The following is a 922,746-nucleotide window of genomic DNA, read 5'->3' on the forward strand; positions in this document are numbered from 1 at the left end:
TAGTTCGTGACAAAGCATTTCCCAGAATTTCTGGGTTAAGCAGGCCACGTAAAACCAACCATCTGCTGTCTTTACTAATTGGCAAGGTGCTTGGGATGCGTGGGCTGAGCGAGGTTGCTTCCCTGGGACTATCCCCTCGTTGAGAAACCATAACCCTTGGTAGCAGAGGCAATTTAGCGCAATATCGAATAAGTTAGTGTCAAAATCACCGCCTTTTCCTGTGACTTCGGTCCTCAGTAACCCTGAAACGGTACAGAGGGCTGAATAGACACTCCCCAGGAGATCCACTACTGACACGCCAACTTTGGTTGGGATCGATCCTGGTTCTCCAGTCACTGACATCCAACCAGTTTCTGCCTGCATAAGGAAATCATATCCTGGCCAGTGCTTTCTATTGTTGTCTCTGCCATACCCTGAGAGATGGGTACAAACTATTTTGGGGTTCGCCACTTTGAGGTCAGCATAGGTAACGCCTAACTCTTCGGGCAAAGAACCTCGAAAGTTGTCGATAACAGCATGTGAGTTATTCACAAGCTTCAAGAATACCTCCCTGCCAGTGGGATCCCTGATATCCAGGGCCAAGCTCTTCTTGTTGTGGAGCGTCGATTCACTTGTCTCATTGTCTTCGCGAGCTTCATCAAGATAGATAGATCCCATTTTTCTAAGTGGATTCCCACCTTGTTTGGGGTCTTCAATATTGACTACTTCTGCGCCCAGAAAAGCTAGTAAAGTGCCATGAAAGGACCCTGCGCCCCAGGTTTCGAATGAAAGAATACGCTTTCCGTGGAGAGGGAGCATCATGATATACCTGATTTGCGCAAACAAAATTAATGGCCAGCCAAGTTTTGCCACTTAGTTACAAGTGGGTATTAGTTTATAGTGTAGTGGTCTAATCCTTCCGGACACTTCGCTAAGATGGTAAAACTACCAAGCGAGGTGAAGTATGACAACAAAAGGTACACGCCGGTATTTCAAGCCGGAATTTAAGAAAGACGCCGTAGCGCTAGTCTCTGAGCAAGGGTATTCAATTTCTAAAGCAGCAGAGGCTGTAGGAACAACAGCCAATAACCTGCGACGCTGGATAAAGGAACTGAAGCAGGAAGAAGACGGTGTAAGGTTGGATGTAGGTGAGCGCGCAGAATTAGAGCGATTACGACGTGAAAATAAGCAGTTGCGGATGGAGAAAGAAATCCTAAAAAAGGCCAGCGCCTTCTTTGCGAAAGAAATGAAATAAAGTACAGCTTTATTGAAAAACAGCAAGGCAGCTTTCCTGTTAGGGTGCTCTGCCGGGTAATGCAGGTAAGTAAGACTGGCTATTACGATTGGTGTTGCCGTGGTAATAGCTCAATAGATGCTCAAACATGGCAACTATGCCATCGTTTGAAGGCCCTATTTGCAGAATCTAGACAGAGCCTCGGAAGTCGTCGGTTAATGAAGCTGTTACGTAAAGAAGGTTTTGAAGTCGGGCGCTATCGAGTCCGCAAGCTCATGAAAAAGCTAGGCTTGGCAGTAAAGCGTAAGAAGCGATTTACAATAACGACAGACAGTAAACATCACCTACCGGTCGCAGAGAACCTTCTGAATAGGGAGTTCTCACCGAGTGCTAAAAATCAAGTTTGGACGACTGATATTACATATATTTGGACTTCGCAGGGCTGGTTGTACTTGGCGGTAGTGATTGATCTCTATTCGCGCCGGATTATTGGTTGGCATCTAGATCGGAAGATGGAAACGGCCCTGGTAACTCGTGCGTTGATGATGGCTGTCAATTTGCGTTCGCCCCCAAAAGGTCTCCTGCATCACTCTGATCGTGGCAGTCAGTATGCCAGCCATACCTACCAAACGTTATTGAGTCAGCATGGGATGGTGTGTTCAATGAGCCGTAAGGGAAATTGTTGGGACAACGCACCGACTGAACGTTTCTTCAGCAGCCTGAAGCGGGAGTGGGTAACAGGAAACCTTTATCCGACAAGGGAGGATGCGGTAGCGGATGTAAGAGCCTATATTGCTTATTACAACTCACGCAGAATACACACAACACTGGGAGACCTAGCCCCTATCGAATTTGAGAAATGTGCTTGAAGAAGTGTCCGGTTGGAGTTGACCACAACATAGATCACTGTGTAATTCTGATGTGGGAAAAGAGAGTACGAAGTTTGCATTGGTTATTAGGATCTATTGAAGTTACGGCGGACATTGAGTGTTTAATTATTCCTCTTAGGTTTGACTGACAAATAGTATCCCGATCCGAGAAATAGTTTTTACATAGTAGTAAGTCTAAGTATGCGCCACCAACGCACAACCGGGTATTGCAAACTAGACTCTTTGAGATCCAGTTAATGGCTTTTAAGGATGTGAATATGGATCGTTTTCATATCAGTAGGGTGGAGTTATATGCGATAGCCGATAAATGTGCGCCGCCAAAATGATATTGTTTTGCGTGACAACCCTGGACGCAATTTCGTATTCATTGACCGGGGTTGCCACAAAGAATCTTGATGCTGAGGTAAATGTTATGCCAGCATAAAATAGTTGGTCAAATGACATAAAACGGCAAGGGATCGCGGAGTGTCCTGATTTTCAGCCCTCCTCCTTGTGTTGCTCGGCATCAAAGTATGAATAATATAAGAGTATCGTTTTTGATTGTTGTTTATATCTGAAATTCAGAGTATTTAAACGGCGTGTATAAATCTAACGGCTTCGTTCTTACATTGTTGGTTTATGCCCGTTCATCACTTTGCTAACACCTTTCGCTACCCTGGCAGTAAATTGAGCCCTGGAAGTTAGGAGTAACTGCTATTTTTAAATTTATAGGAGTACAAATTTACTTTGAATCCATAGCTTTTCATTGCATAAGAACACCATTTGTCGATATCAAGATGGGAGCTTTGACAAATTGTTTTTTGTTCCGCTGTAAAGGACTTTTAGTCATATCGACAAATCAATGTATTGGATTCTGTGAGGGTCTTGAGTTGTGTAAAGCGACAAGGAGGTTACTATGCGCCTGCACTCAGCTGTCATTATTGGATCACTTATTTTTTCCATGGAGGCCATAGCTGCTGACTATGGTAGTCTAGAAAACCCGTGGGGGTTTCGTCCATATATTTCACTGAATGGTGGAGTTAATAGGCTGGAGGTTAAGCAGGATTATCGTACTGTGGGTGTATTTTATGACCCATATTTCTACTACGACTATTTTTACGAATATAGTTACTACAAAACCTCAAGTTCAGGAAGTGAGCCTTGGGGCAGCGTCGATATCGGGATCGACTTCAATGGCTACCCGTTTGAACTTCGCTTTAGCTATGGCAGAACAAATTTAGGGCGATCGATATCGGTAGAAAATATCGATTATATCGATGACGAAGTTACAGTTGTTGAGCGATACCAGGTCAATCAGAAACATCGCTTGGATGTATTTTCAATTACAGGAACTCTGGATTTATCTTGGTATTGCGACAGGTCCTGCATGTATTTGTTGTTGGGCTATAGTTTTGCGCAGCTGGACTGGTCATATACTATGGATGAATTTTACGCTGGTGGTAACTATTATGGGTCAAATGAATTCAGTAAAAGCTATTTCCATGTAGGTCTAGGTGCGCGATACAACTTTAATAATTCTTTCCGTATAAGTGCCGAATACATGCTGCATAATGTTGGTAAGGTGGGGGAGTATTATATAAATGACTTTGACCATATAGAATTTGATTTAAGGAACCTTAATGTGTTGCAAGTTGGTATATCCTTTATATTCTGATTTATACTTCTTGTTCATTTAAAATGAAAGTATGGGTTAAAGCCATACTTTCATGAATATGGGTGCTCAATCTCTCAAATAGTACTAATCGATAAGATCTAAGAGCTTCCTCTTATCAACTTTCCCGACTGCGGTAACCGGCAGACGAGATAACACTTTAAGCTGCTCAGGTAGCTTAAAGCTGGCCAGGCCCCTTTCGGTTAAGAAGTCGCGCAACGTTTGCAAGCTTGGCGCTTTATCCGTACATACGATAGTCGCTCCAACTTGCTCTCCCATCTCTTGGTCTGGCAAAGCAATGATAGCTGCTTGTTGGATGCTGGGGTGGGCGAGTAGATGCTCTTCAATTTCGTCACATGCAAATGTTTCCCCGCCCCGATTTACAACATCTTTGAGTCGTCCAGTAACTACAATATTGCCATTGTCCAGAATGCGTACACGATCCCCGCTGCAATAGAATCCATCTGGGGTAAAAGCGCGTCGGTTATGTTCTTCTGCACGGTAATAGCCTCTCAGTGTATAGGGGCCGCGAGTAAGCAGTTCTCCTTCTTCTCCGGCTTTCACTTCCTGCCCGTACTCATCAACCACTTTTAGAGTATCGAGGGAACTCATAGGTCTTCCTTGAGTATTGGTGATGGTTTCATTGTTATCTTCGCGATGGGTGTAACAAATCAACCCTTCGGCCATTCCGAATACCTGCTGTAGTGCACCGGGAAAAGCATCTATCGCAGCATAGGCGTCAGTTGGACTCAGTTTTGAGCCACCAACTTGAAGTAAGCGGAGAGAGCTTAAATCAGCATCTTCCCATTCTGTCGCTGCAGTCCAGACTTGAGCCAGTGCTGGGACCAGGGCTGTGGCGGTTACGCCGTAACGCTCTATCAGCTCAAAGCAGTAGTCCGGGCTTGCATCTTTGGTGAATATTACCTGCCCACCCATGGATAGCGTGCCCAGAATGCCGGGGCAACCCAATGGAAAATTATGGGCGGCGGGGAGTACTGCCAGATAGATTTCATCTTTTCCTAAATTACAAGCAGCCGTAGCGCAGGTAATGTTGTAGCGATAGTCATTGTGGGAGCGTGGAATAAGTTTCGGAAGTCCTGTAGTGCCACCGGAAACGAGGAATAGAGCTGGGGCGTTGGGGTCTACGGGAACAGGGGTGAAGCCTTGGCATTCTCTTCTGGGCAGGGAGGGGAATGTGTCATTTTCATCAGAACTGTATATGCCTCGAAAAGTCGGAGATTGCGAAGCAATTTGTTCTATCATGCTGTGACGGCTTGCATCACTTTCCGCTCCTGAAGTGATATAGATACTGGCACCCGAGACCTGTGCAAAATGGCATATTTCATTTTGGCGATGCGCAGGCAAAGCTAGTACAGGAACCAGTCCCGCTCGAAATAAGCCGAGCAGGGTTGTAATAAAACTGACCTGATTGCTCCACTGGAGTATTGCCCGCTCCCCAACTTTGTAGCCTTGTTCCACCAGGCCTGCAGCAATGCTATCGGCCTCATTAACCAATTCAGCATAAGTTAATTGATCCGATAGGTCCCGAACTGCGCATTGATTGGGAAAGTTTTTCGCATTACGTGTGATCAGCTCCCAAATAGGTTGGTTATCCCAAATTCCTTGTTGCTGATAGAAATCCTCTAGTTCCTTTGGGTGAGGCGTGTAACCATTAAGTAAATTATTTTCCATGCTGGTCTCCTGAAATGTTTGGGTGGAGCAGGGGAGTGTTTTTTTGAATCTTCTTCAGATTTCTAAATTAAGAATTAACAGTTAGTATTCACGGCTTCAAATTTCTTATTGAGATAAATCTATGTCCGGCGCTTGGCTACAAATCCCTCGCCCTCAACCTAAAGCGGCTATCCGACTTTTGTGTTTGCCTCATGCTGGTGGTACAGCATCACTTTATCGACCTTGGGCGAAATTATTGCCAGATTCCATAGAATTGGTGCTCGTATGTTTACCGGGTAGGGAGCAACGCTGTAATGAAACTATGCCCACAAATATGCAAACTTTAATTGCTTTGTTAAGTAGGGCTATCAAACCTGTCATCGATAAACCCTGGGCAGTATTTGGGCACAGTATGGGAGCTACAGTTGCTCATGAATTGGCTCTCTCCTTGTATCGCGAAAAATTGTGCGGTCCTGAACACATATTTGTCTCTGCGCGCGAAGCTCCACAATTTCAAAAGATTGGAAACGTACACCAGTTGAGTGATGAATCTCTGTGCCAACAACTCATTGAGCTTGGCGGCACCTCTCCTGAATTATTGGAAATTCCTGAGTTAAGGGCTCTACTACTTCCTGCTATACGCCAGGATTATCGATTGATCGAAACCAGCAAGATGTCCTCGGACCAACTTTTAGATTGTCCCATCACCGCGATGCTAGGACGGGATGATCCTGAGTTGAGCACCGATGAAGCTCGGGGTTGGCAGCAGTGGACCAATGGTGAGTTCCAATTGAAAGAATACGCAGGTAACCATTTTTATCTGTCAGATTGTCCTGATCTGGTGGTTGGCCATATTGTTCAGAAGCTACGCTTGGCCTAACTGCATGTAAAGTTAAGTTGGCCGTATAAAATCTTTCTGTTTCTTGTAACGCTATCGAAATTAATTGTCGGGAGAATAGGGCTGTTGAGCGGCCCTATATTCTCCATCGTTCAATAGATAGCGGATCTCTGCCTCGATTAATCCGGGATCATTATTTTTGATGATGTTCGAATTATTTCTCTTTAGTAACAAGTAGCACACACTCTCTCCACCCTGACGCCCAAATCCAAAACAAACATCCCGTTGATTTCGAAAATGATATGTTATAACGTTTCGTTATCGATGGGAAGATGAACAGCTTAGGTGATGGAGTTTCTATGCAAGCAACGAAGCTACCAATGGAGTGTGAAAATCTGAATGAGATCCGCCAAGGTATCGATTCCATTGATCGTGAGATCATCAGGCTGTTGCAGCGGCGTATGGGGTATGTTTTGTCAGCAGCCCAGTTCAAGCCGGATGAAACGAGTATTCCTGCTCCAGACCGGGTTGCGGAGATGTTGATTGACCGCCGTCGTTGGGCTGAGAAAGAACAACTTTCCGCAGATTATATAGAGCAGCTTTTTACCGGGATTATTCGCTGGTTTATCACTCAGCAAAAGCTGCATTGGCGCGCTGAGCGCGGCTTGCCAGTTGAGGAAGGTGTATGAAGGGCCGCTCTAAATATGCTGGCCTGGAAGCCTGTTTGCAGGAAGCCAAGTCCAGGGTAAGCCAGGGACAGCCAGAGGTTCTGGCATCGTTTTCATCTCCATGTCATAGACGCAACCCAATAGGGTTGTTTGCCTCCGGCTATCAGCATGAAAGGTTCGCGTCTCTGTGGGGTGTGCCCTCTAGAGATGAATATGCTGTGACCTTTGGCTCTGCCTGTGAATTTAGTTGTGCCCCAGGGGAATCTTGGTCTGAAATCCAAGCCAATTGGCAAAAATTGATGTCCTCCGCTGTGGTAAGCGGGGGGCATCGGCCGGTTTTGTGTGGTGGGTTTGCTTTTGATAGCCAAAAAGATTCCTCATCCTTGTGGCAAGACTTTCCCGCAGGGGCGCTTACGTTGCCCGAGTTGACCCTTTACTGTGAAGGGGATCGCAGTTATCTGGTAATGAATTTTATCGTTACCGATCAAACAGAATGCAATCAGACTGCGGAGCGGCTGAAGGCGCGGTGGCAGCATATTTTGTCTCGTAGCTCTGACCTTTCTGCGAATGACAATTTGTTTTCGATGGAGTCTGATTTTAGCCAAAATTATGCAGGCCAAATGGCTTGGCAGCAGCGTGTAGTAGGCGCGGTCGAATCAATCAAGCGCAACGAATTTCAAAAAGTAGTTCTCGCTCGTTCTGAATCACTGAGCGCGGATTGCTGCCCGGGAAGTATTCTCGGATATTTACAAGAATCTTACCCCGATGCCTATTTATTTGCCTTTTCCCGCGGAAAAAGTTGCTTTCTTGGGGCTTCGCCTGAGCGCTTAGCGGCTGGTAAAGACGGGCGTATTAGCACAGTGGCTTTGGCCGGTAGCGCACCTCGGGGAAAAGATCCGGCAATTGATTATAAATTGGGGATATCTCTGCTTGACAGCGATAAGGACCGATTTGAACACGACCTGGTTGTCCAACATCTCCTTTCTATTTTGCGCAAATACTGCCACAGCGTAGCGGAACCAGAACCGCCCCAACTCTGTAAATTAAAGCAAATTCAGCATTTGCTGACGCCTCTAGAGGGCTTGGTGAAAGATGGCGTAAATCTGTTGGATATCTTATCGGATTTACACCCCAGTGCTGCGGTGGGAGGCCTGCCGAGGAAAAAAGCACTGAAGTATATCCGTGAAAATGAAGGCCTGGATCGCGGTTGGTATGCCGGACCTGTTGGTTGGCTCAATGCCGAGGGGGAAGGGGAGTTTGCTGTTGCACTGCGTTCTGCACTTATTACTCCGGGCACGGTAACACTATTTGCCGGTTGCGGCCTGGTTGAGGCTTCCCTTCCTACCCACGAGTATCGTGAAAGTTGCATCAAAATGCGTGTTATCCGAGACGCAATAAGGAGCGTATCTCTTGTCGCCGAAGCCGCAGAATAAATTAGAGCCAATCAGCCCGGCCAGCTTGTTAAAGGATTTAGTTTGTCAGGCTATTGATGCCGATATTAATGGTATTCATCCGCAGGCTGACTTAATTGCACTGGGGCTCAACTCAGTACAAATCATGAAGATAGCTGGTCAATTAAGGCAGAAAAAGATCAAAGTAAAATTTGCTGATCTTATTGCAGTGCCTCAATTGGAAGCCTGGCTTTCTCTACCTCAGTTGGCTACTGGAACTGAAGAAAGTACCAGTGAACATTTATCTGTGCCGGGAGCCTTTGATGAAGGCACTCCCTTTGATTTGGCACCGATGCAACATGCCTATTGGATTGGACGAGACCCGAATCAATATTTAGGGGGCGTTGCCGCACATTTTTATCATGAGTTTGATGGTCAGGATGTAGTACCTGATCGATTGGAACAGGCTGTGCGCTCCCTATTCGAGCGGCATGGGATGCTGCGTGTTCAAATCCTCGATGATGGTCGACAGCAGATTCCCGCAGAAGTGAGCTGGCCCGGTTTAAAGGTTCATGATTTCAGGCATCAGGCTGCCGCAGAAGCGGAGCAGAGTCTTATCGCTGTTAGGGAGCAACTCTCCCATCGGCAGCTGGATATATCGCAGGGCGAGGTTTTTGATGTACAGCTCTCAATGTTACCTGCTGAATTAAAAGCTGGCGGCACACGCCTACATATTAATCTGGATATGGTAGCTGCAGATGCCTTTAGTCTGCGCGTGTTACTGAATGACTTGGCCAAGCTCTACCTGGAACCAGAACAGTCTCTGGTTCCGCTTAATTACAGTTATCCGCGCTACCAGGCTGACCGCAGCGCTCTTCACTCAAAGGAAGAGCGCCGAGCTGAGAAGCAGCAGGCCAAAGAACACTGGCAGGATCGCCTGGCAGATTTGACTGGTGCTCCTCAATTACCCACTGCAATAGGTATTGAGTCTAAAGACACTCGTCGCGTTGTTCGTCGCCACTATAGTCTGTCTGCTGATCGGAAAAACCAGCTAGCGGAATTTGCGAGTCGTCACGGTATTACTTTATCCATGACCTTGGCAGCGGCGCTTGCGGAAGTGCTTACGGCCTATAGCGAAGAGTCAGATTTCCTGCTGAATCTCCCCCTGTTCGACCGGGAATCCCTGCACCGGGATGTCAACTCTCTGGTAGGAGACTTTACTTCTTCGATCTTGCTTGCCTGGCAGGGCAGCCAGAGTGGAACCTTCGTTGAGCGTGCACAGCGTTTACAACACAACTTCCGTCAGGATGTAGCGCACGGGAGTTATTCCGGCGTAGAGGTGCTGCGTGACCTCAGCAGGCAACAGGGACAAACGGTGTTTGCGCCGGTTGTTTTTACCAGTGCGCTTGGGTTGGGAGAATTATTTGGCGAGTCAGTTCGGAGTGCCTTTGGAGATGTCAATTGGATTATCTCCCAAGGGCCACAAGTGTGGCTGGACGTACAGGTTATGGAACTCAAAGGTGGCCTGTCCGTAAACTGGGATGCGCGGGAAGCTGCTTTTGCTCCCGGCGTCCTGGATGGCATGTTTGCCGCCTTTACGCAGTTACTGGAATGCCTGATCGGCAGCCCGGAATTCTGGGCCCAGCCGATACCATCGCTGCTGCCAGCGGAACAAAAGCAGCAGCGCCAGCAGGTAAATTCCACAGCCAAGCCATACCAGCCTCACCAATTACACGAACATTTTTTTAGCAATGCCAAAAACTGCCCAGAAGCAGTGGCTCTCTATTGGAGCGGTGATCAAATCCGTTACGGGGAGTTGGCCCACAGTGCTTTGGCGATGGCCGCGTATTTACAGCTTCAAGGCGTTGAGCCCGGTGATTTGGTCGGTATTTTATTACCCAAGGGACCGGAGCAGATTATTGCAGCCTTGGGCGTATTAGCGGCAGGAGCGGCTTATCTGCCGCTGGGTATAGACCAGCCACCGCTACGTAGAGAGCGCGTGATAAAGCTTGCTGGAGCCAAGCTGGTTATAGATAACTTGTCTGTGCTCTCCGGTGTCGCGCCTTTATCCAAGCCTGTCGTGGGAGAGGCCAAAGGTCTCGCCTATACCATTTTCACCTCCGGCTCTACCGGTGAACCCAAGGGCGTAGAAATTAGTCACGGGAGTGCCTGGAACACAATAGCGGACATTAACACGAGCTTTTCGGTTAACGAAAATGATCGAGTGCTCGCCGTATCAGCATTGGATTTCGACCTTTCCGTTTACGATATTTTTGGGCTCTTGTCCGCCGGCGGTGCATTGGTATTGGTTGAAGAGGAATCCCGGCGGGATGCTGAGCGCTGGCATCAGCTGGTGTGCCAGCATGGCGTTACTGTGTGGAATACGGTGCCGGCGCTTTTGGATATGCTGCTGACCACGGGTGGTAATACCCCAGCTGGGGAGCTGCGCCTGGTATTAAATTCTGGCGACTGGATCAGCCTTGACCTGCCGGAACGATTAAAGCGCGTAAACCCAGGTTGCCGCTTTATCGCTTTGGGCGGGGCCACCGAAGCTTCTATTTGGTCGAACAATTTTGAAGTCAAAGAAGTTGATTCCTCTTGGCGATCTATTCCCTATGGTTACCCTTTGGCCAACCAGCAATTCAGAGTGGTGGATGCCCAGGGGCGTGATTGCCCTGACTGGGTGACAGGGGAGTTATGGATCGGTGGTGCTGGCGTTGCTTTGGGGTATCGCGGTGCTCCCGATATCACCGCAGCCCGTTTTGTGACAGACGAAGGCGAGCGCTGGTACCGCACCGGAGACTTGGGCCGCTATTGGCCGAACGGGTGCCTGGAGTTTTTGGGCCGCGCCGATAATCAGGTCAAGGTGCGCGGACACCGCATTGAACTCGGCGAGATTGAAGCGGCACTGACTGCGCACAAAGGGATTGCGCAAGCGGTCGCACTGCTGACTCAGCGAGGTGTGGTTGCGGTTGTCGTTCTGGAATCCAAATTATCGCAAGGGAATATAAATCCAGAAAAGTGCTTTGTTGATTTGCAGCAGTTGCAGGAACCTTTGAACGATTTGCGGGAGTTCCTGAGTCAACGATTGACCAGCGCCATGTTGCCCAGTGAGCTTTGGTGTCTCACTGAAATACCGCTTACCGCCAATGGCAAAGTTGATCGCGGCGGTTTACAGCAGTTTGCCGATGAATCCCTGTCGCAGTACCAGACAAAGCAGAACCCACCGCAAGGTAAATTAGAGCAGCAGGTGGCTGCCGCCTGGTGCAAATTCCTCGATGTTAATGATATAGCCCGGGACGATAACTTCTTCGCACTTGGAGGTGACTCCCTGTTAGCAACCCGTGTTGTGCGAGATCTGCGCGAGTCTGGCTTTGAAGGTGTCACACTGTCGGAATTATTTAGCCAGCCCAGCTTGGCCGACTTTGCTGCGACATTAGTTCAAGATCCAACTGAGAACCCACAGCGAAATAAAGACACTACCGAAATTACTGTTACACCCTGGCAATCGGATAAGGCCAATCGGTACGCCGCTTTTGAACCTACCGATGTCCAGCGGGCCTATTGGCTGGGAAGGGACCCGGAATTTGTTTTGGGTGGTATCGGTTGTCATTTTTATCGCGAATACGACGTTGTTGATCTCGATCTGGAGCGTTTGGAGTCTGCACTAAATGCGATGATTGCCCGCCATGAAATGCTGCGGGCTGTATTCGACAGTGAAGGTCGTCAGCGCATCCTTGCCGATGTGCCGAGATTTTCCATTGATGTTACAGAGGTAGACCGCGATCCAGCTTCTGCTTTTGCTCAACTGCGACAGGAGTGCGCTGAGCAGGTGTTTGAGCCCAGCCGGTGGCCACTGTTTGATGTCCGTGCTGTGCGCTGTGGGCGCAATACCCGATTGGCTATCGGTTTGGATAATTTGATTCTCGATGCCTTCAGTATTCTGCTGTTTTATCGTGAGTTAAATATTCTTTATCAAAGCCCTGAAACCCATCTACCTTCTATCGAACTCTCTTTCCGCGACTATGTGCGCAATGTATTGCCGCAAACTACCGCAGTATTTGATAGTGATCTTGCCGAAGGTCCCCTGGCTGCCGCAAAAACATTTTGGCAACACAAATTATCGGAGCTGCCTCCCGCGCCTCAGCTGCCCATAGTGCGGGAGCCGGCATCCATTGAGCGCCCGCACTTTGTGCGCCATCAACAGCATATTGATAAGCGGACCTGGCAAAACCTGGTTGCGCGCGCGGCTGAGCAGGGAATCACTCCATCAAGTCTGCTTCTAACAGCTTTTGCCGAGGTGCTTAGTCGTTGGAGCAGTCGCCCTGACCTGAGTTTGAACCTTACCCTGTTTGATCGCCGTGAAGTTCATCCAGATATCTATCGGGTAATGGGGGATTTCACCTCCCTGACCCTGGTGGGTTACCGACCTGAGGCCGGTGACAGCTGGTTGGTGCGAGCGAAAAAAATACAAGGGGAAGTTGGCGCGGCCCTGGAACATCGCGATATTTCCAGTGTTAGCTTGATGCGGGAATTAGCCCGCCGACAGAGCGACGCGGAAGCCACAATGCCCGTGGTCTTCACCAGTGCACTGGGTATTCCCGGTGGCACAGCGGCACCGGAGGATGGGCCTCTGCGGGAACCCATCTGGGCCCTGACACAAACGCCGCAAGTCTGGTTGGATCACCAGGTGGTCGAAGTCGAGGGAGGCGTTTTCTTAAATTGGGATGTGGTCGAAGCGCTTTTCCCTGAGGGGATGTGCGCGGAAATGTTCCAGGCCTATATCGGCTTGCTCCAATGGACGGGTGACGCTGAATGGGATTCCACACCGCCTGATTTATTACCCAAGTCTCAACGGGAATTGAGAACCCAGCTTGAAAAGCGTACCGCAATTGACCCAACAGATAATTTGTCGCAGCGATTTTTCCAGCAAGCAAAAGCGAATCCCGACAATATCGCCTTATATTGGGGTGACGATAATTCCCTGAGTTATGGCGTCCTGGCAGAGCGTGCTTTGCGTATCGCTGCCTGGTTATTGGAAAGTCAGGTTTCATCTGCCGAGGTGGTGGCCGTTAACCTGCCGAAAGGACCCGACCAGATTGCCGCTGTTTTGGGGGTACTCGCAGCGGGAGCTGCTTATTTGCCTGTTGGTATCGATCAACCGAAGGCCAGGCGCGAGTCAATGTTGCGCCGTGCCGATGTAAAAGTGGTACTCGACCAAAGTGCAATTCATCAGGCCGAACAGTTCACTCCTATTGGTGAACCGATTTCTGAGCCTATTGCAACAGAACCTGAGCAACTGGCTTATATCATTTTCACTTCCGGCTCCACGGGCGAACCCAAGGGCGTCGAAGTCAGTCACAGTGCCGCCTGGAATACCATTGCGGATATCAACGAACGTTTCTCTGTTGATGAAAATGATCGTGTACTGGCCATTTCAGCCCTGGATTTTGACCTCTCTGTTTTCGATATTATCGGACTGCTATCTGTCGGTGGTGCGCTGGTATTGATTGATGAAGAGGACCGGCGGGATGCCGAGTGCTGGCATCAACGGGTATGTCACTACGGCATCACCATCTGGAATACGGTACCGGCGCTACTGGATATGTTACTCACTGTCGGTGCAGGTACACCGCCTGGCAAATTGCGTTTGGTATTAAATTCCGGCGATTGGATTGGCCTGGATTTACCCCAGCGCTTAAAACAAGTACAGCCCGAATGCCGTTTTATCGCACTGGGTGGCGCCACGGAAGCTTCTATTTGGTCCAACAGTTTTGAAGTTATAGACGTTGCCCCAAGCTGGCACTCGATCCCGTACGGATACCCCCTGGCTAACCAGAAATTCAGGGTGGTGGATGCCCAGGGGCGCGACTGCCCTGACTGGACAACGGGTGAGCTGTGGATCGGTGGTGATGGTGTCGCCATGGGCTATCGCGCGGCTCCCGAGTTGACCGAAGCGCGCTTTGTTACGGTCGATGGTGAGCGCTGGTATCGCACAGGGGATCTTGGACGCTACTGGCCGAATGGATGCTTGGAATTTTTGGGGCGCGCCGATAGCCAGGTGAAGGTCCGTGGCCATCGCATAGAGCTGGGTGAAATCGAAACCGTATTTAATCGTCAGATGTTTGTGCAGCGCGCGCTGGTGCTAACCACAGAAGAACAACAGCTGGTCGCTGCCGTTGTGCTCGCACCCGAATGCCCACCAACTTTTAGTACTGATGACTTGCGCGAGTACCTTCGCCACCATCTTCCGTCTTATATGGTCCCGGATTTCATTGTGACCTTGCCGGAAATGCCCTTGAGTGCAAACGGCAAATTGGATCGGGCTTCAGTATTAAAGCTCGTGCATGCGGTGGAAAAACCGCAACAGGAAAAAGCGGCTGAGCTGGCAACAGATAACGAGCGCCTGGTCGCACTGATCTGGCAGGAACTTCTTAACCTGCCAGCGATAAACCGCGATCAAAATTTCTTTGAATTGGGTGGCGATAGTTTATTGGCCACCCGGTTTATCGACCGCTTAAAACAGCAACACCGCTTGCTGCTTCCCCTCAGACGTTTATTCGCCTCTCCGAGACTGGCAGATGTTGCCGGTGCCCTAAGTGCAATGAAACCGCTAGTGGATGTTGATCCCGATACGGTGGAAGAGGGTGTGATATGAGCTTGTTGGCAATTTTATTTTTCAGCGATTGGACGGAGTTTTAACCCCATGACGGCTATGGAACTGATCGACGAATTACAAGGGCTTGGGGTGGAACTCTGGACCGAGTCTGAACAACTGCGCTTTCGCGCGGCCAAAGGCCTGCTGTCGGAGCAGCACAAGCAGAGGCTGCGGGAACACAAGTTACAAATTATCGAAATACTGAGCGCTGCTCAAACAGCCGCTGGCAACGACCAGGATCTGGGAGTGGTGGTTGAGGCCGATAGGGAAAATCGGCATGAACCATTCCCTTTAAGCGATGTGCAGACCGCCTACCTGTTGGGTCGACAAAATGCATTTGGCTACGGCGGCGTTGCTTGTCACGGTTACCTGGAGCTGGAGTACCCGGGATTAAATCCAAAAGGTTTACAGGAAGCCTGGAACCAACTCATTGAACGTCACCCGATGTTGCGGGCGGTTATCGAGCAGGAGGGATACCAGCGGGTTCTCCCCCAAGTGCCGCACTACGAAATGAAAAGCCAAGACCTTACCGGTTTGGACGAGGACGCCCTGGAGCTTGCCTTGGAATCGGTGAGAGATGAACTGGGCCACCGCAACTACCCCATTGGTGAGTGGCCCATGTTCGAGCTGCGCCATAGCCGCACAGATAAGGGCCATATAGTGCATTTCTCTATGGATGCACTGATCGCAGACTGGGCCAGTGCAGGAATTTTATTTAATGAGCTCGATCTCCTGCTGTCTCACCCCGGTACAGCCCTGCCGCCAATGGAAATTGATTTTCGTGATTACCTACTGGCCGAACGAAGTTTATTGGACAGCCAGGGCTACCAAAATGATCGTCGCTATTGGTTGGATCGCCTTGAGCAATTGCCGCCCGCACCTGAGTTACCGGTTTTGCCGCCTGCTGCAGAAGCGGAATCTGTACGTTTTAATCGCCACCACTACCGCCTGGACACCGCGCACTGGCAGACACTGAAGCAGCGAGCCAGTACTGCCGGCTTGACCGCGTCGGTTGCCGTGCTGGCTGCCTACGGAGCGGTATTGCAGCGGTGGAGCCGCCAGCCATGCTTTAGCCTGAATCTTACCTTATTGAATCGGCTGCCCTTACACCCTCAGGTTAACCAGCTGATTGGTGATTTTACTTCGGTCAGTGTGTTGGCGATTGGTGATTCCAATGGAAAAACCTTTCGCGATTGGGCGGCAGGCATTGGCGAACAGTTGTTCAGTGATATTGATCACCGCTTGTTCTCCGGTGTGGAAGTACTGCGGGAAATGTCCCGTGCGCGAGGACCCGAGGCCGCATTGATGCCGGTGGTATTTACCAGTGCTATTGGCCTGGGAGATACAGAAAAACCCGCTAGCGGTAGAAAGTCCGGCAGAGGAATTACCCAGACACCGCAAGTCACCCTGGATTGCCAGGTAAGGGATGATGCCGATGGCCTGGAAATTAACTGGGACGTGCGCCAGGGCGTTTTTCCATCGGGCCTGGTAGAGGATATGTTCGCGGCCTTTACCGGCTTGTTGAATGAGCTCGCCGCTGGCGGCGACGGGCAATGGCTTGGCAAATCTCCGGTTTCTTTACCCGAGTGGCAGCAACAGGAGAGGCATCAGGTTAATCAAACCGATGGGCCTGTTCCTTCAGAGCTATTGCATCAGGGCGTATTTGCCCAGGCTGCGGCAACGCCAGAAGCTACCGCCATCATTGATAGCAATGGCAGTGTAAGTTATGGCGACCTGGCAAAAAAAGCGGCGGGTATCGCCAAATCGCTGAGCAAAGAAGGTTTCCAGCTGGGCGGCCGCGTGGCCATTGCAATGCCGAAAGGGCGGGAGCAAATAGCGGCGACCCTCGGTGTGCTCCTGGCTGGTGGTATCTATTTGCCACTGGACGCGGCACAACCGGAAATACGGCTCAATAAACTGTTGCTCAGTGCAGAGGCGGAATACGTCCTGACACTCAGCGACCTCGCCAGCCAAAATAAGTGGCCATCAGAAGTGCAGGTGATCAGTGTAGATACCCTGGCACCTGAAACTGAGATTCCGGTAGCCAGTAATGGTGACCCCGAGCAGCTGGCTTATGTCATCTACACCTCCGGCTCTACCGGCGAACCCAAGGGTGTGATGATTAATCATCGGGCCGCTTTAAATACGGTGCTGGATATTAATCGCCGCTTCGAAGTGGGCCCGGGCGATCACATTTTGGGTTTGGCCCAACTCAGTTTTGATTTGTCGGTCTACGATATTTTTGGCCCCTTGGCAGTCGGTGCGATTTTGGTATTGCCCGATCCGGCCCGCGGTGCAGACCCTTCACATTGGGCGGAGGTCATGGATGAGCACCGGGTGACATTGTGGAACTCCGTCCCCGCGCAGTTGCAAATGCTGGCCACCTATCTGGATACAGAACCTCGGCCGCTGTCTGAATGGCGATTGGCAATGCTATCGGGGGATTGGATTCCGGTTACTTTACCGGAACATATCAGGCGCCATGTGCCCGCACTCAATCTGATCGGCATGGGTGGGGCTACAGAAGCTGCAATCTGGTCCAACTACCACCGTATTGAGCGAGTCGATCCCGCCTGGAGCAGTATTCCCTATGGCGTGCCGCTGACGAACCAGGGCTTCCGGGTGCTGGATAGCCAGTTGCGCGATGCCCCTGTGTGGGTAGCGGGTGAGCTGATGATTACTGGCCTGGGGTTAGCCGATGGTTACCTCGGTGATGCGGCCCTCTCTGAACAGAAATTCTTCTCTCATCCGGTGGACGGTCAGCGCCTTTACCGCACCGGCGATTTGGGCCGTTATTTGCCCGGTGGTGAACTCGAATTCCTGGGTCGTGAAGACGGACAGGTAAAAATTCGTGGACACCGTATCGAACTGGGAGAAGTGGAGTCTGCATTATTGGCCCACCCCGCAGTATCAACAGCAGCGGCGGTGATTGAGAGGAAAGAGGGCGATTCGGGAGCGGACTTAAATCTGTTGGGCTTTGTGGAAAGTCGCCGGATGGATGATGCCGAGCCGGCGGTTATCGATCCCGAGCTGGTAAATTCAGTGCGTCAGTTTGCGCACTACCAGGCGGGCGAGCCGGAAGCTGTCAGTGTCGGCGACTATGTGCAGGCGCTTGAACAAGCGGCCCTGTTGTCGATGCTTCACGGCTTGATGGGCCTGGGGGCATTTACAGATTGCGAGCAGGGATACAGTGCAGAAGAAATTCTTTCACTAGCGGAAGTCCACGAAAAGCATCACTGGCTGGTGCGTCGTTGGTTGGACCTTCTCGTTAATGCGAAGCTGCTCAGCTTATCCACTATCAGCGCCGCTGCTGAGGGAAAATATACGCGTACCCAAGCAGTAGACATCTCTGCTGTTGACGAAGCGTGGAAGCGCGTTGAACAGGGAATTGAAAGCGGTTTTTGTGATCGGGAATTCCTGCAATATCACCGGGATCATGTCGAGTTATTACCCCAGTTACTAGCGAATCAACAAAACCCGTTTGAATTGTTGTTCCCCCAGGGCGACCAGCAGGTGGCTTTGTCCCTCTATCGGGACGATCTCATTGCCCGCTATAACAATGCCGCCGTTGCCGCATTAATTAACCGCATTGCCGCCCAGAGCGATAGAGGGTTAACGGTTCTTGAGTTGGGTGCTGGCACAGGGGCTACCAGTGCGTCGGTTATTCCCATGTTGGATGGATATGAGGTTGACTATCTATTTACCGACATGACCGCATTTTTCCTGACTGAGGCTCGCCGCCAATTTAAAGAATGGCCTTGGGTGCGCTTCGGAATAATGGATCTCAATACAGACTATCGCGCCCAGGGTTTGGCGCCCAATAGTGCAGATGTCATTTTATGTGCTGGGATGCTCAACAGTACTCGAGATCCAGACGTGGCTATTGCCAGTGCAGTCGAATTGCTGGCGCCCAGAGGCTGGTTAATCCTGACTGAGCCAACGGTGGATCACGCCCATATCTTACTCACCCAGGGTTTTATGATGGACCCGGCTGGCGATGATCGCGCTTGTGGTGCGACCAAGTTCCTGTCTATCGAAAAATGGCAATCGCTGTTAAAAGCCCATGGTGCCGGCCAAGTACTCTGCCTGCCGGAAGATGAGCATCCTTTGTCGGCTTTTGGTATGAACTTATTGGCCGCGCAGATGAAAATTGATCGGCAATATTTGAGTGCCGGGAAGCTGCGGGACTTTTTAGCGAATAGATTGCCCGCGCATATGGTGCCCGCTCATTTACAAGTTCTCGACCAGCTGCCGCTCACCGCCAATGGCAAAGTCGATCGCAAAATGCTCGCCGGTTGGCGCCCTGCGACTGGCGATGCACAAGAGGCCGCGCACTCAGAACAGATGGACCCTCTGGAAACGGCTCTGTGCAAACTCTGGGCTAATGCACTGGGCCTCGATAATGTGGGCCGACAGGACAGCTTTTTCGATCTCGGTGGTGACTCGCTGATTATGGCGCGGGTTGCAGGGCGCTTGTTGGAAGAGATTCCCGAGGCAAAATCGTTTACTTACGACGCCTTGTTGCGCCACATGCTCAATGGACCGACGGTTGGTGCATTGGCCAGAGCACTGAGAGCCGAGCCGGATGCCGCTGCCGAGGAACACGCAGACACTGATAGCGACAACCTGGTTGCAACTACCCGCGAGGGCAGCAACTCCTTGATGGTGCCTTTCAGCCGTAAGGGCGAGGGTAAAGGGGCATCCAAAGAAGAGGCGCCGGTGCGGATTATGTTCCATGCGGCCCTGGGTACCCTGGATTACTTCCAGCACCTGGGCAAAGCGCTTGCGGCCCAGGATCTGGGCCCGGTCATTGGAATTGCCGTCGCCGATACAGAAGCGTATCTGTCCATTGATGCCAAAGAGTTAATCGAGCGCACCGCCGATGATTACGCCCAGAGAATTATCGACGAGGGCTATCAGCGTTGCCAGTTAATTGGCTATTGCTTGGGCGGTCTGCTGGCGACGGAAGTTTCGCGCAGACTGCTGGAGCGCGGTGTCGATGTGATTGACCTGAGCCTGATCGACAGTATCCCAATGTTTGTGGATACCGATGAAGAGTTGGCTTTTGAAGCGATTTTTGCCCCCAACCTGAATCTCGACCCGGTAAAAGCGGTATTTGGTGAGCATATCGAGAGCGAAGATATTTCCCGCGCGATCGAGACCTTAATGCAGAAACACAACGGTCGTGTTCCCGCCGGTGCAATGGCAGAACTCGATGGTGATGCCGGGCTTAAAGCGGTAGCGGAAGCCGTGCGGCAGCGCTCTCAACTCACCCAGGAACAGCGCCTTGCCGATTATACCGAGATGGCCTCTGCCCAGGCGGGTGTGCCGGTTGAAGCCGCGATGATACCGGGGCTTTTCCGGGTGTGCCGACACAGTATGCGCGCTGCCTGTTTTGACCTGCCTCCCTATATTGGCGATATGACCTACTTGCGCTGCCAGGAGGAGCAATCCTTCGGTGTCACTGCCGGCGTAGGCCATATGGCTGCGCCTTATTGGCAGGATGTTTGTCTGGGTGATTTTGAATTAATCGATGTGCCGGGCAATCACTTCAGCGTGATGGAGCCGCCGCAGGTTGCCACTGTCGTTGAGCACTTGGCAAAACCGTTACAGCGCGGTAAAGCGGGCGAATAGATGGCTGAGCACATTTTGCCAAATTCCAACTTGCGAAAGTCCAACCTGCGGGAACTGATGCGTCCATTTCGTGGCCTCGTGTGGCTGGGGGTGGCGCTCGGTGCCTGTGGTGCACTCACTTCGCTGATCCCTTTTATTGGTATCGTTGAGTTGGCTCGCCTGTTCCTTGCGCCCGATATCAGTGATATTGCCGAGGCGATTATTCCCGTTGTATTCGCGATAGTTGCCGGGCTGGCGATGGGCTGGATTTGCACCGTAATTGGTTTGTGGTTAACCCATATTGCCGACCAGCGTATGCAGGCGGAACTGCGACGTGCCCTGGTGCGGAAATTGGGGCAGGTGCCTCTGGGTTGGTACAGCGAGCACACTTCCGGTGCGGTCCGCAAGGCCGTGCAAGATGATCTCGATGATCTCCACCATATGGTTGCGCACCATCAGGTGGAGTTGGCCGCTGCGTTTGCACTGCCGCTGGCGGGCTTGGGCTATTTATTCTGGCTCGACTGGCGCTTGGCCCTGTTAGCGGTAGTTACCCTGCCAATTTACCTAGTGTCCTACGCCTGGATGATGCGTGGTTTCGGGGAAAAAATGCAGCAGCTGGATAAGGACTTTGGCCGGGTCAGTGCTGCGATTGTTGAATTTGTCCACGGTATTGCGGTGGTCAAGGTTTTCTCTCAAACCGGTCGCGCCCACAGGAATTACCAACAGGCCGTGGAAGATTTTAGTCGCCGTTATACAAGCTGGGTTACACCGCTTGTGCGTCTGGAGGCAGTCACCTCTCTGGCCCTATCGGTGCCGGTCATCATGTTGGTGAGTCTGGGAGGGGGCGCCTGGTTGGTAGTGAATACAGGCATTCAGCCAATCGATGTTCTTGCAACCACACTGATCGCGGTAATGATTCCTCAGACCATCCTGACTTTGAGCCAGGGATTAACCGCCCAACAAAAAGCCAAAGCAGCCGCAGCCAGGATTGACCAACTATTGGAGGTTGCGCCCTTGGCTGTGACTTCTGAACCCAAAGAGCCCAAAGATGCAGGGCTGCTCTTTAAGCAGGTCAGCTTTGCCTATACCCAGGATCGGCCGGTATTAAGCGATATTACTTTGCGCTGTCGCCCCGGTTCGATCACAGCTTTGGTTGGGAGTTCCGGTGCCGGGAAATCCACCCTGGCCAAACTAGTTCCCCGTTTTTATGACGTGACCCAAGGTGCTGTGCTTCTGGGGGACGTCGATGTCCGTGATATTGCTCCAGACAATTTATATCGACATGTGGGTTTTGTACTTCAGGAGACCCAGCTGTTGGCTGGCACTGTGGCAGACAACCTGCGCCTTGGGCGCCCGGATGCCAGTGACCAGGAGCTGGAGGATGCAGCGCGCAGTGCCTGCATTCATGAACATATTTTAAGTTTCCCCCAAGGTTACCAGGCGGTTATTGGCAAGGATGCCTTTTTTTCTGGTGGAGAAGCGCAGCGCCTAAGTATCGCGCGCACGCTTTTAGCAGATGCCCCTGTGTTGATTTTGGATGAAGCCACAGCCCACGCAGATCCGGAATCCGAAGCGCAAATTCAGCAGGCATTATCCTGCCTGGTGCGCAATCGCACGGTACTGGTGATCGTCCATAAGCTGCACACCATCACCGGTGTCGACCAGATTGCGGTCCTGGACGGCGGCCGCTTGGTTGAATGCGGAACTCACCGGCAATTGTTGGCTGAGGGCAAGCACTACGCGGAATTATGGTGTTTGTACAACAGTGCCGAACAGAGTGAAAAAGCAATGAGTGGTGAGGCTCAGGTTATTAGCGGGGTCTCATCATGATTCGCAGTTTGCTCGCCATTCTCGGACCTGCGCATCGCCTTGAAGTTGGCATTTATGCGGTATGGCTTCTCGCCTATGGGGTTTTGCAGGGAATCGCGGTGACACTTCTGGTGCCTCTGCTCAGCTCACTGTTGGCCTCTGAGATGCAGGCGGTTGGCTTTTGGTTGATCGCTCTGTTCTCGGTTGTTGCGATCGCCTGCGTTGCCCGTTACCAGCAAACCATTAAAGGGGCTGCGCTGGCCATTCTGGTATTGAAAACCCTGCACAATCGATTGGGTGAACACCTCTCTCAACTTCCTCTGGGTTGGTTTAACTCCGAAAAAGTGGGTCGTGTATCTCGCAGTGCAACCGGGGGCACCTTGATGGTGACCAATGTCTTTGCACATTTGCTACCCCCTGTTGTCAGCGGCGTTGTCACTCCGCTTACCGTGGGGGTGGCGATGTTGTGGTTTGACTGGCGCTTGGGGCTGACCGCTTTGTTGTTTGTGCCCCTGATTTATATCGGCCATCGCTGGTCCGCCCAGTGGATAGGCGCCATGGAAACAGAAGTGGATGCTGCCGGTGCTCGCGCCAGTAGCCGGGTGGTGGAGTATGCCCGCAACCAAGCGGTACTCAGGTCTTTTGGCAAAAATGTCAGCGGTTATCCCCCGCTGGAAGAGGCGATTGCCGGGCAAAGCAGAGCCGCTGGGTCCATGTTACGGCAGACCTTCCCCCGTTTGTTTGCCGGTGGATTTATGGTGCAACTCGCCTTTGCCGCAGTGATTGCCGTGGGTATTTGGCTCACGCTCAATCAACAACTTCCCCCTATTGAATTGGTGGCTTTGCTAGCTTTGGCGGCCCGATTTACCGGTCCTCTGGCGGAACTCGCCGGGCGCAGTGGTCTGCTGCGCATGGCCGGTAATGATTTGCACAGACTGGCCGCTATCTTTTTTGAGCAGTCGCTACCTGAGCCATCCAGATCTCAGCCTTTTACCGAGCAGGGTGGGTTGGTTGAATTTTCAAATGTGAATTTTAGCTACGAGTCGGGGCAACCGGTATTAAAGGATCTTTCCTTTAGGGTTTCTCCGGGTACCACTACAGCGATAGTCGGTGCATCAGGCTCGGGTAAAACCACCATCACCCGTTTGTTATTGCGTTTTTTTGATACCGACCAGGGCCAGGTAAAAGTGGGCGGGGTGGATGTGCGGCAACTGCGCACAGAAGACCTGATGCGGCAGATCTCTATCGTTATGCAGGATGTGTATCTGTTCAGCGACACCCTGGAAGCGAATATTCGCTTGAGCTGTCCCGAAGCCAGTCAGGAAGAACTGGAACGTGTGGCGAAACTGGCTGGCGTGGATGAGATTATCGAGCGTTTGCCCCAGGGATGGCAGACGCAGGTAGGTGAGGGGGGCGCTGCACTTTCTGGTGGCGAACGCCAGCGGGTTTCTATCGCCCGTGCCCTATTAAAAGCTGCACCTATTGTTGTGCTGGATGAAGCAACAGCAGCACTCGATCCGCGCAATGAAAAGTACCTGAACAGTTCCCTGCAGCAATTAAAACAAGGGTCCACTGTCATTGTGATCGCCCATCAATTATCCACCATTATGAACGCGGATCAAATAATCGTACTTGAAGAAGGTGCGGTGGCTGAAGTTGGCAATCACCGCAAGTTGTTATCCCAGCAGGGTCTGTATGCACATTTTTGGCAACAGCGCAGTCAAGCTACTGGCTGGCGTTTGGTTGAGTCCGATATGGAGGTAAGCCTATGACAATTGCGATTTTAGGTGGTTATGGCGATGTGGGTGCAGCGGTTACCGGTTATTTACAGTCCCTCGAGTTGGGTGCTATGCGTATCGGTGGTCGCAACGCACATAAACAGCCGCTATCCAGTGATTCGGTAATTTCTTATCAGACGGTGGACTACCTGGATGCAGCCTCACTGGATCAGTTTGTATCTGGCTGCGAGGTTCTGATCAATTGTGCAGGACCTTCACATTTAATTGGCGACAGGGTTGCCAAAGTTGCGGCACAAGTGGGAGCAGCCTATATCGATGTTGCTGGCGATGAAGCCCTCTATGAGCAACTCGATGGATCCTATTACCAGAGCCATGGACTGACCGCAGTTTTATCAGCCGGCTTACAGCCGGGGCTCAGTAGTCTGCTACCACGCTGGCTGGCAGAGCAGGAGTTTTCACAGGTAGAGAGCCTGATCAGCTATTTCGGCTTGCGCGATCGATTTACCGATGTCGCCGCCGATGATTATTTGCAAGGTGCCAATGAACAGCACAGTAAACCCTTGGCAGCCTGGCGCAATGGACGCCGGGTGAGTGGAATATTGAAACGCCGTTCCGATGTCGAGCTGCCCTTTTTTCCTGAATCTACCACTGTGCTTCCGTATTTAAATAGCGAGGGCGAGCGCCTAGCTCAGGATTTATCCCTCTCTGATGGTGATTGGTATAACGCGGTTAGCGGCTCTTATATTTTATCCGCCTTTAATACTGCCCATGGTTTTAGCCGCGATGAAGCGCGTGCAGCCCTGTGTCGGGCCAGTGAACTGGATCTGGCGGGGCGCGATCCCTATGCGCTGATGCTTTTGCAACTTACCGGTAAATACAACGAGCAAGAGCGCACTCGCACAACTGCGTTGCGGGGCACTGGCAATGCAGATCTAACAGCAGCGGTAGCCGCAGTCACCACTATGGCTGTACTTCGCGATGAAATCCCACCGGGTTGTCATTACTGCGCCCAAGTATTGCCGCCGGCATTGGCGATGGAACGCATGTCGAAGATTGGGGCATTGAGTTTTTTAACCACCCTGGAAACAAGTATTGAAGATATGGTGTGCCTTGAGGAGGGAGCCATTTGAAAAACCTAACACCTCCACCCGCCGATACCGCCCATGAGGCTGGGCTGGCAGCTTTACCCGCTGAGCTTGCTACAGACAGTGGTTTGGCAAAACTGCCGGCTGCAATGCAGAGGCTTGAGTTCATCAGCCTGCGGGCGATTATGGAGTTATTTTCCTCCAGCGGAGCGCTGACTCCAGAGAGTGTTGGGCGCGGCAGTGAGGAAATTATTAATACGCTAGGTGCGGCCTGCCGACACCACTGGCTGGTTCGCCGCTGGCTGGTGGCCTTGGTTGAACGAGAGTTTTTGAGGCTCAGTAATGGCAACTACTCCTGGGAGCAAATTCCTGAGAGTGCAGTCGGAGCAGATAAATTACCGGAGGCCTACGGTGCGCTGGGATTCCCCCCTGAAATGGCCGAGTCACATCAAAAGCTCCTGACGCATTTGTCTGAACTGGTGCGGGATCAAGTCTCCATTAATCAACTGCTGTTCGAGAATGGAGAAATACTAACCGCATTGGCCGCCTACCAGAACAACTGGTTTACGACTTATCTCAATTATGCGGCGGCAAGCATTGTAAAACAGGCTGTTAAACCCGGCCCTATGTTAAGAGTGCTCGAATTAGGCGGTGGAGCGGGTCTAACCACTGCTGCAATTTTAGATACTCTGGCTGGCAGGCCGATTAATTATCGTTTTACGGATATATCGCCTCTTTTCACCACTGCTGCCCAGAAGAAATTCCGCAATCACATCGGTTTGCGTTGCAGCCTGCTCGATATCAATGCGGATTTCACTGCGCAGTCAATCCCTGCAGCCAGCACCGACATTGTTGTGGCTGGCAATGTTTTGCACAACGCCGCTCATATTGGCCAGACCTTACAGCGTATTCGTCGTTCTCTGGTCACCGGTGGCTGGCTGTTGTTTAGCGAATCCACTCGGGAAAACCATGCCATGTTAACGGCAATGCAGTTTCTTCTTTCTCCCGCAAAATCGGAGCCTCTTCTGGGGAGCGAAGACCGGAGAGGGGGAACCGACCAGGTGTTTATCGACAGCACAGCATGGCAGGAAGAACTGGTTAAGGCCGGCTTTGAGGTTAAGTGTTTCTTACCTGCATCGACATCGCCATTATCGGTCGCGGGTCAAACTCTATTTTTTGCGATAGCTGTTTAAGGAGCTGTAATGAAAAATGAAGTAATAACAGCGGAAATCTTAAGTGGATTAGAGCAGTTGGGAGAAGCGCCTGCATTATCCCTTGATGGTCATGAGTGGAGTGGTAACCAGGTACTGGCCTGGACAAAATTCGTGGCAGAAAACCTGAGTGAGCAGCTGGATATTTTGCAAGGTAAAGCACTGCTATTACCTGCCAATAGTTGCAAAGAAGAAGTTCGACTGCTTTTGCACTTGGTGGCGCTAAAGTTGGGGATCGGGTTTGAAAATGAAGCCCCGACTAATGCAGAGGGTGAGCCCCTGGCAATTAAAGTACAAACCCCAGATTTATTGAAAATTGATCTAGAAGAACTTTCCCTATTGTTAACAGACAAGGGGCTGATAGAGGCTGACACCGCTGAAGCATATTTCACACTGTATAAATCCCAACAAGAGTCGCTAAGGGTTCTTCAGGGCAGTGTAGGGGTATTTTCCGATCTCAATAAATTTTCTCGATTTGCCATTTTTGCAGCATGGAGTTGTGGGCTTGCGGTCTATTTGCAGTCGCCTGAAATCAATCCCGCAAAAGCACTGGTCGTTTTGGAGCGCTTGGGGTTTAGCGGGGTAACACTGCCGGCAACTTTATTAAAGGGGTTGGTCGCACATCCCGCAATTGCCCTGACAAACCTGAAAAATCTGCAATGTCTGCTCTATGAAACTGAAGTATTACTGGCACAACCCCTGTTACAGAATGCTCGGCGCGTATTAGCCAGTGAGATAGCTGGTTGGGTCTGTAGCGAGACAGATATAGAACCTGTTGCAAAGGCGGAGCAGGCGTTGACCCATAAACTTGCGGCCATCACCGAGAGTGTTGCGAAACATCCCGCTGTCGCCAACTCTGCCACTGTGCCCCTAACCGGGGGCGACCGCTGGGCTGTGTTTGCACAAGCTAAGGTACAGGAGAAGATACAGGACAAGCCTGGCATGCCCGATATGGCTGGGTTATTTGAAGGGATCAACACCGAGCTGGATACAGAATTTGCCCATATTGACTTGGAACATGCGGTAAAGGTTACCGAACAGCTTAACGCTACCGCTTTGCTATCTATGCTGAATGCCTTTAGTCACCTGGGACTGTTTTGTGATCAGCACTCAGTACACAGTTTGGCAGAGATACTCGAAATCCCACCGGTTGCTCAACAGCACCGAGCCTTGATTAAACGTTGGATCAGGGTTTTACAGGAGCAACAGTTACTTAGTGCTGACGGTGACAGCTGGCGTGTCGAGGTTGATCCTGATAACTACAGTGATACCGCTCTTGCTCAGGCCTGGGGTCAATTGGAACAGGATTGGCGAGCACTCTCTGGAGCAAGCAAAACGATCGATTACGCCCGCGCTAATGCGGAGCAATTGCCAGATTTGATTCGAGGCAAAGTCCAGGCTGTGCACCTGCTGTTCCCCCGTGGTAGCACTGAGTTGGCGAGTGCGCTCTACCGGGAGGGTATCGCTGCCAGGTACCAACAGCGTGCAGTCAGTGCTCTATTGAAGTCCATTTTAAATAACCGGGAAGGGCAGCCACAGCCCCTGAAAATTTTAGAGGTTGGTGCAGGCACCGGCGCGACAACCCAGGCCCTCTTGCCCGTGTTGGACGGTGCCAGTGGTCATATTCAGTTTGATTACCAGTTCACGGATATCTCTGCGGCTTTTCTCGACAGCTTTTTCGCACAACATGGTGATCAGGAGCAACGCCCCTGGTTGCGCCGTGGTTTGTTTGATATTGATCGTCCGTTGCGCAGCCAGGGATTTTCTCCCAATAGCTTCGACGTAGTTATTGCCGGTGGTGTTTTTAATGCCGCTCATAACACAGATGCCTCACTGCGAAGAGTGGCTGAGTTATTGCGCCCGGGAGGTTGGTTCATTATGACCGAGCCAACCAGTGAGGAGTTCTGGGTGATGGCTTCACAGGCATTTATGTTGGTCGATGCCGTCGACGAGCGCACGGATTCCGGTGCAACATTTCTGTCACTTTCCCAGTGGCACAATGCCCTGGAGGCTGCCGGATTAGAGTTGGCTATGGATTTGCCTGTATCTGAACACCCCCTATCCAGGCAGGGACATCGCTTCTTTGCCTGTAGAGCCAAGCAACATCAAATGCGACTGTCAGCAGATTGCCTGGCCGAATATCTCGATCACTTTAAGTCAGAAATTTATATCGAAGTTTTGGACCAATTGCCTTTGACTCTTGAGGGGCAGATAGATAAGGACCAATTAGAGAAATGGGCCGTGTCCATGGCTGAAAACCGGGGAGAGTCAAATGGGAATTGATAACCGCAAGCGGGTTGTCGTTGCAGGGACAGGTTTTGGTCGTATTTATCTCGAAGCCCTGACATCGTCCAGATTACCCGGCCGAGAACATTTTGAACTCTCTGGATTATTGGCTCGTGGCAGCGATTATTCCAGGAGCTGTGCCGAGCAATATGGAGTACCGCTCTATACCGAGGCAGAGCAGGTCCCCGATGATATCGATATTGTGTGTGTTGTTGTGCGTTCTGGTGCAACCGGGGGCGAGGGTTCTGAAATAGCACAATCGTTTCTTAAACGAGGCATTCATGTATTGCAGGAGCATCCGGTCCACACCAAGGAAATTACCGCCAACCTGCTAGCTGCAAAGCAGGGGAATTCGGCCTATGCCGTTAACACCCTCTACCCCAATTTGCGCCCCACCAGGCAGTTCCTGGCTGCGGCAGAATACTTGCGTCGGCACCAGCGCCTGGAAATGATCGATGCTATTTGCAACAGCCAGATGGCCTATCCGCTATTGGATGTTATTGGTCGTGCAGTGGGCGGGCTTCGCCCCTGGTCTTTTAGCGAGCCGGTGCAACCAGAGGGCCATCCTTTTCAAAGTCTGTCGGCTACCTTTGGTGGTGTGCCCATGACTTTGCGTATTCAGAATCAGGTTCATCCACAGGACCCTGATAATCATTCCCTGCTATTACATCGGCTTGCTATAGGTGGCGAGGCTGGGGTTTTGACTTTGACTGATACTCACGGCCCAGTGCTCTGGAATCCCAGGTTGCATTCGCCAAGGGACCAAACCGGCCGGCTTATTTTAAAGGGCGAGGGTACAGAGCGGCTGGCCGTTCCCAGCATGGTTACCCTGGGCGATACGGAAATGCGTAGTTACCACGATATTTTTGCCCTCACTTGGCCGGAGGCGGTTATTGAGGCTCTGCATTCCCTTTGTACTGATATCGCACAACCCGAGAAGCGCAAGCAAAGTGGTCAATGGGCATTGAGTGTCTCAATGGCGTGGAGTGATTTAACGGCCCGAATCGGTATGCCGACTTTGATCCAGCCAGGGGAACCGGAGCCGGTATCAGTTCAGGCACTCGCGGATATTGTCGGCCAGGCTTGCGACTAGAGTTTTAAGAAAACACGAACAGCACAAAAAAAGTGATTACGGAATTTTTACTTATAAAACGGGGTTAGGAGGAGAGATGCAAAATCAATCAGGGTTGATCATCGAAGGGCTCTTTAAGACATATAAAAATGGGGTGAAGGCGTTAAACGGCGTTAACTTGGAAGTTGGCCCCGGCATGTACGGATTACTTGGGCCTAATGGTGCCGGGAAAAGTAGTTTGATGCGTACCTTGGCTACCCTGCAAACCCCGGACAGTGGTCGGATCATGCTGGATGGTGTGGATGTGCTTGCAAACCCGGACTTTATGCGCAGTAAACTGGGCTATTTGCCGCAACATATCGGCGCCTATCCTGGAATTGCGGCGCGGTCATTGCTGGAGCGTTTTGCCTGGCTCAAAGGCTTCACCGAAACAAGCGCAAGGCGCCGTGAAGTGGATAGGCTATTGGAGCAGGTCAATTTGGCCGATGTAGCCGATCGAGCCGTATCAACCTATTCCGGCGGTATGCTGCGTCGTTTTGGTATTGCCATTGCACTGATCGGCGAGCCGCGCCTGATCATCGTTGACGAGCCAACCGCTGGCCTGGACCCGGCTGAACGCAATCGCTTTCACTGTGTTTTGGCGGATGTCGCAGCGGATGCCATTGTATTGCTCTCTACTCATATTGTTGAAGATATCGAAAACCTGTGCCAGCGCCTGGCCATATTGGCTTCTGGGCGTATTGTTGTTGAGGGCACAGCCCCAGAGGTAACAGACCCTCATATAGGCAAGATGTGGCAAGCACTGATTCCTCGCGGCGAATCACTTCCCGCATCCCTGCACAATATTGCCAGACCCGATGGTACCCAGGTAATTGTACACGGCGAGAAACCCGCAGACTCTCGTTTTACTGCCCACACGCCTCGCCTGGAAGATATTTATCATCTGGCTATTGAGCAGGTAAAAGACCAGCGGGAGGCTGCATGAACAAGCTGGCGCTTATTGCCCATGAGGCAAAGCTGGAGATAAGAGCCGGATTTAGCAGCGGCATCGTGGCTTTGGCCTTCTGGGGGCTGGTAATCTACCTGCTTCTGAATTTGGTCAATGCCGACTATATGCAGAAAATGGGGGCCACAGATATTCCCCGGAACTCACCGTCACTCATTTACCTGATGGGTGCGGGATGTATGTTCTTTCAGTTTTTTGCCTGGGCCTGGGTTTTCTCGCAGCCTATTTTGCGGGACCGCAAAGCCAGTCTGCATGAAGTGATCTATACAACACCGAATTCCCTGAGCGTAATGCTTTGGGGGCGGTTTCTTGGCGCTGCGGTAATAGGAGCCATATTAAGTGCATCTGCGCTGGTAGGGTTTTTGGTCTCGCCGGTATTGGTGTGGATGGGCTTGCTTCCCGAAACAGCGATTGGCCCAGCGCCCTGGAAAGCCCTTGGATTTGCATGGATCTGGTTACAGATTCCCGCGAGCATCGGTATTGGCGCTCTGTATTTTGTCGCTACGCTGCGAACCCGCAGCCTGGCCGGTCCTTTTGGACTCGCAGCGGCTTTAATGATGTTGTGGATGTTTGCTGTGATCGTTCTTCGGGGTGGCAATATTAATCCGCAGCTGGCTGCGGTAATGGACCCCTCGCTATTTACTTTCGTTTATACGGAGGTTACTTCCTGGACACCTCTGCAAAAATCAACTTCGCTATTGCCGTTTACTTTGGGTTCGGTACTGAATCGAATTCTATGGTGTCTTGTTCCTTTGCTTGCCTTGGCGGCTTGCCTGAAATACTTGCGAAGGGAAACACTGGTACTGGAAGGGGCTGCCAAACCTGCCCGGGCGAAGGCCGCTAAAAAGGCAGCCACTCGCAAGGTTAAAGATTTCTCTCCATCTAAGCCCGATACCGCATCGGTTGGCCGCTCTCTGCGTCAACTCATGCTGGAAGCCCGCTGGAGATTATTTCACGTATGGAGTAGTCGCGCTTGGTGGGTCGGTGTTGCGGTCCTGGTAATAATGGGGGTGGCTAGCTCGTTTACCCAGATCATCTGGCACGCTGAAGGGCCTATGGCACCGCGCTTGGAAATGCTATTGCCGCTTCTCAAGGATGTTATTTTCCTGGTTATTGCTTTTGTAATCGCCGCATTGACTGGCTTGGTGTGCCGCAGGGATCAGGTGCCTGGGTTTGACGACATGCTGTCTGCAACCCCCGCGCCCGACTACACACGATTATTTGGCGTTGCCCTTACCGTATTCGCCATGACGGTGCTGTTGGCCCTGTTGCCGGGTCTATCGGGCATTATTGCTGTGCTTCTCACCTCTCCGGCATCTGTCGATATCGTACAGGCGTTCACTTATCAATTGCTGATAGTGACAGCTCCTTTATTGGAGTTGTCGATGATGGTGCTTTTGGTGCATGCACTGTTCCGCCATGCGGGCTTTGCCTATTCCATGTCAATGTTTGTGACCTTTATTCTGGTCCTCAATCATGAGCTGGAGCTGGTGCATTACCCGCCCTATGAAGTGGGTATCACCGCTCATATTCAACTGTCAGCACTCAGTGGTTGGGAACCCTGGATCGGTTATTTATTGGCCTTGGATGGATTTAAAGTTGCGCTTGCCATATTGATGATCGGCCTGTCTGCTCTTTTGATTCCCCGTGGACTGGATAGCCGCATGTCTCAGGGTTTTGCCCTGATACGTTCACGTCTTATGGCCCCTCAGGGCGCTCTGGTGGCTTGTTCCGCTTTATTTCTTCTCGGTCTCGGTTCTGTATTGGGAGATAGGCTGGTAGTGCAGGGCGGGTATCAATCACCAGAGCAACTCAAACAAGAAGATGCCCTCTGGGAATCTTATTGGCTGCCGAAAGCGAGTGGGTTTGAGGTGTCCGGTGGTGAATTGAATATCAATATCAACCCGGATAACCAAACAGTAGAAGGTGAGTGGTTATTGCATAAAGTTCATGTCGAAGGGCAGGGCTTGCAGTTTGAATTACCCCACGGATTTGTATTGGTTAAGGCCTCAGTGGGCGGGCGTGAAGTCACACCGGATCAACGTTACGACCATATGTCGCTGCCAGTATCAGGCTGCTCTGATCAGGGTTGTAATATCAAACTGTTGTGGCAAATGAAGGCGCCGGGGTGGTCCGCAGAGGGAGAACCCTCAGGGCTGACTGCCAGTGGAGTCTGGTTACAAGCGAGCGATATTGTTCCGCGTATCGGTGTTGACCCCGAGCGTATCTTACGTGTGTCAGCGGAACGTGAAGCACTGGGCTTGAACCCTGAGTTCAGTCTGCCGACTTCGCAACTGGCCACAACCCTTGAGGGCGCGGCCCCATCGGGGGACTGGCGCTGGCAGATCCAAATCCAAAGAGATAATAAAAGTGTCTTTAGTGAGCAGGGCAGTACCCATGGCCCCTTGGATTTCTCCATTCAATGGGCACCCAATACGAAACTAGCGGTATTCGATGGGTTTGATATTTCCCATGATTCCGATCGCTCAAATATGGTTTCTGCCATTGCTAAAGACGTTGGGCAGATGCAGGCCTGCGTGAGCCAGCGGCTGGGTACTGATATCGAAATTAAACGGATTGCCCAATGGCCAAGAGGACTTGGAGAGACACGGGCCAGCGGTAATTTGCTGCAATTGTCCGAGGGGCCTCATTGGGATATTGCCGATGAAGGTACAGGGCGTTGGCTGCGGCGGGTCGATATCGCCCGTGCCTTGGCCCGTCAGCATCTAGTTGCCAAGTCGGATTTACGACGTATTGCTGGTTCTGCATGGTTAAGCGATGGCGTATCGGGAGCGATAGGCCTGTTGTGTGTTGCAGAAATAGACGGTATCGAAGTGCTCGATGACGTTCTGGTTCGCTACTCCGACAAAACGACTAGAGATTTGGCTGGCAGCGAGATCCCTGTTGAACGTTTAAGCACAGCGCCGATTTCTGGTTGGGCTCGCTACTACGCACCGGTCGCCGCACTGGATTGGACACTTCATCAAACCCCGGAATCCCTGTCTGCATTACTTGATGATATTCAGCAGCAGAAAAATATCGAGAGTGTGTTAAACGCCTATGTGGGCGTGACACGCACACAAAATATGCTCGGGGCTCCTCTCTCGTCAGCTTTGACGGTCGAATATTTGGAAACAGGCCAGATACGCCTGGATGGGCAGCGTTGGCGCTGGGAGAAAGGCGGGTGGCAGCCGGTTACCGAAACTGCCACTTACCGTTTGTTAGCCGATATCAACGAGATGGATGCAAAGGTCATCAATGGAAATGCACTGATCGATCGCTTGCCTTCCGAAAAAGTATTGGCGCTGGATATCTGGCCATCTTATCAGCGGGACCCTGCACAGAATTTACTGGCTGAGAGTTCTGAAGTTTTGAATAAAGATTAATCATGGAGCCTCTGAATAACTCCGTGATGCCTCTGGCTTACAGAGCGATTCACAATCAAGGCGCGGCTTCGCAGGAATGTCTAGACCTTTCAAGAAGTCGTAACGCAGAGTGTGATTCGCTCTGCAAGCCCCGAAGGGCGGGCCTTGAAGGCCACATCTGCTGCGTTGCAGCTCTTGCAAAGGGCTACGGCCATTCGTGGCGAGCTCCGCCTAACATCTGCAGCCTTCAAGACCCGCAGAGGCATTACGGAGTTATTTAGAGGCTCCCTCTAGGTAGAAAGGAAATTAATTCATGCTCAGCTTAATCCGAGATAAAAAAGAACTCAGTAAACAGATTTCATTGCTGTCCGCAACTTTAATGTACGCCTCTGGAGCCTATTCTGCTGCGGAAAACGCAGATAAAGAGAGTGCTTCTGAGAACGCGATGGAAGTTGTTGAAGTCACTGCACGGCATACAAAAGAGAAAGCCAAGGATATTCCCTTCAGTTTAAGTGTTATTGGTGAAGAGGAGATAAAAAACCGGCTGCATCTCAACGTTGAAGATGCTTTACGCAGTGCACCTGGAGTTGATGTCTACTCATCTAGTGGTGCGGTGGATGCAAATATCCGCATCCGTGGTGTTGGTTCACTCAACCAGGTAAACAAAGACGATGGCTCCGTCGTGGTTAATATTGATGGGGTATCTATGCCAGCAGGGAATGTATCCCTCGGGACCCTGGATATTGAACGCCTGGAAATATTGAAAGGTCCGCAAGGTACTTTGTTTGGTCGTAACAGTGAAGCTGGAGCGGTCAATATTACCACCCAGAAACCAACTGAGGAGTTTGAAGCTTATGGGCGCATTGAGCTGGGTGAAGATAACCAGAGCCTTTATGAAACTGTAATCAGCGGCCCGTTTTCTGAATCACTCCGAGGTCGCTTGGCAGTGCGTCATACCAGTGAGGATCATTGGGTTGAAAATACCACTAACGGTGAGCCAATGACCGAGCCTGAAGACCTGGCTTTTCGGGGGAGCTTGTTATGGGATTTGGGCCCGGAGACCTCTGCTTTATTTATCGCAGAGAGGCAGCACCAGGACGGCTTCCTGAACTTGCAGTTGTTGCAACCTTTTGGCGATGATCCGAGCAGTGAACATACCTTGGGGGCATTTGACGATAACGAGAAAACAGTTGAGCGTTTTTCCACGGAAATCAATCATCAACTGGGTAATAGTCAATTGACTTCAACCACCGCATTGGTCAATACAGATTTTAGTTACTTAACCGGATTTGATCAGGAGACAGCCGCCGCTGTTTTTAATTTCCCTGTGGAGTATCTTCGTGGCGACAGCCAGGATGAACAAACTATCAGCCAGGATCTGCGCCTCTCCTCACTGCCTGATGCATCTACTTTCTGGGTAGTTGGGCTTAACTTGCAAGATGGCGAAAGAAGCTTTGATTCGATTGATTTGGTGTCCTACGCCAACCAATACCGGGATTATGAAACTGATAGCCAGGCTATTTATGGTGAGACTACGGTTCCTTTAACTGAAACCATAAAATTTACTGCTGGACTGCGCTACACCCAAGAGAGTAAGGACTACGCCGGTGAGTACGCCAGCTATGGCACGGATGGGAATTTTTATGTCACCCAAGATCAAAGAACTTTGGATGATGATTATACAACTGGGCGATTGGCTCTCAGCTACTCGCTGACTGAGTACACTAACCTATACACAATGGCCGCACGAGGCCATAAATCCGGTGGCTTCAATGACTTTGCGTTACAGTCCGCTGACAGCGTGGCGTACAAGCCGGCAACCGTTGATAGTATCGAAGTTGGTTTCAAGAGAGAGTCAGACAGCTTGAATATCAGCGGTGCGATATTCTTTAACTCTGTGGAAGATGATCATTTGCTTGGCTTTGATTTCGCTTCCTACTCATCGGCTGCGGTGAATGCGGATACGGAAACCTTTGGAGCGGAGTTTGAAGCCGATTGGTTTATTACTGAGAGATTCAGTATTGCCGGAGGCTTGAGCCTCCTCGATACGGAAATTACCAAAGATGTGTACGGTGTTTCCGGTGGTGATGTTATGGCGGGTAATGAAGTACCTGATGTACCCAGCTGGAGTGCAAGTTTGGCATTAAACTACTATCAGCCGTTACCAGACTTTATGGGTTTAAGTGCACCAGCTCTCAATACCAATTTGACTGTTCGCCACGTGGATGAGCGCCCGGCAGATGCACAAAACCACTTCAACCTGGATGCTTATAGTAAAGTGGATTTACGTGTAGCCTTGCAAACTGACTCGATGGAACTCTACTTGTTTGCCGATAATCTGCTGGATGAGCAGTATCAGCTATATGGCTACACCAATGCGATATTTGCTCCTGATGCAAGAATTGGGGCACCGTCAAAAGGGCGTCGTGCGGGAGTTGGAGCACTCTATCGTCTGTAATGAGGTTACGACAGCTTAGTTAATAGCTGTTTTGTATTGCTTGATGGTTAATGGATCAATCTCTTTACAAGATTGATCCATTAATTTGTTTAATTTGCGGGGTTGATTTTACTTCCATGTAATAGAGTAGGGTCTAAATTTTCTTTCAGCCCGCTAACTTCTATGCCTGTGACTTTGGTTGTGGGACCGGGTTTGATATTAAATACTGAATCTTGATCAGTTAAACGTCGCACAGATTTCCAGTCCCGCTCACTGACTTCCATATGCACTTTACTCAGACCAGTAGCACCATTTTTATGATTTGTTTTTTGGGGGTATTGAGGTGGGTTGTACGGACTCACTAAGAATGGCAGTCGCTCAGAGCGAGGATAAACAAAGCGGAAACTGGTTTTTTCTCCGTTTGGCTTGGTGCGTTGCCAGGGAATTACTCGTCCGGTTTGAACCCCTTCACGGTTCATTGCCGAAAGATCATTATCGAAATCGTCACTGACTAAGGCAACATCACAAAAACCTTCTCCTTCTTGTGACCAACGTATCATCCTGCGTCCCGCGCCTCGGCCGGCAAAGATATCAATAAGCCATTTGAAATAGTGGGCATTGGATGGAGATGTTAATAATTCAATAATAGCCCCTTCACTAAACCAAATATGGGCGTGCTGGGCGTTCTTTTCTTTTGTGGCGTAATCCACGGAAAAACCGAGCTGACGGAAATCTTGTGCAGCTTGATGAATATCCTTCACCCAGAGTAAAACGTGGCTACAGCGTGTTTTCATAAGAGTGCCTTTTGTCTAAAAATAGTGTTGTTTGTTTGGTTTTTATTTTTGAGGCGGCAGTTGTTGGTTAAACTTTTTTTGTGGTTGATTTAACCATACCAGAAATTACGATAAGGTTAATTTAACTTTTGCCGCAATTTTAATAGTTATGAAAATAATAAAATCTACTTGGTGATTCTTTCAGGGGCTGAATAGGCCAATAAACAGTGTAGGGGGCAACGGTTTGTACTGCGAATCGGGTATCTATTTCTAAAAAATACAAAAGCTTGATGCGACTTGAATCGAACAGAAATCACTCTGAAACCTCAGGATTCATCCCCACGCAATATTTGGCGGGAACCTCATCTAAGCTAAATGCCTTCATAAGTTGTCTGCTTGCTCCCACATAGGACTCTGCCGTTGCACCAGACCAGTAACCCGTATCACAACTCAGGGAAACACAATCGCCTCCAAAAGTTACAAAAGACTTATCCCGTACAATCTTGCATGTGCATATGGCTTTGAGTGGATTCATCGGGTCGACAATGCAGGGTTGATCCAGGCAATCAGTCCACGGTTTACCTTCGGGGCAGGAAAGTACCGGCTTGGTGGGAGCCTGTGCGAAAGAAAATGTCGATAAGGCTTTTTTGACGTCGTTTGAGTCAGTCACAGGAGTCCGGTTTTTACATTCAGAAAACCCGAAGTTCAACCCCTTATTAACGTCACATCGGCAAATTGCATTTGAATCTGGATTACTGGGATCTGGAATGCATGGGGCAGATGTGCATAGAACATACTCATTATTACAAATGATGCCCTCACTATTCTTGATTGAGTTATGACCATCCTCTTCTGTTGCCGTTTTAGCTCCCATAAAAGCAAGGGCAATCAAAATTATTGTGAATAGAAGTGACTGTTTCATCATGAGCAGCTCTTTTATACGTTAATCGCCAAAATAGAATGAAAGCTGATATTTCCCAGATGAAGACGATTGAAGTGTCGTTTTTTTAGATTGGACCTGACTTCACTCTACTCGATATCTCATAGGCTATCAGCTGTTGTACGGTGCCTCCGTTCTATTCGACAAGGAATCTTTGCAGTTAAAAGATACACTGGGGCCGCTGTGGGAGTATGGTTGGAAGGCTGAAGGTTTTAGCAGTAAAATTTAGGATCGAACCCTGGCCCCATCCTTGGGGCCCCAAAAGAAGTGGGTAGCGGCTAGGTCAATGACATATAGATATAATTCAAGTTAGCTTGCGGTGGTTTTGACCAATTTCAATAGTCCAGCTTTCAGAGACACCGGAGGCTTCAGCGAACTGCTCCCAATTTGCTACCGCACTTGCGACCTGATCAATTATCTCCATTGGGCGCTTAATACTGATGGATTCCCCTATAGTTATTAAGTCATCTAAATTGAAGTGATCACGCTTTCCGTTAATACTCATCTGGTGTTGACTTGTCCAAGCTCCGCCAGGATTGTGGGCATAAGTCAGGTCAAAGGCTGGTGAAAGAGACCATTCTCCGGCTGGGTCCATAAGAAATGCAATATTCTTTGTATGATCATCTTGATTCCTGGCCAATACGTTGAAGACCATACGGCGATATTGCTGAACGGCTTCATTTTTAGGCAGATATAGTTCACGCATTATACTGAATACTTGCTCATAGGAGTGGGCGCCTGCCATGTTGAAATCCAAGTGCGCAATACCACATAGAGACTGCATATGAAGCTTTTGCCCGTTTACCCGATCAAAGCGCCGCGTCATAAAATGCGCTCGGCCATTTTCCTCCAGTAGCCTGCATTCCGCCATGTTGATACCCGCTTCGCGAGCCATATGATAATAGGCGTATTCAACCCGCCCATAGCCATCACTTGCCCTGAATTCAAGATCTCCCGCGCCGTCAAATTTTAGAAGCCAGTAGTCATAGCCTTTAGGGGCGGGGACCTGACCAGAGCGAATATCCCCCTTATCATTCATGGCAATAACTGCTTTTGCTCGAGCGCCTCCCGCACTGGTGCCTACGCGCAATATGTCCAGCAAGGAGCCTGATTTTTCAGTATCACTATTTCCAAATTGCGTGTTGAGATCCGTCTGCCTATTGGTAATTGCGGCAGCTAGTTTGACTAATTCTTCAACGTTCAGGTCGACAGAATCTTTGAAAGTGCCGTCCACCGCCGGTTGAAATTCAAGCGCTCCCATGCCACGAGTACCGGTGTAACAGAGTCGCTCAATAGGGTTGAAGCTCTCTGGAGTTCGCCCTTGGCGTGCGAGCCAGGCATCAATCACCGCATTGCCGAATTTATCAGGCAGGCAATCGGCGAGGAGTCCCGGTAATCCTTTAAATGTTTCCCGACTGAGGCCGCGAAATGTATATGGCTCATGTGAAGCTTCAATGGGCATGGTTATCGGAGCTATATCCAGCCCCCGACGCAAGAACTCTGGCGCATACTCGAATGAACCATAGCCACTGTCATCCCAGTGGACAGCGCCTACCAATTCGCCCCACAAGTGAACTGTTGCGGCATTTGTCTGGTTTACCATTCCGGCTTGCTCCTTTTTTTATTGTTGTTCAAGGGCAGGGTATCGCGCTGATTTTGTGAGCTTCGGCTGGCTCTCTGCCGCTGTTTGCCTTGAGTAGCAATTTGCATCGGACTTACTGCTAGTTCAGGTAAGAAGTTATCCAATGAATCAAGTTGGCGAAGTACTCTCAGCGCAGCAACAAGGCTATCAAGCCTGCCACGACCAGCCTCCAGCCCTTTAATGGTGGAGGTGGATAGGCCTGCACGCTCAGCCATGTCATCCTGGGTAAGGTTCATTCGTAAGCGGTACTTTTTTAGACGGTTGCCCAGCGTCTCAAGTATTTGCTTATCTGACTGACCGTGAAATCCCATAATAGTTGCCTTTCCACCCTTTGAGTAAGTTTTAGCATATTAGCGGGTGCTTTTTAAACTATTATAGTATGTATAGGTTAAAAGTGTTAATGGTTGGAAATGCAGCTATCAAGGCTTAATTTTATCGTTAACAGGTGTTATTCAGGCTGTAATCTGTATTAATTCTATTATCGATGGAGGCTCGCCTATACCGGAAACCCAACTTCTGCTGGCGATAAGAGAAACACCTGTTCTACATAAGATTTGATGCCATAAGCGGGCAGCGGGCGACTACTTTCCCCGGGGATGAATAGGCTCCACTGCTGTTATTAGGTTTCTTGCCATTGCCAAATGGAAACAACTTAGGGGTTTCTATGGAGATTTACATTAGATACTGCCATGAACATTGGCTCGCAAATTAACTAGAAACAATTTGTTTCCTTGTATTGCTCTATGGGTAAATCAACAGTAGTTGACCGTTACAAAATTTATCCCTGTTAACTTTAAGTTAGGAGGAAGGTTTTTGTATACGCTCACCTATAGTTTGTCGAGTAATTGAAAGTTGATCTATAGGTATGGTTGGGAGTTCTTTAGATTCGGGAGGCGATGAAGCTTACATATTGATAATTAGCTAGCAGAGCGACGGCAAGAGAAAGTACATAGATTAACGACGGGGCAATGCCTTAAATCAACTGCTGTTGACGCTCTCTAGGCCTTAAAACCTCTTGTACTTTTTATTTCTTCAGGTTTCATACCTAGAGACTCAAGAAACCTTTGGTGTTGTTCAGGTTCCATTTCCTCAAACTTATGGTGCCAAGCGAGCATAGAGGCTTCATCAAACCCTGCCGCTCTCATTATTTCTACCCATCGGTTCTTAGTGACCATTTGATCTTTAAGCAAACTTGGCTCCTTTAATAGGGCGACGATCGCTCTCTGTTGTTCTTTAAGCTTGTGGATTTCGCTCTCCAATTGATAGAAATGATTTTCCAGAATCCGAGACTGAGATGAAGTGTTTTGGCCATCAAGTAATCGTTTTATATCGTTCAGAGATAGGCCGTAGGAACGATAGGCAACAATAGCTTCCAGCCTTCTAGTCTCATTTTTTCCATACCAGCGATAGCCGTTATCTGAGCGCCGTGTGGGCGCAAGTATTCCTTCCCGTTCATAGTAGAGAATCGTTGCCCTGGTTATACCACAGTGCCTGGCCAGTTCCGTAACAGTTAGCATAAATGCTCCAGAAAGGTAGAGCAGGTGATGATGAACCCTAAACCTGTAGACAGGTCAAGTCGGAAGGCGACACCTTGAATTGCTCTTATGGAAGTGTAAAGGAGATTTGAACGGCTCCGTAGTATCCCTTCTTTTGTGTTAATGAAAATAACACTTACCGTAGGTTTGTGTATATGGCGAATATATGGTCATTTATTTGCTGTTGACTCGTCTATAGATGCAGGGTTCAAAGTTCTGGGCTTTAGCAATCAGCGAGAGATGTTTTTGGTTATGGGTCACTCAATTAGCAATATTAAGAAGTCACTATTCTGGCTTTTGGACTATCATCCGGAGGTCGAAAAATATCCCAGTTTGTTGATGAAGCACTGCATAGAACATACGGTGCTGTCTGAAAGAGCTGGCTTCAATAGTGTTTGGTGTGCAGAGCATCACTTCCAGCACCTGGGACATATTCCTAACCCTGCTGTTTTCCTTTCAGCGCTTTCCCAACTGACTGAAAAGATACGCCTAGGTTCGGGAGTTTCTATCTTACCCTTAAGGAATCCGATTCAGGTGGCAGAGGACTATGCCATGTTAGATATTTTGTCTGCAGGGCGCCTCAACATGGGAGTGGGTACAGGTGGGCAACTTCTGGAGTCGGACGGAATGGGGTATGACTTTTCAAGCAGAGGGGAGAGATTTAAGGGTAACCTAGCTGAGATTCAAAAGCGTTGGAAGCTGGCTTTGGAGGGCCATAGAGGAGTTGAGTCCTTAAATATATCTCCTGTGCAAAAGCCTTCTCCCCCAATTTACATCGCGAGCAATAACCCCGAAAGTGCATATGAAATTGGAAGGTCGGGATATGGCCTGATAACAATTGTTGCGCCTTCAACCGAGAATATTGATGTAATCGCTGTGCGAATTGAGCGGCATCGTCAGGGATTGGCTGATGGCGGCTTTGGTAAGGACCATGCGGAAACTGTGGTTACCATCTTCTCCCAGGTGGGGGAATCGGAAAAGGACGTGAGGTATTCAGTAGAGCCTGCATTGGCCCGAGTGATTTCTTATCTTTCCGGTAACAAGGTCTCAGATGCTTCGGGGATATACAACTGTATGCGTGATAAGGGAACAGGGCTTTTTGGTACTCCAGCGGAAGTTCAACAAATGATTGCTCGTTATCAAGGTATTGGTGTTGAACATATGGCATTTATCAATCGATTTGGTGGTTTGGATTGGTCTGTTGCTTTACGTAGTCTCGAATATTTAGGAGACATTTAAGAGGCGATCTATAAGCGCTGGGATCAAGATCTCAATAAACCGGCCCCTGATTAAGGGGCTCATCCCCTCTACTTAAGCGCTATTCAATAGAGAGTTGTACGCTTTCCTTCCTACAAACCCAGCTTGTTGCTAGTCAAAATTACTGATAAATTCAAAATGTGATCACATTTTGATTGGGCAAAAATGTAAATAAGTTAAAGGGAAGGGATAGTTTATGGTGGGTCCGATTGTAAAGGCCGGGGCGAAGCAGAGTAGTGAGGTAGCAGGACTGGTAACAAAATTGCTACAAGCTCTTGTCGGTCATAAGCGCAACATCGATCCAGAGGTCATGGCAGTAACGGCTAAGAAGCTACTTTCACAAGAAAATGGATTTTATGCTTTCCTATATTATGCCGATGGAGCTCCAGTGGGCGTTATTACCCTATCAAGGTCTGCCGCTATTTATGCCGGTGGCAACTACGGGGTAATCGAGGAGCTTTATGTTGAACCAGAGTTCCGTTCACAGTTTATTGGCAAGGCTCTTTTGGATGAGGTGATCAGTTTTGCAAAGGAAGAGGGCTGGCCACGGCTGGAAGTTAGTACTCCGGAAAGAGAAAACTGGCAACGAACAATTGATTTTTACCTCCGAGAAGGTTTCCTTGAGAATTCGGTCGGGGAGAGGTTGAAGCTGGAGCTGTAGCTCTTAACCTGAAAAGGAAGAGGTCGCTTTGGAAAATGAAAGTCGTATTGGTTGAGTTTGATCTGACAGGGTAATTCTAAAAGTAGCGCTGTCTGCCAGATCAAGCTTGAGCCAAAGGGCTCAGTGGTGTGTCAAACCAGAGCTGCGACTAGCCTCAAACAAAAACCATGACCGCTTTTCTGCCTGATCAATATACTCTTCCAGCAAGCTTGCGGTAGCAATATCTCTATGCTCATCACAAAGTTCGTGGACTTTACGCATACTTGCAATCATTTCCCGATTGTCTTCGCCTAGCTCTAACAACATATCTTGCGGATCTACATACTCGGCATCATTATCTGAAGATCGTTGTAGCTTGGCGATATGGCCAATGGAGCGAAGTGTAGTGCCTCCTAGTTTGCGCACGCGCTCCGCCAGTGCATCGGTCATCTCAAATACTTCATCGGCTTGATCATCGAAAAGCAAATGATAGTCCCTGAAGTGGGGGCCGCTAACATGCCAGTGAAAGTTCTTGGTCTTCATATATAGGCTGAAAGTATCTGCCAGCAGGGTATTAACGGCGATAGAAATACTGGCCCTCGCACTCTCACTTAAATCAGACGGGGCGGCTAGCCTGGATTGTGTGCCTACCGCTTCTCCAGTTGCTTTTCTCATATCAAACCTCATAAGTTATGACAAAGGGACAGGTGTGGCAGTCGGTGTCTCCATGGCACTAGATTAGACACCTATATGGCGACTAGCCATTCATAAAGGGTTGGAAGCCAGAGAGAACCAGCACAATATTTTTTTCATCAGTCTTATACTGGTTGATATATCTCAAGCGTATATGGAGGAGTCTGTTTGAGATATAAAGCGGATTAATCTGATTTTTTCAAAGGCTCATACGATAGGTAATGCAACTACGGAGAATTTCTAAATGGTCAGCAGCTTCAGTAAGGAGGAGTTATCCAGAGGATTGTGCAATCTTTTGACGGAAGCATATCTAAAGGTAAAAGACCTTGGTTATGATGAGATAGTTACTGAGTTTGACAAGGTTGAACGCACACATACCCCGCATATTCAAGAATATCAAGATTTAGTATTAGAAACAAAGCGGCGTATCGCTGAAATGAAATTCTTATTGCTCTCAGATAAAGGCTTACCTTTTGAAGTTATTCAAGGTCTTCACAAGGATGTGCGCGACTTGGGGTATTTAAGCATTGATAGCGAAGATACGCTTGAAACAATTTTTTGTCGGCACTGCTTAAACCACCAAAAGTATGCTCTTGCGATTGAAGTTGCTACTGCTCTTAAAAAGAGTGTTCTCTCTGAGCTTGATAGCTCTCGTGACAGCAAAGAGGCCTATGCCTATAAAGCTATAGCCAGGTGTGATCGTTTAATTTCACTAGCGAAAGAACACCTATAAAGACCAAGATATAGCAGCTATACAATTCGGAGGGATTAGATTTTCTGCTGATTTGTCAGGCGGTGAATGGTTAGCTCAAGTAAGTGGCTGATAACTAGTGTCGATTAAAGTAGTAGATTTTTTCTTTTCTTTCATGCTCGCAAGAGCGCCCATCCCTCATTGAATTAACTTACCAATCATTAAAAGTCATACTTAAATAAAATATTTTTGATGTGATATAACATCGCCTTATACTTAAGAGATAAGGCCGTATTTTTTGTCATAAGTGATCTGTTAATCCTCTTTGGCTGTGTCTCTCGTGAACCATTCCACACTTTTTTGCGGAAAAATATTTATTACCAAAGTTTTTTGTAGAGATTTAAAACTTGTCATCGCAGTCCACATGAGTTTCGAGATCTCCATTGAGGACAACAATTTCCGAGTCGTTATACATTTGTACCAAGTTGAAACAATGGTACCAATTTCGCTCAAGCTAACTAAATGATCCTAAATTCAGCAGTTTTTGGGCTTTCCCTTTATAGAATTTATTTAGCCAAAGCGGGGCGGTTTAGGAGTAACCGATATCGAATAATTTCTTGGTATTGGAATAAATATAACTTCGGAGAAACCACAATAATGAAATTATCTTTAAAATTTCTTTTACAAAAGACGGCTTTAGCAAGTGCATTCTCATTGCTATGCACTGCGCCTTTTGGTGCCTATGCGGAAGAAGCGGATAACAAGCTGCTAACTGATCGCATCATCGTTAAGTACAAAGAAAGCGCTAAAGTTGGACGGGCCGCTACTATGGCTCAGGAAACTGTGGAAAAAGCTTCCCGTCGCGCTGGCCATAAAATGCACCATCTGCGCCGCATAGCTACTGGCGCTCAGGTAATGCGCCTGGAAGGTCGAAAAAATAGAGCTGAAGTAAACGCAATTATCGATCGCCTGAGGCAAGACCCGGATGTGGAGTATGCAGAACCAGATCTGATCTTGAAAGCAGTGGCTGTACCTAATGACCCAAGTTACCTCAATCAGTGGCACTACTATGAATCTACAGGTGGCTTGAACCTTCCATCAGCCTGGGATACCACTGCGGGTAACGGGGCTGTGGTCGCGGTACTCGATACTGGTTATCGACCCCATGCAGACCTGGCAGCCAACATTTTGCCGGGCTACGACATGATCGACGATACCTTCGTTTCCGTAGATGGCGATGGTCGCGATAGCGATGCCACCGATCCGGGTGATTGGTATAGCTCTGGTACTTGTGGAGATAGCTCCTCAAGCAACAGTAGCTGGCACGGTACCCATGTTGCCGGCACTATCGCTGGCGTTACCAACAATAATCTTGGTATCGCAGGTGTTGCCTATGAGGCCAAGATTGTTCCTGTCCGTGTGCTCGGCCGTTGTGGTGGCTATACGTCAGATATTGCTGACGGCATCATTTGGGGTGCTGGTGGTTCTGTCAGTGGACTGCCAGCCAATGCGAATCCCGCCGACGTACTCAATCTCAGCCTTGGCGGCAGCGGAAGCTGTGGTACTACTACACAAAATGCCATCGATACTGCTCGCAGTCTCGGTGCGACGGTTGTTGTAGCTGCTGGCAATAGCAATGCTAATGCAAGCCAATTTACTCCTGCCAGTTGTGATGGGGTGATCTCAGTGGCTGCGACTAATCGCAGTGGCGGTCGTGCTTACTACTCTAACTACGGCAATGTAGTAGATGTTGCAGCGCCGGGCGGAGCACAGAGCTTCGCCAATGACTCCGACGGCGTCCTCTCTACCTATAACAATGGTGCTACTGACCCAGGCAGTGATAGTTACTATTACATCCAGGGCACCAGTATGGCGGCGCCTCATGTGGCCGGTGCCGCAGCATTGCTCTACTCTGTAGACCCTACCTTGACCCCAGATGAAGTTGAATCAATCCTCACCAGTACCGCACGGAGCTTCCCGGCTTCTTGCAGCAGCTGTGGCTCAGGTATTGTCGATGCAGCAGCGGCCGTAGCCTCGGCCAATGGTGGCGGCGGTGGTGGCGGTAACGACGGCGGTGAACTTGAAAATGGTGTTGCTGAGACTGGTATCGAGGGTAACAGTGGTGATGAAATTAACTTCACCCTAGAAGTGCCTAACAACGCTACAGACTTGTCTTTTGTAATGTCCGGTGGAAGCGGCGATGCTGACCTCTACGTTCGCCATGGCAGCGCCCCCACAACCAGTACCTATGACTGCCGCCCCTATACTTCAGGCAATAATGAAACTTGTGATATCGATAACGTACAGGGAGGAACCTATCACGTCATGGTACGTGGATATAGCTCCTTCTCTAACGTAAGTCTCGTGGGCAGCTATACCGCAGGTGGTGGCGGCGGTGGCGGTAGTGACAGCTGGGAAGAGACAAATCTTAGTGGTTCCCGCAACGGCTGGCAGCATTTCACTATTGAGGTTGATAGCGGAGCTTCAACGCTGAGCGCCGTAATGTCTGGTGGCAGTGGGGATGCAGATCTCTATGTTCGTTTCGGCCAAGAGCCCACCCGCACAGCCTACGATTGTCGCCCTTACGAGTGGGGTAATGATGAAAGCTGCAGCATCAGCAATCCAGGCGCAGGTACCTGGTATATCAGTATCCGCGGTTACTCTGACTACTCTGGCGTTTCTCTGAGTGCTAGTACTGAGTAAATGGGCTAACTCCCACTCGACAGGTTCCTGTGGGGTGGGTAGATAGCTGTTCTACTCAAATAATGCCAGTCAGTTAAGCTGACTGGCACTTTCATTTAACACGTTGATCTCTGCAGAATCCTTTCCTAGTGATATCGCCGGCAATATCACCAATTCTGTGATGATCATTTCCACTGTTCGATTAAAGTTCGTTTTATCAGAGTGAATTACCTTCAAGCTCCAGCCTTTTCTTTAAAGTTGATAAATTTTCGAACGGTATTTTGCAGCCTTTCTGTGCACAGTGATTGGAAAGCCCTTAGTTATCTCTATATCGGTGCAAAGACAGATAAATAAGTTTGTTTAGGTGGAGGCTGTCACAAGAATAGAAAGAGGCCGACAATCACCTAAGAAGGATACATCGGTTGCCACTACTATCCCTGTGGGCAAAATTGAAACACTGGTACTAATTTTGTCTCGATATCCAGCCATGACTTGCTCAGGCATATATCTTGCGTAAAGCCTAACGTGCCCTGTCACCACAGGGACAGTGGTACTAATGGTTAGGATGTTACACCCCGTCGGCTAAATCATCATGGAGAGATAACAATAATGAAGTCACTGTTGAAAAAATCCACTCTAGCAGGTGTGTTTTCACTTCTATGTACAGGCTCCTTCGCCACCCAAATGGATAACCTAAGTAGTTCCCCAACAACTGACCGGATCATTGTGAAATACAAGCAGGATTCCACGATCGGACGGTCAGCGAGCATGACTCAGGAAACTGTGGAGAAAGCCTCTCGCCGTGCGGGCCACAACTTGCGCCACTTGCGGCGCATGGCGACGGGTGCACAAGTCATGCACCTGGGGAGCCGAAAAAGCCAAGCCGAGATCAACCTGATAATCAACCGCCTAAAACAAGACCCCAATATTGAGTACGCTGAGCCCGACTTGATGATGCACCCTATGGCGGTCCCTAATGACCCCAGCTATTACGACCAGTGGCACTACTTTGAAGCTGATGGTGGACTGAATTTGCCCGCAGCCTGGGATATAACTCAGGGGGAGGGCGTGGTAGTAGCAGTTATTGATACCGGTTATCTCGCTCACACAGACCTCATGGACAACTTGCTGCCTGGTTACGACATGATTTCGGATTCCGATATCGCTGTAGATGGGGATGGCCGTGATAGTGATGCCAGTGATCCCGGGGATTGGTATACCGATAGTTACTGCGGAAACCCACTGTATCCCGAATTTGATAGCAGCTGGCATGGCACTCATGTGGCCGGCACCATTGCTGCCGTCACCAACAACAATATGGGTATCGCTGGGATAGCCCATAAAGCAAAAGTGCTCCCCGTTCGAGTACTCGGCCGCTGCGGCGGTTACACATCTGATATTGCTGATGGCATTGTCTGGAGCGCTGGCGGCTCGGTTAGTGGTGCACCAGCCAATGAAACTCCGGCTCAAGTGTTGAACTTGAGCCTGGGGGGCTTTGGCCTCTGTGGAAGCACAACTCAAAGTGCCATCAATACAGCCCGTAGCCTGGGCGCCACAGTTGTTGTTGCCGCAGGTAACTCTGGGCGGAATGCCTTCTGGTTTTCGCCGGCTAACTGTTCAGGAGTCATTACAGTATCCGCGACCAACCGCTCCGGAGGACTTGCTTACTACTCCAACTACGGCAATGTGGTCGATGTCGCTGCCCCCGGAGGTGAAACTAACTCGGTGGAATCCGATGGCGTTCTCTCTACATTAAACAGCGGCGCGCGAACTCCCGGTAGTGATAGCTTCGCTTACTACGCCGGCACCAGCATGGCCGCTCCACATGTTGCCGGTACAGCCGCACTTATATATTCAGTCAAGCCCGATGTTACACCAGATGAGGTTGAATCCATTCTCACCAGTACAGCCCGAAGTTTTACAGGCTCATGTCGGCGCTGTGGGTCAGGCATTGTTGATGCGGCGGCAGCCGTTGAGGCCGCTATAGAGAATTGAACTGTCGAAAGGCGCTAGCTTAATAAAAGACCGACATTTCGTCGGTCTTTTACACTTTCCCACTAAAGGATCTAGCCAAGTACAGGGGTGAGGTTAATATTCATCCTTGTTCCCATGCGGGAAATGGATCATTCAATGTCGCCCAGTATTCTTTGCCTCGTAGCACTTCGTCCTCGCTTAGCAGGCAGTCATCAAGCGCTTTTGTCATGCTGGTTTGATTCAAACTCTGGCCAATAAATACTAGTTCTTGCCGCATATCACCAAAGGGTTCTACCCATTGTTTTTCAATGGAGCTGCGATAATTTTCGTCTGTGGGCCAGTTTTCTTTGGGTATAGCTTTCCAGAACATCCCAGCGAAACCATAGTGGGCAATGCCTCCCGCTTGACTCCATTCGCCTGCAAACTCAGGGCGGGACGCCAGCCAAAAATACCCTTTGGAACGAATTAACTTGCCGTGCCTCTCAGTATTGTGCAGAAATTGATGAAATTTTTCTGGATGGAAGGGTCTACGTGCTTCGTAGCTGAAACTGCTAATGCCATACTCTTCCGTTTCAGGAATATGTTCACCTCGCATCTCTTTAAGCCAACCAGGTGCTTGCTGCGCGCGCTCGAAGTTAAATAAGCCGGTACTTAGAACCTCGTCAATATCGACTTGCCCTTGAGAGACCGGAACTATTTTTGCCTGCGTATTTAGAGTTCGCAGAATGGCCTCTAGGCGCTCAACATCAGAAGGGCCAGCTAAATCTGTTTTACTGATCAGAATGACATCTGCGAACTCGACCTGGTCGATCAGCAAATCAGTTACACTGCGTTCGTCGTCTTCACCTAATGATTCACCAGCATCCTGTAAAAATACGGCCTCGTCATAGTCCTTTAAAAAATTGACTGCATCGACCACCGTCACCATTGTGTCCAAACTGGCAACATCAGAGAGAGAAACACCATTTTCGTCGGCAAAAGTGAAGGTTTCTGCAACGGGTAAGGGTTCAGAAATCCCTGTTGATTCAATAACGAGATAATCAAACCGTCCTTCCTGCGCAAGCTTAGTGACTTCCTCCAGAAGGTCTTCCCGCAGAGTGCAGCAAATACAGCCATTACTCATTTCAACAAGCTTCTCCTCACTACGGTTAAGAGAAACTTCGCTCTGTACTTTCGTCGAATCAATATTGATTTCACTCATGTCATTGACGATTACAGCAACTTTTTTGCCTTCGCGATTGTTCAGTATGTGGCTAAGTACGGTAGTTTTACCGGCACCTAGAAAACCTGAAAGGACGGTGACTGGGAGTTTGTTTGTATGTGCCATTAGTCTCTCCACACTCTGAGTATTCATCCATGTGTACTAGGTTAATCAGATTGTGCGCAATGATATATCGTATCTTTTATGGGTCAAGCTATTTCATTTACATGAGGGTAGGGCGGTAGTATTACCGCTCCTCCTTTACCCGCTTACTCCGCCCACTTTCATGCCGCTCCCGCATATCGGAATCAATGTAGCGATCGGTCGTAGCCATACTTGCATGGCCCGCATCATCGCGCACATGCTCGCGGGGGCGGTACTTCACATCTTCAGAAATACCCGTATGGCGGAGCCAGTGCACAGTGGCAGCCTTAAGATCTTCAGCATCTTCCCCTAAGCCTTCTTCAACCATCCGTTGGTGGGCAGAATCAAAGCAGTTTTGAACAATCAGGCGAACCTGTCGGGTACTGGTAACCGGTCCCTTGCCACGGGACTTGTGCACCAGAGGTGTCTGCTCATTAATGCTGGGCAGAGCAGGGAGCTGCAAATAATTTCTGTAGCGCTTCAAGGCCTTCAACATTTGGTCGCAAACAGTGATCGCCCGGCCTTTGTTACCTTTGCCCGTAACGTGAAACCACCAGTTTCCGTCGCGATCTTTCTTGAAATCACCCATAACTGGTGCCGATCTTTCATCCGCAACCAACTCAGAGATTCGCAAATACATAGCGAATAGGGCGTTCATAATGAATAAAGTTCGCTCGTGATCAGTTGGTGATGTCTCGGCCATGATCTCAGCAGTCTCCAGGACATAATCCCACTGCAAGTTGCTGATTCGACGTACAACCTGGCTTTGTTGCTCACGTCGAACAAACTTACTTTTCTGGCGAATCAGTGCCACAGGATTGGCTGGAACCAGGCCTTCTTGATAGAGAAAATCGAAGAAAGACGACAATGCAGTAAAGATGCATTTGATCGCTGCCTGGGATGGCCGGAACTCCTTGGGGGAAGCCGTCTTGCCAGCACGAAACTCAACTTTGGATACACTGACTACGAATGGCCGCCAATCGGCATTCACAACGCGCTCGCCATTTTGTGTTTTGAATCTGGCAACATTCTTAGTTCCGATCCAGGCAATTGGCGGCTCAATGCAAAACTGCACAAACTCCTCAATGTGTTCGCGCTTCAGAGTCATTATTGAAGCTTCTTCAATGCGCCACGCCCATTGCAGCAAGCGCTCAAGTTCACGGCGGTAGCTGTTAAACGTTGCCTGGCTACCGTTGTAGCTGTAAAGAAACTTAAGCGTGAACTCCAGATCGGTATTAGCACCAGGAATCTGCTTGCTGAGATAACGGCTAGCTGAAAAGCTGGTGCAGCGGAATGGATTCTCAAGATTGCTCAGGTTGTCGATGATTGGTGCTGGTGGCCGGTTGGAAGCAGACATAGAAATATGGAGTTGTTGTTGGAATGCGGCAAATTATACGGAAAAACGGGCATTTATAAAATATCCGATATTCATTTGATATCGGATATTTCTTCGCAATTTTCCGTATAAAATCAACAACTTACGCCATTTGGGTGAGGGACTCTGTGAGGCTCGAAACCGTAGGGTTGGTTAATAATTCACCGCTGGCCAAAATGGCTAGCGCAAAAACGCTCGCGAGCGCGCCAAAATTCGTTGTGTGCTTGGCGGCGAGGCGTGCGAGGTTTTCGAAAGAGGGGGTGTTGCGCGACCTTTCAGCGGCAAGGCTTAAGATAATGGATTCATCAGAAACCCCTAAAAATTTAGCCGCAATCAATCCCTGTTCAAAAGTAAGTTTGCCTCCGTGGTGGCGCATTTGATTAACGCGATTCGGATGTACACCTAGCTCCTGGGCCACTTTGTAATAGCTGCCTAAGCGCTCTTTCATCCTGGCCAAAATGTCGATGGTACTCAGCATGATTGTCGCTCTCTCCTTAGATCGTTTTGTCATTATAGGTTTTATACAAGTCCGCAATTAGCCTCAGGCGACTTGTATAGGGTTTCTTCGCTTGTATACAGTGTTATTGCTCGCTGTTGAGTAGCCCCGCCAAGGAGTACCGGCGGGGCGTGTCGAACAGCGGGCCGACACAATACAGCAAGCAAGGAACTGCTTATGCAACCCAATAAAACATTATCGCTGGGGTTAGTTGAATCAAATCTGAATCGAGTAGGGCAACGCCCAGTCGCCGCTTACTTAAACGCCTTGAGTCAAGGTATAGACGAGCGAATCGAAAGTACCCAGCATAGTGAATCTTCAAAAAAGCACCCGTGCCCAACCTGTAAAGGGGCGGGGTGGCTTCTTCTCTCCGGCGATCTGTTCGCCTTCTCTCCGGACGATAAATTACTAAAACCGTTAAAGCGTGGCAGCGGTGGAAATATCGGCGCGAGCCTGCCTATCGAGTGCCCGCGCTGCTTGGGTACCCAAGTCGATGTTATGGCGATGACTAAGGGGGTGGCCGCATGAGCGCTGCCCGTAAGAGCGTCGATCCAAGCCGAGTTGCACGCAAAACTGTTCGCGATATAGAAAAGGTTTTGGCCTCGGTTCGTCACGGTAACCGCAGTCATTTAAACGATCGGCAGAAAATGCAATTTTTGCTGAATTCACTAGACGCGCTTGATGTGAATCTGCGCGATATGGGCAAAAAGGCTGAGGCGTTGCAAAAGCATTTTGCCCGTACTCGCCGAGATGTTGCCGCTGTAGATCATGGTGTTCGCTCTCACATGGATGATCACTACCGCACGCAATATGTGGCGGCTTCAATCAACCTTCTGCAAAACCAAATTAGAAATGCCCTAAAGGAGCTGGGGGAGATTCGCAGTAATGCCGGGGGTTCCCATGAGTGAGCAAAAAGACGGGCTTCTGTGCGTTCAGCTAATTTTCGATCGCTCCGAATATGAGCGCCTTCTTGCGGTGACAAAGGCTGTGCGTGACCGTCGCCCGGTAAGCCTTAGCTCTGCGGAGGAAGCCCTGCAAGCACTGCATTACGGCTTACGGGCTGCAAAGCCATTGGGAAAATAAGTTTATGGAGGAACACAGTGCGGGGACGAAGTAACAGGGGGTTGGGTTTTATTTTGGTCCTGCTTGTGTGCCTGCCGGGGATTGAGGCGGTAGTCCGTGGAAAAGATCACAGCATTAGAACAGTTCAACAACCGCATGCCGCCGGAAATTTGGCGGTGGCGGGATTCAGTTATCAGTCAGCACAAGCCAGTAGTATCAGACCTCGTTGCAATGTATGCGCGGGATTGCCGAGAACGTGGCTATGTGCAAGCCAACAAAAATTTGCGGATCGCTGGCGAGGCACTGGCCGCGCCGGTTTATTCGCCGCTGGCGATCAACTTAGACGCCACCGCATCCGCCACTATGGAGGACGAAGATATCCGGGCCTTAGCTGAAACAGCGGCAGAGTATTGCAGTCAGTTGCAGGGGGAGAGCGGCGGTGATTTGGATTCTCTGGGGGATGAAATTGAGGAGCATGTGCGCGCCCACGGTATTGAGTGGCCGGTACCTGACGAAATCCCTCATAGCTGGACGCGGGAAAAGCTGGACGACGTAATTAACCGGGCAATTCTCCGCGCTTGTGATGCCCGCTGGTGGCGTCGCCAATTGCGCAAGAAATTGGGCCGCCAGGTTGAGTCTGTACTGCGCAATGCCGGTAGGGTGCAAAAGCGATTGCAGCCCTATGTCAGCGATTGGGCTTATCAGCGCTGGCAGAAGTCACAGCACCGCAACCGCGCTCTTTTAGAGAGTATGGAAGCGGTAAACGAGCTGGGTGAGTCCGTCAGTCTTGCGGAGGCTCAAGAGGGAAGTGTGTCTAATCCGGTGAACCGTCGCCATGAGCTGATGGTTCGCCTGCGTGGCTATGAGGATATTGCCAAGGAGCTAGGTTTGACCGGGCTTTTCCTGACTCTGACCGCGCCTAGTTCCTATCACGCACGCTTACATCACGGGCCTATTAATCCGAAATATAACGGTGCTTCGCCGGATCAGGTGCAGCGCTATTTGTCTGGGGTATGGCAAAAAATCCGGGCTCGCTGGAATAAGTTAGAAATCCGCGCGTTTGGTTTCCGTGTAGCGGAGCCGCACCACGATGGTACGCCTCATTGGCATATGTTGCTGTTCTTCTCTCCGGAGGATGCGGAAACCGCGTGGACAATATTTCGCGCTGAAGCATTGCGCGAGGATGGCGACGAGAAAGGGGCGGAACAGCGCCGAGCTGACCGCGAGGTGATCGATCCGGAGCGCTCCGCGACTGGATACATCGCTAAGTACATTTCAAAAAACATTGACGCCGAAGGAGTGGACGTTGACGAAGAGGCAGAGCGGCCCGGCAGTGATGGTGCCGGTAGGGCTCGAGCTTGGGCGTCTCTCTGGGGTATCAGGCAGTTCCAGCAGATCGGCGCAGTCAGTGTGACTGTCTGGCGCGAACTGCGCCGCCGTCGCAAGCCCCTGGAAGACTGGGAACCGGAGGAAGTCGAAGCAATTCGCGCGGCCTGTGATGCTGGCGACTGGCGAACCTTTGTAGAACTCATGGGCGGCCCAACGATGACCCGCGAAGGTATGGCCTTACGCGCTTTCCATTTTGAGCAGGAGCCGCCGTCAATCAAAGACAAAAAAGAAATACCGCTTAATCAATACGATCACGGTGTTTGCTCTCGTTACGGCGATGAAGTTAAGCGCCTGCTGGGCGTGGTGATGCGCAATACAGGCCGGGTAATTTCCACGCGTCAGCATGTTTGGAATATTCGCCGCTGTGGTGGCCAAGTTCGCGAGCTGCCCGAAGGGGGCAGCACACATAGAGCCCGACTAATGCCGGGGCTAACTATGGATCAAAAGTCGCTAGATGAGCGTATCGAGATTCAAATTTCCGCCGCAATGCGGTGGGCGGAAGCAGAGAAGAAAGCAACGGACCGGCGCAGCCGTGTCCGCTCGGACTTGTGTCAATAACTGTAACCAAGGGGTGACAATGAGACGAAGGAACGTGAAGCAGCAGCAATCTGTAAAAAAGGCAAGAGAGGGCACCGTCAACCCTCGCCCAGTACCGGAGCGGCCGGCTGCACCTGCACGCCCGGCGCAAGCAGAAATACCCCCAGCCCCTAAGCCGGAGCCTGATTTCGTCTTGCGTATGCAGCAGGAGCTGGAAGAACTGCAGGGGCGAATACTAAGACTGGAGGAGTTTAAGGACTCCGAAAAGTTCGAAACCCTGGACGTAGCTGAAAAAGAGCTACTTCAAATGCAGCTTGGAGCAATGAACCAATACCGCTATTTACTTAGCCAACGTAGGAACCTGAACAAACTGAAAGAAGGGGGAGCAATTGAGCATCGAACAACAACCGGGCGATAAGCTGCGCGAGCTTGCGCAGTCGATCGAATCCGTAGAGATTCCAGCCGCAGTAAAAATGCTACTGCCAGGCGGGACTGATTTGAAGGGCGCGCGCTCTGTGCTGGAACAGGCCGCGTCTCAATTAGATCGGCTGGATGCACTGGAGGAGCGAATCGGCCAGCTAGAAAACCAGTTTAACTAATTCATAGTTTCGGCTCGTCGGGAGACGCCCAGTTATGGCTAAATCAGCAATGATTGGCATGATCAACTGCGCTCTGTGCGGAAATGATCAGGCCACAGTTCACGAACAAAGAACCGGCTCAAAAAAAGGCCGGCTGTATTATCGCTGCTACGAGAGTGCAGGTAGTAACACAATGCGCTGTGGCACTATTCAGTGTCTCGGGCCTAACGGTCAGCAGTACATCCAATCGAATATTCGGCCTATAGGTCAAACCGGGCAAGAACCGGCACCTATAGGCCAAACGCCGGCTTCAAATGAGCCGGCGCCCCCGTCAGAGTCTCCACAAACACCTATAGGTGAACAGCAGCCAGAACCGAAAAAACGCGGTTGGCTGGCTGGCCTATTGGCGGAGGATGATGATGACTGAGCAAGCCCCACAAATGCCTCCGGAGCAAGCCCGCCAGTTTGCGCAAATACCTATAGGCTCAGAGCCCCCTGGTAGCACCACCTACAACGAAAGCGGCGAACCTATAGCGACGCCTGCAATTTCCGGCGAGCAGCTAACAGGGGCCTTACTGGCCCTGGTCTTTGGGATGCTGGCCGATAGGCGCGGCGAGCACTGGCGGCTGACTGAGACGGAGACCGAGCAGCTGGCAAAAACTGGCGGCGCTCTTATGGATCACTACATGCCGCAGGGCGGCGGCCCTGGTACCGCATTCGCGTTGTGTATGGGTGTTGCCCTGGTTCCGCGCTTGATGACTGAGCGCGCAAAGATGGCAGAGGAAAAGAAAAAGCAGGAGGCCGCGCAGCTGGCCCAAAGTGAGGGCCAAGCCAGTGGCGATTAATCCCAATACGGCGCTACCCGCGCGCCATATGTTTCTATGCGGGGGCACTGGTTCCGGCAAAAGTTCATTTCTTCGAAGGCTCGGGCACTTCAGTGAATTCCAAAGGGTTCTACTTTGGGATCCGGACCGCGACCACCAAGCGCAGCATTTCAGCAGCCCCGGGCAATTTAAAAACGCGGTAATGCAATCTATAGCCAAACGCAGCCGCGACCGTATCGCATTTGTACCGGATCAAATCAATGAAGAGTCCTTTGAATTCTTCTGTGCTGTATTCTGGGCTGCGCTTGATGGTAACTACTTAACAGGCGGCATCGTTGAGGAGTTGGCGGACGTGACCGGAAGCGGCAAGGCGCGGGGCACCTGGGGGCAGCTTTCTCGGAAGTCTCGCAAGTACGGCGGAGTGATTCACAGTGTGAGCCAGCGTCCAGCAGAAATTGATAAGTCAATTCTGTCCATGTCGCCCTACAAATTCTGCGGGACACTAGAAACGGACGCCGAGCGAAAATACTTATCGGGTCTGCTTTCTGTGTCACCTGACCAACTAGCACAAACGCCGGCTAACGAGCCCGGGAAAGCGTGTAATTACTGGCTGAAAAAGCCCGGACCTGAGCCCGCACAACTCGGAAAATTTAACCCAGTATCGGGAACGGTTTCATTGTAGTCCCTCTGTGGCCGGTTATTTTCGGCCTATAGGCCGGTGGTGTTTTCTCATTGCTGCTGCGCCTTGTTTTTTTGCTAGTGGAGTGATTTGTTTCGCAACCTATGAACAGCGTAATCAAGCAAATCGTCATTGCCGTTGTTGCCGCTCTTATCGTGGCATGGCTACGCGATCAATTCATATCTAGCAAAACTGAGGAAACTGAAAATGTTCAGTAAAAATCGAATGATGACCGTGTTAATTACTTTGGTTGTAATTGCCGCGATCAACAAATTCGTTCCGGCTACAAAAAACCCGCTGAAATAAATCAGCTGCATTAACTGGACTACTCGGGAGAGTCTCCGAATGAGCAATATTCTTGCCAAGAATCGTTTTTCACTGCCTATGCCTGGGGCTGAGGGTGGGGCGCCTGGAACTCAGGCGCTATTCAAGCTTCCGACGGGTGCGCGCTATCATGATCTGTATTTAGAGTTTAGCGGTGTAACCTTAGCGCAAATGACCGAATTTCGCGTAAAGCTCAACGGTTTGGTTGTTCAGCGTTTCAGCGGCACAGAGCGCGACTTGCTAAATCAATATATGGGGCTGCCTGCATCGGCAGGGATTCTTCGAATTCCGTTTGATCGCGCTGGCCTGAAAAATCGCGACCAAGAGGAGCTGACCGCGATCAATACAGGCGTGTCGGATTCAGGGGGCAATAGAATTGCGGCGTTTACCTTGGAGATTGATATTTCAAGCGATGCCACTGCGCCGAAATTTGATTTGACCGCGGAGCAGTCGGATTCAATTGAGGGGGGTCCCGGAATTATCCCCTACATGATTAAATCCACGCGTTCGCCAGCAGGTAGTGGGGAGTTTGAAATTTCAGATTTTAACTATGGCCGCTCTGATTCGCTATTGCTAAATCGGATTACATTTTTACCAACCGCCAATCAAATTAACGAGGTAGAAATCCTGGCGGACAATGTGCGCATCTTCAAGAGAACGACCGCACTCAATGAGCGCATACAGTTCGAAGGTGATGCGGGCAGGGTGCCGCAGTCTGGGGCCTGGATCATTGATACCTCAGAAAAGGGCTACGGTGCCGCGAATATACCTCTAGCGGGCCGTTTTGATTTCCGCTATCGCCTGGATGTTACTGGCGCAATGACAATTACTGCGCTGCAGGAGTATCACGGCGTATTGCAACGCTAGGGGGCGCTTATGTCTTGGGGAGATATTTTTGGGGATGTCGTGTCTACAGGGCTCGACATCTACGAAAAAAAAGAGATGGCCAAGTTAGGGGTTTCGCCAGTGCCGGAAACTCCGAATGACGGTGTGTCAGGTACAGCGGCGGCGTTGCCGGATCAAGCGGCAGTTGCTCAGCCGCAGACAGTGGGGCCAGTGCCTCCCGCAGAGAGTGGCACTATCACTTTTGCGGGAATCACTATGAGTAAAACGGTTTTACAGGGAACTATTCTGTTGCTGTTAATCGTTTGGATTGTGGGGCGTATTACATGAATCCTGCGGCCTTGCTATCAACGGGGGGAGGTGGTTTCTCTGGTTCCTCCGGGGTTACTGACCAATCATCAACAGCAGCGACCAGTAGTACAGGAATTAAAAATATTGGGGCCGGGTCTAACCCTCATATAGCTGGCCGCGCAGCCGAAAAAATTTTTACATCACCTATATTTCTTCTCTCTGTTGTACTGGTGGTTTTCTTGCTTTTAAAGATGAAAAAGTGAGGGCGCCATGGGTTTCTTTGACAGTAAAAAGAAAACAACAAATAACAATGTTACCAATGATTACACAACGACAACCGTTGATAATCGCTATAGCGAGCTGGACTTGTCAGAGGGCTCGGTGGGTATCACTGGTGATGTTTCCGGTAGTGTTACTGTAAATAGCACTGACTACGGTGCAATGGCTAGTGCTCAGCAGCTCGCAATGGGTGCTTTCGATTTTGGGGCCGATGCTCTTGAGCAAGGGGCAGGTTTAGGTGTTGAGGCGCTAGCTGTTGGTAGAGATGGTTTGCAAATTGGCGCTGACCTAGGGGTTGAAGGGCTGGGAGTTGCTTCCGATGTCTTTAGTATGGCAACAGGGCTGTCATCCGAGGCGCTAGGGGTGGGGCGCGATAGTTTGCAAATGGGATTTGATTCATTGGATACAGTCCATGGATTGGCCTCTGAAACTATTGGGTTTTCGCAGAATGCTCTTTCTCAAACAATCGAACAGATTAATGCAAACGCTTCAGAAACAATCGACCAGATTGTCGACAGTGCTGAAACTTTTGCGCAGTTAACACAACGCTCGCTTGAAACAACACAAACGGCTTACAACCAAGCAAATACCAGTGAAGCGGGCCAGCTTTCGCAAAAAACTATTTTGTATTTAGCAATTGTGGTAGGGCTCTGGGTTCTGTCACCTGTATTAAAGAAACTATTTTAGGGGGAGGATGCCGTGTCTGGTTCTCATGGTGATAAGCCAATTTTTCTAAAGGCAAATAGCACGGTTAACGTACAGTCTCCAGGGGACTTTATTTTTTTGCGATCCGCAGATTACCCGGTGAGAGTGGTCTTAAATGGGGATTCTGTGACAATGGACCCGGGTGAGAAGCGTCGCTTAGATAGGGAGCTAGATAATCCTGAACTGCCGGCCTTTTCTGAGTTTGAAGTTCAAAACACGACAAACATTGATCAGCTTGTGACTTTTGTCGTTGGAGTTGGTGACTATGAGAAAGTGATTGTCTCGGGAGAGATGAATATATCCCCCTATGTCAATACAGTATTTGGAACTAGCGCTACTTTGCCAGCGGAATTCACCAAAACCATTATGCTGGAAAACGACGAGTACTGGTTTGCTGATCCCGATAACCCCTATTATCAGGATAATACTACTGTCACCAATGAGTGCCCCGACATTCGTGGGGCTTATTTTCACGGCATAAATTGCTATGTGTTAACCCATGCCGGACTTGCTAGATATGAGTTGGGCGAAGGACTGCAAAAAACACCGGACGCAGCTTTAACGGTCCCTACGGAAATAATTCCTTGGCGCAATGCTGACGGTACTATTTTAGAGCTAGAACATAACGACGACGAGACGTGGCATAACCACAGCTATAGAGTTTTGCATGGATTGCACATTGCCGCCAACGGTACTTTGTGGTTTTCGTATAATGGTAAAATTTGTAAATCTCATTTGGCGAGCATGGTCGTCGAGGTTTATAGCACCTTTATTTTTAACCCTGAAGATGGGAATAAAACCCCCTTTAGTAGCGCTAGTGAATTACTCTTTGATATTGCACTAGGTTATTCTAACGGGGAATATCACGGAATAATGCCGAATAATGAACAGTGGTACTCTACCGGCCCTGGCGATTCCGGCCCAGATCAGGGCGCAGATCATGATAAGTATTTAGTTTCTTTTAATCCACACACTAGAAAAGTGAGGCATAGGAATATAGGCAAGCTAGCCACCCATACGAACGGGGAGGGTTATACAAAATACGGATTTATTGACGATGTTGGCCATGCTGTAATCCGCGTGCAAAATGGGGATAGTGATTATAACTATTTCGTTATTGATACCAATTTAGGTATAGAAATTAACGATGAACATTATTCCTGGCAGTACAGTCCTCATGGAACAGTTAATGCGTCTTTTTTTGTTCCGTCGAATAATGGGTATTACAGGTGCGTTTTTTACGGTAGCGAAGTTAGAATAACCACTAATTTTATGGGTGGTATTTACGGGCTAATTTCGATAAAAGATCCCGGTGCTGATGATTCGACAAAGCTCTATTACTACCCCAAAGAGCGTATCCTCGCCATACCTTATAAGTCTGGTAATTTAATATATGGGAATATTATTAAAATGTTCCTGGGTGCCATGCTCCAGAAAACACCTCCTGGCAATTATCTGGATTATGTTACTAAGTTGATTAACGATACGGGACGTATAAAAGTTACTTACGATACCGGGACTAATTCTTTTTATAAAAAGGGTATAGGTGACGATAAAGTATCTTTTTTAAATGGAGATTATACCCTTGCAATTTTACCGGAGCTATTCGGGTGATGCGCTTAGTCGTGATTGCGATGACAGCACTTGCAGGCGCAGCATTGGTAACCATTGGAGGGCGCACGGTGACGCGACCAGAATTAAAATATTTCAAGCCTTCAGAGTTCGGGGTTTGGTATCCCTTTATGTCGGCAGAGTTATTGCTGCGAATAGATTCATTTCGTGAGAAATGGGGCGCTCCGGTTGTTATCTCTGATGCGGATGGTGCGCTAGGTCGGCATGATGGCGAAGACGGTACAAGCCAACACAATATAGACAAATGGGGAGAGGTTAGGGCGGTTGACTTCTTTCCTATGACTGCATCAGGCCGATATATCAATACGCCTAAGCAGCTTGCTCGCGCATATCAAGTAGCCGTGGCCGTAGGGTTTACAGGTGTTGGAGTTTATACAGACACGCAGCCCGGTTTTATGTTGCATGGTGATGTGCGCCCAATAGATAACGGTCATGCGTCTTGGTCTCGTATTAATGGCAACTACTACGGAGTAACAGCAGCATGGGTGTAAAAATTCGTGTTGATGGAATCATGCTGCTAGTTGTTCTAGTTTTGGTCTTGCTTGCCTGGATATGGTTTAAACGGAAGCAAATAGTTGACGCTGTTAACCCTGTGAACCCGGATAACGTAATTAACCAAGCTGCGCAAAACCTAGTTGGCGAGGGGCGCTTACAGTCTGGTTTTGATAAATATTTTGCGTTTTGGGATTTAATCAACCCATTTAACGAGTCAGATCATTACGCGCGGCAAGTCTGGGGCCTGGATGGCGGAACACCTGACGGAATCGACACATCAGAACAGGGCGCGAGTATTGCTGGTTATACCGGTGCCACATATGAAGCATGGAGAGGCTGAATAAAATGTGGGGGCTAATTGCTTCTTTGGTGGGTGGTGGTTTCAAGGATTGGTTACAGGGTCGCCAGAAGCTGGAGCAAATACGCGAGGAGGCAAAAGTTGCCCGTGTTGCTAATGGTATACCAGGGTGGTCGGATGAGTTCTTAGTCCTCGTTTGGTCTTATCCGTTTATTGCACAGTTTATGCCTGGAATACGAGAAAGTGCGCTTCAGGGACTCACAGCAGCTGCTGAATTGCCTGGTTGGTACATAGGCGGATTTATGTCGATATCGTTCGCGGTATTTGGGATTAATAAGTTGTTTCAGTGGAAGAAAAAATAATGGAATTTGATTTGGGGAGTTTCGTTTCTGCGGCGTTTGGAGCTGGTGCAGCCTGGGCAGGAATTAAAGCGGACTTAGCTGCTATGCGCCGCGATATTGACAGGCTAATGAGTAAAGTTTTCGACTGACCATCTCGGATCGGTGCACAGATATTTTTCATTTTGAGCCAAAAATTAGGTTTTTTCGCATTTTGTGAGAAAAAACACCATATATTTTTTTGTTCTTAAAACTGGCTAATATTTAAACCATTTGTGGGAAATATGGCTCAATTGGCGCGTATATGTAGGTTATTAGGCTCAGTTTGAAATTAGGCTCTTGACAGGTCTGAAATTGGTACTAGGACAGATGTTCTATTTATTCCGATATTCACAAATATCGGAAATAATGGGGCTCCTGGTGGAGCCTAGGTTTGAATTTTTTGGACGTCCAACTAATGAGCCTGTAGCCACAGGATTATTAACGTTCAGGTATTAGAATTAAAATTATAGGCTGTCGTACTATCTACGCTGACTGTATTACCAACGGCCCTACTCCAACGGTAATTGGGTCACCATTTTCATCAAAATAGGTTCCTGGCACTGGAGAAAAATTACCGTTCGGCCCCTTTTGTGCAAGAGAATTACCTATTGATCACCTTAGCTGAGCCAACATATACAACTGAGCAAAAAAACAACGCTAGAGTAAACCCTACCAAAAAGATTGTAATTCCATAAAGTAAACCGCTGCTACCGCCATATTCTGACATCGAGTTAGTAACCAAGCCCGACCATAAAAGGAGCACCCCAAAAATTAAAGAGGTAATAATTGATATAGCTATACCTTTTCCTCGTGATCGAACAATTACAACCGAGGCAGTGAAAGACAATAAAATGACCGCCAGTGATCTAATTAATATGTAGATAACATCTAAATGCCCACTTTCATCAATATAACCAGTGCCGGCTTGAGAAAAGCCAAACCATGAGACCATTGCCAAATTTAGGGTAATTAGAGTCCAACGGAAACCTAATTTGTAATTCATTGTTATTATCCTAGCCGATCGGTTAAAATTTGTGCGGCGAAGAGCTTTAGTTGATCAAGGTTGTGATAACTTATTGATTAATAACGGACTTTTATGAATACTGATTAAGTGCTTTACTTGGCAGTCCACTTTTTCTTGGCGGTTTTTTTTCCGATATTCACGTGTCCCCTTGCTGTGGGAATGCCTGGTTGCTGCCATGACACTCTCCGTTTGTTTTGGGTCCTGGTTAACCAGGTCGGTGTTTATGCTCGCGAGGTACTGCCGGTGCGGCTGAACTTCGTTAGCAAATATCGTTAGCTGCAAATCAGACATGGCTGGATTATCTACCAAAATTCCAGCTCCTGCACATCCGTCGCAAACTCTCCATTGTTGATCAATGCCTGTCCCTGCGCACGTACTACAAAGCCTCACAGAACCTGGACCATCATCAACTTTGGTCTTGATTTGAATCATTTCGGTCTTGCCGACTTTAGAGGAAGCTTCTTTGGAGGAGGCAAAATATAATAACAGAGTATATCTGGCGTGTGAGGCTTACAAGAAAATGTCAAACTAAAGGGGCCACTCTTTCAGCATATCACTAGTAATATACTGGTCAGGCTCATACTTACTTAGAAATCTTTTGAAATCCATCCCAAGCTTTCCCGGCGAGGATTTGGACATCGAATCTAAGTCTTTCAGTACAAAGCCTACCTTCACAGCCCCCTCGATATTAGCTTGGTACTTAGTCAACACTGCATTCCAGAGGAAGGAAATAGGACGAGCCCATTCTCTCAAATTGCCGCTATGAGATAAAGGTACAAACTTCCCGCTAGAGTCAAGTATCCAACCATCTTTTGCTTTTGATCGCCGATTCTCCAGAGTGACAAATGTCTGCTCGTCCAAAAAACGAGCCCCTAATGCTTTGAAGCTACTCTTTGTGTGCACTGTAATTTTTCCATTTAAAAAGCACACTACAGGAAATGTAATAACCGAATCCATTTATTATCCTCGATTACTCGCCCTTTCCAGCTTTAAGGCTTGCCCCAAATGGTAACGCATACACCATCAAATTTTCGCTCCTCTCGGTAGATAAGTGGCCCTCTGCAATGCACACTTAAATTCAAATGAGCCACTTTGCACTTGAGTCACATGTGTTTGGGTGGGTTGTGCCCACCCTATTTCGTTATGAATTATCTGACACGGGGTTACAGTCGATTGTCCTCTAGGTACTTTAGCGCTACATTTAATGCTTCATCAGGATTTGTATTGATATCGGGCTGCACCTTATATACCAGCTCGCCGCGTATCGAGGTTGACTGCCCCATTGGAATCGCAACTTTTGTTCCGTTTGTAAATTCAAATAACTTATTGGTAGACATTAAACCGGCTGTCTCTGATCCTATTAGAATAGTGTTTTCCCGATCTGAAAAAGCTTGGGCGAGCATCTCTGCTGCACTACCAATATAATCACTTACCAATAAAATTACTTTTGCTTCTGAGAGGGGACGGTGGTAGGTGTTGGTATCATCCCCTGGCTTGAGAGAATCTTGCATCATCTTTCTGGTTCCGAATTCAACGCTACCATTTTTTAGCCAGAAAAATCTTTCCGATCCGTCAACCAATTGGTATGAGAAGAGCTGCTGATTTGAGAAGAACTGTCTTGTAAGATTAAATAGCCTGATCAAATCGCCCCCTGGTTGTTCACGCAAATCAATAATCCAATTCTGTACTCCGTTTTCACTATATTTCTCGATTAGTGCGCTTGTGCGGGCAAATTCCTCCTGTTGAGCTGTTTCAGAACCAAACTTCTTGGGGAGAGAAATTAAGGCAGTTTTATTGCCAACTAAACTTAATTCACTCTTCAGTTGTCTTGTTTCTCCATACGCGGAGGTATCTGCCCGATTATAGATTGTAAGATGTTTATGATTGAGTTTTGAAAATAATGCAGTGAGAGCCGCATCTGCTTGATCATCGTTTTGAATTCCCATAAAAACGTCGTCTGCAAATTGTTCGAACTCTGTAATATCGATCGTGTCGCGCAAAATGTAGTGATCTTTGATTAGTGAAAGCGCATATTCTTTGAGTTTGTCGTAAGACTTGTTCGATTCAGCCTCAGTTTTATCTTGCAATAATTGCACATCTCCCAGCCACACTTCTCCAGATGAAAACATAAGATAACCGACTATTGCATTTGTCGCTTTACTAAGGCGTGGGATGCTCACGGAAACTGTGCGCCAATCGTGAGTTCCACTAACTGGATCATTTCTCATTTCGTATAGATAAAGGGGTGATCCATTGCCTTCAACCTTAACGATAAAGTGGCCAGTTTTAGTGACTTCATTCGCCTTGATTTTGAATTTTAATTCTGTTGGCCCCTTATGGAAAATTGATGGATCAATATCAAGAGTCATAAATAGTTGGCTGTCAGCTTGAGCTACTATATGCGCCAAAGCCCCTTCTGATGTTGAAACAATATTGCGAGCAGCGTTGTTAGTCTGAAATTTCCATTCCTCAGAAATTTGTAAGGTCTTCGAGTCTGATACAGATGTTGAAAGAGCATTTTGTGATAGAGCCAAAAAAGTCAAAACTGCAGTATTAATTATTGTTTTAAAGTGCATGGTCGCCGCCTTTCCTGTCGCATCCTAGAGCAAGGTTAAATTGATGCTATAGTTTTAAGAAATGGATATTAGAATAGGTGTGTAATCATCTAATCATTGCAGGATGAAAAGTACAAGATTTTATTGTGGTAGCAAATAAAGTTTTATTATCTGAAAAAGGTTCATTCGTACTAACTTATTGCGGTATATATTGATCCATTCTTAATCGGCACCTGGATTAAATTCTCATTTGATGTATCAAGGGTAGGTTTTAAATATTACTTCGACGCCACATAATAAAGGTCTTATGATATGGAATATCATCATATTAAATACGAGCAAATTGGCCCTGTAGCCATCGTTACTTTTAACCGTCCAGAGGTTAAGAACTGTATTGGTACTCGCGCTCACCGTGAGCTGGTGGATGCTTTCGATCGCTTTCGTACCGATGACGGAGCAAAAGTTGCGGTAATCACCGGTGCTGGCGATTCTGCATTTTGTGCAGGGGGTGATTTGAAAAGCAATCTTGCTGCAACCGAACCCACCAATCACCCCGATCCTGATGTGGCTGTTTTATGTCCTGTAGAGCCGGCTGATATTGCCCGGCATAATCGAGGTGAAGCTCCAGGGATTATAGGTCCATCCCGCTGGACCGATATCTATAAGCCTATCATTGCGGCAGTTAATGGAATTGCTTATGCGGGTGGCTTTGAGTGGGCATGTTTTGCCGATATGCGGATTGTAGAAGAACACGCATCCTTTGGAATGACCTGTCGTCGTTGGAATATCGGCTTAGCTGATGGTGGTACTCAGCGTTTGCCGCGTATTGTTGGTATGGGACGAGCGCTGGAGTTAATCATCACGGGAAAAGTTATTAATGCTGAAGAAGCTTATCGCATTGGATTGGCCAACGAAGTGGTGCCAAAGGGAGCCGCATTAGACCGTGCCATTGAGTTAGCACAGTATATCTCTACCCTTCCCCAGCCAGCGATTCACTCTGATAAAGAAGCTGCCATCCGTGGTTATGGAAAGGATCTTGATGAAGGTCTACGAATTGAGGCTGAGTGCTTTAACCGATTATTCAGCGACTCTGAATCCAGAGCAGAGCTATCCGAAGGCTTGAGGCGCTTTAACGAGCGCGATCATCCTGACCGAGTGCGAGGACAAGCCAAAACACCCGGCATTGTTCGTAGCGAAATGGAGTAATTGCGACAAGCCAAAAGAAGGCTGTCTTCAAGAGGATATATTGTTTAGGGGCTTAGATACCACGAGTATATCTCGGACAATGTAGTAGAGGCCCATAGTGGCTATATGGGCCTCATTACTTTGGTGAATCAGTGGGGTTCTTATCGTCACTTTTATGATCTGGACAGGCGCCCTCTTCCCAAGGCTCAGTCTTGATTAGACGCTTGAATCGGATACATGTTTTTTATTTGCCTTTACGCTCAATCATTCGAATCCATATCCTTACTCCAAGCCATTGGCAAAAACGCATCATCGAGACTGACATTCAGGTTGTGGGTAGAGTAATTCGAGAGTACTTTTAGACTAGTTCCAACTATCACCTCTAGAACCGTCTCTTTCGTATAACCTGCTGCAAGAAACGCCTCAACCTCCTCTTCTGTGGCCCATCCACGTTTCTCATTGATAATGACACTGAATGCTCGGAGCGCTTCGAGTTTAGGATCATCGAGTGTTTTGCCGCTACGCAGCGCCTTGATGACATTTTCATCTACACCGGCCATTTTGCAAACGGCGGTATGCGCAGCCATGCAGTAGGTGCAACCGTTTAGGCGGCTGTTTGTCATCAGGATTATCTCTCGCTCCGTTTCACTCAAGCGAGATTTATCAAATAATCCCATAAGTGTTAGGTAGCTCTCTACCATTACAGGTGATTCGGCCATGGTTGCCATTAGATTGGGTACAAATCCCATTTTCTTTTTAGCGGCTTCTAGAGTGGGCTTAGAGGCTTCTGGTGCTGTTTCAATTGTGTAACGTGTAAAATTGACCATGAGTCTTACCATATAAGTTGGGTTTTACGGTGCTCGATATCTATTTACATTGAGTGCTTGCACCTCTTTGGCGCCAGTCAGCGCAAAAGAGGTGGAGGTGTTTACATACTATGCAGTTGTAAACTGACTCAGCTTTTCAAGTACGGGAAATAAGTCGCTGGGTTCTGGGCGACGCGTATAGTCAGGATTCACCTCCGCATATGCGATTGTTCCATCGGTATCTATGACATATCTTGCAGGCATAGGTAAGTTCCACGCGCCGTCACGATGGATGGTCGGGAGTTCGACTTTGAACACCTTGTGGAACTCAATTACATAAGGTTGTAATGTCCAGCGGATACCAAACTTTTCAGCAAGCTTTCCACTTTGATCAGTCAGAATTGGGAAGCTTAGCTTGTTATCTCTCTGAGATTTGCGGCTTTCAGCGGGCCCTTGCATGGAAATAGCAACCAGGGTTGCACCACGCGCTTTGATCTCTGCAGTAACTTCTTCTAACGCTTGCAGCTCAATATTGCAGTAAGGGCACCACACGCCTCGATAGAACGTTAGAATAACGGGCCCTTTGGCTAGGAGTTCTTCCAGGACAAGGTCGTTACCTTCTGAATCTGGCAATGTAAAGTATGGGACTTTCTCCCCTACTTTAATCGAACGTTCAACTTGGCCACTAGCAGCCAATTCCCTGGATGATCTGGCAAAGGCTTCAAATGCTCCTTCCGGGGCCTGTTGTTTAAATACTTCTTTGAAAGCATCTAGTTTGTCTTGAAGAGACATAACCTATTCCTCTAATGGTTTAAAGTTTGGAAGCGCGAGCTTTGGGTAAGCCTTCGATGTGACCTGGCTAATTCTCCAATTAGTCTCTATGCAGGTACTTACGCCAAACCACTATTGGGAAGATTAGTTACTTTGATTTGCGCTATAAACATGCTATTTTGATGCTCATTGTATCCATTAGGGACACAATCTGTGTTTCAACAAGCCCATTTGAACGAAATAGTCGTATTTATTGCCGTAGCCGAACACGGAAGCTTTACAAAGGCGGCGGCATCATTGAACTCAACCAAATCAGGCGCTGGTAAGGCAGTGAAGAAGCTTGAGGAGGAATTGGGTCTTAAGCTATTCAACAGAACCACACGAAGTATCAGGCTGACAGAAGAAGGCAAAATATTTCTAGATGCTGCAAAACATGCGTTAGAAACAATCAATGAGGCCAGGCTTTTGCTGCATGCCAGGAAGGATGAGCCTGCTGGACGATTGCGTATCAATTTGCCAATAGGCATAGGCCGAACTATTGTCAGTGCTTTGAAGGGGTTCACGCAGTTGCATCCCAAGGTTACGGTCGAGGTCTCTCTTTCAGACAGTCTAGAGGACGCTATTAGAGGTGAATGGGATGTCGTCGTGAGGATTGGTGAACTGGAAGATAGTTCTTTTATCGCAAAAAAAATATGTGAAACCAGACGTATCCTGTGCGCTTCACCTGAATATCTTTCACAAAAGGGTATGCCAAAGACTTTGGAAGATTTAAAGGAGCATGATTCTCTTGTTTTCCGTGCACCTACAGGAAAATTGAGAGGCTGGTTGTTCCAAGAAGATGGAGGCCCAATTACTGAATTTTCCCCCTCACCGCTAGCAATATTCAGAGATGGACGAACTCTGATTGACGCAGTGGTAGCCGGTATGGGAATAGCTCAGGTATATGATAAAGCGCTTAGCTTTTCTGTTCAAAATAGTGAAGTTGTTGAGTTATTCCCAGAGAAAGCAGTTCCAGGACCGCCTGTTAGCGCACTGATTCCCAGTGGCCGAGCGATGCCGGCAAAGACCAGAGTCTTTATCGAGTTTCTAAAAAAGGAACTGAGTTAAGCCCCGGATTACTAGGTGGACTAGGAGCAACCTAAATTCCATCTAGTGCTGTTTCTATTGTTCTTTACAGCCCAGCTCTCGATAGTTGACGGTTCTTTACTGTTGTAAGACTTTAAAGTTCGATATTACTCTCTGTAACATCCGATATTAATTAATGTATCTTTGAACCCAGGCTCCAATAACATTACCGACATATTCAGCATCTGATTTTTTCATAAGCAAATGATCGGCTTTGTCTAAAGAAATAAAACTTTTAGGATGGTTCGCAGCAGCGAATATTTTCGCCGCATGCTCAATTGAAACAGTGCTGTCTAGTGGTGAATGCATTACTAGCAGCGCTTTCCTTAATTCCTTAAGGTTAACCAAGACGTCTGATCCTACCCACCAAAGACGGACACTCTCTTAAGCGATAAACTACGCAGCAGAGGTGCCCTATGACACGATCAAGTAAATCAACCAAAACCACTCGTAAAAAATACTCAGAGGAATATAGAAAAGATGCCCTAGCACTGGCGGTCAAGGTAGGGGTAAGCGTTGCCGCTAAACAGCTTGGGTTACATCCTTCCCAGATTTACGGATGGCGAAGCAAGGCTAAGTTACATCAGAGCCGAGGGGATGCCGAGAGAGAGCTGGCCACAGAGAATGCTCGCCTTAAGCGGCAGCTGGCTGAGCAGGCAGAGGAGCTGGCGATCTTAAAAAAGGCCGCAGCGTACTTTGCAAAGAGCCTGAAATGAGGTACGCCTTCATGCTAAAGCACAGGCATAAGTTCAGCATCAAAGCGATGGCTAAGGTATTGAGCGTATCTCGCAGTGGGTTTTACGATTGGGTGTCAAGATCGGCCGATCAATCCAAGCGCCAGCAGTACCAAATGGAGCTTGATGGTTTGGTACAGCAGCGCTTTATAGCCAGTAAAGAACGTAGTGGCGCCCCTCGCCTGACGAGGGAATTGGCCAGTGAGGGGAGTAAATATAATCAAAAAACAGTTGCTGCCAGCATGCGTCGACAGGGCCTACGGGCTAAAGCCGCCAAGAGATATAAAGCCACAACCTACTCAAAACATGGTCTGCCAGTGGCCCCAAATCTGCTCGAGCAGAACTTCAATACTGAAGCGCCGAATCAGAAATGGGTCGGGGATATTACCTACCTACGAACAGAAGAGGGTTGGTTATATCTGGCTGTAGTGATAGACCTATATAGTCGGCTGGTTATTGGTTGGGCGATGTCAGAAACGATGACAGCTACATTGGTCTGTGACGCCCTTCAAATGGCTTTATGGCGACGTAAGAAACCTACAAATGTTATCGTGCATACTGACAGGGGAAGCCAATATTGCTCTAAAGATTATCAATCTTTAATTACAGCTTATGATCTGCGGTGCAGCATGAGCGCCAAAGGTAACTGCTATGATAACGCCTGCGCAGAAACGTTCTTCCACTCACTTAAGGTAGAAGTAATCCATGGTAACCGCTTTCCTACAAGGTGCCTCATGCGGGAAACCGTATTTGAGTATATAGAAATAGACTACAATCGAAATCGCTTACACAGCGCCAATGGCTATCTCAGCCCTGAGGCGTTTGAGGAACAACTAGTCGCTTAGTGGTGTGTCCGTTGTTGGTGGGTAGGATCAGTCTGCTTCATTTATATCATCAATGAACTGCTTCTTTAGCGTAAACTCTCGCCCAGCCAGAACCACTCTTGCCTGACCTGTTTTATTGATGCTATCGAGTTCCTCTTTAAACATATGCTGGATGTGTTTAACATCACTTGGAGCAGCTATAGTAACAACAGCTTTAGCTGTCTTTATCATACCAGCGGCTTTCAAAACGGCAGCACCTCCAAAACTATGCCCAATTAACAATTTTGGTGCCTCGAAGCGGTTTTCGATTTCATTGTAAGCACTAAGTAAATCCTCAACATTGGATGAAAAATTAGTATTGGAAAAATCTCCATCACTATTACCCAATCCAGTGAAGTCAAACCTTAATACTGATATCCCTTTACTGGTTAATGACTTACAAATATTGCTTGCTGCAATAATATCTTTTGAGCAGGTAAAACAATGTGCAAAAATTGCATAAGCCTTTGGGGTTCCAACAGATTCCTCTAACTTGCCCTTTAATTCTACGCCATCACGATTTGGGAAGTTAAACTCCATGACGTTCTCCAATTTCAATTACTTATAGAATACTCTAATCTCAACAAGGAAAAACCCCTGTCTATCATAGAAAGGGGTATGTGAATATGTGATAGTTTTTTATATGTCAACTGATATAAGGTAGACCTGTATTTGCTTAGGCATCGATAGAATCTTCAGGCTTTATATAATCCATATTGGTTGTTCTAAGGCATTTACTTAATCCAGGTTCAGACCTGCGACAATATTGCTAGCTAGACAGTTAGCTTTCACTCTTCATGGGCCTATCGATAAGCTCTATGAGAGATTGATATTTTACCTCGCTAGGCGGTACCTTTGAGAGTTGGGTTAGCATCTAAAGTCTGCGACTTTGAGCCTTCAAAAACATGCAGAAACGTTGTCGGGTCTGGGCGTCTCCGATAATTGTCGGTCTCATCACCGAATATAACCGCACCATCTTCATCCAGTGCTATCACTGTGGCCATAACGGTATCCTTAGGGTACCCAGGCATTCCTGCAGGGGAACCGCCAATATCTTCAATGCCTAGAGCTTTAGCACCCATTAAGTTGTCATCTTGAAGAATTTCAAAATGACCAGGTAGGTCAAGCTTGTCGGCTAACTTCCTTGAGTTGTCGTAGCCTTGGTTAGAGATAAACTTTACCTTCACATCATATTGCTTAAGTGTCTCAGCATACTTCTTCACTTCTTTTAACTGGTTCATACAAAATGGGCACCAGTTGGCTCTAAAGAACACTAATAGTGTTTTAGATTCGTCAAAAGAAGTGGAAGACACAGCCAATTTATCTAATCGATTAAAATTCATTTCAGGCAGTTTTTGGCCTTTTGATATGGCCTTGCTCTTTCTGCGGTTGTAAACGGAGAATGACCAGACATACCAATGAAGGGATACGAAGCCCAGGGCAGCAGCTGCAATAGGAACGTACTGAGACAAGGACATTGGAGCCTGGTTCGAATAAGTTGAATAAGCAACCAGTGCAACTCCTAAAAAGTTAACGGCTTGAATAACTGGCAGCCTTTCTGATGTTCTTGAAATGCTGAACACATTTGTCAGAACCATCAAGAAAAATGGTAAAGGCAAGGTCGCTAAAAGTGCGCCGACCCAAACCGGATCGCCGCCAGACATATAGATCATGATGCCGGACCCTACTCCGCCAAGCATGTTTAATAGAATCATTGGTAAAATAAGTTTTGCTTTCATTTCAAGCTCCTGAAGCGTTGGGTTAATGTCCAAAACTTGCGATCTATCCTAGTACATCACATTGACTCAATAATTAGTTCAAATAGAGAAACAATGTTGCGAAAACGGATACAATTGGATTTATTTTATCGATCTATTAGTAGTGGCTGGCATGAGTAACTTACACTCAGTTCTAGCAGGAATTTAGTATTTCTTAACAAATAAAGGAGCGAGTAAGCTGGAAGAAGGTGTAAAGATATAGACAAGATCAGACCACGATCTGACAGATCGTCTTGAATAAGAAGGGTTTACCGGTTTTGATGGAAGTGCCTAAACCTAAAAGCAAAACCAAGGATAAACCCCATGATCCATACTAATGATCGCATCATCAAACATTAACTGCTAGGTGATTTCGATTGCAATACCACTCCAAACGTAACTATGCCTTCCAGCGTTTTGATGACGCAACGTTCGCCATCCAATATCAGCCCTCCAAACCGGTTGATCTTCATTCGGGTTATAATATTTGACTGTGGTCCCATCCTTGGCAACCAGGATATTATGGAAACCCATTTCATGAGCAGACCCAGGGGAAGGGCCTCGAAACATCATAAAAGCGCAATTGTAATAGGTGTCGGTAAGCAAGTTCCTCGGCATTCCCCCATTACTAGCTGGCTGTATGAGATTTGTAAACAACGCATTATAATCAACTCTATTGCCCGGCTGCGCGAATTGAAGGCACATGTCTTTCTGGGTCGCGTCATATAAAATCCGACCGGTACGCCCAGGGCACTGGGTATTCACATAGTTTCGCACACGCATCGGTGAACTATTGTTGGCCGCCACTAAGGGATGGTCGGCACCGTTTGGCATCGGAGGTAGGTCCCCATTCTGCCATTTGATAGCGCGCCACAGAGTGTCTTCCACAAAACTCTGTGGCCTTGGCGCACGGAGATCAAATCCTGACACTGCGATCTCGGTGCAGTGAGCGGCGCAAGAATTACCGTTCTGACTCGGTAAAGTTTTAAGATTCAACATCAAAATTTCCTTTTTCGTTGTGCTTGACAGTGAGAGTAGTGAGTCCAATGTACCAATTTGATAGGCAGTAATATATAAAATGGAGTGAAAAATAAGATTACGAGTTATTACGTAACCAGCAGTAAAACCGCGTACTTCCCTTTCCTGATTTAAGGGCCATTTTTTCAATGCCACTTTCAAAGGACTTCGAGACTGAAGCAGCTCTGTCTGAGTAGCAACACAGAGATATAAATTCTTAAATCAATCGCTATAGCAGTTCTACGGTCGTTAGTAACCATAGAAATTTTATTAATAAAAAAGGATAATGTTTTTAGTCAGCGTTTTATCCTCCACATCCTTGGCATAATCGTATAAATTTAATAATGTCGTTAGGAAGGGCTATAGATGTTTGATGTGGCCCCATACACTCCAAGCTATTTTTTTATTTATAGATAACGCAGAAGACGGGCCCTTAACTTTTCGAGCCATCCTAATCTTCCATCTATGACAGTTACCAGCTGGAGAATAGCCTCATAAGGACGAGATTTTCAGGAGTGTCAACTCGCTTTCCGTCAGTGCCTTCACTCTACCAATAACCTAATATTTTCTATCAAATTCATTTCAGAGTTTTTATAAACGTGCTTTACTGGTGTAAAAAGCTCGGTTATCCCCTGAGCCTCTTTATTCAGCATCACAGGTTATTGGCAGTAGTTCTTTTTGAGAATCTAACTGTTCTAACTTTACTGGTTGCACCACCTGCTCTCTAATCATGTCAGCAACTTCGAACATAGAGGCAGCTTCATAGCCAAGGGGTTAGGTTTGGCTGCTGAAATTTTCAGGGTGTTTTAGTGCCTCCGAAGCAATTGTTGCTACGTCACGTGCATCAACCAGCTCCATAGTTCTAGTTATCCTTCATTAGGCTCCGTTTGCCCTAAATGCGTTTATCTCATTTAGTGATCAGCGTATCTATCACAGGAACTTATATGCCTTTCTGATAGTCAAATTTTGCCAACTGAATTCTGGAAAGTTTTTGAATAGGTGTTGATTGCCATGGAACGACGTGATTTCGCAAAATTATTTCTTGGGGCTACCTCTGTATTTGCTGTTCCCCAACCACTCATCGCTTTAGATGCTTTATCAAGTCATCCAGTGAATGATGATGACGAGTTTCAACGTCTCATTCGCCATCGTATTCTTAAGCAACACGCGGCACATGCAGCAGTTGCAGGTACCCTAAATTTTTCTGATCGTCGAATTTTTACTGTCCGAGTGCCTGAAGCCAAGGATACTTATCAACTTGGGGACGATACGATTTTTGAAATTGCGTCGTTGACTAAGATATTTACGGCCTTGCTATTGGCTGTTGAAGTTGTACATAAGAGAGTGAAACTCGATGACCCTCTCCAGGATTACGTACCAGCCGGTGTAAAAGCTCCAACTTTTGAAGGGCAACAAATCACTCTCGCCGACCTGGCTACCCATGCTGCTTCTCTTCCTCTAAGACCAAATAATCTTGCTGCATCGGCGCCCGATGCACCCAATAAGTACGCTGGTTACTCCTTTGAGCAGCTCTATGGTGGCTTGCCAAGCTATCATCTGAAAGCTAGCCCGGGTACTCAATTCAGCTATTCAAACCTGGCTTTTGGGCTCTTAGGTCAAGGACTTGCTTTGAAGGAAGGCCGCTCTTTTGCAACGATACTGCAAGATCGTGTGACGGGACCTTTAGGGCTAAGTGATACCACTTTAGAGGATGATCCCAAGAAGTCTGCTCGGCGAGCTCAAGGCCATGACTTTTATCTCAGCCCGATCGGCCCAACAAGCGATGGGGTGCTCTCGCCGGCTGGCGGTTTACGATCTACAGCCAGCGACCTCCTCACACTTCTCGACTTGTTTGTCAACGGTCGAGGCCCTAAGGATTTGGTTGCAGCATCGCGGCTAATGCTGTCAATTGATAGGCCGGGGGGCAGTGATATCACTCGTATGGCCCTGGGTTGGCGCAGGACAACCACCAATGGAGAGACTTACTATTGGTCCAATGGCAGCAGTGACGGATCGCGTACATTTATGGGTTTTAACCCAGCGCGGAGAGCGGGTGTTGTTGCCTTGGCAGATACTGCCAGCGGTGAAGGTCTGGATGATATTGGCCATCACTTCTTGAACCCCGAGCAGACGGTATCTACTAAGGTTGTCCCTGTCCCAGATTTCATCACTTTACCAGAGGAGGTGCTTTTGAGAGGTGTCGGGCGCTATGGGCACGGAACAGATGATATTGTCGAAATCAGCCGTGGCTATACAGGTCTTATAGTTTCAGCGGAATATGGGGAGTTCGTAATTCGACCGCAATCGTCCACAATCTATGCATCGAAGATGGTCCCAGGGTTGACTATTGAGTTTGAGGAGGGCGATATGAGCCCTGCCCGCTCATTTACTCTTCGTCAAGGTGGAAAAGCTTATTCCTATAAGCGACTGCCCTAGTTCGAATGGTCGGTTAGTTACTACTGGGGGGGAAGGAAAGAACACATCGCACTCGAGGCCCGCTGTGAATACATCCCTGTAAGCTCCTAATCGGCATCCATGCCTCATAGGATCCCAAGCGCGGTGTATTTTTCCCTTCTCCCTTTTTAGTAAGTGCAGCCTAGGGGAATATTGGACGAAACAGTTTTAACTTATTGATAAATTGAGATTTTTTATGTCAGTCAGGTCATTGCTGCAAGTTGATTTATCAATACCACATCTTAATTGGGCTGGATTAGGCAGGGTTTCGTAGTGGCCGACGTTCAGTAATTACTAGCCCAGTTCAAAATCAGCAAAAATCAGCAAAAATCAGTTAAAGAGACTCAAAATACTGCGAACTACCTCAATCCCTCCACAATATTAATCTATGAGTAATTTCCAGAAGAATTACTACAAGACACTTTAATCCGAGGTGGATTGTTAAGAAGTGCTATTCCTGAATGATTTTAAGAATATTAATGTACAGACGTGCCAGGTAATATTATATATTCTATTTTGCTCTGGTTTGGCATCAGAGCAAAAACAGTGAATTCCATCGCTGAAAGTAGCAGGAAAAGGCAGGAGAATAATTATGACAAAAATAGTGAGCCGCAGTATCAACCGGGAAGTGAGTTTTACCGTGTTGGTAGAGGATAATTCGCCGATACTTTTTCAAACGAAGGTCAAAAAATCACTCGAAAACTGGCTGGATGAAGCACAAACTATCTTAAAACGAGCGATAGATATGTGCACTGTAGCGATTACATACCCTGATAAGGTTCCTGATAAGTTTAAAAATTTAGTCTCCTACTACTTCGGCCTTCCTATGGATTGCCCGCCACAAAGATATTCAAATTGCGTAAATGCGATACTCCAAAAACTCAGTAAAACCCAGATAGGCTTGAGTGGTGATGTGGAGTGTGCGGATGTAAAAATGATGCCCACCTTATGTAAGGTTCAATGCTCTACCATATCGACGATAGGATATCCATTTGGTATTGAGGACCCTTCGAAAAATGCGGCCGGGTTTGTGTTTGTGCCCTTTACGGAAAGTTGGGGCAGATCAATTTCAAACTTCTGTAAGTTGTCATGGGCCGGTGGAGGGCAACTTAATGGGGGGGGCTTTATGAAGCCCAATCAAAATCCTATCTGTTTGAGTTTTAGTAAAATTTGGGAAAAAGGTGAGGTTTTCTGCATTGTTACTCTGATCCATGAAGGAACACATAAATATGCGCAAACCGTGGATCATAAATATTTTAATGATGAAGGCATTGCGGATAAATTGGATAAAGCTATCAGTGAAGGTGGCGCTATATGGATGAAGTTCCATCAGGACAATGGTAAAACCCATGATCAAGCGTTCAAGCTTGTTGTACAGCAGGCATTCAATCAGTTACGCGGACAAGATGCAGCGGCAACACTTATGGCAGAGCTCACTGAAGTCAAAGCGGTGGAAAATGCAGACTCAGTGGCATGGTTCGCGTATGACGTAGCACAGCTTCCCTCTGAGCAGGAAGTTGGGAGAATTGTTACCGGGATGGTAGGTAAACGAAAAGTGCACCCAAGCCTACTTAATCACTAAAGGAAAACCCAGGGGGCAGTCTAATTAATTGAGACGATTACGTTTCCTGCAATTTGGGGTCCTATCCCGAAATCAGAGAACTGTCCCTGTAAACCCAAGGGTTTCTATATTTGGGGTGTAGATGCTCGGGCAAATGCGTGAGTGGTGAAGGATTGGTTGATATTGGTCACCACTTCCCGTACGCCGAGTACACGGTAACAATTTACACTGTTACTACCTCAGATTTTATCGCTGGAATTGGAGAGGTACTTTAGGGAGTTGGCTAACGCGTGCGAAGCAGGTAATACCATCGAAATCAGTCGTGTCCATGCAAACCCTATTGTTTCAACGGGATCTGGAGAGTTCGTAATTCGGCGGCAATCGTCCACAATTTATGCATCGAAGGTCGTATCAGCGCTAACTATTGACTCCAAGTGAGGTGACATGAAGCCTCGCTGTTCGCTTACTCTTATAAGTGTGTATCTTTATTTGGGTAAATGCGGCCCGCATATCGCTTCAGGCCAATACCTTGAAAGGAAAGATCAATGCCCTATCCAGAAGTTACGATGTCTAGTGACACAATCCACAACCCGAAAGAACCCCGACACCTTATGCGCGCCAAGATTGTGCCTAGGACAGTGCGTGTGCGTCGTGGTGGCAAGGCGATTGCCGAGAGTAGAAATGCTTTGAGAGTTACAGAACTCGCAAAAGATATGTTCGACCCCGTATTCTACTTCCCAAAAGAAGATGTTCTTGCTCCCCTCTCCCTTATAGAGGGAAAGACAAGCTATTGCCCACTGAAAGGCGATGCCAGCTACTTCTCAATCGATGATAGCGGAGAAGCTATTGCATGGGCCTATGAAGCTGCTTTTGACTTTGCCGGGGTGATCAACGGGCGTATTGCCTTCTATCCAGATCAAGTGGCAATCGAAGAAGTTGGAACTTCATCATGACCCTCTTCCTATAGACTCTTTTAGGTTAATGATACAAACCATGCCTAGAACCTGGTTGCACTAACACTCCGCCCTTTTATAGGCACTTGTAGCGAAGGACTAGTCCGCCCGTTTCAAGGGTATCTGCCCGCATCAGCTCAAAATTTTTCTGGATACCGTCAGGTTTGAAGAGAGGTGAGCCAGCTCCTAGTACGATAGGTGCTAGGCATATCCGGTACTCGTCTACTAGACCTTCTCTGAGCAGAGTAGCTACAAGATTCGAACTACCAAATACGAAGATATCCCTCTTCCCGGTCTCTTTTTTCAGCGCGCGAACATGTTCGGCCGCCTCGCCTTTCAGTAGACGAGTATTTGACCAATTGGCGTTTTCTAGCGTGCGAGAGATGACGGCTTTTTCAAGCGAGTTCATCATGTCCGCAATCGCCCCAGTTTCGTTTTGCCAATAATCGGCCATCCCTTTATAGGTGCGACATCCGAATAGCAAGGTGCCGATTTCATCACCCTGTCGAAGAGAGAAGGCTTCTAATTCGTCGCCCCACACTGTTGCGTGATGGTCCAATGACCATGGGGCGGTGCCTTCAAAGCAGCCGTCCAACGACATCACATTCCAAACCACTAACCGTCTCACAATCTGATCCTCATATATTTGTCTCTTGCATTGTCTGTTGGGACTGAGCTTGACGAGGGCAGTGTCACTTAGCTTGTTGAGGTGTTGTGCCAGTAGCTCAGGGTTGACGAGGGGATTTGCTCATGCCCGGTATAAATACTCTTTCGCGATATCTCTCTGTTACTTCAAACCGAATTTGTAGCAGCTTGAATTGTCGCAATATCGATCTTTCTCATGGTCATCATCGTGGTGAAGGCGCGCTTTGCCTTGTTACGGTCGGGATTCGTTGTAAGATCGAGTAGCAGTTTTGGCGTAATTTGCCACGAGTGACCCCAGCGATCCTTACACCAACCGCAGGCGCTCTCTTGCCCACCGTTATCCACAATCGCATTCCAGTAACGGTCAGTTTCCTCCTGGTTTTCGGTGATAACCATGAAACTAACCGATTCATTCGGAGTTAGATTTGGACCGCCATTCAGACCTATAAACTTGCGCCCAAGGACAGTCAATTCAACGGTTAGCTCACTGCCCTCATGGCCACCGGGGTAGTCGATGGCGGCCGCATTAACGCGGTCGACATGGCTGTTAGGAAAAGTTGCTGCATAGAATTCCGCCGCTTTCTTTGCTTCGCCGTAGTCGAACCAAAGACAGGTAACGAGTTCTGTCATTTTGATATCTCCTCGGGATTTAAACGGGTCGAATACTTACTCTGCTGAAAGGCTCTGGCATTGATAGTTATGTCGGGACATCTGGTGGGCGTTCCAGATCTGATCTTACTGCCGAGCGTATCGGCACAATGTGCGCAGCTTCCCTTGAATACCAAGTCAGTGATGGGCTCCATAACTTTCGAGTTCCTATCTCTGCTTATCTATCCCAAATTGCGCTTATACTGCCGGCCCTACTCTCGTTGCAGGGAGAAATTTCCAGTCGTGATACTTCCGCCTCGAACATAGGTCACACAAATTACACCGCTATCTGTCGTCATGGCTTGCTGTACATGGAACGCTGTAGGGATCACACCTGAACCGAAAAGGCGTTTTCCGTTACCCAGGACCAAAGGAAAAATCAGTAATTTGAACTGATCAATTAGGTCCGCTTTGAGTAGAGTTTGAATAAAGTCAGCACTGCCTGGAACCAACAAATCAGGGCCATTGCTAGCCTTGATTGCACGAAGCCTTGAGATTGGGTCATCCCCCAGCCACTCGCTGCCTTCCCAGGTAAACTCAGGTCTCGTGCGAGAAGCCACGTATCGTGTTGTACCGTCGATTTTTTGATCAGCTGGATTTCACTTTCATCAACACCCTCAGGCGGAGGGTCAGCAGCAACTTTTGGCCAATGTGCAGCGAAAATATTGTGAGTCCGATGGCCAAGTAGTAACTCAAATGGCGCTGCGAACACATTGCCCATGAATTCACCAACACCTTCATCAAAATAGGAAGCTACCCATCCACCAAGCTCAAAGCCCCCTGAAGAGTCCTCTTCCGGGCCGCCAGGGGCCTGCATCACACCATCCAGGCTAATAAATGTGTTTACAATTATTTTTCGCACAAGTTCTTCCCTGTTGGTTCTATTGGCCCAAATGATGCTGCGGGTTGTACTTGGACTGTTACTCAATGGCTATTGAAGCCCGAAGAGAAGCAATATTGCCCTTTTCTATTCGGCTTCTACTTTTCTTGCTTCCATGTATGCAGTCAGATTAGAAAGAGCGCGCTGCCACCCATTGCTAGTTCCCTCGATTATTCCCGAGCCGACCAGGGAGGCGATTTGTATCGTTACCTTGAGTTCTGTCACGCTTTCACTATTGCCGATCTCCACGCTAATCAAAGAGATACTCAGTGGAGAGCCATCCGTAGTTACACGTTCGGTGAACAGAAGCCGATGTGGCCTTCTGATTTCGTAATAGTGTGTTTCAACCCTGAATCGCAGATCGTTACTTTGACCGCATCGATGTATGTCAATGCCTCCTTCGCGAAAGTCATTTTCGAGAAATTCAATTGTTTCATCTTCAGAAGGAGGCCCCCATATCGAGCGGGCTTGCGGGTCTTCCCATGCGGAAAATACCCGCTCTCTCGGTGCTTTGATCGTTCTACTGATCGATATGGTGTCGTGGGATAAACCTTGGCTCATGCGAATCCCTCTGCGATGTTTGCAAAGCGTGAACAGCCGAGTGCAAAAAATAACGATAGTTAGCTTTTTGGGTAACTATAGTTAACAGTAATTGTTAGGTCAATGGATAACCCGCGAAAGGCTCCGCGCGGTTAAAGCTTCAGTGCTAGGTGGGGTGGAGGGAGAGAAATTGGTTTACGCCTGGGGGATCCGTACTGTTCGGGCATTTACCCCTTTTGTACTAAGTCATCCTGCTCTTCTGCATCAAGCGTTTCGACATAGCTCGCCATCCGAGCCATCCGGCCTTCCCATATAGCCGTTTGTGTATTGATCCATTTTTGTGCGGCAGTCAGTTGCTTGGGTTTTATCTCACAGGTTCGCACGCGACCGGTTTTCTTGGAGCGAATCAAGCCCGCATCCTCCAGCACACCAATATGCTTCATGAACGAAGGGAGTGCCATCTCAAATGGTTCTGCGAGCTCGGTGACCGACGCTGGTCCGCTTATCAAATGCTGAATGACAGCGCGTCGTGTTGGATCAGCCAGAGCTTGGAAAACAGTATTCAGGTTGTCGTGATTTTCTTCCATCTGAATAAGTATATCGGTGAAAAATTGTTAGGCAATGGCTACTGGGTGTAGCTGCGTATTAAAAGCAGCTTAAGGTTACTTGGAAACTGCTTATTCAGTCATTCGATTAGCCTCGCCACCTCAACGATAATGGATATGCTATAGAGCGTCTGCAAGCGCTGGTTTGGCTCCCTACTATGATCATAGAATCAGGTGGAGTCGATTAAATGGTGTTATAGGACAAAGATAAAATGTTTCAGTGTTAACAGGCTGCTGGAACCCCCCTACTTAAAAGAATAAGGTGCAACAGTGATCGATTTTACATATCAAAAGGATGTTCGAACCGAACTGATTGATCCTACCCACCAAAGACGGACACTCTCTTAAGCGATAAACTACGCAGCAGAGGTGCCCTATGACACGATCAAGTAAATCAACCAAAACCACTCGTAAAAAATACTCAGAGGAATATAGAAAAGATGCCCTAGCACTGGCGGTCAAGGTAGGGGTAAGCGTTGCCGCTAAACAGCTTGGGTTACATCCTTCCCAGATTTACGGATGGCGAAGCAAGGCTAAGTTACATCAGAGCCGAGGGGATGCCGAGAGAGAGCTGGCCACAGAGAATGCTCGCCTTAAGCGGCAGCTGGCTGAGCAGGCAGAGGAGCTGGCGATCTTAAAAAAGGCCGCAGCGTACTTTGCAAAGAGCCTGAAATGAGGTACGCCTTCATGCTAAAGCACAGGCATAAGTTCAGCATCAAAGCGATGGCTAAGGTATTGAGCGTATCTCGCAGTGGGTTTTACGATTGGGTGTCAAGATCGGCCGATCAATCCAAGCGCCAGCAGTACCAAATGGAGCTTGATGGTTTGGTACAGCAGCGCTTTATAGCCAGTAAAGAACGTAGTGGCGCCCCTCGCCTGACGAGGGAATTGGCCAGTGAGGGGAGTAAATATAATCAAAAAACAGTTGCTGCCAGCATGCGTCGACAGGGCCTACGGGCTAAAGCCGCCAAGAGATATAAAGCCACAACCTACTCAAAACATGGTCTGCCAGTGGCCCCAAATCTGCTCGAGCAGAACTTCAATACTGAAGCGCCGAATCAGAAATGGGTCGGGGATATTACCTACCTACGAACAGAAGAGGGTTGGTTATATCTGGCTGTAGTGATAGACCTATATAGTCGGCTGGTTATTGGTTGGGCGATGTCAGAAACGATGACAGCTACATTGGTCTGTGACGCCCTTCAAATGGCTTTATGGCGACGTAAGAAACCTACAAATGTTATCGTGCATACTGACAGGGGAAGCCAATATTGCTCTAAAGATTATCAATCTTTAATTACAGCTTATGATCTGCGGTGCAGCATGAGCGCCAAAGGTAACTGCTATGATAACGCCTGCGCAGAAACGTTCTTCCACTCACTTAAGGTAGAAGTAATCCATGGTAACCGCTTTCCTACAAGGTGCCTCATGCGGGAAACCGTATTTGAGTATATAGAAATAGACTACAATCGAAATCGCTTACACAGCGCCAATGGCTATCTCAGCCCTGAGGCGTTTGAGGAACAACTAGTCGCTTAGTGGTGTGTCCGTTGTTGGTGGGTAGGATCAGATCTCTTATACAGTCCGGGCAGTGCCAGAGAAGGTCTTTGATGCCTGGATCATACCCAACATGGTTGAAAAATGGTGGGGGCCTGACGATTTCACGACACGTGTACTCAACCTCACCGCCAAGGTTGGTGGGTGCTTTGCTTTTGAGATGACTGCTCCAAACGGCAGTTCCTGCATTATGTCTGGTGTGTATCGCAGCGTTGACAGGCCAAAGCGATTGGTTTTTGAAGTCCACGAGCATTGCAATCTTAATCTGCCAAACAGCACCGAGCCGCAAGAGAATGCATCTTTGGTCGAAGTTGTTTTCAGGGGCAGTGAGCTTGGTACCATCGTTACTCTGACACATACGCTTCTCAACACTGACTATGCAAAACTGGCAAAAGTCAGTTGGACTCAATCAATTCGTCAAATGGAAGCTGTACTTACCGAATCTTTCACGAGTTAGTGTTTTCTCTAATGGACTGGATTAATGAGTTAATGTAAGTTTTCTTTGGATCAACAATATAATCCAGCTAGCGATAACAAATGGTGCGGTTAATACAATAATATCAGCGCTCATAAAAGCCATTGCGATTGGAACGGTTAATATGCTCCCTGCAATTGGGGCTAGCCATCGCTTACGACCATTTGATAATGCAATAGCGCTCAAAGATGCATTGTAACCGAAGAGCCCGGCAAGAATTAATGTGGGTGATAAGGCCAGGAACATGGCCAGTGATGTGGCCAGCATTCCACCAATAATACTCCAACACGCATGAGATTTATTCGAGATAAAAATCCCAATTAAAAAACAAATACCTGTAATGGCATTGTTCTGAAAGATAATTTGACCAATACCTTCGAATATCCCCCAGGTTGAGGTGTTTTCGTTAACAAATACTGTAGTTGGCGCTAGATCTAGTGCTGGAGCCAATATCCATATAGCCCATATCACCAGAATGTAGGGTGCAGTATAAGGCGGAAGGACAAAATGAAGCAGCATAAAGCGCATAATTAAGACTGCTAAAGCACTTCCACCGACAATCAATAAAAAAGTCATTAGGGATGGAGCATATAATAAGAATATGACTACACCGATCAAAGCTCCATTGTACCCAAATAGTCCATCCTCAATTTGTTTTACGGGATAATTAAGGATATTTGCACAGGCAGTTGAGGTGATAACCCCAATTGCGACCCCTATAGCCATGGCAATAGAGTTAACTGTTACTCCGAGTATGAATAGAAAGCCACTCAAGGCGTTTCTTTGCAGGATGACCTGGCTAATTCCTCTGAAGAGACTGACAAGACAATTTCTGAGTTTTGTAGTTATTGGCTTTGTCATAGTATCTCTATTACAGCCTTAATTCGAATTAGTTAGTGTGGCTGCCAGATTTTGAGCCAAGTGAAATTAGAATATATTGTGTATGAAATTAGCAAAGGGGTTATCCATTATCTTTCTTAACCTGAATAAGTTGTAATTGACCCTACCCGCTCACTTGTTCACGGTCATAAATATACTATTAACTTTAGGTTATCCAGAATAAGCCATGGGCAATACACATTTACCAGGTAAGCTCGATATATTGTAGTGCTACTTAGTTGACTGTCACGTTCTGATCAGAAGCCTGTAGTCTGCTTTAACTTATTAAATTTTCTTCATACCTGTGATTAAATGTGCTTCCCCAAAAACCATCTACAATTCAACACACCACTTAAGCGCCGTGGGTAGTACTTTAAGCTATTCCGGTGTATATGGTTAAACGATACTTTCGGTAGTGAGGTAGCAAGCATGTTTAACAACGTAGGTTGGATTATCGAGGGAAAGATAAGAAAGGGACATGAAGCGGAGTTCAAAGCTGTTGTGAATGAGATGGTCGCAGCAACTAAGAAAGAAGGTGGAACCCTGAACTACCAGTATTACGTAACCGATGATGGAAACGTGCTTATCTATGAGCATTTCAAGGATTCCAAATCCGCTCATAAGCATATTGACTCGTGGGACAACTTTGCCGATCGTTGGATAGCGGCTGCTGAACCGACTCGCTTAGTCCACCTGGGAGATATGCCACAAGATCTTCGGGAGCGTCACTCAGGCCTGCAATCAACTCTATACCACCCTTACGCTGGATTTGAACGTTCAGGCGGTAAGGCTCACTAACCGTTTAGGGAAAAAAGTAAAGTTGTAAGACTTTCACCAGTTGAGTTGATAACTACATGTTTCAAGACAACTGGTGAAGGTTGGGTACCCTTTCATTTATAAAAAGTTACTCCAGCAGCTTCATGGAATCCCATATTTCTCAGCCAATCGATCGATTTCTGCTTGTGATCTGGAATTATCTGGACACTTCGCACCAAACCATGGGTTTAGATCACTGTCTGTATTTGTAGCAGGTAGCTCTTTAACATCAAAACAGCGGTCTCCAACTTGAACAAAGGTTCCTGTCGAGGTCTGGTATCTGTTTTCTGTAGGCTGATATCGACGGACTTTGTTGCGTTCCCTGGCTATTTTTCTCTCAAGAGCGGGATTGAATACAGACGGTTGTCGCCCTGACCTTGGCGCAGTTGGGAGATCCTCGGAATGGGGCCTTGCCTCTAATGCTCCTTCCAATTTGGGTGGTGGCTCTTCTATTTTGGCTGGCTTCACCTTATTCAAACTATCAGATATTGGTGGGCTAGTAACGGTTACTGCATCTGTCGGAGCGGTATCCTGCTCTGATACTACGCTCGGTTCTTCAGCAGTTGGCGGAGACGTAGAAGGCAGAGAAGTAAATGGGGCCAGTAAATTGACTTCTAGCGACGTGTTGGTTCTAGGAGTTGGACTTGGAGCTATTGATACTGGAACAACTATCAGTGCTATATGGGTTCCAATAGCAATAAGTACTGAGACTGCAAAGCGCCAATTTTTGGTGGTTTTGATGTTGGAGAGTGCAGGTGTCGTCGTATTAAAATCCATCTACTTCGTAGACCATATCTCAATAGACCTGGCCAAAATCCTTTTCCGAAAAACTCTGTGATTAGTGCGATAACAGGTAGGACTCCCACAGACCTTATAAGTTCTTTGGAGGCTCCAACTTCACCTGGTTGTTACTTTTTGACAATGAGGCCATCACCCTCCTCCAGTTAGCCTTCTTCGTTCCTGAATACACAGAGAATCGCCCCAGGGTTCCTAGTCAAACAAATCCTCTTAGCCTTACTGTAAGAAATTGCACTCCAATACGACCAAGATGGGTATCTAAACAGACTGTCTTCAAATTGGGGCTTATACCCTGCCACTAAGGATATGGATTGTATGAAATTTATCCGCTTAGCTCTTCGCACCTTGATCGCCGCTACATTAGTTTTTTCTATGCCATTCGCTCTAGCATCAGAGCCATTTTCCGAAGAACGATTCAAGGAGTTACAAGCCGCCAAACGACCCATTTTGATCGATGTGAGAGCAGATTGGTGCCCAACCTGTAAAAAGCAGGGCGAGATTCTGACGCAGTTTCAGAGGGACAATGCCCAATGTGGCCTTACGATCCTGAATGTGGATTTCGACTCCCAGAAAAAGTGGGTTAAGCACTTCCGCGCTCCTCGGCAATCAACGCTACTACTGTTTAATGGGGAGCAACAAGTGTGGTTCAGTGTTGCCGAAACTCGTGCCGATGTAATTCAGCAGAATATCTTCGATTCAGTTAAGGCTTGCACTGACAATGCTTGAGCTTAGCGCCATCCCCCTGGCTTTGATCGCGGGTACTCTCAGTATTCTCTCTCCCTGTGTTTGGCCATTGGTGCCAATGGTTGTCGGGGCTTCTAGTAGTGCCGGGCGCTGGGGGCCGTACGCGTTGGCGATTGGGCTGAGCTTGTCATTTGCATTGGCAGGTACGGTGCTGAGCTTTCTATTGGTCTCCTTAGGATTAGACCCAGAACTCTTCCGCTATATTGCCGCGATAATGTTAGTGGCGGTTGCATTAGTCTTGTTGATCAAACCACTTTCCGATTGGCTGACCTTGCGTTTATCAAAAATCACCGCAGGGGCGAGCATTACCGGTGATGGAGCTTGGGCTGGGCAGTTTGGTATTGGCTTCCTTACCGGAATCATCTGGCTGCCATGTGTTGGCCCTACCCTGGGTGCCGCTATAGCACTGGCTTCCATGGGCCAACAATTGGGGCAGTCATTTATGGTGATGTTTGCTTTCGGACTAGGTACCGGTACAGCGCTTTTAGTGGCTGGGGGGCTATCGAGGCAGATTTATACTCGACTGTCACCATCAGTTGGGGCTTTCGCGATTGGAGGCAAAACAGTACTAGGTCTTATACTATTACTACTCGGGATACTGGTCTTGAGTGGGCTTGATAAAGTAATGGAAGCCTGGGCTTTGAATTGGATTCCTGGGTGGACTTTCAGTTTTTGATGGTCTTTTAGTGGTAAGCCAAGCCATATTGGTTTTTACGGGCCGGGTATTCTTATTCGGCCTTCTTAACTTGGAATCACAAAATTAGCCTTACGACTCATTAGGTACTCGCTCCCTTCATCGGTGTGAATGCGCACTTTTCATATTGGAGGATTTACGGTGGTAGAAATCGAGTGTCTATGGGAGTGCAATGATGGATTGGGCGAGACACCGATTTGGTCAGCGGAAGACAAGTCTATCTATTGGGCTGATCACGTTAACCCCGAACCTGACCCCACTGACGCCCGGCCTCCATCCATAAGAAGTTTCAATATCGAAACAGGCGAACGCAAGACCTGGGAGATGCCTGAACAAATAGGCTCCTTTGGCTTCCGCCGTGGAGGCGGAATGATCGGAGGTGGATGCTCCGGTTTCTTTGCGATCGACTTGGAAAACAGGCGTGTCGATACAATCGTTAATCCTGAACCCGGTAGGCCCCACAGTCGTTTGAATGATGGCAAAGTGGACCGCTATGGACGTTTCTGGTGCGGTAGTATGGATGTGCGTTTTAAAGACAAATCTTCCTATCTCTATTGTTTGGAGCCCGATTTAACTTACCGAAAGGCCGATAAGGATTTTCGCTTTGTTGTAGCCAACGGCATTGCTTTTGACCCTGAAGATACGCGAATGTATTTCGGGGATACCTTTGGACATATGGTTTACGTATTCGATCTGGATATCAGTGACGGCCGGATTAGTAACCGGCGCCCTTTCTTCTCCATTGAAGACCGACAACCAGGAATTGTCGACGGTGCAACGGTAGATACGGAGGGGTTTTACTGGTTTGCGTTGAATCTTGGGAGCAAAATATTGCGAGTGGATCCCAAAGGAAGGCTTGATAGAGAGATCGACCTGCCGATTCGCAGCCCTACCTGTATCGCTTTTGGCGGTAATAATTATGAGACACTGTTTGTCACATCTCAGCAGTCATTCCTCACTAAAGGGGAACTGGCTCGACATCCTCAACCGGGCTGTATCTTAGCCGTTCACGGGCTTGGAGTTCAGGGGCTTCCTGAGCCAAAGTTCGGCAGTTAACTAGCTCTTAATTGCAACTCTTCAAATAGGCATCCCTATTCTTGCGTTCTGTCGGGCTAGAATCTTTGTGTGTGATAAATCTGAATCGCCAATTGGACAAGAGAGGTGTCAGTTGCGTATCCCTGCCATCCCACCAGAAGAGCTCAGCGAAGAACAGAAACCTCTTTACGAAGATATGAGTAATGAGATGAAGGGGTATTTCACAGGTTTCATCAAGAAGCGCAAGGATGGCGCTTTACTGGGGCCCTGGGCACCAGCACTGCAATATCCCAGGTTTGGAAAGCCCTGGTGGGACAATATCAAGGCTATTGCGGACAAACCCACGCTTCCTAAGGCTGCTCGGGAGGTTGCGATTCTAATCACCGCAGCTCATTTTAAAGCGGGTTATGAGTTGTACTCCCATACGGTTATTGGTGAGAAAAGTGAGTTGGCAAGGAGCAAAATTGCCACTATCGCAGCGGGCCAGCGTCCGATAGACCTAACTTTTGAGGAAGCCGCTGCTTATGATGTCGCCGCATCACTTGCAGCTGGAGGCCGCCTGCCAAAGGCTACTTGGGAGATGGCCGTGAGTGCTTTCGGTAACGAGGGCGCCGCCGAACTGGTCTTTCTCGTGGCTGGCTATCATCAGGTCTCTGCCATTTTAAATGGTTTTGATATTTCCATACCTGGTAACGGGAGTTAGGGAAAATCTCGGTTCGGGAGGGGGCAAGAATGTTCTGGGTTTATCCATCCCAACGACACACTCATCCCATATGTAAGTTGTGAAAAAAGTAGCGTCCTCTGAATGCTTGAAAGCAAATACCACTCTCTTCGAGAGTAATTGAGTGGAAGGTAAAGTGTGTAGTTGGGATAGGTTGCAGCGCCCTATTCCAGTGCTGTACAGATTCTATTGAGGTTACGAGATGGCATTCGCCATCTCGCAGGAAATAGCCCGTTATTGGGCGGCAACAGCTTGGGGTATATCTGCAGACTGCTTTGACTGGGATACCTGCCTATAGATATATCTGCTCGAATAGAGGCAAATGACACCCATTACCAGGGCGCCCAGGTCAGTGAAGACTACTGGCAAAGTGATGGACTTCCAGGGGACCAGCAGACCATTCCCAGTTACCAGCGCATTCAGCAGCGGGATGCCGCACAGTAGCAAGCCTGCACAAAGTGAGAGATCTGCTAATGCAGGTTTTATCTGGCGGCGCAACATCGCCCAGGCTATGGCCACTCCCCATACAGAGAGATACACCATTTCAATCCAGTGAAAGCGCTGATCGCCACCACCACCGGGAGGTAACAGCTTATTGGCATAGAAAGTAGCCGCGGTGGCGACAACCAAACCGGCACAAACCCCTACCGTGAGCAAACTGAGGAACCAGCCGGAACCTCGGGTATTAATATCACCAGAGGGAAGCTTCTGTCTCTGTGCCTTGCGAACCTGCCAGATAACGGTGCCCGTTACCATCATCAAACACAATGCCAATCCCAACACAAAGTACAGGGCTTTTATCAGGAAGCCACCGTAGAGTGCGTAGTGAAGCGGAGTCAGTGAAAAATACACCCGCATAAACGGACCTGAGTCCTGCACTGGGTTATTGATGTTAACTACTTCGCCATCTTCACTGCGGTATTTGACATCAACAAAGCGCACCAGCGCCTCGTTTGTTTGGCCCGAGACTTGGACAACCTGATTGCGATCCCCGTAGGCCTCCACATAAATGGCTTTGGGTTTCGCATTAGGCACTTGGTCCTGGTAGCGCAGCAGTATTTGGTTATAGCTACTGGATTCCAAAGGCTCGCCAGTTATCTCAGGATGTTCCCCCACTACCGAGGCGACTGCTGCTTCCACATTACCTTCAAAAGCAGAAAATGCAGCAACCTGAATCATAATGCCATTGAGGCCAAGTATTGCGCCGGTAAAAGCAATCACTATATGGAACGGTAGCGGCCAGACCCCTAATACTTTGTGCAGGTCTGTCCATTTGAGCCGCCTGCTGCGATCCACACGGAATTTAAACATCTCTTTAAAGATTTTCTTGTGAATGATGATGCCACTTAATATGGAGAGCAGCATCACCAAGCCCATCAGTCCAACCAGGTAGCGTCCAAAAGGCCTGGGAAACAGTAGATCAGTGTGCATATACGTCAATAGCTCAGCGAAATCAGAGCCGCTGGGCGGCAGCACTTCACCGGTATTGGGGTTTATATGGCGTACCTCGGTTTCCTCGCTTTCAGCATCAGTCCAGAGCACTTCCAGCATAGGATGGTAGTAGTCTGGCATTGAGATCATAAAAAAGCTGTCCTCACCGATATTTGCCTCAGCGAGCACCGGAGCGACCAGTTGATCTACATCCAAAGGCGCTTCAGCATCGAAGGCAATACGATGCTCGGGGCGTTCCCATTGGGTCAGCTCGTGGCCAAATAGTGCGACCACGCCGGAAAAGGAAATTACGAATAGCAGAATAGAAAATAACACCCCAATCCAGGAGTGAATTTCGTAAAAAAGGATATTGCTACGCTGTTGCATTTAAGTTGGCTAGACCGAAAATTATAAAAAAGAAAGAGCGCTTAGTCCGAGCATGACCAGCAACAGGGATAATAGGTATGCCGCTGCGCGCCAAGTGGAGGCGGCGAGTAACCCCATACTCATATACCCGACCCATAAAAGTGTCGATAACATAGATCCAGCTGCCATCCGTTCTGTTGGCTCGGCGGACGGCCAGTAAATCGACAACATCACCGTGCTGGAAAACATCAAGATAATGCTCAGCACAATGGTCAGGGCGACCTGTTGCCAACTGATTTTTATAGAAGCAGCCATAGAGTTATCCGATAGTCAGAAGAGCCTGCTCTAATACCAACAAGCCCACTACTGACAGTGGAAAATGGCGAAGCAGCCAATTAGGTTTGATTGGGGCGAGCAGTGCTTGTAATAAAGCGCAGAACATCGCGACACAAAGCCAAATGGGTATCCCTACCTCCCAACCATATAGGAATCCATAAGGAATTGAACTCACCGGAAGCACCCACCAGGCAATTCTTTGTAAGCGCTTAAAACTACTGAGCTGTAGATCTTTATGTCTGGTTACAAAAATAAGTAGTACAGCCAAATAAGTAAGTAGGAAAGCCACCAGGTTAGACATTGAAGTTTTCCAGCCTTCTTTGCTTAGAGGTCGCGGATTTTTTGAACATTGCGCTTATTCTTTACAGAAATGGAGTTTCGTAGTTGCAAATATTGCCTTCAATACTGGGAAGCTTTGTATTTAGCGATCTACCGGGTTTAAATTTAAGTCACAAATAATAATCATTATCAGTTGTAGTCTATCTTAAGATACATGTTTGTTCAATTGGCTTGAAAATGCAGACAGACTGGAAGCTAGTAAGGAAGAGGTGCTAAGTTCTTTTACCTTTCTTCCATATCTTATCGTTCATATCATGTGGATTATTGACTTCGAAGCCAGTGGCTTATCCAAGCAGAGTTACCCTATAGAAGTTGGCCTCTGCTCTGAAACAGTGGAATACCAGGCGCTAATAAAACCAATGCCACACTGGTCTTATTGGTCCGATGATGCTGAATCGATACATAACATTTCCCAATCAAAGCTGGAATCCAAGGGTATTTATCCAACTACAGTGGCTTATAGCCTAAACAGGATTCTTTCAGGCCAAGTTGTCTATTGTGATGCCCTGCACTGGGACAGTTTTTGGTGCAATGCCCTTTTTTCTGATACTGGCATTCATCAGGAGTTTGAACTCAGGGATATTCAGGAGCTAATTGGTGGCTCTGAAAATCACCTAAGAGCATTCATTAATGAGCGCGAAAAGCTGGAGGACTCTGACAAATTCACAGTTCATCGAGCACTGGATGATGCAAAAATAATCAGGAAGGCACTAGAAGTAGCATTAGCAGGCCGACATGAGTGAGTAGCTTTAGAGCTAAGTAAAACGGTCGTCCTCCTTAGACTAACTAACAGAGAGCAGTAATTAGGGAGCCTCTGAGTAACTCCGTGATACCTCTGGCATGCAGAGCGGTTCACAATCAAGGCGCGGCTTCGCAGGAATGTCTAGACCTTTCAAGAAATCGCAACGCGGAGTGTGAATCGCTCTGCAAGCCCCGAAGGGCGGGCCTTGAAGGCCACAGCTGCTGCGTTGCAGCTCTTGCAAAGGGCTACGGCCATTCGCGGCGAGCTGCGCCTAACATCTGCAGCCTTCAAGACCCGCAGAGGCATTACGGAGTTACTCAGAGGCTCCTTAGGTCTATTACTTCTGCACCTTGTGGAGGCACTAACTTTTTGCCGCAATAAAAACACCACTTCCTATAAGTAAAGTCCCAGAGCCGTATTTTAGAGCCGGGGTCTTTCCTGATTGACTGATTGTTGACCGTGCCTTGCAGGCAAGGTACGCATAACCGGCCATCACACTGCCTACGGCTAGCGTTGCAATTGCAAATATAATTGCAATGTCCAAAGAAACGACGCGAGTTAGATCGAGGAAGGCTGGAAAGAAGCTTACGTAGAAAAGAATAGCTTTCGGGTTACCCAGCGTGGTGACTAAGCCCAGTAGAAAACTTGAAAAGCTGCTATGGGAGTAGCTTGTAGCTATTTGGTTTTGGTCGACTTGTCTTTTCTTTGCTGAGAGAAAGATATTCACTCCCAGCCAGATAAGATAGGCTGCTCCAGCATATTTAATAACTATGAATAAGCTCCCCAAGGTTTCGGATAGCGTTGCTAAGCCAAGCAGAGCTAACAAAATAAAGAAATAATCACCTACAACAATTCCCACTACTGTAATTAACCCCTGGCGCAAGCCGAGTGTCACTGACCGGGAAACAACAGCTAATACTCCTGGCCCAGGTATCAGTGCTAGAACTAGCATTGAAATGAACAGAGCTAAGGATGTAGAGATTGTCATGAAGTACTCAGTGATAGTTAGAGCTTTTATGCATTGATTCTATATGCTCAAAAACTGTACGTAAATTGTGCTTTTGAGGCTTCTGGCTAGCAAATCCTTGGCAACTGCTCCCCAGGTAAACGCTGCAATAACCGATCACATCCCAAATTGTTTTTTAAAATAACCTGGGAGCTACCTCCTCCCCCAACAGTACCAATAACCGCAAAGCTGCTATCTGCGGTTGCTTTTCGAAGAATGGAAAGTGCCAACTTAACACCTGCTTCGGGGACAAAAGACACAAAACGCCCCTCATTCGCTACATAGAGTGGGTCTAGCCCCAGTAGCTCACAAGCGCCCTGCACGGCATCACAAACAGGTATCTTGCTCTCCTCCAAGACAAAGGTCCGTCCGCAGTTTTCCGCTAGCTCCACCAATGCGGTGGCTAGCCCACCTCGTGTGAGATCTCGCAGACAATGAACTTCAATTCCGGCATTGATCATTTGTGCAACTACACCATTCAGTGGCGCACAATCGCTGAGGAGATCACTTTCAAACTCGAGTCCCTCTCGGCTGGCCATCACCGCTATGCCATGGCGGCCGAGATCGCCGGACAGGATAATAGAGTCACCTTGGCAAATACGGTTGGGATCAATGGGTTGTTCTCTTATCAGGGTACCGATGCCACTGGTATTGATATAGAGCCCATCCCCCTTCCCTTTCTCTACCACTTTGGTATCGCCGGTGACTAAGGTAATTCCTGAGTTCCGGGCAGCCTCAGCCATCGAGATCAGAACCCGTTGGAGAGTTTCCAGGGGCAACCCCTCTTCGAGAATCAAGCCGCAGCTTAGAAACTTGGGTTCCGCGCCGGCCATAGCCAAATCGTTGACGGTGCCATAAACGGCGAGCTCACCGATGTTTCCTCCGGGAAAGAAAAGCGGTGAGATGACAAAGGAGTCGGTGGTAAATACGAGCTGATCCGGTTTCCATGGAAGTGTTGCACTGTCATGGGCCTGGGATAGCCAGGGATTAGAGAAGACAGGTTGAATATATTGATCGATCAAGCGTTGGGTCATCTCCCCACCGCTGCCATGGCCAAGGCGTACGACCTCGTCAGCGGTTGGTGGAATTGGACACTGCAGATTCATTCGATTCCACCTGATTCTGGTAGCGATAGTAGGCCGCGCAAGCGCCTTCAGTGGAAACCATTGGCGCCCCCAGCGGTTGCTGGGGTTGGCAGGTCTTAGCGAAGTGAGGGCAATCCCCGGGCTTCTTTAGCCCCAGCATAATATCCCCACTGATACATCCCCTGTTTTCAGAAATGCTCAATGCTGGAAGATTGAATGTTTGTTCTGCATTGAATCCTGAGTAATCGTCGCTCAATACCAGACCGCTAGCGGGAATTTCACCTATACCGCGCCACTGTTGTGTTGCTACTTTAAAAACCTCTTTAATCAAGTCCTGGGCAACGGTATTACCTGTTTTAGTAACCGCGCGCTGATATTGGTTTTCTACTTCACAGCGACCATTTTCTAATTGACGGACACACCGGAGTACGCCTTCAAGAATATCCAGGGGTTCAAAGCCTGTAATCACTATTGGAATCTGGTGTTTTTTCACCAAGCTGCGGTACTGACGATATCCGGTTATTGCACAGACGTGACCTGCAGCTAGGAAACCTTGAATCCGACAGTCTTCACGGGCACATATCGATTGAATCGCCGGTGTAACCAAAAACTGGGATATCAATGCGTAAAAGTTGTCGATTTGCTTTTGCTTGGCGAGGGACAGCGCTAGGGCATTGGCGGTAGCGGTCGTTTCAAAACCCACCGCAAAGAATACGACCTGCTTGGTGGGGTTCTGCTCTGCCATATTGAGCGCTTGCAGCGGCGAGTAGACAATACGGACATCGCCTCCGGCAGCTTTGACTTCTAGTAAATCTCGATCTGAACCGGGGACTCGCAACATATCGCCAAAGGAGCAGAAGATAACATTGGGCATTGCAGCAATCGCAATAGCTCTATCGATGATTTCCTGCGGTGTAACACAAACCGGGCAACCGGGTCCGTGTACTAATTGAATCTCCTCGGGCAGTAATTGCTGCAAGTTATATTTTGCGATGGCATGGGTTTGCCCTCCACAGATCTCCATTAGAGTCCATGGGCGAGTGGTGACTTTCTGAATCTCTGCCGCAATTAGCTTGATGTTCTCGCCGTTGCGGTATTCCTTGAGGTATTTCATTACAGGCTGACTCAACCCAATGTTTTGAGGTACTCGAAAACCCTATTTGCTTCTTCTTCTCTCAACTTGCTGATCGCGACTCCAGCATGAACGATCACGTAGTCTCCTACTTCAGCCTCCGGTACCAGTGATAAATTTACAGCTTTACTGATACCGCCGAAGGAGATTTTTCCAGTGCGCTCCATGGCTGATTGTTGCTCTATTAATTCGATTCTTCCGGGAACTCCCAGGCACACTAGGAACTCTCCTCTCCCAATGATTGCCCAGCAGCATCCATACACTGTGCGTAGTGGATCTGGCCCAGCGATATTCCGCCATCATTTGGGGGGACCTCACTGTGGCTGTGAACTGAAAAGCCCTGGCTTTCCAGGAGCGCAGTGACGGTTTCGGTAAGCCGCTTATTCTGGAAAACACCGCCGGACAGAAAGATATTCTTTTCACCTTGTTGCGTTGCAACTGCCAGTGCCATCTGCGCGAGTGTGTTGTGAAATGCAGCGGCCCTTTGTGGCAGTGATCGGTTTTCATCGTAGATCAAAGCACTAATGCAGGGTGTCCAATCCACTTCCAACAGGTCCCCTTTTTGAACAAGGCTAAAGGGGTAGCTGTCTTTAGAGCTGACGCCACGGGCACACTGTTCTAGAGCCATGGCTGCCTGCCCTTCAAAGCTGGTATGCGTAGTCAGTCCCAGGAGTGCGGATACCGCATCGAAAAGGCGGCCGACAGAGCTACACGGTGGACTGTTAATCTCACCTTTTAACATGGTGACCAGGTTTTGACGCTCGCCGCGGGTGAAGCAGCGCTTTAATTGTCGATTCTCCAGGGCGACAAACCCAGAGATTTCATACAGAAGTCCAGCCGCAGAGCGTCTGGGCTCCCGTACGGCCTTTTCACCGCCTGGCAGCGGGAATGTGCGAAAACTTGCGATGTGTTTGACAGGAGATTGTCCATTCCAGTGAAAGAATTCTCCACCGCGAACAATGCCACTGCGGTCGTAACCAGTTCCATCCCAGCAGATTCCCAGTGCAGGCCCTGAGTGAGCGTGTTCTGCCATGCAGGAGAATAGATGGGCAATATGGTGCTGAACGCCAATACGCACAGCTCTTTGCTTCATAGCCCAGCGGTGAGAGGTATAGCCTGGATGGAGGTCGTGGATTAATTTTTTCGGGCGGCACTGCTGTAGTTTGGTGAGGTCGCCAATAGTTTGGTTGAAGTGCTTCAGGGTATTGGCACTTCCTAAGTCGCCAATATGTTGGCTGGGATATGCCCACCCGGCGTGAGACAGTGCAACTGTGTTTTTCAGGTCCGCGCCCAGGGCCAGGAAGCTTTCTCGTTCACTTTCGCCCTTTTGGCCTGGTCTAGGCAAGGTAATGGGAAGTGGCGCGTAGCCCCGGGCTCGACGCAACATCAGCGGACGGTTATTGACCACCCTGAGTACAGAGTCATCCAGTGGGCGCAAAATTCGGCGATTGTGAACCAGGAAATAGTCAGCGATTTTACCCAAGCGCTCAAACGCCTCATCATTTTCTGTACAAATAGGCTCTTCTGCGAGATTACCGCTAGTAGCGACAAGAGGGGCTCGATACTTTTGCGCGAGCAAGTAATGCAAGGGTGATGCAGGTAACATCACCCCCAAGTCGGCAAGATTTGGAGCGACCAGCGGATGTATCCTGGAGTGATTGTCATCCTTCGCTTCCAATAGAACAATCGGTCTTTCTCGGGTTGATAGTAGCTGCGCCTCTTGCTCCGAGACGCAGCAATCCTGGCAGACACTTTTCAGCTCGTCATATAGAAGCGCGAACGGTTTATGCGGACGTTGTTTGCGCTGGCGCAAGTTGGCGAGCGCCTTACCATTGGAGGCGTCGGCTAACAGTTGAAAGCCGCCTACCCCTTTAAGGGCAATAATTTTCCCCTGGGCAAGGGCATCAAGGGCTTTGGATAGTGCCCGACTCTTCTTCGCAATTGTAACGCCGGCAGTATTACAGAAAAGTAACTGAGGGCCGCACTGGGGGCAGGCATTGGGTTCCGCATGAAAGCGTCGATTGAGGGGGTCCCGGTACTCCCCCGAGCATTTTCCGCACAGGGGGAAGTGGTGCATGGAGGTGTTGACACGATCGTAGGGCAGTTTGTAAATGATGCTGTAGCGGGGGCCGCAAAGAGTACAGCTGATAAACGGGTAGTCATAGCGGCGATTGTTAGGGTCTGACAATTCCCTGAGGCAATCATCACAGGGAGCCAGGTCTGGTAAAACGATGGTTGAACTACTGGCATCACGGACACTGGGTAAGATTCGAAAACCGTATTCTGCTTGAAGAGCCACCGGGTAGGATTCAATGTGAGTGATGCGACTGTAGGGTGGCTTCTCTGAAGATAACTTATCGATAAACTTTTCGATTTCCCGGCTTTTGCCCTGGACTTCAATTCTCAGGCCGCCGCTATAGTTGGCCACCCAGCCTTTCAATTGAAAGCTATCGGCCAGGCGATAGATAAAGGGCCGGAATCCTACTCCCTGCACCAATCCGGCGATTTCAATCCGGCGGCGTTCAGTGGCCATCAGTCTCCTCAAACTTTAAGCTCTCCAGGATTACATCCTGGGCTTCCTTGTGATTAATATCCTTAAGCTCATCAATTTCCAGCTTAATCCCCTCGAGAGAAGTCCCGAGTATCTCCCTGTCAAAATGCTCCCTCAGATGCGCTGCAGACATATGCGCCAGGGCACCCAAGCGTAAGCGAACGCCGATCGGCCTGCCGGGTTCATCAGAGGCCAGTTCCTGGATTTTATCGATCAGGTTTTTGATGAGATTCTGTTCGTGCATAGTGGTCTCCGCTGTATAGCGTTAGGTGCGCGATAATCATTTGCTCTGCTCGATGAGCTGCACTGGCCACTTTGGGTGATAAGCCCTGTCCTTTTGCCAGACTTTCTGAGTTGATCGCAAAAACATCCAGACGTGCCGGCAGCGAATCAATATGCTTTCCCATGGTCAGCGCTTCGGTCAGCCCAAATCCATGGCTTGATGTATTGCACATCGATGGAGCAAGAGTACCCTCAAGCCCATCAATGGCAACGACCTCCCCGATAGGGTGCTGATCGCTTACCATGGCGTCTACAAGGCAAACCCATCGACCTTTCCATTGAGTGAGCAAATGTAAAATATCGCCGCCGCTTTCGAGGTATTCCACCGCCCCTCCAAGTTTTTGGCGAAGCCGAGCGATGATATGTGGCCCTACTCCATCATCACCGCGCAGGGGGTTGCCCAGGCTTACCAGTAACCATGGATTGCTTACTTTGCACTTGCCCATAATTCAAATGTAGCTGTAGGAAGTGAGTGGAGCAGGAAATGCAAGGGTCGTAATTCCTTATCGCCCGTTCACATAGCCCCTGTAATTTATCCTCAGGAAAGTGCATAAAGCTCGGCAACATCAAGCGGAGGTCATCTTCGATGGTCTTCAGGTTTTGTGAGGTGGGAGCGACAATTTTTGCCGTCGTAATCTTGCCTTTCTCATCAATGTCATAGCGATGATACAGAAGCCCACGGGGTGCTTCGGTGGCTGCACAGCCGCTTGCGGTTCTCGGCTCTGTCTTTAAGTGAGGCTCGGCTGGGGGTTGGTATCTATCAATAATATGCAGAGCTTCCTCAAAGGCATGTAGTACCTCCAGGCTCCTAACGAGGATGCTTTGGAAGGGATTTAAACAGGGGGCGGTAAAGTTGATCTCCTCCGCTAATTGCAATGCTCGAGGCGACAGCTTGTCGCGATTAAGGTTGTAGCGTGCGATGGGGCCCACCAGATAGGCACCCCGCTCCCGTAAAGTACAGTGCAGCGCGGTGCTATGAGCGACGTGCTCTTCTTCAAAGTGGTTCTCATAGTCTTGGGCGCTAATATTGAGTCCCGCACTGGAGGTGATCCTGCCCTCGTTCATTGGGTATTCTGACGGGTGGGTTAGAGCGACAAATTCGTAGTGATTATCCCTTCGCCATTCGTAGCTGGGGAAAGGCAAAGCTGCGGACCAGCGCACCAGTCGCTCGGTGAGATCCCGGGCCATTTCCAGCTGCGCTACCAAGGCTGTGAGTTCACGAGCTTCCGGAACCTTGTAGAAACCCCCTACCCTCACATTAATCGGGTGTACTTCCCTGCCACCAATAAGGCGAACGAGGGCATTGCCCGCCTTTTTAATCTCCAGCGCGTTCTTAACAATCTCTGGATGATCCTTAGCCATTGCGACTGCATTGGGGTAGCCGAGGAAATCTGGTGCATGGAGCATGCTGATATGCAGCATATGGCTCTCGATCCATTCACCGCAGTAAAGCAATCGACGAAGCATACGCAAAGCGCCGTCGGGCTTTAGGTTCAGGGCATTCTCCATGGCATGCACAGCACTCATCTGGTAGGCCACCGGGCAGATCCCACATATGCGTGCGGTGATATCTGGGGCTTCCAAGTAATCGCGCCCTCTGAGAAGGGCTTCGAAGAACCTGGGGGGCTCAAAAATCTTGAGCTGTACATTTTGTACGCCGCTATCGTCGTAGTCGATATGGAGGGCTCCCTCCCCTTCGACCCGAGCGAGATAATCTACCTTAATCGTTTTGCTGCGATCCGCCATAAAGCTCACCTGGGGGCAGATTTATCACCAATGTTTGGGGGGATTAACGCTCCCCATCTTCTTGCCTATCTTCACTTTGTACTTTAAAAGAAGACGCTAGTGGATTGAAATTCCTAAGGTTTTCAACAATTAAAGTATTTTCTACATTTAGTTTTTCATCCCACCAGTGGCAAAGTGATTCGGTGTTGGGATTTTCCTTGGGACCGTAGCAAGCGTAGCAACCGCGGTTGTAACTGGGGCAAATAGCGCCACATCCCGCGTGTGTAACAGGCCCCATACAGGGGGTGCCATGGGCAACCCAGATGCAAACATTGCCGCGCAATTTACAGTCAATACACACCGAGTGATTGGCAACCTGGGGTGCTCGCCGGTGCAGGAATGCACTGATTACTTCGAGCAGTTGATGCTTGTTGATCGGACACCCCTGCAACTCAAAGTCCACTGCTACCCTCCCTGATATTGGTGTGGATTCCTTGAGAGTGGCGATATATTCCGGGTGGGCATAGACCACATCGGTGAACTCCTGCACATCGGCAAAGTTGCGAAGTGCCTGAATCCCTCCAGCTGTTGCACAGGCGCCAATACTGATTAGAAAGCGGGACTGACGTCTGACCTCTAGGATTCTCTCTTCATCTGCTGGCGTGGTAATGGAGCCTTCAACGAGAGAGATATCAAAAGGACCCTCTTTCACCTCACTGGAAGCCTCCAGGAAATAGGCGATATCTACCTGGGCTGCCAAAGAGAGAAGCTCATCCTCGCAATCCAATAGGCTCAATTGGCAACCATCACAGGAGGTGAACTTCCAGACGGCAAGCTTGGGGGTAGGATTACTACTAGCTATAGGCTGTTGATTTGAAACCATGAGCGAATATCCCGGTAGCAAAAGACAGGGCCATCTTTACAAACAAAGTTAGGTCCCCACTGGCAGTGGCCGCAGATTCCAATGGCACACTTCATGTTGCGCTCCATGGATAGATAGATATTGGATTCAGTCACACCTTTATGGAGAAGAACCTGTATGCAAAAGCGCATCATGATCTCGGGTCCACACACAAACACTAAAGCATCATTGCACTCCAAATGAGTGACACGCAGAGGGTCGGTAATCACACCAATATGCCCGTTCCAGTCTGTGCTGGCGTGGTCCACAGATGTCACCAGTTCAAATGAGCTGCGCCAGTGACCAAGCTCTGGCTGGTAAAGCATTTCTTCGGGGCGACGAGCCCCATAGAAAACTTGTAGGCTCCTGGCCGGCAAGTGCCCCTTAAGAAAGCTGTAGATCAGGGGGCGTAAAGGCGCTAGCCCAAGTCCGCCGGCGATAATCACTAAGGGACGATTTGCCGCCAGGTGAGTTGGCCACCCCTGCCCGAATGGTCCCCGGATGCCCAGTTGCGTTCCAACTTCCAGTTTGCAAAGCGCTTGGGTAGCAAGCCCCTGGCCTTTAATCGTATGGGTAAGTGGGTCAGCCGATGACGTGCTGGGGCCACTTAAGGAGATAGCAGCCTCCCCGGCACCAAAGGCATAAAGCATATTGAATTGCCCGGGCTGAATGGGTGATGGGCCCCTAGCCTCTCGTGTCAGGGATAGAGTGACAGTGCCAGGAAATTCTTCGCGTCGATGGGCAACACGCCATAATTCAGGGATCACAGCGAGGGATTCCCTGTGACGGATGTGGCCCGTAAAGGTCCAACAACTGTATTCGTGCTGCCTGCAATCGTTCTGTAGCAACTTTGGTAAACCGTTTCATCAATTCGAAACCGAGTCTCGGTTCTTTTTCGCACTTATCTCGGAGGCACTGCCCGCCGAGTTTAAGGCTGCGAACTGAGGTCAGGGCCCGGGCATCGAAGGCACTCAAGTAGGGAGGATACAGCCAGGACCAGCCGAATATATCTCCACCATGCAGTGTCATCAGGCAAAGGGGCCCATAGTTGGGGACAAAGGTTTCTACGGCGACACGTCCAGATCGAATTAAGAAGAAATGGCTAGCCGGAGTGTTTTCCCTGGCAAGGTATTCGCCTTCTTTATAGTGACTATTGCTTGTACACCCGGAGAGGAATGCCAGGTCCTTGTCTGCCAGCCCGGTAAAGAAAGGGTGCTCCTTGAGTAAGGTGGTGACAACTTTCATTTTTGTTCCTGGGCGCGAATATTCTGTATCTCTTCCGTGATATCGATGCCTACTGGACACCAGGTAATACAACGTCCACAGCCGACACAGCCAGAGCTGTCAAATTGGTCATACCAAGTGGCCAGTTTGTGAGTCATCCACTGCCGATAGCGGCTGCGGGTATCCGCTCTTACCGGGCCGCCAGACAAATAGCTCAACTCAGCCGTAAAGCAGGAATCCCAACGCTCCCAGCGCTGTGCTTCATTTCCGGTTAAATCTGTTGTGTCCTCAACGGTTGAGCAGAAGCACGTGGGGCAAGCCATAGTGCAATTGGCGCAGGAGAGGCAGCGCTCCGCGACTTTATCCCAGTTTGGGTTGTCATAATTGCGATAAAGCAGTGTCTTCAGGTCAGAGCTGTCAAAGCTGCGGCGACCGTTACTCACTTGATTTTCGGCTTGCTGAACGGCAGCTTGCCCCTCTTGTTTCTCCGCTTCTGATGCGTCAACAGTGGGTAATTGCTTTAACACTCTGTCGCCTTGAGGGCTTCCGCTGCGTATGAGGAAAAAGTGGGCATCGGAGGTCAGAACTTCGGTGATTACCAGATCACTGGGCAGTTGCACCTGCGGGCCTGTGTTCATTGAGGTACAGAAGCAGGTATTTGCTGCTGTTGTGCACTCCACAGCGATAGTGAACAGCTGTGCTCGACGTGCCTTATAGCTGCTGTTGGCGTAATCTCCCTGTGCGAGGACACGGTCCTGGATAGCAATGGCGTGTAGCTCGCAACTGCGAACACCCAGAAACGCTAACTTGACCGGAGGCTCTTCAATTTCCAGAATCTGAACATCTTCTCCAGAGCGGCTAGCGCTCCAGAGCTGGCGCTGGGGCAGCTGAAGAAACTGCTTCCAGGAGTGGGGGCCAACGGCGTAGCCAAAATAAGCCTTGTCATTGCGGTGCTCCACCCGGTATTGCCCCGCCTCTTGCTGATCCGTCCATCCTTGGGGCAGATCTGTGGAAGTTTCAATCTCACCATAGGTAATAGCCCCGTTATGCAATATCGGGCCAAAGAGCTGGTAACCTTCACTGTGAATTGCCTGAATCAAACAATCCAGGTCATTCGCTGCCAGTTTAAGTATTTCCACGTATAGCCGAGAGCCGGCTCCGAAAGAGCAGTAGTTGGTGACCTACTGATTTTTAGGTCTGTACTGGCTAATTGCACTAAGACAAAAGTGCCAAAATGCTAAGAAGAAAGTTTAGAGGAAAGCTATAGCCCTGACTACTTATTGAGGTGGGGTACATCCTTTAGGCAAAGTATTTCATAACCTTCTGATACTTATATACGACATACCATCTAAGCAAGATGATCGGCACACTGATTGCCATCATAAGCAATACACTGGCCCCAAGTTTGGTTAAATTAATGGCAATTAAAGTAAATTCAAAAATATCGATAAGGACTAGCACGGGAATAAAGAATATCCAGAGTTGCTCAAATCCTATTCTTTTAGCAAAAGCTAAACCGAAAAGTACCAGGTAGAAAAGAGAGGACACGATTAAACTGATAACCAGCCACCAATAAGGGATACCTTCGGCAGTATCAGTAAAAACTGTGTACTGCGAATATAACTCCAATGGACACAGGATAAAAAATACAATTTTCCAACCTAAACTAGCGGCATATTTAGGAGGACCATTATCGAGTTCACTCTCAGGTGCTTGATAGGGATTTTGCACACTCTGCCCTTTTGTTGCTTTCAAAATTTATGAGCTACTGACCAGTTCCATCCTATGAGCTTGTCAACTACCAAGCAATTCTTTACAACTACGCAGGACCTGAACCGAATAATCGATTGGCGAAATAATGAACGTTTGCCATTGAGCTTTTGCTATTTAGACGTATTGAATTGACATTGAGCTTGCCAGTTGATAACACTGTAAAGTGGCAGGTTGAATTGTCACATTTATGCGATGAGCTGCCTCACACTATCGGCAAACAGTTGTACCAAGTGTTGACTTTAAAATCGCAGGCAATATCCTCGCCTTTCAAATTTTGATAGTCATAGAGTATAACTAATAAGCAATGTCCACCTCAAATTAGCTCAGGGAATGGCGAGAAGTAACTTTCGGATTGGCAATTAGTGCCTGTTCGAATTAGTGGTAAATAATAGGGAAGTTTTAAGATGCAGAATATGTATCAGGCACCAGATAGCCTCCAGACAGACGCCATTCCACATTACAAGCCCAGTGTTGGCTGGAAGATACTTTTTTTTATTCTTGTGCCACTAGAACTTCACGCCCAATATAGTGGATTTTTCATTGACGAGTGGATACACCCTATTTGGTGGATGATTTTTAGCCTTTTGGTATATTTTGTTTTCTTTATTGCCTTATTTGGGCTGGCCTTTTCAAAAAGAATTGCTTTTCCAAGCGTGTGGCGTTTCTATTTACCCATTCTGATTTTCACAGATGCATATGAATTATTCTCCGCCATAGGGGATTTTAATATGTCAGTATTAAAAAATCAGATCATCATCATGATTGTGCTTTCAATGATATTTTTTACATGGTATATCGTTTACAAATATCAAAAAGTGCTACGATATTTCAATTAATCATTGGGATATTCCTATTCATTTTATGATTTCTATTGAAAGGTATTGCCAACATTACCTGTGCCAGTTTGCGTGGTTAATGCGATTTCACCACTGCCAACCTGAGAGGTTGTTTGAATATTGGAAACGCCATTTTGCGTCACCAGAATGCTGCTACTAATGCCGCTATGTTGATTAATCTGGGAAGAATTAGAATCACCAAACTGATTGAGCACCAGTGAACTAGTGAGCAAAGACCCGTCCTGCCCCTGATCTATTTGTGCTGTATTGGCTGAGCCATCTTGGATTACTAGAGTGGTACAGGAAATAAGTTCAATAGCGGCAATATTTTCGTTCCCTTGATCAAGATTTACCGTATTAGAAGAGCCGGTTTGCATTACTTCACCGCTGCTTGAGGTAATATTCTCCTGATCCACATTTGCAATGTTATTGTCACCAATCTGGGTGACTATCCCAGTAGCAGCTGAAACATCAGTTTCCTGTTCTATTCTTCCGGTATTCGAATCACCTATCTGCGTTATTATTGCAGTGCTCGTCGTCGTGACTTCATCCTGCTCGATATCTAAAAAGTTGGAAGAGCCAGTCTGGCTGGCCATAGCAAAGGTAAAGGTTACATCTCTATCCTGATCTATATTGGCGAAGTTGGAGTCACCAACTTGGGTGAACATGGCACTAGTGCTATCCACCCTTATACGCTGATCTAAAACCAATGTGTTAGACATTCCTTGTTGAGATGCAACAAGTGTGGTGGAAGTAACATCTTCCTGTTGCAGGACTTGGATGTCGTTTAAGTCTCCAGACTGAGAGCCAGTGAAGGAGCTGAGTTGAGCATCGTCTTGCAGCAAGGTCGCTGTATTATCACTGCCATTCTGGGTCAGGGAAGACGTAGTAAGTTGGGTTGCATTCTGTTGCACTGCTGAGGCCTGATTCAAATTTCCCGTCTGCACTAGTTCAATAGTGCTTTCAGAAGTGCCCGTAGTTTGGGATGCATCCGAGTCATTGAAATCGCCGATTTGGGTCTGAACAATCAAGTTGTTATGCACAGTACCATCGGACTGATCAGAAGTTGCACTATTGCCAGTACCTTCCTGGAATACCAGGGTGACATTATTATCAGCTAGAGCAGATACGCTGGCGGCAAATAGCGCGACTGCAGTCACAGAATTTGTCACTTTCATAGAGGTAATCCCTTATTGGTTAATTCTTATGGGGCGACTGCTTATAAGCCTCGACTGCAAGCCTGGATGAGCATCAAGTGAGTTGCCATAGGAAAAAATGGCTGAATAACTAAGAAGAAAGCTTGGGATTGTTGTTTGTTCACCGGGCCAACTTGCTGTATAACCATACAGCCCCAGAGTAACCTCTGCCTCATTGTTTGCATATCACGTCATAAGGAACTGGTGTGCGGTATCGACGATAGATAGATCGAAAAACTAGCGCTTGTGCCATGACCCAACCGATAGAATTGCCAACTGGCTATTACCTGGACAACTTCAAAGCGTTGATTGAATTTGTTAGCCAACATTATTCCCGGCTTATCACCACATCTGAGCAAAATTTTTTTAAAACCTTCCAAGAGTTGGATATTTATAGCCAGCGGCTCTATGTGCGTTTGCTGTCCCGTAAAGGAGTACCCTCCTCTAGAGGATCGCTTTTCCGCCAGGAGAAGCTTAGCTATGGTGAGATAGAGAGCATTGAAAGTGCTGCAGCTGTTTTGGATCGCGTTGGACTACTTTGTTTTAATCCGGTGCTAACGGCACAAGAATATCTACCACTATTTACCAAAGCTGAATTGCTTGCGGCAGGACCCTCGGGTATATCCAAGTCTCTCAGCCGGCCTTCCCTCGAGCAACTATTGCTTGAAGAATCCAGTTCGAGTGACTGGTTTGTGAAGTTGCTTTCTCAGCACAGGGTACTAGCCGTCCAGGGTGCTGAGCATTTCCAGACTTTCAAACTGTGTTACTTTGGCAACTTGAATCAGGATCTTACCGACTATGTATTGCGGGATCTTGGGCTTTATCGGTATGAATCCTATCCGCTGGATAAGCAAAATCTCCCCTTTCAAAGCCGAGCACAAATTGATCAGTATCTGCTTTACTATCAATGCTTGGAGCTGTTAGAAGAGCCATTACTGGAAGATGCAGAAGCCATAATAGCCTTATCTGCTCAACTGCCAGAAGGTATTGATGGTGACTCAACCCTGGCTCGTCGGCTGGACAGAATACGTCTTAAGTTGGCACGGCAGCTTGAGCGGCTCAATGCTCTTGAGCAGGCCGATGCACTATATCAACTTTGTAAAACCCCTCCCGCCCGTGAGCGCCGCGCACGCATTGCCGTAAAGCAAGGGTACGACACTCTAGCATTGGAAATATGCGAGGAAATAATAGCTTCCCCTATGGACCAGGCAGAAAGAGAGTTTGCTCTTGGCTTTGGTTACCGCACAGCCAAACGAAGTGGAGGCCTCAACAATTGGCAGGCACCTCATAAAATCCAAGCCCCCACTGAATTGATAAGTTTGGCGCAGGGGGAAATCTGTGTTGAGCTGCTGGTGGCAGAGCACCTTGAAGGTTCTAGCGGTGGTGAGTGCTTTTATGTAGAGAACACCCTATTCACCGGTGTGTTGGGCCTCTATATTTGGGACATACTATTTGCACCTGTGCCTGGTGCTTTTTTCAATCCCTTCCAGGTAGCCCCAGCTGATTTTCGCACCGCGGATTTTTACTATTCCCGACAAGCGCTATTCACCCAGCGATTGGCCGAAGTAGAGCATGAGTCCTTGAAGTCCCGCGTCCTCTCTACCTGTGCAGAGAAACAAGGTATTGCCAACCCTTTAGTTGCTTGGGAGGCTTTGTCTACAGAACTACTTGAGAAGGCGCTGGATAGAATCCCCCCAAGTCATTGGCGTTCAATTTTTACTCGCATGCTCAGTGATATCACACAGAATAGAAATGGGCTGCCAGACCTTATTTGCTTTACTCCCTCCGGTCACTATGAACTCGTGGAGGTTAAAGGTCCTGGGGATCGCTTACAAAAAAACCAAGAACGCTGGCTGGCGTTTTTTGCTGAAGAGGCGATCCCTCATCGGGTAATTCATGTGGAATGGCACTAGCTTTGGATAGCTTAGAGTCGGCTGAGACTTTGAATCTTTCTGTGGGAGAGCTAGTCGCTTTTTCCTGCCGCAGCGGGGATTTGATTCGGGAGCCAACTTCTGGGCCCTCTGCCCAGGAAGGGATTCGGGCTCATCAGAAACTACAAAATCAGCGGCCCAAAGGCGCTGAGGCAGAGTACAAGCTCAAGACCCAAATAGATTGGATGGAACAGCAGGTTACTTTGAGCGGCCGGGTTGACATTTTTCACCCGAAAAGTGATTTGCATAAACCGGCTCAGCTGGATGAAATTAAGACCACTTATTTACCCCCATCGAAGTTGCCCGAAGCCACCAAGGAATTGCATTGGGCCCAGCTAAAAATTTACGGCTATTGCTACTTGGTAAATGAAGACGCTATAGGTGATACAGATACAGTTGCCCTGCAAGTTGTCTGGTATAACCTCAAGGAGCGCAAGGCCTATCCAGAATGCATAGAGTACCGTTTTAGTGAGCTGGAGACCTTCACTCTTGAGGCTCTCACAAAATATTTGTGTTGGCACAGGGCTTGGCAGGAACATCGGAAAAAGCTTATTGATACGGCGAGACAGCTCGCTTTCCCTTTCCCGCTATACCGCCCCGGCCAGCGCCAACTGGCAGTGGAAGCCTACCGGTGTTTCCGGGACGGTGGTGAGCTGGTGGCTGAAGCTCCAACGGGAACCGGTAAGACAATCAGCACCCTATTCCCAGCCATAAAGGCAATTGGCGAGGAAAAACTGGATCAGCTGGTTTACCTGACCGCAAAGAATTCCGGTCGGCAAATGGTGCGGGAAACCATTGAGGCACTTCAGGCGAGTGGTTTGCAGTTATCTTTACTTGAAATTCAAGCAAGGGAAAAAACCTGTGCCTGTAACCTGGGGCTTTGTACCCGTGATGATGACGGCATCTGTCCGAGAACAAGAGGGTTTTATGATCGACTTCCAGTTGCAATGGATGCCCTGCTCGGCCGACCCCAGTTAACTCCCAAAGAGATTGCTGATGTGGCGGATCAGCAGCAAATCTGCCCCTTTGAACTCTCCCTTCAGATATTGCCTTGGGTAGACTTGGTGGTATGTGATTTCAATTATGTATTTGACCCTTTGGTACGCCTAACCAGTTTTCAGGACCAGCGCAATCGCCGCGCACTGTTAATCGATGAAGCTCACAATTTGATCGACCGCGCCCAGGAAATGTACAGTGCAAAGTTATCCCACCGTGATAGTCGCCGCGCAGCTAATGCTTGCAAAGGGCACTCTCCGACACTGCGGAAAAGTATCCAGTCTCTGGTTCGGGCAATTGAAAATTGGATCAAGCGATTGCGAGAAGTTGGTGTAGCTCAAAGCCGCAGTACTTTTGAAGGGGGTGAAGTTTGGGTCACTGCAGCAACAGGTGAAGCAGAGCATCCAGAATCGGTTTCCCGAGCAGTGCAAAAAGTGCTCTCCACAGTCAGCCAACTTATAGAAAGCTCTCAGTCGCCCCCGGAAGAAATAGCGGAGTGGTTAAGGTCTGTCTATCGTTATGCAGTTATTGAGCAGGAGCTTTGCGGTCAGCATAAAGTCGTCACACGGGTGATTGACCGGGATGCTCCCTGGCAGGAGCAGGAAATCAAGCTACTTTGTTTAAATGCTGCACAGTTTTTACAGCGATCCTACCAGCAAAACCAAGCCGCTATACTCTTCTCTGCGACTTTGCGCCCAGCCAGCTATATATATAGTCAACTGGGTGTAGAGCATGAGTCGCCCTACCTAAGACTGCCCTCGCCTTTTCAGCCGCAACAACAGGGCGTTTTCCTGTGTCCATATATAGATACGCGCTACCAAGCCCGCGACCGCTCAATAGAGAACCTCGTCGACATAATTTCCCGTACATTTTACAGCCGAGCAGGAAATTACCTGGTATTTTTTCCCTCTTATCGTTACCTGGAGCAAGTTGCTGAGAGTTTTAAGGCGAGATTCCCGGAAGTGTGCTTGTTACAACAGCTGCCGGGACAGGGAGAGACAGAGCGCGCTGAGTTTTTGTCTGGATTCAACGAAGGTAACAAGAGCCTTGGGTTTGCCATTATGGGGGGCATCTTTGGTGAAGGCATTGACTATGTTGGGGAGAAGCTGGTTGGCACTATTATCGTCGGTACTGGGCTCCCGCAAGTTAATGTTGAGCGGGAGCTACAGCGCGATGCTGCGGAAACCACTGGCATCCATGGATTTGATATCGCCTACCGCTATCCAGGGATAACTCGCGTACTGCAAACCGCTGGTCGGGTTATACGTTCCGAATCTGATAAAGGTGTGATCATTCTGGTAGATAGCCGCTTTTCGGAACCTTTTTATTGGCAGCTTTTTCCCGAGCACTGGCAACCGGCGGTTTGTCGCAACACCGATCAATTAACCGGTAACTTAGAGCAGTTCTGGAGCTTGAGCTAATCCAGGTTTTTAGGATTTGTACTCCTTCAGCCCGAATTTCCCCAACACCCAAGCGATAAGCGTGCCGCTCAATATCCCTGCCGTATTGGCCGCGAAATCCAACCACTCACCCGTTCGATTCACGTAAGGTTGAAGTAACTCTATGCCACCGCTCCACAGTACAAAAAATAACCCTATTAGCCACCAGTAACTAGGCCTGCGTAGGGCGACGGGGAACATCAGTGCACTATAGGCAATTAAGTGATTGGTTTTGTCGGTGCCGGGTATATTGGGTACTTCGGGAAGCGGAAACAGGGATAGGCTCGTAATAATGCACAAAAACACCACTGTTAGCAGAATCCAGTAGTTGTAGACGAGCCTTAAGGGAAGTTGAATTATCATTTAAACCACGCAAGAGTACGTCAAAAGGCCTGTAAACTTCTTTTAATATTACTTCGAGCTTGAGCATCAAAGTGACTGTGAAAGTAATCGGTGTGATAAAGCCTTTTATGAGACAAAAATTCCTTTAATAGTTCCCTGCGTTTCTTTTTGTAAATCATAATCGGTACCAGCCGATACTCTTTACGGACTTGTTTTTCATAAGCCTCGAAAACGCTTGTGCTGGCACCCAGGATCGTTAGGTCAATGTCGATAATTAGCTTTTCATCAATACTAACTGGCGTGTAATTGTGGCAGGTTGCCATAATCAATTGGTACACCCTATCCACTCCTGCGGGACAATACCCGGAATCGATCAGGAACTTTTTTGCCCATAGAGCACTGTTTTCTTCATTCTTAGAGGAAAAAGGCTTGTAAATCGCATCGTGAAACCAGATAGCCAGCTCGACCTCATGGGGGTGCTCGGCAAGCTCTGCAACTTTATCAAAGTGCTTCAGCATCGCATCAATGTGATGCCCTGTATGATAATGCCTGTGATTCTCTGCATACGAAGAAACTAACTTTTCGAAGCACTGAAGGGATTCAGAAAGATTGAGTGCCCCCATTAGGTTGAGCCATCTATTTTGGTTCATTGGCTAATCCTCGGAGCGTCAGCTTTCCGAAAACCCGTAGCTTGTAAAATGTTTTTCCCTGCCAATACCAAATAAAGCCATGCCTTTCTCCATCGATTCCCCAATAATACGATATGAATATGCCAGCCTTTTTCCCGTCGAGCACTATAACCACTGTAAAGTAGAGTATAGGCTTCTGGGTCACCGACTAGTGATTCGGCAATGCTTCTTGCATGCTCAATGCCAAGTGAAACCATCTCACTAACCTCCTCCTTACTTGGTTCTCCCTGGGATTTTGGAAAAACCAAGAGGTGGTAATTCGGTATTAAGTCTCTACGAACCCTGATCAACCGGCAATTATTCCCAGAGGCTAAGGTAATATTCGCTTTGTCTTCTGATGAATTGCCAAATACCTGCTGCTTCATAAATCCTCAGATACTTATTTACTTTTGTACCAGAGTGCAAATTGAGAACTGGCAAAGACGCTATTTGCGCCCATTCCGCATAGTAAGTATCGGGAGACCACTCTGACAAGCCGCTGGCCACTTCATTGGGGGTCAAGCTAGCTTTGGTAGGCAAACTTTAAAGGCAGTTAGCCAACTTTGCGGTTAACTCCTGAGTTTTGAGGAAAGCTCGTTTAATCGAATCCCGGTGCCTTTCATCAGCAAATTCTTGGTACTCCGCATTGATTTCATGGAACTCCTCAACCCCCAAATAGTGGCTTAAGGTTCGGATATGTGGCCCCAGATGATTCATTTGTTCACGGATTCCTCCTTGTCCAAAGCCAAACTCCCCGGCAGAGGTGATTAGCACCAGCTTTTTGCCAGACATAATAGGCTCTAAGGGGAAGTCACCACGGTCTAAATCAAAGGTGAACGTCTTGTTGATACGAACAACTTGATCGAACCAGGCCTTAAGTGCGGCAGGCATGCCGTAGTTATACATCGAAGTGGACATAACAATGATATCCGCCTGGGATAGCTCATCAATCAAGGTGTCAGAAAGCGCGACCAAGGACTGCTGCTCCTTGGTGCGATCCGCTTCAGGCGTAAAAACCGAGGCAATCCAATCTTGATTAATAAAGCCTGGTGGGTTTAAACCGACATCTCTATGGATAACTTTATCTTTAGGCCTCTTTTCTAGCCAGCTGCTTATAAAACTCGCGGCAACTGCTTTGGAGATTGAGGTATGCCTGGGGATATTCGCACTGTCTTGTGGTGCTGCTAAGCCGCTCCACTTCTGGGCACTAGCGTCAATATGTAATAGTGTTTTCATAGTCTGGAACCTTTACTAAACCGCCTGAAGGTTCATCTATGGTGATGCTGGGGAGTATCCTTGACAAACGAGTTATTTCTTCTTATAGATGAGGAAAGCTCATCTATAAGAGATTCTGATCGGTGTACCCAATCCTGCCCTCCCTCAACGCCCTTAAAGTATTCGATGCCGCCGCCAGACTGGGCAGTTTCAAGAGAGCTGCGGAAGAACTCTTTATAACGCCGACAGCCGTATCACATCAGATAAAGGGTTTGGAGGAATCCCTGAGCACAACATTATTCGAGCGCAAAACCCGTGCCGTACAGTTGACCAGTGAGGGGCGGATGCTCGCTCAAACTACCTCTCAAATTTTTCAGCAGCTCACTGAAACGGTGAGTGAAATAACGTGTTCAAAGAAAACGCTGACCGTTAGTACGACTTCAAGCTTTGCTGCTATGTGGCTTGTGCCCCATCTGGAGAATTTTTATCAGAAATTTCCAGATATCATTGTTTCAGTGGTGACCGGGGAAGAAGTGAGTGATATCGAGCGAGATAGACGTATCGACATCGCTATTCGGTACGGGAATTATGATGAAAGTACAAAAAATGCCCTCCACTTGGCCACCGAAACAATTGGTGTCTACGCTGCACCAAGCTACCTGACTCAGATTAGGGATATTTCTGAAGCTCAACTTCTGGAAACGAAATGGGTCAACTCATCACTTCCACCGCTGAACTGGCAAACTCTCCTCAAAAGAAAACTTGATGGCATTCGCGTGCGGCAGTTTGACCAGGAGCATCATGTAATCCAGGCCGCCTTGGCTGGCCAGGGTATTGCGCTAGTAAGTTCGCTTCTTGTTCAAAATCCTTTGCGCAATCAATGGCTGGTCCCCTACAGAGGAGACTCCAAGCTTTCAGGGATTGAGGGATTTACCTATTCCGCATTAATACCTAGCCGCCATTCAAGAAATGGAAATGTGTTGGCTTTCGTAACCTGGCTGAAGGAAGCACTTCGCAATGCTCCCTATAGTTAGGTACATCCGACTGGCACTGAACTCACCTTCGGACTTGCCGAGAGGAGGTATGTATCTAATCTAAGCCCACACCAAGAGCACAATATATTGTGTTCATCTATTAATCAGCGCGCCATATATAGTGATCTGGATCAATTGGTGTTCCTGTCTCTTCGATATGCTCTCCCCACAAATTGTGAGGAAGTCCAATGACCAGTACCGCTATACCCGACAGCGAAGCCGCACCAGCTTCAGAACAGATTTCGCAGGTAAGTTCAGATCAACTGTTGGTGCGTAAGCGAGATGGCAGGACACTGGCTTTTGATGCTCGCAGGATCACTTTGGCTCTTCTCAGTGCTGGCCAGGCAACGGAATCTTTTGATCAACAGGAAGCGGAACAACTTACCGAATCTGTCCTTAAGGTGATCAAGCACCGCTTTGATAGTGGTGAGCCCATTGATATTGAAGAGATTCAGAATATTGCTGAACAGGTATTGATCAATAGCGATTACATTGATACTGCCCGCGCCTATATCGCTTATCGGGGGCGGCATGCGCAAATGCGCACTGATCGGCAAACACTGGTGGATGTCGGTGCTTCTATTGAAGAGTATTTAGAGCAAGCGGATTGGCGAGTTGCAGCCAATGCGAACCAGGGATATTCCCTTGGGGGATTGATCCTGAACAGCGCAGGTAAAATGATTGCCAACTATTGGTTAAATCATGTTTATTCCCCTGAGATCGGCGCAGTACATCGGGATGGCGATTTACACATCCACGACCTGGATATGTTGGCTGGATATTGTGCAGGTTGGTCGCTGCGCACCCTATTACATGAAGGGTTGAATGGTGTTCCGGGAAAAGTCGAATCGGCGCCGCCGGCCCACTTGACCAGCGCGGTCGGACAGATTGTTAACTTTCTTGGAACACTTCAAAACGAATGGGCGGGCGCGCAGGCATTTAGCTCTTTCGATACCTATCTCGCGCCTTTTGTGCGCAAGGACCAGCTGGACTACGCGACCGTACGCCAGTGCATTCAGGAGCTGATCTTTAACCTGAATGTGCCATCCCGCTGGGGTACCCAGACCCCTTTTACTAATCTCACTTTCGACTGGGTTTGCCCCCAGGATTTGCGCGAGCAGGTGCCAGTGATTGCCGGTCAGGAAATGCCCTTCACCTATGGCGACCTGCAAGAGGAAATGGATCTAATCAACCGCGCCTATATCGAAGTCATGAGCGAGGGGGATGCGCGCGGAAGGGTTTTTACCTTCCCTATTCCCACATACAACATCAGCGAGGATTTTCCTTGGGAGAGCGAAAATGCTGAGCGGCTGTTTGCCATGACCGCTCGCTACGGTCTGCCCTATTTCCAAAACTTTATAAATTCAGACCTGAGCCCAAACATGGTTCGTTCCATGTGTTGCCGCTTACAGCTTGATCTACGCGAATTGTTAAAGCGTGGCAACGGCCTCTTTGGCTCCGCTGAACAGACAGGTTCGCTCGGCGTAGTAACTATCAACTGTGCCCGCCTTGGATATCTCTATAAAGGAAACTGGCAGCTTCTGCTCACCCAACTGGACAAACTGCTGATACTTGCCCGTGATTCCCTTGAAGTGAAACGGAAAGTCATCCAACGGCATATGGATGCAGGTCTATTTCCCTACACTCGCCGCTACCTGGGGACTCTGCGCAACCACTTCTCCACGATCGGGGTGAACGGCATCAATGAAATGCTGAGAAACTTTAGTGGCGACAACGAAAGTGTGGTTACGGAAGATGGGAAAGAACTGGCCGAGCAATTACTCGACCATATCCGTATGCGCATGACTGAATTCCAGGAACAAACCGGGCATCTCTACAATCTGGAGGCAACTCCGGCAGAGGGCACTACTTATCGGTTTGCCCGCGAAGATCGCAAACGTTACCCGGATATTATGCAGGCAGGTAGTAGTGAAGCGCCCTACTACACCAATTCATCCCAGCTACCAGTGGGCTTTACCGATGATCCCTTCGAGGCCCTGGCCCGACAGGAATCCCTCCAATCCCGTTACACCGGTGGCACTGTGCTTCATCTTTATTTGGGCGAACAGTTGCCTGATGCCGATAGTTGCCGCCGCTTATTGCGGCGTGCTCTGGAAAACTACCGCCTGCCCTATATCACCGTGACCCCGAGCTTTTCTATTTGCCCGGTCCATGGATATCTGAGTGGCGAACACGAATTCTGCCCACGCTGCGACGAAGCTCTCCTGGCCCGAGAGCAATCCTGTTGTAGCGACTAAACCATACTTTCAAGGAGAAAGACCATGAGCCAACAAGACACTTTATTGAGAGAAGAAGATCGCACCCGCTGCGAGGTATGGAGCAGGGTTATGGGCTACCACCGCCCAGTTTCATTTTGGAATCCGGGAAAACAATCCGAGCACCGGGAGCGCCAATTCTTTGTGGCGGACAACAGCAGGAATGCACTAAAAACTTATGAGTAATAAGTTACGTGTCGGTGGATTCACGTCGTTTACGGCAATCGACTTCCCCGGCGAGTTGGCAGCGGTGGTTTTTTGCCAGGGATGCCCCTGGCGCTGCCGCTACTGCCATAACGGTGATCTACTGCCTGCGCGAGCACCCAGTGCCTATGACTGGGATCAGATCCGCACATTTTTAGACAGTCGCCGGGGCTTGCTGGATGCCGTTGTATTTTCCGGTGGGGAACCCACCGCCCAGAGTGCCCTGGAACCGGCGATTGCCCAAGTCAGGGATCTGGGATTCAAGGTCGGGCTTCATACTGCGGGAATCTACCCCCGCAGGCTGGAACGCCTGATCCAAAGTCTTGATTGGGTGGGGTTGGATATCAAAGCAATGCCGGAAAACTACCCTTCCATTACGGGTGTTGATGGCAGTGGCGTGGCCCCATGGCAGTGTGCGGAGCTTCTCGCTCAATCCAATGTACCACTGCAAGTGCGCCTTACCAGGCATCCAAGCCTCACAACGAATACTGAGTTAAATCAGATCCGGAATAAACTCCACAACTTAGGAGTTGAACGCTTGGAGGTGCAGCGGTGTAATAGCGAGCAAGCTGTTGATCAGACACTAAAGTTGTTACCCTGCTAAGATTGAGTATCTCCTGGAGAGATGCTCGATATCTAATCTTTTAATTTTACGTGAGCTTCTCAAGTGGAGACTTCACCTAAAATAGGTGAGATACCGCTGATTACTGTATTTACAGCGGTTTTTATGAGCCACGGAGGCCATGAGAACTACTCAGCCTGATGCCCCAAAATAGCGGCGAAACGCTCAATCGCCCGGTAATTATTGATCTTTTGAATAAAATAAAAATAACCCTATAACCTACTTAGTACAACCGTACCTCCGCAGACCTATCCGCGCAGTATTAGGCAAAGGATTTTGCCTTAAAAATTAGAACTTAGTACAAGGAACGTTACTATGAATACTGATGTAAAGGAGATTGTCGGCCTCTGGGATAAAGGCTACTCTCTTGACAAACATACTGAGAAAAGCACTTTTACAGGTAAAGACCAATTTGGAAGGCCTACTTTTGATACTACCAGGACTTATGTTGGGGAACTATTATATCAACTAAAATATAAACAGGATTTTAAAAAAGTACACCCAATCGCACAATTGATGCATGAACAGATCGTTAAAAAATTCACTGACATTGATTTTATCATAGGAATGCCGCCCTCCAAGAAGAGGGACAGGCAGCCAGTGACAGCAATTGCAGAGAGAGTTAGCGCACTTTCAAACAAAGCATTGAGCAAAAACCTTCTACTTAAACCTCTAGCTACCACACAAGTAAAGAATATTGCTGTTAGGGAAGAAAGACTCAAGACATTAATGCACGCTTTTGCTTTACATAATGACGTAATTCAAAAATATCTAACGGCACACAGCTATAATGTTCTGATAATTGATGACTTATACGATACGGGAACGTCATTGGAAGCTGCAACGACAATTTTGAAGGAGTGTAGTAAAATAGACAAAGTCTATGTTGCTACCGTAACGAGAAAAAAATAGCATGACTAGAGTTTTTATATCGGGATCAATAACAATAAAGAGAGTTGATCTCGCCGTACAGGAGAGGATCAGTAGAATTATACAGTCGGGATTTATTATAATTCTTGGTGATGCAGCTGGTGCTGATAGTTCAGTTCAAAAATATGTCGATAGTGTTAACTATAGAAATGTAATTGTGTATTGCAGCGGTACAAAGGCAAGGAATAATTTTGGAGACTGGGATACTCAATGTATCAGCACGAGCCATAGAGCAGGTAGTCGAGAATTTTACCAGGCCAAAGATATGGAAATGGCAAACGATTGTGACTATGGATTTATGATTTGGGATAGGTCGAGCACTGGAACCTTGTCCAACGTAATTGAACTAACAAAACGTGAGAAATACTCTCTCATCTACATCAAAAATACCAGCGAATTTATTAAGATTAAATGCGTTGACGATATCGATAAACTAAGATTGTTAATGTCCCAGTCGGCTATAGATAAAGCTAACAAGAAAATAAAATTTGAGGATAGTCTAATTCAGTTAAAGAACTCACAATCTTCTTTATTTGGATAGAAATATACTGGGTAGTTCAATTTAATCTAATTTTCAAATACTATTTGCTGCGTATAATTTGTGATTTTCATATGTTGAGAGATATCAAACCCAACCTAAAATGAACCATCAGCGTTATCTTATTTGGGCCAATGCTTTGGTAAAAGCCGAATAACCGTCAATGAACTCAAATACAGCGCAGGCACTGCTTAGCTGCACCATACATGCAGCTATCACCTCCACAACATCGGCTCGGCTGACCTCAATGTTGAGTCCTTCAAATAAATTTCCTATGTGATCACCCCAATTCCAAAGAATCAGTAAAAGTGCTAGGTCTCAATATCTTGTATTCGAGACAATTTGCTCTACATATTCTTCCGCGATATTTTTGGCTTCCAGATCGAGGGATGGCGCACATGTATCTCTCGTAATCCCCTACGGATCATTGCGGTTACCTCGTGCCCTTTGTCGACAAGTTTACCCACAAGGATTTGATCGATTGCACCGTTAGCGCCCGCCACAAGTACTTTCATTGCTCTGCCCACGTCTATATTGCGCTACTTAGAAATACCGTATCATCTTTTGATTGACAAACTCTTTAATACCTAGTTCTCCCAGCTCCCGGCCATAGCCGGATTTCTTCACTCCTCCCATAGGCATACTGGCGTAGCTTGAAGCGGCATGGTTCACGAAGGCAGTACCACATTCCAGCTGTTCCGCGACACGGCGGCCCCTTTCATGGTCTTGGGTATAGACAGAACCACCCAGGCCAAAGGGGCTATCATTGGCCAGCTTAACCGCTGCCTCCTCATCGGGAACTACCCAAACACAAGCGATGGGGCCGAACAACTCCTCTACGGCTGCCGGGGAACCAGCGGGTATTTCAGTTAATATACCCGGCTCGATAAATGCGCCATTGCGCTTACCCCCCACTAGCAGTTGGGCGCCAGCCTTAACGGACTTGCTGACTTGATCCTCCAGTTGCTCAGCAGCCTTTTCGGTACAAAGCGGACCGTAATCTGTGCTTTCTACAAGAGGATCACCGGGTTTCAGCGCTTGGAACAGCTTGGTAGCTCGGTCTAGGAATTCTTCAGCAATGGGCTCAGTTAGAATGATTCTCTTCGCAGCCAAACATATCTGCCCGCAATTGCCCAGCTTTCCCTCCGCAAATCGCTGTATCGTTAAATCCATATCCGCATCTTCGAGCACGATAAATGGATCAACACCACCCAGCTCCATAACAGTTTTCTTTACATTGCGGCCAGCTTGCTCTGCAACCATTGCACCGGCGGCATTGCTGCCAGTAAATGAGATTCCTTTGACCCTATCGTCATCAATAATGGAGGCAGCCCCACCGGATGTGATCGGTAGATTGGTATAGACTCCTTCCGGTACCCCTGCATCAAACAACAGCTGTGCGAAGGCTTCGGCACACTGGGGAACATTAGAGGCATGTTTAGTAAGTACAACATTGCCGGCGATCAAGTTGGCGGCGGTAAAGCGAGCCGGTTGGTAGAAGGGAAAGTTCCATGGTTGGATGCCGTAGACCACTCCTAAGGGCTGGAAGACTAAAGTGCCCTCCCCTTCGCGGGTGGAAAGCTGCTGTGGAGCTAGGATTTTTTCGCCCTCTTCAGCGTAGTAGTCAAAAATTTCAGCACAAAGTGCCAATTCACCTTGACCATCACTGAGCTTCTTACCCATTTCTAACGCCATCAGGCGGGCAAGTTCTTCGGATCGCTCCTCAAATAGGTTGCTTGCACGCTTTAGTATCACTGCTCGATCACTAAAACTTCGGTTTCTCCAGCTTACAAAGGCTTTGTCTGCGCGACCGATCGCCTTGTCGAGATCCTCTTGTGACATTTCGTGATAAGTCTTCAGAGTTTTACCGTTTAAGGGGTTGACGGAAATCAGTGGACGTTTTGACTTTGTCATGAATAGACTTCCAACGGTTGCTTTAGGAACCGCTAAAGAACTATTTGGAATAGTACCAGTGCGGCATCTACGAGTGTTTGCAAAAGTGTAGTTGCTGAGGTTTGGCATACCACTGCTTGATGGATCAGCTAAAGTCACATCATTCTTTCTTATAGACAACTGATAGGCAGTAATCTTTGGTGAATAGCACTTAAAGCTAATGGAACACCATTAAGAGATTTAGGTGCTTTTACGAATACCACCGTGGCATAAAGTTCAACTGCGGAGCTTTTAGAGCATACCGACTGCATAAAATCGAATCTGCTCAAACAAGCTGCATGATATTCATCGTTAAGTCACAAGCCCTTTTGAAACAAGTTTTGATTCGCAAACTATAATCGCAGGGCTTAGTAGCTCTTACTTCCTTATCAGTGCTTAATTGCAGGTCTATGAAGTTTTTTGCTTATTAACGCCTTTGTAACAGGACCGTAAGAGCGACAGCAGCCGCTTCAAGGATCACAGTGTGGCCAAATAATCGGTTAATCTACTATGGATAACAACGCCCTGTATAAAAAGAAACAGCTAACACCTGAAGAAGCAGTTAATTTAATCCCAGACGATAGCGTTATTTCTATCGGCATGCGCACCGCTAGCCCACCAGCCCTACTTTCAGCACTAGAGAAGCATATTCGAAATGGATTTATCACACATTTAAAAGTCTATTATATGCGCTGTGGGAAGGTTGCGACGGAAACAATTTTTCAAGAAGATCTAATGGACCGGGTTAGGCCTTACTCTTCAATGCTAACTAAAGACGAAGTTAAATTAGCAAATGCTGGATTTTCAAAAGGGGAAAAATATATTAACTATGTCCCTATATCTTTTAGTCGATATCCTCAAATAATCAGAGAGCAAGTTAAAATAGATGCTTTTCTGGTAACTGTTGCGCCGATGGATAAGCATGGTTATTTCAACTTTGGCACTAATGGTGATTATGCTATTGAGTTGTCGCGCCACGCAAATCGATTAATTGTGGAAGTGAATGAAAATATGCCACGTACAGCGGGGGCCACCTTGTTGCACATTAGTGAAGTGGATGCCATTGTTGAAAACACTATGGAATTAGCGGAGGAATCTCCAAAAGAGATTACCGATTTAGATAGAAAAATTGGTGACTACATTGTTCCGTTAATACCTGATGGCGCAACTATCCAAATGGGTATTGGTGCTATTCCGAATGCAGTTTGTGAACAACTAACTAAAAAGAAAGATCTGGGCATTCATACCGAGGTGATAACACCAGGTATGATTAAGCTTATTAAGTCTGGAGCAGTAACTAATGCCCGAAAAACAATTAACCCTCATGTGAGCGTATTCACTTTTGCAGCTGGGAACAAAGAACTATTTGACTTTATAGATGGCAATCCATCTATGTTCTGCCTGCCAGTGTCATATGTGAATGAACCCCAAATAATAGCCCAGATCGATAATATGATTTCAGTTAACTCATTTATTGAGATTGATTTCAGTGGACAGGTTAATGCGGAATTCATTGGACATCAATTCTCGGGTGTTGGCGGGCAACTGGATTTCGTGAGGGGAGTTTACTACTCAAAAAATGGGAAGACTATTCTGGCCAGTAGCTCAACGGCACAGCGTGGTAAAACCTCCAGGATAGTTCCACGTTTGAAATCTATAACCACAGACTCTCGGTTAGACATCGATTACGTGGTAACCGAGTACGGATCTTGCAGACTGATGGGGAAATCAACCACAGAGCGGACCCTTGCCTTGATTGAAATCGCACACCCTAAATTCCGTAAGAGCTTATTGGAGCAGGCCAAAGAGCAAAACTTTATTTGAGCGATAAAATGATCAATTTAAAGCTTTTCCCCGCATTGTTATTCACCCCAGGAAACCAACCGGAACGCTTTGCTAAGGCGTCTGAAGTTGGGGCAAATGGAATAATTGTTGATCTTGAAGATAGCGTACCAGTGGAGAACAAAGGTAGAGCCAGGGATATCGCGATCGATTTTTATTCAAGGCCAAGCTCGAATGGTGTTATAAGTGCAATTCGGATAAATAGTTTGTCAACGATCAATGGAATAAAAGATTTGGCCGAAATTATTGATAAAAAGCCACTTATAGATGTGGTGCTTTATCCGAAAACAGAATCTCAACATGATATCAACCTTATCAGTGAGCTCTTGAGCGAAGCCTATAAGGATATTTCGATTATAGCTTTAATTGAAACCGCTCAAGGAACATCCAATTTATATGATATCGTTAACTGTAGTTCTGAAAAGTTGCAAGGTTTGATGTTTGGGGCCGCTGATTATGCAGCCGATCTGAACTGTGAATGTACCCCACAAGCACTCATATGGGCGCGTATGAAAATGGTCGAAGCTGCCGCACTCAAACAGATAGCTTGCTATGACTCCCCCTGTTTTAACTTTAAGGATGAAGGTGGACTAATTAATGAACTCAATGAGGCTCAATCGCTTGGCTTTAGTGGCAAGGCAGCTATTCACCCTAAACAAGTAAAAACTATCAAGTTATCTTTTAGGCCCACACTAGACCAGTATAAGGAAGCAAAGGAAATCGTTCGTATCTACAATGAATCCTCAGGTAAAGCCTGCCAATATGAAGGCCGAATGATAGATATCCCGATCTATTCTAAGGCTCAGCAAATAATCTCAAACTTTAATAGTCTTAGCTAAAGGCTACTCCAGCGCAAATCTGCCAGTGCTCCGGGTATATCCAAGCGAACTTACAATCACTCAATCAAGGAGGCAATCTTAAATGGAATTTAACCCCTATAAACAGATTGACAACAATCGATATCGCGAAGATTTTGGCTTCTACTTCGAGGACTTTGTAGAAGGTATCATTATCGAGCACCGCCCAGGTAGGACATTGACGCGAACAGACAATACCTGGATGACCCTGTTAACTATGAATACGGCGCAACTCCACTTTGATGCCCATTACGCAGAGAGCACTGAATGGAACCTTCCATTAGTAGATAGTACTCTGACATTGGCTATTGTCACGGGTATGACTGTAAATACTATTAGCAAGAAAGTTGTTGCCAATCTTGAGTGGGACAAAGTTAAACTGCTTAAACCTGTTTTTGAAGGTGACACGATTTATGCAGAAAGTGAGGTCATTTCTAAGCGTGAATCCAAGTCTAGGCCAACACAGGGTATTGTTAGCGTAGAAACCCGTGGTATTAATCAGCGAGGAGATACTTTTATGAGCTTTCAGCGAACAGTTCTGGTTTATAAGAAAGATCACTCTCCTAATTACGAGATCAGAAAGTAGCTTAGCAGAAGAGAATTCTCTACTTAAGCTGCAGCTAGCTGAGTAGCTAATGAGAGAACCCATCAGGGCAAGAAGTGTGGCGGTCGAACACCGTTAGCGACTCTTGAAGATGGAAAAAAATCAGGAAGGAAAAGCTCGTAAACTGAATTCGACCTGACAGAGCACCTCCTGAAAAACCGATAACTGTAAGATCAAGTCTGAACTACTACACATAAGCACTCACACCCTCCGCAAGACATATTTTTTCGTAACTTCCACTCCCGCCAGTTTGCATTCATAAGATGCTTGCTAGTCTAAAATAAAAATTAACACCTAACATGAAAAAAGCCCACTCAAACTGAATGGGCCTTTTGAAGGAAAAAAGAGATCGATACTTAAGTAAACAAGTACCAATCTCTCACAAGCTTAAGCGCTCACTTGCCAGGCAGAGGCTATAGCAGTATTCACTTGCTCCTGCTCTTCTGAGGTTAAAGTGATCTCACCACCTGAAGGTGCACCAAATGCCGCCATTGCATTTACCAATTGCTCAATTTCGCTGCTGGTAATCACTGCGTCATCAGTGCGAATAGTGTCTAGCTGGTTTGCCGCATCCGTAAACCAATCCTGAACTATCACTTGATCTTCACTGCCAAGCAGATTTACAACCAAGTCATCACCTTCCTGACCAAACCACAAATTAGCCTCTTCGATACCATCAGCAAATTGCAGTTCATCACTACCGGCAGAATTGGAGAAGTTATTTATAGTGTCAGCGCCATCACCAGTAGCAAAATGATAGATATCATCACCTTCTCCGCCAATTAGGTAATCATCACCTGTGCTACCGAATAGATGATCATTTCCAGCACCAGCATCAATGAAGTCTGCATCGGAGGAGGCAATGAACACTTCATCTATCGAGCTGCCAGAAGTTGTCGTTCCAAAGGAACGCTCATCCGGAAGCCCGCTATAGTCAGTTGACCCCTGGGTATCAGGATTGCTCATACCATACAATCCGAAGATTTGATCAGAAGATATTGTTTGCCCAGAAGTAAACTCGATCTGGTCAATAGCATGATCGCCACCCTTAAAGAAGTCCTTCACGGTGACCTGATCACTTGAACCGCTCACTTGTAAGATCAAATCATCTACAGACTTAAAGAAACCACTGGAAATATCACTAAAGCCTATACCTTCAAAGCGAAGAATATCTACTCCTCCTCCAGCATTATCAATTATGTCTTGACCATCCCCTGCGCTAAAGATAAAGACATCATCTCCACGGCCACCTATTAGCAGATCATTACCTGTGCCACCAATCAGCTCATCTGAACCGTTACCACCTTCCAGCTGATCATTCCCAGCCTCGCCAATAAGCTGGTCATCACCATTAAAACCACGGATCAAATCCGCGTTATCAGCCCCATTCAAAGAGCTATCGCTACCAGCGCTTCCATCTATAGTCTGGTCAAAAGTCTCTTGTGAATCTGGAATCGACATTTCAAATATGCTGAAGATGTCGGCCGCTGTCATTTGCCCCCCAGTTTCAAACTCGATGGTTTCAACCAGCGCAGCTCCACCTAAGAAGAAATTCTTTAGTGTAATCTGGTCTGGCCCACCGTTGACTTTCAATATCAGGTCATCACCGGAACCAACTAAGCCAGAGGCAACTTCATTCCATGTGATGCCTCCTGAGAAGCGCAAGGTGTCGATACCATTTTGCTCCTCCAGAACATCCTGCCCCCCAGTAAAGATATAGACATCATTTCCTTCTCCACCGTAGAGGGCATCATTCCCCTCTCCCCCAGCAAGAATGTCATCACCGGAACCACCTATAAGTACTTCGTTTCCTGCTGTACCTGAGAGTACATCATTACCGCCTAATCCAGGTTCAGGTACAGGATCGGTATTTTCATTACCGGAGCCACTATCTGTATCACCTGGATCAGTATTACCCTCATCACTACCGGTGTCGGTATCTGTTGGGATATCGGTTAACATTGAATCGATATCCGCAGCATTTATCAAATACCCACCATCTGTTGGCTGAACATAACTGATAGCATAATCCCCACCCAGGAAGTGATTGCTCACTCGAACTTGCTGCTGCAAGTCTTCGTCAATCAATATCACCAAGTCATCGCCGTCGCGGTGGTAGCTAAGACGCGATCTATCAAGTCCATCGAGGAAGAAGATACCATCTGCACCACCACCACTATTGTCGATAGTATTTACCCCAGGAACAGCCTTAAAGTAATAGTGATCATCACCTGCTCCACCAGCCAGCTGATTATTTCCATCCTCGCCTATGAGAACGTCATTACCAGCTCCACCAATAATTACATCATCACCACTACCAGAGAAACTGCCATTACCTCCGTATAATTGGTCAGCACCATCACCACCTTCAATCTGGTCGTTACCTCCCGCACCGAAGATAGAATCTCCACCATCAAGGCCTTGAATAAGATCCTGGTCATTAGTGCCGCCTAGTTGCTCGCCAGCATCAGTACCAGTGATTACATTATCGAAATCGCCATTTTGCTCCCCGGCTACCAGCTGATTAATTTTAGTAGTATTAAATACTGAGCTACCGACTGGTTGCACCCAGTCTATTGCTGCTTCGCCACCAAGGAAATGATCCTTAACACGAACACTATCGCTACTACCGTCATCAATCAGTATTAACAGATCGTCACCGTCACGGGTAAATGTCAGGCGGTCTTCACTAAGGCCACTGGTAAAGTACACACCATCGGAACCACCATCACTATTGTGGATGACATCATGACCATCACCTGCGCCAAATACATACACATCATCACCAGTGCCGCCGGTAAGCTCATCATTACCCTCATCACCGCTTAGCTGATCATCACCACTACCGCCAAGCAAGGTATCCGAACCCTCTCCGGCCTCAAAGTAGTCATTATCAGCACCGCCATCCAATAGATCGTCGCCTTCACCTCCAAATAAACTATCATCACCATCTTGACCAAATAACTGGTCGGCTCCTTCATCACCTTGCAGGGTATCTCCCTCAAGACCGCCTTCCAGATAGTCATTTCCGGCACGGCCAACCAGATTATCTACACCTTCCCCACCGAAGAGGCGATCATCGCCCTCTTCACCATCGAGGTAATCATTTCCGGCTTCACCATGGAGCTCGTCGTTACCAGTGCGCCCCCAAACCTTGTCATCACCGCCACCGGCAAAAACTCTTTCATTAAGATCGCGGTAACCAGCCCAAGATTCAGCACTATCAGTGCCCAAGGTCACCATCTGGGCTTCAAGATCAGCATCGGTAAGTACCGTACCGTCAGAAAACTCAAATCGATTTACCTTAAAGTGATCATTTGGTTCGCGGAACCAATTATTGATAGTGATTTCATCAGTGCCATTGATATGGCGTATGTGCAAGTCATCTCCTTGGCGAATAAACTCCAGGTCAGCAGATTTAATATCTGCACCAAACTGCAAGGTATCCATTGAAGGGTCAACATTGCTATAGTTTTCACCTTCGCGACGTTCAATCAAGGTGTCTCTACCATCGCCAAGGTTAAATTGGTAGATATCATCACCAAAGGAACCGTACAGAGTATCGTTACCGGTTCCACCGGCTAAGGTACTTGCCGTGCCGGACCAGGTATCAGTATCCGCAACCAGGGTATCGTCTCCAGAGCCCCCGATTAATGTTGCGTCTCCCAACCCGTACAACTCGTCATTATCGGCACCGCCATCCAGTAGCCCCGTACCTTCAAGCTTATCTGAACCAGCATCGCCATAGAGTTCTCCAGAGCCGAACAGCTCATCATTTCCCTCTCCTCCATGAAGCTCATCAGTGCCACTATCGCCATACAGGGTGTCATTACCTGCATCGCCATACAGGGTGTCATTATCCTGGCCACCGCGAAGAATATCGTCGCCCTCTCCGCCATTCAGTGTATCTTCACCACTGCCACCGGAAAGATCGTCACTCTCTATTCCACCGTAAAGCGTATCTGAGCCGCTATCACCGACAAGGACGTCCTCTCCAGCATCGCCGTGAAGTTCATCATTTCCACTGCCACCATAAAGAGTATCGTTATCGTCACCTCCCCTCAGAGTGTCATTGCCAAGCTCACCATAAAGCTCATCATTACCCAGACCACCTTCAACTTGGTCATCTCCGTCTCCAGCATTAACCAAATCATCACCGCCTAAGGTTTGAATCACTTCTCCAGAACTAAACCCTAGAATAGTATCAGCGCTCTCAGACCCTGCTATTGCCTGGGCCATCAATGCCTCAAAGTCCCAAGTTATACCATCACTAAAAGTTACGGTTTCAAAGCTGGAACTTGCAGCAGTTAATTGCTCCCCAAGGAACTGGTTACTTATGGTAATGGCATCGGAGGAACCAGGAATACTTATGACCAGATTGGCCTCCTGACGACGCACCAAAACCTCACTAGAGGCAATATCGGTGAACTCCACACGATCTGCACCAGAAGTCTCACTAAAAGTATCGACTCCATCGCCGCGCTTAAAGCGATAAATATCATCCCCTGCACCACCGGAAATACGATCGTTGCCGGAATCACCCGAGAGAATATCGTTGCCCTCGCCACCATTTAGTTGGTCATCACCAGCTCCGCCTAATAACGTGTCGTTACCACCATTCGCATCCAGGACATCAGCACCGCCGTTACCTTCCAGAACGTCATCAGTGCTATATCCTATTAGATAGTCATTACCCTCGGCACCAATGAGAGCCATATCCAGTAGGGACTCGCGATTCCAAACGGTACCGTCGCTAAAGTGAATTTCATCTATTGCGTAACTACTACTACCTTCTTCCAGGAAGAAATTATGTACCAGAACCTGATCACCAGAGCCGTAACCCAATAACAGATTATTTCCATCGCGAGTAACAGCAACAGATTCTGGTGATACATCTGCCGTAAACACGACAATGTCTGCTCCACTCGTATCATTATTATCAATCTGGTCTTGGCCATCGCCGGCACTAAATTGATAGCGATCATTTCCCTCACCACCAATTAATATATCCTCACCGACACCACCTATCAGAAGATCATCACCTTCACCACCGATTAGGCGATCATTACCAATGTTTCCGCTGAGTTCATCATCACCGTCATAGCCATCAATGATGTCATCACCGGCCAGACCATCTACAATATTCGAGTTGACGTTACCGAAAATGTAATCCGCATTCTCAGTGCCTTCCAGCATTTTGCTATTTATTTCTTCTGCAGAAACATTCCAAGATGTTCCATATAGTGCTTGGTGAAACCCAATTTTCCTCCCAGCAATACCACTATAATCGGGGAAGTAATCACGGATCGTGATTTTGTCAGTCTCGCTCTGTTTGAAGAACACATTAAGGTTAAGGCCGTCACGGCGGAAGACCACGTCCTCGAGCTCAATATCACTGACATAAATATAAATGGTGCCGCTATCAATAATCGTGTCCTGACCATCACCGGCAGCAAAATAATATTTATCCTCACCAGCGCCACCTTCCAGATAATCGTTACCTTTGCCGCCGATTATTTCATCATCCCCGTCATTTCCATAAAGGCGGTCATCACCCTCTTCACCAAATAAACGATCTACCTCATCACCACCATAAAGCGTGTCTTGACCAAGACCACCTTGCAGTTCGTCCTCACCGCTATCACCATACAGGTGGTCATTACCTTCACCGCCAAGTAAAACATCATCGCCCTCCTGACCATGAAGCTCATCATTTCCGGCAAGACCACTCAATACATCATTACTGGAAAACCCATAAATGGTGTCATCGCCATTTGTTGCTTGGGTAGCACGTTGCTTAAGTTCAGATAAGTCCAGAATAGAACCATCGTTAAATCGGATTTCGGTCAGCGCATAATCGCCCAAGCCATCCTCTTCAAAATAATTATCAACCGTTATTTGGTCCTGCATATTCTGATGGTAAAGCACCAGATCATCACCTGAGCGGCGTATCCACAGGTCATCAGAAAAAATGTCTGGGCCAAACTGTAGGATATTGATGTCAGAACTATTGGCTTTACGATCTGATATATAGTCCCTGCCATCACCTAGGTTAAAGTAATAGGTATCACTGCCATAACCACCATAAAGAGTATCATTACCTATGCCACCGGTTATTGAATCATCGCCATTACCGGCTGAAACATAATCATCTCCCTCGCCAGCATCAATGGCATCGTTACCATCCTGGCCGCGTATGGTATCGTGTCCGGCGAGGCCTTTTAGATCGTCATCGCTGGCATCATACCCCCAAATTTCATCCTCTCCAGTTGTCGGAATTAATACCTTGTCTTTAACGGTATCTATATCCCAAATAGTCCCATCAGAAAACTCAATGGTATCTAATGCGTACCCGGCCATCGCATCATCACGAAAATAATTCGAGACAGTAATTACTTCTCCTGACGAATTGACTGTTAAAACCAAGTTATAACTAGACCTGGTTAACTTTACTTCAGACGGGTTAATACCATTTAACAATTTGAGGGTATCTAAACGCCCTTCGCTTGTATCGTAATTATCTATCGTAGTATTTCCATCACCTATTCGATATAAGTATTTATCGTTACCGCCACCACCTGATAGATAGTCCCCATAGCCGCCACCTCCACTTAGGACGTCATCACCCTCTCCCCCATATAGATAATCTTGTCCGGCCCCTCCAGACAAATTATCATCATTATTACCGCCATATATGCGATCATTTCCATCCCCGCCCACTAGAGCGTCGTCACCATCGTGCCCTTGAAGCTCATCATTACCCTCACCTCCAAGTATTAAGTCGGAGCCTTCCCCCCCAAAGAGGCGATCATTACCTTCACCGCCATATAATGTATCGTTACCAGATAGCCCCTCAATGAAGTCATCACTACCGTATCCTCGCAAATAATCACCTGTGCTATCTCCTACAATATGATCCTCACCTGCCCTAACTATACTTAGCATCGAATCTCGTATTGAGGGGTCTAGAGCTACAGTTTGCTTCTCCATTGAGGACGCAAATTGTTGAAATACTTCATCCGAATATGGGCTAATACCTTGGACAACATCGATAAACATAACTAGCTCTAAGCTAGCTGAAGCTTCATCAATCGCGAAATACTCGGAAAAGTACTCGCTAACTTTCGCAAAGTCACCTATTATTGAATCACCTTCACCTTCAAAAGATAACAAGTCAAACAGCTTATCAGCATGAGTATCAGCCATTAATTGTGTATAAACAGACCGCTCTAACCCTCGGTATACATCATTTAATAGTTGGGCATACTGTCCATTAGGCGTTTCTTGTAACGCAGGCTGCCCCCAAAAAGTTTCTAAAACACCGACGCTCCTCCCATCAATGTAATTGCCACGACTATTGGGATCCGTATTTTCTTCATTAGCCCATAAAACCAAAATTTCAGTTACTAGTGACTTTCGTTTATCAGAGTCCAACTCTAAACCAAATGCCTCCACGAGAGACTTAAGTTCTCCACTCTCATCTAGTGACATCGCTTGATGGAGACTGTAGGAGTTACCAAAGCCCACAGCATCTGGGAGTTGTGAAATATCTTCAGGAATATCAATCCCTTCTCCATTATGAACTTCAACAGGAATCGCATGACGCTGATCAGCGTCAAACCATAAGGTATTTGTTAAACCCACAGTTCCATTTTCTAACGTGAAATCACTCCGTTCTCGATGTTCAACATTATTCTCATCAACAAATGGATCAGATTCATAACTGATATTAATCGAAGTAATACTTAAATCTACCAATGTTTTCAATTCACCATCAGTAACGACTCCATTACTATCAAGGTCCTGCCATATCTGTAAACTTTCAAAAATTACATCCTGCTTATCAATAATACCGTCTTTATTTTCATCAAACTCCGCTAAAGCTTGATAACCATTTTCTGCATACTCCCCATTTGACAGTAAAGTTTCCGTACCAAATAACTCTGCCCCTCCATCAATTTGGCCATTTTGATTACGATCAAGTACTAAGAGTCCATCTGACGGAGCCACCCAGCTTGTTTTTTCAGCGAAACCACTGTTATCCAAATCAAAGAAAACGCCGTTATCTTTTGATATAGTTTCGATAACACCATTACCGTCTAGATCTAAGGTTAATGGATCGCGTCGTGGGACCGGAGGTGTAGGAGGGGCAGGAGGGGTTGGGATTGGTGTCGATGAAGATTCATCTCCGGGGAAAAGCCCCCCAAATAAATCCTCTACAAAAGATTTCCCATCTTCATAAAGGTCTCTTGCAGTATCAACTGCTTCATCAATGCCATCCAGAAGCGAGTCAAGTACATCTTCTCCAGCCTCCATAGCATCTTCAACTAGATCCTTGACATCTTCAATGACATCATCCAAAGTGTCCACAAATTCATCGGTATAGTCTCTAACTTCCTTATCTATAGTATCTAGAACATCCTGCTCCAAAATATCCCAAGCTTCCCCTTTATCCAAATCATCAAATACATCCGATTCCACCTGGCGCTCGGGATCCACCTGAAGAAAATCAGGCCAATCCACACCCGGGATAACATCTCCAACACTGTTAGTAAAAACACCATCAAAAGCGGTTTCTGGTGGTAAACCGTTACTAGTTACTGCATCCCGATAGCTCTGCTCAATCTGGCGAGTATCAGGATACTGACCTGTATCCCTCATTGTATCTAAATAATTATTCAGGTGATCTTTGGCAACATCATCAAACACATTTTCATAGGCACCCTCACCTGCAGTATTACCCCAATGCTGCTCAACAAGCTCTCGCATTGCTTCACCAAAAGCAGTGTCAGGATCCCCAGTTACATCTGCTGCATTATCAGCGTAGGTATCACCATACTCAGCAAGTTGCTGCCAAGCCTCTGAGTAACTACCTTGATCAACCAAATTTTGAATCGCTTCGACTTGCTCTTGACTTAAACCATGATCTAGAGACATTAATTTAACTTCCCTTTACTATAAAACTTTCTAACAAGTTATTAATTGCTTGATTTACCTGAATAACTTTGAACTTAAGACTCACTGAAAAATGAGATGAAACCTCCATTCCTAAAAAGTTAGAAACCAACTTACAAGATGGATATTTTGGAGAAGTAGACCTGTTCTCCTTGTCACATGACATATAAAATTGGTAGTCTCCATAAATATAGATATCCTTATCCCCACTTGACTCCTTCCCCCTAACAGCATTCTGTTCAAACTTACGAATTGGCTCCCCCCCAAAAAAACCCTCAGGAGTCACAGGAATTATATAGTTTTTCTTAACTCTACTTTTAAAATCAAATGGATGATTTTTCGAAACATATACCGAGACTCGATCCCCCCACCCATCAGAATTAGTATTATCAATGTCAAAAGGCTTCATACTAGGAAACTGAAAATCAAAGGAAAAGTAGTCTACATGAGAAATTTCTTTAAAGTGCCTTCCTCTAGATTTAGCCTTTGTAGAAAGCAGGTACTCTTTGTTAACTTTAAACTTATGCTCATTAATCACCAAGACTACAGAGTTGCCTTCTGTTAACGCACCCTGCCTATCATCCATAACCAATCCTCCAAACAAAATCAACAAAGTTAAAGTTCCAGCAATAGAGAGATATTGTTTATTATTCATATCATAATCCGTACTTATCTCTACCTTTATGTTAAATCCCTTGAAAAGTCAGTCAAATCAAAGTCAGCGTTCCCCAAGACCATCATTCTTATATCGCAATAAAGGGGATAGAAAAAACTCAATAATTCTTCTTTTTCCAGTTTTAATTTCAGCCATTACCGACATCCCAGGTGAAAGCCTTACAAACCTACCATCTACAGCAAGCCCCTTTTGCTGCAGCCTTAAGCGCGCCTTATAAACCAATCCCAGCTGCTCATCTTGAATAGCGTCACCAGAGAGATCCACAAGCTCTGCATCAATTACCCCATACTTGGTAAAGTTAAACGTATCAATCTTAATTTCCGCCGACTGTCCTTCATGTACAAACCCTATATCCTTATTAAGAATATAAGCCTCAACTTCCATATCACTTTGCTCAGGAACGACCAACATTAATTCTTGCGCGGGAGTTACCACACCACCAATAGTGTGTATGGCTAGCTGCTGTATTGCGCCATCAATCGGGGCAGTTAGGTGGTATTGCTTGCTTCGCTGCTCCGCTTTAAGCTTTTCCTCATAGAGAGAAGCCTCTCGAGTACGAATATCGTGCAATTGTTGTAGAGCTAACTTATATTGCTGATGCAAAAGTGCATCTTGCTGAGATTTATTTGCAGCCATGCTTGCTTGCAACTGAAGCAGGCTCGCCTGCTGGATACTGATATCCTGTTCTACTTCAATCTGGCTCTGCTTTACCTCTAAATACTCCATGCGAGCCCCAAGCTTTTTCTTCTGCATAATTTCGTAAGCGCTGACTCTCTCATTCAAAACTTCTAGCAGTCGCTTATTTTTCGTAACTTCTGCCTCAGTCATTTTGTACTCAGCAGCCATGCGTGCCGCCTCCCTCTGAAGAGACGTCAGGTTTGCAGTAAATTCTGCCGCCTCCTGCTGGAGGAGAGCTTCATATTTTCCCATATAGGGAGTGAGCTCTCGGAGCTGCACAGAAAGTCTGGGCAATGACTGTCGCTCAGAGGAAAACCAGTTAGTTAAAGCTTCTAATCGGTTGCGGTGCAAAGCCGCATCCCGCCACTCTTGGTTAAGCCTGCGAACATCTGCAGCAGTAATGGAGGTATCCAGAGTTATTAACGGATCACCGGCTTTTACCTTCTGCCCTTCTTTTACGTGAATGGCTGCTACCGCAGCGGTTTCCAGTGGTTGGATGGTTTTTACCCTTTCACTGGGAATCACCTTACCCTGAGCGGTAGCAACAATATCGATGCGACCAAAACAAGCCCAAAGAATCGCGATAATAAAGAGTGAAACAATGGCCCACATAATTGCACGCCCTAAAGGTGAAGGAGGTGTCTGCTCCACTTCAATCGCAGCCGGGCGAAAGCTATGGATTTCCTTATCACTTAAAATCTCTTTTTTATCTGAGGATGCCGGCAACCATTTCATAGCTGACCCTCGTCCAGTTTTGCCGCTTGTGGCACCGCCTTGAGTTTGGGAGTATGACTTTGATAACTATGTAGGCGAGCGTAATAGCCCTCCCTCTCTATTAGTTCCTCATGAGGGCCACTCTCTACAATATCTCCTTTTTCAACAACGATGATCCGATCGGCATGGCGAACAGTAGAAAGGCGATGAGCAATAATAAAGACTGTGCGGTTCTTACAAATATGACGCATATTCTCTTGAATAATACGCTCAGACTCATAGTCCAGGGCACTGGTGGCCTCATCAAAAATTAAAATTCGAGGATTTGTAATAAGAGCGCGGGCAATCGCAATACGCTGTCTTTGCCCCCCAGACAGGGAGGCTCCCTGTTCACCCACCTGAGTGTCATAGCCTTCTGGCAGTTCTACAATAAAATCGTGTGCACCTGCTAACTTTGCTGCCTGCACGACCCTTTCCATTGGCAAGCTTGGATCTACCAGGGCGATATTCTCTTTCACTGATCGGTTAAACAGCCTGTTTTCCTGCAGAACCACACCCACCTGTCGACGCAGCCAGGATGGCTCCATCTGAGCCAGGTCGATTCCATCAACCAATACGCGACCACTCTCTGGAACATACAGACGCTGCACTAGCTTGGTAAGCGTACTTTTACCTGACCCTGAGCGTCCAACGACACCAATAACCTCACCAGCCTTTACTTCAAGATTAAGCTGATGCAGGATTTGAGGCTGTCCCGGAGCATAGCGAAAAGAGACATTATCAAAAGCTACTTTACCAGTGACTCTTGGCAAGGTGGTTCGGTTTGGATTATGACCAGGCTCTGCAGGCGTATTGAGGATATCCCCTAAGCGCTCGATAGATATTCCCGCCTGCTGGAAATCCTGCCAAAGCTGGACCAGCTTAAGAATAGGGCCACTTACTCGCCCGGCAATCATATTAAAGGCGATCAACTGCCCAATACTGAGCTCATTGCTCATCACCAGGGTGGCTCCCACCCATAGAATCAATACAGTTACAATCTTATTGATTAGCTGAGCAACCTGACCGGATATATTCCCTAAGTTACTCGCCTTGAAAGATGCAGCAACATAAGCTGCAAGATTCTCTTCCCAACGCTTTTGCATTTGCGGTTCTACCGCCATGGCCTTAACGGTTTCAATACCAGCTATAGACTCCGTTAAGAATGCCTGATTCTCCGCACCACGCTTAAACTTCTCATCCAGGCGGTTTCGTAAAATCGGAGTGATATAGACCGAAAGTGCCACATAAAATGGTATAGAGCCTAACACTATCCAGGTGAGTGTTGGACTATAAAAGTACATTACCGCAAAAAAAACGATTGTGAAAAATAAATCAATGACGAGGGTTAAAGCCGAACTAGTGATAAAGTTGCGTATAGTATCCAGCTCACGTACCCGGGCGACGGTATTACCCACCTGCCGAGCAAGGAAATAGGCTACAGGCAGCCGCGTAAGATGATGGTATAGCTTTGCGCCAAGGGTGACATCCACCCGGTTGGTCGTATGTGTAAAAACGTAGTTGCGCAAGCCATTCAGCAATACATCAAATACTGATATGACTATCAAACCAAATGCCAATACATCCAGGGTGGTCACCCCTTTATGTACCAGCACCTTATCAATCATTACTTGAAAGAACAACGGAGTGATTAATGCAAAAATCTGGATAAAAAAAGATGCAACTATTACATCTCTCAACAAGTGCTTGTATTTTAGAATTGCCGGTATAAACCAGCTGATATCAAATTTCCCTTGCCCCCCAGGTAATAGTGATCGCTTGGCGACCAAAATGGTACGCCCACCCCACAAGGAAAGGAAAACCTCCTTATCTAACTCTTTAGGCTGCCCACCACGGGCAAAATGGATAAGTACCTTTTCATCTTGAACTCCTGCGAGCACAGCAAAAGTACCATCTTTCATTGATAAAATAGCAGGCAGGGCAAGCCTGGAAAGCTTTCCCCAAGAGGTATTAAAAGCACGGGCTTTGAGCTTTAAATATTTAGCGGCACGAATAATTTCTGCTTCGGCGAATTTTTCACCATGAGAACAAAACTCATGTCGCAACTGACCTGCATCGGCAGGGATATGGTGAAATCGAACCACCATAAGGAATGCAGACAAACCGGTGTCCACACTCCCTTCGGACCGTACATAATCCATTAATTACAACTTTCCATTACATCAATAACAGACAAAATTAACACAGCAAAAATTAAATTTTCAATCATCACCTTCTGGCGAATTATTTTTCTTTACATTTTATGACATGGTTCACAAAAGAAAGGACTAATTTGCAAGCTGACCATTAAAGAGTATCCTGCCTCTCCAGATTGAATCAAGACACGACCTGAAGGGAAATATATTATTTTCTGCACCTCCACGGCGTCACCTTTAATTAATATACATGTACCGTTTTGCACCTCTTAACTTAAATTCGACACCGCCCACCTCGTAGTAGAGCGAAGTCAATTAACAACCACACCCCATGCAAAAGTACATTTCCCCCAAATAGAAATCTCACTGATTTGAAGTATTTAGCAGTGGAGAGCAAAAGCTCCACCGTTAATTACTTAAATAACAACCACAAGGTGAGCTTTATTCTCATCGCTGCGTAGCGCCAATTACACAGGATATAATCAATGCCTAGTGTCGCCACCGACTGTATCGTTTAACCCTCCTATAAGAGAGATCCCAATTCCCTTAAAATACTTAGCAAGAGCCGATATAGCATTGAAACAACTCCATCAGCACATCGCATCAAAGCACGGATCTTCGCAGCCATAAACTTTAAAAGGGTAGGTCAACCTAACATTCTTTTGAACTGTATCTTACTGCAAACGATACTATGTCCGTTAAAGCTCAAAAATAGACTGGTATTTACATGCAATGTTTTATAATTTGGCAAGGGTGGTAATTAACTAAAGGTGACACGGTTTATGCAGAAAGTTAGGCCATTTCTAAGCGTGAATCCAAGTCCAGACCAACACAGGGTATTATTAGTGTAGAAACCCGAGGTATTAATCAGCGAGGAGATACTTTTTTGAGCTTTCAGCGAACAGTTCTGGTTTATAAGAAGGGGCACCCTCCTAATTATGAGATCAATAAATTGCCTAGAGGGAAGGTTATCCCATAAGTGCATACGCGTTTCTTTAACCCCATGTCCAATTAGACTGACTTCATTGAAAAAGAAGATATTGATATTATAAAAGTGAGAATACAAAAAAGTTGCGTTATAAAAATAACGGTTGTGCTAGATAGTTTTTACCTCCGTATATTTTTCGATTCTTGCCTCCGTAGCAAGAAGTGGAGTTAACTTTGCAATGAAGGTTTTTAAGTGGTCTCTATTCCAACCTGCGAAGCCGCGCCTTGATTGTGAACCGCTCTGCATGCCAGAGGTATCACGAAGTTATTCAGAGACTCCTTAATACGTGCGCTTTACTACCAACAGTACGCCAACAACCATCATGGCGAGACCGATAAGGCGCTTGGTATCCAAGCTGGTTTGCTGCGCACCCAGTAATCCAAAATGGTCGATAACGCTAATAGCGAGCAGTTGCCCTAGAAGAACGAAAGATACCGCATTACCCACACCATACCTTGGCGACACCCAAGTCACACTCAATATATAGAAAGCTACTAGAATCCCACCCAAGTAAAAGTACCAGGCAATTTCTTTGCTAAAAACAGCACTGGGTAACCCCTCCGTTTTCAAGAGATAGGCCGCGGAGATTACAAGTCCAACGAGAAATAGCAGTGTAGTAGCCAGGGCTGAACTACCAAGCTTAATACCGAGACCACTATTCAGCGTGGCCATTATCGGTATACCAATGCCTGCAATAAGCATTAGAGACGGGTAGATAACTGCATTTTGCACTACGGGACACCTCTACTTAGAATCACGAGCCGACCCCAGAGGGGCCGGCCAGGCCATGTATTAGCTGGCAAGCTGTTTGGCGATGGCAACACCAACACCGTGTGCACTTGCTGGGTTCTGGCCGCTAATCACTCGCCCATCTTCAATAACAAACTCCTGCCAAGGTTGTACTTTGTTGTAGCGGGCAGCGCCCCTCGCCAAAGATTCTTCCAGCAAAAATGGGATGTCATTAATGGTGCCGAAGTCAATCTCCTCCTCACGAGTGAAGCCGGTGACAGACTTGCTAGCCAAAAGCTTTTCGCCATTGCTCAGGGTGATAGGCAGGAAACCAGCGGGACCGTGGCACACTGCGGCCAATGTGCCACCCTTTTCGTAGATCTCGGCACTTAGCTTTGCGAAGTCTTCGTTAGTTGCCAAGTCAGAAAGCAGACCAAATCCGCCGGGGTAGAATACTGCATCATAGTCTGCAGTATTCAGCTGGCTCATAGGGATGGTGTTATTGATACGGTTTTGGAAATCTGAATCATTAAGCACCTTTTGGTTGATGTCGTCACCTTCGATGTCAGTGCCATAGAGTGGTGCTTTCCCCCCTTTAATAGAGGCGATGTCATAGTCGAGTCCACTCTCCATAAATACGTGAATCGCGTGAGTCAACTCAGGTGAGTAGGTGCCATTTGCCTGGTCAGTTTCACCAAGGGTGGCGTGGTTGGTCACTGGTATAAGTACTTTCTTCATGTTTCTTTCCTCTGTTGGTCAGCATTCAGTGGGGAGGGATTGTAGATTGTCCCTCTTGTGCTGATAATGCGTAAAATCTGTTAAATACCTTTGCAGAATGGCAACAATCGAGATTGAGAAACATGGAAAATTTTGACGGCATAGTCGAGTTTGTAGCGGTGGCAGAAAGCCAAGGTTTCTCAGCGGCTGCCAAGCAACTTGGCTGCAGTACTAGCCATGTGAGTAGGCAGGTCTCCCGTCTGGAAGAGCGCTTGGGCTCATCCCTTTTGGCCCGCTCAACACGTCAGGTAAGTCTGACCCAGGCCGGGACCGCCTATTACCAGCGGTGTAAAGAGTTAGTGATTGGCCTGCAACAGGCGAATGAGCAGGTTAGCCAGCAACAGTTTCAGCTCAATGGAACACTAAGAGTTAGCGGAGCTGGTATCTTTGCTGAGCAATATGTTGCCCCTGCCCTGATGGACTTTGGCTTGAAACACCCGGGATTGAAAATCGATATGGACTTCAATAGCAGGATGGTCAATTTCGTCGAGGATGGGATTGATTTTGCCATACGCTATGGTCGCCTTGAGGATTCCGGCTTAGTTGCTCGTAAACTGGCCGACCGCCAAATGATGGCTGTCGCAAGCCCGAGTTACCTGAAAGAAAATGGTATACCCAATCACCCCGATCAACTAAAAACGCAGAGTTGCTTGGTGGCTAACAATGATGAATGGGTTTTTGACCTGAATGGAGAGCCTGTAAGCGTAAAGGTTAGTGGGCGCTGGAGAACAAATAATGCCCATGCGATCGTTAAAGCTTGTGAGCAAGGCCTGGGTATAGCTTATATGCCCAAAAGCAGTTTCAGTGGTTCAATTCAACAGGGCTTACTGGAGCCTATCTTGGAATCTTTTTGTGGGCGCGGAGCCAGTAGCTGGATCGTGTATCAGAATCGTCGCTTTTTACCCATGCGAGCGCGAATGGCGATTGACTATTTGGTTGATTACTTTTCTGACTGGGTTGAATAGAAATCAATTGGGTTCGTTGAAAGGAATAGAAGCACTTCCCATTTCTTGCAAACCTTCAATCCAGAGGATTAATATCCAGCCTCCTCCAATCGACTGGCATTGATTATGGTCCTGACCAGGGCATTTTATCGCAGTGGTCACACTGCAACCCAGCAACGACAACCCGTTTCGTTTGTGGATGTCAGGAAGCGATTCGGCTTTCGCTCAATTGCTGTTGGCCGATGGCTCACTCGCGAGGAGCACGATCGGGCCGCAGGGCTTTTTTATGATGCACTTGTTGATCTAATGACCATTCTTCAAGGACCGGAAGCGTTGGTATCTCTACGAGGTACATTGTCTTTCCAATATGGAATCGGCGGGCGCCCGGGGATGGCTGCCTTTTATGACCCTACTGCCCGGAGCTTTTCTCTTGCCAAGAATGCGGGGCCTGGCTCTATTGCCCATGAATGGTTTCATGCATTTGATCATTACTTGGCCCAAAAAGCGTTCAGTGATACGCCCAGTACCATGTATGCCTCAGAGGCCTGGTTGCGGAATGCAACTCCAGTGCCCCACCCGCTCAATGACTTACTTTTTACGTGCTTTAAAACTGTGATGCTGGATGAGAGTGGTAATAACCCCAGTGACTTGGTGACTGCTTCCATCAGTGCCGATAAAGCAAATGGTTCTGTCTACTACAGTGAGCCTGTAGAGCTGAGTGCTCGGGCTTTCGAAGCATTTATTCAGGATGCCAGTATCAACAATAATTTTTTGGTTGCTGGCTCAAAGGCTAGTCAAGAGGCAAAGTTGGGACTATATCCACAGGGGCAGCAACGCAAAAGAATTAACCAGGCTTTCACAGCCTATTTTTCCTATTTAGGACGAAGCCTTAGGGCTTCCACAGGTAGAGACAATGACGTCAACTCTTAGAAATACCTTTCTTCTGGGCACGGCCCTTCTCGCTGGTGTAGTCGCTTGGGTATGGGCTGAGCTTTCAAAAAGCTATGAATTGATTGCAATAGCCAGCGATCCCGTGTTGTCAGCGGAGCGTGGATTCTTTGATGCGGAAGATGATTTCACTCATAAACGGGCTAAGTTCGTGGATGTTTATTCTCCAGGGGTTGGCCATGTAACGCCCGGGATACTAGAAGAAGACTTGCAAGGTAAGTATGCTGAATTCAGACCTCAGGAAACATTTTTCTTATGTGGAACCGGCTTCCATATTGAAGATTACGCTCTGGATAGCGAGCAGCACAAACACAATAAATTTTACGCTCAAGCATACAATGCCAAGTTACTACAGCTGATTACCCATTCAGCTTCAGAGTGATCATTGACCGGCTCCTGATCAATTCAACTAACCATATTTAGCCATTGCCCATTGTGGTAATTTGCTCTGCATCATTTTGCAAACAGCCAGTGTCTTCATGAGCCAAAAATTGCCCTCACAATTTAATATCCTAATCGTCGAAGATGATCGAGGCCTAAACGACCAACTTAGTGAGATGATCCAAGATGCAGGGTATCAGGTGAATACCTGCTTTGATGGGCATACCGCGCTTTTGAAAGCTACAAAGCACCAACCACAGTTAATTCTGCTCGACTTAATGCTGCCAGAAATGGACGGGATTTCCCTACTCAAGATTTTACGCAAAACCAGTCAGGTTCCAGTGATTATCCTCACCGCGAAGGGGGCAGAAGAAGAAAGAATCACTGGCCTGCGCCACGGGGCAGATGATTATGTGGCTAAACCGTTTAATCAGACTGAACTCTTGTTGCGCATTGAGGCGTTATTGCGCCGCAGTCAGCCGGCGCAGACGGAGAACGTCGACCATGCCGAGATCGACAATCTACTGCTCGATTTGAATACCCAGCAAGTTTTTGCAGGCGACTCTCCAATTGAATTCACAGCGATTCAATTCAAATTGCTGTGGGAGCTAGCGATACACCGCGGTGAAGTATTGAGCAAGGCATATCTTTCCCAGCAGGTCCTCAACCGCACTTTGGGTGCCTACGATCGCAGTTTGGATATGCACTTGAGCCGGGTCAGACGCAAACTAACGTGTGTAGGCTGGCGTGGAGACCGCTTACAAACGGTGCATGGCAAGGGATACTGTTTGAAATGAACCGGAAACTTTTTTGGAAACTCTGCTTACTGACTACTGCCGGTATCGTTGCCCTCTTCTATCTGATCAACTCCCTAACTATCCGCACCGAGGAACAGATGAGCCTGCTAGAAACTTCTCACCGGGAGGAGTTAAAGCAGTGGGGCAAAGATGCGGAGATGTACTTTCTCACTGGCAACAAAGCTGAATTGGAGCAATGGTTGTATATGCTCCAGAAACGAGAGAATACCTGGGCCACTGTTACTCAGTATGAGGTAACCCACATTGCAGGAGAGAGAGGGAATGAGCATCGCTACATCGGATATAACTTAGGCCGCGATGTAGATTGGAAAGTCCACCTCTATTTTGCGGACAATCCGGTAATGGAGATCCCATTTGAAACAGAGAGAACCAGCTTGCTGGTACTGCTTCCCGATAGGATGCGCCCTGGTAGCTACTGGCAAACTACCCGACTGGCACTGCAAATACTGTTACCCATGGGCATTCTAGCTTTCATTTCCCTGATGCTATACCGCCACATTATGAACCCCCTACGGAAGTTGGAGCAGGCAACAAGGGAATTCAGTCGAGGAAATTTTGATGTTCGTGTCCATCGCCAGTTAGGCAATCGCAACGATGAGATCTCTGAACTTGCCAAAACTTTCGATCAGATGGCCACCCGAATTGGCGAGCAAATCGTCAACCAGCGCCAGTTGATTGCTGACCTTTCCCACGAACTACGAACGCCCCTAACCCGCTTGGACATTGCCATCGAAGGTGCAGGTAACCGTTATTCAAGTGATCGAAATATCCAAAGGATTCAGCGGGAATCCTCTCATATCCGACATTTGGTTGAGGACACCCTCACTCTCGCCTGGCTAGATAATGAGCAACCCACTATGGGCAACGAAGACCTGGACTTGGTAGACCTTATCGACGTTATTGTTGAGGATGCTCGTTTTGAATTCCCCAACCGCACTATCTGCACCCACTTGCCGGACTCGGCGGAAATAAGACAATCCAACCATCAAGCTGTTGGTCAGGCCCTGGAGAATATTCTACGCAATGCGATGCGTTATACCCCGAAGGGGCAAGCTGTTCATGTTCTTCTGGAGCAGACCGCAGAAAATAAAGTCATTATTGATATCGAAGACTCGGGACCCGGAGTTCCAGAGGATCTGTTGGGTAGTATCTTTAAGCCCTTTTTCAGGGCGGATCAATCACGCACCTCAAAATCAAAAAATTTTGGGCTTGGTTTAGCTTTAGCACGACGCCAACTGAAGAGTGTTGGTGCAACTGTGGAAGCCTCCAATCGTCCCGCAGGGGGCTTGTGCATGAGAGTGACTCTTCCCTCTCAATTTTCTGGATGCTTAGAGCCAGCTTAGGCTAAAGCGGACATCAAATGTAACAAATGCAACACCGCTGTACTTTGCGAGTCGCAATAGGAATAATTCGCATTTGCAAATAAGTAACTCTGCGAAGGACAGCCAAATGGCCCGCAACATTTCTCATAGCAAACACGCGTTACTCCCCTTGATGGTATCCAGCGTCCTGGCTTCTGGCATTAGTCAGGCACAGGAAGTAAAAGAGCGAGAGACTACCACTGAACCCCCTTTGGAAACCGTGGTCGTTGTCGGCGTCGCTACAGATACCGAGATTACACCTGAAGAACTCGACATCCAGCAGGCAAATGATCTCAGCGATATATTTCGCCAGATACCATCCGTATCTGTTGGCGGGTCACTGGGTATTGCGCAAAAAGTCTATGTCCGCGGTATGGAAGACACACTTCTTAATGTGACTGTTGATGGTGCTCCACAAACAAGCACCCTCTTCCATCATATTGGTCGGGTATCAATAGAACCGGAGCTATTGCAGAAAGTTGAAGTGCAAGCTGGTGCTGGTGAAGCTACCAGTGGGGCCGGTGCCATTGGCGGTGCTATCCGCTTTAAGACCAAAGATGCGGATGATCTACTAGATGACGGTGAGCAGTTTGGCGCAATAGCGAAAGGCGCTTTCTTTAGTAATGATGGTGAGAAAGCCAGTGCTTCGGTATATGGGAAGATTACTGACAATTGGGGGCTGCTCGGGTCATTTGTGACCGTTGATCGCGATAATATGGAAGATGGCGACGGTGACATTATCCACGGCTCAGCTTCCGATCAAGATCTCGCCTTTATAAAGTTGAGTGGCGATTTGTCTGAAAATCAAAAACTGAGTATCAGCTTTGAACAGCGGGAAGAATCAGGCGAGTTCAGTAGACATCCCAACTGGCCCGCCCTGCAAGGCGAAACTCTTTACCCGATGGAAGCCGAACGCCAGACCTTTGTCATAAACCACCAATTTGCCCCCAGTGCACTGGTCAATTTAGAAACAACGGTTTACCACACCACATCAGAAGTTTGGCGGGAGCTATGGGACTACGTTGCTTCCGTGGAATCCATCGGTTTTGATTTACGTAATACCAGCAGTGTTGGTCAACATACCATCACCTATGGCATTGAGGCCCGTGAGGATGAAGTGGAGGGAGTGGAGGGAGGCCTCAACTCCTGGCTTGAAGAGGGACATGTTCGCGGAGCCTATATCCAGGATCATTGGCAGGCTACAGACGCGCTATTGCTGAGTTTTGGACTGCGTTACGATGAATACAAGCTGGAGCAAGTGACTCATGATGATGAGACAGATAGTAAGGGGTTCAGCCCCAATATTGGAATGAGTTATTCGCTTACCGATGCACTCACCTTTACTGCGGGTCATGCAACAGCGATGCGCGGCAAGGAAGTTGGAGATGGGTTTACTTTGTGGTCGGCAACTCTTGATCCTGACCTGGATGCTGAGACGGTCGACAATACCGAGCTGGGACTAGAATACAGCCTGGACGGCCTTCAACTAAGAGCCGCTGTCTACCGCAGCACTATCGATGACGTTATTTTTGATCAGGTCGGGCGTCCCGTTTATTATGAAAATATTGGTGAGTTGGAAACTGAAGGGTTTGAACTCAGCGCCTCATATGTTTGGGATCAGTTAACCATCAGCGCCGCATTCAGCCATAATGATTCGGAATTGAATGGAGAGACTGTAGAGGGGTATGAGCACAACGGTTTAGCAAATGCTCGCGGCGATACATGGAACCTGACCACCAGCTATGCTATTACACCGAAATTAGAGTTGGGCTGGAATTTTACTCTTGTACAAGACTTAAATGATATTGAGGTTTTACACCGCTCAGTAGAGGTCGACGACGATGTCGACAGCATCCAAGAGGTTGACAAGCCCGGTTACCAAGTACACGATCTTTACTTGCATTGGGAACCACTGGCAGATGACAGTCTGAATGTGAATTTAGCGGTTCAAAACCTGTTTAATGAGCTCTATCGGGATCACTCCAGCGTAGCAGATTATACAGATATTACCGGGTTTGGTAGCGTAGCCGGAATTTATGAGGCAGGCCGGGACATCCGACTGTCAGTAGACTACCGTTTCTAATTTCTTTTATTTGTTTTATTTACTATCAGGGCGCAATGCATTTGCATTGCGCCCTTTGTTGCCTATGAAATCCAGATACCGTTTACTGTGGATCAAGCTCCACACCTACTTTTCCTGCTTTTTTTTACCCATTGCCATTTTGTATATCGCCACGGGTGTGCTCTATCTATTTGATATAGAGGGGGGCGTCGATGAACAATTTGAGTACACAGTCTCTCTACCCAAGGGCCTACCCAACAATGAGCAAGAAACTTTGGATACCATATCTCCGTTTGTTCAGCCCACAGAAGTATCATTGCCGGCAGATTTCTATTTGGAAGATGAGTGGATTGGTTGGTATGGCTACAAACGTCAAGTCTATTTGGAGCCAAGCCAGGATAAGGAATCAGCGATACTTCATGTAAAAGAACATGATCTATGGCATCAATTCCTGCTGATACATAAAGGCCATGCCGGCCCCCTCTTCTGGTTCTCATCCATTATGCTTGGTGCGAGCCTGCTATTTAGCTTGATTAGTGGATTAGTGGTTGCCTTTGCGGTACCAAAATTCAGGAAGACTTCTATACAATTTACTTCTCTCGGGCTTATTGCCCTGGTAGTTGCCTTTTTTATTGGGGGCTGAATGAGGAGCTTTTAGCCAAGGGGCCTTGGAATAGTTCTGAATAATCCCTACGGGTCTGAAAGGTCCGCGATTCAGATGTTTCAGAGTAACTCACAGGCCCCAAATCCAGTCAGGTGACTTCAAGCCAGTTGACAAATCTTACCCTCTAACCGCTGCTTAAATTGATAAAGATGAATACCATCTAGGAAACAGTGGTTCACTTCAATATACATCGAGGTGATAAGGCGCCCTTCCTGGCGATGGTATTTCCCCCAGGCAATAAAAGGTATTCCTGGGTCACAGTTTTCTTTCTGTACCGGTTTTACCTGTAGGCTGGAAAAGTCTCCCCACGGGTAGCTGCTAATATTAAGAATATCATGGCGGTTTATGAACTTCTCGACAGGGAGGTGCTCAGTTTGTGACAATGAAAGCTCTTTTGTTTTGTGTACGAACTCCGCCAGACTCTTCTCCATTCCAGCCATAACGAGCTTAAACAACTCATCCTTGCCCCCTAAATCAGCAAATAATGGGTGCACCATATCGTGCTCCATGGGTTGGCTATCGACAATACGGTGTCTAAAACCCGCTATTTCATTTGCGACCTGAGTGACCAAAAAGATAAGGCTATAATAAAAAGGGAGTGTATTTTTTTTACAGAAAGATACCAGATTTGTCACATCGATCGGCTGGGTTAAGCCTATCCGAGTTGACCCTGCACTGCTCATAAAAAATTCAAAGTGGGCCTTTCTATTCCAGCGTTCGATATCAATAGGAGTCATGGACATATGAATATCGAGCCTTCAATGGATATTCATAGTTTAGGGTAGATTATAAGCAGCATCGGTGTTGCTAGTAGCTTTTATCTAGTTAGGACACCTGGAATATATTTAGAGGCATTAGCTACCATGCTGTAATCGCCATATCAAAACGCTCTTCCCTTCAGGCTAATACCATTTTAGCAACGCTACCATATACCTCTTTCGCCCCTGCTAGGACACTAAAATAAGTCCCAACAACAGACTGTGCCACCTCATAAACAGCGATCATCTGTGCATAATTTGCAAAAGTGATGTTCCTGCTTATAAGTTTTAAGAAGGATACGACTCTCTATAATAACTTCCAGTTTCTACAGCGAAATATCATTTAGATAACCAGGACTATTAACTATGACTGCCAAGTACGAAAATGCCGTTTTGGATGATCAAGCATTGATCGAGGGACTTAAGTCTATTAACCCGGTATGGGGAGATCTAGCTGTACGAGTCGCAGGCGAGGTATGGGGAAAGCCGCTTCTGGATCAGAAAACCAAAGCACTAATCACTATCGCTATTGACCAAATGGCGCTCAATGTAAATGGTGAAGGTAACCCGTTTGGAGCCCATGTTGATATGGCACTCAAACAAGGGGCAACGTATGAAGAGATTGAGGAATTGATTGTTTTTGCCTCAATGTATACGGGCTTCAATAAAGGGGCTACCACCATGGGCGCACTGAATAAGCTTCGCCATGATCGAGGAGATATCTAATGGCGATCCCCGGACTTAAAAAAGCAGATCATATAGGATTCACCGTTCCGGATGTTGATTTGGCCGTTGAGTTCTTTAGTACACACTTTGGCTTTGAGTTGGCTTATACGTTTGGGCCATTTGCCTCAGACGATACCTGGATGACGGATCACCTTAATGTAAATCCTCGTGCAGAGATCAAGAAAATTGCTGTTATGAATGCGAACAGCATCAATCTGGAAATATTCGAGTATGCCGACAACATAGATCGAAATAAGGTGGCACCAAACAATGCTGATGTTGGGGGGCATCATTTAGCATTCTATGTTGAAGATATTGATGCTGCGGTTGAATACCTCAAGAAGCAGAATATAGAGGTACTCGGCGCTCCTACGGTAATGACTGAAGGGCCAACTGAAGGAGAGACCTGGGTGTATTTCATGGCTCCATGGGGTATGCAACTTGAACTCGTTTCATACCCTAATGGAAAGGCCTATGAGCATTTGACTAACGTACGTTTATTTGACCCTCGATGAATATTCTCGCCACTATTTTGGTTGTTATCGCAGGTATGGGGCTCTCCGTCGAGGCGGGACTGTTAGGGCCCCTAGGTATGCAGGTTGGTCACTTGTGGGCCACCCTAAGCATATTTGGTGTTGGGACAGCCCTACTTTGGCTCATCAGTCTATTTGTCCCCAGTGCAAAATATATAAGCTGGCGAGAGGTTCCAAAGTGGCAGCTTTCAGGTGGCTTGTTAGGACCTGTTTACGTTGTTGTTCTAACTTTAGCCACTCCTATACTTGGAGTAGCTATGACCATGATCGGGATTCTTGTGGGGCAAACAGCCAAAAGCTTCCTAATTGACTCCCTGGGGTGGTTTGGGGTGCGTAAACAGCCCATCAATCTCCTGAGAATATGTGGGGCAACATTTTTATGCCTTGCATTATATTTTACCTACTTGGGAGCCAAATTATGATTGGGTTGATGTTGCTCGCAGTACTATCCGGCGTAGCGTTGAGCACCCAGGCGGCAATTAACGGAAAATTTGGAGAAAGTGTAGGAGTTGTCCAAAGCGCCCTATTTACCTTTGGTATCGGAGCTGTAGTGATGGGCTTACTGGTGTTTTTCTTTGGAAAACACAGCGGCCCATCAATTCTTTCCGTGCCTAAGTGGCAACTAACAGGTGCACTTTTTGGTATCTTCTACATGATAGTTGTAGTTGCTGTTGTTCCCAGAATTGGTGTGGCATCAACAACAATTGCAACGATTTTTGGGCAGATGAGTATGAGTTTGATTATTGATACCCAGGGATGGTTTACGAATCCGTCTATCCCGTTAAGTTCCTGGCGAATTGCCGCAATGGTTTGCGTAGTTCTAGCGTTGATCTGTAATTACCTTGCTAATCGGAGAGCGCCAGTTCGTAGTAATGAGGCACTGCAGCCCGCTATCCAAAGTTAGCTGAATATACAGGAGTAAAGCACTACTCAGAGGGGCCATAACATCAGTCAACAGTTACCCACTATCGACCGCTAGCTAATGAATTACGATATATCAATATTAGAGTTAAAACTGTTCTTAATGACGGCCCAATTGGGTAACTATTCTGAGGTTTCCAGGCAGCAGGGAATGACACCGTCCTCTGTATCGCGAAAAATGGCTCAGCTAGAGGGGAAAGTGGGAACCAAACTACTGCACCGTCATACCAGGGCAATATCACTGACGGATGAAGGTACGGCCTTTGCAAAGTATTGTAGCGATATTGTTCGTCAGTATGAGCTAGTGTGCGGGCAAATTGAGCAAAGAGCCAACACACCACGGGGGGTTGTTAAAATCAGCGCCCCCGTTGCTTTTGGGCGGCTTCATATTGCTCCTTATATTCCAGATTTGTTAGAGCTTTATCCGCTGCTTAGGATCGAAATGCAGCAGACAGATAGCTTTATTGACCCTGCTAAGGAGGGTATTGACTTACTTATCAGAATTGGAGCGCTCCAAGATTCAGGCTTGAAAATGAATCGCTTTGGCAATCATAACTTTGTATTGGCAGCCAGCCCGGAATATCTGAGGGTAAATGGGGTTCCGGAAACGCCAGAGCAGTTAATTGCTCACAACTGTTTGGTATTTAAGGGAACCAATGGGCTACAGCGCTGGTTTATTGGTAAAGATGGTTTGACACCCTATGAAGTTAAGGGATCACTTTACAGCAATAATGCAGAAACACTGGTTTCCAGTGCTATAGGGGGAGCTGGGGTTGTTATGTTCCCAACTTGGTTAATCAACGAGGAGATTCGCTTGGGCAAGCTGGTGCCTGTTTTGACTGACTACCGCGCATCTTCATCGGCAGAAAACCAGACTATCAATGCACTCTACTTACCTACGGATAACCTGGCTCCCAAAGTACGTGTTGTTATTGATTTCCTTAAGGAGAAATACGGTAGTCCCTGTTATTGGGATGCAAAATAGAGAAGACTTCTTGCTATGACTCAGTGGGTATCTTGTACATTGTACTGCAAACAGGTTTTGGTTACAGGCAGGGGCTTCTGCCTCAGCCTGTAACTTCTGCTTGGTATTGACTAGCCGGCTAGTCTAAATAATCTACACTCATCAAATATCGTAAGAAGAGTTAAAATTTATAACTCACCATCAATGACGTACGTCTAGAACTATCAGTGTCCACGATTGGGCTATTACTAATCTCATCGCCATACCAGGTTTGATATACGCCCCCCATAAGAATAAGGTTTGGGCTAATGTTGTAACCCACTTGTACGCCTAACCGGGTAATGATATCTGCATCTGCTTCATACGCTGCCCTATCTTGAGTTACTTCATCTAGGTCCACGCCATAGTAGTAATCCAACGCACTATCACTTTGCCAGCTAATAGTGAAGTCGGGTTTGATGATCCACTTTTGGTGCTTGTAAGGCAGACTATATCCAGCCGATAGACTGTATCCGTCGTGGGTATCACTGATATCTTGTGAGATGCCAACATTCCAAAGGCCTACAGGGCTTTTATAGTTTATAGATAAGTTGGCAAGAATCGCCAGATCAAGCTCTTCCATATCGCTGAGCTTATCACTGTCCCCTCTATCTCTATCGCCCGCCAGGTCACCGCCAATGCCAAACTTCACTCGAAGTTTATCGTCGTGGTACAGATCAGCACCCAACTCAAAACCCTGAAAGTAAAAACGCTTGTAGCGGGCTGAGATCAATGGAAATATGTTGTTTTGGTCCTCACCATCAACGTAGATTGACTCAACGCTAAAGGTTCCAATACCTACAGAAAGTGCTGTCTCATCCTGCTTTGGCGGCTTCTGGGTAACTTCATCTGCAAAAGCCAGGCTGGATAATGCCGAACCCACCAGCGCGGTGCACATACTCAAAGTTAATGGCAGAGAACTCTTATGGTTTTGATCTCGCAAACTAGACATATTGAATCCCAATTTGAACTGGTTGAAGTTCCGTTATTTCTGGGGGGGATTCTATGCCGGTAAAGGTAAACGCCAGGTAAATAAACTCATGCCCAGGCCAGGTTAACGGTTAGGTATTGTTCATTTTTCGTGTAAGAAAATATCCATTGCTGCTGATCGGCCACTTGCTTCAGGATATGAAGGCCTAAACCAAACCCCTGCCCTTCCCCCCTGTCAAAATGCACCTGCTGCTCCGGCAGTATGGGATTCTGAACCCGAATTCCATTTGCATCAAAATTAATATCGATACTTCCCTCAAGAGTATGCTCAAAAGCATTTCTGAGCAGATTGGTTATGGCGATATCCAGTAGCACTTGTACTTGCTTCAAGTTGATCGAACTATCCGAATTGAGATGAACTTGTACATCTCGCTGACCCAAGAGGTATTTGAGCTGCTCAACTCGAGCTTGAATCATATTACTAAAGTCAAATTCTGTTGATTCCAGATTTACCTTGCTTTGAGATAGCAGCAGAAGCGCTTGTGTTAGCTGGGTCATCTGCTCATAGGAGCGCTCAATTTGCTCCAGTTGAGTGTCGATTGGCTTACCTTTTTTTTGCCTTACCTTAACTACATGCAAGGCGCTACCAATGGTTGCCAATGGAGTTCTCAGTTCATGGCTCGCATTCTGTAGAAATTGTTTTTCCTGCTCTTGTTGATTCCATACCTGCTGTAGCGACTCTTGCAGTACTCGTCCTACACGACCAAATTCATCCTTCCTTTGCTTTAAAGATTCCGGGATCGGAGTCAACTTATGCCGGCTATTTTGCGCAAATTTCTCCAGGTCTTTTAATGGCGATATCACTTGTCTTGCAAGAATAAGAGGCACACTTAATGCTAAAGTAAGGGCTAGTAAGATACCGATAAGAACTTCAATTTCTACCTTTTTGTACTTGCTGGGTATTGCAGCTTCTTCTATTTCTAGCACGTAGTAAGTTGTCTTAAGTGCGCTTTCAGCATAAGGCATAATTGCTAAATAGTAGCGATCATCAATTAAGTCTTTGCTAAAGTGCACCCTTTTTTCTTCGCCGTCAGCTTCCTCTAACACGCGCTTTGCCGTATTTGGCAGTGAACTGTACTCATCATATGTTTGTAACTGGGCAAAAAAAGGGTCATCAATAACCCCTCCGGCCTCAATGATACGTTTTTCAGCTACAGATATCAGTGTCGCACCTAAAGCGTGCTTCACCATTTTCACTTTGGATCTCTCGACGACAACTGCACTGCACGCCACAATTGCGGCAAGAATCCAAATATAGTGAAAGAAAAACTTTCTGCGAATGGAGCGATCAAAGGCTTTCATCACGCTTCCCCAGGATAACGCCCTTCCCTCTGATCGTGTGCAGTAGTGGAAAACTGAACCCCTTATCAATTCCCTGCCGCAACCGATACAGATGTACTTTGATTACGTCGGATTCGGGGGAAAGAAACTGCCATAAATGCTGTTCAATTTTTTCTTTAGTAACCAGCTTTGGACTCTGTTGCATCAAAAACACGAGCAATTCCCAACAGATTGGGGGCAGATTTATAGATTTTCCCTGCCTGGTGACTTCATGGGTCTCTAAATTAACTTCCAGGTCCTCAACTTTATACCGGGTTTGGGTAACGCGTCGTTTTATTGATAGAGACCGAATCCGTGCGACCAGCTCAAGCATTTCGAAGGGTTTAACCAGGTAGTCATCCCCTCCAGATTGGAAACCGGCAAGTTTATCGTCCAATTGGTCCAGCGCGGTCAGCATCAATATTGGTGTCGAGCTTCCTGCATTGCGCAACTTAGAGCTCACTTCGAAACCACTTCTACCCGGCATCATGACATCAAGTACGATTACATCGAAGTCATACTTTAAGGCCAGCTCAGTGGCCATTATTCCATTGTCAGCGAAGTCACATCGAATATTGTACTCTTCGAGGCTCTCAATAATATTGGACGCCAGTGCGTGATTGTCTTCAGCTAAGAGTACCAATAATGGCGTTTTGCAGTCAGGCCCCATTGATCTAGTCACTCAAAAGTTCTCGATAGACCTGGAATAATAAAAGCCATTGGGTAAACGGAAAGTAAATAAGTGTAAGATTGTCCACTTACTGATCACCTATGGGAAGCTTGCCTGTGACAGCTACTGCCATATCTAAAAATGTTGGGGCCATCGCGCTTGACAAGAAATGACCCTATCAAATCTTCAGAGGCTCTTGCAAAAAGTTGCCCTCTGGCGCCCCTTATTGGTACTACACCCTTCATTTGGATTGAGTTGATCCAGGTAGATCTGTCGTCGAGTTAAGAAAGCTGGGAGGAATTCGAAAATGCGTGATAGACCTAAAAAGCTCGGCTGTCACTACAAAAAGAGAGAGGTTGTAGCAAGGGGGATACCTCCCCAGCACTTACTGGCTGGGGAAGTGGACGGTCTCGCCCCTTATTGGGGGCGAAGCCTAAAGTTTACAGGCAGACAATGTTTTCTGCTTGTGGGCCTTTAGCGCCCTGAGTCACGGTAAACTCTACCTTCTGGCCTTCGGCCAAGGTTTTAAAACCGCCACCGGAAATTGCGCTGAAGTGAGCAAAAACGTCGGGACCGGATTCCTGGGCGATGAAGCCAAAACCTTTCCCTTCGTCAAACCACTTAACGGTACCAGTAACTGTATTAGACATAATAGATATCCTTGATTGAACAATTGCGCTCCAATTGAATGGAGTTGTGCGGGCAAAAAGTATTATTTTAAACGAGACCGAACGAAGGATTATGACTAAAACTACGAGGTAAACTGCAATAAAAAATGGCTTTTAAACCGGCGGACGAATAGTAGCACTAGCCTGTCACCTATGTCCACTTTTGCCTCAACTCACCCTCGAAATTGATACTCAGACCGCCGTCCACTGCCGCATAAAGGCGCGATGAACCGGAGGCACTGAGGCGATGCAGTGGGCCGATAGCCACAATGCCGATTTTGCCAAAGGATTGCTCGAGGAGATCAGCTTTCTCGCCAGCTCTGTTTTCTTAACCACAGACTCCCCTGCCTCATGCCGGGAGGTAGAGTAGCTATCGACCGCACCGTTAGCGATAGCAGATGCTGCGGCTATGGCATCAGCCATGCCCAGATTCATCCCCTTCCCTCCCACTGGAGAGTGGCAATGGGCTGCGTCTCCAGCCAACAACACCCGGTGCTTTCGGTAAGTTTCTGCCTGTCGGATGGAGATTTTGAAGGCTGCGGTCCTTCGGATGTTGGCGATTTCTATCGGCAGCCTGAGGGTTGCCAGGGCATCTTCGGTTGATGATGCGATGCGAGCGCGTCGCCGTTCGATAGGGAGTACCAAGGTGAACTCACCTTCCCCGCCGTACAGGTCCAAGGCAATCTCTTCCGGATCGAAGCTTCCTCTCAAATCCACATCCGCAATTGACCACTTATTGGGCAGATCAATGCCAGGGTACTGTATTTTCAGCTGCTGTCGTACGGCGGACTGTATACCGTCTGCGGCAATCACCCAATCAAAAGAGGCGCTGGTATTGTCTGAGAAATTGACGGCCGCCTTGTCTGGGGTGGTTGTGATGTTAGTGACTGAGACCCCGTACTCAACTTCGACGCCCCTCTCGGCAAGAATGTCCCTGAGGATTCCCTCGGTCCGATTTTGCGGCAACCCGAGAGGCACCCTATCGCGAAACTCATTCCCGCTGTTGTCGATATAAACCAGGGTTCTCTCATCGCGCAATATGTGCATTTTCCTCAGGGGCATTGCCTCTGCAAGAAAGGGGGCTGCGGCGCCCAGCTCCCGAAGGGCATCAATGGTGGCTGGCATAATGCCAACAGCGCGAGAGAGTTCAGAGGGGCTGTTTTTGCGCTCAACAATACGGCACTTCAGCCCCACGGAAGTGAGGGCGACTGCAGCAGTCAATCCGGTCGGACCGGCACCAATCACAAGGATGTCCATCGATACAATTTGTAGCCTGAAAGCTCAACCGGTCGACACAGAATGCCTCGATCGCTACAGGGAGCTTGCTGCTGCAAGCTTAGACAAATTTCTACCGCTGTAGAGGGGGGTTATACACGCTAAATGTGTGCATAGCCCCTCTTCTCCGGTGTCGCTACTTAAGTACTTTTATCTCTGTCGGAGGAGTCGGGGATGTCACTGTAGCCCAGTGCCGTTGCGGGCTTATCCATTGAGGCACCCTGGCGATCCAGAACACCGATATCCAGTACTGGGGAGGCATCGATATGCTGAGCGTCCATCATTTGGGCAACGCGCTGTAGTGAAGCAATAATCATGCTTTGCTCCCAGTCTTTTAGATCGCCAAACTGGCGAGCAAACTGGTCCTGAAGCGGGATGGGAGCGTCGCGCAGCGTTTCAGTAGCCTCTTCCGTGAGGTAGGCGTGCACCTTGCGCTTATCGGTTTGGGAGCGCTGGCGGTAAACAAACCCCCTCTTCTCTAGGCGATCCAAAATATTGGTTACTGTTGCCTGGCTCAGGCTAACCTCATTTGCAAGTTCGCCAATAGTCACTTCACCCTTATTGCGAATAGCCTGTAGCAACAACACCTGCGGGGCGGTTAAGCCGGTGGTTTTAGCCAGGTGTTTGGAGTGCAGGTCCGTGGCCCTTATTACCCGCCGCAGGGCCACTAGCACTTGTTCGATACTGTTCAAAGTTACCTCTCAATCATGGAGTCAGGGTGATTGCCGGAATTATATCGCCGTACCCCTCAATCACTAAACGCTTATAACCCGACTGCGAAACATCACCCCCACAAAAGCCTCAGGCTCCATCACAAAACTGTCCATTTTATGGTCAGGCGATCTCTCAGCCGGTATGTCCAATAGAAAATTTTATCGACCTCAAAATATTATTTTTACCTACCTATAGGCTGTATATCCCACATATCCAGGCATTTCTAGGTCAAATATTGTGACTTGATTCGCCTCAAGCATCCTGGACTTTGAATTTAATTTGTGTACGATATTTAGCGTTCAAAGCATTTTTACTAGTAACCCGGCATAAAAATGCCTCTAGAAAGCTATATTTACGCCATTTGCTCAACACTTGTGCAGGTAAATATTTAGAGGTGAAAAAATATTTAGTCGGTTGGGAAGGTTTTTTGTCTAGCTCAGAAAATATTTTGTTGCGCAGTCCAGTGATTGAAGATGGGATGGCCACTTACCGATTGATCAAACGTTGCCCTCCCCTGGATACAAACTCCAGCTACTGCAACCTCCTCCACTGCAGCCATTTCGCCAACACCTCAGTCGCCGCAGAGGTTGATGGAGAGCTGCTGGGCTTTATTTCCGGGTATATCATCCCCGACCGTACAGATACCCTCTTTGTCTGGCAGGTGGCCGTCGACGAGAAAGCTAGGGGGCTTGGACTGGCCTCCCGGATGATAAGTCACATCCTTGAGCGCCCTCACTGTGGTTCGGTCAGATATATCGAGACCACGATTACAGAACACAACCTGCCGTCTTGGGCGCTCTTCCACAGTGTCGCCGATAAATTATCGGTCGATCTTCACTCCTCACCCTGGATGGACTCTCAAGCCCACTTTGATGGGCTGCACGACTCCGAAACCCTTGTCCGCATCGGGCCTTTCGCCCTCGAAGAAACACCATAAAAGAGAAAATCATGAAGATCTTTGATGAGATTGAATCAGAAGTGCAAAGCTATGCCCGCTCCTTTCCGCGAGTCTTCAATCGCGCAAAAGGCGAGCTGATGTGGGATGAGGAGGGAAATCAGTATCTGGATTTCCTGGCGGGTGCCGGCACGCTCAACTACGGGCACAACAACCCGCTGTTCAAGCAGGCACTGCAAGATTACATCGAGGCCGATGGAATTACTCACGGCCTCGACATGCACACCAGGGCCAAGGGTGAATTCCTACAGGCACTGAATGAGAAAATTCTCAAGCCGCGGAATATGGAGTACGTGGTGCAGTTTACCGGTCCGACTGGGACGAATGCGGTAGAGGCGGCGATGAAAATTGCCCGCAATGTAACCGGGCAGCAGAATATCGTCACCTTTACCAACGGTTTCCATGGCGTAAGCCTTGGCTCGCTGGCCGCCACCGGCAACTCGCATCACAGGGATGCTGCCGGTGTCAGCCTCAATGGTACGCACCGCATGCCCTTTGACGACTACCTGGGCAAAAATATCGATACCACAGAATACCTCGATAAAGTCCTCTCAGATTCCAGCAGCGGTATTAATTCTCCCGCAGCAGTGATTGTTGAGACAGTTCAAGGGGAAGGCGGTATCAATGCGGCCAGTATCGAGTGGCTAAGAAACCTTCAATCCGTCTGCAAAAAACACGGCTTACTTTTTATTGTCGATGATATCCAGGCTGGCTGCGGCCGCACGGGCAACTTTTTCAGCTTTGAAGAGGCCGGTATCGAACCCGATATCATTACGCTATCCAAATCCCTCAGTGGCTATGGGCTGCCATTTGCGCTGGTGCTAATGAAACCAGAACTGGACCAGTGGAAGCCCGGTGAGCACAACGGCACTTTCCGTGGCAACAATCTGGCTTTTGTAACTGCGAAAGCCGCTATCGATCATTACTGGTCTGACGAAAACTTCTCACGGGAGATTAAACGCAAGGGCAAATACATTTCCGAGCGTTTGAATGAAATTGTCAGCCGATATGGTGAGGGTAACTTCACCACCAAAGGCCGGGGGATGTTTCAGGGTATCGACTGCATCAGCGGCGAACTTGCTGGAAAGATCACCAAACTGGCATTCAAGCAGGGGCTGATTATTGAAACCAGCGGAGCCGATGACCAGATCGTTAAGCTCCTTTGCCCACTGATTATCACCGATCAAAACCTTAAAAAAGGGATCGACATTATTGAATCCGCTATCCGGGAAGTCTGTGCCGGAGAGCGGGATATGCCTGAGGAAAGAGTCTTTTTTGAAGCCTGCTAGACTTTAAGGGCCTCTGAAAAGGTTCACGTAAAAGACCCAACTGTGCAGGCTGCAAACTAAGAATATTGCTGACCAGCCAGACTCGAATACACACGAAACAGCGAAATACCAATGATTGTCAGAAGTTTACAGGAAGCTAAAAAATCCGGCCGCCGGGTTGTTTCACCGGATAGCAACTGGGAGAGCACCCGACTCCTGCTTAAAGATGATGAAATGGGCTTTTCTTTCCATATCACCACTATTTATGCAGATGCTGATTTCCAAATGCACTATCAAAACCATTTGGAAGCGGTTTACTGCATTTCCGGCAGAGGTGAGGTAGAAACTCTTGAGGATGGCAAGAGGCACCCTATCGAACCTGGAACTATCTATATTCTCGATAAGCATGACCGGCACATTTTAAGAGCCTTTGAAGAAATGACTATGGCCTGTGTATTTAACCCCCCTTTGAATGGCAAGGAAGTACACAATGCTGAGGGAGCCTACGAACTTGAGGCTGACAAGATTGATGAATAATTAGTCAGTCATAGGGCAGTATCCATGAAGTACCTTCCAGATAGCTCAAGTGTTACCAGGGAAGATTGCTACCCCTCCCGAAAACCGGGCCTTCTGGGTGGTACCAGGGTGCGCAAAGATCCAATTGTGTATGGGGACTGCCAGTCCCTCTCCCCACTGGCACCATCGCAACTCAAGCGCTATGCAGAACAGGGCTTTGTTGTACTGGAGAATTTGTTTTCCCAGGCGGAGATTAACCTTTTTACGCAAGAGCTGGCGGAGATTAAACAGCGCAGACACACTGACAAGTCGGAAGAAATTATCACCGAGCCTGAAAGTAACGAAGTGCGCTCAGTCTTTCGTATCCACAAAAGCAGCCAAATTTTTAACCGGCTTTCCAGGGATCAGCGACTATCAAGTATTGCGAAATGTATTTTGGGTGATGAGGTTTATATTCATCAGTCTCGCGCGAACTACAAACCTGGTTTTCGCGGGAAAGATTTTTATTGGCACTCCGATTTTGAAACCTGGCATGTCGAGGACGGCATGCCCCGTATGCGGGCACTCAGCATCTCCATTACCTTAACAGAGAATCATCATTTTAACGGCCCGTTGATGCTGATTCCCAAGTCCCACCGCCATTACATTGCTTGCGATGGGGAAACACCAAAAAAGAACTATCTCAGCTCACTGAAAAAGCAGGAGCTTGGTATTCCCTCAGATAGCCATTTGAGATCCCTGGTATCCAATGGTGGGATCTCAGCTATTACAGGCAAGCCCGGCAGTATTGTTGTGTTTGACTGCAACTTAATGCATGGCTCCAGCAGCAATATCAGCCCCGACCCGAGGTCTAATTTGTTTTTTGTTTTTAATGCCTTGAGCAACAAGGTGGAGGCTCCGTTTTGCAATCTGCCTCCCAGGCCGGAATACATCTGTGCGAGGAAATCAATTTCTATTATCTGAAGCAAATCTCAATTCAAAGCGCTCACCCAGTTTTTAAGAGAAAGAAGGACCAGTAAGAGACGATGCATACGATAGAAAAGATTGGCGGCACCTCTATGACGGACTACGAAGCGGTCCGGGATAATATTATCAAAGGTGACTCCAAGGGGATCTACAATCGTGTTTTTGTAGTCTCTGCCTACGGCGGTATTACTGACCTGCTTCTAGAGCACAAGAAAAGTGGTCTACCGGGTATCTATGCCCTCTTCTCCAGCAGTATTGAGGACGATAGCTGGCTGGTTAAGTTTGATGAACTTCGGGCAGCACTGCGGCAAATCAACGAACGCCTTTTCGGGCATGGCGATCTTCTTGCGGAAGCGAACTTGTTTTTGGATGAAAGGCTGGAGAGCGCGAAAAAATGCCTGAGAGACCTGCAAAGCCTCTGTCAGCACGGCCACTTCTCCCTCGACGCCCACTTGGGCACGGTAAGGGAGATGTTAGCCAGCCTCGGCGAGGCCCACAGCGCATGGAACACTTCGAAACTGTTGCAACGTGATGGTGTAAATGCCTGCTTTGTCGACCTGACTGGCTGGCGCACCAACAAGCACATTCCCCTGGATGAGCGTATCCGGGATGCCTTTGCCACTATCGACTTAAGCAAACAGCTACCCATTGTTACCGGCTATGCCCATAGCGATAAGGGCCTGCTGATCTCGTTTGATCGGGGCTATAGCGAGATGACTTTTAGCCGTCTCGCCGTCCTCACCGGGGCAAAGGAGGCGGTGATTCACAAAGAGTTCCACCTGAGCAGTGCAGACCCCCGCCTGGTGGGAGAGGGAAATGCAGTGCCCATCGGCCGCACCAACTACGATGTGGCCGACCAGTTGGCCAATCTGGGGATGGAAGCGATTCACCCCAAAGCCGCCAAGGGGCTGCGCCAGCAAAATATCCCTCTCAGGGTAAAAAACACCTTCGAGCCTGAGCACGCCGGCACCCTGATTACCGGTGACTACATCAGCGATTCTCCACGAGTGGAAATTATTGCCGGCTGTAAAGGGGTTTACGCCCTGGAGTTGTTTGACCAGGATATGGCGGGCAGCATCCACGATTACGATCGCGAAGTGCTATTGGTTATCAAGCGCTTCAAAGCCCATATTATTTCCAAAAACACTAATGCCAATACCCTTACCCATTTCCTCTCCACCAACTTGAAAACAATCAAGCGGATTCAGGCTGCATTGGAAGAGCATTTTCCCGAAGCCGAACTGAACCAGCGCAAAGTCGCCATAGTTTCAGCCATCGGTAGCGATATGCAAATCCCCGGCGTGCTGGCCAAAGCGGTGCAGTCGATGTCCAAAAGCAATATCCGCGTGCTCGCCATGCACCAGTCCCTGCGTCATGTGGATATGCAGTTCATCGTTAACGAGCCAGACTATGACGCAGCCGTTCGGACACTACACGAGGCACTGGTAGAAATTTACAATCACGGGACGGCGATATGCCTCGCATCCTGAGCCTTTGTGCCCTGCTCTTTTTATTTACTTCCGCCACCTCTATTTCCCAGGAAGCGGAAGAAAAGAAGAAAGACAGTGCGCAAAGCGAGGTCGACACCCTTGAGAAGCCCTTATACACACCCTTCGTCGAGCGCTATATGCTCGACGAAATTAAGCAGCTGCGAATCGATCAGGCTAATGCCAAGCAGGAATTGATTCAGCAAATTGTCGATCGTGAACACAACTCTGTCGATCGAGCCGTAGCCTACGCAACCGATACGGTTACCTACTTTTTCTACTTGATAGCCGCCGCCACTTCAATTTTGGTTTTAGTTGGCTGGCGGTCATTCCAGGACATTAAAGAGCGGGTACACTCTCTGGCCGATGAGGAGATCTCAAAGCTGGTCCAGGAATACGAAAAGCGCTTGGAAGTTATAGAGAAGCAGCTTCAACAGAAAACACAACATATTGAAGAAAACCGCGAGGAAATCGAGCTAACCCAGGAAGTACAGTCCCTGTGGCTGCGCGCTCAACAGGAATCCTCAGTGGCCAATAAAATTGCCATTTACGACGAGATTTTGCGCCTCCGCCACGAGGATGTAGAAGCCCTTACCTATAAAGCTGATGCAGTGCTGGAGCTCAATGAACCCCAGTGGGCCGCCAATCTTTGTCACCAGGCCCTGGGTATTGACCCGGATAACAGCCATGCCTTCTACCAACTAGCATGCGCCCATACTGCCATGGGTCAATTTGATGAAGCGCTGCGTTATCTGGCGGAAGCCATTAAAAGGCGGGAAAGCTACCGCGATGAAATCCTGGTTGATAGTGCCTTACAGCCTCTAGCGGAAAGTGAAGTATTTGAGGAACTCGACCAGGTTATTGCCAATACTCCCTCGCCGCAAAGCGGTGGCAAGGGGAGCTAGAAATATTCGGATAACCTCTGAAGACCAACCCATAAAATAATACGGGATAAAAATAATAGGATTGCCGATGATCTATTCATTTCTTGGTTTTTTACTTTTGTTCACTCTGGTCGGCCTCTCTTCTGCGATGTTCAGCCGTCAAACCAAAGCCGACTATTACCTTGCCAGCAGTGGTGTCTCCCCCTGGCTGGTGGGGTTGTCTGCCGTGGCAACGAACAATAGCGGCTATATGTTTATCGGGGTTATCGGCTATACCTACACCACTGGGTTGGCCTCCATCTGGTTGATGGTGGGGTGGATTGCCGGTGATTTTCTGGCTTCCCTCTATGTACACAAGCGATTGAGGACCGCTACCAGTTCAAGTGGTGAAGTCAGCTACGCAGGTGTTCTCAGTAACTGGCACGGACAGAAGTACTCAGCCCTGCAGCGCCTGATCGGCATCATTTCCCTGTTGTTTTTACTAACTTATGCCTCTGCCCAAATGGTTGCCGGCAGCAAAGCCCTGCACGTACTGCTGGATTGGCCCCTGTGGTCCGGTGCTGTAGTAGGAGCTGTGCTTGTATGCCTCTACTGTTTAGCTGGCGGCATCCGCGCGTCCATTTGGACTGATGCGGCCCAATCCATCGTTATGATGGGGGCTATGGCAGCACTCCTAGTTGTCGCCCTTGCCAACTTGGGTGGTATCGCCAGTGCGGCGATACAAATGCAGGCTATCGAAGGTTTTACCCATTGGTTTCCCGAGGGGCTCGCCTTTGCGGGCTGGGGCGGGGTGATACTCTTTGTGATCAGTTGGGGTTTTGCCGGATTGTCTGTGATTGGACAGCCCCACGTAATGGTCCGATTTATGACCCTGAGGGATTCCAGCAAGATGAACCGGGCAAGGGCCTGGTACTATCTGTGGTTTATCCTTTTCTATTGCATGGCCACCGGGGTCGGCCTGCTATCCAGAGTGTTTATTGCCGATACAGGGAGCTTTGATGCGGAGCTTGCTCTTCCCACCATGGCTATGGATTTGTTGCCCCCTGTTTTTGTTGGGCTGATCCTGGCCGGTATCTTTGCCGCAACCATGTCCACCGCAGACTCCCTGCTGCTCAGCTGCTCCGCAGCCATTACCCACGATATTCTTCCGCACAAGATTGAAAAAACCTGGTTTCTCAAGCTTGTCACAGTTGCGATAACCGGCGGCGCATTGCTGTTGGCGCTCGCCAACAGCCAAAGTGTGTTCAGCCTGGTTATTTTCGCTTGGTCGGGACTTGCCAGCGCATTTGGCCCCCTACTCCTGGTATTGTGTTTTGGGGGTAAGCCATCCCAGGCAACCGCTATCGCAGCAGTGATTATCGGCTTTACAGCAGCGATTACCTGGCGGCTACTGGGGTATCACGGCGTGATCTATGAGGGATTGCCGGGTATTGCAGCTGGGTTAGCAGTGCTATATCTGGCCAGCCTGAACCGCCAAACCTCCACTTTACGCGAGGCAAACAGTTAAATTCACTCAACGTAATTCTGGGGAGGTAGAGCCTCCCCACCTGCCAGACCTTCACCAGCTAGAGCCTCCTCCCCCAAAAGCGACAAATTCTATCTCCTGCCGCCCGAAGCCCCCGCCTTTCGGGCACCTGACTTGACCCCGAGATAGCCAGATTGAGCAAAATTTATACAGTGCTTTTTATAGAGTTCAAATGAGATTTTTGGCCCAACCCAGCCCACTTTTAACCCTTGAAAATACGGATTAACTCTGTAGTCGCTGAAAAATAAATCCTCCTACGAATCCACCAGCTTTGTTGCATTGAGTGCTAACAATTAGAGTTCAAATTAAAAATATGTTACATTTTGTGTCATATCGCTCGATAAACGACTATCGAGCCCGGGCTGGAATCTGACGATTAGGGACAAATGTCTTCGTCAGACCGGCCCTTTTTTATGATGACTGGACCTTCACGATCGGCCCATTGCGCCCTTCAAGTCCATCGCCAACGAACAACCGACTGACCCTCTGTTAAAGCAGTATGGAGAGACAGATGTCACTGGACAAACAACGGAATTTTGTAGACGGCCGCTACCTGTCGAATGAGAGCGGCGAGTGCTTTGATGTATATAACCCGGCGACCAACGAAGTCAGCTATCAGGTTGAGGTTGCCGACGAGAAAGTATTGGCAGAAACCATCGAGAGCGCCAAGCGCGGTTTTGCCCAGTGGTCAGCGATGATGCCGGTAGAACGCAGTCGCATCCTGCTGAAAGCAGTAGCACTTTTGCGCGAGCGCAACGACGAACTGGCAGCTATCGAAGTGGCTGATACCGGCAAGCCCTGGCAGGAAGCCAGTGTTGTCGACGTGGTGACTGGGGCCGACTCCATCGAATTCTTTGCCGGCCTGGCTGCAGGCATTGAAGGCAATCAGCAGCAAGTCGGTGAGGACTTCTACTACACCCGCCGCGAGCCCCTGGGCATCTGCGCCGGAATCGGTGCCTGGAACTACCCCTTACAAATTGCTTGCTGGAAAGCCGCCCCGGCCCTGGCCTGCGGTAACGCCATGATCTTCAAGCCTTCCGAAGAAACCCCCAAAGGTGCTTTGAAGCTGGCCGAAATTTTTATTGAAGCAGGCATGCCTCCTGGTGTGTTCAACGTAATCCAGGGTGACGGCAAGGTCGGCGCTTGGCTGACCAACCACCCGGATATAGCGAAGGTATCTTTTACTGGCGAAGTAGGTACCGGTAAGAAAGTGATGGCTGCGGCCGCTGCGAACCTGAAAGAAGTCACCATGGAGCTGGGAGGCAAGTCCCCGCTGGTGATCTTTGATGATGCCGACCTGGAGCAAGCCGTTTCTGCTGCCATGCTGGGCAACTTCTACACCCAGGGTGAAATCTGCACCAACGGTACCCGGGTATTTGTACACCGCAGCATCCACGATCAGTTCCTTGCTCGCCTGAAGGAGCGTGTTGAGCAAAATATTATTGCCGGTGATCCGATGAATCCGGACACCAACTTCGGCGCCCTGATTTCTGCCAAGCACCAGCAACTGGTGATGGACTACATCAGCAAGGGTAAAGAGGAAGGCGCGACCCTGTTCTGCGGCGGCCACACCCTCTCACCTGAGAATTCACCTAACGGTTACTTCGTTGCTCCCACTGTATTCACCGACTGTCATGACGATATGACCATTTGCCGCGAAGAGATCTTCGGCCCGGTAATGTCGGTACTGGTCTTTGATGACGAGGACGAGGTGATCCGCCGCGCTAACGATACCCGTTTGGGCCTCGCCGCCGGCGTATTTACCCGTGATATCACTCGCGCCCACCGTGTTATCCACCAAATGCAAGCGGGTATCTGCTGGATTAATGCCTACGGCGCTTCCCCGGCAGAAATGCCGGTAGGCGGATACAAGTTATCCGGAATCGGACGCGAAAATGGACTTGCGACCCTGAACCACTACACCCAGCTAAAAGCGGTGTATGTGGGCCTGGCACCACTGGAAAGTCCATTTTAAGCGGTACCCTGTATGAGTGAGTTTGACTACATCATTGTCGGCGCCGGCTCTGCCGGTTGCGTTCTGGCCAACCGCCTGTCTGCCCAGGAAGATAAAAAAGTCCTCCTGGTAGAGACAGGAGGTAGTGATCGCAGCATCTTTATCCAGATGCCCACCGCACTATCTATTCCCATGAATACCGACAAGTACGCCTGGCAGTTTATGACTGAACCAGAGCCGTACTTGGACAACCGCAGCATGCATTGCCCCAGAGGCAAGGTGCTCGGGGGTTCATCCTCGATTAACGGGATGGTTTACGTGCGCGGGCACGCCAAAGACTTTGATGAGTGGGCACAGCACGGCGCCGAAGGCTGGGACTATGCGCACTGTCTGCCCTACTTCAAACGCTCTGAGACCTGGGCTTTCGGCGGTGACGATTACCGTGGCGACGAAGGTCCTCTGGGGGTCAATAACGGCAATGAGATGGCCAACCCCCTTTATGGAGCCTTTATCGAAGCCGGTAAAGAAGCTGGCTACGACTACACCGCAGATTACAACGGTGAGCAGCAAGAGGGCTTTGGCCCCATGCATATGACGGTAAAAGATGGAAAGCGTTGGTCTACCGCCAACGCCTACCTGAAACCGGCAATGCAGCGCCCCAATTTGACGGTATTGACCCACGCCACTGTACATAAGGTGATTCTGGAAGGTAAACGGGCAGTCGGAATCAAACTTGAACGCAAGGGAAAGATCTTGGAGTTCAAGGCGCGGCAGGAAGTCATCCTCAGCGCAGGTCCCATCGGCTCCCCTCACCTTCTTCAGCTCTCCGGAATCGGAGATCCCGACACACTGGCAGAAGCCGGTATCGAACTCCAACACGAACTCCCCGGCGTCGGCCAAAACTTGCAGGATCATCTGGAGTTCTATTTCCAGTTCCGCTGCAACCAGCCGATTTCCCTGAATGGCAAGCTCGACCCCTGGAATAAATTCCTGATCGGCGCCCGCTGGATACTGAAGAAGGATGGCCTCGGAGCCACCAACCATTTCGAGTCCTGCGGTTTTATTCGCTCCAAAGAAAATGTGGAGTGGCCGGACCTGCAATATCACTTCCTGCCGGCAGCCATGCGCTATGACGGCCGCGAAGCTTTCGACGGCCACGGCTTCCAGGTGCATATCGGGCACAACAAGCCCAAGAGTCGCGGCAGGGTCAAAGTGGTGAGCAGTGATCCCAAGCAATCCCCTTCCATCCTGTTTAATTATTTACAGGAGAAAGAGGATGTTGAGGGTTTCCGCGCTTGTGTACGACTGACTCGAGAGATTATCAATCAGCCGGCTTTCGACGAGTACCGGGGCGATGAAATCCAGCCTGGCACCGATATCCAGACTGATGAACAAATTGACGCTTTCGTACGGGAATCCGTCGAGAGTGCTTACCACCCGTCCTGCTCCTGCAAGATGGGCACTGATGTAATGGCAGTGGTAGACCCGGAAACCCGCGTACACGGTTTGCAGGGTTTAAGAGTTGTAGATTCCTCCATCTTCCCAACCATTCCCAACGGCAACCTGAATGCGCCCACCATTATGGTGGCGGAGCGGGCTGCTGACCTGATTTTAGGGCGCCCTGTATTGGCGCCCTCCGAGGCATCGGTAGCGACCAAAGCTACCAGCACTCAGCGACCTGGCCGCCCTGCGCGCTCAGTGAGCTGAATTTACGTCGGCGCTCTGGCAGAGATTTGACTGCCCCCTTCAAATGCGACGGGGATACTCAAATCTCGCACAGCAACGCCCTTGAGGGGCGCCGGCATACCAATAACTAGCTGGAGACTCAGCATGACAGCTTGGCTTTCTGCGGGATTATTATTTACCTTCACGGCAATAATTTTCTCGCTGATTAAATGGGGAAATGTGAAGATGGTCGGGGTGACCCCGGTTAAAACCTTCACTTTTATAGCGATCCTTTTCACCTCCGGCCTCGATGTAGGCCTTATCATGTTCCCCCTCACCGAGTTCGGTGGCTATGCAGACCTAGCCGCAAACCCAGAATATGGCTTCACCAACGCACTCGCGATTGAGTTTGGTTTTTGGGCCTTCCTGATCTGGGGTTTCTACTTCCTCACCTGTTTTTACTTCTGCATTATCGAGCCCAAAGTTAAATTCTTTGAGATCGGCCTGGTAAAGCTGATCAACAACGTGGTGATTATCGGTACCTGCGCGTTTACCGCCTACCTGCTGCTTAGCAACCTGCCCTGGTATCTGCCACAGGTTGGCGATGGTGAAACCATTGTTGGTACCTTCTACCTGATCGTATTTGCCGTGATCGCCGCTGCGGTCTACTCATCCACCAGCCTGCGCTATGTGCGCTTCCTCAGCCTGGCGACTACCTGGATGTTTATTGGCCTGATCGCGGTAATGTGGGTCGGTGCCTTTACCGGTGAAAACGGTAGCGTTGGCGACTTCGCTTCCACCTTTGCGCTGCTCGGCGGTTACTTCGGTAATATCCACCAGTTCGTGCTGCCGCTGAATGACTACCACGAGTTCTACCTGTTCTGGTGGTTTGCGTGGAGCATTATGATTGGCCAGTTTACCTCCCGCTTTGTGGGCGGTCTGCGCACTTACCAAGTGCTGGCGGCGATGCTGATCTTCCCATCCATCCCCATCGCACTGTGGTTCACCGTGCTTTACTACTATTCCAGCCAGGGCCTGGATACTACTGGCTTCTATAACCTGGCCATGATCATTGTGGGTGTTACTTTCGTGATCAACTCACTGGACTCCCTGATTCGCCTGTACACCGACAACCTAGGTATGACCGTTGCGCGTCTGGGTAAGTGGAAATACTTCGTACTGAACCTGGCAGCGATGAGCCTGCTCACCCTGTTGTTCAAGCTCGACTTCCTGCAAATCCAGTGGATCGGCGCTCTGGTAATTGGCATTTTCTTCTGCTGCCTGGGTTACATCCTGGTGAAGCGCTTCAGGGCGGTAGCAGCTATCGACTCCTCGCCTAAAGAAAACAAGATCGACTTTAGCAAGATCGAACTGGCGAGCTAACTGTTGAAATCCCCCGCCTGGTTTGGCGGGGGCTACAAAATATAAATAAGTGGTATTTGAACAATGAAATCAACCTTGAAACTTTCTGCACTGACCTGTGCTTCCCTGCTGGTGCTTGCCCAACAATCCCAAGCGGAGCTGTCTTCTACTGTTAATCTGACTACTGACTACACCTTTAACGGCGTCAGTCAGACTCAAAACGACCCAGCACTGCAAGCCAGTCTGGACTACGGGTTCGATAACGGCTGGTATATCGGCACCTGGGCTTCCAACGTAGACTTCGGTGAAGATGACGATACCAACTTGGAGTGGGATTTCTATGCAGGTAAGTTCATGCAGCTTACCGATAAAGTAAGCCTGGACACTGGACTCGCTTATTACACCTATCACGGTGATAGTGACCTTTCTGAAGAGTACGCTTACCCGGAAGCTTATGCCAAGCTTGGCTATAGCTCTGCTCTAGGCGAATCAGAAGTCAATGGCTGGTACAGCTGGGATTACTTTGGCCAGGGTGGCGGCCACTACATTATGATGCTGGCCCATACCTTTGAGTTTGCAGAAGGACACAACGTTCGCTTCAGTGCTGACCGCTCTACAACCGTCAATAAAGACAACTGGACCTGGGAAGGTAAAAAATCTTACAACCACTACCGAGTGGAGTATATGACTTCCCTGGAGGGTTTTGATTTCAATATTGCCGCCGAGAATACCACTCTCGACTCAGGCACTGCTGACGAGCGTATCGTCTTCTCTGTTGCCCGCACTTTTAGTCTTTAAACTATAAATGCAGCCGGGGCTTTAGACAGCCCCGGCATATCTTACTAGTCTGCTCTTAAGGCGCTTCTTCTTTTCCGCCCCCGCTAATCTCCTCTGCAGATCTCATCACAACTTGCCCTGATTCAGCATTTCCACTCCAGGCACTTTCCTCAGCTACCCCTACCAAAACAATTTCCTTTTCAAGGATAACTGGGTGTAAATTCAAGTCATGCCGTGCAACTTTAACCATTGAGATACAAAGCAAGAGGACAATTAGCAGCAAAGGGACACCAGCGATAATGCTTGCCGCCTGCAATGCTTCCAGCCCGCCAATAAGCAACAAAGCAATAGGCATTACTGCCAGCGCGAAGGCCCAGAAAATTCGATTCCACCGAAGCGGCTCGCCATGAACCTCTTTCTGCACAACTGCGGCAAGAATATGAGATATGGAGTCAAAAGTAATGACCGTGAAAACCAGTGCGATCAGCGTATACAGCAACACAACTAACTGGCTCGCGGGCAACATATCCAAAACGGCAAAGATCACGGTATTGGCCCCCTGCTGATTCAGTATTTGCACCAAGTCCAGCTCGCCCGAAAAATGCAAGTAAACGCCGTAGTTGCCTAGCACCATAAAAAACAAGAAGCAGCCAAAAGTTCCAAAAAATAGTGACCCAAGAATCATCGCCTTGATAGTCCGCCCTCCGGAGATACGCGCAATAAATAAGCCAATACTCGGAGCAAAAACCAACCACCAAGCCCAATAGAAGACAGTCCAGTCCTGGGGGAAGCGAGTACTGGGGAACTGTTTAAAATGAGAGAAGGACTCAGTCCAAGTGGCCATTTGCAAGAAGTTCTGCAACGCTCTACCCAGGGAATCCAACCCACTATTGAGCATAAATAGTGTCGGCCCTGCGATAAACACGAAGAGCAGCAAGGCAAGCGAGAGAAAAATTGTAAAGTTTGATAGAACGCTAAGGCCCTGCTTTACCCTGACAAGAGCACAATAACCAAACAATAGCGCACAAAATATCAGCACCCCGACCTGAAATCCCACCCCAGTAGGAATTCCAAATAGCTTGTGCAATCCCAAAGTAATCAGCGGCGCTGCGATACCAAGCCGTGTAGCCGCACCTCCTAGCATGCCAAATACCAGAGAAGTATCGATAAGCTTGCCAATCGGCCCGCTCACTCTACGATCACCCAATACTGGCGCGAGCGCTTGGCTCAACTTGAGAACCTTGCGTTTACGCACATAGTAGTAATAGGCAATTGGTAGTGCGGGGATTAGATAGATAGACCAAGCCAGTGGCCCCCAGTGAAAGATGCCGTAGGAAACTGCCCAGCGCGCAGCTTCAGCTGAGCTTGCTTGAACCTGGAACGGCGGCTGTTGGTAATAGTAGATCCATTCAACCATCGACCAATACAAAATAGAGGCGCCAATACCGGAAGAAAACAACATGGCAGCCCAGGATAGAGTTGAGAATTCGGGGCCCTCTTTCCCCCCTCCCAACTTTATCCTGCCGATATCACTGAAGGCGATATACAGCACAAATAACATCGCACCTAGGCCTAGCAGGAGATAAAAGACCCCCAACTTCTCTGTTACCAGATCTTTAACTGCCAATAACCATAAAAAACCCGCCTCGGGAAAGAGGATCAAGGGCACTGTCGCCACTAGTAGCAATGCAAAAGAGCCCCAAAAGGTGGGCTTGTCTATGAGATCCTTTGTTCCCTTATTCAACAAGGGTTCCTTCTGAAAAGATGTTCTTACAAAACGGGAAGGAGTTGGGAGCTAAATCAATTACAGTCTGGCTATTTTTTGACCAGCCGGAACAAAGTTGCTGAAACTAAAGACGCCAATCTTTAAGGCGAGCACTGCACTGCCATTTACCAACCGCTGGCATGACGTGATTAGCATCCTTTTGAGTGCTGATTTAACAGGCCAAATGCAATTCAAGTGTGAACAGGATGTGCATACTCAAATACTATTTGAAACGGGGCTTTCCCAAAGGAATACCGAGAAGCGATATGTATAAGAAGGCTATCGCCGCCATTGTGGGCCTGGCGCTATTTGCATGCACCAAGGACAAGGATAGGAATATCAATGTTAATGATTTTGAACCTGAAGCAAAGATAGGGGTTTACGACATTTCCCAAGAAGACTGTGAGCTGATGAAGCTCCGGCAGGTTCTTCGGAACAACTCCCCTATTGGCTGTGAAAGGCTGAAAAGAGTCGTCTTCAACTATACGCCTCTCTTAGATCCCCCTGCTCAGGATAATGTTGGCATCGAAGCTGATCTATACTGCAGAGGCGCTGTTGTTGTACTTGATATCGTTGCCGAGAACGTCCTGTCTCTATTTGGCGAGATCTACCGATCTCGCTTTCCAATACAGTCAGCCATTCCTGTCGAATATTTTACTCTGCAAGAGCGAATGGCAGATGATCGAAACAACACGCTGGCTTTTGATTCCCGGCCTATTACTGGCGGAAGCAGATGGTCTGAGCACGCTTATGGTGTTGCTATTGATATTAACCCCCTACAAAATCCCTACCTGTATATTGATAAACACACCCGAGCCAAAGTAATCCCTAAGGATGCAACAGAAGGATATTTAAACCGGGCAAAGTTTCGCCCGGGAAAGCCAACCCGCATGGGGATGTCTGAAGATGTAACCACAATCTTTGCCAGGCATGGCTTCGCTGTCTGGGGTGGAGACTGGAATGTCCCGATTGACTATATGCACTTCCAGGTTGGTTCCCGTCAATTCATTAACCGCCTTGTAACTTTGCCAAAGGAGAGTGCAAAACAACTATTTAACCGATATACACAGCAATTGAATCTCTGTTTTGAGGAGAGCAACTCGATAAAAAGCGCTACTCACCTCAGAAAACATTGTGTCGATAAAGTGGTATCAGAATTTGATGGAGAGCAGGAGTGAAAACGGCCTCCTCCTGCTGCCCAACTGTTAAAGTCGAGACGGATGGCTTCCCGGATCGCCCTCTATATGGGGTTTGTCATCGTGGGATACGCCGTGCTCCGCCTGGGCCGGAACCTCCCAATTCCCCTCTTCTGTCCACGGATCATCCTCTGGAAACTCTTCAATATAGATTTCCTTCTCTTCATAGCTCGGCTGGTAGCGCAGGTCATAGTGAGCGGCTTTCACAATCGATATGCACAGCAGCAAAGCAACAACTAAAAGCGGCACGCCACCGATCACGCTGGCAGTTTGCAGCGTATCCAGGCCGCCCAAAAACAGCAGCGTTATCGGCATCAGTGAAAGCGCAAATGCCCAGAACAGGCGGTTCCATCTAGCCGGCTCTTCATCGACCTCTTTCTGCACAACAGCAGCAAGAATGTATGAGATGGAATCGAATGTAGTTGCAGTAAAGATGAGGGCGAGTACCGTATATACCAGAATCACCAGTTTACTGCCGGGAAGTGTCTTGAGTGTGGCAAAAATTGCGGCAGTTGCGCCCTGCTCATTTAGCATCCCAACCACATCCAGCTCACCGGAAAACTGTAAGTAGACGCCGTAATTCCCCAACACCATAAAGAACAGGAAACAGCCTAAGGTGCCATAAAAAATGGAGCCGACCACCATGGTCTTAATGGTTCTCCCCCGCGAGATACGCGCAATAAACAAGCCGACACTGGGAGCGAAAACCAACCACCACGCCCAATAGAAGATGGTCCAGTCTTGGGGGAAATGGGTGTCGGGGAACTGTTCAAACTCTGCAAATGGCTCAGTCCAGGCGGCCATATGGAAGATGTTATCCAGGACACGACCCAGGGCATCCAAGCCAGTGTTCAACATAAATAAGGTGGGGCCAACCAGGAAAACAAACAGAAGCAGCACAATAGACAACCACATATTCAGGTTGGAAAGTGCGCGGATACCTTTCTTAAGCCCAACAAAAGCGCTATAGCCGAAGATTGCCGTGCATATCATCAGCACTACAACCTGGGTTCCCAGCCCGGTGGGCACGCCCAAGAGTTCATGAGCCCCCTGAGTAATCAGCGGCGCGGCTATCCCCAGGGTCGTAGCGCCACCGCCCAACATGCCAAAGATAAAAAGCACGTCGATCAACTTACCAATCCCACCTTGGGCACGCTGCTCCCCCAAAACGGGCATCAGTGCCTCGCTAATTTTCAGCACGCTGTGATTTCTAACGTAGTAGAAGTAGGCAATTGGCAGAGCGGGAATCAGGTAGATGGACCACGCCAGCGGGCCCCAGTGAAAAATGCCGTAGGCAACAGCCCAGCGCGCAGCTTCGGGTGTACCTCCTTCAACTTGGAAAGGTGGGGTTTGGTAATAGTAGATCCACTCGACCATAGACCAATAGAGAATCGATGCGCCGATGCCGGCACAAAACAGCATTGACGCCCAGGATATGGTGGAGAACTCAGGGTTTTCTTCAGGTGTTCCCAGCTTGATCTGGCCGATATCACTAAACACGATATAGACCATAAAGAGAATTGCCCCGACACCCAGTGCCAGATAGAAAACCCCCAGCTTGTCAGTGACGAAACCTTTAGCGGCTAAAACCCAGGCGGCACCAACTTCGGGGAACAGCACCAGTGGAATTGTCACTGCCAACAGCAGCGCCAGTGAACCAAAAAAAGTGGGTTTATCGATGATTTCTCTGAAATGACTAGACAACACTTGCCTCCCAAATGCCTTGCAAACCGCGGCAAATAAAAGCAAGGGGGACTTTATATAAGGAACTTTATTATGCGGTGTTAGTGAATAGAGCTTATATAAGGATAGGTAGGTCAACTACAGCTAAATTTGCTTTTACTTATCTTTAATAGTACCAGCTAGTCAAAGTATTTCAATTTGACAGATGTCACATCTGTTTAGGTGTGACAACCAATTGAACTGGGGCTATCAACTGACGACCGCCCCAGCCTGCAGGTTCTGAGCTACTGCTTACCCAAAGATTTTTCCAGTTGAGCAAACTGTCCTTGTAGCATTGCCTTCTCCTGTAGAAGGATACGATTCTCGTCTGACAAGGCCTCTATCCGGTCTTTCGTAGCACCCAGTTCCGCATCCAGTCTTTCCAGAGATACTTGCTGAAGCTGAATCTCTTTCGCTTGTCCTACACCGCTGCTCTGGAGGCGGGCAACCTCATCCTGTAGTCGTGTAATTTCAGAAGATTGGGATTCAGCGCTTGCTGCCTGCTCTTCAGCCTGCCGCTTGTAGTTTGCCGCTTCGGCTTGAGCCGCGCCTATATTTTCACGCAACTCCTGCTTTTCCCGATTGAGTTCAGTAATTAATGCCTGTCCCTGTTTGTACAGGAGATCCTGCTCAGAAATTCTCTGTTCCGCCAACCCAAGTTGCTCCGTCAGTGAGGCCGCCTGCCCCTTAAGTTGCTCACTGGAAGATCGAAACTGATCTCGCTCGTGCTGCCGGTCTGTAGCTGTTCGTTGCTGGAAGTGCTCAAAGTGCTCGCGCACATCGCGATTCTCCTGCTTCATCTCTTCAATTGAGGCCTTCTGCTCCTCAGCTCGAACCGAGGCCTGCTCCAATTGAAACTCACTTTTTTCCAGTTCTGACTGAGTTTCACCCAGGGTAACTTTGAGGCGGCGCTTCTCACCTTCAGAAGCTGAAAGCTTCTGCTCCAGCTCGCGAATCAATGCGGTTTGCTTGCTACTGGTCTCTTGAGCTTCATTTAGTCTCTCTGTTATCTCCAGCTCTTTCGCTTCAAATTCCTGCTGAAGCTGCTCCACTCTTTGGTCCGCATCGCCCTGGATACGCTGATGAAGTCCTTTCAGTGCCTCCACCAAATCTTTAGGCAAGCCGCTGACATCAGTGCTGCTGGAACTCTCGCTTTTCCACCGCTTCAGAAGCGGCGCAATTGTACTTTTACTCCCAGTCCCCAGATGAGCGCGCACTCTATCAACTGTCGGCTCCTCGCCCCGGGCCTTAATCGCTTTTGCTGCTTCAAAAATGTCCAGATAGGTGACCCCTGTGCGCGCCATTAATCATTCCTCAGATTATTTTGTACCAAATTACGTATTACGTAATAATACATAATATTAAAAAATAAACCAATTCTTGAATTAACCTAACTAACCTTCGATAATGATTCTTATCGAAGGTTATAGAAGTAAGAAAGCCCCCATTTAACGTACTCTCAGTACAAATGGTGCTTTTCAGGTGACACAAAATTCATGAAAAAACAGCCTCTAACCTCAACCAAAATCCAACCTCAATCCCCGCTCAGCAGTACATCTAACGGGGCTGGAGTACTTCTGACTGAGGATGACATTCAGAAGTACCTGCGAGCAGCGACTTCAGACAGCACTCGCAAAGCCTATCGGTCTGCCATTCGCCAGTTCGAGAAATGGGGAGGCCGACTCCCCGCCGATAGCCATTCACTGGTTAGCTATCTATTAAGTCGGGCCGAGCAATTGAACCCACGCACTCTGGATTTGCACCTAACCGCCATAGGCCAGTGGCACCTTTATCAAGGCATTGCCAACCCAGTCGCTGAACCGCTGGTGCAGAAAACCATGCGCGGTATTCGCCGCACCCACGGAAAGCCCAAGCAAAAAGCCAAGGCGCTGAGCCTCGAACACATTGCGGCCCTCACCCGACAGTTGCGCTCTCAACCAGATTCCAAGAAGAAGGCCCGTGACTTGGCGTTGGTGCTGGTAGGTTTCTTCGGTGCCTTCCGGCGTAGTGAGTTGGTGGCGATCCAGGTAGAAGACCTGATATGGGAGGAGGAAGGCTTGATCATTCGCCTGCCCAAATCAAAAACGGATCAAAGTGGTCAAGGAATGATGCGCGCCCTTCCCTACGGGCCCCCTGAAATCTGCCCCGCACGAGCACTTAAGTCCTGGCTAGACGTTAGTGGCATTAGAACTGGGCCAGTATTTCGGTCGGTCAATCGCTGGGATACGGTGCAAAGTCGACAGTTAAACCCCACAGCTATCAACGATCTACTGAAAAATCTCGGGGAGGTCTGCGGCTTTGACTTTGTTGCCGAACTCAGCAGCCACAGCTTTCGCCGAGGCCTGTCCACTTCCGCAGCGCGAGAAAAAGTTGGCTTTGAGGTGATCAAGAAGCAAGGTGGCTGGAAGAGTGATGCCACTGTCTGGGAGTATATTGAGGAGGGGCAACAGTTTACCGACAACGCCTCAGCTATCTTGATGAAGAAGATGTCGGAACTACTATCTTAAGAAGCTGTTATTGACCTGCTGGCAAGTCCCGCCTTTCAGGCGGGCAGTATATGTGCGGAAGTAATCAGTCTGGCTGCTGGGCGCTTGTTACGACACAAACTTAACAAGTGTGTGATTTTCACCTTCAAGTTCATTTTCTATGATGTTGGAAATTACCTCCCAATCTCCACCGGCAAGCCCCGCACCTATTAGAGGATACCCAATCTTCTTTCCCGGAAAATTTTTCTTAACTTTGGTGAATACACTGCGTATAGCCTCATAATCAGCCATTACCCCCTTACCTTTCCAGTGAAACTGAGTGTAAGCATTGACGACCGTAAAACTGGCCTCTAACTGTGATATGTAAGCACTTGAATACGTACCCAGCTTAAGTCGTGAGCCTTTTTCTGTACCCAAGTCTGCTGCGTAGGCTTCAGGGAAAAGCTTCTTGATAGTTAAGGCTATCCCCTTTCCCATTTGGCACTGGCAATTGCACCCATGAACAATGACATCAAAATGGCCCTCAAGTGCCATTTTGATTAAATCACCTTCTACTACATTCATTCACCATCTCCCAGAACCCGTTAACTCCTCGGCATTCTTCCACTCACACGGAGTGAAGCAACATGCAAGCTACCTATCAACAACGCGAATCTTCTTATCTACATGATTCACTTATTGCTTGGCGCTTCTACCCGCTGAACATATAAATAACAAGCTTTTCACTTGGGCTCACAACAATCAAACCAACTCGCCCATAAGCATAGTAATTTCCCGGACTGTTTATTATAGCGTTTGACTGTTTTACGATTTCTTCATCGACATCAATACAGAAGCCGTATCTGCATAGATAGTTATAAATACCAAGGCTCCCTCCCTCTCTTTGCCTCCAGTACTTTTCCTCTTTTATTGGTGTTTCATTCCAAGATCCATAGACTTCACGTTCCCGCCTAACTCCCTTATTTCTATTTGCTGGGAGACTATTGAAGTATTCAATACCACCTTCTGTAATTTGATTTGCGATTTCTTCAGATAGTGGATAGACCCTAATGCCGACCTCATTTCCGCCTGGGCCAAAACCCCAAGCTTCCCCTTCATTATAAGAAATTGAGCTGACCTGGAGGGCATTCGGAACAAAACTGAGGTTAAACCTTTGCTCATATACCTTGATAACTACAACTGATCCCATAAAAAGTATTGAGAGCATTAGAAGAAAGTGAACGCGAACCAATTTTTTGAACGCGAATATCACCCCAGTAATGATTGCGAATATTGTTAGCAGAAAGAGAGTTAACATATAGCTTGTACCACCTGCCACCTACTTTCTCAATATACTTTTGGGTAGAGAGATGCCATCTCAGAGCATATATATGAGAATTTTTCAGACTCCTATGAGCCTACCCAACCAATATTAATAAGTCACACTTAACCCAATCATAAACATTAATACCCCTGTTGCATATCCCGAGCCTGGAGAATAGAAAGAGCAATGCCTCAGCCTGCAAATAGCCAACATGACCTAAGACATCTTACAGCAAGAGTGCGTACACAGCTTCATTTTGAAATCGTATTTAGAAGCATTGATTAACCATATAAAGTATCTTGAGATTTGATAACAAACACACCTGCTCAAGTGTTGATACCAGCGCATCTATTGCTTGATATGGGTCTCATTGAAGATTGATTCCCAGTCCTGATCAAAGGTCTCGGGTATTGACGAGGAAGTCCTCCGAAAAAACAACACACCAACATGAGCTTCATGACCCTTCTTAGCGGTACTATCAGCAGTAACCTCCTCGATAAAACCTCGCATAGTGCCACTGCCATCGAGAGTCAAATTTGTAACGCTCTCATCGGACACATCAACAGCTACCACTTGAATTCTATTGCCACTCTTCATATAGGCAAAGATACCGATATCCTTAGCTATAGTGGTCTCATTCACCTTCTCTTCAACTGCAGTTAGTTGGTGTTTAACATCCGGCTTCTTCGTTACCTCAAGATAGCGACCACCACCTCCCACCCCTGTTTGCTTGAGAACTTTAAAAGTTCGGCAAATCTGCCCCTTTTCTAAGGTAAAGGCGTCTGGGCTGTGCTCGTAAAAAATAAACGACTCACCTTCAATCGCACACCAGACCCCTTCCAGGGAATCTTTGGCTTCCGATTGGGCGTTGGCGTGAGTAGCAACAAGAGTCAGAAGCACTGAGGGCAACAGAAGTGATAGCTGATTGATTATTTTCATGGTGACTTCCAAGGTGGTAGTCAGTCAAATATAGGCGCATCTTTACGGTTAGATAATCCCAGGGCAAGCCGAATCACGCCAATAGTAATCCCTGGATGGATAAGTCGAAGCCTGATACCCGTAAGTTATATGGACTAACACCGTGTCGCAGATCTATTTGGGTAAAGTACAACGGATCCTCTTTGAAATCACCGGATTAGAACTCAGGCTATTATCTAAGTGGTGGCAAGGAGGCCCAAAATGACGACGTTAAATCAAAAGCAAATTGAAGACTGCAAGTCTAGTGCGTCGGACTTCTCCGACCTCAAGGCGCTATTCCTCAACTGCACCCTAAAACCTACGCCTGAACTCTCCCATACAGACGGTCTAATTCGCATATCCAGAGAAATCATGGAACGCAACAAAGTCTCAGTTGAGGTTTTACGCCCTGTTGATCACGACATCGCTTTTGGTGTTTACCCGGATATGACGGAGCATGGCTGGGACACTGATGAGTGGCCACTGCTCTATCGCCGGGTTGAAGACGCAGACATCCTGGTTATAACCACGCCGATCTGGTTGGGAGAGAAATCCTCTATCTGCACCCAAACTATAGAAAGGCTCTATGCGAACTCAGCTGACCTGAACTCCAAAGGCCAGTACGCATACTACGGCCGGGTGGGAGGTTGCCTTATCACCGGCAATGAAGATGGCGCAAAGCACTGCGCCATGAATATTCTCTACTCTCTACAACACCTTGGCTATGTTATCCCTCCCCAGGCAGATGCGGCATGGGTGGGAGAAGCTGGTCCCGGCCCCTCGTATCTTGACCCTGGCTCCGGTGGTCCACAAAACGACTTTACCAATCGCAACACCACCTTTATGACCTGGAATCTGATGCATATGGCGCGAATGATAAAAGATGCTGGGGGCATTCCCGCCCACGGCAACCAGCGCTCCGCCTGGGATGCCGGCTGTAAGCCCGACTTTCCTAACCCGGATTATCGATAGAAACATCCTGCATTTTTAACTTTACAGAGCTAAGCAGCCTAAAGTTGTTGCTGTTTGGCCATGTCCATCCGTATTTACAAAATCCTATTTACAAGATGTAGCACCAGGGATAAATTCCCGCCTTCTTTGCTCCCATTAACACCCACCTACACGGCATAGCACTGTTATCTCCATAAAGGGATGCTAGGCGTTGCCATATGAATTGGTGGTCAAGTAATTTCTGTGAGGTCCCTTTCCCGAATGAAACCAGAGTTCTTAGCGCATATCCTGGATAGCAAATTATTTATCACCATATGCCTGATCTCAGTAGTGATGTTATTACGTGGCCTGCTCACGCTAGTAATAGCACGAAGTAGTTGGCAAAAAGCGGATAAGCGCCGCCGTATCAATACCGTACATAACCTTGGCAACTTGTTGTTGGTAGTTGGCCTGATGGCAATTTGGGTAAGCGAACTCCGGGACTTTGCCCTATCCATTGCCGCTTTCTCTGTGGCAATTGTATTGGCACTTAGAGAGGGGGTGCAGTGCCTCGTTGGTGGCTTGTATCAGGCAAACATGCGCTCATTTACTGTGGGAGACTGGATTAAAGTCGGCAATCAATTTGGTGAAGTCACCGATAGTGACTGGCTAAGCACCACCCTTTTAGAAATCGATCCGCACGGTTTGGGCAATGGCTATACAGGAACAACTCTGTACATCCCTAACAATGCCTTCTTTACCCAACCGGTAAAGAACCTGAACTTTATGCGCCGGTATATCGAGCATACCTTCTCGATTACCCGGGAAAGCAAAGGAATGAATCCATTTGAAGCCAAGAAGTTTATCTCTGAGCGACTTAAAGAACACTGCGAGTCCTTCCGTGAAGTTGCCGAACGCTACTGCAACCTGATTGAGAATCGCATGGGCGTTGAACTCTCGGGGCCGGATGCCAAAGTCTGTATTACGACTAATGAACTTGGCCACGATGTAACCACGGTAACCGTTTTTTGCCCCAGAGAGGAAGCCACCAATATCGAACAGTTGGTGACTGAAGACTTCTATAACTTTTGGTTCGAGAAAACCAAGGAAGTAAAGGCAAGTTAGCGGTTTTGGCAATTCAATGAAGGTGTTGGTATATATGCTCGCTAGTGCCCAATTCACACTGTTGGAGTTAAACAATTTGTTAGCGAACCAATAAGGTACCTTTTGGGGTTTTGACAGCCAACAATTATACTATTTAGTCCCTACGTCAAGATGCGGTCCCTACTTCCAGCCACCTGCTAACAGGAAGTAGGGACCGCAACTAGTATTGAGCTATCAATAGATTTGGCTAACTCAACTTTTATCACCGAGTAATCACAGTGATAAAAGTTGGCCATGTAGCGCCATTAATCACACTCGCTCTGTTTTGATAGCTCTTGATCGCTTCAATTTGCTGTGAAACGCTCTCCTGGAAGTAAAATCGATCATTTTTACTATCTACCTTCCTCCAGTATCCCACCCCTTGGTCCAACAAGATCTTAGTGCTCTTGCCAGATTCCCATTCTAGAATAAGGACTCGACCATGGGACATGTCCCTTGGGTTTTCTTCCATAGACACATTCACATTTGCTCCAAGGTTATTGCCAAGCCACTCGGCAATAACACCGCGCTGATCATCCGGGTCGCTCCAGTTTGCATCAATAAAGGGGGATGAGGGTTGCCTTCGGACACTGAGCGTCTGAATCTCTACTTCCCCCTCCGCTAAAGGGAAGCTCGATAACATTTTTTCCAGTAGCAGTATTGTCCAAGGGGACTTCAGGTAGCGATCGCTATAGTTTATTTTCTTAACCCGATCATTGTTAAATTGTTGTTGAAGTGTGGGCACCTTTTCTTGTAGAAACTGAGCGAAGCGCGTATGAAAGTTGATCATCCGCCCATTCAACTCGCTGCTTAACTCGATAACTTGCGCCCCAGGAATATTGACACTTAACATATCACCGGGAATAGGCGTAAATTCGAATCCAGAAAACTCTTCTGTGGAGATCAATACATCCTTTGAGCTCCCTCGCAACCACCCTTCTCCCGGAGCCAATGTGCTGGGATGATGGCTCACCAAGGTAGCTACATCGCTGCCGTTTCCAACCTGAAGCCCCATATATACACTTTGCTCTTTGACAGGCGAATGCATCATGGCAATTTCAATGCCTAAGCGATGTAGCAGCTTTAAGTTATGTTTAAGCTCATCAGACAAAACAACTTTGTCCTCAAGCAACAATCTAACAGTAACTTTATCAATGACTTTCCATCCCAATATCAGGTCACGGAAATCCTTATGGCTAATATCAACCTCTTCACTAGGCACACGTACAGTCACTAGATTAGCGCCGCTTTGAAGTTTTGTCCGCATCCATTCCATCGGACTTATGGCGCAGTGCCGAGCTCCCGGAATCGGGTTAAACTCCGAAGGGATCTCAAGGTGTTCGATTAGTTTTATGGAGTTGAGCCAATCCAGCGTGCTATGGCGATCCAAACTCTCCAACTCTACGCGGCTATCTTGTCCGGTCAGGCAAGCAGAACAGACATTTTCACAATTTGCCGAGCACAACAGGCGCTTGTACGCGCCGGTCAGCAACTGCGCAATACTGCCAACCTCAGAGGTGCAGAACCCCCCACCTCCACTGACACGATCGTAAACTTGGATGACAAAACGTTCGGCGCCCTGGTCTGGGTCTCGGTCTTTTCGAAATCCAAACCCCATTTCGGTACTGTCAATCCCAAGCCTTGAAGCAATTTCATCTCGAAGGGCGACTGCAATAGTTGCGGCTATGGACTGCCCTTCATTAGTGTTAGGTAGCCACTCACCATTTGCAGGGTTCTTAAGGTAGACCTCAAGTACATCTGTCGCAGTTTGATAACCAAGATAAATATTAGGTTTTACTTTTTCGTTACTACAGGTTTTAGATTTATCCGCACCTTTTTTTCCGCCCAATGGCCGATGATAGGAGCCAGGCTGCAGCGCCTTTGGTATTTTTCCATTGGCCAACATGGATTCCGCACGCCCGCAAGCCATACAAATCGCATAACCATTCTGGTTTTCGCCAGATGAATGGTGGAACACTGTTCCCTCATGGCCATACTGGATATAACCTAATCGGCTATCCGGTAAAGTGATACGAGTACCTGTTACACTGATGCGGGGAGGTTCTACCCTAATGTATTTTTGGGAGGTAATGTCATTGGTCGTATTCTCATAAAAGTCAGTAAGGAAGCCAGCCGGCCTCAACACCAACATTTTCTCTGAATTAGCTACCGGATGGTTACAACTCCGGCAATGGATTTCATTACTATTACTAAAGGCGTTTTCCTGCACTCCTGAGTCACCGCAACGCTTACACCGCCAGGAAATATCAAACTTCTGGGCTTCGTTTAGCGCACCCCCTGAGTGCCAGTGTAAACTGACGCCTGCGCTGCGATAGACCCGCCCATCGATAACAATTTCTCCACCCGGTGCATACTCTCGAATCGCAACATCCAATCCACGACTCGGCTTTTCTTTATAGCAAAAGATATTATCTTCTCGCGAAGCATTGGTCTTCTTAGCTTTACGATTCCTGAATTCTTCATAATTATAAGTATTAATATTGACAACATCTGTCGGAAATCCATAGCCGGGCAGATAAGCTCGAGCTGCCAAGTCGCGCAGCAGGTATTCCTCTTCGTGCCGCTTTAATTCTAATGTTAGAGCTTTTCTATAAGCCTCATCACTTGCCGCAGTTTGCTTTGATATCAAACTTTCGAATTCACTACTCCAGCGTTGCTGAAGTTTTTCCAACCTGGCCGTAGATTCAGAAACAAGTAACTGGGGTTCAACACCTGCAAGCACTGTACCCCACAGCAAACGCTGTATAGGTTGCTCAAGCTCTACGGGCAAAGATTTTGTCCAGGCAATATATTTTTGACACGGTGATTCTTCTTGCCCATAAAAGAACCACTTAACATTGAGTTTAGTATTATCAGTAAATGTCAGTTGGAACTTTCTTAAGAATATTCCTAACATCAAAGAGTGTACATGCCGTTGAACAATACGTTCAGAGCTGAGGGTGATTGTGGGTGCAGGAATCGCCGATACAAAAGGCCACTTGGGGTTTGCGAAGGCCCGCTGATTATGCGGGTCATTCTTACAAATCGTGTAGGCAATTGCTCTCGATTCACTACGGCGACCAGCTCGGCCGGCACGCTGTAAATAGTTTGCCGGATGTGGTGGTACGTTGTTCATCACCACTGCCGATATACCTCCAATGTCTACCCCCATCTCCATGGTGGTCGAGCAATTCAGTACGTTTACCTGTCCACACTTAAACAGATCCTCATAACTCTTAAGAGCGTCAGATGACTGTTGCGCAGAGTGTTCCGCCGTACGGTAATAGTACCCCCCCTCTGCAACACGATCAGATAAGTTGGACCACACGCCCTGCGCACGTAAGTCTTGCACCGTAGGGTCAGCGTTCAATAGCTGGCGAACATTGTTAACCTTGTCCTTGCCACTCTCTGCAGATTCCAGCTTGGTCCACTCTGGCAATGTCAGCGGAGTGCAATGAAAACTTCCTTCTCTGTATTTTCGCGGTAAATAGGGCGTCAGGCCAACAAAGGCCGTATCCAAAAGCTTGCCAGTAACTGGACACTTCCAAGCCTGATTCGGCAGTGAGAAGTTCAATTTACGCAGTTTCAGCACATAGCCAGCACCGCTCTGCTCCAATATTCGCGCTTTTATCAGGTCTTGCCAGGCCTGTCTCAACCATAGGTTGATTACATCTAGGTCAGCTTGTTGTGAAATATCCTTATCGGTTGCTAACTCCAATAACTTAATCAGGCGAGAACGATGCGGCCCCGATTTTGCAGTGGGCCACTTTCTTACTCGAGTATTTTCTTCTATCTCTGCATCGGGCGACACCAAAGCTTTAGGGGTAAAGCGGGCCCCCATCCAGTTTCGAAGGTTTTCCTCAAGTGCCAAATAGGTATTTTCACGAACTACGAAATCCAGGGCTACCTTGAGAAAGTCACGCCAATCACTGAGGTCTAATCGACGCCTACTCACTCCAGGCGCTTGAGTTTCTGCATCTTGCCAATATTCTGGGCAACACTGAATGCTATCCAACCCCTTATAGCCAACTTTAATCATCCCCAAGGTTTCAGTACTGTTCTGATTTTTGGGGCGACGGGCGAACTCTCTGGCCAGCAATAGCCTCCCCATAGTGTTCGCCTCGTCGCCACTACTAAATAATTCGGGGTTGGCATAGCGGTTGTAGCGAACGATACCCTTGCTAACTGTTGGATTTTCCGCAAGCTCCTGAGCCAATAGATCAAAGTTCATAGCCGTTTCCGGCGTAGTCGATTGCTCTTTTTGTAATTCTGCTTGCTGTAGAAGAATCTGCTTTATAGCGGGGTCAGGTATAGCTTCAGCTTTGGCTAGAAGCTCCTCGTAGCTAATGACCGGAGACGTTTCCTTGGCCAGCACTTCGGCCTCCGCCTGTTGATTTCGAAGCGCTTCGAATACAAGCCCACGCAGACTGGAGCGCTCAGCCTCTTGCTGCATTTTCACGGCGAGCCGCGCAGTTCCCTGGCGACTATCAGTAAAGGTAATCAACCTGCGGCCACGGCCAGGCAATTCCTCTGGTGAATAGCCCTTCAAATCATTCTTATCCGGGTCAGGACAGTACTCCAGGATTGTAGGGACAGCATTGCTAATATAAAAAGGGGCACCGAAATAAGATAAGCGATAGAATTTTCGATCAGCAAAACCCTTGTTTGAACAGGCCCCGCAACCGGCCTCTTGTTCACTAGAGTATAAAAAATTAATATTTCGCTCCGCTGAGAGCATATTAACTTCTAAACTGGTGGCATCAACTCTAGCTTCGGTATAGATTTTAAGGGCTTGATTATTTTTCCCAGCCAAACTACCAGCGGTCAAAGGCGAAGCGATCACCCATTGTGAATCCGGGGCCTGAGATTCATTCAAAAGGCTGTTCGCTTCCTCATCCTCAAATGTCTGCTCGACTGATAATGCAAACTCATCTTGCACAAGTACACTGCGCTGCTGAAGAAATCCTTTATTGTCCTCAGCCAGCAGATGGGGGGTTGAGCAATCGTTACAGAGAGCAACTTCATATACTGGCGCATCACATTTACAACGGGCCCTTTCAGTAACGTACAAGTTACCAAACGGCCATCCCTTAAGATGGATGGATTTTTCTGGACAGCTGGCATCAATACAGGACCACAACCCGTGTAGCATGCGCTGAAAGAAATGGGCCCTCAGTTTCAAAAATGGCTCGCCACCATTTTCCTTTTTAGTACCGCTCATCAAGTCGATCCAAGCCAGGACTTCCCTTTGTAGGGCCTGCTGTCCCAATTCCGGTAACAACCCCTTAACCGCTGCAACTAACTCGTTGAGTGTCTGTGGTTTCTCCTCTTTATTTGACACTATTGAGTTTCGCAGACGAGAGGCGATAAGAGAGTGCGAAAGAGCCTCATAGCGGGCGGGAGACACTTCACAGTTGTGCTCGATACTACTGATGCTATCGCGCGTCGCCAACGTAGCTTCACCAGTAATCTCTAATTTCGGAATACTGCGGTGGCCACCAATCACCACCACCTGAGACTCACTCACTCCGGCCAGGCTAGCCAAATAGGACTTCAATTTGGTTTCCGCATCCTGATCGGCAATTGTGGCGGAGGTCGCTACAAATCGTACGTCTTTGGCTTCGCGGCCGAAAGCGTGAAGTACCCTGCGCAAAAGCAGGGACAATTCCGCAGCCTGGGAGCCGATATAGGTATGCGCCTCATCCAAAACAATCCAACGCAAAGACTGCGCATCGCGAGAGATTTCCAAGATGGGCGCATCTTCTTGTCGCACCAGCATGTATTCCAGCATGGTGGAGTTGGTCAGCATGATTGGCGCCGGTTTTTTTCGCATGCGCTCGCGTGAAAGAACCTGATTGAGTCGCTCACTCTGCTCTTTACGCACCTTGGACTCAAAATGTTCCGTATTACCGTTATACAAACAAAAACGAATGCGCTCCTGGTAGTCTCGTGTCCAGGCATCCAGGCGCTCTTGCTGAGAATTAATCAAGGCATTGAGCGGATAGAGAAATAGAGCCCTAACGCCAACTAACGGCCCCTCCTGCTTAGTCTCGCGGATTAAATCGTTAAGAATTGGAATCATAAAGCACTCGGTCTTCCCAGAGCCGGTGCCACTTGTAACTACAGCCGATTTTGGTTGATCGTCCAGGAGCGTATTCCACGCAGTCAGCTGATGCGTATAAGGATAGATATGGCCGGGCAGCCCATAACCATTGCCTGCGTTAGCAAGTGTTCCCACCAATTCCGGTTCCAGCAAACCACCAGAGAGGCTATCGAGGCTGACATCCGCAGGCGCCCAGCCGAATGTGTGCTCAAAAACAGGGGGTGCTAAAAAGCAACCTTCAGCACCCAACTCTTCTGTCATCTGACTCTCAATATGAGCTCGCCAATTTGAATCACTGATCCCCAAAATGCCAAGGGTAGACTGCTTAGCGCGACTGAGTGACTGCTCGACTAAACTCTCAAAAAATTTCATCGTACGCTCTCCCTGCTATCATTCTGTCATCAAATATGTGGTTACCGAGGCATGAGCGGGTATAAACCACCCTTGCCGATCGAAGTCCGCAATTGCCCGAATAGCGAACTTCATAAAATCCGGGCTTACCTCCAAGTCCTCAGGCTTAGCTAGCCCTGCTGTTACGTACCCAAGAAAAACGGGCAAATAAGCCAGCGCATTGGTTTCATGTGTATTCGAGTAATCGTACAGCTGAGAGTCAACTTGTTTTGCTAAAACCCACCGTCTCAAGCTTGAACCCAGATAATTGGGCCAACTATCCACTTCAGTATGGTTTCTGCGTAACTCCTGGAAGAAATGCCTTAACAGTTCACCAGTTGCTACCCTCTTCAGATCACCACAACCGCCTCCCTGGATATAAGGTAACACTTCTCTGTAGCCAGAAATAAGACTCTCAAGAATCTGGCTACGCTGTGTCAAAATAGTGTCGACGACGGTTTGTGGGACACCGCTACGCTTTATCCAATTGGAGTATCCCTGGTAGCACGTTCGCCAAGTGGACAGGGGAATATATTCCCAAATGATCGAAAGCTCCTCTTGGAATCGCAGCGCTTTCGCCTCATCCAAATTTAGCCGTAGGGTTGCGAGTGCCAGGGTGCGGAGATTCCGAGCCAACGCTTTCCAGGCCTCAAATGTGGAAAGTGGCAAGTGATCAAAGTTCTCTAACAACTCCTCCAAATAGCTCCAGCCACTGTGGGATAGATCTTCAGCCATACGCTGGATCTGACTATCAATAACAGCGGGATTATCCCTGGGGTGGAACGCTTTGGCCGCAGCGTGTAGGGAATGGATGTCCCTCTCTTGCGTATCGACTTGATTACGAGGTACAAGGACCGGGCGAAACTGGTCAGCAGCGCCGGGTTTTGGATAAATCAGCCATGGGCCATCGCTCTTTATTTTGGCAGGCAGTTCAAATGCCCCCATACCCACGCCACAGGTAGTTGTCTCTTCCAGCTCTATTGGCTTCATTGCCGGATCGGACAGCAGCATTATTTCGGCTTTGCGCGGCTCCCCTACTCGCGTAGCTCGCGCTCCTTGGAGGCGAAAACTATCGTGGCCTTCCCGTTCGAGACGACCATTAAATCGGCGTATATCAAATCGCATTAGAGGCTGTTGCGAATCAATACTAAAACGGATATAGCTGTCTTGGTCTCCTGTAGCTCCCAGGATTTGGCGAATATCATTGGTAAAGGCAAATAGTGATAAGGCCACGGGGCGATCACATGCGACTACCGAGTAGTAGCGATGGATCTGCGCACCACTCCCCGCGAGTTGCAACTGAATATTGAATACTTGCTGTCCCATTGCCCCATTGGTCAATACCAACTGGCTGCCTAATAATTCCTCAAGCAACAGCTCTGTGGGAGTGTCTTCTTCTCCACTAGCGGAAATGAAACGAACACCCTCAAATGGAAAATCCAATTCAAGTTCAACTGGAGCCTCGCCATCACTGCAAAGTGACAAGCGAAACTTGGCTGGTGGATTAGCGCCGCGATACTCTAAGGGTGCGGTTATGGCCCCGTTGTTAAACTCACCTTTACAGGGATCGATGCCCTCACCGCTTACCCGGACCTGTAAATTTGCAGATGTTTTGACTCGAACCTGGGCCGGAGTTCTGGCATAGGCCGGGAATGAGCTGAGTGTTATATCTTCAGGCAAAACACCAAAGCGGCGCAGGAGAATCGTCTCGCCCTCACTATTGGCGACCTTATAACGGAAAGCGCCATAGCGATCCGGCGCGCTCTCACTAACCACTCGCTTACCATTGATGTAGCGTGAATATGCTGTGCTCTTGCTAGTGATCGTATCCAAAGTCAGCTGTGGCCAGCCACGGTACACACTTCCTGGCAGGGACTTGTCCAGCATTACCCGGCCCTTGAGCTGCACCGCACCAGTCTTTGAACCTGGCATCCCCGGAGAGAAGCGATAAAGCTCCTCTCCCAATCGAACTTGAATACTATTCGTTACCGTGAGCCAACGCCCGTGGCTATCCTGATGTTGATAAATAGCACCCTCACCTTCGAGCTCAGCAGTTAAAGGTACCCACAAAAGGGCTTCCTCGGCGGCGAATCGGCATGAGCCGTCACCGCTCAAAACCCAACCCTGATCATCTCTCTCGAATAACAGCGGTACCTCAGAAAAAGCAACCGCACTTTCCGCGATGGTTTCAGCATAAATCTCTTGGCCATTAGCCAAAAATGCTAACTTCAGAGGCAGAGAATACTGCCGCCGAGAGAGTCGATAGTATTGACGGGGAAAATTAACTGAAAGCTTAAGGCCCTCCTCCCCCTCGCCAATTAGTTGGCCGTATAGTGCCCCCGCCTTGTGAAGCAGTGTCTCCCCTTCATAGAAGCCCAGCTCAAGGCGGGTACTCCGCAGAGACGACGGATTCACTGTAAAGCACAATGTCTTAGATAAAGTAATTTCTGTGATCAAAGCCTGGCTATAAAAATGATCCGGGTCCAGCCAATGCCTGCACGCTATCGAGGGCTGCGCTTTTGCCTTTTGCTGGCGCTCGCCCCGGCTTCGATCAGCCCTGCGCAACCAGTCATTCACCAGCCGCTTGCCATTTTCTTCCCCCAAGGGAATGGGAAAACCGTGCCGCCAAGCCTCTTCATGTTTATCAAGGTAGCTTGCCGGGTCTTCTTCATCCGTGATGGGATGGTTTTCTACCAGAGCGACTAACTGCTCAACAATCCCCGCAAGCAACTGCCGTGTTTCCGTATTGCGAAAGCTTTGGGGTAAAGATGCGAGGTAATCACCAAGGAACTCTGCGGTACTGCGGCCTGCATCGCGATTTTCATAAAAATTCTTTAGGCCCGCACGTACCGCCCGACCGAATCCATGGTGATCATGCTGTACCAATTTCCAGGGCAGCCCTCCCTCGGAAAATAGCGAACCAAGAATATCCCGGCCCGCAGTGCGCCTGCGGATGGGACGCCCCCAATACTTGACCAGCCCCTCTTCCACGGCTTCGCTGCGCTGTGACGGCGTCAGGCTAATACCCAGCGCCCGCTCAAAACCATTCCACGACCAGCCCCCTTCACTCGCGTCGTAATTGCGGCGAAAGGACTCGGCCACATACAAACAAAAACAGGCGTACCAATAAGACCTTTGGATAGGACTGTGGCGATCAGCAAACCCTTCCGTTAATACTTGGGCAAGCTCGCTATACTCATCACCGGTAACATGGTATCCAAACAAAGGGCGGCCGTCGGGAATCTTTGCCCCACCGACTCTGCGTAAAATACGAAATGTTACCAGCCACTCTTTCGCTGGTACTGCGGCGACTACGCTCATTAAAACCTCCATTTAATCCCAGTACATCACTGAGAAATCCAAGAAATAGAATTTAACTGGATAGCAACTAGGCAACAAACACAAACTTGTCTTTTTGCAGTATCTGCTCACCATCAAAGCGGTAGGCGACCAGCCTGCCATTTCCCGCTACCGAGTAATCTAGACATGCAACATTATCCGTTAGGGGAGCGGGTACACCTTTCAGCCAATAGTGGCCGATAAAACAAGGCTTTTCCGTTTTGAGATAGTGAGGAGTATCGAAAGGCACTGGCAAGCTAGCGGCGGAACCGATATCAACACCACGCGGCAACGCTATCTCCCCCAGCGCTTTTCCAGAAGCGTTCCACCATTGAACGCGGACAGCAGAGCGGCGATTACCATCCTTATCCAGAAAACTCACTCCTTGAGGCAGTTCAATTTCACACCCTTTGAGCAAAGTTTCCACCGCATTGAAGGCATCACTGCCCGGGGAGCTAGCTTGCACTAAAAGCTCAGACGTTAACTTGCCCCTACCTGTATTTGATGCTAAAAAATTGATTTTCTTCTCATCCCAGCAAGCATGCACCGCGCGCAAAGGGCCCAGATCAAGCCACAGAGGCAATGACCTGAAGAAATCCAATACTTGAGATTTTTCTGGATCGTTATCAGGGTACTCATTCAAAAAAGCCTGGTGCTGTTTAGTATTTTTATCGGTATGTGGGCGCAGGGGCTTGCCATTGACTTCGGTGTGATAAGCCAGGGCGTTAAACTCGTGATTGCCCATAATCGCTTTGGCATGACCATTTTCTACCATGCTCATGACTATCTTTAGGAGCTTGCGATGCTCCACCAGATGCTCTCCTCGGTCGATAAAATCTCCAAGAAAGATAACTTTGCGTTCTGGGTGCGCATAACCACTGCTTGTTTCCCGATAACCCAGAGTATCGAGTAACTCAATCAATGCACTACCGTGACCATGAATATCGCCAATAATGTCGTACTTGCTGTGCTCCATGCGGGTCCTATCTCCTAAAACACAAGGACGTTTCTGTATTCCACCCCCCCCTATATGTACCATATTGAGATTAATCTGCGCACTTTTCCGGCGCATAAGAAAGCGCACCGGATTGGAAGCGCTTCCTCAATGACCGCCAGATACTTAGAGGTGGCACAAACAGGGGAACGTCCACACTATCGATAGATATAAAGTGGTTTAGCTGGAAGCCGTTACCTCATCTGAAGCTATTGCAGCTTTGGCCATACTAATCGCCACTGCCGTTGTCACTAACCTGCGCCCAGCATTTCCGGCGGCCAGGGCAAAACCCAGAGCGGCCAGCGGGAACACCGTGCCGGAAGTCAACTCAAACGCAGACATCGATTCAGTCAGTAGCAGCTTTGCCAATACAAAAATTGCGGCGCACAGCAGTGAAACCGTTGCGGCGTCCCGGTAGAGCAAATAGGACTTGTGCGTAGAAGCCACCTCATGCTGGTCAGCTACAGGTCGATAAAACTCTCGATACCAGTAACTGTTTTGCCCCTTGTGGTCCGACGAGAGGGATTCACAGTCCGGCACTTTCTCTTTGAGCAACTGGGCATCTATACGCGGGTCGGCCTCCACCAGCTGAATAAAGCGGTGGCCGGGGAGCACATTCCGCAGGCGTAGGAATACCAGGGTGTTCTTTAGGCCAGTGGGCAGTAAATAGCTTAGCCAGCTGGCCAAGACGCCAATAGCCAGCATCACCCCGCCGGCCTCCTTGATTGAGGTGAGTAGATTGATATCGAATGAGGCGGTATTTAAGCAGTACACCACTAACAACTGAAGTAATACCAGTAGAGCCAGCGGAGCAGTATTTTGCGTTTTCGGAGAAAGGCCAGCCATGCTTAAGCCTCCTCATCTTCATAAATGTAGTGATAGGGCTCTGGCTCAAGGCCACCCCACCCCTCTCTATCTGGTGCATGGTGGTGATGCCGTATGCCCTGGCCCCGAGTGGCCAATACATTGACTCCGCGATGGGTAAACGCATTCATCACCGCCTTTCTCGGGTGTTTTGGCTCGCCCTCTTTTGCCGTTGAGGCAATAGCGGTAATGCCGCGAGACTCTCCTTGTATTACCGGCTCGCCAATCAAGCGGTTCAAAACCGTGGTGCCGATATTCCGCTTGCTGCCGTGATGGGGGATCTGCATCAACTTGAGTTCGGCACCGCTTGTGCAACCGTCCACTTGGTCCGCCGCCATTTCAAGCGCCTGAATCCCTGCATCCCCGGTAAACAGTAACCTGCGCCCATCGATAACCAGCTGGGTGATCACGCTGGAGTTATTTTTCGCGGAAGTTACGCCCTCGTCATTGATCTGGTCATCACCCCAGGTCGCGAAGAAGCGTTTGATAGCGGCCACAGCCTTATCAAAAATACTCTGTGCTGCTTCGGTTACGGGGGCCCGCTCCGGCATACCTTCAAAATCGGGGATTAGAGATTCGTAATATTCGAGGGACGGGCCCAAGACTTTCAGTATGCCGCTGGTATCCTGCTCACCGGTAAAGGGCTCGCGAATAACCACCCCCTTTGACTCGGCGAGCTGAACCAGTGACCAAGCCTTTTCCAGGTTTTGTTTTAAGCGTTCGCTAAGGCTGTTGTCGCTCACCCGGCCATCTTTGAAGTGTTGGGCCAGCCCCTGGTTGTGCTCCCAGGGCTGGTGAATCCACAACTCTTTCACATCCAGCTCATCTAACACCGTCTCCAAGCCATTAATATGGTCCTGGTCTGGGTGAGTATTGATCACAATATCCACCTGATTCGTGCCGAAATGCTCCTTGATATGCGCCACCAGCGTCGCCCCCGTATCTTTAAAGCCCCCGTCGATCACTACCACCGTCTGCTCGTCCCGGCCGCCATGGAGATTGCCGAAGCGGATCGCAATCGCATCCCCACTTTTGGATTCATCACCCACACCGAGAAAATCAACTTCGTATCCCATAACTTTTGTCCTTTTTTGATTAAGTTATGAGATAACGGTCAACTTCTATGCCAAGTTGGTTTTTGTATATAAATCAGCAAGTTAGATGTAAATCCAAAAAGATCGACGGCAAAATAAAATAACTTAATTTATACATAGATAAGTTTTTTTATATTCGTTACTAAGAAGCGCACTGGAGACTACCTTTGCGGAATTTGAATGGCTGAACTATTGCGGGGCTGCCCAACTAACAGAGAATCATTGGCGGAGGGTTTAAGATGTGCAACTGAATGCGTGAAGTTGGGGCGAGCAACAAAGTATCCGCTTCCGACCGGATAAGCTTGGCAGCGAGGAAGCTAGGTATTCAGGCAGCGGCTAAGACAATGCCGCTATGGAGGGATGGTTCTGCGGCTGGGAATGCGGGAGAATGTCGCCTCTTGGGTATGGCTTGCAAGGAAGGCCCGTACCAAAAAATGATAGGGCACTTCCCACCGAGGGCCAAAACATCACTTGATTTACTATCTTAGTGTAGTTAGCTAGCAGCGTGTTAGACCGCTACAACCGCCTCCAGATACTAATGGTGTGTTGATTGCACTGTTTCCAAAAATGTAACCGGCGCTAAACCAATGCTCTGAGTTACGCCAAAGGAGCGGAAGCTGGCCGAGAATAGCGTTATTACTTTCATGTTTTTTATAGCTTTCCTGAGAAAGCTTTTTGGCTTAGTGAAGAAAATAGATCACCACTAACTGCGTTTAGCTCACTGCTTTTAATAGTGTGAACATCCAATTTCCTACATATCTTCCCAAACTTATCCTGAAGGGCTTTGGGGGGCAGTATAACTTTTACTTTCGATAAGCCATCTTGATCTATCGTTGTCATAGTCACAGTTTTTGACTGTTGAAAAACACGCTTTCTTACATTAGGCATTCGAAGCTGATAATTTAGAAATATAGGATTAACTTTTGATAAATCTGGAGGCATGCGAATTAAATGGCACTCAAAAAGCGCCTTATCATCCTCTCCAAGATACACATTATTAAATCCAATTCCTTCAAGCTTTAGGGATGACCTGCAAAATAATATGTCGCCATATTTCATTCCATACGAATTCAATTCCTTTTCGGTAGGATTTATGAAGTTTCCATCACTTCGAAATGAAATATGATTTCCTCTAAATAGTTCACTCACCCATGCAACAGGTATTTCACCACCATATTGATCATTTTTTCTAAAAACCCCATTATTCATCTTTCTAGATGACAGGTTTTCCAATGTTACCTCATCATAATCATAAGGGTTGGCCCCCGGATCACCAAACATATCCAGGAAAACGGAGCGGAGGAATTCGTCGGCGAGCTGGATGGCTTGCTGGCGTTTGCGGCGCAGGTTGTCAGCTTTATCCAGAATGGCGGCGATGCGTTTTTGTTCTTTTAGGGGTGGGAGGGGGATTTCTAGTTCTCGCATATTTCCCAACGAAACAAATTTCTGTGTTCCTCCTCTCGACTTACTTCTAAATTGCTGCTTTGCTAAAGCGCTATTGAGAAAGTGGAAAATATATCGATTAAAAACCGAATCATCTTTAAACTTAAATAACGCTACGTTTTTTATAGAAAATTCGTGTATTTTATCAACAATTACAGGGTTTCCTATTGTTCCAATCATTGCATATAAAATATCACCATTATCTACAGCGGATCTTCTAGATATTGCCTCATGGTCTTCCTGGCTGATATATGTACATGTTGAAAAGTCAATCGCCCCATTAACTAAATTTTTTGATGTAACAAGTGGAACCCCGTCATCTACTGGCGCTGGAGAGTCATGAGTTCCATCGCGGACATCTATAACATCTTGCGCTTCCACCCATCGCCATCCACTAGGTAGCGATTCATCACAACCCAGCTTAATCACAACATCGCCTCCAGCTCTTTCAGCTCCTTCTGAATCTCCACTTCCAACGCCTTTAAGCGCTTTAAAATTTTCTTGGGCGGATCGTATGTTTCCTCCTCATACACCACTTCCTTGTAGCGATTAATAGAGAGGTCGTACTTATTGCTGGCAATCTCGGCCTTATCCACCAGAAATGCCTTGGCGGTTTTATCGGTCCATTTCTTGACGGATTTGCCGGCCATGGCCTTGGCGCTGTACTTATGCCACTGGCTAATCAAGTCCGGCAGATCATTGCTGCCTTTGCCGGTAAGCGGGGTGCGTTTATCGTCCAGTGAAAAGCCGTCCGCTTGCAGATCGTAGAACCAGACTTTGTCGGTCTCGCCCCCTTTGGTGAAGATCATGACCGCTGTGCTGACACCGGCATAGGGCTTAAACACCCCGCTGGGCAGGCTGATAATGCCCTCCAGCTGGTTGTCTTCGATCAGGGTTTTGCGCAACTGCTGGTGAGCCTTGGAGGAGCCGAACAGTACGCCGTCGGGTACGATCACGGCGGCGCGGCCACCGACTTTAAGCATGCGCAGGATCAGGGCGACAAACAGCAGCTCGGTCTTTTTGGTTTTCACCGTGCGCAGGATTTCCGGATCGACATCCTCCTCATCCAGGCTGCCCTTAAACGGCGGGTTTGCCAGTACCAGATCGAAGCCCTCTTTGGCCTCTTTAGGGAAACTGTCGATAAAGCCCTGGCTCAGGGTGTCCTGGTAGTGGATATCCGGTTGGGCCACGCCGTGCATCACCAGGTTCATGGCGGCGATACGCAACATGGTGGCATCGAAGTCGAAGCCGTGGAACATATCCCGGTCCACATGCCGGCGGTGCTTGGACAAAAGATCACCGGTATAGAGGGTCTGCGCTTCTTGCTCACCTTTTTCATTGGTGACCCTCTCGGTAATGGTGCCCTCTGGCGAGCTGTACTTTTGCAGGATAAATTCGTAAGTGGTGCTTAAAAAACCCGCCGTGCCGCAGGCTGGGTCGCAGATGCGGTCGGTTGCGTCGGGGTCCATCAATTCGATAATGGCGCGAATAATATGGCGCGGGGTGCGGAACTGGCCATTAATACCGGCGGTGGTCAGCTTGCTGAGCAGGTACTCGTAGAGATCACCCTTGGTATCCCCTTTCTCCAGCGGCAGGTCATTGACCATATCCCGCGCGCGCACCAGCAGCGAGGGCTTCTGGATCATCAGCTGGGCGTCTTTCATAAACTCCGCAAACAGCGTGCCCTCGTTGCTTTCGGCACTGCTCTCCTTAAAGTAAGGGAACAGCTCATCACGCACGGTCTCCAACAATTTGTCGGCGGACTCGATATGCATCAGCTTTTGCCAGCGCAGGTGTTGTTGCTTTCTGTTAAAGCGGCGCTTAAAAGTCTTGCCGGTACGCCGGGACCTTTTCTCGTCGGTGGTCTCGTTCATATCCAGCAGGCGTGCGTACATCAGGAAGGTGATCTGCTCGATCACGGTGAGGGGGTTGGTGATCCCGCCGGTCCAAAACTCTTCCCAGAGTTTGTCGATATTGCTTTTTAGTGCGCCTGTAATCATGTTACTTCTCTTACTACTGGTTCGGAAGGACAGATCACACTGCTCTCGAGACACGCTGTGAATACATGCCTGTGCGCTCGTCATCGGCGTCCATGCCGCATACGGTCCCCAGGGCAGCGTGACCTTTCCTTCCGCTTTTTTAGTACAACTCTAAATTACTCAACGGGCTGCGCTTGCTCTGAAGCTTTCTCTGCAGTTTGGCTTGGCACGTTGAGCTGTGATTTCTGTGTTTCTGTATCGACAGTGAAGCCTGCCACAAAATTGGCAATCAGCTCCGCTTGGTGTTCCTCGAACAGCCCGTCGATTCCGTCCTGGTGCAGGCCTTTGAACGGTTGCTCGTAGAGATCTGCAACAGTCATCTGCCCTTTGCGGCAAATCTCGCTTTTAAGCAGCCCTAAAAAGCGTTGCTGGAGGGCGCTGAGATTGATGTGATGCGCTTGCACAAACGCGGTAAATTGCCTCTCAATCGCCCCCACGTCCAGGCCGATAATAGTGCGCAGCAGCTGATCGACGCCGGTACTGGACTCCGGGTAAAACTCAGCCAATAGCCCAAGGTCGACGCTGGGGTTTTGTGTGTGCACCAATGCATTGAGGGTATCCAACTCTGCGGCTGTGACCGGCTCTCCGGCACGGATTTTTTGCAGCACCGGGTCTTTGTCGAAAAGCGGCGTCAGTGTTTTTTCCACTTCTTGCCGGTAGATTTCGTAGTCGACAGTGCGAATATTGGTTTTGCGCTCCTCCACCTGGTAACCCGCGCTGTCCTCTTTGATATCGTAGATAGGGATCGGCGCCGTTGGTGGCACCGCGCCCTTGTCCCGCAGATGGATAACTGTGCGGAGCTGCTGGCGGCTATGTTCCAGCTTATCGAAGTCCGGAGCCGCCCAGTATTCATCTTGTTGCAGCGCGTTGACATCCGAGGCTTTGCTGCGCACCTGGTTTAAGTGCATGGATAGGCTGCGCACTTTGCTGAGCACCTGCTCTCTGACGGGCTCCAATAATTTGGGCTGGCAGAGCTGGGCATGCTGGGCCGCAGCGATATCGAGATCCCACCTTAAGGCCTCGCTCTCGCCCTGGATATTACGCCATTGCATCAGTGGGGCCATTTTTTCATACAGCAGCGCTTTAGTGGCTGGGGCAAACTGCTGCAATACTTCGATCTGACTTAGCTGTTGCTTGAGCTTCCAGTTATCTTTGATCGCTATGGTGTTGTCATCCAGCGCATCGATGTCCTGCTTGATCAATAGGACCATTTTGCCAAAGCTATGCATCTCGCCGCGCTTGAGGGCCTCCTCTGCATATGCCAGCCGAGCTTCGAAGAGTTTTTGACTGAGCGATTTACTTTGGCGGGGCTCTTCCTCCTCTGGCTCCATTTCGAAGTATTCGAAATTGCCCCAGTGGTCAAAGATCAGGAATTTCTTTTTGTCATCGCTGCCATCGGTGGCGGGGCCAAAGAGATTCGGGCACAGGCGGGTGCCCCGCCCCACCATCTGCCAGAATTTCACTTTAGATTTTACCGGCTTGGCGAAAACAAGGTTGAGCACCTCGGGCACATCGATACCGGTATCGAGCATATCTACGGAGATGGCCACAGTAATTTCGGAGTCTTTACCATCGGTAGCCTTGAAATCATCGATCAGCTCTTCAGCTCGCTCGTACTTGGAGTGGATCACTCGACAGAAGTTACCCCCGTACTCTGGATACATCTCGGCAAAGAGCGTGTTGAGTAATTCCGCATGCTGAATATTGCGGGCAAACACCATGGACTTGCCCAGTGTTTGGTTGTCGGCCAGGCGCTGACCGTTCTCCATTAGGTTGCACAGGATGGCGCGGTTGGTATCTTTGTTAAAAACGGCTTTATCGATTGCAGCCGCTTTAAAATCCAGCTCATTGGGATCAAAACCTTGATCTTCCAGCTCGGCAATTTGCTCGTCACTGAGCTTGTCGCCCTGAATCCCCTCGCGCAAAAATTGGGTGGTATGGGTGACGACTTTAAAGGGGACCAGGTGCTTGTCTTCAATCGCCTGTTCCAGCGGGTAGTTGGCGGTTGGCATTTTGTAATCACAACCAAACAACTGACTGGTGGAACGGCTGATCATTTCAACCGGTGTGGCGGTGAGGCCCAGTTGAAACGCATCAAAGTACTTAAACAGATCGCCGAATACGTTGTAGATAGAGCGATGTGACTCGTCGGCGATAATCAGGTCGAAGTAGCCGGGATCAAACTCCTCCATGATTTTCATCATGCCGGGGTAAGTGGCCACGTAAATCTGCGATTTTTTACGGTGCTCTTTTTTGCTCTTGCCGACAATATAGAGCGGTTCGTTGGTAAACTCGTTGTAAGCCTTGCCGGCCTGCTTGCGCAGTTCTTTGCGGTCGCAGAGAAACAGTACACGCTTGGCCCAGCGGGCATCAATCATACGCTTGGTGAGTGCGATAGCAACGCGGGTTTTGCCGGTCCCCGTAGCCTGCACAATCAGGGCTTTGCGGTGACCTTGGCTAAATCGCTCGCACACTCTTGAAATGGATTCGAGCTGATACATCCGGCCAGCGATATCCGTTGCCACCGGTGTGGCGTTGAGGTCTTGCCGGGTGCTGCGCTGGCCCACAAGGTATTGCAGACTGCTCTTGGAATAGAAACCGTAGAGCTTGCGGGGGGAAACATCTTGCGCATCATCCCAGATAAAGATGTCGTAGCCGTTGGTATAAAAGATGACTGGGCGCTGGCTGTACTTTTTCTCTAGGGAGTCGGCGTAGAGCTTGGCTTGCTGGCGACCCTTTTCAGCTCTCTCTCGTGTGCGCTTGGCTTCGATAACTGCGAGCGGTTTTCCGTTATCGTCCCAGAGTACATAGTCACAGTAGCCGGTGCCGGTAGCGGTGGGCTGGCCGTCAACCTCTTCCTCAAAGCTCACTTCATCAGTGTTCTTGCCTTTAACAAGGTCGATATCCCAACCCCGGCTGTGCAATTCCGTATCAATCAGGCGGCGGCGAGTTTGCGCTTCGTTGAGTTCCAGCTGATTTTTAGCATCATCACTGGCTTGTTTGTACGCACTGATTGCTGCTTTATCGAGTTGGGCTTTAAGCTTGGCCGCTTCGCGCTGCGCTTTAATTTCGGCCTGCTGTGCGGCTTCAAGTTCGGTGATGGCCTGCTCAAGACGAGCTTTATGTTCAGCTTCACGTTGTTTACTGGCCTTCAACTCTTTCACGGCGGCCTTGCTTAAGGCTTCAGGCGAAACGGTTTTGGCAGGCTCTTTGAAAGGCGTTAAGTCACCTTTGCTCCCCTTTTTAAGAGACAGCAGTAACCAGCAACTCAGAATATGTGTTTCCTTGAGCAACCAGGGGCCACTACCTTTGCCAAACTTGCCCTCGTGCGCTGCCTTATTGCCCTCTTTGCGAATCGCATGCAATTTATCGATGATGGCCTGGTCGACTACCGAGGCAAAGGCGTGGTTTTCCAGGCGATCAATAAACTTCTCATTGGGCAAACTGGGCAGGCGCCATTCCCGGTAGACAATACCTACCAGCTTCTCGGCAAAACAACGAAGCTTAATCAGTGCGCTTTGCGGGTCGCTATAAATGTATTGCTCGGCGTGGCCCGCTAAACTGGCAAGATCTGGCCAGTAAGGTCTTAAATGCTCAAAATTCTGTGACTGCATAAATTCTTTTATTTCCATATCCCTGCTAGTGCAGGTGTCGTGCCAACAACTTAGCGACCATTGATTTACACTGAATTTTCCATCCAGGTGATCAATACCTGAGGTCTCTTCAGCCTCAATAGTTGCGCCGCTTCCTTCTTTACACCACCACTTTCGTCCTGCGAACACTCGCTATAGTGAATGTGAAATCTCGAAATAAACTCTTTAATATCAACAAGTTGAAATAAAACCCTATCTGCGCCCCACCTCAGGTTAAATACTGTACGCCATCACCCAGCAGCTTAGACCGCACCCTACAGTCCCCAATGGAGACCTGAAAAATGATGGGGCAATCCCACAAACACCAAAAGATAACGTTTTTTACCTCAAAGTAAACTTATTTACTCTTGCTCTACTTTCTTACCCCAGCCTCTAGCCAAGTTTCCCAGTAGTTAATACGCCTACACCTATGCTCCAACTCTAAGCTGGCAGCAGCTAGCTAATGCTCAATTTCTTCACTTTATTCTCAAGGGTTTGGTAGCTATTGAAACCCAACAACTCCGCTGCCTTGGTTTTCTTGCCTTGGGCTACGTCGAATGCGAGGGGAATATAATGCCGCATTACATCATCACATAAGCCCTGTAAATCAATGCCTTTCGATACATCTTTATCCAGCAGTCCCGAGTTTTTCTCGGGCATCTGAAACAGTGCCTGACGTACATCCTGTGCACTAATCGTATCCCCCTGACACCACAGCGCTGCTCGCAGCAAGCTGGACTGCAACTCCCGTACATTGCCCCGCCATGGGTGCTTGATGATAAGGTTCATCGCACCGGGAGATAGTTTTTTACCCCGTAAACCCACATCTTGCTCACACAGGGCTTCCAAGATTACGCCGGCTAGCAGTGAAAGATCCCCTTCTCGCTCGCGCAATGGTGGCAAGTGCAGTACGCCAACGGCAATGCGGTAGAACAGGTCTTCCCGGAAAGAGGCATTGGCAACGGCCTCCATCAGGTTGCGATGGGTTGCGCTAATCAGACGGACATCCACCCGCTTTTCCCTAGTGCCACCAACAGGAACAAAAGTACCCTCCTGGAGTACTCGCAATAGCCGTACCTGTACGCTGGGCTCCAGCTCACCGAACTCATCTAAAAACAAGGTGCCACCATGGGCCTGCTCGAACACCCCAGCCTTATCGGAGGCTGCACCGGTAAAGGCGCCCTTGGTATGGCCAAACAAAACCGAGTCCACCAGTTCCGAGGGAATCGCACCGCAGTTTAAGGGAATAAAGGGCCGACTTGCCCTATCACTGGCATTGTGGATGGCACGGGCAAACAGCTCCTTGCCAGTGCCGGTCTCACCGTAGATCAATACCGGGACATTGCGCTGGGCCAAAACCTGGGCCTGTGCTTTCAGCCTCTGCATGTCCGGGTTGCGGGTAATGATGCTGTCAAAAGCGGCATCTACCGGCGCGACGGCTTCTGCTAGCTGGCTGATTTTTGAGCTGCTCAATTCTTTAGCTGCGGGAATATACTCCGCCGATAATTCAAAAGGCAGGGTTACCTCTTCAACGCCCTCCTCGATCGAGGCTCGATAGAAACGACTGGAATAGCGCGTTTTACCCAACAGTATCCAGATAGATTGCATAGCCGGAGTGCCGGGGCTCAGCAATATAGAGAGCTCGCAGCCTTCGTCTACAAGCCTGGCCAGGTGTTTATCGGCCGCCTCATAGATCGCCGAGAAATCCACCGGTGAGACTAGCGACTCAGGATAGGCCTTAGTCGGTATTTCGACCTGCTGGGAAAGCCAGTGCAAATAGGGATTAACCTCAGCTTCCGGATAGCTGTACAGCAGTTCAACCGCATCAAATGAATGAGACTTTAGGGTGGAGGCTATAGGCCCGAGGGGCCGCCCATCTACTGCACCGTTAGAGGTATTCTTCAAATCGTTGGCGCCTATCCAACTGATCATGACCTGGCGTTTACTACGGCTCATCTGCGAGCTCCAACATATCGCTAATATCACACTGGAATAGGCTGCAATGCGTATCCAGGGCTTCGATGTCGATTTTTTGTACGGTTTCTTTGTATATCAACTAACGGCATTACGGTTGAAACAGATATCATGCAAGGTATCGGCAATCTTCATTTTCCACTTCTCTATCACGCGAGCGAAGTGGCAACACAGTTAACCAAACCTATAGTGAATACAGTAAGAGCGATCATATCTAAAAAATTGAAGAAATTTCAGATGAAATGAAATATTTAAGTGGGAAGGCGGAGTAACTGATGAATTTTTGTACGAGTCTATTCAAGTTGATGGCAGAGTGACGAAGGCTTCTGCAGGCTTAAATTTTAAATAGAAGGCTAAGGCCTAACATTGTAACTGGAAGCAACTTCGTTCATTAAAACCGCTAGCAGTTCTGCATTGCTAGCGGCTATTGTATGAATTTGCCGTTAACTTTCCCCATCGACCCGGAAGTTGGCAACCTCCCAGGCGCGCTCACGGATAACCCGCGCATTATCCTCTAGGTTGGAGGTGCCTGTAGGGTCTCCATCTATTGTGATATCCGGGTTGGACCACTGCTGAATTCTGGGGCCGCCTCGATCCGATGGGCAATTGTAGGCCATCACACTCCTCCAAGTTGAAGGGGTGGTATTGCAGTAGCCGTGGCCATATTCAAACGGCTCCATATTCGAATCACTGTAGATAATATGTCGGGCTCCCAGCAGGTGGCCAATTTCATGGGCAAAGCTGAAGTACCCCGTTGCACACCCTTCCCTTGCGAAAGCAAAGGCTGTTGATTCCGTTGCGTAGATCGTCTTAGCCAGTCCACATGATCCGCTGTACAAATCATTGCCGGTTAAAACAATCATTACATCTGCACTATACAAGTCTCTAAGTTCGTATAGTTCTTTAGTTTCTGGGTATGCGTCATTCGAAAAGTACTCGCGATCAACATAGAAGCTGCCGCTCTCTGCATAGCTCGTTCTATAAGCGTGAACAATTTCTACCGAGGTATTGACTTCACTATTGGCAAATGAAACATTGGTTTCCTCTTCCAATAAGTCCATGTAGGCGGGTACATCACCGGCGTCTGCCTCAAAGGCATCGGTATAAGCAACTATAACGGTTATTTTTCCACCAGAGTCAGTAGTCGCAATTCCTGAGGTTGTGTTTAGCGCACCAACCTTGGAAGTAAAATCCATTTCTTCAAAGTAGTTACTATCATGGTCGACAAGTGAATTGTCTGGAACCTCAGCGATTGTAACCGCACCGTTTCCGGCAGGTCTCACTTTGTAGAGCCTACCTTCAGATTGTATTGAGCCAACAATTCTACCGTTGTTCTCGGCTAAGGTGATAAACCCTTTTCCATCCTCAGAAAATGCAGATAGTGAAGCCCTATTTTTTGTTGAGCGAATATTTTGCAAGGTAAACCGTTGCTTGCCGAGCTCACTGGGAACCTCAAGGGTACTACCGGGCTTCAAGCTAAAAATCTTGTTATTTAAACTTTTTTTAGTTCTATTTGATATTAGATTTGATCTACTTTCACTCATGGGAGATTCAAAAACAACATGCACATTTTCTTCTGAATGAGCGCCAAATGTAGAAAATAGCAACACGAAAGGCGCAAAAATTTTAAAGCTTTTCACAGACATACTCCCTGTATCTGCTTCTCGGAAAATCAATTTAGAAAGATCCGCACTAAAGATAAAAATAAATCTATTAATGCAGCCTTTAAAAGACTGAATAGAAATATTTATTGAAATCCACAGTGCGCGGCTACTCTATATGATTCTTAACTAAAAAAATATTCTTACGCCTACTAATAATTTAACTTCGCAAATTTTTGACAAGTTACTATCTGAAGAGCAGATAACTTTTTGGAAAATTAAATTCAAATGAAAGCTTAATCACAATCCTTTAAATGGAAACTGAAAATATTTTACTTAACCACTCAATAAATGCTCTAACCCTGGGAGATAAAAAGCGATTCTGGGTGAACACAACCGATACCGGCTCGCTGGGCGGGCGAAAATTGGGCAATATTTCAACTAAATTTCCTGCATCCAACTCTTTTTCTACATGAAACTTTGGAAACTGAGCCAAGCCGAGCCCCCGCTTAACGCCATCCAAGTAACTCTCTGTCCCAGTTACCGTCAATTGCGCCGGAACTTGCAACGTCTCTATCCTATCGCCAAGACAAAAAGAGAGCGGCGTAGACTTGCCAGTCGTTATAGAGCGAAGCGCTACAACACGGTGACCATTCAGTTGTTCCAAAGAGCTTGGGTGGCCGTAGTGTTCCAGGTATTGCGGCGATGCGCATGTAAGCCGTTCCAGCATGGTTAAACGCCTGGCAATCAGCTCACTATCCGCCAAGTGTCCATAGCGAATAGCACAGTCGACCCCTTCTTGGACTAAGTCCACCCATCGATCCCCCTCACTCATTACCAAAGAAATGTCAGGATACTGGGCAAAAAATTGGGGGAGTTGTGGCATAACAAAATGACGGGCAATAGTCCCTTGTACGTCTACCCGCACCTCACCGCCTGGCAATAAACCTGTAAATGCCCCTTCTGCTTCCTCTACGTCCGCAAGTATTGAAATACAGCGCTGATAATACAGTTCTCCATCCAGTGTTGCCCTGACCTTGCGAGTCGATCGCTGCAACAACCTGACTCCCAGCCGTTTCTCTAGCCGGTTGATCACCTGAGTCGATGTCGACCTCGGAATCCCAAGATCAGTAGAAGCGGCTGTAAAACTGCCCCGCTCCACAATCCGCACGTACAAGCGCATCGCATCCAGCTTATCCATATCGCCCTATTGTTTGTTTATTTGGAACAATAGATTCCATTTTAGCCGGATTATCTACATGAATAACACGAATAGTATGGAAATACAGCCAAATCAGGGAGCAGCAAGGGCAGCTCCAGTAATCACTACGGAGATCATTATGGAGAAAGTGGCACTGGTAACAGGAGCTTCCCGTGGCATAGGCGCGGCGATCGCCTCTCGCCTGGCAAAGGATGGCTTTACCATTCTGGTGAACTTTAAAAGTAATATTTCAGCTGCCGAAAAGTTGGTAAACCGCATTGAAACCGAGGGTGGCAAGGCGGTTACTGCCCAAGCCGATATCAGTGATCAACAGGCGGTTTCACGCCTATTCAACTCTGCAGAAGTCACCTTTGGCGGAATCAATACTGTCATTAATAATGCGGGCATTATGAAACTAGCCCCTCTGGCAGAATGTGAAGAAGATGATTTCGATCGTCAGGTAGCTGTAAATCTTAAGGGCACCTTCAATGTCATGCGTGAAGCCACCGCAAGGCTTCAAGAAGGCGGCCGGATTGTCAACTTATCCTCGAGTGTCGTCGACTTGTGTATGCCGAATTACAGCGTATATGCGGCGACCAAGGCAGCTGTTGAAGCTCTGACCCAGGTAGTCGCCAAGGAAATGCGCGGGAGAGATATCACCGTGAATGCCGTCGCCCCAGGGCCCACCGCTACCGAGCTATTCCTGTCGGGAAAGACCGATGAAATGGTGAGTACTCTTGCCAAAATGTCACCACTTGAACGGTTGGGCCGGCCCGAAGATATTGCAAATACCGTTGCCTTTTTAGTCAGTGAGCAAGGTGGCTGGATCAATGGACAGGCCATACGAGCTAATGGTGGACTTGTCTAACCTCACAACCAATCGCCCTTCTAATTAAAATTCCCCAGCTAAGCGTTATACGAGGTGGGATGATTTAGGACTAAAAGCCAATGACCGCTCAATCACCGGTACTATGGGGTAAATACATCAGGGACACCCTTATCGCTGCAACCGTTGCTAGTGCAGCAGCATTTACTTGCTATATGCTAGAACTTCCTCCCTGGGCCATGTTTGTTGGATGGGTTGCTTTCTTTACCCAGCCAAATTCTGCCTCAAGTGCAATCTCCAGCGGGATTTGTATTGCTCTGGGAATATTGATGGGAATGACAGCAGCTATAGTCAATACCCTTTTGCAGCCAGTGGTAGGCAGCATTGCCTTTGCAGTTACAGTTTTCTCTGTTGCATTTGTGGTGGTATCGCTAAGAGGACTGCCACTTGTAGGTAATATCATTGCCTGGTTTTTAGGGTTAATCACTTTCTTTGCAGCCCATTCAGGAAATGCTCTTTCTGGAGTGATTGGGCTGACAATAGTGACCGCTCTAGGCATCCTCGCTGGCTATTGCTGCTCCTACCTACAATCTCTTACTGGAGAAAATAAAGCTAATTGATAGTCAGGGAGTCTCGGCATAATTCAACATTATCCCTGAGGGCCTTAAGAGGCTCCCTGATTAGAACTAACCCCAACATATGTTCAAAACTAGATAAATTGAGCGCTAAGTCATATCCTCTCTCAATTCACACCGCAGATATCCAATATCTTATTCATTAGATCATTATTTCTACTGCTTAACATACGCGATATAGTATAGTGGTTTTTATTTTTCAAAAGTAAATATTCGCACGAGCTTTTCGTTTGCTGTAGCTTCCCACAGTATCTTTTTGACTGATCAATAAATTCCGCAGTCTCATCATCACCTACTGCAACAATCGCTTTGGTGAAACATCTAATATCGCCAAAAATGGGACTCAAATTAGTAACGTCATCTTCTGATAAACGTAGAGATTCATTGAGATAAGATTGCCTCATCTTTGTTAAGTCATAGAGCCCGCTTAACATAATAGCGCCGCTAATTGAGCTACGGACTTCAGGTGTCCACTCAAATTCTAAAATTTTAGCCACAAGGAATGCCCCAACAGAGTGACCGCAGATCACAATATTATTGGGATTGCCATTCCAGCGATCAATATTTTTATATATCCATAAGAATGCCTTTATATTTTGCTCAATAATTTCTTTAACACTGACGGCGGGCGCCAAATCATAGTTGACCAAAGCAACTGTACACCCGGCCTCTACAAAGGGCTTGGCAATATACCGGTATTGCTTTTTATCTAGCGCCCGGAAGTACCCTCCGTGGATGAATACAAATACCGGTGCATTGGGAGATCTAGCAGGAAATATATCTAATTTCTCACCGGAATTATCTCCATAGCTGATATCCAGTGAGCTTCTTAGGGATTGCGTGGCAAGATAGCTTTGTAGCTCATTAATTAACAGATGGAGTCTACCAAATGGGTGCCGCTTACGTAGATTAAACTGATCGTCATATTCACTCATTTCCTGTGTCGGCTCCGCAATTACTGGCTTAAACTGCCTATTTTACACCAATGGGGCTCCCTAGCGTCTGAGGAACCGCTAAACAAATTCGTGACTCCCCTGGCTTATGGAGCAATTCATGCTGAGGCGGGACTTATCTCTCAGGAAGTCGCAAGTTTATGGCGCACTCCTAAATACACTAAGAATGAGCATTGAAAGCACTTTCTAACTGATACCCCCACATGAGCTAGGCCAGCTTAATGAATGCGTATATCTACTATTTGCAGCTCAAAGAATAAGTATATTTCGTACAAAAGCTATTCAACAAAGAAGGACTCCCTGTAACAATCAAGATCTGAAGAGTATTTAACAAGTAAATACCTGCCAACTATATTAACAAATCAGATATAGCGTACAAAATTTAGAAGGCCATCTCGCTTTTGTTAACCCAAAGAAAGAAAATATAATTTAGTCAGGTTTTCTGATCTATATATAACGCCTATAGTTAAACTTTTAGTTTTATCCTACAAATTTTGAACTACAGATCCGCAGAGGACCAAAAGAATGTTAAAGCGTTTAACCGTGTCTATTCTAACCCTCATTATACTGTGCGGCGTACCCTTCGTATCATCTCAAGAAAACCCAAAACCTTTTGTTTTCACTGCCATTCCAGACCAGGACCCGGAGCTCTTACAAAAACGCTTTGGCAAAGTTGCACAGTATTTGTCCGACGCGCTTGGGGTTGAAGTTAAATACTTACCGGTCAAATCCTATAGCGATACGGTTGAGGCCTTTAAAAATAACAAAGTTCAATTGGCGTGGTTCGGCGGATTTACTGGGGTACAGGCCCGTATTGCGGAGCCTGGCGCCAAGGCCATTGCCCAGGGAGAAGGAGATCAAAATTTCACCTCCTATTTTATTGCGAATAGAAGTACTGGGCTCACTCCTTCAAAAGAGTTCCCCCGTGGTATTGAGGGCATGAGCTTTGCTTTTGGTTCAGAGCACTCCACTTCTGGACGGCTAATGCCGGAGTATTTTATTCGAAAAGCACTGGGCAAGCCCCCTGCCGAGGTGTTCAGCCGTGTGGGCTTTGGAGGTGACCACTCCAATACCCTGGATCTTGTGCAATCTGGGAAGTATCAGGTTGGCGCCCTAAATCACAAGGTGTGGGAAAATGAAAAGAAAACCGGCAAAGTGGATGAAAGCAAAGTGCAAGTGATCTGGAAAACCCCAGGATATCCAGATTACAACTGGACAATTCGTGGGGATGTCGATGAAACCTGGGGCAATGGCTTCTTAGACAAGGTCCAGCAAGCGATTTTGAATATGCGGGACCCTAAACTACTTGCCGCATTTCCCCGCAAAGGGTTTATCAAAGCAGACAACTCAATGTACCAGCCAATCGTCGAGACCGCTCACGAAATTGGCTTGTTAAATAATGAGTAAGCGAATCAGGTTCAAATTGTCCCTACTAACCAGTTCATGGCCTAGCTAAGAAGCCTCCGGGGGTGTCAGATCCTGCAAACGGTCCCTAATAATAGCCGCCAATCTCCGTGCGCCGGGACCAATATCGTCCCTGTTAGGAAAGATCAGGTACATAGGAACCTCCCTTTTGCTTCCCCCCTGAAGGGGCAAGGGCTTTAAGCTTCCTTCAGCGAGCTCATTCAGAATTTTGTCTTCTGGTAGCCATGAAAAACCGTAGCCTTTGCAAGCGGCGCCAATCAAAGAAGACATGCTACTTAGAGTCCACCGCTTAGCCACTTCAACCGTGAGCGTTTTACTACCACTCTGGGGGTTCGTATCCCGAACCACCAGGTGACGATGATTGCGGAGATCATTCATAGTTAGCGGGCGGCCCAGCTCATGCAGGGGGTGCTTGGGATGGGCCACCGGGATTAGACGTGCAGGAGATGGTAGTAATTCACCGTTGTAGCCCAGGGGAATTCTGGGGCTGATTGCAAAATCAACCCTCCCCTCATTCAAGGCTTCTAAAGTTCCACTAATCACCATCTCATGCACTTCAATACGAGTTTGAGGGCTCTCTTCGCCAAAAAGCGCTAGGCAATCCAACAACAACCAAATTGGGAATAGCACCTCCACGGAAATCGCAATCTGGGACTCCCATCCAGCCGAGGCCCGGCTGGCGGCCTGCTCCAATGCAGAAGCATCCTCCAGTAATTGCTTTGCGTGACGGTAGAGCATCTCACCTGCGGGAGTCAGAATCGCCTTGCGTCCACTAATGGTGAAAACCGCTACAGCCAGTAGTGATTCCAACTTCTGCACCGAATAGCTTACCGACGACTGACTCTTGTGCAGTAGCTCGGCGGCCTTTGCATACCCTCCCCCTTCAACTACCGCTATCAAGCAACGCCACTGCTCAAGAGTGATCTTTGGGTTTGATAATTGCGTTAACTGTTGTTTCATGATCGAATTTTTCGATATAAATAAGCAGATAATTCTAATTTTTAATCAATTTAATGAATGTTTCAATAGCGTCATACAAAGTTAGTTACGAGGAAGCAGTCATGGCAAAGGTACTCAACATCAAGTCCAGCCTCTTTCAAGAGAACGGCCAGTCATCTCAACTTGCGGACAATTTCATAGCGCGCTGGAAGGTTAAGAACCCGGAAGATGAAATCATCCATCGTGACTTGGTATCCGAGCCTGTACCTCATCTGAGCCTGGAGCACTTTCAAGCCCACAATACGCCAGCTGATAGCCGTTCAAACAAGCAAAGTGAAATTGCAGAACTTTCGGACAAGCTGATAGAGGAGATATCATCGGCAGATCTGCTGGTGCTAGGTATTCCGATGTATAACTTCAACGTCCCGTCTAATTTGCACACCTACTTCGACTTTATTGCACGTGCCGGGGTAACGTTCCGATATACCGAAAACGGCCCTGAGGGCTTATTAAGGAACAAAAAGGCCATCATCTTCATTTCACGGGGTGGTGTTTATGGTGATGATCATCCCCAGAGTAATTACCTTCGACAGTTCTTGGGGTTTATTGGTATTACTGATGTGGAGTTTGTCTATGCTGAAGGCTTGGCAATGGGAGATGAAGCAAAAGAGAAGGCGTTGGCTACGGCAAGAGAGCGTATTGCTGAGCTAGTGTGAAACGTGACTTGGGGGGCAGATTCCCCCCCCTCTGCCTCAATCAGAAAAAATAGCCCGCTACGTTGTTAAAGCTGAACATAGCAAGTCAGTATCAACTTTCACCAGCTTGACTCATCAACGAAAGGCAGATCTCTTTCTTTTTTTATAGTGCCAATTCTCTCCTTCATTTCGGTATAGCTAGATATCTCTTCTAGGGCATTCTCCTCGGCGTGACCGGCTTTTTGCTCCACCGTGCCGGTTATAACCTGGCTCCCTTCCTCAATTTTAGAAAGCTTCAAATTTTCCATAAAGCTCCAAAGGGGGGATTTGGCGAGCTTCCCAGATTTCCTGGTATGAGAGTGATACCACCCATCTAAACCGAACTGATCATCGTTGTAGGCGACGTGAAGGAAATGTTTGGTTGACAAGCAGGTATAAAGATCAATTTTTCCATAATCGTCATATCCAACTTTGTACCAAGTCCTCTCATTAATCTTGAACCCTTGAGTATTATCACCTTTCGAGTGGGGAATGAGCATACCAAGAATAAACTGCTTGAATTGGTCCCCATCAGGAAGATAGTGGATTCGAAGCATAGCTGGATCACATAACTGAATCACTCGTACATCAAAGAAAACGGTCCCAATAGTTAAAGCGCAATCCTCCCCAAACTTGACGCTGCATTGAGCCATAATCTGATGAAAATTAAACCATACGTATGAACTTTCATCCTCCCACCGAGCCTCATCACCATTAAACCTCGGGTAACTTTCATCATCTTGTATAGGCGTAGTATAAGGGGCACCACCAGTGCCCGCTTGATCTTGTAGATTCCTTTTTCCAGAAAATGAGAGATGCCAATCACCTAGGTCGTAGTGGTGCACCGGCGCTCTATCAAATGGCAGCCAATGGATATCATCAACTTGCAATATAATTGGGAGATCTAAATCTAGTAAGTCCGCACTATCCACCCCTCTTGGCCACTCTTCTTCAATCCTGGCGGTATCGTTCTGTAGAGTGCTGGCTTCTACTTGTAAACTTTCATCGGCACTAGAGAGTTCCAAACATTGCATAAAACTCCACAAGGGAAGTTTACTTACTTGCAAAGCTTTTTTACTAGGCATATGGTACGGTGGCCAGAATTGGTTAACTATATATGCAACATGAAGAAGATGCTTATCTGACAGGGGGGTGTACAGGTTAAAACAGCAATTTAAGTTTCGATTCCCATCAATAATTTCATACCAATTCCGCCCATTGATTTCGTGCTCTTGGATTTCATCCATGTTACCCGCACTAAAGCAACCTAGATGCCCCATACTCAGTAGCAGGTCTTGCTTGTCACTATGCTGCTTGATAATATACGATTTCAACTGGCTACGATCAGAAATATCGATCGTTCCAGGCTTGGCCGGTTTTCGTATCTGGATTACTCGGATATCCAGGGCAATAGTTCCTATCGTCCAAGCTTCATTCCATTCAGGTCCTAAACTAGCAATCGCCGCAATAGGATGAAGCCTAAACCAAATATAAGGACTCTCATCATCCCATTGAGGCTCCGTATCATTGAACTTTGAATAACTTTCTTCACTGTGAATAGGAGTATAACGTGAGGTATATCTAGAGTTCTCACCAGGTTGCGCTCTCGATTCTCCATAAAATGATAAATGCCAGCCACCTAAATCATACTGATATTTCTCTGAGGAACTAAATGGACAGCAATATATGTCATCTATCTGCTCAATGATCGGGAATCTTAAGTCCAGAGAATTTACATCAAACATATTCAGTTCCAGCAAGTTCTAAATTCGCTTAACCCTGCTTACACAAGTAGAGTCACTATCACTATCTCAAATAGATTTTTTATTATAACTTTTTATTCAGCAGAACCTATCTATCGAGAAAGCATCAATAGGCATCCAACCTCTACCTCTAAGGTATAGACTTTATCACAGGGAAGTCCTTCTTCACTTTGGACAGTTTCAGGTTATCCATAAAATCCCACAAAGGGGATTTGCTGATTCGTAAAGCTTTTTTACTTGGGGTATGGTACGGTGGCCAGAAGTGGCTCGGTTCATAGGTAATTTGTAAGAGGTGCCTGTCTGACAACTGGGTATATAAATTAAAGCGCCAATTTAGATTTCGGCTTCCATCAACAACTTCATACCAGCTTCTCCCCTTAATCTTGTGCTCTTGTATCTCATCCAAACCCCATGCAGTAAAGGAATCGTGATAACCCTTTTCCAGCAATTTATCACAGCTTTCATTATGCATTTTGAAAATAAACTGCTTTAGTTGATTATGGTCAGAAACATTAAAAAGCCTAGATTGAGTTGACTCCCCTACCTGAATTACCCGAAAATCAAAGGAAGCAGCTCCAACAATCATAAAATCAGCCAACCCCACTTTCACACTACAGATCGTTGAGAGCGGGTATAGGCAAAACGAGATATAAGAAAACTCCCTCCCCCACTGAGACTTCATTTTATCGCGCCTGGAATAACTATGGCTCTCATCGATAAGGGTAGCAACTGGCGCATACTTGCTGTTGTCAAAGACTTTTTGCCGTCTCTGCCCGAAAAATGAAAGGCTCCAGTCTCCCAAAAAATATTGAAATGATGATGCCCTACGAAATGGAAGCCAATATATGCCTTTAACTTGTTCGATAAGGGGATAACATAAGTCTAAAGGATTCATGTCGGCCACAATTATCTCCCACCACTGTTAGTTTTATTTCTATATTCTCGACTACATGACAGTACTTGCTCGTAGAACTAAGATTTTTAATAATCCAGATCTTTCAACCCTTTACCTCTGAAATGGTCTGTTCTTCTCTCTAAGGCACCAGTAGCAATGCTTGCATTTACACCTTTTTGAAATAGAGTGAAACCCCAAGCGCACCACCATGATCCGTGAAATCCAGATAGCAATTTGACATAGCCTCCCTTTGAATCAGAGAAAGTAACCTATTTAAATCATAGTTATTCATCTGCATTCTTGGAGCCATAAAAGGATCGCCTTTAAGAAGGTTAAGGATATTCCCTGAAAAAGGCACAGTACTGCTCAAAAATGAAGTCAACCTTTTCAGTTTTGAAGTTTTGGTGTATGAAAAATGGGCAACGCAAACCCCACCCGATTCTAACTTATCAAGCAGAAGACGAAACAGTCTTTGCCCTTTTTTAACAGGAATATGTTGAAACACTATAAAGGAGTGTATGAAGTTGAATTTCCCTTGAGCAAGAGAAAGCTTCTCATCAGCTTTCACAAATTCAATATTCTTTAAGCCTTGCTCATGACTATTTTTTCTAGCCTCCATAAGCATCGAATCAGATATATCAACACCTGTAACATCTTCAGCAATATACGCTAAAGGGATCGCTACTCTTCCAACTCCACAGCCAAAATCAAGCGCCCTTTTGACGACAAAGCCATCATCTACATGCCGTTTCACTTTTGTCAGTATATTGTGAACATGGCTTTGTCCCGTTTTAAAGAAATCTTGCTTTGCGCTATCTGTTAAGTTTTCCTTCCTAAATTTTTCTTCGGTTAGAACACCGTAATAAGCATCTTCTTTGCCAAACTTTTCCCACTCTTTGTCAGAGTCAGCAATAAACATCGACATTCTCCCGCTACTACCTCACTCACTCCAAATCTAAGGCCATTTGAAATAAGCAATTCCATTTCACCACGAATACGAGACGATTGTATCAAGAAATGTCTTTCCAAAACGAATATTTATAGGGTACCGGTGTACCACTTCCATCCTCAAGGAACTCAAAGCATATTGACGTCTTTGGTAAGTCAGCTTCATTCAGGTTAAGTATTTCTTACAGAGACCCCAATCCTGTTTAGCTGCAACTTGATTCCACAATATATGGTTGATAGATAAGTATAAGCAACCCACCAAGGCACTGCATTTTGCCAACTGAACTATCAGAAATAATGAGCTTTTACTAAACGAATAGAGTTGCCTTCTCGATATAATTCAATGCGTTGAGCCCCTGCAACTTTAATTAGGGGCTATAAGTTTGAGACGGTTATCACATAAAAGGATATTTGTTTTTGAAATGTAGTAAAAAGACTATTATTTAGCTGTTCACCGCATCATCCATATACTTCACTGCCTCTCCTATAGAAATAGTGAACACTCCGGCATTGCCATTAATATATTCACGCTTCCATGAATTATAGCCATCCTCATAATCGGGTATCTCACACTCCCCCATTAGTTCAGATATGCTTGCCCCTAATGCCTCAATTGAAAACGGCATATGAGTAATTTCCTCAATGATCTCTCCACTATTAGGGTTATAAATTTTAATGCCTGAAATCTGAGCATGTACCACCATTGAATCGTCCTTAGACTCTTCAATTTTTAATATGATAACCCGCGAATCCTCCTCGCCCTCTCGATTATCATATTTCCACACTTGACCTTCTTTAACTTTTAAATCCATCCCGACTCTTCACTTTAAATTATCTGCTAATAACATTTATGCAATATCGGTGGCCCCATAGAAGTAATAATCTATGAACGTCCATATCAGGCTTCTATACTGCACTCTATCTAGCTTGGAAGTGAGGCTCAATCATGTATGGATAGCTACTCACCTTGCCTGGGATTAGCATTTTGACTCCAAACACTATTCGGCTTCTTGATTTAAATCATTGCTAGTGCTTCATTACTTCAGCGAATAATTTAAGGAGCCTCTGAATAACTTCGTGATACCTCTGGCATGCAGAGCGGTTCACAATCAAGGCGCGGCTTCGCAGGAATGTCTAGACCTTTCAAGAAGTCGCAACGCGGAGTGTGAGTCGCTCTGCAAGCCCCGAAGGGCGGGCCTTGAAGGCCACAGCTGCTGCGTTGCAGCCCTTGCAAAGGGCTAGAGCCATTCGCGGCAAGCTGCGCCTAACATCTGCAGCCTTCAAGACCCGCAGAGGCATTACGGAGTTGTTCAGAGGCTCCTTAAAACGATGACATGTTGGCGGAGCTGGAACTAAAGAGGTTCACTTTGTATCTTGAGACTCGCAGTAGCACCCTATTCAGGGATCTTGTGGCTTATGGTGGACCAGAAAGTAAAAAGCCAGGCCCATTAACCTGGCCTGGCTTTATTTACTTTATAGTTAAAGCGCTTCGGCCGCTTCTGCTCTCTCATTTTTTTCTGACGAAATGTCTTGTTTAGCCAGCTCCACTTCCTGCTTATGCACTCTCTTGCCAAACAACCGCTGCACCACAACAAAGAACAGTGGGATAAAGAAGATTCCCAGTAGAGTTCCAACAATCATGCCGCCGAACACACCGGTACCGATTGCCCTTTGGGCACCTGAGCCAGCTCCGGTTGCTATGGCTAAGGGCAACACCCCCAAACCAAAAGCGAGAGATGTCATTAAGATCGGACGCAACCTGTCCCGTACAGCTCGCATCGTAGCATCCACCAACTCCATACCGTCTTCCAAATTCTGTTTGGCAAACTCCACAATCAGGATGGCGTTTTTACTGGTTAGCCCCACTGTAGTCAGCATCGCCACTTGGAAGTAAATGTCGCGCTCCATGCCCCTTAGGCTATTGGCCAGTACTGCACCCAGGATTCCCAAAGGAGCCATCAATAGTACTGCTGTCGGTACTGTCCAGCTTTCATAGAGAGCAGCCAAACACAAGAACACGATCAAAAGGGACAAGGTATACAGCAATGGGGTTTGTGCTCCAGCAGAGCGCTCTTGATATGAGAGACCGCTCCACTCTATGCCAATACCAGCGGGCAGCTGTGCTACTAGGCGCTCAACCTCTTCCATTGCCTCACCAGAACTGACTCCGGGGGCAGCCTGCCCATTAACCTGCATTGATGGAACGCCGTTATAGCGCTCCAAGCGGGGGGAGCCGTACTCCCAACCAAAGCTTGCAAAGGAAGATAGCGGTACCATATCGCCTAGATCGTTACGCACTGACCACAATTGGAAGTCTTCCGGGACCATTCTAAAAGGAGCATCAGCCTGCATATACACGCGCTTTACTCGTCCGCGATCGATAAAGTCATCAATATAAGAGCCACCCCAAGCCGTACTCAAAGCGCTATTGATATCATCAATAGAAAGACCGAGCGCTGCTGCTTTCGCATTATCAATTTTCACACGAAATTGCGGAGTATCCTCCTGGCCATTGGGGCGAACATTCGCCAGAAGTTCACTTTGTCCGGCCATTCCCAGAAACTGGTTCCTGGCTGCAGTTAATGCCTCATGGCCCAAACTGCCATTATCCTGAAGGTAGAAGTTGAAACCACCAGAAGAACCCAACTCAGGGAGTGGCGGAGGTGCAAAAGCGAAAGCCATCGCATCTTTAATTTGCATCAGGGCGCCCATCGCGCGCATAGCGACCGAAACGGTGCTTTGCGTTTCCTCTTCCCGCTGGGACCAATCTTCCATATTGACGAAAACAATACCGGTATTCTGTCCGCTACCGGCAAAACTAAAGCCTTGCACGGAATATACAGACTTAACGGTGCCCTGTTCGTTATCCAGAAATTGGTCTTCCACTTTCTTTATGGAGCCCATAGTACGCTCCTGGGTTGCGCCCACCGGCGCCTGCACCATAGAAAAGAGCACGCCTTGGTCCTCATCCGGCAGGAAAGAGCTCGGTAGACGCAGAAACAGAAAGGCCATTGCGGCGGAGAGCACTGCAAACAACAACATAAATCGGCCGCTGCGTTTAAGAATACCTTGCACCCCGGTCTGGTAATGCTGACTACCCTTTTCAAAGTTTCGGTTGAACCAACCAAAAAATCCTTTTTCTCCGTGACTCTCACCCTTAGAAATCGGTTTGAGCAAGGTTGCACACAGCGCTGGTGTCAAGATAATCGCCACCAACACTGACAGCGTCATAGCTGCAACAATGGTGGCGGAGAACTGACGATAGATCACACCGGTAGCACCATCCATAAATGCCATAGGTACAAACACTGCCGATAGCACCACGCCAATTCCGATCAGAGCCGCAGTAATCTGCCGCATCGACTTCTTGGTAGCCTCTTTCGGTGATAGCCCTTCCTCCTGCATCACGCGCTCGACATTCTCCACTACTACGATGGCGTCATCTACGAGGAGGCCGATCGCAAGCACCATGGCAAACATGGTGAGCATATTCACCGAAAAGCCCAGCGCAGCCAGTACGGCAAAAGTGCCCATCAACACTACTGGCACTGCAATCGTTGGGATTAAAGTGGCGCGGAAATTCTGGAGGAATAAGTACATCACCAGGAATACCAACACGATCGCCTCAATCAAGGTACTGATAACCCCCTTAATCGAGACCTCGACAAATGGCGTCGTATCAAATGGAACTACCGAAGTGAGGCCACGCGGGAAGTAAACTTCCAGCTCCTTCAGCTTGGACTTTACTGCATCCGCAGTTTCTAAAGCATTAGCCCCAGTCGCCAAGCTAATAGCGATACCTGAAGCGGGCTGACGGTTATAGCGGGAAATGAACTCATAGCTCTCAGCTCCCAGCTCAACACGGGCAATATCTCCAAGCCGAAGCAGAGAACCGTCCCCATTGGCTCGGACGATAATATCTCTGAACTGCTCAGGGGATTGCAAGCGTCCCTGGGAAGTAATCGCTGCATTCAACTGCTGCCCCGGGATTGCTGGCGCAGCGCCAAGGCTCCCCACTGTAACCTGAGCATTTTGCGCTCGTACTGCGTCAGCGACATCACTAGGCGCGAGGCCATAAGTGTTGAGCTTATTGGGATCAAGCCAAATCCGCATGGCGTACTTGGAGCCAAACACTCGAACATTACCGACTCCCGGTACTCGACTTATCGGGTCAACGATGGCCGAGTTGATATAGTCTGCAATGTCATTGCGATTCATGCTGCCGTCTTCAGAAACAAAACCGGCAACCATCATGAAGCCGCCCCGAGACTTACTAACATTCACACCTTGCAGCTGAACTTCCTGGGGTAACAGCGGCATTGCCAGTTGTACTTTGTTTTGTACCTGGACCTGGGCCGTGTCTGGATCAGTTCCATTCTCGAAGGTCAGTGAAATGGAAACGCCGCCATTAGACTGACTGGTGGCAGACATATAAAGGAGGCCATCCAGCCCCTTCATATTACGCTCAAGAATTTGGGTCACCGAGTCCTCAACCACCTTGGCTGAAGCCCCTGGATAATTTGCTTCAATACTCACCGATGGAGGGGCAATATCCGGGTAGCGCTCTACTGCTAACTTGCCGATGGATAGTACACCTGCCAGCATCGTGATAATTGCCAGCACCCAGGCAAAGATGGGCCGATTGATAAAAAAACTTGCCATAACCCCTACCCTTAAGACCCCTGCTGTGCAGGCTCTTCGCCGGCCTGTTGATCACCTTCAGCCGCCGGCAGCTGCTCATTTTCGCGCTCGCTGGCCTGTACCGGGGCTCCCGGGCGAATTTTCTGCAGCCCGGCAACTACGACCCGGTCCCCGGCCTCGAGCCCATCTTCCACTAGCCAGCGATTGCCAATCGTACGACTAACCCGCACAGATCGCTGTGCAACCACATTTTCCTCATTAACAACCATGGCTGAGGTATTGCCCTTAGGGTCCCGCGCAATTCCCTGCTGAGGTACCAGAATTGCATCTTCACGGACACCACTACCGATAATTGCGCGCACATACATACCCGGCAACAGCATGGTATCCGGGTTTGGGACAACTACTCGCAATAACACGCTGCCCGTTGAGGGGTCGACACTGGCTTCGGCAAATTCCAGCTTGCCCTGGTGTTCAAATTCGCTGCCATCTTCTAATAGGATTGTCACAGGGAGATGAGTGGCGTCGGCCAGTGTGCCGGCTTGAAGCGCTCGACGGAGGCTAACAAGCTCAGCTGCCGACTGGGTAACCTCAACGTAGATCGGATCTAACTGCTGCACAGTAGCCAAAGTCCCGGCCTGATTGGCCGTTACCAGAGCGCCTTGAGTAACAGTAGATTTGCCAATTCGGCCCGTAATCGGAGAGGTGACACGCGCATATTCCAACTGGATTTCCGCCCTCTGCAGCTCTGCCTGAGCTGCGGCTACGTCGGCTCGGGCCTCCTGAAGGTCGGCCTCTGCAGCATCATTTTCCTGTGTGCTAACAGCACCATTACCCACCAGGTTCGCGGTACGCTCGGCTTTGAGGCGAGCGATGTTCATAGCCGCCTTTGCGCCTTGAAAATTTGCTCTGGCACTATCGACGTCAGCACGATAAAGAGCGTCATCTAGCTGGTAAAGCGGCTGATTTGCACTGACTTGGCCACCTTCACGGAACAATTGGCGTTTTATGATGCCATTAACCTGCGGGCGAACCTCGGCCACTTTAAAGGGTGAAGTCCGCCCCGGCAGCTCCCTGGTAAGAGTGACGGATTCCGGCTGAAGTGTGACTACGGTCACTTGGGGGGCCATTCCCGGTGGAGCCGAAGCTTCTTCGTTACATCCCGCCAACAATACGGAAGCGACCAAAAGGCTGGTGAGAGCTCGGGCTTTTAACATGGTTACCTCTAAAAATGACTGCGCAGACAAAATATTGGCAGTTAGCGGAATTTTTAAGTGACAAGGAAATCTGAGCAAAGTAGCGTGGCATTTTATGAGTACGTAGGAAACAGGATCAACTGTTCATAATCGTGCAATTTTCATCTAACATGCACTTTCATCCAGTATATTCAGGGGTTTGCACATAAAACCCCTTTGCACACTTGCGGTTAAACGCTGCAAAAATGAGCCAGAGTGAAACTAATAATTGATTAAAGAAGCCGCTGTTCCCTATGACCAAACGCAGAAATGAGCAAATTTTGACCACCCGTGAGCGTATATTAAACGCCGCGCTCAATGTGTTTCATGAATATGGAGTGTGTCGCCCTTCCCTTTCCGAGGTTGCAAAGCTGGCTGGAGTTAGTTGCGGTGCTGTTACCGACCACTTTCACAGCAAAACCGGTTTGCTACTCGCTCTGACAGAACGCATGGTACTACCCGGCGAACAACTTTGTCATAACGCCGGCGAGCAACTCAACGCCAATCCCCTCGGTACACTGCGAACCCGCTGGGTGTGGCTGTTTCAGGAAATTGCTTGTAACCCAGAGTGGCAGCAGGTACTTGAGATTATCTTCCATCCCTGTGAAGAAAAGGTTACCGAGAACAATGAAGCCCACTTGCGTATGAAGCAAGGGCGCACCCGCGGGCTTGAGCGAATGGCACAACTGATTGCCCTCGCAGTATCCGAGCGCCAACTGCCCGAAGATCTTGATACAGACCTCGCGATGCAGATGTTACACGGTGGCCTGTTCGGTGTGATTGAAACTTGGCTCTTATCCTCAAGAATTGAAGATATCGGCGAACTCGGTGAACGCTATATCGACTCTCTAATCGATATGATCCGCTTCTCCCCCACCATGCGCTTAAGTTCACGGTTGGTCCACACCCTGCACTAACGCACCCTATCCTTATCTACTTCGGTGGGGCATACTGCTTTGCAGTTTTCACCTCACCATAAGTACCTTTTCTCTTTTATGCTCATTGGAAGTCCCAAACTGGTTATTTTGGCCCTGAAATCATCGATTACCGCAATGTCAAACTTCTTTTTTCAGGCAAAACATTTAACTATTACTCATTAATCCAATTTTGTTGAATCAGAAGGCAAGTACTCTACCGGGAAACAGGCATGCTCTCCTTCCCCAATAGCCATAAAAAAGACCATGGCGCTATCCTTATCCAGCTTCAATAGGCTCTCAAACTCTTCATCATAAAAAGCGCCGGCTATAAACACGTCTTGTTTTAGGGAATGAGCGTAGAGAAATATATTCTCAGATAAATGACCCGCTTCAAGGTAAGCCATCCGATAGATACGAGAATGACGATACTTAGACCAGAAACGATTAAATTTGCATACAAAGCAAATATTAACTGCGGCACCCTCGGCATAGGGTTGACCTACCAACAAACGACGTATCTTATCATGGCTAACAGCATCGCCGACTTTGGTTAATCCATGATCAATCGGATTATAGAGGTAAATGCCAGGATCAATTCCCTGTACCGAGTGCACTATAAGATATATATCTGTAGCTTGTAAGGCGCCGCCAGCAGGGCTACTGCGAAAATATCCAAAATAGTTTATTTTGTTTGAGTGGGCCTTATAAAATTTTTCAACAAACGGAGAGGTACGAAATTTTACACAATGAAAGAGTATTTTTTCCAAAAGCTCACGTTTTAAAGTGGTACCCGGTACAAATTTTCGTGAAGAAAACCGGGTCCCAAACACAGATTCCAGCTGATTGGTGATAGGAAAGCTATTCAGTGGAATATCCACTTCTGGATAATTGTACTTGCCTTTAGCCTTTTCCGGCACTTGTTTACAGTAGTCAACATACTGCCCTACCCAAGATACCCTGGGATCTTCACTGTCCCCTTCTTTGTCCTCAGTTGAGGGCGGTAACGAAAGCTTGGTGCCATAATGGTAAAACCAAGATAGTACATCCCAACCCCATTGTTTCCGGGCTAGATCACCACTGATGAAGGCCCCATTACTTTGAAGAAAATCTGCTGCCTTAGTTTCTCCTGTCTGCACATCGGAATAAAATTTATCCAGAATATTTATGAGGGTTTCTTTATCCAAAGCCCACTGATCGTGATGAACAACATCCCACAAGATGACTTCATTTTCACTGAAATAGAGAAAGAAACTATCTAATAAAGCGGAACCTTTCTTCATCGCTTAACCATCATATTTAGTAATATTGGTAAGAAAACTAGAACGGCAGAATCTCTGAAATCTAAATTAATTTTTACTACCCTCAAGTGAGACGTCCCTATATTTAAGAGCCATCTCACTTTTCAAAATAACTACCTTCTATTAACAGGTAGTGTAGACTGCGACAGCAACTCCCAGAGCATAGGGTGCTGTGTCTTCTATATATACTTTAAACATGACAAATCCCTCCATTCAAACTACTTTAAATTACTCCTCCACTTGAGTGATCCTACCCACCAAAGACGGACACTCTCTTAAGCGATAAACTACGCAGCAGAGGTGCCCTATGACACGATCAAGTAAATCAACCAAAACCACTCGTAAAAAATACTCAGAGGAATATAGAAAAGATGCCCTAGCACTGGCGGTCAAGGTAGGGGTAAGCGTTGCCGCTAAACAGCTTGGGTTACATCCTTCCCAGATTTACGGATGGCGAAGCAAGGCTAAGTTACATCAGAGCCGAGGGGATGCCGAGAGAGAGCTGGCCACAGAGAATGCTCGCCTTAAGCGGCAGCTGGCTGAGCAGGCAGAGGAGCTGGCGATCTTAAAAAAGGCCGCAGCGTACTTTGCAAAGAGCCTGAAATGAGGTACGCCTTCATGCTAAAGCACAGGCATAAGTTCAGCATCAAAGCGATGGCTAAGGTATTGAGCGTATCTCGCAGTGGGTTTTACGATTGGGTGTCAAGATCGGCCGATCAATCCAAGCGCCAGCAGTACCAAATGGAGCTTGATGGTTTGGTACAGCAGCGCTTTATAGCCAGTAAAGAACGTAGTGGCGCCCCTCGCCTGACGAGGGAATTGGCCAGTGAGGGGAGTAAATATAATCAAAAAACAGTTGCTGCCAGCATGCGTCGACAGGGCCTACGGGCTAAAGCCGCCAAGAGATATAAAGCCACAACCTACTCAAAACATGGTCTGCCAGTGGCCCCAAATCTGCTCGAGCAGAACTTCAATACTGAAGCGCCGAATCAGAAATGGGTCGGGGATATTACCTACCTACGAACAGAAGAGGGTTGGTTATATCTGGCTGTAGTGATAGACCTATATAGTCGGCTGGTTATTGGTTGGGCGATGTCAGAAACGATGACAGCTACATTGGTCTGTGACGCCCTTCAAATGGCTTTATGGCGACGTAAGAAACCTACAAATGTTATCGTGCATACTGACAGGGGAAGCCAATATTGCTCTAAAGATTATCAATCTTTAATTACAGCTTATGATCTGCGGTGCAGCATGAGCGCCAAAGGTAACTGCTATGATAACGCCTGCGCAGAAACGTTCTTCCACTCACTTAAGGTAGAAGTAATCCATGGTAACCGCTTTCCTACAAGGTGCCTCATGCGGGAAACCGTATTTGAGTATATAGAAATAGACTACAATCGAAATCGCTTACACAGCGCCAATGGCTATCTCAGCCCTGAGGCGTTTGAGGAACAACTAGTCGCTTAGTGGTGTGTCCGTTGTTGGTGGGTAGGATCAGAGTACTAGTATAAAATGCACACATTTCCTAGATTGAATTGATATATGAGAGCTAATAAAATACTCAATTGCGCCTAAACTGAGTACGCTGATATGAAATTAAAAATTTTCAGAAAGGTGCGGACACATCCCTGTGTCCGCGTGACTGGGTGGCAATCAGGTTAGAAGCTATAAGTCAGCCCCATATAGGCTCGTCGCCCTGAATATGAGGAGCCCCAAACCCTATTTTCCTCGCCCCAATATCTATCCACCTTCTCTTCGGTAAGATTGATTATGGAGGCGGTCAATGTCAGGTTATCCATCAAACGATAAGACGCATTAATGTCCAACTGATCGTATTCATCAGTGAAAGTGTTCATGCCATTGTGGAATCCGTCTGCGTAGTCACTGCGATAATTGTAAGAAGCGCGAATGCTAAAGTCGGTATTTTCATAGTAGAGGGACAAGTTATATTGGTCCTTCGAAGTGCCGGCAATTTCTGTTTTGGTTTTGATACCTTCAGAGTCAATCTCAGCTAGCTCTGTATCTGTGAAGGTATAGTTTGCATAGACTCCCAAGCCACTATCAAAGGCATACTGAACAAACAGCTCTACACCTTGCGCGATAGCATCAGTGCCATTGACCGGCATAGACATAGACACTGTCCGGGTGACACCATCGATATCCCTTGTCACCATGGAACTGCCGTTGATTACAAACGAAGCAATATCTTTTCTGAACAAGGTCAGTCCTGCAGCAGAGGCATCATCGAAATACCACTCCAGACCCAAATCAAACTGATCAGCTTTATAAGGCTCCAATTCAGAATTGCCCGCATACCCCTGACTGACTGTTGAGCCGGGCAAAGGAGCGTGGATCACTTCTGAACCACCGAGATTATCGTATTCCACTCTCGCTACGACTCTGGCGAGAGCTGCGCGCATAACCAGTTCATCGGAGATATCCCAAGCGATATTAGCACTAGGTAAAATATCAGTATTGCTGCTGTCACGAATATTGGGTTCGTCCTGTAAGACCCCATCAATATTGTCGTAGGTGCTCGCATACTGCTTGGTCTGGACTGCTCGAATGCCAAAGTTTCCGCGCAGGACTGCCGAGGCAAAATTCTGCTGTACATAAGCAGCCGTAATTTCCTCACCAACACGGTAAACCTGATTTTTCTCGATGATTACCTTAGGGTCACCATAGGTTGCGTATAGAAACTCTTTTAACTTATCAAACTCCAGATAAGCGAAATTTGGCACATTCACACCGCCGATAATATTATCGAGAGGGCCGTTTGAAAGGATATCGATTGTGTCGGGCACACCATCGGGGTCAGTGTGGAATGAATCACTTGGCCACCAGGGGTAACAAGCTCCATCAACATCACCCCAGTTAATCGTTGGACAGGGAGGATTATCATCATCCCAGGATTGTTTGGTGATGCGGCGGTTTATCTCATGGTCCCGGTACTTAACCCCAACATCCAGGGAGGTAAGCCAGGCATAATCCATATCGATGGAAACGTCCAGCTGGTAGTAACTCTCCTCGTCCTCGCTGCTGGTCCAATGGGATGAGAACCAGTCATATAAAGGATAAGTGTTGGGATCTCCCAGATCTGCACTGGTATCAATTTCAGCAGTACCACTGCTGAGATCCCAGCTCCAATCGGTTGCAGTGCCATAACGGGAATTGACTGATGCAAACAATTTCTCAGAGGGGCCGCCCTCTGCACTGGTATTACCGACTACCAACCGAGCACTATATCCATCTCCCTCGTAACTGATATTGAAATCCAGCGTATCCGAAACATATTCCGCTCGAGTGTAGTCACCAGCTACCTGTGGAGACTGTAACTCTGCCTGGCCCCGATCGAGCATACCAATGCCGAGAAGAGTATCACCATCTTCATCAAACTTGAGACTGCCCGGCGCTATTGCATCCCCGTAGTTCCACTCAGGAAATACGATACGATAATTCTCTGAGTTGCCGCCCAGCTCAAAGCGGAAATAATTGACACCAAATTCCAGCTGTTCTACCGGACGCCATTGGGCACTTAGCTGCATGCCATCCCGGGTCCGATCCTCTTCCAAGACACTACCGACAACGGCTCGCGGCGCATAGAAATCCCGGTATTCATTACCACCGATATCCACCATCGCCCCCCTGGCCTCTACGCCAGCCTGGGGGGACTCATCTCCCTGCCAACCCCAGTTTTCTACCGAGGTGCTAATTACCCGGTTCTGACGATCCTGCTTTGAGTACCCAAACAATACACCAAAGGTTTCCTGATCATTTTTCCATGAGTAAAAACCGGTGTACTGAGGTTCGTACTCCCCAGTAACATCAGCATAAGTACTCTCAATGGATAACATGCCCTCCCCGGAATCCAGGTCCAGTGGCTTGCGGGTGTGTAAAATTACAGTACCACCTATCCCGCCTTCATCCAGTTTTGCTTCTGGACTTTTATACACATCCGCTCGGGATATCATCGCTGAGGGTAGCAACGCGTAGGAAAATGATCGGGATGGATCATCACCGGGAGTGGCTATATAGTTTCCATTTAGCTGGGTAAAAGTGAGCTCAGGTGCAGTTCCTCGGATACTTACCTCCGCACCTTCTCCGCCGCTTCGAACGATGGATACTCCCGGGACCCTCTGCAAAGAGTCCGCAACATTCTTATCGGGGAATTTACCCATATCTTCAGCGGTGATTGAGTCTACCACCGCATTGGAAAAACGCTTTACATCGAGATTTTTCTCCATGCTCCGGCGAATACCCAATACCTCTACTTCCTCTAGCACCAGACCCTCTGTATCAGATTCACTGGTGCTCTGGGCATTTGCCATACCAACAACACTGCACAGCACTAGAACACTTACAGATGTCCGCAATAGATCTAGCTGGCGATTTGTATTTAAGGGTATCTCTCTCATTGCTCAAATTTCTCTTTTATTATTTTTTTCTAGCTTTCCGTTCACCCTAAAAGCCCGACATATCATTTGCCGGGCCACCGGAATATGCCCTACTCTTATCGATCCAATTCTGTCTCGATATTTTTATATGTGCGTATAGCGCTAAAGCAAAAAGCGTTTTAGCTATCCAAGCCAAGTCGCTTGAGAACTTCAGGGGGCGCTCCAGGAAAACTCGCCATTGGTCGGTTACCCACATAACCAATATCCGCCATACCTTCCTCGGTGGTATAGAAAGCGGTGGACACGAGAACTCGAACTTTGGCAAAGAAACGAGCACCAGCCTGGAACTCTGGCTTCGCCGTGCGAGTCCACTTGATATCCTCACAGATGGCTACTTTTTGAGGTTCATTCAGATCGACAAAGGAACCTCCAAATCTGCGCTTGGACTCACCCTCCAGCCAAACAACCCCTCCCCGAATCGTGACAAGATCTGCTTTGTTATTGGAATATGGGGCGCTGACATATTCATTGATGTAGTGATGGGCCCCTACTGAAGAGGCACTCGGAGAAGTTTTATCCGCGGGAATAATGACGTCGCAAAGTGCTGCCAATACCGCTAACTCACCCATTTCAAGCTGCATCTCCCAAGGCACAACGGGATTAAGGAGATCCGGATCTGTCGGCGTACCCCTGGCCAGAGTCTGCTTCGGGGCATCCAGGTTCTTTACTACCGGTTCAGCCGCGGGCACCTCCTCTTTCACTACAACTTTTTGCGCTACTTTCTCAGAACAGCCAATGACTGGAACTGCAGCAGCGGTGGTAGCAATCAAACGCAGGGCGTTGCGCCGACCCAGATTGGTTTTTTCCTCGCTCATATCAGATATTCCTCTTCTTGAACTGGTCCACGATGTAGTCGCAGGTGCGCCAGGCCAGCGCCATAATGGTCAGGGTTGGATTCTTATCAGCATTGGAGACAAAGGGTGCGCCGTCAGTAAGGAAGAGATTCGGTACTTCCCAGGACTGGCAGTAAGGATTGAGCACGGAATCATTCGGATTTGAGCCCATGCGCGCGGTGCCGACTTCGTGAATAATCGCACCGCCGTTGATAATTGCCTTGGCACCGTCGGTTTGCACGGTAGAGGTGACCTTACCGCCCATACCTTCAATGATTTCAGCAAAGGTTTTGTGCATGTGAGCGGCCTGGTTCAATTCCTGGTCACTCCATTTCCAATGGAACTTCAACACCGGGATGCCCCACTGGTCTACCTGATCCTTATCAATTTCACAGTAGCTGTCCTCGTTGGGAATCATTTCCCCGCGACCGTCAAACCACACAAAGGAGCCGTAGTAACGCCGGCAGGCTTCTTTCAAGTCTTTGCCATAAGCGCCACTGGTAAAATCACCCATACCGCCGAAAGCACCTGCGCCCGGCATACTGCGACCACCGCCGAATTCAATGTGGTAACCACGGGCAAAATCCAAGTCACCACGTAATTGTTCCTTGTACAACCACCAGGGCATATACATGTGCATCGCCGATGCGCCGTCCTCGTTGTGGGCAGGCATACTTTCCAAAGCGGGAATCTGCCCGCCGATACCAGCTCCCACTGTATCCATCAGGTATTTCCCTACGGCACCGCTGCCATTGGCGATACCATCGGGGAATAAAGTGCTTTTGGAATTAAGGAGAATGCGCGAAGTTTCAGCCGCACTGGCTGCAACAACTACAGCGCGGGCACTGGCAAATCTTTCCTGACGGGTATCTTTATCAATATAAATAACCCCGTTTGCCTTACCTTTTTTATCAACGGTAACTTCACGCACCATGGCATCAGTAATGATATCCAGGTTGCCCGTCGCTAATGCCGGTGGCAGTAGTACCGTCGTGGACTGGAAATTCGCCTTAATTGAGCAACCGCGCCCACAGGGCGTGGCCCAAAAACAGGCTGCGCGAGATTTCATTGATTCCCGGGTGACGTCCTGGGCCAATTTATTGTCCGGGAATAATTTCTGCGGAATCTTTTCGTGATCTAGACGCTCGCTAAGAATAGCCAGGTGAGAGGGAATTACAGGGATCCCCAGCCTATCGCACGCTTTTTTGGCTAGAAGTTCATAGGCACGGGGCTTCGGGGGTGGCAGCAGCACTCCTTCGGAGGAGTCAGGAGTGTTTTCTAACCCCTCGTTAGTGCCATAGACACCAATGAGCATCTCGGTTTTATCGTAGTAGGGAGCGAGATCGTTGTAACTGATCGGCCAATCAAAACCGAGTCCATCCCTTGAGTAGGGTTTAAAATCATACTCACCCATTCGCAGGGAAATCCGTCCCCAATGGTTCGTGCGGCCACCCAGCATACGGGCACGCCACCAGTCAAAACGACGGCCTCTTTCTCTGGAGCCCTGAGTGTAGGGTTCGCCGGGTACCTGCCAACCCCCGTCAACCGTTGCATCATAGAAACCGAACGGCTTTTCCGGTGTGCTCCCCCCACGCAAAGGTGCATCTTTTGGGAGGTTAAACATTGGGGTTTCCTTGACTGGGTCATAGGATCTCCCCGCCTCCAGCAATAGAACCTTTAGCCCTGCAGTGGCTAGTACATAGGCAGCCATACCGCCGCCAGCACCAGATCCAACAATCAGTGCGTCATACTCTTTCTTCTCGAAGTCATCATTCGGCATCGCCTCTCTCCTACTTCATCAATTATTTTTGTTTTACTCGTTTAATTTTAATTAACTTATAAGATAAATCTGTAACCGGTTACATTTTTTGTCAAAATTTTTTATTTATCCGTTACATCTAATGTCTAACTTATGTTTTTTAACCAAAGAGATTAATTTTTATAAACATTTTTAACGAACCCAGAAATCCCTAAATATTCTGATCAAAAAATGAGAGTAACCGGTTACATTTTTAACCAAATAATTATTGCTTACTCACTATATAGATCACCCTGTCGCGCCAAGCGCAGCAAAAGCTCTTTCGTTGCTTTGATCCCCCAGTCTTCATCGCCGGCGCCTTCATACTCAATCCCGATATACCCCTTGTAGCCCGCCTTTTGAATTATCCGCAGCATCCGGGCAAAATCCGTATTGGTCTCATTTCCCCGCTTATCAAATGAAAAACTCTTTGCGCTGATTCCGCGGGCAAAGGGCATCAACTGCTCTACTCCCAAGTAGCGGTCGTAGTCACCAAAGTTTCCAAAGTCTGGCAAACTTCCACAGTTCGGCATATCCACTAACTGTAATAACTGGGATAACCAAAGTCCGTTTGCGGAATAGCCACCGTGGTTCTCCACCACAATATTGATGTCGAAATCCAAGGCAAACTCTGAGAGAGCCCGCAGCCCATCTCTACAAGCGGAACTAACCTCTCTGCTACTACCCTGTCCGCCAGCATTCACCCTGATAGAGTGGCAACCCAAATATTTGGCCGCTTCAACCCACTGGAAATGATTTTCTACCGCTAGTTGTCTTTCGCTAGCATTTGGATTGCCAAGATCACCTTCTGCATCAACCATAATCAAAAGGCTTTTAACCCCGTGATCTATTGCACGCGCTCTCAACGCTGAAAGAAAATTCTGATCCCTGGCCTTATCGGCAAAAAACTGATTGACATACTCTACCGCGTCAATTGCAAATGCCTTTCTTGCCTTAATAGGGAAATCCAATACCTTGAGAGCGCCACTTCGCAATTGCCGATGCAGGGACCATTGGGCCAGGGAAATTTTCACGGGGCCACCCGGGGCATTGGTAATGATTCGCCCACTATTGCCAAACAAGGGTGCGGTAAAAGCAGCTGCAGCCAAGCCGGCACCAACCTGTAGCAAAGTTCTACGCTTCATTCCCGCTCCCCTGCTTGGAGTAGATTGCCAGACAAGTTACCTGGGGAATCTTCTCTAGTGCCATCCTTATCGCTTTGATGCAATGAGCGGCGGAAACCACTAATCGCTCCTCCAAGGTCTTCTCCCAGACGGCGGATCTTGCCACTACCAAATAGTAGAACCGCTAACACAAGAACAATAAGTACCTGCCAAATACCCACGCCTGAAATACCCATGATTTACAGCTCCCGAATTCTGATATTGCGGTACCACACTTTGTCGCCGTGGTCTTGTAAAGCAATAAAGCCGCTCTCACTACGGGCAAAATCGGGGTAAGAGGAAAACTTACTGCTGGCAAGACGTGTATCCCAATCTTCAGACCAGAGTTCATAGCTGACAATCATGCTTCCATTCAGCCAATGTTCAACCCGACCATTCTCCACTCGAATACGCGTTTTATTGAATTCTCCTGCCGGCTTTACCTCCTCTTCGCTGGGTGCATACAAGTCGAAGACTGATCCTGCGCTGTGGCTCAGTTTTTCCAGTTCGGGAAAAGCACTGTTATCAAGCACCTGGTATTCCATACCTGACATCCAGACTGGTGCATTGCCACCAGCTACCCGATAAATAATGCCGCTGTTGCCGCCTTCGGATATCTTCCATTCCAGTTCCAGCTCAAAATCAGAAAACTTCTCTGCAGTGACGATATCCCCTGCTCCACCCGCAGTGAGCACCAGGTTGCCATCAACGACCTGCCAGGCCTCTCCTACATGGGAGCCATTGGCACCGGTCCAACCCTGCAACGTTTTACCGTCGAATAAATGCCTCCAGTCCTTATCCGCTTGTATACCGGACTTTTCCGGCATCCGTTCGCAACCCCCTAGTGTGACTAGTAGTGCTGCAGAGGCCAGTAAAGACGTGCAAAATTTTGTCTCAGTGAATTTTTTCATCGTTGTTATCTCCACATGAATTGGTGTTTATCTAATCAGTTCGCCGTGATGGTTTTACATCCGTACTTTATTAATCCTGATAGCGGGCAGTACTTCCCCTTGCCACTAAATCAAAGGGCAAAATAGTTCGACTCGCTTTTAACTGTTTTCCGTCAATAATGCGGCGTAAGGTTTCCATCGCATATCTGCCCAGCTTCTCTGCAGGCTGGTCAATTGTTGTCAGGGGCGGGTCCGTAAATTGCGAAAACTCAATATTATCGAAGCCCGCCACCGACACATCCGCAGGCACCTGCAAACCCATTTCCTTCGCTTGATGAACAGCGCCAATAGCCATTTCATCATTCATACAAAAAATGGCGGTAGGCGCAGAGGCTAAAGAGAGCAGTTTTTTTGCACCCTCCGCACCAGACGGCATAGTGAATTCTCCGTTTACAACCAGGTCAGAATTCAATTCAAGACCGTGCCGTTGCATCTCCTCCTCAAAACCGGCCAGGCGATCACGTACAATCGGACTGTTAAGCGGGCCGGTCACTATGCCGATCCGGCGGTGACCCAGCTCAATCAAATGGCGAGCCATGGCTTGCGCCGCGCCGGAGTTATCCAGTTCAACAACCGGATAGCGGTCGTCTTCAGCAATGCGCTCACACGCATTTACCATTGGAATCGACGCTGCTAAAGCTGCATCTTTCTCTGCAAATGGATAGCGGCTATCCAGTTGAATAAGCCCATCTGCCTGATTCGTCAGCGCCATTCCCGCATAGAACTGCTCATGAGCTGGTTCGCCCTTGGTATCTCCCAGCAATACGGAGTAACCCTGGTCTTGAGCTGCCTTTTCTATCCCTCGGATAACTTTGGAAAAAAATGGATTGGCGATATTTGGGACCAGAACCATCACCGCAAATGACTTACCGGAACTAAAGTTTCTCGCCAGCATATTGGGCCGATAGCCGGCCTCTTCCACCGCTTTCAGCACCCGCTCCCTGGTCCGCGGAGAAACCATTTGCGGGTCTTTCAGGGCTCTGGACACGGTCGCGACGGAAACACCGGAGCGACGTGCAACTTCGCGAATGTTTGACATACTTTTCCGTTACTTTGTTGTTAGTAGTCGACTATTTTCGCACAAATGGAAAACGCCTACTGGTTGCCTACTGCAGTAACACCTTGCACTTTGCTCGCTGCCTGCCTGCGGTCCCAAAACCAGATAAGCGCAAAAATCGGCAGCAAGATAAGGGGAACCACGGCCAGTGACTGGAATGATTCGATAGAGGCGGTTGCCAACACAGCATCCAGTTCATCGCCCGTTAACTTTTCAAAGGCTTCCAAACCACCGGCAGCCTCAATCTTGGCGTTGTCGAAAATTTCTCCAAGTTTCGGCAGTACGAATTGAATAGACATTCCCCCAGCAAACCCCAGCAGCCCCAAAAACAGTGCGCCGCCGCGTACAAAACGCTCGGATACCGTAGCGAGCATGGTAGGCCACATATAGCAGACACCGATGCCCCAAACTGTTGCCGCTAAGAATGCAGTTACCGGAGTTCTCGCCATTCCTAAGCAATAGAGGCCAACAGCTGCAAGTAAACTACTGAGCCACAAGAGTCCAATGGGAGAGAGTTTTTTGGCCAGCCGTCCGGCAAAGTGGCGCATTACAAACATCAACATGCTGACATAAACCAGAATGAGAATGCCCTTCATACCGACTACTCGAGAGAGCGTCAGGTCAACCCACTGCCCTGGAGCCAGCTCTGTTGCAGCGGTTAGCCACATACAGATCCATAGCACGATAAACATCGGCTGCCTGAAAACTTCTTTAAACATCTCGCCATAACTGATGCCAGAGGAAACCCGTTCAGTTACCGGGAATTCTGTTCTGGACACAAGCCACGCCATGACCACAGCCGGTAGGGCCAAAACAATCAGGTTCAACTGCCAGGGAAGTTCAAGCGCAGAAATGGCTAACCCAAGTAATCCGCCCACCACAATCCCGGCAGGCCACCAGGCATGTAGTACATTTAGCCGCTGAGTTTTATTTTCAGGATCAACCGCTGCAACCATTGGGTTGCTGGCGGCCTCCACTGCCCCCCAGCCCAAACCGGTAAGTAACAGCCCCGCAAGAACCAAGTTCTCAACGCCCTCCCCGGGGGTTACCAAGGATGCTGCAATAATAAGCAGGCTGCCCAACACGTAGCCTATTGATGAGAGCATTAACATCCGTTTGATACCGACCAAGTCTACCAATGCGCTGCCAAATAGCAGGGTTAGGGCAAACCCTGTAAAGGTAAATCCAAGCGCTTCTCCAAGCATTGCGGTGGAGTTGGCAAGATCAATATGATCATAAATATCCGACTGTAAGTTGCCGGCGATCGAAGCCCTCACAGCAAACCCAAGGCCAATCATAAAGATTGACAGATTTCCCACCAGGAAGACGTTCCTGTGCAAAGCCTTTGTCTGTGTACTCATCTATCCAGTCTCCGCATGATTTATTGTTATTCGTTGTTCACTGGGATTGGCAAAAACTAGTCCAGCCCTAAAATCCTACGATTTCGAGCGCGATCTGTTTCAGCACCGGCAAAATCATCAAAAGCTTTGTCAGCCACGGTTATCAGGTGCTCTCGAATAAATGGCGCACCCTCGCTGGCCCCCTGCTGTTGATCCTTAATGCAACACTCCCATTCCAATACCGCCCAGCGATCGTAACCGTACTGGGTCAGTCGGCTAAAAATCCCACGAAAATCTACCTGACCATCCCCCAGGGAGCGAAAGCGACCAGGGCGGTCAATCCAGGGGGCGTAACCGCCGTATACTCCAGCCCTTCCACTCGGATGAAACTCCGCATCTTTCACATGGAAAGCCTTGATTCGCTCGTGATAGATATCGATAAAGGCCAGGTAATCCATTTGCTGTAAAAGCAAATGGCTCGGGTCATACAAGATGTTGGCTCTAGGATGATCTTCCACCTCGTAAAGAAACCGCTCGAAGGTCAAGCCATCATGCAGGTCTTCACCAGGGTGCAGCTCATAGCAGACATCGACCCCCGCGCTGTCAAACGCATCCAATATCGGACGCCACAAACGGGCCAGTTCGCGAAAACCTTCTTCAACCAACATCGCTGGGCGCTGGGGCCATGGATAAAAAGTGTGCCAGAGTAAAGCGCCGGAGAAAGTTGCATGGGATTTGAGCTTCAGGTTGGCACTGGCCCGAGCTGCAAGAACTAACTGATTGCTCGCCCACTCTGCACGGGCTTGCAAGTTTCCGCGTACTGCCTCTGGAGAAAAAATATCCAGCATTTCCTTATAGGCTGGGTGAGCTGCGACCAACTGCCCTTGCAAATGCGTAGACAATTCAGACATCTGTACCCCAGCCTCCTCACAGATTCCCAGTACATCATCACAGTAAGCTTGGCTTTTACTGGCCAGCTCAAGGTCGAAAATCCGCTTGTCCCAAGTGGGAACCTGGATGCCTTTGTACCCCAGGTCTGATGCCCAACGAGCCATAGATTCAAGCGAAGCTGGCTGTTCGCTCGATGGGAGAAACTGGGCGAGAAAAATTCCGGGCCCCTGAATTCTGGGTGCCTTCATTTATTGTTATCCTTTTTACTGCTGTACTTATTAATTCTGCAACCAACCCTTTCCAAGCGATTGGTTTGCACCTTTTGAGAAAACTCTTCAAAAGGTAACTGGCCGCAGGCCGACACCGGCACCTCCCTGTGCCGTACTAGCTGCCGGACGCCCACCCTGCCAGAGATACCTAAATTCTGTGAGGTTGGACCTAGCCACTCACTTCCAATAAGGTGCCAGGGAAACCCATGAGGATTTTGCGCGACTGCTCTCCAGCACACCGCGCACAAATGCCATTGCGCGAACACCTGCATCAATGTTGCCAACGGCAGGACTGTTCTTCGAAACTACCCCCTCGCGGCGACCTCGGACTTGACCAGCAAAATCGCGATAGATATTGGCGAAGGCCTCTATATAGCCCTCCGGGTGTCCTTGAGGTGTCCGGCAGAAAGACCTGACGTCTCCATCCAGATACTCACAATCCGCACCGGCTTTCCAAATCGCCACAGGCTGCCCCCTGCGCTTTACTTGCAATTGGTTTGGGACTTCCTGCTCCCAAAACAGCGAACCGTCTTCACAGTAAACGCTGATATTCAGGTTGTTCCCCTCTCCTCCACAGACTTGACTGGCTGTAAGTGTTCCTCGGGCGCCCTGATCTAATTTAAATAGCGCTGCACCGTCATCATCCAACGCTCTTTCATCAACTACCGCTTGCACGTCTGCGCAGACTTCAGAGATATGCTGGCCAGTAAAAAACTCCACCAGATGATGAGCATGGGTGCCTATATCCGCAAAGCAGCCACTTTCTCCCGAACGTGCAGGATCTGTTCGCCAACTCGCCTGCTTACTTCCCGTGGAATCACCGGCTAGTGCCAGCCACCCCTGCGGATAGGCAACGGTAACTCGTCGAATAGACCCCAACTCTCTCCTGCCCAGGATTGCTCTCGCTTGCATAACCAGAGGGTAAGCAGCATAAGTGTGGGTCAAACCATAAAGATGCCCGCTTTGCTCCACTTCCTTTTTAAGCTCAAGTGTTTCTTCCAAAGTGGAGGCGGCTGGCTTGTCGGAGAGGACATGGAATCCCGCCCGCAACGCAGCAATAGAAACGGGTAAATGGAGATGGTTGGGAGTTACTACAGATACAAATTCAACTCGATCATCAGCGCTGCGACGGGATTCCTCTTGGAACATCTGTTGATAGCTTTGGTAAATCCGGTCCGGGTTTAGCCCCAGCTTTTCACCAGTTTTACGACTGCGTTCGGAATCGCCACTAAAGCAGCCGGCGACTAGCTCTATCTCACCGTCGAGAGCTGCTGCCATCCGATGGATTGCACCAATAAAAGCACCCTCTCCACCACCAACCATGCCCATTCTTATTTTTTTAACCAAACCCCATCCCCTCGGGCCACTCAAAGAACCAGCTGAATAAACAGCCTATTTATTTTTATTTCCGTGTTTTGTAAGCGGACACGCTGTTTCCAGATCGCGGTTTTCGAAGCACTCCACCGTTTGAAACAGAATGTAACCGGTTACATTTCAATTTAAGATACAGAAAAAAAATGTCTTTGCAAGCGAAATACGTTGTTAATATCGCCTTATTGGACTCATAGACTGATGGCTCTACGCTGAAATACTAAGCAAATCACCTGATTGGCAGGCCCATTTTCTGGACAAACTCAGCCCAAGAGTGCCACTTCAGTTCGTCGCTTTGCCATTTATTACAAATAGCTTGATGACCAACTGACTGCGACAGCAAGCTACCTATCGCTTCAGGTTGAGGATGCCGAGGCTTAGCTTTTGAGCGAACCCATTTCCCGGCCTCCTTTGCAGCTTCCACGGCGAGACCCCAGTGATTCGGCCAAACCGCCAAGAAATTGGCTATATCAAAGCTGTGGATGTGGTATGGACGCGGATAGTTTAACTGCACAAGAGCATCCCCATCCGGCCCTGGAGCGTCAGTTTTCCAACCTGCGTAAACACCCCAATGGCAGCCGGCTGCCCAATCCTCAAACCCGGTCATACAATTTGCCAATCTATCCAGGGTATCCCGGATTAACGCCCTCTCTATGGGGGGGGCCACCCTCATGTCAACCACACCAGAGCGAAATCTGGGGTGCTCTGGATTGAGGGTGAGTATCCAAAGTCCCTCTCCACTTTCCAGCGGGTGATATGCCACTACCATGTTCATCAGGAAGGCTGAGATTGGAGGGGTATTAGCCCCCTTAGCCAGCAACATATGTAGGGGCCGAACAACTTGGCTATCCCGCACACCTTGAGCTGGCACTCCAAGACTTTCGAGTATTGCTGCATTGCCCGCCCCGCATGCTGAGAGAACCAACTGGGGGTTTATTTGGTGAGAACTACCACCGATATCGGCAGAGACCTCAGTCACGCCACCACTATCTTTGTCGAATTTTCGGATACTCCCTTTCACCAACTTCTCGCTAACAGGAGCACTAAAACGACGATAGGCTTCAGCGCCGTCAAACATAAGGTCATCAGCAAATCGAAAGCACTGATGCGATGGCAAGCTAGTTGTTACCAGTGGAGCTGGTATCGGCACCTCTTCCACTGGAATACCCGCCGCAATCCAGTTGGGCTCGACAGTATCTAAAAATTCTCGGGGAAGCGCAGCATAGAAATCTGTTATGTGGCTATCAACACCATCGCTCTCCAGTTGTGTGCGCCAAAACTGTGCGGCCTTTAAGTAAGCCTTTGCCGCACTTGGGTGTGCCGCATTCCAACCTGAGGAGAAATAGCCATGAAAGTGTAACGACTCGGCATCGTCTAACCCCTGGTCTATTGCCAGCACAGAAAAATCTGTTGATAGCTCTCGCAACAATGAAATCGCTTGAATTCCGCCCCCTAATACCAGGACGTCTACGTCTACCGTTTTAGCCATGGTCAGCCTCAAACAAATCCTATCTATCACCACTTAGCAAAGGCTGGCCTTCTGTCAACTTCTAGGACCTCAGCTCATTCACCTAGGTGACACTTTTTTGAAATTCAGATTAAACACAGAACTTGGTTAATCCGTTCCAGTTATATCCCCGTAAAGAGATTGTCGCTTAGCTATGAAGCTGGCGGCCTAAAAAACTGCGAACACAAGGAGCGAGGAAATGAAGAGTTTATTGAGAGGTATAGGGATTGTACTGTTTGCACTCAGTACCCAGGCCGTTCTGGCAGATGATGAACTGGAAACGGTTCCCTATGTCGATGTGAATCAGTATCTCGGCAAGTGGTATGAGATTGCCCGGCTACCGCAAATTTTCCAGCCGGCTTGTACTGCGGTAACAGCGGACTACGGCCTCAATGATGATGGATCTATCAGCGTTTTCAATTTTTGTCGAATCTTACACCCAAAATATGGGTTCCCGATCAGTGTTCAGGGTACTGGAGTCCCCATTGATGAGACGAACAGTAAACTCGCTATCACCTTCTTTGAGGGTAAAGCTGCCGGCGACTACTGGATACTAGAGCTAGATCCTGGCTATCAGTGGTCACTCGTTGGTGATCCGGACCGCTCCAGCCTCTACCTGTTAAGCCGCACTCCCCAGCTGGATGAAGCTATTACAGATTATCTACTAGACCTGGCAGTTACAAAGCATGGTTACAACATTGACCACATCATCATGACCCGCCAGCTTACTGAGTAAACAAGAAAGCGGGTGTCACACTTCTGGCACCCGCCACTTAACAAGCTACATTAACTTTTTATTAATTCTTTATAATCAATAGGTTAACTCATTATATTAATGTATTTTCTTATGTTTTTGTGTGCTTTATGTTCGCCAGAGCATTCCCGTCAGCTAACAACCCATATCAGTTATAGTTACCACTCCATTTAATAGAGCACCCCATACTTGGCAGCTGCTTTTCCGGCCCTGCCCCAGTCTCTGCGATCAACTTCATTGTATTGACCAGCTCCCTGGTTCGGCCTGCCGGGTTTCCCATTCCCGCATCATCGATTCTGCCTCGATATTGGAGCTCTCCATCCTTATTCAGCCCGAAGAAGTCCGGTGTACATACCGCTTGGTAAGCTTTCCCTACGGATTGATCTTCATCAACCAAATAGGGGAAAGTAAACCCATGGTCTCGGGCAAACTTCGCCATATAAGGAGGACTGTCAATCTGGTAATCGCGATAATCGTTTGACATAACGGCCAGAACATTAATGCCCAGCCCTTGTAGTTCTCGCACATCCTCAGCTAAACGATTTGCAATCGCCTGAACATAGGGGCAGTGATTGCAGATAAATGCAATCAACAGCCCCTTGCTTCCCAGATGGTCCGACATTCGAAAGCTCTTGCCCTCAGGGTCTTTCAAGGTAAAGTCTGGGGCTTTCCATCCGAAATCACATACTGGTGTATCTAGTAACATTGCCCGATCCTCTCTTGGGTTCTAAGTTAGCTTTCGATCTCAAGTACGCTCTTGGCAAAGGGAGCGTAAATTTTTGCGACCTCTCGAGCCATCTCATCTGGATAAACAAAAAAATCACCCGTTGTTAGTGCCTTCATAATGCCATCGAATACGATGCTCGCTGGAGGGGCTCCCTCTCCCATGCCTGCGGAGTCAGCCATATCCGTCTTGATTGGACCAGCAATAACACTGATAACTTGAGTCCCCTGCTCGACCCAGGCCTCCCTCAAACCCTGAGTTACTGCATAGGCAGCCGCCTTTGAGCCGGAGTAACCAGTAAATGGGAGAAAATTTTTGATGGATGCCAGTGAGTTCATTTGGACAAAGACACCCCCACCATTAGATTTCAAAACAGGGCCAAACGCTTTGGCCAGGTTTATCAGTGGGTAAACATTGCCCTCCATTTGATACTTGAAGCTCTCCACAGCATCATCGTCCAAGGGTGTCGATAGCTTCACTACGCCCGCATTAGAGACAACCAGATTGACATCACCGGCAACCTTTACAGCGTTTTGAATGGTTTCTTCACGTGAAAGATCAAATTCAATGGGGACGACCCTTTCACCATACTTTTGAACGAGCTGCCTCACCGAGGCTAGGTCGCGAACAGCGGTATACACTTTAACCGCGCCCGCATCCAACAGCCCCTCTGTAATGGCCTTGCCGATACCTCGATTTGCCCCTGTGATTAATGCAGTGATATTGCTAGCTTGAAGAGTCATTTCGTATACCTCAGTTACTTAAGCCGAATAAATTCAAATTTCGATTCGCAACACAGTTGCGGGCTCCGCTACGAATTGTTGATGGCCACCCCATGTCTCCTCAGTGAGGGCTGGATGGCCAATCAAGCCCAGGCCAGAAATCAGGCCACTGCCTCTCCTTCGGGAGTCCACTCATTAACTGCAAAGGCACTATCTAGGGCAGTCTCGGCAATGTGATTTGTATAATTCGACATAACCTTTAAAGCGGTACCTAGAACCACTTCCAGTACGCTCTGCTGCGTGTAGCCAGCAGCAAGGAAAGCGCTAACTTGTTCCTCCGACGGCCAGCCACGGCTTTCATTCACTACCGCAGCAAATGTACGTAATGCCTCAAGCTTTTCATCTGCAATCGGTGTGTTACTACGCAATGCTTCAATAATTTCCGCTTCAACACCGGCCATTTGGGAAATGGATGTGTGAGCAGCCATACAGTAACGACACCCGTTCAGGCGGTTGTTTGTCATTAAGATGATTTGGCGCTCTGTCTCGGAAAGAATGGTTTTATCGAAAATTCCCGCCAAGGTCGTATAACCCTCAAGTAATGCGGGGGCCTCTGACATAGTTGCGAATAGATTGGGCACAAAGCCCATCGATTTCTTAGCGCCTGCAAGAAGAGGCTGAGCAGCAACAGGAGCGGATTCAATCGTGTGAGTCTTGAAAGTAGCCATCATATTTCCTAACTAGATAGTTTCACTTGTTTGTAGCGATCGGTCCAAACCTGGTTAAAAAATAAGGGGAGACACCCCTGTAAACTGTATGTACCGATTGCTACAAACAATGCTAATGAGTTTGTACCGATCGGTAAAGATTATTTATATAACTATTTGCTATGCATTAATGCCTACTGAGAATGAACAGAAAAAATATGAAGCCCTATCCAGTGCAAAAATTGACAGGAAGGATTAATGGAGGTCAGGAGAGGGAAATCACAGTGCAGCCCTGGCAACCGAGAGGACGGCGCCAAGACCCTACGAAGAGCTTTCAACGCCAGAAGAAAGATCAGGTCAACGCAGCAAGTCTAATGCCTGTACCTTAATTCTGGAGAGGCTTTCCTTATTAAAAACTCCACGTGCCAACACTCGCAAGCCGACTAAAAGAGTCAGTAAACTATTGGCGCAGACTTCCGGGTCTACTCGATCAGATATCACACCTTTCTCTATCCCCAGGCGAACCTGCCTTGCAAAAAATGACTCAGTATCCCGCAAGCCCTTTTTTACAGCATCCCCAATATCGCTATCCAGGTTAGGCATATCAAGTGCGGTATTAACCAAAAAGCAGCCCTTCTTTTCCGGATCTGCAAGGCTTTGTTCAATTAGGGAGTCGAAAAGCTGACTGATAGCGCCGATAGGATCTTCCAACGACTCAAGCCGGGCCATTACGTCGCGCCGCTGCTCTCTCTCATACTTGAGTAAACTCAGGGTAAAAAGCTGCTTCTTACTGCCAAAGGCATTATAAAAGCTCCCTTTAGTCAGCCCAGTAGCTTTGAGCAGGTCGGCCAGAGAAGTCGCTTCAAAGCCTTTTTTCCAAAAGGCTTCCGTCGCTTTATCGACTGCGCTATCGACATCGAAACTTTTCTCCCAAGGCATAAGCACCTCACCTCAAACAAATCTACTGGCCATGTTACCACTGTTTGGACCAAGTGGTAAAAACACGATTCGCAGATACAGATACTGGCACTCGCCCGATATTCGCCTATTGCTCCGAAATCAAAACACCATTTTTGCGGTCACATCGATTATTGGAGCAACACTTCCAGCCGAGGAGCGCTCATTCGAATTAATAAAGTGGCAACTGGTGCAACTTCATGACCCTAAAAGCCTTCAAAGTCACCAAAGTGGTTCTGACCTATTAGTCAAAGTGCTTATTTTTAACGCTTTTTTACAGTTGCAGTTACACAATAGTTATGATGACCATACATACTCAAGCCTTCAAAACGAGAAAAAATGCCTCAATTTCACACTCAATAGGAAAGCTATTTTGCTAAATACAGTGTTAAAGAAAAAGATCCATCTCTGATTAGAGGTATTTCATGCCCTTTGGAGCTTTCAGCCTTTATACTTGTCCTAAGCTATAGGTCGCCGAGCCATAAGGGCCGGACGCCTATGAAGTAGGACGTATAAAGAGACTCCCTATGCTTACCAATCGGATCGCCGCTTACTTTTCCGGCTTCTTGGTCATTGGCCTTCTTTCCACAAGTGTTCTGGCAGAGCCAGAGCGAATAGCCCCCGAAGAGGGTCAAGGTGGTACTGCACAAGAGATAGTCAGCAAACTTGAAATGCTGCACTACAACAAAATCAAAATCGGCGACGAAATGTCCGAGAACTTGTGGAACGAGTATATCGATGCACTCGACCCCACTAAAAGTTACTTCCTCGCCTCTGATATCGACGAATTCCGCGCGTGGGAAGCGGAGATGGATGACCAGCTTCGCGCTGGTGATGTCACCGCTGGGTTCAGTATCTACAACCGTTTCCGCCTGCGTATGGGGGATCGGCTAGATAATATCCTGTCCCAACTAGAGAAAGGCCTGCCCGCCTATGACTTTTCTCGGGAAGAGACCCTTGAGCTGGATCGGGAGGAAAGCCAGTGGCCCAACTCGATCAGCGCTGCGGATGAGCTTTGGCGTAAGCGCTTAAAGAGCAGCATCCTGAATCTGCGCCTTACCGGTAAAACCGATGAGGAAATCCAAGACCTTCTCGTACGCCGTTACAAAGGCCAAAAGAAGCGCCTCGAACAACAGAAGAGCGACGACGTATTTGAGCTCTATATGAACTCACTGACTCGTCTCTACGATCCACACAGCAACTACCTGTCACCGCGCTCATTGGAAAACTTTAATATGAGCATGTCCCTCTCCTTGGAGGGTATCGGTGCTGTGCTGCAGGCAGACGAGGAATACACCAAAGTTGCTCGCCTGGTACACGGTGGTCCAGCCGATCGCACTGGCAAGATCAAGCCCAACGATAAAATCGTGGGTGTTGGCCAGGATAAAGAAGGCGAAATGGTCGATGTAGTGGGCTGGCGCCTGGATGATGTTGTTGACTTGATTCGCGGCAAGGCCGGTACCTATGTTCGCCTGGAGACCATCCCCACTGGTGGCGACGGTACTCACAAGACTATCTTGATCAAGCGCAGCAAAGTTAAGCTTGAAGATCAGGCGGCCAAGAAGGCAGTGTTTGAATTCTCTGACGGCAGCAAGAGTTATAAAATCGGTGTAATTAACCTGCCGACCTTCTATATCGACTTCGATGCCTATCGCCGCCGCGACCCCAACTATAAGAGCACCACGCGAGACGTTGCCCGTCTTCTGAGTGAACTTAAAGAGGAGAAGGTTGACGGTATTATCCTGGATCTTCGCAACAATGGCGGTGGTTCACTGCAAGAAGCCACCATGCTCACAGACTTGTTTATTGATCAGGGCCCTGTTGTTCAGATCCGTCATGCCAATGAGCAGATTTCCCGCCATAACCGCTCGCGCTCCCGCGCCATGTACCGCGGGCCGCTGATGGTATTGATTAATCGCTTGTCGGCCTCTGCATCCGAGATTTTTGCCGGTGCAATCCAGGATTACAACCGCGGCCTGGTAGTAGGCAACCAATCATTTGGTAAGGGTACTGTGCAAACTATGGCTCCCCTGAAGGAAGGCCAGTTGAAAATTACCCAGTCCAAGTTCTACCGGGTTTCCGGAGACAGCACACAGCACGCGGGTGTGAAGCCGGACATCGATATGCCACAGTTGATTGATGCCGAAAATGTCGGTGAAAGTGCTTACGATACTGCCCTGCCCTGGGACCGTATCCACGCTGTGCCTCATGCGAAGTATTTCAACTTGAAGATGCTGATCCCGAACTTGATTACCAAGCACAACAAGCGCACGGAAACAGATCCAGATTTTGTTTTCCTGCGCGATCAGTTCAAGTTCGACGCCGAGCGGGCTGACAAGAAGTATGTCTCTCTCAACGAATCAACTAGAGAGAATGAGCGCAAGTCCGTTAATCAGCGATTGCTGGATATGGAAAACCGTCGCCGCAAAGCTAAAGGCCTTGAACCCTACGAGAACTTTGAGGCATACGAAGAAAGCGAATCTGAAGAGGTGGCCAACATTGGTGGTCCTGTAGAGATCAAGTTGGAAAAAGATCCAATTTTGAATGAAGCGGGCTATATAATGGCGGACTTTATCGGCCTGGCCGATAAGGCCAGCAAGGCCCCGCCCCAAGTTGCTAACTTCTAAATACTGATAGGCACTGGGCGCGGCGTGCGCCCGGTCCGCGAACTAACTCTTAGGTCGGGCTAGCCCGACCTTTTTTATTTTGGGGGAAGAGATGAAGGTTGTTTCCTTTAACGTCAATAGTATTCGCACTCGCCTGCACCAGATGCAGGCCCTGGTAGACAACCATCAGCCCGATATCATCGGCCTACAGGAAACCAAAGTCACCGACGAAGATTTTCCAGTAGATGCGATAAAAGACCTGGGCTATGAGCTGATTTATTTTGGCCAAAAAACACACTACGGCGTTGCCCTGCTCTCACGCCTGCCCTTTATTGATCGCGAATACGGTTTCCCAACCGATGCCAGCGACGCCCAGCGCCGTATGGTTGCCGGAAAATTTGATATCGGTGGTCCTGAGCTTCTCACGGTAATCAATGGCTATTTCCCGCAAGGTGAAAATCGCGAGCACCCGGTTAAATTCCCGGCAAAGCAAAAGTACTACGCCGACCTGGACACCTACCTGCAAACCACGTGTAAGCCCGAAGCGCCTGTATTGGTTATCGGCGATATGAATATTTCACCCAGCGACCAGGATATTGGTATTGGTGAACCCAATCGCAAGCGCTGGCTGCGCGATGGCAAATGCAGCTTCCTTCCAGAAGAACGCGAGTGGCTTCAAAAAATTGAAGGCTGGGGGCTCACCGACACCTTCCGCGCACAAAACCCAGAAACAGACGATGTATTCAGCTGGTTCGACTACCGCAGTCGTGGGTTCGATCGCGAGCCCAGACGCGGCCTGCGTATCGACTTGATTCTAGCCACCAACCCTCTTCTGGAAAAATGTGTCGGGACTGGCGTGGACTACGATATTCGGGCTATGGAACGCCCATCAGACCACGCTCCTGTATGGGCCGAGTTTAAGCTATAAGCACAGGTTACAGCCCGCTGGTTCGGTGGGCTATTTTTAAGACTGTGAATATATGGTTTTCCATATATAATTGGTAAAAAGCCAAATGGAGCCCTCCAATGAAAAGGCGTGTTCTGTTTGTTTGCGCCGGGGACTCTGCCCGCTCACTGATGGCTGAGGCACTGTTGCGGCATTTTGGAGGCAATTCATACGAAGCCGTTGGCGCCGGAACCAATGTCCACACAGTGGACCCACGCGCTCTGCAAGCGCTGGAGCGACTGGGGGTTTCAACAGAGGGACTCATTCCCAAAGTTGTAGAAGATATAGCTGACCAACCTTTTGACCTGGTCATCACACTTTGCGACAAAAGCCGGGAAGAATACGTACCCTCCCCAAAAGTTGACAAGATGATTGCCTGGAATTTTAAGGAACCGACAAAGCGGCGCTGCTTCTGCCCTTTTTACACTACGGCACGTGAGTTGAGCACTCGCATCAAACTACTGGTCTTGGCCCAAGCCGAGGCGGATTTACGAAAAAGAGCAGCATGAACCCAGTACAGTTTTACAAATGCCTGGCCGATGATACGCGGCTACGCACATTGCTCCTTATTGCTCACGAGGAAGAGCTTTGCGTATGCGAGCTAACGGCAGCCCTCGAATTGAGCCAGCCGAAAATTTCCAGGCACCTCGCCTTGCTGAGAAGTTCAGACCTGCTCCAAGACCGCCGCCAGGGGCAGTGGGTGTTTTACCGAATCAACCCGGACTTAAATGCCTGGGCAAAGTCTGTACTGTTCGATACCTTGCAGGCGAACCAGCACTTTATTACCGAAGACCTCAACAACCTGATTCAAATGGGAGACCGGCCAGAGCGCACAAGTCTGTGCTGCTGATACCACCTTCTGACCTAAGATTTAAACTATCTAGATATATATGATTTTTCATATGTGTCTGGCAAAAATGGAGCGAAATTAACAATGACTATCAAAATTGGGATCAATGGATTTGGCCGAATTGGCCGACTGGTACTGCGCGCAGCTTGGGATTGGCCTGAAGTTGAGCTTGTCCAGATTAATGACCCTGCCGGTGACACAGCCACACTCGCCCACCTGCTCAACTTTGACTCTGTACACGGGCGCTGGCACAGAGAGGCGAAAGCCGTTAATGACACAATTCAGATTGATGGCAAAACAATAACCTGTAGCCGCAATACCGCTATTGCAGAGACCAATTGGAAAGACTGTGATCTGGTAGTAGAGGCCTCCGGTAAAATGAAAACTACCGAACTTCTTCAGCCCTACCTGGATCAAGGGGTAAAGAAGGTGTTGGTCTCTGCACCAGTTAAAGAGGCTGGAGTACCGAACATTGTCCTTGGAGTGAATCAACATATATACCAGCCGGACAAACACCGGATTATTACCGCCGCTTCCTGTACGACTAATTGTCTTGCTCCAGTAGTAAAAGTTATTCACGAAAACCTGGGTATCCGCCACGGCTCAATCACCACAATCCACGATATCACCAATACCCAGACCATCCTCGACGCACCCCATGGAGACCTGCGCAGAGCCCGCGCTTGCGGTGCCAGCCTGATTCCCACAACAACAGGATCAGCTACGGCTATTGCCACCATCTTTCCAGAGTTGTCCGGCCGCCTAAACGGCCACGCAGTTCGCGTTCCCCTCGCCAACGCATCCATTACCGATTGTGTTTTCGAAGTGGAAACCGGCACTACCCCGGAGGCAGTAAACCAGTTATTTAAGGACGCTGCAGAGGGTGAACTAAAAGATATCCTCGGCTATGAGGAAAGGCCCCTCGTCTCCGTGGATTACAAAACCGACCCCAGATCGAGCATTATTGATGCTCTATCGACCATGGTCGTTAACGGCACCCAGGTAAAAGTTTACGCCTGGTATGACAATGAATGGGGTTACGCCAACCGCACAGCGGAATTGGCTCGAATGATTGGCACCATGGGCTAAGCAGCCAAAGTACAACGGGGCCAGAAGGAAAGAACACTCTGCACCTGAGGGGGACTCCTCTCCATGAGCTCGTATTTTTTCCTCCCGCTTTTAGTAAGTAGCAGTACACAGAACAAGATCATGCAGTTTCTTCACAATTTATCGTCGCCAGTGCGCCAATACCTGCTGGTAACAGGCAATTACTGGGCGTTTACTTTGACTGACGGCGCTCTGCGCATGCTGGTGCTGCTGCACTTTCACGGACTCGGCTACAGCCCTTTGCAAATAGCCTTGCTTTTCCTTTTCTACGAATTCTTTGGCGTAGTCACTAATCTTGTCGGCGGCTGGCTCGGTGCCCGGATTGGACTCAACCGGACCATGAATTTGGGGCTGGCCTTACAGGTAATTGCTCTTTCCATGCTGCTGGCACCCAGTCAGTATCTCTCGGTCCCCTTGGTTATGGCTGCACAAGCCCTTTCCGGTATCGCCAAAGACCTGAATAAAATGAGTGCAAAGAGCTCAATCAAGTTACTGTTGCCCGATCAGGCCAGTGGCACCTTATATCGATGGGTCGCCCTTCTTACCGGTTCGAAAAACGCGCTAAAAGGCTTGGGCTTCTTTCTCGGCGGTGCCCTACTCGCCGCACTTGGCTTTCAAGGCGCGATTGCATCAATGGCCCTAGCTCTTGGAATAGTTTGGATATTGAGTCTCAAGTTTCTTAAGCGGGACTTAGGGAAAGCCAAAGCAAAAAGCCGATTCAGAGATATCTTTTCCAAGAGTCCCGCAGTCAACATATTGTCAGCCGCGCGCTTACTCTTGTTTGCTTCCCGGGATGTTTGGTTTGTTATTGCCCTACCGATTTTCCTTGCCAGCCAGTTCGGTTGGAGCCATTGGCAGGTAGGTGCCTTCCTGGCATCCTGGGTGATAGGATACGGCATAGTGCAAACCCAGGCCCCAAAGGTCACGACGGCACGTTCAGCCCAGGCTCCGGATGGTCGAACCGCACTATTCTGGGCAATAGCGCTCACTGCAGTGCCCGCATTAATCGCAATCGCATTACACAAAGGGGTGGACCCACAGCTCGCCGTACTGGGTGGACTTTTGATGTTTGCTGTACTCTTCGCCGTAAACTCATCTTTACACAGCTACTTGATAGTTGCCTATGCTCGGGAAGATGGCGTCTCTATGGATGTGGGCTTCTACTATATGGCAAATGCCGCTGGGCGATTGCTCGGGACACTGCTCTCGGGGTGGGTATTCCAAACTCAGGGGTTGGTGGCTTGCCTGCTTATTTCCAGTGCTTTTCTTCTGTTAACCGCACTGGTTTCACTGGGTTTGCCCAGACACAAAACCGGGGCTCAGGAGGTTGGCAGCTTAAGTAGGAGCTGATCCGATAGCAGTATGAGTGCTACTTGCCAGCAAAGACTGGCAAGTAGGCTGAGGGACCATTTCGACCTGCACGATTCGATACAGTTTGGACTCAGGTATGCACCCCATTTGAAATAGAATCAAAGCAAGGACCAAATACCTCATACAACACCCACCTCAAGTCCAAGTGCACAGCTCCACAGGAGCTGCAAAAACTCGAGATTAAAATGTCTGGATTTGGCACTCAATGCCTAATTGCCACTACTTTCTGCCAAAACCATCGCAAGAATTATGACTTTTTAGTCACAGTCATTCTTAGCAAAGTCCGATCCTTTTTGATGTAGTGGTGATATAGAGCGGCCATTACATGCCCCAGGATTAAGATCCAGACCACCCACTCTCCCAGGATCTCTTTATGGATAAAATCGACCGGCTTCTCAAACTGTTCGAATGTCATCCCCATCCGATCCTGAACTATCGCCACAAAGGCTTGGGTACTCTCAAACTTAGGAATTTCAAACAGGAAAAAGTAATCCGTATCCACACCTGTTCCGATATACCCTGTTAGCGGAGCGACGATCATAATCAAGTAGAGAAGAACATGACCGGTATGAGCGGCAAAATGTTCCAGGGAGCTACCTGGTTCTAATGGCGGTGGCGGATTAGTGAGACGCCATACGATTCTTAGGATGACGATCACCCCAATGGTGACACCAATAGATAGATGTAACTGCAAGGCAGTCCAATTCGCCGGTGTTTCCTCTTGGGTAAACCACTGGCGGTAGTAGACTGAAATATAGGAACCCAAAAACAATAAGGCCGTTAACCAATGTAGCCACTTGGCTACTACTCCATAACCATCAGGTTGATTCCTTAAGCTCATCTTCAACACATTTCCTTAACCAGAGTTTTCTTTATGATTATTACTTCGCAATCTATTTCTTCAAATAGAACTTGTGCAAGCCCAAAATAAAAAATATGACACCAAGTGCCTGAATAAAATGATAAATTATATTGTGATTAAGTTCCCAAATGATATTAATTGACAAACTCCCATCTAGCTGGACAGCCATTGCAAAAATGCTAACCACAGAACCAAGAGCCATCAACCAACCGCCACACAGTGAATTTTGGCGCTTCGCAGCCAAAACAATATACCCTACGAAAGCCACTGCGGTGATCGAAAACTGATATATGGCAAAGGCAAAAATTTTATCCTTTAGGGAGATGGAAAATACAAACACCATCAGAAAAATTAATAGTACCGGCCAAATAGCTCGCTTGGAAAAATTTTCACCTATCAAATCCACACTAACAGCCAAAACAAAAACAGAAATTAGTAAACCGAGTAAAGCAAGCACTACATACCATAAACAAGCTCTAAAGTAGGATGGGAATGCAATCCCATGATATACAGCCGCCACTACTGATGCAGCAAACATAACACTGAAAAAGATAATCCACACTTTTTTCTTCCAATGCTTATCATTTACAAACGCCAGGAGATAAAAAGTTCCAATCAATGCAACCAGAGCTAATCCGAGATTAGTAATTGCAGTTAATAGGTCTATTTCGCCATCTTCTAACTTCATACTACCTCGGGTATGGTCGTTACTGTATCGCGGGCAACCTTCATCGCTGCACTATTACGGTAAATGTCAACTGAACTCAGACAAATAAATTTCCGTTAGATCATTTATCGCTAATTCTCCCCAACCTCCTTGATGATGAGATAGGCGTACGGTTTGAAAAAAGTTACAGAAGTTAAGTGGCAGGGCATCTTTATACTTCAAAGCAACACTGATACATATTTGACGACTGAACTTTTCGGTTAATGACTTCCAAGCACGCTATCCAGCGATACAACTACTTTACCTTTTGCACGCCCTGATGAGAGATATGAGAATGCCTCCTTACTCTGCTCTAAAGAATAGACCTTGTCTATCACAGGATAAAGAATTTTCTGCCGGTAAAGATTTCCTAGTTCAGCCAGCTGCTTTCCATTAGCCTCCATAATAACCATCCGATAAAGCGCGGACTTTTCCTTTGCTGCCTTCATTAGCTTTCGCGACTTAAGCGCCAATAGCTTGCGGAGCAACCAACCTAGCCCAAGCTCTTCAGCTGTCTGCGGATCTAAAGCCCCTTTAACTGAGACAACACGCCCACCGATTTTCAGGACCTGAAATGCATCCAAAGTATACTGACCACCCAAAGTATCGAACACGACATCCATATCAGATAGTAATTGCCGGTAGTCATCTTTTTTATAATCAATAACAAGGTCGGCACCGAGTGCTTTCACCCACCCCACATTCGCGCTACTTGTTGTAGTCACCACATAGGCGCCTACAGACTTCGCCAATTGGATCGCCATAGAGCCAACACCACCTGAGCCGGCATGTATCAGCACTTTCTCGCCGGACCTCAAGCCCGCAACTTTGATCAAAGACTGATAGGAGGTCAGCCCAACGAGCGGAATACCCGCCGCTTCACTGTGTGACAAGTTTTCGGGCTTTGCAGCCAAGTGGGAAACACTAACGGTGAGATATTCTGCAATAGTGCCCACATGATCCTCCCCCACCCTGGAAAACACCAGGTCCCCTACACTGTATCCAGTAACATCATTCCCCACTGCTACAACTTCACCGCTGACATCCCGGCCAATACCAACCGGAAATACTTCCCTTCGTACCGATTTAAGCTCCCCCCTCAACATCATGTTATCAACTGGATTTACGCTAGCCGCATGCACCCGAAGCAAAACTTCACCAGCCCTGGGGGTGGGAACCTCAGCTGACTGAAACTCCAGGCTGCTATCAATATCCCCATAGCGAGTCATTTTCAAAGCTTTCATTGGTCATCCTAACAATCGGTTCAACAAACATTGAAAGCGATAGTGCCCATACTGCGAGCATAAAAACAGGTGGTAATAGGTATAAGTCTTTTGTCATTTTGGCAATAATGGGGAATATTTTGAGCCGATGACAGACAGTTAGAAGTTGATTATGGACAAAATCAGAGCATTGCGTTACTTCAAGCGGGTGGTAGAACTGAATAGCTTTACTGCAGTTGCTGAGGAATTCGAGGTTCCCGCTTCATCAATCTCTCGCCGCGTAAAAGATCTGGAGCAGTCCTTAGGAGTGGAGTTACTGCAACGCAGTACCCGCCAAGTCAAGGTTACTGAGCTCGGAAAACTCTACTATTCGATGATAAGTAAAGCAATTCGCCAGCTTGAACAGGCTGATGAACTGGTTAGCCAGACTTTTGAAGCGCCCAACGGTCTGATACGCATCAGCTGTCTCCCAACTTATGGAGAGCAGCATTTAACCCCCCTTCTTGAGAAGTTTGCCCAACGTTACCCCAATATCGTATTCGACTTAACCTATAACGATGACCTCTCCCAGTTAGGGAAAGATCCCGTTGATATTGCGATTCGCGGAGGGTTTGCCCCGGATGAGCATGTTATTGCCAAACGCCTATCGGATAATGAGTTCACCCTCGTGGCCACACCGCAGTTTATCGACAAGTTGGAGTATAGCTTCCCCTTAAACAAGTCGGCGATTGAGTCAATTGCCACCTTGCAATACCGGGGGCCGCGTGGCGTCATTGAGTGGTACATACTCAATGACGAGCACTGGGAGCCCCTGAAGTTGACTCCAAAAGTTATCAGCAATAACGGTAAAGCATTAACAGCAGCCGCCCTCAATCACCGCGGTATGTTCTGCGTACCTTCCTGGAGTATTTGTAACTATCTAGATACAGGGGAGCTTGTACAGGTACCTTGCGAGGGTAAAGTCTCAGTCAGCCCCAGTGGCGATCTGGGAGTATTTCTTCTTTATGAGCGCACTAAATACCAAATTCCCAAAATAAAGCTTTGCGTAGATTTTATCTATGAAAATTTGAATGAACGATAGAAGAATACCAAAATTTTTCGCATTGCTACTTAAATTATATGGGCCAACAATACTAGCTTGAACAAATCTGCCTTTAAAAAAAAAACTCCACCCTCTTTATTGTTCGAAAAAATTTATATTCGACTACAGGCTTATATCCCGCACCCTGTGGACATATAAAAACCTCATAAAACTAAAAATTGACCTACTTCAAGCTGCCCTTAGATTTATTTGGAGGCATATTGATAGGTATGCTAGTTTGAAAAGTAGAAATCATGCCAAAAGTACCTTTAACTATGAATAACTAAATGGAGGAGTTAGCACTGATAAAACCAGGTCAAACCGCTTATATCAGAACAGCCGGCGACATAAGGATTGAGCCATGCCAAGTTATGAAGACTTCATCAGCCTATTAGAAAAAGACATTGAATCAGCCTTCAAAACCTATGAACTTGATTTTAATACGGAGGCCTTCGACAACAAAGCAGGAGCCTACGAAACTGAGTTTGATTTTGAATTTGTAAAACCCAATAAAATCATGATGGTAAAAAGCGGAGATTCTGGCAAGAAAGCAACATACCTCACCTGGGCTCGACAAAAAGCTGTGCCTGTAACTCTAGATAGTAAAAGCCCCCCTTACTTCTTCACCTCTCATCTCAGTAATTGTCGAATGACCTTCAAGTACCATGACGACCAAAGCAAAAGTGTAACGGTTATCCATGTTGCAGGTGATGTTTCCCAGGGGGGGACCATCAAGGGGAGCGAACAAAGAGATGAGTTGGAGAAGATGGTGAAAACTCCCGATGCAACCAAGGAGAGGAGACTCTCAATAGGTGGCCCCAAAGGGGGTAGAAAAGGAGCAAGCTTCAAGAAAAAGCAAGCAAAACTTGGTACCTCATACTACGATACTTGTGCACGGGTATTCGGGGTGAGAGATGGAAACGACCAGTGGGCATTTTATACGCAAAATATCGGTCGTAAGGATGAGCTGCTGGGCTTTTTCGAAATCACATAATTCTTGCAACAAACAATCTAAGCTCAGCCCCAAAATCTACTCGAATAGAGCCGCACGAAAAAAATCGTCGCGGCTGCCCCAATCCCCCGCATAATGGAAACTGCATTACCAGCATTAGAATGAGTTAGCGAAACTCCCTCTTGGCAGTAGATCCCCTATCAATTTCTATACTATTGAATAAATTCCCCTAAATGCCATCAACACTGAGATGGGTGACCTAGATATCAAATAATGCCTACCCCCCCTTTAGACTTGTGAGCACCCTCATCAGTATAATGAGGGTGTCGATCAATACATTGAAAGAGAATGCAGAATAAACATAACTCTTATATCAGGTATCTAACTCTGATAAAAAATGCACTATAAATATCTAGTTAGCTAAATAACTGTTTTCGAGCAACGACCACTCTCTAAGAACTGCAGTAAGGTTTCACCAAGTTCTTCATCGGCATCAAAAAATGGAAGATGATGGCTATCTTTAAGTATAGTGAGGCACTTTGGCCCACGATATCGCGCAAAATCATCTTTAACTTGAGAAGGAGTGGTTATTGTATCCTTTTCACCTACCATGAATAATGCTGGAATCTCCAAGCTATCGACTTCAGCATTAACATTTAACGTCTGAAGCTCCCTCTCCATTTTATCCGCCAAGTTTCCCCGCTGCTGTTGCCACCCAGGAAACTGCTCATTTATCTTTTGATTTGCTATAAAGCCATGAATATCTACCCCGTTTGCGATACCATCATTCGCCCTACTTGCCCACTTTGCGAGTAAAAGATGGTTCTCTTCTGGGTTCTCTTGATATTGCTTCAATTCGTGCATTGCATGTTCATTATTTTCCTGCATTGCCCATTTTAGGGTTGCATCAAGGCTCGTTTTAGACTGAACCTTTCCATTTTGGAATGAGGAGATAAATACTATGCCATCTAATTCTTCTGGATATTTCCCTGCATAGAGAGCAGCTAAAGCGCCACCCCATGAATGGCCAATCAGAGTAAACTTGTCTTTTTTATAATGGGTCCGGAGAAAATTAACTACATTGCGCACATCCTCAATATTATTATCAATCGTTAAGGTATCTTCCTTAACTTCAGGGGATTTCCCTGCCCCCCTTTGATGCATATAAGCAACTAAATAATCATCTTCCAGAGTTTTGCCAATTTTTACCTGAAATGGAACCAACCCCAACTCCACATCCCCAGGCCCCCCATGTAAAAATAGCAATAAAGGCTTGCCTTCATCTTGCCCTGCAACTTCCACATACAAATTTGTATCATTACTTTTAATACTCAGGATATCATTTACTTGCTCTCCAACCGCCATATTGGAAAGCAAGGCAACAAATAGAGGAACTAACCGAGCATGCTTAAACATCGATGTAATCACCATATCAACTATATCCTTAAGCAAATGACCTGAAGTGCCATTCGATGGCACACTACCTTTTGTGAAGAGTCTCACAGTTATATGTCAAAGATATAGGAAAAAGAGTCGAGTTGAACTACTCCAAAGATAAATAGTAACTTCAAGCCTCATAACATCAAAGGGCAACCTTACTAGAACACCTCTGAAGCCCTACTCATAAAATAGATTAGCATCCAACGATAATTGATTAAATGCACATAACTAACCCACTAAGTTTTATACACAAGTTTTTCCGGTTTTATTATGTAAATCAATAAGTTACAGTTTGACCTGGCATGAATTACAGGTTTGATTGGATTATTATGCAGGACTGGGTCATGGACGAAGTAAAAAATCAGGTTATGGGTGATACACGCTTGAATAAGCGCTTGTCCAATATTCTTAGTAGTTTAAGTTCAGATCCAAAGAATAGCATTCCCTGTGCAAACAAAACTTGGGCAGAAACGTTTGCAGCTTATCGCTTTATCGAAAATGATAAAGTCAATTTTGACTCTATTATGAGCGGCCATAAATCGGCAACTCTTGAGAGAATCAAGGCGCAGCCCGTTGTTCTTATCCCTCAAGATACCACCTTTCTAAATTTTGCCACTGACTTAGAAAGTAAAGAGATGGGAACACTTAGGCGGAAAGAGACCAATCAGCAACTCTTGCACACCTCCATCGCTATAACGCCATCAAGAGTTAACTTGGGTGTTGTTGAGGGTAGTATGTGGCAGAGAGACAAGGAATCAAGCTCTAATTCCCGTTATACCAAGTCGATAAAGGATAAGGAGAGCCGACGCTGGCTAGACCATTACGAAACGGCTTGTCAGATACAGGAGCGCTGCCCTGAAAGTACAATTGTGAGTATTGCTGATAGAGAGGGTGATATTCATGAGTGGTTTCAACTGGCTGAAGATCAAAGTGAACAGCGGCGGGCGAGCTATATCGTTCGAGCTAAGGCCAATCGCACTTTAGAGCTCGATGGAGAAGAAACGGTTTTGCTTTGGGATCATATGAATGAGCAGAAATCTGTCGGTCTATACACGGTAGATATTCCCAAACGGAATGGAGAGCCTGGAAGAAAAGCCAAGGTCAACGTATCCACTACTGAGATACGGCTACTTGGGAAAGGAAAATCTAAACGACCACTTTCTCTCTATGCTGTATTGACTAAAGAATTAAACCCACCAGAGAGTGAAAAAGGCATTGAGTGGATGCTGTTAACTGATCTTCCAGTTGAAGACTTTAAGCAGGCAAGGGTCATCATTGAGTGGTATCGAAGCCGGTGGGAAATTGAAACCTATTTTCGGGTGGTGAAAGGCGGATGCCAGATAGAAAGTAACCGTTTTAGAACAGAGCAGCGCATGTTGAACTGCATTGCGATCTATATGATTATTGGATGGCGGCTACATTCGATAACTACGCATGCACGAAGAGTTCCTGACGCACCGTGTACAAGTGCCTACTCTGAAAAAGAATGGCGTATGATATGGATGATTCGAGATAAAACTACTCCACCAAATGAACCCCCAAGCATGAGGGAGATAACCCGTATGTTGGCAGGTTTAGGAGGTTTTTTGGGGCGTAAAGGGGATGGCGAGCCAGGGGTTAAAACCGTTTGGCAGGGATACACCAAGCTACTTCATTATATAGAGGCAGCAGAAGCTCTAAATGGACTTAAATAATGTGTATAAAACACAGCTAACCCATTACTGGAATAAGTAAAAGCGAAAAAAGACATTCCTAGTGGATATATAGATCAACCATTCTATCCATTGCTAATCAAACTAGCGTAAAGCAGAATACCAAAGCAAGCATGTCAATCACTAGATAGATGGCTTCTACCTGCACAGTACCATGTAATCAAGCTATAGGCCTGAATAAGTTAAAGAATAAAGCTGACCCGTCATCAATTGATAACTTGAAGGCCCGGCACAGCTATGCCATCCGGGTCATGTTTTTCCTACTGCCTAAGAAGCTATTATTCGGTGCTATTGAAACAACAATACAGCCCAACTCTCCAGTATAAGGCTTGATAATACTATCCAATCAAGCTTTTAAGTAACTTGATTTGAAAGAGGTACGCAAGTCCATGTGGCAGGTATTGCCAGCCATCGTCAACTACAAATAAAGGACGCTTGATAGCTGGCATGTATTGGAATTACTCAAAGTTATGGTTCAAAGCATCCTCAAATGATACAGACTTAATCACGCTTCTAGCCGTAAAACGATTCATCCTTGCGGTATACGTTGACTTACATCTCTGTGAAGTCCCCAGGTCCCTAGCCTTAATCTCATTGGCTATAGCCCAGTGCCATTGAGAATGATATTTAAAAGTTTTATCGGCCAGCTTTGTGCAAAGTTCCCAATCACCAAATCGCTTAACTCTAGTGTCCGGCTCTCCAAGAAAAACTGTACAACCAGTGGACAGAATCGAGCCCGATATGACCAAAACCTTTAGAATTCTCATACTCAATAAACCCAAATGATACTTCAAGGATGAGCTTTTCGATATCCTGAACCAGATCATAGGATCGTACGACATCGCCAGCCCTTATCCATCTCAATTACTACCAGATGCTCGTAGGCTACCTATAAGCATTCTAGGATTTCATGAAAATATTAACATATTGTTGCTATTTGGTCATTTGATTATGCCTAATATGCCTGAGGTATTTACATACCCAATTTAAGTGTTACTTCGGTGGTTAATTTTAGATAGCTACTAAGTCTAGTAAGCGGCCCTTATTAGCTGTCCCATCACGCCACTGAATCGCATGTTGCTCAACACTTAAGTCAAAGTAGGTGACTCTAAGAGTGACCATTAAAATATCGGCATTTAGCTCGCTATTTATCGGTTACTTGGATAAGCGCAGAGAAGCAATATATAAACCCCTTTTATACTAATTCATTAATCTAGCTAATCTCTTGAGAATCGAGCCGCCTTAATTCGCCAAGTTACCATAATTAGTCACAAACTATATAATCAGATTATTGTTTTCAACATAATTATCAGCAAGAAGTCAAAGGTCTATCAGATTCCAGCGAGCATTATTTTGGCAATCAATAATCTGTTGATCAATGGCGGCTATTCGACCCCGAATACGCTCCCAATTACTTTTCTTCATTTTCAGCTCATCAGTAATACTTGCACTGTAATCAATAGCTTGATTATCAGCTAAACTTGCCGTCCGAGAGTCATGGTGTTCTTGCCGTATAGTAATCCAAATATTAGGGTCCAGCTCCGATGTATATGTGATGGCCTGACGGAGCTTCGTGGGTACAAATTCTGCTCTGACGTTTCCATTTCGATCCGTAAAGTTAAGTACTTTTTGTTTGTCCACATTGACAATATAGAAAAATTTACGATTTTGGTTTAAGACCCAGTTCGCAATACCCTCAAAGGGGATCATCGCAGTATTGAGACCATGACTGCCAATGATCGTATTGTAATTAGAGTAACGGCGTTCATGTAAAATACCCGCGCTTACTCCAATTAGGTGAAGTCTCTCCCAGCTGCGCCCCAATCCAGAATCTCGATCCCCAATTATTGCTCCCAAATCACCGCTAATTAGCCCCATTGCGGAGCGAGCCATATCTCCTGGCAATGGACCTATAACTCCTGCTTGGTTATGCAGTGATCTATGCACAATCCCTTGTGGAGGATTGAAAGGCTTAGAGCTCGCAAACCAATCAATATCGCCTGAAATATCATACCCCGCAGAACTAACTCTAAAGTACATTATGTCGTCCCTATAATTGAGGAAATTCCGTTAGCAACTAGTTGTCAACTTATAAACTTGGAAAGCGAGGGAAACTATCTGCCTGAAATCAGATAAGCAAATAGTTAAACTGGGGGAAAACTAACAATCCCTCCCATGCCCTGAATATAATATCAGCAATCCTGAGGACACAACCACCTGTGTACTGCGCCGTAAGAAATGACTCAAATTTTGTCCGGCGAAAACCAATATAAACACCGCCGACACATTATTGGGTACCTATTTAGTTTGACCCAATAACTGCAATAGAGACATTATACGCCGACGCTTTTTGTAGAAATTAAAGTTCGCCCACCGACTTTAGCAATGACATTCTCACTACTGATTTGGCATGCTGATCATTATCGGCCACAACAAGTATCGTGGCCGAATTTCATAGGGTTTAAAATTTAGAGGAGTATCCAAAGTGCGGCTATTAGATTCAGTGACATCATTATAAAGTCAGTGATAAAGATAAAACGCATCACACCTTTAACTTGCCACGGCCCTTCACCTTTTCGGTTTTGTAGGGCTACCGGAACATTGTAAATAAACTGTGTTCCGTGAGTGACAGCAAACACCAGCAGCAACGTAGCGCGTTGCACCTCCGTAGCAAATACTGAGGGGCTGATTAGCAGTAGTATATTGAGTAGCGCCAACGACAGGTTAAAACCACCCAGAAATTTTCCCGATTCTGCCAAGATATTAAATACGGGGGTATCCCTTTGTTCCCTGGGTACCAGTAACTTCGCAAATATATGGTTCCTCAAAGAGAAAACGTTAAATCCCATCAGAAACCAAATCGTGTTTAACACCAAAACAACTTCATAGATCATCAATATCTCCAAGACTTGTTGTATACCCGTCACTAAGGTCAGTACGTTTATTAAACAAGTTTGTACTTACTCCATTGCAGGAGCTGAATCCTCAGGAATTACTCATTACCGGCCAGAGATCCACTATCTCGCCTTTGCTATAGACCGCAATATCACCAAACTGCAGGAACACGGACTCACTCTGTGTGGGCCGGAGAAAGACCCAATCGTCTTCATTCAGCAGTACCTTTTTTGAGCCATTCAGCATTTCTTGGTTGCTGGAGCGGCCATAGATGGGGTTGATAGACAGACCTTTAGGTGATTCTGGCTCCGCCTTCCAATAGCCGCCAGATATAAAGAAGCTTTGCTCCCGATTTGGGTTCAACCAACTAAAGGGTCCGGTGAGCCCTTCTATGCCGGGTATCTGTGTCTGTGACAATTTCTTCAATACCGGACTTGCGATATACGCCGCTGGTAAATGATCAGACAGAGTGGGAATATCAAAGCCCACCGGTTTAACCAGGCACGAGCCAGCGGCAATCTCGTTACAGGGAGCCCGGTCTGCTCGGGATTTGTACAGTTGGTAGGTTGGGCTACCGGCAGCGTTCAAAGTGGCCACCTTCGGGAATGCACTTCCCAGCTGGATCTTAGCTTGCTCCACCCTGCTTTGGTAAATATCCAACCCCCGAGTGATTGCCTTTTCAGGTCCACCGAGAACACCTGGCATTTTTGCGGCGTGGGCGTCGTAACCCATAAAACCGGAAAATTCCAAATAGGGTTCCCGCTGAATGATACCGAGCATCGCGGAGAGATCTTCCGCACTGGCAATGCCACCCCGGTGTAGGCCTACATCAATCTCGATATTAATTCGCAAGGATTGTTTGAGCGATCGCGCCAGATCGGCGTATTGATTAAGTCTGCGGGGGCTGTCAACCAGCCACTGTAACTGCCGCGTAGGATCAAAATGATCCGCCCTAGTGCTAAAATAAAAGGCCTTTGCCGCAGTAATCGGGAGAGGTTTACCCAGTAAAATATCACTCGCTGGATAAGATTTAACTAGTTGCTGTAAAAATGGCAGCTGGAATACCATGATGCGATTGGTATTTGTTCGCTGAGTAATAGCGTCCAGCAGGTTTAGCGAGGGCAAAGATTTAGCCACTACCCGGTAGTCATAGTAACCCCTGAGGTGGCCGGCTAATATATCGGCGTTCTTTTGCAGATTCTCCAGGTCTACGACTAAGGTGGGACCAGAAAAACCGGCATTATCCAGAGCTTTAGAAACACTGGAGAAGTATTCGCTGTGCCCTCCCTGCCCTTGCGCTTTAGGGCGAAGAACGGCGACACCTGCCACCGCTCCTAACGCGACCCCACCTAGTATTAGCTTTCGTCGCTTGATATCCATTGTGCTTTCCTCTTTGAGGGTTCACTGCTGAGCAGCGTTGCTCAGGTAAAAAGCGTTTTCAGATAGGGGTTTAAGAACTTACCACTGGGGTCTAGCTCTCGGCGAACCTCAAGAAAATCCTGCCACTGAGGGTAGAGCTCGGCAAAGTCCGAGCCTTGTAGCTTGTTTAACTTGCCCCAGTGCGGGCGGCCCCCATATTTGCGCATAATGGGCTCAATGGCCTGGAACAGCGGTAGGTGGTCCTCTTCAAAGTAGCGGTGTATGGCGATGGATACGGAATCTTGCTTATAAAACGGGCTCAGCCAGATATCGTCAGCTTTAACGAAACGCACCTCGATAGGGAAGAAAACATCCAGGTTATTTTCCTCAATCGTTCGACGTATTTCCGCGAAGGCTTTCAAACCGTCCTCGCGGGGCAAGTGATACTCCATTTCATTGAAACGTACGTTTCGCTCACTGGCGTAATTCCGCCAGGAGGACTCGACAACAACTTCCCTCTCGATATCTTCCATCGCATTTTGCAACGCAAACTGACGCAACTTCGGTGACCAACCCAGCCAGTCCCGCACAGATTTCAGGGTCATTACTGCTTCATTAGTATCTTCCCGCTCCGTAGAGAAGATTTCCTCTGTGGTCGGCTGGTGGGAATCAGCCATGCACATCCCAGAAAACGGGATATAGTAAAATTCAAAGTTCCGATTGGCTTCTGCCAGTGCTGGAGCCTGATCCAACACCTCTTCCAGGGGCGCTACCCAAGATTCACGACGCAAACGGTAGCTGGGCTGGTTCTGCATACGCACCTTGGTCACCATACCCAGGCTGCCAAGAGATACTTGCGCTGCCGCGAACACCTCGGGGTTTTGCTCACCATCACACCAGAGCGTATCCCCTCCTGCGGTCACCAGTTCCATACCCGTTGCATAGCTGGACATACAACCCAAGCCTGCACCTGTTCCATGGGTCGCGGTTGCCAGGCAACCACCTAAAGTCTGCTCATCGATATCCGGTTGGTTAATCAGCGCTTGACCGATATCCTCTAAGGGTTGGCCAATGTCTGCTACACGGGTGCCAGCGTAGATTGTCGCCTGGACCTTGTCGGAATCGTGGTCGGCGACGCCAGTAATACGGCCCAATGAAATAATTGTATCGTCAGTGGGTACCAGTGCAGTGAAGGAGTGACCCGCACCTACCGCCCTGACCGTACCTTGCGCTTCCGCAATTATCGTTTGCAGTGCAGAAATATCTTTCGGTGCCAGACGATGGGCCGGCAGACACTCTTGTGAACCAGACCAGTTCCGCCATCGAACACCCGCTTTTTTTGTCGGTGGGGCTGCAGCTTGCAATAAGGTGCGTGCAACTGATGAGATGGGCGCGGCCGCTAATGATGCGGAGCCGATCGCAATAGAATTAATAAACTGGCGACGATTGAACCCCATATCCTTTACTCCGCTGTAGCCATAAAGACAATCAACTGTTCAAACTGCTCGGGGGAGCACTCAAAACAAAGGCCTAGTGGCGGCATACCCTGGAACCCATTGATCGCATTTTCCACCAACACATCCATCCCCTTCTCCATACGGGGCTTCCAGTTGGCCAAATCTCCGGTAAGGGGTGCGGCGCTGGCGCCAGTGCTGTGACAGCTGCGGCAAGTGCGAGTATATATTTCAGCGATTTCCGGATCAGTGGGCGCAAGAGACAGCGCTCTTTGGGTCAAAATTGCCCGGCTTTTTTCACGATCCTGTGGAGGCTCAGAACATCCTTGAATGACATTTAGTACCAAAAAAAGAGACAAGAGCTTAAAGCTCCGGCGCAAGACTTCCAGTTCCATATGCGTACACCTACTACATTATTGTTGTTTATTTCTTTTTGGCTATTGCCAAAGCTATCGTGTACATATCGCTGGCACTATTGTTAATCATGATGACTGCTAAAACAACTACTTGAGTTGCCTGTTCTCAATTATTTCTATCGTAATTTATTTGCGTACCACTTAGAGAACCAAAGCCTATGCACATCTCGAAGTTAAAATCAGCATTTATTACAGAGATAAAATGACTCTTGTTAACAGTAGACAGGCTTTGCAAACATCAAAAAGAGCTATTTATATTTACGAATATATAGCCATAAATAGAAACCCCCGACCAAAGTGCCCAGCGGAACATTTAGTACACTCACTGTTGAAAATATTAAAGCTAATTCTGGGGCATACCTTTTATCCAAAAGGACAGCAATGCCAGCAAAGACCCCCAAAATATTCAAAGACGCAAACAGTATTATCATCAACCCCATAAGACTGAATATATTGAATGGCATACTTAAAATTGAATTCCCAAAAACTGCGTATAGGAATAACAATATTGCGCTGGATATCAATAACATCAAAATTGAGTAAGTAATTATCAACCAGCCGGAAACTTTTTCCTCGGTACTAACCATGCGGTGCTCCTGTGAAGGTAAAAGCCCAAGCCTCTTTAGTGATCCTCAGAACATCAGGGCATTGAGAAATGACTCTAAAGTTGCTCCGGTTTCAGTTGTCAGCTAGCTCAACGATCAACATGACTCAATGACATTTATGACACCGATGGCGACTTTGGGCTGCCTACCCTTCTACTTTAGGCGTTGAGTATCAACAGGAACAGGAATACCCTAATGCTTTTCGATCAGGTAGGTATTCAGTGGTTAATAGAGTGCTAGCTTCTCCAAAAGGACCAGAACTGTCAGAGTTGGTCCAAGGCTACTGGCGTGTGAGTGATTGGAATTTAAGCCCTCAGGAGCGCCTGACATTCCTAAAGCAACATATAGATAAAGGGGTTACCACCGTAGATCATGCTGATATTTACGGAGATTACTCCTGCGAACAGTTATTCGGCGAGGCCCTTAAGCTGGATAGATCTGTTCGCAACCACATCGAGATTGTCACCAAATGCAATATCAAATTGCTTTCTGAAAAATATCCAAACAGAAAAATTAAGTACTATGACTCCAGCGCTGAACATATTCAGCACTCGGTTAATAACTCCTTAGCCCACCTCGGTGTAGAGCACATCGACATCCTGCTTCTTCACCGACCTGATGTTTTGATGGATGCAGATGAAATTGCCAGCACATTCGCCGAACTGCAGAAGTCCGGTAAGGTATTACATTTCGGCGTTTCCAACTTTACCTCCCAGCAATTTGATTTGTTGCAGTCCCGCCTGAGTTCACCACTGGTGACAAATCAGGTCGAGATTAATCCTATCAATTTTAGCGCTGCGGAGGATGGAACTCTGGATCAACTGCAGCAATATAGAATTCATCCTATGGCTTGGTCCTGCTTAGCTGGAGGGGAAATTTTTCGTGGATCAAGCACCCAGGCAACACGGTTACGAATCACCCTGGAAGATATCAAGGAGGAAATCGGGGCAGCCAGTATTGACCAGGTAATCTATGCGTGGGTACGACGCTTTCCCTCCAAGCCCCTAGCAATTATGGGGTCGGGAAAAATTGAGCGCGTTCAGTCGGCGATAGAAAGCCTGAAACTCAATTTGAGTAGAGAACAGTGGTATAGAATATGGACCGCCTCTAAGGGGATTGAAGTTCCCTAGATCCAGCTTTCAGCCTAACAAATTATTGATTACTTGGCTTACGCAAAAAATAATTTATTAAGACTAATCTCTTGCTTAACAATTGGGTGGTGTAACTTTAATTCGGTTACACCACCCATCAACCAGACAAGTATATTTATTCTACGGCCCCATCTGGCTTGACCACTGCATCAAGCGCCCCTGGGACATATTTTTATTTTTCTCATCCCCATTATTCATAAAAGATGCCAGTTCGGTTACCAGATTTGCCTTTCGCCACTCATAAAGAAAGCTTGCAAGCACATGGAAGGCAGCATCTGAACAGTTGGAAATGACTTGCAGCTGACCATTATTATTCCCTTCCAGGGAACTCAAACGCTCCATCCACTTCCCTGGGGCAAATGCATAATGGTATGAGACTCCGATATTATTGAGGTGGGGCCCGAAACCCTGGGTACCCAAAAGATCTTGCTGCAAAAAATCTCTGAAATTATCATGCTGTGTCTGGCTAACTTGCAGGCCATAATACTGAGCTGTTGGGTCTGCATTCATCCCTGTGTCATCACGCCAACGACCAGCAATAGGCCTCATACTATTGTGACGCCCGCCCACTGAGCCTTTAAATGCATCCCAAGAACTGTTGGGGTCCCAACCTACAATAGTATCGATAACACCATTGTGACCTGATATTAATGCCGTGTGACCATTCCATGTTCTACCCAGAGAACTTTCCACCCCACCATTATTCCACCACTGCGCGTAAAACCTGGAAAAAAGAGAACCGTATGACCTCAAACTGGATACAAAACAAATACCTGCAAAGTATCCTCCACACGCCCTAGGATTAAAACCTCTTCCGCTCATCGCCCACATCCTCCATAACGACTATGAAATTTTTTGCCAAAATTGTTATTTAATATTTTGACAATTCAAGAACTCTTTCAATTCATCGCTAAAGCCACTGAATTTTTATTTTTATTACTCAGGACCTAATGAAAATTGACAGACTTTCTATATAACTCGATATTATTTGATACCAAATCTGGCACTACCGTGTCAACACGGGAAATATTTCAAGCTGAAGAGAAGAGATAACTGAGAGGCAAAGTAAAATAGGAGTTATGCATCCTCTAAAATTTATCAGAGAATCGCAAACAACCCAATGGGTCCACAATAAAACTCAAGATATGAAAGGATATAAAGTAGTTATTAGATATTATTTGCTTATCACCAAGTATAGTTGAATCATGAAAATTATTAGGAAATTACAAAACAACAACCATAAGAGAACTCACATACTAAAAACTCCCGTATAAAGGACTCCTTTTATAGGCATACCTGTATAAGGAAGACTCAAAAGGCTGAGGGGAAGCTACTCTAAAGATCCTCTCTCTCATCCACAATCGCCTTTAACTTTCCCTCTCCAACCTGCTCAATCGCATTACTCACGAGCTACTTGAGCTAAAGATTTCACTCCCCCCCTACTTACTTGAGCAAACATTTAAATGGGGATAGTGATTGCAAATTTCAGCCATCTTTCGAAATGGATAACTTTACATATCTACAGTTCTAGGCAATTACCAACTGCTTATCGGACAAATTGATGACATTCCAATTAATTAACCAATAGACATCAAGAGAACAAAGATAAAAGAGGAAAATTCGACTGGTTTTGAAACTTCACTTTTGGCTCACCACAGCAATTGCGTAGACTGAGGCGAGCCCCAAGAAAGAATTTACTTATTAGCCACATCGATCGCAGGGTTACCAAGTGCACTGTTTAGAACAGAGGCCAGGCGAACTCCCCCCTGCTGCAAACGCTTTTCAAGGGAACCCTGACAGCGCAGAAAGTACTTTTCCCCAAGTTGTGTTTCGCTGGTATAGGCGAGACCATGGGCTAAGTGATGAGACTCCCGGGCCCAAACTTCGGCCGAGGTAGACTGCCAGATCTGCCTCTCAGCCGCACTAATTTTATCCGTTTGCTCCTGAGCATAATCTTGCCAGTCTAAAAACAAACGGGCGACCATATGGATGTCCCAGAGCGCGTGTAAATTCGTTTCGACCCCATAGAATTGGACTTCCACATCATTACCCCCTTTATCTGAAAATAATCCGGTATGTAATGGCTGATGAAGGTCGCCAACAAAGTGGGCGATAAACATCAGTGCTTCTGCACGCTCCGTCTTGGTGCGCGAGCGATCGGCCAATACTTCCTGATATCTTTGAATCGCCTTCAATATGCATCCTGCAGCTGGGCAATCCCGCTCCTCAACATAAGCAGACCAGTCTCGAGACAAGTTTATATAGTGAAGCGGCGCAGCCCAGTTATAAGTCTCATCAGACCTAATTCGATCAGCCCAAGTTGTGGATTCAGCTAGGTGCGGCTCACCGACTTCATCAAGGAGCAACTCTATTTCGGCGGCTACCTCCGGGTCCAGGTAATGCCATGCAATTTCTCCAACGACCCTGTGACCATCATCTCCCCAAGCGTGTGCTTGTGTCATAGCTGTGAGTCCAAATAATGCAACTGCTATACGGGCAATTATCAATCGTATGCTCATTGGGCATGTCCGCCAGAGTGAATTTGCTGCGTACTTTAACGCCAGTATGTGACAAGTTCACGGCTGTAATAATTTATTTATATGTGCACTACATAATCGCTTCAGCTCTTAGACAGTACCCAATAAAAATCACATAACAGTCTCCACTGGAACTTGGAACCTAAGTTGCAAGAGCAAAACTCGATAATTACTTGGGCCACTTGAGTTGGCAATTCTTTAGACCAGGAAAACCCTATGAAACCTTCTCTGTTCCCGCGCGTATTACTATCTGCGGCGATTATTTCTGTTGCCAGTATGGCGCAGGTATCTCAGGCACAGGAAACTGCAGCCGGCATTCGCGGCTCTATTTCCGGAAGCAACGGTCAAGCAATTACCAATGCGACTGTAACAGTGGTTCACACCCCCTCCAATAGCCGCCGTGAAGTAGAAGTCAGCGACGCGGGGCAATTTAACCTGAGTGGCCTGCGAGTGGGTGGCCCCTACACCGTCACCATCGATTCCGAGGAAGGCCAGAGAGTTATTGAAGATATCTACCTCTCCGTTGGTGATATCCTCCCTCTGAGCCTAACCCTCGGCACTAGCAATCTGGAAGAAGTAACCGTATTAGGACAAGCGCTCAGCACCTCCCGCTTAGCTGTAGGTCCATCTTCGCACTTTAACAGTGACGACCTTGCCAGCGCCCCTTCCATTAATCGCGATATCAAGGATGTGCTACGTCTCGATCCGCGAGTTTATGTGGATGAAGCCAATGTTGATGCTATCCAGTGTGCCGGCGCCAACCCTCGCTTCAATAGCCTTACGGTTGATGGCGTACGCATGAATGACAACTTCGGCCTGAATAGCAATGGCTACCCCACTGAACGTATGCCGTTCTCGTATGATGCTATCGATCATGTCGCCGTCGAACTGGCGCCGTTCGATGTTCAGTACGGCGGTTTCAGCGCTTGTAATATCAACGCAGTGACCAAGTCCGGCACCAATGAGTGGCATGGTTCATTTTTCTACGACTACACCGATGATGGTTTCCGTGGTGACTCCCTGGAAGGTGACGATATCGATGTGGCCAGCTTTGATGAGAAGCGCTACAACGCAACTCTCGGTGGAGCCATTATCGAAGATAAACTCTTTTTCTTTGCAGCCTATGAGAAGCTGGAAGGCGTTGCCACTTTTGACCGGGGGCCGGCAGGGAGTAGTTCTGCCACCGAAGTCCAGGGGGTTTCCCAGGAGCAGCTCGATGAGATTGTTCGTATTTCAAACGAGGTCTATGGCTACAATCCAGGAAGCCTACCCACCAGTATTCCAGAAGAAGACGAAAAGCTATTGGTGAAACTTGATTGGAATATCTCTGACGACCACCGCGCTGCGTTTACTTACAACTACAACGACGGTTTCTCTATAGCCGAGGCCGACAGTGACCCCGATGAGCTGGAATTGTCCAACCACTACTACAAGCGCGGAGCCGAATTAAACTCCTATGTTGCACAGCTTTTCTCTGATTGGAGTGACATATTTTCTACAGAGATGAAAATTGGCTACTCCGATTTGGACAACCGCCAAAACTCCCTGGGCGGAACTGATTTTGGTGAAGTTCAAATCACCACTTACAACGATCATGACAACGACGGCAATGACTCCCGTGCGACAGTCTATCTAGGTGCTGATGATTCTCGCCATGCCAACAAGCTGAGCTATGAAAACCTGACATTTAAGCTCGCCGGTAAACTGCTGCTGGGTGAACACAACATAACCGCCGGCTATGAACATGAAAACTTCGAGGTCTACAACCTGTTTATACAGGAGGCTGCAGGAGAATACCGTTTCGATAGCATCGAAGATTTTGAAGCCGGGATTGCCAACCGGGTAACCTATGAGAATGCAGCTGGCACCAACAATATTTTAGACGCCGCCGCTGAGTTCAGCTACAGCATCGATACACTATACGCCCAGGACGAATATACCTTCGCAAATCTGGACCTGACAGTGGTTGCGGGACTGCGCTACGACCACTATAGCAGTGATGACAAGCCAGTAGCTAACGCAGACATAACCTCTACTTATGGCTTTTCCAACCAGCACAATATGGATGGTCTGGACCTGCTACAGCCTCGCCTGGGCCTGAGCTGGAACCTTGACGATAACCTGGAGTTACACGGTGGTATCGGCCTTTACTCCGGTGGGAATCCCAATGTATGGATTTCCAATAACTACTCAAATAATGGTGTTCTGCAAATCGAAGCCCAAGATAGAAGCGGCACCCCCCTATTTGATATGGACTGGACCAATAACGGCGATCCGATCTATGAAATCCCACAAGACCTCTATGATATGGTCGCAAATAGTGATGGTTCTGTAGGTGGGGTCAACCTGATGGATCCGGATTTTGAACTGCCATCCATCTGGAAGTATGCAATCGGCGGTAGCTACGAATTTGAATCCGGTTATTTAGCATCTGTAGACTATTTGTACAGCGATTATCAAGATGCCGCAATTATTCAAGATATCTCTCTTGAGCAAGTTGACTCGACTGCTGATGGGCGCCCGATTTACGACAGTGCCAATGGTCGCAGCGAAGACTTCATGCTGACCAATGTGGATGGCGACTCCGGTTATTCCAGCGTACTTTCTCTCGGCCTCAGCAAGTCTTTTGATTTTGGCCTGAGTATTGCCCTTGGCTATGCCTTCACCGAAGCTGAAGATGTTAACCCCATGACCAGCTCGGTGGCTTACTCCAATTACACCAAAATCGCTACCGCTGATGCACAGAATCCAGGCACTGCAACATCAAACTATGTAGTTCCCCATCGCTTCACTTTGAAGTTGGATTACACCCAAGAGTTTTTCTCAGGCTACGAAACACGATTCACCTTGTTTGGTTCTGCCAATGAAGGCATTCCTTACAGCTACACGTTTGGTGATCAGATCTTTGGTGATGCGGGCTGGGGTCGAGGCCTACTCTACGTACCCACGGGCGCCGATGATGCCAATGTTGTATTTGCAGATGACTTCGATACTGAGGCCTTCTTCTCCTGGGTTGACTCTGAAGACCTGGATAGCGGGACTATGGAACGCAATTCACTTAACAGTGATTGGTGGACCAAGTTCGATTTGCGTATCGACCAACAACTACCGGGGTGGCGCGCGGAAGACCGGGTTAACGCGTACTTTGTTATTGAAAACCTGGGCAACCTGCTAAATGACGAATGGGGCGTTATGTATGAGGGCGGATTCCCTCGTTACCAGTCAGCGGTTACGGCCAGCATCGATGACCAAGGGCGCTACGTATTTGAGGAATTCCTGGATCCAGCGGGGCAAACCCGGGTGACCGATGCCTCTCTATGGAGTGCTCGTATGGGAATTCGCTACGAGTTCTAACCCACACTTTATCGAATGGCCGCAGCATTTGCTGCGGCCATTCCTATTTCCCCTAACCAAAACCGTTTCTCGGTGCCGATCATTTGAATAGCGACTGATAATGAGTCTTTGGAATAGCACTTTTCCCAACTTCCAAAGCCACAAGACGCCCACCTTGAGTAAATGGGAAATAAAAAAACCGCACTGAAGTGCGGTTTTTATACTGAATATCAAAGCAAGCTCTGTAAGCTAAGCACTACCCAGCCAACGCGCCAAGGTTTCCCGAAGAAGATCCTTGCTCAGAGGCTTAGTCAGAAAATCATCCATACCTGCTGCCAGGCAACGGCCCTCAAATTGCTCTTCAGTAGTACTGGTTACAGCAACAATAGGCAGGCGATCATCCGGGCGGTGCTCAGACTCCCAGCGACGCAGTATCTCGATAATCTGCGCACTATGATCCGTATTTTGCTGGCAGTCCACTAACACCAAATCATAATGACCTTCAGACAAGCGAACTAAAGCATCATCCGCATCTACCGCTATATCTACCTGGTAACCCAGGGCCTGAAGCATTTCCTCAGTCACCCATTGATGAGGCCTAGACTCCTCCACCAACAACAAAGAGTAGTGACGCGGCTGATCCGCCCCACCGGTAACCACTCTTCGACAACTTCTTTTCGCACCGCCAAACAGTAATCCCACTAACGCATCGTGCAGTTCTTTACGGGTCACCGGTCGACTCAGATACTGTGACGATGGTAAGAGTTGCTGCAGGTGAGCAAACTCACTTTTCTGGCCAAAGCCGCCCAGGCATACCAGGCGACTCTCCTTTTCACCAGCTTCTTGGGACTCTTCAAAGAAAGGCGTAATGGAGTCGAAAAGAGTCGAATCCCCCATTGCCGGTGCCATCATTACCAATTGGTTGCGTTCTACCGCTTGGCGAAGCAGCTGCTGGACTTCGCACTCACAACCTTCACACCAGCGGATCGACTTTACATCCATCCCAAAAGAACGCAGCACTTGCACCAGACCTGAAATAAACAGGCCCTTCTGGTGAATTAACAGGACTTCAATATCCTGTAATTTCCTATCCGGTGTGAGATAGGTTCGCTGATTTGGCTCTGTAGAATACTTGATCACCACCTGATAGCGGTTGCCATCCGGCGTTGAATGCAGCTGTAGATAACCGCCCATCGCTTCAGCTAAACCTTTAGCTATCGACAGCCCAAGGCCAGTTGTAACCTGGGTGGTATCCATACGGGAGAAGGCACCGAAAAGCTCGCTCTCATCCGGTAAAATTTCTCCACGCCCATCATCCATTAAGGTGATCGAGAGTTGCCCCTCTACTGTGGTAATCGGGTTATAAGATACCTCACCCCACAGTTCGCCTCTCTGGGCAATGCCTGTAGCGGAGTCCACCAGATTGCGAATCAGCTGGGCCGTTTTGCGATTATCCCCTGTCACCATCACAGGGAGGTTGTCATCAATCTGGAAGTTGAACTCCAATTCCTGACTATGGGCCGCCCTCGCTGCAAACTTGAATGACTTTTCTACTGTCTTGACCAGGTTAAAGGGCCCCTGGCGCAATCGGATATCCTTCCTAGCCACACGGGTAAACAACCCTACATTATCAACCAGTTTTAGCTGCTGACTACTGGCGGCCTTGGCCAACTCCACCCATTCGCGCTGTCGCTCGTTTAATGGCTCAGCTTCCAGTAGTGCCAGAGCACCGAGGGAGTCAGACAGCTGACTGCGGAATTCCTGGCCGATATTGGCAATAAACTCATTGGTCAGTTCAACTGCAGCTTCAGAGTGTTTGCGGGCTGCAGCCAGGCTACTCGCTCTCTGTTGCAGCTCCTGCATCGCAGACAAACGCTCCCAATAGTTCTCCGATTCACGACGGCCCTGGTGGGCAGTCAGCCAAATAAAAGCGAGGGTGAGAGTTCCGTAGATGGTCCCCAGGATCATGCCCGAGAACAGTGCCATTAGCGCTGCTGGCAGTAATGAGGTTGCGGTGAACCAAGTCAGGAAACGATGGTAGGGGGAAAATACGGTAGTGACACTGGAGCAAAAGATTACCGAATAGATCCACAGGAAGTGGGTCTCAGGGGCAAACCCCATTAAATAGACAAAGTAAAATAAGGTGATGCCCCACCAGGCTGAGCCGATAATCGAGAACAGAAAGTAACGATTGCGCCAACGATTTGGCCCCGAGCCATACAGGTGGTCGAAGCGAAAAACGTAGTAGCCCCTGATCAGGGTTAGTACTACCAGGCCGATCCCCATTGTTAATAACAGGCGCGGAGCTTCTAGGCGCATGTCGCCAATAGAGGCTGCGATTAGAAAAGCAAAAAGGGAGAGCACCATGCCGCGCCGGGTATATTTAGCGATACGCATATCAGTTGCGCGGCAAATACGTCTGTCTTTTTGAACCTTAAGTTCAGGGCGATCAAATATAGACATTGCGACCTTCCCTGAGAGACTGGGTATCCGGTGCCATTGAAGCTCCCTAGCCTATCCCGAGTACTTCAACCAAAACGGTCTTTATTAGAAACCCCAGCAATCCAAGCCCCAGAGCGAGGAACAGAATAAATGTCCCAAATCTACCAGCCTTGGAGTCTTTTGCCAGGTTCCAAACAATAAACACCATAAATAGAATTAGTGCACCGATTCCCAACCACAGGGAATACTCTTCAAACTGCTCAAATGTCATGCGTGCATTCGCTTAAAAAATTGGCGCGCATTGTACAGTGCTTGAGGGCAACTGGTAAGTCATTGGCAAAATCTAGTCGACCACCGTACCATTTGGTAAAACTATAAATTCAAGCACCCTGATAGTAGTCGCCATCCTCTGAAGCGTGAGTGCCGCAACGAAGCCTGCGAACCTCTTTATCCCGGTAGCGGCTATCATGCCAGCATCTAGGAAGTGGCTCACCAGAGAGGAAGCATAAGTCAGTTTTATCGAAGACTTCTGGGTCTTGAATCTCTTCACCCCACAAATAACGGCCCACCACAGTCAGCTCGTAGGGATTCGAAAGTGTGACAATATCAGCCACTTCTACCAAATGCTTGGTGGATATGTCTTTAAAAAGCATAGTGGCACCTTTTTCCTCATTACTAAACCAGTATAGGGCTAAAGATGACATTTCCGCCTAAAACCGCCCTCCTTCTGTGAGGGTACACACGATTGGGAGCGTCGATGACGGAGTGCGGTTAAGAGGTGAAAGGGAGAGGCAGGCCCGAATTCTATATTCGAGCCTATCAGTAGGAAGGTTACTAGCCTTCGATCGTCAATCGAGCGGAGACCATACCTTCATCGGCGAGGGCATCCAGATTAATCGTGCGAACAGCCATTTTCTCCTGCATTAGGCGATTCAACCAGGGCTGCAAATCCTGATAACGGACTTCTTCAATCCACAATCGGATACGATTTTCACCCTCAGGCTCAAAGCGCTTAATCACAATCTGGTTTTGTTTGGCCGCACCAGTAACGCGCTGCAAAAGAGTACCTGAAGCACTACCAGCACCACCGCCTGCGGGCTTTATTCGCTCCAGCGTCGGGCGCTGGCCCTCCATCCAGTTAACCAGCTCACGATTTTCTTCCGCTCGCAAACGGGACTCATCAAAGAAGCCCTTTGCCGGGGAGTACAGGCCATAAACAATAAAAATTACGGCTCCGAATATACTCAGCAAACCCAAGGCTCTCTGGTCATTGGGCGGAAGTGCCTGCCATTTCTGGCGCCACTGTTCGATCTGTTCTTTCATTATATTGCTACCACCAATCTCTTCTTACGCTTGGCTGCTTTATATAAAGCGCTGGCTCTAACGTAAGCGAATACGGCCTGAAACGCCTTTTTTCAACTCGTTCGCACCTAACAGGTCCGCCTTGATCCCGCCGCCAGATAGCTTGCTGACAAATGCATCGAGATCAGACAGGTTTTCTGCCTGAAGCTGCAACACCATTTCTCCACGCTGGCCATCAAAACGAAGGGATTGCAATTTTAATGCGCCCCCTTTGTGAGCAATCCAGACTTTACTCAACTGCTGCATCTGGGTAGAGAAAGCACCACCCTGATTACCCGCGCCTTTCAGGAAACCTTCAAGCTGTCGGCGCATCTGGGCAGACGGTCGAGTATTCGGGAATAATTCCGTAAACATCGCCCGGGCCTGCTCTTCAGACTGGTTGCCCTTCCACTGATAAAAAGCACCGGCACCAACGAAAAACAGTAGCTGGATAACAAAACAAGCGGCAGCAACTTTAGCCGGGCGTATCCACCAAGCCGCAGCGCTCTTATTACTCGATAACTGATAATCTCCAGTTAGCAAGTTTGTTAGCAGCCCCAGTTTGAACCGTTCAATAAAGACTTCTTCCGCTGAGCGCTGGTTCAGCTGTAAGCCATCGCCAAACTGGGATTCCAACTCAGCAATCAGCAGCCCATCCTGCTCGCCAGCCCCCAGCAGTACTACCTGTTTGTTATCGATCGGCTCGCCGCTTTCAGAATCATCTTCGCCTTCGGATTCATCACCTTCATCAACTAATAGCGAACCGAGAAGAGGCTGTAAAAAATCGCGATTAACAGTTAGACCCTGCCCGGCATCTTTCCAGATATGCGCTTGGCCGCCATCCAGCCACAGGCGAATGTCACCTTCGATCAAGCTAAGTAATTCATACTCCGGCACAACAGCAGCCAGCGGCCACTGGAGCCGCTCCAACTGGGAGTGAAGCGCTTCTATTTTTTCAACATCAATGGCGTATACGCTGCAGACATCACCGGTGCGGGGTCTGCAGGCAAAGTGTAAGTCCTCGACATCCTGGGCCAAATGCTCCTCAACCATGTAACCAATGGCACTTGCCTGGCGACGAGCTGCCTTAGGTATAGTTTCGAGACCGCTCCATACCCAGTTACCAGGCACCATCAGTAGCGCTTTGGCTCCCTCAGGGAGGTTGAGCTGAGGGAATTCAGGCTGCTCTTCGACGGCTTCAAATTCGGGATTAAATGCCTGAGCAAATTCTGAATCCAAGGCTACTTGTTGCCAATTACCCTCTTGCCACTGATGCAGGCGCAGAGTCAGGTCAGCAGTTTCGCTCAGCCGCAGCAGAACCAGGGACGACTGAGGAGGCGCTGTAGGGGCTTCAATCTCGTTAATGCTTTTCTTTTTAAACATACAATTTCTAACTATTCGCTCTCTTCAGTGCTTTCGTACTCGAGCAACTCCTGCATCATTTGACCAGAAAAGGCCCGGCGCTGGCGCTGGCGCACCCGAACCTTGCCATCTGTACTATTCCGAACCAGGGCGGACTCCCAATACTGCCTGTATTCGCCATCGCTTCCGAGTTGGACAGCAATTCGCGCCAGAAAGTGCTGGCTTTGAAAAGTAAAAGGCCCCGAGTTAGCGATTTCATAATCTGCATATTCACTCGAGTCACTGATATAACCGCCCGACTCGCGAAGTTGCACCAACTTGGAAACACTTGCGGAAGGCTCAATCGCCTCGATTAACTCCTCGGAAGCCGTGTTGATATTCACCAGGGTTCCTGTCTCCGGGAGGGCACAAAGGAAAGGCACAAGTTTCTCCCAGTCCTCTAATTCCATATCTACTACCGATGACAACTCAGTAATATCAGTGATCATCATGTCCGGTGTTCTGTGGGCAAGTTCCCTTCCCAGGTAGCCGTCATCCTCTGTCCCCGAGGTTCGCGGGGTATCGCCATCGTCCACCCAATCTGCAATTGACTTGGCCAGGTCAGACTTGCCGGTAACATTATTCACCAGGCGCTGGAAGATCTCGAATTGATCACTATCGCTGCTATCAGACAAATTATTCACGTTAAAACATGAGTGTAAGTCTTTGATATTCATGCGAATTTTGCCATTATCAGGATTGAACTGCAGAACGGGGAATGCCCAGGCCTCCAAGGCATGGTCTGCGGTTTCCTCCTCTTCCTGGTCTTCTTCGAAATCCTCCAACAGCGCTACCCGTGTCCAGGCCTCAGCCGCTTCAACAAACTCTGCCAACTGTGTGTTGGCCAACAGTGCACCGCTGCGGGAAATCGCAATCTGATCGCGCAAGATAGCGTGGGATACCGCCGCGATGGCAATCACCATCACCAGCAGTACAACAATCAGAGCCACCCCTTTTTGACGAGCCAGCGACCTCGGCATTTTTCTACCTTTCATCGCCTAACGCTCGTCATCATCATCGTCGTCAGCAGAGGAACTGTCTTCCGCTGCCAGTATCTGGAAGACGCGACGGACCTCCCCGTACTGTCGGGTAACGATGACAAACTCAATAGCTTGCGGAAGCCGTATATCCGCTTCTGTTTGGGAACCGTCCGAGCTGATCGGTGGCCACTGGGCAACCCAGGCATCAGTGTCTGGGTCCAGGTATTGAAGGCTTAAACTTTCGACTCCCATTAGCAGAGGCTCGGCGATGGGCACAGAATCGGGAGACCGATCCAAGACCTGCCAGCGACTGCGCAGTAATAATCCACCTATATCGTCCTCGCCCTCCCGGCCAGTGCCGGTGGTCAGGGAGTCGATCTCAAGATCCTCGGCGTATCCGATGCTATAACTCAAACGCAATAGCTCGCCCCGAGGTTCCCCGGTGAGATTTGCCGCACCAAGGCGCGTAAATTCCAACTCATCTTCATCACCACGTAACGCATGCTCATAACCGCTGTAGGCATTCTTAACAGCGCGGGCAGTTACCTGGCGAAAATCATTGTCTATACGGTACATCGCCATAGAAAAGCGACGTAGCTGCTCGGCCCTCTGGTCCACCATCTCTTCCGTGTCAAAAAAGAGTCCCAACAGCGAAAAGGAACCGACACTGATAATGGCGACAAGAACTAAAACTATGAGGACTTCAATGAGGGTAAAGCCCGACTGGCTGGAAAGGCGCAAAGACATATCAGTTACTCCTCAGCAGCCCAAGCATCCAGGGTCAGAGTTGGGTACTCAGCATCCAGGTGGCCTACTTCAATAATGATATGGCGCAAGCGCTCATTACTGGTGGCCTCCACTCGGGCACTAACCTCCCACTCCCTTTGCCCCAAGACCACCTGATCTGTTTGTTCCCCTAAAGGAGGCCAAGGAGTTTGCACGCGGACTTGGGAGAGCACTTGTTGGGCAACCCAGTTTGCCGAGAGACGATCCTCCATCACCCGCTGCTGGCCAACACTGCGCTGCATTGCCTTCAGAACACTGGCGGCAATAACCCCAAAAATAACCAGGGCTATCAAGACTTCTACCAATGTAAAACCGCGCTGGGCTCTCTTAAAATTCATCGGCCTGCCACTCTAGCTGCAATCCGTTCAGGCTGGTGTAAGAAATAGTCGCACCTCGAACGTCGTCGCCATTCTCAACAAGGTACATGGCAACTTCTACGGGAAGTACCTCTCCACTGGAGAGAGCAACAAATTGCGGAACGACTCGATCTTCATTGGTCTCTTCTGCAAATTCCGTGGATTCTGTCGACGGCAGCTCCGCCTCAGTTATCACTTCAAGGCGAACAATTTCCGGTAATTCATGGGTGGCAAAACGCGCAGCACGCCGCCCCGACGCAACCGAATCTATCGGCAACCAGGTCATTGTTTCTTGCTCAAAATGCACCACGCTATAAGTGCCCTGCTCAAAAACAACGCCGTAATGCATTTTGTCAATCAGGGCTCGATCCGCAACCAACTGCAATAGGGCCGACAAGCGCTGGGCTTCTTTTTGCCACATGCGCGCGCCGGAATTCCCCATCGATAGAGTCGCCATGCCCGCCAGAGAGGCGATGATGACAATCACTACCAATAGTTCGATCAGCGTAAAACCACGGCTTCGACCGATGCTATACATCAAGTGCAAATTTCAGGTGTTACAGGTCAGTAACGTAGATATCAGCAGCTTCGCCCTCACCGCCCGCTTTGCCATCGGCACCGAGCGTGAACAGGTCGTAGGCACCGGCACTGCCTGGGCTGATGTACTGATATTCATAGCCCCAGGGATCTTTCGGCGCTTTCTTCAGGTAGGGCTCAGTCCAGTTCTTCGCTTCGGGGAAGCCGGACGGACGGGATACCAGTGCCATCAAACCCTGATCAGAGCTGGGGTAGACAAAGTTATCCATACGGTAAAGGTCTAGTGCAGTCTCGATAGCTTTCAGGTCAACCCTGGCCGCTTTCATTCGAGCTTCGCCGGTCTTGCCAAGAACATTAGGTACAACCAGTGCACCAAGCACCCCGAGAATTACGATCACCACCATAATTTCAATCAGGGTAAAGCCACCACTTTTACGTAGGGTTTTCATTTTTCTCTCCTAGTTCACTCTAACTCTGGGAACCCCAAGGGTCACGATACCCTTCGTGACCCCAATTATTTAAAAGTCACCAAATCAGTAAATTACACGATTCCCCAGCCTAAAGCAGCAACATGCCCAGCAAAACTGCCGCTCCCAGCCCAACAAGAATCTTCGACGCCTCTAGCAGTGTAAAGCCGGCGCTGTTGCGCAAGGATTTCATACCAACCTCCTGAAGCAGCTACGCAATTTCTCTTTGACCTACATCTAATTTGAGCATTAAACAACCAATTCGTTCATGCTCAGAATCGGCATCATAATAGCCATAACGATGAACAACACGATGGCAGCCATTATCAGCAGCATCAGAGGTTCAAAGATGCTCACAAAGGCAGTTACCGCACCCTGCAAATCCTGTTCTTGCGAATCCGCCGCACGCTGAAGCATTTCATCGAGAGTGCCCGAAGATTCACCACTTGCGATCATATAGATCATCATCGGTGGGAAATAGCCTACATCTTCCAGGGCTTTACGAAGGCTCCCGCCCTCGCGCACGCTCTTTTGAGCCGCATCGAGTCGGTCTTTAAGGAAGGTATTGGTCATTACTCCACCGGCGATACCCATGGCTTGAACCAGCGGCACACTGCTGCCCGTAAGAATCGCCAGGGTCCCTACATAGCGAGCACTCTGTGTCCCTCGCATCATCCAGCCAATAATTGGCAGCTCCAGCAAACGGTGGTGGAAACGATACCGAATTGCCGGGCGCCGCAGCATCATCACAGCGCCAAAAATGAGCGCCCCAAGTGCCGGCGGCACCAACCAGCCCCAGGCAGAAATAAAATCGCTCATGGAGACCAGGATGCGGGTAGCCAGCGGCAAAACCTGCCCGGTGCCGGTAAATACCTCGATAACATCAGGTACCACGTACACCATCAAACCGGTTACAACCAATACACAGATAAATACCAAAACAACTGGGTAGATCAGAGCCAGCTGCACCTTCTGCCGAAATTGCTGCTGCCCTTCCGTATAGTCACCAAGGCGATCCAGCACCGCATCCAAATGACCAGAGTGCTCCCCTGCTTCAACCGTAGCGCGATAGAGTTTGGGGAATGCCCGTGGAAAACTGCTCAGGGCCAAGGCGAAACTGTGCCCTTCAAGAATTTTGCCCCGAACAGCCAATACCACGCGTTTGATTTTTTGGTTGCGTGTCTGGTTGGCAATGGCCCCTAGGGTTTCTTCCAGGGGAATTCCCGCTCGAAGCAAGGTGGACATCTGCCGAGTTAGCAGGGCCAGGTTTTTAACACTCAGCCCAGGGCTACCAGATAGAAAGCTGGCGCCGCCCTTCTCTTCTTTCTCGGTAGCTGCACTGACTTCCAGGGGCACCATGCCTTTCGCGCGCAGTTGCTGCCGCGCAGCGCGCGCGCTATCCGCCTCGAGCGTACCGCGACTCTTGCGGCCGGATGCTGCCAGCGCTGTATACTCAAAAGCTGCCACAATCAGGACTCCTGCGTAACTCGTAGTACTTCCTCAAGGGAGGTCCTACCCGCCAGTACTTTCTCTACTCCATCGTCGCGGATGCTGGGGCCAAGCTTGCGGGCTTCAGCAACCAACTTGCTTTCTGAAGCACGATCGTGGATCAATTGGCGCATCACTTCGTTGAGCGGCACCAATTCATAGATACCGATACGACCGACATAGCCACTGTGATTACACTCTTCACAGCCATTAGGTCGATAGATGATGGCTTCCTCATCAGGCCCGACGCCTAAAACCTCACGCTCGCTGCTGTCAGCCACATGAGGTTGCTTGCATTCAGGACACAGAACTCGCACCAGGCGCTGGGCAAGAACACCAATCACGCTGGACGACAGAAGGAAAGGTTCAATTCCCATATCCACCAGACGGGTTACCGAACCCAAAGCCGTGTTGGTGTGCAGGGTTGAGAGCACCAAGTGTCCGGTTAAACTCGCCTGGATTGCAATCTGCATAGTCTCCAGGTCTCGAATCTCACCGACCATCACTACATCCGGATCCTGACGCAGGATCGCGCGAAGTCCCCGGGCGAAAGTCATATCGGCTTTGGTATTTACCTGAGTCTGTCCAACCCCTTCCAGGTTGTATTCCACCGGGTCCTCGACCGTCAGAATGTTCTTCTCACGGTTATTGATACTACCGAGGCCAGCATACAAGGTGGTGGTTTTACCGGAGCCCGTTGGCCCGGTCACCAGGATAATGCCGTGGGGATGTCCCAACAGGTCTGTCATCACGCGCAAGTCGCGATCTGCCATCCCCAGCTTACTCAGGTCCATTTTGCCCGCTTGCTTATCCAGCAAACGCATTACCACCCGCTCACCCGCCGATGACGGCATGGTAGAGACACGTACATCTACCTCTCGGCCAGCCATCAAAAGGGAGATCCGGCCATCTTGAGGCACGCGTTTTTCGGCGATATCCAGTTTTGCCATTACTTTAATACGGGATACCAGCAAGGGAGCCAGAGCTCGCCGGGGTTGCAGTACTTCACGAAGTACGCCATCGACCCGGAAGCGCACGACAAGGCGCTTCTCAAAAGTTTCAATATGAATATCCGAGGCGCCCTGCTTCAGCGACTCGGCAAAAATTGCGTTGATCAATTTGACGATAGGTGCATCGTCTTCCTGTTCCAACAAGTCCTCAGTCTCAGGCAGCGAATCGGCGACCGCTGCAAGATCCAGGTCTTCACCCAGGCCTTCGACTTCGGAGAGGTTGCCACCCTCCCTGTTTTCATACAGGCGCTGCAAAGCACCCTGGAAAACATCTTCCTCTACAGCCTCCAAAGATACAGCCGCACCACTGATGCGCTGTACTTCGGCAACCGCTGATGGACTCAGCGGCGCCACATATTGGCAGAGGGGTTTGCCTTCCTGCTCGGTTAACAGAACCTTGTGACGCTTTGCGAAAGCGTAAGGAAGGCGGCGAATTGTTGGAGTCCCTGTTCCTGTTTCAGCCGTCATTTAGCTTCTTCTACCTCCAACACCTCAACCTCAACATCCACATCTTCTTCGACTGATTCAATGGCAGCACCATCTATAGAACCATCTACTGGCGCAGGGCTCTCGTTGTAGGTGCCTGTTGGCGGCATCAGGTCAGGTAGTACATCACCGCGGTGCCAATCCCAGATCAGGCTGGTGCGGTCTTTCAGGAATATTTGCTTCTGCTGCATATCCATGTAGCGCTTGCGCGTCTCCTCATAGCCAGCAACTTGACTACTGAGGATTCTGGGACGCAGGAACACCATCAGATTAGTTTTGCTAACACTCTTCTCAGTGTTTCTGAACAAGCGACCAATGCCGGGAATATCACCGAGGAGAGGCACTTTGGACACGGTTTCATTCACCTGATCTTCCATCAAACCACCCAGTACCAGGATCGCGCCATCATCGATCAATACTTTTGTGCGGATCTCACGCTTGCTGGTAACGATGTCGGATGCACCTTCCGCTGCAGCCGTAGCAGAAGACAAAACGTTTTCAACCTTTTGCTCGATCTCGAGAGTTACCGAGTTGTTGTTATTCACACGGGGAATCACTTTAAGAGTGGTACCCACATCCTCACGCTGGATTGTGGTAAACGGATCATCGTTACTACCAGACAGCAACTGTTCACCGGTAATAAAAGGTACGTTCTGGCCCACCAAAATCTCGGCTTCTTCATTATCCAAAGCCATAATTGTTGGTGTAGAAAGGATATTGGTATTGCTCTCTGACGCTACGGCATTAATCGCAGCACGGATATCACCGCCACTGAGGTAGCCCAGGTGCAATGCCCCAGCTCCCACCAAATCAGTCACAGGAAGTGAAAATGGGTTGGGTTCCCCATCGGAATCCGTACCTAACTGGTTATTCCAGCCGGCAACAGCATTACTGCCGGAACCAGCAATCCAACTAATACCCAGTTCGCTACCTGTACCTTCAACTACCTCTACAATAATTGCCTCAATCAAAACCTGCGCTCTGCGCACGTCCAACCTGGCAATAACACCTTTCATGGTTTCAAGGAGAGCGGGAGGAGCAGTTAACACCAGTGCGTTGAGCGATTCGTTAACTTGAATGCTGACTTCAATATTCGCCGCTTGCTGGTCTTTCTCTGTGTTCTGGATGCTACCGCTCATACCCTCGAGGATAGGCTTCAGATCTGCTGCATTGGCATACTGGATATAAACAACTGCGGTGTTGCCTTCGCCATCCAGCGGTGCATCGAGACGGCCTATTACCGTCTTAATCTGCTGGCGGGTAACAGGGTCTCCGGTCAGGAGAATACTATTGGAGCGTTCATCAACAGAAATACGCAGCGGTTGCACTTCCTTACCCGCTTTGCCTCCACTCGATTGAAGTAGATCGGTAAGAACTTGCTTTACTTCCTTCGCAGAAGCAAACATCAACGGCACCACTTCAATATCAATAGCGCCGGCGCGGTCAAGTTGCTTCACCAGGCGAATAATCTGGTCAATATTCGCAGCGCGGTCAGCAATTATCAGAGTGTTGGTATCAGCATAAGCAGCCAAGTGCCCAGTTTGCGGAATCAGCGGGCGCAACATAGCAATCAGCTGTGAAGCGGAAATATTCTCAACCCTTATAGTGCGAACAACCAGGGATTCCGCGGGAGCTCGAGTGGCCTCATCTGCGACAGGTATCGCCTGCTGCTTGGCCAGCGCATCGGGAACTACTTTCCAGGTTCCGCCCTGTTCCACCAAACTAAAGCCATTGACTTGAAGCACCGACATAAATACATCAAAGGCTTCATTGTGAGTCATTGGATCACCGGCAACTACGGTGACCTTACCCTTAACATTCGGGTGGACAATAATATTTTTGCCAGTGAAATCAGCAGCCCAATTGATCAGATCACGAATGTCTGCATTGTCGAGAGAAAGGGTAACCCGCTCCGGGCCCTGAGCCAGCGTTGCAGTACAAACAAAAAAACTCAATCCGACCGCAAGCAGCCGTCGATAAAACATCTTCATCATTATTTATCTGGCTCTAGTAAATGTTCAAAAAATCAAAACAATCTAGGTAGATAGTTTTTATTTAGGCTCACGCTGAGCACGACGCTCGCGGGCCAATTCACGCAGCTGCTCCATTCTCTCCCGAATGTTCTGCTGGTTCTCATCTCTTTGAGCAGTTCTTCTGGAGGAGCTGGAACTTGACGTTCTCTGTCTGGAACTGCTGACGCCTCTCAATGGTACGTTTGGCCTTCCGTCCACTTCTGGGTATGTCAGTTTTTCCATCCTGCCATTACGACGAAGAACCACATGGTCAACCTCAACAGAATAAAGTTCGGCGCCACCCGGAAGCCGATCACCGACATACAAACGCTTGGAGGGTTTACCTTTCTCCGACACCAGGGCACTGGCTTTGGTTTTATTGGAGCTGTCAAAAACACCGGATAAAACAATATTCAGCTGGGTCAGAGGAATATTTTCGAGGTCGACTTCAGGGACTTCTGTAGCCTTTTTAGGTTCAGCACGTCCAAAGAACGGCGTGCTGGGAAGACTGGCAGCGCTGGGGGGAGGAGCACCTCTCGGGCTTTTACGCTCCGCGAGCAGGGATTCCTGAGGATCGCTTGGGACCAATAGGGAGCCATAGGCAAACAAATTGCCAGACAACCACAACAGGCCAATAGCTGACGCCGCCATAGTGCCACGGGAGAGACCTTTGCTCGACTCGCCCTGGGCAAACTTATTGCCAATTGAGCCAACGGCTCGCGCTAGAGGGGACATGAACATACCCACATACAAGTTCAACTTTCTGAGGTTATTGGTTTTTGACGCCTATTTTCTTGCCTCAGCCCGGGAAAGGCAACGCTCTTTCAAGTTAAACGCCGCAAACCCTCATTTCGTCCCTTAAATTGCACACTAGTTCCGCAGGTTGTCACCAAAAAACGAAAAAAGGCGGCATGACGCCGCCTTTTTCAATGCCCGCTAGTATAGCAATCGGACATTACAGCTTTGTTTCAAGCTCTGGTACAGCTTCAAACAGGTCAGCTACCAGACCGTAGTCAGCAACGGAGAAGATCGGTGCTTCTTCGTCTTTATTGATGGCTACGATAACTTTGGAGTCTTTCATACCTGCCAAATGCTGGATCGCGCCGGAGATACCAACGGCAATATACAGGTCAGGGGCAACGATCTTACCGGTTTGACCAACCTGCATATCGTTAGGTACGAAACCTGCATCCACAGCAGCACGGGAGGCACCAACTGCAGCCCCCAGTTTGTCGGCCAGCTTGTACAGCATTTCGAAGTTTTCGCCATTCTGCATGCCGCGGCCACCAGAAATGACTACGCTCGCAGCGGTCAGCTCAGGACGATCGGATACAGCCAGCTCTTCGCCGACAAAAGAGGAAACACCAGCGTCATCCGCGATATCTACAGATTCAACCGCTGCACTTCCACCTTCAGCCGCCACGGCGTCAAAGGCAGTGGTACGTACAGAGATTACCTTGATGGCATCGGAGCTCTGTACAGTGGCAATGACGTTACCCGCATAAATCGGGCGCTTGAAAGTATCTGCACTTTCAACAGCGACGATGTCGGAAATCGGCTGAACATCCAGCAGCGCAGCAGCGCGTGGCAGCATGTTCTTACCGGTAGTAGTGGCTGGAGCCAGGATATGACCGTAGTCTTTACCCAAGTCCGCTACCAGCTTGGCAACGTTCTCAGCCAACTGGTGCTCGTAAGCGGCATTATCTGCCAGCAGTACCTTGGAAACGCCTTCAGCTTTAGCAGCAGCCTCCGCTACAGGGCCGCAGCCAGATCCAGCAACCAATACAGCAACATCACCACCAATAGCCTTGGCAGCAGCGATGGTGTTGAGCGTAGCGCCCTTCAGTTCGGCGTTGTCGTGTTCAGCAATAACCAGAATGCTCATCAGATTACCTTCGCCTCGTTTTTCAGTTTCTCTACCAGTTCAGCAACGTCAGCAACCTTAATGCCTGCTTGACGCTCAGCCGGCGGCTCAACTTTCAGGGTTTTGGTGCGGGGAGTAATATCAACGCCCAGCTCATCCGGGGTCGTGGTATCGAGAGGCTTACGCTTTGCCTTCATGATGTTAGGCAGGGAGGCGTAACGCGGCTCATTCAGGCGCAGGTCAGTAGTAACAATGGCAGGCAGTTTCAGTTCAACAGTCTGCAGGCCGCCGTCAATTTCACGAGTTACCTTAACAGCGTCGCCTTCTACGGCAACTTCAGAGGCGAAGGTACCCTGCCCCATGCCAGTCAAAGCACCCAGCATCTGGCCGGTCTGGTTGTTATCGCCATCGATGGACTGCTTGCCCAGAATTACCATTTGAGGCTCTTCTTTCTCAACAATCGCTTTCAGGCATTTGGCTACTGCCAGAGGCTGCAGCTCAGCATCGGTCTCAACCAGGATACCGCGGTCGGCACCCAGGGCCAGTGCAGTGCGGATTTGCTCTTGGCATTGCTTGGAGCCCATGGAAACGGCGACTATCTCGCTGACAACGCCTTTTTCCTTCAAGCGCACCGCCTCTTCTACTGCGATTTCGCAGAAGGGGTTGATAGACATTTTGACGTTGGCTGTATCAACGTCAGAGCCGTCCGCCTTGGGGCGAACCTTGACGTTGTAGTCAACAACGCGTTTCACAGCTACAAGAACTTTCATGGAAATCCCGTCTCAAATATGCTTTTTAACAGCCGCGACTGATAATTCACGTCGCGAACGGATACGGTGTTCTGGTCAAACAAGTGTTTGAACGGCGTGTATGGTGGCGGTTCTATAGCGCAAAATCAATAGTCAAATGGAAGTCCCTCCTGCCATTCACAAAATCTATTTCCGGGAATAAGAACCACCTATCCACCCCCAGTAAGCCGTTGAAATACAGCGCATTTGCCATAGCAAATGAATAGTCATGCAATTGGTAGGGTTGATTAAACGCCTATATAATCCGCCAGCAATATAAATGATAAGGCCGGATTGGCCGCAAAAAAGTTGAATACAACTGCTGAGGAGAGTGCCGTGGAACGCGAATCAATGGAATACGATGTAGTGATCGTGGGTGCCGGCCCCGCTGGATTGGCCGCGGCCTGTCGTATTCGTCAGCTCAATGAAGACGTCTCTGTATGTGTCGTGGAGAAAGGCTCAGAAGTAGGAGCTCACATCCTATCCGGTGCTGTATTTGAGCCCACCGCCCTTAATGAACTCTTCCCCGACTGGAAAGAACGTGGAGCCCCCCTCAATACTGAGGTAAAAGGCGACGACATCTACGTCCTGCGCAGCGAAGAGAACTCTATAAAAGTCCCCAACATGTTTGTGCCCAGCACCATGCACAACGAGGGCAACTACATTATCAGTCTCGGCAACCTGTGCCGTTGGCTGGCAGAACAAGCCGAAAGCCTGGGAGTGGAAATCTTCCCTGGGTTCGCCGCTGCTGAAATTTTGTACAACGAAGATGGCTCTGTAAAAGGTATCGCTACTGGCGATATGGGCATCGGCATGAACGGAGAGCAAAAAGACTCTTACATGCCGGGCATGGAGCTGCATGCCAAATACACTCTCTTCGCTGAAGGTTGTCGCGGTCACCTGGGCAAGCAGCTGATCGAACGCTTTAAGCTAGACGAAGATGCCGACCCACAACACTACGGCATCGGTATTAAAGAGATTTGGAAAGTCCCTGCGGACAAACACCAGCAAGGCCTGGTTGTTCACACTGCTGGCTGGCCGCTGGAACAAAGCTCCACCCACGGTGGCGGCTTCCTTTACCACCTCGAAGACAACCAGGTTGTTGTCGGCTTGATTACTGACCTCGCCTATAGCAATCCCCATGTGAGTCCATTTGACGAGTTCCAGCGCTATAAACACCATCCGGTAATCAAGCAGTACCTGGAAGGTGGCGAGCGCGTCGCCTACGGTGCCCGCGCCATAGTAAAAGGTGGCCTTCAATCTCAACCGAAAATGACCTTCCCTGGCGGCCTGTTGATCGGTGATAACGCCGGCACCCTGAACTTTGCCAAGATCAAGGGCAATCACACCGCGATGAAATCCGGCATGATCGCGGCTGAGTCTGTAGTTGAAGCCCTCGCCGCTGAGCGCAATAGCGAAGAGCTGACCGACTACACCACCAAGTATCGCGATAGCTGGGCCTGGAAAGAGCTGCACATGCAGCGCAACTTCGGCCCGGCCCAGCACAAATGGGGCAACATTCTGGGATCTGCCTATGCATTTGTGGATATCAATATCTTTAAAGGCAAGCTTCCCTGGACCCTGCGCGACACCAAGGCTGATCACGCCCAACTCAAGCCTGCTGCTGACTGCGCTAAGATTGACTATCCGAAGCCCGACGGCGTACTCAGTTTTGACAAGCTATCTTCCGTGTTTATTTCCAATACTAACCACGAAGAAGACCAGCCTTGCCACCTGACCCTGAAGGACCCAGAAGTTCCGCTGAGTCACAACCTGCCGATTTACGATGAACCCGCGCAGCGCTACTGCCCTGCCGGTGTTTATGAGGTTATTGAAGACACCAACGGTAAGCGCTTCCAGATCAACGCTCAAAACTGCGTACACTGTAAGACCTGTGACATTAAGGACCCAACCCAAAATATTGTTTGGGTAACCCCTGAAGGTGCCGGCGGCCCCAATTATCCAAATATGTAATTGGGTCTACACATAAAAAATGGCGCCGATGGCGCCATTTTTTATTGCTAGCTAGGGAGTTTCAGCAGCAAATTGCCGCTATCGAAGAATCCAAAGCGAATCGACAACCGGTATTGTATAGCCCCACGGGCTATTTGAGCATCCATCTAACCAGACACCCACCTTCTTTTCTGCAACCAGTGCTGTCAAAGCAACACTTAGCTTTTGATCTGCACCTTCAGTTTCTCTTCTAAGTAGCACCCTATCAGAACGGTCACAACCATCGGGATTTGAGAAATCATTATCAAGAGCCTCAAAGACAATGAAATCATCACCGGGTAAACGCACCGCATTCAGATTTCTTTCCCCCCCACTCCCTTTAGCGTACGCGTAAGACGAAAGACCTAAACATAGCGTTACCCCTACCACTACCCCTCTAGTTTTATTTTTCAATATAGATGCCATTTATAGATATTCCTTTCTAAATATTGCTAACACCCCAAGTTTACTCGAAAAAGGGAAGGCGAGAAAAGGGGATACCTCCAGTGCACCAACTCCTAAGGAATCACAAATAAGACAAGATCAATTTGGCTGAGCAAAAATTTGTTATAACCGATCCGTGCATAGCAATTTGACTAATTAAAAGCCATGAATCTCCAGGCCAATAACAAAAGCTGTGTACCGATATAGATTCCTACATATAATTTACCGCTAGATGCCAAGCACGCAAAAGCGCGCTTGGCATCTAGCGTGACCGATATTCCGCTTTAAAATTTATACTGAGCACTCAGCGCAAAAGTCTGCCCAACCTCCTCTTCAAAAACGGTGACACTCTGCCTCTCAATTTCAATGACTTCACCCAATAGGTTCTGCACTTTCGCCTTCACCGTCACCTCATCAGTTGGATACCAGAAGTAAGTTAAATCCAGAGAGTGGAATGGCTGCTCAAATGAATCGGGATGAGGATCTCGCCCCGCTTTGTAAAGGCGCTCACCAAATACGTTGTAAACCAAGCTGGCAGAATGGTTCCCGTCCGGGCTATCAAAGCCGAGTAGCATATTAACCACATAATCAGATGCCCCTGTCATTTCGCGGACTGCATTAGTCGGTGCATCAGCCTCATCACCGGCAACAATTTCCGAGTCTTGAAGCGTAATATTGCCCTGCAGGAAGAAGCTATCCATTGGGTCAGAGATAAAGCCAAGGCTTTTCATACCCTCTATTTCTATACCGGTAATCTCACCAGACTCAGCATTTATAATCTCTCGCGCAATATTGTCATCACTTGAGGCAGCTTCAAAAAACTCAATAGGATTAACAATATCCTTATAGAAAGCCGAAATAGTCAGGCTATCGCCGCTATCAAAAAACCACTCTGCGCGAATATCGTAGTTGTCGATCTCCGACGGCCGAACACTCGAATTCCCCCTGATCTGATCATCAGTGTGCGGATCTATATAAATAGCGTCGGTAATTTCACGCAAGTCGGGCCGAACAGCGGTCTTGGATGCACCGAACCTCAACTGGAATGTCTCCGCCCAAAATGACCCCATATAGGTCAAGGATAATGAAGGATAAATATCATCATCCGTATATACCGCTTCAGCCAACTCCCCGGGGTCATTCGTAATCTGTGGTTCACTTTGCGAGAAACTATAGGGGTTCCACTCTAAAGCAGCTTGACTATAGTCCTCCCATCGGGCCCCGGCTGATATACGCCAGGTTTCCTCAAGAGTCCAATCGAACTTACCGTAGATCGCATCTGTCGAAGTAGCGGCCAAATAACTTTGCTTGTTACTGCCAGACTTGGCAAAAACAAAGTTATTTTCATCGTTAGTGATATTGGTATCGCTAAACACATCACTCAAAGGGTCATCAAGAATTGAGGGGTCAGCCACACTGAAGATATCCAATCCAAATTCAGTTTGCTTATAGGAGCGCCCCTTCTCAATTCGAGCAAACCCACCACTCAACTCCAACGAAGACGAGGAAAACTCAACGGGCAATGTTGCGGACCAACCGTAGTTTCGGACCTCATCCTCCAGCTCGGTAAATCGAAAACTCGCACTCCGCGAAGCAATATCCACCGTTGAGTTAATAACCTCTCCGGTTTCAGGGTCAGTTTCGGTGTTAGCAATCACCTCAACCTGATTGGGGATATCTGTCATCGCCGTTGAATCGGAGTAGAACCAGTCAACCACCAAATCCTCAGGCACCCAACTTAGGGAGCTGACGGACAGCAGGCCTTTTGTTTCTGGACCAAGAGAGTGACTTCCCTTTATTTGATGAAGCACCAGCTCCCGCTCTTCATACTTCAGGTCATAATTTCTCGATCCAGCGCCATCAGACAATAGACGATTTGAGTCAAAGTAATCCCTGATTGAAGTCTCATCGTCCGTATTCCTCAAATACAAACTGATACTCTCAACCGAATGCTCGTCCGCAAAACGTATACCTAGGTTTAAATTTCCACTGATATCTACGGAGTAAGTAGACTCGGTTCGACGGTCAACCTGCTCCTGTGGGTTACCGTAGTCACGAATAGTGCGCTCACTCTCCCTCCACTTACTCTTGTAGGAGGCTCCAGCCAGGAAACCGAACTCCCAATCGTCCCCGTAGTAGAAGCGATTCCCTACACTAGCCTTGTAGTCTTGGTCAGGATCGCTAGATTCCTCTTTAATAGAAATATCACGATTCAAGCTTAGGGCGAGTTCCCTATTTAGCGCTTGAGCCGCCTTTTCCGCCTCCTGGTTACTTGAATACTCATTCCCCTCAGCAATCAAGGTATCACGGATATCCGCAACTGTAATATTACCCTTGAAGCGTTGCAGTGCCGCAGATATCTCACCCGGCATCGCCCTGGTACCATCATCAGCACCCCAAATATCATCATCTCCACCGCTGTAGCTGAGCACATCACCATTGACTTCACTATTGGTGCCCGTACCAACTTCAATAGCGTAAGTCAGATCATCAGGTATCCCTTTGGTGCGGATATCGACATTACCACCTCCAAACGAGGCAGACTTATCAACTGAGTAGCTCTTCTGTACCGCTAGCGATTCCACGATAGAGGTCGGGAATAGATCTAGTGGGATGACATTTCTGGTCAGATCCGGGGATGGCACCGTCGAACCATTGAGAGTTGTACTTGAATATCGCTCACCCAAGCCCCTTACGTAAACGAACTTGTCACTTACCAGGGATAATCCGGATACTCGTCGCAGCGCTGCGGCTACGGTAGAGTCCCCCACCCTGCTGATCATCTCAGCCCCGAGGATATCCGTAACTACCTCCTCCTCCAGGCGCTCGCTGATTAGGACTTCAGCAGAGTCCTTCAGCCGCCCCTGGACTACAACCTCTTCAATCCCAGGAGTGGCACTATCAACCAGTTCAGCATCCTGTGCATACACTCCAGCTGCAAATGTGGAGCCCGCAGCTACCGCCAAAACAAGCGGCGCCCTTTGAAATCTTTCGCACTTAACCATCTCTCAGGCCTCTTTTCATTCCTAAGAATCACGGTCTTAAATCAAATAAGGCGCCGACTCCATCAGCGAAGGCGGCGCCTTAATTGATTGGGATTAGCATCCCCAACCGCTACCTCGATCTATTACTCAAACCAGAGAGGTTGAGCGCGATCACCCTGGTGAAGACCGTAAGTCCAACCCTGAGTCCAATCGGTACCATCCTGCTCAAGCGCACCCAAATAGGCACGACCCAGTTCGGCAGAAACCGTAGGTGCAACGCCATCGATCACTTGAGCAGATGCATCAACTGTGAACATTGCAGGGGAACCGCCGAGCAAAACAAAGTCAGTATCGGCATTAGAGGTTGGATTAACTTCACCGGAGATAGTGGCAAATTGGTTCCCGCTATCCACAGCCCAAGTCTCAACATTGAAGCTGTCTTCATCGGTTTTAGTGCGATCTTCACAGGCGAAAATGTTGGAAGTCAGAGCCACCTCAGTCCCAGCAGATGCTTCGCCGCGAGTTTGAGAGCTCTCAATACGCAGGCAGTAGTTATCGCCGGCCACGCCAGTCTCATCAGCAAAGAAGGAGGCCACAACTATAGAATTAGTGATCATTGGATAAATACCCTCACGCAGGCGCCAGCCTGCACCGGGGTCATGAGTACCCTCTTCTTGAGCGGAAACAATACAGGTCAGCCCGTCAATTACTGGTCGACTGTTGAGACCCTGGCTGATCAAGGTGGAATAATCAGCTCCATCACTATATGAACCGATGCCATCGGCCTCTATACAGTGATTGCCGTCAGTCTCACTTTGAATCACCAAAGCATTGGTAATACTTCCACGATAACCTTCATCAATATCAATGGAGTCATCGCGAACGTAGAGTGCAACATAATTTTCGACATCTACAGCGCCACCGAAGAACTCGATACCGTCATCGTAAGTTGAGTATGTTTGAAGGTTACGGATCGTTGTGCCATTACCTACAGCATCAAAAGCAATTCCGTTCAACTCATCACCACTAGCAACTTCTGCGCCAGTGTGTTTGACAACAACGTACAAAAGCTCTCCCGAGTTATCGGCATTGTTGTCACCGCCGTAGTAGGAAGTATTGTCATCAGTGGATCCTTCAGCAGCTACGTGACACTCGCCATCAAGAGTCAGATCACCACCACCAATAGAACCTGTATATTGGCATTTGTTCGTTACACCAAAGCCATTAATAACCATTCCACCCCACTGTGAAACATCCTCCGGACCTACAGTGCCAAGAACATCAGTTTCTGACGTAAAAGTGATGGGAGATGTTTCTGTACCGCGAGCAAAGACTTGCGATCCACGGTTTACAACCATAAATGCTGAATTATCTTTAAAAGCGATAGTGGCGCCCGCCTCAATTTCCAGTTTTACGCCGTCACCACCCTCAGAAATACCGGCTGCTGCTAGGTCAGAATCGCTGGAGTAACTTTCTCCAACAAACAAACTGCCGCTAAAGACATGAGCTCCATTGCTATCCAGCGCAGTGAGATATAAATCTTCAGTTAATGGGTTTGCAGCAGAAACAAAATCAGTTGTGTAATAGCAGCTACCACCGCTAAATTCACCTTGTACACTTGAACTTTCTATAGTGGCACATGGATTTTCATCAGTGGAACCTCCGCCAGGATTTGTCACTGAATTATCTACCGAGTTGTCCACCGAGTTATCTACTGTTTCCGGCTCGATACTCACACCGCCACCGTCACAACCCGCTAATAGCGCAGCAATCGCAGCTGCCAGTAAGAGCTTATTCTGTACTCGCTTCATGTTTCCCCCTATAGGAATTTCAATCCAAAACTTTAATTGCTTCAACTCCGCCATTTTTAAAAAAAATAAATGACAACAACCAAGCAAATAAAAACTATATTTTTTGTTTCGCCGTAGCGATTTGGACGGAGGGAAGTTTAGAAATGCACTGTTGCGGATTTGTTACTTATTTAGATATTTCCGTAAATTATCGAATTAATATTCTATTCCTTTCAGAACAAATACACTTATATTTCCATAAGATTTCAAACACTATTTTTTTAATAGAAATGAAATACAGCAACACCACAAATGAATAGTACGGACATGTATATTCCCGGGCTATTTTCCGGATTCAAGCAAGCACCGGCACAATCAAGTATAAATTCCACAGCGGTAATCAAAATACAGGAGCGATAGTGGCATCCACTAAACAGTTTGACACCAAAGATATAAATAAGGAAAGTTCGTCGAGAGAGTAAAGTCAGGAGCTATAGGGTCAAGCAAGTACTTTCTAAACTCGAACAGTGAGGAGCAAGGCTATGAATTAAAGCCCCAGCTACAAATCAGCGCTGAGGCGCGAGGAATCCGCCAGCAGGAACCGGGAGCTATCTAATTGCAAGAACCCAGCAGGAAATCTTTTCCGTCACTTTGCACATAAAGCTTATCGGTATCGCGATCCCCTTCAAGCGCCCAGTCTACCAACTGGTAAAAAACATCACGGGAAACGCGAGCCTGTAACCCCCCTCGAATCTCCAGGTAAGGGATTGGCTGCGGCGGAGCACCAAAGTCTCTAAGTTGCCACTGCCCCTCTTCCGACAGCTCAACAACGTCGCCCACATTTGTGGTGAAAAGTAGCTGCTGATGAGTACTTCCGGGGTTGCGGGCCACCTGAGTGATTACAAATGGAACATCCTCCACTGTGATTCGCAGCTTTTCGACAGGGGTGACAAGGAAGTATTCATCCCCCTCACGCTTCAAAATGCTGGCAAACAGTTTCACAAGAGGATGACGACGAATCTCTGTTCCCTCGTGGATCCAACGGCCATCAGATTTGATGACCATATCCATGTCCCCACAAAGCTCTGGGTTCCACCTTTCTACAGGTGGATGCCCATGAAATTCAGCCTGTAATTTTTGCAGCTGCTGGAACAGGGGCTCAGCCAAGGGCGGACCCCGCAGAATCGCTGTGATGGCTTGTCTGGCTTCCCTCTGGCGTTTTGCGAGAGGACATATCACCGATATGCACACCCACATCCATAATAAACTCCATCAAACCTTCCCTGTCCTCTATTACATTGGCAAAAGACTTGGAGTGATAAAGCTCTACCGCCCCTTGCACAAGCGCCCAGTATGTTGAGTAATAGAAGTATGCAGGAACGTTCTTCAGCATGCCCTGCTCCATACGGCGCTCAAAGACCCGATTGAGAGAGGTAGCATTGGAATTACGAATATTGTGGAGCTCCGCAATCATTTCTGGAGCCAGGTTCAACGCGATAATCTTCTCCTCCAGGCGCTGGAAGAGTCTATCTTTGCCAGGATCGGCCATACGAGATTCAAAATAGGCGCGGGCTGGAGCGGTGATATCACCTTGCTCGGCCAAGGCTACAGCGGTCTTGAGACGCTCAGCGAGGGATTTTTCATAATCCATCAGCAAGCGCATGTAGATTTCTGTCTTGGAAATGAAGTGCTTGTAAATCGTGCCCTTACCGATATCCACACGCTCGGCAATCTGTTCGACCGTGACTTTCTCTTCACCGTGCTCCAACAGAAGCTCCAGAGCCGCATCCAGGATACGCTGCTCCCGCGCGCGGAACCGCTGAACCTTCTCTTTTGCCTTATCCATACTTCCGACCTTCTTTGCCCGTAAAAATGGGGACTGAAATTGACTATTCATTCATGAATGATAGGCAATTCAAGTCGGTTGGAAAAGTAAATCGGGGAATTAGACTGCCTAATATTAAAAATATTAGGCCATTTTGCTCAAAATTTACTCAAAATGAGCCAATTTTAAGCTGAGAACAGACCTTTTATTTTAGCATGTGGTGACGTTTGGCGAGCCCAAGCATTGCACATAACACATAAAATTCGACGATTGAGTGATTGCGGGGTAGTCCATTACCCCAATACTTCCGAATGAAATCAAGAACTACACCAGAACACAAGAAGCCACTATTAAACGGACTTCAGCTTTAGCTCCAACAGAGGCGCGACTACATCGTTGTCCTGCGTGCGTATCCAGAGCATTTCCTCCTCTGAGTAAAGCTCTGCAACAATCGCATTAGCTAATTCACAATCATGAGAAATCAAATGCTGCGCCAACCACTCTGCAGCAAAGGTACGTTTTTTACCGAGCGTACCCTGTGAACGCTTGTACAGGTTTTTTACTGCCTTGCGCGCATATTCTACTGAGGCGATTCCCGGAGTCGCTTCAACCATCTTGCGATGCAACTTTTTGCTTTTCTGTTCGATGATATAAGGAAGCACTTGGCCTGAAACATAGTCGTGGGCGACCGATCCTTTACAAGGACAGCTATACGACTTCCTGTTTTCATAGATTTTTTTTAGAGCATTGAGGTGATTATTGGTCTTGTATGCGGATCGGGCCGCCAAACCAGCGTAACCAATGGACAATGCTGTTCCAGCAACAACCAAACCAATACCCGTCGCAGAAGTCGCAGCCGCTGCACCGGTAGCCAGGCCGGTTAGTGTGGCACCTGTAGCCGTCTGTGCACCCCACACCCCATAATAAGCAGCAGAGCCAACTCCTCCAGCCACAGCCTTTGCGGTACGGTGCCGACTGACAACCTTGCCGAAATTCAGTGGTGGACGTATATCAATATTGTCGTGTGGCACCTGTGGTATCTCCTACTTCTTTTATTCAATCTTTGTTGGATAGCTGCAAACGAATTAGTCCAACTGTCCCAACAACTATTGGCGCTTTATACCACAGAAATAAGTAAGAATTCGACATGTCGCAATAGTCAATAGCACAGAGTTTCAACTTGACTGAGAAAATCAGTAGCCAGTGTATGGAAAAGAGCTGGATAGCTATACGAGGTGGCACCTGTGACCAAAATGGGCCTAACGTTCAAAATATGAATGGGGTTAAAGGGATTTGCTGTTATTATCCTTTTGATTAAGAGCGCAAAGCTCCCCATCTGCAAACTCTGTTAAGTGGAATAGGTAACGGGCAAAATCCCTTATGTTGGAAAAATTAGGTAAGTTATTGGATGTTGAAGAGCTGGATCGAAATCTCTTCCGCAGTCGTCATCACGTTGAAAATTATCGCAAAGTGCTTTTTGGCGGGCAAGTTCTGGGCCAAGCACTGATGGCAGCAACTCGTACCGTTGAGCATCGCCTACCCCACTCCCTTCACGCCTACTTCCTCCGCCCTGGCTCTAGTGAGCTGCCGGTGATCTACGAAGTAGACCCAATCCGCGATGGCGGTAGCTTTACCACTCGTCGCGTAGTCGCCAAGCAGCGCGGGCGCGCGATCTTCAATATGTCCGCCTCCTTCCAAATTCGGGAACCCGGATTTGACCACCAGGCCGACCTGCCTTGTGTCGAGATTCCCTCTCCTGAGAGCCTGAAAAACACCCAGGAGCTGGCCCTGGAAGCTGGATTGGTTAGCCCGCAGTACGATCAGCGGCGCTATATGATCGATTTTCGTCCGGTAGACCCGCAAAGCTACTTTGGCGCTGAAACCCGCGAAGCCAAATGCATGTTCTGGCTGCGGGCAGAGGGCGAGATGTCGGACGACCCGATGGAGCACCGGGCAGCACTTTGCTATGCATCCGATATGGGACTCCTGGGTACCTCTCTACAGCCGCACGACATATCCTTATTCGATCCCCAATTGATGCCCGCGAGCGTTGACCACGCGATGTGGTTCCACCGCGATTTCCGCCTGGATCAATGGCTTCTCTATGTAACGGATAGCCCTTCGGCAACCGGTGCCAGAGGCTTTACCCGCGGCCAGATTTTCACCCGCGACGGAACGCTGGTAGCGTCTACCTGCCAAGAGGGACTGATTCGACAAATAAAAAATTAAATCAGTGGTTTACAGCCGAAAAATTGCTGCTATAGTGCCGCCCCTTCGCAAATGATGCGAAACAAAAAACGGTGAGTAGCGCAGCCTGGTAGCGCACTTCGTTCGGGACGAAGGGGTCGGAGGTTCGAATCCTCTCTCACCGACCAGATTTTCAAAGCCCGCTTTTAGCGGGCTTTTTTGTGCCTGAACTCTTTAGCTTGAGCTGACGATAAGCCGTTCAGATTACCCCTCACTTTCCCCCAGTGCATCGCACCAGGAACAGTACAAGCAACTCCTGCATGTTTACCTTGCCGGGCTTAATGCGGAAGCGCATTAAAAAGTTAAAAGCGATGGGGACAAATAAAGAATTAGCTTCAGAAGTACCGAAGAGGCACGAGGCTTTGAGCATGGCTGGCTTAGCTATTTACACCGATAAGCAAGTAAGAGATAACACCCTCAAGGCAGCTGTGTAATTGCCCATGTAAGCCTTTAAAGTAAAAGCGCTACCAGGAATGAAATCATAAACACGAAAAAGCCCGCATAAGCGGGCTTTTTCTTTTTATATGGTCGGTGAGAGAGGATTCGAACCTCCGACCCCTTCGTCCCGAACGAAGTGCGCTACCAGGCTGCGCTACTCACCGAGGCCGCGAATACTACTCATCCATTTTTCAAAGATCAAGTAATTTTTGGCGCGAATGTCATCATTGATCATTTTGCCGACACAACCGATCTTTGAGTTGTCCTCAAAGGCAGTCTAATCCGCATTATAGCTGGACCTCCCCGGCTCCAAGCGCCTCTTTCTACACTGGAGATTCAAGCTTTACGGTTGCTAGTAATTGCCCCAATCTCCGACATATCCATTTAGTCTGCCAACTAACAACCAATCCCTTACTCGTCCTGGGGTCGAACACTTTCCACCGATTTAGCCACTCTCTGAAACCCTCTTCACGTATACGGCAAACTGTGGTCGCCAAAGAAATACCGATATTATTTCTATCCACTTTCTTGTATTTACGTATCTTCAACGACTATCAAGTACTTTTAGTTTTGAGTGCACACGTATAAAAAATGCAAAGCTCTCCACAGAGGATGCAAGAGTTTGGAGCAGAAAAAACCAAGAAGGGCATACAGTGCGAGGCAATAGCAAATTACATTGAAAAGCTGCTAGATATCGTTTTTTGATATTTTGAGTAAGTAGATCTTTACATAAAAGCGAACTGACAAGCTCGTTAAGCTGCTTTTCCAAGACATCGATATAAACAGTTACCTTTAAATTCCAGTTCGCTATTTACGGATATTTCTACAAGTGCCGCTATTTTTCACCGGGCACCCGAGGGGATTTTCCCCGAGCCCTAACACCAATACAAGGGAGCAGCACCCTGCACGCCACAAGAATATTAACCACTCATTTAAGTAGAAAATCCCGAGTAAGACTTTATTTTTTAAAAAATATTCCTTTTGGGAAAATTACAGAATTTTAAGAAAAATGGTGACTACAATTGCGCCCCCATTACCTTTTTGTTTCCCGCTCCATTTTTTTTCAAACTTTCCCTGTGCTTCTGAAAAGCTTCTCTATACTCAGATCAGCCGGCTGAGTGTCCGTCGCAAGATGCAACAACTCGAAAGCTCATTACCGATTTATTATCAGCAGGCTGATCCTAAAAACGGGGCTCTATCAAGCTCCAAAATTCTCACCCGTAAACCATGAAATAACCTGGGCGATAGCCCCCTATCGTCATTGGTCTACTCGAGGAGTACGTTCATGTACCAACCATATGCATATGCTCAAGGGATCTTTGGACAACCACAAAACTATGCCGTACCTCCGATTAATCCGGTCGTCGGACTCACTCCCCCCCAGCCATACCTACCGCTTCAACAGTTAGCACCACAAGGATTGCTGGGAGAGTTTATTAGCCGTGCAGCCCCGGTAGTTGGTGGCATTGTCGGTGGACCACAAGGTCAATTGATCAATGCACTCGGCGGATTGGGCCAAGTACTGCCCATCCAGGCCGCACCGCAGCTTCCACAACAGTTAGCGCCCCACATTCCTCAGCAGCTTGCTCCACAAATTCCACCTCAGTTCGCTCATCAGTTTGCCCCCCAAAACTATCTCAGCGAATTGATAAACCGCGCGGCCCCAGTTTTGGCCAATTACATCAATAACCCTCAGGCACAGCTAATCAATGCAGCCGCCCAACTAGGGCAGCTCTTACCCTATCAAGCCGCTCCGCAACTGCCACCGCAAGGTCTCCTCGGTGAGTTGATTAGTCGTGCCGCACCTGCTCTTGGCAACTACATTGGCGTACCTCAACAAGGTCAACTCCTTAACAACTTGGCGCGCCTCAACCACCTGCTGCCCTACCAGGCCGCACCGCAATTCACGCCACACCTCGTTCCTCAGACCTACATCGGCCAACCGGTAAATCAACTGGCACCTGTGGCTCCGGAGCAGTATGGATCGGTTCCCCCGCAGGCTTTTGCACCACTGAGCCAACCGGTGCCATTCCAGGCTTTCCCGCAACCACCTCAGCAACCCCTCCAGAATTTGAGTGGCATCGGGCAGCCACTGCCCTATCAGGCAATGCCGCAATCCAACTCAGCCTTTCAGCAACAGGCTTATCTGCACTAAAAATGCAAAAAAAGGGGCTTCACGCCCCTTTTCCTGGGGGTGGGTTCGACCCTGCCCTATTTTGGATGGCGCAGTCACAATGAGAAGAAAATGAAGAAGTTTGAGCAATATGTAGCCGTACCAAATCGTAAGGTATCAGCTAGCACTCTGGAGCTAGAGGAGCTGGTGAAGGAAGCTTCAAATTGCCCCGATGTTAAGGACGTTACTTTGCGCAAAAGCAACGTCACCCTTGTGGCTACACCCGATGCCGTCGACGACCTAAGAAAGAAATTGAGAGGCAAAGTAATTATTGATCCGGATCAACCTGTCCACCCTCTCAATTGAGACTGAAACCCACTCGATTCACCACTTTCAGACGTTTCACACGCGTACTAAATCAGTACCGCACTGAAAGCGAAGGAACATGAACATGACTGAATCCCGACAAGAAAAGGCCGCAGGAGAACCTTCGGTCGAGGTTGCAGAGAAAGTCGAGCTACTTATTTCACCCCGCCGCAGCCTGATGGCTAAATCCATGGGCGTGCAGCCATTGAGCTCGGGCTCAATGCACCATGTGATTTCCACTATTGCCAGGCAGGCAGGTTGTGAGGTGCTTCGTGAAATACGCCCCGGCAGAAAACTAAAAACGCTGTCTTCCGCCGATGAGGCCACCAATATTTACAAAGTCCGTATGGATGTGGATGCTGCTGCGGCACTTTACCAGACCACTCCACCAAACGTCGCCGTTGAACTGGACTCACTTCTCTCTTACGGGCAAGCGAGTTATTCGCCGACCTTTTCCGCAGTTTTTGCACAGCAACCCGGACTATTGCGTGAATACCATGTCCAGGCACAGCAGGTGCACTTCCGCGTTATCGGCGCAAAAGGTGAGCCCATACGCGACGCTCAAATAATTGTTGAAAGCGCGGGCTTTCCCCAGGAGGGGGTCACTAACAATAAAGGGGAGGTTGCGCTCAGTATTTTTGCGCAAAGCGGCGGCGCTCAAGTGAAATCACTTCTGATCCGTCCCGCCAAAGATTTCTGGAACAAATATATTCGCAGCCCCTCCCTATCGCTCACCGGTGTGAACCTGGTGAAACTCCAACCTCTGAGCGAGGCCATACCCAACTTCCCCAATGATGCCTCCTATGGCTGGGGGCAAAAGTACATGGGCCTGGACCAGCTACCCGATGAATACACAGGCAAAGGTATCAAAATCGCAATCATCGATTCCGGTGCGGACAATAAGCACCCAATACTGAGCCATTTAAAGAATGGTATCGATGTCACCAATAATTACGATACCGATAGCTGGGTAGAAGATATCGTCGGCCATGGAACCCACTGTGCGGGAATTATTACAGGCCAACCCTCTGGCTCCGAAGCAATACGCGGATTTGCTCCTGAAGCCGAAGTCTATGTATTCAAAGTTTTCCCCGGCGGGCAATTTAGTAGCTTGATTGATGCGCTCTCACATTGCATAGAGCTCGGCGTTGATGTGGTGAATATGAGCCTGGGCAGCTCTGATTCATCAGAGGCTGTTGAGCAGCAAATCGAGGAAGCGGTCCAACATGGTATCGCCTGTATAGTTGCCGCAGGCAACAATGGCGGGGCAGTCCAGTATCCAGCCAGATCCCCAAATGCTATGGCTGTAGGCGCTCTTGGAATGCTCAATGAGTTCCCCAAAGATTCCTGGGAAGCGCAAACAGTAATACCCTCAACAGCATCAGCCGACGGTCTATTTGTTCCTAGGTTTAGCGCTTTCGGCCAGGAAATTTCTGTTGCCGCACCTGGTGTGGGTATCGTTTCGTCTGTGCCTGACAAAGGCTTCGATGTTCAGTCAGGTACATCAATGGCCGCGCCGCATATTACCGGTTTGGCAGCTCTACTACTTGCCCACCATCCATTATTTAAAGGTGCGCTCCGGCAGAAAGATGTATCCAGAGTGACCGCCTTATTCCAACTGATCCAATCCTTGGCCGCACCAATGCCCCTCGGGGCAGAGAGAGTTGGCGCAGGTGTTCCCAAGCTTTTCGGTATCAACTCCGCTTTTGAGTCCGCTAAAGAGCAAGCAAGGGCCGCGGGTACTCATGCCGCAACCGCGCAAGGCCCCTCCCCAGCCACTCCATACTCTGGATTTACCATGAGTCCGTTACAGGGCTACCCCCCTCAAGCTACACCCAGTTGGCAGGGGCAGTTTGTGCCGGGAGGTTATTACCCTTCCGAAATAGCCGCGGTTAACCCCCAGCAACCAATGGTAAGCAGTTTTCCAGATGGATTTGCCCTGAGCGCCTACGCTATGCAGTTCGTTGATCCCCGTGCAATCAGATATTGGTAGCTCTGTCGCCATCGTTAGTTAGACTGCAAAAGACCTTTCAAGACCGCAGCTATGCTGCGGTCTTATCCTTCGTAGCGCTCAATTCCCACTTAGTCAGCATGCCTGCCCACTAGCCCAGCCCTCTCAAAAGATGTTTGTGACGGCCCACCCATATCTATCTTCTTGGTTACTTATACGGGAGATGCTTACTAGTATGTGTGGTTGTATGATAACGACTTTGTAAGTGTATTCTTTTTAAGTGGTACATATCTGAAAACCAATCCAATGAAACCTGACGGCACAAAACTGTCACCTCATAACTGGCTAGCTTGTGACCAGTTTGCTTGAAGATGACACAAGGGCACCTGTAGGCTTAGATACTGTCGAAACGACTAATTGTTGGATTTCCCGCTGAAGAAATGATGCTTAAACGATTACTAACACTGCCGCTATTACTCGCCACTCTATCCCCTGCTGTTCAGGCTTATGAGATTCTTTACAGTGCAGAGATCTCACCCAACTCCAAGCTGGCTGAGGTGGAAATGGCGCTCAGCGGTGATGATATGCCAAGTAAGCTCGTTCTAAACTTGCGCTCTGGCCGCTATCAGGACCTGGAAAGTGACACCCCCCTAAAGATCGAGGGCGACAAAGCAACCTGGCACCCCGAAGGAAAGAACCCCGCCCTCAAGTACCGCTTTGTCATAGACAACCAGCGTAGCAACGGTGGCTACGACTCACGGATCACCAAAGACTGGGCAATTCTCCGCAGCGATAAATTGATTGCACCGGTATCGGCAACCAGCCGTGGCCGCTCTACCGCCCGCCTTAAGCTGGAACTTCCTGACCAATGGTATGCGGCCCTACCCTACCCTGAGATCGAAGATAACCTATACGAGTTATCTGACCCCAAGCGTAAGTTTGTAAGACCCAAGGGCTGGATGATTGTAGGGAAAATTGGCAGTCGGCAGGATATGATTGCCGGCACTGAAACCCGTGTTGCAGGCCCTAAAAATGAGAACATTCGGCGGCAAGACATCCTGGCCTTCCTAAATTGGAACCTGCCAGAGCTCAAGAAAATCTTCCCCCTCTTCCCTGACCATCTATTGATCGTAACCGCTGACGACCCCATGTGGCGCGGTGGACTGTCGGGGACACGTTCTCTGTATATGCATGCTGATCGACCATTAATTAGCGGCAACCGCACCAGCAGCATGATCCACGAGTTAGTTCATGTTGGCACGGGAATTCACGGCGACGATGAGAGCGATTGGATTGTAGAGGGACTGGCTGAGTTTTACTCCCTGGAGATTTTAAGGCGAACTGGTGGCATCAGTGAAACCCGCTATCAGGAGGCAATGGATAAACTGATTAAATGGGGTAAGAAGGCTCCTTCACTATTAGTCGAACGCTCGTCCGGCCCCATTACCGCCCGTGCGGCCGGGGTAATGCAGCAACTGGATAAAGAGATTCGCGAGGCCAGCAATGGCAAGGCAAGTATTGATGACGTGGCACGAGAACTGGCTCGAACACGCGGTGAAGTGACTCTGGAAAGGTTTAGATCCCTGTCTGAGAAAGCAGCCGGTAGACCCGTGGATGCATTAGCCACAGAAAACCTGACAGACCGGGCGAAAGGCTCCAGTAAATAGCAGACAAAAAAAAGCCCTGACGACGGGGGGGGAGAGCGTCAGGGCCAAGACCATTAGGAGTGAAACTTGGAGGATTTCATCCTTGCTTCCGGGTGGTAGCCATGTGAGCCACCCTACCAGCATTACTAAACACGTTGGGGGAGATGTGTTAGCCAGATAAAGACAGTATCGAACACAGGTCACAGATTGCCAGCACACCTGAAGATTAATTTAGAACAAATGGAAATAGGTTCTTGAGCACCAGTGCTAAAAGTTATTACAGCCCTCCCCCACCATCAGAAGGTAACTTTTCCTACTTTTTTTCACTTGATTGCAACATTGATGAAAACAATGCTTGACTAATCCTCTAGAGTCCCTAAAATGGCGCCCACTTACACAGCGAAACGCACGTAAGTATAAGAAAACGCTAGGATTTTTCAGATTTATCAGATAGAATTCGCAGCGTTCTTTTCCGCCAAAGGCGGATAAAAAAGGCTAGGTGGCAGAGTGGTCATGCAGCGGACTGCAACTCCGTGTACGCCGGTTCGATTCCGACCCTAGCCTCCATTTTCCTCTTCATTGCAGTATCCTGTTGAATGCAATGAAAGTGAGAATGAAGGGCAACTATTAAACATCGCCCTCTCTCGCAAAGGATCTGCCCGGGTGGTGGAATTGGTAGACACAGGAGACTTAAAATCTCCCGGCTTCACGGCCGTGCCGGTTCAAGTCCGGCCCCGGGCACCAATCAGATCTTTGAAATCAATAATTTACATATCTTTTAGTGCAAACTTTGTGCGCTAACCTTCTCTCTCCTCGAGCGATACAAATCTAGTTAGAGTTTTTGCTGAGCGAAGAAAATAGAGCCCCTACTTCCCATTACTGATAGTTTTTAGGTCTAGCGATAAATACAGCTTGAGCATTAGTTGTGAGATTCTCATCAAGACGGCTGACTACTCTTTATGGTCATCAGTAGGCAGGGGAAGCACCCGATTCCGAAGGAGGTTGCAGATTTAATAAATGCCCACAAGCACCGCGTTTCGAGCAAGCCTAAAAAAATATATGCTGACGATCTCTAGGCTGACAGCTTCAGATTAATGAAGGCAGAATTGAGTTGGAGTAGCACTTCACATCAATAGAGTACGAAGGAAGCTTCATTCATAAAGCAACTGAGTTTGGAGTTAAGCATTACAGCAACCCAAACCCTACAGCGCTTGGAGTCAGCATCCCCCCCCCTAGTGGACACTTATCAACCTCCCACCAGCTGGCATGCAGCGGTCTACTAAACCCAGACACCAATATAGGTGGTGAAGTTGTCAATAAAATAGATACTCGATGAGCCGGCAACGTCGAGCCTCTATCAATTTCAATACGTTAAGACGAGGGAATGGCGCTAACCCCAAAGTGAAATACTATAATGAAAAATCGTATTTAATTACTTGGAAACGCGGGCGAGTTCCCTGTTTTTGATAATACCGGAGCCAAGATCAATTCAATTCTAGATTTTTCTTAATTGTTTCGCCCTTTATGGCAAGTAACCCAAAGTACAGAGGCAATCCAATTTATGTTCAGGCCCTTGGCTCTACTAGTGTTCGCATCAGTCCCGATACTATTATGGATATCTTTTCCAGCTATCCGACTCCTCCTCCCTCAACTTAACGGCGTTAATTGTAATGGCCCTGTTTGCGTTGAAGATAAGAAAAGACTCGCAGAAGCAACCGTTCTATATCGTTCAGCGAATGATTCACTGAACAGAAACAGTATTCTAGTAAATAGCCAACCTACTTTTGTTTATTGTTCAACTGTCGAGTGTTACCGTTCATTTGGCGGTGGGCAAGAAAGGGCCATATCTTTTCCTTACTCAGGCACTGTAATTGCGCCGAGTTCCTGGCAGGTCTATATTACTCAACATGAAATGGTGCACTGGTTTCAATTTAAAGAGATAGGCCCACTGAATACAATGCTTAAGCCTGAATGGTTTAGAGAGGGAATGGCGTACCTATATAGCGGCGCTCCCGATTCAGATATCCCTGACCACTATTACCCAATGATTCAGCAGTATAAAGAATGGCACTCAGATATGGAGTGGAATGAAGTTATCTGCGCAGCGAGAGAGCTTTAAGGAGCCTCCAAATAATTCTGTAATATCTCTGCGAGCCTTCAGAGACAGAATTCTGGACACCCGCAAAAGTCGTTGCTTTAAGTGCCAGAATTATTGACACGGTAGGGACTACAGGATACAAATACTGTATAAATATACACATCACCAAAGATCAATGCCCTTACCTCGTAGCGCACAAGTCTCGTTAGACACTACTCCCTATTACCATTGCGTCTCCCGCTGCGTACGAAGAGCGTTTCTGTGTGGTAGAGATATGAAGTCTGGTAATGACTATGAGCATCGCCGCGAATGGATTGAATCCAGAATGCATAATCTAGCTTCAATCTTTGCCCTTGATATCGCTGCCTATGCCGTTATGAGTAACCACTACCATATCGTACTTTATATCGACAAAGAGAAAGCGCTGAATTGGCCGGATACCGAAGTCATTCTCCGTTGGCAGAAGCTATTCAAAGCTTCCAATTTGGCCCGTCGCTACCTTCAAGGAGACATTCTCGATCACTGTGAGATGAGAAAACTAAAGGAAGTCGTCGCTCTATGGCGAGACCGCTTGATGGATCTTAGCTGGTTTATGCGCTGTTTAAACGAGTCTATCGCCCGTCAGGCCAATGCTGAAGATAATTGTACAGGCCGCTTTTGGGAAGGTCGTTTCAAGTCCCAGGCTTTATTAGATGAAAGAGCTCTTGCTGCCTGTATGGCCTATGTCGACCTCAACCCTATCCGTGCCAATATGCAAAAACGCCAGAAGACTCTAACCATACCTCGATCCAACAACGCATTCGTGCAGCAATCTTAGGTGAGCAGCCCAAAGACTTACTACCGTTTGTTGGCAATGAGCGCCTGAATATACCTAAAGGGCTTCCCTTTCAGTTGGATCACTATTTAGAACTAGTGGACTGGAGTGGTCGACATCTAGCCCCCAGAAAACGAGGCTTTATTGCTGAAAGCACGCCACCTATCCTCAAGCGACTAGGTATCTCACCAAAACACTGGCTATACCTCAACAGAAACTTTGAAAGTCGCTTTAAAGGTTTGGTGGGATCAGTGGAGACAGTACAGCAAGCCTGTATCCAGCTCAATAAACGCTGGATGCACGGTATAGACGACTGTCGGCGCTTCCTTTCTAGAGCATCCTGCTAATTACCATCCAACCTATCGATACCTCTCCTCCCGGCTTGTATCCAAACCATGATTTTCCAACCCCAAGTATATTTCCTCAGTCTTCCACTGCACCTTAACACTAAATCAGAAAGAAAAAGTCGCTAGAGCTGGTACTAAAAACACGGCTCGCACTTCTTTCCAATCTTTGGGTGTCCAGAATTAGCTTTCCATGCTCATATATTCTGCGATAGTAATTATATCTAGCTGACTTAACTGAATAGGCGTATCGGATCCTTCCTGGACACCTTTAAAAACTTTAAATCTAAGTAACTCGTAGCGCTGTTTCCACTTCTCTTGTGCAATTACTCCCTACACTCAATAAGAACTTCCGTATATCTTAATTTATCATTTACTTTTTCTTGATCTGCACCAACTGAGAGGGGGGCTAGTTTAAATTCCAAATAGTATCTATAACCATAACCAACTTTTATGCTCTCAACCTGTGAGACTTCAAAATGACCATAATCGATATTTCTTCCATAAAATTCTAGTGAAGCAACATTAACGGGAATATCAAATAATTCCCAATCAATATCAAAGTTATTGTACGCATCCTCAGCGTACATCAATCCAACTCTTGAGTGCTCTACTCGATAATTTGAGAAATTACTAAGTACATTTTCCACACCACTCCACAACTGCTCCAATAACACTTCGTCTTTAGATAAAGACTGCAAATTAGAACAAGGGGCTCTAGTAGCCGAATTAAACTGAATCACAAAATACAATGCAATTAGGAATAGCCCGAGAAAAAAAATAACAGTAAATTTAATAAGCTTATTAATCATTTACATCATCACTTAATATTGTAATAGTCTCGACCAAATCTTGACCAAAGCCCCCCGGTTTGTGCCTGATATAAATTGTAGCTTCCTTTACCAGCAAGAACATCATTTACATTCCAAGCGCCTACGAGTGTATTAAGAGTAGCTTCAGAAAATCCATAACGCCCAGCAAATACACCAACACCAATATAGTTTATTTCGCCCCCTTTGAAGACCCCAATATTATCAACATAAAATTCTTGATTAGCATATCCATATAGAAATGTATCCGCCTTGCTAATGAAATTTTCTGAAAATTCAGAAATATTTAGAGGGTTAACTCCATCAGCCTTAATGCTCATATATTCTGCGATAGTAATTATATCTAGCTGACTTAACTGAATAGGCGTATCGGATCCTTCCTGGACACCTTTAAAAACTTTAAATCTAAGTAACTCGTAGCGCTGTTTCCACTTCTCTTGTGCACTAGCCTGTCCACTAGCCACCTGATTCGCAGCAAAAGCAAAAGCCGCCGTTATGGCCCCATTGGCAAACTTACCACCAGTAATCGCACTAGCTGTACCACCGGTAATCACCGCAGCCAGGAACTGTCCTTCTCTACCCAGTCCAGCCTCTAGAGCCCCAAGGCTGGCGCCTTTAGCCAGACCTGCAGACACAAAACCATGGCCAAACTTACCGCCTTGCAGTTCAGATAAAATACCGCCTGTAACAGCATGCGCAGCCACCTGCACTGCATAATGACTGCCGGAAAATACCTGACCCACCCCATAAAATGCCGCTGAAGAGATGCCGGCGTAAGCACCGGATTTAAGGGCCGCACCAAAATCACCTGTTGTAGCATAAGTAGACTGTGCACTGGTGTACGCGGAAACACCAATAGAGCAAGGCCCGCAATATGCAGCTGCAACTGCGGTAGCTACCGCATTGATAAAAACATGTACCTGCTCAGGCAATATCCTGTAAATGGCCTGATCCATTAAGACGCCAAAGATAAAGCCACTGGGGTCAGTGCCATTTAAAGGGTTGTTCTGCCCATAGCTATACCGGTTGTAGCTCTGGACATTGCTTGGTGCCTGCACAATAGGGTCCGCCTGCAGGAACCTAGCCAGGCGGGGATCATAAATTCGCCCATTCATATGAATGAGTCCTACCTGATCCAGCATTTCGTGGCCAGTATAACCGCGGGTGGTAATGCGGTTATCAAAGTCAGTTAGAGCTGTACTTGCCAATAGGCTCCAGTCCACGGCGTTGCGGCGTTGTCCCCAGGCATCGAAGCTGTAAACAGCCTCGCCATCATTGGCAATCTCACCTTTGCTGTCAGTAATCACATCCAGTGAGCCTAGATGATCCTTGTGCAGGTACTGGGTGCTGCGATTACGGTATTGGCCCTCATTATCCCCATCGTTGACTGTCAGACTGATCAGGGCTCCGCCGGGGAGGTAACGCTTGATCTCGGTAGTACCGTCTTTGGTTATCTTCTCGACATTGCCGATGCTGCGGGTCTCGGTAACCTTGCCGCTCTTGTCGGTGTCGATGCGCAGATAGCGCATGCGGTCCGGGCCGTATTTAAACTCGGTTTTATGACCCCCCTTTTGGATTTCGTAGGGCTTGTCGAAGGTGGTGTATTTCAGCCTTCTACCACTGGAGTCCTCGGTCATATTGCCATTGGCATCGTATTGATAGCGCACACCATCGGAGGTTTCACAGACGGCGTGGGGGCCGAAGCCTTGATCACACTGACTTCCGTAACGGTATTCACCCACATCGGATTTGAAGGTGATATTGCCCAGGTCATCGTAGCGCAGAGTCTGCGCTTCACGGCCTGCCACCTGGGCACTGGTGAGACGGTTTAGTTCGTCATAGAGGAAGTCTTCGCGCAGGTTTTTCCCCCCACTTTGTTCCACGCGGTTTTCGAGATTGCCGACGTCATCCCAGTCGTAACTGAGATACTGGAGGTCGCCAACACCCAGCACACTGGCTGTCTGACCCCGCAGAAGGCCAGTTGCGGGATGGTAGTCTTTGATGGTGGTAATGCCATTGCCACTCAGGTGCTCGGTCACATTGCCACGGGCATCCATTTTGACGACCGTATAAAACTGCTCGGCGGTAGCGAGGTTGCGCAGCTCGGCGTCTACAACCTGGGCGAGATAGCCGTATTGGTTGTAATGGTGGCGGATGGCACTGCTTTCCCAGCTACCGTCGCCACCGGCATCAAAGATCTGGAACGGCCGCGAGAACTGGTCGTAGTTGGTTTTTTCATAGTGGTCGTCGCCCCCTTCCAGAGAGAAGCTGGTAATGGTTTCACTGGGACGGCCATAGTGATCATAGCTATAGAGTTTGGCGTAGCTGTCTGAGCTATTGCTGGGATCGAATGCCTCCACTCGGATCAGTGCTGCCGGAGGTACGCCATTTTCTCCAGTGCTCTGGTCGTTGTTGTAAAACCACTTCGTGGTTTTTACGGCTTTACTGGTGTCAAAATCTCGACGCTCGGTCAGGCGGCCGAGAATGTCATAGGTATTCTCGACACGCTGACCCTTAGCATCGGTTTGCTGTTTCAGTTCTCCGTAGCCGTTATAGACATACTCCCAGTCCCCTTTGTCTGGGTCGGACATGGTGTCTTTGCGGCCGAGCAGGTCGTAGGTCATGCGGGTGATCAGGTTGCGGCTGCCGTTGCCTTTATTGATCACTTGCAGCAGCTGGCCCTCGGCGTCGTGGGTAAATTCGAGGGTGTTATTGGCGTTGTCCTGAGCCCGTACTTTTTCCCCAACCACATTGCTGGTTTCAACCTTGCGCTGCCCCTTGGGGTTGATGGCGGTGGTGGTGGTGCCTTGGTATTCCAGAGTGAGATCCCAGCGAGTACCTCTGCTGTTACTGATCCCCGGCAGGTCGGTTCCTATCACGCGACCAAGACGATCATAGTCGTGGGTTGTCCAGTAAGCAGTAGCGCCTGCTTTGTAGGGTTCTGACTGGTGTTTTACCCGCCCCACATTGTCGTATTCAATATCGACATAATTCCAACCGCCATCGAAAGCGCGGGTGGCTTTGCGCACTTCCCGGGCGATGAGGTCGTAACAGGTTAGGGTTTCACCGCCACCACCGCTGTAATCGCGTTGCTGGGTGCTGGCACCACTGGGGCACTGGGCACCGGCTGGGGCCAGAAGGCTGCTGCTCTGTGCACCTGTACTGCTGTAGCTGTGCACCTGGCGATTAAAGACATCGTAGGTGATCTGACTGACCACGCCGACGATATCCTCAACCTCAGTGGGGTGACCGGCACTATTGCGTTGCAGCACCCGACTGAGTGTCTGGTTATAGCCGTTTACCTCTTCATCTACAAAACGCCCATTAGAGTTATATACCCAGCGCTGAGTGCGTGGTTCTTCGTTAGCGGTGGATTGCTCGGCAAGGGTTTTATTACCAAAGTCATCGTATTCGTAACGGGTGGTCAGTTGCAGAGAGTCGCCGGGCTCCAGGATTTCCTGCTTGAGAAGCCCTGCCTCATTACCGCTGTCGTAGTAGGTGAAGGCACTTTTACGCACGGCCTCTTGGTGCTGACCCCCTTCGCTACGGCTGTGGGTGACAGTGGTATTGAGCAAACGTCCCAGTTGGAGATAGCTATTAAAGTTGTGTTCTGGATTCTGGAAACTGACCGCTCCACTGCCATAGACATTGACGGTCTCGGTGCTAAAGCGATCCCCCTCAGGCGTTTCGGTGACCGCGTGAACACGAATGACGTTGCCATCATTATCTTTCTCGGTGGAAGTGGTAACGGTTTTCAGCTGCACGCCTTGAGCTTGGCCATCGTTAACAAAGTCGTAGGACTTTTCAACACTGGTGGCGAGAACCGGCATGAGTGGCCCCAGTTTGATTGTGCCGTTGAGGGCTGTTGACGGGAAGCTGGATTGCCAACCTTGTAGTATCCAGGTGTTGTCGGATTCACCCAACAAGTAACCCTGGGGTGTGCGGGTTTCTGTGCGCAGAGGGTAACCGCGGAAGGGGAAATCCTGGCGGTAGTGGGTGGTGGTTTTGATACCGCTCTGCGCGTCGATGGTGCGCAGACTTTCAAAACCCAGGAGTCCGCGACCACCGGCCTGCAGGCGCGCGCCACCGTACATATAGCTGATGGTGCTGGTGGCCGCCGAATCTACCTGCCCTGCAGTGTCGGCATTAGTTGCGGGGGCACTGCTATCGACTTGAGTGACCAAAAACTGGGTGCCGAGCATTTCCAGTACCGGACTGGTTTTGCCGAGGGTGTGCTGACCCTGCCAGTCGCTATTGAGCGCGCGGTAAAAATCGCTAGTGGTGCTGACCCCGTACTGGGTACACCAGTCCTCAATGGCATCGGTATTTCCACTTCCACAGTGGGACTCGAGCACAGCTCCAATATCCAGGCGCGCATAGTGGCCAGAGGTAACGCTTGAGCCGAAGGTGATATGGGTTTGCGCTCCCAGGCCATTGGTGATTTTCTCAATCACGTTAGGGGCCACTTTGCGGTCTGGTGAGTGATAAATACGCAGATAATCGTCAGCGAACTCCATCCAGTCGGTAGAACCATCGCCGTTCATATCCAGGAACATATCCAGGCCACCTTTGCGCGCAATGCGGAAGTTCTCTTCTGCGCTATAAATCTGCTGGTCGCTCTGCCAGCGGCGCAGGCGCAGCTCTTCCCGATCTCCCTGCTCTCTTCGCCAAACCAGGTCGAGATCCCCATCTCCCTCATAGTCCAACCAGCTCGGTTGGGCATCTTTGGGGAAGCTGCCCAAGCTGACTGGAGTGGCGAAGCCGGCCCCGGTGTTGAGCCGGTAGGAATAAGGGCTGTTGCCCGTGGTATCTTCTTGAACCAGATCCACTAACCCATCGCTATTGATATCGACGGCCCGCAGCTTACGGTGCAGGTAAGGATGACGCTGTAGAGACGTTGCACCCGTTTCATCACTACCACCCTTAAAGCCCCAGGTTTGCTCTGTGCCATCCGGAGAATCCATTACCTGTTGGCCGAGAACCAACTGGTTGCCTTGCACTTTGACAACATGGGCGCGAGTCCACTGGGACTCCATATCACCCTTATCCCACCGCATCAGAGTCTGCATCAAAATCAAATCGACCTGACCATCCCCATCAAAATCCCCGATCACATCCGGGTTCAGATAAGTTTCTAGCGTCTTGTCGTCCCAGGACGGTGGGTTAAAGGGGGGTGGCGCGGGCATTTGCCAGGATTGCAAGGCACCAAAGTGATAGAAGTTGGCGGAGTCTGTGGATGCTCCAGAGGGCTCTAACAGCTTGTAGCCAGACGAGGTCACAGCATCTGCCAAACCGTCACCATTGATGTCCACAAAACGGGTGTTTTTGTCCAGGGAAAGCTCTATGGGTGATGTCGAAAGACTCCAGGCTCCGTTGCTATAAACCGACTGGTGCAGCTTCCAGATACCTCCATCTGCCCCTGATCGACGGAAAAGTGCTACATCGGCACGACCATCGGCATTGTAGTCAAATACCTCCCAGCGATAAGGGCTGAGCGAACTGCCACCGTAATGGCCCGCCTGCTGTTCGGGACCATAACCCTGTTCTGTGGCCAACACATATTTGAGGTATTGATCGCGGATTTTAAGTTTGCCATTCACCTGGTCCCAGTCCACTTCAAGCCAGACAATATCCATACGTCCATCGCCGTTGATGTCCGCAGGTCTTGGTGAAACAGTGCGATCTTCCTGATCGTTCAGCTTTACTGTGCTGGCAGAATCGGTAGTGAAGAAGATGGCTGGCAGGCGCCATTCAAACACGGTGTCGGGATGGCACACACTGCCCACACACTCGCGTATGCGCTCAATTCGGCTCAGCACATCCTCTTCGTAATCGGTTCTGAGGTAGTCCAGCTCATAGCGTCGCAGTAGCGCGCTTTGCACCCCATGCGTAGTTATGGCTTGCAAGCGCTGGTTATTGGTTATTTTTGCACCGGCAACATGGCTACTGATGACATCTTCGCGCGCTTCATAGTCGAATGTTACTGAGGCGGCGGGGCTGCTGCTGTCACCATAGGCGTAGCGGATTTCGCGGATACGGTGACCTCCGCTTTGATCGTAGAAATACTCTACGGGATTGCCGGCACTGTCTTCCGTGCGGCTCACCACCCAGCTCAGAGTACCAAAACCTGCGAGGGACTGCTGGGCATTATTTCCGTTGGTGTTTTGCCCGTAATAGTTGATAGAACCGTCTTTACGTTCAAGAGTAAAGTAGCTCGGTTTACCGGCGCTGCCACCGTGGGCAGTAACCAGAGTAAAGCTATCGATCTCGGTGCGATACTGACTACCTGGGGCGCCATAGCTGCCCCCATTGACCAGTAACAGACGCTGGCCATCCAGGCAGAAACGATCCTCGCTTCCCCAGGTAATCGGCCGGTTTTGGCCATCCTGCCCCAGAGTCTGGCGACAGCGGGTGACGCTGGAGAGACCACTTAAATTCCAACCCTGCCCGAGCAGGCCATTGCCCCCCTGGCTCGAGTAGTTGAGAGCCAGTTGTGGCGCGACACCGGCGGTGCCCACAGGCAGGCTCAAAGGTATTGAATAAGTAGCAGCCCCAGCTTCATTGACCCGGAACTGCCCTGGCAATGTACCCGTCTCTGCCGAGATAGCCATCGCCGTAGAATCCGGTAGTATCGATGCGGCAGGCTCTGGAGGCGTTTCCACAACGCCGTTGTAACAACCATTTGCGCACGGGCTGGTACGGCTGTTGAATGCCACTATATTCGTGACACCATCGTTATCAGGGTCATCGTCAGCGCCGTAGGAAGTGTCGCCGAGAAAGAGAATTTCCCACCAGTCTGGAAGGCCATCGCCATCGCAATCGCGGGTGTATGCATCGCCGTCGTCACAGCTTGTAACCGCCCAGCTGTAGTCTTGTTCATACAAATATTTGAAGCTGCGGCGGAGCAAGGCATTAGTGGCGTAAACGTATTCCTCAGACTGCGCAAACAAGGTGGCAGCATGGGCGAGCGACAGACCCTCTGCGGTATCAATCAACTCGTCTCGGCTGTAGCTGCGTCCACCCCAGGTCAGATTCGGCTGCCCTTGCTCAGGGAACAACCTCTGATACAGGGTATCGACAAAAGCCTCTGCCCGCGTCCGGGAATCGGAGTGCTTAAAGACCTCGGAGAAATTAGCCTGACCACTGGTGGATACTAAAAAGGCTTCAGCAATATCCTTGTGGGTAGTATTGCCGCCGACCAACTGGTAAGTCCAGAAGGTCAGAATCTTTCCGCTAAAGGGCAATTCGGGTTGTAGCAGGCTGCGATAGAGGCGCGCCACACTGAGATATTCCGGTTCTCTAGATGGATCTGGAGCCCAATTACCGATCTCTTCCCAGAGAGCTGGATCGCCAACACTTTCCCAGATCAATTTACCGGGACCTTCATTATCTCGGGTCAGGGCATATATCTGATTATTCTCGGCTGTAGAAAAATACAGGGTGTTTTCCCCTGCCAAAACCGGTTCTTTAATGATGCCGCCACTGGTGGGGTAGGTCCACTTAACCCGCTCCCAGGGTTTGGTTGCAGATGCATTGACGGCATAGAGTATGCCTTTCTCTTCGTCTCCAGTCCCACTGCCCTCTTCATTGGCCTCGGCTTCACTGATGATGGTGCCAAAATAGAGTACGCGGTTTTCGTCCTGCACCGCTCGAGAGACCACTTTTCCTCGGGTAGGTAGGCGCCACTTTTCCAGAGCATAAGGCGTGATAGCATAGAAGTTTTCGTCCAATGCGCCCACGTAGATAGTGCCATCGGTGCTATCTATGCTCGGGGTGGCACGGATAAAACCATCGGCTGTAAAGGGCCAGCCCAGCTCTTTGACACTGGTGCCATCCTGTTGTTTTAGGGCGTGCAACTGCTTGCCGACAGCAACATAAACAACGCCGTTGGGACCGATGGCTGGTGAGGAGCTGGATTCACCAATAAGTTCGGTGTCACGGTTCCCATAGGCTGTCATGCCAGCAATGGCCCCATTAGGGTTGGTGACCCTTGCTCGCACTCCGAGTTTAAACAGCTGGTCATAAAGTGCACCGCCCGGCGCAATACTGACACGCAGGCTGGTAGTGGAAACATGCTCAAGCGCCTCAGCGCCCGCGGCAAAGGTTTGCTGTACCTTTGGATCGGCTACTCCAGTTAATGTCAGGGACAGGTCAGGATCCAGCCCCAAGCCGGATAGTGCAAGACAGCCCTCACCACAGGATAGGCTTGCCGCCGTCAGTACAGGGGTCAATACAGAAACCAGAACCTGATTACTCGGTTCGCTGCAGACTTGAGGATTTTCTTTGTCACATGCCAGTACCTGGTAGGCATATTCATTAGAGCTTTTATTTTCTATAAGAGCGCTGGTCTCAGACCCTTGCTGGATAAGGTTCCAGGCGGTCTGAGATTCTGCACCACCGGGCTTTTCCTGAAGATGGTATATAACTTCTTGGTTGCTTGTGGGATTCCAGGCAAGGGTATAACTGCCAGTGAACTGCGGATTAGAACTTCCAGACTCTGGGTGTGGACGTGCGGATAATGCCCGGGGAGCCTCCAGGGTATCTACAGTAATGGCAATCTCGTCACTGGGTGCACCGCACCCAAGGGGATTGCAGGCTCTAACCTGATAGCGATAGTGTCCCGATGATTGGTTCGAGAAGAAAAAGCCATCATCTTTAATGTTTTCTTTAAATAAGCTAAAAGGTGAACCGTCTTTGCTTTGCCAGATCTGATACTCAGTAGTGCTCGCCACTGGGACCCAGCGCAAGGTGTAGTTACCGGTGCGGTTAATTCCGGGTTGCGTCTCTCCGCCAATGGTTAAGCCATTCGGCGCAGGAGGTATTGTGGCTGCGGTCACGCTAAGAGGCTGGGGAAGAGAAATTCTCGAGCGCCCTTCGTTATCGGTTACCTTAACAGATAAAGTAAAGTCACCGGAAACCCCCTCTCCCGGTGTCCAGACCAACTGATACTGCTTTTTTTCGCCTTTTTCGTTTGTATCAAGAGGCAAGATCACCACTGGGCCTAAAGAGGAAATCACCAACCACTTGGAATTGACAGGTTTCGTGACTGTACCTATCCCGGCACCACTCAGCAAAAACTCCACCGAGGCCACGCTGCCATCAGGATCTTCTGCTTCTGCCTTTAAGGTAACTGTATTGTATTGCGCAATAGTTTTCGGTGGATTGACCAAGCTACCTATTGGAGACTTGTTCGAATCTACATCAATAGTGACCCTCTGATTATAAAGAGAATTACTTGCACCAAGGTTATCCGTTGCAACAGCCCAAACCTCAAATTCACCTTCACTCGGAGTCCAATTCAGGCGAAAACAATTCTGGCACTGGCTGGTATCTTTTGTAGCATTTCCAATGGATTGCTCCGTAGTACTACCGATAGGCTGATAAAAAAATTCGACCTCTCCAATAGAACCATCATTATCGTCCGCAGTAACATAAAAAGTTTTCACCTGGCCATACTCGACATGGCCACCGTTGTCGCCACTTTGCCAGTTAATACTGGGGGGTTGGTTGGAAGTTACCTTGGCAACCCTCTCCGGGGATAGAGGGCTGCACTCCAGGCTGTTACAGGCCTGGAGCTGATAGGAATAGCTACCTACAGGTTTATTGGAGAACGTATAGGATTCTGGTAGTAGTGTGCCCGTCCACTGCTTTAGTGGGGAGGTGCTGGAATTTTCAAAAAGGCTAATCTTGTTAGCATTATCAGGGTTTTCCCAGCGCAAAGTGTAGCTTCCACCTTCAATCACCTGACTGGGTGTAATAGCAAAAGAACTGGGGGCGCTTATAGGATTGGATACTGTAGCACTTGCACTGTCCAGGCTTTCTGACTCGGTGCGCGAAAGACCAAAGCACCTACCATTGTGTTTTATAGGACCACTTGCCTGTGTAATATTCCCAATTGTTTTGGACTTGGTTTCGGCATTGCCGGAAGAAGGAGCGGCTAACATTATCTCGGCATCACCACTACATGGGTATTCCTCACTGAGAATTGTTTTGTAGCCGATAAGAGAAAACGTCCATCTGCCTTTTTCTGTAACTTGTAGCGAATAGACGCCTCCGCCCAGATGGGTTCCCAGCTGGCTAAGAGTACCTTTGGACCTATAAACTCCATCAGCCAATAATGAAACCCGCACCTCTGACCAAGAGCGAGGGCAGTTTGCATGATTTCGCCCACAACTCGTTGTGTACGTGCCTGCTCTAATACTCAGGGAGCCATCTTTACTGTTTGTTGGCGACACCGTTATTGTATTTGCGTGTGAGTAGGCTCCCATACATAACAGCAACAAGATACTGAAGGTTTTGAGTATGCCAATCAGAGGACTAGAAAAGCTGGTCATTATGTTCATTTTTTGTATTTGTTGCACTGATGCCAAAATACCTTCTATCGGACACTCGCCATTAGAAGGTATTTTTATGGAATAATATTTAAAAAAACTGGTTAGAGTTTCCTTGCTCGCGGCACATTTTATGGCTGTAGATCCCGTTGCCACAGTAAAACGGGTTGTTGCAGCTGCTCTGGTAGCGCTTCGGAATCAGGTGCAGGAAAGGCTATCGTCGGCCCATCAGGGATTGGGTACAAAGTTTCGGGAGAGGTATTTGGTACAAACCCATTCTTGAGCGCAAAAACTTTGTGGTTTGTACTGTGGATATAAAGCACTGAACCATCCTCGCTCAGGGTCGGTGCGGTACTCACCGTTTCGCCCCCGGGCAGTTGGTAACGCCATTGTTCACTGCCATCTGCGATATTCAAGGCGTAAATTGTGCCACTATAGCTCACGGCATAGATCATGCTGTGATCGGGACTCAGTATGGGGCTGGCAATCACACCACTCTCTGTGTGTACCTGCCAAAGAATGGATTTATCCGCTTTTACGGCAAAAACTCGCCCGCCTTCAGCCTTATTGACACCTACATAGGCAATGCCATTTGAAACCGCAGCCTGGCTCATCACCACGCCAATATCGTCCAGTGTCCAGGTCAATTCACCATCGGCAGAAAAGTGATAGTAGTTTCCGTCAAAGTTGCCCTGATAAACACTGTTATCTTCCAGTGCGGTGAGTGAAGCTCCGATAGATTCGGGTTGTAGCTGAACCTGCTGAAGGGATATATGGCTGATCATGCTCTTTGCTGGTGGGCCGCTTTCCCAGAGATTGCTTGGTTGTCCCGAAGCTAGAGTAACTTGTATTTGTGCAGTTTTGCTTCCAGAGGGGCCATTGGCGAACAAGGTGTAGGTGGTAGTAGTTGTGGGGGCTACTCGCACGACTCCCTTGGCCTGCAGCCCTTCAATCCGGGTTCCATTGCTATTATTGATAAGGGTTACAGTTGTCGCTCCAAGCACTGACCAGCTAAGCCCGGAACTATCTCCCGGTTGGAACAACTTTTCGGGGAGTGCTGAGAAAGCGCGGATCTCAAGCTCTGCCCCTCCCTCCGGTGCAGACAATGGCGACTCCGAAACGAGTGCCATTTCTGCGGCATCAAGCTCTTCAGAAGATAATCCCAAACATACAGCTAGAGCGAGAAACCAGACAGGTAATATTCGTAACGAAGGGCATTGTGAAGAGAGCTTCTTACACTCTGACCAAAAAGCTATGAGCAATGGGTCCATGCGAAGTATTTTGTCCATAAATAAAAAGAGGATCCGTTCACAAACTTTTAGTTATCAATAATTTGTTTTTCGACACTGCCAAAGTGGCGCTTTACTCATCTTAACTTAATGAGTGGAAATTTCAAAATACTTCACATAGATTCTTGCCGAGCTTAAAGCTTTTAAAATTTCAAAACACTTCACAGCCTGGAAAAAATTATGCAGGAGGGTGGAGTAACTGTTGATCACAACAGTTGATGTCGACTTAAGATTTAACACCCTTCGCCAGCGCTGCGACATGGACATTGAGTTGTTGCTTGAAGTCTTTATTGCTCATTGATTTTCTCATGAGCGCTCCGATATAGCGCATGGGGCATGAGCAGTTGCACAATATAGACTACACCCTCGGCTTGACTGAACATATATTGATAACTCACAACTCTCAGTCAAGCCTGATACTACATCTATTATTATTTATTTTTCTAAGGCCAATGCCTGCCGCATGACAAGCATCATCACTCAAGGGGCATCTGAATAATTCTGGGCCAATTTGGTAATGTTCATCTCCCCATAAAGACTTTAAAAAATCATGCACCAAGTCACTTTTTCCGAAGCAGAATGTAAGCTAAGGAACCTCTGATCAACGAAGCATTTTTCTAGAATGAAGCCAAACTGTTTGAAAAATTCACTTTATTACGCACAAACGATTAATAGCCCCCTAATTTTTCACCCGAAACCCTTAATAGGCGAATTTTAGGCACGCCACCCCGAGGTAGTCTGGTATTTTCTCCCTATAAATAAGTTGGTAAAGCCTGCCAGCAAGCACAGTCTCTCAGTATTTTTTACCAGTTCCCGATAGCGGACCTTGTCATAACCAAATACCCGTTTGACGTAGCAAAAGGGGCGCTCGACCTTTGCACTTATCTGCTTCCGCCTTACGGAATACATCACGCCCTAGAAGAGTTTTTAGCTTGCTCGGCCTCATTAATATGTTCCAATCCGCCTCCCGCTCTTCCAACTCTTCACGCTTCTCCGCACCAATGCACCCAGAGCCTCCCCAGATTCTTTTCTCCTCCCTGTGGAGGACTCGCTCTGTGGTTGTGACATCATGCAAATTCGCTGCTGTTGTATCTATTCTATGTGTTACCCCGGGCACATCATCAACCTCGATATGCATCTTGTTGTGCTCAACTCTAAAATCCCACTGACTGCCTTTCTTTATTTGATGCACTCCTGAATTACGTTCTTTCTTTTCATTCTTAGTTGAAGTTGGTTGCAGAGATAATAGTGGCATCTACAATGGTGCCTTCACTCAGTACCATGCCATTCTCAGCAAGATGTTTGTTGATTTCATCAAAAAGAGCTGTACCTAGCTGATTGAACTCCAGTAAGTGGCGAAAGTTAAGAATCGTTGTTTCATCGGGAATTGGGTCGCTCAAAGTCAATCCAGCAAAACTACGCATGGATTCAATTTCATACAGTGCATCCTCCATAGCGGGATCACTGAGATTGTAAAATAGCTGCATGCAATGAATACAGAGCATGACACTCAATGGATATGGCTGTCGGCCACGCTTGCCTCGTGGATAGCAAGGGGTGATCTGAGCTTCTAGTCGCTGCCATGGGATGAGGGCTTCCATTTGAGAAAGTAACTTCTCTCGGCGAGCTATGCGGCGCTTTAGCTTATATTCTGCTTCGGCAAAGGTGACTTGGTGCATGATTCATCGTAGTCTTTATGGGTAGATGAATATTACCAAATTGGCTCAGAATTAATCAGAGGCTCCCTAGAAAGGGCCATATCTTTCCCTTGCTTAGGCACTGTAATTGCACCAAAACCCTGGCAAGTCTATATTACTCAGCATAAAGTAGTTCACTGGTTTCAATTTAAAGAGATCGGCCCACTGAATACAATGCTTAAGCCTGAATGGTTTAGAGAGGGAATGGCGTACCTATATAGCGGCGCTCCCGATTCAGATATCCCTGACCACTATTACCCAATGATTCAGCAGTATAAAGAATGGCACTCAGATATGGAGTGGAATGAAGTTATCAGCGCAGCGAGAGAGCTTTAGGGAGCCTCTAAATAAATCCGTAATATCTCTGCGAGCCTTCAAGGCTCATCCATGGGGCTTTCAGAGCGATTCACACCCTGCGTTGTGACTTTTTGAAAGCTCTGGACACTCTTGCCAAGCCGCACCTTGATTGTGAACCAGAGGCATCACGGAATTATTTAGAGCCCCCTAGACCTAGCCCAGATTGTTTGACACCAAATTTATAAGAATATATTCCTATGAAGATAAAGACATCACCTATAAATGCATTAATTTCTGCACTTTTCGCTATTACGCTTTCCAGTTTCAGCTATGCAAAGGACGATGAGCAGGTTGAATTTCTGAACCCAACAGGATCAGCCTCAAACCTGCCGTTTTCAGAGGCTGTAAAAGTTGGCAACCAGCTATTTCTTTCTGGCCAAATAGGGCTTTCACCGGAAACTAAGCGGTTAGCCCAAGGGGGATTCTCTGCGGAGACCAAACAGACTCTAGACAACATAAAGCAAACTCTGGAGCGCTACGACTACGAAATGAAAGATGTTGTTAAATGCACGGTCATTTTAACAGATATCAAGAATTTCCCTGAATTCAACAACATCTACCAGAAAGCTTTTGCCTCCCCCTACCCTGCAAGGACTACTTTTGCAGTGGAGTCCCTAGCGCTGGACGCCCAAATTGAAATTGAGTGCATCGCTGCCAAGTAGCTGTTAGTTGAGATCTGAGGTGGTAAAATCATCCACCTCGGATAGTTCGCGTTTAATTCCGAAGGTGTTTGAGACAAGCCATATAGCGCCTTCATCAAGGCTGATTAGCCACGCGTAAGCTCAATTGTTTCCAAAATTCTTTTAAAGCTCTCTGTTATCCTGGCCATATCTTCATTCGTGGAATTAACAATAAGCCAATAAGCATCTTTCCTTCCAACAACAAGGCTCAACATTTGAACGGATTTATCCCCTTCACTAAACCATTCTACAGTCTTGTAGCTCACCTTTAATCCTGACTTTGTTGTCAGCTCCCCTTCATTTGAAGTTCTTACTTTTTTTTGGCCCGAAGATTTCTGGAATTCCTTTAATATCATTCGCCAATATAGTTCATGCTTCTGCCCTCCTCGCTCACGATCAGTAACAACCAGGTAGTCCAGCTCATCGCCATTCCAGCTCAGAAGAATTTCTTCATCAGGACTATAATCAGGCACAACCTGAAAAGTTAGATCCATCTCTGAAGGTGGATTAACTTTAATATACTCTGCAATTTTCAGCTCTTCCGCTTGAGACGCGTAGGAACTAATACAAAACAATACAGCAATGAATATCCGCTTCACCAAATTTACCCTAAAAAAATGTAAAACCACACCGTATATCTATGACAATACAGTTACCTACTATGAGCTTAATTATTAAAAATAAAGGAATCAACTTCTTTGCGCACGGAGCCACTCATTTGTGATTACATAATACATCCGTAACTCTGACACTCCCTCGCAAATGGTACGATATAAATAACACAGGGTCGCCTAAGCGACCCTGTGATACCTAGACAATAAAACAACCCCACTAACTTATCTAAAAGTTGAAATCATCCAGCTTCCACCAGCAGTGCCCATCGCCAGGTATATCAAAGCCAGCTGGTGTAATTCGGCCTTAAAGCGGTTGTATCCGTTAAATACAAAGGAGCCAAAATTGGGGTCAAAAAGTCTCCAGGTATTACCATTCTGTACTTGAATTGCAATTGCATGGCCGCTGTTGGGGCCCAGGAACCCTATCAATGCAAAACCTTGATTAAGGCGGGCCATCCCCTGCCGTATCCATCGCAAAAATGTGGAAAAAGGCTCAAATGGGTTCAACTGATGCCCACGGGCGATACAGTGCTCGGTATACCCATCTGCCCGACAAATCGTCCTTAACCCTGACGATATACCCATCACATTTCCCTGGATCTGCTGCTGCGCGGAAATTGCCCTTTGCATTGTATAGATAGGCTGCCCAAAGGTGGTGGTCGACCCGCCAACAGCCCTTAAAAACATACCTGGAGTTGCTCTGTTGAGGGCGTTTCCAATTCCCGTATTATGGTAACGCTGTTGCAGTCCTGCCTGGAGATGCATATTTATATGACCGCCGGGTTGCAAGCCGAGTCTCACCCACATGTAGGATAATGCGTAACAAACTCCGCGCCTGACATCATTGTGGACACCGGGTTGGATGTAATTTGCCTGATCCAATAGAAATTCTGTTTCTGTTAGTTTCGGATTGAACATGGAGGTCTCCCTATTCTTTAGAGATAGTGGACTTTTGCCTATCCGCGGTATCGCGGCCCATGTTCTATTTTTCTCACCTACAGTTTTATCTCTATCAATTTTCTTGTGGATTTTTTAGCTTTAAGTCATTTTAAAAAGTAAACCGGAAATTGATTACACTTAATTTCAATTGGTTTTTCAGGACGTTAAGGTCAAAATATGATATAAATTTCCAGTTTAAATTGCGTTTGGATAAGTGCAGAAAGTAAATTTATTTTAATCATATGCGAGCAAGTATTGCGCTGGTAATAACAAACTCATTAGAACAGTGAGCTATCAAATACCAGCGCTAATATATCTGTTGAGAAGGCTGCGGAATCTAAATTCAACCTTCCTATATGATATTAACTGGGAAGTTGAGTAAGGAAGAAATCTCTCAGGTTCTCACCCATTACTTTACGGATCTCTTCTTCAGTAAACCCTTGCCGAAGCATTTCTGCGGTAAGCACGCCCAGTTCACTTACGTCAAATGCAACCTTTACACTACCGTCATAGTCCGACCCCAATGCGACATGATCCACACCCAGTGTATCAATGGCATAACGAATGGATTTAACAATGCTCTTGGGGCTTGTATCGCAGACAGCACCAGGCCAGAAACCGATTCCAACCAAGCCTCCTTTGCCCGCTATCTCCTTCATTAGCTCGTCACTGATATTCCGGCGTGAGTTACACGCCCCTTGAAGCCCGGTATGGGAAACAATCACTGGGCGCTCGGCAATATCCAAAATTTCGCGGACGACCTGCTCGGAGGAGTGGGCGACGTCAATCACAATAGAGCGCCTTTCCATCTCCTGCACTGCTTCCCGGCCAAATGCGCTCAAACCCTGCCCGCTTTCTCCATGCAGGGAGCCACCCAGCTCATTGTCAAAAAAGTGTTGCAACCCCATCACCCGGAAACCAGCATCGTATAGGTGGCCGATGTTTTCGATCTTCCCTTCCAAAGGATGGGCACCTTCAGTGCCAAGGAGTGCAGCCAAAACCTCTCCGCCCTGCTTCCTTGCTGCAAGCACCTGTTGTAAATCTGCCGCACTTTTGACGATACGTATTTGGTCAGGCGCAGATTGCTGTATCGCATTAACACGCTCTGCATGATAGAGCGCCCGCTGATACAAGCTGCCCCACGCCTTTACTGGCCACGCCTGAGCAATTGCCAACAAGGTTATATTATCGCCAGCTTTGCTGGAGTTCTTTTGATAGTTCTGCCCCCGGGGAGACTTGGTAACTGATGTGAAGACCTGGATACCCAGATTACCTTCTCTCGCCCGGGGAAGGTCCAGATGACCATAATCGGCTCGCTTCCTCAAATCCCTGGCCCACAGGAAACTATCTGCGTGGAGATCACCTACCAATAGACTTTGGTGTAGCGCTTTAGCCTCAGGTGACAGCGCTGCAATTTTGCCCGGCTCTACTTTGTTCATCGACTTTTCAATAGCTGGAAGCAAAAGCCATTTCCAGCTGGCGAACAATATCACCACCATTGTTGTCAGAAGAATGAGCCACTTGTTCATCTATTGTCTCCATTAGTAGAAATCCATGGGGAAGTTTGCGCAGAGGCAACAACCTTCTTCGATCCATCAGGATCGCAGAATGAAGCAATTGGAGCGGTTGCTCAATAAGCAAGCAAAAGAATTAAAATTGTGGTGGTCGTGGAATAAGCGCGGGGGCACCAACCTCGCACTTATCAGAAGAGAGAAAAATGAAGGACAAACAGTGATTAAGCTTTTACAACTGAAGTTACTCGTATTATTCGCTCTATTCATGGGTGGTTGCGCCGCTTTATCGCCCAATTTTCAGCAGCCCGAGGTTGAGATTATTGGGCTGGAGCCGCTTCCTCCTGCCGTCGGCAGCGATCTGCGCTTCAGAATCCATTTGCGCATTTTCAACCCCAACAACCAAGAGCTACCCCTCTCCGGGATCTACTACAAGCTCAGTCTTGCCGGCCATAAAGTGATGACTGGAACCTCAAACAACCTATTGCCCATTGCCCCCTATGGCCAGGATGACATCTCGGTAGACGCAACTGCAAGCTGGGTGGGGTCTCTATTCGCCGCCGCTGAATTAGCGAATAGAGGGCAGCAATCGGTACCCTATGAACTTCAGGCAAAGATTGGCCTGAGCAGGTCCCTTGTGCCTTCCATTACAGTGCAGCGAAGTGGCGAAGTTCGACTGAACCAGAATCTGGGACTCTACCACTAGTCCAAGCCTACTCACCTTGGAGCTAGCATTTTAATCTCCCCAGTCGCCGACCTTGTCGGCACCGGGGATTTGATACTCGAGATAGTCTTCAACAGTGAATGGCATCTCACTGATGACTGAGCGCACGCGCTCACCAATAGCCTGTGTCTCAGGGCGCGCATTAGCTAGCCCGGTATAGGGTATGCCTTTGCCGCTGGCTACGTCTGGATATTTACGTTTGAATAAACGGTGGCGGGCCACCATATGATTGAACTGGCCCTGGGTGTAAATTAACGGCACCAACTGCGGGGACTCCTCCCGTGGATCCATATATAAATCGTAATAAGCCTCCGGCATCCCCGACCCTGCCACCTCCCCCGCTCCCAGCCAATGCCTCTTATATCGCCCCTTTACTGTTGCCCCCAATTCCTTACCCGTATAAATAAATACATAATCCCGACGGCCATGAGTATCGCCGTTTAGGAACAGAGCGGTCTGGTCGAGGCCATCAACGACGCGATCCGTGGGAATAGCATCAGTTGCTCCACCCAAGCGAGCGAAAGTCGTATACAGGTCAGTGATATGAATAATATCTCCTGCCGTTTGTCCCGCTTCGATAGTTCCTGGCCACCAGGCAAAAGCAGGTACGCGAACGCCGCCCTCAGTAAAATCCCCTTTGCCACCCCGATACAACATGGGCAGCATTCCCCACCCCGCCGGCGGACTGTGGACCATAGGACCGTTATCCGCCATTGCAACGAACAAGGTATTTTCAGCGAGCCCTAAGCTTTTCAATTCTTGCATCAGCACCCCAACAAAGTTATCCATCGCCGGGAAAGCATCGGCAACCATCAGCCCGGCTACCGAGCGCTTGGGGTTATACATCGCCATGAAATTAAGGAGATTGGGCCAGTAGGCAACGAAAAACGGTTTCTTCTGCTCTGCACTGCGACGAATAAAGGCCAGCGTTCTCTGTTCTGCTTCTGGATCAAACTTAGCGAAGCACTCGTTGGATGTTCCGCACCATTCCCGCCCGGATTGTCCCTTTTTCCCTTCAATATTCATTACCCAGCCAGCGGGAATCAGACCAGGGCTGTCCAACCGATAGGGATCAGGTGGATAGATTTCGGGGAACATGCCCAGCACCGCATTTGCTACATTTGCCTGGGGGTTAAACAGGGAGGTAATCTGGTTCATCGGAGTGAACAACGCCTCATCGAACCCCTGATTGTGTAAATAACTCTCCTCGATATCTCCAAGGTGCCCCTTGCCGAAAAAGCCTGTCGTATAACCCGCTTGCGAAAGTACCTCGGCAATAGTGACTTCTTCTGCGCGTAGACCGGAAAACTCATGGGGCATACCCACTTCACCCATGCCATAGCGCACCGGTAGCCGTCCGGTGAGCGCAGCAGCGCGGGTTGGTGTGCATGAGGGCTCAGAGTACATGCGGGTAAAGTTGATACCCTCTGAAGCCATCTGATTTAGATTTGGCGTTGAGTAGCCAAAGTTCTTTTGTAACGCAGGAAAGCCAACAGCTCCAAATGCAGTGTCATCCCACAGCAGGAATACTATATTCGGTGGCTGTCCATATTTCTGCCGCAACTGCTGTAAGCGTTGCTCAAGCTCCGCATCCTCTTGATCCCAACGTTCGTCGTTTTGCATCTTGAGAATATAAAACTCGGCATCATGTACAACTTGCCCCTCGACATTGAGAGTGATGCAAAGCAGCCAGATCATAATCAGGTGGCTTTTGACGGACATGAGCTTCCTATAGATTGCAGAAAAGTATCTAACAATTTAGAGGAGCGCAGGGGTTTGGAAGAGGAAGAGCGAGTTTAAGCGGGGTAAAGAGCGCCTCGTTTTCCAGCAAATGCCAGAATCGAGGCGCCAATTTCGTGAGAGAAGTAATTCCCCTCTATCTACTTATCCCGGCTGTCGGCCATAAGGGCCGGCCATGCGGCGCGCAAGTACATCACCATTGTCCACAAGGTGAGGCCGGCAGCGATATAGAGCAGCAGATATCCAATAGTTTCCATCACCGGAAACTCTCTAACATCGAAGGCAAGCAGAACAAGAATTGCTGCCATCTGTGCGGTGGTTTTGACTTTGCCTACATAGGAAACGGCAACACTGCTGCGCTGCCCCAGCTCAGCCATCCACTCCCGCAATCCAGAGACCGCGATCTCTCGACAGATAATCACCGCCGCAGCAATCGCAAACAGCGGATTGTCATGCAGTCCCACCAGCAAGACCAATGCAGTAGCCACCATTAGCTTATCGGCAACCGGGTCCAGAAAGGCACCTAGGGCAGTACTCTGATTTAATTTTCTGGCGAGATAGCCATCAAGCCAATCGGTAATTGCGGCAACAGCAAAAATTGCAGCAGAAGCAATGTAACTCCACTTGTACGGCAAATAGAAAACCAAAACAAAAAATGGGATCAAAGCAACACGTAACAGCGTCAGTTGATTGGCGATTGTCATACTTTTCTCTATTCTTGCGGAGGGCGTACGTTATCAAGCCATCGCGCAAAATGAAACGCTTTGGAAAAAACTGGCCATTTAATCGCCAGCTCAATCCTGTTCTACTCGTGGTGTAGTGCCGAGTATATATCCTGAGCCAATTTCCGGCTGATACCATCCACGCTGGCAATCTCCGTTACTGTTGCGCGCTTTAGCTCCTGCAAACCTCCGAAATGTCGCAGCAGCGCCCTGCGGCGAGTGGGCCCTACTCCTGCAATACCTTCCAAAGGAGACTCCCTGCGCTTTTTATCCCGTTTTGCCCGGTGGCCAGCGATAGCAAAGCGGTGCGCTTCGTCTCGCACCTGTTGAATTAAGTGCAGTGCTGATGAGTCGGCGGAGAGTACAAGCTCTTTGTTACTGGAAACCACATGTAATGTTTCAAAGCCCGCTTTTCGTGTAGTTCCTTTGGCAACACCAATAATTTGCACTCCGACGATGCCCAGCTCATTCAGAGCTTCAACCGCTTGTGTAACCTGGCCCTTCCCCCCGTCGATCAACAGGATATTCGGGAATTTGCCCTCACCACCGGAAAGGCGCGTATAGCGCCGCTTTAGCGCTTGCCCCATTGCCGCATAATCATCGCCCGCCTGGATACCCTCAATATTGAATCGGCGATAATCCGACTTCACCGGGCCTCCGGTATCAAATACAACACAGGACGCAACCGTGGCCTCACCGGAAGAATGGCTGATGTCAAAGCACTCAAGCCTCTCCGGGAGCTGCTCCAGTTCTAATACTTCCTGTAGCTTCTCGAAACGGTTGTAGAGTTTTTGCTGGGCTGCAGTTCGACTAGTCAAATTCTGTTGTGCTGCCTGTTGCGCCATCTCAACCCAAGTGGCCCGCTTGCCACGCAACTTATGGGTGATACCAACATCGCGACCACACTGCTCGCTAAGAGCCTGTTGAAGTGGTTCGAGATCCTGTAAGGCCTCTGACACTAAAATCTCACGGGGGATCTCTCGGGGACTGCCCAGGTAAAATTGCGGGACAAATGCGGAAAGTAGCTCTGGCGGTGTGAGTCCCAGGCGCTCACTGGGAAAATAACTGCGACTCCCCAGAATTCGCCCCTGCCTGACAAACAGAACGTGTACGCAACAGCTACCGCCCTCACTGGCTATCCCCAGCACATCCACATCGCCACTTGCACCCTCAGCTACCTGATCCGCTTGTAGACGACGCAGCGCGGAAATTTGGTCTCGCAGTCTCGCGGCTTTTTCAAATTCCAGCGCCCGGGATGCCTCATCCATTTGATCGGCCAACTCCTGGATAATGCTGTCACTTTTACCCGTGAGAAACATCTCTGCGTGGCGAACATCCTGGCGATAGTCCTCGGGAGAAATAAAATCGACACAGGGAGCAGTGCAGCGCTCTATCTGATATTGAAGGCAGGGCCTTGAACGGTTGCGAAAAACACTGTCTTCACAAGAGCGGATTCGAAAAGTTTTTTGCAAAAAGTTCAGGCTGTCGCGAACCGACGATGCATTTGGAAAAGGTCCGAAGTATCGGCCTTTCTTGCGCTTGGAACCACGGTGGAATGCAATACGGGGAAAAGTGTCATTGCTGGAAAGAAAGATATAAGGGTACCCTTTATCATCCTTCAGCATCACATTGTATGGGGGCCGCTGGGACTTGATCAGGCTTTGTTCAAGCACCAGGGCTTCGGTTTCACTGCGCGTAACGGTGACTTCGATGTTTCCAATACGCTGCACCAGCGCCATGGTTTTTGTCGTTAGTCCGGAGCTGCGAAAGTAGCTCGACAACCGATTGCGAAGGTTCTTGGCTTTCCCTACGTAGAGGATTTTATTTTCGGCGTCGAACATCTGGTAGACGCCGGGTTTGCGAGTTACTGTCGCGAGGAAACGCTTGCTATCGAACATCTGGCAACCGGCCTCAATATTTTAAGAAATCAGCCACTTTTCAATTAAAGTGCAGCATCTGGGTCGAGAATTTGGTGTTTAACAGCGAGGATCGTCAACTCTACATCACTATTAATATCCAACTTCTCAAAAATCCTGTAGCGGTAACTATTCACCGTTTTGGGGCTTACCGAGAGAGACTTTGCAATATCCGCAACCTTGGCGCCATTGACGATCATGTCTGCAGTCTGCAATTCCCTTTTAGATAATTTTTCAAACGGAGATTGCTGATCATCCTGGCCACTGACACTGCGCATCGCCATTTTGGTTGCCATGGAATTACTGATAAAAACACCACCTGAAATAACCGTCCGTATCGCTCGAACCATTTCTTCAAGGTCCGCGCCTTTAGTCACGTAACCCATTGCCCCAGCCTGCATCAAGCGGCCCGGGAATAAATCATCATCGAGTGCACTAACGGCAACAACCTTTGCCTCCGGGCACCGCTGCAGCAGCTTTCTAGTCGCTTCAAGGCCGCCCATTCCTGGCATTTTTACATCCATCAGAATGACATCAACATTAGACCGGCGAACGAATTCCAGGGCCTCCTCGCCACAGTTTGCCTCTCCGGCGACTTCTATATCCTCAACATCACCCAGCATGCGCGAAATGCCCATTCGCACAAGATCGTGATCATCCACCACTAAGACTTTGATCAAGCTATCCCCAACTACGGATAAGTGCAGTAGCTACGCCGCGTATACATCCCCAACGCACGAGCTCTATAAACTGCGTTCTTCTTTTTAGCTCACGGTGAAACTACCCCGTGTAGGCCCCCCCGGAACCCAACCGCAACATACCAGACAAAAACGCTACTGCAAAGCAGAAGCACCGTTTCAAATGCTGCCGAACAGACAATTGACCATAGGATCTTGCTGCCTTTATAACATTTAATTATAGCGTAGAAACGTACCAATTAATTTTTCTGCGATCAAGATGAGCACTTCCGCAAAATTTGCGATAGAAGATTCAATTTATCGCAGAAACTATTTATGAAAGAAATCGGAATATGAGAAAATGTAAGAGGCTGAATTCGTTATAACAAAATAATCGTCAACAAATAGAACAATTCTCTACTGAGATTCAGGCTGAAAACTGCCAACCCCACCCAATAATTCGCACTTTTCTATTGGATACTTCCTAACTGTAATTCAGTGAAGAATAAAAGAAGGGGTTGTCCGCACTCCAATGCAAACAATCTTAAATAGATTAAGGGTAATAGCGCGGCTCGGGCTCCAGGGTAACACCGAACTTATCCTGCACATCAGAAGCGATAGCGCGAGCCAATCTTGTTACATCATCACCGCAGCCCCGGCCGGGATTGACCAAAACCAATGCCTGCTGGTGGTGAACACCAACCGCTTCTTGCCGCCTACCCCGCCAACCAGCGCGATCAATTAGCCAGCCTGCGGCCAGCTTCCAACCCTCACCGCTGGCATAGGCTACTAAATCCGGATGTGCAGATTTAAGGTTTTGGTAAATGTCCGCATTCACCACAGGGTTTTTAAAAAAACTGCCCGCGTTGGGAATTTGATCGGGGAGCGGCAATTTACTGTTGCGAATATCGATAACCGCAGCGGCAATTTGTGCGGGTGTTAAAGAGTCACAATCCCAACCCTGCTGGCCAATAAATTGCTGCAGCGCCGGGTAAGCTACCCTGGGCTGCCAATCTTGCTCAAGGCGAAGATTAACCTGGGTAATAATAAACTGGTCACGCAACCGCCCTTTAAACACGCTGTCCCGGTAATCAAACTCACAGTCCGACACGGAAAAGTTATGTAGTGCACCTGTAGAAATTTCCATAGCCTGCAAGCTGCAAAAAAAGTCGCACAACTCGACACCATAGGCGCCGATATTTTGGATTGGGGCTGCGCCCACCTTACCAGGAATCAGCGCGAGGTTTTCCAAGCCTCCCATACCCTGTTCAACAGTAGACATAACCAACTGGTGCCACTCCTCTCCGGCCGCCGCCTCAATCGTGCCGCCGCGACCATTGGGAGTAATAGTTAGCCCTCGCAACCCGACCTGAATAGCAAGCCCGGGAAAGTCCCCCGTCAATACAATATTACTGCCCCCACCTAAGGGCAGGATCGGCAAACGCTTCTGCTGCGCAAAGCTCAAAGCCTCACGCAATTCATCCAGTGTTTCCACACGCGCAAAAAAAGCGGTGTTTGCCGAAATTGCCAGGGTATTGTGGGGCTGTAAATCGATATTGACTTCAATCATTAGCTTCTACATCAGGCCAGGGTTTCTCGCATGCGCTGAAGATCCTGCTCAGTATCTACGCCACCGGGCACTTCTGCGCAGGCATCCGCTACATGAATCTCTTGATCGTGGTAAAGAAAACGCAGCTGCTCCAGAGCCTCAAATTGCTCTAGCGGGGCCATAGGCCAGGAGACAAACTGACGTAATAGCGAAACACGGTAAGCATAGATACCGATATGACGGCGAGGTTCCAAGCCATTTGGTAGTTCACTGCAATCCAACGCGAAGGCATCTCTGGGCCATGGGATTGGCGCTCGGGAAAAATACCTGGCCAACCCGGACTCTGTTGTCACTACCTTGACGATATTCGGGTTGCGAAAATCCTCCACTGAGGTGATGGGTTCCGCCAGGGTTGCAACGCCGGCTCGCTTGCTAGCCGCCAGGTTTTCAGCCACTTGATTTATCACCTCGGCGGGTATCAAGGGTTCATCGCCCTGCACATTGACCAAAATGCGGTCCTCGGCAAGGCCCAGGTTCTGAGCCACCTCCTGAAGCCGGTCAGTTCCCGAAGAATGCTCGGCAGATGTCATACACACCTCGGCGCCGAAGCCGTGGGCCACCTCCGCTACACGCATATCATCGGTGGCGATAACCACCCTCTGGGCATCGCTCTCACGGGCACGCAAATAAACATGCTCTACCATCGGCTTGCCGCCGATATCAGCCAAGGGCTTACCTGGTAGACGACTGGAGCCATAACGTGCAGGAATAATGACATCAAAAGAAGAGTTACTTTTCATTTTCACTAAATTGTTGCAGGTGCTTATGCACTTTTTGGTAGAAATCGTTTGGCAGTTTGGCTCGTACTTCAAGGGCCCACCAGTGACTTTCCCAGAAATCGCGGCACTTCACCGCATCTTTCATAGTCATAATCACTGGAGTTTCCCCGTCAAAGTGCAGCTCCTGGGGACTGAATTGATGGTGGTCATCAAAAGGCTGCTCGGTAACCTCAAATCCCATTGCTTTCAATGAACGGAAAAAGCGCTTCGGATTGCCAATCGCCGCAACACCGTGACAAGGCCCCACCTCCGGCCCCGAAGACAACTGCAATGTGGATGTTTGGTCGAGGTTAAACTGGTGCCAGCAGGATGGTTCCAGTGTCATTCCAAGCTCTAAAAGCCCGTCACATTGATCTTTGACACGCACTTCAGGCTCTCCATTACTCACCAGCATGTCGACACTTTGCAGGCGACTCGCCGGCTCTCTGAGAGGCCCCCTCGGCAGCAGGTGACCATTGCCCAACCCACGATGGCCATCAACCACACAAATCTCAAAGCTGCGCCACAAACTATAGTGCTGTAGCCCATCGTCAGACAAAATAACATCGCACTGATGGTAATCGATCAAAGCCTGGGCCGCCTCAGTGCGATTGGGAGAAACCATCACCGGCACACCGGTGATCAGATGCAGCATCAGTGGCTCATCACCAGATTCCAATGGGTGGGATTGCGCTGTCACCTGATAAGGGTATTTTTCTGCACGACCTCCATAACCGCGACTGATAATTCCCGGATTTCGCCCGCGCTCTTTCAGCCAGCGAGCCAACTCCGCCACTAATGGTGTCTTACCGGCACCCCCGACAGTAATATTACCAATAACAATAACAGGGACAGAGAGAGGTTCCGGTGGAGTGCGCGAGCTCAGTACCCGGCGCCGCTTGCTGACACCCCCATAGAGTAATTCCAGCGGAGTGAGCAGGGAGAGCGAGCGACCTTCACCCTTTTCCGGGTACCAGCGCTTGTTAAACCAGTCTTCCAGTGACATCCAGGTGCCCTACCCCGTTGTTTGCTGCTGTAAAAGAGACGCGTATCGCCCACCCTTGGCGAGCAGTTCTGCGTGATTCCCACTCTCTATAATTCGACCTTTCTCCATCACCAGGATGCGATCGGCATTCTCAATCGTGCTTAGACGATGGGCGATAACAAACGTAGTGCGGTTTTTCATGACTTCAGTCAGAGCCGCCTGAATATGGCGCTCCGATTCATTATCCAGTGCTGAGGTGGCCTCATCCAAGATCAGTATGGGCGCATCCTTAAGCAGGGCGCGGGCAATAGATAAACGCTGGCGCTGGCCGCCGGAAAGCATCTGCGCATTATCCCCCAGAACCGTACTCGACCCCTCAGGTAGCTCTTCAATAAATTGAGCCGCATGTGCCTGCTCCATAGCACGCAGAACATTTTCCTTGGGTGCATGTTCCAACTCACCGTAGGCAATATTGCGATATACAGTGTCGTTAAACAGTACGATATTTTGGGAAACCATACTGATATGACGGCGCAACTCTTTAAGTGGCACCGTGGAAATATCAGTCCCATCAATCAGGATACGTCCACCTGTCGGCTCGTAAAATCTAGCCAGCAAACTTACCAGCGTGCTCTTGCCGGAGCCAGATGCACCCACCAGGGCCACCGTTTCTCCCGGACTTACCGCGAAACTGATGTCGGAAAGTACTTTGGGTGCTGCCGGGTCATAGCTAAACTCAAGCCCTTCAAAAGCTACGGTGCCATTCACAGGCTTAGGTAGCTGAGCTTCACCACCCTGAGGCTCTCTGGGAGCATCCATTACCTCAAAGATACTCTCCGCTGCCGCAATGCCCTTCTGGATATCGGCAAAAATCTCGGAAAGACTGCGCACCGGCTTGGCCAGTGATGCAGCCGCACCAATGTAGGCGGCAAAAACCCCAGCAGTCATGGACTCAACCATACCCGGTGCAAGAGCCAGCCAGACAATAGTTGCTGTAGACAAACCAACCAGTATCTGAATCACAGAAACACTGGCATTGTTTGCTACTACGAGCTTCATAAACTGCCGGCGGTTATTGTCGCTGGCAGAGAGGAAACGGGATTTCTCGTAATCCTGCCCCCCATACATCCGCACCACTTGGTAGCCATTGATCGCTTCCTGGGTGACATGGGTAACGTCGCCCATGGAATTCTGAATGCGATGGCTTAATTTGCGGAAACGCTTACCCACGATGCGCACAATAAAGGCGATCAAAGGGGCAAAAAGGAAGAAGGTTAAAGTCAGCTTCCAGTTCACCAGTAACAGGTAGGTCAAGAGACCGATTACCGTAAACGACTCGCGGAAGAGCACCTTCACCGCCTTGGTGATGGAGTTGGTTACCTGCTCAACATTGTATGAGACCTTTGAGATCAGGTAAGCGCCGGTATAGCGGTCAAAATAGGAGCTGGGAAGCTGGCCAATTCTCTCGAATAGCTGTGTTCGCAACTCGTGGATCACCGCCCGCCCCACATAGGCCAGACCATAACTTCCGACAAAATTGCCAATAGCCCTGAGGACAATAATCAGCAACATTGCAAGCGGTACAAGCCAACGAGCAGTCTCCTGGGGCATTACTCCATCGGGGTAATAGGATGCTACAAACTTTGAGAGAAAGCCGCGGCTCTCCTGGATACCAGCTCCCACTGCATCGAGCAACAGCTCAGTCACAGCAATCAGGCTGACGCCCATGATCGAAAACAGGAAGAAGCCCAGTACCGCAACCCCGAAAATCGCCATGTGCGGGCGGGCATAAGTGAGCAATCGACGGTAAGTTTCCGCCCCATTTTGCGGTTTGCTGGGGGGCGCTTTTACTTTCTTCATACAGACCAATGAATGGACTCGCCCCTACTGGGGCGAGTGGGCACAGAAACCGAAGGTAAGTCAGCTCCCTACAGGGTTCCGCGCTAGTTTTCTTCCGGCTGCCGTGTAGTAATGCTTAGGTTGACAAAGCCTAGCTGTCCAGCGGCATCCATTGCCCGAACCACGGCTTGATGATGAGCGGTGGCGTCGGCGGTTATAACAAGCGGGCGATTGTACTCGCCTGCGGAAACTTCCGACAGCGCAGATTTGAGGGTGTTGATCTTCTTATTGATCAAAGCTTGTCCATCTACTAAATAAGAACCATCAGCACTGATCAAAATCTCTACAGATTTTGGTTGGTCAACAGACTGGGGGCCTGCTGCTTCAGGCAGGTTCAGCTTAAGATGGCTTTCCTTGGTGAAGGTTGTAGACACCATAAAGAAAATCAACAGCAGGAATACCACATCGATAAGTGGTGTCAGGTTAACCCCTTCCTGCTCTGTGGATTGGCGGCGGAATTGCATCGCTTGCTACCCCGCTCAAGCCGCATCTTCGATTTTACGATCGCTGTGCAGAGCATCCACAAGCTTGACGGCTTCCTGCTCCATTGCCACAACAATCGTGTCAACGCGACGCTGGAAGTATCTGTGCGCCATTAACGCCGGAATAGCGACAGTCAGACCAGCGGCAGTGGTGATCAATGCCTGGCTGATACCGCCGGCCAGTACGCCTGCATTACCGGTACCCTCCACCATAATCGCGGTGAATACCTGGATCATACCGATCACAGTACCCAGCAAGCCAATCAGCGGTGCTACGGCAGCAATCGTGCCCAGAGCACCCAGGAATCTCTCCAGTTCATGCACGACCTGGCTGGCGGTTTCCTCGATGCTGTCTTTCATTACTTCGCGACCGTGGCGGGAGTTGGACAGGCCCGCAGCAAAAATTTTTCCCAGTGGGCTGGAATCGCGCAGCTCCTTCAACTTTTCCGCATTGACCTGGTTGTTTTTAAGCCAGCCCCACACCTCACCTAATAAAGTACGTGGTGCAATATGCTGCGAGTGCAAAGTCCAGAAACGCTCGACACAAATAGCAATAACCGCTACAGAGCAAAACAGGATTGGCCACATCAGCAGGCCGCCGGATTTTATTATCTCAAACACTTTCTTAGCCCCAGAAAACCAGAGGGAATTTTTGGAAAATTATTACTGCGTCCTCGACGCAGAGCAGCACTTTATCACAGCTGGTGCCGGCGGCTAAGTCCTCCCACGCATCCTTATTCCCTGTTGTGACTCGCATACCAAAACCGTGGTGCCAAACGAGCCTGTAAAATTTGCGGCTCTTGATCTCCAGCTCGCCAGAAAAATTCTACCGCTCCGCTCTCCGCAGTACTGAAAATACTGGCACCGAAGTTTTGGTAGCGCTCCACAACATCGGTGTGAGGGTGACCAAAGTGGTGGCGGAAACCGGCACTAAATACAACCCGTTTAGGTCTTGCCCACTCGAGCAAAGCGGCCGATGAGGAAGAGCGGGAACCGTGATGAGGCGCAATCAGTACGTCAACAGCGGGAAATTGTGGATACATTTTAGACAGTTGATATTCAACCTTACGACTGATATCCCCAGTAAGCAGTAAACGCACCCCCTGCCATTCAGCCAAAATTACACAGCTGTGATCGTTCTCCTCACCATCCAGTAATTCCTCTCCCTGTGCCGTTAAGGAAGGCCATAACCATCGAAATGATATATCTCCCAGTTGCTCTTCCGTTCCTGCCCGACACTGCTCAGTAATCGTGGTTGCCGATAGTGGTAAATTGCTAGCTAAAATCCCTGGGGCATAGAGCTTTTTTGCTTCAATGTTTCTAAGTAAACCCGCCACGCCGCCGGCATGATCCCTATCTCCATGACTGACGATTAGTACATCGAGTTCACTACCCCCGCTACTCATCAAGTAGGGAGCCACTATCGAACCTCCCGCGCTCCAGCCCGAGGGGATTGAAGGCCCTGCGTCGTAAACAATACGACTTTTTCCAGTGCTGATAACTACTGACAACCCCTGACCAACATCCAGCACTGATAACTTCAAACGCTCATCTGCCGGCGCCAATGTAGAAAGCCAGGGCTGAGCAACTGGAAGAAAAAATAACCAGCCTAACTTGCGTCCTGGCAACCCTTTAGGCAGCAAAAGTAGCACCGCGCCAAGCCCAGCGATGACTATCACCAATGCAGTGGAGGCAATCGCAAAACCACGGAACCCCGGTATCGAATGATCGACAATATCGAGCGCAGTCATCAGCAGATCCAATTGCCAACCTGCAAACTGCAGCAGCCAAACACCCAGCTGAGTATCAATAAATACAGCACCTAACATAAGTGATGGCAAAATAGACAGGCCCATCCAGGGAATCGCTACAAGATTGACCAATACACCTGAAAGGCTAAAGCCAGAAAAATATATTATCGATGGGATAAACAGGCCAATTGCAATCAGCCACTGGCTTCGCAACAGCTGCCATAACGATAACTGGGAAAATCGGTGCTGCCATGAGGTTACAGCACCAGGGGCCTCAGCCTTCGGCCTCCATTGCGGCTCTCGACTTAAGCTAATTCGCCCACTGAACCCCAAAAGCAGACTGCCGACGGCCACAAAGGACAACCAAAAACCAGCACTGTAAAAAGCCAGTGGCTGCAGGGTAAGCACTATTGCCAGAGCCAATGAAAAAGCAAAACCCGCTCCCAGTCTGCGCCGCCAGTGCCAACCCAGTAATAGCACCCAGGTCATTACAAGCGCCCGTTGTGCGGATAGAGGAACGCCGGCGATCAAGGTATAAACAAGGCTCGCCACCAAGGCGAGTCCTATCGCAATACCAAAACGGCTGGTGCCCGTAAAAAGCCCAATCCCTTTTGCCAGTACGGTGCCCATCAACAAAATACAACCGGCCACCATGCCCACATGTAAGCCGGATATGGCAATAAGGTGGCCCGTACCTGTCCTTTTAAGCAGGTCGGTATCACCTTCGCTCAACTGACTGCGATCTCCTAGTAATAACGCCGCTATCAGGTCCGGTCGCTGGATCGGTAACTGACTAATTTGGGAGCGCAATTCATCCCTTAGCTCGATAATGCCATTCCCCTGCCCCAGCCACTGAGGAGGATAATCGCGGGGGCGAACATACCCTGTTGCCGTAATCCCCTCTCGCAAAAGCCAGCCTTCATAGTCGAATGTATGTGGATTCACACTTCCCCTAGGGCTTCTCAATCGCACAGGCAATATCCATTGAGAGCCACCCCGCAGACGAGCTAGAGCCTCACCGTCAACTCGGTACCAGGTTAGGTTGAGAAGGCTACCGATAGATAGCTCTGGCGGTGCTAACTGGCCACCCTCTTCACCTAAAGAACTGAAAACAATATCCACAACTCGAGCGCGAAAACGCACCGTTTGTAATTCTGAACTAGCGCCAAACCCTCCCCCCTCAGTTAATTCAGGCAGCGAGACCAGGTTCAACTGAAGTACAAAGTCCGCACCATGTGCACCGAGGGGGAGCCGGCGATCCAGCGATGATTCATGAGAGTGGAGTGCCCAGGTCGCACCAATAAAGGAGAGAAAGATCAGAGCAAGGGGGCGCCAGCGGCGTATTACCACCCAGGCAAACAAAGCTACAGAGAGATACAGTGCCCACAGAGTGCTTTCAGCGGGTAATCGGGCAGAACAACCCACCGCGATAATAGAAAGCGAGTAGACCCAAAGGTATGTGCTGGGCCCCGTGTAGCCGAGAATGCCTCTCGCCTTAGCCAGCAGGCGAAAAAGCCCGTGAATTCGCCCCCCCAAATTCGATAACTCCATCCGCAGCGCCATCCCTTACACCGCCCTTTTTGTTCAACTATTGACCACCTCTACTCAAATCAACGATGATTGCGGCCCGCCGCTTGAAGCGCCTAAAACCTCACTACAACTAGCTTACCTGCCATTCGTAGCACCGACCAGTCACATATTTTTAAGAAAAATGCCATTTTTAACATGTTTGTAATATTCAAAACGCAGAATCCGCACCAAATCGAAAGGCAGCCAACTAGGACGACACGGAAGGCACCTTTCACCCAAAACCATAAACTGTGCGAGACGATTATGAATAAGACCGCTCTCTCTCTGGCCATCGTTGCCATGGTACCTGCTCTGGCCAACGCCCAAGATGAAGGCGATGTACTCGACTTTTACGGCAAAGCCAATGTCACTTTCCAGGCAGCCGACGAAGGTGACGATTCCGTCACTGACGTTCAGAGCAACGCTTCCCGCCTGGGCGTTAAGGGCGAAATCGCCCTGACTGAAGGCGTTAAAGGTATCTACCGTATGGAATACGAAGTAGATATGGACGGTGACGCTGACGATACTTTCTCCCAGCGCAACATCTACGCTGGCCTGGAAGGCGGCTTCGGCCAGGTAATCGCTGGTAAATTCGATACTCCCTTGAAGGTTGCCCAGAAGAAAGTTGACCTGTTCAACGATCTGGAAGGCGACATCAAGAGCCTGATCACCAACAGCGATAACCGCGAAGAAGACGCGCTTCAATACACTACCCCTTCTTTCGGTGGCTTCAAAGCTTCCGCTGCTTTCATCAGCAACAAAGAAGAAGTTATTGACGACGTAACGGGTGAAGAGCGCAACAACGGCGTATCCATGTCTGTCGCCTACGATAACAACGGGGTTTACCTGGCCTACGCTATGGACCAGGACGTTGAGGGTCAGGACGTTGACGTTCATCGTTTCGTGGCCCAGTACAACATCGGCCCCGTACAGGTAGGCGCCCTGTTCGAAGAGCAAGACGCTGACGCCGGCGACTCTGTTGATGGCTGGATGAGTTCTGTTGCTTACAAGCTGGACCAATGGACCCTGAAAGCCCAGTATGGCCAGTCTGACATCAAGGAAGAAGGCGGTGAGACTTTCAGCCTGGGCGCAGACTACAAATTCAACAGTGCAGCCAAAATTTTCGGCTTCTACACCGATGAAACTGCTGACGACGACTACGATCGCAGCTACGCCGGTGTTGGTGTTGAATACAAGTTCTAATCATTCCTGAGGTGCGGCGATCCAATTTGGGAAGTGCGATTCTGTCGCATTGGGAAGATTGAGCAGTGAAAAAGGCGGCCTATGGCCGCCTTTTTCACTCTGGAGTTTCCTGAGGAGCCTCTAAATAACCAATAGATCCATAAAGCGATTAACTGACAACTGCTTTAATCCATGAAGATCATTAATAGCTGCAAAAATTTTGTTAGCCCGCCCTTGTGGGAATCGCGTAGCTAAATTATTACGGAACTTATCTTCCAATAACGGAATCCCCTCCCGTCGGCGACGACGGTGTCCCATCGGATATTCAACTTCAATCTTTTCTGATGCGTCACCACTTTTAAAGAATACTTGTACCGCACTGGCTATAGAACGCTTATCTGGGTCTAAATAATCTTTTGAGTAACCTTTATCTTCTATCACTTCAATCTTGTCCCGCAAGATATCGATCTCTTTGTGCTCACGATGAAAATCATCTTCATAAAAACCTGGCTGTAAATCACCAAAAATGAGCGCCACTGCAACAATATATTGCAAACAGTGATCACGATCTGCCGGGTTATTTAATGGACCTGATTTAGTGATGATGCGAAGGGCTGATTCATGTGTGGTCACTACGACCTTAGTAATGTTATCGATACGGTCTACAACCTGTGGGTGTAAAATAATTGCCGCCTCACAAGCTGTTTGACCGTGAAACTCAGCCGGATAAGAAATTTTGAATAGGATATTCTCCATGACATAGGAGCCAAAACTTCTAGGGAACTGAAAACTGCGCTCTGAAGGTGGTTTCAATTGCTGCTCAGCATTCGTCTTGCTAAAAAGGACATCATAAAAACCCCATTGCTGTGCCGTAAGTACTCCGGGCACCCCCATTTCTCCACTTATCGCCAAATCAGCCAAGCGAACCCCACGGGAACTGGCATCACCTGCAGCCCAGGACTTGCGTGATCCAGTATTCGGGGAATGCCTATAGGTCCGCAAAGCTCCACCATCCGCCCACGCCTGAGACACCGCGGCCATTATTTCCTCCCGCCCAGCACCTTTAAGCCAGGCAGCCACAGCGGCAGAAGCAACCCGCACCAGTAGTACATGATCGAGCCCAACCCGGTTGAAACTGTTAGACAATGCCAAGACACCTTGAATCTCGTAGGCCTTGACCATTGCTTCGAGTACCGTGCCCATTTTTATTGGGCTTTCCCCCTTAGCTAATTGATCTTGCGATAAGTAGTCACAAACAGCCAATATTGCCCCAAGATTGTCAGAGGGGTGCCCCCATTCAGCCGCCAACCAAGTGTCGTTATAATCGAGCCATCGAATTGTACAGCCGATATCCCATGCGGCTTTTATCGGGTCCAAGCGAAACCGGGTGCCAGGTACTCGGACCCCATTCGGCACCCAGGTCCCCTCCACCCAGGGCCCTAACAACTTTGTACATTCAGGAAAGCTCAGCGCCAAAAAGGCACACCCCAAGGAATCCATCAGGCTAAATCGAGCTGTTTCCCAGGCATCACTGGAACCCACTTTGAAATGAAGCACATAATCTGCAATATCCTGTATCACCTGATCGTAATCGGGGCGGATATTCGGAGCGGAGTCAGCAATCATGATTGAATAGCCCGTGAAAGTGTCGGAGGGCAAAACAGATGGAGTAAGGTTAGCTGCTCCCTAAACTTCAAATAGATAAACAAACGACCGAAGAATTCTATATTGTTAGGAATCTCTGAAAGCAGGAATCAACCCACTTGCACCGAACTAGCGACCCAATGAAAAAACTTCGATTCCTCAAAGAAACGGTATTATTCCGACAAGGGGATTCTGGTCCCCAGATTTATTTTATTCATGCCGGCTACGTCCTTATCCAAAAAGTGGACTACTGTGGCAACCTAGCCATTGTCGATCTCTATGGGCCCGGATCATGGTTTGGACCAGGTCTAACTGGGAAAAACCTGGACCTTCAAGCAACCGCCAAATCCGACAGTGAACTGGAAGTTACTTCCGCTCAACATCTAAGCGTCATGATGGAGCGCCATTCACAGACCCACGATGGGCTGTTGCAACAACTAGCCACAAGGGAGTCTCAGCTTCAGCAGCGTCTTTTCCTCCACATCACCGCCCCCTTACCGGTCCGGTTGGCCAACTTGTTATCTCAGCTATTTAATTACCGGGGGCAAGCCTGTGGCCATGGACATCAACTCGACATCAAGTTGACCCAATCCGAATTGGCCGCCATGGCCGGTGGAAGCAGGCAAACGGTCAGCCAGCTCCTTAAACAGTGGAAGTCTGATGGAGTTATCGACTATACGCGCCAATATATCTGCCTTCTCGATCAAACCGCGTTAAAAGGCCTGGCAGAGAACCAAATATATGCGCCAGTGTCAGCCAGCTGACAGTTTTACCCTTCCCGCCTTCATATACTTTCCAGCAGCTGAAACCCGGGTATAGCTCTCCCACATCAACAGCAATGGAAAAGGATTATGCGCAGCGCCTACTTATTTACCTCTTTAGCTCTGACACTCGTATTGGGTATTTCTGCAAAGGCCGATGAAAACCTCAATTCAACCTATAAAAGCATGGTTGATAGCCAGGGGAATATTACTTTGCCGGATAATTACCGCCGGGAATGGGTCTTCCTGGGCTCCTATCAGGTAAAGTCCTCGAGTGGCGATGGATGGGATACTCATAATGTTTATACCCAACCTCAGGCAGTAGAAGGGTATCGCAAAAAGGGGAAGTTTCCCGATGGGACAGTTTTGGTAAAGGATGTTAATAGCACCCAATCGGAGCCCTTAACCACAGGGTTGGCTTATTACTCCTCAGACCTTCAATTCACTTTTATGATGGTAAAAGACGATAACAACCGCTTCCCAGAAAACCCGGCTTGGGCCGAAGGCTGGGGATGGGCTTTATTTAAGCCAGAAATAGCCAAAAGTGAAACTGAAACCTGGAAAGGCACCGGGCTTAACAACTGTTTTGGATGTCATTTGCCTGCCAAGAATAATGACTGGGTATACACACAGGGTTATCAGCAGGTCCTGCAGAACTAAAAAGTAAACAGCAAAAATCAGAGGTTAGAGGTCTATTATTCGGCTAGAGTAACAGCATAGATTCCCTCCATAACAGCTTATCACCCCCACCCCAGCGCCAATTGATTTATATCAATTAGCGCGATCTTGAATACCGTTAACATGCGGCCGCGTCCGACTATTCCACTATGAGTTTTTCCGTGTTTAAACCTGAGTTACTGTCCCCCGCAGGGACTTTAAAAAATATGCGATATGCGTTTGCCTATGGAGCCGATGCCGTTTATGCCGGCCAACCCCGCTACAGCTTGCGTGTGCGCAATAATGAATTTAAAAATATTGAAACCCTGCGCCTAGGCATAGAAGAAGCACACCAGCAGGGAAAACAGTTCTATATCGCCTCTAATATCGCCGCTCACAACGACAAAGTTCGCAGTTACCTGCGGGACCTGGAAGAAATTGTCGAAATGGGGCCTGACGCCCTGATTATGTCCGACCCAGGTCTGATAATGATGGTAAGGGAGCGCTGGCCTGATCTGCCAGTCCACCTATCCGTACAGGCCAATGCGGTAAACTACGCGACCGTAAAGTTCTGGCATCGCCAGGGATTATCTCGGGTGATACTTTCCCGGGAATTGTCCCTGGATGAGATTGAAGAAATTCGCCAGAAAGTGCCTGAGATGGAGTTGGAAGTCTTTGTCCACGGTGCACTCTGTATCGCCTACTCCGGGCGCTGCTTGCTGTCCGGTTATATGACCCATAGAGATGCCAATCAGGGCGCCTGCACCAACTCCTGCCGCTGGCAATACCAAGCTCATGAAGCCAAAGAGAATGAAGTTGGCGAATTGATTCATGTGCAAACCCAGGAACCTATCCAGGAGTCCAACCAGCAACCCACCTCCACCAGTGACAGTACTTCACAGGCCTTTTTATTACAGGAAGAAGGTCGCCCTGGCGAATATATGCCGGCCTATGAAGATGAGCACGGTACCTACATCATGAATTCCAAAGATCTGCGGGCCGTACAGCACGTCAAGCGCCTCACGGAAATGGGGGTTCACTCTTTAAAAATCGAAGGTCGCACCAAATCCCACTACTATGTAGCTCGTACAGCTCAGATCTATCGTCGCGCGATAGACGATGCAGCAGCAGGAAAAGACTTTGACATGAAGATGATGGACGAATTGGAAACCCTCTCGAACAGAGGCTACACGGAAGGTTTCTACCGTCGCCATCCACCAGCAGAATACCAGCAATATGAAAAGGGATTGATATCAACTCCGGGCCAACAGTTCGTAGGCGAGCTTATTGATGGCAGTCCTGAGTATTTGACGATTGATGTTAAAAATCGCTTTGAACGCGGTGATCAATTGGAGTTAATGACTCCCAGCGGTAGCTTGTTCTTCCCCTTGGAGCAAATGGAGAATACGGAAGGCAAAGCGATCGATATAGCTCCAGGATCCGGGCATATCGTGCAAATACCCCGACCAGAGGGGGTTGATGACGATCAACTTCAACAGGCGCTATTGGTCAAAGCTCTGGGATAACCCTCGGCCTGTAATTTGCACTAAGACTTATCAAGCCCTTCGTTTTACAAATATATTTTGTTAAAGGTGTAGCGGTTTAGACAATCTACCGGATTCACTAAGCCACGACACCTTTATTCCCACTACATCTCCACAATTTTACTTGTGAACCTATCCTCAAAATGCATTGGGTAATCGTTAAACCTCTCAAGTTACTGCCCACCTCACAATATTCAAACCATCCTGTATTTCCCCACCATTCACCGCAAGCAACTGGTTCTTGTACCAATTTTCCTGCATTTTCAGCCTCTCCTAAAACCCTTTTAAAGCCCTGAGTTTTGATCACAAAAATATGCTCGACAGTACTAATTACAAGATAAAAACCCACCCTCCCTCGGAGTTCCAACAGGAATACACCCGTTTTAAATAGTTATGATTTTCCACCTCTAACTCGCCCCCGCATCAAGGTTTCACAGTAGAAAAGCGTGCAACGATTGCTTAACCAAGGAAATGCCGCAATATGGATATTATTAAACCTAAGAAACGCCCCCTGATTAAGCACCCTTTAATGCTAGGTGGTGCTGCTCTTGCTTTTGTGGCATTTACCAGCACCCTCTTGTTACTTCCTGACAGCGCCTACAAGGTTGAGCGGGAACAGCTAATGCTAGGCACCGTCCAACGGGGAGACCTACAAGTTGTGGTAGATGGTTATGGTAGGCTGCGTTCAGACAAGCAGACGTTAATTACCGCTCTAACCGCAGCGAATGTTGAAAAAATCATGTTGCGTCCCGGTGCAGAAGTACAAAGTGATAGCATCATTATGCAGCTGAGCAACCCAGAATTAATGCGCGACCTGGATGCAGCCGAAACCTCCCTGGAACAAGAGGAAGCTAATCTGCGGCGGCTTGTTCTGAACAATCAGCGCGATGTTCTCGCGGAGGAAGCCATACTCGCGGAACTGAACTCCAATTACCAAGTAATCAAGTTGCGTCGCGAAGCTGAGGACGAGCTGGTAAAAAGTGGAGTGGTTTCCCAGCTCACCTACCAAACCACCGTCTTACGCCAGGAACAGATGAAAAAACGTGTGGACCTGCAAAAACAGCGTATCAATCACTTGCGCAAAGTCGCCGTCGAATCAGAGTTAATCCAGCGCGAGCAAATCAACCAAGCCCAGACCCAACTGCAAAGTATCCAGCAACGAACAGACCGACTGACAGTACGTGCCGGTCTGGACGGCATACTGCAACGACTACCGGTAGAGCTGGGGCAAGGTGTCAATCCCGGCCAGGAGCTGGCGCTGATCGGCAGCGAGACAGATCTACTCGCCTTGGTTCAAGTACCACAATCCAAAGCAGAGCAACTGGAGGTTGGTCAGCCCGCTGAAATTGATACCCGCAGAGAAAAAGTCGAAGGTATGGTAACCCGTATTACTCCTGAAGTTCGGGACGGCAATATTGAAGTGGAAATTGCTTTTAGCGCGGGCGCGCCAGAATCTGCCAGGCCACAGCTCAACGTCGATGCCCGGATCTTCACTGCCACGATGGAAGATACGCTGTTCGTCGAGAGGCCTATCAATGTGCAGAGGCACAGTGAGGCCAATCTCTTCCTGATTAATGAAAACGGGGAGGAAGCGGCACTCCAGCCCATCAGCTTCGGCGAGGAGTCGGGTCGATATATCCAGATCACCCAAGGCCTCAATGAAGCGGACCGTATCATCCTCTCGGATATGGCCAATTTTAATGCAGCTGAGCATATCCAGATTATTGACTAAAGCCTGAAACCTAAAGCGAGAAAGGGAGTTCGCTATGTCCAAGCCAATCCTCCATATGGCCGGGATCACCAAGGTGTTCAGCACCGCAGATATGGAAACTCACGCCCTGCGAGGCGTTGACCTGAGTATTTACCAGGGGGAATTTGTATCTATCTGCGGCCCCTCGGGTTGCGGTAAATCCACACTTCTCTCGATTCTCGGCCTGCTGGACCTCCCCACCAGTGGTAGGTATCAGATTGAAGGCATAGAAGTCGCTCAATTGTCGCTGAGTGAGGCGGCGACTATTCGCAACGAGAAAGTAGGCTTTATCTTCCAGTCCTTTAATCTGATTGACGAACTCTCTGTCTACGACAATATCGCCCTGCCCCTGCGATACCGCCGCAATCCCATTCCCAAGTCTGAAGCCGACAAAAAAGTGAAACACTGTCTGGAGAAGGTGGGGATGAGTCACCGGGCCGCTCACAAACCTAACCAGTTATCCGGTGGCCAACAGCAGCGAATCGCCATAGCCCGGGCGCTAGTTGGCAATCCGTCCCTACTACTGGTGGACGAGCCCACCGGCAACCTGGATTCCCACAATGGCGATGCAGTAATGGAAATGCTGCGGCAGCTCAACAATGAAGGGACCACCCTGTGCATGGTGACCCATGACCCTCGTTATGCAGACATGGCCAGCCGCCAACTGCATCTGCTGGATGGAAAAATCTCAACGCCGCAGCCCATACTAGAGCCCCATGAGATGGCCCTATGATCACCACAAAGGACCTGTCCATTGCCCTCCAGTCCCTCAATCGGGCGCGGAGCTACGCCACCACTATTATTCTGACCCTGGGTATCACTCTCGGCGCCCTGGTAACACTATTTAATCTCAACTACCAACTGTTAGCCGCACCCCTACCCTACCCGGACGAAGATCGGCTGTATGTCGTGAATGGTAATCTCTACCAGAACAAGCAGCTGCGGCTGGAAAACAACAGCCAATACCCTGCCCTGGTTGAAATCTATAAGAACGATAGTTTCTTCGAGTCCAGCGCCCTGGTGTACTTCTGGGAAGATGTGGCTCGCAATTTATCCGGATCACCACGGGTTAATGTTTCCTATGTCTCTCCGGAATATCTCCAGCTGGCTGGAGCACCCCTGGCCTTAGGCAGACAATTCAATGCCGATGAAGGGCTCGACAGCCGAGTCCCTGTGGCGGTTATCAGCTATCAAACCTGGGAGCAGATGTTCCGGCGCAACCCAAATGTCTTGGAGCAAAGCCTGCAATTTGGGGAGGTGGACTTTCGCATTGTCGGCGTCACCGCCAAAGACTTCATTGAACCCCAAATCTATAAGCAGGGCCGGCAAACGGCGGTCTGGCTGCCCTGGGACTTTAACGATACACAAGTAGAGCGCAGAAATAATTGGAGAGGCTTCCTGCCTTTCCGCATGCTCACAGGAAAGCTGAAGCCGGGCATTGACCCCGCCAGTGCGGGGCATGAATTGAGCACATTAATGGATGCCCAGTATCAAACGGCCCTAGCGAGAAGGTCCTCTTCGGTAGAAAGGTCCGTTGAATACCGACTCACCCCCTTCGCCAATAAAATACTTGGCGACAGCGCCACGCGAACCTTAATGGTAATGGGCGGTACACTGGTGCTTCTGTTAATTGCCTGCGCCAATGTTACCAACCTGATTCTTTCTCGCGCAGCCAAACAACAACGCAATATGGCGATACAGGTCGCGTTGGGCGCACATAAAAAACATATCTTTTTGGCCCTGCTATGTGAAATCGGCCTACTTATGTTAGGGGCTGCATTACTTTCTCTACTTTTAGCCCTGGGATCGACGGAAGTATTAAAGGTGATGGCTACGGAACAAATTCCTCGCATTCAAGAGCTCACCTTAAACTGGCAGACACTGGTTTTTGCACTGTTGTGTGCCTTACTGCTCGCCCTGTTCTTCTCAGCCATAGTCAGTCGCCAGGTTAATTACCGCGCACTGAATCAAATGCTGCAGAGCAGCGGCAAAGGTTCTGGCGTACAGATCTCGCCTCTAATCCGCAAAATCCTCATCAGCAGCCAAGTGGCGATGACCAGTTTGCTTATCGTCGCCAGCTTGCAGATTTTCCTTCAAGCTAACCGACTGATTAACCAGCCCTTTGGCTTCCCCTTGGACAACGTTCAAGTGATGACTCTGAATATCGGCAATCTTAGGAGTGCCCCCACTGCCGAACGAGAGAGTTATCTGAAGGCCATCAGGCAAAGATTGCTGGAGCACCCTAAAGTACAAAATGCCAGCCTGAGCCTAAACACTCCTATCTCCATCAGCCGGCCACTCTGGACCACATCCCTGAGTCATTATGCCAGCCGACAAAACCCGGTGATGGCCAAGACCACAGTGGTCGACGAAAACTACCTTTCCATTTTGCGTATGCCTTTGATAGCTGGCCGCCATATCAATGCGGCTGAATTTTCCGATAACAATCGCATGATGCTCGTCAACGAAACCCTGGCCCAGCAACTGGAGCCGGATGGAGAAGTATTAGGCAATCGCTACTACTGGCGAGGTGACTTGCCCTACCAAGTGGTCGGTGTAGTACGCAACGCAAGCCTGCCCGGCAAAAAGGAACCCGCCCGCTTATTTGTGCGCGGTATCAACGTGAGCTATCCCCTACTCGTACTTAGACATAAGCCTCACCAACCGCTCAGCACCACAGAGATTAATCGGGAGTTTGCCGAAGTAAACAGGCAGTACAAAGTTTCTGAGCTATTCACCCTGGAGCAGGCGCGAGACCTACTCCTAAGCAATGACCGGGTCTCAGTTTGGGTAACCACCGCCCTGACATTACTGGCACTTAGCCTCGCTGCCATCGGTATCTTTGGAGTGCTCAGTTACAGTGTACAACTGCGGCGTACTGAGCTTGGCGTGCGCATGGCAATCGGCGCCCGCCCAGCGACGATTTTCTATCACACCCTGATCGATAGCCTGATTCCCGTCGTTATCGGTATCGCTGTAGCGACTTTGGTCCTCGTCCCTCTGGCGCTTTGGCTTGAGCAAAGCGAGTTCAGTATTGAAACCAGCCTATGGGGCTGGCTGCTACCACCATTGCTTATTATCGGCCTAACCGCCTCGGTGACCCTGCTTTCAGTATGGAAGATAATCAACAAGCCCGCGATTTACGCATTGCAAGGAACAGGATAATTACTTTCCACCTGTAGCCGCTGCTTGAGGTTGCGCGCTCATCGTGCAATCTTTACAGCAAATACAACAATAAGAAATGGAACAGCCAATGCAGCCTCAGCAGTGGTTATCAAACGGAAAGATTTTTGATTATCAAAACCACCAACTCTTCTATGTCGATAGCAACCCAAGCTGCCGACATAAACCAGTGCTGCTTTTGATTCACGGTTTTCCAACCAGTAGTTATGACTGGCAAAAGGTATGGGCCCAACTGACAGCGCACTATCGCTGTATTGCTATGGATATGCTGGGATTCGGTTACTCAGACAAACCCAAGCAGCATAACTACAGTATCCACGGGCAAGCTGATTTACATGAAGCTCTTCTGCAACATTTAAACATCAACAAGGTCCACCTGCTGGCCCATGACTATGGGGATACCGTTGCCCAGGAGTTACTCGCCAGAGCCAATAGCGGTGGTACCACGAGGTATGCCTCAGCATGCCTGCTAAACGGAGGTCTATTTCCAGAAACTCATCAAGCGCGTTTCGTACAAAAACTGCTGCTCTCTCCCGCAGGCTTCCTGATCAATAAACTGATGAATTACCGGCAGTTTTGCCGCAGCTTCAGTGCCATTTTCGGACCAGAGACACAACCCTCTGACAGAGAGTTGCGAGACTTGTGGCAAATTCTCCAATATAAGAATGGCAACCGGCTCCTTTATAAACTAATCAGCTATATGCGCGACAGGCGCCAACATCGTCAGCGCTGGGTCGACGCCCTAAAGCAATACCCCGGCCCCCTATTACTAATCAATGGCTCATTAGACCCAGTTTCAGGGAAGCATATGGTGGATCGATTTCGGCAACTGATAGATCGGCCAACGGATATTGTTGAGCTGGGAACGATTGGGCATTATCCGCAGTGGGAGGCTCCTGAAAATGTTGGGAATGAATATCTAAAATTCCTAAAAATACACCAGAACAACCCTTTCTTACTTTCTACACTATCGGAGTAAAGTAAACTACTAGGGTAATGAGAGCTAATCATAGTAGCAATGCCGACACACTAGCCACTAGTAGTAATAACTAAGACTGGAATCTTCCTGTTTTAATTTAGTAAATCACCCAATTACAGAGCACAAAAGTAGATAGAATGATCGAAAGGATAAACTACCAAGACCTTCCCCAAGCTGCAGGCCCTTATGTACACGCAACAAAGCACAACAACACCCTATACATATCTGGCCTTACAGCGTATGAAACCGAAGTACAATCTTCTAGCTTGATTGCTCAGACTACTGAAATACTTTCCCAGCTTTCAATAATCCTTGATTGCGAGGGACTGGTAAAAAATAATTTAGTCAAACTAACAATCTTTGTTCGCGATATTGGCAGTCTAACATCCATTCGAGAGCTACTTTTTCAATTTTACGAAGAAAGTTTACCCGCTTGTTCATTGGTGGAAGTTTCAAAACTAATACACCCAGATTTACTAGTAGAAATAGAAGCTATAGCAGCCCTTTAGCGATGAAACTTACAAAATTTCACAACATTTATCTTACACTTCACGCACGAAAAGCGAGACCCAACATTTGAGTATGAGACACTTAACGACAAAAGCCATTACTATTCTATATTGCATTTCGGCCCAATATTCTATTGCCAGTAATGAAGTAACAATACATAAAATACCAAAGGAGAAGGTTGCACAGGAAAATAAACTGCTCACTGATTTATTCACCCAAGACCAAAGCGCGCGCATTGCCCCCCACCGTGACATTGACTGGGAATCACTAAATCATGAAGACAAAACCCGGCGGATAAAAGTCTTAAAAATGCTTGAGAATGGGCATATTAGAACGTCAAAGGACTACTATCATGCAGCACTTATCTTCCAGCATGGTAATAAATCAGAAGATATAAGACTGGCCCATGCTCTTGCCACTATTGCAGCAACCCTGGCAGAGGATAAGAATAAAGCTAATTGGCTAAAAGCGGCCACTTGGGATCGCTTAATGATGAATCTTGGTCGGCCACAGTGGTACGGCACTCAGTTTGTTAAAGATGACTCTGGAAACTGGAGCCTTTATAACATTGATTCTGATATAGTCTCTGATCAGCAGCGAATAGATTGGTCCGTTCGTACACTAGAAGAATCAAAGGCCATGGAAAAGTCGCTAAATAGTAAAAAGAAAAGTTAGCATTGATAAAGCTTTACAGAGCCAGCCAGCGGGTATCTGGCTAGTCAGTTCACCACCAATCTCTGGCCAATGCTATCAAACATAGGGAGAGACAACAGTATGATACGAGCAGTTAAAGCTTCTGACTCTGCTGGGATTGCTAAAATCTACAATTACTATGTGGAGAATACCTGTATCACTTTTGAGGTAGAGCCAGTTTCTGCAGAAATTATCGCCGACCGAGTCGAAGAATGCTCAAAAAACAATCTTCCCTGGTTAGTTGCTGAGAATGAGGGCCGTTTAATTGGCTATTGTTATGCCAGTAAATGGAAAGGACGCTGTGCTTACCAGTATTCGGTGGAGGCTACCGTGTACTTGGACACGAACTATTCCTCTAAAGGCTGGGGCTCGAAGCTCTATAATGAACTGTTTAAACAGTTAAGTGAACTCAATGTCCACGCGGTAATCTGCGGTATAGCTCTACCAAATGCAGGCAGCGTAGCACTTCATAAGAAGTTTGGAATGGAAAAAGTTGCTCATTTCAAAGAGGTCGGCCGAAAATTTAACCAGTGGATAGATGTTGGTTATTGGCAGTGCTTACTCCCCTTAAGAAAGGAGAAAGCATGAAATAAGTACTTCATGAAGGAGTACATTTTAAGCAACTTTTATGTACCCACATTAACCCCACTAGGGAATTTTAACCTAAATTTTACCAAATCCTCTCTAATCTAGGGTCATAACTGCGCGCTTTTGCGCAGCAAGGGCTATTACATTGAGTAGCCGAGACTTTATTGAGGGCACTGATTCCCCCCCCCATTATACCAAAATAAAAGTGGACAACTTACTATAGAGAAAGTTGCAGCAATTACTGGATTGCTTTTAATTTAGCTCATATTCCATCAAAAGTTACTGGCCTATATGATCATTACACTTTTCACCCCGGAACCCTACCTCATTTAATGTAAGATAAAAGCTAAAACCCAGAAAAGGTACGGTAGCTAAAAACAAACATTCGACCACCATAAAACAATTAAATATATTCGCATAACGGATCCAGGTTAGGGTAAGATCACCAAAAGAGCCAAAAATATAGGTAATTATAATTAAGGGAGTGATATGATTTTTTCAACTACAGAAACAGTACCAGGAAGAGAAATATCGGAGGTACTGGATATCGTTACGGGCAACGTTGTTCAATCAAAACATATCGGCCGTGACTTAATGGCAGGTATAAAGAGTATTGTCGGTGGAGAGATACGAGGCTATACGGAAATGCTGACCGAAGCGAGAAACAAAGCTTTTCAAAGATTAAGTGACAGTGCCCGGCAAAAAGGCGCTGATGCCGTGGTAGGAATTCGTTTTACTACAAGTGCAATTATGGATGGCTCCTCAGAAATTCTTGTTTTTGGTACAGCTGTAAAACTAAAAAAATAGGTTGGAATGCCCCTAAAGTTCTACCGCAAACTGCCCCAGTTTTCTCCGCACCGCAGGAATAGAACTGGCGGCAGCGATTAACGCTCGAAATTCAAATCTTGCTTTCAGGGATTGTCCAGTGATCATTTTCCGGCCACGCTCAGTAACCTCAATAACCTTTTTATCTTCTTGGTGGCGCAAATCAGAGTAGCCTAGGAGCTGCCCCTCAGTGATCCGTTTTGCCAATTCGGCTGCATCAGCTATCCCAAGGTTCATACCACGACCTCCAACCGGAGAGTGGCAATGGGCAGCATCCCCAGCTAGATGTATCCTGCCCTTTGAGTAAGTTTCCGCTTGCCGAATTGAGATTTTAAAGGTTCCCTCCCGCCGAACCCTCTTAACATCCACCGCCATCGGAAATGCTTTAATTGCATTATCACAGCTAGCTACCAGACGGTGTCGGCCTTCTCCCAATGGCACGGCAACAGCGACCACGCCAGATTCCATTTTGACCAAGGTAAACTTTCTTTTAGGAGGCCAATCCCCTGTATCAACATCCGCGATTGACCACACTTCTTCCAAGTCAAATCCAGGATAACTGATACCTGCAGCTTCACGAACAGTACTGCGAATACCATCCGCTCCTACGACCAGGTCAAATTGCTCCTCTTCACCATTATCAAAAAAAGCCACTACCCCACTCTTTTCCTCGGTAAGGGTTTTGAGTTCTTTCCTATATTCAACTTCGACTCCCATACCAAATAAAACCTGAGCCATGAGAGCTTCAGTTCTGTCTTGAGGAAGTCCAAGAATGGCGGGGAAATAAGTCCGATCGGAATGAAGGGGGAACTCTAGTGCTAAATGCGTATTTAGGTAAATGCATGCGCTCTGAACAGCGATCCCCTCAGCAATCAACTTTTCAGAAACGCCAGAGTGAGAAAGCAACTCAAGGCTGCGAGAAGTAACTCCCACTGCTCGACTAAGGGTTGACGCGCTATCCCGGCGGTCCACAATTCTTGGCAGTAGCCCTCGCCGAGCAAGCTCGACCGCTGTTGTAAGGCCCGTGGGCCCAGCCCCAACAATCAGTACTTTCACAGGCTACCTCAAATAACCCCACCTAACAGTAAGATAGTACATATGAAAGAGTAAGGGTGACTAGCTGGTCTGAGGCTCTTCATAAAAAACCTCGGCCGCTATCTGTGATCTCTTCACAGCAATACCAGTCACCGCTTGGTGAGTACGTGCTTAAACTTGCGAAGTCGAAACCTCTAATATCTGGCAACGATCTACAGAAGACTCGTCTTGCCAATAAGTACCCACTGTTATATCGATATTTTTTATGTTTCAGCTCTTGGGTATAATTTCTAAATGATTACACCACTTTACGATGATGTACATGGACTCGCACTTGAGATAGTCAATAAATCCGCCTCTGGGGATAAAGCTGGGTGCCAAGACTCCCTCAACTCGCTAGAGAGACTATGCGCAAAATATGCCGGAGGCGAGCTAGACCATCCCCTACAGTGGGAGGCTCTGGGTGATTTTTCAGAAAGCTGTGAGGATGCAATACAGGCATACACCCAGGGACTTAACTGCTCCATAAAATTAGATCTCCCTTTGTATTCAGCTTCAATTGCCCTGGAAATGGCTGAATGTTTTTTGAGACTAAACAATCAAGATAAAGCCTTGAAATTTGCCCATAAAGCACGTATCTATTCTGTCAGTACAGAGGATTATGAACTACAAGAATCCATTAACAATTTCCTTAGAAATCTTATACAGGTTTAGTTTACCCTTAAAGACCATCCAAGCTGAGTTATCATAGTTAACTAAAACAATGATTCTAAGATCACTGATTACTTCTATATTAGTCAGCCTAAGTTACACTCTGGCTGCACATTACATTTACGATAACTCTTTTGGTGAAGGTGAAATTCTGAAGATCCAGGCCTCCATATTGATGTTTCAAGCTTTAGTCGTTTTCATACCTACATTCACTGCCTGCTTACTAATCACACTCTGGCTAAGCAAGATCAATAGAAAGACAAAATAAGACATTCTGTATGCCCCCAACTTCAAGCATCATGGCTACCGCTTCAAAAATCAGCCTTTGCCTTATAGCAAGTTCAATAGCAACTCTTATTTCCATTATGGAGTACTGGCGAGGGCTTAATGGTAACGAACTTCTTTTAGCCAGAAGTGTCTCCGCTGTAACAACTGCCGGGAAAAACGGCCCCAAGTATATAGAACCGACGCTAGCTGCCGGAAATGATGGCATTACTGAAGTTCAAGTCATCTTAATGGCTCTAGGCTTATCGGCACTTTTGGCCTTAAGTTCGCTGATAGTGGTGACGATTTACAGGGTCAGGCACGGCCATCACAAACTCTATCTGCCTTTAGCTTTCTGTTCTACAGTTCTATGCTTGGGCATTATTTATGTTGGGTTTAAGTCCGGTATTCAGTATAGTCTTTGAAGTAGGACAAGCTTAGGCTAGTACTGAGGCATAACAAAGGAATATCAAAGTGAAAAGAATTGCCACCGCACTGCTATTTTTATTTGCGGCGATTGCCTGCTACGCTTTCGGAGTCCCTGTGGGAGGAGTAATCTTCCTTGCTCTTGGCATTATCTTTGAAGGAATCTTCTGGATTAAGCTATTTAAACGTAAAAAGAAGCCAACATAGGTGTAGTAATACAACGTTACTTCGGCTAGATTCAATTGAACTAGTGATTATCGAATAAACTACACGCCTCAACCTGGCACCATAGAACAGGAAGGTCGCTTACTCCCTAAGCCACCTAATTGCCATCCCATCATTCTATAAATTTATTTTCCAGCCATCAGTAACCCCCAACTCACTATTGATACACACTGGCATCAGAAGTAGATACCGAGCACGGAAACCATGGAGGAAACTTGAGACATATTTAAAGACGGACTAAATTGTGCGCCGTTAAATGGATTCTATAAGGAAATACCCATGTCCCTTCACCGCTCACCACGCTGGATTGCGGTCATTCTTCTTTGTCTTATTACTATGGCTTGCTCACAAGAAAAGCCAGAGAAGAAACTCGCTGACACCCCCAAGCTTGCGGAAGGCGGGAGCGTTGATGAGGGTAACAACCAGGCACAAGCTCTCAACCCCACCGAGAAAGTGCATAAAAAAGAAGCGGCCTCTTCTAGTGAAATAAGCTCGAAATCTGATGAAGTTCGGCGCACTTCTGAAAGAAATTCTACTGATCTGACAGAGAATGATGCTACCCCTTCACAAGTCACAGCCAATGCCAGCACTCAAATCTCCGGGGATCACTTCCTAAAGGTCCTCCACATTGGGGAGCGGACATTTAAAGATGCAAGGGCCATCGCAGTTATCTTTTCTGAACCTTTACTGGGCAATGCCCATTTTGGCTCCTACTTGAATCTATCCCGTGACGATGGCGAGCGTGTAGATGGTGGTTGGGTTCTATCCGATAACCAGAAAATTCTCTATTTTCCTCATATTGAACCAGATACTCGCTATAAACTCACCGTGCTCCCGGGTCTGCCCGGCGAAAACGGCTTGGAGTTACAGGAAGAGAAACAGGAGAGGATTCGCACCCGACGGATTGAACCCAGTATCAGCTTTGCCAGCAATGGAAGTATTTTTCCCGCGACGGTAACTCCCGGCCTACCTGTTACTGCAGTCAGTGTTGAGGCTGCACAGATTCACTTCCATAGAGTGAAACCTGAGCATTATTCCGAGTTCTTCAGGCTGATCAAAAGCCAGTCACTAAAATACTACTATCGCTTAAAGTCCCTCAATCAAGTGGCCGATTTTGTCTATAGTGCCCAGTTCGATCTCACCAAGGAGAAATACGTCCAGCGAGATTTCGACCTCTCTATCGGGCATATAAAGCCCCTGCAACAACCAGGAATTTATGTCGCGGTTATGCAGCCGGCAGGCATGTATGACACCAATCTCTATGATGTCACCCACTTCTCTATCTCCAACTTAGGCCTTCATGCGCGGTACTATCCAAACAGTGTTGACCTCTATGTTTCATCTCTGGATGAAGGGCAGGCTCTTAAGGGCATTGAGGTTGAGCTGCTCAACAACAAAGGGGAGCTAATCCAGCAATACACAACCGACCAAGACGGCCAGGTGCGCTTTGCTCTGACGCAGGAACAGGAAGACTCACAGCGCTTCTTCATCGCAAGAGATCCTGATACCGGTCACTTCTCCATACTCGACCTACGTGAACCTGCATTGGACCTTTCGGATTTTCAGTTGGGCCAGCGCCCTTCGAGACCGATGGAGTTTTTCATGTATGGCCCGCGAGATCTGTATCGCCCCAATGAATCGATCCAGGTGAGCGGGCTGCTGCGCAATTATGACGGTCGCTATATCAAAGACCTGCCGATCAAGGCAGAACTCATAAAGCCGGACAATACCAGCGCGCGCGCATTCACATGGCACGCCAGCGCGCCCGGATACTACGAAAAGCTTATCCCACTTCCACAAAATGCACCTACCGGTGACTGGCGCTTGGATGTTGAGCTAGCCGATGGGCGCAAAGTGAATTATCCATTTAAGGTAGAAGAATTCCTGCCAGAGCGAATGAAGTTGGTTTTGCAAGATGGTGAAGAGCGCAGTCTGGTAGAGGGCCATAAAAAATCTTTCGAACTTCAAGTAGAAGGTAGTTATCTCTATGGTGCGCCAGCGGCAAAGAACCGTCTGGAAACTCTGGTGCAAATTAGCCACTATCGCGAGCCCTTCCCCCAGTGGAAAGGGTTCTTATTTGGGAACACTAATGAATCTTTGCCCACGCGACAGTTTCATGCCCCAACGATTGAGCTCAATGAGGAAGGGTTGAGCAATCTGACCTTGCCCTCCCGTTGGAAACGAGCAAAGAGCCCGCTGAAAATCAACTTGGTTTCCAGCCTGTTCGAATCCGGCGGCCGCCCGGTAACTCGCCAACATCCAGTCCTGGTATGGCCCACACACCCGGTGGTAGGTATTCGCCCAAATTTTGGAGAGGAAAACCCATCGGCCAGCAGCAGGCCTGAATTTGAAATAGTGGTTGCCGACGCACAGGGCGAGCCTGTTATCGGGCGGGATCTCAAAGCGGTGTTAATTTCCGAAGACCGCCAGTACTTTTGGGAGTACTCTGCAAATCGGGGCTGGCACTATGAATACTCAAGTGCTGAATTTGAAACTTTCAGTCGCCAGCTCCAATTCACCGAAGAGCAGCCTCTGAAGCTCACAGTACCAGTGGAACATGGCCACTACCGCTTAGAAGTCACTGATACCAATACGGGGGCAACCAGCAGCTTACGCTTCCACGCCGGCCGGGACTGGTATTACTGGTGGCGTAAGGACCAAGTAGCCAAAGGCCAGGCTGCGCGTCCAGATACCGTGGCCCTGTCACTGGATAAACCAAGGTACTCTTCTGGAGATCTGGCGCAACTCACCATAGTACCGCCCGCTGACGGAGAGGCGTTGGTGTTGGTGGAGAGCGACCAACTATTGTGGTCCAAACGACTACCTGTAGAAAAGTCGGGCACCAATATCGAAATCCCAATCTCTCCCGAGTGGGATCGCCACGACACCTATATTTCTGTTACTGCTCTGCGCCCTGCGGACAAGAATGAGCGTATCGCCCCCAATCGCGCTTTTGGTCTCGCCCACCTGCCCCTGGAACGTGATCCTCGGCGTCTGCCCATTTCACTGGAAGCGCCCACGAATGCCCTGCCCGGCTCGGAAATTGAAGTTACCATTTCTGCCGACGAAAATTCTATCGAACAAAACGGGAGCAAAGCCTGGGCCACCCTGGCCGCCGTCGATGTCGGTGTACTCAATATCACCCGCTTCAAAACCCCGGATCCCTTCGAGGCCTTTTTTGGCCAGCGCCGTTACGGTGTGGATGTAAGGGATATCTATCATCGCATTATTGAATCCAACAGTGGCAAACTGGTGGAGCAACGTTTTGGCGGCGATGCGGAACTAGCCCGAGGCGGCGACGAGCCCAACTCCGACGTTCAAATAGTATCTTTATTCTCAGGACCCGTTGAATTTGATACTCAGGGCCAAGCAAAGGTCGCGCTACAACTACCGGTGTTTAACGGACGGCTGCGCCTGATGGCGGTTTCTTTCAGCAAAGACCGATTCGGTAGCGCCGACGGAGAAGTAACAGTCGCCTCACCGGTTGTCACCCAAGCCGCCTTGCCTCGCTTTATGGCCCCTGGTGATAGCAGCACACTGGCCCTTGATCTCAATAACTTAAGTAGCCACCCCCAAAAACTCACTGTAAATATGCAATCAGTGGGCGCGGTAGATTTGGAAATGGGTGAGCGGATGCTGGAACTGGCGGATGGTGAACGCAAAACTTTGCGCTTCCCAATCACCGCCAAAGATGCCACCGGAGATGCGGAGTTCAAACTGGTCGTGCAGGGTGCCGTCGATAAAGATGGAAATAATATCGATATCGAACAGCAGTGGCGCCTGGGCGTGCGCCCCGCTTGGCCGGCAACCACACGCAACCAGCGCAGACTCCTGTCCCAGGGCGAGAGCTTCAGTGCCGATAGCAGCTTCCTGGATTCTCTAATGCCTGGAACTGTTCAAACCCTGGTATCCCTGGACAGCCGACCGCAACTGCAGTTACAGGATCACCTATCCAACCTGCTGCAATACCCCTACGGCTGCCTGGAACAAACTTCCAGCCGGACCTTCCCGCTAGTCATGGCAACGCCGCAGCGACAGCAAAAACTGGGCCTTGAACCTCTGGATGAGAATGAGCGGGCCGAACGTATCGACACAGGTATTGAACGCATTTTCAGCATGCAAAAAGGGAACGGCAGCTTTGGCCTATGGAGTTCCGAGTCTTCCGAAAGCCAGTGGCTAACCGCCTATGTAGTCGACCTTCTATTGCGGGCCCGGGACCAGGGAATCGTATTTGACGATAACCGCCTGGAATCCGCACTCAAGCGCCTTCAGGATTACGCCCGTGAGAGCGGTGCTTTCTATCAGCAACGCTATAGCTATAGTCCCGATTTCTATGCTTATGCCTCAAGAGCTTACGCAGCCTATGTGCTCTCACGAGTACAGAAAGTGTCTCTCGGGCAACTGCGTACCCTTTATGAAAGCGGCTCTAGCCTGACCCAATCTCCCTTACCAAACCTGCATATGGCAATCGCTTTGCACACCATGGGCGATGCCACCCTGGCCCAGCAGGCCCTGCAAAAAGCGCTTGAAATCGAGCGCAAACGCCGCAGCTACTATGGCGATTATGGATCAGACCTACGGGATACGGCCCAAATGATCTCCCTGCTCCTAGAGCACAATTTCGCTGGTGATAAAACGGAATCCCTGGTGTTCGAACTGGCAGATCTTCTCCACGGTCGCCAATATCTCAGCACCCAGGAGCGCAATAGTGTGTTTATGGCTGGAGCACAGTTGCAACTCAATAGCAGTGCAAACTGGTCTGCGACTTTGGCCAGTATTGATGGCTTGCGCGAGCTCAATAGCGATAACCCGCACAGCGCATTATTCCGCGGGCGCGAAGCCGCCAGCGCACTTGAGGTAACTGCACAGAAAGAAAAACTCTATGCAGCAATTACCATCAATGGTTACAGCAAGAAGTCACCTGAGGCGGAGATGGATAAAGGTGTCAGAATTAAACGCAGCTACCACAATTTGGATGGCACGGAAGTCATTCCCGATCAAGTTCGTGAGGGCGAGCTTTACCTGGTGCGTTTGCAAATTGATGCGGACCAACGCCTGCCCGACCTACTTGCAGTGGACCTATTGCCCGCAGGTTTTGAGCTGGAGAATCAAAACCTGGCCGACAGTGTCAAAGTGGATGAACTCGAGTTCGATGGCAAAAGTATTGCCCAGTGGCAGGACACCCAGGACAATATCCAACACACTGAATATCGCGATGACCGCTTTGTGGCGGCACTGGATCAGCTGAGATACAAAACCACCAATCTCTTCTATATCGCCCGCGCAGTAACCCCCGGCAACTATCAGGTGCCCCCACCCTACGTAGAGGATATGTACAAACCGGAACGCTTCGCTATCGGTGAAAATCCCCTAACGCAAATGCGGGTAATCGGTAAACAGTGAAGCTGTTGGCCACTATCCAGAGAGCCTGGCAAAGCAGCAGTCGCAGAGTTCGCGCACTGCTGCTTGCGCCCGCCGCCCTCACAGCGGTACTGCTACTGCTCGACTTTGCTTTCCCTCCACCTCTTCCCGAAACTCAAGATTTTGCACGGGTCGTTGCAGATCGTTACGGTAAACCACTACGTTTCTTTGCCGACAGTCGCGGAGTTTGGAGATACCCAATATCTCGGGAAAATGTATCGCCGCGCTTTATCGAAGCTCTTCTCACCTACGAAGACCGACACTTCTACCGTCACCCAGGCGTAAACCCGCTCGCCCTATTGCGAGCTTCAGTCCAATACCTTCGCAATGGACGAGTCGTTTCCGGCGGTTCCACTCTCACCATGCAGGTAGCGCGACTACTGGACCCACACCGCAAAACTCTGCCGGGCAAAACCAAGCAGATATTGCGTGCATTGCAGTTGGAATGGCATTTCAGCAAGGATGAAATTCTCGATCTGTACCTGAACCTCACACCTTACGGCGGCAATATTGAAGGCGTGGAAGCAGCCAGCCGTCTATACCTGCGTAAATCAGCCTCCGACCTTACCCATGCGGAAGCTGCACTGCTAGCTGTACTCCCTCAGGCGCCGAGCCGCCTGCGGCCAGATCGGCATCCTCTAAAGGCACAAAAAGCCCGGGACAAAGTTCTGGATAGGCTGCAGTCATTTACCGTCTGGAGCGCAGAGGATGTTGAGCGCGCTCAACTTGAGCAGGTCTATGCGGAGCGCTTGGAATTCCCGCAAAACGCCCCGCACCTAGCCCGCAGGCTGGTGAATACCATCAGCGATCAAGAAGTTATCCGCACCACAATCGACGGCAACATCCAGCGCGGATTGGAAGATTTTCTGCGCGATCATATGGATAGCTATCCAGCCAAAACATCTGCAGCTGTTGTAGTTTTGGAGAATTCCGATTTATCCGTGCGAGCCTACGTGGGAGCTTCTCATTTTGGTAACGGGCGCCGCTATGGCTATGTGGATATGGCCAGGGCTGTACGCTCACCGGGCTCTACGCTCAAACCCTTTTTGTACGGACTTGCCATTGATGAGGACCTGATCCACAGCGCCTCCCTGCTCAGCGATGCGCCCCGCATCTACGGCGATTACCGCCCTGAAAATTTCCATCGAGGCTTCGCCGGCCCTGTCACCGCCACCGCCGCCCTTCAGAAATCTCTCAATGTTCCTGCAGTTCAGCTACTGGAACATTACGGCCCCGGTCGATTGGCCGCAGCCCTGGAAAATGCCGGACTAGCACTAGAGTTTCCCAGTGGCGGTAGACCCAGTTTGGCCATGATTTTGGGGGGAGTAGGTGCTCGTCTTGACCAGCTGGCAGGCATTTATGCCGCACTGGCACGGGGAGGCCAGACTGCAGCTCCCCGCTATTTACCCGAGGAGCCCGTACGTGAAAGGCATCTGATGTCTCCTGAGGCAGCTTGGATTACATTTGAAATGCTCGCTTCCAATCGCGGAGGTTCCCGCCGTTGGCGCAATCTGGTGCGGCAAAACAAGGCAGATATCGCCTGGAAGACAGGCACCAGCTACGGCTACCGGGATGCCTGGGTGATTGGCGTAACTCCCGGCTACACCGTCGGCATTTGGGTAGGCCGACCGGATGGCACTCCCCTACCCGGTTACTATGGCTCCATTAGCGCCACACCTCTGTTGAACGCAGTTATCGCCGCATTACCAGACAACAAACAACAGCACCTGAAAAAGCCCGACTTAGTAACTCAAGAGACTATTTGTTGGCCGCTTGGGGGCCAGAAGACGCTCACACAAACCAGCCACTGCCATCTGCAACACAACGCCTGGTTAATCCAAGGGCGCACACCCAGAACACTATCGCCGCAAGGTGAGCCTCTGCGGGCAGCACAAACCTTTAGTTTCTTTGCAAACCGGCAAGGTATGCGGGTAAAGCCCAGTTGTATGGATTCTTCTACTCAAAGGCATAGCTTAGCCCTTTGGCCAAAAGAACTGGAATCCTGGCTACCTGAAAACCAGACCCGGGCCCAACAAATTCCTCCGACGGCTCCCGAGTGTTACACCCCGACTGCAACAACAGGGACTCCACTAAAGATTATCGGAGCTGGAGATGGTAACCAGTATCGACCTACCGGCAAAAATGCCCCACTTCCGCGTTTAACTCTGAGCGCGATTGGCGGACAGGGAAAGCGCTATTGGTTCCTAAACGGTGAGCCCAAGGGCGAAACCCTCGGAAACGAAAACCTGGCACTATTTCCGGGAAGTGGTAAGCACCAAATTGCTGTACTGGATGCTAGCGGGAATGTCGATCGGATTGAGATTTTTGTAGGAAACGACAACTGATTTTCATAAAGCAGAAGACTGCCATGTCGTTTCTCTCACAGAACATAGCCCTTAGTGTCACCCTATCGGCAATCGAGTGTCAGCATTGGCGTGGAACATCGTAGTTCGGGCTCAATTTTAGTAACTCCACCAACTTACCCAAAATAGGGAAGACGCGAATACACAGCACACCTTAAATGCAGTATATCTTTCCGGCTTCTCCAGCAGTAACACTCACTCGCTTACTACTTTCCTCAGATTAAAAACCCCTCCGATCTTAATCCAAACAGGCAGGTTCAGCTGTTACATGAGTATTGGCAATCCAAGTATTACTTCCACTGCAAGTTGGATCGGTAGGATCACGTAAATCAAATGCAGAATTATCAAGCGATGTATTCCCTACCACCACATTATTCTCATTATTGAATCCAGCGATATTGATACCGGCTGTATCAGGCGAGCCATTTGTCCCATTTTCCATGACTATATTTTGTATTATAGAAGTACTTGATACATCCACATTGAGTTCAATCCCATTACTCGCACTGCCGGTAACAAAGTTCTGAATAACTGTTGTGTTACTTTCATTAATATCAATTCCGTTATCACCATCAGTACTACCGACAACAGTATTTAGCTGAACCAGTGTAAACACACCATTTACCGTAATTCCCTGATCGCCGGCTGATTCAATATAATTATTGATAATTTGGTTTCGATCGCCTCTAACATCTATACCATCATCATTGCCAGTATCAATAATTTGATTCCCAACAATATTATTGGAGTCACTATCAATAACAATTCCCTCTCGTGGAGAATTTAAGATCATAATTCCATCTATGGTATGAAATCCATCTCCCTCCAGGTTTAAACCATCTGGGCAGTCGGTTATCGTCCCACCATAAACGGCACCAGATAATCCATTAACCAAAATTCCAGCAATACCTTCTAGATTTGGGTTATCACAAATAATTTCCCCGCCCTCTGCCATCGTAAGGCTTCCACCGGGTCCAGTTACTGTTACCGCATAGGGATTCGCCAGGCTCAGTTCACAATTCAGCGTTTCCGACAGGGTTTCAGCTGTTGTTATTACATCGCCACAATCAACAGCCATAACTAGTGGTGATGAGAATAAAGTAGCACTTGTGACGAAAGCTGTGACTAACTTGTGGTAACAGGTGTTCATGGCAGGTCCCTCTCATTGATATAAGAAAATTGTAGGCATAAGCCACACTTCACGTTTCCAATATCAATGAAAAGAACTCATTCTGAGCCTAAGGGAGCTTTCATTATATTGCTCTATCTCATATCTATTATTTGAAGTAGGCAAACATAACGAAACTTTGATAACGTCAGCAAATAGACACTGTAATTGCCTTTACAATTTACACAATTAATCCTTGAGACTTACTAAAAGAGCCTCAATAGCGATTCACCCCTATTTCTCATCACCTTAAAAGCTATTCTCGAACAGGACGTCATTTATCGACAGCTGTCCACCACGTCCATTCGCAACTTTTGCCGCTTTTCCAATCACTATCATCATCCCGATCAAATAACCTTCGGGCAAATTGATCAGATCAGCGACTCTCTCTGGGTCAAATCCAACCATTGCGCCTGTGTCATATCCCATAGACTTTGCAGCTAACATCATGGTTTGTGCTGCCAATCCACAGCTTCGAATAGCCTCGTCCCGCTGTAGTTGCTGCTTACCCTTGTAGAATTCAGTTAGCATTGGCACTAACACATCCCGAGCCTCTTTCGGCGCATCGGCCCAGTACCGCTCCGGCCGATCGCTCCAGGCATTAATATCTGCACAAAGTATGACCAACTCAGAAGCATCTTCTACTTGCTGCTGTCCCCAGGCTGCATCTTTAAGCTGGCTACGGAGGGAAATGTCAGTGATGCGCAGGAAACGCCAGTGCTGAATATTGTAAGAAGTCGGCGACAACATGGTCGCCTGGACCAGACGGGTGAAGTCCTCGGCAGGCATCTCTGCAGTGACATCGAAATGCTTAACCGAGCGGCGGGATTCAACAGCTTTAAACAATTCCATAAGTTTCTCTCTGACTATCGTTCGTTGATTGAATGTCGATGAGAAGAAGCTTATTGGGTTTCCCTATCGCTGATAATGGGGTTCGGCGGAGACTTACTGTTGACGAAAGGTTAACATTTTACTGATCCCAGTAAGGTGTATCGCCGCCAAAGTACTCTATTGCAAAGTCTATAAAGGCGCGGACTTTGGCTGGCATAAACTGCCGCTCAGGGAAAACCGCGTAGATAGACTTTGCAGGCATCTGGTACTCCTCAAATAGAGGAATTAGCTTTCCAGCCTCAATGTCTGGTCCTGCCACGAAGGTGGGCAAGCGGCCTATCCCTACACCCTGAAGAAGAGCTTCCCTCAGTGCCTCACTATTATTTACCTGGTAGTTACCCTTCACCTCGATGGTATGTAAGTGATTGTCTTTGATAAAACCCCACTCTTTCACATCCCTGGAATAAGTAAAAATCAGGCAATTATGGGCGCTCAACTGTTCCAGTTCTGTGGGCTCCCCGAATTCCTTCAAGTAGGAAGGTGACGCACAGAGTACACTTTTCAGAGGTGCAAGTTTGCGGGCAATCAGGCTGGTATCGGGAAGGTCACCTCCGCGAATAGCGATATCAAAGCCCTCCCCCACTAAATCGACAACTTTATCGTCCAGTATCATGTCGATACTAATCTCAGGGTAACGCTTCATAAACACGGGAATTAAGGGAGCCAGGTGCAATCTACCAAAGGACATAGGAGCATTGATCCGCAAGCGCCCCCGAGGCTCCCCCTGTAGCTGCAGAACTGCGTCTTGTGCATCTTTGGCCGATTTATAAGCAATGCGTGCGTGCTCATAAAAATGCTCCCCAGCCTCCGTCAGGCTCAACTTTCGCGTAGTTCTGTGCAAAAGCTTCACCCCAAGCTGCAGCTCCAACTGGGTAACCCGCTTGCTTACCGCTGATTTTGAGATGCCAAGTAACTTTGCCGCCGGGGAAAAGCCACCGGTTTCTGCCACAGTCACAAATATTGGAATCGCTGCAATTGTCTCCATAAGCGACTGTTTCCTTCTCCTCAACAGTGAGTGTCTATAATGCTGGATTATCAGTTTACCAGAAACGACATACACTTATCTCTCGCTAATAGAGGGAAGAAGCATGAGTGAGCTTACCAGGGGCATAACCCCATCAACTACAAGCCCCAACGCCTCGCTCTGGTGGGTTCACTGCCTGATGATACTTTGTACACTACTGGTCGCTGGATCATTTCCAGTTGGGGAGTTAATCGCCGATTCACTCCCGGCGGATTCCATGATGTTGATTCGATTCTTAATTGCGGCGGGACTATTTGCACCCTTCATATTTTTAAAGCACGGGATTCAGCTTCCAGAGCCCAAAAAACTACTGGGGTATGCTCTACTCAGCATTCCACTGGTTATCTTTTTCTGGTGTATGTTTGAAGCACTCAAATACACCACCGCAGTGAATACCGGCGCTCTTTTTACAACCGTCCCGGCGATGACTGCCATCTTTACTTTGATCATCAATGGCGAGCGAAGCAGCACCCGCAAAGTTGTCGGCCTAACCCTTGGGACTCTGGGTGCAGCCTGGATTGTATTCAAGGGGAGTATCACAACAGCGATAACGCTAGACCTAAATAAAGGGGATTGGATATTCACCTTTGGTGCTATATCGCTCAGTTTATATAACCCACTTATCAAGAAGGTTCACTCAGGGGAGCCTACAGAGGTTATGACGTTCTGGGTTATTCTATTTGGCGCGCTCTGGTTACTATTGCTCTCTTTTCCAAACTTGAACCAGATAGAATGGCGAAATATACCCACCGAGACTTACGGCGGACTATTCTATTTAGCCTTATTCTCAACTTTAATTAGTTTTTTTCTGCTGCAATTCAGTACATTAAGGATCGGGGCAACTAAGGTTGCAGCATATAGTTTCTTGAATCCGATATTTGTACTAATAGTGGCCATAGTATTGGAAATGGCAAGCTTTAATATCAGCTTTATACCTGGAATAGTGTTGGTCTTTGCAGCCATGCTATTTATCCAGGCGGAAAAACCTAAGGAATGATATCTCTGAACAGCTTATAAGAGATAGAATGGTGCTGCTATCAATAAGTGCAATATTTCTAGTCTACAGGCTTTTCTATCTCATAAATTGCATCAGAAATATCCTCCAACTTAGAGGACACTATTACCTGAGCATCATGTAAACCCTGATTATAAAATCCAGCCCCCATCTCCTTTGCAAGAAAATCAATAAAGAACTCCGCTTCAAAACCGCCAATTTCCAGCTCAAATTCTTTAGACAAATAACCCCTAACCTTTTCGATTAGTTCTAATTTCCGTCTTTCTTCCAGCTCTATTGTAGACATTACTTATTTTCCACCAATACACAGATTGAGAACAAACACCCAGGCTCGTAGGAGAATAACACAAATCTTGAGTCTCCTTAATGAAACCCAAATGAGCAGATTGCTTACGAACATTACTTAACAGCTCAACTACCTACTGAAGAGATTAAAGTTGTATTCCGCAAACTCCAGTTACTTTGCCTGCAAGAGATAGAGAAAGAATGCACTATATTACATTCTAGTCTCAGTAATATTGAAAATCCCTACGGAAGGATTCACTTTAGAATCCACCTCACCCGGGTTGATAAAATCATTAAACTGGCATCGAAACAAGGAGGAGTGATACAGCAAGAAACCAAAGCAGAAGATTTACACGATGTCATTATCGACAACCAAAAGCGCCTTGAAATGTTACTCCAGTATCAGTCGAGGCTTGTAGAGCTGAAACAAAAATCTGCCAGCGATATCGATACTCTAATCAAGGTTGCTGAAAAGCTAGCATCGGTACAATCTGATATTGAGTATTCACAGGGGAAAAAGCTAAACTGTTCAAGCAAACTCAGATGGATGCGGTTCAAATTGAGTTACACTCAAAATCCTACACTTCTTTCTGGGCCCCCATATCAGACTCCCAATCTCATTTTGGTGAAAACTTGTCTGACGGGCTATCTGAAGCAATCACTGCAATCGCATACCTTTTACCCTGGACACTTATCGCCCTATTTTTATTTATATGATTCATATAATTTGGCATAAAACCAGAGCCTAGCTACTTACATAACCCCAAGATACTTGTATGTCTTAACAGGGCTAAAGAACTCGTAAGAGGCTTTGACACCACACGCGAGATATAAAAAAGCCAGACCATTTAAAATGGTCCGGCTTTTTTATTATGGAGTAACAATAACTACCTAGAAGTTGTAGTTGAAACGTACACCATAGTTAGCTGGGGTAGAGAATGGTCCAGACACCAGAGCATCACTACCTTCCGCGTAGTACGGAATAACTTCATCGGTCAGATTGTAACCATAAGCTTCAACATTCCACTGATCGTCGGGGCTTACGTACTTAATGGAAGCATTAATCATCCAGAACGGATCACGGCTATCATCAAATGCAGAGGTATCACCAACCGGGAAGTCATGCTTGTCAACATTCCAGAAGGTCAGGTATGACTTATCTTCCCAGTGAACACTGATGAACGGAATAATTGCGCCACCGTGAGCCAGCTCAAAGGTATGGTCGTAGTTAATAGTGAAGCTGTACTGAGGCGATACCGGCAGTTCGTTACCCTTCAGGTTACGGTAGAGCTCAGGGTTGCTATCATCATGAGCCGTAGCCCAATCAGCAATCTCAAACAGCGACGGGTTGTTATAGTTCCAGCGGTTTACGAAATCGGACGTGATCTCTGTTCGCATCCAAGTTGCAAAACCACTGATATGGCCATTTGGATATGGAGCCCAGTCAAATTCAAACTCAAATCCTTTAATTTCTGAATGCGCAGCATTCTTGGTTCGATAAATTACCGCGGGCTCTGAAGTGATTTCCCCTGTAAGTTCGCCTGCATCATCAACCTCTCTCACCAAAAACGTATAGGCAACATCTGGAGCGGCCAGCTGCATATCTTTATATTTTGAGAAAAAGAATGTACCGGCAAGATTCAAACGACCATCGAGGAAACTACCTTTGGCCCCAAACTCCCAGGTGTCAACCGTTTCTTCATCATAATTCGTTTTAAAAGTCTGCTCTACAACACGATTGCCATCTGCATCGAGAATATCTTCGGCAGTCTCAGGGTCCTGCGCGTATTTATAAACAACATCACCCAAGCCACCAGACTTAAACCCGGTTGCGAAATAAGCATAGAGCATTATATCGTCAGTCAGATCGTAATCGACCCCAAGACGATAATCGACATTTTCCCAATTATCATCGACATCATTGTAAGTATCGATGGAATAAATGGAGTCATCCGCAAAGTAGTCGGAGGGTAGCTCACTGAAGGTCGAATGGTTATAAGCAGGAAAACACCCGTATTCGCCAGTTACTTCAGTATCCAGTGACCAATCACGGCGGCAACTTAGGTTATTACCCCCCTCATCACTTTTTTCATCATAAGTATAGCGAGTGCCAAATGTGAGGTGCAGAGTGTCTGTGAGGCTATAAGTCGCCTGAGCAAATGCCCCAAGTGCATCAACATTTCTCTCCGGTTGACGCCAGAAAACGGAATTATCCAGTGATGCCAAGAAATAGCCATTTAGGTCGTTAGACTCATGAAAATAGAATAGACCTGTGATCCACTCAAGGGGGCCATCATCAGTAGATTGGAGCTGTAGTTCATGAGAGTATGAGACATTTTCTGCATCAGTGATGCTCATGCTCATATCCCAACTATTACGACCAGCATCAGCATCAATCAAATTACTGCGATTCTGTACCGCATAACCTGCGTTATATACAAACGCCATGCTGTCACTAAAATCCCAACGGAAGTTGGAACGGAATGCATCCATGGTTAGGTCGAGCTTGCCGGGAACGTTTACTGCTACTGTGTACTCATCAGCACCAGGACCATAATAAGTTTCACAGGTTGTTCCATCTGTCCGCTTCGCGGCCTTTTCACAGTCAATGGTATTAATACCACCGGCACTTTGATCCTGATAATGTTCGACAACGGTGTACCAGGAAATATCCTCCGTTGGCTCCCACAAGGCGCCAATACGAATCGCCTGTTGATCAACATTACCGTAGAAGTCTTCAGGGTCGGCTTTTACCAGAGAAACATCCTCAGATGTCCACCAGTTATTGCTTTGAATAAATGTACGCTCAGCATCATCAGCGAGAGGGGTTGCGCCTAGACTATCCGCGCTGAAATAACGATTGTCATATTGGTTAGCATCGTAGTAACCAGTAAGGTAGGAGTCCCGTGTTTCGCTCATGGCAGATACACGAAGAGCGAAGGTGTCGGAGACGGGTATGTTGATCACCCCTCTTACCATTTCTCGATCCCAGCTACCGTATTCAACGCCGACGTTGCCTTCAAATTCGTCGATTACTGGCTTCTTGGAGAGAACGTTTATGGCACCAACGGTAGAGTTGCGTCCATATAGGGTACCCTGAGGTCCGCGCATGGCTTCAACCCGCTCGGAGTCAAACATCATTGCCATTGCAGACTGGGGACGCGCTGAGTAAATGCCGTCAAAGTGTAACCCTACCGCCGGATCACCCAATTCACTGGTGTTTGTAGAGCGTACACCACGCATGGAAATTACTGGGGAGGACTGGGAGGCATCGTAGCCGATATCCACATTGGGGATAGTGTTGCCCAGGTCCTTAATATTTTTGATACCCTGACGGTCCAGCTCTTCCTGCGTAAATGCACTGATTGCTACGGGGGTTTCCATCAGGTTGGTTTCGCGCTTGGTTGCGGTAACCGTTACTTCTTCCAGCGCCCAATCGTCATCCTGTTGGCTATCTTCCTGAGCCCAAGCCGACACTACCGCGACATTTGCCATTGCAATTGCAAAGGTAAGTGGTTTTTTAATTCTCATTGATGTCTCTCCAATCTGCTGCAAAAGGAAAGCCACATTTATTTTTTAATGAATGGCCATCCCATAGGGCCGTCGGCAGTACGGCGGCTAGGCTAAAATCTCAAAAAGAAGGGACGTAAGAAACTCAGATACGATAGAGCGGATCGCGACTAGGACAAAGAGGACTAGTTCACAATTTGTTGTCACTAGCTGCGACTAGCAAGTCAAGTAAGTACTGAAACCGTAGGATTCATACACCAGCTTTCTACGAATGTTGGGAGTTTTTTGGAGTCTATCTGCTTGCCCACCCAACGCCTCGCATCCCAACAGCAGGCCTTAAATATACGTACGCTGAGCAATAAAGGCTATATCTAAACAGACCTAGATGTGACTATTAAGGCAAGCCCTGTCTCACAATGATAAAAACACAGCATTTTTTTCAGATAAAAAACCTACCGGAAAACACAGGAAAACCGGAAGAAAAGTTAATATCAGGATGACTGAGATTAATATTCGCCTATAAATTTAAATATATAAAGAATATAAAACTCTATTGGAGTAAAAATTTAAAACAGATTCCTAATCATTTTTAAGAGAAGGAAAATAAAAAGGGGCCCAAAGGCCCCCTATAAAGAAATCACTAAAGCCCTAAAAGCTATCGCCAGGTATTCGCACCCAACCTTCCATTAGGATTCGAGCGCTGCGACTCATAATAGCCTTGGTAGCAGTCCATTGCCCTTCAGCCTCTTTGGCTTCAGCACCCACACGCAAGGTACCCGATGGGTGGCCGAAGCAAACAGAGCTGCGCTCACCCCCACCAGCTGCAAGGTTAACCAATGTGCCCGGGATCGCTGCAGCGGTGCCAATGGCTACTGCTGCCGTGCCCATCATGGCGTGGTGCAACTTGCCCATAGATAAGGCGCGCACGAGGAGGTCGACCTCGGAAGATGCCACTACCTTACCACTGGATGCAGCGTAATCCTGCGGTTTAGCAACAAAAGCAACCTTAGGGGTGTGATGACGATTTGCAGCTTCTTCTACGGTAGAAACCAATCCCATCTTTACCGCACCGTGAACGCGAATGCTCTCAAACATCGCCAGCGCTTTGCTGTCACCATTAATGGCATCCTGCAATTCAGTGCCGGTGTAGCCAATATCTTCTGCATTGACGAAAATCGTCGGAATTCCAGCATTGATCATGGTGGCCTTGAGCACACCTACATCGGGCACTTCCAGATCATCGACCAGGTTACCAGTAGGAAACATGGCACCCTCACCGTCGGCAGGGTCCATAAATTCCACTTCCACTTCAGCCGCCGGAAAAGTCACTCCGTCCAGCTCAAAGTCTCCGGTTTCCTGAACTTCACCATTGGTCATAGGTACATGGGCAACAATGGTCTTGCCAATATTGGCCTGCCAGATGCGCACGGTGCAGATGCCATTTTCTGGCACTCTCGCGAGCTCTACAAAACCGCTATTGATCGCAAAGGCACCCACGGCGGCGGTTAGATTTCCGCAGTTACCACTCCAATCAACAAACGGCTTATCGATAGAAACCTGGCCAAACAGGTAGTTCACATCATGATCGGCTTTATCGCTGGGCGACAAGATTACCGTTTTGCTGGTGCTTGAAGTAGCGCCACCCATACCGTCGGTTTGCTTACCGTATGGATCCGGGCTGCCAATCACGCGCAGCAGCAAGTTGTCACGGGCCTGCCCCGGCACTCGTGCAACTTCGGGCAGATCTTGTAAGCGGAAGAAAACACCCTTGCTGGTTCCCCCGCGCATATAAGTCGCGGGGATTTTTACTTGAGGAGCAAACTTCATAACTCAGGCCGTCGCTTCTGCTTCGAGGAAGTCTTTGGCAAAGCGCTGCAAAACACCCCCAGCCTCATAAATGGAAACCTCTTCTGCAGTATCCAGACGACATGTAACAGGAGCCTCAATCGTCTCACCGTTAGCGCGGTGGATAAGCAAGGTCAGCGTGGCATGGGGAGTGCGCTCACCGATTACATCGAAACTCTCGGTACCGTCGATACCCAGGGTTTCACGAGTAGTGCCCGACTTAAACTCCAACGGCAATACACCCATACCGATCAGGTTGGTGCGGTGAATTCGCTCGAAGCCTTCGGCCACAATCGCTTCCACACCGGCAAGGCGCACACCTTTCGCAGCCCAGTCACGGGAAGAACCCTGCCCGTAATCAGCACCTGCAATGATAATCAGCGGCTGCTTCCGATCCATATAGGTCTCGATGGCTTCCCACATACGGGTAACCTGCCCTTCCGGCTCGACACGAGCCAGGGAGCCCTGGCGGACCTCGCCGTTATCATCGCGCACCATTTCGTTGAGTAGCTTCGGGTTGGCGAAAGTTGCACGCTGGGCAGTGAGGTGGTCGCCACGGTGGGTCGCGTAGGAGTTAAAGTCCTCCTCCGGCAAGCCCATCTTCGCCAGGTATTCACCGGCAGCGCTGCTGGCCAGAATGGCATTGGACGGAGACAAGTGATCGGTAGTGATATTATCACCCAGCACCGCCAGCGGGCGCATGCCCTTCAGGCTGCGCTCGCCTGCCAGGGCACCTTCCCAATAAGGTGGACGGCGGATATAGGTACTCATCGGGCGCCAGTCGTACAGTGCGTGGCCCTGCTCTTCTGCGGCATCCCGCTCTTCGAACATGGGAATATACACATCGCGGAACTGCTGTGGCTTCACGCTCTGACGTACGATCGCATCGATCTCTTCATCGCTGGGCCAGATATCTTTCAGGGTAATCGGGTTGCCATCGGCATCGTATCCCAGCGCATCTTTTTCAATATCGAACCGGATGGTGCCGGCAATAGCGTAGGCAACGACCAGCGGCGGTGACGCCAGGAAAGCCTGCTTGGCATAGGGGTGGATACGACCGTCGAAATTGCGGTTTCCGGACAGGACCGCAGTAGCATACAGATCGCGATCGATCACTTCCTGCTGAATTTTCGGGTCCAGGGCACCGCTCATGCCGTTACAGGTGGTGCAGGCGAAAGCCACTACGCCGAAGCCCATCTGCTCCAGATCCGGTAGCAGGTCGGCCTCTTCCAAATACATTTTTACCGTTTTGGAGCCTGGAGCCAGGGATGACTTGACCCAGGGCTTACGGGTCAGGCCGAGCTTGTTCGCATTGCGGGCAATCAGGCCTGCGGCAATCATATTGCGCGGGTTGCTGGTATTGGTGCAGCTGGTAATCGCGGCAATAATCACAGCACCATCGGGCATCTCACCGGCTTTCTCTTCCCAGGCTTTAGCGATTCCACGATTAGCCAGTTCTGAGGCCGGCAGCAGCGCGTGGGGGTTGGAGGGGCCAGCAAGGTTGCGACCCACTGTATCCAGATCGAACTTCAGTACGCGCTCGTATTCGGCATCCTTCAAGGTGTCGGACCAGAGGCCCGTCTCTTTGGCAAACTTCTCTACCAAAGCTACCTGCTCATCATCGCGGCCGGTGAGTTTGAGGTAGTCGATGGTTTGCTCATCGATAGAGAACATGGCCGCAGTAGCGCCATACTCTGGAGTCATATTGGAAATAGTGGCGCGATCGCCCAGGGTCAGGTTGGAAGCCCCCTCACCGTAAAACTCCAGGTAGGCGCCGACCACGCGCTCGCGGCGCAGGAATTCAGTGAGAGCCAATACCAAGTCGGTACCAGTAATACCCGGCTGCAACTTTCCAGTGAGCTCCACTCCAACAATATGCGGCAGACGCATATAAGAGGCGCGGCCAAGCATCACGCTCTCAGCTTCCAGGCCGCCAACACCCACAGAAATCACACCCAGAGCATCTACCATCGGCGTGTGGCTGTCGGTACCGACACAGGTATCCGGGAAGGCCACGCCCTCGCGCACCTGCACCACCGGAGACATTTTCTCCAGATTGATCTGGTGCATGATGCCGTTACCGGGGGGAATCACATCGACGTTTTCAAATGCGGTTTTTGTCCAGTTGATAAAGTGGAAGCGGTCTTCGTTACGACGCTCCTCTACCGCACGATTTTTTTCAAAAGCATCCTTCTCAAATCCGGGGTGCTCTACCGCGAGGGAGTGATCCACAATCAACTGGGTGGGAACAACTGGATTTACCTTGGCGGGATCACCGCCTTTATCGGCAATGGCATCGCGCAGACCGGCCAGGTCTACCAGCGCGGTTTGGCCGAGGATGTCGTGGCACACCACTCGGGCTGGAAACCAAGGGAAGTCCAGCTCGCGCTTGCGCTCAATAATCTGTTTCAGGGAGTCGGTCAGTTTTGCCGGCTCGCAGCGACGCACCAGGTTTTCCGCCAGAATACGTGAGGTATACGGCAGTTTGGCATAGGCTCCGGGCTGGATCGCGTCAACAGCGGCTCGGGTATCGAAATAATCGAGGTCTGTACCGGGCAGTGATTTGCGGTAATCAGTATTCATAGCAGGTAAATCAGTCGAATCTTTTTTTAAAATCGTGTCTCTTCTGAGGGTGGCTCCAGGCCACTCACCAAAGGCAACCTGGAGCCGGCACACCGGGTGTGCCTCATTTCAAAAGTGAAATGAAAATTAACCGCGCTCAGCGATTGGAGTTACTGTACGGGGTTCAACACCTACGTACTCCGCACTCGGGCGAATAATGCGGTTATCAGCGCGCTGCTCGAATACATGTGCAGCCCAGCCGGTAACGCGGGACATTACAAAAATCGGGGTAAACAATTTTGTGGGAATACCCATAAAGTGATACGCGGAAGCGTGGAAGAAGTCTGCATTACAGAACAATTTTTTCTCACGCCACATCACTTCTTCACAGCGAACAGATACCGGGTACAACACGGTATCACCAACATCTTCAGCCAACTTTTCAGACCAGCCTTTGATAATCTCATTGCGCGGGTCGGACTCGCGGTAAATGGCGTGGCCGAAGCCCATAATCTTTTCTTTGCGCTCCAGCATGCCCAGCAGTTCTTTCTCTGCTTCGTCTGGATTGGCGAAACGCTCGATCAGTTCCATTGCCGCTTCGTTGGCACCACCATGCAGAGGACCACGCAGGGTGCCGATAGCACCGGTAATGCAGCTGAACAGATCGGACAAAGTGGAAGCACAAACGCGAGCGGTAAAAGTAGACGCGTTAAATTCGTGCTCTGCATACAGAATCAGGGAAACGTTCATGACCTGCTCGTGCAGTTCATTAGGCTTCTCATCGCGCAGCATATGCAGGAAGTGGCCGCCAATGCTGTCGTCATCGGTTTCAGTTTCGATACGCACATTGTCGTGGGTGAAACGGTACCAATAGCAGATTATGGAGGGGAATGCGGCCAGCAGGCGATTAGCTTTATCCAACTGCTGGGCGAAGGATTCTTCACCTTCCAAGTTACCCAACATGGAACAACCTGTGCGCATTACATCCATTGGATGGGCATCAGCCGGAATGCGCTCAAGCACTTCTTTTAATGCCTGCGGCAGGCCACGCTTGGCTTTCAGCAGCGCCTTGTACTCCGCCAGCTCTCCCTCAGTGGGTAATTCCCCATAGAAAATCAGGTAGGCAACTTCTTCAAACTCACAGTGCTGGGCCAGATCTTTAATATCGTAACCGCGGTAAGTCAGGCCGGAACCGGATTTGCCCACTGTAGAAAGTGCAGTTTTACCTGCTACCTGGCCGCGCAGACCAGCACCGCCCAATGCTTTCTCTACCATCTTCTTATTTCCCCTGTTGTATACACATTTGCTGTGTTCATCCAATTGAAAGCGCAGCGCCCGGCTTTCGCACCGGGCTGCTTGGGAGCCTCTGAATAACTCCGTAATGCCTACTTATTGAAAAGTTCGTCCAGCTTCTGTTCAAACTCGTGATAATTCAGGTAATCGTACAGCTCCTCACGAGTCTGCATGGTGTCGACAACCGCTTGCTGATCGCCATTTTGCAGGATACTGGTATAAACATTTTCCGCCGCACGGTTCATCGCACGGAACGCCGACAGTGGATACAGTACGATATCTGCGCCCGCTTCGCCCAAATCTTTGGCGTTATACAGCTTGGTTTTACCAAACTCGGTAATATTCGCCAAAATCGGCACATTTAGCGCGTCCTTAAAGGCACGATAGTGCTCAAGTTCAGTTACCGCTTCCGCGAAAATGCCGTCGGCGCCAGCCTCAATACAAGCCTGGGCGCGTTCAATAGCCGCATCGAGCCCTTCCTGTGCAAAGGCATCAGTGCGAGCCATTACAAAGAAATCGTCATCAGTACGAGCATCTACCGCCGCTTTGATACGGTCGACCATCTCCTGCTTGGAAACAATCTCTTTATTCGGACGATGGCCACAGCGCTTCTGCGCTACCTGATCTTCGATGTGTACCGCAGCGGCACCAGCGCGGATCATCTCTTTAATGGTGCGGGAAATGTTGAAAGCGCCGCCCCAACCAGTATCGATATCCACTAAAAGCGGCAACTCACTGGCAGCAGTTATACGCCGCACATCCTCCAGTACATTATCGAGACTGGTCATACCCAAGTCCGGCAGACCGTAGGAGGCGTTGGCAACACCGGCGCCAGACAGGTAAATCGCCTTGTGACCAATACGTTCGGCCATAATGGCGGAATAGGCGTTGATGGTACCAACCACTTGCAGCGGTTGATTCTCGGCGAGTGCAGCGCGGAAACGTGCGCCAGCAGAAGGCTTTTGGCTCATGCTCTACCTCAGTTTCTTTTCAATGTTTATTCTCGAGGCGCGGATATGCCGGCGCATTAATAGCTCCGCCAGCTCACCATCCCCGGCCTCAATGGCCTCAATAATATGGTTGTGCTCGCGGAAAGCCCGCTGGGCCCGGGGACTGGCCATCCCCAATTGGTAGCGATACATACGAACACGGTAATAAAGTCGATTGCACAGGGTATCGATCAGAAGATCATTCTTTGATGCCTGCACGATGCGGAAATGAAAATCAAAATCCCCTTCCGGCTGGAAGTACGCCTTACCGGCCTGCAGCTCTTCCTGCTGCTCATGGTGGTAGAGCATTTGGCGCAGCTCAACCAGGTCTTCCTCGGTGCGCTGTTCCGCTGCCAGACGGCAAGCCATACCCTCGAGGGCTTCGCGAACTTCATAGAGTTCCAGTAAGCCGCGCTCACTTAACTCTACAACCCGGGCTCCGACATTGACCTTACGTTCCAGCAGTCCCAAAGACTCCAGGCGCATCACTGCTTCGCGCAAACTCCCGCGACTGGCATTAAAGCGGCGCGCCAGTTCCGGCTCGCTAATTTTGCTGCCAGAGGCGATTTGCCCCTCCACAATTTCAGCGCGCAAAGTCAGAAATAAGCGTTCAGCAAGGCTTTGACGCTCCTCTGAAGCTGAACCGGCAGTACCAACTACAGTCATGCAAGACCTGGATTGTCGACAATCTTAATGAGGCATGACATTAAATCACCAGCATTCTCTCGTCAACTGCAGGCATCCCCGATTAAACATTAAGGATTGTTGACAATAGGGCAAAATAGGTGACTTTCAACAGAGCAGTAGTCTTGCCATGTTTAAGTGGGCATAATAGCGCCCGCGCCAGATGAGCCTGTTCGACTAACGCGAGCGCTCTATGCTTTATTTGGGGCTTAGGGAAAATCCCACAGAAAGAATATCCAGGCCTCGGAACAGCGCTTGTTTTAGGCTGCCACCACCCAGGTTACAGACAGAGTTATGCCGAAGAGTATTATCAGGCGATGGCTGCCAAGCCCCGAAGAAGTTAGAGCCAACAACGGCCTCAAATTTCTGGGGACTCTTCTCCACGACCCCAACCTTTTTCATTTGAACCGACACTCAGTCTCGGTCGCATTTGCGGTTGGCGTATTTACCAGCTTCCTCCCTTTGCCAGGGCAAATGGTTATTGCCGCTCTGCTCGCACTTTGGCTGCGCTGCAATCTACCTTTATCGATGATTCTTGTATGGATCAGTAACCCGATCACCATGCCGGCTATTTTCTTTAGCACTTACAAGCTCGGCGCCTGGGTTCTAGGGGCGCCACCGGTGGATTTCAGCATCGAACTGTCGTGGGAATGGTTGACCAGTGAAGTCGGGAAGATCTGGCTGCCACTATTTACCGGCTCTCTGATTGCCGGGGCATTCTTTGCGACAGTGGCCTATTTTGCCATGCGTGCCCTCTGGCGCTGGCACGTTGTGAAAAGATGGAAATTGCGAATCCAAAGGCGATCAGCGGTCAGTTAATTTTTCCCGCTGTAAACCCTCTGCAGACTCCAATAGGCAAAAGCCCCTGAGGTAATTGCCAACAATGCCTGCAGGTAATACTCGGTAAGAGCACCTAGCACCAGAGCTGCAATAACACCAACAAATAAAGCCTTGCGGGCCACCTTGACTTCGGCGGTAGCCGCAGCCAACGCTGCCGCCCACACCACCATAAACGCTGAAAGCACCGCTCCCAGTGAAACAATCCAAATGGGCCAGATCTCCCACCCCTCTGCGTAGCAAACTGAACCACTACGCATGCCTGGCGGACAAAAAACCCTTAGGTACCACCCATCCAGCATCAAGGTAAAACAGGCAGCCAGCACCCAAGCCAAAATTGCGGCGGGCACCGGCAGATATCTTCTGAAAATTGAGACCCTACCCAAAAGCCCAGCCCGACTTACTCATTGCGCAAGGCTGCTGCCGGCTGAACCCGACTGGCCTTAAAGGCCGGATACAAAGTTGCCAGCAAGCTAAGCAGAAAGCCCGCCGCCACAACCAGTGCCACGTCTGCCCATACCAACTGGGACGGCAAATAATCCACGGGATAGACATCAGACTTTAGGAACTGAATGCCGAGCATTGATTCCAGCCCCGCTACCAATTTGGTCACCGTCAGCGAGCCCAACACCCCCAACGCACCACCAACTACAGCCCCCACAAGCCCGACCAGCGCCCCCTGACTCACAAAAGTCAGCAAAATCTGCCGGGTACTGGCACCCATAGTACGGAGGATGGCGATATCAGCATGCTTATCGATAACCACCATTACCAAAGTGGAAACCACATTAAAAGCGGCAATCGCAATAATCAGGAAAACCAGTAACCCCACCAGGTTGCGGGACATCTGAATAGCCTGGTAGAGGTTGCCGTGGGTTCGGCTCCAATCAGTGCCGTAGAAATTGCCCCGAGGCAAGTCTTGCAGAAGACGCCGCATAATCCAGTTGGCCTCGAGCATTTCATTGACCCGCAACTGGACCCCTGCCCCACCGCTACCTCCAGCCAGAGTCCTGGCCTGCTGCCAGGCAACCAGGGCGAGAGATTGATCCAATACAGTGCCAGAGTGAAAAACCTGCGCCACTTTAAATCCAGCAACCCTGGCTGCCTTGCGTGCACCGGTGGCACTATCGTTATTTGGTACAATCAGGGAAAGGTAATCACCCGCCTCAACCCCCAACTTTTCCGCGAGCCCTTTACCCAGAACCACACCCGGTTCAGACGGGTCCAGCAAGGCATCGAAGGATGAGGATTCAAGGAAGTCCCCGATATTGGAGACTTCGGTAATTGTCTCCGGGTTGACCCCCTGCACCAACAGCGGCATCACTTCAGCCCCACGCCTGGCAAGCGCATTGACCTGCCACACTTCTGCCGCGGAGAGAACCGCAGGGTCGGAAACCAATTGTTGGCGCAACTGGGCCCAATCCACATCAGGGCTCCCATTGTAAATAGTGACATGGGGCATGATTCCCAGGATTCGCTCGCGCAATTCCCGGTCAAAACCATTCATCACCGACATCACCACAATCATCAAGGCGACACCGAGGATCAAACCAATCATCGATAAACCGGAAATGAATGAGACCAAACCGGCCGAATCGTCATTTCTGCGCTGGGCACCGGCATAGCGAAGCCCAATATAGGCGGGAAGAGGCTTAAACATGATCACCCTGGTGCCAGTCAGCAGTCAGCCGCCCATCGATCAGATGCAGACAGCGATCCAGGGCTGCCGCCAGATCCGGGTCATGGGTAACAATCACAAAGCTAATTCCCATCTCCTGATTCAAGCGATCCATCAATTTATGGATCTCTGCCGCCGTAGCCCGATCCAGATTGCCGGTGGGTTCATCCATCAAAACACAGGCAGGCCTTGTCACCAGTGCCCGGGCAATGGCCACCCGTTGCCGTTCACCGCCAGAAAGCTGTGATGGCTTGTGCCCCATGCGCTCACCCAGGCCTACCGCCGTGAGCATCGCCTCGGCCTCTTTGCGGGCTTCGGCAACTGAACGCTTGCCGATCAGTAATGGCATGGCGACATTTTCCAGGGCGGAAAACTCGTTAAGCAAATGGTGAAACTGGTATACAAAACCGAGACTGCTATTTCTCAACCAGCCCCGCTCATTGGCGTTGAGTTCAGCGAGATTCTTACCCGCAACCCAGACCTCACCGGAGCTTGGGGTATCGAGGCCACCAAGCAAGTTGAGCAGTGTCGATTTACCAGAGCCAGAAGCGCCGACGATGGCCAATTTCTCGCCCCGCTTTACCTCAAGCTCAACACCACTCAGAACCTCCAGGTCCCGGCCTCCCTGGCGGTAATGTTTGCACAATTGCCGACAAGCCAAAACAGCACCATCCGGGGCCGGAGCTGGCTGCGCTTTTTCCGTATCTATTTCCACTCGACTGTTCATCAAATTATTCGCTGTCTCTCAACATCTATAAATCACACCAAAACAGGCCGACTTATATAAATTATTCGTAACGCAAAGCTTCCGCCGGCTCAATCTGTGCCGCTCGCCAGGCAGGAAATATCGTTGCCAGCAGGCTCATACAAATTGCCGCCGTTAACACCACCACTGCATCGCCGGCACGGAATTCAGAAGGCAGGTAACTAACAAAGAAAACACGGGGATCAAATATCTTGGCGCCTACTACCGACTCAATCCAGCTCACCATTTCAGTCAGGTTCATCGCTATCACGATGCCTAAAACAGCACCGGCAAAAGCGCCGATAATGCCAATGGCACTGCCCTGAATCACAAATACCGCCATAATCTGACGGGAGGTCAGCCCCAATGTTCGCAACACTGCAATATCGGAGCGCTTATCCGCAACCATCAGTACTAATGCGGAGACAATATTGAATGCGGCCACGGCGACAATGATCATCAGCATCAACGTGACAACGGTCTTTTCCATTTTAACTGCCTGGAAAAGACTTCCCTGGGAATCCCCCCAATCTTCACCCTGAAAACCCTCGCCCAGCTCATTTGCATAAACAGAAACAAGCCCCAGCGCATTGTCCATATCGTCAAAGCGCAACTGCAGCCCCTGGACCTTACCCGTCATCCGGGTCAGGCGCGCAGCATCTTCAATATTGATCAGCGCGACATTCTGATCCACCTGCGCACCCACAGAGAAAACACCGGCGACCGTGAAACGCTTTGTTCTGGGGAATATACCGGCGGGGGTCACGCTGACTTCTGGCAGGGTCAGTATTACCGAATCTCCGGGAATCACATTGAGCTGATGGGCAAGGATTCGTCCCAGAACCACCCCGTAGCTGCGGGGCTCGAGCAAATCCAGGTTACCCATCACCATATGCTCACCGACGGTAGACACCTTGCGCAGCGCTTGCGGTTCCACACCTTGGAACTGGGCACCGTGACTGCTGCCATGAGCACTCAAGAGGGCGTAGCCATTCACAAAAGGGCTGGTCGCTTCGACATGTGGCTGAGCTTCCAACTGCCGTGCAGGTGTCTCCCAGTCCACAAGGCCGCCTTCCCGCTCGACAAAGCCGTGAGGTACAACACTTAGTATTCGGGTTTTAAGCTCACGATCGAAGCCGTTCATAACAGAAGCGACAACAATCAACGCAAAAACACCAAGGGCCATTCCCAGTAGAGAAAAGCCATTGATAAAGGAAATAAACTGCTGCCTGCGGCGGGCAGCCACGTAGCGCAGACCAATAAATAGGGGAACAGGTTTTAACATAGGGTCGATTTAAACGGAAAAACGTCAGGAAATCCAAAGATTTAGGCAAGTTTACCGAACGTTGTAAGTCTTGAGCTGGGCCTTCAGGCGCTTCAACGCCTCATCATCCCACTCCTCTGGCTCTGTAAGGGCGAGCCACGCTAAGGTGTATCCCCACGGGGTATACCGATGGCCAAAAGATAACGGAGCGAGCCCTACATTTAAGTCTGCCAGCAGCTGCAAGCCGGTAACTAGAGGGTACCACTGGAGATCCGGCGATACATCAGGTCCTCTGGGATGGTTCAACCAGTCGGGCCTTTCCAGCGCCCAGCGCACACTAAAGAATACTATCGGGTCACTGGCGTGCTGCAAAAATGCAATCCTGAACTCACCCCATGGCTCACGGCCAATATAGCCTCCGTACTGATTACCAAAGCGCACCACCTCTCCCCCTTTGAACTCTGGCAACCAGGCGGGAGTGCCCGGATCTCGATTTCTGACAATCCGGCTCCACATGCCTACACCGAGGGGCGGCCCAGCCCAAAGGGCTCCATCAATCGGGTCATCGATAATGTCATAGAAGTCGAAGGAGTCTTCGGAAAGTTGAGCGCCAAGACTGAGGCCAAACAAGTAAACTCGGGGCCGCTCATCTTCTGGCAACTCAGCCCAATAATCATAAATGACCTTAAATAGTGCTCGCGCCGACTCGAGCCCCTCAGAATCATCCGCCATCAGCGCTATCGGGCTGGATAAATAGGAATACTGCGCCGCAACAGTGGCGGTATTACCTCGATATAAAAACTCTAAAGAATTTACAGCACCGGGATCAACCCAGCCGGCGCCGGTTGGAGTTGCCACTAATAAGATCTCACGCCGGAATGCACCAACCCGCTTTAACTCCTCCAGCGCCAACTGAGCGCTCTTCATGGGCGTCACAGCACTATCAAGCCCAACGAAAACCCTGATGGGCTGTACTGCAGAACCTGCCACCTCTTTTATTTCTTCCTCTGTCGGCCCCAGCGTTAAGAACCGGCGCCCTTGATTGCCAATGTCATCCCACTTAATCAGCGAATTGGCGCCACCAGGAAGATTGGGGTCTGCCGGAGGGGGAATACTCTTCGCATAAGAATTATCTAGCCGCTGATAGGTCGATGAAATCACATGCAAACCTGCTTTCAACAGCACCCCATTAAAAACAGCCCAGTAAAGGAGCACAGCCGCCAACACACCCACAAGCATCGCCACTCGCTCGGGCACATGCTGCTCCACATAGCAAGCCACCAGGAGGACTATTCGCTGAAACCCTTTCCCCAGGCACCACAACACCAGGAACATAAGGAGAGATATTACAGCAATCGTAATAGGCTCAACGGATCCAACCTGCTCCATACCCATAAGGGCGCGGATAGAATTCTGCCACTTCACTCCCTGCCAGAGAGAAACAAGAAAAAGAAGGAGACATACGGCTAATACACTTCGATCAAATAGACGTCTTTGCCATGTGGAAATCGGCAGATTGGGGATACCCAGGTATTTCCAAAGCCAACTCAGAAAGACGCCGAAAACATAGCCGACAAAGAATGCGACGCCGCCCAGTATTCCCTGCATTACATCACTGCGAGGAATAAGGGATGGCGTAAGGGAGAGCGCAAAGCAGATAGAACCAATAAGAAGGCCGAGAATTGAAAAGGTATTAACCAGCCTCATTCTTGTCCGCTCGACAAGCCAAGCATAATTAACAGCCTAGCATAGGCGCTGATACAGCCAGCCAAGCCGTCTTCTGTTAAATCGCATCAAAATTCGAAGTAGTAGCGCTGCAAGAATTTAGCCATCAACTCATGGCACCTAACATTCCAAAGAGGCGCATTTATTTCTATTCTTGGCGAGAAAACGTGAAGAATAACAGGAGCATTGGCGGAAATTCTGTTTTAATGGGACGGCTAATGGAACATCTACATCGGAGAACAAAAAATGTTCAGCAGACTCCGCAGCGGATTGAATTGTCTCGCTGGCTCAATGGCTCTACTTCTTACTTTTGGCGCCCAGGCGACAACCATTGAAGTACCCGTAGGCACCCAGGGTGGGGAGCTCACCATTGAAGAAGTCCGTGGGCTTAAAAAACATGATGTGACCTCACGCCTGGGAGAACCCCTTGGTATTGAGGGGCCAATTGGCGAGCCCGCTATCACGCGCTGGGAATACGGCGAGTTCTACGTTTTCTTTGAACAGGACACCGTCCTACACACAGTAAAAAAACCCAGCGGCTGATCTAGCACATCCCGGCAGGCGCTCAACTGAAGCTGCCTGCCTCACCCAAAGTGAAGCACCCCACTCTAGCTGCAGCTGCAAGATAATTCAGCCCCGCCCTTTTGCTGATTCGGAAAATTTATATCACAGCAACCTGAATCAACCACCTCCAACCGGAGTTACAAGCCGTGCGCTATATCGCCATTCTGCTTTTTACATTAACCACTATTGCCCAGGCTGAAGTCACTCTGGTGGAAGTGATTAAGTCCGAAAACAAAATGCACTTGCTCGATGGCGACAAGGTTATAAAGAGCTACCATGTAGCCTTCGGCGGGCAACCCCAAGGACACAAGCAGCAGGAAGGCGATGAAAAAACCCCTGAGGGACACTACACGCTGGATTACAAAAAAGAAGACTCCTCTTATTATCGGGCAATGCATATCTCCTACCCCAATGCCGAAGACCGCGCTCAAGCTGAGGCTCGGGGAGTCTCGCCAGGTGGCTTCATTATGGTCCATGGCCAGCGCAATCGACTCGGCTGGCTCGCTCCAATCACCCAACGTTTTAACTGGACTGATGGTTGCATTGCCCTTACCAATGACGAGATGGATGAGTTTATGGCTCTCGTAAAAATCGGCACCCCCATTGCAATCCGCTGGTGAGACATCACCAATATAGAGGCCATAACAGCTCTTCAAAGTCCTTAGGGAGATTTTGAAGAGCTGCCCGATAGCCAAGGGACTGGATTTCCCCTCTACAACCAGTCAATATGCCCGCCGTAACTTCACCTTGGTGGGGTGGTCAACTTTTAGGCAAGCTGACAGAACACCACCTTCCGGACTAATGAGAAACCGATAGAAAATGACAGTAAAAGTCGAATCCGTAGATAGCCTATTGAAATCCAGCGGTCGCGAGGGCGAAGAAGTCCGCGTTCAAGGCTGGATCAGAACCCGCCGCGACTCCAAAGCCGGCCTCTCTTTCCTGGCCGTACATGACGGCAGCTGCTTTGATCCGATCCAGGTCGTTGCTGAGAATCACCTGCACAATTACCAATCAGAAGTGCAGCGCCTGACTACCGGCTGCGCGGTAGATATCCTCGGTACCATCAAACCATCCGAAGGCAAGGGTCAGTCTATCGAACTGCTCGCCACCGAAGTCCAGGTTGTCGGCTGGGTGGAAGACCCGGATACCTATCCCATGTCCCCCAAGCGCCACACTATGGAGCACTTGCGCGAACACGCTCACCTGCGCCCGCGCACCAATGTCAGTGGTGCCGTAGCCCGCGTGCGTAACTGTATCGCCCAAGCAATTCACCGTTTTTATCACGAGAACGGCTTCCTCTACGTGCACACCCCAATTCTCACCGCTTCTGACTGTGAAGGTGCTGGCGAGATGTTCCGGGTCAGTACCCTGGATATGGAGAACTTGCCGCGCACAGATAAAGGTGCGGTGGACTACAGCAAGGACTTCTTCGGCGAAGAGAGCTTCCTCACTGTATCCGGCCAGCTGAATGTTGAGAGCTACTGCCTGGCCATGTCCAAGGTGTACACCTTCGGCCCCACCTTCCGTGCAGAAAACTCCAATACCACTCGCCACCTGGCAGAGTTCTGGATGGTTGAGCCGGAAGTTGCCTTTGCAGACCTGGCAGATATAGCCGACCTCTCCGAGCAAATGCTGAAGTATGTATCCAAGGCGGTACTGGAAGAGCGCGCCGATGATATGGCCTTCTTTGCCCAGCGCATCGACAAGGAGGCTATCAGCCGCCTGGAGAATATCGTCGACAACGATTTCGCCCGCATCAACTACTCCGAAGCGATTGAAATCCTGGAAAGCTGCAAAGAGAAGTTCGAGTTCCCTGTATCCTGGGGTATTGATCTGGCCTCTGAGCATGAGCGTTACCTGGCAGAGAAGCACTTCAAAAAGCCAGTTATCGTGATGAACTATCCGAAGGATATTAAAGCCTTCTACATGCGCATGAACGACGATGGTAAAACTGTTGCCGCAATGGACGTTCTGGCACCGGGAATCGGCGAAATTATCGGCGGCGCCCAACGTGAAGAGCGTTTGGAGAAGCTCGATGAGCGTATGGATGAAATGAATGTACCCAAGGAACACCTGGACTGGTACCGCGACCTCCGCCGCTACGGCACCGTGCCTCATGCGGGCTTTGGCCTGGGCTTTGATCGCATCGTGTCCTACGTGACCGGCATGGGCAACATCCGCGATGTAATCCCCTTCCCGCGCACACCGAAGAACATCTCGTTCTAAATAAAAAGCCCCGCGTTGCGGGGCTTTTTATTTCACATACAAATCTTCAAGCGCTCAGCCCAGTTGCTGTAGCAATGATGTCATCGCTCGCCTTTTCACTGATCATATAGACCGGCACCACAATAAAGAAACCGGGGATTCGGGGGAACACCGAAGCATCCACCACCCTTAAATTATTGGTGCCGTGAACCCGGAATTTACTGTCGACAACTGCCATAGGATCACTGGCAGGCCCCATTTTATTTGAACAGGAAGCGTGATGTCCCCAAGCTTGGTTCTTAACAAAATCGCCAATTTGCTGATCTGACTGAACCTCTTTACCGGGCAATAATTCCCTGGAGACCTGCTTGCTCACAATAGGGCCCGACATAATATCCCTGGAAATTTTTACCCCCTCAACAACTGCCTGAAGGTCTTCTCCCAGAGCATCATTACCCTCACCAAAATAGTGGAAGTTGATCTCCGGCGTGTCCCTGGGATCAGCAGATTGCAGGGTCACACGCCCGGCGGTATTGTTCGTATGGCCTTTCAGTACAATCCAGGAGAAACGGTCTTTGTAGTCCCGCAACACCTGGGAGTACCCGGGAAAGTATCCATGGAAATCTGAGGGCACTCCGAAAATAAACAAGTCGGGATCTTCCAGCTCCGGCTTGGAACGTTTGACCAGAGACAATACTGGACCATTTCCACTGTAGGGCCCCTGATTGAACCAGCCATAGCGATAGCGATTTAAGCAGGGATCATTCCCCTCTCCCCAAGTGCAATCTTTAAGAAGGGCAAGATCCTCACTCATCTCACTAACGATTCCGACCTCATAGCGATCCTGGAGGTTCTCTCCTACCCCAGGCAGATCTACCAGGGGCTCTATGCCGTGATCGCGGAGCTCATGGGCGGGACCAATTCCCGATAACTTGAGAAGTTGCGGGCTATTGAAGGCCCCTCCAGACAAGATAACCTCGCGATTTGCCCGCACTTGCCTCAAGACTCCGGCAGTACCACTTTCGTCATGGTAAGGGTCTGCCTTATACAGGCTCGCCCCTTCTAAAAACTCCACTCCAACAGCAGTATTCCCCTCAAACAACACACGAGTTGCCAGTGAATTTGTACGAATATGAAGCAAGTTTGGGTAAACTGACTGGGTATCTAAGAGGTATTCGCGCACACTGGTACGGCGGTTTCGACTATCTGCTGCCATAGGGGCGATAAAAGGCCCTTCCTGGCCACCGGCCACGTCCCAATGATTGATATCCAAGCGAAGATTGCCGCTGATAATTTTTTCCAGGGCCCCTTCGAGCCCATACTTGGCCAGCGCAGCCTGCGCAACTTTCAAGATCGCCGGGTCTTCCAGCAACAACGCGGGGTTGCCGCGATTCGTGGGCAGCCAACCATCAAAACCGTGGCGAGATGGATTGGAGAAAATTGGGCGGGGCACATATTCACAACGCTCTAAACGCTCAAAATATCGCCGCATATTTGCGCTATCCCAGGAAATATCCCCTGTATCCCGTGCTATGCGGTCAAAATCATTGTTATGTGGATAGACCGTAATCAGTGCGTGGTGCGTGGTACAACCACCGATAGTACTCGCCCGTGGGTAGAGGATTCCCTTCCCGGAAACGTATTTTTCGTCCAGTTTCTGCTGATTGATATCTGCATAATGCTTAACAAAAAAGTCCCAGCTCAATTTGGGGTCTTCAGACGCGAAGGGGTGCCATGCTGGAATATTATGGGTGTCATCACTGGGATCGTCAGCACCAGCTTCCAACACCAAAACAGAAAATCCCGCCTTTGCTAAATTTACCGCTAATGGCCCCCCACCCGCACCCGACCCAACAATCACGTAGTCATATTGATCATAGAAATTCCGATCCAACATTGAGAGAGCGGAAACCAATCCTGTCGAAGCCGCGCTGGCAGCAATACCCAGTTGCACCGCTCCTTTAGTAAAATTTCTACGGCTAATTTTTTTGCTCGACACTTTCTTGTCAATCGAATCCTTCTCTTCCATAGTGCTTATCCATTTTTATACGTTGTATCCGAGATAAGCATTATGCACGCCAGCTTTTGCAATTCTGTCTTACAGGGATTGCTTTAATCTAAAACTCGACCTACTTACCAGCGCGAGGATGTATCACATGCCTAAAAGATATATCGACGCAAGACTTCTTAAATGAAATTAAATAAACCTCTCCCATTCCACCTGGAGACCCCAGAAGAGAAGCACCTGTGAGGCATCAAATAAAAGGAAAACGAGTTTTTAAGCTAGCCAAAATCAAAGGTCACGCTTCAAAATTCAATCAGCCAGATAAACCTTCAAACACCACCTCAAAAAGGAAACATAAATAAATTTGAATAACTGCAAGGCAGTTTATTATTTTAAGCATTACGCCAACGCTTAAAATAATAAACCCCCCAGTCCGGCAAGTAACAAACTCAGATCACAACGGCGGTTTTCGTGAATTTTCTACACAATCAGTCGCTGGAATATTCTTAGCCCCCCTATTGAGAGCTTAAAACATTGCCCAAAGTATCAATCTGTCTATATGATGCAATCATCGAATTTGATTGCGATTCTTGGAATAACAACTAGATTAATAAACACTAAAAAATAAAAGCGATCCGATTCAACCCAAAATCCTCAGGAGCATCGGACACAAGTTTTAGTTGATGACCGTGAGAAGGAGATCAGAATGTCTGGAAAAGAGCTCTATATCACCTACGAAGAACTTTTAAAACTCGAGAGTTTTAGAAAACCTAACTCAACACCAAGAAAACCCCAAAACATTGATACCACCCACCTTGATGATATCGAAGTAATCATTGCTAACGGCAAAGGAATTCAAGCTCTCGATAGAGAAGCTATCAACAAACTACCACTAACAGGATGGGTTTGTAGATTTCCCGCCCACATTCACCCCCCCAAAGGCTTGAAACTCGTTCAAGTCAGCGAGCACCTATTGAATATTGCTCCGGCTAGAAATATGCCGTTGCAAAAATTTGAGGCTTTAGTCAAGGAACTCACTATCAGCGCCATCACAATATTCAAGAAGCAAGGTCGAGCCGTCTGATATATGACCATGATCACAGCCGACTGCAAAACGGTATGCTATTGAGCTGCCGTTTTGCTATCTCTCCACTAAGTACTTACCCCCTAGCCTATTAATTTCTGAAATGCGATTAACTTCCTGATGTAAGCTCGCATTTCCGGAGTATCAAATTTCCCCTGATAACGATCAGGATCGTTGACTGAGCGCCCCTTAATACCGGGACAGCCGCCAAATCGTATTAGTGTGGAAAAAGCAGGCATTAACTGCAACTCTTCTACCGAAGCCTTGATTTCTAAATCCAAATGATCTGAGTACTCTTCAATATATCTGGAAACCGTCCCCATACCTGAAAGTGTTTGTGCACAAACCATATTCCCAACTGTCCCAAACTTGGGGAATCGATGAACTTCTTTAAAGTCCACCTTATCAAAGCTGGCCAATAGATTTTCCTTCAATACCAACTCGGCAAACTCCAGGTGCTCCCCCTTTTTGGGTTTCAAGCCTGTCACCTGGTAGTGGAGCGCCTCAAAGGGAACAAAAAGATTGCTCCACCCCTTTTCAATTTTTGAAATTGCATATTCCTTATAAGCAGCTTTTTCCTGATACTTATCGATAGTCTGAAAGATTGAAAGCGCCAGACCAACAACTGCCACCCCGGCTGCAACACCGCCTATCCTGGTTACCCTTTTCAGGCCAATTTGGGTTTCATCCCATGTCTTCCCATGAATTGCCAAAAGAGCCGCGATAGCTGTAAGTGCATGCCCTAAAATAGAAATAGTCAGATCCATAAGCTCCCCCAGAAAAAAATCAAATTTCAATATGCACTAAAAATCAAATCTTGGTATCACTATCTACCGATACCAGAAAATTTCAACACAGTAGATACACGCCACATTGCGAAAATCACCGCCAGGCTATCTATTTTCATTAATGGGCAGGAATAAATAGAAATATACACTTACTCAGAAAAGCTAATCAATAAGTTAAAATTACTATTTTTAGACTGGAACTTTATAAAAAAACCAAAACAAAACAATCGTACCCATTTGGATTTACCTCATCGCAAAGAATTAAATAGCAATATACGGAGCTTGTACTTTTCCCGTAGATTTAATTAGCAAGTAGGCAAAGCAATAAGGGGCAAAGGTTGACTCACAAGATAGCGGTTTACTAACCACACTATTTAAGTCAAATCTCCTGACTCCATACAATCAGCAACCACCCGCATAGCGGGTGGTATGGTGAAAGCCCCCAGAGGGGGCTTGTTACAATCCCGCCAATTGCATCTGCTCTTGCCGGCGTTCTTCAACCTCTTGATTCTTGATGTACTCTCGAATCATCTGCTCATCAAGCCCTACTGTACTCACGCAGTAGCCCCGAGCCCAAAAATGTCTTCCTGTGAAATTTCTCTGTACATGCTTGTACTTCCGAAATATCCGGATCGCAGATTTCCCTTTCAGAAACCCAACCGTATTGGAAACACTTAACCTGGGAGGAATCATTAACAACATATGAATGTGATCCCTCATTGCGTACCCCTCGACCAACTCAATGCCTTTTTGACGACACAAGTCTCGGAATATTGCTCCAATCTCACGTCTCAATGCCCCAAATAACGCTTTCTTTCGATACTTGGGCACAAATACCACATGGTACCTGCAATAATGTTTCACGTGAGCTTGGCACTGCCAATCTCGCATATGGTGCCGGTTCATGGAGGCCATATTTTTACTCTGCACGCCGGAACGGCAGAGCCTTGTCAAGTCTCACCGCCAGAGGCGGTGGTTTACCCATGTATTAATTAATAAATTTAAAGGCCTATTATAACAACCAACCCCCAACTACCTGCCAAACATCTCCGTTGCGACCCAAAGGCTACTATTGGGAACCTTTTTAAAACTTGACCCTGAATAGCTAACGACTATAACTATTCACAAGGTTGTATAACTCGCAGCATCTACTGACCAACTGGTATCCATATGATACATCTATTTGTACACGCAAATGTTAAGGACTTCAACGAATGGCACAGAGCGCTAAAGGAGTTTATGCCTATAGTTGAGCAAATGGGTGCTACTGCCACATCCGTATACCGGGAAATTGATAATCACCATAATGTGACCGTGATCCATGAATTTCCTTCGAAGGAGCATGCCATTAAATTTGTCAATAGTAGTGAACTTGAAGAAGCCAAGAAGAAGGCTGGCGTGCTTGTGACTCCAAAAATTTGGTATACAGAAAAATTATAATTATTCCTTATTTTGGCATAGAAATTTATAAAGCTATCTTCACCCCCAATAGGCCTATCCATTCAAGGGGTGTATCTTGATCAATGGCTCTTCCTTTATAAATAAGCTGACTCTAGAGTATCCCTCCACTAACAGTACCCATATAACAATACTGATAACCCCTGCCTTTAAAGTAACTTCATATACTTGACTGGCACATGATCAACCAGCCACACATTATTAGCCGAGCGATAAAAATCAAAACCATCTCGATGCATGGATTTAGCCTCCACCCTTAACAGTACGGGCTTGCCATACCTGGCACCAACAGATCGAGCAACAGCCTCAGATTCTGACAAGTGAACATGATGCCTTTGCATTTTCTTCAGTCCTTGCGCGAGGATATCTTCAACAAAACGCTCTGCAGTGCCATGGAGAAGCGCACCTGGTGGTTCAAGGGGGCTTAAATGTAAATTAATATCTACAGAATGTCCCTGATTGGCTCTGATAGAAAGACCATCATCACTTATAGAAAACCGCTGCTTATCATTGGTTTCCACAACGACAGAAACCAAATCCCTGTTTAGCTCAAAGTCTACAGTTTTCTGAATCAACTCATCATCTGCCACCCATCCATTCTCATCCATAAACAAGCCGATGGCTTCAGGCTTATGCCTGAGCAGGTAGCTGAAGTATTTTGATATCCTACTCAGCTCTCTACTGAACTCAGTATCTCTATTCAATTCTAATATTCCACAACTAAGAATTTAACTCGAAATTTTATGATGGGACATTCACCTTGGCGAAAATGTACTCATCAAAATAAATACCCCCTTTTTTTACTGAGCAGCTTAAAGTCCCTTCATGCTTATACCCCGCCTTCTGTAAAACCTTCATTGATCCGACATTTCCAGAAAAGACAGAGGCATAAAGCCTGACAATATTTTGTGAAGAAAAAATCTCACGAGTAAACTGAGTCAAAGCAATAGTAGCAATTCCTCTCCCCCAAAATTCTCGTGCAACCCAATATCCAACCTCACCGGAGTGAGAATGCTCAAACAGCTGCTCGCGCATACTTATAATCCCGCAAAAGGCCCCTCTGTACTCTATTGCCTTTACAACCCCTTCCTTCTTACAACCTTTATCAACCCACCAAGCAGCATCTTCCAATGTATAAGGGTGAGGAATTCTCGATGACAAATACTTAAGCACAGACTCATCATTTAAGTACTCAACCAGTAGTGCTTCATCATTCTTTTCAATGTTTCTTAATTCAATCATTCGAACAAACCATCAATTCCCTAACCTATTACTGACACCCTTTCAATGAAAATCAATGCTTTTGAAAGCTAGGGTTCTCAGCTATCAACTCTTCCTACCTACTCTCCAATCAGCACAATAGCTTTTTATCTTCCTGCGACTGCCTCACAATTATTACTACATCTCAAAAATTTCAGCCATTATCAATTATAATCGACCCTATTTGTACGGAATGCTATCAATATGTACCCTCAACAACTCAACTTGGCAGTATGGGCCTCACTAGCCCCTGCTGCGTTGGTGTCTGCCCAGGAAGTAACTCAAACGGTAGAAGAAGTTGAAGTTATTGGTAGAGCCCAACAATTTTATCTGGACTCTCATACACAAGTTGGAACTAAAACTGACGCAGACTTATTGAATATTGCAATGTCTGCTCAAGTACTAAGTGAACAGCTTATTGAAGACCAGGCTGCCCGGGATATCACTGACTTGTACCGTTCCATCGCAGGAGTTAGTGAATTCAGCTATTCCGGAGTCACATTTCGGGGATTTCGAGACAATAAAAATATATTTTACGATGGAGTCCGCGGCGATCCCTATTCGGGGTTTAGTGTTCCTCAAGTATCAAATGTAGCGCGCATCGAGGTACTAAAAGGGCCATCCTCCGCCCTCTATGGCGGCGGTGAGCCCGGAGGGATGATTAACTACACCTCCAAGAGGCCAACCTTCGATGAGCGCCGTGAATTAACAGTCACCTCCGGAAGCGAATCGCTAAAAGGAGCTTCTGTCGAGCTAACAGGCGGTGTAATTGGAAATATCGCCTATCGTTTAGGAGGCTTCTATGAATCTCAAGATAGCTTTCGCAATAATGCGAACAGCGAGAACATTGAACTTGCCGGGGGACTACTATTTGACCTCTCAGCAGACACTCACCTGACGACCACCTTCGAGCACATAGAACAAAACCTAGGCGGTAACCGCTTGCGCGGCGTACCCGTTAATGATGACGGCAAATTCCTGGTAGATCCCTCCTACAACACCAACGAAAAATCTGATTATCAAAACCTAAAAGCCTTGGTTCTTCGAACTAAAGTCAAGCATAAGGTGACAGATAGCCTGAACTTTAACGCAACATTGCGTTACATGGAAAATGAAAGGGAGCAGGCTTATCACGAATCACGCGGTTGGGTAGACATCAATGGTGATGGAATGGCCAATGCTGAAGATGGAACCATCCGCCGTGAGTACCGCGATCAGTACCGGGCAAATGAAGAGCTGAGCCTTACTTTGGACTTTGTGTATGACACAGACATTTCAGGTATGAATCATCAGATTTTGCTTGGTGGTGACTATCATGATGTTGATACAAAATATGACTATTGGCGAGCGCGCCCTGGAGCAGACGGTGTTACAAACCTCAACATCTACGAACTCAACTACGGCATAACTGACCCGTCAACTTACAACCTTATCAATATGAATAAGGATGGTACGGCCAGCATCCGTACCAGCATTTATATCCAGGATACTGTGGAATTGACCAATCAGTGGTTCTGGATGCTAGGTGCGCGCCTTGATCAGTTCGACGAAACTGAAAAAGAAAGCGGCAATAGCTACAAAGATAATGATGCAAGCTACCGTACAGGCATCACTTATAAGCCCGTAGATACACTATCCCTCTATGCAAATTACTCCCAGAGCTTTAATCCGGTGAGCGCAGACGACTTTGAGGGCGGCGCTGAGGAGCTTGAACCCAGTACTGGCAGTCAAGTGGAGGTTGGTGTAAAGAAGGAATGGCTGGATGGGCGTATCCTGACCACTCTAGCCTTCTATCAGATAAAAAAAGCAAATATGGCCCAAAGTAACCCCGCCTATATCAGTGCCGATGAGACCCCGAATGAAGCCGAAATTATCAACCTCGGGCAGGTTCAAAGTGGTGGAAGCGAGTTCACCTTAGTCGGTGACATAACTGAGAGGCTAAGCATAACAGCTAATTATGCGTACAACGATACGTATATCGCTGAGGGTGACTCACGCAATGTGTCAGACTCAGGTCAGTTCGTAAATGCACCCAAACACCAAGCAGGCTTGTGGGCCCGCTATGACCTCAGCATCTGGGACTCAGCGTTTGCCATTGGTGCCGACTATGTGAGCGATCAAATAAGCTTCGATGATCAAAAAATAAAGGCCTACACTGTACTCGATGCCAGCTGGGCAACTCGCTGGGATGATATTCAGCTGAGTATTAACGTAAACAACCTTTTGAATAAAACGTATGCAGTGAGCGGTTTTAATGAGCGGCAAGGACATTTTCCCGGCCAACCACGAGAGCTGATCGCCCAGCTTTCCTATGACTTTTAGCAACCTAGTAATTTATCGTCAGCGGATTTCCACTGGCGATATCATCTTGTTTTATACAGGAAGGAAGTTCTTTGACGATACACTCACCAATATATCCCCGCAGATTTACCCACCTGTTCAGCCCCTCTTCTAAACTTAGATATTATGAAAACGACACTGATCCCCCAGATTGAATTTCTATTGGCAAATATTCAATCCGAGGTAGCACCTTCAATCAAGACGAGCACAGGCCGTATAAATTTCGATCGAACAATCTTTCCCTGACGCTATACAGGCAAAAACTACGATTAATCAAGTTGGTATTCAAGGTCGTAGTAATGAACTCCACCATCCATCTGAATAGACATTTTCCCAGAGAGTCCCACTAGTTCTCCAGTGCCAGAATCAGGCACAACCTCTAAAATAAGGAAGTCCTCTCCCTTCTTCATGGTCCCAAAGTGCTGTAAAACAAACGTGCCTCGCTTACCACCTAGAGTACCGGCAACTTGCTCTATGGCTACATACCCCGCAGATCCTTTTACAGGAGTCATTGCACTTAGCATTTCTCCTCGACTCTCTCCTGAAAGATCACCGTAAAAGACTTTATTAATTGACATACGCCCCAAGCTGTTTCCTTCACTACCTTTCGCATACGGATCCATCGGCTTTACAGTAACCTCGAACTTTCCTGAAATTTTCATATTTGCTCCTTTGCGAATTTAGATTGAAGTAGTACGTGTCTGGCTTTACCAGTAACAACTTAGGCTCTAAGGGAGTCTAAAGTGCTACTTATCGGTTTTCCATTTTAATATACAAAACTGTATATTTATACACCCAAGATGGCATAGTGAATGACTATGGGTTGAGATGTTTATGAAGGTGCGCAATTAACACTCAAAAGTACTAATGTCCATTAAGCGGTTAAGAGACATAAGCGAGAAATATTGGAACCCACCGAAGCAGTATGGGCTTTTAGCACTTCCAATCTCGTCGAGAAGATAGTTCATTATTATTTGGGACCAGGTGGAAATACGCTTGTCGATTCTACACAGAGAGAAATTAAAGAAATCGCTAAAACGGGATTACAAGAGTTCAGTGAAGCAAAGCCGAAATGACGATGCCCCCAAAACTATTTTGGAGGCTATGAGTTATTATTTTTTCTATACTAGTATTGGCAAAACGATAGATCGTAGATCTGTGGATTGATTAGCCCAAAACACTGACTGCCCAACTTATTAGCACCATTATTAGGTGTAATAAGCTAGGTATATCCCAGGAAACCAGCTTCCCTTCGTATAAAACGATCAACTACTTGGCGCAGTTGCCATAGGCGCCGGTACTAATACGTCTTCGCCATCACTATCTTCTTGAGGTTCAGTAAACCCAAAGTCCTCCAGTATTCCGTATAGTGCCGGTAGCACCAAAAGGATCAGAATAGTAGAACTGCTGATACCAAATACAATACTGGTAACAAGCGGCACCAACACCTGTGCCTGCAGACTGGTTTCAAATAACAGTGGCAACAGGCCTGCAACTGTGGTCAGTGAGGTAAGGAAGATGGCTCGGAAACGATCGCGGCTGGCTTGACTTGCCGCGCTATGCACATCCATTCCTTCACGCACTCGCCGCTTCACAAACTCCACTAACAATATTGAGTCATTGACCACAATTCCGGCGAGAGAGACAAAACCCATCATGCTTGGCATAGACATATTCTGCCCCATGATCAGATGCCCCCAGATAACACCAATCAGCGCCAAAGGAATAGCCACCAATACAATCAACGGCTCCACATAGCTGCGGAATTGCATGGATAGGAGAAGGTAGATACCAATGGCACCTATTAACAGGGCCCGACCAATGGACTTACCGGTAACCTCACTATTTTTCATTTCCCCTTGCATATCAACGCGCAATCCTGGGAACTCACGGGTAAGCTCAGACAGGAACTTCTCCTGGGTGTCACCTAGTACCTGTCCAGCATTCGCTTTCTCAGTGAAGACATCAGCAAACACACTCACTACCCGCTCGCCGTCAATACGTTGAATTCGCGCATACTCCCGATTCATTTCTATATCGGCAACGGCAATCAGCGGAACTCGTTGCTTGGTAGCTGGATGGATAATGACTAATTCATCGAAACGGCTCAGTGCACCGCGGGAATTTGCATCCATACGAACCTGAATCTCGTAGGTTTCCCCCCGATATTGAATTTCATCTATCTCCATCCCCTGGTAAGCAGCTCGTAACTGATTGGCGACATTGCTGGCGTCCAGGCCAGAGGCATAAGCGCCTTCACGCATTTTGACAGTGAGTTGCGGCTTGCCAGGACGCAAGTCATCCACCACATTCACTACGCCGTCGTATCCACGCAACCAATTCTGCAAGCGAATGGACGCTGCCTTTAGCTGATCCAACTCCAAACCGGCAAGTCGCAAGTGGATAGCACGGCCGGCAGGGCCTAAGGCCGGTTCTTTATAAAGAATAGCGATTGCCCCTGGTGTGTCGCCGGCAGCCTCACGCCAAGCATGGCGCAATTCATCCATGCTGGTATTGCGGCCTTCAGCGGCAAGCAGATCGACATTAATTGTGGCCACATGGGGCCCCGATTCAAAGGCATCTCCGTTAACACCAAAAGTGACACTCGTATGGTTTACCAAAGGTGCTCTTTCATTTTCAGAAAACTCTGAGGCAACTTGATCCAACGTCTTCAACTGCTTATCGACTAATTTCTCCATATCGACCAAAGACGTGCCTTGAGGCATTAAGATCCGAGCTTGCAATAAATCGCCCTCCAAGGTGGGAAAACCCTGAAACTTGACGATCCCCGATGTCATCAAACTAATAGTGACCAGGAACAAGCCAAATACACCCCCGACAAAGGCATAGCGATATTTAACAGCCCAATCTGCTGCGCGCCCCATATTTTCTCGCCAACCATCAAAACGTTTGGCAAAAGCCTGCTTCCAGGCAGGGGGGCGACTTTTATGCTCAAGGGCATGCCGCAAGTGTGCCGGCAAAATCAGGAAAGCTTCGATCAGGCTAATGAGCAATACAGAAATCAATACAATGGGGAGCACCTTGAGGACCTGCCCCATATCCCCCTTAATAAAGACCAGTCCTCCAAACACCATTACCGTAGTTGCGAATGAAGACAGTACTCCACGAGCCACTCGCTTGGTGCCATTGATAACCGCTTCCAACGGCGACCTTCCCTCACGGTGTTCACTGGCAATACTCTCCGATAACACAATGGCGTCATCCATCAGGATACCAATGGCAATCAGCAGTCCTACCAGACTGATCATATTAATGGACACGCCCATGGCCGTGATCAGTGCAAACGAACCCAGGAATGAAACCGGCAAGCCCATGACCACCCAAAAGACATAGCGGCCACTGAAAAACAGATAGAGAGCCAGCGCTACCAAAATCAGGCCCTGCCAGGCGTTAGCCATAATCATCTGCAAGCGATCCGCAACGATAGAGGCGCTGTCTTGGGTTAGAGTGAGTTTCATACCCTCAGGCAGATTTTCATTTTCACGGTCGACAAAGTCGCGTACGGCTTCAAGCACACGCAAGCTATCATCCACACTATTCTTCTCGACATTGAGAAGCGCTGCACGATGACCGTCAAAAGTAATTTTGTCTTCAGCCAGCTCAAAGTCATCGTAAATTTTTGCAATATCCCCAAGTCGAACTTCCGCTCCATCACCACCTTTAATCACCACCAGGTTTTCCAATTCTGCAACCGTGCGGCGCTCTTCGGTAAAACGCACCTGGTATTCTCGATCCGGCGTGGATACCTTGCCGGCGGGCATGTCGATCGCTTGCTGGTCAATAATATTAGCCAGGTCCATCACGCTGAGTCCGTACTGGCGCAAGTTATAATCTGAAACTTCAATCTGAAGCTGGTGGTCAGAAAAACCGGAAATGCGCACAATAGGAATAGCGGGATCGCGGAGTAATTCGCGGCGGTAGTGCTCCGCCAGCTGGTTTAATTGGGGCAAAGGAAGGTCAGCACTGATAGCAATACTAACCACCCCCTGAGTGCGGCCCAGTTCTTCGATCACCGGGCGCTCGCTTTCTGCAGGAAGCGAATCGATACTGTCTACTGCGGACTCCACATCAGCAACAAACTGGTCCATATCACCCGCTTCTTGCATCTTGAGGGTCATCAGGCCCAGATTATCTTTTGCCTCACACAATCGCTCATCAATAAAGCTGATTCCATCGGTGGCCTCCTCCAAGGGAAGACAAATACTATCTTCCACTTCGGCTGCCGCAGCGCCGGCATAAGGTACCGAAACCTGAACCTCAAACTTATCGATTTCCGGCATCGTTTCACGCTTCATGCTGGGCAGAACAAAAAGCCCGCTTAGCATCAGCGCAACCATCAATAAATTGGCCGCCGTTGGGTGACCGGCAAAATAACGTATCACTGCTGGGTACCTCTAGCACTCGCCGCAACGGATTGCTCATCACTGACGACGGAAACTGCCATTCCATTAATCGCAGGAATTACATCAGTCACAATAACCTGCTCACCGGGATTCAATCCCTCGCGGATCACAGTGGTGTCGCCTTGGTGGTAGTCAATCTGTACAGGGCGCACTCTTAGTTGACCATTTTGTACCAGATAAACCTTGCCTTCATGGAGGGCGCGGCGGGGTATAGCGAGTGCTGGTGCGGCGGGAGCCAATAACTCTACACGGGCATACATACCGCGAAATAGCGGTGGTTTTTCACCGGTCACCGCTTTGCCATAGGGGTCATCCACAGCTACAACAACGGAGAGTGTTCGACTGGTGCTATCCAGGGTTCCACCCAAGCGCACTACCCTCCCCTGCCACTCACTATTCCCCGGGCCACCCACCAGGGTGATCCGAGCTTCCAGCCCTAACAACATTTTGGGTAGATCATCAGGAGTCGGATTGGAATCGATGCCAGGCCTTAAATTGCGCAAAAGTGGAGCCACATGAACCATAGGAAGCTCTGCTGCAATTTCTACTTGGGCAAGGCCGCTTGCATCAAATAAACGGGCATTGCCAGCAACATATTGGTTTTCTTCAACATGAACTTCGCCAATACGAGCATTAAATGGCAGGATCACCTGGGTGCGCTCCAGGTTGTATTTACTGTCCCGTACCTGAGCTTCTGAGCGAGCTATCTGGGCTTCAATCACTTTACGGCGGGTCGGGAAAAGGGAGAGCTGGCTGCTCTGGTTCTGCACTTCCTGGCGCAAGCGCAGCATATTTTGCTCTTCAGTATCTACGGTCGAGCGGGAGACGGTTCCCTTGGCAACTAACTTTTGCTTGCGAGCGAGTTCTTTCTCACCCAATTTGAGGGTGCGCTCGGCGATGTCCAAAGAGCGTTTACTATTGGCCTCTTCCACGTCCAGCTCTTGCAAGTTAGCGCGATTTGCAGCCAAGTCACTTTCAGCCTGCGCCAGGGCAAGCTGGTAGCTGGTATCATCGATCTTCAACACCAGTGTACCGGCAGAGATAATATTTCCCCGCTCCAATTCCGGAGCTGTATACACCACCCTACCACTGACTTCTGCATTGGCTTCCAGGAAAGTACTGGGTTTCACCTCACCATATGCAATAGCTTGAGCTCGCAGCGGTAACTCCTGCACTTTAATTGCGTCTACCACCGTTATAGGAGCCTCAATAGCATCGTGTTTAGGCTCACCTTTAGTGACGACCAATGCCATAGATATAAACACCCCCGCCGCTATCAAAGCTGGTAATGCCAGCCGGCGATTCATCAGTGCTTTCATATGAGTCTTAATTTCCATTGCCGACTTCCTCGCCTTTGGTCACAGATTTATTGGAAACGCCACGGAGTAAGAGTTGAACGGTATGGTTAATCCATCTCTCCCGGTTTTCCTCCCCCAGAGCAAAGCCAAACCCCTCCTTCAAGGGGTCGCCAGCGATGAAGGGAAAGGCAATCAGACTGATAAAAGAGACTGGCATCAGGTCAATATCCAGGTCCTCTCGCAACTGGCCGCTGGATTGGAGAATTCCCAGCAACCCGCGCAGCTTTGGCACCAGTTGTGAGGCTAACCTGTCAACAAAGAGTTCGCGCATTCGACCAGATTTGGAAGCCACTTCATCAGCAATCAGGCGCGGAATCCAGGGCTCCTTGATGTATAGGCGTATCATTCGACTCATTGCTTCTTTCAGCAACTCTAAAGAGGGCTCCCCTCCATCCAGCCCTGCACTAACAAACGCGGGGCCATACTGCATGATTTGGCTCCGAACCACCTCGATAATTAGCCCCTCCTTACCGCCAAAGTGGTAACTGATCATCGCAGAATTCACCCCTGCTCCCTGAGCAATCTCCCGAATCGAAATATCACGGAAGGCCTTATTCCGAAGTAGAGAGTAGGCTGAGTGCATAAGTGCCTCACGCACCTGGGATTCACGCTCAGGATCTTTTGGGCGCCCGCGGCCTCGAGTGGATGGATTGTCAGTCACAGGCATTTATCCTTAATTAATCAGTTGATTAATTAAATAGGAATTACACCCATGCAACAACCCCAAAATCCGACCAGTCAGTCAGGTTGTGCCGGGTTAATTTCTGATTCACAAGCTAAGCATCTCGGGACGCAATACGTGCCAATGATCAAGGGTTTGACGGGGCTAGCAAAATAGGTTGTAAAATTGACCTCCTGCAAGTGGCCACCTTTACTAAATTCAGCAGTACTTACCGGGAAAATTCCAACCACTTAGATTGGTACATTTTCAGGCCAAATATCCAAATTTCTACTTAAAGCGGCCTGAATGCGAAACCAGGAAAGCCATTCAGCTAGAGCAGAAGAAAAACGTCGCAATCTCATCCTCTTCCATATCCGAACGCCAATCCCAACAAGACTTTCTGTATAAATGATGAGTGATGAATAATTTTAAGCTTTAAATAAAGCATTACTACAACCAACACCCTCCTCAATGTTAGTATTAGGCCGTTTCAATATGAATATTCTACAGACCCTATCTATTTCAAGAATAATTTAACCTTCAAAGGGCATATAACTTATGGTCAAGTATTTGGCTCTCATCTCATTTTTTCTTATGGCTACTTTCGCAAAGGCTACAGACCTTAAGAGTTCTCCCCTGGTAATTGGCGACTCAATTAGTTTTCAGTCAAAGATATTAAAGGAAAAGCGCACCTTAAATGTCTACTTACCCGAGAGCTACCATCGTGAACCTGAAAGAAACTACCCCGTAATCTATCTTTTAGATGGCTCCTTATCCGAAGACTTTATCCATATAGCGGGAGTGCTCCAATTCGGCTCATTCTCATGGATTAATATGCTTCCAGAATCCATTCTTGTAGGCATAGAAAATATTGATAGAAAACGCGACTATACATTTCCATCCAAAATAGCTTTAGATCAAAAAGAATTTCCATCATCAGGCGGATCAAAGGAATTTATTGATTTTTTGGACAAAGAGGTTCAACCCATTATTGCGAGCAATTTCCGTACAAAAGAAAATTCCACACTGATAGGTCAGTCTCTGGGAGGACTTGTAGCTACAGAAATCCTGATAAAGCATACGGACCTTTTCGACAACTATATTATTATCAGCCCAAGCTTATGGTGGAGTGGAGAATCTCTTCTGACAAGCATCCCTGAAGACTGCTGTGAGGACAAACAGATCTATATTGGAGCTGGAAAAGAGGGGGAAGTGATGGAGCGCCTAGCGCGAACACTATACAACAAGCTAGATAATAAGAAGAGCAACACAAAAATACACTTCGGCTACTTTGAACAACTAGACCATGGTGACACTCTGCATCTTGCTGTTTACGATGCGTTTGGAAAGCTGTTTTCAGACAAAGCCCCTAAAAACTAGAAACATTTTTCAATTTAAAACTGGTTGCTTTCGTTTCAGGAAATAGAATACAAAACCTGCGGGAGCAACACACCACTTACCTCACCATCAATCAAGTACACAATTACCATAGCGTCAACCTCATTTCAGCGACGTTCTGAAAGAGAGGCGGTGTGACATTTACAGTAAACACCGCCAACACCCTACATTTTCTAAACCTACGTCAAAGCTGCACGACGGAAGTTGTACACAGCCACCTGAGACAGAATAAATAGTGTAAATGTCACTACCAAGCCAGTCAGCATTACTGGCTCGTAGCCCTCAACCAATACAGAAATAAGCCGCGAAGAACCATTAAATAGAAAGTACATCGAGGCAGGAAGTATTAATAACCACTCTTTGCGAAAGGCACCAATTGCCGTAATGATCGCTAAGCTAAGCGTGGGGGCACTGAGAGTACGTAGGTTAGTGAAACCGTAGTTAGTTGTGGCATCAAACCCTGCTGGACCATTAATAACTTCAGGGAAAAGCATGGTCACTAAGCCAGCCGAACCCAATATAAGTACAAATATACCGGAAAGAAATTGTGCGAAACGAATCATATTAAATATTCCATTTGGTTGATTAAATGAACAGAATGAGAACTCAAAGATCTCTAAGAAATTCCTTATCATCTCTGCGAGACCTCAACAGGCCCTTAGCTCGGATAACAGACCAAGGCAGTGCTACTAATTGACTGTATCAAGTTTCACTATTTTTGATTGCACAGGGGGCAGAGTGATTAGCCTTCAGGCTTCCAGCAAACATCAGCAAGTAATGAAAAGTGACTGGTTTATAGTCTTCAGCGGTATCAGCTATAGTTCGCCCTAGGAGGGTTCTAATCAAACCACCAGGACGATAACTAATGCTCGTCGGGCTAAACGCAAAACCAACATCACCATTAGCACCAGCAATGAGCATGTATTCATTCTTTAGCCCCTCAGTAACAAGAGGGTTTAAATATAACGACATATCGTTAGAAAAGTACGCCGTTAAGACAAGGACTAGATTAACCAGCAAGCCAACACTTTACTTGGAACATCCAGTCAAGGATTTGTACAAATCCGTCAAATCGCCTTTTTACGCATTTGGGAAGGGGCTACTTGATAGTGCTGTTTGAACACCCGGGAGAAGTAACTAAGCTCATCAAAACCACACTCCAAAGCAACTTCAGTCAGGCTAAGATCGCTATTGAGAATCAGCTGCTGTGCTTTCTCCATCCGTTTCGAGGTAATATATTTCGTGGCACTACTGCCATAGACTTGCTTAAATTTACGAGTAAATGTTGACTCGCTCATATGGCATAGAAAAGCTAAATCCGCCAGCTTCAGAGAGGAGTATAAGTGAGCTTGCACCACTTCCTGAAGTTTAGGCTGTTGCCTGATGAACAACTGCCCCAACATCTTCACAACTGTTCCACTGCTATCGCAGCCTGGGGATGAGCTCTACTAATTCTCGAACCTTTAATACCACCAGTGGCTCACTGAATACTTCTGGCTGCTGGATATAGTCAATTATGCTACGCATATAATTAGATAGCAGTACAGATTCCTGCAGGCGCTCAGCCGAGGGGGGCTGATTATTGGACTTATTATCCTCCTTAACAGCAGCCCTTCTTTCGCCATTATTACCAAAGACATCAGGCATACCACTTGGGTAGAGTCTCTGTAATAGCTCTGACGTTAGCCGAAAACCGATGAAATTAATTTCATTGTTTATTCCATCTTCATGCCACTGATTAATAAAATTATCTGTCTTCATTAGCACAGTGGCACCTGGACTCAAGGTGAGGGTTTCATCACCACAAACCAGGGTTGAACAGCCACTGATAACGTAAACCAACCTTGCCTCATCAACCAAACGGTCTTGATAACTTAACGGTGCCCTGAATTTACGCTGACCAATTACCATTTTCCCTTGTATTTTAAATACAACTGATTCTTCACTATCTGGCATAAATTATTATCTTTATCAGGGACCTAGTCATTTGCAATAAAACATGAAGCATATCAACTTTTCAATCAGAGAAAACGTCCAATCGGAAGTGATTGCCATAGCCTCTCTGGCAGGGAACCAAGTTGAATCCAGGGGCGATAAAGAACATGCTCTACAAAGAATCTTCTAAACCTAAGGGACTCAAAAGCCTCTGAAAAGAATAAAACAACTTAAGGAACCACTGAACAACTCCGTGATACCTCTGGCATGCAGAGCGATACAGTCAAGGCCGCTGCTTCGCAGGAATGTCTAGACCTCTCAAGAAGTTGCTACACCACCGCGTTAACTTCTACCTTATTCCCAACTGGATCAAAAAATACTAATTGCCGTACATTGCGTCCGGGCACATCCATTAGGTGATTGGCGACTCCCAACGCATCCAGACGCTGCTTAACCGGCTCAAGCGCATCTGTACGGAAAGCTATGTGATCCAGGTAGGGTTTCTCAGGCTGGTCACCACTCACCTCACCATCTATTAAATGCAAAATAGCCCTACCATTGCCATAGAGCCAAAATCCATTACGCTTGAAATTTGGCCTCTCACCCTCGGTCAGACCGAGAACCTGGGCATAGAAGTCCCGTACCTGCTTTAGGGTTTCCATAGGAGCAGTAATATTGACGTGGTCGAGTTCCATCTGTTTTCCCTAATTTCCAAGGCACATCCTTGTTCCTGATTATCAGCAAGTTATCTGTCTATAACTTACACAATACTCTTGTTCCGCAACTCTTCTACTTGCTCGTCACTTTTACCAAGCAAATCTCGCAATACTTCCTCAGTGTGCTCACCCAATACTGGCGGCGCCTGAGTGTAGTCGAGTGCGGACTCGGAGAAGATTACAGGGTTGCGCACGGTCTTCACCTTTCCAGCTTCCGGATGATCCTGCTCAACCACCATACCTCGGGCCTGTACTTGAGGATCAGCAAAAACCTCCTCCAATGTATTGATAGGCCCACAGGGAACATGAGCATCACTAAGATGCTGGAGCCACCAAGCGGATTCGTGCTTACGAGTCGCAGCTTCAATCTGAGGCACCAATTCTTCACGGGCCATAACCCGCGCTGAATTAGTCCCATAGGCGGGGTTTTCTGCCAGATCCTGTACACCAGCGATTCCACAGAAGCGTTTAAACTGGTCATCATTACCCACTGCCAACATAAAATAGCCGTCTTTTGAAGGGACTGCCTGGTAGGGGACTATATTGGGATGGCCGGTACCCTGTCGCTCAGGGCTTTTACCAGAAGTAAGGTAATTTTGGGCTTGGTTAGCCAACCAGGATACCTGGGTATCCAATAAGGCGAGGTCAATATGCTGGCCAACACCCGTATGCTGCCGGTGAACAACAGCTGCCAATACAGAAGATACCGCGTACATCCCTGTCATCAGGTCGGCTACTGCCACCCCCACCTTTTGCGGGCCCGCACCCGGTTGCCCTTCCGGCACACCGGTAATACTCATCAGACCACCCATTCCCTGGATCATCGCATCATAGCCTGCTCGATTTTTGTACGGGCCAGTTTGCCCAAAACCTGTAATCGAGCAGTAGATAACACCAGGATTGATCGCCTTGATGGATTCATAATCCAGGCCGTACTTTTTCAGCCCATCTACTTTGTAGTTTTCAAGAAGAATATCGCAGCGGGCTGCCATCTCCTTGATCAAGGCCTGGCCATCTTCAGTAGTGATATCTACGGTAACTGATTTTTTTCCGCGATTGGCACTTAGGTAGTAAGCGGCATCGGCAGTGTCATTTCCCTTCTCATCCTTTAGGTAGGGAGGGCCCCAGTGGCGAGTGTCATCCCCTCGCTCCGGGCGCTCTACTTTAATAACCTCAGCCCCAAAATCAGCAAATACCTGCCCAGCCCAGGGTCCGGCGAGAATACGACTTAAATCGAGTACCTTTAAGTGTGCGAGTGGACCTGCCATAACTTCCTCATATCGCTTACTTGCGGGTTAACCGCATATTTTTGCGGCAGCCTAACAGATAATTTGTGCCCGCGCCCTGATTGGCGTCTGTAGATATTCGTCTTAAACTTAGGAGTCTCTGAATAAACCCGCGATACGGCTAGCTTACGGAGCGATTCATAGTTAAGGCGCGACCTCGCAGCAATGCCTGGACCTTGCAAGAACTCGCAACGCAGAGATATTACGGTTTTGTTCAGCGGCTCCCCTGATTGTGCAATAAAAATAAGGAGGCACAGCATGGCCGCAATAGAAGCGCAAAAATTTGAATCTTTTCGCGAGTTTTATCCATTCTACTTACAGGAACATAGCAACCTCACCTGTCGTCGGCTGCACTTCTTCGGCACCAGTCTGGTGTTCGCGACAATAATTGTGGCTGTAGTAACTTCCAATATGTTGTGGCTAGCAGTTACTCCTGTCGCAGGCTACGGGTTTGCATGGATCGGGCACTTTTTCTTTGAAAACAACCGCCCGGCAACCTTTAAGTATCCGTTCTACAGTTTTATCGGGGACTTTGTTATGTTTAAAGATATGCTGATCGGACGAATCGACCGCTAAACAAACTATTTTTTATTGGCCGACAAACCGTATTTCCGCAATTTGTTGGCCACAGCGGTATGAGAAATACCCAGCTCCTTAGCCAGCTCCCTGGTTGAGGAGTGACCTTTGATAATGTCCGCCAGCAACGCCCTCTCCAGCTGCTCCATCATTTCCTTATAGGTAAGTCCACGGCTCCAGTCCCGCCAGGGAAGTTCCGCCTTAACCATTAAATCCGGCACATCCGCACAACTGATCGACGCCGCCCCTCTAATCAAGCATTGACTGGATGCGGCCATTAAATAGTCCCTGAGGCCGTTGAAGTTATCCGGCCAGTCATGGAGTTTGATCAACTCCATCACCTCGCTATCAAAATTGAGCTCACTAGCCTCTGGAGACTCCTGGCGCATTAAAGTACTGGCATAGCGCGGCAGAACCGGTCGCATATTTCGCAACGGGGGCAAGGACATCGCTAACGACGAAAAGAGCTGCGCAAGTGGCGGCGCAATAGATTCCCTATCAATAGCGGTGGCCACCAATCTCAGCGATACCGGCAAATTGCGGAGTTTTCTCAATAAATCAACTTGAGCTTCTGTTTTGAGAGTATGTATATCCTCAAGAATCAAAGTACCCGTTCGACGAAGATGTGAAGGCAGCTGCATAGTCCCGTCACGGGGGATAATTCGATAGCAATCAGCCCTTGAGGCCGATGGGGAGAGGTAATGCACCGCACAGGCAAACGTTGTCTTTCCTGTGCCCCGCTCACCCAGTATCAACAGAGGTGCACTGAGTTCAGATAAGTCCTGTAACTGGAGGCAACTCCTTCGACGCAAATCAAAATCCCACAACACCATCGGTCTTGGCAGCTCAGTGACAAACTCGCTGCTATCCCAAGGCTGTAAACGCAGTACCGCCCCAGCCAGTGAGTCAACCGCTCCGGGATTTCCCTCCAGAGTGATTGGGGACCAGTCCACACGAAAACTCTGCCCCCTTACCACCAGAGGCAGTCCGTAGCGAGGCACTGCAAAATCCCGCAGCAATTCTGCGACCTGCATAAGCGGCAGGAATCTCTGCAGCTGTAGACCAGGCACCTTGTCCAAGCTCACACCGAAGGCCCTTGCCGCTGCCAGATTGGCAGCGACCACCCTGCCCTCGCGATCCACACTAAGAACCGGATCAGTCACATGACTCAGCAAAGTGTCCAACTCGAAATGACGTCGCTCCAGGGGCAGTAGAGAGATCCTCCGCACCCGCTTAACTCCAGGAACCTGGTGCAGGGACTTCTCGATTGTCTGGTATTGAGTGGCAAGCATCCCGGGCGCTATCAGATAGACCTTATCTCCACTGTCACCCCCGAGCTCACCAGAGGTCACATTTATCCGATATTTTCCGAAAATTTGCATTATTTCGTGCAAAATACCGACACGATTTGCACAAGTAATCTCTACCCGCACAGCTTCACCTGTAAAGAAATGTTTACAGAAAGTGTAATTTGAACTCCCCGGAAGGCGCAATAGCTCGCCGCTGCCTCTCCCCACCGAGGGTACGCCTGGCTAAAAATAGAGGTCGAAACATAACAACAACAGGTTCAGCGGCAGGTGCTGGGCACTGGGAATCAGCGAGAGCTACCGAGCCGCAGGAGAGACATCCATGAAGAAAGAAGCAAAGAAGGCAAGCAAGTACGTTGCCCGGGAGCCCAATGAAGACGGCTTTATCGAGTATACCGACCTTGAACACCAAACTTGGCAGCGTCTGATTGAACGCCAACTGGATGTCTTACCTGGCCGCGCCTGCGATGAATATATGCACGGCCTGGAGCTGTTGGACCTACCGAAAGACCGTATCCCCCAGCTCGAGGAAATCTCCAGCGTGCTGCGCAAGGAAACTGGCTGGGAAGTCGCCCGGGTTCCCGCCCTTATCGGCTTCGAAACCTTTTTCGGTCTTCTAGCGGATCGCAAATTCCCAGTTGCTACCTTTATACGCACTCCCGAAGAGTTTGATTATCTGCAAGAACCGGACATCTTCCACGAGATTTTTGGCCACTGCGCCATGCTCACCAACCCAGCATTTGCAAACTTCACGCAAAAATACGGACAACTGGGCCTTAAAGCCTCGCCCAAAGAGCGCGCCTATTTAGCCCGCCTCTATTGGTTTACAGTGGAGTTCGGTCTGCTGAACACCGACGATGGTTTGCGCATTTACGGTGGCGGCATTCTGTCTTCCCCGAAAGAGACACTCTACGCACTGAGTCACCAACCAGAGCGCTACGATTTAGACGCGGTTACCGCACTGCGCACCCCATATCGCATCGATATTGTTCAACCCATTTACTATGTCCTCAACAGCTTGCAACAGCTGCAGGAACTGACAGAAATTGACCTGATGGCCAAGGTCCGCGAGGCCATTGAGCTGGGACTATTCGAACCCCGCTTCCCACCCAAAGACGCAGCCTGATCTGCATTCGAGATTGGGCGGCCAACTTCCGCCCAATCTCACCTCTACTAAAAAGCTCCCCCAGAAGCGTTGCACATCTAGGGAAATTCCACTACCAGCACTCCCCCCCTGAGCCTATCGTATCTGCAGTAGGTGTGATGGTAGTTCGATGACATTCATCCAATAGCCCCCACACCCACTCGCCCAAATACCGTTAGGGGTAGCCAGGGAGGCAATGCAATCAGCGCAAGGACACAAAACCCCTACCTTATAGGGAGCGCATAGCACTATGTCCTCACTTGACGCGATTGATAGAAAACTTCTTGCGATTCTGCAATCTGACGTCAGCCTTTCGATCGAGGAGCTGGCGGAGCGTGTGGGCCTGACAAAAACCCCATGCTGGCGCAGGGTGCAGAAACTGGAAAAGAGCGGCATCATTCGACGCAAAGTCGCCTTGCTTAATGCCGAGATTTTAGGACTTCCGGTCTCAGTGTTTGCCCAGGTTAAAACTGACCAGCACACTCCGGAGTGGGCCGACAACTTTGCCGAACATATGGCACAGTTGCCAGAGGTTGTGGCTTGCTACCGCATGGCAGGCGACTACGATTACCTGTTGCGAGTGGTAGTTAGCGATATCACGGCCTACGACCGTTTTTACAAGGAGTTAATCCGGCATGTCGGCATCAGCGATATTGTCTCCAACTTTGCCTTGGAACAGATCAAAAGCACTACCGAGTTACCGATTCCATCCGGTGAGTAAAGTCTCAACGCAACCACTTGGTAGGCACATAGACCTTTCAGCTGTTCGCACATCTATGGATAATGGTTAAATCTCGCTCACACACAAGGATGGCCTGTGGCGGACAGCTCCCTTTTCCAATCATTCTTCTTGATCTTTAGTGGCGCAGCAATTGTTGCCTCACTGGCTCTTTTTGGACGACAACCGCTTCTGGTCGCCTACATCGCTCTCGGTGTTTTACTCGGCCCATCCGGCTTTGCAGTAATCGATAACCTGCAACTTCTATCTGATATGTCCAGCGTTGGGATTATCTTCTTACTCTTCCTGTTGGGGCTGGATATGCAGCCTCAAGCGTTGGTAGCTGTATTGCGCAAAGCTACATTTGTGGGGGTTGTAAGCTGTGCGATCTTCCTCGGCCTTGGCTTTGGCATAGGCTTGCTGTTTGGATTTACTACCGTTGAATCCTGGGTAATTGGCATGGCGCTGATGTTCTCTAGCACCATTATCGGTATCAAACTGCTTCCCACGACCGTACTTCACCACAAGCACTTGGGTGAACTTATGGTGGGACTTCTTCTTTTTCAGGACTTTGTGGCAATAGTCTGCCTAATGGTACTGCTGAGTGATAACACCGGTGATGAACAGATCTGGCAATTGGCTCTCTCCTTTGGATCGCTACCACTGCTGATCCTTTTTGCCTGGTTAATAGTGAAATATATTTTATTGCCACTTTTTACCCGCTTTGACCGCTTCCACGAATACGTATTCTTAATGGCACTTGGATGGTGCATGGGAATGGCAGAGCTGGCAGAAGTTGTTGGCCTTTCAAGAGAGATCGGCGCATTTATTGGTGGTATCACGCTGGCTGCCAGCCGGATTTCACAGTACATCGCCCTCAGCCTTAAACCTCTGCGAGACTTCTTCCTGATCCTGTTCTTTTTCAGCCTCGGAGCGCAATTCAAGCTGGCCATGCTGCCCGAAATTCTACTTCCTGCCCTGGTCACAGCCGCCGCAGTTCTGGTAATAAAACCCGTTGTATTTCACTTCCTACTTGGAAATCGCAGTGAGCACAAAGTGCTCTCGTGGGATATTGGATTTCGACTTGGGCAAATTAGTGAATTTTCCCTATTAATCGCCCTGCTCGCTTATACGCAAAACCTGATTGGCAGCGCAGCATCACATTTAATCCAGGCAACCGCGATCCTTACATTCCTGGTGTCGTCTTACATTGTGGTGATGAACTTTCCCAATCCCATTGCAATCAAGGATGAGTTGCGAAGAGACTAAACCTCTTAGTCTCTTCCTGTAGCAGGATTTAGCAGACCACTGCAATCGACTAACAATGGTGACAGCTTATTAAAGCTGAAACACCCTTTCAGCATTCTTATATAAGAAGAGCTCGGCAACCTCATTCCCCAACTCCAGAAAGTGCATTTCCTTTAAACACATCTCCGGTGTCAGCATGGGATAATTAGTCCCGAACATCACCTTATTCTTACCGTGAGACTTGATAAATGAAACCAACTCGCGGGGGTACCTTTTTGGCTTATAAGCAGAAGTATCTATGTAGACATTGGGAAACTTGGTCGCAAAAGCGATCATTTCATTGTGCCAAGGGTACCCAATATGGCCGCAGACAATCTTTAGATCCGGAAAATCGAGAGCAATCCGCTCAATATGAGCAGGACGGCCAGAATCAGAGCTGCGCAACGGCCCGGTAAGGCCCACTTGCAAACAAACTGGCACATCCAGCTCAACACAAGCCGCATATAGCGGATAATACAAAGGGTGAGTACAAGGCAACTCCCAGAGCCACTGCACAATACGCAGCCCTTTAAAGTCATGTTCCAAAACGTACTTGCGCAAGGTTTGCACAGCCTCTACTGGCTTTCGCAAGTCCACTGATGCCAGACCGCAAAACCTGTCAGGATGAGTTAAAGTAAGATCCAGTACTTCATCATTGCTAATCAAGGCCCCGCTCGGCCCATGCCAAGCAGAAATCAATGCCTTGGACACATCTGCCATATCCATAGCTGACAGGGTCCACTCAAGGGGCACTTCTTTAAAATCCTGCCCCATCCAGCGCTTCAAAGTATCAAAGAAAGGTTCAGCAAGAAAACGTTCTGTAGGATGCTGGGCCCAAACATCAATCACTTTCATGTTAGCAACTCCCTGCTATTGAAATCCTTAACCGGGAAGGAGGAGCACTTATCCCTCCCTCTATTCTCTGGTAGCACAAGTATTGCCAGTGAACAGCTGCACCCATTTAAAGAAATATCATTGACTACCTACTTGAGAGGCATCGCCAAACTACTAAAGAAATCTCTTTCCTTAGAAAAGGAAAACGCTAAAGATGTAACTTTGCCCATAACCCTATCACGGTCAACCAAACCCCAATATCTCGAATCCAAGCTATCGTTGCGATGATCTCCCATGACAAAGTACTTACCTTCTGGGATCTCAATAGTCTTCCCAGTGTATGGCAATGTCTTATTACCACTAAGCTTGAACTGATGTTCCCTGCCATCAATGACTTCCCTACCCAGGATGTCCGAACCCACCCCACTTTCCAGGCGATACTCAAGCTGAGCCCCATTAACAAACACATTCACCCCTTCAATACGTAAGCTATCACCAGGGACGCCTATTACACGCTTCACATATAGTTGATCAGTGTGAGGTGGCAAAAAGGTAATAACATCTCCCCTGGAAGGGTTCCCCCATTGAGCAACCTGCTTATTGAAGAAAAATAAAGTTGGCCCATAGCTCGTCTTATCTACCCACAAAAAGTCACCAGGATGAATAGTAGGCTCCATAGACCCACTTGGTACTGGAGACCAATCGGCATACGCTGACTTGAAAAAGTACATAAGAAATAGAAACAATATTGCACCGCGGTTGTTTCTTACCGCACCCTTAAAACTAAACCTGCTCATTCCCTAAACTCCTTTCCCAGGACAACACACCACTTAAAACTGATCACTCAGAAATAACAGAACCTCTGAAAACTAAAAAATCAGCCTCTAGCTTTCATTAGGTGGGACATTATCCTTATCAGAACGTTCGAAAAGGATTACTCTTTTTGCAGCACATCCGTACTAAAAAAGGGAGCCATAAATATCAAAGGGCACTCGTATTACACGGTGTTTATAAACTCGGATAAAGCTCCAAAATCTTTTCCCTTAGCCAGCGATGAGCTGGATTTGTTGTCTGCGACTTATGCCAGGTGAGCTGAAGTACTACCTTTGGAAATGCCATTGGCAGTTTGAGCATACGTATGGGAAGCTCTTTATAATAGCTTGAAATCATCATTCTTGCTGGTACAACGCCAATTAAATCGGTTGTGCAAACCACATAGGGGAAAGACGAGAGGTGTGGGACTCGTAAACAAATATTACGCTGTAACTTTCTGGGCCTGGCTAGCCTTTCCATTGGAGAGCCCATAGGGTTTCCTCTTAATAGGGATACTTGTGGCAGCGATTGGAATTTTTTTTCACTGATTGTCTCACCCACATTTTTATTATGTTTGCTGACAATAATCACAAGCTCTTCTTCTGCGATAGGCTGGTTAACATAGCTGGGGGAATTGACTGGTAGGTAGTCAATGATTAGGTCTACTTCCCCATTACTCACCATTCTGGCTGTCATTTCTGACTCATCGGGGAGTACAGTAAGCCCGATGCCGGGTGCAAATTCTCGAAGCCATTTGCTGAAGCCAGGGATCATCAGAGTTTCCACCACATCGGGCATAACAATGGAGAATTCCTGCTCTGCTTTCCGGCAATCAAAAGACGTTTGCTGGAAGCCTGAACGGACGGTGTTGAGTGCCTGGTGAATAGAGGGGTGCAGTACCAGTGCGCGTTCAGTGGGGCGCAATCCCCTAGCGGTCCGTATAAAAAGCTCATCTTCATAAGTAGCTCTCAACCGCTTGAGGGCAGCACTGACGGCCGGTTGGCTCATATGCAGTTTTACTGCAGCTCTGGTCAGGTTTCGCTCAATCATAAGTGCTTCAAAAACGGGAAGCAGATTTAAATCCAGCGATCTAAGATGCGTAGACATTATCAACCTGATGAATAATGCATTTAATAATTATTTATTAGACGATACATGATGTCCCTAATTATATTTATCGTCAATAGCATGAAAAACCGCAAATACTATAAAAAGTCAGGTGAAATATGTCGAACATGCATGATACGGCGGCTTTCAGAGAGCAATATAGAGCCTATGCCCATAGCCGCTATAGCGGCTGGTTCCATTTAGGGAGTATTCTACTGATCAGCCTAATCGGTGCTATTTACTGTATTTTTCAGATAAGTGAGCTGAGGGCGCATGAACTGCTAATAATTCCACTGGGAATTCTTGCTTACAACGCTGTAGAGTATGCCGCCCATCGCTGGTCTGGGCATAATAAGTTGAGATTTACCAAACTGTTTTACAAGAGGCATACTGGCGATCACCACAGTTTCTTTTCTGCACCTTTGCTGTCTTTTGAATCAACTCGTGATTGGCGTATAGTGCTGTTTCCAATCTATCTAACAGCTGTTATCACTTTTTTTCTGGCACCACTTTGTGGTTTTTTTCTATCCTGGGTGGCTTCAGGTAATATGGGATATATCACAGCGGCAACCATGATATTAAATCACCTGGCTTATGAGCTAATGCATATCGGTTATCACCAACCCAAGAGTCACTGGTTTCATAAAGTGCCTGTGTTTCGTGAGTTAGCCCATTTACACAGAATTCATCATCACCGTAAACTAATGAAAGTTTATAATTTCAATTTAACATTTCCGCTATTCGACCTTTTATTAGGCACTTTCTATTGGGAGCCGCAGGATTCCTTTGACGAATTTCGCGACTGATAGTTTGTAGATTACTTGTACCTTATTACGCACTAGGTTCTGCCTTTGATCTTGATCTTCTTCCTGTAATCTTGCCAGCGTTAACTCTCTGATAATTGGCACTGGCGCATTACCAAAACTTAGAAACTCCTCATGGAAGGCCATGAAATCAAAATTTTTCTAATTTTTCGTTTGATTTCCTCACACAGAGAGAGAATATCTGAGTAATTGGCAATATAGCTGGCTAGCTGTACCTGGCTCAAGGTGACCCGCTGCCACTTGTCTTCAGCTCACTTAAAGTAGAAGCAATTCATGGTAACCGCTTTCCCACAAGGTGCCCCATGAGAGAAACCGTATTTGAGTATGTGGAGATAAACTACAATCGAAATCGCCTACACAGCGCCAATGGCTATCTCAACCCTAAGGCGCTTGAGAAACAACTAGCCGCTTAGTGGAGTGTCCGTAGTTGAAGGGGAGGATCAAAATGCTTCGATCATGCTACTACGAACACAATAAATAGAGGGGGTTTGGTGGTATACTCATAATTCTGCCCCCAAAATCATTGAAATTTTCGTGTGCAGACATAGTTTTGGAGGAAAGGTATTCAGCCGCAGGCTTGCTTTATGAGTAAGACATATCAATCGGGTGCTTTAACATCCAAAGGCTAACTTGTGCGACCAACCTAGTACGATAACAGCCTGCCCCTCAGAAACATAAAGTAGTCTAGGACCTATATGTAACGAATGAAATTTGCCTCCTCATGATCTCTAAGCGCCAACTCTAAACTTCCCAATCCATTACTAATGGCATAATCAATAGCAAGTATTGCCATTTAGCATATAAAGCCATTTAACTTTATGTAATTTATCTGCTAGCCAATCTTTCAGTACGTATTAGATAAGCCCGCCTATAGACCGCATAACCACCCCAAGCAGCACCTGTTGAAGCAATACAGAAAACCATATAAAAATCAGATAAGATTTGAAATCTTACAAGAAAGCCGACTGCAGCAAGCATACATAGAGCTACTAACGCAGCCCATTTCATTTTCCTAGTAATTACTGCATAACCTCTATAAACAGATGAATGATATAGCCCAAAAATTACAGAAACGGCAATACAAAAAACCAACCCCTCAATATCGAAATTGGGGCTAGCCAAAATCAGGAATGGAAAAAGGCACCCTGAAGCTGATATAATTTTGTCTCCTTGAAAGCCAGCCTCACCCCAAAAAATACTATAAATATGATTCGGATCTCCTTCTGACTCGGTTGACATCTTTACCCACAATGGAATCAAGAAAATGACTCCAAGCAGCCCCAAGATAAGAAGAACAAATAAAACCACCCCAAAAAAAATAGCAGTCATCACTTAATTCACTCACAACACCTCAACCACCCTTTACAGAGAAGTAGCACAATACGGCATAAACTATCAGGCTACAATTGTAAAGTGTATTGATCTTCAAGAGGGTTCTATATGAAGCCTCCACTCAGGTGAAAAAATTGAGTAACTATAACCCTCTGAGTATTCACTAATATAGCTGTAACCTGGGCCACGCCCAGCTAGCTTGACCAGAAACCGCTGAAAGCTAGCAAGGATGCCAGCACTTCCGTACACCCTTAAAATATTCCGGCTATTCCAATCATCCATTGAAAAGTAATCGTTAGCTTTGTTCTGAAGAGCCGTGAAAAGCTCCTCTTTTGTCTCATCACAAATAATCTCGATTGATATTTCTGACTCAGATATCACTAGCACTGACTCATTTTTCCCAATGGCTTTTCCAACAGCATCAGCGAACAGCAAGTAATCTTCTGACTTCGCACTTAAGACAAGATCATCAATCAATCCATTTGACCGAAACATTTGCCTTACTTCTATCTTCACTATTTTTTACCTAACTCGCTAACATACCCAATACTTTCACTTCAATGTCAGTTTTTTCTGTTAAAGCTTAACGAATTACCACTTTAGCTGCCTAACTTTTATGCATCTTCAAAAACTCGTAGGGCCTTCTCACCCAGCCAAACTACGGTACCTACCATTAAGCAGCTCATGCCGCCACCCAGCACTGAGGTAACTAATGCACTAACACCCTGCACCTGCTCACCGTTTGCAGTGACAGTTCCAAAGCCAAAAAAACCAAGAACTCCGAGAACCAACCATAATAACCCGATACTGCAACAGCATGCTAAAAAGCAACGTTTAAACGTAAATTGATTTCGGCTTTCATCAATCGCTCCTTGCCGGGGAATTGATCCTGACAGCCCTGCAATCCTATTATTCAGCTCTTGGACTTCCATCTTTTTCTTAGAAAGTTCAGCTTTCAGATTACCATGCCTTTCTGGATATTTTCCCTGGTCCATTCCATCAATGGCTTCTTGTAACTCTTGAATAGTGTAAGTTTCAATTTTTCTCATACTAAATACGGTAGCAACCATAACACTCTATATAAGGGTGGCCGGGGTTTTGGATATTTTACAATCGACCCGGAAGATACCCTCTAAATCATAAACATTTCACATCGACTCTCCAAATAGCTCTTTACAGCATTTCCAGCCCCCTACTTAACAACACATACATTCCTTGAAAAAAACTGGAAGCATAAATCTAGCTTCAGGAAAAACAGGATGTTCACACGAACTACACATAAAACCGAGCTCAGGCGCTTACAAAAAACCAACCGCCCCGACTATCTCAACGCAGCATCCCAAATTGATTTAAAGATCAGGCACTCAAGATGTAACTTTTCTTAGCGAGTTCGCAACTAGTACATCGATAAATCATACTGCAACAATAAATATCCGTATAAATCTACGAAATAGCTACTCTTAAATAAAACAATTAGAGCAACACCCAAAACTGGCAACAAAGGCACCAAAATGGCACTTAGTCGACTGAACGGCGCCACCTCTAAATATGCAAAACCACTGACTTTTGGGTTAACCCGAACGTCAACAACATCTCCTGGCCGGTATTTTTTGGTAAGGTAAGATTCATATTCCAAACTCGGAAACAGGTCATAACCTCGCAAAACTGGCGTTTCGGATTTATACTCTCTTCCTCTAAATTTATAATTGAAGGCAATTATTGCTTCAGTTACCTTTTTTCCATTGGAATCCAATTGATTCAGCAATCGGGAGTGAGTGATCTCTCCAACTACCACAGGCCAATTGCCGAATGTTTTTCGCATCCTCAGATACACAACCGTCTGGAAAAACCCAAATAAAATCATAACCGCAGGAATAAGTAATTGTATAGCTTTAAAGATCATTAATTTATGCTCCTAATATCGTGAGCAGCGGCGGTCTATTCTGGAAACTTTATGCGTGCCGATTGCAATGAATCTACAATGCAAAATACATATTTGGCATCCTACAACAAGGCTCACAACCGATACATTATCAATCACGGCCCTCCCAAATTGGGAAGCCGAATTACATTTGAGAAATTTTTGACTTTTGCGGAAGATAATCAACCACCAGCGATCAAACTCACGCTGCACCATTAGCCTGAGCACTCAAAATGCTCTACCCTGTTATAATCCGGACTTGTCTCTATCCTTCTTGCGGAGTTCTATTAACTCCTCCAATCTCATCAACTTCCTTTCATTCCTTTCCACGAAGTACTCTATTAACTTTAAATTATCTTTTTGCCACGCATCCATATGCAGCTGTGTTGCTTTCATCGTCACTTCATTTATACGATCTAGCTTTTTAAAAACTGGCCTTTGATTAATCTCCCTTAACTCCAGCAACTCTTCAAAAGTGAGCATTGAAACAATATTATTAACTAGTAATTCCTCAAGCTCCTTGGGGTCGAACTTAAATACATTGGAAGACACCACATCCATGTACAACTGTTCTTCCATGGCAACAATTTCCGGCGACACTTCACTAACCCCATAGAGAGGCTCATATAACTTTATAAAGTCCTCTCTTTGTTCATCGAAGAGTTCTTTGAGGTCTGCAGATTCTTTTTTGGCGACATCATCGATAAATATTTCTCGAGCCAAATCTTCACTTGATTGAGAAAAACCTACCCCCGGTATACACAGGCAGAATAGAAATATACTCTTAATAACTTTATTCATTTGACATTTAACTTAAAACTTCGACCACATACTTTTCAATAACCGCACCCACCGATAAAATTATATGGGCACCCAAATCTCATCACGCCCTACATTTCATATCTGGTTAAGCCTCAGAAAATAGAGGCTTTAATAAATAGAAGATATTGACGATAGAGTCACAGGGCAGATAGATAACATCGGCTCGACACCTACCCACTTCCCCCACCTTAGAAAACCTGCAAACTTCATTGAAAATCAATGAGTTAGCCAATTTCAAAATAGTGCAAACCAATGAAGTTGGTTTTGGCTTTAGGTATCTTGAGCGGATTAGGCTAAAAACCTAGCTTGATGTCAACCTATAAAAATATGGAGATGTAGTCGATGCTGGCGTTTACAGCTGATGGCTGGTGAATTAATTGGAATATATTTTTATGAATTAGATATTTTATAAAAAAGCAATCTGGTTCCGGCAGCAGATTGATTAGGAGGGAATACTTCACCTGATTTCAACGAGCAGATTTCTGCTCGTTGAAACATACATAAATACTCAAGTCTAATGAGTCACTTTTCAGTTTCCAGATTCAAAAAGAACGCCCCAAAATACGCTTGGCAGCATCCATCGCAAAATCCTTATAGTCCGCCTCTACTTGCGCCATCTCCAACTCATACTTGAACTGTTCTTTACGCGGCAGTTCTTTCCAGTCTTTAAGAATTGGGATATGACTGGTTTTCTCTGCGATGGTGTAGAAGGCCACAAACTCTTCACGGACTTTATCTTCCACCTGAAGCGCATCCAATAGAACGCGAATACGAATCGAAGCTTCGGTAAGCCCTACTCCATCATCCAACAGGGTGCGGGCAATAATCTGGATGCTGTCGTTTACTCTTTCGCGCTGATCTTCGGCAGCTTGCTCTAGCTCCGCCAGTTGTTCGGCCTGTTTCTTTTGCGCTACTGATAGTTTGCGCAGATAGTAGCCAGCCACAATAGCGAGAGCAAAAATGATTACTGCTGCAAGAATAAGCAACCAGGTTGGGAAAACGGTCATTAAAAGTACACCTTAAGCAATGCCAGCCCGATACTGGCAGTAACAACAGAAAGCAATGTGCTGAGCCCCACAATATTCGCCGTAAGCTGGCTATTCCCGCCCATCGCATGGGCCATTACAAAGGCCGAGATCGCACAGGGAGCACCCGTCATCAGGATCAAATATCCCAAGTACTCAGGGCTCATGCCCAATGCCAAACCAATCAACAGGCAGACAATCGGGGCAACAACCAGTTTAAGTAATGAGGCCGCCAGCGCCGTAGGGGAACTGCGCATCAGTGTTCGCATTTTCATGCTGGCACCAATACAAATAAGCCCCAATGGCAAGCCCACAGATGCAAGATACTGAATGGTATCATGCAGCACCTCCGGCAACCTTACAGCCAACAAACGGCACACAATGGCTGCGATTACACCGAGGATAAGAGGGTTCTTGACCAGCTCCCACAGCATCACCCGCCAGCCAAATTTTCTGTCCTTATTGTAAAGCACGAAAAGAGCGACGGCGATAACATTAAACTGAATCGTAAGTGCCGCTACCAACCCTGCGGAATTAGAAACACCCTCACTTCCGTAGGCTTTTTCGATCCAGGCAAGGCCGACAATCGCCACATTTCCACGAAAGGCTCCCTGGATAAATGCACTGCGATCCATTGGCGCTACCGGCCTTGCCAGCAACCATGCCAACGGGAGCATTACAAAAGTGCCGAGAACCCCTGCTACCAGTAGGTCTATTTCTTGCGCGGGGCTGGTATCCGAGGAATAGATATTAATAAAAAGCAATGCAGGCAAGGCTACGTGGAAAACAAGCCTTGAAGCATCATCAATAAAGCTGTCCCGAACTATCCCTTTATACTTGAGCAGGTATCCGCCAATAATCATCAGGAAAATCGGCCCTGTGACTGATAGCGCGAATACAAGATTTTCCATAAAAAGTTATTCTTCCGCAGCAGTTTCCTCAGCCTGTGGCAATCCCTTTACCTCAGGCTGATCCGCTCGCTCCCTTAAGTCCGCAGAGATCTGTTTACGGGTTTTAGCACCCAACTTACGCAAGCTGTCGATACGCTTCACCGCATTACCACGCCCTGTCGCCAGTCGCTTGTAGGTCTGCTGGTAGGCGTCATCCGCTTGGCGCAGGCGGTCACCAAGAACATCCAGTGACTCCAGCACCATAGCAAACTGATCGTGCAGCTTGCCGGCTTCGTCAGCGATTTTTTCCGCGTTCTTGTTTTGTTTCTCGTAGCGCCAGATATTCTCGACGGTGCGCAGGGTCGCCATCAGGCTGGTGGGGCTCACCAGGACAATTTGCTTCTCATACGCGAAACGGAACAGGTCCGGGTCCGCTTGCATAGCCAACATATACGCAGCTTCAATGGGCACGAAAATAAAGACGAAATCCAGGGTGCGCACACCCTCCAGCTGCTCGTAGGCTTTCTTGTTAAGGCCGGTGATATGGGCGCGCAGGGAATTCACATGCTGTTTCAGGGCTTGGGTGCGCTCCTCATCGGTTTCCGCCGAGCTGTAGCGCTCGTAATCCACCAGGGAGACCTTCGAATCGATAATCAGGTCTTTGTTTTCCGGCAGGCGCACAATCACATCCGGCTGGCGCCTGCGGCCATCACTCGTCAGCGTTACTTGCGTTTCGTATTCGCGACCCTTCTGCAAGCCGGACTCCTCCAGCAAGCGCTCCAGCACTACTTCACCCCAGTTACCCTGAATCTTGCGGTCACCTTTTAGGGCTGAAGTCAGGTTCAGGGCCTCATCACTGATGCGCTGGGTTTGCTCGCGCAACGCTTTAATCTGCCCCAGCAGGCTGTTGCGCTCGGCATTTTCGCGATCGTAGACATGCTCTACTCGTTTGCGGAAATCCCCCAGCTGACGCTCCAACGGATCGAGACTTTTGCGCAAACTGTCCTCACTGCGGCGCACGAAGCTCTGCTGCTTCTCTTCAAAAATCCGGTTGGCCAGATTCTCGAACTGCTCACCCATGGCAATACGCATTTGCTCCATCAGCTTGCGCTGCTCCGCCAGGGCCGCCTCCCCTTTTTCTACCAACACCTGGCTTCTCGTGAGCTGTTGGAGCTTGTCCGCCAACTCGGTACGCAGGGATTCCACCTCAACCCCAAGTTGGGATTCCCGCTCGCGGCTGCTATCAATACGCGCCTGAGCCACCTGCAATGCGGCTTCGCTCTGTAATAAAGCGCGGCGGCTACTGGCTCGCGCCAACCAAAACACCAAGCCCAACAGAAACAAGATGGCAACAGCCGCCATCACCGCGTGATCGGCATTCAATTGCAGCGGAAACGCTGGCATAGAGTGGTACTCCCAGACCTGGAAAGAGAAGGATAAATCAGGATTTTGCCAGGGGCCTCGCCCGCTGGCCTGCCCGGGATACCACCCAGGCGAAGGCGCCATTCTACCAGCTTGCCCCTGGAAAGTACCCCGCGCCAGCCCGGCCGATAACCTCAGTATCAAGGGATAGGTTTGCGCCCGAGAAGACCCAGCGGGAATTTTTACGGGGTTTTAGGTATTCTTGGAGGATTGGTTTCGATGTTGGTACTCCAGAACGCATGCACAAACACAGCGCCCTCCCAGACAGCCCAGCCCCCAGCGCCCTGATCTTTGATTCCGGCGTGGGCGCCGTCAGCATTGCGCGGGAGATCCGCCGCCTGATGCCGGGCCTGACCTTGCACCTGGGTGTGGACAACGGCTTTTACCCCTACGGCAACAAAAGCGAAGAAGAACTGCGCCCCCGGATCGTCCAGCAGGCCCAAGCCATGATGGAGCACTGCGGTGCCGATATTTTAGTGGTGGGCTGCAACACCGCCAGCACCCTGGCCCTACCCCAGCTGCGCGAATCCCTGAAGAAACCCGTAGTGGGCGTTGTACCCGCTGTGAAACCCGCCGCTGCCGCCAGCCGTTCCCGCACCATTGCCCTGATTGCCACTGAAGGCACCGTCAATCGCCGCTACACACGAGAGCTTATCGAGCAATTTGCCAACGGCAACCGGGTAATTAATGTGCCCGCACCGGAGTTGGTGCATCTGGCGGAAAGCAAACTGCGCGGCGAAGCCATCACCGCAGAGGATTTGGAGCCGGTCTTGCACCGCGTATTCCACACCGCCGGCGGTGACCAAGTGGATATTGCCGTATTGGCCTGCACCCACTTTCCCCTGCTGCGGGAAGAACTGGACCAGTTCGCCCCCCGCTCAATCCAATGGCTGGATTCCGGCGAAGCCATCGCCCGGCGCGTACGCTGGTGGCTGGAAGAACTCGGGCTGATGCTGCCGGATGCCCCAAATACTGGCCGCCTGATCACCAGCACGGTTGACCTAACCGGCAATATAGAGAGGGCCTTTAGCGAGTTCGCCCCAGTTGCCGAACCCCTCGCACCTAACCCCTAACAACAAGCCATTAAATGATGAGAACCGCGCAACAGAGTTGACAGTTCCGTCACAAACCGCGACCGTTCCCCGAATAACACCCTAACCGGTACCCGAATTCATGCTGAAGCCGGCATTTCCCGCTCTCGAAATATTTGCGCAGCTGCCCCCCGGCGGACTGCTGCTCACCCCCAACAACCGTTTGCGCAACCGCTGCCAACAGGTGTTTGCCGCGCAGCAGTCGCCCGGTGCCTGCTGGATGCCGCCTCCGGTGGAATCCCTGCGCAGCTGGCTGGACAAACTCTGGTTCCAGCTGCAACAGCGCAACTGGCAGCCCGCCTTGCAGCAGGTATTGAATCGCGAGCAACGGCAATTGCTCTGGCAGCGCGCCCTGGATGAATCCCTGGACCGGCAACTGCTCAACAGCCAGCAACTGTGCCGGGATGCCGATAGCGCCCTGGCGCAGCTACTCCAATGGCAACTGATCTCCGACCTCTCGCAAATAGATGAAGCGCTAACTCCCCTACTGGAACAGTTCGCACTCTCTATGCGCAGCGACGAACTGCCGCTGTGCGTCATGATCAAGGCCTTTGCTACTGAGCTTCAGGCCCACAGCGCCATCACCCCAGACCAGCGCGATCAATTGATCCTGCGCGCATTCCAGGAAGGCATTCTGGAACCCGTCGAGCAAATTGATACCGCCGGCTTCGCCCAGATTTCGCCCCTCGCCAATGCCCTGATTCACGCAGGTGCAACAGCCGTTAATGAAAGGCCGGGACTCACCCAGCAGAGTGAATTATCCGTAGCCGCCTGCGCCGATTTGGATGAAGAGCTCTACCAAGCAGCTCTTTGGGCCGGACAAAAGCTCGCCGAAAACCCCGGCCACAGCATCGGTATAGTGGTGAACAATCTCGGCCAGTGCCGCGCCCAGGTGGAAGCGGTATTTTCCCGCGTGCTCGAGCCCCAATACCTGGACCCGCAGCAACCGCGCTACACACTGCCGTTTAACTTTTCCGCCGGTACGCCCCTGGCACAGACACCGGTCGGCAGCGCCGCCTTACAATTGCTATCGCTACTGCAAGACGAATGGGATTACCCTCAATTGCAAAATATCCTGTTCAGCCCCTTCTGGGGTGACGACAGTGAAACCTGGCTGCGCAGCGCCCTGTTCCGCCGTTTACAAAAACTGGAACTTCGCCGTATCGACGGCGCCACCCTGCGCTATTGGGCCGAACGCACCGCAGAAGTGCTCCACTTGGAATCGCCGCAACTGCCCCGCCAGCTGGAACAAATGGCCGAACGCGCCCGGCGCTGGCAGCGAGCCCCCGCAGAAATTTGGGCCGCGCGCTTTTCCGAAACACTTAGCGCATTAAATTGGCCCGGCAACCGCAATCCGGACAGCCAGGAATACCAGCAGCTGATGCAATGGGAATCCATCCTGGAAGAGTTCGCCGCACTCAGCGCCTGCGGTGGCAACCTCACCCTCACCCAGGCCCTGCAATTGCTGCGTCAGATTGCCAGCCGCACCCCCTTCCAAGCGGAAACCCGCGATGGCCCCCTGCAAATTCTCGGGGTACTGGAAGCCGGCGGCCTCGCTTTCGATCACCTGCGCCTGGTCGGCTTCGGCCAACAGCAATGGCCACCGGCACCGGCACCCAATCCGCTGTTGCCGATTCAATGGCAAAAACACTGGAAGATGCCCCGCGCCAGCGCCGAGCGGGAATTGGAACTGGCCCGCGAACTCACTGCCGACCTGCTCAATGCCAGCGGCGATATCGTCGTGAGTTACACCTGTGAAGAAGACGGTGTGCAGCAGGGGCTGAGCAGCTTGTTTGAAAGCCCGCAACAAGCCCAGCACTTTGCCGAAGGCGCCCTGCACAATCACTACAGTCAACTGGCGCAAGCCTGCCAGCTGGAAAAAATCGAAGACAAAAAGCTACCGCCACTCACCCCCGCCGAATGCGAACAAGTGCGCGGCGGTGCCTCGGTACTCAAGGCCCAGGCCCTGTCCCCGTTAAATGCACAATTGCGCTTTCGCCTCGGCGCCAGCAGTTTTACCCAACCGGATATCGGCCTCGGCCCCGCCGAGCGCGGTAATGTGGTGCACCAAGTGCTGGCGGAATTCTGGCAACAGTGCGGCACTCTCGCACAACTGCAAGCTATGGACGACGAGCAACGCCAGGCGCAAATCGAGCGCGCGGTGGAACGGTCCCTCGGCAGTGTGCGCAAAAAATATAATCACCTGCCGATCGGATTTTGGGCTATGGAAAAGCAGCGCCTGGAGCGTCTGCTGCAACAATGGCTATCCGTCGAACTGGACAGGCCCAATTTCTCCGTAGAGAAAGTCGAATGGGAACAAGCCGTGGAAATCGGCGGGCTGCACTTTAACCTGCGCCTGGACCGACTGGACCAACTCGCCAGTGGCGAGCAACTGGTGATCGATTACAAAACCGGCATTCCCAGTATTCGCGACTGGCTTACCCAGCGCATCCGCGAACCCCAGCTGCCGCTCTACGCCCTGTTCCAACCGGACGCCCACGCTATCGCCTTCGGCCAGGTGCGCAACGGCGACTGCAAATGGAATGGCTGTGGAGATCTGGAGTACCCCATCACCGGCATTAAAGCCGTGGGCGATACCGAAAAAGAATCCCCCTACGGCACCTGGAGCAATCTGGTGGAGCACTGGCGCTACAGCCTGGAATCCCTCGCCACAGAATATCGCAGTGGTGTAGCCACCCTCGCCTTTGATCGCCCCACCGATAACAACAGTGAACTCTGGCCCCTAAACCGCTGGCCGGAAAGGGAGCAAATAACCGAATGAACGAAGTCGTGACCACTCCCGCCCTGCGCCGCCCCATCGATGCCGACGCCCGCAGCCAAGCCCTGGATATCAGCCGTAGCTTTGCCGTATCTGCCCCGGCGGGCTCCGGTAAAACCGGCCTGCTCACCCAGCGCGTATTAAAGTTGCTCGCCACCTGCCAGCAACCGGAAGAAGTGCTGGCCATTACCTTCACCCGCAAAGCCGCCGGTGAAATGCGCGAGCGCCTGATCGACGCCCTGCACAGTGCCCGCGACCAAGCCCGGCCAGATAACCCTCACGATGCCATCACCTGGGATTTAGCCCGCGCCCTGCTGGAGTGGGATCGCGAACTGGAATGGGAACTGCTGCAAACACCCCAGCGCCTGCGCATTCAAACCATTGACGGCCTCTGCCGCAGCCTCGCCAGCCAACTGCCGATCGAAAGCGGCCTGGGCGCACCGGGTGAACCCCTGGAGCGCACCCAAATCGCCTTTGAGCTAGCGGTGGTGAACCTGCTCAAGCACCTCGATGGCGAAACCCCAGACACAGACCTACAACAGCTACTGCTCCACCTGGACAACGACCTGGGCCAGCTCAATAAGCTACTGCGTATTTTGTTGGACAAGCGCGAGCAATGGCTCGGCCCACTTTTGAGCGTTAACTTCTACGGCGCCCAGGATTATTTCCATTTTGTCATCGACGAACTGGTGGCAGAAAAGCTGCAAGACCTCACCACCGCCCTCGGCAGTGTCGCCGGGGAACTGCTGGAGCTGGCCAGTTATGCCGGCAGCAATTTACAAAAGGAAAACCCCAGCCACGGCCTGTGCCTCTTCGCCGAACTGGACGATTTCCCCAGCACAGACAGCAGCGGCCTGCCCGCCTGGCTCGCCCTCGGCAGCCTGCTCCTCACCACCACCGGTGATCTGCGCAAAGGCGGCGGCATCAATAAAAAACTCGGCTTTGGCCTGCCAGATAAAAAAGATCCCGAGCGCCCCGTCGCCGAAGAATACAAACAGCGCATGCAAGACCTGCTGGCAGAACTGGCCGGCAACGAACCACTGCTCTCTGCACTGCGGGAAGTGGGCAAACTCCCTAACGGACTGCAACAGAGCCAATGGCAACTGCTGCAAGGGCTCGCCCAGGTATTGCCAAAACTGGTCGCCGAATTAAAATTGGTCTTCCAACAGCTGGGCGCCACCGACTATACCGAAGTGGCCCAAGCCGCATTGATCGCCCTGGGCGATAGCGATAACCCCACAGACCTGGCCCTAAAACTGGACCTGCAAACCCAGCATATTCTGGTGGACGAGTTCCAGGACACCTCCCACACCCAGCTACAACTGTTGGAAAAACTCTCTGCCGGCTGGCAGCAGGGAGACGGCCGCACTTTATTTATTGTCGGCGACGGCATGCAGTCCTGTTACGGCTTCCGCAATGCCAACGTGGGTATTTTCCTGGATGCGCGCAAACGCGGTATCGGTGAAGTCCCCCTGGAAGCCCTCGACCTCCAGGTAAATTTCCGCTCCGAAAGTGGGGTGGTGAACTGGGTCAACGAAACTTTCCAAAGGGCCTTTCCGCAAGCGGACAATATCGGGCGCGGCGCCGTGCGCTATCTGCAATCCGAAGCTTTTAAAGGCAGCAAATGGGCCGAGCCCTCGGTCAATTTTTACGGCTGCATCGATGACGAAAACCGCAACCGTGAAGCCACCCAAGCGGTTGAACTGGTGCAGCAATTACAAGCGCAAGACCCGGAAAGCCGTATCGCCATTCTGGTGCGCAAGAAAAAACACCTACAAAAGATTCTGCCTGCCCTAAGTGCTGCCAATATTGCCTTCCAGGCCCCAGAGCTGGCGCCACTCGCCAGTAAAATGGTGGTGTTGGATTTACTCAGCCTCACCCGCGCCCTGCTCGATCCCAGCGACCGAATCAGCTGGCTGGCCGTACTCCGCGCCCCCTGGTGCGGACTGCAACTGCCAGACCTTTACACCCTGGCCAACTGGGGCAATGGGGATATCACCGTAACCGATACCAGCGCGCGCCCATTATTAATGGCCTTGCAAGAAGTGGAAGATATCGCACTACTCAGCGATGAAGGGCGCGCGCGCCTGGCCCAAGTGGCTCCCAAACTGCTGCACGCCTGGCAACAGCGTGGCCGCAAACCCCTGCGTACCTGGATTGAAGGCCTCTGGCTGGCACTGGGTGGCCCCGCCACCGTAGCGCAAAAATCCGACCTGAATAATGTGCAGGATTTTCTGCAATTATTAGAAGCCTTCGATACCGGCGGAGCCATTACCGACTGGCAACAGTTCACCTTGGCCCTGGAACAGCTCTACGCCCGCCCCGCCCAGGATGCCAAAGTGCAGGTGATGACCATTCACAAATCCAAAGGGCTGGAGTTCGAACACGTACTGATCCCAGGCCTGGACCAAGGCGGTAAACCCGGCAGCGATCAACTGCTGCGCTGGAGCGAATGGCTTAGCCGCGAAGGCGAAAGCCGCTTCCTGCTCGCCCCCAAAAATGCGCGCGGCGGCCAGGATCCGGTTTTTGAATACCTGAAGCACGACAACAGCGAGCGCGAACGCCTGGAAGGCACCCGCCTATTGTATGTAGGCTGCACTCGCGCTATCCGCTCACTGCATCTTTTAGCCTGCATCAACCGGGATGAAAAAAAGGGCCACCTAAAAACCCCCGGCAGCGCCGCCCTACTCGCCGGCATCTGGCCCAGTGTTTTGCACCACCAGAAAAGCGACTGGTGTCACTGGCTGGAAGCGGAAGAGCCCCTACTCAACCAGGAAGATACCAGCAGAGATCACGACTACCTGCTGCGCCTGCCCAACCAATGGCAACCCCAAGCCATGCCCCGGCAGGAATGGCTGGCCCAATACCGCATGCCAGACTACCAACCCAAAACAGAGGAAGAAGACAATATTCCCGAGCTGGGCCAGGTAGCCCTGCGCTGGCTTAAACACGCCGGCACCGTAGCCCACGAAACCCTCGCCACCATTGCCGAGACCAATATCAACGACTGGACACCCAGCAAACTGGAAGCCCAACGCCCCCTATGGCAACTGCGCCTGAAACAATTGGGGCTATCCGCCACCAGCCTGGACCGCGCCGCCGAGAAAGTGGAAATCGCCGTACGCAACAGCCTCAACTGCCCAACCGGCCGCTGGCTATTGGATGGCTCACTAAGGGAATCCGCCTGCGAACTAGAACTCCACAGCGGCGGCCGACAGTTACGGCGCTCTATTGTGGACCGCACCTTTATCGATAACGAAGGTATCCGCTGGATTGTCGATTACAAAACGGCGGAACCCAGTGGTGAGGAAAGCCAGGAAGAGTTTGTTGCGGCTCAGCTGGAGCAGTACCGGAATCAGTTGGAGAATTACCGTAAGCTCTATTATGCGCGGGGAGAGCGGAATATTCGGTGTGCGCTGTATTTTCCGTTGATGCAGAGGTTGGTGGAGTTGGATTAGGGGTAGTTTGGCTTGGCAAAAAGCACCTCCTTTAATCCAATATGAAAATGGCAAAGGATATATGGTGGTAACCGAAGGTCCTTCTACAAAACTTCGAAAATGTTTCCGCATAGATAGAGCTGCTGCTCAGGTTGTGTACCACCCTTTCCCTGCCGGGTAACATCCTGGCTCAAACAATGAGGGCAGCAGACCTCCTCGGACCAACGACACTGACGAATTTGTTCACAGCATTTTGCATTATCGAGGAAATCATAAAATCTCATATTGAGTCTGTTTCAAAGACATTTAGCTACTGATACCATTAATGATGTCTCAAACTCTGGACTCCCCGGAATCCATAAAGAGGCTATAAAAAAATGTATCTGTCTCATTTAATCTTATTCGAAAGCCTACGCTACATAGTCAGATGATGGGCAGCTTTAAAATAGTTTCGTATTTTATTAACTATCTTTTTGAAGTTGATTTTCAAAACACAACGCAGAAAAGCTTGAGGATTAGGATCAATAAAGGTTTATGGCACTGCTAGCACCAAAGTATCGAAATCTCCAACCCACCTCAGAGTACTTATCAGATAAAGTGGTTCTGGCACAGGCATGGAAGAAAGCCCATCAATATATACGCTCTACCAACTGGTTCAGCAATCAATTTAAGTGACCACTTGAATTCCTGGCTTAAGGACCTTTCAGGCAAGGACTTTAGCTTTGATCCCTTAAAATTAGTGCCAGCGCCAAAGTCATCTCCCTGGTATTTTGAAAAGTGCCAAGATAATGAGACTGACTCCACATCTAACCAAACCAAATCGACTAAAGTATCCAAGAAAATATCCCATCATTGGCAGCCAGAAAGAGATAAAGATTACCGAGATGGCATTAAACCTCTGAGGCCTCTGGCCCATATTTCCATTCGCGATCAAACCCTGCTTACGGCTCTGATGATCTGCATGGCTAACCAGGTGGAGAGTTTACAGGGTGATACCTCTACTGAATTTGATGAGGTTCACTCCAAAAAAGTTGTTAATTACGGTAATCGGCTCTATTGCCAATTTAGTAATGGAGAAGCCGATTTCGGTTGGGGTAACAGCACAACCTACAGCAAGTATTTTTCTGACTACAGGAAGTTTTTGCGTCGGCCAGCTCATTATGGCTATCAGGCCATTCAGCACAAGATCAGTGATGAGGAAGTTTATGAAGTTCATGTAGACCTTGAGAAGTTTTACGACAAGGTCAACAGAGGCTTGCTTGTCGAAAAGATACGCAATTTAGTAGATGCAGAGGATAAGGTTGTAGAGCGCTTACTTAAGCAGTTTGTGTCTTGGAAATGGGGTGAAAGTTGTCCTGACTTGTATGAAAAAGTTTGTTCAAACGGTGATACCAGCATACCAAAGGGGATTCCTCAAGGGCTGGTTGCAGGCGGTTTTTTCGCCAATATTTATCTTCTCGAGTTCGATGAATGGCTGGCTGGCCATATCGGCACTGAATTATCCGATGGCTTAAGGCTGGTTGATTATTGCCGCTACGTTGACGATATGCGGTTCATTATTGTGGCGGATTCAAATAGTGCGTCTTCGATTCAGACTGCCATTGAGTCAGTCCTAGGAACTCAACTGAAAGAGTTAGGTTTAAAACTCAATTCTCAAAAGACAGTAGTTGAACCCTATAGGACAAAAAGATCTGGAGTTTCAGTCAAACTGCAGGATATTCAGAACAAATTAAGTGGCCCACTCTCTATCAACGAAGTAGATGAGCAGCTTGGTCATCTTGAGGGCTTAATCGGTTTGGCGGAAGGGCTCCGTGCAGATTCAGTCGACAAAGATAATACTAACCCTCTGGCGATCATAGAAAGCCCAAGTAATGATGTCCGAGAGGATACGTTGCTACGTTTTTCTGCGAATAAGATCCAAGCCCTGCTTCGTCAGAAGCGGAGTCTTGTCGCGCAAGAAGTGGATGATAATGGTAAGCCGGTACCCGGAACTTGGGACTTTCTTCAAGAGCGCATAGCTAGAAAGTTTATTGCCTGCTGGAGTCGTGACCCCTCTCTAGTGTTGCTGTTAAAGAAGGCTCTAGAGTTCTTCCCTGATATCCGGTTGCTAAAACCGGTAGTTGACCAGCTGTTATTGGCGCGGGATAGGGAGAGCCCAAAACAACGGCAAATAGCCGAGTACTGTCTTTGCGAGATATTTCGCCATACCGCTACGGTAATATACAACAAAGATCGATGGGCTTTGCCGGCTCATGCAGATGTTGATACCTATCATGAGTGGTTACAGCAGTGTGCTATCAATGTCATCGATCCGGACTTTACCGAGAATGACTATTTAGGCCAGCAAGCCCGCTTCTATCTACTGGTTTGCAACGATTCTCCTCTAGACGAAGACACGGAGGATCAAAACTTCAACATTATCATTAAAATAATCAAGGGATACCGGAATGTGACTGCTGAAATGTCAGCTTCTCAACTGGTAACCAATTGCTTATTGGCCTACCAATTGGGCAAGGATAAGAAAGCTGTATTGCGCTCGGTCAGTGCTCTTATTGAGAAAATTGCCAAAATTGAAGGGGGTAAGAGACCTTCAAAGCGTCTCAATGCCCGTAACCTGAATGATATTGGACTAAAATTTATCAGAGAATCCATGTCCTTTTTCGAAGCTCTCGTCCTTTATGCTAAGGGTAGCGAGTGCTATTGGGTACAGCACCTTTCAAATCTCATAGCGCGGTCATCTACTTTCGTTCCCCCTATCAATGGCAGGCTTGAACGTTTTTCGGCTAAGTCCTCCGAATTAATCTCTTTAATGGGAGTTATCAAACGATTCGATAATCCATTTGCACATGAAAATGCGCTGCTTCAGCTGCTCCATACTATCCTGGATGAGGAACCCTCGGCATTTAGTTCAAGCATTGATCTGTCGAACTTTAAAGTTGGGTGCTCGGACTGGGGGAATATTCAGCGTTTATCTTCAGATTTAAAGATAGTTCTGGTTGGCAGTAATGATGGACTTTTTCCGATTCCTGAGTGGATAGAAAAACGGCACAAACCCCTTTACCGAGCGGGGATCTTTATCCGTAGCTGTTTGTTAGGTTCTATCGATTGGTCTGTTTCCAACTGCTTACAAATAAATGAGGCTAACTATAACGGACTCAAAACCAGTTTTTATAAACGTCAGCTAGGAATGATGCATTCACCTGAATCCATTGGTGGCGAAACTGCACCAATGAGTGGGTGGCTGTCAGGGTTGTTGTCACACTTGCTTCAATGGCCAGGGGTTAAGCTTCATGATGGGGGCTATCCATGGCCAAAAGAGTGGGATCTAGATACGCTGAAAGACGAAGTTGCCAAACGAATCGACGAGCAAAGGGGGCTCTATTTTGCAGCCTCTGGGATGCCTGCTTACACCGAGCGTGTAATGCTAGATTGGCCTACAGATAAGGCTGATCTTAAAGTAGTAATGGTTCAGTCGTTACTACCATTAAAGAAGGACTTTGCCGAGCATGGTTTCCTTCTGGACTCTCCGAAGTATCGAGCAAGGCACAGGAGGCATGTTGCTTCGGTGGCTGAATTGCTGTTACACAAAGTCTACAGCCAGAAAAGCATTGACGATGAGCGCTACAACTCCAAGCCAGATATTGATCTTATTATATGGCCCGAACTGTCTGTTAATGAGGCGGACATCGACATTTTAAAGCGCTTGTCAGATAAGACCGGGGCGATTATTTTTACAGGCCTGGTTTTTAAAGAGCTGGCCGGGGTCGAAGGCCCTAACAATGTCGCTCAATGGATTGTTCCGAAGAAAAATGCCAGTGGCCGTCAATTCTTAACTCGGTTGCAGGGCAAGTTTAACCTTATGAAAGACGAGGTAGGTAAGGCCAAGCAATGGAGGCCTTATCAGCTCATGTTGGAGCTTGTGCATCCAGTTTTCCCCCAGGAGAAGGGTTTTGTTCTCACTGGATCTATTTGCTACGACGCCACTGACATTAAGCTTAGTTCTGATTTAAAAGATAAATCGAATGCCTACATCATCTCTGCTTTGAATATGGATGTCGCTACATTCGACTCTATGGTGGATGCGCTCTATTACCATATGTATCAGCATGTAGCCTTGGTAAATACCGGTGAGTTTGGAGGTTCTGTTGCCAAGGCACCATACAAAGAGCGTCACGAGAAACTAATCACTCATGTTCACGGAGCGAATCAAGTATCTATTAGTTCTTTTAATATAAATATGTTTGATTTCAGAACGATAGGTAAATCTTTACGTTCTGGGAAGAAGCTAAAGACCAAACCTGCTGGCTAGCAGGAAGACTCCATGTATCAATGATGTTTTGTCAGGAGTGGGCCGAGTTTGAATAACTGAGGAAAAATAAGAGTAATTCTGGACGAGAGCAACCCTTGACACCAGCCTTTCAGCACAGAAGCTTAGAGAAATATAGGCGCGTAAATTTACTTATTGGAATATATTAAGTTTTATTCAGTGTCACGGCTGAGTAAACTTAACAGATATCTATCTGCATGACGGGTTGCGATCAAGTAAATTTCTACGATTGCTGCTCTCTAACAAAGATCCCCAAATTTTTGAAGCGTCCACACTATCAATAAGAGAACCACAAAGTGAATTAAGAGTAGAGAGAAGGCGCTGACCCAAGGTGCTGCAACACCAGGGGCCAGCTAACCAAATTGATAACAATCCTATCAAGATGGCTGTATGCATACTACGCTAGAAACCCGCTCGCCTTCAATAAAGTGGAGCACAACCAGCAGCTTGGGGCGACTCCCCAAGCTCTGGGAGCCTAGCGCCCGCCTTTTCCTATTCTGCGCCCACCGCCCCCGCGCCCCACCCCACACTACTTCCAGGCATCACTTACCAAGCTTCCCCACCAAGGAATGCCCACCCACAGCTTGAGTATCGGTAGGAAGAAAACATGTTGATCCTAAAGCGCCGAACAGGCGAAAACCTAAGAATTGGAACCAATGTCTCAGTCACAGTTCTGGAAGTGAAGGGAAATCAAGTAAAGATTGGTATCCGCGCTCCTAAATCCCTTCCCGTTCATCGTGAAGAGATCTATGTACGTATCGAGAGAGAACAAAAAATAAGCAATGGAAGGCGTTGAGAGAAGGTTCTCCAGGGAAGGAGGCTACACCTCAATAAAGACGCTATTAATAGCTAGTTATCTTCGAGGTATAGGGCAGTGAACTTAAACAGCCCTCTTCACAACTACAAAAAGTCACCTCTCCACAGAAAGGTAAAAGTCAACACAAATTGGATCGAACAAGCAGTATAACTAGCTCGCAGAAAACTGAGGTCATTTTTCAACCTATTCTTCTTCATCACTACGATCTATTAGGTTTTCCGGTGAGCCCAAAGTGCTATCTTTTTCAAGCTCTTCCTTAATGTCTTCGGGAAGTGGCTTGAACAACTCTTTTGCCCTCTCTTTGGCTTTCTTTTTTGCCTGTTCGTATCTTTCTTTATCGTTCATAAGTCTCTTACCAGATAATGTGGATTGCCTTTCTTTGAACCAACCAATTTAAACCCACCATGAGACATATAGTACTTTATGAGCTTGTCATTCATAGGCTCCATGATGCGCATTTTCTTTGCACCAATTAGATCCCCATAAATTTCATACGCCAATAGAGAAATACTGAACATTTCACCGGCGTATGGATAATTCTTAGGGGCTCTCTCTATAAAATCTAAACGCATTTCGGTGCCCTTGAATGTAGGGCGACCAAGGGACATTGAACATAAAGTATTTCCTAACCAAACTGACATATCGAGTGACTTCGGATAGAAAATCTTATAGCTCCGGGAAAATTCCCAATCCCATGAAACCTTTCGTTCAGCGGTATCCTTCCAAGCCTGGAAAGCATTTAAGGTTTTGTGATCTATACCTTCAACATTTAGAACGCCCTTCAGGTTTCCGGGCAGGCTTTCTTTTGCTATATCTCTTGCTTGCGCTCGAAATACATCATACCGTTCTAACGTTTCCTTATGTGACGGTTGCATTTCTTCTTCTTGAATCTGCCTGTTGAGATCCGCCTTTAGCCGTCACTGAAGGCAGTATTTTCCCGGTTCATTGCGGTCCGACCAATCATGGACATTAATAAGTGAAAGCCTGATATGGATGGGTAATGATAACGCGAATGACCATTTGAGCCTAGCGCCCGCCTTTTCCTATTCTGCACCCACCGCCCCCGCGCCCCACCCCACTCTTCCACCAAGTATCACTTACCAAGCTTCCCCACCAAGGAATGCTCACCCATTGCTTGAGTATCGGTAGGAGAAAACATGTTGATCCTAAAGCGCCGAACAGGCGAGAACCTAATAATTGGAATGGGTGTTTCGATCACAACACTAAAAGTGAAGGGAAATTAAGTAAAGACAGGTATCCCCCCCCTATCCGCCGTGAAGAGATCTATGTACAACTCAATAACTAACAAAAAACAAGCAATGGAAGACATTAAGGGCAGATTCTCCAAGGAAGGAGGCGCTCGTACTTGCTCAATAGAAGTTTAAACTGATTCTTAAGTGGTATTTTGAACCGATTCCGCTAGCTCATGCCTGTAATTATTGCTCCTGTATTGGCTAGCCATCCCATTTTCAGATTGCTAAACCCAAGGGCCAACTGAAGCAGCACAGCCTCAATTGACAGTTCATGCTCATCTATTAAATTTCTTTTTGCCGGACATAACTATGCCCACTTTGTGGAAAGTAGACAATCTCATTTGTTTTTTTATTAAAAGCGGCACAGTTTCTTGAACCGCAATAAAGGTACAATAGCTCCTTTTTCGCGCCGTTAATTTGCACTATCACTCTACTGTTTTTATCAGTCTTGATATTTTGCAAAATTTTTCTTGCCTCTTGCACACCCTTCTTTTCAAAATGAGCCATCCCCATGATAAAAATAACTACCCCAATGAGGATGGACCATGAATTTTTATATTTTCTTTCATATTTTAAAACAAGAGGCCTATTCTTTTTGGTCGGCAATTTGATCTTTTTTTTAAAATTAACTATATTCCTTGCGCTTGCAGTGTCTTTATTTACATATTCACTAAGGCAAATTTTGTACAATGAATAAAAAGTCACCAAGCCTGCCGCCACTAACGGAACATATAGTATGGTCCATATATTGAGAATCATTCCATGATATAGAATTTGATGAAAGTTTCTGTCCAGGATCTCTCCATCCAAATCTAAAAATTGAAAGAATCCGTGTGTAAACGCCGTGCTAGCCGAGTAAAGAAATGCTGTAATACAAGCTAAAATAACTGCACTATCTAGAAACTTAATAGTTCGCCTCCCTTAAATATATTGATTAACCTAAAACTTATTTACACCACTCCTCACTATAACTTTAAAAGCAACTCAATCAAAGTACCTAGATAGATTAATTAAATGCTTGTGGCTGGTGTATTTGTCCAGTCAAAATCCTGCCCTCTCCAAATTAGGCAAAAAATAGGGGCCGTACCTACCCACGGCTTGAATTCCAAAGGGAAGTAAATAGGTTGGCCATAAAGCACCGAACCGACGAAAGCTCATAAATTGGAACAAATATCCTAGCTGCTGTACTGGAAATGGAAAGCAATCAAGAAAAGATAGGCATCCATGCCCCCAAATCTTGTAAGCGATCAAGCAACCTCATCTAAAAATCAGCCAACTTTTCTCTACTCTCCTGATTTTCAATAATCAGGAGTTCTCAATGAACCCCCAGAGAAAATCCGAATTTTGGAGGAGCATATCAGTGCCAGGAACAACAGCGATTTTCCCAGACAGTATATTGTCAACAACACGATCTGAAACCCAGAACCTATACTTATTGGCACAACAAGCAGAGCAAGCGACGACCCAAGTTGATCCCGGTGACTATAGCGGCTTTTCAGGCTTCTGTTGATTTGACCTTGCCCGATAGCATTCAGATGCAGCTGCCGGTCTCTGAGCTGCCACCTCCTGCGGGAGCAACATTGATGCTACGCCCAAAACAATCCGCTCATAGGTTCCTCAGGTACTGAACTCAGATTTCCGTTACTGAAATGTTCAGATCCAGGTGACTTGAAGTCAGCTGATTTGTTGGATCTCTCGGGTGGTATGCGGTAGGTACAACCGATATTGACCACGTTCTATCCTCTAGCTTACATACCGCAGTACCTAAATAACCCCTCTTTGACAAATCAGAGATTATTTGCTGATCTTCAGCTAAGCCTGAGTTTCGATAAAACTTATGAAGTCTTTCAGTAGCAATACTTGCTGATCGCATAGCAACTTCATCAGAGGCGCCTAAAGACTTGGCGAAAGAGGCCGATGTAACTGCTGCCCTAACTCCATTATCTCGCAAAACTTGGATTTCATTGGAACCAATGGAATAAAACTTTCCACCTTTTACTCTACAATAGCCACCTACATCATCAATTGGTTTTCTAATTGATTTAGTATTAACGAATGTAAAGTAAGCCCGATAATTAATTACACCTGGCGACTCTACTTGAGATTCCCACTCATCAAATAGTTGATATGAGCCAATTTCCTTTTCAACAAACTCCACTAAATTAGAAAATTGCTCTGCACGCTCGATAGTGATTGGAGGGTTGGATGTAATTGAGCAGGCAGCATTGCCCCCTGTAAATAATATTAAAATTATAATTTTCCCTATTTTCATGTTTCTTCCTTGTTTTTACAGTAATGGGGGCATGCCAAATAGAAGTATAAATCGCCTCGACCATTGACTAAAGGGGATAGATAGGAAAAATGCTAGGCACCCAAAAAAATTTATATTCCTCAATGCAAATGTATTAAAGCAAGCAGCATCTAAGATTATCTTTTAGAAAATTTGTTGGGCATCCAACAAATAGTGTAGAGAGCTAGAGCTATAGGCCTCGGCTAGCTTAGTTAAAATCGTATTTAAAAAACGGAGTTAATTTTACAGGTTGTAGCGCCCGCCCTTTTCTATTCCGTGACCACCGCCTCTGTGCCGCACTCCATGCCGCCTCCAAACATTACTTACCAAGCTTCCCCACTAAGGAATACCCAGCCAAGACTTGATATATACATGTTGATCCTAAAGCGCCGAACAAGCGAGCACCTAAGAATTGGAGCGAGTGTCTCGATCACAGTACTGGAAGTGAAAGGAATTCAAGTAAAGATAGGTATCCATGCCCGGACTCCCTTGCCACTACAATGAAAAAATCTACGTGGATCTCAAAATAGAAAAAATTAAAAAATAGAGGGCTTTGAAAATAGATTCCTAATAGAAGGAGAATCTCCCATCCTAGCATCCAACTTTTGCTCATAGTAATCGCGCCCATAAGGACACAACAACTCCAAGATAGATACGTCGCTATTTTAAAGCTATCTTTACATGTGTCCCCCGCTCTTCTATAAATCAAGAATCGACTCTAACTGGGACGGTCAGCTGAGTTTATACATTGCTAGCGTTAATGCAATCTGCTTAGACTAACGTCTATCAGTTACCTCCCCCCTTTAATCGCCATAACCCAATGAACGAAAATAGACCATCAGAGGATTCATAATTTACTCAGGGGTGTACTCACTACTCTCACCCTGCTTCTCATCTTGCCTATTAGACTCTCCGGCAGCGCTCTGGAAAAAGGCCATTCAGACAATATAAAAACAGATTGGCGTCCCTTTCCTTCCATTAGATATTTAATGCCTTTCGTGTACGATCTTTCAGAGATTCCCCGAAATGAATGGCATTAACTGACTTGGCTTGTGGCCAGTAAGTAATTTCTATAGAGCTTTCCTTATCAGCGACCTTTTCGACCCTAAAATCAATTACTGTAATCACACCGTTATGCATACGAGTATCCCTCATGTGGTAATACATAGATGGCATAATATCGTAGTGATACTCAAAATTCTGCATCTTTGTACTTGCCAAGCTACCAAATTCTTGCTGGATTTCACTGGTTGATTGGTATTCAAATTCTCTTTTAATTTTCATGAACACCACGTCCACATTCACAGGCACGGTAAATGCGATTTTATGATTAGTAGGCTTATTGGCAGATGTATTCACCGCAGTTTTGTCGGTAGTGCTTGTCTGCTCCATCTGGGATTCCTGTGCAGCTTGTTGCTGGCGAGTATTTCCATCGTGATTGATGGGGTCGCCAGTAACCGGATTATTCCAGCAGGTAAGACATTTACCGTCTGATGAGTAGATATGCTGATTAGACGCACATCCGCTCACGATAGAAACCAGGGCCAAAGAGAAAATAAGTGTTGGTAGCTTCATGAATGCTCCCCTAATGAGAGTGTTTATTTAAAAGTTACTATGAGATTCCAAGCTAGCAACCGAGTATACCGACTCCCTGTATTAACATCGAGCAAGGAGATACTTTGTACACGGAAGTCTTGGAAGGATCTGTTTAGTATTGGATTATCTCGCTCTCTGTATAGAAACCAAGAAAAAATGGCTGTGGGGTTGGTCCCTTTCTAACGCTAGTACCTAAATTAAACTTTCCTTTAGAAGAGACACTGTTGCGTTTAACATTGATCAGTCGTTTTCGACGAACCCTGTTCCAGTCTAACGTTCTTAGTGACCAAATCCTTTCTGATATCATGTTCAATTTCTACGATCCTCCCTGAATATAGATATTGATGGTTCTTTAGGTCGTTATTATGGAGCATAATACCCGGTGCGTCCGCCAGTAAATCATCATTTAAAAACCAATTTTAGAAAATCTTAAACTAAAGCACCGTGCAATATTGTTGTGGCCTAGTAAGCAAAATAACACAAAACTGTAAAAGCTTTGTGAATTCAACCACTTGTAGTGATTCCTCAAACTATAGGAACTTAGCGCCTATGCCATTCACACTTTACTCCGTTCTACCTGTAACTTCTGAAGCAGGGAATGCCCAGCCACAACCTTAAGTATTGGCACTAAAAAATTCTGATCTTAGAGCTTCCTAAAGGTGAGAGCATTAAAATCGGTACAAATGTCTCGGTTACATTACTGGACGTAACCGGCAACCATGTAAAGCGTGATATCTACAATACCCAAATCTCACCCCATTCATCGGGAGAAGATCTTCGTGTATTTTGATAGGAAAAGATGACTGGGGCCCTGCCACCATAGAGCCTATTAATCTTGAGAATCGCGGGGGCCCTTAATTAATAAAATGAGCCCCCTCAAGAGTTAAGCTAAGCGATGTTCAAACCGCACACCAGTAAGATGATTTTATTGAATAGACTTTTTAAGGATATCTGTACAAAAAGCACAGGTAAAAATATTAAAAGCTGATTTGAAAATAGCCTTTGTACCAACTTCCTCATGAGAAAAAACAATGCGCCAAGGAATACCCACCCACCACTTGAATATCATCAGGAAACAAATATATTGAGCCTAAAGCATCGAAACGGCGAGAGCCCAAGAGATAGAACAAATGTATCAAGTAACATACTGGGAGTGAACAGTAATCTCTATCAGCCCATAGTGGAAAGATCTATGTGCGCATCAAAAGAGAACAAAAAGTAGGCACTGAAAGTGCGGTGGGAGCAGATTCACAATGGAGGGAATCCCACCCAAATCTCCTCCCCTCTTTCATCATCATAGTGGCACCTTTGAGCGCACACTATTTCTATGATGAGAAATGTCACAGCCATACAGTTACTTCCAAATGTATTAGAAAACAGCTGCACACACTCTATAAGTGAAAATCGACACTAACTGGGGAGATCAACTGAGTTCAAGACATAGCTAGCATTGCTGCAATCTGTTCACACTAATTTTTATCAGTTACCTCTTCCCATTCATCTTCATAACCGGCTGAACGAAAATAGGCCATCAGCGTAATGATGATTTTCTCAAGGATATATTCACTACTCTCTCCTTGCTTTTCATCTTGCTTATTAGACTCACTGACAGTTCTCCAGAAAAACTCAGCGAAGTGAATAGCCTCTTCTTTACTAGCCAAAGATCCTGAATTGATAATCTCAAGGCTTTTTTTATCATTGAGTAGCTCTGCATAATGCAAAAGAAACTCTCTCTCCTCGGGCAATTTATAATTAATCATCCTATCACCTTCGTACCATCTCTTATTACACTCATACGATCAGCAACCATCTGGAGCTTTTGGACTAGTTGAGAAACCGTCATTTTCCTCGTTATGGTTAGGAAGTAGTGTCTATTATCTTTCTGATCTTGCACAAATTTCAGATCAGGCGGCAAATCTGACTTCTCCAAAACCCAAAATACGTCGACATTTTTCCCAGGGTTTTTAGATGCTTTAAGCTTATATATTGATTTGAGGTGCTGCCAGTTTGCCGAAAAGCTGAGTCCCATCTGATTATGAGGAATCACCCACTCGTGCTTCCTCTATAGAGATTTAACTTTGGTGTATCAAACTTTGGTTACCGTACTATCGCCATAAAGAGGCGCATAACGTTGATCGCCGACTGTAATACCCTAGTAAACTCATAGTAGTTCGCGTGAAAAATTAACTATATTTTTTCCGTATTTTTCAACTGCCTTTTCTTTAAGAGGCTTTAGTAGGAGCCTTACTTCAATAAGATCATTACCAACATCCGCGATCTCATCTTCATTATCCGATGTTTCGCAAATATTGGACATTTTTTGTTCCATTTCTATCAGCGCTTCCAGGATAATCTTGAGCTCTGATTCTACTAGGCTTAATTGAAAGTCATTCATACCACTCTACCTTCTTTCTTAAAAACTCTTGTGGCGCTAAGGGCCATTTCTTCGAGAAGTCCTTTAAATTTATCAACCGGCATATTCTGGGTGGGAGATATGCAATAGTGATGGGCCTTATCTTGAACCATCTTGAGGCCCATTGGTGGTTTAGTATTTGGTTGAAATCTCCAAACCCAACCCGTCATCGGGGATTCATTAATCCCTTCCCGATCAAAAACACTTATACCCTTGCCGTTAGCGATAATTACTCGAATGCCATTGACCTCCATTGTATCAACATCCTTTGGTCTAACATTTGATAACTTTGGGCTTGTTGAATTACCGAGCCTAAATAGCTCCTCTGGAACAATGAAGAATTCCTTTGGGAACATGATGATCTCCTTTTCAAGATACTGAATTAATCCTGGCCCCACACCGAACAAAAGTATAAACCGCTAAGGCTATTGGCTGAAGAGGATAATTATACAAAAATTTGGTATTTACGATCTCTTATTCGACAATATTAAGCTTTTTACCTCTAAGGGCAATTCTGGAAAGGTCAATTCTGGACACCCACCAAGTAGAATAGCGAGCAGAGCAACAGTAGCCGGATAAGAAAATTGGCATTGATGAAGAGGAGGGTCAAACAAAATAATAGGAGTTAGCTACTTAAAATGCCATAGACACTATGGCGATAAGGTACATTTATCAGCTTGGATCGACTCCCCAAGTTCTGGGCGTCTAGCACCCGACTTTTCCTATTCTGCGCCCCGCGCCCCACCCCACTCTTCCATCAAGTATCACTTATCAAGTTTCCCCACCAAGGAATGCCCACCCACGGCTTGAGTATCACTAGGATACAAATATGTTGATCCTAAAGCGCCGAACAGGCGAGAACCTAAGAATTGGAACAAATGTCTCAATCACAGTACTGGAAGTGAAGGGAAATCAAGTAAAGATAGGCATCCACGCCCCCCAAATCCCCTCAGCCCATCGTAAAGGGATCTATGTGCGAATCGAAAGGTAGGCAATAGAAGGAATTCTCCAAGGAAGGAGACTCTACCCCAATAGGGCTCCAGAGAGGCGCTATTGATAGCTAGCTATCTTTCAGGTAACGGGCGGTATGCTCATAGAATCCTTTTCACACCTACAAGGAATTACCTCTCTACAAAGCAGAAAAGACAGTACAAGTTAGAGTGAACAAGTAACCTAGCTACTCAGCAGAAGACTTTGATCGTTTTTCAACCTACTCCTCCTCATCAATACGATCTATTAGGTTTTCTGGTGAACCCAAGGTACTGTCTTTTTCAAGCTCTTTCTTGATATCTTCAGGAAGTGGCTTGAACAACTCTTTTGCTCTCCCTTCAGCATTCCTTTTTACTTTCTCGTACCTTGGTTGGCGCTTCATGAAATTTCTATCAACAAATTAAGGTTAATATAGTTAACGAATGAACCTGAGGCGGAGCTTATAAATCAAGCAAGCAATGCAACTAACGAGCGTGTGAAATATCGACTACCTGACAGTTTTCACGGTGTAGTTTCACAGTCGGCTGACCACCGCCACGTCTATACTTTGATTCTTCCTTCGGAATCACTAAATAGAAACTGCCATCAACAATCAACTTGTAGTCCCCAACTTTTGCGCTTTTGGCCGGAAACTTTGTAGCAATTTCGGAAACCCCTTTTTCAAGAGCTAGTTCATGTGAACACAAGCAGGCGCTTGCAATGTGGGAACAAACTGTCAATACCATGAAAACTATTATTTTTACATTAAAATTATAGAATACTTTAAACATAGCAAGTTACCTTGTATGTATGGCTACCCATTTAGTAATACAGCCTTCTTGTTGGAGCAAAACTAAAAGCGAGTCTATCAATATACACTCGTTAAGACTCATTGACAGATGCCATTTCCTCTAGTTTTCTTTTCGCAAACTTACCCCTTTCTGATACAGGGTGAGACTCATCTGAAGCAAACTTGTTAGCTAACTCCTTAGCAATAACTGCTTCAATTTTACCCAGCTCTCGTATCAAAATCTCAGCTGAAACTCGTCTAACGATAGACGAGCGATCAGTAGATGATAATTTCAAAAAATCGAGTATAGGGAGCTTGATGTCTAGTTTTCGTTCACCTACGATGGGCCTTACCCTACCTTCACAATAGCGTATATCTGTCCATTCCCATTTCCGGCCCTCCATCCATACAATACGGCCTTCAAATAAACTACGATATGCCTTAGCTCTAACCGAAGGTTGAATAGCTAATCTCGCTATTTCCTCTAAATTCTCATCAAGAATAGGTGTGCGCCCAAGCTGGGAAAAAAGTGATGGCATGGGCCCAGACGCAGACAAAATTAACTTACGCCGAAGCGACTCTGCTATATCTTTTTCACAAATGACTTGAAGAAGAATCTGCTTGTCTTCTTCCTTGATTCTACCCCATGAGTTCCAATTTGATAGTGCAATACATAGTGCTTCAACTACACATTTTGGATCAGTTAATTTTGCTATCTCAGGAAGCTTTTCTCTTGCAACCTCACGCACTTGAGGCACCCAATCATTCAGCCTACGAACGGCAAGCGAGAAAAAGAATGTATTTGGCGCTCCTCCCGAAAGAGCTCGTAGAGCTTTCTCTCTTTTGTAACCATCCCAACTTATTAGGTCAAGCCAAGTTGTCAGCTCCTTAGGTTTTGACCAAAGCTTCCACTTGGAAGGCGTGGATTCTCTTAGTGCTGAAGAGAACTCAGTGCGTATAAACCGTTCCCAGTAGTCAAAACTGGAAAGAGATAACTGACTCGTCACATCAACTAATGCAGACATATCAGCTACAACCTTGCTCCCCGAATTTATCGAGTTCGCAAAGTCCTTAACTGCTAAAATAACTTTCTCTTCCATCATCTTCAACTGTTGCACCTATTTCACTGCTTGATAACGCCCAAATCAGCGGAGTTTCAGTTCCGCTGTATTTTCTTATTACATGCCCTACGCCATCTCTCTTAGCAAGTGAATAGATGTATTTTTTGGCAACCCCATTGAGCTTGCCAAACCATCTATACGATTAGCCACCATGGTAATCTCTGACTCGGCCACCCCTATCGCTTCATACACAGCCTGATAATCAACCTCAATTTTTCTATCTGTGGCGGGGATGAATGGCTCGTCATCAATGCACTCAATTATTACTTTATCGCCCTTTCTAAACGCACGCGAACTTGGATGCCCCTCAATGGCTATGTAGAGATCGGATTCCGACCTCAATCGCACCCAGGACTCAAGATCAGCTATAGTCCCACAACATTGGGGAAATAATTTATTAACTCCATTTATGACTAGAGCAAAGCCGCCAAAGAAGGCGCAACAATCTTTGACTTCAAAATCTGATATATGCAGTTCAATTGCGCGCGCCAAATTGTTGTCATCAAGCTTACTTAATGAATGAAATTGATGATCAGCTGAATACCCGACCAAGTCTCGATATCCACTAACTGTAAGTAGCTCGTCTCTTGCAGTCGAGCTGCATTCTTTCCTAAGATCGTTAGCCTGATCTGATATTGGCAACTCTATTAATGCTTCTAATTTTACTTCCATATTTGTGCAATTCTGGGTACCCACTAAATTGAAAGTATAAACCGCAAGAGCTATCAGACTGAAGAGTAGACTCAAATAAAGCACCGTGGGACAGCTGGCTCTAGAGGCCTAGCTTCGCATATTCTTACTCTGGACCTACCACCTCCTCACCCACCCCATTCCTCTAAGGGCTTCACTTATCAAGCTTCTCTACCAAGGAATGCCTACACACAGCTTGAGAGCCAGCGCGAGGGGGGGAGCATTTTGACCATGAGCCAGTAAGCCGGCGAAAACCTAGAATCTGGTACGAATGTTTCTATTGAGTGTGATAAACCCGCAATAAGTTGCTTGTCCGAATGGCAAATATTATGCTTTTACAATCAATACCATCGAAATGGAATTCAAAAATAGGTAAAAAGAAGATACCTTTCAAACATCAGCTAAAAACTGTACAAGACATTACTGACCGCATATCCAGAATCTATTTAGAAGCACTGGAGTGAAAGGAGAGAGCATTCTTTAGAACTGTCATAGATCCGAATGAAGCTATTATATAAGGAAGGCTCACATGGTAGAGGCGGGATAAGTAAAGGGGTTAGGCATTGTGACGACAAATTCTCAAATTCAGATCCTATGTGGATTGAACCCCGTGACGAGCACGGTTTGTCTTTCTCTTCAACGGTTAAGCATGCTGTCTCAACAATGGGATTTCTAGGCAGATTTTAAGAAAAGAGAACTAAAGTTAACTGGGACTATTGGATTATAGAAGACAGTCAGCATATCCCTTCCGGGATGAAATTTGTATAAGCCCCTGATAACCCTGCTCATTATTTACGGGCAGTGACAGAACGTATGCAAGTTGATGAACTCGTTTTCAAACTTTGACCTATATCCGATAGAATGGCCATCATGTCAGACCTGCAGCTGGAGGCTTATAAAAGTGCTTAAATTTAAAGAATCTGAGTCTGATGCTAAAAGCCTCGCTCTACATTACGCTAAAGAAATGAATGATGAACTTCTTGAAGGGTTTATAAATTCAAAAATACAAATTAATTCGAACGAAATGGCAACCTCATTGACAGAATCATTTTGGGAAATGACAGACTTAGCAATCAAAGATAATGAAGAGCAAAAAGTCATAGAGGGAATTACTGATATAGAGTTCTGGATGCATAAACTCTTTAACAAATTTTCTGGCTACATGCTTATTAATGGTTTTGAAGAAGTTTGGGAAAGTACATCAAGCAAGATACGTGCTAATTAAAACCTGGTATTGCCTTGCTCCAATTTAAGGGAGCATAGGCTTTCCCACACCCCCTTGGTCTGTCAGTATTTAGGAAGTAACTACTCTTGTACTTGGCGATTCCCATGTACTCTACTTTGTTTAGAGGCTAGAGTTTCCAACATGTTGACTACTTCCTTTGCATGAATTGTGCCCGAAAATGCATCCCCATGCCCCCTATCACCAGCATCAAATATCCCTCTAACTAAAACATATTTTCTATCATAACTCTCCAATTCAAGAGCAGAATCTTTGTCCTGGCCTATCGATCCCCCATATACTGTCTTTTCAGACTCATGAACCCAAATTGAATTTTCTGTTAATCGACCTTCTGCTAAACTTTTACTTAGAAATAAAGCTCTACTTTCATTACGAATACGTAAATATCCTCTAACTAGAATTTCCTCGCCGTTAAAGCTAGATGGATTACTAATTACCTGAATCATAGAAACATGCTTAACATGACTCGAACCACAACTAGTCAAAGTAACTAATCCAATACATACAATCATGAGTCTACGAAAATTCACTCTGAAACTTCCTTACTTAACTTAATCTTCAGCTCTAGCTTATTCGTCTGGTAGAGAAATACCAAAAGGTCCAATCTCATTCGGACACTTAAGTGCCCTCTCGTAAGGCCATCATACTTGAAAAAAATCTGGGTACCTAACAAATAGGGCGGCTCCCTAATCACTAAACCGGCGAAAGCCTATCAATTGGTGCGTATATCTCGAGTACAGTGCTAGAAGTGAAAGGAAATCAAGTACAGCTTAGATTCCATGCCCCCTGGTCCCCTCCCGTTCATCGCGAACAATTCGATACTCGCATTTAAAATGGACAAAAAGTAGGCAGTGAGGAGAGTTTTCTATGGAAAGAGGCCCCAATAGAACCCCAATCTCTATAGAAGATCCGCCTTATTAGGCAACGGTATTTTACGCCGCGGTTATCGTACTAACTTATTTAAGTTGAGAATCTGGTTTCGGCATCCTACTGACCTAACTTGTTAGCCGCATATCTTCCTGCCCATAGTGAAGCGTAAAAATATAACCACAATAAGCTGGGTAGAACCATCCAAAAGTAAGCTTCAGCGACGCACAGAGCTACGATGACCGCAGTTATAACCAGCAAGAACAAGTAAAAATAATTAGACCCCTTAATTTTCTTGAATGAAATTATTCCGCCCACTTTGAATTTGCCATTCATGGCTAGTAAGTTAAGTAGTGCCCAGCCAAACAATATAATTGCCAGGAAAGGGATACTCATAAGCGGTATTCCTATCGAGTCAGCCCACCAAGGATATGAACCACGACAAAATTCAAGGAAGATATCACCAACACTCGCTCCTACGGTTAGGGTAGCCGCACAAAAACCAATTAGCGCTATTCTTCCTTTAGAAGATGGTGCATTAATTAGTTCTCCCTTTCTAAAAAGAGTAAAAACAGCTATACCTAGTATAAGAAAAGTAAACCCGTAATCTTGATACCGGTATTTCGGAGAAAGATACTCGTTTCGTAAATTATAAAACTGATTTGACGCATTGCTACCACCTAGTTCCTGCCAATCAAGTGCCATATACTTTCTGTGATACTCTTCCTCATTGGTATATGCAGGAATAGAAAATGAGTAAGCAATACTCAATAACGACAAAATTATAATTCCAATAGATATTTGCTTCATAGTAAGTTACAAATAATGTTTTCTTATCCAGCTACTGTGCACTTAGCAAGTATTAGACACTCTCACACTTAAATTCTCTAAATTCAAACTTATTGGTTTCGAGATAAGTTTTTAAGCTAGAGATCGGTACGCCGTGAGTAGGAAAATAGAATCCTCCCTCAAGTCTTACATATTTTGATTCTTGAATCTTAGGATACGTATCCTCTAGTGGTATAGCTAGCTCTCGATCTTTTTCCTGATACTTTAGTGGCCTTATCTGTTCATAAATAGAGCAAGGAAACCACCACAGGTCTTCCTTTTCGTACACTGGAATTGCAAGGTCGCCGTTAATAAGCTTGGCTAATGGCATACGGTGATATCTAGGTAATATATGTGAATTAGACTGGGAGCCAATAAGTATGATTTCAGGTTTGTGTGACCTGAAATCAAAGCTCTGTAGCCCAAAATGCCCTGTTGTTGCCACCTCAATTCTTTGCGGCAACTCTTCTCCAAAGATTTGATCAATAACCACATAACTAATTACTTGTGGCGGAGGATCGAGGCATATAACATTCTCCTTCGTGCACTCTTCAAACTGCTGCAAGTATCTACCCTTTAAAGGAACAGCAACAATCACTGCTGGTGAAAGCTCTTCTTCTTCCACTTCAGGATATTTCTGCACTTTGGAAGCACAACCCAAAAGTGAGCATTCAATGACAATTAGCAGTATAAGAACTCTTTTCATGGGTTTGCCTAGTGTATTGCTCAGCTGCCATCTAAATGACGCTGCTTTGTGTTAGCTTAGCGTACAACACAAAGTGCGCGAAGTATTGTCGAATAAAGCAGCAGTTTGTTAGGCAGAGCTGTTTTCATCAACCTCTTCCCAAACTGCTTTTGAATCCAAAAATAAATGCTGCTTTACTTTTAGCCTCTCAAAGCCAGTGTCAAGCAAGCTTACAGGAACGTACATAGCCTTATCATCGTTCTTCCCAGGTAAGGATGATCCACATTCTGAACAAAAACTTGTTTGCCAATCATGATTTGGCTTTATCCATGTTTTCATATGGTCTTGACCAGAACCCCACTCAAAACTTTCATTAGCAATCACCGTTACGGCTATTCCGCCTCCACCTGTAGCTTTGCGACAAATAGAGCAATGACATATATATACATCTTCAGGGATTACGCTAATTCTGAAATTTACTGATCCGCAGTTACAGGAACCATTCGCTATTTCAGTCAATTGTATCTCCTATGCGCCTAACAATTAATTCAAAAGCTACATCTATATATCACGCTTCTCTATGATTCCAAAGCGCGTCAACCCGATGATATATAAAGTCATCAGCTGGAAGCTATTCTTTAAGCTTGGTACCCTATTTCCTGTTCTGCGCTCACCACTCCGGCGCCCCACACCACTCTTCCAACAATCATCACTTACAAAGCTTCCCTACCAAGGAATGCTCACCCACGGCTTGAGTATCGGTAGGAAGAAAACATGTTGATCCTAAAGCGCCGAACAGGCGAGAATCTAAGAATTGGAACGAATGTCTCAGTCACAGTGCTGGAAGTGAAGGGAAATAAAGTAAAGATAGGCATTCGCGCCCCCAAATCCCTCCCCCCCTATCGTGAAGGGATCTATGCGCGTATCAAAAGAGAACAAAAAGTAAGCACTGAAAGGTGGTGGGAGCAGATTTACAATGGAGGGGCCCCCACCCAAACCTCCTCCCCTCTTTCATCATCATAGTGGCACCTTTGAGCGCAGACTATTTCTATGATGGGAAATGTCGCAATCCTATATTTATCTACACATGTATCAGAAAGTAACTCCCCACCCTCTATAAGTGAAAAACCAACACTAGCTGGGACGATCAACTGAGTTCAATAAATAGTGAGCGTTACTGCAATCTGTATACTCTAATTTTATCAGTTACCTTTTCCCATTCATCTTCATAACCGGATGAACGAAAATAGGCCATCAGTGTAAAGAGTAATCCTGGACACCAACCAATTAAAAAGTATAACCCCCAACCCTATCGACTAAAAAGTTAACCAGCACCAAATGATGCACTTTGTAATGCCTTGAACAATTGACCAGAAATTTTTGTCGGCTGTTCGGTATGGCGATTAACAAAGACATGCGTCATAGAGCCATGTGCACATGCATTTTCTTGATTTTCTTTAAAAATCGCGACACCATATTCCACCGAAGAATTGCCTATTCTATTAACCCTAAAAGCACCAAGTATTTTTTCAGGGTAAGAAATGCTGGCCAAATAATTACAATCAGATTTGACTATGTAACCAATGTTCTCACTGGTTTTAATATCTAATTCAGCCTTATTAATCAAAAAGCTGTTCACAATGGTGTCAAAATATGAGTAGTAAACTACATTATTTACATGCCCATACACATCATTATCCATCCATCTGGTAGTTAACTCTTCAAAATAAAAATAATCTGTACGTAACACAGCCTGCTTACTCACAAAGCCTCCTCATAAGCAGCCTGATAAATCAGGAGTGCATCATCATGAGATAGAGGTTTCGGATTATTGATTAGTAAGCGAGTTTGTAGCATTGCATCAGTGGCGAGCATCTCTAAATGATGCTCGCCAATATCAAATTGCTTTAAGGTCCGGGGTAATTTTAATCGTTCAATTAGCCGCTCAATAAAGACAATAAGATCAGAACACACTTTTTGATCTGATTGAGACGTATTTATGTGCTCACAAATATATGGCGCCAATTCACTATAGAGCTTGGCTGTATCACTCTGATTAAAGCGCATTACATGTGGCAATACTAACGAGTTACCTAATCCATGAGGTACATGAAAATGCCCCCCTAATGGGTAAGCTAGAGCATGTACAGCGGCAACTGGTGCATTGGCAAAAGCTTGACCTGCAAGGCAGGCACCCAATAACATATTTTGTCTTGCTTCTATGTCTTCGCCATGATGTGTAGCCTGTTCTATATTTCTTGATAGCAATAGCAACGCCTGCTTAGCTAGCATATCTGAATAGACATTTTTTTTATGCTTAGACGTATATGCCTCTATGGCATGCACCATGGCATCAATGCCAGTTGCAGCAGTCACATGAGCTGGTAACCCTAGAGTTAATTGTGCATCTAATAAGGCAACATCTGGTAATAATTGTTTAGAGACGATGCCATCCTTGGTGGTTTCTCCTGTTGTTAAAACCGCGATGGGTGTTACTTCTGAACCGGTGCCAGCAGTGGTAGGTATTAAAACCAAAGGTACGCGACCTCCTTGAACTCGTTCAAGCCCATATAGCTGTTCTAGAGATTGCTGAGAATCCATCATTACGGCAACAACTTTAGCGGTATCCATTGAACTGCCACCACCAAATCCAATTACACCATCAACATTATGCTGCTTTGCTAAGGCTACTGCCGACAATACGATCTGCTCTTTAGGATCAGCACTAACTCCATCATAGATAATGGTCGCAAATTTACTATGCAATTGCTCCTTCAGTTTCTCAACCAAGCCACAATTTACAATACCTTGATCAGTGACTACTAACAACTTAGTTATATTTATTTGGTCACATATCTCACTAATTTTATTTAACCCGCCAGGACTATTTATAATCGATTTTGTGGTATTAAATTCAAAACTTAACATAGGATTGTCACCGCCTTAATTATTATGTGTCACAGTTTCGTTTGGCAATAGTTCCATTTCAAATCCTAGGGAACTTCTGATTAGCTCAGAGTGAATTTGGTGCTAATCAGTTGTCAGTCAAGACTACGATAAATTAACCACCAAGTCACCAGTGTAGATACGTCGATTAAAGGGCTACTCAATAGTATTGCGAAATAAAGATGTAGTTGATACCGGTTGTATTATTGGGCTTACTGAATAGCCGGTTTGGCTGAATAGGCCCCATGCAAAGCCTTATAACGCAAACTCCCGACTGCAAGTCTACAGAGATGTATTCAAAATGTTCCGCAAGATGCCCATATTCTTTACTTTTGCTCCAGTAGCACCCCTTATAGTAACGGTCTTTCGTTAATTCTAGAAATATTACCCCAAGCAGAGATATGAGGTTAATAAGATTCTCTGACGTGTCTAGATTATTTGGCAGCAAAAACTCTCTCCAGCCCCTCATCCAGTGTGAGCGCACGCGTAAATTGCCACGAACCAGGGCAAGCAACGGAAGAGGGCCAGGGGATGAGCCCGTCCCGACCGCGACACAGCCATCTCTCTCGCAAATGGCCAGAAAAAACATTTTGCTACCCCGAGGGCCCCTGTAAGTAAACTCAAGAAAAGGAATAAACCAGAATGATGAAAACAACAAATACCACAACAGTACATTTATGGGGAAAGGATGGAGCCTTGAAGGATGCTCTAGCCGGTTGAACGCAAAGCCAAAGACAACCATCTATCATCGAAACAAAGGCATGAATTACGACAGCAAGAATCCAATCCCATTATGACCACCTTTAAGTGCTGGCTGGATGAGCACTCTCCGCAAGTGCTACCCAAATTCCCGCTGGGTAAGGCACTAGCTCTATACCCATGTTTCGAGCGTAAGTGAGTGTAATTAGGTGTGGTTGAGTGTGATTAGGTGTGGTTGAGTGTGATTTATTGCACTTTTTTAGTTTGTTAATGTGGCTGCCATTAATTCGAGTTAAGTATATTTTACCATGAAACATATGACTGTAAGAGTTGATGCGATCAACTACTTTAACGATCTAAAGGAATTGAGAGAGGAAGTGACACGGCGCAGAAAAGATATCCTAAAGGCTAAAGCAGAGGCTGCAGCAGAGGCTGAAGCACAGGCTAAAGTTGGACATTCTGCTGGAGCACAGGCTAAAGTTGTACTTTCTGACCCCAAAGACTTCCTTGTCGTCCAACTTGAGATGAATTGTGATGGAGCAGGAAAGAGAAAAGTAAATTTCTATTTAGATCCTTACGATCTTTACCTTGGAGGTTTTAGCTGTAAAGACCAAGGAGGAAATGCTTATTATTTAAACTACATAAAGTCTGGGATTTTTGCAGATAAAAGTTATGTATCTTTACGTATGGACGGAACTTACGATGATTGTGGAATTGTTAAGCAACCGCCTAAGGGACTGTACCATCCTGACAATTTAATTGGTCTATCTAGTTTTCATAGCTCCGTAGTTAGTCTTTCTCTGGTTGAGAACAAATTTGATGCTGGTAAAAATGACGAGATTTATCGTGCATTCGGCAAAGCAATAATCCTCATTAGTGAATCCATTAGGTTCCATTCGATTAGTGAGTTTTGCAATGAAATAATTGTGAATAATGCATACGGATCCCAAATAGATTATGAGACATTTCTTGATGTTGTGCAAAATTGGGAAAATAGCACGAAGGTTGGGAGTGCAGATGTAGCAATACCGTGGATGTGGAGGCTGGAAAAAAGCGAGGATTTAAAAATAATACTGCAACACTTAGAAAGTTTCGAGCGTCGTTAAATTAAATAGCCTCATAGGCTGATGTGTTTTTCCAAGCGCTCTGGGAAGTGGATCGTCAGCTGGGACAGCGTTAAATTCCAGTTTTGAATCGGATGCGTCCAGCGCTCAGAGGCTTTGAGTATACCGGCGTACAACAGTTTAAGTAAGCCGTTCTCGTTGCGGATCTGGTGGATGATGCAGTGCTGGATCTCGGTCTTGGGGTAGATACTCTCTATGGCCTCAGGGAAACCCAGCAGGCCATCAACACAAGCAATGAGGATATCTTTGACCCCACGGTTGTGGAGGTCGGTCAGAACACTCAGCCAGTGATGTGCGCCTTCCTGGTCAGACAGGTAGAGTCCCAGCAACTCCTTCTTACCTTCTATATTGAGGCCAAGAATCGTGTAAATGGCCTTGCTGGTATAACGACCATTTTCCTTGATCCTGTAATGGATAGCATCGAGCCAGACAATGGGGTAGACAGTCTCCAGGTGGCGCTCACGTTACAAAGAGCAGGGCATCTTTACCGCTCTCATAAGAACTAGACACTGGAAGGTGTTGAGAACATACTCTTCAAGGAAGGAAACTCCAGCCGAGTCTTATCAATAGAAGATAAAACTGTATTAGACAGTAAGATACAGATATCGCACAAACACCTAAGTCAGTAACTGCATTGTTTACCGGCTGATGCATTGACCGATTATGCCTTTTAACCTAAAGGGATGAAGTCGATTGGGGTTTTAGACAACTCATTGTGTAAATCTTGATCGATTTTACCAATCTGATTTCTGCCATTCTACAATCTATTCGAATGGATATGGTATGAAATATTCTACCTAAAATCTTCATCGTCGATTAAACCATCATTTTGCATTTGGTTTGCAAATAGCTCAATGTGCTCTTTAATCTCGTCGAGTGCCATTTGCATCACTGGTCATTCTGTGGATTCACTTTTGCGTTAACCGCGAAAATTACTCAACCCGAAAAGAAATATATTGCCTTGCATCAGAGACTATACGAGTGAGTGTCTATCTAAGTAAAATTTCATACTGCACTGCGATCTAGTGATTGATAGAAGTGCATAAAGGCTCCTGAAGGACACGTCGCAAATTTTATAAGTTTGTATTTCGACGAAATTTCACCGTTTTCAAACAAGCGTTTTCCTTCGCCAACAACTACTGGAAAGGTCCAAAGTCTAAGTTCATCTACCAAGTTATGCTTAAGAAGTAACTGCACTAATTGCCAACTACCGTGAACCTGTAACAGGGGCCCATCTATTTCTTTAATTTTGGCGACCTCTACAGCTGTATTAGAGCCCTTTAGTTTGAATGAATTATTCCATGTTAGGTCATCAGCACCTGATGTCACCACGTATTTTTTTGCCAGATTTAATTTGTCTGCTACTGGATTATCAGGTTCGGCACTGGCAAAATTTGAGACAAACAAATTATATGTATTACGTCCTAATAGTAGGTCATACGGTTCCTTCATTGCCTCCTTTGAAACCTGTTCCATAACGTCATCCCAACAATCTTTTGCCCAACCTCCATGACGGAAGCCGCCGGAAAAATCTTCCTCGGGTATACTGGGTGCTTGCATTACACCGTCAAGAGTTTGAAATATCAATATGGCTAAATTTCTCATTGACTGATTCTCTCGAGGGGTAAAGCCTTTATGGCATCTTATGCAGGCTTACTCGTAGAAATACAAATCTTCAAACGTTGTATAAAACGCCGCTTAATAACAATCTCAAACAAGCAGGAACGTAATAAGCACCCACTAGACATAGCTCGAACTGTCTTGTAGGCCTCTAGCCAGAGTGACTACAATCACATCTTTGGCACTTTTTCAATCTTTGTAAATCTGGGCCCATATAATCCCAAGGTTCGCCGCTACTTTCATATACGATCATCGTAGGGTTGAATTACTCCAAATCATGAAGACTTCCGGCATGGACAAATTCTAACCACGGCATACCACTGTTTTCTGCATAATTATGCGAACCGGAGCGAGGACAAAAACCCCTCCTTGCTGTATTTCTACTATCCGCCTGCTTCTCATGAAACGCAAGATCACCGTTTATGATTAAATTCCGCGAGGAACAGCAATATCTGAAATGTGCCCTGCGACACTAACTTTCTGGCAATCTGTACATTGGCCATGCCCCGCCATTACAGGCTCTTCGGAGCAATTATAACTAATAAAACGGTACAAACACTCTCCGGATATTTTGGGCATGAATTTCCACCATTGCTTATGAAATTAAAGTCACTAGTCTACCATTTCATTTTTTATGTATAAGTGTGCGTGTATGAGCCCTGACGATCAACTTATCCGTTCCGATTGCCCTATCTTGAATGGACTGGATGTATTTGGCGATAAATGGACGCTAGTTATTCTAAGAGACTTGCTATGTGGTAAAGAAACCTATAGCGAATGGAATACTTGCCATACATTAATAATAAATGGATTAGCAAAATAAACTGAATACCAATACCCGATGACACCCGCCACCCAAATTAGGTGATCATTTAATCAGAAGGCGAAATCACAAATTTCAAATATGATGCAGACGATATTTTAGTATTTAGACTGGAGAGTAGTCAGTCATGGCCCACTTTAAGTTAATTACCCCCTAAAACCTGTCGGTCGCTTAGATACGTTGATGCAGCGAAAACTTTCGTAGTATCTGTTTGATAGATGGTACATAACTGTAAGATTTTTTAGACCTTAGGCAAAGTATGGGCTACTTCATTCATTACTTTAAAGGTTGAATCATGCAGAAAACTATTACGATTATTGGCGCCACAGGTCATTTAGGTCGTCAGGTAGCACGAAAACTGGATCAAAAAGGTGTAAAGGTAACTGCGATCGTGAGGGACGTAATTAGCGCTCGCACTATCCTCCCGGAGGGTATCCAGCTTCTCGAAGCAGATGTCTCGGACAAAGAGAGCTTGGTCTCGGCACTGGTTGGTACCAAAACGCTTTATATTACCCTGAATACTACGTCACTTGACCCTAGCTTACCCTTTCACACTGAACGTGAAGGAGTGATTAATATCGTTGAGGCTGCAAAGATCAATGGTGTGCAACACATCATGCAGATTGCTGGTATTGATTATCTCCACCCAGAGTTTGCGGACAAGGGGCTTGAGTACAAGACCAATGTAATCCGTAAGCCAGGGATAGAGGCCATTAAAAGTTCGGGCATTGATTTCACCTTCTTCTTCTGCTCGTTCTTCCTGGACTCTTTCCCCACATTTATAGAGAACGGTCAATTTTCTATCATCGGCGATCATGTCCACCCTATCTACTACACCAATACAACAGACCTGGCAGAGATGATCGGTAATGCTATCGGTAATGAGATGGCCTACAACCAGAGTTTTTCAGTTCAGGGTACAGAAGGTATGTCTTTACCAGAGGCGGCCAGAACGTTCGTAGAGGCATATTCTCCGGGAACAGAAATTGCCGTTCACCCTATCGCAGCCATTGCAGAAATGGGACTGCCCGAAGAACAGGCAGTATTTATGGAACATATGCTGACTTACGTAGAACAGCTAAAGGAGCAACCAGTGAGTCAAAAAACTTGGCAGGTGTTAGGTAAGCCAGATACAACTATCACAGATTTTGCCCGAGGTCTGTCAAACGCTTCATAGCGACTGATCCTTGTTCAGTATTGCGTCCTCTGTGCTCAGCCGCTTCATCAAGTCAGTGGCTGCAGGACCCAGTGGACGCTTACTGGACCAGATAATATCTACACCGTGTGACAACTCTTTCTCCTGCTCAAATACTAGCGGGAGCTGTATCAGTTTTTTCGCCGCTATCCCTTTCGCAACCACGTGTAGTGGCAATACTGCCCAGCCCAAATTGGCGTTGACAAGGTCAAGTGCATCATCGACACGTGACACACTCCACACGTCGGGAGACACCAGCCAGCGAGTTTGGCTGGATATCTCAAACTCCTGCAATAAGATTTGACGGTATTGTTTCAGGTCTTCCCAGGTTACTTCAGTAAGTTGTGCTATCGGGTGCTCAGCACAGGCGACGCCAGTGAGCTTCAGATGGCCCAGGGCTCTGAAATCACATCCAGTGGGCACATCTTCTTGCTGCGTGATAATCCCGAGTTGGGCCACATCCCGTTCGACCCAGGTCTGTACATCCTGAACACTTCCCGCTCTGAGCGTAATTTGAACATTTGGATATTTGGTCTGAAACTCTTGAAAGAGTCCACCCAGGTTTTTAATTCGCACATGCTGGGCAATAGCTAACGTCAACCGGGCCTCGACATCCAGAGACAACCCCTGTGCGATCGCCATCAAACGCTCGCGTTGCTCGATAAGATTCCGTGCGCGTTCCAGCAGTGACTCACCTGCGTCCGTCAATCGCGGGTATCGCTGACTTCGATCAAATAGATTGACTCCCAAGTCAACTTCCAGATTCGATACCAGTGAGCTGATTACCGACTGCGCCTTTCCACATTTACGTGCAGCCGCTGAGAACGAGCCAGCCTGCTCGGTTGCTACAAATGCTTCCAGTTGCTCAATAGAAACTGCCACGCGCCCAACCTATCTGTTCAAGGTATAGTATCTAACTTATCCCACCTAAAATAACTATATATCATTCAGGCATATTTTCTCAACCAGAGTGAGTATGGCTGATGACTAAATCATTGAAGAATCGTTTATTCCATGCGATTTCCTACGAGTTTTTTCTGCTGCTGACAGGTGGCTTACTGGTGGTGCCAGTGTTTGATCTGAAGGTACACCAATCGCTAGTACTTGCGGCTGGACTATCACTGTTTGCGCTGGTCTGGAATATGGTTTTCAATCACGCTTTTGACTGGTACTTATTGAATATACGTAAAAACCCGGAGAAGACATTTATCGTTAGAGCCATGCATGCGTTATTGTTTGAAGGGGGTATGTTGGTACTGACGTTGCCAGTAATCGCCTGGGGCTTTAATCTGACTATCCTAGAAGCATTTATGCTTGAGATAGTCATGGTGATATATATCGTGATATATACCTATGTATTCAACTATTGGTTCGATAAGCTGCATAGTTCGTTTCAAGTTACTGAACACAAACGTTAAAGGTCTTCTCCACTTTCTATTTTAGATGAAATGCAGGACCAGTTAAGATACACATCGCCGGAATCACCCGATGGGGGCAGAGATACATGCTTTTACTATGTGCTTAGCTCAATACCGATACATCTTAAATTTGTTAGCAGTTCTTTATATTGATCGGACTTGGAAGATAAGTATCGTAACTTACGATGCCTTTTAACTTCCCAATTACCAATGACAGAGTCAATTTTTGTACCGGATGCCGATGGTTCATCATCGAAACCAAACTCAAATCCGCAGCTACATATCTGAAAAGAGCCACTACCATCCTCTAAGTAAGCAGGAGCCCCCAACTCAAGGCTACCACATACAGGATAATGCCAACATCCATTAACTCTTTAACTCTTTAACTCTTTAACTCTTTAACTCTTTAACTCTTTAACAAACTTTCTGATATACAACCGTGGACACCCATCAAGAAAAAGTATAATCCGCCAAACCTGTTGGGAAAAGGCTGAACTCTAGAAAGTACAGATTATACAGCCATAATAGTTAGAAGTTTCACGTGCAGGTTGTGGATATCTTGAATGAATTAGGCGGTTTATACTTTTCATTTAGTGAGTGTCCGCAATTCCCGCCTATTCAGTGATACTCCTTCCTATTTCAGACTTGAGTTAATAATTTCTTTTAACTGCTCACTATATGGGTGGACCCATTCATCTCTCGAAAACGCCCTCCACTCCTCATAACCATCAATAAAATCATTGGTTACCACTCTACTTTCATCCATCCTTGTCAGGCTATTTTCAAGACTAGACTCGGTTACAGCAACGGCAAGCCCCCCTGCATACGGGGCACTTAAAATTTTATGCTCTATAAAAACATAATAAATATTTTCATTGACTTCCACCTCTCCCAAACTCTTTAAAAAATATCCATATAAAATTTGTACCCGAGAATACTCTTCACCTGGGTTTGTCCTATATTCCCAAACCGTTTTTAGTTGAAATTTTGGTTTTTTTAACTTCACTATACTCTCCTCTGTAGTAGCCTAATACTTCCCCAAAAGCAATTCTGGATACCCACTAAGTAGAATAACTAGAAGAGCAGTAGTGGCCATAGAATAGAATTGGCACTGTAACCATGAAAATAGTTCAAATCCAACTAGTAACGTTAGTTCTCCAACTTAGGGAGGCTATCGCCCACACTTCCCTATTCTGCATCAATACGGCTGTTCTCCACCCTCAAAACATCATTTACCAAACCCCATCACTAAGGAATATCTAGCCACAGCTTGAGTGTGAGTATGAAACAAACAAGTGGACCACAAAGCACCAACCAACGAAAATCCATCATCAGTTGGCTCGAATCACCTGTCGTACTAGAAGTCAGAATCAATCACATAAAGTTAGGCATCTGCGCCCCAAATCCCTCCCCGTCCAAAGGGAAGAGACCTATGCCATGTCAAAATCGACCAAGAATTAGTCAATTGAACGTTAAGGGCAAGTTCCCCAAGAAAGGAGGCCCTACCCCCCCCCTCTGGTGAAATTAAACTTTGCTTGGTAACAAGATACGATTATCTGTACAAAAACTGCACAGCCTTGTCAGTCATGCATTAATGCTTACTCAGGCATTACTTTTGTATAAACCTGGAGCATCGATTGAACTAGGTTTGATGTTAATTCCTTTGATTAATAACCATAGCCCAAATGTGATTTCAAAAAACGCGCCTGGAAGCATGAAGTGTTTCAGTATTTGGGGCGGCTCGAGTAACAAAATATTTGAAAACCCATAAACCACCATCGACATATAAGTGAAAGCCCCCCAAAGAACCAACCACTTAGGCACGTAATTTGAAACGTAAAATAAGTACATGAAAATAGTCGCGCCTATGCCCATTATGATTAAAAGAACATCCCACATCGAACCACTCATATTCACAAATATACTCGCTAACGCATGTAGCTGCTCTTCTTGAAATGTATTCGAATATTCCTGGTTTCTTAAAACTACTATAACCGTCAATGTAATAATTGTTGCTACAAAGCCAAGAAGCCCTTCTCCAAACCTGAAAAGCAATGCCAAAAAAGCAATATTTTTATTGATTGTTTTTGTAACCAAGTACTGCGCCCAAGATGCCCAAATAACAGCGATAAACATAATTATATCTATAATCTGAGCGAACCTGAATCTCACCTCTGTCTCAGCAAAAGCCCCAAAATCATATATTCCTTTCTTGACAAGTAATGAATTGAGCATCCCTAAAACGATATAAATTAAGTATGCGGCACCTAAGTGCTTCGCATATAAGCTAAGTGATGATTGTGTATTATCCATCAGTAATTATCCTTTGGCTCTCGCATACGACGAAAGTCCTAATCTTTATTTCAGGTGCGAAGCAGGCGCCACCTGAATATAGTTGTTAGAGTTCTTGCTCCAGTGTGCCAATACTGCTTAAAAATGACGTTAGCTGAGTTGCGGAATCCTTTAATGACTCGGCTACGGCAGCGATCTCTGCCTTCTTTATGGTTTCATTGAAATTAGTATCACCGAGTTCTTTGCGGGCAGAGAACTCGTTACTTGACACAACCGTAAATGGCACTATACCTGACCGAACATCAAGTAAGACTACTTCCACTGAACAGTATGCCTTTGTTTCATTCGGATCAATAAACTTATACTTCTCAAAAGTACGGCAACTTGAACGGTAGGCTAATAGTAAATCAGCTTGGTAGCGTGCAGCAGCTTCTCGAAGATAAGGCACAGTACGTTGCTCTGGAACGAGCATACTTGGTAAGAATGAAGCATCGTAAACCCTTTCAGACTCTCTCAACTGCCCTACAAAGTCCCTAGCAATAGTTTCATTTAGTTGCGTAAAATCATTAGAGTAATGGCGCCAGTAGCTATCATTGGACAACTTGAGTATTGCAATTCTATTTTGTGCAGGAAGCTTTAACTCATAGTTGAGGATGCGGTCTATGTCTATATCCCCTAACGATTCACCAGTGGAGCCAAATAGAGGCTCATTATTCGCTTCATTACCCCCAGCCTTATAGTAATCGCTTGGTCGATGAGATGTAGCTACAGTAGCGCAACCTGTAACAAGTATCGCAATTATAACTATCAAGTACTTTGTCATTTGTAATCCTTAGGTGGCAATTATTAACTCTTAATAGTTAATTCAAGTACAGCATCTATATATCACGCTTCTCTAGAATTCCAAAGCTAGTCCAGTGAGATAAAATCAAGAGGAGCAAAGAATAGCCTTTAACTGGTACAAATGTTCAACACAAAATACAGATTGAGACATCCATAATCCTGAGACCACCCTACTTTATATCTTATGATGACGCTCCACGAGTTATGGAAAGACTCGTCCTATCCAAGAAACAACGGTAGCTGCGCTTATATTCTGATGATAAAACCACCTAAAAGACGTCTTTTAGCACTTCAAATATGAATTCCTTTCCTATTCCGTAACCAAGAATCACCTACTAAACCACCCCATTAAGATTATCTCATATGCCAGATTTGGAGGCTGCTATTCAGTAAACCCGATATCAGAAAAAAATAATAGAACTACAATCTATCGTTTTATAATTTTATTAAACACTTACAGAAAAGCTGCTCTTTTTCTCATCTCGTGACTGCCGTTAGATTTGGTTAAGTCAATTACGGCGAGCATATCTTCTCCATCATCATCCATTCCGACCTCAACAAAACCGAAACTAGAATAAAAAGCTTTTGCAACGGGATTATTAGGGTTATAACAAATTTCAATCTCTTGAAGTCCCGGGACGTCCCGAATTTCTCCTAAAGCAAGATCCAGAGCTATGCGACCAATACCTTTTTGTTGGTAATTTTGATCAATCATAAACCGCCAGATTGAGATTTTTTCTAAGCTTTCTTGTACCCACATTAGAAATCCAACGGCTTCATTGTCCAAGTAAATAGCACGAGTTTCATAGCCTTCGTTAAATATCGATTCAACTAGTGACCACATATTGCAGGCAACGTAATCTTCTTGATCCGGTGCAACATCAAGATCACATACTGCTTCATAATTCTGTTTGGTAATCTGACGAAGTGATACTTCCATGGTCTAACCTTAAAGATCTAATAATCAATCGACAAGTAACACCTATATATCACACTTCTCTATATTTCCTAAGCTTATCAGCCTGATCGGAAAAAAAGAGACAAATGATAAAGAAGCTACCGTTAGGTGGCACTAATAATCAAAGTAAGATGTAGAGCAGCGTCTATTGAATTTTGATATTCATATCGTAGCGTAATCAACGAAACAGCTTTTACCCATATTTTTGAGGCGTTTTAGTCCCCCCTCTAATCCACACCAGTAAACCCAGCTACTCCGTTTCCAAAAGCCGCTTTCCAAGCTTGTCTTTCAAAGATTCTGTACCCATAGATCGCATATCAGTAAAAAAATATGCTGACCTAAGAGACCCGAACTTACGGAATCTAAGATTTGGAATCAATCTGTCAATCAAAGTACTATTGGTGGATGGATGCCAATTAAAGATCGGCATCCACGCTTCACCACCGTCATCAAACGGATAGAATCTTACTGCATATATAAAAGAAGTATTCAGGGAACAGCCTCACCAAAGGAGGCCTAGTACAGCTTTTTCTTAAGAGGTTTAACTTTATGCGATAACAAGTAACAACGAGCTTCGATTATTTCGCTCTCGCACAGATCAGATCCGTCAAAGCCTCATCTGAATTTGCTTGCTGGAGAGTCACTCCCGCATGTATAAAGCTTCAATAGTACTTTCCGCCAAAGAGTTAGCCTTAACTATATAGCCAGTTAGTGCCCCTGATGCATCGCTTGGTAAATCTAGTTTCTTTGATAGCGCAAAAACGGTAAACTGATACCGATGCGCACCATGCCCTTTCGGTGGGCAAGCACCACCAAAACCTCTTACTCCATAATCATTTACTATTTGTACACTACCCTGTGGAGTGCGATTTTTTTCTGAGTTTCCTGCGCCAGCTTCCAGTGAACTTATATTTTTGGGAATATTTACAATTTGCCAATGCCACCAACCACTGCCTGTTGGTGCATCAGGATCATATGCAAAAACAGCAAAAGCTTCTGTCCCCTTTGGGGCATTTGCCCAAGATAATTGGGGTGAAATATTATTACCAGTGCAACCGAACCCCTGGAACTCATGCTCTTTACTCATATACTTTCCAGTATCTATATCATTACTCGAGAGCAAAAATGATTCTGCAGAGGCTACGCCGGATATAAGCACTGTAAAGACGGCACATTTAACTTTACTAATTAGGCTAAACATATTTACTCCAAACATATTAAAAATGATTACTTATCATAGGAGCATTATGTTCAGAGTAATATATCAAAAACAGGCAAACTTTCGCCTCAAACGTTCACTCGTGTTTTTCTCAGCTCTATAGGAGTTATACCAAAAGATTTTTTAAACTTATCTGAAAATCTAGACTGGGATTTATAGCCACATCTTTCTGATATACGGCCTACTGGCTCAAAAGTCGTTTGAAGTAAGTGCAACCCCAAGCCAAGCCTGATGTCATCTATAATGACTTTAATGCTCGTACCTTCGCTATTTAACTTTCTTCTTAATGTTGACTCACTCATTGACAATTTTGAAGCCAACATATCCACTCTTAAGTCCGCAGCTGGATTTTCACTGATAATTTTATATAATTTTCGGCTTACACTTGTCAATTCAAAAAAAGAAGCTACTTCCTGGTATCCCAAATAGAGTAATGTTTGTAATATTTCCTGTCTTCGAATATGCCATAGATCAAAAGGAACGGAAGAACTCCATTCCATAAACTGATGAAGGGCTAACTCTAAAGTAGAATCTATATCTCCCGTAAAATATTTTTCTTCTTTGTTTCTTACAGGCGTTAATCTATCGAAATCGTTGCATTCAAACTCAATAAGTAATGCGAAGTATTCTGAATCACCTGGGATATTTCGCATATCAATTTTAGGGCTATTAGATAAAAATATAAACTCCCCTGTTGAGCAACTCTTTTGCCTGTCACCACCCAGCTCTTTGCATCCATCAAGCACACATATCAAGGTCGGATTAACAATAGGAACACTAAAAATATTTTGCTCTTTATATGAGGAATATACTGAAAAAGGTAAATTCTTACTCTCCTTTAGTATCTGCTTTGCTAATTGCTTAAGTTCATGCATAAGTTGATTGAGCGCCTAATAGTAAATTCAAAACAGAGTTTATATAGCACGATTATCAAAAATTACAAAATATGCCTACCCAATCGCACACAATAAAATCGCCCGGATCACGACCATCAAAAACGCCTTAGTAGCGATTTCGAAATGGGACCTCCCTATTCTCCGCTTACTATCTTCCAGGTACACCTATTGCATACGTACCAAGCTTGCCTGTCAAAGCAAGATCAATTGTATGCTGGAGCAGCATCCGGTATCGAATACTTTGGTACGAAGCAGCGAACTAGTAAAAGCTGAAGAGTCGGTACAAATGTATCTGTCATAGAGCAGAAAGTGAATAGAAATCAAGTAATAGTATACAACCACGCCCCACAATTCCCTGTTGGTCCAAAGAGAAGAGATCCGCGAATGTACCAAATGAGACCAAATATTAGCTAACACGAGGCATCTGTGAACAGATGTCATATATAAGGATGTAGTCGAGACCAGGCTAGAGACTAAGTATTGCTAGACACAACTGTCCAGGTACAGGATCCCCTTTCTATCAGTAGAAAAGATTAAATAGCTCACTCCAGCCTCAAAATCATATTTGCAAGAGCAAATATTTCCAGAAGTAACTAGCTTCTTACCTGCGATATTTCCCTTTATTGACTCTTCAACATCGAACAAAGTGACTACTTCTGAAACATGTCCGCCCTTACCACTACCCTCAGCGATTACTTCTTTTCCAATACTCTCAGCGCTACCTATAAAAATTATTCTGCTTCTATCAACAACAAACTCTATTTCAGAAGTACCTCTTTCACGTGAAACTGCCTTGTCATGTAACGATATCCAACAACTCGTAGAATAGGCATCAAGTGAAATTGCCAAAGCAAATAAAGCTAGTGTGTATTTCATGTATTATTACTTTAATCTTAAGTAGGCTGCATGGCTGACGTAAGCAGCAATAAATTTTAAGGACTTCTCATGAAATTTACCACGCTTGAGAAATATATTTAAAGCATGCTTTGACTCAAACAGCAGATCACACCACTCTTGAGAGAACTATTTCGAATCTGGCTGAACTCTCTCCCAGAATTTATTTACAACTAATAAAGATTCAATTGCTTCTCTCACAAATACCTCTTTATTAAATTGAGTTATTGAATTAGCATCAAACCATTCACCCCAGAATTCAAGGTTAGCGATTGCAACATCAAATCTAAATTCATCTGAGAAAAATTCTAGAACTTCGATGATCCTATTCCTGACTCTTTTCTCTATACAACTCTTCTCTTCAGGTTTCATATTTGAGATATCTTATTCTAGCCTTATGCATAACGTCGCGCTAAACGACAGAAGTTAAGCCGACTTGAACTCCTTTTTATATTTTAGTACTCATTAAGTATTCCGGGTGACCAGTATGCTCATCTCTTTGTTCTTTTACTACTTTAAATTCTTGAGACAAGTAAAACTGATAGCTAGAAGCGTTCTCTTTGTAAACAGAAAGTATCAGCCTATCTCTTTTCGATTTTGCATGGTTAAGGAGCTGTTTGCCTATTCCTCTTCCCTGTAGAGAGGGAGAAACAAATATAGCTGCAAGCGTATCGCCACTAAGTGAGTAAAAGCCTACTGCTTTACTTTCCATCTCATAAACATATGTCTCTGATGTAGGAATGTAAACATCTCTCATATCACTTAACTGTGCCTCCCAGAAATCTGAAGGCATGAAATCATGAGCTTGAATAGAAGCTTGCAACCAAATATCCAATATAGTAGGCAGATCGTTACGATTATATAACCTAATCATTTTGATAAATTCGACAATATTGCTTTTATTTCAACAACAATCTCAGTAAGGATAGTCGCATGAGTGAGTTTTATATTTAACAACGCTCTTTAAATAACCCTGCCATCTAGTGATTTGTAAAAATGCATAAAAGCCCCTGAGGGGCACTTCGCAAAATTGATGAGTTTGTATTTTGATGAAATTTCACCGCTTTCGAACAGTCGCTTTCCTTCTCCAACAACTACTGGAAACGTCCAAAGCCTAAGCTCATCTACCAAGTCATGCTTTAGAAGTGACTGCACCAACTGCCAACTTCCATGAACTTGTAGTAAAGGCCCATTCATTTTCTTAATTTTTGTTATCTCGACGACCGCATCTGCCCCCTTTAGCTTGAATGAATTATTCCATGTGAGATCATCATTACCTGATGTTACGACATACTTTTTTGCTTGATTAAGTTTGTCTGCAGTTGGATTTCCAGGTTTGGCATTTGAAAAACTTGTGGCAAATAAATTGTACGTATTACGCCCTAATAGCAGATCATAAGGTTCCGCCATGGCCTCCCTTCCGACTTGCTCCATAACTTCATCCCAATAATCCTTGGCCCAGCCTCCATGACTAAAGCCACCTGAAAAATCTTCCTCAGGCACACTCGGTGCTTGCATTACTCCGTCAAGTGTTTGAAATACTAATATGGCTAAATTTCTCATTGGTTGATTCTCGCGAAAGAGCCGAATAATTTGTGCCAAATAACGCTAAGATCAGCTATATAGGCGCAAATACACCGGAAGTGAATATAGCGCTGAATTATAAAGACCACTAACAACTAGAAAAAGAAACACGGCAGGCATTTACTATACATGAGTTCAATAGCGATATGAATCTCAAGCACAAATAGTAACGCAGCGATAGCTTATCTTATACAGCTAATATCTTAAGCCAGAGTACATTTATGCAGCACCTTGGTTTTGCTTGTTAGGCCAGTTCTTTGAAAGGAAGCGAAATACAAATACCGCACCTATAAAATTGATTATACTAGCAATCAAAATACCAATCTCATCATCTACGCTCTCAGAACAGTTCTCGAAGCAACCTCCATATGAAAATGCGAGCAAAGCAGAACAAGCGGCAATTGTGATACTTAAATATACACCAACCGAAAAACGGGCGAATTTAGAGAATTTTGACAATCCCTTCAGTCCTATCGGAGCAAAAAGCGTAGCTAACAGCAACGCTCCTAAAGACGGGAAATATATATACGAAATCATGTGGTCTAGAAATTCCTTATTCATGCAGTCCTCTTACAACTATTAACTAAAAAGCAGTATCTATATACCATGCCTACCTATAATTCTAAAGCTTCTCGTCCCTACAGTAAAAAGAGCGATAGATAAAGGAATCGTATTAAGTTGGCACCTATGTTTACCAACAAAAAAACTATTCCTCTCCAATTTTTACACATGCCCACTCTTTACTTTGAGAGTAAACAAGTAAGATACATATCTTTCTTAAGGAGCTAAAGCAGACCTCCCCTATGGATGTTGAAATTAAGTAAGAACAAGTTATGTGTACCACTCAGCCGTACTAACTTGGAAAGAGGCTGGAATTAAAAACCACAAAATGGAGAAATCCATATCAACCGACTGTTAACCAAGCTTCAGAAACACAAACCCTTATGATTTCCTACCTGAGGTTCGCACGATCTCATCGCTTCCATCAATCCAGTTCAGCATACCATTAATCGATAGGAACCATGAAAACTCCACTTCTATTTCTTCACTATAAATGACAGCACCCTCCCTAACAGCCCCCTAACCCAATGTATGGCATATAAAATAGAAAGTAAATATTATAAATGCAAGAGAAGCATCAACTACTTTTAGTTCTAACCGGCTCTCTTCCCAGGTAACTTTTTAACCAAAAAATTTAAAAGGAATTGAGTTTTATATTGTATTTTAAATACGACAACTGATGAGAAAATTGCTACCAAAATGGCACCTAGTATATCTAAAGGATAGTGAACACCAACAAAAACTCTGGATAAGCCACTAACAACACTCAACAGGCACAAAACAGCACCGATTACCCTAGTTGATTTGTTAAATAGAAGCACTATAGCTATCGAAAAAATAAACGTAGTATGGTCTGAAGGAAATGAAGAGTCCGGCGCATGTTCTACTAATTGCGTACCGAGATTATTCACAAATGGACGAGAATGATAATAAAAAACAGAAATAATATAGCTCATTAACATACCGAGCAACACAGACAACCCGCAATTCAGGCTGGACCTTTTTCTTTCTATACTTGGATCAAACCATAGATAGAGCATCACGAGCATAAAAATATAAGGCATGACCTCTGCTGCAGCTATTAAAACAGTATCTAAAATTGCACTTTTTCCTGCAAATTGATTAATAAGAACAAAAGTTGTTTCGTTGAATTTTTCCATTTAACAACCTCTAAACTCCTTCAAAATCTTAATATTAAGCCTTTATCCAGGCGAAACAATGTGTACCCAGCATGGTACAAGCGGTAGTTTTTGGGCTGGAATTCATTAGTGTATGTAGCCAGCTGCTTTTATACTTGGAAGACATAGTACTGTAATAGACTTTAGTCTTTGTAGTGCTCTAGTTGCTCAATAGCTTCAATCCATCCCTTATCATAGTTCAGGAGTCGAGATACACCATAATTCCCCCAAACAGGAAGAATATAATTAACACTAATATTTTAAATTGGAAGCTCATTACTCATATCTATTTACCCTCAAGGTAGTAGTGTAGAGAATTTTCTACTTTTACTTATCAAGCGCTATTCTTTAACAATTTAGCACTGGAACATATGTACTTTCGCTGACTTTAAATTCGATTGGCGGGATTGTAACTTCTTCACCATTTACAAATAGAGGCGGCAGTTTTACCGTAAAATACTCCAGATTTTCAGGAGATATTACTACCTCAGGTCCCCAGAACCCATAAGACTCATCAGATGGTATTTGGTATGGCTGTTGAAAAAATGGCAGCTCAACTTGGGATTCACTACCATCAAGAAAAATGATAGTAGCTACAGCACTTGAGAATGAGATCTCGATATGTTGGGATTTGCGTTCGGCGATTAAGCTCTCTTTAGTCTTCTTTTCTTGCTCTGAGGGAAATAATGACCAAGTGCCATTTGGCTCAGGATGTCTATACAAGACAGGCCTTACATAGGCAATTAACTTTGTACCTTCTGGGTGGCGCTTTGTAGGTTGTTTGGCCAAGACTCTAAATATCAGCCAATCGTAATCAGGAAGACTGAACTCTAGAACTTTTTCAGCCCCATAACATGCCGGGTTTTCGGTGCTGTACCACCCTATTGGAGCACTCGGTTTCAAGTATGGTCCGGTACTACAACCAGCTAAAATAAAAGCAGCACAAGAAAGTAGATTTATTCGCTTAATACTCAAATACACTCCGATGTATAACAGTTAATCCATCAGAAGCTTATATATCATGCTTCTATCTAGTTTCATAGCTCATAAGTCGAACCACACAAAAAGTTCTGAGAATTAAAAGCTCATTGTAACTGATACGGTTGTTCAAATCAGACATTGGACAAGACCCGCTATAATTCTATCCTTTCCATTTTCTATATTTTTTAGAGATTCTAGTTAGGTAAACGAGCTAGTGAAATAGCTGCTATACATAATAAAGTATAGCCACCAATACTGCTTCCACTCTCCTCCCTCGGGTGATTAAGCACTTTATCCGCTGCCCCTTTCATACTATCTAATCTCGCGCCCACCTACTCCGCCCCAAAGAGCTAGTTTACCTACAAATTGGAACAAATCTCTCAGTCGCAGAACTGGAACTGAAAAGAAGCCATACGTTGTTTCTGGTGAATTTACTCGGAAAGCTATCTAATGAGCTGCGGCGAAAAAAGCTATGAAGTTATCGGAAGGGTTCGCTTCAAGTCTATTTGAAATGGATCTAACACCGATGGAGTTGTTTTTGAATAAAACACCTTGAGGTTTATGGTGTTGAATGTTAGCAAAATTCGCCGAGCGCTTGTGCTACTAAATGTCCATCTCAACCGGCGGTTCTGCTGACACAGGCCATACCAGTCCAGCTCTTGTTACTAGGAGCAATAATACAAAAGACATCTCCAATGCGAGAAATATACCAATAGGGTGATTAGGAACCCCGCGTATCATTAGGTAGAACAAATAGCTCGTAGTAAGCAAATTTACCGTGAGAGTAACGTTGAGGGCATAGCGACGTTCTTGCCAGAGTGGCTTACAGAGCAGGAGGTTCAACACCGCCGTGCCGGCGAGCATCACACCGGGTAACATCAACAACAAACGACGGAATAAACCGATACCATCGCTGGTTACCAACGGCCAGATGGCAACAAAGTGGCCCTGGGCTCCAAGGAAGAGAAACAGCCCCAGAACCACAGTGCCACAGGCGGCAAGGCGATAAAGTGCATTGCGTTGCAAAGCGGGCTTTGATCTAGAAGCCGACATCACGCTCCCCCACGGTGGCTAGGCCACATTCATAGGCGAATACGACTGCCTGCGCACGATCGCGCACCTCCAATTTTGACAGCAAACTGGAAACGTGGGTTTTCACGGTAGCAGGGCCAATAAATAGGGTCTCGGCAATCTCTGCATTACTCTTGCCTGCGGCGATGGCTTCCAGTACTTCACGTTCCCGGGTGGTTAGGCGCTCCAGCCGCTTTGCCAGGTTGCGCCCAGTTCCCAGTTTCTGTGCGAACTGGCTGATCAAGCGTTGGGTGATGCCCGGTGCAAGCATGGCACCGCCCTCTGCTACGGTGCGCACTGCCTGTACCAGCGCCTCTGGGGGAATATCCTTGAGCACAAAGCCACTGGCGCCAGCCCGCAGCGCACGAAACACGTATTCATCAGGATCGAACGTGGTCAAAATAATGACACGGCAAGTTGCATCACTAGCTTCCAGGATGCGCGCTGTGGATTCCAGCCCGTCCATCTCCGGCATACGGATATCCATTAAGATGATATCCGGCTGGTACACTCGCGCGGCTTCAATTGCCTCGACGCCGGTACCGGCCTCGGCGACCACCTCGATATCGGGCTGGTTATCCAGAATCAGGGCAAAACCGCGTCGCACCAAAGCCTGGTCGTCCACTACCATCACTCGCAACATTATGTTTTCACCATTCCTGTAGGTAGTTGTGCATATACCTCAAAACCGCCACCATCGACTACCCTCGCATACAGATAGCCACCGAGCAGTTCCGCACGCTCGCGCATTCCCGCGATGCCGTGCCCACCGCCTGGCTGACCATCAATAGCTATTTCCCTCATGGGCCGCTCGCCGAGAGTATTTCCATCATCGCGCACTCGAATTGTGAGAGTGCCGAGGTCTGCGCGCACACTCACTTGCACCCGAACTGCGGCACCGACGTGCTTGATGGCGTTTGTGAGGGATTCTTGAACAATACGATAGGCGGCGAGCGCGACACTGGTTGGCACTTTCTCCAGTGCGCCGTTGGCCTCGTAGTCAACCTGGGTTAACACCTGTCGGACCTTTTCAATCAGATCTGGCAAATCGCCGAGTTCTGGTTGCGGAGTGAGCGCAGTGTCGTTATTAGTCGGTCGCAGTACACCGAGTAAATGACGCATTTCTGCCATGGCCTGACGGCCAGCCGCCTCTACAGAAGCCATAGCCTCATTGGCAGCTTGCGGGTTATTGCGGCTGATAGCTCTGGCGGCACCGGCCTGCACAGTCATAAGACTCACTTGGTGCGCCACCACATCATGCATCTCACGGGCGATTCGAGTGCGCTCGGCTACAACTGCGCGCTCGGATTCGGCATTGCGCTCGCGCTCCAAATACTTGGCCCTCTCTTCCAACAAGCGCAGATATTCGCCGCGAAAGCGCAGCCGGCGGCCGATATACCACAGCGCCCATACCAGCATCACTGTTACTGTGCCTGCGGCAGTTGGCTGAACCGGAATACCTTGGTCAAGCGCCACAAAAACCAGCGTCGCGATAACGCCAAAAAAGCTAGCCCGGGTATTGGCCTCGTAACGACCGAGGCTATACAGCGAAATCGCCATAGCCACGATGCCATCTGCCGGCAAACCCAGCTCCAGCAATATTGTTGCGCCGAGAATAACGGCCTGTACCTGCCAAGGGTGGGTGCGACGCCACAACAGAGCGAAGGAGCCAACGAATGCACACTGGAAAGCAACAACATCCCACAGGCTCTGTATGGATAGTACTTCGGGGGAGCCGTTGCGCGACCACATCAAAAGCGTCAGCAAGAACATAAGCAACGCAATAAACAAGTCGGTCAGGTGCGGCCATCGCTCAAACGGCCCACGTAAGGGCCGCCACATAGGGAGCTTCGGCAGTTCCGTGCTGGTATTGGGCGGATTCGGCGCAGGCGTACTTAGGGACGAAGATTTCATTTCCGCATGCTAAACCAGGGGCAACCAGCTGTCATGGGACTTTCGGGGGAGACGGATACGGCAAACTCTCCACCTTTTGGGGGAGTTCGATTCCTGCCTGCGGCCGATGTGCGTAGGTCTGAAAAAGCAGAACATGCTCGGCAAGCACACTCAGACCCAATGCGGACCATAATCGCCTGGAGAACCCCATGAACGACGCTGTACTCAGCCAAACACTACCGCGACCATTCGACACCCGGCGGGCAGTTAACCTGTCGGTAAAAACCTGGTTCTGCATCGCGGCTATCGGCCATGCGATCTTCTTCGCCTATATCCTGGCCGTCTTCTACCCACCCATTGCCGAATCAGGAGTGCATGGCTTGAAAGGGCTGCACCTGCCGGCAGGCTTCCGCGAGGGAGATATTTTAGGCAACCTGGCTTCGGTGAGCCACGTGCTATTGGCCGCGATTGTCATTGGCGGTGGTCCACTTCAGCTAATCCCTTCGGTGCGGCGCCATGCCCCTAACTTCCACCGCTGGCTGGGACGCAGCTATCTGCTGACCGCTGTCATAGCCAGTATTGCGGGGCTCTACATGACCTGGACGCGGCACACCTTTGGCAACCTGGTGTCGCAGATCAGCATTACAATGGACGGCATACTGATTCTGTTATTTGCCTTTCTGGCAGTGCAGACTGCGATGGCCAGACGCATTGCTGAGCACCGCCGCTGGGCCTTGCGTCTTTTTATGGCAGCAAGTGCAGTGTGGTTTTTTCGTGTAGCCTTGATGGGCTGGGCAATGCTAACCGGCGGCTGGGGGATTGACTGGAAATCCTTTACCGGGCCTTTCCTATATGCACTGGGCTTCGGCCAATACCTGCTCCCACTGGCCATGCTGGAATGGTATTTTCACTGTCAAAAGCGTGGAGCCGCACAGGGTACCCAGATTGCGTTTGTCAGTACACTAGTGCCGCTGACCGTGTTTATGGCCATTGGTATTTTTGCTGCTACGATGGGAATGTGGCTGCCACGGATCTAAGGCTACCTGGGCTGGTTATCGTGAACTTCTTGTGCTGATTTGGCTTTAGAGGTTCACGACTTGGAAATCCCGCTCTGAGCGAAGAATTAGAAACTAGAGTACTAAATTAATTTTGGCACTATGCATTTGTGTGATCCGAGGAGTTACCTCGTACTGACAGCTCGGCACCCACCTTCCCCTATTCTACACCCTCAAGCTATTTTAGATGCCTGTTAGCCTGGCTCTCACTTCCATAAGTGCGAACCCTAAAAGATTAAGGCCTTTCCAATCGTTAGGATTTTCTGACGCAGAATGATCTTGGGCCAGACCAATGCCCCATATTCTATCTACTGGACTAGCCTCAACTAATACTCTGTTTTCTGTATTAAGCAAAAATTGCTTTAGCTCAGAATTTTGAGAAAACTTGGCAAGATTAGCATTTACCACAATCTCAAATCGTTTCTCATTCCATATTTCTTGCTGGAATCCAAGTACCCCGCGACCAATTGCCTTAGCCTCTCCAGGAGTGCCAGCAAGGAGAACTGATCCTACCCACCAACAACGGACACACCACTAAGCGACTAGTTGTTCCTCAAACGCCTCAGGGCTGAGATAGCCATTGGCGCTGTGTAAGCGATTTCGATTGTAGTCTATTTCTATATACTCAAATACGGTTTCCCGCATGAGGCACCTTGTAGGAAAGCGGTTACCATGGATTACTTCTACCTTAAGTGAGTGGAAGAACGTTTCTGCGCAGGCGTTATCATAGCAGTTACCTTTGGCGCTCATGCTGCACCGCAGATCATAAGCTGTAATTAAAGATTGATAATCTTTAGAGCAATATTGGCTTCCCCTGTCAGTATGCACGATAACATTTGTAGGTTTCTTACGTCGCCATAAAGCCATTTGAAGGGCGTCACAGACCAATGTAGCTGTCATCGTTTCTGACATCGCCCAACCAATAACCAGCCGACTATATAGGTCTATCACTACAGCCAGATATAACCAACCCTCTTCTGTTCGTAGGTAGGTAATATCCCCGACCCATTTCTGATTCGGCGCTTCAGTATTGAAGTTCTGCTCGAGCAGATTTGGGGCCACTGGCAGACCATGTTTTGAGTAGGTTGTGGCTTTATATCTCTTGGCGGCTTTAGCCCGTAGGCCCTGTCGACGCATGCTGGCAGCAACTGTTTTTTGATTATATTTACTCCCCTCACTGGCCAATTCCCTCGTCAGGCGAGGGGCGCCACTACGTTCTTTACTGGCTATAAAGCGCTGCTGTACCAAACCATCAAGCTCCATTTGGTACTGCTGGCGCTTGGATTGATCGGCCGATCTTGACACCCAATCGTAAAACCCACTGCGAGATACGCTCAATACCTTAGCCATCGCTTTGATGCTGAACTTATGCCTGTGCTTTAGCATGAAGGCGTACCTCATTTCAGGCTCTTTGCAAAGTACGCTGCGGCCTTTTTTAAGATCGCCAGCTCCTCTGCCTGCTCAGCCAGCTGCCGCTTAAGGCGAGCATTCTCTGTGGCCAGCTCTCTCTCGGCATCCCCTCGGCTCTGATGTAACTTAGCCTTGCTTCGCCATCCGTAAATCTGGGAAGGATGTAACCCAAGCTGTTTAGCGGCAACGCTTACCCCTACCTTGACCGCCAGTGCTAGGGCATCTTTTCTATATTCCTCTGAGTATTTTTTACGAGTGGTTTTGGTTGATTTACTTGATCGTGTCATAGGGCACCTCTGCTGCGTAGTTTATCGCTTAAGAGAGTGTCCGTCTTTGGTGGGTAGGATCAGATGGCATTACCGTGGATTTAAGCGTCTATTTGTTTAACCCAAAGATTACAATGTCTTGCAAGTTATGCTCTACTCTGTAATATCACGTAGAACAAAAACCAGGATTATTGTCAGAAATATCATTATGTATCAGTTTACGTATGAGCCTACCCCCAAAAATGTCCTACTGGACCTGATGGGCGTAAACAAGCGACACGAGCTTGGAACCAGTCAGCTCAGCTTTATATCTGATGCATTTGACATTTCTATCAATAGTCTACGAGTAACATTAAATAGATTGGTGAGTACCGAATTGGTCAGCCATGATGGGCGGGGAGTGTACCGTTTAACAGAAAAAGCGATCGCCAAACGCGCTTTTATCAACCGCTGGCAACATGATACTTTTCATTATGAAACTTGGGACGGTAGTTGGCTTACTTGTCACTTACCTAAAGGAATATCACGTACGGTTCGTAGAAAGTCATTATCGGTTCTCCAATGGTATGGTTTTTCCGTAGGCCTCGATCACCTGTGGGTACGACCCAACAATCTAAAACTCGCCCATACTGAAATAATCGCTTCATTAGATACTCTTGGACTTGAGGTAGGGGCTAACTGTTTTGTATTGCATGAGGTTCCCGATTCATTAGTCTCTCAATGGGCTCACCAGCTATGGGATATCGAAAGGCTTGATAGCGAATATGACGATCTCGTGCGGTCCCTTGAGAACAGCCTTAAGACTCTGTCAAATAAACCTATTTATACAACATTATCAGAAACATGCCGGTTGGGTGGTGAGGCCATTCATCGCCTAGCGATTGATCCTCTACTCCCAAAGATAATAAGACCGCAAGAGAAGTACCAAGAATTGAAGAATATCGTGCGTAAGTACGATCGTGTTGGCCGTAACATTTGGCTGGAACAGTTGAAGAAGTTAGGTGTTGACTAATAATCACAACAAGGTACTCCTCAATGAACATCCCAATTAGCAAAGAAGAACTCAAGCCTTTTCTGCAGCGTAGTGATGCCAGAGCTTGGTGGATAGTAGCAAGCGCTTGGATTAGCATCGTTAGTATTTTTGTTATTGCAGCACTATTACCGTATTGGTACGTATATATTGCAGCAGTATTCTTGCTTGCTGGGCGTCAACAGGCCTTAGCCGCAATCATGCATGAAGCCAGTCATAAAACGCTTTTCGCAACCCGGGCCTATAATAAATTCGTTGCTAAGTGGTTATCTTCACCATTTTTATTGATGGATGGTGATACCTATATTAAGAGCCATCTAAAACATCATCGAAATGCCGGCACAGATAAAGATCCGGATCTGAAGAACTATAAAGATTATCCTGTAAGTAAAAGGAGTCTAGCGAGAAAATTCATTAGAGATTTTTTGGGAATCACTGGTTTAAAGGCAAACCTATATCTTTTTTTAAGCGGTCGAGATTTGTTGAGCAGAAATAAGAGAGTTAATTATCAGTTGACACGGGGCCTGTTTGTTAACGGTATCATGTTTGCGGCGTTGTGGGCCTCTGGCTTTCCGCAGTTGTATATCCTATGGGTGATAGCCTACTTTACAGTCTATATGGCCATCATTCGAATGCGTCAAATCGCTGAGCATGCCGGGGTTAAAGATCTCTATCATCTGGAACCAAAATATAATACACGATCGGTTCCAAGGGGAATTTTAGGATTACTCTTTGTCAGCCCCACCGATGGATTAAGCTACCATTGTGAGCATCACGCTTTTATGGGTGTGCCCACCTATAACTTAAGGGCACTCCATAAGTTTCTTAAGGCCCGTGGGTACTATGATGATGTAGAGCTGGCTGATAACTACCTTGGCGTGTTAAGGCAGGTGTTAAGATAGCAACTGAAACTGAATACTTCGCGGCAAAACAGCTTAAGATAAGTATGATACTTCCGCCGTATTTTCCATACAGGCAGCAGCAAAAGCCATACTAACCTATCCGTGAAATGGTTTTTTGCTTTGCTGCCATCTAAATCCATACATTAGAGCTTCGCTTTATATGTTATAAATATCGATCGAGCACCTACTAATGCGCTTACCAGGAATATTCTGCACGTCCAACAGCCAACCTAATTGCTGCCTCCGCCAATAAATAATTGGAGTCCAATGTAGGCAGAGGGGAGTTGGAGTCACTAACTATTAGTGGTATTTCTGTACATCCAAGTATAACGGCATCACAACCATTAGCCCTCAAACTTTGAATTACCTCTTGAAAGTAAGTTACTGAATCTGGCGTCGAGACACCACAGACCAATTCTTCCATAATTAAGCTGTCTATATTGTGTACCTGCTCATTTGTAGGTCGCAGCCAAGCAAGGTTCTGCCCTTCAATTTTCTTTGGGTAAACATCACTTTCCACCAACCATTTGGTGCCTAAAATACCAAGCTTTTGATAACCGCGAGATTTCGCACTCTCTGCTACAACTTCAGCAATATGGAGCCAAGGTAGCGGTGATAATTGTTTTGCATACTCAAACGCCTGATGAATGGTATTATCTGGACAAATTAAGAAATCAGCACCCTGCGCTTTGAGCTTTTTAGCTGAAGAAAGCATTAGGTCACCAACACCCAACAAATCGCTGTTATTCAATCGATCCACATAGTCTGCCAAAGAGTGAGTATGCATGGAGATTTCCGGGTGCGCATACTCCCCCAAAATTTTGGGGCTTTCAGTACATATTGTTCTGTAGCAAAGGGCGGCCCCTTCTGCGGAGCATCCAACTATACCTATATGTTTAGGCAAGGTTTTCATATTACTAAACTTCTATCTATTAGAATTAATCCGCCACTTAGAATTGTGGCGGTCCCTTATGATACGCACTACTATCGATACTCACTTTAGAGTAACTAAACTTAAAACCCAAAGGCTATATCTCTACCGATATCAATATTCCCTTCACATAACTTTTCAGCAAAAGTAATTTTGAAGACACAGCTAATCAATGTAACGCCTATCTCAAACGCTAAAGTACGCACCTTTTGATGGGGCAAATTAATTACTTGAGTATAGCGCTATTGATATCACGCTATTAGAGCGAGATACAGTATGGTTTGAAAAAATCTGACAAGATAAACGGAAGGGATAATACTGGTTTTTTGGCTTTGTGGGCTAGGTGAGCGTAGATAAGACTTTCAGCAGGGAGGCCTTATCTACGCACTTGCTATCGAGTATGATTTTTAATCAGCGCAAGTTATCTCTCTCTTCCTTCATGCGCTTACCTATCGCTAAATGCGTCGCTGGATCAAAATGGTAATAACCTGAGAGATCATCTGTTTCATGAGCCTCAACATTGTAGGTGGTATCGAGACAATTCTGGACACCCACCAAAGTAGAAGCTTAAAGCGTCAAGTCAATTGACACAACACAGGCAGAATGATCAAAATACTGGAGTCAAAGATAAAAATCCATGACTCTTCCGCGCAGCACGCAAATCTCTCTCGATGCGACACCCTATTATCACTGTGTCTCCCGCTGTGTGCGTAGAGCGTTCCTTTGCGGTAGGGATGCTAATCCGAAAAAGACTATGAGCACCGACGCCGGTGGATTGAGGCCAGGATGCATAAGCTGGCCTCAATCTTTGCTCTCGATATCGCTGCCTATGCGGTAATGAGTAATCACACCCATATTGTGCTCTATATCGATACCTACACAGCAAACTCATGGTCCACTATCGAGATAATTGAACGCTGGCAACAACTTTTCAAAGGTTCTGCGCTAAGCAAACGTTATCTTCGCGGTGAAGCCCTGGATGCCGTCGAGCTGGAAAAACTTCAGGAGGTGACATCCCTTTGGCGCGAACGCCTGGTCGATATCAGCTGGTTTATGCGCTGCCTGAACGAGTCCATCGCCCGCCAGGCCAATGCCGAGGACAGCTGCACCGGTCGTTTCTGGGAAGGGCTTTTCAAGTCTCAGGCCTTGCTGGATGAAAGAGCCCTTGCCGCCTGCCTGGCTTACGTGGACCTCAACCCTATCCGTGCTAGTATCGCTAATCCGATTACACTTCGATCCAGCAACGCATCCACACAGCCATCTCAGGCCAGCAGCCCAAAAGCCTACTGCCGCTGGTGGGCGGAGAGCGCCGGGATATGCCTAAAGGCTTGCCTTTTCAGCTGGATCACTATTTAGAGCTGGTAGACTGGAGTGGCCGGCAGCTGCACCCTAAAAAGCGCGGCGCTATTCCCGAAAACATCCCACCTATTTTAAATCGGCTGGGTATTTCGCCAAAACACTGGCTCTACCTAAACCGCAATTTTGAAAGCCGCTTTAAACGCTTGGTGGGCTCGGCGGAAGCGGTACGCCAGGTCTGTGCGCAGCAAAATAAACGCTGGGTACACGGGCTGCCCGATTACCAGCGCTTTCTTTGCCCCGCCCCCTGCTAGATTACAGAAATCCGCTTATCAGCTGCCCCTAGATTCCATCGCTCCCGACTCTACACCCCACCTGATTCCCTATGGACTCCCAAAATGATCTTTTAACGTCAAATTGCCATCTATTTTGAGACAGATATACCGGCTACCAAGTGGTGGCGAAAAAATTCTTGTCTAGCTTCCGACTCTCCATTCTTTGGATGTTCTTTGGATGTCCTGGATTAATTTCTCTGGATTAATTTCTAATTCCTGGATTAATTTGAGGAATTATTCAGAGACTCACTAGATTCAATGAACTGCTATACGCACGAGATATACAACTTGGATATAGGAAGATTCTCATCATCAATTAATGCACATTCCAGATTTCAGAGCCCACATATCAATAAAATATTGATAGCTATTTACATACCATCAACTCAGATTTTTATTGAGCGCAGAAAGTACTACTCGGGTTGTGGCTGAAACCTCTTGTTTAGCACAATAGCCATATCTTTTGACAAGTTCGAGATAGACGGCAATAGATAAAGGAAAGAGGAAATAATAAACACAAATCCAGCAATAGACCACGCAATAGAAATACTAAAATAGTGAGCTGTATACCCTGCCACTAAAGCCCCTGCCGTCGCACCCCCTTGTGCAATTAAAGATTTCACCGATAGCATTGTTGATCTTCTAGATTCTGGAATTTTCTCGTGAAACATTGCCGATCCTGGAGCCATCGAAATCCCAACAACAACATGCAATAGTAAATATACAACTATAAAACCATACAAATCACTTTGAATTGCAAATATAAAAAATAGTAGTCCTGTACAGAACTCAAGCACCAATAGCATATTCGAATAATTATTTTTAAAAACTCTTGACAAGGGAATGGAGCATCCCTGCCCTACCGCCATACAAACATAATTTAACGCAAATAGAATACCAAACAACCAAAGACTTTCCTTGCTGTCGACTAAAGTAGAAAGCATTGGCTGCCAAAGTTGCTCTAAACTAATGAACGCGACCCCGCTTATGAAGTCAATTAATAAAAGTGGTTTAAAGACTGGATTCTCAACAATCACATCAAAAGCACTCTTAATGGTACTGTGAACCTCGCGGAAAAAATTCGAACCAACTGGCTCCCCCATAGAATCTGATTCACCAACAAAATAGAAAGTACAAAGCATATGTATTAATATTAAAGGAACAAGAAAGACAAAACCCACCTCATAAAACCCTATAAAATCGTAGCTATCACTTACAAATGAAAACCATACTGGGATAAGTCCTGAAAATACTGCCCCAACAGCTAAGCCAATCATCTGGAAAATATTTACTGAAGCTTGGGCTTCCATCAAGTTTGTTTCACCATCTCTAGAAACCACTTTAAACTGCTCAACAAAAAGTGCATCAATAGTTCCAGAGAAAAGAGCTATAGACAATCCATTAAGAATCATAAATACAATCAATTCCGCAAAGCTAGACGACCACCAAAAACCTATCACTACAAACAGTAGAACCAGCTCGCCAGCTATAAAGGTCTTTTTTCTCCCGTATCTATCAGCAAGCGCTCCAAACGGGACCTCTAAAGCAACAGTGGATATTGTTGCTACTGCCAACAATATACCCATTTCATGAAGCTCGATTCCTTTACTCATAAACAACAAGAATATAATCGGAGCAATCATCCCACTTATAGCTGATATTCCAGCCTGAACAAGACCAAACTTAATTATTAAAGCATGTACCGACCTGCTCATCTTTATCACCATTCCTGGTTGAAACGCCGCCATCGCATAGCAATAAATTATGGCTATGCCTAGCTAAAATTCATACTCTAACCTACTGTGATGGGTCAGCACGATTACATACAAGTACAATTACAACCTCACGAATCCATGTTAGGTATTAAGGGTTGCGATTAGATCAATTCACAAATGATATTCATAACTTTCTATTAGGATAGAAACTATTAACTCTTCACACCTAGGAAGTGAGGATTCCTAAAATACAACTCACGAGATGTTAAAGATCAATTTGCCCCTTGTGATTCAATACTCCAACGCTCACAGTATCAACTTGAATATCTGAAGAGGGTGAGTAATTCGAAAATTTTTAACAAAATTCCCATATGTCATTCGCCTCCAGTTGTAGAAGTAAATAATTAGCCGCATATATAAAGATTAAACTCTAGTCGGGCTGTGCGTTTTCACAAAATAAAGTAAAGCTTGTTTTGCTTCGCTACGAGTAGTAAGTGCCATTAATCAGGGAAAATTCTACTGGTAGCACTACCACCTTTCCCGGTCCAGAAAAAGGCAGCGATGAGTTGAAGGAATTGTAATAATGTGAGGAATGAACGACTTAAATTAGGTCTTAGGTACCTCGCTTGGCCTAGGCAAAGCGATATACCAAAGCAAGGCAACCTGAGAGTATATTGGAGTTAACTTGTAAGCCTTTAAGGCAAAGCCAGAGCGGATAAAACCTTAAGAATGATGGTTTTATCCACTACTTAACCCCTGTAAATGAGTCCTAAATCAATGTAAGTTATCCATCTCTTCTTTCATTCTCTTACCTATCGCTAAATGCGCCGCTGGATCAAAATGGTAATAACCTGAGAGATCATCTGTTTCATGAGCCTCAACATTATAGAGGTTGTCTGCAACAGACTGTTGGGCAGACTGGATAGCTCCACTGGCATCACCATAGTGGCTTTTAGCAATAACAATGGGCAAGTCATAATCATTTAGCGCTTCCCGTAGGCCATTCACCAGACAGGTCAAATTCGCCTCATAGTTGTTTTCATTTACACTTTGCCCTCCATCATTCCAACCCTGGAACCAGATAAAACTATCGATTTCAATCGACTTATTTTCATACTGCGGAAAGTAACCAGCCAAGACTTCAGGGTCGCGCAAGGCCTCAATCTTCTCCAACATCGCAGTGTAAAGAGACTCCTGATTTTCCTCATCTTGGGTCCACTCATTAGCGGCGGAGTCATGGCAGCCAGGGACCTTCCAGTCAACTCTCAGGTCAGTACCACCCTGAACCACTTTTAAAAGTAACAGATCGTTCTCAGTCTCTTCACCGAGATAGTGCCCTAAAGTGAGCTCTGGTCCATAGCGGTTAGTAGACACGCCGTAATTGGGGAACAATTCACCATGGCGCTCAGAGAAGGAGAGAGAACCGGTATCATTCAATGAACCCTGATACTGCAGTACAGTAATATCGTCTCGTGTACCTTCAAGAGCTGCGTCCAGGTGACCATCAGTATAAATCTCAGCTACCTCCATAGCAGTACTCATTTGCATCCAGGCATCGTAGTTGTACCCATAGGAGCCATCGCTAGAAGAGAAGTAATATCTACTGATGGTGGCAAAGAGTCGGTCAGTCAGATCAAAGTTACGGCTATCGCAGGTTTCACCTGTATGGGAGTCGAGACTGCCTGCACGGCAGAGGAATTGCCCGAGCTTCTGCACCACAGGATCTTCGTTATCATCGCTAAGTCTCTGGTTATAATCGGCTAGCGAATCACTATTATTGATAAACTGCTCTGTTATCTGGTCATCACTAATCGCCGTAGAACCACAGTCGACATCGCCGTAGGTGTAATCTGCATTGGCATGGCAAATCAGCTCTTGCAAGCGATCTAACCGGGTGTTGTTGCCTTCCATATTGGACTGGCCTGCCATAACCACAACTTTTACAACATCCTCATCTGAAGTATCACCCACTGGATCGGTATTTACGTCGCCACCAGATGGATAGATAGCAAAATCATAATCATAAAACTCAAAATCCCTGAAGGTGTCAGGAGTTGTGACTACGAGAGCATAGAGTTCATGATTGGCAGGTACCGGTACTACGGTACTTGAATCTTCCCCGGAGCTATCAATATCAAATGGATAATAACTACGAGAGCCGGTAGATGGGTTGTAAACCACTGCACGACCACGGAAGTCCGCATGAGCTGGGTTATTTTCAGCATCAACCCTAACCGCAATGGTGTAGTTACTGTCTTCAGTAATACCTTCTACCTTAAAGGCATTAAAAGCCCAAGAGCCTGGTACAAAACCGGTATCCATATCAGTCCAGCTGTTACCCGTCCCCTCCTGATCAAATGTTTGAGTGTACTTATTATCGTGGGTGCTGGCATCAGGGTGCTCACTCAACATTCGACTCAAAGAGGCCGCCTCCGACACCTGGTAGGCCTCACTCTCAACCATATCCCAGGTCGTGATTTGTGCGGCAAAATCTGCAAACAGGGCCTTCATGTCGTGCCCTTGGGCTGTTAGATAAGCATCGGCTGCTTCCAGGTCGTTAAGTCCATCCCTGGAGTCACGGAATACCCCCCCCATCAGGTCCTTACTCACAGCATAATTAGTCAGCCAAGACCAGAAAATATAAGCGCCGTATTGATGCCCACCTTTAAAGTCATAACCATATTGGTGATCGACGGGAGAGTCTTGAATGGCCCAAAGGGTAATATGTGGGTGGAGGGTGTAGTAACCCAGCAAGCTATCTTTAACGCCCGGGATATTGTGATCCGCGCCCCAGCTTGCGGAGGATTCCAGGGTGTACTTACCACTGGACTCACCTGTAACCCTGTTTAGCTTACCCTGATAGGAGTGGAAGTTCTCATGCATCCAGTGCTGAGCGTTAGATTGGGTAAGCGGGTTATCCTCCAGGGTGTAATTCTTAACGAACGTATTACTGATTGAGTCATTGAGTTCTAAATCACGGGTGGAACCTTCATCACTGAAGTAAGTGCAAAGCTCGCCTTTTCCATACATGCCGGCTTCAAAGATATTCCTTTCCCATACCCGCTCTTGAGCCACAATATAATGCTCAAAATTAGCCATGGTTTTGTCGGTATCATCCGACCACCATTGGCACTGGTACGTTGAACAAAGATAGTTGTTGTAACCATCATAGGGGCTGGTAGCAATCATGGATTCATTGCACTTACTGCCACCCAGGTCCATGACTTCATCGTATGTCAGCACACGCTCATAGAGTCGCGCATCCCAGATTTTTCCCGCAAAGGGCCCAAATTGCAGCATGTCGCCCAAGTAAGGATAGCTATCACCATCAACAGATATCGAAGAAGAAGCTTCACCGTTTACGTACACGGTTAACGTGCCATTGTCCACCGTAACTGCGACATGATTACAGCTACGGGTTTTTAAAGTACTTTCTGCGTTAGAAAACTGCTGGCTGTCTTGGCCGCCCAATTGCCCTACAACAACATCATCACTGATGCCTATATAAAAGCTGCCGGAGTTATTATCACCATTAGGATCGGCAATTGATCTCACCATCACTTCATCGCCTTCAGTACTATCCGGGATGAACTTAAAAGACAAGCTAAAATGCGCGAGGCCATCTTTCTCAGGAAGAGCCACCGTCATGTCTGCATTATTAAAGTCGTTGCGACTGACAAACATTGTGCGCCCTTCTACATCTGGATCCGAAGATGCACTTTCTGTTAGCGCAGTACCCTCAACAATCACAGAAGTTCCACCCGCTACATCACGGAATTCCAAGTGAGACGGAACATGCACCAGAAGGCTGTCAGCTGGTCCATCCAGGAAATCGCTGGCACAATCATTTGCCGCAACTTCAATAGTAACTGTCGCAATATTACTAGCACCACTACTATCTGACGCTAGATATGAGAAGCTATCAGTACCCGTAAAGTCTGTTGCAGGGAGGTACTCCCAGCGACGCCCACTTCCTGTTAAAGTGCCATGCGCCGGCTCCGACTGAATAGAATATTCTAGATAATCCAGATCTTCATCATACGCAGCAAGAAATATAGATTTTGCAAGTCGGCCGTGTGCGGCCATCTGTACCAACTGATCATTGGCAATGGGCAGCGTGTTAGAATCATCACCTTCATCCGGGGTATCTACCACTCCCCCACCCGAATTTCCACCGCCTGAATTCCCACCACCCGAGTTATCACCGCCAGTGTTCTCTTGCGGTGTCGTCTCATCGTTACTACTACCTCCGCCACCACAGCCAAAAAGTAGTGCGCTTAATAATAATACGAGGGGGGCCTTAAATGCCTTTTCGGAGCGATTTGTTTTGCTGATACGTATAAACATTACTTGTCATTTAGAAATACTGAAATTAACAAACCAAGCTTATCTGTATCTCCTCGCGGGTACCGTGAACCAGTTCTTTGATTGAGTCACCCTTACTTAAAATTAAAGCTACCACTAAAATTTATTGACTTACTTAACTTTTCCACGACGGCTCTTTTTGACTACCAAGACTTACAAATCTATTGGCTATTTATAGAACATAGAAAATTATCAGTCTTCTCTTCAGGCTTGATAACTAGCTATGTAACGAAAGCAAGGAGCTATAAGTGCACTTAACTTAGCTTTCCCTTGAGTTAACTTTCCATGCTCATTAATCAAGTAATTAAGGCATACCTTGAGTACTTCAACACCTACCAGGACACTGGATCCTAAGCTTGCTGCCAATATTAGAAATATATTTGATATCAGAAGGAGTACGACAAGACAGGTTAGGCGGTTAGCCAAGTCACACTTAAAAAAACGCTTCTTTATCTCTCAGGTTTTGCAAACCATATCACAGCATTATAAACAAGGCTCTTGCAGTAAATCGTTTGCAAAGCTTTGGGCATAACTTCTCTGGTTATTCAGAACACAGCCTAGTCAATTAAAAGTAAGAAGGTATAAATTTTGCTTAACCAATACAGGAAAAAGACACAACCCCAGCTTCAAAAGATTGAAAATATAATTATGCTCTTTTCACTCGCAATCAAAAAGTAATTATTGATCACGTGGATAGAGGTGAGTGTCCACAAAAGTTAACACTCCTATTTTTGCACAATACGAAACCCTAACCTCTTACAAAGAAAAGGCGAGCCAATTTTCTACATTTTGTAGGAAACGATCCTCACCGAAAAAGAAAATTTATTCGCAACAATCATCAACTTGACTACGTTGTAGCTCTTACATAAAGCCCAATTTGATATAAGCACACCTTTATGTCTAGCAGAGAAAATTCTCATCAAATTAGAATCTGTAATGCTCAGAAATGACAATTGCTGTTCACATCGATGCTTGCCATCACTTCAAAATTAGTTGAAAAGACTTACGAGCCCTTTTTGAAATGCAAGACATAGCTGATCAGTTTATTATTTCGTTTTATGGGGAAACTTTGAGACTCATATAGGAGGCAATAGCCGGCTCTATTCTCGAGCACTAGCTTCGCAAACTACACAGATATAATCCAGGGATTCACAGACAGCTTGCCCGCCAATTTCAACGCCCGTGTAGCTTATTCAATGATTTAGATCGCTAATTTAGCTAAGGAGCCTCTGAATAACTCCGTGATGTCTCTGGCATGCAGAGTGGTTCACAATCAAGGCGCGGCTTCGCAGGAATGTCTAGGCCTTTCAAGAAGTCGCAACGCGGAGTGTGAATCGCTCTGCAAGCCCCGAAGGGCGGGCCTTGAAGGCCGCATCTGCTGCGTTGCAGCTCTTGCAAAGGGCTACGGCCATTCGCGGCGAGCTGCGCCTAACATCTGCAGCCTTCAAGACCCGCAGAGGTATTACGTAGTTATTCAGAGGCTCCCTAAATCAAATACCGCCCGGTGACGTCAACTATCGAGCATCCTTAATCAAAATTGTCCGCGGCTTGTCTCGAGTGCCTCCCACTCCTGGCACTCGCGAATTGTTTTCAGCTATTACTCTGTAAGGAGCCCTCTGAATACTGCGCTTCTGACTGCATACTCCATAGAAGCGCTAATGCCATCTGCCACCATTTGGCTGCTAAAGATGGCGGCAATGGGCACTCTCTACTAACGGATTGCGCCAACCTGTTTAAGGGGCCCTAGTAAATGGCCATCCCAAAAGAAGGCCAATTATTTGGTTGCAAATGAAACCCTCGCCCTATTCTTGATGGCAAAGTAGGATAGGTACTCCGCCTGCAGGTGCAGCGCGGCACTAAGGAATAGAGAAACCAGAAGACGCCATGACCACACAGCAGTTCGACGACTTAAATGTTGTCTCCCAGGAAGTACTAATCAGCCCGGAGACGCTGAAAGCAGAACTCCCCATTAGCGATGCCGCCGAGGCGACTGTCGCTGGAGGACGCGCCGCCGTGCGCGACATCCTAGATCGCAAAGACCACCGCCTGATGGTGGTAATCGGGCCATGCTCCGTTCACGATGTGAACGCCGCAATGGATTATGCCAAGCGCTTGAAGGCGATCGCGGACAAGGTTTCCGATACCCTGCTAATTGTAATGCGCGTCTATTTTGAGAAGCCCCGCACCACTGTTGGCTGGAAGGGCTTGATCAACGACCCTCACTTGAACGACTCCTTTAAGATTGAGGAGGGGCTGCATATTGGCCGCAAGCTGCTATTGGATGTTGCCGAGCTAGGACTGCCTACTGCAACAGAAGCACTAGACCCAATTTCCCCTCAGTACCTGCAGGACCTAATTTCATGGTCTGCCATTGGCGCGCGAACCACAGAGTCACAGACTCACCGGGAAATGGCCAGCGGCCTATCCTCTGCCGTGGGCTTCAAGAATGGTACCGATGGTGGCCTGGAGGTGGCTATCAATGCCCTGCAATCGGTCGCCAACCCCCATCGTTTCCTCGGCATCAATAAGCACGGTCAAGTTGCGATTATCCACACCGCAGGCAACCCATACGGTCACGTTGTACTTCGCGGGGGTAATGACAAGCCAAATTACGATTCAGTGAGTGTTGCAATGTGCGAGCAGGAGCTGCGTAAGTCTAATATCGTGCCAAACATTATGGTCGATTGCAGTCATGCCAACTCCAATAAAAACCACGAATTACAGCCCCTGGTGGTCGACAATGTGACTCACCAAATCCTCGATGGCAATCAGTCGATTATTGGCATTATGGTGGAAAGTAACCTGAAAGCCGGCAACCAGAAAATTCTGCCAAACCTGAGCGATATGGAGTATGGCGTTTCGGTAACCGATAAATGTATTGATTGGGAAACTACTGAGTCCCTGCTGTTAGGCATGGCCGAACAGCTGCGCGAGCCCCTCAAAGCACGCTCCTCTTAGATCTCCCTCTGGAGAGGCCCATAGCGGGCCTCTTTCCTGCCGAAAAGACAACCGCCACAGCTTGATCTCCCTACAAATTACGCTATCCACTTGATAAAGCCCCTACAAAAAGAGTACTTTTGCCCTGCCGTAACAGATAGCTGTCGTATGCTTCCTTCAATCAGCTAAATAAAAATAAGCGGCCTACTAACTGAGGTTGAAATCTGGCACCTAATTTTACATTTATGGGAAATAGGAAAGCAGCACATATGGAACTGCAGTCCAACAAAGTACCAATCTATATCTTTGGTGGGTTTACTCTGACCTGGCTACTTGTCAGCCTAAGTTTTGCTCTCGATGGGGGCTCCACCATCTCCTGGCTGGCCACCGCTCTCTGCACTCTTCTCGCAGTAATCACATTCTCCTTTCGGGCAACACATTACATTGATGGAGAATCAAAAAGCTATGTTTCCAAGAGACAAGCCCTCTGGCATAGCTGGACCGAGAGGCAATCGCTAGCGGCGTTCAAGGGGGTTAAGGTTGTCTCCTACTCACCCCATACCACAGACCGTAAAAGTAGTCACTCCAGCTGGCAGGTAATATTGGTCCCCCGCCAAAGTAACGGTAGCAATAGTATCCAGGCGCAGGCCTTCCACTCCAAGAATGATGCACTGGCCTACGCGCATGAACTCGCGCTCTTTACCGCGCTCCCCCTACTGGACTAAAGAGCCAGTACTCTTAAGGCACAAGTGGGGATATAGCCCTTCTCACCCTAACCTCCTTTGTTAAAGCTGTTGCCACCCAACTCCGCAGGGGCGCACAAATCAACTCTACTCGACCCTCTAGTCGAGACACAAAAACAGAGGAGCCTCGAAATGGACCCAATTCAATGGGAAATGTCGAGTTCCACCATCGTTCGCAAGTTGGACGAGGATGCACACCAAGTAACCTTCCCGCCCCCTCACCTCGATAAGGTGAAACAAGGCGAGCTTCTGAAGTTTCACGCTCATATTAATGTCGAACAAATGCCTGAGGGGCATCATCTAAAAAAAGCCACCATATTTTCCAACGTTCCTAATGGTGGAACATGGGAACTTATCTGTGATGAAGGCACAGCCGTCGGCGGTAGAGGCAGCGCCCCATCTCCAATTATGTACTTCTCTGCAGGACTAGCCCTTTGCATGATGTCTCACATCGAAATGCTGGCTAAACTTGGCGGGATCAAATTAAAAAGTGTAAGGCTAGAGCAAAAAACTGAGTTCTCAACCACTTTGAATTTTTGGGGTATCAAACCGGAAGAAGTCTTTGGCAAGGGGGACAGAGTGGAAATACATTTGATTGTTGAAAGTGATGAGCCAGAAGAAAAACTTGTAAAATTTATGCATTGTTGCCGGCAGGCCTGTATGTCACTTCAAACTGTTTCCAGTGCTACACCCGTTGATACCCAGCTCTTTATCAATAGTAAAGCGATTGAGTTCAATTAAATACCCTGGGATGGCCTCACAGACGAAGAGGCCATGGCCTATTAGCGCTTGTTACTAATCATTTTCTACATCTTCAATCCGGGCTTTAGATAAGGCAGAAGCGACAAGACCTGTCGGAATTGCAATCACCCCCAAACCTATCAAAAGCACAAAGAAAGTAAATATTCTCCCACCAAGAGTAACTGGATACATGTCACCATAACCCACAGTGGCTAAGGTTGTAACTGCCCACCACAAACTGTGAAAGATAGATTTAAATTGTTCCGGCTGAGCAGCGCTCTCAAAATAATAGATACCTACAGATGACAAATAAAGCAAGATCAGAGCTGTTACTCCAAACAATACCAGTTCCTCTTTAACCATACTAAATGCACGGCTAAATCGAGCAACTGCCTTACTGTAGCGCAATAGCTTTAAAACCCTAAACACTTGAAATAAGCGAACAATTCTAAGCGCCCTTAAATCCATTCCTGAGGCTATATAAAATGGCAAGAACGCCATAAGATCAATCAAACCATAAAAACTGAAGATAAAGCCTAATCTATTTTTCGCCGCGTACACGCGACATATATATTCCAAAGTAAACATAATCACTGAGAACAACTCGAAGTGATCCAATACAGCTCTCTGTTCTGGTGTTAAATCAGGGATAGTACCCACAGAAAAAGAAATTAGCGATACAACTATCAGACACTGAATAAATATGGAAAAAAATCGCCCCTCTTTGCTCTCATAATTATCAACCAGCTTTCTAATTCCCTGTTCCACACAATCACCCAGCTCGTATCATATTGAATATATACCGCATTTTAACACTACCTACTAATGCACATGCATATTTGGCTTTATCATTTTGTAAGTTGTAAGCGATACATCAAACAATAAAAATTATGATTAGAGAGGTAATTCGAGTAATGGAGTTGAAACATGCCAATACCAATAAGTCGGCCTAAACACTCTATTTCAGCTCCCAACAACGACCTCATATGCTCGCTTTTATACAGACATACTTACAAAAATATCCCCAAAAAAGCCATCCAATGTACAGTATTTAGAACATCAAATGGCTCTTCCTTTGTATCTTTGTCAATAAAACTTTTACGCACTACGCCAGTATTACGAATTACTGGTTTGCCCGACTCAAAGACCAATGCTTTTGGTACATACAAAGTGCTATCCACCAAGTACACTTTACCCTGGAACTTGGAAGCCAATTCTTCCTGATGGCTATGACCTACCACAATATAGCTTACGTCAAAGTGCTCCATAGTGGCATTAACTAACTGCTGATCGGCCTCCGGATATTGATCCATCGCATAGGCATAGCCACGATATTGCGTTGGAGAGTGAGGCCCAACTAACAGGCTATTATCTATCTTGGCCCCTGTTAAATAGGCTCTATGGGCACCATTAAATTCGCTGGTGCTCAGCCCCTGCTTGAGCATCTGAGGGCTTATACCTCCATGGGTAAAAAGTACTGATCCAAGCTTCAGCATTACATCTTTACTCCTTAGCCAAGCTCCTAAAACTGTATCTTCTGCCAAAGCTTGATCATATGGCCTCAACTGCTCTATAGCCCATAAGTGTTCAGCCTCTACAGATTTAATTCTATAAGTAAATGCATACTGTTCATGATTTCCTAGTAGAAAATGTACAGCTCCACCACTATTGGCCGCTTGCTCCTCAAGATGATAGATAAACCAGAGCAAATCATAAACATATCGCCCCCGGTCAAAGACATCACCTACAATCACTAATTGGCCTGAGCCATAAGACCATTTTTCATCGACATCAATAATACCCAGGTTTCTCGCCCAATTTTTAAAGAAGTCTAGATCTCCTTCCAAGTCACTCACCACAGCTATAGGGCTTATTCCATCATAGGGGACAAACTCAACTTCACCATCCCTCAAAGAATAAGTTCTTTGATCGCCCCCACATTCCAATACAATTTCCTTAGTAAGGAACCTCTGCTCTTTAACTTTATCGTCACAGAACCACCGTGAAATATAACCATCTATGCTTTGAATGATCACCGGCCCCTGCATCCTTTCTAGAAGCGGGTTTTCAGCAATTCTACTCAAGTCGGCACGCCATCTAATAACCGAATCACCAATAGGAATCTTAATCCCTTGAAAGACTTGTCCTGTAGTTTTAATAACCTTACTACCACTTAGCAGGTAGGTTATACCTGCTACCCCAAAAATAAATATGACGAAAAATAAGGTGATAGCTCGCTTAACAACCGTTCCGACCACAAAAAAAACCTTTAACATAACCTGAATCAATTCGAACATTATCAAGACAAAGATTTTCTGAGTCAAAATCATTCAACTCATGGCAAAATTTAACCTGCACCTCAGTACAAATTAATTCGATAGAAACTCTCTACCAGCCAAATACAAGTCGAGTAAATTTGAAAAGAAAAATACTGTGAAAACGGCCAAAAATATGCGGTATTATGCCAAGCATAAATGAAATGGAGTTCAAAGCTATGCCGCTGCAAGATCAACTAAATTCGCGTAATGCATTGAGAGAACTGAAAGCTGACCCGCAAACTGCACTACAAAATTATCGGTTGCAAGTCGGCCTCCAACCTGGACATCAAACGCAGCTGGCTCGAGTTCCATTCTCACTCAACTTGGGAAATATCAATATCGGTCCAGGAGCACCAAATAACGACAGTAGAATCTACATTCAGGCTCTCACAACCCCAACGCGAGGGCACAGTTCTGTGAATCGGTATACCGCACTATTACGGCCCAATACGGCAAATGCGGATTTTTGGGTAACCGAGCGTCAAACTGGCTGTAGCTTAATCATTCTTGACTGGGGTGGTGGTCAGCTCTCTATGGGACACTTGCAGCCCCACCCCTTTAATAGTTACAACCAGGTAAATCAAACTATTATCAATAATACACCTCTCAGTGTATTTGCCAGCACGCAGAGAAGCTACTTACGAACAGACGTCACTCAGCTAATCGATGCCTCTAAAGTTGGTGGCCTGGACCCGAATCGTTATATTTTGATTCAATCAAACTTTGCGGCCATTAATCTGCAAAATAAAAATGTAATAGGTGTTAAGGAAACGGGCCAATGGAACTTTTACATGCAAACCAATGGTGTGAATAGAACTGTCCAGCAGCTCGTATGGACCGACTGGAGTTCCTACCTGCCCTATTTTGCCTACTAATAACCAGGTTTCTAAAAAGACCAGATTGGTTGAACAGAGTATCAATCTGGCCAGCAGCGGGTCACACATAGTATGTACGGGAAAGGATACCTGATTGGCATTGTTGCTGCGCTTATCTTATGGCTACTGCTTAGATATGTCGACAAGCGCTACTACCAAGAGAAAAGAGGATTAAAAAGAAAGAAGCTTCAGGAAATTCAAAAGAAAAAAAGAGATGATACGTAAAACCCTGCCATATTTGCTTTTAAGGCTGAATTAAATCCCTCTGCAAGCCCTCAACCAATGCCTGCCAAACTACCTCTACCGCTTTACTTCTTATAGACCTTCCCAAGCACACTAGATGGATCGGTTGCAGCTCAGGGCTTCTCCATTGCTGAAAGATAGGCATCAACTTGCCCTCCGCTAATTCCCGGCGCACCAGAAGAGGATCAATCATAACTATACCTTGACCCATTGTAGCTAATTCAACCAATGTACGGCCATCATCGACTACCATCGCCGGATCAATGGCAACAGTCTTTATTTCGTTACCATCGTTAGAAAAGTGCCAGTGGTCAATGGTTGTTGTTTGGTTACTAAACACTAAGCATTGATGCTGGCTTAAATCATCTGGAGAATTAGGTTCCCCCCTACTCGCCAAATAATCCGGGCTGGCAAACCACCCCCAACGCTTTTCACCTATTCGGCGCGCTACCAATGAAGAGTCCGGCAAGTGCCCAGTGCGAATGGCAATATCAACGCCTTCATCCAGTAAGTTCACAACCCTATCGCTTAAGTTCACTTGAAAAGTAATTTTTGGGTAGCGTTGCTTTAGTAATGGTATGGATGGCAATAAGTACCGCTGCCCCATTAAGGTAGAGCAACTTATCTTAACTCTACCAACAGCTTCATCCTGGTGGGAGAGGATCAGGTGTTCGGTATTGCTCATTAGCTGAGCCATAGTCTCCGTTGCTTCCAACAAAGCAGCACCGGCATCCGTAAGGCGCAATTGCCGCGTACTTCTGTGCAATAGACGCTGATCAACAAACCCCTCCAGCTGTGCCAGCTTCTTGCTGACTGATGAGCGAGGTAAGCCCAGCTGATTAGCAGCCCCCTGAAAACTGCCTTGCTCAATGACCAACCGGAAGACGTACAAATGTCCCAAGTATTGATGTAGATGCTGCATTCTGTCTCATTGCTTCCAAATTAGAACCAAAGTGTTGCCCTAACGGTGCCTTATTGATACCGGTCTAACAACATATCCTCCTAAGCCTAATCTTGGCAACTGCCATTCATTGCACCATTACAATCGCAAGAGAGGATCTATGGGACACCAGCAGAAAACAAAAACCATCGCAATCACTGGTGGCACTGCCGGTATTGGACTCGCAACAGCTAAGCACTTTTTATCCGAGGGCTGGCAAGTCATCATCACGGGCCGAAACGCTGAAAAACTGGAACAAACAGCCGAGGATATCACGGGCCTCTTTGGGAGTAGCGGCCAGCTGACATGCCACCTATGTGATAGTGGAAAACTCGACCAAATTGAGCAACTGGGAAAAAAATTACAAAACGATGAGGTTAAACTGGATGCCCTTATCTTGAATGCCGGTATTTTCAGGCCTGGGATATTTGAGGAAACCGATGAGGCCCTCTTCGATCACACTTTTGATATCAATGTGAAGGGACCTTTTTTCACACTGCAAAAATTACTACCGGTGATGAATAACCCCTCCAGCGTGGTTTTGCTTTCAAGTATTGCCGTAGAGAAAACCTTTTCGGGAACTTCCGCTTATAGCGCGAGTAAGTCTGCCATTGAAGGTTATGCCCAGGTCCTGAATGCAGAGTTAGCGGTGAGGGGTATTCGTATAAATAGCGTACGCCCCGGAGTCACACTGACCGAAATCCAGGAAAAAGCCGGCATGAGCCAATCAGACATTCAAAATCTCACAGAGAGTATGATGGTAACGCCACTGGGCCGGGCCCTTGAGGTAGATGACATAGTGCCAGCAATCCACTACCTGGCCACAGATCACTCAGCCGGTATGCGAAATGCACACCTGAAGGTTGATGGGGGCTACTGCCTCTAACCGGCCTGAAAGTGCGCAAGTGGGGGCCAAGCCCTCCACTTGTGCGAATGAGTACCTTTTGCCGAAGCTTTCTTGTAGTTCAACCCGGCACACTTAAAAATGGGAAATAAGCTACGCAACGAGCCCCAATGCAGCGCGATTACAATATGTAGCTCGCACGATCTCGCGGACCTCTACAGAAACCATCTCCACATCGGGCACGGCTGCACATAGGGCCTTGGCTAGTAAATGAGCCAAGCTTTGTCGCTGCTCAATACTTCTACCTGAAAGCAGACTGCACTCCAGGTGTACAAACGGTGCTGGTTCAGGTCCAACCAAATAGTGCTCGACAGGTAACAAACGAACTTTAATATCCCCCGGCTCAAAGAGTGCAGACTGATCTGCAGCGGCATGGATAGAAGTCAGTAAGCTATCAACATCTACCGACTCAAGTAGGTTAGAAGGACACTGGATAACACAGTGAGGCATAAATACTCCCAGGTAAATTTTGAAAGAAAAGCTACATGACCGGAGCGGGTAGTGTATCCGCTGGCAGTAAGCGATTGATGCTCCAATTCAAGATATGGGACACCCAAAGTCCGTCGTCATCCACATAGATCCCATGTACGAAGCCAAATTGCTTCTGTCCCCGCCCAGGCTGGCCCTGATAGCGCATCTTGAGATCACCAGACAGGTCGTACTGTCGCACTTCCTCGGCCCGCGCATCTGTCATCCACAAAGCATCACCTTTGAGAAACAGGACATAGGGGTAACCTATTCCTCTCCATTGAGTTAAATATTTACCCTTTGAATCAAAGATCTGTACCCTGCGGTTTTCACGATCGGCAATATATAACTGCCCCTCAGAATCAATCACAATGGAGTGAGGGAAATTAAACTCTCCAGGGGCCTCCCCCTGACCACCCCAGGTGGTTACCAAAAGGCCATTCTTATCCAGCTTTACGATGCGGCTGTTGCCTTTATCCACCACATAAATAAATCCATTTCTATCCACTGCAACATCTTGGGGCTGATCGAACAGCACCAAGTTGTAGTCGCGATCAAACCAGCCTTCACTGGCTGCACCTCGCTTCCCCAATACCATGGCTACTTCGCCATCAGGTGCAAATTTCAATACCAGGTGCGTGGCAGTATCGGTAGTCCAAATATTGCCCTTATGGTCTATACGAAGACCATGCGGATTTTCAAACAGTCCCGCGCCAATTTCGCGAACAAAACGCCGCTGTCCATCGAACTCCAACAGCGAATGAGACCCTCGATGAAACACAACAAAGTGGCCATTCTCCCTGCGGACCACCCCCGCAACCTCCCCAAAGTGCCAACCCACTGGCAACTTAAAATCACCCCCCTTGACGTGAAATGGCTGGCTGTTTGGCGGTGCCTCGGCCAGCGTAAAAGCGCTGGGAACCAAAATCAGGCATAGCAATACAATCACTCTCATCAGAAACCCTTCTTAACTTGTCGATCTGCCAAGATATTGTGACTTTTTCCTATAAATGCGTTAATAGCATAATTTTGATATTCACTTTTTCCTGCCAGGAAATTATTGGAGGTTCCTTTGGACCGGTTCCACTTAATTCAGGTGTTCACTACGGTGGCGCGATTGGGGTCATTTACCCGTGCCGCCCGGGAATTGGGGTCCACGGTGTCCGCTGTGAGCAAGGCCATCCAACAGCTTGAGCAGCGACTGGGTACTCGGCTAATTCACCGTACTACCCGATCCCAAAGCCTTACGGATGCGGGGCGGGACTACCTGGAAACCACAGAGCGCGTCCTTAATGATCTTAGGGAAGTGGAAGAGCGCCTAACCAGCTCCAAGGGGCAGCCCTCTGGATTGTTGCGGATTACCGCCCCAACGGCTCTGGGGCAGTTCTGGCTGGCACCTAGGCTCCCGAAGTTTACAACTGAGCACCCAGATATCCGTTTGGATCTGATTCTGGATGATCAGCTTCGGGATCTTACCGGTGAAGGGTTTGACCTGGCATTGCGCTCCCAACCTGCGCAGCCCCAGTCAACGCTCTACTCTCATCAAATCGGCCGGCACGATCGGCTCCTGGTAGCATCTCCTGAGTACCTGGCAAGGATTAAGTCTTTTTCCTCCCCCGACCAACTCAATAAATTCCAACTACTGTGTTACAAGTACAGCCGCGATCCACTTTCCTGGACTTTTCAAAAGGGGCAGGAATCGATCACGATTGCCCCCAAGCCCTACTTTTCCAGTAATAACTACTATTCCCTCTACCAAGCAGCCCTGTCTGGCGCCGGTATAGCTTGCCTCTACGATTATTTGGTAGAGCGGGATATGACGGCGGGTAACTTGGTTCAGGTTTTGCCGGATTGGCAGCAATCAAGCAGGCCACTTTTTGCGGTGTATCAGCAGAGAAGGGCCGCCTCCGCCAAGCTGGATGCCTTTTGGAGGTTTCTGGAGGAATGTTTTGAGAACAACGCCTGCTGACACTCCTGTAGCATAGGCGTTTGTGTATTTAGTTGGCGCTGGGGGGGCGAACCATCTCATTGGCAAGTACAGGGACCCCGCTGTAGGTAGTTTGCAGCTCCCTGGTCACCACAAAACCATATTTGCGATACAGGTTTTTCACCGGGTCGTTGGTTTTGGCAACCTGCAGGTGTACAGCGCCACTGATTTCCCCTAACAGGTACTCCAGCAACTCCCGCCCTACCCCCTGACCTCTAAACGAAGGATGCACAAACAGTGCACGAATCTCATTCTTATATCGCGCGCCATAGCCAAGAACATCACCTTTTTCGTACACATAAATATCCGACTCCATCAGCTGGGCCAAACGTTTTTGATCTTTATCCAGCGGCAGCAGATTGAAACTCCGGCTTTCAAACCGTAGCTCATCGAGTTTTGAACGGGCATATATATCCAGCACACTTGGATAGTCATTTTTATTGTATTTTCTAATCATTTTGAGAGTGAATCTGTACAAAAGAAGGCAAGTTCAAATTTATCTTCCTGATTATCAATTGAAGTAAAGGGGACAACAAGGACTATTCGCTACTTATTCCGTGACGTACATGAAACATTCGACTACTTAAACCAACTCCGAAACCCTATATTGGATACTCGTACAAGTGCGCTAATTAAGAATTGATGAATAATTCTTCCCGGAGCTCAAAGTATTACCACTGCTTTCTCTTTTATCTTCCTTCTTCTACCACTCATTCCAGCTATTTTTTCACTTCAACAACCAAGATTATCTGGGTGCTTTAGGTCGTAGAAGCGGCGACATCTTCAGGTAATCGATCTAGCGGCTCCTGAATTCGCTCAGTTAAGCCAAAGTCCTTAAGAATGCCATAAAGGGCTGGCAGGACTAACAGAATCAAAACGGTTGAACTACTTATCCCAAATACAATACTGGTCACCAGTGGAATCAGTATCTGGGCTTGAAGGCTGGTTTCGAACATCAGTGGCAACAATCCGGCCACTGTTGTCAGTGAGGTAAGGAAAATAGCCCTGAACCGGTCGCGACTGGCTTGACTCGCCGCCGTGTGAACGTCCATTCCCTTTCGGACGCGAAGCTTCACAAACTCTACTAACAGGATTGAATCATTCACCACAATTCCAGTGAGAGAGACAAATCCCATCATGCTGGGCATCGTCATATTCTGCCCCATAATAATATGTCCCCAGACTACACCTATTAAAGCCAGGGGAATCGCCATCATCACAATTACAGGTTCGGTATAACTACGAAATTGAAGCGACAGTAGTAAATAGATTCCTATTGCCCCGATCAACAGGGCCTTACCCATCGATAGACCTGTAATGAGACTATTTTCAATCTCTCCCTTCATGGTTACCCTTAGGCCCGGAAATTCCTGCTCCAATGGTGCAAAAAAGTTCTGTTGGGTATCCAGCAGAATTTCACTGGCATTGGCCCTCTCTGTAAAAACATCTGCAAAGACCGTAACAACACGCTCACCATTTATTCTCTGGATACGCGCATAGTCCCGGTGCATTTCAATATCAGCAATTGCCATCAAGGGTACACGCTGCCTTGTCTCAGGGTGGATAATGACAAGCTCGTCAAATCGTGACAGCGCACTGCGAGATGGCTCATCCATTCGAACACGAATTTCGTAAGTCTCTCCCTGATACTGCACTTCATCAATCTCTGTGCCCTGATAGGCAGCTCTCAATTGAGTGGCCACAACACTGGCATCAATACCAGAAGCATAAACCCCCTCCCGCATTCGGACCGTCAGCTGTGGCTTACCAGGACGCAGGTCATCCAGTACATTCACCACTCCTTCGTAACTGCGCAGCCAGTTTTGTAGACGTATAGATATTCCTTTTAGCTGATCAATATCCAGCCCGGCCAAGCGAAGGTAAATAGCTCGTCCAGCTGGACCAGGCGATGGCTCCTTATACAAAATCGCGATCGCACCAGGTATATCGCCAGCAACCTTACTCCAGGCCTGACGTAACTCACTGATACTTGTATGGCGAACCTCTGCAGCCAGCAGGTCGACATTTATTGTGGCTACATGAGCTCCACTCTCAAAAGCATCGCCATTCACACCGTAAGTAACACTAATGTGCTCGATAAGTGGCGCTACCTCTTTCCCTGAGAGGTTTTCAGCAGTTAAATACAGGGCCTTCTTCTGGTACGCCACCAGTTTTTCCATTTCTACGAGGGAGGTTCCTTGAGGCATTAGAATTCGGGCCTGTAGTAAATCTCCCTCCAATGTAGGAAACCCTTGGAATTTAACTAAACCCGCTGGAAGAAGACTCACCGTAACAAAAAATAGCCCCACTACGCCGCCGACAAAAGCATATCGGTATTCCACCGCTTTATCAGCGACACGCCCGACATACTCTCTCCACAACTCAAATCGCTGAGCAAAAGCGACTTTCCAGGCTGATGGGTTTTCCTTGCACGAAAGAGCATGACGCAAATGGGCGGGGAGAATAAGAAAGGCTTCAATCAGGCTAACCACTAGTACAGAGATTAAAACAACTGGCAAAACTTTGAGGACCTGCCCCATGTCCCCTTTGATAAAAGCTAATCCAGAAAAAACGATCACGGTAGTGACAAATGAGGAGATAACCCCCCTTGCAACACGCTTGGTTCCGATAACCACCGCCTGAAGAGGTGTACGGCCATCCCGGTATTCGGTGGCGATACTTTCCGAAAGCACAATGGCATCATCCATCAAGATGCCAATTGCAATCAGCAGCCCCACCAAGCTGATCATATTGATGGATATACCCAAAGCAGTAATCACAGCAAAGGCGCCGAGAAATGAAACGGGCAGGCCCATAACCACCCAAAACACATATCGCCCGCTAAAAAACAAATAAAGGGTCAGCGCAACAAGAATAAGCCCTTGCCAGGCGTTGGTAATAATCATCCTTAAACGATCAGCAACAATTGAGGCGCTATCCTGAGTAAGAATCAACCGCATTTCTTCCGGCAAACGGGCATTTTCCGCTTGTACAAATTCGCGAACCGCTTCCAACACCCTCAAACTGTCATCCACACTGTTTTTCTGAACAACAAGCAATGCGGCTCGCTGCCCATCAAAAGTGATTTTGTCCTCCTCCTTTTCAAAACTGTCGTGGATAGTGGCAATATCGCCCAAACGCACCTCTGCGCCATCCATTCCTTTGACAACAATAAGTTCTTCAAGCTCTGCTGCGGTGCGCCGCTTTTCGGTAAAACGAACCTGATACTCCCGATCAGGTGCAGTTACCTTACCGGCGGGCATATCAATTGCCTGCTTATCGATAATTGCGGCAAGATCGGCAACACTCAGTCCATACTGTCGCAAATTGTAATCTGAAATTTCCACTTGCAATTGATGGTCTGAAAAACCGGAAATTTTGACAATGGGCACCAGCGGATGACGAAGTAACTCTCGGCGATAGTGCTCGGCCAATTGGTTGAGCTGGATCAAAGGCAAATCTGCGCTTAGGGCAACACTCACCACCGGCTGGGTACGTCCCAGCTCTTCTATGACTGGTCTTTCGCTCTCAGCCGGAAGGGAATCTATTGCATCTACCGCAGATTCAATGTCGGCAAGAAACTGCCCCATATCACCTGCTTCCTGCATTTTCAGTTTCATCACGCCAAGATTGTCTGCAGCTTCACATCGGCGCTCATCAATAAATGGGATGCCATCCGTTGCCTCTTCGAGGGGGAGGCAGATACTGTCTTCGACCTCAGCGGTAGCTGCACCAGGATAAAATACTGAGACTTGTACTTCGAACTTGTCGATTTCTGGCATAGTCTCTCGCTTCATCGTCGGCAATACGAAAAAGCCAGCCAGCATTAAACCGACCATAAGCAAATTGGCAGCAGTTGGGTGGATCGCAAAAAAGCGAATCACTCGCCAACTTCCTCTACTGCCACGGTCAGGTCTGAAACTCCCATTTTGACATCGATGACAGATACTGCCGTCCCACTGATTGCCGGGATAACATCAGTAGTTATCACCTGATCTCCAGGCACCAAGCCAGAGCGAACAACAGCTAGATCACCCTGGTAGTAGTCCACCGTTATGGTGCGAATCTTCAATTGATTATTTTCAGCCAAGTAGACCCGCCCTTCATGCATGGCTCTGCGAGGGATAACTAAAGCTGGCGAAGGAGGTGCAATAAGCTTAATCCGGGCATACATACCACGAAATAGGGGCGGCCGACCCTCGGCTACTATATTTCGATAAGGGTTATCCACTGCAACCACTACGGAGAGAGTTCTGCTTGTGGTATCCATGGTACCTCCAACTCTCACTACCCTGCCCCGCCATTCCACCGGTTTAATACCACCTACCAGTCCAACCCTGGCCTCCAATCCCAATAAGGCATCTGAGAAGTCGTCAGGCGAGAGAGTTTGATCACTGGGAGATTCAATACTCCGAAAAAGAGGCACTATTTGAGCCATCGTCAGCTCGGCTGAAACCTCCACCTGATCCATACCATAAGCGACAAAAAGCGGTGTCCCATGGGCAACAGACTGGCCAGCCTCCACATAGACATCACCGATCCGCACGTTATAGGGCAGGCTTATCCGGGTTCGCGATAACTGGTAACGACTTTCACCAAGCAGCGCTTCAGCACGACTTATCTGGGCCTTTATCACCTGCCTACGAGTGGGAAATAGGGAGAGATTACCCTTTTGAAGTTCAACTTCTTGTCGCAAATTCAATACCCGTTGCTCCTCCGCATCAGCCGCTGAGCGAGAAACAATCCCCTTAACCGCCAACTGCTCTTTTCGCTGTAATTCCTGTTCCCCTAATTCCAGTGTCCTCTGAGCTATTTCCAACGAACGCTGGCTATTCGCCTTTTCAACCTCCAGTTCTTGCAATTTTGCGCGATAAACAGCCAAGTCACTCTCCGCTTGAGCAACGGCCAATTGATAGCTGGTTTCGTCAATATTTAGGATTGGTGCCCCGGCAGATATTATTGCGCCAGGTTCCAAATCAGCCGACACTGAAACCACACGACCACCAACTTCAGAGTTTGCCTCAAGGATAAGGCTCGGCATCACCTCTCCAAAAGCAACAGTTTCAGCTCTAATAGGCATTCGCTTCACTTCGATGGCTTCCACCAGCAGCTCCGGAACTTGCCCTTCGTATCTTTGTGGTTTCTGTCGACTGGCCACCAGCGACATAGCCATTAAAATTCCACCAAGTATCAAAACGGGTAGCATTCGACGACGCTTTAGTAAGGCTTTGATTGCGCTACTTGTCATAGTTTTACCCATAAAGAACTGGCCGAACCAGACCTTAAAAAGCCTAGTGCCACTAAAACCCAGCAGTTGAATACTCTATTAAAGTTCGCAGAACGCACAACACCCTGTAAAGCTTAAAGTAGTTACTCAATATATTTATTTATCATGTAATCTGCGCCAACTCATATCAATCGACTATCAATATTGAATCTAATCCCACTTCGATTCGCTCCCCCCTTAAATTCACTGAACTATGCTTGGGCTACCAAATTCCGACCTAACTGACAGTGGGACAAAAATGGCGAACAATCACAAAGAAACATCAAAAGCGATACTGGAATTGTGGGGGGACAACTTCCCCGACAAAGCGACAGATTATTTATCACCGGATTATAAAAATCACCAAATGCCCTATGCTGGCGGTTCCACGTCGGTTTTATCGATAAAAGACTGCCTGGATCTAGTCGCTGAATTTCACCAGGGATTCTCCAACACAAAATTAGAAATTCTGGTACAAGTTGCCGAGGGTGATTATGTCTGCACCCGCTGGAGGATTACCGCCACCCATACGGGTAAATTCCTACAGTATGACGCGACAGGAAAAACCAGCAGTTGGACTGGCGTACATACCGATAGATATAAAGATGGAAAAATGGTGGAAAGCTGGGTGGACTGGGATAAATACACTTTCCTGGAGCAATTAGGTTTAGTTGAATAGCCGACCACGAACCAGTCAAAGGTAGCCTAGACAACGCTACCTTTGACAACTAACCATATATCAACCTTTCTGTGCCAATTTACGATAACATCTCTATGGCAAAAGTTTTATTGACTGGCTTTGAGCCCTTCGGTAACACACCGATAAATCCAGCAGAATCAGTTATGCGCATGCTGGACGGAACACGGATAGCCAGTGGTGATATTCATGGTCTTTTGATACCCAACAACTTCTTTGAAAGCATTGAAGTTGTCACGGATGCTATTGAAGAAATAGAACCGCAATTAGTGGTGATGTTAGGAGAGTACAGTGGCCGTGCAATCATTACGGCTGAGAGAATTGCACAAAATTATAATGATTCCACCAGATATAATTTGAAAGATAACCGGGGAGTTGAAATGCAGGGTGAGCCGACTGTACAAAATGGTCCTGTCGCTTATCACAGCACACTCCCTATCCGCGCAATGGTTATGGCAATGCGCGATATTGGTGTTCCTGCCGATATTTCTGATACTGCGGGTACTTTTTGTTGCAACCATATGATGTATGGCGCGCTTCACTATATCGCGACTAATCAGCTGAATATCCCCGCCGGCTGGATACACCTTCCTCAGCTACCCCAGATTGCCGCACTGCCCGAAAATATCGGCAACCCCAGCATGTCAAAAGAAACTGCCGCCCTTGGGATACAGGCTGCCATTGAAGCCGCACTAGCTAACCCGCGGGACACTGACGATCCGATCCCTTCTCACTTACAAATCTAATTAAATTGAACTGTTTAGGGGTATAAAGTGAGGGGGTTCCCCTCACTGGTTCTCTAGGGCCCCACTTTTATAAGCCACTAGAGAACGTTGAAGTATCAATTTTGTACTGTCTCACTCACAGCGCCTCTTTGTTCTTCTAAATCCGCCTTAAAGGCTAGAGAAAGCTCCCTCAGCTTTGGCATAAAACTTTGCACCATCTGCTGCGAAATAGCCATTGAGTCATTCATCACCGCAGGCATTTTAACCAGCATCGACTGGCCAGTTTCAGTACGGAAGAATGCCAGCATATCTTGAACCTCTTCTTCGGAGTAATGCTTCAGATAAACATCAATCATTGGCTCCTTAATTTTCTCCCAATTCATTTCATCCTTCATTAAAGCTACAACTTTTTTCATATGCTGATCAAAAAGCTCCCGCTCTGAAGGCTTTACTCCCAACTGACCAGACATACCTACAAACATCTGATCCATTTGCGCATAAATCGTATCGACCATAGCCTCAGCATTTGAGGCTTCCAGCAGCTCTTCAACACTTTCTCGTTTACTATCTTCTGCCAGCACCCCAGATGAAAAAATGCTTAAAACAACGCCCAACAACAACTTCTTCATTAAATCGTCCTAATTTTATTCTATAAATATAAACCTTACTTTCGACGAAGAAAGTAAGGTCATATTAACCCTACTAGTAATTTTTATGCAATCAACCTGCAGATCCAGAAAAGAAGGAAATATCAACGAGATATCTCAAAGTACCAAGTAGATCAATAAATGCTCTTACCGCACAAAAAAAGGCCATATAGACACTATAAAACAACCCCTTCTACTACTAATTTATAGCAACATCATCACTATATTTATCTCCTCCGGACAGACCCGACATCACAGCTACTGTGCCCGTCCAAAGAGTATTTCTACAGAAGAGACAATCAATGTCATTAAAGTGATGCCCCTTTTTCGCCAAGGTATCCAAAACCCACTTCAGGTTTACAGCTGCCATAAACTGTCTATTTCTTATGGTCAGAATACTGGGCGGCTGAAAGGACTGAATGCTATTTGCCTTTGCAACCATTCCAATATTATTAGCATTCTGAATTCTGCGCCTTCGACTATCACTATCATTGTGAGACATAATCGCATTAATCGAAGTATAAGTTTCATTGTTAGTATTGTGTCTATTAGTAGCGCTACTGGTATACTTCGTCAGGATGTAGTTAAAACAAGTATCATTTAAACCTAAATCTTCAACAGAATTGGCCCCCCGATCATAAAACCTCCCAAGTCCAGGATCATTCACACTGAATTTATCACGCGAGTAAAAATGCAGGTTAACATTGTGCTCTATTTTGAAACTGGATGTAGTTCTGCGATACCCGTGAGCAGTTACAATTAACCGGTTTGTTGTCATTCCACGAGGAGTCCACAACCAAGCACGACCATCAAGATCTATACACTGATAGCTCCCTGCCACCGCCACTTCAGAATCATCAAAGGTATGCCAAAGTGCTGTTGCCTTATTACCAAAATAATCCTTTAAAGCACTTTTGACATTACTGAAAAACTCCTTTGCAGGCATAAACCCTCCCCAGCTCTCAAAGCCTAAGTTAACAAATAAAATTATCTCGAGAAAAATCGTATTCCACTCAACAGCCGAAGTAAATGTTTAAAATATGCGATTTTTTAATCAAAAATAACTTTCAATAGCTACAGGAAATATGATCCGGAGTCTATCAGGCAAACCATTAGACACTCACTCTTCAGGAGCAGGAAGCAAAGAGTCGACAGTTAATATAAGTAATTTTGCGGGATCTGTTTTGGAGGGATTAATCGTACAATGCCCCTGCTGATCAATAGCTATACCATTAACAGGCGTATCTCCCCCAAAATGAACATCTCCAGGCCTATATGTCACCTCAACACCGTCCCGGGTTGTCGTACGCCAACAGCCAGATAATGTAATAACCCATTGAGGGTTCGGAGTAGAGTGAAAATCGCTTTTCCACCCAGGAGGCAAAATTGCAAACTCACTTCGAATAACTTTAGGCAAATCACGATAGTGATATTCGGGCACAGGATTGGAGTATTGAATCAATTCAAAATCTGAAAAATGTCCTACAGTGGTTCTTGACCTTCCTCTTTTATCATACCAAAGATGATAAAAATCTTGGAGAACGATTTCTTCTTGCACTACGAGTATCTCACCTCATCAGCAAAAGCTAAAAATTGCTTCATAAATAAATCACTAATTAGCCATAGGTTATCCCTAGTTTCAGACAATCCAGTTCACCTACTTAGAAACTGTAACACCGAAGAATTTGTCTTCCTCAAGTATTGATCTACAGACCACCTTCTGCCGCCAGTTAACACAAAAGACAAACAAATGAAAGCCCAAAAAAGAGGGTATTCCCACCCCCCATAAACGGTTTGTATATTTCCACTAATATCTATACCACTGACATGGCTTGCCCATGAAAAACCCGCGAGATAATGCCGCCCTTCAAATAACGCAATTATCAAATAGAGAGCAGTTCCAACAGCGGCAATTCGCGTAAACAAACCGAAAGTAAATCCAACAAATGCAGAGAAAGAACAAATACCAGAGATAATCACCATAAAGGATGAGTATCCAATCCCCTCAAAATAATGAACAACAAAATTGTAAGCGTCTGCGCCCAGCAGACCAAACTTCTCAGCAAAATGATGGGTAAAATTGAGACCGATATAAATCCGAATCAAGGCCAACTGTAAATCAGCTGCAGTCTCATAACTTTCGTGCGTGCTCTGCTTCATATAACACTTCCTTAACACACAACTCAACCACAGCCATACCTTCCCTTTTAAGAGATATCATATAAGGGTTTACAGTCATCTATAATAATAGGCCAAGCCCACCCTGTTGAACCGCAAAAATTGCCTAATTTGCAACGCCGTATATATTATTGCGGTAATTCAGATTTACCTAAATGACAAGAGAGACCCTTCAAAGAATGCCCCAAACCTATTCTCTGGAGGAGGCCAGCAGCTCATCGATGCACTTACACCGTAAAACCAAATTCACCGGCCTTTCTCTGAGCAAAGCCCTCCTATAAAAGCTTCAGGAAAAAGCTACTGCTCAAACACAGTGGATTTTATAGTAATTAGAGCCGTACCCATAAATATCAAAGCAACTCCACTCACAGCGTATACGTCAAACTTTTGCTGCCAAATAACCACAGAAGCTGCACAAACAAGAGCAATACCGACGCCAGACCAGATGGCATAAGTCATTCCCACATTCATATTTTTTAGTACAAACGCAAGAAATAGACTCGCCAGAGAATAAAAAAAGATAGAGGCCATTCCCAGCCACCACTTTTCCCAACCGTTGGAGGCCTTAAGTAGTAGGGTAGCTGTAACTTCGGTAATGATCGCAAAAAATAAAAACAAATAGGTCAAGTTCTACTCCATTAGAATTTATTGTAGTCAAATCACTTGATCAGCTAGATACTATCAAATTTATGACGAATAGCGCTATTGGAAAATAGCGGGGATTCTGCTATTTACTATGCGGCTGTACGAAATACAATGCTGGACTTTACAGTCAACAGTCAGCCCTCTGGCTACCCAAGATAACTCATGTCTTCCCATTGACAAATCAGCAATAAAAGAAGAGCTAGATTTCAGCCCCGACAACTACCTAGCCTATCGATACCAATAGATCTAATTGTAGTATTACAGCTGTTTCTTATACTCCTCCAGAAACAATCGTGACTAATTTTACACTCATATTGGCCCCATACCTGCGATTACTGACTTGTTGAAAAATACTCAATGTGTGCAAATATTTATTAAACAGAGGAGTGCGGACCAAATAACATCTACCTCACGTAGCAGGCAAGTTGCATCGAGCAACAACTAAACGATATTTGGGATATAGGATTGAAATATCGTGAAACCGATACTTGGTATAATTTTTGTGGTTACACCCTATATCGCCAATGACGTACCCCTTTTTAGACCTGTGTTACTACAGGCATACAATCACGATAATTACAAATTTCTCGATTTAGCGTTTAGAGCGCAAAACACTTTTCTACCAAGCTATCGACAGAGCAGTATTCTTAGCACCTACCAGCTGAAAATCGTATCTTCTATTTTTATTAGAAGGGCGGTAGATAAAATACCCCCCCTACTTCACAAGGGTATTGAAGAAACTAAGTAGTATGGTCTCAAAATGCACTGGAATTGGTTGCTCAGAAGTTGGCTGCTCAAAATATCGCAGAAAGTCCTACAGAGATTTGAGGCATTACGAACATCAAATCCTTCCACAGATTTCATTACACATAATGATTGCTTCAAGTTACTGGATCCAGGCAATCTATGTTCAAGCCCCTTACAGGCAATCTCGGATATCGAGGCAGACCATCAGCAACAAATGAATACACAGCAAAGCGGCGATACTTATGCGCAACATTATAGTCCGTTCCGTAACGGGAAACTCTGACGAGGCCTGGTCTGATTGGCGCTGGCAAATGCGCAATCGCATCAGCACATTGGATGGCCTAAAGCGATGGATCAATGTTTCTACTTCTGAATCTGACGCTATCCAAAAGCTAAAAGGAATCTATCGGTGGAGTATTACACCCTACTACGCCTCCTTAATGGACCCTGATGACCCTAATTGTCCAATTAGATTGCAGGCAGTTCCCTCACTAGAGGAAACCATCGTACCCGACAGTGCAGACATTGACCCTGTAGGTGATCAGTATTTTCGTAAAACCAACCGCGTCGTACATAAGTACCCAGATCGCGTCATCTTTCTGGTAACGTCTGTTTGCCCTGTTTATTGCCGTCATTGCACAAGGAAATTTCACACCACAACGGTGGGCCCGGAAAGTTATTTTGAACAAGGCGAAGCAACCAGCTGGGATGAGGATATTGCTTACATAGAATCACATCCACAGATTCGCGATGTATTACTCACCGGCGGCGACCCACTGATGTATTCCAACGACCGCTTGGCCAAACTATTGGAGAAGCTGAGAGCAATAAATCATGTGGAAATTATTCGTATTGGCTCACGCTTTCCCGTACTGGCCCCCCAACGTATCACCGACGAATTGTGCGAAATGCTCGCATCATTTCATCCGGTGTGGCTGAACACGCACTTTAATCACCCCAAAGAAGTCACAGAAGAAGCCGCCGCTGCATGCGACCGCTTGCTGAGAGCGGGCGTTCCGGTGGGAAATCAAACAGTGCTTTTAAAAGGCGTAAATAATTCACCGGATGTTATGCGACAATTGATGCTCGCTCTGGTAAAAATACGAGTCAGACCCTACTACCTCTATCACTGCGATAATGTGGTCGGTGTCTCTCACTTTATGACAAGCCTGAAGGAAGGACAGGCGATTTATGAGTCATTGCAGGGGCACATCACGGGTTTTGCGGTCCCTCAATATGTACTTACTACTGAGCTGGGCAAAAACCCGGTCATGCCCTACGAATATGTAAAACAAGGCGATATCGAAGGCGAATGGCACATTCGAAATTTCAGAGGGCAAACGGGTATATATCTGGAGTAACAAAGTGCTAACTACCAGAGAAGGCAATCATAAGTCACAGATTTATTGCGCTGATGCCTTTTGGATGCTCCTGAGATATCCAAAACACCAAGTGTTTGGCAACGGTAGTCTGCACCACAATATATCGTAGAGTTTTACAGGATCCAGGATAACTATAAATGACTGCTAATAGCTGATTCCACAATGCGGTTGATCATGGCCCCATACTGAATACCCGCCAATTCACACATCACGGGCAGTTCAGAAACTTCAGGCCGCAAACCGGGTAGGACATTGACCTCCATAACCATGGGGGCTCCCTGTGCATCATAGCGAATATCAACTCGACCACCATCACGACACTCAAGTACTTCCCAAGTCTTCTGGGCAATTGCTCGAACCTTTAGCGCCTGATCACCGTCAACCAGCCGGCCGGGGAAAGCTCCATCATACTTGTAATAAACAGGTTCATCGCCCAATAACTTTTCCATCACGCCAATGCACTCGGCAGTTGCACCCGTCCCCAAAAAGCCCACAGTAAACTCTCGGCCAGGTAGGAATATTTCAACCAGTACTGGCTGATTAAACCGATTCAAAAGGTATTCACAGCGGTTTTTCAAAGCTGCCTTGTCCATAACTTTGGACTCAGGCGATACCCCCTTACTGGTTCCCTCCCTGAGCGGCTTTGTCATCAAGGGATATTCAAGCTCTATTCGATTGACATCTGTAACGCTTCGAACAACTGCAAACTCTGCCGTTGGTATACCCATATCCCGCAATATGCGTTTGGTCATCTCCTTATTAAGAGTCACTGTGTTAGCAAATGGATCAGAAAATGTGTACGGTATCTTCCAGGCATCCAACAAAGCGGGAACCTGTGCTTCACGCCCAGTTCCGTACATCCCCTCAGCAACATTGAACACCAGATCCCAGGTGTTACCCTCAACCAGTTGCTGCGCCAACCTGTGAATATTGCCGACCCGTTCGATATGGTGGCCTGCGCAGGTAAGCGCATCGTGAATCGCATCTATCGTCTCCAGGTGATCAAGTTCAGCGACGTCCTCTTCACTAAACCCCATCCCGAGATAATCATCACGAAGGTCGTAGACTATACCGATACGCATCAATCATGCTCCGCTGCCACTACACAACCTATCGAATGCCGGACTGGAATATTAGCTACGCAACTGGTTTTCACTTTAACGCCCCCCCAGCCTCTACCCGGAAAACTGCACGTAAAAAAGAAGTTAATAACCTTCATTAGTCCTGAGTTTTGGATAGGGTTGAAGTCGAAAGTATTTGCGAAGTGACCATTATTAAAGACAACTAACCAAATGCCGTATTACCCGTAGAGCTAATTAGCACAAAAGCTATCACGCAAGGTTCTTCACCTCGATTGACCCAATTATGAACTGTCCCCCGCTGGACAAGTGCATCTCCCGCAGACAGCTTCACAACAACCTCATCTCCCATTTCCATCTCGATATTCCCAGACATCACCACCGCATAATCAATGCTGTCAGTTTGGTGAGATCGTGGCGTAACTCCCGGCCCAAATTCTACGACCTTAAAAACCGAGCCTCCCGGAATCGTAGTTCCATAAAATTTTCTCCCGCCGTTGTCTCTACCATCGTCAAAAAGCTCTACGGGCAAGTCCTGGGTAGTCCATAACTGCTGCTGAACCATATGAGGCCGCCAACTACTGGTATGCAAACCCTGATCATCTATGAGCACTACTGGCTTTCCCTCTGGGTCGTGCCCTGTAACAACTCGCCGGACATTCACACTCATCGCACTCTCCTTTCTCCTGGGAAGCAACCATCTAGTTACGGGAGAATATAGTTCAGCCAGCAGCTAGCCAGCTTACCGGACAGTGCTGGTATCACCGATGTTGCGAAATCACTATAATCGCGCCCATGTCTGAGTTACCTATTCAAAGTATCCTCCCCGAACTGCTCCAGGCCTTGAGAGGGCATAGTAATGTCGTGCTCCAGGCGCCCCCCGGAGCGGGTAAAACGACCGCCGTACCACTGGCATTAATAGATGAGCCTTGGTTGAGCGGAAAGAATATTATAATGCTGGAGCCGCGACGTTTGGCCGCTAGAACGGCAGCGGCGCGCATGGCTAACCAGCTGGGTGAGAAAGTTGGTGATACCGTTGGATTTCAGGTCCGGGGCGAGCGGAAGTCAAGCAAGAAGACTCGCATCCTGGTTGTAACCGAGGGAATTCTCACGCGCCTCTTACAGGCTGAACCTGAATTGGCATCCAGTGCTCTGGTCATATTCGATGAATTTCATGAGCGCAGCCTGCAAGCCGACCTCTCCCTCGCCTTATGTCTTCAGTCCCAGGAGTATCTTCGCGAGGATCTCAAGATTCTGGTGATGTCTGCCACCCTGGATACCAGCGGCATCTCCTCACTACTAAATAACGCACCCATCATATCCAGTGAAGGACGCAGCTATCCCGTCGATATTGAATACTTAAACCAACGAGAAGAGCCCGAGGACAAACGACAAATCCCAGCTTTGATGGCAAGTAAAGTTGTCGCATCCTTAGGCAAACAAGAAGGTAGTGTTCTCGCCTTCCTTCCTGGTGTCGCCGAAATCAAACAGGTTGAGAGCTTATTGGAGGAGCGACTATCTGAGGAAACCGAAAAGGGCCGCATTATTATTGCACCGCTTTTTGGGGATCTGAGCCGTGAGCAGCAGGATCAGGCGATAGCACCAACGGCACCAGGCACGAGAAAAATCGTACTGGCTACAAATGTGGCCGAGACCAGCCTGACGATTGAGGGCATCCGAATAGTTATCGACTCAGGATTAATGCGTGAATCGCGCTTTAATCCCAACTGTGGCATGAATCGTTTGGTGACAAGCTCGATTTCCCAGGCCTCAGCTAACCAGCGCACAGGGCGCGCCGGGCGCCTCAGCGCCGGCTACTGTCTGCGACTCTGGAGTGAGGGCCGGCAACGGTCATTGAGCACCAAAAATACAGCGGAAATCACCCGCAGTGATCTGGCTCCCCTGGCACTTGAATTAGCCAAATGGGGGGTTACCGATGTCAGCGAGCTCAACTGGCTCGACACACCACCCCCAGGACCTATGGCCCAGGCCCAACAGCTCTTGCAGCAACTGGGGGCACTGGATGACAAACTGCGTATTACCCCTCACGGGAATACCATGCTGGCTTTTGGCGCCCACCCTCGCCTCGCACATATGTTAGTTGCCAGTGTCAGCTGGGGATTGCAGGAACAGGCCTGCCTGCTAGCAGCGCTACTATCTGAACGGGATATTTTTCGTGGCGAAGCCCGATGGGATAGGGACATTAGCAAACGGATTCAGGCTCTGCAGTCCCAAGGCAACGATCGGCGGGTAGATCGCGGTACTGCTCACAGAGTACGCCAGCAGTCTAAAACCTGGCTCTCTCAATTAAAGAAATTTGAGTCAAGTTCAAGTCCTGCACCACAGAGTATCGATCACTCCGATGAAACTGGTGCCCTGCTTGGACTCGCCTACCCAGACCGTATTGCGAAATCGCGCAGTGATACCGGCCGCCGGTTTCTACTCTCCAGTGGCCGAGGCGCACATTTCTCCCATGATGACGCCCTAGCTTTAAGCGAATACCTGGTCATTGCCGAACTGGATGGCCAGGGCCGAGATGCAAGTATCCAGCTGGCAGCAGAGATTTCCCTGCCCGCTTTGAAGTCGCATTTCGCCGCCCAGATCAAAGAAGAGATTTCAGTTCGCTGGGACGAGACTACCGGCCGCGCTGTCGCCCTACAGCAAACGCAATTGGGGGCGCTGGTTTTACACCAGCGGCCTGCAGCAGATATTCCACCGGAGACCCTCAGTCGCGCATTATTAGAAGCCGTACGAAAGAAAGGTCTCTCCTCCCTCCCCTGGAACACAGAAGCTAACCAGTTACGTTTTCGAGTGGAATTTTTGCGCCAAAGTGAAGTGTCCGGGGATTTTCTCGGCGACACTCGAGTACCAAACTGGAGTGATGAGGCTCTATTGGAGACCATGGAGGATTGGCTGTTACCTCATTTGCAGGGGTTCAGCAAACTTGAGCAGCTAGGGCAGCTTGACTTGCAAAGCATCTTGCGCGGACAGCTTGAGTGGGACCTGCAACAAAAACTCGATGACTTGGCCCCCAGTCACTACCTGGTTCCCAGTGGCTCCCGGATAAGAATCGACTACGGAGAAACCCCACCTGTTTTGGCTGTGCGCCTGCAGGAGCTATTTGGATTGGCACAAACTCCAACAATTCTAAAAAACCGCTATCCATTGATGATTCATTTACTCTCTCCGGCACGGCGCCCCGTTCAAATTACCCGTGACCTGGTGAATTTCTGGGCCAATACTTACCAAGAGGTGAAGAAGGAGTTGCGTATCAAATACCAGAAACACTATTGGCCCGATGATCCCCTGACGGCTGAGGCTACTACTAAAACGAAGAAGAGAATGGATATGGGACGGTAGTTCTTTTTTTAGATTTACTGCCCCTGGGCAGCAAAATTATCTTCTGGGCGGCGGTTAAGTTAACATTCAGCAACAACCGGATAGCATAAGCTGCCGCAAGGGATAGGAACTCGCGCCAATAGAGATAGTCTGAATTATTTTGGCCCGCAGCGACGCCCCAAAACCAGAACAAACTCTAACTCGTAGCAATGGAGATGTATTTTGCGCCGAATACTCTTAGCCGCTCTCAGCCCATTACTGATATTTGGCTGTAGCCTTGATGATCTTCCCGATGATTTGAATCAGTCAACTATCAAGTACGATAAGGAAATGCGTTACCTGGTAGAGGATATCAGCGCCTACGCCAAGGGCATCAACCGTCACTTTCTCATCGTACCCCAGAATGGGGTTGAGTTGATTACTACGACAACCACTACCACTGGTCCAGTCGATGAAGCCTACCTGGATGCCACAGACGGCATTGCACAGGAGGCCCTCTTCTTTGGCGCAAATGGTGTTGTCAACGAGCCCACCAGCGAGTCAGAAACCAAGCGCCTGCAAACTTACCTGGACTTGGCGAAAGATGAAGGGGATACAATCCTAATCACGGACTTCACCAATATTGAGCGGGATATTGATGAGTCATATGAGAATAACGAAGAAGCTGGGTATATTTCTTTTGCCGCAGATAGCGAACTCCTGAACGATATACCGCTATACCCCGATGAGCCCTTCAATATTAACTCTCTGGACATTGATGACCTTGAGGAAGCCAAAAACTTTGTCAATATTACCAATACCAGCAACTACTCTACGCCTCAAGATTTCATCGATAAACTGAGTGAAACCGATTACGACATATTGATAATCGACTTTTTCTTTGACGGTGAGCCTTACACAGAAGAACAAATTGAGCAGCTCAGGGTAAAAGAAAATGGTGGGCGCCGCCTAGTGCTGGCCTATGTCAATGTCGGCGAGGCACAAGACGATCGTTATTACTGGAAATCCTATTGGTACAACACCCCTCCCGAATGGCTACTGGGGGAAATATCCGACGAGCCAGGTAATTACTACGTGAAGTACTGGCAGGAGGGCTGGCAAAAAATTATCTTCGGCAACGATGATTCTTATATTTATATGATCGTTGATGCAGGGTTTGATGGGGCCTATATGGATGGAATCGATGCATTTGAATACTTCGATTCCGACGATGAGTAATCATTAGGCCCCAACGCTTTAACTCAGCAGGCATCAGGCCTGCTGAGTTTCCTTATATTGAGTCACATATTGGGAAAGTCGCCCGGACATTTCCTCTGCCAATTTTTGCAGGGCGTTGAGCGGGCGTATCATCACCTCAAACTCAATAATCTTGCCTTCATCATTAAAGCGGATAATATCCAATCCCTTCAGGCTCTTATCACCGATGGAGGCTGCGAATTCAAGTGCCAGATCGTGTCCCGATTCGGTAGTAAATTCACGGTCGTATTCAAAGCTCTCAAAAACCTGCATCACCGTATTAAGAATCAAGCACACAGCAGCGGAGCTGTGGTAGGGCTTAAAAAATGCCGGTGAACGGAAAACAGCATCTTCTGCAACGATCGCTGGCAAGCGACTCAGATCTCGCGCAGCGACCATCTCGTGCCATAGGGCAATAGATTCCGCTATTTTATTATTGGAATTGTTCATTGGAGACTTCCTCTTCACTCACTTGTTTTTGTAAAAATTCTCTCCCATCAGCACACCCCAACTCGTAAGTTTTTTGGGCTAGCTCAGGATTTGTGTAATCCCAAACACTGATGAATGGCGGTTTCGAGGGCTGGACATAAGTCCAATCCTGATCGCCTTTGCGCTGTGTAAATATGTCCGGGAACTGATCGTAACGACGGGTCAACAACACCAGCACCCTTCCCTTTCCATTATCCAGCCCTGCCACCGGGATGTTATCTACCACCCCTCCATCGAGTGCTGTTCGCCCCCGCAACTTAAGTCTTGGAGTGAATGGCGGCGTACAGGAGGAGCACAAAATCAGGTCCACCAACTCCTCAATACTGGAACAATCCCGGGCTCGATAAAATTGCTGCTTAAAACCTAAGCGCTGGGCGATCTTTGGGTGAAGGCTGCGTAAAAAATGCTTATCGGCATAGTAGGCCATGGCCCCCACTCCAAAAGCCAAACCTCCAGATAGGCCTTTTGGTGGGTGAACAACCGCAATTCGCAACTCTGCGCCCTGCTGAAGGGTCTCCAGTCCATCGCGAAACAGCTCTAACATCGCATTGCGGTAGATTCCATATTGGGGGAACACAGATTCTTTACCAAAAAGGTTTCCCCAATAAGCATTTTTTTCATTAGTCTCGAACGCAGTCCAAAAATATTCACGAGCCTCCTCCGTCTTACCCATCAGCACCAGGCTCGACATTAGGCCCCCTGCCGAGACTGCAGTAACCACTTTCGGAGAAAGACTAATTTCGTTGGCTATCGACTCCCAAAAACCAATCTGCCAGGTACACCGCCCACCACCACCGGCAAAAACAACTTGGTCAAACATGATCGCGCTTCCCTGCAGCAGCCTTCCGACTGGAACTTCCTGAGTCCATTCTGTGTTTTACATCCTCTCAAGTGCAGTTTCAGGCCGCTCTTTGCGTTACCGCCAACACTTTTGACCAATTAGTTTCAGCCTTCATGATGACATATTGATGACGACAACAATATGCAACTAATTGCATAAGCTAATCGAATCACAAGCATTGTGCAACTGATCGTCTTGATCCTGAACTCACTGAATACTCAAATTTCCACCAGGCGTTCCTTACCGGACACAAGCGCATCAAGAAAGGCATAACCGTCTGCAACCCCAATTTTCAAGGTGTGCCTCATCGCACTGGGGTCAGCAAAATTCCACATCCCGATGGGCAACGGACTGGAAGGCTGAACATAAGTCCACACCTGATCCCCCCTTTGCACACTGAAACTGTTCGGTAGGTGTGGAAAGCTCCCTGTATCCAAAATCAGAACCCGCCCTTTGCTAGCATCCAAGCCGGCGACCGGAGCATTACCTACCAGAGCTCCATCCAGCACCTCTGCACCATCAAGCGACAACCTTGGGGATATGGGGGGGGCGCAGCAGGAACTCAAAATAAGCTGCTCAAGATCTGTCCCATCTTTGCATTTACTCACGGGGTGAAACATTTGGCGGAACCCAAGATGTAACGCTGTATTTGGATGCAAGTCGTGAAAGATGTGTTTGTTAGAGTAGAAAATTGCCAGCCCCAGCGTTAGAGCGAGAGGCACAGGCAACCATTCCGGGGGATAAGTCACTGCAATTCTGAGGTCGGCAGATTGACGCAGAGGCTCAAGACTATCGTGAAAAAATTCATGTACCCCTTTGCGATAGATCTCAAAGTGCGGAAAAATTGGTTCTTTGCGGAATGAATTATTCCAGTAGAAATTCCTTTCATTTTTTTTGCAAACAGAGTGAAAGTAATTAACACCCTCACGGCAGCGATCCGTAAGCATGAGTGCCGCTACCATGCTGCCTCCGGATGCAGCACAAACAACTTTCGGCCGGATCGGTAATTCGCGACTTAGGGATAACAAAAAACCAAGCTGCCAAGTGCAACGGCTTCCACCGCCACCAAAAACCATTTGATCAAACATGACGACACCCTCTAAAAAAGGCTATCGAAATAGATACGGGTATTTTTGATTTTAGGCAGGAGTTTTTGTCTCTATCGCCACCAAGCGTTAAAGCGAGATCACAGTTAATGGCTCTCTCCCAACTATTACGCATCACAATCAGCAAACCTGCCAACCACCTTGATACAAATAGATATAAAAAAGGCTTCACTTTTCAAACCAACTAGGCATTGAGACTAAAGGTGTCTTTATCTCAACACTCAGTGCAAACCTATGAGTAACTTTAAGATCGTAACCTTCCAATCAGTAATTCAAGATATCCCCAGTCACATCAGGGAGGACTCTCAATTAACCGCCCTTCGCCACTCAGTGCCGCTAAAAATGCACGGCCATCTGCAATCCCCATACGGAAAGTATCTTTCACCTCTTCCGGACTGGCAAAATCCCATACATTAAGTGGAACATGTCCAGAGGGCTGAACATATGTCCATTCCTGGTTAAATTTGTGTACCGTAAAACGGTCCGGCAGCTGCGGGAAACGTCGGGTTAGCAAAATAAGCACCCGTCCTTCACCAGTATCCAGCCCACCAATAGGCACACTATCTACAACCCCTCCATCCAATACCTCCGCACCGCCCTGCTTCAGACGCGGTGTCAGAGGTGGCGTGCAGGATGAAGTAATAACCAGCTTTTCTAACTGGGACGGATCTGAACAGTGACGCACTTTATAAAAAGATTGGCGGAAGCCCAATTTAAGTGCAGTAGTGGGGTGAAGGTTCGGGAAAATATAAGTATCAGAGTAATCAATCGCAGCTCCAATCATTAATGCGATTGGACCAGGCAGCCATTTCGGCGAAGTACTGACTCCTATACGTAGGTCTGCGGCTTCCCTAAGTTGATCAAAGCCTCCAGAAAATAAGTCGCTTAATGCTCGCCGATAAATTGTATAGTGCGGGAATACTGGGTCCTTGCGAAACATATTGCCCCAATGGATATTTTTCCCATTGGACTTAAATGCCGAAACGAAGTAATCCACCCCATCGAGTGACCTGTCCATCAGAACCAGGCTGGCAACCAGGGAGCCAGCGGATACTGCACTGACCACCCGAGGTGCCAGATCAATTTCCTTTGCAACCGACTCCCAAAAGCCGATCTGCCAGGTACAGCGCACGCCGCCACCGGCAAACACCACTTGGTCAAACATAGATTGTTCTTCCCTGGAGTTGGCGCACAAGCAATCACTAGCATGACCAATCACTGGATCGCTGCACCGGCACTTTACATTGCCCCAGCGCCTCAAAAGCACCGAGGAATATTTCAAATATATACAGTGTGGGAGTAGTTCGTAGGGAGGCTTACGCGGGATCTAACCTGAGAGGTTCACTGCAATAAAAAAGGCGAACACAAGGTTCGCCTTTTTCTTTTGAGCCACTTGGCCGACTCAGAATGGTCTCAGGAACTCAGTAGTAAGCCTGGGACTTGTCGGTGTGGTCAGTAATATCTTTCACGCCTGCTAATTCGGGGATTTTCTCTTTGAGAGTCTTTTCCACGCCTTCCTTTAAGGTCATATCAACCATGCCACAACCCTGACAGCCGCCACCAAACTTCAACACAGCAAACATATCCTCGGTCACTTCTACCAGGCTTACCTGGCCACCGTGAGCTGCCAGGCCCGGATTAACCTCGTTGTACAAAACATAGTTAATACGATCCTGGATAGGGCTGTCGTCAGTAATTTTCGGCATACGGGAGTTGGGCGCGCGAATCGTCAACTGCCCGCCCATCTTGTCCGAAGAGTAATCGACCCGAGCATCATCCAGATAGGGAACGCTGCGCCCTTCGAAGTAAGCTTTGAGACCGTTCATTTCCAACATCACATCACCTTCTTCCTCCTCTCCCGGGCGGCAGTAGGCGATACAGGTCTCGGCGTTAGGCGTGCCGGGACTGGAAACAAACATGCGAATGGCAATTCCCTCACAGTCCTGTTTGGCCAACAGCTCTTTCAGGTATTCCTGAGCGGGTTCAGTAATAGTGACATTCAAATCAGACATATAGGCTCTCAAATAACCAAGCTTCTTTGTCGGGTATTCTACTCTCAGAAAGACTCAAGGGAAACCGGTCAGTTGGAACCCTTTCGACCGACCGGCCTCACCACTCTCCTAGGTGGGGATAAATCCCATAAGAGTCTGGGCGGTTTCCTCTGAAGAGGCCGGATTTTGACCAGTTACCAGTTTGCCGTCTACCACTACGTAGGGTGCCCAATCACCACTTTTGGAGTAGTTTCCACCATTTCCCTTGAGCATATCCTCAACCAGGAAAGGCACGACATCCACCAGTTCAACCGCAGCCTCTTCCGAGTTGGCAAACCCGGTCACACCTTTTCCCGACACCAGGTAAGCGCCATCCTGACGGCGTGTATGACGGAAAATGCCCGGAGCATGGCACACAGCACCGATCGGCTTGTCTGCGGCAAAAAAGTTCTCAATCAGTGCAATTGAGACCGGGTCTTCCGCAAGATCCCACAAGGGACCATGGCCACCGGGATAAAAGACTGCATCAAAATCAGACTCATTCATATCAGCCAATTTGTGGGTATTGGCCAGAGCCTGCTGAGCATCGGCGTCAGCCTGAAAGCGATGAGTCGCCTCCGTCTGAAAATCTGGCTCATCACTCTTAGGATCGAGAGGCGGCTGCCCGCCTTTTGGAGAGGCCAGGGTCACTTCAGCACCGGCGTCCTTGAAGGTGTAGTAAGGTGCGGCAAACTCCTCCAGCCAAAACCCCGTTTTCTTACCGGTATTCCCCAGTTCATCGTGGGAAGTCAGAACCATCAGTATTTTCATATTTCTGTCCTTATAAACTTTGTCAGCTTTGCTTCAATCATCATTTCCTATGCGCACAACTAACTTGCCGAAGTTCTTTCCTTCCAGAAGCCCGATAAATGCATTGGGTGTTTCTTCCAACCCTTCGACCATATCCTCAAGATATTTAATACTGCCTTCCGCAACCCACTGGCTTAATGTACGCACCGCTTCATGAAAACGTTCGTAGTAATCGAAAATAATAAAGCCTTGGATTTTCAAGCGTTTGGTCAGAACATCCCGCATTAACAAACTGGTGCGATCCGGGCCTTGCGGCAATGAGGTTGCGTTGTACTGAGAGATAAGCCCACATACAGGAATCCGCGCAAAATCATTTAATAGCGGTTGCACCGCATCAAAGACCTTGCCACCAACACTTTCAAAATAGATATCGATACCGTCAGGGCAAGCCGCAGCCAATTGATCGACAAAATCTTCGGCGCGGTGATCCAGGCACAGGTCGAAGCCCAACTCCTCTACCGCATAGCGACACTTTTCCTCACCTCCAGCAACACCGATTACCCGGCACCCTTGCAACTTGCCGATTTGTCCAACTGTTGCCCCCACAGGACCGGTAGCAGCTGCAACTACCAGAGTCTCTCCTTCTTTTGGCTCCCCAATTTCCAGCAAGCCAAAGTAGGCGGTGATTCCCGGCATACCCAGCACTCCCAGGGAGAAGGAGGGGTAATCCGGATTTTTACCCAAGTTAATCAACCCCGTACCATCAGAAATGGCATAGTCCTGCCAGCCGCTATAACCGAGTATCCAATCCCCCTCCTCGAAGCCATTCAATCGGGACTCAACCACACGGCTCACCGTCCCTCCAACCATGGTCTCTCCCAGTGAAACAGGCTCTGCGTAGGACTTCGCATCACTCATTCGCCCCCTCATATAGGGATCGAGCGATAGGAATACTGTGCGCAACAGCACCTCGCCGACCTCCGGCTTGACCACAGGGGCATGCTCCAGGCGGAAGTTATCTGTTGTCGGGGCACCTTCAGGGCGGGATGCCAATACCAGGCGGCGGTTTATATCGCTCGATTGCATTCTCTATTCTCCATAACTTCATAAAACGGAAGTCAAAGTCGCCAAATTAGACCGGTCGTCTAGAAAGGCGCCATAAAAATACCCGCAACGGTTTTCCCCTCGCAGGCTCAGTAAAAAAACTCAGTATTTCCCCAGTATCTCCTGGGTCGCCAGCATCGCCTCTGCCATTGGCGTATCGTTGCGGTTTAGCTTGGCCAACAGGCTGGCTCCCAGCCACAGCTGGTACAAGAAAGCTGCGGTGGCGCGGGCATTGAGGGTGTCTGGTAGAGAACCGTCTTCCCCTGCCAGCTCGATACAATTCTGGAGCTTCTGAATAATATGCTCAGTCCCATCTCTGAGGATAACCCGCATCGATTCAGACAGGTCTGCCACCTCAGCGCTAAGCTTAACCACCAGGCAGCGGTGTGCATCGTAACGCTCCCCACTACTCTTCTGCCAAGCATCAAAATAGGCCAATAAATTATCGGCGGCAGATTGATCCCGGGAGGAAAAGCCAACGTCCATCTGTTCCAGGTAGCTGCGAAAATAATCTTCCAGCAGAGCCTCGCCAAATTGCTCCTTGGACTTAAAGTAGTGATAAAAGGATCCCTTTGGCACACCGGCGGTTTTGAGAATTTCACTCAAACCTACACCGGAGAAACCTTTTACGGCCATCACGGTGTAACCGGTATCCAACAAATGTTGGCGAGTATCTTCATAGCTGCTTTTCATGCCTATCACTCTACGCAAAACTAGACCGGTCGTCTAGGGATTTATAGTGATTAGGCGCTGTGAAGTATCTATAAATTGCTCAACTTTATTCAAAACTGCTCTGTTATTGTGGTGGAACAACCAAAAAGGCGTAAGTCGCAGCCAGTGAGTGGGCGTGACTGTGCTAAGATTGGCGCCATTCCCACCATCGGCTAAAGATCGACAATATAAGGATTGGTAAATGTCCCAGCAGTCCCGCGACCAACGTCTCGAGCAAATTAATGCCGCGCTTGCGCAGCGTATCCTGATCCTGGATGGCGCTATGGGGACGATGATCCAGAGGGAGAAGCTGGAAGAGGCCGATTACCGGGGTGAGCGCTTCGCCGACTTCCCTCGCGACTTGAAAGGCAATAACGACCTGCTCAGCCTGACCCGCCCGGAGCTGATCGAAAAGATTCACCGGGAGTACCTTGAGGCGGGCGCGGACATTATCGAAACCAATACTTTTAACGCAACCCAGCTGTCCCAATCTGATTACGATATGGAACACCTGGTGGTAGAAATCAACCGGGCCTCCGCAGAGATCGCGCGCCGTGCAGCAGATGCACTCTCTACCCCAGAGCGCCCGCGCTGGGTAGCCGGGGTCATCGGCCCCACTTCCCGCACCGCCAGTATTTCACCAGACGTCAATGATCCAGGGGCACGCAATGTCACTTTCGATGAACTGGTAGAAAACTATGTAGAAGCGGGCCGCGCTTTGGTCGAAGGCGGCAGCGACCTGATCTTAATCGAAACCATTTTTGACACCCTCAATGCCAAGGCCGCTATCTATGCCATGCAGCAGCTCTTTGAGGAGCTGGGTTTCGAACTGCCAATTATGATTTCCGGCACCATTACCGATGCCTCCGGCCGCACCCTTTCCGGCCAAACGACCGAAGCTTTTTACAATTCCGTTGCCCACGCAAAGCCAATTTCTGTGGGGCTCAACTGTGCCCTGGGCGCCACCGAATTGCGCCCTTATGTGGAAGCCTTATCGGGCGCCTGTACCTCTAATGTCTCCGCCCACCCCAACGCGGGATTGCCCAATGAGTTTGGCGAATACGACGAAACCCCTGAGCAGACCGCCGCAATCGTAGCGGAATTTGCCCGCAGCGGATTTATTAATATCCTCGGCGGCTGTTGTGGCACCACCCCCGATCATATTCGTGCAATTGCCGACGCAGTGGCCGATATACCCCCACGACAGCAGCCGGAAATAAAACCTGCTCTGCGCCTGTCCGGACTGGAGCCATTTGTCGCCGATGAAAACGCCCTATTCGTCAATGTGGGCGAGCGTTGCAACGTCACTGGCTCCGCCCGATTTAAGCGCCTGATACTTGAAGAGGACTACGACACCGCCCTGCAAGTGGCTGCCGCCCAGGTGGAAGATGGGGCGCAGGTAATCGACTTCAATATGGATGAGGCGATGCTGGATGCACTCGCCGCTATGCGCCGCTTCCTCAACCTTGCCGCTACCGAACCGGATATCGCCAAGGTGCCATTTATGGTGGACTCCTCCAAGTGGGAGGTGATCGAGGCCGGCCTGCAATGCATCCAGGGCAAGCCCATTGTGAACTCCATCAGCCTCAAGGAAGGCAAAGAGGAGTTTATCGAAAAGGCTCAACTGTGCCTGCGCTACGGTGCAGCTGTGGTGGTGATGGCTTTTGATGAAGATGGCCAGGCGGATACTTTCGAGCGCAAAATTGAGATCTGCAAGCGCAGCTACGATGTGCTGGTCGATGAAGTCGGCTTCGATCCCACCGATATTATTTTCGACCCAAATATTTTTGCTGTCGCCACCGGTATTGAGGAACACAATAATTACGCGGTGGACTTTATTGAGGCGTGCCGCTGGATTCGCGCAAACCTGCCCGGTGCCCAGATCAGTGGCGGCGTCTCCAATGTTTCCTTCTCTTTCCGGGGCAACAATCCGGTACGTGAAGCCATTCATTCAGTATTCCTGTTTCACGCTATTAAAGCCGGCCTGAATATGGGTATCGTGAACGCCGGGCAGCTGGCGGTCTACGACGAACTCCCAGAGGAGCTGCGGGAAAAAGTTGAGGATGTGATCCTCAACCGCAGCCCGGATGCCACTGAAGCCCTGCTGGAAATTGCCCCCAAATACCAAGGGGATGGCGGCGGTGCCACACGCAAAGAGGACCTTAGCTGGCGCCAATTGCCCGTGAAGGAGCGCTTGGCACACTCCCTTGTGAAAGGCATTAACAACTATATCGAGGAAGATACCGAAGAGGCCCGCGCAAGTTCCTCACGCCCACTGGATGTGATCGAGGGTCCACTGATGGACGGTATGAATATCGTCGGAGACCTGTTTGGCGAAGGGAAAATGTTCTTGCCCCAGGTAGTGAAATCCGCCCGGGTTATGAAACAGGCGGTAGCCTACCTGCAACCCTATATTGAAGCGGAAAAAACCGAAGACAGCCGCTCCAACGGCCGTATCCTGATGGCCACTGTTAAAGGGGATGTGCACGATATTGGCAAAAATATCGTGGGCGTGGTGCTGGCCTGCAACAACTATGAAGTGATCGACCTCGGCGTGATGGTGCCAGCGGAAACCATTTTGCAAACTGCAAAGGAAAAGGAGTGTGACATTATCGGCCTGTCCGGCCTGATCACCCCATCCCTGGATGAAATGGTTCACGTAGCCGCCGAGATGGAGCGCCAGGGGTTCGATATCCCATTGTTGATCGGCGGAGCCACCACCTCCAAGGCCCATACCGCCGTAAAAATTGATCCTCAATTCCACCGCAACCAGGTGGTGTATGTAGCCGATGCATCCCGCGCCGTAGGCGTGGCCAGCAGCCTGATTTCCAATGAGCTGCGCCCAGCCTTTGTGGAAAAAATCCAGGCAGAGTATGACAAGGTGCGCACCCGCACCGCCAACCGCAAGCGCAATGACACCCGCTTAACCTACGAGGAAGCGCGGGATACTGCCCCGGAATTTGATTGGAAAAACTACCAGCCAGCGCGACCCAACAAGCTGGGCCTTACCATGATCGACGATTTCCCTCTGGAGAAACTGCTCGACACTATGGACTGGACGCCTTTCTTTATTTCCTGGGATTTGGCGGGTAAATTCCCGGCAATCCTTGAAGACGAAATTGTGGGAGAAGCCGCAGCCGATCTCTACGACAACGCCCAGCGTATGTTGAAAGAGATTATCGATAAAAAGCTATTGCGCGCACGGGCCGTATTCGGCCTATGGCCCGCCAATAGCGTCGGCGACGATATCATCGTCTACAAGGATGAAAGCCGCAGTGAAGAGCTGGCTCGCCTTCACCATATGCGCCAGCAGGTACAGAAACGCGGTGGCGATGGCCTGTGCCGCTCCCTGGCAGATTTCGTCGCGCCGCTGGAGTCCGGCCAAATAGACTATGTGGGCGGCTTTGCGGTTACCACTGGCATCGGCGCAGACCAGTTGGCAGACACCTACGAAGCCAAGCACGACGATTACAACGCCATTATGGTAAAGGCCCTGGCAGACCGTATGGCAGAGTCCTTTGCTGAGACACTGCACCGTTTGGTGCGAAAAGAATATTGGGGCTATGCCGAAGACGAAACCCTCAGCAATGAGGAGCTGATCAAGGAAGCCTACCAGGGCATCCGCCCAGCCCCGGGCTATCCAGCCTGTCCCGATCATTCGGAAAAAGCTACCCTGTTCAAATTGCTACAAGCGGAGCAAAATGCAGGCGTCAGCCTTACCGAGCACTTTGCCATGATGCCCGCAGCTGCGGTGAGCGGTTGGTACTTCGCCCACCCCCAGGCAAAGTACTTCAATGTGGGCAAAATCGGCAGGGATCAGCTGCAAAGCCTGGCTAAACGAAAAGGGGTCAGCGAACCGGAATTGGAGCGCTGGCTACGTCCTAACCTCGAGGAGTGAGCCTGTGGAAGATAATAATAAGAAAGCGAAAAAACCCAATTTCGGCCAGGTGGTAGTCAGTACCCTGGCCGCCGCAATTGGCGTGCAGAGTGATAAAAACCGCGAAAGGGATTTTCAAAGCGGTAGTATTATGACGTACGTTATTGCCGGCGTTGTTTTTACCGCCGTATTTGTAATCGGATTGGCTCTTATTGTGAAAATAGTACTCGGCAATATGGGCTAAGATCGCAAAGTGCTTTTCATCAGCGAGCAGCTACACAAATAAGCTGAGCGAAATGCTAATGCCCGGGACTACACAACTCCGGGCCAGCGGCGGGCTAGCGCGTGGCCACCCAAAAAACACAGGTGGCTACGAAAATTGCGACCAGTGCTACAGCAGCAATTGCATCCACTACATTATCGTCTTCAGAAACTACAGCTACTTCATCATTCATCGAATCTCTCCGATCGTTCTTTATTGTTATTTAAAGTAGTTGGGCCGCTGGATGCGGCAACCCAAGTAGAGCAAATCAAGTCATCAGTTGCAAGGCGGGGCCGGCAAACAACTTACCAACCCAACTGCCACTCTACGCCTGCCCGGAATAGAGAGCGATATGAAACCCTCCGGTGAGAGCCTGGCCAGTCTTAGCAACCTGTGTACGGCTGTTAACATCGACATTCAGATTGCCCCATTTATTTGGGGAAACTGACATAATTCCATTAACACCTTTGCCCTTGTTAACACTCGTCATATTGCAAAATACCACGGCTCCACCACCACTCTTGTTCGTCGCCAGAGAACCTGGACTCGGGCTTGAGCCATCGGAAATCAGAATATGTACATCGACAGTTTTACCACCCAGCGAGTTTTTTAGAACCCTATTGTTATGATCCAAGCAAATATCAATGCCAAAAGTTAAGCCCTTGTACGAAAAAGTACTGTCACTTGCCTTGGTCGAGAAAGCGTCATCCGTCTGATACTTACCATTGCCAACTTTATACTTCTTCAGCAGGAAATTGCCACCGGCCAGGATAGGAGCAATGCTCAAGTAAGATGCTGAAGAAAAACATCCACCACCTTTTGTGTAAGCAATAGTCCCTGCAACAATCAGAATGTTCGGGTACTGACGGGAAGCTCTGCGCAGGCCGGAATAAATATCACTCTTGGAGCCCTTGCTTAAAGAGTCGATGTGATTAGTTTTTGCTTTAGAGGCATACCCTGAAAAGTAATGCTCCGGCGCAACCAACATCTTGATATATTTATCGTCGGAGTACTCTTGCATCATGGCTTTAGCGCGAGCCAACGCCCCCTCAAACACATCGAAATTACTGTTACTCACACCAGTAAACTTTGATGAATCATCAAACTCAATCATCGCCGCAAGGATATCTTTAGCCATCCCGCTTACCTCTTATATTTTTTTAGGAATTCACTCACTGACTTAGCCACTAACCAGCCTCATATGTGACTGGCGATTCGCACTTTATATCACCGCAAGTAAACTGAGAGGCGGTATCAATTCACAGCAAACCGAATTAGCGTCGATTTGCCAGGGCCCCGAAGTGGAGTCGCTACACTCAACAGGTAAGTTGCGGCTAAAAAACAGACAGGACGGCATAGATAGCCATTACTGCAACGCTCCTCGAATCTGCAACAACAGACAAGCATTATGCTGATAAATCTCTCTTATAACTGTTGGTTACAGATATAGCGGAAAATATTGTTATTTATTGCATAAGAGCGCTGGTATGTTATGCGCCAGCGGAGAATCGTCCGGGGCCCGCCCCTTTCTCCACCATCAGCGCACAAAGGCAATGGAATCAAGCTGTTATGTATCGATACGACGACCGGGACCGCGCCATCATCAACGATCGCGTAGCCCAGTTCCGCGGCCAAACGGAACGTTACCTTGCCGGCGAGTTGAGCGAGGAGCAATTCCTGCCGCTGCGCCTGCAAAATGGCCTCTATATTCAGCGACTGGCCCCCATGTTGCGTATTGCCGTTCCCTACGGCCTGCTCAACAGTGCCCAGTTACGCCGTCTCGCCCGCGTAAGCCGCGACTACGATAAAGGCTACGCCCACTTCACTACGCGCCAGAACCTCCAGTACAACTGGCCGCAGCTGGAAGATGTACCCGCTATTCTCGATGAGCTAGCGGAAGTGGAAATGCACGCGGTACAAACCAGCGGCAACTGTATCCGAAATACCACCTCGGACCCCTACGCCGGCATTGCGCTCGACGAGATTGCCGACCCGCGCCCCTACTGCGAGTTGATTCGCCAGTGGTCTACATTCCATCCGGAATTCGCTTTCTTGCCGCGCAAGTTCAAGATCGCGGTCAGTGGTTCAGAACAGGACCGCGCGGCCATCCGCGTACACGATATCGGTGTACAGATCGTCAAGCGCGGTGAAGAGATTGGCTTCCAGGTATTGGTAGGTGGCGGTCAGGGCCGCACACCGGTTATTGCCGAGACCATCCGCGACTTCCTGCCGGAAGAAGACCTGCTCTCTTACCTTGAAGCGATTGTCCGCGTTTACAACCAGCTGGGTCGCCGCGACAACAAGTACAAAGCGCGCATTAAAATTCTGGTCAAGGCCCTCGGCCCGGAAGAGTTTGGCCGCCGCGTGGAAGAAGAGTGGCAACATATTAAAGACGGCGCTGAAAAGTTAACCCAGGAAGCATTGGATTGGGCTAAATCCTTCTTCACAGCCCCAGAATATCGCGAGTTTGACGGATCAGCTGCTGAAGCTGCACTGCAACAACAAGCTGACAGCGACAAAGCCTTTGCCCGCTGGCTTGAACGCAACACCTACCCTCACCGGGTACCCGGTTATCGCGCGATTAAGTTGTCCACCAAACCCACTGGTGTACCCCCAGGTGATGTAACCGATGCCCAACTGGAGGCTCTTGCCGATCTAGCCGATACTTTTAGCTTTGGTGAAGCTCGGGTAACTCACGACCAGAATGTGGTACTCGCAGACGTCGAACAGGACAAACTGTTTGAACTCTGGCAACAGGCCCGCAAGCACGGTTTCGCCACACCGAATATCGGCACCCTGACCGATATGATTTGCTGCCCCGGCGGTGACTACTGCTCACTTGCCAACGCCAAGTCCATCCCGGTGGCCGAAGCCATCCAGCGTCGCTTTGACGATATGGACTACCTGTACGACCTGGGTGATCTCAACCTCAATATCTCTGGCTGCATGAATGCCTGTGGCCACCACCACGTGGGACATATCGGCATCCTCGGCGTCGACAAAAAAGGGGAAGAGTTCTACCAGATTCAGCTGGGCGGCAGTGCATCCAACGAGGCCAGCCTGGCCAAAGTATTGGGCCCCAGTTTCTCCCGCGCTGAAGTGCCAGACGTGATCAGCAAAATCCTCGACCTCTATGTCGAGCAGCGCCAAACGGAAGAGCCCTTTATCGACACCTACAACCGCATCGGCCTTCAGCCCTTCAAGGAGAGAGTTTATGCCAAAGCCAGCTAAACTGGGCCCACAGCCGGGCAACCCTGCAGAACTGATCATCGATGGTGAAGTAAAGACCAACGAATGGCAGCTGGTACCCCAACTGGAAGCTGGAGAGGAGTTGGACCCAAGCACCCTGCCCTCCGGCAAAATTATCCTGCCACTGCGACAGTGGCTGGCACATCGCGATGCGCTGTCATCCCGCAGTGACGAAGTCGGTGTTTGGCTGGACAGTGAAGAAGGTGCCGAGCAGATTGCGGAAAAAGCCGCCAAATTGCCGGTAATTGCCGTGCACTTCCCAGCATTTGCCGACGGTCGGGGCTTTACCGCCGGCCGTATGCTGCGCGAGCGCTACAGCTTTACCGGAGAGTTACGCGCAGTAGGCGGATTTATGCGAGACCAGCTGACCTATTTACAGCGCTGCGGCTTCAATGCCTACGCATTTGAAGGCGAGCAGCCTCTGGCAAGCCTTAAAGACTCGATGAGCGATTTTGGCGATAGCTACCAAACAGGGGTCGACCAACCGCTGCCCATGTTCCGTCGCCGCTTCTAAAGCTCAATTTAGACCTCTGAATACTCAGAGGTCTAAATTTCCACTTCCATCACGCCTCCAGCCCCAATCCATTAAGTGCAAACTCCAAAGAGGGTTCCACCTCCTTGAGTTCTCGCCCGGATCGCAATACCGATGCTGTGCCATGCAGCAGGGTAATCAGGTACATAGCGCACTCCTCGGCACGCCGATCAAGCCCTATAGCCTGGGACTCTTTATCAAAACGAAACAAGTCAACCAGTTGCTTTACCGCTTCTGCGTCAGCAGCTTTTAAAGCGTCAATGGCATCAGAGGGCAAAGCGTCACCGGCAGTTTCTGATAATCCAAACGCCAGATAACAACCCCTCGGGGTTCCCTCCCCGGCCTGTCCTTTAACGGTAGCCAGCAAATAACTATGCAATCGCTGCCGCAACGGCACTCCCTCTTCCGTTAGGAACTGCATACGATCTTTGGCATATCTATCCAAGTATTGCCCCAATGAAAGAACAAACAGTTTCTCTTTATTGCCAAAGGAAGAATACAGACTGGGCTTATTAATCCCCATAGCCTTGGTCAGGTCAGCCATTGAGGCGCCCACATAGCCCTTTTTCCAAAAGACTTTCGTTGCTGATTCCAGCGCATGCGCCTTATCAAACTCCGGCTTGCGTCCCGCCATTGGCAATCTCCCAAAAATTGTTTTGACAATATTGTACCGATCGGTAAGACTTAGCTCAAACCTTACCGATCGGTACAATATTGATCAACCCTTCACAGGAGAACGGAATTGAGCATTTCAATCGAAGGAAAAACTGCCCTTGTAACTGGAGCAAACCGCGGAATTGGCAAGGCAATTGTCGAGCGCTTTCTCGACGGTGGCGCAAAAAAAGTCTATCTGGCCGTTCGCAACCCGGAGACAACGACAGAACTGACAGAAAAATATGGCGACAGAGTAATCACATTGGAACTCGATGTGGCAAAAGCCCAAAGTGTAGGGGCGGCGGCAAAGGCGATTCAGGAATTGGATATTCTGGTGAACAATGCCGGGGTACTTGCGCCCGCAGACCCGCTTAGCGACCATGTGGAGGACTCACTTAAGCAGGAACTGGAGGTGAATACCTTTGGGCTTGTCCGTGTAGCCAAGGCATTCACCCCCCATTTGGAAAAGAGCAAAGGCGCCCTGGTACAAATGAATTCGGTAGTATCTTTGCGTACCTTCCCACACGTTAGCACCTATTCCGCATCCAAAGCCGCCAGCTATGCAATTACCCAGGCACTTCGAGAAACGCTTCAGGAGCGAGGCGTACAAGTTTTGAGTGTTCACCCCGGCCCCATCAAAACCGATATGGCCAAACAGGCTGGGCTGGAGGACGGAGAATCCCCCAGTGCAGTGGCTGAGGAAATTGTTGGCGCGCTAAAAAATGGGGATTTTCACCTCTTCCCGGATGCCATGTCGCAGACTTTTGAAGCCGCTTATCAGAGCTTCTCTGATTCGGTGATCACCGCAGACCTTAGCGAATAACACGACCGAAGATTGTCTGAGTAAGAAGTAACACAAGCCTCGAAGGAACCCGATCTAGGGTTCTTTCAAGAGGCTGGAAAATTCCTCTGAAGCCATAACGGGTACAAACTCTGTAATCGTAAATGTCGACGCCCCATGTTTTGTGAAAGGGTCTTCTTCCAGAACCTTTCGCAGCACTTCCTCAGAGGGATGACGTGAAATAATTATCGCGCCAGTTCTAGGCTCTTTCGCCCCCCCAAAAAGCAGGTCTCCCGATTTATAGTGTCCCTCCAGGTAGCTCACATGCTCCGCCATTAACTCTGGGGTCAGTTTTTTAATATCCGGGAAATTCAAGTTCACTAAAAACATAACGTCTCCCCCCTCCTTAGGGGCTATATATCAACTCTTTACACCACTTTAAGCTTGCAGAAATAGCCTCCACCAATCTAATAGATAGCAAATCTTTCCACCTTGGCGATAGAGGATAATCCCCAAGCAGTAGTTTAAATGGAAACCATCGGAGATTGATGATCGGGCATCATTTAATTTAATGGTGCCATCAAGTACCTTTCTTCAGGCAATAGTGCTAACTAGACGATACTTAAGATTAATCAAGTTACATGTGGCCTGAAGAGCTTCATCTGCCTTCCAGGCTATGGTATCCCCCTCAAAGCCACATACCAAACTCCCCTCAAAACATTTAGGGATTAATGAGATGGCACTCCGTCTTTGAGCTCACTCTTAAGACTGTTAATGCGAACTCATCTTTAGAAGGTGTAAAAACTGTTCAGAGGCCATAACAGGCTCAAATTCGGTTAGCGAATAAACTGCAACTCCACTTTTTATAAAAGGGTCCTCATCAAGCACTCTCCGCAATGTTTCTTCACTGTTGTGGCGAGAAACAATAACCCCTCCAGTCCTGGGATTTTTCCTTCCTCCAAAGAGCAAACTTCCAGACTTATACTCTCCTTCCAGATAAAGCCTATGCTCCGCAGTCAGTTCTGGGGTTAGCTTTTTCATATCCTTAAAATGCATATCCACTAAAAACATACCCATTCCCTCTTCTCTAAAAACACTATAAGATTGCTACTGATTTCGTAGCAACTGTAACGCTACTAATTTAGAAGCGCAAGAACCATGACAACTCCTCTACCGAAAAAAACTGTCAGAGGCTCGACTAGCGGCATAGCCATTATGGCTGTATTCGATCTGCTCGGGCGAAAATGGAATATGAGAATACTGTGGGAACTGAGGAACACACCCCGGAGCTTCAGGGAGCTCCAAGCCCAGTGTGATGCCATGTCCCCTTCGGTACTAAATACAAGAATCAAACAGTTGAGCGAAGCTAAATTGATTAATAAGTGTACGAATGGATATCAACTGACAGATCTGGGAGTTTCGTTAATGGAAACCCTTGATCCACTGAGGGAATGGGCTAATAACTGGGAGGAATCCCTCAAAGCCTAATAGACACTCTGTAAAAGCCAAAACCCAAGAGCTTTGCAGCCTAGAGGCCGCTGGGTTCTTGGAGGCAGGCCAACTATCGCGACAAAATGGACTGAACCGATGGGGCAATCTCTTTAGAAGTCAACAAACCACTGCTCTCAAAGGCACTCTTATGAGTTACTTTTTTGTGCCCGTAAGCAGCGAGTCATGGGGATTGCAGGGAGATAAATTGAGAGAAATGTGATTTTCAGAAGTTTCCTCAACCCAAAAACAGCTGTGCGCTGCATCCCCTACTTTTGATTGTTAAGTTCACATTTCTGGCATTTTTTCAAATTTTTGTAATTCCGGGTCCATATAATCCCAAGATGCGCCACTACCAGCATATACCACCATTGTCGGGTTGAATTGCTCCAGGTCATGAAGACTTCCAGCGCGGATAAATTCAAACTGCGGCATACCGCTATTTTCCGCATAAATATGCGAACCGCAGCGAGGGCAAAAACCTCTCCTTACTGTATTGCCGCTATCTGTCTGCTTCTCATGAAATGCAAGATCGCCACTAATGGCTAAGCTTCCGCGAGGAATAGCAATGTTAGCGATGTGTCCAGCCCCACTAATTTTCTGACAATCTGTACATTGGCAATGCCCCGCCATTACCGGCTCTTCGGAACAAGAATAACTAATATAACCGCACAGGCATTCTCCAGATATTTTGGACATAGATTTCTCCCGTTACTTACGAAGTTGAAGTAACCTTAGCCTAAATCAATAACTTCAATTTCGCAAGTAACTAGGCTAGTATTTCATTTTCTGGCAGTAAGAGTGTGAGCATGAGTCCTGATAATCAATTTTTACGTTCGGGATGCCCTATCGTGAACGGACTGGACGTATTCGGCGATAAATGGACATTAGTTATTCTAAGAGACTTACTGTGTGGTAAAGAGACCTATAGCGAGCTAGCTGACTCACCAGAGAAAATACCAACCAATAGACTAGCAGAAAGATTAAAAATGCTAGAAGCAGAGGGAATATTGGTGAGGGAACAATATCAATCAAAGCCTAAGCGATATAAGTACCTGCTAACACAGAAAGGCAAGGATGTCTTACCGATTCTTCAGGCAATCGCCAAGTGGGGAAATACATATTTTGAAGGCTCATGGATTCCCCCGAAGTGGTTTATGGAAACCTAACCCTTTGATTCCGGGCCAGAAGCGTAACAATACCGTAGGGCCAAGCTAAGCTGAAAATTTAGCGATAACAGCAACTTTTATGCATTTTTACTTTGTAATTGCTCTCTATAAATGGCCAGAAGCTTATGATATTGACTCTGCCTGTTATGCTCCCCCCCCAATCTCATTAAGAAACCCTCCTGAATCACTAACGAACCTGGCGGCAGTTGATACTAAGAGTATACTGTTTTACTTGAACACTTTTGCCCCTAAGGGCCCGGCAGCTCAGTGCCGCCAGGCTCTATGGATCAGCTCATCTATAGAGACAAAATAGACTGAACCGCTGCGACAACCTCATTATCACTCGCATCATGTGCTAATGAAAACGAATGATATTCATCGCCCCGCAGACCAAATCTGCGATCAATTTCAACCAAACAGTGCACCTGTTCACCATCAACGATAAAGGAGAGTTCAATCTCTTTTGAAGCCAACAAGCCACTACTCTTAAACTCTATCTCCTGGTAGCATCCAGACTGGGAGACAAAATTGCTTCCACGCAAATGCCCCTTTTCAACATCCGCTTTTACCATTTTAAAGCCACTTTCCTCGATCATGGAAAGTACCTTCTCTACAACGGGCAAAGGTCTTATCCGCAAGGGATCCCTGTCTTTCGGATCCAGCGCAAAATCAATATCCAGGGAAGTTTCCAGCCACACATAGCTTTTATTTCTACGGGTGTTTAAAACAGTAACTGGCGTCTCTTCATGCAACGCCAACTGAAAAGGAACTTCCAGGCTCTCTCCAGCGCCAATAGTGAAAGGGTCCTGTACCTGTAATTCATTCAGTACAAAACGCTCATGGCTTACCCCTTCATCGGTCTCCACCTTGATCTCGGTGCAGAGCTTTAAACTTATAGCATCCACCTGCTGGTCGATATCACCACCAATGATATGGATAGCCCCTTCAATGATTCCACCCTGAACTTGCTCAGAGTTTTGTAGAACTGTATCAACTTTAGCTGCACCAATACCTATTGACGCTTTGAGTTTTTGAAACATAGACATACTTGGGGTACTCACCTAACCAAACAACCTAGCCTTAAAATATGGACTTTAACCTATTTCTTAGCCCAATAAATAGAGTCCAACATTAACATAAATCCAATTTAGGTAATACCAGGCCCAACAAGTTCATTTATGCCTTGAACTTCTACATAAATAATTGATAACACCCATACCTACCTCTACCATGCTCAGGGAGAGCTTGCCTGATTAAAAATAGATATTTTTATTACATATTTCCCCCAACAGTAAAAAATTTAATGCTTGAATAAGGCCACTTACTTTTTCTGAATGTGTCATTTTTCGTTGGAATATCGGCAAAATCCTAACTGTTGTTAAGAAAATTCCAGCAGTACCATAGTATCTGAGCCCTATTTATACCGAAGAAGTAAAAATATGATCAGAAATAATTTCAAAATTACACCTTCTCACACCTACATCATGCTGCAAGGGCTAGACCACTTTCTGCAGCATCAGAAGTCGATAACAAACCAAAGGTAGATTGTAAGTTTAAATCTGCAAATTGAGACTCTCCATCTCAGCCACTAAGTATAGAAACTCCATCTACAGAAAATTGAGAATAATCAATTTAGGGTACTCCTATTCACTTAGAGCCCCCTAGAAACATTTCTCAAACCATTAAGTAAGGTTATGCACATTTTAATTATTTACGATGGAAAACCGGGCCATCTCAGTCCTTCACTGGGGCTATACCAGCTACTCTCCCGTCACTCCAAGGGCAAATATTCTTATGAAATCACCACCAGTAAACCAGTTTTAAAGGCCCTAAATAAACCAATAAGACTATTGACTCGACATCTCGCCAGAAACGCACACAAATTTATCATGCTCTTTCACAGAAACCCCTCCTTCAAAAGAAAACCAGATCTAATTATTTCCTTTGGTGGGAATAGCGTTGCTGCGAACGTTGCACTAACCCAAAAAACACAATGCATGAATATTGCCATAGGAAATATTTACAGCTTCAGGAAAACCGACTTCTCTCTAACCCTATCTACCAAAGAGGACATTAAGAAATCTAGGCAATACCTTCCATTTAGCCGCATAGATGTAAATTTATGCAAAGCATTGGGCGACAACTTAAAGAAGAAACACCACAAACCCTTTTATACTTTACTTATCGGAGGCAATGGAAGCGGCTATAAATACACACGGAAGGATTATATAGACTTGATAGAAGAGCTAAAAAAAATAGCGACTTCTCAAAACATATCATGGCTAATTAGCACCTCAAGAAGAACCCCTAAATATGTGGCCGAGCTAATTGAAAGCAACATGCCATTTGATACATGCTTTAACTTGCTAGATTATGAGGCCCCCAATGCCAGCCTCGAAGAAATACTCGGTGCAAGTGAAGCTGTCTTTATAACCGAAGACAGTTCATCAATGATTTCTGAGGCCCTTGCCCTATCTAAACCTATATATACTTTAGTCCCCCAAGAGAATAACATCTACGGAGCCCACAAAACTCTCATCAATAAACTTTACAGTGAAACTTATATAAAGAGGATGGAGATTTTCGAACTGGCCAAGACCTTTAATGATTCTCTATCAAAAGATTTCAACTTAGATTATGGATACCATTCTAAAGCAAGATACGATGAAATTATCTCTGCGCTTGACATCAGCAGCAATGGTAGGTGAGCGATCTCAACCCCTTAAATTGACCATCATGACGACAGGGACTTTAACACAAAGATCTATTGATATATAACCTGAGACAAACTTTTAACGACAAGAGATCCTGCACATTCAAACTAGTCAATTGCAGTAGCAAAAACTACTAGCAGAAAATAATATTCTCTCTAGCCTCACCAAGCGAGTAGAACTTCATCAAAAGCCAACCTAAATTTTAATCTATACATCAACTGCCAACTCACAATTAAAAATACCGCTCTAAAAAATACAAGCAAGTATTTTGCGTGGAGAGCCAACCCCACACCACCCTGCACACTGTTAAAATGAGCCCATATCTTCCAGAGACCTTCTCAACAACCCCTTAATATAGTTGATGCGGCCTCCAAATTTAATTATTTCAATTTCTTCTTGAGAAAGGTCATTTTCCAACCAAATCCTAATACCTTTAGTCACATTTCTCAGCTCTAGCATCTTGTTACCCCCTGTACAGCTTGAGAGATCATAAAATTGAAGTTGATCATCTTTACTAAAGGCGTCAAAATCGCTTGGATTACAAAATGTTAAAATGAGAATTCCGTGGTCAATAAGATTCTTGCGATAGAGTCCAGCTACACTTTTGGCTATGACGCAGCGCACTCCCAAGTATCGCAATGTAATTGAGGCATGCTCCCGGCTCGACCCATGACCTAAACTGTTGCCAGCAATAAGAAATATATCCTCCTTGGTGCTCAAAGCCCGCTGATAAAAAGATTCATCTACACTTGAAAAAGCAAAGCGGCTTAACTCTGGAACATTTGACCAATAAGGCAAAGCATCCGCACCTCCGGGAATAATATCATCGGTTGAAACATTATCCTCCAGCTTTAAAAGCGCAGGGCCTTCGATCACACTTAACATTTTTTCCAAAACTGGCAAAGGCTTAATGTTGGGGCCCTTTCTCACCTCAACTTTCACTGGTATTTCCTGCGGTGACTCCAATAGTGATCGCATATCCATTAGATGTTCAGGCTCTTCAAATACCGGATAATCCATGTCTAAATTTCTGGGATCAGTTATTTTTCCCTTCAGGGCGCTGGCCGTCGCAGTTTCTGGGCTGCATAAATAGACGCTATCTTCTTTAGTTCCCGAACGCCCAGGGAAATTTCTCGGCACAGTTCTAAGACTATTGTGCCCACTAGCTGGGGCTTGCCCCATACCGATACAGCCACCACAGCCGGTTTCATGCAAGTAAGCCCCTGCACCAAGTAGTTTTTCAAGGTCACCATTATGAGTCAGCTCATGAAGTAGTTGGCGCGACGCGGGATTAATATCTAAAGAAACCTCGTGCGGTACAAAGAGACCATTTACCATCCGGGCGGGAATGGAAAAATCACGCAACCCAGGGTTAGCCGAAGAACCTATATAGCTCTGAGAAACTGGCCTACCTTCAACTTCACGAACTTTAACAACCTTATCCGGCCGCGAGGGGCAAGCGATCATTGGTTCAATTTTCGATAGATCTAAAGTTGCAACTTCATCATAGGTTGCATCATTATCGGCAAGCAACTCGACAAAGTCGTTCTCGCGCGACTGCTGCCGCAAGAAAAGCCTCACTTGATCATCAGCAGGAAAGACACTTGTTACGGCCCCCATTTCCTGCCCCATATTGGCGATTACGTGACGATCCATTGCTGTAAGGTTTGCCAATCCAGGGCCGTGATATTCAACGATCTTGTTCCAGCAACCTCTCAATGTATATCTACGTACAAGCTCCAAAATAACATCTTTAGCGCTTACCCATGGCTGTAGCTCCCCCTCTAAACGCACCCCCAAAATAGTTGGCATTACCAGAGAAAGCGGAAATCCCATCATTGCAAGCGCAACCTCAATTCCTCCGGCTCCTATTCCTAACATACCTAACGAGCCAGCAGCACATGAGTGGCTATCCCCACCTAAAAGGGTTTTACCGGGGATACCAAAACAAGCCATATGGACAGGATGACTAATACCATTTCCTGGTCGCGAGTACCATATCCCGTAGTTACGACAGGAACTTTGCAGGAACACATGGTCATCACCATTCTTATGATCTGCCCTCAATACATTGTGATCCACATACTGAGCACAGATTTCTGCTTTCACCTGCCTCGCCCCCAAAGCTTCAAGCTCCAACATCACTAACGTGCCGGTGGCATCCTCACTGAGGACTTGGGAGCCTCTGAATAACTCCATGATACCTCTGGCATGCAGAGCGGTTCACAATCAAGGCGCGGCTTCGCAGGAATGTCTAGACCTTTCAAGAAGTCGCAACGCGGAGTGTGAATCGCTCTGCAAGCCCCGAAGGGCGGGCCTTGAAGGCCACAGCTGCTGCGTTGCAGCTCTTGCCAAGGGCTACGGCCATTCGCGGCGAGCTGCGCCTAACATCTGCAGCCTTCAAGACCCGCAGAGGCATTACGGAGTTATTCAGAGGCTCCCTTGGTCAATTTTAAGCTCGATAACACTTTGGGGAGCCATATTCCCTTTGACCAAATAACTTTCAATTAACTTTCTAGCTACGTTTAGGCCTGCCATTAAGTTACACTAACGAACTCTAATACTTACCCACCTAGACAACTTATTGGCCTAGCAATTCTGTTTTCGTTATCGATATAACTAGAAATAACGTATTAGTATAAATAAATATCCATTAGAATAATTAAATATATTTAGAAGCTTAAATCAAAGAAACTATTTTTATCTAAAACATGCACACCCAACAGCCTTCACAGCAACTCAAACCACCTCATGCGATAGAAAACTTCACCTTTCGGCACTACCAGATTGCTTGTCCCGTACAAACATCAAGAAGAATTACCCTGGCTGAATGTCATATATAGAGAAATACTCAACATAAGCATGTTAATATTCAATTAATAGGAAATTCCAGCAGGATATTCGGAATTGAAAGTTTTACTTCTACCAGGACTTGATGGAACAGGAACACTGTTTTCAGGTTTGAGTAAGGCACTACCAAAGCAATGGACAACCGAAACTATCTGCCTTTCCAAGCTCCCAGGGGATAGTTACCTGACTCAAGCTCAATCAATCGCCAAGAGCTTTCTCAATGAGAAGACTCACATTATTGCTGAGTCCTATTCAGGACGAATTGCATATGAGTTATCCCTCTTAGCTCCCGAGAAAATTTTAAGCATTACCTTTATAGCTAGCTTTATAAGCTCTCCTTCGCTGCTATCCAAGGCAGCACAACTAGCTCCAATCTCGCTTATAGACTGCCCATCTTTAACCAAAATCACACTAAATTTTTTTGGTTTCAATGGCAAAGGCAGTGACATACTCATTGACAGCACCTATAACGCCCTACTAAACACCAACAGAGGCAAACTAAAGCAAAGGCTTCACAATATCGCCTCGATTTCCCAACCATCCCAAAGATTGGAAATCCCTGCCGTCTACATCCGCCCGGATAGAGATCGACTTGTAAGTAAAAAAGCTGTCATCGATATATCTGCGATATACATCAACCTCAATGTCATTGATATTCCTGGTGGGCACTTTATTGCTCAGGCACACCCCAACAAAGTCGCGAGAATTATTATGAATTTTGCAGAAGGATTATTGCTACCCTAACTTGCCTCTCAATTAACGATCATATGGCGAGCAATTCCACAAATAATCTCGCCTTAGAATCTAAACTGATATTCGTTCATAAAGTACCTCTTACCAATCTCGCTTCCCACAAAATCCTCGGAGTTAACAGTGAGCAATAGAGAGCATATTTCCTTTCTAGAACCAATAAAAAATCCGCCTGCTTACTCAATGGATAAAGAAAATAGAAAATTAGAACTTAAACTTGATGTACAGTACGAAAAGAATAACATTTTCAGTTTTTACAAAACCCATGACACACCAACCTGGACCCGTGTATTTTCATCATCAATCACTCAAGAAGCAGGTTTCACACTTACAGGCCCTACCATTGAAATTCGCGCTGATAGCCACCTTACTATCCAGACAAACAACCTGCTGCCAGAGGAAGACCCCCTTAATACACCCGCTACAATAAACTTCCCCCATGAGTTCAATACCTACAACTTACATACTCACGGGCTCCACGTCTCCCCAGAATCTCCGGCCGACAATGTCTGCATGAAGATCAAACCAGGGGAAAGTTATACCTACAAATACGACATTCCCAAGGACCAACCCCCAGGACTCTACTGGTACCACCCCCATAAGCACGGCTCTGTCGCTATACAAGTCGGCAGCGGGATGGCAGGTGCCCTAATCGTAAGGGATGAATTTGACGATGAACTTGAGGCAATGGGAGTTAAGGAACATATTCTTGTCTTCCAGAATATTGCCGTAGATGAGCACGGAAAAGTAGAGGATCAACACCAGGTCGCTAAGTTCCCAGATAGTGAATACTGTATTACCGTTAACGGACAATACTGCCCTATCATTCATGCAACGGTGGGTGAGCTTCTCAATCTGAGACTTCTCAATGCTACCACCAGGACATCGATAGATATCGATTGCCCTTGGTTCGCGCAAATGTACATCTACGGGTTTGATGGAAACCCTACTGATGACTACCGCCTACAAGACGGAGTAAGCCTGGGCCCCGCTAATCGAGCTTCCCTTTTCTTAAAAATCAGTGAAGCTGCCACTCCGGGAGCTCATTTTTACATTTACAATAATGCGATTGAGTTCCAACAAATGCCGCATTATAAGTACCATAACAACAGTCCACTTTTTGTTATCGCTATTGCCCAGGGAGAGGAAATCGGAACGGCAATCTATGCTCCCAGCAAACCACCCGCCAGATGTGCACCCCCACCCTTCCCCAGCAGTTTTAAAGTGGACTTACTGAAACCTATTACAGATGATGAGATCACCAATACACGTCGACTCACTTTCCAGGCCAACACGCTTGATGACCCTCAAAAATATTATCGCGGGCTGAATGTCAGTATTGACCATTCACCATTCGAAGGATGTGAAGTGGTTAATCATTACGTAGAGCTTGATGCAGTAGAGGAGTGGACCTTGGTTAATGAAAGTGAATTCCCCCACCCAATCCATATTCATGTTAATCCGTATTATGTTATCGAGGTGGTTGGAGAAGACCCCATGCACCACACACTCAAACTACCGTTTTGGTGCGACACCTTTCAAGTACCGCCCCATGGACATGTCAAATTCCGTACTCGTTTCAAGGATTTTACCGGAAAGTATCCTCTGCATTGCCACTTACTTTATCATGAGGATGGGGGCATGATGCAGCATGTTAGGGTTGTCAAAGATGCCTCTGAGATTCCAAAATAGCCCTCTTATCTACCCAGTCATTGAATGCAAGGATCGTTAAAGTCCCGTAAGAATTAACACTTACTGGGGGCCACTTTTTGCGGGTCATGCAACTTGGGCGGAGTTGCATTACCACAATGCTCACTCAGCCAATCGCAAGCATGGATAATATCCTTTGCAAGGCCACTGATTGCATTCTGATTGAGATGAGGGCGAACAACAATTCTCAGAGAGTTTACAGACTGAGCGTTTGGCGGCATCGAATAGGCAGAAAGAACCCATCCCCGCTCACGTACTTTATTGGATATATCATATTCATTAAAATTCTTATATTTTTTATTCAGGGTCATGGCAACAACCGGGATTCTCTGGGTTTTATTCATTATTTCAAAGTACCCACTGGCCACCAGAAGTTGACGAAGAGTCTGCGCATTCTCCAAGGTGTGCTGCATAATCTGCCTGTAACCCTCATAGCCTAGACGTATAAAGTTGTAATACTGGTAGGCAACCGGCGATGCATTTCGGCTAAAGTTCAATGTGGCTGTAGGCATCTCCCCTCCCAGGTAATTAACATAGAACATCAAGTCTTCATCAAAAACTGCTCTTTCACGAAAAATTATCCACCCCAATCCCGGCGGCACCAAGCCAAACTTGTGCCCGGAGGCATTGATAGATTTCACTCTTGGCAAACGAAAATCCCATTTGTAATTCGGATAGAGAAATGGATTAACAAATCCTCCCGACGCCCCATCAATATGCATAGGGATATCGTTTCCTGTTCTCTCTTCATACTTATCCAACCAGTTTTGAATCGCCCTAAATGCATCATCCTCACCGGTAAAGGTTTGCCCGGCGATAGCGACAACAGCGATGGTATTCTCATCGACCAATTCATCCAGATGTTCACTGGTAAAGCGGTAATGACCAGGCTTTAACGGTGCTATGCGCGGCTCCACATCAAAGTAGCGCATAAATTTGTCCCAAACGATCTGCACATTGGCTCCGGTAACCAGGTTAGGTTTTGAGCCGTCTTTGCCGGCTTGCTGCCTCTTCTTACGCCAATTCCACTTGTGCGCCAAACCAGCCAACATGCAGGCCTCTGACGAGCCTATGGTCGCTGCGCCGTATGGCTCTACTCCCTCAGGTCCATTCCAGAGGTTGTGTAACCAGCGAACCATTCGCGCTTCCATCGCAAACAGCTGTGGATACATGTCGTGATCAATATAGTTCTTCAGATAATGTTTCTTAGCGACCTCAAATGCTTCTGACTCAGTAAAAGTTGTGACAAACGAAGATAAGTTCATCGCAGGCTTTGCGTCAGCCCAGGTTTCACTGGTTACGATAGCCTCGGCAGCCTCAGCTGAAATACTACACCGGGGAAAGTGCTTTTCTGGAATATCTTCATTGTATTCGTCAAAGAACCTATCAAATGGAGATTGCTCTTTCACTACCTACCTCCGGCTCACTCATCAATATCAGAAAATGACTGCTGTTGATGGCCACCCTCCCCCCGCCAGGAGGGATTGTGAAAATAGAAAATTAACAAGGGAACGGTGATCGCTATAGCAATTCCACCCAGGTTGAGAGCAACATAAGTTACAGGATTTTTTATCGTGAGCTGTTCTGGTGGAAAAAATGAAACTACCAAGGCAAAAACAACGGAAATTAAGCCTATTCCGGCAACAATACAAACCCCTGGCAGCCCTCCGGGGATACGAAAACTTCTAGGTAATTCTGGTTGCGTGATCCGTAACCGAATAACCGCAGCAAACATCATTATGTACATAATGATGTATAAGCTAATAGCCATCACTGAAATCAAAACAAAAGCTGTAGATACATTATCCATTAAAATATAAATGGACGAGATTGCCGCTACCACTACAAACTGTGCAAGGAGAATATTTTTTTGTACACCCACCCGGTTTTCTCGCTGAAACCAGGGCGGCAACATCCCATCCTGGGCCGTAGCCAGCAGCCCTCGACTGGGGCCAGCCAACCATGCCAAGGCACCACTTAGTGCACCATAGCCAATTAGCCAGGAAAGTGCTTGCACGGGCCATTGAATCCCAAGTAGCTGCCCAAAAGCTCTTTCGTAAGCTGTAAATAAGCCAGTTTCTACAGATATCTCTTTATAAGGCAAAATTGCAGCAATAGAGAGAGCGCCGAGAGTGAACACCAGGATGGAAATAACGGCGGCGATGGCGATTACAGCTGGATATCCTCGACGGGTATCACGTAGTTCCGACACATGCGTGGCCTGTGCTTCCACACCAGCAAAGGCAAGTAATATACCCCCGAGAAAAGCAATCGCCCCCAAGCCGTTAATATGGGGAAACCAGCGCGGGTGATCATAACCATCCCGACGCACTGCTACTTCCGGGTCGGTCAAGGTCTCCCAGCCAATAGGATTACCACTCACCACCCACCAAACAGCCAGGACAATCAAAATCAAGCAGGGAAATATGATACCCACCAGAAACCCAAACTGTGCCACTTTTACCAGAAAGCGGGTTCCAGTAAGAGCAATCAGGGTCGCTAGCAAATAGGCAAGGATGCAAAACCCACCGATATAGTAGGTATTCTGGGCGATGGTATTATCGCCCACCGCATAAGCCACCGCCGCTGCGGCAAAACCCAACTCTGTGGGATACCAAACAATGCACTCGATCCATTGCAACCATATAGCGACAAAACCCACCTTCGGGGTGAAGGCCTCACCAACCCAGGTATAGACACCCCCAGTGCGCTCTGAAAAGGCGCTGCCAAGTTCTGCCGACACGAGCCCTGCAGGAATCAAGAACAACAATGCCGCAAAGCCGATATAGAAAAACATCGTCATTTCTTCTTGCGCCATCATCGGCAGGGTACGCAAGCTGGTAACGACCGTTGCGGCAGTTAGGAGCCCGAGAGCAACCACAGAAAACATCTTTCTGTTGGCAATATCCGGGGTGCTCGATGCACTGCTCCCTTTTGGTCGCACTGATGGGACCTCCCTGGAGTGCAATATTTTTGCGGCAGTACAAAGAAGCAAAGCCTATCGTGGGAGTCTGCGGGATAGATGGGATAACAGAGGTGCCGCTACCAAGGCATAAGCCGCCCTTTTAGCAACGGACTTATGGAAACATAGAATTCATAGCAAGTCGGTGCCCACACCATCTTTCACCCAAGGAGAAATCGGCTAGGGCAGCGGTATATGGCAGTTAGCCTGGAACCCCATGTTTGGTGTAGATATCGAAGCGGCCGGATTTCCCCTCCAAGGAAAGGTTGGGCTTCATGTCAGCCAAATAGGGGGCAAGCTTAGGGCGCTTAACTACTGTGCGATAGTAGCAGGCCGCCAAGGCAGGGCTCAATAAGCTATCCGCATCCTCATCAGTCCCAACCAAATGATGGAAGGCAGCCATTTCCTTTTTGACCTTGGCAGCTTTCCCCCGCGCAGGGAACATCGGATCCAGATAAATAACAGGGATGGATTCCTCCGATTGCAGCGCGAGCCACTCTGACGCCGCCGTACAGCAATCCACCAAGCTCATTCGCTCAGAAATTGCAGCCAACTCAGCATCCCCGATAGACGCCTGTCGCAGCCGGCGTATTCCATCTTTCAGCAATTGGAAAACAACCGGATTGCGCTCCAGCATCTGCACCTCACATCCCAGCGCCGCCAGAACAAAAGCATCTCTACCCAAACCAGCGGTGGCATCGAGGACTTTGGGATGGAAGCCAGAACGCAGACCAACAGCTTTTGCTACTGGTTGAGCTTTACCGCCGCCATACTTGCGGCGATGAGCAAGTGTTCCAGCAACAAAATCCACCCATACTGGCCCGGCTGCTTTACGCCCGGTCGCACATAACTGCAGTTGCTCTCCGAGACACAACACTTGGGGAAAGTCGATCACATCAGCAGGAGAAATAGCTCCAAGGAGGGGGTAATCTAACTGAGCGGATAGTTCTTCCGCTGCGGAAACATATTCTGGCGCCGCAGCGACAATAGCCAACGATGGACTCACCTGCCCTCCAGGTAACATTGAAAAAGGGAGGCGATGCTAACCCGGTTTTTGTAACCATTCCAGAGCTTGAGCGGACTCCTCTTCGGGAAAGGGACGTACCTCAGCACTGATGAAGTGACAGGCAAGGTTGGGCATAAAGCGGAGGATAGGATTATCGGTAACCACGGCTATCCGGCGGATATGTCGTTGATGCTCTCGAATAAAGCGAAAATGAGAGATCATTGCGACGAAGCTCTCCCAGCCAGCGAAATCTCCCGCATTGACTAGCAACCCTTCTATACGTCCCCGCTTACTGATGATCGGATCAACTTGCGCGGCTAGCAACTGGAAGTCCTCAACGGTTAACTTCCCAACTGGTCTAACCTCGAGTATTCGATCACCCTGATGCCAGATATGCTCAATCATATTTTGAGAATGCGGCAGGGCCACACTTCTGTGCGGCCCTGCTTTTCGCTTAGCTCGATGTAGCTGAGTCATTACTATTGGTCAGTTATCATTACTTTCCATTCCCTCATCCTGACCGGTATCTGCCTCTGTATCTGTTTCAGCGCCATCGGCAGAGGCATCCATATCGTTAGTTGCTCCCTCTACAGCATCATTGGCTTCCTTTGTAGCATCATCTACGACCTTATCCGCTTGCTGATTTAGGTCGCCGCCCGAGTTATTGCTCGCGTCTGGCATGGCGCTAGAATCATTAGCATCCGGGCTCATGTTGCCATCTGCACCCATATTGTCGGACCCAGACATAGTAGCGTCAGGTGAGCTCCCGTTATCTGAAGACCCCGGAGGAGCGGGATCGGTTGAGTCAGAGTCCTGGGGCATTTGGGAATCGGGATTGCCCATACCATCAGGGGAATCCGAGGTATCTGCTGGGGCCATTGAGCCACCGCTACTTCCTCCACTAGAGGGGGTAGAGGATCCCCTCATCTGTTCACTCTTCTGCTCCTGCTCCATCGAGTTATAGGCTTCTTTAGCCTTATGCTCGCCGCTGCGCGACATAAAATAACCGATGATCAGTAATAAAATGATCAGGGGAATCAGTAACTTCTTCATATCTGGACCTCTCGACCCCAGGCAAACTCAAAAGAAGACATTAATCATTAAAATCGAGCCGGTTACACAGTGCTGGTCGGTGTACTTTCTCGATAACAATCCCAAACCCTGACACTCCAGCCTGTTTACAACGGTGCGCAACTTAATGAGATGCAGCGCCTGTAAAAGAAGGTCGCGCCAATACTGATAAGAATAACCCTCCTTTGGGGTTCTTCAAGGGGGAGAGCCACTTCGTAGCAGGTTGGATTGCTGTAAAGAAAGAACCAGTTACAACTGATAGTTCTAACAGGTCTGCAAGAGAGCAACTTATTAGCCCTGTTTAATAAACTTATTAAGTTGGGCAAGTATCGCGGTGGCGTCTGACTCAGCAATAACCGCCTCACAACTCCTCAGGTGTAACCTTCCGTAGCTATCCAAATTCGCAAAAATCAGATAGTTTTCACCTTGCTCCAGCTTTAAATCGCAGGATTCAAATCCCAGGCGGAAGGTGATCTCTCCACCCATTGGCCCCTTCCAAACCTGGCTGGGAACGGCAGAGTAGATATAGCCTGATATGGCTGTAATTCCCTCCTCAGACAGTGCGCTATCCACATCCCTGTGAACATCAATAATTTCTACTTGCGCCACAACCTCAGCTTGGGCAAAACGTAATTCCAAATGAGCAGTAGATGCCGAAGCTATGTCCTCAGTCGCATGCGCCGTGCTACTCACTAGGAGATATAAAATAACACTCACGATTTTGGAAAATGTCTCACAGGATATTTTTTGCGTCACAACCCTCTCCTTACTTATGCTCTTATCGCAGTAGACATAGCACAAGTAATTAGGATCGGCTTACTCTTTTTTACAGAGTCTGAAGGATAGCTAAGAGGTGAGGAAATTTGGCAGAAATTTCTCTAGCGTGAAAACCAATACAGTGGATAACCAAGCGGGCTGCTCAATGAGCAGCCCTGATAGCTATAAAATCGGCCATTTAAATACCGGTATAGGTTAAGCGATAGATTTTATGGGCAAAATCATCAGAAATTAATACGCTGCCATCAGGCATTTCTAAAAATGCAACAGGGCGCCCATAGGTGGTTTCATCCCGCATAAAACCAGTGACCAGCGGCTTGTAATCCGTGACCTCACCATCTTTAACTGTCGCCATCATTACTCGGTAACCTGATTTTTTGCTTCGATTCCAGGACCCGTGCTCAGCAACCAACAAGTTCTGTTGGTATTCCTTGGGAAACTGCCCACCGCGATAAAAGTGAATTCCAAGAGGCGCCACATGGGCATCTAAATTTAATACCGGCTTGGAATAATCAGCGGCCCTCTTACCCTGACCAAATTCCGGATCTGCAATATCGTCACCGTGGAAATAAGGATAGCCAAAATGCTCTCCTGCAAAGCTTACCTTATTGATTTCACAGGGTGGGATATCATCACCCATCATGTCCCGCCCATTGTCTGAAAACCACAATTCATTGGTTTGCGGATGAAAATCAAAGCCAACGGAGTTTCTCACCCCATTTGCAATCACTTTTGTTTTCTTAGATTGCAAGTCCAGCGAAAATATTTTTGAGTAATTTTCGTTGGCATCACAGATATTACAAGGTGCGCCGACAGGCACTATCAGCTGCCCTTCACTATCAAAACGCAAAAATTTCCAACCATGATGCCTGTCCGCTGGAAACTGATCGTAAACAACCTCAGACTTCGGTTTGTCAAGATTTTTATCAATCTAGGGGAAGCGAATAATCTTATTGACATCAGCCACATATAAATCGCCATTTTTATAGGCAATACCTGTCGGCGCTTTTAAATCATCCATCAATAGCCAACGCTGATCAGCTACACCATCATTATCTGTGTCCTTGAAAGCATAAACTTTTTTCGCGCTGAAAGAACCAGAAAATACTGTACCCGACTCAGAACGTGCCAATTGACGAGCCGTCTCAACATCTTCTGCAAAGTAGCTGAGCTTAAAGCCCTCGGGTACCTTGAGGTAATCAAGGTCTATCTCAGCACTTGCAGAAGCTGCAAATAGCAAACTGGTCAAAAGTAAGTATTTCATATTTATATTCTTGCAAAATATAAATATTAACTAAAAGTGAAGATGTTGATCAACTCAGAGGTTCAGACATACATGAGCATTCATGCTTAAACCCTGAAAAGCCGCCCCCCATGTCGAAGATAAGCCAAAAATCAACGAAATCCAGTATTTTCAAGCGAACTGTTTGCGGTATTTACTGGGAAGAATACCTTTCTGCCGGAGAAACGCCCTTCTCATTTGTTCCTGCGACGAAAAGCCACACTGGGTTGCCACTACATCCTGACTAATCCCTGCCTCCAATATTAACTGACAGGCCTTCTCAACTCTAACCTGCTCCAAATACCGAGCCGGAGTTACACCTATTTCGCTTGTGAAGCAGCGAGAAAAATTTCGGGGGCTCATTGCTTGTTTTTTAGCCAAAAAATCAACACTGAGAGACTGCTCTAAGTTTAGGTTTATCCATTCCAACAACGGGGAGAACCTATTATTTTTTAATTGTGCCTGTAAATAACTACTGTACTGACTCTGATCACCATCACGCTTCAGGTACAAAATCATTTCCCGAGCAACTAAAAGGGCCAGTTTTCGACCGAAGTCCTCCTCAACCATAGCCAAGGCCAAGTCTATCCCTGCACTTCGCCCTACAGAACTGTAGATTTTCTTATCTCTCACAAAAATCGCTTTGTCATCTACTTCAATATCTTTATATTTTTTTAGATCACCGATGTATTTTTCATGAGTTGTAGCCCGATGCCCTGATAAAACTCCAGCCTTAGCAAGTACCAATGTGCCACTTCCGCTAACCCCTATCCTCTCAACTTCCTTTGCCTTAACTTTCAACCACTCAAGAAACTGACTGTCATCCGTTAAGTCAAGGCAACTTTTCGCAGTACCACCACCAACTAAAAGAGTATGGATGGAATCGGCCTCGTAAAAACATTTATCTGGATGTACTTTCAAGCCAGTAGTTACTTGCCTCGGCTCCTTGCTTGCAGCCAAAAATTCAATTTTATACAGCTGATCTTCGCCATACCCAAAATCGGCCATTTGTTTATTAGCAAACGTAAACACCTCAGCTGGACCTGTGATATCCAGGCACTGGGCACCAGAACAAATAATGATCGATATCGTTCTCTTTTTACTTTCTTTAAGGCCCTGGTATGGCGATAGAAGACTACTTTTCACGGCAAACACCTACAACTAACTTATCAACCCAGAAGGGTTCTTTATGTTTTCTCGCAAATCTAACTTGGCGTAAAAAGGCAAAATAACTCGATGGAATTAAGTGACTTTGCGTTAGGATGTACTAACCTTCCATATTCTGTAAAGTGATATTGATATTACCTTAAAGAATAACCAGTCACCCAAAATTTGGGGCCTTTTAACTGATCAAATTTCATCCCACTTGTACTAACAAGCTGTACCAATAAAACTAACAACCTCAATTGGTACAGATGAACCAATAATTATTTCACTTACACAACGATAAATAGTATTTTCCACCCTAAAAATTTTGGCGTCTTTTGCATGCACACCAGCAAATGATTGAAGACTGTTTTTTTTGACACATCTAAATAAAATGCCAATTAAGGACCCACAACACTGCCTCAATTTTTCCACCTCGCCCCACAGACCGGGACTGGGTGTAAAACAATCACCCAAAATTAAAAAAACTCCAAATCACAAACAAAAAAAGAATAAAAATCTACTAGAAAAATTTAAATGCAATAAAATTGCAATAAAAACCTAAAGCTAAGAAATATTTACCAACCCTAATATCCAACCACTCAATCAATAACTTGACGATCGATTCAGCAATTAGGCACAGCTACTACATCTACCGCATGTTAAGTGAGACCCCTATCTTTACCTGAGCCACTAAAATTCTGAACTCTCCCCTTAAGAGGAGAGTCAAGGCTTTAAGTTAAGAACTCATTGTGTACTCTTCTCAGAACCTACTTTTAGCCAACACCTTCTGCCAAGATCACCGCTACCCCTTATTAATTACCAACCAAAAGTTATAGAGATAGCCTTTCCATCTTATGGATACAATCTTTTAGTGAAGAACTGAAAATGACATAGACCTTCATGAAAAGAGCTTGAAGCCCTCAGCCCCAATATGAATCTCACAAAACATTTAAGTAATGAAGCTTGACGATCATCACAGGCCCACATCTTAAGACTCATCATTTCCAACCAAAAGGACAAGCTTCCTGCAAAATTTTACTTTATCGTCTCTTAAAAGCAGCCAGGTTCACAATCACCATTATTATATTTCTGCAGCGTATAGATCAGCCATTTACAGCAGTGAAACCATGAAAAACAATACTTATGGAATTCTTTACCCACCTCAATGTGTCAAATTAATTCTCCGACGAGACAGACACAAACATCCATCCATCCATCCAACAACTAAATTACCAATCGAAGTGGCGAATGAGGGAAGGAACAACCTCCACTATTAACACAGCCCTAAAATCTGGCGCTACACCCTTCGAATTAGAAGTATTTATGCGATCCTTTGCCTGGGGGTACCAATCAAAACTGATTCCACCAACTAAACACCTAAAAATATCCGCGACAGAAAAAACAATAAAAACTTACGACTCACACCACCTCAACTTGCACAGGTGTACCAACATAAAAAGCTGGTCAAAAATATAAATCACATAAAGTACAAATCCAGAAAATAATAAAACTAAGAAATTATTATTAGCGCCAACCCAACCCTAGACAACTTAATTTTCGGACTTTCCTGCTTACTTGACGGCCAATGCTCTAAAAATTAAAAAGCAAGCAAATCTATCTCTGCATACATGGCCACAAAATCAATTATTCATAGGTAGAAAATATGATTGGCAAATGATCTCTATAAAAATGTTGGCACGTCTAATTTTTAGCAGTCGAACAAACTGATACATCAAAGAACTGATAACCACTCTCGTTTGGCTCACAAAACATTCTCTAAAAATTTACTGAAATCAAACTAATGCTAAATCTTAGGGTCGCTAGATTTATATAAGTCTGAAAATAAGACAACACGGAAATCCAAAGATGAGCCTTGATCTAAATAGAATGGTTTGAGCGGCAACTACAAAAACAGTTCGGGAAAGATTCTGAAGATGGCAAGAGGATAAGTGAGAAAGCTTTCTCTCAATACATCATCCGCCGAGTAACCAGGGATCAAAGCCGGAAACTCTTTGTAGGGACAAACAAATAGCTGCTTAAGGGATTAGTTAAGAAATTGAGTAGAATAATAATGGGAATTTATGAAGGGGTGTAGTGCCCAAATCGAACAATCTGGGCACTATCAATAAAAAACGACTAAAGGTAGAAAGTACCTAACCTAATCGTTATAACGGCAGTAATTCCAGCTCAACTCGGCGATTGGCCTGACGTCCAGCTTCAGAGTCATTGCTGGCAATAGGATAACGCTCACCGTAACCTACAGCCTGTACACGACCTGCAGAAACACCTTGACCGCTGAAGAAGCCGGCAACGGAGTTAGCACGCTGTTCGCTCAAGCTCTGGTTATACACATCTGAACCAGTGCTATCGGTATGGCCGCTGACTCGAATTGCGGTTTTATCGAATTCCTGCAACACGACAGTGACCGATTCCAAAGTGTCATAGAAGTCTGTACGAATATCTGCGCGGTTAGTACCAAAGGTAATGTTACCCGGCATGATCAGGCGAATATTATCACCTTCACGCTCAACACGTACGCCGGTACCTTCCAGGCGCTGACGCAATAACATTTCCTGACGATCCATATAGTAACCAATGCCGCCACCGATAGCGGCGCCACCCAGGGCACCGGTCAAGGCTCCCTTACCACGGTCTTTCTTACTGGCAGTAGCGACACCAACGATCGCTCCAGTTACAGCTCCAATTCCAGCCCCCTTGGCGGCATTACTGGTCTTACTTTCACCTGTGTAAGGGTCCAATGTGGAACAACCAACCATCGAACCCAGTGCCAGGGCTGCTACCCAATATTTCATTATTGGCTCTCCTAACGCATTTTTAAGTAACGGGTATTGAGCTACACATGTCTTGTGCAATCTCTGTATTGTTCAACACACTATCTGACTGGCGGCTGAACCAACCCAATGAAATTCTCCATAGACTAAAGCGAATCTATTGTCAGTTCTACTGACTAGTCCCCATTACGTAGTAACTATTCATAACTACGTACCAATGCTGGACAAAGTAGCGAGCAAGAAGTGATCAGCTTCCCGGTCTTCCACAAAATCTGTGGATAAAACTGTGCACTAATAAGCTATCCGTGGCGCCAACCGGCGTAAACTCTCGCCTACAGCGTTTTGCACATTTTTTAAACTCTTCAGTTTTCCTTTAAAAAACAACAAGTTAAAAATTTGCCTTGACGTAAAATAACGGTGGATATCTTCTTGTTTGAGGGCAAATTTTACCAACTGCGTATGTGGAAAAGTTTGTCAATAGCCCCACACTCCACTGAGGCAATTTTTTAGACGCTTTTGTTTTTAAAGACGCCCCCAAGAGGCAGCGAATACCTCTATGTCTGTCACTTAGTAACAAAAAAGATTTTCATGCCAGCCCCTGTGGACTTCTATAAAAACCCTTTTGTAACCACTGAATTAGTAATGCGGAGGTTTTTCATCCAGCGGCTTGCCGGCCCCCTGCATCTCAAAAGCAATCGTCCGATACTTTTCGCCCAACTCGCGCATATGTGCGAGTAGAGTGCGAATATCCGTATCCTGACGAGCAATCACATCATTTAATTGGCTTATAGTGTCTTCCTGGAAAGCCAAACGGCTCTCCAGTTCATCGACCCGCTCTACCAGAGCCTTTATTTCTTCAGTCATCACAACAACCCGTAAAGAACATCTACCAGACCGACCGCTCGACGATCCATAAATAAGCTCTGCCCCAAACGAGTTGTCACGTATCCGAAGCCCAGCCCTCTTTCCGGATCAGCAAAGCCGACACTACCACCCGCTCCCGGATGGCCAAAGCCCTGGCTACCCCCAAAGCGCAAGTCCGCCGCGGAACTGCTGCGAATAAAGCCACAACCAAAACTCACCTCAGCCTGCAATACTTTATCGTGGCCATGACTCTGCTCCTTTGCCGCTTCATCTATCAACCGCTTGGGCAAAATAGTCGGCTCGTCACAGGTGAGTTCACCGTAAACCGCTGCCAGGTCTCTCGCACTGAAGTGGCCATTGGCTGCAGGAATTAAAGCACCGCGCCACTCGGAGCTATTGGTACCCATCATCAAGCTCACCGGGTTGCTAAATGCCATCGCAACAGGCCCTTTGCGGTCTTCTTTTATGGCGCGGCCAATGGCATTTTCCCGAAGCTCTGGTAAGGGTTGTTTCAGCGGGCTGACATCGGCAATTCTCTGCGAACGATGTCCATTTGCCCCAAAGCCCCCATCAAGATTGAGGGGTTTGGCTAGCAATTCCCGATAAAGTTCCAACAAGGGTTTTTCGGCAACCCTTTCAATTAATCCACCCAAGCTCCAGCCGTATAAAAATGGGGCGTAACCCTGTGCACTTCCGGGCTTCCACCAAGGCTCGCTGCCAGCCACCTGGTCGCAAGCCGCCTGCCAATCGTAAATCAAACTGTCTTTTACCCGCTCACGGAAAGCGACAAGTCCGCTGCGGTGGCACAGCAACTGGCGTGCGGTGACAGTTTCTTTGCCTGGGGCAAATTCAGGCCAGTAATCCGCTACCGGGCGATCCAAATCCAGTTTGCCTGCGGCAACTTGCTGCATCGCCAAAACTGCAAGAACGCCTTTGGAAGATGAGAAGACATTGGCCAATGTGTCTTCAGTAAATGGCCTCTCTGCACCCCGATCCGCACTTCCCGCCCATAAGGAACAGATTAATTCTCCATGCTGGCGCACGGCAAAGGCCGCTCCTGTATCACCGCACTCGCGAAAATTTCTGGCAAAAGCATCGTAAAGAGCCTCTAAACCAGGGGCACAAAAGCCGTATATGTCCATGTATTTACGTCCAGATAATTCGGATAACTCTGTTGCAAGCCCGCAAGGGTAGTTTCTTCCACTCTGCGGCGCAAATCGGTAGTATTGCGCGCTCATAGCGAGGGATAAATATGACTCAGGAAAGCGCAATTCAAGATCAGATCCAGGGCAATCATTGCTTCGGCTGTGGCCCAGACAATGACCAGGGCCTGCGTATTAAAAGCTACTGGACAGAGAAGGATCAAACCCGCTGCGAGTTCCTTCCCAGCTCCCATCACAATGCTGGACCTGCTCAATATTTAAACGGTGGAATTATCGCTACGGTTATCGACTGCCATACCGTATGCACAGCCATCGCCGATGGTTATCTGCAAGCCGGACGAGCTGTCGGCACTGGTGACAAGATCTGGTATGCCACCGGCAAACTGGATATTAGCTATCTGGCACCGGCTGCCATCGATAAACCGGTCATTCTCGAAGCCACCATTGTTCAGCGCTCCGCCAAGAAAACCATTCTGCACTGCAACCTCACCAGTAATGGACGCCTCTGCGCCAAGGCAGAAGTCATAGCAGTCCGCGTCCCGGATGAATGGTAAAACCATAAGCTGATAAATGGCTGCCGGCCCTGTTTTGGCCGGCAGTGACAAAGTGCGAATAACTTACAGCGCTTCGCTCTCTTCCATATCCTCCAGGCGATGGCCGCAGAATTTGCAGTATTCCGCATCTGGGTCATGGGCACTACGGCTGCAGTTATCACAGCGCTGTTGCACTCGCTCCCGATGCATTTCTCCAGCCAATTCCGCCGTTAGAATGCCGGTAGGCACTGCAATAATTGAGTAACCAATCAGCATGGTCATTGCAGCAATGCCCTGCCCCAAAGGCGTTTGCGGAGAGATATCGCCATAACCAACGGTTGTGATGGTCACAATAGCCCAATAAACACTCGTGGGAATACTGGTAAATCCGTGGCCTGGCCCCTCCACCACAAACATCAGGGAACCGAAAATAATGCACATAACCAAAACACTGGAGTAAAAGACCAGGATTTTGCGCCGGGCCAGCCCGAGGGCTCGCAACAAGACGTTGGCATCACGTAAGTAGCGAACCAGCTTCAGGATTCGGAAGATCCGCAGCACCCGCAACAGGCGAATCACCAAAAGATAGGTGGCACCAGTATAGAGAAGCGCCAAGTAACTGGGGAGAATTGCGAGCAGGTCCACAATCCCATAGAAACTGAAAATATATTTGCGGCGATTCACCGTGCAATATATCCGGGCGATATATTCAATGGTGAAGAGGCCAGTAAATACCCATTCCAGGCCGATGAGTAAGTGCTCATAGCGATCGCGCACCGTACCTATGGAGGTCAGGAGCACCAAACCCACGCTAATCAGGATCGCCCAGATCAAAAAAACATCAAAATTCCGCCCTGCCCGGGTCTCGGTTCCGAAAATTACCTCATTGAGCAGTTTGCGACGTCCCGTCAACGCCATCTATCACCTCAACTACGCTGCTGTTTCATATTGCGGCAAAATTCTAACCTCTCAAGCCCCAGGGGTCGCCCCATTTTCAACATCGTTTACAGCGGCTTTAACATCCTGCGCACCTCGGGCACAATTCCCGACATTTTCAGCAAATACCAACGGAGTATTCCCAGCCATGGCTAAGGAGAATCGTCTCGTCTATTCAACTGACCTCGGTCGAATTAAAGAGGAATCCAAGACAGAGAAGCGCCGTGATGGAGATGGCATAGTTCGAATCCAAAGGGAAACCAAGGGCCGCAAAGGAAAAGGGGTGACTTGCGTGCGCGGGCTGCCAGGCACTGACAGCGAACTCAAGCTGCTCCTGGCAGAGCTCAAGAAGCGCTGCGGCTGCGGTGGCGCCCTCAAAGATGGGGTGATTGAGATTCAGGGTGACAAGCGTACTGAGATCAAAATATTCCTGGAATCTCGCAACCACACGGTAAAACTGGCCGGCGGTTAGCCGGCCTTAAGCAGTCGCAGTGGCTTTAACTGCAACTGCTTTTCCCGCTCCAAACACTGACTCAGCAAGGCGGCTAGCTGGATATGATAGTGCTCCAGAATCGCAGCGCGAATGTGTTTGCAACGCGATTCCATAACCTGCAGAGAATCCAGCACTTCCTGTCTCCCTTGTGGCAGCTGCCTGAAAGGCTCCCCCTGAGCTTTCAAATTTATTGCCGCCGCCACCCCTTGCTCTCTTAATAGAGCCGAACTCTCCACTGCCGCTACTATGGCATCTATCTCTCGCAAAGACAGCGCCGTATATTTTTGCAGCAGTTCCCTTTCATTCAACTCTGGTGATAGGTGCTGGGCAAATATTGCCAGCGAGTGGCTATAACCGGCGAGCCGATCCAGATGTGGTGCCAAGCTATCGTAGGCGGCCAAATGGCGCAGCTGATTCCTGGCTGTTTGACGCTGATCCGTGGGCATAGTTACCAGGGATAGACACAGGCGCTGATAGAAAACACCATAGATCTGCTGTAATTGCTTGTGTGACTCCTCCAGTTCAGCGCGCTTAACAGCGATCTGCTCTTGAGCTCCTGCAAGACTGGCCCCCTTCAAGCAAAAGTCTTCAGCGGTAAAAGGGATTTTGCCGCGTATCAGCGCCGCTCCCAGCTGCATTGTAAAAACCCTGATCTGCAAGTCCTCACGGCGTCCACGCAAATCACGCAACTCCACCAGTTTACTGCGCAGCCAATCGATAGTGCCCTGCAGATCCAGCGCCTGCATTTCCGCAGAGGATGGCCTGCGCAGAGGCATCAGGGTCAAGGGCGCCAGGCGATTGAAATACTCGTCCAGTACCTCAGCAGACTCCTCTGACTCCTTACTTGAACTCAGTAAAAGTCGGTTTTCGACCATCTCACAGTCTTTGCCAGCAACTTCAGACGTCACAGCGGTTGCCAGCCCGGCAAAGTCCACAAACATGGATTGCAGGGGTATCGCAGATCTAACCTGCCCCACAAATTCCCGCTCAATCAACACCGTTACACATTCACTGTCGATCGCCTGCTGAATATCCCAGGGGTCCCTGGCCTGCGTCATAGCAGCCTCAACTACATCGCAGGTATCAACATCCAGATTCTCCTGCATCCAACGGACGGCATCGGGAATATTTGCACAACTGCGTCCCAGCGCCTGGGCTTCGCGATTAATTTCTGTCACTAAAAGATCTGCGTGCACTAACCGATGCCACTTCCTAGCGAAGTCTGCCAACGCATCACTACCTATTATCTGCGCCGCAACACCGTCAGCCCTCTCCTGTAGCATTACGGCACTGCCTGCGGTTAAGCGGCAATGCAGTGCCTCCAGGCGCTGCAAGATAGGGAGCAAAATATATCCACCTGTCACTAGCATACGGTGAAATGGCGCGGCCAATGCTCCCGGAGCATTATCCGGGCTAACAACACTGCGCTCATTTTCAAAAGCCCACTGCATCAGTTCCAATCGCTGCACGGTGCCGTAAGTCAACCAACCAAGTGCGCCGAGCAAACGGCCGCGATAAAAGGCGAGCCCCCGGCCCACGAGTGCCAGGACCTCCTTTCCGTTCAATGAGGAGACGCTGGCAAGCCCTACCGTAAGTGGTAAATTCTGCCTAAAAACCTGGAGAAATCCCGGCTGGGACAGAATATGGGAGTCTGCACTTACAAAGACCTGGCTGATCTTTGGCAGCCCTAGCTTATCGACCAATGAATTAATTAACTTCAAGGCCTCCTTACCTTCAGAGGGCAACAGCTGACGGGGCTCCGATGATTCTCGCAAACGGGAGGATAAGCAGAAAAATGGCCAGACAAACAGCAGACCAACAAGCAGGGCGAGAAGTACGGTTAAAATACTCAGCGACACCCCCACCCAAGTAAGTTCTCCCTGCCAAACAGCCATAGGGATTTGCCATAGAGCATATCCACTGGAGAAAACACAAGCGAACAGTACCAACCAGAATATTGAAGGCACGATTACTGCTTTGACCACTCCCCAAACTGCCTTTCCCTGACTGGTGACACTGTCAGCCTGTAATCGGCCTGCATCAGATAAATACCACTCAACCGAATCCCGGGAGCCTTCCGGCTTTATTACTGGATTGCCTGCGGCAGGAGTGGATGAAACGACTTTCTGGGGCTCGTCTGCTTCGAGAGTTTTCTGGCTAACAGGAACAAAAGGGTCAGTACCAGCGCGCGACTTATCCGGCGCATCCACCGATGCAGCATTGACCTGGGCCTTGCGCCGCTGGGCGACTTTTATCTTTGCAATCAGCTCGCGGTTATCAAATCGTCCCGCCGGACAAACCTCCACTCGCAGGCCAATTTTCTGCAGACTGGTGCGAAACTCCAGCGCCTGGTCAGAAACCAACCGATCTTTAATTACCCAGCCTTTTAGTAGCAGCCTGCGCGCCTGGGGCTCCGAGATAGAGAACAACTTCGCCACATCCCGGATAACCGGACCCGGTTCTTTGGCGTGAAGTGTCCTTCCCGTGGAAACCACCTGGTACAAATCCTGGCCCGCCATCTCCCTCTCCTGTCACCAAGTGACACAAATTGTCACATTTATTACATCTTGCGCGGAGAGTAAAAGATTCAGAGAAAATCAGTTGCGCACCAGTTCTCACCAAGCCAGTTCAAAAACAAAAATGGCAGGAAAGAAGGCAAAGTTCACAGTTTTCATGGCACGCTTTGCCAATTTAGGAAGAATTCAGGGAGTGAATATCGCTAGAACACGCGCCGCCAGATCTGGAATAGACAACCCCTTATCTCTCGGCTTATACCAACTGTATGTGTGACTCAAGGCACCAACCAGCAAACGCCTTACCAGAGCGGGATCACCACCGGGACACTCGGCGGCCTCAATAGCGTCCAGCCATATCTGCTCATACTCCTCCCTTAAGCGTAAAACCTCCTGCTGACTCTCTTCGGATAGGCTTCTCCACTCCACCACCAGGATAGAAAAACCCGGTACTGCCAATCCATGAATAGCCTCTAATTCACACTGAATACAGGCCTGAAGCCTCTCTTGCGGTGTTCGACTCTGTTCCGCTGCGGTTCGCATTCGCGCACCGGCAAATATCGTCACCTCCCGCATTACTTCGCAGAGAATCTGCTCCTTACTAGAGAAATGATGAAAAATACTGCCAGACAAAATACCCACTTCCGCAGCGAGATCCCGCACTGTTGTCCGGGCGAACCCTTTTTGCTCAAACAACCGCGCTGCAGCATTCAGCAAACGTCCACGGGCAGATTCAGGATCAGTTAGCACTCCCTCTGCCACCAAAGCACCTACCAGCTGCTGCGGCGATAACTCTTCGGGAACTCTCACAAAATCCTGCCCACTTTCAATCACGAACCACTCCCCATATTGGTCAATTTGAGTCAAACATCTTAACGGCCCTGAGAATTTTTAATCAAATAGGCGCCAAGTATTGAATACCAAGCGCTTGCTTGGTAGCGTTAAGCCATTCTGCGTTTTCCCACACGCAGGCGCAAGCGCAAGCGCCGACAAGAACAATAAAAACTGAATTAGCCGTAAGGCCGTAAAAAAGGAAACTTTCATGCGCTATCAAAGCCAGCTGCGCTCCGGCAGCTTTAGCGAGCAAACCTATATCGTCACCGGCGGCGGCAGCGGTATTGGACGCTGCATTGCCCACGAATTGGCCAGCCTCGGCGCCCATGTAGTATTGATCGGGCGCAAACTGGACAAGCTGGAAAGGGTTGCCGGCGAGATCAACAACGATGCTGGCGAGTGCAGCTTATTCAGCCTGGACATCCGCGATGAAGAAGGGGTGCAGGAGACAGTGGGGCAAATAGTCCAGGCCCGGGGCCAAATTCACGGATTAGTGAACAATGCCGGTGGCCAGTTCCCCTCACCCCTTGAGCAGATCAACACAAAAGGGTTCGATGCTGTTGTACGCAGTAACCTGCTCGGTGGCTTTTTAATGTCCCGAGAAGTTTTTGTTCAATCTATGAAACAGCACGGCGGCAGTATCGTAAATATCACCGCAGATAACGCCGGCGGTATGCCGATGATGGGGCATTCCGGTGCCGCTCGAGCAGGCATGGAAAATATTACCGAAACCTCCGCCTTAGAGTGGGCGCCATTTGGGGTTCGAGTTAATGCTGTAGCGCCAGGCTATATTCTCTCCAGCGGCTTTGATACTTACGACCCCAAATTCCTGCGCGAGCTATTACCGGGCTTCCGAGACAGTATTCCCCTCTATCGATTGGGAGAGGAAGCGGAAATTAGTGGGGCCGTGTGCTTCCTGCTTTCCGATGCCGCCAGCTATATCACCGGACAAACGCTGCGTATCGATGGTGGCTCGAGTCTCAAACATCACTCTCCCCTTTGGCAGCCACAGGCGGCCCGTAACTCTAAACGCTTCAACGGATTCCATCGCAAACGCCGGCCGCAGGTAGTGGAAGAATTGGAAGCGGAGGGCAAGCTCTAATGCAGCCGATTGATTCCCAGCTCGACAACCGCTCGGCAGAGTTCAATGACAACCAAGCTGCCATGCTGGAACAGATCAACCATTTTCGTGAAGCTGAGCAACGTCCGGTACAGGCAGAGAAAAGTAAGGCTGCGCGCTATCGTGACAGGGGCTGGCTGCTGCCAAGGGAGCGCCTTAATTTATTGCTCGACCCCGGCGCACCTTTTGTTGAGCTGTGCTCCCTTGCCGGCTATAAACTTTTTGACGACCAGGATGGTACCGGTGCGGGTGGCGGAGCCATTTGTGGCATTGGCCAGGTCAGCGGACAACGCTGCATGGTTCGGGTGGATAACTATGCCGTAAAAGGTGGCACCATCTCACCAGCCGGGATGGATAAAGCCCTGCGAATGCAGAGGATCGCTCTGGAGAATCATTTGCCGATTGTCGCCCTGGCACAAAGTGGTGGTGCCAACCTGATGTATGCCAGCGACACTTTCGCTCCCGGTGGACGCGGATTTGCTAACCAGGCTCGAATGTCCGCTGCCGGTATTCCGCAAGTAACCGTGGTACATGGCGGCGCTACTGCTGGCGGTGCTTACCAGCCAGGCCTGTCAGATTATGTGGTCATGGTACGCGGGCAAACCGGTATGTATCTGGCTGGGCCGCCGCTACTGAAAGCAGCCACCGGTGAAATTGCCGATGCGGAAAGCCTCGGTGGAGCGGAAATGCACTGTACCGAATCCGGCAGTGGCGATTACTTAGCTGAGAACGACGCCGATGGTATCCGCATAGCAAGGGAAATTATTGCCACCCTACCCTCACCCATTAAAAGCTCAGTACAAAAAGACTACCGAGACCCATTGCATCCTATCGACGACCTGCTCGGCCTGATTCCAGCAGATAGTAAAAAGCCCTACGACGTGCGCGAAATTCTCGCTCGTCTAGCCGACGGCTCTGCCATGCTGGATTTCAAGCCGGAATTCGATCGACAAACCGTATGTGGCCATATTCGTATTGAAGGCTTTCCTGTAGGAATTATTGGGAATAACGGCCCGATCACCCCCAAGGGGGCCAACAAGGCCGCGCAGTTTATTCAGTTGTGCGAACAGAGTGGCACGCCACTGCTGTTTTTACATAACACCACCGGCTTTATGGTGGGTACCGAGGTGGAGCGCAACGGCATCATCAAGCACGGGGCCAAAATGATTCAGGCCGTGGCCAATGCCAGCGTACCAAAACTCAGTATTGTCGTGGGCGGTTCCTACGGGGCCGGCAACTACGCCATGTGCGGTCGCGGATTCGATCCCCGCTTTATTTTTGCCTGGCCCAATTCCCGCACCGCAGTTATGGGCGCAGCCCAGGCCGGCAAGGTAATGCGCATCGTCACCGAGCAAAAAATGCAACGCAGTGGCAATGTGGATGAGACTGTATTGGACAAATTGGAAAATGACACCAGCGCATTTATGGATGGCAATTCCGATGCTCTCGCCTGCAGTGCACGCCTCTGGGATGACGGCATTATCGATCCCCGCGATACACGCAAACTTTTAGGCATGTTGCTAGAAATTTGCAATGAGGCCGAGCAGAGAAAACTCAATAAAAATACCTTTGGCGTAGCTAGGTTCTAACGAAAAACCGGGGCAACAAGGAAGTGCGGTTGCCCATTAACACAATCACCGGGTTCACACTTCAAGGCAGGGAAAACAATAATGATATTTAGCGATCAACACCGGGAACTGCAGCGCACTGTACAAAACTTTGTACAGCAGGAAATCAATCCCAATGTGGCGGAATGGGAAAAGGCCGGCCGCTTTCCTATCCACGAAATTTTCCAACAACTGGCCAACCTGGGCCTGCTGGGAATCAGTAAGTCCACGGACTTCGGTGGCCTGGGTCTCGACTTCAGTTACGAAACCGTTTTCCTGGAAGAGCTGGGCAGCGCTCACTGTGGTGGTGTACCCCTGTCAATTTCAGTACAAACCTCCATGTGCACCCCGGCCCTGGCTAATTTTGGCAGCCAGGATTTGAAAGAACAGTTCCTGATTCCCGCTGTGAGTGGCGAGATGATCGGTGCAATTGCCGTTTCCGAACCCGGCGCCGGTTCCGATGTTGCTTCGATTAAGACCACCGCCAAGAGCGATGGCGACGACTATGTGATTAACGGCAGCAAGATGTGGATCACCAACGCCCCCTGCGCCGATTTTTTCTGCACCCTGGTCAATACCAGTGAGGGCAAAGCCCATAGCAACAAATCCCTGGTCATTATTCCGGCGAAAACGCCTGGTGTACGCATCGGCGAAAAACTCGACAAATTAGGTATGCGCTCATCGGAAACCGCTCCCATCTTTTTTGACAATGTACGGGTGCCCAAACATTTCCGTATCGGCGATGAAGGTGCCGGATTCCTATTGCAGATGCTTCAGTTCCAGGAAGAACGCCTCGCCGGCGCCGCGCTGAACTTAAAAGGCCTGGAGCACTGTGTAACCAGCACCATCGACTATGTGCGCGAACGCCATGCCTTTAAAGCACCATTGATCGACAATCAAACTATCCACTTTGCCCTCGCAGAAATGCAGACCGAAGTGGAATGCCTGCGCTCTCTAACCTGGCGCGCGGTGGAAGCTTATGTGGCAGGTGAAGATGTCACTACCCTTGCTTCAATGGCCAAGCTCAAGGCTGGTCGCCTGTCCCGCTCTATTCCCGATCAGTGCCTGCAGTTCTGGGGTGGCATGGGCTATATCGAGGAGACTGTAATCAACCGCGCTTACCGGGATAGCCGTCTCACCGCTATCGGCGGCGGTGCAGATGAAGTAATGCTCGGCATTATCTGTAAGCTGATGGGCATACTGCCCAGCAAACGCAAACCCACCGCGTGAGGTCAGGCCATGGAGACAATTATTGATGAAACCATCGGCATCGCCCGCTATCTCACGCTAAATCGCCCGCAGCAGCGCAACGCCATCAGTTTGCAAATGGTAGATGAGCTTCTGCAAAAACTCGCAGAAGCGGAAGAAGATCCGCAGGTGCGAGCGTTGGTACTGCGGGGTGCAGAACACAACTTCTGCGCCGGTGGCGATATTGCCGATATGCTCAATGCTCAGCAGGGCGCGAGCGATGGAAATAGTGATGTGTTTTTTCACCTAAACCGTCGTTTCGGTGAACTGATGGAACGCTTTAATCGCACCCCTTTAATAGTCATTGCCGTATTGGAAGGTGCCGTAATGGGCGGTGGTTTCGGGCTCGCTTGCAGTGCCGATATTGCCATTGCCGATCGCAGTTGCCGCTTCGCCCTTCCGGAAACCCGCCTGGGTTTACCGCCTGCACAAATTGCTCCCTTTGTCGTGGCACGGGTCGGTCTCTCCCAGGCCCGGCGCCTGGCCCTCAGCGGAGCAAAGGTCAATGCACAGCAGGCTTTGGAAATTGGGTTAATCCATCAGTTACTCGATAATTCCGAAGCCCTTGAAGGCGCGCTGCAGGAACACCTGGGCGCGATCAATGCCTGCGCTCCCGGCGCTCTGGCAACGACCAAGCAAATCTTGCTGGATGCGGCGCGGGTGAGTGATGAGACTGCCCTCAGCCAACTGCTCGACGGCGCTGCGCAACAGTTTTCCCGCGCAATTCAAGGCCATGAAGGGCGCGAAGGCGCCCGTGCATTTCTGGAAAAACGATCACCGGAGTGGCAGCACTGATGTCGACAACAGAGACCCTGTTAATCGCCAATCGCGGCGAGATCGCACTGCGAATTATGCGAACTGCTCGGGCGGAAGGCTATCGCACAGTCGCCGTCTACAGCGATGCGGACTGCGATGCACTTCACCCACAAGCTGCCGATATCGCCGTAGCCATTGGCGGGCAGACTTCGGCGGAGTCCTATCTGGATATCCAAAAAATTCTCGACGCGGCTAAAAAATCCGGAGCCACCGTCATCCACCCCGGCTACGGCTTTCTCGCTGAGAATGCGGAATTTGCCAGCGCTTGCGAAGAGAGTGGACTGAGTTTTGTTGGCCCGAGTGCCGAAGTCATAGAACTGATGGGCAACAAACGCAAAGCCAAGGAGTTTGTTGCCGCAGCCGGCGTACCCTGTATTCCCGGCTTCCAGGGTGCCCAGGACGACGACACCCTGATCGCCGAGGCGCGGCGCATTGGCTTCCCATTAATGATCAAAGCCGCCGCAGGCGGTGGTGGGCGCGGCATGCGCCTGGCTCACGGAGACAACGAGCTGGCCTCCCAGTTGCGCGCCGCCCGCAGTGAATCCATGAGTGCATTTGGCAGCGACGAGTTAATTCTGGAAAAGGCACTGGTCAACGCTCGCCATATCGAAATCCAGGTGTTTGCGGATCGTCACGGCAACTGTATTCACCTGGGGGAGCGAGATTGCTCCGTACAACGACGCCATCAAAAAGTGGTCGAAGAGTGCCCTTCCCCTGCGGTCGACACCCAGCTGCGGGAAAGAATGGGGCAAGCCGCAGTCGACGCCGCGCGAGCCTGCGGTTATCTAGGCGCGGGCACCGTTGAGTTTCTACTCTGCCCCAACGGCGAGTTCTATTTCCTGGAAATGAACACCCGGTTGCAAGTGGAGCACCCGGTAACAGAAATGGTAACCGGTTTTGACCTGGTAGCTTGGCAACTGGCAGTAGCACGCGGCGAAGCCCTATGCGTTTCCCAGCAGAAAGTCTCCCAGCAGGGGCACGCCATTGAAGTCCGCCTGTATGCCGAAGACCCGGAACAACAATTCCTGCCCCAGGCCGGAAAAGTACTCCACTGGGTAGCGCCAAAGGGGCAAGGAATCCGTATCGACCACGCTTTGAAAAATGGTTGCGAAATTACGCCATTTTACGACCCCATGCTCGGCAAATTAATTGCCTGGGGGCAGGATCGAGAAGAAGCTCGGCGCAAGCTAACCCAAGCCCTGACCCGGCTGGAATTTATCGGCCCCAAAAACAATATCCATTTCCTGCAGAAGATCCTGGCCGAATCACAGTTTATCGCTGGCGATGCCGATACCAGTTTCCTCGACCAAAACAGCACGCTGACATCCGCAGAACCAGTTCCAGCAGTAATTGCAGCCCAAGCCACATTACTTAATCACTTGCACCAAGCCAACCCTCAGGATCAGCGTAGCGGCCGCAGTGACTGGCGCAGTGGCGACAACAGCGTGCCGATCAACTACCGACTGGAAATTTCAGGACAAACCCTAAACTGTGAGCTGCTGGCGTTAGTAGATAATTCTTATCAAATCTCAGTAGGCGACCAGCAGTTCCTGATTCAGTGGGTCCATTTTGAGAAATCACAAAAAGAAACTGGAGTTTATAGTGCTGAACTCCTGCTGGATGGCGTTAGCCAAAAGAGACTGTTCCTAGCCAACCAAAGCAATCTGCACCTCCTGTTAGACGGCAGGCAATTTCATTTTGTCGATATCACCCACGCCCCCGCCAAATCGAGCCTTAACGAAGGCAGTGGCCGCATCACGGCCCCTATGGACGGTTGCCTGGTGCAGGTATTGGTTGAGCCCAATCAAAGCGTTCAGCGGGGAGACACTATCGCCTTAATGGAAGCTATGAAAATGGAGCACGCCCTGCGCGCAGACCGCGACGGTACCGTAATTAAACTGGGCGCCTGTGAAGGAGACCAGGTACGCGGTGGCCAGCTGTTAGTTCAGATCGAAGCCGCTCCCACGGAAACCGCCAAAATCCCCAGCGACGCTACTTCCTAAAGGAGATCAGCATGTACGATATTGATGCCTCCCGTATGGCAAGCCCCTTCTATGACGAAGGCCATCAGGAATGGCGCACCCAGTTGCGCCGCTTTGTCGACCGCGAGATTACTCCCTACATTACTGAATGGGACGAAGACGGCCAGCTACCCGCCGAGCTTTGGAAAAAAGCCGCAGAAGTTGGCCTTCTGCAGATGAGTTATCCGGAAAACTACGGCGGCATCGAAACCGATGTCTTCCATATGATTGTTGCCGCAGAGGAGTTAGCCCGCCCCGGCGCTGGTGGCCTCTACGCCAGCCTAATGGTCCACGGCATTGCCCTGCCCCCATTATTGCACTATGGCAGTGAGGCCCTAAAAGATCAGGTTATTCCCTCGGTATTACGTGGCGAAAAGCATATTTCCCTGGCTGTTACCGAGCCAGGCGCAGGCTCCGATGTAGCCAATCTTCAGTGCCGCGCAGAGCGTGATGGGGGTGACTATATCGTTACCGGCGAAAAGACCTATATCACCGGCGGTATGCGCGCTAACTGGTTTACTACTGCCGTGCGCACTGGCGAGGAAGGCTTCGGCGGTATCTCCCTGCTCTTAATCCCTGCGGATGCCGAAGGCGTTAGCCGGCAGCTGCTCGATAAAAAGCAGGGCTGGTGGTGCTCCGATACGGCCAGTATCTTTTTTGAGCAGGTGCGCGTCCCTGCGAGCAATCTAATTGGCGGTGAGAACCAAGGTTTCTTACCCATAGTGCACAACTTCAATCGCGAGCGCCTGGGCATTGCCGCCTCTTGTGTAGAGTTCAGCCGGGTCTGTTTGCAGGACGCCATTGAGTGGGCCCAGGAGCGCCAGACTTTCGGAAAGCGTCTCGCCAATCACCAGGTGATTCGACACAAGTTTGCCCAGATGCTTCAACGTATCAATGCCACCCAAGCCTATCTGGACCTCTGTGCCTGGGCAGAGCAACAACATCAGCTCAAAGTAGCGGATATCGCACTACTCAAAGTCCAAGCCACAGAAACCCTTGAGTTCTGCGCTCGGGAGGCTATGCAGGTATTGGGCGGCGCTGGCTATATGCGCGGCAGCCGTGTTGAGCGAATCTATCGTGAAGTGCGGGTGAATGCGATTGGTGGCGGATCTGAAGAAATTATGCGGGATCTAGCGTCCAGGCAAATGGGGATTTAAGGTAGCCTTTAAGGCAAGGATAAAAGCCTTGCTAAGCCTATTTATAACTCAGTCCCGCATGGATGTGGGACTGAGTTAGCGAAAATCCCGCTTAAATTAACCCTGCTTCTTTTCTTCGATAAAGTCCCTTACCTGCTCACTTAGTACCGCCATAGGAACATTGCCATTTCTCAGAATGATTTCATGGAAGTCCTTAATATCGAAGTCTTCACCAAGTTCATTTTGCATCAGTTCTCGCAAGGCGAAAATCTCGAGTGCACCAGAATCATAAGAGGTAAGCTGCGCAGGCATAACCGCCATTCGGTCCATCAGAGTCCTCGGGCCTTTTGCAAATGAAGCGCCAGAATCCTGCAAAAACTCCGCAACCTTTTCATCACTCCAACCGAGTACATGCATTGCGGTGTCCGCTACCATACCTCGCGCAGGCCATGCTCTCCTTAGGATCTTGGTTGACCCATACTGATACATTCCCGCTTCTTCCGCTAGATGTTCAGAGTACCTACCCCAACCTTCAGCAAATGCAGAGTTAGACAAAGCATCTTCTATTTTGTGAAACTTTTCTTGCTCTTGTACGAGAGCAATTTGCATATGATGGCCCGGGTACCCTTCGTGGATAGTAACCTTCTCTGCAGAAGCGTAAGACTCATCCTTATAAGTTGCCGGGTCATATCCAAATCTCGCCTTGCGCTCCTTGGTGCCCGGAATATAGTGCGCACTGCGACCTGAACCTTGTTCATGCTCAGGGATAGCTTTTACTTCCATTTCGATCAAAGGCATTTCATGGAAGAAGTCAACGGTTAAATCTCTAGACTTATCTACCAGGCGCTCATAAAACTGATGCATTTCATCAGCGCTATTAAATTTCTGAGTCTTATCCTCACTGGCCCTTGCCACTGCCTCAGAGTAGGAATCTACTTGATAGAACTCCTTGCCTAAGCGAACCACTTCGCTCTTGTTTGAGTTGACAGCACTTAAACCCAACTCAAAAACTTCTTCAGGTGTTCTCTGCAAAGTCGTATAAGAACGATACTGAGCCATATAACATTCACGGCCATTAGGAATCGCATGGATACCAAGCTCCGCTCTAGCTTCAGGTAAATAGGCAGACTCTAGAAAATTCTTGTAATTCTCCATTGAGGGGATAACGTGATCTGAAAGCACTTGCTTGAATGCAGCTTCAAACTCAGGGTCCCCAGCTTTCTTCGCTAACCCCAAGAACGGGTGCTCATCGATAGGTACTTGGGTCAAGCCATCAACTTGCTGAATGACTCGCTTAACCACACTCTGAGGTGCGGAGTAGCCTTGCTCTAACCCCCGGCGGAGATTGGCTATTTCTTGCTCATAGTAACGAGCCGCGTCAAGCCAACGTTCAATCGCATCTGCCTTTTCTTGGGCTGTTTCAACCGGCTGAACCTCGGTCAAAAAGCCAAGAATGATATGAGGCCCAAACATATGATCAACAGACCAGAGTTCAGTCTTACACACCCTTAGGCCAACATTGGACTCTAATCGCTCTTTCAGTTTGAAGTAGAATACCTTCTCTTGATCACTTTTTAGGCCATTAAGATCTATCTCTGTCAATTTATTGAGTATTCTGTCCTCAGATGCCGCTAGAGAGGCAGCGTTACTGGGGGAATTACTTAAAAAAAGGTTGTGCCTGTCCAGCTCCATATCTGAGAAGTAAGCGTACGGCTGGAAGTTTTCTAAATAAGCTTCGGCATATTGATCCGCTAGATCATGGAGTAGTGCCGAGTTGTCAATAGCTTCCCTACCGGCCACATCAGTTTGGTTATCAGTAACTGAGCATCCCATTAGGACCGATGAAACTACCAATACACCTAAACCCGCTCTTTTTACATTAATCATTCTTATAAGACCGCAACATAAAACTCATTAAAAAGGTTTCTACAAAGAAAACTTCAACTTCCTGTTTTATAGTAGGCACTGTAACAAAATGAGTTTCAACACCTCAAATGCGGAATATCGGCGAAGCGAGGATATTTATAGATAAATCCCAGAGATAGAGCGCGGAACTCGTTTAATTGGCAGAGTCATAAGTAAAAAGCGCTAGCAACTTGACATAGAGACCACCTAAACCTCCCTTAACCTATGCACTTGAAGGGTATGGCTATGCATAAGAAGCCCACTTTAATAAAAATGGGCTTCTTAAAGAACAGTAATTCCTTATAACACCGATGAATGTTACTTCATTTATATTACGGCACTAACTGGTAGCTATTACCTAAGTCGTCTTGTACCACCTCAGCAATACCATCGATGGCGGAGACTTCTAATGGCTCACTTAGAATGCGACTTCTAAATGTCCAGCCTTCTGGCAGATTGAGGCGACTTCCCAGGTCTTTTAAATCGTCAAACTGAAGATCAGAGACCTCAATACGACTAAATGATTGCATAATATACACCTGCCCATTGATATCAGTTAGCTCATAAACACGACGGCCTTCATAAAACAACCAAGTATTATTCCTTAGTACTTGTCCAGGAATATAGGAAACACTCTCTCCGAGATCAGAACTATAATTCATGGTAGTCAATAAGCGCATTTCTAAGTCACCGAAAAAACGGTGTTCATCATCCGGACTAGGTGAGACAATATCGCCACCTAAAATTTCATCCACCACAAAAAAACGCGGCCCGTTAGGAATTGCAAAAAGCGCACCATACTCAATTTCTATATCGCTGAAGTTGATAGCATCCCACTGATTTTGGGGACAAAAATTAACACCCGGGGTACCCCAAATCTCTGTTGACTCCTCAGCTCCGTCTAGATAAGACAGTAATATCTCACAATAGCGAAAATTAAAGAGTGGACCGCCAGCTTGCAATGGTTCCTCAACCGTAGTATTTCGCAAGAAATCTAAAAAGTGTATGGCCAATTCCTCGCCTACATCGTCTTGAATAAAGTGGCCTGCAGCAAAGCGCCTATGATCACCATCATCCGAACCTGGTACATGCTCCACCCACTTCTGTTGCGTTTCAATACTCCCCAAGTTGATATCATACTCACCGGCATTAAACATAAAAGGGTTGTGAAAAGCCCCAAGTGTTTTCCAGGCAGAAAAATTCTGCATTTCAATACCTACCATCATCGCAGGAAATGCTCGTATTGCCGCTTTATACTCAATATTTGGGTAGGGGGCGTTATACGCAATTACTTCCTCATCACTTAGCAGGTTAATAGTCAATGTTTGTACCACATCTCCAGCAATTAATTCCGGTACACTAGAGGCATAGTTAATCCATTGTTGGAATCCCTCCACCCTATCAGTCGATTTTGAAGTAAAGAATGTTTCTGCATCACCCAGTGATTCATCAATCTCAAAAGTCGGGTATATATAAGGATTTCCCCCCAATGGAATCACCGGAAGGTCACCATTCGCGACAACTAGCCTTCCGATAACTTGTGGCATATCACCTGCAATACGAAGACCAATAACACTTCCCCAATCTTGTACAAATAGATTAATATCAGTTAAATTTAACTTATCAATAAACGCCTTAGTCCAAGCAACATGTTGTTCATATTGATGAACTGTGACGTCGATCGGCTTGTCTGACCTTCCCATTCCAATATTATCTGGTGCAATCACTCGGTAACCGGCATCAGCAAGGATCGGGATCATTTTTCGGTATAAATAGGACCAGCTGGGTTGACCATGTAGTAACAGTATAACTTCACCATTATCAGGCCCAACATCCACGTAATGCATATTTAAGCCGTCAATTTCTACGTAACTTGGCTCAAACTCATATCCTGAAAGGGAGTCAAAACAGGCATCGGGAGTAACAATATATTCCAAACCCGTAGCGGTTGCATGTATTTCACTTTCAGACAATTTACAAGCATCGCTATTTGGGCCTGTAACTAAGGGAATCTCTGTCCCTGAGACATCTTCAGAGTCATCCGAGTCACAAGCAACCAATAGGGAACCCAAAAAGCAGATACCGAACAGACACCGGAATAGAGAGATATATTGGGGAGTTTTAGATATAGAGACAAAAGAATAATTCATAATATAAACCTTCCTTTTACATTAAATAAAAATTCCTTTAACTGGAGAGGATATTCATATCACCATCAGAGCATCCACCTATGACAGAATTGTGCGGATGGTGAAAATCTCCGCACGACCAGAACTGTTAAAAGTTTTATCATTAATTAAACAGGGAAAACTCTATAAAAAAGCACATGACCAACTTCCGCCAATTTAAAAACCAGAGATACATAAACTTATGCTTAGACACTTAAAAATTTGCTTGCAATCGAGAATGTTTTGTATGAACGGTGCATATTTCAAGCTCAATGGAGCAAATGGCAAGTTTCTTTCATATGAGATTACCTATATCATTCACTGTTAATATTTTGATATATAAAATCGATGTTGAATGCAATATAGGCAAGGAACCTTGTTTGAATTTCGCAAAATAAATAAGATCCAAGCATGGATATTTCTTCTAATATGGCCATGGGTGAATATCTTTATCGTCTCTGCTACACTTTATTCATTTGAGTCACTAACCCCCCACCTCTTCCTGTTGGCTACAGCTAAAATATGGGGAACATTTATTTTTTGTCACCTTCTTTTCATTTTTATTGAAAATCTTCCCAACAGCCCTCTACGATTATTAAAAGAAAAACACACCTACTTACTTAGACCAATTGTAGTCATTTTTCTATTTATAAGCATTGCACCGATCGTAGAACCCCCATTAACTTTTAAAGTACCTGATATTAAAATATTACCATTGGCGATAATGCTACTTGAATCCACAGTTTATATTTTTGCCATATATATATTTCAACAGCAAAGTTTCTTCTATCGCTCGCAGCTTCATGCACAACAGGCAGAGCTACAAATACTTAAAATGCAATCAAATCCTCACTTTCTATTTAACACTCTAAATTTGATTGCATCAGAGGTCATTCAGCACCCATCAAAAGCTAAAGAGCTCATTTACAGCCTTTCCGATTTATTGCGCGACACAATCAACTTAACCAAAACCCAATGGATAACTATTGAGGAAGAACTAAGATTAATCGAGTTATACCTCTTGCTGCAGCAAAAGCGCTTTGAGGATCGATTTACCTTTGATATTGACTGCCCACAAAATTTGAATGGAATGAATATACCTTCATTACTATTAATGCCAGCTGTGGAAAATGCCATAAAGTACGGTATTGCACCCTACGCTAAAAGTGGTCATGTGAGTGTAAATGTGGAACTAAATAATAGCTACATAGAAGTGGAAGTTCAGGATACAGGGGCATGCTTTGATGACAAGAATATCACTTATGGTGAAGGATTACGTATTCTTACTCAAACATTAAGAGTCAACTTCAGTGACAACCACGCCCTCAAGTTAAATTCAAGCGGTGAAGGAGCAAGTTTGAAAATTCGCTTCCCACAAGTAAATTCATCCATAACCTCGTAGGTTGAAAATAGCGAAAATGAATACTAAAAAGGTACTTATTGTCGATGATGAACCTGCAGCAAGATCCAATTTAATAGAAGTAATCAACACCTTCGATGAATTGAAAGTTGTGGCGCAAGTAACTGATGGGAAGTCAGCAATAAAGCAGATCATAACTAAAAGCCCTGATATCGTATTCCTTGACATTGAAATGCCAGAGGTGAATGGCTTTGATGTGGCCAATGCAACTCAACATATAAACTATCAACTTGTCTTCCTAACAGCCTATCAGCACTATGCCCTGCGTGCGTTTGACACAAATGCAATTGACTATTTGACAAAGCCTGCTCATCCAGAATTAATAAAGAAAAGCATTCGCAAGATATTACGGCAAGAGATGTATGCCTTAGGGCAACAGACGTCTTCGACAAGCGGAAACCGATTGGTTTTGAGTGATTACAATCAAATGAAGATATTTGAATATGACCAAATTAACTATATCGACAGTATCGGTCGTTATCGTCGCATCCACCTTACCGAGACAGGAGTTAAATCCCACAATACAAATACCATTATTTCAGATATGACACTTGACAGTTTCAGTGAGCAGCTACCTAAGGAAACTTTTTACCGATTACATCGAAGCTACATCATTAACAGCCATAGAATCCTTGAATTAAAGTTACAGTCACGACGCCATTTTGTCCGACTTTCCGGAACAGATACACTTATCCCAGTATCTCGCAGTTTTCTTTCCATCTTAAAGGAGAGTATTAAAGTCTCAGCTAGCTCTCTAATTGGGTAATAGATGGCTCTAAGTAATCCCACAAATACTGCTATGAAATTACTCCGAGCCTCCATAATCCCAGAAACCTACATGTTCTTTTTAAGGAAACTGATGATCGACCCAAAAATAGCTCTATGGTGCTCACTATCAGTAGGGCCATGAGCCATATCTGGATATAGTTTCCACTCATAGTCCTTATCAAACTTACTTAACATCATATTCATGCGGTACATATGTTCAACATCAACAGTTTCATCCTTCTCACCATGAATAATAAATACAGGCCTTTGGAGGTTTTGTGCCAGATATACCGGTGAAATGTCCTTCAGTTTGCCATAGTCTTTAACAGTATCTCCAACATTCTCCTGCATCCACTTACTTTGAGCCTCAGTTGCATAGGGTGAGTTCAGGTAGAGGTTAACATCTGTGACACCGGCCACACTGACTGCACAGCGGAACAATTGCTGGTGTTTGATAGCCATCATTAGTGCAGCATATCCACCATAACTCATTCCAACAGAACAAATTTCCGAAGACAAAATATCGCTTCGGTCACTTACCACCTTTGTTGCTTGAAATATATCTTCAAGCATTAAGTTACCCCACTGCTGAACACCCGCTTCCTCCAGCTCAGTTGAATAACCACTCGATCCTCGATAGTTCACCCTTAAAACGGCATAATTATTCGCCACAAAGAACTGTGTATAGTAGTCAAAATACTGATGGTCAAAAACGCCAAGAGGGCCACCATGTGGCATAACTATAAGAGGGAATGGCCCGTTACCTTTTGGCATGGTCAATATATAGGGAATATCCAATCCCTCCACTTTAACCTGGTCGTGGTATTGGCGACTCTCAAGCTGATCATTTAAATGTGGAAATTTTGAGGCCACTAGCTGGTCAATTTTCTGGTTTTTCCTGCTAATGAAATAACGTCCTGGTTGGCCGTGGCTCTCACTATAGTAAAGCTCTATAGTACTATCGAGGCTTCTTCCTACTGTTGTTTTTAGTAGACTCGCCATGCCATTTTTTTCTTGTCTATCCTCATCAATGTATTGATATTCTAACCGTCCATTATGAACGACTTTTACACCAATCAACTCCCCTGTCGATTGCTCTATTACCAGATCGATAATATCGTAGCTATCAGATCGATAAGCTATGCCCTGTTCTCCACTAGTGAAATTGCAGCGGTAAACTACCCGATCTTTCTCCGAATTAGTATCTAAACAAAAGTAAGTTCCAGACTCCGGACTTATAGATACCGGTATAAGGACTCCATGCTCTGCTCCGGGAGCGGGCTCCTCTTCCAACTCTTCTTCAGACCAACTCTTTATTGGGGCGGTAGAGTTTCCATCAACAACTTTACTCAGATGAAGCTTGCTGTCATTGAAAAACAAAACGGACTTTGGCTGGCCTGATGGATCAAAAAACCAGCGTATCGCATACCCTTCAACCGACGCCACTTCATTCTGAACTGTAAACTGGCCTCCATCTTTTCGTAAAAGTTTACTTGCTTTCTGTTTAAATCGGTTAAGCTTAGATACGTCAATACTGTATACCTTGGAGTAAATCCCACTTTTTGCATACAGAAAATGGCCCGGCCTGTTTGGCAACGCATGGACCAACCAACCCGGCGTTTTTACCTCAAATATTTCTGGAGGCTGGCCTTCGGAGCCTGATACATCAAGCACTAATAGTCGATAAGCTGGCTTGGTATCTAGTAAATTTTTAACACCCTTCTTGACTTCCTTAAACTGGGCAACAAGATACTTTGGGCCAACCCAACGGATAAATTGAATTGATGCATCCCTGGAAGTCAATGTTTCGAGATCAATTAGGGTATGACTAGATCCATCTTTACGACTCCAAATATCTAACTTTTGACTAGCGTCACTCTGCTTAATGGACGCTACCAACCTTCCATCTGGACTAACCTGTGCTGTTATAGTATCAACCGATTTAAAGTAGCTTTCTGCTGGCATTGCTACTACTGGACCAATTTTCACCAGAATGCATAACAAAACCAATAAAGCCCCTCGAAAAAAAACAATCATTGATTTATCTCCAGAGGACTTAACCAACTTTGCAAGAATTCATCTTGCACTCCCGCACCAGATACCAGAGGATACAACTCAGTTAATGAGTTTAAGGCTTCTTGAACTCCATCTAAATCTGTTGCTATTCGATTTTTGAAATAGACCTCTACCGTATCTGACTTTCTTTGCTTACCTATAAACAAGCTGCCAATATAATTTGTTTTTCCGGCTTCCACATGAAAACGCCATGTGCGCCGCTTAGCAGTATCTAGTTTGTAGGGAAGATTGAAGTAAGGTGCATTTATTTGGGTAATTTGGTACAGGCCAGCAGGGACTGTCATCAGGTAAAAGCCTTCGGACTTATCCTTGAGGCTGACTTTATAACGACCTTTCTTTCGCAGTTTATATTTTTGCCCACTCAGCAGGTATTTATTTCCATTAGCGTACATCTTAGCAAACTCTATTGAGGGCGCAGTACCTCCTACATCGAGCTTTACCAAAACATACCCACGCCCGCCCTCTAACTCAGGCGGACTATCATAGGGTACCAATGACAGCGCCCGAGCAATTACTGATTCAGACACAAGGATTGCCGCAAATATTATGCCTTTAAGAAGAGTATTAACTCCACTTGCCTGATAGCCTATCGGCATCACGCTTCTAAAATTTAGTGTCAAAATAACACTTCCATATGTTTATTTATAAATGAGTGACAACGTTTTGAATACTATCTCAGAGCCAAATGCAATACAATTGGCAAGCTTTGGTTCTAATTATGGAGAATAATATGTCAGGGATGAACGCTCTCAGGTACGTTAAGTCTTGCCCACTTCTTTTAACGGTCTGTTTATTATTTCTACAAGGTTGTGCGGTGCAAGTTAATATGCTACCGGCATTGAAAGAAGACGCCCCTATTAACGAACAAGATGGAATTGTTGTCGCCCGAATCATTAACGCATCTGGAGTTGCCCTGCCGTTTAATCAACTCACAATTAACCCGGAAAACTTAAACGAGTCTAAGGCCATAAAACCTGAACGTCTCCTTGCGGATCGACCAAAGCTAAATGGTACAACGGTATTTGCCTCTTCTGTCAAACCAGGGAATTACTCTATTAGTAGCATTCGGGCGTTCTATTCAAACGGTAATGGATGGTACAGCCGTTTCGTAAGTGCAGATGAGAAGCTGGGGACCTTTTCAGTTACGCAGGGTGAGGTCACTGATCTTGGTACTTTGATCTATTATCCAAAGCCACAAGGTGACAGATACCTTGACCTTTTGATTCGCGCGCCTGAATCAAAAGAAGGGGAGGTAATTGCAAAGCACTTTCCATTCATAAAATACGATCCTCAATCAATCAACGGGTGGCATATCGATGAAAATGATGAAGAGCGAGAGTCAGCTTATATATCCATTGCACAGAACCCCCTGACATACAGCGAAGAGTATATTTCTCCTGATAATTCCATCTACTTTCTTGGAAAGGTCGGCGTATTTATGAAACGTACTCCCGACGGGGACTGGGAGCTTGATGCTGTTGACACCAATCATGAATTAACGGCTATCGCACAAAACAATCATGGTGATCTAGTAGTCGGGGGGAGTGAAGGCGCCCTATTCTGGCGCTCTGCTAAAGGGGACTGGCTAGACATATCATTGGAGCATAATACTCACATTGAAAACCTGAAACTTCTAGATACAGGAGAGATAGAACTTCTAGTTACTCGCGACTTTGAAGTGAATATTTATAGGGGAGTAGTAGCAAATTCACAAGTAAAGTGGAAACTTTTGAATCAATACTCCTCAAGATCAGGTCAAGGATGGAAGCATATTGCGGAAGTAAAAATAGGGGAAATGAAAGCCCACACCAAGAGTGACCAACATATATACAATACAACTATTTTTGAATTCAACGGCCAGAATTACATAACTGTCCGTGAGCAATCAACGTATGGAAGTATTATATTTTCGCCAATCAATAGCGAAATCTTCATCTATGATCCTGAAAGTTGGATGATCGAAAAAACAGTAGATGATTTTGACCTAAATGCAATTATTGACGCAGGCGCAGTTCAGTTAGGTGTCGAGGAAGCTGGCTTCTGGTCCTGGACAGGAAAGCCAACCTATTACAAAATTGATAAAAATGGCAACCAGGATAAAATAACTACGTACATTAAAGAATGTAAAGAGAGTAAATCTTCCAGAAATCGCTGTATAAATAGAAATTTCACATTTCGATCCGTTCCCTGGTTCTCAACTGACAATGAAGCCGTTGCGATTGTTGGTTTTTCACAAAGTAACTTTTCTGGTAGGGATCGTGAAACAGAAAACAGAATCTTAACAACAACGGATGGCGGAAAAAGCTGGATATCTACAGACAATAAACCACCTACAGATTACTGCACCTCTATAGTTCCTCTGGTTGCCGATCGTTTATTAGTTTCCTGCGATGGTGCCAATGGTGATTTCTACGAGTCGACCGACTTAGGGGCCAGCTGGAACCAGGTAAGGCAGCAAGATAATTTCTAGAAAAAATAAGGTGGATACAAACATCCAATGTATCCACCTTATTTTAGTTGTAAAATATACTAAAGAATGGTTTTACTATAATAGAAAAAATAGTTAATTATAGCTCAAATCTCTGTAAATCTGGCAGTAAAATGTCGTAGAACTTGTGGCTCATACTCGAAAGCTAGCCCCCGCAATTCATTGGCCCGCGAGCAAAGTTCGATAATCGCATCTGCTACATAATCCATATGATCATTTGTATAGACTCTACGTGGAATAGTAAGCCGCATTAATTCTAGATCTGCTTTCTTTTGTTCACCGGTATCCGGGTCCCGCCCAAGAAGTAAAGAGCCAATTTCCACAGCCCTGATTCCCGCTTCTAGATACAGCGCATTGGTTAACACCTGTGCCGGAAACTGCTCTGATGGAATATGGGGAAGAATCTTCGATGCATCTACAAAAACTGCATGCCCACCTGTGGGATATTGAATGGGTACTCCAGCAGATCTCAATCGCTCTCCCAGATAGGCCACTTGGCCAATTCGGTAGCTCAAATAGCTCTCATCGGCAGCCTCATAGAGCCCCCGGGCCAGCGCTTCCATATCGCGACCAGCCATCCCTCCGTAGGTCACAAAACCCTCCATAGGGACGCAGCGGGTTTGTACGGCTTGAAACAGTTCCTCATTGTTTCGAATACAGCAAAGGCCACCAATATTTACCATAGGGTCTTTTTTTGCGGACATTGTCAACATGTCCCCATATTGATACATCTCGCGAATAATTTCTAAAATCGATTTCTCTTGATACCCCTCTTCCCTTTGCTTTATAAAGTAAGCATTCTCGCAATATCGAGCCGAATCAATTACCACTGGGATATCATACTTAGTAGCAATTTCATAAACTGCCTGCATATTTTTCATGGACACAGGCTGACCACCAGAACTGTTACAGGTCACAGTAGTTATAATCGCACAGACATTGTGGCTTCCGTGCTCCTCAATAGTGGCAACCAGGCGTTGTAAATCAAAGTTACCTTTCCAGTCGTATGCTGTCGTGGTATCAAAAGCACGTTTATCCACCACATTAATTGCTTTTCCGCCATTTAACTCTATATGCCCTGCAGTAGTATCAAAATGATAATTTGAAATAAATACAGGCTCCGTCCCTCCACGCACTTGACGCATACGCTCAATCAGAGCAGGAAACAAAATTTGTTCTGCTCCACGCCCCTGATGTGTAGGAACAACCAATTTATACCCGAAAAAATGCTCTACTGCATTGCACAAATTGTAGTAGTTTCGGCTACCGGCATAGGACTCATCACCAAGCATCAAACCCGCCCATTGATTATCACTCATTGCACCAGTGCCTGAATCTGTCAATAGGTCAATATAGACATCATCACTGCGCAGTAAAAACGGATTTAATCCAGCCTTATTGAGTGCAACCTCCCTATCTTTATAGGTTGTCATCTTGATCGGCTCAACCATTTTTATACGGAAGGGTTCAGGGATTCGCTTCATCACAATTATCCTAACAATACCTGCCATACTGCAGGTAATAACAATCCAATTATTATAAGTAAAGTAATTAGCATAAGAGAAACAGGACCGAATTATATTTTAATTAAAGTTAAGCCCTGTAAAACATCTAAAAACTGCAGAAATACATCAACGGGATATTGTTCCCTACTGAGATTCAGGTTCCTCTGTCAAAAATGATTGTCAAGTATTTCACTTCTTAACTTATGGTACAATAGGCTGCATTATCTATAGGGCCTTTTCAGTCACTTGAGTGAACTTATTATCGGGTTCTTAGGTTTACATTTCTTGTGACCGGAAGCCACTCTAGATTTCCCAAGTATCGAGATAAAAGATTATCTAATGACAACTTAGCTCACATTTTAAACATTGATGAACAGAGGTCCCAAAATAGAAACATCTAACTTATAAATGAGGCAGAAGATACTAATTGGATCCGAGCTTATCAATTAGTGATTCTTCTGCCCCACGTCATCTCTCTTAGTTACCTTCTAATTTTGAAAGGTAAAACTGAAAAGCACGATGTGCCACTTGATGACCTATCGCCTGCCCTGCAGGTACTGAAGGCTCAAAGTGTACACCTCCCCATACACGACTGTTACCACAGTCCTCTTCAAATGAAGTCCAGGTAGGGAAATATAGATTCAAGTCAGTTTGTGGTGTTACACCAGGTTCAATCTGAGAGCTGCCAGACAGAGCAGTTACAGAATATCCCAAAGTATCGCCTTGAGGTAAAAACAAGCGGCTTGTCTCGGCATGCGCAGCACAAAAGCTAGCTGATGCGGAGGGATACTCGGGATGATCAGCTACAGGCAGATAGCTAGTCCACTGGCTGGCGGGCAAATCATCCACAGTTCCCTTTCCAGCACCACCCCAAGCCGTTACAGGTTCATCCTTATAAATATACCGAACAGCAGAAAAAGGTCTTACTGAATTATGGCGACGCTTTTCTTTCCAGATAGCAATAGCAGTATCAAAAGCTGCCATATTAGTCAGGAAATCATAGTGTATGAAATCCATCAGGGATAAACCTTGAGATTCAGATGCAAAAACGGCAGCGAAGCCTAAGCTGAATATCTTCATATCAAATAGCTCAGCTTTCATCTTCTGCTCATCAGTTAAATTCGCTGATGTAGCCAATACATCATTTACTTGCGCTACGTAACTGGGGTAGTTCCAAATTTTGGATTTAATTGGTATCGGTGAACTGAACTCATCAGGAGATTCGTAGCTGTAGGGCGTAGTCAATGCAATTTGAGGAGTTACGAACTGCTGAACACGAAATACGCCTGGTCGCTCCATTAAAACTGCCGGCTGCCATTTTGATGGAAAACGCAGCTTGTAGGCAGAATTAGCAGGTTTAAAGTCAGTATAATCAGCATAAGGCAAGCGATGATAAAGCTGGTTACCTTCATTACCTAACTGATTCATCCCATCATTGACACGTCCTTCCAGAACTTTTCTACCAGCATAATTTCCTATACCAATTGGTGTCGTCGTATCTTCTGAAATATTTTCAGGATCTAGCCCTAGCTCAATTAGCATGTCATCCCATTCAGATACCAAATGGGGAAATAAACCACTTAGTACTTTGTGGGAAGCATAGGTCAATGCAATATTTAACTCAGTATTATCTGTCGGCTCTGTCATTCGACTAATATCTGAGTAAACGCCCTTTGCTGTCGGATGATAAGGTGCTGTTGCATCAAACCAGGAGTTAGTGATAAGCGTTGTAAAACGGAGTACCAACGTCGCATCATTTGCAGCCGGAGACACTTCGAAGATTGCACAGGCTGCAGCTGGGATTATATTTTGTACCGCAACATTACAAGTTCCTAGCTCTTCAGAGCTACATTTTGGAGGCAATGAAACATCCTCTAACTGAGGACAACTGATGGCCTGCGCTTGCCAACTTGCTGACACAAATACTAATCCTATAATACTTTTTAAAGCTTTTTTATAAGTTACATCTTTTAGCATTGGATTTTCCTTTTTGCTATATCCATGTGACCAATGTAGCATCCTAACTACCGATCACTTTTTAATGATAAACACCTAAAAACACTTTAAAATAGACTGTTCTCTATACCCTCCCCCATTTCAATAGTAAATGACCATAATTCTCGATATTCTTCTAATGTCAATGCCACCTGAATTATCAGGCCCTAAAATTTAAACCAACAAGTAAGGCAGGCTCTTGAAACTACTTACAAAGTAATTACTTGTAAAGATGCCAGTTCACGGAAACAGTAATTTTTGAGGTTCAAATTATTGGCAAGTTTTTTCAAATATCGGAAACCAGTGTTTTCTCTTAGCAAACTGCAAAGTCAAAAGGTTATGTTTTAGTAAATGTTTTTCGGATTAAATGGGTTGCTGGCTAACCACATATTTTCAACAAACATTAGCCAGCCCAACACAGATAGCAGTAAAAACACTAACACAGCAGCACTTAACACTGTAAATCCAGCACATTTCCATTAAATTGTCTAAATTATACTTTCTACTGATATTAGATATATTGATCTTATTTTATGAGCACCCAAATACTTACAGCACAATTAACCCGAAAATGAATAACGTGGGACTGTCGTTGTAGCCATATATAACAGCATCCACCGTTCGATTTTATTATACTAGAATTATGTTAACTAGGGAGTTACAGGTGCTTACACGATATCTCTTAAACAGTCACTCTCGATCGATCGAAACAAAAGACTCCTTCTCAAAAAGAGTAAAAATAGTTAGCAAGAAGAACTTTATGAACGATAACTTTATACTTTAGTGCCATTCTTGCTAGTACAATGCACCAATAAGCGAAGGTCTAAACGTGAAAGTATTACATACACATCTGAAAAGCTCTGGAAAAATCAGTTATAGTAGCTTTCAGAAATAAGCCAACCAACAATGGATTAGGTTCAGCATTATCAAAAGCATTTTCTTTTGAGTGCGGTCAGATGCTGCGGTCAACTATAACCGGACGCTTTCTCAAGCACGTCTTTCAAATTCGATGGGGCTATGTCCCCCTGTGTTGTATGCATTCTGCGTGGATTGCAATAAGCAATATAGGCCCTCATATCTGTTTCAGTGCATGACTTACCTGGGCCGTCATTATCTAACGATCTTAGCACCAACTAACAATCCGGCATGAATAAAGATCAATTACTACCGCGAGGTATAGTCAGCCCTACAAAGTCCAGATATATGTGATATCCGTAGTCCAAACTTGATTTTTAGTACTCGATGAGAAACCCCTATTCAGAAAATCCTCAGCAACTGTAAGTTGAAATTTGTGGTTAGAGTAAATTGCTTCTTATGTTTTACTGCCAAACCAAGTTTTTCATTAGCTTGCAAACTCTATAGCGCCCAATTTCAAAGCCTTCTTTACGTAGCAACTTCAGTGACCGACGGATTCTGTGGCTCTCATGAGATTCCGCAAATCGGGCTGGTGGGTGCCAACTCAATATGGCTGGCGCTGGTAGTGGTCATTACACAGCTGCCGCTACTGGTGGCGTGGAAGGTTAGTGTCTGGTTTGCGTTGTAGCGCTCGGTGGGGATATAGCTCAACGTGCTACGATCCAACAGGACAAAGCCCATACCCGATGAGCGCTGGGTTGCTTCGGTACCCAGGCGTACATGAAGCAGGTAACCTATTGCCCAGAGGCCGGGGTAGTGGCGTCGCTCCATGCGCTATTACTGCCTGCGATGGTGATGTAATAACCCAGATAGGTATCGTCGCCGCTGGATAGTATTGGCGCATTAATAAAATCGGTATAGGTTGAGTTCGCAATCAAGGTAACCTGATCCGGTACGGCCATGCCCCCCTAAAGGCTGGCTTTGGTAGACGCTTTTGCGGTCGTGAATCAGTTCATATTTTTGCTCGACTCGATCAATATTCACTTTATCAATACGGCAGCACCCTCCTGAAATAGCACCATGTCAACCGCCGTGAATCCCAGGTAACTGTGGGATAAAGTGATGTCAATCTCGCCGCGCTGTTCCTCGAGCATCACTTCATGCACAATCAAAGCGAACCGCATATCAAGCGGGCATTAAAGATATTCCACAATTCCAAATAATCCATCCACTCTAACACCCTCCCTAATTTTCACTATGTAATTACGGCCCTGTCATTTATTCATTACCTGCTATTTTCTTTAAGCAGCAATGCTGAAGCTTGGAGAGAGGGTAGTTATGTCTATCATGTGCCGCTTAGCCCTTTTGACATTAGTTTTGTAGGTTTGATGGGCTAGGGATTTCTGTTTCCAATCATCAATAAAATGGTCATGCCGACAAAAGCACCCTCGTCCCTCTGCAATAATTTTATCTGCATCTTTTCTATCGACATAACCCAGTGTTCTTAAATCTTCATCCGACTCTCGTACATAGTTATAGAACTCCCGACAAACCTTGTCAGACAATATATTTGGCAACCCTTTATTTGAATAAAGCAGCCCGAATAGCTCTCTATTTCGCGCAATATCAACCCTACATTCCTCGGCAAAAACTCGCATATACGCCACATCCGAAAAGGCTCTTTATGACCAAAACTTGTTTCTACATTTAAATATATATCTCGACCTATTTGTGACCTATATTTACTCCTGATAACTTAATAACGACTCTTAAGCGCCCACCAAAATCCACTATAATCAACATTCTTTTCTGAGTAATGTTTCAGGCAAGATTCTGCCTAGATCCCCGCAATAACTGACACAAGTGGCGATAGTGAAGGAGGCCAGCTGGCTGTAGGCTGGTTAGCTTCCACACAAACAAGCCAGGAACCTCATGAGAATCTATACCAACCAACTGACCTTGAATGAACGATAGCAGATCGAAGTCCTCAATGGACAGAGCTATTCGGCTCGAGGCGTTGCACTACATCTCAATCGCTCCAACAAAACTATCTCATTAGAACTTAATCGCTTTCACCCTTTTTGTGCTGAAAGCGCTCATCGCCAGGTGTTGCAGAGACGATATGGGGCTCGTAAGTACACCAAATTTGTTCGCCATGAAGGTGCAAATTGACTATCAGCTAAAAAACGCTAGCCCCGAACAAGTTGCTGGTCGGATGAAGCTTGAGAAATGTAATAAAACGGTCGGTTATTCTACTATTTGTCGCTGGATAGCTCAGCTTCGCTGGAGACCGCGACTTCCACGAAAAGGCAAAGTCTACCGAAAGCGTACAGGTTCTGAGGCAGGAGCAAAGCTCATTCCGGAGCGTATTGATATTGAAGAACGGCCTACGATTGTTGATGGAAACACCGAGCTCGGCCACTGGAAGGGCTATACGGTTTACGGCCAAGATGGCCGTCTTGTGACTTTAGTTGAACAAGTCTCTAAGTTGTTGCTCACTCGTCGGGTGTCCAACAAGAGTAAGAAGACAGTAAGTCGGGCAATCAATTGCACAGAAACTGGGGTATAAAATATATATTGAAGAGCTTTATCACTCCTGGGAAAATGGATTAAACGAAAATACGAATGGTCTACAGAGACGTTTCTTCCCGAAAGGTGTGAAAACTGGCAAGATACCCAAAATCCGTATTGACGATGCAGTGTTCCGAATAAACTCGCATCCAAAAGAGATTCTAAATTAGTTGAGCTCACTAGAATCTCTACCGGGCTGGCGTGTGTCACTTGTATTGGCAATCTAGGCTGCACTACCAGATCAATAAACGTACAGAGAAAAGCAGCGTAGAAACCACATCCCAAGCTGTTAAATAGTACTTCCCCACAAAGTGTTACAGAAAAGAAAGTGCCCCCATGTCTGTGACACCTCTCAGTTATCAGCTGGAGCGCCAGAGCTATACTCCGCCCCTCAGTCTTCTCACTTGTGAATCTAAAGCCCTACTAAGAAAAAGAAACATTATTTCAGCTTCATGGTTATACTCCAAGCAATATAACTGTAATTGACAACAAAGACATTACTAATGGAAAACCTTGATCTAGAATCTATCGCAAACCAGCTTTCATGCCCTGAGGGAAAGGCTGGCATTGAAATGGGCAACAAAATGAGTGCTTTCAATCAGATTATTACCAATCAAGCTATTCAAAAACTATCACCGCAAGAAGATGAGTCAATCGTCGAAATCGGACCAGGTAATGGATCGCTGTCGCTACCGATATTGAGCGGATTAGGCATTAATGGGCACTATTTAGGTATTGAAATGTCAGAAGTTATGGCCAGTGAACTTCGAGAAACACTAAGAGGCAGCCAGTGTGCAGCGGAAGTAATTTGTGGTAATTGCCTGGAAGTCCAGCTTAAAGATGGAAGCGTTGACGGTGTTATCGGAGTTAATATTCTGTACTTTATCGACGATTTATTAAGCTTTTTCAGTCATATTAGCAACTGGCTTTCACCTGGAGGGCGAGCAGTTTTCGGGATTCGTTCAGATAAATCGCTCAAAAAAATACCCTTCACCCAATTTAAATTTCATATACGCTCTACGGAAGAAATTAAATCTCTTATGAAAAATGCGGGCTTTGATACCGTAGAGTCCTATTACTTTGACGAAGAACAAATTCCTTTTGAAAATACAACTGTACCAGCTGATTCGGTTATCATTGTTGGGAAAAAATCCATCTACACAGCGTGAAATACAAGCTCAACTGCAAAGGCGGTATCTCGTAAAGTATCGCAAGGTAGATACCGCCTTTTGATGTTCCTATTTTCAAAATCTAGAATACTGAATAGACGGCCAATTACCCTCTGATACGCCCTATTATTCTCAACTAAAAAGCTCCCTCCGAAGTTGTCAATTGATGCCACTGCCCTCCTAGAGCATAAAGATTTACGTAAAATTTCAGCCAGCACCCCAACTATGCGATACTTTCGCCCCAAAAGAAGTGAAAAGAAAACAGGGAAGACCCATGACTAAATTCACACTAACTCTGGTAGCGGTTTTATTGGCTGGCTGTAGTTCAGTCACTCAGCTCTCGGAAAAAACGGCAGGGGAAATCAGACAGGCGGTATCTATACAAGCTAGCGGGGAAAATTCTGGTACTCAGTTCTCAGGGCCGAAATTGCAGGCCACTACTGATGGCTCTGACCTGAACCTCTACTACTACAACCTCCGCGCATTTGAACCCGCTGCTAACGAACCAACGAAGTACCACCTACAGATCCATATCACCTATCGCAAGGCGTGGCGTCACTATGAGTCTGCGGAGTTAAGTGGCGGACAGCCAGTAGAGACGGCTCCTATTAACAAAAATGTCCTTCAATGCGTAAGTGGCAATGAATGTATGCTTGAAGAAATTCTGGATATTGCTCTCACTGAGGAACAAATACAGGCTTCAGTGCGCAATCGAGATAAACTCAAACTTAAACTGAGAGCAAGATCCGGGCACAGCTCTACCATTGAGGTTCCAGCAACTTACTTGCTTGGTTTTTACGCTGCGGTTGCCAATTACGAGGGGTGACTACCCCTCTCCGTAGGCAATGAATGTTGACTAAGTGCTCTTTTGCGGGGTCTGAGAGCTTCCTGCCTGGCAATATGCCTGTGCAGTCTCCGCCAGACCTTCACCTAAGGCCACCGGGGGGGTCCAGTCAAGCAACTCTTTGGTTTTAGTGATATCCACTTGTAGTGAACCGCACAAGCGCTTGGCAACTGCCCCCTTTCCTATTAGCTTCAGCGCACTGGTGAGTGCGAATTGGGGAAGAGGCAATAGTCCAGCATCACATCCCATGGCATGGGATAAACCACGCAACAAATCTGTTACCGATACATCCATATCATCGGATACCAGAAATACCTGGTTTGCCGCATTGGGATGAGAAATACAAACGCGGATCAGGTCGATTAAATTGCCGATAGATACCAAGCTTCGGCGATTATGAATAGCCCCTAGTGGCAGCGGGATCCCCTTGGTAAGCCAACGCATCATCGCTTGGAAGTTCGCCTTGACCCCAGGGCCATAGACCAGAGGTGGTCGGATAATAACAACTTCCATCTCAGTTGACTCAGCCAGCTCTAGCAGTGCGTCTTCGGCCTCCTTCTTTGAAATCCCATAGGGATCCGTAGGATCACATTGTTCATCCGCATTAAATGGCAAGCGGTTGTCGGTAGACTCCCCGTTAACCTTAATAGAACTAAGATAAATAAAACGTCTAACACCGGATGAAGCCGCCTGCTGTGCCAACTTGATAGTACCCCCGACATTCACCCTACGGAATTCCTCCAGAGGGTTGGCAGAGGTCTCCTCCATTACATGGACGCGCGCAGCGGTGTGAATGACTGTATCTATATCGACAAGCGCCTGTGCCCAATCCGTATTGCTTGACAGGTCACCGATCTGAAAGCCACCCTCAACATCGCGGCGATACACCGGCAAAACCTGGTAACCGTCTTTGCGAAGCTGCGGCAAGAGTGCGGTTCCCACAAAGCCACTAGCGCCGGTTAGTAATATACGTCCTTTCAATGGGGGCCTATTTCTCAGCTGTAGAATTCACGTTAGTTTACACGGACCACTTTTTCGACACACCTTTATCTCGTCAACTACATAGTGAGCATGACAAACTATCCAAGCATCGCTGGCTATTAGAACTCTATTCAATACCACAAAGGCGTTCTTTGTCAGTAATAGCATTTTTAAGCCGAGCCCGGACATTCTTCAGGGCTCTCCCATGTGGAGCTTGAGTATCCGGCCTGCCCCAGCGGGCTTCCCAAGTCTCCCTGGCTTGTAAACAGGCTTTCGCTTGCTTGTACTTCCAATTCGCCTCCTCGCAAAGAGACAACCCTTTAGGTGACTGCCGATCGCAAATCTGGTGGTATTTTTTATGGGCTATCTTCTCCTGAAAGTTCTTGGCAGTAGCACCTTCAAAGTGGCGGATCGGTGGTGTTTGGATTTTTCTATCCGGGCGCACCTGCTTATCCATAGTACTATCCAGATGGAGCATTCGAAAAAATGTAACTCCCAATAGCTCCTCATTAGCATATTGATCATCATTGGAGCTGGTTAATAGCCTTGGAGGATGGGGAGTTGCAAGAACAAGAAGTGGCATAGCCAGCATGAAAAGTAGCAACGTCAACAGCAACAAGAGTGGCCGCCCAGTCAAAATCTGTGTTGGCATTGAAGTCTGGAGCCTCCCTAAACAATCTACCTACGGCTGTGAATTCCGTACTGTGAAGGCCAAGTGAACAACACACAGAAGTTTAGTGAACCACCTTATCACTCCCAAATAGCCTGAAGCTCAAACACTAGCTATGAACTACTGTACCCAATAAGTCAACACAACAGGCAAAATAAAAATGCTCATAATAGTTGAGAGGAAAATAATACCGGATATCTTCGGGGTATCTTGGGGGCGATAAATAGATATCCAGAGATAAGTACTAACAGCGCATGGCATCAGGGATTGCAGAATTAGCACCCCTCGCATAGCACCAGTAAAGTTAAACAAGTTTGTCAAAATAAGCGCGACGGCACCACCGAGAATTATATGCCCAGTAGCAAAGACCAACCCAATCTTAGTATCACCCAGCTTAATTTGGGCCAAGCTATGTCCGAGGGTCAACAGCATTAGAGGAATTGCCATACCGCCCAAGATATTAAGAGAGGACATGACAGGCTTTGGTAAGCTAATATTGAAGATCAATGCGACTATAGAAAAAACCACACTGTAAATGGCTGGACTAAGCATAATTTCCTTGGCAGACCAACTACCCGAAGTTACTCCAGGAGCAACCACAAAGAAGAAAATCATTCCCACAACAACAAAAGCAATTCCGTATAGAACTCCCGTATGCCCAAATGCTAAGGCACATACTGCGAGGCCGATATTGCCTACATTATTCATACTAAGACAAGAAAAATAAGTACGTATATTTTTCCTAAATAAAGATAAGAGCAGAAGGGTTAGCACCGACATCAACGAATACATAAGAAAGGCTGCCAGCAGCATCCACAGGAACTTACCCAATACTATCTTCTGGCCCAGCATATGATCCAATATCAGCGCAGGATATCCAATATGGGCCATTAATTTGGATACCATTTTAGAATTTAATTCTTGCTTACCTGCCGCGAAGAGGTATCCAATGAGAACGCAGATAAATACGGGAATAACAACTTCAAATACGTTCTCAAATAGGGTTGTCATCGAACGTTAAACTCCCAGTGCCCTACTTTTCAGTACAGTGCAACAAGTATCCTTTTAATGTGCTAATAGCATTAGCCCACCAGAACGCACCCACAGAAGTACGCAGGTGAAATTGCGATGTTCTGGCGACCTTCTAGATGAAAAACCCTAATTATATATATCTATAAATTCAGCTGTAATTCTCTAAGGTTTAGAGTCGGAGTTATCCATATTTCAGCATCAAAGGCAGCAAAAAATTTTTCATTATAGGTCATCAGCTGATCTTGACAGTTCTCTTCAAAGATAAAAATTGCTGCACGCTTTCCTTGCTCCAAAAAGAAGTAGGAAGCCTCAGGATTGGCTGAGGCGATAAAATCATTCATCGCCACAGACATACTATCATCAGCAATGGACTTGTTGCCGGCCTTTGCCGGTATCAGGATTTTCATTAATAGGCGCATTTTGATCCTAGCAGTTGTCGAGTTTGCAGGATCAAAACATAGCCTTTTCACTATCCAGCTGCGCTGCATTAAGTGACAATTCTCTGAGCATATCAGTGGTAATTTACAACCGATATTCAGTAAGTAGCCTTTTCCTTCCGGCCAATAGTATTACTACCTGAAGGCGCCATCGAATCTCTACAGCATGCCCCAGGGAAGGGAAAACATGACTTAGGTAGTCACCAAGTCACTGGGATCGCTCCCTTTCTTTGGCTTACGCTCAATCCACTTAATCCATTTTAAGTCCTCTACCATAGTTGTATAGATGACCGGCACCAAAAATAGTGTTCCAAAAGTGGCCAAGATAAGGCCGCCAATTTGCGCAAAACATAATGGCCGCCAGAGGGGGCCTCCGTGAATAGCTAAGGGGATTAAGGCGAAGGTCGTCGCTGCAATAGTGATTAAAATGGGGCGCAGTCTAAGAATACCTGCATCAAGTAATGCCTGACGAAGCGAATCTCCTGCAGTATGACGCATCTCAATAAAATCAAATAGGACAATAATATGACTGACAATGACGCCTATTAGGCTCACTATCCCTAAAAACGCCATAAAGCCAAATGGCTGACCAGATATAAACAACGCTACTAGTGCACCCACCATACCTAATGGAACCGTGGCGAACACTACCAGAGGCTTTATCAAACTACTAAATTGGAATACCAAAGCAAGGTATATTGCACTGGAGGAAACAGCCATGATCATTAGTAATTGCAGGAATCCATGACGAGTACTGGCTGCATCTCCAGATATCTGCAATTGATATCCAGCAGGCAAAGAATTTGAGAGTTCTTTTAACTCTTTTTGAACACCAGACATAATATCTGATGAAATGAACCCGGAATATGGAAATGCATAAACAGTAATCGTTCGAAACTTTTCCAATCTATATATTCTTTCTGTCGAAAAGAGAATGGAAGTGGTTGCCACTTGTCGCAATGGAATATGAATATCGCTATCAGATGCGAATACATATAGATTATTGACATCCTCCAACTGTCCACGTTCCGCCAATCGAAGCTGAGCAACAATAGGTATTTCCTTATCTCCCTGACGCAAGGTATCCACTGTAGACCCAGTAAAACCTGAAGACGATGCCAGAGCGATATCAGCATTGGTTACGCCCGACATCTCAGCTCGATCTTCTAGCACATTCATATTCATTACTAGACTTTTTCCTGCCCAATCAGCGCGAACCACGCGAGCATAGGGAGACTTCTCAATAATTTCTTTAACTTTTTCAGCATATTCTCGCAGAAGTGCTATATCCTTCTCCTCCTCCAAAGACCCAACAGCAACTCGCCCAGAAACTCTTATCTCAACAGGGTGATCAACTGTACTTGTTTGTAGCTGGCGAACATCTAACTCCGCTCCAGGAATTCGTTCAGAAAGAGCAGCCTGGATAATTGGAACCAGAATAGGTGTCAGATACTTATCACTTAATCGAACGATAATCTGCCCATAATTGGATTGCTTTTGTTGAGGATTGGAGGTGTACCAAAAACGTGGCGCTCCACCACCTAAAGTGCTGCTAATCCCCTCCAATATGGGTCCGTCACTATTTTTTACATGCTCCCGCTGATACTCTTCGATAGTTTCTCTAATTATTTCCTCTGCGACCTTTGCTACATTATCCGTTGCATCAATACTCGCATCATTTTGCAACCAGATATCAACATAAAATAAATACTGAACATCAGCGGGAAAGAATGCATTCCTCAACTGGCTTTTTATAACAACACCCAATACAAGGATGCCTAAAGCAATTAATATAACAATCTTTCTGTTACTAATAGCCCAATCTGCTGTTCGGTAGTAGTGCCCGGTAAGCCCCTCTTTCCGCCGCACCTCCAAACTGCGCTCCGTTTGATCCGGCGGGCGTAATAACGTATTCCCAAGAAAAGGGATAAATGTCATGGAAACAATGCGGGATGCAACCAAAGCACAAACCATCACAACAGGAAGACTATGTAGAAAATCTCCCTGGTTACCCGTTAGCAATAAAAACGGCAAATACGCAACAATATTTGTCAATGTCGCAAAAAAAATCGCCTTAGCCAGCAAAGTTGGGCCCAACCAAGCAGCAATAATTGAGGGTTTACCGGATGCCATTTGTCGTTTAATCGCGTCACTCGCCACTACTGGATCATCTACCAAAAGGCCCAGAGCTATTATCAACGCAGCAATTGACACCTGTTGAATATCTATCCCCAGCAGCTGCATAAATCCAAAGGTCATTGTCAGTGTTACTGGTATAGATATCATTAACAGTACAGCAGATCTCCAATCTGAAAACCCGATAAACGCAATTATCACAACTAAAATAATCGCCTCTATCAAAGCTTCTAGAAAGAGGCTTACACTCTCTCGCACTTGACGCGGCTGATCAGAAACTCTTTCAATAATAAGGTCTTTTGGTAAATCAACCTTAACCTTTTCCAAGACTGTGCTAACATTGCGACCAAGCTCGCCTATTTGTTTGCCATCCAGCATCTGCACAGAGAGGTTAATGCTGCGACTACGCTGCCAGTCTCCATTTTCATCTTTATTTACATAGTAATTTAACAGGGGCGGTGGTGCTTGATACCCCATAATAATATCGACAATTCCTCGCAAATATACCGGCGTTCCTGTATCACTCAAAGCTACCGGGACATTGGCAATTTCTTCATGGTTATTAAATTCACCACTGGGCATAATCGCGATACCCAGATCATCCGAAATAATGGTACCGCCGGGAATAGTTGTATTGCGGGCATTGAGAATAGGGGCAATCATATCCGGTCGCAGCCCATAGGAGGCCAACCTCTCCTGCGAATACAGCAGCTTCACTTCTTGGGTGAGTACGCCAGTTCTTAACACCCTTTTCACTTCAGGAATGGCTCTTATATTTGCTGCAATAAGATCAGAGAAATCATCAAGTTGACGATAGCTATATTTCGCACCTGCCACTTTCATTAAATTGTCACGAGTATTGGCCAGGTTACGAACTACGAAAGGGTCCCAAGCATCGGGAAAAAAGCGCTGGGCACTTAGCCTATCGGATAGGTAGAGCTTTGTAGCCGCTAGTATTTCACTGTTACTTTTATCAGATAAAAAATCCACCCCAAGGTAGCCAGCCCCATTTAATACTTCAAAATTCGTTCCGTATCCTTGGGCCTCCAGCCAGTTAGCAAAAATCCATAGGCCTGTAGCAGAGTACGTATCTGCTAAAGACAAAGGAAGGGCAACAACAATACTCACCCGTCCCTTACTATTTGACTCTTGCCCTCGAACCTCTGAAATACCTTCCCTAATATCCTCCGCACGCAATGTAATTTCAGTTGGCCCTGCACGGGGACTAGCAACACTGAGTAATATAGCTGCAGTATCACCAAACTCCGAGTTCAGAGAAATTTTGCTAGCTCCAGATGGCAATTGCTGCTGAGCATCAATCAGCTTCAGATTAAGATCATTAAATGCCTTGGTAACATCGGTTTTCGGTGCCAACTGCGCTTGTACGATAGAGACACCATTTAATGTAAGGGACTTTATTGCAAAGGTCCTTGAGTCTGGCTCGTGAAGATATTCACTCTGCGCTATCGCCTCTTCAACTTTCCGAGTTACCAACTCTTCAACTCTTACTGCAGATTGTCCACGCCAATGAGTTGTTGCTACAGCAATACGCACAGGAATATCTGGATCTTTGCTTTTCGGCATAAAGAGATAAGCAACCACCCCCCATACCAGGATAGTGACCAGCAATGCAGCGGAAATACTCGGGTTGTCTACAAAAAAACGAGCAGTATTGAAACGGTGGTGACTTTCCGCCTCAATAATTTCTGCCTGTCTTTTTTCTTCCTGATCTGTCATTCCCTAACCCTCAAGGCACGACAATTATAGCTTCCCCATCTCTGAGCTGGGCAGCACCAGTTGATACAACCTCCTCGCCCTCTGTTAACCCCTGGATAATGACAATATCATTGCCAACCACTTGCCCCGGGAGCACTTTTCTTAGTTTTGCTCGCAATAATTCCTTGTCTCTTTCCAGCACAAATACAGCGAATCCTTTAGATTTACCAGGATGAGCTACTAAACATGAGAGCGGTATAACGACCCTATCTGGAGGTATCGGTATTTTATCCAGGGCCAAAGACATAATCATTCCTACCCGTAATTGCGCTTTTGGATTGTCAACAGTGACCGTAATTGCGAAAACTCTGGTGCGGGGATCAGCCATGGGCGAAACTTCAGTGATCATGCCCTTGAATGTAAGGTCTGGTAAAGACTCTGTACGCAATGACACCACACTGCCCAGTGGAGCATAACTCAACACGATGTCCGGTACGGAAAATACAACCTTAACACGGGAAATATCAGCCACAACGAAGCCAACCGACTGCGAGTGAACCAATGTGCCCACCTCAATGTTACGTTGCAGGATAATTCCAGTCAGCGGAGAGCGCAGTACTGTATCTCGTAACTCTTCCTCTGCCCTGTCTAAATGGGCCTTACTGCCAACTACTGCTGCCTGCGCAATTTCATACTCTTCCCTGGCTGAATCATAATCAGGCGCGGTAATACTGGCAGTGGCAAAAAGCGCAGTTGCCCGTTTGTAATTGAGGTCAGCTTTACGCCTCTCTGCTTCTGCTTTACTCACATTTGCAGCGGATTCCACCACGCGATCTCTATATTGCTCGTCATCAATCTTCGCCAATACTTCATGGCGTTTAACGTAATCCCCTCCTTGCAGCAAACGAGTCTGCCCGAGCGCCTTTCGCGAGGGTATTACACGTACATAGCCCTCTGTACGGAATGCTACATCAACTTGCGTATAAGGATTGACGACTGCGGAGTAAGGATAACCAGCTGCTGCGTCTTGCGAGCGGGCAACAAAAACTTCCACCGGTGTGGGCTTTCTCTCCGGTGGTTGGCGGTGGCAACCACCGACGACCACTAATAAAGCGATAATGCAGAGGCTGATAACACGCATTTATCACACCTCCCCCACCGACCGTTCATATTCAGCCAGTGTTCCCCATACAGACAGTACCGCTCGATTGTAGTCGCTATTCGCACGAAAAAGCTGCTTCTCCGCCTCCAGGACATCACTCAGGACGGCAGCTTGTTCGCGGTAACGATTTGTCATTACCCGTACTTTTTCCCGATAAGCGGCTTGTAATTCCCGCGCAACCCCTACAGACTCTTGAGAAGTGCGCAAGCGACGCAAGCTTTCACGAACCTCTATTTCTATTCGATTTCGAACCTCTTCAGACTTTTTTTCCGCTTCGAGAATTTTATTGGCACGACTGGAAAGTTCATCCCGTTTCCGCCCCCAATCAAAAAATTCCCAGCGCATCTCCAGGGCAATGAAAGCTTCAGCATCGGGTATTAAACTGACGTCATAAAGCTTTAGGTATTCAATATTCAAATCTACTTCGGGGATATACTCGGACTTCTTCACATCGTAACTATATTCAGCCCGCTCAATCGACAGCTCTGATTCAGCGAGATCTGGACGCTGCTCAAAGGCAAGTCCTAAAGAGGTTTCGACATCGAACGCTAAATGATGTGGGTTTGGTAGACTCTGAATATTGAAGGGCGTTTCAACATCCCGGGCCATCAACGCATTGAGACGCTCCTTCGCTGTCGCCATCTCATCGATAAGGCGCTGGCGCTCCAGCCTGCGCTGGGCCAGGCGTGCTCGCACATCCAAAAGTTCATACTCGAGGGCAACTTGTTGTGCAACATAATTCCCTACAAGTTCACTCAAAGAAGTCAGGAAGATAATGGCTTCATCCACGGCCTGTAAATCACCAAGGATTCTGCCAATTTCAAAATACTGGATCTTGGTGAGGTAGCCTATATCCTGCTGCACCAAGCGAACCTTTTCCTCCGCCATTTCAGTGACAACGTAGCCCTCACAAATCTCTAGCTCTATTGTGTATAGCTGTGTGATAGGTTGGGTCGCGCTGACAGAGAAGGTCTTGGTCACACCTTCCTCTGATGTGATCTCTATATCCCTAGGAGGGATAGGGCCTATCGGAGAATTCTGCACAAAAACGCCACGATCAAAGGTGTACCTCTGGCGTGTTAAGTTATCGATTATCCCTGCATTCATTTCCAGCCGGGGATAGCGCTTTGTTTTTAATGCCTCGACGTCATCCCAAACCTCATTAACTTCAAGCGCAGCCGCCTGAACCCGTAAATTAGCTGTCACTGCCAAATCGACGGCATCTTCCAGGGTCAAAACAGGCTCGCTGGCATAGCTCCAGGCTCCGCCGCCAGTCAGCAGTATTGCGAGCGCGCACTCGAACAACGGCCACCTCTATTTCCAGCAACAATTTAAATCTGCTCACTGCGCAAATAAATTTAGGATCGAGTAAGTATATCTGTTGACAGCCACTGGCCGGACTGCTGGCCCCAGACTGGCGGATTCCTATTTATCCCCTTGGATAATATTCATATTTTTAATAACTTAATGAATTTATATTCCACCGACTCGCGACTAGAGATTCATTTTCGAAAACACCAGCACCTCTTAGAGCGGACAGCCCCCTCCCATCAGTTTTCCGAACAGAAACTGTGTAGACGCCATAAAGAAGCATCACCTGTCGCGATCCTTTAGCTAGGCTAGTTAATGGCGGCAATCAAAACCGTATTTCTTTGGTTCCGTGGAAAACCCTATGGCGGTGAAGTTTATTCCTCTATTGATTCTCGCGGTTTGCACTATCGCCGTGGCTGGGGTGTTGAGCTTATTGGTTTATTTTGACCTGGATGATCAGATTATTGAGCTGATGCAGTGGCTCAATGAGCAGGGCTGGCAGACAAGTTTGCTATTTATCTTAATTGTGGCCGCAGCAATCGTCTTTTTACTCCCTGGCGTCATTTTTACCATGGGGGCGGGGTTCGTATTTGGCGTTATAAAAGGAACTCTACTGGTTATTGCCGGCACCGTACTTGGGGCAACCCTCGCATTTCTTATCGCCCGCTACCTTCTTGGCGAGAAGCCCTCTCGGTGGGTTATGTCTCATATCAAGCCCGCGACTGTTGGCGAAGTGATTCGTCGCGAGGGCTGGCAAATGATTATGTTGACCCGACTGGTTCCCCTATTTCCCTTCAAGTTGTCGAACTACTTCTTTGGACTGACTCCAGTTCGACTGCGTGACTTTGTGATCGGAAATGCCCTGGGAATTATCCCCCTTACACTGCACAACGTTTACATCGGCTCCATCGCAGCAGATCTCACCTCCCTGGGCAAGGTTGAGGAACGCACTCCAGTTCAGTGGGGATTTTATATTGCCGGATTCGCCCTGGCCGTCATCGCACTAATCGGGCTCACTCGAATGGCTCGTCGTGCATTGAAAAGAATTATTAAAGAAGAGGACCTCTGATGCCTTGGATGAAATGGCTACCTTGGCGCTTCTTCGTACGCCGCTTTGCCACCGCTCACGGTTTCCTTGATCCACTCACATTGATGGCGCATCTACAGCGCTTTGCCGAGCCTTCAGAGGTGAGTGAACCCATCGAGCTGCTACGCGCAGGGGCGGTATTTCACGCTCGAGCACTGATCAACAGTAAAGTCATACAACACAACCTGGACTGGGTGTGGCCCTACTGGATTCAGCGCCAGTTCGATCCCTATGACAAGTCGTTTATCCCTCGAGCTTTTTCCATTAGCCACTGCAATTTGAGCCACCGCAATTGGACCGCTGTAGGTATACCAGACTGCGAAGAATTGCCGATTGTCGACCCCCGAGGCCTGCTTACACCCCACTACGATGGTTGGTCTATCGATGTCTGGGTCATCAGTGATAGCGGTGAAGAGCTAATGCCTTCCACCCTCGGCTTCTGCAACCAGCACCAGGAGCTGGGAGATGATATTGCGATAGTCACCGAATCCCACCGCCGGGGTCTTAAGTTACATAACAGGGCTTCAGCGAGCTTGCTCCAGGGCCATCCCCGTTGTGTGCTTGAACTCAATGCCCAGTGTCCGGGAGGCGGCTGGTTAATGGTGGTCTTGCGCCCCTGCAATCCGGAGGGCGTCAGCTTTGTTCACAAGGTTCGCCTGGGCGACAGCGGGCGCAATTGGCTTATTGAAGACAAGTCTGCAGTGGAGTTCAGTCAGCCGGTAGACAAACACCTGGCATCCAATTACAAGCGCGGCGATATCTACCTCCATCTCCGCGACAAAGAGAGCAATCGCGAGGGGCTCTGCGATATTGGCATGGCCTCCGCGGCCGCTATGTTTCGCATCGAAGACCGAAAATCCCGCAAGATTGAGGTTGCTATCCCCCTGGTCACAGAGGAGAGTAAACAGCGCTCTCCCCTTTGCTGGGAACATGTCCTGGAAGGTCACTGTGCCCTGACCGTTCCCGACGAAAAATTTCAGTTTCTTTACGACTCAGCAATACGCACCCTTATTCTCCACTCTCCCAAAGATGTCTACCCGGGGCCTTACACCTACAAGCGGTTTTGGTTTCGGGACGCGGCATTTATGATTCAATCGCTGCTTTATGCCGGACTGACAAACCGCGCAGAAAGAGCTCTGGAGCAATTTCCCCACCGGCAAAAGCGGGATGGTTTTTTTCACTCCCAGGACGGCGAGTGGGACTCCAATGGTGAAGCCCTGTGGATCTTCAATCTCTATTGTGAATTAACCGGCAAACCCTTAAAGCAGCCGTGGTGCGAGCCTGTCGTCAGGGGTGCCAAATGGATTATCAACAAGCGCCTGCCGAATGATGGCAGCCCCTGTGGGGGCCTGCTCCCTGCGGGATTCAGTGCAGAACACCTGGGGCCCAACGACTGCTACTACTGGGACGACTTCTGGGGCGTCGCCGGCCTGCAGAGTGCCGCCAGTATTTGCACGCGCGAAGGTATGGATGACAACGCCCATCGCTTCAATACCGCGGCCAGCGACTTCCAGCGCACTATTGATCAAAGCTTGCAGGATGCACAGGACCGCCTGGGCCGCCCCGCGATGCCAGCCTCACCAAACCGGCGCCTGGATGCCGGTGCCGTAGGATCGATCGCCGCAGGCTATCCCTTGCAACTCTACCCACCAGAGGACCCGAGGCTGGTAGACCTGGCTGAATACCTGATGGAAAAGTGCTTTGTGAGCGGCGGGTTTTTCCAGGACATGATCCATTCCGGCATTAACGCCTACCTCACTCTCCACATTGCCCAGGTATTGCTTCGGGCTGGAGATGCCCGCTGTATTGACCTTATGCGCAGTGTCGCAGAACTGGCATCGCCAACAGGGCAATGGCCGGAAGCCATCCACCCCCATTCTCTCGGCGGATGTATGGGGGATGGACAGCACGCCTGGGCAGCGGCTGAGTGGGTGGCGATGCAACGCAATTGCTTCGTCCGCGAAGAGCAGGACGCACTGGTTCTCATCTCCGGGCTCCCCCCCGAGTGGCTCAAAGGTACTGACTCAGATCAGCCCATCCGCTTTGGGCCCGCTCCAACCCGGTTTGGCTTAGTTACCCTGGAAATTCAACCTGGCTCCACGCCAACGGTCTCTTGGGCTGCCGATTGGCATGGGAAGCCCCCGCCTATCGCCATTAAGGCCATCGGCTTCCGGCCAGTGCTGATCACCGACGAATCGCAGAGTGCGGAGTTGAGCCCCAAGTGAATATCGTGATGCTCACCAACACCTACTTACCTCACGTGGGCGGCGTTGCGCACTCCGTCGCCGCGTTTAGTGAGGAATATCGCAAACGTGGGCACAAAGTACTGGTGATCGCACCTGAGTTCCCGCAAAAGTCTGACGATGAAGAACATGTTCTGAGAATTCACTCAATCCAGAATTTTAATGGCACCGACTTTTCCATGGCGCTGCCATTTTCAGGGGTTTTGAATGATGCGCTGGATAAATTCCGTCCGGATATCCTTCATGCCCACCACCCTTTTCTCCTGGGGCTGACTGCCCTACGTATTTCGCGAGAGCGCGAGCTACCGCTCGTTTTTACCCATCACACATTGTACGAGCACTACACCCACAATTTGATGGGAGATTCACAAGCACTCAAACGCTTTGTAATGGAAGTTGCCACCCGCTTCGCCAATAAAGCTAATCTGGTCCTGGCCCCAAGCCTGAGTGTTGTGAGACTTCTCCGGGAGCGAGGGGTACAAACTCCAATCGCGGAAGTCCCTACGGGAGTGCACCCAGAGCAATACGCCCATGGAGAAGGCAATAAGCTCAGGAAAAAACTGAAAATACCTGCATCAGCATTCTTGTTGGGACACTTGGGCCGCTTTGGGAAGGAAAAAAACTTGGTTTTTCTTTGTCAGGCCGTCGCCAAATTTTTACAGGAGTATCCATCCGCACACTTTCTTCTCGCTGGCAGCGGCCCATTGGAAGATCAGCTCCAGCAGTTTTTTACCGACAAAAAATTAATGCAACGTGTACATATGCCAGGGAAAGTCATTGGCGATGCCCGCCGGGATGTCTACAGCGCGATGGACACCTTTCTATTTACTTCCACTACTGAAACCCAAGGTCTAGTGCTGTCTGAGGCAATGGCCTCTGGAGTTCCCGTGATCGCCCTGGAAGCCAATGGATCGAGAGATATATTGAAGCAAGGTATTAACGGCTGCCTGGTAACCAAAGAATCGCTGAATGATTTTGTGGCGGCGATACGTTGGTTCCACAACCTACCTGACGACCGCCGCCAGCAGATGATTAGGGAAGCCAGAATTACGGCCCAGGACTTTTCCATGAATAGCTGTGCCCAGCGTGCACTGGATCTCTATCAACCCCTCGTGCACTACAACTGGCCGCTCGATAACTCTATTTATGCGCGATGTATACGCACTGGAAAATTAATCACCATACAGTGGGAGATTTTCGAGGGCTTCACAGAAGCCGCAGGCGCAGCCTTAAATCAACCACCCAAGCGTTAGTCCACAAACTATGTTAAGCCGTATCGGACTATCAATCAGACGCTGGCGCCGCCGACTCAGTCGCAGTGAGTGGATTACTCGCTTGCTCGGACTATCCACCAACCCAAATAGCCCCCATGCCCCAGGGCTAATTTTGATCCAGATTGACGGACTGGCTTACCCCGAACTTCTCAAAGCACTGGCCCGAGGGCGAATGCCATTTCTGAAGCGGCTAATTAGAAAAGAGCACTATCGCCTGGAGCATATGTACCCGGGAGTCCCCTCAACAACGCCTGCGGTACAGGCTGAACTTTTTTATGGCGTGCGCCAGGCCGTACCTGCATTTGGCTTCCTGGTCCATGAAACACAAAAACTGGGACGGATGTACGATCCTGAGGTTGCCGCCCTGGTCGAAAAAAGAATTAAGACTCAACACCGCGATCCACTGTTGCGAGGGGGCAGCTGTTATCTCAGCCTATTTAAAGCCGGCACAAAAACCGGTGAAGCGCACTTCTGCCCCGCCGACCAGGGATGGGGCCCGGCCCTGCGCGAAGCCAGCCCCATGGCAATCGCCATTCTGATTGTCACCAATATTTGGAGCCTTGTTCGCACTACCGCGTTAATTTTGATCGAGCTGGTTTTATCTCTAGTCGATTGCGTGCGCGGGATAATCGGCGGCCAAAACCTGATTAAGGAATTGATGTTTATCCCCACAAGGGTCGGCATCACCATTCTCACTAGAGAGCTGTGCACCATGGGGGTGAAAGTTGATATCACCCGCGGCCTGCCGATTATATATATCAACCTGCTCGGTTACGATGAGCAGTCCCACCGGCGCGGGCCGCAATCGGCCTTTGCCCACTGGGTATTGAAGGGGATAGACAGTGCGATAGCCAAAATCTGGAAGGCCGCTCACGGCTCTGAGCGACGGCACTACGACGTATGGATTTTTTCAGACCACGGCCAGGAGCAAACAGTGGCTTATGAAGAGGTCAATGGACGCAGTCTTGGCGATGCCCTCTCGGAAGCCCTATCTAATTTACCTTCAGCGCCGCAGATCAAATCTACCACCATCCCCAAAAAAGTCCGTTTCGAAAGAGCTCGCCTGTTCGGCAGTGAGTGGATGGACAAAAGCAGCATCGAGGAGGAATCCACGCAAGAGGGCGATAGAACACCCACTGCCATAGCGGCCCTGGGCCCAATCGCCATGCTGTACAACATAGACCTGAACGGTACCAGCCGGGCAGATGCCGCCAAAAAGATGGTCGAGCAGGCCAAAGTGCCCCTAGTGCTCTATCTGGAAGACCCATCCTCCCCCGCTTCCTCACCCGTGCGTGGGTGGTGGAAAGATGGCCCCATCAAGCTTCCTGAAGATGGCCGCAAATTGATGGGGGACGAACACCCCTACCCGGTTGAAGCCGCTGAGGATATGGCCAGCCTGTGTCGGCACCCAGATTCTGGCGACTTTATGATGTATGGCTGGTGTGCCGGCATGAAACAACCCATGACTTTCGCCATGGAGAATGGCAGCCACGGTGGCTCAGGTCCCAATGAAACCCACGCCTTCGCCCTGATGCCTGAGGATATCCAGCCCCCAGATCCCAGTCGGGGCTATTGGCGCCCGCAGGACCTGCGCTCCACAGCCCGCTCCTACCTCCGTGGCGCCCGCCCCATGAAGTTAGATAACCACAGGATGCCAAAAACTGTTTTGCGCATCATGACCTACAACGTGCACAGTTGCCGAGGGCTGGATGGCAAGCTCTCCCCACAGCGAATTGCCCGGGTAATTGCCCGCTATCGCCCGGATGTGGTGGCATTACAAGAACTGGATGTTATGCGCAAACGCACCGGCGGCCTCGACCAGGCCGAGAGACTTGCTCGCCTGCTGGCAATGGACCTGCACTTCCAGCCCACCATCAATATGAAAGAGGAGCGCTACGGTGATGCGATCCTCACCCATCTCCCAGCCCGGCTCGTCAAGAAAGGGATTTTGCCCGGCCCTCCCACCGGCAAAGGGAGGCTTTTTAACCCCGCCGCAGATGAACCGCGCGGAGCTGTTTGGGTGGAAATCGAAGCCAATGGCAAACCTATCCAGATTATAAACACCCACCTGGGGTTATCCCGTGCAGAGCGGCTGCGCCAGGTGGATGCTCTTCTCGGCCCCGAATGGCTTAGCAATCCCCGCTGTACTGGAGAGCGAGTGCTGCTGGGGGACTTCAACGCGCTACCCAACTCTGCCGAGTGCAAGCGACTCGGGGGCTATCTCAGGGATGCCCAGGAACAGGCACCCCGCCACACCCCCAAAGGGACCTTCCTAAAGGTCCGTATTGATCACATTTTCCTAAGTGCGGGACTCAATGTGAAACGGGTGCGGGTGCCCAAGACATCACTGACCCGACAAGCCTCAGATCACCTGCCGTTGATCGTGGATATCGACCTACACATCAAGGGGGGAAAGTAACCGATCTCAGCTTATCGAGCCCCACACTCTTCGCACCTTCCAACCCGAGCGATAACACTTGAAAAATGCCCCACAGCCCCCACAATAAGCGGAGAATATTTGAATAAATCCTTTAAAAATATAGGGTTTTTGTGAATTCATAGAGACTGGCAGACGGACGCTAAAAGGGTTTTCCCGACTTGAAGGTCCCGACTGCGAGCTATATGATTCTTCTATCACTTAATAGCAGGAGTCGCTAAATGCAACCGCAAGCTTATACTCAAACCCGCGCACTGGATCGCTCGGAATCGGCGAAGGTGTTGCGCAATACCTATGCCCTACTGGCAATGACCGTTCTCTTCAGTGCCATTACCGCCGGTATTTCCATGTCTATTGGCATGGGTCGTGGCATGAGCCTGGTCTGCTCCCTGGGAGCCCTGGCCCTCATCTGGTTCGTTTTACCGCGCACAGCAAACTCCGCCGCAGGCGTTGGTGTTGTATTCGCATTTACCGGCTTGCTGGGTGCCTCACTTGGCCCAATGCTTAACCACTACTTAAGCATTCCTGGCGGCGGTCAGATCGTTATGCAAGCCCTGGGCACCACTGCAGTAATCTTCTTTGCACTGTCTGCCTACGTGTTGACTACCCGCAAAGACTTCAGCTTTATGGGCGGTTTCCTGGCTGTTGGCCTGATCGCGGTACTGGTATGTATCCTGGGCGTAGTCATCGCTGGCTTCTTCGGCATCCACATGCCGCTGTTTAGCGTTGCCCTGAGTGGCGTGATCGCCCTACTGATGTCTGGTTTCATTCTTTACAACACCAGCCAAATCATCAATGGTGGCGAGACCAACTACCTGATGGCGACCGCCTCCCTGTACCTGAATATCCTCAACCTGTTCACCAGCCTGCTGCATATCTTTGGATTTGCTTCAGACGACTAAGCAACAGCCTTGTTGAGCAAGTCACAATGCCCCGCACCGCGGGGCATTTTACTATTTGGCCCCCTATGAAGTTTTCCCTAGCCATCTACTCAGCCCCCCACAGCACCCAGTCTTCATCCAGTGCACTCCGGTTTGCCAAAGCCCTCCTAGAGCAAGGCCACGAAATTTATCGAGTGTTTTTCTACTGCGACGGCGTACAAAACAGCAATGCCATTGCCGCCCCTCCCCAGGACGAAACTGACCTGACTTCAGAGTGGCAGGCACTGGGCCACCAGCACCAATTGGACCTGGTAGTTTGTATTGCCGCTGCGCAACGGCGCGGTGTGCTGAATCAGCGAGAAGCCGAGCGCCTGGAAAGACCCGCCGCCAACTTGGCAGAGGGTTTTGAGCTGGCTGGACTCGGCCAACTCACCGATGCTGTCGCCAATTCCGATCGCCTGATTACCTTTGGAGGCTGAGCATGAGTACTAAATCATTGGCCCTATGCCTCACCGCCCCCTACGGCAATGCCTTGGCACGAGAAGGTATCGAAGCCGTACTGGCAGCGGCGGCGATGGAACAGGACATGGACCTGCTATTTCTCGGCGATGGGGTATTCCAATTGCTGGACCAGCAATCACCTGCGGATATCGGCCAGAAAAGCCTGCGACGCAATTTGCAGGCTCTGCCGATGTTTGGCATTGAGCAGTTTTTCGTTTGTGAGAAAAGCCTCGCTGAACGCAATATCACCCTGGAGCAGATCCAGGTTGCCGGCGCAGAGACTAAAGCCGTAAAAGATACCGGCTCACTGATCGCCGCCTACCCCACCGTATTGAGCTTCTGATATGACTTTGCATATTGTTAGTAAATCCCCTTATACCAGCAGTGCCCTTAAGGAATGCCTGGGTGCTTTTACTCAGGATGACTCGCTCCTGCTTATTGAAGATGGTGTCTATGCGCTGAGGCATGAGGCTCTGGAAACAGTGCCAAGTACCCAAATTTTCTGTCTTGAAGCAGACAGCGCTGCCCGTGGCCAGCAGCAACTTGCAGCAAACATGGATAGAGTGGAAATGATCGATGATGCACGCTGGGTACAGCTCTGTACCGAGCATCACCCCATAGTCAGCTGGTTTCGGTAACAAAAAATGAGCAACCTAGTAGTCAATGGCCAGGAAATCCCCTTGGACAAAGAGGGTTACCTGCGCAACCTCAGCGACTGGAATCGGGATGCCGCCCTTCAGTTAGCCAAGGCTGAAGACATCGAGTTAACCGAGGAACACTGGCAAGTTATTGAGCTGTTGCAAGAATTCTACCGCGAGTTTGAACTCTCCCCCGCTATGCGCCCGCTGGTAAAATATATTGGCCAGCATCTCGGCGCAGAAAAGGGCCGTAGTATTTACTTGATGCAGCTCTTCCCCCCAAGCCCAGCTAAAGTGGCCAGTAAAATTGCCGGCTTACCTAAGCCGACCAACTGCTTGTAACCCCCTCGCAACACTTGGCCAGGTAAGCTAGAAACAACCTGGCCGACAGACTATCTAAATGAACTTAATCTAACCAACCTATAAGGCCAGCTCTCTTTTGTAAGTTCTTTGCCCCTTGGTCCCAAATCCATATGTACTGCAAACTACACCCATGACTCAGGGTCCCAGCGGTTTGCTAAACCTTACCGGGCAGAGGGCTTCCATCTCCAATCTTTTGCCGATTTAACTCGGCTCACTGGACCCAGAATGGTTAAATTTGCTAGCGGAAATAATTTCTAACCTTATTAGGCAAGGAGAGAAATCTTGAACCTCTTCCAGCTGAGATATTTTCGCCTCTTCAATATACCAGGCCCGATAAACTAGACCGATATTCCCGTCACCCCCCACCTTCTTTGCAAGCTTTCTGTTAATGCATTCAGATGAAGACCTATTATATATGACAAACAACACGCCATCTATTTTAGCAAAGGACATTTGGGGACCATCATCATCCCCTCTAAACCATGGCTTTTCTTCATATACCACATCACCCTCAACATAACCTATACCTCGCCCCTCGGCTAAAGCTTCATGGCTTTTTTGAACCGAAGATCGTTGAGACATACCTCCATATACAGACATACAAATCAACAGTAGCCACGCCCCAAAAAAGATCATCAACGACTTATATTTAAAAACCATCTTGCAATTTCCAACTAGGTATACTCTGTAACAAAGAGCACCCAGCAGGCAAGATAGCAAAAGAGCATTAATCCAACTTACATAGCTATAACCAACAACAAAAACTATTGGTTCTTGCAAATCACTATTTTGCATTTTGAAGCACAATCCCTTCTAAATCACCTACAACCTCATTACACCCCAAAGACTTTTCTAGCAAATTTTCTAAGCTTGCAGGATCCTGGAATAGGCCAGTATTAAAGCCATCTGGTTTCTTCAGCTAAATCCCATCAAGTCATTTGTCGTAGACAGTTTTCGGCGTTTGAACGGCAAATGCGTAAATCAGCTTTCCTGACAGTTTGCTTTCAGTATGCCCAGCATCACTAACAATCTGTTTTGTCATATCAATATTTGGTAACAAATAAGCAGCCCGTCGAGTCTGTACCCAACTGGATAAACACTGGGGGCACGGCATAAGCGATTGTCAATGCTTACTTTCTGCAACACCTTGCTAACTCCCTCCCACTCTCTCGATACTATTTTTCAAAGCCACAGTTTTTCTAAGCCCAAGCATAGATATGCTTAATTTCACCTCACCTTAACTATAAAGCAGAAAGAAATAGCCACTGGAACTTGCGCTAGCAATGCTGCTGGCGCCTTTCTCTAATCTATGGGTGTCCACCTTCCCCTGTCAACGCTTAACCCTGGCCGCTGCCGGACAGCGCCCATGACTCGGGGTCCCAGCGGTTTGCTAAACCTTAGCGGGAGAGGGCTTTCACCTCTAATCTTTTGCCGATTTATCTCGGCGCACTGGGTGTCCAGAATTAATTGCCACCGGCCGCTATCAATTGGGAGAAAAGCCATTTATGTCAATCCCAACCTTAGAAAGGCAGCCCTTAATTTTCATATGTGCTCCATCTCCAGCTACCTTAATACCTCTTAGATGATCAACATCCAACCTTGCTTCGCCACCTACAAAATTATCGCTTCGAACATCAACATAATTGAAACAACTAAAAGTACTACAATCCTTACCTTTTCTCTCAATAATCACACTAACTTTGGAAGGAGAACAAGTTATCGCATGAACACCACCAAGCATTACCCTCGACAATACTGCACTGGCAATAACTAACGCAAAGATGACGATTAAATCCTCATTTTTTCTAGATGAAAAACTTATACGCAACCCCAATAGAATCAACGCAGAAACCAGCAACATCAGTAGAAACAGCGGGAAAAAGCTAATAAAAATATTAGTATAATGCAAGTTATCCTTTGATACTAAAAGCCCCAGAACTATCGACAAAAATATTATTGAAAGCCCAACCTTTAGTTTTGTCATTGAAAGTTTATTCATATCTCTTACCAACCACCCCTTTGAGCAAATCGCTCCAGAGCATCATCTGAGCTCTCGTTAACATTTATGGACACCCATCAAACGTAAAGTATAAACCGCCAACACCATTAACAAAAGAGCGCAAACCCACAAAATACTGGACATTCATACAGATTAATATGCATACAATTAATGACTCTACCGCGAAGCACCCAGATATCTCTTAACGCAACACCTTTTTACCACTGCGTATCCCGCTGTGTACGGCGAGCATTTGTTTGTGGTCAGAATAATGTATCCGGGAAAGATTACGAGCATCGACGCGAGTGGATTGAAAATCGTATGCATAGTTTGGCTAAGGTTTTGCCCTGGATCTTGCCGCCTATGCAGTAATGAGCAACCACCACCATGTGGTACTCTACATTGACGAAAAATCTGCTGATAAGTAGTCTCTTTTCAAGGTGATTGATCACTGGCAAAAATATTCAAAGCCTCTAATTTGGACCAGCGCTGTATAAACGGCGATAGTATTGAACGCTACGAGCTTAAGACACTAGATCATGTCGTTTCACGCTTAACAGCTTTCAGCCTGTTTATGCGCTGTTTAAACGAGCCTATCACTTATCAAGCTAATGCTGAAGACAAGTGCACGGGTCGCTGGAGCCTTAGCCAGTAAAGCTTTCCCCAGCAATCTCTCTACAGGTCGTATCGCCCAGCAACAACCGGGCACTCTTAATATAAACAAATTATTTAATATAATATTAGTTAATTATACTTTTAAACAAAAAGATAGATTAAGGCTCTATAGAGCGCACTCAAATAGGACAAACCCCCTTCAAACACACGACAACCCCACTTAAAAAGAAAATATATTTTAATATAATTTTTATTTAGCAATTAGACTGCAAACCTCACATGAACTTATAGCCTTAAATGCAAAATGACATTAGACTTGGACCCCATCAACCTCAGAAAAGTAACTATTCAAAATAGCAGCAAGCCACCATGATTGACCGACGACTATTTATTAAGATGAGTTCCCTTTTGTTCGGAAGCTCCTTATTCGCAAAAAAAACATTAGCCACACAGAGCTTAGCCTATAGCTCGCTTCACATGCCTGATGAAAGTGGCCAACACAAAAGAACATGGATGGCTTTTGTTGCAAACAATTACATTTGGTCACACAAGCAAATTCCTGAGGTGAAAAGAAATCTGGCATTAATTGCGAATACAATTGCCAATTATGAGCCTGTATCTATCCTGGTGAGCAGAAAGGACTTACATGAAGCGAAAACACTACTGGATTTAGATAGTTCAAATTATGAAATTAAGCTACACACTTTTGAAATCGATGACTTGTGGCTCCGTGATACTGCCCCCATCTTTGTAAGATCCAGCTATGGAGAAAAAGTCGCTTTAAACTTTAATTTCAATGGTTGGGGCAACAAACAGGAGCACTCACTAGACAAGCACGTCGCCAAGTATATCGCTAATCGATCTGGAGCAATCCATGAGAGAGCAAATATCGTACTGGAGGGTGGATGCTTTGAAGTCGACGGCAATGGCACCGCCATAATGACTGAGAGCTGTATTCTCAATGAGAATCGCAACCCAGGATGGTCAAAGTCTGATATTGAGGAGGAACTCAAAGTACTACTCGGATTACGGAAGATTATTTGGCTCAAGGGTATTAAGGGTAAGGATATCACAGATGGCCATACCGATTTTTATGCACGCTTTATTAAGCCAGGTGAAGTGATAGTTAGTCAGGATAATTATCAATCCTCCTATGACTATTGGGTTACTCGTGAAAACATCAAAACATTAAGCAATAGTGTCGACGCAGATGAAAACCCACTTAAACTGCATATTTTGGATACGCCAGAAATTATTAACGAAAAATTTGGCACTAGAGACTTTGCAGCAGGCTATATTGGTTACTATATTTGTAACGGTGCAATAATCTCTCAAAAATTTGGTGATAAAAACGCAGACGCGAAAGCCAGAGCTATTTTACAAGAGGCCTTTCCAAATCATAATATTGAGCAAATAGCAATTGATGGAATTGCCTCTGGCGGTGGCAGTATTCATTGTTCTACACAGCAAGAAATAATTATTTAAGGATCAAGTTACTTGACACTCATCAAACGTAAAGTATAGATCGCTAACATGATTGATAAAGGAGCACAAATCTGCAAAATACTAATACTCGCCCAGCCGATGACTCTACCGCGAAGCACCCAGATATCTCTTGACGCAAACCTTATTAGCATTGCGTATCCCACTGTGTGTGTACGGCGAGCATTCCTTTATGGTCGGAATAGTGTACCCAGGAAAGATTACGAGCATCGAAACGAGTGAATTGAAAATCGTATGCATAATTTAACTAAGGTTTTTGCCCTGGATCTAGCCACCCATGTAGTAATGAGCAGTCACTACCATGCGGTACTCTATATTGATGAAAAATCTGCAGATAAGTGGTCTCTTTTCGAGGTGATTGATCCCTGCGAGTCTCAGGTACTAGAAGATGACGCTTCGATATGGCGAGAGCGCTTAACGGATATCAGCTGATTTATGCACTATTTAAACGAGTCTATCGCTCGCCAAGCTAACGCTGAAGACAAGTGCATGGAGCGCATTTAAGAAGGACGCGTTAAATCTCAAGCTTTATTGGATGAAAAGGCCCTTGCCCCCTGCATGACCTATGTCGACCTCAACCCCATCCACTCTAATATGGCAAAAACCCCAGAAGATTCTGATCACACTTCCATTCAGCAGCGTATTCGTGCAGCGATCTTGGACGATTAGCCCAAAGAGCTACTGCCACTTGTAGGCGGCGAGTGACTGAATATGCCTAAAGGGCTTCCTTTTCAGCTGGATCGCTATTTAGAGCTGGTCGATTGGAGCGGGTGGCATCTAGATCCTAGAAAGTGTGGAGCCATTGCTAAGGATACTCTTCCCATACTCAAACGATTGGGTATTCCACCAAGACACCGGCTATATTTCAGTCGTAATATTGAAGGCCGCTTTGAAAGTTTGGTAGGGCCGCACGAAGTGCTTACATACAGCTTGATAAGCACTGGAACTGGCGCCAGCAACACTGCTAGTGCTTTTTTCTAAACTATGGGTGTCTAGAGTTATCTCAAACTTATAAGAAGTAGCCGTTAGAATAAGTACCAGCAATACTGCCCGTACCTCTTTCTAATCTATGGGAGCCCTGAGTTGCATCTCCCTTCAATAATTTCTTATAGTAGACTGTAATTCTTTTGGGGCAGAATTTCAAAATCTCCTGAGGGGACTTATCTTTAATACTTACAGCCTTGTCGATCTCAAACTTGTAAAACAATCTATCCTTGCGTTTAGAATAATTAAGCCCATTGTTTTTAGCATAGAGTAAAAAGTTTTGACAAAAAAGCCCACCATCTATATCAAAATAGACTTCTTTACCTGAAGGATAACCGGTTAAAACCCAGTTATCGGTATCCATATCCAACCGCTGAGGGGAAAAAAAAGCATCACCTCCATAGACCACCACTTTTAAAGGCTCATCTTTATAGACTTCATATGCAAATATCAACTTTACAGTAAAAATGGATAAGTAAATAGCTAAAGCAGAAAAGTACGGAACCCTGGCTTTCTCCCAGAGCTCCGACTTATGAATCATATATGCCGCAACACAAAAAATATAGCCAATCAGAAAATACAGAAACAGCTCATTTCCGATTTGCCTTGTTGCAGACCCTAAATAAATCAATGATTACCCCTATCCTTTCCGATCTAAATATGCAGCAATTTCTTGATACATCTCAGTAAACCATATCATCTTAGTAACATTTCTGGATGCCCATCAAACATACTCTAACTTATGAGCATCTAGAATATTGTTCAACACATGTCAACAGAGAATGTACAAAAGAAAACATACTAAATAGCTAAAAGCCCTAAAAAAACCGTCAATAGCAGTTGCCGATCCAGGAAAAAACACCCACCTGAATACAGTAAATGAAATCAACCGATAGATCAATTCTCCCCAAGCCCAAGCCATCCTATGAAAATCTAAGTTTAGTATCTGCCTTCCGAATAAAACCATCAAGCACCCTAACAATTCCCATAAATACAATCAGCAGAAAAAGCCAGAGCCATCTCTCCACAGGATTAGATATACTCTGGGACATAAAATAGAGTACGGGCTGGAGAAGCAACCAAATTAATGGGGAAAGTACAATCGAGGCTGAAAGCAAGAACGCCCCCCAAAACAATGAGGTGAATGTAAAACAGATATGATCCCCATCCCAAACACTCTCAGGCAACTGCTTTTCTCGAATGAACACTAAAGCCACACGTCTAACCGCATCACCAACTCTCACTTTCGCTCCCCAAATCACAACCAAGCCACCCACAAAAATCCATATCATCACGATATCTGATCTCTCAAGAGAGGTCTAGATTTCTACTTGCAGCTCGCAGAGTTATGGTATTTATAAACACCTAACATACATAGGGTATAAGCTGACAACCTCATCGGAGAAAGAGTAGCAACTTACAAAACACTGGATATTTACTCAGATCAATGATAGTGCAATCGATGACGCTACGGCGAGCACTCCTTTGCAGTCGGGATACTGTATCCGGGAAAGATTACCAGCATCGGTAAGAGTGCTTGGAAATTGTATATATGCTTTTGCCATGGATCTTGCCGCCTATGCAGTAATAAGCAATCACTAGCATGTGGCACTCTACATTGACAAAAAATCTGCTGATAAGTAGCCTCTTTTAGCAGTAATTCATCGATAGCAAGAAAATATTCAAGCCCTCTAGTTTAGCCCTGCGCTATCTAAACGGCGATAACTTTGGCTACTGCGAGCTAACGACACTAAAGGAAATAATTCTATATGGCGAGAATGCTCAACGGATATCAACTGGTTTATACACTGCTTAAATGAGTCTATAGCCCCCCAAGTTAGCGCTGAAGATAAGTATACAGGTCTTTTTTGGAAGAGCGATTTAAGTCCCAGGTTTTACTGAATGAAAGCGCCCTAACAGCCTTTATGCCCCATATAAAGCTCAACGCCATCCGTGCCAATACGGCTAAGTTCTGATCACACTTCTATTCAGCAGCGTATTTGTACAGCAACTCAAGTATAAAGTTCAAAGAGTTAGTACCGACTGTGGAAAGTACGTGTCTGTATATACCTAAAGAGCTTGTCTTTCGGCTAAATCAATATTTAGAACTAGTGGACAGGAATGGTTAGTACTTAGCCCCCTAAAAGCGCAGCACCAATTCAAAGAACACTTCTTCCATTTTTGAGTGGTTAGAAATCCCGGCCAGATACGAGTTCCAAATCAGTCGAAATTTTGAAAGCCGCTCTAAAGGTTAGATAGGCCTTGCTGAAACCATACGAAACGCATGTAGGCAACTCATAAACGCTAGGTAAACGGCATTAGCGACTATCAACACCACATATTGTAACACCCTACTGACCTCCTTTATCCTCTCAATACCATTTTTTATTTTTACTGAAAATCGCGGTTTTTCATAGCTAAACATAAATCCTCAATGCGTCATATCCCCTGATCTATAAAGTAGAAAGAAGCAACCACCGAAATTAACACAGGTGATGCAGCTATCATCTTTCTCTAATCTATCAGTTTCCAGAAGTTATTCGATTTCGCTTGCTGCCCGCAATAAACAAAGGATAGTCAATAGACCCCAGAGCGCTCTCATTTTCTCACGAATGGTTGATACCTGGAGCTTTAATGTTATTGGGCTGCTTTCCTTAACCGCCACAAAGATAAGAAGTTTTCAGCCGTTGGGGGGGCAACAAGTTGCAAGTGGCAGATGGAAGTACTACCTACCCGTTTTTTGGGCTTCAGAAAGCAAGAAAGATACACCCCGGATCATCCCTTTCTAACCGAAACAATAAAAAACAAAATTAACAAGTTAAAGAGGAAGATACAAAACCACCATATCCAAGTATAATTACTGGACATGCAAGCTTTTGCAAGACTTTCAATTTCTCTATTGTTACTAATCTTATCTCTTATTTTCTCAACTCCTTTATCTCTAATCAGATACAGCTCGGATACACAACAAATTAGCGATATCAACAAATAAAGATATATCCAAGAGACTTTCTCAAAAATCAACTCTAGATTAACGAAGCAAGATATCAGGGCGCAGGCAAGTGTGTATATCAATGTAGTATACAAAATCGTAACTGGGATTAAGGCCTTATATAACAGACCTTCAACGCTCTTATTGTTAGGATTACCAGCCATTCGCATAAGAGGCCCATGGGTAATCAACAGTAGTTTCAGCAAAAATAAATTCATAATCTAACCAGCTTTCCCACGGGGGACTACTACAGTAAAGTAAACCAATGCAGCTATAAACAGAGCCCTCAAGAGCATCAGACCATGAGAGATCAATGGCAGTTTCATTTCAGTCTCTCCTCAAACCTCAAAGAAATCATGCTATTGCATGCAAATAATATAACATCAAATGACCTCGACTTTAGGTTCACAGCATCAATTTTATATAACTAGCAACAATCCATGAATGTCCTGAATTGTCTTAACCTATCGACATACATAATTTTTGGTGCGACGTGGTCGAAATTCAGGCTCCCAAAAGAGTATTTATGAACTCTGAAAGCATCTATGGACACCCTTAAAACATAAAGTATAAATCACCGACACCATTGACATTAGAACACACATCCACAAAACACTGGTATTCATCCACATTATTGTGCATGCAATCGATGAATCTACCGCGAAGCACCCAGATATCTCTAGATGCAACACCTTATTTCCCCTGATTCAACATTATATTCGCGCAACAATCTTAAGTGAATAATCCAAAATTTTGCTGCCTTTTGCGGGTGATCCGCATCTGAATACCTTACAAGATTTAACTTCTCCGCTAACTGGAGCTGCGGCATCTAACCCCTAGAAAACGCAGAGCTAATGAGAAAACACTCTTTCCATACTTAAACTGATGGGTATTTCACCTAAACACTGACTCTATCTTAATTGAAACTTTGAAAAACCAACTTAAAAGCTTGATAGGCCTTGCTGAGGCTACGACATACTTGTAGGCAATTCAATTAACGGCTGTCGACGCTACCTTTCTACTACACTCCTCTGAAATCCTCCCGCTCTCTCGATACTATTTTCTACTTTTATTCAAAGCATCTCTTTTCCTGCGTTCAAGTATTGATCTTAAGCGTTTCACTTACCTTAACTATAAAGCCAGAAAAATGAATCTGGACATAGCGACAGCAACCCTCATAGCGCCGTATTCTAATCTATAGGCACCCAGAATCTTGCTGTTGGTGCCCGGAAAAATTCTTAATTAAACATACCGGCAAGAAATGCAAAGAAATATAAGTACCAAATACATAAAAGCCCTGTAAAAAACCTACTCATGATATTGCTAAATGCAGGTAAATACATCCACCGGCAAGTTATTGCCGAAACCATCCAATAAATTACAATTTCTCCATAACTTAGATCACTGTAAGAAACCTTTTCATCCCTGCTTGCCTTTTGGATAAAACCATCACATACATTTAATATTAAGAGAAAGATAAGTAGCGAGAAAAGCCAAAGCCACCTCTCCACTGGAGAGGTTAGCGACATAGACATTAAGTAAAGGATTGGCTGAAATAGCAACCACAAAACTGGAGTGGCTAATATTGAGGCCGATAACAAAAATGCCGACCAAAATACTGTAGTAAAAATAAAACGAATATGATCTCCACTCCATACACTCTCAGGCAACTGCTTTTCTCGAATGAATGCTAAAGCCACACGTCTAACCGCGTCACAAAATCTCACTTACGCTCCCCAAATCAAAACCTGGCATACCTACAAAACCGACCACAAAAAAACCATATCATCACAATATTTGGTCTCTCAAGAGAGGGCTAAATTTCTACGTGCAAATCGTAAAGTTATGGTGTTTATAAACACCTAACGCATATAAATTATAAACTGCCAACCACTTCGGAGAAAGAGGAGAAACTTACAAAACACTGAATATTTACTCAGATTAATGATCATGCAACCGATGACGCTATCGCGAGACACCCGGATATCTCTTGACGCAACACCCTATTATTACTGCGTATCCTGATGTGTACGGCGAGCATTCCTTTGTGGTCGGAATAATGTATCTAGGAGAGATTACGAGCATCGACCCGAGTAGATTGAAAGTCGTATATATAATTTGACTGAGGCTTTTTGCCCTAGATCTTGCCGCCTATGCAGTAATGAGCAATCACAACCATGTGGTACTCCACATTGACAAAAAATCTGCCGATAAGTGGTCTCTTTTCGAGGTGACTGATCGCTGGTAAAACAAATTCTGGACATCCATCAAAGAAGAAGTATAAACCGCCAACACCATTGACAAAAGAGTGTAAACCCACAAAATACTGGACATTCATCCAGTAAACGCATGGGCAATCAATGGCTCTACCGCGAAGCACTAAGATATCTCTTGACGCAACACCTTATTACCACTGCGTATCCCGCTGTGTACGGCGAGCATTCCTTTGTGGTCGGGATAGTGTATCCGGGAAAGATTACGAGCATCGGCGCGAGTGGATTGAAAATCGTATGCATAATTTGGCTGAGGTTTTTGCCCTAGACCTTGCCGCCTATGCAGTAATGAGCAATCACTACCATGTGGTACTCTACATTGACAAAAAATCTGCCGATAAGTGGTCTCTTTTCGAGGTGATTGATCGCTGGCAAAAAATATTCAAGGCCTCTAATTTGGCCCAGCGCTATCTAAACGGCGATACTCTTGATCCCTGCGAGCTTAAGGCACTAGAAGATGTCGCTTCGATATGGCGAGAACGCTTAATGGATATCAGCTGGTTTATGCGCTGCTTAAATGAGTCTGTCGCTCGCCAAGCCAACACTGAAGACAAGTGTACAGGCCACTTTTGGGAGGGTCGATTTAAGTCCCAGGCTTTGCTGGACGAAAGAGCCCTCGCCGCTTGTATGGCCTATGTAGACATCAACCCTATCCGTGCTAATATCGCCAAAACGCCTGAGGACTCGGATTACACCTCTATCCAACGACGTATTCGTGTAGCAATCTCAGGTGAGCAGCCCAAAAGTTTGCTGCCGCTTGTGGGTGACGAGCGTCAAAATATGCCAAAGGGTTTACCCTTTCAGTTAGATCACTATCTGGAGCTAGTCGATTGGAGCGGGCGGCATCTAGACCCTAGAAAGCGCGGAGCCATCACCGAAAATATCCCACCCATCCTCGAACGGCTGGGAATTTCATCTGAACACTGGCTTTATCTCAATCGAAACTTTGAAAGCCGCTTTAAAGCTTTGATAGGGTCTGCTGAGGCCGTACGAAGCGCTTGTAATCAGCTGAATAAACGCTGGGTACACGGCATAAATGATTGTCGACGCTATCTTTCTGCAACACCCTGCTAGCCCCCTCCGATTCTCTCGATACTGTTTTCCATGCTTACCCATAACCGCAGTTTTTCTAAGGCCGGCATTGATCTTCAGCACTTCATCTCAACTTAACTAGCAAACAGAAAGAAACGGATACAGGGGCTAGCGCTAGCAACACTGTTAACGCCTTTCTCCAATCTATGGGTGTCCTAAATTTGCTCATCCAATCTATGGGTGTCCTAAATTTGCTCCCACTGATGTCGATGTTAGAGATTGGCTACACCCAGGAAAAATAACATTAGTCCAGGTCTCACCTGGAACCGTGGTCGTTGTTGCGCCAATGGGGGCGATTCGCTATAGACTCGTAGCGAGTCACGAGGATGCTCTGGCGGCCTTACCCTTGCCAATAGATGTCATCAAGCTCCATCGTAAAGGAACTTTTCGCATATCAATTCGCCAGGCGGATACCTACTCTCGAAATAATGTGCACCTAGCTGGAGACGCGGCACACTGCCATGCTCCTGTAGGGGGGAGAGGAATGAACTTAGGTATCGCTGATTCGACAGAATTAGCTAGAAGAATTATCGAAGGAACTGTTGAAGGCTATTCTTCCCTCCGTCATAAAGAAGGTGCCGAAGCGATACGAGTAACCGAAGAAGGTCGGGCGATGACGGCTGGAGTAAGCTGGCAGCAAAGAGCAAAATTCAAGATGCTCCTAACTTCCGCAAATACTTTCGGATTTGTCAAACAAAGGCTTGGTCGTTTTCTAGTTGAATTTTAGTCAAACAGCCTAAATAGAATCTATTCTCACTTGAAACACAACATTTCTGGACACAGGGCTGTCCCATATAAATCGGTGTAAAAACGAACAAAATAGACCTAGAATAGCTATCTTTTTTGATAAATAGAGTGTTTTTCAGACAAAATGGATAGCGTTAGCCTTTTACATCACTTTGACGACATGGAAGATCCTCGAGTTGATCGGCACAAGCTGCACGCCCTGCCCGATATTTTACTTATCATGTTTTGCGGTGTTATTTGTGGTGCTGAAAGCTGTAGAGATTTTGTCGATTTCGCAGAATCTAAATTAGATTACCTAAAACGATTCACCCCGCTAAATAGCGGAATACCCTCAAAAAACACTTTTAGCCGTGTTATTTCAAGCTTAGACCCCGAACAATTTAAGCGCTGCTTTCTGCAGTGGGTCCAAGGTATTCAGCAAGAACTCGGTAACGTGATTGCGATCGATGGCAAGACGCTAAGGCGCAGCTTCGATCAGGCCAGTAAACGATCTCCTATACATATGGTGAGTGCTTTTGCGTCCGAGGCGCGACTTGTCCTTGCTCAGCAAAAAGTAGAAGAAAAGTCGAATGAGATTACGGCCATACCGAAGTTACTGGAGGTTCTTGATCTTAATGGTGCGATTATTACGCTTGACGCCATGGGCTGCCAGAAAACGATCACCCAGAAAATTATCGAACGAGGCGGCGATTATGTGATTGCTGTGAAGGGCAATCAGGACAAACTGCACCAGCAAATTACCACGCATTTTAATAATTTGTTCGATATGCAGTACCACAAGCATGTCGATACTGATTGTGTGGAAGAGGTGAGCCGAGGCCGAATAGAATCCAGAAAATGTCTCTCTACTAACAGTATTGATTGGCTCGGAGGTGAAGAGCAATGGCACGGTCTAAGAAGTGTTATCGCAGTCCAGGCGAAGCGAACTGTAGATGGGCGAACTAGTTGCGAAACGCGCTACTATATCAGTAGTTTAGAGCCGTGCTCAGCAGAACTCAATCATATTATTCGCTCTCACTGGGGTGTTGAAAACTCGTTACACTGGATTTTAGATGTGGTTTTTCGTGAGGATGATAGTCGCTTCAGATCAGGAAATGCACCAGAAAACATGGCGATCTTGAGGCATTCGGCACTCAATCAGTTGCAAGCGGCAAAGCCCAGCTTTAAAAAAGACATGAACATTAAAAGGCTTCGAAAAAAGGCTGGCTGGGATAATGAAACCTTGGACAAGATAATTACAGCCACCATTTAGACTGATTTATATGGGACAGCCCTGTTTCTAGACACCAGCTAAACATAAAATATAGACCGCCAACACCACTGGCAAAAGAGCGCAAACCTATAAAATACTGGATATTCATCCACTTGAAGCGTACACAATCTATGGCCCTGCCATGAAGCATCCAGATCTATCTCGATGCAACACCTTATTACCACTGTGTATCTCATTGTGTACTACAAGCATTCCTTTGCGGCCGGGATAGTGTATCCGGGAAAAATAACGTACATCTGCACGAGTGGATTAAGGTTCGAGCAGGTGATATTGCGATGCAATTCGATAAACATCCTTACGATTGAGTGAGGAACTCTTTTAGCGGATATGGATGCTATTACGCCTTAACATCCTTCAGCCTTCTGCCTACATCAACAATAGCTTCAATAGCCGGTTTTAGCTCTCCACCTAACTCAGTCAAAGAATACTCAACCGATGGAGGAGATGTGGACATTACTTCTCGATGAACCACTCCCCTGGACTCAAGTTTCTTAAGCCGATCTGTCAACACCTTTGGTGAGATCCCGTGGATATCATTCTTGAGCTCGCTGAAACGTCTTGGTTGCTCGCTGAGATACCAAATGATATTGGGTGTCCAAGCCCCCCCAATGATGCTTAAACATTCATTGATAGGGCACTCTTCTGGTGGGGGCGGCACATGATTCTTGCGTTGCTTTAACATCTTTCTTCCACTTTCTATTTGGTAACGAGCTTACCAGCTAGTAACCCATAAATACACCATGTAACTAAACGGCAGTTGATATACATTGGTAACTATTGAAAACTAGAGTGAATCTATTGGAACAATCAACGGAAGGCCACCCCGAAGGGTGACCACCAAAAGAGCTGAGAAGATTCATGTGGAACCAGAGTGAATTAACAAAAAAACTAGGTATCAAATACCCCATTATTCAAGGCCCATTTGGTGGAGGGTTGTCAACTATCAGACTTCTTTCCGCAGTCTCAAATGCTGGAGGCATGGGATCATTCGGTGCTCATATTCTTTCGCCATCGGGCATTCACGAATTAATTAGCAACATACGCAAAGAGACAGACAAGCCGTTTGCAATCAACCTTTGGGTATCAGACCACGATAAAGGTGGCTTAGGCATGCAACGTGAAGCATTTAATGAATGTATCGGTTACTTCAAACCATATTATGATGCTCTAAATATAGAGCCGCCTGAATTTCCAGATAAATACACCGAATATTATGAAGAGCAGGTTGAGGCCCTCATTGAGGCAGCGCCACCGGTATTTAGCTTCGTTTATGGCATTCCTGGTATGGACATATTGGAGCAATGCAGGAAAAAGGGAATCACTACTATTGGCGCTGTAACGACACTAGATGAAGCACTAGCCATGGAAAATGCAGGTGTAGACATCATTCTAGCGACTGGTCTGGAAGCGGGCGGACATCGCGTGTCATTCATGGGTAAACCTGAAGATTCACTTTACGGCGGTCTTGCACTAATCCCTCAGATTGTTGACCGAGTAAATGTTCCTGTTATCTCTGCTGGAGGCATTGTTGATGCAAGAGGAGTAAAAGCCGCTCTAGCACTGGGAGCTCAAGGTGTTCAAATCGGCACCGCATTTTTAGCTTGCGAAGAATCAGGCACAAGCACTATGCATCGCGAAGTACTCTTCAGTGAGGCTTCCTATAAAACCGTTCTAAGCCGTGCTTTTACGGGGCGGCTAGCACGCTTTATACCCAATGAATTCATTAACTCCATTGAGCAGTCAAAAGAATTACCATTGCCATTTCCGATCCAGAGTTTCTTTACCTCCACCTTTAAAAAGGCAGCAAATGAACAAGAAAACCAACACTATGCATCACTCTATGCCGGACAGGGAGCGCCTCTCTTGAAGCATAAAAAGGCACTTGACTTGATAGAAGCCATCACGACTGAAATGAATTAATACACCATTAGAAGCCAGGAAATATATTCTATGTACAAGTTATACAGCATGCCAGGTTCTTGCTCTACCGGAATTCATATATTGCTAAAAATCCTTAAGCAGGATTTCAAAGTGATACCGAAAAATAGTGTCGATAATTATGAGGAGATAAATTCGCTGGGTACAGTACCAGTGCTTGAAACTGAGAAAAGACTTATACGCGAAGGGGCTGCAATTGCTCTCTACCTTTTAGAAAAACATAAAAATGATATGCTTCCCACTGACCTAGAGGAAAAAAATATATTTCTACAGAAATTGATGTTCAACTACGCAACGATGCATCCAGCCTATAATCGTTTGTTTTTTGCCGCACAGAATTTTGAAGGTAAGACACAGGAGGATGCCTTTGATGCCGCGACAAAAGCAATAAACACTTTATGGAAATCTGTTGACAAGCAACTAGAGACAAGCCTTTATGTTAGCGGTGATCGTATGACAATTATCGACTTTCTGCTATGTATCTATGCAAATTGGGGAACATTTTTTGACGTACGTATTGATCTTGGTCCAAATGTGACTCGAATGATAAGAAAGGTATCCCGAAACCCTGACTTTGTAAGCGCACTCGAAGATGAAGGCATTGAATTCGGGCTGTTCAAAACGTAACCGAATATAAGTCTTATACGTCGTAAAAATATGGGGGAAGGCACCAGTTTTGGATAGCGCCAACCTCCCCCCTTGAGAGTTTATAAAAACAGGTTATTTTAAGCCTGCTATTGTTTAGTCCCAGTAAGGAGCAAACTCCGGGTTGGCGATACGTTCACCAGCCTCTAAAGCACTAATTTTCCGCATATCTTCATCTGTTAACATGATCTTAAGTGCTTCCAAGTTTGCATCCAGATTCTTGCGTTTTGTTGAGGAAGGTATAGTTACAAGCCCTTGTTTCAATTGCCACGCAATGGCAATTTGAGCTGGGGTTGCGTTGTAGCGCTCTGCAATTTTTAATAGCACATCATCAGACATAACTTTTCCCACCGCTAACGGCATATAACCCGTTACCGTAATACCTCTCTTTTTGCAATGCTCAATAACCGCAGTATTTTGCAAGTACGGGTGTACTTCAATTTGATTGGTGTAGATCTTGCCTTCACCCAGAATATCAATAGCGTTGTCAAGCTGTTTGATTGTGAAGTTTGAGACACCGATGTGCTTGGTAAGCCCTTTTTGTTGACACTGGGCTAATAACTTAAGATAGGTTTCCATGGAGACCCTCCCATCTTTTTCTGGCCAGTGAATTAACAATAGATCGACCGATTCAACCCTTAATTTGTTAAGGCTATCTTCTACGCTGCTTATGAATGCGTCTTGCGTTAAATTATCCAGCCACACTTTTGTAGTAATAAATAGTTCTTCGCGGGGTACTCCACTTTGCTCAATGGCGATTCCAACCTCAGACTCATTGCCATAGATTTGTGCGGTATCAATATGGCGGTATCCCGCTTCAAGTGCCTGTTTAACTGATTCGATTGCGACATCACCTTCTAAGCGGAAGGTACCCATTCCCAAATTTGGTAATTCACTCATAGTACTTCTCTCTTAATGATATTTAACAGATTGTCTTTCATATTTAATAAATTGGCTTACGCCATTTTTAAATGACTATATTTATCCAGTGACCCAGATAGTCGGGTAAGCATCAGTGCCAAAATCACGATTGAGCCTCCGACCCAAGATGTATCCATGAGTGACATATCCTCAATAATGAGGCCACCCAAGAGTGAACCTAGTGCAATGCCAATGTTAAAAGCTGCAATATTGAGCCCTGATGCTACATCCACTGCATGTGGCGTATATTTTTGGGCGAGCTGCACAACATAAACTTGCAGCCCTGGGACATTGCCAAATGCAAACGCGCCCCAAATTAGAATTGTCAATACCGACGTGATGGGATTGGCTGCAGTGAATGTAAAAATAAACAAGATAAAAGCGAGTGCGGAAAATATAATGGATAGCGCCCGAATAGGCCCTAAGTTATCTGCAAGTTTGCCACCCCAAATATTACCGACCGCTACGGAAAAGCCATATACCAGCATTATTAATCCGATAGCACCGGTCTCAAATCCAGAAACCTGCTCTAAGATTGGAGCTAAAAATGTGAATACGGTAAAAGTACCGCCATAGCCAACGGCAGTCATTGCGTACACTAAAAGCAATCTTGGTTGGGTTAACACACTGAGCTGCTGAGATAGCCGTGCTGGCGGTGACTGCTTGAGATTATTGGGCACCAACAGCGCACTACCAATTAATGCAAGCACCCCCAAACCCGCTACAGCAATGAAGGTTGCTTGCCAGCCAAAATGCTGGCCAATCCATGTACCCAAAGGTACACCGGTCACAAGTGCAACCGTCAGCCCGGTAAACATAACGGCGATGGCACTAGCTTCTTTGTCTTTACTCACCAGCCCTGTGGCGATAGTCGAGCCAATTGAAAAGAAAACACCATGGGCGAGGCCCGTCAAAATACGCGCCGTAATCAGCGAGCTATAACTAGGCGCCATCCATGCCAAAAGATTCCCTACCACGAACAGCGACATCAGGGCCAACAGCACATGCTTCCGCGGCCAACGGCCGGTTAAGGCCGTTAACACCGGCGCACCCACGGCGACTCCAACAGCGTACAAGCTGACCAGCAATCCAGCTGACGGCAATGAAACACTCAAATCTTGAGCAATGATGGGCACCAATCCTACTATCACAAATTCGGTGGTCCCGATCGCAAAGGCACTCAGCGTGAGTGCCAACAATGCAATAGGCATACTCTTCTCCCGGAGCAATAAGGTTGCGCCGGAGTATGCGGGCTGATAATTTTATTAAAAACCGCAACACTATCAAACCACCTTTGCAAATATGGCAATAATCTCGCGTACCGAAGATCTAGAAATTTTCCTGGCAACCATTGACTCTGGCAGCTTGTCTGCAGCCGCGCGCGCACTGGATATTCAGGTTGCACGGGTATCCAGGGCCTTGAGCCGCCTGGAATCAGAACTAGACTGCACCCTGCTAAATCGGACCACACGCAAACTGGAGCTAACAGAGGAGGGGCGCCTCTTCAGCGACAGGGTGAGGCAAGGGCTGCAATGTTTAAGCCAAGCGGAAGACACGCTGAAAGAACTGAAGGAGCAGCCGTCAGGGCGGCTGCGAGTGGATGCGGTGACGCCGTTTATGATTCACCAATTAGTGCCACTACTACCTGAATTTCAACGAGCCTATCCACACATAGAGTTAGAGCTTGTCAGCAATGAGAGCATTATTGATCTCATTAAGCGTCGAACCGACGTTGCGATTCGAATTGGCCCCTTAAAAGACTCCAACTTGCATGCGCGTTTTTTAGGGCGAAGCCCTTTATCCATTGTTGCCAGCCGGCAATATCTAGAGCGCTACGGCTCCCCTAACCATATTAATGAATTAACCAACCACAGGGTCATCGGCTTTACTCAATCCACACATCTTAATAGTTGGCCTATCGGAAAAGGCATTGACGTAAAACCGAATATCAGTAGTAGCAACGGAGAGCTAATTCGCCAAATGTGCCTGCAAGGGGAAGGCCTGGCATTATTATCGCATTTCATGATTAAGAAAGATTTAAAAACAAAGAAGCTAGTAGAAATACTACCTGGGAGTGTGTCCAAGCAGAACCAGCGGGAACTCGTCAACGCCGTTTTCTATCGCAACACAGCCCTATCTTCTCGTATTCGTGCTTTCTTAGACTTTATTGAACCGCGCTTAACTCTTGCATAGGAAATCAATGAAAATGCAACACCAGTACATTCAAGTCACAACGGCAAAAGACCTAATCATGCGCTTTTAAATATCCTGAAAAATCAGCCTGCTTCACTTTATTTTATAAAACACTGAAACCATTATCCTTAAAAGCAAGGCCAAATTTGAGAACCAAACACAAAACCAGCTAAACAATTTTTGCTTATTCTATTCTCTACTAAACTGATCCCTGCCATCTCTCAATCCACCTCAAGGCACCCTTCAATGGCGAGCATACGTTTCGGAGTTGTTGGCACAGGAAAAATTGCTGACTTTACCGCCCGAGCCATCAGCCAGGCTGACAGCGCAAGCCTTTCCTCCGTCGCCAGCAGGCGGCACACAGGAGCCAAAGAGTTCGCTCGCGAACACGGGATACCCAATGTCTACCCGGATTGGAGGTCACTGGTAGAGGCGGAAGATTCGGATGCCATTTACGTGGCTAGCCCCACCACCAGCCGCGAGGAAATCTGCTTCGCGGCACTGGCCAACCATAAGCATCTTCTCTGCGAAAAACCTTTTCTCAATACTGCCTCGGTCGACAAAATTGCCGCTCGGGCTCAGTCTGAAGGGTTGGCATTTATGGATGCCACACATTTCACCCATCACCCTCGCACGGCCAGAATTATTCAGTGGGAAAAAAAATATCTGGGCCAAGTTAATAGAGTTCGCAGCGCCTTTTTTATCCCAATGATGGACCGCGACAATATTCGCTTCAATTCACAAAAAGAACCCACTGGCGCAATCGGGGATATCGGCTGGTACAACATGCGTGCAATCGTCGAATATATGCGCCCTACAGGAGCAATAAAGACAATTTCTGGAGCGATAAAGCGGGACTCGCAAACAGGGACCATTATTAGCGGTGCGGGCCTGATTGAATTTGCCAGCGGACAGACTTCAACTTTTGACTTCGGCTATGACTCAGGCGTTTGGCAAATGGACCTGGATATTCTGGGTGAAAACGGCCTGATCCAACTGGATAACTTTGTGCTCGACTGGAGAGACAGCGCAGTCTTTTACAACCCTGAATATACGCCAGAATTTGTGATTCGCCGGGGGGAGGCATCCCCAGACGAGTTCGAGCACCAGCAAGTGCCAATAGAACGATCGCAGGCGGTACAGATGATCGAAGACTTCTGCCACTTAACAACCCCAGATAATCAAGTTGATCGTATCCAGGCTATAGAGAGGGCCCGCGCAACCCAGTCATTAATCGACCAGTACTGCCTGGCAGTTGGCGTAGCTGTCTAGCTATCGCCACCAGCGCGCGGTATTGAATCAGATATGGAGGATAACGTGCCGAGCCCCGTGGTGATGACGGTGCTCCCAAAGGTAGATCCCCTGCCAGGTCCCCAGCATCAAGCGCCCCTTTTGCACTGGAATGGACAAGCTGGTCGCAGTAAGGCTGCATTTGATATGGGCCGGCATATCATCTGGCCCTTCAAGGGTATGGGTATAAAGCGAGTCATTTTCCGGCACCAGTCGATTGAGCCAATTCTCAAGGTCACGGCGCGCACTGGGGTCAGCATTCTCCTGGATTAGCAAGCTTGCAGAGGTGTGCTGTATAAAAAGTGTACACAACCCCTCATCGGGAGCCTGTTTACTGACCCAATCAACTACACTGCCGGTAAACTCGTGAAGCCCCTGCCCATGAACCGGAATTTTTATCTCACCTATTGCCATACGGTTTCCTATATAATTCGCGCCCGCTTTTTGTACTGACACCGCATTGTAATATGGCACTGTACCGCGTTAATACTGACGACTACCCACAACAGCTTCAAAACAAGGCCGAGCGCCTGCAAGAGGCTTACAGCAAGTTCACTGACCTGGAGCCGGAACTTTTCCCCTCCCCGCCCATTCACTACCGTCTGCGCGCCGAATTCAAGGTGTGGCATGAGGGAGGTGTAGCCAATTACGCCATGTACCGCCAGGGTGAGTACAAGAAGCCCTTTATCATCGATGAGTTTACCGTCGGCTCTGAGCTGATGAACCAGTTGATGCCGAAGGTGCTGGCTGCTGTCAATAATAGCGAAGTCCTACGCAAACGCCTGTTCTCCGCCGAGTTTCTTACCACGCTGAATGGTGATGCGCTGATTACGCTGATCTACCACAAGAAACTGGATGAGACCTGGGAGCAGGAAGCCAAAGCACTCCAGGCACAGCTGGGATTCCCGATTTTGGGGCGCTCACGCAAGCAAAAAGTGGTTTTGGAACGTGACTTCGTTACCGAAAAACTGGATATCGATGGGAAAACTTACCAGTACAAACAGGTAGAAGGCAGCTTTACCCAACCCAATGGAGAGATCTGTCGTTCCATGATCCAGTGGGCGAGAAGTGCCTGCGGAGACAGTGATAGCGATCTGCTGGAGCTCTACTGTGGCAATGGCAATTTCACCATCCCGCTCAGCGAGAAATTCCGCAAGGTCCTGGCCACTGAAATCTCCAAGGTATCGGTAAATTCGGCCCAGGAGAATATCGCCAACAACCATATCACCAATCTGGATATCGTACGCCTATCCAGTGAAGAGTTTACCCAGGCCATCGATAAGGTACGCCCCTTTCGCCGCCTTAAGGATATAGATCTGGATAGCTACGACTTCTCCACCGTCCTGGTTGATCCCCCCCGAGCGGGTTTGGATGAAGACACCTGTGCGATGGTCGCCCGCTTCCCGAGAATCCTGTATATATCCTGCAATCCGGAAACCCAATTGGAAAACCTGGAGTCGCTGACCAAAACCCATCGCATCGAGCGCTTCGCGCTCTTCGATCAGTTCCCCTATACCGACCATACTGAAACAGGTTTATTGTTGGTGAAGAAGTAATCGCTTCCGTTATTCCTCTACCCCACCCCGGCGTGCTGTTATTTCGGCGCGCTGGGAGCTTCTAAATAAGCTGCTCCCCATTAAGCGAATCTGCGATCCAAATTCAAGGCACCACAGCCCTGACAGTGTTTTATAAACGCTTCTTCTATGCCCAGGGGCTCCTGGCAGTAAAAGCAGTGCCCAGATCTTACCGTTATATGAACAGCCAATTTTTTGCTGTAGAGCATAGGCAATTTAAGTTCACCGCTCAGCGCTTTTATCAAACTTACGCTAATACGCCCCTCAGAAAAATTCCGCGTAATTTTTTGAATGTTCGGCAGGGCCTTATCAGCAAACTCCCAAACTTCACCACAGTGGTCACAGGAAATCATCATTTCCCAATTTACTCCGCCTTTCCAAAGATACAATTATTTTAGTCCCAAAGGCTGAAGTATTTTCTCCATCTGCTTAAAGGAAAGGCGACACAGCAAAGAAGGAAATAATCTTTCCAGCCACCACAGCAACTTAAGTTTTGCTGGCACAACAATGATTTCTTTGTTCTTTGCAATTTGAAACAAAGCCTTTTCTGCAAAAGCATCAGCAGATATTGGCCCCAGAGGCTCGAACATCTCTGCCTGCTGTTGAAGTGGAATGGGGGTTGGCATCCGCCCACTGACGCCACCTCCCTGCAAAATCGGCGTTGATACTGCCCCGGGGCACAAAACACTCACTCGAACACCGCAGGACTCAGCTTCAGGGCGAATAGCCTTTGATATTGCCACCACAGCACTCTTGGAGGCTGAGTAGGCGGCCATTGCTGGCGACGGAACTAAAGCCGCCATTGAGGCAGTATTGATAATATGGCCAGAGCCCTGGCGCTTCATGGCCTGGAAACCACATTGGAGCCCATGAATAACGCCAAACAAATTGATATCAATCGCCGCTTTCCAATCTTCAAGATTATGATCGGAAAAATATCCACCCACCCCTATACCAGCATTGTTAAAAAGGAAATCTAACGGAGATATTTCACTAATGACCTGAAAAAATTGATCAAAATTACGAACATCCAAGTGAACAAACGATGCTCTCCCACCGGACTCCTGTATTTGGCTGACAACCTGTGTAGCCAGGTCCCGCTGGATATCCGCGATAATGACTTGAGCCCCAAGTGCTGCCAGTCGACAGGCTAAGGCCGCACCGATTCCAGAAGCACCACCGATAATCAGTGCCGTCTTGCCACTAAAGTAAGATACTTGATCCATAAGCGCTTTCCCTTCCTTGCTTTTACCACTTTATACCCCAGTTTCTGCTATCATCGCGCCCGCAAAACCTAAGGGGTGGCCTTGCCTGAGATGTCCGGGGATCAAATTGGTCTGTCGCGACAAACCCTTGAACCTGATCCGGTTAATACCGGCGTAGGAATAGGTAGACAAAGCAAAACCTCCCCACGTCGCACTCCGGGTCTCTTTCACTGCCGTTATTCGAGAGAGAACCATGAAAAAACAGTTTCCCACCCACCCTATTGCCTGGTCTGTCAGCCTTGCCAGCAGCCTGTTCGCCGGTATCGCCACCGCTGATACCGCAGAAACCGGGCTTGAGGAAGTGGTGGTTACGGCACAGCTACGGGAAACCAACCTTTTGGAGCTTCCTTCCAGTGTTACCGTGCTGGATGAAAGCGCGATCGATGCGCGAGGCGCGGCCAATCTGGACCAGCTTTTGAACATGGCGCCCAATGTGAACTTTTCCTCTGGCGCTTCCAGGGGACGATTTGTACAGATTCGCGGAATTGGTGAGCGCAGCCAGTTTATCGATCCGGTAAACCCCTCAGTTGGCCTGATCATCGACGGTATCGACTTTACTGGCCTGGGGCTCGCAGCCAGCACCCTGGATATCGATCAAGTGGAAATCCTGCGGGGCCCACAGGGCACAGTGTACGGCGCTAATGCCCTGGCCGGCCTGATCAACATGACCAGTGCAGCGCCCACCAGTGAGTCGACCACCAAGGTGTCCGCCGAGCTGAGTGAGTACAATGGACAGAGTCTGTCCGCAGCTACCAGTGGTTCTTTGAGCGATGCTCTTGGCTATCGACTGGCTGCCAGCAAACGCAAATCCGACGGCTATACCGAGAATGTGTATCTCAACCGAGATGACACCAGCAATATTGATGAGTCTGTACTGCGCGGTAAGCTGGCCTACTCCCCGTCCGACGATTTAAAGCTGGGCGTTACCCTCTTCTATATCGACGTTGATAACGGCTACGATGCTTTCTCACTCTATAACACTCGCGAAACCCAATCTGATCAGCCCGGCTGGGATCGCCAGGAAACATTTGCCGGCGCATTGACTGCTCAATGGTCTGGCAACGAGAACTTTACCCTAGAAGGCACTCTCAGCCTCGCCGATTCAGATACAGAATATGGCTACGATGAGGATTGGAGCTATGTCGGCTTTCACTCCTGGGAATACAGTTCCACGGATAATTACCAGCGCGATAAAGACAATATCAGCATTGACCTTCGCGCACTCTCTACCGAAAAGTCCAAGTTATTCTGGGATCGCAGCCACTGGGTTGTGGGCCTTTATGGCCGCACGGAGCGCGAGGACCTGAATCGCAACCAGAGCTTCCGCAGCACTTTTGATACTGAAAACTCTGCCATCTACGGCCAGCTCTCTACGGAAATCACCCCAACGATCAACTTGATTACCGGTCTGAGACTGGAAAGACGCGAGGCCGATTACTCAGATTCCTATAACATCGATGCAGATAATGGAGAAAACCTGTGGGGCGGCAATATCTCCCTGCAATACCATTACACCGACAACACCCTGCTCTACGCTACAGTTTCCCGGGGCTACAAAGCCGGCGGTGTAAACGGCAGAATCATCTCAGAATCAACAATCAACCCTGAGATCAACAGTGACATGTTCGAGTTCGATACCGAACATATGCTCAACTATGAATTAGGTGTTAAAGGCAGCTGGCTGGAGAATCGTTTGCAAGCTCAGGTTGCGGCTTTCTACCAGGATCGAGATGACGTTCAGGCCAAGGTTTCTATTTTTGACTCTGAAGAAAAATCATTTAGTGACTACCTTGCCAATGCTGCTGGCGGAAATACAGTGGGTCTCGAAGTAGAATTGAACTATCAAGCTACCGATACCCTACGCTTTTTCGCTTCAGCCGGCTGGTTGAATGCCGAATTCGAAGGCTACGAGAGCAGCTCCCATGTCGATGCCCGCGATGACAGCGCCGAGGTCAGTTTGGCCGCTGTCGATCTGGATGGCCGCGATATCGCTCACGCCCCCAACTACCAGTTCTTTACCGGTACAGAAATCGATCTGCTTCCAAACCTGATCTTGCGATTGGAGCTTGAGGGCAAAGACGAATTCTACTTCTCAAATAGCCACGACGAAAAATCCACAGCCTACGAGCTGGTTAATGCTCGCCTGACCTACCAGGGAGATAACTGGGATGTTTCCCTGTGGGGAAGAAACCTGACTGACGAAGATTACTATGTGCGTGGGTTCTACTTCAGCAACCAGGGTGGCAATAACCCTGCTAATGGCTACGCACCCGAGCCCTACTATCAGTATGGTGAGCCCCGGATTGCCGGGGTAACAGGCACCTACACCTTCTAATCACTCAGTGACTTTGGGGCAGCGCTTCGCTGCTCCAAAACTCTCTATCAAGAGGGGAATTATGCAGCTCTCTGTCGAAATCAGTATGTATCCGTTAAAGGACGAGTACATCCCGGCTATTCAAGCGTTTATCGCACAGTTAAACAGCCACCCAGAACTCAAGGTAATCACCAATACAATGAGTACTCAGGTGTTTGGCGATTACGATCTGCTGATGGATGTGCTCAAGTTGGAAATGCGCAAATCCTACGAACAGTTTGGCCGCGCCATTTTTGTATGCAAGTTTATTGACGGCGACCTGGCCCCGGGAGAAGCGCATGTTTGACCAGGATATCAGCACCGCAATCAGCGCTTCGATTGCGGCCATGTCCCTCTGGGAGGTAGCCGCTGTAATACTGGCTCTGGCTTATTTACTCCTGGCCATGAGGGAGAAAATCAGCTGCTGGTATGCTGCCTTTATCAGTACGGCGATCTACCTGTTTCTGTTTTGGGATGTCAGCCTGTTAATGGAGTCTGCACTACAGGTTTTCTATCTGCTGATGGCGGTTTATGGCTGGTGGCAATGGCGAAATCACCGCAACCGGCAAGACGATTTAAAAATCCATCGCTGGAGCGGAAAAACCCACTCAATAGTTATTGGCGCTACCCTGATACTGACTTTACTGATCGGCTACCTGCTGGATCGCAACACCAGTGCCGCCCTCCCCTACCTGGATTCATTCACGACTCTGGGGGCAATCGTCACCACCTATATGGTCACCCGGAAGGTACTGGAGAACTGGCTTTACTGGATTGTCGTAGACGGTGCTTCAATCTATCTCTACCTGGACAGAGAACTCTACCTTACTGCCGTATTGTTTATGCTGTACCTGGTGCTGGTTGTGATTGGCTATTTCCAGTGGTTGGCCATTTTCCGAAAAGAGAAACAACAACCCGATAGCGCTCCTCAAACAATGGCAGCGGCATAGTGACCAACTGATATGAGCCAGGACTTGAGCAACATCATCCCCAACGATTGGCATCACTGGAGCAAGGCCCGGCCCACGGTGGTCAGGGCCCTGGCTGGGGGGCTGACCAATAACGCCTTTCTGGTTGAGTCCGCCGATCAGCGGATGGTGCTGCGGATAAACTCCAGCATCAGCGATCAGCTCAATCTCGACAGGGCTGCTGAACAGCAGGCGCTGCAAGCTGCCACATATTCCGACAGTTGTGCCCCTTTGGTTTACTGTGACCCGCATTACCGATATTTGCTGACCCGCTATATTGAAGGCACTCCCTGGGATAAAAATGTCGCCCACAGTTTGGAAAAACTTGCCGATCTGCTGCGCCGTATACACGATTCCCCTGCAATTGATGCCCAATTAAACATCGGTGAGAAAATCTCTAGTTACAGGCAGTTTATCGATAAGCGAGCCAGTTATTTCCACTTGCTCGACACACTGCAAGAGAAACTTCCGCAATTAATTGATGCTGCTTATCGGATGGGCGACGAAATTTGCCTGTGTCACAACGATCTAACCGGCGGCAACCTGATCTGGGCTCCCTCTGACAAGCTATACGCTATCGACTGGGAGTACGCGGCAATGGGGGATAAATTCTATGACCTCGCTGTTTTGGTAGAGGAACACAACTTGAATCAGCGAGAGCAAAATAGTTTACTGGAGTGCTATCTTAATCGCACTGTGTCACCTGAAGACAATCAACGCTTGGAGTTATGGCAGCTGATCTACGGTTACCTTTGTATTCTCTGGCACGGGGTACAATGGAGTAACCAAACCCAAAGGTCCCCGGAGCAAGGGAGATATATCGGGAAAAAAGCCCAACAGTTATTGAAAGGCCTATCGGCTCACAGCCTCAGCTGAGTAATCCCTGCTAGAATAGGCCCAATCCCCAAGAAGCGACTTTCAGTCACTACGGCGCAATCCAAGTTGCTTTCGAGGTTGCTACCGAAGTAATTCAACTAGGGACCGACTCGGCTAAAATACCCCCCTTTTTCACACCCCTAAAAAATAACCACAGAGGTACTCCTGTGATCAGATCATTTTTTGCAATACTACTTACCTTTATCGCTATCAACGCACAAGCGGTAGAGAAACCCGAGGGTTTTAAAACGATAGATGGGCTGTTTGCTGCGCTTTCAAACCTGGACCACCAGGCTATGCGAGACGGCGTCAGCGACGATTTTATACTCCTTGAGCACGGTGAAGTCTGGGATATTGAAGACCTTATCGCCGTAATGAAGCCCAAGCCCTCAAAGCTGGAAAGAATCAACTACTTCAGCATTATCAATTTTGAAGAGCGTGAGAACCTGCTGACCATCAACTACTGGACCAAGTCCATTTTTAAATCCGAGGATGGCAATAAAGAAGCAGTGTGGTTGGAAAGCGCCATTGTTGAGAAAATTGATGGCAAGTGGCTAGTAGCCCAATTGCACTCAACTCGCCTGCCCGCAGAGAAATTCCCCAAAGACGTCCAGTTTGAGCAGCAAGTCCTCTAATAAAATGCCTTACAGGCCCTGCCCGCACAGGGCCTGTGTCCATTTGATCTCTCAGGTCCCTCCCAACTAGAACAACTACCGGATTTCAAAGCTTCCAAGTGCTAGTATGTGACTCTAAATCACATATTAGTCTCCAGTTCTACAGGGCCACTCAATGAAGCTTAAAGTTTACCTCTCCGGCGAAATCCACTCCGATTGGCGTGCGCAAATTATCGAAGGTTGCCAAAAAGAAGGGCTGGATATCTCCTTCTCTTCCGCAGTCACCAACCACGACGCCAGCGATGCCGCTGGTGATGGCCTGGGTGAGGAGCAGAACGCTTTCTGGCGGGATCACAAATCAGCCAAAGTTAACGCAATCCGAATCAAGCACCTGATTGAAAACTGTGATTTGGCGGTGATTCGATTTGGCGAGAAATACAAACAATGGAACGCCGCATTTGATGCCGGCTTTTGTGCAGCCTTAGGCAAGTCCTATATCACACTTCACGATGAATCCTTGGTGCACGCACTCAAGGAAGTGGACGGTGCCGCCCAGGCCTGGGCACAGACCCCCGCACAGGTTGTCGATATCCTGAAGTACTTAACCACTCAGGCCTGAGGAGCCTCTGGATAGCAGGCCAGCAGGCATCTACTGACAAAACTGCACAATCAATAGGTGCCGCTAGGGAGCCTCCGAATAACTCCGTAATGCCTCTGCGGGCCTTGAAGGCTACAGATGTTAGGCGCAGCTCGCCGCGAATGGCCGTAGCCCTTTGCAAGAGCTGCAACGCAGCAGCTGTGGCCTTCAAGGCCCGCCCTTCGGGGCTTGCAGAGCGATTCACACTCCGCGTTACGACTTCTTGAAAGGTCTAGACATTCCTGCGAAGCCGCGCCTTGATTGTGAAACGCTCTGCATGCCAGAGGTATCACTGAGTTATTCGGAGGCTCCCTAGTTAAAAGCCGTAATTAAGGACACCGGCATAGTTCGGCCGAGAGGCTGCCTCTGCTGATGGGTTGTGCACTAGCTCGCCGCTACGATTGATCGCATAGATTTCCGCACCGCAGTGCTTGCAGAATGCCTTCTCCCGTAAAGCCCCCTCTTTAAAGTGGTATTTGCGCAGTGACTTTTCAGGATCGCTGATATGGATAGCGACTTCAGTATCAGCGTGCCCCCTTTGGCCCGCTGGTACAAACAGGGCATCTATAAGCTTGTTGAAATGAATCGCTCCACAATGACAAGTTAACGGATTCATAGCCCTATCTCCCTGGTCGATTAGTATGGGGAAGCAGTTTACTATTTACTTTAATTTAACAAAGGGGATATATTGAAAAGATCTTTTAGCTTTAAGGAAACAGTCTGTGCGCAGAGAGTACGACAAATACCACTTGATCAACGTTTTTTGCAGTGTTGTTGATCACGGTTCCTTAAGCAAAGCTGCCAAGCACTTGGGCCTGTCTACGCCCACCGTAAGCAAGACTCTCGCCCAACTTGAACAGGCCCTTGGCCAGGTATTACTCAATCGCACCACCCGGGCAATCGCTGTCACAGACGCCGGAAGGATTGCTTACCAGAAAGGGCAAAAAATAATCAGCTCATTCACCGAGCTGGAAGACCAGATTGCAGAGGCGGCAACGCTCACCCGAGGAAAATTAAAAATCACTTTTCCGGAAACCCTCGGCTTAAAAGTATTCAGTCATATCTGCAATGATTTCCAGAAAGCATTCCCCGATTTCAGCTTGGAGCTTATTTTCAGCCCCTATCACCTGGATTTAATCGAGGACGATATCGACATTGCTTTTCGCGTCTGGGAAACCCTGCCCGATTGCCAGTTTTACGCCCAGCCCCTATTTAGTATCCGCCCTATTTTTATTGCCGCGCCGACCTATCTGCAAGAACACGGCTGCCCCAAATCCATTGCCGAGCTCAGCCAACACAACATCATGCTAACCCGCCTTGACGGCCTGGAAGATGGCTGGTCAATTGATGGGAAGTTCTACCAATTCAATGGAAATTTAATCTCCAATAAAACCTTCCATACCCGAGCAGCAGCATTAAACGGGAATGGCATTGCCAAGCTCCCCTCCTATTTTTGCCAACGGGATATCAAAAAGGGGCGACTGGTAGAGGTACTCCCTGACTTGGAGCGAAAAGATAAAACTGTAGGTGCTATCTATAAAGTAAAGCGAAAAGATTCAAAGAAAATTGACGTGTTTTTGAACTTTGCACAAGAGCGCTTGCAGGAGTATGACTTTAGCCTGTTTGATGAGTGAGAATGTGCCACTAAAGAACTCTGCAGCGATTAGAGATCCTCTGTGAAACACTCAGCTGTTTAGCACCACATTAGGTGGTACCATAGAACAATAATAAGCGGCTTGCTGCTGGGGCTGAAGAGAGTGAGAACAATACTCTCGAAATACACTGTAGATACATCCCCTCTCCTTTATTGGTAAAGCCGCACAACAGTCATACATTGGAGATTGAAGTGACAATCACTAAAGAGGTCGAACAAGGCCAAGCTGTCTATTCCAAACCCGTACTTTGGCTTTATGATATGTGGGTTCTGGGCATATCAAACCGCTTTATTTGGAAGTGCCCAACTCCTGGAATACTAGAGCACTTCAATCGAAATATATCCTCCAACCACTTGGATGTAGGTGTCGGAACGGGCTACTTTATGGACAGGTGCCATTTCCCCTCTGACACAGTCCGACTCGCCCTGATGGATCTGAACCAAAACAGCTTGGATATCTCAGCGCAAAGAGTGGCCCGGTATAATCCAACACAGTTCCGCTGCAATGTCCTGGATAAAATTACTTTAGAGACTGAAGTTTTTGATTCAATTTCCTTAAATTACCTATTTCACTGCCTCCCCGGCAAGCTGTCAGAAAAATTGGTTGCGCTAGACAATGTCGCAACCCTGCTATCGGAATCAGGCACTGTATTTGGTTCCACCATCCTGTCTGAAGGCGTACCGAAAAGTGGAGCTGCCAAGAAATTAATGGCTATCTACAATAAGAAAGGGATATTTTCTAATACTCAGGATTGTGAAGAGGACCTCGATACATTCCTTGCCAGTCGATTTAAAGAGTACAAAATAGAAGTTCGCGGGTGTGTAGCACTATTCAGTGCGCAGCACAAAATCACTGGCTAGAATATCTCAAGGGTACTTATGAGGATGAAATTCTCGTTTAAGTTGGGGCTGAGAAGTCCACTGATATTCATTACCTTGTCAGCTTTAGCAGTAGCTCCCACTTATTGCCTGGGCCTGCATTTCAGTGTGTTTGAAGATAAATTTGAATGCATTGATATTCACAATTCTCTAAACTGTGCACGGTCAATCGAAAGTGGATTGAGTGATCAGGTCAACCATATCCAGCGGACGCAACCAGGGCACCTGACTATTGCCCTGAATAGCGGAAAATCACTGACGTACACAGACATCCTTCCCGCTAATAATCCCGTAGAACATATAGCCTACTCTGCAATTGAGCAAATAACTGATAACCTGCTACTGATTCATCAACAGCTCTGGGAAGCACATTCCTATATTTTGCTCGACCTGAGAAACGGCCATGAATATTCTCTTGCCGGCTACCCTTTGCTGTCTCCACAAGGCGGCTACCTTTTTGTTGCCGAACAAGACCTGGACGCCGGTTTTAATGAAAATGCCTTACAAGTTTACCGCTTATCTGAAAATACTTTGAACTTACTATATGAGCTAAAGCCTGAAAACTGGGGGCCAGAGCAAGCTGACTGGGTAACAGAAAATACAGTCTCTTTCACACAAAAGCAGCTTAACCCCAACTATTTTTCAAATGAAAATCAGCCCTTTTATATTGAGACTAAAGCTGTGCTTTCTATTACCCCTGATAGCCAAAGTGTAAACATTCGATATTTTGATTAAAATGCGCCTCTTTAATGTACCCGAAATATCTTGGAGCTATTTTGACAGCCACTTCAGATCTCTCGATATTATTTGTCTGCCTTGGTAATATTTGTCGCTCTCCCTTAGCCGAAGCTGTTTTCCGCACCAAGGCACAGCAGGCGGGTATTCCTGTTTCCGTCGACTCTGCGGGTATTATCAGCTACCACGCGGGTAAGCGACCAGATCCGCGAACTTTGGCTATTGGTGAAGAAAATGGCTATTCATTTGAAAATAGCTACGCTCGCCAGGTAGCCACCACCGACTTTACAAAATATGATCACATCTTTGCGATGGACAAAGATAACCTGGAAGCACTGCAATCCTTACAGCCTGATTCATCAGGCGCCCAACTAGGGTTATTTTTATCAGTGTTGCAAGATAGTGATTTAGCTGAAGTGCCCGATCCTTACTATGGTGGTATTGAAGGGTTTCAACATATTCTCCAGCTTATAGAACAAGCATCTGATGCATTTATCGAGCAGCTTAAAAGCAGAGAATAAGCAAAGCCCCCACAAATTCTACCGGGCTTGTGGGGGGAAACTTTCCTCCAAGGCAGACCTATCCCACATTCCCTTATCGGCTGCGGCTTCATAAGTACTCTGCAAAAAATCAAACAGCGCCTCATCAGGGGAGCGTGAAGCTCTCACCGCATCATAGGGCAGCAAGAACTCACCCAGATCTTTGGAATAGTAAGCTGAGGCGGGCGCGACCCTTGCTTCGGGAAATCCTTGGGGCTCTGGGTAAGTATATGAATAGAAGCAAGCACCATCTACACCACCGCCACCAGGCCAAAAACCGGCACTGCTAACTTCATGGGAGTAGGCTTCCCTGGCCACCCAATCGGGAAAGTGTGGAACGCCTCCAGGGTGCGGAGGCGCCTCCCTGCCAGAAAAACGGGTAAGTGCTAAATCAAAACTTCCCCAAAAAAAATGAATTGGGCTGCACTTGCCAATAAAGCGACTGCGAAACTCAGTGAAAACCCGATGAATTTGCACCAACGCCTGCCATAGTTGTTGAGCATATTCAGGATCATACTCGTAGTTATCCTGATCCCTCTCAAAGGGTATCGCATCCGCCACTTCGGATGGCATAGTGTTAATCTCAACCGGTATACCTAGCTGCTTGAGTGCAGCCATCACTTCCCAGTAGAAATCAGAAACTGTGCGGGACTCCAAGGGTAATACCCATTCTCCCCCCTCAGTGGTCAATAGCTTCAGTACGTGATGATAGAAATCAAAGCCAATAGAAAACGACCGTCCTCCATAAGGGATAAGGGATGTCTCCAGCCCTCTGGCGGTAATATACAAAGGAACATGCCAGGAGTGATTGATCCAAGGGGTTTGTACCAGGCGAATCTTGCCAATAACCTGCATCCACATATGCAGGGTGGCAATCGTATTTACCGACTCAGCGTAGGGTAACTCTGGCCAGTCTTTACTCTCAGACCGATTCTTTAAGTTGCTCACTATACGTGCTCCATCTATCCTTTGACTCGCTCGATACCTAGTGCCTTCTGTTAACCGCCAAGCTTAGACCACTAAAAATACCCCGTCCGAAAAAAACTAAAAACAGATAAACAGCTCTCTTTTGATCATCATGAAAGACTACTTAAAATTCAGACTCGACAGCCAAGCAACAAGCATTATCGAGACCCCATAGAGAACAATAATGATAAGGGTTCCGATAGTGTTGATTTTTGTTAGCTTTCCTGACTTGTCAGATAACCAAATATTAAAAGCTCTAGTGATCAGCGGCATCGCCACCCAAGTAAGCGACGCAACAATTAATAAGTTGATAAAGAAGTTAGTCGTCGCAAAGGGCCAACTCTCTACCAAAGGTAATAACCACATCGTAATAACCATAACTATCGGATATAACATCAATAAAATGAGCATGGCCATTTTCCACTGCGAGGGCGCGGTGTCTTGAGCTCGGCCACGAGCCCGAGAAAACCAATCCTCAAAGCCATGCCCTATCCGCTTTATTTTTACATCTTCAAAAAATCCTTCACCACGTTTTACCAATCGCTTATGTTCATCTGAATTAAGCCAGTTGTCTAAATGCTTATTGGAGTCAAATCGAAATATTGCAACCCACTCCTCTTGAACCCCCTTTATTGGCTTAGTTAGACCAGCACCCAAGAAGCCTGGATATTTTTTAAGTGCTTTATCAATTTCTTTCTGCCACTGCATATATTCACGAAAAAATTCAGGCTTCACTTTTTTGGATATCACAATCGTTACGGGCACTGTTAGTTGATCTGCACCAGCGATAACTTGAGATACTACTTCAACCGAGAATTTCTTCTCTAAAAAAGCAATTAGATTTTTAAGTAAATTATTTCCAAGAAACGTTTCAAGGTGAGCAACCGTATCAAATTGAAATATTTGAACCCACTCATTTTGGATATTAGAAACGGGCTCTAACAAATTCACTTCGAGCAGCCCATCACAATCTAGCGCAACATCCACCAGCTTCTGATGCCATGATCGATACTCATCCCCCAGGTACTTTGGCACCTCCTGAGACAATACAAGACAAGCACTGGAACCCTCTTCCATTATCTGGCAGCAGCCTCCGGCGGATGAACTAGAGATCAAAGTATTATGCAAGCAGAATGTATTTGTGTTCATTTTTGCGAATGAATGCTTTTACTGAAAACTATCGCAACAAACAAACTTAGACGAAATGTCAGGACTGACATCAAGGGTAGCATTTGGGAAGTAACGCTCCGTACGAATGAAGGAGCGGTCTGCAGAAGTGCCGCCTATTTGGGTGACACTTCCGCTAGAAAAATAAATACGCGAGCAATCAGCCAGTCAGGCTTTCACTTACAACCAGTACTTTGCCGTCACGCCCGCCTGCCGCAGCTATTCGTACCGCCTCTTTGATTTCAGACAGAGGGTATGTGCCATGAACTGGTGCAGATAACTTACCTTCCGCTACAAGCTTTGTGATAGTGCCAAAAACTTCCTGTTGCCGCTCTGGGGATGCCGAGCCAAACCACTTGGCCAGCCAGAACCCGCGCACGGTGATATCTTTAAAGATGATCATTCCCGGAGCGATAACGCAGGGTTCCCCGCTAAGTGCGCCATAATTCACTAAGGTTGCGCCATTTGACAGAGCTTCGCCCATGCGAGCAGTTGCCATTCCACCAACAGCATCAATGCCTAGCTTGATCTCAGCACCACCAGTAGCCTCAGCCACTCGCTTACCCAGGTGCTCACCATCCACGAGAACCACATCAGCGCCTGCGGCCTTCATCGGCTCAATCAAAGACTCACGGCGGACAACATTGATCACTTTCAGGCCCCGCAACTTGGCCAGGGTTGTCAGATAAGACCCCACACCGGAATTTGCGGCATTCTGAATAACCCAATCCCCCTCCTTGAGATCTACAAATTCGCTCAACAGCAAGTAAGCTGTTGGCGGATTAATCGTTATCATGGAAAGCTGTAGGGGGTCTACATTATTCGGGAGCGGAATCAGCCCCTGGGCATTGGCCACCATATGTGTGGCCCAGGTGCCGCTTCCTATCGGCAGGAGAACGACCTGGCCAATGGCTGGCGCAGTAACATTAGGTCCATGTTTGACGACCTTAGCAACACCTTCATTGCCTCCAACCGCAGGAAGAGGAGGCAACATCCCATAATCGCCCGTCAGGGTCAGAACATCTGAAGGGTTAATTGGAGCTGCCAGCATCTCCAACAACACCTGCCCCTCTTGAAGTTCAGGGGTATCAAAGGACACCGCCTCAATAACATCCTGCGGCACTGGTCCGCGCTCTTGATATTCCGCCTTTAACATATCGCCGTATCCTTTTTTCGATTGATTATGAACAACGACCTTCACGCTGTACAAAATGTACCATGAACACTAGAGTTTGACGCTTATTAACAGTGGGGCCATTTAGATTCCTCCTGATAAATCAAACCCATTTACAAATCGCCATTTGGATCTACTTATGTGTGGTTCAAGCTAGCAATTTCAAGTCAGCCACTTGAAGATACTAAAAAGGGAGAAGGGAAGAATACACCGCGCTTGGGACCCTATGAGGCATGGATGCCGATTAGGAGCTTACAGGGATGTATTCACAGCGTGTCTCGAGTGCGGTGTATTCTTTCCTTCCACCCCAGTAGTAAGTCCAATGAAGCAAATTGCAGCAGCGATAACAATAAGCAGAAAAGAAGTTAAATTAAGCAGGCCGAAGTAAATAACGGCACTTTTGTGTTCTATCCGATCAATTACCACCTTAAGCACCGGGTCCGTAACAGCAAGTGCAGGGTCAGGCTCTATCACAGAAGCTAGAATGGTATAATTCCTGCCCTTTATTGTTTCGAATACATGCAGTGTTTTTCCCATTGTTGACCCCCAAAATCCTGAGGCCTTATCACCGCTCTTACCCACTGCAACCTCAACCCCCTCCTCTAAAATTGCCCAATCGATAGCCAACGTTTCAGAATGATCTTTATACTTTTCCTTATCAAGAAATTGAATACTCAACCGACAATTTTGCTCGCGAAAATCAAGCACCCTTTCTGTCTGCAACTCCAGCTCGAATGGCACACTTAATTGCGATCGGAAGTTAAATTCACTCCTCCACTTTTTTGTAACATCAACAGGATACTCAACCGCTATCCATTTATATTTTTATAGGAAACAGTTGCATATACCAATATCAAAACCGCAACAACAACTAACACCAGCGCTAATTTAACGGTTAATCCCACAGCTCACCCTAAATACCTTCCTTAATACGTCACAGCTACACCCCTTGAGACCCAATCAGAACCAAGAAAACACACAATACAAGTCAAACTTAGCAATTCGCAGTACCCAAAAGCAGGCAAGCACATACTAAAAAGGGAGAAGGAAAGAATACACCGCGCTTGGGACCCTATGAGGCATGGATGCCGATTAGGAGCTTACAGGGATGTATTCACAGCGTGTCTCGAGTGCGGTGTATTCTTTCCTTCCACCCCAGTAGTAAGTTGCCAAATAGCGCTCTCCAACACTGCTCAACGGACAATTATTTAAATTTATTAAAATAATCATCATGGAAAATAAAATATATAGCAAAACGTACCAGTTGGGAGTAGAGTCGTAGAGGCATCCCTAAAATAATCATTTAGATAGTTACAAGATGTATTTCAAAAAAATTACAAAAAAAATTTTAATTTTCCAGGAATTCATCCTGCCTCGCTTACAAAATATACAACCTGACCAAAGAGAACTTTTCAGTTCAAAAATTCTAAGCAAGTACAGAACACTATTATCAAAATCATATCGATTAATACCTTTGGCTTTATGCTGCTTACGTATTAATTTCCATTTAAGAAACTTCAAAAAGTCACAGCTTTTCTCAGCCACGATAATTCGTATTGCGAGCAGGACAGGAGAATAACAATGGGACTCTGCATTGACTCCAGTAATATCACGTTTATCACACAAGTAAGGGCTGCCCTGAATACTCTTGTCGGCGGTGTCGGTACCGCGCTTACCTATACACAGGAGCGATACCGAACCGGGGGGCGACATGTGCTGCGAATTACAGAGGGAGTTGGTATTTTGACTGCAGCTGGCTTGAGGGCAAACAGCACCACTCTGCTACGCCGACTAATTACCAGCCGCCACGACACCAGAATTACTGAGCACCACGCTCTCGGATTTCGTCCCGACCAGTGGCTGATGGATCAGGTATGGAGCGGCTTTAAGAGCTACCTCCCACTAGTAAGCCCGGACAGAGGCTTTATGGCCAAAGTGATGAGCAGCGGCTCCAGCGGCGTTGTAATGTGGAACAATACAGCCCTGCAAACCGCCAACCTGGCCAACAACGGCACCGTGGCAATGGGGAATTGCCCAAGCTATATCACCCTGGCCCATGAATTGGTCCACGCTGACCGCTGTAATCGCGGGCGATACCTGTCGGGCAGTGCAAATTCCACTTTCCTGGCCGATGAACGCCAGGCTCCCATGGGTAGAGTGCTCCGCCAGCAAAATGCTCCCTTAACGATGGCCCGCATTGCCAATGGCGGTCTAAATATTGTTTATAACAATATAACTATCCCAAACCGCAACAACCTGATCTCAACCAGAACTAGCGGCTGGATTTGGGTAGGTGGCTCCATGGAATTGCGTGAGGAGATCGCCACTGTCGGGCTCAGTGACGATGACGGTAATGTACCTACTGACCCGCTAGCCATTAACGAAAATATGATTCGGGCTGAACATGGCGTAGCGCAACGGATGAAGTATGGCCAGATCAGAAACCTGAACTAATCTCGCGCATATGGGCCCCGCCAGCACCAAAACCTGAGGCCGGCCCACCAAAGCAAACTGACAGATATGATCTGTGTACCTACTGCTAGCAGTATTAACTTATGAGATATCGCTAGCAGTAGGTTTCTTGCCTTCCCCGCTTTGCATATTGCATCCGACCACAGCATGTCGTTATGCTTTGGCGGCTAGAATCACACCTTCCCTTTGTCTGGAAGGTACACAGAACACCTTGGTCAACATACAGCCAGATCATAACCATGATTGATTATGCCCTTATAAAACACGTCCACATGACCGCCGCAGCGCTCAGTATCCTGCTGTTTACCATCAGAGTGGGATTGGAGTTCAGCCACAACACGGGCTGGCGAAATGGCCCTCTGCGCTGGGTGCCACACCTCAACGACACTTTGCTGTTAGCTGCGGCTGCCGGACTGGTAATTCTCGGCAGCTGGAACCCGGGCACATCGCCCTGGCTAGCTGCGAAAGTAGCCCTGGTATTTGGCTACATTATTGCTGGCGTCTTTGCTTTACGCCCCAACTTTTCCAAGCCAATTAGAATCACTGCCTGTGTACTTGCCTTCCTGCAAGTAGTCGCTATTTTTTATCTGGCTATGCACAAGCCCAGCTTGTAACTGGATGGCATTGAGCACTCTTGGTATCAACCTCAAACTGGTATCAACCCCAAACATCGTGCTCAATGCCTTTTATTTTAAATTTACTTCCATTGAACACCGGCTCACGCACCCCGGAAGACAACTGGCCCTCGTAATCTGCCATTACCTTAAAGGCCACACCAGACAAAAGTAAGATAGCTATAAGGTTTGCCGATGCCATAAAACCCATCGAGACATCGGCCATACGCCAAAGAAAGACAAAGTTTTCCGCACTTCCCGTATCTGCCACCCAAGCCCCAAAAAGTACGAACATTAAAAACAATAGCCGATAACATAAAATGGATGTTCGGGTATGGTAGAGGTAATAAATATTGGTTTCGCCGTAATAGTAGTTACCGATAATTGATGTAAAGGCAAAAAACATCAATGCAGTAGCAATAAAACTGCTTCCCCAGGTACCCACCTCGCTCGCCAGCGCGTCTTGAACCAACTCAACCCCTTCCAAATTACCGACCATAAAGACATCTGCCACCAAGATAATTGCTGCCGTGGAAGTGCAGATAATAATGGTATCGAGAAATACCGATGCCATTTGCACGTATCCCTGCACCATTGGGTGTTTTACATCTGCAGCAGCAGCGACATTGGGCGAGGAGCCAAGTCCAGCTTCATTGGAAAACAGGCCCCGCTTGATTCCATTGGCCACCGCCGCACCAAAGGCCCCCGCCCCAGCCTCCTGAAACCCGAAGGCATTTGCCAGAATTTCCAACAGCACCCCAGGTAATTCAGCAATATTGGCGACCAACACATAGAATGCTACCAACAAGTAACCAATTGCCATAAAAGGGACAACAATACCGGCAAAACGCGCAATTGAACGAATACCGCCAAAAACAATAACCCCGGCAAAGAGCGCAATAAAAAAACCCACCCATAAAGGGCTTACACCCCAAGCTCCATACAATGCGGCAGCCATCGTATTTGACTGCACAGCATTAAAGGTAAATCCGTAACAAATCATGAGAAAAACTGAAAAAGTCAGGGACAGCCATTTCCACTGTGGTCCCAGCCCCTTTTCAATGTAATAGGCAGGCCCGCCGCGAAACGCCCCGGGAACATCGCCGCGCTCTTTGTAAGTTTGCGCGAGAGTATTCTCCACCAAACTGGTAGCCATCCCCAGCAAGGCCACCAGCCACATCCAAAACACCGCTCCGGGCCCGCCAGCGGTTATAGCCACAGCCACACCAGCAATATTTCCGGTGCCGATTCTCGCAGCTGCGCTAGTGGCAAATGCCTGAAATGCGGTTACTGAATTTTCATTTTCCTTATGGATACCACGAATCATGACTTTGACCATATGACCAAAGTGACGAAATTGTATAAAGCGAGTGCGAATAGAAAAGTAGAGCCCCGCCGGCAGCAATCCTAAAATCAAGATTCCAAGCCACCAGATGCCACCGACGCCACCCCAGGCAAGCAGGTTTGCCCACTCGATTAGGGTAGTGAAATGATCCAGAAACCCTTGCATTGACCACTCCCAGGACAACTTATCGTTATTAAACAAATCTGTTATTTGGCTCTAAGACTAGCAGGCCAATCTACTAGTCACCTTGGAGTTAATGCTGGAAAAACAGAGCCCATCGGCTCCGTATGACAGAGCCGCATCAGTATTCTGATGCGGCCCAAAAGGAAGAAAAGTAATAGCTGACAGTCTACAGCCTCGGAAAGTAATTCCGCAGCAAGGGGCCGGACGCAAACATTGGCGCATGCTGCTTTTAGCAGAAAATCTCTCGCGCCCGACTCGGGGACACCACCTTTCGCCCAGTCTCTTCAGCTACAGCCGCAAGAGCCTCAATCAATTGACCATTCCCTGAAGTTCGCTCTCCTCCCGGCAAGTAAAAGGTATCTTCAACTCCAGTGCGCAAATGGCCGCCCAATTCTGCAGTCTTGCGATGCACCGGCCAGATTTCCTCACGGCCGATCACTGTGCTCTGCCATAAGCTGCCGGGCTTCATATATTTTGGAATAATTTCCAGCAAATCGGGATCGGCAGGCATACCTGAAGCCACTCCCATCACCAGGTTGTAGTTGGGCTTATCCACCATCCCTACATCCGCATACATTCCCACAGAGCGAACGATACCGATATCAAAGCACTCAAATTCCGGGCGGGTACCGGTCTCCCGACAAACTGCCAACAGCTCCTCTACCTTATCGACCGGATTATCAAATACCATGGGTGGCCAAGCCCAGGTGCCGTTGGATCGCGCCTTTAAATAGTTCAGGCTTCCCGCATTACAGGCGGCAATTTCCGGCTTACCGGCACGCACACAACTCAAGGGGCCTTGCTGATCCCGTCCGATAGTGCCAGTTGAAAAATTTAGAATAACGCCAGGGCATTTATCGCGAATTGCATCGGCAATTTCCAAGGCTATTTGCGGGTCCCAGGTGGGTAAATGGCCTTTATTTTCCTCTTGCGCGCGGAAATGAACATGCATAACGGAAGCCCCCGCATCGTAGGCTTCACGGGCGGATTCCGCCATTTCCTTGGGGGTTACCGGGACCGGGTGCTGCTGGGGGTTGGTAAGCACTCCGGTTAGGGCGCAAGTAATCACCACTTCATCAGACATCGCTGGCTCTCCTGAATTATCTTTGTTAAGGCCGCTGTTTACAGGGCTATCCAGCGTTGAGCGCCGCTCCTACAACACCAACTGATCGTAAAAGGACCAGAGCGAGTGGAAGAGCTGATTCTGGATAGTGCATCGACAAAATACAGCACCAAGCGCTTGCTTGGTTACGCGAGACTATCATAGGGCCCCCGCCAAGGCACCTTGTTTCCCCGGATTCATCTCGGCAGAATGCGAAAAAACCCAATAAGGAAGTAAGTACCTCATGAGCGAGACTATCACTCCAACCATCGCCCCTTACGGCAGCTGGAAATCTGCAATCAACGCAGAACTTCTCGTGGAGGGCAGCGTTCGCCTGGCAGAAACCAATTTAGTAGATGGCCGCTATTACTGGCTGGAGTCCCGCCCGTCTGAAAAAGGCAGGAATGTACTGGTGCAGTATTGTCCAAAAAATGGGCGCAGAGATCTCACCCCCGCCCCTATCGCCGTACGCACCAAGGCCCATGAATATGGAGGCGGCAGTTATCTTGTTTACGGTGACACCGCCTATTTCGTACTGGCAGAAGATCAGCGCATTTATCGCATGAAGCTCGACAATGCGATCCCCGAAGCAATCACCGCAGAAAATAGCTCCCGCTACGCCAATCTGATTGTCGACCCCCTGAGAAATCGATTAATTTGTGTCGAGGAAGATACCAGTGGCCACCAGCAGGGCGAGGAACCCCGTGCGCGCATTATCGCGGTAGACCTAAACAACCCACTGGCAAATCCGCCGACAATCCTTCAAGAAGGGGCAGACTTTTATTCGAACCCAACCCTGAATCCGGCCGGTGATCGACTCGCATTTCTGCGCTGGCACCACCCTAACCTCCCCTGGGACGCAACAGAGCTCTGTATCGCCAAACTCGATCAGGCGGGAGATATCGATGAAGTCACCCAAGTAGCCGGCGGTGAGAATGAATCCGTCTTTCAGCCCCAGTGGTCTCCTGAGGGCGAACTCTGCTATGTCTCTGATCGCAACAACTGGTGGAACCTATATAGGCTGGGACAAAGCGAACCCTTGTGGAAAAAAGAAGCAGAATTCGCCACACCACAGTGGGTATTTGGGATGTCCACTTACGGCTTCATTAACTCCACGGAAATCCTCTGTACCTTCACCCAGAATGGCACTTGGCACCTTGGTAAGGTCGACATAAAAAGCGGAGAGCATCAAACTCTTCCCCAGCCTTATTGTGATATCGAAAGCTTGCACTGTGAAAATGGCAGCGGGGTGATGATTGCCGCAGGTGCAGAGAGCTTTCCCGCTGTTATTAGCTTTAACCAAAAGACGGGTAAAACGGAACAGATTGCCAGTAGCAATAGCAGCTCGCTGCCAACCGATTTATTCTCCATCGCTCAAGCCGTCACTTTCCAAGTGGATAATCGCGCGGTACACGGGTTTTATTACCCACCCCACAACCCCAACTTCCAAGCACCCAGTGGCGACAAGCCACCGCTGATTGTATTTAGTCATGGAGGCCCCACCGGCGCTACATCAGCAGGCCTCAGCCTGAAAGTTCAATACTGGACAAGCCGGGGATTCGCCATTTTGGACGTAAACTACTCCGGCAGTACCGGCTATGGCCGCAAGTATCGGGACCGCCTCGCCGATAAATGGGGCATCTATGACGTGGAAGATGTCTGCGCTGGTGCAGAATACCTGGTAGAAGATGGGCTCGCCGACCCCAATCGCCTGCTGATCAAAGGCGGTAGTGCCGGCGGTTACACGGTTCTGGCAGCGTTGACTTACCACGATACCTTTAAAGCAGGTGCCAGCCATTATGGAATCGGGGAATTGAGTAGCCTCGCCAAAGACACCCACAAGTTTGAGTCCCGCTATCTGGATAAACTGGTAGGACCCTGGCCTTCCGCAGAAAAAATCTACCTTCAGCGCTCACCCATTAACGATGTGGAAAAGCTGAATTGCCCCGTGATTTTCTTCCAGGGCATGGAGGACAAGGTAGTACCACCCAACCAAGCCGAAACCATGGTGGATGCCCTGAGGGAGCGCGGCATTCCGGTGTCTTATATTACATTTGCCAACGAAGGACATGGGTTCCGCAGTGGCGACAGTATCAAGTTGGCTCTTGAGGGAGAGCTTGAATTCTACAGCCGCATATTTAATTTCCCGCTCGCAGAACCCGGCCCGGGAATTACCATCGAAAACCTATAATTAAACAATATTGAATTAAAAAGAGTTTAAAAAAATACTATGGGAAGATGGAGACCGCCGCGTCCACGCGGCTCCCGCTACATCACTGCAGAGGGCGCGCAACGTATGCGCGCCGAAGTTAAGCACCTCTGGGAGGAGGAACGCCCCCGGGTAACCCAAGCGGTTAGCGACGCCGCCAAGCTGGGAGATCGCTCGGAAAACGCTGACTATATCTACGGTAAAAAAAGACTGCGGGAAATCGACAGCCGCGTGCGCTTTCTAACCAAGCGCCTGGAAGAGATTACTGTTGTCGATCGAATACCGGACGATAAGGAAAAGGTTTTTTTTGGGGCCTGGGTAACGCTTGAAGATGATGAGGGAGAGAGCGTTTGCTACCGTATTGTGGGACCCGATGAATTCGATGTAAAAGCAGGCTTGATATCCATGGACTCCCCCGTTGCCCGTGCCTTATTAGGGCGCAAGCTCGATGATGAAGTGGACATCCGTCAGGGGGAAAAGTGGCAGGCTTTCTATATTACTGACATTCGTTACGAGGAGTAGAGATCTTGGCGCTCTCAATTACTTAGTTTGGGGGAGTCAATTTAGCAATCCCGTGATTAAAAAGGCTTATTCTTGTGGAATAAGCCTTCAACGCCAAACTGCAAGAGCATTCTCAGAGATTATTATAATACTGAATCACACCAACAGTGCTTCCACCAGCAAAAGCAGATTTAACCTGCTCTGAACTCATTCCAATTTCCAATTCTGCATTGTTCACGTTGAGCTGAATAAACAGGCTGCCCGCTTGGGAATAAGCATCATTCCACTCGGCCACCGCCTCGTTGAGGTCATTGATAACCGCTGTATAGTTTGCCCCCTCTTCATCAGAGATCGCAGTTTGAATATCACTTATCACATCAGAAATATCACTTTCAATTCTTGCCGCTCATGCAACACGGCCTGTAAATTATCTTCAACTTGCTGGGTTTTTTTATGGTTTTTTTTAGCGTTGAAGGATAACGTATAACCTTCATTACGTATAACCTTCATTAAAGTCGCTTACCCTTTCCAAAAAACATTTAAATCCAAAATATGAACATGATTTCCAGGAGTAGAATAGGTAGATCTATTGTATTCACTCATAACACTGTAACAAACTTGAACACCAGGGTTTTCTAAGGCAAACAAGCTTACCCCTATGCAAGAAATTTTATTATTAAAAGGCGCAATAACGTAATTATAACCGTCATCCTTACATAACTCGGACAACTGGTCCCTTACCTTGACTGGATCTAACAAAGAAAACTCAAATTTTGAACATTGATTTCCGTAGTATGAACTTAATTCCCTGTAAAAAATTTCATTTCGACGGCTTAATACAGTATTTATAGACTCCGACTGCATACCCCTACCAATCATTAACTTACTGGGATCATAAACATCAATAATGTCTTTTACTCTATTAAGCTCATGTCCAACCATACTAATAACGCAGGTCTTTTTTGACTGCATCGGATCACCAGAGTAACCTAGCACCGTCCTAATTTCTGCAGTATTCCTGCTAAGCCAGTCCTCATCCATATTATCAGCTTCAACATAAATCAACCTACAATCAAATGACGCATTCGCTTCAAAAAGCTCCTTTAGAAGTAACAAAGCCATAAAGAGCTCCTCTCTTCTAAAAGAAGATATATCAACCACATTCAAGTATGTTGAATCGAAAACAAAGGTGTTCTCGAAGGAGGTTTTTATCTGGCGATATGTTTTCTGGGGGTCAGACTTAGATAGTTTCATTTTTTTTGATTTTTCAAAAAAAAATTCATCAATCAAACTGTATGTCTCTAGAGCCTCTTGACTGATATTGTCCGACTCTAAGATAGTTATCGACTCTAAGTTTTTTAATTCGCCCAGTGATAAGGCCCAGCGAGCTTCAAAGCTTGATCTAGCAACTAAATTTATTTTTTTATTTTGAAAGCATTCATTAAGCTTAGATAAGGGTAACTTTTGATTAGTCATTTTAATTACCATCTATGTCTAGCTCTAACGTAAATTGATTCGAGTTACTAAAATAATTTACAGGTTTAGTTTTCAGGTTAACAAAGCTTTTTGGTGACTGTATCGCCATTTCAAGTTGACCTGCTGTAACTGAAAGATGCGCTGCATACCCAGAAATATCCAATTTGAAATTTGGCCCAAGTCGACGAGCAAGGATATATCTAGGTCTTCTGGTGGCATTTATTTCTTTCGCAGAATTATCAGATCTTTGTAAATACCCAAGCCTTATCCCTAGAGAAAGAACTTCTTGAAGCTGTTTGGGTATGTCCTGCCTTACAACAACTGAGAATGCCCGTTGCTCAGAAGCATTCTCATCTAGAATTCTATTTCTAAAGAATAGACCAAGAGCTGATACCAAGTTGTGTAGCTTATAAAGAAGATCAGAGCTGTGTATTTGATGTAAGCTCGCATCTTCTGTATTTGCAACGATATCAAATTCATCATCACATTCTGGCAGGACAAGCTCATCAGCAAATTCTTTTGACCATCGCTCTATGACTCTATCTTGTATACTTACTGGTATTTCCGCAATGGAAGAATTTGATGCTGAGGTCACTTCATCAAACATTTGTGCTGCGGGCTCAAGAAACCATCGAATAATTCCAGATGATAGATTCACCAACGAGTCGTAGCCCGCATAGCTGAATGTATGACTTGACTTACTTCCGTGCAACTCTCTCATAAGCTGGGGAACGGCATACCTTGTTACCTCGTCACTAGCTCGTGTACTACCCTTCCTGCCTGGATTTTCCCTAGTTTGATGGAATCTAAGTCTTATTTCTTCCTTGATTTCCTCCAGCCTTTTTCTTTGTTTCATATTTACCGGGAAAAAATCCCTTGGAGAAACAGCTATTCCGGCAAGGTCTAGCCTTTTTTGAACAATTTCTTCCACTCGTTGCGAATAACGATCAGCTCTGTTTGTGTAAACAGAGCCAACATCGATAGTGTTGTAATCATGAGGAGATTCTATTCTCCGATTATCAAGTGTCCTATAGGTTGCGTAAGCAAGTTGCGTTGATACTTTCAGGCAAATCTTTGGATAAATCCTCATAGATATCCAAGAATTTATAATCCGTTGCATACTCTTTGGTAAGTTATCAGCATCATCTAGCATAATGAAAAATGGCTTATTCGGTATATAACCGATGTACTTTGATTCCTCAATTAAAGGGAGGAAAAAGTCCCTCAAACCACATAGAGCACCATTATACGCAGGTGTATCATTATTGATGGATGCTCTTTTAGCGTGCTGCCTAATTTGGGAGCTAGATCGTTCGCAAACAACTTGCAGCGAATGGAGCTTATCTTCAGGCTTAAGACTGCAATCTAATTTACTAGTAGCTCCACCACATATCTCGTATAGCTCTATAAAATTACCAGCAAATGTGTCCACCTTAGTAAGATCAAGCTTATCTTTAGACTCGATCAGATTACGAATTAAGTGGTAAGTTATTGACATTGTAAGAAGGTGCTCACCTATAGAAGAGCCTTCAAAGCCAATCATTGAACTTAACTCTGTAATCCCAAAATCTTCTTTTCTAAGAGGTACATGAATCCCTACATATTCCAGTCCCCCAATACTTTCAAGATTCGCTCTTTCTGCCGCAACTGTCATTTCTAAACTTCTTAACAGCATGCTCTTTCCTGTGCCTCTTGCACCATTGATGAAAGAGTTTCCAGGCTCAAGAATTTTTTTAAAATCTGTATGAGTATCTACAAAATACTTTGCAACGTAGGATGGAGACATTTCATCTGGCTTTTTACCAGAAAAAGGATTTTCAATAACCTGCTCTTCGAGACTCATCACCAACTCCTCACTCTACAGTATCTGCAGTATCTGCAGTATCTGCAGTATCTGCAGTATCTGCATAATTATCATGCAGCGTTTGGCCACAAAAACGCTTATTTATACTGGATATTTGGGGGCCACCATCAGAATCAGGAAAACCTCTCTCTTCAACTCGTATATCTATAGTTTCGAGCGTTTCATATTCGTTAGTTATTTCCAGAGTTGAGCTAATTAGATCGAAATGCAAAAGCCCCATCAAGAAACGATTACAATATCTTCGCTCTCGATCTGATTTCTGAAGCCTATCTGCAATATAGTCAACTAAAAATATATCTTTGACCTCCTTCTCACCGCTAGGAGACTTTTTCTCGATCTTAAACTTTTTAGTAATGAGCTTTTTGTCAACATCAAAGCTAAGCTTTATTTCATGACTTTCAGGAAGGACTGTGATTTGTATTATATGGCAGTAGAGATTATGAATGACATCAGGGGAAAAGTCAGTCTTCTCTTCAGAGTACGCCTCTTCAATTGCAACTGAGTTAGCGCGAGAAGGCTTTTCTGCAAGCTCATCAGATAATCTGAGTATAGCCGCGATTAACCTTGGTCGTACTTTTACATCATTCGGAAATGTACTATAGATAGAGTCAATAAGAGTGGTAATCGTGTCCTTCGTGGTAATATTGTTGTACTGTGCATTTCCACCATGCGCCTGTGCAATTTTGGCGATTAAGCGCTTCTCCTGAGTACCCGTTCCTGCCACATCACCCATCTGACGAATTATACTGGCGGTTTTTTTCTCATGACTTTCGCGGCCTTCAGCATTTCCAGAGTCATGAAGTAAAATCGCCACTAGTAAAACATATGCTTCAAACCCTGTTAAAAGGCTCTCATCTTGCTTGATTCTAAGCATGCACCCAGCAACTTCAATAACATCATTGACATGACCGAGATCATGCTGAGTATATCTATTGCCATCTGTTGCAAGCCCGGCATTGGCATCTCTAAAATGTCGCCTGGTTAGCCACGCCTTAATATTCTGATACTGGTCAAAATAATTTTCCTCTCTCTGCGGAAAGGAATGAGGGTCAGAGGCTACCTTTTCCTTTAAATAATTCTCTAGCGGTAATAAGTGCTTTTGCTCACTCATGCTATGCCGTTCCATTAGCCTTATTCAGTAAATATCTTGTTAAAAATTGCCTTAGCTAGGAGAGGTGGAACAGCGTTTCCCACCTGCTGTTGCTGAAACCCTATTGACCCTTTAAAAATAAATTTATCAGGAAAGGATTGGAGTCTAGCCGCCTCTCTGACCGACAAACCTCGATCTTGAGTTGGGTGTATAAGCATATTTTTTCGGTAATTGCCAATAACCACAGATGGAGCATCAAGCTTAAGTCTGCGATAGATGCCCGTGTGGCATCTTGACTTATCTGCATAATTTCCCATTAAGTCATCAGGTATATCTTCCCAATTCCCACCTTGAGGAATATGACGATATCGCTCCACAATGAGATCGCTATTTCTAGTCACGAGGTTATTATTGCAACTCTTTTTTCTTCCTCTCAACCCCTTTATATAGGAAGTATTAGCTTCGTTTGAGTACTCCAAGCGACACTGATTTGCACCATTATGTATGAACGGTAAATCATTGATAGCCTCATCAACAGTTACTGGAGTATTGTGAGTAGGATCAGGGAACCGATAGGTTATTCCATGCGAAGAACCTATAATAAAAAATCTGGCTCTTTTTTGCGGCACACCATAATCTGTTGCGTGCAACAATTTAGTCGAAACAGTGAAGCCAATACGTTCAAACTCCTCTACGATTTGCTCAACGAAGATCCCTCCTTCCGTTTCCAAAATCCCCCTGACATTTTCGAAAACAAACCAGTCCGGTTGAGCTTCCCGAACCACACGAACAAACTCTTGAAAAAGCCAATTTTTCTCGTTATCGATAGAGCGAGTTTTTTGGTTTGATGTTGAAAAACCCTGACAAGGCGGCCCACCAAAAACGATCAACCCCTCATTGTCTCGGTTTTGTACTGGCTGGTGCCGAAACTTTCTAATATCGTCGGCAAATACGCCATGTAGAGGTTGGTGATTGGCCAAGTAGGTTGCGGCTGCATATTTATCAGCCTCAACAACTTGCTGTACGTCGATACCAGCACCGAGAGCCCCCAGTGACATGCCTCCTGCGCCAGAAAATAGGTCTATTCCAATCATTCTCTGATATTACATTATCGATTTATTAGGCGCAGCGTAAATGTTTACTAGATAAAGGTCAACGCAGAGGCCAAAAAACACACCAACTGATCAATAATAAACCAGTCAAGTGGCTCTATTTGGGCAGTCCTGTCCATTTAGCAACAATAAATAGGCCTTTGGGGTTGAGAAGGCTTCGATGTAGCCAGCCTCTAGCGTCCAAACTGCACAGAAAATCTAAGGACCACACCTACAGATACTCCAATCCCTATTCCACCCAACCAAGCTGAAACCATGGTGGATGCCCTGAGGGAGCGAGGTATTCCGGTGTCTTTATTACATTTGCCAAGAAAGGGCATGGCTTCCGCAGTGGCGACAGCATCAAGTTAGCCCTCTAGGGAGAGCTTGAATTCTACAGCCGCATATTTAATTTCCCGCCCGCAGAATCCGGCCTGGGAGTTACCATCGCAAACCTATAACTAAATAATATTGAATAAAAAAGAGTTTAAAAAAATACTATGGGAAGATGGAGACCGCCGCGTCTACGCGGCTCCCACTACATCACCGCAGAGGGCGCAAGCTCGATGATGAAGTGGATATCCGTCAGGGGGAAAAGTGGCAGGCTTTTTATATTACTGACATTCGTTACGAGGAGTAGTTTCGGCCTCCAGAGTCTATAAAGAGGTCGTACTTATAGAACTAAATACGACCTCTAAACAACCAAGCTGAGATAGTCATTATCATAACTTCACCAATCCATGCCGATACTTATACAACGCTTTCTCCTCCTCATAGTTTAATCGGCGCCTTGACACAGCCAAGCAACACAAGATGTTTAGTAGTGGAAGTAAAAATGTATAAATGGAAATTCCCCCTAAGCTCACCCAGATAGAGACGATCACCCCACTCAACAACCCAGGAATCGCACGGTAGGGTGTTGTAACAGGCCGCCCCATAAACTTAACGAGGATACCTGCAATAAATCCTGGGATCACATAAACGTACAAAGGGATAATACCGCGGGCAAATGAGAGCAGAACCAGCGTACCTAAAGTACCTAATAACACTGCAAATATCGAGAGGGGCATACTCTGCTCTTTCAGTAACTTCTCAATCAAAGAGTGGTACTTACTGGTATTTAATTCACTTTTAGGCGCTTTATAAATATCATTCATGAGGCTTGTACACTTTTAAGGTCTGCCGAAGTGCGACTATAGTATCTCAGGTCACCGTTTTCCAAAACACTAGATGGATAATCTAGAATCGCTTACAAATACGCGGATTGAAATGTGCCCATAGAAATGGTTTGAGCCCCAAGTAAAAATCGATGGCCATTCTGTAACAACCTTAGAAAGCGAACCTGTACACCTTTATCAAAAGCCAAAAAAGGCTTACCTTTTTGGGTAAGCCTTCAGCAAAACTAAAAAAACAATTCTTATAGAGTATTATAATACTGAATCACGCCAACAGTACTTCCAACAGAAAAAGCCGATTTAACCTGCTCTGAACTCATTCCAATTTTCAAATCTGCATTGTTCACGTTGAGCTCAATAAACAGGCTTCCCGCTTGGGAATAGGCATCGTTCCACTCAGCCACCGCTTCGTTGAGGTCATTAATAACCGCTGTATAGTTCGCGCCCTCGTCATCAGAGATCGCAGTTTGAATATCACTTATCGCACCGGAAACATCACTTTCAAGCGTTTGCCACTCTTGCAACACAGCCCCTAAGTTATCTTCAACTTGCTGGGTTTCTTCTGCTAGCTGCCCAAAGCTCTGAGACAACATTTGTAGAGTGGATACATCAGCAGTGATCAGGTCCATCTCTGCCTGTTTATCCTGAATACTCTTTTGATCTGCAACAATTTTTGCAGCATCCAGTGCAATAAAGGTTGATGCCACAGCTGCCACAGGCCCCATCACAAACCAGGTCAACAAGCCCTCAGGAAAAGCCACGATAGAAGCAACCGTCCCCAGAGAGATAGCAGTGGCATCGGCAATACCCAGAGCAACGATGCTGGCAGTCAGGGATTTGATATCTGCCTGTAAATTCTTGATATCCTGCTTTAGATCAGCAATTTTCTTCTCGTCAGCCTGGGAATCCTTTACAGAATTGTCAGCAATTGACTGCAATTGAGTCGCCATATCAGGCAATTTGTCTTGAAACCCTTGAATTGCCTTAATCGCACCACTGATAAATGTTGAAACAATCCCCAGTTGCGAGGTAATAGAGTTCAAGTCATTTTTGAGTATCTGAAGTGCAGAACTATTACTCGGGTCATTTTTGAGGATATTCGCTTGAGAAAGGGCATCCTGTAACAGCTGGCTGATAACACTGTTATAGCTCTGTACTTCACCAGGCACATCCAGAAGCCTGGCAAGTACATTATTCACCCAATCCAAAGCATCTGAATTGGCCTGAGTATAGGCTGTTACAAAATCACTCCAATCCGGCGGGTTTTGATTTAAGGTGGGTAAACTCGAAGACAACACGCTGGTAACCAGCGTATTGATCGCCACAACATTTTGCTTATAAGTATTCTGGGTATCACGTATAGGTTCGGCACTTTTCTTAAACGCTTTGGCTAATGAAAGTTTCACCACCACTGGGCTGGACGTTTTCTTCGCCACCAAATCTAAGTCATCACTTACCTGTGACATATTTATTTCTCTCTTAATGAAAATTAAAGATGAAACCAGCGAAACGCCATGGAAAACACCTTTGTTGAACCGCGGCCAAATATATCAGGCTTTTTTATAATCAATGGGTTACTTCTTATAATGAATCGCAAACAAAAATATATTTATATTCACATTGCTGCTATTAAGGCGAACTCTTAAGGCAAATAACCGCCAAACAGAGTCACTCAACCAGGCAATTATCTCCGTCAAATGCTGCAACCAAGTCCAGAACACTTCCAACCTGTTTGTAGACCAGTAGCTTCCGACTATAAGAACCCAGCAACCACGAGCCACACGCCACCCAATAAGTATCTTTTTTTGAGGTGACACAGAAGACGCTTTGCGCATCAGATACACGCCAAAACAATCGTCCTTTGGAAAACCCCCTACTCTCGAGTCTCAAAACGCCAATATCATTCTGTTTAGCCCATTGAAGAATTTGCGCCCGGAAAAACTCGGATCTAATCGGCATTAACAAATAGGGAACTACACCCAATAAGGCCAATAGAGCCACTATTACGTTATTACCCAGAGAGGGGCTGAACATATAGGCCAGCTTCCCCAAAGTTATCGATATTATTAATACAACAAATGGACGCATATTCATTGCCGCCGATTTCAGTTCCCTTTAGAAAGAATGGCAGATAAATATGCAGAGACAAGGTTAAGCTACAGGGCGATCGAGTGATCCCAAGTTGGCATGCCCGCGCTATCGTATATTGAAACTAACAGGTAGAGATTGGTCGCATTGAGGCCAAACTCGTTAGAGTTTGACCCGCAGAATGACTGCCTAACGATAGAGCAAATACACAATAAAGTACTGGAATAGCTTATTTGCTCTCGATTAAACCCAGCATTTCTTTTGCAACCAGCGCAGAAGAAGGTAAAAACATTGTAGAAACAATACGCTGATCAGATATTACATCATGCTTATCAGCAACATTACCCTTATTAATAATAATGGCTCCATTTTCTCGAAGGCGTTCCTCTACCAAGAACGGTAATAAAGTACCCTGCTTAGCCCAAGACTTCTCTTTTTCTGTGGAGTCCGGGAAACCGGCAACCTTCTTGCCCTTTACCATATAGTGGCCATCTTTCAGCTTCACATCGGCAAACGCACCTGCCCCATGACCACAGCTGCCCACAACTCCCCCTTTCTGGTAAATCCCACCCATAATATTAGGGAGCCTCTGAATAACTCCGTGATACCTCTGGCATGCAGAGCGGTTCACAATCAAGGCGCGGCTTCGCAGGAATGTCTAGACCTTTCAAGAAGTCGCAACGCGGAGTGTGAATCGCTCTGCAAGCCCCGAAGGGCGGGCCTTGAAGGCCACAGCTGCTGCGTTGCAGCTCTTGCAAAGGGCTACGGCCATTCGCGGCGAGCTGCGCCTAACATCTGCAGCCTTCAAGACCCGCAGAGGCATTACGGAGTTATTCAGAGGCTCCTTAGCAGCTCACGATTAGATGCCACATCAAATAAGGTTCCATAGCCTCCACCGATATAAACAGCTGCATAATTCTCTATAACTACTTGCTCAGGCTTTAGTGAACTATTAGCCCGCTCTAAAAAACCTTCATGTTTGATGGTGTAACTACTAATTCCCAGTGGATCCATCATAAACGGGACCACCCCACCTTTTGGCGAAACAAAGTCCACGTCATACCCATGGGAAACAAAAATATGGTAAGGCGGAGCGTACTCCCACAAATTATTTCTCGCATCATGCTTCTCCGGATCACCCATATCCTGAAGATTAGAAGCAACGATTAGTATCCGCTTAGTCTCAGCTGCTTGTGAAGGTGTAATAAAGCCCGTCACAAGAATTATCATAGAGCAGATAAGGCTACAGATTTTTGCCGTTTTTCTCACGTTCAACTTCCCCATTCGAATAACTTTGATACGAAATAGATAGATTACATGAGTAACGTACAACCTTGACATAAGATCGATAGCTTGCAGGAGAAAAGCGATATAACGAGGTCAAACTGCCCCTGAAGTAACAACGGCCAACATTTCTATAGCGCCAAGCCTACCACCACAAAGTTAACACCCTATTAGCGAGCAGCCTTGATAGTTAGGGCAGTAACAACACCCCAAATCCAATTGAAAAATAACACCAGGACTGGTGTTAAGACTCCCAACTCAAATCCAGCAACACCCTTCCCAGCCATCACAGGGAAAACTACAAACAATTGAAATGCAGAGGGAAACAAACTAAGAAGAGCTCCTTTTAGAAGTAACTTTGATGACCAGAATGGAAGAATAAATAGCAGTCCCCATAAGCCACCCCAAACAATACGAGGATAAAGCCACTCAGGAGATAGAGGAGGAGCAATTGATACGCCAAAAGCGGCATTAATCCCCAACTGGCCAAATAGCCACACCGCAATACTGTTTGCCAAAGCACCAAGACTTCCGGCTGCGAAGAATATCAGTAGGTTTTTCATCTCCCTCTCCTAGAATTGTAGGAACACTGCAATATTTACTCGCGAATCAAACCACAATATAGAAGAACCATCGTCACTCAACGGAAAATAGCCTAACGCACGAATCACAGCCCCACCCGAGATGACTGAGTAACTTTTCTACTTTACCTACCCAACAATACAGAGCATAAACCAGATTTATCTTGAGTACGTCTGCGTACCAATTAGACACAGCAGAAACGCTAGAAAAATTAGATAAAGCACTAGCCCCCTACTTCTCAAGAATGACGACTTAAAAAATATTTTCAATTTGAGAACCAGCAATATCCGCTGATCGTTTTTGCAACTAATCCCGAAAGAAAATAACTAGCTTCTCAAGCGCCTAATTTATGTAATAGATAAGTGGTACGCTTGTATTTATTTTATAAATCAATTAAAACCAAATAGGAACTAGTACTTATGAAAGTGCCATCAGCAGGAGTGCTGTACCCGATTATATTAGGATTGGCGATCCAGTCAGCGACGTCTCAAGCCCAGTCCTTTGATGAGAGCGCCTATATTGACAGGCAGCTACAATATATTGAGGAAGGAGTCACCTCTACCAACGATACTGCCGTCGTACTTCAGGCATACACCGGTGATGATCTCAACTGGGATGCGCTAAATAAGAACCTGGATGTACTCCGCAACGGCGGCAAGAAAAATTCTGACTTCACTCTCACCCGCCTAATCCGCATCTTATTCTTCCGCCCCGAAATAAAAGACGAACTCTTTGCCGCACTCGACGGCTATCACTTCTGGTTTAAAGAAGGCAGGACGGGTGACCATGTCTTTGCTTCAGAAAACCATATGATCATGTACACCTCTGCCCAATATCTCCTCCAGGAGAAATATGGGGCATTTGAGGACGACAGAACTTATAAGCGCCTAAAGCGTTATCTGGAAGTGAAGAACCAATATGGTTACTATGAGTTTTACTCCCCTGTTTACTACCCCTATACCCTCTCGGCACTGCTAAACCTCGTAGACTTTGCAGAGGATGAGGAAATCCGTGAACTTGCAATCGGCGCTGCTCATCGCTTGCTGCAAGATATCTTATTGGTGACCAACGACCAGGGGATCAACTTCGCCGCAGCCGGGCGTAGTAATGACGGCTACCGCCGCAATGGGTCCGGAGGGAATATCAACCGGATTATCTACCTCCTGACAGGTCTGGGCAAAGAGTCAGTACGCACCCCCAGTCCCGCCGGTGTAATGCTCGCCACTTCCGGATTGGAAATCACCGATGAGGTTTTCGAATATTTCGGTAAAGGTCTCAACATAAATTATTCAGTCGGCCATTCGCTGGGAGATGCTAGAAACGAGATCTATGCAGACTTTCCCCGGGAAGAGCGCGTACCCTTCTATTGGAGCCAGGGAGCCTACTTCCACCCCGATGTCGCAGCGGATACCGCCTGGTTCGCCAGCAAATACCAACTCGAAGGTTATGAGGGGCTCAAAGCATTTGACCAGTTCCTGGGACTATCAGAAGCAGCCGCCCCTGCGGCCGCCAAGGCCGGGGCTGTATTCAGCCGCAGCTCTGTCCTCTCCTCGGCCAACTTCTCCATGTACAAAGATGGCGGAGTCATGATGCACTCCATCCAGAATTATTGGGGAGGCCGCCAGGGCTACCAGCAAACCCCCTGGATAGCCACCACCGGTTCCCAATCTATCTGGGCAAAAGTCGGCGACGGCAATAGCACCATGCAAAATGACCACCTGCCGAAAATAAAGCAGGTAAACAATGTCGCCGTGATCCAATACAACCCCTACCCGGAGATAGAACTGTTTCACTCCGGCGGCTCCGATGTCGCTCTACAGTGGCCCGAAGAGTTCGAGGAGGAGTCCCGCAGTGGTAACTGGAAGTTTGGTAGGGAAGATGATGGATACGTTGCCGTCCGCTACCCCTGTGGCAACGGTGACTCCAACACTGTGACCTGTGATTGGAACGAGCAGACCTGGGTCGTCATTATGGGAAGTGAAGAGCGCTACGGCAGCTTTGATGCTTTTAGACAGAAGGTGCTCAATGAAGTCAGTTACGATGCCGACTGGGAATGGCACGGCTCCTTCTGGAAAGGCACCTTGAAGTATGTGTACGATTCAGATGTAAAGTTTGATGGAACCGATATCAGCTTGACTTGGTAGCACCTAATTAAGCTCACGGGAAGGGGATACCCCCTTCCCAGCCTTCCTGCACCCCCATCCAAATTACCCTCCACAGGCTATCAACCCAACCTCCTTCCATCCGAGCTTAGTTGACAGTGTCAACCAATATGAATAAAGTTGACACTATCAACCAGTTAGCATGGCGCCATGAAAGATACCGCAATCAATGAATCCCTCCACCAGCTTATTCACGCCTACAAACGGCGTTTGCGAGCTGGCATACAGGAGCAGCGAATTGGCTTGCCGGTGAGTCATATACGGGTACTCAAAGGTGTCTTTAAATTTCCACTGAGTACTGCCCGGTCAATTGCCCAGCGGATGAATTTGGATAAAGCCCAAGTAACACGAGTGCTAAACGACCTGGTGCACTCGGGGCTAATCGAAAAGACCGACAACCCCAATGATCGGCGCAGCCAGTTTTTGACACTAACTACAGACGGAATAAGCACGCTGGAAAAAGTGAGCGGACAAGAAGCTGAAGTGGCCAGGCAAATGACTCGCAACTTGAGTACTGAGGAGCTAGAAAACTTCGCCCGCATTGCCAGCGTAATGGTCGCCAATATGAAAGAGCACTCCACCCCTGACGAAAGGAGCTAAACCCTATGGCCGAGAAAGTTACCAGAGAATTGGTCGTTATTCGCAGGACACAAATTACTGAAAATATGCTGCGCATCACCCTCGGTGGCGATGATTTAAAAACTCTCGCCCCCAATCAGGAAAGCGCCTATATCAAATTTCTGTTTCCACAAGCTGGAAGCGAGCGTCCTCTATTGCGAAGCTATACCATCAGGCACCAGCGTGAATCTGAAATTGATATCGACTTCGCCCTGCATGAACACGAAGGGCCCGCTCTAAGCTGGGCACTTAAAACACAGCCCGGCGATACGATCTTAACCCGCGGCCCCGGCCCCAAAAAAATGACCAATCCCGAGGCAGACTGGTTTTTACTATTGGGGGATATGACTGCACTGCCAGCTATCAGTGTAAACCTTGCGGAGCTACCCAAGGATGCAAAGGGTTACGCATTAATTGAGGTGTCCAGTGAAGCGGATATTCAGGAGCTGGAACACCCAGAGAACCTGCAAATCCAATGGATTATCAATCCGGCTCCATCCGGCGAGAAACTCCTGGAAAAATTACAGGCACTAACCTGGCTCGATGGACAGGCCTCCGTATGGGCCGCCTGCGAATTCGACAGCATGCGCACCCTACGGCAATTCTTTAAGCAGGAAAGAGTAATCCCCAAAACCCATATTTATATCTCCAGTTACTGGAAAATTGGGCAGTCGGACGAAGGCCACAAACTCGCCAAGCGCATGGACAATGAAAAGATGGAAGGACAGGGATAACTTATAGATAGGCGGGAAGAGAAAGCCCTCTGATTGTAGGCTTTCCCTATTCAACAGAAGCAGGCTTATTTAACCGATACCAATAATTAGACAAAAAACCCCGAGCATCGAGTTTAGAAATCTGCCTGATAATTTCCGGGGCACCCGACCTACAGCGCCATTCATACATAGAGGCACGGCCAGCCACTACCGCAGGAACGGTCCCGGAACTTTGATTATCTTTGCAATATGAAATCATGGCACTACTCGGCTCCCGACTAGTGTCAGCTTTCTCATCACAGGGGAGATTAGCCCCAACAAAGCAGGCATAGACACTTCCATCCATACATCGCCAATAAGTCCCCCTCGCGACCCAATCTTCGGGCGCTTCTGCACCGAGATTGGCCGCTCTTCTGATACCATCAACAATTGACTGTGGCATAGCCGGTCCAGTAAAAGTCTTAACTGGGTTATCGTCATTCACTACTGCCGCGCAATATTCAAAGGGGTTGGTGGATAGCTTGCCCCCTCCAGCGCTACTTACTTCAGAGTTAACCGCAGCGATCAATATCCATAACAGCGCAAAAATACTCACGACTAGAGCAGCCACTTTTAGCATCATCCCAGTCCGCTCCATAAAGGATTTACCTGCCACCTACTAAAAAGGGAGAAGGAAAGAATACACCGCGCTTGGGACCCTATGAGGCATGGATGCCGATTAGGAGCTTACAGGGATGTATTCACAGCCTGTCTCGAGTGCGGTGTATTCTTTCCTTCCACCCCGGTAGTAAGTTCCGCCCGCACTATTCAAGTGCCAGATCCAAGGGTGTTAACAACTTTAGTATGGCGCCCTCTAGGACTTTACAAACTAACCTTTACTTTCCGCAGTAACCGAGCTTATCAGGCGGCAGAAATCACAAACAGCAACTATACTCATCCGAAGCGATTAGGTAGTGAGCAGAAGCTTCCGAGTTAGAAAGCTGGTTTAGAAAATTCCAATAAAAACCCTGTTTTCAAAAGGAGTTATCAGTTGATCAATCACTCCCCCTCAAAAACAGACAAAGTGGCCACTCCAGAACTCCCACAGTGGATCAGTTGCCGCGAACGCCTACCCCACAAAGGGGACGCCACCAGCCGCGGCTATGTACGGGTAATCTGGAAATCAACAAAATCTATTAATGGGGACGCCAATACCACCTGGGAAGTGGGTATGGATCATTATGAAAATGCCCGCACCTATTTAGGCTGGATGCCAATATCCAAAAAGGGGGAATAAACAGTACAAACTAATTGTGCCCACAATTAAATACACCCTAATGATCTTTAGGGTAGTATTTCAACATGAGATTTTTAGGCACGTACGTCTAGTAGCGATACCACTGCTATCCAGCTGTGCGGGAGAGCGATTCGGTGGCTATAACTTACCGCAGCAGACTATTGAGAAAAGTAGAAACTGCGGCTTAGAATACCAGCGCACCCCAGACCAGGACTTTCCTACCACCCTTTCCCTCATCGAAACATGTACTAATCAAACAGATAGAAAACTAATTGGGTACTTCAGAGACAACTTAGCCATAGCGCCAGAAACGCACACCTTTGAGCCCTGTAACATCCAGCTTCTAGAAGCTCAAACTGATAGAGTAATCGAACCCAAATCTATTTGGTTTAGTTCGCAACCAGATATTGAGGTTGTAGACTGGAGCAGTCATTTCCTTATCGCAAAAGGCGAACTACACGGCCCCGGCAGGTATGGGCACTTCAGTACTTACAGCTATTTATTTGTAGCCACCGAAATTATTCATATAACCAATAACACCAATAGTAACTGCGAACCCCACTTCTACAAGATTGACGAGCAATTGGAACATACCAAGCCTGCCGACCCAATACCCTCGACAAAACTAGACCTCTAGCTGAACAATAAACAACCAACCCGATTCCCCTAAAGAAACAAGCGGTCCCCAACCCTTGACGCCACCCGGCAGCTGAATCACCATCCCCAGCAGTACACAAAGGACAAGAGAGCAGCAATAGCGCCGAGCCCTGCTGGAGGACGCCCAATGACATTTAGCGAAACCCTCGATCTCGATACACCCATCAGTGAAGCCGATCTGGAATTTATTGAGGACGTGCTGCTCAAATACGGCAACGACGATTCGGTGCTGGATATCTGCGAACTGGACGGTTTTCTCACCGCCCTGGTGTCCGGCCCGGAAATGATTCCCCCCAGCCGCTGGTTCTCCGCCCTCTGGGGCGGCCCCGGCAATGAGCCGGAGTGGCAGAGTGAAGAGGAGATGCAGCGCTTTACCGCGCTGCTGTTCCAGCTGATGAACAGCAATGCCATGATGCTGGTGGAAACCCCCGCAGAGTTCAGCGCCCTGTTTCGTATCACCGAGCGAGAGGGCGAAGCTCCCTTCGCCATCGTCGAGGAGTGGTGCTTCGGCTATATGCGCGGCGTCGACCTGGGCCAATGGCCCAACCTGCCCGCAGAACTGGACACCCAGCTGCAAGCCATCGCCCTACACGGCCGCGAGGAACACTTCGATCACCTCGGCGCCCTCACCGATGCAGAGCACCAGCACAGCATCACCCAAATAGAACCCGCCGCCCGCGCCCTGCACCGTCACTGGCTGCAACAACGGGCCCCGGAACTCTCAACCAACTCCAGTCCCCACCGAGCAGACCCCAAAACCGGCCGCAACGACCCCTGCCCCTGTGGCAGCGGTAAAAAGTTTAAACGCTGCTGTTTGCATTAAGCACTCCAGCTAGAAATCCGGGGCAGTCCAAACCAAGAAAATAACCAGTTACAGGGATGATATAGATGGATACGGAAACCACCAGCGCCCGCAAACTCTCTAGCGCCGTTGCTACACTTTTCGGCGCTGCCGGAATAACCTTTCTCGATTCGAAAGCCCAGTGGGAAGCAGATTATAAAGATCTACTTTCCCGTATTCAGGAGGCGCGAGAAACCGGTACTATTTCCGATAAGCTACTGGAAGACTTGTGGTGGACTCGCAGCAATGGCGTCGCCACCATAAAGACAGGAGCCCTCTCACGGAAAGCGCTCGAACAATTACAACAAGAGTTTCGCAGCCTAACCTGGCAAATTTTTTCTGATGGCTCAGAAGCAACACACCGTCAGGTTGTCGATAGCTTTATTGCTTTTAAATCCCAGGGCTTGGTTATTGGCGTGTTGCACTCAGTGATTAACCGGGTCTTTGCTGCCGCTCACCCCAACCAATGTACCACTGTGGTATCCCCCAATATTTTTAGGCTGCTTTTAAATGAAATCCATCGGCGATGGGATATAGACCTTCCTGATGGAAAAGAGCATTGGTTGGCGAGTAATAAAGCTCTCAAGAAAATCATCAACCAGTACAAGCCGGAAACTTTTGATGATGTGCAAACCAATATTCTGATCTGGCGGCTCTACGCAGAGAACGATTCGCAAGAGAATGAGCTTATGGATGAGAAACTCCCCCTCACTAACTTACCTATCCAGCCTCTCAACCAAATCCTGTTCGGCCCTCCCGGCACCGGCAAAACCTACAATACCACCCACCTGGCCGTACAGATCGCCGACCCGCAGTGGTACGCCAATCAAGATGAGCCCGATAATCGCGCAGTGAGAGAGCGCTACGACGCTCTACAGGCAGAAAAGCGCATTGTCTTTACTACCTTTCACCAGAGCTTTGCCTACGAGGACTTTATTGAGGGTATCCGCGCGGAGAGTAGTGACAACGGGCAACTAAATTACTCCGTTCAGGACGGTGTATTTAAGGAGTTATGTGAGTCCGCCGATGCCAAAGTTACCCGCCAGAGCGGCGAGCAGATTGACCTTAATGGCCGCCGTTTTTGGAAAATGTCCCTGGGCAATACCCTGGAGGACAACGACGATATTTATCAGGAGTGCCTGGAAAATAATTATGTCTTGTTGGGCTATGGCGAGAGTATCGATTTTTCTCGCTGTACTAGCCGCGATTCCGTGCGCAAACAGTTTGAGACGGCCAATAGCTTAGAAATTCAGCAATCTGACTACCCCATCACTGCGGTACATAACTTCCGCAATACTCTTCAGGTTGGGGATTTGGTGGTTATTTCCGATGGCAACCGCAAGTTTCGCGCAATTGCGGAAATCACCGGCGACTACCAACGCCTGGTAACCGATGAGCGCACCGGTTACCAGCAGGCGCGCCCGGTAAAATGGCACCGGCAGTACGAACCCAGCCTGCCCCGTGAGCAACTGTTTAAAAAAGCACTCTCACAAATGACACTCTACGAGCTCCGTCCTTCCACCATTGATATAGACAAACTTGCAGAGCTATTGGCACCGCAGGATATTAGCGAGCCACAGCAAAAGCCATTGGTTTTGATTATCGATGAAATCAATCGCGGCAATATTTCGCGGATTTTTGGTGAACTGATCACCCTGCTGGAACCTGCCAAGCGCAAGGGTGCCGAGGATGCCCGCGAAGTGATACTGCCCTACTCCAAAAAAACCTTCGCTGTGCCGCCCAATGTGTACGTAATCGGCACCATGAACACCGCCGATAAATCCCTGGCTCAACTGGACCTGGCCCTGCGCCGCCGCTTTAGCTTTGTAGAAATGCCACCCAATCCCGAGTTATTGGCGGGCACCCAGGTTTACGGTATTGATATCGGTGAGCTGCTCACAACCCTAAACCAGCGTATTGAGGCACTATTGGATCGAGATCACCTGATCGGCCACAGCTACTTTTTGCCCCTGTGCGGCCTCCCTTTAGAAGAGCGTGAGAGCAAGCTGGCCTCTATTTTCCAGCAACAAATATTGCCATTGTTACAGGAATACTTTTTCGATGACTGGCAGCGCATCGGCTGGGTACTGAATGACCCGGCGAAACATCCGCACCACCGCTTTATTATTGAGGGTGGCCAACAGCAATTAAACGAATTATTCCCTGCGGATATCGCCAGCCAAATCAATGAGCGGCGCTTTTCCCTCAATACAGAGGCCTTTATCCAGCCGGATGCCTATCGCGGCATACTGCCCCCTGCGGCTGCCACTACATCACCGAAGTCGCAAGCATTAGAAGAAGCCGAGAGCGAAGTAGCGGAATGATCCAGGTCCGCGAGTACGCCACTCTACACAATGACCTCGCCGGCCCCTCCAGTCTGGATCGGGCGCGAGTCTCAGCACAAACCCTGGCATGGCTGCGGGAACTGGGGCAGAGCCAGGGCAGTCATTTTATTCGGGATAGCGGTGCCCACAGAGTCAAACTGGGCAGCTATGTGGGGTTTCTGCAGAGCCCCACTGGGGAAGCTATCGAAATTCTGCCGAAAACCCACCGGCAACCACCCTCAGCCAGCGAAGCGCAGCGGAGCCGGCAACTGTTGCAGAAAATGCTCGCTATCAGCCTGGGTATTACCCCCCGCAATGCCGGCCCGGCTGATTTGCAGCAGCAACCGCTGCCCCTGCACGAGTGGATTTTTTCACAGTTCTTGCAAGCCCTGAGCCGACTGTTAAAACGCGGGCTGCGCAGTGACTACCAGCGCCGGGCGGAAGAGAGCCGATTTATTCGTGGCCGTCTCAACCTAGCCCGGCAGGCACAACAAACGCCGGACAGGGCTACCTGGTTCCATATTGAGCACGATATTTTCAGCCCTCAAATCCGTGAAAACCGTCTGCTCAAAAGCGCCCTGGAAATTACCCTAAAGCTCTGCGCCACTGCCGATAACTGGCGCTTGGCCAATAGCTTTAATCACCAGATGGCGGCGGTGCCGGCAAGCCCGGCGCCACTGGCCGAACTGCCAAAATGGCGCTCGGACCGGTTGATGCAAAGCTATGAGGCAATCAAACCCTGGTGCCGTTTAATTTTACAAAACCTCAACGCCAGTTTTACCCAAGGCGAGCATCGCGGTATCGCCCTGCTCTTCCCCATGGAGCGGTTATTTGAAAATTATGTGGCGCACAGCCTGCAACAAACATTACCGCCCAGCAGCCACCTTCGCACCCAGGCAAGCGGCCAATACCTGTTAAAGCACAGGCCCGAGGGCACAGAAACTGATAGCCGCTGGTTTCAACTGCGCCCGGATTTGTTGCTGGAAAGTAACACCATGGAAAAAGGTCGACCACAAGTATCCGTGATGGATACCAAGTGGAAATTATTAAATAGCCGCGCCAGCAGCAACGAGAAATACAAACTGAGCCAAGCTGATCTCTACCAGCTCTTTGCCTACGGCAACTATTACATGGATGGCCGGGGCCATATGGCGCTGATCTTTCCCGCCCACGGGGATTTTTGCCAACCCCTGCCGCGCTTTAGTTTTTCCGACAACCTACATCTTTGGGCGCTGCCTTTTAATCTGCATAGCCAACAATTGGTGGCCGGAGACTGGCAAGCGTATTTTCCCAGCTTGCTCCACAGCCCGGAAACAGAGACACTTTTATCCCAATAAAAACGGATTTCCCTTTGGAGACATGTATTACCGTGGAAATGGATTACACAGCAGTACCGAAATTCCAAGAAGAATACGCCGCAAAGATCCCCGCCCTGGCCCTGTTATGCAATCTGGGCTGGTCGTTTTTGCCTCCTACCGAGGCCAATGCAGCCCGTAGTGGGCGCCAGGACCAAGTGGTACTCACGGAGATACTGCGCCGGGAGCTGGGCAAACGGACCTTTCATTTCGCCGGTAAAGAGCAGCCGCTCTCACAGAAATCCATCGACCATTTGATTGGCATAGTGTGCAACCCAGCGCTTAACAAAGGGCTGCTAGCAGCCAATGAAGAGCTGTACAACCACCTGCTCTACGGCATTTCGGTGACCGAATTTGTCGATGGCAAAAAAGCTACCCCCACGATTGCCCTGATCGACTGGCACACCATCGAAAACAATCACTTTGCCTTTACCGAGGAATTCAGCATAACCCGCGCCAGCGGCGTAGAGACCCGCCGCCCGGATATGGTGTGTTTCGTCAACGGTATTCCCCTGGTAGTGATCGAAGCCAAGCGTCCGGATGGCAAGAAAGGGCCCTCTATTGACGAGGGTATCTCCCAGAGCCTGCGCAACCAGCGCCCCGATGAAATCCCGAAACTATTCGCCTACAGCCAACTGTTGCTGTCGGTGAACGGCGACGAGGGCCGCTACGGCACCTGTAATACCCCGGCAAAATTCTGGGCGGCCTGGCGCGAGGAGGATATCGCCGATGAGGAAATGCTGGCGATCAAAAACCGCCCCCTTTCCAGCGAACAAATCCAAACTCTGTTTAAACAGCGCTCCCCATCAGATCTGGACTGGTACCAGACCCTGATCGCCGGCGGCGAGCTGGCCCTGGGCGGCCAGGATCGGTTGCTAATCAGCTTGCTATCGCCCCAGCGACTGCTGGAGATGGTCCGTTACTTCACCCTGTTCGATAAAAAGGCCGGCAAAATTGTCGCCCGCTATCAGCAGGTATTCGGTATCAAACGACTGTTGGAGCGCATTGCCCAACGCGGCAATGACGGCGCGCGGGAGGGTGGTGTGATCTGGCATACCACCGGCTCCGGCAAATCCTTCACCATGGTGTTTTTAAGCAAGGCGCTGATCTTCCAGCCGAGTCTCAAACAGAGCCGCCTGGTTATTGTCACCGACCGGGTGGATCTGGAGCGCCAGCTCAGCAATACCTTTGCCAGCGGCGGCGAACTGGCGGGCAAGAAAGACAAGGAAGCGGCCATGGCCACTTCCGGCAAGCGTTTGGCCCAGCAGATTGGCAGCGGCAATGAGCGGATTATCTTCTCGCTGGTGCAAAAATTTACCGGCGCCACTGCCCTGCCGGAGTGTCGCAACGACAGTGCCGACTTGATTGTGCTGATCGACGAGGGCCACCGCAGCCAGGGCGGCGAAAACTATATCCGTATGCGCCAGGCCCTGCCCAATGCCGCCTTTGTGGCCTTTACCGGCACGCCCCTGCTGAAAGACGACAAAACCACCAATAAATTCGGCCCCATAGTCCATGCCTATACCATGCAGCGGGCGGTGGAGGATCGCACCGTAACCCCACTGCTGTACGAAGAGCGTATCCCGGACCTGAATGTTAACGAGCGCGCAATTGACCGCTGGTTTGAGCGCATTACGGTGGGGTTAAGTGAGGAGCAGCAGGCAGATTTAAAGCGCAAGTTTGCCCGTAAGGGAGAGATTTACACTGCAGACGATCGCATTCGACTGATTGCTACCGATATCGCCACCCATTTTGTTAATAACATCGATGCGGGTTTAAAGGGCCAACTGGCCTGCGATAGCAAAGCCACTGCCATCCAATATAAAAAGTACCTGGATGAGGCCCAGCAGCACTGGCCAGAAGCACAGAAATTTGAATCGGCGGTAGTGATCAGTGCACCGGATACCCGCGAGGGCAACGAAGCGGTGGATGAGTCCTCCATGCCGGAGGTGGTGAAGTGGTGGAAGGACAATGTGGGCTCGCAAAATGAGCAACACTACACCCAGGGAGTGATTGAGCGCTTTGATAAAGACGACTCCCTGAAACTGCTGATTGTGGTGGACAAGCTGCTAACCGGATTCGATGAGCCCAAAAATACGGTGCTGTATATCGATAAACCGCTCAAGGAACACAACCTGATCCAGGCAATCGCCCGGGTCAACCGCCTGCACCCGGATAAAAAGTTCGGCCTGCTCATCGATTACCGGGGCATCCTGGCAGAGCTGGATACCACCCTGCAGAAATACCAGGATCTGGCCGCGCGCACCCAGGGCGGTTACGACATCGACGATATCGCCGGGCTCTATAGCCCCATGAGCAGCGAGTACAAGCGCCTGCCCCTGCTGTATAAAAATCTTTGGGGCATTTTCGCCGGCGTAAAAAACAAGCAGGACACCGAGCAACTGCGCCAGGTGATAGTGCCAAAAACTGAACAGCGCAATGGTGAGCTGGTCGATGTGAACCTAAAAGTGCGCGAAGACTTCTACGAGGCTCTCACCAACTTCACCACCTGCCTGAAAGTAGCCTTGCAATCGGCCACCTTCTTCGAAGATAAAAGCTTTAGCGACAGTGATCGCAAGCACTACAAACAGACGGTTAAACAATTTGCCCTTTTGCGCCAATGGGCGCTACAGCAAACCGAAAAGTCTGTGGACTACGACCACTACGCGGCCCAGGTTAAAAACCTGTTGGATAAGCATGTGGTGGGGGTAGAAATCTTAGAGCCCGAGGGTAAATACGAAGTCAATAAAATGGGCAAGGCGGAGCGGCCTGAAGATTGGGGGGAGGACAAAACCCGCAACGAAACCGATATTATCAAAACCCGCGTGACCCGCATGATCGAGCAGGAGCTGCGCGACGATCCCTACGCCCAGGAAGCCTTCTCCAAATTACTGCTGCAAGCGATTGAGGAGGCGGAAAAACTGTTCGATCACCCACACAAGCAGTACTTACTGTTCGAAGCGCTGGAGGCCCAGGTAAAAGCCCGCAACCTGGATGAAATACCCAATGCCTTTGCCGATAATCGCCACGCCCAGGCCTATTTTGGTGTATTCAAAAAAAACCTGCCGGAGGTTTTTGCGGTTGGTGATAGCCAGGTACAGGATAAGTGGATCAAGCTGGCCTTCGAGATCGATACAATGGTTGCCCAGTCCGTAATGGAGCACTCCATCAGCCCGCAAAATATTGAGAAGGATATCCATAAAAAGCTGATGCCCAAATTATTTATGGAGTGCAAATCCATCGGCAGTGGTATGGTGCAGGCCAAGAAAATGGTGGAGATGATCCTACAGATCACCCGCGTTGGTTTAAGCGGAGACTAACCCCGGCATGAATGTGCCTATTACTTCCCCCCCAAATAACCCCAACTCCCGGCAACTGAGCTTTGCCTATGGGGATGAGCGCATCACTTTTGAATGCCAGCCCCGCTCCCAGGCCAATGGGCGAGTGCTGATCAAAGTGCACCCCGACTGCCGCGTGGTGGTCAGCGCACCGGAACCTATTGATAACGATGCGGTATTAAAAGCGGTAAAAAAACGCGGGCGCTGGATTTACCAGCAGCTGAGGGATTTCCGCAAAGCACTGGAATATATAACACCACGGCAATATATCAGCGGCGAGAGCCACTACTATCTTGGCAAGCAATATCTGCTGAAAGTTATTGAGTCTGAAGACACCCAACAGCAGGTGAAATTACTGCGCGGCAAGCTGGAAGTTTCCGTGCGGAAAAAAGATCCCGAAAGAGTGCGCCTGCTTTTGGCCGAGTGGTATAAGGCGCGCGCCAAAGAAATTTTTCACCGCCGCCTGGATGCCCTGCTTGAGCAGACCCTGTGGGTTTCCGGGCGCCCACCCCTGCGTATCCTCAGTATGAAAACCCAGTGGGGCAGCTGCTCCCCTCAGGGGCGCATTACCCTCAATCCCCACCTGGTAAAAGCACCGCGCCAGTGTATCGACTACGTCATTTTGCACGAGCTCTGCCATATCGCCGAACACAACCACAGCGAGCGATTTTACCGTTTAATGAATCAAGTGATGCCCAAGTGGGAAGACACGAAAAACAAACTGGATGCTATGGCGAATTTGATTCTGGGTGATACCCTGCCTTTTTCACCTACAAGCGGATAAATTGTCTAAATTCTCTTGTAGATCGCTGTCACAGTACGGAAAGCCGACATGCAAAAATCACCCTGGGTTGAAAACGCCATCGCAAAAGCGGATGCACACTGGCAGGCATCCAAGTCCACCATTGAGGGCAAAGTATTCAGTGATGTACAGGACAACCAGGGCCTTCAGTATGTCGATATCGTGATGGAAGGTGGCGGTATGCTGGGGATCGCCTTAGTGGGATATACCTACATTCTTGAAAAGGCGGGAATTCGGTTTCGCAAAATTGCTGGAACCTCAGCGGGTGCCATCAATGCGCTCTTCTTGGCAGCGGCCGGCACACCGAGCACTGGCAAGAGCGAAAAGCTCTTGGGCATCCTGGCCAATGCGGACTTTGCCAGTTTTGAAGATGGCGAGCGCTATGCGCGCAAAACGGTACAGCGCCTGCTCAAGGGCAAAGGCTTGATGAGCAGTTTGGCATTGCACCCCTTCGATTCTATCCGCACCTTGCGGCACCTGCTCAGACATAAGGGGCTGAATCCGGGAGATACCTTTACCCAGTGGTTACAAACGGAGTTGAAACAGCTGGGCATTACCAACACCGCACAGCTCAACCAGAGAATTAACCAGTTCCCGCAGCTCCTGTACCGTGGCACACCCGATCACCTGATCGGCAGCGGCGAGGTTGCCCTGGTGGCAGCGGATATCACTACAGAGACCCGCGCGGTGTTTCCAGCCAAGGCGCCGCTCTACTTCGATAATCCGAGCGCAGTAAATCCGGCAGAGTTCGTGCGTGCCTCCATGTCGGTACCCGGCTTCTTTAAGCCCTACACCGTAAAGGGCATCCCCCAATTAAGTGAGTGCAATACTGTCGCCGAGAATTGGCGCAGCATTAAAGGCATCGGTGATCCCAAACGTTTTTTCCGCGCTGGCTTTCCCAAAGATATTGAATTTGTCGACGGCGGCCTTGTCTCCAATTTCCCTTTCGATATCTTCCATAAACCCATAGGCACCCCCAAATTGCCAACCTTTGGGATCAAGTTGGAAGTGGATCTGTACCAGCCAAAATCAGATAAGGTAGGAAGGTTTGCGATGGGGCTGATCAGCACTTGTCGCAATATGCTCGACAACCATGTGCGCGCGAGCTTGAACGCGGAATACCATGCGCTGGTAAAAGAAATCCCCATCAACCCCACCGATACCGGAGAAAACCCGCACTGGCTGGATTTTTCCATGCCGGACCACCACTGCGAACACCTGTTCTTATCGGGCGTCAATGCAGCAATTGAGTTTTTGAATCAGGGATTCCACTGGGAGGATTACTTGGTGTTGCGCCAGCCGGACTCTTTCTATACTGGGGAAAAGCTGGCTTAAGTGCTGGGTCCGATGCGATAGACGCAGCGGGCCCAGCACTCTCACTTAGAAAGAGCGACGACGGTAAGAGCGGTAATCTGCACGCCAGAAGTTACGCTCTAGCAAACGTTCTAAATGCTCGCGGCTCACCTTGGGCGCAACGCCATCCAATTGCGCTTGGGCAGCCACTGCCCGAGCAATATGCATGCTCACCTCGCGAATATCATTCAGGTGTGGCAATAAGGCACCCTCGCCATCTTTCACCACCGGCGCCTGCTCTGCCAGGGCGTTGGATGCTGCCATCAACATACTGTCAGTCACTTTCGAAGCACCGGAAGCAATCACGCCGAGGCCAATACCTGGGAATATGTAGACATTGTTACACTGCGCTACCGCATAGTGATGACCATCGATTTCTACCGCTGCAAAGGGGCTGCCGGTAGCTACCAAAGCCTCGCCCTTGGTCCAGCTGAATATCTCAGTTGGAGTCGCTTCAGCACGGGAAGTGGGGTTTGACAGTGGCATCACCAAAGGACGGCGATGCCCTTTATGCAGCGCTTCGATTACAGGCTGGGTAAACAGGCCCCCCTGCCCCGACACACCAATCAGGATGCTGGGCTCGACATTGCCGATCAGCGTCTCAAGATCCCAGCTGGAAACCCCATCGTACTTGCTTGGGTCCTGGGCTAAGGCTGCCTGGAAGTCGTGCAGTCCTTTCATATCGGAAGTCACAAGCCCGTAGCGATCGAACATAAAGATCTGTTCACGAGCCTCTGCATCGGAGAGGCCAGCCTGCACTTTTGCACTGACGATTTGCTCGGCAATACCACACCCGGCTGAGCCGGCACCCACGATCGTCACCTTCTGCGCGGCGAGGGTTTCTTGCCAGGTCTTGCAGGCAGCCAGGATAGTACCCAGTGCTACAGACGCTGTGCCCTGAATATCATCATTAAAACAGCACAGGCGATCGCGATAGCGCTCTAACAACGGCGTGGCATTGGTTTGGGCAAAGTCCTCAAACTGAACCAATACTTTGGGCCAGCGACGCTTTACCGCTTCAATAAATTGCTCCAGGAATTCATCGTACTCTTCCTGGGAAATCCGCTCATGGCGCCACCCCATATACATGGGATCATTCAGCAAAGTGCGGTTATTGGTGCCAACATCCAAGGTGACAGGCAGGGTATAAGCCGGGCTTATGCCGCCACAGGCGGTATACAGGGAGAGCTTGCCAATAGGGATACCCATGCCGCCGATACCCTGATCACCCAACCCGAGTATCCGCTCGCCATCGGTCACCACAATGACTTTGACGTTCTCTTTAGTGGCGCTGCGCAGAATATCGTCGATATATTCCCGGTCCGGATAGGAGACAAATAATCCCCGGTGGTTGCGATAAATACTGGAAAACTCTTCACAAGCTGCACCTACAGTGGGGGTGTAGATAATCGGCAGCATCTCTTCCGTATGATGTTCGATCAGATAGAAAAACAACGTCTCGTTGTCGTCCTGGATTCCCCTCAGGTAGATATGTTTTTCCAGGCCAGTCTTACACTGCTGGAATTGGAGGTAAGCGCGTTTGGCCTGCTCTTCAATCGTCTCAACGGTATTCGGCAGAAGACCGACCAAATTAAACTCGAGACGCTCTTCCAAGCTAAATGCGCTGCCTTTATTGAGCAGTGGTATTTCCAGTAGGGAGGGGCCTGCATGGGGGATGTAAAGTGGACGCTTTTCGTTGTTACTCATATGCCTGCTTTTGCCTATCGCCCGAAGCGATGATTATTGCGTAGCCATATTTCAATATGACTGAATTAGCCAACCATGTTCTTGAAGTTGCATAAATGTGCTAACTCAACTGGGGCCGAAGACTATCTATTGTGCCGATAGATAACAAGGCCCCCAGTGTGGCCCAATTCGCGAATACACAGAGTCGCTCAACTATGCTAGCTGTAATTTATCTTCTCTTCGCAACGAATTCTTTTCAGTTAAAAAGCGATCCGACACATTCAGAAAATGGAGCCGCCATCGATGCACAAGAGCAAAGCTGGATTAACCCTGCTCCTCTTTATTCTTATACTCAGCCTTTATAGTTGCAGTAAAAAGCCCGACGGAGATAAAAATACAAATTCAAACGCCCGACAGACAGAGAGCGCCACTCCAGAAAAACAAAGGCCGCTCACGGCGATGGCACCGGAGATAGAAGCGGAGCTGGAAGCCCAACGGGACAGCGATAAACGCATCGCTCGCAATGTCTATTTTGGCGATACACATGTCCATACTGGCTGGTCGGTAGATGCGGGATTGGATGGCGCAATTCTTACTCCCGATGACGCCTATCGGTTTGCCCTGGGAGAAACTGTTACCTCCAACAGCGGACTGAAAGCCAAGCTCAGCCGCCCTTACGACTGGTTCATGATCACCGATCATTCAGACGGTATGGGAGTTATCAGCGAGATCGTCGATGGCAATCCGGAAATGATGTCCAATGCCACCTTGAAAAAATGGCACGAGGCATTAATTTCAGGCAGCGAAGAAGCGACCAATGAAGCAAAAAGTGAAGTCATCGTGCTTCAATCAGAAGGCAAACTGCCCGAGCAAGTAATGGACCCCAAATGGATGAAATCCGCCTGGGAAAAAACCGTTGAAGCCGCAGAGAAATATTACAAACCCGGAGAGTTTTCTACCTTTATCGCCTTTGAGTGGACGGTTAACGCCGATGGTGGCGACAACCTGCACCGCAATATTATTTTTCGTGATGGCGCAGACCGCACTAAGACCCTGCTCCCCCTAACCACCTTTGATACCGAAAACCCGGTAAAACTCTGGGAGTGGATGAAAGCCTACGAAGACAAAACCGGTGGCCGAGTGCTCGCCATCCCCCACAACGGCAATATGTCTAATGGCCGTATGTTTATCGAGCGGCAGTTTGATGGCTCCGAACTCACTCCGGAGTGGGCACAAATGCGCGCCCGCTATGAGCCCCTTTACGAGCTAGTACAGGTAAAGGGACAAAGTGAGTCCCACCCTGCCCTCTCCCCGGAAGATGAATTTGCCAACTGGGATCTGTGGGATAGAGGCAACCTGATCTTAAAGCCCAAGCCCCCCGGTGCCCTGCAATACGAGTACTGGAGGGAGGCACTCAAGTCTGGCCTACGCCTGGAAGAGAAGCTGGGCACCAACCCTTTCGTGCTAGGCGCAAACGCAGCCACCGACACCCATACCGGACTTTCGACACCGGATCAGGACAACTTCTTTGGCAAGTTCAAGACCCTTGAACCCAGCAACAAGGAGCGCTGGGCGTTTCCCCTGCTCAAGGGGGTTGGTGGAGAGTACTTCGGCTGGGAACAAGCTGCCTCAGGCGTTACGGGAGTCTGGGCCAACGAGAATACCCGGGAGGCAATATGGGATGCGATGTACCGCAAGGAGACTTTCGCCACCACAGGCCCCCGGATCTCAGTTCGCTTCTTTGGAGGCTATGACTATAACGATGAGGATATTCACGGTGACCTGGTCGCCAATGGCTATAAAAAAGGCGTGCCAATGGGCGGGAAGCTACCTCAAGCCAGTGAGGGACAGGCACCCACATTCCTTATCGCAGCACTGAAAGACCCTGAGGGCGCCAACCTGGACCGTATTCAAATCATCAAGGGCTGGTTGGATAGCAGCGGACTCACCCGGGAGAAGATCTTTAATGTGAAGTGGTCTGGAAGCCGTAAACTGGATACCGAGGGAAAACTACCCCCGGTTGGGACGACTGTGGATATGAAGACGGCGGAATACACCAACTCCATCGGCTCCCCTCAGCTAATCGCGGTATTCAAAGATCCCGACTTTAACCCCAAGGAAAGAGCCGTCTACTACCTGCGCGCCCTGGAGATACCCACACCCCGATGGACTCTATTTGACAAGGTACGCTTCGGTATTGAAATGGATGAAAAAGTACCCCTTACCCAGCAGGGGCGAGCATTCAGCTCGCCAATTTGGTATTCACCCTAGAGTTAAGGAGCCTCTGAATAACTCCGTGATACCTCTGGCTTTCAGAGCGGTTCACAATCAAGGCGCGGCTTCGCAGGAATGTCTAGACCTTTCAAGAAGTCGCAACGCGGAGTGTGAATCGCTCTGCAAGCCCCGAAGGGCGGGCCTTGAAGGCCGCACCTGCTGCGTTGCAGCTCTTGTAAAGGGCTACGGCCATTCGCGGCGAGCTGCGCCTAACATCTGCAGCCTTCAAGACTCGCAGAGGCATTACGGAGTTATTCAGAGGCTCCTTAAATAGCCCGAATATATACGCGATTCAACTACTTGATGGATATGGCTATCTGAACCTCGTTTCCATCCACATACTGCTCAAAATCTGTGGTGAAAGCTCGCTGATGGGGGCAATCCTCCGCAGCGAAGTAACTCCAAACCTCGCCCCACAAATCAATGGCGACCCGAGGCATTTCCCCTTTGGCGGAAAACACCAGGTATTTGCCTGGCAGTATTTGAATCGACTTGAAATCCTCAGACATATCCTTCGACAACATATCTGAACATGCATAGACATCAAAAAAGCCGGTATGGTCAGATTCGTAGTTGGAGTAAACACCAAATACCTTAGGGTTGCCCCTTAATTTGGGGGCAGCCTCTGCGCCGAACCTATCCCAGAGTGGCGCTATTTTTGCCTTTTCCGGATCGGCCTCATTAGCATTCTTAGTACGGGTATAAAAACCCACTAATTCCAGGCCTTCTAATTCTCTAACTTCCATTTCTGTGGACCAATTATTTAGTTATTCGAAGAGTGCCGAATACTATAACAGCTCTCCGGGAACTGGCCAGGCGCACACGGTCACAAGAAATCACAAGTACCTTTTCAAGCTGACTTTACGGATTTCTGCCTTACCTCTGAAGGGGGGTACCCATACATCGATTTATAAAGCTGGGTAAAATAAGATTGACTTGAGAATCCGCTCTCCAGAGCTATATCGACTAAACGCTTATTGGTAGTCTTCAACTGAATATCAGCATGTTGTAACCTACGTTCGTTAATCCAAGCCTTTGGTGACTCAGCTTTAAAGACTTGGCCAAACTTATTCTTGAATGATGTAAGACTCATCCCAATCTGTTTAGCATAATTTGCTACAGACCAGTGCTGAGTAGCATTTTCCTCCATAAATCGACGGAAACGCTCGTTCACCGGATTAACCTGCCGAAGCAGCTCGTCAGCTAAGCGACAACCGCAAGCACCCTTCAGCTTTAAGAGAAGTAATTCTTCCAGCTTTAAATAATTCAAACTCTCATCATTTAACTTGCTAAATGCACTCAGTGAATCCAAAGTAAAGCGCGTGAGATCACACTCTGGAAAAACAAAAGGCCCGCTTTTGGGGAGCGTTGTCACGCTGGATGCAAGGGCATTCTTTGCTTTAATCAGTACTCGAGTGTGTCGCTCATAAAATCGTGTCAGCATGACCGGGCTAATACTCGCACAGATGATTATTAGGTCTTCTCCCTCAGACAAATTATCAACTGTAACATGGCTCATTTCACCCGATAACCAGATCTCCCCCGAAGCCATAGTGAATTCGCAAGCATCACTATTGATATCAGCAACACCTGAAATCACCATTGTCAGATTAAAATCTGAAGAAAACCCAATTGAAACATTTCCATTTGGTGAAACAAGTATCTTTTGAAACCGAAACAAGTCACCTAAATACTGACTTTCAAATAAGACATTTTGCCTTATGTGAGTGTCCAAATCCTTTTGGCGAGGGGCAATCATGGAATTCACCACTAAATTTACTTCTTTTGTATCTTTACGCTTCACCTGACTCAGCTGAAGCCAAGCTCCAATCACGACACTTTTGTTTCCACTGTGCTCAGGAAGCACTCATCAAGAGATCCGTGCACGGGGTGCGTGGTCGCCAAGGGGGAGACAAAGCCGCTTTCGAGTTCAGCCATTAAAACTCACAATCGTTGAATTGAGCGTTTGAAGAATCATTTGAAAGGCGGATACAGTGAAACTATTTGCAGGACTAAAGTGCCAACCTCTTTGGGAAGGGCAACTTTATTAGCCAGGGTAAGTGGGAAGTCTCGTAAATTAACCTATAAAAAGGAGCATACAATCCTGCACTACTTAGCGGGCCCTTCCGAGAAATTCAATTATTCTTCATGCGCGACAAAGCAGGTAGACACCCCAATGCACCCTTTACATTTATTTACACTACCTTAAACGGAACAAGATGAGCCTCTGAGAGCGGAGAATTGTGAGGTTTAAGTATCGCCTATTCTGTTAGAAGAGTGTCACTATATGAAAATTACTGACTTAAAAACCCTAAGTGTTCACTAGCAGCCCGGTAATGAGAGACCTCAGGTATTTGGCAAAAGATATCTAAAACAGGCCCCATAACCATCTACTGGCTTTGTAAATTATGGAAAACCCAAACAATTTGCCTGATTAAGCCCCCCACTCTGGTGTAATCACCCAAAAACCGCTAGGTAATCACAAAGATACTGCCGGGTAATGCAGCTGTTAACTTAACTATCTTTAAACTTAATAAACATTTGATTTGTACCAGGTATGATTTTTTTCTAAAATGTGAGAAGATAGCTTTTAACAATATCCCTCGGCTCGTCATGACGGACTCTGCACCAAATAGGTGCCATGGAACCAAGTGGAATATTTATTGATAAATTGAGAGAAGTTTTATATATAAACTATGCAAGCGGATAAGGTCATACCCATACTTAAATTCTATTTTTCAATTATAGATTAGTATTTATTAAGATCTTTTCTGTTAACTCTTTAATTTGCCAGTATTAGTAATCAGCAAAACACCCTAAACCAATAAACTCTTAAGCCTTTGAGATTTATGTCAACTAGTTACTCTAAAGAATTAAATCGGCTTGCCCAACTTATGTGGGAGCAAGAAGCGGAGTTGGAGCTTAAGCCCCAGGAAGAGAAAGAAGCTGCCCCTGAAAAGTCCTCAGTCAACAACGCTCCTAATGACGTTTTTTGGGGCAAATGGAAAGGGCGATATATCGTGGTAATGCGCTATATATCGGGTAGAACAACCTCCAATGTTAAACTCCCCAATATATATGCCGATGAGGCCGATGCCCGCTCTGCCGCCCTCGATATCATTCGAAAATTTCCAGAAGCATCTATTCGCTATCTTTCAGCTAAAGAACTGGCTGTTTACCTATAGCCACCCCTTAAGAGCTTTAGTTGTTGGTTTTTGAGTAGGGTGGCTGCACTGCAGAACCGCCCTCCCTCATATTATTTTTATAGGTCACACTATCGGCGATTAATGCTTTGATATAAATTGACGAACTTCCTCCACAAATACATTGGAGGCAGGCTCACGCCCCAGGAGTAAGTGACCGTCGCTATTGAGACCAACAAATCGAGCACCAGGTATAGCAGAAGCAATTTCACAGCCCGTTTGAACAGGAATACGCTGGTCCCCTAGTGAATGGATCACTAAAGTGGGCACATTAATCTCTTTGAGCTTGTCTCGCACATCAATACTGCCAAAAACCGATAGGAAGCGGACAGCATTTTCCGGCGAAGTAGTCAGCCGCTGAAACTCATTAAACCACTCTAATTCGCTGGCATTCGCGCTTGGCATAAATGTCGTGGAAAAAATCTGCCGATAAGCAGGGTTATCCTGCCCCCAGCCCGTCGCTGTCAGGGTCATTACTGCTTCGCGCTCTTTTATCGTGGCCTCACTGGCACCTATTCGCCAACCTGCGTGATAACCCCCAAACAAAATCAGCTGCCTAACACGCTCTGGGTGTCTTACTGCATATTCAATAGATACTGCCGCTCCTTGCGATATACCTAGCAAAGTAAAGTTATCAACTTCACAAGCATCGACGACTGTCTCAAGGTCTGTAACAAACGACTCAAAAGAGATATTTTCAACTTCCCAATCCGACAGGCCATTCCCACGCTCATCGTAACGAATAAACTGGTGGTCGACAGAAAGCTCCCGAAACAATGGACTCCATATCGGGGAGTCCCAGTCATGCTCTAAATGACTCAACCAGTTTGCGGCTTTAACTATAGGAAGCCCCTTTCCCATCTTGGCATAGGCAATACGCACACCATCGCTGGCCGTACAAAACTCAACCTTCTGTTGAGTTAGCAGTTTACGCCCCGTAGCTAAATCATCACCGGATTTCTGAACTGCCGACTCACCAAGCCTGCAGGGCGACCATGTAATGCCTGCTTTGCGGAATCTTTCAGCAAGCCTTGTCCGTTCAAACTCCTCTTCGCTATTCAATCCCAATGAGCTCAACAAATGCAGTAACTGTGTTGCAGCGTTTGGGTTATAGGGCTCCAATGCCACCCAGCTGCGGGCCCAAGTTAACTGGTCCGGTATAGGGGCGCCCGGGTGAGAGGACAAGCGGGACAGCACCCTCCCTTGCAATTGAACAATCTCTTGACGTTCAGACATCAACCACCGTTGAAATAGTTCTTGATCGGGGAGATCGATCCCATCCAGGAAAGGCTCCTGCAGCTGTCGATGAATATCTTCCAGCTCTGCGGCCAGAACGCCGGGTGAATCAAGCTTAAGTGCTATTTCGGCAACATCAATGCAAATGCCTTCCGTATCCAAGCTGACACGCTCTCTATCGGCAATAAGGCGCTCTCTTTCTGGAACATTGACAATGGATCGAATTTTACTCAAAGACCAGCGCAGGGAGGCTCTCGGATCGTCGGGCAGTTCCCAAAATATCTCACATAAGCGATCCCTCCTGTGAGGTCTCGCAGCCAACAGCAAGAAAGCCAAAAGTGCTCGAGTTCTTTTTGAGGGTGGTAGATTAACTGGGCTGCCATCGCGGGAGACAAGCAGATCGCCCAACATTTGAATTGAGATTCCCATTGATAAGTTATTACCCCTGAAATGTATGGTACTAGCAGTACACAGAGAAAGGCGCCAGTGATTTTCTCAGGGATAATTGTTAGCTGCAAACACCCTTCTCCAAAGATGTGAAACCCTCTGCCAAAACCGCCTTCTTTCAAGAAGATCAACAATGGCAACACAAACGCCGCAATGAAGTTTAACTCTAACCAAGAAAGCTCACGCCACTGGGTTTCTTTAGGGTGCAGACTGAAATCAAAGAATTAGTCTAACCCGAGAGCCTCAGCAAAAAGGGGGCGAGAATACCCAAAATGGCCCCAAGAAGAGGGCCAAGTACTCCCAAGCCAGGAAAATAGATAATCGGCGATAATGAAAGTACTGAGAGACCAAATGACCGTATTGAAAGAGGGTTAAAAACCTATTTTTCCAAAATCAAGACCATATCAGCGTGGAACTTATAATTCTGGCCAATATTTGGGGCTTTGACTCACAAAAGACTCTTAGGGATTCATGCCAAAACACACTTGAAAATGAAATAGACAACAGTAAAAACTAAATGAACCCAAAGTAGAAGGGAGAGCAACTCCTCCAGGCTTATAGCCTGTGAACACCCTACCCAACTACCTAAAGCGCTCTTCAAATGCGCAAGCTCTAACTCACAAATTTCAACTATCTGTCATTGTGCACAAAGATATCAAATCCCAGAGCCCTTGAAGTTCTATACAATCTAGAATCACTATGATAGTGCTCATACCACTTTCTAAATTGTGAATATTTAAGAAATTTAAACTCACCCTTATTAGGATCAAAAAAGTAACTTACCTTATCCGCAGATGGCTCAATGCGAAATGCCATCGCATGCCCCCACCCAGTACCTGCAGTTCTCAACATACAGTGGATGGTATTAGACTGCTGCTTGAAGCAATCTTTGGATTCAAGAGCATCAAAAGACGCAGCAAACTGATCCTCTAAAGAAGGGCTTTGCTTTTTCAACGTAATACCACTACCCGCATGGCCAATATTTCGAAAACCTTGAGACTCTAAATATTGCTTGGTCTCCTTAATCATTTCGTTGGGTGTGCTAGGCCTACCCTCACTTCCATTTTTAAACTTAAAGCGATACATAGAGGCAAATCGCTGAGCGACCACGGCTATTTTTGTATCATCAATACTGCCACCGGTAGTTAACGCATCCTGAAGCCCCGACTGAAGGGCTTTACTAATCCAACTAACTGACAAAGCCTCACAAATCCCACCCTTGGAATGCGGGTGCTTTTTGGTGATTTTTGAATAGCTTCCCTGACTAAACTTCCAGGTTAATTGCCCACCGTAATTGGACGCACTTGCATCATTATTCAGTAAACTTGGCATTTTTTATCCTCACATCACAACCGAATATTCGGCTTTATTTATATTATCCGGGCTTTATGCAAACAATGTGCAAATTTAGTGATTAATTATTATTAGAAAAAATATCACACGAACATTTCCTTTAAAAACCACGACAAAATTCAAAGAATGCACCTCAACCGATCAACTCATCACAAGAAAGTGACAAACAAAACACTGAGGTATCACCCACCTTTAAGGGAACCTTAAAATTAAAACGCAGCTTAGCAATGACTATATTACTTTGAATGGTCGAAAATTTAACGTTTTCAACATGCTATATTTTTACAGACTACAAGTCCACGACAAGCGATCAATGTCACCATCAGGCAAAACAACCATAAAATAATTATTGTTATTTAAAATTCACTACAGGCAACAAGGTATTTCGGTTTACTTAAGGGGCCTCTAAATAGAGACTGGCTTTAAATATACTTATCAGTACAGCAATTTGACTAAACACCCAGTTAATTTTAAATCAACACATTGACTTAATTACCCTCGGTAAACAGGCACCAATCAGCACCTTCCGCTACACCGCATAACGTACTCAAAAGAGACATAAACAAACGATCAGAAGAAAGAATCAATGAACTTGGATCAAAAAGACTAAAGAGCCACTACATCGTGGCTCTTTTTTGTCTCGGAGGGATACTGCTATTGTTGTGTTCCATACCCGCCAGGGGAAGTTTTAACCTAGGGCGGAAGGAATAAATACTGGAAGCCCTGGAAACAACATCAGTTACACGAGAGAATCTTAAGTATCCTGGCGAACCACTAAACCGCCAAAACCAATCAATAGGCCACCACTAAAACGCTGAACCCATCTTTGCATATTCCCACCAATGGAAGCCACTTTCCACTTCGACAACATAGTCGCAAGTGCCAGAAACCACAGGAATATTATTGATGCATGAAGTGAGACCAGCAGGAAAGCCTCATAGTAACTAGAGCTGCCAACTGAGATAAACTGCGGAAAGGCCGCGAGATAAAACATCGATACCTTGGGGTTAAGAATCTGGGTTAGAAAGCCCTCGCCAAAATTTCGATATGAGTTCCCAGGAGCTGCTGTAATTGGTGACAATTCATCCCCTGTATCCTTCACGGAAGATTTTGACAGCGTGGCTAATATCGTTTTCACACCCAAATAAACCAAGTAGGCAGCCCCAAGATATTTGATAATTGTATAAATCTCAGACGACTGCAATATAATCGCCGACAATCCCAAAATTGAAATGGCACCATGGGCAAATGTTGCTGAAACCAGCCCAAAAATATTCTCTACTCCCGGCCTCAGCCCCCTACTAGCTACTGTTTTAAGAATCAGGACGCTGTTCGGCCCAGGTGAAATAACCAACAAAAGAGAGATTGCAGCAAATGCGAGGATTTCACTCATAACAATAAACACCTTAAAGAAAGCCAGTGGATAAGGGGTACATCTAAGGGGTATATCTAAGGAGGTCGCCGAGCCAAGGGTTGGCTCGGACTAAGGTCAATACAGGTAAGTTGCCGTACCGGTAGCAATCAATTCATCCGTGTCGTTAATCAACTCCATTCTCGTTACAACCAGCTTGTTACCGGTGCGCAGAATTGAGCCATGGCAGAGAAAGTGTTCTCCCCTGCCCGGCTTTAGGTAGTCAACACGCATGTCGACCGTACCCAGCTTTAATAGGCGGTCCACTTTTTCTTTCCAGTGCACATCTCCCAGATGCTGGTAGGCGGCGACCATTGCGGTCAAACCACCAACCGTATCCAGGGCGGTGGCAATTACGCCACCGTGCAGGATGTTCTTCCACACATTGCCGATCAACTGTGGGTTCAGTTCAAAGCCTGCGGAAAGTGTGAGCGCCTCCAGGTCCAGGTCGCGCATCTCAAGTCCAATTTGTTGATTAAAAGGAATCTGCTCAAAAAATTCCTTTACCAACGCCTGAAACTCACTGGGTGAGGGTTCTGTCATAGGCGGGCAACCCGGTTGAGCCCATCCAGTGCAGCACTGCGATATGCCTCTGCCATGGTGGGGTAGTTAAAGGTGGTATTAACGAAATAATCGATTGAATTATTCGGTGCTGGCTGTTTCATAATGGCCTGGCCAATATGCACAATCTCAGCAGCCTCTGCTCCAAAGCAGTGAATGCCCAGGATTTCGTGAGTCTCGATATGGAACAAAATCTTGAGCATGCCTACGCGCTCACCAGAAATCTGCGCCCGCGCAGTATGCTTGAACAGTGCACGGCCCACTTCGTAGGGTACTTTGGCTGCGGTGAGCTCTGATTCGGTTTTACCCACAGAGGAAATCTCTGGAAGGGTATAAATCCCGGTAGGCGCATCTTCAATTACTCGATGGCCACGGCCCGCAATCGCTGCTGCAACCGCACGCCCCTGGTCATAAGAGGCACTGGCAAGGCTGGGCCAGCCAATCACATCACCTACCGCAAAAATATTTTCAATTTCGGTACAGTAGTGATCGTCAACGCTCAATTGTCCGCGATGGTTCGCCTCCAGGCCGACATTCTCCAGGCCGAGGGAGCTGGTGTTGCCAGTACGGCCGTTACACCAGAGCAGTGCATCCGCATGAATACGTTTGCCGGACTGCATCTCCATAATTACGCCCTGCTCATTGGGCAGTACCCGCGCATACTCCTCCTGGTGGCGAACAGTCACGCCCATATCGCGCAGGTGATAGCTCAGCGCATCAGAAATCTCATCATCGAGAAATTCCAGCAGGCTATTACGGGTATTAATCAAATCCACCTTAACGCCGAGGCCAGCGAAGATAGACGCGTATTCACAGCCGATAACACCAGCACCATAGATCATAATGGAGTGAGGGGTGTGCTGCATGTCCAGGATCATATCGCTGTCGTAGACTCGTTCGTGATCAAAGTCTACATCGGCGGGGCGATAAGGGCGTGAGCCAGTAGCAATAATAAATTTCTTCGCTGTAATAGTTTCCGCCGCACCATCGGGCATAAGCACCTCGACAGTATATTCATCACGGAACTTGGCTTCGCCGACGATCAGCTCAACCCGGTTGCGGGCATAAAATGAAGTGTGCATTTCCACCTGATAGGAAATGACTTTATTCACCGTCTGCATTACCTGGGGGAAAGTAAGGCGGCGGGGTTCACCCAATGCGCGAAAAACGCTCTGGGTGTTATAACGCATCAACTGTTTGACAGAGTGGCGCAGCGCCTTGGAGGGAATGGTACCTTTGTGAGTACAATTACCACCAACCACTTGGCGCTTTTCAATAACCGCAACGCGCATGCCCTTTTTTGCTGCGCTCATTGCGGCGGCCTCTCCAGCCGGGCCAGAACCAATTACTACCAGGTCAAACTTTTGCTCTGCCATTAAATGCTCTAATTCTATTTTCCAAACGGAGTCCACAGCGCGCTAACGCTATTTACTCAATACTAAATATACGGTTATCGGCACCAGCTGTGCCAATGACATAAAACAACAAGCCCGTTGATCACGGGCTTGTTGGAGAGGGAAAGCTTACTTGCGTTTAGATGCGTCGTAAGCGAGATCTTCGGCAGTCATCTGCTGCTGTCTTTGCCTCTCCTGTTCCTTTTCACACTCATCGTCATCGCCACCACAGACTGTGCAATCCTGCTTCATGCCGATATTGTTGAGCCCGCCACAAGTTCCTTTTAACGGTTTGTTCTGAACCATGGCCCCGATCGCCATACCGGCAACAACGAGCAACATAGCCACAAAGGCAAATATGAAAATTGTCACTTCTCAGACCTCTCTACATAAGGTTTAAAGCCAGAGCTAGAACGCTCTTCGAAACCTGAATCAGTTTTCACCACCATAAAGACGGCTAGATTATCTCTTTCTGCCAACGCCATGCCGGCATCAGCACCGAGGACATTGATCGCGGTAGCCAGGCCATCGGCTTCTGCACAGGTGTCGGCAATAACGGTTACCGATGCCAATTTGTGCTTAATGGACCGCCCGGAGCGTGGGTCAATGCTATGGGAGTAACGAACACCATCCCTTTCGTAGTAGTTGCGATAGTCTCCACTCGTAGCTACTGCCTTCCCACTCACCGCGATTGGCTCCTGCACCATCTGCCCTGCCGTGCTGGGTACTTCAATGCCAATTACCCAGGTCTTACCCTTTGGATTCACACCCTTAGTTCGCAGTTCACCGCCAATCTCGACCAAGTAGTTACGAATACCCAGGTCTTCCAATAGCTCGGCAACCCGATCAACGCCATGGCCCTTGGCAATCGCTGAAAGATCCACCTCAACCGGGCGGCTCTTGATAACAGTATCTGGCTTACGAGTCAGGGTTAACGCATCGGAACCGACGACGGTTAGCAGATCGGCAATGTCTTTATCTGAGGGGATATGCTCCGGTTCGGGCTGGGGACCAAAACCCCACAAGTTGACCAGAGGGCCGACCGTCACCTCGAAAGCGCCTTCACTGCGGCGATAAATATCCAGGGACATTTCCAGTACATCTGCCAAGTGTTGGCTAACCGGGATCGCCTGCCCTACCGGGCTTTGGTTAAAGCGCATTAACTCAGAGTCGTCGATATAGGTCGACATCTCCTGGTTGACCTGCTGCAACTCATCGTCGATCAACTGCTGCAACTCACCCTGCTCCAGCCCAGAGGGCACCTGAACGACGGTGATGTGATAGCTGGTTCCCATGGTGCGGCCAGCCAACTGCCAGGACTCCGGCGAAGGAGCACAAGCCGATAAAATTACAGCCGCCCAAAGCAAAAACAGGGCCGTAAAGACGGGCCCTGTTTTTGAGTTTGTCGGGCCTGTGATTGCTTTTAGCAAGCTAAGCCCTCCAATTATCCGCCGAAGTCATCCAGCAGGATATTTTCATCTTCTACACCCAAGTCCTTGAGCATATTGATGACTGCCGCGTTCATCATGGGCGGCCCACACATGTAGTACTCACAATCTTCCGGAGCCGGGTGGTCCTTCAGGTAGTTTTCATATACCACGTTGTGGATGAATCCGGTGTAACCGGTCCAATTGTCTTCCGGCTGCGGATCGGACAGAGCCACATGCCACTGGAAGTTATCGAACTCGGAAGCCAGACCGTTGTAGTCATCTTCGTAGAACATCTCGCGCAGGGAGCGCGCACCGTACCAGAAGCTGATCTTGCGGGTAGAGTTCAGGCGCTTGAGCTGGTCGAAGATATGTGAGCGCATTGGCGCCATACCGGCACCACCACCGATAAATACCATCTCGTTGTCAGTTTCCTTGGCGAAGAACTCACCAAAGGGACCGTACACCTTAATCTTGTCACCTGCCTTCAGGCTGAAAACGTAGGAAGACATCTGACCCGGCGGAATGCCCTCAGTGCGGGGCGGCGGAGTCGCAATACGGATGTTGAACTTAACAACACCTTTCTCTTCCGGGTAGTTAGCCATGGAGTAAGCGCGAACCACTGGCTCGGTCACTTTGGACTCCAGCTTGAAGAAGCCAAAGTGCTCCCAGTCGCCACGGTACTGCTCTTCGACATCGAAGTCGGCAAACTTGACATGGTGAGCCGGAGCTTCCAGCTGTACGTAACCACCAGCGCGGAAGTCAACGTTTTCACCTTCGGGCAGACGCAGGGTCAGCTCTTTAATAAAGGTGGCCACGTTCGGGTTGGATTCCACAGTGCACTCCCACTGCTTAACACCAAACACCTCTTCCGGCACTTCGATTTCCATGTCTTGCTTAACCGCAACCTGACAGGAAAGACGCTTGCCTTCTTTTGCATCGCGCGGGGTAAAGTGAGCCGCTTCAGTCGGCAGCATATCGCCACCACCGGAATTCACCTTACAGATACACTGCGCACAGCTGCCGCCGCCGCCACAGGCGGAGGCCAGGAACAGGTTGTTGGCAGCCAGGGTTTGCAGCAACTTGCCGCCGGCCGGTACGGTGAGAGTCTTCTCACCGTTAACCAGGATGTTGACGTTGCCGGTGTTTACCAGGCGCGAGCGGGCCGCAAGGATCACCGCTACCAGCGCCAAAACGATGACGGTAAACATCGCTACGCCGAGGATAATTTCAATACTCATTCTATTGTTTTCCCCGCTTAGATATCGATGCCGCCGAAGGACATGAAGCCCAGGGACATCAGACCAACAGTTACGAAGGTGATACCCAAGCCTTTCAAGCCATCCGGAACGTCACTGTACTTCAGCTTTTCACGAATACCTGCCAAAGCGGTAATCGCCAGTGCCCAGCCGAGGCCGGCACCGAAGCCATAGGCAACACTCTCGCCAAACGCGTACTCGCGCTCAACCATGAACAAGGAAGCACCCATGATGGCGCAGTTCACGGTAATCAGCGGCAGGAATACACCCAGCGCGTTGTAGAGAGCCGGTACATATTTATCCAGGAACATCTCCAGGATCTGTACCAGTGCCGCAATTACGCCGATGTAGGACAACAGGCCGAGGAAGCTCAGGTCCACGTCGGGGTAACCGGCCCATGCCAGTGCACCGTCTTTCAGCAGGTAGGTGTAGATCAGGTTGTTCACCGGTACTGTCAGAGTCAGCACCACGATAACCGCAACACCCAGGCCAATAGCGGCCTCGATCTTCTTCGATACCGCCAGGAAGGTACACATACCGAGGAAGAAGGCCAGCGCCATGTTTTCAACGAAAACGGCGCGGATAATCAAAGAAATATAATGTTCCACGGATTAGGCCTCCTGCGCTTGGGAATTAGGCGCAATCTTGAACTCATCTTCTTCCACCTGTGCCGGTTTCCAGGCACGGATCGCCCAGATGAACAGGCCGATCAGGAAGAATGCACTCGGCGGCAACAGCAGCAGGCCGTTGGGGATATACCAACCGCCGTTGCTCACGGTAGTCAGGATATCTACACCGAACAGTTTGCCGGCGCCGAAGAGTTCACGAACCACCGCGAGACCGATCAGGATCACACTGTATCCCAGACCGTTACCAAGACCGTCGAAGAAGCTGGGCAGCGGCGGGTTCTTCATAGCGAAGGCTTCCGCACGGCCCATTACGATACAGTTGGTAATGATCAGACCAACGAATACAGACAGCTGCTTGGAGATGTCGTAAGCCAGGGCCTTGATCAGCTGGTCTACCAGGATTACCAAAGAGGCAATCACGGTCATCTGTACAATGATACGGATGCTGTTCGGGATCTGTTTGCGGATCAGGGATACCGCAACGTTGGAACACGCCACAACCGAGGTCAGTGCGATACACATTACCAGGGTAACCTGCAGCGAGCTGGTAACAGCCAGTGCAGAACAGATACCCAGGATCTGCAGCGCGATCGGGTTGTTGTTAAAAATCGGCTCTAGCAGAGTATCTTTAATTTTCATGCTTACGCCTCCCCTGCTTTCAGGTTTTTCAGGAAGGGACCATAACCCTGGTTACCCAACCAGAAGTTCACCAGGTTGCTAACGCCCTTACTGGTCAGAGTTGCACCAGACAGACCATCTACTTCGTGAATCGCGTCTGGGCTGTTGGGGTTAACCTGACCCTTGATCACTGCGATATCCACGTCGCCCTGGTTGTTGAAGACTTTCTTACCAATCCACTGGGCCTTCCAGTTGGGGTTGTCAACTTCACCACCCAGTCCCGGAGTTTCCTTGTGCTCGTAGAAGCCGAGGCCCGCTACGGTGTCGAGGTTACTCTCCAGAGCGAGGAAGCCGTACAGGGTGCCCCACAGGCCATAACCGCGAATCGGTAGAATGATCTTGTCCAGCTTGCCGTCTTTCTCTACCAGGTATACCTCTTTGGTATTTTCCCGGCGGATAATTTTGGCAGTGTCCTCGTCAGCCGGCAGTTTTTCACTGTCAGACGGGATCTTGGCAGCAGCGCGACCGCTGCCACCAGCCGGAGCCTGATCGGTAAACTTACCGGTATTCAGGTCGACGTATTTGATTTTTACGTCGGCGAAGGCCTTTTCGACTTCCGCTTTATCAGCGTGAGAGTCTTTCAACAGGCCGCCAGCCATCAGTACGTTGCGCTTCATATCCAGCTCGGCATTCGCCTGCTGGGCAGGCTTCAGCATTACCGCAGCGGTGGATACCACTACGGAGCACACCAGGCACATTACCAGCGCGACAATCAGAGTACCGGTTACGGAATCTTTATTAGCCACGTGCCAACCTCCGTTTGATATTGGACTGCACCACAAAGTGGTCAAACAGCGGAGCGAACAGGTTGGCGAACAGAATCGCCAGCATCATGCCTTCCGGGAAGGCCGGGTTCACTACACGAATCAGGACAACCATCACCCCGATCAGGATGCCGTACCACCAGCGACCGGTGTTGGTCATCGCAGCGGATACAGGGTCCGTAGTCATAAAGATCAGACCGAAGGCAAAACCGCCCACTACCAGGTGCCAGTACCAGGGTACCTGGAACATCGGGTTGGTCTCGGAACCAATCATGTTAAACATGAAAGAGGTGGCCATCATGCCCAGCAGAGTGCCGGCTACGATGCGCCAGCTGGCGATCTTCATGCCCATCAGGATCACGCCGGCAATCAGGATAGCCAGGGTAGAAGTTTCACCAATGGAACCATGGATCTGACCGAAGAAAGCGTCGAACCAGGTTACCTGGCCAACAGCAGCATTGACGATACCGTTCTGGATACCTTCGCTGGCCATAACAGACAGCGCAGTAGCACCGGTATAACCGTCAACCGCAGTCCAAACCGCATCTCCAGACATTGCTGCCGGATAGGCAAAGAATACGAAGGCACGGCCGGTAAGAGCCGGGTTGAGGAAGTTCTTGCCGGTACCACCGAATACTTCCTTACCGATAACCACACCGAAGCTGATGCCCATAGCCACCATCCACAGAGGCAGATCCGGCGGACAGGTCAAGGCGAACAGGATGGAGGTTACAAAGAAGCCTTCGTTGACTTCGTGACCGCGCACCGCAGCAAACAGGACTTCCCAGATACCGCCCACAATAAAAGTGACCGCATAAATAGGCAGGAAGTACATAGCGCCGTAGACAAAGTTGTCCCACAGGCTAGCTGGGTTGTAGGAAGTCAGAGCGCCGATAATGGCGTGACGCCAGCCGGACAGATCCGGGTTGGTCATACCTTCCAGAATGGTGTTGGACTGGAAACCGATATTCCACATACCGTAGAACGCCGGGATCATGGCACAAGCCCAAACGGTGATCATAATACGCTTCAGGTCGATACCGTCGCGCACGTGAGCAGTGGTTTTGGTCTTGTCTGCCGGCTGGAACAGACCGGTGTCAATCGCTTCAAACAGGGCGTAGAACTTTTCGAACTTACCGCCTTTGTGAAACTTGGGTTCGATCGAATCGAGGAATTTACGCAACATACTTACCCCTCCTTCTCAATACGGGTCAGGTTGTCCCGCAAAATGGGGCCGTACTCGTACTTGCCCGGACACACAAAGGTGCACAACGCCAGATCTTCTTCGTCCAGCTCCAGTGCGCCCAGCTTCTGCGCCATTGCAGTATCGCCAACGATCAGGGAGCGCAGCAACTGAGTGGGCAGTACATCCAGCGGCATGACTTTCTCATAACTACCGACCGGTACCATGGCACGCTCAGAACCGTTGGTGCTGGTGGTGAAGTTGAACAGCTTGTTCTTCACCAGGCGCGACAGATAAATCGGGAATACAGAGAAACGCTTATTACCAGCACGCAGATAGTGCAGGAACGGACGCTCATCGCCCTCTTCCAGTACAGAAATCTGGTTGTGGTAGCGACCCAGGTAAGCCATCGGGCCAGCAGCGGTGCGGCCACCGAATACAGAGCCGGAGATGATGCGATCGTTATCGCCTTTCAGCTCATCAGAAGTCAGGGTTTCCAGACTGGCACCGAGGCGGGTGCGCAGCAGACGCGGCTGCTTGACCTGAGGGCCTGCCAGGGAAACGACACGATCGGTAAACAGCTTACCGGTGGTAAACAGTTTGCCTACAGCGATCACATCCTGGTAATTAATGGTAAATACACTGCGGTTGCCAGAAACTGGCTTCAGGTAGTGGATGTGGGTACCGGACAGACCTGCCGGATGGGGGCCGGCAAAGGTTTCGCGGCGAATATTCGCTGCGTTCGGTACTGGAATATCCGTATTTGGAGCAGTACAGACGTAAGTGGTTTCTGCCAGCTTGGAAAGAACCTCAACGCCCTGAGAGAAGGCTTTGGGATTCTCAGCAATCACTACTTCTGGATTGGCTGCCAGAGGGTTGGTGTCCATCGCATTGATAAACACAGCTACCGGCTCAGCGTCCAGGGCGGGAACGCGGCTGAACGGGCGGGTGCGCAGTGCGGTCCACATGCCGGACTCAACCAGGTTTTCAACGACCTGTTCGCGAGTCAGACCAGACAGTTTATCTGCGCTGTAGCTTTGGAACTGTTCCGCTGCATCGCCGTCTATGCCAATCACGACGGATTGCAGAACACGACGAGCGCCACGGTTAATCGCAACAACACGACCGGCAGCAGGCGCTGTGTAGCGCACGCCTTCAGTTTTTTTGTCGCTAAACAACAGCTGACCAAGATTGACGCGATCCCCTACAGCCACTGCCATTGTCGGCTTCATCCCGTGATAATCGGGGCCGAGAACAGCAACGGTCTTGATCGCAGGTCCTTTTTGAATGACCTGCTCGGGCGCGCCGGATATGGGTAAGTCCAATCCCCGACGGATCTTTCTCATACGCCTATGCCTAAGTTTCTAGTTTAAAAAAATTGCAATAGGACCCACCGTCCCATGCCTGGGATGACGGGTCCTATTGTGGAATTCCGTGCTGCGAGGGCTTATGCCGTATCACCCGTGAACCGGGAGGAAGGAAGCTGACTAATTGGTTGTGCGCGCTAACTTCTCGGCGCACGGCCGCCCCGCAAAATCGCGCGCATTATAAAGACGGGCCAGAGTCATTACCAGCCTGGAAAGTCGTTAAGTGGCACTAAGATCGGAAATTTCTGTTGAAAAAACAGGGATTTGGGGAGGCATGGCGCGGCGACTGGGACAGTCGCCGGAACCCCGCAGTCGGCTCTGGGTACCGACTGCGGCAAGGAGGCTTGACGCCTTAGTCTTCTTTGGGGAACTGCTTATAACGAACGCCAGCCATATCTTCCAGGCAGCGAACTACCTGACAGCTATAACCAAACTCGTTGTCATACCAGCAGTAGAGCACAGCGTTCTTGCCATCCACGATAGTCGCAGTGGAATCGAATACGCAGGCAACGCGGGAGCCAACAAAATCGCTGGACACCACTTCCGGGGAGTTGGTGAAATCGATCTGCTGACGCAGCGGCGAGTGCAGTGCCACATCGCGCATATATTCGTTCAGCTCTTCCTTGGTGGTCTCTTTACCCAGGTTCAGGTTAAGGATCGCCATGGAAACATTAGGAGTCGGAACGCGAATTGCGTTGCCGGTGAGCTTACCTTTCAGCTCGGGCAGCGCTTTGGCAACCGCCTTGGCAGCACCGGTTTCAGTCAGAACCATATTCAGCGCTGCTGCGCGACCGCGACGCTCACCTTTGTGGTAGTTGTCGATCAGGTTCTGGTCGTTGGTGTAGGCGTGTACGGTTTCTACGTGGCCGTGCTCAACGCCGTAGCCATCCATCATCGCTTTCAGGACAGGCACGATGGCGTTAGTGGTACAGGAAGCGGCGGACAGTACCTTGTCTTCCGGCTTGATGTCGCTGCTGTTGATACCGTAAACGATATTCTTGATATCGCCCTTGCCCGGTGCAGTCAGCAGCACCTTGGAAGCGCCTGGGCTCTGCAGGTGCTGGCTCAGACCTTCTTCATCACGCCATACACCGGTGCTGTCAACGATAATCGCATCGTCAATACCGTGCTGGGTGTAATCCACTTCCTGAGGGGAGTTGGCGTAGATGATCTTGATTTCGTTACCGTTACAGATCAGGGAGTTGGTCTCCTCGTCCACACGGATAGTGCCCTGGAAGGCGCCATGTACGGAGTCGCGACGCAGCAGAGAAGCGCGCTTCACCAAATCGTTGGGGGCCTTGCCCTTGCGCAATACGATAGCGCGCAGACGCAGAACATCACCACTACCAGCCTTGTCGATCAGCAGGCGGGCAACCAGACGGCCGATACGACCAAAACCGTAGATCACAACATCTTTGGATTCGGGCAGAGGCTTGCCGGCACCCGCTGCGTCGGACAGCTCTTCACGTACAAACTCGTCCACAGACAAGCCGCGATCGTCGCGCATGTACTTGTTGGTCATGGTTCCCAGGTCGATATGTACGGGACCCAGCTCCATCTTGCAGATGGCTTCCAATACCGGGAAGGTTTCAAACTCGGAGAGTTCATTTTCCTCAACCTGACGCACGAAACGGTGCGCTTTCATAATGCTCAGCACTGAGCGATTAACCAGGTTGCGGCCGTACATATAAATACCGACGTTGCTCTCACGGTTGAGCTTTCCAATCATCGGAATCATGGATTCAGCCAGTGCTTCACGCTGTTTCCAGTCCTTGAAAAAGTCCGCGGGCTTCGGTCGCTTCTGAGTCACTATCGGACACCTCTGCAATGTATTTAGTAGGCAAGAAATACGGCCTTGAAACCACTCAGGACCGCATGGCTGCGCATTATAGTGTTCGCTTTACACTGCGCAACTGAGCAAAAAAGAGCCAAAAAAATGTAGTAAAACTACCTTTTTGTAGTCCACCCGAGCGACATTGCGCAATCCATAAAAAAGCGTAGTTGTTCCCGACTGGAAACACAGGCAGGGTTAACATTCCCTGCAAGCAAAACTGTTCGCGGCTACAATAGCCGACCTCGAAGACATCTCGAATGAATGCGCGGATATATAAGGAAAGATGACAGAAATACAGCCCCTGACCCCACCGAAGTTTCGCTCCTCCAGTGACCGACAATTTTGGGGACAACTGCATGGCGCAGCTGCCGCGCTCGCCATCCTCAACGCGGCACGCAATAACAAAGCGCCCACCCTGTTAATCACAAAGGACAGTCTCGAAGCGCACCGTTTAGAGGTGCAATTGAAATTTTTTAACAAAGCGCGGCGAGATAAGGGGGAAAACGGGGAGCTGGAAATTTTCCATTTTCCCGACTGGGAAATTCTCCCCTACGACACTTTCTCTCCCCACCAGGACATCATCTCGGATCGCCTTGCCACCCTCTACCAGCTGCCGAAAATGGGGGCCGGGATCGTCATAATCCCAGTCAGCACCCTGATGCACCGGCTACCGCCCTGCAACTATATTGCCGGCAATGCGCTGATACTGGAGGAGGGGCAGCAGTTTGATATCGATATCCAGCGGAGACTGCTGGAGCAGGCCGGCTACCACTGCGTAGACACCGTCTACGAACACGGCGAATTCGCTGTGCGTGGCTCACTGATGGATATTTTCCCAATGGGCAGCCCCCTGCCCTACCGCATCGATCTGTTCGACGATGAAATTGAATCCCTGCGCACCTTTGACCCGGAAACCCAACGCACCATCGACAAGGTGAAAACCATTCACCTTTTACCTGCACGGGAATTCCCTTTGCACAAGGCTGCCCTATCAGGATTCCTGCAAAATTGGCACGGTGAATTCGATAGCGATCCCAGCCAAGTGCCAATTTACCAGGATATCAGTGCAGGAATTGCCCCGGCGGGCATTGAGTACTACCTGCCCCTGTTCTTCGATGGCAACTGCTCAAGCCTGTTCGACTATCTGCCCGAGGGCAGCCAGGCATTTTTACAGGGAGATATCCAACAGCCGCTGGACAATTTCTGGCGCGAAGTCAGCAACCGCTATGAAAGTCGTCGCGGCGACCTGACCCGTCCCATATTGCCACCGCGCCAGATTTTACTGGAGATTGATGAGCTTAACGGTGCCCTGAAGTCCATGCCCCGGGCAATCTTCTCTGCGGAGAGTCTTCCGGAAGCCCAGGGCAACTGTAATTTTGACACTTCCGTACCCCCCTCACTGCCAGTAGATGGCAAGTCCGAACAACCCCTGGCTGCACTGGAAAGCTACCTGATGGAATACTCCGGTCGGGTGCTATTTTGTGCTGAAAGTAGCGGGCGTCGCGAAGCGCTGCTGGAGCTATTAAAGGGCATACGGCTCAGCCCTCCCAGCTTCCAAAGTTGGCAGGACTTCCTCGCCGCAAAGGACACTATCGGCATTACCGTAGCCCCCATCGATCAAGGGCTGCTGCTTGAGGACCCGCAAATCAACTTGATCGCGGAACCGCAGTTATTTGGTGAGCGGGTACTGCAGCAACGCCGCCGTAAAAAAGCCAAAGATGAAGCGGACAACGCGGTTAAAAACCTGGCTGAACTGCGCATGGGCACTCCCGTCGTTCACATCGATCACGGCGTTGGTCGTTATCGCGGCCTACAGCACCTGGAGATCGACGGGCAACCGGCAGAGTTCCTGACCCTTGAATATGCCGACGATGCCAAACTCTACGTGCCGGTAGCCAGCCTGCACTTGATCAGCCGCTACTCCGGTGCCGATGAAGCCCTGGCCCCGCTGCACAGAATGGGCAGTGAACAGTGGCAAAAAGCCAAACGCAAAGCCGCCGAGAAAGTCCGCGATGCAGCTGCGGAGCTGCTGGATATCTACGCCCGCCGCGAAGCCCGTATTGGCCATGCCTTCGATAACCCTCAATTGGCCTACCGGGAGTTTTCCGCAGGTTTCCCCTTCGAGGAAACTCCAGATCAACAACAAGCCATCGAGGCAGTTCTGGGGGATATGCTCTCAGATAAGCCGATGGACCGACTGGTTTGCGGCGACGTGGGATTCGGTAAGACAGAAGTGGCCATGCGGGCTGCATTTGTCTCGGCCCACGCAGGTATGCAAGTGGCCATGCTGGTTCCCACCACCCTGTTGGCCCAGCAACACTATCAATCCTTCCAGGATCGCTTTGCCGATTGGCCGATCAATATCGAGGTGATCTCCCGCTTCCGCTCTGGCAAGGAAGTGGACAGCGTGAAAGAGAAGGTTGCCAGTGGCAAGGTGGATATCCTGGTTGGCACCCACAAGCTGTTGCAAAGCGATCTGGACTTTAAAAATCTCGGCCTGCTGATTATCGACGAAGAACACCGCTTTGGCGTCCGGCAGAAGGAGCGCCTCAAGAGCCTGCGCTCCGAGGTGGATATCCTCAACCTTACCGCCACCCCTATTCCCCGCACCCTAAATATGGCCATGGCCGGTATTCGCGATCTATCGGTGATCGCCACCCCACCAGCGCGGCGTCTCTCTGTGAAAACCTTCGTGCGCGAGCGCGATGATGCCTTGGTAAAAGAGGCTATCCTGCGGGAGATCTTACGCGGCGGTCAGGTGTATTTCCTGCACAACGAAGTCAAAAGCATTGAGCGAATCGCGCGGGAGCTACAGGAGATGATTCCCGAGGCCCGTATCGGCATAGGCCATGGCCAGATGCGCGAACGGGAGCTGGAACAGGTGATGAGCGACTTCTATCACAAGCGCTTTAATGTCCTGGTCTGTACCACCATCATCGAAACCGGTATCGACGTCCCCACAGCCAACACGATACTGATCGAGCGCGCAGACAAGTTCGGCCTGGCCCAGCTTCACCAGTTGCGCGGTCGCGTGGGGCGCTCGCACCACCAGGCCTACGCCTATCTACTGACTCCCAACAAGCGCTCCATGACCAATGACGCCGTGAAGCGCCTGGAAGCGATTAGCGAGGCCCAGGATTTAGGTGCAGGCTTTACCCTGGCTACCCACGACCTGGAAATTCGCGGTGCAGGCGAACTGCTAGGTGAGGAACAAAGCGGGCAGATTCAGAGTGTCGGCTTCAACTTGTATATGGAGATGCTCGACAAGGCAGTGAAGGCCATTCGCGAGGGCCGCACACCGAATATTGACGAACCCCTCGAATCCCCTGCGGTGGACGTCAATCTGCGGGTTGCTGCGCTGATTCCCGAGGACTACCTGCCCGATGTCCACGGCCGTCTGATCATGTACAAACGCATTGCCAATGCCACCGACGGGCAGCAACTGAAAGAACTTCAGGTAGAGATGATCGACCGTTTCGGGCTACTGCCGGAATCGGTAAAACACTTGTTCCGCACCACGGAGATCAAGTTAAAGGCCGAGAATATGGGCATCCGCAAACTTGAGGCCTCTGCGGCAAGAGGGCGTATCGAATTTGCGGAGAATACCCGTGTAGATCCGCTCACTTTGGTTAAGATGGTGCAAACCCAGCCGGGACGCTACCAGCTGGCCGGCGCCAACCAACTGAATTTCAGTCTCGATGAGGAGGGTACTGATCGCAAGCTCCAGGAAATTAACGAAGTTCTGGAAAAGCTTGCACAGTGATACCATCCGGCAGGCAGCAGCGGGAGCTGGCGGCAAAACTAACTAGTCTCCTACTCCCGCTTAAACGGCCTGTCGGCAATGACACCCTCGGCACCCAAATAGAATTGTTTAAGTGGTAAACCCATGAAAAGGATAATTAGCCTCTGCTCAACCCTGGCGCTCACGCTGGCAGCAACCAGTGCCCAGGCCGTCAACTACGCTGGCAATACTTTCGAAATAGAAATGATCGTATTCGAGCGCCCCCAGGGGATGGAAAGAACCGCAGAGACCTGGCCGACGGCACCCCGTCTTCAGTATCCATCAAAGTGGATCGACTTTGACACCCTGCGCACCCCAACTCAGCCAACAGAGGATGAGGTGCTATCGCTTGAAGACATCATCTCGAGCCCAGAAACGAGCGGCCCAGCCGATATTGAATCATCGGAGCTTGAGGGCGACGCATCTACTAGTTCGCAGAACTCTGAGCAAGCACAAAGAAACTTGCTGCTAAGACCTGTACCCAGGCTGCTGGACAACAAAGCCGCCGCAATTTCCAGGGCTGGTGACAGGGTCCTGTTTCACAAGGCCTGGCGCCAGGTTTTAAATACCAAGAGAAACTCTCCGGCCATTCTGATTGATGGCGGCAGCCAGCTCAGCGGCCACAGCCAGCTTGAGGGATCTATCACCCTGAGTGTCGCTCGCTATTTACATATCAGTACTAATTTGTGGCTCAGCGATTTTTATACGCAACCCGGGGAACACAGTATTCTTCTTCCTCAACGCCCACAAAATAAAATCGAAAAGCCGCTACAAATCCTAACCGGCAATTACAGTGATATTGAAAATTCATATTCACAAAATAACGGGTTTGATATCGAAAATAGTCAGGGCGCAATTAACACAACTGAGCCACTCACACTGGGCGAGCCGGAATTTATAAAAGAAGAGCCATTATATGTAGCCCATGTTGCGAGACTGCAACACGAGAGACGTTTGCGTAGCGGACAACTTCATTATATCGACCACCCTGCATTTGGAATTCTTATTGAAGTGCGCACTGTAGCCAAACCCAAAGAAGATTCGCAAAATATGGATATGCTTAATTCCGACCAAGAAAAAGATAACCGCACGGAAAGTTAATTTATTTAAATAATCGACTTTCGCCAAAAGCCCCAGCAAATCTTGCCGGGGCTGTTATTTTAAATATACCTTTAAAACTCTTCACCTCAAACGAATTAATTTCACCATCACTGCAAGCACACCCCACCCAACCGATATTTAATCAATTTATCTTTAATCAAAATACAGCCAGCAAACAAGCAAATACCGCCACCCCACAACAACAAAAAAATTACTATCAGTAGGCCAATATTCCGGGAGTATTAAAGTAATAATTAGCACAGGGTATTGCGCACAATAAACTCACTCATATACACACAATTACATTGGGGGCTTTAGGCGGGGCGGGATATGACCAAACCTACAAAGAGGGACACAAATGCAACTTAAAGAAGAAAAGCCTATATCCACTGCAAAGTAGCAAACAAAAAAGCGGATCACAAAGATCCGCTTTTCAGAGGCGCTGACAGGGCCGGCGTCAATTGAGCCGCAGGACCCTACACGACAACAGTTCTTTCAACGAGTGATCTATAAATCACTCACAGGGAACAACATCTTCCGCCAGCAGTCCTTTGTCACCTTGTTGCATTTCGAACTCTACCGCCTGCCCCTCATTAAGGGTTTTGTAGCCCTCGCCGCGAATGCTGCGATAGTGAACGAAAATATCTTCAGTTCCTTCTCCACAGGTGATGAAGCCATAACCCCGTGCGTTATTAAACCACTTCACTGTACCTGTAACGCGATCACTCATTGAGAAAACCTCATTATTGTTATTGCGCCTACCTCTTTTACCTCACTGCTCAATTCGGCAAGAGGGGCAAACGCCACCCCATTGTTAACAAACTGCTCCATGCAGAATGCTATCTTGCTTAATCCGATGAGCATATACTCAAAGGACGTACCCTGATTCTTAGATAAAACAGCGCCAGTGTCTAGTTTTCTATGTGAAATAAATACTACGTTTTTCCCAATATGCGTAATTAACCGTCAAAATCTTCAATAGTGCTCAATTAGAAACTAATCATTTGTACCTTATTGCACTCCCATTCCTCAACTGTCTAACGCGGCCTCTCGCGTTAATGAAGGTATATCGGCAATATGTAATGTTGAGGTTGGGAATGCACAGGATGCCCCATATCCCTCAATTATTTTAAGAATCGTTAATAGAACATCCTGTTTTACTTCATGATAACGAACCCAATCGGTAGTGCGGGTAAACGTATATATAAAGAAATCCAAAGAGGAGGAAGCAAAACTATTAAAATTAACAATAAGCGTACGATTAGAATCAATTTCCGGATGTTCCTGTAACATATTTTTAACATCCGCTACGATTGCCGCCATATGATGGGCATCTTCATAACGAATACCAATCGTTTCAAAAATCCTACGATTTAACATACGGGAAGGATTTTCTACCGCAATCTGGGTGAAGATGCCATTGGGAACATAGACGGGTCGCATATCAAAAGTGCGGATTCTAGTCAGGCGCCAACCGATATCTTCCACGGTCCCCTCAATCTCCTTATCGGGGGAGCGAATCCAGTCGCCCACCGCAAAGGGCCGATCCAGATAGATCATCAGGCCACCGAAAAAGTTTGCCAGCAGGTCCTTGGCCGCAAAACCGACAGCCAGTCCGCCAATACCACCAAATGCCAAAACACCGCTGACGCTGTAACCCAGGAACTGCATGACCACAATTCCCGCCGTGATCACGATTGAGGCCCTGACCAGTTTGCCGATCGCACGTACCGTAGTGGCATCCATCGGCTTGCCCATATAGCGCGGATCGCACAGATTGTGTTCCACGCTGTGTGAGAATCGCCAGGCAAACCAGGCCATCACCAGGATCAAGCCTATTTCCCGCGTCGGTGCAGCCAGGGAGAATATCTCGGCACCAGTGGCGTCCCCCGCTCGCTGGGCAGCGACAGTCAAGCCCAACAGCCATACCAGTACCTGCCCGGGAGGGGAGAGCGCCCCAACCAAAGCATCATCCCAGGGATTAACCGTCTTTTCCGCTTTAATGGCCATGCGCTGCACAAAGCGGCCAAATAACCAGGCCAGTACCCCAGACGCAAGTACTATGAGGAAAACAGAAACTATCCAGACCCGGTTCTCACCAAGCCAGGACAACAGCACGCTCTCAACGGACTCCACTCGAACCCCTCCGCTTTAACCAACAATCAGTAATATCCGTATAGCGCCTTCTCAATAGACGACGGATTTCAACAACTTATCTCAGCGCATTATGGAAGCTAACCATTCCCTGGTTCTGTGCCAACGCGCACTCTTCTCAAGCTCCTCCCAGGATCCGATCACCGGCCTGCCACCCATGGCCGACAACCGATGAGTGGACTCCGGTCTGGGCACAAAGGTATCCAGTGCCGCCAGCGCCTCAAAAGCGCCGACACGATTGTTGCATACGATACCCATATCACAACCGGCTTCCAGGGCTGCGCGAATCCTATCGCCATAGCCTCCAGCCGCACCCGCCCCTTCCATAGACAGATCATCACTGAAAATCACTCCATTGAATCCCAGCTGTCGCCGCAATACATCCTGCAGCCAATAGCGGGAGAATCCCACCGGCTGGCTATCAATGTTGATGAAGCGGATATGGGCCGGCATCACCGCGGTAAGTTCCTGGGTTCCAATACAATCGATAAACGGAAGTGCATCGGTTGCCAAGACCTGATCCAACGAGCGCTTATCCTCTGGCAACTCCACATGACTGTCTTCCAGCACGTGGCCATGCCCCGGAAAATGCTTGCCTGTCGTGGCCATGCCCGCTTCGCGCATCCCTTGAATAAAAGGGCGAGCCAGTGCGGTTAACTGGGCGGGGTCGGGACAAAAACTCCGATCGCCGATCACCCTGCTGTGACTGTCATCCGCATCCAAAACCGGCGCAAAGCTAAAATCCACGCCTACAGCCAGCAACTCTGCGGCCAGCAGCCACCCCACATCCTGCAATTGCTCGTTACTGGCGACAGCACTAAGGGCCTGCATTGAAGGTATTCGCGTAAAGTCATCGCGAAACCGCTGAACCCTGCCACCCTCCTGATCTACCGCTAGCAGGATCTCTGGTCGCACCGCACGGATGGAGTTAACCAATTGGATAAGCTGCTGGCGATCCCGATAGTTTCTCGCAAAAAAGATCAGCCCGCCCACCATCGGATGCCGAAGCAACTCACAGTCTTCCTCGGTGAGTTCAAGCCCCTCGATATCCACCATGACCGGTCCGGGTGGTAAAGACATATTAAGTTCCTTATCGATTTAAGAGTGCGCCCACTAATTATCTACCTTCAACATGGCCGAAGCAGCGGGTACCAATCGCTCAAGAGTCTGGGTCAGGGTACTGTCAGAACCGAAATCCTCCCGCAGGATAGCCTCAATCGCATCGTGGCTCGACAGTGTGAAAATGGTCGCTCCCAGCATAAAGTAGAGGCGCCAATAGAAAGTTTCTGGGTCCAAGCCCGGTAGCGCTTCAGCCAGCAGTCCGGCAAAACGGCGGTAAGTATCCCCGTATCGAGATACGATAAATCGACGCAAATGCCCCTGGAACTGGGTATAAGCCAATCCTAAAAGACGCATAAATCGCTGTGGATCCTTTCCCTCCAGCCCAAGGCTTCCCAACCCAACTCGATACAGGCATTCGATCAGCTCCTCCACCCCCAGGGGCTGCCCCAGGGCAATACGGCGATCAAGCTCTTCTTCCAGAGCGTTAGTGAAAGGCGTTAAAAAGCGTTCAAATACCGCCTGTATCAATTCTTTCTTGGAGCCGAAATGGTAGTTAACTGCCGCCAGATTAACCCCGGCCGTGCTCGTAATTGTTCTCAATGAGGTTTCAGGAAAACCCCGTTCAGCAAACAGCACTTCCGCTGCATCGAGTATCCGGCTGACCGTATCTATCTGGCTCATAAGTATCAAACCACCATTTAAAACATACGTTTAATCGACGCCAGAGTAGCACATTCTCACTGATCTAGAGCCCGCCAGCTAAGCTCTCCACTCAGCAAGGTGCAAGAGTAAAAATAACAGGGAAAAGTATGTCAGGCGGCAAGATCAATACTGTTGGAGTTGATCTCCCGCCAACTTATGCAAGTACGCCACCCCACCAGCCGGTATAGCCTTTTAGTCCGGGGACAGCTTTAACAAAAATAACTTTGAAAATTTTTTCGGTATTTTAAGATCATCCGAATAATTATTCTTTCACCTGCATATATTTCATAATCAGGGCCGCAGCCTCCTCCACACTATCAACGATATGAAAAAGGTCGAGATCACTGGCATCGATACAATCGCGCTCTAACACTGTATCTAGCAACCAGTCGTACAGCCCACTCCAGTAACGCTTACCTACCAGCACAATTGGGAAACGCCGCACTTTCTGTGTCTGCACCAGGGTAAGAGCTTCAAACAACTCATCCAGCGTGCCGTAGCCACCGGGAAGCCCAACGAATCCAAGTGCGTGTTTTACAAACATAAATTTCCGTACAAAAAAGTATCGGAAGTTCAAACTGATGTCCTGATATGGATTTGCCGCCTGCTCAAAAGGCAGCTCTATGTTTAACCCAATTGATGCGCCGGGCTGCCCGAAAGCCCCTCGATTACAAGCCTCCATCAGCCCCGGCCCACCACCGGTAATCACGGGGATCCCTTCAGCCGCAAGCAACTCTCCCAACTTTACCCCCTGCTGATACTCAGGACTGTCCTCTGTAAATCTCGCCCCTCCAAACACTGTCACTGCACCACCTAGCGCTATCAGCCGCTCTATCCCATCTACCAATTCAGACTGAATACGAAGCACTCTCCAGGCTTCCGGCATTTTTGCATCCAGCATTATTTTTCCCTCTTTGTCAGTTCCTTCAACGCTTTCTTCTCTCTTTACTTTCTCCATCAATGTAGCAGCTCACAAAGACTAAAACCTGAGGATTGCACGAACAACAAATCTGTATATAATTCCAGCAACTGTATATAAATACAGAAAACTAGGTAAATCTATGACCAATCTCACCGCTCGTCAGTCCCAGGTTCTCGACCTGATCAAGTCTTATCTGGATGAAACTGGCTACCCGCCAACGCGGGCAGAAATTGCCCAGGAACTCGGCTTCCGCTCACCCAATGCCGCCGAGGAACACCTGAAAGCGCTCGCCAGAAAAGGCGCCATTGAGATGGTTGCCGGCGCCTCCCGAGGCATTCGAATTCCGGATCATCAATCCGGCTTGCCGATTGTGGGTAGAGTAGCTGCGGGGAACCCCATACTCGCCAGCGAACATATTGAAGATTACTGCGACTTGCCCGCGAGCTTCTTCCACCCCCCCGCAGATTATCTTCTGAGGGTACACGGTATGAGTATGCGAGATGCAGGTATTCTTGATGGAGATTTGCTGGCAGTGCAAAAGACCGAGCAGGTGCGCAATGGCCAAATCGTCGTTGCCCGTATCGATGACGAAGTCACTGTGAAACGCTTTCGCCGTAAGGGAAATCAGGCAACCGTTCAGCTGCTACCTGAAAATGATGACTTTGAGTTAATTCAAGTCGATATGAGAGATAAGAACTTTGTGATTGAGGGATTAGCCGTAGGGGTCATTCGCCAAGCGCCTTAAACCCCTAAAAACGACAACAGCGGCCATTGGCCGCTGTTGATAAGACTCGAACTAACGCTGATGTTAGTGGATAGTATGATTTACCGGCATTAAATCATCTTCTTCCTCGAAGTAACCAGCCTCAAGATCGTCTAGATTTTGTACGGCTTCAATGCCCGCTTCCAACATAGCCCTTGCCACAGCAACCTTGTTCTTGCGCAAAAACTGAAGACTTTCCGCAGAAAAAGAAATGCTCACCAAAGGGTCCTCTTTGTGGCCAGCACGACGCAAGGCTACATCGCCATTAGCCAGCTCAATTATTTCAAAAGTTTCGGAGGACATTCGCTTTTCCTTCACGGCACAACAGTTTGCGCCCAGTGTACCACAGGCTTGCGATAAGTTTCATTCATCCAATTTGAGGGCTTCTGGCTCCTGACTTTCGAGGCAGTCTATTACCAGTACGCTATATCAAAGAATTACCTAAACCACTCAAGAGATCACAAGAGAAGAGTGAATTGCTTTGCACGTTGCACCGGTTGCGGGTTATGTCGAGTGGGCCACAACTACTCTATTGTGACTCACTCAAAGGACAACGGACTTTCCCGCAGAGGTGCGCCTAATATCAACAACCTTCAAAATTCGCAGGAATATTACGAATCTATTCAGAAGTTCAGCGAAGTCGAGTAAGCGTATTAGTTAACACTCATCCAAGTGAGCGCGCTGCCTCACCACCAACTCACTCAGCGAACGATGCCACTGAAGTAATAACTCTTTGGACAAAGGTGCAAACTCGGGCTTGGCAACTTCGTTGTGTAGCGGGATTAAATTAACCTGTTGCTGTTTTTCATCAGCACCCACAGATATTTTCTGCTGCTCTTCCCAGGCGTAAAGCATATGGGATAACCAACTCTGCGGGTCGCCGACCAGGCCGGACAGCTCATTGGCCTCTGCACTAGCCCTACCCTGAACGCCCAGCGCATCAATGATCAACTGCGGAGACTCCGGTTCGAACCCCAACTGAAGCTGGGCTGCCTGCTCTGCCAGAAAGGCCCGATAGGCCTTGCACAACTGCATCAACGCTGCCTCTTCCAGCGCATCGCGCTGGAGAGGCAAGTCCCACGGCTGTTGCAGCAACAGCTGGCTCTTGCGTAGAGCCGAAGTGACATGAATCGTGTAAGAGTTACTCATTACCTACTTCTTTGCCGCTGTCTTTTTAGCTGCCGGTTTCTTGCGCTTGGCGGCAGTGCTCTTGGTGGAGGCCTCTACTTTCCAACCACCATCACGATAAAAAGCACGCCAACCGGTCGCCTTGCCCTCTTCCTCAGATTGAACATATTGCTCCTGGGTTTTGCGGCTAAATCGAACTACGGTATCCCGCCCACTGTCATCTTGCGTCGGTGCAGAGAATAGGAAGCTGTATTTTGGATCGATCTCACTCTGGTGAGGCAGCAGCTCTTTAACCAGGGGCGCACGGGTCTCACGGTTTTTCGGGAACTGACTGGCAGCCAGGAATAGACCCGAGGCACCATCGCGCAGGATATAGTGATCCTCCACTTTGATACAGGCCAATTCCGGCATGGGAACCGGATCCATTTTCGGTGGCGCCGGCTGCCCATTTTTCAGCAGCTTGCGGGTGTTTTTACAGTCTTCATTGGTACAACCGAAGTACTTGCCAAAGCGACCAGACTTCAACTGCATATCACTGCCACACTTATCGCACTCAATAATGGGGCCGTCATAGCCTTTAATTTTAAAAGTGCCCTGCTCAATCTCGTAGCCATTGCAATCCGGGTTGTTGCCACAGATATGCAATTTACGCTGCTCATCTAACAGGTAGCTATCCATAGCCGTGCCGCACTTGCCGCAGCGGCGCTTCTCCCGCAGCAACCTGGATTCAGCTTCCTCGTCCTTATCCGCATCGACCGCCTCATCACCAGAAACCAGGTTCATGGTATTGGTACAACGCTCTTTTGGCGGCAGTGCGTATCCAGAGCACCCCAGGAATACACCGGTGGAGCCAGTGCGGATCTGCATATGGCGGCCACATTTGGTGCACTCGATATCGGTGTCTGTCGGCGTATTGCGACGCATACCTGCATCGGCAGACTGGGCTTTTTCCAGGCGCCCGGAAAAGTCCTGATAAAACTCATCGAGCAGTTGCTTCCAACCCTTATCGCCGTCGGCAACCGCATCCAGGGATTCCTCCAGGTTTGCGGTAAATCCGTAGTCCATCAGGTTCTTGAAACTTTCGCTGAGACGATCGGTAACAATATCCCCCATTTTCTCAGCGTAAAAACGACGGTTTTCCAAGCGGACATAACCGCGATCCTGGATCGTGGAAATAATGGAAGCATAGGTGGAGGGGCGGCCGATACCGCGCTTCTCCAGTTCCTTAACCAGGGCCGCTTCACTAAACCGCGCAGGCGGCTTGGTAAAGTGCTGCTTGGGATCCAGCTGTTGCAGGGATAGCTTTTCGCCTACCTTCACATCTGGAAGCACCAGATCTTCATCTTTTTTGCCGCTCGGTGGCGCAACTTTCAGGAAACCATCGAAACGAATTACTCGACCTCGCGCACGCAACTCAAAGTCACCTGCGCTGACCACGATTGAAGAGGAGGTAAATTGGGCAGGCGTCATCTGGCAGGCCACAAACTGCTGCCAAATCAGGTTGTATAACCTCTCCGCATCCCGCTCAACACCGGACAACATATTTGGGGCGATACGAACATCGGATGGGCGAATCGCTTCGTGCGCCTCTTGAGCGCCCTCTTTACTGCTGTAGCTATTGGGGCTTTCTGGAAGATACTTATCGCCGTAATTCTCGGCAATATAATCCCGTGCAGATTCCACAGCCTCTTTACTGAGATTGGTGGAATCTGTACGCATGTAGGTGATATGACCGGCTTCATACAAGCGCTGGGCCAGGGTCATGGTCTTCTTCACACTGAAGCCAAGGCGGTTGCTGGCCGCCTGCTGCAAGGTGGACGTAATAAATGGTGCACTGGGCTTGGAGCTGGTTGGCTTATCGTCACGAGCGGAAACAACAAACTCACTGGACTGAAGCTGCTTGGCAGCACTCATTGCCAGCTCTTCGTTGGTAGGACGGAAAGCCTCACCAGTCTGCTTTTTCACCTCGAGGCGCAGCTTGGAAGCCTTTGCCGTCGCCGTATCGGCAAACAGGGTCCAGTACTCTTCCGGGATAAACGCGCGAATCTCCCGCTCCCGCTCAACTACGAGGCGGACCGCAACAGATTGCACACGCCCCGCAGACAAGCCTCTGGCCACTTTTTCCCACAGTAGAGGGGACACCATATAGCCAACGATTCGATCGAGGAAACGGCGCGCTTGCTGGGCGTTTACCCGATTAATATTCAGACGGCCGGGATCTTTAAAGGCCTCCTGAATCGCAGACTTGGTAATTTCATTAAACACTACCCGGCGGTAGCGATCGTTATCGCCACCAATTGCTTCACGCAAATGCCAGGCAATTGCCTCTCCCTCGCGATCCAAGTCCGTTGCGAGATAGATATGATCGGCGCCTTCGGCGAGTTTTTGTAACTCACTCACCACTTTCTCTTTACCCGGCAGTATCTCGTAGTGGGCTTGCCACTCGTGATCCGGGTCGATCCCCATACGCTTAATCAGCTGATCGCGGTTTTTCTTCCGCTTATAAGCCTCTTTCGCCTCGGGGGAAAGCTTGCGTGTTTCCGCTGCACGACGGGCGCGCTCCTTTGCGTCAACCGGCTGTTTATTGCCCCCACCTGTGGGCAAATCGCGAATATGGCCGACACTGGACTTCACAACAAAGTCCTTGCCGAGATATTTATTGATGGTTTTCGCTTTGGCCGGTGATTCGACGATGACCAGTGATTTACCCATAAGCCTTTGATTTCAAATGAAAATTTACTGCTATTGCAAGTCTTTCAAGCCCTCTTATCGGGCTTGTGCTGCGCGAATATATAAGCCTCACTTCAAGCGCGGTCAAGCAAAGCTGACAATTTTCCACTCACAGTCACCAAAATTGGCACTGGGCAGTCCGCCTAAATGCGACTCAGTAGACGCTCTTTTACACCGCTATTACGGCAATCAAGACAGCCCCTCAGTCGCCGCGCGCGAACTCACTTTTCGAATAGCTTCTTCTATTAAGGGGGTGTACTCATCGAGCGACGCCATTAGTTTCTGGAAGGCTTGTTTGCCTCCTGACTCCGGCCACTGAATACCGAGACCCACTGGTGTTGCAGTAATCGCACAGGCGTCCCGAGGGATTTTTTCCAGTAGCTCGCGCAAATATTTCCATGCCCCTTGCGGAGCTGGCTGGCCATCAGCCCAATCCCAAACACCGGAAAAATTCAGCTCGTGCTCAATCCGTTGTTTATCCAAAACCCACCCCACACTCAGGCCTTTACGGTTCTGCCAGCGGTGATAATAGACAGCTGCAGTCCCATCACCCAACGCCGCAGGCAGCGCTTGGATTTGTACGGTAATGCCAGCCTGGGCCGCCCGGCTACGCAAATCTGCAAGACGGCTGTCACGGGCATTGGGCTTTAGCCACATCACCGGCCCCAGCACCAAAGCGATGGCAAATCCGACGATAATCACCGGCAACCAATCAGACATAACCACTCCTCATCAGTGGAAAAAAGTGACTATTGTGCGGTGTTCCGCGTGATCTATGTCAATCGGTTTTTTTTGCGGTAGACTCAAAATAGGTGTCACAAGGGTGTTTTTCACAGTCAATAAAAGGGATAGGAGCAGGTAAATTATGGCGAAATACCGACACATCCTCGTGGGCTTGGACCTGTCAAAAGAGTCTTCCCAGGTACTTGATAGGGCCGCTGATATGGCTGAAGCATTTGGTGCAGAGTTAAGCTTACTTCACGCCATTGAGCCCCTGACTTTTGCCTATGGCGGCGACATCCCAATGGACCTCTCCGAGGTACAGGACCAACTACAATCCCAGGCCAAGGAGCAATTGCAAAAAGCCGCCGATCGGCTGGATATCCCCGCAGATCGCCAGCACGTAATACTCGGCCAGCCATCTACTGAGATTCATCGCTTAGCCAAAGATATCGAAGCCGACTTAATCATTATTGGCAGCCACGGTCGTCACGGCTTAGCGCTATTACTCGGCTCCACCGCTAACGGCGTTCTCCATGGCGCCAAATGCGACGTTCTGGCGATTCGGGTACATATGGAAGACGAATAATCCTTCAAAATTGGGGAGGGGGAAGCAGCAAGAATTGCAGCTTCCCCTTCAACTTAGTCGTCTCCCCCCTCCAGCTCTGACCAGCGTTCAAATGCCTCTTCGAGCTGGGCCTGCCTTTCCGTCAGGGTGTTCAGCTTAGCCTGCACCAACGCCTGCTCCTGCTGATAAAAACTGGGGTCGGCAACCTCTTGCTCAATAGCCCCTATCTCTTCTTCCAAAGACTCAATCAAGGCGGGTAGGCTATCCAGCTCTCTTTGAAGCTTATAGCTCAGTTTCTTTTTCTTCGCTGGAGCCGCCGCCTGGGACTGGGGCTTTTCCTTTGGTTTACTAGCAGCTGGCTTAACTTCTTTCAGCTCAGCGACAAAGCTGCCACCTTGGCGCACAAAATCCCCATAACCACCCACGTATTCACGGATGCGGCCATCCCCCTCAAATGCGAGGCATGAGCCCACCACATTATCCAGGAAAGCACGGTCATGGCTCACCAGCAGAACCGTTCCGCCAAAGTCCAGGAGTAACTGTTCAAGCAGCTCCAGGGTTTCTACATCCAGGTCATTGGTGGGCTCGTCAAGCACCAAAATATTGGCGGGCTGGCTAAACAATTTTGCCAGCAAGGCGCGATTTCTCTCTCCACCACTCAAGGCGCTGACTTTAGTACGGGCTTTAACACCACTAAAAAGAAAATCGGCCAAATAAGACATTACGTGGCGGCTTTTACCACCAATAGTCACTGAGTCGCGCCCTTCGGCGACATTATCGAGCACAGTCAAATCGGGATTCAGCTGATCCCGGCGCTGATCGAAATAAGCCACTTGCTGCTTGGTACCCAGGCGCACACTCCCCCCCTGGGACTTTAGCTCTCCCAGCAGCAATTTGATCAGGGTACTTTTGCCGACACCATTGGGGCCTATTAAGCCAACGCGGTCTCCACGCATCAGCGTGAATGATAAATCCCTAATCAACGGTTGCTCATCGGGATAAGCAAAAGTGACGCCCTTCAACTCAGCAACCAATTTGCCGGACATCTCACCGCTATCCAGGGCCATCTTGGCTATACCCTGCTGGGACCGGCGCGCTTCCCTTTGGCGACGCAGTGCTTGAAGCGCTCTTACCCGTCCCTCATTACGGGTTCGGCGAGCCTTGATGCCCTGGCGAATCCAGGCCTCTTCCTGTGCTAACTTCTTGTCGAAAAGAGCTTCATTTTTTGCCTCTTCTTCAAGAAGCTTCTCTTTTTCTTCCTGGTAACGGTCGAACTTGCAGCGAAATGTCCGCAGGTGTCCACGATCCAAATCCCATACGCTGGTGGCCAAACGTTGTGCCAATGCCCGATCATGGCTCACAAACAAAAGAGCGCCACGATAGCTGGCGAGGAAATTCTCAAGCCATTCGACTGCAGCAATATCCAGGTGGTTGGTTGGCTCATCCAATATCAGCAGATCAGGCTCCACCACCAAAGCGCGAGCCAGAGCAGCACGGCGCTGCCAGCCACCGGAAAGGTCGGCAACCTTTTCGTCTGCATCGAGCCCCAAACGATCTAATACACTGTCCACTTTCGGCAGAAGCTCCCAACCGTGAGCCGCTTCGATTTTGGCTTGTAGCTCTGCTGTGGGGGAGTCCCTGTACGCCGACAAAACAACGCCTATTTCGCCCAATCCCATAGCAACATATCCGTAGACAGAATCGGGGCAATCGGCAGGTAACTCCTGCTCCAAAACCGCTTGAACCATACCGCTGGCACGAACAATCTCGCCACTATCCGCGTCAACTTGCCCCGCTATCAAGCGCAACAGGCTGGATTTCCCCTCCCCATTACGCCCCACAAGGCATATACGATCTCCACGCTCAACTTTTGCACTGACATTGTCTGCCAGTACCTGGGTCCCGTAACGAAGACTGACCCCATCCAATAGAAGCAACATAAATAGGCACTACAATTATCAAACCCGAACCTCAATCCCGCTGATGAAAGAAGCGAAGTCGGCTCTTTCGGGTTCTGTGAAAAATCAGCTATTTTACGCGTTTTTACCGTATAGTCAGTCATAGCTGGAAACACACGTCCAACTGAGGTAATTGAGATGTCAGCTGACGCAAAAGGAATCGCGCTTCTTTCTGCCCTAATCATCACCTGTCTCTGCACAGCCGTGCCCACTAATGCACAATCTGTTCAGTCAACCGCTATCGCACCGGAAGTATCCGAAGATAATCGTGCGGCGCAGAGAGAAAAGCTGCGCCAGGCCCGGCAGGCGATAAAATACAAGGATCGACGGCAACTTCGAGCACTTAAAGCTGAGCTCAAAGATTATCCCCTCGCTGCTTATATTGACTATTGGGCGCTCAGTGAAAAACTGCACCAACTGCCCTTAAAAGAAGTTGATCAATTCCTGGAGAGCAACAGAGGCACGGCTATTGGCGACTGGATGATGGTCAGGTTGTTGCGCCAACTCGGTAGTCAAAAAAAGTTCTCGACTTACCTGCGCTATTACCAACCTTCGCAACACAGTCGCACCTCCCTCCACTGCTATTACGCCGATGCCCTATCGCGCCGAGACGGCTATCAGGCAGAAACACAGCAGTTGATATCAGAACTCTGGCTTGTTGGCCGGTCCCAAGTCGAGGAGTGCGACCCCGTTTTTGCCCGCTGGATAAAAAACGGCGGCTTGACGCAGGAACTCGCTTGGAAGCGGCACCTGCTGGCAGTCGAAGAAGGCAATCTCGATTTGGCACGTTATATCGCCAAAAAAATGACGCCAGCACAAGCAGAGAAAGCCAAACTTTTACGCTCGGTCCATCGCAACCCACAGAAGCTTCTCACTGACACCAAGTTCGCCTACAACCCACTGGAATATCGCGATAGCGTGTTGCACGGATTGCACCAATTGGCGAAAAAAGACGCGATCAAAGCTGAAACTGCGTGGCACCGCTATCAGGCCAGCTACTTGTTTTCCGATGCCCAACAAGAAGCCATGTTCAAGCACTTGGCGCGTCAATTTGCTCGCCAGGATAATATGCAGCGCTTGCAACAGCTGGTTGAACATCACACAGTGACCGATGGCCGTACCATCGAGTGGCTAGCCAGACAATCCCTACGTGAATTAAATTGGCAACAGGTCGCGTTCTGGATTGACCGCCTGCCAGAGGAGAAACAACAACTCGACCGGTGGATATATTGGAAAGCCCGCTCACTGGAAGAACTTTATGGCACAGGAAGTTCCGAAGCTTCCTCCCACCTTTACCGCAAAGCCGCCCGCAATCGCAGTTACTACGGTTTCCTTGCCGCTGATACCTTGGGGCAACAGTACAGCTTTGAGCACCGGCCGGCACCAATCACCCCCATTCAAGTGCAGGAGATGGCAAAGCGCCCCGAACTGCTGAGGGCCCGAGAATTACAAGCGATAGGCGAACTCTTCCATGCCCGAAGGGAATGGAGCTATGCCACAAGAGCTATGGACCACCAGGAATTACTTGCGGCCGGCAAAGTAGCTAGCGCCTGGGGTTGGTACCATAAATCAATCCAGTCAGTGCTTGCGGCTGACTACCTCGACGACTTGGAGCTGCGATTCCCACTCGCTTTTTCCGATATTGTTCACGATGTGAGCAAACAGGTTGGTGCCCAGAGCTCGGCAATAGAGCCATATCTGATTTACGCTGTGGCACGACAAGAGAGCCACTTTAGCCACGATGCAAAATCCAGCTCCGGGGCCCTGGGACTTATGCAATTGCTCCCATCCACGGCAAAAGCTACTGCACGCAGAGCGGGGGTGCGCTATCGACGCAGCTGGGACCTTTTGAGCCCCAATACTAACATTGCGCTGGGCAGCTTTTACTTAAGTAGCTTACTTAACCGCTTTGACAATAACCGCTTTCTGGCAGCCGCCGCCTATAATGCCGGGCCAACCCGCGTAGCGGGATGGCTAAAAGAGACCCGAAAACAGCTGCCCTATGATGTGTGGATTGAAACCATTCCATTCCGGGAAACGCGTAATTATGTGCAAAATGTACTCGCCTATTCTGTAATTTACGCCTACCGAAGCGGCACCAAGCTGCAACTATTAAGGGAGAGTGAAGCTGCGAGCCGGCTGTAATTTAAAGCCTCTCCTTCAGCCAATCTTGCAATTGGACCTGGTCAAACGGCCAACCGCAAACATCGTCGGGGTCTCCAAGGCCAACCACCGGAATGCGGATAGAAAAGCGCTCCATTAACGCTTCATCCTCGGCGATATCCACCTCGCGAAGACGCAAGTTGAATTTTTCCAGGGCAGGCCAAATTTCAATTTTGGCTTTTTCGCACAGGCCGCAACCCAAAGTGGTGTAGAGCAAAAGCTCTTTTATATCGCTCATCCAAAAACCCCCTGGCTGCTGCCCCAGAGATATCCCGCAACACTTAGCGCAAGCCCCACTATTAAAAGCCACGTTTTACTTTTAGCCTTTGGCTTATCGACTTCCTCAGGTACCTCCTCGGACAAACTGGGTTGCACTGCGTAGGGGACTGTATCGGCTTCTCCAGAGACAGAGGTAGAACTGGGCAATTCGAACTCCGGCAAAGCCGGGCGTACAGCCGTGCGGTTGTTATCGTCAGCTGGGCCGACAATTGAAAAACTTAAAGTGTCGAGCCGGAGCTCATCTCCCCTGCGCACCCGACTCTCACTAACCTTTCTATTATTGACAAAAGTCCCATTTGCCGAACCTAAGTCAATAACGAACAGTAAGCCCTCCCTTACTTCGAGACGAGCGTGCCTACGCGAAAGATGAGAAAGCGAAAAAGTTATATCACACTCATCGGAGCGCCCAATTACCGCACTCTCTTTCACAGGGAACACCTTTCCTGCAATAGCCCGGTGATTGGCTCTTAGCGCCCAGGCAACGCCCTGATTCGAAGCAGACTTAGGGGGGCCAGACTTAAGCTTAGTTACCTTAGGGTCGATTACCTGGAGTAAACGGCTGCCCACTTTGACCTGATCGTTTATTTTTAACTGGCACGGTGTACCAGTTGGCTGACCATTAAGCAAGACACGGGCCGCGCCCGACAAATTGTGCAAAGTCAGAACATCGCCATTAACCGCAATTTTAAGGTGCGACTTCGCTACGGAATCATCGGCAATACACAAGTCACTACTCTGCGCCCGCCCCACAGTTACTCCCGGCGATACCAGCCATACGCTCTGGCTGAGATCATTGACATCACAAAGTTTGAGCATCGAAATCGCTCCTAAAGCCAAAATGGCCGTGTGAAATTGGCCAATTATTGAAGACAGTGAGCTTAACTAATGTTAAAAAGCAGCCGAAACACTCACTTTTATTGATAAAGTTGAGTTTATCATGGGCGATATCATTAGCGTGTGATTCGGTTTGCAGCTTAAAATGGCCCAAAGGTCTAGTATTTAACAGATTCAGCGATGACCTACAAAGTGATCGGCAACTTGAATAAGCCGAGAGCACAACAGGGAAGAGGCGTGTGATTACCGGAGGGTTATCACCGTTAGAAAGATTAAATAAATTACAGGTAGTTGCACGCCAGTGAGTGAAGCCAAAGTACGCGAAGTATCACGGCACAGCGGGATAGTTCAGCAAAGCAAAGACGCTACACGCAGTGCCGGCGCAACCCATACCGGCTATAAGCGTGAACAGAACGAAGATGCCTATTGGGCTGCGGAAGACAAAGGTATCTGGGTTGTAGCCGATGGCCTTGGCGGTCACCACGCTGGTGAACTCGCGAGCAAAACTGTTGTTGAAGAAATCCAAAAGTCAGCGGAAACTGACAAGCACTACGAGCGTGCCTTGCAAAAAGCGCACGCCCTTTTACTGGGCGATGAACAAACCACAGCCAATATGGGCTCTACTGCGGTCGTTGTTGCTGAAGAGGGTGACTACTTTCATATCTACTGGGTTGGAGACAGCCGCGCTTACCTCTGGGCTCCCGAAGGCACAACAGGGAAGCTCACCCAACTAACCAGCGACCACTCCTACGTACAGATGTTGATGGATTCAGGCGCTATCAACTCCGAAGAAGCCGCAATTCACCCCAACCGGCATGTAATTACCCGATGTATCGGCGGTAGTACCAACCCCAAACTCGAAGTGGACCGAGTCTCCTATCGCTGGGCAGCAGGACAGAGACTACTCATCTGCAGCGATGGACTTAGTTCGGAAGTACCAGCAAATTCAATCAGCCAGATATTGACAGAAAACAGTGATACACACAGAGCAACAGAACTTCTAATCGCTGCAGCATTGGATGCAGGAGGCAAAGATAACGTCACTGTTCAGGTCATAGATGCCCCATCCACAGCGCAACCTTCTTCTACCGCATCCCTCAACCCAATTAGCGAGCCCACCCTGCCCGGCTCCACACTCAGAAAGTATCGCCCCTTCATTCTCCTCTTCACAGTCGCCTTAGCCACCGCAGTTGCCTACGGACTTTCAACTCTGCTTTAAGATAGGGAAAGCACTTCATGGAAGTCGTCAATAGCGGCACCTCTTCACTGCAGATACCGGGCTACCGCATCCTCAAGAAGATCAATCAGGGGGGAATGTCCTCAGTCTACCTGGCTATACAGCGCAGTGTGGGCCGGCAGGTGGCACTAAAAGTTATGTCGCCAGTATTGAACGCTGATCCAATATTCAGTGAGCGGTTCCAGCGGGAAGCAAATATCGTTGGGCAGCTGTCACACCCAAATATCGTCGGTATTCACGATATTGGCCGCTACCGCAGCCTGAACTATATCGCCATGGACTACATGCCTGGGGGCTCGGTTGCAGAGCGTTTAAGCAAAGGTGGGCTTGAGCCTCTTGAGGCGCTTAATGTTGTGCGCCAGATAGCCATGGCCCTAGACCACTCCCATAGCAAGGGCTATGTACACCGAGACCTGAAACCGGAGAATATCCTGTTTCGCGAAGACGGATCGGCCGTACTCAGTGATTTTGGGGTTGCCCGGGCTATCGCGAGAACCACCCGTATGACTAACAGCGGGATGGTTGTGGGAACCCCTCACTATATGAGCCCGGAACAAGCTCGCGGAGCAGCGGTTGACGGTCGTGCCGACCTGTATAGCCTGGGAGTTGTTTTCTATGAAATGCTCACAGGAGCCGTGCCCTATCAGGCAGACGAAGCCGTCGCCATTGCAATAAAGCACCTCACCGACCCAATACCGCGACTGCCAGCCCGATACGCACTTTATCAGCCTCTACTTGATCACTTCCTGGCCAAAGATCCGGATAAGCGATTTCAACGCGGCCTGGATATCGCCGATGCCGCAGATGATTTGGTTGCAGCCCTCGCCGGAAAGCCGGCCAACCAAATCAGCCAGCTCAACAATTCAACTTTAAAAACTTCCAGCTTGGCAAAAGCACTTGTACTGACCATTTACGGCAGTGTGGCAGACCAACTCGGGAGAGTTGCTTCCAGTTGGAAACGGAAGGAAACGCCCGAGAAGCCAGAGCGTAAGGAGCAGGATACTGTTGTACGCCTGCGGCAGTTCCTCGCTGAGCCAACAAAACACAAGCGCTCCTGGCTTATGAGCTGCTTTATCGCTGTTGGCCTTACCTCAACCTGGGGCCTGTATAGCATCGTTGATCACAAGGCCGGCTGGCAACTTGGACTACCTATATTGGACGGCGCTGCCGATTTTACAGCTGCCACCCTACTAGGTACCGCGGAGCAGCCTGCCAATATTGCTCCAAATTCAAATACAGAGTCTGCGCCAACTGAATCAGCAGCAGATGCCCTAGACTCACAGGTACAAGTTACCCAGCTAAATCTACCTTCCTCGCTCAATGCAGATGCACAACTACCCCTCAGTGGTAATCAGGCACTGATTGCCAGGAGTAATATTGAGCCCCCAAAAGTTCTCACGCCTGAGCCTGCAGAGCCAAGAGCAGAGAACCAACCCAAGCTGTACAGCCTAACGATTAACACAAAGCCGTCTGATGCCCGTGTGCGGATTATGAACATAGCCCCCCGTTACCAGCCGGGGCTTGAATTGAGCCCAGGCAAATATGATGTGGAAGTGAGTAAACGGGGCTTCAGTAAAGTTCGCCAGTGGGTCTTGCTGGAAGAACAAAACCTCGAAGTGGCGATCGAGCTGGAACCTGCCTACTTTATCGGCAAGCGATTTCAATCTGAATTATCCTCCGGTGGCTTAGGCCCGAAAATGGTCGCAGTGGGAGCAGGCAGCTTTACCATGGGCAATAACCAGCGGCGATTGGCCAGCCCTGCGCACAGGGTAAATGTAGAGCAGGACTTTGCTATATCCATCTATGAGGTCACCTTTGCCGAATACGATCGTTTCGCCGAGGCCACCGGCAGTGCTAAACCCAGCGATGCAGGCTGGGGGCGCGGCGATAGACCGGTAATTAATGTGACCTGGCGGGACGCACAAAGGTATGTGAAGTGGCTGTCAAAGGAGTCTGGCAAGCAGTATCGGCTGGCCAGTGAAGCCGAGTGGGAGTACGCAGCCCGGGGAGGTAGTTCCCACCAATACTGGTGGGCTTCCAGCGACGTCCGGGGAAAAGCGAATTGCCGCAGGGGTTGCTCTAGCGAATTTACAAAGCTGTTCAGTATCAGTACAGCTCCCGTAGGGCATTACCAGGCGAATCCTTTTGGCCTTTTTGACACTGCAGGGAACGTGGCTGAGTGGGTGGAAGACTGCTACCAAGCTGGATACAACCCAACAAAAACTACTTCAGCGCCTATAAAGATTAACGGCTGCCAACTTCATTCTGTAAGGGGCGGCTCAATGCGTGATACCTCTAGTAAGATTTCTTCTGACTACCGAAAAGGCCTCAATGAAACCGCGCGCTCAAAGGATGTGGGGATACGGGTTGTAATGGATCTGAATGAATAGATTCGAGCTCACAGCGAATCGGGTTTCTGTGGTTGTACCGTCAACTTTCGCTATCTTTTTATTTATGCAAAGTTCTAGCTGAAAGCCGCTGGCCCAAATTAACCTAGAATTGAATTACAAGTAAATTGACACTGGACGGCGATTTACCTCCAGCTTGTAAAATCCCTCAATTTCAATGGTCAAAACTTATCAAGCCTCAGGTATTTTAAGCATTTAATTGTGGCCGGCTATCAAATCAAGCCGACCACAAATCACTAAAGCGTTAGTACCACCCTACTTCAGCCGCAGCTCCCAAACATTGTGAATTTTCGGATTGCGCTGAAAATCCTTATCCAGAAGGTTCAGCTTCTCTACCGAGTATTCACTGGAAACGTCCTCGTCCATCTTAAAGCTACGCAAGTTATTGGAAAACACCAAGCGACCTTGAGGCGACAACAGGGACATACACTGACGAATCAATTTCCCGTGGTCCCTCTGAATATCTAGTACCCCGCTCATCTTCGCGGAATTGGAGAAACTCGGGGGGTCCATGAATATTAAATCGTAATGGCCTTTCCTGTTCTGTTGAGCAGACTCAAGCCACTGCAAACAATCGGCCTCTACCAACTGATGGCGATAAGGATCCATGTTATTAGCACGGAAATTTTGTCCCGCCCAGTTTTGATAGGTTCGCGACATATCGACACTAGTGCTCTGCTTGCAACCACCCAGAGCCGCTTGGACTGTCGCACTGGCGGTATAGCAGAAAAGGTTTAGGAATGTTTTACCGGCAGAAATCTCTCGCAGATATTTGCGCACCGGGCGATGATCCAGGAAAAGCCCTGTATCCAGGTAGCTCCACAGATCTACCGCCAACTCAGCACCATACTCCCCAACCCAGAGTTCCTTTCTGGATTCGGTCTGCTTCTGATACTGACTTCCACCCTTACCTCCGCCCTTGTGGCTGTGGCGACGGCGTTCTTTAATACTGATATTCGCGCGAGGCAATTCGAGCACGGACTGAAGGGCCCTTAACAAATCGCGCAAGCGTCCCCGAGCTTTCTCCTCCTCGATAGTGGCCGGCGGACGATACTCCTGCAAATGCGCGTACACGGCGCCATCCAGGGTTTTATAGATATCGATAGCCGCAGCATACTCAGGCAAGTCCGCATCGTAGAGGCGATAACAATCCACGCCACTCCTCGCGGCCCATTTACCCGTAGTGCGCAGATTTTTGCGCAAGCGATTCGCTACCATCTCCGCCTGGGGTGATAACTTCGGCCCAGTGGCTTCACTCGCCACCGCCCCACTTTGCGCACGAACCTCAAACATCAGCAACTGACTGGGGATACTGCCATTGTATAGCTGGTACTGCTTATGAGAGCGTAAACCGGTGGCATAACCCAGTTCCGGATTGCCGGTAAACACACCGACCAACCAGCCCGGGAACTCCGCTTTTAACTGCCGCCCCAGTTCAAAATAGGTCTCCCGCAAAGCCTCCTGCTCACCCAAGCGCTCACCGTAGGGTGGGTTTGTCAAAACCAATCCCGCTTTGACTTCTCTATGACTCGGTACCCTAAACCCTGCTACTGGGCGGCAACTCACTCGCACCTGGCGCTCCAGACCGGCCCGGGCAATATTAGCTTCAGCCGCAAACAAGACTTTCGCATCGGCATCGTAACCGCGAATCTCTGGCAGTTCGCGCGCCAGGCCAACGCCTTGACGCTGTAATGCCTCCTCGCGAAGCTCATTCCAGATATCGCTTTGGTGGTTCAGCCAACGCTCAAAACCAAAGCTATCCCGCATTAATCCCGGTGCTATATCAGCAGCGATCATCGCCGCCTCCACCAGAATAGTGCCCGAGCCACACATCGGGTCGAGCAATGCTCCACCCTGCTCGGCAATCTTTGGCCAGCCGGCTCGCAGCAACAGTGCTGCCGCAAGGTTCTCTTTCAGTGGGGCTGCACCGATATGGGTTCGGTAGCCACGGCGATGTAGGCTGTCACCGCTTAGGTCGATGGCAATATCCAACTTATCCCGGTGCAAGCGCAAGGCAACCGTCAAATCTGGATGATGTTTATCAATACTTGGACGGGCTCCCGACTGGCGGCGAAGGCGGTCGACAATGGCATCTTTTGCTTTTTGAGCACCGAACTGACTATTGCGGATCTCTCGGTTGGTCCCAGAGAATTGCATCCACAGCTTGCCCGAGGAGCGAATGTGGAGCTCCCAGGGTTGCTCGGCAACTGCTCGGTAGAGGTCTTCAGCGGTGGCTACATGTACCTGCGCCAAACGCAACATAATGCGGTTTGCCAAGCGACTCCACAGACAGCAGCGGTAAGCCAGCTTCAGGGAGCCGGAAAAATACACTGCCGCCGGCTGCTCCCTTACAGACCCTGCACCCAGGTCGCGTAATTCATTAGCGAGCAGTCCCTCTATTCCCTTGGGACACGTAGCCGTAAACTCAAATTCTTCGGTTTGTAAATCTGTCAAAATACTTACTCATTAAGCTCCTCCTGTGGAGGAAGTTTTGTGCGCCAATAAAGACCGCCCATTTAAAGCTGCCGGCAACGTCTGCGCCGCCAGTACGCACAAATAAAACTTGGAGGCAAAACCTTTACCGCCCCCAACTAGGGAAATTGAGCATTATCGCCTTGCCCAAAAGAGGACGATTATCCCATTTTGTGGCAGAAGAGAATACGCCCTGCCGTTAATTACTACCTGCCCCATAAGTCATACTGTCATCTAGAGATATTTTCCGATTCCCACGCAGCCACTTTACTCTTACTAATAAGGTGGATTGGGTCGGTCCGTTCAAAGACTTATTTCCTTCACTAAAATTCATTGAGAGACACCCCCAAATAGAGCCGTTTGCGAACCTGCCGACAAACTGTCCACAGACCGACAAAGTAGAGGTGCCGTATACGATGAAACGCCAAAAACGAAATCACGCCGACAGGGCATTTTACAAGGGCTATTTGGCAGCCCTGAACAACAAGTCTATGGATAGCTGCCCATTTGTCGAAGAGGATCCTCATCAGGAGTGGATCAACGGCTGGCGTGAGGGGCGGGAAGATTACTGGAATGGCTTCGACAGAGTGACCAAGGCGCAAAAACTGGAAATTTATGGCGCCGTTTCTACCGACATCCAATACCCTGACGGGTGGAGCACCATTTAGCGATGGCGAGGGGGCTTATCGTCAAAAGCCCCCCTTTTCCTAGCAGTCAGCAACTGATACAGCTTACCCTTGCTCTGTTCGGCGGCGCTCCAAAGCAATTGCCTCTGCCGCCTCACGAATCAACTCAGGCCCCCGATAGATAAAACCGGTATACATCTGTACGGCAGTCGCCCCAGCACGAATCTTTTCAGCCGCACTGTCACCATCAAAAATACCGCCAACCCCAATAATCGGGATCTGCTTGCTCAACTCTTTCGATAACAGCTCGATGACCTTGGTGGATTGCGCTCTCAGGGGTTTTCCGCTCAAACCGCCCTCTTCGCTACCATGGGGCAGCTTGGCGACTGAAGACTTATCGATCGTCGTATTGGTAGCGATCACCCCATCGATATCGTACTCACACAGTGCCTCAGCTATCTGCGCCACCGCATCACCTTCCATATCCGGGGCAATCTTGACGGCGACAGGGACGTAGCGATCACTCTTTTGAGCCAGCTCCATCTGCTTGTCTTTGATGCTGCCCAGCAAGCGATTGAGACTGTCACCAAACTGGAGGTCACGTAGCCCTTTGGTATTGGGAGAGGAAACGTTGGCAGTGATGTAGTCGGCGTAGCGGTACACCTTCTCGATACACAGGCAGTAGTCATCGGCGGCCTTATCCACTGGAGTATCAAAGTTCTTACCTACATTGATCCCCAAGACACCGCTATAACGGCGCTTTTTCACTCTTTCAATCAGGTAGTCAACACCGAGGTTGTTAAAACCCATACGGTTAATAATCGCATCGGCCTCTTCCACCCTAAACAGCCTTGGCAGCGGATTGCCAGGTTGGGGGCGCGGTGTCACGGTGCCCACTTCAACAAACCCAAATCCCAGGGCTCCGAAACCGTTAAAGGCCTGCGCATTCTTATCCAGACCAGCGGCCAAACCGACCGGGTTGGGTAGAGTGAGCCCCATCAACTCGACCGGATCATCCGGTACCGACTTTTTGTACAGGGACATCAAACCGAGGCGCTCTGCAGCGCCAATGGCATCAATCGACAAATGGTGGGCCCGCTCAGGGTCAAGCGCAAACAAGGCTTTACGCAGTGTTGAATACATACCTTTCCTTACGTGGGGAGGCGAACCCTTCAGAAAAACGAAGGGCTCTATCTTGTGATGACGATACTACAGGGACCTTTGAGCGGCCCCTGGGCTCTATTCCGCTACTGTTCTGCCAGGGTTTCCCGGTCCGCAGTGGCGTGGGCGAGATACATTAGCTCGCGCAAAGCCACAGTGAACATGGCAAAGTCACCGACAGAAGTAGACTTCAACTCGGCAATCATATTGTGCCAGCGTTGAATTGCGGGCGCCATGATAGCGCTCCAGCGGGACATTGCACCCTCTACATCAAGATTTTCAGCCTTGCCTAAGCGGAGAATGTTCACCGCCAGTGTCGACAACTGGCTGTCCAGGTCATCCATACTGGTCTCTCGGGCCTGCGCCTGCCAGAAGCTGTCTACCGGCAAGTCGACGATCAGATTGCCAAACCAGTGCAGGTTCAACTCATCCGACAGCCTGAAGTAAACCGTGGCAACTTCCTCTACGGGAGTATCGCTAGCTCGCGCCGACTCGGAAATACCCAGTGCCGAGTAGAGGTAGGTGGGCGACGCCGACAGCAGGGCCAGGGCCTCTGGTACCCCTGCTTCCAGGAGTTTCTGGTAGCGCTGCTCCCATTCGTTAAGGGGCTCGCCACTCAAGACCTGCGGCAGCGCTGTAATAACCCGCTGTACCGGCTCCTGGAACAGCTCGCAGTTGGTAGCTGGCTCCAACTCATTGCGGCGATTGCGCAGGAACCACCGGGTTGCCCGGCGCACACGGCCTATCATCGAGTTCAGCAGTTCTGTTTGCAGCTCCGCTGGCACCTTGTAGTCCAGCGCAGCCAGCTGCTCCTGGAAGTCGTGCATCTCGTACACATCACGAGCGCTGACATAAGCGGCAGTTACATCGTTCACATCGGCGCCAGTGGCTGTACCGATACGGTTGTAGAAGGTGATACCCATACTGTTAACCATCTCATTGGCAACCTGGGTAGCCACGATCTGGCGCAACAGCGGATGGTCATAGACTTGGTCGCGATAACGCTCGACCAATTTTTCCGGGAATGCAGACTCAACCGCAAAACGCACCCGCTCATTGTCGGTGATTTGTGCATTTTGCAGCTCTTCTTTCAACTTGACCTTAACGTATGAAATTAGAACCGATAATTCGGGGCGGGTCAGGGACTGCCCTTTGTGCTCGCGCTCAGAAATCTGCTCGTTGTCAGGAATAAACTCCAGCGCGCGGTTCAATCGGCCGTCGTCTTCCAAAGTGTTGATAGTTCTGCGGTACTCGTCCAGGCGCTTGGCAACCTGATATTCCGCCACACTGAGGGCAAAAGTCTGCTCATAGTTATTGTGCAGCACCAATTCACCGACAGCATCGGTCATCCCATCCAACAGCTCATTGCGCTGCTTTTCAGTCAAATCACCCTGGGCAACAACTTTATCCAGAAGGATCTTGATATTTACCTCGTGGTCAGAACAATCCACACCGGCCGCATTATCGATAAAGTCGGTGTTACAACGCCCGCCATTGAGAGCAAACTCAATACGTCCACGCTGGGTCATACCCAGGTTGCCGCCCTCGCCAAAGACTTTGGCACGCAACTCCCGACCATCAACGCGCAAGTGATCATTGGACTTGTCACCAACTTCGGAGTCCGTCTCGGTAGTCGCCTTAACATAAGTGCCAATACCGCCATTCCAGATCAGATCCACCGGCGCTCTGAGCAAGGCACTAATCAGCTCATTGGGGTTCAGTTGATCCTGTTTGATATCAAACGCTTCTTTCATTTCGGGCGTAATAGCAATGGCCTTGGCGCGACGCTCGAAGATACCACCACCTTTGGAAATTAATTTGCGCTCGTAATCTCTCCAGCTCGACCGGGGCAACGCGAACAAACGCTGGCGCTCTTTAAAGCTGGATTCTGCATCCGGATTGGGGTCCACAAAAATATGCAGGTGGTTAAAGGCCGCTTTCAGGCAGATATGCTCAGACAGCAACATGCCGTTACCAAAAACATCTCCACCCATATCGCCAATGCCGACAACAGAGAAGTTTTCTTTCTGGACATCCACCCCCATCTCACGGAAGTGGCGCTGCACCGATACCCAGGCTCCACGGGCTGTAATACCCATTTTCTTATGGTCGTATCCCTGGCTGCCACCGGAGGCGAAAGCGTCGCCCATCCAGAAGCCATACTCCCCGGCAATGCCGTTGGCAATATCTGAGAAAGTCGCCGTCCCTTTATCCGCAGCCACTACCAGGTAGGGGTCATCCTCATCCCTGCGAACAACATACTTGGGCGGTACAACTTCGCCATCTTTCAGATTGTCAGTGATATCCAAAAGGCCACGAATAAAGGTTTTGTAGCAGGAGATTCCCTCTTCCATCATGGCTTCGCGACTGCCATCGGTCGGCGGACGTCGAACGACAAATCCACCTTTTGCACCACTGGGTACAATAACCGCATTTTTCACCGCTTGGGCTTTTACCAGGCCCAGAACTTCTGTGCGGAAATCTTCCAGTCGGTCAGACCAACGCAGGCCGCCGCGAGCGACTTTACTGCCGCGCAAGTGCACACCTTCCACACGAGGGGAGTAAACAAAAATCTCAAACTCCGGACGGGGTTCGGGAATGCCGGGAATATCCCGGGGACTGAATTTGATCGAAATATAATCCTTGGGCTGCCCTTCATCATCCACCTGGAAGAAGTTAGTACGCAGGGTCGCCAGGATTAATTCCAAATAACGGCGCAGAACCAAATCTTCATTCAGGTTATCAACCGTATCCAAACCATCGTGAATTTTAGCGATCAAGCGCTCGACACGGGGCTGCTCCTGCTTACCAGTGCTTAAACGGGGATCGAACATCGCCCTAAACAAGGCTACCAGGTTGCGGGTGATATCCACGTGGCTGGCCAGGGTAGCGGCAATATAGCTCTGGCTGGCACCGGACTTGGTTTGCTTCAGATAACGGGCGTAGGCACGAAGCATGGATACTTCGCGCCAGTTAAGGCGGGCGGCCAGCACTAGGCGATTGAAGGCATCGCTTTCCGCCGTGTGATTCCAGATCGCCGCGAACGCATCCTGGAACAGGCCACGGGATGCCTGCGCATCAATTTTAGTGGGCAGACCAAATTCCAGATGGAATTCGTGCATCCACACATCGGTATAGCCACGGGGGCGAATCGTATAGGGGAATTCACCAATAACCCGCAAACCCAGATTTTCCAGCACGGGAATCACGTCGGAGAGCGTCAGGCCGCTGCCCCAGTTGAATACCTTGAACCGCAGGCTGCCCTGAGCGGCCCCCACCGGCTGGTAGAAACTCATTGCTACCCGGTTATCTTCACTGAGGCTCTGAACGGCTGCTACATCCTGCACCGCAATACGAGGCTCAAAGTCTTCACGGTACCCCGCCGGGAAGGCGCGGCCAAAAGTACGATAGAGACGACTGCCCTCTTCTTCCCCGCTATTTTCAATTAGTGATCTTTGGAAAACATCTTCCCAGGAGCGGGTAATATCCACAATTTGCGCCTCCAGCAGCGCGACATCAAAATCAACAGGCTCATCGGGGGACACGCGGAAAACAAAATGAACCCGCGCGAGAATGGATTCGGAGAAGAAAGTGGTGAAGTCCGAGTCCTTCGCATTAATCGCTTTGGCAATATGCGCGCAAATCACCTCGCGCACATCACTGTTAAACAACTCACGGGGAACGTATACCGTGGCAGTAACGAATTTACCAAAGGGGTCGCGACGCATAAACAGACGAAGGTGAGCCCGCTCATTTAGCTGCAGTACACCCATTACCACGTCAAACAGCTCTTTGGTGCTGCCCTGGAAAAGTTCATCCCTTGGGAAGGTATCGAGAATCCGGCGCAGGGCTTTGCCATCGTGCCCCTGCCCGGAGAGACCGCTAGACTCGATGATCGAGGCCATCTTTCGGCGAATAATCGGAATTTTCGCCGGGCTCTCAGTGTAAACCGGCGAGGTATAAAGACCCATAAACGCCGCTTCACCAATCACCTCACCATCGGTGTTGTAGCGCTTAATCATCACGTAGTCCGAATAGGCCGTGCGGTGCACCCGAGACTTAACGGAGGACTTGGCAAATGTCAGGTAATTGGGCCCTTGGTAGAAACGCTGCTTGCCCTCACTAAAAGAGGTTTCCAGCATAGGCGCAGCCTCTTCCAGCTTTTTGAAAATACCGAGCCTGCGATCTTCAACTTCATTGAGGATTTTTTTATCCCCGACAACACTGAACTCGTACTCACGATATCCCAGGAAGGTGAAGTTACCGTCGCGCATCCACTGTAAAAATGCACTGGCTTCCAATAGGTTGGTATCTTCATCTGGAAGTCCCGCCTGTAACTGCCCCTCCATTGCGCTGCAGGTTTCCAGCATTGGGACATAGTCGTCCACCACCAGTTCCACATCGCCGAGCACGTCTTTTAAGCCAGTCATCAAACCTGAAGCGAATTCAGATGAAGTGTCGTGATTAATCTCGACATAAATCATCGCTTCGTTCGTAATGCGCTTCCCTTTTGCCTGCGGCTTTTCACCCAGTAACTCTTCCTCTGGCGGCAACAGGCGAGTCAGTTTCCCCTTGGCATCACGCTCGACTCGAACCACCGTACTCTTTATCGAATGAGTCACTGTATTTCGGCGATTGATCTCCATGCGAATGGAGTCCACCAGAAATGGCATATCCCGCTGCAGCACACCAATGACCGTATGCGAGCACTCCCAACCATCGTCTTCGAGGCGGGGGTTAAAAACCTTCACCTTGGGTAGGCCGCCCGGGCGCTGTTGAATAAAGTTCCACCAGGTGTATATGCAGCCATAGACGTCAACAAGACGACGACCGGCCAGATCCTCTAATGGGTACTGATTGAGGAACTGCTGGGCAAAAGCCACAACGGGTTCGGCTTCGCTGGTCAGCTTGTCACGAATCAGCTCGCAAATCTGCGCAACTAATTCTTCACGGCTGTCGGTAATAACCGTCGCCATATTCACGGGGAACCTCCCAATCTCATTTTTGTCACATCGAATCCAAACACTGTAGATCCGAAAAGGTCATCATCTCAGCCCATACGCAGCTGCAGGGTCGAGTCCTAAAAATTACACTTTCAGTCAGACAGTGAGGAGAAGTCCATTCCACCTCAGAATCTAGTCGGCTCGGCAGAGGCCTACGTCTCAAGAGTTGCCTCTTCATTTGGTGCCGCTAAAATCATCAGTCGCCACCTTCTCGGCGGCGACTATATATAGATGGTAGAAAGCCAGCCAGGTCCGTGCGGCGGCTAAATTCTCAGAAGAAGAGATACTATGGAAGCAAACCAGACTATTAGGGATCATATCGCCGCTTTGGGCGATTGGTTGGAAGAGCAGATTATCGGTCAAGAGAGATTGGTTAACCGATTGCTGATCGCCATGCTGGCCGATGGCCACCTTTTGGTGGAGGGAGCGCCAGGCCTGGCCAAAACCAAGGCCATTAAAACACTGGGCGAAGCTATTGAGGGTGACTTCCATCGCGTTCAATTTACGCCAGATCTGCTTCCGGCGGATATTACCGGCACCGACATTTACCGGCCGGAAACCGGAGAGTTCCATTTTCAACCAGGTCCAGTGTTTCACAACCTGATACTGGCCGATGAGATTAACCGTGCGCCAGCCAAAGTTCAGTCGGCGCTGCTCGAAGCTATGGCAGAACGGCAGATCAGTGTCGGCCGAAAAACTTATCCCCTTCCCCAGTTATTTTTGGTAATGGCTACCCAAAACCCTATTGAGCAGGAAGGGACTTATCCTCTGCCAGAGGCACAATTAGATAGATTCCTAATGCAGGTAAATCTTGCCTATCCCAATGCGGAGGCGGAAGCAAAAATCCTGCGCCTGGCCAGATCCGAGGCTAGCCTTGGCGAAAATCGCCCCACTGAAATTATCAGCCAAGAAACCATTCTTCAGGCGCGCAACCAAATTCTGGAAATGCAGATGGTTGAGGCCGTGGAAACCTATACTGTCCAACTTGTCATTGCTACTCGCGAGCCGGCGAAGTATGACAGCGAGCTGGCGTCATGGCTAGATTTTGGTGCAAGTCCGAGAGCAACAATTGCATTGGATCGCTGCGCGCGCGCTCACGCCTGGCTCGCCGGGCGCGATTACGTCACCCCAGATGATGTGATGAATGTCGCTCCCGATATTTTACGCCACCGACTCCTGTTGAGTTTTGAGGCGGAAGCGGCGGGAATTACTACCGACCAGGTAATTGAGCGATTACTTCAACAGGTGCCTGCTATCTGATGTCCGCTGAAGCACCCCCAACTGAGCTCGAACTGCGCGGGGCTTATCCCGAAGTAACGCCGTTGATACAAATGCGCTACGCCGCACGGCAGCTGCAATTATTCAAACCGCGCCTGGCCCGCAGTGATCAGGCCGGCAGCCTGCTCACTCGCTATCGCGGCCGCGGCATGAATTTTGAGGAAGTGCGGAACTACCAGGCCGGCGATGATGTGCGCTCCATTGATTGGCGCGTAACAGCTCGAACCGGCCAAACCCACACCAAACTTTACCAAGAGGAGCGCGAGCGCCCGGTAGTTATCCTGTTGGATTTGCGCTCACCGATGTTTTTCGGCAGCAAACGGGCATTTAAATCGGTGACGGCTAGCGGCATCGCTGCAGCGCTGGGTTGGGCTGGTTTACAGCACAGCGATCGGATCGGGGCGCTACTTTTCTCCGACCGGGAAATAGACACAGTGCGCCCGCGCCGCAGCCACCACGCCGTACTTTCGATGATTCACAGTACGGTTGCCCGCGCTACGGAACTGAGCAGCCCCGTCCCCGAACAGGGCAGTCAAACACTGAAAACATTGTTGGAGGAAGCGCGAAGAATCGCACGCCCTGGAAGTGCACTCTTTTTAATCAGTGATTGCCATGATCTCGACGAGAGCTGCTCACAGCCACTCTATCTTTTATCCCGCCATGCCGACCTGCAGGTGCTGAGGGTATCGGACCCGCTGGAGCAACATCTGCCCGACCAATCCCTCACTATATCTGACGGTCGCCAGCGCACATTCCTTCATGCCGGCAATCGGCCGGTACACGAACATTTTGCCGAAAAGCAAGCCCGAGCCCGCGCCGAGGTTGAACAACTGTGCCGGCGTTATCGGCTGCCGTTGCTGGACTTTGATAACACCCAACCGCTTATTCCAGCACTGATGTCCGTCTACGGCTCGCGGCAAAGAAATAATGGCTGGCAAAATACGAGAAGGCCCAAGTAGTAATGAGTTTGAAAGTGCAGAAAAAGCTAGTCGCCAGTGTTTTGGCGAACCAAGGAGCGAAAGCAAAACGCACTGGCAATTTAATTGAGGGCCAGTCGTGATAAAAGGAAGTCTTCTGGCAAAACAAATGCAATCCCCAACACCGCAAGCGCCTTCGCCCGAGGCCCAGGAATTGTTATCGCAACTCCGCGATATACAAGAGCCCAATGCGGTTAATTGGTGGCCACCCGCTCCAGGCTGGTGGATGTTGGCCGTATTAATTCTTGTTTGTCTGGCCGCCGCTGTCCTATGGTGGCGGCAGCGGCGCAAAAAAGTTGAACGCAATCGCTATCGTGTCGAAGCAGCTTCACTGCTCGCCGCAGTAAATACTGAGGAGGCGGATGCAGTACCAGAAATTAATGAAATACTTAAGCGAGTGGCAGTTACAACCTATAGCCGTACAGAGTGCGGCAATCTTATCGGCACAGCATGGGTCGAATTCCTGAAAAAGTCAGCCCCACTCGAGTGCCCCCCTGATGCGCAACAAGCACTCGTCGAAAACCTCTATCGCGGCAGCTGTGACCCAGACAAAAACCAAGCGCTACAGGAATATGCCATTTTATGGGTGAAGCAGCACGGACAACCCACCAAAAATAGCCCTCAACACCAGGGCGGGGAGGCCGCGCATGTTTGAATTCGCCTGGCCATGGGTTTTCTTTTTAGCCCCACTCCCGCTGCTCGCCCGCTGGCTGCTACCTCGCTCCAAACCCATGAGCAGCGCCCTGAAGGTGCCATTTTATTCGGAGCTATCCCAACGTGGCGGCGGTGAACAAAGCAATCTGCTCAATCTGTTTTTGCTGATTCTGATCTGGCTGCTTTTAATTAGCGCCGCAGCCCGCCCCCGGTGGTATGGGGAGCCGATATCTCAACCCAGCAGCGCAAGGGATCTCCTTATTGCCGTAGATATTTCAGGCAGCATGGAAACGCCCGATATGGTAATTAATGGCCGACCGGCGATGCGTATCAATGCAGTAAAACAGGTGGTTGGTGACTTTGTTGAACGGCGTAAAGGTGACCGTTTAGGGTTGGTATTGTTTGGTACTCGCGCCTACCTGCAAGCCCCACTCACTTATGACAGGGAGACAGTAGAAACTCTACTAAAAGAGGCCCAGATCGGCTTTGCTGGACAGGGAACTGCCATCGGCGATGCCATTGGGCTATCGGTCAAACGCCTGACCCAACGCCCCGCAGAGCAACGCGTGCTGATACTCCTCACCGATGGCGCCAACACTGCGGGGGAAGTCTCCCCGCTCAAAGCTGCCGAACTGGCACAGCAAGCGGGCATTACGGTTTACACCATCGGTGTAGGTGCCGACGAAATGGTTCAACCCGGCCTTCTGGGGAGCCGTTTTGGCAGCCGCAGAATTAACCCTTCGCGAGACCTCGACAGCAAGACACTCAAGGAAATCGCCGACAAAACCGGTGGCCGCTATTTCCGCGCCCACAACCCGCAGGAGCTGGCAGAAATCTATGCCGAACTGGATAAGTTAGAGCCTGTCGAACAGGAAGCGGAAAGTTACCGCCCCATGAAGTCCCTGTTCACCTGGCCCCTTAGTATCGCCCTACTACTGGCTGGAATTTGGGCCCTGATTCCCCTGGCGAGCAATTTTCAGCTCCCTGCCAGACGAGAAGAGTTAAGTCGTAACAATGGAGGTCAAGCCCAGTGAATATGCTCGACCTAATCCAATCCTTCCACTTCCTGCGCCCTGGGGTTCTGTGGCTGCTAATTCCCGCAGCACTACTCTGTTGGGGATTGGCAAAGATGGTGCTCAACAGCGCTCAACTGCAAAAGGTCATAGACCCAGATCTGCTGCCTCACCTTCTACTGCGCGGTGGCAGTAAAAGACCCTGGTTATTCGCATTAATATTTGCGCTGCTGGTCGCGATGATTATCGCTCTGGCCGGCCCTGCCTGGCGCAAGCTGCCAACCCCTGTGTACAGCAACCAGGATGCCCTGGTCATACTGCTAGACTTGTCACCGTCCATGATGGCGACAGATCTCTCGCCCAATCGACTAACCCGCGCCCGCCTTAAAATTTTGGATATTTTGCGCCAGAGAAAAGACGGCCTCACCGCGCTCGTCGCCTATGCCGGAGAAGCCCATGTCGTCACCCCTCTTACCGAGGACACGGCTACTATCGCCAATCTGGTACCCGCGTTATCGCCCTCAATCATGCCAGTCCCCGGCAGCAATATCGAAATGGCCGTCGATACAGGAATTCGCCTGTTAAAGGACGGAGCTGCTGGGCGCGGGCAATTACTTGCCGTTACCGATGGCATAGACTCAATGGCCGCCGATGAGGTCGCCAAAGCTCTGTCCAACGCAAAAGTTGAGATGAGCATACTCGCCGTGGGCAGCGGCGAGGGCAGCCCCATCCCACGGGGGAATACCGGTGGATTTGTGACTGATAGTAAAGGGGCCATCGTCATCTCCAATTTCGATGCCAGTGAGCTTCGCCAGCTCGCCCAGTCCAGCGGGGGGCGTTTTGCCAAAATTACGGTAAATGACAGCGATATCGACTATTTACTGCCTCAAACTGACAGCCCGCAACAAGCGCAGCTCACTGAAAGGGAGTTCGACCAATGGCGGGATGAAGGGCCGCTATTACTCCTTTTAATACTACCTTTTGCAGCTCTACTCTTCCGTCGGGGAGCTCTGGCATGCGCCCTGCCCTTACTACTGCTAACTGGAATTTCAAGTGAAAGCCAGGCTATTGAGTGGCAGGATTTATGGCAACGCAAAGACCAGCAGGGCCAGCGCCTATTAGAAGAGGGACAGCCAGCAGAGGCCGCGCAAGAATTTCACAACCCCGAATGGAAAGGCACTGCCAACTATCGCGCAGGCAATTACGCAGAGGCCCAGGAAAATTTCGCCCAAAGTAATAATTCACAGAGTCTGTACAATCTTGGCAACAGCCTGGTGCAACAGGGGGACTACGACAAAGCTATCGAAGCTTACGATGAAGCCCTGCAAAAGCAGCCCGAGTTTGCCGATGCCGAGCACAATCGAGAAATTGCTGAAAAGCTGAAAGAGTTGCAAGAAAAACAGCAGCAATCCCAACAGCAGTCCGGTGAACAGCAGCAAAGCGAGCAGGAACAGAACCAGCAGGGCCAGCAGCAGAGCCAGGAACAACAGCAAAACCAAGAGCAGCAAGCTGAGAACAACGAACAGCAGTCCAGCGAGCAACAACAGGGCAATAATCAACAGCCCTCTGGTTCACCAGAGTCCTCTGAGCAACAGCCCCAAGGTGAGGAGCAGCAGGGCTCCCAAGAAAAGGGCCAGGAAGAGCAGGAGAGCGAACAACAACAGCAAGGTGAACAACAGGGTGAAGAGCAACCGCCGCAAGGGGAATCGCAACCTACTGGCGCTGAAGAAAGCCCGCTCGACCAGGAAACCCAGCAAGCCCTGGACCAATGGCTCCGTCAAATCCCCGATGATCCAGCCGGCCTGATGCGCGAGAAGTTCAAATACGAGAGCCTGCAAAGGCGCCGTGCCTATCGCAGCGGAGAGTGGGAGCCACCGGAAAATGGGGCGACACAAAGATGGTAAAGAACAGTAGAACAATGTCGCTGGATTCAAGGACACTGATTTCAAAAATGCCTATGGACGCAATCATTAACAACCGAATAAAACTTTGGAGCCTCCCACTCAGCCACGCCTTCGCTTTGCTACTTCTTGCAATAGCACTTTGTCTGTCGACACCGGTTTTAGCAAGCGATCTCAGCGCAACGGTCGATAGAGATAAGATTGGAATTGATGAGACAGTCAATTTACGTGTGCGCTATTCAGGAGACAAAAGTGGTGGACAACCGGACTTTGACTTGTTGGAACAGGATTTCGATATTCTCTCACGCCAACAGTCCAACCAGTATCGCGTTATCAATGGCCGTGCAGAGAGTTTTGTCGAGTGGGTACTGGCGCTAGCCCCCAAACGGGAAGGCAAACTGTTTATCCCCTCTTTTAACTATCAAGGAGAGGTTTCCGATGCGGTTCCCGTCACGGTCACCGAAGCGCAAAGTGGACCTAACGGCGGTGAAAAGCAGGCTTTTCTGGAAGTAACACTCGACAAGGAAAAGGTCTATGTCCAAGAGCAACTGCTGGTAAAAATTCGCCTGTACACCACTATCGGCTTACACGATATCGCAACAGAGCCTCTCAAGGTTGCCGGCGCTCATGCAGAAAAAGTCGATGAGCAGCGATATGAGCGCAAGCTCAATGATGTGAGCCATGCGGTTTACGAAGTTACCTACGCCGTTTTCCCAGATAGCTCAGGCAAGCTCAGCATTCCCGCACTAACCTACGTGGCCATCGCTGGGCGCAGGGACCCCTTCTCCCTATTTAATCGCAACAGCCAAAGGCTTCGACTTCGCTCCCAGGAGAAGTCTATCGAAGTGCTGCCAAAACCCGCTGACTACTCTGGCAGCCAATGGCTGCCCGCTGCCAGTCTCGGCATTGTTCAAAGCTGGAGCCAGGACCCGGACACCTTTGCCGTAGGCGAACCTATTACCCGAATTCTTACCGTACGTGCCGAAGGGCTCAGGGCCGCACAGTTGCCCCCACTTCCCAAACTCAACGTGGATGGCCTTAAAACTTACCCCGATCAACCGCAACAAGAAGACCAGGTTGGGCCCAACGGCGTTACCGGAAGCCGTATTGAGACAACCGCGATTGTGGCTACACAACCCGGGGACTACGAGCTTCCTCCCGTCACTGTGACCTGGTGGGATACAAAAAGCCAACGACAACGCACCACTCAACTACCGGCATTCCGCTTCTCAGTTTCCGGTACTGCTGCTGCAGTAACCAGCGACAATGAAACCAGTGCCAAAGTACCTCAGTCAGCTACACCCACTGAACAAGTCGGTACGGTGAGCCATTTTTGGCGCAACCTGGCTATTATCGCGATTGCCTCTCACTTACTGTGGGTGCTGTACTTTTTCTTTCAGAGGCGCAAACCCGCCCAACAAGTACCGAGCAACCACATCCAGGCTCCCGACTTACAACGTGAAACCCGTGCCCTTAAAAAAGCTCTGGAGAGTGAGAATCCCATCCATATCCAGCAAGCCACTTTAAAGTGGCTTGCTGCAAAGTGGCCGCAAGTAAATGGGAAGAGCTTGGCTGCGACCGCGAGGCAACTGAACATCCCCGAGCTGGATCAGCTCCAAGCAGTTCTGGACGCCGCTATTTACAAGTCACCGGCTAGTCCTTTGGACATCAATAAGGTGAAAGCAATAGTCGACTTACTAGTGAACGCGAAACCTGAAAGTGAACCCAGTGAAACGGATAGCGCCCTGCCCTCACTGTTCTCTTAACAGGAGCCACTTCAAATCAAACAGGGAAAGGTTGGCCTTCACCGCCTATGGGTAAGGCCAATTCCTGTGTATTCGAGCAGTTTAAGAGGTACTTTAAATAGAATCAGGAAAAAGTTTGTGTAGATATGATTTTCTTTGCAAGCCCTAACAATTTCCAGATTTTGATGAATCCGCCCCCAAACGCCCTGGGAACTAACACCCCCTTCACGCATTTTCACAATACATTTTGGCAAGCGCCTGAAGCTGATTTTATCCCGATGAAGAAAACGAGCTAGCAATTCAAAATCTGCTGCAACACGGTAGTTGGTTTTATATAAACCTAGCTTTTTATAACAGTCACGCCGTACAAAAAATGTAGGGTGGGGTGGCATCCAGCCCCAGCGAAATTTAGACACCCTAAATTTACTGGAGCCATAAAAACGCACTCTTTGGCTTAAGTTATTGCGAGCCACAATCTCCAGGTCTGCATAGACAGATTGGGCTCCCGAAACTAAAAATTCATTAACAACATTTGAAATTACACGACTATCAGAATAGACATCATCAGAGTTAATTGTGCCGACTATATCGCCAGACGCCAGGCATATGCCTTTATTCATAGCATCATAAATACCTGAGTCTTTTTCAGACACAACTGCCGCGACTTGGTCTTTAAACTCAGATATTATCTCTAGCGTTCCATCAGTAGAGCCACCATCAATAATTATATGCTCAATATTTGCATAATCTTGAGCCAACACGGATAGTATTGTGTCGCGAATGGTGTCAGCACTATTTAGACAAACCGTTATCAGGCTTATTTTTATCACAAAAAGTCTCAAGTTGTCGTTTCGTGAAAAGTAAAACCTCTCTTGAGAACTTTAGTACAAATTACAATATCTGACATTCGATCAACGTAAAATACTTCTATACCAGTCGTATGTTTTCTTTAACCCTACCCCCAAGGAAGTCTGGGAATCCCACCCCAACTTCGATAGCTTTGAGGTGTCTAGCAACTTCCGCGGCACACCATCAGGCATTGACCTGTCAAATGTAATATTTCCCTCAAACCCAATGATCCCGGCGGTTAAATAAGCCAGCTCCTTAACAGTGCAATCCACCCCAGTACCCACATTTAAGTGGGAGCACATAGGCTCTGTCACGGATCGATATACTCGATCTTCCAAACCCATTACAAACACCAACGCATCAACCATATCCTCTACATACAGAAATTCTCGTCGAACATCACCACTCCCCCAAATCCTGACATTCTGCACCCCTTCATTTTTGGCCTTATGGAAACGATGTATTAATGCAGGGATAACGTGTGAATTTGCAGAGTCAAAGTTATCATGTGGACCATAAAGGTTTGTCGGCATAACACTGCGATAGTTACGTCCATACTGCCTTGAGTACGACTCGCACAACTTAATTCCGGCAATCTTAGCAATAGCGTAAGGCTCGTTAGTCGTCTCCAACCTGCCCCCAAGCAGGTCCTGCTCCCGTATCGGCTGGGGGGAATCCCTTGGATAAATACAAGACGACCCAATAAACAGCAAATTTTGGATATCGGCCTTGTGAGCCTGATGGATTACATTGCACTGAATCATCAGATTCTGGTAAATAAAATCAGCTGGGAGCATGCTATTCGCCAATATGCCCCCCACTTTTGCCGCAGCCAAATAAACAGTATCAATCGACTCCGAATTAAAAAAATCAGAAACAGCATCAGCATCTGTCAAGTCCAGCGAATCTCGAGGGCAAGTAATGACTTCACAGTTTTTTAGCGGTCTCAGCCTCTGAATTAATGCCGAACCAACCATGCCCCGATGACCTGCGACAAAAACTCTCTGGGAGTATTTCACTAACTACTCCTCAAAAATAGGCTCAGTGCGATAACCATTCCCAGCCAACAACAAATTCCGCTTCGCTTCCCTCAAATCATACTTAACCATCTCCCCAACTAAATCTTTCAAGGTTGTTTTAGGTGCCCACCCCAGTTCTTGCCGAGCCAATGAGGCGTCACCTATTAGTGACACCACCTCTGTCGGGCGAAAATAACGAGAGTCCACTTTAACAATTACATCTCCACATTTAACTGCTGGAGCATCTTCTCCCACAATTGAAGCAACAACACCTACTTCTTTCTGCCCCTCTCCATGAAACTCTATCGCTATCCCCAACTCTTGAGCACAATTACGAACAAAATCCCTAACGGAGTATTGCAGCCCTGTAGAGATGATAAAATCCTTAGGACTTTCTTGCTGCAACATCAACCATTGCATTTCAACATAGTCTCTAGCATGACCCCAGTCCCTCAGTGCATTCAGCTCCCCCAAATACAGGCAACGCTCTAAACCTTGGGCAACATTTGCCAAACCCCGGGTTATTTTTCGGGTAACAAAAGTTTCACCACGCCGTGATGACTCGTGATTAAATAAGATCCCATTGCAAGCATATAAGCCATAGGCCTCACGGAAATTGACCACAGTCCAATAGGCAAACAATTTTGCAATTGAGTATGGAGAGCGGGGGTAAAAAGGAGTGTTTTCATTCTGAGGGGAAGCTTTGGCAGCACCGTAAAGCTCCGATGTTGAGGCTTGGTAAAACCTGGTTTTATCCAGCCCCAGAAGACGCATCCCCTCAAGTATTCTGAGGGTTCCAAGCCCGTTCACATTTGCAGTATATTCAGGGCATTCAAAACTGACCGCAACATGTGACTGAGCACCCAAATTATAGATTTCATCAGGTCGCACCTCCTGAAGAATTCGGGTCAAATTGCTCGTATCGGTAAGGTCTCCATAGTGAAGAACAAACCTTCTACTATCATCTTGCGGCCCTTGGTACAAGTGATCTATGCGGCTCGTATTAAATGAAGAGGACCTTCTTTTAACTCCATGAACCTCGTACCCTTTCGCCAATAGAAATTCAGCTAAATAAGAGCCATCCTGGCCTGTTACACCGGTTATTAATGCTTTTTTCATGTCTCAGCCTGTTAGAATTATTGGTATACAAGCGCACCACCTCTCCACATCCAATACCGTCCAAACATTTACAAAGATCAATGTCGCTCAGGTTTCGCCCCTAACATCAAGCGAGCCATCTCCCGTATTTCAACCCCCCACAACCTTATCTGAACGAAAGTTGCCAACAATCTATAACCAATATAAATTTCCCTTTTCCGCCAAAAAAATACGACCGACCTTACCGGCGGAAGAAGGGTATATAGGATCAGCTTAAACCTCCCGGCCCCTTTAGAGAGGAAAAACTGCCCTCCCTTTATCCGCCTTGCTTTTGTCGCTACAGATTGCCAGGAGCATCTAACTCGATGATGAACAAAAGCAGATTTCAGAAATAAAACTTGGTACCCTCCCACCCTCAACCTTCTGCAAAACTCAAAATCACCACTCGAAAAGGAATTCTCACTAAAGCCGCCAAACTTCAGGAACAAAAACCGATCAACTACCATATTTGCTGTAGCCGCAACTCCTGCAGATACGTAAACCTCTTGTGGTATCCCTCTCATAAAGTCATAGACTTCATAGATATTGGAAAATCCATGTTGCTTTTGACTTCGCACATCACCGGCAAATAACTTTACACTCCCTCCCCAACACCCAACCGCCCTATCAATTCCGGCTATCCACTTTGAATCCGGCAGGCAATCAGCATCCGTAAATATAAGCCAATCTCCTTCAGCTATCTCTGCCCCTCTGTTTCTTGCCGCATAAGATCCAGGCTTTTTGCACTTTCCTCTCTTAACCTGGAAGCTTCCCCCCCCTAAAAAGGATGGAGAATTCCCGTCGTTTGATATCAGTACAAGCTCAAAAAGGTCTTTTGAAATGACTTGAGACTCCAAGCAACAAACCAACTCCTCAATGAAGTGCCACTGCTGATAGACCGGAACAATCACGGAAAATTTAACCCGCATAGCAGCACCAATTGCAGATATTGTTAGACATTTGAATCATCACGCACTGACTAAACGATTAGCACAACACTTGGAATTAGCAACCTACAACATTGACCAACAAACAGGATGGGCGGGGATTTCAACAACTGGATCAGGAGAGAGATAGATGGGAATTTCGACAGCAGCCAGGGTAGTTAGAACCTGGCAACCTTAAGGGAAGACCGAAACAATCAATGAGAAAATAAATTTGGATAAGGCTTAAAGCACCACAACCTTGAAACCGCAGAACACAAACTTACTTCAGGGAATAGCCAGAGACCCGCCCGAAAAGAAAATGATGTAGAAGCTAGCGCTATAAAAAGATGAACCAAAGCCAGCTACCCGTTGATAGCAGCCTCCTCCAACACCTTCAAGGTGGCTTCCGCTGCTCGATCCCAAGAAAACTCTTTTACCCGAGCGCATGCAGATTCCTGAAGGCTATGGACCAAATCCAAATCTGAATGCAGCTGATGGATACCATTAGCCATGCTAGAAACCGAAAGAGGGTCGACTAAAATAGCTCCATCTCCAGCCACCTCCCGCATAGCTCCAGTATTAGAGGTCAAAACCGGCGTGTTCTGCGAAAATGCCTCAACAATAGGCAGCCCAAACCCCTCATAAATCGAAGGGATTAGTAAAGCTCTGGCATTATGATACAAGCCACTTAACTCGTGATCAGGCACATAACCCCGCACCTTTACCATTTCCCTTAAACCCAACCCCTCAATAACTTCACTTAATCGAGGCAGCCCCCAGCCTTGCCCACCGCAAATATAAAGCGGCAATGCTCCTTGAGTAGCCATATCCAAGTAAGCTCGATATGCGGCCAGCAGGCGCTCCAAATTTTTCCGGGGCTCCAGGGTACCGACGAAAAGGAAATACTCCCCATCAATGCGGTCGTCAGTATTTCCCAAGAAAGGTGCTTCAGGAATAACAACGGTCTTACCCACAGACTTTGGCATTAACTCTGTGAGCTCATCGGCGGTAAATGCTGATACCGCTATCACCGTTTGCGCCGAGTTTACCGAAGGGGGCATCAACCCACGCTCTAGGTGTTTACCAAATACAGACATAGTTTCAGGAAAGCGCGCCCAAACCACGTCGTGAATCGTCACAACCCGGCTTACCGAAGACGGCATCATCAGTGGTAAATGATGCCTAGGGGACCAAAAGACCTGTACACCATCACGCTTGGCCCAAGACGGAAAGAAGGCTTGAGCAAAAAATGTTCCCAGGGATTTGCGCCCTACCTTCCCTGAACGTACAAACACGTTCTCAGCCTTAGAAAACCGATCCGGGAGGGGGGCGTCGCTATACAGAAACCAATGATGCCCACTCTTCAGCATGCGCTCAATAAGTGCCTCTGTGTAACGGCCAATCCCAGTGGTGGTAACTGAAAGCGGCCTGGCATCAACCCCTATCCTAAGCATTGGAATTCCTATTCAACTCAGTCACAGCACTATCTACATCACACCCAAGCAATCTTCGGCAAAGCTCTTGATAAGCAGCGTGCCCCCCCCCTTTGAACTGAACCTCATCACGCCGAGGGAAGGCATGCTCCATAGCTCAAGTCTTATCATTTATCATGGCCTCTCTGCGTGCCTCGCTATAGGCCGAGGGATTACATGAGAGACTTAAGATCGACTAGGAGCCACGTATGATTGCATAGATATCAAAAGAGCTTGTGCCTCAGCATTCAACCCAAGGTAGCAGGAATGTAACGCCCAATCACCCTGGCAGGAATCGAAAGTCGTCGGGCATCTACCACCCTTCTGGCCACTAATCCACCAGGCCCCTCTCCAAGAGAACGTCCCGATAGAGCTGATGATAAGCAGCGGCCATTTTGTCAGCCGTAAATAACCTCTCGTAACGACAACGACCGGCGCGTCCCATCTCCTCTGCTTTCACAGGGTCGGACCATAAACTATTCATCGCTTTACGCAGTGCGAGATGGTCAGCCGCCTTCACGACATACCCTGTTTCCCCATTCTGGTTAACAAAACTGGTCCCAGTGCCAATTTCACAGGAGATAAGGGGCTTACTATTCATCAACCCTTCAATCAAAGTTACTCCGAAAGCCTCCGAGCGCAAATGAGAGGGGAAAACCACTGCTCGGCATAATTTCATTAGCGCCACTTTCTGTTCATCACTGACAAATCCAGCAAAATATATGTTACTTGCTCCGAGTTTGTCCGCCAGGGATTTTAAGCGATTAGCCTCAGGGCCCTTACCTGCAATAACAACACGATAAGGCTGATTTGCGGCGGCCCGGATTAGATATTCCAGCCCTTTGTAATACCTGAGCACACCGACAAACAACATAAAATTCTTGCCGTACTTCATCTCAATATTCACCAAAGACTTCTTCGAGGGCTCAGGATATCCCTGCTCAGAAACCCCTAGGGGTATTACCTTTACCTTGTCCCGATAAGCGGCAAGAACTGGGCTAGTTTCCACATAATTGTATGAAGTTGCCACGATACGATCTGCTCGCCCCAGGAACCAGCACATCAATGGTCGATATAAAGTACCTAGCAGCCTCTGTCTAACGATATCGGAATGGTAGGTCACCACCAGCGGGCGTGACCTACCAGCCAGTAAATAAGTCAGATCGCCGAATGGCCAGGGAAAATGAAAATGCAACAACTTGGCTTTTGAGCGAAACAAAGCTCTGAAAAGCCCCGGCCCCACACAGCACGAAGCAACCGAAAACCAGCGCCTTCGGGCAATCACGGGAAACCGCTCATTCAGCTTCAAGCGCAAGGGAGAATTCACCAAGGTCAGGACGCCACATTTGTCTGTTTTTCGTGCAATTTCTAGGATTACCTGTTCGACCCCCCCTTGAGATTCAGGATAAAAGGTTCTATAGCAATGTAGGATTTCAGGCTCGGGGATCAATGGAGACTCACTTAACAGCGGGACCAAAGCCCCACAGATAACCTATTGTTTTATAACGTATTAGGGTATGATAACCGCTCCAGTAACCCCGGTGTCAATGTGAGAATACTGTTCTGTACTATGCAATTCGGGCCCGGATATAATCAGGGAACCGAAAAGTATATTCGCAACCTCGCTCGCGATTTAAGTGGGCGGGGATGTGATATCGTGGTTGCCGGTGGTGACCCGGAAGGCATAATAACCGATGACTCTCTTATTGATGGAAGGGGGGTTCAGCTAATCAAACTTCCGACTTTTGGTTGGAGCACCACTCTAGGCGACTCAATTGATAGTTATCAAAACCTCCTTACGGAATTGAAACCCGATTTAGTGCATATGGTAAATCCAGCCCATATTGGTGTTAATTTGCTAAATGCCGCTCAAAAGCTTGGGATTCCCTACTTTATATCTATCACCGACTTCTGGTGGCTCTGCCCAAAGCATACATTGACGCTTAAGTCCGGCGAGTTCTGCTCAGGTTTTGCCGAGCAAGAAACCTGCTTCCGATGTATTGCGGAAACACACCCTAACAGACTGGTTAAAGCTGCCTCTCAGCTCCCTGCTGCCAGGGGTTGTATGGCCAAAATTCTGCATTTGAAGAATGCTCAATTTACTGCCCAACCAAAAGATAAAGATCGTAAAAAAATACTGATCTCAGTCCTGAATAAAGCCAAAAGGGTAATTTGCCTCTCCAAAACAAGCCAGAGGCTTATAAGCGAATACTTCTCACTTAGCAACACCCACTACATCCCTGCAGGTCTATCGAATACTTGGTTTGAAACAAGCTGCTCTCGACAAACGAATAGTAGTTCCTTTGTAGTAGGGTTTCTTGGGGCCCTTGCCCCACACAAAGGCCTGCATACCCTTATCCACGCACTAAATGACCTTGGTGACTCAAAAATAACTCTCAGGGTCGCTGGAAAAACATCAGCTCAGAAATATGCAAAACAGTGCCTAAACACCTATGGAAATACTCAGTATTTTGGCGAACTTAGCGAACCGCAAAGCAAAGAATTTCTAGACTCTCTGGATGTCCTGGTAATACCTAGTAACTCACCAGAAAATCAACCGCAAGTATTGCTTGAAGCAGCAGCTAGGAAAAAGCCCGTTCTTGCCTCCAATATACCAGGCTGCGCGGAACTTCTTCCTCCAGCTGCCGTATTCCCGGTCGATGATGTGAGGCGGCTGAGAGAACTGCTAAACGTAGCAAAAAAAGACATATCGAAAATAGGCTACCCTACTTTAGGGCTATCCTCCGAAGCAGTGTCGAAAGAAATATTAACCGAATACCAAAAAGTATTGTAATCCCGTGATTTTCCTAAAAAAACACCATAGAGATATCGTCTTCTACAAGGCACTCTGTAATTTGAGATCCGAAGCTTCAAAAACCTATTTGAGCTTCCTCTGGTGGATCATAGAACCAATTTTCTCAATGGCGATCTATTATTTTATTTTTGGTGTTGTCTTTCAACGGGGAACAGAAGATTTTATCCCCTTCCTACTGGTGGGACTAGTTGTCTGGCAGTGGTTTGCCCAATGTGTCAGTCACTGTTCTGCCGCGATCACTCAAAACCATGCCTTAATCAGCCAAGTCAATTTCCCCAAGGTGGTACTCCCCTCGATCAATATCGTCATGGACACCTTCAAATTCAGTATTGTTTTTTCTCTGCTACTGATTGGTCTTTGGGTAATGGGATACCCCCCTACATTAAGCTATATCTACCTTCCGCTGATTTTAGGCGTGCAGTTTCTATTGAACTATGCCTGCGGGCTGATCGCCAGCATGCTGATTCCATTTATACCGGATTTATCCCATTTGATCCCCCACCTGCTACGGCTTGGCATGTATGGTTCGGGCATTCTCTATGCTGTCAGCTCTCTTCCGGAAAGCGCTCAAGATATTCTCGCATACAATCCGATGATCTGGATTATTCAAAGTTATCGTGACATATTAATGTATAACCAAGCACCCGATATATTCAATTTGGCGATTTACGGCTGCGCAGTTTTGTCATTTTATACGCTAGCCAGGTTATTGATGAATAAACTTAACCCCGTATTTGCCAGGGCATTAATGCAACGATGAATGAAAGAAAGAAATCGGCTATCAGCCTCAAGAATGTACGGGTGACCTATCGCTCGGGAATTCCATTTACTCGCGCTACCAGTGTATATAGTCCGCTAAAAGATATCAGTTTCGAATTGTATGAGGGCGACTCGCTCGGGGTTATCGGCCGAAATGGCGCAGGCAAAAGCACCTTGCTTCGCCTGCTAAATGGCATTATCAAACCAGATAGCGGGGAGGTGGTCAATCACGGTCACAGAACCGCGCTGCTCTCCTTGACAGTCGGCTATGATCAGCACCTGTCTGGCCGCCAAAACGCCGTCATCAGCGGTATGATGATGGGTTTAAAAAAGCAGCATATTGTCAGCAAACTCAATGAAATCGATGAATTCTCTGAGCTTGGAATTTTTTTTGATCAACCAATCAAAAACTACTCTACAGGCATGAAGCAGCGGCTTGGAATGGCCGTAGCAATCCACTTAAAAACTGACGTCTTACTCATTGATGAAATTCTGGCCGTTGGGGATTCAAGATTCAGAAAAAAATCAGAGGCGGTGATGAGAGAGAAAATCACCTCAGGAGATACTATAGTCCTAGTTTCTCATTCCTCAGAAACTGTAAAGCGACTTTGCAATAAGGCCCTATGGATTGAAAATGGTGTTGTAGCCCGCTACGGTGATAGCAAGACTGTAGTGGCAGCTTATGAAGAGTCACAAAAGTAATGCGCACCCTAATATATGAACCGATGCCAGACATTCGGCGCGCAGATGTAATATTGGCAATTGCACACAAAGAGTCCGAACTCGGAAATTCTATTTTGCTATTAGTTGAAGAAGAGGTACAACTTCTCAGCAGAAACCACATTAATCACCCACATAGCGTCAATTGCACAAACATAATAAAGGCAAAAATCGCAACTGGTGGTTTTGATTTCGCCGTCGTACCCAGAGATAAAATCCTGGCAAAACAATTCCTAGAGAATCCGCAAAAAACCCAAGAACATATAAAGCACTATCGAACTGATCACTTCCAAAGAGTTTTAGAAAGCTATAAACCGCAAAAGATAATAATCTGGAACGGCCTAACGCATTATCAACAGGACTTTATAAACCTCGCCCGCAAGATAAACCCAAAGCAAACTTTCTCGTTCCTGGAAGCGGGCTGGTTTCCACAGTCAGTTACGTACTATGAGGACCCCCTTGGAGTAAATGCACAAAGTGAAATAGCAATTACAAAACCCAGAGATATTAGCTTAGAAGAACGTCAAAACATAGCTCTATGGAAATCATCATACAGGAAAAATTTTGAGAACAATAATACATCTGACAATGGGTATATATTTATCCCGCTTCAATTAGAAACAGACACGAACATTACAAAGTTTTCCCCATTTTCTACAATGAAAGACTTTCTCCTATGGGCAGAATCTCACACAGATCCCAGTACAAATATTATTACACGCCAGCACCCCCTTGACCGAAGCCCCTCATATAACCTACTCCCCCAAAATAGCCGAATAAAAATCGACAATGAAACTCCCTTACACCAATTAATATCAAAATCTAACTGTATTTTAGGGATAAATAGTACTGTTTTGTTAGAATCATTGATATATGAGAAGCCTATTTATGCGGCAGGCGATGGAGTTTTTTCAAGTAGTGATGCCATTATTAGGGTGAACTTGGAAGATATTATCCCCACTCGTCACAAATACTCAGTTGAAAGGCAGGAAGAGCTTCTTCACCTACTCCTCCACAAACAAAAAGACCTTATCTCTTCTACAGCCTCATTTTCCAACATAAGATCAGCACTCAAAAATCAAAGATACTCAGGTTACTCATTATCTGCCATTATTTTTGCTACCCTTAAAGTATGGGCAAAAAGAAAGTTAATTAGGGTCCTAGAACACCAACATCAGCGCCATAAACTTAGCACCAAAAACTCCAAAGGCACTAATAGTTTATAGTTTTTCGGCAAGTATTGATACGGAGTCTTTCATCTCCAACCTACTTATTCGACATTTAGCTAATTGCCTCCGTTTCAATAAATGATGTCTGGAAAAACTATTGGTATTTTGATTAAACAGAACTCCTAGGAGTAGTATGATCTAGCGTTATATGCAAGACTTACCCACGTTTAATAGGCACCCTGTATAGTTAGGTTTAGGCCTAACACGGAGGTGTATCATGGGTAAGAAAAGAACTCAGGCGTATACGGAGGAGTTCCGTAGAGAAGCAGTTAAGAGAGCGGAAAAGCCTGGAGTAACAACGGCTTCTGTGGCACGAGAACTAGGCGTCAGCGCACAGCAGATCTACAACTGGCGTCGTCAATTTAATCGACTGCCTGATAAGCAGTTCAATAGTTTAGACGGTGTCGACTATTCCAAACAGGAAAGCGCTGAAGTTCGCAAGCTCAAGAAGGAGCTGCATGAAGCTCGTCAGGAGGTTGAGTTTCTAAAAAAGGCAGCTGCGTACTTTGCGAACCACCAAGAGTAAAGTACGCACTGATACAAGAGCATGTAGGGTCATTCCCGGTTAGCTTGATGTGTCGGTGTTTAGAAGTCTCAAGATCGGGTTATTATCGATGGCGAGGGCGGCTGCCATCTGCTCGCACGATTAGAAAGATACGAATAATCGAGAAAATCCGAGAGACGTTTGTTGAGTTTAAAGGTCGTTATAGCGCTCCTAGAATCGCTTGCGAGCTTCAAGAGTTAGGTGAGCCATGCTCACGGAGCTATGTCGCTAAGCTTATGCAACAGAAGCATATTAAAGCGAGAAACGACAAAGGCTTTCGATATAGCCAGCCCGTCGAGGGGAATATCTATGTCGCCGCCAACCTACTTAAGCGTTGCTTCGATGTGGATCGACCAAATTGCGGCTGGACCAGTGATATTACGTATATCTGGGTTCTGGAGCGGTGGCTGTACCTCGCGGTAGTTATGGATCTGTACTCTCAACGTATTGTAGGTTGGGCATTCGACTCTCAGATGACCGATGAATTGACACGTCGAGCATTAAAAATAGCTCTAGAGAGACGACAAATAAAGCCTGGGCTAATAGTTCACTCTGACAGGGGTGTGCAATATCGATCGCAGAAATACCAGGATCTCTTGTCCGAAAGCAAGTGCAAGCCGAGTATGAGTCGCCAGGCTAACTGTTGGGATAATGCGGCAATGGAATCATTCTTTAGCAGGCTAAAAGTCGAGCTGGTCTATGCCGGAACATTCGAAAGCGAAGAGCACGCAAAATCTGCGGTGTTTGAATACATTGAGATTTTCTACAATAGGGTTCGTAGACACTCTGCATTGGGCTATGTAAGTCCAGCAGAGTATGAGCGTAAATATGCATAGTTAGAGTGTCTATTTTTTGTGGGCAAGACCAATGCTTCAGTCAAATCTCCACATTGTCGGTTGGCGCCCCCAAAACCCCCAACAGTTGTCGAAAATCATTATTTTATACATTTTCCAATGTATACTTCAGACTTTGTTAGGACATTTTACTCACAATGTACGATCAGTAGCTTTTAAGTAAATTTAACTAATACCACAACATAGTCATCTTGATCATAAGCTATATCACTCTCCCACTCCCAAAGATCGGCGCTTTCGAAAAAAGCAATCTGTTAGTGATAAATGTAACCGCTAGTCAAGTCAATCGATTTAGTAATGAGTCGTTAACCAACTGATACCTTAAGCGCTCACCAAGCTTAATACGACCAGTCATTTATAAGAGGTTGAATATTTCTCCTTATGGCCCAATTACCACTTTTATGTAAAACCAAACCTTTTATGATGAAGGTATCCATAATGCACCCTTGGTAGCTTGGATGCTCATGATATTGATTAGCGGAGCTCTTAAGTTTTATGATGGACTGACTTGATAGAACAGCTCTGCCAAAACATCTATTACGCGGGAGTTCAGGACTTTACTTAGCTACTTATATACTAAAATTTATGGGCTAGCTCAAAAAATATAGAAGTTCTAAATAATAAATTCATATTTATACCGCCCATATACTTAGAATCTCAGCTCAGAACTGTTATGGCAACTTCATTTTTTTAAGAGGCACTTTGTCAAGTCCAGTCAAGTTCAGTATTCTAACCCTCCCTTCTGAGTCTCACCATATTCAAGTATACCCATCGGATCCAAACACTATAAGGTGTTAGATGTTAGGTGTTAGATGTTAGGTGTTAGATGTTAGATGTTAGATGTTAATCCAAGAAATTCTAACACCCTTCTATTACCCATAAATTAAAAGTACAGTGGTAGTAGCCAACACTACTGCAGAGTGGATTTAGAGAAGTATATGAATGTTTTTTATTTACAAGTTTTAGCTTTTCCCTACTTGTCAACCTGTCTTTTGTTTGATTAAGCAATTGTCTGTATAACTAATAGGGCCTACCCTTGAGCCTTCCTCTAGGCTCATTCTCCCTTATCAAAACCGGTAGGCCCATTTGCACAAATTGTAATCTGAACTGGACTAACCTTCTCCTCATGGTAGGTTAATGCAGATTTACACAAACTACTCCCCTAATTAAAAGCACACAAAAATTTAAGACAAGATAAACCAGTTGAGTTTATAAGTAGTTTGCCAATTTTTTGAGCTCCAGAAGGAGTCAAATGTCCTCCATCATAGGAAATTAAACTCTCCTCTGTAGCAAACTCTGGACAAACGCCATCACTACATAAAACGCTCATTTGATCGATAAATAGCAATTCACTACTTTTTTTCTTTAATATTGAGTTGATATTTTTTACTGATTCTGGCGGCTGAAAAGTTCTCTCCAGCCTATTGTCAAGTCTAGAATAATATTCCAACTTAGGCTTAGGGAACCATTTAGTTCCAACTACAAATATTTTTTGTTGCTCTTTTAGAGGCAATAGATTGATAGTATTATCAATATTCTCCGCAGCCCAGTCTCTCCACATACCTGCAAAGACTACTATATCTGCCTCCTCAAAAATCTGTAGATTTCTTCGTATAGATTTACCGTTTTTACAAAACGCCTTATCAGCTTTTAGAACATATTCAAAGTCTGAGTCTTTATGGTCAGCCTGAGATAAATAAATTTGGCACTTAACATGAACGTAATAGGTTACCACATTGTAATAATCCAAAACGCCAGTAGAATCTAAACTATTATATAAGTCCTGTGAAAAAGAATCTCCGACGATCAGCAGATTAGGCTTCTTACTGGTAGGGAAGCTATCAAAAGACTGGCTATTGTACTTACCTCTCACAAATTCTGAATTTTTTTCATTCTCATGAGCTTCAAAGAAATCTTTAACAGCATCTTTCTTTTCATTAAGGTACCCTTGACTTTGAATCAACACAAAGCTCAATATAAACGGGGTTAGCGTCAAGCTAGACACCCCGATAACTTTCCCAATGTTATAATTGGACTGGCGAAAAGGCCGCTCAATTAAATAATGGCAAAGAATAGCGAACACAAATGAGACAAAAAAAACAAAAACACAAAAAATGATATTTTCGCTTTCAATCAACTCTTTTAAAAAAACAATAACTGGCTGATGAACCAAGTATAGGCTATAGGAAATAAGGCCTATTTTCACAAGCAAACGACAAGATAATAATTTATTTATTAGACCGGAACTCTTCCAACCTATAATCATTGCGGCACCAAGTACCGGAAGAAGCGTGTATAGGCTAGGCCAGGGGAGAGTTGAGTCTATCAAGAAGTAGCAAGAGAGAATCAATAATAAGCCAGCAATCTGAATATATGATGCATACCTTTGAAGTGGCATTACATCTTCTCGCCTAAATGCCAAAAGTGCCCCGACACCAATCTCCCACATTCTAAATGGTAGCAAATAGTATGCTTCATTAACAAATCGAGTAGAAAGTGAGTCAGCTAGAAAAAAGCTGAAAGTAGTCAGTGCGGCCACAACCCCAAAACGAATGTTATTTCTCCACAAAAGAACCATTAAAATTGGGAAGAAAAGATAATACTGCTCCTCAACTGCCAGGCTCCAAGTATGAAGAAGCGGGTTTAATTCTGCCTCAGGGGAAAAATAATCCTGATTAGAGTAAAAATAAAAGTTCGAACTAAACAACAGTGCATATAAACTTGTAATAGATAATTCTAACACTCTCTCAGGGGGGGAAAGGAGCACTCCAAGAAAAACTGAAAGTGAAACAATAAAAAATAATAACGGGAGAATCCTTCGTGCACGCCTCAAATAAAAATCGAAAAAACTAAATGTACCCTTGGAAATCTCCCCCAATATGATACCTGTAATTAAGTAGCCACTAATCACAAAAAAAACATCAACACCAGCGAATCCTCCGGAAATATTAGTAACTCCCGCATGGAAAGCTATGACAGGTAAAACTGCTAAAGCGCGCAACCCATCAATATCCCGTCTATACTCCATTTTTTTAAAATCTCAAGAATAAAAAAATATAGGCACCTAATTAATATTAGGCGCCTTTTAAATGCAATAAATTATCTATTCCGGCATTTATCTTTTCTAAGGCGTCTCGATGACTATATAAGGGCACCTTTCTTGTTTTAAGTAATTTTCTTTCCCATTTACTACAAGATCTTCTAGGTTTTCAAAAATACAAGGAGCACTAGACCAGATGGAATCTGACTTATCCAATAGAAGTTCTTTAGAAAACAGAGTACGACTAAATATTTCAGTTACAGTTGAGTAATTTCCTTGAACTACAGAGTCAAACGTCGCCCCTTTACCTGACACACCCTGTGTAACCCCAGTAGGAACAACCATACTTTTGCTCGCTCTTGACAACGCTTCCATACGAGCTAAGTAGTCGTTAGCAAGAATATCCGTAGAATTAATAAAAGTCGTTAATTCTGCTTTACACTTTCCCATAATTCTATCGAAGAAATCCTTACTTGAATCACCTTCGCATTTAGAAATAATATTACTTACTCTAGTATTATACTTCATGTAAAGCTTTAATTCAGATGACCAATATTCAGAAAATTCTTTTTCCAGTGCAAAGATGATCGAATAATGTTCAAAGGATTGATTCGAAAGTGAACTTAGGCAACGAGACATTGTTTCACAGTTGTCAATCAAAATAACAACATCAATTCTCAACTTATTAAATTCTTCCTGCTCAGAATTTTTTAACCCCAATTTTAGTGGGTGTGAATAATACGGAAAATCGTATAAACTTAAATCCCAACCAGCTTTTTGTGAAAACTCTAGCTGATCTCTTGTTTCCCGAATTGAGCTTTCAGTTACATCGGCTATTACCAAATTTGGATAAATGGCGAATGAATTTTCTTGATAAGATCTATTAAGTGATCTAAGTGCTCCAGAATCAAAAGGCCAATCAAATTTACTAAGCTCATTTAAAAGAAAATCAAATGAAGTGTGATCAATCATGTATGCAAAGCTCCCATCAGCTCCACCACCTGGATAGTATAAGCTTCCTGAGTACATTGAGACTTTACTTCTCTCTAATTGAGTGCAGCCTAAATAAACAAGCTTCCAGTCCGTAGGCAGCTCGAAGCAAGCTTCCTCAAGCTTTCTTTGGAAGTCTTTATGCAAGATAACGTCATCATCAAAAACTGCAATTCTTTTTAGTCTCCGCTCTTTAGCTTCTTGAAGTAGGCCTTTCATTGTTAATAAATAGCCCCATGCTCCGGGAGACTGTATTAATTTTCGATTAATCTGCTTCTCTACCGGGTGAGTCAACCCCCCACCAAAGTATCTATCCCAATCTTTTTTATATTTTTTAGAATAACCATTTACAGCATCGAAACGCTCAACTTGAACTCCATGTTTGGCGAATCTGGTCGAAACAGCTTTCCATTTCTCTACTTGTTCAGTCAAATTTAGGACAAAAACGGCATCCACGTATTGATTCAAACCATAGCCCATTGAAAAGTGACCGCTCTCTATTAATCGCGCTTCAAGGTGATAGTTTTGAGGGCTTAGAAGAATCTGGCTACGCGAAGAGAAAGGAGACTTATGGCTCAGCTGTATAAACTGGCGACTATCATCTTGTACAAGCGCCATCCTACGAGCTCGTTCATGAGGATTTAATATTTGTTTAACTTTTTCACTACTCCAATCAACTGTCTCTTTGTAGTTTTCTCTCTGCCACATCCCTACAAGCTCCTCAGAACCCTTTGCATCCCACAAAGTTTCACTGCTATTAAAACCCGCACGGCAGCAGCGAGCCGTAAAGTCCATGTGAGAATGCCCTCTAAAAGGAAAGCTCAATGTGTCAAAATAACCAACCTTGTTTAGAACTTCAGGGGTAAAAGAAAATAGACACCCCATAGCTTCAATTGAAGAGACCGATGAGCTTAAAAGCTCTGTTGACTTACTATGCTTTGGTTTCTTCCACTCAGAATTGTGGTACACAAGGTGCCCAAAGCCACTATGAATTGCGGCTTCATAATATAATGAATCCCAACCCTCTTTTAAGAAATAGATATCATCGTTACACATCAAACCAAAATCAAAATTTGATGACTTAGATGCATCAAAAAGTGAATTTGATTGTCCCGCAATCGTCTTATTCTTGTTTTTGATCAAAATAATTTGGCAATTATATATATGTAAATTCTGTAAGTATTCTAAGGTACCATCTGTAGATCCATCATCTGCCACCACTAAAACCCAGTGAAATTTATCTGATCGAGTAGCAACAAATGTTTCTATGAATTTTTGTATGTACTCTTGCCTATTCCATGTTGTCACACACAAAGCAAAAACTGGCTTTTTCTTTTCAACATTGAGAGGCTCTACTCTAAAGTGGTCCCGCTTTCCATGTAACTTCTTATATCGCGACGGAAGGACATTACTATATTTTACCGACTCTGCAGTGCTACCAGCTTCAAGGCTAGTGACCTGCACCCCCCTACTGTTGGTGGACTTAGTTTTATTTACAAATTTTTCCTTTTGAAAATGAGCATTGGGTTGATGCTCCTCTTTAAGATCTAAGCCTTTATGCCTGGCCCTATTAAAAGATAAAAGATACCTTTTTATTTTTAGAGGTAGTAAAAGCGGGAACCTTATACCTTTTACTATCACTTGGCCAATCTTAAATGAGTTGCTATTCAAGATTAACTGGTATTGCTCACCTAATGAGTCTCTTACATTATTTAGAGATTTCTCATGCTCCCTTTTCGTATTTTTTAACTCTTCTTCTTTCCTTTTTAGCTCTTCCTCTTTCCTTTTTAGCTTCTCTTCATTTTTATTAACTACATCTTTCAGTTCAGAATTTAGTGAAGAATAACTTATAATCTCGTCTAAGGTTTCCCTAACATTAAGAAACTCATTTTCTAAGATTTCCTTCAAATTATTCGCCTGGCTTTCAACATAACCTGAAACTGCATCTTTCTTTGAAGGATTATGTATAGCTGTTAGCTCTGTCAGGGCAGCTTCAAGATCTCCTTCAGCCCCTATATCTGACCAAAACCTAGGAAATTCAACCTCAATATTATCTAAATTAATTTGTATTTTATTGGATTTGTTTTGCAAAAATGCACCAATATTAGAGTTAACAGTTTCCCAGTAATCTAAACATTCATCCAGCCCGCCTGAATCCCTCATCAGAATTCCATGGGAGTAAGCTCGCATAATACTTTGCTCAAAGTCCCATCTTTTATTGTAACTATGAGCTGTTTGAACCCGATCTCGAGTTAAGTGTACATAATACGCATCATTACCATACTGTTTTTCCAATAAACCCAACATCCATGACAAGCGATTATCAACTTCAATATGGAATTCGGGGAACCTCCCCCTCTGAGATGCAAGCAAACCACTCTGAGATTCATGCCCTGATGTATAATTGATCATATGCTCACAAGCTTTTGCAAATGACATAGACCCACATCGCCCTGTACATAGTACAAAGATATTCAAAACTTATCCCTCACAACTTCTCATAATATCAAACATTTTTCTTTGGAATGAAAAGACGGCTATCATCATAGATAACCTTGTATCTTCTCTGCTTTTCTTCTCTATTTGTCACGGAAGCATATTGGCTTCCCCAGGAAATAGCACAACGATAGTCATTACTGTTTTCATGCTGAAGAGTAATATAGTGATTACTCCCCAAGGCGTCGAAAAATGAAGCCTCTTTGTTAAAGCCTAAGCGAGAACATCTAGCTGAAAAATCTATATGCCATTGACCTCTTACCGGAAAATTTTTCTCGTCACAATAACCGACCTTTTCAAGTACTACTTCAGTAAAAGTAAACAAACAACCCATGCAACTATAACAGTCAACAAAAGCCTCACACGTACCTGATGGATCAACGACTCTATTTTTATTAATATCTTCTAGACTATTAACGTCTTCGTTTTCATACTTTATTTCTGGATTGAAATAACATAGATGGGCATACCCACTTGATTTGATAGCATTAATATAGAGAGAATCCCACCCCTTTTTTTTAAAGAGCAAGTCATCATCTATCAAAAAAGCAAAATCAAAACCAATGTTTTTACAAAGATCAAATATAGTATTAGTCTGGCCTACTGCATACTTTCTTCTATTTTTTAAAATATGCAGCTCAAATGGAAAATCGAGCATTTCTAAATATTCTAGAGTGCCGTCAGTGGAACCATCATCAGCCACAATCACCACCCAATCATACTTAGGGTCAGCAGATGCCAACCAAGTTTTCAGGCACTCTGACAAATAATCTAGTCGATTATAAGTCTTTATGGCTATAATTACTTTCTCTCTTCCTGGTACTTTTTTTAAGGAGCTTTTTCTACTCGACAGCAAACCAGTGCAATCACTATCAGCCCCCTCAAAACAAGCACTCTCTAAATTCTCTAGACTCTTCTCTAACCGCCAAATGCCAAAATCATTTTTAGAGTTGTTTATTAAATCTCTATTTCCTGGAACTAAGAATAAAGGCGGGAAGTTTTCTGTACAATTATAAAATCCCAGCATAAAGTTGATAGACTTTAAGGGTTCGAGAACTCCTCTCGAAAAAACATCACGATGAAAGGCCGAGCCAAATATACTAAGGAAATGGACTTGAGTAGGGGATTTTTTTTTATCTGAGGCGTAAAATGGATGAATGGCGCTATTTTCATGGCCAAATTTATATAGCCCTCCTTGAATACCCACAACCGCCTGCCGCTTTAAGTCCTCAATATATCCACAAAGGCAAGCAGCATAGTTATTGGGGTAGATCAAGCTGTTATGACAGATCAGGATATATCCGTAGTGCGAATCAATTTCATAGCTCAGCTCTTCCAATATAGCATTTTCATTTATCCGCTTAAATTTAACTTGAGAGCTATAATTTTGATTTAAATTGTCACTATTAGAAAAACTCAGATAAGTTATATGCTCTACCTGCGGCAATAAAGAATTAATAGCTCTTTCGGCTACCAAAGCAGAGCTGGCTCCACCTAATATTATCGCCTTCCTACCCAACTTTTCATTTTGATTCATCATGTACAGAGCTCGAAATTATTGAAGAAACGTTTACGCTCGCCGATAAAATTCTACCCTTATATAAAATAATCAAATGTCATATCAGTAAGCCAGCCTCAATATAGATAGACACAAAGTCCTAGAAATTTCCTATAACAATAAATCCCTTCTGAAAAGACAGGCATACAACCAACTTAAATATCTCCATTTTTTAATGCTACCTCACCTCTAACTTCACATCTTAATAAATAAAGGTCTCTAACTAGTCGAATAAGAGACAACGGATTTTTTTTACTGCTGACTACCAACTCACCTGCCCGAAAAATAAACCCAGCTTTTACATCCTCATACGCCTCTTTTAATATCTCTTTTTGCTTCTCAGAAACTAAAAGCTGCATATGTATTTCACGTACTTTTCTCTTAAGTAATCTTAACTCAATATTTTTTTGCATTAGCAAACTATAATGGCCTGGGTCTTCAATTAAGGAGGCCTTATAATCTTTGGATTTGGAGTTCATCATTCAAAATCAGGACCAAAATAAATGCCAATGCGTATGATAAACACGCTTGACAAGAGCGTTGCTGGGAATTTACATCCAAGACCGTGAATATTCGGACTATTAAGCTCAATCAATCTCACCAAATCTATTAACAGCCCGAATTAATTATAACTATGCCTTTACTATATTACCTATTTTCTTTGTATAACGACCTCTTGTATCAACCAATAATTGTGATTTTTCAGCGAGTAATTCATAGTCAAACGCATCATGGTCTGTTGCTAGCAAGACTAAATCATAATTTAGCAAATCAACCTGATTAAGGTTGACGCTTGACATTGAGAAATCATACTTACGCATTTTAGGAATTGAGGGTACATGCGGATCAGAATATGATACGTCCGCACCCAAATCTAGTAACATTCGCAAGAGCTCCATAGATGGTGATTCTCGCATGTCATCTACGTTTTTCTTATAGGCAATACCTAGAATCAGAATTTTACTGCCATTTACTGACTTTTTTACACTATTTAAAGAGGCGACTACCTTATTTACGACCCATTCTGGCATCATAGTATTAATTTCACCAGCCAACTCAATAAAACGAGTATGTAGGCCATACTCCCTTGCTTTCCAGGTTAGGTAAAATGGGTCAATAGGGATGCAATGTCCCCCTAGACCCGGACCAGGATAGTACGGAGTGAATCCAAATGGCTTTGTTGCGGCAGCTCGAATCACTTCGTGGATATCAATTCCCATGGCATCAGCAACAATTTTCATCTCATTAACCAAGCCTATATTTACCGCCCTATGAATATTTTCAAGCAGCTTTGTCATTTCAGCAGCTCCCACCGAGCTAACAGGAACTACTTTATCTATGACCTCATTATAAAGTGCGACTCCGGCATTCAGGCACGCTGCTGTATATCCACCGCATACTTTTGGAATATTCTGAGTGCTAAAATTTTTATTGCCGGGATCCTCTCTTTCAGGCGAATAGACAATATGCACATCCTTACCAGCAATCAGTCCAGCTTTCTCTACTCGAGGCACCACTTCTTCTTCAGTGGTACCAGGGTACGTAGTACTCTCTAGCGATACCAATTGCCCTTTACGAAGATAAGGCAGCATTTTATCCAGCGTTCCAGTTACAAAAGAGAGGTCCGGCTCGCGATATCTATTAAGGGGAGTGGGAACACAAAGAATCAACGCATCGACTTCCAGCATCTTTGAAAAATCAGTAGTCGCACTTAAGCCCTTCTCGCTTGCATTACGAACTTGCTCGCATGGAATATGCTCTATATAGGACTTTCCCACATTGATTGCTTCTGCTTTTGATTCATCGATATCAAATCCGACTGTAACGAACCCAGCCTCAGCAAAACGAATTGAAAGTGGTAAGCCGACGTAGCCGAGACCCACGATCCCAACTATAGTTTCTTTGGACTTAATTTTTTTTATAAAAGCTTCAGACATATCTAGTAACTCCGAAATGAAATCATCAGTTCAGCCAACCTAGCTTTGAACGGCATGTTTCGTAAAAGTTGTGATCAATCGGGTGGATCAGTGTCAACCGATGCGGTTTCTTATGAATACGTACAACATCTCCAGGCTTTGTAATGACCTGATCGTGCCCATCGCAAGTAACATGGGGGTTTGTGGTATTGTGTTCACCCACTATGATTTTGAATTCGCTGCTCCCTTCCACAACAATCGGACGACTACTGAGTGTGTGTGGGTTCAAAGGAACTAAGACGATAGCATCCAATTTGGGGTGCATAATCGGTCCTCCACCAGAAAGGGCATAAGCGGTAGAACCTGTAGGTGTAGAGACAATCAATCCATCAGAGCGCTGGGTATAAACAAATTGACCATCTATGAAAAGGTTGAATTCGATCATGCGGATAAACTCGCCCGGATGCAGCACCACATCATTCAGGGCGGATCCTTTGCCAATAGGCTTGCCCTCTCTGGTCACCGACATATCAAGTAGAAAACGGCTTTCGGCCATATACTTACCAGACAATACCTCACCAACTTTTTGCTCAATCTCATCAGGGGTAATATCAGTGAGGAAACCCAGCCGTCCACGGTTAATTCCGAGTAAGGGAACGCTGAATTTAGCCAGGGCGCGAGCGGCAGCTAGCAGGCTACCATCCCCACCAACTACAATTACTAAGTCGCAGAGCTCTCCCAGCTTTTCTTTAGAAGATACGCGAGCATTATTGGCTGTGACCGCAGTTGAAGTCTCCTTCTCCAGTACAACCGCATAGCCTCCTCTCTCGAGAAACTCGCTCAAACGCTTGAGTGATAGTACAGCGCTATCACTCTCTATACGGCCAATCAAGCCGATATTAAAAAATTCCGACACCGCTTCCCCTCTGGGTGGCCGAACCAAGGCCTTACAAATAACACTTTGCCAACTTGATACCCACCACTACCAGGTAAGTCCGATAGTCATAGCTTCTCTAAATGTGACAGGCAATTATGCCTTAGCTTGGTACGTGAGTCGAATTACGGATGACAAGTCAGAGGTCGGGCACCGTCGAATGACCACACCCTTAATTCAGTCGGCACAATGGAATCCGCGCCGACCCTGCAGTCCCCCAGAGTGCAGAGCTAAAACCTTAAATCCGCTGCAAATACGGCCAGCGCGGACCTCTTGAGAAAGAGCATATAAAAGTTTTGCAGTGTAGATAGGATCCAAGGGGATACCGGACTGACGCTCGAAAGACTGATGAAAATCCAACAGCCGACCGGGGTACTTGCCATAGCCTCCACAGTGATACTGATTGGTCAAATGAATATTATTCATAGTGATACATGAATTATCAGAGGCATTGCCTCCCGACAACACCGCCCGCCAATGTCGCACTTCTCTACGAATGCCGTCCCCGGCCTTTAATACCTCAACACCATGTACCGGGAAACTGTCTATAGATGAACTCAGCCCGCCCAAAGTTAACCCAGTGCCACAAGCGACCCAGAGCTGGTCGAATTTAATCGGGGCTGTCTCTTCAATAATTTGACCCAACAGGCTCACCCCCCTTGCTCCAGCAAAGTTTGCCCCACCTTCCGGGATGTAGAGCCCGCAGTTTGGCTCTAGCCCAATTAGCCCCAAAAAATCGGGATGATGGCGAAGTCGGTACTCTTGTCGAGAGATAAAGATTAATCGCATCCCTAACCGCTCTGCATCCTGAAGCATGCCACTCATCACAGGCGGTCGTTGGCCACGAACGACACCAACTGTACGAAATCCAAACCGCGCCCCCGCTGCTGCGGTGGCATGCAAATGATTTGACCAAGCGCCACCGCAAGTAATCAGGACCTCAAAGCCCCTCTCGCTCGCTTCCGTTAGGTTGTATAGGAGCTTATAGGCCTTGTTTCCTGAAATTAGAGGGTCCAAAAGGTCATCTCGACGAACCCATAGCTCAATCCCTGAGAACTGATCACTATCAACTCTTTGATAAGGGATTGCCCGTGCTGCATCGAGAATACTTTTCAAATTGAGGCAAGTTAAGTAGCGAATTTGTATAGCCCTCTTTACCAGGTAAATACTCAGAGATTCACCCATTAATTCATACGGTCGAGCTTTGTAAATCAAAGCAAAAAACCATTGCTCTGAAAGATACGCCCCTTCTACATATCATTTCAGGCAAGGGGTGAAGGACTCCTAATAAAACAACATCGAACCCAAAGCCTGCAACTGACACTTAATAAGCGGTATTACATTTACCAAAAATTACATCACCACAATTACCAGTCATTAATCTAGCCAAGGCAAATCGCACTTATTAAGCAAATCATTATCAGCCAGCTGCTATCAGAAAACCAAAACTAATCGCCGAAATCAATTATTCTAATTAAGCAAGCTTCCCTACTGGCACCCTTCTTTATTCGACTGACAGGCGCCACTAAGGCTTTTTAAATCGCGCCCCTGCAAAAGGAAAACCTTTACTGGCTTCACCCTCTTTCAGGCGAGAAAGACTAAACAGTGTTCCACAATATTCCTGCCAATGCTCAAATCCACTAGCCTAAAATTAGAAAATTGAGATTGAATCCTTAGCACACTTCCAATCGGTAAGGGCAAGTTAGCCATATAGAAAATCAAATCTGTCGAGCCATCTTACACTGGGCGAAATGAACTAAAGCTCCAGTCTGCCCCCCTCAGGCTTATTTTTCCGCCATAAAAAAAGGCCCCCTCTTTCGAGGGGGCCTTTTTCGTATCTGGCGGACCGGACGGGACTCGAACCCGCGACCTCCGGCGTGACAGGCCGGCATTCTAACCAACTGAACTACCGGTCCTCGGTAGAAAACTTCCTCTATGGAAGTTGGTGGGTGGTACAGGGGTCGAACCTGTGACCTACGGCTTGTAAGGCCGTCGCTCTCCCAACTGAGCTAACCACCCGGTGCTCTTTATTTTAGGGGCCGTGCCCCCTTGAGCGAGGCGAATATTACCCGACTGTAGATTTCTGTCAACAATTTTCGCGCCAAATAATCATGTCTGATTAATTTCCATCCGATTCGTCTGGTAATGAGACAGGGACCCCCCTTATTTCCGCCTCTTCAGTACTTGCCCCCTGCAAGACCTTACCCTGCCGATAGTCTGGGTCTAGCAGGTGCCCAGCTATCTTTACAGGGATCCCCCTCGGTATCAGCTGCTCTTTTGGGCGGGCCAAGTCTTGCTCGTTGTAATTACACACACCGGTAGGAAATATTCTCTTTAGATCTGCCACACGACTGGAAATTTCCTCAGTGAATGGACCGTAGATCCCCTTCGCCAGCGCCCGCTCAACCGGCTGTAGAGCGCACTTAAAGACATCATCGGTCACCGGTGCCCCCGCCACTTGCCTTGATGTACTATGAATCGGGTATACCCTCATACACTTCCCGGGAGCCTGGCTATTCCAGGGGCCATTCCAGACCTTGTCTCCAGACGCTAGCAAATTTCCTTCCTTGTCAAAGCATCGATCATTGGCGTCATCCGGGCGGTTTTCCACGACACCTTTACCAGGGTTTTCTATGATGCTCTGCATCCAACGGTCAACTAAATCCAGCGCCTCATGCAGCGGGTTGTAGCCTTTGTCACTCATCCAAATCAGTTGATTCTCCGCATGTCCACGGGCACGCCGAATACGCTCGCGTGCAGAAAAAGAGGCAGAGCTGTGGTGCATATCAGGCTCTTTATCGAGGTAGTGCCGCAAATCAATAATGGGGATCTCTACATCCCCCAGGAAAACGTGCCCGGAACGATATATTCCATTAATAGCCTCTAGACTTGCGCGGCTGCGCTTCGCCGGCTTTTGGAGTGTTCCCATATTGAGGTTTTGCTCGCTCCAAAGGGACAAGCGAACCGGAAACATATTCCCATTCATAAACCACAACTGCTCTTGACTCTGGTCTTCTGGCGCTTTCCAGCCACCTACAGCAGCATTGACTCGTAAAAATGTATCTATATTGATTTCGCCGTTCACCAGGGCTTTCAGGCCGTACTGCACCCCCTCATTATCCCAAGAACTATTTGCGTACCCTGATGCGTTTGCACCATAAAACTTGCGAAGGTCCTCCCAGTGCGTCCAATGCACTTTTGGGACAACCTCAGCAGCGAAACTCTTAGCAAAGTGAACAAAGTTAGGGTTATTAACCAACGGTACTAAGCCTCGCCACCCTTCGACGCATTCAGTAGTTCCCTGCATCCTATCTCGGTAGCGACTATCAAAAATCCCAGCAAAAAAGCTCAACACTCCAAATTTACTTGAACCATTCTCACTGGCAGCTAACCCCTGGATAACCGTGCGCTCCTCTGCTTTTTTCCAGCGCTGATTCTGCCTATCCACAATGTCAAAGAAGTACTCCAGTGGCTCACAGTCGAAGGCATAGATCGTTTGGGACACCATATCTGGGTAGGAATACAAGGGGATAGCGGCATCTAAGAGGCCCGGTGCATTCTGCGCAAATAGATACTGCTGGATCGCTCCGCCTGACCCCCCAATACCAACGGTGTACATTGGCTCCCCATATAACGAAACAAATTGCTTTTTCACCCTACGAGCAGTGTCTTCTGCCAGCCACATGTTGTAGTGGTTTCTAGTCTGATTGGCAGTCGAATAGACAATCGCATAACCGCGCGCAAGCTCATCCATTCGCCGCGTAGTGATATCTCCTTTGTTGATTTTTCCCTGGCGCCCTCCAATGCCTACGCCACCACGGAACTGATAGATCAGCCGCTTATTCCAGTTACTACCACTTGGCCTATCTGCAGACTCACCCTCTCCCCTTAATACTGCTATTGCATAAAAGTGACGGTTGATCGTGCCTGTCTCTACACGAACAATAAAATCTACCTGCTTCCCGTTTACCGTCACCTTATCGATATCATTTCTGGCCTCATGCAGATAGTGAAACTGGCTATCAGTGGTACTACGGTAAAAATAGGTAACCTCTGTAGCGTGACTGCAATCCCGGCTATACCCAATAACCTCTTTTGTCTTCCTGCCCTTATCATTTAGAGCAAAGATGGGCACCCCTTCCCCATCCTGATTGTCGACCAGGGGCTGCTTATTTGTAATATTGTTTTTCCCACAATAAAGAGGGTACCTGACTGGGCCACTAAATAGCGTCTCTACAGGCCCCACCTCTCCCAAGCCAATAGGAAATGGGAAATATTCAGGCGGGCGGGACATCATTCGGGGGTGAGGGCCGGAATAAGCTGGCGCAGGTTGATAGTCCAGCACCCCTTCAGGAACCTTCAACACCGGAGCATCTACGCTCCCGTGGACTTTTGGCAGCTGGTTATACCCATACCAAGCTGCTGCCCCCAGGCCCACTAGCACCAAGAGCAAAATAGAGAGTATCCAGCCTCTCCTAACGGACATAAGCGCCTCCACAGGAAACATCACTTTCTGTACAGCTTGAGTATATGAACGGATGTCCCAGGCTACTGGCAGTTGGCGCCGAGGAAGACTTAAAGAGAGGCAGGACTTGTAGAGCGGTGCGCAGAAGCGCAAATATCTTTAGGACAAAAACAAAAAAAGGGGATCTAGTGATCCCCTTTTCGAAAGCAGTACCGCCTAGTCTTTAGCGATAATGCCTTTCTCCTGGAGGGTGGAGAGAATCACTTCTACTTCCTCTTCAAGAGTCATTTCAGCAGTATTCAGGTGCAATTCTGCTGAAACAGGTGCCTCATAGGGATCATCAATACCAGTAAAACCTTTGATCTCACCTGCGCGAGCTTTCTTATACAAGCCTTTGGGGTCGCGTGCCTCAGCCTCTTTCAGTGGGCAGTCTACGAACACTTCCATATACGGAAGATCACCTGCTTCATGCATCTTTCTTACTAAATCGCGATCTTCACGGTACGGACTAATAAAACTGGATAAGACAACCACGCCAGTATCCGCAAACAACTTGGAAATTTCGCCTACACGTCGGATATTTTCCTGGCGGTCCTCTGCAGAGAAACCGAGGTTTGAATTGATGCCCAAACGAATGTTATCGCCATCTAGACGGTAGCTGAGCACGCCACGAGCAGCGAGAGCCTTCTCTACAGCAACAGCCACAGTACTCTTACCAGAGCCCGAAAGGCCGGTGAACCAGAGAGTCACGCCTTTGTGGCCGAGGATACTCGCCCGGTTTTCGCGGGTCACATCACCCTCATGCCAATGGACATTGGTCGCTTTTTGCTCAACTGTAGCTGTCACTGATTACTCCAAGTCTTGAATACAATCCTAGTGTCACAGGTATCAAGCATTTCATTGCACTTTGTGCCAATGCCTGCCTGTGATATGGGCGCTAATTATCGAGTATTTGGGCGGTAAGCGTAAAGCCCTCTGTTATAACGTGTCTATTCAATTCAAAGTCTTGAGTGCATAAGCAACAAAGTGGCATTGTTCTAATAGTGGGGCAGAATGGGCAAAATAACGCTATAAACAGGACTTTTTTGCTTGGAATCTGCTCCAGTGGTACTACTGCAGGCAGCATCATTTAAACCATTCTGCCACTACCATCCCTTCGTTACGCGAAGGCTGAGTAAGACATCAGAGTGTTACACTAACCCATCTATAACTAGGTACTTCTATTAGCTATTGAGTGAAATAAAGAATGGAGCAAGAAGTATCACTAGTCACAAACGCTCGCAACCAATACCCATCTACATATTTTGTAAACCTATAAATTCTCACCGGAGATGTAAGCTCCTTTTACTCGCTCCAATGAACAATATGCCGTTGAATCATCATTAGTTGAGGAGCCAAAAACAGGTAGGAAAACTTGGCAAGGAGGCTCCTTTGCAATGCTACCCTCCTTAACCTCAAGCAAAGAAACTTAGGAGCATCACTACCCTTTTGGACTAGCTAGGCAAACTAAAGTAGACCATTCAAATCCATAGACAATTGGTTATTACAGTTAACACAAAAAACTATTATTCCTTACAACCCGAATACAATAAAATTGTATGAGATTAAACTTGTCACCTGCCGATAAAAAGCATCATTTAATTTCAAGTCATCGACACCCTCAAATTTTTCACACGACGCGAATAAACCCCCGACAACTGCGCAGGTTTTCTCATTCATCATATTTGTGGCCGGCTACCGAGTGACGCGCTTTAATCTAGTTAAAAATACAAGTTCCATGGTAATCTGTGGGCCTGAATCGAGAAAAAACAGCCCTATATTTCTTAGGGTCTATAGCCAGTAAAGGAGGATGCTCAACGATGAGTAAAGGGGTTTTAAATAGATTTAAAATTCGCAAAGGAAAAATTTTTGAAGCCCCGCTAGAAGAGGCATTTGGTCGCCTGGTTACTCCTTTTGAAGAATTTATTCATCGCCAAAGCAGCAGTGGTATATTGCTAATGCTCTCTGCGCTTATCGCTCTGATTGTTGCTAACTCTCCTCTACAAGAGGCTTACAAGCATCTACTTCATATGCCTATTGCGGTAGGTGCAGGAGACTGGACATTTTCCCTTTCCCTACATCACTGGATCAATGACGGCCTAATGGCCATCTTTTTCTTTCTAGTCGGCTTGGAATTAAAACGAGAGTTTCTTGTGGGAGAACTCTCAGATCTCCGTCAGGCAGTACTACCTGTGATGGCCGCTATCGGCGGCATGGTAGTGCCAGCCCTACTATACAGCTCCCTTAATTTAGGTACCGAAGGCGGTCCAGGCTGGGGTATCCCGATGGCAACAGACATTGCCTTTGCGGTAGGCTGTATTGCACTACTAGGCAACCGTGTACCACGAGCAGTAGTGACCTTTTTGGTCGCACTGGCGATCGTAGATGACTTAGGGGCAATTCTCGTTATTGCCATCTGGTACACAGAGCAAGTAAACATGACAGCGCTCATCGCATCAGGTGGCCTGGTTGTAGTGCTCGGGCTACTCAATGCTGCGGGTATTCGCCGATCCGCAGCCTATGTCTTTGTTGGAGGTCTATTGTGGTACGGACTTCACTCAGCCGGTGTCCACGCTACTCTCGCTGGTGTCATTACCGCTATGGCATTACCTGCCAAGCCAAAATACGATCCTGTAGCATTTAGCACCTTCGTAAAAGATATCATTCGCAGCTTTGACCGCTGCTTCCGCCCAGGTGACAAGATTATCGCTAACGACGATTTACGAGCTCGCGTAATGGGCTTGGGTAATGGCGTGAACTTAGCCCAATCTCCGCTACAACGCATGGAGACTCGCCTGCATATTCCGGTCGGGTTTGTAGTGATACCTATCTTTGCACTAGCTAACGCGGGAATTCCGGTCGACAGCTTCAGCAGCTCCGAAGCGGTACTCAACCCGGTCACTCTCGGAGTAATCTTTGGCTTGGTGGTCGGTAAGTTGCTTGGGATTGTAGGGGCCACTTGGGTAGGTTGGAAGCTAGGCTGGGGCCAATTACCCAAAGCGGCGAATTTCCAACATATTGTCGGTGTAGCATTGCTCGCAGGTATTGGGTTCACCATGTCCATTTTTATTGCCGAACTAGCATTTAGCTCACAAAATGAACTGCTTATTCAGGCGAAGGCCGGCATTCTGTTAGCATCGGTTATCGCTGGGACAGCTGGCTTTTTGGTGCTGCGTAACGCTCCTGCCTCAGAAGACAATGAAGTCAAGGGCGAGGAGCCAGATTACCCAGCCCAAGCTACTTCCAATTAAACAGCAACAATCAAAGTAGGCCGGGCAAACTCCAGTTGCCCGGCCTACAAAAAGCGTCATCACGAATAATGAACGAATAGAAGGCAAACTTTGAGTCGACTATGTCCCTATAACTTAGATTCGAACCAAAGTTACATCACAATGTGCATAGTTCACTATGCTATTAGCGGTAGAACCAATCAGGGAGCTCAAACCTTTCTTGGAGTGAGTTCCCAGAACTATCAGATCCACCTTCCTTTTTTCAGCTTCCTTACAGATAACCTCATAAGGCTTTCCCACTTTAAGGGCCCGATTTCTCTTGCTAACCCCAAAGTCTTCCGTAATCTCCTCAAACTTCGGAATTGCACTCTCTTTCAGCTCTTTTTGATAATCCTTGGGCAGGAAGCTATAAGGGAGTACATTCAAAACTACTAGCTTGCTATCAAATTTCTTAGATAATTCTACCGCTTTAGACAACACATACCTCCCTTCTTGAGACGCTTCTATAGCGCAAAGGATAGTATTGTACATATTCCCCTCCAGTATATTTGGCTAATAACAACTGAATTTATCGAGCACCGATTCCACCACAGCTTAAATGAAAAGAGTTCGAAGCACAAAGAGGAAAAATTAAAAAATCAACCTAATACCACCTGTCATCTATCCAACCCGAACGGACTAAAGCCTCGATTACGGCACAACTCTCAAACAACCATAGGAGGCCAGAAGTTATCATTTTCTTGACTAAACTTCCTGCAAGTTCTAAAAAAATTAAAGACCGAGAAGATATAAGCAACAAACGGATAGGACACATCTGCGTCGCAAGCAAAAATTTATTACTATACGATGGACACCTTTATCCACGCAGATGATATCAATAGAAGAACTTTCAACTTCAGAAAAATGTATACCTAATAACATCTCATTTACAGCCCTAGCTCTCTTCTATTTTGGCACAAACCTATCTCACAAAGAATCCATTACCAGAAGACATCAATTACAGGGCTTTCTGTTATTTTCAAACTGTCAACTCATCGCTTTCAACAAGTCTCGCCCCTAGAGCTGATTGTATAACTTAAGGAAACTATGACATTACATTCCCAGCCCTGCACCCAAACAAAGCTTCATTTCAGAAGCCAATTGTTTCTCCAACAGGATTTGCATTACAAAGCGCCGTATCACTCAAAGGCCGAAAGAAACCTGATATGAAAGCCTCATGTGTAACGGCTATAACTCTTTGTAAACTGTCTCCGACTTAATTTGACATACTAGAAAGTAAAAGGGTTCTTTTAGTCTGCAGAATGGAAGTAGCAAAGATTCAACAAGGTAATTACAAATATCCCTATGGACTAGAAGACACTCCCAAATCCCCTCTTAACTGTTTATGCGCGCAGTAATATTGGCTTACTTAAGTAGCTTGGCATTGCAATAATTGGATCCATAGATACGACAAAAATGGAATTAGACCAAAAAATAGCCAGCCATATTACTGCTAGAAACAATGTTATCGTCAGTGGGCTAACTCTAGGAATTGACACAGCAGCCCGTAGGGAACGCTAGCTTCTAAAGGTGGAACAATTACAGTCTCACCTACGGATTGCATATAGAAAACCCAATACCGAATTATCGACTAGCAATGAAAGTATCAGAAAGTGGGGGCCTGTAGGTACCAGAGCACACCACCCAACAGCTCTTTTCTGTAAGCCAGAATAGATTGCAGCTAGGCCTTTCCCAACCCTCTCTAATTATTGAACCTGAAGCTTCGGAAGGCTCAATGAAGTATGTAGATTTTTGCCTCCAGGCTAAACACAAACTCTTTGTATACTACTTTTGCCCATTAAAGATCGATATCACCGTCTCCTAGAACCTTAAAAAGCCAATAAAGCACTGACTTTTTAAGGCTGAAATTATCAAGTTAACACTAACTTCATTATTCTTTTACAAGAAAATTTTTGTACTCGGCAATTCTGACCCGCATCGAGAAAAATTACCGTTCCCCAGCACTCTCAAGTAGTTGATAAACTCGCCCAGGGAAATCACCAATAATCCCATCTACGCCTAGGGATATACTGCGCTCAATGTCATCTATATCGTTAACTGTCCAGAGGTCGACGGCCACGCCTTTACTCTGAAAAAAGTGAACATAGGGCTTAGTCGTAATACTGTATGGCAGTTGGGCAACTTCAAAGTCCGGCTTGAAAGCCCATCCAAAGCCCGAACTCCAGGCTAGACTGGCCTCTATAAGTTCACCGATTGTTGCGCTTGTTCTAACCTCTCCCCCACTGATATCACGAAAATGTCCCATGGCTTTACTGTGCTGGCTCGCCACAGTAACTTGCCGCTCCATTCTGTAGTCAACAATTACTTGCCACAGTATTTCTGATAAGACCTTATCATTTGGTTTAATTTCAATATTAAATATGGCATTAGGGTAGCTCTCAAATAGCTCATTTAATGTTAAGAGGACGAGCCCTTGGTTTCGGAATGGGTAACTGTCGCCATTATCTAGGGTAAACTCATGCCCAGCATCCAATGCTTTTATTTCTACCAAAGTCAAATCTTCTATTTTATCCGAGACACCTACATTTTTTTTAAGATCTGCATCGTGATTGATAATAATGAACTGATCTTTTGACAAATGTATGTCCAACTCTAGAGTATCAGCCCCCTGCTCCAATGCCATATCAAAAGCCAGAATGGTGCTTTGAGGATACTCACCAGAAGCTCCTCTGTGAGCAAGGATATCAATAGCCAAAACCTTATTATAAGCCATCATTGATAAAACCAGACAAGTAACGATCTTGAGCGCGTTGTTCATTTAGAAGTTTCCTATGTTTTAAGAGAAGAACTATTGCTCAGACACAAACAAAAGCCAATCCAAAATAGATACTACAGAGAAATAGTATTAAGCATACTATTTCCCTCACATACAAAGCACGAATTGACTCATTCAACCTATTTAAACTATATAAGAGATACAAAAGTAACTCTTACAGCCTTCAAGGCTCTTTTTGTTCACGTATACCCAACCAAAGAATCAACCATTAAAGTACTTAAACCTGATTGATAACCCACTCTAAATGCACCCATCTATTTTAAGCAATATCGTACATTAAAATATTAAGTACTAATGCACAAATCTAGAAAATATCGCCACCAAATTCATTAACTAAACAAAGCCTCCATTATCAATTAAGGACATGTCGATCAAGCTTCTGAGTTGGAAATTCTATCCTTTAAGCTAAAAAAAACATTTAGATCAAGCCAGGAAGGTTAAGAGCGGTTGAGAGGACCTGAAAATCCTCCCCCTTCATCTATTAAGGCAAGCAAAATAAAAATATATCGAACAATATAAAGCCTAGAACAATTTAGACCTATTATTCTTGCGCAAACATGTTGCAGATCACGACAAAAACTCTCCTCAAAATGCAAATGCATGTACTGGTTAAGCTTCTATACATAAACAAAAGGGTTAAATTAGAGTGCATGGTTAGTATGTAGGTTTTATAAAAGATAAAACATACTTCTAGCCGAGAAATTAGCCAACCGCGCTTCGGCGTATTTAGCCGACAGCAGCTACCCAAGGCTACCGACTCGGAGCCCAGATTTATAAGTTTGGAGAATCCCATGGAAAGATACGCATTATTTACCGGTACTTATAACCTACTTATGGGTGGAATAAAGGACTTCAAGCGATCATTTCACAATGAGGAGGACGCCTATAAAGAGATAGAACAAATTGCTAAAACTGACCCATTTACTCACTGGGCACAGATATTCGACAAGAGAACTGATAAGGCAAGAATTTTTAATATTATCGATGAAAATGTGATTGAGAATAAAATCAATGATTACCCAAAGCAATCTGCTAAATCAATGGTGAAGGCTGTAACTGAGTTTTGTTAAATAGTATTCAGCCAGCTTGTGAGCCCGCGTAAAGCAGGCTCGCAAACCTTCGCATATATATTATGCACTATCGAATAACAGATACCTATGTGGCTACTCAGTAAATAAAGAGATTTTTACTTTCCAACAATGCCTGGGCACTATCAACCCTACGGGTATCAATTACCAATAGCAGCAAGTATAAAGAAGAAATTACTCCGTTCTTAAAGCTACTTATATGCTTCTGAAGGGTAGCTTCGACACAAGAGTATCCCAACCTACAAAAATTTATAGCGCTAGTAGTCAAATTATGCAGGCCATAGGTGTATCTCTGCGAAACGGAAATTCCATAAAAAAACCACTTAAATGAACTAGCTCAATCTTAATCTGAAACACCCTATGAAAAGGAGGTGTTTAGCGGTTTAGCTGCAAGAACCTAGACCTAAAACCAAAGATAAGCCCGATGATCCATACTAATAATCGCATTATCAAACAAAAAATATGAAGCTCAATCCAGTAAAAGAACTGGGCAATATATCCAAAGCTGATATGATTCAGAATGTATCGAGAGACACCTTTGAGACCGTTTCAATTCGCGACGTAGACGCCCATCTTGAGAATAATCGATGGGTATCCAACCGTAAGAACCATATTGACACAGCCATAAAAAACAGCTTTGACTTATGCCCTCCTCTAGGAGCCTACCCATCGGCAGATTCGAGTCATCAGTGAACTGCGTAAACGCAGTTCACTTGTGTGTCCTCGTGGCGTTCGAAGCATTTGGGTAAGATCAGACTAAAAGATTTCAAACTGAGATTAAAAAGCTTGGAGCTAAGATGGAGAAGAGACTCACCCTCACCGAGCCACAAGTTCAGGCCTTGGCGCGAAAGTAGTATAGGAACAGAGATTAGAAATTTCTTTCTGAAGTTGGATAACCAGCTTGCTTCCAAGCTACTCATAAAAGTCTTCATATCGTATGACAAAAGGGAGTAGGATCAGTTGAGCTTCTTCCCAGCCTCTCTCTTGACAGCAAATTCTATCTGCTACTCTTCACTGCCTACCACCGTACCCAAAAGCTCTATGATCGGCTCCAGTACACCCACCTAGCTAATATTTGAATCTTTTTAACGGGACACCGAGAAAAAAAGCTTTAATATAGATTAAGGCCCAAATTGCCACACCGAAACAGAAACGAAAAAATTCGCATAGGTAAGTTTGTAAGCCCTTAATAAACAAGGAAGAATCTGGGGTGGCCGACGGGGATCGAACCCGCGACTTCAGGAGCCCCAATCAAATGTATAACCTTATAATAATCATATAATTACAATCATCTATGTGTAATCGGTACGGCGGCTCGCACCTCTCATAAACCCCGGAATCACTCAGTCTCTCAATTTTTGCCACACTCACAAACTGTATATTTACACAGAACCTAGACTGCAATCTCTGGCAACTGATCCCGCTGAGTTATATAAGCTAGAGAGCAATGCGATTACCGCATCTTGTTGATACTTTAAGCGCCAAGGACAAGGTAACTCGTCCAAATTTCTGATTAATCTGATCGATGGCCTACATGGTCTCGTCTGATCGTATTCGCTGGCCAGCGGCAAATATATCGCCTTGCCCCAACGAGCGAGGGTAAGCTCTATCAGCCCTACCACGGCTTTCAGGAATTTATGCCCCTGCTGAAACAATTCTGAAATCACACGCCTTACCAGCTGCACTATTAGCCGTGTGTCATCCGTTGGACATGGGGCTTGTGTCATCTCAAATATCGAAAATGGAAACGGATTTGCAACGAATCCCTGCGGACTTGCTGCCATTATGGTGTGAGCTAGTAAGGGTTACTTTGGCGGAAGTGTGTGAGATTGAGAACCTATACCACTTTGCGTAGGTTCCCTTTCCATTGCTAACAGCCCGACTATATACAAAATTGCCACAGGAGTTTCGCCGACATATGCACCGAGTGATTGAGAGTAGCTACCAACTTCAGAAGGGCTTGCGATAACGTCCAAAGCAGCGCTGCGACCCTTGCTGCCTTCGCAACCTTTGTTAGTTAGGTATTTTCACTGCGCCCTACCTTACGATAGATAATTGCCATAGCAACAGTAACAACCAATGAAACTATCGCACAACCTGCATAGACTCCCGCCGCTTGTTCGTGCCAAACAACGAACCCATCCCAATATCTACCGGTTTCGTTGTATGGCATTTGATGCCACTTCCACCAAATAACTGAGAAAAATACCGTAACCAGCAAACTCAGAGCGAAGCTAATAGCGTAAAACACCTTAGTTGCCTTTAACATAAATGCACCTAACGAGGGGGTAAAAAAGCTCATCCCTCTTTTGTATTGTGCTTCTACGTGAAAAGCAGCCCACTCATCAGTGAAAGCTAAACCAGAATTCACGTAAAATCATCATTTATGGTTGATATTCGATCATATTTGAGAGGACAAATACATACATTAGTTTTTCAGCAGTCCGAAAGCCATTCGCTGTTGCGGCGTACCCTGTGAAGTTTTTGTGCAAAAATAGGAGCGTAACAACCACATAAAATCTGCACAGAGTAGGACGTCAGCCTGCCGCACTTTTTCATGCATTTCATACCTAGTCTGCTTTACGTTCTTTTCGAAACGACTCTACTCTTTTAAGAAGATCTTGCAATTTTTTATCAATACTTGGACATAGTGATTCTATGAGTTCTTTTTTCGATACATATTTTTCGACAATATATACTACTCCATCGAGGACATAGTGATGAGTTTCTGTCTCAGAATCATACTTTACGTGTTTTAGGCGCTTCATTATTTGTCTGGACCCGCGAAGACTTATCCTATTCTCTCTGGTAATAGATATTACATTGAAGTAGTCGGTTGAATTTTCTATGCCGCTTCGCTTGAAACTCTCGAATATATCTACTGACGCCCTTTTTATTCGATCACCACGTTTTATATTTAGCAATGAGTGGCCTTCACAAGTAAACCTTATCATGTGGTACTCCTCATGATCAGAAGCTAACTGTTTATCAACAACCTCTAATACTTCTAAATCCCATCCTTCCTTGAGATTTCTTATTTTTTCATGATATGGATAGCTAGATCCTCTTCTGGCTTCTCCTTCATGCTGCATTTTTCTACGCTCAGGGTTCTCCGTTCTACCTACATAGAAATATTCAGTCTCTGAAGATGCATCAAAGTACGCTTGCCTATCAGGAAACGTTTCTGTTGTGAGTACGTAGATATAGATTTTGCTCATTACTGCTCGTATATACTCTTACGGCGCATAACGAGGATGTAGAAAAACAGTTTTAGAAAAAGCTGTCACTCCTCAGGCTCCTCTAATTAAAATTTCGGGCTAAATTTAGCTATACCACCAAATTTCTTTCATTGTATTAAATTTTGGCGTCTTGACGCCCTTAATTCATCACTCAATCAGTGAATACTGCCATATCTCATCAACTTTTCAATGTTATGTACCAAGCAGAACATCTGCCATTGTCCCTGAACCTTACTTTTTCCTCGTAGCGAGAAGCGATTTAATCGCTTGTTGGTACCAATGTTCCCAAACACAGGCTCGACAACAGACATTCGATGCCCATAAATGGTCTTGCCTTCGATACTATCAACCCGCTTTTTCATCCAGTCAGTGGCTGTCCGTCCGTTTGTCCAAGTTAGGGATACTTGCCTTCCATGCCCTTTTCGAGAGTCGGCAGAATCTGGGTTTCGCATGCACTGATTTTTAAGGCTGCATTTCCTGCAGTCAGTGAGGCGCCCTTCGAACAATAGTTTTTTCTTACCTTCACTGACATGCTCTTCTTTTAACAAGAGCATGGATTTTCCTGCTGAACAGATACAGGTTTTCTTTTTCTTGTTGAATGTAAATTCACTAGCCGGGATAGTCTTTTGGACATTAGCCCTATCTTTTTGATTGCGCTTGCCATACTTGGTTTTTTGCTTTGTAAAAGCTTTATCACGTGAACGGAATTTATTGTCAGGTATGTAGGCATTGATGCCGTTCTCTCGCAGGTAGTTGTAGTTAGCATCGTTGGAGAATCCAGTATCAGCAGTAATGATGACCTGTTTGGCCAAGATGTCTTCATCTATTCCTATATTCTGATAATGGCAATTGATGCCATCGAGAATAGGTTTCAGTGTATGATGTTCCTGGCCCTCTCCAAAGGCCTGTGCTTCAACAACTATCTGATGCTTTCTATCAACTGCGGCAACACCGTTATAGCCCTGGATGGTTCCCTTGCTGGTAGTCATCTTAGATGATTCATTGTCCATGATATTACTTTTTACTTCTTTAGGGTTTTTACCTTGCCCCATCCTGGGGGAGTGATTCTTTAAGAACTGATCAATTTTATCAAAGTGTTTCTGCAGCGTATCCGCCGCTTTAGCTCTTTTTCTTTAGGTTTCCTGCCATCAAGCCTCTTGTGCTCTTTGAGGCAATGTTTGATCTTCTTGCGAATTTTTTCCTGCCTCTGTTCTAGCTCTTTAAAAGTCCCCGAATGTTCTTTGCTAGCATTGGATGGCATCTTGCATCCATCTATTGCGAAAGGTTCGTTGCCAAGCAGCCCCTGCTGATCGCAGACCAGTAACACTTGCTCAAACACCGATTCAATCGCATCAGGATAACTGCTTACGAAACTTGCAATACTAGTAAAATGCGGAACGGTATCGCATGACAGTGCTTTGAAGAGGATATTGTTCTCACATTGCCATTGAATTTCACGGCTTGAGGTAATGCCTTTTGAGTAAGCAAACAATATGATTTTCAGCAGGATAGCTGGATCATAGGCGGTTCGCCCGCCGCTATCCTTTTGATATTTTTTATGGAAGACAGAGAGGTCTATATGATCATCAATCAAATGATGAAGTGTAAATTCAAAGGTTTCAGGTTGTAGTTGTTCTTCGAAATTGATGACGACCATTGCATTTTGGTTGTAATCGTAACGTTTGAAATTGGGCATATGGATAATCTCGACATCAAGACCTCCATTTTAACAAAAAAGCTTCCTTTTAAGAGTTTTTCTACAGTCTGAACGACTACAACAGGGGCGTCCGGAGCGGAGCGTAAGCTGTCCCGCGAAGGGCCAAAGGCCCGTAGCAACCTGCTTGTACTTGGTACGCCCAGCATGGGCGTGAACTAATGGGGTGAAAGTCCCCTGTAGGAGGATCACCATTTAATGGATTCCATTAAATGCTAACTACTAGCGAATGGCAACTGCAATGCCGCGAGGTCTTGTGGGGAGGAAGCCGCTAGCAAAACTACGAGCTGACGGACAGAAACATCATATAAGGCTTAGCCTGGAGGCGAGGCGGCCAAGGACACCGAAGCCATGTGATCTAACGGGTAGAGTAAATGATGCAGTTGTGTAGTGAAAGTTCACGTTCTTATCTGGGGAGATCTGTTTAGCTTGCTCCTGTGAAGCTGTCAGCGTAGCCGCTGACTCATAAGTAGGCCCAACCCGCTAGCCACCATCGCGGGTGTAGACAAAAAATGGTGGGACACAGAAGCGCTTCGGTCAGCAATGATCAAAGTGATTAAACAGAAGTCAGCCGAGGGCATAGTAGCGAAATGCCAAGTTTAATACCTTGGACAGGGTGAAGGCCTGAACCCAAAATCCACGAGTTAAAAGACAGGGCTAGCCTACTGATATGTTGCCAGCCGGATATAAAATTGACGTAGCGCATTGCCATGACACTCAACTCAAATGAAAATCTGCTCGAAACCATCCTCAGCAAAGAAAACCTCAATGCTGCATGGAAGCACGTTCGGAGCAATAAAGGTGCCGCAGGCATTGACGGGATTACAGTCGATAACTTTGTGCAGCACTTTAAGGCAGTTGGCGATGACCTTATCGAAACCATTCGGCAAGGTCATTACCAACCGCTTCCTGTCAGGCGCGTCTACATTCGCAAGCCAGATGGTGGCCAGCGTGGTCTCGGGATACCTACGATCTTTGATCGTGTTATTCAGCAGGCTATCGCCCAAATCATCGGTCCCAGTTTCGATAAAACCTTTTCGGAGTTCAGCTATGGGTTCCGCCCAAAGCGATCACGGCATCATGCGGTGAAAAAGCTACAGAAGTATATCGAAGGCGGGAAACGAATAGCCGTAGATGTCGATTTATCTAAGCTCTTCGACCGGGTAAATCATGATTTTCTCATGAGTTTACTTGGCCAAAGAATCAGCGATAAGCGCTTACTCAAACTAATCGCAAGCTACTTGCGTGCAGGAAGTGTAGAAGATGGATGCTGGAAAGGCTGTCATGAGGGGGTACCACAAGGCGGCCCTTTATCGCCGCTGCTCTCCAGCATTGTACTCGACCTGCTCGATAAAGAGCAGGAAAAACGCCAACATGATTTTGTTCGCTATGCGGATGATTTTGTGATCGTTGTTGCTTCTAAGCGCGCGGGTGAACGGGTTATGGCGAGTATTAAACGCTTTGTTGAGCGCAAGCTTAAGCTCAAAGTTAACGACACTAAAAGCCAAGTAGTTCCTGTCAGCCGCTGTAAGTTTTTGGGATTCTCTTTTCGCGGTGCAAGGCTTGTCTGGCATGATAAGTCTCTGCTCCAATTTAAATATCGCGTCCGCCAGATCACAAGGCGATCCCATGATATTTCGATGGAAAAGAAACTGAAAGAACTTACCGTATACCTCCATGGTTGGATCAACTATTTTGGGATAGCGCAAGGCTATCAAAAATGTATCGATCTTGACTGCTGGATACGACGAAGATTGAGAATGAGCTACTGGAAAAACTGGCGTAAAGTGAGAGCGAAAGTCCGAAACTTACTGCGCGTGGGCGTGAGTGAATCACGGGCTGTCACTTGTGGATCGTCCGGTAAAAGTTACTGGCGAAATGCAAAGACGGAAGGTATTCATATTGCACTCAACAATGAGCTTTTCCAAAAGATGGGATTGGTCTCGTTACGTGATCGCGGGGTAGAAATTCATTACGGAGAGGGAACCGCCCATTGCGGACCCGCACGATGGGTGGTGTGGTAGCCGGTAGCTAGAAACTACCGGCTACCCGATTTAGCCAATCAATCTTCAAAGAAAGGCGCCCATTCTGTTTTAGAAAACTCTGATTTCAATTCATCGTAATTTTTTATCGATTCCCTCAAGGTCTTGGTATTTTGTTTTTTCAACCTCGTTTTTGGTTCTATGTGCTGAACATCCAAGAACTCAGTAATTTTTCTGAATGTACCCGAGCGGTTATTTACTAATTCTTCATAGGTGATAGACAAAAGAGGGTGGTTCTTGAAATTGTTTTCACCATTTTCCTCCCAATCTCTTGTTCTCTTAAATTCAGCTCGCAGCTCATCTTCGGTAAAGCTGACTGATACCTCTTTACTAGGAGTGCTTGAAGCTTGGTCAGATTTAATTGCCCAAACATCCTGAACTCCTGCGACCTTTCTCGAAATTAAAGTACGCAAGATATTTTCTCTCTTTAAGTGAATTACATGTAGATCATTCATTGATTTAAGTTTTTCCCATATGCCGCATGAATGATCATCCTGCGGGTGATAATAAAAAATCTTGAATCCTTTGGCCTTTATGTTAAGTGGCTGTTTAGGAAATGCCTTGGACAAAACTGTTTTGTAATTCTTTCCGTTCAATTTAGAGAATATTTCCCCATCTGCCTCAATCTGCGGATGCGAATTGAGCAACGATATGAGCAAGTTCGATCCAGTTCGTGATCTCGTAAGTACGATAAATCGCCTATAGCGACTAGATCCAATACCTTTGCGAAACTTTTCAATTATGCTCATATGATTTTCTCTTGACTTTGCCTAATATTTATGCAGGAGTCATCATGACTACTATTTCTGGCACAAATTTACGCCAATACGCCATTTTATTCCACTAAATCAATGGATTACGATCATTTGGCACTACCGGTCCATCTGGAAAAATGATCAATTTGACCACTATCCCCATTTTTAACCGATCTTTTAAGTCAATGATTTTAAAGCATTTTCCTGTATGTTTGAGCAACTCAAAAAAATAACAATCACAATGATCATAAATCCTGTGCTGACCTACCAACTCAGGCTACACATCCACCAGCACTCGCCAAACAACCCCATCATCCGCCAATCGCTTGCGCACCGTATACCCCACACTACCAAGGATAATCACCGCCTCTGAGTTGTAAGCACCTACCTCACTCACCAACAGACTCAATTCAACACGCGGTACCTGCACGCGTTCATCACTACCAAAGTCATCAATCTCCTGCTCAAAGATCACACGGCAATCAATAGGCTCACCGCCGCTACCATCATCATAGGTAGCGGCTTTGCCCCATTTGCGAAACGCGCGCTCTGCGGCTCTCTGATCTAAGTCCATGATGAATTAGGACTTCACTGTGCCCGGTACGCCTGTAAATTTGACCGCGAAGCTGGTAACACTGGAACCCGCTGCCTCAGCGGCAAAGGCCGTTGCGCCGGTGATATCGCCAGTGGCTGCGGTGGCTGCGTTGTTATCGAATGAGCTGGATGCAACTACCCGGGTGAGAGTTTCCCCTTGGTTGACCTCTGCGGCGGATACCTTGGGCACGGTGAATACGCCATCAATACCAATCACGCCAGACTCACCCACGGCAATATCATCCATCGCCACACCCAGCACCGCACCAACCGCCACAACCTGGCCAGAGGTAATCTTCGCACTGGTACTGTTGGTGTAATCCAGCATACGCCCGTCTTGTACAAAATTAGTAGCCATTCTCTTTCCCTCAATTGAGTTTGTAACTGAAAGTAAAAAGGCCGCGCGATGCGGCCTCTTCAATGAACGTTGTTAGAGCTAGCGGTTGGCTGGTTTTTGGAGTCTTCACCATGCCTTTCGCATCCCAGGCTTTGGCTGCAGCATCCCAGGCTTTGGCTGCAGCATCCCAGGCTTTGGCTGCAGCATCCCAGGCTTTGGCTGCAGCATCCAAGCGGACTTTGAATTCCACCCCATCAATACTCCAACCATTTTGCTCTTCCAAAATTGGGGCTTGCTGGCCATCCAGATAGAGCACTTTGATAGTGTCATACGCTACTGGGTCGGCATTGAGGTACCACGCATTGTGGCCACTAAGGCGCGCATCAGAGAGCACTTCGGCAATATTGCGTACGCTATTCGGTGTGGTGTTGTTTTTGGTGGATGCACCCACTTCGTACTCAGATTCCAGGGCAACCTTTGCACTGCCTTCATCAGCAATATCACAGAGCAGGAACTTGGGCCGGATGTTGAGCACCGCATCGCCATCCTTCTGCTTGCCCATCAATACCCGCGCAATATCAATACTGCTGGTATTGATTCCCGCTGCGCTAGCGAGGTTGCCATGACTTGCGTCGAACAAAGGCTTATCGTCAGCCATATTGGGATTATTGAGCAGGATGCTAAATACCAGGTCGCCCACAGTGCGCACAGCAGCAAGGCCCATCTTTTGTGGGATACGGGTAAATGCGCTGAGGTCATCGTTAATGATGGCTTGGCGGGTAATGGAGAAGAGTTCACCGTAAGTAGCCAGTGCAGCTGTCTCGGCGCGCTCTCCGATGCTCACATATTTAAATTCTGCCCCCGGAGCCACTCGGAGAAGTGAGGAGAAGCTGCCCAGGTCCGTGCGAGTTGTGAGTTTAAAGTCACTGAGGTTGCCCACGCTGGTAAAGCGCGGGAAGATCTCTTGTGCTTCTTCATAGCCTTTCAGCATGGGTTTATTGGCAATATTGCCAAGGACAGTCGCGAAGTCACCAGAGCTATGGGTAAACGCTGCGGCAACCACACCCATCCGATCCAGGCCAGACAAGCTCTGCCCATGGGCCTGCATCAGGATGCGGGCAATCTCCATCATGGTGTAGCCACTGAGCTCATTGCCTTCTGTGCGCTTTTCACCGAGGGCACGCACGGCAATGGCATTTTCAGCATCAGCCTTAAGCCGTTTCATGCCCTCACCTTCCTGCACCACCACGCTGTAGCTTTGCACTGGGGTTGGGGTTTGATTACCGAGGGCTGTGGGCAGTTTGTCTTTGGCGCCCTGCACTGAGCAGTCCATATCATTGAGACATTCCTGCATCACAACACTGTGCGCTTCAAAGCCTTTAAATGCGGCCGTGATATCGTCTTTGCGCTTTTACTCATCCGCTGCAAATTGTGCTCTGGCATCGGCTTCAATTTGCGCTTTCATTTCTGGGGTAACCTCGGTCGCAACGGTTGCAGCTGGCGTGGGGGAGGTAGTTTTCGGCATGGCTTGCGCCTCCTTGGGTTGGATTTGGTTGTCTGTAACCGCAGACGGGAATCTAAATTCAGTGGCCCCCTGCATTACCAATGCACTAATAGCTTGAGGGGTATTTTTGAATTGGTTTAAATGATCGGCACTGAAGCTTGCAGTCATTTCAATAGCTGTCGTGGTATCGGTGGCGAAACCGGCTTCTACGGCTTCAGCACCGGTATACCAAGTCTCGTCATCCATCACTTGGCTGACTTCCTCATCCGACATTCCTGAGCGGGAGGAATAAAGGCCTATCATGGTGGTTTTCACTTTTGCCAGCAGGCTCTTGGTTTTTTCCAGGGCGCGTTCATCGCCTCTGGCGCTGGCACTAGGGTTATGCACCATGTAATAGGCGTTCTCGGCGATATGAACCGTATCCCCGGCTAAGGCGATCACACTACCCATACTGGCTGCGATGCCTTCAATCCAGGTTTCCACTTCGGCCTTATGATCTTTGAGCAGGTTGTTAATGGCGGTACCGTCGAACACATCACCACCGGGGCAGTTGATGTGTAAATTGATCTTGCTGACATCACCGAGTGCTTTGAGATCACGGGCAAAGTCTTTTGCGGTCATATCCCAATAGCCGATGTAGTCGTATAGATAAATATCGGCTTCACTGGTATTTGCAGTAGCAGTAATGCTGTACCAAGAATTTTTAGGCATTGCGGTTTCCTATTCAGACTCAGAGTCGGACTCAGTATTTTCTGCGGGGACCACAGTGCGTTTAGTTGGGGTTGTGATCTTGTTTTCTCGCAGCTTTCTCTGCCAGGCAGCGGTCTGCTTAACCACATCGTCCGGCTTCTTACCACGGCGGCGAATGGTCTGCTGTGGGCTGGCTAGAACATCTTCCAGCAGCGTTTCATCGGCACTGGCTTCATGTAACGGATTAATCCAGGGCATGACCGGGGTAATAAAATCGACGTGCATCAGCGTGGATGGGTCGACATCTCTTGGCACTTTAAAGGCATCAGCCAGTAAGCCCATCTGCATCCAGCGCCGGGTTGCCGGCTCTACGATTTCCTCACAGAATTCCAGGCTGAGGGTTTCATAATTTGTCCATTGCTCTACCAGTTCCTGGCGCTGCGAACTATAAGTGCCGTGTATACGAAAGGCCACGTTATTTAGGGCAACCGAACTGGCATAAAGTAATTGCTTCTTCAGTTCAGCAGCTGCTCGATCAAACTTTGAGGTATCGAGCTTTACACTAACGTCCATCATCCCCGCCCTGCTGCTCTTGCAGCTTCAAGCGCTTGTGGTTGTAATACCAATTCACAATGAACCCACCCAAAGCAATCAAGAAACCACCTACCGCCAATATCTCTTGAGCTGCATATCCACCAACTACAGCAGTACCTGCAGCAACCGTAGTGGTTGCACTGGCGACCTTCTGAACCATGGCTTCCCTCGCTGCCTCTTGAGCTACAGTGTTCACCGCTTAACCTCGCTCACCCACGACTTCACAAAATAGAAGCCGATGATGATGCTGTAAGGCTGCACAACCACATCAACCAGCAAGCCTTTCAGGTCTGCTACAAAAGGCGCCTTCAAAGCCATGGCCGCTGCAATAAATAAAACCAACAGCGCCCAAACCAAGGTCACCAGAAAGGCAATTAATCTTCGCGCCCGGTTCTGCGGCTGCGTGGCCTCCAGGTATTTCAGATACCAACGAGATTTTTCCTCATTGGTAAACCACACCGCATCCACAGTATTCAAAGTGGCATCCAGCACTTTGTTTGCCGACTCGGGGCCAGCAAATAAACCCTTAACTCCAGACCAAATACCCATCACGGATACTCCGGCACATAGTGCGTGATTGTTAGATTAAACTCATGAGGCAGCAGCTCTCGCAATTGCTGCATCGCCCTGCGGGATTGCGTCACCCACCAACTGCCGGGAGCCAGACTAGAGCCAACCCCAATGCAGCCCTGCACATCTGCAGCATAATTTGCTATATGGATCAAGATTTTTGAACGACTAGGCACTTCCAGTAGCTCCCACACATTGGGGAACCTTGGTGAACTATAGGGATTACAGGAATAAACCCCTTCAGGAATACAGCTCTCGAACGGACGATTACCTAACCACGGGCGCTCTACCGTATAAAACACACAGTCGCGCACCCTTAGCCGTCCCAATGTGGCATTAGGCCCATAGGCAAATCGCTGCAGATTGTAATTCATGAAGTTCTACTCGCAGAGTATTGGAATAGAAAACGGCACCCAAGTGAACACCGCCAAGTACAGAAAATCAAAGACTAAAAAATGAAAAAACCCGCACAAGGCGGGTTAAGAGAATGGTTAAACAATCTTTTTAAAAAGTAACTCTATGAAATACATAGACAAGCTAAATTAATCATATCCTTTAACCACAGATCACACTTAAAGACATAGTCAATCTGATTAATTATCGTAAGCAGTACTCAGTAAATGTAAAAGGGAGATAGAGCCTGAATCTTCCACATGACCATATTCATATCTTGCCGTAACTGTAATGTAGTAATCCTCACCTCCATCTGTCCTAGTAAATTTTGTGGCATCAATACTTAACGGATCCACAAACAATGAATCACTAACATTATAAGCAGGAAAATAAATAACTGACTCTCCTTTCCCAAACCATAGCACATCAATAACAAACGCCTTTTCAGCCTTAGTATTACCTGGCATGGCAACTAGTTCATCTCTAAGTGACAATTTCACTCGACTATCATCTAGTGTGACCTTTTCGACATCAATCACCTTACTTGGATTCGCCGCTTTCAATTCTCCCTCAACAAAAGCTAGACGTTTTCCATACTCATACGCATCTTCATTAGCACCTAGCTCAACAAAACTTTCGTAATCAGATACAGCAACTTCAATGGCGACAAATTTACCATCTTCATTTAAACGATCAAGATTATCTACGCGCACATTAACCTGACGGAATACCCAAGCATTATTAACTTTCCCGTTAAAAACCCAGCTATCCCCATTGGGATCATTACCACTAAATAAGTTTTTTACTAACAGTTTTGGTGCATGGGCGTACTCAATTTCCAAAGAAGTAAGAATAGGAGTAGCCCTAGGCTCCGCCTGCTCGACAGTCAACGTTACGGATTTAACATCATCCAGATCAAGCCCCGAATAGTCAACCTCTCCTCCTCCTGAATAAAAATTCTGCAGTTCATACTTGAAAGTTTTCGCCTGAGCAACGCAAGCCAATAAAGCCACAGAAACGACAAGTGTTTTAATTGCACTTTTAAATAACATAAAAAATCTACTTATAAATATATTTAGAAATTGGACCAAAACAGAAAGCAACCTCAATGCACAGAGTTACTCTTTCCAATCTGGCAAACTAAAAAATCACAACAAGGTAAAACCACGACAAGAAATTGAAGTGAAAAATAGAGCTTCTATAGAAATAGAATTGCTCCAGAAGAAAACCTTAAAAATAGCAGTATGAAAAACTCACCCTTACCCTCCCTGACAGAAAACACCTAGTAAATCCAGATGGGAATTTTATAACACAAACATGCCGCAGTAAATGATAAAAACCTAGCAGGTGAGCCATTGTTAGGACGATAGAACTAAGTAAACCAGTTAAAACCTTTACTCATAGAATTATCTACCAGCCGAGTTCAACATAAGCAAATTATACAAAATCCGATACCTGATAACAGGCCAGGGAGTGCCCGCATTCTCCATCACCTGAATAACATCCTGGATAGGAAACTTACCCAGACCCATCTTTGGTGGCACAGGCGAGCTATGTCTTCTATTAGGCAGCAGCCTCGTAGCGAAAAAAGTATGGGCAACAAAAAAACCCGCACAAGGCGGGTTAATTTTTATGAAATAGGTATCGCTACTGAGCGACTATCTAAGATTTCTTAACTGATTTTAACATACAGTACATCTTAAACCTTAAATCAAAAATAAGGACGCGATTAGTGCTGGTAAGCATCTCTCAGCATATCTTCAAGATATACATGATGAGTTTCAGATTCCATACCTTGCGCGTCTTTAATTTTAACACTTATGGCTGTTTCATCACCATCAGGACCAGTTGTTGTCACTTCTAGCTTATATGCTTCATAGAATTTTGATTCATCACCAAAAGGTGCGTGAAAATGGTAAACCTCTTTCCCCTCTCCAAACCACAGTAATTCGACAACAAATGCCATATCACCATTGTTTGAATTTGGATCAAGAGTTGGGTTATCTCTTAGAGACAATTCAACCTGCTTACCGTCAACTGTGAACGTTGCGACATCAACAATCTTGCTTGGAGTCACATCAACCAACTGCCCATGAACAGTAAATAGTCTTTGGTCATAGTTCAGTGAACGCTCTGCCCCAATAAAATTTTCAGCCTCAGAGACATAACCATCAATGTTGATCATTGTATTATTTAAGCTTTCGAGGTCCAAGCCATCTACTACAACATCAAGCTGACGATACACCCAGGCGTCATCGACGGTCGCTTCATGTCTCCAACCTCCGTCATCCACCTGGAAATTGCTTACTGACAGACTGGGGGCATTAGGAAAGTTAATTTCCAACGAAGTAAGTATAGCGGGGGACCATTTATCTTTTTGATCAACAGTCAAGGTTGCAGAGCTAGCGCCTTCTAAATCTAGACCGGGGTACTGTAATTCACCACCAAATGAACCTAGATCTTGAAGTTCGTATTGGAACGTTTTAGCTTGCGCGCCGAAGGCCAACAAGGCCACAGAAACAGCTACTGTTTTGACGGTATTTCTTAAAAACATAAAAACTCACCAAAAAATGTATTGATTAACTAACGAAAGAGGAGGTGAAACTTACAGCACACCTTAAACTAAGTAAATTATATTGAACTTAATTTAGCATCCTTTCCCAGTACGATCTTACCAAATAAAGAAACTCAAAATTTCACGAACAATATCTTTCTCATTCACCAGAATTAATACAAACAGAACGCGTAAAAACCCAGCGCCTGATCACACTTTGTAAAACAGCCATTCAAAAAATACATAAAGTGCGATTAAAGTTTGAAGAAACTTACTGAGCTAACCAACTTCCAGGCATAAAAAAACCGGCTCAGTGGCCGGTTTAATTTTGCAAAGCAGAAAAATTGCATGCTAGGAAATTTATACCCCCTCAGGACAAAGCTGTCAACAAGCGGCTTTAAGTCGCCCTCTGTACTCCTGTACAACTTCAGAAATAGGCCCTAAAGCTCTTGCGGGCAGAGGGTCCAAACGCCGTTGCAAACGTTTCCAAATTTTTACCCACTCCCTATCCCACCGCTTTTTGTCACATCCTAAAATTTTCGCGCTTGACCCAGATCTATTAATCGATCATTTACATCACGTAGTGCACACGCATTAATACAGAATAGCGCCAGCTGGCTAACCTTTTCTCGCAAGCAATTCGGAATATAGCGAACGGCACTCAACTCAAAGCTCTCCGCAACGGGATTACTCACCAAGCTCCCGGAGCAAGAGTTGTATCAATTCCAGTACATCCTTGAAAATCTGATGGAGGTGGAGGTCCAGATTATCGAGCGACCTGGAACTTCCTGTAGTCCCTACACGTTAGAACGCTTGGCACAGTTATAAGGCTCACATAGGTATATACCCCTGGAGATATAATTACCCAACCATGGACGCTCTACGATATAGAAAGTTCAGCCATACAATATCAAACGTCCCAAAGTAGCAACCGATTCACTGGTAAATCTTGTCACGCTAAACTCCATAAGGTAGAAACTTCCTATTTGGTTTTTTAGTTGAAAGTAGTCAAAAAATAGGTAAGCTACTCCTCTTTTATGACCCCGAGACTACACCGGGTTACGGAACAAAACCTCGTACCATTTATGTCAGGATTTATTAAGTTTCAAAAGACCACAAACTCCACCATAGGACGACTAATTACTCTCCCTATATAGAAGCAAATCAAACCCATCTATAGTTCCAACTCATTATTTTCAGGCGAAAATACTTTATAGGTAAACATGAAAAAACTTATCATGAAAAAATTAATATTACCGATTGCTATTGCCTTATCTTACTCACCAATCACCAGTGCAGCCGGCATTGCGTCTTCATTTGATATTGAATATGTGCGTATTGGCAAGTCTGGAAAAGGGTTTGTCAGGTTCAAATCAGAACTAAACTATGATCCCCCCGAGTGCGCAAGCTCGGATTATAAGGATGCGCTCGCTTTCGATACAAATGAAAAGGGTGGCGCGTCCATATATGCAATGGCCCTCGCAGCTCAAGCACAAGGTAAAAAAATATATGCCGTTGGGAGTGATTCATGTGATGCCTACTCCCAAATCGAAAGTTGGAGTTGGGGTTATATTGTCAATTAAAACTTCTCTGTATTCAGAACTTAAAAAACCGGCTCAGTGGCCGGTTTAATTTTGCAAAGCAGAAAAACTGCACGCTAGGAAATTTACACCCCCTCAGGACAAAGCTGTCAACAAGCGGCTTTAAGCCGACCTCTATACTCCTGCACAATCTCAGAAATAGGCCCTAAAGCTCTTGCGGGTAGAGGGTCCAAACGCCGTTGCAAACGTTTCCAAATTTTTACCCACTCCCTATCCCACCGCTTTTTGTCACATCCTAAAATTGTCCGCGCTTGGCCCAGGTCTATTAATCGGCCATTTACATCGCGCAGTGCACACGCATTAATACAAAATAGCGCCAGCTGGCTAACCTTTTCTCGTGGGTGCTGCTCTTCCCATTTGTCGAACTCACTCATCAAGTACCGCAACAGAGCCGCTCGCTCTTTGACTCTTGAGGCTGGCGGGGCGTAGGCGGCCATGCCCCAGCAGTATGCCAATGGATCACTCTCTCTCAACTTTGCGACTGCATCTTGGATTAATCCTTTTTCACAGGCATCCATGATGCGGTTGCCGCTGTCCTTGGCTCCGGGGGTTTCTTTCGCAACTAGTGTTGGGGCTGCAACCCGGCAAATGACTTGGTTGGCCCTGCCCTGCACCTCTCCGCGAGTTACAACTTTTCGCCCTCTCCCAGATGAGGTAACCGTACTTCCACCGCCAATGGCCTCATTATCAAATGCAGCGGTGGAGCTATCAAAGGCGTCGTGCCACGCTTGTCTAGCACTTTCGAATTTCATGTCATGCCCCCCAAGCAATTTTCAAGCAACCAAAAACCAGCCACACACCCCATCAAGCAGCCTTCGGCAAACTCTCGTAGTAATCCTGAAATCGCCTTTCAGCTGCGTGCAAATTATCTCGGTGATAAGTGCCCTGGTAATTTATGTGGCTCTGGTTTATCCAGAACTAGGTATCCACCGTATTCGCGAAATCGATTTCCACGAGGTGGGCGGACTTGGTTATGAGAATCGTAATTTGAGCGCAGAGCCTTTTGGCCGCTGTCGCTCTCTTTCCAGATCAAGGTAATAGAGACCTCTCAGGCATCACGCAAGCCCGAAGGGTCATAATCTATATAGCCACTGGTGCCATCAATGAGAGTCATATCAACAGAACCACGAGACTCTTCACCGGGCTCAAGATCCAACATGCCCGTTACTTGAGAATAGGAACTGCCATCATCACTGCGATAAAACTTAGTTTTATAACCTTGTGCCATAGTCATAACCTCATCGGGTTGTTTCGTTAAAAGTCTGTGGTTTCAGTGGAATACTTGGCGCTATACGTCAAGCATACCTCACCTAATGGGTGATCCTGGTCCAGCGCAAACTCGGTTTGGCTAAGCAGGAACAAATCACAGATGCTCTCCAGAGAAGCATCCTGCAAGACGCTTTCAATATCCACCGCTGCTTGGTTGGTCTAACGCCGCATACACATCGCCGCTAGTTTCCACTACCGCAGCAACCGTCAGATCAAGTTGCCGCTCGGTACCGCCATGCATTTCGTGTTCGGTGTTCTCAACTGCAAAGCCCACCACAGTGGACGGCAGCTTTTTGCTATCAATTTCTTCTGTGGTGCCAGGAGTTGGGAATGTGTAGCCGGATAGGGTTTGCAGCTCGCTTTGTACAGCATCGTGGATTGTTATGCGTTGGGTCATTGGATAATGCTCCAAAAATTTCGGGCATAAAAAAACCCGCTGGTGCGGGTCTGGCTTCCAAAACCACTTAACTTTTATTGGAATAAAACTTTTTACCACCTTACGTGTTTGACTGCATATCGAATACTATTTAGTTGAAATCACTCTGGTTTTTGACCACGAATCATGCCACCCGCGTGTAGAACCGCTACGACCTAAAAAGGAAAATGGTTCAAATGGAACAAGTCGAATTAGGCTCCGACCTAAAGCTTGGCCCATTGTAATTTTCCCACCCTCAAGGTTTACAACTTTCGTTCTAGTAATAAATTTGGCAGGAGTTTTTCCAAAAAAATATTCAGGCAAAAAATCGTATAAAACCATCACCACTATGGCAAACACCGAAGCCCCTGCACCCAAAAAAATATGACCAACCCCTAATTGGGCAACCACAACCATTAAAACAACAGCCACCAAATAATAGACACCTGTGTCAATCATCAGATTGATAAATCTTTTTGTAGTTGAAGCTAATTTATAATTAGATTCATCATCACCTACTTCAAGCGAAGCAGTTGGTGCCTGATACATATTTTCACTCATTATTTACTTAACCCTTTTTAATTTTTCCCTGAAAGTCAACTCAAGCTGATACTAAAGTGCAAATTAAATATAAAAAATCTGCTTTATAGCCCAGTATTTTCTCTGTTTTATATCCTTTTGAGAACCCTTTGAAAGCCACTTACTTAACCCTTTCGCCCATAGTGGACTAATCTCACTTTGTTCTTTAGTGTCAAAATTGGTTTCTTTGTACTTATTTGCAAACTAAATAGCATCAAAAAATCAGTTTCAGCTTGAAATGTCTACAGCCACTGAACACCTAAAGGAGAATGATAAATGAACGAGCGCTATTGCCTTGCGGCATTGTGTTTACACTCATGGCCGCCGTGAACCCCGATAATAGAGCCTCCAGGCAACTTATCGCGGAGCTGCTCCGCTAAGCAAGCAACTCTCTTTAAAACAGCCTTACACCCTATACACCAAGACTTGTTCTAAGTACGCCAGCCGAAGTAATCATATGGTCAGTTCGATATGGGTAATTATGTTTTTCTGCTTCAGAGTAATCGCCCTCATTACCTCGCAGAAAAAATGTCAGCGTACATGCACCTCTCATCTGCTTTACTTACTTCTATCATGTACAATCCAACTAAACTTCCCAATCAATACACCAGTAAAATGTGATAGTATTATTACTTTCTGATCACTCAGATTCCTCTACAGCTGTAGAATGCTCAAGAATTACTACACCTTTAGCTAAATTGCGAAGGTTTTGAATAAATACTTCATCTTCAAGCTCAGGTTGGAAGGTGATTTTTCCTACATCCATATTAATCAAACTAGAGACAACGAGCCCCCCTATTACACTTCCTCTTGATCCTGTATATTCCGTTTGACCTGCCGACAAAGAACTATTTGAAGTTTTTCCAGCTTTAGTAAAGGAAACAGCACTAACACCTTCTGCATCTAGGTCACCAGATACTGTAGCATTTTCGCACAAAACACCTTTCTCCACTTCTTTTACTTCAGCACTGCTCGTTGAAAAGTAATTATATATTCTAGGCTTTTCATTAACATTCTTTGGAATCCAAATTCCCCCATCCCACGTCATGTAAGTTAATATGCTTGATGGCTTATGTAGCATGTCGTCCCTCCCAACAAACACACCTCCTTGAGGAGCTCGATAGTATATCCCCTGACTATCTTCTCTTTCCGAAATATAAGGCCCTGGCTGCAAAGTTGTTCTGAATTCTACTTGCTCCCAACCTCTCTTATCAAAGCCCTCTACTCCTGAAGGGACTTGAATGCAGGTTATTTGGGTAGGAACATCCAAACTATTCGGATTCGTTGCACACCCAGTCAGGAACATTAGTATTAAAAACGCATACAAATTTCTCATGCTATATCCTCTTTCGTGATAATACTTGCCGCATAACACACAATGTACAATATTTTTTAATTTAAGCATATGGAGAGATGACAATAATATTTTGCTCAAACTTACCATTCAATTTGGGCATACAGACACTTAAGAGTAGCTCCCTGGTTTCAGCGGCAACATCGCAAGTGCAGTGTGATTAAATCTTATTGAGATACTCAATAATTATTCTTATTTCTCTCCCATTGTGCGACTCCCAGATGCAACTGGCTGACAAAAAATGAAATCCTCTATAATCCAACATTGTCGCTGCTTTATTTTACTTTGGGAAGTGTATAAGTCTCTATACATCCACCAACACCCGTTAAATAACCCCATCATCCGATAACATCTTTCGCACCGCATACTCCACACCACCAAAGGCAACCACTGTCTCTAAGCAATAAACCCCTACCTCACTCACCAGAAGATTCAACTCTACGCGTGGCACCCGGACGCGCTCATCCTCTTCGAACTCGCCAACCTCCTGATCTTTTATCACTCGGCAATCAATAGACTCACCGCCGCTACCATCATCATAGGTAGCGGCTTTGCCCCACTTACGAAACACGCGCTTGCGGCTCTCTGATTTAAGCCCATGATGAATTATGACTTCACTGAGCCTGGTACACCGGTAAATTTGACCGCGAAGCTGGTAACACTGGAACCCGCATCGTCAGCGGCAAAGGCCGCTGCTCCGATGATATCGCCAGTGGCTGCGCTGTTATCGAATGAGCTGGAGACAACCACCCAGGATAGGGTTTCACCCTGATTGATCTCTGCGGCAGATACCTTAGACACCGTGAATACCCCATCTATAGCAATCACGCCTACCACCACCTGACCAGAGGTAATCTTCGCACTGGAGTTATTGATGTAACCCAGTATGCGCCCGTCTTGCACAAAATTAGTAGCTACTCTCTTTCTCTCGAATGGGCTTGTAACTGAAAGTAAAATGGCCGCGCGGTGCGGCCTCTTCAATGAACCTTGCCAGAACTAGCTGTAGGCTGGTTTTGGGGTCTTCATCATGCCTTTGAGGTCCCAGGCTTTGGCTGCCGCATCCAGGAGGACTTTGAATTCCACGCCATCGATACCCCAGCCATTTTGCTCTTCTAAGACTGGTACTTGCTGACCACCCAGATAGAACAATTCGATAGTGTCATGCACTACCGGGTCGGTATTAAGGTAGTGGCTGGCACCAATGCCTCTCAGGCTGAAGTTTGGGCTGCCTATGAGAAATACCTAGCCGGTCTAGTGCAAAAGACCTTTACCTTCGCGGATTTAGTAGAGCTCTACTTCGCCTCCCCCCAGCACACCAAACACATAAAGCCGCAGACTCAAAAAGACTACCATCGCTATAGCCAACGTGTTCTCGCGGTATTTGGGGAGATGGAACCAGACAATATCACTTCCCCACTGGTACAGATGTTTATGGATGCGCGCGGCGCTGAGTACCCCACCTCAGCCAATAGAGAGCGAACCTTTCTAGGCATTGTGATGAAGTGGGGCAAAGCCAGGGGCTTCGTGAAGATTGAAGACCCCACAGCAGTAGTAAAAACAATTAAAGTAAAGCCCGGCGGGCGCTACGTAGAAGACTGGGAATACCAAGCCTTTTGGCAATGGCTGGGTGATCGCGGCCATGTGATGCACCAGTGCGCTATGGAAATTAGCTATTTGTGTGCAGCCAGGCAACAGGATGTACTCGCTCTCACCCGTGCAGACATCCAAGAAGATGGCCTATTGATCGTGCAAGCCAAAACAGGCAAAGCCCAGTTAAAACTATGGAGCACAGCGCTCAAAGAAGCCGTTGACCTAGCAGTAGTCACTAACACAGAAGCACAAATCCAACCCCCCCCATATCATTCGCAGCCGCGTTGGCCGCGCCTACACCCGCACCGGGTTCAATGCTATTTGGCAAAGGGAACAACGAGCAGCGCTAGCTGCTGGGGCAATCAAACAGCGCTTTCGCTTTCACGATTTGAAGATCAAAGCGGCTAGTGACTTTGATGGGGATGTTCAAAAATTCACCGGACATAAGACACGATCTATGGCTGAGCGATATAACCGTACGGCGGATCGGGTCGCTAGTTTGAATCTAGCAACCAATCAAAAGGCAACCCCTAAATAAAATCTACTTCATTTCATGCTCAAGTATAACTAGAATTACTGAATTGGCATTAGGCGCCAAGAGATACCTCCCATATCTCTTCGTTATAGATTAAGTTTATGGGCACTCCTCATGGGGGTTACCTGCATAAACTGCTTTTTCTCAATACAATTTATATCCATCTCATAACACTAAAGGAATTAAGGTGCAATTTAAAGGTTTTGGTTTTTCTGGGTTTAGAAGCATTGGGGATGAATTGGTAAAAATTAGCCCACTTAAAAAGGTTAACTTTATCATCGGTCAAAATAACTCAGGAAAATCCAATATTATCAATTTTCTTCACGGCCACTATGATTTTTTCCTAAAAAAAGCTAAAGATCGAAGACACAATATCCCAATTGAAAAGAAACACTCATTTACAGAAATTGATAAACACATTTCAAGCCAACCAGGTTGGCACAGAATTTCTTTTCCATTGCCTGTAAGTGAAATTGATAACCATATATACAAAAAGCTTCCCAATGGAAAAAACCATTCCAGTTATATCAACTTAGCAAAAAAAGTCCTTTTATCTGAGCATTTCTTTGATGGTGGTTTTATATGGTTCACATATGGCGCAAGCAACCTCAATGGACATTTTTCTTTAGAATACCCTAATACTGTTCGTCAAGAATTATCTGAAAGGGAATGGAGCACTATTCGTAGCGCCCTAACAAGAAAATCAGGCGGAGAACTGTTAAAACACTGGATTCCAGAAACCATTGAAGCCCTAGCTTACACACCAGATAAACCGCCAAAAATAGAAATAGTACCAGCAATCAGAAAAATTGGCTCATCCAATAGCGAAACCTCTGATTTTAGCGGCGAAGGAATTATCGAAAGGTTAGCAAGACTACAAAACCCCTCACTAAAGGATCAAAAATCAAAAAGTAAATTCTTTGCTATCAATCATTTCCTCCAAGATGTACTTAGCAATAATTCAGCAGAGATAGAAATACCCTACGAACGAGATATGATCCTGACACATATAGATGGGAAAACTCTCCCACTGGAATCTCTAGGGACTGGAGTTCATGAGGTAATAATCTTAGCCGCAGCTGCAACTTCATTAGAAAACACAATATTATGCATTGAGGAGCCAGAGCTCCACTTACACCCATTACTTCAAAGAAAGTTAGTCAACTACCTAAACAAAGAAACAAACAATCAATACTTGTTCACTACACATTCAGCTCACTTGTTAGACGCTGTAGATTCTGAAGTATTTCATGTTACATTGAAAAATGGAGCGTCCAATGTTGAAGCAATATCTAGCACCAAGCAAAAATCAAACATATGCAATGATCTAGGATATAAAGCTTCAGATATACTTCAAGCAAATTGCATTATTTGGGTTGAAGGACCCTCGGACAGAATATACTTAAATTTTTGGATCTCTCATCATTCCCCCGACCTCATAGAAGGCATTCACTATTCAATAATGTTCTATGGAGGAAGGCTATTTAGCCATTTGACAGCACACGACTCAGAAGAAGCCACCTCAGCCGCTAACGACCTTATATCAGTCAGAAAACTAAATCGGAATTCGGTAATAATGTTTGATAGCGACAAGAAAAATCCAAGGGGCAAATTAAACAAAACTAAACAACGACTCAAAGAAGAATTTAACTCAGGACCTGGATTTGCATGGATAACAAAAGGCAGAGAAGTAGAAAATTACTTAGAATTTGACAAAGTTGAAGAAAGCGTAAAAGCTGTCCACCCATCAGCAAAAGAGATCGTGAGCAAATGTGTCTGGGAAAATCTTTTAAAATACAAAACAATCAAAAAAAATGATGAAGTTACTGCAAATAAAGTCAAAGTGGCCAAACATTACACCAACAATAACGAAGCCTCCCTGTCCAATCTTGACTTAAGAGCAAGAGTAAATGATCTAGTAAAATTCATTAAAAATTCAAACAACAATGAAATACGCAATAGATAACTGCACTTTCAAAACCAAAAAATAACGCAAGTAACAATCCATGGAAACTATTAACACGATACTGAAAAAAGAAAAACCTAACTGGGAAAAATTTGAAGAGCTTGTTGGGAGGATTCTTGAAACCGATGAATTTAAAATTTAACCAAGTGAAAAAAGAGGTAGCCACGGATTCGATTTTACAGGGTCAAAAAACAATGAAGAATGGGCAATAGATGTTAAATACTACAGAACGGCAAATGTTAGATCCTCCCTCATCAACTCCGCAGCAAAACGGGTAGCAACAAATGGAAAAAAAGAAAATAAAGAAAAATATATGCTGATTGTTTCAAGCGTGCTTCCAATTAAGACCCAAGAAGTATTAAAAGAGTTATACGACATCGATATCTTGGATAGGTACAAACTAAGAGATCTGGCTCTCGCCTCACCGGAGCTAACAGATGAACTAGACTCACTGATCGAAATAGAGCCACAATTCACCAATAACCAGTCAACCACTCCTTTCGAGTTAGGTACGCTAATAAAGGAAACCCCCATAAATCACACAATTGATGATGAAGGGACCAAACTATCCGAGGAGTTGACTTCGCTACCTAAAGGAAAGGAGGACTGGAGGAACTATGAAGCTCTCTGCATAAAAATATTAAAGTACTTGTTTGAAAATGAACTAGATGGTTGGAGCGCACAGAAAACCACAGATGACGGGCTACATAGATATGATTTAGTTTGCAGGGTTCGCTCAAACTCAGCATTTTGGAAATTAATTGCTCAAAGCTTAGGCAGCCACTACATAATATTCGAGTTTAAAAACTACACTAACAAGATCCAGCAAGAGCAAGTTCTAACAACTGAAAAATACCTTCTAGAGCGAGCCCTCAGAAAGGTAGCTATTGTTTTAACTCGTGAAGGGGCCAGTGACAATGCAAACAAAATGATTCAAGGAGCAATGCGCGAACACGGGAAGTTAATCTTAACCTTAACAGACCAAGATCTCATAAGCATGCTAGAAGCAAAGGAGCAAGGAGAAGATCCCTCAGATAAACTATTCGATTTAACTGATACATTTTTACTGGGGCTACCGCGATAACCCCACTCCTGCGAACAAATAGTTATCTGGGGCCCCAATTGAATTAATCCAAGACAACCACACACTTTAATAAAGCCTAATATGAATGGACCCCAATCACGGAGTGCGCATTAGAAGTGGCCCACAGGGAGTGCGGCCAACTTCATCAACCCTACCATTGATAAGCTAACTTTACACTCGCACCGGTAGTATGTTCATCAAAATACGACTTATCACCTGATCTGGTTCCCGCATGAACAGCGGCACCGAGAACAAATGAGGATTCAGAAAATCCTGAAAAGTAATAATTGTAAAGCAAAGCAATCCCGTTATAGCGCGCTGCTTCATTTCTACTGTAGTGAACTTCTACAAGCCCCAAGAAAGCTCCTAAAGAATGGCTATCGGAAGCTACAAGTCGCTCCCAACCCAATCCATACCCCGTGACTGAACCAGCCTCATCGGAAAAACCCTTCCAACCCAAAGAGCCGAAGTACTTATCTTTACCGCGGTTAATCGAATACTTTGCTCCTAATCCAGCATGATCCACACCCACGCCCAATGAAAAGTTTGAGTCCCCAGCCGCAGAGGCGAAAGCAGAACAGGTTAAGAAAAATACGCACAGCAGATACTTCATTACAGCTCCAAGCTACTTCTTAGTGATTTCAACAGGAGGGAGGGGGGGGGGATTTTTACCGCCAGATGGACATGACTCACGATCTGCCAACATTAAACCTCAACATAGATTGAGGCAGGAATTCGTACACCGAATTCGTACACTGAGGCCCAAAACTAAAAAACCCCGCACTCGGCGGGGTTTTAAGTCCTTGATAAACAAGGAAGAATCTGGGGTGGCCGACGGGGATCGAACCCGCGACCTCAGGAGCCACAATCCTGTGCTCTACCAACTGAGCTACGGCCACCATAAAAGTGATATACTTCAGCACCTTGTGGCAGTACTGATTGCCGGATACCTCTTGCAGCCAATCTGGCTTCAGACTAAGTCCTTTTTGCCAAACCAGCACCATCTTGTGAAGATGGCACGCCCGGCAGGACTCGAACCTGCGACCATCCGCTTAGAAGGCGGATGCTCTATCCAGCTGAGCTACGGGCGCAAGGTGAACCCGGAAAATTGGTCGGGGCAGAGGGATTCGAACCCCCGACATCCTGCTCCCAAAGCAGGCGCGCTACCAGACTGCGCTATGCCCCGTTTTTCCAATCATTCGCACCTCTTTGACCCTGTTAACCGCCCCGTAGGTGGTTGTGTAAGTCGCTGTAGCTGCGAAGTGCGTGCATAGTAATGATACCCCCGGCCCATGTCAACGCTTCTAAGCTATTATTTTTAAAGAAGTTTATCCTTTTGCCTATCTGGGCCCAGAAGTGGCGAAATTATTTCCAACCTGTGCGAAAATGGCGCACTTCGCGAATCCGACCGGATAAAAAGTAAGCGTTTTTAAAAATCGCCGGCTTCCGCCCTTCTATATAAAGTAGGTGCTGAAGCAGATTCCGGTCTATTAGCCATCGATTTTTTACTGTTAGAGATAGTATCTATGTCTGCACTGGTTCTGGACGGCAAGGCCCTGGCACAGAAAACTGAAGAGGAACTCTCGGCTCGGGTAGCCGTACTAAAGGAAAAGAGTGGTGGCCAAACGCCAATCCTGGCGACCATTCTGGTAGGTGATGACCCCGCCTCCGCCACTTACGTAAAGATGAAGGGCAATGCCTGCCGCCGAATCGGCATGGACTCCCTCCAGGTGGAACTGCCCTCCTCCACCACCACTGAGCAGCTGCTCGCCAAGATCGAAGAACTCAACACCAACCCCAACGTCCACGGCATTCTGCTCCAGCACCCGGTACCGGCGCAGATCGATGAGCGCGCTTGTTTTGATGCGATCAGCCTGGAGAAAGATGTAGACGGTGTAACCTGCCTGGGCTTTGGCCGTATGGCAATGGGTGAAGAGGCCTATGGCTGCGCGACTCCTAAAGGAATTATGCGCCTGCTGGAAGCCTACAATATTGAACTGGAAGGCAAGCACGCCGTGGTTGTGGGTCGCAGCCCCATTTTGGGTAAGCCGATGGCGGCCATGTTGTTGAATGCCAATGCCACCGTGACTATCTGCCACTCCCGCACCCAAGACCTGGCCGAGCATATCCGCCGCGCCGATATCGTAGTGGGCGCTGTGGGCAAGCCTGAGTTTATCAAGGCCGAGTGGATTAAGGATGGCGCTGTAGTTGTGGATGCCGGTTACCACCCCGGGGGTGTCGGCGATATCGAGCTGGGCCCGCTGACTGAGCGCGCTGCCGCTTACACCCCGGTACCCGGTGGCGTTGGTCCCATGACCATCAATACCCTGATTTATCAATCTGTCGATTCCGGTGAGCGTAAAATTGGCTAACCTGATTCGTCTGGATAAAGCGGTCAGCCAGGTCACCGACCTCTCCCGCACCGATGTAAAGCGCGCCGCCTGGGCGGGGCGCATTACCGTCAATGGTGAGGTGGTCACCAATGCGGCCACCAAAATACAAGTCAGTGATGAGTTGTGCCTGGATGATGAGCCTCTGCACGAGCCGGGGCCCCGCTACATTATGTTGAACAAGCCCCTAGGCTATGTCAGTGCCACCAAAGATGGCGAGCACCCTACAGTGCTGGACCTGATTGATGAGCCTAACAAGGAAAAGTTGCATATTGCCGGGCGCCTGGATATTGATACCACCGGCCTGGTGCTGCTTACCGATGACGGCCAGTGGTCCCACAAGGTGACCTCCCCCAACCACCATTGCGACAAGACCTACTACGCTCTGTTGGCCGAGAAAATTGAGGAAGATGCCGTGGCCAAGCTTGCCAAGGGTGTCTGGCTCAATAATGAAAAGAAGAGAACCAAACCCGCCAAGCTGGAGATTCTCTTTGCCAACGAAGTGCGCATCACCATCGGTGAAGGGCGCTATCATCAGGTGAAGCGTATGTTTGCGGCCTTGGGCAACAAGGTATTGGAGTTGCACCGGGAAAAGATCGGCGAAATCATCTTGGATGAAGAACTTCAGGAAGGTGATTACCGCCTCCTGACCCCTGAAGAAATTGCCTCTATCAATTAAAAAAAGATATGTCAGCCCTTCTACATCAGGAACTTATCCAGGCCCCAGAGGAAACCCTGTGGATCGCCGATGAAAACAGCAAGCCCCTCTTACACCAGGAGGGGTTTCATTTTGCCGGGGATTTAATCAGTAACCGCTGGGATATTGCCGAACTCGCCGAAAATACGGTGAAGCGGAGCTTCTTCAACGATTTCCACTTTGAAGAACTGGACCGTAAATACCGCCGTATTGTTTACGCCGTTTCGAAAGAGAAGGCCGTAGTTCACCATATTATTGATTGTGCACCCCACTTCCTCGGTGAAGGTGGCGAATTGGTTCTGCTGGGTGAAAAGCAAAGCGGAATCAAAAGCTACGCCGCCAAAGTGGCCGAGCGCCTGGGCACTGCCAAGCACTTGCAAAAAAACGGCAACGACTACCTGAGCAGTAATGTTGTCGCTCACGAGGACACCGGCAATCCAATTGGTGAGCTTCAGTATGCCCAGTTACAAAAGCTGCCCGAGCTTGGCGACCTCTACTCCAAGCCGGGATTGTTCGGCTGGAACAAAATCGATAAAGGCAGTGCCCTACTCGCCCAGCAATTAACCACTGAGTTGCCACAGGACGGTTCTCGTATTGTTGATCTCGGTTGTGGTTATGGCTACCTGAGTATGCAATTAGCCGCTTTGGGTAAATATCATTTTACCGCTACGGATAATAACGCCGCTGCTCTATTGGCCTGCCGCAAGAATTTTACCGAACAGGGAATCGAAGGCATCGTTGTGCCCTCTGATGCAGGCTCTGAACTGGAGAGTGAAATCGCCGATCTGGTGCTGTGCAACCCACCTTTCCACCAGGGCTTTCAGGTGGAGGGAGATTTGACCGATCGCTTTCTGCAGCAGAGTGCGCGGATTCTCAAAGATTCCGGCGCTGCGATTTTTGTGGTGAATGAATTTATTCCCCTGGCGAAAAAAGGGCCCCGCTATTTTTCCCAGGTGGATTTGATCACTAAAGAGCAAGGATTTTGCGTATACCGTCTGCGCCCCTAAGAGCTAGGGGCGCAGGCCGGCAGCAGTCGCCTGGAAACAGGATTAAAGGCTAGTAATCGCGCAGATTAAACAAGTTCATCGACAGCGTATGCTCTTCCAACTCTTCGAGTTGTCGCAATCGTTCGAATGCATCTCGTGCCGATGGGGTTTCAGCGCCCTGGGCAAGATCCCGATATTGATCGGCCAGGTAGATCTCGATATCCATGGCCAACTTGGCAATCTGCTCCAAGTCTTCAATATCAATGCCGCGCAAGCGCTGCAAAAATTCTTTCTCTCGCCCTTCCGGGGCAAATTGCACCCAGGTATGTAGGGCTCCAGGGGGCAGGTCTGCATGGAAATTTTCCAGTGAGTGCTTCATGGAATCTTCCCGTCGTCGCAGCTGATCCAGCAGCAACTCGACCCGTTCATTGGTGGCAAGCTGCTCATACTCTTCGTACTGCAGCGCCAACTTGGCATGAAAATCCCTTCCTTCCTGAATCACTTCCTCAACAGTTTTGTACCGCATCAATCGATCCCGGCAGAACACTTCGCTCACCTTGAGTATAGTCACGAGGTGACAAAGGGCGCCAATGAATATCACTATTAAAGTGACAGGGATTTTAGGGGCCAGCCTCTGTGGGGGTTGTCGGGATCAGCGAAGCTGGCTCATGCGGAAATCCAGGCGCCGATTGGGGTTGGCGGGATTGATCTTTTCTGGGGCCCTGGCCGCCAACTCACCTTTGCGCAGAGTTCCTCTGCTCACTGCCAGGATATGATTCTCGTACTGGGGCATATAGGCCATCCAGGCTCCGCCGAGTCGATCGCGCATAGCTTTGTCGCGCCAAGCGCTGTTCTGTAGCTCGGGCCTATCCCCGAAGTTACTGACCAGCACGCCATCTTTATGAAGCAGGCGCATCAGGCTGGAGCACCAAGACTTATCGGCGGTTACCGCTCGCTGCGCTACGCCGTCGCAGTGCCCAAATAAGTCGTCAATCACCAGGTCGAAAGTGCTGTGAGAGGGTCGCTTTAAGTGGTCGTGCACAAAGTCACAGGCATCCGCACACACCAGCTCAACATCACGTACGCCAAAGAAGCGACGGGCAATATCCAGGTGCACCGGGTCCAAATCTACGCCGACAATACGCTTGGCGGAGGTGAACGCCTGCAAAAGGCGAATCAGTGCACCACCACCGACGCCGAGTACCAATACCGAATTCAAGCGCTCTTCAGGGAGGAAGAATGCCGGTAGCAGCAATAACTCCCAAAGGGAGCCTTTGAGCGGATCGCGGGGATTCCACTGAGAGTGGAAAACCCCATTGCTGTAGAGGCGCACACTGGCGCCATGGTTGCGCACCTGGTAACAGGTGTCGCCAACCTGCTTTTGCCAAAGCAGCGCCATCAGCTCGCCGGGAGGTCTGAGGACTTGAGCAATACCCGGGCAAATTCCTGTAGGCCCGCCAGGTCTTCCTCGCTAAAGCGCGCCACACTGGGGCTATCGATATCCAGCACTCCCAGGCAACGACCCGCGTCATCATACAGTGGCACCACCACCTCTGAGGCCGACACGGCATCGCAGGCAATGTGGCCGGGGAACTGATGCACATCGTCTACCAATTGGGATTCACCGGTCGAAACAGCAGTGCCGCAAACACCAGCGCCCACTGGAATCCGGGTACAGGCAGGCTTGCCCTGGAAGGGCCCCAAACGCAATTCATCACCGTAGAGGAAATAGAAGCCGGCCCAGTTGATATCCTCCAGCTCCATAAACAACAGCGCACTGGCGTTGGCGGTGTTGGCTAGCCAGTCTCGCTCCGCAGAAAGCAATCCTTCCAGCTGCCCATTTAAGGTGGTGTAAAACTTGTTCAGCGACATACCTAGCGCCCCTTGCCCACTTATAATTTCAAATCGTGTCAGCTAAAACTGGCAAACCCGCAAAACAGTATCCTGCGGGATGCCGGTATTTTGCGGGCTTTGGCGAGGGAATCAATATGCAGAGTGCAAAATTACTGGTAGGGATCGACCACTGCAGGCTCTTCACCAGTCTCACTGCGATACTCATCGGCATCGACAGTTGGGCGAGACCACTCGCTTTCATCATTGTTGCTACGAGTGTTCGACTGGATAGCCGGCGGCGCGCTGGTAACGTCTGACTGCATCAGGTTGCGGGACTTTTCGAAGCGATCTTCCACTTTCGGCTTGGGCGCAACTTGTGCGGGATTGCCGCTACCTTCGCGGCGAATGCGGTTGGCCATAGCACTCAGATTAGGGCGGCGGCGCTCCGCAAGCTTCACGGTTTCCAATTCGCTGTTCAGGCGGTTGATCTCCGCCTGTAAATCACCCATCTGCGCCTGAAGTTCAGTAATCTGGGTCAACACGCCTTTTACTTTACGACTTTCCTTCTCGTACATCACGGCGGCGCCGCCAAAGGCCAACGCAAAAATGACCAGGATGGAAAACTGACGCATAGCAAACTCCGGAAACTGCACTTGTTATTCTGAGGGGCATTTTTACAGCAAATTTTTTCTATCTTCCGAGAAATTGCGCATAAAAAACAAGTTCAAACGCCCGCCGACACCTTGATAGTCACCATTCCATAAAAAACGAACAATTAAAATTTATCGGATAGCGACATATTCACACTAATGTCCCAGCCAACTCCCCAATCTCAACCGCCTCCTGATCCACATAGCGATTACTGTCTGAAATTGCTGGCAACAGAGTGCTATCTGCGTATTGGCAACCAATCGCTTGCACCAGCTTTTGCCCCATCTTTTCCGCCTGCTCCGGAGCATGGGCTTTTCCCGTGCGCAGAAAATGCAGTAACAGATCGTAGCCTGGGCGCCAGCACTGCAAGTCGGGAAAGCTCTTTCTTAGCGCTGCGGCAATACGCAATCCCTCATAGTCCAGATCCCCCCAGAAAAATGTTGGAACCGTTCGGGACTCCCCATCGTGCCACCAGCTAAGGAATTGCTGCCGGATATTTTCACTAACCACATTAATTGTGCTGAAACGCACCCTCTCCCCATTGCGAATCCGTTCTGCGCCGCCCTGGTAGCCCTCGCTATAAACCAGCGCAGCACGACTGGGTTGCAGCTCCGCCAGGCTAATAAAAGTGTCCTGGTTTTCGATAAAAATGACCTGCTCAAATTGCCTGGGCAGGTAGGCGTGGAGTAAAAGCTGGCGCTCCTGGATTTTACGGCTCAGGTCAGGATAGAGATTGCGCACCAGAGATTGACGACTGGGTAATTCCAGGTATTTGGAATCCCCTTTAAAGCAGCGCGCGGCTAATTGTCGCCAGGAAATTTTATCGGCAAAGATCAGCTCTTTGCCGACAGACACCCAGCAAGCAATAATTTCTTCGACGGAATCAAACCCTGGTTGGAGTTCCAAGCCTTCGAAGGGAAAAGCAGAGGGATTTTCAAAGCGATCGACATAGGGTTCCAGCAGGCTGGTCCAGGCGGATTGGCGAACGATGGGGGATGGGCGATTGAGCCACAGGCGCAGCTGTTCCTCGCTGGCATCCCGAAAAATCAATTGGGCCCCCTGCCACTCGGCAATGCCCGGCCGCCTTTTCGGATTCGGTTTCACCGTAAAACACTGGTATTCCCGTGCAAAATGCTGCAATTCACTCCACAGCTCCTGCTCGTCTTGATCGGGGTCCCTGAGGGGCTCCAACACTTCCAACCAGCGCTTACTGCCAGCGCGCAAATCCAGCCTGAAACTAATGCGGGCTTCCTTGCCGCGTTCCAGCTGGCTGTCCCGCCGATCCAGAATAAAATTCAGGATGCCGATTAACAGCGGGTTTTCCTCTACCCAATAGGGCAATGTCTTTTCCATCGGTTGCCTCCCTGCCAATGGAGGGGTTTCCCCCGAAAATACCTATCCTTCTACTTCTACCAGGTCCATAAAATCCAGCGATGCTTGTTGGCGAATCGTGCGGCGGTGGTTGGCCCAGAGTTCGGCGATACGCTCCTGGTTACACACCTTGCGATCAACATACACTCGGGTATTCAACTGGCCGATGGGCTTGGCACTGGGGCACTTGCTGAATACAAACTGATTCGAGATCAGGTCCATAAAAGGCCCTGATTTACTGCTGGGCATAATAAACAGCAGCTGTAGCCCCAGGGTTTCAGTCAGGTAACGGATCACTTCCTTGGAGCGGGACTCATCCATTTTGGAGAAGGCCTCATCCACCAGCACCATTTGCAAATGGCTGCCGCTTTCACCAAAGCGGAAGGCCGAAGTGACCGCTGCGGAGCGGATAATATAAGCCGGCGTTTCCAGCTGACCGCCGGAACCGGTGCCGTACTGGCTGAGCGCAATCGGCTCCTTGCCCTCCGGTTCCTTATAGATTTCATAGCTGCGGTAGTTGCGATAGTCGCTGATTCGATCCAGCTCGCGCCGCGCCACCTGCTCGTCCTCACTCAGCAGCATACTCAACAGGCGATCCCGCACCTTGCGGTGCTTGGGCGCCAAGTCCGTGTCGAACAGGCTCTGCTCTTCACCCAGATTCGGCAGTTCAATTACCGCCTTAAAGAAGCTCCAGTACTCCTTAAATTCCGCCACCCACTGGTAGTCGAAACGGAAGCGCTCGCGGTCGGCGCCAAAGCGGTGGTGTTCCAGCTCTTTGTTCAGATCATCCAACACGCGCTTACCATCGTTAATGGACTGGTAAATAGCGTGGCACAAGTGGGTTACAAAAGTGGTGTTAAAGGATTTTTTCAATCCCAGCAATTGATCGTGGCGCTCCACCAGCAGGTTGTTCTTCAGGCGGTTGCGTAGGGTCTCTACCTGATCGCCGAGACCGCTGATCAACTTGAACAGACCATCTTTATGGCCGCCACTCAAGTCTGGCTCAAACACCAGGGTATCGACGCTGGCACAGGTGGCGTTGTACTCCATCACCGCGCGATCGAGCTGGCGGCTGTATTTTTCCAGCTGTCCCTGCCAACTTTCAATATCCGCTGAGAAGTCGAAGTTGTCAGCGGCGCGCTCTACCTGCTCGTCGGCAGTAACCAGCACTTGCTCGGCATCAAATGTGGGATCGATGGCGGTAATACGCCTTACCATTTCCTCGCTGTCACTGGCGGCATCGTCCAGGGACTCCAGCTGACCAGACAGAGCGTCCAAGAGCTTTACGTTGCTCTTTAATTTCGTTTCCAGGGAACCAGTCTTGCGCTGGAGATCAGACAACTGCTTTTGCTGGTCCTTGAGCTGGGCCTTGAGTTCATCGACCTGCTGCTCGAACTGCTCGAAGTCCTTCAGGTCCAGGTTTTCCAGAGCGCGCTCGGCGCTGCGCCATTCCCGCTGTGCCGCCAGGGCGGAATCCACAATGGACAACAGCTTGATATTCGCCAGTCCGCGCACCGCGTTGGTAACGCGACGGTAGAGCTGGTGGCGCTCGTTGACGTGGGCAGCCTCTTCCAGCAACTGCTCCATAGCGCGCTGCTGCGCCGCCAGTGCGCGGGCGCGGGCGCCCTGGCCGAACACCAGCTCGGCATCGTCCATATCGCAGCGCCACATGCTGTAGTTGCCACTGGCCATACCGTCGGCAGTCAGGCCCCGGCGGGTGCCGCGCAGCTCGTGTTCATCCTCCACCTGAACCACGGCACCGTAAGAGGCGCGCAAATAGTGCTCGGCAGTTTTATGGGTGAACTCCATCAGTTCGATAATGGAGCCCGACGGCGTATCCAGGCGCTCCGCATCGCGGCGGGCTTTATCCCCCTGGATCACACGAGCGCGGTTGTTGCGCCCGGGCAGGCCGCGCACGATACGAATCGCGCGGGCCTCGTGTTCCGGCTCCACAATAATCGAGAAACGCGCGCCGCCGAGATAGCCTTCAATCGCCATCTGCCAGCGCTCATCCAGCACTTCCACATAATCACACAGGACGCGGGGTTCCGCCTCTGGGCACTGCTCGCGAATTGCGGCCAGGGCCACTTCTACCGATTGGGGGTAGCGCACGCGATTGGCCTGGAGATGCTGAATGCGACTTTCCTGGGTGCGCAGCTGCTTTTGCAGCTGCTGTACTTTTTGCTCGCAGCGGGAAGCCTGCTGGGCAATCTGCTCTTTGGGGGAAACCTCATCACTGGCGCCGGCTTTGCCACTGCTATCCAGCAGATCGAAGAGGCGGTTCTGTAGGGCCTCACTGCTGGCAGCACGCTCGCGCAGTGGCTCCAATGCAGCCAGATCGATCCAGTCCTTGCCCAACAACTTGTGCAGATCAGGTAGGTCTTCCTCGCGGGACACCTGCTTAATTGCCTGCACCAGTGCCTTATCGGAGAAGGCGGGAATTTCCAGCTCGGCGGAGGTGGAGTTGAGCAAGTTTAATAATTCTTCGGCGGCCTCGCGGTTCTCGCGCCAGCGCGCCTCTTCGGCAGACATGGGGGTGTGCTGCTGGGACAGAAGGCTCAGGGCATTGTTAATACGCTGTTCCATTTCGTCCTTATTGCGCAGCGCATCGATACCCAGGCGCTGGGCTTGAAGCTCTACCAGCTGACCATTGAGCTGCTCGACGCGTTCGGAGGCGACGCGCACTTCGCGCTCATTGTTGTCCAGATCGCTGCGCAGTTTTTTCTGATCGTTCTTGCCGCTCAGATAACTCTTTTGTACCCGCTGCTGGCGGTGGCGTGCGCACAAATATTCCTGCACCCGCAACTGTAACCACTGCTCCCGGTAGAGCTCTACCGACTGGGCGATGGCCTCCAGGGAACTGACCCGCTCCACAATCTGGCGGGCTTCCTGCTCCATGCTGTGAATGGTTTTCATCAGCTCGGAGACGGAGCGGATGGCATCACCCAGATCACGTTTTTCCAATACTTCCTGGGCGACAAAATCGTTGATGCTTTTTACCGGCTTGTAGGCCATAAAATTGGCAAAGGTGCGCGCGGCGTGCATGGCCTCGCGATCGGAGACCGCATCGCGGCGTCCGCGCAGGGCGCCGTAAAGGCGGCGCAGATAGGCCTTTTTCTTGTCGTACTGCTCTACTTTTTCGAACTGCTTGCTCAGGACCTGGTTGAATTTATCCAGCGGCAGCAGGTGTTTGCCATCGGTGTAATCCCGGACAAAATCTCCCATTACCAACTGTTCGCCGGGGAATACGAAAAAGCGCAAATCACTTTGGCGGGCCTGGGCAAGTTTGCTGCTGTTATCCAGGTGCGCGCGAATCCCCATCACTGCGGTAAAAGGCTCAGCATCGTCTTCACCGCTGGTGGGATGGAAAATACCGGCGATGTAACAGTCAGTGGGCTCGACACGGGCATAACTACCGTCGTCACAACCCAGCACATAGGAAGCTAGCGTCCGCACCTGCTTGCCACCGCGCCCGCGCTGGGTGGTTTCATCCTGCCCCGGGTTAAAAGTAAACAGGGTGTCGTGGGCGGCTGTCATCAATGTCTGGATAGCATCGGCCGCCGTGGTTTTACCGGAACCGTTGCCACCGGAAAACAGGTTGATCGGGCCGAAATCATATTCCAACTGCGGGATATTGCCCCAGTTAATCAGGATCAGTTTTTTTAGGAACATAGTCTTTTCAAAAAAACGGTCTTTTCAAAAGCAGGGTCTTTTTGCAGGCGGGAAGCCGACACCCCTCTCCGAGGCTCCCGGGCGCGATTTACGCAAACCCGGGCGGTCGAATGTTTTCGATTTTTTATAGCCGCTAGTGCGGCATCTGTTTTCAACTAGGAAGCGGCTTCACTCTCAAACAGGCTGTTATCTTCGACTTCTGGAGTGATGCGTTCGAGCGATTGCTCTTGTTCGGCCTCTTCAACCTCGCCAACCTCATGAACTTGAGCGGCCTCGCTCTCCACTGTAGGAGGGACTTCGCTGTCGATCAGCTGGTGCAATACCGACTCGCTGACAAAGTGGGCGATGGTCGGGCGTACGCGCAACCAAACCTCCGCACTGCTCTCCACTTCTTCACTGCTGAACTGCACCAGACGCAGCTGGCGCAATTTCTTCAACAGGTTTTTGCGCTCGGCGTGTTTATCCGGCAGGGACATTTTCAGCAGGTTGCGCATGCCCAATTCCAGGGCTTCCATCGACAGCGCAGCACAACCGCTCTCATCCACCTGCCCTTCCCGCAGCGCTTTATCGTATTCCACGCGCAGGGCGAGAATCGCGGCCACTTCCTGTTGGCTGAGTCGGGCGCGGAAGCCGCCGTGGTGCGGCTCTTCCTGATCCGGCAGACCCGGTACTTCGGCACCGGGCGGATACACGCGAATAAACTGGAAACGGCTGTCGTGCTGCAAACGCAACCCCAGCGGGGCCAACCACTCGCGCACCAGCTGCTCGCAGCGCTGGAAGCGATCATAAAGCGTGGTTTCGATAACGCTTTCATCCCGGCAGATAACGCCGTAATCCAACAGGCGCACCAGTAGCTCGGAAAATTCGCTGCGGTTCAGGCGACACTGCGCCAGGGCCTCTTCCAAAGCCTGTTCAATCACTGTTTTTCAGCTCCAGGATATATTCGTCAAATTCGGTGAAAAAGTCATTGCTGGCGATTTCACCGGTAAATTTCACCTGCAGGTCGGCGGCGCCGCTCTGGTTCACCGCCGCTGCTTCGATCACATGGCTCATAGCGAGCAGATCACGCGCATCACGCAATGGCAGGTTGCGGCTGTTGATCTGGCGGCCGGTGCCGAGGGCATCACTCAGATAATCGCGCAGGTTACTGTTATTGAAGTTAAACGCCTGGTCGAGCAGTTGTTGCAACTCGATCTCGCGGCGGTTTTCTTCACCGATGGGGGTTTCATCTTCGACCCGGGTATTTACCGGCTGGCGGCGATTGCGCTGCCACAGCTGGGTTTGCTTGGGGTCAAACAGGCGCAGTTGGAAGCCACCTAACTGTTCGCCCAGCTGCTCGAGAATTTGTGTTTTTTGCTGGCTCTCGCCGAGACGCTGGCACAGGTCGGCAAATTCACCTTCGGCCTGGCTATGCAGGTAGCTGAGCTGGCGGATAATAATATCGGCACGCTTGGTAAAGCCCTGTAGTGCACGGCGCAAAGCGGGCAACTTCACCTCGCAGGCGCGGCGCATGCGGTCCTCGATGGTATCGAGCATCAGCCACAGCAGGGAGTGGCCCGGTTGCACCAACTCCGGCAGCAGTTGGCGTAGGCGCTTCTCCCACTCCGCTTTCTGCACATCCTCCTTGCGGCGAATGCAGTCAATCACCCGGTTGATCGAATCGCGATGTTTTTCCACGCTGTCCGCAGACAGACGAATAGCCAGGTCCGGCTGGAAACGGCTTTCCATAAAGGAAAAAAACTCATCGGTGGCCTGCTGCACCAGTAATTGAGCCTCCACTTCCCGCACCATTTCCCGCTTGCGCTCTTCCAGCTCGGCGATCATATCGGTGAAATCCGCCACGATACGCTCGGAGTATTCCCAGGCATCGATCAAGTCGTGGATTTCACCTCGGCTGGCAAAGGCTTCCAGGGCATTTAAGGTGTTGCGGGTATTGCGGTGGCGGGTGCGCACGCGAGTGCCGTTCACTTCCACTAACGGCTGAGTGAAAAGGCGGCCCCGGCGGCTAAACGGATAGGTGGCGGTGAGCGTGGCGCTGTCTACCTGCTTCTCCAGCCAACCGAATTCCACCAGGCTGTTCAGTACCCAGACGGCCTGATCGCGCAGGTTGCGGAAGCGGCCCTCGGGGTCCTGCACACCGTCCTCGCTGTCGAGTTGGGGCGCGCGGGTCAGGGCCTCGGCAAAAATTTCCAGGATCTGCTCGCGCAGCAAAGACTCACCGTAATCAGCCTTGGCGGTGTACAGACGCTCATACAAAAGACGCAAGCACTCAACCACCTGCTCGCGGTATTTACCGGTCAGCGGGCGGAAGAAGTGCTGGTAGGAATCGACGAAGAACAACGACTATAGGCCCGCTTATTCCTCTTCCGGCTTTTGGTTGAAGACACAATATTTTGTGTAGTCGCGGGTATCGTCAAAAGTCCACTGCCCTTTGGGAATGCCATCCATTTTCTCGCACCAGGCATCAGAACCCCGTTTGGGCTCACAGCCGGTCAGTGCGATAAGGGCGATCACAGCGCTGGTCAGGACAAGTACTTTTTTCATGGTTCGCTTCTACAAATGAAATTCGAATTTCACTTCCCCGGCGGCCGCAATGTGCCAAGCCAGGGAAAATCTATCGGTGTCTCAAGTCTATCCGTGTCTCGGGGTGGGACCGCGCTATTCGCGGCGCCACTTGGTCCCTTCGCGGCTATCCTCAAGCACCACACCTTTGGATTTTAACTCTTCGCGAATCTCATCGGCGCGGGCAAAGTCACGGTTCTTCTTGCTCTGTGCGCGCTCTTCGATCAGTGCTTCAACTTCTTCGGCAGAAATACCTTCATCTCCACCACGGGCCTGTTTGAACCAGGCTTCCGGGTCTTGCTGGAGAATGCCCAGCATATCTGCAGCGGCCAGCAGCAAACCTTTCAGGCGTGCTTTATCCGCCTCATCGGCTTTGTTCAGGTCGCGGGCAATTTGGTGCAACTCGCTGATGGCGATCGGCGTATTCAGATCGTCTTCCAACGCCTTGATAAAGGCGGTGTCGTTAAGATCTGCCGCTTCAGCCTCAACCGCTTCCGTTTCACGGAGTGCGCCATAGAGAGTATCCAGGGTGCGCCATGCCTGATCCAGCAAATCAGCACTGAAATTCAGCTCTGAGCGGTAGTGGGCAGACAGCAGTGCAAAACGCAGCACTTCACCCGGGTATTGGCTCAGCAGGTCTTTGACCATGCGGAAGTTGCCCAGGGATTTGGACATCTTTTCGCCATTGATATTTACATAGCCGTTATGCATCCAGTAGCGCACAAAATCCACACCATTGGCGCAGCAGCTTTGGGCGCGCTCGTTCTCGTGGTGCGGGAAGGTCAGATCGCGACCGCCGCCGTGAATATCGATAGTCTCACCCAGGTGCTTCTTGATCATGGCCGAGCACTCCAAGTGCCAACCCGGGCGCCCACGGCCCCAGGGGCTATCCCAGCCGGGCTCGCCATCGGCGGACGGCTTCCACAGTACGAAGTCGCCGGCGTACTTTTTGTAAGGCGCTACTTCCACCCGCGCACCGGCGAGCATATCGTCGAGGGAGCGCTTGGACAGCTGACCGTATTCCTGCATGGATTCCACGGCGAACAGCACATGGCCTTCGGCGGCGTAGGCGTGACCTTTCTCCAGCAGGCTTTCGATCATCGCGATCATTTCCGGCAAGTGCTGGGTGGCGTAGGGGACAATATCCGGCTCCAGGTTATTGAGCGCGGCCATATCCTCGTAGTAAGCCTGGGCATAGCGCGCTGACAGCACGCCGATTTCCTCGCCGTTATCCCGCGCGGTCTTCATGATTTTGTCGTCAATATCGGTGATATTGCGCGCGTAAATCACATCGCTGAAATTTCTTTTCAGTACCCGGTACAGGGTGTCGAACACCACCACAGGGCGGGCATTACCAATATGCACGCGGTTGTACACGGTGGGGCCACACACATACATGCGCACCTGATCTTCCACCAGTGGTACGAAGGGTTCTTTCTTCCCGGAAAACGTGTTGTAGACCTGTAGAGACATCTTTTCTCTCGAATTCTTTTTGCTGTGTGGCGGGCCAGTCATTGGCCCAGCCGCGAAAACTGCCGCTCGGGCAGCTCTCCGCTTTGCTATTTGTTTTGCTCTTTGGCCCAGCTGTCGCGCAGACCAATGGTGCGGTTAAACACCGGCGCTTCCGCGCTGCCGTATTTGCTGTCGCGACAGAAGTAGCCGTTGCGCTCGAACTGGTAGCCCTGCTCCGGCTCCGCCTTGGCTAGGCCAATCTCGGCCTTACAGCCTTTGAGGACTTGCAGGTTGTCCGGGTTTACGCAGTCGAGGAAGTTCTTACCGCCGGCATCCGGCGCCGCATCATTGAACAGGCGATCGTAGAGGCGCACTTCGCAATCGACATTGTTGTCCGCAGATACCCAGTGAATCACGCCCTTTGGCTTAACGCCGTCGGCCGGGTCTTTGCCCAGGGTGTCCAGATCAACCGAGCAGATCACTTCAATAATTTCACCGGCATCGTTCTTCACGACTTCTTCAGCAAAGATCACATAGGCGTTGCGCAGGCGAACTTTTTTGCCCAGCACCAGACGCTTGTACTTCTTGTTGGCCTCTTCGCGGAAATCCTCTTTCTCAATATAGAGAGTGCGGCCAAAAGGAAGTTCACGGGCCGGCAGATCATCGCGCACCGGGTGGCCGGGTGCTGACAGCATCTCTTCCTGGCCTTCCGGGTAATTTTTCAGGGTAATCTTCAAAGGCTCTATCACGCACATGGCGCGCGGTGCATTTTTATCCAGATCGTCGCGAATGCTGTATTCCAGCATGCCCACATCGACAACTGAGTCGGAGCGGGTTACACCGATCATCTCGCAGAAGTTGCGAATGGAAGCCGGGGTAAAGCCGCGACGGCGCATACCGGACAGGGTCGGCATGCGGGGATCATCCCAGCCGTCTACATGGCCTTCGTCTACCAGCTGCTTGAGCTTGCGCTTGGACACCACGGTGTAGTTGAGGTGCAGGCGTGCAAATTCGTACTGACGCGGGCGCGAAGGCACCGGCAGGTTCTCAATCAGCCAATCGTACAGCGGCTTGTGATCTTCAAACTCCAGGGTACAGATGGAGTGGCTGATACCCTCAATCGCATCACACTGTCCGTGAGCGAAATCATAGCTGGGGTAAATACACCACTTATCACCAGTCTGGTGGTGGGCCATCTTTTTGATGCGGTAGATGATCGGGTCGCGCAGGTTAATATTCGGCGCGGCCATATCGATCTTGGCGCGCAAGCTGCACTGGCCCTCTTCCATTTCACCGTTGCGCATCTTTTCAAACAGCGCCAGGTTTTCCTCGACAGAGCGATCGCGGAAGGGGCTGTTTTTGCCCGGCTCTTTCAGCGTGCCACGATAGTGACGCGCTTCTTCTGCGGACAGGTCGCAGACGTAGGCCTTGCCATCTTTAATCAGGTGCAGCGCCCACTCGTACAATTGATCAAAATTATCCGAGGAGTACTTCGCCTCGCCATTCCACTCAAAACCGAGCCAGGAGACATCGCGCTTTATCGCATCGACAAACTCTTCCTCTTCCTTGGCCGGGTTGGTGTCGTCAAAGCGTAAATTACAGGTGCCACCGAATTCCTGCGCCAGACCAAAATTCAGACAGATGGACTTGGCGTGGCCAATATGCAGGTAGCCGTTGGGCTCCGGCGGGAAGCGGGTCGCAATCTGCGTAACCCGGCCCTCAGTCAGATCTTCACGGATAAGGTTCTGTAAAAAGTGAGCTGGCTTGCTCTCGGATGTCATAGGATTCTCTTAATTTACAGCTGTGCGAACGTAAACGGCGAATTATAACCTACTTGAGAGACAGAATATCGAATTTGAAGGAACGCTTTTCATAGAAATTCACTGCAAGCGTTTGATTTTTGTGCAATTGACACAGATATTCCGACACAGCATTTTACAGCTACAGACTACAAGGTATCATGCCGCCCCAAATCAACCCTCATAGGACATTTTATGATCACCCTTCACACAACCCATGGAGATATAGCCATCGAATTGGATTTCGAAAAGGCACCCAAGACTGCTGCCAACTTTTTGCAGTACTGCCGTGACGATTTCTATACCGGCACTGTCTTCCACCGGGTGATCAACAACTTTATGATCCAAGGTGGCGGCATGACTCCAGACATGCAGCAGAAGGAAACCCGCGATTCCATCGAAAACGAAGCCAACAATGGCTTGAAGAACGACACTGGCACCCTGGCCATGGCCCGCACTATGGACCCGCATTCCGCCAGCTCCCAGTTCTTTATCAATGTTAAGGACAACGATTTCCTGAACTTCCGCAGCGAAGACTCTCAGGGTTGGGGTTACTGCGTATTTGGTAAGGTTGTCGACGGCATGGACGTGGTCAACAAAATCAAAGACGTTAAAACCGGCAGCAAAGGCTTCCACCAGGACGTACCCCTGGAGACTATCGAAATCACCGGTATCAGCATCTCTGACGCCTACGCCGATAAGTAATTCCACGGGTCAGTACCGACTCTAAGGCGGGGACATTGTCTACTTATTTTATTTCTGACTTGCACCTCGACGAAAAACGCCCGGATATTACCCGGGCGTTTTTTGATTTCCTGCACGGGCGAGCTGCCGGTGCTGAGGCGCTATATATTCTCGGCGACTTTTTTGAGGCGTGGGTTGGCGACGACGACGATGCCCCGCTGGCCCGCGAAGTGATTGGCGAGCTAAGTCGCTATAGCGGTGCCGGCGTAGAGTTGTACCTGATGCACGGCAATCGGGATTTCCTGTTGGGTACCGACTTCGCCCAGCGCGCGGGAGCCACTTTACTTCAGGACCCCACTGCGTTGTCCCTCGGTAATGAGCGCGTGCTGCTTATGCACGGCGACAGCCTTTGCACCCTCGACAAAGAGTATATGGCGTTCCGCCGCCAGGCCCGGGACCCCAAGTGGCAACAAGAGCTACTGGCCAAGTCCCTACAGGAACGCCGCGCTATTGCCGCGCAGATTCGTATGGCATCCAAGAGTATGAACAGCCGCAAGGCCGAAGACATCATGGATGTAACCCAGGACGAAGTGGAGCGGGTGATGCTTGAGCACAATGTGCTTCGACTGATCCACGGCCACACCCACCGGCCCGCCCGCCACGGGTTGACAATCAACGGTGAACCGGCGGAGCGTATTGTGCTGGGAGACTGGGATAAGAATGCCTGGTGCCTGAAAGCGGACAAAGACTCACTGGAGTTGATTCACTGGCCGATCGGCTAGGAACCGGCGTTTTGGATGAGGCTCTGCTGTTGCTGCACAGCCTCTACCAATTCCCCAAGCGTCTCCCGCAAACGCTGCACCCCCCCAAATTGAAAACCTTTCCCCTGTAAATAAGCGCAATCCATCACTGCCGGTGGTTTCACTTGTGGCTGGGGAGGTAGCGGTCCCTGCTGTCCAGATATCGATCTTAGAATCTTCACCAACTCGCGACTGCTAACCAGGCAATCACTACAGTTTACTGCCCGCCCCCGGGCATCTTCGTGCTCCAGTAAAAGCTCTACCGCCCGCGCCACATCTTCTCCGTGCACTTCCGTTGAAAGCCGGGAATTTAAATAGGCTTCTCCGGATATCACTGCTCGAGCGATGTCATACCACTTGCTGCGACTTAGCGGACTCACCAGCCCGTAAACTCCAGTTAAGCGCAATGAAACCGCATGCCAACTGCGCTGATGCGCCCAAGCAGACAGCATGGCTTCCACAGCCGCTTTATAGCCGCCGTAGAAAGTATCCGGCTGAACAACCTGCTCCTCACTTAAAGAACCGCTCAACTTTCCAGTGGCATAAACGGCACGACTGGAAATAAACACAAATTTTTTTACCTTCGCTGCATAGGCAAATCGGATTAATGCCAGGGTTTGACTGAGATTTACATGTAGAAAACCCTCGAGATCGTCCCCCTCCCCTTTTCGATAGCGCCCGGGAAGATGCTCGAAAGCTGCATGTACCACCACATCCAGATTGCTGGTGAATGTCTGTAATGCTGTATCAGAAGTAATATCCCCGACGCTCCACGCTAATCTGGGTGAAGCAATACTGTGAAAAAGATCTACACTTTCCTCCCTGCGCAGTAATGCTCGCACTTCATAGCCCTGCCGCAAAAAATGCCTAACCAGAAATTGCCCCACATAGCCACTGGCGCCAGTAATCCCTATTCTCACAAATCCCTCTCTCGATTTTATTTTCTAAGCACGGGCCAGCTCATCCAGATCAACGGCGATATCTCGCCCTTCGTAAACAGCCCACCACAAGTCGATTAGGGGTTTAAGCTTTTCAACTTTTGAGTGCTGTTTTTGCCAGGGTTTTTCATATTGGTAGTGAATGACATGAATACTGTCCCACTGCCACAGCTGCGGTAAATTCAGGTAGAGGTATTGCAAGGCGTTATAGATATAAGGCAGGCCGTGCCAACGAGGAAAAAAGGACTGCAAAAATGTCTGGTCTGTGCGCCGCCAGAAAACCCCTGGTCGATCCAGTTGCTCAAGCATTTTTTGGTAAGTCGCTTCACTCGGCACCGCAGTAAACAATCCCGAATTCATGCGATGAAATCCATCCAAGTCTTCGTAAAGATTGGGCGCTGCACAAAATTCCGGGTAATTCATCAAGTGGTCAATATTGCGCAAAACCAGGGTGTCCGCATCCAGAAAAACAAGCTTATCGAATTGGGTCAATTGCCACAGTGCCAATTTACAAAAGTTATTCAATGGGTCATGGAAAGCGGGCTTACTACCCTTATCAAAGGGCGCGCGCCGGTGCAAAGAATCGCGTTTATGGCGGTGGATAAACTCATCGGAAAAACGAGGCGTATAAACTTCTTTTATCTTACAGCCCGCCGCTTCCAATGGCGCTGCATCACAGCTGTTCGGTGGCACCATACAAATTAACGGATAGGCACTGGCCGTACGATCCAATGAGTGTTTCAGTGCCTGCGCACCTATTACATAATCCGGACTATTGACCAGGGTCACAAAGGCACATCTTGACATAACAATTGGCTCTACAGTCCCTATACAGCGTTATTTACAGCGGCGGTAGAATATCTTCAGGCCCGCACAATAATCTGTCACACCAGCGACTTACCATTTCCTCTACTTGTTTTTGTTCAAAGCAATTCTCATTGTAGATAAAGCTCGAGCGCAACTGCTTTCCAAAGACAGTAATAGATAGATAGATGCCGTACGGCGTTAAGCGCGTCGCCAGGGGGACAATGCGAATTTTCAAATGGTCATTCAATTTGACCCAGTCGGAAGTTTCACCGGTATAAACTGCAAAAAAACCTTCCCGATGCTCCTCTGTTTGCAGGAAAGTCACCAAGTAGCAATGGGATGCATCGAGGTGATGGCCAATCAGGCCGTGAGGCCCAATTGCATCAGCAGCATAAACCGTGCGCATGGCATATTTTATCTCCGCAGACAGGCGCGTGAGCTTCTCCTGCCAGGACTCATCCCTACAAACCATCAGGTTGACATACCGGCACATGGGGCCAAACACTTCCCGATACTCTCTCTTTAGCCGAAGGGATAAATTGCCATTCATCCAAAAAGAGTGAGGTATGAAATCACATAAAACTTGCTGAAATGCGGCTGCTAGATAAGCGAAGAGGTTCACATTCTCCGAGCTGGCCAATGTCTTTATCTGCTCCAGCTCAATCTCATCTATATGCTGGATTACTTCACTACAAATAACCGAGGTCTCTTCCGACTGAGGCAACTGCTCTATCTCATCTTTTTGGGATTGCAACTTTTTTTGCCAAAGATTTCGCGCCTTATGCCCCCTCGGCGATCTCAGATAGGTATTTTCATAATTTACATAATCAGCAAAGTCTGCAGTTTCCACCCTGGGTTGATAATCCTTACCCTTCGCACTATCCAAATAGTGAGTCAAGGATTCAGACCAGAGCAGTGACAAGCTAATCCCATCGGCAATGATGTGGTGACACTTGGTCAAAAAAATGTATTCATCCTCTCCACTGCGAAGAACACTGAGCCCCAACAATTGATCCTGCGTCAAATCCATTGGCGAGCTGCCAAATTGACGCAAAAAGCTCGTGAAGTGAGTATCACTTAAGTGGCGAATGTCGATGTAGTCCAGCTCAATATCTACAAAGGAGCGGACAGCCGGCTCCCCGCTATAACGACAGCGAAAAATCGGATAGGTGTTTACCACCTCTGAAATAGACTTCTTAAACAGTTCAACATCGAATTTTCCTTTGAAAACCATGGCGCGGGTAATCAGGTCGACCAGATCCTTGCGGTGATGCAAGTCATAAATACGCTGCTCAGTGATCGATAGGGGGACCTGAGTCGATAAACTCCAACCGGTCATTCTGATCTCCAAAAATCATTTGCCCGACATGAGATCACTAATGAGCCTGATAAAACTGCACAAGATCATCGGGAACGTTACTTTTAGAATATACAAAACGGTGAAATGACAACGGCGGTATGCTGAAGGCACAGACAAGATTCTCTTGATTTAAGTCACCGGCACGATGCATGATCTCTACAAACTATAAGGGGCAGGAGTTCCATCCAGGTGATCAATAACCTGAATAAACGCGTATTGATTCTCGGAGGCTACGGCAATTTTGGCGCACGTATTGCACAAATGCTGAGTTCTGAGCCCAATATCCAACTGATTATTGCCGGCCATAACAAATCGTTGGCCGACCGTTGCGCCCAATCACTCGGTGGCCTCGCCGAGGGGTTACGACTGGAGCGGGACTCCATCAACTTGGCTGCGCAATTGAAAGCCTTGCACCTGGATTTATTGATCCACTGCGCTGGCCCCTACCAGAGAGAAACCGATTACCGGGTGGCCAAAGCCTGCATTGAAGCCCGCACACCCTACATCGATATTTCAGATGCACGCCGCTTTGTATGTGATTTTCACCGTCTCTCCCCGGCCGCCGAGGCCGCCGGTATCGCCATGGTATCCGGTGCCAGCAGCCTGCCCGGCCTCAGTTCAGCAGCCATAGCTGAGATCCAGAAAGAGCTACCGGTCATTCGCTCCGTGCAGGCGGCAATTGCTCCGGCACACAAGGTAGAGCGCGGCCTCGCCACCGTGCGCTCTGGCTTTGAAGCGCTGGGGGAGAGCTTCCCCCAATTGCGGGATGGGCGCTGGAGAGAATCATTTGCCGGCAATCATCTGCGCTCGGTAACTCTTGCCCATCCAGTAGGAAAACGCTGGCTGTGCGATTTTGAGGTGCCCGACCTGGAATTGTGCCCAAGATACTTGCTAAATTTAAACACAGCACTATTTTCCACGGGGACAGAGCCCCTGATTCTCCAGGCCGGCCTGTCTTTGTGCGCCCAACTCTCGCGCCTAAATTTGCCCGCCACGAGTTCCCGCATCGCACAGATTGCCCATAAATTGAGTGCCCGCTGGCCTGGTGGCAGCTCTCACGGCGGCATGATTGTCCGCGCACTGGGTGAAGATGCTGAGGGTAGGATAGCTGGAAGGCAGTGGCAAATACTTGGAATGGATGGCGATGGCGTCTGGATTCCTGCAGCACCCGCAGTGGCTTTGGCGAGAAAATTCCTTTGCGGTGAAATTTCAGACAGTGGCGCGCGCGCCTGCTGGCAACTATTAAAGCTGGATGAAATTCTGGATGAACTAAAGGATTACTCCATCGTCACTGCCATCGAGTTTTTACCTGCAAAGCAAAATTCACTGCCTGCATTAGCGGCAAGTTAGGGGAAAAAGCCCTTTAGTTGACCTTATCAAGGCAGAACCCTTACAAATGATCTAGGTTCAGTATCGGAACTTTATGTAACGATGCTGAACCTGATTTTATGAGTAGCTCCAACCCCTGGTGCGCCTATTCCGGCCGGAATGGTATAAAGCGCGCGATTATTCCCATTACCGCTCTTATCCTGACCCCATTCTTCTTGGTGCTCACGTTTACAAACAGCGCCTGGTGGCTGGTGGCTCTACTGATTAGCGTTTCACTGGTACTACTGGGAATCTACGATATGCTCCAACCCCATTGGAGCATTACGCGGAACTTCCCGGTTGCCGGCCGCATTCGCTGGATATTCCTGAACCTGCGTCCCTATTTCCGCGCCTATATGGTAGAGGGTGATGAGGAAGGACGCCCTTACAGCATTGAAGCCCGAAGGCTTGTGTATGCCCGCTCCGAAGGTTTTTCTGATATGCATCCGTTCGGCACTGAAAAAGATGTGCAGAGTGAGGAATATACCTGGCTCACTCACTCGGTGAAGCCCGAAAAACATGCAGACACCTCCTGCCGAACTGAAGTGGGCACGGGCCGCTGCAAACAGCCCTACTCCGCCGCCCTGTTAAATATCTCGGCCATGAGCTTTGGCGCTCTGTCCGCCGCCGCAATAGAAGCTTTGAATAAAGGAGCCTCAATTGGCGGCTTCTATCACGATACCGGTGAGGGGGGTATCAGCCCCTATCACCGCAAACATGGCGGCGATCTAGTGTGGGAATTGGGTACCGGTTATTTCGGTGCGCGCAACGATGACGGCAGCTTTAACCCGGATCTATTCCGCGAGGCCTGTAACGACCAGGTTAAAATGACGGAAATTAAATTGAGCCAAGGAGCGAAACCCGGGCACGGTGGAGTATTACCTGGCACCAAAGTAACTCAGGAGATCGCCTCCACCCGGAAGGTTACGCCCGGCCAGGACTGCGTATCCCCCCGCGCGCACTCCATGTTCTCCACCCCCATTGAAATGCTGGAATTTGCCGAACAAATGCGTGAACTGTCCGGCGGCAAACCGGTAGGCATAAAACTCTGTGTAGGGCATATCTACGAGGTGATGGCCATAATGAAGGCCATGCACGAAACCGGGAAACTGGTGGACTTTATTGTTGTAGACGGCGCCGAAGGCGGTACCGGTGCAGCGCCGCTGGAGCTTTCCAACCACGTGGGTATGCCGCTGCTGGAAGGGTTGATTATCGTACGCAATGCCCTGGTGGGGGCGGGCCTGAAAGATAAGGTGAAGCTGGCTGCCAGCGGCAAGGTTTATTCCGCATCCGGACTAGCGCAATGCTTGGCCATCGGCGCCGACTGGTGCAATGCGGCGCGGGCCTTCATGCTTTCCGTAGGCTGTATTCAATCCCAACGCTGCCACACGGATACCTGCCCAACTGGCGTTACCACCCAAGATCCTCGGCGTCAGCGTGGGCTAGTGGTAGATGTGCAAAGCAAGCGAGCGGCGGCCTTCCAGGCAAAAACCCTCGAAGCATTGGAGGATATTGTGGCCGGCGCGGGGCTTACCGACCCCCGAGACCTAAAACCCTATCACATGATCCACCGAATTAATGGCGCAGAATCCAGGCCGATAGATCGTATCTGGCATTTTCTTGACACCAACTCGCTGATCGACGCACCGGAAGATACGCCCTACTGGCACTGGTGGCTGGCCGCACAGGCAGACAGTTTTCAGCCTGCGATCAAGCTCGAAGAAGGCAAGTACGCGTCGATCCGCCGCGCTATTAACCGCTAGCCTCACCCAATCTGTGGAGATTGCTATGCAAACCGTTTCAGAAATTATTGTCGATACACTGGTCAAGGCCGGCGCCAAACGGTGCTACGGCATTGTCGGCGATACCATCAATCACTTCACATCAGCGGTGCGCACTTCCGACTTGGAGTGGATACATGTGCGCCATGAGGAAGTGGGCGCTTTCGCCGCTGGGGGGGAGTCTTACCTTACCGGTGAGCTGAGTGTCTGCGCCGGAACTGCCGGACCCGGCAGCCTGCACTTTATCAACGGCATTTTTGAAAGCCATCGCAATGGCGCCCCGGTGGTACTGATTGCATCCCGCATCGACCGTGCGGAACAGGGGTTCGGCTATCCACAGGAAGTGGACCAGCAAAAACTCTACGAACAGTGTTCGGTCTTCTGTGAAACCATGACCCACCCGGAACAAGCCCGTCGAATGATTGTGCAGGCGGCACAAACTGCGCTTACTCGCGGTGGTGTCGCGGTGGTGCAAATTAGCGGCGACTTGTTCAAGGAGAAAAGCAAAGACAGTCTGCCCTGGTCGGTACATCGCCCTGAATGGCTAGCGCGTCCGTCTGACTCTGAGCTCGACGCCCTGGCAAAGAAAATCAACGCCGCAAAAAATATCACTATTTACGGCGGTATCGGCTGCCGTCAGGCTCACGATGAAGTAGTAAAACTGGGACAACACCTGGCCGCTCCTATTGCCCACACCACCAAGTCGAAAGAGTTTCTCGAATACGACAACCCCTGCCATGTGGGCATGACCGGGATTCTCGGCAATCCCGCGGGCTACCGGGCCATGGAGACTTGTGACCTGTTACTGTGTCTGGGTACCGATTTTGCCTACACCCAGTTCTACCCGAAAAAAGCCACCATTATTCAAATTGATGCGGAAGCGCCGCACCTGGGGCGACGCGCTCCTGTGGATATGGGCCTGGTAGGGCATGTGGGGCCCACCATTGAAGCCCTCTTGCCCCGATTAAAGGCCCGCACCGACAGTACCTTCCTCGATGACCTTCTCGAACGATACAAAAAAGATCGGGAAGAGATGAAAAGCCGCGGCAAAGAAAAAGACCCCAGCCTGATTCATCCTCAATTTGTCGCCCAGACGCTCAACAAGCTGGCCGATGAGGATGCCGTATTCACCGCCGATGGCGGCGCCTGTATGGTATGGATGCTCCGCGACCTCACTGCCAACGGCAAACGCTCATTTCTCACCAGCCTTTCCCACGGCACCATGGCCAACGCCTACCCCCAAGCCCTGGGCATGGCCAAAGCCTATCCCGGGCGCCAGGTCATCGCTATGTGCGGCGACGGTGGTATGACCATGTTAATGGGAGACTTGCTGACACTGGTGCAAGAAAAAATCCCATTAAAAGTCCTGGTATTTAACAATAACTCCCTCGGCTTCGTAGAGATGGAACAGCGCATTGAGGGGCTACTCGACAGCTATACCGACTTACATAACCCGGACTTCGGCCGCGTTGCCGAAGCTTGTGGCATCAGCGGTGCCAGTATCGAGAGTGCGGATCAGCTTGAGGACAGCATGAAGCGCTGGCTCGCTACTGACGGGCCGGCACTACTCAGCGTACCGACGAACCGGGTGGAACTGGTGATGCCGCCGGAAGTTACAGCGCAGCAAGTCACCTCCACCGCACTGTTCGGACTCAAGGCAATACTCAACGGCCGCGCAGATGAGGTGGTAGATCTTTTGCGAGACAATTTCCTGCGCTGAGACTTTTTAGCAGGCCACAACAAAAGGTTTGTGCGGCACTCATGCATCATTTCGGACAGCAACGCCATAACAGCATGCTGGCCCTGATCGCCAGCAGTGAAGTCGACGACAACAGCGCTCCCGGCCGCGCCGCCATAAGGCTACGGGCAGAGTTATCAGAGCGAAAAATTGACGTAATAACAACCACCAGCGGTAGTGATGCCTGCGCCATACTGAGTACTAACACCGCGATCCAATGCCTGCTGATTAATTGGACCCTACCCGGTGAAGCGAAATGCCCCGCCCTGGTTGTATTGGAAGAGCTTCGCGCCCGCAATCCCCAAATGCCGGTATTCCTTCTGGCAGATCAGCAGACTGTCAGCACCATGCCGCGACGGGCCCTGGAATTAGCCAACGATTTTATCTGGATGCTGGAAGATACTCCGACCTTTATCGGCGGTCGCATCCAGAGTGCGATTGAAAGATACCGCCACGCCATTCTTCCCCCCATGTTTCGCGCCCTGACCCACTTTGCCCGGGTCCATGAATATTCATGGCACACACCCGGCCACACTGGGGGAACAGCTTTTCTCAAATCCCCTGCCGGTCGCGCTTTTTACGATTTCTTTGGGGAAAATATGTTGCGCTCGGACCTGTCTGTTTCTGTAACAGAGCTGGGATCGCTTTTGGATCACTCGGGCCCCATTGCCAAGGGAGAGCAATATGCAGCAAAAGTATTTGGTGCGGATCGCACTTACTATGTAACCAATGGCTCTTCGACATCGAATAGAGTGATATTGATGGCATCGGTTACCCGGGGGCAACTGGCCCTGTGCGATCGAAACTGCCATAAATCCGTTGAACACGCTATCACCATGTCAGGTGCAGTTCCAACCTACCTGATTCCCCTACGCAACAACTACGGTCTCATAGGCCCTGTCCCTCCCCAACAGTTGACGGCCAGCTCTGTTGCCAATGCTATTCGGCAAAACCCTTTGTCCAAGCACGCCAAAAATTCCCGTGCCGTTCACGCAGTCATTACTAATTCCACCTACGACGGTCTCTGTTACAACGTGCGCAGAGTGGAAGAACTTCTCGGCGATTCCGTTGATCGCCTGCACTTTGACGAAGCTTGGTACTCATACGCTCGATTTAATCCTATCTATCGAGATCGCTTCGCAATGTACGATTTGGGAGAAGCCGACGCGAAAAATGGCCCGAGCAAATTTGCCACTCAGTCAACGCATAAATTACTTGCTGCATTGTCCCAGGCATCGATGATTCACATTCGCGATGGGCGTAAACCCATTGAGCATGGGCGCTTTAATGAAGCCTTTATGATGCATGCCTCAACCTCCCCACTTTATTCCATCATGGCCTCCAATGATGTGAGCGCAGCAATGATGGATGGACCGGGTGGAAAAGCATTAACAGAGGAGTCAATTGCTGAGGCCGTAGCGTTCCGACAAGTATTGGCCCGTTTGCAACAGGAGTATCGCGATAAAGAAGAGTGGTTCTTCGGAGGTTGGCAGCCTGAGCATGTCACCGATCCCAATAACGGGCACAACTACGCTTTTCACAGCGCCCCAGCAGAACTCCTGTGTCATGAGCCCAGCTGCTGGTTATTAGACCCCGGCGAATCATGGCATGGATTTGGTGATATTGAGCCTGATTACTGCATGTTGGACCCGATTAAAGTATCGATTACCACCCCGGGGATAAACCCTGATGGCAAACTGTCTGCACCTGGAATACCTGCCAACATCGTCAGTAAATACCTGGACAACCTTGGCATTATCGTGGAGAAAACTACCGATTTTACGATTTTGTTCCTGTTTTCTATCGGTATTACCAAGGGTAAGTGGGGCACTCTAATCAATGCTTTACTGGCCTTTAAGCGCGACTTCGATGCCAACCGGCCCTTAAGTGAATGCCTGCCAAACCTTATAAAAAAGTCCCCAGCCTATCGCAATATCGGGCTGCGCGACCTTGCAGACAATATGTTTGCTTCCATGAGAAAATTGCAAACCACAGTGCAAATGTCTGCAGGATTTTCAGCCTTACCTAGAGCTGACTGCAGTCCGGTACAAGCTTATGAAACCCTGGTTCGCGGCGATGTGGAAATGCTTCCGCTAAGCAAGTTACCGGGACGTACCGCAGCCACAGGCGTTGTACCCTACCCTCCAGGTATTCCTCTGCTAATGCCCGGCGAAAATTTTGGCGATGAAGATAGTCCGGCATTGATTTACTTGAGAACTCTGGAAGCCTTCGACCAGCAATTTCCAGGCTTTACCCACGATAACCACGGAGTAGAGGTGCGGGACGGCCACTATCATATTTACGCCCTGCGGGGAGACTCGCCATAGGCTCGCCTATCAAAGAGGAGCATAAAATAGGCCTGGTCCCCTCAACCCTGATGGTTGCAGGCAATATGATGGGCTCCGGGGTTTTTATGCTCCCCGCCAATCTCGCTGCAGTCGGCAGTATTTCTTTGATCGGCTGGTTGATAACCATCGTCGGCGCTATCTCCCTGGCCCTGGTATTTGCCAAGCTCGCCGCTATCTATCCCGCAGCCGGCGGCCCTTACGCCTATGCCCGCCGCGCTTTTGGCGATTACATTGGCTACCAAACCAATCTGGTTTACTGGCTGGCCAATGTAATCGGTAATGTTGCGCTGATTACTGCAGGCCTGGGCTATCTGACCCATTTTTTTCCTCCGTTAAAAGACCCACTGACTTTTGCCATGGCCCAGGTTGCCATGGTCTGGCTGCTGACTTACGCCAATGTACTGGGCCCGCGCACCGTCGGTCGCATCCAATCCCTCACCACCGGCCTGGTTTTGCTTCCAATCCTCGGCACCGCTATTTTTGGCTGGTTCTGGTTCGACCAGCAAAACTTTACCAGCAGCTGGAATGTTTCAGGCAAAAGCGACCCCAGTGCCATTATGGCCAGCCTGACCTTCACGCTCTGGGCCTTTATTGGGGTGGAAACCGCCTCTGTATCCGCCGCAGTGGTAAAAGACCCCACCAAGAACGTCCCAATCGCAACGGTTGGGGGAGTTATCCTGGCTTCTATTGCCTATGTACTCAGCTCATCGGTCATTATGGGGATGCTGCCGAACCAGGAATTAATCAGCTCCTCCGCTCCCTTTGCCGATGCTGCTCGCCTGGCACTGGGAAATACTGCGGCCAATGTCGTAGCCCTGTGCGCCGCTATTGGCTGTATCGGTTCATTGGGCGGCTGGATACTGTTGGTGGGGCAGTCTGCCAAGGCGGCGGCAGATGATGGCCTGTTTGCAGCACTATTTGCCCGCACCAATAACAAAGGCGTACCTACCGGCGGATTAACCCTGGTGGCCGTGCTGATGTCTGTATTGATACTTACCACCATATCGCCAACGGCCAGCCAGCAGTTTGGCAAAATTGCCTCTGTCGCTGTGATTATGACACTGATGCCCTATATCTATTCAGCGGTAGCTTTGCGGGTTTTGGCCTACGGAAAAATGCCGCCTCAGCAGTACGGACTGTTTACTGTGATTTTGCTGATTGCAGCGGTGTACTGCCTTGTGGCCCTGGTGGGATCTGACGGGCAACAAACCCGCTGGTCCCTGATCTTTGTGATTGCGACAGTCATTTTTTATGCGCTAATTTTAAATCGCCGTCGCAGCGTTGAAGAAAAGCACTTTCTACCCGGTGGGCCAGAACCAGCCTGGGTTCACTACTTCACTCTCTTTGCCACAATTGCTACCCTGTGCCTGTTCTTCTGGTTTTCCGTAGGGCAATACCCGGACTTGGAATTGCGCCTGCGCGCACCCAACCCCTCGGGTCATCATCTTGAGAGGCACATTGAACCCTAGACTCAGCGGGTTAGCGCCCTCTCGATGGTTTCTGCGGTAATTTCAGTAATCCCTTGGGAGTTGGATTCACGGTTACCCGCCACATTGAGCGTCTGCGGACGATTCTTGAGGATAAAGTCGCGCACCAGTTGTACTCGATCGGCATCAGTCGGATTGACTACCAAGTGTGGTTTCCCCGATGCCTGGCAGAACTCAATAGTAAACAGGGTACCATCACTACTGGGATTGGTTGTGAAGATAACAGTGGCATCAGAGTTGCGGATATTCTCACGAGTACGCTCTTCCAGATCCGGGGACGTGTTTTCAACCAGCCCAAGCCTTTTCAGAAAATCCGGCCGATCACCGATCTCAGTCCAGTAACCCTGCGGTGCTGTGCCACCGGTGGCAATTCCCAGGCGCTGCACTGCCAGCAAGCCGCCGGTATCCGCCCCTGTCTGACCACCACTGATAATTTTCTCCGGTCGGAAGATCACTTTTCTCCCCCATATCGTTTATCGTCCTACTAGCTCGAGCTAGCAGATATCAAGGCAGCGATAATTGGCATTGAAATTAACGACCGCAGCCACTAATTTATCTCCAACTTTAGTCTGGCCAGCAGCGCTGTGAATTACTATCTGATACTGAAAACACTGCATATCCTCTGCGCCATAATCGTACTCGGCACAGGGACCGGCATCGCTTGGTACACCCTGAGGGGCTGGCTGTCCGGAAATGCCCAAGTTATGCAGTGGGTCAGCCGGGAGACGGTACGGGCAGACTGGATATTTACCGGATCGGCGGTAATTGGTCTATTCGGTAGCGCGATGGGAATGCTGCTGATTAATCCAAGCTGGATGCTGCAAGCCTGGCTGCAATTAGCCGCCGGTCTCAGCGCAACCGTGTTCTTGTTGTGGCTGCCGGTTGTTTACCTTCAGTACCAGCTGCGTAAACATGCCAAAGAAGACGGTAATATAGACAAAATGCGCAAGCTAATGATGGCTTGGTCCCTGCTCGGGGCTATCGCATTTCCCATAACCGTTGTCATTGTCTATCTGATGGTGTCTAAGCCGGCACTATAAGGACTCATGCCTGGCCATTACCTCTTCGCCCCCCTGAGGGTCTTATAGCTCGCTCGATGGCCAATATCTTTCCATTGCCGCTTGAAGTCATCCAGGACGACCCCAGACACGATTTCTGCATTACCTTCCGCACTTTTATCCAAACGGTGTATCGCTTCTTTCTTACATAGTGGAACAATAATCGCCGAGCGTTCATGTCGGTCCATTCTCAACAGACGGCTGCGAATATGCTCTGCCTCACCACCGGTACAACTTGCATCTGTAATCACAAATACATTGGTATCACTGTCCAGGTCCGAGGCTATGGTGCCAAAACCTAGATCAAACTGCCGAAATACCACCCCTTTAAACAGCCCCTCCCCAACTTCCGAACCCGTAATAAAGGGCCAGGCATGTGCCAGGGTCCACAAGTAGGACTTACTTAAGACATATTGCAGGTGCTGATTGCGAACAAGCCCCAACTGGAATTGACGCTCAAAGGTTTCATCATTCAACTTGGCTTTACTGCAAATGGCCTTGGGAATGAGTTCCCCTTTGTAGCTGGTGGTCGGGATAACCACGATAAAATCATCAGCATCCCGCTTTTTCTCCAACGCCTTAAGAATGGTCGCCTGTAGATGTAAGACAAATTCCTCGGTGGTAATTACATCGTGTGGCAGCGCTGCGTTGTCCATTGCCAGGTTCATATAAAGTGTTTCCGCTCTATATGCCTGAATAATCGGCTCCAGCTCTTCTCGACTAAACAACAACTTTTCATCGAGAATCGCCTGCTCATTTATTTTCTTTGCGTAGCAATCTATCAGCAGTTGGTCTGCGGCATAGATACCGAAATTTCCCGAACTGACACAGCGGAAGTATTCCTCATCTTGCATCGACAAAAATCGCTCAACCACAGCCCGGCTTATGTCCCGGCCAAACAACTCATAAAGCGCGTCCTCTTGCCTAGGTAAAAAATATTCTTCCGGGTCAATCAACCGCTGAGATCGTTTAAGAACCACTTAATCACACCTAATTCTTAATCCACTGCCATTAACCCGCATTAACAAATACGAATTATGTTAAACACAACAATTTACAGAGTTGTGCACACTTCATCGAAATCCAACCGAGGGTTGCGCGGATATAATTTGTCAGTTTCGCCATAGCCAAGATTGCACAAGAAATTGGACTTAATATGACAATCGGGGAAGTGCTCCGGCAGAAAAGCCGGTGCTGAGCATTTTTCACTAAAGAATTCCTCATCAACTAATGCGTTATCAAACCCCGACATTGGACCGCAATCGAGCCCCAGGGCCCTCGCCGCTAAAATAAAGTAGCCTCCTTGCAAGGAACCATTGCGAAATGCAGTAACCTCGGCGTATTCGGGGCTATCGGCAAACCATTCCCGCGCAGGAGTCTGGGGGTAGAGCTCCGGAAGGTGTTCATAAAAGTGCATATCGTAAGCAACAATGGCAGTCACCGGAGCCCGCATAGTTTTTTCAATATTTCCCTCATTAAGCGCTGGCTTTAGCCGCTCCTTAGCCTCCTTACTTACAACAAACACCAATCGCATAGGGCAACAATTAGCACTGGTGGGTCCGAATTTGACCAAGTCGTAAAGCTGTTTCAAAACCTCTTTTGAAACCGGCTTATCCTGCCAATGACTATGGGTTCGGGCTTTGTTGAATAGCTGGTCGAGCACCTCAGAGGAAACAGGTTGCATAAGAGCTACCCCAAAATAACTTCGCTGGTAACAGTTTAGTTTGCGCCAGACATTTCAAAGGAGCAGCAGAATCATTAGAAGATGGCAGGCCATCACTAGGTAGGTCACGATGCTGCGGGTGCGAAAGTACTGATCCCGCCCGGGCAGATTGGGGTTCAACCGGGCCTCGGCCCAGACCACAAAACCGAAAGCAACTAGTAATACCGGTAGCGCCCAAGTGGTGCGAAACATCAGCAGCGCCACCCACCCCACCAACGTCACCAGGTTACTCAGTAGCGCTAAAATCATCCTATGCGGATGCCCCACTTGATTGAGTGCAGCACCCCACCAAACACCGCAAAGAAAACTCAGAATCACGGCGCTGTAGGCGGTGAACAGCAGGCGCGGAGTCACTCCCCAAAGAGAAAACCCCAACCACTGCATAATGATTCCTGCGACAAATGGAATCAAACCAAGGTAAGCCAGCCAGTCAAACAGCCGCGTATCTACTGGTGGGTAGTGATGGATGTCAGTGTCCATGTCGTCTAAGCTTCCAAGTCAAAGACAGTTTCGTCTCAAACAACAAGCTTAGCGGCAGGAGCAAGCAGCAATGGATGCCGAACAGAAAATTGACGTCAAACAGGCGCTGCGGGTGTTTGATAGGGCGACAAAGGAGGGGCGCAAGGAAGGTAACGAATGGCATTACCAGGGGCTGGCAGTCAGCACTGACTTTGACGGCTATACGGTTTTTATCAATTCCCCCAAAGTGAAACTCACCATATTTTTTCACAATAAATTTTCTGTGGATTCCACCAGCAGTAAAGAGCTTGAAGAGTTTATTCGGCTATTGAAAAAGCTTGATTCAGGATAAGAGAAAAGAGCCTTGGAACCTCAAGCAGAGATAAATTTTAAACACCGAAATGAGACACGTTGAGAGTAACTCTTCGATATTCACTAAAAGAACACCGCAAGCACGAATGGAGACACTATCCGCCACCAAACTTAAAAAACCAAACGCATCCGGTTTAAAATTACAGCCTAATACTACCGCAGTTATCTTCCAGATAAATTGATCATCTCATGGACTTATACAGCTGGCACAGAGTTTTGAAGCCCAGCGAAACATTACCCCATCATTTCACCCAAAGTCCGCTGGGCTAAATGTCAAACCTCTCCCAGTAGAATTTTAATTATTGCCCCAAGAATATTAGCAACATTATCTGTCACTGCACCAGACACATCACTTTCAGCCGTTAACATGTCTACTGAAAAGGTTTTCCCTTCTTCAGATACCTGAGAGTGAATTACATCCTCATGTATTGACCCAGCAAAACATACGCTGACGGTTAAAACCATAAAAAACAATTTATATATAACTTTCATTAATATTCTTCCTAATTGATCAAGTTATCCATCTTCCTATCGTCCCACCCTCCAAAAACCTCCCTATTTTTGGAGTATCCACATTAATGCATATTTGAACAGCCTTCAAACCTATTAGATTAAACCTGCGGCTGCCAATATCCTCTGAATCATATTCAAACTCCCTAAAACCTAAAAGGCATCAACACCTCCAAAAGATTCAGAGTTATCACTGGGATACGCGCCTAGTACTTTTCTACCAAGTCTAAAAGCATAGGACCACCACCTGCCAACATGGTGGAATTGTGTTTAAAAAATCCAATATTTGGGTATCCATAACCAGATATTTCGTCAAACACCAGTCCCAAATAACACCATCCCCCAGCCTCCCTTTAATATCAACCTTTACATTTCATTGCATGCAAATATTTTTTAACATCCTCAGGAGCCAATAAACAATTACAGCTTTGAAATAGCTTGCTCCTAGCAACATCATTGGTCACACAAAAGATCATCTTGAGCACCAATACTGATTCAGAGTTAGCTATATTGATGTTCAAACAGCAAAATATAACCTTTTTCGCCAGAGTAAAGTTGGAAGCTTGCCATGTCTTTTTTTCAGTCCTTCTCGAGGAAGGCCAAATAGCCTCACACCCTAACAGAACTCTTCAATGGCTTTATTGATACAACCTTCTCGCCAAGGATAAATGTAAATCATGATCATATCTACTGGAGAGCGTCCCAAGATCTTTATATTTTCTGCAAACTAAAATACTACGGCGTCTAAGTGATCAACCCCACTGTGAATACCGTTTTGCTTTATGAGATCTTGTGCAAAATTATTGAGTAAAGCACGGGACAGCCTTGCCTCTGTGCTTCTCTCAGCATCTGTATATTTCTTGGAAATGAAAGATAGTTTTTCCATTACTTACATTTTCTGGGGGAGGAGGGAAGAAATACCGGGCTACCTGGTACAAACTCACCATAACAATCATCCTGACTGATCATTACGCTCCTCAATCTTCAGTGCTCCAAGATCGTCGAATGCGGCCCCTGCAGTAACACCAATAGGTTTACCGCCCCAGGCTTTCCCGTTTTGGTGCATTTCTCAGGTAGCCTAAAAACTTCCTGAAATTAGCCCGTTGCCTAGTATCCCTCTCTTAATATGTCTTTAAGCGGTTTCATTAGCCCTTAATGCACTACAAAAAAGCATCCAAAGAGCCACTTTCGTCTTCCTTGAATCACTCAGACAAAGATGCCCATAAACCACTTATGCTCTCTGATTACAGAATAACTGTTTGAAAATAAAAGCTAATTAAGAAACGGCACTTAAACCTTCAAAAGGCGGCACTCAAAAACTGTACTTCCACACATTGGCTCTAAATTATAATTTTTACGGAAGGATGGTCAGTAGAAATCACTGTGCAGTACATATCTTTTTCAAGATTGTGGCCAACAGGGTATTGATGAACAGCCCCTAGTGTACGAGTTTGACCTTCTAGCGAGCTTACGATAATACAGCTTACAAATACCCTTTAGTATTAGTTTACTACCGCTCACCCAGCTTACTTATAGCGTTTGATCAGTTGATATCGTCTTGTACCGGCGAGATCCCAAAGAGGCCTGTGCTGATTTTTAGAGCACAAACGTAGAGTCAGGTCGGGTCGGGTCGGGTCGGGTCGGGTCGGGTCGGGTCGGGTCGGGTCGGGTCGGGTCGGGTCGGGTCGGGTAAAGGTAACAGAACTACCAAGCAGCCCTACGATAATTCCATAACCAACGATTAGCGCTACTGCCGGTATGACCCCATATAGTGAGCTTAGGCAGCAAGAATTCTGGTGTTATCACTAAAGAATCAGGAAGCTTGTAGCTAATAAACATCAATTCGAAAGCTTCCTGAAAATCTGAGCCACCTTAGCAGGCCAAGCGAGAATTACTGCCCTGCACTCTCCGGCACACCACTGTGAAAGCGGAACTGTCCATCACTGCCTTCCACTAATTCCTTTTCTTTCTCCAGCAGTACCTGAACCCTAGATTGAATATCTTCATCGGAAGCCTTCTGGGCAAGATGTAGGTAATCGCGGAAGTGACGCGCCTCAGATTTAAGCAGGGAGAGATAAAACTTCTGCAACTCATCATCTAACTGAGGCGCAATCCGTGCAAAGCGCTCGCAGGAGCGCGCTTCGATAATAGCGCCACAAATCAGCGTGTCGATCAGTCGCCCCGGCTCTGCGCTGCGGACTTCGGCACGAAGGCCCGCCGCGTAGCGGGAGGCACTAACGTGGGGGTAGGCGATACCGCGCTTCTCCATAATCGCCAGCACCTGCTCAAAGTGGCGCAGCTCTTCGCGAGCCAGACGCGACATTTTGTTCAGCAGCTCAAAGTCATTCAGATAGCGAAACATCAGGTTCAGGGCAGTACCCGCCGCTTTTTTCTCGCAGTTGGCATGATCGATCAGCATCATTTCCGGCTCCTTCAATGCAGCCTCCACCCAGGCATCGGGCGTGGGACACAGCAGGAATTCATTGATAGCGGACAGATCTGGGACTTGAGCATTCATAGGGCGAACAAACTTAACCGGAGCAAAATAACTTGGCGCGGGATTATAGCGGCCCCAAGCCACAAACGCCCGCTTTTAAACCACCAGCGGGCACTACTCCCCCGACTGACAAACCGGGGCTGCAATTATCCAGGAAGGTCCCTAGTGATAAATACACTCAACTTGATAACGATTTATTAAGTGCATTAATATAAAAGTCACTTTTTATCCGGCATATCTGATGAATGACTACAGAACCCAGGCAAAAGCTATCCCGCCGCTATTAGAAAATATCCATGGCGCCGCCCAAGCCCTGAGAGAATCCCTGGAGTTGCTGCAAAATGCCGAGAAACCCTGGCAGCACTATCTACTTCAGCCCCCTTTCGCACAGGATGCCGCACTCAGTCTCAATCAGAGCTTTGAACGCCCCTATTCACTGTCAGGCGCTCTCTACTCGCAACTCGACTATCTGGAGCCCGTTAGCGCCGGAGGAGATGCCCGCGCTACTTTACAAGTACCAGGTTTATTGGCGGTACCGACCAAAACCCTTGAGCTTGCCCAACAACTCAATAACCACAAAGAGATCTTTGCCAAGGCTATTGCCGAACTTCGCAGCGCCCTAGCGGAGCGGCCAGTAGCTGAGCAGGATCGCACTGTGCGGGAAACCCTTGCGGATGCTGGGTACCCCCGCGCACATCTACGCCAATGCTATCGCCTAGTGTTGATGTGCCCGAAGCGGCCGGATGCCATCACCCTTTCATGGATCAAGGCGCGTAAATCTATTCGCAAGGTCACGGTGAAATGGTGTGAAAAGAAGTTGGTACAGCTGGACCCTCAAGGGTCCGATCCCGGTATCCAATATCAGCGCCAGCTACTCGCCGGGCTACACAAAAGCCAGCAGGAGGATTTACGCCAGGTGCAGGTACAGAGTCGCCCCAATCTCCAGGTAGCGGAAATCTTCTATGGGCATGAGCTAAGTGAGGAAGAGGAATATCATCAGGTCGGCTATTCCTCCATGCCGATCCTGGTAGAAGCCAACGAAGCCGGGCAGCTGCCTGAATTCACCCGAGTTGACCACCAACCGAGCTTGAGCCGGCGGCGCCAGCGGCGGGATCTGGCAATCGCCAGCGAACCCTTTCTACCGGCGCTCAGAGTATTTTTGCGCCAGCAGCGCTAAATCCAAGCCCCCCAAATGGGGCTGCCATCAATTTTTGAACCGTCCTAGGTAATACCAGGCGCCACATAGCGCTGGTAATAGGCGACAGACAGTGCGTAAAAATCCTCATCAATAAGGCGGCGAATTTCCACCAGTGGAACACCGCGCGCCTGTGCGGTGAGTTGCAACCCAAAAGCCTTGAGGTCCGATATCTGGCTGGCCCCTGCCCTCAACAGTTCGAACACCCAACAGTAGGGATTTTGACTTTCATCAAAACGGACCCGCTGGTGATGAAGCTGCTCCAATAGCAGCTCGCGATCCACGATCTCCAACTGGCTGCGCACTGCGTTCACCAAATACCCTTCTCGGCGCTCGGCAATTACCCGGCGCTGCTCTTCACTGTAGGCATTCCAATCAATCACCTCATGTGCAAAGCGCTTGCAACCACGGCAAACATCATCGCCAATTCCCGTGGAGCAAACACCGATACAGGGCGTGCGAACCTTCTTATACATTAACTATCCGACCAACCTATTTATGCCGCCCGCGCGGCCTTCAAATTGCGCGTAGCCTATTTTGTTTCCGCCGCCAAGAAAAGGGGGGAAGTACCAGCTGCCAAACTACTAAAATTCACCCAGTAAATAGTCATAATTCACTTAAATTATTGATTTTTCGATAAACTTAACAGCAGTAGGGCTTTCCTGTAGTATTCGCCCCCCGCCATCAGCGGCCTCGAAAAAAAAATCCCGGCTGACAGTTAATAGATCGGGAATTCCACCCGCTGTAGGTGCCACCCCACACACCAAGAGGGACTTATCAGTGCTTGAAGCCTATCGCAAACACGTCGCCGAGCGCGCCGAACAAGGCATTCCGCCAAAGCCATTGGACGCCGAGCAAGTCGCCGGCCTGGTTGAATTGCTGAAAAATCCGCCAAAAGGCGAAGAACAGGAACTGGTTGACCTGCTCACCCAACGCGTTCCGCCGGGCGTTGACGAAGCCGCTTATGTTAAAGCAGGTTTCCTGTCCGCCATTATCAAAGGTGAAGCAGAATCCCCGCTGATCGATCGCAAACACGCTGTAGAACTGCTGGGCCAAATGCTGGGCGGTTACAACATCTCCACCCTGGTCGAGCTGCTGGACGACAAAGATCTGGCCGAACTGGCTGCCGAGCAGCTGAAAGGCACTCTGCTGATGTTTGACGCCTTCCACGATGTGGAAGAGAAAGCCAAAGCCGGCAACGAATTCGCCAAAGCGGTAATGCAATCCTGGGCAGACGCTGAGTGGTTCACCAAGCGCAACAAAGTACCCGAGAGCATCAAAGTTGCCGTATTCAAGGTAACTGGCGAAACCAACACTGACGACCTGTCTCCGGCACCGGATGCCTGGTCTCGTCCGGACATTCCGCTTCACGCGCTGGCCATGTACAAAATGAAGCGCGACGGCCTGGAGCCAGAGGAAGCAGGTGTTACCGGTCCGCTGAAGCAGATCGAAGAAGTTAAAGCCAAGGGCCTGCCCGTTGCTTTCGTTGGCGACGTAGTAGGTACCGGTTCCTCCCGTAAGTCCGCCACCAACTCCGTGTTGTGGTACTTCGGTGAAGAAATGCCTGGCGTGCCCAACAAGAAAGGTGGCGGTATTTGTATCGGCGGTAAAGTTGCCCCGATCTTCTACAACACCATGGAAGATGCCGGCGCACTGGTATTCGAAGCCCCCGTTGACGAACTGGGCATGGGCGACGTTATCGAGATCCGCCCTTACGACGGCAAGATCCTGGCCGAAGACGGCAAAGTCCTGTCTGAATTCCAACTGAAGTCCGACGTACTGCTGGACGAAGTTCAGGCTGGCGGTCGTATCAACCTGATCATCGGTCGCGGCCTGACCGGCAAAGCCCGTGAAGCCCTGGGCCTTGCGCCTTCCGAGCTGTTCCGCAAGCCTGAACAACCTGCCGACACCGGCAAAGGTTACACTCTGGCGCAGAAGATGGTTGGTAAAGCCTGTGGCGTTGAAGGTATCCGTCCGGGCACCTACTGCGAGCCGAAAATGACCACTGTGGGCTCCCAGGACACCACTGGCCCCATGACCCGTGACGAACTGAAAGACCTGGCCTGCCTCGGCTTCTCCGCCGACCTGGTAATGCAGTCTTTCTGTCACACTGCGGCCTATCCCAAGCCCGTTGATATCAGTACCCAGCACACCCTGCCGGACTTCATCATGAACCGTGGCGGTGTTTCCTTGCGCCCGGCTGACGGCATCATCCACAGCTGGCTGAACCGCATGCTGCTGCCGGACACCGTAGGTACCGGTGGTGACTCCCACACCCGCTTCCCCATGGGTATCTCCTTCCCGGCAGGTTCCGGTCTGGTAGCTTTCGCCGCCGCTACCGGCGTTATGCCGCTGGATATGCCTGAGTCCGTACTGGTGCGCTTCAAAGGCAAAATGCAACCAGGCATCACCTTGCGCGACCTGGTTCACGCCATCCCTCTCTACGCCATCAAGCAGGGCCTGCTGACTGTTGAGAAGAAAGGCAAGAAGAACATCTTCTCCGGCCGCATCCTCGAGATCGAAGGCCTGGAAGACCTGACTGTAGAGCAGGCATTCGAGCTGTCCGACGCCTCCGCCGAGCGCTCCGCTGCTGGCTGTACCATCAAGCTGTCCGAAGACACCATGTCTGAGTACTTGCGCTCCAACGTAACCCTGTTGCGCTGGATGATCGCTGAAGGTTACGGCTCCAAGCGCACCCTGGAGCGCCGCGCGCGCGCCATGGAAGAGTGGCTGGCCAACCCGAAACTGATGGAAGCGGACGCCGACGCCGAGTACCTGGAAGTGATTGAGATCGATCTGGCCGAGATCAAAGAGCCAATCGTATGTGCTCCGAACGACCCGGACGACGCACGCCTGCTGTCCGACGTTGCTGGCGACAAGGTAGATGAAGTCTTTATCGGCTCCTGTATGACCAACATCGGTCACTTCCGCGCTGCCGGTAAACTGCTGCAAGAACACAAAGGTGGCATCTCCACTCGCATGTGGATCTCCCCGCCCACCAAGATGGACGAGCACCAGTTGATGGAAGAGGGTTACTACAACATCTACGGCTCTGCCGGTGCCCGCACCGAAATGCCTGGATGCTCCCTGTGTATGGGTAACCAGGCACGTGTGGCACCGAATGCCACCGTACTGTCCACCTCTACCCGTAACTTCCCCAACCGCCTGGGCGATGGTGCCAACGTGTACCTGACCTCCGCTGAGCTGGCTTCTGTAGGCGCCATCCTGGGTAAACTGCCAACTCCGGCTGAGTACCAGGAATACGCACAGAACCTGGACTCCATGTCCAGCGAGATCTACCGCTACCTGAACTTCGATCAGATTGAAGACTTCCAGAAGTCTGCCGAAGAAGGCAAGCGCATCGCCGCGACTGAGATCCAGGAAGTGAATGTCTAATTGACAGCCTGATCCAGACCAAAAGCCCCGCTAACTAGCGGGGCTTTTTTTTGCCTATTGGAAAGATCTCCGCTTGCCCCAGCACAAAAAAATAACTTTTAAGCTGGCGCGCATTACGTCTACATGGCTAAACAACAAGCTCTAGAATCTAGCCGACTATAATAAACTCCGAATCACGAGAACAAAATTCGATTGCCGGCTTTCCGTCAGCAATCAATGAGCACTCACTAGATTTCTCTATATCTAACTATAAGAATACGCTTCCATGCCAACGCCCGTAAAACAGCTAGCTTCCGAACAGGAAACAACATCACTCCGTGAGCACACTTTTTGGCTAAGGTGGCGAGATCGCTGGATATTTTTTTCTCAAAAACTAAGAAGAAAAACCCTCAAATATGCCAAGCGCCTATTCAATATCATCATGCGTAGGTACCGCCATTTTCCCAAATTCCACTATCCGAGCAGTCGTTCCCCCTACCCCAAAACTACGCCAGTCAAATCTCATAAAGCCACAACAAATAGAACCCAGACCTTTGTTCTCTACAGAGTCATCGGCAACGACTTAGCTCCCCGGCATAGTGTGGGACAGTCCCGCAAGAATCTTGAATTTATTTTGAAGCATGAGTCGGCACTCGACGACTGCGAAAAAATATTTATCCTCAATCGAATAGTCGACCCTAATGAAGAAGTAGCCATCATTAAACTACTCGACAACTATCAACAGACTTTTCTCAAAATCCCCTTTAGCTGGGACGACTACCGAAAAATAGAGTGGAATATCCTCGATCACCCTATCAGCTATGCCCCCTACAAATTAAAAGACCTCCGATTACGCCGGGACTTAGCCGTTCAGGCAGAGCTGAGCCTTTACCGCCATAAAAATAATTATGTAATGAATAATAATGGGGCCAGAAATCTCGCCCTCCAGGACGGAAAATCAAAAGCAGACTGGATTTTACCCTGGGATGGCAATTGCTTTGTAACTCCAAAAGCCTGGCAAGCAATAAAGCAACAAGTACTCAACAACAATGCTTACCCCTACCATGTTATTCCAATGGCAAGACTACTGGATAACCAATCTGTTCTGAGTGAAGACTTCGAACCAAACCCCACAGAAGAGCCTCAGATAGTGTTTCGATCTGATAGCAGAGAGATTTTTGATAGCCGCTACTGCTACGGCAGGCGCCCCAAGGTAGAGCTTTTATGGCGGCTAGGCGTATCGGGGAAATGGGACGAGTGGGCAATTTTCCCATGGGATCTCCCCTGCCCGGATTACTCGGAAGCCGCGGGCCACTATACTCAGGGAGGCTGGGTAGCCAGACTATTTTCCGGAAAACCGCACCTGGAGCGAACAGATCAGCAGTCCAGCCGGGAGCGAGGAACGACTCGCTCTGAAGCTATCCTTGCCATGCTGGATCAACTCGATGATTCCAGCTTCTGCGCCGATACAAGCGCCTCTGGCAGCAAGTTGGCCGGTACAAACAGGCGCAACCCTTCCTATCTAATGCTACTAAGAGAGGCCACGCAAAGATCGGTAAGAGCAAAACAGAGGGCACGGCCCACTTCGATTAATAGCTTGCTTCAGGATTTGATCATTGTCGCCCTTGCGCAATCCCACTGCTCTAAGCCCGAATTCATTCAATTTATCGACAATAACCTTATCAAGCTATTCCCCCACAAACATGAAACGAAATACAGCAAACAATTACAATCTGTAAATCCCAACCTATTGGTCCACACCCTCTCCACTTTAAAGGAACTTAAACAAGAACAACAGATTCGTTTAATAGGGGTTGAGCTATTAGACCACCATCTGGAGCAATACCTTAGCTGGTTGATAGATTGTCATCGAGGGCAATCAATGCGTCCAAAATTGGGGCATCTTGGCACACAGTATGATTTGCAAGTTGTAGCTTTAGCGCTCTATCTCAATCAAATACAAACTGCCAGAAAAACTCTCAGGGACTCCCGCTTCCGAATATTGGAGCAGTTTGATCACTCGGATAACCAAGTATCGAAAACCAAGAGTAAAAATAGTGTTCATTATGAATGCCTCAATCTTCAATCATGGATTTATCTAGCCGAACTCGCTGAAACAATGGATGAAGATCTCTGGAACTTCACGGCAAGAAATAGGGCTGGCGTCCAACAGGGAATAGATGATTTTCTACAAGCATTCGAAAACAACAAGGGCGCCAAGTATTTTGACCGGCAGAGGCTGGCCCCAATAGCCTCTGCTTACAGACAACACTATGGAGAGCTAAAAATAGAACTTAATGCCGCACCAATCAGTCAATGCAAACCTGTATTCCCAATTGAAACGGGAATTTTCCCATTTTGGAACTTCGGCAAAGAAGTACAAACTTTACCTTTAAGGGGTGCCGATCAATTAACAACTGAAACGGAAAAATAGACAACGGATAGATTATTAATAATCAAGCTTCAGGATTTTTATCCTCGACAAATAAAATGCAAATAATAAAAGCAAACATGGCGAGATAGGCATTTACAGTAAATGCATATTCAATACCCGTTGGCATGTCAGTGGCCATCGCCACTATCGTTGTATTCAACCCTAATCCTACGGCACCACCCGCTATTTGAAACATAAAAATGATTGCACCCGCTAAACTTGCCCTACTGCTATCAACAACCGTTATAGCTACAGTTGTAATGGTGGAATTGAACAAACCAATACCAGCACCCAATATCACAAGCCCGGGAACCAAAGACATATATTGAGTATCCTTGTGGATATGAGATAGAAGATACATTCCCAGCGTCATCAATAAAGTAGCTGCCGATACTATCTTCTTTGCTCCAATCACATCATATAGCTTCCCTGCCAGAAAGCCGAAAACGCTAAAGGAGAGCATCATAGGGATCAGCCCCATACCCGCCTTCATTGCCGAAGCACCTCGAACATGGGTTAAGAATTGGGGAATAAAAAACAATCCTGCAAAGAAAAGTGCTGAAATCAATAACGTAGCAATAGAGGCGAAGACAAACCGTTTATTTCCAGCCACATCCTGCGGAATCAAGGCCTGAGCCGCTACTTTTTTCTCAACAACAGTGAACAGGCAAATAAACAGGAAAAAGGCGGCTAAAAGACCGAGAACCAATGGACTTTTAAAACCGACATCAACAACAAGATCAAAAGCCAGCAACAAGGCAAATAAAGCCATCGACAGGAAGGTGATTCCAGCGTAGTCAATGCGCTCATCGCAAACTTCTGGAGAGTCATCAGGAATCACTCTCCAGCAAACATATAAAGCAATTGCCGATACCGGCAGGTTGATAAAGAAAATCCATCTCCAACTGGCATAATCGGCCAGGGCACCACCCAATAGTGGTCCAACTGAATTGGCAATACCGCAAACAGTAATCACCAGTCCTCCAGCCAAACCCGCTCGCTTTTCAGTCATCAGGCCATAGGTCATACCCAGGATCGACGGCCACATCATAGCCCCTCCAATCCCCATCAGTGCCCGGGATATCAATAACATTCCCATATTAACTGCAAGCCCACCGATAAGTGAGAACGCCATAAATAGCAGGGTTCCAATAAAGAATACCCTCCTCCTGCCATACATATCGGCAAGGCGCCCACCTGAAATAATCAGTACTCCAAAGACTAAGGCGTAACCATTAATGACCCACTGGGTCGTTGTAAGGTCAGAGTGGAACTCGTGCTCCATTGCCGGCAGCGCGGGTGAAAATGCTGTAAAATCATTGGCGACAAGGAAAATGGCAAGAGACAGAGCCAACATTCCAAGGTATAAATTCTTATCTAAGAGACCCTCTTGCCTTTCCATGACGCCACCTGTAATTACATATATATGAACCTATTGATATACAAAATGATGTTAAGCTTTTTCTTCCTTAGACCCTATAAATAAAACGCAAATAATAAAAGATAACATCGCCAAGTATGCGTTTAATATAAATGCCTGACTAATCCCATAAGATATATCACCAGCCATTGCGACTATTGTGGTATTCAGGCCCAACCCCACTGCACCACCAGCTATTTGAATCATAAAGATTATTGCTCCGGCCAAACTTGCTCGACGCGGATCAACAACCGATATTGCAAACGTGATTATAGTAGAATTGAATAAACCAATACCCGCCCCCAAAATTAACAACCCGGGAACCAAGCGAATATATTGACTGTCCTGAAAGATATGAGACAGCATATATAAACCTAAAGCCATTAATAGCGTTGCTATGGAGACAATTGGCTTGGCTCCCAGCACCTTATAGACTTTACCAGCAACAAAACCAAATACACTAAACGCCAACATAAGTGGCACCAATCCCAGACCTGCTATTGTTGCAGAAGCTCCATGGACTTTACTTAAATATTGCGGGATAAAAAAGAACCCCGCATAGAAGAACTGGGCAATTAACAACGCGGCACAGGCTGCGGTGACAAAAGACTTATTTCCTGCTACATCTGGAGGGATTAATGCCCCCTCAGCTTCTCTCCCCTCAACCAATATAAAGAGGCAAAACAAGAGAAAAAAAGCCATAAACAGCCCAAACACCAGATAGTTTTTAAACCCTACATCGACTACAAAGTCGAAAGCAAGCAGAAGAGAGAATAGTGCTGATGACAGTAGAGCAATTCCTCGATAATCTAACTTCTCTTTAGGCACATTTAACGAGTCTGGTGGAATCACTCTGAAGCAAAGATAAAGAACCACTAGAGAAAGTGGTAAATTAATAAATAGAATCCACCTCCAGCTGATATAGTCGGCCAGAAAACCTCCCACTAATGGCCCTACAGAATTTGCTATTCCGCATATCGTAATAATCAGCCCACCGGCCAACCCTGCATTCTTCGGTGTCATCAGACTGTACATCATCCCCAAAACAGCCGGCCAAATCAGCGCACTCCCCGCCCCCATAAATGCACGGGAAACCAACAGCATCCCCATACTTCCAGCAATTCCGCCCAAAAACGAGAAAATCATGAAAATTAATAACCCGACAATGAATGTTCGCCTCCTACCATACATGTCAGCCAGACGACCTCCTGAAACTATCAACACACCGCAAACCAATGCGTAAGCACTAATTACCCATTGACTCGTAGTAAGATCTGACTGGAACTCTTGTTCAACCACAGGCAGTGCCGGTGAAAAAGCAGTGAAATCATTGGCCACAAGAAAGATGGCCAGGGACAGCGCAACTAGACCAAGGTATAGATTACTTTTCACCGAGGCCTTTTTATCAACCATACCTAAAAACTCGGCTTGTTCTCAGTGAAAATAGCAGCCATTAACGAACCGTTTTTGTTGAAAGACCAGAAAAGAAAATCATGGAAATCAAGAACCCAAGTAGTGCCAGATAAGCATCAACCACAAAGGCCCGCTCAATCCCAACAGCAATGTTGGGAGCCATTGCCAGTAAAGTCGCATTAACCCCCAGCCCAAGTGCCCCTCCCACAAATTTAAACATATAGATAATCGACCCTGCCAAACTGGAATCACTGGGCTCAACGACACTAATTGCCGCTGTAACAATCGTAGGGCTATATATGCCAATACTGCTGCCCACTATCAAAAGCCCGGGAAGAAAACGAATATAAGATGCTTGGGGCTCAACAGCCGACAGTAGAAACAGCCCTAAACACATCCCTAAACCGCCAACACAAATCAAGATCTTAGCGCCTAGCCGCTCGTATAAAGCGCCAGAAATATAGGCTACTACACCAGAGCTGACCATTAATGGTAACAACGCCAACCCTGCCCCAAAGGCAGAATAGCCCTTTACCTTGATAAATAGCTGCGGGATGTAAACCAGGGTCGCAAAGAATGCGATAGCAACAAAGAACATACTCAGTCCAACGGCGATAAAGCCTCTGTTCTTTATCAACTCTCCGGGAATTAGCGCGTTATTCGGATCAACAGTTTCAACAACAGAAAAAACTATCATGAGAAATATGGACAGTACCAATAGGCCCCACACATAGAAGTGAGACAAGCCATACTGAACCACCAGATCCATAGCCAGGAGGAAACTAAATAAAGACCCACAGAGGGTAATAACACCCCAATAGTCAATTTTCTTAGTGCTTCTCTGCATATTAGCTGGAGGATATTTACTCCAACACAGAAAAATAACCAGCAAAGCAATGGGAATATTGATGAATAATATCCAGCGCCAGCTGGCAAAGTCAGCCAATAGACCACCGATCACTGGGCCACTGGCATTGGCCAACCCCGTTGTAGTGAGAATCAATCCTCCGGCCAGTCCGGCCTTATCCCTGGGCAAGAGGGAGAAGACCATACCCAGGATGGCTGCCCAGGCCAAGGCTCCTCCCAACCCCATCCCTGCACGGGCGAATAGTAGCGTCCCTATATTTCCCGCAAATCCACCAACAAGGGAAGATACCGTAAAGATATAGATGCCGGTAATAAACATTCGCCGGCGACCATAAATATCAGCCATTCTGCCCGTAGACACAATCAAAACGCCATACACCAGGGTATAGGCATTAACGACCCAGTGAATGGTGGTGATATCGACATTGAATGTCTTTTGAATTGCCGGGAGTGCCGGCGAAAATGCCGTATAATCATTGGCAAGAAGAAATGCCGCCAACAGTAGCGCAAAAAGCCCCCAAAAATGGGAGGGAGTTAAAGGTCTTCCATTTGCTGCCATTGATTCAATCTACACATACTTTGTAACCAGTATGGTGTATTTGCCCCAGTACCCAACCCTCCAAAAGCCTCAATTCGCGATCAAAAATCTATATAATTCGAGCCACTATCGTATTTACATGACAACAGCTAGTGATTACTATTAATTAAGCTACACCCCACTTGAAAACAATAGATTTAAGCGAGTTTCATCAAGAAGTACATGCCTACAAATTATTACAAAGCGCCTAAGGCCAACCTGGAAAGTAGAACCACTCCTGCGCCCAAAACTATATCCTTCCTTATTGCCCTTAAAGCTACTGCGCTAACCTGTGTCGTATTGCCAACTATTATTGCGGTTTTTTCCTTGCCAGGTACTTCCGGAATTCAGATTCTTAGTGGCACATTCCCCATGCTGACATTCTATCTGATGACTACTCTGATATCCTTAATCTCTACCCTAACCTACGGGAAGCTTATTGAGTACTTCCTGTTAAAGATGCAGAGATACAACCGAATTTCCATGGTATTGGGTGGTGCTCTTCCAAGCATTCTCCTTTGCTGTGCAGGAGTAGCAACAACAGAATCAGGTTTCTTCGGTCTCGCATTTATTATCGCTTTATACTCAATTCCCATTGCCTTTTTATGCCATTATTTTGTTGAAAAATCTGGCAAAGATGTAAAGAACGCATAAAAGAACCTGTCACTTCCCCTTTTAGACGAAGAATTAAGAGCCTCCGATCACCTTTGGGAAATTCTTCTCAGAATATTGATAGTTAATTCCCAAGGAAAACACTCTGCCCATAATCAAAAATCGGAGGGTCATCCTATAACGTCATCCAATATCATTTTAACGATAGTGCTTTGGATGTCAGTGGTAGCTTTGGGTGAAAATAATTCAAGTAATTACCCAGGGATTTGAGAGCCGTCTTTGCCTAACCAGCTATTCAGCAGAGTCCCAAATCGACAAACAGGCAGTAATCCGCTTGATAGAACTTAATATGTTGATTTGCAAGGAAATAGATATGAAAACTTACGCCTCCATTGCTGCGGCAGTCGCTATTGCCATCAGTGGGCACGCTGCCGCCAATACAGTTATTCCCATTCAAAACGGTAATGGAAATTCAATAACAGCCAACCAGAATGATCCATCAACATCTGGTAATTTTGCTATACTTACACAAATCGGTGACAACAACTCAGTGACCACATCTCAGCTAGTCAACACTACGAATAGTGTTATCAACAGCACCCAACTTGGCGACAACAACACTGTTTCATCGATTGATCAAACCGATGCCACTACATCGACTGTTACCGTACTGCAAAATGGTCAAATCAATTTATTTAATGCACTTCAAAGTACTACCACCTCAAGCACCTCGACGACTACGCAAACTGGCACATCCAACCAATACGGTACGGTACAAATCAATTCATCACTTGATACTACTGTAGTCACTCAAAATGGTGACTCAAACAGTGGCTCTGTTATTCAATCAAGCACATCGGGGAGTGGACTTTTCGTCACCCAACTTGGAACAACCAATTCCGCAGGCGGCACTCAGTCAGGTGAAACCTCGAGTACTGCAACAGTATTTCAAAATGGTACATCGAATATGGCTGCGTTTGGCCAAGGCGTCGGAACGGGGAATAGTCAGACTACGACCCAGCTGGGAACGAGTAACACATCATTAGTGGTGCAGTTTACCTCAACCGGCGATACTGCCGAGTTATTACAAGATGGTGATTCAAACGATGCTGATATTTCCCAAGAGTTTGGTACCGGCAATAATCTCTACGCCGAACAGCTGGGTACCACCAATATGGTTATGACTTATCAAACTGGCTCAAGTAACGATGGCGAAATTCTCCAGGAGGGATTAAGTAACTCAGCAGATTTATCACAGGATGGCGACTTGCTCGTAGCCTATATAGAACAAATCCAGACTTCGAATACTGCAACAATTACCCAAACATCAACCAACAATAATGCCAGTACTATGCAGATGGGTTTTGCCAACACCCATGACACCACCCAGGCAACAAGTGGAAACTCAGCAACTGCTACCCAGCTAGGTACCAGTAATACAGGTACCATCTTGCAGTAATTTATCGGCCGGCTCCTGTGAGACTCAAGCTGGAGCCGGCCATACCTGATGATATAGTGATATTTACTTTGCTATAGTAAATCTTTCAACAATTAAAGCCCCCAGGTTTTTACCCTCCCCTATTTTAAATCTATAAAAGAAATGACTAACGTCATTAGTCACTTCTTTTTATGCAAGACAAGCAGCAATATAGGCCTGCAACTATCTCTTTAGGGATTTCTTCTCAGTAGATTGATAGTTAAATCCCAAGGAAAATACTGCTCACCTGACCGAAAATCGTTAGGTCATCCTACATCATCACCCAAAATCATTTTAACGATAGTATCTTGGGTGTGAGCAGTAACTTTGGATGGGAAAAATTCAAGTAATTACCCAGGGATTTGAGAGCCGTCTTTGCCTAACCAGATATTCCGCAGAGTCCCAAATCGACAAGCAGGCGGTAATCCGCTTGATAAAGATTAATATGTTGATTTGTAAGGAAGTAGATATGAGAGCTTACACCTATATTGCTTCGGCACTTGCTTTAGCAATCAGCACGCATGCTGTCGCCAATACCACGATTGTCAATCAGAATGGCACCGGGAATACAGCAACAGCCAACCAAGCTGACCCCACAACGTCGGGCAACTTTGCGATATTCACTCAAACCGGTGACAACAATTCATCGACCACATCACAGATAACCAACTCTACAAATAGTGTTATAAACAGCACCCAAATTGGCGACAACAATACGGTTTCGACGATTGAGCAAGATAATGCGACCACATCGACAATTACTGTACTCCAAAGTGGTCAAACTAATTTATTCGATGCCACTCAAACCAATACCACATCGGTAACTTCGACAACCACACAAATTGGCACTTCCAATCAATTCACCACATTACAAGCCAATTCCTCCCTGGATACTGCCGCTATTACCCAAAATGGTGATTCCAATATCGGCTCAACTATTCAATCAAGCAGTTCAGGAAATGGGATTATTGTTACCCAACTTGGAACATCCAATGAAGTCGACGGTACTCAGGCAAATGAATCCTCTAGCACGGCAACTGTATTTCAGGATGGAACATCAAATATGGCTACCTTTTTTCAGGTCGCCAACGGATCGGGGAATGTTCAGAGCACAATCCAGTTAGGGACAGGTAATACCTCACTCATAACACAATTTACATCTACCGGTGGTACTGCTGAGCTAATACAGGATGGCGATTCAAACGATGCTGATCTTGGACAGCAGGACGGCCTCGGTAATAACCTTTTTGCCGAACAACTGGGTACAACCAATATGGTTTTTGCCATTCAATTTGGTGACAGTAACGATGCTGAGATCGAACAGGATGGCTTAAGCAATTCCTCTACGCTATTCCAGCTTGGAGATTTACTGGTCGCCGATGTGGAACAGATTGGAGATTCCAATACGGTTACGATTAATCAATCAATGACGATGAATACCGCCAACATTATGCAAATGGGCACAACAAACACCCATGATACCACCCAGGCAACATCTGGGAACTCTGCAACCGCTACGCAAGTGGGAACCAGTAACACCGGCACAATCTTGCAGTAGTCCACAGGCCGGCCTCCACAAACACGAGCGAGGCCGGCCATTTTGTTTGATCTATCGAGGCCTGTATCTCAAGAAAATAGCTCCCGCCACCCTGTTTAATAGCCGTCAAAATATTACATACTTATACGGCTCAAGCATAAATCCACTCATAGAGTTAAAGCTACATTTCAGGGATCAACTCTAAGGCCAGGGATATTTACCAGTACCCTCTTTCTCAAACTGCTCTAACTTCTCTTTGGCTTGAGGTAAAAGGTCATAGATTGGCGGGTTGTTGGATATAAAACCGATCTTGAATTGTGGGGGATACTTAATAAGTTCTTTCATATAGTCTCCCGCCGATGTCATCACTGGTACAAGCATTGGCAAATGACGCACACCGATACTGACATCTTCCTGAGGATTGGAATAAAGGTTAAATAATATTGCCCCACCACTCTCAACAAAAATGGGACCACTGAACCCGCCCCAGTTTCCCCTCTGTACGACACCATTTTCGATTTCTGCCGTCCATACATATTTGAACTCATCAATACGCATGGCAGAAAAATACTGATTCATCGTATAGGGCCGACTACGGCGTGCAGACTGGCCATTATCCGCCAACAGCATTCCCGTTTGATCGATACCATCGATATATCGATCTTCATTAACAAAACTTGCCACCTCCCTACCGGGCTTGCCCGCTATTGAAATGGCTGTGTTAAATAGATCAGCCAGATCAAACAACCCTTCAGTTCGGCGAGGCTTTATCATCCCCTTCCAATAGGCAAATGTCGGTACCCTCACACCACCTTCCCAGCTAGTACCCTTGCAACCCCGAAAAGGTGTTCGGCCATAGGGGGGAACCTCACACTCGGGGCCGTTATCCGAGGTAAAGAAAATCAGAGTGTTATCCAGCTGGTTTGTCTCCTGCAAAGCACTAAATAGCTGTGCAAGTACATAATCCATATGCACCATACAGTCGCTATATACTGTACGAGCTCGCGATTTCCCCGCCCATTTATCAGATGGATAATTATCAAAGTGACAACCTCGGGGGGCGTGATACAAAAAGAATGGCTTTTCAGAGCTTTTCATTTGCCTGATGAAATTTACACTGTAATCCATCCATTGGTCATCGAGTACCTTGATATAGTCCAGGTCAATCAAATGAACATCTTCACACCGTTCCGTATCCTGCGGCGTACAGTGTACTTCGCTATGACTAAAAGGCTCCTTCTGCATCATGGCAAAGCGCTCTGGAGACAGTGCCACTTCCGGATTAAAATAGATGTCTCTCCATTCCGTATACATATCTGATACACCGAGAAATCCTCGGTAATCGTCATAACCAACGTTCTGCGGTAGCGATCCCCTATTTTCACCTATATGCCATTTACCGACCCCCTGGGTAATGTATCCCAGCTTCTTGAGTATGGCGGGCAATGTGACTGCACCATCCAAACCGCCGGCTTCACCGTACATAGGCGGGCGCAAAATGCCATGGTGCAAGGGGTTCTGACCGGTATGAATCGTTGCCCGTGTTGGCGAGCATGAAGGTGTTGAGTAGGCAGAGGTTAGAATAAGCCCCTCATTCGCCAATTTATCCATGGTGGGTGTGGCATTGCCGACAGCAATACCTCCACCATTAAAGCCAACATCCATCCAGCCCACATCATCAAGTAAGAAAATCAATATGTTAGGCTTTTTGCCAAACTTCTCCTCCAGAAGAGCCAGCTTCTGTCTAGCTTGCTTTTCCTCTTGCGGATGCTGAATTACCGGATACATATTATCAGCCAGCTTTACAGGCTTTAGATGGATAAACTGATCCGGGTGGCTATATCCTGGTGCAGAGGTTGGCCCCGTGGTGCTTCCCCGTAAATTCTCTGCCAGAGCAATGGGGCCTGGCACCATAAAGATTACAACAAGAGATACAACAAAAGATATATCAGCCAAGAACCCCAACCAAGACAGTTTCATATCCAAGATCCATTTCGTATAAATTTGCTATTAGCAATCTCTAAGAGCTCAGCCGTTCCTGAGCCACCAACATTTAAAAGGTAACAACCCATACGAGTTAACATTGCTAATACTTGTTGAAGGATAGCTCTGACCACTCGCCTTATCCCTTGCAGTCAGCAATTAGAGAGAATGAAAATATGAAACACGTTCCTAAAGACCGATAAGAAACCGTATTGCCCAAGAAGAATCCAAACAGCGCGTCAATTACTTTCTCCGGGGCTCCTGGAAGAAGAAAAGTGCAATCAAGAACCCTATAAAGACAATAAATCCATCAACCAGTAACGCCCGATTAACGCCGGTAGCAATATCCGGTGCGGAGGCCAATATGGCTGAATTGATCCCCAAGCCCACAGCGCCACCTAAAAAACGGAACATATAGACAACAGCGCCAGATAAACTGGATTTACTGGCCTCTACGGAAGTTATTGCGGCAGTCACAGCGGCAGGACTAAATATACCTAATCCAATGCCAATCAATAACATGCCCGGTACAAAGACCAGATAGACGATATGATTACCGTGAACTGAGAGCATAAAAAGCCCCAGACTCATCGCCAGAGCACCTGAGCAGAGCAGCAACTTTGGGCCAAACTGTTCATGAATTGCTCCAGATACAAATGCAAAAATGCCAGAAGAGACCATAGCTGGCAACAAAGCCAATCCGGCCTGAAATGCAGAATAATGATGCACGCTAATAAAAAGCAAAGGGATATAGACAAGAGTTGCAAAGAAGGCGATAGCGACAAAAAACACACTAACTCCTGATGCCATAAACACACGATTTTTCACCAAGCTCGCTGGAATAAGAGCATCATCTGCCATTCGAGCTTCAACAAAAGTAAAAGTTATCGCAGCCAATAAAGATATTGCCAGTAGACAGAAAACCAAGAGTCGAGAATTACCTGTCTGAGTCATTAAATCAAGAGCCAACAAAAACAGGAAAAGGGATATGGAGAGGGTTAACACGCCCAAGTAATCAATTCGCTCGTCTTTTTTCTCAAAGCGCTCTGACGGGTACTTCAATACGTAAAAAACGACCACAAAGATGGCAATGGGGATATTTACAAATAAAATCCAGCGCCAGCTCAAAAAATCTGACAGCACTCCTCCAATAACAGGCCCGCAAGCAGTAGATACACCTAATGCGGCCAAAACAAAGCCCCCAACAAATCCTGCGCGATCAGATGGCAACAGTGTGTAAGCCATCCCCAGCATTGCCGACCAGGCCAATGCACCTCCCAACCCCATCAATACCCTGGCGATTAACAGCACCCCTACCTCACTCGCGAACCCTCCCAATAGCGATGAGCAAGAAAATATACCAACACCAATCAAGAAAACAGTTTCACGTCCATAGATATCCGCCAAACGCCCACTGGTCACAATAGTGACTCCATAGGCCAGGGCATAGGCATTCACAACCCAGTGAACGAATGATATTCGGACAGAAAAGTCTTTGGCGATAGCGGGGAGAGCCGGTGAAAAGGCAGTAAAATCACTAGCGATCAAAAATACCGATAAAAAGAGAACAGATAGCCCCCAGATTTGCCCCTCTGAGATACCCTTCACTTTTGTCATTTTTACTATGCAAGCTCTCTTAGGCCCTACCTAGTCACACTCTAGATCATGGGGGCAGAGTAAGAGCCTAACTGCCCGTACAATTACATATATTGTATTTGGCGATGATTGAGGCGTAGATAAATGGATTTGGAGGCTTATTGGCTAAATCCGTTAAATGACGGCTAATAACGCCATTTACTCTTTACTTAAAAAGTGGAGTTAAATAGAGGGATTAAGCAACCTGGTTCTTTTCCATTTTAATAACTTCACATTATTGTTTGAAGCTCAAAAAAAAGGATAAGATTTAAGGCCCAGCTTGCACCGGGCCATAAAATCACAGCTTACCAATAATATTAATAAACACCCCATGACTGTCATAGTCCAGCTGGGTGAGATCATCAGAGAAGTCGGTAAAGTTGTAGCCCACCCCCAACTTAAGGTGATCGCCAACATGGCGATACAAGCCGATCAGGGCGCCGCTCTTGCTATCCTGGGCATCGGGTAGGTCCAGTAAGCGGGCTTCCAGGAGGAGATCCCAGCGCTTGATAAAATGCCAATCGGCACGCAGTACATAAAGGCTGGCACGGCTATCGAAAAACTCCGGGTCTTCCGTGTCCATGCTCAACTGGCCCAGACGATAGGCGTACTTGCCACCCAAAGTCCATTGCCGATTGAGATCGTAACTGGCGTCTATCGAAAAGATATGACTCTTCTGGATAAATTCAGTGGAGGTATTTTCAACAGTAACCTGATCCTGAGTCGGCACATTATAGAAATAGGTGTACTTCATCAGGGTATTCAGGCGGTCATTGTTTACCGGGCGGTAGGCATAACCCATTACCGCTTCGGTGAATTTACCATCGTAGAATTCACCTTCCGAACTTTTGCTGTCTGAATAGTTGAGTTTGCCAACCAAGCGCCAGTCCGGGGTGAACTGGTAGTTGAAGGTATTTTTTAATAGCCAGGTATCGCGCTCAGTTTCCGATACAGTATTTTCGCCCGATACCGTTTCCGATATATCCGTACGGTATTCCAGCGCGGATGCGATGCGTATAGCATCCAAACCATAGCCCACATTAAAGCCCATGGCATTGCGCTCGGTCTTGGCTCCTGTATCCGGGTCTTCGAGTGTGCCCGCCTCCAGGGTAGTGCCATAGGTCCAACGGTCATTGGGGGCCAGATCCATACCCAGGGCGTGGGTCAGGCCAGTGGAAACATCACCGTGACTGTAGCGCTCCTCACCGTAAATATTTAGCGTATCAGAATAGCGACTGCGGAAGCCGGTACTCATATTGCCCTTGCGTGCACGCACACCGGTATCGCTGCGCTCGTTATCCAGCGCATAATTCATATAGAGGCTGGTTCTGTCAGTCACCAGAAAGTCCGTACCGAGTCGGGCAGCTGTGCCAGTATCACCACCGGAAACTTCACTGTCCATTGTCAAACGGTCACTCACCCGATAAGCGCCGCCGAGGCCGATGCGATTGTTCTCTTCGCGGGTACCGGTCACTTCCATCGTATTCTGAACAAAACCAAAGGCGCTCCAACTCTCACCGGAATCATAGCTCGCCTCGACAGCAACATCTGTGCGATCCCCCTCTGTCTGGGTAGCGGCGACAACTTCGGATTCATCTTCACGGCTATCATTGCGAACTGCGGAGGTGAGTCGCCAGTGATCATTGATACGGTAGCCGAGCATCAAGTCCATGGCATTGGTTTGCAACCCCTGCTCTTCCTCTTTGGTGTCGGCTTTGATTCTTACATCAAAACTTTCGCCGATCGGCAGGTTAACGCCACCGCCATATTGGATGGTATCGCCATCCACAAATTGGCCTGGACCGGAAAAACCCGCTTCACGCTCTTGATGGTAAAAACTACCAGAGCCACGCAAACTCTCGAAGAAATCTCCCAGCTGTAAAACGCCTTCCACTTTGGTTGCACTCGCAGCAACCGTGGAATCCAGGCTTTCATCATCAAAGGTGTAGCCGCCATCGAGCGAACTGACGCTATCGAGATTGCTGCCCTCGCTATCGGCCATTTCAATTTTCACCCAACTACTGGCGCTTTTACGCAAAGTCAGGTCAATACCCTGCAAGGAACTTTCATTTTCATCTTCGTCTTGCTGAATACTGCTGAAGCCCAATTTGACGTGATCGCCCAACCAGTAGTGGGCACGCCCACCAACAGCCAAGGTGTCCATTTCTTCAAAACCTGGTGTGTATTCGTAGCGTGCTACCAGGTATTGGGGATTGCCGTTGTAAGCGCCATCTTCAATGAGCAGTTCATCATTTGCCAGGGAAGATAAGGGGCTGTTAAGCAGGATACGCCCTTGGATATAGTCGATGTCGTAATCAACTACTGCGGTAAGGGTCTTAACTGCGAGCACCAGCCCGGAATCTTTATCCCGAACTTCTACTCGTAAACTTTCCGAACCGCTGGAAATGTCCTGGTGACGGAGGTAATACAGGGAACCGCCGGTTCCACGATACTCATCGCGCCCGGCAATGGTTCCCGGCTCTGCTCCAAAGGCATCTATTTGAAAGCGCTTCTCACCAAAGCTGGTCATCGCATCGGTTTCAAAGTGACCACTGCCGCCGTAGAGCGTCCGGTCAATTTGGGCGAGCTCATTATCGGCGTAGTTGGCTTTGAAATTACCCCAGAGACCGTAGTCATCGTACTTGGACAATTTCACATAAAACTTGCCTGACGTGGGGGCGTCTTCAACTACGGTGGAGTCATCGCCAAACGTTGGGTAATACAAATCACTATCCAGGCGGCGGAACAAGGCATCGGGAGACTTTTCCATAAAGTTGGAAAACAGATCCTCTACCGGGCCCTCTTCGGTATCTGCACTGGCCGACAGACGCCAGCCTTCCCCGAAACCGCCGTTGGTGTAAAACGCCAGGCGGCCATCGTAGCTTACTGAATTGTCATAGTGAGTTTCATCACCAGTAACCAGGGCCGCTGGGCCATTGGTTTTATCGTAACCCACAGTAAGGTCGGCAATACCTACAGTAAACCAGTCGTTTTTGGCAAAATCCAAATCCCGCAGGAAAAGTTCACCATTACCCTCATCATCAAGTATCGCCACTTCAACCGTATGCATGCCCGGCTCAAAAATCTGCTCGGCGATAAACTGGCCTTGACTATCGACCGGTACCGGATTGCCCGCTAACCATACGGTGTGCCCGGACGGCACCTGAGTGCCATTAACCAATACACTGTTACCATCCAGAGGGATGTTCCGCTGTGCTAAGCGGTTCTCGCCGTAGCCTACTAATAATTCCCTACCGATATCTTCATTTTCTGCAGACTCTTCAATTTGATCTACCAACCACAGGGTCTGTTCCGTAGTCTCGTCATAGCGGCCCTTGTTGTCATAGGCACGCAGTACGTAGTGTAATTTTTTTAGAGGCGCCTGGAATTCAGAAAATTCTGCATGCCATTCCCCTTTGCCAAAGTGATCCAGCGGTACAATTGCCAGAGGTGTATCGCGCAGAGACTGTCCCTCTTCGAACAATCGCACTTCGGTACTTTTAATAAAAGAGGGATAGTTGGTATAGCTACTGAAAAATACCCTGTTCTCTGCCAGATCGGTATCCGGGTTATCTGCGTAACGGATGGTATTGGGCCACGCTGTCACATTCAGGCGCGGTTGCATTTTTTTATTGTCGAAGCGAAATTGAATATTCGCTTCTTGCAAGGCCACATCAGTACAGCGCTGTAAGTCCGCTGAGTTTTTATAGGGGTCGTATTCCGGGCTGCCATCGACAGTGATACGCATTAAGTTAAGTGCGTAGGGATTATTCGCTATGGCTTCACGATTAATGCGCTCGATTTCCAGGCGATCACTTTCAGTGAGAATTGCCAATTCATCGTACAGGATTTCGACCTCAACCCTGGCGCCATCCCGCTGCTCAAAGCCATTGCTCACTACATCCGCAGATTGAACGTAGCCGCGCCCCTCAAACTCCACCTGGGTATCTTCGAGATTCAGTAATTCCTGTACCTGTGCCATAGCGCGCTGAGCGCGGGCACCGGACAACCCCTGGTCATCGCCGTAAACCATCGCTTCGCGGCGATCCATACGCTGGTTATCGCTGTATCCAATAAAGCTCAGACGAACATTCGCTTTATTGGAAATTTCAGCCATGGCCGCACGTATTTGTGTCAGCTGTGCCTGACTGATAATCGGATCGCCATTATCAAAACGAATCGGCGACAGTTTTCCACCGGCAGACTCATAGGCAATGGTAAGAGTTTCCGCAGCGGCAGCTTCCGGACACGCCTGAACAGAATCTGTAGCGACTTCCAGTGGGTCGTCATACCAAAATTCCACTTCCACCCGACGGTTGAGGGCTCGCCCTTTCGGCGTATCGTTGGCCGCTAGCGGCTGGCTCGCCCCTTTACCACTGCTGGTGATCATGGCCGCAGGCAAATTCAGTGCAGAACCCAGGGCCTGAGCGACACGGCGGGCTTCGCTATAGGATCGCTCCTGATAAGCACTCTGTTGGGCTTCCGGATTTTCACTCACGTCCAGGGGGCGGGCGTCGGTATGACCAATAAAGTGAATAACCAGATTGTTTTTATCCGCAAGGTTGGATCGAACCTCGCGGATACGGCGAATAAAGGCTTCCGGCAATTCTGTTTGCCCGGGCTCCATCCTCAGTGGCGTCACCAGGTTTCTAAGGCGTGCCCGCTGTTCACTGCCTGCGGCATAAGTAAGCCTGCACACCGTTTCCTGGCGGCATACTTTCACCCGGTTGAGCAACAATGCTTCCGCACGGGCACGGTCCGCCATGGCTTTTTCATCCAGGGCGTCATAGGTTACTTTTACCTGTACTCGGCGATTCTCTTCACGACCTGCGGTAGTAATATTATCCGCTGTGGGTTCTATATCCCCTCGCCCTTCAACAACAATCATTTGCTCAGGCAGTTCAAGGGCCTCTTGAAGGAAGTCCGCCACGAACTGGGCCCGCGCCAAAGTAAATTCTTCTTTGCTGGCAAAGTCTGCTACCTGTTCCCCGGTAAGGGGATCGGAATCTGTATGGCCAATAAAGTGCAACTCAAAATTGGGCGTCTCACCCAAGTCATTCAAGCTCTGGCGCAGTAACTCCACTGCCTCCAGAGGTATTTCATCCTCAACGCCATAGAACAGGATTGGGTCGATAAAATCTTCCACCACAATCGGGTCCAGCGGTGCAACAAATTGAGTTGCATCCTGCAACCATTGATTTGTAGGTGCGCGCAGCAGCATACCTTCAGTATTACTGCCTATCGACTGCTCTTCGAGTTCGGATTGAGCTCCACTTTCTTCAGAACTCAGGCTTGGAATATTTTGCCAGACCTGCCACCAACTAGGCTCATCTACTTGCGCACCCGCTTCCTGGGCCTGCGCTGGAAGTGTTAATGCCAACGCGATCGCAGTGGCGAGACTGCAGTCCCGCCGGGAGAAAAAGCGGTCCGTCTTCGCGGCAGTATTTATCGAGCAAGCTCGCCGGTCACGATTCCGTTTTGCAAAGGACATCACTCCAAACCTCCTTTACCAGGAGGCGCTCCACGGCGCCAGAAAACTTCAGTTTCTATGGTCAAATCGTAGTCACCTTCACGGCTCTCCCAGTCCTGGGCGACCTGATCTTTAATTGCCTGCAGACGCTCGTCCACCAGATCCGGATCTTCATTCTCCCCAAGATAGGCAAGGCGTAAAACAGAGGGAGCTTCACTGAGTTTTTCCAACAATAAATCCATTCGGGAATGCCATTGCGGGCGCAATTCTGTTGTGCCCGGTTCAAATACCGCTTCGGCAATATCCAGGCGCACTACCCGGTGCAAGCTGGCTCCAAAGTTGAACTTCAGCATCTTGCCTCGGGTGGCTCGCAGCACACGCGGGTTTTCAGTGGTGAGACGATACCCGCTTGGCAAGCTGCGATCGTCGAGCTTGAGCACAAAATTGGAACCTCGATCCCCATTCGGCACCACTGCGCAGGTAATATGGAATCGACCGTGGGAGTCCGCTGTAGCATTCAGGCCGGTAGCAGTCACCACTCGAGCACCCGGTAAACCACCCTCTCCTTCATCCTGGTAGCCATTCATATTTTTATCGTCAAACACTTTGCCGATAACATCGGTACAGTCGAAGGTGGGATCGGGCACCACGCGCACAGTGGCGGAGGCCTCACCAGAGGCTGCCTGTCCAGAGAGCTGATTAAACATACGGGCGCGGTTCACATATTTGCCCTCGCCCACACCGGAACCCACAACCAATAGCAATTTCAATACACGGGTTTCTTCCGCTTCCACGCGCAGATCTGACCACCTCAATTGCAGGCCTTCGCTTTCAGGCTCAACCGCTTCTCCATCAAGGCGCGCCGAGCCCGCGACATATTTGAAGCCTGCCGGGAAGTAATCTACTAGCTGTAGATCTGTCAGTGGAATTGGCAGCGTATTGCCAAAAGTGATGGTGTAAGGAACCAACTGACTGCGGGTTACGTTGAGCATGGCCGCGGTTTTGGTGATGGATAGCGCCCCTTCCAACTCCGGGTCCATGGCGACATGGTTGTTGAACAGCTGGCTTTCCCCTGGAATCTGACCATCATCCAAAGTCATTCGCAGGTAGTAGTCCGTTGCCGCATCCCGCGCCTCGACATCAAGAGAGGGGTGAGAGAACAATTCCTGCACCTCACAGCGATTTGCGGTCGCAGGAACCATATCGGCGTTGCTGCCCAGGCAACCGGCCACATCAAAACCGGCAGTTTCGCTGTTTGTCTGAGAAGGAATTACCAGTGATTCACCACCCACATAATCCTCATCCGCGATATCCACCTGAATCAGGTAGTCCGCGTTGGATGGACAGGCTGCATCGCTGAAGTTGATATCAAACTTGTAGTAACCCCCAGACTGAGTTACCTGCCCTTGTTGTTTCTCATCATCAAAACAACGCGCAGGCAATTCCTGACCGGAACTCACCCTCAACATAGTGAGGGTGGCACCCTCAATGGCGGAGCGGGTTACTGAATCGTAAACCACGCCATTGGGTGTTAGAGGCAAATTCAAGTCCTGTGGGTTCGCTCCCGAATCTACATAAATTTCACTAATGGACTGCGGGCCGTTGGTGAAATCAGAAACAGAGTTACCCAATGAAGCTGTACTTTCAGTAGCATCTGGTGCGGTGTAACGCATTTCATAGCTAAGGCCACCATAGCTGTTCGGTACGAGCCCCTGGAACTGGAAGTAACCATTTTCATCAGACTGAACTGTTTCCATCAATTCGTCATTGAAATACAGGTCTACCGCCCAATTAAGCAGCAGGCTCTCATCCGTATCCAAGGCATCATTGAAATTCACATCGTGCCACAGATAACCAGCCAGGTTGGCAATGCCCGGGGTACCGCCAACGTCAATGGCAACACTAGCCTGAGCGCTGGAGGCCGGATCATTCCACTGTACTTCTGCGGTATTTACTACAGTAAAACCATAATCCAGGTTTTCTGACATCTGCGCCTGGAAACGCAGAGTAACCATCTCTCCTGGTTCCAAATCACCGTAAGTTGTGGCGTAGTCTGCAGTGATTAGCGTGTCGACAACCGTTATTCCATCGGTCTGCCCGTTGAGCATGGCCGAATCAGCGATATAGGTAAGAACTCCATCTCCGGCTATAGCCAGGTCATCGGTGATCTCAATATAAGTTGCTGGGACACCGCTGATATTTTCGACGGTTACCTGGTATTCCAATACCGCACCCGCTTCTGCGGCACCGCCACCGACAACAGCAACTTCTTTCACAATGGAGAGCAACTGGGCATCACCCACGACAACGTCAGTTGGCTGTGCACCATTGGCTGGGTTGCCATCTGCATCGGTCAGGGTAAGTGCCAACTCATCTGCATCAACACTACCCTGGTTACTGATAACTGTGCCTGTCGGGGTGCCAGAATTCACCATTACCTCAAATGTGACAGTGGCAGTTTGCCCCGAGGTAATAATGCCTTCATTGGCTCCTGGTAGCGGCGGAGTCAGGTCATCGGATGAAACCGGTAGGGCAGAATCCAACTGTGAATTACCACCACCGTTATCCGCGACCACTTCACCATTTAAAGTGGTGGTGCCAGCAACATAAGTAGTGTCATTTGGTACCTGATCGGTAAGCGCTACTTCGAGAGCATCTACACCACCCATATTGGTGATTGCGATGGTATAGCGAAGTACATCACCCGGATCGACAATCCCTGCGGAAATATAGTCTTCGGCAATCTCCACAGTCTTGTGGGCAATTAACAGGGGTACATCGCCAACAATATCGATCGTGGGATCATTGGGAGCATCGGTATTCGGATCATCGGAGGGCACTTCATCAAAAGTACCGCTACCCACACCTTCACCATTTACAAACGCTTGGTTTGAAATAACGGTGCCATCATTAACGTCATTAATGGTGACATCAAAGGTGATGACCACTGCAGGTGCGCCATTGGCCGTTGCGCCGATAAAACCATCGGCTTCACCATCGGTATTAATGCTCATACCTGCAGCCAGAGGAGAGGTGCCGCTGACATCAGACAATGTGGAGCCATTCAGGGTGGTAGAGCCACTGACATAAGTTGTATTAGATGGGATCTGATCCAATATCAGGGCATTGATCGCATTCTCATTACCGGCATTTTCCGCGGTAATGGTATATCGCAGGGTATCCCCAACCATCAGCAGATCTGCATCATCAGTCATATCTGCCGACGTTTTTTCTACCACCAGTAATGGCTCTGACTCAATCAGTACTTCTGTGGGATCTTCATCACCCGCCGTATCCGGATCATCGGTGCCGTTGATGTTGGGATCATCACTGTCTTGCAGTAATTGCCCGGGAAGCTGAACCTGGGCCTGGTTGAAGACTTGGGTCCCACTATCAATAACTGCTGCCAGGGTAACTTCATAAACAATCTGGATAGAATCTCCCGTGGTACCGCTCGCCGTAAGATCCAGATTACTGACTTCCAGATAGCCACTATTCCAGGTACCGGCAGAAGCATCGATAGCACTGCTGTCACTGCCAGTCGGAGCACTCACCAACTGTAAAGTGCCCGATTCAAACAGTGCCGAATTATTTAATCGACCCAGGTCATCGGTAATCTCGGCTCCGTTCACATCAACACCACTCGTATTGGTCAGAGTCAATGTGTAACGTAAAACTTCCGTGGGGCTGGCGGCAGTGGCCGGGTTTTCTCCACGGCTGATATTTTCCACAGCTTTGTAGAAAGTCACTGTCGGCACAGAGGCGCTAACCGAATAAGCATCCTCATGATCCAGCACACCGGGAGTACCATCGGTGGGCGCCGCACGGGTGTACTGGCGAACTTCAGTGAGGCTGCTATCCCAGCTGTGCCACTGAGTAACACCAGCAATATTCGTCAGCGTATCCCCATCGACGGTGTCGGCATCCAAATAGGCATCGTAACCAATCAGCAGATGGTAATCCGCATCCAGCATTGCCACTGAACCAATGGAGGTGATTGTGAGGGTGCAGCTATCGTTATCGAATACCGCGCTAAAGTCGGAACCTTCTGTCAGGGTGGCCGTGGTGGTGCCGGCGCTGTCAGTAATTTGCGCGGTGAAATTGGCCGGGGCCGTTTCACACATTCCACCGGGGTTATTATCCGGCAAAATATCGGTAACACTAATATCCCAGGCCGGGCCCGTACCGGTATTGTGCAAATCTAAAGTAAAGGTACCGCCTACACCGGACTGGACACTGGTGGGGCCAGTTTTAGTCAGGGTAATAGCCGTGGGCTCTACTACCGTCATGTCCGCCGTAGTATTGCCGCTACCCGCACCCTGCCCTGCAGAGGAATTATCATTATCGTAGTTGTAGCTGTAGCTGGCACTGGCGGCAAAATTCAAACCGTCCACATTCGGCGGGTCCATATCCAGCAGTCGCAGTGTTACATCAATAACGACTTGCTCGCCGGCGGGCACATCAATTCCGTTAGTGCTATCTGCAATACTGAGACTGGTGGAGCTGCCGTTATTTTCCGGAGTGAAAGATGCACTGCCAGATACTTTACTGGCACTGACAAATTCCAGATCCGCAGCAGACGTAGTCAGATCCATCAGCACAGTGACATCGTGAAGCGCCGTGGTCTGCACCGTTTCCGGGATGGTAATGCGATAGTTAAACGGCTCGCCAATGGAAGCTGTTAATTGGGTAACTTCAATCAACAGTGGCGCGGCATTGGGAGTATTAAATTGGACACTCACCGGAGAAGTCGGGCCATAATCCTCACGTAAATCGTCAGTGACCGCCACGGAATTCAGAGACGGCAAATCGTTATCATCAAGCGAATAATAAACTTCAACATAGGCCGCATTTTGCAGGCTAAGTCCAGCACCTAAATTAGAATCCGCTTCAACGCGATATACCATTTCCATGGACTCACCAGCGTTGATTCCGTAACCCGTACCTGCGGCAAAATCCCAAACGGCTTCGCCATTACTACTATCGAAAGTAGGCGCAACCACTGTTGCTGCGGCACCATTTACCGTGAGGGACTGGACACTGACTCCCCCTTGGCGCAGACCTAAAGGAATCACATCGCGGAATACCGGATCATAGGCTGGTGAAGAACCGTTGTTGGTAATCGTAACGGTATATTCAATGGTATCGCCGGCGGAAAGCGTGCTGCCATCTGCGGGAGTTGAGCTAATAGCTACGGCGAGATCCGGCTGTAACAGGTCCAGTGTTTCGCTATCACTACGGGTTTCAGCTCCTGTGGCAGCATCAAAATCAAACTCTGCAGTATTGGTCAGCGCGGTGTTCGTTGCTGGCCAGGGGTGGGAATCCTCATTGAGAACCCGCACAAGGTAACGCACAACAAATTCATCGTTGCTGGTATCGTTATCACCCGTGTTGACCAGGTCGGGAATACTCCAGGTAACCGTAGTGGCACCAGTAGAAGGATCGCCAGACTGCACTGGTTCTGCGATATCGGTGTGGGTAAAGGGCGCCGCAGCAGTAAATGGTGCAGAAGTCTGGCCATTAATTGAAAGTGTGCTTACAAACACCATTCCCTGGGGCAAAGTATCGACAATAAGCCCATTGGAGGCCGTGCCCTCTGGTAGGGAGAGGGTAATCTGGTATTCAACCAAGTCGCCCACTCGCAATTGCTCATCAGCGCTACCATAGCTGTCATCTGAGCGAATTTTGCTAATTGTGCTGTCATTGGCAGCATCTAGCTGAGCAGCAATATTTTCCAGCAAGTAATCATTCAGGCCACCGCTACCATCAGCACCGTTACGTTCATAAATACTGCTGTTATCTTCATCGAGACTGGTCCATTCCACACTGGCAGTTGCGGACAGCGCCGCCGCCGGCTGTACACTGTCGAGTACAACCACATCGAAGACCAGTTCACTGTTATCACCTGCGGCGATATCCAGATCACTATTGGCCCGATCCCAAACCAGGTTTTGCGCAGTAGTAATTCCGTCACCAGTTACGGTGGGATCTGCCTGGGAGGCTCCGGCAAAAGTCACGGTGCCTGGTACAAACTCAAGCCCCAGGGATAACAACTCATTAACCGAAAGATCGTAAGCTGCAGAATTTTCCGCATTACCCGCAGCACTGAGGTCCAGGGTAAAACGCAGTACATCGCCCGCATCCGGATCGTTACCGGGATTGGTTTGATTTACGACAGAGGCAATTGCACTTATCTCTGGCTCGACGATGGTGAGTGTCGCTGCAGTGCCGGTGCCTCCGGACTGAGAAGTGCCGCCATCAGTCGCGGCATAAGAATAAGTCACCTCATTTTCAAAGCTGTGACCAGCCTGGGCTGTGGCATTGTTGGCAACCCGGGCGCGAACTTCAAAAATTGCCACGGTACCGGCTGGGATAATATCGATTGCCAGATCGATATTATTGCCACTGGTATTATCGGTGTAGGTAAGCCCATTAATTTCCTGCAATTGCACCAGCTCTAAGCTGGGGTCTAATACATCGGAAATTTCAATATCGTAAATAGCCGAGGTGGTGCCGCTACCGGGTACCTGTATCTGGTATACGACCTCGTCACCAACAGCGGCAGTAGTCGCTGTTTGCAGTGTTTTTTGTGGAGCAGTCACACTGGTCGCAACAGTGCCCATAGGATAGGGAGTGCCCAAAGTAACTGCAGAGTACTGTTCGCCATTGCTAGCTTCCAGCGACCAGAATTCATCGACGGTAAAAGTGTTAACCCAACTTTCACCGCCACTAATATCTGTATAGAAACCGATCTCGTAACTGATTTCCAAACAGGTGCCCGCTTCGACCGGCACCAGGAAATCGAAGCCCATATCAGCACCGCGCGTTGCCGGCGCGCTATAGGTGTAATCTGCTCCCTGTGTCAGTACAGCACCGTCGAGACTCACCTGGAGATTGGCAATGGAACTCTCGTCCATTTGCGTCGCTAAATCGTCAGTTAGCGATAGGTTGTAGGCGGGGGCCAGACCCGAGTTACAGGCCTGCAGGGTAAACTGCATAATATCGTTGGCCGGGTCCACATTCATATGGGAACTGGGCCAGGTAGCATCGGTCTTGGTGAGATTGTCGATCACCGGTTGCAGTACAGTAATATCGGCGCTGTCCTGCAAGGTACTGGCGGCACCGGTGTAATTTAGCTGGGCCGTATTGGTCAGAGTTGCGGTAGGCGCGGTGATTCCCGAACCCGCCACTACTTTAGCGGTGTACTCAATAACAAAGTTATTGGTATTACCGAAATTACTGGTGATATCCCCCAGGTCCCAGGAAACTGTACCGGTATCGCCGGCAGTGGGAACCGAAATCGCTGAATAGGTAAAATCATTCAGGCTATCGTCGTAGGGAGCAGTGGTATCCCCATTCACGCTGACAACAGTGTCAAATTCCAAACCACTGGGCAGCGCATCATCAATAGTTACCGCTGGTGTTGTTCCCGCCTGTAAGTTCAGGGAGAGCTGGTAAGTGACAGTATCGCCAACACGCAAGGTACCCACTGCAGTTGCGGTATCTGTATCGGCAATTACTGCTTTTGTAATGCTAGTATTGTCTACCGTATTAATACTGGCTTCTACAGGACCAACACAGTAATCATCAGGTGCGGAAATACTGGGGCATCCAGCACCGTCTCGCTCATAGGCCTGGTCATTGATACTGCCATCGTCCAGGGAGGTCCAGTCCAGCATCACACTGTTGCTGATAGGCGAACCAAAAACGCCGGTAACCTGGGTTCGGTAGGTGAGCACCAGAGTTTGACCCAGCGCTAAATCCAGACTGTTATCGCCATTGTCACGACCCCATACGAGTGGACCTGCTGGAGCTGCCGCTGGTGTGGCAACAAAGCCGGATACCGCGGTGCCGCCTATTTCTGCGGTGGGTGTAAAGCTGCTGTCAAAGGTCAACTCTGAAGGCAGCGTATCGACTAAATTCAGCTCATAAGCTGCGGCACTGGAGCCCGCATCATGCTCCACAGTAATAACATATTCCAGCACGTCACCACCCACCGGCAGATTGCCGGGATTGGTGGCATTAGTCACTGTCTTGCTAATCTCGAGTAACGGCTCTACTACCGTTACACTGGTTGTGCTGTCGTTGATATTTTCTGTGCTGCCACTTTCCCCATTGCTGTAAGTAAGCGCGGCATTATTTTGGCGATTGTCACCATCATTAGTGGCGAGATCATTTTCGATGCGGGCAAAATAGGTAATTCGAATCAGCGGAGCAATTGTGCTTCCGGCCGTGTCATTTTCACTGCTGGTATCGACGGTGCCGATATCCCAGGTAGCATTTCCGGAAGTATTATCCCCCGGAAAACTGCTAAAGGCCGATTCAGATGGCGCGCTGCCATTAATAGTTTCAATACCGACAAAATCGTAAGTGATATCGTAGTCAGTATTATGAGAGAGCACATAACCCTCAGGGCTACCCAGCTGGTCAGTGATAACTACATTTTCACTGATACCTTCCGGTAAACTAATCTCCAGTTGGAATTTTTTATGGGCACCGATGGTGGGAACTACTGAGGTGTCCAAATCCGTTTTAGTCATTGCTAATGACGGCACTTCGGTCTGAGCGCTGGCATTGGTTTCATAATCGTTGATGGGATCGCCGACATTAGGCAAAACACCAATACGCATGCCGTCAGCGGCACCATCAACGCCAATAGAGTTGCCACTATTAAGGGCAACATCTATACCAGGTAGGGATTGCCAGCGGGCCTCAATGGTGTTGTCCAGGATTTCATGGGGCTCAACGCCCTGCTCTACCTGGACTTCAAAAGTGAATGTTTTTGTATTGCCAACCGCAATAGTGTAATCGCTATTACTGCGATTCCAGCTAAAGATGGGAGCATTGGTGCCCACCGTAGTGACATCGACATTATTGGGTGGATCGTTGCCGCCCACATTGCCCAGGTAAATAAGATTGCTACCGGTGAGATCGTCGAGCACCTGCAAGTTATAGGCATCGGCACTGCCAATATTTTCTGCTGTAACCGTGACTGTCAAAATATCGTCAGCATCACTATTGGTAACAGCAAAGGATTTGGTCAGCTGTATTTGTGGCTCGAGTACTGTTATTTCATGGGCATCAAATGGCACCGCTACCGCTGCACCGGACTCATCCACATAAGTAACTTGCGCAGTGGTATAGCTGCCGCCATTACCCAAAACATCACCGTCATTGGTGTTACTGCTGTTTTCAATACGGGCAATAAACTCTACCGGAAAATCAAACAGGCTACCGGATACGGTGGTGAGTTCCTGATCACCAAAATCCCACTCAACGTAATCTGCAGTACCCGTGCTGGTACAGGTAGCATTAAAAGTACCTCCCGGTACAAAGCCAGCGGCATCATAAGGGGAGGCACTTAAATCGATAGTCTCCCCTTCGATACAGCGCATACCTGCCGGCAACTCATCACGAATCACAAAGTCTCGCAGTTTCGCAGCCGGAATCTGTGCTATCAGTTCGTAACGTACCTCTTCACCGACAACCGCTGTATCACTGCTGGTTCCACTGGCCGTGCCGTTGGAAAACTCAAGGGCTTTCTTCGGCTCCGCCTTCACCTCAATAATCTGCATCTGCGCTTCGGCATTGCCAGACTGGTAGTGACGAGCACGCCCTGCTTCGGGAGCGCCATCACCGACACCATCATTGTCCGTGTCACTGTCAATTTGCGGGGAAGTCTGATTACCAAAATCGCCTTCCAAGCTGTCATAGCGAGCAAAGAAAGTATTGGTAAATAGCTGTAGTGGTGCCACTGACTGGTGTGGTTTCACACGGTAATACAGGGTTACGGAGTCACCCGGGTTAATTCGCTCAAGAGCAGTGGAATGCTCATAGGAAAAAGTAATAATAGCCGGGGTACCACCATCACTACAGTGGGTAGCTTCTGAATAGTTATTTGCACCGGAGGTAATTCCCACCAAGCCATCGTCGCCACTGACAGTTTCCGAACTGCCATCAGCATCGTTATCCAGGCTATCGGAATCCATTGCCTGCACACACATCTGGCCGGAAGAATCCAGGGTATCAGTTACGACAACATCGTATGCGGGAGCGCGATCAACACCGCTATCCGCAGCCCGGTTAGTCACCGTGAGACGGAAGATATAAGTCTGGTCCCGGTGCCCTTCATCGGTAAAATCCACAAAATTGCTACAGCTTGTTCCAGTGCCGTAGAGATTTTCATTACAGACTTTTTTATCGACTTCTATCGAGGGTTCAGTAACAGTGACAGATTCCGACCACTCGGTGATATCTGGGAAACCGGGAACCGTGGTTGGAACACCATCAATATTGGTCAGGGTTCCACTGGTATTGTAGTTGTCTACGATAATCGTTTCAGTATCAAAAACCGCAGTAAACTGGGCGCGAGCGTAATCGATACTGTCATTTGCGTGTTGGTTCGGATCAGTGTTTTCTGTATCCACTGGGTCATTCAACAAGCGGGTTGTCATATCCGCAAGGAACCAGCGATCTTTCGCTGTAATATTGGTAGTAATATCCCACTGTAAATCTGTCTCACTCAGAGAGTTATTCAGACCACCGCCCTCGACAATGTCACTGCTCGAAATAACCACACAATTTGCCTGAGAGGTGGGATCAGGAAGGCTGACATCTGAACAATTTAGCGGTGAATCCGCAATATAGCCCTGGCCGTCGGGAAGGTCATCGATCACATCAATGTCCTTCACTTCAATCAAAGTAAATCCCGGTGTATCGAATCCAAACCAACCACCGGCTTGAATTTCAAAACTACACTCTTCACCAATCAATACACTGCTATTAGGGAAAGCAGTTTCACTGGTCAGCTCGGTACATTCATCGGAACGGTTCTTGACCAGGTTAAAACCCATTACCCGCGCGCGCATACCATCAAGGGTATAATTGTTGGCCAGCTGCAAGTTTGGTGTTGTTTCGGTAATTACGGCAGGGCTCGGAAAGTACAGAGGTGTACCATCATTCAGAATGATCTCACCGACCACATCCGCGCGGAAAGTCAGGTCGTCATCGGTGGCCGAGTGATTCTTTTCAACCACAAAAATCACCCGCTCTGTATCACCGGGTCCAATTTCACCACCAAGATCACCACTGTCACAGCGATACACTGTTGAGGAATCTGGCAAGTAATCCGGCTGGTTCCATACAGGGTGCTGAGGTACAGTGCCCACATTCGGATTGCCCAACGCCGTACAGCTGCGGTCGCTAGACAATACCCTCATCGCCTCACCGAAGGTGACATACACTGAATAATCATTCGCATCGTGGCCACCATTATTGGTGATATCCACTGTTAGTTCTGAAGTGCCACTATCGCGAACAATATAGAGGGGGTGAACAGTACTAACATCCAGGTCTTCGGGATCGGGCGTAACCGATTGAGACTCCACTTGGGTCGGTGTGGTAGTTGTAGAGCAGAAGTCCTCATAATCAATCGACAAAACATTGTTACCGATAGCAATATTGCTATTGGGGTCAGTGTTACTGGTAGAGGACTCTTCCTCTACATCCAGGTCTGCTTCTAGATCGTAAAAATCTGGCTCAGTAGTGACTATGCGGAAACGAATTTGAACCAGGTCACCATGACGCATCATGTTTTCCTGATCGGAATAAACTGGGTGGCTTCCGCTACTCAACAAACGAAATTCTGGCTCATTGTTGTTTAGTGGGCTGGGGTCCCATTGATTCCAAGTTGATCCCACTCGCCACTCAAGGGTGTCGACCATCCCATAAAAGGTCGAGCTGTAAGTTGCTCCGTGATTATCTTCGCCTCGGTCGATCTGAATAATCTGTGGCGTGTAGGTGGTATCCACGACATATTCATCGGGCAGATCACTGACAAATTGTATATCTTTTACCGAACCACTCGTCCGATTGTTAATGGTGATAGTTACAAAGCCAGCAGCGCCCAAAGGTTGGTTTAAATTTGTACCAGTAATTGCCTGGGTAATCGTCAAATCATCATCTACGAGTGTGCGCATCTCAGAGGTATCTGAGCCTGGCCCACTAGTAGAGGAAGGGCTGGAAATTCCACCGGTACCGGTGTCCCCATCTATTTCACATCCCCACTCCACATCAGAAACAGTGTTGGTACCATTACTACAAGAACTATTAACCTTACCCACCAAGTAGATATCGTGACTTCCACCTGCCTCGACATCAATATTACCTGGGCCACTTGCAAAATTACCGCTCAGCTCAAAGTCATTGACGGTATTGCTGGCGGATATACAACTACTGCCAGAGGGCGCAACGCCATTATTATTCGCAACAGCTAGAGCTGTATTTTGGCTAGGACATGCATAGTTGATGTCCATATTTGGGTTAGTCATCAAATCATCGAAGCGTACATCCTCCATATCAGCAGCACCGGAGTTACTGATACGGATACGCCAAACTACATCATCCTCGATATTTCCATATACATTACTGGTAAAGTTAGTCTGAGCTGCATCGACATTGCGTCCACGCTTATCAATTGATGGAAGAGGTTCGCGAAGGGTCAGGACAAAGCTGTCACTGTCAGTCGTTGTCGGAAAAGTACAATAATCAAATTGCGCTGTTGCAGTAAGAGTTCGATTGTTACCAACCAGCTCTTCTTCCTCATTACTCTTACTGCGCACCTCAAATGTAATTGTCATGGTGCTATTTTCATTGCGCGCTGCGAGCGCCGACAAATCATTTTGATCCCAGGTAATGGTGGTACCACTAATTGTCGGCTCGCCAAGGACAGTACCACTACTGACCGTGGTTGAGTTAGGGACGTATTCCAGGTCCGAGCTACCCAAATCTTCAGTGACAACTATATTTTCAATATGTTGGGTGCTGCCAAAAATACCACTGTAAATACTGGGTACATCAATCTCTATCGTAACTTGCCCGTCACCACACAATGTACACCAGCTATTACTGGATCGATGATCTACAATATTGAAGCTCGAAGGGTTATCTGGACTAGAGGGACAGTTGTGATCAGCCAAAGCCTGTGGCGCAGACAGCAATGCCCCCCAAAAAGACAAAAGAAGTCCAATAAATGCGTACTTGGAGAATTTTCGCTCAACTACTTCCGACTTCATTATCACTTAACGGCCGCCACTTTCTAATACAGATATTTGGAGATAAATCGGGCATTTACACCAGACACTCCACGGTGGGCGAACTTTAATTACTACCCACTTAGGTAGCCGTGAAACAAGTCATAATTAGCCAGCTAACAAGTGGAACTTTTGTAGGGATTGCCAAGTGGTTCTCAGGCGGGCCCTCTGTGAGGGAAAATTTTGTTCAGAACGGACAAATAATAACTGAACAGGTATGACGAAAATTTCATCAGTTTGAAACGACCGGAACCCACTATTCAGCGGGTTCCGGCCAATTATCAGTCTAGGTTGGCGGGAAGAAGTCAATCGGATAAAGGATGGTAATAGTCGGCACTCCGGCCTTTTCACCAAAGTTAAATCGTTTGACCCTAGCCACAATTTTCGCATTGAGTGACGGAGAATCCACATCACTGGAATCTACACTCACGGCAGAAACCGATCCGCTGGGTTCAATAGTAATCTTCAACACCATCTTACCTTGCAGCGCGGGATTATTACGCAGCTCACGATTGTAGATACGGTACAAGGTGGCCTTGTAGCGATCGAAAACAATCTGGATTTCCTCATCTGTCCGCGACGGACCAGCACCATCACTGAGAGGACGGTCCTCACCGGCAAAGTCACCTTCAGTACCGATAGAACTTTCCACTCGCGCAAAGGCAACGCCACCCAAGTCCGAACCAGATCCACCCACATTGCGACTCAGCTCTGCCGTATTGATACCACCACTACCCGCGGTAGATGCTGCAGTGATCAGTGAGCGCTGACTGCGGTTCTCTTTTTTACCGGCCGTGCTCAGCTGGGTTTGCTGGCCGAGGCGGTTATCCAGATCATCTTGTATCAGGTCCTGGAAGTTATCCTTAAAGGCGAGAACACCGGATCGCTCAGCTTTTTTACGCGCCTGCTTTTTCTCCGCCTTGGAGGGTTTCGGGTCCTGCTTGGCTACCTTCTGCTCAGGCTTCTTCTCCGGTTTTTTCTCCTCTTTCTTAGGCTTGGCTTTTTCTGGCTCCGGCGGTGGCTTGGGCTTGGTTTTCTTCTCAATAACCAGCTTGGCCAGGCGCTCGGGAATTTCCACTATTTGAGACTCGGGCTGGGGCACCGTATACAGAGGAATCAGGTAGCCCAGCAAGGCGGCGATAAACAGTGAGGCAAAGACACAGCGGCGAAAACGCTTTTCGTCCTCGCCCTGCTTGTGCCATGGCATCACCATAGGGCGGAACTTGGGCTGCTCGAATTCCCGTGTTATCTCGAACTCGAACTTTGACTCTTCCTCCTCGCGGCGCAGCTCATCCGCGCGCTCATCCAACGCAAAGACCTCTTCCTGGCACTCGCTTATGCTGTTATGTAAAGCACTGCGCTCTTCGCGCAGCTGGTCCAGGCTCTGGTTAAAACTGCGCGTCGACTGGCCGATCCGCTCGATAACCTGAGCAGAAGCATTCTCCCGATAATCTTCCGCCCAGAACATTTCTCCCGCGCCCGCTTCTTCAAGCTTGCGCAGGCGTTCGGAAATCTCGTCGAGCAACTGGTACTTGGACCCCTGGTCCTGCAATTCAGCCAGCTTCTCTTCGATCTGGTGCCGCTCATCCTCGAGCAGCTGCATGCGATGGTGAACCGCCTCAAGCGCCTCACCTACCGCCCGCTGTTGTTGAAGAAAATTACTCACAAACTTCCATTAACCCTGAGATGCTTTCTGAATAACCGCCAGTGAAACTTTGGTATAGCCAGCGTCTGTACAGCTGGACATCACCTTTTTCAGCAAACTGAACGGAATGCCTCTGTCCGCGAGAATATTGACCTCCGGTGGTTCTGGATCCTGCCCCCCCTCGACATCACCCTCACCTGAATTTGCCGAGGCCTGTGCAACTCCAATTGCCTTGGCCAGCTCTGCAACCATCGCTTCCTTAATGGCCGCAATAATGGTTTCCTCGCTTTCCAACACTTCAGAGGTGGCAATTATCGAGCTGGACTCCACCAGGATTTCATCATTGGTCACCATCAAGGTCACCGTTTCCCGGGGCTTGGTCTCTACCACTGAGTCCGGCAAGGTAATCACCTTGGGAGGCTCCAGCGCTTCATTGCTGGAGGTATTAGTCAGCAGGAAAAACACCAGGATCGTAAAAACATCCATCAGGGAAGTCAGGTTCATGCCCGAGGTTTTCTTGCGCTTATGGCTTCGCGCCATACGCTTCATGCGTCGGCTTTCATTTCTCATGGCGCATCTCCTATGGAAATATCAGGAAATAAAACCACCTTTTCCACCGCATCCAGATCACTGGGATCACTCCCCTCAACCCGTACTTCAGCTCCGCGCACAGTATCCATAATGCCCACCAAATGCTCATAGGCGATTGTGGGCTCCATCAGGATGATGGAATCAGTTTTTTCCGGATAACTGGCCTTAACTTCCAACAAAAACTGCGTGAGCTTTTTAAGGTCATACACCTCTGCTGTGGGCAGCACAGCGAGAATCTCAGTCTGTTCTGTATCTGCTCCAACGGGAGCCACAATAGGAGCATTTTCACCCTCGCCATCGATATTCAGGTTGGGGAAACGTGCGATAACCTTTTCACCATCACTGATTTCCACGGCCTGTTCTCGCACAACTACCTCCACCGTAACCGTGGGATCATCCGGTGCTCCACCACCGGCACCACTCGGCATATTCAGTTCGAGAATTGTCACCCGCGAAAATACCGCCGATACCAATAGAAAAGGCACCAATACCACCATCAAATTCAAGAAAGCAGTGATATCCAGCTCAGGAGCTTCTTTATCCCGCCCGTGGCGCCGCCTTCTCATTACGCAGTTTCCGCTTGCTGTGCTACTGGATTGGTTTTAGCTGGTGTAGTTTTTTCACTAGACGGCTTGGATTTCGCAGGTTCCACTTCAAAGCGGCGACGGGTTGCACCATCAATCAGGTTGGATGCTTTTACTGAGACCATCTCCAGGCTATCGATAATTTCACCGGTGAGTGAGTTCAGCAGTGCGTGGACGATCAACAACGGGATACCAGTCATCAGACCGAAGGCGGTGGTGTTCATCGCCACGGAAATACTGGCGGAGAGTAGGTCTGCCTTTTCTGCCGGGTTGGCATTGGCAACCGCTGTAAAGGCTTCGATCAGCCCCATAATGGTTCCCAGAAGCCCGAGCAAAGTTGCGATATTGGAAAACAAAGCTACGTAAGGGGTGCGTTTTTCCAGCTGTGGAGTGATCTCCATCATGCTCTCTTCCATCGCGATTTCGATATCTTCACGACGGCGAACAGCTCCCTGCCGGGCCAGCCCCATAGACAATAATTTGCTCACACTGGACTCGTCCTGTTTTACCAGGTTGCGAGCGCGATCGAAGTCTCCTGAAGCTAATACCGGCTGCAGCTTATCCCACATATTGCGGTTGCTGCGGCGCTCCAAATGCAGTCGGATAAAGCGCTCGATAGCCACTGCACCACCCAGTGCGGCAACCACGAGAATCGGATACATGAAAGTACCGCCCGTCTGGAAAAACTCGATGACGTTATTGAAAAAGTCCATTACAAACCCTCTTGAGAAATACAGCTAAAACTTGGTGCTACTCCGGCGACAGCCAGAATCAATATGGCGTTAATCGCCGGACAGGCTGAGTTGATAGAACTCCAACTCACGCATGAAAACTTCCTTGTCGAGCGGTTTGAGTTTGTCGTCCATCAAGCTGGAGACAAGGTCGCTTTCGACACCCACTTCGGAACTTTTCCAGGGGACAATATAGAGAGACTTAGGGGCTTCCTTGTTACCGATAATAGAAATACCCGACAACTCCTTAATTTTTGAATCCACTTTTTTATCGGTAGATTCTTTTTTCTCCTCTCCCTCAGACTGAGCCAAGGCATAAGGGGAAACCATAAAGCTGGCCACGAATGGCAAAGCCCAACGAAGTTTAATCATTTGCCAGCCCTCCGTTGAATATCAGCTAACCAGATAGTGACATCCCGGTCCTCTGGCTCCAATTGAACATATTGTTCGAATTGTGCCAGAGCACACTGGAGATCTTGCAGATACAGATCACACAATATGCCCAGATTTTTTATCAAAGGTAGATATTCTGGATTTTCTGCCAAAGCATTCACATATATTTTTCGCGCCTCGGCAAAGCGCCCTTGCTTTCGGTAGAGAACAGCCAGTTCATTAGTTGCCACCGGATGCTTTTCGTCCAGCGCCAATGCCTTTAAAAAAGCCTCTTCCGCTTTTGCCTCATTGCCACTTTTATAGTGGGCAATACCCAGATTGATATAGGGTGCCGGAAGGCGCTGCTCGCGCTCCACTACTGACTGCAGAAGTTCAATAGCACTCGCATAATCCTGCTCGGCAAGATATTCCAGGGATCGCTCAAAGTCCCGACTCACGCTGCCCGATACCCGCACCGAAGAATAATCAGAGATTTTTCCAGACTTGGTTTGGGTGCTGGCGCAAGCTGCCAACAACAAAGCTAAGCCCACCAGAAAAAACAAACGCATTTGTTTTTGCATAACTTTCCACTCCAAAAGGCAAATGCCTGTTATTACTGACCCGAAACTGCTGATCCCGCAGAGGGCAATTCCGGCTCTGGCGGCAGGGGTACAATAGTCTGGAGATACTCTCCAGCCTCTTCCGCCCGTGCATAGCGAGCGGGCATTAAATTAGCAAGCTTGCCAATACTTTTATCAATCCAGGGGTTATAAATACCGACGCCCAGCAACTCGACATTCTTCTGGTGAACAGAAATGGCTTTTTCCTCGAAGGGATAAATTTGCTCCTCCAATGCCAACTCATACTCTTCCAGCTCCAGGGCATTCAGGTTGGTTGGACGCTCCGAGTCCTTCAGGGCCACGCTAAAGTGGAGATAAATTTCAGCCAGGTAAAAGGTTGCCGCCGCGGTCACATCGGCCACCTGATAATCAATCAGGTCAGTAAATGCACGGGTGGCTGCTTTCATACGCTTGCGCTTGAGGTTGAGGCTTTTCTCGATAGGCGCAACCAAATCCACCTGGGTGAAAGCCTCAAAACTGGGCTCAGCCAATAGCAGGGCCGCATTACCGGCGAGATAACGGGTGCGGTCGCTGCGCTGGGAACCACCGCGGGACTCAACTTTCACCAGTTCACGAAGCTCTGCCATGTAAAGCTTTTGATTCCCGGACACTTTGTAGATATCGGCAATTTTCTGGCGGGTCTCCAGCGCCGGCTCCATGGGTTCGGGGAAATAATCGACGTAGCGACGCAAAACAGACAGCGCTTTAGCGCTATCTTCTGCCGCTGCGTAAAGATCTGCCGCCTGGGTTAAGGCCTCACGGCGTATTTCATCGTCCTCGGATTCCCGCTCAATACGCTCAAATTCCGCAGCTGCCAGCAACAGCTCACCGCTCTCCTGGTAAACCACTGCCAACTTCTTGGTGACATCTTTCGCCAGCTCATGCTCCGGGAAGTGACTGCGGAAGTTATTCAATACCGTTGCCGCTTGTACCCAATCCTTAAGAACGATCAATGATGCGGCAGCATCGTACTCCGCCGTAGCCAGAATGGTCGCGCCAGGTGCAGCACCTCGAATACGCAGGAAGTGGCTCGCTGCGGTTGCATGATCCTCCTGCTTACGGGCCATATCACCCTGCTGGTAGATAGAAGCCGCCAGGTTATCTACCAGACCCGCCCTATCCTTTGCATCCTGGGCAGTCAGTATCAAAGTTTCACCGTAAGCAATTTCTGCATCCGCAAAGGCCGCAGTATCGAAAGAAGCGTGAGCCACCAGCAGCCAGGCAGAACGTCTAATCTCCTGCTCCGCAGTGGGGAACTGCTCCAACAGTGAACGGCCATTGGCGATCGTCGGGGCATAGTCTTTTAACCCGTAAAGATCCTCCACCGCTCCAAGCATGATCTGAGGGGCTTTGGCATGCTCAGGGAATGTGGCTGCAAATGTCAGCGATGAACGGATAATTTCCCGCAATAGTGGTGCACGCTGCTCATCCGTTGCATCTTTTAAGTTATTGGCCAGATGTTCGCGATAAGCGTAAACCGCTACGTAGCCTGCTTCGCTGGAATCCTTATGCGCAGGATATTCATAGGCCGTGCGCTCATACTCCAGAGCTGCACCATGGAAATCCCGGTTTTCCAACATCAATCCGGCAAGCTGATAATTGATTTCCGGTGCGCGCTCAGTTTCCCGGAAGGAATCGAGATAGCTGCGATACCAGTGAATCGCCTCGCGATAATTCTCGGCCTTCTTGTCTTTTAACTTCTTATTCTGGTAAGCCGCATGGTAGTGCCCGGCGAGGTCGATCAGGTTGGTCTGCAGGAAGGCAACGACCTCTCCGTATTCATTAATATCAAAGACAGTCCAGTAATCGGCATTAAGTGCATAAGTAGTGGCGAAATCCTTCTTCGCTTCCAGCACCAGTTTGGGAAAGCCGCCTTTACTGTAGATTTCAATAACACGAATTGAGAAATCCGCAGATACTCTGTGCAACTGGTTTCGATCAACAAACGCAATATAGGATTTTGCCGCATCCTGGTAGCGACGCTTCTCCAAATAATATTCACCCAGCTGGCTATATACCCGGAATTCGTAATCTCTATTGCCCTTGCGGGAGAAGTAATCGACAACCGAATCAGGGCCTTCCAGGTAAGAAAAACTCAAGCTGACTACACGGAAAGTATCGTCAATATGCTTGCGCTCGCCCTTATTGTTTTTCTGGTCGAAGTCATAGCCCTGGGAGACTTTGTAATCCAGCATGGCGATATAGTCATCCAGGGCCATTTCATACATATCCTGCTTAAACAGCGCCCAACCGCGTTTATACAGGGCAAGCTCGTAGAAACTGGATATCACACCAATATCGATAACTTTTCCGTAGGACTCTTCCGCATCGAGAAACTTCTTGCGGGTAAAATAGTATTCGCCCAACCGGAACCAGGATTCATCGATATGTCGCGAGTCCGGATAGTTGGCCACCAGCTGGCGCAATACATCCACCGCTGCATCAATCTCTCCCGCCTCTTCATAAGCCCGGGATAACTGATACATCACCTGGTCGTTGCGGTGATACAGGGGGTACTTTTGCAGTAATTTAATATAGAGATCGATGGCCTCGCGGGCATTGGCTGACATCATCTCTTCAGAATCAACGCCCGGCGCTTCAAGCGGGGTTTCATCTGCAGCTATTTCTATGCTGCCACTAGCCCGGGTTTCAAACTCCTCATCAGACTCGACAACCCCAGGGGCCTGCGCCTCAGCCACTACCGGCTCTACCTTCGCCACCGGCGCTGTCTTCTCTGGAGCATCCAAGGTATTTTCAGCCATAGCTTCTGACGCATCGACAGAGATCACCGCCCCGCTTCCAGCAGCTACTCCAGCAAGGTTATCGAATTCTGCATCTTCAGCGCGGTGTGCCTGCTTGATTTTCAGGTCGGCAATCCTGCGCATCGCCTCGGGGGTCAGCTTGGATTCAGGGGTTTCCTGCAAGTACTTCTGGTAGCTGGCCAGTGCCTTCTCCAGGCTGCCATCAATATGCTCTTCCTTAATTTCTACTTCGACATTTTGGAGGCTGCCGATGGTCTTGCCGCTGTTTCCCGCACAACCCCCTAGCACTATAAGTGCAGAGAGAAGACCGACGGCGCGATTGAGAGATTTACCAGCTCGAGATTTAGATTTGAGCAACTTACTCACGAATCACCTCCCTCTGCTGATTCTTCTTCCTCCACCGGCTCCATCTCCGGTGGATTCTCCTCAGGGATTTGCTCTTCCAACAGTGCCTTGTGCTGCTCTACCTTAAATTCATCTTCACGCTGCTCCTGCAGCTCATTAGCGCGGTCGTAGCTGTCTGCCAGGGCGAAGCGGGCTTTAATTTGATAACTTTCCAACTGTGCGCGACGGCGTTCCAACTCAGCAATTGCCAATGCCTCAAGCATGGTGCCCTGGCGCGCCATCAGGGTTTTCAGTCGCCGCTGGGTTTGCTGGATCCGCGCGCGCAAACGAGTAATATCGCGGTCGTAACCGGTATAGCTGTGAGTTGCCGCCTGGCGACTGCGCACAAAGGAATCGTAAACAGACTGGAGACTTTCGATCTCCTGGTTTAATTCCGCCAGGTGTTTGTAGGCTTCGGTCAGTCGCTGGTCGTACTCAAAGGAAAGACGCAGATCCAATACACCTTTGAGCCGCTGAACCCGCTCCAAAGTAGTTTCAGTAAAGCCCTGGGGATGCTCAGCAATTTTTCCGCTAAGTTCCAGGAGCTTCAATCGCGCTTCCTGCTCTTCGGCCGTTGCCAGGTATTCTGGGCGGCGGGAGATCAGCATCTGCTCTATACGACTGGCAAACTGATCGCGCTGCTCCATCCGCAGCTTGATACGGGCGTCGAGTTCACGGAATTGCCTGTCCAGCTCCGGCAACAGGGGCTCGTAATAGTTGCGGCGAATACGAATAATATCTTCGTAGGCTGTCAGGCTTTTTAGCCACTCTTCATTGCGCTCATATAAATCGTTGAGGTCGCGATAGTTACGCAGAAATTCCTGATAGTCATTGGACGCCATCAGGTCGAGTAAGTAATGGGTCTCGGGGGCTTCCGGTAAATTGCGCAAGGCCACTACCCAGTTCTGTACCTGGGTGGCCTCTTTACGACGCAGCGCCTCAAGGAACTTACCTTTGCGAATACTATGAATAGACTGTGTGAGGGTATCGATCTCACGCCCGAAAGCGTCTAAGGCGCGGCCGTAATTAATTGCAGCAGTACTGTGGACATCCAGTTTGCCGTAGGCATAGGGCACCGCCAACATGACCTCTTGCACTGGCTCATTGGTGCCTTTGCGGTCTTGCAACAGCTTCCAGGGCACCAGTGCCCGATCATAGCGACCCGCGCGGGCCTCTACCCAGCCAGCACCCAGCAGCGCCCTGTTTGAAAAAGGGCCATCGAGGTTTACACGATCAAAATAGGGGCGCGCCAGTTCCAGCTTGCCCAGCTCCATTAAATGGGAGCCCAATAAGAGGTTGGTTTTATCGTAAAGGGCCTGCAGGGCCGCCTCTGAACTGCGCTTTCTTCCCAGTGCAGTCAACTCCAGAACACCGCGCTCCTCTTCTCCCGCCTTCAGTTGGGCAATACCCAAATTGAAGGAAACAAAGCCCTCTAGCGACTCTTCACCCTTCAGGTCTTGCAGCAGTTCTACAGCCTCCTCGAATCGACCGAGCTGCATATAGACTCGAGCACGCAAAAACTGCTCATCTGCACGGACCCTCTCGGGAACCCGCCCGTCAATCATTTCCAGGGCATGTAAGGCGTTGCGCGGCTGTTGTTTGTGATAGTGAATTTTTGCCAGTCGATACGCGGCTTCATTGCGCACCGGCTGGGAAACATTTCCCTGCAGTACAGCCTCAATAGCCCGCCCGGCCTCCCTGTGCATTCGATAGGACAATTCCAAGTCACCCACCGAAAACTCAGCTTGCCCCAAGTGCGCACTGAAAGGATCGAGTTCGGGCTGATCTAAGCGGTGATACTGAGCAAGTTCTGTGTCCAGTGCCACAATCGCATCAAAATAACTTTCCTGATGGGCATGAAACATTGCCGCACCGAAAAACAGGTCTTTAAGTTCTTCCTGCGGTTCAGTCGCCGCTGCAGCGGGGAGAGCAGCCAAAGAACAAAGGGATAGAGCACCAAGCATCATCCTGGTTTGACAGGACAACACATTTACCAGGGACCTGAGCATGATTACCAGTCCTTGAAGTTTATCGTGGACTCGGTTCCCAGAACCTTAATCTCGACAAATTTAGGACCCACTGCTTTCTCCACGGTGTAGGAAGCTGTAGCCCGATACTCTTTTCCCGATGGGGTTTTACCGAGAAAACTAACCTCTAATGGATGCCCACCCACCTGCACATTGCCCGTGTATATTTTTTGTACCCCACCTTTTTGCAGGGACTCAATTTCCCGGTAGGTATAGAGATGATGGGCAACTAATTTGCCATTCAGTGTGACCTCAACCGACTCCAGCTCGAAGGGCTTTTCATCAGCCACCGAGACAAAAAGAGCTACCTGCGTATTAGAGGGGAATAAGAGCTTTTCCTCCAGCTGTGACAATTCAGCAGTGAGATCAATTACATCTTTCTTAACATCCTGGATCTGCTCATCCAGGCCACGGATATCATCTCTATCAATAGTCTGAGCATGCCCAGTACTGGCCAACAGAAAGAAAAGTACAATCTGAAGAATTCTGAACATGTGGCCTACCTCCGACCCAACCCTAAACTATCAATTCCTGCCAGAGAACCTGGAACAGGACCACAATAAACCCAGGCACAACAGGGCCTTGAGCTGCGGCATTGTATTGAATAGAGGGCTAATCAGATGTGAGGAAATTCAAATCTCACAAAAACTCAAAGAATGGATAAATTTTGAAAAAAGCACTTCCAGCAAATAAAAGAGATCTACAACACAAAAGAAGTGAGACACAATTCACTTTCGATTAAGAAAGTTCTCCGCTTTGGCTCTCTGGCCTACCGATCACAAAAAACATACAGACAATCAAACCAACCAAGGCTAGGTAGGCATTTACTGTAAAAGCTCTATCTATACCCGAAGGTATATCTGGAGCGAAGGCGATAATTGTAGCATTCATACCCAAACCAACCGCACCCCCACCAATTTTAAACATATAGAGGATTGCGCCTGCCAAGCTGGCACGGTGAGGTTCCACCACCGTAATACCCGCAGTCGTACTGGATGGATTGAACAGCCCAATACCCACTCCCAACACGACCAAGCCCGGACACATATCCAGAAAACCCGTGTCCGAAGTCAGGTTCGAAAGCATGAACATTCCAACACTCATCCCCAAAATACCTAATGAGACGAGTAATTTTGGTCCAGCTAGCTCATAGAGGCGGCCGGAGATAATAGCAACCAGCCCCGATACAACCATTAAAGGGACCAAAGATAAACCGGCCTGAAATGCTGAGTAACCACGAAAATTCGCCAAAAATTGGGGGACATAGAGAATTGCCGATAGGAATACTACGGAGATTAGAAGTGTCGTAACACCTACCGCTAGGAACTTCCGGTTCTTTGCAATATCAGGGGGAATCAGGGCATCTTTACCAACTCGATACTCCACGATGGTAAACAGGCAGAGCAACACCAGGAACACAACGATCAGGCTGATAACCACAGGATGCTTGAAACCAATTTCCGCGGAGACATCCAGTGCAAAAAGCAAACAAAATAGCGAGGTGCACAGTAGTAGCACACCGAAGAAGTCTATTTTTTCCTCAGTGTCACGAGGTTTATCGGGGGGTACTGCCCACCAGCAAGCCAGCATTGTTGCCAGAGTGAGGAGAATATTAACGAAGAAAATCCATCGCCAACTGAAAAAATCTGCGAGCACCCCACCCAAAACTGGTCCAGCTGCATTCGCTAACCCACAGGTGGCCATCAGGATACCACCCGCCAACCCTGACCTTTCATAGGTCAACAGGTTAAAAGTCATTGCCAAAGTGGACGGCCACATCAATGCCGCACCCACTCCCATCAATGCGCGGGATATCAATAACATCCACATATCCATTGCCAAGCCACCCAGCACGGCAAAGAAAACGAATATTCCCGCTCCAATCATAAATACTCTGCGGCGGCCATAGATATCCGCCAAGCGGCCACCGGTTATGATGAAAACACCAAAAACCAAGGCGTAGCCGTTAATGATCCACTGGGAGCTAGTTATGTCTGCATTGAATTCTCTTTCGATGGCAGGTAGTGCGGGGGCAAAAGCGGTATAGTCATTACTAATAAGGAAGGCCGCGAGAACTAATGCAGCCAACCCCAAGTACTGATCTCGTGTAATTTTGCCGCTCTGTTTAGCCATACTGCGTAATTCACTCGACACCCGAGCCGCTCAGGTAATCCTTCAGAACCTAATTAGCTTGCGATATATTTTTAATACTCCCGCCTAGAGCCTAGACCACTCGCTCATTTACACGCCTTTTGACTTGTCAGTTTTCACTGTCGATACCGATCATCATCTGCCTTGTAACTGGCAGCTCATATCTTATGCTTAAAGGACATCCAAGCGCCGGAAAATTGAATTAGTGATTGGATAGCCTACTGAGCCCCCTAAGATCACGCTAATAGATGAGATTAGTAAATGCATAAGTTCATTGTGCTTGTCTTGGTTCTGTTGACTTCTTCTACATTCGCCAAGGGATCTACGGTGAACGACCTAAAAGATTTCCAGTGGAAAAACCGCATTCTATTACTGAATATCCCGGAAGATCCCAATAGCACAATCAATGAATTACTCAAGTTAGCGCCGCAGTTTGCAGAGAGAAACTTGATATGGTTCCTATTTTCTAACGGCACCCTTGAGACTAACTTCCCCGGTAAAGTCACAGACAATTTTGCTAAAAATGTACGGGAAAAATATCTGCAAGGACCAGCAATGCAGGTGCTTCTTATAGGAAAGGATGGGGAAGTAAAGTATAAAGCCAATAAATTCTCAGCCGTCGAAATTTTCCAACGTATCGACAGTATGCCCATGCGACGCAATGAGATGCAGCAAGGATCTGCACAGTGAACAATTATTGAACATCCACAATCTGATAGAGAATTTTTGTATCTTCCAGAATTACTGAGGAATCCCAGAGTTAGATTTCCCTCAGTTAATTACGCTTCGGCCTTCTTTGCTCACCAGACACCCTCTCCAGCTGGCAACTTTTAACAAACATAGACATCTTTGCGCTAAAGTACGCTATTAGCCTTGCGAACTTATAATCAATGGAAATCGACCTCCAATGACCAAAAGAGCCATTATCCTCGGAGCTACGGGCCTTATCGGTGGCCATCTCACAGAGCAACTGGCTGGTGAAGAAGCCTTTGATGAAGTACTTACCCTCACTCGACGCCCCAAAGCCACTGCAAGTCAAAGAATACATAATCATATTGTCGATTTTGACCGGTTGGAGGAGGCTGCTCCTCTTTTCCAGGGAAATACTCTATTTTCCTGCCTGGGAACCACTCGCAAGCAAGCCGGCAGCCTAGCCGCCCAGCACAAGGTTGACGTTGAATATCAATACAAAGCGGCCCAATTGGCAGCGGAGGCAGGGGTCAGCCATTACTTACTGGTTTCATCCAGCGGAGCCAATGCCAATAGCGCCAGTGCTTACTTACGCATGAAAGGTGAGCTGGAGGAGAAAATCAAGAAACTTCCATTTAAGCGCATCAGTATACTGCAACCCTCCCTACTCCTCGGAGATCGTGCAAATGCCCGACCCGGTGAGAAAATCGGAGGCATCCTCCTACCAGTAATTTGTATGCTGCCGGGGCTGAGACGTTATAGGCCCATTGAGGGGCGTGAAGTAGCCAAAAAAATGGTTTATTTAAGTCGACAAGAACGAACAGGGGTTGAGACCCTGCGTTTGGATGAGTTATTCAATTCTTAAGGAGCCTCTGAATAATTCCGTAATGTCTCGGCGAATCTGGGAGGCTCCTTAAACCCCAAAGGTTAAATTCGGGAGCTTAAAACAAGTAAATCGCTCCCGAATATTACGGTTATTCTTTTACTTTAATCCCTAGCCAATGCGGATATTGAGTCAAAACAATAAGGACAATTGCATCGTAGACTGCGTGCCAGATTATCACTCCCAATAAGCTTCCGGACACTTGGTAAACCACTCCTAGAACCACACCAATTCCCAAAGTCAGAAAGAAATTGGTCCACGATGAGAAATGAAGTAGCGCAAATGCAATTGCGGAAATTAATAACCCCAACAATGGCGAGCTAAGTTCTGACAACCAGGACTGCAAAAAACCCCGAAACAAAAGCTCTTCGCAAATTCCGACTACAATAGAAATCAACAGCAGCTGAAAGAAAGACAATCGTGAAAATAGCGGAATCAAGGCGATCGATTGACGCCGCATTGACTTGCCAAGGGTCGTTTCTGAGCGAGTTAACGACAACATCACACCGTAGGTAGCCATTGCACCAATGATGCCAATTGTTACTTGCAACCCTACACTATCACCAATGATCACTACCTTGAGTGAAGTCAGATAAAAGCCCAGAAGGGCCAGCAACAAGCAAACAACCTGAGTGCCAATTAATAAAAGAAAAACTGGTGGATTCCCTTTTGTTTGGTCAACAGCATCCATTTGTGACCGTCCTTTTTATTAGTAGTTTATCGAGGTAGTCGAGTGGCTCAGTACCTAAATAGACTGCCTTAGGATTCCGTACCAACTAGAAACCACATCGAAATTCAATTAGCCGAAATAAGCACACCCGCCATCGGCAATAATCTAACAGAAAATGATGACAGGCATAATCCTCCGCCAACAACCTACCTCTATCCGTTTAGTTTGACGTCAGACAGCTTATCTCCTTTGAAAAACTGCCTGACTTTAGCCGAAAAGCCAGTCACAGTGCTATGCTCGACAATATCTCTGGAACCGGATAGCTTGTAGAGACTACCCGGTTTCCAGCCCTCTTATCAGTAGATTGTCTTGCAAAGAAACTACACAGCAACTAATTCCAACCATGACACAAGAAATCATAGGACTGGGCCAGCTGCTGAAGGATATTGAGGAGAAAAGTCAGGGGCAGGAGAAAATCTCCATCCAGCATGTTATTGAGGCTGTGGGGCTTCGATCCTTTGCCCCATTCCTTATCCTTATCGGGTTGATCCTGTTTTCCCCTCTGAGCGGTATTCCCGGAATGTCTACCGCGATGGGTGTTTTGCTACTACTGTTTGCCCTACAGCTGCTGATGAAGCGCAACTATATCTGGCTTCCACAGTGGCTGATCAACCGCTCCATATCCAGCGAAAAGCTGATGGATGCCCTGCACTGGATGGAAAAGCCCGCCCGGTTTGCCGACCGCTGGATACAGCCACGGATGGATTTTATCGTGCGCCGATATGGCACCTACGCTATTGCTGGAACCTGCATTTTTATTGCATTGACCCTGCCAATAATGGAAGTCATCCCCTTCTCTGCCTCAACGGCTGGTCTCGCTCTCACCATTTTTGGGCTATCGCTGGCAGCTCGAGACGGACTCTTAGCGCTTATTGCTTTTATCCTAACGGCCTCCCTGGTACTAGTGGTGATCGTAGCCGTGATCTAGGAGCCCCCGAATAATTCCGTAATATCTCTGCAGGTCTCCAGACCAAAGCTAGTTACTTACCCTCGCTTTAAGACTTGATTTTTTAATCCGAGCAAATGGGGAAAGTGCACTATGGCGAAAATTGCCAAAAGGTCGTATACCGCATGCCAAACAATCGCTCCCACCAAGCCTCCAGACATTTGGTAGAAAATGCCTAAAATAAGCCCAATCATAAAGGTAAGGAAGAAGTACACCCAGGAAACACAGTGCAGTAATGCGAATATCAGTGATGCACCCAATAAGCCGAGGAATGGCGTACTGAGCTGGGAGAGCCAAGACTGTAGAAAACCACGAAACAACAGCTCCTCACAAACACCTGCAGCCAGGGCAACCCATACCATTTGTGATGGGGACAACTTGGAAAATAACGGGGTCAACTGAGTACAGTGGAGCCGCAGCATTTTCCCAAATAGCGTCTCAGAACGAGCCAATGTCAGTACTACCGCAAATGTGACAATAGCGCCTAACAATCCCAACAGCAGTTGCAGCCATACCGCATCACCAATAAATGAGACTTCCATTGGCACAAGGTAGAGCCCTAGAGCCGCAAGCAATAGACAGCCCAGTTGAATATCCATTAAAAAAAAGAAAACCGGCAGGCTGCGCCGTGCCGGACCAATCGCTTCCATTCCTGATTTTTCCCTTTGCCTATTGATTTCCTGAGCCTCTGACAACCTTCAAGCTCGCTCGCCCATCCGCAGAAATCATCAATTCAGCCACGCCACCGTCCCGCAGTTGTTTTTCCAGATCCAGGGCTTTTTCCTTCGGAGCAAAGTAGGCTTCAATACCGTAGCGAATCCGGTAGCTATCTGATGAGTTCCAAAAATTCTGGCCTGCTACCCGCCCTCGAATAAAGACTCCGCCCTGTGGTTGTTCAAGGCTGACAGAGGCGTGTTCATACAATCCGGATGGCCCTTTTTCTAAGCCCACATAAACCACCTCTCCCTGACGCAGCCGTCCCTGCCCTTTAAATAAGGCTTTATCTAAGATGGAAAAGGGGTAACTCAATTGGGCATAGTTACCCCGAAACAATGAGCGCGGGTCTACAGGAACAGTTTTCACTGAGACAGGCTGGCCCGTCCACAGCGGCATTTGAGCCTTAATATACATTCCTAACAATATAAAAAACTGCACGCCAATGGCGGCAACCAGGCCAATCACAACTCTACGTTTCATCGCAAACTTCCCCCCGCCTGGTGATATTTCCAATACTTGGCTGCTGCCAGCAATAAAACTGCGAAGAGAATAAACAGGAGAGCAGCTCCTATATAGTCGCCAATCAAGTCAATATAGCGCAGCAGAGCCGTCAACAGGACCGCCATAACTCCGAGGAAGAAGTAGTGTGAGATACCATCGTGAATACCCCTGAAGATCAACCAGATTCCACAGGCAATCAGGGCGAAGTTTGTGAAAATTTGTAACCAAACTGCGTAGTCACTGGAGCTGGCATTCGTTACGAACGCAAGTACTGCCGCAAAAACACCGCACAACCCCAGTCCGAATAGCAACCTCTGAGACAGCAGCGCCAACACTATCGACACAGCAGACATAGTCCCCACTACCGCCCACATAGAAGGTAGGTGACTCCAGGGGGCTTCTATCATCTCCTCCCAGGGATATTCAAAGCTAAAAATCAGTAAGCCAATTAAAGTAAACCGAAGGCACCAAATAGAGATTACTGCTGCGTAGTCCTTGGCTACCGCCGACGGGCGAGTTGCCAACCAATGGGCAAAGCAATACATCAGGATAAAGAGCGAGACTGCAACAGCAAGGTTCTCTGGATAAATATCCGCACTAAATTTCCCATCCTGCAAACGCCAAAATTCTGACAGGGAAAATTCCAGCCAAAAACCTAAGCCAAAGATAAAGGTCAGCAAGAGAATCACGCTCGGACGACCACTTAACAGGATATAGAGGGCCCCCAGCAGGAAAATTGGGAACAGGGCGGGGTAAAAGCCTAAACTCGACTCCAGGAAGAACCAAAGCAAAGCCAAGAGCAAGGACTGCTCTGCGATCCACGGGCTGCGGGTAATTAAAGCAAATGGCAAACTACCCAGTGCCCACCAGAAAATACCATCTGGCATATGCTCGCCCAAATGGTATATCTGTGCGATCAAAATAATCGCCGCACCAAAAAACAGGTTGCCCAACAAGAACAAGCCCTCTCCGGCTTTCCTGTCTCCAGATAGGTAAACCTTAAACGCCACTCCCTGGGTCACCAAGGTCAAAGCAATCAGCCCCCCCATTCGCAGCGCTCTGGGGATTTCCTCCCAATTGGCCCCAATCAATGTAATCACCGCCAGCCCGATAAAGAGATAGGCCAACCCAATCAAAATACGATATCCAAGTGTTCTTTCTTGCGCCCGGTGGTAATCCACTTCATAGCGGGCACAGATCTGCTCAGCCTGAGCTTCACTGATCACACCGTCTTCAACCCAATCTCCGGCCTCGCGGGCCAGATCATGCTTAAGCAACCGAATCAATCGCATAGATGCGCCTTGTGAAAAATTACCCATACCCGATGAATGGGTATTAATACTTTGGTCCCGAGTATCCCCGATGTAACCAGCGACCTCAAATTGGTACGGATTGCAGACTAAATTATCGCCAAGCTGCCTAGATAGCAGAAAACTATCTCAGATATTTAAATTGTTAATTTCTATTATTGATAATCAGTCAATAGCATAAGCGGCATCAAAGTTAAGAGCCAGGCACCCAATAAGGAGCTAACCATGTCCCGCTATATCGAATCCGAACTCAAGCCGTTTAACGCCAAAGCCTACCAAAATGGCGAATTTCACGATGTAAGTGACTCTGACGTCAAAGGTAAATGGGCCGTATTCTTCTTTTACCCCGCCGACTTCACCTTTGTATGCCCCACTGAATTAGGCGATCTGGCAGACAACTATGAAGAGTTTAAGAAGCTGGGTGTAGAGATCTACTCAGTCTCCACAGACACTCACTTCACCCACAAGGCCTGGCACGATTCCTCTGACACCATCGGTAAGATCCAGTACCCGATGATCGGTGATCCTACCGGTACCATTACCCGCAACTTCGGTGTAATGATTGAGGAAGAAGGCATTGCCGACCGTGGTACTTTCGTAATCGACCCGGAAGGCCGTGTTCAAATTGTGGAAATTACTGCTGGCGGTATCGGCCGCGATGCCAGTGAGCTGCTGCGCAAGATCAAAGCTGCTCAGTACATCGCTGCTCACCCCGGTGAAGTTTGCCCAGCGAAATGGAAGGAAGGTGAGGAAACCCTGGCCCCCTCTCTCGATCTGGTAGGCAAAATTTAAGTCTTCCCAAGCCCTCACAGGATTGGAACTGGCCTTGCCCGCCCTTTTGGCGGGCATTGTCGTTAGTCAAATATTGCTAATCCGTGTTAATGGCTTCTTTGCTTCGCAATAAGTGACAAAAGCAAGCAACATACAACTCCTCCCAAGAGGAACACAGGAACTACAAAGATTGCGGTTTGTATTCCGTAACTTTCATCTAACCACCCCACCAAAGCATGGGCCAGAATCAAGAAAATTCCCCCCATACCTAAGGAGAATGAAACTGTAAAAGGGGGATTCTTACTACAATCTGTCAACCATTCCATGGCATAAGGAAACAAGTAGGATAGTGTCAATCCACATACTGGAAACCATAGTGGACTCACCCAGTAGCCCAGAGAAAATACGGCTGCTGTCGATAAAAAGGAGACTATCAACCAAAAAAAAGCACTTCCCTTCAGCAGGATAAAAGTGAAGGCCACTCTCCCTAAGCAAAGCAATCCGAAGAAGATTGAAAGCAAAATATCCGCCTCAACGGCCCAGTGCCCTCCCCTAGCTTCAAGAAACAGCACCATCCTACTCGCCAATATATGTTCAGCGCCGTTGTAGGCAGAAACAATAAACCCACCACCAATTGCGATCCACCACTCTTTCGGTTCTTTATCTCGTTGGCTTGTCTCCTTATAGGCGCCAGGGTTAAAAGAACTCCCATTTTTCCTCAGTTTTCCTTTTCTTCTTATTAATCCAGACAAGATAAAAAATAATATGCTTGCTGCTATCCCCCCAAACAAATAGAAACCGCCCTCCCATCCAAAGTGAAATTTATATAACAACCCGGGTAACAAAGGAGACAATATGGAGGCCACCCCATAGGTACTATGTAATCCACAATAACCTTGACGAGTTAAGTTTTCAGGCACAAAAAGGGGTATTGCCACATTAATCAAAACCATGCTCCCTCCGGCACCCAAACCAAAGAGAAAGCTGCCCAGAATAAGCAGGGTAAACGAGTACAGATATCCAGAAATACCTGAAAGTACCGACCCTACCCCCATAAAAACTACGAATAATGCTAACCCAGAGATCACTCTGATTTTTTTCACCCAGAGAGCCCCTGATAAAGTCATAAGTAAGGCAGAAAAAGTGGACAGGAAGAAAAAGGTGGAGCCCTTTGTTGGGGAAACGGAAAAAAAATCTAAAATTTTGGGGTAAATTGGAGCTTTATAGACCTCTACAAAGCCCAGTAAAAATAGAGCCCCATAGCATGACAGCAATCCAAACCAATAGATGTTGCGTTTCACGCAGCCCTTCTTTTGATATATTGATCACATTCTTCAATCATTCGGATTGCTTGTATAGAGTCGGCAAGAGGAAGATCCGGTGATTCTATGAAGTTTTTCTCAATACATAACTGAACAGCCTGTGCCTCATAATAAAGCCCTTCAGAATTTGGATAATTAAACCTGCCTCTTATTCTCGGCAATGGGAATTCGTACAACTTAGTCTCATTATCTGTCCTTCGATCACCAGTGATCCGCGTCACTGACACCCTAGTTGGACAATGTGCCGGGGCAAACACTTTTATCCGCCCTTCTGTGCCATAGATTTCCAACTCTTCCGCACCCTCAACCAGATGACTCCAGGAAACTACAGCTGTTGATCCACTATCGAAGTGCGCATAAATGAGCCCGGCACCATCCTCCTGAAAACCGTAGTTATCCAGCACCCCAGAGAACTCCAGGTCTAATATCCCCCTACCCAACACCATCAGCGCCGTGTGAACAGGATACACACCGGCATCCATACCAGCTCCCACCTTCCATTTTGGAGACTGCAACCCTTCATCCTTACGCAGGTCAAAGCTCAAATCTGCACGAAGCTGGCTTACCTTACCTATATTTCCAAGACTAATAATATCTCTACAGTATTTAATAGCAGGGAAGAACCTCATCCACATCCCTTCCATGCAAAACAGCTGTTTTTTATTGGCAAGCTCTTTAATCCTTACAGCATCCTCAACTGTTAACGCCAGAGGTTTTTCAATAAGAACAGGCTTACCTGCCATTAATGCTAATTCAGCATGTTGTCGGTGTAACTCGGGGATAGTTGCAATATAGACAATGTCAATATCAGGATCAGAAACAAGTTCCAGGTAACTGCCATAAGCCCTACTTGCTCCATGACTATTCGCAAATTCTCTCGCTCTATTAAAATCCCTGGAAGCTACTGCAAACACTTCTGAGGAATCCAGGTAATCGAGGACTAGTGCAAAATCATTTGCTATTCTTCCACAGCCTATAAATCCCCAGCGCAGCCTTCTCAAAGGTATTTTTTTAGTACTTTGATGACTGGTAAAATCTAATTGCTTAGGTAAATACTCCTCCTCTGCTATTTCATCAGGATCCAATATTAGCTCCGGATAACGAGTAAGCCTCTCTTGCAGGTCATACCAAGCGCTTTCCAGGTGGTTCGCCTCTATCTTATTGACCCAAATACAGTTTCCTAGAGGGGCAGGGAGAGGCGCTCGCAAAGTACCGGAGCGATGGATTGAGATCTGTTTTATTGCCGTCTTGTACACATCCAGACTCAGCCCTTTGACACTAGCTGCAAGTCCCAGCTGTACGTAAATTCCAAACAATAACTCAATATCTGCCTTGGATATCAATCCCATCTTTTCAGCCAACAGTGAAGTAAACAGGCAGTCAATGCCCACAGCTTCACCATGCATCAACCTAAAAGCCTCATCACGCTCCAACCAGCGGGATAACGTATGTCCAAAGTCCATTGGTCTGGATAAGTTCTCTTCTTTTAAGTCTCCCGCAATACTATCCAGCATGGCATCAATACAATTTATCAGCAGTTTATAGGATGCATCTCCCGGCAGGCCATCAGGTTCTAAAAAACTATTTTCCAACAGAGTGGCACCCTGAGCTGACAAGGTATCGAGCACATCCTTATTGAATACCACTCCAACCTTAATCATTTCACCAATCGCACTTTTTAATACCCGCTGTGGATTAGTTTTCAAGAAAGAGGGATCAATAATGGTATGCAAGGGACAATGAAAAGCACCAATCCCATTCTTAATATTGTGGTTCACACTGACTTTAATGCCGATAGAGGAGTCAATCATTCCCATTAGAGTCGTTGGAATACGTATCCAGGGTGTATTCCGTCGCCACACCGCACTGACAAACCCAATCGTATCGGTTACCGCCCCTCCGCCCATAGCTAAGATTGGCTCCCTGTAACGAAGAGGATTTGCCTTCCATATCTCATCAATCATACTGATAAGACTATTAATATTTTTTGACTGTTCGCCACCCTTCATAACTATCGGGATGAACTCAATCCCCATGGACTCTTGCCACTCGGTAATACCCTTCCCATAGAGTTCCCATACCTTGTCATCAACACAACAAATAATTCTGTTCTGCGGCGGTCTTAGAAGTTCTATAAGGAATTTATTACCAGGATTAAAGAGTCCATGGTGGTACCAGATTCTTTGGTTTGTTGGAGCCTGACAAATAGTATCTGAAATTTGTACGATAGAATGATGGCTTTCATCTTCTCTTAATTGAGCCTTAATACTGGGCTCTATCGCTGCAGCCAATTCGAGAACACCACATGCATGAAGCAGTCGCGGCAGGCTCAGGTATTTCTCATCATCGCTATCTAGAATGGATTCAATAAACAGCCGCTTCAGATTGTAATAATCTCGCTCAAACAAGTAGCAATACCACATCCCTCCCTTTTCTTTTCTAGTAAGCTCAAGTGCCCGATCAAGCACATCTTCCATGGCCTGCCGAATAAACACAGGGTCACCGCGAAGGCCTTTTCGCATCGCTATGCAATTTTCTACGCCTTCACAACGGGTAGCCAGAAAAGAGAAGCTTACTCCTAGATTAGTTTTTAGCGTGAAAGACAGCTTTTTGAAGTCCTCGATATCACCGAAGCGCTTCTGCACGGTTTCATCTCGATTCACTACTACATCAGTAATGTTGTGAGGAGCAAGATTCCACTTTGCTATACAGAGTTCAAGTTCATGGCAACACTGGTTGAGCAGCATACCTTCGGAATTTTGCCTAAAGATGCTTTCCAGGTTAGCTTCCGGATGCGGGTTGTGATGAATGAATCCGACACTCCTGGACTTCAACTTCCATTGCTCGTTAAGCCTCTCGGCTCTATCCACGTAATTTGCGATATGCTTTTGATAGCCAACAACAACATTTACATTGTTTCTGTCGGCGATCCTTTCCATTTCACGCAGCTTTTCCAGCGAGTCTGCACCAGGTTTTTCTAGGTATATATTCCTATATCCTTTACTAATTACCGATTCAAAAACCCCCTTCGCGTGTGGAGTCCTCACCGAGATAACAACCAAATTTTTTAAGGAGGGATGCGCATCAGGTATTTGCTCCACCGAGGAACAAGTTTTGAAATCGCCATACTGAGCTTTTAGCCTTGCCATCTCATTTCGGAAAACCATCCCTTTTTCAGATGACTCGGCATCCCTGGAAAGCCAATACTCTTCAACAATCGCATCTACCACTACATTTCGCATATTCATTAGCTGAGACAAATGCAGCCATCCGATTGACTCCCCAGGCAGACCGACACCAACCACCGTGACATGCACCACATTCTGATTCATAGCGGCAACATTTAACCTCACATCCGCTGGCACTACCCAGATCGTCAGAACCGGGCTCGCACTTCTAACTTATTGCTAATGTGCGCTGATTTACGACTCAACTCTTTTTTGATGCCTGAGGGTATAGACCGCGATCAACACTTCTATATGTCGTCTTTGCGGCTCAATAGACATCAGGATGCGCCGATAAGGTTTCACCTAACGGCTGTCGCTTTGCCAAAGCCATTAAGTAGCGGCTAAACACCCAATCAATCATATAGCCAACAACGATTGCCAAAAGCTATCACACGCATTTACATTAATAATTTTTATCAAAGGGCATCGACCGATAGTATAGATCCCACTTCCAAACAACGACCAACAAGACAGTGATGAATAAGGAGCTATCCATGTCACGTTACATCGAATCCCAGCTGAAACCCTTTAGCGCCAAGGCTTATCAAAACGGCGACTTCTTCGATATCAGCGACGCCGACGTTAAAGGCAAGTGGGCCGTATTCTTCTTCTACCCCGCAGACTTCACCTTCGTCTGCCCCACTGAGCTGGGCGATCTGGCGGACAACTATGAAGAGTTCAAGAAATTGGGCGTTGAGATCTACTCCGTATCTACCGATACCCACTTCACCCACAAAGCCTGGCACGACTCTTCCGACACCATCGGCAAAATCCAATACCCGATGATCGGCGACCCCACTGGCACCATCACCCGCAACTTCGGTGTGATGATCGAGGAAGAAGGCATCGCCGATCGCGGCACCTTTGTAATCGACCCAGAAGGCCGCATCCAAATTGTCGAGATCACTGCCGGCGGAATCGGCCGCGATGCCAGCGAACTGTTGCGCAAGATCAAAGCTGCCCAGTACATCGCCGCTCACCCCGGTGAAGTCTGCCCGGCCAAGTGGAAAGAAGGCGAAGAGACCTTAGCCCCCTCCCTAGATCTGGTAGGAAAGATTTAACCCAAATACCTCTGACCCGGCCCATCAAAAGGTGGGCCACAACTAAGCCTTAAATTGTTAGAGAAAGGACACACCGATGTTGGACGCAAACCTGAAAAAACAACTGGACACTTACCTGCAGAATATCGTCAAGCCGATCGAGATTCGTGTGTCCACAGATAACAGTGAAAAATCCAAAGAGCTGGAAGCCTTGGTAGATGAAATCTCCGGACTCTCCAACAAAATTACTGCACAGCAGAGTCAAGCCAAGCGCACGCCGAGTATGGCCATCGCCCCTGCCGGAGAGGAACCCCGGGTTAGCTTTGCTGGCATTCCCCTGGGACATGAATTTACCTCACTCGTACTGGCACTGTTGCAAGCGGGGGGCCATCCCTCAAAAGCAGACCCGGAGCTACTGGAGCAGGTACGAAACCTGAAGGGTGAATTCCACTTTGAAACCTATATCTCCCTCTCTTGCCAAAACTGCCCGGATGTCGTCCAAGCGCTGAACCTGATGGCAACCCTCAACCCAAACATCACCCACGAAATGATCGACGGTGGCCTGTTCCAAGAGGAAGTTGAAAAGCGCAATGTTATGGCTGTACCTGCGGTTTACCTCAATGGTGAACACTTCGGCCAAGGCAGGATGTCCCTCGAAGAGATTGTTGGAAAACTGGATACCGGCGCAGCCGAGCGTAAAGCTGAAGAACTGAATGAAAAAGCACCCTACGATCTTTTAGTGGTAGGGGGTGGCCCAGCTGGCGCAGCGGCTGCTATTTATGCCGCTCGCAAAGGCATTCGCACTGGCATAGTGGCAGAACGCTTCGGCGGCCAGGTAATGGATACCGTAGGCATCGAGAACTTTATCTCTGTACCTTATACCGAGGGCCCCAAGCTCGCAGCCAGCCTTGAGCAACACGTAAAAGAGTATGGTGTCGATATCATTACCGATCAACGCGCAGCCAACTTGCGACGCAACGAAATGGTAGATATCAAACTACAAAGCGGTGCGACCCTATCCAGCCGCTCAGTAGTATTGGCTACCGGTGCCCGCTGGAGGGAACTGGGGGTTCCCGGCGAAGCCGAATACCGCACCAAGGGTGTAGCCTACTGCCCCCATTGCGACGGCCCCTTCTTTAAAGGTAAGCGTGTAGCCGTTATTGGCGGCGGCAACTCGGGCATCGAAGCAGCGATCGACCTCGCCGGAATCGTCGAGCACGTCACCGTACTGGAGTTCGCCGACAAACTACGTGCAGACGAGGTACTGGTACGCAAGGCTCAGTTAATGGACAACATCGATATTATCGTCAATGCCCAAACCACTGAAGTCCTCGGCGATGGTAACAAAGTGAACGGCCTGGCCTATACCGATCGAGAGAGTGGTGAAAATAAGCAGGTCGACCTGGCTGGTATTTTCGTACAGATTGGCCTGGTACCCAATACGGAATTCCTTAAAGAAACCGATGTGCAGATGAATCGCATGGGCGAAATTGTGATCGACGAGCGCGGCGCAACTTCAGTCCCCGGCGTTTACGCCGCCGGCGATGCGACTACTGTCCCCTACAAACAGATAGTGATCTCTATGGGTGCAGGTGCAACTGCGGCACTGGGCGCATTTGACTACTTGATTCGATCTTCGGTTGAATAACCCTTAAGCAAACATTGGCCGGCCCTTTGCCGGCCAATGTCTAAAAAAATAAGTGCACAATAAACTTTCACAGGCCCCAATCTAGGATTCAGGGTACTTCCAAAAGTAACTCAATGTTTAAACACTGACTCTACCCCCCCCAATTAACTTCAGAGATAGGCTCTCCAACACCTGCATTGCCCTATACTTTGATTTTCACCTACTTTTCAAAGGTATACCCTCTATTCGCCGGCGACTAATTCCACTCATTAAAGAAAGCCATCTAAGTAAGATAGGTAAAGCTGGCAGGTTAACTTCCATATAGATCATGTAGATGCCCAACTTAAATAGTTGTTACACCTTTCTAAAAGAGTCTTGAAGAATTAGGCGATGATTAACAGTTTCACCGTCATCTTTGGTTTTTCCGCATTCATCTTTACTTTTTTTCTCATTCATAAATCTCTTCACATTGTTATTAAGAGCAGCTCAAAGGACAACATCGATAAAGTATGTCAGCTAATTTTGTACACTATTTTAGTCATATTTGGCGCTATCGCACTATATCAAGAATACGAAAGCATCGGCAAAATTGGCGCAACCAGATTTTTCCGACTTGCATTGCTGTATGGCGTATCAATGTATGCGTTTGAGATAATCTTCTTACAGATAAGTCGATTTAATCAAATACATCATATCTACTACATTATTCTTGGGATGATATTCATATACCAAGATTATTATCTTGCAATATTTCCTGCTCTCTATTTTGTCGAGCTAACTGTAATTTTTGATCTAATCAGCTTTCTCACACGGAAAAGCAAAACTATAGGGTTTAAATATTACGCTTTTTCGCTAATGGTTCACGGCTTTGTCTGGTCAATACCTTTATTCCTTTTTTATCTAATTCTTCAAGACGGACTCCCCAACGATATCTTTTTAGATTCCATTCTTCTCATTGCACTTTCTATAACCTTTCTTGCGTCAATCGGGCTCGCCAACAAAGCACCTACACTTATTACCAAGTTTGTTAAGTACCAAAGGGACAACTCTCCCTAGAAATAAAGAAAATTGTACTCGCATCAAACCGATCCGCTTCCAAAATTCTGGCCAGCACCTATATAAGACGCCCAACTTCGCATACAGAAACAGCAATGGAAGGTGTGATTTCACATGCCACTTTAGCCCCATATTTACAACAGAAACTAAACCTCTTCCTTTGATTTATATATATTATTAACAAACAGAAAACAAAGCCGATAAATTCGATAGAATATCAACCGGAATAACTCACTTATTCCCCCCCCGAACATATGCCATCTATAAAAATTTAGTTTATCGACCTGGGAGTACCCCATGAAGAAGCCCAATTTAACGCTATTTCTCAGTCTATTATCTACCCTTGGATTACCTTTAGCCTCAAACAGTTTTGCTGTGAGCTGTGGCGACACGATTACTACCCAGGAATCCCTCACAGAAGATCTCTCTTGCGAAACCAATCCAGCCCTCACAATCGACGGCCCCGGTGGTGGGCTGAACTTAAATGGGTTTACTGTTACCTGTATAGAACCATTACATGAGGGCATCTATCTAACAGGCCTAGCTGCAAGCCTATTTAATGGTGTAATAGACAATTGCAATGACTCAATAGCACTTACGGAAGATGGTGTTCATTTTGTCAGTGATATTGAGATTAATAATCTTGTAGGTGTGGGCGTACGTATTGAAAGTAACAGTAATTTTGTTACCGGCATCGTGATACCTTTTAATGGTACGCAATATGCAATAGGCATAGAAACAGCTAATCCCGCAAGCCTCAATCAGATCACTGGAAATTTTCTAGAGTTCCCGGGATTTTCAGGAATATATATAGAGGGGCGAAGCAATACAGTCACCGGAAATGAAATTCTTAACCCTGGTGATTTTGGCATAGCTCTTGATTCTGATGGAGGGAGCAACTTAATCCTACTTAACACTATAATCAGTGACAGTAAAGCGAGAATACTCAACACTCTCAATGGCGATGGAGATGTGGGAATATCTGTAAGTTCAGATTCAAATCTCATATCCCAAAACAGTATATCGAACAGCACCACTGGAATCAGAATCAATAACAGTGACAGCAATACAGTAAGCAGCAATGAAGCTGACAATAACATTGACTATGGCATAGTGATCGAGGGAACTAGCGCAGAATTCAATAACATTTTATCTAATACAGCCAATGACAATGGTATATTCGACCTTTACTCCCCTGATGATCCGAACTGCACATCTTCGAACAACTGGATTGGCAACATCTCTACAACCAACGATCCCAACTGTCTGGACTAAATATTCACTCGATTACATTCACACTCCCTAATTTACAAGCAATAGCTGAGTAGTATATCGCTGGCTAACAAATAGCATAAATAACCAGGGAGCCTCTGAATAGCTCCGTGATGCCTCTGGCATACAGAGCGGTTCACAATCAAGGCGTTGTTGCGTAGGGATGTCTAGACCTTCCAAGAAGTCGCAACGCGAAGTGTGAACCGCTTTGCATGTCAAGAGATAAAACCTTCAGCCATCCTGTCTGTCTACACCTAAGAAACCCCAACAATAAATAGCGCTCTAAAACAGACAAACAGCCCACTTAAAGGCGTAATAATAGATTCATATTAGAAATAGCCCTTAAGCCCTCCTCTATCATTTAAATTAAGTATTATTAAAAATCATTAAAACAACTAAATATTGCAAGGGGAACACTGATATATCCTCACGAAATTCACCCAGACTAAAAAACTGCCTATCTAAGGTATCCGCAATAATTACTGACATGGTACAAACCCTATGAAAAAACTAACAATAGCCCTTTGTTACATCCTTTTAACAACCGCCGCAATATCAACCTCTATTAATAGCTATGCCGTTACCTGTGGAGGCAGTATCACTACAGCGGAGACGCTAACTGAAGATTTAAATTGCACTACAAATGTTGCATTCAGCATTGTGGGTCCATCAGGCAGCCTTAATATGAATGGCTTTACCGTTACATGTCCTCTCACAGCAAATAATGGTATAGTTCTTGGTGGATTTTTTGCGAGAATATCCTCAGGGACTGTCGAAAACTGTAATAATAGCATTATATTAACAGGAGACGGCTCCCACCAGGTTGTAGACGTTGATATTGTTAACCCTACCTCTACTGCATTACTTGTTATAAGCGATCACAACTTTATCTCCGGTGTTCAGATACAGTCGAACGTCCCCGACTCTAACTTTGGTATACGAATTGAAGACAATGATTTCAACCAGGTTTTCGGAAATACTGTTGATGGTATGGATAACGTTGGCGTGCAAATAGAGGGGTCTTCAAATAGTGTTTCTGGCAATATAATCACCAACACCTCTGACACTAATGGCTCTGGTGTTGGTATATCTATTGAACCCCCTGGCAGCTCCAACATAGTTACATCAAACATTATCGATCAGAGTGCAGGTGAAGGCATTTTAACATTTGAATCAGATTCAAACCTTATATCTCAAAATGTAGTAACAAACAGTCTAACCGGCATCGCAATTGATAATGCAGATAGCAATACAGTCACTATAAATAGCGTTAGCGATAATACGGATTACGGAATATATATTGAGGATGCAAATGCTAGTGGCAATAACATTTTATCCAACTCATCGCTAAACAATGGGAGTTTTGATCTTTACTCCCCCGATGATCCAAGCTGCACCGCCAATACTTGGTTAGGTAATACTTTTGTTACCAGCGACCCTTCATGCCTGAATTAAGCGAACAGAATACTCAATCGAAGGCTTAGTTTGAAGACGATAATAAAGCTCTATATCGTCTTCTTACATAATTACCAACGCAACTTTAGGATTTAAATTGAATTGGAATGCTACGCTTTTATCAAGAGCATCACTATTTATTTATCAGTTTTTAATAAAAATAAGTAAAACTTCCCATTAAACTAATGTCCCACTAAATCAGCACTTACCTCTCATAGCGCCTGCCTGGGCCATCTATCAAACTCATACTTGTATCAAACCCATTCACAAGGAGTATCCGCCAGGTTGTCGACCAAATTCTGACGATCAGGCTAGTGTATGGTGATTGATACGACTTCAACCTTGAAATGCAATGGAAAACGACATTGGTCGTACAGTCTCATCACTAAAGGAGTTTATGATGAAGAATATTGCACCTCTCGCTGCCAGTATTGCCCTGGCAATCATTAGTCAGGGCGCTATCGCCGACACCAATACCGCTACGGTATACCAGGAAGGTCTTGGGAACACTGCAACAGCTGATCAAAGTGATCCAACCGCCACAAACAATACCATCGATCAAACTCAGATCGGTGATAACAACACCAGCTATGCGGAGCAATCTGCTAACAGTGATGGTGGCACGATCATTCATAACCAAACTGGCGATATGAATACCGCCGAGTCCTATCAGGATAACTCTGTAGGCGCCTATATTGAGATCAACCAGGGAGACAATAATCAATACGTCTTCACTCTCCAGTCATTTGTTGACGGTAGCACCATGTCCATTACCCAAGATGGGGATGGCCACAGTGCAACCTTAACTCAAACCAACAGTACTGATGATGTTATTGTGGTGAATCAAGCTGGGGTAAACCAAACCGCAGTTGTTACTCAGTCACTGACATCAAACAGTGAAGTCTATGTAGATCAGCTCGGCGATTCCAACCTGGCGACACACAATCAAGTCAATGGAGACTCTAACTACTCCTACTCATATCAGGACGGTACTACCAACACCCTTAATGTGATTCAAACCAACGATGATCACGAGAGCAACCTCTGGCAAATTGGCGACAACAATGTGGCCATTCATAACCAGACGGGTTCAGATCACTACGCACTGACTGAGCAGCTCGGAACTTCTAACTTTGCCAACATTACGGCTACAGGTATTGGTTCTTCCGCTCAAACTTACCAAAATGGTGTGGGTAACGCCCAAACAACAACACAAATTGGCGATGCGCAATCTGCTTTTGCCAATCAAACCGGAAACGCAAACGTAGGTGTGATTCTACAGTAAACGCTTCATCTCGCAGTGCTGCCCATAAATGGGCAGCACCCATGGACTCATTGGCACCGAAAGACCATCTTCCAAAGAGTTATTTCCGAAATAACTCTTACCTTACATCCACATACCTAGCAATAACCCAAGTTCTTTACCACTTATATAGGCGATTTTGTGTTCGTCATAGGTACAATCCGCACCGTTAGTTAGTCTCTCCGTCCCATCTATCAGGATAAGTCGCCTCTATCTGATGACGCAACATACCTTTACCCCACGCATAACTAGACAAAGGATAGCCAAGACTTCCTCGCCGTTCAGCAGCCCTATTCGCCACTTATCCTAATTTTAATCCAGAAGAAAAAGATTCCTCTAAGATGGCAAGCATTCAGCAGGTGAACACAGAGAGAATAGTTGTGGGATATATTCAAACTAGATTTTCAAAGACAAACGCAAAGTTAAAGTCGCTTTTCTTAGCCGCCGGCCTGTTTTCTACTACAGCAAGTGCTGGTGGCATTGATGGAGAATGGAAGGCCACTATCCAAACAGAGAGTGACAAGGTACTTCCGATTGTCCTCCATTTTGATCAGGATAACGATAAATGGACGGGCGTACTGGATAGCCCTTCACAAAATGCCTATGGCATAGAGATGTCATCCTTGGACATTAGCGGCAACAACATATCCTTCGAAATTGAAGACTTACAAATCAGCTACGAGGGGGCGTACAACCCAGTAGTTGAGCTTATGTTCGGTTCATTTACTCAAGGGAAGTCACTGTCTCTTAACTTCAGAAAGATAAATACTGTTCAGCCGGAGAATCGTCCACAGACACCAACAGGTCCCTACCCCTATACTATTGAAGAGGTAAGTTTTAAAAGTACAATCACAAATAATATAATCTCTGGGACACTAACCAAACCAAACTCAAGGATAAAAGCCACCGCGATCCTGATTAGTGGTTCGGGGCCGCAAGATCGGGATGAAACCGCATTTGGCCATAAAGCATTTGCGGTAATTGCCGACTATTTAACTCGGCAAGGGTACGCGGTATTGCGTTATGATGAACGAGGAATTGGTGACTCTACCGGGAGTTTCTCCACGGCAACTACCGAAGATTTTGCCAATGATACCAGTGCAATTGTGGATTATCTGAACAGTCGTAACGATCTCCCCAAGGGTAAAACGGGCTTGATTGGGCACAGCGAGGGGGGGATGATTGCCCCCATGGTAGCCAGCAATCGTGATGATATTGCGTTTACAATTCTTCTCGGCGGCCCAGGGGTTAAACTACAAGAGCTCTTTTTCGACCAGTGGCACAGGGATAGAAAGCACAGCGGTGTGACTGAGAAAAACCTACAAGAGTTACGCAAGCTTGATAAAATTATTTTTGAACAATTTGCTCATCTTCCCATTGGGGAAACTATCAGTGATGAGTTGCACCAATATCTCTATAAGACTGTTGAACTCGAAGGCTTGGAAGGAGGCAAACTGGAAGCTCAAGTTGAGGTACTTAAAAAACAGTATTCCACCCCTTGGTTTCGTTATGCATTGAGCTTCAACCCTGAGCCCTATTTAGAGGGTACAAAATGTCCTATTTTGGCTCTTAACGGCTCACTGGATTTTCAAGTTGATGCGGAAATGAACTTAGGCAATATAGAAAAGGTGTTGGGTAAATCCAATCATAAGGATTATGAAATTATTGAACTCGATAAAATGAATCATCTCTTTCAAACAGCCGAAACCGGTAGCTATGCCGAGTATGCAGAAATAGAGGAAACCTTTTCCCCTATTGCACTTGAGACGATGTCAACCTGGCTGAACGAGAGATTCTGATTTTAATTTCAACTAAACTCTGTGGCCCCAGAACAAGGGGCCATTTTATTAATATGTATTAATTTATGAAGTTACTGAAATCCCCCGCACCTACGACAAAGTTCTTAGCGTATCATTTTGGCGGCTGGCTAATATTCGCCCTAGTGAATTCCATCTCTCGCGGGTTACTTACCGATGAAAATTTCGAGCAGCTTGCCATACATGCAATCACACTGATATTAACCTGCGGAGCTTTAACACTAATCATCCGGGAAATAATTTATCGCTTTGACCTCTTAGATAAAAACTGGAGGCAACAGTGGCCCTACTTCGTTCTATCCTCAATCTCACTTGCATTTGCCTGTGCTTATATTTCAGTTATTTTTCTATTCTCATATTATAATTTAATGGGGTATGCCATCCCCGAATCAATTTGGCACAACATACTTGGCAACTGGCTTATCATGACTATTTTATTAGTAAGCTGGACCCTGATTTATGTTACAGCAGTTAATCAAGACCGTTTACTCAAAGCTGAACAGGAAGCCATTCAACTTAACCTACAGCTCAATGAGGTTAAAATGGCAGCACTTATGGGGCAGCTTAACCCACATTTCCTTTTCAATGGACTAAACAATATCCGGGCCTTAATTCTCGAGGATGCTACTAAATCAAGAACGATGCTGACAAACCTCTCTGATCTACTGAGATATACATTGATGGCACATAAACAGAAAACCGTGCCGCTCAGAGATGAGCTGGAAATTGTTTGTCAATATATCGACCTCCTCAAAATACAATATGAAGATCGTTTGACTTTCAAGTTGATAACTGATCCAGAATTGATGGGAGAGCGAATCCCTCCTCTTATTATCCAACTGCTTACAGAAAATGCGATACGCCACGGAATTGAAAAGTCCAAGCATGGCGGTGAAGTAACCATCAGAGTATCCCATGAAGAGGAACACCTAGTCATCACGGTAGCTAACCCAGGGACCTTAGAACTAAACACACCTCTAGAAACAAGGCCCAGCAAAAAGAAAAATGAAAATACCGGATTGGGGCTAGCTAATATAAAAAAACGATTGACTCTTCAATATGGTAACAACACATCCTTCCAGATAAAGCAACAAGGGCAGCAAGTTATTGCCCAATGCCATATTCCTACTTCATCTCTACAGTTGGCGGTATAATAAGTGAAAGCCATTATTATTGAAGATTCCAGACTCGCTCGTAATGAATTGAGAGAGCTGTTAAAGCCTCACAAAAATATAAATTTAGTTGCAGAGGCAAAAGATTGTGAGCAGGCAGTTTCTCTGATTCTAAAAGAACAACCAGACTTACTTTTTTTAGACATTGATCTACCGGACGGGACTGGCTTCGACATACTAGAACAGCTTGAAACTGCACCCCAGGTTATTTTCACAACCGCTTATGATGAATACGCCATACAAGCATTCGAAGTCAACGCATTAGACTATCTCCTCAAGCCGATCAACCCGGAAAAATTAAAACGGGCCCTTAACAAAACACTAAGTGATTCTTCCTTACAGGATGATAATCACTCATCGAACTACCTAGACACCAACAACAAGATCTTTATCAAGGACGGAGAGCGTTGCTGGCTAATAGAAATAGGAAATATCCGTTATTTTGAAAACTGTGGAAATCATGCTCAAGTATTCTTTGATAACAACAAACCGTTCATTTATAAATCATTATCTAAAATTGAGCAGCGTTTAAATCCTGAGATTTTCTTTCGCGCCAACCGCCAGCAAATCATAAACCTGAATTTTATTCAGGATATTCAACCATGGGTCAACAGCGGACTACTAATAACAATGACCGATGGAAAAGAAATTGAGGCTGCAAGACGCCCCGCTACTCGCTTACGGGAGATGCTAAGTTTGTAGGTCAGCCGTATAACCTGCTGTCAGTTATCATACTGGCAGCAGCATCTCTATTACTCACCTCGTATACATACTCTGCCGCTAATCTGAAACATCAATCTTAGCGGCAGACTTTTAATCCAGTAAAGTCTAAAGATGGACAGCTTGCCAAACTACCTGAATATCGGTTCACCTTATGGAATATGTGTCCATAATAGGAGATGACACAATTCTTTGCTCATTTTTAATATCGTTCAAAAGACGTCCTGAAACACCCCCTCACTTATGTAAAAAGGAATCTATCAAATGTTCAAACGAGCTTCCTGTTTTGTTTTAGTAGCCCTTTTATTCAGTATTACCAATTTGGTGGTAGCGCAGCCAAATAACCTAGAAGAGAATAAAAAACTCGCAATGCAAGCTGTGGGTTTGTGGCTAAGCGGAAATAAGATAGATCCCATGACAATTTTATCTCCTAACTATATAAACAACCTGGATTCTGCGACAACGGATAGCGCAGGCCCACAAAAGCGTAACCTCAAACAATTTGAACAAGAAGTGGCTAAGTTTCACAAAGCATTCAAAGACATCAAGGCAGTCAGTACCAAGCAAGTAGCTGAAGGAGATCTAGTCGCAACTCATGTTACAGTCAGCGCTAATCATGTCGGCTCATTTATGGGGGAAACTCCAACCAAAAAAATAATCACCTGGGATGCTGTGGAATTCTCCAAGATTCAGGATGGAAAAATAGTCGAAGCTTGGGTCACTTGGGACAAATATGGATTCCTAAAGCAGCTTGGTGCACTGAAGTAGTCAATTGCAGAGTAATACTATTCTTGACAGCAAGTCAGGATAAATTCCCGAATGCGGCATTCATGCTGCTCTGACCCCAAATAATCAAGATGGTCGATATTTTGATTGGTGTCTTTTATGAGTTTAGAAACTCCATCTCGAGAACTTGGCCCACAGGAGGCCTTATTTATAGAGATGACAAGACTCTCTTATGGTGGCTTACAATTTGTCTCCTTCATTAGAGTCTGTAAATCGTTAAGTGTTGACACTTTACGTACAGGATTAGAGTATCTACACAAACGCCACCCTCTTCTACGCGCTCGTATCCAAAGAGGGGAAAAACTTCGCTGGATTTGCGACGTTGACTTCAATGATATTCCATTAAATATATGCCAAGTTGATGATACTCTCAATTTAGAGGATGAGTTTAGAGATCACGGCATAAACTGCCTGGACAGTGAAAAATATGTATACAGTATAAAGCTCTACCTCAATAAAGAAGGTCTCGTAGAGTGGATTTCCGTCATCAATATACATGCGGCATTTGATGGCAGATCAGTAATGACTATATTTTCAGACTTAGACAAATTCCTGCAATCTAACGAAACACTTGAACAGGCCAAGTCACTACCTCTACAAGAGAGTATTGCGAGCCAGCTAGAGTCAGCTGGATACTTTGGAGAAAAGGGAGTTGAACATAAGAACACTGACGATTTCATCTGGCCGGTAGAAAAGCAAGCCGCTCCCAGTGAGCGCAAGTCCTGTGCTATTTCATATGTTATGCCGCCAGAAAAAACTCAAAAACTCGTCAATTGGGGCAAGAGTAACGGCATAAAAATTACTGCAATTTACTGTGCCATTACATCTATTGCCGCGCGAGCAGTACCGGTTGACAAAAAATTAACAGAAGTCACTTTATCGATGGATGCCAGGGGGCTATGCTCCCCTAACATTCCCTTAGGACATATTGGAGCCTTTTCCGAAACTGCTAGCTTGAAGCTCCCCCCAAATATAGAGTCTGCCAATGTTGTTGATGTTGCCAAAATGCTACAAAATCAAATCATTTCGGTATTGCTCAAGCAAAGGCCTATGAGTAAAAATCTCAGCTCAGACTATAAGATGAGCGATATAACCCATATGGCTACTGAAATCACAGCACAGCACAAATCATTTCCCGCAGGGATTATTGTTTCCAATGGAGGCAGCATACCCTTTTTAGCTGATGAAATGGAGTACTTTGAAATTCAGATGCCGATGATTACTCTAACTAACGGCATTAATCCATTAATGGCTGCAACCTTTACCACTTACCGTAATTCGGTCTTTGTTTTTGGGTATTGTGAACCATTGATTAGCAGGCATAGTATTGATTTATTTGTTAATGAATATATGCGTATATTAAATGGCCTTATTTCGGAATAGCATTCCATGCAAGCAAATACTTTAAGCAAACAACCTTAAAATGGAAACCCTGAAAGCAGCCATTAAAAAATTAACTCTTATACAAATAAGCACCTCACAAACCCGCTAAAAATCAACTTGTTTTTTGAAGTGCCAAGCAACTATTTATATTAGCAAAGCTACTTAAGCTGGAACATATTGCTCATCCCATAAGCTGAGTAAATTTCTTGCATCGCCTCTTCTGTAGCCTTGTTAACTTTCTCTATAGTGGGATTTAAGCCTGTGCCATCAACAGTTGTTCTAAATGAATGCTTACCAGGCTGAACAATCAGAGACTGAATGCCAAATTGAGCCAGCTCCACGCGGTAGTTTTCTCCGATTCCCTCTATTGCGTGCTTGGTAGTATTATATGAGCCAAGAAAAGGTAATACGAATTCCCCCAAAATACTTGATATCTGGACAATAGCTCCACTACCACGCTGTTTCATTTGCTGCAAGACCGCATGAATTAATTGTTACAATCCAAACACATTATTTTCAAAAACCAAGATACATAATCTAGCTGCATTACTTCCGCTAGATATCATTGCATATGCTATATCAATAGAAAGGCGGAGCTTACCAGCGTCGGATTTCGAGACAAGTCACCACCACCTAGAACAATTACACTTTCTACTTAAGCTCCGCGTAAACTCCTTACTATATTTCTTATAGATTTTGTTTTATTACCATTCAGTCTTTGAAGATATAAAATAAAAGTTAATATACCTTTGGGAGTTTGTCTTTAAAAAGGCAAAACCCATAAGGAATAGATGGTTTTGGGTACAACATGGCAAGTAAGTTCAACGCCTCTTTCAAAAAGACTATTATTGCACTTGTGTATCTTGCTGTTGGTTATGCTTTTTTCGCCTACGTTTATAACAATTTTTTTACGCAAACAACCACATTCCCCCGAGAGTCGGTCACGTATGATCTTACTCACAATACCGATTATCTCCAGCAAAAAGACACGATTAATATCCTCGTCGTAGCAGGCGGAGGAGTCAGAGGCTTAATTCCTCTACATGTACTGCAGTATATTGAAGACAAATTAGGGAAGCCCCTTGATCAGGTGTTCGACGTTTTTTCAGGGGTTTCCACTGGAGCCATTATCGCAACAGGCCTCAATATTCCTGATGAAGCTATTCCCAGCAGAAACGGGCAAAAGCTATCCCATCTCGACTATCTGGTTGATATCTATGAGAACGAAGTAAATTACCTTTTCTCTCCCCCTTGGTATCACAAGTTCCTAACCGCAGGCGGTCTGTTTTCACCCTCTTACTTTGGCAGCCGATTACATGAGGTAATGGAAAAACATTATACTAAAGACCTTAACTTTACTGAACTTGAGAACTACGTAATCATTCCTTCTTTAAACTTAAAGGACGGACAGATACATCTTTTCAAGAACAAAGGTGAGACGGTTAATTATCTCCCCACCGATCGGCTTTATCAATTAATGACAGCTGCGGTAAGTGCTGAAACTGCTTTTCCGCCTGTCGTATTCAATTATTCAGAAGATGAAGGTATCCAGCATTGTGAGCCTGAATTTGCAGAATCGGAAAACGAATCCCAATGTGTGTTTGCAGATGCAGCTATAGCTATGAACAACCCGGCCAGTATGATTCTTCGAGATGTTATCAACGAATTTCCCGGTAAAAATTACTACATCCTGGTATTAGGTGCTGGCAGCCCTCGACTCCTTAGCTCAACAACAAACTACGACACATTGAAAAACTGGGGACAAATAAACTGGTTTCGAGATGCATTAACAAATATGCAGCGCTCAATGGATACACACCAGCTCCATACACTGGAA

Annotated in this window: 757 protein-coding genes, 9 tRNA genes, 11 pseudogenes and 1 riboswitch (2 of these 778 running past the window's edge); of the genes and pseudogenes, 322 read left to right on the plus strand and 455 right to left on the minus strand. The window is 47.8% G+C overall.

Features of this window, described 5'->3' with window-relative positions; genetic code table 11:
- Positions 1–801: the 5' portion of a CaiB/BaiF CoA transferase family protein gene (locus ACJJI5_RS12140; protein ID WP_445354142.1), read on the minus strand. It extends 417 nt beyond the left edge of the window; 801 of the gene's 1,218 nt are visible here — the first part of the coding sequence; its start codon is at positions 799–801; its stop codon lies off the left edge, out of view.
- Positions 802–943: 142 nt separating this feature from the next.
- Here ACJJI5_RS12140 and ACJJI5_RS12145 point away from each other — a divergent pair.
- Together ACJJI5_RS12145 and ACJJI5_RS12150 are read left to right on the plus strand one after the other, a co-directional pair.
- Positions 944–2,082, plus strand: a protein-coding gene (locus tag ACJJI5_RS12145) for an IS3 family transposase (protein ID WP_445354143.1) whose coding sequence is annotated in 2 segments (ribosomal slippage) — positions 944–1,193 and positions 1,193–2,082 — 1,140 coding nt in all. Because the reading frame shifts where the segments join, the coding sequence is not laid out codon by codon here.
- Positions 2,083–2,998: 916 nt separating this feature from the next.
- Positions 2,999–3,757: a putative outer membrane beta-barrel protein gene (locus ACJJI5_RS12150; protein WP_444897406.1), complete on the plus strand. Its 759-nt coding sequence runs from the start codon at positions 2,999–3,001 to the stop codon at positions 3,755–3,757.
- Positions 3,758–3,841: 84 nt separating this feature from the next.
- Here ACJJI5_RS12150 and ACJJI5_RS12155 read toward each other — a convergent pair whose 3' ends face one another.
- The gene (locus tag ACJJI5_RS12155) at positions 3,842–5,446 is read right to left on the minus strand and encodes a (2,3-dihydroxybenzoyl)adenylate synthase (protein ID WP_445354144.1); all 1,605 of its coding nucleotides are present in this window, start codon (positions 5,444–5,446) and stop codon (positions 3,842–3,844) included.
- 121 nt (positions 5,447–5,567) lie between these two features.
- On the opposite strand from ACJJI5_RS12155, the gene ACJJI5_RS12160 reads away from it, so the two are divergent.
- From ACJJI5_RS12160 to ACJJI5_RS12225, 14 genes are all read left to right on the plus strand, one after another.
- Positions 5,568–6,305, plus strand: coding sequence for a thioesterase II family protein (locus ACJJI5_RS12160; RefSeq protein WP_445354145.1), 738 nt, complete (start codon positions 5,568–5,570; stop codon positions 6,303–6,305).
- 317 nt (positions 6,306–6,622) lie between these two features.
- Positions 6,623–6,952: an isochorismate lyase gene (locus ACJJI5_RS12165; protein ID WP_444908227.1), complete on the plus strand. Its 330-nt coding sequence runs from the start codon at positions 6,623–6,625 to the stop codon at positions 6,950–6,952.
- Entirely contained in the window at positions 6,949–8,364 is a 1,416-nt protein-coding gene (locus tag ACJJI5_RS12170; RefSeq protein WP_445354146.1) for an isochorismate synthase, read from the plus strand. Before ACJJI5_RS12165 ends, ACJJI5_RS12170 begins: the two co-directional genes overlap by 4 nt.
- Positions 8,342–14,980 carry a non-ribosomal peptide synthetase gene (locus ACJJI5_RS12175; protein ID WP_445354147.1) on the plus strand — a complete coding sequence of 2,213 codons (6,639 nt, stop codon included), beginning with the start codon at positions 8,342–8,344 and terminating at the stop codon, positions 14,978–14,980. The genes ACJJI5_RS12170 and ACJJI5_RS12175 overlap by 23 nt, the downstream gene beginning before the upstream one ends.
- 48 nt (positions 14,981–15,028) lie before the next feature.
- On the plus strand, positions 15,029–20,614 hold the full coding sequence (locus tag ACJJI5_RS12180; protein WP_445354148.1) for a non-ribosomal peptide synthetase: 5,586 nt from the start codon (positions 15,029–15,031) through the stop codon (positions 20,612–20,614).
- On the plus strand, positions 20,615–22,423 hold the full coding sequence (locus ACJJI5_RS12185; RefSeq protein WP_445354149.1) for an ABC transporter ATP-binding protein: 1,809 nt from the start codon (positions 20,615–20,617) through the stop codon (positions 22,421–22,423).
- Entirely contained in the window at positions 22,420–24,174 is a 1,755-nt protein-coding gene (locus ACJJI5_RS12190; RefSeq protein ID WP_445354150.1) for an ABC transporter ATP-binding protein, read from the plus strand. Before ACJJI5_RS12185 ends, ACJJI5_RS12190 begins: the two co-directional genes overlap by 4 nt.
- Positions 24,171–25,271 (plus strand): saccharopine dehydrogenase NADP-binding domain-containing protein, encoded by a 1,101-nt coding sequence (locus ACJJI5_RS12195; RefSeq protein ID WP_445354151.1) that lies wholly within the window; start codon positions 24,171–24,173, stop codon positions 25,269–25,271. Before ACJJI5_RS12190 ends, ACJJI5_RS12195 begins: the two co-directional genes overlap by 4 nt.
- Positions 25,268–26,419 carry a class I SAM-dependent methyltransferase gene (locus ACJJI5_RS12200; RefSeq protein WP_445354152.1) on the plus strand — a complete coding sequence of 384 codons (1,152 nt, stop codon included), beginning with the start codon at positions 25,268–25,270 and terminating at the stop codon, positions 26,417–26,419. The genes ACJJI5_RS12195 and ACJJI5_RS12200 overlap by 4 nt, the downstream gene beginning before the upstream one ends.
- A gap of 9 nt (positions 26,420–26,428) precedes the next feature.
- On the plus strand, positions 26,429–28,720 hold the full coding sequence (locus ACJJI5_RS12205; RefSeq protein ID WP_445354153.1) for a class I SAM-dependent methyltransferase: 2,292 nt from the start codon (positions 26,429–26,431) through the stop codon (positions 28,718–28,720).
- Positions 28,710–29,816: a Gfo/Idh/MocA family oxidoreductase gene (locus ACJJI5_RS12210; RefSeq protein WP_444941690.1), complete on the plus strand. Its 1,107-nt coding sequence runs from the start codon at positions 28,710–28,712 to the stop codon at positions 29,814–29,816. Before ACJJI5_RS12205 ends, ACJJI5_RS12210 begins: the two co-directional genes overlap by 11 nt.
- Before the next feature lie 76 nt (positions 29,817–29,892).
- Positions 29,893–30,780, plus strand: coding sequence for an ABC transporter ATP-binding protein (locus ACJJI5_RS12215; RefSeq protein WP_445354154.1), 888 nt, complete (start codon positions 29,893–29,895; stop codon positions 30,778–30,780).
- Positions 30,777–34,187, plus strand: coding sequence for an ABC transporter permease (locus ACJJI5_RS12220; protein WP_445354155.1), 3,411 nt, complete (start codon positions 30,777–30,779; stop codon positions 34,185–34,187). Before ACJJI5_RS12215 ends, ACJJI5_RS12220 begins: the two co-directional genes overlap by 4 nt.
- 292 nt (positions 34,188–34,479) lie before the next feature.
- On the plus strand, positions 34,480–36,624 hold the full coding sequence (locus tag ACJJI5_RS12225) for a TonB-dependent receptor (protein ID WP_444908239.1): 2,145 nt from the start codon (positions 34,480–34,482) through the stop codon (positions 36,622–36,624).
- An 89-nt stretch (positions 36,625–36,713) separates the two neighbouring features.
- On the opposite strand, the gene ACJJI5_RS12230 is transcribed toward ACJJI5_RS12225, so the two are convergent.
- From ACJJI5_RS12230 to ACJJI5_RS12250, 5 genes are all read right to left on the minus strand, one after another.
- The gene (locus tag ACJJI5_RS12230; protein ID WP_445354156.1) at positions 36,714–37,397 is read right to left on the minus strand and encodes a VOC family protein; all 684 of its coding nucleotides are present in this window, start codon (positions 37,395–37,397) and stop codon (positions 36,714–36,716) included.
- 292 nt (positions 37,398–37,689) lie between these two features.
- Positions 37,690–38,301, minus strand: coding sequence for a hypothetical protein (locus ACJJI5_RS12235; protein ID WP_445354157.1), 612 nt, complete (start codon positions 38,299–38,301; stop codon positions 37,690–37,692).
- Positions 38,302–38,620: 319 nt separating this feature from the next.
- Positions 38,621–39,919, minus strand: coding sequence for a type II toxin-antitoxin system HipA family toxin (locus ACJJI5_RS12240; RefSeq protein ID WP_445354158.1), 1,299 nt, complete (start codon positions 39,917–39,919; stop codon positions 38,621–38,623).
- Positions 39,913–40,269 (minus strand): helix-turn-helix transcriptional regulator, encoded by a 357-nt coding sequence (locus ACJJI5_RS12245; protein ID WP_444939203.1) that lies wholly within the window; start codon positions 40,267–40,269, stop codon positions 39,913–39,915. Before ACJJI5_RS12245 ends, ACJJI5_RS12240 begins: the two co-directional genes overlap by 7 nt.
- Positions 40,270–40,956: 687 nt before the next feature.
- Positions 40,957–41,475, minus strand: a complete 519-nt coding sequence (locus ACJJI5_RS12250; protein WP_445354159.1) for a MerR family transcriptional regulator — start codon at positions 41,473–41,475, stop codon at positions 40,957–40,959.
- Between the two features lie 270 nt (positions 41,476–41,745).
- On the opposite strand from ACJJI5_RS12250, the gene ACJJI5_RS12255 reads away from it, so the two are divergent.
- Together ACJJI5_RS12255 and ACJJI5_RS12260 are read left to right on the plus strand one after the other, a co-directional pair.
- Entirely contained in the window at positions 41,746–42,732 is a 987-nt protein-coding gene (locus ACJJI5_RS12255; protein ID WP_445354160.1) for an LLM class flavin-dependent oxidoreductase, read from the plus strand.
- Positions 42,733–42,946: 214 nt separating this feature from the next.
- Entirely contained in the window at positions 42,947–43,411 is a 465-nt protein-coding gene (locus tag ACJJI5_RS12260; protein ID WP_445354161.1) for a GNAT family N-acetyltransferase, read from the plus strand.
- Positions 43,412–43,531: 120 nt separating this feature from the next.
- Here the strand turns inward: ACJJI5_RS12260 and ACJJI5_RS12265 are convergent, their stop codons facing one another.
- On the minus strand, positions 43,532–44,065 hold the full coding sequence (locus ACJJI5_RS12265) for a Dps family protein (RefSeq protein WP_444893931.1): 534 nt from the start codon (positions 44,063–44,065) through the stop codon (positions 43,532–43,534).
- Between the two features lie 262 nt (positions 44,066–44,327).
- Here ACJJI5_RS12265 and ACJJI5_RS12270 point away from each other — a divergent pair, with 262 nt between their 5' ends.
- The 3 genes from ACJJI5_RS12270 (at position 44,328) to ACJJI5_RS12280 (ending at position 49,451) form a co-directional block, all read left to right on the plus strand.
- The gene (locus ACJJI5_RS12270) at positions 44,328–44,816 is read left to right on the plus strand and encodes a hypothetical protein (protein ID WP_445354162.1); all 489 of its coding nucleotides are present in this window, start codon (positions 44,328–44,330) and stop codon (positions 44,814–44,816) included.
- Positions 44,817–45,431: 615 nt separating this feature from the next.
- A complete protein-coding gene (locus tag ACJJI5_RS12275; protein ID WP_444897382.1) occupies positions 45,432–47,477 on the plus strand; it encodes a S8 family peptidase in 2,046 nt (681 codons plus the stop codon).
- A gap of 588 nt (positions 47,478–48,065) precedes the next feature.
- Positions 48,066–49,451, plus strand: a complete 1,386-nt coding sequence (locus ACJJI5_RS12280) for a S8 family peptidase (protein ID WP_413662043.1) — start codon at positions 48,066–48,068, stop codon at positions 49,449–49,451.
- 100 nt (positions 49,452–49,551) lie between these two features.
- On the opposite strand, the gene zigA is transcribed toward ACJJI5_RS12280, so the two are convergent.
- From zigA to ACJJI5_RS12295, 3 genes are all read right to left on the minus strand, one after another.
- The gene (gene zigA, locus ACJJI5_RS12285; protein ID WP_445354163.1) at positions 49,552–50,757 is read right to left on the minus strand and encodes a zinc metallochaperone GTPase ZigA; all 1,206 of its coding nucleotides are present in this window, start codon (positions 50,755–50,757) and stop codon (positions 49,552–49,554) included.
- A gap of 121 nt (positions 50,758–50,878) precedes the next feature.
- Complete coding sequence (locus tag ACJJI5_RS12290) at positions 50,879–52,132, minus strand: tyrosine-type recombinase/integrase (protein ID WP_444897380.1); 1,254 nt, start codon at positions 52,130–52,132, stop codon at positions 50,879–50,881.
- Positions 52,133–52,253: 121 nt separating this feature from the next.
- Positions 52,254–52,628 carry a hypothetical protein gene (locus tag ACJJI5_RS12295; protein WP_445354164.1) on the minus strand — a complete coding sequence of 125 codons (375 nt, stop codon included), beginning with the start codon at positions 52,626–52,628 and terminating at the stop codon, positions 52,254–52,256.
- A 195-nt stretch (positions 52,629–52,823) separates the two neighbouring features.
- Here ACJJI5_RS12295 and ACJJI5_RS12300 point away from each other — a divergent pair, with 195 nt between their 5' ends.
- The 18 genes from ACJJI5_RS12300 (at position 52,824) to ACJJI5_RS12385 (ending at position 63,072) form a co-directional block, all read left to right on the plus strand.
- Positions 52,824–53,174, plus strand: a complete 351-nt coding sequence (locus ACJJI5_RS12300) for a hypothetical protein (protein ID WP_445354165.1) — start codon at positions 52,824–52,826, stop codon at positions 53,172–53,174.
- Positions 53,171–53,554: a hypothetical protein gene (locus ACJJI5_RS12305; RefSeq protein WP_445354166.1), complete on the plus strand. Its 384-nt coding sequence runs from the start codon at positions 53,171–53,173 to the stop codon at positions 53,552–53,554. Before ACJJI5_RS12300 ends, ACJJI5_RS12305 begins: the two co-directional genes overlap by 4 nt.
- The gene (locus tag ACJJI5_RS12310; protein ID WP_445354167.1) at positions 53,547–53,729 is read left to right on the plus strand and encodes a hypothetical protein; all 183 of its coding nucleotides are present in this window, start codon (positions 53,547–53,549) and stop codon (positions 53,727–53,729) included. The genes ACJJI5_RS12305 and ACJJI5_RS12310 overlap by 8 nt, the downstream gene beginning before the upstream one ends.
- A gap of 96 nt (positions 53,730–53,825) precedes the next feature.
- Positions 53,826–55,655, plus strand: a complete 1,830-nt coding sequence (locus tag ACJJI5_RS12315) for a replication endonuclease (protein WP_445354168.1) — start codon at positions 53,826–53,828, stop codon at positions 55,653–55,655.
- 19 nt (positions 55,656–55,674) lie between these two features.
- Positions 55,675–56,052, plus strand: coding sequence for a crAss001_48 related protein (locus ACJJI5_RS12320; RefSeq protein WP_445354169.1), 378 nt, complete (start codon positions 55,675–55,677; stop codon positions 56,050–56,052).
- Entirely contained in the window at positions 56,024–56,233 is a 210-nt protein-coding gene (locus ACJJI5_RS12325; RefSeq protein WP_445354170.1) for a hypothetical protein, read from the plus strand. Before ACJJI5_RS12320 ends, ACJJI5_RS12325 begins: the two co-directional genes overlap by 29 nt.
- A gap of 34 nt (positions 56,234–56,267) precedes the next feature.
- Entirely contained in the window at positions 56,268–56,639 is a 372-nt protein-coding gene (locus tag ACJJI5_RS12330) for a hypothetical protein (protein ID WP_445354171.1), read from the plus strand.
- Positions 56,632–57,057, plus strand: coding sequence for a hypothetical protein (locus tag ACJJI5_RS12335; protein WP_445354172.1), 426 nt, complete (start codon positions 56,632–56,634; stop codon positions 57,055–57,057). Before ACJJI5_RS12330 ends, ACJJI5_RS12335 begins: the two co-directional genes overlap by 8 nt.
- A complete protein-coding gene (locus ACJJI5_RS12340) occupies positions 57,047–57,718 on the plus strand; it encodes an ATP-binding protein (RefSeq protein WP_445354173.1) in 672 nt (223 codons plus the stop codon). Before ACJJI5_RS12335 ends, ACJJI5_RS12340 begins: the two co-directional genes overlap by 11 nt.
- Positions 57,719–58,060: 342 nt before the next feature.
- Positions 58,061–58,906, plus strand: a complete 846-nt coding sequence (locus ACJJI5_RS12345; protein WP_445354174.1) for a major capsid protein P2 — start codon at positions 58,061–58,063, stop codon at positions 58,904–58,906.
- Positions 58,907–58,915: 9 nt separating this feature from the next.
- The gene (locus ACJJI5_RS12350) at positions 58,916–59,212 is read left to right on the plus strand and encodes a hypothetical protein (RefSeq protein ID WP_445354175.1); all 297 of its coding nucleotides are present in this window, start codon (positions 58,916–58,918) and stop codon (positions 59,210–59,212) included.
- Positions 59,209–59,436 (plus strand): hypothetical protein, encoded by a 228-nt coding sequence (locus tag ACJJI5_RS12355; RefSeq protein WP_445354176.1) that lies wholly within the window; start codon positions 59,209–59,211, stop codon positions 59,434–59,436. The genes ACJJI5_RS12350 and ACJJI5_RS12355 overlap by 4 nt, the downstream gene beginning before the upstream one ends.
- Before the next feature lie 7 nt (positions 59,437–59,443).
- Positions 59,444–60,139, plus strand: coding sequence for a hypothetical protein (locus ACJJI5_RS12360; RefSeq protein ID WP_445354177.1), 696 nt, complete (start codon positions 59,444–59,446; stop codon positions 60,137–60,139).
- A gap of 12 nt (positions 60,140–60,151) precedes the next feature.
- On the plus strand, positions 60,152–61,771 hold the full coding sequence (locus tag ACJJI5_RS12365) for a hypothetical protein (protein WP_445354178.1): 1,620 nt from the start codon (positions 60,152–60,154) through the stop codon (positions 61,769–61,771).
- Complete coding sequence (locus ACJJI5_RS12370; RefSeq protein ID WP_445354179.1) at positions 61,768–62,280, plus strand: hypothetical protein; 513 nt, start codon at positions 61,768–61,770, stop codon at positions 62,278–62,280. The genes ACJJI5_RS12365 and ACJJI5_RS12370 overlap by 4 nt, the downstream gene beginning before the upstream one ends.
- Positions 62,271–62,624, plus strand: a complete 354-nt coding sequence (locus ACJJI5_RS12375; protein WP_445354180.1) for a hypothetical protein — start codon at positions 62,271–62,273, stop codon at positions 62,622–62,624. Before ACJJI5_RS12370 ends, ACJJI5_RS12375 begins: the two co-directional genes overlap by 10 nt.
- Before the next feature lie 5 nt (positions 62,625–62,629).
- The gene (locus tag ACJJI5_RS12380) at positions 62,630–62,944 is read left to right on the plus strand and encodes a hypothetical protein (RefSeq protein WP_445354181.1); all 315 of its coding nucleotides are present in this window, start codon (positions 62,630–62,632) and stop codon (positions 62,942–62,944) included.
- Positions 62,944–63,072, plus strand: a complete 129-nt coding sequence (locus tag ACJJI5_RS12385; RefSeq protein WP_444957746.1) for a hypothetical protein — start codon at positions 62,944–62,946, stop codon at positions 63,070–63,072. Before ACJJI5_RS12380 ends, ACJJI5_RS12385 begins: the two co-directional genes overlap by 1 nt.
- Before the next feature lie 491 nt (positions 63,073–63,563).
- Here the strand turns inward: ACJJI5_RS12385 and ACJJI5_RS12390 are convergent, their stop codons facing one another.
- The 4 genes from ACJJI5_RS12390 to ACJJI5_RS12405 all read right to left on the minus strand — a co-directional run bounded on the left by ACJJI5_RS12390 (position 63,564) and on the right by ACJJI5_RS12405 (position 66,562).
- Complete coding sequence (locus ACJJI5_RS12390) at positions 63,564–63,965, minus strand: hypothetical protein (RefSeq protein ID WP_444908249.1); 402 nt, start codon at positions 63,963–63,965, stop codon at positions 63,564–63,566.
- 54 nt (positions 63,966–64,019) lie between these two features.
- A complete protein-coding gene (locus ACJJI5_RS12395) occupies positions 64,020–64,418 on the minus strand; it encodes a hypothetical protein (protein WP_444908250.1) in 399 nt (132 codons plus the stop codon).
- A 96-nt stretch (positions 64,419–64,514) separates the two neighbouring features.
- Positions 64,515–64,943: a hypothetical protein gene (locus ACJJI5_RS12400; protein ID WP_444908251.1), complete on the minus strand. Its 429-nt coding sequence runs from the start codon at positions 64,941–64,943 to the stop codon at positions 64,515–64,517.
- Positions 64,944–65,149: 206 nt separating this feature from the next.
- Entirely contained in the window at positions 65,150–66,562 is a 1,413-nt protein-coding gene (locus ACJJI5_RS12405) for a S41 family peptidase (protein WP_445354182.1), read from the minus strand.
- A 291-nt stretch (positions 66,563–66,853) separates the two neighbouring features.
- On the opposite strand from ACJJI5_RS12405, the gene ACJJI5_RS12410 reads away from it, so the two are divergent.
- A complete protein-coding gene (locus ACJJI5_RS12410; protein WP_445354183.1) occupies positions 66,854–67,747 on the plus strand; it encodes an enoyl-CoA hydratase/isomerase family protein in 894 nt (297 codons plus the stop codon).
- Positions 67,748–67,986: 239 nt separating this feature from the next.
- Here ACJJI5_RS12410 and ACJJI5_RS12415 read toward each other — a convergent pair whose 3' ends face one another.
- Together ACJJI5_RS12415 and ACJJI5_RS12420 are read right to left on the minus strand one after the other, a co-directional pair.
- Positions 67,987–68,553 (minus strand): carboxymuconolactone decarboxylase family protein, encoded by a 567-nt coding sequence (locus ACJJI5_RS12415; protein WP_252081685.1) that lies wholly within the window; start codon positions 68,551–68,553, stop codon positions 67,987–67,989.
- 108 nt (positions 68,554–68,661) lie between these two features.
- Positions 68,662–69,324, minus strand: a complete 663-nt coding sequence (locus tag ACJJI5_RS12420; protein WP_445354184.1) for a peroxiredoxin-like family protein — start codon at positions 69,322–69,324, stop codon at positions 68,662–68,664.
- Positions 69,325–69,516: 192 nt separating this feature from the next.
- Between ACJJI5_RS12420 and ACJJI5_RS12425 the strand changes: the two genes are divergently transcribed.
- Positions 69,517–70,410, plus strand: a complete 894-nt coding sequence (locus ACJJI5_RS12425; protein ID WP_445354185.1) for a LysR family transcriptional regulator — start codon at positions 69,517–69,519, stop codon at positions 70,408–70,410.
- A 147-nt stretch (positions 70,411–70,557) separates the two neighbouring features.
- Here ACJJI5_RS12425 and ACJJI5_RS12430 read toward each other — a convergent pair whose 3' ends face one another.
- The gene (locus ACJJI5_RS12430; protein WP_445354186.1) at positions 70,558–70,776 is read right to left on the minus strand and encodes an alpha/beta hydrolase family protein; all 219 of its coding nucleotides are present in this window, start codon (positions 70,774–70,776) and stop codon (positions 70,558–70,560) included.
- Between the two features lie 68 nt (positions 70,777–70,844).
- On the opposite strand from ACJJI5_RS12430, the gene ACJJI5_RS12435 reads away from it, so the two are divergent.
- Positions 70,845–72,007, plus strand: a protein-coding gene (locus tag ACJJI5_RS12435; RefSeq protein ID WP_444897071.1) for an IS3 family transposase whose coding sequence is annotated in 2 segments (ribosomal slippage) — positions 70,845–71,103 and positions 71,103–72,007 — 1,164 coding nt in all. Because the reading frame shifts where the segments join, the coding sequence is not laid out codon by codon here.
- A gap of 27 nt (positions 72,008–72,034) precedes the next feature.
- Here the strand turns inward: ACJJI5_RS12435 and ACJJI5_RS12440 are convergent.
- On the minus strand, positions 72,035–72,565 hold the full coding sequence (locus ACJJI5_RS12440; RefSeq protein ID WP_445354187.1) for an alpha/beta hydrolase family protein: 531 nt from the start codon (positions 72,563–72,565) through the stop codon (positions 72,035–72,037).
- A 302-nt stretch (positions 72,566–72,867) separates the two neighbouring features.
- Positions 72,868–73,764: a peroxiredoxin family protein gene (locus ACJJI5_RS12445; protein WP_445354188.1), complete on the minus strand. Its 897-nt coding sequence runs from the start codon at positions 73,762–73,764 to the stop codon at positions 72,868–72,870.
- 2,046 nt (positions 73,765–75,810) lie between these two features.
- Between ACJJI5_RS12445 and ACJJI5_RS12450 the strand changes: the two genes are divergently transcribed.
- The 3 genes from ACJJI5_RS12450 (at position 75,811) to ACJJI5_RS12460 (ending at position 79,767) form a co-directional block, all read left to right on the plus strand.
- Positions 75,811–77,235, plus strand: coding sequence for a serine hydrolase domain-containing protein (locus tag ACJJI5_RS12450; protein WP_445354189.1), 1,425 nt, complete (start codon positions 75,811–75,813; stop codon positions 77,233–77,235).
- A 610-nt stretch (positions 77,236–77,845) separates the two neighbouring features.
- Complete coding sequence (locus ACJJI5_RS12455) at positions 77,846–78,835, plus strand: hypothetical protein (protein WP_445354190.1); 990 nt, start codon at positions 77,846–77,848, stop codon at positions 78,833–78,835.
- 524 nt (positions 78,836–79,359) lie between these two features.
- The gene (locus ACJJI5_RS12460; RefSeq protein WP_445354191.1) at positions 79,360–79,767 is read left to right on the plus strand and encodes a DUF427 domain-containing protein; all 408 of its coding nucleotides are present in this window, start codon (positions 79,360–79,362) and stop codon (positions 79,765–79,767) included.
- A gap of 76 nt (positions 79,768–79,843) precedes the next feature.
- Here the strand turns inward: ACJJI5_RS12460 and ACJJI5_RS12465 are convergent, their stop codons facing one another.
- The 6 genes from ACJJI5_RS12465 to ACJJI5_RS12490 form a co-directional block, all read right to left on the minus strand.
- Positions 79,844–80,395, minus strand: a complete 552-nt coding sequence (locus tag ACJJI5_RS12465; protein ID WP_445354192.1) for a dihydrofolate reductase family protein — start codon at positions 80,393–80,395, stop codon at positions 79,844–79,846.
- 164 nt (positions 80,396–80,559) lie between these two features.
- Positions 80,560–81,042 carry a VOC family protein gene (locus tag ACJJI5_RS12470; protein WP_445354193.1) on the minus strand — a complete coding sequence of 161 codons (483 nt, stop codon included), beginning with the start codon at positions 81,040–81,042 and terminating at the stop codon, positions 80,560–80,562.
- A gap of 230 nt (positions 81,043–81,272) precedes the next feature.
- Complete coding sequence (locus ACJJI5_RS12475) at positions 81,273–81,515, minus strand: dihydrofolate reductase family protein (RefSeq protein WP_445354194.1); 243 nt, start codon at positions 81,513–81,515, stop codon at positions 81,273–81,275.
- On the minus strand, positions 81,461–81,922 hold the full coding sequence (locus ACJJI5_RS12480; RefSeq protein ID WP_445354195.1) for a dihydrofolate reductase family protein: 462 nt from the start codon (positions 81,920–81,922) through the stop codon (positions 81,461–81,463). Before ACJJI5_RS12480 ends, ACJJI5_RS12475 begins: the two co-directional genes overlap by 55 nt.
- Before the next feature lie 105 nt (positions 81,923–82,027).
- Positions 82,028–82,501, minus strand: a complete 474-nt coding sequence (locus ACJJI5_RS12485; RefSeq protein ID WP_445354196.1) for an SRPBCC family protein — start codon at positions 82,499–82,501, stop codon at positions 82,028–82,030.
- A 206-nt stretch (positions 82,502–82,707) separates the two neighbouring features.
- The gene (locus ACJJI5_RS12490; protein ID WP_413661976.1) at positions 82,708–83,067 is read right to left on the minus strand and encodes an ArsR/SmtB family transcription factor; all 360 of its coding nucleotides are present in this window, start codon (positions 83,065–83,067) and stop codon (positions 82,708–82,710) included.
- Between the two features lie 394 nt (positions 83,068–83,461).
- On the opposite strand from ACJJI5_RS12490, the gene ACJJI5_RS12495 reads away from it, so the two are divergent.
- Both ACJJI5_RS12495 and ACJJI5_RS12500 read left to right on the plus strand, forming a co-directional pair.
- Positions 83,462–84,624 (plus strand): IS3 family transposase gene (locus tag ACJJI5_RS12495; protein WP_444897071.1). Its coding sequence is split into 2 segments (ribosomal slippage): positions 83,462–83,720 and positions 83,720–84,624, totalling 1,164 coding nucleotides; the frame shifts between segments, so codons are not numbered across the junction.
- 52 nt (positions 84,625–84,676) lie between these two features.
- On the plus strand, positions 84,677–85,099 hold the full coding sequence (locus ACJJI5_RS12500; RefSeq protein ID WP_445354197.1) for an SRPBCC family protein: 423 nt from the start codon (positions 84,677–84,679) through the stop codon (positions 85,097–85,099).
- A 21-nt stretch (positions 85,100–85,120) separates the two neighbouring features.
- Here the strand turns inward: ACJJI5_RS12500 and ACJJI5_RS12505 are convergent, their stop codons facing one another.
- Positions 85,121–85,978 (minus strand): urea transporter, encoded by an 858-nt coding sequence (locus ACJJI5_RS12505; protein ID WP_445354198.1) that lies wholly within the window; start codon positions 85,976–85,978, stop codon positions 85,121–85,123.
- A gap of 447 nt (positions 85,979–86,425) precedes the next feature.
- Here ACJJI5_RS12505 and ACJJI5_RS12510 point away from each other — a divergent pair, with 447 nt between their 5' ends.
- Complete coding sequence (locus ACJJI5_RS12510; protein WP_108733199.1) at positions 86,426–86,794, plus strand: putative quinol monooxygenase; 369 nt, start codon at positions 86,426–86,428, stop codon at positions 86,792–86,794.
- 120 nt (positions 86,795–86,914) lie between these two features.
- Here the strand turns inward: ACJJI5_RS12510 and ACJJI5_RS12515 are convergent, their stop codons facing one another.
- A complete protein-coding gene (locus ACJJI5_RS12515; protein ID WP_445354199.1) occupies positions 86,915–87,589 on the minus strand; it encodes a hypothetical protein in 675 nt (224 codons plus the stop codon).
- Between the two features lie 336 nt (positions 87,590–87,925).
- Between ACJJI5_RS12515 and ACJJI5_RS12520 the strand changes: the two genes are divergently transcribed.
- The 4 genes from ACJJI5_RS12520 (at position 87,926) to ACJJI5_RS12535 (ending at position 90,786) form a co-directional block, all read left to right on the plus strand.
- On the plus strand, positions 87,926–88,336 hold the full coding sequence (locus ACJJI5_RS12520) for a thioredoxin family protein (RefSeq protein ID WP_445354200.1): 411 nt from the start codon (positions 87,926–87,928) through the stop codon (positions 88,334–88,336).
- Positions 88,329–89,030 (plus strand): cytochrome c biogenesis CcdA family protein, encoded by a 702-nt coding sequence (locus ACJJI5_RS12525; protein WP_445354201.1) that lies wholly within the window; start codon positions 88,329–88,331, stop codon positions 89,028–89,030. Before ACJJI5_RS12520 ends, ACJJI5_RS12525 begins: the two co-directional genes overlap by 8 nt.
- A gap of 129 nt (positions 89,031–89,159) precedes the next feature.
- The gene (locus tag ACJJI5_RS12530; protein WP_445354202.1) at positions 89,160–90,104 is read left to right on the plus strand and encodes an SMP-30/gluconolactonase/LRE family protein; all 945 of its coding nucleotides are present in this window, start codon (positions 89,160–89,162) and stop codon (positions 90,102–90,104) included.
- 112 nt (positions 90,105–90,216) lie between these two features.
- The gene (locus tag ACJJI5_RS12535; protein ID WP_445354203.1) at positions 90,217–90,786 is read left to right on the plus strand and encodes a carboxymuconolactone decarboxylase family protein; all 570 of its coding nucleotides are present in this window, start codon (positions 90,217–90,219) and stop codon (positions 90,784–90,786) included.
- 252 nt (positions 90,787–91,038) lie between these two features.
- Here ACJJI5_RS12535 and ACJJI5_RS12540 read toward each other — a convergent pair whose 3' ends face one another.
- Genes ACJJI5_RS12540 through ACJJI5_RS12550 form a run of 3 tightly spaced genes read right to left on the minus strand, consistent with a single transcriptional unit; the run spans position 91,039 to position 93,238 of the window.
- The gene (locus ACJJI5_RS12540; protein ID WP_445354204.1) at positions 91,039–92,622 is read right to left on the minus strand and encodes a PepSY-associated TM helix domain-containing protein; all 1,584 of its coding nucleotides are present in this window, start codon (positions 92,620–92,622) and stop codon (positions 91,039–91,041) included.
- A 21-nt stretch (positions 92,623–92,643) separates the two neighbouring features.
- Positions 92,644–92,916: a hypothetical protein gene (locus ACJJI5_RS12545; protein WP_108733205.1), complete on the minus strand. Its 273-nt coding sequence runs from the start codon at positions 92,914–92,916 to the stop codon at positions 92,644–92,646.
- Between the two features lie 4 nt (positions 92,917–92,920).
- The gene (locus ACJJI5_RS12550) at positions 92,921–93,238 is read right to left on the minus strand and encodes a hypothetical protein (protein ID WP_413661967.1); all 318 of its coding nucleotides are present in this window, start codon (positions 93,236–93,238) and stop codon (positions 92,921–92,923) included.
- 196 nt (positions 93,239–93,434) lie between these two features.
- On the opposite strand from ACJJI5_RS12550, the gene ACJJI5_RS12555 reads away from it, so the two are divergent.
- On the plus strand, positions 93,435–94,019 hold the full coding sequence (locus ACJJI5_RS12555) for a hypothetical protein (protein WP_444913792.1): 585 nt from the start codon (positions 93,435–93,437) through the stop codon (positions 94,017–94,019).
- Positions 94,020–94,379: 360 nt separating this feature from the next.
- Here the strand turns inward: ACJJI5_RS12555 and ACJJI5_RS12560 are convergent, their stop codons facing one another.
- The 13 genes from ACJJI5_RS12560 to ACJJI5_RS12620 all read right to left on the minus strand — a co-directional run bounded on the left by ACJJI5_RS12560 (position 94,380) and on the right by ACJJI5_RS12620 (position 105,679).
- Positions 94,380–95,006 carry a LysE family translocator gene (locus ACJJI5_RS12560; RefSeq protein WP_445354205.1) on the minus strand — a complete coding sequence of 209 codons (627 nt, stop codon included), beginning with the start codon at positions 95,004–95,006 and terminating at the stop codon, positions 94,380–94,382.
- Positions 95,007–95,092: 86 nt separating this feature from the next.
- The gene (gene hypE / locus ACJJI5_RS12565; RefSeq protein ID WP_445354206.1) at positions 95,093–96,130 is read right to left on the minus strand and encodes a hydrogenase expression/formation protein HypE; all 1,038 of its coding nucleotides are present in this window, start codon (positions 96,128–96,130) and stop codon (positions 95,093–95,095) included.
- Positions 96,096–97,223 (minus strand): hydrogenase formation protein HypD, encoded by a 1,128-nt coding sequence (gene hypD, locus ACJJI5_RS12570; protein ID WP_445354207.1) that lies wholly within the window; start codon positions 97,221–97,223, stop codon positions 96,096–96,098. The genes hypE and hypD overlap by 35 nt, the downstream gene beginning before the upstream one ends.
- Positions 97,224–97,234: 11 nt before the next feature.
- Positions 97,235–97,459 (minus strand): HypC/HybG/HupF family hydrogenase formation chaperone, encoded by a 225-nt coding sequence (locus ACJJI5_RS12575; RefSeq protein WP_444927825.1) that lies wholly within the window; start codon positions 97,457–97,459, stop codon positions 97,235–97,237.
- Positions 97,459–99,774, minus strand: coding sequence for a carbamoyltransferase HypF (hypF, locus tag ACJJI5_RS12580; RefSeq protein ID WP_445354208.1), 2,316 nt, complete (start codon positions 99,772–99,774; stop codon positions 97,459–97,461). Before hypF ends, ACJJI5_RS12575 begins: the two co-directional genes overlap by 1 nt.
- Positions 99,764–100,036 carry a hydrogenase/urease maturation nickel metallochaperone HypA gene (locus ACJJI5_RS12585; RefSeq protein WP_282932830.1) on the minus strand — a complete coding sequence of 91 codons (273 nt, stop codon included), beginning with the start codon at positions 100,034–100,036 and terminating at the stop codon, positions 99,764–99,766. The genes hypF and ACJJI5_RS12585 overlap by 11 nt, the downstream gene beginning before the upstream one ends.
- On the minus strand, positions 99,999–100,520 hold the full coding sequence (locus ACJJI5_RS12590) for a hydrogenase maturation protease (RefSeq protein WP_445354209.1): 522 nt from the start codon (positions 100,518–100,520) through the stop codon (positions 99,999–100,001). Before ACJJI5_RS12590 ends, ACJJI5_RS12585 begins: the two co-directional genes overlap by 38 nt.
- Positions 100,456–101,820, minus strand: coding sequence for a Ni/Fe hydrogenase subunit alpha (locus tag ACJJI5_RS12595; protein ID WP_445354210.1), 1,365 nt, complete (start codon positions 101,818–101,820; stop codon positions 100,456–100,458). The genes ACJJI5_RS12590 and ACJJI5_RS12595 overlap by 65 nt, the downstream gene beginning before the upstream one ends.
- A gap of 43 nt (positions 101,821–101,863) precedes the next feature.
- Complete coding sequence (locus ACJJI5_RS12600; RefSeq protein WP_444933205.1) at positions 101,864–102,682, minus strand: NADH-quinone oxidoreductase subunit B family protein; 819 nt, start codon at positions 102,680–102,682, stop codon at positions 101,864–101,866.
- Positions 102,658–103,467 (minus strand): FAD/NAD(P)-binding protein, encoded by an 810-nt coding sequence (locus ACJJI5_RS12605; RefSeq protein ID WP_444933204.1) that lies wholly within the window; start codon positions 103,465–103,467, stop codon positions 102,658–102,660. Before ACJJI5_RS12605 ends, ACJJI5_RS12600 begins: the two co-directional genes overlap by 25 nt.
- Entirely contained in the window at positions 103,457–103,945 is a 489-nt protein-coding gene (locus ACJJI5_RS12610) for a cyclic nucleotide-binding domain-containing protein (protein ID WP_444893901.1), read from the minus strand. The genes ACJJI5_RS12605 and ACJJI5_RS12610 overlap by 11 nt, the downstream gene beginning before the upstream one ends.
- The gene (locus ACJJI5_RS12615; protein ID WP_445354211.1) at positions 103,942–105,063 is read right to left on the minus strand and encodes a 4Fe-4S dicluster domain-containing protein; all 1,122 of its coding nucleotides are present in this window, start codon (positions 105,061–105,063) and stop codon (positions 103,942–103,944) included. The genes ACJJI5_RS12610 and ACJJI5_RS12615 overlap by 4 nt, the downstream gene beginning before the upstream one ends.
- A gap of 160 nt (positions 105,064–105,223) precedes the next feature.
- Positions 105,224–105,679: a hypothetical protein gene (locus ACJJI5_RS12620; RefSeq protein WP_445354212.1), complete on the minus strand. Its 456-nt coding sequence runs from the start codon at positions 105,677–105,679 to the stop codon at positions 105,224–105,226.
- A gap of 422 nt (positions 105,680–106,101) precedes the next feature.
- On the opposite strand from ACJJI5_RS12620, the gene ACJJI5_RS12625 reads away from it, so the two are divergent.
- A complete protein-coding gene (locus ACJJI5_RS12625) occupies positions 106,102–106,533 on the plus strand; it encodes a hypothetical protein (protein WP_445354213.1) in 432 nt (143 codons plus the stop codon).
- Positions 106,534–106,565: 32 nt separating this feature from the next.
- Here the strand turns inward: ACJJI5_RS12625 and ACJJI5_RS12630 are convergent, their stop codons facing one another.
- Positions 106,566–107,711 (minus strand): hypothetical protein, encoded by a 1,146-nt coding sequence (locus tag ACJJI5_RS12630; RefSeq protein ID WP_445354214.1) that lies wholly within the window; start codon positions 107,709–107,711, stop codon positions 106,566–106,568.
- A gap of 269 nt (positions 107,712–107,980) precedes the next feature.
- Between ACJJI5_RS12630 and ACJJI5_RS12635 the strand changes: the two genes are divergently transcribed.
- Together ACJJI5_RS12635 and ACJJI5_RS12640 are read left to right on the plus strand one after the other, a co-directional pair.
- Positions 107,981–109,642 (plus strand): VRR-NUC domain-containing protein, encoded by a 1,662-nt coding sequence (locus tag ACJJI5_RS12635; RefSeq protein WP_445354215.1) that lies wholly within the window; start codon positions 107,981–107,983, stop codon positions 109,640–109,642.
- Complete coding sequence (locus ACJJI5_RS12640) at positions 109,633–112,077, plus strand: ATP-dependent DNA helicase (RefSeq protein ID WP_445354216.1); 2,445 nt, start codon at positions 109,633–109,635, stop codon at positions 112,075–112,077. The genes ACJJI5_RS12635 and ACJJI5_RS12640 overlap by 10 nt, the downstream gene beginning before the upstream one ends.
- Before the next feature lie 9 nt (positions 112,078–112,086).
- On the opposite strand, the gene ACJJI5_RS12645 is transcribed toward ACJJI5_RS12640, so the two are convergent.
- From ACJJI5_RS12645 to ACJJI5_RS12660, 4 genes are all read right to left on the minus strand, one after another.
- Complete coding sequence (locus tag ACJJI5_RS12645) at positions 112,087–112,458, minus strand: VanZ family protein (protein WP_445354217.1); 372 nt, start codon at positions 112,456–112,458, stop codon at positions 112,087–112,089.
- 20 nt (positions 112,459–112,478) lie between these two features.
- The gene (locus ACJJI5_RS12650) at positions 112,479–113,087 is read right to left on the minus strand and encodes an HD domain-containing protein (protein WP_445354218.1); all 609 of its coding nucleotides are present in this window, start codon (positions 113,085–113,087) and stop codon (positions 112,479–112,481) included.
- The gene (locus tag ACJJI5_RS12655; RefSeq protein ID WP_445354219.1) at positions 113,084–113,491 is read right to left on the minus strand and encodes a hypothetical protein; all 408 of its coding nucleotides are present in this window, start codon (positions 113,489–113,491) and stop codon (positions 113,084–113,086) included. The genes ACJJI5_RS12650 and ACJJI5_RS12655 overlap by 4 nt, the downstream gene beginning before the upstream one ends.
- 157 nt (positions 113,492–113,648) lie before the next feature.
- Entirely contained in the window at positions 113,649–114,341 is a 693-nt protein-coding gene (locus ACJJI5_RS12660) for an FMN-dependent NADH-azoreductase (RefSeq protein WP_445354220.1), read from the minus strand.
- 122 nt (positions 114,342–114,463) lie between these two features.
- On the opposite strand from ACJJI5_RS12660, the gene ACJJI5_RS12665 reads away from it, so the two are divergent.
- The 5 genes and pseudogenes from ACJJI5_RS12665 to ACJJI5_RS12685 all read left to right on the plus strand — a co-directional run bounded on the left by ACJJI5_RS12665 (position 114,464) and on the right by ACJJI5_RS12685 (position 119,927).
- Positions 114,464–115,354 (plus strand): LysR substrate-binding domain-containing protein, encoded by an 891-nt coding sequence (locus ACJJI5_RS12665; RefSeq protein ID WP_445354221.1) that lies wholly within the window; start codon positions 114,464–114,466, stop codon positions 115,352–115,354.
- Positions 115,355–115,542: 188 nt separating this feature from the next.
- Positions 115,543–117,816 (plus strand): annotated as a pseudogene (locus tag ACJJI5_RS12670) (ribonucleoside triphosphate reductase).
- Complete coding sequence (locus ACJJI5_RS12675; RefSeq protein ID WP_445354222.1) at positions 117,809–118,438, plus strand: anaerobic ribonucleoside-triphosphate reductase activating protein; 630 nt, start codon at positions 117,809–117,811, stop codon at positions 118,436–118,438. The pseudogene ACJJI5_RS12670 and the gene ACJJI5_RS12675 overlap by 8 nt, the downstream one beginning before the upstream one ends.
- Positions 118,439–118,771: 333 nt before the next feature.
- Positions 118,772–119,368: a ComF family protein gene (locus ACJJI5_RS12680; RefSeq protein WP_445354223.1), complete on the plus strand. Its 597-nt coding sequence runs from the start codon at positions 118,772–118,774 to the stop codon at positions 119,366–119,368.
- A 1-nt stretch (position 119,369) separates the two neighbouring features.
- A complete protein-coding gene (locus ACJJI5_RS12685) occupies positions 119,370–119,927 on the plus strand; it encodes a hypothetical protein (RefSeq protein ID WP_445354224.1) in 558 nt (185 codons plus the stop codon).
- 540 nt (positions 119,928–120,467) lie between these two features.
- Here the strand turns inward: ACJJI5_RS12685 and ACJJI5_RS12690 are convergent.
- Positions 120,468–121,838: an NAD-dependent succinate-semialdehyde dehydrogenase gene (locus ACJJI5_RS12690; RefSeq protein ID WP_445354225.1), complete on the minus strand. Its 1,371-nt coding sequence runs from the start codon at positions 121,836–121,838 to the stop codon at positions 120,468–120,470.
- 528 nt (positions 121,839–122,366) lie between these two features.
- Here ACJJI5_RS12690 and ACJJI5_RS12695 point away from each other — a divergent pair.
- The 3 genes from ACJJI5_RS12695 (at position 122,367) to ACJJI5_RS12705 (ending at position 125,141) form a co-directional block, all read left to right on the plus strand.
- Complete coding sequence (locus ACJJI5_RS12695) at positions 122,367–123,680, plus strand: acetyl-CoA hydrolase/transferase family protein (RefSeq protein ID WP_445354226.1); 1,314 nt, start codon at positions 122,367–122,369, stop codon at positions 123,678–123,680.
- An 8-nt stretch (positions 123,681–123,688) separates the two neighbouring features.
- Positions 123,689–124,537, plus strand: coding sequence for an HpcH/HpaI aldolase/citrate lyase family protein (locus tag ACJJI5_RS12700; RefSeq protein ID WP_445354227.1), 849 nt, complete (start codon positions 123,689–123,691; stop codon positions 124,535–124,537).
- An 82-nt stretch (positions 124,538–124,619) separates the two neighbouring features.
- Positions 124,620–125,141 (plus strand): MaoC/PaaZ C-terminal domain-containing protein, encoded by a 522-nt coding sequence (locus tag ACJJI5_RS12705; RefSeq protein WP_445354228.1) that lies wholly within the window; start codon positions 124,620–124,622, stop codon positions 125,139–125,141.
- Between the two features lie 405 nt (positions 125,142–125,546).
- Here the strand turns inward: ACJJI5_RS12705 and ACJJI5_RS12710 are convergent, their stop codons facing one another.
- The 6 genes from ACJJI5_RS12710 to ACJJI5_RS12735 all read right to left on the minus strand — a co-directional run bounded on the left by ACJJI5_RS12710 (position 125,547) and on the right by ACJJI5_RS12735 (position 140,832).
- The gene (locus ACJJI5_RS12710) at positions 125,547–134,096 is read right to left on the minus strand and encodes a calcium-binding protein (RefSeq protein WP_445354229.1); all 8,550 of its coding nucleotides are present in this window, start codon (positions 134,094–134,096) and stop codon (positions 125,547–125,549) included.
- Positions 134,097–134,100: 4 nt separating this feature from the next.
- Entirely contained in the window at positions 134,101–134,769 is a 669-nt protein-coding gene (locus ACJJI5_RS12715) for a hypothetical protein (RefSeq protein ID WP_445354230.1), read from the minus strand.
- A gap of 63 nt (positions 134,770–134,832) precedes the next feature.
- Complete coding sequence (locus tag ACJJI5_RS12720; protein ID WP_445354231.1) at positions 134,833–136,203, minus strand: HlyD family type I secretion periplasmic adaptor subunit; 1,371 nt, start codon at positions 136,201–136,203, stop codon at positions 134,833–134,835.
- Positions 136,200–138,383, minus strand: a complete 2,184-nt coding sequence (locus ACJJI5_RS12725; RefSeq protein WP_445354232.1) for a type I secretion system permease/ATPase — start codon at positions 138,381–138,383, stop codon at positions 136,200–136,202. The genes ACJJI5_RS12720 and ACJJI5_RS12725 overlap by 4 nt, the downstream gene beginning before the upstream one ends.
- A 1,261-nt stretch (positions 138,384–139,644) precedes the next feature.
- Entirely contained in the window at positions 139,645–140,097 is a 453-nt protein-coding gene (locus ACJJI5_RS12730) for a DMT family transporter (protein ID WP_445354233.1), read from the minus strand.
- Positions 140,098–140,157: 60 nt separating this feature from the next.
- Positions 140,158–140,832 (minus strand): type 1 glutamine amidotransferase domain-containing protein, encoded by a 675-nt coding sequence (locus ACJJI5_RS12735; RefSeq protein ID WP_445354234.1) that lies wholly within the window; start codon positions 140,830–140,832, stop codon positions 140,158–140,160.
- Between the two features lie 122 nt (positions 140,833–140,954).
- On the opposite strand from ACJJI5_RS12735, the gene ACJJI5_RS12740 reads away from it, so the two are divergent.
- The 7 genes from ACJJI5_RS12740 to ACJJI5_RS12770 all read left to right on the plus strand — a co-directional run bounded on the left by ACJJI5_RS12740 (position 140,955) and on the right by ACJJI5_RS12770 (position 148,028).
- On the plus strand, positions 140,955–141,836 hold the full coding sequence (locus ACJJI5_RS12740; RefSeq protein WP_282932808.1) for a LysR family transcriptional regulator: 882 nt from the start codon (positions 140,955–140,957) through the stop codon (positions 141,834–141,836).
- 105 nt (positions 141,837–141,941) lie between these two features.
- Positions 141,942–142,745 carry a CLCA_X family protein gene (locus ACJJI5_RS12745; protein WP_445354235.1) on the plus strand — a complete coding sequence of 268 codons (804 nt, stop codon included), beginning with the start codon at positions 141,942–141,944 and terminating at the stop codon, positions 142,743–142,745.
- Positions 142,729–143,145, plus strand: coding sequence for a hypothetical protein (locus ACJJI5_RS12750; RefSeq protein ID WP_445354236.1), 417 nt, complete (start codon positions 142,729–142,731; stop codon positions 143,143–143,145). The genes ACJJI5_RS12745 and ACJJI5_RS12750 overlap by 17 nt, the downstream gene beginning before the upstream one ends.
- Positions 143,146–143,242: 97 nt before the next feature.
- On the plus strand, positions 143,243–143,941 hold the full coding sequence (locus tag ACJJI5_RS12755) for a response regulator transcription factor (RefSeq protein ID WP_445354237.1): 699 nt from the start codon (positions 143,243–143,245) through the stop codon (positions 143,939–143,941).
- Positions 143,938–145,305, plus strand: a complete 1,368-nt coding sequence (locus ACJJI5_RS12760) for a sensor histidine kinase (protein WP_445354238.1) — start codon at positions 143,938–143,940, stop codon at positions 145,303–145,305. Before ACJJI5_RS12755 ends, ACJJI5_RS12760 begins: the two co-directional genes overlap by 4 nt.
- 106 nt (positions 145,306–145,411) lie before the next feature.
- The gene (locus ACJJI5_RS12765; protein WP_445354239.1) at positions 145,412–147,406 is read left to right on the plus strand and encodes a TonB-dependent receptor; all 1,995 of its coding nucleotides are present in this window, start codon (positions 145,412–145,414) and stop codon (positions 147,404–147,406) included.
- A gap of 64 nt (positions 147,407–147,470) precedes the next feature.
- Positions 147,471–148,028 (plus strand): PepSY-associated transmembrane domain-containing protein, encoded by a 558-nt coding sequence (locus ACJJI5_RS12770; protein WP_445354240.1) that lies wholly within the window; start codon positions 147,471–147,473, stop codon positions 148,026–148,028.
- Between the two features lie 119 nt (positions 148,029–148,147).
- Here ACJJI5_RS12770 and ACJJI5_RS12775 read toward each other — a convergent pair whose 3' ends face one another.
- Positions 148,148–148,792: a CatA-like O-acetyltransferase gene (locus tag ACJJI5_RS12775; protein WP_445354241.1), complete on the minus strand. Its 645-nt coding sequence runs from the start codon at positions 148,790–148,792 to the stop codon at positions 148,148–148,150.
- 381 nt (positions 148,793–149,173) lie between these two features.
- Between ACJJI5_RS12775 and ACJJI5_RS12780 the strand changes: the two genes are divergently transcribed.
- The 5 genes from ACJJI5_RS12780 (at position 149,174) to ACJJI5_RS12800 (ending at position 151,972) form a co-directional block, all read left to right on the plus strand.
- A complete protein-coding gene (locus ACJJI5_RS12780) occupies positions 149,174–149,533 on the plus strand; it encodes a carboxymuconolactone decarboxylase family protein (protein ID WP_445354242.1) in 360 nt (119 codons plus the stop codon).
- On the plus strand, positions 149,533–150,048 hold the full coding sequence (locus tag ACJJI5_RS12785) for a VOC family protein (protein ID WP_444908312.1): 516 nt from the start codon (positions 149,533–149,535) through the stop codon (positions 150,046–150,048). Before ACJJI5_RS12780 ends, ACJJI5_RS12785 begins: the two co-directional genes overlap by 1 nt.
- Positions 150,045–150,488, plus strand: a complete 444-nt coding sequence (locus ACJJI5_RS12790) for a DMT family transporter (protein WP_445354243.1) — start codon at positions 150,045–150,047, stop codon at positions 150,486–150,488. Before ACJJI5_RS12785 ends, ACJJI5_RS12790 begins: the two co-directional genes overlap by 4 nt.
- Positions 150,485–150,970, plus strand: a complete 486-nt coding sequence (locus tag ACJJI5_RS12795; RefSeq protein WP_444893880.1) for a DMT family transporter — start codon at positions 150,485–150,487, stop codon at positions 150,968–150,970. The genes ACJJI5_RS12790 and ACJJI5_RS12795 overlap by 4 nt, the downstream gene beginning before the upstream one ends.
- Positions 150,971–151,048: 78 nt before the next feature.
- The gene (locus ACJJI5_RS12800) at positions 151,049–151,972 is read left to right on the plus strand and encodes a LysR family transcriptional regulator (RefSeq protein WP_445354244.1); all 924 of its coding nucleotides are present in this window, start codon (positions 151,049–151,051) and stop codon (positions 151,970–151,972) included.
- A 160-nt stretch (positions 151,973–152,132) separates the two neighbouring features.
- Here ACJJI5_RS12800 and ACJJI5_RS12805 read toward each other — a convergent pair whose 3' ends face one another.
- From ACJJI5_RS12805 to ACJJI5_RS12830, 6 genes are all read right to left on the minus strand, one after another.
- Positions 152,133–152,942 (minus strand): MipA/OmpV family protein, encoded by an 810-nt coding sequence (locus ACJJI5_RS12805; RefSeq protein ID WP_445354245.1) that lies wholly within the window; start codon positions 152,940–152,942, stop codon positions 152,133–152,135.
- An 86-nt stretch (positions 152,943–153,028) separates the two neighbouring features.
- Complete coding sequence (locus ACJJI5_RS12810) at positions 153,029–154,282, minus strand: sensor histidine kinase (RefSeq protein WP_445354246.1); 1,254 nt, start codon at positions 154,280–154,282, stop codon at positions 153,029–153,031.
- The gene (locus ACJJI5_RS12815; RefSeq protein ID WP_445354247.1) at positions 154,269–154,982 is read right to left on the minus strand and encodes a response regulator transcription factor; all 714 of its coding nucleotides are present in this window, start codon (positions 154,980–154,982) and stop codon (positions 154,269–154,271) included. The genes ACJJI5_RS12810 and ACJJI5_RS12815 overlap by 14 nt, the downstream gene beginning before the upstream one ends.
- A 428-nt stretch (positions 154,983–155,410) precedes the next feature.
- Positions 155,411–155,620 (minus strand): cold-shock protein, encoded by a 210-nt coding sequence (locus tag ACJJI5_RS12820; RefSeq protein ID WP_108733254.1) that lies wholly within the window; start codon positions 155,618–155,620, stop codon positions 155,411–155,413.
- A 210-nt stretch (positions 155,621–155,830) separates the two neighbouring features.
- Complete coding sequence (locus ACJJI5_RS12825; protein ID WP_445354248.1) at positions 155,831–156,895, minus strand: FAD-dependent oxidoreductase; 1,065 nt, start codon at positions 156,893–156,895, stop codon at positions 155,831–155,833.
- 158 nt (positions 156,896–157,053) lie between these two features.
- On the minus strand, positions 157,054–157,605 hold the full coding sequence (locus ACJJI5_RS12830) for a MarR family winged helix-turn-helix transcriptional regulator (RefSeq protein ID WP_444933173.1): 552 nt from the start codon (positions 157,603–157,605) through the stop codon (positions 157,054–157,056).
- Positions 157,606–158,054: 449 nt separating this feature from the next.
- Between ACJJI5_RS12830 and ectA the strand changes: the two genes are divergently transcribed.
- The 11 genes from ectA (at position 158,055) to ACJJI5_RS12885 (ending at position 171,007) form a co-directional block, all read left to right on the plus strand.
- Complete coding sequence (ectA, locus tag ACJJI5_RS12835) at positions 158,055–158,564, plus strand: diaminobutyrate acetyltransferase (RefSeq protein WP_445354249.1); 510 nt, start codon at positions 158,055–158,057, stop codon at positions 158,562–158,564.
- An 11-nt stretch (positions 158,565–158,575) separates the two neighbouring features.
- On the plus strand, positions 158,576–159,871 hold the full coding sequence (gene ectB, locus ACJJI5_RS12840) for a diaminobutyrate--2-oxoglutarate transaminase (protein WP_413665775.1): 1,296 nt from the start codon (positions 158,576–158,578) through the stop codon (positions 159,869–159,871).
- 111 nt (positions 159,872–159,982) lie between these two features.
- Positions 159,983–160,387, plus strand: coding sequence for an ectoine synthase (locus ACJJI5_RS12845; RefSeq protein ID WP_445354250.1), 405 nt, complete (start codon positions 159,983–159,985; stop codon positions 160,385–160,387).
- A 24-nt stretch (positions 160,388–160,411) separates the two neighbouring features.
- Entirely contained in the window at positions 160,412–161,329 is a 918-nt protein-coding gene (gene thpD, locus ACJJI5_RS12850) for an ectoine hydroxylase (RefSeq protein ID WP_445354251.1), read from the plus strand.
- Positions 161,330–161,391: 62 nt separating this feature from the next.
- Positions 161,392–162,822 carry an aspartate kinase gene (locus tag ACJJI5_RS12855; RefSeq protein WP_445354252.1) on the plus strand — a complete coding sequence of 477 codons (1,431 nt, stop codon included), beginning with the start codon at positions 161,392–161,394 and terminating at the stop codon, positions 162,820–162,822.
- Positions 162,807–163,724: a TPR end-of-group domain-containing protein gene (locus ACJJI5_RS12860; RefSeq protein WP_444908325.1), complete on the plus strand. Its 918-nt coding sequence runs from the start codon at positions 162,807–162,809 to the stop codon at positions 163,722–163,724. The genes ACJJI5_RS12855 and ACJJI5_RS12860 overlap by 16 nt, the downstream gene beginning before the upstream one ends.
- Before the next feature lie 67 nt (positions 163,725–163,791).
- Positions 163,792–165,210 (plus strand): sodium/proline symporter, encoded by a 1,419-nt coding sequence (locus ACJJI5_RS12865; RefSeq protein WP_445354253.1) that lies wholly within the window; start codon positions 163,792–163,794, stop codon positions 165,208–165,210.
- Positions 165,211–165,739: 529 nt separating this feature from the next.
- Positions 165,740–167,203, plus strand: a complete 1,464-nt coding sequence (gene betB, locus ACJJI5_RS12870; protein ID WP_445354254.1) for a betaine-aldehyde dehydrogenase — start codon at positions 165,740–165,742, stop codon at positions 167,201–167,203.
- A 12-nt stretch (positions 167,204–167,215) separates the two neighbouring features.
- Entirely contained in the window at positions 167,216–168,889 is a 1,674-nt protein-coding gene (gene betA, locus ACJJI5_RS12875) for a choline dehydrogenase (protein ID WP_445354255.1), read from the plus strand.
- Between the two features lie 123 nt (positions 168,890–169,012).
- A complete protein-coding gene (locus ACJJI5_RS12880) occupies positions 169,013–170,230 on the plus strand; it encodes a BCCT family transporter (protein WP_444908329.1) in 1,218 nt (405 codons plus the stop codon).
- A 63-nt stretch (positions 170,231–170,293) separates the two neighbouring features.
- A complete protein-coding gene (locus ACJJI5_RS12885) occupies positions 170,294–171,007 on the plus strand; it encodes a TorF family putative porin (protein ID WP_444908330.1) in 714 nt (237 codons plus the stop codon).
- A 55-nt stretch (positions 171,008–171,062) separates the two neighbouring features.
- Here ACJJI5_RS12885 and ACJJI5_RS12890 read toward each other — a convergent pair whose 3' ends face one another.
- A complete protein-coding gene (locus ACJJI5_RS12890; protein ID WP_445354256.1) occupies positions 171,063–172,730 on the minus strand; it encodes a BCCT family transporter in 1,668 nt (555 codons plus the stop codon).
- Positions 172,731–173,017: 287 nt separating this feature from the next.
- Between ACJJI5_RS12890 and ACJJI5_RS12895 the strand changes: the two genes are divergently transcribed.
- Entirely contained in the window at positions 173,018–173,929 is a 912-nt protein-coding gene (locus ACJJI5_RS12895; RefSeq protein ID WP_445354257.1) for a M15 family metallopeptidase, read from the plus strand.
- A gap of 27 nt (positions 173,930–173,956) precedes the next feature.
- Here ACJJI5_RS12895 and ACJJI5_RS12900 read toward each other — a convergent pair whose 3' ends face one another.
- Both ACJJI5_RS12900 and ACJJI5_RS12905 read right to left on the minus strand, forming a co-directional pair.
- Entirely contained in the window at positions 173,957–175,651 is a 1,695-nt protein-coding gene (locus tag ACJJI5_RS12900) for a BCCT family transporter (RefSeq protein WP_445354258.1), read from the minus strand.
- 263 nt (positions 175,652–175,914) lie between these two features.
- Positions 175,915–176,973 carry a DNA-binding protein gene (locus ACJJI5_RS12905; RefSeq protein WP_445354259.1) on the minus strand — a complete coding sequence of 353 codons (1,059 nt, stop codon included), beginning with the start codon at positions 176,971–176,973 and terminating at the stop codon, positions 175,915–175,917.
- A gap of 192 nt (positions 176,974–177,165) precedes the next feature.
- On the opposite strand from ACJJI5_RS12905, the gene ACJJI5_RS12910 reads away from it, so the two are divergent.
- Complete coding sequence (locus ACJJI5_RS12910; protein ID WP_445354260.1) at positions 177,166–178,176, plus strand: tyrosine-type recombinase/integrase; 1,011 nt, start codon at positions 177,166–177,168, stop codon at positions 178,174–178,176.
- Positions 178,177–178,263: 87 nt separating this feature from the next.
- Here ACJJI5_RS12910 and ACJJI5_RS12915 read toward each other — a convergent pair whose 3' ends face one another.
- The 3 genes from ACJJI5_RS12915 to ACJJI5_RS12925 all read right to left on the minus strand — a co-directional run bounded on the left by ACJJI5_RS12915 (position 178,264) and on the right by ACJJI5_RS12925 (position 180,397).
- Positions 178,264–178,719, minus strand: coding sequence for a macro domain-containing protein (locus ACJJI5_RS12915; protein ID WP_445354261.1), 456 nt, complete (start codon positions 178,717–178,719; stop codon positions 178,264–178,266).
- Between the two features lie 127 nt (positions 178,720–178,846).
- Positions 178,847–179,452: a hypothetical protein gene (locus tag ACJJI5_RS12920; protein ID WP_445354262.1), complete on the minus strand. Its 606-nt coding sequence runs from the start codon at positions 179,450–179,452 to the stop codon at positions 178,847–178,849.
- A 354-nt stretch (positions 179,453–179,806) separates the two neighbouring features.
- Complete coding sequence (locus tag ACJJI5_RS12925) at positions 179,807–180,397, minus strand: hypothetical protein (protein ID WP_445354263.1); 591 nt, start codon at positions 180,395–180,397, stop codon at positions 179,807–179,809.
- Between the two features lie 240 nt (positions 180,398–180,637).
- Between ACJJI5_RS12925 and ACJJI5_RS12930 the strand changes: the two genes are divergently transcribed.
- Both ACJJI5_RS12930 and ACJJI5_RS12935 read left to right on the plus strand, forming a co-directional pair.
- Positions 180,638–181,387, plus strand: coding sequence for a flavodoxin family protein (locus tag ACJJI5_RS12930; RefSeq protein ID WP_444913741.1), 750 nt, complete (start codon positions 180,638–180,640; stop codon positions 181,385–181,387).
- A 240-nt stretch (positions 181,388–181,627) separates the two neighbouring features.
- The gene (locus ACJJI5_RS12935; RefSeq protein WP_445354264.1) at positions 181,628–182,470 is read left to right on the plus strand and encodes a mechanosensitive ion channel family protein; all 843 of its coding nucleotides are present in this window, start codon (positions 181,628–181,630) and stop codon (positions 182,468–182,470) included.
- A 241-nt stretch (positions 182,471–182,711) separates the two neighbouring features.
- Here the strand turns inward: ACJJI5_RS12935 and ACJJI5_RS12940 are convergent, their stop codons facing one another.
- The 12 genes from ACJJI5_RS12940 to ACJJI5_RS12995 all read right to left on the minus strand — a co-directional run bounded on the left by ACJJI5_RS12940 (position 182,712) and on the right by ACJJI5_RS12995 (position 207,162).
- Positions 182,712–188,963, minus strand: coding sequence for a DEAD/DEAH box helicase family protein (locus ACJJI5_RS12940; RefSeq protein ID WP_445354265.1), 6,252 nt, complete (start codon positions 188,961–188,963; stop codon positions 182,712–182,714).
- Positions 188,964–188,981: 18 nt separating this feature from the next.
- Positions 188,982–192,302, minus strand: coding sequence for an STY4851/ECs_5259 family protein (locus ACJJI5_RS12945; RefSeq protein WP_445354266.1), 3,321 nt, complete (start codon positions 192,300–192,302; stop codon positions 188,982–188,984).
- A gap of 67 nt (positions 192,303–192,369) precedes the next feature.
- Positions 192,370–193,296 (minus strand): metallophosphoesterase, encoded by a 927-nt coding sequence (locus tag ACJJI5_RS12950; protein ID WP_445354267.1) that lies wholly within the window; start codon positions 193,294–193,296, stop codon positions 192,370–192,372.
- A 198-nt stretch (positions 193,297–193,494) separates the two neighbouring features.
- Entirely contained in the window at positions 193,495–194,160 is a 666-nt protein-coding gene (locus tag ACJJI5_RS12955) for a hypothetical protein (protein ID WP_445354268.1), read from the minus strand.
- 2 nt (positions 194,161–194,162) lie between these two features.
- Positions 194,163–195,254, minus strand: a complete 1,092-nt coding sequence (locus ACJJI5_RS12960) for a ComEC/Rec2 family competence protein (RefSeq protein WP_445354269.1) — start codon at positions 195,252–195,254, stop codon at positions 194,163–194,165.
- 669 nt (positions 195,255–195,923) lie between these two features.
- Positions 195,924–197,144, minus strand: coding sequence for a restriction endonuclease subunit S (locus tag ACJJI5_RS12965; RefSeq protein WP_445354270.1), 1,221 nt, complete (start codon positions 197,142–197,144; stop codon positions 195,924–195,926).
- A complete protein-coding gene (locus ACJJI5_RS12970) occupies positions 197,141–198,799 on the minus strand; it encodes a type I restriction-modification system subunit M (protein WP_445354271.1) in 1,659 nt (552 codons plus the stop codon). Before ACJJI5_RS12970 ends, ACJJI5_RS12965 begins: the two co-directional genes overlap by 4 nt.
- Positions 198,800–198,870: 71 nt before the next feature.
- Positions 198,871–202,386: a DEAD/DEAH box helicase family protein gene (locus ACJJI5_RS12975; RefSeq protein ID WP_445354272.1), complete on the minus strand. Its 3,516-nt coding sequence runs from the start codon at positions 202,384–202,386 to the stop codon at positions 198,871–198,873.
- Positions 202,387–202,842: 456 nt separating this feature from the next.
- Positions 202,843–204,342 (minus strand): sigma-54 interaction domain-containing protein, encoded by a 1,500-nt coding sequence (locus ACJJI5_RS12980; protein WP_445354273.1) that lies wholly within the window; start codon positions 204,340–204,342, stop codon positions 202,843–202,845.
- The gene (locus ACJJI5_RS12985; RefSeq protein WP_445354274.1) at positions 204,332–204,442 is read right to left on the minus strand and encodes a helix-turn-helix domain-containing protein; all 111 of its coding nucleotides are present in this window, start codon (positions 204,440–204,442) and stop codon (positions 204,332–204,334) included. Before ACJJI5_RS12985 ends, ACJJI5_RS12980 begins: the two co-directional genes overlap by 11 nt.
- A gap of 361 nt (positions 204,443–204,803) precedes the next feature.
- On the minus strand, positions 204,804–206,000 hold the full coding sequence (locus tag ACJJI5_RS12990) for a M12 family metallo-peptidase (RefSeq protein ID WP_445354275.1): 1,197 nt from the start codon (positions 205,998–206,000) through the stop codon (positions 204,804–204,806).
- Positions 206,001–206,271: 271 nt separating this feature from the next.
- Positions 206,272–207,162: a LysR family transcriptional regulator gene (locus tag ACJJI5_RS12995; RefSeq protein WP_444908347.1), complete on the minus strand. Its 891-nt coding sequence runs from the start codon at positions 207,160–207,162 to the stop codon at positions 206,272–206,274.
- 58 nt (positions 207,163–207,220) lie between these two features.
- Here ACJJI5_RS12995 and ACJJI5_RS13000 point away from each other — a divergent pair, with 58 nt between their 5' ends.
- On the plus strand, positions 207,221–208,030 hold the full coding sequence (locus ACJJI5_RS13000) for an SDR family oxidoreductase (protein ID WP_445354276.1): 810 nt from the start codon (positions 207,221–207,223) through the stop codon (positions 208,028–208,030).
- 80 nt (positions 208,031–208,110) lie between these two features.
- Entirely contained in the window at positions 208,111–208,608 is a 498-nt protein-coding gene (locus ACJJI5_RS13005; protein WP_445354277.1) for a DUF1097 domain-containing protein, read from the plus strand.
- A 122-nt stretch (positions 208,609–208,730) separates the two neighbouring features.
- Here ACJJI5_RS13005 and ACJJI5_RS13010 read toward each other — a convergent pair whose 3' ends face one another.
- Positions 208,731–209,558, minus strand: a complete 828-nt coding sequence (locus ACJJI5_RS13010) for an alpha/beta hydrolase (protein ID WP_445354278.1) — start codon at positions 209,556–209,558, stop codon at positions 208,731–208,733.
- Between the two features lie 543 nt (positions 209,559–210,101).
- Between ACJJI5_RS13010 and ACJJI5_RS13015 the strand changes: the two genes are divergently transcribed.
- Positions 210,102–210,983, plus strand: a complete 882-nt coding sequence (locus ACJJI5_RS13015; protein WP_445354279.1) for a putative selenate ABC transporter substrate-binding protein — start codon at positions 210,102–210,104, stop codon at positions 210,981–210,983.
- A 45-nt stretch (positions 210,984–211,028) separates the two neighbouring features.
- Here ACJJI5_RS13015 and ACJJI5_RS13020 read toward each other — a convergent pair whose 3' ends face one another.
- A complete protein-coding gene (locus ACJJI5_RS13020) occupies positions 211,029–211,961 on the minus strand; it encodes a LysR family transcriptional regulator (RefSeq protein WP_445354280.1) in 933 nt (310 codons plus the stop codon).
- 101 nt (positions 211,962–212,062) lie between these two features.
- Here ACJJI5_RS13020 and ACJJI5_RS13025 point away from each other — a divergent pair, with 101 nt between their 5' ends.
- Entirely contained in the window at positions 212,063–212,656 is a 594-nt protein-coding gene (locus ACJJI5_RS13025) for an FMN-dependent NADH-azoreductase (RefSeq protein ID WP_445354281.1), read from the plus strand.
- 98 nt (positions 212,657–212,754) lie between these two features.
- On the opposite strand, the gene ACJJI5_RS13030 is transcribed toward ACJJI5_RS13025, so the two are convergent.
- The 6 genes from ACJJI5_RS13030 to ACJJI5_RS13055 form a co-directional block, all read right to left on the minus strand.
- Complete coding sequence (locus ACJJI5_RS13030; RefSeq protein WP_445354282.1) at positions 212,755–214,419, minus strand: hypothetical protein; 1,665 nt, start codon at positions 214,417–214,419, stop codon at positions 212,755–212,757.
- A gap of 148 nt (positions 214,420–214,567) precedes the next feature.
- Positions 214,568–215,341, minus strand: a complete 774-nt coding sequence (locus ACJJI5_RS13035; RefSeq protein WP_413665745.1) for a hypothetical protein — start codon at positions 215,339–215,341, stop codon at positions 214,568–214,570.
- A gap of 157 nt (positions 215,342–215,498) precedes the next feature.
- On the minus strand, positions 215,499–216,251 hold the full coding sequence (locus tag ACJJI5_RS13040) for a class I SAM-dependent methyltransferase (protein WP_445354283.1): 753 nt from the start codon (positions 216,249–216,251) through the stop codon (positions 215,499–215,501).
- A gap of 472 nt (positions 216,252–216,723) precedes the next feature.
- Positions 216,724–217,092, minus strand: a complete 369-nt coding sequence (locus tag ACJJI5_RS13045) for a hypothetical protein (RefSeq protein WP_445354284.1) — start codon at positions 217,090–217,092, stop codon at positions 216,724–216,726.
- Between the two features lie 667 nt (positions 217,093–217,759).
- Complete coding sequence (locus ACJJI5_RS13050; protein ID WP_445354285.1) at positions 217,760–220,942, minus strand: efflux RND transporter permease subunit; 3,183 nt, start codon at positions 220,940–220,942, stop codon at positions 217,760–217,762.
- An 11-nt stretch (positions 220,943–220,953) separates the two neighbouring features.
- Complete coding sequence (locus ACJJI5_RS13055) at positions 220,954–222,138, minus strand: efflux RND transporter periplasmic adaptor subunit (RefSeq protein WP_445354286.1); 1,185 nt, start codon at positions 222,136–222,138, stop codon at positions 220,954–220,956.
- A 272-nt stretch (positions 222,139–222,410) separates the two neighbouring features.
- Here ACJJI5_RS13055 and ACJJI5_RS13060 point away from each other — a divergent pair, with 272 nt between their 5' ends.
- Entirely contained in the window at positions 222,411–223,073 is a 663-nt protein-coding gene (locus ACJJI5_RS13060) for a TetR family transcriptional regulator (protein WP_413665740.1), read from the plus strand.
- Positions 223,074–223,252: 179 nt separating this feature from the next.
- On the opposite strand, the gene ACJJI5_RS13065 is transcribed toward ACJJI5_RS13060, so the two are convergent.
- Entirely contained in the window at positions 223,253–224,353 is a 1,101-nt protein-coding gene (locus ACJJI5_RS13065) for a SagB/ThcOx family dehydrogenase (RefSeq protein WP_445354287.1), read from the minus strand.
- Positions 224,354–224,678: 325 nt separating this feature from the next.
- On the opposite strand from ACJJI5_RS13065, the gene ACJJI5_RS13070 reads away from it, so the two are divergent.
- Positions 224,679–225,841 (plus strand): IS3 family transposase gene (locus ACJJI5_RS13070; protein ID WP_444897071.1). Its coding sequence is split into 2 segments (ribosomal slippage): positions 224,679–224,937 and positions 224,937–225,841, totalling 1,164 coding nucleotides; the frame shifts between segments, so codons are not numbered across the junction.
- Positions 225,842–226,032: 191 nt separating this feature from the next.
- Here ACJJI5_RS13070 and ACJJI5_RS13075 read toward each other — a convergent pair.
- The 11 genes from ACJJI5_RS13075 to ACJJI5_RS13125 all read right to left on the minus strand — a co-directional run bounded on the left by ACJJI5_RS13075 (position 226,033) and on the right by ACJJI5_RS13125 (position 239,989).
- Complete coding sequence (locus ACJJI5_RS13075; protein WP_445354288.1) at positions 226,033–228,789, minus strand: TonB-dependent receptor; 2,757 nt, start codon at positions 228,787–228,789, stop codon at positions 226,033–226,035.
- A 158-nt stretch (positions 228,790–228,947) separates the two neighbouring features.
- Positions 228,948–229,643 carry a gluconate 2-dehydrogenase subunit 3 family protein gene (locus ACJJI5_RS13080; RefSeq protein ID WP_445354289.1) on the minus strand — a complete coding sequence of 232 codons (696 nt, stop codon included), beginning with the start codon at positions 229,641–229,643 and terminating at the stop codon, positions 228,948–228,950.
- Position 229,644: 1 nt separating this feature from the next.
- Positions 229,645–231,441, minus strand: coding sequence for a GMC oxidoreductase (locus ACJJI5_RS13085; protein ID WP_445354290.1), 1,797 nt, complete (start codon positions 231,439–231,441; stop codon positions 229,645–229,647).
- A gap of 251 nt (positions 231,442–231,692) precedes the next feature.
- The gene (locus ACJJI5_RS13090) at positions 231,693–232,604 is read right to left on the minus strand and encodes a sugar phosphate isomerase/epimerase family protein (RefSeq protein WP_445354291.1); all 912 of its coding nucleotides are present in this window, start codon (positions 232,602–232,604) and stop codon (positions 231,693–231,695) included.
- Positions 232,601–232,819: a twin-arginine translocase TatA/TatE family subunit gene (locus tag ACJJI5_RS13095; protein WP_108733294.1), complete on the minus strand. Its 219-nt coding sequence runs from the start codon at positions 232,817–232,819 to the stop codon at positions 232,601–232,603. Before ACJJI5_RS13095 ends, ACJJI5_RS13090 begins: the two co-directional genes overlap by 4 nt.
- A gap of 3 nt (positions 232,820–232,822) precedes the next feature.
- Positions 232,823–233,533: a 3-keto-disaccharide hydrolase gene (locus tag ACJJI5_RS13100; RefSeq protein ID WP_445354292.1), complete on the minus strand. Its 711-nt coding sequence runs from the start codon at positions 233,531–233,533 to the stop codon at positions 232,823–232,825.
- Positions 233,534–233,603: 70 nt separating this feature from the next.
- Positions 233,604–234,611 carry a LacI family DNA-binding transcriptional regulator gene (locus tag ACJJI5_RS13105; RefSeq protein WP_444893833.1) on the minus strand — a complete coding sequence of 336 codons (1,008 nt, stop codon included), beginning with the start codon at positions 234,609–234,611 and terminating at the stop codon, positions 233,604–233,606.
- Positions 234,612–234,667: 56 nt separating this feature from the next.
- Positions 234,668–235,990, minus strand: a complete 1,323-nt coding sequence (locus ACJJI5_RS13110; RefSeq protein ID WP_445354293.1) for an MFS transporter — start codon at positions 235,988–235,990, stop codon at positions 234,668–234,670.
- Positions 235,991–236,046: 56 nt separating this feature from the next.
- Positions 236,047–237,108, minus strand: a complete 1,062-nt coding sequence (locus ACJJI5_RS13115) for a sugar phosphate isomerase/epimerase family protein (RefSeq protein WP_445354294.1) — start codon at positions 237,106–237,108, stop codon at positions 236,047–236,049.
- 198 nt (positions 237,109–237,306) lie between these two features.
- Positions 237,307–238,476, minus strand: coding sequence for a Gfo/Idh/MocA family protein (locus ACJJI5_RS13120; RefSeq protein WP_445354295.1), 1,170 nt, complete (start codon positions 238,474–238,476; stop codon positions 237,307–237,309).
- Positions 238,477–238,729: 253 nt separating this feature from the next.
- Positions 238,730–239,989 (minus strand): FAD-binding oxidoreductase/lyase, encoded by a 1,260-nt coding sequence (locus tag ACJJI5_RS13125; protein ID WP_445354296.1) that lies wholly within the window; start codon positions 239,987–239,989, stop codon positions 238,730–238,732.
- Positions 239,990–240,206: 217 nt separating this feature from the next.
- On the opposite strand from ACJJI5_RS13125, the gene ACJJI5_RS13130 reads away from it, so the two are divergent.
- Positions 240,207–240,743 (plus strand): lipocalin family protein, encoded by a 537-nt coding sequence (locus ACJJI5_RS13130; RefSeq protein ID WP_413665728.1) that lies wholly within the window; start codon positions 240,207–240,209, stop codon positions 240,741–240,743.
- Between the two features lie 166 nt (positions 240,744–240,909).
- Here ACJJI5_RS13130 and ACJJI5_RS13135 read toward each other — a convergent pair whose 3' ends face one another.
- The 4 genes from ACJJI5_RS13135 to ACJJI5_RS13150 all read right to left on the minus strand — a co-directional run bounded on the left by ACJJI5_RS13135 (position 240,910) and on the right by ACJJI5_RS13150 (position 243,853).
- On the minus strand, positions 240,910–241,467 hold the full coding sequence (locus tag ACJJI5_RS13135) for a thioredoxin family protein (RefSeq protein WP_445354297.1): 558 nt from the start codon (positions 241,465–241,467) through the stop codon (positions 240,910–240,912).
- Positions 241,468–241,493: 26 nt separating this feature from the next.
- Entirely contained in the window at positions 241,494–242,228 is a 735-nt protein-coding gene (locus tag ACJJI5_RS13140) for an SDR family oxidoreductase (RefSeq protein WP_445354298.1), read from the minus strand.
- A 140-nt stretch (positions 242,229–242,368) separates the two neighbouring features.
- Entirely contained in the window at positions 242,369–242,935 is a 567-nt protein-coding gene (locus ACJJI5_RS13145) for a carboxymuconolactone decarboxylase family protein (protein ID WP_445354299.1), read from the minus strand.
- 336 nt (positions 242,936–243,271) lie between these two features.
- On the minus strand, positions 243,272–243,853 hold the full coding sequence (locus ACJJI5_RS13150) for a TetR/AcrR family transcriptional regulator (protein WP_413665724.1): 582 nt from the start codon (positions 243,851–243,853) through the stop codon (positions 243,272–243,274).
- Between the two features lie 545 nt (positions 243,854–244,398).
- Here ACJJI5_RS13150 and ACJJI5_RS13155 point away from each other — a divergent pair.
- From ACJJI5_RS13155 to arsJ, 6 genes are all read left to right on the plus strand, one after another.
- The gene (locus tag ACJJI5_RS13155; protein ID WP_282932735.1) at positions 244,399–246,498 is read left to right on the plus strand and encodes a carboxy terminal-processing peptidase; all 2,100 of its coding nucleotides are present in this window, start codon (positions 244,399–244,401) and stop codon (positions 246,496–246,498) included.
- Between the two features lie 91 nt (positions 246,499–246,589).
- Positions 246,590–247,405, plus strand: a complete 816-nt coding sequence (gene xthA / locus ACJJI5_RS13160) for an exodeoxyribonuclease III (RefSeq protein ID WP_445354300.1) — start codon at positions 246,590–246,592, stop codon at positions 247,403–247,405.
- Positions 247,406–247,503: 98 nt separating this feature from the next.
- The gene (locus tag ACJJI5_RS13165) at positions 247,504–247,932 is read left to right on the plus strand and encodes an arsenate reductase/protein-tyrosine-phosphatase family protein (protein ID WP_445354301.1); all 429 of its coding nucleotides are present in this window, start codon (positions 247,504–247,506) and stop codon (positions 247,930–247,932) included.
- Complete coding sequence (locus tag ACJJI5_RS13170; RefSeq protein WP_282932732.1) at positions 247,929–248,273, plus strand: metalloregulator ArsR/SmtB family transcription factor; 345 nt, start codon at positions 247,929–247,931, stop codon at positions 248,271–248,273. The genes ACJJI5_RS13165 and ACJJI5_RS13170 overlap by 4 nt, the downstream gene beginning before the upstream one ends.
- An 84-nt stretch (positions 248,274–248,357) precedes the next feature.
- Positions 248,358–249,362 carry an ArsJ-associated glyceraldehyde-3-phosphate dehydrogenase gene (locus ACJJI5_RS13175; RefSeq protein ID WP_445354302.1) on the plus strand — a complete coding sequence of 335 codons (1,005 nt, stop codon included), beginning with the start codon at positions 248,358–248,360 and terminating at the stop codon, positions 249,360–249,362.
- A gap of 120 nt (positions 249,363–249,482) precedes the next feature.
- Entirely contained in the window at positions 249,483–250,730 is a 1,248-nt protein-coding gene (gene arsJ / locus ACJJI5_RS13180; RefSeq protein ID WP_445354303.1) for an organoarsenical effux MFS transporter ArsJ, read from the plus strand.
- Between the two features lie 268 nt (positions 250,731–250,998).
- Here the strand turns inward: arsJ and ACJJI5_RS13185 are convergent, their stop codons facing one another.
- The 3 genes from ACJJI5_RS13185 to ACJJI5_RS13195 all read right to left on the minus strand — a co-directional run bounded on the left by ACJJI5_RS13185 (position 250,999) and on the right by ACJJI5_RS13195 (position 253,563).
- Complete coding sequence (locus ACJJI5_RS13185; RefSeq protein ID WP_445354304.1) at positions 250,999–251,592, minus strand: cytochrome b; 594 nt, start codon at positions 251,590–251,592, stop codon at positions 250,999–251,001.
- Positions 251,593–251,644: 52 nt separating this feature from the next.
- Complete coding sequence (locus tag ACJJI5_RS13190) at positions 251,645–252,301, minus strand: DUF6962 family protein (RefSeq protein ID WP_445354305.1); 657 nt, start codon at positions 252,299–252,301, stop codon at positions 251,645–251,647.
- A gap of 239 nt (positions 252,302–252,540) precedes the next feature.
- Complete coding sequence (locus tag ACJJI5_RS13195) at positions 252,541–253,563, minus strand: NADP-dependent oxidoreductase (RefSeq protein ID WP_445354306.1); 1,023 nt, start codon at positions 253,561–253,563, stop codon at positions 252,541–252,543.
- A gap of 151 nt (positions 253,564–253,714) precedes the next feature.
- Between ACJJI5_RS13195 and ACJJI5_RS13200 the strand changes: the two genes are divergently transcribed.
- Together ACJJI5_RS13200 and ACJJI5_RS13205 are read left to right on the plus strand one after the other, a co-directional pair.
- Positions 253,715–254,623 carry a LysR family transcriptional regulator gene (locus tag ACJJI5_RS13200; protein ID WP_444908380.1) on the plus strand — a complete coding sequence of 303 codons (909 nt, stop codon included), beginning with the start codon at positions 253,715–253,717 and terminating at the stop codon, positions 254,621–254,623.
- A gap of 361 nt (positions 254,624–254,984) precedes the next feature.
- Positions 254,985–255,617: a hypothetical protein gene (locus ACJJI5_RS13205; protein WP_444908381.1), complete on the plus strand. Its 633-nt coding sequence runs from the start codon at positions 254,985–254,987 to the stop codon at positions 255,615–255,617.
- 378 nt (positions 255,618–255,995) lie between these two features.
- Here the strand turns inward: ACJJI5_RS13205 and ACJJI5_RS13210 are convergent, their stop codons facing one another.
- Entirely contained in the window at positions 255,996–256,991 is a 996-nt protein-coding gene (locus tag ACJJI5_RS13210) for an alpha/beta hydrolase (RefSeq protein WP_444908382.1), read from the minus strand.
- Positions 256,992–257,344: 353 nt separating this feature from the next.
- On the opposite strand from ACJJI5_RS13210, the gene ACJJI5_RS13215 reads away from it, so the two are divergent.
- Positions 257,345–258,709, plus strand: coding sequence for an IS4 family transposase (locus tag ACJJI5_RS13215; RefSeq protein ID WP_507018202.1), 1,365 nt, complete (start codon positions 257,345–257,347; stop codon positions 258,707–258,709).
- A gap of 1,338 nt (positions 258,710–260,047) precedes the next feature.
- Here ACJJI5_RS13215 and ACJJI5_RS13220 read toward each other — a convergent pair.
- From ACJJI5_RS13220 to ACJJI5_RS13245, 6 genes are all read right to left on the minus strand, one after another.
- The gene (locus tag ACJJI5_RS13220) at positions 260,048–260,767 is read right to left on the minus strand and encodes a hypothetical protein (RefSeq protein WP_445354308.1); all 720 of its coding nucleotides are present in this window, start codon (positions 260,765–260,767) and stop codon (positions 260,048–260,050) included.
- A gap of 428 nt (positions 260,768–261,195) precedes the next feature.
- Positions 261,196–261,621 carry a hypothetical protein gene (locus ACJJI5_RS13225; protein WP_413665710.1) on the minus strand — a complete coding sequence of 142 codons (426 nt, stop codon included), beginning with the start codon at positions 261,619–261,621 and terminating at the stop codon, positions 261,196–261,198.
- 91 nt (positions 261,622–261,712) lie between these two features.
- Complete coding sequence (locus ACJJI5_RS13230; RefSeq protein ID WP_445354309.1) at positions 261,713–263,002, minus strand: DSD1 family PLP-dependent enzyme; 1,290 nt, start codon at positions 263,000–263,002, stop codon at positions 261,713–261,715.
- A 41-nt stretch (positions 263,003–263,043) separates the two neighbouring features.
- Complete coding sequence (locus ACJJI5_RS13235; RefSeq protein WP_445354310.1) at positions 263,044–264,438, minus strand: FAD-linked oxidoreductase, L-gulonolactone oxidase family; 1,395 nt, start codon at positions 264,436–264,438, stop codon at positions 263,044–263,046.
- A gap of 5 nt (positions 264,439–264,443) precedes the next feature.
- The gene (locus ACJJI5_RS13240; RefSeq protein ID WP_444908386.1) at positions 264,444–264,830 is read right to left on the minus strand and encodes a c-type cytochrome; all 387 of its coding nucleotides are present in this window, start codon (positions 264,828–264,830) and stop codon (positions 264,444–264,446) included.
- 269 nt (positions 264,831–265,099) lie between these two features.
- Positions 265,100–265,438, minus strand: coding sequence for a hypothetical protein (locus ACJJI5_RS13245; protein WP_413665706.1), 339 nt, complete (start codon positions 265,436–265,438; stop codon positions 265,100–265,102).
- A gap of 251 nt (positions 265,439–265,689) precedes the next feature.
- Here ACJJI5_RS13245 and ACJJI5_RS13250 point away from each other — a divergent pair, with 251 nt between their 5' ends.
- A complete protein-coding gene (locus tag ACJJI5_RS13250) occupies positions 265,690–266,586 on the plus strand; it encodes an aldo/keto reductase (protein ID WP_445354311.1) in 897 nt (298 codons plus the stop codon).
- A gap of 141 nt (positions 266,587–266,727) precedes the next feature.
- On the opposite strand, the gene ACJJI5_RS13255 is transcribed toward ACJJI5_RS13250, so the two are convergent.
- Entirely contained in the window at positions 266,728–267,300 is a 573-nt protein-coding gene (locus ACJJI5_RS13255) for a hypothetical protein (protein WP_444897213.1), read from the minus strand.
- 1,001 nt (positions 267,301–268,301) lie between these two features.
- The gene (locus ACJJI5_RS13260) at positions 268,302–269,069 is read right to left on the minus strand and encodes a S1/P1 nuclease (protein ID WP_444897212.1); all 768 of its coding nucleotides are present in this window, start codon (positions 269,067–269,069) and stop codon (positions 268,302–268,304) included.
- A gap of 291 nt (positions 269,070–269,360) precedes the next feature.
- Here ACJJI5_RS13260 and ACJJI5_RS13265 point away from each other — a divergent pair, with 291 nt between their 5' ends.
- A complete protein-coding gene (locus tag ACJJI5_RS13265) occupies positions 269,361–272,498 on the plus strand; it encodes a TonB-dependent receptor (protein WP_445354312.1) in 3,138 nt (1,045 codons plus the stop codon).
- 228 nt (positions 272,499–272,726) lie between these two features.
- Here the strand turns inward: ACJJI5_RS13265 and ACJJI5_RS13270 are convergent, their stop codons facing one another.
- From ACJJI5_RS13270 to ACJJI5_RS13345, 16 genes are all read right to left on the minus strand, one after another.
- The gene (locus ACJJI5_RS13270; RefSeq protein WP_445354313.1) at positions 272,727–274,940 is read right to left on the minus strand and encodes a hybrid sensor histidine kinase/response regulator; all 2,214 of its coding nucleotides are present in this window, start codon (positions 274,938–274,940) and stop codon (positions 272,727–272,729) included.
- A gap of 46 nt (positions 274,941–274,986) precedes the next feature.
- On the minus strand, positions 274,987–275,190 hold the full coding sequence (locus ACJJI5_RS13275; protein ID WP_282932717.1) for a DUF2788 domain-containing protein: 204 nt from the start codon (positions 275,188–275,190) through the stop codon (positions 274,987–274,989).
- 109 nt (positions 275,191–275,299) lie between these two features.
- Positions 275,300–275,572, minus strand: a complete 273-nt coding sequence (locus tag ACJJI5_RS13280; protein WP_282932716.1) for an acetyltransferase — start codon at positions 275,570–275,572, stop codon at positions 275,300–275,302.
- A 181-nt stretch (positions 275,573–275,753) separates the two neighbouring features.
- Positions 275,754–276,242: a type II secretion system protein M gene (locus ACJJI5_RS13285; RefSeq protein WP_444897209.1), complete on the minus strand. Its 489-nt coding sequence runs from the start codon at positions 276,240–276,242 to the stop codon at positions 275,754–275,756.
- A gap of 57 nt (positions 276,243–276,299) precedes the next feature.
- Positions 276,300–277,643: a type II secretion system protein GspL gene (gene gspL / locus ACJJI5_RS13290; RefSeq protein WP_445354314.1), complete on the minus strand. Its 1,344-nt coding sequence runs from the start codon at positions 277,641–277,643 to the stop codon at positions 276,300–276,302.
- A gap of 11 nt (positions 277,644–277,654) precedes the next feature.
- On the minus strand, positions 277,655–278,641 hold the full coding sequence (gspK, locus tag ACJJI5_RS13295) for a type II secretion system minor pseudopilin GspK (RefSeq protein WP_445354315.1): 987 nt from the start codon (positions 278,639–278,641) through the stop codon (positions 277,655–277,657).
- An 18-nt stretch (positions 278,642–278,659) separates the two neighbouring features.
- Positions 278,660–279,388 carry a type II secretion system protein GspJ gene (locus ACJJI5_RS13300; RefSeq protein ID WP_445354316.1) on the minus strand — a complete coding sequence of 243 codons (729 nt, stop codon included), beginning with the start codon at positions 279,386–279,388 and terminating at the stop codon, positions 278,660–278,662.
- Positions 279,389–279,393: 5 nt separating this feature from the next.
- A complete protein-coding gene (gene gspI / locus ACJJI5_RS13305) occupies positions 279,394–279,765 on the minus strand; it encodes a type II secretion system minor pseudopilin GspI (protein WP_444897205.1) in 372 nt (123 codons plus the stop codon).
- Complete coding sequence (gspH, locus tag ACJJI5_RS13310; protein ID WP_445354317.1) at positions 279,755–280,321, minus strand: type II secretion system minor pseudopilin GspH; 567 nt, start codon at positions 280,319–280,321, stop codon at positions 279,755–279,757. Before gspH ends, gspI begins: the two co-directional genes overlap by 11 nt.
- Before the next feature lie 19 nt (positions 280,322–280,340).
- Positions 280,341–280,769 carry a type II secretion system major pseudopilin GspG gene (gene gspG, locus ACJJI5_RS13315; RefSeq protein WP_282932708.1) on the minus strand — a complete coding sequence of 143 codons (429 nt, stop codon included), beginning with the start codon at positions 280,767–280,769 and terminating at the stop codon, positions 280,341–280,343.
- 267 nt (positions 280,770–281,036) lie between these two features.
- Positions 281,037–282,254 carry a type II secretion system inner membrane protein GspF gene (gene gspF, locus ACJJI5_RS13320; protein WP_413665695.1) on the minus strand — a complete coding sequence of 406 codons (1,218 nt, stop codon included), beginning with the start codon at positions 282,252–282,254 and terminating at the stop codon, positions 281,037–281,039.
- 2 nt (positions 282,255–282,256) lie between these two features.
- Positions 282,257–283,753 (minus strand): type II secretion system ATPase GspE, encoded by a 1,497-nt coding sequence (gene gspE / locus ACJJI5_RS13325; protein WP_444905344.1) that lies wholly within the window; start codon positions 283,751–283,753, stop codon positions 282,257–282,259.
- The gene (gene gspD / locus ACJJI5_RS13330; RefSeq protein WP_444897203.1) at positions 283,750–285,765 is read right to left on the minus strand and encodes a type II secretion system secretin GspD; all 2,016 of its coding nucleotides are present in this window, start codon (positions 285,763–285,765) and stop codon (positions 283,750–283,752) included. The genes gspE and gspD overlap by 4 nt, the downstream gene beginning before the upstream one ends.
- 57 nt (positions 285,766–285,822) lie before the next feature.
- Positions 285,823–286,518, minus strand: a complete 696-nt coding sequence (locus ACJJI5_RS13335; RefSeq protein WP_413665692.1) for a type II secretion system protein N — start codon at positions 286,516–286,518, stop codon at positions 285,823–285,825.
- A 220-nt stretch (positions 286,519–286,738) separates the two neighbouring features.
- Positions 286,739–287,668 (minus strand): electron transfer flavoprotein subunit alpha/FixB family protein, encoded by a 930-nt coding sequence (locus ACJJI5_RS13340; RefSeq protein WP_413665691.1) that lies wholly within the window; start codon positions 287,666–287,668, stop codon positions 286,739–286,741.
- Entirely contained in the window at positions 287,668–288,417 is a 750-nt protein-coding gene (locus ACJJI5_RS13345; RefSeq protein ID WP_282932702.1) for an electron transfer flavoprotein subunit beta/FixA family protein, read from the minus strand. The genes ACJJI5_RS13340 and ACJJI5_RS13345 overlap by 1 nt, the downstream gene beginning before the upstream one ends.
- Positions 288,418–288,771: 354 nt before the next feature.
- Here ACJJI5_RS13345 and ACJJI5_RS13350 point away from each other — a divergent pair, with 354 nt between their 5' ends.
- On the plus strand, positions 288,772–290,409 hold the full coding sequence (locus tag ACJJI5_RS13350; protein WP_413665690.1) for an electron transfer flavoprotein-ubiquinone oxidoreductase: 1,638 nt from the start codon (positions 288,772–288,774) through the stop codon (positions 290,407–290,409).
- 78 nt (positions 290,410–290,487) lie between these two features.
- Here ACJJI5_RS13350 and ACJJI5_RS13355 read toward each other — a convergent pair whose 3' ends face one another.
- The 6 genes from ACJJI5_RS13355 to ACJJI5_RS13380 all read right to left on the minus strand — a co-directional run bounded on the left by ACJJI5_RS13355 (position 290,488) and on the right by ACJJI5_RS13380 (position 298,501).
- Positions 290,488–290,853 carry a hypothetical protein gene (locus ACJJI5_RS13355; protein WP_445354318.1) on the minus strand — a complete coding sequence of 122 codons (366 nt, stop codon included), beginning with the start codon at positions 290,851–290,853 and terminating at the stop codon, positions 290,488–290,490.
- 302 nt (positions 290,854–291,155) lie between these two features.
- The gene (locus tag ACJJI5_RS13360; RefSeq protein WP_445354319.1) at positions 291,156–293,876 is read right to left on the minus strand and encodes a TonB-dependent receptor domain-containing protein; all 2,721 of its coding nucleotides are present in this window, start codon (positions 293,874–293,876) and stop codon (positions 291,156–291,158) included.
- Between the two features lie 122 nt (positions 293,877–293,998).
- On the minus strand, positions 293,999–295,666 hold the full coding sequence (locus ACJJI5_RS13365; RefSeq protein WP_445354320.1) for a beta-helix domain-containing protein: 1,668 nt from the start codon (positions 295,664–295,666) through the stop codon (positions 293,999–294,001).
- Between the two features lie 591 nt (positions 295,667–296,257).
- The gene (locus ACJJI5_RS13370; RefSeq protein ID WP_445354321.1) at positions 296,258–296,812 is read right to left on the minus strand and encodes a DUF1285 domain-containing protein; all 555 of its coding nucleotides are present in this window, start codon (positions 296,810–296,812) and stop codon (positions 296,258–296,260) included.
- Positions 296,805–297,491, minus strand: a complete 687-nt coding sequence (locus tag ACJJI5_RS13375; protein ID WP_282932697.1) for a TetR/AcrR family transcriptional regulator — start codon at positions 297,489–297,491, stop codon at positions 296,805–296,807. The genes ACJJI5_RS13370 and ACJJI5_RS13375 overlap by 8 nt, the downstream gene beginning before the upstream one ends.
- A gap of 329 nt (positions 297,492–297,820) precedes the next feature.
- A complete protein-coding gene (locus ACJJI5_RS13380) occupies positions 297,821–298,501 on the minus strand; it encodes a hypothetical protein (protein WP_444897196.1) in 681 nt (226 codons plus the stop codon).
- Positions 298,502–298,850: 349 nt separating this feature from the next.
- Here ACJJI5_RS13380 and ACJJI5_RS13385 point away from each other — a divergent pair, with 349 nt between their 5' ends.
- The 3 genes from ACJJI5_RS13385 to ACJJI5_RS13395 all read left to right on the plus strand — a co-directional run bounded on the left by ACJJI5_RS13385 (position 298,851) and on the right by ACJJI5_RS13395 (position 300,151).
- Positions 298,851–299,699, plus strand: a complete 849-nt coding sequence (locus tag ACJJI5_RS13385) for an acyl-CoA thioesterase (protein WP_282932695.1) — start codon at positions 298,851–298,853, stop codon at positions 299,697–299,699.
- A 69-nt stretch (positions 299,700–299,768) separates the two neighbouring features.
- Positions 299,769–299,845: transfer RNA gene (locus ACJJI5_RS13390), tRNA-Pro, on the plus strand.
- Between the two features lie 132 nt (positions 299,846–299,977).
- Positions 299,978–300,151, plus strand: coding sequence for a hypothetical protein (locus tag ACJJI5_RS13395; protein ID WP_444897195.1), 174 nt, complete (start codon positions 299,978–299,980; stop codon positions 300,149–300,151).
- Between the two features lie 91 nt (positions 300,152–300,242).
- Here ACJJI5_RS13395 and ACJJI5_RS13400 read toward each other — a convergent pair.
- Positions 300,243–300,319 (minus strand) — tRNA-Pro (locus ACJJI5_RS13400).
- Positions 300,320–300,404: 85 nt separating this feature from the next.
- Between ACJJI5_RS13400 and ACJJI5_RS22360 the strand changes: the two are divergent.
- The 9 genes and pseudogenes from ACJJI5_RS22360 to ACJJI5_RS13440 form a co-directional block, all read left to right on the plus strand.
- Positions 300,405–300,743, plus strand: a pseudogene (locus ACJJI5_RS22360) (hypothetical protein); the annotation flags it as partial.
- Between the two features lie 697 nt (positions 300,744–301,440).
- On the plus strand, positions 301,441–302,310 hold the full coding sequence (locus ACJJI5_RS13405) for a polyadenylate binding domain-containing protein (protein ID WP_445354322.1): 870 nt from the start codon (positions 301,441–301,443) through the stop codon (positions 302,308–302,310).
- Between the two features lie 90 nt (positions 302,311–302,400).
- The gene (locus tag ACJJI5_RS13410) at positions 302,401–302,634 is read left to right on the plus strand and encodes a hypothetical protein (RefSeq protein ID WP_282932693.1); all 234 of its coding nucleotides are present in this window, start codon (positions 302,401–302,403) and stop codon (positions 302,632–302,634) included.
- An 85-nt stretch (positions 302,635–302,719) separates the two neighbouring features.
- Positions 302,720–304,627: a S8 family peptidase gene (locus ACJJI5_RS13415; RefSeq protein WP_444905352.1), complete on the plus strand. Its 1,908-nt coding sequence runs from the start codon at positions 302,720–302,722 to the stop codon at positions 304,625–304,627.
- A 398-nt stretch (positions 304,628–305,025) separates the two neighbouring features.
- A complete protein-coding gene (locus ACJJI5_RS13420; protein WP_445354323.1) occupies positions 305,026–306,252 on the plus strand; it encodes a hypothetical protein in 1,227 nt (408 codons plus the stop codon).
- Between the two features lie 472 nt (positions 306,253–306,724).
- Positions 306,725–306,798 (plus strand) — tRNA-Cys (locus ACJJI5_RS13425).
- A gap of 90 nt (positions 306,799–306,888) precedes the next feature.
- A tRNA-Leu gene (locus tag ACJJI5_RS13430) sits at positions 306,889–306,975 on the plus strand.
- A gap of 1,243 nt (positions 306,976–308,218) precedes the next feature.
- Positions 308,219–308,350: a hypothetical protein gene (locus ACJJI5_RS13435; protein WP_445354324.1), complete on the plus strand. Its 132-nt coding sequence runs from the start codon at positions 308,219–308,221 to the stop codon at positions 308,348–308,350.
- 253 nt (positions 308,351–308,603) lie between these two features.
- A complete protein-coding gene (locus tag ACJJI5_RS13440; protein WP_445354325.1) occupies positions 308,604–309,146 on the plus strand; it encodes a nitrogen fixation protein NifB in 543 nt (180 codons plus the stop codon).
- Between the two features lie 667 nt (positions 309,147–309,813).
- Here the strand turns inward: ACJJI5_RS13440 and ACJJI5_RS13445 are convergent.
- From ACJJI5_RS13445 to ACJJI5_RS13460, 4 genes and pseudogenes are all read right to left on the minus strand, one after another.
- Entirely contained in the window at positions 309,814–310,299 is a 486-nt protein-coding gene (locus ACJJI5_RS13445; protein ID WP_445354326.1) for a hypothetical protein, read from the minus strand.
- 8 nt (positions 310,300–310,307) lie between these two features.
- The gene (locus tag ACJJI5_RS13450; RefSeq protein ID WP_445354327.1) at positions 310,308–320,432 is read right to left on the minus strand and encodes an RHS repeat-associated core domain-containing protein; all 10,125 of its coding nucleotides are present in this window, start codon (positions 320,430–320,432) and stop codon (positions 310,308–310,310) included.
- Positions 320,433–320,779: 347 nt separating this feature from the next.
- Positions 320,780–321,814, minus strand: coding sequence for a BamB-related PQQ repeat family beta-propellar protein (locus ACJJI5_RS13455; RefSeq protein WP_445354328.1), 1,035 nt, complete (start codon positions 321,812–321,814; stop codon positions 320,780–320,782).
- An 837-nt stretch (positions 321,815–322,651) separates the two neighbouring features.
- Positions 322,652–323,619, minus strand: a pseudogene (locus ACJJI5_RS13460) (IS5 family transposase).
- 219 nt (positions 323,620–323,838) lie between these two features.
- Between ACJJI5_RS13460 and ACJJI5_RS13465 the strand changes: the two are divergent.
- Together ACJJI5_RS13465 and ACJJI5_RS13470 are read left to right on the plus strand one after the other, a co-directional pair.
- Positions 323,839–323,970 (plus strand): hypothetical protein, encoded by a 132-nt coding sequence (locus ACJJI5_RS13465; protein WP_444893794.1) that lies wholly within the window; start codon positions 323,839–323,841, stop codon positions 323,968–323,970.
- 218 nt (positions 323,971–324,188) lie between these two features.
- Positions 324,189–324,653 carry a RidA family protein gene (locus ACJJI5_RS13470; protein WP_445354329.1) on the plus strand — a complete coding sequence of 155 codons (465 nt, stop codon included), beginning with the start codon at positions 324,189–324,191 and terminating at the stop codon, positions 324,651–324,653.
- Positions 324,654–324,757: 104 nt separating this feature from the next.
- On the opposite strand, the gene ACJJI5_RS13475 is transcribed toward ACJJI5_RS13470, so the two are convergent.
- The 3 genes from ACJJI5_RS13475 to ACJJI5_RS13485 form a co-directional block, all read right to left on the minus strand.
- Positions 324,758–325,270 carry a hypothetical protein gene (locus ACJJI5_RS13475; RefSeq protein WP_413665680.1) on the minus strand — a complete coding sequence of 171 codons (513 nt, stop codon included), beginning with the start codon at positions 325,268–325,270 and terminating at the stop codon, positions 324,758–324,760.
- Positions 325,271–325,507: 237 nt separating this feature from the next.
- Positions 325,508–326,203 carry a YopT-type cysteine protease domain-containing protein gene (locus tag ACJJI5_RS13480; protein WP_444933120.1) on the minus strand — a complete coding sequence of 232 codons (696 nt, stop codon included), beginning with the start codon at positions 326,201–326,203 and terminating at the stop codon, positions 325,508–325,510.
- A 383-nt stretch (positions 326,204–326,586) separates the two neighbouring features.
- Positions 326,587–327,753, minus strand: coding sequence for a dipeptidase (locus ACJJI5_RS13485; RefSeq protein ID WP_445354330.1), 1,167 nt, complete (start codon positions 327,751–327,753; stop codon positions 326,587–326,589).
- Positions 327,754–327,832: 79 nt separating this feature from the next.
- Between ACJJI5_RS13485 and ACJJI5_RS13490 the strand changes: the two genes are divergently transcribed.
- Positions 327,833–328,441, plus strand: a complete 609-nt coding sequence (locus tag ACJJI5_RS13490; protein WP_445354331.1) for an LEA/WHy family protein — start codon at positions 327,833–327,835, stop codon at positions 328,439–328,441.
- A 30-nt stretch (positions 328,442–328,471) separates the two neighbouring features.
- On the opposite strand, the gene ACJJI5_RS13495 is transcribed toward ACJJI5_RS13490, so the two are convergent.
- From ACJJI5_RS13495 to ACJJI5_RS13545, 11 genes are all read right to left on the minus strand, one after another.
- Positions 328,472–330,181 carry a sulfatase-like hydrolase/transferase gene (locus ACJJI5_RS13495; RefSeq protein WP_445354332.1) on the minus strand — a complete coding sequence of 570 codons (1,710 nt, stop codon included), beginning with the start codon at positions 330,179–330,181 and terminating at the stop codon, positions 328,472–328,474.
- 158 nt (positions 330,182–330,339) lie between these two features.
- Complete coding sequence (gene pgsA, locus ACJJI5_RS13500) at positions 330,340–330,903, minus strand: CDP-diacylglycerol--glycerol-3-phosphate 3-phosphatidyltransferase (RefSeq protein WP_413665675.1); 564 nt, start codon at positions 330,901–330,903, stop codon at positions 330,340–330,342.
- 101 nt (positions 330,904–331,004) lie between these two features.
- Complete coding sequence (gene uvrC / locus ACJJI5_RS13505; protein ID WP_445354333.1) at positions 331,005–332,819, minus strand: excinuclease ABC subunit UvrC; 1,815 nt, start codon at positions 332,817–332,819, stop codon at positions 331,005–331,007.
- A 44-nt stretch (positions 332,820–332,863) separates the two neighbouring features.
- Positions 332,864–333,517, minus strand: a complete 654-nt coding sequence (locus ACJJI5_RS13510; RefSeq protein ID WP_413665673.1) for a response regulator — start codon at positions 333,515–333,517, stop codon at positions 332,864–332,866.
- A 550-nt stretch (positions 333,518–334,067) separates the two neighbouring features.
- The gene (murB, locus tag ACJJI5_RS13515) at positions 334,068–335,084 is read right to left on the minus strand and encodes a UDP-N-acetylmuramate dehydrogenase (RefSeq protein WP_445354334.1); all 1,017 of its coding nucleotides are present in this window, start codon (positions 335,082–335,084) and stop codon (positions 334,068–334,070) included.
- Between the two features lie 11 nt (positions 335,085–335,095).
- Positions 335,096–335,863 carry a 3-deoxy-manno-octulosonate cytidylyltransferase gene (gene kdsB / locus ACJJI5_RS13520; protein ID WP_445354335.1) on the minus strand — a complete coding sequence of 256 codons (768 nt, stop codon included), beginning with the start codon at positions 335,861–335,863 and terminating at the stop codon, positions 335,096–335,098.
- Positions 335,853–336,887, minus strand: a complete 1,035-nt coding sequence (gene lpxK / locus ACJJI5_RS13525) for a tetraacyldisaccharide 4'-kinase (RefSeq protein ID WP_445354336.1) — start codon at positions 336,885–336,887, stop codon at positions 335,853–335,855. Before lpxK ends, kdsB begins: the two co-directional genes overlap by 11 nt.
- Positions 336,888–336,896: 9 nt before the next feature.
- Positions 336,897–338,726 carry a lipid A export permease/ATP-binding protein MsbA gene (msbA, locus tag ACJJI5_RS13530; RefSeq protein WP_445354337.1) on the minus strand — a complete coding sequence of 610 codons (1,830 nt, stop codon included), beginning with the start codon at positions 338,724–338,726 and terminating at the stop codon, positions 336,897–336,899.
- 83 nt (positions 338,727–338,809) lie between these two features.
- Positions 338,810–339,229 carry an ExbD/TolR family protein gene (locus ACJJI5_RS13535; RefSeq protein ID WP_445354338.1) on the minus strand — a complete coding sequence of 140 codons (420 nt, stop codon included), beginning with the start codon at positions 339,227–339,229 and terminating at the stop codon, positions 338,810–338,812.
- A gap of 15 nt (positions 339,230–339,244) precedes the next feature.
- Positions 339,245–339,868: a MotA/TolQ/ExbB proton channel family protein gene (locus ACJJI5_RS13540; RefSeq protein ID WP_413665667.1), complete on the minus strand. Its 624-nt coding sequence runs from the start codon at positions 339,866–339,868 to the stop codon at positions 339,245–339,247.
- Between the two features lie 113 nt (positions 339,869–339,981).
- Positions 339,982–342,561 carry a DNA internalization-related competence protein ComEC/Rec2 gene (locus ACJJI5_RS13545; RefSeq protein ID WP_445354339.1) on the minus strand — a complete coding sequence of 860 codons (2,580 nt, stop codon included), beginning with the start codon at positions 342,559–342,561 and terminating at the stop codon, positions 339,982–339,984.
- Between the two features lie 270 nt (positions 342,562–342,831).
- Here ACJJI5_RS13545 and ACJJI5_RS13550 point away from each other — a divergent pair, with 270 nt between their 5' ends.
- Positions 342,832–343,770 (plus strand): porin, encoded by a 939-nt coding sequence (locus ACJJI5_RS13550; protein WP_444905367.1) that lies wholly within the window; start codon positions 342,832–342,834, stop codon positions 343,768–343,770.
- Positions 343,771–343,890: 120 nt separating this feature from the next.
- On the opposite strand, the gene ACJJI5_RS13555 is transcribed toward ACJJI5_RS13550, so the two are convergent.
- A complete protein-coding gene (locus tag ACJJI5_RS13555) occupies positions 343,891–345,375 on the minus strand; it encodes a bifunctional 2-methylcitrate dehydratase/aconitate hydratase (RefSeq protein WP_445354340.1) in 1,485 nt (494 codons plus the stop codon).
- Positions 345,376–345,533: 158 nt separating this feature from the next.
- Here ACJJI5_RS13555 and ACJJI5_RS13560 point away from each other — a divergent pair, with 158 nt between their 5' ends.
- From ACJJI5_RS13560 to ACJJI5_RS13610, 11 genes are all read left to right on the plus strand, one after another.
- A complete protein-coding gene (locus ACJJI5_RS13560; RefSeq protein WP_445354341.1) occupies positions 345,534–346,157 on the plus strand; it encodes a Crp/Fnr family transcriptional regulator in 624 nt (207 codons plus the stop codon).
- Between the two features lie 87 nt (positions 346,158–346,244).
- On the plus strand, positions 346,245–346,814 hold the full coding sequence (locus tag ACJJI5_RS13565; protein ID WP_445354342.1) for a cytochrome P460 family protein: 570 nt from the start codon (positions 346,245–346,247) through the stop codon (positions 346,812–346,814).
- A gap of 167 nt (positions 346,815–346,981) precedes the next feature.
- Positions 346,982–348,337 carry a prephenate-dependent tRNA uridine(34) hydroxylase TrhP gene (trhP, locus tag ACJJI5_RS13570; protein WP_445354343.1) on the plus strand — a complete coding sequence of 452 codons (1,356 nt, stop codon included), beginning with the start codon at positions 346,982–346,984 and terminating at the stop codon, positions 348,335–348,337.
- Positions 348,338–348,836: 499 nt separating this feature from the next.
- Entirely contained in the window at positions 348,837–350,087 is a 1,251-nt protein-coding gene (locus tag ACJJI5_RS13575; RefSeq protein WP_444905372.1) for an efflux RND transporter periplasmic adaptor subunit, read from the plus strand.
- A 34-nt stretch (positions 350,088–350,121) separates the two neighbouring features.
- The gene (locus ACJJI5_RS13580) at positions 350,122–350,838 is read left to right on the plus strand and encodes an ABC transporter ATP-binding protein (protein WP_444905373.1); all 717 of its coding nucleotides are present in this window, start codon (positions 350,122–350,124) and stop codon (positions 350,836–350,838) included.
- Positions 350,835–353,270: an ABC transporter permease gene (locus ACJJI5_RS13585; protein WP_445354344.1), complete on the plus strand. Its 2,436-nt coding sequence runs from the start codon at positions 350,835–350,837 to the stop codon at positions 353,268–353,270. Before ACJJI5_RS13580 ends, ACJJI5_RS13585 begins: the two co-directional genes overlap by 4 nt.
- Before the next feature lie 88 nt (positions 353,271–353,358).
- Positions 353,359–354,267: an alpha/beta fold hydrolase gene (locus ACJJI5_RS13590; protein WP_445354345.1), complete on the plus strand. Its 909-nt coding sequence runs from the start codon at positions 353,359–353,361 to the stop codon at positions 354,265–354,267.
- A gap of 137 nt (positions 354,268–354,404) precedes the next feature.
- Entirely contained in the window at positions 354,405–354,776 is a 372-nt protein-coding gene (locus ACJJI5_RS13595) for a RidA family protein (protein ID WP_444897162.1), read from the plus strand.
- Positions 354,777–354,849: 73 nt separating this feature from the next.
- Complete coding sequence (locus ACJJI5_RS13600) at positions 354,850–355,452, plus strand: hypothetical protein (protein WP_444905376.1); 603 nt, start codon at positions 354,850–354,852, stop codon at positions 355,450–355,452.
- Positions 355,453–355,551: 99 nt separating this feature from the next.
- Positions 355,552–356,058 carry an arsinothricin resistance N-acetyltransferase ArsN1 family B gene (locus tag ACJJI5_RS13605; RefSeq protein WP_445354346.1) on the plus strand — a complete coding sequence of 169 codons (507 nt, stop codon included), beginning with the start codon at positions 355,552–355,554 and terminating at the stop codon, positions 356,056–356,058.
- 489 nt (positions 356,059–356,547) lie between these two features.
- A complete protein-coding gene (locus ACJJI5_RS13610; RefSeq protein ID WP_413665654.1) occupies positions 356,548–356,865 on the plus strand; it encodes a heavy metal-binding domain-containing protein in 318 nt (105 codons plus the stop codon).
- A gap of 12 nt (positions 356,866–356,877) precedes the next feature.
- On the opposite strand, the gene ACJJI5_RS13615 is transcribed toward ACJJI5_RS13610, so the two are convergent.
- Positions 356,878–357,939 (minus strand): FAD-dependent oxidoreductase, encoded by a 1,062-nt coding sequence (locus tag ACJJI5_RS13615; RefSeq protein ID WP_413665653.1) that lies wholly within the window; start codon positions 357,937–357,939, stop codon positions 356,878–356,880.
- A gap of 273 nt (positions 357,940–358,212) precedes the next feature.
- Here ACJJI5_RS13615 and ACJJI5_RS13620 point away from each other — a divergent pair, with 273 nt between their 5' ends.
- The 5 genes from ACJJI5_RS13620 (at position 358,213) to pbpC (ending at position 367,310) form a co-directional block, all read left to right on the plus strand.
- Positions 358,213–358,632 (plus strand): hypothetical protein, encoded by a 420-nt coding sequence (locus tag ACJJI5_RS13620; protein ID WP_413665652.1) that lies wholly within the window; start codon positions 358,213–358,215, stop codon positions 358,630–358,632.
- Positions 358,633–358,907: 275 nt separating this feature from the next.
- Positions 358,908–359,318, plus strand: coding sequence for a hypothetical protein (locus tag ACJJI5_RS13625; RefSeq protein ID WP_413665651.1), 411 nt, complete (start codon positions 358,908–358,910; stop codon positions 359,316–359,318).
- Between the two features lie 49 nt (positions 359,319–359,367).
- Complete coding sequence (locus tag ACJJI5_RS13630) at positions 359,368–359,526, plus strand: hypothetical protein (RefSeq protein WP_282932647.1); 159 nt, start codon at positions 359,368–359,370, stop codon at positions 359,524–359,526.
- A gap of 297 nt (positions 359,527–359,823) precedes the next feature.
- The gene (locus ACJJI5_RS13635; protein WP_445354347.1) at positions 359,824–364,947 is read left to right on the plus strand and encodes an alpha-2-macroglobulin family protein; all 5,124 of its coding nucleotides are present in this window, start codon (positions 359,824–359,826) and stop codon (positions 364,945–364,947) included.
- Entirely contained in the window at positions 364,944–367,310 is a 2,367-nt protein-coding gene (gene pbpC / locus ACJJI5_RS13640) for a penicillin-binding protein 1C (protein WP_445354348.1), read from the plus strand. The genes ACJJI5_RS13635 and pbpC overlap by 4 nt, the downstream gene beginning before the upstream one ends.
- A 256-nt stretch (positions 367,311–367,566) precedes the next feature.
- On the opposite strand, the gene ACJJI5_RS13645 is transcribed toward pbpC, so the two are convergent.
- The 3 genes from ACJJI5_RS13645 to ACJJI5_RS13655 form a co-directional block, all read right to left on the minus strand.
- Positions 367,567–368,478, minus strand: a complete 912-nt coding sequence (locus tag ACJJI5_RS13645) for a right-handed parallel beta-helix repeat-containing protein (protein ID WP_444905381.1) — start codon at positions 368,476–368,478, stop codon at positions 367,567–367,569.
- Positions 368,479–368,745: 267 nt separating this feature from the next.
- Complete coding sequence (locus tag ACJJI5_RS13650) at positions 368,746–369,348, minus strand: nitroreductase family protein (RefSeq protein ID WP_444905382.1); 603 nt, start codon at positions 369,346–369,348, stop codon at positions 368,746–368,748.
- Between the two features lie 118 nt (positions 369,349–369,466).
- Positions 369,467–370,372: a LysR family transcriptional regulator gene (locus ACJJI5_RS13655; protein ID WP_282932642.1), complete on the minus strand. Its 906-nt coding sequence runs from the start codon at positions 370,370–370,372 to the stop codon at positions 369,467–369,469.
- Between the two features lie 103 nt (positions 370,373–370,475).
- On the opposite strand from ACJJI5_RS13655, the gene ACJJI5_RS13660 reads away from it, so the two are divergent.
- Complete coding sequence (locus ACJJI5_RS13660; RefSeq protein WP_445354349.1) at positions 370,476–371,408, plus strand: DMT family transporter; 933 nt, start codon at positions 370,476–370,478, stop codon at positions 371,406–371,408.
- Positions 371,409–371,466: 58 nt separating this feature from the next.
- On the opposite strand, the gene ACJJI5_RS13665 is transcribed toward ACJJI5_RS13660, so the two are convergent.
- The gene (locus ACJJI5_RS13665) at positions 371,467–371,712 is read right to left on the minus strand and encodes a DUF2164 domain-containing protein (RefSeq protein ID WP_445354350.1); all 246 of its coding nucleotides are present in this window, start codon (positions 371,710–371,712) and stop codon (positions 371,467–371,469) included.
- 207 nt (positions 371,713–371,919) lie between these two features.
- Between ACJJI5_RS13665 and ACJJI5_RS13670 the strand changes: the two genes are divergently transcribed.
- On the plus strand, positions 371,920–372,447 hold the full coding sequence (locus ACJJI5_RS13670; RefSeq protein ID WP_507019037.1) for a DUF4349 domain-containing protein: 528 nt from the start codon (positions 371,920–371,922) through the stop codon (positions 372,445–372,447).
- Between the two features lie 155 nt (positions 372,448–372,602).
- On the opposite strand, the gene ACJJI5_RS13675 is transcribed toward ACJJI5_RS13670, so the two are convergent.
- The 6 genes from ACJJI5_RS13675 to ACJJI5_RS13700 all read right to left on the minus strand — a co-directional run bounded on the left by ACJJI5_RS13675 (position 372,603) and on the right by ACJJI5_RS13700 (position 382,576).
- Positions 372,603–375,242 carry a TonB-dependent receptor gene (locus ACJJI5_RS13675; protein ID WP_445354351.1) on the minus strand — a complete coding sequence of 880 codons (2,640 nt, stop codon included), beginning with the start codon at positions 375,240–375,242 and terminating at the stop codon, positions 372,603–372,605.
- Between the two features lie 627 nt (positions 375,243–375,869).
- Positions 375,870–377,048, minus strand: coding sequence for a 2-methylaconitate cis-trans isomerase PrpF (prpF, locus tag ACJJI5_RS13680; protein ID WP_445354352.1), 1,179 nt, complete (start codon positions 377,046–377,048; stop codon positions 375,870–375,872).
- Positions 377,049–377,051: 3 nt separating this feature from the next.
- Entirely contained in the window at positions 377,052–379,649 is a 2,598-nt protein-coding gene (acnD, locus tag ACJJI5_RS13685) for a Fe/S-dependent 2-methylisocitrate dehydratase AcnD (protein ID WP_445354353.1), read from the minus strand.
- Between the two features lie 126 nt (positions 379,650–379,775).
- Complete coding sequence (prpC, locus tag ACJJI5_RS13690) at positions 379,776–380,903, minus strand: bifunctional 2-methylcitrate synthase/citrate synthase (protein ID WP_282932635.1); 1,128 nt, start codon at positions 380,901–380,903, stop codon at positions 379,776–379,778.
- 110 nt (positions 380,904–381,013) lie between these two features.
- Positions 381,014–381,892 carry a methylisocitrate lyase gene (gene prpB, locus ACJJI5_RS13695; RefSeq protein ID WP_413665639.1) on the minus strand — a complete coding sequence of 293 codons (879 nt, stop codon included), beginning with the start codon at positions 381,890–381,892 and terminating at the stop codon, positions 381,014–381,016.
- 3 nt (positions 381,893–381,895) lie between these two features.
- Positions 381,896–382,576 (minus strand): GntR family transcriptional regulator, encoded by a 681-nt coding sequence (locus tag ACJJI5_RS13700; RefSeq protein ID WP_282932633.1) that lies wholly within the window; start codon positions 382,574–382,576, stop codon positions 381,896–381,898.
- Positions 382,577–382,888: 312 nt separating this feature from the next.
- Here ACJJI5_RS13700 and ACJJI5_RS13705 point away from each other — a divergent pair, with 312 nt between their 5' ends.
- A complete protein-coding gene (locus tag ACJJI5_RS13705; RefSeq protein WP_413665638.1) occupies positions 382,889–383,413 on the plus strand; it encodes a DUF2062 domain-containing protein in 525 nt (174 codons plus the stop codon).
- Here the strand turns inward: ACJJI5_RS13705 and ACJJI5_RS13710 are convergent.
- The 5 genes from ACJJI5_RS13710 to ACJJI5_RS13730 form a co-directional block, all read right to left on the minus strand.
- Entirely contained in the window at positions 383,410–383,781 is a 372-nt protein-coding gene (locus tag ACJJI5_RS13710; protein WP_445354354.1) for a hypothetical protein, read from the minus strand. The genes ACJJI5_RS13705 and ACJJI5_RS13710 overlap by 4 nt on opposite strands.
- A 50-nt stretch (positions 383,782–383,831) precedes the next feature.
- The gene (locus tag ACJJI5_RS13715) at positions 383,832–385,091 is read right to left on the minus strand and encodes a lipoprotein-releasing ABC transporter permease subunit (protein ID WP_445354355.1); all 1,260 of its coding nucleotides are present in this window, start codon (positions 385,089–385,091) and stop codon (positions 383,832–383,834) included.
- Positions 385,084–385,836 (minus strand): lipoprotein-releasing ABC transporter ATP-binding protein LolD, encoded by a 753-nt coding sequence (lolD, locus tag ACJJI5_RS13720; protein ID WP_445354356.1) that lies wholly within the window; start codon positions 385,834–385,836, stop codon positions 385,084–385,086. The genes ACJJI5_RS13715 and lolD overlap by 8 nt, the downstream gene beginning before the upstream one ends.
- Positions 385,837–385,897: 61 nt before the next feature.
- A complete protein-coding gene (locus tag ACJJI5_RS13725) occupies positions 385,898–387,139 on the minus strand; it encodes a lipoprotein-releasing ABC transporter permease subunit (RefSeq protein ID WP_445354357.1) in 1,242 nt (413 codons plus the stop codon).
- Positions 387,140–387,190: 51 nt separating this feature from the next.
- On the minus strand, positions 387,191–388,825 hold the full coding sequence (locus ACJJI5_RS13730) for an alpha/beta hydrolase (protein ID WP_445354358.1): 1,635 nt from the start codon (positions 388,823–388,825) through the stop codon (positions 387,191–387,193).
- 264 nt (positions 388,826–389,089) lie between these two features.
- Here ACJJI5_RS13730 and ACJJI5_RS13735 point away from each other — a divergent pair, with 264 nt between their 5' ends.
- From ACJJI5_RS13735 to asnS, 3 genes are all read left to right on the plus strand, one after another.
- Complete coding sequence (locus ACJJI5_RS13735; RefSeq protein WP_282932628.1) at positions 389,090–389,386, plus strand: hypothetical protein; 297 nt, start codon at positions 389,090–389,092, stop codon at positions 389,384–389,386.
- A gap of 167 nt (positions 389,387–389,553) precedes the next feature.
- On the plus strand, positions 389,554–390,027 hold the full coding sequence (locus ACJJI5_RS13740; RefSeq protein WP_444941876.1) for a L,D-transpeptidase family protein: 474 nt from the start codon (positions 389,554–389,556) through the stop codon (positions 390,025–390,027).
- Between the two features lie 199 nt (positions 390,028–390,226).
- Positions 390,227–391,633, plus strand: a complete 1,407-nt coding sequence (asnS, locus tag ACJJI5_RS13745; protein ID WP_444893741.1) for an asparagine--tRNA ligase — start codon at positions 390,227–390,229, stop codon at positions 391,631–391,633.
- A gap of 46 nt (positions 391,634–391,679) precedes the next feature.
- Here the strand turns inward: asnS and ACJJI5_RS13750 are convergent, their stop codons facing one another.
- Positions 391,680–393,641: a GMC family oxidoreductase gene (locus ACJJI5_RS13750; RefSeq protein WP_445354359.1), complete on the minus strand. Its 1,962-nt coding sequence runs from the start codon at positions 393,639–393,641 to the stop codon at positions 391,680–391,682.
- Positions 393,642–394,323: 682 nt separating this feature from the next.
- Here ACJJI5_RS13750 and ACJJI5_RS13755 point away from each other — a divergent pair.
- Complete coding sequence (locus ACJJI5_RS13755) at positions 394,324–394,701, plus strand: hypothetical protein (protein WP_413665631.1); 378 nt, start codon at positions 394,324–394,326, stop codon at positions 394,699–394,701.
- A gap of 83 nt (positions 394,702–394,784) precedes the next feature.
- On the opposite strand, the gene ACJJI5_RS13760 is transcribed toward ACJJI5_RS13755, so the two are convergent.
- The gene (locus tag ACJJI5_RS13760) at positions 394,785–395,468 is read right to left on the minus strand and encodes a hypothetical protein (protein WP_444941879.1); all 684 of its coding nucleotides are present in this window, start codon (positions 395,466–395,468) and stop codon (positions 394,785–394,787) included.
- Positions 395,469–395,945: 477 nt separating this feature from the next.
- The gene (gene tnpA / locus ACJJI5_RS13765; RefSeq protein WP_444933710.1) at positions 395,946–396,380 is read right to left on the minus strand and encodes an IS200/IS605 family transposase; all 435 of its coding nucleotides are present in this window, start codon (positions 396,378–396,380) and stop codon (positions 395,946–395,948) included.
- 279 nt (positions 396,381–396,659) lie between these two features.
- Between tnpA (ACJJI5_RS13765) and ACJJI5_RS13770 the strand changes: the two genes are divergently transcribed.
- A complete protein-coding gene (locus ACJJI5_RS13770) occupies positions 396,660–396,929 on the plus strand; it encodes a DUF1330 domain-containing protein (protein ID WP_444897134.1) in 270 nt (89 codons plus the stop codon).
- Positions 396,930–397,096: 167 nt separating this feature from the next.
- Here the strand turns inward: ACJJI5_RS13770 and ACJJI5_RS13775 are convergent, their stop codons facing one another.
- Positions 397,097–397,651, minus strand: coding sequence for an RNA 2'-phosphotransferase (locus ACJJI5_RS13775; protein WP_445354360.1), 555 nt, complete (start codon positions 397,649–397,651; stop codon positions 397,097–397,099).
- Positions 397,652–397,688: 37 nt separating this feature from the next.
- Positions 397,689–398,189: a GNAT family N-acetyltransferase gene (locus ACJJI5_RS13780; RefSeq protein WP_445354361.1), complete on the minus strand. Its 501-nt coding sequence runs from the start codon at positions 398,187–398,189 to the stop codon at positions 397,689–397,691.
- A 222-nt stretch (positions 398,190–398,411) separates the two neighbouring features.
- On the opposite strand from ACJJI5_RS13780, the gene ACJJI5_RS13785 reads away from it, so the two are divergent.
- A complete protein-coding gene (locus ACJJI5_RS13785; protein ID WP_444905403.1) occupies positions 398,412–400,529 on the plus strand; it encodes a TonB-dependent siderophore receptor in 2,118 nt (705 codons plus the stop codon).
- Between the two features lie 287 nt (positions 400,530–400,816).
- On the opposite strand, the gene ACJJI5_RS13790 is transcribed toward ACJJI5_RS13785, so the two are convergent.
- The 4 genes from ACJJI5_RS13790 to ACJJI5_RS13805 all read right to left on the minus strand — a co-directional run bounded on the left by ACJJI5_RS13790 (position 400,817) and on the right by ACJJI5_RS13805 (position 406,990).
- The gene (locus tag ACJJI5_RS13790; protein ID WP_444897130.1) at positions 400,817–401,209 is read right to left on the minus strand and encodes a DUF3224 domain-containing protein; all 393 of its coding nucleotides are present in this window, start codon (positions 401,207–401,209) and stop codon (positions 400,817–400,819) included.
- A 603-nt stretch (positions 401,210–401,812) separates the two neighbouring features.
- Positions 401,813–404,950, minus strand: a complete 3,138-nt coding sequence (locus ACJJI5_RS13795; RefSeq protein WP_445354362.1) for an efflux RND transporter permease subunit — start codon at positions 404,948–404,950, stop codon at positions 401,813–401,815.
- Positions 404,947–406,308 carry an efflux RND transporter periplasmic adaptor subunit gene (locus ACJJI5_RS13800; RefSeq protein WP_444905406.1) on the minus strand — a complete coding sequence of 454 codons (1,362 nt, stop codon included), beginning with the start codon at positions 406,306–406,308 and terminating at the stop codon, positions 404,947–404,949. The genes ACJJI5_RS13795 and ACJJI5_RS13800 overlap by 4 nt, the downstream gene beginning before the upstream one ends.
- Entirely contained in the window at positions 406,298–406,990 is a 693-nt protein-coding gene (locus ACJJI5_RS13805) for a TetR/AcrR family transcriptional regulator (protein ID WP_444905407.1), read from the minus strand. The genes ACJJI5_RS13800 and ACJJI5_RS13805 overlap by 11 nt, the downstream gene beginning before the upstream one ends.
- Positions 406,991–407,548: 558 nt before the next feature.
- Between ACJJI5_RS13805 and ACJJI5_RS13810 the strand changes: the two genes are divergently transcribed.
- On the plus strand, positions 407,549–408,370 hold the full coding sequence (locus tag ACJJI5_RS13810; RefSeq protein ID WP_445354363.1) for an alpha/beta hydrolase: 822 nt from the start codon (positions 407,549–407,551) through the stop codon (positions 408,368–408,370).
- A 197-nt stretch (positions 408,371–408,567) separates the two neighbouring features.
- On the opposite strand, the gene ACJJI5_RS13815 is transcribed toward ACJJI5_RS13810, so the two are convergent.
- From ACJJI5_RS13815 to ACJJI5_RS13835, 5 genes are all read right to left on the minus strand, one after another.
- Positions 408,568–408,951 carry a hypothetical protein gene (locus ACJJI5_RS13815; protein WP_445354364.1) on the minus strand — a complete coding sequence of 128 codons (384 nt, stop codon included), beginning with the start codon at positions 408,949–408,951 and terminating at the stop codon, positions 408,568–408,570.
- 504 nt (positions 408,952–409,455) lie between these two features.
- Positions 409,456–409,791: a helix-turn-helix domain-containing protein gene (locus ACJJI5_RS13820; RefSeq protein ID WP_445356316.1), complete on the minus strand. Its 336-nt coding sequence runs from the start codon at positions 409,789–409,791 to the stop codon at positions 409,456–409,458.
- Between the two features lie 19 nt (positions 409,792–409,810).
- Positions 409,811–410,344 (minus strand): hypothetical protein, encoded by a 534-nt coding sequence (locus ACJJI5_RS13825; protein WP_445354365.1) that lies wholly within the window; start codon positions 410,342–410,344, stop codon positions 409,811–409,813.
- A gap of 308 nt (positions 410,345–410,652) precedes the next feature.
- The gene (locus ACJJI5_RS13830; protein WP_444916950.1) at positions 410,653–411,018 is read right to left on the minus strand and encodes a VOC family protein; all 366 of its coding nucleotides are present in this window, start codon (positions 411,016–411,018) and stop codon (positions 410,653–410,655) included.
- A gap of 65 nt (positions 411,019–411,083) precedes the next feature.
- Positions 411,084–412,307: a CaiB/BaiF CoA transferase family protein gene (locus ACJJI5_RS13835; protein WP_445354366.1), complete on the minus strand. Its 1,224-nt coding sequence runs from the start codon at positions 412,305–412,307 to the stop codon at positions 411,084–411,086.
- 276 nt (positions 412,308–412,583) lie between these two features.
- On the opposite strand from ACJJI5_RS13835, the gene ACJJI5_RS13840 reads away from it, so the two are divergent.
- Positions 412,584–412,901, plus strand: coding sequence for an Mpo1-like protein (locus tag ACJJI5_RS13840; protein ID WP_445354367.1), 318 nt, complete (start codon positions 412,584–412,586; stop codon positions 412,899–412,901).
- 5 nt (positions 412,902–412,906) lie between these two features.
- Here ACJJI5_RS13840 and ACJJI5_RS13845 read toward each other — a convergent pair whose 3' ends face one another.
- The gene (locus tag ACJJI5_RS13845; RefSeq protein WP_445354368.1) at positions 412,907–414,418 is read right to left on the minus strand and encodes a TyrR/PhhR family helix-turn-helix DNA-binding protein; all 1,512 of its coding nucleotides are present in this window, start codon (positions 414,416–414,418) and stop codon (positions 412,907–412,909) included.
- Positions 414,419–414,530: 112 nt separating this feature from the next.
- Here ACJJI5_RS13845 and phhA point away from each other — a divergent pair, with 112 nt between their 5' ends.
- The 3 genes from phhA to ACJJI5_RS13860 all read left to right on the plus strand — a co-directional run bounded on the left by phhA (position 414,531) and on the right by ACJJI5_RS13860 (position 417,339).
- Entirely contained in the window at positions 414,531–415,334 is an 804-nt protein-coding gene (phhA, locus tag ACJJI5_RS13850) for a phenylalanine 4-monooxygenase (RefSeq protein WP_444957523.1), read from the plus strand.
- Between the two features lie 268 nt (positions 415,335–415,602).
- Positions 415,603–416,073, plus strand: a complete 471-nt coding sequence (locus ACJJI5_RS13855) for an Lrp/AsnC family transcriptional regulator (protein WP_108733441.1) — start codon at positions 415,603–415,605, stop codon at positions 416,071–416,073.
- Positions 416,074–416,169: 96 nt separating this feature from the next.
- Positions 416,170–417,339: a cation:proton antiporter domain-containing protein gene (locus ACJJI5_RS13860; protein WP_413665614.1), complete on the plus strand. Its 1,170-nt coding sequence runs from the start codon at positions 416,170–416,172 to the stop codon at positions 417,337–417,339.
- Positions 417,340–417,408: 69 nt separating this feature from the next.
- On the opposite strand, the gene ACJJI5_RS13865 is transcribed toward ACJJI5_RS13860, so the two are convergent.
- From ACJJI5_RS13865 to ACJJI5_RS13875, 3 genes are all read right to left on the minus strand, one after another.
- Positions 417,409–418,212 carry an amidohydrolase family protein gene (locus tag ACJJI5_RS13865; RefSeq protein WP_445354369.1) on the minus strand — a complete coding sequence of 268 codons (804 nt, stop codon included), beginning with the start codon at positions 418,210–418,212 and terminating at the stop codon, positions 417,409–417,411.
- Between the two features lie 128 nt (positions 418,213–418,340).
- Positions 418,341–418,988, minus strand: a complete 648-nt coding sequence (gene lepB / locus ACJJI5_RS13870; RefSeq protein WP_445354370.1) for a signal peptidase I — start codon at positions 418,986–418,988, stop codon at positions 418,341–418,343.
- A gap of 211 nt (positions 418,989–419,199) precedes the next feature.
- Positions 419,200–420,111, minus strand: a complete 912-nt coding sequence (locus ACJJI5_RS13875; protein WP_445354371.1) for a LysR substrate-binding domain-containing protein — start codon at positions 420,109–420,111, stop codon at positions 419,200–419,202.
- A 119-nt stretch (positions 420,112–420,230) separates the two neighbouring features.
- Here ACJJI5_RS13875 and ACJJI5_RS13880 point away from each other — a divergent pair, with 119 nt between their 5' ends.
- Both ACJJI5_RS13880 and ACJJI5_RS13885 read left to right on the plus strand, forming a co-directional pair.
- Positions 420,231–420,917: a sterol desaturase family protein gene (locus ACJJI5_RS13880; protein ID WP_445354372.1), complete on the plus strand. Its 687-nt coding sequence runs from the start codon at positions 420,231–420,233 to the stop codon at positions 420,915–420,917.
- 320 nt (positions 420,918–421,237) lie between these two features.
- On the plus strand, positions 421,238–421,348 hold the full coding sequence (locus ACJJI5_RS13885; protein ID WP_445354373.1) for a hypothetical protein: 111 nt from the start codon (positions 421,238–421,240) through the stop codon (positions 421,346–421,348).
- A gap of 412 nt (positions 421,349–421,760) precedes the next feature.
- On the opposite strand, the gene ACJJI5_RS13890 is transcribed toward ACJJI5_RS13885, so the two are convergent.
- From ACJJI5_RS13890 to ACJJI5_RS13925, 8 genes are all read right to left on the minus strand, one after another.
- Positions 421,761–422,267, minus strand: coding sequence for a hypothetical protein (locus ACJJI5_RS13890; protein ID WP_445354374.1), 507 nt, complete (start codon positions 422,265–422,267; stop codon positions 421,761–421,763).
- A 93-nt stretch (positions 422,268–422,360) separates the two neighbouring features.
- Positions 422,361–422,783 carry a hypothetical protein gene (locus tag ACJJI5_RS13895; RefSeq protein WP_445354375.1) on the minus strand — a complete coding sequence of 141 codons (423 nt, stop codon included), beginning with the start codon at positions 422,781–422,783 and terminating at the stop codon, positions 422,361–422,363.
- Positions 422,784–422,881: 98 nt separating this feature from the next.
- The gene (locus ACJJI5_RS13900; RefSeq protein WP_445354376.1) at positions 422,882–423,337 is read right to left on the minus strand and encodes a hypothetical protein; all 456 of its coding nucleotides are present in this window, start codon (positions 423,335–423,337) and stop codon (positions 422,882–422,884) included.
- Positions 423,338–423,663: 326 nt separating this feature from the next.
- Positions 423,664–424,170, minus strand: a complete 507-nt coding sequence (locus tag ACJJI5_RS13905; RefSeq protein WP_445354377.1) for a DUF3592 domain-containing protein — start codon at positions 424,168–424,170, stop codon at positions 423,664–423,666.
- 264 nt (positions 424,171–424,434) lie between these two features.
- A complete protein-coding gene (locus ACJJI5_RS13910) occupies positions 424,435–424,989 on the minus strand; it encodes a hypothetical protein (protein ID WP_445354378.1) in 555 nt (184 codons plus the stop codon).
- Positions 424,990–425,552: 563 nt separating this feature from the next.
- Positions 425,553–426,017: a DUF2489 domain-containing protein gene (locus tag ACJJI5_RS13915; RefSeq protein WP_282932600.1), complete on the minus strand. Its 465-nt coding sequence runs from the start codon at positions 426,015–426,017 to the stop codon at positions 425,553–425,555.
- Entirely contained in the window at positions 426,017–426,946 is a 930-nt protein-coding gene (locus ACJJI5_RS13920) for an AEC family transporter (RefSeq protein ID WP_282932599.1), read from the minus strand. Before ACJJI5_RS13920 ends, ACJJI5_RS13915 begins: the two co-directional genes overlap by 1 nt.
- 6 nt (positions 426,947–426,952) lie before the next feature.
- Entirely contained in the window at positions 426,953–428,329 is a 1,377-nt protein-coding gene (locus tag ACJJI5_RS13925; RefSeq protein WP_444893725.1) for a DNA recombination protein RmuC, read from the minus strand.
- Positions 428,330–428,586: 257 nt separating this feature from the next.
- Here ACJJI5_RS13925 and murI point away from each other — a divergent pair, with 257 nt between their 5' ends.
- From murI to csrA (ACJJI5_RS13950), 5 genes are all read left to right on the plus strand, one after another.
- The gene (murI, locus tag ACJJI5_RS13930) at positions 428,587–429,420 is read left to right on the plus strand and encodes a glutamate racemase (RefSeq protein ID WP_445354379.1); all 834 of its coding nucleotides are present in this window, start codon (positions 428,587–428,589) and stop codon (positions 429,418–429,420) included.
- A gap of 100 nt (positions 429,421–429,520) precedes the next feature.
- Positions 429,521–432,220 (plus strand): PD-(D/E)XK nuclease family protein, encoded by a 2,700-nt coding sequence (locus tag ACJJI5_RS13935; RefSeq protein ID WP_445354380.1) that lies wholly within the window; start codon positions 429,521–429,523, stop codon positions 432,218–432,220.
- On the plus strand, positions 432,217–435,675 hold the full coding sequence (locus tag ACJJI5_RS13940; RefSeq protein ID WP_445354381.1) for a UvrD-helicase domain-containing protein: 3,459 nt from the start codon (positions 432,217–432,219) through the stop codon (positions 435,673–435,675). Before ACJJI5_RS13935 ends, ACJJI5_RS13940 begins: the two co-directional genes overlap by 4 nt.
- A gap of 1,120 nt (positions 435,676–436,795) precedes the next feature.
- Positions 436,796–439,963 (plus strand): RNA-directed DNA polymerase, encoded by a 3,168-nt coding sequence (locus ACJJI5_RS13945; RefSeq protein WP_445354382.1) that lies wholly within the window; start codon positions 436,796–436,798, stop codon positions 439,961–439,963.
- Between the two features lie 625 nt (positions 439,964–440,588).
- Positions 440,589–440,777 carry a carbon storage regulator CsrA gene (csrA, locus tag ACJJI5_RS13950; RefSeq protein WP_444897102.1) on the plus strand — a complete coding sequence of 63 codons (189 nt, stop codon included), beginning with the start codon at positions 440,589–440,591 and terminating at the stop codon, positions 440,775–440,777.
- A gap of 204 nt (positions 440,778–440,981) precedes the next feature.
- Here csrA (ACJJI5_RS13950) and ACJJI5_RS13955 read toward each other — a convergent pair whose 3' ends face one another.
- Positions 440,982–441,143, minus strand: coding sequence for a hypothetical protein (locus ACJJI5_RS13955; RefSeq protein WP_445354383.1), 162 nt, complete (start codon positions 441,141–441,143; stop codon positions 440,982–440,984).
- Complete coding sequence (locus ACJJI5_RS13960; protein WP_445354384.1) at positions 441,140–441,673, minus strand: hypothetical protein; 534 nt, start codon at positions 441,671–441,673, stop codon at positions 441,140–441,142. The genes ACJJI5_RS13955 and ACJJI5_RS13960 overlap by 4 nt, the downstream gene beginning before the upstream one ends.
- 282 nt (positions 441,674–441,955) lie before the next feature.
- Here ACJJI5_RS13960 and ACJJI5_RS13965 point away from each other — a divergent pair.
- Positions 441,956–442,039: pseudogene (locus tag ACJJI5_RS13965) on the plus strand (carbon storage regulator); the annotation flags it as partial.
- Between the two features lie 294 nt (positions 442,040–442,333).
- Here the strand turns inward: ACJJI5_RS13965 and ACJJI5_RS13970 are convergent.
- Entirely contained in the window at positions 442,334–442,771 is a 438-nt protein-coding gene (locus ACJJI5_RS13970; RefSeq protein WP_444913617.1) for a hypothetical protein, read from the minus strand.
- Between the two features lie 656 nt (positions 442,772–443,427).
- Between ACJJI5_RS13970 and tnpA (ACJJI5_RS13975) the strand changes: the two are divergent.
- Positions 443,428–443,679, plus strand: a pseudogene (gene tnpA / locus ACJJI5_RS13975) (IS66 family insertion sequence element accessory protein TnpA); the annotation flags it as partial.
- A gap of 2 nt (positions 443,680–443,681) precedes the next feature.
- Here the strand turns inward: tnpA (ACJJI5_RS13975) and ACJJI5_RS13980 are convergent.
- Positions 443,682–444,323, minus strand: a complete 642-nt coding sequence (locus ACJJI5_RS13980; protein ID WP_445354385.1) for a hypothetical protein — start codon at positions 444,321–444,323, stop codon at positions 443,682–443,684.
- Between the two features lie 390 nt (positions 444,324–444,713).
- On the opposite strand from ACJJI5_RS13980, the gene ACJJI5_RS13985 reads away from it, so the two are divergent.
- A complete protein-coding gene (locus ACJJI5_RS13985) occupies positions 444,714–444,845 on the plus strand; it encodes a carbon storage regulator (RefSeq protein WP_445354386.1) in 132 nt (43 codons plus the stop codon).
- Positions 444,846–445,319: 474 nt separating this feature from the next.
- Here ACJJI5_RS13985 and ACJJI5_RS13990 read toward each other — a convergent pair whose 3' ends face one another.
- From ACJJI5_RS13990 to ACJJI5_RS14010, 4 genes are all read right to left on the minus strand, one after another.
- Positions 445,320–445,916 carry a hypothetical protein gene (locus ACJJI5_RS13990; RefSeq protein ID WP_444913615.1) on the minus strand — a complete coding sequence of 199 codons (597 nt, stop codon included), beginning with the start codon at positions 445,914–445,916 and terminating at the stop codon, positions 445,320–445,322.
- Between the two features lie 1,490 nt (positions 445,917–447,406).
- A complete protein-coding gene (locus ACJJI5_RS14000; RefSeq protein ID WP_371840690.1) occupies positions 447,407–447,697 on the minus strand; it encodes a hypothetical protein in 291 nt (96 codons plus the stop codon).
- A gap of 401 nt (positions 447,698–448,098) precedes the next feature.
- Complete coding sequence (locus ACJJI5_RS14005; RefSeq protein WP_282953304.1) at positions 448,099–448,332, minus strand: hypothetical protein; 234 nt, start codon at positions 448,330–448,332, stop codon at positions 448,099–448,101.
- A complete protein-coding gene (locus ACJJI5_RS14010) occupies positions 448,329–448,706 on the minus strand; it encodes a Tse2 family ADP-ribosyltransferase toxin (RefSeq protein ID WP_444897095.1) in 378 nt (125 codons plus the stop codon). Before ACJJI5_RS14010 ends, ACJJI5_RS14005 begins: the two co-directional genes overlap by 4 nt.
- 473 nt (positions 448,707–449,179) lie before the next feature.
- On the opposite strand from ACJJI5_RS14010, the gene csrA (ACJJI5_RS14015) reads away from it, so the two are divergent.
- Positions 449,180–449,341 carry a carbon storage regulator CsrA gene (gene csrA / locus ACJJI5_RS14015; protein ID WP_444897094.1) on the plus strand — a complete coding sequence of 54 codons (162 nt, stop codon included), beginning with the start codon at positions 449,180–449,182 and terminating at the stop codon, positions 449,339–449,341.
- Positions 449,342–449,560: 219 nt separating this feature from the next.
- Here csrA (ACJJI5_RS14015) and ACJJI5_RS14020 read toward each other — a convergent pair whose 3' ends face one another.
- From ACJJI5_RS14020 to ACJJI5_RS14035, 4 genes are all read right to left on the minus strand, one after another.
- Positions 449,561–449,722: a hypothetical protein gene (locus ACJJI5_RS14020; protein ID WP_444897093.1), complete on the minus strand. Its 162-nt coding sequence runs from the start codon at positions 449,720–449,722 to the stop codon at positions 449,561–449,563.
- Between the two features lie 82 nt (positions 449,723–449,804).
- On the minus strand, positions 449,805–450,110 hold the full coding sequence (locus ACJJI5_RS14025) for a hypothetical protein (protein ID WP_444917022.1): 306 nt from the start codon (positions 450,108–450,110) through the stop codon (positions 449,805–449,807).
- Between the two features lie 91 nt (positions 450,111–450,201).
- Positions 450,202–451,227 carry a hypothetical protein gene (locus tag ACJJI5_RS14030; RefSeq protein ID WP_444917021.1) on the minus strand — a complete coding sequence of 342 codons (1,026 nt, stop codon included), beginning with the start codon at positions 451,225–451,227 and terminating at the stop codon, positions 450,202–450,204.
- Between the two features lie 69 nt (positions 451,228–451,296).
- Positions 451,297–451,902, minus strand: a complete 606-nt coding sequence (locus ACJJI5_RS14035; protein WP_444897090.1) for a hypothetical protein — start codon at positions 451,900–451,902, stop codon at positions 451,297–451,299.
- A 919-nt stretch (positions 451,903–452,821) separates the two neighbouring features.
- Here ACJJI5_RS14035 and ACJJI5_RS14040 point away from each other — a divergent pair.
- Complete coding sequence (locus ACJJI5_RS14040) at positions 452,822–453,145, plus strand: hypothetical protein (protein ID WP_445354387.1); 324 nt, start codon at positions 452,822–452,824, stop codon at positions 453,143–453,145.
- An 80-nt stretch (positions 453,146–453,225) separates the two neighbouring features.
- Here the strand turns inward: ACJJI5_RS14040 and ACJJI5_RS14045 are convergent, their stop codons facing one another.
- Positions 453,226–453,609, minus strand: coding sequence for a hypothetical protein (locus ACJJI5_RS14045; protein WP_444897088.1), 384 nt, complete (start codon positions 453,607–453,609; stop codon positions 453,226–453,228).
- A 266-nt stretch (positions 453,610–453,875) separates the two neighbouring features.
- On the opposite strand from ACJJI5_RS14045, the pseudogene ACJJI5_RS14050 reads away from it, so the two are divergent.
- Positions 453,876–453,995, plus strand: a pseudogene (locus ACJJI5_RS14050) (carbon storage regulator CsrA); the annotation flags it as partial.
- Positions 453,996–454,150: 155 nt separating this feature from the next.
- On the opposite strand, the gene ACJJI5_RS14055 reads toward ACJJI5_RS14050, so the two are convergent.
- The 3 genes from ACJJI5_RS14055 to ACJJI5_RS14065 form a co-directional block, all read right to left on the minus strand.
- Positions 454,151–454,840, minus strand: a complete 690-nt coding sequence (locus tag ACJJI5_RS14055) for a hypothetical protein (protein WP_445354388.1) — start codon at positions 454,838–454,840, stop codon at positions 454,151–454,153.
- A 52-nt stretch (positions 454,841–454,892) separates the two neighbouring features.
- Complete coding sequence (locus tag ACJJI5_RS14060) at positions 454,893–455,564, minus strand: hypothetical protein (protein WP_445354389.1); 672 nt, start codon at positions 455,562–455,564, stop codon at positions 454,893–454,895.
- A gap of 108 nt (positions 455,565–455,672) precedes the next feature.
- Positions 455,673–456,062 carry a GFA family protein gene (locus ACJJI5_RS14065; protein ID WP_445354390.1) on the minus strand — a complete coding sequence of 130 codons (390 nt, stop codon included), beginning with the start codon at positions 456,060–456,062 and terminating at the stop codon, positions 455,673–455,675.
- Between the two features lie 255 nt (positions 456,063–456,317).
- Here ACJJI5_RS14065 and csrA (ACJJI5_RS14070) point away from each other — a divergent pair.
- Positions 456,318–456,488 (plus strand): annotated as a pseudogene (csrA, locus tag ACJJI5_RS14070) (carbon storage regulator CsrA); the annotation flags it as partial.
- Between the two features lie 379 nt (positions 456,489–456,867).
- Here the strand turns inward: csrA (ACJJI5_RS14070) and ACJJI5_RS14075 are convergent.
- Entirely contained in the window at positions 456,868–457,308 is a 441-nt protein-coding gene (locus tag ACJJI5_RS14075; protein WP_444897083.1) for an acyl-CoA thioesterase, read from the minus strand.
- A complete protein-coding gene (locus tag ACJJI5_RS14080; protein WP_445354391.1) occupies positions 457,305–458,471 on the minus strand; it encodes an iron-containing alcohol dehydrogenase in 1,167 nt (388 codons plus the stop codon). Before ACJJI5_RS14080 ends, ACJJI5_RS14075 begins: the two co-directional genes overlap by 4 nt.
- 745 nt (positions 458,472–459,216) lie before the next feature.
- On the opposite strand from ACJJI5_RS14080, the pseudogene ACJJI5_RS14085 reads away from it, so the two are divergent.
- Together ACJJI5_RS14085 and ACJJI5_RS14090 are read left to right on the plus strand one after the other, a co-directional pair.
- Positions 459,217–459,387 (plus strand): annotated as a pseudogene (locus ACJJI5_RS14085) (IS66 family transposase); the annotation flags it as partial.
- Between the two features lie 109 nt (positions 459,388–459,496).
- A complete protein-coding gene (locus ACJJI5_RS14090; RefSeq protein WP_445354392.1) occupies positions 459,497–460,294 on the plus strand; it encodes a ribosome-inactivating family protein in 798 nt (265 codons plus the stop codon).
- 11 nt (positions 460,295–460,305) lie between these two features.
- Here the strand turns inward: ACJJI5_RS14090 and ACJJI5_RS14095 are convergent.
- Together ACJJI5_RS14095 and ACJJI5_RS14100 are read right to left on the minus strand one after the other, a co-directional pair.
- Positions 460,306–460,776, minus strand: a pseudogene (locus tag ACJJI5_RS14095) (transposase); the annotation flags it as partial.
- Positions 460,777–461,317: 541 nt separating this feature from the next.
- Positions 461,318–461,917 (minus strand): dihydrofolate reductase family protein, encoded by a 600-nt coding sequence (locus tag ACJJI5_RS14100; protein ID WP_445354393.1) that lies wholly within the window; start codon positions 461,915–461,917, stop codon positions 461,318–461,320.
- A 1,133-nt stretch (positions 461,918–463,050) separates the two neighbouring features.
- Here ACJJI5_RS14100 and ACJJI5_RS14105 point away from each other — a divergent pair.
- Positions 463,051–463,932, plus strand: coding sequence for an SDR family oxidoreductase (locus tag ACJJI5_RS14105; protein ID WP_444897079.1), 882 nt, complete (start codon positions 463,051–463,053; stop codon positions 463,930–463,932).
- On the opposite strand, the gene ACJJI5_RS14110 is transcribed toward ACJJI5_RS14105, so the two are convergent.
- Positions 463,927–464,832, minus strand: a complete 906-nt coding sequence (locus ACJJI5_RS14110) for a LysR family transcriptional regulator (RefSeq protein WP_445354394.1) — start codon at positions 464,830–464,832, stop codon at positions 463,927–463,929. The genes ACJJI5_RS14105 and ACJJI5_RS14110 overlap by 6 nt on opposite strands.
- 101 nt (positions 464,833–464,933) lie before the next feature.
- On the opposite strand from ACJJI5_RS14110, the gene ACJJI5_RS14115 reads away from it, so the two are divergent.
- The gene (locus ACJJI5_RS14115) at positions 464,934–465,368 is read left to right on the plus strand and encodes a PACE efflux transporter (protein ID WP_445354395.1); all 435 of its coding nucleotides are present in this window, start codon (positions 464,934–464,936) and stop codon (positions 465,366–465,368) included.
- A 634-nt stretch (positions 465,369–466,002) separates the two neighbouring features.
- Here the strand turns inward: ACJJI5_RS14115 and ACJJI5_RS14120 are convergent.
- The 16 genes from ACJJI5_RS14120 to ACJJI5_RS14195 form a co-directional block, all read right to left on the minus strand.
- The gene (locus ACJJI5_RS14120) at positions 466,003–466,374 is read right to left on the minus strand and encodes a hypothetical protein (RefSeq protein ID WP_444897076.1); all 372 of its coding nucleotides are present in this window, start codon (positions 466,372–466,374) and stop codon (positions 466,003–466,005) included.
- Positions 466,375–466,970: 596 nt separating this feature from the next.
- Complete coding sequence (locus ACJJI5_RS14125; protein ID WP_444927629.1) at positions 466,971–467,681, minus strand: DUF4386 domain-containing protein; 711 nt, start codon at positions 467,679–467,681, stop codon at positions 466,971–466,973.
- An 85-nt stretch (positions 467,682–467,766) separates the two neighbouring features.
- On the minus strand, positions 467,767–468,483 hold the full coding sequence (locus tag ACJJI5_RS14130; protein ID WP_444897074.1) for a hypothetical protein: 717 nt from the start codon (positions 468,481–468,483) through the stop codon (positions 467,767–467,769).
- A 474-nt stretch (positions 468,484–468,957) separates the two neighbouring features.
- Entirely contained in the window at positions 468,958–469,443 is a 486-nt protein-coding gene (locus ACJJI5_RS14135; RefSeq protein WP_445354396.1) for a GNAT family N-acetyltransferase, read from the minus strand.
- Between the two features lie 658 nt (positions 469,444–470,101).
- Positions 470,102–470,662, minus strand: coding sequence for a YbhB/YbcL family Raf kinase inhibitor-like protein (locus ACJJI5_RS14140; protein WP_445354397.1), 561 nt, complete (start codon positions 470,660–470,662; stop codon positions 470,102–470,104).
- 86 nt (positions 470,663–470,748) lie between these two features.
- A complete protein-coding gene (locus ACJJI5_RS14145) occupies positions 470,749–471,555 on the minus strand; it encodes a helix-turn-helix transcriptional regulator (protein ID WP_445354398.1) in 807 nt (268 codons plus the stop codon).
- Positions 471,556–472,059: 504 nt separating this feature from the next.
- On the minus strand, positions 472,060–472,452 hold the full coding sequence (locus tag ACJJI5_RS14150) for a hypothetical protein (protein WP_444916996.1): 393 nt from the start codon (positions 472,450–472,452) through the stop codon (positions 472,060–472,062).
- A 147-nt stretch (positions 472,453–472,599) separates the two neighbouring features.
- On the minus strand, positions 472,600–472,842 hold the full coding sequence (locus ACJJI5_RS14155) for a hypothetical protein (protein ID WP_445354399.1): 243 nt from the start codon (positions 472,840–472,842) through the stop codon (positions 472,600–472,602).
- A gap of 76 nt (positions 472,843–472,918) precedes the next feature.
- On the minus strand, positions 472,919–473,344 hold the full coding sequence (locus ACJJI5_RS14160; protein ID WP_444916994.1) for an N-acetyltransferase: 426 nt from the start codon (positions 473,342–473,344) through the stop codon (positions 472,919–472,921).
- Positions 473,345–473,433: 89 nt separating this feature from the next.
- Positions 473,434–474,033: a dihydrofolate reductase family protein gene (locus ACJJI5_RS14165; protein WP_444897068.1), complete on the minus strand. Its 600-nt coding sequence runs from the start codon at positions 474,031–474,033 to the stop codon at positions 473,434–473,436.
- A gap of 240 nt (positions 474,034–474,273) precedes the next feature.
- On the minus strand, positions 474,274–474,615 hold the full coding sequence (locus tag ACJJI5_RS14170; protein WP_444897067.1) for a hypothetical protein: 342 nt from the start codon (positions 474,613–474,615) through the stop codon (positions 474,274–474,276).
- A gap of 593 nt (positions 474,616–475,208) precedes the next feature.
- Positions 475,209–475,775 carry an undecaprenyl-diphosphatase gene (locus ACJJI5_RS14175; protein WP_445354400.1) on the minus strand — a complete coding sequence of 189 codons (567 nt, stop codon included), beginning with the start codon at positions 475,773–475,775 and terminating at the stop codon, positions 475,209–475,211.
- 366 nt (positions 475,776–476,141) lie between these two features.
- Complete coding sequence (locus ACJJI5_RS14180; protein ID WP_444897065.1) at positions 476,142–476,768, minus strand: hypothetical protein; 627 nt, start codon at positions 476,766–476,768, stop codon at positions 476,142–476,144.
- Positions 476,769–477,377: 609 nt separating this feature from the next.
- Positions 477,378–477,827, minus strand: a complete 450-nt coding sequence (locus tag ACJJI5_RS14185) for a hypothetical protein (RefSeq protein ID WP_444897064.1) — start codon at positions 477,825–477,827, stop codon at positions 477,378–477,380.
- The gene (locus ACJJI5_RS14190) at positions 477,814–478,488 is read right to left on the minus strand and encodes a response regulator (RefSeq protein WP_444897063.1); all 675 of its coding nucleotides are present in this window, start codon (positions 478,486–478,488) and stop codon (positions 477,814–477,816) included. Before ACJJI5_RS14190 ends, ACJJI5_RS14185 begins: the two co-directional genes overlap by 14 nt.
- Complete coding sequence (locus ACJJI5_RS14195; RefSeq protein WP_444897062.1) at positions 478,488–479,759, minus strand: sensor histidine kinase; 1,272 nt, start codon at positions 479,757–479,759, stop codon at positions 478,488–478,490. The genes ACJJI5_RS14190 and ACJJI5_RS14195 overlap by 1 nt, the downstream gene beginning before the upstream one ends.
- Positions 479,760–479,947: 188 nt before the next feature.
- On the opposite strand from ACJJI5_RS14195, the gene ACJJI5_RS14200 reads away from it, so the two are divergent.
- The gene (locus ACJJI5_RS14200; RefSeq protein WP_444897061.1) at positions 479,948–480,775 is read left to right on the plus strand and encodes a DUF2306 domain-containing protein; all 828 of its coding nucleotides are present in this window, start codon (positions 479,948–479,950) and stop codon (positions 480,773–480,775) included.
- 201 nt (positions 480,776–480,976) lie between these two features.
- On the opposite strand, the pseudogene ybiA reads toward ACJJI5_RS14200, so the two are convergent.
- Positions 480,977–481,288 (minus strand): annotated as a pseudogene (gene ybiA / locus ACJJI5_RS14205) (riboflavin biosynthesis intermediates N-glycosidase); the annotation flags it as partial.
- A gap of 39 nt (positions 481,289–481,327) precedes the next feature.
- Positions 481,328–482,490 (minus strand): IS3 family transposase gene (locus ACJJI5_RS14210; protein ID WP_444897071.1). Its coding sequence is split into 2 segments (ribosomal slippage): positions 481,328–482,232 and positions 482,232–482,490, totalling 1,164 coding nucleotides; the frame shifts between segments, so codons are not numbered across the junction.
- Between the two features lie 187 nt (positions 482,491–482,677).
- On the opposite strand from ACJJI5_RS14210, the gene ACJJI5_RS14215 reads away from it, so the two are divergent.
- Together ACJJI5_RS14215 and ACJJI5_RS14220 are read left to right on the plus strand one after the other, a co-directional pair.
- Complete coding sequence (locus ACJJI5_RS14215) at positions 482,678–483,481, plus strand: hypothetical protein (protein WP_444912878.1); 804 nt, start codon at positions 482,678–482,680, stop codon at positions 483,479–483,481.
- 23 nt (positions 483,482–483,504) lie between these two features.
- Positions 483,505–484,401 (plus strand): fatty acid desaturase family protein, encoded by an 897-nt coding sequence (locus tag ACJJI5_RS14220; RefSeq protein ID WP_445354401.1) that lies wholly within the window; start codon positions 483,505–483,507, stop codon positions 484,399–484,401.
- Positions 484,402–484,597: 196 nt separating this feature from the next.
- Here the strand turns inward: ACJJI5_RS14220 and ACJJI5_RS14225 are convergent, their stop codons facing one another.
- A complete protein-coding gene (locus ACJJI5_RS14225; RefSeq protein ID WP_445354402.1) occupies positions 484,598–485,314 on the minus strand; it encodes an aspartate/glutamate racemase family protein in 717 nt (238 codons plus the stop codon).
- An 804-nt stretch (positions 485,315–486,118) separates the two neighbouring features.
- Here ACJJI5_RS14225 and ACJJI5_RS14230 point away from each other — a divergent pair.
- Both ACJJI5_RS14230 and ACJJI5_RS14235 read left to right on the plus strand, forming a co-directional pair.
- Positions 486,119–486,688 carry a nitrogen fixation protein NifB gene (locus ACJJI5_RS14230; RefSeq protein ID WP_444897541.1) on the plus strand — a complete coding sequence of 190 codons (570 nt, stop codon included), beginning with the start codon at positions 486,119–486,121 and terminating at the stop codon, positions 486,686–486,688.
- Positions 486,649–486,942 carry a hypothetical protein gene (locus ACJJI5_RS14235; RefSeq protein WP_445354403.1) on the plus strand — a complete coding sequence of 98 codons (294 nt, stop codon included), beginning with the start codon at positions 486,649–486,651 and terminating at the stop codon, positions 486,940–486,942. Before ACJJI5_RS14230 ends, ACJJI5_RS14235 begins: the two co-directional genes overlap by 40 nt.
- Before the next feature lie 434 nt (positions 486,943–487,376).
- On the opposite strand, the gene ACJJI5_RS14240 is transcribed toward ACJJI5_RS14235, so the two are convergent.
- Together ACJJI5_RS14240 and ACJJI5_RS14245 are read right to left on the minus strand one after the other, a co-directional pair.
- Positions 487,377–488,678, minus strand: coding sequence for an MFS transporter (locus ACJJI5_RS14240; protein ID WP_444897543.1), 1,302 nt, complete (start codon positions 488,676–488,678; stop codon positions 487,377–487,379).
- A gap of 774 nt (positions 488,679–489,452) precedes the next feature.
- A complete protein-coding gene (locus ACJJI5_RS14245) occupies positions 489,453–493,025 on the minus strand; it encodes a sialate O-acetylesterase (protein WP_445354404.1) in 3,573 nt (1,190 codons plus the stop codon).
- Between the two features lie 1,902 nt (positions 493,026–494,927).
- Between ACJJI5_RS14245 and ACJJI5_RS14250 the strand changes: the two genes are divergently transcribed.
- The 3 genes from ACJJI5_RS14250 to ACJJI5_RS14260 all read left to right on the plus strand — a co-directional run bounded on the left by ACJJI5_RS14250 (position 494,928) and on the right by ACJJI5_RS14260 (position 497,464).
- Complete coding sequence (locus ACJJI5_RS14250) at positions 494,928–496,001, plus strand: 3-deoxy-7-phosphoheptulonate synthase (protein WP_413665536.1); 1,074 nt, start codon at positions 494,928–494,930, stop codon at positions 495,999–496,001.
- A 248-nt stretch (positions 496,002–496,249) separates the two neighbouring features.
- On the plus strand, positions 496,250–496,705 hold the full coding sequence (locus tag ACJJI5_RS14255; RefSeq protein WP_444905495.1) for a hypothetical protein: 456 nt from the start codon (positions 496,250–496,252) through the stop codon (positions 496,703–496,705).
- Positions 496,706–496,855: 150 nt separating this feature from the next.
- Positions 496,856–497,464 (plus strand): OsmC-related (seleno)protein, encoded by a 609-nt coding sequence (locus ACJJI5_RS14260; protein ID WP_445354405.1) that lies wholly within the window; start codon positions 496,856–496,858, stop codon positions 497,462–497,464.
- Between the two features lie 54 nt (positions 497,465–497,518).
- Here ACJJI5_RS14260 and ACJJI5_RS14265 read toward each other — a convergent pair whose 3' ends face one another.
- A complete protein-coding gene (locus ACJJI5_RS14265; RefSeq protein WP_445354406.1) occupies positions 497,519–498,232 on the minus strand; it encodes an ion transporter in 714 nt (237 codons plus the stop codon).
- A gap of 242 nt (positions 498,233–498,474) precedes the next feature.
- Complete coding sequence (locus ACJJI5_RS14270) at positions 498,475–499,788, minus strand: metallophosphoesterase (RefSeq protein ID WP_445354407.1); 1,314 nt, start codon at positions 499,786–499,788, stop codon at positions 498,475–498,477.
- A gap of 170 nt (positions 499,789–499,958) precedes the next feature.
- Here ACJJI5_RS14270 and ACJJI5_RS14275 point away from each other — a divergent pair, with 170 nt between their 5' ends.
- A complete protein-coding gene (locus tag ACJJI5_RS14275) occupies positions 499,959–500,657 on the plus strand; it encodes a hypothetical protein (RefSeq protein WP_444932998.1) in 699 nt (232 codons plus the stop codon).
- A gap of 244 nt (positions 500,658–500,901) precedes the next feature.
- Here ACJJI5_RS14275 and ACJJI5_RS14280 read toward each other — a convergent pair whose 3' ends face one another.
- Positions 500,902–501,822 carry a LysR family transcriptional regulator gene (locus ACJJI5_RS14280; protein WP_445354408.1) on the minus strand — a complete coding sequence of 307 codons (921 nt, stop codon included), beginning with the start codon at positions 501,820–501,822 and terminating at the stop codon, positions 500,902–500,904.
- A 139-nt stretch (positions 501,823–501,961) separates the two neighbouring features.
- Between ACJJI5_RS14280 and ACJJI5_RS14285 the strand changes: the two genes are divergently transcribed.
- Positions 501,962–502,726, plus strand: a complete 765-nt coding sequence (locus ACJJI5_RS14285) for an SDR family NAD(P)-dependent oxidoreductase (protein WP_445354409.1) — start codon at positions 501,962–501,964, stop codon at positions 502,724–502,726.
- A gap of 111 nt (positions 502,727–502,837) precedes the next feature.
- On the opposite strand, the gene ACJJI5_RS14290 is transcribed toward ACJJI5_RS14285, so the two are convergent.
- Both ACJJI5_RS14290 and ACJJI5_RS14295 read right to left on the minus strand, forming a co-directional pair.
- On the minus strand, positions 502,838–503,194 hold the full coding sequence (locus ACJJI5_RS14290) for a 5-carboxymethyl-2-hydroxymuconate Delta-isomerase (protein ID WP_444894103.1): 357 nt from the start codon (positions 503,192–503,194) through the stop codon (positions 502,838–502,840).
- A 31-nt stretch (positions 503,195–503,225) separates the two neighbouring features.
- Positions 503,226–504,167, minus strand: a complete 942-nt coding sequence (locus ACJJI5_RS14295) for a peptidyl-alpha-hydroxyglycine alpha-amidating lyase family protein (protein WP_282933123.1) — start codon at positions 504,165–504,167, stop codon at positions 503,226–503,228.
- 117 nt (positions 504,168–504,284) lie between these two features.
- On the opposite strand from ACJJI5_RS14295, the gene ACJJI5_RS14300 reads away from it, so the two are divergent.
- Positions 504,285–505,181, plus strand: coding sequence for a LysR family transcriptional regulator (locus ACJJI5_RS14300; RefSeq protein ID WP_282933124.1), 897 nt, complete (start codon positions 504,285–504,287; stop codon positions 505,179–505,181).
- A gap of 28 nt (positions 505,182–505,209) precedes the next feature.
- Here ACJJI5_RS14300 and ACJJI5_RS14305 read toward each other — a convergent pair whose 3' ends face one another.
- The 3 genes from ACJJI5_RS14305 to ACJJI5_RS14315 form a co-directional block, all read right to left on the minus strand.
- Positions 505,210–505,656 (minus strand): GNAT family N-acetyltransferase, encoded by a 447-nt coding sequence (locus ACJJI5_RS14305; RefSeq protein WP_445354410.1) that lies wholly within the window; start codon positions 505,654–505,656, stop codon positions 505,210–505,212.
- 301 nt (positions 505,657–505,957) lie between these two features.
- Entirely contained in the window at positions 505,958–509,083 is a 3,126-nt protein-coding gene (locus tag ACJJI5_RS14310) for an efflux RND transporter permease subunit (protein ID WP_445354411.1), read from the minus strand.
- Positions 509,080–510,447, minus strand: coding sequence for an efflux RND transporter periplasmic adaptor subunit (locus ACJJI5_RS14315; RefSeq protein ID WP_445354412.1), 1,368 nt, complete (start codon positions 510,445–510,447; stop codon positions 509,080–509,082). Before ACJJI5_RS14315 ends, ACJJI5_RS14310 begins: the two co-directional genes overlap by 4 nt.
- A 277-nt stretch (positions 510,448–510,724) precedes the next feature.
- Between ACJJI5_RS14315 and ACJJI5_RS14320 the strand changes: the two genes are divergently transcribed.
- Entirely contained in the window at positions 510,725–511,144 is a 420-nt protein-coding gene (locus tag ACJJI5_RS14320; RefSeq protein ID WP_282933128.1) for an ester cyclase, read from the plus strand.
- Between the two features lie 95 nt (positions 511,145–511,239).
- Positions 511,240–511,908 carry a pyroglutamyl-peptidase I gene (gene pcp / locus ACJJI5_RS14325; protein ID WP_444927599.1) on the plus strand — a complete coding sequence of 223 codons (669 nt, stop codon included), beginning with the start codon at positions 511,240–511,242 and terminating at the stop codon, positions 511,906–511,908.
- A gap of 95 nt (positions 511,909–512,003) precedes the next feature.
- Here pcp and ACJJI5_RS14330 read toward each other — a convergent pair whose 3' ends face one another.
- The 5 genes from ACJJI5_RS14330 to ACJJI5_RS14350 form a co-directional block, all read right to left on the minus strand.
- Entirely contained in the window at positions 512,004–512,516 is a 513-nt protein-coding gene (locus ACJJI5_RS14330; RefSeq protein WP_444932988.1) for a DUF2059 domain-containing protein, read from the minus strand.
- Positions 512,517–512,733: 217 nt separating this feature from the next.
- Positions 512,734–513,480 carry a putative adhesin gene (locus ACJJI5_RS14335; protein WP_445354413.1) on the minus strand — a complete coding sequence of 249 codons (747 nt, stop codon included), beginning with the start codon at positions 513,478–513,480 and terminating at the stop codon, positions 512,734–512,736.
- Positions 513,481–513,654: 174 nt separating this feature from the next.
- Complete coding sequence (locus ACJJI5_RS14340; RefSeq protein ID WP_445354414.1) at positions 513,655–514,092, minus strand: cupin domain-containing protein; 438 nt, start codon at positions 514,090–514,092, stop codon at positions 513,655–513,657.
- A 95-nt stretch (positions 514,093–514,187) separates the two neighbouring features.
- Positions 514,188–514,694: a DoxX family protein gene (locus tag ACJJI5_RS14345; RefSeq protein WP_445354415.1), complete on the minus strand. Its 507-nt coding sequence runs from the start codon at positions 514,692–514,694 to the stop codon at positions 514,188–514,190.
- A 315-nt stretch (positions 514,695–515,009) separates the two neighbouring features.
- Complete coding sequence (locus tag ACJJI5_RS14350) at positions 515,010–515,339, minus strand: DMT family transporter (protein WP_413665519.1); 330 nt, start codon at positions 515,337–515,339, stop codon at positions 515,010–515,012.
- Positions 515,340–516,346: 1,007 nt separating this feature from the next.
- Between ACJJI5_RS14350 and ACJJI5_RS14355 the strand changes: the two genes are divergently transcribed.
- Positions 516,347–517,465, plus strand: a complete 1,119-nt coding sequence (locus tag ACJJI5_RS14355) for a KamA family radical SAM protein (protein ID WP_444941961.1) — start codon at positions 516,347–516,349, stop codon at positions 517,463–517,465.
- 152 nt (positions 517,466–517,617) lie between these two features.
- On the opposite strand, the gene ACJJI5_RS14360 is transcribed toward ACJJI5_RS14355, so the two are convergent.
- On the minus strand, positions 517,618–518,568 hold the full coding sequence (locus ACJJI5_RS14360) for a D-alanine--D-alanine ligase family protein (protein ID WP_445354416.1): 951 nt from the start codon (positions 518,566–518,568) through the stop codon (positions 517,618–517,620).
- A gap of 202 nt (positions 518,569–518,770) precedes the next feature.
- The gene (locus ACJJI5_RS14365) at positions 518,771–519,235 is read right to left on the minus strand and encodes a cupin domain-containing protein (protein WP_445354417.1); all 465 of its coding nucleotides are present in this window, start codon (positions 519,233–519,235) and stop codon (positions 518,771–518,773) included.
- Between the two features lie 125 nt (positions 519,236–519,360).
- Here ACJJI5_RS14365 and hrpB point away from each other — a divergent pair, with 125 nt between their 5' ends.
- Both hrpB and ACJJI5_RS14375 read left to right on the plus strand, forming a co-directional pair.
- Positions 519,361–521,925 (plus strand): ATP-dependent helicase HrpB, encoded by a 2,565-nt coding sequence (gene hrpB, locus ACJJI5_RS14370; RefSeq protein ID WP_445354418.1) that lies wholly within the window; start codon positions 519,361–519,363, stop codon positions 521,923–521,925.
- A gap of 201 nt (positions 521,926–522,126) precedes the next feature.
- Positions 522,127–523,122 carry an endo alpha-1,4 polygalactosaminidase gene (locus tag ACJJI5_RS14375; protein WP_445354419.1) on the plus strand — a complete coding sequence of 332 codons (996 nt, stop codon included), beginning with the start codon at positions 522,127–522,129 and terminating at the stop codon, positions 523,120–523,122.
- 33 nt (positions 523,123–523,155) lie between these two features.
- Here the strand turns inward: ACJJI5_RS14375 and ACJJI5_RS14380 are convergent, their stop codons facing one another.
- The 8 genes from ACJJI5_RS14380 to ACJJI5_RS14415 all read right to left on the minus strand — a co-directional run bounded on the left by ACJJI5_RS14380 (position 523,156) and on the right by ACJJI5_RS14415 (position 530,153).
- Positions 523,156–523,590, minus strand: a complete 435-nt coding sequence (locus tag ACJJI5_RS14380; protein ID WP_413665513.1) for a nuclear transport factor 2 family protein — start codon at positions 523,588–523,590, stop codon at positions 523,156–523,158.
- Positions 523,574–524,449 carry a patatin-like phospholipase family protein gene (locus ACJJI5_RS14385; RefSeq protein ID WP_445354420.1) on the minus strand — a complete coding sequence of 292 codons (876 nt, stop codon included), beginning with the start codon at positions 524,447–524,449 and terminating at the stop codon, positions 523,574–523,576. The genes ACJJI5_RS14380 and ACJJI5_RS14385 overlap by 17 nt, the downstream gene beginning before the upstream one ends.
- 239 nt (positions 524,450–524,688) lie before the next feature.
- Positions 524,689–525,558 (minus strand): patatin-like phospholipase family protein, encoded by an 870-nt coding sequence (locus ACJJI5_RS14390; protein ID WP_413665511.1) that lies wholly within the window; start codon positions 525,556–525,558, stop codon positions 524,689–524,691.
- 310 nt (positions 525,559–525,868) lie between these two features.
- Complete coding sequence (locus ACJJI5_RS14395) at positions 525,869–526,741, minus strand: patatin-like phospholipase family protein (protein ID WP_445354421.1); 873 nt, start codon at positions 526,739–526,741, stop codon at positions 525,869–525,871.
- Between the two features lie 256 nt (positions 526,742–526,997).
- Positions 526,998–527,588: a Fe-S biogenesis protein NfuA gene (gene nfuA / locus ACJJI5_RS14400; protein ID WP_282933143.1), complete on the minus strand. Its 591-nt coding sequence runs from the start codon at positions 527,586–527,588 to the stop codon at positions 526,998–527,000.
- 108 nt (positions 527,589–527,696) lie between these two features.
- Positions 527,697–528,377, minus strand: coding sequence for a type 1 glutamine amidotransferase domain-containing protein (locus ACJJI5_RS14405; protein WP_444941967.1), 681 nt, complete (start codon positions 528,375–528,377; stop codon positions 527,697–527,699).
- Between the two features lie 33 nt (positions 528,378–528,410).
- Complete coding sequence (gene curA, locus ACJJI5_RS14410) at positions 528,411–529,442, minus strand: NADPH-dependent curcumin/dihydrocurcumin reductase (RefSeq protein WP_444897568.1); 1,032 nt, start codon at positions 529,440–529,442, stop codon at positions 528,411–528,413.
- A 120-nt stretch (positions 529,443–529,562) separates the two neighbouring features.
- The gene (locus ACJJI5_RS14415) at positions 529,563–530,153 is read right to left on the minus strand and encodes a TetR/AcrR family transcriptional regulator (protein ID WP_445354422.1); all 591 of its coding nucleotides are present in this window, start codon (positions 530,151–530,153) and stop codon (positions 529,563–529,565) included.
- A gap of 220 nt (positions 530,154–530,373) precedes the next feature.
- Between ACJJI5_RS14415 and metH the strand changes: the two genes are divergently transcribed.
- Together metH and ACJJI5_RS14425 are read left to right on the plus strand one after the other, a co-directional pair.
- Positions 530,374–534,069: a methionine synthase gene (gene metH, locus ACJJI5_RS14420; RefSeq protein WP_445354423.1), complete on the plus strand. Its 3,696-nt coding sequence runs from the start codon at positions 530,374–530,376 to the stop codon at positions 534,067–534,069.
- A gap of 4 nt (positions 534,070–534,073) precedes the next feature.
- A complete protein-coding gene (locus tag ACJJI5_RS14425; RefSeq protein WP_413665506.1) occupies positions 534,074–534,292 on the plus strand; it encodes a DUF2970 domain-containing protein in 219 nt (72 codons plus the stop codon).
- Positions 534,293–534,635: 343 nt separating this feature from the next.
- Here ACJJI5_RS14425 and ACJJI5_RS14430 read toward each other — a convergent pair whose 3' ends face one another.
- Positions 534,636–535,448: a carbon-nitrogen hydrolase family protein gene (locus ACJJI5_RS14430; protein ID WP_445354424.1), complete on the minus strand. Its 813-nt coding sequence runs from the start codon at positions 535,446–535,448 to the stop codon at positions 534,636–534,638.
- A gap of 431 nt (positions 535,449–535,879) precedes the next feature.
- Between ACJJI5_RS14430 and ACJJI5_RS14435 the strand changes: the two genes are divergently transcribed.
- Positions 535,880–537,541, plus strand: coding sequence for a nitrite/sulfite reductase (locus ACJJI5_RS14435; RefSeq protein ID WP_445354425.1), 1,662 nt, complete (start codon positions 535,880–535,882; stop codon positions 537,539–537,541).
- A complete protein-coding gene (locus tag ACJJI5_RS14440; protein ID WP_413665503.1) occupies positions 537,525–538,073 on the plus strand; it encodes a DUF934 domain-containing protein in 549 nt (182 codons plus the stop codon). The genes ACJJI5_RS14435 and ACJJI5_RS14440 overlap by 17 nt, the downstream gene beginning before the upstream one ends.
- Before the next feature lie 49 nt (positions 538,074–538,122).
- On the opposite strand, the gene ACJJI5_RS14445 is transcribed toward ACJJI5_RS14440, so the two are convergent.
- Positions 538,123–538,725, minus strand: a complete 603-nt coding sequence (locus ACJJI5_RS14445) for a TetR/AcrR family transcriptional regulator (RefSeq protein WP_413665502.1) — start codon at positions 538,723–538,725, stop codon at positions 538,123–538,125.
- A gap of 108 nt (positions 538,726–538,833) precedes the next feature.
- On the opposite strand from ACJJI5_RS14445, the gene ACJJI5_RS14450 reads away from it, so the two are divergent.
- Positions 538,834–539,568 (plus strand): SDR family oxidoreductase, encoded by a 735-nt coding sequence (locus ACJJI5_RS14450; RefSeq protein ID WP_444917368.1) that lies wholly within the window; start codon positions 538,834–538,836, stop codon positions 539,566–539,568.
- 54 nt (positions 539,569–539,622) lie between these two features.
- Here the strand turns inward: ACJJI5_RS14450 and ACJJI5_RS14455 are convergent, their stop codons facing one another.
- Both ACJJI5_RS14455 and ACJJI5_RS14460 read right to left on the minus strand, forming a co-directional pair.
- Entirely contained in the window at positions 539,623–539,916 is a 294-nt protein-coding gene (locus ACJJI5_RS14455) for a YciI family protein (RefSeq protein ID WP_444897576.1), read from the minus strand.
- Between the two features lie 381 nt (positions 539,917–540,297).
- Positions 540,298–540,597 (minus strand): YciI family protein, encoded by a 300-nt coding sequence (locus ACJJI5_RS14460; protein ID WP_445354426.1) that lies wholly within the window; start codon positions 540,595–540,597, stop codon positions 540,298–540,300.
- A gap of 144 nt (positions 540,598–540,741) precedes the next feature.
- Here ACJJI5_RS14460 and ACJJI5_RS14465 point away from each other — a divergent pair, with 144 nt between their 5' ends.
- The gene (locus tag ACJJI5_RS14465) at positions 540,742–541,014 is read left to right on the plus strand and encodes a winged helix-turn-helix transcriptional regulator (RefSeq protein WP_444942548.1); all 273 of its coding nucleotides are present in this window, start codon (positions 540,742–540,744) and stop codon (positions 541,012–541,014) included.
- Positions 541,015–541,302: 288 nt separating this feature from the next.
- On the opposite strand, the gene ACJJI5_RS14470 is transcribed toward ACJJI5_RS14465, so the two are convergent.
- Positions 541,303–541,713: a GFA family protein gene (locus ACJJI5_RS14470; protein WP_444912850.1), complete on the minus strand. Its 411-nt coding sequence runs from the start codon at positions 541,711–541,713 to the stop codon at positions 541,303–541,305.
- Positions 541,714–541,823: 110 nt separating this feature from the next.
- Between ACJJI5_RS14470 and ACJJI5_RS14475 the strand changes: the two genes are divergently transcribed.
- Entirely contained in the window at positions 541,824–542,183 is a 360-nt protein-coding gene (locus ACJJI5_RS14475; protein ID WP_445354427.1) for a winged helix-turn-helix transcriptional regulator, read from the plus strand.
- Between the two features lie 296 nt (positions 542,184–542,479).
- Here the strand turns inward: ACJJI5_RS14475 and ACJJI5_RS14480 are convergent, their stop codons facing one another.
- The gene (locus ACJJI5_RS14480) at positions 542,480–543,229 is read right to left on the minus strand and encodes a sporulation protein (RefSeq protein WP_445354428.1); all 750 of its coding nucleotides are present in this window, start codon (positions 543,227–543,229) and stop codon (positions 542,480–542,482) included.
- Positions 543,230–543,877: 648 nt separating this feature from the next.
- On the opposite strand from ACJJI5_RS14480, the gene ACJJI5_RS14485 reads away from it, so the two are divergent.
- Positions 543,878–544,891 (plus strand): ELM1/GtrOC1 family putative glycosyltransferase, encoded by a 1,014-nt coding sequence (locus ACJJI5_RS14485; RefSeq protein WP_444897579.1) that lies wholly within the window; start codon positions 543,878–543,880, stop codon positions 544,889–544,891.
- Between the two features lie 312 nt (positions 544,892–545,203).
- Here ACJJI5_RS14485 and ACJJI5_RS14490 read toward each other — a convergent pair whose 3' ends face one another.
- Positions 545,204–547,096, minus strand: coding sequence for an aconitate hydratase (locus tag ACJJI5_RS14490; protein ID WP_445354429.1), 1,893 nt, complete (start codon positions 547,094–547,096; stop codon positions 545,204–545,206).
- Positions 547,097–547,804: 708 nt separating this feature from the next.
- On the opposite strand from ACJJI5_RS14490, the gene ACJJI5_RS14495 reads away from it, so the two are divergent.
- Both ACJJI5_RS14495 and ACJJI5_RS14500 read left to right on the plus strand, forming a co-directional pair.
- A complete protein-coding gene (locus ACJJI5_RS14495; RefSeq protein WP_444897581.1) occupies positions 547,805–548,491 on the plus strand; it encodes an alpha/beta fold hydrolase in 687 nt (228 codons plus the stop codon).
- Between the two features lie 129 nt (positions 548,492–548,620).
- Positions 548,621–550,189, plus strand: coding sequence for a multicopper oxidase family protein (locus ACJJI5_RS14500; RefSeq protein ID WP_445354430.1), 1,569 nt, complete (start codon positions 548,621–548,623; stop codon positions 550,187–550,189).
- Positions 550,190–550,242: 53 nt separating this feature from the next.
- On the opposite strand, the gene gad is transcribed toward ACJJI5_RS14500, so the two are convergent.
- From gad to ACJJI5_RS14560, 12 genes are all read right to left on the minus strand, one after another.
- On the minus strand, positions 550,243–551,616 hold the full coding sequence (gene gad / locus ACJJI5_RS14505) for a glutamate decarboxylase (protein ID WP_444897583.1): 1,374 nt from the start codon (positions 551,614–551,616) through the stop codon (positions 550,243–550,245).
- Positions 551,617–551,630: 14 nt separating this feature from the next.
- Positions 551,631–553,151, minus strand: coding sequence for an amino acid permease (locus ACJJI5_RS14510; protein ID WP_445354431.1), 1,521 nt, complete (start codon positions 553,149–553,151; stop codon positions 551,631–551,633).
- A gap of 220 nt (positions 553,152–553,371) precedes the next feature.
- Positions 553,372–554,175: a class I SAM-dependent methyltransferase gene (locus tag ACJJI5_RS14515; RefSeq protein ID WP_445354432.1), complete on the minus strand. Its 804-nt coding sequence runs from the start codon at positions 554,173–554,175 to the stop codon at positions 553,372–553,374.
- A gap of 36 nt (positions 554,176–554,211) precedes the next feature.
- A complete protein-coding gene (locus tag ACJJI5_RS14520; protein WP_413665487.1) occupies positions 554,212–554,580 on the minus strand; it encodes a SpoIIAA family protein in 369 nt (122 codons plus the stop codon).
- An 81-nt stretch (positions 554,581–554,661) separates the two neighbouring features.
- Positions 554,662–555,228, minus strand: a complete 567-nt coding sequence (locus tag ACJJI5_RS14525) for a hypothetical protein (protein WP_445354433.1) — start codon at positions 555,226–555,228, stop codon at positions 554,662–554,664.
- 309 nt (positions 555,229–555,537) lie between these two features.
- The gene (locus ACJJI5_RS14530) at positions 555,538–556,002 is read right to left on the minus strand and encodes a netrin-like domain-containing protein (protein ID WP_413665485.1); all 465 of its coding nucleotides are present in this window, start codon (positions 556,000–556,002) and stop codon (positions 555,538–555,540) included.
- A 199-nt stretch (positions 556,003–556,201) separates the two neighbouring features.
- Positions 556,202–556,873 carry a PQQ-dependent sugar dehydrogenase gene (locus ACJJI5_RS14535; RefSeq protein ID WP_445354434.1) on the minus strand — a complete coding sequence of 224 codons (672 nt, stop codon included), beginning with the start codon at positions 556,871–556,873 and terminating at the stop codon, positions 556,202–556,204.
- A gap of 81 nt (positions 556,874–556,954) precedes the next feature.
- Positions 556,955–557,287: a hypothetical protein gene (locus ACJJI5_RS14540; RefSeq protein ID WP_445354435.1), complete on the minus strand. Its 333-nt coding sequence runs from the start codon at positions 557,285–557,287 to the stop codon at positions 556,955–556,957.
- A 150-nt stretch (positions 557,288–557,437) separates the two neighbouring features.
- The gene (locus tag ACJJI5_RS14545; protein ID WP_445354436.1) at positions 557,438–558,460 is read right to left on the minus strand and encodes a GlxA family transcriptional regulator; all 1,023 of its coding nucleotides are present in this window, start codon (positions 558,458–558,460) and stop codon (positions 557,438–557,440) included.
- Between the two features lie 2,159 nt (positions 558,461–560,619).
- Positions 560,620–561,267, minus strand: coding sequence for a YiaD family glycine zipper/OmpA-like lipoprotein (locus ACJJI5_RS14550; RefSeq protein ID WP_413665482.1), 648 nt, complete (start codon positions 561,265–561,267; stop codon positions 560,620–560,622).
- 615 nt (positions 561,268–561,882) lie between these two features.
- A complete protein-coding gene (locus ACJJI5_RS14555; protein ID WP_444894132.1) occupies positions 561,883–562,110 on the minus strand; it encodes a SlyX family protein in 228 nt (75 codons plus the stop codon).
- Positions 562,110–563,252 (minus strand): serine hydrolase domain-containing protein, encoded by a 1,143-nt coding sequence (locus tag ACJJI5_RS14560; RefSeq protein ID WP_413665481.1) that lies wholly within the window; start codon positions 563,250–563,252, stop codon positions 562,110–562,112. The genes ACJJI5_RS14555 and ACJJI5_RS14560 overlap by 1 nt, the downstream gene beginning before the upstream one ends.
- 110 nt (positions 563,253–563,362) lie before the next feature.
- Between ACJJI5_RS14560 and ACJJI5_RS14565 the strand changes: the two genes are divergently transcribed.
- On the plus strand, positions 563,363–563,827 hold the full coding sequence (locus ACJJI5_RS14565; protein ID WP_444897597.1) for a PaaI family thioesterase: 465 nt from the start codon (positions 563,363–563,365) through the stop codon (positions 563,825–563,827).
- Between the two features lie 63 nt (positions 563,828–563,890).
- On the opposite strand, the gene ACJJI5_RS14570 is transcribed toward ACJJI5_RS14565, so the two are convergent.
- Entirely contained in the window at positions 563,891–564,724 is an 834-nt protein-coding gene (locus tag ACJJI5_RS14570; protein WP_413665480.1) for an ion transporter, read from the minus strand.
- 166 nt (positions 564,725–564,890) lie between these two features.
- On the opposite strand from ACJJI5_RS14570, the gene yciH reads away from it, so the two are divergent.
- On the plus strand, positions 564,891–565,214 hold the full coding sequence (gene yciH, locus ACJJI5_RS14575) for a stress response translation initiation inhibitor YciH (protein WP_445354437.1): 324 nt from the start codon (positions 564,891–564,893) through the stop codon (positions 565,212–565,214).
- On the opposite strand, the gene ACJJI5_RS14580 is transcribed toward yciH, so the two are convergent.
- Positions 565,211–567,754, minus strand: coding sequence for a hypothetical protein (locus ACJJI5_RS14580; RefSeq protein ID WP_445354438.1), 2,544 nt, complete (start codon positions 567,752–567,754; stop codon positions 565,211–565,213). The genes yciH and ACJJI5_RS14580 overlap by 4 nt on opposite strands.
- A gap of 183 nt (positions 567,755–567,937) precedes the next feature.
- A complete protein-coding gene (locus tag ACJJI5_RS14585) occupies positions 567,938–568,582 on the minus strand; it encodes a TetR/AcrR family transcriptional regulator (RefSeq protein ID WP_413665477.1) in 645 nt (214 codons plus the stop codon).
- 208 nt (positions 568,583–568,790) lie between these two features.
- Between ACJJI5_RS14585 and ACJJI5_RS14590 the strand changes: the two genes are divergently transcribed.
- The 6 genes from ACJJI5_RS14590 to ACJJI5_RS14615 all read left to right on the plus strand — a co-directional run bounded on the left by ACJJI5_RS14590 (position 568,791) and on the right by ACJJI5_RS14615 (position 576,551).
- Complete coding sequence (locus ACJJI5_RS14590; RefSeq protein WP_444894137.1) at positions 568,791–569,684, plus strand: SDR family oxidoreductase; 894 nt, start codon at positions 568,791–568,793, stop codon at positions 569,682–569,684.
- A complete protein-coding gene (locus ACJJI5_RS14595; RefSeq protein WP_444932958.1) occupies positions 569,684–571,291 on the plus strand; it encodes an acyl-CoA carboxylase subunit beta in 1,608 nt (535 codons plus the stop codon). The genes ACJJI5_RS14590 and ACJJI5_RS14595 overlap by 1 nt, the downstream gene beginning before the upstream one ends.
- Before the next feature lie 81 nt (positions 571,292–571,372).
- On the plus strand, positions 571,373–572,539 hold the full coding sequence (locus ACJJI5_RS14600) for an acyl-CoA dehydrogenase family protein (protein WP_413665474.1): 1,167 nt from the start codon (positions 571,373–571,375) through the stop codon (positions 572,537–572,539).
- Positions 572,540–572,548: 9 nt separating this feature from the next.
- Entirely contained in the window at positions 572,549–573,352 is an 804-nt protein-coding gene (locus ACJJI5_RS14605; RefSeq protein WP_413665473.1) for an enoyl-CoA hydratase/isomerase family protein, read from the plus strand.
- Positions 573,352–575,376: an acetyl/propionyl/methylcrotonyl-CoA carboxylase subunit alpha gene (locus tag ACJJI5_RS14610; RefSeq protein WP_445354439.1), complete on the plus strand. Its 2,025-nt coding sequence runs from the start codon at positions 573,352–573,354 to the stop codon at positions 575,374–575,376. Before ACJJI5_RS14605 ends, ACJJI5_RS14610 begins: the two co-directional genes overlap by 1 nt.
- An 11-nt stretch (positions 575,377–575,387) precedes the next feature.
- Positions 575,388–576,551 (plus strand): acyl-CoA dehydrogenase family protein, encoded by a 1,164-nt coding sequence (locus ACJJI5_RS14615; RefSeq protein ID WP_444905552.1) that lies wholly within the window; start codon positions 575,388–575,390, stop codon positions 576,549–576,551.
- A 96-nt stretch (positions 576,552–576,647) separates the two neighbouring features.
- On the opposite strand, the gene ACJJI5_RS14620 is transcribed toward ACJJI5_RS14615, so the two are convergent.
- Both ACJJI5_RS14620 and ACJJI5_RS14625 read right to left on the minus strand, forming a co-directional pair.
- The gene (locus ACJJI5_RS14620; RefSeq protein WP_445354440.1) at positions 576,648–578,417 is read right to left on the minus strand and encodes a DUF885 domain-containing protein; all 1,770 of its coding nucleotides are present in this window, start codon (positions 578,415–578,417) and stop codon (positions 576,648–576,650) included.
- 350 nt (positions 578,418–578,767) lie between these two features.
- Positions 578,768–580,585 carry a haloalkane dehalogenase gene (locus ACJJI5_RS14625; RefSeq protein WP_445354441.1) on the minus strand — a complete coding sequence of 606 codons (1,818 nt, stop codon included), beginning with the start codon at positions 580,583–580,585 and terminating at the stop codon, positions 578,768–578,770.
- Between the two features lie 394 nt (positions 580,586–580,979).
- Between ACJJI5_RS14625 and ACJJI5_RS14630 the strand changes: the two genes are divergently transcribed.
- Positions 580,980–582,005: a sensor histidine kinase gene (locus tag ACJJI5_RS14630; protein WP_445354442.1), complete on the plus strand. Its 1,026-nt coding sequence runs from the start codon at positions 580,980–580,982 to the stop codon at positions 582,003–582,005.
- Between the two features lie 16 nt (positions 582,006–582,021).
- Positions 582,022–582,789: a LytR/AlgR family response regulator transcription factor gene (locus ACJJI5_RS14635; RefSeq protein WP_445354443.1), complete on the plus strand. Its 768-nt coding sequence runs from the start codon at positions 582,022–582,024 to the stop codon at positions 582,787–582,789.
- Between the two features lie 68 nt (positions 582,790–582,857).
- Here the strand turns inward: ACJJI5_RS14635 and ACJJI5_RS14640 are convergent, their stop codons facing one another.
- Both ACJJI5_RS14640 and ACJJI5_RS14645 read right to left on the minus strand, forming a co-directional pair.
- Positions 582,858–584,828, minus strand: coding sequence for an alpha/beta hydrolase family protein (locus ACJJI5_RS14640; RefSeq protein ID WP_445354444.1), 1,971 nt, complete (start codon positions 584,826–584,828; stop codon positions 582,858–582,860).
- Positions 584,825–585,487: a hypothetical protein gene (locus tag ACJJI5_RS14645; protein ID WP_445354445.1), complete on the minus strand. Its 663-nt coding sequence runs from the start codon at positions 585,485–585,487 to the stop codon at positions 584,825–584,827. The genes ACJJI5_RS14640 and ACJJI5_RS14645 overlap by 4 nt, the downstream gene beginning before the upstream one ends.
- Before the next feature lie 110 nt (positions 585,488–585,597).
- Here ACJJI5_RS14645 and ACJJI5_RS14650 point away from each other — a divergent pair, with 110 nt between their 5' ends.
- Entirely contained in the window at positions 585,598–587,337 is a 1,740-nt protein-coding gene (locus ACJJI5_RS14650; protein ID WP_445354446.1) for a WD40/YVTN/BNR-like repeat-containing protein, read from the plus strand.
- Positions 587,338–587,441: 104 nt separating this feature from the next.
- Here the strand turns inward: ACJJI5_RS14650 and ACJJI5_RS14655 are convergent, their stop codons facing one another.
- The 5 genes from ACJJI5_RS14655 to ACJJI5_RS14675 form a co-directional block, all read right to left on the minus strand.
- Complete coding sequence (locus ACJJI5_RS14655) at positions 587,442–588,839, minus strand: tryptophanase (RefSeq protein ID WP_444932950.1); 1,398 nt, start codon at positions 588,837–588,839, stop codon at positions 587,442–587,444.
- Positions 588,840–589,337: 498 nt separating this feature from the next.
- Positions 589,338–590,837 carry a vanadium-dependent haloperoxidase gene (locus tag ACJJI5_RS14660; protein WP_444897616.1) on the minus strand — a complete coding sequence of 500 codons (1,500 nt, stop codon included), beginning with the start codon at positions 590,835–590,837 and terminating at the stop codon, positions 589,338–589,340.
- A 1,440-nt stretch (positions 590,838–592,277) separates the two neighbouring features.
- Complete coding sequence (locus ACJJI5_RS14665; protein WP_444897617.1) at positions 592,278–592,541, minus strand: hypothetical protein; 264 nt, start codon at positions 592,539–592,541, stop codon at positions 592,278–592,280.
- Positions 592,505–592,672, minus strand: coding sequence for a hypothetical protein (locus tag ACJJI5_RS14670; RefSeq protein ID WP_444897618.1), 168 nt, complete (start codon positions 592,670–592,672; stop codon positions 592,505–592,507). The genes ACJJI5_RS14665 and ACJJI5_RS14670 overlap by 37 nt, the downstream gene beginning before the upstream one ends.
- A gap of 339 nt (positions 592,673–593,011) precedes the next feature.
- The gene (locus ACJJI5_RS14675) at positions 593,012–593,368 is read right to left on the minus strand and encodes a hypothetical protein (protein ID WP_445354447.1); all 357 of its coding nucleotides are present in this window, start codon (positions 593,366–593,368) and stop codon (positions 593,012–593,014) included.
- Between the two features lie 464 nt (positions 593,369–593,832).
- Between ACJJI5_RS14675 and ACJJI5_RS14680 the strand changes: the two genes are divergently transcribed.
- From ACJJI5_RS14680 to ACJJI5_RS14690, 3 genes are all read left to right on the plus strand, one after another.
- Positions 593,833–594,279, plus strand: a complete 447-nt coding sequence (locus ACJJI5_RS14680; RefSeq protein ID WP_445354448.1) for a hypothetical protein — start codon at positions 593,833–593,835, stop codon at positions 594,277–594,279.
- Between the two features lie 505 nt (positions 594,280–594,784).
- Complete coding sequence (locus tag ACJJI5_RS14685) at positions 594,785–595,450, plus strand: class I SAM-dependent methyltransferase (RefSeq protein WP_445354449.1); 666 nt, start codon at positions 594,785–594,787, stop codon at positions 595,448–595,450.
- Positions 595,451–595,724: 274 nt separating this feature from the next.
- A complete protein-coding gene (locus ACJJI5_RS14690; RefSeq protein WP_445354450.1) occupies positions 595,725–596,276 on the plus strand; it encodes a hypothetical protein in 552 nt (183 codons plus the stop codon).
- 30 nt (positions 596,277–596,306) lie between these two features.
- On the opposite strand, the gene ACJJI5_RS14695 is transcribed toward ACJJI5_RS14690, so the two are convergent.
- From ACJJI5_RS14695 to ACJJI5_RS14725, 7 genes are all read right to left on the minus strand, one after another.
- Positions 596,307–597,275, minus strand: coding sequence for a UDP-glucose 4-epimerase family protein (locus tag ACJJI5_RS14695; protein WP_445354451.1), 969 nt, complete (start codon positions 597,273–597,275; stop codon positions 596,307–596,309).
- A 127-nt stretch (positions 597,276–597,402) separates the two neighbouring features.
- Positions 597,403–597,927: a hypothetical protein gene (locus tag ACJJI5_RS14700; protein ID WP_445354452.1), complete on the minus strand. Its 525-nt coding sequence runs from the start codon at positions 597,925–597,927 to the stop codon at positions 597,403–597,405.
- Between the two features lie 138 nt (positions 597,928–598,065).
- Positions 598,066–598,956: an AEC family transporter gene (locus ACJJI5_RS14705; RefSeq protein ID WP_445354453.1), complete on the minus strand. Its 891-nt coding sequence runs from the start codon at positions 598,954–598,956 to the stop codon at positions 598,066–598,068.
- Positions 598,957–599,117: 161 nt separating this feature from the next.
- Positions 599,118–599,465 carry a hypothetical protein gene (locus ACJJI5_RS14710; RefSeq protein WP_445354454.1) on the minus strand — a complete coding sequence of 116 codons (348 nt, stop codon included), beginning with the start codon at positions 599,463–599,465 and terminating at the stop codon, positions 599,118–599,120.
- 141 nt (positions 599,466–599,606) lie between these two features.
- Positions 599,607–603,287: an efflux RND transporter permease subunit gene (locus ACJJI5_RS14715; RefSeq protein WP_445354455.1), complete on the minus strand. Its 3,681-nt coding sequence runs from the start codon at positions 603,285–603,287 to the stop codon at positions 599,607–599,609.
- Positions 603,288–603,297: 10 nt separating this feature from the next.
- Positions 603,298–604,407, minus strand: coding sequence for an efflux RND transporter periplasmic adaptor subunit (locus ACJJI5_RS14720; RefSeq protein WP_444917497.1), 1,110 nt, complete (start codon positions 604,405–604,407; stop codon positions 603,298–603,300).
- Between the two features lie 3 nt (positions 604,408–604,410).
- The gene (locus tag ACJJI5_RS14725; RefSeq protein ID WP_444917498.1) at positions 604,411–605,733 is read right to left on the minus strand and encodes a TolC family protein; all 1,323 of its coding nucleotides are present in this window, start codon (positions 605,731–605,733) and stop codon (positions 604,411–604,413) included.
- 367 nt (positions 605,734–606,100) lie between these two features.
- Here ACJJI5_RS14725 and ACJJI5_RS14730 point away from each other — a divergent pair, with 367 nt between their 5' ends.
- From ACJJI5_RS14730 to ACJJI5_RS14770, 9 genes are all read left to right on the plus strand, one after another.
- Positions 606,101–606,808: a TVP38/TMEM64 family protein gene (locus tag ACJJI5_RS14730; protein ID WP_444917499.1), complete on the plus strand. Its 708-nt coding sequence runs from the start codon at positions 606,101–606,103 to the stop codon at positions 606,806–606,808.
- On the plus strand, positions 606,808–609,051 hold the full coding sequence (locus ACJJI5_RS14735) for a glucosidase family protein (protein ID WP_445354456.1): 2,244 nt from the start codon (positions 606,808–606,810) through the stop codon (positions 609,049–609,051). Before ACJJI5_RS14730 ends, ACJJI5_RS14735 begins: the two co-directional genes overlap by 1 nt.
- The gene (locus tag ACJJI5_RS14740) at positions 609,048–610,322 is read left to right on the plus strand and encodes a glycosyltransferase (protein WP_444933468.1); all 1,275 of its coding nucleotides are present in this window, start codon (positions 609,048–609,050) and stop codon (positions 610,320–610,322) included. The genes ACJJI5_RS14735 and ACJJI5_RS14740 overlap by 4 nt, the downstream gene beginning before the upstream one ends.
- Positions 610,323–610,332: 10 nt before the next feature.
- Positions 610,333–612,762, plus strand: coding sequence for an endonuclease/exonuclease/phosphatase family protein (locus ACJJI5_RS14745; RefSeq protein ID WP_445354457.1), 2,430 nt, complete (start codon positions 610,333–610,335; stop codon positions 612,760–612,762).
- A gap of 239 nt (positions 612,763–613,001) precedes the next feature.
- On the plus strand, positions 613,002–613,682 hold the full coding sequence (locus tag ACJJI5_RS14750; protein ID WP_444913338.1) for a Bax inhibitor-1/YccA family protein: 681 nt from the start codon (positions 613,002–613,004) through the stop codon (positions 613,680–613,682).
- Between the two features lie 65 nt (positions 613,683–613,747).
- Positions 613,748–614,140, plus strand: coding sequence for a sulfurtransferase complex subunit TusD (tusD, locus tag ACJJI5_RS14755; protein WP_192879334.1), 393 nt, complete (start codon positions 613,748–613,750; stop codon positions 614,138–614,140).
- Between the two features lie 2 nt (positions 614,141–614,142).
- Positions 614,143–614,505 (plus strand): sulfurtransferase complex subunit TusC, encoded by a 363-nt coding sequence (tusC, locus tag ACJJI5_RS14760; RefSeq protein ID WP_445354458.1) that lies wholly within the window; start codon positions 614,143–614,145, stop codon positions 614,503–614,505.
- Between the two features lies 1 nt (position 614,506).
- Positions 614,507–614,800 (plus strand): sulfurtransferase complex subunit TusB, encoded by a 294-nt coding sequence (tusB, locus tag ACJJI5_RS14765; RefSeq protein WP_445354459.1) that lies wholly within the window; start codon positions 614,507–614,509, stop codon positions 614,798–614,800.
- Between the two features lie 6 nt (positions 614,801–614,806).
- Complete coding sequence (locus tag ACJJI5_RS14770; RefSeq protein WP_444907987.1) at positions 614,807–615,142, plus strand: TusE/DsrC/DsvC family sulfur relay protein; 336 nt, start codon at positions 614,807–614,809, stop codon at positions 615,140–615,142.
- Between the two features lie 222 nt (positions 615,143–615,364).
- Here the strand turns inward: ACJJI5_RS14770 and ACJJI5_RS14775 are convergent, their stop codons facing one another.
- The gene (locus tag ACJJI5_RS14775; RefSeq protein ID WP_445354460.1) at positions 615,365–615,958 is read right to left on the minus strand and encodes a hypothetical protein; all 594 of its coding nucleotides are present in this window, start codon (positions 615,956–615,958) and stop codon (positions 615,365–615,367) included.
- 688 nt (positions 615,959–616,646) lie between these two features.
- Positions 616,647–617,162: a hypothetical protein gene (locus tag ACJJI5_RS14780; RefSeq protein WP_445354461.1), complete on the minus strand. Its 516-nt coding sequence runs from the start codon at positions 617,160–617,162 to the stop codon at positions 616,647–616,649.
- Positions 617,163–618,146: 984 nt separating this feature from the next.
- On the opposite strand from ACJJI5_RS14780, the gene ACJJI5_RS14785 reads away from it, so the two are divergent.
- Positions 618,147–619,262, plus strand: a complete 1,116-nt coding sequence (locus tag ACJJI5_RS14785; RefSeq protein WP_445354462.1) for an agmatine deiminase family protein — start codon at positions 618,147–618,149, stop codon at positions 619,260–619,262.
- A gap of 252 nt (positions 619,263–619,514) precedes the next feature.
- On the plus strand, positions 619,515–619,712 hold the full coding sequence (locus tag ACJJI5_RS14790) for a hypothetical protein (RefSeq protein WP_445354463.1): 198 nt from the start codon (positions 619,515–619,517) through the stop codon (positions 619,710–619,712).
- 577 nt (positions 619,713–620,289) lie between these two features.
- Here the strand turns inward: ACJJI5_RS14790 and ACJJI5_RS14795 are convergent.
- The 3 genes from ACJJI5_RS14795 to ACJJI5_RS14805 all read right to left on the minus strand — a co-directional run bounded on the left by ACJJI5_RS14795 (position 620,290) and on the right by ACJJI5_RS14805 (position 624,983).
- On the minus strand, positions 620,290–620,895 hold the full coding sequence (locus ACJJI5_RS14795; protein WP_445354464.1) for a hypothetical protein: 606 nt from the start codon (positions 620,893–620,895) through the stop codon (positions 620,290–620,292).
- A gap of 292 nt (positions 620,896–621,187) precedes the next feature.
- Positions 621,188–621,559 carry a hypothetical protein gene (locus ACJJI5_RS14800; protein WP_445354465.1) on the minus strand — a complete coding sequence of 124 codons (372 nt, stop codon included), beginning with the start codon at positions 621,557–621,559 and terminating at the stop codon, positions 621,188–621,190.
- A gap of 2,935 nt (positions 621,560–624,494) precedes the next feature.
- A complete protein-coding gene (locus ACJJI5_RS14805) occupies positions 624,495–624,983 on the minus strand; it encodes a hypothetical protein (protein ID WP_445354466.1) in 489 nt (162 codons plus the stop codon).
- 633 nt (positions 624,984–625,616) lie between these two features.
- Here ACJJI5_RS14805 and ACJJI5_RS14810 point away from each other — a divergent pair.
- The 3 genes from ACJJI5_RS14810 (at position 625,617) to ACJJI5_RS14820 (ending at position 628,620) form a co-directional block, all read left to right on the plus strand.
- Entirely contained in the window at positions 625,617–626,603 is a 987-nt protein-coding gene (locus tag ACJJI5_RS14810; RefSeq protein ID WP_445354467.1) for a transposase, read from the plus strand.
- Positions 626,604–626,907: 304 nt separating this feature from the next.
- Positions 626,908–627,348: an FAD-dependent oxidoreductase gene (locus ACJJI5_RS14815; protein ID WP_445354468.1), complete on the plus strand. Its 441-nt coding sequence runs from the start codon at positions 626,908–626,910 to the stop codon at positions 627,346–627,348.
- 144 nt (positions 627,349–627,492) lie between these two features.
- On the plus strand, positions 627,493–628,620 hold the full coding sequence (locus ACJJI5_RS14820) for an ISAs1 family transposase (RefSeq protein WP_445354469.1): 1,128 nt from the start codon (positions 627,493–627,495) through the stop codon (positions 628,618–628,620).
- A gap of 358 nt (positions 628,621–628,978) precedes the next feature.
- On the opposite strand, the gene ACJJI5_RS14825 is transcribed toward ACJJI5_RS14820, so the two are convergent.
- A complete protein-coding gene (locus ACJJI5_RS14825; protein ID WP_445354470.1) occupies positions 628,979–629,323 on the minus strand; it encodes a winged helix-turn-helix transcriptional regulator in 345 nt (114 codons plus the stop codon).
- 176 nt (positions 629,324–629,499) lie between these two features.
- Between ACJJI5_RS14825 and ACJJI5_RS14830 the strand changes: the two genes are divergently transcribed.
- Entirely contained in the window at positions 629,500–630,561 is a 1,062-nt protein-coding gene (locus ACJJI5_RS14830) for an NAD(P)H-dependent flavin oxidoreductase (RefSeq protein WP_445354471.1), read from the plus strand.
- Between the two features lie 30 nt (positions 630,562–630,591).
- Positions 630,592–631,206, plus strand: coding sequence for a glutathione S-transferase family protein (locus ACJJI5_RS14835; protein ID WP_445354472.1), 615 nt, complete (start codon positions 630,592–630,594; stop codon positions 631,204–631,206).
- A gap of 114 nt (positions 631,207–631,320) precedes the next feature.
- Here the strand turns inward: ACJJI5_RS14835 and dkgB are convergent, their stop codons facing one another.
- Together dkgB and ACJJI5_RS14845 are read right to left on the minus strand one after the other, a co-directional pair.
- A complete protein-coding gene (dkgB, locus tag ACJJI5_RS14840; protein ID WP_445354473.1) occupies positions 631,321–632,124 on the minus strand; it encodes a 2,5-didehydrogluconate reductase DkgB in 804 nt (267 codons plus the stop codon).
- A gap of 56 nt (positions 632,125–632,180) precedes the next feature.
- The gene (locus ACJJI5_RS14845) at positions 632,181–633,356 is read right to left on the minus strand and encodes an MFS transporter (RefSeq protein ID WP_445354474.1); all 1,176 of its coding nucleotides are present in this window, start codon (positions 633,354–633,356) and stop codon (positions 632,181–632,183) included.
- A 91-nt stretch (positions 633,357–633,447) separates the two neighbouring features.
- Here ACJJI5_RS14845 and ACJJI5_RS14850 point away from each other — a divergent pair, with 91 nt between their 5' ends.
- Entirely contained in the window at positions 633,448–634,338 is an 891-nt protein-coding gene (locus ACJJI5_RS14850; RefSeq protein WP_445354475.1) for a LysR family transcriptional regulator, read from the plus strand.
- A gap of 246 nt (positions 634,339–634,584) precedes the next feature.
- Positions 634,585–635,610: a Gfo/Idh/MocA family protein gene (locus ACJJI5_RS14855; RefSeq protein WP_445354476.1), complete on the plus strand. Its 1,026-nt coding sequence runs from the start codon at positions 634,585–634,587 to the stop codon at positions 635,608–635,610.
- Between the two features lie 27 nt (positions 635,611–635,637).
- Here ACJJI5_RS14855 and ACJJI5_RS14860 read toward each other — a convergent pair whose 3' ends face one another.
- Positions 635,638–636,042, minus strand: coding sequence for a secondary thiamine-phosphate synthase enzyme YjbQ (locus tag ACJJI5_RS14860; RefSeq protein WP_445354477.1), 405 nt, complete (start codon positions 636,040–636,042; stop codon positions 635,638–635,640).
- A 53-nt stretch (positions 636,043–636,095) separates the two neighbouring features.
- Between ACJJI5_RS14860 and trmA the strand changes: the two genes are divergently transcribed.
- Positions 636,096–637,184, plus strand: a complete 1,089-nt coding sequence (gene trmA, locus ACJJI5_RS14865; RefSeq protein WP_445354478.1) for a tRNA (uridine(54)-C5)-methyltransferase TrmA — start codon at positions 636,096–636,098, stop codon at positions 637,182–637,184.
- An 80-nt stretch (positions 637,185–637,264) separates the two neighbouring features.
- On the opposite strand, the gene ACJJI5_RS14870 is transcribed toward trmA, so the two are convergent.
- Both ACJJI5_RS14870 and ACJJI5_RS14875 read right to left on the minus strand, forming a co-directional pair.
- Complete coding sequence (locus ACJJI5_RS14870; RefSeq protein ID WP_413662386.1) at positions 637,265–637,558, minus strand: hypothetical protein; 294 nt, start codon at positions 637,556–637,558, stop codon at positions 637,265–637,267.
- Between the two features lie 33 nt (positions 637,559–637,591).
- A complete protein-coding gene (locus tag ACJJI5_RS14875) occupies positions 637,592–638,428 on the minus strand; it encodes an SDR family NAD(P)-dependent oxidoreductase (RefSeq protein WP_445354479.1) in 837 nt (278 codons plus the stop codon).
- Between the two features lie 61 nt (positions 638,429–638,489).
- A riboswitch (TPP riboswitch) is annotated at positions 638,490–638,605 on the plus strand.
- A 55-nt stretch (positions 638,606–638,660) separates the two neighbouring features.
- Here ACJJI5_RS14875 and ACJJI5_RS14880 point away from each other — a divergent pair.
- The 6 genes from ACJJI5_RS14880 (at position 638,661) to ACJJI5_RS14905 (ending at position 643,897) form a co-directional block, all read left to right on the plus strand.
- Positions 638,661–640,802 carry a TonB-dependent receptor gene (locus ACJJI5_RS14880; RefSeq protein WP_445354480.1) on the plus strand — a complete coding sequence of 714 codons (2,142 nt, stop codon included), beginning with the start codon at positions 638,661–638,663 and terminating at the stop codon, positions 640,800–640,802.
- Positions 640,803–640,863: 61 nt separating this feature from the next.
- A complete protein-coding gene (locus ACJJI5_RS14885) occupies positions 640,864–641,127 on the plus strand; it encodes a hypothetical protein (protein ID WP_282932390.1) in 264 nt (87 codons plus the stop codon).
- Positions 641,120–641,770 (plus strand): nicotinamide riboside transporter PnuC, encoded by a 651-nt coding sequence (gene pnuC / locus ACJJI5_RS14890; protein ID WP_444957989.1) that lies wholly within the window; start codon positions 641,120–641,122, stop codon positions 641,768–641,770. The genes ACJJI5_RS14885 and pnuC overlap by 8 nt, the downstream gene beginning before the upstream one ends.
- A gap of 12 nt (positions 641,771–641,782) precedes the next feature.
- Positions 641,783–642,664, plus strand: a complete 882-nt coding sequence (locus tag ACJJI5_RS14895) for a phosphotransferase (protein WP_445354481.1) — start codon at positions 641,783–641,785, stop codon at positions 642,662–642,664.
- Positions 642,665–642,831: 167 nt separating this feature from the next.
- Positions 642,832–643,299, plus strand: coding sequence for a nuclear transport factor 2 family protein (locus ACJJI5_RS14900; RefSeq protein WP_445354482.1), 468 nt, complete (start codon positions 642,832–642,834; stop codon positions 643,297–643,299).
- A 154-nt stretch (positions 643,300–643,453) separates the two neighbouring features.
- Positions 643,454–643,897 carry a YtoQ family protein gene (locus tag ACJJI5_RS14905; protein ID WP_444893547.1) on the plus strand — a complete coding sequence of 148 codons (444 nt, stop codon included), beginning with the start codon at positions 643,454–643,456 and terminating at the stop codon, positions 643,895–643,897.
- Positions 643,898–644,231: 334 nt separating this feature from the next.
- Here the strand turns inward: ACJJI5_RS14905 and ACJJI5_RS14910 are convergent, their stop codons facing one another.
- A complete protein-coding gene (locus tag ACJJI5_RS14910; RefSeq protein ID WP_444893546.1) occupies positions 644,232–644,531 on the minus strand; it encodes a GFA family protein in 300 nt (99 codons plus the stop codon).
- A gap of 106 nt (positions 644,532–644,637) precedes the next feature.
- On the opposite strand from ACJJI5_RS14910, the gene ACJJI5_RS14915 reads away from it, so the two are divergent.
- The 4 genes from ACJJI5_RS14915 to ACJJI5_RS14930 all read left to right on the plus strand — a co-directional run bounded on the left by ACJJI5_RS14915 (position 644,638) and on the right by ACJJI5_RS14930 (position 647,704).
- Positions 644,638–645,549 carry a LysR family transcriptional regulator gene (locus ACJJI5_RS14915; RefSeq protein WP_445354483.1) on the plus strand — a complete coding sequence of 304 codons (912 nt, stop codon included), beginning with the start codon at positions 644,638–644,640 and terminating at the stop codon, positions 645,547–645,549.
- Positions 645,550–645,761: 212 nt separating this feature from the next.
- Complete coding sequence (locus tag ACJJI5_RS14920) at positions 645,762–646,430, plus strand: class I SAM-dependent methyltransferase (RefSeq protein ID WP_445354484.1); 669 nt, start codon at positions 645,762–645,764, stop codon at positions 646,428–646,430.
- A gap of 126 nt (positions 646,431–646,556) precedes the next feature.
- Positions 646,557–647,183: a hypothetical protein gene (locus ACJJI5_RS14925; protein ID WP_445354485.1), complete on the plus strand. Its 627-nt coding sequence runs from the start codon at positions 646,557–646,559 to the stop codon at positions 647,181–647,183.
- A gap of 41 nt (positions 647,184–647,224) precedes the next feature.
- The gene (locus tag ACJJI5_RS14930; RefSeq protein WP_445354486.1) at positions 647,225–647,704 is read left to right on the plus strand and encodes a low molecular weight protein-tyrosine-phosphatase; all 480 of its coding nucleotides are present in this window, start codon (positions 647,225–647,227) and stop codon (positions 647,702–647,704) included.
- 18 nt (positions 647,705–647,722) lie between these two features.
- On the opposite strand, the gene ACJJI5_RS14935 is transcribed toward ACJJI5_RS14930, so the two are convergent.
- The 4 genes from ACJJI5_RS14935 to ACJJI5_RS14950 all read right to left on the minus strand — a co-directional run bounded on the left by ACJJI5_RS14935 (position 647,723) and on the right by ACJJI5_RS14950 (position 651,770).
- Positions 647,723–648,670 carry a DUF5996 family protein gene (locus ACJJI5_RS14935; protein ID WP_445354487.1) on the minus strand — a complete coding sequence of 316 codons (948 nt, stop codon included), beginning with the start codon at positions 648,668–648,670 and terminating at the stop codon, positions 647,723–647,725.
- Between the two features lie 138 nt (positions 648,671–648,808).
- On the minus strand, positions 648,809–649,765 hold the full coding sequence (locus tag ACJJI5_RS14940; RefSeq protein WP_445354488.1) for an antibiotic biosynthesis monooxygenase: 957 nt from the start codon (positions 649,763–649,765) through the stop codon (positions 648,809–648,811).
- Between the two features lie 250 nt (positions 649,766–650,015).
- A complete protein-coding gene (locus ACJJI5_RS14945) occupies positions 650,016–651,011 on the minus strand; it encodes a zinc-dependent alcohol dehydrogenase family protein (protein WP_445354489.1) in 996 nt (331 codons plus the stop codon).
- Positions 651,012–651,281: 270 nt separating this feature from the next.
- Positions 651,282–651,770: a hypothetical protein gene (locus tag ACJJI5_RS14950; RefSeq protein ID WP_445354490.1), complete on the minus strand. Its 489-nt coding sequence runs from the start codon at positions 651,768–651,770 to the stop codon at positions 651,282–651,284.
- 840 nt (positions 651,771–652,610) lie between these two features.
- Between ACJJI5_RS14950 and ACJJI5_RS14955 the strand changes: the two genes are divergently transcribed.
- Both ACJJI5_RS14955 and ACJJI5_RS14960 read left to right on the plus strand, forming a co-directional pair.
- Entirely contained in the window at positions 652,611–653,483 is an 873-nt protein-coding gene (locus tag ACJJI5_RS14955) for a M91 family zinc metallopeptidase (protein WP_413662402.1), read from the plus strand.
- Between the two features lie 257 nt (positions 653,484–653,740).
- Entirely contained in the window at positions 653,741–654,115 is a 375-nt protein-coding gene (locus ACJJI5_RS14960; RefSeq protein WP_445354491.1) for a SirB2 family protein, read from the plus strand.
- Positions 654,116–654,158: 43 nt separating this feature from the next.
- Here the strand turns inward: ACJJI5_RS14960 and ACJJI5_RS14965 are convergent, their stop codons facing one another.
- The gene (locus ACJJI5_RS14965; protein WP_445354492.1) at positions 654,159–655,625 is read right to left on the minus strand and encodes an alanine/glycine:cation symporter family protein; all 1,467 of its coding nucleotides are present in this window, start codon (positions 655,623–655,625) and stop codon (positions 654,159–654,161) included.
- Positions 655,626–655,872: 247 nt separating this feature from the next.
- The gene (locus ACJJI5_RS14970; RefSeq protein WP_444913362.1) at positions 655,873–656,727 is read right to left on the minus strand and encodes a beta-keto acid cleavage family enzyme; all 855 of its coding nucleotides are present in this window, start codon (positions 656,725–656,727) and stop codon (positions 655,873–655,875) included.
- A 262-nt stretch (positions 656,728–656,989) separates the two neighbouring features.
- Between ACJJI5_RS14970 and ACJJI5_RS14975 the strand changes: the two genes are divergently transcribed.
- Both ACJJI5_RS14975 and greB read left to right on the plus strand, forming a co-directional pair.
- Positions 656,990–658,936 carry a S9 family peptidase gene (locus tag ACJJI5_RS14975; protein ID WP_445354493.1) on the plus strand — a complete coding sequence of 649 codons (1,947 nt, stop codon included), beginning with the start codon at positions 656,990–656,992 and terminating at the stop codon, positions 658,934–658,936.
- A gap of 39 nt (positions 658,937–658,975) precedes the next feature.
- Positions 658,976–659,476, plus strand: a complete 501-nt coding sequence (gene greB, locus ACJJI5_RS14980; RefSeq protein WP_444897666.1) for a transcription elongation factor GreB — start codon at positions 658,976–658,978, stop codon at positions 659,474–659,476.
- A 112-nt stretch (positions 659,477–659,588) separates the two neighbouring features.
- On the opposite strand, the gene ACJJI5_RS14985 is transcribed toward greB, so the two are convergent.
- The 5 genes from ACJJI5_RS14985 to ACJJI5_RS15005 all read right to left on the minus strand — a co-directional run bounded on the left by ACJJI5_RS14985 (position 659,589) and on the right by ACJJI5_RS15005 (position 664,979).
- Entirely contained in the window at positions 659,589–659,831 is a 243-nt protein-coding gene (locus ACJJI5_RS14985) for a hypothetical protein (RefSeq protein ID WP_445354494.1), read from the minus strand.
- Positions 659,832–659,974: 143 nt separating this feature from the next.
- A complete protein-coding gene (locus ACJJI5_RS14990; protein WP_445354495.1) occupies positions 659,975–660,931 on the minus strand; it encodes a hypothetical protein in 957 nt (318 codons plus the stop codon).
- Position 660,932: 1 nt separating this feature from the next.
- Entirely contained in the window at positions 660,933–662,774 is a 1,842-nt protein-coding gene (locus ACJJI5_RS14995) for an ORC-CDC6 family AAA ATPase (RefSeq protein ID WP_445354496.1), read from the minus strand.
- A 10-nt stretch (positions 662,775–662,784) separates the two neighbouring features.
- Entirely contained in the window at positions 662,785–663,906 is a 1,122-nt protein-coding gene (locus ACJJI5_RS15000; protein ID WP_445354497.1) for an HD domain-containing protein, read from the minus strand.
- A 20-nt stretch (positions 663,907–663,926) separates the two neighbouring features.
- The gene (locus ACJJI5_RS15005) at positions 663,927–664,979 is read right to left on the minus strand and encodes a DNA cytosine methyltransferase (RefSeq protein WP_445354498.1); all 1,053 of its coding nucleotides are present in this window, start codon (positions 664,977–664,979) and stop codon (positions 663,927–663,929) included.
- A gap of 505 nt (positions 664,980–665,484) precedes the next feature.
- Between ACJJI5_RS15005 and ACJJI5_RS15010 the strand changes: the two genes are divergently transcribed.
- Positions 665,485–665,616 carry a hypothetical protein gene (locus tag ACJJI5_RS15010; RefSeq protein WP_445354499.1) on the plus strand — a complete coding sequence of 44 codons (132 nt, stop codon included), beginning with the start codon at positions 665,485–665,487 and terminating at the stop codon, positions 665,614–665,616.
- Between the two features lie 82 nt (positions 665,617–665,698).
- Here the strand turns inward: ACJJI5_RS15010 and ACJJI5_RS15015 are convergent, their stop codons facing one another.
- The 5 genes from ACJJI5_RS15015 to ACJJI5_RS15035 form a co-directional block, all read right to left on the minus strand.
- Entirely contained in the window at positions 665,699–666,133 is a 435-nt protein-coding gene (locus tag ACJJI5_RS15015; protein WP_445354500.1) for a hypothetical protein, read from the minus strand.
- 260 nt (positions 666,134–666,393) lie between these two features.
- A complete protein-coding gene (locus ACJJI5_RS15020) occupies positions 666,394–667,617 on the minus strand; it encodes an enterotoxin (HBL) (RefSeq protein WP_445354501.1) in 1,224 nt (407 codons plus the stop codon).
- 851 nt (positions 667,618–668,468) lie between these two features.
- Positions 668,469–668,783: a type 1 glutamine amidotransferase family protein gene (locus ACJJI5_RS15025; protein WP_445354502.1), complete on the minus strand. Its 315-nt coding sequence runs from the start codon at positions 668,781–668,783 to the stop codon at positions 668,469–668,471.
- Positions 668,784–669,073: 290 nt separating this feature from the next.
- Positions 669,074–669,508 carry a type 1 glutamine amidotransferase family protein gene (locus ACJJI5_RS15030; protein ID WP_445354503.1) on the minus strand — a complete coding sequence of 145 codons (435 nt, stop codon included), beginning with the start codon at positions 669,506–669,508 and terminating at the stop codon, positions 669,074–669,076.
- 185 nt (positions 669,509–669,693) lie between these two features.
- On the minus strand, positions 669,694–670,086 hold the full coding sequence (locus ACJJI5_RS15035) for a hypothetical protein (RefSeq protein WP_445354504.1): 393 nt from the start codon (positions 670,084–670,086) through the stop codon (positions 669,694–669,696).
- A 438-nt stretch (positions 670,087–670,524) separates the two neighbouring features.
- Here ACJJI5_RS15035 and ACJJI5_RS15040 point away from each other — a divergent pair, with 438 nt between their 5' ends.
- From ACJJI5_RS15040 to ACJJI5_RS15050, 3 genes are all read left to right on the plus strand, one after another.
- Positions 670,525–672,249: a hypothetical protein gene (locus ACJJI5_RS15040; RefSeq protein WP_445354505.1), complete on the plus strand. Its 1,725-nt coding sequence runs from the start codon at positions 670,525–670,527 to the stop codon at positions 672,247–672,249.
- Between the two features lie 168 nt (positions 672,250–672,417).
- Positions 672,418–672,867 carry a MarR family winged helix-turn-helix transcriptional regulator gene (locus ACJJI5_RS15045; RefSeq protein WP_444917545.1) on the plus strand — a complete coding sequence of 150 codons (450 nt, stop codon included), beginning with the start codon at positions 672,418–672,420 and terminating at the stop codon, positions 672,865–672,867.
- Positions 672,868–672,872: 5 nt separating this feature from the next.
- Entirely contained in the window at positions 672,873–673,619 is a 747-nt protein-coding gene (locus ACJJI5_RS15050) for a siderophore-interacting protein (protein WP_445354506.1), read from the plus strand.
- A 46-nt stretch (positions 673,620–673,665) separates the two neighbouring features.
- Here ACJJI5_RS15050 and ACJJI5_RS15055 read toward each other — a convergent pair whose 3' ends face one another.
- Complete coding sequence (locus tag ACJJI5_RS15055) at positions 673,666–674,220, minus strand: hypothetical protein (protein WP_445354507.1); 555 nt, start codon at positions 674,218–674,220, stop codon at positions 673,666–673,668.
- Positions 674,221–674,628: 408 nt separating this feature from the next.
- Here ACJJI5_RS15055 and ACJJI5_RS15060 point away from each other — a divergent pair, with 408 nt between their 5' ends.
- From ACJJI5_RS15060 to ACJJI5_RS15090, 7 genes are all read left to right on the plus strand, one after another.
- Positions 674,629–674,874 carry a hypothetical protein gene (locus ACJJI5_RS15060; RefSeq protein WP_445354508.1) on the plus strand — a complete coding sequence of 82 codons (246 nt, stop codon included), beginning with the start codon at positions 674,629–674,631 and terminating at the stop codon, positions 674,872–674,874.
- Between the two features lie 784 nt (positions 674,875–675,658).
- On the plus strand, positions 675,659–676,354 hold the full coding sequence (locus tag ACJJI5_RS15065) for a YecA/YgfB family protein (protein ID WP_445354509.1): 696 nt from the start codon (positions 675,659–675,661) through the stop codon (positions 676,352–676,354).
- A gap of 65 nt (positions 676,355–676,419) precedes the next feature.
- Entirely contained in the window at positions 676,420–678,696 is a 2,277-nt protein-coding gene (locus ACJJI5_RS15070; protein ID WP_445354510.1) for a DUF8426 domain-containing protein, read from the plus strand.
- Positions 678,693–680,033 (plus strand): McrC family protein, encoded by a 1,341-nt coding sequence (locus ACJJI5_RS15075; protein WP_445354511.1) that lies wholly within the window; start codon positions 678,693–678,695, stop codon positions 680,031–680,033. Before ACJJI5_RS15070 ends, ACJJI5_RS15075 begins: the two co-directional genes overlap by 4 nt.
- A 14-nt stretch (positions 680,034–680,047) precedes the next feature.
- Positions 680,048–683,371 (plus strand): type I restriction endonuclease subunit R, encoded by a 3,324-nt coding sequence (locus ACJJI5_RS15080; RefSeq protein ID WP_445354512.1) that lies wholly within the window; start codon positions 680,048–680,050, stop codon positions 683,369–683,371.
- 7 nt (positions 683,372–683,378) lie between these two features.
- The gene (locus ACJJI5_RS15085; protein ID WP_445354513.1) at positions 683,379–684,173 is read left to right on the plus strand and encodes a M48 family metallopeptidase; all 795 of its coding nucleotides are present in this window, start codon (positions 683,379–683,381) and stop codon (positions 684,171–684,173) included.
- A 48-nt stretch (positions 684,174–684,221) separates the two neighbouring features.
- Positions 684,222–685,526, plus strand: a complete 1,305-nt coding sequence (locus ACJJI5_RS15090; protein WP_444893513.1) for a patatin-like phospholipase family protein — start codon at positions 684,222–684,224, stop codon at positions 685,524–685,526.
- 45 nt (positions 685,527–685,571) lie between these two features.
- Here the strand turns inward: ACJJI5_RS15090 and ACJJI5_RS15095 are convergent, their stop codons facing one another.
- Complete coding sequence (locus ACJJI5_RS15095) at positions 685,572–687,251, minus strand: NAD-dependent malic enzyme (RefSeq protein WP_445354514.1); 1,680 nt, start codon at positions 687,249–687,251, stop codon at positions 685,572–685,574.
- Positions 687,252–687,533: 282 nt separating this feature from the next.
- Here ACJJI5_RS15095 and ACJJI5_RS15100 point away from each other — a divergent pair, with 282 nt between their 5' ends.
- The gene (locus ACJJI5_RS15100; RefSeq protein WP_445354515.1) at positions 687,534–689,501 is read left to right on the plus strand and encodes a DUF3604 domain-containing protein; all 1,968 of its coding nucleotides are present in this window, start codon (positions 687,534–687,536) and stop codon (positions 689,499–689,501) included.
- A 299-nt stretch (positions 689,502–689,800) separates the two neighbouring features.
- On the opposite strand, the gene ACJJI5_RS15105 is transcribed toward ACJJI5_RS15100, so the two are convergent.
- A complete protein-coding gene (locus tag ACJJI5_RS15105; protein WP_445354516.1) occupies positions 689,801–690,250 on the minus strand; it encodes a GyrI-like domain-containing protein in 450 nt (149 codons plus the stop codon).
- A 104-nt stretch (positions 690,251–690,354) separates the two neighbouring features.
- A complete protein-coding gene (locus ACJJI5_RS15110; RefSeq protein ID WP_445354517.1) occupies positions 690,355–691,308 on the minus strand; it encodes a helix-turn-helix transcriptional regulator in 954 nt (317 codons plus the stop codon).
- A 1,045-nt stretch (positions 691,309–692,353) separates the two neighbouring features.
- On the opposite strand from ACJJI5_RS15110, the gene ACJJI5_RS15115 reads away from it, so the two are divergent.
- Positions 692,354–692,689, plus strand: coding sequence for a hypothetical protein (locus ACJJI5_RS15115; RefSeq protein ID WP_413662424.1), 336 nt, complete (start codon positions 692,354–692,356; stop codon positions 692,687–692,689).
- A 99-nt stretch (positions 692,690–692,788) separates the two neighbouring features.
- Here the strand turns inward: ACJJI5_RS15115 and ACJJI5_RS15120 are convergent, their stop codons facing one another.
- The 14 genes from ACJJI5_RS15120 to ACJJI5_RS15185 all read right to left on the minus strand — a co-directional run bounded on the left by ACJJI5_RS15120 (position 692,789) and on the right by ACJJI5_RS15185 (position 708,229).
- Entirely contained in the window at positions 692,789–694,372 is a 1,584-nt protein-coding gene (locus ACJJI5_RS15120) for a bifunctional AfsR/SARP family transcriptional regulator/alpha/beta hydrolase (RefSeq protein ID WP_445354518.1), read from the minus strand.
- 648 nt (positions 694,373–695,020) lie between these two features.
- A complete protein-coding gene (locus ACJJI5_RS15125) occupies positions 695,021–695,722 on the minus strand; it encodes a YopT-type cysteine protease domain-containing protein (protein WP_445354519.1) in 702 nt (233 codons plus the stop codon).
- Between the two features lie 775 nt (positions 695,723–696,497).
- Positions 696,498–697,136 (minus strand): LysE family translocator, encoded by a 639-nt coding sequence (locus tag ACJJI5_RS15130; RefSeq protein WP_445354520.1) that lies wholly within the window; start codon positions 697,134–697,136, stop codon positions 696,498–696,500.
- Positions 697,137–697,232: 96 nt separating this feature from the next.
- Positions 697,233–697,697 carry a thioesterase family protein gene (locus tag ACJJI5_RS15135; RefSeq protein WP_282932335.1) on the minus strand — a complete coding sequence of 155 codons (465 nt, stop codon included), beginning with the start codon at positions 697,695–697,697 and terminating at the stop codon, positions 697,233–697,235.
- On the minus strand, positions 697,694–699,091 hold the full coding sequence (gene sthA / locus ACJJI5_RS15140; protein ID WP_445354521.1) for a Si-specific NAD(P)(+) transhydrogenase: 1,398 nt from the start codon (positions 699,089–699,091) through the stop codon (positions 697,694–697,696). Before sthA ends, ACJJI5_RS15135 begins: the two co-directional genes overlap by 4 nt.
- A gap of 147 nt (positions 699,092–699,238) precedes the next feature.
- The gene (gene nqrM / locus ACJJI5_RS15145) at positions 699,239–699,481 is read right to left on the minus strand and encodes a (Na+)-NQR maturation NqrM (protein ID WP_282932334.1); all 243 of its coding nucleotides are present in this window, start codon (positions 699,479–699,481) and stop codon (positions 699,239–699,241) included.
- A complete protein-coding gene (locus ACJJI5_RS15150; protein WP_444893506.1) occupies positions 699,478–700,539 on the minus strand; it encodes an FAD:protein FMN transferase in 1,062 nt (353 codons plus the stop codon). The genes nqrM and ACJJI5_RS15150 overlap by 4 nt, the downstream gene beginning before the upstream one ends.
- A 14-nt stretch (positions 700,540–700,553) precedes the next feature.
- On the minus strand, positions 700,554–701,777 hold the full coding sequence (gene nqrF / locus ACJJI5_RS15155; protein ID WP_108733652.1) for an NADH:ubiquinone reductase (Na(+)-transporting) subunit F: 1,224 nt from the start codon (positions 701,775–701,777) through the stop codon (positions 700,554–700,556).
- A gap of 17 nt (positions 701,778–701,794) precedes the next feature.
- Complete coding sequence (nqrE, locus tag ACJJI5_RS15160) at positions 701,795–702,403, minus strand: NADH:ubiquinone reductase (Na(+)-transporting) subunit E (RefSeq protein WP_020413086.1); 609 nt, start codon at positions 702,401–702,403, stop codon at positions 701,795–701,797.
- 3 nt (positions 702,404–702,406) lie between these two features.
- Positions 702,407–703,063, minus strand: coding sequence for an NADH:ubiquinone reductase (Na(+)-transporting) subunit D (locus ACJJI5_RS15165; RefSeq protein ID WP_282932331.1), 657 nt, complete (start codon positions 703,061–703,063; stop codon positions 702,407–702,409).
- A 2-nt stretch (positions 703,064–703,065) separates the two neighbouring features.
- Positions 703,066–703,848: a Na(+)-translocating NADH-quinone reductase subunit C gene (locus ACJJI5_RS15170; protein WP_282932330.1), complete on the minus strand. Its 783-nt coding sequence runs from the start codon at positions 703,846–703,848 to the stop codon at positions 703,066–703,068.
- Entirely contained in the window at positions 703,841–705,052 is a 1,212-nt protein-coding gene (locus ACJJI5_RS15175; protein ID WP_108733655.1) for an NADH:ubiquinone reductase (Na(+)-transporting) subunit B, read from the minus strand. Before ACJJI5_RS15175 ends, ACJJI5_RS15170 begins: the two co-directional genes overlap by 8 nt.
- 2 nt (positions 705,053–705,054) lie before the next feature.
- Positions 705,055–706,395 (minus strand): Na(+)-translocating NADH-quinone reductase subunit A, encoded by a 1,341-nt coding sequence (locus ACJJI5_RS15180; protein ID WP_445354522.1) that lies wholly within the window; start codon positions 706,393–706,395, stop codon positions 705,055–705,057.
- A 373-nt stretch (positions 706,396–706,768) separates the two neighbouring features.
- A complete protein-coding gene (locus tag ACJJI5_RS15185) occupies positions 706,769–708,229 on the minus strand; it encodes a glyceraldehyde-3-phosphate dehydrogenase (RefSeq protein WP_444916215.1) in 1,461 nt (486 codons plus the stop codon).
- 304 nt (positions 708,230–708,533) lie between these two features.
- Between ACJJI5_RS15185 and mfd the strand changes: the two genes are divergently transcribed.
- Positions 708,534–712,013 carry a transcription-repair coupling factor gene (mfd, locus tag ACJJI5_RS15190; protein WP_444914116.1) on the plus strand — a complete coding sequence of 1,160 codons (3,480 nt, stop codon included), beginning with the start codon at positions 708,534–708,536 and terminating at the stop codon, positions 712,011–712,013.
- 123 nt (positions 712,014–712,136) lie between these two features.
- Complete coding sequence (locus ACJJI5_RS15195) at positions 712,137–713,132, plus strand: CsiV family protein (protein ID WP_445354523.1); 996 nt, start codon at positions 712,137–712,139, stop codon at positions 713,130–713,132.
- Between the two features lie 514 nt (positions 713,133–713,646).
- Here ACJJI5_RS15195 and ACJJI5_RS15200 read toward each other — a convergent pair.
- The 5 genes from ACJJI5_RS15200 to ACJJI5_RS15220 all read right to left on the minus strand — a co-directional run bounded on the left by ACJJI5_RS15200 (position 713,647) and on the right by ACJJI5_RS15220 (position 718,008).
- Positions 713,647–713,862: a cold-shock protein gene (locus ACJJI5_RS15200; protein WP_020413094.1), complete on the minus strand. Its 216-nt coding sequence runs from the start codon at positions 713,860–713,862 to the stop codon at positions 713,647–713,649.
- Positions 713,863–714,161: 299 nt separating this feature from the next.
- Positions 714,162–715,268, minus strand: coding sequence for a mechanosensitive ion channel family protein (locus ACJJI5_RS15205; protein WP_413662432.1), 1,107 nt, complete (start codon positions 715,266–715,268; stop codon positions 714,162–714,164).
- Positions 715,269–715,349: 81 nt separating this feature from the next.
- Complete coding sequence (nagZ, locus tag ACJJI5_RS15210) at positions 715,350–716,366, minus strand: beta-N-acetylhexosaminidase (RefSeq protein ID WP_445354524.1); 1,017 nt, start codon at positions 716,364–716,366, stop codon at positions 715,350–715,352.
- Positions 716,367–716,399: 33 nt separating this feature from the next.
- Positions 716,400–717,029, minus strand: a complete 630-nt coding sequence (locus ACJJI5_RS15215; RefSeq protein ID WP_282932323.1) for a TetR/AcrR family transcriptional regulator — start codon at positions 717,027–717,029, stop codon at positions 716,400–716,402.
- Between the two features lie 283 nt (positions 717,030–717,312).
- A complete protein-coding gene (locus ACJJI5_RS15220) occupies positions 717,313–718,008 on the minus strand; it encodes an LOG family protein (RefSeq protein ID WP_445354525.1) in 696 nt (231 codons plus the stop codon).
- A gap of 103 nt (positions 718,009–718,111) precedes the next feature.
- On the opposite strand from ACJJI5_RS15220, the gene lexA reads away from it, so the two are divergent.
- Positions 718,112–718,717 (plus strand): transcriptional repressor LexA, encoded by a 606-nt coding sequence (gene lexA / locus ACJJI5_RS15225; RefSeq protein ID WP_413662434.1) that lies wholly within the window; start codon positions 718,112–718,114, stop codon positions 718,715–718,717.
- A 63-nt stretch (positions 718,718–718,780) separates the two neighbouring features.
- On the opposite strand, the gene ACJJI5_RS15230 is transcribed toward lexA, so the two are convergent.
- From ACJJI5_RS15230 to ACJJI5_RS15245, 4 genes are all read right to left on the minus strand, one after another.
- Entirely contained in the window at positions 718,781–719,038 is a 258-nt protein-coding gene (locus tag ACJJI5_RS15230) for a hypothetical protein (protein WP_282932320.1), read from the minus strand.
- A 354-nt stretch (positions 719,039–719,392) separates the two neighbouring features.
- Entirely contained in the window at positions 719,393–719,884 is a 492-nt protein-coding gene (locus tag ACJJI5_RS15235; RefSeq protein WP_444911030.1) for a DUF6586 family protein, read from the minus strand.
- 3 nt (positions 719,885–719,887) lie between these two features.
- Positions 719,888–722,575 (minus strand): type I DNA topoisomerase, encoded by a 2,688-nt coding sequence (gene topA / locus ACJJI5_RS15240; RefSeq protein WP_445354526.1) that lies wholly within the window; start codon positions 722,573–722,575, stop codon positions 719,888–719,890.
- Between the two features lie 207 nt (positions 722,576–722,782).
- Positions 722,783–723,313: a hypothetical protein gene (locus ACJJI5_RS15245; protein ID WP_445354527.1), complete on the minus strand. Its 531-nt coding sequence runs from the start codon at positions 723,311–723,313 to the stop codon at positions 722,783–722,785.
- Between the two features lie 145 nt (positions 723,314–723,458).
- On the opposite strand from ACJJI5_RS15245, the gene ACJJI5_RS15250 reads away from it, so the two are divergent.
- Entirely contained in the window at positions 723,459–723,902 is a 444-nt protein-coding gene (locus tag ACJJI5_RS15250; protein WP_282932316.1) for a universal stress protein, read from the plus strand.
- A gap of 53 nt (positions 723,903–723,955) precedes the next feature.
- Here the strand turns inward: ACJJI5_RS15250 and ACJJI5_RS15255 are convergent, their stop codons facing one another.
- On the minus strand, positions 723,956–725,821 hold the full coding sequence (locus ACJJI5_RS15255; protein ID WP_445354528.1) for an ATP-binding cassette domain-containing protein: 1,866 nt from the start codon (positions 725,819–725,821) through the stop codon (positions 723,956–723,958).
- 156 nt (positions 725,822–725,977) lie between these two features.
- Here ACJJI5_RS15255 and ACJJI5_RS15260 point away from each other — a divergent pair, with 156 nt between their 5' ends.
- Positions 725,978–727,984 carry a transglycosylase SLT domain-containing protein gene (locus ACJJI5_RS15260; protein WP_445354529.1) on the plus strand — a complete coding sequence of 669 codons (2,007 nt, stop codon included), beginning with the start codon at positions 725,978–725,980 and terminating at the stop codon, positions 727,982–727,984.
- 1 nt (position 727,985) lies between these two features.
- Here the strand turns inward: ACJJI5_RS15260 and ACJJI5_RS15265 are convergent, their stop codons facing one another.
- Positions 727,986–728,240 (minus strand): glutaredoxin family protein, encoded by a 255-nt coding sequence (locus tag ACJJI5_RS15265; RefSeq protein WP_413662439.1) that lies wholly within the window; start codon positions 728,238–728,240, stop codon positions 727,986–727,988.
- Entirely contained in the window at positions 728,237–729,097 is an 861-nt protein-coding gene (locus ACJJI5_RS15270) for an FHA domain-containing protein (RefSeq protein WP_445354530.1), read from the minus strand. Before ACJJI5_RS15270 ends, ACJJI5_RS15265 begins: the two co-directional genes overlap by 4 nt.
- Before the next feature lie 319 nt (positions 729,098–729,416).
- On the opposite strand from ACJJI5_RS15270, the gene ACJJI5_RS15275 reads away from it, so the two are divergent.
- On the plus strand, positions 729,417–730,334 hold the full coding sequence (locus ACJJI5_RS15275) for a PP2C family protein-serine/threonine phosphatase (RefSeq protein ID WP_413662441.1): 918 nt from the start codon (positions 729,417–729,419) through the stop codon (positions 730,332–730,334).
- A gap of 17 nt (positions 730,335–730,351) precedes the next feature.
- The gene (locus ACJJI5_RS15280; RefSeq protein ID WP_445354531.1) at positions 730,352–732,742 is read left to right on the plus strand and encodes a bifunctional serine/threonine-protein kinase/formylglycine-generating enzyme family protein; all 2,391 of its coding nucleotides are present in this window, start codon (positions 730,352–730,354) and stop codon (positions 732,740–732,742) included.
- Between the two features lie 273 nt (positions 732,743–733,015).
- Here ACJJI5_RS15280 and rlmKL read toward each other — a convergent pair whose 3' ends face one another.
- Positions 733,016–735,214: a bifunctional 23S rRNA (guanine(2069)-N(7))-methyltransferase RlmK/23S rRNA (guanine(2445)-N(2))-methyltransferase RlmL gene (gene rlmKL, locus ACJJI5_RS15285; protein WP_445354532.1), complete on the minus strand. Its 2,199-nt coding sequence runs from the start codon at positions 735,212–735,214 to the stop codon at positions 733,016–733,018.
- 434 nt (positions 735,215–735,648) lie between these two features.
- Here rlmKL and rmf point away from each other — a divergent pair, with 434 nt between their 5' ends.
- Entirely contained in the window at positions 735,649–735,900 is a 252-nt protein-coding gene (gene rmf / locus ACJJI5_RS15290) for a ribosome modulation factor (protein WP_108733677.1), read from the plus strand.
- A gap of 63 nt (positions 735,901–735,963) precedes the next feature.
- Here rmf and ACJJI5_RS15295 read toward each other — a convergent pair whose 3' ends face one another.
- Together ACJJI5_RS15295 and ACJJI5_RS15300 are read right to left on the minus strand one after the other, a co-directional pair.
- Complete coding sequence (locus ACJJI5_RS15295; protein WP_445354533.1) at positions 735,964–737,001, minus strand: quinone-dependent dihydroorotate dehydrogenase; 1,038 nt, start codon at positions 736,999–737,001, stop codon at positions 735,964–735,966.
- Positions 737,002–737,105: 104 nt separating this feature from the next.
- Positions 737,106–741,995 carry an NAD-glutamate dehydrogenase gene (locus tag ACJJI5_RS15300; RefSeq protein WP_445356318.1) on the minus strand — a complete coding sequence of 1,630 codons (4,890 nt, stop codon included), beginning with the start codon at positions 741,993–741,995 and terminating at the stop codon, positions 737,106–737,108.
- A 315-nt stretch (positions 741,996–742,310) separates the two neighbouring features.
- Here ACJJI5_RS15300 and ACJJI5_RS15305 point away from each other — a divergent pair, with 315 nt between their 5' ends.
- The 6 genes from ACJJI5_RS15305 to ACJJI5_RS15330 all read left to right on the plus strand — a co-directional run bounded on the left by ACJJI5_RS15305 (position 742,311) and on the right by ACJJI5_RS15330 (position 749,611).
- Positions 742,311–743,282, plus strand: coding sequence for an AAA family ATPase (locus ACJJI5_RS15305; RefSeq protein WP_282932305.1), 972 nt, complete (start codon positions 742,311–742,313; stop codon positions 743,280–743,282).
- Positions 743,282–744,259, plus strand: coding sequence for a DUF58 domain-containing protein (locus ACJJI5_RS15310; RefSeq protein WP_445354534.1), 978 nt, complete (start codon positions 743,282–743,284; stop codon positions 744,257–744,259). Before ACJJI5_RS15305 ends, ACJJI5_RS15310 begins: the two co-directional genes overlap by 1 nt.
- Positions 744,260–744,386: 127 nt before the next feature.
- On the plus strand, positions 744,387–744,932 hold the full coding sequence (locus tag ACJJI5_RS15315; RefSeq protein ID WP_445354535.1) for a DUF4381 domain-containing protein: 546 nt from the start codon (positions 744,387–744,389) through the stop codon (positions 744,930–744,932).
- Entirely contained in the window at positions 744,925–745,965 is a 1,041-nt protein-coding gene (locus ACJJI5_RS15320) for a vWA domain-containing protein (RefSeq protein ID WP_444893491.1), read from the plus strand. Before ACJJI5_RS15315 ends, ACJJI5_RS15320 begins: the two co-directional genes overlap by 8 nt.
- Before the next feature lie 2 nt (positions 745,966–745,967).
- Positions 745,968–747,848 (plus strand): VWA domain-containing protein, encoded by a 1,881-nt coding sequence (locus ACJJI5_RS15325; protein WP_445356319.1) that lies wholly within the window; start codon positions 745,968–745,970, stop codon positions 747,846–747,848.
- Positions 747,842–749,611 (plus strand): BatD family protein, encoded by a 1,770-nt coding sequence (locus ACJJI5_RS15330; RefSeq protein ID WP_445354536.1) that lies wholly within the window; start codon positions 747,842–747,844, stop codon positions 749,609–749,611. Before ACJJI5_RS15325 ends, ACJJI5_RS15330 begins: the two co-directional genes overlap by 7 nt.
- Positions 749,612–749,649: 38 nt before the next feature.
- Here ACJJI5_RS15330 and ACJJI5_RS15335 read toward each other — a convergent pair whose 3' ends face one another.
- The 6 genes from ACJJI5_RS15335 to ACJJI5_RS15360 form a co-directional block, all read right to left on the minus strand.
- A complete protein-coding gene (locus tag ACJJI5_RS15335) occupies positions 749,650–750,420 on the minus strand; it encodes a glycosyltransferase family 2 protein (RefSeq protein ID WP_444897711.1) in 771 nt (256 codons plus the stop codon).
- Between the two features lie 81 nt (positions 750,421–750,501).
- The gene (locus tag ACJJI5_RS15340; protein WP_444897712.1) at positions 750,502–751,458 is read right to left on the minus strand and encodes a GDP-L-fucose synthase family protein; all 957 of its coding nucleotides are present in this window, start codon (positions 751,456–751,458) and stop codon (positions 750,502–750,504) included.
- Positions 751,459–751,461: 3 nt separating this feature from the next.
- Complete coding sequence (gene gmd, locus ACJJI5_RS15345) at positions 751,462–752,577, minus strand: GDP-mannose 4,6-dehydratase (RefSeq protein ID WP_444897713.1); 1,116 nt, start codon at positions 752,575–752,577, stop codon at positions 751,462–751,464.
- 77 nt (positions 752,578–752,654) lie between these two features.
- Positions 752,655–753,524 (minus strand): glycosyltransferase family 2 protein, encoded by an 870-nt coding sequence (locus ACJJI5_RS15350; protein WP_444897714.1) that lies wholly within the window; start codon positions 753,522–753,524, stop codon positions 752,655–752,657.
- A gap of 359 nt (positions 753,525–753,883) precedes the next feature.
- On the minus strand, positions 753,884–754,975 hold the full coding sequence (locus tag ACJJI5_RS15355) for a glycosyltransferase family 4 protein (RefSeq protein WP_445354537.1): 1,092 nt from the start codon (positions 754,973–754,975) through the stop codon (positions 753,884–753,886).
- 349 nt (positions 754,976–755,324) lie between these two features.
- Positions 755,325–756,470, minus strand: coding sequence for a glycosyltransferase (locus ACJJI5_RS15360; RefSeq protein WP_444897716.1), 1,146 nt, complete (start codon positions 756,468–756,470; stop codon positions 755,325–755,327).
- 93 nt (positions 756,471–756,563) lie between these two features.
- On the opposite strand from ACJJI5_RS15360, the gene ACJJI5_RS15365 reads away from it, so the two are divergent.
- The 6 genes from ACJJI5_RS15365 to ACJJI5_RS15390 all read left to right on the plus strand — a co-directional run bounded on the left by ACJJI5_RS15365 (position 756,564) and on the right by ACJJI5_RS15390 (position 761,896).
- A complete protein-coding gene (locus ACJJI5_RS15365) occupies positions 756,564–757,787 on the plus strand; it encodes a glycosyltransferase (protein ID WP_444898238.1) in 1,224 nt (407 codons plus the stop codon).
- Between the two features lie 4 nt (positions 757,788–757,791).
- Positions 757,792–758,568 (plus strand): ABC transporter permease, encoded by a 777-nt coding sequence (locus tag ACJJI5_RS15370; protein ID WP_444897717.1) that lies wholly within the window; start codon positions 757,792–757,794, stop codon positions 758,566–758,568.
- Positions 758,565–759,269 carry an ABC transporter ATP-binding protein gene (locus ACJJI5_RS15375; protein WP_444897718.1) on the plus strand — a complete coding sequence of 235 codons (705 nt, stop codon included), beginning with the start codon at positions 758,565–758,567 and terminating at the stop codon, positions 759,267–759,269. Before ACJJI5_RS15370 ends, ACJJI5_RS15375 begins: the two co-directional genes overlap by 4 nt.
- Positions 759,269–760,513 (plus strand): capsular polysaccharide export protein, LipB/KpsS family, encoded by a 1,245-nt coding sequence (locus ACJJI5_RS15380; RefSeq protein WP_444897719.1) that lies wholly within the window; start codon positions 759,269–759,271, stop codon positions 760,511–760,513. The genes ACJJI5_RS15375 and ACJJI5_RS15380 overlap by 1 nt, the downstream gene beginning before the upstream one ends.
- 220 nt (positions 760,514–760,733) lie before the next feature.
- Positions 760,734–761,042: a transposase gene (locus ACJJI5_RS15385; RefSeq protein WP_444897720.1), complete on the plus strand. Its 309-nt coding sequence runs from the start codon at positions 760,734–760,736 to the stop codon at positions 761,040–761,042.
- 11 nt (positions 761,043–761,053) lie between these two features.
- Positions 761,054–761,896, plus strand: a complete 843-nt coding sequence (locus tag ACJJI5_RS15390; protein WP_444898239.1) for an IS3 family transposase — start codon at positions 761,054–761,056, stop codon at positions 761,894–761,896.
- A 1,180-nt stretch (positions 761,897–763,076) separates the two neighbouring features.
- On the opposite strand, the gene ACJJI5_RS15395 is transcribed toward ACJJI5_RS15390, so the two are convergent.
- From ACJJI5_RS15395 to cysC, 11 genes are all read right to left on the minus strand, one after another.
- A complete protein-coding gene (locus tag ACJJI5_RS15395) occupies positions 763,077–764,942 on the minus strand; it encodes an acyltransferase family protein (protein ID WP_445354538.1) in 1,866 nt (621 codons plus the stop codon).
- Between the two features lie 96 nt (positions 764,943–765,038).
- Positions 765,039–768,383 carry a glycosyltransferase gene (locus ACJJI5_RS15400; protein ID WP_444897722.1) on the minus strand — a complete coding sequence of 1,115 codons (3,345 nt, stop codon included), beginning with the start codon at positions 768,381–768,383 and terminating at the stop codon, positions 765,039–765,041.
- Positions 768,384–768,450: 67 nt separating this feature from the next.
- Entirely contained in the window at positions 768,451–769,980 is a 1,530-nt protein-coding gene (locus tag ACJJI5_RS15405) for a glycosyltransferase family 2 protein (protein WP_445354539.1), read from the minus strand.
- 173 nt (positions 769,981–770,153) lie between these two features.
- Entirely contained in the window at positions 770,154–770,480 is a 327-nt protein-coding gene (locus tag ACJJI5_RS15410) for a hypothetical protein (RefSeq protein ID WP_444897724.1), read from the minus strand.
- Between the two features lie 150 nt (positions 770,481–770,630).
- Positions 770,631–771,935 carry a nucleotide sugar dehydrogenase gene (locus tag ACJJI5_RS15415; protein ID WP_444897725.1) on the minus strand — a complete coding sequence of 435 codons (1,305 nt, stop codon included), beginning with the start codon at positions 771,933–771,935 and terminating at the stop codon, positions 770,631–770,633.
- Positions 771,936–771,960: 25 nt separating this feature from the next.
- Entirely contained in the window at positions 771,961–772,830 is an 870-nt protein-coding gene (locus ACJJI5_RS15420; protein WP_444897726.1) for an NAD(+) kinase, read from the minus strand.
- 195 nt (positions 772,831–773,025) lie between these two features.
- Positions 773,026–774,033: a 1-aminocyclopropane-1-carboxylate deaminase/D-cysteine desulfhydrase gene (locus ACJJI5_RS15425; protein WP_444897727.1), complete on the minus strand. Its 1,008-nt coding sequence runs from the start codon at positions 774,031–774,033 to the stop codon at positions 773,026–773,028.
- A gap of 654 nt (positions 774,034–774,687) precedes the next feature.
- A tRNA-Asp gene (locus ACJJI5_RS15430) sits at positions 774,688–774,764 on the minus strand.
- Between the two features lie 27 nt (positions 774,765–774,791).
- Positions 774,792–774,867, minus strand: a tRNA-Val gene (locus ACJJI5_RS15435).
- A gap of 100 nt (positions 774,868–774,967) precedes the next feature.
- Positions 774,968–777,334, minus strand: coding sequence for a DUF6351 family protein (locus ACJJI5_RS15440; protein ID WP_445354540.1), 2,367 nt, complete (start codon positions 777,332–777,334; stop codon positions 774,968–774,970).
- Positions 777,335–777,529: 195 nt separating this feature from the next.
- Positions 777,530–778,159, minus strand: coding sequence for an adenylyl-sulfate kinase (gene cysC / locus ACJJI5_RS15445; protein WP_445354541.1), 630 nt, complete (start codon positions 778,157–778,159; stop codon positions 777,530–777,532).
- 1,013 nt (positions 778,160–779,172) lie between these two features.
- On the opposite strand from cysC, the gene nhaA reads away from it, so the two are divergent.
- Positions 779,173–780,603 (plus strand): Na+/H+ antiporter NhaA, encoded by a 1,431-nt coding sequence (nhaA, locus tag ACJJI5_RS15450; RefSeq protein ID WP_444914153.1) that lies wholly within the window; start codon positions 779,173–779,175, stop codon positions 780,601–780,603.
- Between the two features lie 114 nt (positions 780,604–780,717).
- On the opposite strand, the gene ACJJI5_RS15455 is transcribed toward nhaA, so the two are convergent.
- On the minus strand, positions 780,718–781,113 hold the full coding sequence (locus ACJJI5_RS15455) for a universal stress protein (RefSeq protein ID WP_413662467.1): 396 nt from the start codon (positions 781,111–781,113) through the stop codon (positions 780,718–780,720).
- A gap of 900 nt (positions 781,114–782,013) precedes the next feature.
- Here ACJJI5_RS15455 and ACJJI5_RS22365 point away from each other — a divergent pair.
- Positions 782,014–782,142, plus strand: a complete 129-nt coding sequence (locus ACJJI5_RS22365) for a hypothetical protein (protein WP_507019041.1) — start codon at positions 782,014–782,016, stop codon at positions 782,140–782,142.
- Positions 782,143–782,569: 427 nt separating this feature from the next.
- On the opposite strand, the gene ACJJI5_RS15460 is transcribed toward ACJJI5_RS22365, so the two are convergent.
- Complete coding sequence (locus ACJJI5_RS15460; protein ID WP_445354542.1) at positions 782,570–783,400, minus strand: glycerophosphodiester phosphodiesterase family protein; 831 nt, start codon at positions 783,398–783,400, stop codon at positions 782,570–782,572.
- Between the two features lie 809 nt (positions 783,401–784,209).
- Between ACJJI5_RS15460 and ACJJI5_RS15465 the strand changes: the two genes are divergently transcribed.
- Both ACJJI5_RS15465 and ACJJI5_RS15470 read left to right on the plus strand, forming a co-directional pair.
- Positions 784,210–784,488 carry a hypothetical protein gene (locus ACJJI5_RS15465; RefSeq protein WP_444897731.1) on the plus strand — a complete coding sequence of 93 codons (279 nt, stop codon included), beginning with the start codon at positions 784,210–784,212 and terminating at the stop codon, positions 784,486–784,488.
- Positions 784,489–784,968: 480 nt separating this feature from the next.
- Complete coding sequence (locus ACJJI5_RS15470) at positions 784,969–785,199, plus strand: hypothetical protein (RefSeq protein ID WP_445354543.1); 231 nt, start codon at positions 784,969–784,971, stop codon at positions 785,197–785,199.
- Positions 785,200–786,523: 1,324 nt separating this feature from the next.
- On the opposite strand, the gene ACJJI5_RS15475 is transcribed toward ACJJI5_RS15470, so the two are convergent.
- From ACJJI5_RS15475 to ACJJI5_RS15485, 3 genes and pseudogenes are all read right to left on the minus strand, one after another.
- Entirely contained in the window at positions 786,524–786,775 is a 252-nt protein-coding gene (locus ACJJI5_RS15475; protein ID WP_444897732.1) for a hypothetical protein, read from the minus strand.
- 301 nt (positions 786,776–787,076) lie between these two features.
- A complete protein-coding gene (locus ACJJI5_RS15480) occupies positions 787,077–787,724 on the minus strand; it encodes a GIY-YIG nuclease family protein (protein ID WP_444897733.1) in 648 nt (215 codons plus the stop codon).
- A 176-nt stretch (positions 787,725–787,900) separates the two neighbouring features.
- Positions 787,901–789,441: pseudogene (locus ACJJI5_RS15485) on the minus strand (transposase).
- 728 nt (positions 789,442–790,169) lie between these two features.
- Here ACJJI5_RS15485 and ltrA point away from each other — a divergent pair.
- A complete protein-coding gene (gene ltrA / locus ACJJI5_RS15490; RefSeq protein WP_445354544.1) occupies positions 790,170–791,483 on the plus strand; it encodes a group II intron reverse transcriptase/maturase in 1,314 nt (437 codons plus the stop codon).
- A gap of 38 nt (positions 791,484–791,521) precedes the next feature.
- On the opposite strand, the gene ACJJI5_RS15495 is transcribed toward ltrA, so the two are convergent.
- From ACJJI5_RS15495 to ACJJI5_RS15545, 11 genes are all read right to left on the minus strand, one after another.
- A complete protein-coding gene (locus tag ACJJI5_RS15495; protein ID WP_444897735.1) occupies positions 791,522–792,250 on the minus strand; it encodes a Stf0 family sulfotransferase in 729 nt (242 codons plus the stop codon).
- A gap of 283 nt (positions 792,251–792,533) precedes the next feature.
- Positions 792,534–792,830 carry a head-tail joining protein gene (locus ACJJI5_RS15500; protein WP_445354545.1) on the minus strand — a complete coding sequence of 99 codons (297 nt, stop codon included), beginning with the start codon at positions 792,828–792,830 and terminating at the stop codon, positions 792,534–792,536.
- 6 nt (positions 792,831–792,836) lie between these two features.
- Positions 792,837–793,208 carry a DUF2190 family protein gene (locus tag ACJJI5_RS15505; RefSeq protein WP_445354546.1) on the minus strand — a complete coding sequence of 124 codons (372 nt, stop codon included), beginning with the start codon at positions 793,206–793,208 and terminating at the stop codon, positions 792,837–792,839.
- 10 nt (positions 793,209–793,218) lie between these two features.
- A complete protein-coding gene (locus tag ACJJI5_RS15510; protein WP_445356320.1) occupies positions 793,219–794,541 on the minus strand; it encodes a phage major capsid protein in 1,323 nt (440 codons plus the stop codon).
- Positions 794,542–794,598: 57 nt separating this feature from the next.
- Positions 794,599–795,402, minus strand: coding sequence for a head maturation protease, ClpP-related (locus tag ACJJI5_RS15515; RefSeq protein WP_445354547.1), 804 nt, complete (start codon positions 795,400–795,402; stop codon positions 794,599–794,601).
- 9 nt (positions 795,403–795,411) lie between these two features.
- Entirely contained in the window at positions 795,412–795,957 is a 546-nt protein-coding gene (locus tag ACJJI5_RS15520) for a hypothetical protein (protein ID WP_445354548.1), read from the minus strand.
- Positions 795,944–796,171 (minus strand): holin, encoded by a 228-nt coding sequence (locus tag ACJJI5_RS15525; RefSeq protein ID WP_445354549.1) that lies wholly within the window; start codon positions 796,169–796,171, stop codon positions 795,944–795,946. The genes ACJJI5_RS15520 and ACJJI5_RS15525 overlap by 14 nt, the downstream gene beginning before the upstream one ends.
- Positions 796,168–796,524 (minus strand): hypothetical protein, encoded by a 357-nt coding sequence (locus tag ACJJI5_RS15530; protein ID WP_445354550.1) that lies wholly within the window; start codon positions 796,522–796,524, stop codon positions 796,168–796,170. Before ACJJI5_RS15530 ends, ACJJI5_RS15525 begins: the two co-directional genes overlap by 4 nt.
- Positions 796,524–796,919, minus strand: a complete 396-nt coding sequence (locus ACJJI5_RS15535) for a DUF5675 family protein (protein ID WP_445354551.1) — start codon at positions 796,917–796,919, stop codon at positions 796,524–796,526. Before ACJJI5_RS15535 ends, ACJJI5_RS15530 begins: the two co-directional genes overlap by 1 nt.
- A gap of 219 nt (positions 796,920–797,138) precedes the next feature.
- Positions 797,139–797,990, minus strand: a complete 852-nt coding sequence (locus ACJJI5_RS15540; RefSeq protein WP_445354552.1) for a hypothetical protein — start codon at positions 797,988–797,990, stop codon at positions 797,139–797,141.
- A 677-nt stretch (positions 797,991–798,667) separates the two neighbouring features.
- On the minus strand, positions 798,668–799,492 hold the full coding sequence (locus ACJJI5_RS15545; protein ID WP_445354553.1) for a hypothetical protein: 825 nt from the start codon (positions 799,490–799,492) through the stop codon (positions 798,668–798,670).
- A 1,223-nt stretch (positions 799,493–800,715) separates the two neighbouring features.
- Here ACJJI5_RS15545 and ACJJI5_RS15550 point away from each other — a divergent pair.
- Positions 800,716–801,075: a hypothetical protein gene (locus ACJJI5_RS15550; protein WP_445354554.1), complete on the plus strand. Its 360-nt coding sequence runs from the start codon at positions 800,716–800,718 to the stop codon at positions 801,073–801,075.
- A 107-nt stretch (positions 801,076–801,182) separates the two neighbouring features.
- Here ACJJI5_RS15550 and ACJJI5_RS15555 read toward each other — a convergent pair whose 3' ends face one another.
- The 8 genes from ACJJI5_RS15555 to ACJJI5_RS15590 form a co-directional block, all read right to left on the minus strand.
- The gene (locus ACJJI5_RS15555) at positions 801,183–801,845 is read right to left on the minus strand and encodes a hypothetical protein (protein WP_445354555.1); all 663 of its coding nucleotides are present in this window, start codon (positions 801,843–801,845) and stop codon (positions 801,183–801,185) included.
- 296 nt (positions 801,846–802,141) lie between these two features.
- A complete protein-coding gene (locus ACJJI5_RS15560) occupies positions 802,142–802,321 on the minus strand; it encodes a hypothetical protein (protein ID WP_445354556.1) in 180 nt (59 codons plus the stop codon).
- Between the two features lie 174 nt (positions 802,322–802,495).
- Positions 802,496–802,759 carry a hypothetical protein gene (locus ACJJI5_RS15565; RefSeq protein ID WP_445354557.1) on the minus strand — a complete coding sequence of 88 codons (264 nt, stop codon included), beginning with the start codon at positions 802,757–802,759 and terminating at the stop codon, positions 802,496–802,498.
- Positions 802,760–802,885: 126 nt separating this feature from the next.
- Positions 802,886–803,338: an RDD family protein gene (locus tag ACJJI5_RS15570; protein WP_445354558.1), complete on the minus strand. Its 453-nt coding sequence runs from the start codon at positions 803,336–803,338 to the stop codon at positions 802,886–802,888.
- Positions 803,339–803,996: 658 nt separating this feature from the next.
- Positions 803,997–804,692, minus strand: coding sequence for a YajG family lipoprotein (locus ACJJI5_RS15575; protein WP_445354559.1), 696 nt, complete (start codon positions 804,690–804,692; stop codon positions 803,997–803,999).
- A 343-nt stretch (positions 804,693–805,035) separates the two neighbouring features.
- Complete coding sequence (locus ACJJI5_RS15580; protein ID WP_445354560.1) at positions 805,036–805,281, minus strand: hypothetical protein; 246 nt, start codon at positions 805,279–805,281, stop codon at positions 805,036–805,038.
- 35 nt (positions 805,282–805,316) lie between these two features.
- Positions 805,317–805,613: a capsid cement protein gene (locus ACJJI5_RS15585; protein WP_445354561.1), complete on the minus strand. Its 297-nt coding sequence runs from the start codon at positions 805,611–805,613 to the stop codon at positions 805,317–805,319.
- A 93-nt stretch (positions 805,614–805,706) separates the two neighbouring features.
- Complete coding sequence (locus ACJJI5_RS15590; RefSeq protein WP_507019043.1) at positions 805,707–805,943, minus strand: phage major capsid protein; 237 nt, start codon at positions 805,941–805,943, stop codon at positions 805,707–805,709.
- Between ACJJI5_RS15590 and ACJJI5_RS15595 the strand changes: the two genes are divergently transcribed.
- The 3 genes from ACJJI5_RS15595 (at position 805,872) to ACJJI5_RS15605 (ending at position 809,885) form a co-directional block, all read left to right on the plus strand.
- Positions 805,872–806,708: a tyrosine-type recombinase/integrase gene (locus ACJJI5_RS15595; protein ID WP_445354563.1), complete on the plus strand. Its 837-nt coding sequence runs from the start codon at positions 805,872–805,874 to the stop codon at positions 806,706–806,708. The two genes, ACJJI5_RS15590 and ACJJI5_RS15595, sit on opposite strands and share 72 nt — an antisense overlap.
- A gap of 314 nt (positions 806,709–807,022) precedes the next feature.
- Complete coding sequence (locus ACJJI5_RS15600) at positions 807,023–808,801, plus strand: ATP-dependent nuclease (protein WP_445354564.1); 1,779 nt, start codon at positions 807,023–807,025, stop codon at positions 808,799–808,801.
- A 313-nt stretch (positions 808,802–809,114) separates the two neighbouring features.
- A complete protein-coding gene (locus ACJJI5_RS15605) occupies positions 809,115–809,885 on the plus strand; it encodes a hypothetical protein (protein ID WP_445354565.1) in 771 nt (256 codons plus the stop codon).
- 151 nt (positions 809,886–810,036) lie between these two features.
- Here the strand turns inward: ACJJI5_RS15605 and ACJJI5_RS15610 are convergent, their stop codons facing one another.
- From ACJJI5_RS15610 to ACJJI5_RS15625, 4 genes are all read right to left on the minus strand, one after another.
- Complete coding sequence (locus tag ACJJI5_RS15610; RefSeq protein WP_445354566.1) at positions 810,037–810,498, minus strand: hypothetical protein; 462 nt, start codon at positions 810,496–810,498, stop codon at positions 810,037–810,039.
- Between the two features lie 210 nt (positions 810,499–810,708).
- Positions 810,709–810,784, minus strand: a tRNA-His gene (locus ACJJI5_RS15615).
- A 115-nt stretch (positions 810,785–810,899) separates the two neighbouring features.
- Positions 810,900–810,976 (minus strand) — tRNA-Arg (locus ACJJI5_RS15620).
- Positions 810,977–810,994: 18 nt separating this feature from the next.
- Positions 810,995–811,071: transfer RNA gene (locus ACJJI5_RS15625), tRNA-Pro, on the minus strand.
- Between the two features lie 340 nt (positions 811,072–811,411).
- On the opposite strand from ACJJI5_RS15625, the gene folD reads away from it, so the two are divergent.
- The 3 genes from folD to ACJJI5_RS15640 are packed head-to-tail and all read left to right on the plus strand — an operon-like array spanning position 811,412 to position 813,979.
- Complete coding sequence (gene folD, locus ACJJI5_RS15630) at positions 811,412–812,257, plus strand: bifunctional methylenetetrahydrofolate dehydrogenase/methenyltetrahydrofolate cyclohydrolase FolD (RefSeq protein ID WP_108733712.1); 846 nt, start codon at positions 811,412–811,414, stop codon at positions 812,255–812,257.
- Positions 812,250–812,954 carry a 16S rRNA pseudouridine(516) synthase RsuA gene (rsuA, locus tag ACJJI5_RS15635; RefSeq protein ID WP_282932200.1) on the plus strand — a complete coding sequence of 235 codons (705 nt, stop codon included), beginning with the start codon at positions 812,250–812,252 and terminating at the stop codon, positions 812,952–812,954. The genes folD and rsuA overlap by 8 nt, the downstream gene beginning before the upstream one ends.
- Before the next feature lie 8 nt (positions 812,955–812,962).
- Positions 812,963–813,979 carry a class I SAM-dependent methyltransferase gene (locus tag ACJJI5_RS15640; protein ID WP_445354567.1) on the plus strand — a complete coding sequence of 339 codons (1,017 nt, stop codon included), beginning with the start codon at positions 812,963–812,965 and terminating at the stop codon, positions 813,977–813,979.
- A 49-nt stretch (positions 813,980–814,028) separates the two neighbouring features.
- On the opposite strand, the gene ACJJI5_RS15645 is transcribed toward ACJJI5_RS15640, so the two are convergent.
- From ACJJI5_RS15645 to ACJJI5_RS15695, 11 genes are all read right to left on the minus strand, one after another.
- Positions 814,029–814,484, minus strand: coding sequence for a hypothetical protein (locus tag ACJJI5_RS15645; RefSeq protein ID WP_282932198.1), 456 nt, complete (start codon positions 814,482–814,484; stop codon positions 814,029–814,031).
- 126 nt (positions 814,485–814,610) lie between these two features.
- On the minus strand, positions 814,611–815,357 hold the full coding sequence (locus ACJJI5_RS15650; RefSeq protein ID WP_445354568.1) for a spermidine synthase: 747 nt from the start codon (positions 815,355–815,357) through the stop codon (positions 814,611–814,613).
- On the minus strand, positions 815,357–815,830 hold the full coding sequence (msrC, locus tag ACJJI5_RS15655; protein ID WP_282932196.1) for a free L-methionine (R)-S-oxide reductase MsrC: 474 nt from the start codon (positions 815,828–815,830) through the stop codon (positions 815,357–815,359). Before msrC ends, ACJJI5_RS15650 begins: the two co-directional genes overlap by 1 nt.
- A 131-nt stretch (positions 815,831–815,961) precedes the next feature.
- Positions 815,962–816,423 carry a 6TM ABC transporter family protein gene (locus ACJJI5_RS15660; RefSeq protein WP_445354569.1) on the minus strand — a complete coding sequence of 154 codons (462 nt, stop codon included), beginning with the start codon at positions 816,421–816,423 and terminating at the stop codon, positions 815,962–815,964.
- A gap of 169 nt (positions 816,424–816,592) precedes the next feature.
- Positions 816,593–817,795, minus strand: a complete 1,203-nt coding sequence (locus ACJJI5_RS15665) for a Wadjet anti-phage system protein JetD domain-containing protein (protein ID WP_445354570.1) — start codon at positions 817,793–817,795, stop codon at positions 816,593–816,595.
- A 42-nt stretch (positions 817,796–817,837) separates the two neighbouring features.
- Positions 817,838–821,485 (minus strand): ATP-binding protein, encoded by a 3,648-nt coding sequence (locus ACJJI5_RS15670; protein WP_445354571.1) that lies wholly within the window; start codon positions 821,483–821,485, stop codon positions 817,838–817,840.
- Between the two features lie 155 nt (positions 821,486–821,640).
- Positions 821,641–822,405, minus strand: coding sequence for a DUF4194 domain-containing protein (locus tag ACJJI5_RS15675; RefSeq protein ID WP_445354572.1), 765 nt, complete (start codon positions 822,403–822,405; stop codon positions 821,641–821,643).
- On the minus strand, positions 822,398–823,825 hold the full coding sequence (locus ACJJI5_RS15680) for a Wadjet anti-phage system protein JetA family protein (RefSeq protein WP_445354573.1): 1,428 nt from the start codon (positions 823,823–823,825) through the stop codon (positions 822,398–822,400). The genes ACJJI5_RS15675 and ACJJI5_RS15680 overlap by 8 nt, the downstream gene beginning before the upstream one ends.
- Positions 823,826–823,840: 15 nt before the next feature.
- Positions 823,841–824,029 (minus strand): DUF3012 domain-containing protein, encoded by a 189-nt coding sequence (locus ACJJI5_RS15685; protein WP_445354574.1) that lies wholly within the window; start codon positions 824,027–824,029, stop codon positions 823,841–823,843.
- Between the two features lie 114 nt (positions 824,030–824,143).
- Positions 824,144–825,520: a cysteine--tRNA ligase gene (cysS, locus tag ACJJI5_RS15690; RefSeq protein ID WP_445354575.1), complete on the minus strand. Its 1,377-nt coding sequence runs from the start codon at positions 825,518–825,520 to the stop codon at positions 824,144–824,146.
- Positions 825,521–825,606: 86 nt separating this feature from the next.
- The gene (locus ACJJI5_RS15695; protein ID WP_445354576.1) at positions 825,607–827,280 is read right to left on the minus strand and encodes a glutamine--tRNA ligase/YqeY domain fusion protein; all 1,674 of its coding nucleotides are present in this window, start codon (positions 827,278–827,280) and stop codon (positions 825,607–825,609) included.
- A 213-nt stretch (positions 827,281–827,493) separates the two neighbouring features.
- Between ACJJI5_RS15695 and ACJJI5_RS15700 the strand changes: the two genes are divergently transcribed.
- Entirely contained in the window at positions 827,494–828,003 is a 510-nt protein-coding gene (locus ACJJI5_RS15700; protein ID WP_108733726.1) for a peptidylprolyl isomerase, read from the plus strand.
- Between the two features lie 35 nt (positions 828,004–828,038).
- Complete coding sequence (locus ACJJI5_RS15705) at positions 828,039–828,764, plus strand: UDP-2,3-diacylglucosamine diphosphatase (protein ID WP_445354577.1); 726 nt, start codon at positions 828,039–828,041, stop codon at positions 828,762–828,764.
- On the opposite strand, the gene ACJJI5_RS15710 is transcribed toward ACJJI5_RS15705, so the two are convergent.
- From ACJJI5_RS15710 to ACJJI5_RS15720, 3 genes are read right to left on the minus strand one after another with little or no spacing between them, the layout of a single operon-like run.
- Positions 828,761–829,702, minus strand: a complete 942-nt coding sequence (locus ACJJI5_RS15710) for an NAD-dependent epimerase/dehydratase family protein (protein ID WP_445354578.1) — start codon at positions 829,700–829,702, stop codon at positions 828,761–828,763. The two genes, ACJJI5_RS15705 and ACJJI5_RS15710, sit on opposite strands and share 4 nt — an antisense overlap.
- Positions 829,703–829,726: 24 nt before the next feature.
- Positions 829,727–830,527: a glycosyltransferase gene (locus tag ACJJI5_RS15715; RefSeq protein WP_444914177.1), complete on the minus strand. Its 801-nt coding sequence runs from the start codon at positions 830,525–830,527 to the stop codon at positions 829,727–829,729.
- 34 nt (positions 830,528–830,561) lie between these two features.
- On the minus strand, positions 830,562–831,866 hold the full coding sequence (locus tag ACJJI5_RS15720) for a condensation domain-containing protein (protein WP_445354579.1): 1,305 nt from the start codon (positions 831,864–831,866) through the stop codon (positions 830,562–830,564).
- 210 nt (positions 831,867–832,076) lie between these two features.
- Here ACJJI5_RS15720 and ACJJI5_RS15725 point away from each other — a divergent pair, with 210 nt between their 5' ends.
- The 5 genes from ACJJI5_RS15725 to adiC all read left to right on the plus strand — a co-directional run bounded on the left by ACJJI5_RS15725 (position 832,077) and on the right by adiC (position 840,591).
- Positions 832,077–833,237, plus strand: a complete 1,161-nt coding sequence (locus ACJJI5_RS15725; RefSeq protein WP_445354580.1) for a saccharopine dehydrogenase family protein — start codon at positions 832,077–832,079, stop codon at positions 833,235–833,237.
- Positions 833,238–833,335: 98 nt separating this feature from the next.
- Entirely contained in the window at positions 833,336–835,018 is a 1,683-nt protein-coding gene (locus tag ACJJI5_RS15730; protein WP_444897783.1) for an FMN-binding glutamate synthase family protein, read from the plus strand.
- A gap of 25 nt (positions 835,019–835,043) precedes the next feature.
- The gene (locus ACJJI5_RS15735) at positions 835,044–836,756 is read left to right on the plus strand and encodes a thiamine pyrophosphate-dependent enzyme (RefSeq protein WP_445354581.1); all 1,713 of its coding nucleotides are present in this window, start codon (positions 835,044–835,046) and stop codon (positions 836,754–836,756) included.
- Positions 836,757–836,797: 41 nt separating this feature from the next.
- Positions 836,798–839,101 carry an Orn/Lys/Arg family decarboxylase gene (locus ACJJI5_RS15740; RefSeq protein ID WP_445354582.1) on the plus strand — a complete coding sequence of 768 codons (2,304 nt, stop codon included), beginning with the start codon at positions 836,798–836,800 and terminating at the stop codon, positions 839,099–839,101.
- 8 nt (positions 839,102–839,109) lie between these two features.
- Entirely contained in the window at positions 839,110–840,591 is a 1,482-nt protein-coding gene (gene adiC / locus ACJJI5_RS15745; protein WP_445356321.1) for an arginine/agmatine antiporter, read from the plus strand.
- Between the two features lie 2 nt (positions 840,592–840,593).
- On the opposite strand, the gene ACJJI5_RS15750 is transcribed toward adiC, so the two are convergent.
- Positions 840,594–841,064, minus strand: a complete 471-nt coding sequence (locus ACJJI5_RS15750) for a YpsA SLOG family protein (RefSeq protein WP_445354583.1) — start codon at positions 841,062–841,064, stop codon at positions 840,594–840,596.
- A 129-nt stretch (positions 841,065–841,193) separates the two neighbouring features.
- Between ACJJI5_RS15750 and ACJJI5_RS15755 the strand changes: the two genes are divergently transcribed.
- Positions 841,194–841,649: a DUF2269 family protein gene (locus ACJJI5_RS15755; protein WP_445354584.1), complete on the plus strand. Its 456-nt coding sequence runs from the start codon at positions 841,194–841,196 to the stop codon at positions 841,647–841,649.
- A gap of 17 nt (positions 841,650–841,666) precedes the next feature.
- Here the strand turns inward: ACJJI5_RS15755 and ACJJI5_RS15760 are convergent, their stop codons facing one another.
- From ACJJI5_RS15760 to ACJJI5_RS15770, 3 genes are all read right to left on the minus strand, one after another.
- Complete coding sequence (locus ACJJI5_RS15760; RefSeq protein WP_444907840.1) at positions 841,667–842,647, minus strand: hypothetical protein; 981 nt, start codon at positions 842,645–842,647, stop codon at positions 841,667–841,669.
- A 74-nt stretch (positions 842,648–842,721) separates the two neighbouring features.
- Positions 842,722–843,351 (minus strand): malonic semialdehyde reductase, encoded by a 630-nt coding sequence (locus ACJJI5_RS15765; protein WP_445354585.1) that lies wholly within the window; start codon positions 843,349–843,351, stop codon positions 842,722–842,724.
- A 54-nt stretch (positions 843,352–843,405) separates the two neighbouring features.
- Positions 843,406–843,870, minus strand: coding sequence for a DUF3429 domain-containing protein (locus ACJJI5_RS15770; RefSeq protein WP_444917663.1), 465 nt, complete (start codon positions 843,868–843,870; stop codon positions 843,406–843,408).
- A gap of 70 nt (positions 843,871–843,940) precedes the next feature.
- Between ACJJI5_RS15770 and ACJJI5_RS15775 the strand changes: the two genes are divergently transcribed.
- Positions 843,941–844,201 carry a DUF3081 family protein gene (locus ACJJI5_RS15775; RefSeq protein WP_413662543.1) on the plus strand — a complete coding sequence of 87 codons (261 nt, stop codon included), beginning with the start codon at positions 843,941–843,943 and terminating at the stop codon, positions 844,199–844,201.
- Positions 844,202–844,494: 293 nt separating this feature from the next.
- Here ACJJI5_RS15775 and ACJJI5_RS15780 read toward each other — a convergent pair whose 3' ends face one another.
- Together ACJJI5_RS15780 and ACJJI5_RS15785 are read right to left on the minus strand one after the other, a co-directional pair.
- A complete protein-coding gene (locus tag ACJJI5_RS15780) occupies positions 844,495–844,713 on the minus strand; it encodes a hypothetical protein (protein ID WP_445354586.1) in 219 nt (72 codons plus the stop codon).
- A 1,909-nt stretch (positions 844,714–846,622) separates the two neighbouring features.
- Positions 846,623–847,249 carry a MiaE family protein gene (locus ACJJI5_RS15785; RefSeq protein WP_444925343.1) on the minus strand — a complete coding sequence of 209 codons (627 nt, stop codon included), beginning with the start codon at positions 847,247–847,249 and terminating at the stop codon, positions 846,623–846,625.
- Positions 847,250–847,469: 220 nt separating this feature from the next.
- On the opposite strand from ACJJI5_RS15785, the gene ACJJI5_RS15790 reads away from it, so the two are divergent.
- Positions 847,470–848,405, plus strand: coding sequence for a hypothetical protein (locus ACJJI5_RS15790; RefSeq protein ID WP_445354587.1), 936 nt, complete (start codon positions 847,470–847,472; stop codon positions 848,403–848,405).
- A 44-nt stretch (positions 848,406–848,449) separates the two neighbouring features.
- Here the strand turns inward: ACJJI5_RS15790 and ACJJI5_RS15795 are convergent, their stop codons facing one another.
- Entirely contained in the window at positions 848,450–848,899 is a 450-nt protein-coding gene (locus ACJJI5_RS15795) for a DUF1289 domain-containing protein (protein WP_413662547.1), read from the minus strand.
- 304 nt (positions 848,900–849,203) lie between these two features.
- On the opposite strand from ACJJI5_RS15795, the gene acnB reads away from it, so the two are divergent.
- Positions 849,204–851,819, plus strand: coding sequence for a bifunctional aconitate hydratase 2/2-methylisocitrate dehydratase (gene acnB, locus ACJJI5_RS15800; RefSeq protein WP_445354588.1), 2,616 nt, complete (start codon positions 849,204–849,206; stop codon positions 851,817–851,819).
- A 265-nt stretch (positions 851,820–852,084) separates the two neighbouring features.
- On the plus strand, positions 852,085–854,232 hold the full coding sequence (locus ACJJI5_RS15805) for an alginate lyase family protein (protein ID WP_445354589.1): 2,148 nt from the start codon (positions 852,085–852,087) through the stop codon (positions 854,230–854,232).
- Between the two features lie 22 nt (positions 854,233–854,254).
- Here ACJJI5_RS15805 and ACJJI5_RS15810 read toward each other — a convergent pair whose 3' ends face one another.
- From ACJJI5_RS15810 to ACJJI5_RS15820, 3 genes are read right to left on the minus strand one after another with little or no spacing between them, the layout of a single operon-like run.
- Complete coding sequence (locus ACJJI5_RS15810; protein ID WP_445354590.1) at positions 854,255–855,634, minus strand: MFS transporter; 1,380 nt, start codon at positions 855,632–855,634, stop codon at positions 854,255–854,257.
- A 51-nt stretch (positions 855,635–855,685) separates the two neighbouring features.
- Positions 855,686–857,065, minus strand: coding sequence for an MFS transporter (locus ACJJI5_RS15815; protein WP_445354591.1), 1,380 nt, complete (start codon positions 857,063–857,065; stop codon positions 855,686–855,688).
- Between the two features lie 40 nt (positions 857,066–857,105).
- On the minus strand, positions 857,106–858,491 hold the full coding sequence (locus tag ACJJI5_RS15820; RefSeq protein WP_445354592.1) for an MFS transporter: 1,386 nt from the start codon (positions 858,489–858,491) through the stop codon (positions 857,106–857,108).
- Between the two features lie 201 nt (positions 858,492–858,692).
- Here ACJJI5_RS15820 and ACJJI5_RS15825 point away from each other — a divergent pair, with 201 nt between their 5' ends.
- From ACJJI5_RS15825 to ACJJI5_RS15835, 3 genes are all read left to right on the plus strand, one after another.
- Complete coding sequence (locus tag ACJJI5_RS15825) at positions 858,693–859,163, plus strand: hypothetical protein (RefSeq protein WP_445354593.1); 471 nt, start codon at positions 858,693–858,695, stop codon at positions 859,161–859,163.
- Between the two features lie 193 nt (positions 859,164–859,356).
- Positions 859,357–860,580 carry a hypothetical protein gene (locus ACJJI5_RS15830; protein ID WP_445354594.1) on the plus strand — a complete coding sequence of 408 codons (1,224 nt, stop codon included), beginning with the start codon at positions 859,357–859,359 and terminating at the stop codon, positions 860,578–860,580.
- 349 nt (positions 860,581–860,929) lie between these two features.
- Positions 860,930–862,156 (plus strand): hypothetical protein, encoded by a 1,227-nt coding sequence (locus tag ACJJI5_RS15835; protein ID WP_445354595.1) that lies wholly within the window; start codon positions 860,930–860,932, stop codon positions 862,154–862,156.
- A 180-nt stretch (positions 862,157–862,336) separates the two neighbouring features.
- On the opposite strand, the gene ACJJI5_RS15840 is transcribed toward ACJJI5_RS15835, so the two are convergent.
- The 14 genes from ACJJI5_RS15840 to ACJJI5_RS15905 all read right to left on the minus strand — a co-directional run bounded on the left by ACJJI5_RS15840 (position 862,337) and on the right by ACJJI5_RS15905 (position 896,163).
- Positions 862,337–864,115, minus strand: a complete 1,779-nt coding sequence (locus tag ACJJI5_RS15840; RefSeq protein WP_445354596.1) for a sulfatase-like hydrolase/transferase — start codon at positions 864,113–864,115, stop codon at positions 862,337–862,339.
- A 246-nt stretch (positions 864,116–864,361) separates the two neighbouring features.
- The gene (locus ACJJI5_RS15845; RefSeq protein WP_445354597.1) at positions 864,362–865,735 is read right to left on the minus strand and encodes an MFS transporter; all 1,374 of its coding nucleotides are present in this window, start codon (positions 865,733–865,735) and stop codon (positions 864,362–864,364) included.
- A gap of 316 nt (positions 865,736–866,051) precedes the next feature.
- A complete protein-coding gene (locus ACJJI5_RS15850; protein WP_445354598.1) occupies positions 866,052–871,244 on the minus strand; it encodes an OmpA family protein in 5,193 nt (1,730 codons plus the stop codon).
- Positions 871,244–884,296: an isopeptide-forming domain-containing fimbrial protein gene (locus ACJJI5_RS15855; protein WP_445354599.1), complete on the minus strand. Its 13,053-nt coding sequence runs from the start codon at positions 884,294–884,296 to the stop codon at positions 871,244–871,246. Before ACJJI5_RS15855 ends, ACJJI5_RS15850 begins: the two co-directional genes overlap by 1 nt.
- A 304-nt stretch (positions 884,297–884,600) precedes the next feature.
- A complete protein-coding gene (locus ACJJI5_RS15860) occupies positions 884,601–885,980 on the minus strand; it encodes an AgmX/PglI C-terminal domain-containing protein (RefSeq protein ID WP_445354600.1) in 1,380 nt (459 codons plus the stop codon).
- 9 nt (positions 885,981–885,989) lie between these two features.
- Complete coding sequence (locus tag ACJJI5_RS15865; RefSeq protein ID WP_445354601.1) at positions 885,990–886,529, minus strand: ExbD/TolR family protein; 540 nt, start codon at positions 886,527–886,529, stop codon at positions 885,990–885,992.
- Complete coding sequence (locus ACJJI5_RS15870; RefSeq protein ID WP_445354602.1) at positions 886,526–887,116, minus strand: ExbD/TolR family protein; 591 nt, start codon at positions 887,114–887,116, stop codon at positions 886,526–886,528. Before ACJJI5_RS15870 ends, ACJJI5_RS15865 begins: the two co-directional genes overlap by 4 nt.
- Positions 887,116–887,847 (minus strand): MotA/TolQ/ExbB proton channel family protein, encoded by a 732-nt coding sequence (locus tag ACJJI5_RS15875; protein ID WP_444897816.1) that lies wholly within the window; start codon positions 887,845–887,847, stop codon positions 887,116–887,118. The genes ACJJI5_RS15870 and ACJJI5_RS15875 overlap by 1 nt, the downstream gene beginning before the upstream one ends.
- Before the next feature lie 69 nt (positions 887,848–887,916).
- On the minus strand, positions 887,917–888,237 hold the full coding sequence (locus ACJJI5_RS15880) for a hypothetical protein (protein ID WP_444897817.1): 321 nt from the start codon (positions 888,235–888,237) through the stop codon (positions 887,917–887,919).
- A complete protein-coding gene (locus ACJJI5_RS15885) occupies positions 888,234–888,818 on the minus strand; it encodes a tetratricopeptide repeat protein (protein WP_413662567.1) in 585 nt (194 codons plus the stop codon). Before ACJJI5_RS15885 ends, ACJJI5_RS15880 begins: the two co-directional genes overlap by 4 nt.
- Positions 888,819–888,850: 32 nt before the next feature.
- Positions 888,851–891,985 carry a tetratricopeptide repeat protein gene (locus ACJJI5_RS15890; protein ID WP_445354603.1) on the minus strand — a complete coding sequence of 1,045 codons (3,135 nt, stop codon included), beginning with the start codon at positions 891,983–891,985 and terminating at the stop codon, positions 888,851–888,853.
- Positions 891,982–894,012 carry a tetratricopeptide repeat protein gene (locus ACJJI5_RS15895; RefSeq protein ID WP_445354604.1) on the minus strand — a complete coding sequence of 677 codons (2,031 nt, stop codon included), beginning with the start codon at positions 894,010–894,012 and terminating at the stop codon, positions 891,982–891,984. Before ACJJI5_RS15895 ends, ACJJI5_RS15890 begins: the two co-directional genes overlap by 4 nt.
- A 2-nt stretch (positions 894,013–894,014) precedes the next feature.
- On the minus strand, positions 894,015–894,524 hold the full coding sequence (locus tag ACJJI5_RS15900; protein WP_282932151.1) for a hypothetical protein: 510 nt from the start codon (positions 894,522–894,524) through the stop codon (positions 894,015–894,017).
- A 244-nt stretch (positions 894,525–894,768) separates the two neighbouring features.
- Positions 894,769–896,163: an MFS transporter gene (locus tag ACJJI5_RS15905; RefSeq protein WP_444914207.1), complete on the minus strand. Its 1,395-nt coding sequence runs from the start codon at positions 896,161–896,163 to the stop codon at positions 894,769–894,771.
- Positions 896,164–896,442: 279 nt separating this feature from the next.
- On the opposite strand from ACJJI5_RS15905, the gene ACJJI5_RS15910 reads away from it, so the two are divergent.
- Positions 896,443–896,871, plus strand: a complete 429-nt coding sequence (locus ACJJI5_RS15910) for a DUF4174 domain-containing protein (RefSeq protein ID WP_445354605.1) — start codon at positions 896,443–896,445, stop codon at positions 896,869–896,871.
- A 217-nt stretch (positions 896,872–897,088) separates the two neighbouring features.
- On the plus strand, positions 897,089–897,736 hold the full coding sequence (locus tag ACJJI5_RS15915) for an oxidoreductase (protein WP_445354606.1): 648 nt from the start codon (positions 897,089–897,091) through the stop codon (positions 897,734–897,736).
- Positions 897,737–897,845: 109 nt separating this feature from the next.
- Here the strand turns inward: ACJJI5_RS15915 and ACJJI5_RS15920 are convergent, their stop codons facing one another.
- Positions 897,846–898,445 carry a CPBP family intramembrane glutamic endopeptidase gene (locus tag ACJJI5_RS15920; protein WP_445354607.1) on the minus strand — a complete coding sequence of 200 codons (600 nt, stop codon included), beginning with the start codon at positions 898,443–898,445 and terminating at the stop codon, positions 897,846–897,848.
- A gap of 382 nt (positions 898,446–898,827) precedes the next feature.
- On the opposite strand from ACJJI5_RS15920, the gene ACJJI5_RS15925 reads away from it, so the two are divergent.
- Positions 898,828–899,412, plus strand: a complete 585-nt coding sequence (locus ACJJI5_RS15925; RefSeq protein WP_282932146.1) for an exopolysaccharide biosynthesis protein — start codon at positions 898,828–898,830, stop codon at positions 899,410–899,412.
- Between the two features lie 56 nt (positions 899,413–899,468).
- Here the strand turns inward: ACJJI5_RS15925 and ACJJI5_RS15930 are convergent, their stop codons facing one another.
- The 3 genes from ACJJI5_RS15930 to ACJJI5_RS15940 are packed head-to-tail and all read right to left on the minus strand — an operon-like array spanning position 899,469 to position 901,940.
- Positions 899,469–900,080 (minus strand): CPBP family intramembrane glutamic endopeptidase, encoded by a 612-nt coding sequence (locus tag ACJJI5_RS15930; protein ID WP_445354608.1) that lies wholly within the window; start codon positions 900,078–900,080, stop codon positions 899,469–899,471.
- A gap of 19 nt (positions 900,081–900,099) precedes the next feature.
- Complete coding sequence (locus tag ACJJI5_RS15935) at positions 900,100–900,627, minus strand: GDYXXLXY domain-containing protein (protein ID WP_445354609.1); 528 nt, start codon at positions 900,625–900,627, stop codon at positions 900,100–900,102.
- Entirely contained in the window at positions 900,624–901,940 is a 1,317-nt protein-coding gene (locus ACJJI5_RS15940) for a DUF2157 domain-containing protein (protein WP_445354610.1), read from the minus strand. The genes ACJJI5_RS15935 and ACJJI5_RS15940 overlap by 4 nt, the downstream gene beginning before the upstream one ends.
- A gap of 243 nt (positions 901,941–902,183) precedes the next feature.
- Between ACJJI5_RS15940 and ahpC (ACJJI5_RS15945) the strand changes: the two genes are divergently transcribed.
- Complete coding sequence (ahpC, locus tag ACJJI5_RS15945; protein WP_413662577.1) at positions 902,184–902,750, plus strand: alkyl hydroperoxide reductase subunit C; 567 nt, start codon at positions 902,184–902,186, stop codon at positions 902,748–902,750.
- 86 nt (positions 902,751–902,836) lie between these two features.
- On the opposite strand, the gene ACJJI5_RS15950 is transcribed toward ahpC (ACJJI5_RS15945), so the two are convergent.
- Entirely contained in the window at positions 902,837–904,030 is a 1,194-nt protein-coding gene (locus tag ACJJI5_RS15950; RefSeq protein ID WP_445354611.1) for an MFS transporter, read from the minus strand.
- Positions 904,027–907,383 (minus strand): Gfo/Idh/MocA family oxidoreductase, encoded by a 3,357-nt coding sequence (locus ACJJI5_RS15955; protein ID WP_445354612.1) that lies wholly within the window; start codon positions 907,381–907,383, stop codon positions 904,027–904,029. Before ACJJI5_RS15955 ends, ACJJI5_RS15950 begins: the two co-directional genes overlap by 4 nt.
- 389 nt (positions 907,384–907,772) lie before the next feature.
- Here ACJJI5_RS15955 and ahpC (ACJJI5_RS15960) point away from each other — a divergent pair, with 389 nt between their 5' ends.
- The 10 genes from ahpC (ACJJI5_RS15960) (at position 907,773) to ACJJI5_RS16005 (ending at position 920,909) form a co-directional block, all read left to right on the plus strand.
- A complete protein-coding gene (gene ahpC / locus ACJJI5_RS15960) occupies positions 907,773–908,339 on the plus strand; it encodes an alkyl hydroperoxide reductase subunit C (RefSeq protein WP_413662579.1) in 567 nt (188 codons plus the stop codon).
- Between the two features lie 76 nt (positions 908,340–908,415).
- Entirely contained in the window at positions 908,416–909,966 is a 1,551-nt protein-coding gene (ahpF, locus tag ACJJI5_RS15965; protein ID WP_445354613.1) for an alkyl hydroperoxide reductase subunit F, read from the plus strand.
- 1,332 nt (positions 909,967–911,298) lie between these two features.
- Entirely contained in the window at positions 911,299–912,276 is a 978-nt protein-coding gene (locus ACJJI5_RS15970; protein ID WP_413662582.1) for a right-handed parallel beta-helix repeat-containing protein, read from the plus strand.
- A 498-nt stretch (positions 912,277–912,774) separates the two neighbouring features.
- The gene (locus tag ACJJI5_RS15975; RefSeq protein WP_445354614.1) at positions 912,775–913,728 is read left to right on the plus strand and encodes a NosD domain-containing protein; all 954 of its coding nucleotides are present in this window, start codon (positions 912,775–912,777) and stop codon (positions 913,726–913,728) included.
- Positions 913,729–914,128: 400 nt separating this feature from the next.
- A complete protein-coding gene (locus tag ACJJI5_RS15980; protein ID WP_445354615.1) occupies positions 914,129–915,013 on the plus strand; it encodes a hypothetical protein in 885 nt (294 codons plus the stop codon).
- Positions 915,014–915,372: 359 nt separating this feature from the next.
- Positions 915,373–916,830: an alpha/beta hydrolase family protein gene (locus ACJJI5_RS15985; RefSeq protein WP_445354616.1), complete on the plus strand. Its 1,458-nt coding sequence runs from the start codon at positions 915,373–915,375 to the stop codon at positions 916,828–916,830.
- A 65-nt stretch (positions 916,831–916,895) separates the two neighbouring features.
- Positions 916,896–918,002 (plus strand): sensor histidine kinase, encoded by a 1,107-nt coding sequence (locus tag ACJJI5_RS15990; protein WP_445354617.1) that lies wholly within the window; start codon positions 916,896–916,898, stop codon positions 918,000–918,002.
- Between the two features lie 3 nt (positions 918,003–918,005).
- Positions 918,006–918,722: a LytR/AlgR family response regulator transcription factor gene (locus ACJJI5_RS15995; RefSeq protein WP_445354618.1), complete on the plus strand. Its 717-nt coding sequence runs from the start codon at positions 918,006–918,008 to the stop codon at positions 918,720–918,722.
- Between the two features lie 282 nt (positions 918,723–919,004).
- Positions 919,005–919,508, plus strand: a complete 504-nt coding sequence (locus tag ACJJI5_RS16000) for an ester cyclase (RefSeq protein ID WP_444914223.1) — start codon at positions 919,005–919,007, stop codon at positions 919,506–919,508.
- Positions 919,509–919,625: 117 nt separating this feature from the next.
- Positions 919,626–920,909, plus strand: coding sequence for a condensation domain-containing protein (locus ACJJI5_RS16005; RefSeq protein ID WP_445354619.1), 1,284 nt, complete (start codon positions 919,626–919,628; stop codon positions 920,907–920,909).
- Between the two features lie 158 nt (positions 920,910–921,067).
- On the opposite strand, the gene ACJJI5_RS16010 is transcribed toward ACJJI5_RS16005, so the two are convergent.
- Positions 921,068–921,397, minus strand: a complete 330-nt coding sequence (locus ACJJI5_RS16010; RefSeq protein WP_445356322.1) for an SDR family NAD(P)-dependent oxidoreductase — start codon at positions 921,395–921,397, stop codon at positions 921,068–921,070.
- A 320-nt stretch (positions 921,398–921,717) separates the two neighbouring features.
- On the opposite strand from ACJJI5_RS16010, the gene ACJJI5_RS16015 reads away from it, so the two are divergent.
- Positions 921,718–922,746, plus strand: the 5' portion of a protein-coding gene (locus ACJJI5_RS16015; protein WP_445354620.1) for a patatin-like phospholipase family protein. 213 nt of this gene lie beyond the right edge of the window; 1,029 of the gene's 1,242 nt are visible here — the first part of the coding sequence; the start codon lies at positions 921,718–921,720; its stop codon lies beyond the right edge, outside the window.

The organism is Microbulbifer maximicatervae (SeqCode) (assembly GCF_052467955.1).

Excerpts from the sequence above, each read along its gene's own strand:
- ACJJI5_RS15425 (WP_444897727.1), bottom strand. The coding sequence starts at position 774,033 with ATGGGTGAATCTCTGAGTATTTACCTGGTAAAGAGGGCTATACAAATT.
- ACJJI5_RS12300 (WP_445354165.1), top strand. The coding sequence starts at position 52,824 with ATGCAACCCAATAAAACATTATCGCTGGGGTTAGTTGAATCAAATCTG.
- msbA (WP_445354337.1), bottom strand. The coding sequence starts at position 338,726 with ATGAAGAAAGTAAAAGCGCCCCCCAGCAAACCGCAAAATGGGGCGGAA.
- ACJJI5_RS13490 (WP_445354331.1), top strand. The coding sequence starts at position 327,833 with ATGAAGCAATTGGAGCGGTTGCTCAATAAGCAAGCAAAAGAATTAAAA.
- ACJJI5_RS14225 (WP_445354402.1), bottom strand. The coding sequence starts at position 485,314 with ATGAAAACCTTGCCTAAACATATAGGTATAGTTGGATGCTCCGCAGAA.
- ACJJI5_RS12785 (WP_444908312.1), top strand. The coding sequence starts at position 149,533 with ATGGCGATCCCCGGACTTAAAAAAGCAGATCATATAGGATTCACCGTT.
- cysS (WP_445354575.1), bottom strand. The coding sequence starts at position 825,520 with ATGTCTCTACAGGTCTACAACACGTTTTCCGGGAAGAAAGAACCCTTC.
- ACJJI5_RS12195 (WP_445354151.1), top strand. The coding sequence starts at position 24,171 with ATGACAATTGCGATTTTAGGTGGTTATGGCGATGTGGGTGCAGCGGTT.
- ACJJI5_RS15545 (WP_445354553.1), bottom strand. The coding sequence starts at position 799,492 with ATGTTTTTAAGAAATACCGTCAAAACAGTAGCTGTTTCTGTGGCCTTG.
- ACJJI5_RS14570 (WP_413665480.1), bottom strand. The coding sequence starts at position 564,724 with ATGGCGTTGACGGGACGTCGCAAACTGCTCAATGAGGTAATTTTCGGA.
- ACJJI5_RS13550 (WP_444905367.1), top strand. The coding sequence starts at position 342,832 with ATGAATAAGACCGCTCTCTCTCTGGCCATCGTTGCCATGGTACCTGCT.
- ACJJI5_RS15815 (WP_445354591.1), bottom strand. The coding sequence starts at position 857,065 with ATGGTTGATAAAAAGGCCTCGGTGAAAAGTAATCTATACCTTGGTCTA.
- ACJJI5_RS15415 (WP_444897725.1), bottom strand. The coding sequence starts at position 771,935 with ATGTCTGAAGCTTTTATAAAAAAAATTAAGTCCAAAGAAACTATAGTT.
- ACJJI5_RS15820 (WP_445354592.1), bottom strand. The coding sequence starts at position 858,491 with ATGGCAGCAAATGGAAGACCTTTAACTCCCTCCCATTTTTGGGGGCTT.
- ACJJI5_RS14280 (WP_445354408.1), bottom strand. The coding sequence starts at position 501,822 with ATGCAGCATCTACATCAATACTTGGGACATTTGTACGTCTTCCGGTTG.
- ACJJI5_RS15670 (WP_445354571.1), bottom strand. The coding sequence starts at position 821,485 with ATGTTCCTAAAAAAACTGATCCTGATTAACTGGGGCAATATCCCGCAG.
- ACJJI5_RS12915 (WP_445354261.1), bottom strand. The coding sequence starts at position 178,719 with ATGAATGTAGTAGAAGGTGATTTAATCAAAATGGCACTTGAGGGCCAT.
- ACJJI5_RS15400 (WP_444897722.1), bottom strand. The coding sequence starts at position 768,383 with ATGTCATTTGCAAAAGCTTGTGAGCATATGATCAATTATACATCAGGG.
- ACJJI5_RS13625 (WP_413665651.1), top strand. The coding sequence starts at position 358,908 with ATGCCCCCAACTTCAAGCATCATGGCTACCGCTTCAAAAATCAGCCTT.
- ACJJI5_RS12585 (WP_282932830.1), bottom strand. The coding sequence starts at position 100,036 with ATGCACGAACAGAATCTCATCAAAAACCTGATCGATAAAATCCAGGAA.
- ACJJI5_RS14235 (WP_445354403.1), top strand. The coding sequence starts at position 486,649 with ATGCCTAAAGGCTTGCCTTTTCAGCTGGATCACTATTTAGAGCTGGTA.
- ACJJI5_RS15460 (WP_445354542.1), bottom strand. The coding sequence starts at position 783,400 with ATGAACAACGCGCTCAAGATCGTTACTTGTCTGGTTTTATCAATGATG.
- ACJJI5_RS12455 (WP_445354190.1), top strand. The coding sequence starts at position 77,846 with ATGACAAAAATAGTGAGCCGCAGTATCAACCGGGAAGTGAGTTTTACC.
- ACJJI5_RS12330 (WP_445354171.1), top strand. The coding sequence starts at position 56,268 with ATGGCTAAATCAGCAATGATTGGCATGATCAACTGCGCTCTGTGCGGA.
- ACJJI5_RS14250 (WP_413665536.1), top strand. The coding sequence starts at position 494,928 with ATGACCACACAGCAGTTCGACGACTTAAATGTTGTCTCCCAGGAAGTA.
- ACJJI5_RS15530 (WP_445354550.1), bottom strand. The coding sequence starts at position 796,524 with ATGGGTATTTGGTCTGGAGTTAAGGGTTTATTTGCTGGCCCCGAGTCG.
- ACJJI5_RS13865 (WP_445354369.1), bottom strand. The coding sequence starts at position 418,212 with ATGAAAGTGATTGATGTTTGGGCCCAGCATCCTACAGAACGTTTTCTT.
- ACJJI5_RS14615 (WP_444905552.1), top strand. The coding sequence starts at position 575,388 with ATGTACGATATTGATGCCTCCCGTATGGCAAGCCCCTTCTATGACGAA.
- ACJJI5_RS15570 (WP_445354558.1), bottom strand. The coding sequence starts at position 803,338 with ATGAGTGAAAATATGTATCAGGCACCAACTGCTTCGCTTGAAGTAGGT.
- ACJJI5_RS12960 (WP_445354269.1), bottom strand. The coding sequence starts at position 195,254 with ATGGGATACGAAGTTGATTTTCTCGGTGTGGGTGATGAATCCAAAAGT.
- ACJJI5_RS12185 (WP_445354149.1), top strand. The coding sequence starts at position 20,615 with ATGGCTGAGCACATTTTGCCAAATTCCAACTTGCGAAAGTCCAACCTG.
- ACJJI5_RS13205 (WP_444908381.1), top strand. The coding sequence starts at position 254,985 with ATGCCAAGTTATGAAGACTTCATCAGCCTATTAGAAAAAGACATTGAA.
- ACJJI5_RS13770 (WP_444897134.1), top strand. The coding sequence starts at position 396,660 with ATGATACATCTATTTGTACACGCAAATGTTAAGGACTTCAACGAATGG.
- ACJJI5_RS14690 (WP_445354450.1), top strand. The coding sequence starts at position 595,725 with ATGACTAAATTCACACTAACTCTGGTAGCGGTTTTATTGGCTGGCTGT.
- ACJJI5_RS14625 (WP_445354441.1), bottom strand. The coding sequence starts at position 580,585 with ATGAATTATTCTTTTGTCTCTATATCTAAAACTCCCCAATATATCTCT.
- ACJJI5_RS15050 (WP_445354506.1), top strand. The coding sequence starts at position 672,873 with ATGGCCGAGAAAGTTACCAGAGAATTGGTCGTTATTCGCAGGACACAA.
- ACJJI5_RS13175 (WP_445354302.1), top strand. The coding sequence starts at position 248,358 with ATGACTATCAAAATTGGGATCAATGGATTTGGCCGAATTGGCCGACTG.
- ACJJI5_RS14285 (WP_445354409.1), top strand. The coding sequence starts at position 501,962 with ATGGGACACCAGCAGAAAACAAAAACCATCGCAATCACTGGTGGCACT.
- ACJJI5_RS12930 (WP_444913741.1), top strand. The coding sequence starts at position 180,638 with ATGACGACGTTAAATCAAAAGCAAATTGAAGACTGCAAGTCTAGTGCG.
- ACJJI5_RS12490 (WP_413661976.1), bottom strand. The coding sequence starts at position 83,067 with ATGGAAGAAAATCACGACAACCTGAATACTGTTTTCCAAGCTCTGGCT.
- ACJJI5_RS15520 (WP_445354548.1), bottom strand. The coding sequence starts at position 795,957 with ATGATGGACGTTAGTGTAAAGCTCGATACCTCAAAGTTTGATCGAGCA.
- ACJJI5_RS14455 (WP_444897576.1), bottom strand. The coding sequence starts at position 539,916 with ATGTTTTTAGTGAACTTGAATTTCCCGGATATTAAAAAACTGACCCCA.
- ACJJI5_RS13085 (WP_445354290.1), bottom strand. The coding sequence starts at position 231,441 with ATGCCGAATGATGACTTCGAGAAGAAAGAGTATGACGCACTGATTGTT.
- ACJJI5_RS14490 (WP_445354429.1), bottom strand. The coding sequence starts at position 547,096 with ATGGAGTTATTCAGAGGCTCCCAAGTCCTCAGTGAGGATGCCACCGGC.
- ACJJI5_RS13395 (WP_444897195.1), top strand. The coding sequence starts at position 299,978 with ATGTTTACCTTGCCGGGCTTAATGCGGAAGCGCATTAAAAAGTTAAAA.
- ACJJI5_RS14820 (WP_445354469.1), top strand. The coding sequence starts at position 627,493 with ATGGATAGCGTTAGCCTTTTACATCACTTTGACGACATGGAAGATCCT.
- ACJJI5_RS15255 (WP_445354528.1), bottom strand. The coding sequence starts at position 725,821 with ATGTTGCTTCTATTGGATGGGGTCAGTCTTCGTTACGGGACCCAGGTA.
- ACJJI5_RS13590 (WP_445354345.1), top strand. The coding sequence starts at position 353,359 with ATGCAGCCTCAGCAGTGGTTATCAAACGGAAAGATTTTTGATTATCAA.
- ACJJI5_RS13195 (WP_445354306.1), bottom strand. The coding sequence starts at position 253,563 with ATGAAAGCTTTGAAAATGACTCGCTATGGGGATATTGATAGCAGCCTG.
- ACJJI5_RS14940 (WP_445354488.1), bottom strand. The coding sequence starts at position 649,765 with ATGGAAGAGGGTTCCAGTGCTTGTCTTGTATTGTCTCAGGAGGTGCCA.
- ACJJI5_RS13650 (WP_444905382.1), bottom strand. The coding sequence starts at position 369,348 with ATGGAATTGTTTAAAGCTGTTGAATCCCGCCGCTCGGTTAAGCATTTC.
- ACJJI5_RS15230 (WP_282932320.1), bottom strand. The coding sequence starts at position 719,038 with ATGTCCTCCGAAACTTTTGAAATAATTGAGCTGGCTAATGGCGATGTA.
- ACJJI5_RS13015 (WP_445354279.1), top strand. The coding sequence starts at position 210,102 with ATGTTAAAGCGTTTAACCGTGTCTATTCTAACCCTCATTATACTGTGC.
- ACJJI5_RS14355 (WP_444941961.1), top strand. The coding sequence starts at position 516,347 with ATGCGCAACATTATAGTCCGTTCCGTAACGGGAAACTCTGACGAGGCC.
- ACJJI5_RS12345 (WP_445354174.1), top strand. The coding sequence starts at position 58,061 with ATGAGCAATATTCTTGCCAAGAATCGTTTTTCACTGCCTATGCCTGGG.
- ACJJI5_RS12160 (WP_445354145.1), top strand. The coding sequence starts at position 5,568 with ATGTCCGGCGCTTGGCTACAAATCCCTCGCCCTCAACCTAAAGCGGCT.
- ACJJI5_RS12445 (WP_445354188.1), bottom strand. The coding sequence starts at position 73,764 with ATGAAAGCAAAACTTATTTTACCAATGATTCTATTAAACATGCTTGGC.
- ACJJI5_RS15835 (WP_445354595.1), top strand. The coding sequence starts at position 860,930 with ATGGGAAAAATTCAAGTAATTACCCAGGGATTTGAGAGCCGTCTTTGC.
- ACJJI5_RS14670 (WP_444897618.1), bottom strand. The coding sequence starts at position 592,672 with ATGGCCGTACCGGATCAGGTTACCTTGATTGCGAACTCAACCTATACC.
- ACJJI5_RS15295 (WP_445354533.1), bottom strand. The coding sequence starts at position 737,001 with ATGTATTCAACACTGCGTAAAGCCTTGTTTGCGCTTGACCCTGAGCGG.
- ACJJI5_RS15380 (WP_444897719.1), top strand. The coding sequence starts at position 759,269 with ATGCGCACCCTAATATATGAACCGATGCCAGACATTCGGCGCGCAGAT.
- ACJJI5_RS15065 (WP_445354509.1), top strand. The coding sequence starts at position 675,659 with ATGACATTTAGCGAAACCCTCGATCTCGATACACCCATCAGTGAAGCC.
- ACJJI5_RS12375 (WP_445354180.1), top strand. The coding sequence starts at position 62,271 with ATGGGTGTAAAAATTCGTGTTGATGGAATCATGCTGCTAGTTGTTCTA.
- ACJJI5_RS13480 (WP_444933120.1), bottom strand. The coding sequence starts at position 326,203 with ATGTTCAATCCGAAACTAACAGAAACAGAATTTCTATTGGATCAGGCA.
- ACJJI5_RS13560 (WP_445354341.1), top strand. The coding sequence starts at position 345,534 with ATGAAAAAACTTCGATTCCTCAAAGAAACGGTATTATTCCGACAAGGG.
- ACJJI5_RS12690 (WP_445354225.1), bottom strand. The coding sequence starts at position 121,838 with ATGACAAAGTCAAAACGTCCACTGATTTCCGTCAACCCCTTAAACGGT.
- tusB (WP_445354459.1), top strand. The coding sequence starts at position 614,507 with ATGACTTTGCATATTGTTAGTAAATCCCCTTATACCAGCAGTGCCCTT.
- ACJJI5_RS15980 (WP_445354615.1), top strand. The coding sequence starts at position 914,129 with ATGAAGAATATTGCACCTCTCGCTGCCAGTATTGCCCTGGCAATCATT.
- tusC (WP_445354458.1), top strand. The coding sequence starts at position 614,143 with ATGAGTACTAAATCATTGGCCCTATGCCTCACCGCCCCCTACGGCAAT.
- ACJJI5_RS13420 (WP_445354323.1), top strand. The coding sequence starts at position 305,026 with ATGATGCTTAAACGATTACTAACACTGCCGCTATTACTCGCCACTCTA.
- ACJJI5_RS15095 (WP_445354514.1), bottom strand. The coding sequence starts at position 687,251 with ATGAGTAACAACGAAAAGCGTCCACTTTACATCCCCCATGCAGGCCCC.
- gspI (WP_444897205.1), bottom strand. The coding sequence starts at position 279,765 with ATGAATTTTAAGAGAGCCCAGCGCGGTTTTACATTGGTAGAAGTCTTG.
- acnD (WP_445354353.1), bottom strand. The coding sequence starts at position 379,649 with ATGAATACTGATTACCGCAAATCACTGCCCGGTACAGACCTCGATTAT.
- ACJJI5_RS15880 (WP_444897817.1), bottom strand. The coding sequence starts at position 888,237 with ATGATTAAACTTCGTTGGGCTTTGCCATTCGTGGCCAGCTTTATGGTT.
- ACJJI5_RS15510 (WP_445356320.1), bottom strand. The coding sequence starts at position 794,541 with ATGCAGGAATGTCTCAATGATATGGACTGCTCAGTGCAGGGCGCCAAA.
- ACJJI5_RS14390 (WP_413665511.1), bottom strand. The coding sequence starts at position 525,558 with ATGTTTGATCAAATGGTTTTTGGTGGCGGTGGAAGCCGTTGCACTTGG.
- ACJJI5_RS13410 (WP_282932693.1), top strand. The coding sequence starts at position 302,401 with ATGAAGAAGTTTGAGCAATATGTAGCCGTACCAAATCGTAAGGTATCA.
- nqrF (WP_108733652.1), bottom strand. The coding sequence starts at position 701,777 with ATGAGTATTGAAATTATCCTCGGCGTAGCGATGTTTACCGTCATCGTT.
- ACJJI5_RS14995 (WP_445354496.1), bottom strand. The coding sequence starts at position 662,774 with ATGAGTCTCGAAGAGCAGGTTATTGAAAATCCTTTTTCTGGTAAAAAG.
- ACJJI5_RS13375 (WP_282932697.1), bottom strand. The coding sequence starts at position 297,491 with ATGGATAAGGCAAAAGAGAAGGTTCAGCGGTTCCGCGCGCGGGAGCAG.
- ahpC (WP_413662577.1), top strand. The coding sequence starts at position 902,184 with ATGTCCCGCTATATCGAATCCGAACTCAAGCCGTTTAACGCCAAAGCC.
- ACJJI5_RS14710 (WP_445354454.1), bottom strand. The coding sequence starts at position 599,465 with ATGCAGCGCAGCTGGATAGTGAAAAGGCTATGTTTTGATCCTGCAAAC.
- ACJJI5_RS14910 (WP_444893546.1), bottom strand. The coding sequence starts at position 644,531 with ATGAATCCGTTAACTTGTCATTGTGGAGCGATTCATTTCAACAAGCTT.
- ACJJI5_RS12290 (WP_444897380.1), bottom strand. The coding sequence starts at position 52,132 with ATGTCTGCTTCCAACCGGCCACCAGCACCAATCATCGACAACCTGAGC.
- ACJJI5_RS14705 (WP_445354453.1), bottom strand. The coding sequence starts at position 598,956 with ATGACAACCCTATTTGAGAACGTATTTGAAGTTGTTATTCCCGTATTT.
- ACJJI5_RS14970 (WP_444913362.1), bottom strand. The coding sequence starts at position 656,727 with ATGTCTGATGAAGTGGTGATTACTTGCGCCCTAACCGGAGTGCTTACC.
- hypE (WP_445354206.1), bottom strand. The coding sequence starts at position 96,130 with ATGAATCTGCAGTGTCCAATTCCACCAACCGCTGACGAGGTCGTACGC.
- ACJJI5_RS12420 (WP_445354184.1), bottom strand. The coding sequence starts at position 69,324 with ATGTCTCTTCAAGACAAACTAGATGCTTTCAAAGAAGTATTTAAACAA.
- ACJJI5_RS13820 (WP_445356316.1), bottom strand. The coding sequence starts at position 409,791 with ATGTTGGGGCAGTTGTTCATCAGGCAACAGCCTAAACTTCAGGAAGTG.
- ACJJI5_RS15920 (WP_445354607.1), bottom strand. The coding sequence starts at position 898,445 with ATGGATGCTGTTGACCAAACAAAAGGGAATCCACCAGTTTTTCTTTTA.
- ACJJI5_RS13145 (WP_445354299.1), bottom strand. The coding sequence starts at position 242,935 with ATGGCTACTTTCAAGACTCACACGATTGAATCCGCTCCTGTTGCTGCT.
- ACJJI5_RS15405 (WP_445354539.1), bottom strand. The coding sequence starts at position 769,980 with ATGATGAATCAAAATGAAAAGTTGGGTAGGAAGGCGATAATATTAGGT.
- ACJJI5_RS13485 (WP_445354330.1), bottom strand. The coding sequence starts at position 327,753 with ATGAACAAGTGGCTCATTCTTCTGACAACAATGGTGGTGATATTGTTC.
- ACJJI5_RS15045 (WP_444917545.1), top strand. The coding sequence starts at position 672,418 with ATGAAAGATACCGCAATCAATGAATCCCTCCACCAGCTTATTCACGCC.
- ACJJI5_RS14260 (WP_445354405.1), top strand. The coding sequence starts at position 496,856 with ATGGACCCAATTCAATGGGAAATGTCGAGTTCCACCATCGTTCGCAAG.
- ACJJI5_RS14430 (WP_445354424.1), bottom strand. The coding sequence starts at position 535,448 with ATGGCTAAAGATATCCTTGCGGCGATGATTGAGTTTGATGATTCATCA.
- ACJJI5_RS15715 (WP_444914177.1), bottom strand. The coding sequence starts at position 830,527 with ATGTCAAGATGTGCCTTTGTGACCCTGGTCAATAGTCCGGATTATGTA.
- ACJJI5_RS13815 (WP_445354364.1), bottom strand. The coding sequence starts at position 408,951 with ATGATTCGTTTCGCACAATTTCTTTCCGGTATATTTGTACTTATATTG.
- ACJJI5_RS13790 (WP_444897130.1), bottom strand. The coding sequence starts at position 401,209 with ATGAAAATTTCAGGAAAGTTCGAGGTTACTGTAAAGCCGATGGATCCG.
- hypF (WP_445354208.1), bottom strand. The coding sequence starts at position 99,774 with ATGGCCACTGAACGCCGCCGGATTGAAATCGCCGGATTGGTGCAGGGA.
- ACJJI5_RS13235 (WP_445354310.1), bottom strand. The coding sequence starts at position 264,438 with ATGGGGTTCAATCGTCGCCAGTTTATTAATTCTATTGCGATCGGCTCC.
- ACJJI5_RS15805 (WP_445354589.1), top strand. The coding sequence starts at position 852,085 with ATGCCAACGCCCGTAAAACAGCTAGCTTCCGAACAGGAAACAACATCA.
- tnpA (WP_444933710.1), bottom strand. The coding sequence starts at position 396,380 with ATGCGAGATTGGCAGTGCCAAGCTCACGTGAAACATTATTGCAGGTAC.
- ACJJI5_RS15540 (WP_445354552.1), bottom strand. The coding sequence starts at position 797,990 with ATGTTATTTAAAAGTGCAATTAAAACACTTGTCGTTTCTGTGGCTTTA.
- ACJJI5_RS13585 (WP_445354344.1), top strand. The coding sequence starts at position 350,835 with ATGATCACCACAAAGGACCTGTCCATTGCCCTCCAGTCCCTCAATCGG.
- ACJJI5_RS15085 (WP_445354513.1), top strand. The coding sequence starts at position 683,379 with ATGAATGTGCCTATTACTTCCCCCCCAAATAACCCCAACTCCCGGCAA.
- ACJJI5_RS13435 (WP_445354324.1), top strand. The coding sequence starts at position 308,219 with ATGGCGTACCTATATAGCGGCGCTCCCGATTCAGATATCCCTGACCAC.
- ACJJI5_RS13155 (WP_282932735.1), top strand. The coding sequence starts at position 244,399 with ATGCTTACCAATCGGATCGCCGCTTACTTTTCCGGCTTCTTGGTCATT.
- topA (WP_445354526.1), bottom strand. The coding sequence starts at position 722,575 with ATGGGTAAATCACTGGTCATCGTCGAATCACCGGCCAAAGCGAAAACC.
- ACJJI5_RS15355 (WP_445354537.1), bottom strand. The coding sequence starts at position 754,975 with ATGCTTAGGATAGGGGTTGATGCCAGGCCGCTTTCAGTTACCACCACT.
- ACJJI5_RS12905 (WP_445354259.1), bottom strand. The coding sequence starts at position 176,973 with ATGGCGCGCACAGGGGTCACCTATCTGGACATTTTTGAAGCAGCAAAA.
- ACJJI5_RS13715 (WP_445354355.1), bottom strand. The coding sequence starts at position 385,091 with ATGTTTAAGCCTCTTCCCGCCTATATTGGGCTTCGCTATGCCGGTGCC.
- ACJJI5_RS12180 (WP_445354148.1), top strand. The coding sequence starts at position 15,029 with ATGACGGCTATGGAACTGATCGACGAATTACAAGGGCTTGGGGTGGAA.
- ACJJI5_RS15300 (WP_445356318.1), bottom strand. The coding sequence starts at position 741,995 with ATGGCGACGGTTATTACCGACAGCCGTGAAGAATTAGTTGCGCAGATT.
- zigA (WP_445354163.1), bottom strand. The coding sequence starts at position 50,757 with ATGGCACATACAAACAAACTCCCAGTCACCGTCCTTTCAGGTTTTCTA.
- ACJJI5_RS13810 (WP_445354363.1), top strand. The coding sequence starts at position 407,549 with ATGGTCAAGTATTTGGCTCTCATCTCATTTTTTCTTATGGCTACTTTC.
- ACJJI5_RS15740 (WP_445354582.1), top strand. The coding sequence starts at position 836,798 with ATGCATCATTTCGGACAGCAACGCCATAACAGCATGCTGGCCCTGATC.
- ACJJI5_RS14385 (WP_445354420.1), bottom strand. The coding sequence starts at position 524,449 with ATGTTTGACCAAGTTGTTTTTGCCGGTGGTGGTGGGCGGTGTACCTGG.
- ACJJI5_RS15200 (WP_020413094.1), bottom strand. The coding sequence starts at position 713,862 with ATGAGTGATCGCGTTACAGGTACAGTGAAGTGGTTTAATAACGCACGG.
- ACJJI5_RS12240 (WP_445354158.1), bottom strand. The coding sequence starts at position 39,919 with ATGGTAAACCAGACAAATGCCGCAACAGTTCACTTGTGGGGCGAATTG.
- ACJJI5_RS13935 (WP_445354380.1), top strand. The coding sequence starts at position 429,521 with ATGCTGAAGCCGGCATTTCCCGCTCTCGAAATATTTGCGCAGCTGCCC.
- ACJJI5_RS14275 (WP_444932998.1), top strand. The coding sequence starts at position 499,959 with ATGCCGCTGCAAGATCAACTAAATTCGCGTAATGCATTGAGAGAACTG.
- ACJJI5_RS12450 (WP_445354189.1), top strand. The coding sequence starts at position 75,811 with ATGGAACGACGTGATTTCGCAAAATTATTTCTTGGGGCTACCTCTGTA.
- lepB (WP_445354370.1), bottom strand. The coding sequence starts at position 418,988 with ATGAGCAGGTTTAGTTTTAAGGGTGCGGTAAGAAACAACCGCGGTGCA.
- gspH (WP_445354317.1), bottom strand. The coding sequence starts at position 280,321 with ATGTATAGCATCGGTCGAAGCCGTGGTTTTACGCTGATCGAACTATTG.
- gspK (WP_445354315.1), bottom strand. The coding sequence starts at position 278,641 with ATGCCGAGGTCGCTGGCTCGTCAAAAAGGGGTGGCTCTGATTGTTGTA.
- ACJJI5_RS14990 (WP_445354495.1), bottom strand. The coding sequence starts at position 660,931 with ATGACTAATCAAAAGTTACCCTTATCTAAGCTTAATGAATGCTTTCAA.
- ACJJI5_RS15325 (WP_445356319.1), top strand. The coding sequence starts at position 745,968 with ATGCTCGACCTAATCCAATCCTTCCACTTCCTGCGCCCTGGGGTTCTG.
- ACJJI5_RS12305 (WP_445354166.1), top strand. The coding sequence starts at position 53,171 with ATGAGCGCTGCCCGTAAGAGCGTCGATCCAAGCCGAGTTGCACGCAAA.
- ACJJI5_RS12390 (WP_444908249.1), bottom strand. The coding sequence starts at position 63,965 with ATGAATTACAAATTAGGTTTCCGTTGGACTCTAATTACCCTAAATTTG.
- ACJJI5_RS15560 (WP_445354556.1), bottom strand. The coding sequence starts at position 802,321 with ATGGCACAAGGTTATAAAACTAAGTTTTATCGCAGTGATGATGGCAGT.
- ACJJI5_RS15215 (WP_282932323.1), bottom strand. The coding sequence starts at position 717,029 with ATGAGCCAGATAGATACGGTCAGCCGGATACTCGATGCAGCGGAAGTG.
- ectB (WP_413665775.1), top strand. The coding sequence starts at position 158,576 with ATGAAGATCTTTGATGAGATTGAATCAGAAGTGCAAAGCTATGCCCGC.
- ACJJI5_RS12460 (WP_445354191.1), top strand. The coding sequence starts at position 79,360 with ATGCCCTATCCAGAAGTTACGATGTCTAGTGACACAATCCACAACCCG.
- ACJJI5_RS14525 (WP_445354433.1), bottom strand. The coding sequence starts at position 555,228 with ATGAAGAAGTTACTGATTCCCCTGATCATTTTATTACTGATCATCGGT.
- ACJJI5_RS14435 (WP_445354425.1), top strand. The coding sequence starts at position 535,880 with ATGTATCGATACGACGACCGGGACCGCGCCATCATCAACGATCGCGTA.
- ACJJI5_RS14860 (WP_445354477.1), bottom strand. The coding sequence starts at position 636,042 with ATGGCAATAGGTGAGATAAAAATTCCGGTTCATGGGCAGGGGCTTCAC.
- ACJJI5_RS15550 (WP_445354554.1), top strand. The coding sequence starts at position 800,716 with ATGAAAAAACTTATCATGAAAAAATTAATATTACCGATTGCTATTGCC.
- ACJJI5_RS12640 (WP_445354216.1), top strand. The coding sequence starts at position 109,633 with ATGGCACTAGCTTTGGATAGCTTAGAGTCGGCTGAGACTTTGAATCTT.
- ACJJI5_RS13605 (WP_445354346.1), top strand. The coding sequence starts at position 355,552 with ATGATACGAGCAGTTAAAGCTTCTGACTCTGCTGGGATTGCTAAAATC.
- ACJJI5_RS13880 (WP_445354372.1), top strand. The coding sequence starts at position 420,231 with ATGTCGAACATGCATGATACGGCGGCTTTCAGAGAGCAATATAGAGCC.
- ACJJI5_RS13245 (WP_413665706.1), bottom strand. The coding sequence starts at position 265,438 with ATGGTTAGTACCGAGGAAAAAGTTTCCGGCTGGTTGATAATTACTTAC.
- ACJJI5_RS13140 (WP_445354298.1), bottom strand. The coding sequence starts at position 242,228 with ATGACTCTTCAAGCTAGCAATATCACTGCATTAATCACAGGGGCAAAT.
- ACJJI5_RS15855 (WP_445354599.1), bottom strand. The coding sequence starts at position 884,296 with ATGAAGTCGGAAGTAGTTGAGCGAAAATTCTCCAAGTACGCATTTATT.
- ACJJI5_RS15695 (WP_445354576.1), bottom strand. The coding sequence starts at position 827,280 with ATGACATCCGAGAGCAAGCCAGCTCACTTTTTACAGAACCTTATCCGT.
- ACJJI5_RS13385 (WP_282932695.1), top strand. The coding sequence starts at position 298,851 with ATGTTGGAAAAATTAGGTAAGTTATTGGATGTTGAAGAGCTGGATCGA.
- ACJJI5_RS15040 (WP_445354505.1), top strand. The coding sequence starts at position 670,525 with ATGAAAGTGCCATCAGCAGGAGTGCTGTACCCGATTATATTAGGATTG.
- ACJJI5_RS15310 (WP_445354534.1), top strand. The coding sequence starts at position 743,282 with ATGTCCGCTGAAGCACCCCCAACTGAGCTCGAACTGCGCGGGGCTTAT.
- ACJJI5_RS13705 (WP_413665638.1), top strand. The coding sequence starts at position 382,889 with ATGCCGAAGAGTATTATCAGGCGATGGCTGCCAAGCCCCGAAGAAGTT.
- ACJJI5_RS13020 (WP_445354280.1), bottom strand. The coding sequence starts at position 211,961 with ATGAAACAACAGTTAACGCAATTATCAAACCCAAAGATCACTCTTGAG.
- ACJJI5_RS13355 (WP_445354318.1), bottom strand. The coding sequence starts at position 290,853 with ATGGCATCTATATTGAAAAATAAAACTAGAGGGGTAGTGGTAGGGGTA.
- ACJJI5_RS14295 (WP_282933123.1), bottom strand. The coding sequence starts at position 504,167 with ATGAGAGTGATTGTATTGCTATGCCTGATTTTGGTTCCCAGCGCTTTT.
- ACJJI5_RS14025 (WP_444917022.1), bottom strand. The coding sequence starts at position 450,110 with ATGTTTAAAGTATTCTATAATTTTAATGTAAAAATAATAGTTTTCATG.
- ACJJI5_RS15125 (WP_445354519.1), bottom strand. The coding sequence starts at position 695,722 with ATGCCAAGTTTACTGAATAATGATGCAAGTGCGTCCAATTACGGTGGG.
- ACJJI5_RS13225 (WP_413665710.1), bottom strand. The coding sequence starts at position 261,621 with ATGATCTATGAAGTTGTTTTGGTGTTAAACACGATTTGGTTTCTGATG.
- ACJJI5_RS14660 (WP_444897616.1), bottom strand. The coding sequence starts at position 590,837 with ATGCTAAAAGATGTAACTTATAAAAAAGCTTTAAAAAGTATTATAGGA.
- ACJJI5_RS12865 (WP_445354253.1), top strand. The coding sequence starts at position 163,792 with ATGATCTATTCATTTCTTGGTTTTTTACTTTTGTTCACTCTGGTCGGC.
- ACJJI5_RS12510 (WP_108733199.1), top strand. The coding sequence starts at position 86,426 with ATGTTTAACAACGTAGGTTGGATTATCGAGGGAAAGATAAGAAAGGGA.
- ACJJI5_RS15665 (WP_445354570.1), bottom strand. The coding sequence starts at position 817,795 with ATGGAAAAGACATTGCCCTATTGGGTAGAGGAAAACCCGCTGTTAATC.
- ACJJI5_RS15975 (WP_445354614.1), top strand. The coding sequence starts at position 912,775 with ATGAAAAAACTAACAATAGCCCTTTGTTACATCCTTTTAACAACCGCC.
- ACJJI5_RS13125 (WP_445354296.1), bottom strand. The coding sequence starts at position 239,989 with ATGGCTAAAACGGTAGACGTAGACGTCCTGGTATTAGGGGGCGGAATT.
- ACJJI5_RS12415 (WP_252081685.1), bottom strand. The coding sequence starts at position 68,553 with ATGGTCAATTTTACACGTTACACAATTGAAACAGCACCAGAAGCCTCT.
- ACJJI5_RS12400 (WP_444908251.1), bottom strand. The coding sequence starts at position 64,943 with ATGGATTCGGTTATTACATTTCCTGTAGTGTGCTTTTTAAATGGAAAA.
- ACJJI5_RS15910 (WP_445354605.1), top strand. The coding sequence starts at position 896,443 with ATGCATAAGTTCATTGTGCTTGTCTTGGTTCTGTTGACTTCTTCTACA.
- ACJJI5_RS14460 (WP_445354426.1), bottom strand. The coding sequence starts at position 540,597 with ATGTTTTTAGTGGATATGCATTTTAAGGATATGAAAAAGCTAACCCCA.
- ACJJI5_RS13855 (WP_108733441.1), top strand. The coding sequence starts at position 415,603 with ATGTCCTCACTTGACGCGATTGATAGAAAACTTCTTGCGATTCTGCAA.
- ACJJI5_RS15015 (WP_445354500.1), bottom strand. The coding sequence starts at position 666,133 with ATGAATGATATTTATAAAGCGCCTAAAAGTGAATTAAATACCAGTAAG.
- ACJJI5_RS13440 (WP_445354325.1), top strand. The coding sequence starts at position 308,604 with ATGAAGTCTGGTAATGACTATGAGCATCGCCGCGAATGGATTGAATCC.
- ACJJI5_RS14405 (WP_444941967.1), bottom strand. The coding sequence starts at position 528,377 with ATGAAAATACTGATGGTTCTGACTTCCCACGATGAACTGGGGAATACC.
- trmA (WP_445354478.1), top strand. The coding sequence starts at position 636,096 with ATGGCACTGTACCGCGTTAATACTGACGACTACCCACAACAGCTTCAA.
- ACJJI5_RS12940 (WP_445354265.1), bottom strand. The coding sequence starts at position 188,963 with ATGAAATTTTTTGAGAGTTTAGTCGAGCAGTCACTCAGTCGCGCTAAG.
- ACJJI5_RS12520 (WP_445354200.1), top strand. The coding sequence starts at position 87,926 with ATGAAATTTATCCGCTTAGCTCTTCGCACCTTGATCGCCGCTACATTA.
- ACJJI5_RS12310 (WP_445354167.1), top strand. The coding sequence starts at position 53,547 with ATGAGTGAGCAAAAAGACGGGCTTCTGTGCGTTCAGCTAATTTTCGAT.
- ACJJI5_RS14020 (WP_444897093.1), bottom strand. The coding sequence starts at position 449,722 with ATGAAGCGCCAACCAAGGTACGAGAAAGTAAAAAGGAATGCTGAAGGG.
- asnS (WP_444893741.1), top strand. The coding sequence starts at position 390,227 with ATGACAGTAAAAGTCGAATCCGTAGATAGCCTATTGAAATCCAGCGGT.
- prpF (WP_445354352.1), bottom strand. The coding sequence starts at position 377,048 with ATGAAGTTTGCTCCTCAAGTAAAAATCCCCGCGACTTATATGCGCGGG.
- ACJJI5_RS13445 (WP_445354326.1), bottom strand. The coding sequence starts at position 310,299 with ATGATTAATAAGCTTATTAAATTTACTGTTATTTTTTTTCTCGGGCTA.
- ACJJI5_RS15105 (WP_445354516.1), bottom strand. The coding sequence starts at position 690,250 with ATGGAAGTTAGAGAATTAGAAGGCCTGGAATTAGTGGGTTTTTATACC.
- ACJJI5_RS12655 (WP_445354219.1), bottom strand. The coding sequence starts at position 113,491 with ATGAAGCAGCAGGTATTTGGCAATTCATCAGAAGACAAAGCGAATATT.
- ACJJI5_RS13210 (WP_444908382.1), bottom strand. The coding sequence starts at position 256,991 with ATGTTTAAGCATGCTCGGTTAGTTCCTCTATTTGTTGCCTTGCTTTCC.
- ACJJI5_RS14345 (WP_445354415.1), bottom strand. The coding sequence starts at position 514,694 with ATGAAGCAGAGCACGCACGAAAGTTATGAGACTGCAGCTGATTTACAG.
- ACJJI5_RS12205 (WP_445354153.1), top strand. The coding sequence starts at position 26,429 with ATGAAAAATGAAGTAATAACAGCGGAAATCTTAAGTGGATTAGAGCAG.
- ACJJI5_RS14060 (WP_445354389.1), bottom strand. The coding sequence starts at position 455,564 with ATGAAAAGAGTTCTTATACTGCTAATTGTCATTGAATGCTCACTTTTG.
- ACJJI5_RS14775 (WP_445354460.1), bottom strand. The coding sequence starts at position 615,958 with ATGCAAAATAGTGATTTGCAAGAACCAATAGTTTTTGTTGTTGGTTAT.
- ACJJI5_RS13000 (WP_445354276.1), top strand. The coding sequence starts at position 207,221 with ATGAATAACACGAATAGTATGGAAATACAGCCAAATCAGGGAGCAGCA.
- ACJJI5_RS13215 (WP_507018202.1), top strand. The coding sequence starts at position 257,345 with ATGCAGGACTGGGTCATGGACGAAGTAAAAAATCAGGTTATGGGTGAT.
- ACJJI5_RS14880 (WP_445354480.1), top strand. The coding sequence starts at position 638,661 with ATGAAAAAACAGTTTCCCACCCACCCTATTGCCTGGTCTGTCAGCCTT.
- dkgB (WP_445354473.1), bottom strand. The coding sequence starts at position 632,124 with ATGAGTGAATTACCAAATTTGGGAATGGGTACCTTCCGCTTAGAAGGT.
- ACJJI5_RS12650 (WP_445354218.1), bottom strand. The coding sequence starts at position 113,087 with ATGAACCAAAATAGATGGCTCAACCTAATGGGGGCACTCAATCTTTCT.
- ACJJI5_RS14610 (WP_445354439.1), top strand. The coding sequence starts at position 573,352 with ATGTCGACAACAGAGACCCTGTTAATCGCCAATCGCGGCGAGATCGCA.
- pgsA (WP_413665675.1), bottom strand. The coding sequence starts at position 330,903 with ATGACAATCGCCAATCAACTGACGCTGTTACGTGTTGCTTTGATCCCA.
- ACJJI5_RS15075 (WP_445354511.1), top strand. The coding sequence starts at position 678,693 with ATGATCCAGGTCCGCGAGTACGCCACTCTACACAATGACCTCGCCGGC.
- ACJJI5_RS14360 (WP_445354416.1), bottom strand. The coding sequence starts at position 518,568 with ATGCGTATCGGTATAGTCTACGACCTTCGTGATGATTATCTCGGGATG.
- ACJJI5_RS13940 (WP_445354381.1), top strand. The coding sequence starts at position 432,217 with ATGAACGAAGTCGTGACCACTCCCGCCCTGCGCCGCCCCATCGATGCC.
- betA (WP_445354255.1), top strand. The coding sequence starts at position 167,216 with ATGAGTGAGTTTGACTACATCATTGTCGGCGCCGGCTCTGCCGGTTGC.
- ACJJI5_RS15385 (WP_444897720.1), top strand. The coding sequence starts at position 760,734 with ATGGGTAAGAAAAGAACTCAGGCGTATACGGAGGAGTTCCGTAGAGAA.
- ACJJI5_RS13980 (WP_445354385.1), bottom strand. The coding sequence starts at position 444,323 with ATGAAAATAGGGAAAATTATAATTTTAATATTATTTACAGGGGGCAAT.
- ACJJI5_RS13875 (WP_445354371.1), bottom strand. The coding sequence starts at position 420,111 with ATGTCTACGCATCTTAGATCGCTGGATTTAAATCTGCTTCCCGTTTTT.
- ACJJI5_RS12635 (WP_445354215.1), top strand. The coding sequence starts at position 107,981 with ATGACCCAACCGATAGAATTGCCAACTGGCTATTACCTGGACAACTTC.
- ACJJI5_RS12235 (WP_445354157.1), bottom strand. The coding sequence starts at position 38,301 with ATGATGAAACAGTCACTTCTATTCACAATAATTTTGATTGCCCTTGCT.
- ACJJI5_RS15730 (WP_444897783.1), top strand. The coding sequence starts at position 833,336 with ATGAGTAGCTCCAACCCCTGGTGCGCCTATTCCGGCCGGAATGGTATA.
- ACJJI5_RS13835 (WP_445354366.1), bottom strand. The coding sequence starts at position 412,307 with ATGGCAGGTCCACTCGCACACTTAAAGGTACTCGATTTAAGTCGTATT.
- ACJJI5_RS15440 (WP_445354540.1), bottom strand. The coding sequence starts at position 777,334 with ATGTCCGTTAGGAGAGGCTGGATACTCTCTATTTTGCTCTTGGTGCTA.
- ACJJI5_RS14895 (WP_445354481.1), top strand. The coding sequence starts at position 641,783 with ATGAGCCAGGACTTGAGCAACATCATCCCCAACGATTGGCATCACTGG.
- ACJJI5_RS14620 (WP_445354440.1), bottom strand. The coding sequence starts at position 578,417 with ATGATTAATGTAAAAAGAGCGGGTTTAGGTGTATTGGTAGTTTCATCG.
- ACJJI5_RS12600 (WP_444933205.1), bottom strand. The coding sequence starts at position 102,682 with ATGGTTTCAAATCAACAGCCTATAGCTAGTAGTAATCCTACCCCCAAG.
- ACJJI5_RS14440 (WP_413665503.1), top strand. The coding sequence starts at position 537,525 with ATGCCAAAGCCAGCTAAACTGGGCCCACAGCCGGGCAACCCTGCAGAA.
- ACJJI5_RS13985 (WP_445354386.1), top strand. The coding sequence starts at position 444,714 with ATGTTGATCCTAAAGCGCCGAACAAGCGAGCACCTAAGAATTGGAGCG.
- ACJJI5_RS13990 (WP_444913615.1), bottom strand. The coding sequence starts at position 445,916 with ATGAAGCTACCAACACTTATTTTCTCTTTGGCCCTGGTTTCTATCGTG.
- ACJJI5_RS15640 (WP_445354567.1), top strand. The coding sequence starts at position 812,963 with ATGTCAGCCCTTCTACATCAGGAACTTATCCAGGCCCCAGAGGAAACC.
- trhP (WP_445354343.1), top strand. The coding sequence starts at position 346,982 with ATGAGTTTTTCCGTGTTTAAACCTGAGTTACTGTCCCCCGCAGGGACT.
- ACJJI5_RS13165 (WP_445354301.1), top strand. The coding sequence starts at position 247,504 with ATGAAAAGGCGTGTTCTGTTTGTTTGCGCCGGGGACTCTGCCCGCTCA.
- ACJJI5_RS14835 (WP_445354472.1), top strand. The coding sequence starts at position 630,592 with ATGTACAAGTTATACAGCATGCCAGGTTCTTGCTCTACCGGAATTCAT.
- ACJJI5_RS15940 (WP_445354610.1), bottom strand. The coding sequence starts at position 901,940 with ATGCGATTGATTCGGTTGCTTAAGCATGATCTGGCCCGCGAGGCCGGA.
- ACJJI5_RS12190 (WP_445354150.1), top strand. The coding sequence starts at position 22,420 with ATGATTCGCAGTTTGCTCGCCATTCTCGGACCTGCGCATCGCCTTGAA.
- ACJJI5_RS15595 (WP_445354563.1), top strand. The coding sequence starts at position 805,872 with ATGCACTACCGGGTCGGTATTAAGGTAGTGGCTGGCACCAATGCCTCT.
- ACJJI5_RS14975 (WP_445354493.1), top strand. The coding sequence starts at position 656,990 with ATGAGCGAGACTATCACTCCAACCATCGCCCCTTACGGCAGCTGGAAA.
- ACJJI5_RS13465 (WP_444893794.1), top strand. The coding sequence starts at position 323,839 with ATGGCGTACCTATATAGCGGCGCTCCCGATTCAGATATCCCTGACCAC.
- ACJJI5_RS14000 (WP_371840690.1), bottom strand. The coding sequence starts at position 447,697 with ATGATTAATTATAAATTGCCCGAGGAGAGAGAGTTTCTTTTGCATTAT.
- ACJJI5_RS13110 (WP_445354293.1), bottom strand. The coding sequence starts at position 235,990 with ATGAGTACACAGACAAAGGCTTTGCACAGGAACGTCTTCCTGGTGGGA.
- ACJJI5_RS13045 (WP_445354284.1), bottom strand. The coding sequence starts at position 217,092 with ATGGATTTAAAAGTTAAAGAAGGTCAAGTGTGGAAATATGATAATCGA.
- ACJJI5_RS14685 (WP_445354449.1), top strand. The coding sequence starts at position 594,785 with ATGGAAAACCTTGATCTAGAATCTATCGCAAACCAGCTTTCATGCCCT.
- ACJJI5_RS13885 (WP_445354373.1), top strand. The coding sequence starts at position 421,238 with ATGAGAGAAACCGTATTTGAGTATGTGGAGATAAACTACAATCGAAAT.
- pcp (WP_444927599.1), top strand. The coding sequence starts at position 511,240 with ATGGCAAAAGTTTTATTGACTGGCTTTGAGCCCTTCGGTAACACACCG.
- xthA (WP_445354300.1), top strand. The coding sequence starts at position 246,590 with ATGAAGGTTGTTTCCTTTAACGTCAATAGTATTCGCACTCGCCTGCAC.
- ACJJI5_RS14770 (WP_444907987.1), top strand. The coding sequence starts at position 614,807 with ATGAGCAACCTAGTAGTCAATGGCCAGGAAATCCCCTTGGACAAAGAG.
- ACJJI5_RS15020 (WP_445354501.1), bottom strand. The coding sequence starts at position 667,617 with ATGTCACAGGTAAGTGATGACTTAGATTTGGTGGCGAAGAAAACGTCC.
- ACJJI5_RS13090 (WP_445354291.1), bottom strand. The coding sequence starts at position 232,604 with ATGAAGCGTAGAACTTTGCTACAGGTTGGTGCCGGCTTGGCTGCAGCT.
- ACJJI5_RS13260 (WP_444897212.1), bottom strand. The coding sequence starts at position 269,069 with ATGACACAAGCACACGCTTGGGGAGATGATGGTCACAGGGTCGTTGGA.
- sthA (WP_445354521.1), bottom strand. The coding sequence starts at position 699,091 with ATGGCAGAGCAAAAGTTTGACCTGGTAGTAATTGGTTCTGGCCCGGCT.
- ACJJI5_RS13010 (WP_445354278.1), bottom strand. The coding sequence starts at position 209,558 with ATGAGTGAATATGACGATCAGTTTAATCTACGTAAGCGGCACCCATTT.
- ACJJI5_RS15785 (WP_444925343.1), bottom strand. The coding sequence starts at position 847,249 with ATGAATGCTCAAGTCCCAGATCTGTCCGCTATCAATGAATTCCTGCTG.
- ACJJI5_RS13620 (WP_413665652.1), top strand. The coding sequence starts at position 358,213 with ATGATTACACCACTTTACGATGATGTACATGGACTCGCACTTGAGATA.
- rmf (WP_108733677.1), top strand. The coding sequence starts at position 735,649 with ATGAAACGCCAAAAACGAAATCACGCCGACAGGGCATTTTACAAGGGC.
- ACJJI5_RS15885 (WP_413662567.1), bottom strand. The coding sequence starts at position 888,818 with ATGCAAAAACAAATGCGTTTGTTTTTTCTGGTGGGCTTAGCTTTGTTG.
- ACJJI5_RS14480 (WP_445354428.1), bottom strand. The coding sequence starts at position 543,229 with ATGTCTATGTTTCAAAAACTCAAAGCGTCAATAGGTATTGGTGCAGCT.
- ACJJI5_RS14815 (WP_445354468.1), top strand. The coding sequence starts at position 626,908 with ATGGGGGCGATTCGCTATAGACTCGTAGCGAGTCACGAGGATGCTCTG.
- ACJJI5_RS15235 (WP_444911030.1), bottom strand. The coding sequence starts at position 719,884 with ATGAGTAACTCTTACACGATTCATGTCACTTCGGCTCTACGCAAGAGC.
- ACJJI5_RS12710 (WP_445354229.1), bottom strand. The coding sequence starts at position 134,096 with ATGTCTCTAGATCATGGTTTAAGTCAAGAGCAAGTCGAAGCGATTCAA.
- ACJJI5_RS13635 (WP_445354347.1), top strand. The coding sequence starts at position 359,824 with ATGTCCCTTCACCGCTCACCACGCTGGATTGCGGTCATTCTTCTTTGT.
- ACJJI5_RS12525 (WP_445354201.1), top strand. The coding sequence starts at position 88,329 with ATGCTTGAGCTTAGCGCCATCCCCCTGGCTTTGATCGCGGGTACTCTC.
- ACJJI5_RS12485 (WP_445354196.1), bottom strand. The coding sequence starts at position 82,501 with ATGAGCCAAGGTTTATCCCACGACACCATATCGATCAGTAGAACGATC.
- ACJJI5_RS14290 (WP_444894103.1), bottom strand. The coding sequence starts at position 503,194 with ATGCCTCACTGTGTTATCCAGTGTCCTTCTAACCTACTTGAGTCGGTA.
- ACJJI5_RS13825 (WP_445354365.1), bottom strand. The coding sequence starts at position 410,344 with ATGCCAGATAGTGAAGAATCAGTTGTATTTAAAATACAAGGGAAAATG.
- ACJJI5_RS14715 (WP_445354455.1), bottom strand. The coding sequence starts at position 603,287 with ATGACAGATCAGGAAGAAAAAAGACAGGCAGAAATTATTGAGGCGGAA.
- ACJJI5_RS15115 (WP_413662424.1), top strand. The coding sequence starts at position 692,354 with ATGTCAACTAGTTACTCTAAAGAATTAAATCGGCTTGCCCAACTTATG.
- ACJJI5_RS13060 (WP_413665740.1), top strand. The coding sequence starts at position 222,411 with ATGACCAAACGCAGAAATGAGCAAATTTTGACCACCCGTGAGCGTATA.
- ACJJI5_RS13960 (WP_445354384.1), bottom strand. The coding sequence starts at position 441,673 with ATGCAACCGTCACATAAGGAAACGTTAGAACGGTATGATGTATTTCGA.
- curA (WP_444897568.1), bottom strand. The coding sequence starts at position 529,442 with ATGCAATCGAGCGATATAAACCGCCGCCTGGTATTGGCATCCCGCCCT.
- ACJJI5_RS14485 (WP_444897579.1), top strand. The coding sequence starts at position 543,878 with ATGCACATTTTAATTATTTACGATGGAAAACCGGGCCATCTCAGTCCT.
- ACJJI5_RS14315 (WP_445354412.1), bottom strand. The coding sequence starts at position 510,447 with ATGACAAGTAGCGCAATCAAAGCCTTACTAAAGCGTCGTCGAATGCTA.
- ACJJI5_RS12880 (WP_444908329.1), top strand. The coding sequence starts at position 169,013 with ATGACAGCTTGGCTTTCTGCGGGATTATTATTTACCTTCACGGCAATA.
- ACJJI5_RS14155 (WP_445354399.1), bottom strand. The coding sequence starts at position 472,842 with ATGAAACCTGAAGAGAAGAGTTGTATAGAGAAAAGAGTCAGGAATAGG.
- ACJJI5_RS14825 (WP_445354470.1), bottom strand. The coding sequence starts at position 629,323 with ATGTTAAAGCAACGCAAGAATCATGTGCCGCCCCCACCAGAAGAGTGC.
- ACJJI5_RS12225 (WP_444908239.1), top strand. The coding sequence starts at position 34,480 with ATGCTCAGCTTAATCCGAGATAAAAAAGAACTCAGTAAACAGATTTCA.
- ACJJI5_RS13730 (WP_445354358.1), bottom strand. The coding sequence starts at position 388,825 with ATGAGGCTGGTTAATACCTTTTCAATTCTCGGCCTTCTTATTGGTTCT.
- ACJJI5_RS13340 (WP_413665691.1), bottom strand. The coding sequence starts at position 287,668 with ATGAGCATTCTGGTTATTGCTGAACACGACAACGCCGAACTGAAGGGC.
- ACJJI5_RS13735 (WP_282932628.1), top strand. The coding sequence starts at position 389,090 with ATGTTCAGCAGACTCCGCAGCGGATTGAATTGTCTCGCTGGCTCAATG.
- ACJJI5_RS12255 (WP_445354160.1), top strand. The coding sequence starts at position 41,746 with ATGGGTCACTCAATTAGCAATATTAAGAAGTCACTATTCTGGCTTTTG.
- ACJJI5_RS12470 (WP_445354193.1), bottom strand. The coding sequence starts at position 81,042 with ATGACAGAACTCGTTACCTGTCTTTGGTTCGACTACGGCGAAGCAAAG.
- ACJJI5_RS12995 (WP_444908347.1), bottom strand. The coding sequence starts at position 207,162 with ATGGATAAGCTGGATGCGATGCGCTTGTACGTGCGGATTGTGGAGCGG.
- ACJJI5_RS12270 (WP_445354162.1), top strand. The coding sequence starts at position 44,328 with ATGGTCAGCAGCTTCAGTAAGGAGGAGTTATCCAGAGGATTGTGCAAT.
- ACJJI5_RS15825 (WP_445354593.1), top strand. The coding sequence starts at position 858,693 with ATGCCTACAAATTATTACAAAGCGCCTAAGGCCAACCTGGAAAGTAGA.
- ACJJI5_RS15795 (WP_413662547.1), bottom strand. The coding sequence starts at position 848,899 with ATGTATAAGAAGGTTCGCACGCCCTGTATCGGTGTTTGCTCCACGGGA.
- ACJJI5_RS14080 (WP_445354391.1), bottom strand. The coding sequence starts at position 458,471 with ATGTTAAGTTTTGAATTTAATACCACAAAATCGATTATAAATAGTCCT.
- ACJJI5_RS14380 (WP_413665513.1), bottom strand. The coding sequence starts at position 523,590 with ATGAACAATTCCAATAATAAAATAGCGGAATCTATTGCCCTATGGCAC.
- ACJJI5_RS15070 (WP_445354510.1), top strand. The coding sequence starts at position 676,420 with ATGGATACGGAAACCACCAGCGCCCGCAAACTCTCTAGCGCCGTTGCT.
- ACJJI5_RS15000 (WP_445354497.1), bottom strand. The coding sequence starts at position 663,906 with ATGAGTGAGCAAAAGCACTTATTACCGCTAGAGAATTATTTAAAGGAA.
- ACJJI5_RS14580 (WP_445354438.1), bottom strand. The coding sequence starts at position 567,754 with ATGGCGGGCCAGGATTTGTACCAGGTGGTTTCCACGGGAAGGACACTT.
- phhA (WP_444957523.1), top strand. The coding sequence starts at position 414,531 with ATGAAGAAAGAAGCAAAGAAGGCAAGCAAGTACGTTGCCCGGGAGCCC.
- gspD (WP_444897203.1), bottom strand. The coding sequence starts at position 285,765 with ATGATGAAGATGTTTTATCGACGGCTGCTTGCGGTCGGATTGAGTTTT.
- ACJJI5_RS13150 (WP_413665724.1), bottom strand. The coding sequence starts at position 243,853 with ATGCCTTGGGAGAAAAGTTTCGATGTCGATAGCGCAGTCGATAAAGCG.
- ACJJI5_RS14465 (WP_444942548.1), top strand. The coding sequence starts at position 540,742 with ATGGCTGTATTCGATCTGCTCGGGCGAAAATGGAATATGAGAATACTG.
- nhaA (WP_444914153.1), top strand. The coding sequence starts at position 779,173 with ATGAGTAAAGGGGTTTTAAATAGATTTAAAATTCGCAAAGGAAAAATT.
- ACJJI5_RS15395 (WP_445354538.1), bottom strand. The coding sequence starts at position 764,942 with ATGGAGTATAGACGGGATATTGATGGGTTGCGCGCTTTAGCAGTTTTA.
- ACJJI5_RS15565 (WP_445354557.1), bottom strand. The coding sequence starts at position 802,759 with ATGACCCAACGCATAACAATCCACGATGCTGTACAAAGCGAGCTGCAA.
- ACJJI5_RS12945 (WP_445354266.1), bottom strand. The coding sequence starts at position 192,302 with ATGAGCGTAGTCGCCGCAGTACCAGCGAAAGAGTGGCTGGTAACATTT.
- ACJJI5_RS15790 (WP_445354587.1), top strand. The coding sequence starts at position 847,470 with ATGAATGACTACAGAACCCAGGCAAAAGCTATCCCGCCGCTATTAGAA.
- ACJJI5_RS15865 (WP_445354601.1), bottom strand. The coding sequence starts at position 886,529 with ATGAGAAATGAAAGCCGACGCATGAAGCGTATGGCGCGAAGCCATAAG.
- ACJJI5_RS12230 (WP_445354156.1), bottom strand. The coding sequence starts at position 37,397 with ATGAAAACACGCTGTAGCCACGTTTTACTCTGGGTGAAGGATATTCAT.
- ACJJI5_RS15480 (WP_444897733.1), bottom strand. The coding sequence starts at position 787,724 with ATGAGCAAAATCTATATCTACGTACTCACAACAGAAACGTTTCCTGAT.
- ACJJI5_RS15330 (WP_445354536.1), top strand. The coding sequence starts at position 747,842 with ATGGTAAAGAACAGTAGAACAATGTCGCTGGATTCAAGGACACTGATT.
- ACJJI5_RS12150 (WP_444897406.1), top strand. The coding sequence starts at position 2,999 with ATGCGCCTGCACTCAGCTGTCATTATTGGATCACTTATTTTTTCCATG.
- ACJJI5_RS12825 (WP_445354248.1), bottom strand. The coding sequence starts at position 156,895 with ATGGACATCCTTGTGATTGGTGCCGGTCCGACCGGATTGACTGCTGCA.
- ACJJI5_RS14945 (WP_445354489.1), bottom strand. The coding sequence starts at position 651,011 with ATGTTAAAGGCGGAATATCAAGAGCGCGGACCAGTGCCGCAGGATGTT.
- ACJJI5_RS14240 (WP_444897543.1), bottom strand. The coding sequence starts at position 488,678 with ATGAGCAGGTCGGTACATGCTTTAATAATTAAGTTTGGTCTTGTTCAG.
- prpC (WP_282932635.1), bottom strand. The coding sequence starts at position 380,903 with ATGGTAGAGAAAGCATTGGGCGGTGCTGGTCTGCGCGGCCAGGTAGCA.
- ACJJI5_RS14555 (WP_444894132.1), bottom strand. The coding sequence starts at position 562,110 with ATGACTGAAGAAATAAAGGCTCTGGTAGAGCGGGTCGATGAACTGGAG.
- ACJJI5_RS12550 (WP_413661967.1), bottom strand. The coding sequence starts at position 93,238 with ATGTCTAACCTGGTGGCTTTCCTACTTACTTATTTGGCTGTACTACTT.
- ACJJI5_RS14145 (WP_445354398.1), bottom strand. The coding sequence starts at position 471,555 with ATGCATGAACTTAAGCAATTAGCAAAGCAGATACTAAAGGAGAGTAAG.
- ACJJI5_RS15135 (WP_282932335.1), bottom strand. The coding sequence starts at position 697,697 with ATGACAGAACCCTCACCCAGTGAGTTTCAGGCGTTGGTAAAGGAATTT.
- ACJJI5_RS12755 (WP_445354237.1), top strand. The coding sequence starts at position 143,243 with ATGAGCCAAAAATTGCCCTCACAATTTAATATCCTAATCGTCGAAGAT.
- ACJJI5_RS12800 (WP_445354244.1), top strand. The coding sequence starts at position 151,049 with ATGAATTACGATATATCAATATTAGAGTTAAAACTGTTCTTAATGACG.
- ACJJI5_RS13595 (WP_444897162.1), top strand. The coding sequence starts at position 354,405 with ATGATCGAAAGGATAAACTACCAAGACCTTCCCCAAGCTGCAGGCCCT.
- ACJJI5_RS13910 (WP_445354378.1), bottom strand. The coding sequence starts at position 424,989 with ATGAATAAAGTTATTAAGAGTATATTTCTATTCTGCCTGTGTATACCG.
- ACJJI5_RS12245 (WP_444939203.1), bottom strand. The coding sequence starts at position 40,269 with ATGGGATTTCACGGTCAGTCAGATAAGCAAATACTTGAGACGCTGGGC.
- ACJJI5_RS13280 (WP_282932716.1), bottom strand. The coding sequence starts at position 275,572 with ATGCTTTTTAAAGACATATCCACCAAGCATTTGGTAGAAGTGGCTGAT.
- ACJJI5_RS15685 (WP_445354574.1), bottom strand. The coding sequence starts at position 824,029 with ATGAAAAAAGTACTTGTCCTGACCAGCGCTGTGATCGCCCTTATCGCA.
- ACJJI5_RS14115 (WP_445354395.1), top strand. The coding sequence starts at position 464,934 with ATGACTAAATCATTGAAGAATCGTTTATTCCATGCGATTTCCTACGAG.
- ACJJI5_RS12645 (WP_445354217.1), bottom strand. The coding sequence starts at position 112,458 with ATGATAATTCAACTTCCCTTAAGGCTCGTCTACAACTACTGGATTCTG.
- mfd (WP_444914116.1), top strand. The coding sequence starts at position 708,534 with ATGACAGAAATACAGCCCCTGACCCCACCGAAGTTTCGCTCCTCCAGT.
- ACJJI5_RS13030 (WP_445354282.1), bottom strand. The coding sequence starts at position 214,419 with ATGTTTGATGTAAATTCTCTGGACTTAAGATTCCCGATCATTGAGCAG.
- ACJJI5_RS15905 (WP_444914207.1), bottom strand. The coding sequence starts at position 896,163 with ATGGCTAAACAGAGCGGCAAAATTACACGAGATCAGTACTTGGGGTTG.
- ACJJI5_RS14160 (WP_444916994.1), bottom strand. The coding sequence starts at position 473,344 with ATGATTAGGTTATATAATCGTAACGATCTGCCTACTATATTGGATATT.
- ACJJI5_RS12280 (WP_413662043.1), top strand. The coding sequence starts at position 48,066 with ATGAAGTCACTGTTGAAAAAATCCACTCTAGCAGGTGTGTTTTCACTT.
- ACJJI5_RS12505 (WP_445354198.1), bottom strand. The coding sequence starts at position 85,978 with ATGACAAAGCCAATAACTACAAAACTCAGAAATTGTCTTGTCAGTCTC.
- ACJJI5_RS14005 (WP_282953304.1), bottom strand. The coding sequence starts at position 448,332 with ATGAATGACTTTCAATTAAGCCTAGTAGAATCAGAGCTCAAGATTATC.
- ACJJI5_RS15575 (WP_445354559.1), bottom strand. The coding sequence starts at position 804,692 with ATGAGAAATTTGTATGCGTTTTTAATACTAATGTTCCTGACTGGGTGT.
- pnuC (WP_444957989.1), top strand. The coding sequence starts at position 641,120 with ATGTTTGACCAGGATATCAGCACCGCAATCAGCGCTTCGATTGCGGCC.
- ACJJI5_RS15765 (WP_445354585.1), bottom strand. The coding sequence starts at position 843,351 with ATGCAACCTGTTTCCTCTGAGGTGCTCGACCAGCTATTCAACAAAGCC.
- ACJJI5_RS14165 (WP_444897068.1), bottom strand. The coding sequence starts at position 474,033 with ATGAGAAATTTAGCCATATTAGTATTTCAAACACTTGACGGAGTAATG.
- ACJJI5_RS13185 (WP_445354304.1), bottom strand. The coding sequence starts at position 251,592 with ATGAGCTTAAGGAATCAACCTGATGGTTATGGAGTAGTAGCCAAGTGG.
- folD (WP_108733712.1), top strand. The coding sequence starts at position 811,412 with ATGTCTGCACTGGTTCTGGACGGCAAGGCCCTGGCACAGAAAACTGAA.
- ACJJI5_RS12410 (WP_445354183.1), top strand. The coding sequence starts at position 66,854 with ATGGAATATCATCATATTAAATACGAGCAAATTGGCCCTGTAGCCATC.
- ACJJI5_RS12440 (WP_445354187.1), bottom strand. The coding sequence starts at position 72,565 with ATGGAGTTTAACTTCCCAAATCGTGATGGCGTAGAATTAAAGGGCAAG.
- ACJJI5_RS13655 (WP_282932642.1), bottom strand. The coding sequence starts at position 370,372 with ATGGAGACAATTGCAGCGATTCCAATATTTGTGACTGTGGCAGAAACC.
- ACJJI5_RS13095 (WP_108733294.1), bottom strand. The coding sequence starts at position 232,819 with ATGGGTATTTCAGGCGTGGGTATTTGGCAGGTACTTATTGTTCTTGTG.
- ACJJI5_RS13470 (WP_445354329.1), top strand. The coding sequence starts at position 324,189 with ATGAAGATAAAGACATCACCTATAAATGCATTAATTTCTGCACTTTTC.
- ACJJI5_RS15130 (WP_445354520.1), bottom strand. The coding sequence starts at position 697,136 with ATGAGTGAAATCCTCGCATTTGCTGCAATCTCTCTTTTGTTGGTTATT.
- ACJJI5_RS15270 (WP_445354530.1), bottom strand. The coding sequence starts at position 729,097 with ATGCTCAAACTTTGTGATGTCAATGATCTCAGCCAGAGCGTATGGCTG.
- ACJJI5_RS14470 (WP_444912850.1), bottom strand. The coding sequence starts at position 541,713 with ATGTCCAAAATATCTGGAGAATGCCTGTGCGGTTATATTAGTTATTCT.
- ACJJI5_RS14045 (WP_444897088.1), bottom strand. The coding sequence starts at position 453,609 with ATGATTCAGGTAATTAGTAATCCATCTAGCTTTAACGGCGAGGAAATT.
- ACJJI5_RS13265 (WP_445354312.1), top strand. The coding sequence starts at position 269,361 with ATGAAACCTTCTCTGTTCCCGCGCGTATTACTATCTGCGGCGATTATT.
- ACJJI5_RS12765 (WP_445354239.1), top strand. The coding sequence starts at position 145,412 with ATGGCCCGCAACATTTCTCATAGCAAACACGCGTTACTCCCCTTGATG.
- ACJJI5_RS13275 (WP_282932717.1), bottom strand. The coding sequence starts at position 275,190 with ATGACATTTGAGCAGTTTGAAGAGTATTCCCTGTGGTTGGGAATCGGT.
- arsJ (WP_445354303.1), top strand. The coding sequence starts at position 249,483 with ATGCAGTTTCTTCACAATTTATCGTCGCCAGTGCGCCAATACCTGCTG.
- ACJJI5_RS12975 (WP_445354272.1), bottom strand. The coding sequence starts at position 202,386 with ATGGAAATAAAAGAATTTATGCAGTCACAGAATTTTGAGCATTTAAGA.
- ACJJI5_RS13065 (WP_445354287.1), bottom strand. The coding sequence starts at position 224,353 with ATGAAGAAAGGTTCCGCTTTATTAGATAGTTTCTTTCTCTATTTCAGT.
- ACJJI5_RS12680 (WP_445354223.1), top strand. The coding sequence starts at position 118,772 with ATGAATACTGATGTAAAGGAGATTGTCGGCCTCTGGGATAAAGGCTAC.
- ACJJI5_RS15305 (WP_282932305.1), top strand. The coding sequence starts at position 742,311 with ATGGAAGCAAACCAGACTATTAGGGATCATATCGCCGCTTTGGGCGAT.
- ACJJI5_RS14855 (WP_445354476.1), top strand. The coding sequence starts at position 634,585 with ATGGCGAGCATACGTTTCGGAGTTGTTGGCACAGGAAAAATTGCTGAC.
- kdsB (WP_445354335.1), bottom strand. The coding sequence starts at position 335,863 with ATGAAAAGTAACTCTTCTTTTGATGTCATTATTCCTGCACGTTATGGC.
- ACJJI5_RS14640 (WP_445354444.1), bottom strand. The coding sequence starts at position 584,828 with ATGATTGTTTTTTTTCGAGGGGCTTTATTGGTTTTGTTATGCATTCTG.
- ACJJI5_RS13900 (WP_445354376.1), bottom strand. The coding sequence starts at position 423,337 with ATGGTTGCTACCGTATTTAGTATGAGAAAAATTGAAACTTACACTATT.
- ACJJI5_RS12925 (WP_445354263.1), bottom strand. The coding sequence starts at position 180,397 with ATGAAAATAATCAATCAGCTATCACTTCTGTTGCCCTCAGTGCTTCTG.
- ACJJI5_RS15455 (WP_413662467.1), bottom strand. The coding sequence starts at position 781,113 with ATGTACAATACTATCCTTTGCGCTATAGAAGCGTCTCAAGAAGGGAGG.
- ACJJI5_RS13925 (WP_444893725.1), bottom strand. The coding sequence starts at position 428,329 with ATGCCAGCGTTTCCGCTGCAATTGAATGCCGATCACGCGGTGATGGCG.
- ACJJI5_RS12275 (WP_444897382.1), top strand. The coding sequence starts at position 45,432 with ATGAAATTATCTTTAAAATTTCTTTTACAAAAGACGGCTTTAGCAAGT.
- ACJJI5_RS13025 (WP_445354281.1), top strand. The coding sequence starts at position 212,063 with ATGGCAAAGGTACTCAACATCAAGTCCAGCCTCTTTCAAGAGAACGGC.
- ACJJI5_RS15280 (WP_445354531.1), top strand. The coding sequence starts at position 730,352 with ATGGAAGTCGTCAATAGCGGCACCTCTTCACTGCAGATACCGGGCTAC.
- ACJJI5_RS12685 (WP_445354224.1), top strand. The coding sequence starts at position 119,370 with ATGACTAGAGTTTTTATATCGGGATCAATAACAATAAAGAGAGTTGAT.
- ACJJI5_RS12920 (WP_445354262.1), bottom strand. The coding sequence starts at position 179,452 with ATGTTAACTCTCTTTCTGCTAACAATATTCGCAATCATTACTGGGGTG.
- ACJJI5_RS12750 (WP_445354236.1), top strand. The coding sequence starts at position 142,729 with ATGACGTCAACTCTTAGAAATACCTTTCTTCTGGGCACGGCCCTTCTC.
- ACJJI5_RS14365 (WP_445354417.1), bottom strand. The coding sequence starts at position 519,235 with ATGAGTGTGAATGTCCGGCGAGTTGTTACAGGGCACGACCCAGAGGGA.
- gspG (WP_282932708.1), bottom strand. The coding sequence starts at position 280,769 with ATGAAAACCCTACGTAAAAGTGGTGGCTTTACCCTGATTGAAATTATG.
- ACJJI5_RS15535 (WP_445354551.1), bottom strand. The coding sequence starts at position 796,919 with ATGAATTACAATCTGCAGCGATTTGCCTATGGGCCTAATGCCACATTG.
- ACJJI5_RS14700 (WP_445354452.1), bottom strand. The coding sequence starts at position 597,927 with ATGCCAACACAGATTTTGACTGGGCGGCCACTCTTGTTGCTGTTGACG.
- ACJJI5_RS12695 (WP_445354226.1), top strand. The coding sequence starts at position 122,367 with ATGGATAACAACGCCCTGTATAAAAAGAAACAGCTAACACCTGAAGAA.
- ACJJI5_RS13785 (WP_444905403.1), top strand. The coding sequence starts at position 398,412 with ATGTACCCTCAACAACTCAACTTGGCAGTATGGGCCTCACTAGCCCCT.
- ACJJI5_RS12210 (WP_444941690.1), top strand. The coding sequence starts at position 28,710 with ATGGGAATTGATAACCGCAAGCGGGTTGTCGTTGCAGGGACAGGTTTT.
- ACJJI5_RS12700 (WP_445354227.1), top strand. The coding sequence starts at position 123,689 with ATGATCAATTTAAAGCTTTTCCCCGCATTGTTATTCACCCCAGGAAAC.
- ACJJI5_RS15720 (WP_445354579.1), bottom strand. The coding sequence starts at position 831,866 with ATGACCGGTTGGAGTTTATCGACTCAGGTCCCCCTATCGATCACTGAG.
- ACJJI5_RS15925 (WP_282932146.1), top strand. The coding sequence starts at position 898,828 with ATGACACAAGAAATCATAGGACTGGGCCAGCTGCTGAAGGATATTGAG.
- ACJJI5_RS13270 (WP_445354313.1), bottom strand. The coding sequence starts at position 274,940 with ATGTCTATATTTGATCGCCCTGAACTTAAGGTTCAAAAAGACAGACGT.
- ACJJI5_RS15845 (WP_445354597.1), bottom strand. The coding sequence starts at position 865,735 with ATGACAAAAGTGAAGGGTATCTCAGAGGGGCAAATCTGGGGGCTATCT.
- ACJJI5_RS14960 (WP_445354491.1), top strand. The coding sequence starts at position 653,741 with ATGATTGATTATGCCCTTATAAAACACGTCCACATGACCGCCGCAGCG.
- ACJJI5_RS12810 (WP_445354246.1), bottom strand. The coding sequence starts at position 154,282 with ATGAAAGCCTTTGATCGCTCCATTCGCAGAAAGTTTTTCTTTCACTAT.
- ACJJI5_RS14870 (WP_413662386.1), bottom strand. The coding sequence starts at position 637,558 with ATGATGATTTCCTGTGACCACTGTGGTGAAGTTTGGGAGTTTGCTGAT.
- ACJJI5_RS12265 (WP_444893931.1), bottom strand. The coding sequence starts at position 44,065 with ATGAGAAAAGCAACTGGAGAAGCGGTAGGCACACAATCCAGGCTAGCC.
- ACJJI5_RS15180 (WP_445354522.1), bottom strand. The coding sequence starts at position 706,395 with ATGAGAAAGATCCGTCGGGGATTGGACTTACCCATATCCGGCGCGCCC.
- ACJJI5_RS12725 (WP_445354232.1), bottom strand. The coding sequence starts at position 138,383 with ATGGATTATGTACGGTCCGAAGGGAGTGTGGACACCGGTTTGTCTGCA.
- ACJJI5_RS15475 (WP_444897732.1), bottom strand. The coding sequence starts at position 786,775 with ATGTTAAAGGCAACTAAGGTGTTTTACGCTATTAGCTTCGCTCTGAGT.
- gmd (WP_444897713.1), bottom strand. The coding sequence starts at position 752,577 with ATGAAAAAAGCATTAATAACCGGTGTAACAGGCCAGGATGGCTCTTAT.
- ACJJI5_RS15165 (WP_282932331.1), bottom strand. The coding sequence starts at position 703,063 with ATGAAAATTAAAGATACTCTGCTAGAGCCGATTTTTAACAACAACCCG.
- ACJJI5_RS12805 (WP_445354245.1), bottom strand. The coding sequence starts at position 152,942 with ATGTCTAGTTTGCGAGATCAAAACCATAAGAGTTCTCTGCCATTAACT.
- ACJJI5_RS12630 (WP_445354214.1), bottom strand. The coding sequence starts at position 107,711 with ATGAAAGTGACAAATTCTGTGACTGCAGTCGCGCTATTTGCCGCCAGC.
- ACJJI5_RS15495 (WP_444897735.1), bottom strand. The coding sequence starts at position 792,250 with ATGAGCATAATTGAAAAGTTTCGCAAAGGTATTGGATCTAGTCGCTAT.
- ACJJI5_RS13555 (WP_445354340.1), bottom strand. The coding sequence starts at position 345,375 with ATGATTGCTGACTCCGCTCCGAATATCCGCCCCGATTACGATCAGGTG.
- ACJJI5_RS14175 (WP_445354400.1), bottom strand. The coding sequence starts at position 475,775 with ATGGAAAAATTCAACGAAACAACTTTTGTTCTTATTAATCAATTTGCA.
- ACJJI5_RS12560 (WP_445354205.1), bottom strand. The coding sequence starts at position 95,006 with ATGACAATCTCTACATCCTTAGCTCTGTTCATTTCAATGCTAGTTCTA.
- ACJJI5_RS13905 (WP_445354377.1), bottom strand. The coding sequence starts at position 424,170 with ATGATCTTTAAAGCTATACAATTACTTATTCCTGCGGTTATGATTTTA.
- ACJJI5_RS14135 (WP_445354396.1), bottom strand. The coding sequence starts at position 469,443 with ATGGAAGTATCACTTCGTCAGATTACCAAACAGAATTATGAAGCAGTA.
- ACJJI5_RS12215 (WP_445354154.1), top strand. The coding sequence starts at position 29,893 with ATGCAAAATCAATCAGGGTTGATCATCGAAGGGCTCTTTAAGACATAT.
- ACJJI5_RS15775 (WP_413662543.1), top strand. The coding sequence starts at position 843,941 with ATGGATGCCGAACAGAAAATTGACGTCAAACAGGCGCTGCGGGTGTTT.
- ACJJI5_RS14305 (WP_445354410.1), bottom strand. The coding sequence starts at position 505,656 with ATGATTAGAAAATACAATAAAAATGACTATCCAAGTGTGCTGGATATA.
- csrA (WP_444897094.1), top strand. The coding sequence starts at position 449,180 with ATGTTGATCCTAAAGCGCCGAACAGGCGAGAACCTAAGAATTGGAACA.
- ACJJI5_RS15470 (WP_445354543.1), top strand. The coding sequence starts at position 784,969 with ATGAAGCTCAATCCAGTAAAAGAACTGGGCAATATATCCAAAGCTGAT.
- metH (WP_445354423.1), top strand. The coding sequence starts at position 530,374 with ATGTCCCAGCAGTCCCGCGACCAACGTCTCGAGCAAATTAATGCCGCG.
- ACJJI5_RS15780 (WP_445354586.1), bottom strand. The coding sequence starts at position 844,713 with ATGAAAGTTATATATAAATTGTTTTTTATGGTTTTAACCGTCAGCGTA.
- ACJJI5_RS13005 (WP_445354277.1), top strand. The coding sequence starts at position 208,111 with ATGACCGCTCAATCACCGGTACTATGGGGTAAATACATCAGGGACACC.
- ACJJI5_RS14965 (WP_445354492.1), bottom strand. The coding sequence starts at position 655,625 with ATGCAAGGGTTTCTGGATCATTTCACTACCCTAATCGAGTGGGCAAAC.
- ACJJI5_RS13220 (WP_445354308.1), bottom strand. The coding sequence starts at position 260,767 with ATGTACTTTAGAGTTAGTTCTGCGGGGTATGATATTTCAGGCGATATT.
- ACJJI5_RS12820 (WP_108733254.1), bottom strand. The coding sequence starts at position 155,620 with ATGTCTAATACAGTTACTGGTACCGTTAAGTGGTTTGACGAAGGGAAA.
- ACJJI5_RS12320 (WP_445354169.1), top strand. The coding sequence starts at position 55,675 with ATGAGACGAAGGAACGTGAAGCAGCAGCAATCTGTAAAAAAGGCAAGA.
- ACJJI5_RS13300 (WP_445354316.1), bottom strand. The coding sequence starts at position 279,388 with ATGTCTTTGCGCCTTTCCAGCCAGTCGGGCTTTACCCTCATTGAAGTC.
- ACJJI5_RS13335 (WP_413665692.1), bottom strand. The coding sequence starts at position 286,518 with ATGTCCCCTCTAGCGCGAGCCGTTGGCTCAATTGGCAATAAGTTTGCC.
- ACJJI5_RS13105 (WP_444893833.1), bottom strand. The coding sequence starts at position 234,611 with ATGTCAAACATTCGCGAAGTTGCACGTCGCTCCGGTGTTTCCGTCGCG.
- ahpF (WP_445354613.1), top strand. The coding sequence starts at position 908,416 with ATGTTGGACGCAAACCTGAAAAAACAACTGGACACTTACCTGCAGAAT.
- ACJJI5_RS13780 (WP_445354361.1), bottom strand. The coding sequence starts at position 398,189 with ATGATTGAATTAAGAAACATTGAAAAGAATGATGAAGCACTACTGGTT.
- lpxK (WP_445354336.1), bottom strand. The coding sequence starts at position 336,887 with ATGTCACTGGAAGACTGGTTTAACAAGCGCTGGTACCCGGAAAAGGGT.
- ACJJI5_RS15555 (WP_445354555.1), bottom strand. The coding sequence starts at position 801,845 with ATGAAATTCGAAAGTGCTAGACAAGCGTGGCACGACGCCTTTGATAGC.
- ACJJI5_RS15990 (WP_445354617.1), top strand. The coding sequence starts at position 916,896 with ATGAAGTTACTGAAATCCCCCGCACCTACGACAAAGTTCTTAGCGTAT.
- ACJJI5_RS13050 (WP_445354285.1), bottom strand. The coding sequence starts at position 220,942 with ATGGCAAGTTTTTTTATCAATCGGCCCATCTTTGCCTGGGTGCTGGCA.
- ACJJI5_RS14245 (WP_445354404.1), bottom strand. The coding sequence starts at position 493,025 with ATGTTTATACGTATCAGCAAAACAAATCGCTCCGAAAAGGCATTTAAG.
- ACJJI5_RS12895 (WP_445354257.1), top strand. The coding sequence starts at position 173,018 with ATGTATAAGAAGGCTATCGCCGCCATTGTGGGCCTGGCGCTATTTGCA.
- ACJJI5_RS13610 (WP_413665654.1), top strand. The coding sequence starts at position 356,548 with ATGATTTTTTCAACTACAGAAACAGTACCAGGAAGAGAAATATCGGAG.
- ACJJI5_RS14720 (WP_444917497.1), bottom strand. The coding sequence starts at position 604,407 with ATGCGTGTTATCAGCCTCTGCATTATCGCTTTATTAGTGGTCGTCGGT.
- ACJJI5_RS15005 (WP_445354498.1), bottom strand. The coding sequence starts at position 664,979 with ATGATTGGAATAGACCTATTTTCTGGCGCAGGAGGCATGTCACTGGGG.
- ACJJI5_RS14785 (WP_445354462.1), top strand. The coding sequence starts at position 618,147 with ATGATTGACCGACGACTATTTATTAAGATGAGTTCCCTTTTGTTCGGA.
- ACJJI5_RS14650 (WP_445354446.1), top strand. The coding sequence starts at position 585,598 with ATGTCAGGGATGAACGCTCTCAGGTACGTTAAGTCTTGCCCACTTCTT.
- ACJJI5_RS13665 (WP_445354350.1), bottom strand. The coding sequence starts at position 371,712 with ATGTCTACAATAGAGCTGGAAGAAAGACGGAAATTAGAACTAATCGAA.
- ACJJI5_RS13575 (WP_444905372.1), top strand. The coding sequence starts at position 348,837 with ATGGATATTATTAAACCTAAGAAACGCCCCCTGATTAAGCACCCTTTA.
- ACJJI5_RS14735 (WP_445354456.1), top strand. The coding sequence starts at position 606,808 with ATGCCTTGGATGAAATGGCTACCTTGGCGCTTCTTCGTACGCCGCTTT.
- ACJJI5_RS15365 (WP_444898238.1), top strand. The coding sequence starts at position 756,564 with ATGCAATTCGGGCCCGGATATAATCAGGGAACCGAAAAGTATATTCGC.
- ACJJI5_RS13955 (WP_445354383.1), bottom strand. The coding sequence starts at position 441,143 with ATGAACGATAAAGAAAGATACGAACAGGCAAAAAAGAAAGCCAAAGAG.
- ACJJI5_RS14875 (WP_445354479.1), bottom strand. The coding sequence starts at position 638,428 with ATGGATCAAGTATCTTACTTTAGTGGCAAGACGGCACTGATTATCGGT.
- ACJJI5_RS14885 (WP_282932390.1), top strand. The coding sequence starts at position 640,864 with ATGCAGCTCTCTGTCGAAATCAGTATGTATCCGTTAAAGGACGAGTAC.
- ACJJI5_RS12845 (WP_445354250.1), top strand. The coding sequence starts at position 159,983 with ATGATTGTCAGAAGTTTACAGGAAGCTAAAAAATCCGGCCGCCGGGTT.
- ACJJI5_RS12395 (WP_444908250.1), bottom strand. The coding sequence starts at position 64,418 with ATGATTCAAATCAAGACCAAAGTTGATGATGGTCCAGGTTCTGTGAGG.
- ACJJI5_RS14675 (WP_445354447.1), bottom strand. The coding sequence starts at position 593,368 with ATGCGAGTTTTTGCCGAGGAATGTAGGGTTGATATTGCGCGAAATAGA.
- tusD (WP_192879334.1), top strand. The coding sequence starts at position 613,748 with ATGAAGTTTTCCCTAGCCATCTACTCAGCCCCCCACAGCACCCAGTCT.
- ACJJI5_RS12740 (WP_282932808.1), top strand. The coding sequence starts at position 140,955 with ATGGAAAATTTTGACGGCATAGTCGAGTTTGTAGCGGTGGCAGAAAGC.
- ACJJI5_RS12885 (WP_444908330.1), top strand. The coding sequence starts at position 170,294 with ATGAAATCAACCTTGAAACTTTCTGCACTGACCTGTGCTTCCCTGCTG.
- greB (WP_444897666.1), top strand. The coding sequence starts at position 658,976 with ATGGGAAGATGGAGACCGCCGCGTCCACGCGGCTCCCGCTACATCACT.
- ACJJI5_RS14195 (WP_444897062.1), bottom strand. The coding sequence starts at position 479,759 with ATGAAATCTTCGTCCCTAAGTACGCCTGCGCCGAATCCGCCCAATACC.
- ACJJI5_RS14170 (WP_444897067.1), bottom strand. The coding sequence starts at position 474,615 with ATGAATAAGGAATTTCTAGACCACATGATTTCGTATATATATTTCCCG.
- ACJJI5_RS13580 (WP_444905373.1), top strand. The coding sequence starts at position 350,122 with ATGTCCAAGCCAATCCTCCATATGGCCGGGATCACCAAGGTGTTCAGC.
- ACJJI5_RS13170 (WP_282932732.1), top strand. The coding sequence starts at position 247,929 with ATGAACCCAGTACAGTTTTACAAATGCCTGGCCGATGATACGCGGCTA.
- msrC (WP_282932196.1), bottom strand. The coding sequence starts at position 815,830 with ATGTCGCTGAACAAGTTTTACACCACCTTAAATGGGCAGCTGGAAGGA.
- ACJJI5_RS14605 (WP_413665473.1), top strand. The coding sequence starts at position 572,549 with ATGGAGACAATTATTGATGAAACCATCGGCATCGCCCGCTATCTCACG.
- ACJJI5_RS14190 (WP_444897063.1), bottom strand. The coding sequence starts at position 478,488 with ATGTTGCGAGTGATGGTAGTGGACGACCAGGCTTTGGTGCGACGCGGT.
- ACJJI5_RS13755 (WP_413665631.1), top strand. The coding sequence starts at position 394,324 with ATGTCTGGAAAAGAGCTCTATATCACCTACGAAGAACTTTTAAAACTC.
- prpB (WP_413665639.1), bottom strand. The coding sequence starts at position 381,892 with ATGAGCCAAAAGCCTTCTGCTGGCGCACGTTTCCGCGCTGCACTCGCC.
- murI (WP_445354379.1), top strand. The coding sequence starts at position 428,587 with ATGCACAAACACAGCGCCCTCCCAGACAGCCCAGCCCCCAGCGCCCTG.
- ACJJI5_RS13190 (WP_445354305.1), bottom strand. The coding sequence starts at position 252,301 with ATGAAGTTAGAAGATGGCGAAATAGACCTATTAACTGCAATTACTAAT.
- ACJJI5_RS15985 (WP_445354616.1), top strand. The coding sequence starts at position 915,373 with ATGGCAAGCATTCAGCAGGTGAACACAGAGAGAATAGTTGTGGGATAT.
- ACJJI5_RS15895 (WP_445354604.1), bottom strand. The coding sequence starts at position 894,012 with ATGCTCAGGTCCCTGGTAAATGTGTTGTCCTGTCAAACCAGGATGATG.
- ACJJI5_RS12770 (WP_445354240.1), top strand. The coding sequence starts at position 147,471 with ATGAAATCCAGATACCGTTTACTGTGGATCAAGCTCCACACCTACTTT.
- ACJJI5_RS14635 (WP_445354443.1), top strand. The coding sequence starts at position 582,022 with ATGAATACTAAAAAGGTACTTATTGTCGATGATGAACCTGCAGCAAGA.
- ACJJI5_RS12595 (WP_445354210.1), bottom strand. The coding sequence starts at position 101,820 with ATGGCGGATCGCAGCAAAACGATTAAGGTAGATTATCTCGCTCGGGTC.
- ACJJI5_RS14415 (WP_445354422.1), bottom strand. The coding sequence starts at position 530,153 with ATGAAAAGCAGCTATGAAGATACTCGCCAACATTTGTTGGATACCGGT.
- ACJJI5_RS14955 (WP_413662402.1), top strand. The coding sequence starts at position 652,611 with ATGGGACTCTGCATTGACTCCAGTAATATCACGTTTATCACACAAGTA.
- ACJJI5_RS16005 (WP_445354619.1), top strand. The coding sequence starts at position 919,626 with ATGAGTTTAGAAACTCCATCTCGAGAACTTGGCCCACAGGAGGCCTTA.
- ACJJI5_RS14035 (WP_444897090.1), bottom strand. The coding sequence starts at position 451,902 with ATGGAAGTAAAATTAGAAGCATTAATAGAGTTGCCAATATCAGATCAG.
- ACJJI5_RS15700 (WP_108733726.1), top strand. The coding sequence starts at position 827,494 with ATGATCACCCTTCACACAACCCATGGAGATATAGCCATCGAATTGGAT.
- ACJJI5_RS15320 (WP_444893491.1), top strand. The coding sequence starts at position 744,925 with ATGTTTGAATTCGCCTGGCCATGGGTTTTCTTTTTAGCCCCACTCCCG.
- ACJJI5_RS14220 (WP_445354401.1), top strand. The coding sequence starts at position 483,505 with ATGAACATCCCAATTAGCAAAGAAGAACTCAAGCCTTTTCTGCAGCGT.
- ACJJI5_RS15465 (WP_444897731.1), top strand. The coding sequence starts at position 784,210 with ATGGAAAGATACGCATTATTTACCGGTACTTATAACCTACTTATGGGT.
- ACJJI5_RS15350 (WP_444897714.1), bottom strand. The coding sequence starts at position 753,524 with ATGCGGGTTAAATTTTCCGTGATTGTTCCGGTCTATCAGCAGTGGCAC.
- ACJJI5_RS12590 (WP_445354209.1), bottom strand. The coding sequence starts at position 100,520 with ATGGGCAAGTGCAAAGTAAGCAATCCATGGTTACTGGTAAGCCTGGGC.
- ACJJI5_RS14550 (WP_413665482.1), bottom strand. The coding sequence starts at position 561,267 with ATGAAATATTGGGTAGCAGCCCTGGCACTGGGTTCGATGGTTGGTTGT.
- ACJJI5_RS12530 (WP_445354202.1), top strand. The coding sequence starts at position 89,160 with ATGCGCACTTTTCATATTGGAGGATTTACGGTGGTAGAAATCGAGTGT.
- ACJJI5_RS12220 (WP_445354155.1), top strand. The coding sequence starts at position 30,777 with ATGAACAAGCTGGCGCTTATTGCCCATGAGGCAAAGCTGGAGATAAGA.
- ahpC (WP_413662579.1), top strand. The coding sequence starts at position 907,773 with ATGTCACGTTACATCGAATCCCAGCTGAAACCCTTTAGCGCCAAGGCT.
- ACJJI5_RS15315 (WP_445354535.1), top strand. The coding sequence starts at position 744,387 with ATGCAATCCCCAACACCGCAAGCGCCTTCGCCCGAGGCCCAGGAATTG.
- ACJJI5_RS12295 (WP_445354164.1), bottom strand. The coding sequence starts at position 52,628 with ATGCTGAGTACCATCGACATTTTGGCCAGGATGAAAGAGCGCTTAGGC.
- ACJJI5_RS14810 (WP_445354467.1), top strand. The coding sequence starts at position 625,617 with ATGGCTCTACCGCGAAGCACTAAGATATCTCTTGACGCAACACCTTAT.
- ACJJI5_RS13750 (WP_445354359.1), bottom strand. The coding sequence starts at position 393,641 with ATGGAAGAGAAGGATTCGATTGACAAGAAAGTGTCGAGCAAAAAAATT.
- ACJJI5_RS14335 (WP_445354413.1), bottom strand. The coding sequence starts at position 513,480 with ATGCCTGCAAAGGAGTTTTTCAGTAATGTCAAAAGTGCTTTAAAGGAT.
- ACJJI5_RS15375 (WP_444897718.1), top strand. The coding sequence starts at position 758,565 with ATGAATGAAAGAAAGAAATCGGCTATCAGCCTCAAGAATGTACGGGTG.
- ACJJI5_RS15660 (WP_445354569.1), bottom strand. The coding sequence starts at position 816,423 with ATGCGTCAGTTTTCCATCCTGGTCATTTTTGCGTTGGCCTTTGGCGGC.
- ACJJI5_RS14055 (WP_445354388.1), bottom strand. The coding sequence starts at position 454,840 with ATGAAGCAAATATCTATTGGAATTATAATTTTGTCGTTATTGAGTATT.
- ACJJI5_RS12250 (WP_445354159.1), bottom strand. The coding sequence starts at position 41,475 with ATGCTAACTGTTACGGAACTGGCCAGGCACTGTGGTATAACCAGGGCA.
- ACJJI5_RS12385 (WP_444957746.1), top strand. The coding sequence starts at position 62,944 with ATGGAATTTGATTTGGGGAGTTTCGTTTCTGCGGCGTTTGGAGCTGGT.
- ACJJI5_RS14445 (WP_413665502.1), bottom strand. The coding sequence starts at position 538,725 with ATGGCGGGACGCAAGCCGGAGTTTGATAAGGCGCATGCGCTGGAATCA.
- ACJJI5_RS12545 (WP_108733205.1), bottom strand. The coding sequence starts at position 92,916 with ATGGCTGCTTCTATAAAAATCAGTTGGCAACAGGTCGCCCTGACCATT.
- nagZ (WP_445354524.1), bottom strand. The coding sequence starts at position 716,366 with ATGTCTTTACCACCCGGACCGGTCATGGTGGATATCGAGGGGCTTGAA.
- ACJJI5_RS12260 (WP_445354161.1), top strand. The coding sequence starts at position 42,947 with ATGGTGGGTCCGATTGTAAAGGCCGGGGCGAAGCAGAGTAGTGAGGTA.
- betB (WP_445354254.1), top strand. The coding sequence starts at position 165,740 with ATGTCACTGGACAAACAACGGAATTTTGTAGACGGCCGCTACCTGTCG.
- ACJJI5_RS12380 (WP_445354181.1), top strand. The coding sequence starts at position 62,630 with ATGTGGGGGCTAATTGCTTCTTTGGTGGGTGGTGGTTTCAAGGATTGG.
- ACJJI5_RS14330 (WP_444932988.1), bottom strand. The coding sequence starts at position 512,516 with ATGAAGAAGTTGTTGTTGGGCGTTGTTTTAAGCATTTTTTCATCTGGG.
- ACJJI5_RS14750 (WP_444913338.1), top strand. The coding sequence starts at position 613,002 with ATGCAACCGCAAGCTTATACTCAAACCCGCGCACTGGATCGCTCGGAA.
- ACJJI5_RS14150 (WP_444916996.1), bottom strand. The coding sequence starts at position 472,452 with ATGAAATACACACTAGCTTTATTTGCTTTGGCAATTTCACTTGATGCC.
- ACJJI5_RS14200 (WP_444897061.1), top strand. The coding sequence starts at position 479,948 with ATGAACGACGCTGTACTCAGCCAAACACTACCGCGACCATTCGACACC.
- ACJJI5_RS12795 (WP_444893880.1), top strand. The coding sequence starts at position 150,485 with ATGATTGGGTTGATGTTGCTCGCAGTACTATCCGGCGTAGCGTTGAGC.
- ACJJI5_RS15220 (WP_445354525.1), bottom strand. The coding sequence starts at position 718,008 with ATGGAGAAAGTAAAGAGAGAAGAAAGCGTTGAAGGAACTGACAAAGAG.
- ACJJI5_RS15100 (WP_445354515.1), top strand. The coding sequence starts at position 687,534 with ATGCACAAGAGCAAAGCTGGATTAACCCTGCTCCTCTTTATTCTTATA.
- ACJJI5_RS15120 (WP_445354518.1), bottom strand. The coding sequence starts at position 694,372 with ATGGGAATCTCAATTCAAATGTTGGGCGATCTGCTTGTCTCCCGCGAT.
- ACJJI5_RS12405 (WP_445354182.1), bottom strand. The coding sequence starts at position 66,562 with ATGCACTTTAAAACAATAATTAATACTGCAGTTTTGACTTTTTTGGCT.
- ACJJI5_RS12855 (WP_445354252.1), top strand. The coding sequence starts at position 161,392 with ATGCATACGATAGAAAAGATTGGCGGCACCTCTATGACGGACTACGAA.
- ACJJI5_RS14680 (WP_445354448.1), top strand. The coding sequence starts at position 593,833 with ATGGGGCTCGTAAGTACACCAAATTTGTTCGCCATGAAGGTGCAAATT.
- ACJJI5_RS14600 (WP_413665474.1), top strand. The coding sequence starts at position 571,373 with ATGATATTTAGCGATCAACACCGGGAACTGCAGCGCACTGTACAAAAC.
- ACJJI5_RS13405 (WP_445354322.1), top strand. The coding sequence starts at position 301,441 with ATGTACCAACCATATGCATATGCTCAAGGGATCTTTGGACAACCACAA.
- yciH (WP_445354437.1), top strand. The coding sequence starts at position 564,891 with ATGGCTAAGGAGAATCGTCTCGTCTATTCAACTGACCTCGGTCGAATT.
- ACJJI5_RS13920 (WP_282932599.1), bottom strand. The coding sequence starts at position 426,946 with ATGGAAAATCTTGTATTCGCGCTATCAGTCACAGGGCCGATTTTCCTG.
- ACJJI5_RS15010 (WP_445354499.1), top strand. The coding sequence starts at position 665,485 with ATGGAGACCGCCGCGTCTACGCGGCTCCCACTACATCACCGCAGAGGG.
- ACJJI5_RS13840 (WP_445354367.1), top strand. The coding sequence starts at position 412,584 with ATGGCCGCAATAGAAGCGCAAAAATTTGAATCTTTTCGCGAGTTTTAT.
- ACJJI5_RS12935 (WP_445354264.1), top strand. The coding sequence starts at position 181,628 with ATGAAACCAGAGTTCTTAGCGCATATCCTGGATAGCAAATTATTTATC.
- ACJJI5_RS12860 (WP_444908325.1), top strand. The coding sequence starts at position 162,807 with ATGCCTCGCATCCTGAGCCTTTGTGCCCTGCTCTTTTTATTTACTTCC.
- ACJJI5_RS12745 (WP_445354235.1), top strand. The coding sequence starts at position 141,942 with ATGGTCCTGACCAGGGCATTTTATCGCAGTGGTCACACTGCAACCCAG.
- ACJJI5_RS13080 (WP_445354289.1), bottom strand. The coding sequence starts at position 229,643 with ATGAGCGAGGAAAAAACCAATCTGGGTCGGCGCAACGCCCTGCGTTTG.
- lexA (WP_413662434.1), top strand. The coding sequence starts at position 718,112 with ATGACCAATCTCACCGCTCGTCAGTCCCAGGTTCTCGACCTGATCAAG.
- ACJJI5_RS14905 (WP_444893547.1), top strand. The coding sequence starts at position 643,454 with ATGAAGCTTAAAGTTTACCTCTCCGGCGAAATCCACTCCGATTGGCGT.
- ACJJI5_RS12705 (WP_445354228.1), top strand. The coding sequence starts at position 124,620 with ATGGAATTTAACCCCTATAAACAGATTGACAACAATCGATATCGCGAA.
- ACJJI5_RS14790 (WP_445354463.1), top strand. The coding sequence starts at position 619,515 with ATGCATAATTTAACTAAGGTTTTTGCCCTGGATCTAGCCACCCATGTA.
- ACJJI5_RS12775 (WP_445354241.1), bottom strand. The coding sequence starts at position 148,792 with ATGTCCATGACTCCTATTGATATCGAACGCTGGAATAGAAAGGCCCAC.
- ACJJI5_RS14845 (WP_445354474.1), bottom strand. The coding sequence starts at position 633,356 with ATGCCTATTGCATTGTTGGCACTCACGCTGAGTGCCTTTGCGATCGGG.
- ACJJI5_RS15955 (WP_445354612.1), bottom strand. The coding sequence starts at position 907,383 with ATGAATCAGAATGTGGTGCATGTCACGGTGGTTGGTGTCGGTCTGCCT.
- gspL (WP_445354314.1), bottom strand. The coding sequence starts at position 277,643 with ATGTTTAAAAAGAAAAGCATTAACGAGATTGAAGCCCCTACAGCGCCT.
- csrA (WP_444897102.1), top strand. The coding sequence starts at position 440,589 with ATGTTGATCCTAAAGCGCCGAACAGGCGAAAACCTAAGAATTGGAACC.
- ACJJI5_RS15645 (WP_282932198.1), bottom strand. The coding sequence starts at position 814,484 with ATGCGGTACAAAACTGTTGAGGAAGTGATTCAGGAAGGAAGGGATTTT.
- ACJJI5_RS15900 (WP_282932151.1), bottom strand. The coding sequence starts at position 894,524 with ATGTTCAGAATTCTTCAGATTGTACTTTTCTTTCTGTTGGCCAGTACT.
- ACJJI5_RS12955 (WP_445354268.1), bottom strand. The coding sequence starts at position 194,160 with ATGGCTGGCCTTTCTCCGAAAACGCAAAATACTGCTCCGCTGGCTCTA.
- ACJJI5_RS13725 (WP_445354357.1), bottom strand. The coding sequence starts at position 387,139 with ATGTTAAAACCTGTTCCCCTATTTATTGGTCTGCGCTACGTGGCTGCC.
- ACJJI5_RS16000 (WP_444914223.1), top strand. The coding sequence starts at position 919,005 with ATGTTCAAACGAGCTTCCTGTTTTGTTTTAGTAGCCCTTTTATTCAGT.
- ACJJI5_RS15970 (WP_413662582.1), top strand. The coding sequence starts at position 911,299 with ATGAAGAAGCCCAATTTAACGCTATTTCTCAGTCTATTATCTACCCTT.
- ACJJI5_RS12515 (WP_445354199.1), bottom strand. The coding sequence starts at position 87,589 with ATGGATTTTAATACGACGACACCTGCACTCTCCAACATCAAAACCACC.
- ACJJI5_RS12720 (WP_445354231.1), bottom strand. The coding sequence starts at position 136,203 with ATGAAATGGTTGCCGGCATCCTCAGATAAAAAAGAGATTTTAAGTGAT.
- ACJJI5_RS12780 (WP_445354242.1), top strand. The coding sequence starts at position 149,174 with ATGACTGCCAAGTACGAAAATGCCGTTTTGGATGATCAAGCATTGATC.
- ACJJI5_RS15770 (WP_444917663.1), bottom strand. The coding sequence starts at position 843,870 with ATGGACACTGACATCCATCACTACCCACCAGTAGATACGCGGCTGTTT.
- ACJJI5_RS12715 (WP_445354230.1), bottom strand. The coding sequence starts at position 134,769 with ATGAATAATAAACAATATCTCTCTATTGCTGGAACTTTAACTTTGTTG.
- ACJJI5_RS14780 (WP_445354461.1), bottom strand. The coding sequence starts at position 617,162 with ATGAATAAACTTTCAATGACAAAACTAAAGGTTGGGCTTTCAATAATA.
- ACJJI5_RS12950 (WP_445354267.1), bottom strand. The coding sequence starts at position 193,296 with ATGGAGCACAGCAAGTACGACATTATTGGCGATATTCATGGTCACGGT.
- hypD (WP_445354207.1), bottom strand. The coding sequence starts at position 97,223 with ATGAAATACCTCAAGGAATACCGCAACGGCGAGAACATCAAGCTAATT.
- ACJJI5_RS13135 (WP_445354297.1), bottom strand. The coding sequence starts at position 241,467 with ATGTTACTAGATACACCAGTATGTGATTTCGGATGGAAAGCCCCAGAC.
- ACJJI5_RS13365 (WP_445354320.1), bottom strand. The coding sequence starts at position 295,666 with ATGAAGCGAGTACAGAATAAGCTCTTACTGGCAGCTGCGATTGCTGCG.
- ACJJI5_RS14665 (WP_444897617.1), bottom strand. The coding sequence starts at position 592,541 with ATGGAGCGACGCCACTACCCCGGCCTCTGGGCAATAGGTTACCTGCTT.
- ACJJI5_RS14730 (WP_444917499.1), top strand. The coding sequence starts at position 606,101 with ATGGCGGTGAAGTTTATTCCTCTATTGATTCTCGCGGTTTGCACTATC.
- ACJJI5_RS12540 (WP_445354204.1), bottom strand. The coding sequence starts at position 92,622 with ATGCAACAGCGTAGCAATATCCTTTTTTACGAAATTCACTCCTGGATT.
- ACJJI5_RS13055 (WP_445354286.1), bottom strand. The coding sequence starts at position 222,138 with ATGTTAAAAGCCCGAGCTCTCACCAGCCTTTTGGTCGCTTCCGTATTG.
- ACJJI5_RS13200 (WP_444908380.1), top strand. The coding sequence starts at position 253,715 with ATGGACAAAATCAGAGCATTGCGTTACTTCAAGCGGGTGGTAGAACTG.
- ACJJI5_RS12335 (WP_445354172.1), top strand. The coding sequence starts at position 56,632 with ATGACTGAGCAAGCCCCACAAATGCCTCCGGAGCAAGCCCGCCAGTTT.
- ACJJI5_RS12360 (WP_445354177.1), top strand. The coding sequence starts at position 59,444 with ATGGGTTTCTTTGACAGTAAAAAGAAAACAACAAATAACAATGTTACC.
- ACJJI5_RS12170 (WP_445354146.1), top strand. The coding sequence starts at position 6,949 with ATGAAGGGCCGCTCTAAATATGCTGGCCTGGAAGCCTGTTTGCAGGAA.
- ACJJI5_RS15870 (WP_445354602.1), bottom strand. The coding sequence starts at position 887,116 with ATGAGAAGGCGGCGCCACGGGCGGGATAAAGAAGCTCCTGAGCTGGAT.
- ACJJI5_RS14830 (WP_445354471.1), top strand. The coding sequence starts at position 629,500 with ATGTGGAACCAGAGTGAATTAACAAAAAAACTAGGTATCAAATACCCC.
- ACJJI5_RS14320 (WP_282933128.1), top strand. The coding sequence starts at position 510,725 with ATGGCGAACAATCACAAAGAAACATCAAAAGCGATACTGGAATTGTGG.
- ACJJI5_RS13600 (WP_444905376.1), top strand. The coding sequence starts at position 354,850 with ATGAGACACTTAACGACAAAAGCCATTACTATTCTATATTGCATTTCG.
- thpD (WP_445354251.1), top strand. The coding sequence starts at position 160,412 with ATGAAGTACCTTCCAGATAGCTCAAGTGTTACCAGGGAAGATTGCTAC.
- ACJJI5_RS13915 (WP_282932600.1), bottom strand. The coding sequence starts at position 426,017 with ATGACCGTTTTCCCAACCTGGTTGCTTATTCTTGCAGCAGTAATCATT.
- ACJJI5_RS15505 (WP_445354546.1), bottom strand. The coding sequence starts at position 793,208 with ATGGCTACTAATTTTGTACAAGACGGGCGTATGCTGGATTACACCAAC.
- ACJJI5_RS14010 (WP_444897095.1), bottom strand. The coding sequence starts at position 448,706 with ATGTTCCCAAAGGAATTCTTCATTGTTCCAGAGGAGCTATTTAGGCTC.
- ACJJI5_RS13075 (WP_445354288.1), bottom strand. The coding sequence starts at position 228,789 with ATGAGAGAGATACCCTTAAATACAAATCGCCAGCTAGATCTATTGCGG.
- ACJJI5_RS15410 (WP_444897724.1), bottom strand. The coding sequence starts at position 770,480 with ATGATGAACTCCAAATCCAAAGATTATAAGGCCTCCTTAATTGAAGAC.
- ACJJI5_RS13345 (WP_282932702.1), bottom strand. The coding sequence starts at position 288,417 with ATGAAAGTTCTTGTAGCTGTGAAACGCGTTGTTGACTACAACGTCAAG.
- ltrA (WP_445354544.1), top strand. The coding sequence starts at position 790,170 with ATGACACTCAACTCAAATGAAAATCTGCTCGAAACCATCCTCAGCAAA.
- ACJJI5_RS15035 (WP_445354504.1), bottom strand. The coding sequence starts at position 670,086 with ATGAAAAACCTACTGATATTCTTCGCAGCCGGAAGTCTTGGTGCTTTG.
- ACJJI5_RS14125 (WP_444927629.1), bottom strand. The coding sequence starts at position 467,681 with ATGGATAATACACAATCATCACTTAGCTTATATGCGAAGCACTTAGGT.
- ACJJI5_RS15500 (WP_445354545.1), bottom strand. The coding sequence starts at position 792,830 with ATGGACTTAGATCAGAGAGCCGCAGAGCGCGCGTTTCGCAAATGGGGC.
- lolD (WP_445354356.1), bottom strand. The coding sequence starts at position 385,836 with ATGAACAGTCGAGTGGAAATAGATACGGAAAAAGCGCAGCCAGCTCCG.
- ACJJI5_RS15810 (WP_445354590.1), bottom strand. The coding sequence starts at position 855,634 with ATGGAAAGGCAAGAGGGTCTCTTAGATAAGAATTTATACCTTGGAATG.
- ACJJI5_RS15195 (WP_445354523.1), top strand. The coding sequence starts at position 712,137 with ATGAAAAGGATAATTAGCCTCTGCTCAACCCTGGCGCTCACGCTGGCA.
- ACJJI5_RS14850 (WP_445354475.1), top strand. The coding sequence starts at position 633,448 with ATGGCAATAATCTCGCGTACCGAAGATCTAGAAATTTTCCTGGCAACC.
- ACJJI5_RS14395 (WP_445354421.1), bottom strand. The coding sequence starts at position 526,741 with ATGTTTGACCAAGTGGTGTTTGCCGGTGGCGGCGTGCGCTGTACCTGG.
- ACJJI5_RS15260 (WP_445354529.1), top strand. The coding sequence starts at position 725,978 with ATGTCAGCTGACGCAAAAGGAATCGCGCTTCTTTCTGCCCTAATCATC.
- ACJJI5_RS15250 (WP_282932316.1), top strand. The coding sequence starts at position 723,459 with ATGGCGAAATACCGACACATCCTCGTGGGCTTGGACCTGTCAAAAGAG.
- ACJJI5_RS13645 (WP_444905381.1), bottom strand. The coding sequence starts at position 368,478 with ATGAACACCTGTTACCACAAGTTAGTCACAGCTTTCGTCACAAGTGCT.
- ACJJI5_RS15875 (WP_444897816.1), bottom strand. The coding sequence starts at position 887,847 with ATGGACTTTTTCAATAACGTCATCGAGTTTTTCCAGACGGGCGGTACT.
- ACJJI5_RS13495 (WP_445354332.1), bottom strand. The coding sequence starts at position 330,181 with ATGTCCGTCAAAAGCCACCTGATTATGATCTGGCTGCTTTGCATCACT.
- ACJJI5_RS14090 (WP_445354392.1), top strand. The coding sequence starts at position 459,497 with ATGAAACATATGACTGTAAGAGTTGATGCGATCAACTACTTTAACGAT.
- ACJJI5_RS12675 (WP_445354222.1), top strand. The coding sequence starts at position 117,809 with ATGAGTAATAAGTTACGTGTCGGTGGATTCACGTCGTTTACGGCAATC.
- ACJJI5_RS14565 (WP_444897597.1), top strand. The coding sequence starts at position 563,363 with ATGACTCAGGAAAGCGCAATTCAAGATCAGATCCAGGGCAATCATTGC.
- ACJJI5_RS15735 (WP_445354581.1), top strand. The coding sequence starts at position 835,044 with ATGCAAACCGTTTCAGAAATTATTGTCGATACACTGGTCAAGGCCGGC.
- uvrC (WP_445354333.1), bottom strand. The coding sequence starts at position 332,819 with ATGTTCGATAGCAAGCGTTTCCTCGCGACAGTAACTCGCAAACCCGGC.
- ACJJI5_RS14100 (WP_445354393.1), bottom strand. The coding sequence starts at position 461,917 with ATGAGAAATTTAGCCATATTGATATTTCAAACTCTTGACGGTGTAATG.
- ACJJI5_RS12980 (WP_445354273.1), bottom strand. The coding sequence starts at position 204,342 with ATGAGCCGTAGTAAACGCCAGGTCATGATCAGTTGGATAGGCGCCAAC.
- ACJJI5_RS14105 (WP_444897079.1), top strand. The coding sequence starts at position 463,051 with ATGCAGAAAACTATTACGATTATTGGCGCCACAGGTCATTTAGGTCGT.
- ACJJI5_RS14560 (WP_413665481.1), bottom strand. The coding sequence starts at position 563,252 with ATGGACATATACGGCTTTTGTGCCCCTGGTTTAGAGGCTCTTTACGAT.
- ACJJI5_RS13240 (WP_444908386.1), bottom strand. The coding sequence starts at position 264,830 with ATGGAACTGGAAGTCTTGCGCCGGAGCTTTAAGCTCTTGTCTCTTTTT.
- nfuA (WP_282933143.1), bottom strand. The coding sequence starts at position 527,588 with ATGTCTGATTTGAATGTCACTATTACTGAACCCGCTCAGGAATACCTG.
- ACJJI5_RS15610 (WP_445354566.1), bottom strand. The coding sequence starts at position 810,498 with ATGAAGTATCTGCTGTGCGTATTTTTCTTAACCTGTTCTGCTTTCGCC.
- ACJJI5_RS13130 (WP_413665728.1), top strand. The coding sequence starts at position 240,207 with ATGAAGAGTTTATTGAGAGGTATAGGGATTGTACTGTTTGCACTCAGT.
- ACJJI5_RS14140 (WP_445354397.1), bottom strand. The coding sequence starts at position 470,662 with ATGTTTAGCCTAATTAGTAAAGTTAAATGTGCCGTCTTTACAGTGCTT.
- ACJJI5_RS13115 (WP_445354294.1), bottom strand. The coding sequence starts at position 237,108 with ATGAAGGCACCCAGAATTCAGGGGCCCGGAATTTTTCTCGCCCAGTTT.
- ACJJI5_RS13230 (WP_445354309.1), bottom strand. The coding sequence starts at position 263,002 with ATGGATATCAAGCGACGAAAGCTAATACTAGGTGGGGTCGCGTTAGGA.
- ACJJI5_RS15265 (WP_413662439.1), bottom strand. The coding sequence starts at position 728,240 with ATGAGCGATATAAAAGAGCTTTTGCTCTACACCACTTTGGGTTGCGGC.
- ACJJI5_RS13535 (WP_445354338.1), bottom strand. The coding sequence starts at position 339,229 with ATGCAATTCCGCCGCCAATCCACAGAGCAGGAAGGGGTTAACCTGACA.
- ACJJI5_RS14130 (WP_444897074.1), bottom strand. The coding sequence starts at position 468,483 with ATGACAAAGTACTTGATAGTTATAATTGCGATACTTGTTACAGGTTGC.
- ACJJI5_RS15245 (WP_445354527.1), bottom strand. The coding sequence starts at position 723,313 with ATGTCTGATTGGTTGCCGGTGATTATCGTCGGATTTGCCATCGCTTTG.
- ACJJI5_RS14255 (WP_444905495.1), top strand. The coding sequence starts at position 496,250 with ATGGAACTGCAGTCCAACAAAGTACCAATCTATATCTTTGGTGGGTTT.
- ACJJI5_RS13660 (WP_445354349.1), top strand. The coding sequence starts at position 370,476 with ATGAGTGAGCTTACCAGGGGCATAACCCCATCAACTACAAGCCCCAAC.
- ACJJI5_RS13760 (WP_444941879.1), bottom strand. The coding sequence starts at position 395,468 with ATGGATCTGACTATTTCTATTTTAGGGCATGCACTTACAGCTATCGCG.
- ACJJI5_RS12735 (WP_445354234.1), bottom strand. The coding sequence starts at position 140,832 with ATGAAGAAAGTACTTATACCAGTGACCAACCACGCCACCCTTGGTGAA.
- ACJJI5_RS14745 (WP_445354457.1), top strand. The coding sequence starts at position 610,333 with ATGTTAAGCCGTATCGGACTATCAATCAGACGCTGGCGCCGCCGACTC.
- ACJJI5_RS15175 (WP_108733655.1), bottom strand. The coding sequence starts at position 705,052 with ATGTTGCGTAAATTCCTCGATTCGATCGAACCCAAGTTTCACAAAGGC.
- ACJJI5_RS13415 (WP_444905352.1), top strand. The coding sequence starts at position 302,720 with ATGACTGAATCCCGACAAGAAAAGGCCGCAGGAGAACCTTCGGTCGAG.
- ACJJI5_RS14520 (WP_413665487.1), bottom strand. The coding sequence starts at position 554,580 with ATGATTGAGCATATCTGGCATCAGGGTGATCGAATACTCGAGGTTAGA.
- hrpB (WP_445354418.1), top strand. The coding sequence starts at position 519,361 with ATGTCTGAGTTACCTATTCAAAGTATCCTCCCCGAACTGCTCCAGGCC.
- ACJJI5_RS15935 (WP_445354609.1), bottom strand. The coding sequence starts at position 900,627 with ATGAAACGTAGAGTTGTGATTGGCCTGGTTGCCGCCATTGGCGTGCAG.
- ACJJI5_RS12760 (WP_445354238.1), top strand. The coding sequence starts at position 143,938 with ATGAACCGGAAACTTTTTTGGAAACTCTGCTTACTGACTACTGCCGGT.
- ACJJI5_RS12350 (WP_445354175.1), top strand. The coding sequence starts at position 58,916 with ATGTCTTGGGGAGATATTTTTGGGGATGTCGTGTCTACAGGGCTCGAC.
- ACJJI5_RS13700 (WP_282932633.1), bottom strand. The coding sequence starts at position 382,576 with ATGACTGTAGTTGGTACTGCCGGTTCAGCTTCAGAGGAGCGTCAAAGC.
- ACJJI5_RS13830 (WP_444916950.1), bottom strand. The coding sequence starts at position 411,018 with ATGGAACTCGACCACGTCAATATTACTGCTCCTATGGAAACCCTAAAG.
- ACJJI5_RS15090 (WP_444893513.1), top strand. The coding sequence starts at position 684,222 with ATGCAAAAATCACCCTGGGTTGAAAACGCCATCGCAAAAGCGGATGCA.
- ACJJI5_RS15850 (WP_445354598.1), bottom strand. The coding sequence starts at position 871,244 with ATGTCCTTTGCAAAACGGAATCGTGACCGGCGAGCTTGCTCGATAAAT.
- ACJJI5_RS13800 (WP_444905406.1), bottom strand. The coding sequence starts at position 406,308 with ATGGAAATTAAGACTCATATGAAAGCACTGATGAATCGCCGGCTGGCA.
- ACJJI5_RS12660 (WP_445354220.1), bottom strand. The coding sequence starts at position 114,341 with ATGAAAACACTATTACATATTGACGCTAGTGCCCAGAAGTGGAGCGGC.
- ACJJI5_RS14590 (WP_444894137.1), top strand. The coding sequence starts at position 568,791 with ATGCGCTATCAAAGCCAGCTGCGCTCCGGCAGCTTTAGCGAGCAAACC.
- ACJJI5_RS15650 (WP_445354568.1), bottom strand. The coding sequence starts at position 815,357 with ATGGCGCTGCTTTGGCAAAAGCAGGTTGGCGACACCTGTTACCAGGTG.
- ACJJI5_RS14215 (WP_444912878.1), top strand. The coding sequence starts at position 482,678 with ATGTATCAGTTTACGTATGAGCCTACCCCCAAAAATGTCCTACTGGAC.
- ACJJI5_RS12165 (WP_444908227.1), top strand. The coding sequence starts at position 6,623 with ATGCAAGCAACGAAGCTACCAATGGAGTGTGAAAATCTGAATGAGATC.
- ACJJI5_RS12155 (WP_445354144.1), bottom strand. The coding sequence starts at position 5,446 with ATGGAAAATAATTTACTTAATGGTTACACGCCTCACCCAAAGGAACTA.
- ACJJI5_RS13565 (WP_445354342.1), top strand. The coding sequence starts at position 346,245 with ATGCGCAGCGCCTACTTATTTACCTCTTTAGCTCTGACACTCGTATTG.
- ACJJI5_RS13545 (WP_445354339.1), bottom strand. The coding sequence starts at position 342,561 with ATGGCGCTGCGGATGGAGTTATCGAATTTGGGGGGGCGAATTCACGGG.
- ACJJI5_RS14230 (WP_444897541.1), top strand. The coding sequence starts at position 486,119 with ATGCATAAGCTGGCCTCAATCTTTGCTCTCGATATCGCTGCCTATGCG.
- ACJJI5_RS13100 (WP_445354292.1), bottom strand. The coding sequence starts at position 233,533 with ATGAAAAAATTCACTGAGACAAAATTTTGCACGTCTTTACTGGCCTCT.
- ACJJI5_RS12355 (WP_445354176.1), top strand. The coding sequence starts at position 59,209 with ATGAATCCTGCGGCCTTGCTATCAACGGGGGGAGGTGGTTTCTCTGGT.
- ACJJI5_RS13360 (WP_445354319.1), bottom strand. The coding sequence starts at position 293,876 with ATGGTTAAGTGCGAAAGATTTCAAAGGGCGCCGCTTGTTTTGGCGGTA.
- ACJJI5_RS14595 (WP_444932958.1), top strand. The coding sequence starts at position 569,684 with ATGCAGCCGATTGATTCCCAGCTCGACAACCGCTCGGCAGAGTTCAAT.
- ACJJI5_RS15840 (WP_445354596.1), bottom strand. The coding sequence starts at position 864,115 with ATGAAACTGTCTTGGTTGGGGTTCTTGGCTGATATATCTTTTGTTGTA.
- ACJJI5_RS15605 (WP_445354565.1), top strand. The coding sequence starts at position 809,115 with ATGCTGATTGTTTCAAGCGTGCTTCCAATTAAGACCCAAGAAGTATTA.
- ACJJI5_RS15055 (WP_445354507.1), bottom strand. The coding sequence starts at position 674,220 with ATGATGCTAAAAGTGGCTGCTCTAGTCGTGAGTATTTTTGCGCTGTTA.
- ACJJI5_RS12910 (WP_445354260.1), top strand. The coding sequence starts at position 177,166 with ATGAAAAAACAGCCTCTAACCTCAACCAAAATCCAACCTCAATCCCCG.
- ACJJI5_RS12790 (WP_445354243.1), top strand. The coding sequence starts at position 150,045 with ATGAATATTCTCGCCACTATTTTGGTTGTTATCGCAGGTATGGGGCTC.
- ACJJI5_RS12625 (WP_445354213.1), top strand. The coding sequence starts at position 106,102 with ATGCAGAATATGTATCAGGCACCAGATAGCCTCCAGACAGACGCCATT.
- ACJJI5_RS15515 (WP_445354547.1), bottom strand. The coding sequence starts at position 795,402 with ATGCCTAAAAATTCTTGGTACAGCATTACTGCTACTGCAAATACCAGT.
- ACJJI5_RS13040 (WP_445354283.1), bottom strand. The coding sequence starts at position 216,251 with ATGTTTATTGCTGACTCTGACAAAGAGTGGGAAAAGTTTGGCAAAGAA.
- ACJJI5_RS12610 (WP_444893901.1), bottom strand. The coding sequence starts at position 103,945 with ATGAAAGTTGTCACCACCTTACTCAAGGAGCACCCTTTCTTTACCGGG.
- murB (WP_445354334.1), bottom strand. The coding sequence starts at position 335,084 with ATGATTGAAGTCAATATCGATTTACAGCCCCACAATACCCTGGCAATT.
- gspE (WP_444905344.1), bottom strand. The coding sequence starts at position 283,753 with ATGACGGCTGAAACAGGAACAGGGACTCCAACAATTCGCCGCCTTCCT.
- ACJJI5_RS13285 (WP_444897209.1), bottom strand. The coding sequence starts at position 276,242 with ATGAAAGAACAGATCGAACAGTGGCGCCAGAAATGGCAGGCACTTCCG.
- ACJJI5_RS15930 (WP_445354608.1), bottom strand. The coding sequence starts at position 900,080 with ATGGAAGCGATTGGTCCGGCACGGCGCAGCCTGCCGGTTTTCTTTTTT.
- ACJJI5_RS14185 (WP_444897064.1), bottom strand. The coding sequence starts at position 477,827 with ATGTCGGCTTCTAGATCAAAGCCCGCTTTGCAACGCAATGCACTTTAT.
- ACJJI5_RS15915 (WP_445354606.1), top strand. The coding sequence starts at position 897,089 with ATGACCAAAAGAGCCATTATCCTCGGAGCTACGGGCCTTATCGGTGGC.
- ACJJI5_RS14475 (WP_445354427.1), top strand. The coding sequence starts at position 541,824 with ATGAGTCCTGATAATCAATTTTTACGTTCGGGATGCCCTATCGTGAAC.
- ACJJI5_RS14655 (WP_444932950.1), bottom strand. The coding sequence starts at position 588,839 with ATGAAGCGAATCCCTGAACCCTTCCGTATAAAAATGGTTGAGCCGATC.
- ACJJI5_RS13675 (WP_445354351.1), bottom strand. The coding sequence starts at position 375,242 with ATGAGAATTAAAAAACCACTTACCTTTGCAATTGCAATGGCAAATGTC.
- ACJJI5_RS12970 (WP_445354271.1), bottom strand. The coding sequence starts at position 198,799 with ATGACGAGCGCACAGGCATGTATTCACAGCGTGTCTCGAGAGCAGTGT.
- ACJJI5_RS14540 (WP_445354435.1), bottom strand. The coding sequence starts at position 557,287 with ATGAAATACTTACTTTTGACCAGTTTGCTATTTGCAGCTTCTGCAAGT.